The 922746-nt window shown below is 60.8% G+C and carries 745 protein-coding genes, 18 tRNA genes and 2 pseudogenes (2 of these 765 running past the window's edge); 385 read left to right on the forward strand and 380 right to left on the reverse strand.

The window, feature by feature from the left end; translation table 11 throughout:
- Both IPJ76_06155 and IPJ76_06160 read right to left on the reverse strand, forming a co-directional pair.
- Positions 1-1872 carry the 5' portion of a hypothetical protein gene (locus IPJ76_06155; GenBank protein QQR87804.1) on the reverse strand. It extends 249 nt beyond the left edge of the window, so only the first 1872 of its 2121 coding nucleotides appear in the window; the start codon lies at positions 1870-1872; the stop codon falls past the left edge of the window.
- Positions 1873-1888: 16 nt separating this feature from the next.
- The gene (locus tag IPJ76_06160) at positions 1889-2398 is read right to left on the reverse strand and encodes a DUF2480 family protein (protein ID QQR87805.1); all 510 of its coding nucleotides are present in this window, start codon (positions 2396-2398) and stop codon (positions 1889-1891) included.
- A 389-nt stretch (positions 2399-2787) separates the two neighbouring features.
- Between IPJ76_06160 and IPJ76_06165 the strand changes: the two genes are divergently transcribed.
- Positions 2788-3129 (forward strand): hypothetical protein, encoded by a 342-nt coding sequence (locus IPJ76_06165; GenBank protein QQR87806.1) that lies wholly within the window; start codon positions 2788-2790, stop codon positions 3127-3129.
- Positions 3130-3214: 85 nt separating this feature from the next.
- Here the strand turns inward: IPJ76_06165 and IPJ76_06170 are convergent, their stop codons facing one another.
- The 7 genes from IPJ76_06170 to IPJ76_06200 form a co-directional block, all read right to left on the reverse strand.
- Positions 3215-3535 carry an SUF system Fe-S cluster assembly protein gene (locus IPJ76_06170; GenBank protein ID QQR87807.1) on the reverse strand — a complete coding sequence of 107 codons (321 nt, stop codon included), beginning with the start codon at positions 3533-3535 and terminating at the stop codon, positions 3215-3217.
- A gap of 112 nt (positions 3536-3647) precedes the next feature.
- Positions 3648-4079, reverse strand: coding sequence for a SufE family protein (locus tag IPJ76_06175; protein QQR88408.1), 432 nt, complete (start codon positions 4077-4079; stop codon positions 3648-3650).
- Positions 4080-4087: 8 nt separating this feature from the next.
- Entirely contained in the window at positions 4088-5365 is a 1278-nt protein-coding gene (locus tag IPJ76_06180) for a cysteine desulfurase (protein ID QQR87808.1), read from the reverse strand.
- 108 nt (positions 5366-5473) lie between these two features.
- Positions 5474-6874 (reverse strand): Fe-S cluster assembly protein SufD, encoded by a 1401-nt coding sequence (sufD, locus tag IPJ76_06185; protein QQR87809.1) that lies wholly within the window; start codon positions 6872-6874, stop codon positions 5474-5476.
- 8 nt (positions 6875-6882) lie between these two features.
- Positions 6883-7653, reverse strand: a complete 771-nt coding sequence (gene sufC / locus IPJ76_06190) for a Fe-S cluster assembly ATPase SufC (protein QQR87810.1) — start codon at positions 7651-7653, stop codon at positions 6883-6885.
- Between the two features lie 100 nt (positions 7654-7753).
- A complete protein-coding gene (locus tag IPJ76_06195) occupies positions 7754-9094 on the reverse strand; it encodes a hypothetical protein (protein ID QQR87811.1) in 1341 nt (446 codons plus the stop codon).
- Between the two features lie 2 nt (positions 9095-9096).
- Positions 9097-9582 (reverse strand): RNA polymerase sigma factor, encoded by a 486-nt coding sequence (locus IPJ76_06200; GenBank protein QQR87812.1) that lies wholly within the window; start codon positions 9580-9582, stop codon positions 9097-9099.
- A gap of 100 nt (positions 9583-9682) precedes the next feature.
- On the opposite strand from IPJ76_06200, the gene IPJ76_06205 reads away from it, so the two are divergent.
- From IPJ76_06205 to IPJ76_06255, 11 genes are all read left to right on the forward strand, one after another.
- A complete protein-coding gene (locus IPJ76_06205) occupies positions 9683-10828 on the forward strand; it encodes a bifunctional 3-deoxy-7-phosphoheptulonate synthase/chorismate mutase type II (protein QQR87813.1) in 1146 nt (381 codons plus the stop codon).
- Between the two features lie 62 nt (positions 10829-10890).
- Positions 10891-13701 (forward strand): VCBS repeat-containing protein, encoded by a 2811-nt coding sequence (locus IPJ76_06210; protein ID QQR87814.1) that lies wholly within the window; start codon positions 10891-10893, stop codon positions 13699-13701.
- A gap of 110 nt (positions 13702-13811) precedes the next feature.
- The gene (locus IPJ76_06215) at positions 13812-14288 is read left to right on the forward strand and encodes a hypothetical protein (GenBank protein ID QQR87815.1); all 477 of its coding nucleotides are present in this window, start codon (positions 13812-13814) and stop codon (positions 14286-14288) included.
- A 27-nt stretch (positions 14289-14315) separates the two neighbouring features.
- Positions 14316-14993 (forward strand): ThiF family adenylyltransferase, encoded by a 678-nt coding sequence (locus IPJ76_06220; protein QQR87816.1) that lies wholly within the window; start codon positions 14316-14318, stop codon positions 14991-14993.
- 2 nt (positions 14994-14995) lie between these two features.
- Entirely contained in the window at positions 14996-15718 is a 723-nt protein-coding gene (locus IPJ76_06225) for a sulfite exporter TauE/SafE family protein (GenBank protein QQR87817.1), read from the forward strand.
- Positions 15715-16887 (forward strand): molybdopterin molybdotransferase MoeA, encoded by a 1173-nt coding sequence (locus IPJ76_06230; protein QQR87818.1) that lies wholly within the window; start codon positions 15715-15717, stop codon positions 16885-16887. Before IPJ76_06225 ends, IPJ76_06230 begins: the two co-directional genes overlap by 4 nt.
- Positions 16884-17450, forward strand: coding sequence for a molybdenum cofactor guanylyltransferase (locus IPJ76_06235; GenBank protein ID QQR87819.1), 567 nt, complete (start codon positions 16884-16886; stop codon positions 17448-17450). The genes IPJ76_06230 and IPJ76_06235 overlap by 4 nt, the downstream gene beginning before the upstream one ends.
- Before the next feature lie 15 nt (positions 17451-17465).
- On the forward strand, positions 17466-17690 hold the full coding sequence (locus IPJ76_06240; protein QQR87820.1) for a MoaD/ThiS family protein: 225 nt from the start codon (positions 17466-17468) through the stop codon (positions 17688-17690).
- On the forward strand, positions 17687-18154 hold the full coding sequence (locus IPJ76_06245; GenBank protein ID QQR87821.1) for a molybdenum cofactor biosynthesis protein MoaE: 468 nt from the start codon (positions 17687-17689) through the stop codon (positions 18152-18154). Before IPJ76_06240 ends, IPJ76_06245 begins: the two co-directional genes overlap by 4 nt.
- A gap of 88 nt (positions 18155-18242) precedes the next feature.
- Positions 18243-19160, forward strand: a complete 918-nt coding sequence (locus IPJ76_06250) for a bifunctional molybdenum cofactor biosynthesis protein MoaC/MoaB (protein ID QQR87822.1) — start codon at positions 18243-18245, stop codon at positions 19158-19160.
- Positions 19150-20058 carry a hypothetical protein gene (locus IPJ76_06255; protein ID QQR87823.1) on the forward strand — a complete coding sequence of 303 codons (909 nt, stop codon included), beginning with the start codon at positions 19150-19152 and terminating at the stop codon, positions 20056-20058. Before IPJ76_06250 ends, IPJ76_06255 begins: the two co-directional genes overlap by 11 nt.
- 69 nt (positions 20059-20127) lie before the next feature.
- Here the strand turns inward: IPJ76_06255 and moaA are convergent, their stop codons facing one another.
- Complete coding sequence (gene moaA / locus IPJ76_06260; protein ID QQR87824.1) at positions 20128-21123, reverse strand: GTP 3',8-cyclase MoaA; 996 nt, start codon at positions 21121-21123, stop codon at positions 20128-20130.
- Between the two features lie 133 nt (positions 21124-21256).
- On the opposite strand from moaA, the gene IPJ76_06265 reads away from it, so the two are divergent.
- Genes IPJ76_06265 through IPJ76_06295 form a run of 7 tightly spaced genes read left to right on the forward strand, consistent with a single transcriptional unit; the run spans position 21257 to position 29706 of the window.
- Positions 21257-21820 carry a DNA-3-methyladenine glycosylase I gene (locus tag IPJ76_06265; GenBank protein ID QQR87825.1) on the forward strand — a complete coding sequence of 188 codons (564 nt, stop codon included), beginning with the start codon at positions 21257-21259 and terminating at the stop codon, positions 21818-21820.
- A gap of 36 nt (positions 21821-21856) precedes the next feature.
- Positions 21857-24970, forward strand: a complete 3114-nt coding sequence (locus IPJ76_06270; protein QQR87826.1) for a hypothetical protein — start codon at positions 21857-21859, stop codon at positions 24968-24970.
- Complete coding sequence (locus IPJ76_06275; GenBank protein ID QQR87827.1) at positions 24967-25602, forward strand: response regulator transcription factor; 636 nt, start codon at positions 24967-24969, stop codon at positions 25600-25602. Before IPJ76_06270 ends, IPJ76_06275 begins: the two co-directional genes overlap by 4 nt.
- A gap of 40 nt (positions 25603-25642) precedes the next feature.
- A complete protein-coding gene (gene fdhD / locus IPJ76_06280; protein QQR88409.1) occupies positions 25643-26467 on the forward strand; it encodes a formate dehydrogenase accessory sulfurtransferase FdhD in 825 nt (274 codons plus the stop codon).
- Positions 26464-27036, forward strand: a complete 573-nt coding sequence (locus IPJ76_06285) for a GrpB family protein (protein ID QQR87828.1) — start codon at positions 26464-26466, stop codon at positions 27034-27036. The genes fdhD and IPJ76_06285 overlap by 4 nt, the downstream gene beginning before the upstream one ends.
- The gene (locus IPJ76_06290; protein ID QQR87829.1) at positions 27033-27455 is read left to right on the forward strand and encodes a hypothetical protein; all 423 of its coding nucleotides are present in this window, start codon (positions 27033-27035) and stop codon (positions 27453-27455) included. Before IPJ76_06285 ends, IPJ76_06290 begins: the two co-directional genes overlap by 4 nt.
- A 49-nt stretch (positions 27456-27504) precedes the next feature.
- The gene (locus IPJ76_06295; protein QQR87830.1) at positions 27505-29706 is read left to right on the forward strand and encodes a T9SS type A sorting domain-containing protein; all 2202 of its coding nucleotides are present in this window, start codon (positions 27505-27507) and stop codon (positions 29704-29706) included.
- A gap of 81 nt (positions 29707-29787) precedes the next feature.
- Here the strand turns inward: IPJ76_06295 and IPJ76_06300 are convergent, their stop codons facing one another.
- The 3 genes from IPJ76_06300 to IPJ76_06310 all read right to left on the reverse strand — a co-directional run bounded on the left by IPJ76_06300 (position 29788) and on the right by IPJ76_06310 (position 31385).
- Positions 29788-30207 (reverse strand): DUF2007 domain-containing protein, encoded by a 420-nt coding sequence (locus tag IPJ76_06300; GenBank protein ID QQR87831.1) that lies wholly within the window; start codon positions 30205-30207, stop codon positions 29788-29790.
- The gene (locus IPJ76_06305; GenBank protein ID QQR87832.1) at positions 30204-30647 is read right to left on the reverse strand and encodes a hypothetical protein; all 444 of its coding nucleotides are present in this window, start codon (positions 30645-30647) and stop codon (positions 30204-30206) included. Before IPJ76_06305 ends, IPJ76_06300 begins: the two co-directional genes overlap by 4 nt.
- A 123-nt stretch (positions 30648-30770) precedes the next feature.
- Positions 30771-31385 (reverse strand): fibronectin type III domain-containing protein, encoded by a 615-nt coding sequence (locus tag IPJ76_06310; GenBank protein ID QQR87833.1) that lies wholly within the window; start codon positions 31383-31385, stop codon positions 30771-30773.
- Between the two features lie 557 nt (positions 31386-31942).
- On the opposite strand from IPJ76_06310, the gene IPJ76_06315 reads away from it, so the two are divergent.
- Positions 31943-32695, forward strand: a complete 753-nt coding sequence (locus IPJ76_06315) for a hypothetical protein (protein ID QQR87834.1) — start codon at positions 31943-31945, stop codon at positions 32693-32695.
- A 140-nt stretch (positions 32696-32835) separates the two neighbouring features.
- Complete coding sequence (locus IPJ76_06320; protein QQR87835.1) at positions 32836-33636, forward strand: hypothetical protein; 801 nt, start codon at positions 32836-32838, stop codon at positions 33634-33636.
- Positions 33637-33952: 316 nt separating this feature from the next.
- On the opposite strand, the gene IPJ76_06325 is transcribed toward IPJ76_06320, so the two are convergent.
- The 4 genes from IPJ76_06325 to IPJ76_06340 all read right to left on the reverse strand — a co-directional run bounded on the left by IPJ76_06325 (position 33953) and on the right by IPJ76_06340 (position 37233).
- Positions 33953-34303, reverse strand: a complete 351-nt coding sequence (locus IPJ76_06325) for a hypothetical protein (GenBank protein ID QQR87836.1) — start codon at positions 34301-34303, stop codon at positions 33953-33955.
- Positions 34304-34333: 30 nt separating this feature from the next.
- Entirely contained in the window at positions 34334-34615 is a 282-nt protein-coding gene (locus IPJ76_06330) for a hypothetical protein (protein QQR87837.1), read from the reverse strand.
- Positions 34616-34748: 133 nt separating this feature from the next.
- The gene (locus tag IPJ76_06335) at positions 34749-35414 is read right to left on the reverse strand and encodes a hypothetical protein (protein ID QQR87838.1); all 666 of its coding nucleotides are present in this window, start codon (positions 35412-35414) and stop codon (positions 34749-34751) included.
- 589 nt (positions 35415-36003) lie between these two features.
- Complete coding sequence (locus IPJ76_06340; protein QQR87839.1) at positions 36004-37233, reverse strand: hypothetical protein; 1230 nt, start codon at positions 37231-37233, stop codon at positions 36004-36006.
- Between IPJ76_06340 and IPJ76_06345 the strand changes: the two genes are divergently transcribed.
- Positions 37210-38139, forward strand: a complete 930-nt coding sequence (locus tag IPJ76_06345; protein ID QQR87840.1) for a glycerophosphodiester phosphodiesterase — start codon at positions 37210-37212, stop codon at positions 38137-38139. The two genes, IPJ76_06340 and IPJ76_06345, sit on opposite strands and share 24 nt — an antisense overlap.
- A gap of 3 nt (positions 38140-38142) precedes the next feature.
- Here IPJ76_06345 and IPJ76_06350 read toward each other — a convergent pair whose 3' ends face one another.
- From IPJ76_06350 to IPJ76_06360, 3 genes are read right to left on the reverse strand one after another with little or no spacing between them, the layout of a single operon-like run.
- Entirely contained in the window at positions 38143-39396 is a 1254-nt protein-coding gene (locus IPJ76_06350) for an aspartate kinase (protein QQR87841.1), read from the reverse strand.
- Positions 39393-40856 carry a hypothetical protein gene (locus IPJ76_06355; GenBank protein ID QQR87842.1) on the reverse strand — a complete coding sequence of 488 codons (1464 nt, stop codon included), beginning with the start codon at positions 40854-40856 and terminating at the stop codon, positions 39393-39395. Before IPJ76_06355 ends, IPJ76_06350 begins: the two co-directional genes overlap by 4 nt.
- Positions 40853-41329, reverse strand: a complete 477-nt coding sequence (locus tag IPJ76_06360) for a GNAT family N-acetyltransferase (protein ID QQR87843.1) — start codon at positions 41327-41329, stop codon at positions 40853-40855. Before IPJ76_06360 ends, IPJ76_06355 begins: the two co-directional genes overlap by 4 nt.
- 92 nt (positions 41330-41421) lie before the next feature.
- Between IPJ76_06360 and fbp the strand changes: the two genes are divergently transcribed.
- A complete protein-coding gene (fbp, locus tag IPJ76_06365) occupies positions 41422-42381 on the forward strand; it encodes a class 1 fructose-bisphosphatase (GenBank protein ID QQR87844.1) in 960 nt (319 codons plus the stop codon).
- Positions 42382-42596: 215 nt separating this feature from the next.
- Here the strand turns inward: fbp and IPJ76_06370 are convergent, their stop codons facing one another.
- Positions 42597-42953 carry a hypothetical protein gene (locus IPJ76_06370; GenBank protein QQR87845.1) on the reverse strand — a complete coding sequence of 119 codons (357 nt, stop codon included), beginning with the start codon at positions 42951-42953 and terminating at the stop codon, positions 42597-42599.
- A gap of 82 nt (positions 42954-43035) precedes the next feature.
- Here IPJ76_06370 and IPJ76_06375 point away from each other — a divergent pair, with 82 nt between their 5' ends.
- The 3 genes from IPJ76_06375 to mfd all read left to right on the forward strand — a co-directional run bounded on the left by IPJ76_06375 (position 43036) and on the right by mfd (position 47422).
- A complete protein-coding gene (locus IPJ76_06375; protein ID QQR87846.1) occupies positions 43036-43443 on the forward strand; it encodes a hypothetical protein in 408 nt (135 codons plus the stop codon).
- Between the two features lie 80 nt (positions 43444-43523).
- Positions 43524-43979, forward strand: coding sequence for a hypothetical protein (locus IPJ76_06380; protein ID QQR87847.1), 456 nt, complete (start codon positions 43524-43526; stop codon positions 43977-43979).
- A complete protein-coding gene (gene mfd / locus IPJ76_06385) occupies positions 43976-47422 on the forward strand; it encodes a transcription-repair coupling factor (GenBank protein QQR87848.1) in 3447 nt (1148 codons plus the stop codon). Before IPJ76_06380 ends, mfd begins: the two co-directional genes overlap by 4 nt.
- On the opposite strand, the gene IPJ76_06390 is transcribed toward mfd, so the two are convergent.
- The 5 genes from IPJ76_06390 to IPJ76_06410 form a co-directional block, all read right to left on the reverse strand.
- Complete coding sequence (locus IPJ76_06390; GenBank protein ID QQR87849.1) at positions 47419-48297, reverse strand: hypothetical protein; 879 nt, start codon at positions 48295-48297, stop codon at positions 47419-47421. The genes mfd and IPJ76_06390 overlap by 4 nt on opposite strands.
- A 203-nt stretch (positions 48298-48500) precedes the next feature.
- Positions 48501-49793: a tetratricopeptide repeat protein gene (locus tag IPJ76_06395; protein ID QQR87850.1), complete on the reverse strand. Its 1293-nt coding sequence runs from the start codon at positions 49791-49793 to the stop codon at positions 48501-48503.
- A gap of 188 nt (positions 49794-49981) precedes the next feature.
- Positions 49982-51409, reverse strand: coding sequence for a tetratricopeptide repeat protein (locus IPJ76_06400; GenBank protein QQR87851.1), 1428 nt, complete (start codon positions 51407-51409; stop codon positions 49982-49984).
- A 168-nt stretch (positions 51410-51577) separates the two neighbouring features.
- Entirely contained in the window at positions 51578-52639 is a 1062-nt protein-coding gene (pdxA, locus tag IPJ76_06405) for a 4-hydroxythreonine-4-phosphate dehydrogenase PdxA (GenBank protein ID QQR87852.1), read from the reverse strand.
- A gap of 88 nt (positions 52640-52727) precedes the next feature.
- Positions 52728-53996 (reverse strand): leucyl aminopeptidase family protein, encoded by a 1269-nt coding sequence (locus IPJ76_06410; GenBank protein ID QQR88410.1) that lies wholly within the window; start codon positions 53994-53996, stop codon positions 52728-52730.
- Between the two features lie 272 nt (positions 53997-54268).
- Here IPJ76_06410 and IPJ76_06415 point away from each other — a divergent pair, with 272 nt between their 5' ends.
- From IPJ76_06415 to IPJ76_06425, 3 genes are read left to right on the forward strand one after another with little or no spacing between them, the layout of a single operon-like run.
- A complete protein-coding gene (locus tag IPJ76_06415; GenBank protein ID QQR87853.1) occupies positions 54269-56215 on the forward strand; it encodes a sensor histidine kinase in 1947 nt (648 codons plus the stop codon).
- A 1-nt stretch (position 56216) separates the two neighbouring features.
- Positions 56217-56864, forward strand: coding sequence for a response regulator transcription factor (locus IPJ76_06420; GenBank protein ID QQR87854.1), 648 nt, complete (start codon positions 56217-56219; stop codon positions 56862-56864).
- 17 nt (positions 56865-56881) lie between these two features.
- Positions 56882-57586, forward strand: coding sequence for a phosphodiester glycosidase family protein (locus tag IPJ76_06425; GenBank protein QQR87855.1), 705 nt, complete (start codon positions 56882-56884; stop codon positions 57584-57586).
- Here the strand turns inward: IPJ76_06425 and IPJ76_06430 are convergent.
- The 3 genes from IPJ76_06430 to IPJ76_06440 all read right to left on the reverse strand — a co-directional run bounded on the left by IPJ76_06430 (position 57583) and on the right by IPJ76_06440 (position 62029).
- The gene (locus IPJ76_06430; protein ID QQR87856.1) at positions 57583-58584 is read right to left on the reverse strand and encodes a glycosyltransferase family 9 protein; all 1002 of its coding nucleotides are present in this window, start codon (positions 58582-58584) and stop codon (positions 57583-57585) included. The two genes, IPJ76_06425 and IPJ76_06430, sit on opposite strands and share 4 nt — an antisense overlap.
- Positions 58581-59336 (reverse strand): glycosyltransferase family 2 protein, encoded by a 756-nt coding sequence (locus IPJ76_06435; protein ID QQR87857.1) that lies wholly within the window; start codon positions 59334-59336, stop codon positions 58581-58583. Before IPJ76_06435 ends, IPJ76_06430 begins: the two co-directional genes overlap by 4 nt.
- An 80-nt stretch (positions 59337-59416) precedes the next feature.
- A complete protein-coding gene (locus IPJ76_06440; GenBank protein QQR87858.1) occupies positions 59417-62029 on the reverse strand; it encodes a S8 family serine peptidase in 2613 nt (870 codons plus the stop codon).
- A gap of 190 nt (positions 62030-62219) precedes the next feature.
- On the opposite strand from IPJ76_06440, the gene IPJ76_06445 reads away from it, so the two are divergent.
- From IPJ76_06445 to IPJ76_06455, 3 genes are all read left to right on the forward strand, one after another.
- Positions 62220-62633 (forward strand): hypothetical protein, encoded by a 414-nt coding sequence (locus IPJ76_06445; GenBank protein QQR87859.1) that lies wholly within the window; start codon positions 62220-62222, stop codon positions 62631-62633.
- Between the two features lie 174 nt (positions 62634-62807).
- Positions 62808-63785 carry a hypothetical protein gene (locus tag IPJ76_06450; protein ID QQR87860.1) on the forward strand — a complete coding sequence of 326 codons (978 nt, stop codon included), beginning with the start codon at positions 62808-62810 and terminating at the stop codon, positions 63783-63785.
- A 139-nt stretch (positions 63786-63924) separates the two neighbouring features.
- Positions 63925-64680 (forward strand): YebC/PmpR family DNA-binding transcriptional regulator, encoded by a 756-nt coding sequence (locus IPJ76_06455; protein ID QQR87861.1) that lies wholly within the window; start codon positions 63925-63927, stop codon positions 64678-64680.
- Positions 64681-64797: 117 nt separating this feature from the next.
- Here the strand turns inward: IPJ76_06455 and IPJ76_06460 are convergent, their stop codons facing one another.
- Positions 64798-66705, reverse strand: coding sequence for a nitrate- and nitrite sensing domain-containing protein (locus IPJ76_06460; protein ID QQR87862.1), 1908 nt, complete (start codon positions 66703-66705; stop codon positions 64798-64800).
- 98 nt (positions 66706-66803) lie between these two features.
- Here IPJ76_06460 and IPJ76_06465 point away from each other — a divergent pair, with 98 nt between their 5' ends.
- The gene (locus IPJ76_06465; protein ID QQR87863.1) at positions 66804-68345 is read left to right on the forward strand and encodes an acyl-CoA carboxylase subunit beta; all 1542 of its coding nucleotides are present in this window, start codon (positions 66804-66806) and stop codon (positions 68343-68345) included.
- Here the strand turns inward: IPJ76_06465 and IPJ76_06470 are convergent.
- From IPJ76_06470 to IPJ76_06540, 15 genes are all read right to left on the reverse strand, one after another.
- Complete coding sequence (locus IPJ76_06470; protein QQR87864.1) at positions 68340-69728, reverse strand: hypothetical protein; 1389 nt, start codon at positions 69726-69728, stop codon at positions 68340-68342. The genes IPJ76_06465 and IPJ76_06470 overlap by 6 nt on opposite strands.
- Positions 69725-71260, reverse strand: coding sequence for a hypothetical protein (locus tag IPJ76_06475; GenBank protein QQR87865.1), 1536 nt, complete (start codon positions 71258-71260; stop codon positions 69725-69727). Before IPJ76_06475 ends, IPJ76_06470 begins: the two co-directional genes overlap by 4 nt.
- Before the next feature lie 125 nt (positions 71261-71385).
- The gene (locus tag IPJ76_06480; protein ID QQR87866.1) at positions 71386-73518 is read right to left on the reverse strand and encodes a M3 family metallopeptidase; all 2133 of its coding nucleotides are present in this window, start codon (positions 73516-73518) and stop codon (positions 71386-71388) included.
- 89 nt (positions 73519-73607) lie between these two features.
- The gene (locus IPJ76_06485; GenBank protein ID QQR87867.1) at positions 73608-74540 is read right to left on the reverse strand and encodes a T9SS type A sorting domain-containing protein; all 933 of its coding nucleotides are present in this window, start codon (positions 74538-74540) and stop codon (positions 73608-73610) included.
- 78 nt (positions 74541-74618) lie between these two features.
- Complete coding sequence (locus tag IPJ76_06490) at positions 74619-77573, reverse strand: fibronectin type III domain-containing protein (GenBank protein ID QQR87868.1); 2955 nt, start codon at positions 77571-77573, stop codon at positions 74619-74621.
- A gap of 102 nt (positions 77574-77675) precedes the next feature.
- A complete protein-coding gene (locus tag IPJ76_06495; GenBank protein ID QQR87869.1) occupies positions 77676-78386 on the reverse strand; it encodes a prolyl oligopeptidase family serine peptidase in 711 nt (236 codons plus the stop codon).
- A gap of 23 nt (positions 78387-78409) precedes the next feature.
- Positions 78410-79306, reverse strand: a complete 897-nt coding sequence (locus tag IPJ76_06500; GenBank protein ID QQR87870.1) for an IS3 family transposase — start codon at positions 79304-79306, stop codon at positions 78410-78412.
- A gap of 23 nt (positions 79307-79329) precedes the next feature.
- Entirely contained in the window at positions 79330-79596 is a 267-nt protein-coding gene (locus IPJ76_06505; GenBank protein ID QQR87871.1) for a transposase, read from the reverse strand.
- 42 nt (positions 79597-79638) lie between these two features.
- Positions 79639-80733 (reverse strand): T9SS type A sorting domain-containing protein, encoded by a 1095-nt coding sequence (locus tag IPJ76_06510; protein QQR87872.1) that lies wholly within the window; start codon positions 80731-80733, stop codon positions 79639-79641.
- Positions 80734-81201: 468 nt separating this feature from the next.
- Positions 81202-81666 (reverse strand): T9SS type A sorting domain-containing protein, encoded by a 465-nt coding sequence (locus IPJ76_06515; GenBank protein ID QQR87873.1) that lies wholly within the window; start codon positions 81664-81666, stop codon positions 81202-81204.
- 1122 nt (positions 81667-82788) lie between these two features.
- Complete coding sequence (locus IPJ76_06520) at positions 82789-84327, reverse strand: T9SS type A sorting domain-containing protein (protein QQR87874.1); 1539 nt, start codon at positions 84325-84327, stop codon at positions 82789-82791.
- Between the two features lie 6 nt (positions 84328-84333).
- Positions 84334-86754, reverse strand: a complete 2421-nt coding sequence (locus IPJ76_06525; protein QQR87875.1) for a T9SS type A sorting domain-containing protein — start codon at positions 86752-86754, stop codon at positions 84334-84336.
- A 134-nt stretch (positions 86755-86888) separates the two neighbouring features.
- The gene (locus IPJ76_06530) at positions 86889-87950 is read right to left on the reverse strand and encodes a T9SS type A sorting domain-containing protein (protein ID QQR87876.1); all 1062 of its coding nucleotides are present in this window, start codon (positions 87948-87950) and stop codon (positions 86889-86891) included.
- A 461-nt stretch (positions 87951-88411) separates the two neighbouring features.
- Entirely contained in the window at positions 88412-90745 is a 2334-nt protein-coding gene (locus tag IPJ76_06535) for a T9SS type A sorting domain-containing protein (protein QQR87877.1), read from the reverse strand.
- 2713 nt (positions 90746-93458) lie between these two features.
- Positions 93459-95105 (reverse strand): hypothetical protein, encoded by a 1647-nt coding sequence (locus IPJ76_06540; GenBank protein ID QQR87878.1) that lies wholly within the window; start codon positions 95103-95105, stop codon positions 93459-93461.
- Positions 95106-95349: 244 nt separating this feature from the next.
- Between IPJ76_06540 and IPJ76_06545 the strand changes: the two genes are divergently transcribed.
- The 5 genes from IPJ76_06545 to IPJ76_06565 are packed head-to-tail and all read left to right on the forward strand — an operon-like array spanning position 95350 to position 99589.
- Complete coding sequence (locus IPJ76_06545; GenBank protein ID QQR87879.1) at positions 95350-97284, forward strand: T9SS type A sorting domain-containing protein; 1935 nt, start codon at positions 95350-95352, stop codon at positions 97282-97284.
- A 7-nt stretch (positions 97285-97291) separates the two neighbouring features.
- Positions 97292-98089 carry an MOSC domain-containing protein gene (locus IPJ76_06550; GenBank protein ID QQR87880.1) on the forward strand — a complete coding sequence of 266 codons (798 nt, stop codon included), beginning with the start codon at positions 97292-97294 and terminating at the stop codon, positions 98087-98089.
- Positions 98086-98871, forward strand: coding sequence for a queuosine precursor transporter (locus IPJ76_06555; GenBank protein ID QQR87881.1), 786 nt, complete (start codon positions 98086-98088; stop codon positions 98869-98871). Before IPJ76_06550 ends, IPJ76_06555 begins: the two co-directional genes overlap by 4 nt.
- 2 nt (positions 98872-98873) lie before the next feature.
- Positions 98874-99398 (forward strand): GNAT family N-acetyltransferase, encoded by a 525-nt coding sequence (locus IPJ76_06560; protein ID QQR87882.1) that lies wholly within the window; start codon positions 98874-98876, stop codon positions 99396-99398.
- A complete protein-coding gene (locus IPJ76_06565; protein ID QQR87883.1) occupies positions 99398-99589 on the forward strand; it encodes a hypothetical protein in 192 nt (63 codons plus the stop codon). Before IPJ76_06560 ends, IPJ76_06565 begins: the two co-directional genes overlap by 1 nt.
- Here IPJ76_06565 and IPJ76_06570 read toward each other — a convergent pair whose 3' ends face one another.
- Positions 99590-100720: a hypothetical protein gene (locus IPJ76_06570; GenBank protein QQR87884.1), complete on the reverse strand. Its 1131-nt coding sequence runs from the start codon at positions 100718-100720 to the stop codon at positions 99590-99592.
- Between the two features lie 148 nt (positions 100721-100868).
- On the opposite strand from IPJ76_06570, the gene IPJ76_06575 reads away from it, so the two are divergent.
- From IPJ76_06575 to IPJ76_06600, 6 genes are all read left to right on the forward strand, one after another.
- Positions 100869-102578: an NAD(P)H-dependent oxidoreductase subunit E gene (locus IPJ76_06575; protein QQR87885.1), complete on the forward strand. Its 1710-nt coding sequence runs from the start codon at positions 100869-100871 to the stop codon at positions 102576-102578.
- A 300-nt stretch (positions 102579-102878) separates the two neighbouring features.
- Complete coding sequence (locus IPJ76_06580; GenBank protein QQR87886.1) at positions 102879-106343, forward strand: DUF4175 domain-containing protein; 3465 nt, start codon at positions 102879-102881, stop codon at positions 106341-106343.
- A gap of 21 nt (positions 106344-106364) precedes the next feature.
- A complete protein-coding gene (locus tag IPJ76_06585) occupies positions 106365-106787 on the forward strand; it encodes an ATP-binding protein (GenBank protein QQR88411.1) in 423 nt (140 codons plus the stop codon).
- 10 nt (positions 106788-106797) lie between these two features.
- Positions 106798-107235, forward strand: coding sequence for an rRNA maturation RNase YbeY (gene ybeY, locus IPJ76_06590; protein QQR87887.1), 438 nt, complete (start codon positions 106798-106800; stop codon positions 107233-107235).
- Between the two features lie 53 nt (positions 107236-107288).
- Positions 107289-107519, forward strand: a complete 231-nt coding sequence (locus IPJ76_06595; protein QQR87888.1) for a hypothetical protein — start codon at positions 107289-107291, stop codon at positions 107517-107519.
- Complete coding sequence (locus IPJ76_06600; protein QQR87889.1) at positions 107516-107818, forward strand: type II toxin-antitoxin system RelE/ParE family toxin; 303 nt, start codon at positions 107516-107518, stop codon at positions 107816-107818. Before IPJ76_06595 ends, IPJ76_06600 begins: the two co-directional genes overlap by 4 nt.
- Positions 107819-107893: 75 nt before the next feature.
- On the opposite strand, the gene IPJ76_06605 is transcribed toward IPJ76_06600, so the two are convergent.
- The 3 genes from IPJ76_06605 to IPJ76_06615 form a co-directional block, all read right to left on the reverse strand.
- Positions 107894-108250, reverse strand: a complete 357-nt coding sequence (locus IPJ76_06605; GenBank protein QQR87890.1) for a hypothetical protein — start codon at positions 108248-108250, stop codon at positions 107894-107896.
- A gap of 70 nt (positions 108251-108320) precedes the next feature.
- Positions 108321-108944, reverse strand: coding sequence for a hypothetical protein (locus tag IPJ76_06610; GenBank protein QQR87891.1), 624 nt, complete (start codon positions 108942-108944; stop codon positions 108321-108323).
- A gap of 623 nt (positions 108945-109567) precedes the next feature.
- Entirely contained in the window at positions 109568-109864 is a 297-nt protein-coding gene (locus IPJ76_06615) for a helix-turn-helix transcriptional regulator (protein QQR87892.1), read from the reverse strand.
- A 399-nt stretch (positions 109865-110263) separates the two neighbouring features.
- Here IPJ76_06615 and IPJ76_06620 point away from each other — a divergent pair, with 399 nt between their 5' ends.
- From IPJ76_06620 to IPJ76_06635, 4 genes are all read left to right on the forward strand, one after another.
- The gene (locus IPJ76_06620) at positions 110264-110530 is read left to right on the forward strand and encodes a transposase (GenBank protein ID QQR87893.1); all 267 of its coding nucleotides are present in this window, start codon (positions 110264-110266) and stop codon (positions 110528-110530) included.
- Positions 110531-110553: 23 nt separating this feature from the next.
- On the forward strand, positions 110554-111450 hold the full coding sequence (locus IPJ76_06625; protein QQR87894.1) for an IS3 family transposase: 897 nt from the start codon (positions 110554-110556) through the stop codon (positions 111448-111450).
- A gap of 157 nt (positions 111451-111607) precedes the next feature.
- Complete coding sequence (locus tag IPJ76_06630; protein QQR87895.1) at positions 111608-111856, forward strand: hypothetical protein; 249 nt, start codon at positions 111608-111610, stop codon at positions 111854-111856.
- Positions 111853-112143 (forward strand): type II toxin-antitoxin system RelE/ParE family toxin, encoded by a 291-nt coding sequence (locus IPJ76_06635; protein ID QQR87896.1) that lies wholly within the window; start codon positions 111853-111855, stop codon positions 112141-112143. The genes IPJ76_06630 and IPJ76_06635 overlap by 4 nt, the downstream gene beginning before the upstream one ends.
- A gap of 49 nt (positions 112144-112192) precedes the next feature.
- Here IPJ76_06635 and IPJ76_06640 read toward each other — a convergent pair whose 3' ends face one another.
- From IPJ76_06640 to IPJ76_06650, 3 genes are all read right to left on the reverse strand, one after another.
- Positions 112193-112531 (reverse strand): DUF433 domain-containing protein, encoded by a 339-nt coding sequence (locus tag IPJ76_06640; protein ID QQR87897.1) that lies wholly within the window; start codon positions 112529-112531, stop codon positions 112193-112195.
- The gene (locus IPJ76_06645) at positions 112447-113061 is read right to left on the reverse strand and encodes a polysaccharide deacetylase family protein (GenBank protein ID QQR87898.1); all 615 of its coding nucleotides are present in this window, start codon (positions 113059-113061) and stop codon (positions 112447-112449) included. The genes IPJ76_06640 and IPJ76_06645 overlap by 85 nt, the downstream gene beginning before the upstream one ends.
- Positions 113062-113192: 131 nt before the next feature.
- A complete protein-coding gene (locus IPJ76_06650) occupies positions 113193-116696 on the reverse strand; it encodes a DUF2723 domain-containing protein (protein ID QQR87899.1) in 3504 nt (1167 codons plus the stop codon).
- Between the two features lie 374 nt (positions 116697-117070).
- Here IPJ76_06650 and IPJ76_06655 point away from each other — a divergent pair.
- Positions 117071-117143 (forward strand) — tRNA-Gln (locus tag IPJ76_06655).
- A 176-nt stretch (positions 117144-117319) separates the two neighbouring features.
- Here the strand turns inward: IPJ76_06655 and IPJ76_06660 are convergent.
- Complete coding sequence (locus tag IPJ76_06660; protein ID QQR87900.1) at positions 117320-118141, reverse strand: zinc-dependent peptidase; 822 nt, start codon at positions 118139-118141, stop codon at positions 117320-117322.
- Between the two features lie 53 nt (positions 118142-118194).
- On the opposite strand from IPJ76_06660, the gene IPJ76_06665 reads away from it, so the two are divergent.
- On the forward strand, positions 118195-119256 hold the full coding sequence (locus IPJ76_06665) for a M48 family metallopeptidase (protein QQR87901.1): 1062 nt from the start codon (positions 118195-118197) through the stop codon (positions 119254-119256).
- On the opposite strand, the gene IPJ76_06670 is transcribed toward IPJ76_06665, so the two are convergent.
- From IPJ76_06670 to IPJ76_06680, 3 genes are all read right to left on the reverse strand, one after another.
- Positions 119257-119826, reverse strand: coding sequence for a DUF1572 family protein (locus IPJ76_06670; GenBank protein QQR87902.1), 570 nt, complete (start codon positions 119824-119826; stop codon positions 119257-119259).
- Between the two features lie 38 nt (positions 119827-119864).
- Positions 119865-119936, reverse strand: a tRNA-Arg gene (locus tag IPJ76_06675).
- An 85-nt stretch (positions 119937-120021) separates the two neighbouring features.
- Positions 120022-122457, reverse strand: a complete 2436-nt coding sequence (locus IPJ76_06680; GenBank protein ID QQR87903.1) for a hypothetical protein — start codon at positions 122455-122457, stop codon at positions 120022-120024.
- A 136-nt stretch (positions 122458-122593) separates the two neighbouring features.
- Here IPJ76_06680 and IPJ76_06685 point away from each other — a divergent pair, with 136 nt between their 5' ends.
- Positions 122594-124486: a hypothetical protein gene (locus tag IPJ76_06685; GenBank protein ID QQR87904.1), complete on the forward strand. Its 1893-nt coding sequence runs from the start codon at positions 122594-122596 to the stop codon at positions 124484-124486.
- An 8-nt stretch (positions 124487-124494) separates the two neighbouring features.
- On the opposite strand, the gene metG is transcribed toward IPJ76_06685, so the two are convergent.
- Positions 124495-126621 carry a methionine--tRNA ligase gene (metG, locus tag IPJ76_06690; GenBank protein QQR87905.1) on the reverse strand — a complete coding sequence of 709 codons (2127 nt, stop codon included), beginning with the start codon at positions 126619-126621 and terminating at the stop codon, positions 124495-124497.
- A 42-nt stretch (positions 126622-126663) separates the two neighbouring features.
- On the opposite strand from metG, the gene IPJ76_06695 reads away from it, so the two are divergent.
- The gene (locus IPJ76_06695) at positions 126664-127611 is read left to right on the forward strand and encodes an LD-carboxypeptidase (GenBank protein ID QQR87906.1); all 948 of its coding nucleotides are present in this window, start codon (positions 126664-126666) and stop codon (positions 127609-127611) included.
- Here IPJ76_06695 and IPJ76_06700 read toward each other — a convergent pair.
- A complete protein-coding gene (locus IPJ76_06700; GenBank protein ID QQR87907.1) occupies positions 127608-128249 on the reverse strand; it encodes a DUF4412 domain-containing protein in 642 nt (213 codons plus the stop codon). The genes IPJ76_06695 and IPJ76_06700 overlap by 4 nt on opposite strands.
- Before the next feature lie 133 nt (positions 128250-128382).
- Here IPJ76_06700 and IPJ76_06705 point away from each other — a divergent pair, with 133 nt between their 5' ends.
- From IPJ76_06705 to IPJ76_06730, 6 genes are all read left to right on the forward strand, one after another.
- On the forward strand, positions 128383-128748 hold the full coding sequence (locus IPJ76_06705; GenBank protein QQR87908.1) for a YraN family protein: 366 nt from the start codon (positions 128383-128385) through the stop codon (positions 128746-128748).
- Positions 128745-130160 carry a pseudouridine synthase gene (locus tag IPJ76_06710; protein QQR87909.1) on the forward strand — a complete coding sequence of 472 codons (1416 nt, stop codon included), beginning with the start codon at positions 128745-128747 and terminating at the stop codon, positions 130158-130160. The genes IPJ76_06705 and IPJ76_06710 overlap by 4 nt, the downstream gene beginning before the upstream one ends.
- Positions 130161-130289: 129 nt before the next feature.
- A complete protein-coding gene (locus IPJ76_06715) occupies positions 130290-132953 on the forward strand; it encodes a hypothetical protein (GenBank protein QQR87910.1) in 2664 nt (887 codons plus the stop codon).
- A gap of 112 nt (positions 132954-133065) precedes the next feature.
- Complete coding sequence (locus IPJ76_06720; protein ID QQR87911.1) at positions 133066-133488, forward strand: IPExxxVDY family protein; 423 nt, start codon at positions 133066-133068, stop codon at positions 133486-133488.
- Positions 133485-134906 carry a pyruvate kinase gene (gene pyk, locus IPJ76_06725; GenBank protein ID QQR87912.1) on the forward strand — a complete coding sequence of 474 codons (1422 nt, stop codon included), beginning with the start codon at positions 133485-133487 and terminating at the stop codon, positions 134904-134906. Before IPJ76_06720 ends, pyk begins: the two co-directional genes overlap by 4 nt.
- An 81-nt stretch (positions 134907-134987) precedes the next feature.
- On the forward strand, positions 134988-135737 hold the full coding sequence (locus tag IPJ76_06730; protein QQR87913.1) for a class I SAM-dependent methyltransferase: 750 nt from the start codon (positions 134988-134990) through the stop codon (positions 135735-135737).
- Here the strand turns inward: IPJ76_06730 and IPJ76_06735 are convergent.
- From IPJ76_06735 to IPJ76_06745, 3 genes are read right to left on the reverse strand one after another with little or no spacing between them, the layout of a single operon-like run.
- Positions 135730-137004 carry a geranylgeranyl reductase family protein gene (locus tag IPJ76_06735; GenBank protein ID QQR87914.1) on the reverse strand — a complete coding sequence of 425 codons (1275 nt, stop codon included), beginning with the start codon at positions 137002-137004 and terminating at the stop codon, positions 135730-135732. The genes IPJ76_06730 and IPJ76_06735 overlap by 8 nt on opposite strands.
- A 15-nt stretch (positions 137005-137019) precedes the next feature.
- Positions 137020-138069 carry a phenylalanine--tRNA ligase subunit alpha gene (gene pheS, locus IPJ76_06740; GenBank protein ID QQR87915.1) on the reverse strand — a complete coding sequence of 350 codons (1050 nt, stop codon included), beginning with the start codon at positions 138067-138069 and terminating at the stop codon, positions 137020-137022.
- Positions 138066-138767 (reverse strand): peptidylprolyl isomerase, encoded by a 702-nt coding sequence (locus tag IPJ76_06745; GenBank protein QQR87916.1) that lies wholly within the window; start codon positions 138765-138767, stop codon positions 138066-138068. Before IPJ76_06745 ends, pheS begins: the two co-directional genes overlap by 4 nt.
- Positions 138768-138837: 70 nt before the next feature.
- Between IPJ76_06745 and IPJ76_06750 the strand changes: the two genes are divergently transcribed.
- Entirely contained in the window at positions 138838-139233 is a 396-nt protein-coding gene (locus IPJ76_06750) for a hypothetical protein (protein QQR87917.1), read from the forward strand.
- Positions 139234-139240: 7 nt separating this feature from the next.
- Here IPJ76_06750 and IPJ76_06755 read toward each other — a convergent pair whose 3' ends face one another.
- Positions 139241-139573, reverse strand: a complete 333-nt coding sequence (locus IPJ76_06755; protein QQR87918.1) for a hypothetical protein — start codon at positions 139571-139573, stop codon at positions 139241-139243.
- A 73-nt stretch (positions 139574-139646) separates the two neighbouring features.
- Here IPJ76_06755 and IPJ76_06760 point away from each other — a divergent pair, with 73 nt between their 5' ends.
- The 7 genes from IPJ76_06760 to accC all read left to right on the forward strand — a co-directional run bounded on the left by IPJ76_06760 (position 139647) and on the right by accC (position 145026).
- Positions 139647-140168 carry a CvpA family protein gene (locus IPJ76_06760; protein QQR87919.1) on the forward strand — a complete coding sequence of 174 codons (522 nt, stop codon included), beginning with the start codon at positions 139647-139649 and terminating at the stop codon, positions 140166-140168.
- A gap of 87 nt (positions 140169-140255) precedes the next feature.
- Entirely contained in the window at positions 140256-140780 is a 525-nt protein-coding gene (locus IPJ76_06765; protein QQR87920.1) for a DUF177 domain-containing protein, read from the forward strand.
- A 19-nt stretch (positions 140781-140799) separates the two neighbouring features.
- On the forward strand, positions 140800-140991 hold the full coding sequence (gene rpmF / locus IPJ76_06770; protein QQR87921.1) for a 50S ribosomal protein L32: 192 nt from the start codon (positions 140800-140802) through the stop codon (positions 140989-140991).
- 44 nt (positions 140992-141035) lie between these two features.
- Positions 141036-141974, forward strand: coding sequence for a phosphate acyltransferase PlsX (gene plsX, locus IPJ76_06775; protein QQR87922.1), 939 nt, complete (start codon positions 141036-141038; stop codon positions 141972-141974).
- On the forward strand, positions 141971-142966 hold the full coding sequence (locus tag IPJ76_06780) for a ketoacyl-ACP synthase III (GenBank protein ID QQR87923.1): 996 nt from the start codon (positions 141971-141973) through the stop codon (positions 142964-142966). Before plsX ends, IPJ76_06780 begins: the two co-directional genes overlap by 4 nt.
- A gap of 86 nt (positions 142967-143052) precedes the next feature.
- Positions 143053-143541, forward strand: a complete 489-nt coding sequence (accB, locus tag IPJ76_06785) for an acetyl-CoA carboxylase biotin carboxyl carrier protein (GenBank protein QQR88412.1) — start codon at positions 143053-143055, stop codon at positions 143539-143541.
- 138 nt (positions 143542-143679) lie between these two features.
- Positions 143680-145026 carry an acetyl-CoA carboxylase biotin carboxylase subunit gene (gene accC / locus IPJ76_06790; protein ID QQR87924.1) on the forward strand — a complete coding sequence of 449 codons (1347 nt, stop codon included), beginning with the start codon at positions 143680-143682 and terminating at the stop codon, positions 145024-145026.
- Positions 145027-145035: 9 nt separating this feature from the next.
- Here the strand turns inward: accC and IPJ76_06795 are convergent, their stop codons facing one another.
- Positions 145036-145707, reverse strand: a complete 672-nt coding sequence (locus tag IPJ76_06795) for a hypothetical protein (protein ID QQR87925.1) — start codon at positions 145705-145707, stop codon at positions 145036-145038.
- A 405-nt stretch (positions 145708-146112) separates the two neighbouring features.
- Here IPJ76_06795 and IPJ76_06800 point away from each other — a divergent pair, with 405 nt between their 5' ends.
- From IPJ76_06800 to IPJ76_06830, 7 genes are all read left to right on the forward strand, one after another.
- Complete coding sequence (locus IPJ76_06800; protein QQR87926.1) at positions 146113-147645, forward strand: hypothetical protein; 1533 nt, start codon at positions 146113-146115, stop codon at positions 147643-147645.
- Between the two features lie 60 nt (positions 147646-147705).
- Positions 147706-150921 carry a T9SS type A sorting domain-containing protein gene (locus IPJ76_06805; protein ID QQR87927.1) on the forward strand — a complete coding sequence of 1072 codons (3216 nt, stop codon included), beginning with the start codon at positions 147706-147708 and terminating at the stop codon, positions 150919-150921.
- Positions 150922-151085: 164 nt separating this feature from the next.
- Positions 151086-154112 (forward strand): outer membrane beta-barrel protein, encoded by a 3027-nt coding sequence (locus IPJ76_06810; GenBank protein QQR87928.1) that lies wholly within the window; start codon positions 151086-151088, stop codon positions 154110-154112.
- Positions 154113-154114: 2 nt separating this feature from the next.
- Positions 154115-155428 carry a T9SS type A sorting domain-containing protein gene (locus IPJ76_06815; protein ID QQR87929.1) on the forward strand — a complete coding sequence of 438 codons (1314 nt, stop codon included), beginning with the start codon at positions 154115-154117 and terminating at the stop codon, positions 155426-155428.
- A gap of 105 nt (positions 155429-155533) precedes the next feature.
- A complete protein-coding gene (locus tag IPJ76_06820) occupies positions 155534-156937 on the forward strand; it encodes a T9SS type A sorting domain-containing protein (protein QQR87930.1) in 1404 nt (467 codons plus the stop codon).
- 34 nt (positions 156938-156971) lie between these two features.
- Positions 156972-157952 carry a Na/Pi cotransporter family protein gene (locus tag IPJ76_06825; protein ID QQR87931.1) on the forward strand — a complete coding sequence of 327 codons (981 nt, stop codon included), beginning with the start codon at positions 156972-156974 and terminating at the stop codon, positions 157950-157952.
- Positions 157953-158248: 296 nt separating this feature from the next.
- On the forward strand, positions 158249-158734 hold the full coding sequence (locus tag IPJ76_06830) for a hypothetical protein (GenBank protein ID QQR87932.1): 486 nt from the start codon (positions 158249-158251) through the stop codon (positions 158732-158734).
- On the opposite strand, the gene IPJ76_06835 is transcribed toward IPJ76_06830, so the two are convergent.
- Together IPJ76_06835 and IPJ76_06840 are read right to left on the reverse strand one after the other, a co-directional pair.
- A complete protein-coding gene (locus IPJ76_06835; GenBank protein QQR87933.1) occupies positions 158735-160624 on the reverse strand; it encodes a delta-60 repeat domain-containing protein in 1890 nt (629 codons plus the stop codon).
- A 153-nt stretch (positions 160625-160777) separates the two neighbouring features.
- Entirely contained in the window at positions 160778-167110 is a 6333-nt protein-coding gene (locus IPJ76_06840) for a choice-of-anchor I family protein (protein ID QQR87934.1), read from the reverse strand.
- A 181-nt stretch (positions 167111-167291) separates the two neighbouring features.
- Here IPJ76_06840 and IPJ76_06845 point away from each other — a divergent pair, with 181 nt between their 5' ends.
- The 6 genes from IPJ76_06845 to IPJ76_06870 all read left to right on the forward strand — a co-directional run bounded on the left by IPJ76_06845 (position 167292) and on the right by IPJ76_06870 (position 173944).
- Positions 167292-168674: a hypothetical protein gene (locus tag IPJ76_06845; protein QQR87935.1), complete on the forward strand. Its 1383-nt coding sequence runs from the start codon at positions 167292-167294 to the stop codon at positions 168672-168674.
- The gene (locus IPJ76_06850) at positions 168671-169612 is read left to right on the forward strand and encodes a threonylcarbamoyl-AMP synthase (GenBank protein QQR87936.1); all 942 of its coding nucleotides are present in this window, start codon (positions 168671-168673) and stop codon (positions 169610-169612) included. The genes IPJ76_06845 and IPJ76_06850 overlap by 4 nt, the downstream gene beginning before the upstream one ends.
- 64 nt (positions 169613-169676) lie before the next feature.
- Positions 169677-170831 carry a 1-deoxy-D-xylulose-5-phosphate reductoisomerase gene (locus IPJ76_06855; protein QQR87937.1) on the forward strand — a complete coding sequence of 385 codons (1155 nt, stop codon included), beginning with the start codon at positions 169677-169679 and terminating at the stop codon, positions 170829-170831.
- Between the two features lie 86 nt (positions 170832-170917).
- Positions 170918-172249, forward strand: coding sequence for an RIP metalloprotease RseP (gene rseP / locus IPJ76_06860; protein QQR87938.1), 1332 nt, complete (start codon positions 170918-170920; stop codon positions 172247-172249).
- Positions 172250-172287: 38 nt separating this feature from the next.
- Positions 172288-172647, forward strand: a complete 360-nt coding sequence (locus tag IPJ76_06865) for a response regulator transcription factor (protein ID QQR87939.1) — start codon at positions 172288-172290, stop codon at positions 172645-172647.
- Positions 172648-172822: 175 nt separating this feature from the next.
- Complete coding sequence (locus IPJ76_06870) at positions 172823-173944, forward strand: DNA polymerase III subunit delta (GenBank protein QQR87940.1); 1122 nt, start codon at positions 172823-172825, stop codon at positions 173942-173944.
- Between the two features lie 4 nt (positions 173945-173948).
- Here IPJ76_06870 and IPJ76_06875 read toward each other — a convergent pair whose 3' ends face one another.
- A complete protein-coding gene (locus tag IPJ76_06875; protein QQR87941.1) occupies positions 173949-175898 on the reverse strand; it encodes a 1-deoxy-D-xylulose-5-phosphate synthase in 1950 nt (649 codons plus the stop codon).
- 178 nt (positions 175899-176076) lie between these two features.
- On the opposite strand from IPJ76_06875, the gene IPJ76_06880 reads away from it, so the two are divergent.
- Positions 176077-176244, forward strand: a complete 168-nt coding sequence (locus tag IPJ76_06880; protein ID QQR87942.1) for a hypothetical protein — start codon at positions 176077-176079, stop codon at positions 176242-176244.
- A 67-nt stretch (positions 176245-176311) separates the two neighbouring features.
- Here IPJ76_06880 and IPJ76_06885 read toward each other — a convergent pair whose 3' ends face one another.
- Positions 176312-177757, reverse strand: a complete 1446-nt coding sequence (locus tag IPJ76_06885; protein QQR87943.1) for an aldehyde dehydrogenase — start codon at positions 177755-177757, stop codon at positions 176312-176314.
- 193 nt (positions 177758-177950) lie between these two features.
- Here IPJ76_06885 and IPJ76_06890 point away from each other — a divergent pair, with 193 nt between their 5' ends.
- Positions 177951-184223: a VCBS repeat-containing protein gene (locus IPJ76_06890; GenBank protein ID QQR87944.1), complete on the forward strand. Its 6273-nt coding sequence runs from the start codon at positions 177951-177953 to the stop codon at positions 184221-184223.
- Between the two features lie 1429 nt (positions 184224-185652).
- On the opposite strand, the gene IPJ76_06895 is transcribed toward IPJ76_06890, so the two are convergent.
- The 3 genes from IPJ76_06895 to IPJ76_06905 form a co-directional block, all read right to left on the reverse strand.
- Entirely contained in the window at positions 185653-186627 is a 975-nt protein-coding gene (locus IPJ76_06895; protein ID QQR87945.1) for a T9SS type A sorting domain-containing protein, read from the reverse strand.
- Positions 186628-186637: 10 nt separating this feature from the next.
- A complete protein-coding gene (locus tag IPJ76_06900; protein QQR87946.1) occupies positions 186638-187048 on the reverse strand; it encodes a T9SS type A sorting domain-containing protein in 411 nt (136 codons plus the stop codon).
- Positions 187049-187233: 185 nt separating this feature from the next.
- Entirely contained in the window at positions 187234-187932 is a 699-nt protein-coding gene (locus IPJ76_06905; GenBank protein QQR87947.1) for a T9SS type A sorting domain-containing protein, read from the reverse strand.
- Positions 187933-188022: 90 nt separating this feature from the next.
- Between IPJ76_06905 and IPJ76_06910 the strand changes: the two genes are divergently transcribed.
- Positions 188023-189558 (forward strand): HAMP domain-containing histidine kinase, encoded by a 1536-nt coding sequence (locus tag IPJ76_06910; GenBank protein QQR87948.1) that lies wholly within the window; start codon positions 188023-188025, stop codon positions 189556-189558.
- Entirely contained in the window at positions 189527-190228 is a 702-nt protein-coding gene (locus IPJ76_06915; protein ID QQR87949.1) for a response regulator transcription factor, read from the forward strand. Before IPJ76_06910 ends, IPJ76_06915 begins: the two co-directional genes overlap by 32 nt.
- Before the next feature lie 37 nt (positions 190229-190265).
- Here the strand turns inward: IPJ76_06915 and IPJ76_06920 are convergent, their stop codons facing one another.
- Positions 190266-191054 carry an SDR family oxidoreductase gene (locus IPJ76_06920; protein QQR87950.1) on the reverse strand — a complete coding sequence of 263 codons (789 nt, stop codon included), beginning with the start codon at positions 191052-191054 and terminating at the stop codon, positions 190266-190268.
- A gap of 114 nt (positions 191055-191168) precedes the next feature.
- On the opposite strand from IPJ76_06920, the gene IPJ76_06925 reads away from it, so the two are divergent.
- Both IPJ76_06925 and IPJ76_06930 read left to right on the forward strand, forming a co-directional pair.
- Complete coding sequence (locus tag IPJ76_06925) at positions 191169-193985, forward strand: T9SS type A sorting domain-containing protein (GenBank protein QQR87951.1); 2817 nt, start codon at positions 191169-191171, stop codon at positions 193983-193985.
- A gap of 104 nt (positions 193986-194089) precedes the next feature.
- The gene (locus tag IPJ76_06930; GenBank protein ID QQR87952.1) at positions 194090-194611 is read left to right on the forward strand and encodes a hypothetical protein; all 522 of its coding nucleotides are present in this window, start codon (positions 194090-194092) and stop codon (positions 194609-194611) included.
- 1 nt (position 194612) lies between these two features.
- Here IPJ76_06930 and IPJ76_06935 read toward each other — a convergent pair whose 3' ends face one another.
- The 12 genes from IPJ76_06935 to IPJ76_06990 form a co-directional block, all read right to left on the reverse strand.
- Positions 194613-195983: an NADH-quinone oxidoreductase subunit N gene (locus tag IPJ76_06935; protein ID QQR87953.1), complete on the reverse strand. Its 1371-nt coding sequence runs from the start codon at positions 195981-195983 to the stop codon at positions 194613-194615.
- Positions 195984-195990: 7 nt separating this feature from the next.
- Positions 195991-197439: an NADH-quinone oxidoreductase subunit M gene (locus IPJ76_06940; protein QQR87954.1), complete on the reverse strand. Its 1449-nt coding sequence runs from the start codon at positions 197437-197439 to the stop codon at positions 195991-195993.
- The gene (nuoL, locus tag IPJ76_06945) at positions 197436-199337 is read right to left on the reverse strand and encodes an NADH-quinone oxidoreductase subunit L (protein QQR87955.1); all 1902 of its coding nucleotides are present in this window, start codon (positions 199335-199337) and stop codon (positions 197436-197438) included. Before nuoL ends, IPJ76_06940 begins: the two co-directional genes overlap by 4 nt.
- A complete protein-coding gene (nuoK, locus tag IPJ76_06950) occupies positions 199337-199666 on the reverse strand; it encodes an NADH-quinone oxidoreductase subunit NuoK (protein QQR87956.1) in 330 nt (109 codons plus the stop codon). Before nuoK ends, nuoL begins: the two co-directional genes overlap by 1 nt.
- Positions 199663-200202, reverse strand: coding sequence for an NADH-quinone oxidoreductase subunit J (locus tag IPJ76_06955; protein ID QQR87957.1), 540 nt, complete (start codon positions 200200-200202; stop codon positions 199663-199665). The genes nuoK and IPJ76_06955 overlap by 4 nt, the downstream gene beginning before the upstream one ends.
- An 80-nt stretch (positions 200203-200282) precedes the next feature.
- The gene (locus IPJ76_06960; GenBank protein QQR87958.1) at positions 200283-200660 is read right to left on the reverse strand and encodes a type II toxin-antitoxin system death-on-curing family toxin; all 378 of its coding nucleotides are present in this window, start codon (positions 200658-200660) and stop codon (positions 200283-200285) included.
- On the reverse strand, positions 200657-200842 hold the full coding sequence (locus tag IPJ76_06965; GenBank protein QQR87959.1) for a hypothetical protein: 186 nt from the start codon (positions 200840-200842) through the stop codon (positions 200657-200659). Before IPJ76_06965 ends, IPJ76_06960 begins: the two co-directional genes overlap by 4 nt.
- A gap of 24 nt (positions 200843-200866) precedes the next feature.
- Complete coding sequence (locus IPJ76_06970; GenBank protein ID QQR87960.1) at positions 200867-201457, reverse strand: NADH-quinone oxidoreductase subunit I; 591 nt, start codon at positions 201455-201457, stop codon at positions 200867-200869.
- Between the two features lie 6 nt (positions 201458-201463).
- The gene (gene nuoH, locus IPJ76_06975; protein ID QQR87961.1) at positions 201464-202501 is read right to left on the reverse strand and encodes an NADH-quinone oxidoreductase subunit NuoH; all 1038 of its coding nucleotides are present in this window, start codon (positions 202499-202501) and stop codon (positions 201464-201466) included.
- Between the two features lie 60 nt (positions 202502-202561).
- Positions 202562-203920, reverse strand: a complete 1359-nt coding sequence (locus tag IPJ76_06980) for a hypothetical protein (protein ID QQR87962.1) — start codon at positions 203918-203920, stop codon at positions 202562-202564.
- A 27-nt stretch (positions 203921-203947) separates the two neighbouring features.
- Complete coding sequence (locus IPJ76_06985) at positions 203948-204970, reverse strand: (2Fe-2S)-binding protein (protein QQR87963.1); 1023 nt, start codon at positions 204968-204970, stop codon at positions 203948-203950.
- 97 nt (positions 204971-205067) lie between these two features.
- Positions 205068-205280, reverse strand: coding sequence for a hypothetical protein (locus IPJ76_06990; GenBank protein QQR88413.1), 213 nt, complete (start codon positions 205278-205280; stop codon positions 205068-205070).
- A 637-nt stretch (positions 205281-205917) separates the two neighbouring features.
- On the opposite strand from IPJ76_06990, the gene IPJ76_06995 reads away from it, so the two are divergent.
- Positions 205918-206259, forward strand: coding sequence for a hypothetical protein (locus tag IPJ76_06995; GenBank protein ID QQR87964.1), 342 nt, complete (start codon positions 205918-205920; stop codon positions 206257-206259).
- A gap of 13 nt (positions 206260-206272) precedes the next feature.
- Here the strand turns inward: IPJ76_06995 and IPJ76_07000 are convergent, their stop codons facing one another.
- On the reverse strand, positions 206273-206668 hold the full coding sequence (locus IPJ76_07000; protein QQR87965.1) for a hypothetical protein: 396 nt from the start codon (positions 206666-206668) through the stop codon (positions 206273-206275).
- A gap of 114 nt (positions 206669-206782) precedes the next feature.
- On the opposite strand from IPJ76_07000, the gene IPJ76_07005 reads away from it, so the two are divergent.
- Positions 206783-207193 (forward strand): hypothetical protein, encoded by a 411-nt coding sequence (locus IPJ76_07005; GenBank protein QQR87966.1) that lies wholly within the window; start codon positions 206783-206785, stop codon positions 207191-207193.
- A 21-nt stretch (positions 207194-207214) separates the two neighbouring features.
- Here the strand turns inward: IPJ76_07005 and IPJ76_07010 are convergent, their stop codons facing one another.
- Entirely contained in the window at positions 207215-208336 is a 1122-nt protein-coding gene (locus IPJ76_07010; GenBank protein QQR87967.1) for a transcriptional regulator, read from the reverse strand.
- Positions 208337-208421: 85 nt separating this feature from the next.
- Here IPJ76_07010 and IPJ76_07015 point away from each other — a divergent pair, with 85 nt between their 5' ends.
- Positions 208422-209219 carry a hypothetical protein gene (locus tag IPJ76_07015; GenBank protein ID QQR87968.1) on the forward strand — a complete coding sequence of 266 codons (798 nt, stop codon included), beginning with the start codon at positions 208422-208424 and terminating at the stop codon, positions 209217-209219.
- 80 nt (positions 209220-209299) lie between these two features.
- Here the strand turns inward: IPJ76_07015 and IPJ76_07020 are convergent, their stop codons facing one another.
- A complete protein-coding gene (locus tag IPJ76_07020; protein ID QQR87969.1) occupies positions 209300-210100 on the reverse strand; it encodes a hypothetical protein in 801 nt (266 codons plus the stop codon).
- Between the two features lie 76 nt (positions 210101-210176).
- The gene (locus IPJ76_07025) at positions 210177-210410 is read right to left on the reverse strand and encodes a hypothetical protein (protein QQR87970.1); all 234 of its coding nucleotides are present in this window, start codon (positions 210408-210410) and stop codon (positions 210177-210179) included.
- A 698-nt stretch (positions 210411-211108) separates the two neighbouring features.
- On the opposite strand from IPJ76_07025, the gene IPJ76_07030 reads away from it, so the two are divergent.
- From IPJ76_07030 to IPJ76_07095, 14 genes are all read left to right on the forward strand, one after another.
- A tRNA-Leu gene (locus IPJ76_07030) sits at positions 211109-211181 on the forward strand.
- A 724-nt stretch (positions 211182-211905) separates the two neighbouring features.
- Positions 211906-213015 (forward strand): slipin family protein, encoded by a 1110-nt coding sequence (locus IPJ76_07035; GenBank protein QQR87971.1) that lies wholly within the window; start codon positions 211906-211908, stop codon positions 213013-213015.
- A gap of 63 nt (positions 213016-213078) precedes the next feature.
- Positions 213079-213153, forward strand: a tRNA-Arg gene (locus tag IPJ76_07040).
- 17 nt (positions 213154-213170) lie between these two features.
- The gene (locus IPJ76_07045; GenBank protein QQR87972.1) at positions 213171-213701 is read left to right on the forward strand and encodes a hypothetical protein; all 531 of its coding nucleotides are present in this window, start codon (positions 213171-213173) and stop codon (positions 213699-213701) included.
- Positions 213702-213705: 4 nt separating this feature from the next.
- Positions 213706-213776 (forward strand) — tRNA-Gln (locus IPJ76_07050).
- Positions 213777-213798: 22 nt separating this feature from the next.
- Positions 213799-213871, forward strand: a tRNA-Pro gene (locus IPJ76_07055).
- A gap of 4 nt (positions 213872-213875) precedes the next feature.
- Positions 213876-213947, forward strand: a tRNA-Asn gene (locus IPJ76_07060).
- 4 nt (positions 213948-213951) lie between these two features.
- Positions 213952-214023 (forward strand) — tRNA-Asp (locus IPJ76_07065).
- Positions 214024-214032: 9 nt separating this feature from the next.
- A tRNA-Ile gene (locus IPJ76_07070) sits at positions 214033-214105 on the forward strand.
- 15 nt (positions 214106-214120) lie between these two features.
- Positions 214121-214192 (forward strand) — tRNA-Lys (locus tag IPJ76_07075).
- Between the two features lie 24 nt (positions 214193-214216).
- Positions 214217-214288, forward strand: a tRNA-Phe gene (locus tag IPJ76_07080).
- A gap of 6 nt (positions 214289-214294) precedes the next feature.
- A tRNA-His gene (locus IPJ76_07085) sits at positions 214295-214368 on the forward strand.
- Between the two features lies 1 nt (position 214369).
- Positions 214370-214455 (forward strand) — tRNA-Tyr (locus IPJ76_07090).
- A gap of 37 nt (positions 214456-214492) precedes the next feature.
- Positions 214493-215908, forward strand: coding sequence for an RtcB family protein (locus IPJ76_07095; protein ID QQR87973.1), 1416 nt, complete (start codon positions 214493-214495; stop codon positions 215906-215908).
- A gap of 46 nt (positions 215909-215954) precedes the next feature.
- On the opposite strand, the gene IPJ76_07100 is transcribed toward IPJ76_07095, so the two are convergent.
- The 3 genes from IPJ76_07100 to fdhF are packed head-to-tail and all read right to left on the reverse strand — an operon-like array spanning position 215955 to position 220380.
- Positions 215955-216650, reverse strand: coding sequence for a hypothetical protein (locus tag IPJ76_07100; GenBank protein QQR87974.1), 696 nt, complete (start codon positions 216648-216650; stop codon positions 215955-215957).
- Positions 216641-217516, reverse strand: a complete 876-nt coding sequence (locus tag IPJ76_07105; protein ID QQR87975.1) for a hypothetical protein — start codon at positions 217514-217516, stop codon at positions 216641-216643. The genes IPJ76_07100 and IPJ76_07105 overlap by 10 nt, the downstream gene beginning before the upstream one ends.
- A complete protein-coding gene (gene fdhF, locus IPJ76_07110) occupies positions 217513-220380 on the reverse strand; it encodes a formate dehydrogenase subunit alpha (GenBank protein ID QQR87976.1) in 2868 nt (955 codons plus the stop codon). The genes IPJ76_07105 and fdhF overlap by 4 nt, the downstream gene beginning before the upstream one ends.
- A 361-nt stretch (positions 220381-220741) precedes the next feature.
- Between fdhF and IPJ76_07115 the strand changes: the two genes are divergently transcribed.
- The 3 genes from IPJ76_07115 to IPJ76_07125 all read left to right on the forward strand — a co-directional run bounded on the left by IPJ76_07115 (position 220742) and on the right by IPJ76_07125 (position 226815).
- Complete coding sequence (locus tag IPJ76_07115) at positions 220742-221290, forward strand: cupin domain-containing protein (GenBank protein QQR87977.1); 549 nt, start codon at positions 220742-220744, stop codon at positions 221288-221290.
- A 351-nt stretch (positions 221291-221641) separates the two neighbouring features.
- A complete protein-coding gene (locus tag IPJ76_07120; GenBank protein QQR88414.1) occupies positions 221642-222739 on the forward strand; it encodes a sensor histidine kinase in 1098 nt (365 codons plus the stop codon).
- Positions 222740-222879: 140 nt separating this feature from the next.
- Complete coding sequence (locus tag IPJ76_07125; protein ID QQR87978.1) at positions 222880-226815, forward strand: gliding motility-associated C-terminal domain-containing protein; 3936 nt, start codon at positions 222880-222882, stop codon at positions 226813-226815.
- A gap of 3 nt (positions 226816-226818) precedes the next feature.
- Here the strand turns inward: IPJ76_07125 and IPJ76_07130 are convergent, their stop codons facing one another.
- The 6 genes from IPJ76_07130 to IPJ76_07155 form a co-directional block, all read right to left on the reverse strand.
- Positions 226819-227130 carry a hypothetical protein gene (locus tag IPJ76_07130; GenBank protein QQR87979.1) on the reverse strand — a complete coding sequence of 104 codons (312 nt, stop codon included), beginning with the start codon at positions 227128-227130 and terminating at the stop codon, positions 226819-226821.
- Between the two features lie 206 nt (positions 227131-227336).
- The gene (locus tag IPJ76_07135; protein ID QQR87980.1) at positions 227337-227666 is read right to left on the reverse strand and encodes a type II toxin-antitoxin system RelE/ParE family toxin; all 330 of its coding nucleotides are present in this window, start codon (positions 227664-227666) and stop codon (positions 227337-227339) included.
- Complete coding sequence (locus IPJ76_07140) at positions 227654-227854, reverse strand: hypothetical protein (GenBank protein ID QQR87981.1); 201 nt, start codon at positions 227852-227854, stop codon at positions 227654-227656. The genes IPJ76_07135 and IPJ76_07140 overlap by 13 nt, the downstream gene beginning before the upstream one ends.
- A gap of 26 nt (positions 227855-227880) precedes the next feature.
- Positions 227881-228897: an amidohydrolase gene (locus IPJ76_07145; protein ID QQR87982.1), complete on the reverse strand. Its 1017-nt coding sequence runs from the start codon at positions 228895-228897 to the stop codon at positions 227881-227883.
- An 8-nt stretch (positions 228898-228905) separates the two neighbouring features.
- Positions 228906-229436 (reverse strand): 3-hydroxyanthranilate 3,4-dioxygenase, encoded by a 531-nt coding sequence (locus IPJ76_07150; GenBank protein ID QQR87983.1) that lies wholly within the window; start codon positions 229434-229436, stop codon positions 228906-228908.
- A gap of 49 nt (positions 229437-229485) precedes the next feature.
- Positions 229486-230538, reverse strand: a complete 1053-nt coding sequence (locus tag IPJ76_07155; protein ID QQR87984.1) for a hypothetical protein — start codon at positions 230536-230538, stop codon at positions 229486-229488.
- A gap of 148 nt (positions 230539-230686) precedes the next feature.
- On the opposite strand from IPJ76_07155, the gene IPJ76_07160 reads away from it, so the two are divergent.
- Positions 230687-232096, forward strand: coding sequence for an MBOAT family protein (locus tag IPJ76_07160; protein ID QQR87985.1), 1410 nt, complete (start codon positions 230687-230689; stop codon positions 232094-232096).
- Positions 232097-232099: 3 nt separating this feature from the next.
- A complete protein-coding gene (locus tag IPJ76_07165; protein QQR87986.1) occupies positions 232100-232963 on the forward strand; it encodes a hypothetical protein in 864 nt (287 codons plus the stop codon).
- A 1190-nt stretch (positions 232964-234153) separates the two neighbouring features.
- On the opposite strand, the gene IPJ76_07170 is transcribed toward IPJ76_07165, so the two are convergent.
- A tRNA-Ala gene (locus tag IPJ76_07170) sits at positions 234154-234227 on the reverse strand.
- Positions 234228-234300: 73 nt separating this feature from the next.
- On the opposite strand from IPJ76_07170, the gene IPJ76_07175 reads away from it, so the two are divergent.
- Positions 234301-235185 carry a fructosamine kinase family protein gene (locus tag IPJ76_07175; GenBank protein ID QQR87987.1) on the forward strand — a complete coding sequence of 295 codons (885 nt, stop codon included), beginning with the start codon at positions 234301-234303 and terminating at the stop codon, positions 235183-235185.
- Between the two features lie 4 nt (positions 235186-235189).
- On the opposite strand, the gene IPJ76_07180 is transcribed toward IPJ76_07175, so the two are convergent.
- From IPJ76_07180 to IPJ76_07230, 11 genes are all read right to left on the reverse strand, one after another.
- Positions 235190-236716 carry a T9SS type A sorting domain-containing protein gene (locus IPJ76_07180; protein ID QQR87988.1) on the reverse strand — a complete coding sequence of 509 codons (1527 nt, stop codon included), beginning with the start codon at positions 236714-236716 and terminating at the stop codon, positions 235190-235192.
- A gap of 30 nt (positions 236717-236746) precedes the next feature.
- Complete coding sequence (locus IPJ76_07185) at positions 236747-238891, reverse strand: hypothetical protein (GenBank protein QQR87989.1); 2145 nt, start codon at positions 238889-238891, stop codon at positions 236747-236749.
- Positions 238892-239029: 138 nt separating this feature from the next.
- Positions 239030-239779 carry a response regulator gene (locus IPJ76_07190; GenBank protein ID QQR87990.1) on the reverse strand — a complete coding sequence of 250 codons (750 nt, stop codon included), beginning with the start codon at positions 239777-239779 and terminating at the stop codon, positions 239030-239032.
- Between the two features lie 148 nt (positions 239780-239927).
- A complete protein-coding gene (locus tag IPJ76_07195) occupies positions 239928-243011 on the reverse strand; it encodes a histidine kinase (protein QQR87991.1) in 3084 nt (1027 codons plus the stop codon).
- 85 nt (positions 243012-243096) lie between these two features.
- Positions 243097-243858 (reverse strand): T9SS type A sorting domain-containing protein, encoded by a 762-nt coding sequence (locus IPJ76_07200; protein ID QQR87992.1) that lies wholly within the window; start codon positions 243856-243858, stop codon positions 243097-243099.
- A complete protein-coding gene (locus tag IPJ76_07205) occupies positions 243855-244991 on the reverse strand; it encodes a hypothetical protein (protein QQR87993.1) in 1137 nt (378 codons plus the stop codon). Before IPJ76_07205 ends, IPJ76_07200 begins: the two co-directional genes overlap by 4 nt.
- A gap of 26 nt (positions 244992-245017) precedes the next feature.
- Positions 245018-246544, reverse strand: coding sequence for an SUMF1/EgtB/PvdO family nonheme iron enzyme (locus tag IPJ76_07210; GenBank protein QQR87994.1), 1527 nt, complete (start codon positions 246542-246544; stop codon positions 245018-245020).
- A gap of 137 nt (positions 246545-246681) precedes the next feature.
- A complete protein-coding gene (locus IPJ76_07215; protein QQR87995.1) occupies positions 246682-251706 on the reverse strand; it encodes a right-handed parallel beta-helix repeat-containing protein in 5025 nt (1674 codons plus the stop codon).
- Positions 251707-251849: 143 nt separating this feature from the next.
- A complete protein-coding gene (locus tag IPJ76_07220; protein ID QQR87996.1) occupies positions 251850-253523 on the reverse strand; it encodes a right-handed parallel beta-helix repeat-containing protein in 1674 nt (557 codons plus the stop codon).
- A gap of 252 nt (positions 253524-253775) precedes the next feature.
- Entirely contained in the window at positions 253776-255227 is a 1452-nt protein-coding gene (locus IPJ76_07225) for a T9SS type A sorting domain-containing protein (GenBank protein QQR87997.1), read from the reverse strand.
- A 12-nt stretch (positions 255228-255239) separates the two neighbouring features.
- The gene (locus tag IPJ76_07230; GenBank protein ID QQR87998.1) at positions 255240-257027 is read right to left on the reverse strand and encodes a tetratricopeptide repeat protein; all 1788 of its coding nucleotides are present in this window, start codon (positions 257025-257027) and stop codon (positions 255240-255242) included.
- Between the two features lie 70 nt (positions 257028-257097).
- Between IPJ76_07230 and IPJ76_07235 the strand changes: the two genes are divergently transcribed.
- A complete protein-coding gene (locus IPJ76_07235) occupies positions 257098-260310 on the forward strand; it encodes a hypothetical protein (protein ID QQR87999.1) in 3213 nt (1070 codons plus the stop codon).
- Between the two features lie 11 nt (positions 260311-260321).
- Here IPJ76_07235 and IPJ76_07240 read toward each other — a convergent pair whose 3' ends face one another.
- Complete coding sequence (locus IPJ76_07240; GenBank protein QQR88000.1) at positions 260322-261317, reverse strand: hypothetical protein; 996 nt, start codon at positions 261315-261317, stop codon at positions 260322-260324.
- Positions 261318-261332: 15 nt separating this feature from the next.
- Positions 261333-261794, reverse strand: coding sequence for a hypothetical protein (locus IPJ76_07245; protein QQR88001.1), 462 nt, complete (start codon positions 261792-261794; stop codon positions 261333-261335).
- A gap of 410 nt (positions 261795-262204) precedes the next feature.
- On the opposite strand from IPJ76_07245, the gene IPJ76_07250 reads away from it, so the two are divergent.
- From IPJ76_07250 to IPJ76_07270, 5 genes are all read left to right on the forward strand, one after another.
- A complete protein-coding gene (locus IPJ76_07250; GenBank protein ID QQR88415.1) occupies positions 262205-262831 on the forward strand; it encodes a response regulator transcription factor in 627 nt (208 codons plus the stop codon).
- Between the two features lie 518 nt (positions 262832-263349).
- Positions 263350-263724 carry a GxxExxY protein gene (locus IPJ76_07255; GenBank protein QQR88002.1) on the forward strand — a complete coding sequence of 125 codons (375 nt, stop codon included), beginning with the start codon at positions 263350-263352 and terminating at the stop codon, positions 263722-263724.
- A gap of 101 nt (positions 263725-263825) precedes the next feature.
- Complete coding sequence (locus IPJ76_07260) at positions 263826-264200, forward strand: GxxExxY protein (GenBank protein QQR88003.1); 375 nt, start codon at positions 263826-263828, stop codon at positions 264198-264200.
- A 315-nt stretch (positions 264201-264515) separates the two neighbouring features.
- A complete protein-coding gene (locus IPJ76_07265; GenBank protein QQR88004.1) occupies positions 264516-265529 on the forward strand; it encodes a T9SS type A sorting domain-containing protein in 1014 nt (337 codons plus the stop codon).
- A 28-nt stretch (positions 265530-265557) separates the two neighbouring features.
- Positions 265558-266523, forward strand: a complete 966-nt coding sequence (locus IPJ76_07270; protein QQR88005.1) for an OmpA family protein — start codon at positions 265558-265560, stop codon at positions 266521-266523.
- A gap of 9 nt (positions 266524-266532) precedes the next feature.
- Here IPJ76_07270 and IPJ76_07275 read toward each other — a convergent pair whose 3' ends face one another.
- From IPJ76_07275 to IPJ76_07290, 4 genes are all read right to left on the reverse strand, one after another.
- On the reverse strand, positions 266533-266901 hold the full coding sequence (locus IPJ76_07275) for a hypothetical protein (GenBank protein ID QQR88006.1): 369 nt from the start codon (positions 266899-266901) through the stop codon (positions 266533-266535).
- A 67-nt stretch (positions 266902-266968) separates the two neighbouring features.
- Positions 266969-267292: a LytTR family transcriptional regulator gene (locus IPJ76_07280; protein ID QQR88007.1), complete on the reverse strand. Its 324-nt coding sequence runs from the start codon at positions 267290-267292 to the stop codon at positions 266969-266971.
- Positions 267293-267295: 3 nt separating this feature from the next.
- Positions 267296-269140 (reverse strand): T9SS type A sorting domain-containing protein, encoded by a 1845-nt coding sequence (locus IPJ76_07285; GenBank protein ID QQR88008.1) that lies wholly within the window; start codon positions 269138-269140, stop codon positions 267296-267298.
- Positions 269137-270450 carry a hypothetical protein gene (locus IPJ76_07290; protein QQR88009.1) on the reverse strand — a complete coding sequence of 438 codons (1314 nt, stop codon included), beginning with the start codon at positions 270448-270450 and terminating at the stop codon, positions 269137-269139. The genes IPJ76_07285 and IPJ76_07290 overlap by 4 nt, the downstream gene beginning before the upstream one ends.
- A gap of 198 nt (positions 270451-270648) precedes the next feature.
- On the opposite strand from IPJ76_07290, the gene IPJ76_07295 reads away from it, so the two are divergent.
- From IPJ76_07295 to IPJ76_07320, 6 genes are all read left to right on the forward strand, one after another.
- Positions 270649-271542: a hypothetical protein gene (locus IPJ76_07295; protein QQR88010.1), complete on the forward strand. Its 894-nt coding sequence runs from the start codon at positions 270649-270651 to the stop codon at positions 271540-271542.
- Between the two features lie 96 nt (positions 271543-271638).
- On the forward strand, positions 271639-272214 hold the full coding sequence (locus tag IPJ76_07300) for a hypothetical protein (GenBank protein ID QQR88011.1): 576 nt from the start codon (positions 271639-271641) through the stop codon (positions 272212-272214).
- 1 nt (position 272215) lies between these two features.
- Positions 272216-272968 (forward strand): hypothetical protein, encoded by a 753-nt coding sequence (locus tag IPJ76_07305; GenBank protein QQR88012.1) that lies wholly within the window; start codon positions 272216-272218, stop codon positions 272966-272968.
- Complete coding sequence (locus tag IPJ76_07310; protein ID QQR88013.1) at positions 272965-273639, forward strand: response regulator transcription factor; 675 nt, start codon at positions 272965-272967, stop codon at positions 273637-273639. Before IPJ76_07305 ends, IPJ76_07310 begins: the two co-directional genes overlap by 4 nt.
- A gap of 245 nt (positions 273640-273884) precedes the next feature.
- Positions 273885-274061 (forward strand): hypothetical protein, encoded by a 177-nt coding sequence (locus IPJ76_07315; GenBank protein QQR88014.1) that lies wholly within the window; start codon positions 273885-273887, stop codon positions 274059-274061.
- The gene (locus tag IPJ76_07320) at positions 274058-274729 is read left to right on the forward strand and encodes a response regulator transcription factor (GenBank protein QQR88015.1); all 672 of its coding nucleotides are present in this window, start codon (positions 274058-274060) and stop codon (positions 274727-274729) included. The genes IPJ76_07315 and IPJ76_07320 overlap by 4 nt, the downstream gene beginning before the upstream one ends.
- Before the next feature lie 201 nt (positions 274730-274930).
- Here IPJ76_07320 and IPJ76_07325 read toward each other — a convergent pair whose 3' ends face one another.
- Both IPJ76_07325 and IPJ76_07330 read right to left on the reverse strand, forming a co-directional pair.
- Positions 274931-275866, reverse strand: coding sequence for a hypothetical protein (locus IPJ76_07325; GenBank protein ID QQR88016.1), 936 nt, complete (start codon positions 275864-275866; stop codon positions 274931-274933).
- The gene (locus IPJ76_07330) at positions 275863-277101 is read right to left on the reverse strand and encodes an AAA family ATPase (protein QQR88017.1); all 1239 of its coding nucleotides are present in this window, start codon (positions 277099-277101) and stop codon (positions 275863-275865) included. The genes IPJ76_07325 and IPJ76_07330 overlap by 4 nt, the downstream gene beginning before the upstream one ends.
- A 486-nt stretch (positions 277102-277587) precedes the next feature.
- Between IPJ76_07330 and IPJ76_07335 the strand changes: the two genes are divergently transcribed.
- The gene (locus IPJ76_07335; protein ID QQR88018.1) at positions 277588-277980 is read left to right on the forward strand and encodes a VOC family protein; all 393 of its coding nucleotides are present in this window, start codon (positions 277588-277590) and stop codon (positions 277978-277980) included.
- Between the two features lie 217 nt (positions 277981-278197).
- On the opposite strand, the gene IPJ76_07340 is transcribed toward IPJ76_07335, so the two are convergent.
- From IPJ76_07340 to IPJ76_07370, 7 genes are all read right to left on the reverse strand, one after another.
- Positions 278198-278788, reverse strand: a complete 591-nt coding sequence (locus tag IPJ76_07340; protein ID QQR88019.1) for a hypothetical protein — start codon at positions 278786-278788, stop codon at positions 278198-278200.
- The gene (locus tag IPJ76_07345) at positions 278785-279345 is read right to left on the reverse strand and encodes a YceI family protein (protein QQR88020.1); all 561 of its coding nucleotides are present in this window, start codon (positions 279343-279345) and stop codon (positions 278785-278787) included. Before IPJ76_07345 ends, IPJ76_07340 begins: the two co-directional genes overlap by 4 nt.
- A gap of 58 nt (positions 279346-279403) precedes the next feature.
- On the reverse strand, positions 279404-279892 hold the full coding sequence (locus IPJ76_07350) for a hypothetical protein (GenBank protein QQR88021.1): 489 nt from the start codon (positions 279890-279892) through the stop codon (positions 279404-279406).
- A gap of 156 nt (positions 279893-280048) precedes the next feature.
- Complete coding sequence (locus IPJ76_07355; GenBank protein ID QQR88022.1) at positions 280049-280306, reverse strand: hypothetical protein; 258 nt, start codon at positions 280304-280306, stop codon at positions 280049-280051.
- 10 nt (positions 280307-280316) lie between these two features.
- The gene (locus IPJ76_07360) at positions 280317-280841 is read right to left on the reverse strand and encodes a sigma-70 family RNA polymerase sigma factor (GenBank protein ID QQR88023.1); all 525 of its coding nucleotides are present in this window, start codon (positions 280839-280841) and stop codon (positions 280317-280319) included.
- A gap of 91 nt (positions 280842-280932) precedes the next feature.
- Positions 280933-281304, reverse strand: coding sequence for a hypothetical protein (locus IPJ76_07365; protein QQR88024.1), 372 nt, complete (start codon positions 281302-281304; stop codon positions 280933-280935).
- 357 nt (positions 281305-281661) lie between these two features.
- Entirely contained in the window at positions 281662-282120 is a 459-nt protein-coding gene (locus IPJ76_07370; protein ID QQR88025.1) for a hypothetical protein, read from the reverse strand.
- Between the two features lie 140 nt (positions 282121-282260).
- Here IPJ76_07370 and IPJ76_07375 point away from each other — a divergent pair, with 140 nt between their 5' ends.
- On the forward strand, positions 282261-282866 hold the full coding sequence (locus IPJ76_07375) for a T9SS type A sorting domain-containing protein (GenBank protein ID QQR88026.1): 606 nt from the start codon (positions 282261-282263) through the stop codon (positions 282864-282866).
- A gap of 213 nt (positions 282867-283079) precedes the next feature.
- On the opposite strand, the gene IPJ76_07380 is transcribed toward IPJ76_07375, so the two are convergent.
- Positions 283080-283253, reverse strand: coding sequence for a hypothetical protein (locus tag IPJ76_07380; GenBank protein ID QQR88519.1), 174 nt, complete (start codon positions 283251-283253; stop codon positions 283080-283082).
- Between IPJ76_07380 and IPJ76_07385 the strand changes: the two genes are divergently transcribed.
- A complete protein-coding gene (locus IPJ76_07385) occupies positions 283194-283532 on the forward strand; it encodes a VOC family protein (protein ID QQR88027.1) in 339 nt (112 codons plus the stop codon). The genes IPJ76_07380 and IPJ76_07385 overlap by 60 nt on opposite strands.
- A gap of 165 nt (positions 283533-283697) precedes the next feature.
- Here IPJ76_07385 and IPJ76_07390 read toward each other — a convergent pair whose 3' ends face one another.
- The 7 genes from IPJ76_07390 to IPJ76_07420 form a co-directional block, all read right to left on the reverse strand.
- Complete coding sequence (locus IPJ76_07390; GenBank protein QQR88028.1) at positions 283698-286793, reverse strand: DEAD/DEAH box helicase family protein; 3096 nt, start codon at positions 286791-286793, stop codon at positions 283698-283700.
- A complete protein-coding gene (locus IPJ76_07395) occupies positions 286790-288454 on the reverse strand; it encodes an AAA family ATPase (protein QQR88029.1) in 1665 nt (554 codons plus the stop codon). Before IPJ76_07395 ends, IPJ76_07390 begins: the two co-directional genes overlap by 4 nt.
- Entirely contained in the window at positions 288451-290199 is a 1749-nt protein-coding gene (locus IPJ76_07400; protein QQR88030.1) for an AAA family ATPase, read from the reverse strand. The genes IPJ76_07395 and IPJ76_07400 overlap by 4 nt, the downstream gene beginning before the upstream one ends.
- On the reverse strand, positions 290196-293021 hold the full coding sequence (locus IPJ76_07405; GenBank protein ID QQR88031.1) for a site-specific DNA-methyltransferase: 2826 nt from the start codon (positions 293019-293021) through the stop codon (positions 290196-290198). Before IPJ76_07405 ends, IPJ76_07400 begins: the two co-directional genes overlap by 4 nt.
- Before the next feature lie 121 nt (positions 293022-293142).
- Positions 293143-294033 (reverse strand): hypothetical protein, encoded by an 891-nt coding sequence (locus IPJ76_07410; protein ID QQR88032.1) that lies wholly within the window; start codon positions 294031-294033, stop codon positions 293143-293145.
- A gap of 391 nt (positions 294034-294424) precedes the next feature.
- A complete protein-coding gene (locus tag IPJ76_07415; protein ID QQR88033.1) occupies positions 294425-294589 on the reverse strand; it encodes a hypothetical protein in 165 nt (54 codons plus the stop codon).
- Between the two features lie 195 nt (positions 294590-294784).
- Positions 294785-295000 (reverse strand): hypothetical protein, encoded by a 216-nt coding sequence (locus IPJ76_07420; protein ID QQR88034.1) that lies wholly within the window; start codon positions 294998-295000, stop codon positions 294785-294787.
- 59 nt (positions 295001-295059) lie between these two features.
- Here IPJ76_07420 and IPJ76_07425 point away from each other — a divergent pair, with 59 nt between their 5' ends.
- The 4 genes from IPJ76_07425 to IPJ76_07440 all read left to right on the forward strand — a co-directional run bounded on the left by IPJ76_07425 (position 295060) and on the right by IPJ76_07440 (position 298870).
- Positions 295060-295482, forward strand: a complete 423-nt coding sequence (locus IPJ76_07425) for a hypothetical protein (GenBank protein QQR88035.1) — start codon at positions 295060-295062, stop codon at positions 295480-295482.
- Between the two features lie 783 nt (positions 295483-296265).
- On the forward strand, positions 296266-296898 hold the full coding sequence (locus IPJ76_07430) for a fibronectin type III domain-containing protein (protein ID QQR88036.1): 633 nt from the start codon (positions 296266-296268) through the stop codon (positions 296896-296898).
- Between the two features lie 76 nt (positions 296899-296974).
- The gene (locus IPJ76_07435; GenBank protein ID QQR88037.1) at positions 296975-297772 is read left to right on the forward strand and encodes a hypothetical protein; all 798 of its coding nucleotides are present in this window, start codon (positions 296975-296977) and stop codon (positions 297770-297772) included.
- A gap of 117 nt (positions 297773-297889) precedes the next feature.
- Positions 297890-298870: a cation transporter gene (locus IPJ76_07440; protein ID QQR88038.1), complete on the forward strand. Its 981-nt coding sequence runs from the start codon at positions 297890-297892 to the stop codon at positions 298868-298870.
- A 60-nt stretch (positions 298871-298930) separates the two neighbouring features.
- On the opposite strand, the gene IPJ76_07445 is transcribed toward IPJ76_07440, so the two are convergent.
- A complete protein-coding gene (locus IPJ76_07445) occupies positions 298931-300856 on the reverse strand; it encodes a hypothetical protein (GenBank protein QQR88039.1) in 1926 nt (641 codons plus the stop codon).
- A gap of 409 nt (positions 300857-301265) precedes the next feature.
- Here IPJ76_07445 and IPJ76_07450 point away from each other — a divergent pair, with 409 nt between their 5' ends.
- On the forward strand, positions 301266-301568 hold the full coding sequence (locus IPJ76_07450; protein ID QQR88040.1) for a cation transporter: 303 nt from the start codon (positions 301266-301268) through the stop codon (positions 301566-301568).
- Between the two features lie 160 nt (positions 301569-301728).
- On the opposite strand, the gene IPJ76_07455 is transcribed toward IPJ76_07450, so the two are convergent.
- From IPJ76_07455 to IPJ76_07470, 4 genes are all read right to left on the reverse strand, one after another.
- Positions 301729-302607, reverse strand: coding sequence for a hypothetical protein (locus IPJ76_07455; GenBank protein QQR88041.1), 879 nt, complete (start codon positions 302605-302607; stop codon positions 301729-301731).
- A 131-nt stretch (positions 302608-302738) separates the two neighbouring features.
- Positions 302739-304496 carry a CHASE3 domain-containing protein gene (locus IPJ76_07460; GenBank protein QQR88042.1) on the reverse strand — a complete coding sequence of 586 codons (1758 nt, stop codon included), beginning with the start codon at positions 304494-304496 and terminating at the stop codon, positions 302739-302741.
- A 38-nt stretch (positions 304497-304534) separates the two neighbouring features.
- On the reverse strand, positions 304535-305965 hold the full coding sequence (locus IPJ76_07465) for a sigma-54-dependent Fis family transcriptional regulator (protein QQR88043.1): 1431 nt from the start codon (positions 305963-305965) through the stop codon (positions 304535-304537).
- 9 nt (positions 305966-305974) lie between these two features.
- Positions 305975-306340: a response regulator gene (locus tag IPJ76_07470; protein QQR88044.1), complete on the reverse strand. Its 366-nt coding sequence runs from the start codon at positions 306338-306340 to the stop codon at positions 305975-305977.
- Positions 306341-307405: 1065 nt separating this feature from the next.
- Here IPJ76_07470 and IPJ76_07475 point away from each other — a divergent pair.
- The 4 genes from IPJ76_07475 to IPJ76_07490 all read left to right on the forward strand — a co-directional run bounded on the left by IPJ76_07475 (position 307406) and on the right by IPJ76_07490 (position 310913).
- Complete coding sequence (locus IPJ76_07475) at positions 307406-308368, forward strand: hypothetical protein (GenBank protein QQR88045.1); 963 nt, start codon at positions 307406-307408, stop codon at positions 308366-308368.
- Between the two features lie 248 nt (positions 308369-308616).
- A complete protein-coding gene (locus IPJ76_07480; protein ID QQR88416.1) occupies positions 308617-308793 on the forward strand; it encodes a DUF1328 domain-containing protein in 177 nt (58 codons plus the stop codon).
- A 174-nt stretch (positions 308794-308967) separates the two neighbouring features.
- Positions 308968-309582 carry an outer membrane beta-barrel protein gene (locus tag IPJ76_07485; GenBank protein ID QQR88046.1) on the forward strand — a complete coding sequence of 205 codons (615 nt, stop codon included), beginning with the start codon at positions 308968-308970 and terminating at the stop codon, positions 309580-309582.
- A gap of 158 nt (positions 309583-309740) precedes the next feature.
- A complete protein-coding gene (locus IPJ76_07490) occupies positions 309741-310913 on the forward strand; it encodes an AI-2E family transporter (protein ID QQR88047.1) in 1173 nt (390 codons plus the stop codon).
- Between the two features lie 73 nt (positions 310914-310986).
- Here the strand turns inward: IPJ76_07490 and IPJ76_07495 are convergent, their stop codons facing one another.
- Entirely contained in the window at positions 310987-311298 is a 312-nt protein-coding gene (locus tag IPJ76_07495) for a YtxH domain-containing protein (protein ID QQR88048.1), read from the reverse strand.
- Between the two features lie 244 nt (positions 311299-311542).
- Here IPJ76_07495 and IPJ76_07500 point away from each other — a divergent pair, with 244 nt between their 5' ends.
- Positions 311543-311710, forward strand: a complete 168-nt coding sequence (locus tag IPJ76_07500) for a hypothetical protein (GenBank protein QQR88049.1) — start codon at positions 311543-311545, stop codon at positions 311708-311710.
- 113 nt (positions 311711-311823) lie between these two features.
- Here IPJ76_07500 and IPJ76_07505 read toward each other — a convergent pair whose 3' ends face one another.
- Positions 311824-312315 carry a hypothetical protein gene (locus IPJ76_07505; GenBank protein QQR88050.1) on the reverse strand — a complete coding sequence of 164 codons (492 nt, stop codon included), beginning with the start codon at positions 312313-312315 and terminating at the stop codon, positions 311824-311826.
- A 213-nt stretch (positions 312316-312528) separates the two neighbouring features.
- Here IPJ76_07505 and IPJ76_07510 point away from each other — a divergent pair, with 213 nt between their 5' ends.
- Positions 312529-312963 (forward strand): hypothetical protein, encoded by a 435-nt coding sequence (locus IPJ76_07510; protein QQR88051.1) that lies wholly within the window; start codon positions 312529-312531, stop codon positions 312961-312963.
- Positions 312932-313372 carry a hypothetical protein gene (locus IPJ76_07515; GenBank protein QQR88052.1) on the forward strand — a complete coding sequence of 147 codons (441 nt, stop codon included), beginning with the start codon at positions 312932-312934 and terminating at the stop codon, positions 313370-313372. The genes IPJ76_07510 and IPJ76_07515 overlap by 32 nt, the downstream gene beginning before the upstream one ends.
- Here IPJ76_07515 and nhaA read toward each other — a convergent pair.
- Positions 313369-314508, reverse strand: a complete 1140-nt coding sequence (gene nhaA, locus IPJ76_07520) for a Na+/H+ antiporter NhaA (protein ID QQR88053.1) — start codon at positions 314506-314508, stop codon at positions 313369-313371. The two genes, IPJ76_07515 and nhaA, sit on opposite strands and share 4 nt — an antisense overlap.
- A 150-nt stretch (positions 314509-314658) precedes the next feature.
- Between nhaA and IPJ76_07525 the strand changes: the two genes are divergently transcribed.
- Complete coding sequence (locus IPJ76_07525; protein ID QQR88054.1) at positions 314659-315399, forward strand: response regulator; 741 nt, start codon at positions 314659-314661, stop codon at positions 315397-315399.
- 126 nt (positions 315400-315525) lie between these two features.
- Positions 315526-316911 (forward strand): T9SS type A sorting domain-containing protein, encoded by a 1386-nt coding sequence (locus IPJ76_07530; GenBank protein ID QQR88055.1) that lies wholly within the window; start codon positions 315526-315528, stop codon positions 316909-316911.
- 87 nt (positions 316912-316998) lie between these two features.
- Here IPJ76_07530 and IPJ76_07535 read toward each other — a convergent pair whose 3' ends face one another.
- Both IPJ76_07535 and IPJ76_07540 read right to left on the reverse strand, forming a co-directional pair.
- Positions 316999-317175: a LytTR family transcriptional regulator DNA-binding domain-containing protein gene (locus IPJ76_07535; protein ID QQR88417.1), complete on the reverse strand. Its 177-nt coding sequence runs from the start codon at positions 317173-317175 to the stop codon at positions 316999-317001.
- Between the two features lie 3 nt (positions 317176-317178).
- Positions 317179-318774: a histidine kinase gene (locus IPJ76_07540; protein QQR88056.1), complete on the reverse strand. Its 1596-nt coding sequence runs from the start codon at positions 318772-318774 to the stop codon at positions 317179-317181.
- A gap of 182 nt (positions 318775-318956) precedes the next feature.
- On the opposite strand from IPJ76_07540, the gene IPJ76_07545 reads away from it, so the two are divergent.
- Positions 318957-319844, forward strand: a complete 888-nt coding sequence (locus IPJ76_07545; GenBank protein ID QQR88057.1) for a hypothetical protein — start codon at positions 318957-318959, stop codon at positions 319842-319844.
- On the opposite strand, the gene IPJ76_07550 is transcribed toward IPJ76_07545, so the two are convergent.
- On the reverse strand, positions 319841-321121 hold the full coding sequence (locus IPJ76_07550; GenBank protein ID QQR88058.1) for an erythromycin esterase family protein: 1281 nt from the start codon (positions 321119-321121) through the stop codon (positions 319841-319843). The genes IPJ76_07545 and IPJ76_07550 overlap by 4 nt on opposite strands.
- Before the next feature lie 230 nt (positions 321122-321351).
- Complete coding sequence (locus tag IPJ76_07555) at positions 321352-322263, reverse strand: ankyrin repeat domain-containing protein (GenBank protein QQR88059.1); 912 nt, start codon at positions 322261-322263, stop codon at positions 321352-321354.
- A 199-nt stretch (positions 322264-322462) separates the two neighbouring features.
- On the opposite strand from IPJ76_07555, the gene IPJ76_07560 reads away from it, so the two are divergent.
- The 7 genes from IPJ76_07560 to IPJ76_07590 all read left to right on the forward strand — a co-directional run bounded on the left by IPJ76_07560 (position 322463) and on the right by IPJ76_07590 (position 333299).
- Positions 322463-326116: a GHKL domain-containing protein gene (locus tag IPJ76_07560; GenBank protein QQR88060.1), complete on the forward strand. Its 3654-nt coding sequence runs from the start codon at positions 322463-322465 to the stop codon at positions 326114-326116.
- Between the two features lie 261 nt (positions 326117-326377).
- Positions 326378-328189, forward strand: a complete 1812-nt coding sequence (locus tag IPJ76_07565; GenBank protein QQR88061.1) for a T9SS type A sorting domain-containing protein — start codon at positions 326378-326380, stop codon at positions 328187-328189.
- A 60-nt stretch (positions 328190-328249) separates the two neighbouring features.
- Positions 328250-329032, forward strand: coding sequence for an enoyl-CoA hydratase/isomerase family protein (locus IPJ76_07570; GenBank protein ID QQR88062.1), 783 nt, complete (start codon positions 328250-328252; stop codon positions 329030-329032).
- A gap of 659 nt (positions 329033-329691) precedes the next feature.
- Positions 329692-329943, forward strand: a complete 252-nt coding sequence (locus tag IPJ76_07575) for a type II toxin-antitoxin system ParD family antitoxin (protein ID QQR88063.1) — start codon at positions 329692-329694, stop codon at positions 329941-329943.
- Entirely contained in the window at positions 329940-330239 is a 300-nt protein-coding gene (locus IPJ76_07580; protein ID QQR88064.1) for a type II toxin-antitoxin system RelE/ParE family toxin, read from the forward strand. The genes IPJ76_07575 and IPJ76_07580 overlap by 4 nt, the downstream gene beginning before the upstream one ends.
- Positions 330236-331696: a polysaccharide biosynthesis C-terminal domain-containing protein gene (locus tag IPJ76_07585; protein QQR88065.1), complete on the forward strand. Its 1461-nt coding sequence runs from the start codon at positions 330236-330238 to the stop codon at positions 331694-331696. The genes IPJ76_07580 and IPJ76_07585 overlap by 4 nt, the downstream gene beginning before the upstream one ends.
- A gap of 103 nt (positions 331697-331799) precedes the next feature.
- The gene (locus tag IPJ76_07590) at positions 331800-333299 is read left to right on the forward strand and encodes a LysM peptidoglycan-binding domain-containing protein (protein ID QQR88066.1); all 1500 of its coding nucleotides are present in this window, start codon (positions 331800-331802) and stop codon (positions 333297-333299) included.
- Between the two features lie 3 nt (positions 333300-333302).
- Here IPJ76_07590 and IPJ76_07595 read toward each other — a convergent pair whose 3' ends face one another.
- Positions 333303-334778, reverse strand: a complete 1476-nt coding sequence (locus tag IPJ76_07595; GenBank protein ID QQR88067.1) for a M28 family peptidase — start codon at positions 334776-334778, stop codon at positions 333303-333305.
- Between IPJ76_07595 and IPJ76_07600 the strand changes: the two genes are divergently transcribed.
- The 3 genes from IPJ76_07600 to IPJ76_07610 are packed head-to-tail and all read left to right on the forward strand — an operon-like array spanning position 334771 to position 338059.
- On the forward strand, positions 334771-335379 hold the full coding sequence (locus IPJ76_07600; protein QQR88068.1) for a YfiR family protein: 609 nt from the start codon (positions 334771-334773) through the stop codon (positions 335377-335379). The two genes, IPJ76_07595 and IPJ76_07600, sit on opposite strands and share 8 nt — an antisense overlap.
- Complete coding sequence (locus IPJ76_07605) at positions 335376-336263, forward strand: hypothetical protein (GenBank protein QQR88069.1); 888 nt, start codon at positions 335376-335378, stop codon at positions 336261-336263. The genes IPJ76_07600 and IPJ76_07605 overlap by 4 nt, the downstream gene beginning before the upstream one ends.
- 2 nt (positions 336264-336265) lie before the next feature.
- A complete protein-coding gene (locus tag IPJ76_07610; protein QQR88070.1) occupies positions 336266-338059 on the forward strand; it encodes a SpoIIE family protein phosphatase in 1794 nt (597 codons plus the stop codon).
- A gap of 6 nt (positions 338060-338065) precedes the next feature.
- Here IPJ76_07610 and IPJ76_07615 read toward each other — a convergent pair whose 3' ends face one another.
- The gene (locus IPJ76_07615; GenBank protein QQR88071.1) at positions 338066-338908 is read right to left on the reverse strand and encodes a universal stress protein; all 843 of its coding nucleotides are present in this window, start codon (positions 338906-338908) and stop codon (positions 338066-338068) included.
- Positions 338909-339017: 109 nt separating this feature from the next.
- On the opposite strand from IPJ76_07615, the gene IPJ76_07620 reads away from it, so the two are divergent.
- Complete coding sequence (locus tag IPJ76_07620) at positions 339018-341273, forward strand: DUF748 domain-containing protein (protein QQR88072.1); 2256 nt, start codon at positions 339018-339020, stop codon at positions 341271-341273.
- Here IPJ76_07620 and IPJ76_07625 read toward each other — a convergent pair.
- The 3 genes from IPJ76_07625 to IPJ76_07635 are packed head-to-tail and all read right to left on the reverse strand — an operon-like array spanning position 341270 to position 344524.
- On the reverse strand, positions 341270-342433 hold the full coding sequence (locus IPJ76_07625; GenBank protein QQR88073.1) for a hypothetical protein: 1164 nt from the start codon (positions 342431-342433) through the stop codon (positions 341270-341272). The genes IPJ76_07620 and IPJ76_07625 overlap by 4 nt on opposite strands.
- Complete coding sequence (locus IPJ76_07630; GenBank protein QQR88074.1) at positions 342430-343992, reverse strand: hypothetical protein; 1563 nt, start codon at positions 343990-343992, stop codon at positions 342430-342432. Before IPJ76_07630 ends, IPJ76_07625 begins: the two co-directional genes overlap by 4 nt.
- Positions 343967-344524 (reverse strand): sigma-70 family RNA polymerase sigma factor, encoded by a 558-nt coding sequence (locus tag IPJ76_07635; GenBank protein ID QQR88418.1) that lies wholly within the window; start codon positions 344522-344524, stop codon positions 343967-343969. The genes IPJ76_07630 and IPJ76_07635 overlap by 26 nt, the downstream gene beginning before the upstream one ends.
- Positions 344525-344807: 283 nt before the next feature.
- On the opposite strand from IPJ76_07635, the gene IPJ76_07640 reads away from it, so the two are divergent.
- The 3 genes from IPJ76_07640 to IPJ76_07650 all read left to right on the forward strand — a co-directional run bounded on the left by IPJ76_07640 (position 344808) and on the right by IPJ76_07650 (position 346398).
- Positions 344808-345173: a single-stranded DNA-binding protein gene (locus tag IPJ76_07640; protein ID QQR88075.1), complete on the forward strand. Its 366-nt coding sequence runs from the start codon at positions 344808-344810 to the stop codon at positions 345171-345173.
- 114 nt (positions 345174-345287) lie between these two features.
- A tRNA-Asn gene (locus IPJ76_07645) sits at positions 345288-345361 on the forward strand.
- A 107-nt stretch (positions 345362-345468) separates the two neighbouring features.
- On the forward strand, positions 345469-346398 hold the full coding sequence (locus IPJ76_07650) for a bifunctional hydroxymethylpyrimidine kinase/phosphomethylpyrimidine kinase (protein ID QQR88076.1): 930 nt from the start codon (positions 345469-345471) through the stop codon (positions 346396-346398).
- 325 nt (positions 346399-346723) lie between these two features.
- Here the strand turns inward: IPJ76_07650 and IPJ76_07655 are convergent, their stop codons facing one another.
- From IPJ76_07655 to IPJ76_07675, 5 genes are read right to left on the reverse strand one after another with little or no spacing between them, the layout of a single operon-like run.
- Complete coding sequence (locus tag IPJ76_07655) at positions 346724-347434, reverse strand: superoxide dismutase (GenBank protein ID QQR88077.1); 711 nt, start codon at positions 347432-347434, stop codon at positions 346724-346726.
- 55 nt (positions 347435-347489) lie between these two features.
- Positions 347490-347999 carry an acetyl-CoA carboxylase biotin carboxyl carrier protein subunit gene (locus IPJ76_07660; GenBank protein QQR88078.1) on the reverse strand — a complete coding sequence of 170 codons (510 nt, stop codon included), beginning with the start codon at positions 347997-347999 and terminating at the stop codon, positions 347490-347492.
- A 48-nt stretch (positions 348000-348047) separates the two neighbouring features.
- Complete coding sequence (rnhA, locus tag IPJ76_07665) at positions 348048-348524, reverse strand: ribonuclease HI (protein ID QQR88079.1); 477 nt, start codon at positions 348522-348524, stop codon at positions 348048-348050.
- Positions 348521-349129, reverse strand: a complete 609-nt coding sequence (locus tag IPJ76_07670) for a MarC family protein (protein QQR88080.1) — start codon at positions 349127-349129, stop codon at positions 348521-348523. The genes rnhA and IPJ76_07670 overlap by 4 nt, the downstream gene beginning before the upstream one ends.
- Before the next feature lie 38 nt (positions 349130-349167).
- Positions 349168-349731, reverse strand: coding sequence for a phosphoribosylglycinamide formyltransferase (locus IPJ76_07675; protein QQR88419.1), 564 nt, complete (start codon positions 349729-349731; stop codon positions 349168-349170).
- 273 nt (positions 349732-350004) lie between these two features.
- Here IPJ76_07675 and IPJ76_07680 point away from each other — a divergent pair, with 273 nt between their 5' ends.
- The 7 genes from IPJ76_07680 (at position 350005) to IPJ76_07710 (ending at position 364976) form a co-directional block, all read left to right on the forward strand.
- A complete protein-coding gene (locus tag IPJ76_07680) occupies positions 350005-350241 on the forward strand; it encodes an acyl carrier protein (protein ID QQR88081.1) in 237 nt (78 codons plus the stop codon).
- Between the two features lie 24 nt (positions 350242-350265).
- Positions 350266-351519 (forward strand): beta-ketoacyl-ACP synthase II, encoded by a 1254-nt coding sequence (fabF, locus tag IPJ76_07685; protein ID QQR88082.1) that lies wholly within the window; start codon positions 350266-350268, stop codon positions 351517-351519.
- Between the two features lie 15 nt (positions 351520-351534).
- A complete protein-coding gene (rnc, locus tag IPJ76_07690; protein QQR88083.1) occupies positions 351535-352293 on the forward strand; it encodes a ribonuclease III in 759 nt (252 codons plus the stop codon).
- 553 nt (positions 352294-352846) lie between these two features.
- Positions 352847-353335, forward strand: coding sequence for a GAF domain-containing protein (locus IPJ76_07695; protein ID QQR88084.1), 489 nt, complete (start codon positions 352847-352849; stop codon positions 353333-353335).
- Positions 353336-353599: 264 nt separating this feature from the next.
- On the forward strand, positions 353600-355132 hold the full coding sequence (locus IPJ76_07700; GenBank protein ID QQR88085.1) for an Ig-like domain-containing protein: 1533 nt from the start codon (positions 353600-353602) through the stop codon (positions 355130-355132).
- Positions 355133-355242: 110 nt separating this feature from the next.
- Positions 355243-359853, forward strand: a complete 4611-nt coding sequence (locus IPJ76_07705) for a gliding motility-associated C-terminal domain-containing protein (protein QQR88086.1) — start codon at positions 355243-355245, stop codon at positions 359851-359853.
- Positions 359854-360050: 197 nt separating this feature from the next.
- Entirely contained in the window at positions 360051-364976 is a 4926-nt protein-coding gene (locus IPJ76_07710) for a gliding motility-associated C-terminal domain-containing protein (GenBank protein QQR88087.1), read from the forward strand.
- On the opposite strand, the gene IPJ76_07715 is transcribed toward IPJ76_07710, so the two are convergent.
- Genes IPJ76_07715 through galE form a run of 3 tightly spaced genes read right to left on the reverse strand, consistent with a single transcriptional unit; the run spans position 364973 to position 367954 of the window.
- Positions 364973-365752 carry an amidohydrolase gene (locus IPJ76_07715; protein QQR88088.1) on the reverse strand — a complete coding sequence of 260 codons (780 nt, stop codon included), beginning with the start codon at positions 365750-365752 and terminating at the stop codon, positions 364973-364975. The genes IPJ76_07710 and IPJ76_07715 overlap by 4 nt on opposite strands.
- Entirely contained in the window at positions 365740-366885 is a 1146-nt protein-coding gene (locus IPJ76_07720; GenBank protein ID QQR88089.1) for a methionine aminotransferase, read from the reverse strand. Before IPJ76_07720 ends, IPJ76_07715 begins: the two co-directional genes overlap by 13 nt.
- A gap of 58 nt (positions 366886-366943) precedes the next feature.
- A complete protein-coding gene (gene galE / locus IPJ76_07725) occupies positions 366944-367954 on the reverse strand; it encodes a UDP-glucose 4-epimerase GalE (protein ID QQR88090.1) in 1011 nt (336 codons plus the stop codon).
- Positions 367955-367999: 45 nt separating this feature from the next.
- Here galE and IPJ76_07730 point away from each other — a divergent pair, with 45 nt between their 5' ends.
- Together IPJ76_07730 and IPJ76_07735 are read left to right on the forward strand one after the other, a co-directional pair.
- Positions 368000-369787 (forward strand): hypothetical protein, encoded by a 1788-nt coding sequence (locus tag IPJ76_07730; GenBank protein ID QQR88091.1) that lies wholly within the window; start codon positions 368000-368002, stop codon positions 369785-369787.
- The gene (locus tag IPJ76_07735) at positions 369787-371523 is read left to right on the forward strand and encodes a hypothetical protein (GenBank protein ID QQR88092.1); all 1737 of its coding nucleotides are present in this window, start codon (positions 369787-369789) and stop codon (positions 371521-371523) included. Before IPJ76_07730 ends, IPJ76_07735 begins: the two co-directional genes overlap by 1 nt.
- Here the strand turns inward: IPJ76_07735 and IPJ76_07740 are convergent.
- Positions 371524-371596 (reverse strand) — tRNA-Ile (locus IPJ76_07740).
- A 47-nt stretch (positions 371597-371643) separates the two neighbouring features.
- Between IPJ76_07740 and IPJ76_07745 the strand changes: the two genes are divergently transcribed.
- Both IPJ76_07745 and IPJ76_07750 read left to right on the forward strand, forming a co-directional pair.
- Positions 371644-372276, forward strand: coding sequence for an HAD family phosphatase (locus IPJ76_07745; protein ID QQR88093.1), 633 nt, complete (start codon positions 371644-371646; stop codon positions 372274-372276).
- A 586-nt stretch (positions 372277-372862) separates the two neighbouring features.
- On the forward strand, positions 372863-374341 hold the full coding sequence (locus IPJ76_07750; GenBank protein QQR88420.1) for a family 16 glycosylhydrolase: 1479 nt from the start codon (positions 372863-372865) through the stop codon (positions 374339-374341).
- A 762-nt stretch (positions 374342-375103) separates the two neighbouring features.
- Here IPJ76_07750 and IPJ76_07755 read toward each other — a convergent pair.
- Positions 375104-376111 carry an aspartate-semialdehyde dehydrogenase gene (locus tag IPJ76_07755; protein ID QQR88094.1) on the reverse strand — a complete coding sequence of 336 codons (1008 nt, stop codon included), beginning with the start codon at positions 376109-376111 and terminating at the stop codon, positions 375104-375106.
- Positions 376112-376172: 61 nt separating this feature from the next.
- Here IPJ76_07755 and IPJ76_07760 point away from each other — a divergent pair, with 61 nt between their 5' ends.
- The 5 genes from IPJ76_07760 to IPJ76_07780 are packed head-to-tail and all read left to right on the forward strand — an operon-like array spanning position 376173 to position 382241.
- Positions 376173-378767 carry a lamin tail domain-containing protein gene (locus tag IPJ76_07760; protein QQR88095.1) on the forward strand — a complete coding sequence of 865 codons (2595 nt, stop codon included), beginning with the start codon at positions 376173-376175 and terminating at the stop codon, positions 378765-378767.
- 35 nt (positions 378768-378802) lie between these two features.
- Complete coding sequence (locus IPJ76_07765; protein ID QQR88096.1) at positions 378803-379021, forward strand: DUF2281 domain-containing protein; 219 nt, start codon at positions 378803-378805, stop codon at positions 379019-379021.
- Positions 379021-379431, forward strand: coding sequence for a type II toxin-antitoxin system VapC family toxin (locus tag IPJ76_07770; protein QQR88097.1), 411 nt, complete (start codon positions 379021-379023; stop codon positions 379429-379431). Before IPJ76_07765 ends, IPJ76_07770 begins: the two co-directional genes overlap by 1 nt.
- A 6-nt stretch (positions 379432-379437) precedes the next feature.
- Positions 379438-381240 carry an excinuclease ABC subunit UvrC gene (uvrC, locus tag IPJ76_07775; protein ID QQR88098.1) on the forward strand — a complete coding sequence of 601 codons (1803 nt, stop codon included), beginning with the start codon at positions 379438-379440 and terminating at the stop codon, positions 381238-381240.
- On the forward strand, positions 381240-382241 hold the full coding sequence (locus tag IPJ76_07780; GenBank protein ID QQR88099.1) for a glycosyltransferase: 1002 nt from the start codon (positions 381240-381242) through the stop codon (positions 382239-382241). Before uvrC ends, IPJ76_07780 begins: the two co-directional genes overlap by 1 nt.
- On the opposite strand, the gene IPJ76_07785 is transcribed toward IPJ76_07780, so the two are convergent.
- The 5 genes from IPJ76_07785 to IPJ76_07805 are packed head-to-tail and all read right to left on the reverse strand — an operon-like array spanning position 382238 to position 386797.
- A complete protein-coding gene (locus IPJ76_07785) occupies positions 382238-382468 on the reverse strand; it encodes a hypothetical protein (protein QQR88100.1) in 231 nt (76 codons plus the stop codon). The two genes, IPJ76_07780 and IPJ76_07785, sit on opposite strands and share 4 nt — an antisense overlap.
- A 51-nt stretch (positions 382469-382519) precedes the next feature.
- Positions 382520-382927, reverse strand: coding sequence for a GxxExxY protein (locus tag IPJ76_07790; GenBank protein ID QQR88101.1), 408 nt, complete (start codon positions 382925-382927; stop codon positions 382520-382522).
- A gap of 47 nt (positions 382928-382974) precedes the next feature.
- Complete coding sequence (locus tag IPJ76_07795; GenBank protein QQR88102.1) at positions 382975-383970, reverse strand: NAD(P)H-dependent glycerol-3-phosphate dehydrogenase; 996 nt, start codon at positions 383968-383970, stop codon at positions 382975-382977.
- Entirely contained in the window at positions 383967-385640 is a 1674-nt protein-coding gene (locus IPJ76_07800; GenBank protein QQR88103.1) for a M28 family peptidase, read from the reverse strand. Before IPJ76_07800 ends, IPJ76_07795 begins: the two co-directional genes overlap by 4 nt.
- A gap of 35 nt (positions 385641-385675) precedes the next feature.
- Complete coding sequence (locus IPJ76_07805; protein ID QQR88104.1) at positions 385676-386797, reverse strand: glycosyltransferase; 1122 nt, start codon at positions 386795-386797, stop codon at positions 385676-385678.
- Positions 386798-386846: 49 nt separating this feature from the next.
- Here IPJ76_07805 and IPJ76_07810 point away from each other — a divergent pair, with 49 nt between their 5' ends.
- The 6 genes from IPJ76_07810 to mce all read left to right on the forward strand — a co-directional run bounded on the left by IPJ76_07810 (position 386847) and on the right by mce (position 397536).
- Positions 386847-388724, forward strand: a complete 1878-nt coding sequence (locus IPJ76_07810) for a peptidylprolyl isomerase (GenBank protein QQR88105.1) — start codon at positions 386847-386849, stop codon at positions 388722-388724.
- A gap of 67 nt (positions 388725-388791) precedes the next feature.
- Positions 388792-394986, forward strand: a complete 6195-nt coding sequence (locus IPJ76_07815) for a hypothetical protein (GenBank protein QQR88106.1) — start codon at positions 388792-388794, stop codon at positions 394984-394986.
- A gap of 26 nt (positions 394987-395012) precedes the next feature.
- Positions 395013-395519 (forward strand): hypothetical protein, encoded by a 507-nt coding sequence (locus IPJ76_07820; protein QQR88107.1) that lies wholly within the window; start codon positions 395013-395015, stop codon positions 395517-395519.
- Positions 395520-395554: 35 nt separating this feature from the next.
- Entirely contained in the window at positions 395555-396118 is a 564-nt protein-coding gene (locus tag IPJ76_07825; GenBank protein ID QQR88421.1) for a DUF1684 domain-containing protein, read from the forward strand.
- A 119-nt stretch (positions 396119-396237) separates the two neighbouring features.
- Entirely contained in the window at positions 396238-397041 is an 804-nt protein-coding gene (locus IPJ76_07830; GenBank protein QQR88108.1) for a hypothetical protein, read from the forward strand.
- Between the two features lie 84 nt (positions 397042-397125).
- Entirely contained in the window at positions 397126-397536 is a 411-nt protein-coding gene (gene mce / locus IPJ76_07835; GenBank protein QQR88109.1) for a methylmalonyl-CoA epimerase, read from the forward strand.
- Here mce and IPJ76_07840 read toward each other — a convergent pair.
- The 3 genes from IPJ76_07840 to IPJ76_07850 all read right to left on the reverse strand — a co-directional run bounded on the left by IPJ76_07840 (position 397533) and on the right by IPJ76_07850 (position 402720).
- On the reverse strand, positions 397533-398246 hold the full coding sequence (locus IPJ76_07840; GenBank protein ID QQR88422.1) for a lipoprotein signal peptidase: 714 nt from the start codon (positions 398244-398246) through the stop codon (positions 397533-397535). The two genes, mce and IPJ76_07840, sit on opposite strands and share 4 nt — an antisense overlap.
- Before the next feature lie 77 nt (positions 398247-398323).
- Positions 398324-398710: a TraR/DksA family transcriptional regulator gene (locus IPJ76_07845; protein QQR88423.1), complete on the reverse strand. Its 387-nt coding sequence runs from the start codon at positions 398708-398710 to the stop codon at positions 398324-398326.
- 548 nt (positions 398711-399258) lie between these two features.
- Positions 399259-402720: an isoleucine--tRNA ligase gene (locus IPJ76_07850; GenBank protein QQR88110.1), complete on the reverse strand. Its 3462-nt coding sequence runs from the start codon at positions 402718-402720 to the stop codon at positions 399259-399261.
- A 182-nt stretch (positions 402721-402902) separates the two neighbouring features.
- On the opposite strand from IPJ76_07850, the gene IPJ76_07855 reads away from it, so the two are divergent.
- Positions 402903-403835, forward strand: coding sequence for a T9SS type A sorting domain-containing protein (locus tag IPJ76_07855; GenBank protein ID QQR88111.1), 933 nt, complete (start codon positions 402903-402905; stop codon positions 403833-403835).
- Between the two features lie 298 nt (positions 403836-404133).
- Here IPJ76_07855 and ppk1 read toward each other — a convergent pair whose 3' ends face one another.
- Complete coding sequence (ppk1, locus tag IPJ76_07860) at positions 404134-406791, reverse strand: polyphosphate kinase 1 (GenBank protein QQR88112.1); 2658 nt, start codon at positions 406789-406791, stop codon at positions 404134-404136.
- A gap of 83 nt (positions 406792-406874) precedes the next feature.
- On the opposite strand from ppk1, the gene IPJ76_07865 reads away from it, so the two are divergent.
- From IPJ76_07865 to nuoF, 7 genes are all read left to right on the forward strand, one after another.
- Positions 406875-407933: a hypothetical protein gene (locus tag IPJ76_07865; GenBank protein ID QQR88113.1), complete on the forward strand. Its 1059-nt coding sequence runs from the start codon at positions 406875-406877 to the stop codon at positions 407931-407933.
- A 66-nt stretch (positions 407934-407999) separates the two neighbouring features.
- Positions 408000-408362, forward strand: a complete 363-nt coding sequence (locus IPJ76_07870) for an NADH-quinone oxidoreductase subunit A (GenBank protein QQR88114.1) — start codon at positions 408000-408002, stop codon at positions 408360-408362.
- A gap of 20 nt (positions 408363-408382) precedes the next feature.
- Entirely contained in the window at positions 408383-408976 is a 594-nt protein-coding gene (locus IPJ76_07875; protein ID QQR88115.1) for an NADH-quinone oxidoreductase subunit B, read from the forward strand.
- Positions 408977-409152: 176 nt separating this feature from the next.
- Complete coding sequence (locus IPJ76_07880; GenBank protein ID QQR88424.1) at positions 409153-409560, forward strand: NADH-quinone oxidoreductase subunit C; 408 nt, start codon at positions 409153-409155, stop codon at positions 409558-409560.
- The gene (locus IPJ76_07885) at positions 409557-410795 is read left to right on the forward strand and encodes an NADH-quinone oxidoreductase subunit D (protein ID QQR88116.1); all 1239 of its coding nucleotides are present in this window, start codon (positions 409557-409559) and stop codon (positions 410793-410795) included. Before IPJ76_07880 ends, IPJ76_07885 begins: the two co-directional genes overlap by 4 nt.
- A gap of 1 nt (position 410796) precedes the next feature.
- Positions 410797-411351 carry an NAD(P)H-dependent oxidoreductase subunit E gene (locus IPJ76_07890; protein QQR88117.1) on the forward strand — a complete coding sequence of 185 codons (555 nt, stop codon included), beginning with the start codon at positions 410797-410799 and terminating at the stop codon, positions 411349-411351.
- Positions 411352-411460: 109 nt separating this feature from the next.
- The gene (gene nuoF, locus IPJ76_07895; protein QQR88118.1) at positions 411461-412813 is read left to right on the forward strand and encodes an NADH-quinone oxidoreductase subunit NuoF; all 1353 of its coding nucleotides are present in this window, start codon (positions 411461-411463) and stop codon (positions 412811-412813) included.
- Between the two features lie 4 nt (positions 412814-412817).
- On the opposite strand, the gene IPJ76_07900 is transcribed toward nuoF, so the two are convergent.
- The gene (locus tag IPJ76_07900) at positions 412818-413858 is read right to left on the reverse strand and encodes an adenylate/guanylate cyclase domain-containing protein (protein ID QQR88119.1); all 1041 of its coding nucleotides are present in this window, start codon (positions 413856-413858) and stop codon (positions 412818-412820) included.
- Positions 413859-413967: 109 nt separating this feature from the next.
- Here IPJ76_07900 and IPJ76_07905 point away from each other — a divergent pair, with 109 nt between their 5' ends.
- Positions 413968-415608, forward strand: coding sequence for a T9SS type A sorting domain-containing protein (locus IPJ76_07905; protein ID QQR88120.1), 1641 nt, complete (start codon positions 413968-413970; stop codon positions 415606-415608).
- A 1-nt stretch (position 415609) separates the two neighbouring features.
- Here the strand turns inward: IPJ76_07905 and IPJ76_07910 are convergent, their stop codons facing one another.
- Entirely contained in the window at positions 415610-417595 is a 1986-nt protein-coding gene (locus IPJ76_07910; protein ID QQR88121.1) for a mucoidy inhibitor MuiA family protein, read from the reverse strand.
- Positions 417596-417695: 100 nt separating this feature from the next.
- Between IPJ76_07910 and lipB the strand changes: the two genes are divergently transcribed.
- Positions 417696-418427 carry a lipoyl(octanoyl) transferase LipB gene (gene lipB, locus IPJ76_07915; protein ID QQR88122.1) on the forward strand — a complete coding sequence of 244 codons (732 nt, stop codon included), beginning with the start codon at positions 417696-417698 and terminating at the stop codon, positions 418425-418427.
- 19 nt (positions 418428-418446) lie between these two features.
- Here the strand turns inward: lipB and IPJ76_07920 are convergent, their stop codons facing one another.
- A complete protein-coding gene (locus IPJ76_07920) occupies positions 418447-419088 on the reverse strand; it encodes a hypothetical protein (protein QQR88123.1) in 642 nt (213 codons plus the stop codon).
- Between the two features lie 56 nt (positions 419089-419144).
- On the opposite strand from IPJ76_07920, the gene IPJ76_07925 reads away from it, so the two are divergent.
- The 3 genes from IPJ76_07925 (at position 419145) to IPJ76_07935 (ending at position 420865) form a co-directional block, all read left to right on the forward strand.
- A complete protein-coding gene (locus IPJ76_07925; GenBank protein QQR88124.1) occupies positions 419145-420314 on the forward strand; it encodes a serine hydrolase in 1170 nt (389 codons plus the stop codon).
- A 6-nt stretch (positions 420315-420320) separates the two neighbouring features.
- Positions 420321-420725: a hypothetical protein gene (locus IPJ76_07930; protein QQR88125.1), complete on the forward strand. Its 405-nt coding sequence runs from the start codon at positions 420321-420323 to the stop codon at positions 420723-420725.
- A gap of 69 nt (positions 420726-420794) precedes the next feature.
- Positions 420795-420865 (forward strand) — tRNA-Cys (locus tag IPJ76_07935).
- Between the two features lie 42 nt (positions 420866-420907).
- Here the strand turns inward: IPJ76_07935 and IPJ76_07940 are convergent.
- Positions 420908-422371, reverse strand: a complete 1464-nt coding sequence (locus IPJ76_07940; GenBank protein ID QQR88126.1) for a hypothetical protein — start codon at positions 422369-422371, stop codon at positions 420908-420910.
- A gap of 76 nt (positions 422372-422447) precedes the next feature.
- Here IPJ76_07940 and IPJ76_07945 point away from each other — a divergent pair, with 76 nt between their 5' ends.
- The 3 genes from IPJ76_07945 to IPJ76_07955 are packed head-to-tail and all read left to right on the forward strand — an operon-like array spanning position 422448 to position 427784.
- Positions 422448-424817, forward strand: a complete 2370-nt coding sequence (locus IPJ76_07945; protein ID QQR88127.1) for a hypothetical protein — start codon at positions 422448-422450, stop codon at positions 424815-424817.
- Between the two features lie 2 nt (positions 424818-424819).
- Positions 424820-425521: a DNA repair protein RecO gene (recO, locus tag IPJ76_07950; GenBank protein QQR88128.1), complete on the forward strand. Its 702-nt coding sequence runs from the start codon at positions 424820-424822 to the stop codon at positions 425519-425521.
- A gap of 43 nt (positions 425522-425564) precedes the next feature.
- Positions 425565-427784, forward strand: coding sequence for a S9 family peptidase (locus IPJ76_07955; protein QQR88129.1), 2220 nt, complete (start codon positions 425565-425567; stop codon positions 427782-427784).
- Between the two features lie 602 nt (positions 427785-428386).
- On the opposite strand, the gene IPJ76_07960 is transcribed toward IPJ76_07955, so the two are convergent.
- From IPJ76_07960 to IPJ76_07985, 6 genes are all read right to left on the reverse strand, one after another.
- A complete protein-coding gene (locus tag IPJ76_07960) occupies positions 428387-428614 on the reverse strand; it encodes a hypothetical protein (GenBank protein ID QQR88130.1) in 228 nt (75 codons plus the stop codon).
- A gap of 156 nt (positions 428615-428770) precedes the next feature.
- Positions 428771-429289, reverse strand: a complete 519-nt coding sequence (locus IPJ76_07965) for a ferritin (protein ID QQR88131.1) — start codon at positions 429287-429289, stop codon at positions 428771-428773.
- A 118-nt stretch (positions 429290-429407) separates the two neighbouring features.
- The gene (locus IPJ76_07970; protein ID QQR88132.1) at positions 429408-429785 is read right to left on the reverse strand and encodes a GxxExxY protein; all 378 of its coding nucleotides are present in this window, start codon (positions 429783-429785) and stop codon (positions 429408-429410) included.
- 91 nt (positions 429786-429876) lie between these two features.
- Entirely contained in the window at positions 429877-430440 is a 564-nt protein-coding gene (locus tag IPJ76_07975; GenBank protein QQR88133.1) for an aminoacyl-tRNA hydrolase, read from the reverse strand.
- A 78-nt stretch (positions 430441-430518) separates the two neighbouring features.
- The gene (locus IPJ76_07980; GenBank protein QQR88134.1) at positions 430519-431181 is read right to left on the reverse strand and encodes a 50S ribosomal protein L25; all 663 of its coding nucleotides are present in this window, start codon (positions 431179-431181) and stop codon (positions 430519-430521) included.
- Between the two features lie 33 nt (positions 431182-431214).
- Positions 431215-432171, reverse strand: a complete 957-nt coding sequence (locus IPJ76_07985; GenBank protein QQR88135.1) for a ribose-phosphate pyrophosphokinase — start codon at positions 432169-432171, stop codon at positions 431215-431217.
- A gap of 185 nt (positions 432172-432356) precedes the next feature.
- Between IPJ76_07985 and rnr the strand changes: the two genes are divergently transcribed.
- Positions 432357-434609 (forward strand): ribonuclease R, encoded by a 2253-nt coding sequence (rnr, locus tag IPJ76_07990; protein ID QQR88425.1) that lies wholly within the window; start codon positions 432357-432359, stop codon positions 434607-434609.
- On the opposite strand, the gene IPJ76_07995 is transcribed toward rnr, so the two are convergent.
- The 3 genes from IPJ76_07995 to IPJ76_08005 are packed head-to-tail and all read right to left on the reverse strand — an operon-like array spanning position 434606 to position 439662.
- Positions 434606-435361: a response regulator gene (locus tag IPJ76_07995; protein ID QQR88136.1), complete on the reverse strand. Its 756-nt coding sequence runs from the start codon at positions 435359-435361 to the stop codon at positions 434606-434608. The two genes, rnr and IPJ76_07995, sit on opposite strands and share 4 nt — an antisense overlap.
- A 44-nt stretch (positions 435362-435405) precedes the next feature.
- Entirely contained in the window at positions 435406-438090 is a 2685-nt protein-coding gene (locus IPJ76_08000; GenBank protein ID QQR88137.1) for a PAS domain S-box protein, read from the reverse strand.
- A gap of 36 nt (positions 438091-438126) precedes the next feature.
- Positions 438127-439662 (reverse strand): hypothetical protein, encoded by a 1536-nt coding sequence (locus tag IPJ76_08005; GenBank protein ID QQR88138.1) that lies wholly within the window; start codon positions 439660-439662, stop codon positions 438127-438129.
- Positions 439663-440096: 434 nt separating this feature from the next.
- On the opposite strand from IPJ76_08005, the gene rpiB reads away from it, so the two are divergent.
- Positions 440097-440537, forward strand: coding sequence for a ribose 5-phosphate isomerase B (rpiB, locus tag IPJ76_08010; protein QQR88139.1), 441 nt, complete (start codon positions 440097-440099; stop codon positions 440535-440537).
- 172 nt (positions 440538-440709) lie between these two features.
- Complete coding sequence (locus tag IPJ76_08015; GenBank protein QQR88426.1) at positions 440710-442089, forward strand: M28 family peptidase; 1380 nt, start codon at positions 440710-440712, stop codon at positions 442087-442089.
- On the opposite strand, the gene IPJ76_08020 is transcribed toward IPJ76_08015, so the two are convergent.
- The 5 genes from IPJ76_08020 to IPJ76_08040 form a co-directional block, all read right to left on the reverse strand.
- On the reverse strand, positions 442086-443354 hold the full coding sequence (locus IPJ76_08020; protein QQR88140.1) for a TlpA family protein disulfide reductase: 1269 nt from the start codon (positions 443352-443354) through the stop codon (positions 442086-442088). The genes IPJ76_08015 and IPJ76_08020 overlap by 4 nt on opposite strands.
- A 46-nt stretch (positions 443355-443400) precedes the next feature.
- Positions 443401-444951 carry an aldehyde dehydrogenase family protein gene (locus IPJ76_08025; GenBank protein QQR88141.1) on the reverse strand — a complete coding sequence of 517 codons (1551 nt, stop codon included), beginning with the start codon at positions 444949-444951 and terminating at the stop codon, positions 443401-443403.
- A gap of 188 nt (positions 444952-445139) precedes the next feature.
- Complete coding sequence (locus IPJ76_08030; protein QQR88142.1) at positions 445140-446027, reverse strand: class I SAM-dependent methyltransferase; 888 nt, start codon at positions 446025-446027, stop codon at positions 445140-445142.
- A gap of 29 nt (positions 446028-446056) precedes the next feature.
- Positions 446057-447973 (reverse strand): tRNA uridine-5-carboxymethylaminomethyl(34) synthesis enzyme MnmG, encoded by a 1917-nt coding sequence (gene mnmG / locus IPJ76_08035; GenBank protein QQR88143.1) that lies wholly within the window; start codon positions 447971-447973, stop codon positions 446057-446059.
- Between the two features lie 67 nt (positions 447974-448040).
- A complete protein-coding gene (locus tag IPJ76_08040; protein ID QQR88144.1) occupies positions 448041-448367 on the reverse strand; it encodes an N-acetyltransferase in 327 nt (108 codons plus the stop codon).
- Between the two features lie 147 nt (positions 448368-448514).
- Here IPJ76_08040 and IPJ76_08045 point away from each other — a divergent pair, with 147 nt between their 5' ends.
- The 16 genes from IPJ76_08045 (at position 448515) to IPJ76_08120 (ending at position 467523) form a co-directional block, all read left to right on the forward strand.
- The gene (locus tag IPJ76_08045; protein ID QQR88145.1) at positions 448515-449711 is read left to right on the forward strand and encodes a DUF3179 domain-containing protein; all 1197 of its coding nucleotides are present in this window, start codon (positions 448515-448517) and stop codon (positions 449709-449711) included.
- Between the two features lie 18 nt (positions 449712-449729).
- Positions 449730-450323: a Crp/Fnr family transcriptional regulator gene (locus tag IPJ76_08050; GenBank protein QQR88146.1), complete on the forward strand. Its 594-nt coding sequence runs from the start codon at positions 449730-449732 to the stop codon at positions 450321-450323.
- A 73-nt stretch (positions 450324-450396) separates the two neighbouring features.
- Complete coding sequence (locus IPJ76_08055; protein ID QQR88147.1) at positions 450397-451257, forward strand: pirin family protein; 861 nt, start codon at positions 450397-450399, stop codon at positions 451255-451257.
- 23 nt (positions 451258-451280) lie between these two features.
- A complete protein-coding gene (locus IPJ76_08060) occupies positions 451281-451871 on the forward strand; it encodes a nitroreductase family protein (protein ID QQR88148.1) in 591 nt (196 codons plus the stop codon).
- 57 nt (positions 451872-451928) lie between these two features.
- Entirely contained in the window at positions 451929-452348 is a 420-nt protein-coding gene (locus IPJ76_08065) for a TfoX/Sxy family protein (protein QQR88149.1), read from the forward strand.
- 158 nt (positions 452349-452506) lie between these two features.
- Positions 452507-453139: a hypothetical protein gene (locus IPJ76_08070; protein ID QQR88150.1), complete on the forward strand. Its 633-nt coding sequence runs from the start codon at positions 452507-452509 to the stop codon at positions 453137-453139.
- A gap of 51 nt (positions 453140-453190) precedes the next feature.
- Positions 453191-455707: a DUF2339 domain-containing protein gene (locus IPJ76_08075; protein QQR88151.1), complete on the forward strand. Its 2517-nt coding sequence runs from the start codon at positions 453191-453193 to the stop codon at positions 455705-455707.
- Positions 455704-456945 (forward strand): hypothetical protein, encoded by a 1242-nt coding sequence (locus IPJ76_08080; GenBank protein ID QQR88152.1) that lies wholly within the window; start codon positions 455704-455706, stop codon positions 456943-456945. Before IPJ76_08075 ends, IPJ76_08080 begins: the two co-directional genes overlap by 4 nt.
- A 3-nt stretch (positions 456946-456948) precedes the next feature.
- A complete protein-coding gene (locus tag IPJ76_08085; protein QQR88153.1) occupies positions 456949-458772 on the forward strand; it encodes a PKD domain-containing protein in 1824 nt (607 codons plus the stop codon).
- 34 nt (positions 458773-458806) lie between these two features.
- Positions 458807-459505 (forward strand): CoA transferase subunit A, encoded by a 699-nt coding sequence (locus tag IPJ76_08090; protein QQR88154.1) that lies wholly within the window; start codon positions 458807-458809, stop codon positions 459503-459505.
- Between the two features lie 15 nt (positions 459506-459520).
- A complete protein-coding gene (locus IPJ76_08095; protein QQR88155.1) occupies positions 459521-461284 on the forward strand; it encodes a hypothetical protein in 1764 nt (587 codons plus the stop codon).
- A 30-nt stretch (positions 461285-461314) separates the two neighbouring features.
- Positions 461315-461971: a CoA transferase subunit B gene (locus tag IPJ76_08100; protein QQR88156.1), complete on the forward strand. Its 657-nt coding sequence runs from the start codon at positions 461315-461317 to the stop codon at positions 461969-461971.
- Between the two features lie 14 nt (positions 461972-461985).
- Positions 461986-463398 carry a glycosyltransferase family 39 protein gene (locus IPJ76_08105; protein ID QQR88157.1) on the forward strand — a complete coding sequence of 471 codons (1413 nt, stop codon included), beginning with the start codon at positions 461986-461988 and terminating at the stop codon, positions 463396-463398.
- 37 nt (positions 463399-463435) lie between these two features.
- Entirely contained in the window at positions 463436-464155 is a 720-nt protein-coding gene (locus IPJ76_08110) for a glycosyltransferase family 2 protein (protein QQR88158.1), read from the forward strand.
- A gap of 30 nt (positions 464156-464185) precedes the next feature.
- A complete protein-coding gene (locus IPJ76_08115; protein ID QQR88159.1) occupies positions 464186-466060 on the forward strand; it encodes a hypothetical protein in 1875 nt (624 codons plus the stop codon).
- Positions 466057-467523, forward strand: coding sequence for a cellulase family glycosylhydrolase (locus IPJ76_08120; protein ID QQR88160.1), 1467 nt, complete (start codon positions 466057-466059; stop codon positions 467521-467523). The genes IPJ76_08115 and IPJ76_08120 overlap by 4 nt, the downstream gene beginning before the upstream one ends.
- Here the strand turns inward: IPJ76_08120 and IPJ76_08125 are convergent, their stop codons facing one another.
- Entirely contained in the window at positions 467524-469524 is a 2001-nt protein-coding gene (locus IPJ76_08125) for a hypothetical protein (GenBank protein ID QQR88161.1), read from the reverse strand. It abuts the gene before it with no gap.
- 72 nt (positions 469525-469596) lie between these two features.
- On the opposite strand from IPJ76_08125, the gene IPJ76_08130 reads away from it, so the two are divergent.
- A complete protein-coding gene (locus IPJ76_08130; GenBank protein ID QQR88162.1) occupies positions 469597-471387 on the forward strand; it encodes a hypothetical protein in 1791 nt (596 codons plus the stop codon).
- A 32-nt stretch (positions 471388-471419) separates the two neighbouring features.
- On the opposite strand, the gene IPJ76_08135 is transcribed toward IPJ76_08130, so the two are convergent.
- From IPJ76_08135 to IPJ76_08155, 5 genes are all read right to left on the reverse strand, one after another.
- Positions 471420-471662: a hypothetical protein gene (locus IPJ76_08135; protein ID QQR88163.1), complete on the reverse strand. Its 243-nt coding sequence runs from the start codon at positions 471660-471662 to the stop codon at positions 471420-471422.
- Positions 471623-472879 carry a hypothetical protein gene (locus IPJ76_08140; protein ID QQR88164.1) on the reverse strand — a complete coding sequence of 419 codons (1257 nt, stop codon included), beginning with the start codon at positions 472877-472879 and terminating at the stop codon, positions 471623-471625. The genes IPJ76_08135 and IPJ76_08140 overlap by 40 nt, the downstream gene beginning before the upstream one ends.
- Entirely contained in the window at positions 472876-473589 is a 714-nt protein-coding gene (locus IPJ76_08145) for a 3'-5' exonuclease (GenBank protein QQR88165.1), read from the reverse strand. Before IPJ76_08145 ends, IPJ76_08140 begins: the two co-directional genes overlap by 4 nt.
- Before the next feature lie 70 nt (positions 473590-473659).
- Positions 473660-474010 carry a dihydroneopterin aldolase gene (folB, locus tag IPJ76_08150; protein QQR88166.1) on the reverse strand — a complete coding sequence of 117 codons (351 nt, stop codon included), beginning with the start codon at positions 474008-474010 and terminating at the stop codon, positions 473660-473662.
- Entirely contained in the window at positions 474001-475536 is a 1536-nt protein-coding gene (locus tag IPJ76_08155; GenBank protein ID QQR88167.1) for a glutamate--tRNA ligase, read from the reverse strand. The genes folB and IPJ76_08155 overlap by 10 nt, the downstream gene beginning before the upstream one ends.
- Before the next feature lie 111 nt (positions 475537-475647).
- On the opposite strand from IPJ76_08155, the gene IPJ76_08160 reads away from it, so the two are divergent.
- The 4 genes from IPJ76_08160 (at position 475648) to IPJ76_08175 (ending at position 477948) form a co-directional block, all read left to right on the forward strand.
- The gene (locus tag IPJ76_08160; protein ID QQR88168.1) at positions 475648-476505 is read left to right on the forward strand and encodes a T9SS type A sorting domain-containing protein; all 858 of its coding nucleotides are present in this window, start codon (positions 475648-475650) and stop codon (positions 476503-476505) included.
- A gap of 62 nt (positions 476506-476567) precedes the next feature.
- Entirely contained in the window at positions 476568-477392 is an 825-nt protein-coding gene (locus IPJ76_08165; GenBank protein QQR88169.1) for a hypothetical protein, read from the forward strand.
- A gap of 17 nt (positions 477393-477409) precedes the next feature.
- The gene (locus tag IPJ76_08170; protein QQR88170.1) at positions 477410-477649 is read left to right on the forward strand and encodes a hypothetical protein; all 240 of its coding nucleotides are present in this window, start codon (positions 477410-477412) and stop codon (positions 477647-477649) included.
- A complete protein-coding gene (locus IPJ76_08175; GenBank protein ID QQR88171.1) occupies positions 477646-477948 on the forward strand; it encodes a type II toxin-antitoxin system RelE/ParE family toxin in 303 nt (100 codons plus the stop codon). The genes IPJ76_08170 and IPJ76_08175 overlap by 4 nt, the downstream gene beginning before the upstream one ends.
- Here the strand turns inward: IPJ76_08175 and IPJ76_08180 are convergent.
- From IPJ76_08180 to IPJ76_08190, 3 genes are read right to left on the reverse strand one after another with little or no spacing between them, the layout of a single operon-like run.
- Positions 477945-478460, reverse strand: a complete 516-nt coding sequence (locus IPJ76_08180; GenBank protein ID QQR88172.1) for a GNAT family N-acetyltransferase — start codon at positions 478458-478460, stop codon at positions 477945-477947. The two genes, IPJ76_08175 and IPJ76_08180, sit on opposite strands and share 4 nt — an antisense overlap.
- Positions 478461-479078, reverse strand: coding sequence for a hypothetical protein (locus tag IPJ76_08185; GenBank protein ID QQR88173.1), 618 nt, complete (start codon positions 479076-479078; stop codon positions 478461-478463).
- 36 nt (positions 479079-479114) lie between these two features.
- Entirely contained in the window at positions 479115-480305 is a 1191-nt protein-coding gene (locus IPJ76_08190; GenBank protein QQR88174.1) for a phosphoglycerate kinase, read from the reverse strand.
- A gap of 239 nt (positions 480306-480544) precedes the next feature.
- Between IPJ76_08190 and lysS the strand changes: the two genes are divergently transcribed.
- The 3 genes and pseudogenes from lysS to IPJ76_08205 all read left to right on the forward strand — a co-directional run bounded on the left by lysS (position 480545) and on the right by IPJ76_08205 (position 483365).
- Positions 480545-482068: a lysine--tRNA ligase gene (gene lysS / locus IPJ76_08195; protein ID QQR88175.1), complete on the forward strand. Its 1524-nt coding sequence runs from the start codon at positions 480545-480547 to the stop codon at positions 482066-482068.
- 171 nt (positions 482069-482239) lie between these two features.
- Positions 482240-483193 carry an Abi family protein gene (locus IPJ76_08200; protein ID QQR88176.1) on the forward strand — a complete coding sequence of 318 codons (954 nt, stop codon included), beginning with the start codon at positions 482240-482242 and terminating at the stop codon, positions 483191-483193.
- 28 nt (positions 483194-483221) lie between these two features.
- Positions 483222-483365: pseudogene (locus IPJ76_08205) on the forward strand (hypothetical protein).
- Between the two features lie 22 nt (positions 483366-483387).
- On the opposite strand, the gene IPJ76_08210 reads toward IPJ76_08205, so the two are convergent.
- Positions 483388-484419, reverse strand: coding sequence for an FAD-binding oxidoreductase (locus IPJ76_08210; GenBank protein QQR88177.1), 1032 nt, complete (start codon positions 484417-484419; stop codon positions 483388-483390).
- 139 nt (positions 484420-484558) lie between these two features.
- Between IPJ76_08210 and IPJ76_08215 the strand changes: the two genes are divergently transcribed.
- The 4 genes from IPJ76_08215 (at position 484559) to IPJ76_08230 (ending at position 489166) form a co-directional block, all read left to right on the forward strand.
- The gene (locus tag IPJ76_08215) at positions 484559-485545 is read left to right on the forward strand and encodes a bifunctional phosphoglucose/phosphomannose isomerase (GenBank protein ID QQR88178.1); all 987 of its coding nucleotides are present in this window, start codon (positions 484559-484561) and stop codon (positions 485543-485545) included.
- Between the two features lie 115 nt (positions 485546-485660).
- Positions 485661-486344, forward strand: coding sequence for a succinate dehydrogenase cytochrome b subunit (locus IPJ76_08220; GenBank protein ID QQR88179.1), 684 nt, complete (start codon positions 485661-485663; stop codon positions 486342-486344).
- A complete protein-coding gene (locus IPJ76_08225) occupies positions 486344-488359 on the forward strand; it encodes a fumarate reductase/succinate dehydrogenase flavoprotein subunit (GenBank protein QQR88180.1) in 2016 nt (671 codons plus the stop codon). Before IPJ76_08220 ends, IPJ76_08225 begins: the two co-directional genes overlap by 1 nt.
- 57 nt (positions 488360-488416) lie before the next feature.
- On the forward strand, positions 488417-489166 hold the full coding sequence (locus IPJ76_08230) for a succinate dehydrogenase/fumarate reductase iron-sulfur subunit (GenBank protein QQR88181.1): 750 nt from the start codon (positions 488417-488419) through the stop codon (positions 489164-489166).
- A 4-nt stretch (positions 489167-489170) separates the two neighbouring features.
- Here the strand turns inward: IPJ76_08230 and IPJ76_08235 are convergent, their stop codons facing one another.
- The gene (locus tag IPJ76_08235; GenBank protein QQR88182.1) at positions 489171-489644 is read right to left on the reverse strand and encodes a DUF1311 domain-containing protein; all 474 of its coding nucleotides are present in this window, start codon (positions 489642-489644) and stop codon (positions 489171-489173) included.
- Positions 489645-489859: 215 nt separating this feature from the next.
- On the opposite strand from IPJ76_08235, the gene IPJ76_08240 reads away from it, so the two are divergent.
- The 3 genes from IPJ76_08240 to IPJ76_08250 are packed head-to-tail and all read left to right on the forward strand — an operon-like array spanning position 489860 to position 491810.
- Positions 489860-490084 carry a DUF433 domain-containing protein gene (locus IPJ76_08240; GenBank protein QQR88183.1) on the forward strand — a complete coding sequence of 75 codons (225 nt, stop codon included), beginning with the start codon at positions 489860-489862 and terminating at the stop codon, positions 490082-490084.
- Positions 490081-490416, forward strand: coding sequence for a DUF5615 family PIN-like protein (locus tag IPJ76_08245; protein ID QQR88184.1), 336 nt, complete (start codon positions 490081-490083; stop codon positions 490414-490416). The genes IPJ76_08240 and IPJ76_08245 overlap by 4 nt, the downstream gene beginning before the upstream one ends.
- A gap of 14 nt (positions 490417-490430) precedes the next feature.
- Entirely contained in the window at positions 490431-491810 is a 1380-nt protein-coding gene (locus tag IPJ76_08250; protein ID QQR88185.1) for an alpha-L-fucosidase, read from the forward strand.
- A 39-nt stretch (positions 491811-491849) separates the two neighbouring features.
- On the opposite strand, the gene IPJ76_08255 is transcribed toward IPJ76_08250, so the two are convergent.
- Genes IPJ76_08255 through IPJ76_08265 form a run of 3 tightly spaced genes read right to left on the reverse strand, consistent with a single transcriptional unit; the run spans position 491850 to position 493812 of the window.
- Positions 491850-492113: a type II toxin-antitoxin system RelE/ParE family toxin gene (locus IPJ76_08255; protein ID QQR88186.1), complete on the reverse strand. Its 264-nt coding sequence runs from the start codon at positions 492111-492113 to the stop codon at positions 491850-491852.
- Positions 492110-492304 carry a hypothetical protein gene (locus tag IPJ76_08260; protein ID QQR88187.1) on the reverse strand — a complete coding sequence of 65 codons (195 nt, stop codon included), beginning with the start codon at positions 492302-492304 and terminating at the stop codon, positions 492110-492112. Before IPJ76_08260 ends, IPJ76_08255 begins: the two co-directional genes overlap by 4 nt.
- Positions 492305-492357: 53 nt before the next feature.
- Positions 492358-493812, reverse strand: a complete 1455-nt coding sequence (locus IPJ76_08265) for an alpha-L-fucosidase (GenBank protein QQR88188.1) — start codon at positions 493810-493812, stop codon at positions 492358-492360.
- A gap of 108 nt (positions 493813-493920) precedes the next feature.
- Between IPJ76_08265 and IPJ76_08270 the strand changes: the two genes are divergently transcribed.
- Positions 493921-495222: a sugar MFS transporter gene (locus IPJ76_08270; GenBank protein ID QQR88189.1), complete on the forward strand. Its 1302-nt coding sequence runs from the start codon at positions 493921-493923 to the stop codon at positions 495220-495222.
- A 1-nt stretch (position 495223) separates the two neighbouring features.
- Here the strand turns inward: IPJ76_08270 and IPJ76_08275 are convergent, their stop codons facing one another.
- From IPJ76_08275 to IPJ76_08295, 5 genes are all read right to left on the reverse strand, one after another.
- A complete protein-coding gene (locus IPJ76_08275) occupies positions 495224-496765 on the reverse strand; it encodes an alkaline phosphatase D family protein (GenBank protein ID QQR88190.1) in 1542 nt (513 codons plus the stop codon).
- 156 nt (positions 496766-496921) lie between these two features.
- Positions 496922-497539 (reverse strand): hypothetical protein, encoded by a 618-nt coding sequence (locus IPJ76_08280; protein QQR88191.1) that lies wholly within the window; start codon positions 497537-497539, stop codon positions 496922-496924.
- A gap of 171 nt (positions 497540-497710) precedes the next feature.
- Positions 497711-499177, reverse strand: a complete 1467-nt coding sequence (rpoN, locus tag IPJ76_08285) for an RNA polymerase factor sigma-54 (GenBank protein ID QQR88192.1) — start codon at positions 499175-499177, stop codon at positions 497711-497713.
- A gap of 130 nt (positions 499178-499307) precedes the next feature.
- Positions 499308-500075: a hypothetical protein gene (locus IPJ76_08290; protein QQR88193.1), complete on the reverse strand. Its 768-nt coding sequence runs from the start codon at positions 500073-500075 to the stop codon at positions 499308-499310.
- A 561-nt stretch (positions 500076-500636) separates the two neighbouring features.
- A complete protein-coding gene (locus IPJ76_08295) occupies positions 500637-503342 on the reverse strand; it encodes a tetratricopeptide repeat protein (GenBank protein ID QQR88194.1) in 2706 nt (901 codons plus the stop codon).
- An 80-nt stretch (positions 503343-503422) separates the two neighbouring features.
- On the opposite strand from IPJ76_08295, the gene IPJ76_08300 reads away from it, so the two are divergent.
- From IPJ76_08300 to IPJ76_08310, 3 genes are read left to right on the forward strand one after another with little or no spacing between them, the layout of a single operon-like run.
- Complete coding sequence (locus IPJ76_08300) at positions 503423-503632, forward strand: hypothetical protein (protein QQR88195.1); 210 nt, start codon at positions 503423-503425, stop codon at positions 503630-503632.
- Entirely contained in the window at positions 503629-506592 is a 2964-nt protein-coding gene (locus tag IPJ76_08305) for an N-6 DNA methylase (protein ID QQR88196.1), read from the forward strand. Before IPJ76_08300 ends, IPJ76_08305 begins: the two co-directional genes overlap by 4 nt.
- Before the next feature lie 7 nt (positions 506593-506599).
- The gene (locus IPJ76_08310) at positions 506600-507430 is read left to right on the forward strand and encodes a DUF3800 domain-containing protein (protein ID QQR88197.1); all 831 of its coding nucleotides are present in this window, start codon (positions 506600-506602) and stop codon (positions 507428-507430) included.
- A 429-nt stretch (positions 507431-507859) separates the two neighbouring features.
- On the opposite strand, the gene IPJ76_08315 is transcribed toward IPJ76_08310, so the two are convergent.
- Positions 507860-508249, reverse strand: a complete 390-nt coding sequence (locus IPJ76_08315) for a hypothetical protein (protein QQR88198.1) — start codon at positions 508247-508249, stop codon at positions 507860-507862.
- Positions 508250-508485: 236 nt separating this feature from the next.
- Between IPJ76_08315 and IPJ76_08320 the strand changes: the two genes are divergently transcribed.
- Positions 508486-510657, forward strand: coding sequence for a T9SS type A sorting domain-containing protein (locus tag IPJ76_08320; GenBank protein ID QQR88199.1), 2172 nt, complete (start codon positions 508486-508488; stop codon positions 510655-510657).
- A gap of 10 nt (positions 510658-510667) precedes the next feature.
- Here IPJ76_08320 and IPJ76_08325 read toward each other — a convergent pair whose 3' ends face one another.
- Positions 510668-511042 carry an arsenate reductase gene (locus IPJ76_08325; GenBank protein ID QQR88200.1) on the reverse strand — a complete coding sequence of 125 codons (375 nt, stop codon included), beginning with the start codon at positions 511040-511042 and terminating at the stop codon, positions 510668-510670.
- Between the two features lie 85 nt (positions 511043-511127).
- Between IPJ76_08325 and ygiD the strand changes: the two genes are divergently transcribed.
- The gene (gene ygiD, locus IPJ76_08330) at positions 511128-512015 is read left to right on the forward strand and encodes a 4,5-DOPA dioxygenase extradiol (protein ID QQR88201.1); all 888 of its coding nucleotides are present in this window, start codon (positions 511128-511130) and stop codon (positions 512013-512015) included.
- A gap of 60 nt (positions 512016-512075) precedes the next feature.
- Here ygiD and IPJ76_08335 read toward each other — a convergent pair whose 3' ends face one another.
- From IPJ76_08335 to IPJ76_08355, 5 genes are all read right to left on the reverse strand, one after another.
- Positions 512076-512501, reverse strand: a complete 426-nt coding sequence (locus IPJ76_08335) for a PIN domain-containing protein (GenBank protein ID QQR88202.1) — start codon at positions 512499-512501, stop codon at positions 512076-512078.
- 23 nt (positions 512502-512524) lie between these two features.
- On the reverse strand, positions 512525-513448 hold the full coding sequence (locus IPJ76_08340) for a hypothetical protein (GenBank protein ID QQR88203.1): 924 nt from the start codon (positions 513446-513448) through the stop codon (positions 512525-512527).
- A 64-nt stretch (positions 513449-513512) separates the two neighbouring features.
- Positions 513513-514964 carry an asparagine--tRNA ligase gene (asnS, locus tag IPJ76_08345; GenBank protein ID QQR88204.1) on the reverse strand — a complete coding sequence of 484 codons (1452 nt, stop codon included), beginning with the start codon at positions 514962-514964 and terminating at the stop codon, positions 513513-513515.
- Between the two features lie 142 nt (positions 514965-515106).
- The gene (locus IPJ76_08350) at positions 515107-519288 is read right to left on the reverse strand and encodes an FG-GAP repeat protein (GenBank protein QQR88205.1); all 4182 of its coding nucleotides are present in this window, start codon (positions 519286-519288) and stop codon (positions 515107-515109) included.
- A gap of 58 nt (positions 519289-519346) precedes the next feature.
- Positions 519347-519982, reverse strand: coding sequence for a response regulator transcription factor (locus IPJ76_08355; protein ID QQR88206.1), 636 nt, complete (start codon positions 519980-519982; stop codon positions 519347-519349).
- Between the two features lie 102 nt (positions 519983-520084).
- Between IPJ76_08355 and IPJ76_08360 the strand changes: the two genes are divergently transcribed.
- The 3 genes from IPJ76_08360 to IPJ76_08370 all read left to right on the forward strand — a co-directional run bounded on the left by IPJ76_08360 (position 520085) and on the right by IPJ76_08370 (position 522186).
- Positions 520085-520312 (forward strand): histone H1, encoded by a 228-nt coding sequence (locus IPJ76_08360; GenBank protein QQR88207.1) that lies wholly within the window; start codon positions 520085-520087, stop codon positions 520310-520312.
- Between the two features lie 136 nt (positions 520313-520448).
- A complete protein-coding gene (locus IPJ76_08365) occupies positions 520449-520982 on the forward strand; it encodes a hypothetical protein (GenBank protein QQR88208.1) in 534 nt (177 codons plus the stop codon).
- Positions 520983-521358: 376 nt separating this feature from the next.
- Entirely contained in the window at positions 521359-522186 is an 828-nt protein-coding gene (locus IPJ76_08370) for a DDE-type integrase/transposase/recombinase (GenBank protein QQR88209.1), read from the forward strand.
- 676 nt (positions 522187-522862) lie between these two features.
- On the opposite strand, the gene IPJ76_08375 is transcribed toward IPJ76_08370, so the two are convergent.
- Both IPJ76_08375 and IPJ76_08380 read right to left on the reverse strand, forming a co-directional pair.
- On the reverse strand, positions 522863-524905 hold the full coding sequence (locus tag IPJ76_08375) for a tetratricopeptide repeat protein (protein ID QQR88210.1): 2043 nt from the start codon (positions 524903-524905) through the stop codon (positions 522863-522865).
- A 55-nt stretch (positions 524906-524960) separates the two neighbouring features.
- On the reverse strand, positions 524961-526973 hold the full coding sequence (locus IPJ76_08380) for a hypothetical protein (protein QQR88211.1): 2013 nt from the start codon (positions 526971-526973) through the stop codon (positions 524961-524963).
- 128 nt (positions 526974-527101) lie between these two features.
- Here IPJ76_08380 and IPJ76_08385 point away from each other — a divergent pair, with 128 nt between their 5' ends.
- Both IPJ76_08385 and IPJ76_08390 read left to right on the forward strand, forming a co-directional pair.
- Positions 527102-529933, forward strand: a complete 2832-nt coding sequence (locus IPJ76_08385; protein ID QQR88212.1) for a delta-60 repeat domain-containing protein — start codon at positions 527102-527104, stop codon at positions 529931-529933.
- Positions 529934-530023: 90 nt separating this feature from the next.
- Positions 530024-532876 carry a hypothetical protein gene (locus IPJ76_08390; GenBank protein ID QQR88213.1) on the forward strand — a complete coding sequence of 951 codons (2853 nt, stop codon included), beginning with the start codon at positions 530024-530026 and terminating at the stop codon, positions 532874-532876.
- On the opposite strand, the gene IPJ76_08395 is transcribed toward IPJ76_08390, so the two are convergent.
- Complete coding sequence (locus IPJ76_08395) at positions 532868-533515, reverse strand: DsbA family oxidoreductase (GenBank protein ID QQR88427.1); 648 nt, start codon at positions 533513-533515, stop codon at positions 532868-532870. The two genes, IPJ76_08390 and IPJ76_08395, sit on opposite strands and share 9 nt — an antisense overlap.
- A gap of 253 nt (positions 533516-533768) precedes the next feature.
- On the opposite strand from IPJ76_08395, the gene IPJ76_08400 reads away from it, so the two are divergent.
- The 4 genes from IPJ76_08400 (at position 533769) to IPJ76_08415 (ending at position 540598) form a co-directional block, all read left to right on the forward strand.
- Positions 533769-534389, forward strand: a complete 621-nt coding sequence (locus IPJ76_08400) for a TetR/AcrR family transcriptional regulator (protein ID QQR88214.1) — start codon at positions 533769-533771, stop codon at positions 534387-534389.
- Positions 534386-535720: a TolC family protein gene (locus tag IPJ76_08405; GenBank protein QQR88215.1), complete on the forward strand. Its 1335-nt coding sequence runs from the start codon at positions 534386-534388 to the stop codon at positions 535718-535720. Before IPJ76_08400 ends, IPJ76_08405 begins: the two co-directional genes overlap by 4 nt.
- 26 nt (positions 535721-535746) lie before the next feature.
- A complete protein-coding gene (locus IPJ76_08410; GenBank protein ID QQR88216.1) occupies positions 535747-536898 on the forward strand; it encodes an efflux RND transporter periplasmic adaptor subunit in 1152 nt (383 codons plus the stop codon).
- A 121-nt stretch (positions 536899-537019) separates the two neighbouring features.
- Positions 537020-540598, forward strand: a complete 3579-nt coding sequence (locus IPJ76_08415; protein QQR88217.1) for an efflux RND transporter permease subunit — start codon at positions 537020-537022, stop codon at positions 540596-540598.
- A 74-nt stretch (positions 540599-540672) separates the two neighbouring features.
- Here IPJ76_08415 and IPJ76_08420 read toward each other — a convergent pair whose 3' ends face one another.
- Positions 540673-541347 (reverse strand): PorT family protein, encoded by a 675-nt coding sequence (locus IPJ76_08420; GenBank protein ID QQR88218.1) that lies wholly within the window; start codon positions 541345-541347, stop codon positions 540673-540675.
- A 121-nt stretch (positions 541348-541468) separates the two neighbouring features.
- Here IPJ76_08420 and IPJ76_08425 point away from each other — a divergent pair, with 121 nt between their 5' ends.
- From IPJ76_08425 to IPJ76_08435, 3 genes are read left to right on the forward strand one after another with little or no spacing between them, the layout of a single operon-like run.
- Positions 541469-543799 carry a TonB-dependent receptor gene (locus IPJ76_08425; GenBank protein QQR88219.1) on the forward strand — a complete coding sequence of 777 codons (2331 nt, stop codon included), beginning with the start codon at positions 541469-541471 and terminating at the stop codon, positions 543797-543799.
- 16 nt (positions 543800-543815) lie between these two features.
- On the forward strand, positions 543816-544187 hold the full coding sequence (locus tag IPJ76_08430; GenBank protein ID QQR88220.1) for a transmembrane 220 family protein: 372 nt from the start codon (positions 543816-543818) through the stop codon (positions 544185-544187).
- Positions 544188-544196: 9 nt separating this feature from the next.
- Positions 544197-545636, forward strand: coding sequence for an anion permease (locus tag IPJ76_08435; GenBank protein QQR88221.1), 1440 nt, complete (start codon positions 544197-544199; stop codon positions 545634-545636).
- Positions 545637-545695: 59 nt separating this feature from the next.
- On the opposite strand, the gene IPJ76_08440 is transcribed toward IPJ76_08435, so the two are convergent.
- From IPJ76_08440 to nhaD, 3 genes are all read right to left on the reverse strand, one after another.
- Positions 545696-554437, reverse strand: a complete 8742-nt coding sequence (locus IPJ76_08440; GenBank protein ID QQR88222.1) for a T9SS type A sorting domain-containing protein — start codon at positions 554435-554437, stop codon at positions 545696-545698.
- A gap of 287 nt (positions 554438-554724) precedes the next feature.
- A complete protein-coding gene (locus IPJ76_08445; protein QQR88223.1) occupies positions 554725-556533 on the reverse strand; it encodes a M28 family peptidase in 1809 nt (602 codons plus the stop codon).
- 65 nt (positions 556534-556598) lie between these two features.
- On the reverse strand, positions 556599-557879 hold the full coding sequence (gene nhaD, locus IPJ76_08450) for a sodium:proton antiporter NhaD (protein QQR88224.1): 1281 nt from the start codon (positions 557877-557879) through the stop codon (positions 556599-556601).
- A 104-nt stretch (positions 557880-557983) separates the two neighbouring features.
- Between nhaD and IPJ76_08455 the strand changes: the two genes are divergently transcribed.
- From IPJ76_08455 to IPJ76_08480, 6 genes are all read left to right on the forward strand, one after another.
- A complete protein-coding gene (locus tag IPJ76_08455; GenBank protein QQR88225.1) occupies positions 557984-558715 on the forward strand; it encodes a response regulator transcription factor in 732 nt (243 codons plus the stop codon).
- Between the two features lie 52 nt (positions 558716-558767).
- A complete protein-coding gene (locus IPJ76_08460; GenBank protein QQR88226.1) occupies positions 558768-560726 on the forward strand; it encodes a tetratricopeptide repeat protein in 1959 nt (652 codons plus the stop codon).
- Positions 560727-560832: 106 nt separating this feature from the next.
- The gene (locus tag IPJ76_08465) at positions 560833-562899 is read left to right on the forward strand and encodes a tail fiber domain-containing protein (protein ID QQR88227.1); all 2067 of its coding nucleotides are present in this window, start codon (positions 560833-560835) and stop codon (positions 562897-562899) included.
- 87 nt (positions 562900-562986) lie between these two features.
- Positions 562987-566751 (forward strand): T9SS type A sorting domain-containing protein, encoded by a 3765-nt coding sequence (locus IPJ76_08470; GenBank protein QQR88228.1) that lies wholly within the window; start codon positions 562987-562989, stop codon positions 566749-566751.
- An 87-nt stretch (positions 566752-566838) separates the two neighbouring features.
- Positions 566839-568437 (forward strand): T9SS type A sorting domain-containing protein, encoded by a 1599-nt coding sequence (locus IPJ76_08475; protein QQR88229.1) that lies wholly within the window; start codon positions 566839-566841, stop codon positions 568435-568437.
- An 87-nt stretch (positions 568438-568524) separates the two neighbouring features.
- Positions 568525-572280, forward strand: coding sequence for a T9SS type A sorting domain-containing protein (locus tag IPJ76_08480; protein ID QQR88230.1), 3756 nt, complete (start codon positions 568525-568527; stop codon positions 572278-572280).
- 177 nt (positions 572281-572457) lie between these two features.
- Here the strand turns inward: IPJ76_08480 and IPJ76_08485 are convergent, their stop codons facing one another.
- Both IPJ76_08485 and IPJ76_08490 read right to left on the reverse strand, forming a co-directional pair.
- Positions 572458-573147, reverse strand: a complete 690-nt coding sequence (locus IPJ76_08485; protein ID QQR88231.1) for a T9SS type A sorting domain-containing protein — start codon at positions 573145-573147, stop codon at positions 572458-572460.
- A 23-nt stretch (positions 573148-573170) separates the two neighbouring features.
- Positions 573171-574268 (reverse strand): hypothetical protein, encoded by a 1098-nt coding sequence (locus IPJ76_08490; protein ID QQR88232.1) that lies wholly within the window; start codon positions 574266-574268, stop codon positions 573171-573173.
- A gap of 143 nt (positions 574269-574411) precedes the next feature.
- On the opposite strand from IPJ76_08490, the gene IPJ76_08495 reads away from it, so the two are divergent.
- The gene (locus tag IPJ76_08495; GenBank protein ID QQR88233.1) at positions 574412-575221 is read left to right on the forward strand and encodes a T9SS type A sorting domain-containing protein; all 810 of its coding nucleotides are present in this window, start codon (positions 574412-574414) and stop codon (positions 575219-575221) included.
- A 36-nt stretch (positions 575222-575257) separates the two neighbouring features.
- On the opposite strand, the gene IPJ76_08500 is transcribed toward IPJ76_08495, so the two are convergent.
- Entirely contained in the window at positions 575258-579571 is a 4314-nt protein-coding gene (locus IPJ76_08500; protein ID QQR88234.1) for a DUF4011 domain-containing protein, read from the reverse strand.
- 192 nt (positions 579572-579763) lie between these two features.
- Between IPJ76_08500 and IPJ76_08505 the strand changes: the two genes are divergently transcribed.
- From IPJ76_08505 to IPJ76_08525, 5 genes are all read left to right on the forward strand, one after another.
- A complete protein-coding gene (locus IPJ76_08505) occupies positions 579764-583450 on the forward strand; it encodes a T9SS type A sorting domain-containing protein (GenBank protein ID QQR88235.1) in 3687 nt (1228 codons plus the stop codon).
- A 16-nt stretch (positions 583451-583466) separates the two neighbouring features.
- Positions 583467-584672, forward strand: coding sequence for a DUF418 domain-containing protein (locus IPJ76_08510; GenBank protein QQR88236.1), 1206 nt, complete (start codon positions 583467-583469; stop codon positions 584670-584672).
- Between the two features lie 212 nt (positions 584673-584884).
- Positions 584885-586495, forward strand: a complete 1611-nt coding sequence (locus IPJ76_08515; protein ID QQR88237.1) for a sensor histidine kinase — start codon at positions 584885-584887, stop codon at positions 586493-586495.
- On the forward strand, positions 586492-587139 hold the full coding sequence (locus IPJ76_08520) for a response regulator transcription factor (GenBank protein QQR88238.1): 648 nt from the start codon (positions 586492-586494) through the stop codon (positions 587137-587139). The genes IPJ76_08515 and IPJ76_08520 overlap by 4 nt, the downstream gene beginning before the upstream one ends.
- A 96-nt stretch (positions 587140-587235) precedes the next feature.
- Positions 587236-588555, forward strand: a complete 1320-nt coding sequence (locus IPJ76_08525; protein ID QQR88239.1) for a T9SS type A sorting domain-containing protein — start codon at positions 587236-587238, stop codon at positions 588553-588555.
- Here IPJ76_08525 and IPJ76_08530 read toward each other — a convergent pair whose 3' ends face one another.
- Together IPJ76_08530 and IPJ76_08535 are read right to left on the reverse strand one after the other, a co-directional pair.
- On the reverse strand, positions 588556-588966 hold the full coding sequence (locus IPJ76_08530; GenBank protein QQR88428.1) for a RidA family protein: 411 nt from the start codon (positions 588964-588966) through the stop codon (positions 588556-588558). It lies immediately after the preceding gene.
- 35 nt (positions 588967-589001) lie between these two features.
- Positions 589002-589967 (reverse strand): hypothetical protein, encoded by a 966-nt coding sequence (locus tag IPJ76_08535; protein QQR88240.1) that lies wholly within the window; start codon positions 589965-589967, stop codon positions 589002-589004.
- Between the two features lie 153 nt (positions 589968-590120).
- Here IPJ76_08535 and IPJ76_08540 point away from each other — a divergent pair, with 153 nt between their 5' ends.
- Both IPJ76_08540 and IPJ76_08545 read left to right on the forward strand, forming a co-directional pair.
- Positions 590121-590729, forward strand: coding sequence for a LysE family transporter (locus IPJ76_08540; GenBank protein QQR88241.1), 609 nt, complete (start codon positions 590121-590123; stop codon positions 590727-590729).
- A 49-nt stretch (positions 590730-590778) separates the two neighbouring features.
- Positions 590779-591288 (forward strand): DUF1761 domain-containing protein, encoded by a 510-nt coding sequence (locus IPJ76_08545; GenBank protein ID QQR88242.1) that lies wholly within the window; start codon positions 590779-590781, stop codon positions 591286-591288.
- 49 nt (positions 591289-591337) lie between these two features.
- Here the strand turns inward: IPJ76_08545 and IPJ76_08550 are convergent, their stop codons facing one another.
- Positions 591338-592498, reverse strand: coding sequence for a metal-dependent hydrolase (locus tag IPJ76_08550; protein QQR88243.1), 1161 nt, complete (start codon positions 592496-592498; stop codon positions 591338-591340).
- Between the two features lies 1 nt (position 592499).
- Positions 592500-593684, reverse strand: coding sequence for a GNAT family N-acetyltransferase (locus tag IPJ76_08555; GenBank protein QQR88244.1), 1185 nt, complete (start codon positions 593682-593684; stop codon positions 592500-592502).
- Positions 593685-593764: 80 nt separating this feature from the next.
- Between IPJ76_08555 and IPJ76_08560 the strand changes: the two genes are divergently transcribed.
- The 3 genes from IPJ76_08560 (at position 593765) to IPJ76_08570 (ending at position 597126) form a co-directional block, all read left to right on the forward strand.
- Positions 593765-594847, forward strand: a complete 1083-nt coding sequence (locus tag IPJ76_08560; protein ID QQR88245.1) for an efflux RND transporter periplasmic adaptor subunit — start codon at positions 593765-593767, stop codon at positions 594845-594847.
- A 100-nt stretch (positions 594848-594947) separates the two neighbouring features.
- Complete coding sequence (locus IPJ76_08565) at positions 594948-596216, forward strand: ABC transporter permease (GenBank protein QQR88246.1); 1269 nt, start codon at positions 594948-594950, stop codon at positions 596214-596216.
- 229 nt (positions 596217-596445) lie between these two features.
- Positions 596446-597126, forward strand: coding sequence for an ABC transporter ATP-binding protein (locus IPJ76_08570; protein QQR88247.1), 681 nt, complete (start codon positions 596446-596448; stop codon positions 597124-597126).
- A gap of 17 nt (positions 597127-597143) precedes the next feature.
- On the opposite strand, the gene IPJ76_08575 is transcribed toward IPJ76_08570, so the two are convergent.
- A complete protein-coding gene (locus IPJ76_08575) occupies positions 597144-599894 on the reverse strand; it encodes a tail fiber domain-containing protein (protein QQR88248.1) in 2751 nt (916 codons plus the stop codon).
- A 95-nt stretch (positions 599895-599989) separates the two neighbouring features.
- Between IPJ76_08575 and IPJ76_08580 the strand changes: the two genes are divergently transcribed.
- The gene (locus IPJ76_08580; GenBank protein ID QQR88249.1) at positions 599990-601957 is read left to right on the forward strand and encodes a tetratricopeptide repeat protein; all 1968 of its coding nucleotides are present in this window, start codon (positions 599990-599992) and stop codon (positions 601955-601957) included.
- A gap of 33 nt (positions 601958-601990) precedes the next feature.
- Positions 601991-602731, forward strand: a complete 741-nt coding sequence (locus IPJ76_08585) for a response regulator transcription factor (GenBank protein ID QQR88250.1) — start codon at positions 601991-601993, stop codon at positions 602729-602731.
- A gap of 27 nt (positions 602732-602758) precedes the next feature.
- Here the strand turns inward: IPJ76_08585 and IPJ76_08590 are convergent, their stop codons facing one another.
- Positions 602759-603160 (reverse strand): hypothetical protein, encoded by a 402-nt coding sequence (locus IPJ76_08590; GenBank protein QQR88251.1) that lies wholly within the window; start codon positions 603158-603160, stop codon positions 602759-602761.
- 145 nt (positions 603161-603305) lie between these two features.
- Between IPJ76_08590 and IPJ76_08595 the strand changes: the two genes are divergently transcribed.
- The 4 genes from IPJ76_08595 to IPJ76_08610 all read left to right on the forward strand — a co-directional run bounded on the left by IPJ76_08595 (position 603306) and on the right by IPJ76_08610 (position 607115).
- Complete coding sequence (locus tag IPJ76_08595; protein QQR88429.1) at positions 603306-604286, forward strand: aldo/keto reductase; 981 nt, start codon at positions 603306-603308, stop codon at positions 604284-604286.
- Positions 604280-604855, forward strand: coding sequence for a hypothetical protein (locus IPJ76_08600; GenBank protein QQR88252.1), 576 nt, complete (start codon positions 604280-604282; stop codon positions 604853-604855). The genes IPJ76_08595 and IPJ76_08600 overlap by 7 nt, the downstream gene beginning before the upstream one ends.
- 280 nt (positions 604856-605135) lie before the next feature.
- Positions 605136-606383 (forward strand): efflux RND transporter periplasmic adaptor subunit, encoded by a 1248-nt coding sequence (locus tag IPJ76_08605; GenBank protein QQR88253.1) that lies wholly within the window; start codon positions 605136-605138, stop codon positions 606381-606383.
- A 48-nt stretch (positions 606384-606431) separates the two neighbouring features.
- Positions 606432-607115, forward strand: coding sequence for an ABC transporter ATP-binding protein (locus IPJ76_08610; protein ID QQR88254.1), 684 nt, complete (start codon positions 606432-606434; stop codon positions 607113-607115).
- Positions 607116-607171: 56 nt separating this feature from the next.
- Here IPJ76_08610 and IPJ76_08615 read toward each other — a convergent pair whose 3' ends face one another.
- Positions 607172-610339, reverse strand: coding sequence for a DNA polymerase III subunit alpha (locus IPJ76_08615; protein ID QQR88255.1), 3168 nt, complete (start codon positions 610337-610339; stop codon positions 607172-607174).
- Between the two features lie 84 nt (positions 610340-610423).
- Between IPJ76_08615 and thiL the strand changes: the two genes are divergently transcribed.
- Positions 610424-611467: a thiamine-phosphate kinase gene (thiL, locus tag IPJ76_08620; GenBank protein ID QQR88256.1), complete on the forward strand. Its 1044-nt coding sequence runs from the start codon at positions 610424-610426 to the stop codon at positions 611465-611467.
- A gap of 7 nt (positions 611468-611474) precedes the next feature.
- On the opposite strand, the gene IPJ76_08625 is transcribed toward thiL, so the two are convergent.
- From IPJ76_08625 to IPJ76_08645, 5 genes are all read right to left on the reverse strand, one after another.
- On the reverse strand, positions 611475-613037 hold the full coding sequence (locus tag IPJ76_08625; GenBank protein QQR88257.1) for a hypothetical protein: 1563 nt from the start codon (positions 613035-613037) through the stop codon (positions 611475-611477).
- Positions 613038-613225: 188 nt separating this feature from the next.
- A complete protein-coding gene (locus IPJ76_08630) occupies positions 613226-613561 on the reverse strand; it encodes a hypothetical protein (GenBank protein ID QQR88258.1) in 336 nt (111 codons plus the stop codon).
- Positions 613562-613567: 6 nt separating this feature from the next.
- Positions 613568-616612 (reverse strand): histidine kinase, encoded by a 3045-nt coding sequence (locus tag IPJ76_08635; protein ID QQR88259.1) that lies wholly within the window; start codon positions 616610-616612, stop codon positions 613568-613570.
- A gap of 6 nt (positions 616613-616618) precedes the next feature.
- On the reverse strand, positions 616619-617374 hold the full coding sequence (locus IPJ76_08640; protein ID QQR88260.1) for a response regulator transcription factor: 756 nt from the start codon (positions 617372-617374) through the stop codon (positions 616619-616621).
- Between the two features lie 112 nt (positions 617375-617486).
- Positions 617487-618287 carry a response regulator transcription factor gene (locus IPJ76_08645; GenBank protein ID QQR88261.1) on the reverse strand — a complete coding sequence of 267 codons (801 nt, stop codon included), beginning with the start codon at positions 618285-618287 and terminating at the stop codon, positions 617487-617489.
- A gap of 256 nt (positions 618288-618543) precedes the next feature.
- Here IPJ76_08645 and IPJ76_08650 point away from each other — a divergent pair, with 256 nt between their 5' ends.
- The 7 genes from IPJ76_08650 (at position 618544) to IPJ76_08680 (ending at position 629149) form a co-directional block, all read left to right on the forward strand.
- Positions 618544-622626 carry a T9SS C-terminal target domain-containing protein gene (locus tag IPJ76_08650; protein QQR88262.1) on the forward strand — a complete coding sequence of 1361 codons (4083 nt, stop codon included), beginning with the start codon at positions 618544-618546 and terminating at the stop codon, positions 622624-622626.
- A 107-nt stretch (positions 622627-622733) separates the two neighbouring features.
- A complete protein-coding gene (locus IPJ76_08655; GenBank protein QQR88263.1) occupies positions 622734-622988 on the forward strand; it encodes a hypothetical protein in 255 nt (84 codons plus the stop codon).
- 282 nt (positions 622989-623270) lie between these two features.
- Positions 623271-624818: a sodium-dependent transporter gene (locus tag IPJ76_08660; protein QQR88264.1), complete on the forward strand. Its 1548-nt coding sequence runs from the start codon at positions 623271-623273 to the stop codon at positions 624816-624818.
- A complete protein-coding gene (locus tag IPJ76_08665) occupies positions 624815-624955 on the forward strand; it encodes a hypothetical protein (GenBank protein QQR88265.1) in 141 nt (46 codons plus the stop codon). The genes IPJ76_08660 and IPJ76_08665 overlap by 4 nt, the downstream gene beginning before the upstream one ends.
- Before the next feature lies 1 nt (position 624956).
- Positions 624957-626219 carry a NupC/NupG family nucleoside CNT transporter gene (locus IPJ76_08670; protein QQR88266.1) on the forward strand — a complete coding sequence of 421 codons (1263 nt, stop codon included), beginning with the start codon at positions 624957-624959 and terminating at the stop codon, positions 626217-626219.
- Between the two features lie 63 nt (positions 626220-626282).
- Positions 626283-626816, forward strand: coding sequence for a CHAP domain-containing protein (locus tag IPJ76_08675; GenBank protein QQR88430.1), 534 nt, complete (start codon positions 626283-626285; stop codon positions 626814-626816).
- Between the two features lie 83 nt (positions 626817-626899).
- Positions 626900-629149 carry a transglycosylase domain-containing protein gene (locus IPJ76_08680; GenBank protein QQR88267.1) on the forward strand — a complete coding sequence of 750 codons (2250 nt, stop codon included), beginning with the start codon at positions 626900-626902 and terminating at the stop codon, positions 629147-629149.
- Between the two features lie 293 nt (positions 629150-629442).
- On the opposite strand, the gene IPJ76_08685 is transcribed toward IPJ76_08680, so the two are convergent.
- The 11 genes from IPJ76_08685 to IPJ76_08735 all read right to left on the reverse strand — a co-directional run bounded on the left by IPJ76_08685 (position 629443) and on the right by IPJ76_08735 (position 641353).
- Entirely contained in the window at positions 629443-630546 is a 1104-nt protein-coding gene (locus IPJ76_08685; GenBank protein QQR88268.1) for a DUF2911 domain-containing protein, read from the reverse strand.
- Positions 630547-630693: 147 nt separating this feature from the next.
- Positions 630694-631470, reverse strand: coding sequence for a response regulator transcription factor (locus IPJ76_08690; protein ID QQR88269.1), 777 nt, complete (start codon positions 631468-631470; stop codon positions 630694-630696).
- A 33-nt stretch (positions 631471-631503) separates the two neighbouring features.
- Complete coding sequence (locus tag IPJ76_08695) at positions 631504-632517, reverse strand: histidine kinase (protein ID QQR88270.1); 1014 nt, start codon at positions 632515-632517, stop codon at positions 631504-631506.
- Between the two features lie 527 nt (positions 632518-633044).
- Positions 633045-633851, reverse strand: a complete 807-nt coding sequence (locus IPJ76_08700; GenBank protein QQR88271.1) for a hypothetical protein — start codon at positions 633849-633851, stop codon at positions 633045-633047.
- A 100-nt stretch (positions 633852-633951) separates the two neighbouring features.
- Positions 633952-634461, reverse strand: coding sequence for a dihydrofolate reductase (locus tag IPJ76_08705; protein QQR88272.1), 510 nt, complete (start codon positions 634459-634461; stop codon positions 633952-633954).
- Positions 634458-635252, reverse strand: a complete 795-nt coding sequence (locus tag IPJ76_08710) for a thymidylate synthase (GenBank protein QQR88273.1) — start codon at positions 635250-635252, stop codon at positions 634458-634460. Before IPJ76_08710 ends, IPJ76_08705 begins: the two co-directional genes overlap by 4 nt.
- Positions 635253-635261: 9 nt before the next feature.
- Positions 635262-636710 (reverse strand): chloride channel protein, encoded by a 1449-nt coding sequence (locus tag IPJ76_08715; GenBank protein QQR88274.1) that lies wholly within the window; start codon positions 636708-636710, stop codon positions 635262-635264.
- Between the two features lie 69 nt (positions 636711-636779).
- Positions 636780-637655 (reverse strand): M23 family metallopeptidase, encoded by an 876-nt coding sequence (locus IPJ76_08720; GenBank protein QQR88275.1) that lies wholly within the window; start codon positions 637653-637655, stop codon positions 636780-636782.
- Positions 637656-637849: 194 nt separating this feature from the next.
- Complete coding sequence (locus tag IPJ76_08725; GenBank protein QQR88276.1) at positions 637850-638287, reverse strand: energy transducer TonB; 438 nt, start codon at positions 638285-638287, stop codon at positions 637850-637852.
- 8 nt (positions 638288-638295) lie between these two features.
- The gene (locus IPJ76_08730) at positions 638296-640761 is read right to left on the reverse strand and encodes a bifunctional UDP-N-acetylmuramoyl-tripeptide:D-alanyl-D-alanine ligase/alanine racemase (GenBank protein QQR88277.1); all 2466 of its coding nucleotides are present in this window, start codon (positions 640759-640761) and stop codon (positions 638296-638298) included.
- 4 nt (positions 640762-640765) lie between these two features.
- Complete coding sequence (locus IPJ76_08735; GenBank protein QQR88278.1) at positions 640766-641353, reverse strand: thymidine kinase; 588 nt, start codon at positions 641351-641353, stop codon at positions 640766-640768.
- A gap of 117 nt (positions 641354-641470) precedes the next feature.
- Between IPJ76_08735 and IPJ76_08740 the strand changes: the two genes are divergently transcribed.
- The 3 genes from IPJ76_08740 to rsmI are packed head-to-tail and all read left to right on the forward strand — an operon-like array spanning position 641471 to position 644180.
- The gene (locus IPJ76_08740) at positions 641471-642229 is read left to right on the forward strand and encodes a hypothetical protein (protein QQR88279.1); all 759 of its coding nucleotides are present in this window, start codon (positions 641471-641473) and stop codon (positions 642227-642229) included.
- Positions 642226-643494, forward strand: a complete 1269-nt coding sequence (locus tag IPJ76_08745) for a M28 family peptidase (protein ID QQR88280.1) — start codon at positions 642226-642228, stop codon at positions 643492-643494. The genes IPJ76_08740 and IPJ76_08745 overlap by 4 nt, the downstream gene beginning before the upstream one ends.
- Positions 643494-644180: a 16S rRNA (cytidine(1402)-2'-O)-methyltransferase gene (gene rsmI / locus IPJ76_08750; GenBank protein ID QQR88281.1), complete on the forward strand. Its 687-nt coding sequence runs from the start codon at positions 643494-643496 to the stop codon at positions 644178-644180. The genes IPJ76_08745 and rsmI overlap by 1 nt, the downstream gene beginning before the upstream one ends.
- Before the next feature lie 61 nt (positions 644181-644241).
- Here the strand turns inward: rsmI and IPJ76_08755 are convergent, their stop codons facing one another.
- Both IPJ76_08755 and IPJ76_08760 read right to left on the reverse strand, forming a co-directional pair.
- Positions 644242-645672, reverse strand: a complete 1431-nt coding sequence (locus IPJ76_08755) for a T9SS type A sorting domain-containing protein (protein ID QQR88282.1) — start codon at positions 645670-645672, stop codon at positions 644242-644244.
- Between the two features lie 17 nt (positions 645673-645689).
- On the reverse strand, positions 645690-646037 hold the full coding sequence (locus IPJ76_08760; protein ID QQR88283.1) for a hypothetical protein: 348 nt from the start codon (positions 646035-646037) through the stop codon (positions 645690-645692).
- Between the two features lie 304 nt (positions 646038-646341).
- On the opposite strand from IPJ76_08760, the gene IPJ76_08765 reads away from it, so the two are divergent.
- Positions 646342-647316, forward strand: coding sequence for a YitT family protein (locus IPJ76_08765; GenBank protein QQR88284.1), 975 nt, complete (start codon positions 646342-646344; stop codon positions 647314-647316).
- Between the two features lie 7 nt (positions 647317-647323).
- Here IPJ76_08765 and IPJ76_08770 read toward each other — a convergent pair whose 3' ends face one another.
- Together IPJ76_08770 and IPJ76_08775 are read right to left on the reverse strand one after the other, a co-directional pair.
- A complete protein-coding gene (locus tag IPJ76_08770; GenBank protein QQR88285.1) occupies positions 647324-647800 on the reverse strand; it encodes a hypothetical protein in 477 nt (158 codons plus the stop codon).
- Between the two features lie 93 nt (positions 647801-647893).
- A complete protein-coding gene (locus tag IPJ76_08775) occupies positions 647894-649384 on the reverse strand; it encodes a hypothetical protein (protein QQR88286.1) in 1491 nt (496 codons plus the stop codon).
- A gap of 75 nt (positions 649385-649459) precedes the next feature.
- Between IPJ76_08775 and IPJ76_08780 the strand changes: the two genes are divergently transcribed.
- The gene (locus tag IPJ76_08780) at positions 649460-651451 is read left to right on the forward strand and encodes a CotH kinase family protein (protein QQR88287.1); all 1992 of its coding nucleotides are present in this window, start codon (positions 649460-649462) and stop codon (positions 651449-651451) included.
- Here IPJ76_08780 and purQ read toward each other — a convergent pair.
- Both purQ and IPJ76_08790 read right to left on the reverse strand, forming a co-directional pair.
- Complete coding sequence (gene purQ / locus IPJ76_08785) at positions 651431-652117, reverse strand: phosphoribosylformylglycinamidine synthase subunit PurQ (protein ID QQR88288.1); 687 nt, start codon at positions 652115-652117, stop codon at positions 651431-651433. The two genes, IPJ76_08780 and purQ, sit on opposite strands and share 21 nt — an antisense overlap.
- 34 nt (positions 652118-652151) lie before the next feature.
- On the reverse strand, positions 652152-653147 hold the full coding sequence (locus IPJ76_08790; GenBank protein QQR88289.1) for a hypothetical protein: 996 nt from the start codon (positions 653145-653147) through the stop codon (positions 652152-652154).
- Positions 653148-653196: 49 nt separating this feature from the next.
- On the opposite strand from IPJ76_08790, the gene IPJ76_08795 reads away from it, so the two are divergent.
- Positions 653197-653376, forward strand: a complete 180-nt coding sequence (locus tag IPJ76_08795; protein QQR88290.1) for a hypothetical protein — start codon at positions 653197-653199, stop codon at positions 653374-653376.
- Positions 653377-653385: 9 nt separating this feature from the next.
- Here IPJ76_08795 and purD read toward each other — a convergent pair whose 3' ends face one another.
- From purD to IPJ76_08820, 5 genes are all read right to left on the reverse strand, one after another.
- The gene (gene purD, locus IPJ76_08800) at positions 653386-654693 is read right to left on the reverse strand and encodes a phosphoribosylamine--glycine ligase (GenBank protein ID QQR88291.1); all 1308 of its coding nucleotides are present in this window, start codon (positions 654691-654693) and stop codon (positions 653386-653388) included.
- A 155-nt stretch (positions 654694-654848) separates the two neighbouring features.
- The gene (locus tag IPJ76_08805) at positions 654849-655478 is read right to left on the reverse strand and encodes a redoxin family protein (GenBank protein QQR88431.1); all 630 of its coding nucleotides are present in this window, start codon (positions 655476-655478) and stop codon (positions 654849-654851) included.
- A gap of 97 nt (positions 655479-655575) precedes the next feature.
- Positions 655576-655806: a type II toxin-antitoxin system HicA family toxin gene (locus IPJ76_08810; GenBank protein ID QQR88292.1), complete on the reverse strand. Its 231-nt coding sequence runs from the start codon at positions 655804-655806 to the stop codon at positions 655576-655578.
- The gene (locus tag IPJ76_08815; protein QQR88293.1) at positions 655803-656030 is read right to left on the reverse strand and encodes a type II toxin-antitoxin system HicB family antitoxin; all 228 of its coding nucleotides are present in this window, start codon (positions 656028-656030) and stop codon (positions 655803-655805) included. Before IPJ76_08815 ends, IPJ76_08810 begins: the two co-directional genes overlap by 4 nt.
- A gap of 381 nt (positions 656031-656411) precedes the next feature.
- Positions 656412-657626, reverse strand: coding sequence for an acyl-CoA dehydrogenase family protein (locus IPJ76_08820; GenBank protein QQR88294.1), 1215 nt, complete (start codon positions 657624-657626; stop codon positions 656412-656414).
- A 100-nt stretch (positions 657627-657726) separates the two neighbouring features.
- Here IPJ76_08820 and IPJ76_08825 point away from each other — a divergent pair, with 100 nt between their 5' ends.
- Positions 657727-658377, forward strand: a complete 651-nt coding sequence (locus IPJ76_08825) for a DUF4271 domain-containing protein (protein QQR88295.1) — start codon at positions 657727-657729, stop codon at positions 658375-658377.
- Between the two features lie 12 nt (positions 658378-658389).
- The gene (locus tag IPJ76_08830) at positions 658390-659319 is read left to right on the forward strand and encodes a uroporphyrinogen-III synthase (protein QQR88296.1); all 930 of its coding nucleotides are present in this window, start codon (positions 658390-658392) and stop codon (positions 659317-659319) included.
- A 107-nt stretch (positions 659320-659426) separates the two neighbouring features.
- On the opposite strand, the gene IPJ76_08835 is transcribed toward IPJ76_08830, so the two are convergent.
- The 3 genes from IPJ76_08835 to IPJ76_08845 all read right to left on the reverse strand — a co-directional run bounded on the left by IPJ76_08835 (position 659427) and on the right by IPJ76_08845 (position 661711).
- The gene (locus tag IPJ76_08835) at positions 659427-659621 is read right to left on the reverse strand and encodes a hypothetical protein (protein QQR88297.1); all 195 of its coding nucleotides are present in this window, start codon (positions 659619-659621) and stop codon (positions 659427-659429) included.
- Between the two features lie 209 nt (positions 659622-659830).
- Complete coding sequence (gene sufB / locus IPJ76_08840; protein ID QQR88298.1) at positions 659831-661279, reverse strand: Fe-S cluster assembly protein SufB; 1449 nt, start codon at positions 661277-661279, stop codon at positions 659831-659833.
- 105 nt (positions 661280-661384) lie between these two features.
- Positions 661385-661711: an iron-sulfur cluster assembly accessory protein gene (locus tag IPJ76_08845; protein ID QQR88299.1), complete on the reverse strand. Its 327-nt coding sequence runs from the start codon at positions 661709-661711 to the stop codon at positions 661385-661387.
- A 157-nt stretch (positions 661712-661868) separates the two neighbouring features.
- Between IPJ76_08845 and dinB the strand changes: the two genes are divergently transcribed.
- From dinB to IPJ76_08860, 3 genes are all read left to right on the forward strand, one after another.
- On the forward strand, positions 661869-663095 hold the full coding sequence (gene dinB, locus IPJ76_08850) for a DNA polymerase IV (protein ID QQR88300.1): 1227 nt from the start codon (positions 661869-661871) through the stop codon (positions 663093-663095).
- A 111-nt stretch (positions 663096-663206) separates the two neighbouring features.
- On the forward strand, positions 663207-663704 hold the full coding sequence (locus IPJ76_08855; GenBank protein QQR88301.1) for a hypothetical protein: 498 nt from the start codon (positions 663207-663209) through the stop codon (positions 663702-663704).
- A 158-nt stretch (positions 663705-663862) separates the two neighbouring features.
- Positions 663863-666283 carry an ABC transporter permease gene (locus IPJ76_08860; GenBank protein ID QQR88302.1) on the forward strand — a complete coding sequence of 807 codons (2421 nt, stop codon included), beginning with the start codon at positions 663863-663865 and terminating at the stop codon, positions 666281-666283.
- A 2-nt stretch (positions 666284-666285) separates the two neighbouring features.
- Here the strand turns inward: IPJ76_08860 and IPJ76_08865 are convergent, their stop codons facing one another.
- The 8 genes from IPJ76_08865 to IPJ76_08900 all read right to left on the reverse strand — a co-directional run bounded on the left by IPJ76_08865 (position 666286) and on the right by IPJ76_08900 (position 675433).
- Positions 666286-667425 carry a T9SS type A sorting domain-containing protein gene (locus IPJ76_08865; GenBank protein ID QQR88303.1) on the reverse strand — a complete coding sequence of 380 codons (1140 nt, stop codon included), beginning with the start codon at positions 667423-667425 and terminating at the stop codon, positions 666286-666288.
- Positions 667426-667486: 61 nt separating this feature from the next.
- Positions 667487-668044, reverse strand: coding sequence for an NAD(P)H-dependent oxidoreductase (locus IPJ76_08870; protein QQR88304.1), 558 nt, complete (start codon positions 668042-668044; stop codon positions 667487-667489).
- 38 nt (positions 668045-668082) lie between these two features.
- Complete coding sequence (locus IPJ76_08875) at positions 668083-669375, reverse strand: TolC family protein (protein QQR88305.1); 1293 nt, start codon at positions 669373-669375, stop codon at positions 668083-668085.
- Positions 669372-672485: an efflux RND transporter permease subunit gene (locus IPJ76_08880; GenBank protein QQR88306.1), complete on the reverse strand. Its 3114-nt coding sequence runs from the start codon at positions 672483-672485 to the stop codon at positions 669372-669374. Before IPJ76_08880 ends, IPJ76_08875 begins: the two co-directional genes overlap by 4 nt.
- Positions 672486-672559: 74 nt before the next feature.
- Positions 672560-673621 (reverse strand): efflux RND transporter periplasmic adaptor subunit, encoded by a 1062-nt coding sequence (locus tag IPJ76_08885; protein QQR88307.1) that lies wholly within the window; start codon positions 673619-673621, stop codon positions 672560-672562.
- Positions 673618-674079: a MarR family transcriptional regulator gene (locus tag IPJ76_08890; protein ID QQR88308.1), complete on the reverse strand. Its 462-nt coding sequence runs from the start codon at positions 674077-674079 to the stop codon at positions 673618-673620. The genes IPJ76_08885 and IPJ76_08890 overlap by 4 nt, the downstream gene beginning before the upstream one ends.
- A 348-nt stretch (positions 674080-674427) precedes the next feature.
- Positions 674428-674856 (reverse strand): IS110 family transposase, encoded by a 429-nt coding sequence (locus IPJ76_08895; protein ID QQR88309.1) that lies wholly within the window; start codon positions 674854-674856, stop codon positions 674428-674430.
- The gene (locus IPJ76_08900) at positions 674843-675433 is read right to left on the reverse strand and encodes a transposase (GenBank protein QQR88310.1); all 591 of its coding nucleotides are present in this window, start codon (positions 675431-675433) and stop codon (positions 674843-674845) included. Before IPJ76_08900 ends, IPJ76_08895 begins: the two co-directional genes overlap by 14 nt.
- Before the next feature lie 391 nt (positions 675434-675824).
- On the opposite strand from IPJ76_08900, the gene IPJ76_08905 reads away from it, so the two are divergent.
- Genes IPJ76_08905 through IPJ76_08925 form a run of 5 tightly spaced genes read left to right on the forward strand, consistent with a single transcriptional unit; the run spans position 675825 to position 680530 of the window.
- Positions 675825-678227, forward strand: a complete 2403-nt coding sequence (locus IPJ76_08905) for an ABC transporter permease (protein ID QQR88311.1) — start codon at positions 675825-675827, stop codon at positions 678225-678227.
- A gap of 45 nt (positions 678228-678272) precedes the next feature.
- Positions 678273-678662 carry a DoxX-like family protein gene (locus IPJ76_08910; GenBank protein QQR88312.1) on the forward strand — a complete coding sequence of 130 codons (390 nt, stop codon included), beginning with the start codon at positions 678273-678275 and terminating at the stop codon, positions 678660-678662.
- Entirely contained in the window at positions 678655-679395 is a 741-nt protein-coding gene (locus IPJ76_08915; GenBank protein ID QQR88313.1) for a DUF2071 domain-containing protein, read from the forward strand. Before IPJ76_08910 ends, IPJ76_08915 begins: the two co-directional genes overlap by 8 nt.
- Entirely contained in the window at positions 679392-680132 is a 741-nt protein-coding gene (locus IPJ76_08920) for a methyltransferase domain-containing protein (GenBank protein ID QQR88314.1), read from the forward strand. Before IPJ76_08915 ends, IPJ76_08920 begins: the two co-directional genes overlap by 4 nt.
- The gene (locus IPJ76_08925) at positions 680129-680530 is read left to right on the forward strand and encodes a hypothetical protein (protein ID QQR88315.1); all 402 of its coding nucleotides are present in this window, start codon (positions 680129-680131) and stop codon (positions 680528-680530) included. The genes IPJ76_08920 and IPJ76_08925 overlap by 4 nt, the downstream gene beginning before the upstream one ends.
- Positions 680531-680622: 92 nt before the next feature.
- Here the strand turns inward: IPJ76_08925 and IPJ76_08930 are convergent, their stop codons facing one another.
- Positions 680623-681378 carry an SDR family oxidoreductase gene (locus IPJ76_08930; protein ID QQR88316.1) on the reverse strand — a complete coding sequence of 252 codons (756 nt, stop codon included), beginning with the start codon at positions 681376-681378 and terminating at the stop codon, positions 680623-680625.
- A gap of 241 nt (positions 681379-681619) precedes the next feature.
- Positions 681620-682528 carry a helix-turn-helix transcriptional regulator gene (locus IPJ76_08935; GenBank protein ID QQR88317.1) on the reverse strand — a complete coding sequence of 303 codons (909 nt, stop codon included), beginning with the start codon at positions 682526-682528 and terminating at the stop codon, positions 681620-681622.
- Between the two features lie 228 nt (positions 682529-682756).
- Between IPJ76_08935 and IPJ76_08940 the strand changes: the two genes are divergently transcribed.
- Complete coding sequence (locus tag IPJ76_08940) at positions 682757-683185, forward strand: ankyrin repeat domain-containing protein (protein QQR88432.1); 429 nt, start codon at positions 682757-682759, stop codon at positions 683183-683185.
- Positions 683186-683198: 13 nt separating this feature from the next.
- On the opposite strand, the gene IPJ76_08945 is transcribed toward IPJ76_08940, so the two are convergent.
- The 5 genes from IPJ76_08945 to IPJ76_08965 all read right to left on the reverse strand — a co-directional run bounded on the left by IPJ76_08945 (position 683199) and on the right by IPJ76_08965 (position 689323).
- On the reverse strand, positions 683199-686234 hold the full coding sequence (locus tag IPJ76_08945; protein ID QQR88318.1) for an SBBP repeat-containing protein: 3036 nt from the start codon (positions 686232-686234) through the stop codon (positions 683199-683201).
- 88 nt (positions 686235-686322) lie between these two features.
- Positions 686323-687285 (reverse strand): PD40 domain-containing protein, encoded by a 963-nt coding sequence (locus tag IPJ76_08950; GenBank protein QQR88319.1) that lies wholly within the window; start codon positions 687283-687285, stop codon positions 686323-686325.
- On the reverse strand, positions 687282-687686 hold the full coding sequence (locus tag IPJ76_08955) for a DUF1761 domain-containing protein (GenBank protein ID QQR88320.1): 405 nt from the start codon (positions 687684-687686) through the stop codon (positions 687282-687284). Before IPJ76_08955 ends, IPJ76_08950 begins: the two co-directional genes overlap by 4 nt.
- Positions 687687-687743: 57 nt before the next feature.
- Positions 687744-688574 carry an AraC family transcriptional regulator gene (locus IPJ76_08960; GenBank protein QQR88321.1) on the reverse strand — a complete coding sequence of 277 codons (831 nt, stop codon included), beginning with the start codon at positions 688572-688574 and terminating at the stop codon, positions 687744-687746.
- Positions 688575-688744: 170 nt separating this feature from the next.
- Positions 688745-689323: a CPBP family intramembrane metalloprotease gene (locus tag IPJ76_08965; GenBank protein QQR88322.1), complete on the reverse strand. Its 579-nt coding sequence runs from the start codon at positions 689321-689323 to the stop codon at positions 688745-688747.
- 345 nt (positions 689324-689668) lie between these two features.
- On the opposite strand from IPJ76_08965, the gene IPJ76_08970 reads away from it, so the two are divergent.
- Both IPJ76_08970 and IPJ76_08975 read left to right on the forward strand, forming a co-directional pair.
- Complete coding sequence (locus IPJ76_08970; protein ID QQR88323.1) at positions 689669-689935, forward strand: transposase; 267 nt, start codon at positions 689669-689671, stop codon at positions 689933-689935.
- 23 nt (positions 689936-689958) lie between these two features.
- Entirely contained in the window at positions 689959-690855 is an 897-nt protein-coding gene (locus IPJ76_08975) for an IS3 family transposase (protein QQR88324.1), read from the forward strand.
- A gap of 298 nt (positions 690856-691153) precedes the next feature.
- Here IPJ76_08975 and IPJ76_08980 read toward each other — a convergent pair whose 3' ends face one another.
- The 10 genes from IPJ76_08980 to IPJ76_09025 form a co-directional block, all read right to left on the reverse strand.
- Positions 691154-691837, reverse strand: a complete 684-nt coding sequence (locus IPJ76_08980; GenBank protein ID QQR88325.1) for a response regulator transcription factor — start codon at positions 691835-691837, stop codon at positions 691154-691156.
- A complete protein-coding gene (locus IPJ76_08985; protein ID QQR88326.1) occupies positions 691815-693359 on the reverse strand; it encodes a HAMP domain-containing histidine kinase in 1545 nt (514 codons plus the stop codon). Before IPJ76_08985 ends, IPJ76_08980 begins: the two co-directional genes overlap by 23 nt.
- 74 nt (positions 693360-693433) lie before the next feature.
- Positions 693434-695650: a gliding motility-associated C-terminal domain-containing protein gene (locus IPJ76_08990; GenBank protein ID QQR88327.1), complete on the reverse strand. Its 2217-nt coding sequence runs from the start codon at positions 695648-695650 to the stop codon at positions 693434-693436.
- Positions 695651-696141: 491 nt separating this feature from the next.
- Positions 696142-697914 carry a T9SS type A sorting domain-containing protein gene (locus tag IPJ76_08995; GenBank protein QQR88328.1) on the reverse strand — a complete coding sequence of 591 codons (1773 nt, stop codon included), beginning with the start codon at positions 697912-697914 and terminating at the stop codon, positions 696142-696144.
- 129 nt (positions 697915-698043) lie between these two features.
- Positions 698044-698463, reverse strand: coding sequence for a hypothetical protein (locus IPJ76_09000; GenBank protein QQR88329.1), 420 nt, complete (start codon positions 698461-698463; stop codon positions 698044-698046).
- A gap of 330 nt (positions 698464-698793) precedes the next feature.
- Positions 698794-699984, reverse strand: coding sequence for an aspartyl protease family protein (locus tag IPJ76_09005; protein QQR88330.1), 1191 nt, complete (start codon positions 699982-699984; stop codon positions 698794-698796).
- 74 nt (positions 699985-700058) lie between these two features.
- The gene (locus tag IPJ76_09010) at positions 700059-700439 is read right to left on the reverse strand and encodes a VOC family protein (protein QQR88331.1); all 381 of its coding nucleotides are present in this window, start codon (positions 700437-700439) and stop codon (positions 700059-700061) included.
- 45 nt (positions 700440-700484) lie between these two features.
- A complete protein-coding gene (locus IPJ76_09015) occupies positions 700485-701429 on the reverse strand; it encodes an alpha/beta hydrolase (protein QQR88332.1) in 945 nt (314 codons plus the stop codon).
- 52 nt (positions 701430-701481) lie between these two features.
- Positions 701482-702150, reverse strand: coding sequence for a DUF2461 domain-containing protein (locus IPJ76_09020; GenBank protein QQR88333.1), 669 nt, complete (start codon positions 702148-702150; stop codon positions 701482-701484).
- A 25-nt stretch (positions 702151-702175) separates the two neighbouring features.
- Positions 702176-702904: a hypothetical protein gene (locus IPJ76_09025; GenBank protein QQR88334.1), complete on the reverse strand. Its 729-nt coding sequence runs from the start codon at positions 702902-702904 to the stop codon at positions 702176-702178.
- Positions 702905-703218: 314 nt separating this feature from the next.
- Here IPJ76_09025 and IPJ76_09030 point away from each other — a divergent pair, with 314 nt between their 5' ends.
- From IPJ76_09030 to IPJ76_09040, 3 genes are all read left to right on the forward strand, one after another.
- On the forward strand, positions 703219-703485 hold the full coding sequence (locus tag IPJ76_09030) for a transposase (protein QQR88335.1): 267 nt from the start codon (positions 703219-703221) through the stop codon (positions 703483-703485).
- A 23-nt stretch (positions 703486-703508) separates the two neighbouring features.
- Positions 703509-704405: an IS3 family transposase gene (locus tag IPJ76_09035; protein QQR88336.1), complete on the forward strand. Its 897-nt coding sequence runs from the start codon at positions 703509-703511 to the stop codon at positions 704403-704405.
- A gap of 68 nt (positions 704406-704473) precedes the next feature.
- Positions 704474-704734, forward strand: a complete 261-nt coding sequence (locus tag IPJ76_09040) for a nuclear transport factor 2 family protein (protein ID QQR88337.1) — start codon at positions 704474-704476, stop codon at positions 704732-704734.
- A gap of 369 nt (positions 704735-705103) precedes the next feature.
- Here IPJ76_09040 and IPJ76_09045 read toward each other — a convergent pair whose 3' ends face one another.
- From IPJ76_09045 to IPJ76_09110, 14 genes are all read right to left on the reverse strand, one after another.
- A complete protein-coding gene (locus tag IPJ76_09045) occupies positions 705104-705850 on the reverse strand; it encodes a T9SS type A sorting domain-containing protein (protein QQR88338.1) in 747 nt (248 codons plus the stop codon).
- Positions 705851-706247: 397 nt separating this feature from the next.
- Positions 706248-707414 (reverse strand): c-type cytochrome, encoded by a 1167-nt coding sequence (locus IPJ76_09050; GenBank protein QQR88339.1) that lies wholly within the window; start codon positions 707412-707414, stop codon positions 706248-706250.
- A 153-nt stretch (positions 707415-707567) separates the two neighbouring features.
- Positions 707568-709091 carry a gliding motility-associated C-terminal domain-containing protein gene (locus IPJ76_09055; protein ID QQR88340.1) on the reverse strand — a complete coding sequence of 508 codons (1524 nt, stop codon included), beginning with the start codon at positions 709089-709091 and terminating at the stop codon, positions 707568-707570.
- Positions 709092-709408: 317 nt separating this feature from the next.
- Positions 709409-710686 carry a T9SS type A sorting domain-containing protein gene (locus IPJ76_09060; GenBank protein ID QQR88341.1) on the reverse strand — a complete coding sequence of 426 codons (1278 nt, stop codon included), beginning with the start codon at positions 710684-710686 and terminating at the stop codon, positions 709409-709411.
- A 73-nt stretch (positions 710687-710759) separates the two neighbouring features.
- Complete coding sequence (locus IPJ76_09065) at positions 710760-712277, reverse strand: hypothetical protein (protein QQR88342.1); 1518 nt, start codon at positions 712275-712277, stop codon at positions 710760-710762.
- A 189-nt stretch (positions 712278-712466) separates the two neighbouring features.
- Positions 712467-714092 (reverse strand): T9SS type A sorting domain-containing protein, encoded by a 1626-nt coding sequence (locus IPJ76_09070; GenBank protein QQR88343.1) that lies wholly within the window; start codon positions 714090-714092, stop codon positions 712467-712469.
- Between the two features lie 287 nt (positions 714093-714379).
- The gene (locus IPJ76_09075; protein ID QQR88344.1) at positions 714380-716095 is read right to left on the reverse strand and encodes a CRTAC1 family protein; all 1716 of its coding nucleotides are present in this window, start codon (positions 716093-716095) and stop codon (positions 714380-714382) included.
- A gap of 251 nt (positions 716096-716346) precedes the next feature.
- On the reverse strand, positions 716347-717966 hold the full coding sequence (locus IPJ76_09080) for a hypothetical protein (GenBank protein ID QQR88345.1): 1620 nt from the start codon (positions 717964-717966) through the stop codon (positions 716347-716349).
- Between the two features lie 24 nt (positions 717967-717990).
- Positions 717991-719817 carry a T9SS type A sorting domain-containing protein gene (locus IPJ76_09085; protein ID QQR88346.1) on the reverse strand — a complete coding sequence of 609 codons (1827 nt, stop codon included), beginning with the start codon at positions 719815-719817 and terminating at the stop codon, positions 717991-717993.
- A 183-nt stretch (positions 719818-720000) separates the two neighbouring features.
- Entirely contained in the window at positions 720001-720414 is a 414-nt protein-coding gene (locus tag IPJ76_09090; GenBank protein QQR88347.1) for a VOC family protein, read from the reverse strand.
- A gap of 33 nt (positions 720415-720447) precedes the next feature.
- Entirely contained in the window at positions 720448-721905 is a 1458-nt protein-coding gene (locus IPJ76_09095) for a hypothetical protein (protein QQR88348.1), read from the reverse strand.
- A gap of 196 nt (positions 721906-722101) precedes the next feature.
- Positions 722102-723292, reverse strand: coding sequence for a T9SS type A sorting domain-containing protein (locus IPJ76_09100; GenBank protein QQR88349.1), 1191 nt, complete (start codon positions 723290-723292; stop codon positions 722102-722104).
- A gap of 487 nt (positions 723293-723779) precedes the next feature.
- Positions 723780-724529 carry a CPBP family intramembrane metalloprotease gene (locus tag IPJ76_09105; GenBank protein ID QQR88350.1) on the reverse strand — a complete coding sequence of 250 codons (750 nt, stop codon included), beginning with the start codon at positions 724527-724529 and terminating at the stop codon, positions 723780-723782.
- Positions 724530-724754: 225 nt separating this feature from the next.
- Complete coding sequence (locus tag IPJ76_09110) at positions 724755-726347, reverse strand: hypothetical protein (GenBank protein ID QQR88351.1); 1593 nt, start codon at positions 726345-726347, stop codon at positions 724755-724757.
- A gap of 551 nt (positions 726348-726898) precedes the next feature.
- Here IPJ76_09110 and IPJ76_09115 point away from each other — a divergent pair.
- The 4 genes from IPJ76_09115 (at position 726899) to IPJ76_09130 (ending at position 731101) form a co-directional block, all read left to right on the forward strand.
- Entirely contained in the window at positions 726899-727948 is a 1050-nt protein-coding gene (locus tag IPJ76_09115) for a hypothetical protein (protein ID QQR88352.1), read from the forward strand.
- Positions 727949-728266: 318 nt separating this feature from the next.
- The gene (locus IPJ76_09120) at positions 728267-729250 is read left to right on the forward strand and encodes a LamG domain-containing protein (protein QQR88353.1); all 984 of its coding nucleotides are present in this window, start codon (positions 728267-728269) and stop codon (positions 729248-729250) included.
- A 259-nt stretch (positions 729251-729509) separates the two neighbouring features.
- Entirely contained in the window at positions 729510-730616 is a 1107-nt protein-coding gene (locus tag IPJ76_09125) for a beta-lactamase family protein (protein QQR88354.1), read from the forward strand.
- Positions 730617-730657: 41 nt separating this feature from the next.
- Positions 730658-731101, forward strand: coding sequence for a DinB family protein (locus IPJ76_09130; protein QQR88355.1), 444 nt, complete (start codon positions 730658-730660; stop codon positions 731099-731101).
- Between the two features lie 62 nt (positions 731102-731163).
- On the opposite strand, the gene IPJ76_09135 is transcribed toward IPJ76_09130, so the two are convergent.
- Positions 731164-731433 carry a hypothetical protein gene (locus tag IPJ76_09135; GenBank protein QQR88356.1) on the reverse strand — a complete coding sequence of 90 codons (270 nt, stop codon included), beginning with the start codon at positions 731431-731433 and terminating at the stop codon, positions 731164-731166.
- Between the two features lie 262 nt (positions 731434-731695).
- Between IPJ76_09135 and IPJ76_09140 the strand changes: the two genes are divergently transcribed.
- The 4 genes from IPJ76_09140 (at position 731696) to IPJ76_09155 (ending at position 735176) form a co-directional block, all read left to right on the forward strand.
- Positions 731696-732037, forward strand: coding sequence for a n-acetylglutamate synthase (locus tag IPJ76_09140; GenBank protein QQR88357.1), 342 nt, complete (start codon positions 731696-731698; stop codon positions 732035-732037).
- A gap of 180 nt (positions 732038-732217) precedes the next feature.
- Complete coding sequence (locus IPJ76_09145) at positions 732218-733210, forward strand: NAD-dependent epimerase/dehydratase family protein (GenBank protein ID QQR88358.1); 993 nt, start codon at positions 732218-732220, stop codon at positions 733208-733210.
- A gap of 158 nt (positions 733211-733368) precedes the next feature.
- The gene (locus tag IPJ76_09150) at positions 733369-734067 is read left to right on the forward strand and encodes a hypothetical protein (GenBank protein QQR88359.1); all 699 of its coding nucleotides are present in this window, start codon (positions 733369-733371) and stop codon (positions 734065-734067) included.
- 194 nt (positions 734068-734261) lie between these two features.
- Positions 734262-735176 carry an SH3 domain-containing protein gene (locus IPJ76_09155; protein ID QQR88360.1) on the forward strand — a complete coding sequence of 305 codons (915 nt, stop codon included), beginning with the start codon at positions 734262-734264 and terminating at the stop codon, positions 735174-735176.
- 102 nt (positions 735177-735278) lie between these two features.
- On the opposite strand, the gene IPJ76_09160 is transcribed toward IPJ76_09155, so the two are convergent.
- The gene (locus IPJ76_09160) at positions 735279-736790 is read right to left on the reverse strand and encodes a hypothetical protein (GenBank protein ID QQR88361.1); all 1512 of its coding nucleotides are present in this window, start codon (positions 736788-736790) and stop codon (positions 735279-735281) included.
- Positions 736791-737018: 228 nt separating this feature from the next.
- Between IPJ76_09160 and IPJ76_09165 the strand changes: the two genes are divergently transcribed.
- On the forward strand, positions 737019-737468 hold the full coding sequence (locus tag IPJ76_09165; GenBank protein QQR88433.1) for a DUF1211 domain-containing protein: 450 nt from the start codon (positions 737019-737021) through the stop codon (positions 737466-737468).
- A 22-nt stretch (positions 737469-737490) separates the two neighbouring features.
- Here the strand turns inward: IPJ76_09165 and IPJ76_09170 are convergent, their stop codons facing one another.
- Both IPJ76_09170 and IPJ76_09175 read right to left on the reverse strand, forming a co-directional pair.
- Entirely contained in the window at positions 737491-739314 is a 1824-nt protein-coding gene (locus tag IPJ76_09170) for a serine hydrolase (protein QQR88362.1), read from the reverse strand.
- 69 nt (positions 739315-739383) lie between these two features.
- Positions 739384-740469: a DNA alkylation repair protein gene (locus IPJ76_09175; protein ID QQR88363.1), complete on the reverse strand. Its 1086-nt coding sequence runs from the start codon at positions 740467-740469 to the stop codon at positions 739384-739386.
- Positions 740470-740535: 66 nt separating this feature from the next.
- Between IPJ76_09175 and IPJ76_09180 the strand changes: the two genes are divergently transcribed.
- Positions 740536-742014, forward strand: a complete 1479-nt coding sequence (locus tag IPJ76_09180) for a GH3 auxin-responsive promoter family protein (protein QQR88364.1) — start codon at positions 740536-740538, stop codon at positions 742012-742014.
- Between the two features lie 6 nt (positions 742015-742020).
- Here the strand turns inward: IPJ76_09180 and IPJ76_09185 are convergent, their stop codons facing one another.
- Entirely contained in the window at positions 742021-742716 is a 696-nt protein-coding gene (locus IPJ76_09185) for a ComF family protein (protein QQR84797.1), read from the reverse strand.
- A 243-nt stretch (positions 742717-742959) separates the two neighbouring features.
- Between IPJ76_09185 and IPJ76_09190 the strand changes: the two genes are divergently transcribed.
- Positions 742960-743856 (forward strand): hypothetical protein, encoded by an 897-nt coding sequence (locus IPJ76_09190; protein ID QQR84798.1) that lies wholly within the window; start codon positions 742960-742962, stop codon positions 743854-743856.
- Positions 743857-743971: 115 nt separating this feature from the next.
- Here IPJ76_09190 and IPJ76_09195 read toward each other — a convergent pair whose 3' ends face one another.
- Positions 743972-747463 carry a hypothetical protein gene (locus IPJ76_09195; protein ID QQR84799.1) on the reverse strand — a complete coding sequence of 1164 codons (3492 nt, stop codon included), beginning with the start codon at positions 747461-747463 and terminating at the stop codon, positions 743972-743974.
- A 298-nt stretch (positions 747464-747761) separates the two neighbouring features.
- Between IPJ76_09195 and IPJ76_09200 the strand changes: the two genes are divergently transcribed.
- Positions 747762-749480 carry an ABC transporter substrate-binding protein gene (locus tag IPJ76_09200; protein QQR84800.1) on the forward strand — a complete coding sequence of 573 codons (1719 nt, stop codon included), beginning with the start codon at positions 747762-747764 and terminating at the stop codon, positions 749478-749480.
- A 1-nt stretch (position 749481) separates the two neighbouring features.
- Here IPJ76_09200 and IPJ76_09205 read toward each other — a convergent pair whose 3' ends face one another.
- Complete coding sequence (locus IPJ76_09205) at positions 749482-750192, reverse strand: hypothetical protein (protein QQR84801.1); 711 nt, start codon at positions 750190-750192, stop codon at positions 749482-749484.
- 201 nt (positions 750193-750393) lie between these two features.
- On the opposite strand from IPJ76_09205, the gene IPJ76_09210 reads away from it, so the two are divergent.
- The 6 genes from IPJ76_09210 to IPJ76_09235 all read left to right on the forward strand — a co-directional run bounded on the left by IPJ76_09210 (position 750394) and on the right by IPJ76_09235 (position 755809).
- Positions 750394-751371: an OmpA family protein gene (locus tag IPJ76_09210; protein QQR84802.1), complete on the forward strand. Its 978-nt coding sequence runs from the start codon at positions 750394-750396 to the stop codon at positions 751369-751371.
- An 85-nt stretch (positions 751372-751456) separates the two neighbouring features.
- Positions 751457-751870, forward strand: a complete 414-nt coding sequence (locus IPJ76_09215) for an STAS/SEC14 domain-containing protein (GenBank protein ID QQR84803.1) — start codon at positions 751457-751459, stop codon at positions 751868-751870.
- Positions 751871-751947: 77 nt separating this feature from the next.
- A complete protein-coding gene (locus IPJ76_09220) occupies positions 751948-754560 on the forward strand; it encodes a hypothetical protein (GenBank protein QQR84804.1) in 2613 nt (870 codons plus the stop codon).
- A gap of 158 nt (positions 754561-754718) precedes the next feature.
- Positions 754719-755150 (forward strand): polymer-forming cytoskeletal protein, encoded by a 432-nt coding sequence (locus IPJ76_09225; protein QQR84805.1) that lies wholly within the window; start codon positions 754719-754721, stop codon positions 755148-755150.
- Between the two features lie 18 nt (positions 755151-755168).
- Positions 755169-755561, forward strand: coding sequence for a hypothetical protein (locus tag IPJ76_09230; protein QQR84806.1), 393 nt, complete (start codon positions 755169-755171; stop codon positions 755559-755561).
- 2 nt (positions 755562-755563) lie between these two features.
- Positions 755564-755809 carry an AtpZ/AtpI family protein gene (locus IPJ76_09235; GenBank protein QQR84807.1) on the forward strand — a complete coding sequence of 82 codons (246 nt, stop codon included), beginning with the start codon at positions 755564-755566 and terminating at the stop codon, positions 755807-755809.
- 104 nt (positions 755810-755913) lie between these two features.
- Here IPJ76_09235 and IPJ76_09240 read toward each other — a convergent pair whose 3' ends face one another.
- The 4 genes from IPJ76_09240 to IPJ76_09255 form a co-directional block, all read right to left on the reverse strand.
- Positions 755914-756171, reverse strand: coding sequence for a hypothetical protein (locus IPJ76_09240; GenBank protein QQR84808.1), 258 nt, complete (start codon positions 756169-756171; stop codon positions 755914-755916).
- 71 nt (positions 756172-756242) lie between these two features.
- Entirely contained in the window at positions 756243-756578 is a 336-nt protein-coding gene (locus tag IPJ76_09245) for a DUF86 domain-containing protein (protein ID QQR84809.1), read from the reverse strand.
- Positions 756550-756879: a nucleotidyltransferase domain-containing protein gene (locus IPJ76_09250; GenBank protein QQR84810.1), complete on the reverse strand. Its 330-nt coding sequence runs from the start codon at positions 756877-756879 to the stop codon at positions 756550-756552. The genes IPJ76_09245 and IPJ76_09250 overlap by 29 nt, the downstream gene beginning before the upstream one ends.
- A gap of 45 nt (positions 756880-756924) precedes the next feature.
- A complete protein-coding gene (locus tag IPJ76_09255) occupies positions 756925-757449 on the reverse strand; it encodes a biopolymer transporter ExbD (protein QQR84811.1) in 525 nt (174 codons plus the stop codon).
- Between the two features lie 212 nt (positions 757450-757661).
- Here IPJ76_09255 and IPJ76_09260 point away from each other — a divergent pair, with 212 nt between their 5' ends.
- Entirely contained in the window at positions 757662-759479 is a 1818-nt protein-coding gene (locus IPJ76_09260; protein ID QQR84812.1) for a T9SS type A sorting domain-containing protein, read from the forward strand.
- Between the two features lie 86 nt (positions 759480-759565).
- Here the strand turns inward: IPJ76_09260 and IPJ76_09265 are convergent, their stop codons facing one another.
- Positions 759566-759994, reverse strand: a complete 429-nt coding sequence (locus IPJ76_09265) for a hypothetical protein (protein QQR84813.1) — start codon at positions 759992-759994, stop codon at positions 759566-759568.
- Between the two features lie 39 nt (positions 759995-760033).
- On the reverse strand, positions 760034-761344 hold the full coding sequence (locus IPJ76_09270) for an aminopeptidase P family protein (protein QQR84814.1): 1311 nt from the start codon (positions 761342-761344) through the stop codon (positions 760034-760036).
- Positions 761345-761712: 368 nt separating this feature from the next.
- Here IPJ76_09270 and IPJ76_09275 point away from each other — a divergent pair, with 368 nt between their 5' ends.
- Positions 761713-762132, forward strand: coding sequence for a transposase (locus tag IPJ76_09275; protein ID QQR84815.1), 420 nt, complete (start codon positions 761713-761715; stop codon positions 762130-762132).
- Positions 762133-762276: 144 nt separating this feature from the next.
- Positions 762277-762717 (forward strand): IS110 family transposase, encoded by a 441-nt coding sequence (locus IPJ76_09280; protein ID QQR84816.1) that lies wholly within the window; start codon positions 762277-762279, stop codon positions 762715-762717.
- Between the two features lie 241 nt (positions 762718-762958).
- Here IPJ76_09280 and IPJ76_09285 read toward each other — a convergent pair whose 3' ends face one another.
- Together IPJ76_09285 and IPJ76_09290 are read right to left on the reverse strand one after the other, a co-directional pair.
- Positions 762959-763933, reverse strand: coding sequence for a hypothetical protein (locus IPJ76_09285; GenBank protein QQR84817.1), 975 nt, complete (start codon positions 763931-763933; stop codon positions 762959-762961).
- Positions 763934-763959: 26 nt separating this feature from the next.
- Positions 763960-765099 carry a Fic family protein gene (locus IPJ76_09290; GenBank protein QQR84818.1) on the reverse strand — a complete coding sequence of 380 codons (1140 nt, stop codon included), beginning with the start codon at positions 765097-765099 and terminating at the stop codon, positions 763960-763962.
- 325 nt (positions 765100-765424) lie between these two features.
- On the opposite strand from IPJ76_09290, the gene IPJ76_09295 reads away from it, so the two are divergent.
- Positions 765425-766324 carry a Bro-N domain-containing protein gene (locus IPJ76_09295; protein ID QQR84819.1) on the forward strand — a complete coding sequence of 300 codons (900 nt, stop codon included), beginning with the start codon at positions 765425-765427 and terminating at the stop codon, positions 766322-766324.
- An 11-nt stretch (positions 766325-766335) separates the two neighbouring features.
- Here the strand turns inward: IPJ76_09295 and IPJ76_09300 are convergent, their stop codons facing one another.
- Entirely contained in the window at positions 766336-767079 is a 744-nt protein-coding gene (locus IPJ76_09300) for an NYN domain-containing protein (GenBank protein QQR84820.1), read from the reverse strand.
- A 43-nt stretch (positions 767080-767122) separates the two neighbouring features.
- Here IPJ76_09300 and IPJ76_09305 point away from each other — a divergent pair, with 43 nt between their 5' ends.
- The gene (locus IPJ76_09305) at positions 767123-767545 is read left to right on the forward strand and encodes a DUF1801 domain-containing protein (GenBank protein ID QQR84821.1); all 423 of its coding nucleotides are present in this window, start codon (positions 767123-767125) and stop codon (positions 767543-767545) included.
- A gap of 2 nt (positions 767546-767547) precedes the next feature.
- On the opposite strand, the gene IPJ76_09310 is transcribed toward IPJ76_09305, so the two are convergent.
- The 3 genes from IPJ76_09310 to IPJ76_09320 form a co-directional block, all read right to left on the reverse strand.
- On the reverse strand, positions 767548-767985 hold the full coding sequence (locus IPJ76_09310) for a helix-turn-helix transcriptional regulator (protein QQR84822.1): 438 nt from the start codon (positions 767983-767985) through the stop codon (positions 767548-767550).
- Complete coding sequence (locus IPJ76_09315) at positions 767960-768367, reverse strand: DoxX family protein (GenBank protein QQR84823.1); 408 nt, start codon at positions 768365-768367, stop codon at positions 767960-767962. Before IPJ76_09315 ends, IPJ76_09310 begins: the two co-directional genes overlap by 26 nt.
- Positions 768368-768476: 109 nt before the next feature.
- Positions 768477-769016 carry an MOSC domain-containing protein gene (locus IPJ76_09320; GenBank protein ID QQR84824.1) on the reverse strand — a complete coding sequence of 180 codons (540 nt, stop codon included), beginning with the start codon at positions 769014-769016 and terminating at the stop codon, positions 768477-768479.
- Positions 769017-769177: 161 nt separating this feature from the next.
- Between IPJ76_09320 and IPJ76_09325 the strand changes: the two genes are divergently transcribed.
- The 8 genes from IPJ76_09325 to IPJ76_09360 all read left to right on the forward strand — a co-directional run bounded on the left by IPJ76_09325 (position 769178) and on the right by IPJ76_09360 (position 776914).
- Complete coding sequence (locus IPJ76_09325; GenBank protein ID QQR84825.1) at positions 769178-770683, forward strand: HAMP domain-containing histidine kinase; 1506 nt, start codon at positions 769178-769180, stop codon at positions 770681-770683.
- A gap of 103 nt (positions 770684-770786) precedes the next feature.
- Entirely contained in the window at positions 770787-771836 is a 1050-nt protein-coding gene (locus IPJ76_09330) for a YARHG domain-containing protein (GenBank protein QQR84826.1), read from the forward strand.
- Position 771837: 1 nt separating this feature from the next.
- Entirely contained in the window at positions 771838-772947 is a 1110-nt protein-coding gene (gene hemW, locus IPJ76_09335) for a radical SAM family heme chaperone HemW (GenBank protein QQR84827.1), read from the forward strand.
- A 108-nt stretch (positions 772948-773055) separates the two neighbouring features.
- Positions 773056-773805 (forward strand): cyclase family protein, encoded by a 750-nt coding sequence (locus tag IPJ76_09340; protein ID QQR84828.1) that lies wholly within the window; start codon positions 773056-773058, stop codon positions 773803-773805.
- Entirely contained in the window at positions 773802-774152 is a 351-nt protein-coding gene (locus IPJ76_09345; GenBank protein ID QQR84829.1) for an MmcQ/YjbR family DNA-binding protein, read from the forward strand. Before IPJ76_09340 ends, IPJ76_09345 begins: the two co-directional genes overlap by 4 nt.
- Before the next feature lie 138 nt (positions 774153-774290).
- Entirely contained in the window at positions 774291-774875 is a 585-nt protein-coding gene (locus tag IPJ76_09350; GenBank protein QQR84830.1) for a DUF502 domain-containing protein, read from the forward strand.
- Positions 774876-774925: 50 nt separating this feature from the next.
- On the forward strand, positions 774926-775789 hold the full coding sequence (locus IPJ76_09355; protein ID QQR84831.1) for a hypothetical protein: 864 nt from the start codon (positions 774926-774928) through the stop codon (positions 775787-775789).
- A gap of 210 nt (positions 775790-775999) precedes the next feature.
- Positions 776000-776914, forward strand: coding sequence for an EamA family transporter (locus tag IPJ76_09360; GenBank protein ID QQR84832.1), 915 nt, complete (start codon positions 776000-776002; stop codon positions 776912-776914).
- Here IPJ76_09360 and IPJ76_09365 read toward each other — a convergent pair.
- From IPJ76_09365 to IPJ76_09380, 4 genes are all read right to left on the reverse strand, one after another.
- The gene (locus IPJ76_09365; GenBank protein QQR84833.1) at positions 776844-778259 is read right to left on the reverse strand and encodes a hypothetical protein; all 1416 of its coding nucleotides are present in this window, start codon (positions 778257-778259) and stop codon (positions 776844-776846) included. The genes IPJ76_09360 and IPJ76_09365 overlap by 71 nt on opposite strands.
- The gene (locus IPJ76_09370) at positions 778256-778783 is read right to left on the reverse strand and encodes a redoxin domain-containing protein (GenBank protein QQR84834.1); all 528 of its coding nucleotides are present in this window, start codon (positions 778781-778783) and stop codon (positions 778256-778258) included. Before IPJ76_09370 ends, IPJ76_09365 begins: the two co-directional genes overlap by 4 nt.
- A 74-nt stretch (positions 778784-778857) precedes the next feature.
- Positions 778858-779433: a nucleotidyl transferase AbiEii/AbiGii toxin family protein gene (locus tag IPJ76_09375; protein ID QQR84835.1), complete on the reverse strand. Its 576-nt coding sequence runs from the start codon at positions 779431-779433 to the stop codon at positions 778858-778860.
- 8 nt (positions 779434-779441) lie between these two features.
- A complete protein-coding gene (locus tag IPJ76_09380) occupies positions 779442-779744 on the reverse strand; it encodes a hypothetical protein (GenBank protein QQR84836.1) in 303 nt (100 codons plus the stop codon).
- 76 nt (positions 779745-779820) lie between these two features.
- Here IPJ76_09380 and IPJ76_09385 point away from each other — a divergent pair, with 76 nt between their 5' ends.
- From IPJ76_09385 to IPJ76_09410, 6 genes are all read left to right on the forward strand, one after another.
- Positions 779821-781476 carry a hypothetical protein gene (locus IPJ76_09385; protein QQR84837.1) on the forward strand — a complete coding sequence of 552 codons (1656 nt, stop codon included), beginning with the start codon at positions 779821-779823 and terminating at the stop codon, positions 781474-781476.
- Between the two features lie 79 nt (positions 781477-781555).
- A complete protein-coding gene (locus IPJ76_09390; protein QQR84838.1) occupies positions 781556-783097 on the forward strand; it encodes a glycine--tRNA ligase in 1542 nt (513 codons plus the stop codon).
- A 22-nt stretch (positions 783098-783119) separates the two neighbouring features.
- Complete coding sequence (locus IPJ76_09395) at positions 783120-784559, forward strand: glycosyltransferase family 39 protein (GenBank protein QQR84839.1); 1440 nt, start codon at positions 783120-783122, stop codon at positions 784557-784559.
- A gap of 93 nt (positions 784560-784652) precedes the next feature.
- Positions 784653-784737 (forward strand) — tRNA-Leu (locus tag IPJ76_09400).
- A 109-nt stretch (positions 784738-784846) separates the two neighbouring features.
- On the forward strand, positions 784847-785302 hold the full coding sequence (locus IPJ76_09405) for a dCMP deaminase family protein (protein QQR84840.1): 456 nt from the start codon (positions 784847-784849) through the stop codon (positions 785300-785302).
- Positions 785299-786900 carry a S41 family peptidase gene (locus IPJ76_09410; protein ID QQR84841.1) on the forward strand — a complete coding sequence of 534 codons (1602 nt, stop codon included), beginning with the start codon at positions 785299-785301 and terminating at the stop codon, positions 786898-786900. The genes IPJ76_09405 and IPJ76_09410 overlap by 4 nt, the downstream gene beginning before the upstream one ends.
- A 68-nt stretch (positions 786901-786968) precedes the next feature.
- Here the strand turns inward: IPJ76_09410 and IPJ76_09415 are convergent, their stop codons facing one another.
- Entirely contained in the window at positions 786969-787229 is a 261-nt protein-coding gene (locus IPJ76_09415) for a hypothetical protein (protein QQR88434.1), read from the reverse strand.
- 121 nt (positions 787230-787350) lie between these two features.
- Here IPJ76_09415 and IPJ76_09420 point away from each other — a divergent pair, with 121 nt between their 5' ends.
- Positions 787351-787959, forward strand: a complete 609-nt coding sequence (locus IPJ76_09420) for a superoxide dismutase (protein QQR84842.1) — start codon at positions 787351-787353, stop codon at positions 787957-787959.
- 65 nt (positions 787960-788024) lie between these two features.
- A complete protein-coding gene (locus IPJ76_09425; protein ID QQR84843.1) occupies positions 788025-788420 on the forward strand; it encodes a TM2 domain-containing protein in 396 nt (131 codons plus the stop codon).
- On the opposite strand, the gene glmS is transcribed toward IPJ76_09425, so the two are convergent.
- The 3 genes from glmS to IPJ76_09440 all read right to left on the reverse strand — a co-directional run bounded on the left by glmS (position 788407) and on the right by IPJ76_09440 (position 792466).
- Positions 788407-790251 carry a glutamine--fructose-6-phosphate transaminase (isomerizing) gene (gene glmS / locus IPJ76_09430; protein ID QQR84844.1) on the reverse strand — a complete coding sequence of 615 codons (1845 nt, stop codon included), beginning with the start codon at positions 790249-790251 and terminating at the stop codon, positions 788407-788409. The genes IPJ76_09425 and glmS overlap by 14 nt on opposite strands.
- 33 nt (positions 790252-790284) lie before the next feature.
- A complete protein-coding gene (locus IPJ76_09435) occupies positions 790285-791574 on the reverse strand; it encodes a DUF4270 family protein (GenBank protein ID QQR84845.1) in 1290 nt (429 codons plus the stop codon).
- 70 nt (positions 791575-791644) lie between these two features.
- The gene (locus tag IPJ76_09440; protein ID QQR84846.1) at positions 791645-792466 is read right to left on the reverse strand and encodes a glycogen/starch synthase; all 822 of its coding nucleotides are present in this window, start codon (positions 792464-792466) and stop codon (positions 791645-791647) included.
- Positions 792467-792573: 107 nt separating this feature from the next.
- On the opposite strand from IPJ76_09440, the gene IPJ76_09445 reads away from it, so the two are divergent.
- The 9 genes from IPJ76_09445 (at position 792574) to IPJ76_09485 (ending at position 801819) form a co-directional block, all read left to right on the forward strand.
- On the forward strand, positions 792574-793419 hold the full coding sequence (locus IPJ76_09445) for a pantoate--beta-alanine ligase (GenBank protein QQR84847.1): 846 nt from the start codon (positions 792574-792576) through the stop codon (positions 793417-793419).
- A gap of 53 nt (positions 793420-793472) precedes the next feature.
- The gene (gene panD, locus IPJ76_09450) at positions 793473-793826 is read left to right on the forward strand and encodes an aspartate 1-decarboxylase (protein ID QQR84848.1); all 354 of its coding nucleotides are present in this window, start codon (positions 793473-793475) and stop codon (positions 793824-793826) included.
- 22 nt (positions 793827-793848) lie between these two features.
- Entirely contained in the window at positions 793849-794865 is a 1017-nt protein-coding gene (locus tag IPJ76_09455; GenBank protein QQR84849.1) for a flippase-like domain-containing protein, read from the forward strand.
- A 56-nt stretch (positions 794866-794921) separates the two neighbouring features.
- Positions 794922-795359, forward strand: a complete 438-nt coding sequence (gene rfaE2, locus IPJ76_09460) for a D-glycero-beta-D-manno-heptose 1-phosphate adenylyltransferase (GenBank protein ID QQR88435.1) — start codon at positions 794922-794924, stop codon at positions 795357-795359.
- Complete coding sequence (gene radA, locus IPJ76_09465; GenBank protein QQR84850.1) at positions 795352-796719, forward strand: DNA repair protein RadA; 1368 nt, start codon at positions 795352-795354, stop codon at positions 796717-796719. Before rfaE2 ends, radA begins: the two co-directional genes overlap by 8 nt.
- A 3-nt stretch (positions 796720-796722) precedes the next feature.
- Positions 796723-797787, forward strand: coding sequence for an acyltransferase (locus tag IPJ76_09470; protein ID QQR84851.1), 1065 nt, complete (start codon positions 796723-796725; stop codon positions 797785-797787).
- Positions 797784-799337 carry a glycosyltransferase family 39 protein gene (locus tag IPJ76_09475; protein QQR84852.1) on the forward strand — a complete coding sequence of 518 codons (1554 nt, stop codon included), beginning with the start codon at positions 797784-797786 and terminating at the stop codon, positions 799335-799337. The genes IPJ76_09470 and IPJ76_09475 overlap by 4 nt, the downstream gene beginning before the upstream one ends.
- A gap of 100 nt (positions 799338-799437) precedes the next feature.
- The gene (locus IPJ76_09480) at positions 799438-800907 is read left to right on the forward strand and encodes an MBOAT family protein (protein ID QQR84853.1); all 1470 of its coding nucleotides are present in this window, start codon (positions 799438-799440) and stop codon (positions 800905-800907) included.
- Positions 800908-800910: 3 nt separating this feature from the next.
- The gene (locus tag IPJ76_09485; protein QQR84854.1) at positions 800911-801819 is read left to right on the forward strand and encodes a hypothetical protein; all 909 of its coding nucleotides are present in this window, start codon (positions 800911-800913) and stop codon (positions 801817-801819) included.
- Here the strand turns inward: IPJ76_09485 and IPJ76_09490 are convergent.
- The 3 genes from IPJ76_09490 to IPJ76_09500 form a co-directional block, all read right to left on the reverse strand.
- Complete coding sequence (locus tag IPJ76_09490) at positions 801809-802216, reverse strand: hypothetical protein (GenBank protein QQR84855.1); 408 nt, start codon at positions 802214-802216, stop codon at positions 801809-801811. The two genes, IPJ76_09485 and IPJ76_09490, sit on opposite strands and share 11 nt — an antisense overlap.
- Positions 802217-802254: 38 nt before the next feature.
- Positions 802255-803076: a DUF3108 domain-containing protein gene (locus tag IPJ76_09495; protein QQR84856.1), complete on the reverse strand. Its 822-nt coding sequence runs from the start codon at positions 803074-803076 to the stop codon at positions 802255-802257.
- A gap of 217 nt (positions 803077-803293) precedes the next feature.
- Positions 803294-806896, reverse strand: coding sequence for a leucine--tRNA ligase (locus IPJ76_09500; GenBank protein QQR84857.1), 3603 nt, complete (start codon positions 806894-806896; stop codon positions 803294-803296).
- A gap of 147 nt (positions 806897-807043) precedes the next feature.
- Between IPJ76_09500 and IPJ76_09505 the strand changes: the two genes are divergently transcribed.
- From IPJ76_09505 to IPJ76_09535, 7 genes are all read left to right on the forward strand, one after another.
- On the forward strand, positions 807044-807907 hold the full coding sequence (locus IPJ76_09505) for a hypothetical protein (GenBank protein ID QQR84858.1): 864 nt from the start codon (positions 807044-807046) through the stop codon (positions 807905-807907).
- 12 nt (positions 807908-807919) lie between these two features.
- Positions 807920-808159: a DUF3098 domain-containing protein gene (locus tag IPJ76_09510; protein ID QQR84859.1), complete on the forward strand. Its 240-nt coding sequence runs from the start codon at positions 807920-807922 to the stop codon at positions 808157-808159.
- A gap of 90 nt (positions 808160-808249) precedes the next feature.
- Positions 808250-809041, forward strand: coding sequence for an undecaprenyl-diphosphate phosphatase (locus IPJ76_09515; GenBank protein QQR84860.1), 792 nt, complete (start codon positions 808250-808252; stop codon positions 809039-809041).
- A gap of 45 nt (positions 809042-809086) precedes the next feature.
- Positions 809087-809884, forward strand: a complete 798-nt coding sequence (locus tag IPJ76_09520) for a tRNA pseudouridine(55) synthase TruB (protein ID QQR84861.1) — start codon at positions 809087-809089, stop codon at positions 809882-809884.
- 119 nt (positions 809885-810003) lie between these two features.
- The gene (gene queA / locus IPJ76_09525) at positions 810004-811053 is read left to right on the forward strand and encodes a tRNA preQ1(34) S-adenosylmethionine ribosyltransferase-isomerase QueA (protein QQR84862.1); all 1050 of its coding nucleotides are present in this window, start codon (positions 810004-810006) and stop codon (positions 811051-811053) included.
- A 123-nt stretch (positions 811054-811176) separates the two neighbouring features.
- Positions 811177-811839: a 2-C-methyl-D-erythritol 4-phosphate cytidylyltransferase gene (locus IPJ76_09530; protein QQR84863.1), complete on the forward strand. Its 663-nt coding sequence runs from the start codon at positions 811177-811179 to the stop codon at positions 811837-811839.
- Between the two features lie 2 nt (positions 811840-811841).
- Complete coding sequence (locus IPJ76_09535; GenBank protein ID QQR84864.1) at positions 811842-812417, forward strand: hypothetical protein; 576 nt, start codon at positions 811842-811844, stop codon at positions 812415-812417.
- A gap of 144 nt (positions 812418-812561) precedes the next feature.
- On the opposite strand, the gene IPJ76_09540 is transcribed toward IPJ76_09535, so the two are convergent.
- A complete protein-coding gene (locus IPJ76_09540; protein ID QQR84865.1) occupies positions 812562-813977 on the reverse strand; it encodes a hypothetical protein in 1416 nt (471 codons plus the stop codon).
- Positions 813978-814157: 180 nt separating this feature from the next.
- Here IPJ76_09540 and IPJ76_09545 point away from each other — a divergent pair, with 180 nt between their 5' ends.
- From IPJ76_09545 to rlmN, 3 genes are read left to right on the forward strand one after another with little or no spacing between them, the layout of a single operon-like run.
- Positions 814158-814352: a hypothetical protein gene (locus IPJ76_09545; protein ID QQR84866.1), complete on the forward strand. Its 195-nt coding sequence runs from the start codon at positions 814158-814160 to the stop codon at positions 814350-814352.
- Positions 814349-814606, forward strand: a complete 258-nt coding sequence (locus tag IPJ76_09550) for a type II toxin-antitoxin system RelE/ParE family toxin (GenBank protein QQR84867.1) — start codon at positions 814349-814351, stop codon at positions 814604-814606. The genes IPJ76_09545 and IPJ76_09550 overlap by 4 nt, the downstream gene beginning before the upstream one ends.
- Positions 814603-815673 (forward strand): 23S rRNA (adenine(2503)-C(2))-methyltransferase RlmN, encoded by a 1071-nt coding sequence (gene rlmN / locus IPJ76_09555; GenBank protein QQR84868.1) that lies wholly within the window; start codon positions 814603-814605, stop codon positions 815671-815673. The genes IPJ76_09550 and rlmN overlap by 4 nt, the downstream gene beginning before the upstream one ends.
- A gap of 102 nt (positions 815674-815775) precedes the next feature.
- Here rlmN and IPJ76_09560 read toward each other — a convergent pair whose 3' ends face one another.
- A complete protein-coding gene (locus IPJ76_09560; protein ID QQR84869.1) occupies positions 815776-816399 on the reverse strand; it encodes a DUF4230 domain-containing protein in 624 nt (207 codons plus the stop codon).
- Positions 816400-816487: 88 nt separating this feature from the next.
- Here IPJ76_09560 and IPJ76_09565 point away from each other — a divergent pair, with 88 nt between their 5' ends.
- The 5 genes from IPJ76_09565 (at position 816488) to IPJ76_09585 (ending at position 822823) form a co-directional block, all read left to right on the forward strand.
- The gene (locus IPJ76_09565; protein QQR84870.1) at positions 816488-817597 is read left to right on the forward strand and encodes a hypothetical protein; all 1110 of its coding nucleotides are present in this window, start codon (positions 816488-816490) and stop codon (positions 817595-817597) included.
- A gap of 21 nt (positions 817598-817618) precedes the next feature.
- The gene (locus IPJ76_09570; GenBank protein ID QQR84871.1) at positions 817619-818224 is read left to right on the forward strand and encodes a DUF3109 family protein; all 606 of its coding nucleotides are present in this window, start codon (positions 817619-817621) and stop codon (positions 818222-818224) included.
- 125 nt (positions 818225-818349) lie between these two features.
- Entirely contained in the window at positions 818350-820314 is a 1965-nt protein-coding gene (gene dnaG, locus IPJ76_09575) for a DNA primase (protein QQR84872.1), read from the forward strand.
- 36 nt (positions 820315-820350) lie between these two features.
- Positions 820351-821274 carry a cation transporter gene (locus IPJ76_09580; protein QQR84873.1) on the forward strand — a complete coding sequence of 308 codons (924 nt, stop codon included), beginning with the start codon at positions 820351-820353 and terminating at the stop codon, positions 821272-821274.
- Between the two features lie 28 nt (positions 821275-821302).
- Positions 821303-822823 (forward strand): hypothetical protein, encoded by a 1521-nt coding sequence (locus tag IPJ76_09585; GenBank protein ID QQR84874.1) that lies wholly within the window; start codon positions 821303-821305, stop codon positions 822821-822823.
- Between the two features lie 7 nt (positions 822824-822830).
- Here IPJ76_09585 and IPJ76_09590 read toward each other — a convergent pair whose 3' ends face one another.
- The 6 genes from IPJ76_09590 to IPJ76_09615 all read right to left on the reverse strand — a co-directional run bounded on the left by IPJ76_09590 (position 822831) and on the right by IPJ76_09615 (position 837911).
- Positions 822831-823787: a type IX secretion system membrane protein PorP/SprF gene (locus tag IPJ76_09590; GenBank protein QQR84875.1), complete on the reverse strand. Its 957-nt coding sequence runs from the start codon at positions 823785-823787 to the stop codon at positions 822831-822833.
- A 22-nt stretch (positions 823788-823809) separates the two neighbouring features.
- Positions 823810-834090 (reverse strand): gliding motility-associated C-terminal domain-containing protein, encoded by a 10281-nt coding sequence (locus IPJ76_09595; protein QQR84876.1) that lies wholly within the window; start codon positions 834088-834090, stop codon positions 823810-823812.
- A gap of 12 nt (positions 834091-834102) precedes the next feature.
- On the reverse strand, positions 834103-835074 hold the full coding sequence (locus IPJ76_09600) for a type IX secretion system membrane protein PorP/SprF (GenBank protein ID QQR84877.1): 972 nt from the start codon (positions 835072-835074) through the stop codon (positions 834103-834105).
- Complete coding sequence (locus IPJ76_09605) at positions 835071-836066, reverse strand: gliding motility-associated C-terminal domain-containing protein (GenBank protein ID QQR84878.1); 996 nt, start codon at positions 836064-836066, stop codon at positions 835071-835073. The genes IPJ76_09600 and IPJ76_09605 overlap by 4 nt, the downstream gene beginning before the upstream one ends.
- 127 nt (positions 836067-836193) lie before the next feature.
- Positions 836194-836991 (reverse strand): hypothetical protein, encoded by a 798-nt coding sequence (locus tag IPJ76_09610; protein QQR84879.1) that lies wholly within the window; start codon positions 836989-836991, stop codon positions 836194-836196.
- A 62-nt stretch (positions 836992-837053) separates the two neighbouring features.
- Positions 837054-837911, reverse strand: a complete 858-nt coding sequence (locus IPJ76_09615) for a hypothetical protein (GenBank protein QQR84880.1) — start codon at positions 837909-837911, stop codon at positions 837054-837056.
- Between the two features lie 98 nt (positions 837912-838009).
- Between IPJ76_09615 and IPJ76_09620 the strand changes: the two genes are divergently transcribed.
- Entirely contained in the window at positions 838010-838531 is a 522-nt protein-coding gene (locus IPJ76_09620; protein QQR84881.1) for a hypothetical protein, read from the forward strand.
- 27 nt (positions 838532-838558) lie between these two features.
- Here the strand turns inward: IPJ76_09620 and IPJ76_09625 are convergent, their stop codons facing one another.
- Positions 838559-838912, reverse strand: coding sequence for a hypothetical protein (locus tag IPJ76_09625; protein QQR84882.1), 354 nt, complete (start codon positions 838910-838912; stop codon positions 838559-838561).
- An 87-nt stretch (positions 838913-838999) separates the two neighbouring features.
- Positions 839000-839350 carry a hypothetical protein gene (locus IPJ76_09630; GenBank protein QQR84883.1) on the reverse strand — a complete coding sequence of 117 codons (351 nt, stop codon included), beginning with the start codon at positions 839348-839350 and terminating at the stop codon, positions 839000-839002.
- A 94-nt stretch (positions 839351-839444) separates the two neighbouring features.
- Between IPJ76_09630 and IPJ76_09635 the strand changes: the two genes are divergently transcribed.
- On the forward strand, positions 839445-840209 hold the full coding sequence (locus IPJ76_09635; protein ID QQR84884.1) for a 3-oxo-5-alpha-steroid 4-dehydrogenase: 765 nt from the start codon (positions 839445-839447) through the stop codon (positions 840207-840209).
- A gap of 58 nt (positions 840210-840267) precedes the next feature.
- Entirely contained in the window at positions 840268-841071 is an 804-nt protein-coding gene (locus IPJ76_09640; protein QQR84885.1) for a hypothetical protein, read from the forward strand.
- 111 nt (positions 841072-841182) lie between these two features.
- Here IPJ76_09640 and IPJ76_09645 read toward each other — a convergent pair whose 3' ends face one another.
- A complete protein-coding gene (locus IPJ76_09645; GenBank protein QQR84886.1) occupies positions 841183-841776 on the reverse strand; it encodes a hypothetical protein in 594 nt (197 codons plus the stop codon).
- A gap of 155 nt (positions 841777-841931) precedes the next feature.
- Positions 841932-843593 carry a hypothetical protein gene (locus IPJ76_09650; GenBank protein ID QQR84887.1) on the reverse strand — a complete coding sequence of 554 codons (1662 nt, stop codon included), beginning with the start codon at positions 843591-843593 and terminating at the stop codon, positions 841932-841934.
- A gap of 511 nt (positions 843594-844104) precedes the next feature.
- Here IPJ76_09650 and IPJ76_09655 point away from each other — a divergent pair.
- Complete coding sequence (locus tag IPJ76_09655; GenBank protein QQR84888.1) at positions 844105-845832, forward strand: carboxypeptidase regulatory-like domain-containing protein; 1728 nt, start codon at positions 844105-844107, stop codon at positions 845830-845832.
- Positions 845833-846060: 228 nt separating this feature from the next.
- Entirely contained in the window at positions 846061-846462 is a 402-nt protein-coding gene (locus tag IPJ76_09660) for a hypothetical protein (GenBank protein ID QQR84889.1), read from the forward strand.
- Between the two features lie 147 nt (positions 846463-846609).
- Here IPJ76_09660 and IPJ76_09665 read toward each other — a convergent pair whose 3' ends face one another.
- Entirely contained in the window at positions 846610-847389 is a 780-nt protein-coding gene (locus IPJ76_09665; GenBank protein ID QQR84890.1) for a hypothetical protein, read from the reverse strand.
- Between the two features lie 207 nt (positions 847390-847596).
- Here IPJ76_09665 and IPJ76_09670 point away from each other — a divergent pair, with 207 nt between their 5' ends.
- The 5 genes and pseudogenes from IPJ76_09670 (at position 847597) to IPJ76_09690 (ending at position 852176) form a co-directional block, all read left to right on the forward strand.
- The gene (locus IPJ76_09670; GenBank protein ID QQR84891.1) at positions 847597-847899 is read left to right on the forward strand and encodes a helix-turn-helix transcriptional regulator; all 303 of its coding nucleotides are present in this window, start codon (positions 847597-847599) and stop codon (positions 847897-847899) included.
- A gap of 437 nt (positions 847900-848336) precedes the next feature.
- Positions 848337-848954, forward strand: coding sequence for a fibronectin type III domain-containing protein (locus tag IPJ76_09675; protein ID QQR84892.1), 618 nt, complete (start codon positions 848337-848339; stop codon positions 848952-848954).
- A gap of 185 nt (positions 848955-849139) precedes the next feature.
- Positions 849140-849601, forward strand: coding sequence for a hypothetical protein (locus tag IPJ76_09680; GenBank protein ID QQR84893.1), 462 nt, complete (start codon positions 849140-849142; stop codon positions 849599-849601).
- Positions 849602-849913: 312 nt separating this feature from the next.
- Positions 849914-851470, forward strand: coding sequence for a PQQ-like beta-propeller repeat protein (locus tag IPJ76_09685; protein ID QQR84894.1), 1557 nt, complete (start codon positions 849914-849916; stop codon positions 851468-851470).
- A gap of 122 nt (positions 851471-851592) precedes the next feature.
- A pseudogene (locus IPJ76_09690) lies at positions 851593-852176 on the forward strand (transposase).
- A gap of 138 nt (positions 852177-852314) precedes the next feature.
- Here the strand turns inward: IPJ76_09690 and IPJ76_09695 are convergent.
- Positions 852315-852773, reverse strand: a complete 459-nt coding sequence (locus tag IPJ76_09695) for a hypothetical protein (GenBank protein QQR84895.1) — start codon at positions 852771-852773, stop codon at positions 852315-852317.
- A gap of 1097 nt (positions 852774-853870) precedes the next feature.
- Here IPJ76_09695 and IPJ76_09700 point away from each other — a divergent pair.
- Together IPJ76_09700 and IPJ76_09705 are read left to right on the forward strand one after the other, a co-directional pair.
- Complete coding sequence (locus IPJ76_09700; protein ID QQR84896.1) at positions 853871-854647, forward strand: hypothetical protein; 777 nt, start codon at positions 853871-853873, stop codon at positions 854645-854647.
- A gap of 210 nt (positions 854648-854857) precedes the next feature.
- Positions 854858-856174 (forward strand): IS4 family transposase, encoded by a 1317-nt coding sequence (locus tag IPJ76_09705; GenBank protein ID QQR84897.1) that lies wholly within the window; start codon positions 854858-854860, stop codon positions 856172-856174.
- A 241-nt stretch (positions 856175-856415) separates the two neighbouring features.
- Here the strand turns inward: IPJ76_09705 and IPJ76_09710 are convergent, their stop codons facing one another.
- Together IPJ76_09710 and IPJ76_09715 are read right to left on the reverse strand one after the other, a co-directional pair.
- Positions 856416-856706, reverse strand: a complete 291-nt coding sequence (locus IPJ76_09710; protein QQR84898.1) for a hypothetical protein — start codon at positions 856704-856706, stop codon at positions 856416-856418.
- 173 nt (positions 856707-856879) lie between these two features.
- The gene (locus IPJ76_09715) at positions 856880-858196 is read right to left on the reverse strand and encodes an IS4 family transposase (GenBank protein ID QQR84899.1); all 1317 of its coding nucleotides are present in this window, start codon (positions 858194-858196) and stop codon (positions 856880-856882) included.
- A 99-nt stretch (positions 858197-858295) separates the two neighbouring features.
- Here IPJ76_09715 and IPJ76_09720 point away from each other — a divergent pair, with 99 nt between their 5' ends.
- Positions 858296-858718 (forward strand): hypothetical protein, encoded by a 423-nt coding sequence (locus tag IPJ76_09720; protein ID QQR84900.1) that lies wholly within the window; start codon positions 858296-858298, stop codon positions 858716-858718.
- 774 nt (positions 858719-859492) lie between these two features.
- Entirely contained in the window at positions 859493-860809 is a 1317-nt protein-coding gene (locus IPJ76_09725; GenBank protein QQR84901.1) for an IS4 family transposase, read from the forward strand.
- Positions 860810-861541: 732 nt separating this feature from the next.
- Here the strand turns inward: IPJ76_09725 and IPJ76_09730 are convergent.
- From IPJ76_09730 to IPJ76_09755, 6 genes are all read right to left on the reverse strand, one after another.
- Positions 861542-862933 carry a hypothetical protein gene (locus IPJ76_09730; GenBank protein QQR84902.1) on the reverse strand — a complete coding sequence of 464 codons (1392 nt, stop codon included), beginning with the start codon at positions 862931-862933 and terminating at the stop codon, positions 861542-861544.
- Positions 862934-863062: 129 nt separating this feature from the next.
- On the reverse strand, positions 863063-865603 hold the full coding sequence (locus IPJ76_09735; GenBank protein QQR84903.1) for a ribonucleoside-diphosphate reductase subunit alpha: 2541 nt from the start codon (positions 865601-865603) through the stop codon (positions 863063-863065).
- A gap of 206 nt (positions 865604-865809) precedes the next feature.
- Positions 865810-866280, reverse strand: a complete 471-nt coding sequence (locus IPJ76_09740; protein QQR84904.1) for a four helix bundle protein — start codon at positions 866278-866280, stop codon at positions 865810-865812.
- Positions 866281-866382: 102 nt separating this feature from the next.
- Positions 866383-867378 carry a ribonucleotide-diphosphate reductase subunit beta gene (locus tag IPJ76_09745; GenBank protein ID QQR88436.1) on the reverse strand — a complete coding sequence of 332 codons (996 nt, stop codon included), beginning with the start codon at positions 867376-867378 and terminating at the stop codon, positions 866383-866385.
- 619 nt (positions 867379-867997) lie between these two features.
- A complete protein-coding gene (locus IPJ76_09750; protein ID QQR84905.1) occupies positions 867998-868417 on the reverse strand; it encodes a hypothetical protein in 420 nt (139 codons plus the stop codon).
- 3 nt (positions 868418-868420) lie between these two features.
- Entirely contained in the window at positions 868421-869413 is a 993-nt protein-coding gene (locus IPJ76_09755) for a polyprenyl synthetase family protein (GenBank protein ID QQR84906.1), read from the reverse strand.
- 110 nt (positions 869414-869523) lie between these two features.
- On the opposite strand from IPJ76_09755, the gene IPJ76_09760 reads away from it, so the two are divergent.
- The 4 genes from IPJ76_09760 to IPJ76_09775 all read left to right on the forward strand — a co-directional run bounded on the left by IPJ76_09760 (position 869524) and on the right by IPJ76_09775 (position 873347).
- Positions 869524-870252 (forward strand): hypothetical protein, encoded by a 729-nt coding sequence (locus tag IPJ76_09760; protein QQR84907.1) that lies wholly within the window; start codon positions 869524-869526, stop codon positions 870250-870252.
- Between the two features lie 22 nt (positions 870253-870274).
- Positions 870275-872278: a (E)-4-hydroxy-3-methylbut-2-enyl-diphosphate synthase gene (ispG, locus tag IPJ76_09765; GenBank protein ID QQR84908.1), complete on the forward strand. Its 2004-nt coding sequence runs from the start codon at positions 870275-870277 to the stop codon at positions 872276-872278.
- A gap of 14 nt (positions 872279-872292) precedes the next feature.
- On the forward strand, positions 872293-872691 hold the full coding sequence (locus IPJ76_09770) for a hypothetical protein (GenBank protein ID QQR84909.1): 399 nt from the start codon (positions 872293-872295) through the stop codon (positions 872689-872691).
- 137 nt (positions 872692-872828) lie between these two features.
- Positions 872829-873347 (forward strand): chromophore lyase CpcT/CpeT, encoded by a 519-nt coding sequence (locus IPJ76_09775; GenBank protein ID QQR84910.1) that lies wholly within the window; start codon positions 872829-872831, stop codon positions 873345-873347.
- 6 nt (positions 873348-873353) lie between these two features.
- On the opposite strand, the gene IPJ76_09780 is transcribed toward IPJ76_09775, so the two are convergent.
- The 12 genes from IPJ76_09780 to IPJ76_09835 form a co-directional block, all read right to left on the reverse strand.
- Complete coding sequence (locus IPJ76_09780; GenBank protein QQR84911.1) at positions 873354-874472, reverse strand: PorP/SprF family type IX secretion system membrane protein; 1119 nt, start codon at positions 874470-874472, stop codon at positions 873354-873356.
- Entirely contained in the window at positions 874469-877903 is a 3435-nt protein-coding gene (locus IPJ76_09785) for a gliding motility-associated C-terminal domain-containing protein (GenBank protein ID QQR84912.1), read from the reverse strand. Before IPJ76_09785 ends, IPJ76_09780 begins: the two co-directional genes overlap by 4 nt.
- Positions 877904-878007: 104 nt before the next feature.
- Entirely contained in the window at positions 878008-878454 is a 447-nt protein-coding gene (locus tag IPJ76_09790; GenBank protein QQR84913.1) for a hypothetical protein, read from the reverse strand.
- A complete protein-coding gene (locus IPJ76_09795; protein QQR84914.1) occupies positions 878451-879386 on the reverse strand; it encodes a hypothetical protein in 936 nt (311 codons plus the stop codon). Before IPJ76_09795 ends, IPJ76_09790 begins: the two co-directional genes overlap by 4 nt.
- Position 879387: 1 nt before the next feature.
- A complete protein-coding gene (locus IPJ76_09800) occupies positions 879388-880722 on the reverse strand; it encodes a twin-arginine translocation signal domain-containing protein (GenBank protein QQR84915.1) in 1335 nt (444 codons plus the stop codon).
- A 40-nt stretch (positions 880723-880762) separates the two neighbouring features.
- On the reverse strand, positions 880763-881209 hold the full coding sequence (locus IPJ76_09805) for a hypothetical protein (GenBank protein QQR84916.1): 447 nt from the start codon (positions 881207-881209) through the stop codon (positions 880763-880765).
- Between the two features lie 106 nt (positions 881210-881315).
- Entirely contained in the window at positions 881316-882263 is a 948-nt protein-coding gene (locus IPJ76_09810; protein ID QQR84917.1) for a hypothetical protein, read from the reverse strand.
- Positions 882264-882328: 65 nt separating this feature from the next.
- Positions 882329-882874: a DUF2306 domain-containing protein gene (locus IPJ76_09815; GenBank protein QQR84918.1), complete on the reverse strand. Its 546-nt coding sequence runs from the start codon at positions 882872-882874 to the stop codon at positions 882329-882331.
- Between the two features lie 12 nt (positions 882875-882886).
- Positions 882887-883174, reverse strand: coding sequence for a transcriptional regulator (locus IPJ76_09820; protein QQR84919.1), 288 nt, complete (start codon positions 883172-883174; stop codon positions 882887-882889).
- Positions 883155-883742, reverse strand: coding sequence for a hypothetical protein (locus IPJ76_09825; protein ID QQR84920.1), 588 nt, complete (start codon positions 883740-883742; stop codon positions 883155-883157). The genes IPJ76_09820 and IPJ76_09825 overlap by 20 nt, the downstream gene beginning before the upstream one ends.
- Positions 883743-883851: 109 nt before the next feature.
- Positions 883852-885123, reverse strand: coding sequence for a peptidoglycan DD-metalloendopeptidase family protein (locus tag IPJ76_09830; protein ID QQR84921.1), 1272 nt, complete (start codon positions 885121-885123; stop codon positions 883852-883854).
- Positions 885124-885228: 105 nt separating this feature from the next.
- Positions 885229-885372, reverse strand: a complete 144-nt coding sequence (locus tag IPJ76_09835) for a hypothetical protein (GenBank protein QQR84922.1) — start codon at positions 885370-885372, stop codon at positions 885229-885231.
- A 286-nt stretch (positions 885373-885658) separates the two neighbouring features.
- On the opposite strand from IPJ76_09835, the gene IPJ76_09840 reads away from it, so the two are divergent.
- The 6 genes from IPJ76_09840 to vanZ all read left to right on the forward strand — a co-directional run bounded on the left by IPJ76_09840 (position 885659) and on the right by vanZ (position 899335).
- A complete protein-coding gene (locus IPJ76_09840; protein ID QQR84923.1) occupies positions 885659-889402 on the forward strand; it encodes a T9SS type A sorting domain-containing protein in 3744 nt (1247 codons plus the stop codon).
- Positions 889403-889468: 66 nt separating this feature from the next.
- Positions 889469-890470, forward strand: coding sequence for a hypothetical protein (locus tag IPJ76_09845; GenBank protein QQR84924.1), 1002 nt, complete (start codon positions 889469-889471; stop codon positions 890468-890470).
- A gap of 188 nt (positions 890471-890658) precedes the next feature.
- Positions 890659-891267, forward strand: coding sequence for a Holliday junction branch migration protein RuvA (locus tag IPJ76_09850; protein ID QQR84925.1), 609 nt, complete (start codon positions 890659-890661; stop codon positions 891265-891267).
- Between the two features lie 5 nt (positions 891268-891272).
- Complete coding sequence (sprA, locus tag IPJ76_09855) at positions 891273-898505, forward strand: cell surface protein SprA (protein QQR84926.1); 7233 nt, start codon at positions 891273-891275, stop codon at positions 898503-898505.
- 71 nt (positions 898506-898576) lie between these two features.
- Positions 898577-898954, forward strand: a complete 378-nt coding sequence (gene gcvH, locus IPJ76_09860) for a glycine cleavage system protein GcvH (GenBank protein QQR84927.1) — start codon at positions 898577-898579, stop codon at positions 898952-898954.
- A 9-nt stretch (positions 898955-898963) separates the two neighbouring features.
- A complete protein-coding gene (vanZ, locus tag IPJ76_09865) occupies positions 898964-899335 on the forward strand; it encodes a VanZ family protein (GenBank protein ID QQR84928.1) in 372 nt (123 codons plus the stop codon).
- A 4-nt stretch (positions 899336-899339) separates the two neighbouring features.
- Here the strand turns inward: vanZ and cysN are convergent, their stop codons facing one another.
- From cysN to IPJ76_09930, 13 genes are all read right to left on the reverse strand, one after another.
- Positions 899340-900608 carry a sulfate adenylyltransferase subunit CysN gene (gene cysN / locus IPJ76_09870; protein ID QQR84929.1) on the reverse strand — a complete coding sequence of 423 codons (1269 nt, stop codon included), beginning with the start codon at positions 900606-900608 and terminating at the stop codon, positions 899340-899342.
- Between the two features lie 43 nt (positions 900609-900651).
- Positions 900652-900999 (reverse strand): four helix bundle protein, encoded by a 348-nt coding sequence (locus IPJ76_09875; GenBank protein ID QQR88437.1) that lies wholly within the window; start codon positions 900997-900999, stop codon positions 900652-900654.
- Positions 901000-901028: 29 nt separating this feature from the next.
- A complete protein-coding gene (gene cysD, locus IPJ76_09880) occupies positions 901029-901934 on the reverse strand; it encodes a sulfate adenylyltransferase subunit CysD (GenBank protein QQR84930.1) in 906 nt (301 codons plus the stop codon).
- Positions 901935-902033: 99 nt separating this feature from the next.
- Positions 902034-902639: an adenylyl-sulfate kinase gene (cysC, locus tag IPJ76_09885; GenBank protein QQR84931.1), complete on the reverse strand. Its 606-nt coding sequence runs from the start codon at positions 902637-902639 to the stop codon at positions 902034-902036.
- A 76-nt stretch (positions 902640-902715) separates the two neighbouring features.
- Positions 902716-904371 (reverse strand): amino acid permease, encoded by a 1656-nt coding sequence (locus IPJ76_09890; GenBank protein ID QQR84932.1) that lies wholly within the window; start codon positions 904369-904371, stop codon positions 902716-902718.
- A gap of 177 nt (positions 904372-904548) precedes the next feature.
- Complete coding sequence (locus IPJ76_09895; GenBank protein QQR84933.1) at positions 904549-906009, reverse strand: dicarboxylate/amino acid:cation symporter; 1461 nt, start codon at positions 906007-906009, stop codon at positions 904549-904551.
- Between the two features lie 100 nt (positions 906010-906109).
- Positions 906110-907759: a hypothetical protein gene (locus tag IPJ76_09900; protein ID QQR84934.1), complete on the reverse strand. Its 1650-nt coding sequence runs from the start codon at positions 907757-907759 to the stop codon at positions 906110-906112.
- A 25-nt stretch (positions 907760-907784) separates the two neighbouring features.
- Positions 907785-908738 carry a substrate-binding domain-containing protein gene (locus IPJ76_09905; GenBank protein QQR84935.1) on the reverse strand — a complete coding sequence of 318 codons (954 nt, stop codon included), beginning with the start codon at positions 908736-908738 and terminating at the stop codon, positions 907785-907787.
- Between the two features lie 23 nt (positions 908739-908761).
- Positions 908762-908959, reverse strand: a complete 198-nt coding sequence (locus tag IPJ76_09910) for a hypothetical protein (GenBank protein QQR84936.1) — start codon at positions 908957-908959, stop codon at positions 908762-908764.
- Complete coding sequence (locus IPJ76_09915) at positions 908956-909792, reverse strand: TonB family protein (GenBank protein ID QQR84937.1); 837 nt, start codon at positions 909790-909792, stop codon at positions 908956-908958. The genes IPJ76_09910 and IPJ76_09915 overlap by 4 nt, the downstream gene beginning before the upstream one ends.
- A 3-nt stretch (positions 909793-909795) precedes the next feature.
- On the reverse strand, positions 909796-910419 hold the full coding sequence (locus IPJ76_09920) for a biopolymer transporter ExbD (GenBank protein QQR84938.1): 624 nt from the start codon (positions 910417-910419) through the stop codon (positions 909796-909798).
- A 100-nt stretch (positions 910420-910519) separates the two neighbouring features.
- Entirely contained in the window at positions 910520-911122 is a 603-nt protein-coding gene (locus tag IPJ76_09925) for a biopolymer transporter ExbD (protein QQR84939.1), read from the reverse strand.
- Positions 911123-911198: 76 nt separating this feature from the next.
- Positions 911199-912050 carry a MotA/TolQ/ExbB proton channel family protein gene (locus tag IPJ76_09930; protein QQR84940.1) on the reverse strand — a complete coding sequence of 284 codons (852 nt, stop codon included), beginning with the start codon at positions 912048-912050 and terminating at the stop codon, positions 911199-911201.
- A 406-nt stretch (positions 912051-912456) separates the two neighbouring features.
- Between IPJ76_09930 and IPJ76_09935 the strand changes: the two genes are divergently transcribed.
- Both IPJ76_09935 and dnaJ read left to right on the forward strand, forming a co-directional pair.
- On the forward strand, positions 912457-913065 hold the full coding sequence (locus tag IPJ76_09935; GenBank protein QQR84941.1) for a nucleotide exchange factor GrpE: 609 nt from the start codon (positions 912457-912459) through the stop codon (positions 913063-913065).
- A gap of 67 nt (positions 913066-913132) precedes the next feature.
- A complete protein-coding gene (dnaJ, locus tag IPJ76_09940; protein ID QQR84942.1) occupies positions 913133-914266 on the forward strand; it encodes a molecular chaperone DnaJ in 1134 nt (377 codons plus the stop codon).
- A gap of 4 nt (positions 914267-914270) precedes the next feature.
- Here dnaJ and IPJ76_09945 read toward each other — a convergent pair whose 3' ends face one another.
- The 5 genes from IPJ76_09945 to IPJ76_09965 all read right to left on the reverse strand — a co-directional run bounded on the left by IPJ76_09945 (position 914271) and on the right by IPJ76_09965 (position 920382).
- The gene (locus IPJ76_09945) at positions 914271-914915 is read right to left on the reverse strand and encodes a hypothetical protein (GenBank protein QQR84943.1); all 645 of its coding nucleotides are present in this window, start codon (positions 914913-914915) and stop codon (positions 914271-914273) included.
- A gap of 62 nt (positions 914916-914977) precedes the next feature.
- Positions 914978-915421: a hypothetical protein gene (locus tag IPJ76_09950; GenBank protein ID QQR84944.1), complete on the reverse strand. Its 444-nt coding sequence runs from the start codon at positions 915419-915421 to the stop codon at positions 914978-914980.
- Positions 915422-915516: 95 nt separating this feature from the next.
- Positions 915517-917301 (reverse strand): sodium:solute symporter, encoded by a 1785-nt coding sequence (locus IPJ76_09955; protein ID QQR84945.1) that lies wholly within the window; start codon positions 917299-917301, stop codon positions 915517-915519.
- A gap of 54 nt (positions 917302-917355) precedes the next feature.
- Positions 917356-917727 carry a four helix bundle protein gene (locus IPJ76_09960; GenBank protein ID QQR84946.1) on the reverse strand — a complete coding sequence of 124 codons (372 nt, stop codon included), beginning with the start codon at positions 917725-917727 and terminating at the stop codon, positions 917356-917358.
- Between the two features lie 42 nt (positions 917728-917769).
- The gene (locus tag IPJ76_09965) at positions 917770-920382 is read right to left on the reverse strand and encodes a PIG-L family deacetylase (protein QQR84947.1); all 2613 of its coding nucleotides are present in this window, start codon (positions 920380-920382) and stop codon (positions 917770-917772) included.
- 410 nt (positions 920383-920792) lie between these two features.
- On the opposite strand from IPJ76_09965, the gene IPJ76_09970 reads away from it, so the two are divergent.
- Positions 920793-921146, forward strand: a complete 354-nt coding sequence (locus IPJ76_09970; GenBank protein ID QQR84948.1) for a four helix bundle protein — start codon at positions 920793-920795, stop codon at positions 921144-921146.
- 126 nt (positions 921147-921272) lie between these two features.
- Here the strand turns inward: IPJ76_09970 and sppA are convergent, their stop codons facing one another.
- On the reverse strand, positions 921273-922746 hold the 3' portion of the coding sequence (gene sppA / locus IPJ76_09975) for a signal peptide peptidase SppA (GenBank protein QQR84949.1). It continues 374 nt past the right edge of the window; only the last 1474 of its 1848 coding nucleotides appear in the window; its start codon lies beyond the right edge, outside the window — the gene reads right to left on this strand; the stop codon is at positions 921273-921275.

The following is a 922746-nucleotide window of genomic DNA, read 5'->3' on the forward strand; positions in this document are numbered from 1 at the left end:
GAAGTAGGTGCGGCCTTTGAACTCCTCGGCGGGGAACAACCGCGTGGGTGTTCGGCTTCTGTCCAACAGCAGGCGTTTGCCATCCGCAAGCCAGAGCGCGTGCCCCGCGTATCCACTAACGTTGTGCAGCACGATGCTGTCAGCGCACCACCGCACATCGTTCGCCAAGTATGTATCGTCGTTGCGCACATGCACCAGCATGCTGCCATCGGTGCGCTGTTCTTTCACTTCAACGCTGATAGGATTGAGGTGGACGACCCTGTTGTTCGGCTTGCCGCCCTTGTGCTTGTCCTTGCCGTTGCTGCTCACCAGCGTGAGCATGTTGGCGCTCGGCGGGTTGGTGCCCATGCCGATGCGGTTGTTGCCCGTTGGGGTGAACGCCTGGCGCGCGTGGCCGAACAGTACGGCTTTGTCGATGTACTGACCGTTGCGCAATTCTATGCGCGGGTCGGTCATTTCCGTGCGCGTCAACTTGCCGTCGTGGTTGTGGTCGAACACCGGGAACTCCATGTCCTGGTGACCGGTGAGCGGATTGGCCCAGCGGTTGTCCACGACGTACGGCTGTGCATTGCCGGGCCAAAGGCATTCGTACCGCACCGTATCGCCGCGCAGCTCGATGTCGTGCGCACCGCTGGCGGGCATGGCACGCAGGTAGTCGGCATCGCCGTTGAAGATGTCCTTGCCGGTCTTGTTCGCGCGGTCCACCTGCATGTACGCGAAAAGCCCGGGTGTGATATCCTCCACGCACGGCATGATGTCCTCGTAGTGGAAGCGGTCTGTCGGTGAGCCGTTGTTCTTCCAGCCTTGGTGGTTCTCCAGCCAGATCCACTGCGGGAATTCATCGGTGGCCAGGAAGGGCACCTTGATGCGCAAAACATCACCGGAAGTCACGAAATCGCGCAGTACGAACAGCCCCGTGTCCCCCGCCATCGGGTCCAGGTCGGTGCGAACGTGTTCGTTGCGCGTGTTCAACGCACTGATGGTCCCTGGCGCATCGGCAGCCTTCCATCCCAATCGGTCGCGGTCCCAGCCGCTCACGCTGAGCAAGCTGCTGTTGGCGGCCCCCATCAGGCTCCAACCGCCTTGCAGGCAGATGAAGTAGCTCTGGAAGCCGGGCGCATTGCCGCCACCGCTGTGGAAGTTGTTGCCGCCCAACAGCAGGTGGTTGAACTCGTGCTTGAGGATCTCGAACGGCAATCCGTAGAGCGCGCCGAAGCGGCTCTGTGTATCGCTACCATGGCCGAAGATGGGCGGGCTGCTGCCGGCATCGGTACTGCCCAGCCCGTGGCTCAGCTTGTGGTGGTTGCGGAAGATCACCATCACATGGTCGAACGACAGCGGCACATCGGGTCCAGCCTCTTTCGGCATGCCCATTTTGCCGTTGTTCTTCCACAGGTCGAAGTCTGCGATGGGCAGGCCATGCGCTGTGCGGAAGCCGCCCATGGAATTCACCCACTTGGTCGCCTGCATGGCCGCGCTCGTGTAATCGTCAGTGGTCATCTCGCTCTCCTTCACGATCGCCAATCCGTCCACGTAGTCGCCCAGCACCTGGTAGTTGCCCAGCGAACAATCGTGGTAGTAGCGCGAGACCATGGCCTTGGGGACCGGCAGGGGCTGCGGATCGAAGAGGTCATCCTTCCACTTGGGAAGCTGGCCACTGGGCCAATGCTCCATGTTCGCGTTCCGCGCCGGGTCACGCGAGGGGTCTTTGTCATAGACCATCTCCGCATAGATCACCAGCACGCGGATGTTGCCGTGCGGCGAGAGGTGCCAGCCGTGCTCGCTGCTGGGGACCAATACACTGTCTTGCGTGGGCTGCCCGGCAAGCGCTGCGGACATGGTCAAAAGGACCGCCATAAGGAGAGGGCGCATGCCCCGAAAGTAGCCGCTACGTTTTCGGCGCCTTGAAAAGAGGCACAGTGCTACAGGGCTCACCGAACATCAGGCTCTTCACCACCGGCAGAAGCTTGGTGCTCAACTCCACGTATGCATTCAGCGGAACAGTGAGCTTGCTGCATCCCTTCACCACGATGCGTGCATTGCGATAGGGTCCGACATCAAATTGCTGCACGAAGCACGTGAACACGGCGCGTTCCAGTTGGTCGGCATCGCCCTGCGTAACGAACGCGGCATGCGGCTGCAGCTGCGTAGCCACAAGCATGAAGGCCCAGGTGGGGATGATGGCGTCGGCGCTGCAGTGAACGCTCACGAACTTGCCCGCGTACTGCGCCCAGTCGTGGGTCTTGCAAAAGGCGCGCAGGTCATCTTCCTTCAGCGCGACTTCCTGCCATAGCAACGGTTTCAGGTCGAAGACCATGCGCTCACCGGACGGGTACATCTCCTCCAGGTCGAGGGTGATGATGCCGCTCGAAGCGACCTTGTTGAGGATGTCGGACATGGCGTCAGCAAAGAACGGTAAAGCATGAAGCAACACCAGCTACTTTCGTTCAGAACGGGTCACGACTCATGAATTCGCGTCCTATCATCCGACTTGCCGGTGTTGCGCTCTCACTATGGACGGGCATTTCTCTATACGCACAAGAACGGCAACCTAGCTGGTCGGTTGGATTGAACCTCGGCCTCTTGGCCAGCGGCTCCCCAGAACTTCAGGTTGACCGGCGCCTCTTCGGGCGGTTGGCATTCGCGGCGTCGGGAGGTTGCACCTCCCGCGTGTTTTCGTCAGGCTGCCTTGTTGACGATCAGGTTGATCTGGATCGGCAACGGGGCGGATTCGTGAAAGCAGGGCTGAAGGTGAGGCTCTTCTGCTTGAAAAGTGCTTGTAATCAAATGCACGTTGCGCTGCATTATGTGGGCTCTTGGTACAACGAGAGCGGAACGCGCATCGTGGAATTGGACTGGGCACCTCCCACGAAGGTTCCTGTTGCTGCGCATGGCTTCGTGAGCGGCGTTGCGACTTCCACCTATTGGGACTTTGGCGTTTTTCGCGTGGTGCGAATGCGTTTCGGCGTGCAGGTGGGCTGGTATTGGCGCAGCGAGAGTTTGGATAAGGCCTGCCATTACAACCAGCCCGGACTGGGCACGGCCTACCCTTTGCTACCGGCGCAAGCGATCATCGGGCTAGCCTATGATTTCGGAGGACACCGTTACTGGGTCGCGAATAGCTACTAAGGCATCCTGGCGCCTTCATTCAGGCGAGGTCCCACCGTTGCGGTTGATCTCCTTTGTGTCCTCTGTGCCTCTGTGGTGAACGCACTCACATGAAGCCCAATTCCAACTGCGCCGCCTCGCTCATCATAGTCCTGTCCCACGCCGGCTCGAAGGTGATCTCCACCTTGGCACTTGTCACGCGCTGCACACTGGCCACCTTCTGCTCCACTTCGCCGGGCAAGGTTCCCGCCACGGGACATGCTGGACTGGTCAGGGTCATCTTGATGTACACGCTGGCATCGTCGTGGATCACTACGTCGTAGATCAGCCCCAGCTCGTAGATGTCCACGGGGATCTCCGGGTCATAGATCGCCTTGAGGGCATTGATGATGCTCTCCTCCAGTTGTTTCTTCTCCTCGGGCGTCATGGCACACTGGGGGATTGAAAAGCGGTGGCACACGGAGGCACGGAGACACGGAGAAATGCCAATGATGCGAATGTCCGCACCGCTCCGTGTCTCCGTGTCTCCGTGTGAGCCTTCATCCTTCCTTGTGTGAGGCAGAAGAGAAGGCCAGCGCGTAGCGTTTCATCTGATCGATCATCGCGCTCAATCCATTGGCCCGGTTCGGGCTCAGGTGCGCGCGCAGACCGATCTGATCGATGAACTCCGTGGAAACGCCGAGGATCTCCTGCGGCGTGCGGTCGTTGTATACGCGCACCAACAAGGCCACGATGCCCTTGGTGATCATCGCATCGCTATCGGCGGTGAAATGCACGAGGTCGTTCTTCAGTTCGGCGTTGAGCCACACACGCGATTGGCAGCCGCGCACCAGGTTGTCATCGGTCTTGTGCTCCGGAGCGATCAACGGCAGGTCCTTGCCCAGCTCGATCAGGTGCTCATAACGGTCCTGCCAGTCCGTGAACATGGCGAACTCGGAGACGAGCTCTTGTTGGGTTTGGGCCAATGTCATGACGGAACTCATCGCAACATCTTCACCGCCTTTTTGGTCGCCGCCACCATCACCTCCACCTCCTCCACCGTATTGAAGCACGCGAAGCTCGCGCGCGTAGTCCCGCTCACGCCGAAGCGGTCCATCAGTGGCTGCGTGCAGTGGTGGCCCGTGCGCACAGCGATGCCTTGCTGGTCGAGCAGGGTGCCGAGGTCGTAGTGGTGTACGCCGTCTATCACGAAGCTGATCACACCCACCTTCTCTTTCGGCGTGCCGATGATGCGCAGGCCATCGATGGTGAGCAGCTCGGTGGTGGCGTGCTCCAGCAGCATGTGCTCGTGCGCGGCCATGGCGGTCTTGTCATAGTCCTCCATCCAGCGGATGGCTTCGCCCAGCCCGATGATGCCCGCGATGTGCGGCGTGCCGGCCTCGAACTTGAAAGGCAGCTTGGCGTAGGTGGTCTTCTCGAAGGTGACCGTGTCGATCATCTCGCCGCCGCCCTGCCAGGGGGGCATCTCGGTAAGCAGCTCCTCGCGGCCGTACAGCACGCCGGTGCCCGTAGGACCGTAGGCCTTGTGCCCACTGAAGGCGTACAGGTCGCAACCGAGGTCTTGAACATCGACGTTGAGGTGGGCAATGGCCTGTGCGCCATCCACCACGGTGATGATACCCTGCTTCTTCGCCCGCGCGATCAACTTCTTCACCGGGTTGATCGTGCCGAGCGTGTTGCTCACATGGCTGATCGCCAATAGCCGTGTCCGCTTATTGAATAACCCATCAGCGTTGCCCTTTTCGTCTTTGCGTCTTTGCGGTTCCAATTCCCACTCCCCGCTGTCCGTGATCGGGATCACTTTCAGCGTGGCGCCGTGCCGCTCGCAGGCCAGTTGCCAAGGCACGATGTTGCTGTGGTGCTCCATGCCGCTGATCACCACCTCGTCACCTTTCTTCAGCAGCAGCTGACCAAGACTGGTCGCAGCGAGGTTGATGCCTGCTGTGGTGCCGCTGGTGAAGATGACCTCGTGCGCATGCTTCGCCTTGATATGCCTGCGGATGGTCTCACGCGCGGCCTCCTGCGCCTCGGTGGCCTTCGTGCTGAGCGTGTGAACGCCACGGTGCACGTTGGCGTTGATCGTGGCGTAGTAGGTGCTCTCGGCCTTGATCACACGACGCGGCTTCTGGCTGGTGGCGGCGTTGTCGAAGTACACCAGCGGTTTGCCGTGCACCAGCTCCTTCAGGATCGGGAACTGCGCGCGGATCTCTTGGACGTCGAACGCCTTTATTATGGCCGGTGTCACACGCGTGTTCATCGAATGCGGCGCACACGGAGGCACGGAGACACGGAGGAACGCAGCTCGGTATGTCGCGTGGTTGACATTGGTTCTTCTACGTGGCTCTGTGTCTCCGTGTGAGATAGCTCAGAGTGTCTCAAGTTTCGCGTCGATCAAACCCGCGAGGTGCTTCCGCCAGTCTTCGTTCGTGATGCGGTCCAGCACATCGGTCATGAACGCATGGGAGAGCATACGCCGCGCTTCGGCCTCGCTCACGCCGCGTGAACGCAAGTAGAACAATCCCTTCTCGTCCAGGCGGCCGATGGTGCAACCGTGGCTGCACTTGACATCGTCGGCATAGATCTCCAGTTCGGGTTTGGTGAAGACGCGCGCGTCATCGCCTTGCAGGATGTTCGCGTTGCTCTGGTAGGCGCGCGTGCGCTGCGCGTCCTGCTTCACGTACACCTTACCGTTGAACACGCCCGTGCCTTTACCTGCGATGATGCCCTTGTAGAGCTCATCGCTCGTGCAATCCGGCACGTCGTGGCCGATGTAGGTGTGGTTGTCGCAGTGCGTGGTGCCGTTGAGTACATACACGCCGTTCAGTTCCACATGTGCCTCAAGACCGGCAAGGGCCACACTCACTTCATTGCGCACCAGTGATCCGTTCAGCGTGGTCGTGTCGATGCTGAAGCGGCCTTTCGAGCCGATCGTCACGGCATCCAGACCGATGTGCGCGGGACCATTCGCTTCGTTCAGAAGAAGGTGGATCGTGAGGTTCGCGCCTTCGCCCACGAAGGATTCGCGTACAGCATTGACAAGAGTCGTTGCAAGCCCCTCGACTGCTCCGTCGTTGCACGACTTGCGCAGTACCGCTTCGCCGTTGCTCGGGGTGACAACGGTTGGAGATCGCTCCATTGAATTGTCACTCCGAGCGCGGTCGAGGAGCGTTACATGCTCTTCAATGACTTCCACCATCGCGCCCTCTTGCAGCATGAACAGGTCGCGGGGCTGGATCAACAGCCCGCCATCGGTGGTGATGTGAAGTACATGGATCGGCTTGCTCGTCTTCGCGCCCTTGGTGGCGAGGATGATCAGGCCATCGGTGGGGGCCGCAGTGTTCATCGCCGTGAACAGACGATCGCCGATCGGCGCGACCTGTCCGTAATGGGCTTTCACCGGGCCGTGCGACAGGTGGTGCTTCAGGCTATCGATGACGATGCCCTTCTCCGACTTCAGGTCATCGCTCAAGTCGGCGCGGAAGTAGCCGTTGACGAAGACGACGCGGGTGGTGCCGAAAGGCAGACGTGCGGGCAACGTGACAGCGACATCGCCTTTGGCTGCCGTGTACGGATCCTTGAACAGCTTGCCGACACGCGTGTATTTCCACGCCTCGGTCCTGATCGTGGGGATGGGCAACGCATGTACTTGCGCAAGGGCATCAGCGGCACCGGGCCAAGCCGAGCCGTCGAGCAAGGGCAGCACGCCCGCTTTCGGATCCGTGGCGGTTGCTGTGGTCATCATCTGATCGTCTGATTTTCTGATCATCTGATCGATCACGCGTGTTCCTTCACCCAGTCGTAGCCTTTCTCTTCCAGTTCCAGCGCCAATTCCTTCGGGCCACTCTTGATGATGCGGCCATCGGCCATCACGTGTACGAAGTCAGGGATGATGTAGTCCAGCAAGCGCTGGTAGTGCGTCACCACGATGAAGGCGTTGTTCTTCGTGCGCAGCTTGTTCACGCCGCCGGCCACGATGCGCAGCGCGTCGATGTCCAGGCCGCTGTCGGTCTCGTCGAGGATGCCCAGCTTGGGTTCGAGCATCGCCATCTGGAAGATCTCGTTGCGCTTCTTCTCGCCGCCGCTGAAGCCCACATTCAGGTGGCGGTGAAGCAGGGACTTGTCTCCCGCATTTGCGGGATCGGCGTCCATTTCCACCAGCTTGGCGCGTTCGCGGACCAGCGTGAGGAAATCCTTGCCACCGAGTTCCGCGAGACCGTTGGCCTTGCGGGTCTCGTTCATGGCGGTGCGCAGGAAGTTCATGTTGCTCACGCCCGGGATCTCCACCGGGTATTGGAAGGCGAGGAAGATGCCTTTCCAGGCGCGCTCTTCGGGCGATAGTTCGAGCAGGTCGGCGCCTTGGTAGGTTACCGTTCCTTCGGTCACCTCATATTCTTCTCGGCCGGCGAGGACGTTCGCCAAGGTGCTCTTTCCAGAACCATTAGGTCCCATGATGGCGTGGACTTCACCAGCCTTCACTTCCAAGTTCAGTCCTTTCAGGATTTCCTTCCCTTCTATTCGGGCGGACAGGTTTTGAATTTTCAGCATTGCTCAATCCCGCGCTATTTAGAATCGGTCAAAACAAGGCGGGGCTCAAAAGTAGCCCGTCGCACTTCTCGCCGATACTGGAACAGTGGAACCGGGCGGACTACCGTCCTCGACTTGCGCTCAAGGCCACCCCGCCAAGTTGCAGCCGGAACCTGCTGCGCTTCGCAGTCCGCTGGGCCTCCAGGCCAGCGCGTTCGCCACTAAGGGCGCCCAACCCCTTGTCGATGGCGGCAACCGCGTCACCACCATCCAATGCGCGCTGCTCCACGCCGGGTTGGCCCAGCACTTCGCGCCGCACGGCGCCAGTGAGCACTTGTCCGATGGTCAGGTGCTCCGGCGCTGCAGCCAATGCTTCTTCCAGAGGAGCTGGTGCAGGGCCTGTTGTGGGGGCCACCCCGACAGGCTGCGCGCTGAGCGGGTCGCGTTCCAAGGCGGGTCGTTGTGTTTGGGCCAGCATGGGCTCGTCGCGTTCGCTTCGTAGTTCCGGCGCAACGCGCTGGGGAGCGGGATCGTGGCCCTCCAACTTCCGATCGGGCGCAACAGCTTTGCGCGGAGCGACCTGCTGCTTACGCTCCTCGTTCTTCAATGTACCGGGCTCCTTCCCTTCTTGATCCGGATCAACGACCTCCGCCGCTCCTTCGTTCTTCTCGATAGGCGCTGGCCCTTGCTTCGGCAAGGTCGGTTGGTCGTTCGCAAGCCCGGGGCCAACAGGATCGGGTCCTGCGCTTTGCTTGAAGATCACCCAGCCCAAGCCCATCACCAGCGCAATGCTGGCGGCAGCGGCCAAGCGCATCCACCTACCACCGATCGGGATCACGCGGACTTCCTTCTTCTTCAAGCGGTCCTTGTCCTCGAATACAACAGCCTCGCGCTGCACGACCGTCCGGGACATCAACGCCCACTGCTTCGCGGCGTTCACATCGCTTGCGATCAACTTGTCCAAGGCCACACGCTGTTGAAGGCTGAGGTCGCCTTCCAACCGCGCCACCAGGAAATCGTCCAGCCGGTGGGCATCGGGCAAGCCTTGCGGCGGGAACGTGCGCATGAGCGAATCCTTGCCCTCGAAAACAACATCCTTCTCCGTTGCGCGCGCAATAGCGGTGAGCTTGGACTCGCGCTCGAACCGTTGATGAGCAACCATGAACAAGCGCACCGCTTCTTCCTGCTCCTTGGACAGGTCACCCTCGTGAAGGGCGATGAGGAAGTCGCCGATGGTCTGTTCGTTCGGTGCGCGCTGCGGTGGCAGTTCACGCCTCAACGAATCCTTGTCTTCGAACGGGACTTTGTCGGCACCGATGAACGCATCGTCGACCACGCCCCCATCTTCCGTGGAAAGGTCCGGATTGGCCAGAAGAAACGCCTCCAGTTGGCGCTCCTGTTCGAGCGTCAGGTTGCCTTCCATGCGGTCGAGCAACCAAGCTTCGTATGTCGTGCGGTCCAAGATCAAAGCACGAGTTCGAGTTTGCCGATGTATTCCTTCAATGCGGTGCGCCCCCGATAGATGTACACCTTCACCTGGGGCAAGTTCAGGCCTGTGATCTCCGCGATCTCTTCGTAGGCATAACCCTCCAGGTCGCGCAGTAGCACAACGCTGCGCTGCACATCGGGCAGGGTGGCCAGTGCTGTGTCCAGTATGGCCTTCAGGTCGGGGTTGCTCTGGTGGGTGCTGCGTAGATCGTCATGGTGCTCTTCCATGCGAGTGCTGCGCTGCCCTTTGCGCACGGTATCCACCAAGGTGTGGTGCGCTGTGGTGAAGAGGTAGCTCTTGGCCTTGGAGGCATCCACCTCCTCGAGCTTGGTCCAGAGCCGGGCAAAGCTCTCCTGCACCACATCCTTGGCGGTATCCTTATCGCGCAAGTGCTTCAAGGCGAAGCGGTAAACCCCGTCACTGTGCATGTCCACGCAGCGGTTATAGTCCTCAACGGTCATCGTGCAACAAGGGGGTCGATCGTGGGACGGGCAGCCCGGGGAGGAAGTTACAGGCCGCGGAAGAGTCCGTGCCCAAGGCTCCCGGCCTACTTTTGTCCCGATGGCCAACGGTCAACAGTTGCACACTCTTCCGTTCGACCAATGGGGGCTGGGTTTCCAGCGGCCTTTGTTCATCGCCGGGCCGTGCAGCGCGGAGAGCAGAGAGCAAGTCCTGGACACTGCCCAGGGGATCGCACACCACGCCCCACAGGTGAAAGTGCTGCGCGCCGGTGTATGGAAGCCGCGCACCCAACCCGGGCATTTCGAAGGCGCCGGCGAGAAGGCATTGGCTTGGCTGGTGGAAGCAAGAGAGACCACCGGTCTGAAGTTGATGGTGGAGGTAGCTACGGCCGAGCATGTGGAAGCCTGCCTCAAGGCTGGGATCGACATGCTTTGGATCGGCGCACGAACCACGCCCAACCCTTTCAGTGTCCAGGAGATCGCGGATGCGTTGAACGGTAGGGATGTGCCGGTTTTCGTGAAGAACCCCATCAACCCCGACCTGCATCTTTGGATAGGGGCGCTGGAACGCCTGGGCCGTGCGGGCCTCACGCGGTTGGCCGCCGTGCACCGGGGCTTCAACTGGTTCGAGCGCACCAGCTACCGCAACAGCCCCATGTGGGAGTTCCCCATCCGGCTGAAGGCACGCTTCCCCGAACTGGAACTGGTGTGCGATCCCAGCCACATCAGCGGTACCACACAGCACATTGCCCAGCTGGCGCAGCAGGCACTGGACCTCAACTTCAGCGGGTTGATGATCGAAGCCCACAGCGACCCTGCGACCGCCCTGAGCGACGCCCAGCAGCAGCTCACCCCGCAACGCCTAGGGGCACTTCTGGCCGACTTGATCGTCCGGGAGCAACACCCTGGTCAGAGCAGCGATCGCTTGCAGGAGCTGCGGGACCTCATCGACCAGCTGGACGAGGAGATCGCGCAGAAGCTGGGCTCGCGGATGGACATTGCCGAGCGGATCGGCGAGTGGAAGGCCGACCATAACGTGGCTATTGTGCAACCGGAGCGCTGGGAGCGCATCATGCAACGGCAGCTCCGTCTGGCGGGGCCCCTGGGGTTGTCGCGCACCTTCATCGAAGACCTGATGAACGCCATCCACAAGGAGAGCATCCGGCGGCAGACGGAAGTCTTGGAGGGCCGCCAAGGCTCCATGGCAGGATCCCACGGCGATCGTGGAGAAGTCACCCGGGGCTGATCGAGCACCCGTCTATATTCGGGCCGCTCTTGCGGGAACCTGCACCCTAAGGCAACAAACCGATGCTGAATCGCTACCTCCTTCCCTCCGTGTTCGTCGCCCTGCCCGTCATCGTTCAGGCGCAAGCGACGTTCACCAACACATCCACCCTGCTGAACACGCCCACCCACACCGGGGGCAACACCGGTGTGGCCGACTTCAACGGAGATGGGCTGGATGATATCCTGATCCTTGACGAAAGCAAGAATGTGGTCATTGAGTTCCAGCGCGCAGATGGCTCGTTCGACCGCGTGGAGTACGGCGCCGTAAGCACTGCATCGCAATGGGGCTGGGCACTGGGCGATACCGACAATGATGGTATACTGGACGTGTTCTGCGGCGGCAGCTACGACGGTGTGCACCACATGAAGATCGATGGTGTCACGGGCACTGTTACCGACCTGAACAACGGCAGCATCTTCATGCAATGCGCCAACATGGCCGACATGAACAACGATGGCTGGCTCGATGCCTTCGCTTGCCACGACGACGGTGCGCCGCGCCAATGGTACAACGACGGCATCGGCACCCTGGACAACTACACGGGCATTGATTTCACCACGAACCCGGTGAGCGATATGAGCGGGAACTACGGCAACACGTTCACCGACTTCGACAACGACGGCGACATCGACTTCTACATCACCAAGTGCCGTCAGTTCATCAGCGACCCGAACGATCCGCGCCGTTGGAACCGCCTCTTCGTGAACGACGGCAACGGCAACTACACCGACCAAGCCACTGCCTACGGGCTCTTCAACAATGGGCAGAACTGGGCCAGCGACTTCGGCGACATTGACAACGACGGCGATCTTGATGTGGTGACCGTTGACTACAGCGACCAGATGTACCTCTACGAAAACGATGGCACCGGCCACTTCACGGAGATCACTGCGGGCAGCGGGCTCGAGGTTCCCTCGAACTTCTTCCAGGTGACCATGCGCGATTTCGACAACGATGGTTTCTTGGACATCATGATGTCCGGCTGGGACAACGCCTACTTCAAAGGGAACGGCGACGGTACCTTCACGGAAGAGAACAACAAGTTCCCGGCTTCGAAGACCATGCACACACACGCCGTGGGCGACCTGAACAACGACGGTTTCGTGGACGTGTTCGCCGGTTACGGCGATGGCTACGTGGACCCCGACATGAATTTCGCCGACCGCATCTGGATGAACGATGGCAACGCCAACCATTGGTTCGGCGTGCGTTTGCGCGGTACGGTGAGCAACCGCAGCGCCGTGGGGGCGCGCACTTGGCTGTACGGTCCGTGGGGCGTTCAAACCCGCGAGGTGCGTGCCGGCGAGAGCTATGGCATCGTGAACAGTTTCGCGGCCAACTTCGGGCTCGGCAGCAGCGCGCAGATCGACTCCTTGGTCGTGACCTGGCCTGCAGGCGGCCGCCAAGTGTTCACCGGCCTCAACGCCGATGAGTACGTGAGCGTTGTGGAGGGTGAATGCATGGCACCCTTCGCGAGCATCACCGGACCGACCGTGGTCTGCCCGGGACAATCCATCGACCTGACCGTAAGCAGCGGCAACGGCTATACCTGGAGCACCGGTAGCACCGCTCAGACCATCACCGTGAACGCCGCCGGCATCTATTCCGTGACCGTGGACAATGGCAACGGCTGCACATCGTGGACCAGTTACGTAGTGCTCGAGAACCCGGATGAGACCCCTGAAGTTTCGTTGTCCGGCACCGCCGAATTCTGCGATGGTGAAAGCCTGACGCTCACATCAAGCAGCGCGAGCGGGTACACATGGAGCAATGGTCAAACGACGCAAAGCATTGTGGTGACCTCTTCGGGCAACTACAGCGTCACGGTGCCTTCCTCTTGCGGCACCTCTACTTCCAGTATTGTTGCGGTCAACGTGCTCAGCATCCCCGCAGCACCCACGGCCAACGATGTGTTCCTGCCTGCCCCGGGCACGGCCACGCTGAACGCCACCGGCGGGAACGTGTCGTGGTACGATGCAGCAGTTGGTGGAAACACGGTCGGCACAGGAAACAGCTGGACCACCCCTTTCCTGAACAGCAGCACTACCTACTGGTGCTCGGACATGAACGGCAGCGGCGATCCCGCGGCCTTCGGCGGTGAGACCGACCGTGATGGCACCAACGGTCAATACCTGAACAACAACAACAACTACCTGATCTTCGATGCCACGCAGGATTTCATCCTGGTGAGCGTTAAGGTGTATGCACAAGGTGCTGCAAACCGCGTCATAGAAGCGTTGGACGAGAACGGCAACATCATTGCGCAGGGCTCCTTCGCTGTGCCCGACGGCGAAAGCAGAGTGGAATTGAACTTCGCTATTCCGGCCGGTACTGACCACAGCCTCCGCTGCGGAACGGGCAACCCGCAGTTGTGGCGTGATGGGTTGAACAGCAACCCGACCTATCCCTACCAGTTGGGCACCTTTGGCGCCATCACCTCCAGCAGCGCAAGTGGTGGCAATGCTCTGGAGTACTACTACTACTTCTACGATTGGGAAGTGGCCGACAATGCAGCTAGTTGCGAGAGCCAGCGTACCGAGGTGCTGGTGGATGTGGCCAGCAGTGTGGGCGAGGTTGCAGGCGGCGCCACGATCACCGCTTGGCCCAATCCCGCGAACGATCAAGTGAGCGTGTCGTTCCCAAGCGGCTCCAGTGAGGTGCGGATCACCCTCAGCGACCTGAGCGGGCGTGTGGTGCTGGGCACCCAGCTCGATGCGAAGGCTCTGGCTGCTGGTTTGGCGACCATCGACTTGAACGGCCTCGCAGCCGGGACCTACAACCTGGCACTGGCAGGGGGTGTGAACGCCGTGCAGCGCATCGTGTTGCGCTGATCGACCTCTGGAAGAACTTGAAGAGGGGCCCGCGAGGCCCCTCTTCTCTTTGGTGCGGGCCGGAACCCCGGGGGCAGATGTTGCGTTGAAGCGGCCAACACCGCAACACCATGAAACAACTCATACCCGCACTTGTCATCGCTGTCTTGTTCTCCGCTTGCGCCATGGAGGAGAACCCCGTGGTACAGACCATCACGCCGGGCTGTGGCACCGACGGCAATCGAATGGAGGCCGACCTGGGCGGGGCGTCGTTCTGTGCAGAGGGCAACCTTACGGCCATCGCAGGCGAAGGCGGGCTCATCATCACCGGTCTCGCCTTGAACGGCGTATCACTCACCCTCCAGGTCGACTCGCTCTTCATTGGCCAGCACGAAAGCAACGAAGCCAGCAACAACATGCTCCTCATGGAGCAAGGCCAGTCCTACACCGTTGCACCCGGCGCTGAGGGCACCATTACCGTGGACAGTCACGACGCCGTGACCAACAGCGTGAAGGGCTCCTTCGCCGCTGGATTGATCAACCCGGAAAGCGGCGTGCAGCGCTCGGTGAGCGGCACCTTCGAAGTGACGTACACCAACCAGCAGTAAGCTGAAGGCGCGGCTAACTTGCCGCGCATGTCGAAAAGGATAACGGCCTCTTTCCCCGACGATGCCGCGCTGCGCGTCGCAGTAGTGGGCCTTGGTGGCCTAGGATGCGCTGCGCTGCCACGCATGGGCCGCTGGCCGCTGGCCAAGCTCTCGCTTATTGATGGCGATCGTGTTGAAGAGCACAACCTCGACAACCAGGAACTGTACGCGCCGATGGACATCGACGCATGGAAGGCGGAAGTGAGCGCAGCGTGGATGCGGCAGCTCCTGCCCGGGTCGACCATCGTTCCGCACAGTGTTTTCTTGGGCGCAGCGAATTCCGAGCATTTGCTGGCCGAGCACGACATCGTACTGGAATTCACGGACGACCTGCACGCCAAGCAGGCCATCGACAACGCCTGTGCTGCGCTGGCCATTCCCCTGGTGAGCGCCGGGGTGCACGCCAAGCAGGGCCAGGTGATCGCGCTGCACGGACCCGGTGCCGGGCACAAGCTCACGCGCAAGGATCTCTTTAGCGGACGGCCCGGCGGCGAGCAGGACGGATGCGATATGCGCAATGTTCCGCTTGAACTGCTGGACGATGTTGCGCGCCGTGCAGTGTCGTTGTGCCGCTCGCTGCTCTTGGGCGAACCTGTGGTGAACGGCCGCATCGAACTCCTGCACAAGGACCGTTGGACGATCATCGATCCACCGGTCATGGCCTGACCATGGACGCGTGGTGGTTCATAGCGCTCGTGGCGCTGGTCGCTTTCCTCTACTCCATGGTCGGTCATGGCGGTGCCAGCGGATACCTGGCGTTGATGGCCATCGCTGGCGTGTCGATAACCGCTGCACGGCCAGCGGCTCTTGTGCTCAACTGCTGCGTCAGTACGATCGCCTACGTGCACTTCGCCCGCGCGGGGCACTTCTCTTGGAAGGTGTTCTGGCCCTTCGCGCTTCTGAGCGTTCCCATGGCCTGGCTCGGCTCACGGGTTGAACTCGACCCGATCCTCTACAAACGTTTGCTCGCCATTTGCCTGTTGGTCGCAGTGGCGCGTATGCTGGGGCTTTTCGGGAAGAAGCAGGTCGATCAACGGGCAGTACCGATCGTTGTTGCGGTGCTGATCGGTGCGGCGCTAGGACTGGTCTCGGGGTTGATAGGCATCGGTGGCGGCATCCTGCTCAGTCCCATTCTGTTGTTGGCGGGATGGGCCGATACCAAGACGACCGCGGGTGTTTCTGCGCTCTTCATTCTGGTGAACAGTTTGAGCGGGCTAGCTGGGCTATCCGGGTCGGGGCTGCCCAACATTGAATGGAGCTGGTTGTTGGCTGCACTGGCCGGTGGAGCATTGGGCAGTTGGATCGGTGCGGAGAAACTCTCGGCGGTGCGGCTGCGTCAGGCTTTAGGATTGGTCCTGCTGTTCGCATCCATCAAGCTCGTCCTGCCATGATCAGCGTGGAGGAAGCCCGCCGCATCATGATGGAGCATGTGCCCGTGCTGCCTTCACTGTTCCTATTTCCCGATGAAGTGAGCGGCTACTATCTCGCTGACGATGTTGTGGCCCCGTTCGACCATCCGCTCTTCGACATGAGCGCCGTGGACGGCTACGCGGTGCGTGGCGAACATCCATGGAGCGTCGTTGGCGAGGTAGCAGCTGGTGACGTTTTCAATGATGTGCTCGGTGATGGTGAGTGCGTGCGCATCTTCACCGGAGGACAGGTGCCTACAAGCGCGACCACAGTGGTGATGCAGGAGCGGTGCGCCCGCGATGGCAACACCGTGACATACACCGGCGCGCCTATCGTTCCGGGCGCGAACATCCGGCGCCAAGCCGAGAGCATCCGCTCAGGTGAACTATTGCTGACGGCCGGCACCTTGCTGAACCCGGCCGCCATCGGAGCGATGACATCGGTTGGCGTGCATCAGGTGGAAGTGCGCCAGAAACCGCTGGTGAGCATCCTGCGCACGGGCGGCGAGTTCATCGATGCTGAAGGCGTGAAGCCCGGTCGCATCTTCAGCAGCAACGATCGGATGCTGGCCGCTGCATTGGATGAACAAGGCATGCTGGAAGAGCAGAGCCTCTTCACCTCCGGCGACGCCCTCAACGAACTGGTGCCGATGATCCGAGCCGCCTTCGAAAACACCGATGTGCTCATCACAACAGGCGGCGCTTCCGTCGGTGAGCACGATCTGGTGCGCACCGCACTGGAACGTTCCGGTGCCACCATCCATTTCCATGGGGTAGCACAGAAACCCGGCAAACCCATGCTGTTCGCAACGTTGGGCAACAAGCCCGTGTTCGCGTTGCCCGGGAACCCGCGGGCCGTGCTCGTTCTCTTCCACGCGTATGTGCTGCCCTTCCTGCGCAAAATGCAGGGCGCGCACGATCCGTGGCCCCGCACCGAGCAACTACCCGTGTCGCACGCGCTCAACGTGAAAGGCGACCGCGCCGAGTTCCGCGCCGCCCACGTGCGCAATGGCCGTGTTACGCTGCTCACGGACGAGGGCTCGCACATGCTGCGCTCCCTCATTGAGGCCGACGCGCTCGCCTACCTGCCCCCCACGCAGCGCACCTGGAACGAGGGTGATCCCGTGGAGATCCACTACCTCACACGATGATGGACCGCCAGTGGACCGGTGTTGTGCTGGCCGGCGGTCAGAGCAGCCGCATGGGCCGGGACAAGGCTTTGCTGGAGTTGGATGGTACCACCATGCTCGATCATGCCATAGAACGCCTGCGCCCGCACTGCCGCGAGATCCTGGTGATCGGCGATCCGGACAAGTACGCACCGGAGCACGCCACCGTGGTCCCGGACGACCGGCCCGGCCTGGGTCCTTTGGGCGGACTTGTCACGGCGCTCCGGCATGCGCGTTATGTGCGCACGCTGGTGATCGCGTGCGACCTTCCCCATCTCAACGACCGCCTGCTCTACCTGCTGAAGGCGGAACTGATCGGTGACCGCGATGCCGTGGTGCCCAACCACAGCGGCATGCTGGAACCGTTGGCCGCAGCGTACCACCGTCATGCCATCGAAGCCTTCACCGCGCAACTGGACAAGGGCGAACTGAAAATGAGCAAGGCCTTGGATGCCGTTCGCACCGCCTATACCGACGTGGAACCCGGTGAACAGGGTTGGCCCCCCGACCTCTTCCGGAACATCAACGCGCCGAGCGATCTTTGAAGCCCCGCTCCTATCATGAAAGTGCTGCTGTTCGGGATGATCGCCGAGAAGGCCGGGGCCGAAGCCTTGGAATGTTCAGCGCCCGATAGTGCCACATTGAAGAACGTGCTGGAGGAACGTATCGATGGCTTGTCCGCCATGAGCTATGCCATTGCCATCGACCGGGTGATCGTGCATGACAACCGGGAACTGGCCGGGAACGAGGAAGTTGCGGTGCTACCACCGTTCGCAGGAGGATGAGCGATCCGAAACCCCATCGCAAGCGCGACATCTTCGTTGACGGTGCCATTGCTCCGGCATTCGTGGCGGAGAGCATCGCCAAGCATGCGACCCGCACGGACATTGGTGCGCACGAGATCTTCCTCGGCCAGGTGCGCGCGGATGTCATTCCGGGCTTGACCCGGGATCGCGTTAGTGCCATCGAGTACACCGCTTATCGCGACATGGCCAACGACCAGATGACCAGCATCCGGGAAGAGGCCTTCGCGAAGTGGCCGACCATGACCTGTCTGCACGTTCATCACAGTTTAGGGACGATCAACGCGGGGGACCTCTGCTTCATGGTCTTCGCGAGCGCGCCGCACAGGCAACAAGCCCGCGAAGCGGTGGCCTTCGTTACCGATGAAGTGAAGAAGCGGTTGCCGATCTTCGGCAAGGAGATCTTTGAGGGTGGCGGGCATGTATGGAAACGGAACCAAGGGTGAATGGTCATTGGTGAACAGCGAATGGATGTTCCACTCTTCCCAGCCGTAGCGACCATCCACCAATGACAATTCGCCATTCACTTCGTCCATGATCGACATCACACACAAACCCACCACGCTCCGCGTAGCCACGGCCGAAGCCACCGTGCAAGTAAGCGCCGCCGCGACCATCGCCGCCGTGAAGGAGAAGCGCGTGCCAAAAGGTGATGTGCTGGAGGCCGCGCGGGTTGCCGCGTTGTTCGGCGTGAAGAAGACGCATGAGCTCATCCCGGACTGCCACCCATTGCCCGTTGAGCACGCCGTGGTGTCGTTCGATGTACGCGACTTGTCCATCGTCGTCACGGTGAAGGTGAAGACCATCTACCGCACCGGCGTGGAGGTGGAAGCCATGCACGGCGCGAGCGTGGCCGCGCTCACCATCTACGACATGCTGAAGCCCATCGACAAGGGCATCAGCATAGAGCGCATCCGGCTCGTTGAGAAGAAGGGCGGCAAGAGCGATTGGAAGGATGCCTTCGACAAAGCGCCGAGCGCCGCCGTGCTGGTCATCAGCGACGGAGTGGCCAGCGGGCAGAAGGAAGACAAGGCCGGAGCAACGATCACAGAACGCCTGAAGAAGCTCGGTGTGGAGGTCACGGCGCAAGGAGTTGTGGCGGACGAACCGGATGCCATAGCTGCGCAGGTGCGAGCTTGGGCAACGCAAGGCCTCGACCTGATAGTCACCACCGGCGGCACAGGACTCTCGCCGCGCGACCGCACACCCGAAGCCCTTGCCCCCATCCTCGACCGCGAGGTGCCCGGCATCATGGAAGCAGCGCGCGCCCATGGACAGGAACGCATGCCTTGGGCCATGATGAGCCGTGGTGTGGCGGGCATGATCGGTCGAACGCTGGTGATCACGCTGCCCGGCTCAACACGCGGCGCGCAAGAGACTATGGATGCGCTGTTCCCATTCGTGCTGCACGTGGTAAAGGTGCAGGAGCATGCGTTCAGGCATGGGCACTAGGAACCTCCACAGGGCCGCGCATCATGTCCTGCTCTGGCTCGGGGTCGTGGTCACCGTGAGCTGTTCCTCCCGCAATCGCACTTTCCGCATTCCGACAATCGACAACAACGTTTGCAAGCGTCTCAGCGGCGAAGCCGTGTATTACGCCGTGTTCGTTGACTCCAAGTCGACAGGGCCTTGGTCCGCGCATGACATCCGCAGCACGCTCGACTCGATCCGCGTTGCCATGGATTGGATAGAGGGCCAAGCTGCCGCACGGGGTTTCAGGCTCAAGGTCGAAGTTGTGGCACATCAACAGGACGGCATCATGCCTGTGAAAGTCGACCTGTCGAAGAAGAGCTTGGAGAAAACCCTGCTCGGACCGAATGGAGAGAGGGCCATGGACAACTGGGCAGAAAAAGCCGCGCGTCAGGTGGCAGCAACGATACCGCCTGACACCTCCACGATCACAAGGACGAAGAACAACCCAACGAACACGGAGCGTTTGATCGCACGCATACGGGATGTTCATGCGGTGGACAACGTCGCCCTTTTCTTCATGGTGAACAACTACTACAAGGAGGACCTATCTGTAGTCCTCCATGCCGGACAGAATGACAAGGTCGAGTACGGTGTGCAGAGCTATAAAAGGCCTTCCGTGATCGCTCACGAATTCTTGCACCTCTTCGGTGCGTTGGACCTCTATGTAACGCCGTTCGACAAGAAGCGCGCGATGCGCAAACGCAAGGAGTTCGCCATGCAAGAGTTCCCAAAGGAGATCATGGCCTTTGCCGAGCGTGATCTAGACTCGTTGGAGATCGGTCCGCTCACAGAGTACTTGGTCGGCTGGAAACCGGAACTCGACCCGCGCTACATCCGCATGATCACAGGAAAGAAGATCCGTGTCGTGAAGTACTGATCGGGCCGTGTTGCGCACGGGTGGAGAATGGCATACGGTCCGGTGACCCACACTCCAGGCGCTCCAGGTTCACCCCCCAATGCTCACCATCGGCCTTTCGCTGAGGTCGTGCAGCACCTCTTCCTGCTTTTCCGGTTTGAACGGTGGTAATCCACCGAGCATGACGTGTTTCGCCAGCACGTTCCCTTCGACCAGCGACCCGATGTCCTCTCCCCTTCTCAGCGCGGACAGCAAGTCGGTCTCCTCGCGGGCAAAGAGGCAGTTGCGCATCTTTCCCTCCGCCGTTAGCCGCAAGCGATCGCAGTCGCCACAGAACGGTTCCGTCACCGTGCTGATGACAGCGAAGGTGCCGGGCCAATCGGCCACGCGGTAGGCCTTGGCGGTGCTGTGCTTGTCGTCGCTCAGTTTTGCGAACGAATGCACGCTGCCGATGTGGCCGAGCATCTCGGCGTAGGTGTAGACGCGCTCCCGTCCCCAGTGATTGCCGGCGAAGGGCATGAACTCGATGAAACGCACATGCACCGAGTAGGAACGCGTGAATTCCACGAAGCGCAGGATCTCGTCATCGTTCATGCCGCGCATCACGACCATGTTCACCTTCACGCGAAGGCCACGCTCCAGCGCCTGTAGAATGTTCGCGTGCACCTTGTCGAACCCGTCGCGGCGGGTGATGCGCTTGAACCGATCGGCATCGAACGTGTCGAGGCTGATGTTGATGCTCTTGAGCCCCGCGTCGATCAAGCCGTCGAGGTGCTTGTCCAGCGACATGGCATTGGTGGTGAGCCCCAACGAAACGCCAAGCTGCGACATGTCGCACACGATGTCCACGGCATCGGGCCGCACCAAGGGCTCGCCTCCTGTGAGGCGGATCTTGGTGATGCCATATCGCTCGACGAAGAGCCTGGCGATGGTCGCGATCTCTTCACGCGTCATCAGTTCCTCGCGCTGCAGGAAGTGCTGGTCCTCCGGCATGCAGTAGGTGCAGCGCAGGTCGCACTTGTCCACGATGCTGATGCGCAGGCTGCGGTGCGTGCGGCCGTGCTTGTCGTTGAGATCCGTCTTCACGACCGCAAGTTACCTTGGCGCATGACCCATGTGCTCATGTGTCCATGTGTCCATGTGTCCATGTGTCCATGTGTCCATGTGTCCATGTGCTCATGTGTCCATTTGTCCACGAGCACATGAAACACAATGACACATGAAGGACCTCGTGCGCTGCGGCTGGTGCCTGAAGGACGACATCTACATGCACTACCATGATACCGTATGGGGCTTCCCAGAAAAGGACGATCGCAAGCTGTTCGCGAAGCTGTGCCTCGACGGCGCGCAAGCGGGCCTCAGCTGGTACACCATCCTCATCCGCACCGAGGGCTATGCGAAGGCGTTCGACAACTGGGACGCGGAGAAGATCGCGCGGTACACGCCGAAGAAGGTCGACAAGCTGCTGCTGGACCCGGGCATCATCCGCAACCGGCAGAAAGTGGAGAGCGTGGTCAAGAATGCGAAGGCCTATCTGAAGATCATGGAAAGCGGCAAGGGCTCGTTCCGCGACTTCCTCTGGAAACACGTGGACCACACGACGATCGTGAACCAGTGGACGGCCATGGGGCAAGTACCCGCGCGCACTCCGATCAGCGATGCGATGAGCAAGGACCTCCAAAAGGCCGGTTTCAGCTTTGTGGGCAGCACCATCGTTTACGCCTTCATGCAAGCGTGCGGCATGGTGGACGACCACCTGGTGGCGTGCTGGCGACGCCAGTGAACGGTGCGGCCGAAGGCGATCTGCGAGATTTGGGGCATGCGCGCGCTGCTGTCTATCCTGGTGGGGTCGTCGATCACGGCCCATGGGCAGCTCCTGTTCGACCATGTGACCGCGATCGATGGCCTGCCGGGCAACGAGGTGCTCATCGTGCACGAGGACAGCAAGGGTTATGTGTGGGCAGGAACGCGCACCGGGCTGGCCCGGCTGGAAGGCGCGCGCATCCGCACCTTCTTCCATGACCGGTCCGACAGCAGCAGCTTGGCACACGACCAAGTGAACGGCATGGACGAGGATGGACAAGGCCGAGCGTGGTTCGCCACCATGGCCGGGCTCTCGCTCTACGATCCAGTGAGCGGTACGTTCCGGTCGTTCCGTGTAAGGGCGGAAGGGAATGCCGCGCACCAGGCGAACCGCATGGTGGACATCCTCTGTGTTGGCGACACGCTCTTGTGGGTGACCACGGAGGACGGCCTCTACCGTTTCGATCCACGCAGCAACCTCTTCACGAAAGCACCGACGGAACGCGCTGGCGAAGGTCCGCCCGGACCGGTGACCTACGCCAACGAACTCTGCTGGGATGCCCGTCGCCAGGGCATGTGGGTGGGCTGTGCGGCAGGGCTCGCCTTCTGGGATGCGCACAAGGATCACTGGCTGGATCACCGCAATTCAACGGATCCGTGGTTCCAGACCAAGAAGGTGCAGGTACCACTGTTGCAACACACCGATACCCTTTGGTTCTTCACCACCAACGATTACACACTGCGGGGTTGGGACCTTACCGATCGTACCACTTGGGAGGTGGATTCAACCGGTGGTGAGCGCAACCACTTCACCTTGCGGTGGCAGGCCATCGATCATCGTGGCGTCCACTGGCTTTCCACCTGGACGCACCGGTTGTTCCAGCGTTCCGCCAATGGGAAGTGGAACGAACAAAAGCCCTCCACCACAGACCCCGCAGCGCTGCGCACCGGACGTATGAACGCAACATGCCTGGCCCGGAACGGCGACCGCTGGTTTGCCACGGACAAGGGCCTGGCCGTGCTCCGCAAGGAGAACGAAGACCTCTCCCTGGTAAGGCTGGACGGGATCACCAAAGGGATCGGCGCTCTGCTGATGCTGCACGACGATACCCTGCTGGTGGGCGGATACAACGACGGGATCGTCCGATGGGTGCCCTCCACCGGGGAGCAACGACACGCCTTGGTGGAACGGACCCTGCAACCGAACGAAGAACGGATCTGGAGCAATTCCATCAACGGCTTCGTACGCGACCGTACCGGCAGGGTGTTGGCCAGCACCACCGGCCAGCCTTTGGAAGTCCATGCTGCGACCATGCAGCTTGTTGAACTGCCGCAGCTGCTGGGGAACCTCCCAGAGGGCCGTCCAGCTCGCTTCACAACCTTCCTCGTGCCCGAAGGCGAACATTACTTGTGGGCCGGTACGTGGGCGCGTGGCCTCTTCCGGATCGACCTCCGCGATGGCAGCGTCGCGCACACCGATGAACGCGGGGGGCCGTTCGGCCGCCTGACCAGGAACGAAACCCTTTCCTGGTTGACCGATCGCCATGGGCAACGCTGGCTGGGCCTCAACAACGGTGGTGGGTTGATGGTCATGCGCAACGGGATGTTCACACCGGTGAAGGAGCCGCGCGGCGGTAACCTTGGTGGTGTGGTGCGGCGCTTGGTGGAAGGTCCTGATGGGGCGATCTGGCTCGGCACGCACGAAGAAGGTGCCATGCGCTACGATCCGGCCACCGGCGAAGTAGCGCACTTCGGTAGGCGGAACGGGTTGCCCGGCGTGCGCGTGGGACACCTGTTCTTCGACACGCTGGGCACCTTGTGGGCATGCACCGACCACGGGATCGCATACATGCGGTCAGGCGCCGACGGGTTCCGGGTGATGCCGCTGCCTGCGGGTCTCGACCCCGCCGATGTGGCGTATGCCAGTGCGCGGCTCTCCGATGGCCGGTTGGTCTTCGGCATTGGCCGCTACCTGCTGCTCTTCGATCCGGAGCGCGGCATGCACACGGCCACGGACCTGCGCGCCGGCATCACCGGGTTCGACATCAACGGCAAGCGCTTTCGCGATGTGCTGCCGTCCGGTGCGATCAACGTGCTTGAAGACGCCCGTGCGCTGAGCTTCGAGCTCGCCGTGGCCGGTGCCCCGCCCGGTGTGGCGCCCTCATTCCGGTTCCGCACGGACACCTCACAGGCGTGGGTCGCCATCGGCACATCCGCGCGCCTCGACCTGTTCGACCTTCCGGTGGGCCGGCATCTGCTGCAGGTGCAATGCAGTGTGAACGGTGTGGACTGGTGCGTGGCATACGACCTGCCCATCACCGTAGAACCCTTGCTGCACCGTGCCACGTGGTTCAGAGCGCTGATGGCGGCAGTCGTGCTGGCTGCGCTGGTACTGATAGCATGGCTATACATGCAAGCCCGTTTGCGCAAACAGCGTGCAGCGTTCGAACGCGAGCAGGCCGTGCTGCAGGAACGCATGCGCATTGCCGGCGACATGCACGACGACCTCGGTGCAGGGCTGAGCGGCTTGAAGTTGCGGAGCGAAATGGCCCTGCGCGTGGAGAAAGATCCCGCGAAGCGCGAACTGCTCGGTTCATTGGCACGCTCGGCAGGCGAGCTCATCGGCAGCATGCGCCAGATCATCTGGACGATGAACGAGGACCAGGGCACCTTGGGTGATCTGGCCTCGTACACCGGCAACTACGCACGCACCTATTGCGAAGCGAACGGACTGGTCGCGGAGGTGGAACTGGATGCGCAGTGGCCCGATGTGCAGCTCACCAGCGAGCAGCGCCGCAACGTATTCCTCTTCGCGAAAGAGGCGCTGCACAACGTTGTGAAGCACGCCGGAGCGAGCACGGTGCACCTGGAGATCCACGTGGACGGAACGCTGCTCCAGGTGGTGGTGGCCGACGATGGCACCGGCTTGCCCAAGGGCGCGGACCACAGCATCGGCAACGGTCTGCGCAACATGCACAAGCGCATCCGATCCCTCGGGGGCTTCCTGGCGCACGGCACCGGGGTGAACGGCCGGGGCACACGCCTCACGGCGGAAGTCCCCATCGGACGTGCACCTAACAAACGTTCTATTGTGGCGCACAACGCCGCGGAACAATTTGGCGCCGCATGAACAGGCCTATCCGTGTGAGCATCGTGGAGGACGACTCCACCATCCGGGAAACCCTTTCCGCATTGTTCGGTTTCGAGGATGGCATGGACCTCTTCACCGTGCACAGCACCGCCGAGGATGCCTTGCTGAGGATCAATGACCACTGCCCGGATGTGATGGTCATGGACATCAACCTGCCGGGGGCGAGCGGCATCGACTGCGTGCGCAACATGAGCCAACGCTGCCGCAGCGCGCAGTTCCTCATGTACACCGTGCACGACGACGACCACCGCGTGTTCGAAGCGCTGAAGGCGGGCGCCAATGGATACATCCTCAAGAGCTCCACCCCCGACGAGATCATTGCCGCCGTAAGGGAGCTGCATGCCGGTGGAAGTCCGATGAGCGCGCATGTGGCCCGGCGCGTGGTGCAGCACCTAAGGCCCTTGGGCGCCACTTCGTCCGTTGCCGATGCCGAGCTCAGCCTGCGCGAAAAGCAAGTGCTGGAACTCCTCGCCGAAGGCCTCCTCTACAAGGAGATCAGCGATCGCCTCGGGATCACGGTGGGCACCATCAAGCAGCACATCCACCGCATCTACGGGAAGATGCACGTGCAGAACCGCACCGAGGCCGTGAACCGGTTCTTCGGGCGGTGACCCGTCAAGGGCATTGCCGCCCGTACATTTCGGCATGCGTATGCCCGTAGCGCCCGTGAGCATCCAACGGCACGACGGACCTGAGCTGTACGCCACGGACGACATCCTCGTTACCGAAGAGCCGCTGGAGATCCGGCTGGGCCATGGTCCGCTGGATGCACGGCAGGAGTTCCGCCTCAGTGTTACCATGCGCACGCCGGGGCACGACGCGGAACTGGCGCTCGGCTTCCTCATCACGGAAGGCATCGTAGCGGACGCCGCCCAAGTGGTGCGCATCGTGCCGTGCGAGAACGTGAAGGATGAGGAACGCGGCAACGTGCTGCGCGCCGAACTGCACCCCGATGTGGAGGTGGACCCCGAACGCTGGCAGCGCAACGTGTACACCACCAGCAGCTGCGGCGTGTGCGGCAAGACGAGCATCGAAGCAGTGCATGCCCAATGCGCACGACCGCTCGGGGCGCCCCCCGCGCTGGCACCAGCGTTGATCACGGCTTTGCCGGAGCGGATGCGCGCGGCGCAGACCCTCTTCAAGCACACCGGTGGCATCCACGCGGCGGCGCTGTTCAACGAGCAGGGCGAGCTGCTGATCCTGCGCGAGGACGTGGGCCGGCACAACGCCGTGGACAAGGTGATCGGTTGCCGTGTCACGACTGCGCTCGATATGACAACCACACAGATCCTCCTTGTCAGCGGCCGCGCCGGTTTCGAGCTGGTGCAGAAGTGCGTGGTGGCGGGCATACCGGCCATGGCGGCCGTGGGCGCACCAAGCTCGTTGGCGGTGCAGCTGGCGCGTGACAGCGGTCTGCTGCTGATCGGTTTCCTTCGCGGCGAGCGCTTCAACGTTTACGCCGGGCAGCTCGCATGATGGACACTGTACCGCACGAACGCATCAGCGAACTGACGCGCGAGCACATCGCCGTGGTGGCGTACGACGCGCAATGGCCAGCGCGGTACGCTGCCATCAAGGAGCGGCTGCTGCGTGAACTGCCGTCGGGCTTCGCGTCGCGCATCGTGCACATCGGTAGCACCGCGGTGCCGGGCCTCAGCGCCAAGCCCATCATCGATGTGCAGGTGGAAGTGGCGCAGCCCGAGCACACGCGCAGCACTGTGGTGCCGCTGATGCGCGACCTCGGCTACGAGTTCATCTGGCGCCCCACCATGGGCGAACGCGCATCGCACTACGCGTGGTTCATAGGCCGCAATGCGCGCGGCGAACGCACCGAGCACATCCACATGGTGGAACCCGATGAAGCCAGCGAGGACCGCATCCTCTTCCGCGACTTCCTGCGCACGCACCCCGCCGAGGCCTCGCGCTACGAAGTGCTGAAGCAACAATTGCTGCACGCACACCCGGCCGACCGCGCGGCCTACACGCAAGGCAAAACGGATTACGTCCGATCTGTTGTCCAACAAGCCCGAACACAACACGCATGAAGACGTCATCGTCCCGCCACTACGGGAAGCTCTTCGCCCTTGCGCTCCTCGGCCTGTGCAGCTCACCGCTGCTGGCCCAACGCACCTTCACCCACACCGCGGGGGACACCACGTACACCATGAAGCAGTACTGGTTCGTGCTGTACACCCGGGGCGATGCCGCGCCGCTGGACAGCGCGACTTCCGCCGCCAAGCTGAAGGAGCACCTGGCCTACCAGGACATGCAGGCTGAACGTGGGCTGATCGTGATGGCGGGGCCCTTCGGCGACAACGGCAATTGGCGCGGGCTGCTGCTCTACGACGTGGAAACCAAGGAAGAGGTGGAAGGCTACCTGAAGGGCGACCCCTTGGTGCAGGCCGGTCGGCTCAAGTACGAGGTGCACCCGTGGTACGGGGCCGTGGGCACGCGTTTGAAATAGGAAGCAGCAACCCCGGCGCCTTTGTGCGTCTTTCCTTCAACTTGACCACATGCGCCCACTCTTACCCTTCGCACTTCTTCTTACCGCCACCGCCGCACAAGCCCAGTTGCAGGTCTCGTGCAGCGGCCAGGACGTCTTCTGCAACAACCCGGCAGGTGAAGTCCATACCACGGTAACGGGCGGCGTTATGCCCTATGTCTATGACTGGAACACGGGCGACACATCGGGGTCCATCTTCAACCTTCTACCTGGTACCTACACGGTGATCGTTACTGACGCCAACCAGGACCAGGCCACCTGCACCTACACGGTAGTGGACCTTGGTCCCATGCCCGACCTTACCACGTGGGTGGGCTACGGTGGCCTGAGCCCCTGCGAAAACACCTGCAACGGAGGCTTCCGCGTGCACTACCCGCCCGGGCTGGTGTGGCCCGTAATGCTCAATACCAATCCGCCGATGACCACCGTGGACGCGCCGTTCCTGGGGTTCAACGCGTATTCCCATGCCGAAGGTGCCTGTGCTGGTGCCACCGTCATCTTCACGCTGACGGACGCTTACGGATGCAACGGCAGCGGTATTGCTACCATTCAGGCCGAGCACGAGATGAACATCGATGTGCTGCAGACCGTAGGCACCTGTACTGGCAATAACAGTGGCAGCGCCACGGTGCGCACCATCGTTCCGGTCAACCTGTACGAGCCTGGCTCGGGCGATGTATCAGTGTGGGACCAGTTCGGCAACAACGCACCGATCGCGGGCGCGTCCGTCGATGGCGATACCGTTTGGTACACCTTCACCGATATGGCGCCGGGCACCTGGACGGCCACCGTTGCGGGCTGGCCCAGCGACGACGGTCCCGGCTGCACCGAGAGCATCACCTTCACCATCCCCGACCTCGGTTTCAACTGCGGCCAGGTGAGCGGTCGTTTGCACCTGGACGAGGATGCCGATTGCGTGCAGGACGTGGATGAAGTGCGCATGGCCAACCAGGTGATGCGCTTTGTGCCGGGCCCCTACTACGCCATCACCGATGCCAACGGTGATTACAGCGCCTACCTGCCCTACGGAAGCTACACGCTGGAACAGCTGAACCCCGATGCCGTGCAACGGTGTCCGGTGGCCGCGCCCATCCCCTTCGATGTGGTGAACGGCTTGCCCGACCCTGTCATCGACATCGCCGATTCGCTCAGCACGGTCTTCGACCTGGAAGCGCACACCGCGAACACCATCGCACGACCGGGCTTCAACTTCAACTACCACCTGTGGGCGCGCAACGTGAGCGGCTACCCCGGCGATCCCGTAACGCTCGACTTCACCTGGGATCCGGTGTTCACCTTCGTGAGCAGCAGCGTGGCGCCCACCACACAGGGCGCCAGCAGTGCCCAATGGCAGTTGCCCGCCGTGCAGCCGTTCGGCAGTGTGGGCGTTACCGTGACGCTGGCCGTGCCGCCCGACCCCCTCCTCATCGGCACCGTGCACAGCGCCACGCTGGTGGCCACCAGCACCATGCCCGAGGGCAACACCGCCAACAACACCAACACCGAAGACCTGATGGTGATGGGCAGCTACGACCCCAACGACAAGCAGGCCCGCACCAGCTCGCGCCTGTCGGACGACACGTACTTCATCGACCTCGATGAGCACATCGACTACACCATCCGCTTCCAGAACACGGGCAACGACACGGCCTTCACCGTGGTGGTCACGGACACCATCAGCGAGCTGCACGACATGGCCACGCTGGAAGTGCTCGGCGCCTCGCACGCCTACGTGCCCAGCATCGTGGGCGGCAACGTGCTGAAGTTCACCTTCAACAACATCCTGCTGGTGGACAGCACCACCAACGAGCCGCTCAGCCACGGCTTCGTGCGCTTCCGCCTGAAGCCCACCGCCACCACGCAGAGCACGGCGCTGCTCACCATCGCGAACAACGCCGACATCTTCTTCGACTTCAACCCGCCCGTGCGCACCAACACCACCGAGCTGCTCACCGACTTCAGCGTGGGCATGGCCGAAGCCGATGCGAGCACCCTGCTGGTGTACCCCGTGCCCGTGCGCGATGCACTGAACGTGCGCCTGGCCAACGCCACCGTGCAGCGTTTGCAGGTACTGGGCACCGATGGCCGCGTGCTGCACCAGCGCAGCGGCACCAGCACCCTCGACGTGTCGCAGCTGGCAGCGGGCACCTACGTGCTGCGCGTGTTCGCCACCGATGGCAGCGAGCACCGGGCAAGGTTCGTGAAGCAATAGCGCGCAACCTCCACAACGCAACAGCCCCCGGAATACGACCGGGGGCTGTTGCGTTCATGCCGTGGCGTTGGTCGCTGCTGCTCACATGAGCAGCACGAAGGCTACCACGAGGACAGCGACAACAATGAAGACCAGCCGCTTCCGCTGGGCCGGCGAGAGCGAAAAGGTGCGCCGGCCACCCGCGCGGGTCACCGGCAGCAGCGCACGCAGCACGTCCAGGAAGTCGGTCTCTTCAACGCCTTCGGACAGGTAGCCGCTTTCGATGAGGGCCGCCCTGGCCACCTCGGCATCCGTGTCCTTCACCAACAGCTTGATGCCGCCGATGGCATTGGCGTACAACGGTTGCGCCGCTACCATGAACTCGTCCTTCTGTGTGCACTCCACGCCTTCGTTCTGCACCATGGCCTGCGCCAGCGCGGCCTCGTGCGCGTGCAGGAAGGAAGCCACCACCACCCAGCGCTCCTTGGCCTTCAGCTCCGCAGTATCGTGTGTGTCGCTCATAACAACGTCCAAGAATAGACCAGCCATCCGCCCAGTGCGATAACGACGATGAAGACGAGCACCACGAACACGGAGGTGCGCTCAACCACCGGCACAGCCTGCCCGTTCATCCACTTGAACTTGCCACCGCAGTCGAAGCAACGGTGCACGCGGCTGGTGATCGGGATCGGCAATCCGGTGAGCAGGAACAAGCCGATGACAGAACCGCGCGCCCACTTTTCGGCGCGCACATCCTGCGACCCACAATGCGGGCAGGACAGCTCAGGTGCGTCGGCAGGCTCCATCATCCCGAAAGAAACCGACTTCACCGGTGCGAAGTGGGCCAGCGACCAAGCGTTGTTGAACGGTGCAGTCCGCGCGGTCTTCTGTTCGCTCGGAAAGGCGCTCGGCCTGCCGAGGGCCTTTCCAAGACCGGCAAGGTTCGTGGAGCAGTAGTTCATTCCCGCCAAAACGCAACCAGCCCCCGGATGCAACCGGGGGCTGGGCTTGGATCTTGGTGAGCGAAAGTGGTTCGTTCTTCGGCTCCGGCGCGTGGGCGCCGCGCTGCTGCTCGACGGTGGACCTTAGTGTGCCTTGGCGCTCGCGATCTCGCTGTCGGGACCCTCGCCGAGGGCGCCCAGCGCGATAACGCGGAACGAGTAAAGCACGTTGGCGGGCAGATCGGTCTTGGTGAACCGGCGACGTGTCGCGGTACCTACCGTTTGCCAGCTGGCCGGTGCGTCGGGGGTGCTGCTCATCTGCACCTTGTACATATGAGCACCGCGCACACCTGCCCATGAAAGGTCGATGGCCCCGGCGTAGGCGCTCATGCGGGCACGCAGATCGGCAGGTGCTACCAGCACGATGGGTGCCGGGGGAGTAACTGCATCGAATCCGCTGCTCAGTGCAATAGCGCTGTCGCCTTCGGCCACACTGTTCACGTAGCGGGCCAGGTCAGACAGCATGGCGCGCAACGTGCGCGCAGCCGTGTTCCTGGTAGCAATGGCTTCGCTGGCGCGGCTGTTGGCCGCCTTGTTGGCGTCCGACAAGGCCGTGCTGGCATCGGTCATAGCAGCAAGCGTGGGAGAAGGATTGGCGAAAGCCAGGTTCCCCGTCATCTTGCCCACCACGTAGTCCGTCTTGCTCACCAGTTCATCCGGTTTCATCCGGGTGGCGCCTGCTTTCACAAGAGTTTTCATGTGGGTTTGCTTTTTAGGGTTTTGCCTGAGGTGTATCTTCCTGGATTTGCTTCGGCCCAGCGGCCCCGGTCCGTTTGCATCCGGCCCGTTGCCTTTGTTGCTGTCCGAGGGGCCGTAACAGGGGGGCGTGTAGTCCGGGTTACAGAAAGCGGTTTTGTTGATAACCACTGACAAACGCTGCTGGCCCACGCTGGCGCTGCAACCGATGGTGTTCATCGCGCGCTCAAGCACCCTTCATTTTTAACAGTTCACCTGACAGCGGGTCAGTTCACAACCGATGGTGTGCTGCACTACACGTTCCAATTCCACGACTGCACTGCGGCGTTGTTGATCCGATCAGCCGCTGGTTGGATCCAACCAGCGGCATTGTCGATCCAACTAATTGCTCGTTGGATCCGATCCGCGGCATTGTCGATCCAATTTGTTCTCCGTTGGATCCGATCTGCGGCATTGTTGATCCAATCTGTTGCTGGTTGGATCCAAACAGCGGCGTTGTCGATCCAACCAATTGCTCGTTGGATCCGATCTGCTGCAGTGTTGATCCAATCTGTTTCAGCTTGGATCCAACCAGCGGCATTGTCGATCCAACCGGCCGTTTGTTGGATCCGATCTGCCGCCCAGCAGCACTGAACGGCGGCCTTCCTGTGCCACAAAACGGACCGTCAGGTGCACCCGCGCGCACGGTGCCCGCACCCGAAAAATACCCTGAACTGGGTATTGCGGTGGCCCTGGGCACGGGCGAGCTTCGTTCTGTGCTAGTGCACGGTTTGGCAGCGGTGTTCGCCGAGGCCCCCGGCCCCGGACTTTGCGTGCGTGCGAGCGTGCGCACCGCAGCAGGCACCACCACCGTTGACCTGCACGAGCAGCTGGCCTTGGAGAACGAGAACGCCCGCCTACAGCACCTGCTCAGCTGGCACAACCGCCACCGCGCCGAGCACGGCCTGCCCGGGCGGGCCATGCACTTCAACTTCTGCTGGGGCCAGTGCCACGTGTGGGAGAACACGCCCGGCCGCAGCGGCACTGTCTCCTGTCTGCCGTGCGACCCCGGCGCGCGCAGCTTCCGGTTGCACGTGCGCTGTTTCTTCCTGCACAAGAACGACTGGCTCTATGGCCTGCGCCGCTTGCCGCCCCTGCACCTGCACGCCAAGGTGGCGCGCATCAAGCTGATGCAAAACCCCAACAGCCCCGGCACGCATGTGCGCACGTACCCCGGTGAGTGGCGCCCGCTAGCACCGCGCAGCCTGGTGCTGGCCGAGGCCTACCACATCCACAAGGACTGGTACTGGTGGGAGGTGGAGGTGTGGGGGTGAGGAAACGTAAATTCACCAACCATGTTCGAGCTTAGTAGTTGCTGGAAGGGCTACTGGCCAGAGGCCCAAGACCGAGGCGCACTCGCTGCAAGTGAGCCAGTGCGGGGACATCACGAGCAAGCGCCAACATTTCACCAGCCTTGAAGCAGAAACAAGCGAACCCATACGACGTCATGTTCGATGGTCTCACGAAGCAATTGCTTGAGGTCAAGGACGTGGACAAACTTCTAGACACTCCGGGGGGAAAGCGCTTCATCGAGTTCATCTCCGTGTGTCAGTACGAGATGAATGGCTTGATTGCCTTTTACAAAAAGGTCATCATCCCGGCTATCAATAGGAACAGTGTTGAACAACTCCAGCTATGGAGGCAATCGCGGTACAGCAGGACAATCAACATCGTTGAGGACCATTTCCGGGAAGACAAGTTCATGATGATCAGACTTGCATACGTACAACTCTATCACCGCTACGAGTCTTTCATCAACGGACTCCTCACGCACTGCGAGCAACTCTCTGAAACTCCAAGCTACCCCCCCGGCACTCTATACGACTACATCACGACCAAGCTGGAAGTTGACCTCAAGAGACCCAGCTACCACCAAACACTCAAGGAAGTCAACTTCGTAGCGAACTGCGTTAAGCACACTAACGGATTGCCCACAAGGTCCTCCCCACCCGAGCGCTTCAGAGAGTCAAACAAGACCATCGCTATACGAATTCCCGATGCTGAGCTTTACAATGACATAAAGGCCATTCGAATCCTAATGGCTCAAATCATCCAACATGTCCTTCACGTGCACATGTTTCTTCTGCTCCGGGACATAGGCGCTGACCGTACAAACCCACTTCAATTCCTCTCTAGCTTGGCTGTATCTTTGAGCGAAGCATCCTTGCACGAAGAGTTCAGATCGTTCAGAGACTTTTACAAGTGCTCTTCGTGAATTAATCGTACGGTTCAACTCGATGCGCCTCCATCGTTAGTGCTCTTTCCAATACGAATTCATGGCTTTTGCGCTACTCATTGTACAAAGGGCATGCCCTGGCGGTTCGGATTAGCGCACCATGTGGCAATTCCTTCGATGAAGGCCCAAATATCCCCTGCACCTGGTCTTACGTAGTGCTTGTCTGTAGAATCCGAACCCAGCCTTTCGAATGCGCGCGGGACCCCGCAGTAGCTCGCGTAGGCCCGCGCTCGGCTTAGCCGAGTGCGCTTCAGTCTAGGGCCTTCGGCCCGCCTTATCGGAACTACGGATCAGATCAACCCCTCTTGCCGAACCGCTGCTGGTGGAGCGGCGAAGGCCAACGATAGTCAGGATCGTTGTTCTGTAGATCCACCACCTCGTTGATCGCGGCAAGAAAAAGCCTGGGATCTTGCTTCAGCTCCAGCGGCTGCTCGTTGGCCGGCTCCACGGCCTGGTAGAACATGAACAAGGTCTGCAACCCCTTAGTGGCCTGTGGATCGAGCAACTTGTAAAGCACCTTGGCCAGCACCCGGGGATCGGAGGAAGGCGGGAGATCCCCCAAGCGGGTAATGATCTGGGCAGCGGCACGCATGGCTGGATCCGTGAAGGTGGCCAGGTTCTGCTGAAGGAACGAACGGAAGTCCATGCGGTTGTGAACTCTGTACTTGGTAGGGGATCAGCGGGAGAGCTCCGCCGCCGGTTGGAAACAGAACGCCAAGCCCAGGACGATGAACCCTGCCAGGGCCAAGCGATGGCGCGAGCGATCACGTTGTCGGATGGCGGGCAGCTCACTCTTGTTGTACATGATCGTTCTGCTGTCGGGCTTTTGGTACACCAGCACGGTGAGCAACAGACCTACACCGTTGCAGAGCAGCGCGGCGGCGTTGAGCAGGCCTGGAGGGTTCGCTTCGCGGGGGCTCTTTGCACATCTTTCATTCAAGCTATCACTGGTTCGCATATAGTCATGCGTGAGAACGTGAACCACTTGATCGCGGCGTATCGGAATTACGTTCGGAAAGAATACGTGTGCTCATTGTGTCCATCCAAACTCTGGAACGCTTTGCAGGCGATCAAGGAGTTCTATCAGCGCATCAAGAAGACTTGGGAGGAGAAGAACGCGGAGGAAGATGTGAGGGCATACGTGACCTCCACTCCTCATTCTCCCGATCGATCAGATCCCACACATCCTGAAAAGTGAGATCCGGATACTTTTTCCACTTGACGTAATCCGGATCAAACCGCGAAATCTTCATCGTTCTTGCATAGTTGAAGAACCTCATCACTTTTTCGTGCATGCTGCTCAGTGTCCAAAGGCGTTGCTCCAACTGTGAGTTCTGAGAAGACGATTCCGGGGCCGGAAGCTTCTGGAGAAACAAAACAGTATCTGCCCGATCTGCCAACCAACCATCAAGCGCTTCCCGGTTTTCAACAAGGACTTCGTCGATATGAAGTAAGGAGAACTCCATGGCACTAGTGTGAGCATCAAAGCGCTTGCTACGCATCATTATGTCATAGGCAGGAGGGTTGTCATACACCGACCATTTTTCAAATACACGCTCATCAATTGATGGGTCCCTCGGTTGGTCCTGATATAGCTTTTGAACCATCTCCCCCCAACTGTCGAGGAGATTGAATATGGCATTGTCCACATCCTGTTGTTTCTCGAACCTCCGCTTCATTTCCGGCCAATGGCTCACCACGAGATGGAAGATGTAACCCGAGACGAATGAGCCGATCAACACCGAGACGATATCCATCACACGCCAAAGACGAGGATGTTCTCCCTCGTGTAACTCTGTTCGGAAAATGACCTCTTGTACGCCCCAATACAATAGGCAGAAGAGGAAAAAGAGGTTGACCCGTTTCGATGTCTTGTCGAGTACGTATGTCAGGAACGGGATCCGGGACTTGAACACTCTTGGGGCCGGTATTTAGAATCGATGGCCAAGCGAACATACCACGATGCGAACGGTTACAAGAAGAAGCGCAGGAAGCGGGGAACGCCTGAGTTCGCGACGGTAGCGGAATATGATGCTTGGTTGGCCGCCAAGAGGCTTGCCACCCGGTCAAAGCATCCTGTCAAGAAGCAGGTGTCTCCTTCTGATCAGCCGCTGGAACAGCTTGTTCGGTTGGTAAAGGATTTGGAGGCCCGCACTAGTTCGCCTGTGCGGGCAGGCGCTCGGCTTTTCGCCGAGTGCCTATTGTGCTAGGGCCTCCAGGCCCGTCTTGACCAGTCCCACGTAGTGTGCGCGGCGGGGCAGAGCCCCTAGAGCAGAAGCGCACTCGGCAAGGCCGAGCGCGTACTGCGCGAGCGACACGGGGCCAGTGCGCGAAGTGCAGGCTTGCTCAGTGCACCACCCACCGCAACACCTGCCGCCTCCCCTGCCCCAGCACGGTGCAACTGTACGCCCCCGCACGCAAGCCGGTGAGCGGCACCGCCCGCGCCCCTGCCAACGGCAGCGAAAGCACCGTGCGCCCCATGGCATCGTACAACACCAGTTGCGCAGCGCCAGCAATGCTCGTGTGCAGCACGCCGGTGCTGGCATCGTAGCGCAAGGGTTCCTCTGCGTGCGCGGCGGGCAGGCCCAGCGGCCCGCAGCCTTCGTGCACCAGTTGCAGCGCCACGCTGTCGATGAAAACATAGCTGTCGGCCGCGAAGACCAGCGGGTCCAGGTCCTGCACGCCCGTGTTGGCATTGCCCCGGAAGTTGCCGAGCGTCAGGTATTCCTCGCCGCCTTGCGCCACGTAGATGTCCGACACCGGCACCCAGCCGATGCTGTCGGTGATGTAGGCCCCCAAGTGGTCGATCTGCGGCACAACGGGCAGCGTGTCCCACGCCGATTGCACCACCATGCCGTTGCTGAAGTACGCGCCGATGCCATCGGTGGTAGCATTGGAGAACTGCTCGGCAAGGCTCATGCGCATGGAGAGGCGGTAGCACTCGCCCGCCACCAGCGGCTGCACCAATTGCACTTGCAGGTATTCCCTGAACTGCGGCGAGAAGAGCATGTACGTGACCAGTCCGGCGTAGGCATCGCCACTGAAGGCGTCCTGCGGTCCGTAGTTGTTGGTGGGCACATCCACCATGCCACCGGCGGCGCATGCGTTGAAGTAATCCGGCGTGGGCCCTGGTCCGTTGGGCACGCTGATGAACGCGTTGAACCACGGCGCCGCGCGGTCGATCTGCGACTGCGTGGTGGGGCACACGGTGTATTGCTCCAGATCGCCGTTGGGCACAAGGTTCTGCGCCGCTGCGTGTGCAGCAGCCATCACCGCGAGCACCACGAGTGCGGCGTTGTTGCGTGTGCGTTGGCCCAAGTACATGGCTGTGGGCAAGCCTTGCCCGTTACAAAGACACGCATCGTTGCCCGGAAAGGTTGGCCGCGAGGTGATGGGTGGTTCAGAGCGGTCCTGGCCGATGGAGGCGACGCCGACTCCCTCGCGCAAGCTCACGTAGTGGTGCTCCTGTGCACCCTCATTGTCCTTCCGCCCGACCACCAGTAGGACGTAGTGCATGCTGCTGCATGCCCCATTGTCCCCGAACATTGCACCATGCGCAAGGAGGCTCAAGAGCATGGCCCCCACCTGCGGCAGCTTCAGGCGTGCTTGGTTGCTGCCGTGCTTTCTTGCAGTTTCGCGTGCAACATGCCCGAAGGTTCACGCAACGTGGAAGTGCACGGCCACCGCGGCTGCCGCGGCCTGCTGCCCGAGAACACGGTGCCGGCCTTCCTGAAGGCCACCGAGCTGGGCTGCCATTGGCTGGAGCTGGACGTGGTGCTGAACGCGGAAGGACAGGTGGTGGTGAGCCACGAGCCGTGGATGGACCACCGCATCTGCCTCGATCCGAACGGCCAGCGCATTGATTCTCTCCGCGAGCGCGACCACAACATCCAGTTGATGACGCAGGCCGAGGTGATGCGCTACGACTGTGGCAGTTTGCCCCACCCCGACTTTCCGCAGCAGGTGAACTCACGGCAGCACAAGCCACTGCTGCGCGAAGTGGTGGACAGCGTGCGGCGGTTCGCCGCCGAGCGCGGGCTGCGCGTCCCGCGTTTCAACGTGGAGGTGAAGAGCGAGCCGGAGCTGTACCACACCCACCAACCCACCCCCGACCGCTACACCGGGGCGGTGCTGGGCGAGCTGCGCGCGCTGGGCATCGACAAGGACTGCCTGGTGCAATCGTTCGACCCGGCCGTGCTCAACGCGGTGCATGCCCTGGCCCCGGAAGTGGCCACCGCCCTGCTGGTGGACAATGCCGATGGCGCAGAGGCCAACCTGGCGCGCATCGCTTACCGGCCCGCCGTGTACAGCCCTGCCAAGGAGCTGGTGACCCCCGAGCTGCTGGCCCTGCTGCGCGCGCGCGGCATCGGCATCGCCGTGTGGACGGTGAACGACACCGCGGACATGCGGCGCTTCATCGGCATGGGCGTCGATGGCATCATCACCGACTACCCCGACAGGTTGCTGGGGTTGCTGAGGTGAGGTCTACTTCACCACGAAGCGCGCCGTGCTGCGGCTGCGCTGTTCCACCAGCACTTCCTTGCCGCTGGTGAGCTTGGCGAGGGTCGGCTCGTCGTAGTGCCGCACGGTCACCAGCTCCAGTTCCTCGTTCCAACGCACTTCGTACTCGCTGCGCAGGTCCAGCACCAGCGGCTTCACACGGTTGTCGTTGTCCACGCACACCGTGAAGGCCACGGCACTGTTCTGCATGAGGTTGATGCGCACGCCGTGCTGCGCCAACGTGCGGAAGATGCCGCTGAGGTTCTCCTCCACGATGAAGGACAGGTCGCGCGGGGTGATGCTGATGAGCACCTGCGCGGGCTTGATGATGAACGAGGGGATGAGCGAGTCGTTCTCGCTGCGGTCGTCGATGGTGGTGCCGGGCGCGTTGAGGTCCACGAACGAGCGCACGTACAGGGGGATCTGCTTCTTCTGCAGCGGCTGCAGCGTGCGCGGGTGGATGACGCTGGCGCCGAAGTAGCTCAGCTCGATGGCCTCACGGTAGCTGATGTGGCTGAGCAACTTAGTGTCAGGGAAGCGCTTCGGGTCGGCGTTGAACATGCCGGGCACGTCCTTCCAGATGGTGACGCTCTCGGCGTCGAGCAGGTAGGCGAAGATGGCCGCGCTGAAGTCGGAGCCTTCGCGGCCGAGAGTGGTGGTGGTGCCATCGGCCGTGCACCCGATGAAGCCTTGCGCAACGATGCGCTTCGGCGTTCCGGCCACGTTGCCCAAGAGGCCCTCGGCGTGTTGCGTGGACGCCTCCCAATCGACGTGCGCACTACGGAACGTATCGTCGGTGCGCACCACGTTGCGCGCGTCCGCCCACGTGTTCGCCAACCCGGCATGCTTCAGGTGCGCGCTCACGATCAACGTGCTCCACACTTCACCTTGCGATACGATCCGATCGTAGTCGCGGTCGCGTTGCCCGGAAGGCGCCGTGTTGAGGAAGTCGTTCAACCGGTTGAAGTGCAGCACCAGTTCCGCTGCGGCGGCCACATCGTCCGGTGCCACTTCGGCCAATACAACCAAGTGCGACTTCCTCAGCGCCTCCAGCTTCTCTCCTACCGGCGCACCCTCGCAATACCCCCACACGATCTCCTCCAGCGCATTGGTGGTCTTGCCCATGGCGCTCACCACCACCAGCAGGTCGTCGTTGGGGAAGTGCTTGAGCACGTGGGCCACGTTGCGCACGCCTGCCGCATCCTTCACGCTGGCCCCGCCGAACTTGAAGACTTTCATTGTTCCGTCGTCCGTCGTTGAAAGAGGGTGAATCTATCGTTGCGCCACACTTCGGTCCATCGCGCATCGGTTAGCACGTACGGGACCAAGCCAGCGTCGTACATGCCCGCCTCGCTCGGAGACCCTGCGACCAATATGAACTGCGGCTCCACCTCCGCCACGTGCGCGACCGGTCTTCCGGGGTCGGTAGGCGACGCGGCCCACATGCTCGTACGGCCCGTGAAGAGGTGCACCGCCCATGGCCGTGTGCTGGCCACACGAGCATAGGCGGGAACGATGCGCCTCACCGCTTCGAACGCCTCCTGCGCGGCGGGTGCGTACGGTCCCATGGCAGCGGTATTGTCATGTTGCGCGAACCACCGCACGGACAGTGCGTGCGCTAGGAGGAAGGCGCCCAACACGCCAGGCAAGACAACACGTGGGAGCTTCATCCGCTCCGCGATCCACGCACTGCCTTCAACGAGGTACACCAGCACCAACGGCAGCAACGGCAGCATGAAGCGCGCGGCCGAGTTGGTGTCGGGATACACGAGCAGCATGAGCACCCACAGCACCACCAGCAGCTCCACCGCACCGAAGCGCTGCACCACGCGCCGGATGAAACCGGCCACCGCCGTTGCAAGCACCACGGGCACCAGCAACCTGTTCATCCACATGGGCAGCTCCTGTTCGAAGTAGGCCGCCACCGCGCGGGCATAGATCATCGTGTTCGTGCCCATGCGGTGAATGAGGCTGCCGACATCAAGCAATTCCGCGTACCAGAAGCCGGATGCAGCATCGGACCGCGAGAGCAGCATCGGCAGCGCAACACCGACGAGCGGTGGCACGAGCAGACCGCAGACCCTGGCCGCCGTCATTGGGCGTTGTGCCTCCTTGCACCATCGGCTGCGCAACAGCTCCACGCACAGCACCAGCCACAACAACCAACCAGCGGACTTCAGCAGAACAGCGAACACCACAATGGCCAGCGCCCACCACCATCGTCGTTGGCCGGGCTGCTGCAGCAAGACCATCAACACCACCACGCAGAGCGACAGCAGCAGGTCGGGCATGATCTCTGTGCAAGCTTGCAGCACATGCCGGTCGTAGGCGAAAAGCAAGGCGCCGATGAGCGCCGCGGCTGGATGCGCACTGCGCAGGTAAAGGAACAGGAGCAGTGCGATGGCCATCACCACCAGCACGTTCAACATTGCGTACGGCGCCACCTCCGTACCGAACATCGCGTGGACGGGAACAAGCAGCAGCGAGAACCCGATACCCTTCGGGGCTGGTCCGTGCGCAGGCCAGTTGAGCACGGCACGATCGGGCAGCATCAACCCGCCCTGCGACAGGTCGCGCGCTTGCACGATGTACTGTGCGAAGTCATCGCCCCAATCGTGGGTGCCGCGCACGCAGATGAAGAAGAGCGGCAGCACGAGCACGGCCAGCAACGCATAGCCGTGCCAACCGCGCCACTTCATTCAGCGCAGATCTTGCGGAGCTGGTCCAGTTCCAAGGAACCGTTCAACCACTCCTTCGAGTACTTCGCGCAGAAGCGGTCATAGAACCGGATCGCATCCGTGTTCCAATCGAGCACTTGCCAGAGCATGCCGCTGTAGTTGTGCTCCACCGCGTGCGCGGCGCATTGACGGAAGAGCTTTTCGCCGATGCGGTGTCCGCGTGCGCTCTCGGTAACGATGATGTCCTCCAGATAGAGGCGGCGGCCCTTCCACGTGGAATAACGTTCGTAACAGACCGCCATGCCCGCGATCACGCCATCCGCCTCGGCCACCCAACCGACCCAGACCGGATCGGCACCGAAGCCCGCCTCCTTCATGTGTTGCAAGGTCACCGTGACTTCCTCCGGTGCTCGTTCGAACAGGGCGAGTTCCTTCACAAGGGCCAGCATCTGGGGAACATCGCGCTCTTCGGCACGACGGATGACGACGTACATGTCCACAAAGAAAGCCGCACCGCATCTTTGTGCCGTATCAGTCGTCAGCGGATCATCATCTGATCATCTGATCGCCTGATCATCTGATCGAAATGGCCCAAGTCAAGACCCTCGCCGAGTTCATCGTGGAACGCCAGCACGAGTTCACCTATGCCACGGGTGAGCTCACGCAGCTGCTCACCAGCTTCCGCTTGGCGGGCAAAATGGTGAACCGCGAGGTGAACAAAGCTGGCCTGGCAGAGGACATCCTGGGCGCACAGGGCACCGAGAACGTACAGGGCGAGGCGCAACAGAAGCTGGACGTGTACGCCAATGACCTCTTCATCCGCCTGTTGAAGAGCCAGGGCATGGTGTGCGCCGTGGCCAGCGAGGAGAACGACGAGATCGTGCACTTCGACAACGGCGGCCAATACGTGGTGACGATGGACCCGCTGGATGGCAGCAGCAACATCGACGTGAACGTGAGCATCGGCACCATCTTCAGCATCTACCGCCGCGTGAGCGAAGGGCCCAAGGCCACCATGGACGACTTCATGCAGCCCGGCACCGCCCAGGTGGCGGCAGGCTACATCATCTACGGCAGCAGCACCATGCTCGTGTACACCACGGGCCACGGCGTCAACGGCTTCACGCTCGACCCCAGCATCGGCACCTTCTGCCTCAGCCACCCGGACATGAAGACACCGGAGGACGGCAAGATCTTCTCGGTGAACGAGGGCAACCTCTACGACTTCAGTCCCGGCGTGCAGCAGTACATCGACGACTGCAAGAAGCAGAAGATGAGCGCGCGCTACATCGGCAGCCTGGTAGCAGACTTCCACCGCAACCTGATGAAGGGCGGCATCTACCTGTACCCCGGCACCGCCAAGGCCCCGAAGGGCAAACTGCGCCTGCTGTACGAGGCGAACCCGTTGGCCATGATCGTTGAGCAGGCCGGAGGCATGGCCACGGATGGCGCCACGCGGATCCTTGATCTGAAACCCACCGAACTGCACCAGCGCTGCCCGCTGTTCATCGGCAGCAGGGCGATGGTGGAACGGGCCATGAAATAGCTGCACGCTGCAGCGGACAGATGGATCCTTCGGCAACATTCAAACTCGAGAAGGCCATATGGACTGATGCTGATTACGTCCAAATGGGATGGCACGATGCCTTCATACATGGCATTTCGTTCAATGCGGGAACGGAGCCTTTCGTCAGCGAGTTCCTTCTCGACATCGACTACATCTTCAAGTGGGTCCACCCATATCCGCCGTCGAAGCACTTCTCATTCTTCGTCTCGCCCTGCACCTTGGTCTTTCATGACGTTGCCGGTCTGCGGATCGATATCGCCAATGGCAATATGATGCTGGAGATCGATATCGCGGACATTCATCACGAGCCGAACTCGAACCGTTGGCGGATCGATCTCCATGTTGGAGAGATCGCTTTTGAGGCGAGTGGTTACACTCAAGTTGTCAGACAGCTCCCAAAACACCATCAGGGTCAGGTGCTGCCAGAACTCGAACGTGGAGGTGTCTCCTTCGCCCGAATGCCTGCCAGTATTTGAGCGTGCGATAAACGAAATGCACCTGTCGCCCGCATCCTTGGAAACTGAGCTGCACCAACGCTGTCCCTTGTTCATCGGTAGCAGGGCGATGGTGGAGAAGGCGATGAAACCCTGACGGAAGCAAGGCCCGCGGTGGCATCTTCGCGCCATTGTCAAGATGAAGAGCGAAGAAACCAGCACCCGTTGCGCCCTGCTGAAATGGCTTGCGCCGAACATGCTGGAGATCCGGTTCGCCCCGGGCATCCTGCTGGACAAGTCGGGCGTGGGCGAAGTGATCCAGGAGCGCAAGCGCATGTGCGGCACAACCCCTACTGGACTGCTGCTCATCGTGCCTCATGATACCGATCTAGACCTGAGCGTCATCAACACTGACCACCTGCGCGCGCATGATGCGACCGACTGGGTGCTCGCCTTCGCCGTAGTGGCAGGCAGCATGATGGCCGAGGCCCTGCTGCGCTTGTACAAGGCCTACTACCCCACCCCGTTCCCGGCAGAAGTGTTCAACGAGGAGGTGGCTGCGCGCACATGGCTCGGCGAGCGTGTGGCCGAGGCCTTGAAGGCTTGAAGCCCTGACCTAGCTTCGCGGCCGTTCCCGAACCCGATGCCCGGAATTACCGGCACCGGGTTTCGGGCGTTTGTGTGCGCATGAACAAAACCCAACTTCTAAAGCGGATAATAAATAGGCTGAACCGCGACTATCCAGCGGTCGTGGTTCGCTACCAAGGAGACCACCAGCTCCACATATCCAAAGGGGCTGAAGACGGCTTCGACGTTGTTGTCGACATCGGTGCGAACGAGAACACACTTGTCTTTGGCGAATGGCACAATCACTTCGAGCAATCCGAGGAAGGTGAGTCAGAACTCCTTTGGGTCATGTCGCTTGGACTTTCGCGATTGGGCCGTTTGTCTGTCACGTATAGGGGGACAGAAGCGGTTCGCAGTGCGTTCGAGACACAACAAGAGAACGGCTCATGGGAGTGGTACGCGGAAATGGGTACGGTCACATTCAATCCGTTCGTGAAGAAGACAACGCGGTACTTCCAGAACGACCTCATCCCGGCCAAGGATATCAGGCCCGATCCGAGCACCAAAGACCAATGACCTCCCTCCCAGAGCTCCTCTCCCTCTACCGCTCCGATGCTCGCGTGACCCGTGTGGCCGATGGCCTGCGGGAGAAGTCCGCACGTGTGCAGATCAGCGGCACCATCGGTTCCTCGCAGGCCCTGATCGCACATGCCTTGATCGAGCAGCATGGCGGCGTACATGTGTTCGTGCTCACCCACAAGGAAGAGGCGGCGTACTTCATCAACGACCTGGAAGCGCTGCGCGGCAAGGACAAGGATGGCCGCCACACGAAGAAGGAGGAAGACATGTTCTTCTATCCCGCACCCTCGCGTTCGCCGTACGACCCCGAAGGCCATCACGATGGGGAGCGTGTGAGCCGGACGGAAGTCCTGGAGGCGTTGATGAAGCGGCCGGAGCGACTGGTCATCATCACCTACCCCGACGCCCTCGTCCCCCTGGTGATGGGCAAGGAGGAGATGCAGAAGAACACGTTGACGGTGAAGCGAAGTGAGGAGCTGCCCATCGACATCTTGGAAGAATGGCTGCACGAGACCGGCTTCACGCGCGTCGAGTTCGTGTACGAGCCGGGGCAGTTCAGCATCCGCGGCGGCATCGTGGACGTGTTCAGCTACGGCAGCGACAAGCCCTACCGCATCGAGCTCTACGGCGATACCGTCGAAAGCGTGCGCCGCTTCGACCCGCAGGACCAGCTGACCATCGAGCGCCTGGGCGAAGCGGTGATCGTGCCCGACCTGCAGGATGAGGATGCCGCGCGACAACAGAACTTCTTCGCACAACTGCCGGAAGACGCCGTGATCTGGCTGCGGGACCTGCAAGCGATAGGGGATGCGGCGAAGAAGCAACTGAAGTTGCTCGGCGAGGTGTACGAGCGCGTGGCAGAGAAGGACAAACACCCGACGCCGGACCAGTTGCTGGCGACGGACAGCGAGTTGATCAAGGGGACGCTGGGGTATAGGAAGGTGTTCTGGGCCTCTGGCCACTTGCCACTGGCTGCTGGCCCGACCGCGAATGAGCCAGCAGCTAGTGGCCAGAAGCTAGGGGCGCATTCCATCGACTTTCAACAGCGCCCCCAACCCACCTTCGCCAAGGAATTCAAGGTTCTATCAGGAGATCTCCACAACAAGCAGAACGCGGGCTACACGAACCTGATCGCGTGCAACAGCGCGAAGCAGAGCGAACGCCTCTACACGATCTTCAACGACATGGAGCACGAGGTGGCCTTCACGCCGCTGGTGCTCGACCTCCACGAAGGCTTCATCGACCCCGAGCTGAAGCTGGCGCTCTATACCGACCACCAGATCTTCGAGCGTTACCACCGCTACCGGCTGAAGGAGGGTTTCCGCAAGAACTCGCAGGCCCTCACGCTCAAGGAGCTCACGCAACTGAAGCCCGGCGACCTGGTGGTACACATCGACCACGGCATCGGGGTGTTCAGCGGACTGGAGAAGATCGATGCGGGCGGCTCCATGCAGGAGGCGATCCGGTTGAAATACCGCGACAACGATATCCTCTACGTGGGCATCCATAGCCTGCACCGCGTGAGCAAGTACAGCGGCGAGGAAGGTGGCGCGGCACCGCCCGTGAGCAAGCTCGGTTCACCGGCGTGGAAGAACCTGAAGGAGAAAACGAAGGCGAAGGTGAAGGCGCTGGCCTTCGACCTGATCAAGCTCTACGCGCAGCGCAAGAGCAAGCCGGGCTTCGCTTTCCAGCCGGACAACTACCTGCAGCACGAGCTGGAGGCCAGCTTCATCTACGAGGACACGCCCGACCAGAACAAGGCCACCCAGGACGTGAAGCGCGACATGGAGAAGCCCACCCCGATGGACCGGCTGGTCTGCGGCGATGTGGGCTTCGGCAAGACGGAGGTGGCGATCCGCGCGGCCTTCAAGGCGGCGTGCGACGGCAAGCAGGTGGCCGTGCTCGTGCCCACCACCATCCTCGCGCTGCAGCACTGGAAGAGCTTCAGCAACCGCATGAAGGGCCTGCCCGTGCGCGTGGACTACATCAACCGCTTCCGCAGCAGCGCGCAGCAGACCCAGATCCTCAAGGACCTCAAGGCAGGGAAGATCGACATCCTCATCGGCACGCACCGGCTGGTGAGCAAGGACGTGGTGTGGAAGGACCTCGGCCTGATGATCATCGACGAGGAGCAGAAGTTCGGCGTGAACGTGAAGGACAAGCTGAAGACCCTGCGCGCCACGGTGGACACGCTCACCCTCACCGCCACGCCCATCCCGCGCACACTGCAGTTCAGCCTCATGGGCGCGCGCGACCTCAGCATCATCAGCACGCCGCCGCCCAATCGCTACCCGGTGAGCACCATGTTGCAGCCTTATGATGAAGTAGTGATCCGAGGCGCGATCGAGTACGAACTCTCACGCGGCGGCCAGGTGTACTTCCTGCACGACAAGGTGAAGAACATCGAGTTCATCGCCGACATGATCCGCAAGCTGGTGCCCGGCGCGCGCGTGGGTGTGGGCCACGGTCAGCTCGAAGGCCACAAGCTGGAGGAGGTGATGCTCGACTTCATCGAGGGCAACACCGATGTGCTCGTGTGCACCACCATCGTGGAGAACGGCCTCGACATCCCGAACGCGAACACGATCATCGTGAACGAGGCGCAGAACTTCGGCCTCAGCGACCTGCACCAGCTGCGCGGGCGCGTGGGCCGCAGCAACAAGAAGGCCTACTGCTACCTGCTCGCCCCGAGCCCGCACCTGCTGCCCGACCTCAGCCGCAAGCGCCTGCAGGCCATCGAGCAGTTCAGCGACCTGGGCAGCGGCATCCACATCGCCATGAAGGACCTCGACATCCGCGGTGCGGGCGACCTGCTGGGCGCGGAACAGAGCGGCTTCATCAACGACATCGGCTTCGAGACCTACCACAAGATCCTGGAGGAGGCCGTGCGCGAGCTGAAGGATGAGCACTTCAAGGAGCTCTTCGCCGACGCGCAGGAAGGCAGCCACGCCCTCGCCCGCGGTTCACGCCGCGACCAGAGCGACGACTGCATCATCGAGACCGACCTGCCGATGCTGATCCCGGCCACCTACGTGGGCGAGACCGCCGAGCGCCTCGCCCTCTACCGCCGCCTGGACGATGTGAAGGACGAGGCCGAGCTGCAGCGGTTCACCACCGAGATCACCGACCGCTTCGGCCCCGTGCCACCATTGGTGGTCGAGCTGATGGAGGCCATCCGCCTGCGCTGGCTGGGCCAACGCATGGGCCTGGAGAAGATCGTGCTGAAGAAGCAGACGCTCATCGGCACCTTCATCGCGGACCAAAAGCATCCCTTCTTCGAGGGAGATGGGTTCAATGCGGTGCTGCGTGCGGTGCAAGCTCAGCCGCGAAGGCTCAAGGTGTACGAGAAGGCGGGGACCTTGCGGATCAGCGTGCAGGACGTGAAGAATATCCATGCGGCGATGGAGGCGATGGAGGGGGTGGTGGGGGTGATGGTCTAATTCCGCTCACGCAGCTTCAGAAAACGCATCGCTCCCTTGGCTGGGTAGTAGAAGTCACCGTCCGTGGTCATCCGATGGAGAACCAGTGTATCCGTTGCGAACCTCCAGCTAAAACCGAATGTGCCTGCCGGCCAACGTTCGGTGGTGTCCCTGAAAACCAGCCCGTCCAGTTCATCCCTCCACGGGTGCCGTGTTCCGAAGTAGTCGTGGAAATAGAATTCGTTCCATATCGGATGTCCTGAGATCCTCCCCTGCTCGTCGATCCGGAACCCGTGCTGACCATCATCCAAGGGGTCGTAATGACCTTCGAACAAGAGCCGGGTCAGGTACGCTCGGTAGTTTGACCGGAAGCGATCTTCAGGGGCCGGGTGAATGACATCAATGCCCTTCAGTAGATGTAGTTCATCAAGTCGCAGGCGCCGATAGTGCAATATGCCGCTCTGCCCTGGAACACCCGGGTTCATCCAGATCACGCGCACGGTGTCCGCGACCGGGTCATGGATGAAGGTCTGTGGGCCGTAGTCGTCGATCTCCAGGATCGTGTCCCGCCCTGCACGATTGAACTTTCTCACCCACGGCAGGAGAATGCCATTGCACCGGACGGTGTCACTATCCACGCGCAGAACCAGTGCGGTCCACGCAGGGATCGGCATGCGGTAACGTCCAATACGCCGATGCACTGCAATACTGTCGTGAAACTCCGTCAGCACCCACGTACCGATGGGGTCATATCGGATCGTGTCCTTCTGCGAGACGACATTGCTCGTGTCACGACCCAATGGCTCAACGACCATTGGGTCTTCTGGACCAGGAGAGCAACCAATGGCATAGAAGCCAAGGAGCAGGCAGACCTTCTGTAAAACTTGCTCGTTCACGAACAGACAATTCCGTGGTCCGCACAAAGTAACCGGTCAATGGCGCTCCCCTTCAAGGCCCAAGAGCAGACAGAGACCTTGCGGATCAGCGTGCAGGACGTGAAGAACCACGCCATCGCTTCGCAAAGCCTCGCGAGCGCGGGGCAGGCTGTGCACGCGGCGTAGGAGGCGATGGAGAGCGTGGTGGGAAGCGGGGTAGTGGCTTAGTGCCCACCCTCGGCTTGCCCCGCCCCCTCCAACTCCTCGATCGTCCTCCGCGCCGCCTCCAACCGCACCCGATTGTTCTTCGATACGAGCATGTTGGTGATCAGCTTCTCCATGCGATGGTGCAGCGGGATCAGCAGCCCGGCAATGGCGGCCATGCAGAGCAGCACGAGCAACGGCGAATGATGGGTGATCTCGCCCAACACCGGGTGAACCAGAAGGTTGATGAACTCGAAGAAGAGCAGCAGCGCGATGAGCGAGAGGTTCTTGATGGCCTTGGCGCCCACCACCGCCGTGCGGCTGAACACGAGAAGAAAGATGCCGAGCGTGATGACGATGAGGGCGATGATGCCGAACTGGATGTTTCGGGAGCGGGCGGCGACTTCCTCCGCGCGCAGCTTCGCATCCTCGCGGTCCTTCAGCTCCTGGGTGAACAGCTGGTTCTGAAGCTGGCTCTTATTCTGGAGCACGATCAGCGAATCGCGCCAGGCATGCGCAAGCTTCGAATACACCAGCGCGCTATCGGTGATGCCGTGCGCGGCAAAGGCATCGGATAGGGCCGTGGTCGACTTCACCAGGAGGTGCGGAAGTCGCGTATACCCGGTGGCTTCGTAGCCCTTACGCGACCATGCGAGCGCTTCCGCCATGCGCCCTTGACCGATCAGCAGCTTGGCATAACCGGCGGCAGCATTGATGAGCGGCTCCGGCACACCGGCAGAATCAGCAACGGCCAAGGCCCGTTTGAAGTAAGGTTCGGCCAAGTCGTTCTCCCCCCTGGCAGCGTGCACCTGGGCCAGAGTGAGTTGGAAGTTGGCATAGCCATATGGATCATTCCCAGGCACCTTCAGCACATCGGCCTTGCGGGCATAGTAGAGCGCGGAATCAAGGTCGCCAAGTTCCATGTGGCACCTGGCCAGGATGGACATCGAGCGGCCGTAGATCCCCTTGCTCAAGCCATAGGCCCGTGCCTTCCGCATATAGCGCAAGGTGCCCTCGGTATCCCCGGCCCGCTGGTACACGATCGCGGTCTCCTTGCAAACGGCCCCCATCCCCATGCTATCCCCGGCCTGCTGGAAGCGTGCGAGGGAGATGTTGAAGTGCTTCAGCGCGCCGTTCACATCGTTGAGCTGCATGAACGCCCCGCCAATGCCGAAGTGGGCACGGCCGATCAGCGTATCGTTCCCGGTCCGCTCGGCCGCTTCCAGTCCACGGATAGCAGCCTTCATGCAGTCCTCCGAGCGACCGAGGAAGAGGTACTGGCTGACGAGCCTGGCAATGGCGGTGCATTTCACCCTTGGATCGGTCGCCGTCCGCTCAAGTGCTTCGAGGGAGTCTACCGGGAGGCCACGAAATCTGGAAGCAAGCGTGTCGAGGGGCTGGGCGTGCAGGTTTCCGATGGAACCAATGCCGATAAGAAGAACGAGTGGTCTGAAAACCATGGAGGCAATCCGTTGTTGACTTGTCCTTGCGTTCATCGTGTTCAGCTGGCGTTGGCTTCTCCGCGACTTCCCTCCAGCTCCTCGATCGTCCTCCGCGCCGCATCCAACCTGACCCGGTTGTTCTTGCTTACGAGCATGTTGGTGATCAGCTTCTCCATGCGGTGGTGCAGCGGGATCAACAGCCCGGCGATCGCGGCCATGCACAGTAGCATCAGCAGCGGTGAGTGATGCGTGAGTTCACCTAGGAACGGATGCAGCAGTAAGTTGATGAACTCGAAGAAGAGCAGCAGCGCGATGAGCGAGAGGTTCTTGATGGCCTTGGCACCCACGACCGCGGTGCGACTAAAGACGAGGAGAAAGATCCCCAGCGTGATGACGATGAGGGCGATGATGCCGAACTGGATGTTGCGGGAGCGAGCTGCTTGTTCCTCTTCCTTCGCCTTCGCCTCCTCCTGCTCCTTCAGTTCCTGCGCGAAGGCCATGTTCTGGAGCTTGTTCAGGTTGGTGGCGTTGATCAGGCTGTCGGCGTACAGCACCCGCAGCTCGAAGTAGTGGTAGGCGCTGTCGGCTTGGCCACCGGCCTTAAAGGATCGGCGTAGGAGATCGGATGCACCGACCAAGCCTTCGAGGTTGCCACCGTTCTTGCTCACGAGCAAGGCCCGCCGACCGTCAGCGATAGCAGCAGGGATGTCACCCACTTCCAGTTCCATCTGCCCCCGACCGATAAGTGTTCCATAGAGCGGTATCATCACATGGAAGGAATCCGCCACCTCGATCGCCCGAGCGAAATGGACATCGGCCAGCTGGCGCTCGTTCTTCGCCGCGTACGCCGCACCCAGCATGTAGTACGAGCGGGCGTAGGCGTAGGGATCACTTCCCGGATCGGTGATGATATTGGACCGCTGCGCCCAATACAGTGCGGAATCCGGCTGGCCCATCAGGCGATACGTGTCGCTCAAATGCTGGCAGGTCCGACTGATCTGGTAATCCGACCTCACATTGGCGATAGCGAGCTTCAGTAACTCCAGTGCTTTGGGCAGATCGCCCAAGGACTTGTACACCGTGGCGATCTGCTTGTAGGCAGTGCCTATGTGGTTCTGGTTGCCTGAACGCTGCGCGTAGTCCAGCCCTTGGTAGAAGTACTTCAACTGCAATGCAGCATCCGCAGAGCCGTTGAGCGCATCGCCCAAATGCTGGGAGGAAGTCGCGAGCAGCGTATCGATCCCCAGCTGCTCGGCCAGCGCGAATTCCTCCTTGGCGTTGGCCCTGATCTCGTTCTTCAAGCCGAGGTTGAAGCAGGCCGCACCGTGGTTGGCGGTGATGAAGTAGCGCTCGATCAGCGGGCGCGACAGGTCGTGGCGCGTGCCGAGCGAATCGTATCGGGCCTTGTAGGTGTATGGTTGGGCGTGCAGCAGGAAGCTGGAGACGAACAGCACCGGCAGGAGAACGGAAACGCGTTTGCTCGGCATCGACAGCAGCGGGATGAGGGGGAGTGGCGGGAAAGGCTAAAGATGCGCGATGGCCGCTGAACCGTATGCAGGTCCAACAGCGACCCGAAGACCTAGCAAAGGAGGCGTCGGAACCGCAGCCGAATAAAACCCGCACGAGGCGCCGTGCATGGACCGAAAGAACTGCGGTCAGTCCTTCTCCTTCTTCCCCCGCTCCTGTGGTTGCAGCGGGTTGGCGCTGATGGCCCGGTAATGCTCGCGCTGCTGCCGGATGTCACAAGCCATCCAGACGGCATGCCTGAAGCTGCCTTCATCCGCTTCGCCCTTGCCGGCGATGCTGTACCCCGTGCCATGATCGGGACTGGTGCGCACGATCGGCAACCCCGCGGTGTAGTTGACGCCCGTGCCGAAGCTGAGCGCTTTGAACGGCGCCAGGCCTTGGTCGTGGTACATGGCCAGCACGCCATCGAAGTGCTTGTATTGGCCGCTGCCGAAGAAGCCGTCGGCCGGGTATGGGCCCATGGCCGCAATGCCTTCCTCCTTCAACTGGCGCACTGCCGGTGCAATGCGCTCGCGGTCCTCGGTCCCCAAGGCTCCCCCATCGCCAGCGTGCGGGTTGAGGCCAAGGATGGCGATGCGCGGGGCGCTGCAGCCGAAATCGCGCAGCAGGCTCTGGTGGAAGAGCCTGGCCTTGGCCACGATGCGCTCGGCGGTGATGGCCTCCGGAACGTCCTTCAGTGGTATGTGACCGGTCACCGTACCTACACGCAGTCCATCGCCTACGAGGATCATGAGCACTTGCGCATCCGTGCCGGCCATGGCCTGCAAGAACTCCGTGTGGCCGGGGTATTTGAAGCCCGCACCCTGCATGCTCTGTTTGTCGATGGGCGCTGTAACGATCGCATCCACCTTGCCACTGCCAAGGTCCTGCGCAGCAGCTTCCAGGCTCATGATGGCAAAGGCGGCATGCTTGGCGCTGGGCTTGCCGATCTCCAGCGGCAGGTCATCATCCCACAGGTTCACCACGTTGAGCTTGCGTGCCACAGCCTCGCCGGCATGGGCGATACGATGGTAGGGCACGGCCTCCTCCAGCCCGAGTTGTTTGCGGTGGAACGAAACGGCTTTGGCACCGCAGTACAGGATCGGCGTTACGTCCTGCAGGATGCGGTTGTCTTCGAAGGTCTTCAGCACCACTTCGAGGCCGACACCGTGGAGGTCGCCGCACGAGATGCCGATGCGTGGGATGGTCATTCTTGGTTTGGATGAGCCAATGGCCATTGGCCAATGGCCGTTGGCTGCTCCGTTGGTTGTTGATGGATGTCCGATCACTTGGCCGGGTTCACTTTTTCCGCTTCCCGATGGCCGCGCGCTCTTTCACGAAGTGGTAGAACAAGCGCACACCGCAACCGGTGCCGCCTTGGCCGCGGTAGCTGTCGCGCTTGTGCAAGAAGGCCGGGCCCGCGATGTCGAGGTGGATGAACGGATGTTTGGTGAAGCGCGCCAGGAACTTGCCAGCGGTCTGTGCACCGGCGAGGTCGCTGCCCAGGTTCTTGATGTCGGCCACGGTGCTCTCGATCTCGGCATCGTATTCGGGCCAGAACGGCAACTGCGCCGTCCGCTCGTACACGCGGTCGCCCACGGCCTTCAGCTCAGCGAAGCGTGCGTCGTCCGCCGTTCCCATCACGGCGATGCCGTAGTTGCCGATGGCGCGCTGCGCAGCACCCGTTAGCGTGGCGATGGTCATCACCAGCTCGGGCTTGAACTGCTCGCCGTAGCTCAACGCATCCGCAAGGATCAATCGCCCCTCGGCATCCGTGTTCATGACTTCCACCGTCATGCCGTTGTGCATTCGGATGACATCGCTCGGCACGATGGCGCGTTCGCCGGGCCGGTTGTCGGTGGCCGGTATGAGACCGATGACGTGCACCGGCAGGTCCTGCCGCGCGATGGCCGCCATGCCACCGCATACCGCAGCGGCGCCGCCCATGTCGCACTTCATGTAGTCCATGCTGTTGGGCGTGGGCTTCAGGCTGAGGCCGCCCGTGTCGAACACCACGCCCTTGCCCACCAGCACGATGGGACGATCGTTCACCGCGTTCTTCGGCTTGTGCTCCAGCACGGTGAACGTCGGCGGATCCTGGCTGCCCTTGTTCACGCCCAACAGGCCGCCCATACCGAAGGCTTCGATCTGCTGCTTGTTGAACACCGTCACCTTGAAGCCGAGCTGCTTGCCCAGATCACGGATCTGGCTGGCCATCTGCGTAGCGGTAAGGAAGATGACCGGCTCGTTCACCCAGTCGCGCGCAAGGCACACACTTTCGCATACATCATCGAGCTCTTCCACCAACTGCTGGGTAATGCCGTCACCGGTCACGGTTATCTTCTTCAGGCTGTTGCCCTTGCCGCTGGTCTTGTACTTGCGGAACTCGTAGTTGGCCAGGCAAACGCCTTCGGCAACGGCCAGCGCCACCTCGGCATCGTTGGCCAGGCCTACCAACTGCACTTCTCCGATCTTCAAAGCGTTCACACGGGCACACATATCAGCACCGGCCTTGCGCGCACGTTCAAGCAGCGCACTGCGGTCCTCTTTCTTGATGCGGTGCACCAAGGTGAGCACCCCTCCGCTTTCGCAACCGGCCACCAAGGCATCGGCATTGAGCTGGGCCAGCATGTGCGACTTGTCGGTGTTACTGAGGCTGAGGTGCTTCAGGTCGGCATCGCTGTTGATGACGGCGAGCGTGTGCTTGCCGGATGCGGCTTTGGCGCCGCGTACGAGATCGAGCATGGTGCAAGTGTGGGCGGTGAAGATATCCGCACGACCGTGCCCGCTACGTGATGCACCGTAGTGCCGGGCCGCGCCCGAAACCGTTATTTGCGTCCATGCGCATTGGGCTCAGCGTAGCAGCGATGTTGTTGGCGGCCTCGAACATGCAAGGCCAGACCATGCTGGACAGCCTGTTGCGCGCATTGGACGGTCAGCGCGGCGCCGACCGCGTGCGCACCCTCGGCGAGATCGAGTGGGAATTGAGCTTCACCGATCCGGCGAAGGCCGTCCGGTACGGTGAAGAAGCCTTGAAGCTGGCGGAAAGCCTTCGCGACAGCGCCTTGGTTGCCCAAGCGGCCAATGACCTGGCCATACCGCTCTACCGCCTTGGGCAATTTCCGCGCTGCCTCGCCCTCAACAACCGCGCGCTCGGCATCCGCCGGTCGCTCGCCGATACCATGGGCATCGCGGCGTCGCACGCCAAGCTGGGAACAGCCTACACCGAACTGTTGGAGCTGGACAGCGCACTGCACCACAACCAGGCGGCCGAGCGCATCTACGCCCAACGCGGTGACCTGGAGCGCCTGGCCACCATGCGCGGCAACCAGGCCCGGCTCTACCAGCAGATGGGCGATCTGGAAATGGCCGAAAAGGTGGCCCGCAGCACGGTCGACCTCATACTACCCACGGGCAACGAGTACGTGATCGCCAACACGTACGGTCAACTTGCGCAGATCCTCGTTGATCGCAAGGACATCGAAGGCTCCGAGGATGCCGCGGAGAAAGCGCTGCCCATCTTCCTTCGCATCGACGACCGGGCCGCCGTGGCGAGCATCAGCAATGTGCTCGGCATCTGTGCGCGCACCCGTGGCGACAACAACGCCGCCATGGAGCATTACACAAGGGCGCTGCGCATGGCGATCGACGTCGGCGATCAGGAAGGGGAAGCCACCTACCAGAGCAACGTGGCGAACGTATTGCGCGACATGGGACGTTTGGACGAAGCGTGCGCACGCTACGACAGTGCCATAGTGCTCTGCCGCGCGGGCGGTTTCACCGATCAGCATCTGAGCGCCCTGCTCGGTTATGTGGCCGCGTTGGAGCGCAAGGGCGATTGGCCGAAGGCCTTGGCATTGCAGAAGGAGTACCAAGCGCGGAAGGATTCCGTGTACGACCGTGAACGCATCGATGCGCTCAGCGACATGCAGGTGAAGTACGAGACGGAGCGCACCGAAAAGGAACTGGCACAGGAGCGCGAACGGACATTGGCGCAGCAAGCACGCATCGGGCGGCAACGGTTGTGGATCGGCCTCATCGCCAGCGGGGTGCTCCTGGCCGCGCTGCTCACATGGCAGATGGTGGCCCGGCAACGTGCACGCGCGCGCGCCGAGCGCGATTCCGCGGTGATCGCAGAACGCGAACGCGGGTTGAAAACGATGCTGGAACGCACTGATGCCGATCGCAAACGCATCGCCGGCGAACTGCACGACGGCGTGGGCCAGCAGCTCACGGGCCTCAAATACCGGTTGGAGGACATCGCAAGCCGCGTTTCAGCGGCAGCCCCTGCCGAAGCCGAGCGGATGAAGGACGTGCTCGCCTTGGCCGAGGAGACAGGTCGTGAAGTGCGCGGCATCGCCCACAACATGATGCCGCGCGCGCTTGGTGACCTGGGCCTGGCGCCCGCGCTCAACGACATGCTGCACAAGTCGCTTGCGCGGCCCGGCGTGCGCTTCACGTTCGATCACTTCGGCCTCGATGCACGGTTGTCCCAGCACATGGAAGTGGGCGTGTACCGCATTGCGCAGGAATTGATCAGCAACGTGCTCAAGCATGCCGATGCCCGCAACGTGGCCGTCCAACTGCTGCGCAACAAAGACCGCTTGGTGCTGATCGTTGAGGACGATGGCAAAGGCATCGGCCAAAGGACCGGCCATGGCATTGGCCTGCTGACCATGCAGGACCGCGCACGCGCCATGCACGGGCAACTCGAGATCGTTCCTGCACCGGTGCAGGGCACCGTGGCAACGCTCCGCGTTCCGCTCACCAACGGCAACTCCAACTGAAATGTCGAAGAACAGGATCCGTGTGGCCCTCTGCGACGATCACCGCATCGTTACCGACGGCATGAAGCAACTGCTCAGCAACGTAGACGATATCGATGTGGTGGGCGCCGCGCACGACGGTGTTGAAGCGCTCTACCTGCTGGAGCACCTGAAGGCCGATATCCTCCTCACCGACCTCGACATGCCCAACATGGACGGGCAGCAGCTCACCGGCCGGGTGAAAGAGAAGTACCCGCAGGTGAAAGTCATCGTGCTCAGCATGCACGAGGAAGCAGCAGTGGTAAAACACCTGATGGACCTCGGCGCCGACGGCTATCTGGTGAAGAGCGCGGGCAAGGATGAAGTGCTGCTGGCCATTCGCAACGTGCACGAGGGCCGCAAGCACTTCGGCAGCGGCCTGATGGAAGCCATGATGAAGCAGGCCGCAGCGCCCCGGACCGGCAGTGCCGTGCTCAAGGACCTCAGCGAGCGTGAGGTGGAAGTGCTGGCGGCCTTGGCGGAAGGCCTCGGCAACAAGGAGATCGGCGAGAAGCTCTTCATCAGCCCGCGCACGGTGGACACGCACCGCACCAACCTGATGCGCAAGCTCGATGTGCACAACGTGGCCGGTCTGGTGCGCATCGCCATTGCGGCGGGGCTGGTGAAGTAAGGCCCTACTTTCGGTGCATGCGTGCATTGCTCTGGTTCTCCTTGGCGCTCCTGCTCTACAGCGGGCGTCCACCAGGGCCCGATGACCGTATCGCCTCCGTGGTCTTCGTCCCGGACAAGTTGAACATCAGCATGCACTGGCGCGATGCGGAGGGAAAAGACTACCGGAACATCGGCCGCTTGAAGAGCGACCTGGAACAGCAAGGTCGCACGCTGCTTTTCGCCATGAACGGTGGCATGTACACCCCCGATCATACGCCCGTGGGGCTCTATGTGGAGAGCGGCACACAACACCACAAGCTCAATACGGGCAAGGGCGGCACCGGCAACTTCAGCATGCAGCCAAACGGGGTGTTCGGCGTGCACCAGAACGGCCGGGCCGAAGTGATCACCACGGATGGCGCACGAATGATCACCGATTGGCGCTGCGCCACGCAAAGTGGTCCCATGTTGGTCATTGATGGCAGCATCAATGCGCAGTTCACGCCCGGCTCCAAGAACGTGAACATCCGCAACGGTGTTGGTACCACCACCGATGGCCGTGTTGTCTTCGCCATCAGCCGGGAGCCGGTGAACTTCCACGACTTCGCGCGCTTCTTCCTGGACCAAGGCTGTGCGAACGCTCTCTACTTGGACGGTGCCGTGAGCCGCGCCTACATGCCCGAAGCCGGACTGCAACAGCTCGATGGCGACCTGGGCGTGCTGATCGCCGTGGTGCGCTAGCGTTCCAGCATCTGAAGGACACGCTGCGGTGCGATCCGTGCAATGCAGTCGCACTCCTCCCCTCTTGCACAACGGGGACAATCGGTGTCGTGCACGAGCACATGCGCATCGGTGCCCAGTGGTGCCCAGCGCCCGGGATGGATGGGCCTTCGCATACCGAACAGCCCGATGGCGCGCTTGCCGCACGCAGCCGCGATGTGCAACGGTCCGGTGCTTGCGGCCACCAATGCATCGCTCGCACCAATGACCGCGATCAATTCATCCAGCTTCAACTTGCCACCAAGGTCGGTCACATGCGGCAGGTCCAGCGGCAGTGAACCGCGATAACGCTCTGCTTCATCCTTGGTGCCGGTGACGAGCACATGCCAACGAGCGGGGTCGAGAACGTGGATCAACGCGCTGAAGTTCGGCAGCCCCCACTCCACCGCGCTGCCTTTGCTCAGCGGGTGCAGCACAACAATGCGCTTGCCGGACTGTATCATATTGCGCAAGTCGTCGTTCAGCGCCGACGGCACAAAGCCGATGCACGGAATGAGCGCTTCCGCACTTCCAGGAACAGGGATCCCGAACGGCGCCAATAATTTGATGTTCAACTGGGCTTCGTGCAGCGCACTGTTCTTGCGGGTGAAGTCCACGCGCTCGTTGCAGCTGAACCAATGCCACCAGCGATGGCTCGTTCCGATGCGCCGTGCGATGCCTGCTTGCTTCGCCCAGCGCGCTACTTCACGGTGGGGGAACACATGGACGACCGCATCGGCGTTCGCGGAACGCAGACGCTCGACCGCCACGGCATCACCGGCAGCCTGCAGTTCGTCAAGGGTAATGATGTCGTCCACATGGCTGCTGCATGCCCAGACCGGTCGTGCATAGTTGCGGCAGAGGACAGTGATGTGCGTGCCCGGAGCATGGTGCTTGATCCACCCGGCCGTGGTGAGCGTCACCACGGCATCGCCCAAGGCATCGGGGCGGCTGAGGATGATGCGCCCGGGGATGTTCATCGAGCGCGGTGCAACTGGCGCAGCTTGGCGTACTTGAGGTACGTGGCGAACGCACTGATCCGCGCGATGGTGTAACCGTGCGGACCGTCAAGGAAGCCGAGACCGATGACGTACATGCCAAAGAACTTGGCCACCGGGCCGAACAGGATCTTCAGCGCACCGCCATGCTTCCCACGCGCATGCAATTGCTTGGCACTGATGGTGGTGAAGTAGTCCACTTGCTTGATGTGGTCGCTGAGGGAGTTGTAGCTGTAGTGCAACAGGTCGCCCTGCAAGTGGACGATACGCGCTCCTGCGTCCATCTCATACTTGTCGTGCGGGTTCACACCACCCCAACGGCCTTTCCGACTGTCCCACAGACGCAGCTTTCTGTCCGGGTACCAACCACCGTGCTTGATCCATGTGCCGCAGTAGTTCGTCAGGCGGTTCATGGTGAACCCGTCGGCATCGCTCCGTTGTTTGGCCGCAAGAATGGAAGCTTCCAGTTCAGGGCTCAACGCTTCATCGGCATCGAGCGAAAGCACCCACGGATGCATTGCATGCGTGATGGCGCGGTTCTTCTGTTCGATGTGCCCGTCGAAGGCATGCTGGAAAAAGCGCGCACCATGCTCCCGCGCGATGGCCTCCGTACGGTCAGTGCTGAACGAATCGAGCACCAGGATGTCGTCGGCCACGCGCTTCACCGAGGCCAGGCAGCGGCCCAGGTTGTGCTCTTCGTTGTAAGTGATGATGACGACCGATAGCTGCGGCATCGTGCGCCGAATGTAGGATCCCTGAAAAGACGAGGGTCCCGGCGCACCGGGACCCTCGTTCAGTCAAAAGCCGGAAACCCTCAGTGCATCACTTCGAACTTGCCGCGGGCGAGTTCACTGTTGCCGTTCACCACGCTGTAGAAGTACAGTCCGTCAGCGAGCCACGCCGTGGTGATGGTGGCCCTGCCCCACTCCATGCGGCGACTGGCCACCACGCGGCCGGTGTTGTCCATCACGTTGATGAAGGCATTGGCAGCATCCACACCCGTGAGATCGAAGAAGATGTTGCGATCGGCCGGGTTCGGGAAGAAGTTGACGCGCGCAGCTGCCTGCTCGTTCACGCCGCTGATGAAGTCCACCAGGGTAACGCAGTAGTCCTCCGTCTCGCCGTAGTTGTAACCGTCCGTGCAACCCACGCCGCCGTCGTCGTTGAAGATCATCATCACACGCATGCGTGTGAAGCCCTCCAACGCACCAACGGGAATGGTCAGCGTGCCCGTGACCGCGGTCTGGGTCATGGCCCCGGCATCATAGGCCAGTTCGCCCGTACCGTCGAAATCACCGTTCTGATCGAGGTCCACGAAGACTTTGAAGTACTCATTGAACAACTGCCCATCGAAGCCCGGGGTGAGGGTGATGGGGTGGCCTTGGCCGATCTCCAGTTCGGTGCCGAGACCGGTGTAGTCACCATAGCCATCATCCGTGCCGGTAACGTTGTTCAACGTGCCTACCTGTACGCCCGCGATCCATTCCTCACTGGCGTCATCGCTTTCGCTCGGGCAATACGGCAGGTCGAGACAAGCGCCGCAACCGCTGGTCTTGAAGGAAACGGTATCACTCCACGCCGTGGGGCCGCCACTGCATATGGTCCGCACGGTCACTTCATACGTTGTGCAGGAATCCAAACCAGTGAACTCGTAGAACGCATTGGTGATGCCCGGGATGCTGGTCCAAACGCCGCTGCCCTCCACACTGATCTGCGCCTCGTAGCTGGTTGCCGCACTAACGGCCTGCCAGGTCACATTGCCGCTGTTGTCGCCCACGAAGCCCACGGTCACGAAGTCGGGCGCCGTACAGCAGCCATCCGTGGTGAAAAGCACCGTGCTGAAGCCGCTGCTGATCGAATCGCACAAGCCCTCCACCTGGAACTCATAGGTGGTGCAGCCGGTGAGGCCGGAGAGCGTGTACCCCAACGCAGTTACCTGGCCCAGCGGGATGTAGGCACCGAAGCCGAGCGGACGGTATTGCACGTTGAAGGTGTCCGAAGCACTGCTCTGCCACGTGATGACCACGGTGTTGCTGTCCACGTTGGCAACCGTTAGGTCGTACGGTGCCGGGCAAGGGCCACAGCCATCGAGGATGAGCTGCATGCTGTTGAACGCGTTGATGCGGCCACCGGTGGTGCAGTTGCCGGGCAGGTTGCCGACTTGTTCCACCCCACCGAACAGGGCATCGCGCACGAACAAAGCACCGGCAGCGGGATCGCTTTGCACCAGGTTCATCATGCTGGAGCACGGTGCGCTGTACAGCAAACCGATGACGCCGGCGGTGAGCGGACTGGCGAAGCTGGTGCCGCTGGTGGAGCCGTAGCCACCGCCAATGCTGGTGGTATAGACGTCCTCACCTGGAGCACCCACATCCACCACCGTGGCACCATAGCCGCTGAACGTGCGAACATCCGCATCGTTGGTGGCGGTCACGCTCACCATGAAATCGCTGGTGCAGCCCGTGGGCATGTCGCCCACCACGTCCATGTCGAGGTTGTTGTTGGCGGTGGCGCCGCAGCTAAGCACACCAGCCGCGCCCAGACTGTCGTAGAACGCGCACCAGAGCGGGTAGTCATTGGGGTCCGCGTTGTCGATGCCCCAACTGCTGTTGGTGGCCACGACGAAGGCGCCTTTGTTGCCCCCGGTGGTATTGTAAAGCTTCCGCATTTCCAGGGGGTAGGTGTAGCTCTCGATGACGGCCGCTTCGCTGATGCCGCTGCGGGTAACCACCATCATCTTCACGTCCCAGTTGGCGCCCGCGATACCAAGGCCGTTGTCGCCCTTTGCACCGATCATGCCGGCCACTTGGGTGCCGTGCCCACCGCCGTACACATCATCATCGTTGCCGCTCGGGTTCCAGCCTTGGAAATCGTCCACGAAGCCGTTGGCGTCATCGTCGGTACCGTTGTTGGGGATCTCCTGGAAGTTGAACCACGCGTTCCCGATGAGATCTGGATGTGGGAGGTCTGCATTCTCCACGATGCACACCACGATGGTGTCGCCAGTGGCTGTGAGGCCCCCGGTGCTGATGTCCCACGCGATCTCGCTATCGATGTTGTCGTGGTGCCATACGCTGCCGTATTGCGGGTCGTTCGGCACAATACGGTCCTTCACAACGTGGTTGCTCTGCGCGATGGTGACACCCGGCTGGCTGCGTACCTGACGCACGAAGGCGCTGTGGTCGATGCCGATGGCTTCGTAGTGGAGGAGCCACGCACGCATGGGCCGGCTCAGCTCGCGCACCACATGCAAACCGGTGGGCTCACCGTTGAAGCGGGCGGCCGCTTCAGCAATGGCCTGTGCATCGGCGCCGGGGGCCACCTGGATGATGATGTCGCCGGGAATCGTTTCCGGGCGTTGGGCAAGCACGGATATGGAAGCCGTGGCAAGCAGAAGGACGGGAAAGAAGCGCAACAAGGGGGTCATGGTTTTTCCTGAAGGTGGGCGAAAGTATCCGGCGAGGCACCGCTCGCCCGTTCGGCACCCCCAATTGAGGTTGTCATTCTTGGACCGGCCAGTGGAAAGCAAAGGGCCCCATTGCCACCGCTGAACCCCAATTGCCGTTCATCACACGGCCCCATGGGTCCTGTAACTCCCGGCGTTCGATGCCCGTCCCATGATCACAAGACCGAACAACATCAACACCATCCCCGCCATGAAAAGCTTCAACCTCCTCCGCACCACGATGGTGATCGCCACCGTGTTCACCCTCGGTTACACCCGCGCTGCCGAGCCCCCTGTTACCACCGGAACCACCGACGTCTCCCTGGAGCGCGCGCTCGACAAGGAACTGAACAAGCACATCAGCTTCCCCCTGCTGCGCAAGAACGACATGACCGGCGAAGTGTTCGTGAGCTTCGTGGTGAACAAGGAAGGGAAGGTCGAAGTGATCAACGCCACCAGCAGCAATGACGAGCTCTGCGCCTATGTGCTGGCGAAGCTGGCCTTGGTGGACATCGGCGACAATCCCACCGGCACTTGGAAGACGGAACACGTCCGCTTCGTTTTCGCTCCCGAAGGCAGCATCTGAACCAACGCTTCCCGCACATGAAGAGCCCCGGCTATCCGGGGCTCTTCCCTTTTCACACCCCTCCCACTGCAGGGCGGCCACCGCTCCATTGGGGCGCCAGCGGGCCAACAGGAAATTCCATGGCAGCTGTAACTCCCTCTCCGCGAGCCCGTCCTACGATGGAAGACCGACACCATGAAAACGAAGAACCTTCTGCTGGCCGCCATCATCCTTGTTGCCGCGCCGGCCACCGCCCAAGAAGACACCGTGGCCACCGAGGGCCATCATGCCTTGGCGCTGAAACTCTCCAACGATGGGCTGCAGGCCCAGGTGATCGACCAGCGCGACAGTACCGCGTTCGGCAACGACCGCGATACGCTCCGCCTGGAACTGAAGCACAAGTACATCACCATCCTCTCCGAGCCCAAACCGATGACATCGGAGGACTCGCTGCCCACGCTCCTCAAAGAGCTGCGCCGCGAACGGAAGTACGCCTTCACCCACTGGGACGGTATCGACCTCGGCCTGAACAGCTTCGTTGCGGAGGACGGCCGCATCGGCGATGGCCCGAAGACGAACGGGCTTGCGCTCAACAACTGGCGCTCCCGCTACTTCGCCATCAACTTCGCCACGTGGAAGGTGGAGTTCGGCAGCCACCACGCAGGATTGTACACCGGCGCAGGGATCGAGTTCCGCAACTACCACTTCGCCGACAACACCGTGCTCACCGATGTGGCCGACACCACCTTCGGCATGCCGGTGACGGAGCCCGACTTCCAGAAGAACAAGCTGCGCCAGATCGGCCTGCGCGTTCCGCTGATGCTGGAGTTCAACAGCAAGCGCGCAACGATGCCGACCACCCTGGAAGAGGCCGTGAAGCGCGACAGCGAAGGCTTCAGCACGAAAGGAAACGTGCACCTGGCCTTCGGCCTGGTGGGCAGCGTGTACTTCGATACCATGTACAAGCAGAAGTACACCGATGAGGGCAGCGACCGCAAAGTGCGCGACAAGGACGACTTCAACCTGTTGCCCTACAATGTTGCCGCTGCGGTGCGTCTTGGGGTGGGAAGCCTCGCACTATTCGCCGAGTACGGCCTCACCACGCTGTTCGAGGACGGTGGCAGCCCGGTGCTCGTGCCGGTGACGGTGGGTGTCCAGGTGGTCGGGTTCTGAACGCGTTGAGGTAGGCTTCCAGCGCAACAAGGGAAATACGAGGGAGGCCGAAAGCGGGCCGCCGGTGTGAACGTCACCGAGCGGCCCGCCGCTATTTTCGCCGCCCGTCCGCCTAAGGCGGGCCCTTCAAACGGAACCCATGGGCCGCATCTTCGAGAAACGCAAGCACAAGATCTTCGCACGCAACGCCAAGCTGAGCAAGCTCTTCACCCGCATCGGCAAGGAAATAGCCATGGCGGTGAAGGCCGGTGGGCCGAACCCGGACGCCAACACGCGGTTGCGCATGGCCATCCAGAACGCCCGCGGCATGAACATGCCCAAGGACAACGTGGACCGCGCCATCAAGAAAGCGGCAGCGGGGGGCGAAGGAGCGGATTTCGCCGAGGTCACCTACGAGGGCTACGCGCCCGGGGGGGTGGCCATCTTCGTGGATGCCGCAACCAACAACACCACACGCACCGTGGCCAACGTGCGAAGCTTCTTCAGCAAGTGTGACGGCACCTTGGGCACCAACGGTTCGCTCTCGCACGTGTTCGATCGCAAAGGCGAATTCGTGGTGGAGAACGCCGCGTTGAAGGGCCGCGACGGCGATGAGTTCGAAATGGAGTGCATCGATGCCGGTGCTGATGATGTGCACCGCGATGAAGAGGGGTTCATCATCCTCACCCCGTTCCAAGGCTTCGGTGCCATGCAGCAGAAACTCGAGGAGTTGGGCATCGACAGCAAGAGCGCCGAGCTGAAGCGCTTCCCGTTGTCAATGATCCCCGTCGACCTGACCACGGCCCGCAACGTGATGAAGCTGGTGGACATGCTGGAAGAGGACGACGACGTGAACGCCGTGTACCACAACATGGAACTGAGCGAGGAGGTGGAGGCGGAACTGGCGAAGGGGTGAACCATGTGGCCATGGGTTCATGTGCCCATGTGCTCATGCGGCCGTGCGCATGGGCAACGTGTCTCGATGGTGGCAGTGCGGTTCGAGCAGTTCATGGACAAATGGCCACATGGTTCTTCACCCCACAGCCGTGAAGCGGATGTGGTAGTTGGTGCCGCGTGTACCACTGTCCACCGTAACGAACCCGTTCAGTTGCTCCGTAAGGCTTTCCACCAGGCCCATGCCCAGTGAACTGTCCTCGTTGGGCTGCTGCTGGTTTTCCATGCCCACTCCGTCGTCCGAGTAACGCAGGTCGTAGGTGTTGGGACCGACCGAGGAAAGCACCAGATCGACGCGGCCCTGCTGGCGGCCTTTGAAAGCGTGTTTGAAGCTGTTGGTGATGAGCTCGTTGACGATCAGGCCGAGGGGCACCATCGTGTTCAGGTCCAGTTCCAGGCCGGGTTCGATGATGGCGCCGTACGTGATGCTCTCACGCACATCGTTCACGCGCACCAGCTCGGCGAACAGTTCATCGAGGTAGCGCGCCACGTCGAGGCGGGCGAGGTCATCGCCTTTGTAGAGCTTCTCGTGGATGAGCGCCATGCTGCTCACGCGGCTTTGGCTCAGCTCGAAGGCGTGCTGCAAGCGCTCATCGTCCATGCCCGCACTTTGCAGCCGCAGCAAGCTGGCCACCACTTGCAGGTTATTCTTCACGCGGTGGTGGATCTCCTTGATGAGCGTGTTGATGCGCTCGTTCGCCTGCTCCAGTTTTTCCTTTTCGCTCTGGAGCGCGCGGGTCTGTTCCATGTCGCGGATGCGCGCGGCCTTCAGGTTCTCCTTCATGCGCGCGAGCGAAAGGCCGAGCACGTCCTTCTCGCCGCGGATGGGCACGGTGGTGTCGTAGTTGCCCCGCCCGATCGCTTCAGCGCTGCTGGCCAGCGAGCGCACGTTGTCGATCATGCCATTGAAGGAATCGGCCATCTCACCGATCTCATCATTAGTGCGCACAACCACCTTGCCGCTCACATCGCCTTCGGCAAGCGCATGGGCCGCATTGCTAACCTCGGTCACCGTACGCCGTATGCCGCGCATGATCACCAACGCCATCACCAGCACCGCCGCTACGGTGCCGATGAGGGCAAAGAACACCAGCGATAGCCGCACCTCCGCGTCCGAGAGGTTCTCCTCGCTGGCCGTGATGATGCCCTGGATGGAGCGGTCCTCCACCTTCTTCAGCTTGTCCATGGCCGCACTGCTGATCAGCCACCAACGCTCATTGTCCACGGGCAGCTGGTCCACGCTGCGGCGCTCCATCAGCAGGCCGGTCACCGTGTTCAGGAAGGCGATGGTATCACCGCTGTAGGTGCTACGGTAAGTCGCCAGGACTTCCGCCGGTGCATCGCGCTCGAAGAGCTGCAGGTTGCTTCTGAAATTGGCCAGCTGCAGGCTGATGGTGCTCATATCAGCCGCCAGCAAAGGTTCGCCCACAAGGCCACGGCCCACCTTGCTGCGCACCACGCTCATGGCCTCCTTGGCGTGCAGAAGGTTCATGTGCGCGTACAATCGATCCTTCGTCACGGGGTCCAGCGCCAGCTTGGCGGTGGCCGTCAATTCGTTCAGCAGGTTGTTGTTGATCCTCCGGTAGCTCTGGCCCACTTGGGGTGAGGTGGTACGACGGTCGACCACGCGCTGGCGCAACACGGCCAACCCGTCGAAGGCCGTCTTGCTCTTCCCGCTCTCATCCGCCGCCTGCAAAGCATTGATGGCCTCGTCGGTCTTCACGAACTGGAGCCCGAGGCGCGGCTCGTTCACGGGGCGACCTGCCAGGAAACCCGTGCACAGGGCGTATTCCTTCTGCAGTTCGTGGATGACGTTGCTGAGCAGTTCGATGGTCCGTGCCTGGCCACTGATGTACTGGTAAACATCGCGGCGGTCCAGGCTGCTGTTCATCTGCTTGCCGATGAGCAGCACCATGCCGACCACGGGAATGGCCAGCGTTACCAGGAATTTGGTGCGGACGGGCAGGTCGGCGAAACGCCACTTCATGGTACTACCGGAGCAGGGCGCGTGAATGTAGGGCAACGTCCCGGGCGCTTCCACGGTGGCCGGGGCCGGGTACATTCGCCGACCAACAACACTGGTCCATGAAGGAGTGGTTCGACGCCTTGGAGAAAAAGCAGCAAAAAGCGCTGGAAGGCGGCGGGCCGGACCGCATTGCCGCGCAGCACAAGAAGGGCAAGCTCACCGCGCGCGAGCGCGTCAACTTGCTGTTGGATGAAGGCAGCTTCCAGGAGATCGGCCAACTGGTCACGCACCGCAGTACCAACTTCGGCCTGGATGAGCAGGTGTTCCTCGGCGATGGTGTGGTGACCGGTTTCGGCACCGTGGAAGGGCGACTGGTCTATGTCTTCAGCCAGGACTTCACAGTGCTCGGGGGCTCATTGGCCGAAGCGCATGCGCAGAAGATCGGCCGCATCATGGACCTGGCCATGCAGAACGGCGCGCCTGTCATCGGCATGAACGACAGCGGCGGCGCGCGCATCCAGGAAGGCGTGGTGAGCCTCGGTGGCTACGCGGACATCTTTTATCGGAACGTGCGCAGCAGCGGGGTGATCCCGCAGATCAGCGCCATCATGGGCCCGTGCGCCGGCGGTGCGGTCTACTCCCCCGCCCTCACCGATTTCGTGATGATGGTGGAAGGCACGAGCTACATGTTCGTCACCGGTCCGAACGTGGTGAAGACCGTGACCCATGAGGAGGTGACGGCCGAAGAACTCGGTGGTGCCTCCACGCACGCCAGCAAGAGCGGCGTGGCTCACTTCACCGCCAGCAACGAGCTCGATGCGATACGGCAGCTGCGCCAGTTGATCGGCTACGTGCCCAGCAACTGCGAGGAAGAACCGCCCGTGCTGCCTTACACCGTTGGCGACGAGTCGCGGCCGGAGCTCGACACCATCATCCCCGACAACCCCAACCAGCCCTACGACATCCGGCAGGTGATGAACGCCGTCATCGACCCGGACAGCAGCATGGAGGTGCATTCGGAGTATGCGCGCAACATGGTGATCGGTTTCGCGCGGGTGGAAGGCCGCACCGTAGGTTGCGTGGCCAACCAGCCGGCCGTGCTCGCCGGTGTGCTCGACATCGATGCGAGCATCAAAGCCGCACGCTTCGTGCGCTTCTGCGATGCCTTCAACATCCCGCTCATCGTGTTCGTTGACGTGCCCGGCTTCCTGCCCGGCACCGACCAGGAGTGGCGCGGCATCATCGACCACGGCGCCAAATTGCTCTACGCGTTCAGCGAAGCCACGGTACCGCGCATCACCATCATCACGCGCAAGGCTTACGGCGGTGCGTACGACGTGATGAACAGCAAGCACATCGGTTGCGACATGAACTATGCATGGCCCAGTGCAGAGATCGCCGTGATGGGCGCGAAGGGTGCCGCCGAGATCATCTTCAAGAACGAGATCAGCAAGGCGGCCGACAAAGAGGCCAAATGGAAGGAGAAGGAAGCCGAGTACAAGGAGCAGTTCGCGAACCCTTACGAGGCCGCCGCACGCGGATACGTCGATGAGGTGATCCGCCCCAGCGAGACGCGCATCAAGGTGATCAACGCCCTGCGCATGCTGCGCAACAAAGTGGACAAGCTGCCACGGAAGAAGCACGGGAACATCCCGCTATAGGCCCGCTTCCTCATAGCGGCGCTTCTCCTCTTCGGTGAGGTCGTGCCAGAAGTGCACGCCCCATACGATGCGGTACCGGTCCCATGTCATGTCGCTGTAGTGGATGAGCATGCGGTAATACTGCCGCGTCTGGAACTGGTTGAGCGTTACGCCTGAATAGATGATGAGCACCATGAGGATGCTCGACCATTTGTACTTCCGCGACAAGTCGGCAAGCAGGGCCGTCGGGAGCGCCAACAAGGCCAGAAGCGGTATGGTGGCCCGGCTGCCAAAGCCACCGCCATAGAACCACATCCACCAACAGAAGATCACGTAGCTCATCAGAACGATGGTCACCAATGCCGCAATGGCATAGGCCCGATGGGCCGACTTGGACAGCATTGCGAAGAGGCCAACGAACCCGAGCATGATCAAGGGCGAATACACGAACCAGCCTTTGCGGATGCTGAACCAGCCTTCCCACAAGTGCGGTTCGGTGAGATGGATCTGTTCACCACCGTAAGAGTTGTAGAAGAACTGTCCAGTGGTGTACTTCCAATAGAGCAACTGTGGGAGCACGAAGAGAAAAGCGGACAATGCTGCGACAACCAAGTGCCTAGGATGCGCGCCGACCTGCGACCATTTTGCGCGCCACGCACCGTGCGGAAAACAGTTCCATAGGATCGGGACGAGGATGACCATACCATCGATCGGGCGCGCCAGCACCACCCAGCCGAGCGCCGCGCCCAGTACGATCGCCGTACCCATACGAGCGGACCGGTGCCAGCTATCGGTTGCGTAGAGGATGATGCAGAACAGCGCGAACAAGGGCGGATGGCTCATACCCGCATCCAAGGTGGTGTAACACCATAGATTGGTGCCGAAGGCGACCACCACCAATGCGGCAGCGGTCGCGATGTCGCTGCAGGACCGCAACAGGAAGCGCCGCAGCACGAGCATCCCTGCAACGACCCATGCAATGGTGGTGAGGCACCATGCCAAGGCGTACGGCCAGGAATAGCCGTCCGCGGGAATTGAAGTGTCTGACAGCAACAGAACTGCATGCGCGATCAGGAAACCCGGCAGCTCGAAGAGCGCCGTGCCGCCAGTGTACTTGCTCGACCATTTTCCCGTCTCCTCCTCGAAGCCGATGGAGTAGTTCATCATGGCGCCAGAATGCCCAAGCGAGGAGTCCAACCGGGCCACGTAGGACAGGTCGCCGACATCGCCGTGGATGATGGCTGCTGGCAGGTAGTGATGGTACGCTTCAATGTCCCAAGCCCACATGCGGCCATCACGCCAGCGGCCGTAGTAGTCAGCCTCGTGCCAGGCCTCCCAACCGAACAGCAGGCAGACGATCAGGCTCAGCGGAGCCGCTTTGAACCAGTGCCACTGTCCGTTCATTGCTCGCGCAAGGTGAACACCGCCAAGGAACCGATGGCATCAACGTGTACAAGCCTGTAGTGACGGGACAGCTCCGAAAGCAGTTGTTGGTCTTCCTGCGCTCGCGACAAGTCGCCATGCACGACCACATGATCAGGCAAAGAACCACCATCGGTGCGGCACTGCACGCCATAGGATGGCCGCTCACCAACACAGCGCGTCCATCGCTCCTCATCCTTCCAGCGCAGCGGGAACCAGCCCAGTCGTGCCTCGTAGTTCTCCATGATGAACAAGGGGCGCTCGGTGCCGAGGTAGTTGCTCAGGTGCCCTTCGTTCCAGTCCGAGGAGAGGTTCACCGGCTGCACGGTGGCATGATCGTCGAGGAAGTGCGGAGCGTTGTGCATGGCCGTGGCCTGCACATCGAGACGCATGCGGGTGTGCAGAAGCTGCTCGGTCGTTAGCGCCAGTTGAACCAGCCCGGCACCGCACGCAAGCAACACACTGTACCTCCGCACCGGCACTGCTGTCGTCAACCATGCACTGAACACGATGAAGAACAGGTAACAATACCGATCGCTCATCATGCCAGCGTGCGCCGTGTCCGGGGTTAAGAGATAGAGCGTGAGCAACAGTAGCAAGGGCGGCAACAGCACGTGCGACCATTGCGTGCGTTCGCGCCGGGTGAAAGCAAGTGAAACAAGCAGGGCTGCCAGCACGGCGACGAAGAGCAACGCAATTTGTCCCTCTTCTTCATAGCGTGTCCATTGCAGTGGGCGCGCTGTCCAGAGCCACTCGATCAGTTCAGTGAGCGGTCTGGTACCATCGGCTGCGGGGAGGTCCGTGCCCGAGCTGAACCAGGCGAAGCACACAAGTCCCGGCAGGAAGACGAGCAGCAGAGCGGACACCTGCTTCAATAGCATGGACCAGCGCCCGGTCGAGGAATTGCGCATGTTCCAAAACAGCGCGCAACCAAGCGTGAACCCCGCCAGCCCAAAAGCCAGCACGTTGCTGAAGTAGAGCAAGGTGCCCAATGCAGCGAGGACAAAGAGCCGTTGTGTGCGCTGGTCCTCCAACCACTTCAGTCCTTCCGCCACCGCGAAGAACCACAAGGCCACGCCCGTCGAGAAGTTGAAAAAGCCCATGTTGAACAAGCAGCCATGGATGAGCGGGAAGACCAGCAGCGACAGTGGTTCATTGCCGGGAGCCACCGTGCGCATGAGCCTCCTGAAGCCGATGGCCATACCGGCGATGTAGATGAGCACCAGCGTCTTTTCCGCGAGCCAACCCGGCAATACGGTCAGCAGCCCGGCGAGCAGCGCATGGTCCAGCCAGTTCGGCACAGGCAATGGATGCAGCGCGAACCAAGCGCGCACCGCTTCATCACCGAGCAAATAGCACTTGAGGAGCTGCGCGTTGTACAAATGCGCGGGTCCATCCAGCGTCGGGTAGAAGTGCGTGCAGAACGGCAGCACCATGTTCACCAGCAGGAAGGCACGGAACACCCACGGGCTTGCCAGCACGGCGGTTGCTCGACTTCCGAAGGACGCGGACATGGCGCCGTGAAGATGCAAGAAGAGATGGTCGTGTTGACCTCACGCGGAGACGCGGGGCAACGCGGGGAAATCCACCGCGACCTCCGCGTCTCCGCGTGAGGTCATTTCAGGAAGAGGTCTTCTCCTTAGTTCAAACCCCGCCGTTCCAGCAGCGGCTCCACCACCGCATCGCGGCCGCGGAAGTCACGGAAGAGCTGGCCGCTGTCCTTACTGCCGCCTTGCGAAAGCACGGTGCTACGGAAGTGCATGCCGTTGGCGCGCGTGAAGCCACCGTTCTCTGCGAACCAGGTGCATCCATCGGCATCGAGCACTTCGCTCCACATGTAGGCGTAGTAGTTGGCGCTGTAGCCACCGCCCCAGATGTGGCTGAAGTAGTTCGTCTTGTAGCGCGGCGGCACGTGCGCGTTCAGCAGGCCGTACTTCTCCAGGGCTTTGCGCTCGAAGGCATCCACATCGGTCACCAATGGAGCATCGGCGCCGAGCATGTGCCACTCGATATCGAGCAGTGCGGCGGCCAGGTACTCGCTGGTCATGTAGCCTTGGTTGAAGGTCTTGGCCTTCTGCATGCGCTCGATCAGTTCTGCGGGCATGGGTTCGCCGGTCTTGTAGTGCTTCGCGTAGTTGGCCAGGATCTTCGGGTCGGTGGCCGGGGCCTCGTTGATCTGGCTCGGGAACTCCACGAAGTCGGTGCTGGTGGCAGTGCCCGCGAAGAGCGGGTATTCCTGGCGGCTGAGCAACCCGTGCAGCGCGTGGCCGAACTCGTGGAAGAGCGTGGTCACATCGTCGAAGCTCAGCAAGCAAGGTTGCCCGGCGGCGGGCTTCACGTAGTTGCAGTTCTGGGTGATGACGGGTTGCTGGCCGAGCAGTCCGCACTGGTCCAGGAAGCTGTCCATCCACGCGCCGCCCTGCTTGTTGTCGCGCGCGTAGTAGTCGCCGTAGAAGAGGCCGATCACCGTGCCGCCGGTGTCGATGACGTCGAACACGCGCACATCGGGGTGGTAAACCGGCAGGTCGTTGCGCTCCTTGAAGGTGAGGCCGTACATCTGCTCGGCCGCGTAGAACACGCCGTCCTTCAGCACCGTCTCGAAGTTGAGGTAGGGCTTCAGCGCTGCTTCGTCCAGGTCGAACTCCGCCTTGCGCACTTGCTCGCTATAGTAGTCCCAGTCCCAAGGCTCCAGTTTGAAACCACCCTTCTGTTTGTCGATAAGCGCCTGCAGCTTGGCCGCTTCGTCCTTGGCGTTGCGCGCGGCGGCAGGGGCAAGTCGCGCGAGCAACTTCAGTGCTTCAGTGGGCGACTTCGCCATCTGGTCGTCCATCACGTAGCTGGCCCAGTTGGGGAAGCCGAGCAGCTTCGCCTTCTGCGCGCGCAGCTGTGCAAGTCGCGCCGCAATGGGCCGGTTGTCGGCCTCGCCGCTGCCGTTGCGGGCCACGCTCGCTTCGAAGATGCGCTGGCGCAGTTCGCGGTCCTTCAAAGAGGCAAGCACCGGCTGCGTGGTGGTGTTGATGAGCTCGATGAGCCATTTGCCCTCGTGCCCCTTGGCCTTGGCGGCTTCAGCGGCGGCGGCAATGGCCTCTTCGTCCATGCCATCGAGCTGCTCCTTCTTGTCCACCACGATAGCAGAAGCGGAGCGCGCCTTCAGGATGTTGTCCTGGAACTTGGTGTTGAGGTTCGACTCCTCTTCGTTGAGCTTCATGAGCTCTTCTTTGCCTTTCGCATCGAGCAACGCACCGGCGCGCACGAAACGGGCGTAATAGCGCTCGACCAGTCGGGTTTGCTCTGGATCCAACCCGGCATTGGCGCGACCATCGTACACGGTTTTCACGCGATCGAAGAGCGCACCGTTGAGCGTGATGGCATCGCTGTGCGCGGTGAGCGCCGGAGCAAGCACGGCCTTGGCGGCCTGCAGACTATCGTTGGTAGCACTGCCCGTCAAGCCGAAGAAGATCTTTGTTGCGCGGGTAAGGTCCACGCCGGTCTTCTCCAAGGCCACGATGGTGTTCTCGAAGGTGGGTGCCTCCGCGTTCTTCACGATGGCGTCCACTTCCTCCAGTTGCTTCTTCATGCCCGCTTCGATGGCAGGGCGGTAGTCGCTGTCCTTCAATTTGTCGAACACGGGCGCTTGGAAAACAAGCGTGCTCTTCTGCGCGAGCGGGTTGGCGGTGGTGGTCACGTCAGTTGTGGTGGCTGGTTGTTCGCTGGTGCCGCACGCGGCAAGGGTAACAACGGCCAGGGCCAGGATGGCAGGTGTGGTTCGCATGATGATGAACAAGGGGCGGGAAAAGTAGGCGCCCAAAGCATCAGGCTTCGGCATGACATGCCGGAACGTGTGCCCAGTGCCGGAAGGGGCTACTGCTTGATGATGCGGTGTGCTGTAGTGCCGCACTGAACCACATAAGGACCACTTGGCAGATCCGAAAGATCAACGACCAAATTGCGATGGGCTTGAGAAATAGGCACGGGCACAACGCCCCCGATCGCATCAACAACGCGCACACTTTCAGTCCTTGGCGATGAGAGCACAATACTGACAATGCCATCCGTTGGGTTCGGCCAAGCAAGGCGAGGTTTTGCCGTGGATGCATTCTCTAGGCCCATGTACCACGGCGTACAAGTTCCAGCTGTAACACCCGGCCATGCATAGTGAACCCAAGTAGTATCCATGTGGCTCATGCAGTAGAGGTAGTGGTTGAAGTTCGAAACGTTGGAGGCAGAGTACGAGAACAAACCGGACCCACTTCCGACACCCTCCAGCCAAACTGAAACGTCACCAAACCCGATCGCATCTAGATAGATCCGCCGTCTGTAAGGATAGTCGGGCTCGGTGTCCATCTGGTTGACCACGGCCGTTTTTAGGTGTGGTGGTCCGAAACCAGGGTCCCCCGTGCATAATCCCTGATCAACGTAAATGTCCGTGATCGTATCCCCTACGGCAACACCGAAGTCGTACAGCAGGAACTCCTGGGTCGAGTCAGCGGGCAGAAAGAACACGGCTCCCGAGTCCTGCCGTATGCCCCCGATGTATCCCCCGGAACAATGCTCAATAACCGAGTAGCTCTCCCCATTGTGCAGCGTATCACTTCCATCCATGCAAAAGTTCGAGGTGCTCTGCACCTCGAACACAGGCCATGGCGGCGGAAGTATCATGTACTCGTATGCCTGCACCCACATGGCTCCACTATCGGGGAACGGGATGTTGATCTGTGCGTCGGTGCGCATCGCCAGAACCGAACACAACAATGTGCTAACGAAACCGAGCGAACTGGTCTTTGTCGCTTTCATGGTTCTCAACTCATCACTGAGACCAAGTATCGGGCACAAAGGCTGCCCACACCGTTCCACCCAACTCGACTTCCGCCGCTACGGCAACTGCTCCACCCGCACGTTCGTGGGTACTGTCCCACCGATGTTCACCAGGATCGGATCGCGATCGTTCTCTGTGCCGGTGTACTTCACGGTGCCGTCCATGCTGTGGTCGAAGGCGTAGTAACCGCTCACCGTATTGGTGGGCAGCGTTCCGCCCACGGTGGTGAGCACGGGATCGCGGTCGTTGGCAGTGCCGGTGTACTTGATGTCGTTGTTGGCCGTACCGTTACCCATCCAAAGTGCCATCACCGCTCCGACGGTTTTGCGCGCATCGGTGCCATAGGTGGCGGTGCCGCTCAGGGTGAAGTTGATGGAGGTGGCGGATGCGCTCAGCAGTGGCGCAGTGGATGTCATCACGCCCAAGTGGTTGCGGTGGCGCACGGCCACGAAGTAGTTGCCGCCCGGCACGCAGAAACCCAACGCCGAAGTGCCGTCAAGGTCCACCACATCGCCGTCGCGCTGCACCAGGGCCGCGCGGCGGCTCACCACCGTTGCATTGTTGCCCGAGCTGCGCAGTTCGATCGCCACCCAATCGACAATGGCGTTGTTGCCGGTGATGTCGAGCACACCGGCGGCGATGGCATTCGGACCGGTCACGGCCAACCCCATCGCGGTGTACGGCTCCGTGAGCGGGAGGAAGCCGCGCGTGCGCAGCGAATCGGTCATCAAACCGTTCCCGGTTTTGTAAGGCCCTTCGAGGTACACCTTCAACGCGACCACTGCATTCGAAGGATCCACGCACGGGGATGCCGTCGTGGTGAACTCGAACGGCTGGCCGTACTGGGTTTGTCCGCCGGGCTGCGTGCAATTGGCCTTCATGCGGAAATGGTACTGCGTGTTGGCGGTGAGCCCACTTAGCGCATAGCTGTTGCCGGTGACCCCGGCGATGGTGGTCCATGTGCTGCCCGAAACCAGCTTCCAATCCAGGTCGAAGGATGCAGCCGCGATCTGTGCGTCCCAACCGAGCATGGCGCTCCAAGAGGTGACGGACGTTGCGTTGAGACCCGTCACGGTGCCGCATGCCGGAGCGCTCACGCTTGCCGAAAGGTTGTAGCACTGGAAGGAACTGAAGGCTCCGTTCCAGCCCACCACGCGCACCACGTAACTGCCAGCCGTCGCGCTGTAGCTCACGAACTCACTGCTGGTGCCTCCGTTGGTACCCGACGCTAGCACCGTGCCGCCGCTGTTCAGCAGATAGAGGTCATAGTCACCCGCCAGATTGCTAAGGAAAAGGTTGATGGTGCCGGGCGAAGCGATGCTGAAGGAGTAATGGTCCTGATCCGTGCTGTTGGCAATGAGCGCGCTGATGTTGGCCGGCAGGGTGATGGCCGCAGCCGTGCCGATGGTGTTGTTCGGCTCCAACGCATCGGGGCAGGGCACCGGCGTGGTGAAGTTGGTGCTGGCCGAGAACGCCGACGAGGGACCGCCGCAGTTGCTCAGGACCTGGAACTCGTAGTTGGTGCCTTGTGTCAATCCACTGATCGCGTAGCTGTTGGTGGCTACTCCCGTGACGGTGTTCCACACGGGTGCACCTACCTGGCGCCAACGCACATCGTAGCTGGCCACGCCGAGGCTGGCCCAGTTCAAGGTGCCCGTGGTCAACGTGAGGTTGCTGGCAAAGCGGTTGCCCGGCGAGTCGCACGTGGTGCCGCACGCCGCCAGGCAGGCCGCGGCATTGATGTTGTCGCGCATGCGCTGTGCGGGCTGCGGACCGAAACCCAGGTTGAGGTTGATGCCGGTGGCGAGCAAGTGGCAATAGCTCATGATGGTGCCGCCGGTGCCCACAGGAGGAACAGCCGCCGCCGCGCAACTGCCGCTGTTGTACCCCGCCGCCGGACCGCAACCGTCGATGCGGGTGTTGTCGCCGTTCCACACGCAGTCGTGGGTGTGGTTGCTGCCCAGGTTGTGGCCCTGCTCGTGGCTCACCACCATCACGCTCCAACTGTAGGTGGGCACGTTGTTGAAGCTGGCGTCGATACCGCTGTACGCCATGCGCAAGCTGGTGCTGCTGCACAACGTGGTGAGCCACGCCACACCGCCGTAGTTGGCGTAGTCGAGCAGGTGCGCCATGTCGCCATTGAAGCTGGTGCGCGTGGTGCCGAACTGGCTGAGGCGCGCTCCGCTGCTGGTGCCGTTGTACGGGCTCGGCACGTCCCACACGAACACCTCCTGCAGCTGAACGTCCATGCCGTCGTTGTCGTAGAGGATGGCGCTCTGGTTGAACAGGCCGGTCACGTAGTTCGTGGCGTTGATCACACTCCCCTTGTCCAGGAAGATGTCGTGTGCCGCTTCCCAGTACCACTTCACGCAGCGGATGGTCTTGGCAGCGCCGGCACCGGGCAACGGCCGATGCTCCTGGTGGCCGGGGGGCTCCAGAACGGTGCATCCTGTGTTGGGCGTGCCGAACAGGTCCTTCGCGTTGTAGAACACGTGAAAACCTTGCGGTGCATCGTCGAACTTCCCGATCACCCGCTCGCCGTCGGCATCCATCAACAGGCCCATCACTTCACCCTCGAACACGCTGATGGCGGCGATGCTGCCCTGCGCGCCGCGGACAACCCCGCGGTAGTGCAGGCCGCGCTGCAGTTCCACAGCACTGCCGGTGCTCGCTACCCGCACCGTGAAATCGTCCGTGACGGCATCTGCTTGTTGAAGGTCGATGACGATCGTGCCTTGCGAAGTGGGAAGCGTGAACGAGATGTGCTCCGGGCGTAATGCGAGCAACGAGGAAGTTGCCGCAGCATCCAAGCGCAACACATCTGCACGGCTGCACGCCTTGTTCCACAGTGCACTGTTCTCGCGTGTTGCGGCTTCCAATGCAAAGAGCTGCACCGGGGTGAAGCGGGTGCCCGAGGCACGCAGGTCATCGATGCGCGCGCCAACGCGACCGTGCTGGGCAGCAAGTTGGAGACCGAGAAGTGCAGCGAGGAAGAGCAGTAGTGTTCTCATGGGGAAAGGAGGCGGATATGGATACAGTGTCAGTTCGAGCGCAGTCGAGAACGGCGACGGAAAATAGAGGGTTGATCAACGGCGGGCCATTGGCACCGTGCCTCATTCGACCAAACCCCACTCCTTGGCCAGCACGTAGGTGCTGTGGAAGTCGAGATCGCGGCTTACCCACGAACGTTTGCCGCCGTGGCGTGTGCCCTTGCCGGGGTCGATGGGCAGTTGATGGCCAAGGCCCTGCACCTTATAGAACACCACCACCACACCACCGTCCGATGCGTGGTACTCACTCCGTCGAACGGCCGTGTTTCCTTGGTACGGTTCTTCAACACGATCCGGGACGCTGTCGGTGTTGGCGACGGCGGTCCATTGTGCCACCAGCGCTTGGCCGTGGCCCATGTCCACAACGCCATCGTTGGTGCCGTGCACCACGATCACCGGCGGGTAGGGCTTGGTGCGTTGCGGGTGCAGAGCGGTGACCAACCGGCCCCACTGCGCGGGCTCAAGGATCTGCGGGTTGCGGATGACCCGGCGCGCGTGCAACGTGTTGTTCGCGGCGCGGTAAGGTGCTCCAGCGAAGATGCCCACGCCCGCGAAGAGATCGGGCTCGCACGCTGTGAGCGCAGCGGCCAACGCGCCACCGCTGCTAACGCCATAGAGGAACACGCGCGCAGGATCGATGGGATAGTGAGCGAGCGCATGGCGCACCATGCTGGCCACGGAACCCACCTCGCCCTCGCCGGGTTTGATGTCCTGCTCGCGGAACCAGTTGAAGCACCGCAGCGAGTTGTTGATGGTGCGCTGTTGTACGTACACCACATAGTGTAAGCACCCCCATTTTAGGCGCAGCGGTTTGTAAAGGTACTTTTGAGTGTGGTGGTGTTGTGGATGTCCTGTTGAACTGTGGGGAAGTCCGCGCGTGAGCCTGTGTAGTGGGCAGGGAGTTGTCCACATTTCAACAGGAACGCACGGGGCGATAAGCGCAGCAACGACCTGTGCGGGCGCTGGTTGTTATAGCGCCACATCCACTCTTGCGTGATGGTGCGTACTTGGTCCAGGCGTTCGAAGATCCACGCATTGAGCACTTCGGTCCGGTACGTTTTGTTGAAGCGCTCGACCAAGCCGTTCTGCATGGGCATGCCCGGCTGGATGTAGGTGAAGGCGATCCCGTTGGATGTGGCCCATTCCTGCATGGCGTGTGCGATGAACTCCGGGCCATTGTCCATGCGAAGGCGTTCGGGCTTACCACGCCAGGCGATCAGCTGGTCCAGCTCACGGATCACGCGTGCAGCAGGCAGAGAGGTGTCGACCGCTATGCACAAGGCTTCCCGGTTGAAGTCATCGATCACGTTGAAAGTGCGGTACTTGCGACCGGTCACCAGCGCATCGCTCATGAAGTCCATGCTCCAAGTGATGTTCGGGCCGATGGGCAGCACGATCGGGTCCTTCACCCGCTCGGGCACCCGGCGCTTCGTACGCCTGCGCAAGTGCAGGTCCGCCTCCTTGTAGAGCCTGTGCACCCGCTTGTGGTTGGCCCCGGTCCCCTCAGTGACCATCTGGTCGAAGGTCAGACCGAACCCCCATGTGGGGTTCTGATCCACCACTCGCATCATGTGCTCGATCACTTCCGCATCGTTCTTCTCCTTGGGCGCATAGCGATACACGCTCGCACTCAAGTTCAACAGCTTGCAGGCCCGGCGTTCGCTGTACTGGCGCTGTTCGACCAGTCGGCGCACGACCTCTCGTTTGTCGTCCGGGCCTACAACTTTCCCTCGATGATCTCCTTGAGCACCTGGCGGTCCATCTGGGCCTCGGTGTACATCTTCTCAAGGCGCGCATACTTGGCCTTCAGCTCCTTGAACTCCTTGAGCTGGTTGGCGTCCAGGCCGCTGTACTTGGCCTTCCACTGGTAGAACGTCGGCTGGCTCACGCCATGTTCCCGGCACACGTCCGAGACCTTCTTGCCTGCCTCATGCTCGCGCAGCATCGCAATGATCTGCGTCTCGGTGAATCTGCTCTTTCTCATCCTGATCAAGTTTAGGTGGTTCTACTTCCACCTGCACCTGTTTCAGGGGGTGCTTACAGTTGCATTGGCCAAGTGCACATGGTAGAGCCCGGCATTGAGCCGCGACGTGTCCAGCACATTGTTGCCTTGCGCGGCGCTCTGCTCGAACACCAACTGCCCTTGGGCATTGGACACCACCAAGCGCAAGGCGCCGGTGGCAAGTGCCTCAGGTAGCGCCACGTGCACTGTAGCGGTTGTGCCGTGCGCAACGGGGTTGGGCCATGCCACGAGTGCCCCTTGCAAATTGGTCGCATGACTTTGCACACCGGTAATGAGATGGCACCCAGGTTCTATGCAGCCCATGCTGTCCACCTTCACTACCCAAACGTCTTGGGTAAGGCCCGGTGGGTTGTTGCCGCTGGCGCTACCGAGCGCCGTGCCGCATGCAGCGAACCCACCATCGCTCGTTGGTATCACATCGTAGAACAGACCAGTGCCATCGGTCATCAAACTGTCGTAGTACACATAGTGTCGCATCCAGATGCTATCGCCTTGGCTGGTAGTGCGTAGCAAGGTGCCATCAGCGAAATTGTTCGGGTAGCTCACCCCCGCTGCGATCAAATCCCCGCCCGGAGTGATCTCCTTCACGCTAACGAAGCGAGCCAAGTAGGACGGCTCGTCGTAGATCTTGTCCCATAGGACTGCTCCACTGCTATCGACTTTAACCAGTTGCGGCCAATGGTTCGAGAACACCCCATTGGGCCTACCGCTCCCATACACGATACAACCATCGGCCATGGTGGTCAACTCCGCACGCGCGCGATCGTTGAGCGGCGTGCCATAGGTATTGGCCCATACAATGTCGCCCACGCTATCCACACGCACTACCCACGGCTCGTAAGAATTGCTGCCCAAGCCGATCACTCCGCCCATGTAGTATCCACCACCCGGCGCTAGGTCCACCGTGGTAACGAAGTCGGTCCATTGCGGACCACCGTAGGTCTGCACCCATTGCACGTTGGCCAAGCTGTCCAGCTTCAACAGAAAGACATCAAGGGTGCCGTTGCCGGTGTAGGTGCCGCCGACAACGATGTAGCCGCCGTCCAGGGTGCACTTCAGTTCATTGCCGATCCAGTTGCCTGGGAAGTTGTACTCCAAGAAATTCAAAGGTTCGCCGACATCATTGAACCAATAGAGTGCGACCCTACTAACACTGTCCACACTGTACGTGCTCCCCCCTATCACTATTCGGCCGTCCGGTAGGACATCGGAGGTGTTTCCAGAGCCTGGATAAGTGGCACGATACACAGCATGATGGTGGTCAACACTCAATAACGCACCATCTTGGGCTAGGCGAAACAACTTGGCTGAGGAACTATAGTACAAGGAATCAACGAAGGCCCCCGCGCTAACTACCAACAGCTCCCCATTAGAATTCTCTTCAATAGCAAAACCCGTTTGCTCCCAACCACTGCTGAGGGTGTCATAGCGGGAATTGAATCCCTGCGCGGTTGCACGGGAGCAAAGGCTCCCGTGCAACACGCATACAAGGCTCAGCAGAAAAACAGTGCGCATCGGCGATCACTCAACGGCAGTGAAGGTAGCGGTAGCACCTCCCGTGCCCGCTCACTCCACCACCACCTTGCACCCCGCCAACCACGCGGTAGCATTGGCCAAGTGCACATGGTAGAGCCCGGCATTGAGCCGCGACGTGTCCAGCACATTGTTGCCTTGCACGGCGCCCTGCTCCAACACCAACTGCCCTTGGGCATTGGACACTGCCAAACGCAACGTGCTGGTGGCAAGTGCCTCCGGTAGCGCCACGTGCACTGTAGCGGTTGTGCCGTGCGCAACGGGGTTGGGCCAGGCCACCAATGCGCCCTGCAAGTTGGTCACATGACTTTGCACACCGGTAATGAGATGGCACCCAGGTTCTATGCAGCCCATGCTGTCCACTTTCACTACCCAGATGTCCTGGGTGTAACCAGGCGGGTTATTGCCACTCGCGCTGCCGAAGACGGACCCGACTGCAACAAAGCCATTGTCAAGGGTCGGAATAACATCATTGAAGGCACCAGTGCCGTCCGACAACAAACTATCATAGTACACATAATGCCTCATCCACAAACTGTCCCCCGAACTGTTCGTCCGACACAGAATGGCATCCATAGTATTCGTCAGATAGCTATATCCGCAAGCAACGAGGTCCCCATATGGCGCAACCTCCTTGACCATGCTGAAGTGCGCTCCGTAAGACTCTTGATCGTATGACCTGCTCCAGAGCACGTTGCCAGCACTATCCAATTTCGCCAAATGTGCCCTATGGTTCTGGAAAGTGCCCGTGGCAAGGCCGGTTCCATACACAACGTTTCCGTCGCTTGTCGTAAGAAAGGCGGCATCAAATAAATCCGCATGCGGTCCTCCAACCTGTGCCTCCCAAAGAATGCTGCCCATGCTATCACAACGCGCGAGCCACGGGGTATAATTCAGCGAGCTAATCACCTGCTGCCCACCGAGGTAGTACCCTGAGTTCGGCGCAAGGTCAACAGTCAAGACGTAGTCATTGTACTGCGCGCTGCCGTAGGATTCATACCACAACATATTACCAACACTATCAGTCTTTAGCAGGAACCCATCTAACGGACCATTGAGCGCGTGATCTCCCACGACTACAAAGCCACCACCATGTGCTCGTTTCAACTGCCGACCGATCATGTTAGAAAGCTGAGCAGGCTGCACACTGCTCAACGGAGATCCATCCGCATCCATAAAGAACAACGTCACGCGCTTAACATTGTTCGTGTCGGACGACGATCCCACGGTGCAATACTGCCCATTCGTCATTGAAACGATCGCGTTGCACCACCCAACGTACGTGGCAACATAGGGGACAGCGAATAATCCGCTGTTCACTGGAGTTCCTGAACTAGTGAGTTTCAACGACAAGGCACGTGAAGGATAGAAAACCGAGTTGATGGTGTCCATCCAGTTTCCGTTCCCCACGACCAACAAATCGCCATTTGAGTTTTGACACACCCCCCATGCGATTTGACCAAACCCCGGATCGGTATCATACCGGCGATTAAAGCCCTGCGCTGCTGCACGGGAGCAAATGCTCCCGTGCAACACGCATGCAAGGCTCAGTAGAAAAACAGCGCGCATCGGCTATCACTCAACGGCAGTGAAGGTAGCGGTAGCACCTCCCGTGCCCGCTCACTCCACCACCACCTTGCAGGCAGCCAACCACGTGGTTGCATTGGCCAAGTGCACATGGTAGAGCCCGGCACTTAGCCGCGACGTGTCCAGCACATTGTTGCCTTGCACGGCGCTCTGCTCCAACACCAACTGCCCTTGGGCATTGGACACTGCCAAACGCAACGTGCTGGTGGCAAGTGCCTCCGGTAGCGCCACGTGCACTGTAGCGGTTGTGCCGTGCGCAACGGGGTTTGGCCAGGCCACCAATGCGCCCTGCAAGTTGGTCACATGACTTTGCACGCCAGTAATGAGATGGCACCCGGGTTCTATACAACCCAGGCTGTCCACCTTCACTACCCACACATCCTGTGTGAGGCCCGGCGGGTTGTTGCCGCTGGCGCTGCCATAGGCTGCCCCGCAGGCGGCAAACCCTCCATCGCTTGTTGGTATCACATCATAGAATCGGCCCGTTCCATCGGTCATCAGGCTGTCGTAATACACATAGTGGCGCATCCAAATGCTATCGCCTTGTGCGGTGGTGCGCAACATGATACCATCCACGGTATTGGTGATATGGCTTTCGCCTGCTGCGATCAAGTCTCCCCCCGGAGTGATCTCCTTTACGCTCACGAGGAAGGAGAGGTAAGATGGCACATCGTAGATCTTGTCCCAGAGGATCGTGCCTGTGCTATCCACTTTTACCAGCTGCGGCCAATGGTTGGAGAAGACCCCATTGGGTCTGCCGCTGCCATAAACAAAGCGACCATCAGCCAGTGCGGTCAGGTCGGCCCGCCCACGGTCGTTCAGTGGGGAGCCAGTCGTATCGGACCAGATAGTGCCGCCCATGCTATCCAAGCGCAGGATCCAAGGCTCATACGAGTTGTTGCCCAGGCCGACCACACCACCCATGTAGTACCCCCCGCCCGGCGCCAAGTCAACGGTGGCCGCAAAGTCGTTCCACTGGGATCCGCCATAGGTCTGCACCCATTGCACGTTGGCCGCGCTGTCCAGCTTCAACAGAAAGACATCAAGGGTACCGTTGCCGGTGTAGGTGCCGCCGACAACTATGTACCCGCCGTCCGGGGTGCATTTCAATTCATTGCCGATCCAATCGCCAGGAAACGTATGTTCAACATAGGTCAATGCTGCACCCCACTGGTCGAACCAATACACAGCGACCCTTGCAACCGTATCTGCATTTAATGTGCTACCGCCAATTGCTATTCGTCCATCGGGAAGAACATCGGATGTGTTCCCGGATCCGGGATAGGCCGCCCCGGTCGGCACATGGTTCCGGTCTGCACTAAGCAAGGTGCCATCTGCCGCAAGGCGAACGATTTGAACTGTTGAGCTTGCATAAAGAGAATCCACCCTTGGCCCGGCACTGATGACCAAGAGCTCACCTTGGGCGTTCTCTTCAATGGCAAAACCCACTTGCTCCCATCCCGCAGTGATCGTATCATACCGTGCATTGAACCCTTGAGCGGTTGCACGGGTCCACCATGCGGCGGGCCCGTGCAACACACATACAAGGCTCAGCAACTGTAAGCTGCGCATGGGCGTTCACTCAACGGCAGTGAAGTTAAGGCCGTGGATACGCACACCGCCAGCATACAGGACAACATTATAGAGGCCCGGCACAATCGCAGCGCGCGGCAGATCCATCACCCCGCTACTCCGCCCGGTCGTCCTGCTCCACACAAGTCGGCCAATGGCATCGGTCACTACCACCTCGGCATCCTCCACGCCTTCGGGCAGGTTGTAAGTGATGAAGGCTTCACCACGCGTGGGGTTCGGATAGACACCCAGCATGGAGAGTGGTGCAACGGCTTCGTCAGCACTGCTCGGCTGCTCCGGTGCGCGGCTTTCGGTAGGCAGGATGATGTTCGCCTCGAAGGGTTCACCCAATGCCGCCAACCAGCCCTTCGCCAGGCCAGCGCCCAGGTCGCTTGCCCCAGCGTAAGTCTGCAACTGAGCGAGCAATGCAGCATCCACATCGCTGGGTTCAAATCCAGCTTCGATGTGCGCGAGCCAGAGATCCTGTACATCCCACCATGTGGAGTGCGGCGCGGCCAATTGATCGTTGACCAGTGCCCGCGCACTGGTAACGTCGCTGTTCGCTGCATGCAAACGCACCAGTTCTTCGGCGCTGCCGGGCACAGGGTATTGCTGGTGCAGGGCAATGGCTTCAGCGAAAGTCACGGGCGGAGTTTCGTCGAAGGCCGAACCGCTGTATGCGAACACGGCCTTGCTCTGCTCGCCGAGCCAGTAACCCAGCTCGCTCTGATAGATGCTGTGCATGCTGATGCCGTCCTGCTCGTTGTTCACGAGCTGGCGGTAGTACGCGTTCAGGCCGCTTTGGTCCATCATGGCCAGCACTTCGGGCTCCAGGGGGCTGTTGGCAATGAGTGCTTGTGCCAGGTGCCAAGGGTTCATGGCCGGGTTGCGCTCGAAGACCAGGCCCCACACCTTGCTGCTCACCTTGGGTGCCACCAACATCAACTGGTTGCGCACGTCGTAGCTGCTGTGCGCGCCGTTCTGCACGTAGTCTTCCAAGCCATCCGTGTTTCCGCCATCGGTCCAGTCCTCGTACACGGCTTTCAAGAGGGCATGTTCGCTTGCTGCGCTGGCCGCAGCGTTCGCCTGGTTGGTGGAGGTGGACATCATCATGTTCTGGCCACCTCCGCAACCATCGTTGTAGTCGGTGGTTGCGTTCTGGTTGATTGCATTGGTCAGCGGCGTGGTCAGGCATGTCGGAACAATGGTGTAGGTCGTGCTCAGCGGGTCGTGGTGCCAGTAGGCGAAGGTGTTGATGGGATTGGGCAGGCCGTCATTCCACATGTGCTGATCGCCAGTGCAACTGTTGGCGAACGTGTTGCCGGCCTGTAATTCGGGCAAGCCTGCTGTCCCTTGTTGCGGATCAACGGTAACGTCGCCACCGGTGAAGGCCATGTCGTAGGCGTTGGCGTACACACTGCTGAACCGGTTGCACTTGAACTTTAGGCCGGAACCGGGCGTGAGGTTGCTATTGTCGCCTTGTATCGTGACCCCTACGCTTTCGTTCGCAGTGCAGTTCACGCAGTTGAACTCATCGTACCAGTTGTTGTTGAACGTGTTGCTGGCAGCCCCTGTGTTCAAGAACGTGCTGCCCACGCATGCGTAATCGTAGTTGAGCCCTTCGGTCCAGAACGTATTGTTCTCGAAGAGTATGACCGGCGTTTCCTCCAGGAAGGTGCCATAGACGGGCCCGCCAAGCCCTTGGCCCACCATGTCGAGGTCGGGTTCTTTCCAATCGCATGCGGTGACATGGGCCGGGCTTGCGCCCACGATGCCCAAGCCATGGCCGCAGGCTGCGAAGTAGGCGCCGTTCACGCGCACTGTAAGGCCATTGGTGTTGGAGGCGAAGCAGCCCGAACGCAGGTGCGTGAACTGGGGCGATTCCCGCGTGAGGATATTGGCGGTGCCGTCCTGTGCGTTCCAGACGAGTTGTTTGTAGTAAGCGCTCATCCCGCTATTGTCCATGAGCTTCAGCGCTTGTGGTTGCAACGGGCTGTTGCTTAGCAAAGCCTGAGTGAGATGAAGCTGGCTCATAGCGGGGTTGCGGTCAAAGGCGGCCGTCCACACCTCCTCGCTCACCTTTGGTGCAACACTCTGCAACGCGCTACGAACCTGACTGCTGCTCTTGCTACCATCGTTCACGTAGCTGAGCAATGTGTATGTGTCGCCGTTGTCCTTCGTGGCATCGTAGGCGGCCTCGGCGTCCTGCTTCTCATCGTCGGCGCTTTGGGAGGCCATGCGTCGCTCTTCCTTGGTGTCGTCCTCGGACAAGCGTGTTGGACAGGCGGTCGACTTGTCCTGCCATGTCACGTTTACATCAATGTCGTCCAGCACAAGTGGCGTCCGGTACGCGGGGCTGAACCGATCAGTGCCGTTGAGGGTATGGCGGTTGTATGTGACTTGGTTGGTGCTCGGTTGGTCTTGCACGAACCAATCTTCTTCGGGTTCAGAGCCCGTGTGCCCCCCGCAGCGCCTCGGCTGTCGCACGGGCAGCCGCTCGGCTTTTCGCCGAGTGGCCATCGGTCTAAGGTCTCCGACCTGTCGTGCATCCCCATGTGCGTTCATTCCAAGATCAGTTTAGTGCCGCTCAGCCATGTTGTGCCACTGGCCAGATGCACATAGTACAACCCGCCGCTCAACGCAGACAAGTCGAGCGTGTTGGCGCCGTCTTGTGCTGCTTGTTCGAGCACCACTTGCCCTTGCGCGTTCACGAGCACCAACCGCAGCGCCTTGCCGCGCAGGCTTTGCGGCAGATCCACTTGCACGGTGGTTGAACCATTCGCGGGGTTCGGGAACACGCTCAGCGCATCGCTCAAGTTCGTCACCAACTCCTGCACACCAACGCCATCGCACCCCGGCATAATGCACCCCATGCTGTCCACCTTTACCACCCAAGTGTCTTGGCTGTAGCCCGGTTGGTAGGGCGCACCGGCAGGGTTGTAGGCCGAGCCTGCTGCTATGAAGCCACCATCCGGGGTGGGCAGCACATCGTAGAAGCGGCCTTGGCCCGTGGTGATGAGGGTGTCCTGGTAGTAGTAGCTGCGCATCCAAAGGCTATCGCCTGCGCTGTTGGTGCGCAGCAGCAGCCCCTGTTGGTGGCCAGCGCTGGCGTAGCTAACGCCGCAGGCGATCAGATCGCCGTTGTAGCGCTCTTTGGCGGCGAAGAAGGTGGTGCCGTAAGCCGATGTGCCATACTCTGCTTCCCACATGATCGAGCCGTCAGCAGAGTCCAACTTCGCCATGTACGGTTGTGAGTCACCGAAGTCGAGGGCGTAGCCCCATGCACCGGCAATGAGCGCGTGTCCATTGGACAGAGTGGTGAGTTGCGCGTTCGATTCCTCGAAAGGCCCGCCCCACTGTACGGCCCATAACGTGTTGCCCAACGTGTCAATCCGTTGCACCCAGAATTGCGAATCGTCCACTCCAAGGAACTTCACCCCACCTAGCAAAAACCCATCTTCTGCTCTATCAACCGTGACCAGCCCATCGATCATGTTGTCACCATAGGTCTGCCTCCATTGCTCATTCCCCAGACTGTCGGTCTTCAACGCAAAGCCATCCACAAAACCGCTGGCATCGGTATCGCCCACTATGAGGAAGCCACCATCGGGGGTGCACTTCACTTGGCGGCCTATCCAGTATTCGTTCAGCCCCCCGTAGACACGCGTCCAGAGGGTGTCGCCAGTTGGTCCGAACCGGATCAGATGGATTTCATCCGTGCCGTCCGTTGCCTCACTCGCCCCCCCTGAGACAAAGCCACCACCAACCGCGGAATCGCAACAGTTCGACCACCCCGCGACTGAACTATGCTGATCGCGAAACGCGATGGCAGTTGCGTCAACGCCCCCATCTGGTTGTAGGAAAGTAAGGACTACGGAAGCATGGTAAAAGAAAGAGTCCGGACCAAGACTGTCCACTTGCTCGCTCGTGGTGAAGCAGACATAACCACTTGGGATTTGCTCCATATTCAAACCAGACTGCGCCATTCCTTGACCTAACGAGTCGTAGCGCCGGTTGAAGCCCTGGCCATGGGCCAGGGCTCCAACTAGTGCGCAGTGCGCTATGACAAGCAATCTGAACATCATCAGTGTTGAACCCCAAGTTTCAAAGCCGCAACCTGTTCATTCCCCATCCACACCTCAGCGAAGTACAAGCCGCTGGTCCATGAACTGGTTGTGAGATCAACCAATTGCTGGTCAGGACCCAAGATGGTCTCATGCATCACCCGGCCGCTCACATCCACAACCCGCAGTCTCCCTGCGTCATTGGTGTTTGGTAACCTCAAATCCAAAACGGTTCCCGAATTCGCCGGGTTCGGATAAGCGTTAACCGCAATCTCATCCGAACTTGACCATCCATGTGTGGTGTTGTTCTCGATTCTTGGCGCCCGATTCAGTGGTGGCAGAATGATGATCTCTGACAAGTCTTGGTGACCGAGCGCAAGAAGCCACGCCTGCGCATGAGCCGAGCCGATCAACGCACGTTGCGCAGCGGTGCTCTGCAGCCAGGCTATATCAGCAGCGGTGGGTACCGTCCACTCAGCATCGTCCAGACCAATGGCATACCGCTTGAGCACACCATAGACTTCAGGTGTCGGAGTTGACAGTTCCGTAGTCTGGGCCAACGTAAAAAGTGCCGCTTCGTCGGCCTTTGCGGCTAATACTCCCCCGATCGCAGCAGCGTTGTTCTCTGCGGATAGTCCCTCGTGCCAGGATTTTAGCGCGACAAGCGAAGCGCTCAAGTCCGTATCTGCAAGCCAAGAGAGGCGCCCCAGATCGGTGAGGGCTTGCGCTTTTGTGCTCGCGGCATAGGCGATGGCGCTCTCCAGCAGCGTAAGGATGTTCGCGGTGCCGTCCTGTGCATTCCAAACCAACTGCTGGTAGTAGGCTCCCAGACCGCTGTTGCTCATCAGCTTCAGCACCTCGCCTTGCAAGGGACTGTTGCTCAGCAAGGCTTGCGCCATGTGCAACTGGCTCATTGCCGGGGTGCGGGCAAAGGCAGCGGTCCATACTTCTTCGCTCACCTTGGGCGCCACGCTTTGCAAGGCATTGCGCACCTGGGTGCTGCTCTTGCTGCCGTCGCTCACATAAGCCAGTAACGAATAGGTATCGCCATCGTCCTTGGCGGCTTCGTAGGCATCTTCTGCATCTTGCTTCTCACCGTCGGCCGCAAGACTGGCAAGGCGCTTTTCTTCAGGGTCGTCGCCGTGCGACAAATCACTCGGACAAGCTAGTGCTTTCCCCGGCCAAGTAAACGGACTTGAGTTTGGCGTCAAGTTCCCAGAGTCGTGGTACACCGGCTCGGTGCGATCACCAGGGGTTGGTATGTGTTGGAAGTACTCCACGAAATTGGAAACATCCTCCACGAACCAATCCTCCTCAGTATCGAACGTGCCGTCGTGGGCCACGCTGAAGCGGTTGCCGGCGGGTTTGTCGTAGTCCGTTTGCAGTACCATCGGCTCCCCCTGTGCATTCTTCACGCTCACATCAGGCCCGGTAAGCCCCACATCGAAACTGTTCTTCACCACCTGTCCGTAGTCGTTGCACTTCACCTCCAAGCCTTCCAGGTAGTTGGTGTTGGCATCGGCGTTCACGCCTTCAATGATGCTGCCGGTGCTGTTGTCCACATCGAAGCCATCGAAGCTGTTGTTGTAGAAGCGGTTGCTGTAAGGCCCGCTGTCTTTGATGACCAGGCCCACCATGGGTTTGGTGGCGGTGTTGGTGGCCGTGAAGCTGTTCTCCTCTATTTCGTAGCCGGTGCACTGGTCGGAGTACACGCCGTAAGGCACGTTCTCCCAATCGCCCTGCTGCGGTTCGCCCACCAGGAAGGTGCTGCGCGTAATGGCTGCGTCCTGTATGCCCTCCATGCGCACGCCGTTGTAACAGAGGTGGAAGTCGCACTCATCCACAATGAAGGTGCGGCCGGGGTCGAAGCTGCTCACGTACATGGCTTGTGCCAGCCCTTCGAAGCGGCCTCGCTGGAAGTCGGCCGGTGGGCAGGGCGTGCCCACGGGTACAAGCACATCGCAATGGCCTTGAACACGCAGCGTGGTGTTGATGGCGGTGATGCCCGTGCCCGCGAATCGATCAGAGGTGACCATTTCGCCATCCACCTGGGCCGGGAAGGGCCCGTAGTTGATCATGGTGTTGCCCAGGAAGTTGACGCCGCGCACGCCCAAAAGGTAAGCATGCTCAATGGGGTAGCGCTGATTGTCCGTTAAGGTGGCACTGGTCTCGAACCGGCAACGGTGGAACCACGAGCGGTTGGGCCGCACGTTGGAGTTATCGCCGGGCTGGAAATTCTCGTAGGGACCCATGACCACGTTGCGCACGTTGTTGCTGAAGAGGACGTTGCTGGCGCGCACAACGCCGCCTCCGGCAAACTGGAGTTCGTGGGCCGGTATGGTTTCGCCGTCCACGAAGTGGGCTGTTGCAGGCCACGGCAGTGCGAGCGTTCTCCACGGTGCAGTTCGCCAAGGAGACATAGCCCTGCTGGGAGAAATTGCTTTCGTCCTGGCTGAACTTGGAGCCCATGTTCACAATGCCGTCCCACATACTGCCGGGGCATTGGTCCATGCTGGTGAGCAGGGCATCGCCTTCCACCACCAGCTTGCCGCCCACCTCCACATGGATGCGGGTGGGGTAGTTGAGCTTGCGGCTATCGGCGAAGCGGATCTTGGCGGCATCGGTGATGGTGAGCGTGGCACCGTTGGGCACCCGCACAATGCCGTGTATGTCCATATCCTGGTTCCAGCTTTCGCCTGCGGCGGCCACGGTGTAAGTATGGTCGGCAGCTGTGTACGTGCCGGGCATGTTGCCGTAGTCGATAAGGGAAACAGCGCGGCCCATACAGTCGCTGTGGAGCTTGGCCAAGTAGTAATCGTCGAAGTTGTGGCTGGTGTTGCCGCATACCACCAACCCTCCGTCCGGGGCTTCCACGACTTTGTACATGCACTCTTGCTTGCGCATATCATCGGGATAGCATCCGGCTTCGGTGGTCGGGTCGCTGTCAAAGTCTGTTTCCCACACCACTGCGCCGTTCAGCGTGTTGAGCTTTGCCACGTATGCATTCGTGTTCCAATAACTGAAGTGGTACTCGTCCGCCGCCCAAACTCCTGGCCCTTGGGAGAAGTTGGTCTCCAGGCAGGTGAAGGTGGTCGGCGACAAGTCATCTGAGTCGAAGCGGTCATCATCAGGACCGGAGCCGCCGGGAGCATGAACGAACGGTGCTGGCCACTTGGTGCATACCACCGAATAGGTGTTCCCGCCATCCGTGCTGCAGCCATCGGCTTGAAGGTCGTAGGCCCTCGCCTCGCCGAGGTCGCTGGACCATTGCAACGCTCCGGCGGTGCTCAGGGCATGCACTTTCAGTGATGCAATGCTCTTCCTTGCATAGATCGAATTGTAAGCGGACTCACTGTGCAGCAAGAAGTTCGAGACAACAGGCCAAAGGATGCGCCAAGTGCCACCCGAGTTCACATAGGTTACGCCAGTAGTGTTTTGTTGGCGCGCTGTCTCGTTTCCACCCTGCGACACGATTGGGTCATTCGGATCGCCCGTGTTGCGGTAGAAGTCCGGCTCATACCAATTCACTTGGGACAGATCGAGCTGCATAAGGATACAATGCGCTTTGTACTTGATGTCCAAATTGCCACCGGCTTCCGCATCGGACAGTACGTTGGTGTACAAACCACTGATGGCTACCTGCTGTGAGCCGGGCTTCGAATCCACCGCGTGGAACGCACCACCCCGCGAATCCGTGCCGCTGAACCATGCGGAGGGAACCATACCGTCCCAGGTGCTTTCACCAGAGCGATACGAGTGTTTGCGCAACACGTTGCCGTTTACATCCGTGTGCACCACAAAACCCCACTTGTCGCCGTTCGATTGCGGATGCTCGCTGTCACCGACCACAACGTACGTGGGTTGCCCCGCAATGGTCACCTCGCAGACATCCCAGAAAATGCTCTCCGTGCCCCAGCCGTCTTCTAAATCATCGAAGGCCGTGTAGAAATTGAGCCAAAGCAGGTCGCCTTGGGCATTGTATTTGGCCATATACGCCTTGTTGCCGAAGGAACCGTAATCCTCTATTGAGAACCCGGAGACGTCGATATCGCCTGAACCAGAGGGGTTGACGTAGGTGGGCACATCGTTCATGTCAGGCAAGGGCTCGTTGGTGCCAGCGTAGCCGACCACGACAACATTCCCCTGCGCGTCCTGAATGACGTTGTACAACCAGCGGGGCATGAGCGCCGTGTACCACAGTAGTTTTCCGTTGAGGTCGAATTTGGACAGCTACCGCGTTGACCTCCTTTAACCCTGTCGGTTGTGGTGAACTCAGTAGCCGATATATCGTCATCCATTCCAAGGACCGCAGCCCCCTGTTCCCCGGGCGCCCAGTTCGCCCAGAAGGCATATCCAACAGCATAGTATCCCATGGTAACGCCGTTCACTTTCCAAGGTGTCACAGAGTACCACCACTCTTCGCTGCTCTCTTCGAGGCTTTGCTCTTCGCCGTTCGGACTTCCCACCGCGACGAACTGGTTCTGCAGGTCATCCCACTGGTAGTTGATACCGAAGGTCGGCTGGTCATCTTCATAGGTAATGCTTCGCCAGTCCAATGTTGGTGCAGGTATCTGCTGCCCGCACACCGCTGGGCTCTCTCCGAAACCTAGGGCAACCCCTCCCCACATCAACACTCTGCACATAAGTCTGCCCGCGCGCCATGCCGCGAGCCTGTTCCTCCCCCTCTCCCGGTGTGCACCGGGCCTGTTCATCGTCTCCATGTTCGTAAGGGTTTAGGTGAGTTCGGACCTCGAACCGGGAAGTCCTTGCCGGTTGAACACGAACCTATCCGCCAGCTCGCCGCATGGTGCACGGGCCCATGCCAACATGTGGTGCGTGTGTACAGGTCAGGCGTTCGGAGGTGGGTACGCCGCGTGCGGCGGCTTATTGCACTGGTGGATAACTTGAGCACAAGAAGCATAACGCTGCACAGAAGCCATGAACAATGGCGATGTTCTGCACCTGATCGCAGTTAAAAACGTCACACAACAAAGCGACCTGCTGGGATGGATCCGCAACGATGGACGCACGGAGCGCAACAAAAACCGGCGCTGGACCGGGTCTTCGCTAACGCTTCCCGCCCGGCACGCCGCCGCCCATGGGTTTGCCCTTTTCCGGTTCGCGCTTCTTCAGTTGGCCGTACTCGTACTCCACCGTTTTGGTGGGGCGGCCATTGGTGTCGTAGGTCGTCATGGTGCCGTGCAGGCGGCCTTCCTTGTACTGCATGGTCTGCACCACGCGGCCGCGTTGGTCGTACACAGTGCAGGTGCCATCGGGATCGCCCATCACCATGCTCTGCTCGCGCATTTTCACGCCGGCATCGTCGTAGTAGATCCACGCGCCGTTGGGCACGCCTTCCAGGTACGTGCCTTCCGCCGTGATGGTGCCATGCTGGTTGTAGCTCACCCAACGGCCGCCCTTCTTGCCTTTGGCGTAGAAGCCCTCTTCCTTCAGCTTGCCGTTCTCCCACCAGAACTTCCACGCGCCGTCCTTCAGATCGTCCTTCCACCAGCCTTCGTATTCCTGCTGGCCTTGCGGGTTCCAGCCGCTCCACAGGCCGTGGATCTTCCCTTGCAGGAAGCTGCCGATGTCTTTCTGCTGGCCGCTTTCGAACCAGCTCCTCCATTCGCCCTCGGCCACGCCGTTCACGTAGGGGCCTTCCTGCAACTTCTGCCCGTTCTCGAACCACGTGGTCCACACCCCGGACTTCAGCCCGTTGGTGAAACCGCCCTTCTTCCAGAACTGCCCGCCCTCGTAGAAGTACACCCAATCGCCGTGCTCCTTGCCATCGGCGTAGGTGCCGGTGCTGCTGAGTTGTGGTATCGGTCCTTTTTCCTTGCCGGGGTACCAGTAGCGCCATGCGCCGTGCTGTTGGTCCGCTCGGAAACCGCCCTCCATGTCCTTGTGGCCAAGGGTGGTGTACCACGTCCACAGGCTGTCCTTCGCGCCGACCTTGTAGAACCCTGTGACGTTGGGTTTGCCGCTGCTGAAGTTGAGCAGGTAGGGACCGGTGAGCGCGCCCTTGTCGTAGGTCTCGCGCTTTTGCAGCGTGCCGTCAGCGAACCAGTATTCCCAAGTGCCGTGACGCGCACCACCGAGGTAGGCACCCTTTTGCTGTGGCTTGCCGGTGGGGTAGAACAGCGTGCTGGGACCGCTCTTCACACCGAGCTTGTAGTGCGTTTCCTCTTGCACGCTTCCGCTCGGGAAGTAGGCGTACACCACACCATCACCGTTGGCCAGCGTCTGCTTCCCCGTGTTGTCCCATGCATCAATGACGATGACCAGCGAATCCTCCCAGCGTTCCTTCAGCAGCGGTTTGCCATCGCTCTGGAAATACTGCCACGTGCTGTCCTTCACGCCGTGCTTGTACCAGCCCGTTTCCATCCACTGGCCGTTGGCGTAGTAGCTCGTCATGATGCTGTCCTGCTTGCCTTTGCGGAACCAGCCATCGTGCTGCACCTGGCCGTTGAGGTAGAACTTGCGTGTGCGGCCGTGGAGGATCCCTGCGGCTTGGTTGCTGATCTCCGTCAGCTTGCCATCGCGGTCCCAGTAGCTCCACTCGCCCCACTCCAGTCCGTTCACATAGATGCCTTCGCTGCGCTTCACGGTCTGCAGACTGTCCCAATAGTCCACATAGGGTTGGGCGCACAATGGCACTGTTACACTGAACACGATCACCAAGGCGGCAACGATGCGGCGGAGCGATGACAACATGATCCAAAAGTACCGGCGCACTTGACCGCCGTTGGAATACCAACGTGGAAGCATGAACGGTGGTGCGTGGATGGCGGGCGTAGGAGTGACTCAAGTGCCAAAGCCCAAGGTTCAAGTGTCAAGGTTCAATAACCAGAGACCGGGGCGTAACCCCTTGGATCTTGGCACTTGGCACTTGAACCTTGACACTTAAAGCGCCGCAGGGCCATTCATCCACCACAGTACTTTGGCGCACCTTCAAGTGATGCGAACGCCACGACAGGTCAAGGTTGTACTGGGGGTGCTCGGTGTGGTGGGCCTCTTCGCCGCTTGGACCACCGCCACCGAGCCGCGCCAGGGACCGCACAGCGGCTTGGAGCTGTGGATGCTGAAGAACCTGGGCGATTCGCTGACGGTGCAGGTGGGCCCGTGGTTCATCACGGCCGGCAAGTGCGCAGGTTGCCATGGCCACGATCCCGATGGCATCGCCATGGTGGACGACAGCGGCAACGATGTGAACGTGACCGGCGACTGGCGCAGCACCATGATGGCCAACAGCGCGCGCGATCCGTTCTTCCGCGCCAAGCTGGAACACGAGGTATTGGTGAACCCCGGCCATCAGGGCGCCATTGAAGGCAAGTGCCTCAGTTGCCACGCGCCCCTGGCCAAGCACGAGAGCGATCTGATGGGTTGGCCTGCGTTCACGGCGGCGATGCTGGACACCAGCGTCATTGGGCAAGAAGGCGTGAGCTGCCTGGCCTGCCACGGGTTGAACCCCGACAGCGCGGGCACCCTCTTCAGCGGCGAACTGCGGTTCGACAGTGCGCAGGTTTACGGCCCGTATGCCGATGACGTGATCAATCAGAACATCATGGAGTTCTTCGTGCGCTTCACACCGCAGCTCGGGGAACACATCCTGGACGGCCGTGTGTGCGCCGGGTGCCACACGCTCATCACCGAGACCATCGACCTCAACGGCAACCTCACCGGCGATGAGTTCGTGGAGCAGGCCACCTGGCACGAGTGGAAAAACAGTGTGTATGACGGCACCCAGACCTGCCGCGATTGTCACATGCCGCGCATTACCGACAGCATCCAACTGGCCGCGGAGTACATCTTCCTGCCGGGACATTCGCCGTACGGCCTGCACCATCTCGCGGGCGGGAACGTGTTCATGCTGCAACTGATGAAGCAGTATCAGGATGAACTCGGCATACCGGCCACCGATGCGCAGTTCGACAGCACCATAGCACGCACCCTGGCCAACCTCCAGCAGCGCAGCGTGGAATTGGATGCGACCATCACCGCGCGTGATGCCGACACGGCGTTCATTGATGTACGCCTGCTGAACCTCACCGGCCACAAGTTCCCCAGCGGCTACCCCAGCCGCCGTGCCTTCGTGGAGCTCACGGTGCTGAAAGCCAACGGCGACACGCTATTCAGCAGCGGTGCCTTTGATGCAACCATGGAAGTGGAAGGCCACGACGCCACCTACGAACCGCACTTCAATGTGATCAGCAACGGGCAGCAAGCCCAGATCTACGAGATGGTGATGGGCGATGTGAACGGCGACGTGACCACCGTGCTGGAGCGTGCGAAGACGGCGCTGAAAGACAACCGCGTTACACCGCAGGGCTTCAGCACAGCCCACTCCACCTACGATACGGTCGCCATTGCCGGTGTGCCCGCCAGCGATACCGACTTCAACCTGGACGAACTCGGCAACGAAGGCACCGGCGCCGACATCGTGCACTATCACGTGCCCATGGGCACGTACACCGGTGCGCTGAGCGTGCATGCCCGTGTGTGGTACCAACCCGTGCCGCCGCGCTGGAACGCGGAGATGTTCAGCAATGCCGGTGCCCGCATCGACACGTTCCGCACGATGTATGAGAGCATGGACGGCACACCCACGTTGGTGGCGCATGACAGTACGGGCATCGGGCCGTTGGGCGTTGATGACTTGCTGGATGACGCGGTGCGCGTTGGACCCAATCCCACGAGCGACGGCAACGTCACGATCACCGGCGCAGGCATCACTGCCGTGCAGGTGTTCACTGCGACCGGTCAGGTCGTAGGGCGGGGCTACCAACGCCAGCGTACAGCTTGGACCGTGACGCTACCGATCGCGCCCGGCACTTACTACTTGCGTGTGCACCGCAACGGCCGCGATGAACTGCACCGTGTGGTGCGGATGTAATGCCGTCATGCTGAGCGTCGCTTCGTTGCACATCCACCCGGTGAAGTCGCTCGGTGGTTTCGCTGTGCAAGGGGCAAAACTCACCGACCGTGGCTTCGAGCACGACCGGCGTTGGATGCTGGTGGATGCCGACGCCCGTTTCATCACGCAGCGCGAATGCAGTGCGCTCACATGCATGCACTGTGCGCCGCTTACCGATGGCTTTCGCGTCACGGATGTGCGCGATGGCTCCGTGACCGAGGTTCCTTGGTCGCTCGCTTCGGGAGCCGCCTCCCGCGCATCAGTATTCAGCGATACCGTGGATGTGCTGCATGCACCGGTGGAAGTCTCCGCGTGGTTCGCTGATCAGCTGGGCATCGTCTGCTCGCTCGCTTACATGCCCGATGCTTCGGTGCGCCCTACCGATCCCGCTTATGTGAATGCGCGTACCTCGTTGAGCGACGGCTATCCGTACTTGATCGTGTCGCAAGCTTCCGTCGATGATCTGAACGCACGGTTGAACCCCTCCGAGCGCATCGCGATGGACCGCTTCCGCCCGAACATCGTCGTGGCCGGTGGCGAGGCCTATCAAGAGGATGGCTGGCGTGCAGTGATGATCGGCGGAACGCGTTTCTCCCTGGTGAAACCCTGCGGCCGTTGCATCATCACCACCACGGACCAGACGACCGGTGAACGCGGCAAGGAGCCCTTGCGCACGCTCGCCTCCTACCGCTCCGTTGGCAACAAGGTGCTGTTCGGGATGAACGCGGTGGCGCCGGACCAGGGGATCGTGCGCGTGGGCGATCTTGTGCACCCACAGGCATGATCCACTCCATCCTCGGCGACAAAGCCACGCGGCTCTTCCTCTTCCTGGCCGGCTTCTTCGTGGCCAACGCGCTGCTGGCGGAGATGATCGGCGTGAAGCTGTTCCAGTTGGAGACGGCTCTCGGGCTGTCCATCGCCGACTTCAGCCTGCTGGGCCAGGAACACTTGAGCTTCGTGCTCAGCGTGGGCGTGCTGCCGTGGCCCATCGTGTTCATCATGACCGATGTGGTTAACGACTACTACGGCGTGCGCGGCGTGCGCTTCCTCACCGTTCTCACCGCGGTGCTCATCGCCTTCGCGTTCGTGGTGATGTATTTCGCCATCGGCATGCCGCCTGCGGGTTTCTGGGTGGGCATGAACAGTGCGCAAGGCGTGCCCGACATGCAGGCGGCGTTCGCGGGCATCTTCGGCCAGGGCATGAACATCATCATCGGCTCGCTCACCGCGTTCGTGGTGGGCCAACTGGTCGACGCCTTCATCTTCCGCCGCATCAAGCGCATCACCGGCGACAAGCGCATCTGGCTGCGGGCAACGGGCAGCACCGTCATCAGCCAATTGGTGGACAGCGTGGTGGTCACCTATGTCGCCTTCTGGGTGATGCGCGACGACTTCACCTTCGCGCGCTGCACGGCCATGGTGCTCACGGCCTACACGTACAAGTTGATCGTGGCGGTGCTCGCCACACCGCTCGTGTATGCCGTGCATGCAGGCGTGGAGCGGTACCTTGGCCCGCAGAAGGCCGCCGAACTGCGCTCAGCAGCGTTGGCCGACCGCAACAGCTGAACATGGTCGAGTCGGTCATCATCGAACCGGTGCACAAGCGCGATGACGAGGGCTTCCACAACCTCGTGCGCACCGAGCACGCTCGCCTGTCCACCTACTTCCCGCGCACTTGCGAGCGTTGCGTGGACGTGCGCAGTACGCGCAAATACCTCAAGGAGATCATGGAGTTCGCCGGGCGCCGCGAGTACTTCTGCTTCGTGCTGCGCGAGTTCGAAGGTGGCGACCCCATCGGCGCGGTGTTCCTGAAGCAGTTCGACTGGACGGTGCCCAAGTGCGAGACGGCCTACTTCATCGCGCAACCTTACGAGAAGCACGGTCTCGGCAGCATGGGCCTCATCTGGGCCACCGACTTCGCCTTCAGCCAGTTGGGGGTCAACAAGATCTTCGCGCGTATCGTGCCGGACAACATCGCAAGCATCCGCGTAGCCGAAAAGTGCGGCTTCGAGCGCGAGGGCACACTGCGCCACGACTTCCGGAGCGGCGAAGGCAAGTTGCTGGACGTGCACTACTACGGCCTAACCCGCTGATGGCACCGCGCCGCAAACGCTCCACGGTGAAGGTCGCGGCGCAGGACCTTAGCCGTATTGAGCGCGCTGCCAAACGCAAGGAGCAGAAGGATCAGGGCGTGTTCGACGGGCGCTACCGGCCCCGCGTGGTGAAGAACAAGAAGGGGTACACACGCAAGCGGAAGCACCGCACTGCCGGTAGCGAAGAGTGATCAGCGCACCAACGGCACGGGCCGTGCGGTCCATCGCCCGCCTTCCGAAACACCCACGAACAACGGCCCGTTTGCACCGGTAGTGATCTGCATGCGATCGCCCGCAGCAGTTGCGATATGAAGATCACGGCCCAGCAGGTCGAAGAGGCGCACAACACTTCCGGGCACAAGGCCCATGATCGACACACCTGCCGCATCAGCGTTCATATGCCACGTCTGGTGGTCCTGCGGCGGTTCCACTCGGGTTGACAAGCAGGCTGTCGAGGACGTGAACCGCGCACTGGCGGAAAGCGAATCGGTGAAGGCCTGCTCAGCAGCAAGGTCCCCGAAAAGGTTCTGCTGCAACCAGAGCGTGGCCATATCGGTCACGACGTCCTGCTGCTGCGCGCGCGAGATGGTCAGGTTCGGCCCGCAGGTGAACTCGCCGAAGGTGCAGTTGAAATTGTTGTCGCCGAAATAGCAATGTCCGCCGCCGGTAATGTTGATGAACGCACGGCAAGGCACGGTCACCGCATCGTAGATCGGTTGCGCGTGGTCGGCAATGGGCGTCACGCAATCCTCGCTGGCGGCGAACACGAGCGTGGGCACCTGCACACCCGCCGCCGCTGCAACGGCACTGGGGTTCGTTTCGGCCGGCGCCATGGTGATCAGCGCCTGCACATCGGTATTGCCCGAAGCACCCAGGAACGCCGCGCCACCCCCCATGCTGTGCCCCATAAGGGCGGTGAGCGGTTGCACGTGCCCGTAGAACTGCGATTGCGTGTCGTTGCCTGCGGCGCGCAACGCCTCGCTCAAGAAGGCGAGATCGGCCCCGAAGTCGGCGTGGTCGGGCGCGAAGCCGCCTTCGGTGGTCGGTAGCACGACGATGAACCCGAGCGGAGTGAAATGCTGCACCAGATAGTCGTACGCGTTCACCGTCATCACGAACCCGTGACCGACCACCAGCACCGGAAAGGAACCAGCCTCGAACGGCGCGTTGGTGCCGGTGGAAGTCGCCGGATAGTGCACTTCACAATCCACATTGCGCGAGCGCTGCGCATCGAAGAACGACGTAGTGGCCGTGCCGATCTGGTAAGGCTGGGACACAGCACGAACGCTGAGCGCCATGAAGAACAGGAGGAAGGAACGCATGTCCAAAGATGAGATGCAATAGGCTGCCCCTTACTTTGGGTCCGTTCGGGCGCACAGCCCGTCTTTCTGCATGTCCAAGAACATCTCTTCTCTTTCCGGCCCTGCCTGCGGCAGGCAGGCGCGATCGGTCGCAATTCCTCTATAGAGCATGTCGAAGAACATATCCTCACTGAGCGGCAAGGACGGCAAGGAACTGACCGACCCGCTCTGGGAACGCCTGCAGCAGGCCGCTGCTGCGGACGGTGCACCGAGCACCGAACAACTCGAAGGCATCGCCGATGACTTCCTCGTGGGCGAGGCCATCACCTACGGCACCAGCTCGTTCTACGACTTCCTGAAGGCTGAGAACAAGGGCAAGAAGGCGTACGTGTGCAACGGCAGCGCTTGCCTCGTTGCAGGCACGCAGGACAAGGTGCACCACGCGCTGGCGAAGCATTTCAAGGCGGAGGAGATCGGGCACATGTGCTGCTTGGGCCGCTGCCATGAGAACAGCGCGTTCAATGTTGGCGGGCTCAATTATTCGGGCAAGGCGATCGATGCACTTGATCGTATCCTCTCCCTTCCCCCTCGGGGAAGGGCCGGGGATGGGGTCAATACATACCCCGGCATGGACGCCCACCACGTGGGCACCAGCATGGCGCAGCCGATCCTCACTGCGCCGATGCCATCGCTGCCGGAGTTCTACGCCTTGTGGGAACAGGTACTGAAGGGCAGTTCCGATGATGTCCTCAACGAGATCAAAACCGCCACTATCCGTGGGCGCGGCGGCGCTGGCTTCCCGATGGGCTTCAAGCTGCAGGCGTGCAAGGACGCGCAGGACACGTCGGGCAATGGCACACCGCGCAAGTACATCGTATGCAACGCCGACGAAGGCGATCCCGGCGCGTTCAGCGATCGTTACCTGTTGGAGCAACGGCCGCACCTGGTGCTGCTGGGCATGATGCTCGCGGGCTATTGCGTCGGCGCGGACACGGGAGTGCTCTACATCCGTGCTGAATATCCGGAAGCCGTGGAGATCGTGAAGCAGGCCGTGAGCGATCTGGAGGCCAACGGATGGATCGGCAGCAACATCAACGGCAGCGGCGTCAACTGGCGCTTCAAGGTCATCAAGGCAGCCGGTGCCTATGTATGCGGTGAAGAGACCGCATTGCTCAACAGCATCGAAGGCAAGCGCGGCGAAGTGCGCACACGCCCTCCCTACCCGGCGCAACAGGGTTTGTTCAATCGTCCCACGGTGGTGAACAATGTGGAAACACTGGCATGCGTGCCATGGGTGGTGAAGCACGGTGGCGCCGCTTTCACCAAGCTGGGCAGCGAAAAGAGCAACGGCAGCAAGCTCGTCTGCCTCGATAGCGGCTTCAACCGGCCCGGGCTCTACGAAGTGGAGTGCGGCACACCGCTCGCGCGCGTCATCGATGAACTGGGCCAGGGCTTCGCGCGTCCCACCAAGGCGCTGCACATCGGCGGTCCGCTGGGCGGCATCGTGCCGTTGCAGAAGATCAACGATCTCAGCATCGACTTCGAGAGCTTCCAGAAGAACGGCTTCCTGCTGGGCCACGCCAGCGTGCTGAGCATACCGGCCTCGTTCCCGATGGTGGAATACCTGGAGCACCTCTTCGCGTTCACCGCCATGGAGAGCTGCGGCAAGTGCTTCCCGTGCCGCATCGGCAGCACGCGCGGCAAGGAACTCATCCAAGGTGCGCGCCTGCACGGTAGGAAGATCGACCGCACGCTCTTCAACGACCTGGTGGAAACCATGGAGATCGGCAGCCTGTGCGCGCTGGGCGGTGGACTTCCGCTCGGCGTGAAGAACGCGTTGCAGTATTTCCCGGAGGAGCTGGAGGGGTACTTCGGGTGAGGTGGACAGAACGACTGGCTCGCCAAGCAGATCAAGTTTCACGCAGAGGCGCAGAGAGCGCAGAGGAGAAATGCACCCTGACCGCCGCCGAAGACGACCTCTGCGTTCTCTGCGTGAGAACAAGTCCTCCAGTGTGATCGCCCGGGTTCGGCTCACTCTCCGCGACCTGTCTCCACGTGTGGCCCCGTTCAACCGCCCGCACCATTAACAGTCTTTCGCTGACGAACGCCCAGGACCGGTCCTCGGCCCCCGCACCGCTCCAGTACTTTTCGGCATTCATCGGCCGTTCGGCCAACTGACATGACCTCCTCCGACTACGGGCTGCTCATCAGCAAGCTCGACGCCTTCACCCGCAAGTACTACAAGGATCAGCTGATCCGCGGGGCGCTGTACAGCATCGGGCTGGTGGTGGCGTTCTTCCTGTTGGCAGCCTTGCTGGAGCATGTGGGCCACTTCGGCAGCGGAGCGCGCACGGGTTTGTTCTGGGGCTACATCGTGCTGGCGCTTGCTGTTGTGGGCCGCTTCATCGTGGTGCCGTTGGTGAAGCTGTTCCGCCTCGGTCCCGTGATCTCGCACAACGAAGCCGCCACCATCGTGGGCCGCCACTTCAGCGAGGTGAAGGACAAGCTGCTGAACACGCTGCAACTGAAGGAGCAGGCCGATAACGACCCCGGCCGTCGCGCGTGGATCGAAGCCAGCATTGCGCAGAAAAGCCGCGAGCTCTCGCCCGTACCGTTCACCGCCGCCATCGACCTCGGCCGCAACAAACGCTACCTCCGCTACGCCCTGCCGCCGCTGGCCGTGCTGGCCATCCTCCTCTTCGGCGCGCCCAGTTTCACCGACAGCACCAAGCGCTTGATGCAACCCGGCAAGGAATTCCTGCCGGAACGACCGTTCGACTTCGTGCTGAAGACGACCGATCTCACCGTGCCCGAAACGGAAGATTTCGAACTGGAACTGGTGCTCACGGGCGAAGTGATCCCGCAGCGCGTCGACGTGGAAGTGGACGGCAACGTGATCCCCATGGTGCGGGGTGAAGGCAACCCTTCGGCAGGCTCAGGGCAGGCCAACTTCACGCACCGCTTCCGCAACGTGCTGCAACCCATCGACTTCAACTTCATCGCCAACGGGTTCAGCTCGGAGGACTTCACGCTGAACACCATTGCGAACCCGCTGCTGCTCGACTTCGGCCTCTCGCTCGACTACCCCGACTACCTGGGCATGAAGGACGAGACCGTGATGAACACCGGCGACGTCACCGTGCCCGCCGGAACACGCATCACCTGGAACGTGAACACGCGCAGCGCCCAGAAACTGGAGATCGCCTTCGACGACACCACTTTCATCCTCGACCCGGTCGGGTCCCACTCCCTCTCCTCTGGAGAGGGTCGGGGTGAGGCCTTCAGTGCCGGTCGCCGCTTCCTGCAGAGCCGCAGCTACACCATGGCGCCAAAGGCCTCCGCGCCCACCAGCAAGGAACCGCTGCAGTACCGCGTGGACGTGGTGCCGGACCTCTACCCGCTCATCGCCGTGGAGGAACAGGTGGACAGCACCGCACCCAAGCGCCTTTACTTCCGCGGCGACATCGGCGACGACCATGGCTTCAAACGCCTGCTCTTCCACCACCGCTTCCTGGAAGGCGGCGACAGCGTGGTCATGGAGGACCGCGAGCGCGTGGCTGAACTCAACATCGACCCGCGCAACCTGCGGCAGGAGTTCTTCCACGTGTGGGACATGTACCCGCTGAACATCGGTGCCGGCGACCGCATCGAGTACTACTTCGAAGTGTGGGACAACGACGGTGTTACAGGCAGCAAGAGCGCCCGCAGCCAGACGCGCGTGTGGGAAGCACCTACGCTGAAGGAACTCTCCGAAACACAGAGCGAGCAGGCCGACGCCATCAAGCAGAGCCTGCAGAGCAACATCCGCGAAGCGCAGGACATCCAACGCGACCTGGACAAGCTGCGTCGCGAGATGCTGGAGAAGAAAGAGCTCGACTGGCAGGACAAGCAGAAGCTGGAGAACGTGATGGACCGCCAGAAGCAGCTGCAGCAGAACATCGAGCGCACCACCGAGCAGCTGCGCCAGAGCCAGCAGCAGCGCCGCGAGTTCAGTCCCATGGACGAGCGCATGCTGGAAAAGCAGCAACAGATCCAGGAGCTCTTCGAGAACGTGCTGAGCGAAGAGATGAAGGAGCTCTACAAGCAGGTGCAGGAGCTGATGGAGAAGCTCAACAAGGAAGAGCTGCAGGAGCAGGTGCAGGAGATGAAGATGAGCCAGGAGGACATTGAGAAAGAGCTGGACCGCTCGCTGGAGCTCTTCAAGCAGATGGAAGTGGAACAGAAGGCCGAGGACATTGCCGAGCAACTGGAGAAGCTGGCCGAGGAGCAGAAGAAACTTAGCGAGGAGAGCAAGGAGAACGAAAGCGGAAAGGACGCCGCCAAGCAGGAGGAGATGAAGGCCAAGCAGGATTCGCTCAACAAGGCCTTCGAGGACGTGAAGAAGCAGATGGACGAGCTGGAGAAGAAGAACCAGGAGCTGGAGAAGCCGATGGAGCTGCCGGACACTCAACAGGGCGAAGAGCAGATAGACAAGGAGCAGCAGGAGAGCAAGGAGAACCTGGACAAGAAGGAGAACCAGAAGGCCAGCGAGAACCAGAAGAACGCCGCGGAACAGATGGAACAGATGGCCTTCCAGATGAAGAGCGCAGCCGGCGGTCAGGAACAGGAACAGGCCGAGGAGGACATGGACGCGCTACGGCAGCTCCTGGAGAACATCGTGGAGCTGAGCCACGACCAGGAGAACGTGATGAACGATCTCAACGCAACAAAGAGCCGCGACCCGCACCTGGTGGACATCGGTCGCGAGCAGAAGAAGCTGCGTGATGATGCCAAGATCGTTGAGGACTCCCTCTTCGCGCTGAGCAAACGCGTGGCACAGATCGAAGCCATCGTGAACCGCGAGATGAACGCGGTGAACGAGAACATGGACCTGGCCACCGACCTCATCGGCAACAGCCGTGCGAACGACCGCGACAAACCCATGGCCGCCGAGAAGCAGCAGCGCGCCATGACCTCGCTGAACAACCTGGCGCTGCTCCTGGACGAAGCGCTGCAACAGATGATGCAGCAGCAGAACGCCATGAAGATGCCCGGCAGTGGCCAATGCAACAAGCCGGGCGGCCAGGGACAGGGCAAAGGCAAGAAGCCCAGCGCGAGCAAGATGAAGGCCCAGCAGGAGGCCCTCAACAAGCAGTTGGAGGAGATGCGCAAGGGCCAGCAGAAAGGCAAGAAGCCCGGCGAGAAGAACGAAGGCGGCAGCAAAGGCCAGCCCGGCATGAGCCAGCAGCTGGCCAACATGGCGGCGCAGCAGGCTGCTATCCGCAAGGAGATGCAGCGCCTGGCCCAGGAGCTGAACAAGGACGGCAGTGGCGCCGGCAACGCCCTGAACAAGCTGGCCGAGGAGATGGAGCAGACCGAGAAGGACATCGTGAACAAACGCATCGACCAGGAGACCATGGAGCGCCAGAAGGACATCATGACCCGCCTGCTGGAGCACGAGAAGGCCGAGCGCGAACGCGAGCAGGACGAGAAGCGCCAGAGCTCCGAAGGCCGCGACCTGTCGCCCGCCGACCCCCAGCGCTACTTCGACTACCAGCGCCGCAAGGAGCGCGAGGCCGAATTGTTGCGAACAATGCCCCCGGGATTGAAGCCGTACTACCGCCAGAAGGTCAATGCCTATTTCGGTAGCTTCGCCCGACCCTAGGGACCGGACATGACACACCTGATGGAGGACGTCGAGTACACCGAACGCATCGATTTCCCGAGCAAGGCCGAGAACATCGCACTGGTGGAGAAGCTCATCGACGACGTGTGCGCCAAGCACAACGTGCACGAGAGCCACTACGGCAACATCCTCATCGCCCTCACCGAGGCGGTGAACAACGCCATCCACCACGGCAACAGCTTGGACCCGTCCAAGACCGTTACTGTGGGCTGCCGCGGCGGCCATGGCAAGGTCACCTTCTATGTGAAGGACCAGGGCCCCGGCTTCGACCACGACACCCTGCCCGACCCCACAGAGCCCCAGAACATCGAGAAGCCCCACGGCCGTGGCGTGTTCCTGATGCGGGCCCTGGCCGATATGGTGGCCTTCGACGACAATGGCGCGACAGTGGCCATGACCTTCAGCACGCAGCCGCAGCAGTAGTAGGCGCGGTATGATCGCTTTCCAGTTCGATGGTGTGCCGGATGCCTTCCGGCACCGCACCGCGTTGCGCCGCTGGCTCACCACCGTGGCCCAGCGCGAGGGCCGCACCATTGCGCAGCTCACCTACGTGCTCCTCACGGACAAAGCCCTGCTCACGTACAACCGCCAGTACCTGCAGCACGACGAGTACACGGACATCATCACGTTCGATACACGCTTTGTCATGGTGAGCCAGTCGAACCAAGACAAAGCGATCCACGGCGACATCCTCATCAGCTACGACCGGGTGAAGGAGAACGCCGCCACCTACGGCGTGAGCGCCCAACACGAGCTGCACCGCGTGATGGTGCACGGCCTGCTGCACCTCTGCGGCCATGGCGATAAGACCGACAAGCAGCGCGCGGCCATGCGTGGGTTGGAGGACAAGTACCTGAGGCTGTTGAGGTGAAGTGACCGTGGGGCGATCTGTGTCCTGGCCGACTACCTTTGGGCACCGCGGTCATGAAACTCAACGAATTGAAACTGGCGCTGGTGCAGCAGATCCTCAACTCGGAGGACGCGGATGAGCTGCGCACCGTGGACGAAGTGCTGAACCATGGCACCGTGTTCAAACTGTCCGCCAAGGAAAAGGCCGAACTGGACAAGGACTTCGCTGCCTATCGGTCGGGCAAGGGGCGCAATTCCAGTTGGGCCGAAGTGAAGGCATACGCGCGGCAGCGGGCCCGGTCATGAGCTTGCGCCCGGTTTTCCGGCCAGCGGCACGCGAGGATGTCGCTGAGGGATATGCATGGTACGAAGCACGGCGCGAGGGACTGGGCGATGCGTTCCTCCTGGAAGTGCAGCGCTGTCTCGCGGTGGTATTGCGCACCCCCTCAGCCTTCAGGAAGGTGCACAAGGAATTCAGGCAAGCATTGATGGACCGGTTCCCCTATGTGATCGTTTACCGCGTTGCCGATGAACATGTCGTCGTCATGCGCGTGTTCCACTGCAGCCAGCATCCCGCGAAGAAGTTCAGGAAGAAGCGCAAATAGTCCGGGCTGGCCTTGAACAGAACGAAGAGCCCCGCAATGCATCGCGGGGCTCTTCGCTTGCAGCAGGCTGCCGTGCTAGTCCACTGCCAACCACGCCAACCGGTCCATGAACTCGATTCCGCTCACCTCCATGCGGTGCGGGTCATTGATGCGGGTGCAGAAGTCGATGAGCAGCTCGCCATGCACGGGGCATTGCAACCAGTAACCACCGGCATGGCGCCAACGCGGTGCATGCAGGGCCTCGGCTTCATGGTCGTGGAAGTGCGTGTACGCAGCGCTCTCCTGCCAGTGGCGCGTGCAACGCGCGAGCAGGGCAATGCGCTCGGGGCGGTCGGCCCATTGCTCGCGCGCGGCGTGCAGCAACGAGGCGGGGTTGAACACTTCGCCGGTACGCGGCGCAGTGAAAGTCGGACGGTGGGGTTGGTGTTGCATGATGGTCGGTCCTCAACGCCCCGACCCCGGCATCCCTTGCGGGACCCGGGGCCGAAGCTGTAGTGGTGGCTCAGGCTGCGCGGCCCATGGCGGGGTCGCACTGGGCGCCTTCGCCCGCCGTGCCGATGGCGCTCACACAGAACCAGTAGGCCTTGAAACTCTCCAGATCGGTGACCAGGTGGCTGGCCTGCGTACGGTAAGCAATGGCTTCCCACTTGGCGTTGGGCAACGCAGGGTCCTCGCTCGTCATCCACACTTGGTTGCCGTGCGCACCGTGCACCCTGCGCCAGCGAAGTTCCACCTCGCCACGCAGGTTGGTGAAGCGTGCGCTGAGCTCCTTGGTGGTGCCGGGTACACCCACGGGCTCGGGTGTTTTGGCCAGCGGGTAGCCGCTGCTGTCCAGCATGGTGGCGTTGCCGAGGCAGATGCTGCGCACGTAATCGGCCTGTTTGCGCAACAATGTCCCGAGCGCGTTCTTGGCATCGTTGCGCAAGAGTTTGCTCTGCCGGCTGCCGAAGGTGGCCTCTTCGATCGCTGCTTCCAGCGCATCGGCTGCCGCCGTCATGTCCGCCATCGTCACCGCCGGTGTGGTGAAGTTGGCATTGCCCGACATTTTACCGACCACGTTGCGAGCGAGGGCGAGCACGGCTTCGGGACGTTGCCGTAGTGCGGAAAGCTTGATGTTCGCTTTCATGATGTGTTGGTCGCCAGTGGATCCGGCCTGAGACCGCTGCCGTTTGTTGGTTGATCCGGGGGTTGCAACGCCGGGGTACAACACAGGTTCAGGAAATGCGCCAAAACACAACAAAGGGCACGCGGCATTGTTGTGCCACAATGCAGGCCCCTCAAGCCTTGCAGCGCAACAGTTGCGCTAATGCAAATGAGTTGCACTAATGCAACTACGGTCGGCAGGCACGCCAAGCCCCACCGCGCAAGGCCCTTGAGCAGGGCTGCTCGGCACATCAACACGGGCTGCTCAGCGCGGCAAGCAGGGTTGCTCGGCACACCAACACGGGCTGCTCAGCAAGGCAAGCAGGTTTGTTCGGCACACCAATGCGGGCTGCTCAGCAAGGCAAGCAGGGTTGCCCGGCACACCGCCACGGGCTGCTTGGCAGGGCAAGCAGGGCTGCTCGGCACACCAACACGGGCTGCTCAGCAAGGCAAGCAGGGTTGCTCGGCACACCAACACGGCCTGCTCCGCAAGGCGAGCAGGTTTGCCCGGCACAACAACATGGCCTGCTCAGCAAGGCGAGCAGGGTTGCTCGGCACACCAACATGGGCTGCTCGACAAGTCATGCAGGGCTGCACGGGGCCCTGTTATGTGCTCTGTGCCTGGCCCCTATTGCTCCCGAAAGCCTTGCGCACCAGCATCAGCAGATGCTCTTCGGCCAAGGGAATATCAGGGTCGAGCACTGCAACGTTCAAGCCGAACCACTTGGCCACCGCCAGCGCCACCTGGAAGGGGAGCTGCGCATCGCCATGCTCGTAGCGGCTCATCTCGTACGGCTCCAAGCCCAGTGCCAGACCGACTTCCTTTTGCGACAGGCAAGCCGCCTTGCGCAGTGCCAATAGGCGCTTGCCTAATCGTTCCGCATAAGTGGCGCGCTTGGCCATCGGGGCAAAAGAACCGCCCACAGTGCATTGGAAAAATACCCAGTTCCGGGTATTTTGAGGAGTGGTAGAGGGCTGCCGGGGTCTGCTTTGCTTTTCAACAAAAGCACGGTTCGTGGTTCAGCCGCATCGGGTGCGCGCCTACATTCACATCACGTTCGTTGGCCTGAGGAGTTGGATCGGAGTTGTTCCACCTAACCCATCCTGTCATCCGTTCTGCTGTTCTTTCCTGCTGTGCCTTCGCTGCCGTGGCCGCCCAGAGCCAAGCACTTAATGGTACTCTTACCCTGTCCAACTACAACGGCAGCAACATCAGTTGCAAGGGCGGCAGCAACGGGTCGATTTGTAAGCACCCCCTGAAACAGGTGCAGGTGGAAGTAGAACCACCTAAACTTGATCAGGATGAGAAAGAGCAGATTCACCGAGACGCAGATCATTGCGATGCTGCGCGAGCATGAGGCAGGCAAGAAGGTCTCGGACGTGTGCCGGGAACATGGCGTGAGCCAGCCGACGTTCTACCAGTGGAAGGCCAAGTACAGCGGCCTGGACGCCAACCAGCTCAAGGAGTTCAAGGAGCTGAAGGCCAAGTATGCGCGCCTTGAGAAGATGTACACCGAGGCCCAGATGGACCGCCAGGTGCTCAAGGAGATCATCGAGGGAAAGTTGTAGGCCCGGACGACAAACGAGAGGTCGTGCGCCGACTGGTCGAACAGCGCCAGTACAGCGAACGCCGGGCCTGCAAGCTGTTGAACTTGAGTGCGAGCGTGTATCGCTATGCGCCCAAGGAGAAGAACGATGCGGAAGTGATCGAGCACATGATGCGAGTGGTGGATCAGAACCCCACATGGGGGTTCGGTCTGACCTTCGACCAGATGGTCACTGAGGGGACCGGGGCCAACCACAAGCGGGTGCACAGGCTCTACAAGGAGGCGGACCTGCACTTGCGCAGGCGTACGAAGCGCCGGGTGCCCGAGCGGGTGAAGGACCCGATCGTGCTGCCCATCGGCCCGAACATCACTTGGAGCATGGACTTCATGAGCGATGCGCTGGTGACCGGTCGCAAGTACCGCACTTTCAACGTGATCGATGACTTCAACCGGGAAGCCTTGTGCATAGCGGTCGACACCTCTCTGCCTGCTGCACGCGTGATCCGTGAGCTGGACCAGCTGATCGCCTGGCGTGGTAAGCCCGAACGCCTTCGCATGGACAATGGCCCGGAGTTCATCGCACACGCCATGCAGGAATGGGCCACATCCAACGGGATCGCCTTCACCTACATCCAGCCGGGCATGCCCATGCAGAACGGCTTGGTCGAGCGCTTCAACAAAACGTACCGGACCGAAGTGCTCAATGCGTGGATCTTCGAACGCCTGGACCAAGTACGCACCATCACGCAAGAGTGGATGTGGCGCTATAACAACCAGCGCCCGCACAGGTCGTTGCTGCGCTTATCGCCCCGTGCGTTCCTGTTGAAATGTGGACAACTCCCTGCCCACTACACAGGCTCACGCGCGGACTTCCCCACAGTTCAACAGGACATCCACAACACCACCACACTCAAAAGTACCTTTACAAACCGCTGCGCCTAAAATGGGGGTGCTTACAATGCCTTCACGCTGTCGTGGAACACCACAATGGCGCCGGGGCCGGCATGCTTCAGCACGTTGCCGAGCGCGGGCACCGAAGAGTCCCGGTCCGAAACGGCACCGGCGGCGCCCTAACTTTACCGGACCAATACAACGGACCATGGATAGCGGTGCGATCAAACTGGAGTTGCTTGAGCGCTTGGCCAGTATCAGGGATGAGGCCATCATTCAGCAAATGGCGGCCATGCTCAAGAAGGCGTTCCCTCAGGTGATGGAAGAGGGCCCTGATTTCACCGATGAGGAGATCGCGGAGTTGGACCAACAACGCGCCGACCACCTGAGCGGAAAGTCGAAGTCGTACACGGCAGAGGAATCCATCCGCATGATCCGCGAGGGGTTCAAAGGATGAGCTATGAACTCCGGATCAAAGCAGTGGCCATACGGCAAGCCGCAGAGGCCTATGCGTACTACCAACGCCAAGTCCCAGGACTTGGGGAGCGTTTTATCGCAGCACTGATCGACGGCTATGAGACCCTGCGCTCCAACCCGTCATTCCAAGTGCGCAAAGCGCCTTACCGCTATTGGAAGCTGCGCAAGTTCCCTTACCGCCTGATCTATGAGGTACAGGACAACACGGTAGTGGTTTACCAAGTACGGCACGTGAAGCGAAGGGCGCATCCCAAGTACGGGCCTTAGTGTGTGGACTTGAAGCGCCGCTCCAAGGGCGTGGCGGCTAGCAACAACTTCACGACGCGCGGCGCAGGGTGTGCTCCCGTTCAGCAGCAAAGGCCAGGCATGCACGGCTATCCTGCTCGGTCAACTGCGGGAAATCCTCCATGATCCGCGCGTTGCTCATGCCAGCGGCCAACCAACCGATCACGTCGTAAACCGCGATGCGCGTAAAGCGCACGCACGGCTTGCCGAAGCGGCGCTCCGGGGCGATGGTTATTGATCCCGATACTCCATGCGTGCGGAGATAGGCCCCTGCCAACCCTATGGCTAACCCCCTATCGCCTTGAACCCATACCCCTCCTTCCCAAAGTGCTCCAGCACCGCAGGCAGCGCCACCTGCAGGCGCGGCCATGCCTTCACACTGTCATGGAACACCACGATGGCGCCGGGGCCGGCATGCTTCAGCACGTTGCGGGTGGCGCGGGCGCCGTCGATGCGCGTATCGAAATCGCCGCTTAGGACGCCCCACATCACCACGGTGTAGTGGTCGCGCAGGGCGCGCGCTTGGGCGGGCATCAAGCGGCCGTAGGGCGGGCGGAAGAGCTCCGTGCCGGTGAGCTTCTGGCAGCGCTCCACGCTCCCTAAGTAGGTGGGAGTCGCGGTGTCGCGACCGTTGCAGTGGTCCCACGTGTGGTTGCCGATGACATGGCCTTCGGCCTTCACGCGCTGGAACAGTTGTGGGTTCGCCTCGATGTTCTTGCCGATGCAGAAGAAGGTGGCCTTGGCGTCGTGCGCCTTCAGCTGATCCAGCACCCACGGCGTGGCCTCGGGCACGGGCCCATCATCGAAAGTGAGGTACAGGGCCTTCTCCTCCGCGGGCATACGCCACAGCCGGCTCCCGAGCAGCAGTCTCGCAAGGCGGGGGGTCCGTGCGAGGTACATGCGGCTCCGGGGTCATTAAACCGCAAAGAGCGCAAAGGACGCCAAGGAAAACACGCCGTCCTTGGCGCTACATCCCACCAAGGCGCTCTTTGCGTTCTCTGCGTTCTTTGCGGTAAAGCACACCCGCATGCTCACAGCTTGATCTTCGACGTGGGACGTGGCGCCTGCTGTTGCTGGTTCAGGTCCAGGTTGGCGGGCAGGCCGTTCTTCACGTTGTAGTCGGCGTTCACCTCGGTCATTCGGGCCTTCAGCTTCTCCAGCAGGGCGGCATCGTTGCCGAAGCGCTCCACGTTGTCCACCAGACGGTCCATCACGGCGCGCGTGATCATCGTTTCCTGGCCGAGCTGGTCGTAATGCGACTGGTCGAGCGAGAGCTGCCACTGCATGTTCTCGTCCATGATGGCGAAGAGGCGCTCGGCGAGCTTGTTCGCCTTGTCCGCTGCACCAGCATCGTAGTAGCCTTCGATGAGCGGCAGGATCACACGGTCGTAGGGCACGTTGCGCTCGGGCATATGCTCGAAGGCCATGTCCAGCACCTTGATGGCTTCAGCCTTGCGCCCCTCGGTGGTCAGGGCATCGGCCAGCGCGCTCATCTGCATCCGCATGTTCATGGTCATGCGCAGGATATTCTCGTCCAAGTAGATCGGATCCTCGGTGTCCATGTTGCCCCAGCGGAACAGGTCGAGGTTCTTCAGCATGATGTCCGTGCCCACATGGCCGTACTGGCCCGGCGTGGTATTCCTGTGCTGGATGGGCACCACACGGTAAGTGAGGCCCTCCAGGCGGAACCACTCCTGCATGTTGATGTAGCTGTCCGGGCCGGTGGTGACGGCGAAGTACACCGGGCGTTCCCAATTGTTGTTGGCCAGTAGGTCCAGCACCATCAAGTGGTTCTTGTAAAGGGCCTGCTTACCAACGGTCCACACCATGGCATCGGCAATGCGCGCACTGTCGGCCACGCTCACGGTGCCGTTGGTGATCACCTTGGCGCTGTCCACCGGAACGCTGAAGCGATTGGTGGGGAAGTAGGCGTACTTGTCGCCGCCCTGCCCTTGCATGTTATCGTCGTTGGCCACGAAGGCCATGGCCTTGCGCAGGTCCATGGTCTGCGGGTTCTTGCGGTCGCGCGGCAACAGGTACACGGCATCGCGGGTGCCCTGGCGGTATTTCTCCGGCGCCATCTTGAACGGCACGGGGTCGCTCTCATAGGCTTTGCGGCGCATCTGGTCGATGTACCAATCGGTGTTGAGCAGGCTCAGGTTCACCACGCGCACATCGGTGCGGATGCCTTCGACCTCCTGGGCGTACCACAGCGGGAAGGTGTCGTTATCCCCGTTGGTGAAGAGGATGGCGTTGGGCGCGCAGCTGTTCAGGTAGTTGCTGGCCACATCGCGCGCCGGCATGCGCTTGGCGCGGTTGTGGTCGTCCCATTCAACGCTCAGCATCTGCAGCGGCACCAGCACGCACAGCAGCGTGGCCAGTGTCGCCACCACCGTGTCGTTCTTCATCACCATGCCCATGCCGTGGAAGAGCAGTGCAGCACCGCCACCCACGCCAGTGATCCATAACAAGCTGTAGCTGCCGCTGTGGTCGCCTCCGGTGACACTTTCCGCCAAGTACTTCAGCACCACCAACGCCAGGCCTGCGCCAACGGCATAGAGCAGCTCCATGCGTTTGATGGTGCGCGCCGCGTCGAAGAGCGCATACACGCCCAGGCCGATCCAGATGGCGAAGGCGTAGAAGGAACCCACGTAGGCGTAGTCCCGCTCGCGCGGCTGCATGGGCGTCTGGTTCAGGTAGATGACGATGGCCAGGCCGGTGAAGAAGAACAGCAGCAGTACCACCGTCCAGTCGCGGATGTTGCGCGTGAGCTGGTACACCAGACCGATGAGACCAAGGATGAGCGGCAGGAAGAAGAGCTTGTTGTAGGCCTTGTTGTTCTTCATGCTGCTGGGCAGGGTGCTCTGCTCGCCCAGTCGTTGTTCGTCAACAAAGTCGAGGCCGCTGAGCCAGTTTCCTTCGGTGATGCCGCCGCTGGTGCCCTGGATGTCGTTCTGCCTTCCGGCGAAGTTCCAGAGGAAGTAGCGCCAGTACATCCAGTTCACCTGGTAGTCCATGAAAAACCGGACGTTCTCGCCCTGTCCGGGCTTGTAGATCATGCGGGTTTCCTCCGTGCGTGGATCGCGGAAGCGCACACCGTTCGCTTGCATATCGGCGATGCGCTCGCGGGCGTGTTCGATCAGTTCGCGGTTGCCGCTCGCCTTCGCCTCGGCCAGTTTCGCTTCCAACTCCTCCATGTCGGGGAAGTCGGCCCAACTGCGGTAGTCGCCCACGTGGTTGCCACTGGGGCTGTACATGCGCGGGAAGAACATGGTGAACTCCTGCTCATAGGCCGGTTCGCTGTTCTTGCGTTCGTCGGTCACCTCATAGACGTGCTCCACGGTGAGGCCCGGGTTCTCCTGCAGGTAGTGGTCGGCGCTCCAGCCGTCGTAGAAGCGCTTCACGGTGCGGGTGCCCTTCTTCACCAACCAGGTGGCGGTGCGCACCGGTGTGCCATCGCCCCAGCGGTTCTGCGGCGCCATGGGGCTTTCCCAGAACTGGCCGAAGAGCAGTGGCCGGTCGCCGTACTGCTCGCGGTTGAGGTAGCTGACCAGGTTGAAGACGTTCTCCGGGTTGTTCTCGTCGATCGGCGGGTTGGCATGGCTGCGCACCACCGTCATGGCGTAGCTCGTGTAGCCCAGTAGGATCACGCTGATGCCAAGTATGATGGTGTTTGCTACCACCCGGCCACGCTTCTGCGTGAACCACAGGCCCCAAACGATGAGACCCACCACCAGTACCCCGTAAACGATGTTGCCGGTGTTGAACGGTAGGCCGAAATCGTTGACAAAGCGCAGCTCGAACCAACCGGCCACCTTGGCCACGCCCGGTATGATGATGGCCTGGATGGCCCCCAAGATCACCGCGCCGATGAGCATGGTGATGAGGAAGCCCTTCCACGTAGGTGTGTAGCGCCGGAAGTAGTACACCAGCACAATGCACGGGATCACGAGCAAACCCAGCAGCTGCACGCCGATGCTGAGGCCCAGCAGGTAGCAGATGAGGATGAGCCAGCGCGTGTGGTGGGGCTGATCGGCCTCGCTTTCCCACTTGAGGATGGCCCAGAACACCGCGGCCGTGAACAGCGAGGACATGGAGTACACCTCCGCCTCCACCGCACTGAACCAGAACGAATCACTGAACGTGTAGGCCAGGGCGCCCACAATACCGCTGCCCATCACGGCGATGAGCTTGCCGGTGCTCCAATCCTCGTCGCCCTTACGCACCGCCAGCTTGTACGCCAGGTGAGTAATGGTCCAGAAGAGGAACAGGATGGTGAACGAGCTGCACAGCGCGCTTAGGATGTTGATGGTCATCGGCACATCCTCCGGGCTGGCGAACGCACTGAAGATCCGTGCGATCATCATGAACAGGGGCGCCCCCGGAGGGTGGCCCACCTCCAGCTTGTTGGCCGTGGCCAGGAACTCGCCGCAATCCCAGAAACTGGCCGTCGGCTCGATGGTGGCTACATAGACATAGGTGGCCACCAGCCAGACGAGCCAGCCGGTGATGATGTTGATCCTCTTGAACTGCATGCTTCCGCTGGATACCGCTGCGGATAGGGGTTCCGGCAGGGGCGGCCGAAGATAGCCGCCGCCCCTAACGGGCTACAGCAGCCATTGGCGCCAAGACTTGTCAATCCGCAACGGTTCTCTCGTCATCCCAACGGATGTTTCAGATGCACCGTCATCCCGGCACCAACCGCTCTCCCGTCATCCCGAGGAGTCCCCGACGAGGGATCCCGCCCTAGCCCCTTGGCAAAGACCGCCGTTGCCGGGTTCTTGCTATACCTAACATCGCGCGGGATCCCTCCTGCGTCGGGATGGCGAGAGATCTGTTGTGTACCCACATCGTCGGAATGCCGGAACGTCTATTTTCGCCCCCGCTTTCGGGGAAACCCGATGGTCATTGACCGATGGTGTAACTGGCAACACGTCTGATTTTGGTTCAGAAGAGTCCAGGTTCGAGCCCTGGTCGGTCAACTGGAAACGACAAAGCCCCACAAGGGGCTTTGTCAATTTATGACCGACCGACAAAGGGCGAGAAGCCTGTCCCGAAGCCTTGCGAGGGAAGCCCTGGTCGGTCAACAAGGAAGCCCCGCGAAAGCGGGGTTTTTTGTTGACCGACTGCGGAACTTACCCGTCGCTCGGTCAACGCTTTACTCGTCCCCCTTGGAAAGGGGTTGGGGGATGACACCCGCCGGATCCTGCTTGAGCAACCTGCACATCACCGCGTATTCGGCTGGCATTTTCTCTTTGAAGGCTACGGCCTGCTCGAAGAAGTACTCCACGGCACAGGCGAAGTACTCGGCCTCGTTGGTTCCTGCATAACGCCGGAAGAGGCGGCTCTCGCCGGCGCTGATCATGGCCATTTCTGTGTGGGCCATCCGGTTCCAGTCGTTCAGGGCCTGCACATCGAAGTAGTCGTCCTCTTCGTTGGGTATGGCATGTTCCAGCCAGAGCGCGTGCGCGAATTCGTGCAGTCCCAAGTGGATCGCATCGGTGTGATCGGCATCGCCTTCGGTGAAGTGCTTCCAAGAAAGCATGATCGTTCCGCGGCGCAAGTATGTAGCGCCTTTGAACTTCGCTCCGGACCGCCTGTCGTGGAAAGCATCGGGATGAATGACGATGTTGCCGAAGTGGATCAGTAGCAGGTCGCCCAGGCCGTAGGTCACTTGCACCGCAATGGCCGAAACGCGCACCCGCATCTCCCGCGTCAAGCGCACGTCCTTCCCCACCCAGTGCTTGTCATAGATGAACTCCTTCACGCGCCGCGCGAACTCCTCACGGTCCTTCTCGCTCAGTCGGCCGTAGTACCTCGACCATTGCTCCAGCAGCACCCTGTCCTTCTCCGCAATGGGCAAGGCCGTGTGCGCCAAGATGCCGATGGCACCGACGAGCTCACCGAAGAACAAATACAGGAAACCCACAACGAGGGCCAGAAGACCGACCACAGCGATACCGACCACCACCTGTTCCATGCGCCGGTCAAAAATGGTGGTTGCACTGGATGCCCACCGATACGTTTGCTGCGATGCACGAACCAGCCACCACCGAACTGTACGACGGTCTCACCACCCGCCCGGCCACGTTCACTTGGCTCTCGCCCACCATCATGGAAGTGCGCGCCGGCAACGAGGCTCACCAATGGAACGTGCGCGACAAGCAGTTCAGCTGGGATGCCGGGGAACACCACCTGCGGCTTACCCACGGGGTACGCTCCCTCATCGTGAAGGAGCCAACGGCGCAGCGCCTGCTCATCGCGCATTTGAAGCAGCACAGCCGGGGCAGCAAAACGAGCGGCGCCACCCCCATTCTGCTCAGCCGCGCGGCGCTCATGTTCCTGCTCTTCATCGGTGCACTGGTCGCGGCTTACATCTGGCTGATGCCCATAGTGGCCGAGTGGTTGGCCATGCGCCTGCCGCGCTCGGTGGACGACCAGCTCGGAGAGGCGTCCTGGGCCTCGATGGAGCCCACCATGGAATTCGACACGGCGCGCACGGCACGGCTGCAACGCTTCGGTGATGCGCTGGCCATCAGTCCGGACCACGCACTGAAATACCACGTGGTGAACGATGCCCAGGTGAACGCTTTTGCGCTGCCGGGCGGGCACATCGTGGTGTACACCGGCTTGCTCAACGAACTGGACAGCGCCGCCGAACTGGCCGCGCTGCTGGCGCACGAGGGCACGCATGTGCAGGAGCGCCACACCACACGCACCATGGTGCGGCAGTTCGCCAGTTCGTTCTTCATCTCGCTCATCGTGGGCGATGCCGGCGCTCTCGGAGACATCGCGGCGGCCAAGGGCGACGAGCTGCGCGGCCTCAGCTACTCGCGCGACCTGGAGCAGGAAGCGGACGATATCGGTATGCAACGCATGCACGCCAACGGCGTTGATCCGCACGGCATGATCGATCTGCTCAACGAACTCAAGGGCGCGCACGGGTCGGATGCGGAACCTCCCGCCTTCCTCAGCAGCCACCCGCTCACTGACGATCGCATCGGGAATGCCACGGCTCGCAGCGCAGCACTGGGCCAGCCCACCAAGCCGAACGCGGTGTTGGAGGGGTTGTTCGCGGCGCTGATGGTGAAGTGATCAGCTCTTGTTATCGTCCGTGAAGTGCTTCCGCTCCTTCGGCTGCGCGAACTTCTGCGTGTTGAACTGCGTGCTGGCGTTGCGCGGTATGCTCAAGGTGGTCCATCCATCGCCGGCAAATGCGCGAGCGAGCAGAACGATCTGGCCAACGTCGTAGGCGTAGTGCGCCAGCTGGCGGTGCAGCGCTTCTTCCACCGTGTGGCCTTCGTTGCGGATGTACACCGTATGCGACAGGTCGGCCTCGGTGAGCGGCTCCACCGCTGAGAAAAAGCAGGCCCAGCCGCTTTCCCAATCCTTCAAGAGTGCTGCGCGGTCCTGACCAGCGTCCTCGAACTCACTGTCGCGGTCGCGCCAGGGTTTCTCGCCGTCGCTGGTGAGGAAGTCCGTGAAGCGCGAGCGCATGTTGCCCGCCATGTGCCGCACGATGATGGCGATGCTGTTGCCCTCGTTCACCAGCAAGCGGTGCAGGTCCGCATCGCCCACTTGGGCCATGGCTTTGTCGCCGAGCTGTTTGTAGTATTTGAAGAGCGGGAAAAGAGCGATCATGTGTTCATGTGGCCATGTGTCCATGGTCGAATGGACACATGGCCACATGGAACAATGGATCGTGACCCCACCAGGAATCGAACCTGGATCAAAAGTTTAGGAAACTTCTATTCTATCCGTTGAACTATGGGGTCGGTGCAGCCTGCGCCAATGCGCCCGGGCCATGCGGGCCCTGCCTTCGGCAAGCGGGCGCGAAAGTAACCGGCACGGTCACCCCGTTCAGCGCAGCACCTCGAACCGGGCCTTGCCGAGTACCACGCCGTTAGCACCACGCCCCACCAAGGTGTAGAACCCGTCGGCCAATCCGGTCACGTCCAAGCTTACTTCAAAACCACCGTTCACTGCGGTTGTGTTGCGAAGCACAACGCGGCCTGTTGCGTCCTGGACTTCGAGCAGAGCGGTAGTGCCTGAGTTCGACTTGCCACATACGGTCAGCACGTCGTTCGTCGGCACCGGGAAGGCGGTCAGCACGCCCAAGGCAGCCTCGTGCTCGGCCACGTTCACAACCGCCGTTCCACGTGCGAATGCATAATGGCCCTTCCGCAGGTTGTTCATGATGAAACTACCAAGGCCGTCCGTGGCATTGCCGACCTGCGGATCCACATCGGGATAGATCTCCCACGGATCTTGGGCCGTTGCGCGCCACACCAGGATCGCGTCGCTTTCGGTACTGCCGTACAGGTCGAAGTCGAGGTCCGTCGACGCATTGGCATCGTAGTACAAGCGTCCGCGCAGCACCGTTCCCGCCGGCCAGATGCCGTCCACGATCCAATAGTGCGTGTTGGAAAGTTCGTCCACGCCCCACCAGAGGTTGTCGGCATCGGGCGCGCTCCAGATGTGCTCCACGCGGAACAACGCCGAGTCCACCAGCGCATCATCGTACAAGCGGAATTCCGTGCGCGGCATGATGCTCGTGAAGTTGCCGTCCGGCGGGATCGTGAACTCGTGGTCCATGCGCGCCTGGTTCAAGCGGTTGTGACCATTGAGGATGGCCATCACCGGTTCGAAGTCGCACATCACGCTAGCACTGCTGAACTCCGCATCGCCCGTGATCTTGAACTCCTGCCGCTGCCAGTTGGCGCCCACGAGCGTGAGATCGAGCGGCACCTGCGCGTGGAATGCAGCGGTGCCACGCAGCTTCTGGCGCAGTTGCAACTGAACGTTCCATTGGTTGCCGCTCGGCGTGGCGTCCATATCGTCCACCACGAACGCCGCGAAGCCCGGTGCAAACACCCACGCATCGAAGAACGGATCGAGGTTGAGACCGGTGCCCGCTTCGAGCGTGTCGCGGAACTGCTGCGGGGTCATGTCGCCCCAGGCCAGTTGCTGTTGCACGTACTGGAGGCCAACACGGAAGAGCGAGTCGCCCATGTAACCGCGCAGGTTGTGCATTACGGCAGCGCCCTTGTAATAGGTATGCCGCCCATAGATGTGCTCATCAGGCATGGGGCTCATGGGCCAGAAGCCCTGGTCTTGCAAGTGCGCCTGTTCCAGCACGAAAAGCTGGTTGTCCTTCACCACGTCAACGAAAGCCTCTTCGCCATAGAGCCATTCCTCGAAGAGGTGACTGGCGTACTCGGCCGGTCCTTCCTTCAACCACATGTCGTTGTGCACGTGCGGCGCCACCACATCGCCGAACCAGTGGTGGCCCAGTTCGTGACTGTAGAGACCGCGGTTATCGAAGGCGCTCTGCCCGGTCATGATTTGCGGATAGGCGATGTTGGTGGGGATCTCCAGTGCACCATCGGTGGTGAGGGCATAACCCACGCGCGGGAAGGCATGCGGTCCGTACCAATGCTCCAGCGCGTCTATGGCTCCGCCGATATCCGAGAGCTTGCCCACCAACGCGTTGAGCTGTGGGGCTTTTGCGGACAATCGGACCGGCACAGGGCCGAACGCACCGTTGTGCACGAGATCCGAATCGTTGTATGCCGCAACAGCCACAGCGCTCAGGTGAGTGGGTATGTTGTGCGCGAAGTCGAAGGTGCGGACCACGGTATCACCACCGAGCAGCGTTTCGTTCACCATGTCGCCCATGCAATGGGCAGTGCGGCCCCCAGCGCTCTTCACGGTGTAGGTGTATGTAGCGCGTTCCACGAAACTATCGAAGCACGGGTACCACACCTTGCCGAAGTTGGGCGGTATGGTGCTGAGCCCGATGCCGAGATTGTAGATGTAATCCGCTTCGAAATAGAAACCGCCCCACTCGGGATCGCGGTGCGGCGAGCCGTGGTAGTGGACGGTGAGCTGGTAATTGGTGCCGAGTTGAGCGGGCTGTGTGAAGTCAACACGCAGGAACTGGTTGTCGTACGTGAAAGTCATCGGACCATTCCCGTCCGTCACGCTGTCAACGACCAACTGGAACAGGTCGAACCGGATGAAGGTCTGGTTGGACATCAACGGTGTGAACGTGACGGTGGTGCTCGCCTTGATCTGCTCGCCGCTGTAGTCCGTCACATCCAGGTTGATATCGTAGTGCAGGATGTCGAACGTGTCGCTGCGCGCGATCGTCTCGTCGATCTGGTTCTTCTCCTGCGCACTGGGCGTGTGCTTGTGGTTGCCGAGGTTGCGCCAATGGTGGCAGCCGTACTGGTAGGGCTGGGCCGACACTGCGGTCAGGAGCGTGAACGCTGGCAGGATGAGCAGTAGGCGCATGGTAGAGGCTTTACGGGTGGCCAAGCTACACGACCGGTCCGGCCAGTACGCCGTGGGGATAGCAACCGTGGCAGGGACCCCAGCGTCATTCCAACACGGACCTCCGTAGATTGGAGCGTTCCAAACATCCTTGGCCATGAAAACACGCCTGATCCTCCCACTGGCCACGATCCTCATGATGGCAGCCGAACACGGTTCGGCCCAGAACATCGGCATCAACGTCAATGGCGCGGCACCTGACGCCAGTGCACTTCTGGACATCGATGCGACCGCTCTACCCGCAGCGAACAAGAAAGGGCTGCTAGTGCCTCGCGTTGCGTTGACGGCCACCAACGTTGCTGCACCAGTGGTTGCCCCGGCGCCCTCGTTGTTGGTCTACAACACCAACACCGCCGGTGTGGTGCCAACGAACGTTACGCCCGGTTACTACTACTGGGATGGTGCGTGGGTCCGCTTTGCCACCACTGGCCAGTTGGGCTGGGGCCTGACGGGCAATGCAGGGACAGTGGCCGGCACCAACTTCATCGGAACCACCGATGCGGTTGATTGGGTGATCAAGACCGGAGGTTCGGCGGCAACGAACGAACGCGCAAGGGTCCTCTCCGGTGGCCAGACCGTCGTGAACAATACCGGGCTTGGCACCAATACGAACGATGTGTTCTCGGTGTACTCTAACGCGACCACGAACGGCGCGACCGCGAACATTTCCGCGTTGGGTGCAAGGGCTATCAACGGTTACGCATCAGGCACCGGTGTCGGTGTGTTCGGGACCAATAGCGGTAACGCTGCGACCACCTTCGGCATGCTGGCCACCGCCCCTGCCACCACCGGGACGGCCAACGCACTGCGCGCCGAAGCAGCCGCACCGAACAGCAGCGCCGTGATCGGCATTGCCAACACCAGTGCAGCGGCCATCCCCACCGCTACCACCACCCGGGCCGTCCTTGGCCAAGTGAACGGGACGATCGCAGGGACCGGAGTGGGCATCGGTGTGTTGGGCGCCATCAACGCCACCATGACGACCGGCGATGCCCGCGGTGTGCAAGGGCAATCACCATCGGCGCTGGGCATCGGCGTTTTCGGTGTCAGCACATCCGCTGCTGTGACCAATAATCCCATTGGTGTGCTGGGTGGTGCATCGAGCAATACGGGGTTCGGTATGGATGCATACAACACCGGAGCAACCGGCACGGCGCTGATCGCGGAAGGCAACAACATCGGTGGTTTCTTCCTTACAGGTGGAAGTGGTGTGGCAAGCACGGGATCAGGAGTTGGCTTGTTCTCCCTGGCCACCACCGTGGCTTCCGGCACCGGCGTGCTCGGCGTGGGCAACAACACAGGGGCTTTTGGGACCTTGGTAGCGGGCAGCGGACTTGCGGGCACTGGTACCTCGTTCGGGGTTTATGGTGTGGCCACGAGCAATGCGGTCGGAGCGGCAGGTGCGCCCGCACGAGCTGGCGGTTACTTCGTGAGCGGGACGGGTGGAACGCAATCCTTCACCTATGTGGCCTGCTACGAAGGTGGTGGTGTACCCAGAAAGGTGATGGGCAATGGCACCGTGAACACAGTGGTGAAGAACACCTCGGGGCAGCAAGTGCTGCTTTCGGCCCCCGAAGCCCCCGAGAACCTGTTCCAGGATTACGGTCAAGGCATGCTGGTCAATGGCAGGGCGCATGTGGATCTCGATCCGACGCTGGCGCGGAACATCCTGGTGAACGAACAACATCCTCTGCGGGCCTTCGTGCAATTGCGTGGGGACTGCAACGGCGTTTTCGTGACGAACGAAACGGCCACCGGCTTCGATGTGATTGAGTTGAACGGCGGCACGAGCAACGTGGGATTCAATTGGACGGTGACGGCGAACCGCGCGAACGAGGTACTGCCCGACGGCACGGTGTGGAACTATGCCGAGGAACGTTTCCCGGTCACGCAAGGGGCGCAGGAAACAAAGGCCGTTGGTGTGGCGCAACGCAACGTGGCGGAACGGCCCACGGCGGTACGCGATGTGAACGCGGTAAGCGTGCCCTGACCTGCTAGCTAACGCACACCACTGCCAGCGGGCATCCGTTCACCCGGCTGCACGAAGCGTAGGTTCCCTTCGGCGTCTTCGGCCATCAGCACCATGCCTTGGCTCTCGATGCCCTTCAACTTGCGCGGCTCCAGGTTGCACAGCAATAGCACTTGCTGGCCGGGCAGTTGCTCGGGAGCGTAGTACAGTGCGATGCCACTGACCACGGTGCGCGGTGAGGCTTCACCGATGTCGATGGTCAACTTCAGGAGCTTGTCGGCCTTCGCGACCTTCTCCGCTGCTGTGATGGTGCCGATGCGCAGATCGAGCGCGCCGAACTGGTCGAAGGGAATGTTCGGTTTCACCTCGGTTGTCGTTGGCGCGGAGGGGACGGCAGCGGGTTGTTCCATCGGCTTGTTGGCGTGAAGGCGTTCGACTTCCATTGCTATGGCCGCGTCATCGATCGGTTTGAAGAGATGCTCGGGCTTGCCGAGCGGGGCACCGGCCTTCACAAGGTCGGCTTTGAGCGCGTCGTCCCACCTGATGGCGCCCAGACCCAGCATGCCACGCAGTTTGGCGGTGGTGAAGGGCAGGAACGGATCAAGCACGACAGTGAGCGCCGCACAGATGCGCAGGCTGTTGAACAGGATGGTGCGCACGCGAGCAGGATCGGTCTTCTCCAGCTTCCACGGCTCGGTGTCGGTGAGGTATTTGTTGCCGAGGCGCGCCACTTGCATCGCGCTGGCCATCGCATCGCGGAAACGGAAGCGGTCCACTTCGTCGGCGACTTTCGCGGGCAACGCGTTCAGCTCGGCCCACAACGCCAAGTCGCGCTCCTTCTCACCACTGTTCGCATAGGCACTGGAAGGCTCGGGCACCTTGCCGTCGTAGTACTTGTTGCACAGCACGAACACGCGCTGCACGAAATTGCCCAGGATACTGACGAGCTCGTTGTTGTTCTTGTCCTGGAAATCCTTCCAAGTGAACTCGCTGTCCTTGAACTCCGGCAGGATGGAGGCCAACGCGTAGCGCAGTTCGTCCTGGCGCCCGGGCCAGCGTTCGATGTAGTCGTGCAGCCAAACCGCCCAGTTGCGGCTGGTGCTCAGCTTCTGTCCTTCGAGGTTGAGGAACTCATTGGCCGGAACGTTCTGCGGCAGCACGAAACCGCCGTGCATCTTCAGCAGGATGGGGAAGATGATGCAGTGGAAAACGATGTTGTCCTTGCCGATGAAGTGCAACAGGCGTGTGTCGTCGTTCTTCCACCACTTCTCCCATTCAACGCCATTGTCGGCTGCCCACTGCTTTGTTGCACTGATGTATCCGATGGGCGCATCGAGCCACACGTAAAGGACTTTGCCATCGGCATTCGGCAAGGGCACGGGCACGCCCCAGTCGAGATCGCGGGTCATGGCGCGCGGGCGCAGGCCTTCTTTCAACCAGCTGTTGCATTGGCCGAGCACTTGGGGTTTCCATTCACCGGCATCGTGCTGATGCTCACCATCGAGCATGCCGGTGTTGATCCACTCCTCCACCCATTGCTGGGCCCGGTCCATGGGCAAGTACCAGTGCCTGGTGGGCTTCAGTACCGGTGCACTCCCGCTCAGTGTGCTGCGCACGTCCTTCAGTTCCTTCGGGCTGAGGGCTGTTCCGCACTTCTCGCACTGGTCGCCGTAGGCATCGGGGTTGGCACACACAGGGCATGTGCCTTTGATGTACCGATCGGCCAGGAATTGTTTCGCCTCCTCGTCGTAGTACTGTTGTTCCTCTTGCTCGGTGAACGCACCGTTCTTGTGCAATTGCAGGAAGAAGTCCTGACTGGTCTTGTGGTGCAGTTCGCTACTGGTACGGTGGTAGATGTCGAAGTGGATGCCGAAGTCCGTGAAGGCCTTTCCCATCATCGCGTGGTACTTGTCCACGATGGCGCGCGGGGTGGTGCCTTCCTTGAGCGCACGGATGGTGATGGCCGCGCCGTGCTCGTCGCTGCCGCAGATGAAGAGCACCTCTTTGCCACGGGCCCGCAGGCAGCGCACGTAAATGTCCGCAGGCAGGTAGGCGCCTGCGATGTGGCCGATGTGCAAGGGCCCGTTCGCGTAGGGCAACGCGGCAGTGACCGTGGTCCGTTTTATCTCCTTCACTGTGTCGGGAACTCGCGGCATTTGCGCGATCGGCGTGCAAGATAGCCGCGCACTTTCGCATGCATGAGCAGCCTCGTCCGTCCGCCTTACCTGCAGCCCGGCGACACCATCGCCATTGTTCCCACGGCGCGCGCCATCGAGCAGGAAGAACTTCAGGATGGCATCGCGCTGGCCGAGCGCTGGGGGCTCAAGGTGCGCCTGGGGCAAGGCATTGGCCGCAAACACTTCCAACAGGCCGGTACCGCTGAAGAGCGCGCGGCGGACCTGCAAGCCGCCATCGATGATCCGGCGGTGAAAGCGATCTGGTGCGCGCGCGGCGGTTATGGCACGGTGCACTTGTTGGAGCATCTGCGTTTTGATGCTTTGCTGACGCAACCGAAGTGGCTGGTCGGCTTCAGCGACATCACCGTGCTGCACAATGCGCTGCACAACCTCGGCGTGTGCTCACTGCACGCGCAAATGCCTTTCATGGTGGGCGCAAAGACCCCTGAAACGCGGGAGACATTGCGCAAGGCGCTCTTCGGCGAGGACTACGCCATCACCACCCCGGCGCACGCTTTCAACAGGAACGGGGAAGCCACGGGCGTGCTCATCGGCGGCAATCTCTCCGTGCTCTGCTCACTGCGCGGCACATCATACGACATCGATCCGCGTGGTAAGATCCTGCTTCTTGAAGACCTCGATGAGCTGCTCTACCACCTGGACCGCATGGTGATGAACCTGCAGGTCGGCGGCTGGTTCAGCGGGCTTGCCGGTCTGGTGCTCGGTCACATGATCAAGATGCACGACCTGAAAGAAACCGATCCCTTCGGGCAGCATGCGGAAGAGATCATCTCCCGCGCGATCGGCAATACCTCGTATCCCGTCTGTTTCAATTTCCCCGCCGACCACGACGCCGACAATCGCGCACTGGTGCTGGGCCAAAAGACGAAGCTCAGCGTCACCTCGGAAGGTGCAACGCTGAGCTATGCGTCCTCCTTCCCCACCGGGGAAGGCCGGGATAGGGTCTAGTTGCGCTCGAACTTGTTGTAATCGCCCGGGATCTCGAACAGTGCGGGTTTCTGCACGCCCTTGGTCACCTTGGTCACTTCCAGTTTGCTCACCTCGCTGCCGTCGAGCTTCTGCTCTACGCCCAGCAACGGGAACACACCGGCGGCACCGTCGATCTCCAGGAAGAACACGGCCTGCTCGTCCTTGCGGTTCAGTGTTTCCAAAAGTGGAATGAAGAAGTTGAACTCGTCGGCGGCAACCCAATAGGTGATGTTGCGGTCCTCCGCTGTGCTCTTCACCACCCACTTCTCGCACTTGTAACCGGCCATGTCGCGCATTTCGCCGGTCTTCTTCACCTCGGTCTTCACGTCCTTGGGCAGGCGCATGTTCGGAACATCCATGTACAGTTTTCGCTCCGGGCTCAACGCGTACACTGTGCGGTCCTTGGTGTCCACGAGCATGATGCCCTGCACCTCACCGCGCGAGTTGATCTCCTCGATGCGCACGTGGTCGCCCTTCACGTAGTACTTGTAATTGGTGACCACGGGACCGGTGGTCTTCGTGAATTCGATGGTGCCCTCGAAGGCTTGGGCCGAAGCGGTGAAGGCCAAGGCGGTGCCGAAAGTCAGGGCGGTGAGGCTGCGGAGGATGGCTTGCATGGTTCTGAGGCTACTTACCGTTCCGGGGTGAAAGGCAGGGGTTAGGGCCGAAGCGGCCGAAAGTTCCCGACTTTCGGGGCCTTCAACGGGCGGTTGGTCGATGGGTTACGCACAACCGGCCGTTCCTTACCACATGGCTGAACACTTGGACACGGGCGCTGGCGGTGAGCAACTGGCATGCCGCTACTTGGAGGGCAAGGGGTTCCGCATCTTGGAGCGCAACTGGCGCAGTGGGCAGAACGAGCTGGACATCATCTGCACCAACGGGCGTTTCCTGGTGGTGGTGGAGGTGAAGACGCGCCGCAGCAGCAAGTGGGGCGAACCCGAAATGGCCGTGAACAAGGCCAAGCGCACTGGTATCATGCGCGCCACACAGAACTACTTGAACAAGACCGGCAATGAACTGGAGGTGCGCTACGACATCGTGAGCGTGACCCTGGGCCCCGGCGACCCGCAGATCGAACACATCCCCGACGCTTTCTATCCCACACTGAAATGAAGCCCCGCAGCAACGCCCGCCGTGATGGTGGCCCCACCTCCCGTTCCAACGATCGTCCCGCACACCCCTCTCGGTCCGGAGCCCGTCCGCGCCGCGACGATGATGCCCCGCCCCACCGCCGGGATGATGACGAGGAACGCCCACGCCGCGCTGCACGCAGTGATGGCGAGGAACGCCCCTCCCGCAGTGGACCTGCGCGCGATGGCCGCAGCCGCAGCGAACGGCCGAGCCGCCCCGCCCCGCGCGACCGCCGCGACGATCGCCCCGACCGTGATGGACGGGCCCGGCCAGACGGGCAGGCCCGTCGCGATGACGCTCCCAGGCCCAGGGCCCCGCGCCGCAGTGATGACAGCACCGGCGATCGTGTGCGCCGCACCTTCAGAAAAGATGACGGCGACCGACCGGCACGTGCGCCATACCGCCGCGATAGCCGCCCTGACGACCGTGGTAGTGAGCGCCGCCAACGCCCCGATGACCGCCGCAGCTATGGCGACCGGCCTTCGCGCCCACCGTACCGCAGCGGCGATCGTGGAACGGACCGTCCTTATCCACGCAAAGCACGCCCCGACTTCCGCAGGGACGATGACCGCGGAGCGCGCAGCGGTGATCGGCCGTACCGTGGTCGCCCGGAGCGCGACTTCACCCCGAACCGCACAGGACAGGGCCGTGGCCGCGCGCCCAAGCGCAAGCAAGAAGCCAGGCCCGACCATGTGCGCCTCAATCGGTTCATTGCCAACGCCGGCATCTGCAGCCGCCGCGAGGCCGATGACCTCATTGTGGCGGGCGCCGTTATGGTGAACGGGAACGTGATCACCGAACTCGGCACCTTGGTAGGGCCGAACGACACGGTGCACTACGGCGGCCAGCGCATCAGCACGGAGAAAAAGCGCTATGTGCTCATCAACAAGCCGAAGGATACCATCACCACCACGGACGACCCGCACGACCGCCGCACGGTGATGGCCCTGGTGGCCGACGCCTGTCAAGAACGCATCTATCCCGTTGGCCGATTGGACCGTAACACAACCGGGGTTCTTCTGCTGACCAACGACGGTGATCTGGCCAAGAAGCTCACCCACCCCAGCCACGGCGCCGAGAAGCTCTACCACGTAACCCTCGACAAGAAGGTGGCCGTGAAAGACCTGCGCCAGCTCACCGAGGGTGTTGCCTTGGAGGATGGTCCGGCGGCAGCCGACGAGGCCAGTTATGTAGGCGACAAGAAGGACGAGGTAGGCCTGAAGCTCCACATGGGCCGCAACCGCGTGGTGCGCCGCATGTTCGAGGCCTTGGGCTACGAGGTGGTGAAGCTGGACCGCGTCGTTTTCGCGGGCCTTACCAAGAAGGAGCTGCAACGCGGAGAGTGGCGCCACCTTACCGAGCAGGAGGTTGGCTGGTTGAAGCGCATGAAGTGATTTTGCGTTCCAGCCAGTAGCCGGACACTTCGCAGCGCCCCCGGCACGTTCTCTGCCCACACCTGCCTGTGGAGGAACAGCGCGTTGCCAGCGCAAGGCGCCCTTTCCCTCCCGGTAGTTTTCGCGGTCGTGCCCAAGCTCCTCTATTCCGTTCCGCGCTGGTTGCGCCGTACCCTCATCGGTGCCGGTTCCGCTCTACTGCTCTTCCTTGGGGCGGCCTTCGTACTGGCCACGGTGTATGAGGATGATGTGAAGGAGGCACTATTGGCCGAACTCAACAAGCACCTCAACGCGCCCGTCACGCACCAAGGCATTGACCTCACGCTGGTGCAGCAGTTCCCGCAAGCCTCGCTGCGCTTCAAGGCCGTGCTGATCACTCCGGCCGGGGAAAATGCAGCCTCCGACACGTTGCTCTACGCCGAGGACCTGTTCCTTTCCTTCAGCCTATGGGACCTGTTCGCGGGCGACTACGCCGTGGACCGCATCACCGGCAAGCAAGTGGTCCTCCACCCGGGATACGACGCCACAGGCAATGAGAACTGGTCGATCTGGAAGAGCGACAGCACGAGCGAAGGGCCGTCGAACTTCGCGCTCAATGAAGTGGCCTTCGATGGTCTTTCGGTGCGCTACCGCGATGCGCGGCGTGCGCTGGAGGTGAGCACGGAGAGCCGCAACATGGTGTTGAGCGGCTTGTTCGATGGAGAAGGCGCCACCGTGCGCATGAAAGGAGACGCGTGGTTGAGGCATTTGCTCACCAACAACGGAAGCACTTTCGCCGACCACCAGAGCGATCTCGACCTGGTGATGGAACTGGGTCGGCCGGATGCAGCCTTCCGTATCACGCAGGGCAAGGTGATGGCCGGCAATTTGCCGCTCGATCTGGCGCTGACCGTGGCCAAGGCCGATACGACCCACACCATCGACCTGAGCGTGCTTGGCGCGGATGCGCAACTGAAGGAGCTCATTGCACAGTTGCCGCCAGCAGCGCGGCGTGTACTGAAGAGCTACGCTATACAAGGGGAGGCCGACATCGCATTGCGCTACAAGGGCGCACTGACGGGCGAGGGCCCGGACCTGGAACTGACCGCCGTACTGCGCGACGCCAGCATGAAGGAGCAGAGCACCGGCACGCGCTTCAACAACATCAGCGGCGAATTCGAAGCGGTGCTGGCCAGCGATGGCACTCCGAAGCAGTTGGTGGTGAAGGGTCTTAGCGCGCGCAGCGGCAGCGGCACCTTGCGCGCTGATCTTCGCGTGAACGGCACACGCAATGCCCCGGTCCGCCTGGACCTGCGTACCGACATGGCACTGGCCGACCTGCTCCATTTCGCACGCATCGACACGGTGGCCAAGGCAACAGGCCGGGTGAAGGCCACCCTGCACGCCAACGGAAAACTGCGCGACGTGCGCAACCTGCGATCCGCCGACCTGCGCGCGCTCGCCTTCAGCGGCAATGCCGAGATACAGAAGTCCACATTGAAGCTGCGCACCGTGCGGCATCCGTTCGAGGACATGAGCGGCACCGTTACCCTTAAAGGCAACGACGCCACCCTCACCAATGGCCGCGCCACCGTCCAGGGCAGTACGGTAAGCATGACCGGGACACTGGGCAACTTGATGCCCTATCTCTTCTTCAATGATCAGCCGCTCAACATCACCGCCACGGCCAGCGCACAACATGTTGATCTTGCTCGGTTGCTTGCCGCAAACGGGACGAGCACCAAGGGGAACGGCGACATCACGCTGCCCGGGCTCATCAACCTGGACCTGCGTACCACCGTGGATGAACTGGTCTTTGCCGACTTCAGCGCCACAGGCATCACAGGGCGCCTGACCCTCAAGGACCGCGTGCTGAAGGCCAGTGACGTAACATGTGCCACGGCCAAGGGCAGGGTGACCGCCGACCTGTCGCTTGATGGACGTGAGGCCCGATCGTTCCCGCTGGCGGTGAACGCCACGCTGAAGGATATCGATGTCAAAGAGCTGTTCCGGGAGTTCCAGGATTTCGGGCAGACCTTCATGGGCAACCGTCACTTGAAGGGCACGGCCGATGTGCGGTTGAGCCTTACGGCACCTCTCACACCATCCTTGCATTTGGACGAGAAGAAGCTGGTTTGCGTGGCGGACCTCACCGTGCGCGACGGAGCATTGGAGCAGCACGAAGCGCTGATCGATGTGGCCAAGCACATCCGCGGCAACAAGCTTATTGCGCCTTTGGTGGATACCGATGAACTGGGCAAGCGCTTGGCGAACGTCACCTTCAGCACGCTCACGAACACCATCAGCATCCGCGATGGCGCGGTGCACGTGCCCGCGATGGTGGTGAAGAACAACGTGCTGGAGATCGAGATGAGCGGGAAGCACGCCTTCAACAACACCATCGACCATCATCTCAGCTTCCGGCTCAACAAGTTGCTCGCGCTCGATGGGGAGGCCGACGCGTTCGGACCGGTGGAGGACGATGGGACCGGCCTTCGCGTGTTCCTGCACATGTACGGCAACAGCACCGATCCGCAGTTCGCCAACGACCGCGCCATGGCCAGCGCGCACCGCAAAACCAAGCGCCAGCAGGAAGGCGAGGAACTGAAACAGCTGTTGCGCGAAGAACTCGGTGGAAAACCAACGGAGCCTGCCGCACGAAAGTCAACGCCGAGCACACCACGGTTCACCACCCAATGGGCCGAGGACAGCGTTCAAACAACCGAAGCCGTCGTACCGGTCCAGCGCAAGAAAGGACTGGGCCGGCTCTTCAAGGAGGAAGAAGAGGAGAAGGAGACCTTCAACGTGGAGTGACCGGATCAACTGCCTCCAGGCGTTCCACCGGCCTTTCAACGATCCCCGGGAACAACACCGTACCTGATCGCCACCGTTGCCTTCCCCCGGCTTCTACTTTCGCCTTCCCACCATGAGCCGCTTCAAGCTCGACATCCCACCAGACCCCGAGCTGGTCATCATCGGCATCAGCAGCCACGAAAAGGACTACCGCCTTTGCTGGGCCCTGAACAAACAGTTGGAGGTGGAAATGGCCCGATCGGACAAAGATGTATTCGACAATGACGGGGGCGACTTGACGACTTTCCCGGTGTTCGACCACGACGACGACGACGAGCACATCCACCTCAGCCTGATCAACAACCACGGTCCGCACGGCGTTCTGCTCAAGGAGCACCGCCAAACGGATTATTTCCTGCTCATCAACAACGACGCGCCCATCAGCGCCACCGAGCTGCTGCAACGCGTGCGCAACGCCCCCTTCGTGCTCACCGCGTTCGAGCTCGATTACCACAACCTGCGTGAAGGGCACAAACTGCTGGACAGAGGAGAATGAACAACCCGAAAACGAAGATCGTCGCCACCATAGGCCCGGCGAGCAATAGCCCTGAAGTGTTGCGCGAGCTGCTTGTACAAGGCGTGGACGTGTGCCGCATCAACTTCAGCCACGGCGAATACAACAACATCGCCGGCACCATCGCCACCATCCGCCAGCTCGACAAGGAGCTTGGCATCCATACCAGCATCCTTGCGGATCTCCAAGGTCCCAAGTTGCGCGTTGGCGAAATGGCCGTCGGCCCCATCGAACTGAAGGACGGCAGCGAGCTCATCATCGCCACCGACGGTAGCAAAGGCGTCACCGGCCGGGTGAGCACCAGCTACCTGCAATTCCCAGCGGACGTGAAGCCCGGTGAACGCGTACTGCTGGATGATGGCAAACTCCAACTGGAAGTGGTGGCAACGGACGGCAAAAGCGAAGTGCGCACGCGCGTCATCCATGGGGGGTGGCTCAGTTCCAACAAAGGCATCAACCTGCCCAACACCAAAGTGAGCCTCCCCTGCCTCACGGAAAAAGACCTGCGCGACCTTGCTTTCGTGCTGGAGCAGGACATCGATTGGATCGGTCTCAGCTTTGTGCGTGCGGCCGCCGACATCCGCGACCTCAAGGGCCGTATCAAAGCAGCCGGTAAGCGCATGCGCGTCATCGCCAAGATCGAAAAACCCGAAGCACTGGCCGATATCGACGCCATCGTATCGGAGTGCGACGCGCTGATGGTGGCACGCGGCGACCTGGGCGTTGAGATCCCGATGGAGAAAGTGCCGCTGATCCAGAAGGACCTCATCAAGCGTGGTCTGCGCGAACAGAAGCCCGTCATCGTGGCCACACAGATGATGGAGAGCATGATCGTGAACAGCACCCCCACCCGCGCCGAGGTGAACGACGTGGCCAACGCCGTGCTGGACCACGCCGATGCCGTGATGCTCAGTGCCGAGACCAGCGTGGGCAAATTCCCCGTGGAGACCGTGAAGGCCATGAACCGTATCCTCACCGAAATGGAGAAGAGCGAGGACATGTACGCCGTGGAATTCCCTCTGCTCGAACAAGGCGATCGCATGATCACCGATGCCATCTGCATGGCCAGCGTGGGGCTCGCGGCCAGCGCCGAGGTGAAGGCCATCGTCACCATGACGCACAGCGGCTACACCGCGTTCAAGATCAGCAGCATGCGGCCCAAGGCGAACATCCATGCCTTCACCAGCAACCCGGCCATCCTCAGTATGCTCAACCTGGTGTGGGGCGTTCGGGCGCACTTCTACGACAAGACGGTGAGCACGGACCACACCATCGCGGACATCAAACTGCTGCTGCGCCACAAGAAACTCGTGAACGAAGGCGAGCTCGTGGTGAACATCGCCAGCATCCCCATTGCCGAACAAGGCATGAGCAACATGCTGAAGTTGAGCGTGGCGTAAGGGCATGCGTGCGTAACCCTGTGAAGAACGGGGCACCACATGCGTTCACTTGATCGGACGGTGCCGCGAACTTGCACGGCCATGAACGAAAAAGACTGGGACCGCGTCGCCAAGGATTTCGAGAAGGAGATCTTCAATGTGCCTGCCAATGATCGCGCAGGGCACATCGCCGGTGCGGTGAAGCGCTTCGCGAACCTGAACGGTGTGGCGTTCGACATCGGTTGTGGTACCGGGCGCACGATCGGTCTGCTCGCCGGTCATTTCGGCACGGTGCTGGGGTTCGACGTGTCGCGGGAGTGCCTGGCCATCGCAGCGCACAAGAACCGCATACGGAAGAACGCCACCTACCACTACTCCGACCTGGTGAAAAACGCTTTGCCAAGACCCGAAGCGGACTTCGCGCTGTGCATCAATACGCTGCTGCTGGCCGACCACAAGAAACGGGCGCGCATGGTGGAGCATGTTTGCAAGGCTGTGAAAAAAGGAGGCCACCTGGCGTTGGTGGTACCGAGCATCGAAAGCGTGCTGCTCACCCATGCCCGTCAAGCGGAATGGCAACAGCGCACCGGCCCGGGGCAGCGCGTGCCCAAGCCGGAAAGCGAGAACCCGAAAGGAGCCGATGTGCTGCGCGGCGTGGTGCGCATCGACAAGGTTCCCACGAAGCACTACAGTGCCGATGAACTCCGCAGCCTGCTGACTATGCACGGCATGAACATGCGTGACGTGCAGAAAATCGAATACCCATGGACCAGTGAATTCCAGCGGCCACCAAAGTGGATGGGCGCTCCGCACCCATGGGATTGGTTCGTGCTGGCGCGTCGCGTCAGCTAACGCTCTTGGGCTTCCGCCCGAGCAACAGATCGAAGTAGAACCGCGGGCTCTTCAATCGTTCACGCATGTCAAGGTCGTTGAACATGCTGCTGATGGTGTCGGCCAGCGCTGGGTTCTTGGCGGCCTTGTTCACCACCAGGTTGAAGAGCCACGGTACGCTGGCCAATTGTTGCAATCGTGTGCTGATGGCCAGTTCCTTCCCGAGGCGCTTCCACACGCGTTGGTCGTACTGCTTTGCTTGGTTCGCGGTGAGGATCCCACGAGCGAGCATTTCGTGCGCAACATCCGCAGCATGCACACCGCTGATCATCGCATGGCTGATACCCTCTCCGGTGAACGGATCGATGAGGTGCGCGGCGTCGCCCACCAACATGTAGCCATCGCCACTGATCGGATGCCGCTTGCTGGCCAACGGCAGGCCCATGCCTTGGATACCACTTTCCATTCGCGCATTCGCGAAGCGGTGTTTCAGTTGAGGATGCTGGCTGATCAACTGCTTCATCAGCGACTTCAGGTCCACACGGCGCTTGCGCACCACGTCGCTCCGAAGCCCGAGGCCCACGTTGGCGCGCCCGTCCGGCAGCGGGAAGATCCAGAGGTAGCCCGGCAAGAGTTCCTTCAGGAAGATGAGTTCAATGAACCCGTGCGCATCGAGGTCGCTCACGCCACTGAAGTACGCACGCACCCCGGCGCAGTGGTGGCGCGGTTGCATCGGCAGCCCTGCAACATGACGCGCGAAGTGCGAGTTCGCGCCGGATGCATCGATGATCAGCTTGCACTCGATGGTCCGTGTCGCCCCCTCCGTGCCACGGATCTCCACCAGCCAACCATTGGCCGTGCGCCCGAAGTGCTTCGCCTCCGCTCCTTCCATCACTTGCGCGCGCCCATCGCGCTTCACGGCGGCAAGAAGAAGCGCATCGAAGTCGAGACGTGGCAGAATGCCGCCGGGCGCAAGACCTTCACCGGTGTTGCGCGTGAACGGAACACGCAGGGCCTTGCCGGTTGGTGCCACGAAGGTGACACCCCAGCTCGGTTGCTGGCGTGCATCCATACGCAACGATGTGGCCACCTGAGGTGCAACCCGCTCAAACGTGCGCATCACCTTTCCGCTCAGCGCATCGCCACAGACCTTATCGCGCGGGAAGCGGGCCTTGTCGATGAGCAAGGCATCAACGCCATGCTTGGCCAGTTGAAGGGCTGTTGTGCAACCGCCCGGACCGCCGCCCACGATCAGCACTTGCGCACGGAGCTCCTTCTGTGCTTCCATGCCGATGAACGCTGGCTATGCGCGGAACGCACCGTCGTTGAACTGCTCCAGGAAGCGCACGTCGTTCTCCCAGTATAGCCGCAGGTCGGGCACTCGGTAGAGCAATTGCGCAATGCGCTCCACGCCCATGCCGAACGCGAAGCCGCTGTACACCTCCGGGTCGATGCCGCAGTTGCTGAGCACGGCCGGGTCGACCATGCCACAACCCATGATCTCCACCCAGCCGCTGTGCTTGCACACATTGCATCCCGGACCTCCGCAGATGCTACAGCTCATGTCCACCTCCGCGCTCGGCTCGGTAAAGGGGAAGTAGCTCGGCCGTAAACGGATCTTCACTTCAGGGCCGAACATTGCCTTCGCGAAGTAGTCAAGGGTGCCTTTCAGTTCCGCGAAGCTCACGCCCTTGTCCACGTAAAGGCCTTCCACTTGGTGGAACATGCAATGCGCCCGCGCACTGATGGCTTCGTTACGGTACACACGCCCCGGCGAAACCGTGCGGATCGGCGGCTTGCTGTTCTCCATTACGCGCACCTGCACGCTGCTGGTGTGCGTGCGCAGGGCCATGCCCTTGCCGTCGGGCCCGTCGAGCGCGACGAAGAACGTGTCCTGCATGTCGCGCGCAGGATGGTCCGGAGGAAAGTTGAGCGCACTGAAGTTGTGGTGATCGTCCTCCACTTCCGGTCCATGGCTCACGGTGTACCCGATCCGTCCGAACACATCCACGATGCGTTGGCGCACCAAGCTGATGGGATGGAGACTGCCCGTGAACCCAGTGAGCGCAGGTCGCGTCGGGTCGGTTGCTTCGTCGCTCGGTCCGGCCACCGTTGCCGCCGCGCTCTTCAGTTCATCAATGCGCGTTTGGGCCGCACTCTTCAGCCGGTTCATTACCTGTCCGAGGTCGCGCTTCTCCTCGGCCGTTACCTTCTTGAAGTCCTCGAAAAGTGCCGTGACAACGCCGTTGCGGCCCAGCCACTTCACGCGCAGCTGTTCGGCTTCGTCGCCGGTCTTGGCCGCCAACGTTCGCAGTTCATCCTCCAGTGTCGCGATGCGTTCCTTCAGGCTCATGGCTTCAGTTCCCGCATCCACATGCGGATATCGTTCAACGGACGGTCGCGCTGGTCGCAGGGCACTGCCGCGATCTTATCAATGACGTCCAACCCCTCCACCACGCGACCGAAGACGGTGTATTCACCATCGAGGTGGGGAGCGCCGCCATGCTTGGCGTACTCAGCGATCTGCTCGGGCGTATAGCTGTACTTGGGCGGTGTTACCCCCCGGTTCTTGCGATCAAGCAGCATTTGCAGCTCATTGGGTTGCCAGCCCTTGCCCTGCACCACATAGAACTGGCTGGCGCTGCTGGCTTTTTCCGGGTTCACTTCATCGGAAGTCCGGGCAGCGCTCATAGCGCCCTTGGTGTGCACAAAGGCCGGGTTGAACTCAGCCGGAACGGTGTACCCGAGGCTTCCCTCCCCTAGCGTTACACCGGTCACAGCGCGCCGGCTTTCCGGGTCGCCACCCTGGATCATGAAGGCGGGAATGACCCTGTGCCACAGGAGGCTGTCGAACTTCCCCTCGCGCACCAGCTTCAGGAAATTATCCCGGTGTTGGGGGGTCTCGTTGTAAAGTTCCACCACCATGGTGCCCAGTTCAGTACGGATCTCCACACGTGGCCGGGGGGCATCCTTGGTCAGGCTGGGGGCGGTCGCCCCGGTCAGGATCAACAGACCAGCAAGCACAACGAGGAGGTGGCGAACGAATGGCATGCTTGAAGCGTCTTACATTTGGTTCCCTGAAAAACAGGGCCTTCCGCACAAGGCCGTCAAAAGTAGCCCGATGAACCTGTTCCGTTCCCTCCGCGCGCTTACCCGCGCCAGCATGGTGGTTGGTAGCATCCTCTTCCTTGCTGGATGCAACAAGGTGGAGCCCACCAAGGCCATCATTACCGTGAAAATGGAGGACAACACCCCGGTGGGCAATGCCTACGTGAAGCTGTATGCCAATCCTACCTATCCGTTGGGCGACCCCAGCCGTCTGCTGAAGGAGGGGACCACGAGCAGCGATGGCAAAGTGGTGTTCGACTATTCTGATTTCTACAAGCAAGGCCAGGCCGGGTTCGCGGTGCTGGATATCTATGCCTCGTTCGACACGCTGGCAGCGGAGGGCATCATCAAGATCCTGGAAGAAGAGGACAACGAGGAGACGGTGATCCTCCTTCCAGTGACGATCTGACGAGGCGCTAAGCCTCGGCGAAGTAGTTCAGGATCGCCTCCTTCATCAATCTTTCCTGCTCCCTTGCGCCCAGAGGAGGGAGGTCCATTGCACGTTCGAAGTGGGGCCATCCATCGGGGTCGCGGCCCAACTCCTTGTAATAGCCGTAGGGCTTAAGTAGCACGCAGATGGCAATGTGGATCAGGTTCACCTTTTCATCCTTCTTGTAGGTGCGCACATCCTGGCCCAGCTCCTGCACGCCGATCAGGAACAACGCGCCGTTCAGGTCCACAGGCTGACCGAACCGGTCGGTCAATTCCTTCATCAGGTCGCGCCAACGTTTGTCGAATTCCAGGTCCATAAGAGGGTGCGAAGTTGCCTCGGCGGCGCTTGTCCGGTAAGCCGACCACAAGCGGAACGGCATCTTTGCCCGCATGAACTGGCTGGACATTTCCCTTCTGGTCCTTCTGGGCATGGCTGCCTTCAAGGGGTACCAACGTGGTTTGCTGATAGAGTTGGCCTCCTTGGTCGGGCTGGTATTGGGCATATGGGCCGGGCTCAGGTTCAACCGGGCCGTGGCTGACTGGCTGGGGTTCGAGGAGCACCAGGAAGCGCTGGGGTTCATCGTCATCCTGTTGGCGGTACTGGCACTGCTCCATTTGGCGGCCCGGGTGTGCACCAAGGCGATGGACCTGACGGGCCTGGGCTTGCCCAACAAGGCGGCAGGAGCTTTGTCCGGTTTGCTGAGGGCTTTGTTCGTGCTCAGCGCTATGATCAATGTGCTGTCCGCAGTAGGCGACCGACTACCGGAGCCTATGTACAACACCCTGAAGGACAGTGGTATTGCCACCGGAATTCAAGAACTCGCTCCGATGGTTGTGCCCGAACTGGCCGATGGGAAGTGGCTTCGCTCGGGTTTTGAACGAATAAGGGAGCAAACCGACGAGGTGCTCTAAGGGAGCCTGACAGGGGCGGACCGGTCACCGCCGCGCAGGTTGCGGGGATCGGTTACTTTCGCCACCCCTTTTTCGGAAGGGTAGCCCGTGAAAGCACAGAGCGAGCATATCATCGACTTCGCCGGTCTGAAGGATGGCCAACACGCTTGGTCATGGGAGGTGGGTGATGCCTTCTTCAAGGATCAAAGCGAGCAGGAATTCGAGCACGGCAAGGTGAGCGTGTCCGTTACCATGGACAAGAGCGCACATATGCTGGTGTTGAACATCAGGACGGCGGGCACCTTGGAGCTATCGTGCGATCATTGCAATGGTCTGTTGGATTTCCCCGTGGAAGGGAGCCAACGCCAGATCTTCCAATTGAACAGCGTGGAGGAGTTCGACGATGAGGAGATGACCGCGCTCGATGCCTCGGTGCACACGATCGACCTGGGGCCGTACATCCACGAGTGCATCAACCTCGCGCTGCCCATCCGTCGCGTGCACGCTGCTGGCGAATGCGACCCCGAAGTGGACAGTGCACTGGCCAACTACGGCCCTGGCCACGAAGAAGCCCATGATCCCGACCCGCGTTGGGACGCACTACGCAAACTGAAACAGGACAAGCGCGCTTGAGCGCACATCATTCACCGTCATGCCAAATCCGAAACGACGCCACTCCAGCACCCGCCGCGACAAGCGCCGCACGCACCAGAACGCTGCCGTGCCCACGCTGAGCACCGATAGCACAACGGGCACGTTGCACCTGCGCCATCGCGCACATTGGGAGGACGACAAGCTCTACTACAAGGGCAAACTGGTGGCCGATAAGAGCGGCAACGCCTAAGTCGATCGTCCTAACGTGACGCATCTAACTTGTCCGCCCATCGCATGCGGATAGGCTTGGACATCATGGGCAGCGATCACGGCCCGGCCGTGGTCGTGAATGCTGCTGTTATGGCGCAGCGTGAACTGCCCACGGATGTGCGCTTGGTGCTCATCGGTAGCGCGCAAGCCATAGCCCAGGAGCTATCGAAGCTCGGAGCCGATGGCTCAGCGTTCGACATCGTTCCCAGCGAGAACGACATCACCATGCACGACAGCGCCACCAAGGCGTTGCAATCGAAACCGAACAGCAGCATCAGCATCGGTTTCCATCTGTTGAAGGAAGGAAAGCTCGATGCCTTCGCCAGCACGGGCAACACCGGAGCGATGCTGGTGGCTTCGGTCTTCAGCGTGAAGCCGATCCCCGGGGTCATTCGCCCTTGCATACCCAGCGTGGTGCCCAAGGAGAACGGCAACTACGGCATCCTCTTGGACGTGGGTGCGAACGCCGATTGCAAACCCGACGTTCTTATGCAGTTCGGTCTGCTGGGCAGCCTGCTCGCCGAGCACGTGTACCACATCAAGACGCCGAAAGTGGGCCTGCTCAACATCGGCGAGGAGGACAAGAAGGGCAATGCCGTGGCGCTTGCGGCTTACGGCCTTATGAAGGAACAGTCCCAGTTCAACTTCATCGGCAACGTGGAGGGGCGTGACCTGTTCAACGACAAAGCGGACGTGATCGTCACCGACGGCTTCACCGGCAACATCGTGCTCAAGGCCGTGGAAGCCTTCCACGACCTGCTGGAGCAGCGTGGTGTGCACGAGCCCTTCTTCGACCGTTTCAATTACGAGAACTATGGAGGGCTGCCCGTGCTGGGGGTCAACGGCAACGTCATCATCGGCCACGGCATCAGCAACGACACCACCATCAAGAACATGGTGCTCTTCACCCGCGAAGTCGTGGAGAGCAAACTGAACGACCGCATCCGCGAAGCGTTCCTATGAGCAAGATCACAGCGGCCATTACAGCGGTGCAAGGCTACGTGCCCGAATACCGGTTGACGAACGCCGTGCTGGAGACGATGGTGGACACGAACGATGCGTGGATCACCGAGCGGACGGGTATCAAGGAGCGCCGCATCCTCAAGGGGGAGGACCAGGGTCTGAGCGTGATGTGCGTGGAGGCCGTGAAAGGCCTCTGTGCCAAGCGCGGCATCGATCCCATGGAGATCGACCTGCTGATCTGCGCCACGGTTACGCCTGACCATCAGTTCCCCGCCACGGCCAACATCATCTGCGACCAAGTGGGCGCCAAGAACGCTTGGGGCTTCGACCTCATGGCGGCCTGTAGCGGCTTCCTCTTCGCATTGACCACCGGTGCCCAGTTCATCGAGAACGGGAAGTACAAGAAAGTGGTGGTAGTGGGCGGCGACAAAATGAGCTCCATCATCGACTATACCGACCGGGCTACTTGCATCATCTTCGGCGATGGGGCCGGGGCCGTGCTGTTGGAACCGAACACCGAGGGGTTGGGCATCGTGGACAGCATTCTTCGCACCGACGGCAGCGGGTGCCAGTACCTGCACCAGAAAGCCGGGGGCAGCAAGCGCCCTGCTACGATCAAGACGGTGGAGGCCCGCGAGCACTTCGTTTACCAGGAAGGCAAGGCCGTGTTCAAGTTCGCCGTTACGAACATGGCCGATGTGAGCGCCGAGATCATGGAACGCAACGGCCTGAAGAGCGACGATGTGGCCTGGCTGGTGCCCCACCAAGCCAACAAGCGCATCATCGATGCCACCGCCCACCGCATGGGCCTGCCCGAGGAGAAAGTGATGGTGAACATCGAACGTTTCGGGAACACCACCGCCGGCACCCTTCCGCTCTGCCTCTGGGAATGGGAGCCTCGCCTGAATAAGGGCGACAACATCATCCTGAGCGCTTTCGGTGGCGGCTTCACCTGGGGGGCCGTTTACCTGAAGTGGGCCTACGGCGGGTGACTTCCCCAGCCGCAGACCGAGCCGTCCGACCGAATACATTGGCGACCCCTTACGGGGAACGCATTCCCAACCAAATGAGCGACACGATGAACCTGAACCAGATCCAGGAACTGATCAAGTTCGTGGCGAAGAGCGGTGTGAGCGAAGTGGAGATCGAGCAAAAGGACTTCAAGATCACCATCAAGACGCCAGCGGGAAAGAAGGAGGTGCAGATGGTGGCGGCCCCCGCACCAGTGTACGCCGCACCGCCCCCTGTTGCAGCACCTGCGGCAGTGGCCCCTGCAGCTGCCCCGGCCCCTGTGTCTCCGGCAGCCGCACCCGCCGCCGACAGCAAGTACATCACCATCAAGGCACCCATGATCGGCACCTTCTACCGTGCGGCCGGTCCGGGCAAACCGGTCTTCGTGAACGTGGGCGACGAGGTGAAGAAGGGCCAGGCCATCTGCATCATCGAAGCCATGAAGCTCTTCAACGAGATCGAGAGCGATGTGGCGGGCAAGATCGTGAAGGTGCTGGTGGACGATGCCAAGCCCGTGGAGTACGATCAGCCGTTGTTCCTCGTGGATCCTGCCTAGTTCTTCTACCGCAAAGGACACGAAGAACGCAAAGGGAAATGCCCAGTGCGATCGCTCCCGCAGCTCCCGAGTCCGCGTTCTTTGCGCCCTTCGTGCCCTTTGTGGTAATACTTCCAATTGCGGTAACCCGTTGAGCGAATGTTCAAGAAGATCCTCATAGCCAACCGCGGCGAGATCGCCCTGCGCGTGATCCGCACGGCCCGTGAAATGGGCATCAGAACGGTGGCCGTGTACAGCACCGCCGACCGCGAGAGCCTGCATGTGCGCTTCGCCGATGAGGCCGTGTGCATCGGCCCGCCACCGAGCAAGGAGAGCTACCTGAACATGGTGCGCATCATCGCCGCGGCCGAGATCACCAACGCCGATGCGATCCACCCGGGCTACGGCTTCCTGAGCGAGAACGCCAAGTTCAGCAAGCTCTGCCAGCAGCACAACATCAAGTTCATCGGTGCCACACCGGAACAGATCGAGGCCATGGGCGACAAGGCGACCGCGAAGGCCACCATGATCGCCGCCGGTGTGCCCGTGGTGCCCGGCACGGAAGGACTGGTCACCGACATCGATGTGGCCAAGAAGGAAGCCAAGAAGATCGGTTACCCGGTCATCCTGAAAGCCACGGCCGGCGGTGGCGGCAAAGGCATGCGCTTGGTGTGGAAGGAGGAGGAGTTCCAGGAAGCCTTCGAGAAGGCGAGCCAGGAAGCCGGCGCCGCGTTCGGCAACCCGGGCATGTACATGGAGAAGTACATCCTGGAGCCGCGCCACATCGAGATCCAGATCGCAGGCGACCAGTACGGCAACTTCTGCCACATGAGCGAGCGCGACTGCTCGATCCAGCGTCGCCACCAGAAGCTCGTGGAGGAGACACCGTCGCCCTTCATGACGAAGGCGTTGCGCAAGAAGATGGGCGAGGCCGCCATCAAGGCCGCGGCCAGCGTGAAGTATGAAGGCGTGGGCACAGTTGAGTTCCTGGTGGACAAGCACAGGAACTTCTACTTCATGGAGATGAACACGCGCATCCAGGTGGAGCACACGATCACCGAGGAAGTGATCGACTACGATCTGATCCGCGAGCAGATCAAGATCGCGGCGGGCGTGCCCATCAGTGGCCTCAACTACGAGCCCACGCGCCACGCCATCCAGTGCCGCATCAACGCCGAGGATCCCTTCAACAATTTCCGCCCGACGCCCGGCCGCATCACCACCTACCACGCCCCCGGCGGCCACGGTGTGCGCATCGACACGCACGTGTACGCGGGCTACAGCATCCCGCCGAACTACGACAGCATGATCGGCAAGCTGATCGTGGTGGCGGCCACGCGCGAAGAAGCGCTCACCAAGATGGAGCGGGCGTTGAGCGAATACGTGATCGAAGGGGTGAGCACCACCATCCCCTTCCACCAGCAGCTGTTCCAGAACGAGAAGTTCCGCGAGGGTGATTTCACCACCAAGTTCCTGGAGAACTTCGAACTGAAGCGGCCGGCCTGACCAGCTCTATTATTCGCGTCCGGTCACCAGCAAGCGCTCCACGGACGACCTGACTTCGTCATCGGTGAAATTGCTCATCGTGCGTGCACGGAGCGTGCGCTGTACGAAGTTCAGCACCGGTGAAGAAACCAAGAGGGCTGAAATGCTCTGTGGGTCCAGTGCCACGGTCCGGTTCCAGAGGATCTCCAGCCCGCCGCGCGAAACCACATCGACCAGCAGGAACTGCAGCGATTGGGCGGTGACCGCGTCCGCCGCCGCATCGGAAAGATCAACATCGAACACCGCTCGCACACCCTCGGGGACCTTTGTGTCCAACTTCAACAATACGATCCTGGTCGCGCGCATCACGATCAACCAATCAACCGCCTCAAGTTCCGCGAAGCGTTTCACGTTCCCCAAGCGGTCTTCGTTCCCTGACCTGTCGCGCCGGTCGACGAACGCCAAGACCAGCCTGCTCACCGAAGCCTGCACGGAGAAGTCGGCCGGGCCCTTGAGCAACGCGTCGCTGCGTATGTCCTCTCCGGGCCGGTAGCCGAGCACGTCGTTGAAGAACATCAGCAGTCGATGACGCTCCGCACGTTCATCCGCTGCCGGACCCGACATGAGATATTCTTCGCGGTAGGCGCGCACAGCGGCTTCGAGCTTGACGGCCTTCGTGCGGGAAAGATTGAGCGGGCGCATGCGATAGCGGCCGCAAGACTACCGGGACGGGGCATGGCGCGCGTTGAGGGATCGTTACGGCTTCGGGTACGCCGTGTGAAATCGTGTTCAGCCCTCCCATCGGACATAGCGGTAAGTGCACCCGGACTGAACACGGGGTGCTGTACTTGAACTCGCTCAGACACCCGGAAACAAACAGGTCGAGGCTTGCCTGCGGGCCATAGGGCTTGTGTTGAGTTCCTGCGTTGAGCAAGCCCACGGATCTCACGCACGCAGGATTGCGTTAACGATCGGGCACAGCGCCAGTAACCGAAAGACAGCGCAGCCGACACGCTCGCGCGGGGCTGACCGGGAAGTTTTGCCACGCCGGAAAACGTGTCCGGCAACCCAACAAGGAAACTTCCAAAACCCCAATCCAACAGTACGATGAAAACACTGAAGAACGCAGCATTGGCGGCCTTGACGGCGCTGACTGCAAGCCCTGCAGTAGCGCAGGGTTACGGCGAAGCCTGCGGATGTCCGCCGGTGGGAAGCCGCACCCCGGTGAACCTGAGCACCCTGGCCACAGGCGGCAACCTCACCAACAACACCACTGTGTTGACGTGCAACAACACGTACACCCTGGACCTGTTGCTCTACGTGAACGACGGCCAGGACCTCTTCATCCAAGCCGGCACCGTGATCAAGGGCGCTGCTGGTACAGGAGTCAACGCCAAGAGCTTGGTGGTGGCCCGCGGCGGACAGATCTGGGCCGAAGGCACAGAGAGCTGCCCTATCGTGTTCACTGCAGCAACGGACAACCTCAACAACAACCTTCCCTTGGGCGCTACGGGCCAGGGCTTGTGGGGCAGCTTGCTCATCCTGGGCAAAGCCACCAACAACCTGCTTCTTGCCAACGGCGGCCTGGCCGTGGGTGATGGTGTAGGCACCATTGAAGGACTCCCCGCCGGTGATTCCCGCAACTACTACGGCGCTGTGAGCGGCGTGTTCAACGATGATGACAACAGCGGTATCCTCCGCTACGTGCAACTGCGCCACGGTGGTGCGGTGATCGGTGCGGCCAACGAGATCAACGGCCTTACGATGGGCAGCGTTGGACGGGGTACCACGATCGACCACATCGAAGTGATCTCCAACCAGGACGACGCTTACGAGTGGTTCGGTGGTACGGTGAACTGCAAGTACCTCTCTGCCATGTTCTGCAACGATGACTACATCGACTACGACCATGGTTACACGGGCAAGATCCAGTTCTTCTTCGGCGTTATGATGCCCGCCCCCGGCAACCAAGGCGACAAAGGCATGGAGAACGACGGCGACGACAGCAGCAGCGGCAACAGCCCGTTGAGCGATCCGCAGGTGTACAACGCCACCATCATCGGCCGCAATGCCAACCGTGGTATCGAGAACAAGGAGAAGAACCGCGGCTTCATCGCCAACAGCATCATCGCCAACTTCCCGGTGGGTTGCAACTTCGCAAACACCCGTGTTGGTGCTGACAGCTACAACGAGTGGCTGGCCGGCAACCTGGAGGTGCGCAACAACACCTACGTGGGTGTGGCCGAGATCCTGCGCGTGAACAACGCCGCACCGAGCGGAGCCGATGCCGCGACCTTCGCGGGCCAGGGGAACATCAGCGACCCCACACTGATCGACTACAGCTTCGGTATCGACCCGGTGACCAACGCGATCACCGGTGCCTACAACCCCGTTCCCGCTGCAGGTACCGCCACCACCACGCTGGCGCCTCCCACCGACGGCTTCTTCACCTATGCCAACTACCGCGGTGCTTTCGCCCCCGGTCAACCCGCTTGGACCGAAGGCTGGACGCTCGGATCACGCTTCGACCTGGACAACAGCCTCATCGAATGCCCCGCTGACATCAACGGCAGCGGCTTCATCGATGTGAACGACTTCCTGGAGCTCAACAGCCAGTTCAACCAGAGCTGCGACAACTAAACGACCCGGTGAAGGGCGGTCCTGACCTGTCCGGACCGCCCGCACCACAACAACACGATCATGAAAAAGAACATCCAGAAACTCCTGCTCGGGTGTAGTCTGGCGCTGGCCACCATCGGTGTGCAAGCGCAGGGCCTCGAGCAGATCATCGTGGAGCAGTACTACGAGGCTTCGGCCGCGGATGCTGCGGCCAGCGAATTCGGCTCCACCGACGGCATTGCCGAACTGGTGGCCGGATCGCGCACCTACCGCATCTATGCCGACCTGCTCCCGGGCTACAAGCTGGAGACCGTGTTCGGCAACACGGACCACCCACTGAACATCGGTACCACCACGTTCTTCTACAACCAGACCGACCGTGGTACGGCATTGGGCCACACCAACGCTACCGGGCGCCTCGATGAGAACACCTGCTCCATCGACAGCTACCTCACCTTCGGCATGGCCGGCAGCACCAAGCGCGGCGTTCTGAAGAGCGCGGACGCCAATGCGACCGGTGTGATCTTCCCCAACAGCGAAGGAAGCCCGGTGATGGAGAACCAGACCGCTTGGATGGGCACGGCCCTGACGACGGCCGACGGTCTTGCCACCGGCGCGCAGATCACCACCCAAACGATCGGTATCTCCGACCTGAGCGCCTTCACGGGCAACGCCACGGGCACCTTCAGCACCAACAACGGTGCTTGGTTCGTGCTTGGCGGTGCACAGGGCGAAGACCCCAACGGCACCAACCGCATCCTGATCGCCCAGATCACCACCAGCGGCAGCCTGTCCTTCAACCTGAACATGCGTGTGAGCCCGCTGGCCGGTGGTTCCTTCACCGACTACGTCTCCAGCAACCCCACCGGTGCGGAAGTCACGATCCCCTCGCTGAACTTCCCCTTGGCCGTTGACTGCAACGGTGTCCCGGGCGGCCCAGCCCTTCCCGGCACGCCTTGCGATGACAACGACGCCTGCACAGTGAACGATGTGTACACCGGCACCGCTCCCAACTGCGGATGCGCTGGCACCTTCGCCGATGCAGACAGCGACGGCACCTGCGACGCGAACGACGTGTGCCCAGGTGGTCCCGAACCCGGTACGCCCTGCGACGACCTCAACGCCGCCACCACGGGCGATGTGATCCAAGCGAACTGCACCTGCGCCGGTACGTTGATCTGCACCCCAGGTGCTCCATGCAACGACAACAACGCCTGCACCACGGGTGAAGTGTTCGATGCGAACTGCAACTGCGGCGGCGGCGTGGCCGTTGACCCCGACGACAACAACCCCTGCACCCTCGACAGCTGCGACCCGATCAACGGCGTGAGCAACATCTTCCAGGATGCTGACGGCGATGGCACCTGCGACGCCAACGACCTGTGCCCCGGTGGCCCTGAGCCCGGCACTGCTTGCAACGACAACGATGCCTGCACGACCAACGACGTCATCGGTGTGAACTGCCAGTGCGCTGGTACGTTCGCTGATGCTGACGGCGACGGCACCTGCGATGCCAACGATCAGTGCCCCGGCGGTCCGGAGCCCGGTACGCCTTGCGATGACGGCAATGCCGCTACCACGGGCGATGTGATCCAAGCCAACTGCCAGTGCGTTGGTGTGCTCGGGTGCACCCCCGGTGCTCCCTGCAACGATTTCAACGCTTGCACCACGGGTGAAGTGTTCGACGCCAACTGCAACTGCGGCGGCGGCGCGGCCGTTGATCCCAACGACAACGACCCCTGCACCCTCGACAGCTGCGACCCGATCACCGGCGTGAGCAACATCTTCCAGGATGCCGACAACGATGGCACCTGCGATGCGAACGACTTGTGCCCTGGTGGACCCGAGCCCGGTACCGCTTGCGACGATGGCAACCCTGCCACCAACACCGATGTGATCCAGGCCAACTGCACCTGCGCAGGTGTGCTGGGCTGCACCGTAGGTGCTCCTTGCGACGACCTGAACGCCTGCACCACGGGTGAAGTGTTCGATGCCAACTGCAACTGCGGTGGCGGAACGGCCGTTGACCCCGACGATAACGACCCCTGCACGCTCGACAGCTGCGATCCCATCAACGGTGTGAGCAACATCTTCCAGGACGCCGATAACGACGGCACCTGCGATTTCAATGATGTTTGCCCCGGCGGTCCCGAGCCCGGCAGCGCTTGCAATGACAATGATCCCTGCACGGTGAACGATGTTGTGGATGCCAACTGCAACTGCGCCGGCACCTTCGCCGATGCTGACAACGACGGCACCTGCGACGCCAACGACCTCTGTGCCAACGGCCCAGAGCCCGGCACGGCTTGCGACGACGGCGACATCAACACGATCAACGACACGATCGGCGCGAACTGCCAGTGCGCAGGTTTCAACCCGAACTGCACCGAGGACCTCGTGCTGACGATCGAACTGGATGCCTTCGGTAGCCAGACCACCTGGGAAGTGCGCGACCAAGTGACCACCGCAGTGGTGGCCAGTGGCGGTCCGTACACCGATGGCGCTCCAAGCACCGTGCTGGAGAACCTGTGCCTTGCAGTGGGTTGCTACCAACTGAACGTGTTCGACGCCAATGGCGACGGCATCAGCGCCGGTGGCTACGTGCTCACCGACGACATCGGCCGCCGCATCGTGGACGCCGATGGTCAGTTCAGCAACACCAGCAGCATCGTTGCCGGTGCTGAACCAGACTTCTGCCTGCCAGTGACAGGCACCTTCGTGAAGGCCAACTGGTGCGACCGCACCAACCTGGTACCGAGCAGCTTCATCTACGCTCAAGGCGTTGCGGGTGCAACCGGGTACCAGTTCTGGTTCTTCGACCCCCATGGCAGCTACAGCCGTCGCATCCTGAAGCCCACCACCGTGTGCCAGCTGAACTGGGCCACACAACCCATCCCCACCGGACTGGAGCTGAACGTGCGTGTGCGTGCCCTCGTGGGCGGCAACTACCAACCCTTCGGCAAGGCTTGCACCATGCTGGTGCAGAACCCTGGTGGTGCCAGCTTCCGCGACATGACCAGCTTCGATACGGACGGTGCTCACCTGAGCATGTACCCGAACCCGAACCGCGACGAAGTGCTCTACCTGATGATCGAAGGCCTGAGCGACGAAGCCACCGCTGCACAGGTGGAGATCTTCGACGCCATGGGCAAGCGCATCGCCAGCGAGCAACTGAGCGTGGCCGCCGGTACCCTCAACCATGCCATGACCCTGAGCAACGAAATGGAGGCCGGCCTCTACTTCGTGCACGTGGTGGTGGACGGTCAGACCTTCACCGAGCGCCTCGTGCGCCAGTAAGGCAACTGCAAGGTCCCTTTGGAAGCCCTTCCCGGAAACGGGAGGGGCTTTCTCTTTGGAGGAAGACGAAACGATCCCGCAACACTGCGATCCCGCAGCGATAACAAGTGCGCAACGCCTGTCTCTGCTTGCCCGGATAGCCTTGCCGCCTCATTTCACGTGGCATGCTGGCGCGCTCCCTTCTGCTCTACCTGTTGTGCGCCATGGCGCTGTCCGTCAATGCACAAGGCACCCTCCGCGGCACCATCACCGATACGAAGGGCCAGCTGGTGGCCGCGGCCACCGTGGGCGTGAAAGGCCAGGCCAACGTGGGCGTGATGGCCGACTTCGATGGCACCTACATGATGCGGATGCCCAGCGCGGAGCCCACCGTAATGGTGGTGACCGCCATGGGATATGCAACCTTGGAATTCACCGTGACCGTGGCCGCAGGTGCCGTTGTGGTGCGCGACGTGGTGTTGGAGCCGCAAGCCAAGGAGATCGGTGGTTACACGAAGACCGCCCGGCGGAAGACCAAGGGCCGCGATGATGTGGCCCTCGACCGGATGAAGGTGAACAGTGGCGTGAGTTTCGACTATGTGAGCGCTGAACGTATGACCCGCACCGGTGATGCGAGCGTGGACGCCGCGGTGAAGCGCGTGCCCGGCGTGAGCACCGTGGGCCGCTTCGTGAGCGTGCGTGGCCTGGCCGATCGCTACATCGTCACCTCGGTCAACGGCTCCCGCATACCAACGCTCGATCCGTTCACCAACAACGTGAGCCTGGACATCTTCCCGACAGGTCTGGTGGACAACATCATCATCACCAAGACAGGCAGCCCTGAACTGCCCGGCGACTGGTCGGGGGCCTTCTTGTCCGTGAACACGTTGGACTACCCGTCCAAACTCTCGGTGAACATCACCAGCAGCGTGGGCTACAACCCGCAGACCACATGGAAGAACATCGTCAGCAGCAAGGGCAGCGATACCGACTGGCTGGGCTACGATGACGGCTACCGGGGCATCCCCGACGGAGTGGCGGTGGACCAGGACGACTTCCCCCGCTACAATGCAAATCCATCGATCTACGATCAGCTCTCCTATCTCGGGTTGGGCAGTTACCTGAACAGCTACGGGATCACCTCAGCCACCACCATGAATGCCGGCGACCCCTACCACTTGCTGGGGCTGGTGGAACTGGGTTACCTGGCCCCGGCCTTGTTCAACGACCCCAACGCCGGTGCGACAGCCGTGAACAACTACAACGCCGATTACGGCAGTTCCTACTTCGTGCCGCTGTTCAACCAGGAATTGCAAGCCAACGGGCAGGCGTTCAACAACGACGCCTGGGGCACGACGGAAAAGACCGCCCCCCTCAACTTCAGCCAAACCATCAGTTTGGGGAACCAAGTGAACGTGTTCAAACGGCCACTTGGTTTCATGGTCGGGTTCCGTTACGGGCGTGATACGAAGTACGACGAGAACAGCACGGTATCCCGCACCAACAGCGCGCCCGATGGCGAGGTGGTGGCCGACATCTTCAACTACAAGCAACGCGTGAGCAGCGAGCAGCACGGCTGGAGCGCGCTGGCCAACCTGAGCTACAAACCGCACCGCAACCACGGCATCTCGTTCCTCTTCATGCCCAACGTACAAGGCCAGAACGATGCACGCAATTACCGGGGCAGCGAGTTCAACTTCGCACCTACGGAGATCCTTGTCGGTGCCGACCAGACCTACGAGGAGCGGCGACAGCTCATCTACCAGGCCAGTACCACGCACTTCTTCCCGCGCACCAAACTGCGCATCAACTTGGACGCGTCGTACACCGATGGCCAGATGAACATACTCGACTTCCGTGAGATCGTGTATTTCCTGGACACGGTCTCCGGTGTCGCCCAGTTCAGCAGCAACTCATCGCTTCCGCGCCGCTTCCGGTACATGGACGAAGACCTGCTGGACGCCCGGGCCGGTTTCGAATTCCCGTTGGACAGCGTGTACGGCCGGCCCCGCAAGCTCATGTTCGGCGGTGCCTACCGATGGAACCAGCGGGAGAACATCCAGATCCTCTACAACGTGCGCGGATTGGCCGGCAGCGAAGTGAACGTCCCGTTGGACGAGCTCATCACCGATGACCGTTTCATCATCGACGGGGCGAACACGCCCCTGGTTTACGAGAACAACTCCTCGGAACTGGATGAGGACATCGGCATCAGCCGCATCAGTGCAGCCTATGTGATGAGCGATTACAGCATCAACGAGCGGTTGCGGTTGGTGGGGGGTGCCCGTTTGGAGCACACCGACCTGATCAGCGATATCCGCAGCTATTACGACCTGGGTTTGCCTGCCAATGATGAGGGCCGTGACCGCATCGCCGGGCAAGTGGCCAACCCGGGGGTCCTCGACGAGCTGGACATCCTGCCGAGCATCAACGCCATCTTCAAGATCAAGGATGATTCGTTGCGGTTGATGAACCTCCGAGCGAACTACTTCCGCTCGCTTGGCCGTCCGAGCTTCCGGGAGATCAGTAGCGTGGACCTCGACGACTTCATCCTTCGCGGCCGTGTGCGCGGTAATCCAACGCTGCAGATGACCTACGTGGACAACTACGATCTGCGCCTGGAAACCTTCTTCCAACGCGGCCACAACATCACCCTCAGCGGGTTCTACAAACAGTTCACCAACCATATCGAACTGGTGAAACTGCTCGGCATCGACAACTTCAGCTGGCAGAACGCCAAGAACTCCGAAGCGTTCGGTGTGGAGCTTGAAGGCAAACTGGTGCTGCTGCGCAACGTTGATCTGCTCGGCAACATCACCTTCATCGAGAGCCGTACAACGGTGGAAGGCGCCGTGACCCGCACCCGCACCATGTTCGGCCAGGCGCCGTGGATCGTGAACGGTATGCTGAACTACCGCGTGGACAGTGCCGGTTTCGATGTTGCGATCTCCTACAACGTGCAAGGCCCCAAACTGGCGGTGGTGGCCGCGGCGGGCGTACAACAACCCGACGTTTACGAGCTGCCCAGGCATTTGCTGGACATCACATTGAGCAAGAAGCTCGGCAAGCGGTTCATCGTACGGGCCCGCGTTCGCGATCTGCTGAACCAGCCTGTGCGCCGCTCGTACTCGTTCGACAGCGGATACGACCTCGACTTCGATCGTTACACCTACGGCCGCGAGTACATCCTGAGCCTCACCTTCCGGATCTGACCATGCGCAACCTCCGAACCTCCATCGCTTTGGCAGCGCTGTTGTGCTGTGCGATCCCCTGCTCCACCAGCGCGCAAGGCCTGCAGACCGTTGTGGTCGAGAAGTACTACATCAGCGATGCGAACGACGCCACGGACACCGATGGTGGTTTCCTGCAGGAAGGCTCAGTGACATACCGCGTGTTCCTGGACATGGGCGAGGGCTACAAGCTGCGCAGCCTCTTCGGTGATAGTCTCCACCCGTTCACCATCTCCAGCACGGCTGTGCTTTTCAACAACGGGGACCGCGGCAAGAGATTCGGACATTTGATCCAAGACCAATATCTGGGCGACAACACCGTGGCGCTCGACTCTTGGCTTTCGCTTGGTGATGCGAGCGAAGCACACATTGGCGTCCTGGAAGGTGACGACACCGATGGCTCCGTTGTTGGTGGGTCCAACAACGATGGGGGAAGCGCATCAGTGCCCGGTGGTCTCTTGGTGAACAGTGCCAGTGACGCTGGCCTCCCCTTGACGGACCGTGACGGACTGTTGCCAGGAACGGGCATGCCGCCCGGATTCCTGTTCATCGGTGACGCCCAGTACTTGGACAGTGCATTCTTCGAGATGAACCAGCTTAACGCTTACACCACCATGAACATGGTGTCGCAAGCCCCGGCTGGCGTTGTGGGCTACGGAGCCGAGAACCGGATCCTTATCGCGCAGATCACCACCGCCGGCGAGCTGAGCTTCGCACTGAACGTGGAGTTGCTCGACTCGCTCGGCAACGTGTTGCGCTATGTGGCCAACGACGACACCCTCTTGGCCAACGAAACCGCGTTCGGCTTGTTGAACTACCCGCCCGAGTGCGGCTGCATGGACCCGAACTATCTGGAGTACGATCCGACGGCAGGTTGCGACGACGGCTCCTGCGCCACGGCCATCGTGTTCGGATGTTCGGACACCACGGCCTGCAACTTCGACCCGAACGCCAACTTCAACATCGATGCCTTGTGCTGCTACGGCCCTGGGGATTGCAACGGGCTCGACATCAACATCGTTTGTCCGGGGGTTGGGCTGGATGAAGCCGTCGGTGATGCCTCCGTGCTCGCAGCTTGGCCGAACCCCGCTCATGGCGACCTCATGGTGCAATGGCCTTTCGGTGCTGAAGCGGGCGAGTTGCGCTTGTTGGATGCCACCGGCCGAACGATCCGTATCGAAGCCGTTCAGCCGGGCCGCACAATGGTGCTCGACTTGTCGGAACTGGCCCAAGGCAGCTATGTGCTGTTGGCCCGAAGTGAAGGGACCGAGCGGGCGCTGCGTTTGGTGAAGCAATGATCCGCAAGGGAACATTGGCATAACGTGCCGGCCACGTAACGGCAAGACCTCGTTCGTGGCAAGGGTACATCGGCAAGGTTGGTTCGCGTCCTCATTCAACGCACCATGATCCGTCGCTCACTACTCCTCGCCTCCGGGCTTTCCGCCATCTGCTCGACCGCATTGGCCCAATACGCCCCACCTGACAGCATGGCGCTGGAGGGCATCGTGGTGGAGACCTACTACATCAGCGATGCGAACGATGCGGCGGACACTGACGGCGGTGGTGTTCCACAATTGACCGCAGGGGCGAAGACCTACAGGATCTTCGTGAACATGAAACCCGGCTACATCCTGGAATCCGTGTACGGGAACGCCGAGCATTCGCTCGACCTCACCACCACCACGGAATTCTGGAACAACACCGATCGCGGTGATGTGACCGGCGACCTCATTGATGCCGCTCGCCTGGACGAGAACACCGTTGCTCTGGACAGCTGGATCACCATGGGCGCGGCCAGCGACGACCACTGGGGTCTTCCGAAAGTCGACGATGCGGACGGCTCCATCGTGGGCGGCCCCAACAACGACGGTGGTAGCGTTGGCACCCCACTACTGGCGAACACCGATGCCCTTGCCGGCATTCCTCTGACAACAGCGGACGGCCTCCTCGCGGGCACGGTGCCTGCAGTTACCACCATCGGCCTCACCCTCGATGTGTTCAACGATACGCCCGGGGGCAGCTTCGCCACTACGAACGGTGCATGGGCCATCCTCGGCGGCACCACAGGCGGCACCAACGACAACCAAGTACTGATCGCGCAGCTCACCACGAGCGGCCAGTTGTCGTTCCACCTCAACATGCGCATCGGCATCCCGGACTCGCTCCAGTGCCAGAGCCCGGGCTGCCACGAGTACATCGACTACTACGCCACCATCGTTCCCGGCGACACGGCAGGCGGTGGCATTTCCGTGGAGAACATCTTCAGCAATCCCACCCTCACCTACGTGGACCAAGCCATTGACTGCCTTGGTCAAGCCGGTGGTACCGCGTTGCCCGGCACGGCCTGCGACGACAACAACCCCGACACGGGTGCTGATACGTGGAGCGCAAACTGCGTGTGCGAAGGCCTCTTGATCGATTGCGAGAACGTGCCTGGTGGCCCTGCCTTGCCGGGTACCGCTTGCGACGACAACGACCCAAACACCTTCAATGACCTCTGGAGCCCGAACTGCTTGTGCGAAGGCTCCGTGGGCCTCAACGAGGTGCACCGCAACGGGTTTACCGCGCAGGTGGCACCGAACCCTGCAAGCGAAACAGCGCTGCTGTTCTTGGGCGCCGCCAATGGCTCGTCGACCTCGGTATCGATCAACGATATGACCGGCCGCGTTGTTCTTGCTGCAGAGCTTGGCCGCATCCACGGGGACCGTTCCGTTGCCCTCGAGCTCTCCGCTTTGGCTGCTGGCACCTATGCGATCACGGTGGTGCATGGTACCGAACGGCTGGTGCTCCCCTTTGTGAAGCGTTGATCGGAAGGCACGGCACTGCAACCCGACTGTAGCCATGTCGCCCTTGGGCATCACGCTATTGGTGCTCACGGGGCTCGGTGTGTTCCTCTATGCCATCGATCTGCTTTCGCAGGCCCTGCGCGGCATTGCGTCGGACCGCATGGAGCGTTGGCTCAAGCGGTACACCGCCCACGTACTGAGCGCCACAGCGGTCGGGGTCGTGGCCACCACCTTGTTGGACTCCTCTTCAGTGGTCATCATCCTGGTGATCGTTCTGGTGAACACCGGAAAGCTGGCGCTCCGCAGTGCCTTGGCCGTGGTGCTCGGCGCCAACATCGGCACCACCTTCGGCAGCCAGATCATCGCCTTCGATATTGGTGCGTGGAGCGCGGTGCCCTTGTTGCTGGGGATCGGGCTTGCGCACTTGGGCCGAACGCCGACCGCCAAAGGGATAGGGAACGTGCTTACCGGGTTCGGCCTGCTTTTCACCGGGCTTTTCATCATGGGCACCGCTGTTGAACCCCTGCGGGAGAGCACGTTGCTGATAGGGTTGCTCCACGGGTTGGAGGATCCACTGAAAGGCTCGCTCACGGGCGGGTTGATCACGCTGGTTCTCCAATCCTCCTCTGCGACGGTAGCCATGGCCATTGCTCTTGCGGGCAAAGGCCTGTTGTCCCTTCCTGCCGGCATCGCCGTTATGCTTGGTGCCGAACTGGGCACCTGTTCTGACACCCTCCTCGCAGCGGCCCGATGCGGAAGAAGAGCACGGAAAGTCGGGCTATTCCATCTGCTGTTCAACCTGCTGACGATCATCCTGGGGCTATTGTTGATCCATCCGTTCACCGACTTCGTCGTATGGTTTTCGGGCGCAGCTGATGATGCACGGCGCATCGCCAATGCCCACATGATGTTCAACGTGGTGGGCGTATTGCTGTGCCTTCCGTTCCTTCGGCGGACAGAACGGCTTTTGGACCACTGGCTTCCCGAAAAGGCACACGCGCATGCCCGCTCCGTTGCCCGGGGTATGGCTGCTTGAACGGTTTTCTTGTCGCTCCCAGCGGGTTGTGCCGGCGTTGCTCCGAAAAAGCCTATCCGGTGCGGACCCCTAACGATCAGCGCACATCGGAATATCCCAAGCATCAGGTTGTCCGTACTTGCAGGATCCAAGCGGTGGTTTCCTTGGTCGCATCCAATAACCCCAACATGGGTACTTCACTGTTCGGTGCTCTGGGAAGCATCGCATTGGCAGTCGTCGCCGCGTCGTTCCTCCCTGTCAACGCGGACACCTCCGTTCCATACGCATGCAAAGCCCCGCGCCCGCCAAAAAGGCCAGTGCCTTCTCCGGGCCTGAACGCCGACTTCGTGGTGACCGCAACACCGAACTTCACCTGGGACATCAACGGGGCGATCAATGCGCCCCTGACGCTCACCCGTGGAGTGTCTTACACGTTCGACCTCACCACAGTGACCGACGAACATCCGTTCCTGATCAACAACCAACCCAACAATGCCTTCGGCACGGTATTCCCGCCCGCCGCATACGGGAATACGATCACGATCACACCTACCGGATCCATGCCAGCCACGATCCACTATCACTGCGCCGTGCACAGCGGCATGGAAGGGCCCATCAACCTTGTCCTCTGCCCCGGTGATGTCACCGGTGATGCAATGATCAACGTATCGGATTTCCTCGCCCTGAATTCGGCCTTCGGCAACACGTGTTCAGGTTGCTGGACCGACATCGATGGCAATGGGACCGTGGCCGTCGGCGATTTCCTCGCGCTCAACTCCGCCTTCGGGAACAACTGCAACTGATCACGGCAACTGCGCCGTGCGAACGGCCGTGGGCACGGTGCCGCCGACATTCACCAGGATCCCGTCGCGGTCGTTCGATGTGCCGGTGTACTTGATTGAGCCGTCCATGTTCACATCCGATCGGGAGTACTGCCCGTTCACCACTGCGGTGGGGACGGTACCTCCAACGGCAACAAGGATCGGATCACGATCATTGCCTGCACCTGTGTAGGCGATGATGCCATTGCCGGTGACATCGCCGGCCCAGAGCACCTGCTTCGTCCCAACGGTCTTTCGGGCGTTGGTGCCGAACGTTGCCGTTCCGCTCACGGTCAAGTCCACGACCGTCGTGGTGGGGCCCAGTGTGATCGTCCCGGCCGTCATGACGCCCAGGTGGTTCCGGTGCCGCACTGCCACATAGTAGCTGCCCGCGGGAGCTGTCACCTGCAACGGCGAAGTGCCGTCAGGTCCCACAACATCGCCATCGCGCTGCACCAGGGCGCTCTTGGTGGCCACCACGGTCTGTGCGTTGGACATGGAACGCAGTTCAACAACGACCCAATCGACGACGGCATCGTTGCCGGTCGAGGACAGCACTGCGGAGGAGGTGGCTTCACCCCCACCACCGACATGCACGTACCCGAGCGCTGAATACGGTTCGGACAACGGGACAAGGCCAGCGCTCCTCAAACCATCGCCCATAAGGCCCGACACGCTGTTGAACGGTCCCTCCAAAAGCACCTTGACAGAAAGCGCAACCGTTCCATCACCACCGTTCAGCCGCACCAATCGACCACGCGTCGCCCCATCGAATTGCGTGAACCCACCACCCACGAGCACGTCGCCATCGGGCAGAGTGGCCAGCGCGCGCACCACATCGTTCGCTCCAGCACCGATATCGAAACCGAGGTCCAGCGCGCCATTGGCCAGCAGGCGTGCCATGCGGTTGCGCGCAGTTCCGTTGAAGAGATTGAACAGACCGCCGATCAGGATCTTGCCGTCGGTCTGCAACGCCATTGCATGCACGATGGAGTTCGCACCACTGCCCGTCGTGAAACCCGTATCGACGGTGCCGTCCGTGTTCAACCGAACGATCCTGGTGCTCATGGTGCCGTTGAACATGGTGAACGATCCCGCCAGGAGGATCTTGCCATCGGGTTGAAGAACGATCGACCGGACGATGGAACTCGCACCGCTACCGACCTGGAAAGCGGCATCCGTTGCACCAGCACTGCTCACCCTGTTGCAGAATCCTGCCGACGCGCCGTGGTACGCCGTGAAGTGTCCACCCACCATCACCTTTCCGTCCGTCTGTTGCTTGTTCGCCAGCACGATGCTGTTGGGTCCGGGATCCACGTCGAAGGATGCATCAATGGCCCCTCCGCTGGTAAGCCTGGCCAGATTGGAGGTGAAACCCCCAACGATGGCCACGCCGGTTCCTCCGATGAGAATTTTCCCGTCGGACTGCAGGGCAACGGTGTTGATACCACCCTGCACCCCGGGTGTGCTGAACGTGGCATCGATGGCCCCGTTCGCGGCCAACCTCACCAATCCGGGTTTGGCCGATCCGTTGTACGAACCGAACGTTCCGCCTACCACGATCTTCCCGTCAGGTTGGACGACCATCGCGTTCACGGCATTGTCGAACCCGGTGCCGGAAGCGAAGGTGTTGTCCAAGGTACCGTCGCTGTTCAAGCGTGCGATGCCTCCGATGGGTGTTCCGTCGAACTCCGTGAAGTAGCCTGCGACCAGGACCTTGCCGGAACTCAGCGGTACAATGGCCGTTACTTGGTCATCGGCCCCCGTGCCGGTGGCGAACGCAGGGTCAATGCTTCCGCTCTGTGCGCTTGCACCAACGTACAGGAGCATGGAAGAAGACAACGTGGCGAGGAGGAGGGTAAGGCGGTACATGCTGTTCGATGGGCTGCGAAAGTCATAGGGGCAGGATACAACCATATGTGCGCGCCGTTGTGCGCATCCACCTGCGGTGTTAAGCCAGTGTGGCCAACAATAGCAAAGGGCCCCGCCTTGCGACGGAGCCCCCAGCATGTGTGTTGTGGTCGATCAGTGCACGATCAAACGCTCGACCATTGATCGGTCGCCTGCCGTCACGTTCACCAGATACATCCCCTTGGCCAGTGAGCCCTCCAGCTCCAGAACCGTGCTCACCTGCTCTGCTCCGTCCGTGGCCAGGCTCCTGCTCAGCACCGTCTTGCCGTACACGTCCAGCATCGTGATCTGCACTTGCATCTCCTCTGTGCTCAGGCCGCTGAGCACCAGCGTCACGTTCTCTCCGAGCGTCGGGTTCGGGTAGAGCTGCATTGTTCCTGTCTCCTCCATCAGCATCTGCAGGCTTCCTACACCACCGGGCAGCAACGCCGTGCACACTTTGCCGAAGGTCGTGTAGGTACCACCCACCAGTGCGCGTACGCTCACGTTCAGCTCAACGCCCAAGGGGATCGGCTGCGTCGCCCAGTTCAGCTGACAAGTCGTGGTCGGCTTCTGGATCCGGCGGCTATATGAACCGTGCGGATCGAAGAACCAGAACTGGTACGCCGTCGCTCCCGCCACTCCGCGTGCATAGATGAAGCTGCTACGGGTAAGGTTCGTACGGTCGCACCAGTTGTCCTTGATGAACGTCGGGCCCAAGGGCACGCAGAAGTCCGCATCGCCCGGGATCACGCTGCTGCTCACTGATCCGAACTGGCCATCGGCATCGATGATCCGCCGGCCCTGGTCGTCCGTCAGGACATAACCGCTGGAAGCCAGTCCGTCACCGAAGCTGTCGAAGAGCTCGAAGCTGTAGCAGCCCGTCTCCACGCAGATCGGCTCGATCACTTGGCCCGGTGTTTCATCCGTGTACGGACCACCGCTGGCCACCACGTTGTTCGTCCCGTTCTCCTTCACCGACCATGTCGTCTGGCTGCCTAGCGCGTCCAGTTCGATCGTCAGGATCAGCTCCTCCGTGCAGGGCAACGTCCCCTGGCACACGCAGCTCGCGGTCAACACATCGCCCGTCGAGTTCGGGTTGCCGTCGTCGCAGCTATCGCCCACTTTACCGAAAAGCGTCGGGCAATCATCCGTATTGTCGCTCACGTAGCCAGCGGGCGCGCTGCCCGGGCAGTTGGTGGTGAAGTCGTTCGGGTCGCCGAAGCCATCATTGTCGCTGTCCGCGTAGTAGAGCGGCGGCAGGATGCAATCCGTGCGGTCGTTCACCTCCTGGATGCGCTCATCCAGCGCGGCGGAAGTCTCGGCCAAAGCATAGGGTGCAGCGGTGTGGAAGCTCTTCATGTATTCGGCGAAGGCGTCTTGTTCGCTGCCTGGGATCGCGAACGAAGCCTGCATCGGACCAACATCAGGCAAGGTGTTCAGGTCCACGCGGCCAGTGCCGAGCGTGTTGAAGGGATATCCATCACCACCACCGGCGAGGAAGTTCAGCGTCACCACGCGGAAGGTGCGCGCGGGATCGCCATGCACCGCGCCATTCATCACCAGCGTATCGACGGTGACGCCTGCGCTGTCGGTGATCACCGCGTTGAGGATGCGGGCGCTCGCGGGGAGCGTCTCATCGTAGCTGAAACGCACACCGCTCACCTGCGGGAAGCGCCCCTGCGTCTGCCCGGGTCCGCTTGCAGCGACACCATGCTCGAGGATCGTGCGCAGGTCGGCGGCGGTGAGCGTGAGGGTGCTCAGCAGGTTGTTGAATCGGAGCGAGTTCTCGATGTCGAGCTGGCTGATGTCGCCCTGCTGCTTGCCGGCGAGCGGATTGGCCGCCGGTGGTTCCAGCACTACGCTGCCACCCACGGCGTTCACGAAGCCGATGGCGCTGCGGATGCCGCCGCCGTTCTTGATGCTGATGGTGACCGTAGGATCATAGCGGCGGGCCATCCACTTGTTGGCGTCGGCGCTCACGTTGCCCAGGTTGGTCTCCTCGGTGCGCACGAAGTTGCGGCGGCCTTCCAGGAACACATCCGTGCGGCCGAAGAGATTGCCGTCCTTGGCGATGATCACCGCTTCGATCGCGCCGCAGAGGTTGGCCACCTCCTGGCCGCGGCTACCGGGCGTGAAGGCGTCATTGTAATCGCCCCAAACCTCCACCACGCCGAGGCTGTCGGCCGGGTAGGCGCCGCTCACGTTCGGATCGATGCTGGACGGCACGATGTCGCCGTTCGCATCGAAGTCCACTACCAGACGGCCCACATACTTGTACTCGCTCGTGGTGTTCACGATCGCCAGGGGCTTTCCATCGAGGCTGGTGGTGAGGTACGGGTAGGTCTCGGCGGCCACGTCGCCGTTGCGCAGGCGGTCGGTGGCGTCGGCCATCAGCGTGTGCGAACCACCTGCGATGATCACGTCCACGCCGTTCAGCAGTGGAGCCAGGGCCTTCTCTAAGGTGAGTTGCTGCAGATGGCTCAGCACGATGATCTTGTTGATGCCCTCCAGGTTGCGCAGGTCGTCGATCACCGGCTGTAGGATGGCGGCGAGCGCTGGCATGTCGTCCGCATCGGGACCGGTCACCGTGGTGGCGCCGGGCGAGGAGATGCTCGCGAGGATCTGCGTGGTGGCACCCACGATGCCGATCTTCTCCCCGTTCACGGTGATGATCGTGCTCGGCGCGAGCTTCTTCGTGGCAGCGATGGCGGCGGCGCCCATCGCGGGGTTGTTCCGGAAGAAGGTCCACTCCTCACGGGTGTTCGTGAAGATGTTGCTCAGGTTGGCATCGGCGCTGAAGTCCAGGTTGCTGCTGAGGTAGGGGAACTGCGCGCCGAACCAACGAATGTTGGCGCCGCTGTTCTGTCCGGCGATGATGTTGCGCAGCTCGCTCGTGCCCAGATCGAACTCGTGGTTGCCAAGCGCCGCGGCCTGTATGCCGATCAGGTTCATGATGGTGAAATCCACCCGGCCGATGCCTGCGCGCAAATCGTTGTTCGCGAAAGGTCCTCCGTAGTAGTTCTCGTAAGCGGTCTTCAGCGGTGCCACCAGGGTAGGATCCTCACCGGCGCTCATGAAGGGACCGGGCAGGAAGTTGTCGCCGCTGCTCAGCGTGAGTGAGTTGGCATAGGTATGCTCCAGGCTGTCCACGATGGCCGCGAAACGTGGAGCGTCCTGCGTGGCGGGCACGGCGCCCTCGAAGTCGGAGGCGTGCAGGATCTGCAGAGTGAAGTTCGTCGGAGGCACGATCTCGTCCGCCGTGAAGCTCACGTTGTCGAAGCGCCAGGTGCCGCCCGTGGCGATGCTCGTCACGTTGTTCGCCTGACGGAACTCGCCCGTGGCCGCGTGGTGGGCCGCCAGGATGCGGATGCCGAAGTTCGGGTTGTTGTTCGCCCCGGTGATCGCCGTGAAGTCGATGACCCGGCGCCCCCAGGAATCGGAGACGTTCGTTCCAATGGGATCGGAAGCATCGACGCGACCAGCGTCAATGCCTCCCCGGTCGGCGCAGGAGCTGTTGTCATAGTTGCTTCCATCCAGGTCGAGGTTCGTCCAGTTACTGCCGTCCAGCGTGTACTGGATGCGGGCCGTGCGCGTCGAGGAGTTCGAGTGGCGGTGATCATAGGAGAACACGATGTTCTCGTGGCCCAGCGTCGAGGTGCGGAACTCCACGCCGGAGGATTCGTTCGTCGCGCCCGGAGCGGCGGTGCCGATCTGCCAGGCCGTGGTGCCCGTGGCCTGTACACAACCCGTAGTGCTGCCGGCGGCCGTGGTGGCACCGGTCATGCTGCCCACAAGCGCGGAGGAACCGCTGCCGACGTTCGGTGTCGGGTTGCTCGCAGCACCCTGCAACGGCTCGTAGGTCCACACCGCAAGCACACCGGGTACTGGAGGGGCCGTTGTCTGGCCATCCACGCTCACTGCCTGGCCGGTGGCGCCGGTGCTGGCGATGGTGATGTTGCCGGAGTAGATGCCTGCCGCAACACCGTCGAGACGGACTTCGACGGTGGCGCTTACGGCCGGACCGGTCAGGTTCAGGCTGCCGCCGTAGCTGCCAACACCCTGCTCACGCAGTTCGAAACCCGCCGGGGCGGTGATCACGAGGTCCGCGGTGAGGTCGCTGGCCGTGATGGTGAAGGTCTGCGCATCGCTGGGCGTGCCCTCGAGGGTGCTGAACCCGGTGAGCATTGCGGGAACGGGCGCGTCGATGGTCGCCGTGCTCACGCTCACCGCGATGCCTTGGAAGCTCACGTTATCGAAACGCCAGGTGCCTGCGGTGGCAACCGTGGCCACGTTGTTCGCCTGGCGGAACTGGCCCGTGGCGGCGTGATGTGCGGCGAGGATGCGCACACCGAAGTCGGGGTTGTTGTTCGCACCGGCGATCGCCGAGAAGTCGATCGTGCGACGGCCCCATGAATCGGAAACGTTCGTGCCGATGGGATCGGAAGCGTCGATGCGGCCGTTGTCCAGACCGCCGCGGTTGGCGCAGGCGCTGTTGTCGTAGTTCGTGCCATCCAGCGTGAGGTTCACCCATGAAGTGCCATCCAGCGTGTACTGGATGCGCGCCGTGCGCGTGGCAGTGTTCGACAGGCGATGATCGTAGGAGAACGTGATGTTCTCGTAGCCCACGGTGGACGTGCGATACTCAACGCCCGAGGACTCATTCGTTGCTCCAGGACTAGCGGTACCGATGGCCCAGGCGGTGGTGCCGCTGGCCTGTGCGCAACCCGTGGTGCTGCCCGTTGCCGTGCCCGGACCCGTCATGCTGCCTACAACGGCCGAAGCACCCGTACCGATGTTCGGCGTCGGGTTCGCGCTGGTGCCTTGAAGCGGCTCATAGGTCCAGACCGCGATGTCCTCCGGTACAGGCGGCGGATTCACGCGGAAGATGGAGACCGTTCCGCTGACCTCGTTGCCGGTGATCAGCAGGGGCGTGCCATCAGGGCTGTTGGCTGCGCTCACATAGGTGATGCACTCCACACCAAGGTCCAGTGCCGTACCGGCGGCCGCATCGCCATTGAAATCACGATTGTTCAGGTATTGGATGAAGACAGGTGCGCTCGGTACTGTGACGTCGTACACCATGATACCACCGATGCGCTCCAAGCCGATGAAAGCATAGAACACGCCGTCGATCTCGGCCAATGTCACGGCTTCCGGCTCGGGGCCCTTGTCGTCGCTGCGGCTATCGAAGCTGTTGTTCGCGCTGTTGTTGCTGTTGAAGTTCGTCGGGTATGCTGCGGATGTGATCTGCTCGAACTGGTCGCCGCTGTCCCATACCAACGCACCGTTCGCATCACGGATGCTGAAGGAGCGCGCACCGAACGCATGGATCTCGTCGAAGTCGCCATCGTTGTCGGTATCGCCACTGTAGATGGTCGCGTTCAGGCGACCGAGGTTGGCGTTCTGCTTCAGCGTGGCCGCGTTCGGGAAGACGGTGGGATCCAACACGTATGCGGCATTGCCCACGCGTCGCGGCTCGACGAAGGTCCCCCATTCGCGGGCATCGCCTTCATTCGCATACACCACGTAGGTCTGGCCGCCTACGGTGTAGCAGTCGATCGCATCGGGCATATAGAGGCCCTTCACTGGCCAGGTGGCGATGTTGATGCCCGCCGGGTTATCGCTGGCATCCATGCCGAAGCCCGCCATGCTGTGATCCTTCATGCCGAGCGAGGTGATCTGCTCGATCGTGCTCGTGGCGAGGTCGATGCGCACCACGGCGTTGTTCTCCTGGCAGACCACGAAGGCCTTCTGCGAGTCATCGCTCACCGTGATGCTCTCCGGCTCCATGTCCTGCGCCACGGTGGCGCCCGGACCGAAGATCCGCACACCGGGAAGCATCGAAGGGGTGTATGCACCGAAGCCGACCGTGATCACGTTCGCGCCCGTGATGGATGCGAGGCCGCCGCTGATGTCGATGATGCTCACCGAACCCTCAGGGTCCACGGTGTAGTCGTCGCTCGGCTCGCCTTCGTTGGCCACCAGCACCTTCGTGCCATCCGGCGTTACGGTCACCATGTCGGGCAGCGCGCCCACGGTCACCTGGCTCAGGAAGTTGCCGCCGTTGTCGAAGAAGACCACCTTGCCCGGATCCGTTTTCGGACTGGCCTCCGCGGCCACGGCGATGCCACCCGGCACCACCACCACGCTATTGGCGGCCACACCATACGCACCCATCGGGATGGTGAAGGCGAGCGATGGGGAAGCCGGGTTGCTTGCATCGAGCGCGCGCACCTCGTTCAACTGCGCGTTCACGAAGAAGATGCGGTCGCTGCTGGGATCGAAGGTGACGATCTCCGCCGCGCTCGTGTTGTAGCTGCCCGTGGCATAAGTGCCCACGTGGCTGATGGAGATCTGGGCGCTCGCTATGGTAGCAAGGGATATCAACCCTGCTGCAAGAGCAGAGTGCAGCAGGTTGTGCGGGGAGACCGCGCGACCGGGATGCCAGGGGAATGTGGTGTTCATGAGTTCGTTCGTTGGGTGTGCAAAGCATCGGTGGGTGTCTTGCCATGGGCCCTGCGTTGGGTTACCGATCCATCACCGCAATGGGTACACCGCACGGCTATTGCCTTTACACGCTACCCTTCCGTGAGATCCATGTGAGATCCCTCGGCAACGCCCAGGAACTTGCGTGCATCTTCGGCGCATGGCACCGCGCGCATGGCCGTTGTTGTTGTTTGCTTCAGTTGCGCTGCTGCTACTAGGGGTGCTTGCGCTGTTCACTCATCCAATGGCCGATGATTGGAGTTACGCACACCAGGGACGCACAAGGGAGCTAGGTCCCTGGCTGGTCAGCGAATACCTCAATTGGAACGGCCGCTATTCCTCGAACCTCTTCGTGGGCAAAGGCCCGCTGGTCCTCGGAACGGATGCGCTGTGGTTGTACCGCACCATACCGGTCGCGTTGCTCGGCGCAACGCTCCTTGCGATGCGCTCGATCGCGGCGTGCACGGTCGGTGGAAGCCAGCGGGCATGGTCGTTGGGCGTGGTCCTGACCATAGTGTATTTCCACGGGATGCCGGACATTGCCGATGGCTTGTATTGGTACACTGGTGCTGTCACCTATCAGTTCGGCACTGTGCTTCTCGTCTTCCTGTTGGCGCGTTGCATGGCCTGCAAGGGTGGCGTCGTGAACGTCCTGCTGATCATAGCCACTGCCGGATGCAGCGAGGTGCACATGATCCTTGCGCTGTTGGTGGTGGCGGCGGCGGCAGCGTTTGACCTGTCACGCCGCAAACCGATCAGCACATCGACCTGGTCGACGCTTGTGACCGCAATGGTCTGTGCAGGTGCCGTGGTCCTCGCTCCCGGCAACAGTGTTCGTGCTGCGCTCTTCGAGGGGACGCATGATGTGCTGCACTCCGCTTGGATGAGCCTTCTTCAAACGCTTCGCTTTGGCGCTACATGGCTGTTCGATCCCGCCTTGCTGTTCTGTTCGATCATCTACTTCCCGCTACAACGGCAATGGCGTCGCGAGCATCCTGATCGTGTTCTCCCTTCCCCGTGGTTCACTACCATGGCACTGGGCGCCGTCATCTTCCTATGTGCGTTCCCTGCGTACTGGGGCACCGGCATCCTCGGCCAGCACCGCACCATGAACGTGGCCTACTGCTTCTTCCTCTTGCTCTGGTTCGCGAACATCACTGCGTGGGACCGAGCACTGCTCAGCAAGAAGTGGCCTGTGCTTCCGGCCGTCCCGCTTTCGGGGAAAGTCCTCCCCTTCGTCGCTGGTTTGGCACTGCTGCTCACAGGCAATACCGGCGGCGCGCTCCTCGACCTGCTTTCGGGCCGTGCCGCGCACTACGACCATCAGCTCGCCGCGCGTTATGCCTTGCTCGAACAATCCCGCGCCGATGGAAGTGAACCCCGGCTGCCCGTGATCGTCGATCCACCGCTGGTTCTGCCGTTGTATGAGCTACGTGCTGACCCGCACGATTGGGTGAACCAGTGCTACGCCCTCTACTTCGGCTTGGAAGGCAAACCCGTGCATGCCATTTCGAAAGACGATCACGCACCTTCGCGGCCATGATCGGCACCGACGTTGCCCAGGCAGCCGCGCTCTTGGACCAAGGCCAAGCCGTTGCCATCCCTACGGAAACGGTTTACGGGCTGGCAGCGAACGCCTTCGATCCCGACGCCGTACTGAAGGTCTTTGCCATTAAGCGGCGGCCCAGCTTCGACCCGCTCATCGTGCACATCGGTCGCATGGAGCAGTTGAACGAGGTTGCAGCGCACGTTCCCGAAAAAGCGCGACTGCTCATCGAGCGCTTCTGGCCCGGCCCGCTCACGGTGGTGCTGCCGAAGCGCGCGAGTATACCCGACGTTGTGACCAGTGGCCTGGACACGGTGGGTGTGCGCATGCCTTCGCATCCGGTCGCATTGGAACTGCTGCGCTCGCTGCCCTTTCCGCTTGCAGCGCCCAGCGCCAACCCGTTCGGTTATGTGAGCCCCACCACCGCCCAGCATGTTGCTGATCAGCTCGGGAACGAAGTGCCGTACATCCTGGATGGTGGTCCGTGCAACGTTGGGGTGGAAAGCACGATCATCGGGTTCATGCCCACGCCAGTGCTGCTGCGCGCAGGTGGTGTGCCCGTTGAGGAGATCGAAGCCGTGATCGGCCCGTTGGGCAAACCGATCACATCGCCTGTTGGCGACCGGCCCGAGGCGCCCGGCATGCTGGCCAGCCACTACGCACCACGCAAACGCGTCGTCATCGGCGAACCTGCTGCGATCATGATTGAACAACGCGGAAAGCGCATGGGTGTCATCAGCTTTACCAGCAACTACGGCGAGGCCTTGAACGAAGTCCTCTCTCCTGCCGGCGACCTGCACGAAGCCGCCCGCAACCTCTTCGCAGCTTTGCGCCGTCTGGATGCCAGCGACGTGGACATGATCGCTGCGGAAGTCTTCCCCGAGGTAGGGTTGGGCTGTGCGATCAACGACCGGCTGAGGAGGGCTGCGCACTGAGCCGCAAACGATCTTCGCGCCCCTTCGTGCTCATGGCCACATGAGCACATGACCGCATGGGCACATGAAGAAAGGCATCGCCATACTGGGCAGCACCGGCAGCATCGGCACGCAGGCCTTGCAGGTGGTGCGCGAGCAACCCGAGCGCTTCCAAGTGGAACTGCTCACGGCAGGGCGCAACGCCGATCTGCTCATCGCCCAAGCGCGCGAGTTCAACCCTAATGCTGTCGTCATCGGCGACCAGGGCCGACTAGCCGAAGTGAAGGATGCCCTCTTCCCGCTCGGCATCAAGGTGTACGCTGGCGATGCGGCCATTGAGCAGGCCGTGCGCGGCGAGAACATCCACTTGGTGCTTACGGCGCTGGTGGGTTATGCCGGTTTGCGCCCCACGCTGGCGGCGCTGGAGGAAGGCAAACCCATAGCGCTGGCCAACAAGGAAACACTGGTGGCCGGTGGGCACCTCGTGACGAAGCTGGCCCGTGAGAAAGGCGCCAACATCTACCCGGTTGACAGCGAGCACAGCGCCATTTTCCAGTGCATGACCGGCGAATGGGACAACCCCATTGAGAAGATCGTGCTCACCGCCAGTGGTGGTCCGTTCCGCGGGAAGCAGCGTGCGGACCTGGAGAAGGTCTCGGCAGCCCAAGCGCTCAAGCACCCCAACTGGGACATGGGTGCCAAGGTGACCATCGACAGCGCGAGCCTGATGAACAAGGGGTTGGAGGCCATCGAAGCGAAGTGGCTGTTCAATCTGAAAGCGGAGCAGATCGACATCGTGGTGCACCCGCAGAGCATCGTGCACAGCTTGGTGCAATTCACCGACGGCAGCATGAAGGCGCAATTGGGCCTGCCTGACATGAAGCTGCCCATCCAGTACGCCATGGCCTATCCGGAGCGGCTCAAAACCACCTGGCCGCGTTTCGACTTTGCACTGTACCCAGCGCTCACCTTTGAACCGCCCGACCTGTCCACCTTCCGCAACCTTGCCCTGGCCCTGGATGCCATGAAGCGAGGTGGCAACGCGCCTTGCGTGCTAAACGCGGCGAACGAAGTCGCGGTAAAGGCCTTCCTGGAAGGGCGTATTGGCTTCCTGCAGATGAGCGATGTAGTGGAGCATTGTCTCGCGAAGGCGACCTTTGTACCCGATCCGGACCTTGCTGCCATCGCCGCATCGGACGAAGAGGCACGTCGGCTGGCAAGTGCTCAACTGCCCAATTGACAGAATACACCATCACTATCTCCGTTCCAATTCCGTGGCTTGAAGCTTGGGGCTTTGGACTTGGAACTTGAAGCTTGTACTCCTCCATGGACCTTCTACTCACACAAGTCCCCCAGCTGATCCTTTGCCTGGCCCTCCTGATCGTTCTGCACGAGATGGGCCACTTCTTCCCAGCTCGCTGGTTCAAAGTGCGCGTCGAAAAGTTCTATCTGTTCTTCGACCCTTGGTTCTCGCTTTGGAAGAAGAAGAAAGGAGAAACCGAATACGGGATCGGCTGGCTCCCACTGGGCGGTTACGTGAAACTGAGCGGTATGGTGGACGAGAGCATGGACAAGGAGCAGATGGCCAAGCCTGCACAGCCGTGGGAGTTCCGCAGCAAACCGGCATGGCAGCGTTTGATCATCATGGTGGGTGGTGTGGTGGTGAACTTGTTGCTCGGTCTGCTGATCTACAGCATGGTGATGTTCGTCTGGGGCCGGGAAACCTTGCCCTTAGCGAACATGGTGAATGGTGTTCACCCCAGCGAATTGATGTCCGATATGGGCTTCCACGATGGGGACATGATCCTACGTGCCGAGGGTGTTGACATCAAAACCTTGGACGACCTCAACCGGGCGTTGCTACTGGGCGATACGCGCACCGTGGTCGTGCAGCGCGATGGCAAGGAGGTGAGCATTACTCTTCCGGAATCGATCCATCAAGGCATGATGAAGAAGAGCAAGGAAGAACTCTTCACGCCGCGCTTCCCATTGTTCATCGATTCGTTGGTCGCCGATGGCAACGCCTCAAAGAGTGCGGTGAAGGTGGGCGACAAGGTTTTGGCGGTGAACGAGGTCGCGACACCGTTCTTCAACGACTTCCAAGCCCGGCTGAAGATGCACAAGGAGCAGGTTGTTGCCCTCACCGTGGAGCGGGACGGCGGCGCCAAGCACGTCATGGCCGTTCTGGTGGACAGCACTGGTCGGATCGGTGTAGGACCGCGTGACCCGAAAGAACTGCTCACAGCCGTCAAAGAGGAATTCACCTTGCTGAGCGCGTTCCCCGCCGGGATCGAGCATGGCATGGGGGTTTTGACGGGCCAGGCCCGCAGTATGAAGCTCCTGGCCACTGCCGAAGGCGCCAAGCAGGTGGGTGGGTTCGGCAGCATCCTGCAGCTCTTTGGTGAATGGGGAAATTGGCAGCGCTTCTGGAGCGTTACGGCCCTGATCAGCATCATCCTCGCATTCATGAACATCCTGCCCATCCCTGCGCTGGACGGTGGGCATGTCATGTTCCTGCTGTATGAGATCGTGGCCCGGAAACCTGCTCCACAACGAGTTATGGAGGCCGCACAGATGGTGGGCATGGTGCTTTTGCTCGGCTTGCTGCTGTACGCCAACGGCAACGACATCTTCAAGGCGGCGACCGGACAGTTCTGATCGGAACCTTTGCCATAGCCCGCCCGTACCAACGGGCCATGGCCCGCCTCATCCTCATCGAAGACGACGATCTGTTGCGCAGTCTCATCGGCCGCAAGCTGAGCGCAGCCGGGCATGAGGTGATCGCACTGCCCGACGGCCGCGACCTGTTCGGCATCATGGACAAGGTGCACGTGCACGCCGTGCTGGTGGACCTCGGACTCCCCTACTTGGACGGCATGTCGCTCATTGAAGGTCTGCGCGCGCGGGGGCATGAACAACCCGTTATCGCGCTCAGCGGCCGCGACGAGCAGCATCTGCAAGCGGCGGTGCAAAGCAGTGGTGCGAACCGGTTCATGGCAAAGCCCTTCGACACGAGCGATCTGGTGCATGAGGTGCAGCGGCTGTTGGCGGCGTGAAAGCGGCCTCACCCTGCCCTCTCCAAAGGAGAGGGTCAGAGTGCAACGAACCAAGGTATTGGCCGCGAACAAAGTTGCCGCTCCGTAGCTGTTCGGGGTTCGCGATGCCCGCTTGCCGGCATTTCACCCTCTCCTCTGAAGAGGGCAGGGTGAGGCCCGGTACTTTCGCACCCTGATGCTCTTCTCTTCGCTCCCCGGCCACGCCGACCTGAAGGCCCGTTTGATCACTTCCGCACGGGAGGGTCGCATTGCGCATGCACAGATGTTCCTTGGCCCGCGCGGCAGCGGCAATCTTCCGTTGGCACTGGCCTACGCGCGCTACTTGGTATGCAAGGAGCCCGGCCTGGCCGACGCCTGCGGCACATGCCCTTCGTGCAGCATGATGGACAAGCTGGCGCATCCGGATGTGCACTACTGCTTTCCCATCTTCACCAGCGAGAAAGAGAAGATCCGCACCAGCGATGATGTGATCGCTGATTGGCGCACCGCCGTCCTGCGCGAGCCATTGCTCGATGAAACAACGTGGTACGCCACCATCGAAAAGGACAACGCCAAGGGCATCATCCGCGTGAGCGAAACGCACAACAGCTTGCGCAAGCTCAGCTTCAAGAGCAGCCAGGGCGGCCTGCGCGTGCTGCTCATCTGGTACGCCGAGCGCATGAACATCGAGGCGGCCAACGCTCTGCTCAAAGGGCTGGAAGAGCCCGAGCCCGGTACCGTGTACCTGTTGGTGTGCGAGCACCAGGACCAGTTGCTGCCCACCATCATTAGCCGCACGCAATTGGTGAAAGTCCCGGCATTCACCGTGCAGGAAGTGGCCCAAGTGCTGGCCTCCAAGCATCAACTGCCACAGGCGGAGGCCGAGAGCATCGCCGCCCGTTGCGAAGGCGACATGCTGGAGGCGAAGGCGATGGTGGAACGCACGGAGGATGAGCTCTTCATCTTCTTCCGCGATTGGCTGCGTGCTTGCTACGGCCGCAAAGTGGTGGAGACCGCACAGTTCAGCGAGTACTTCGCCAGCATGGGCCGCGAACAACAGAAGGCGCTGATGCGGTATGCGTTGTACATCATCCGCCAGTGCGTGTACCACTGGCAACAGGCCCATGAACTGATCCGTGTCTCAGGGCAGGAGCACGAGTTCGTCGGGAAATTCGGTGCGGTCCTGAACGATCACAATGCCGATGGCATCCGCAAGGAGCTCGAACTGGCGCACGCACATCTCGACCGCAACGCCAATCCGAAGATCCTGTTCATGGACCTCAGCTACAAGCTGTTCGGGTTGCTGAAGGCGGCGTGAAGCCTTAAGCCGAAACCGTCACGCTCTTCCCGCCTTTCATCGGCAGCAGCTCCTTCACTGCAGCTACCAGCGCCGCCTCATCGAAGCCGCATTCGGCGTAGAGCTCTTTCTGGCTGCCGTGCTCGATCCACTTGTCGGGAATACCCAGGCGCTTCACCTGCGCGTTGTAGCCGTGGTCGGCCATGAACTCCAGCACCGCGCTGCCCATGCCACCTTGAATGCAGCCGTCCTCCACGGTCACTACGTGCTTGAATTTGCCGAACACCTCGTGCAGCAGCATCTCGTCGATGGGCTTCGCGAAGCGCATGTCGTAGTGCGCCACGCTGTAGCCCTCGGTCTGCAGCGCATCAATGCCCTTGGCGGCGATGTTGCCGATGTGCCCGATGCTGAGCACGGCGATGTCGTTGCCGTTGCGCACTTTCCGGCCCTTGCCGATGGTGATCTCCTTGAAGGGGGTCTTCCATTCGGTCATCACGCCTTCGCCGCGCGGGTAGCGGATGCTGAACGGACCGCAATCGCGCAACTGCGCGGTGTACATCAGGTTGCGCAGCTCCTCCTCGTTCATCGGTGCGCTCACGATCATGTTCGGGATGCAGCGGAAGTAGGCGATGTCGAACGCGCCATGGTGCGTGGGGCCATCGGCACCGGCGAGGCCACCACGATCAAGACAGAAAACAACGTGCAGGTTCTGCAGGGCCACATCGTGCACCACCTGGTCGTAAGCGCGCTGCATGAACGAGCTGTAGATGTTGCAGAACGGCACCATGCCTTGCGTGGCCATCCCAGCGCTGAACGTCACAGCGTGCTGCTCGGCGATGCCCACATCGAACGCGCGGTCCGGCATGGCCTTCATCATGATGTTGAGCGATGAGCCGGTGGGCATGGCCGGCGTGACGCCCACGATCTTCGGGTTCTTCTCCGCCAGCTCCACGATGGTGTGCCCGAACACGTCCTGGTAACGCGGCGGCTGCGGGCTCTTCGGCACCACTTTGATGATCTCGCCGGTGTCTTTGTTGAAGAGACCGGGTGCGTGCCACACCGTGGGGCTGCCTTCTTCAGCAGGCTTATAGCCCTTCCCCTTCATGGTAAGGGTGTGCAGGATCTTCGGGCCGGGGATGTCCTTCAGGTCCTTGAGCACCTTCACGAGGTGCTCAACATCGTGGCCGTCCACCGGACCGAAGTAGCGGAACTTGAGGCTCTCGAACAGATTGCTCTGCTTAAGCAGGGCGGTCTTCAGCGCAGCGTCGAACTTCTGCGCAATGGCCTGCGCGTTCGGGCCGAACTTGCTCAGCTTGCCCAGCACCTTCCACACCTCGTCCTTCACACGGTTGTACGTGTGGCTCGTGGTGATGTCCGTGAGATATTCCTTCAAGGCGCCGACGTTCGGGTCGATGCTCATGCAGTTGTCGTTGAGCACCACCAGCAGATCACTGTTGGCCGTGCCACCGTGGTTCAGGGCTTCGAAGGCCATACCGGCCGTCATGGCACCATCGCCGATCACGGCAACGCATTGACGGTCTTTCTCACCCTTCAGCTTGCTGGCCACCGCCATGCCGAGTGCACCGCCCACGGAGGTGGAGCTATGCCCAACGCCGAACGTGTCGTACTCGCTCTCGCTCCGCTTGGGGAAGCCGCTGATCCCTTTGTGGATGCGGTTGGTATGAAAGCGATCGCGCCGACCGGTGAGGATCTTGTGGCCATAAGCTTGGTGCCCGACGTCCCACACGAGCTGGTCGTACGGGGTGTTGAACACGTAGTGCAAGGCCACGGTCAGTTCCACCACGCCGAGACTGGCCCCGAAGTGGCCGCCCTTCACGCTCACCACATCGATGATGAAGTTGCGCAGCTCGCCGCACACCTGCTCCAATTGCACCTCGTCCAGCTTGCGCAGGTCGGAGGGGTAAGTGATGCCCGACAGCAGCGGGTAGTTGGCCAGGTTCGTGGTATCGGGCATGGTCAGGGAGCCTGTCTGCCGCAGGCAGGGGCGAAATTACGGGTTGGCCCTTGGGGGCGGCCGTTCACCGTGCGGCTTCGACCGTTCCTTGGGAACCCGCGCATAACGTGACGAACAGGGCCTTGGTATGGGCAATGATCGTGGCGTGTGCTGCGTCTAAACCACAACCTGCGATCACATGGGCACCTTCCTCTTCCGACTTTCCGAAGCCTTCCAGCGTTTTGAGCATTGGTTCAACGCCCGTTTCGGCTGGTTCTTCACCAATGGCATGAAGAGCACCGGACGCGGAACTAAGGATGCAATGCAACCGCAGATGAAACGGATGAAGATGATGAATGCGGGATAGCCCTACTGAGCGCTATCCTATCATCTTCATCATCCTTATCAGTGCTTTCCATCGGCGGTCCTCACCATCACAACCTCACGCACACGTTCTTGGCCTCGGTGAAGAACCGCAGCGCCTCCCAGCCGCCTTCGCGCCCTACACCGCTTTGCTTCACGCCACCGAACGGCGTGCGCAGGTCGCGGACCATCCAGCAGTTCACCCACACGATGCCGGCCTTCAGTTCGCGGGCCACGCGGTGCGCACGCTTCAGGTCGTTCGTCCACACCACGGAAGCCAGGCCGTAGCCGGTGCTGTTGGCCAGTTGGAGCGCTTCCGCTTCACTGCCGAACGGTTGCAGTGTGACGACGGGACCGAAGATCTCCTCCTGGATGGCGGCGCATGAATTGTCGAGCCCTTCGATCACCGTAGGAGCGATGTACCAGCCGTTCTCCATGGCACCCAAAAGGCGGATGCGCTCACCACCGCAAAGCACCTTGCCTCCGTCCTTCTTCGCGCCCTCAATGTAGCTGAGCACCTTGTGCATGTGCGGCTCGCTGACCACGGCCCCCACATCCGTCCTATCGTCGGTCGGGTCGCCCACGCGCAACGCCTTCACGCGCTCCACGAAGGCCGTCTTGAACCGGTCGTAGATGCTGCGCTCGATGAGGATCCGCGAGCCGCAAAGGCAGATCTGCCCTTGGTTGGTGAACGAGCTGCGTACCGTTGTCTTTAGCATCTCCTCGAAGTCGCAGTCGGCGAAGACCAGCACAGGGTTCTTGCCACCGAGCTCGAGGCTTAACTTCTTGAACATCGGTGCGGCCACCCGTGCGATCTCTGCGCCCGTCTTCGTTCCTCCGGTGAAACTCACCGCTGGGATACGCGGGTGCGCCACGATGGAGCTACCCACCTTGGGGCCCAGGCCATGCACGATGTTCAGCACGCCCGGGGGGATGCCCGCTTCGTTGCACAGGGTGCTCAACAGGTAGGCCGTCATGGGGGTCACCTCACTGGGTTTGGCCACAACACAATTGCCCGCCGCCAGTGCCGGAGCGATCTTCCACGTGAAGAGGTAGAGCGGCAGGTTCCACGGTGAAATGCACCCGGCCACACCGAACGGCGCGCGCTCGGTGTAGTTGATGGCCACGTCGTCCATGCTGTGGCTCTCGCTGGCGAAGTGCAGGATGCCCGTGGCGAAGAACCGGAAGTTGGCCACCGCGCGCGGGATGTCCACGCGGCAGGCGAGGCTCTGTGGCTTGCCATTGTCCTTGCTCTCCGCCGCCACGAACTGCTCCAGGTCGCGCTCGATCAGTGCGGCCAGCTTCATCAACCGCTCGCTGCGGCCTTCTCGCCCCAAGCCGCTCCACCCGGCGAAGGCAGCTTGCGCAGCTTCCGTGGCAGCGTTCACATCGCGCTCATCGCTGTCGGGCAGTTGCACGTACACCTTGCCCGTGGCGGGTTCGAAGCAATCGAGCCATTGCCCGCTGGCGGCCGGCACGTGCTGGCCATTGATGAAATTGAGGATGGGCTGGGCCATGGCGGCGAAAGTACCGAGGGTGGACCGCTAAGTGGTCACCCTTGGTTCCAAGGTCCAGACAGATCACAAGCTGGGGCGATGAAATGTTCCAGTTTGCTCGTGCTACCCTGAGCGTGAATTTCCAACTCATGTGCAAACCGGTCCCTGCATTATCAGAGATTCCGTCTACCTTCGGACTATACACCGACCCACCATGATCCGCCTGCTCAACCCGAAGTCGCTTGTGGTTCTCGCACCCACCGCACTGTGCCTTGGCCTGCCGGATCTGGTCCTTGCGCAAACCTACCAGCCCGAGATCACTGATGCCTTCATTTCCTCGCGTGTTATCGACGTGAGCAAACCCGTCGGGGTCACTGAAGGAATTGCTGCCGTAACGCCTATGGGTAGCGCCTCATACACCATCCCGCTCTACGTGCCGCCCGGCACCAATGGCGTGCAACCCTCATTGGGCATCGATTACGACAGCCAGCGCGGTGACGGCATTCTTGGTTGGGGTTGGGCAATGACCGGTGTCTCGGCGATAACCAGGACCGGTCAGGATTGGTACCACGATGGTGCTGTCAAGGGGGTGCGTTACGCCACTACCGACCGCTTCGCCGCCGACGGCCAGCGATTGGTGGCGCTTTCTGGTTCCTACGGTGCGAGCAACACCACTTACGACACTGAGAATGCCTCTTTCGCTGTTTACACATCCATTGGGACGATGGGTAGCGGTCCAGCTTGGTTCTCTGTCATTACCCAGGACGGTACGTACATGGAATACGGTGCCACCGCCGATTCAAGGATCATGGGCGACAATGGCAACTCCGTAGCCATGTGGCGCCTGAACAAGGTGATGGATCCGCACGGCAACTACATCAGTTACGTGTACGACTCTTTCGACGCTGAAAGCCGCTTGGTGCGCATCGACTACACCGGTAACGCGAATATCGGCCTCTCTCCATACAACCGCATCGAGTTCGCATACCAAGACCGCTCGGACAAGAACGAAGTGTTCATCAATGGCCTAGGAGGGCCCAAGACCTGCAACCTGCTTACCACCATCACCGTCTTCTGCGAAGGCTCAGTCATGAAGACCTATCACTTCAACTACGCACTTCGAAATATCGACAAGAGCTATCTCCGTGAAATAGGCGAATCCGGCGCCGACGGTTCCAGCCTCAACACCACCATCATCAAATACGGTGATCCCGTTGCTCAGCCCTTCCAGGTTGAGTATTCAAGCGTATTGCAAGGGGCAACCCACGATTTCTTTTCGGGTGATTACGACGGCGACGGCAAGTCGGAGATTCTCAAATCTGGCTACACCTACATCGAGGGTTTTCGTTACAACTACGATCTCGAGATTTACAAGCGCGTGGGCCCTAACGACCTTCAACTCACTTGGAGCACCCCCCTCGACCCCAACATCCAGGTCATCAACGACCAGAACGTCCCCCAGACCTACACCGCCAATGTCAGCAACGACATGAACGGGGATGGGCGGGATGACATCATCTTGGGCAAGGTCTCGAAGGTGGGTGCATACTGGAAGCTCCAAAATTTTACAGTGTTGGAATCGAACAGTGCCAGTGCCTCGTCTTTCGCAACCAATACCTATGGCCCCCCTGCGGACCAATATGGCACCGTCCACAACATCGTGTATCCAAACACCTTCAAGTATCAAGTCTCTGGCGATTTCAACGGAGACGGTAAGGGAGACATTCTGGCTTTCTTGAGCAACGGCAGCTATTACCACGGTTTCCTATACAGCCCTTGGGCCGGGATCAACGGGCAGATCATGAGCATTACGAACGGCGCTGGCGATCTCCCCAAGTCCAGCTATTTGGCCCCGATCGACTTCGATGGCGATGGAGCACACGAGATCCTCAGCGTTTGGGGCGACTTGTCCGCACAACAGAACACCCGCATCTACCGCTACACCACCACCCCGGTCGCCGGGTTCGAGATCGTCTGGTCCAGTTCCGGCTTCCCGACCCCTGAGCATGAGCTTTTCCCCGGCGACTTCAACGGGGATGGAAAGACAGACCTTTTGAACCGATACAACGGTGGCGGCCCATGGCACATACACTATGCAACGGGCGTGCTCAATGGTGACGGCTACTATTCAACGGGCACTCCTTTCGCGCAGTTCAATGCATACGTGAACCTCGGTGGAACACCTGATGTTCTCGCAGTAGCCGATTTCAACGGCGATGGCAAGTCCGACATCTGCCATGGGCGCAACGTGGGCGGAGTGTCCTCCGTGCTCGATGTGTTCCATTCCCGTGGCATGCACAGCGATTTCAAGGAGGTGTCCTATCCTCCTAGCAGCCTGCTCGGTTGGTCACCGGCATTGATAACGGACCTCGACGGCGACGGCCGATCCGAGGTCATCAACACCACAAACATTTTCGACCCCATCGAAATGTACTTCTTCGACCGTGGTGGTCATGAACGCCTCGTCCATAGCGTGGTCAATGGCATGGGGGCGCGCAAGGAGTTCACTTATGGATACATGACGGACCCCACACTGCACACCAGGGGGACGGCTTTCGCTTACCCCATGGGCGATGCTCAATTGCCCTTCGCCTTGGTCCGTACCTCAAGTGCAACCAATGGCATCGGCTCCATGAACCCCGTTAGCTATTCTTACGGTAATGCGGTCCTCAATCGCACGGGCAGGGGCTTCGTGGGCTTCAAACAAACCTTCATCGCCGACCCCATCACCAACCGGATCGTCATCGATCAGTTCGGTGCGCAGCCCGACTATGCGGAGCTTTATCCCGCAAGCTCCCAGGTCTATCGGTTCGACATCCCTGGGTCGCTCATATCCAATACCGCCTACGCTTTTGACTTTGTGCCAATTGGTATCCCTGCATTACGCCGGCACCTTATACGAAGCGTCGGCACCATCGCCTTCGATGCCTTGGCTTCCACCACCACCACCACCATCAACTCCGCTTGGAATGCTTGTGGCAAGGTCACCGCAAGCGCCACGGATATCAATGCCTTGCTGAATTCCACAACCACTACTACTTACACCGCCGCCGGACCGTCCGCCCAACCAGTCAAACCTCTAGAGGTGACCATAACCACAACACGCAGCGGTCAGCCATCCGTTACCAAAACCAACTACTTCCAATACTTCGCCGCGACAGGGAAGGTGGAATTCGCTACCGAATTCTCAGGAACCCCTGGAGCCCGCACGACCGCGTTCGAGTATTACGCTGCGGGCCCCCCGCTGAGGCGCTCCATGTGGTATCCCTTGTTGAATGCGGCTCAACGCCCGGTTCAAGAGTTCCGTTACGACACCAAGTACCGCTTCGTTACCTGGCACACCAACGTGTGGAACGACAACGGCAACTTCACCGACGTCAATACCTACACCGTCACCGATCCACGCTGGGGCCAACCCATCGAAGTGTACAGCTCCGATGGGCTTACGACACTCAAAGAATACGATGCCTTCGGCAGGCTCACCCGCAATTACGTTCCGCACGTGGCCGGCACTCCGCGCTATTCCGTGGACATGAGCCGGGAGTGGGCCATCGATGGCGCTTACGAATTCACGGTGTTGCGCACTACGGATCCGGGCGGGCCCGATGCCGAGGTGTACCTCGATATTCTCGGACGCCCAGTTCGCACCGTGCGCGAGTCCTATGGCCACGAAACCGTGTCCTCGGCTACGGGCTACGATGCGCGCGGCAATATGGCCTGGGAAACCACACCCCACAAGGACACCGAGCAATTCCTCACCATCGAACACACCTACGACGCCTACAACCGGCCTCACGAGGTCATCAACCCATTCACGGGCACCCAGCAATACGACTACACCTACACTGGCGGGCAGCTTCAACTCACTGCCACCAACACGAGCTCAGGCCAATGGAGCACGGTCATCACCGATGCCACCGGCAAGAAGATAAGGTCCCTCGACGATGGCGGCGAACTCAAATACACCTACGATAGCTGGGGGCAAGTCACCCGCGTTCATCATGACGGACTCCTAACGCTCCGGAACACATACGATGCCTACGGTCGGCAAACCGACCTGTGGGCGCCCAATGCTGGTACCACGAAGTACAAGTACAACCCCTTCGGGCAACTCACCTGGCAGAAGAACGCCAACGGGCACGAAACCACCCTCGAATACGACAACCTCGGCCGCGTCATCAAGCGGATCGCACCAGAGGGGGCCACCGGGTACACCTACTTCAACGACAACGGTCGGATCAACAACAACCTGGTCACCGTGTCCGGGCCTACTGTCGAGCGTATGTACCGGTACGACGACCCGTACAATAGGCTCACGGCTCGGGAATCCACCATCAACGGGCAGCTCTATTCCTTCGGTTACGAATACGACGACTACGACAGGGTCGTCACAACCTTCTACCCATCTGCGCTCGAGGTCTGGAACGAGTACGACGAGGCGGGCAGCCTGCAGCGCGTCAGCTGGAGCGGAGGCACCCTGTTCGAGGGTAGCACCAAGAACGGCCTCGAACAATACACCGGCTTCAGCCTCGCGGACGGCAACACAGTAAGCAAAGAATACGAGCACGGCTTCCTCACCCGTATCCAGGGTGGCAACGTGCAGGATCTGCGCATGGCCTACGACTACTCCACCGGCGACATGCGCTATCGCTGGGACCCGAATGAATTCGTCATGGAGACCTTTGAGTACGATGCGCTCAGCCGGCTGGTCATGTCGTCTGTCATTGGTGTCGATGCCAACGGTAACCCCACAGGGTTGGGTTTCGTGCCCACCGAGTACGCCTACGACGGCAACATCGGGTCAACGCGCGGCAACCCCACTAAGCGAACCGATGTGGGCCAATTCGGTTTTGGTAACCATGCCGTGGTGGCTGCAAAGCACATCGACTACCCCACGCCCTACGACCAACCACCCTATCAGATCAGCCTCGAAACCCAGGAGATCACTTATACCCCCTTCTCCAAGGCAGACCTGATCACCGAGATCGTCGGTACGGATAACTACGAATTGCAATACGAGTACGGGCCGGAGTACGAGCGCACCCGGAGTATCCTGTCCAGGAACGGCAACGCGGAAACCACCCGTGTGTACTTGGATGGCTACGAAACCCAACAGACCAATGGACAAGTCGAGCTCATCCACTACATCCAAGGTGGCGATGGCCTATGCGCGATCATGGTCAATACCAATGGGGTCTGGAAGACATATCCAACCTACCTCGATCACCTCGGATCCATTGTAGCGGTCACCGATGCCGACAACGGCAACGTGGTGGCCGAACAGAATTTCGACCCTTGGGGCAACCACCGCAACCCCTCCAGTTGGGGGCCGAATTATACACCTTCGCTACCCACTTGGCTCTACCGCGGCTTCACCGGCCACGAGCACACCGAACCCTTCGCCCTCATCAACATGAACGGACGCATGTACGACCCGCTGAACGGCCGCATGCTCAGCGCCGACGACTACATCAACGGCTCCTGCGCTACCCAATCCTTCAACCGCTACACCTACGCAGCCAATAACCCGCTCAAGTACACCGACCCATCCGGTCACTTCTTGGCAGTGCCCTTCTTCGCCATCGGCATGATCGCCGACTACACCAGCAACCTCATCCACGGCGAATCCGATCCGCTCGGCAAAGCCTACAACAACGTGTCGGCCTCCATGTCCGGGATAAGCAATTGCCTCAAGATCAACACCCAGGTCGGCGAAAACACCTACACATCCGTCGGCATCGACCCGTTCTCGTTGAGCGTGGGGGTATGGTTCACCTATAAGGATGGGGATTTCGCGATCAGTGGCGGCATGGCCATTGGGTTAGGGGGCAGCATTCCAGGGTCGGAAAGCCTGACAGCCAGTGGCAATGCCGGTTTAAACGCCTCGTACGACATTGGTGACTTCACTATCGGCGCAAGCGCTGGCATTGGACCCGATGGCTCTACACGAGTTGGGGCCGGTGTTGGCTATAAGGGACATTCCATTGGTGTGAGTCATTTCGGCGGGAAAGACCCTCAATGGAATTGGATCGTCGGCTTTAAAGGGAAGGGGTGGGGATTCTCCGTCACCAATGACTTCCTGATCGATGGTGATTGGCATCGCACCGCTGCAGCCGAGATCAGCATCGGCCAATACTCTCTTGGCTTCAACCTATACACGGGCAAACCACCAGGGGACGAGCGAGGACGGGAAATTGGTGGAGATGTCCTTTTCCGATCAATGTGGGAGAAGTTGTTCAACTTCATTCACCACAACTACACCTATTCCTATGGTGACAGAAAGCACGCATTCTTGTACGCCAGTTACACGGATGGGTTCACGGTTAGCCGGATTGGGATTGATGCGCCATTCGTGCAGGACGCTACCCAGAACCTCTTGCACTCCATGATCAATACCCCCTACTTCAATCCTAACCTTGGGGCCTACGGTAGCACCTCAAGGCCGTTCGCTCAATGGATCGGGTACAATCCATGGACCCTCTATTGACACGCCATGTTCAGACTTGCACGAGGCACTTATCTGCTAATGTCCTTGGGCATCTTTTGTGGTTGCGGTTTCGTTCGCATCACGTGCCGCAAGCCGTTCGCAGTGCATACGACACCAATTTCTCATCGCTGTGGCCATCTAGCTCCCAGGACCGACGGTGTTTACTTCTCAGAGAACGGCTTCCAAGCTCTCTTCTTCTACTCCAACGGCCAAGTACTGGCCTATGCAAGGGGCCTTGGCTTCAACTATACCTTGTACCCTGACAGTGCTTTGCATCTGATTGAGAAAGGTAGGCCTATGTTCACGCGGGACAATTGGGGGTGCTACAAGCAAAATGGGGATAGTCTGGCGATACAGCACTTCAATTACCACCCGGAGTACATCTGCAATCGGAGTGTAGTTGATATGCTGGCCATCGTACTTGATGGTCAACATCTTGTGGTTCGGTCCACCACCTATCACGCCTCCCGGGAGTCCTATGCTACTAATGAGGTGTATCAATTCCATCACTCCTCATATAAGCCGGATAGTTCACAAGCCTGGCTGAACCATCGTTTGTGGTTCCAAAAGGAACTCCACGTCGACCGCAAATGATTGAACTTGTGCCGGAAAATCCGATTGATCACCCGAATCGAATTGCAGAGTGGCATTGTCGGCGCTACTGTCAGTCGCCCAAATCGACCCAGCTTACCGATCTTCGATTTTACCCCAGCGTGATCATCGGCCCACACTTCAACACTGGTTTCGGACCGTCATCGCGACCGTTCATGCAATGGACAGGGTACACTCCTTGGACCCTCTACTAAATGGGCACCCGCTGGTGGACAGGACGTTCGCTCCTCGTCATTCTGGTCTCTTCCTGCTGTGGTTGCTATCCGTTCCGGATCAGCAACCACAGGCACTTTGTGCTGCACCAAATGCCCATCTCGCAGGGTTCCGGTATTTCCATGCCCCGCACCACTGGGCTCTACGTTTCCTCGAACGGTTCATCGGCATTGTTCTTTTATGCCGATGGCAAGGTGCTCTTCTACGACACTGAGTGGCTCCCGGGGTGGTTTTGGAAAAATCCCGATAGTAGCCTCTGGGCCATGGAAAATGCACCCCGGCGCTTTTATCGCGACTCTTGGGGAGTGTACTCCGTTCGGCACGATAGTCTGGAGCTGCAGAGTTTCGCGTTCAGCTGGCAGCGCTCTTTAGTACACCATGTCGTCGATCTTGGGGCCCAACAGTTCGGAGATACCGTCTTCCACATAGGCAGTATATACCAGCACGAATTCAACAGAGCAAGTCCATGGAACAGCACCTACCGTTACTACCCGTGTACTTTCCGCCCCGATAGCTCCAAAGCTTGGTTCTCTCGGCGCTCATGGTACCGCAATCACCTCCACCCAACCCGTAAGTGATCACGCATCTCCGTGAGACGGAGAAATCACCGCACCACCGTCACCCTGCCTGTGCGCAAATCCTCCTCGCCCGTCAAGCGCACCAAATACTGCCCACTGCCCACGTCACCCAGGTGTACGGAAGTCCCGCTCAACTGCTCGCTCAGCACAAGCCTGCCGTCGGCAGCAAAAAGCTCCAGCAGCCCGCCTCGCCAACCGCTTGGCAACACCACGTTCAACACATCGCTTACTGGGTTCGGGTATAGCTCTAGCGTTCCAAGCCCATTCCGCTCCTCTACCCCCACATTGCAGGCCCATAACTGCACGTTGTCAACTATGTAGATCGCCAACAAGCTGCCTAGCAAGGTGCTGTTGTCTGCAACGAACACGCTATCGATCTCATCCGCCTCTTGGAACGCACCGATCGTCAAGTTGTCCTCTCCACCGTTCGCTTCGAACTCCGCTTCCAGCAACGTCCAATTGGCCGTGTCCACGCCGCTGATGTCCCACGTTGCCGTCGCGTAAGTATCCCACGCTGTGTCCTGGTAGTTGCACACGTTCGGGAACCCGTAGCCTACCAACGCGTGAAAAGCACCCGTCATATAGCACGAGATATCCGCCATATTCACCCGCAACCACAAGCAATAGTGCTGCCCGGCCACCAGCGGGTCCGTTAGCTCCACTGTCGCGTACATCTGCGGGTTCCCGTCCGGGAATCCACCTTGCGAGTTCATACGAAGGGTCCACATCGAAATGTAACCATCGCCATCCGCAGCCTGCTGGTAACCTAAGCCGTTGTACGGCACACCCGGCTGATTTCCGATGGTGTTGTTGCACGCGTGCAGGTATCCGAATGGCAAACCACAGCTTACCTCATCCCAAGCAACAACCATATAGGTGTTCACGCCATTCTCACACTCCGTGTCGTACTCCTCAAAGCTCCCGTTAGGCACCAAGTTCTGCCCTTGCATCACTCCTGCCATCATCAGCAGGGCGGCCAAAAGCACATTCTTGTTCTTCATGGCAAAGTGGTCAAGGTGCCACCGAAAAGCTTGTCGTGTACTCCTCCTGCTCGCGGCGCAGCACCAGAGTGTAACGCCCTGCGCTCCAGCTGCTCACATCAATGCTCACCAGCATGCCCGCCACCCGTTCCGAATGAACACGGCGGCCTTGCAGGTCCAACACCTCCAATTGAGCATTGGCCATATCCGAAGTGCTGCTCAGTTGCACAGCATCGCTGGCCGGGTTCGGATAGAGCCGCAGTCCGAAATCCTCCGCCATCGCCGACTTTGTTTTCACTTCCTCCTCCTTCTCGATCTCGTTCGGATCCCCGCACCACCAATACCGCTTGATCCGGTTCCCGGCCGCATCATACTTGTACTTCACCCAGCAATGGCTCTGGGCAACCACTGTCATACCGGCCAAAAAAAGAATGGCGGTCATGGCATTTCGTACGGATGCAAGTCCACTGTTCTTCATGGTGTGTGAGCTTTGGCCTGCCCAAGTTAAGCACCACGAAGGACCGCGCCTTCTCCTTTCCCCCCAACGCCGAAGGGCCCGCTTCCGCGAGCCCTCCGACGCCTTGTTGCACTTGCCCCGGTCCATTCCCCGACACGTCGGGGGATGACCTATTCGATGACAAGCCTCTTCGATAGTGTTCTGTCGCCCACCATCACGGTGGCGATGTAGGTACCCTTCTCCTTGCCGCGCAGGTCCACGGTGCGCGCTTGGCCGCCATTGCCCATCACCACCTCGTTGTGCACCACACGCCCGGCGGCATCCGTGACGTACATCGTTCCGTTGCCGCCTTCCTCCGGGAGTTTGAACGCCAGTGTGAACAAGCCCTCGCTCGGGTTCGGGAGCACGCGCATTTCGTCGTTCTCTGGCGAGGTCGTCGCACTCTTCTCCACGCCGGTCACCTCCTCTTCATTCCCCGTAGCAGTGTGCACAGGCGTTGGTGTGGTGCGCGGCTTTGTCCTGTAACGGAAGACTTCGGCCTTGGCACTTCCTTGACCTCCGTCAGGCTGCACGATCACGCGGCAGAACACCGGCATCACCAGATCACCTTCCTCACCCGGCGCTTCAGCGGTCACCATGGGCTCGGTCGTGCGGTGCTCGGCCAACCAGGCCTTGGCCTCTTCGCCTGTCAGCGTGGTGGTGTTCGTGGAGCCGTTCTCCTCCGTCACGATGGTCACTGTCGCTGCGCCCTTGTCGTCCTCCCGGATGTCAATAGTGCGGGTGGTGCGGTGCTCAACGATCTGTTGGGCGGTGGCGCCTAGCACCGCCATGCAAGCCAATGGCAGCAAGATGTTTCGAACGGGTTTCATGGTGGAGCGGTGAGGGAACGGGGGCGAACGTACTGGACGTCCAAAGGCACCGTTGTTAAGCCCGCGCCAACTGCGGTTAATGAACGTTAAGTGGTCATTCGCCCCCTTGCACCGCTCTACTTTCGGCCACCACCGCGCATTTCAGGTGGTGCACCCGTGGAGAAACGCTGGATCGCCGCCCTGCTCATCGGCATCACCATCGCACTCGCGGGACTCTCGGTCATCCAAGTGCAGTGGATCCGCGGCGTCATCGAAGCCCGCGACACCCAGTTCGGTCAGAGCGTGGACAATGCCATGAACGCCGTGAGCGAGCGCCTCGAGCGGATCGATGCGCTGATGAGCATCCGCAAACACTCCGAAGGCGCCCGCATGCTGGCCGCGCTCGACAGTGCCCACCAAGCATCGCTCTCGGCGCAACAACAATCGGATGTGGTGATCGGCCTTGGCGGTGACGGCCTTCCGGCCACGGTGGAGCATGTCGGGGACCCACGCGAAGCACTTGTGGACGATGTGGTGCGCGGTCTGCTTTACGGCAACTCGCAGCGGCCGATCACCGAGCGTGTCGATGAACCGTTACTTGATTCACTCGTTCGTGAGGAGCTGCGCGCGCGCGGTATCCCCGAAGCAGCGGCCTTCGCCGTGGTGAACGATGAGAACGAGCTGGTGCTCATGCATGCGATCGCGGACACGGCAATGGCCGTTGAGTTGGCGCATTCGCCCCATCGTGTGCGCCTATTCCGCTTGGACCCGGCAGGAACCGCACACTGGCTGGTACTGTCCATTCCTGAACAGCGCTCGCACATCCTGAAGGGCATGGGCTGGCAGCTGGCCCTCAGCGGTCTGCTGGTGTTGATCATCGCCGGCATGTTCATCTTCACCATCGTCACCATTGTTCGGCAGCGGCGCATGAGCGAGATCAAGAACGACCTGGTGAACAACCTGACCCACGAACTGAAGACACCCATCGCCACGATCGCATTGGCGTGCGAAGCGCTCAGTGATCCGTCCATCACCAAGACAGAGGAGCGGACCAGGAAATTCACCACCATGATCCGCGACGAGAACAAGCGTTTGGGCGTACTGGTGGAAAGTGTGCTGCAGAGCGCTGTGCTCGATAGCGGCCGTATGCGCTTACGTCCGGTCGACCTCGACATGCACCAGGTGGTGACGGAGGTCGCGCGCAACACCAACATCCTGGCCGAACGCCGCAATGGGCGCATCGCCACTGAGCTGGGAGCGGAGCTGGCGCACGTCAAGGGCGATCGCATCCACCTGGCCAACGTGCTCTACAACCTGGTGGACAATGCTGTGAAATACTGCGAGAAGGAGCCGCGTATCACCATCGCCACCACCAGCGATGACAGTCACCTGAGCATCGTGGTGCGCGACAACGGCATCGGCATCCCGCGCAACGAACTCAAGCGCATCTTCGACCGCCTGTACCGCGTGCCTACCGGCAACCTGCACAATGTGAAAGGCTTCGGCCTCGGCCTCAGCTACGTGAAGTCCGTTGTGGAAGGTCACGGCGGCACCATTGCAGTGGAAAGCGAGCCCGGTCTTGGCAGCACCTTTACGATCACCCTACCGTTCGAACATGACAGCCGCACTGAAACTGCTGGTGGTTGAGGACGACCCCAACTTGGGCAACCTCGTCGCTGAATACCTGGAAGCCAAAGGCTACGGCGTTGAGCTGCAGCGCGACGGACAGCAAGGGTTCGAGGCCTACCGCCGCGGTGGGCACGATCTGTTGCTCCTCGATGTGATGATGCCCGTGAAGGACGGGCTCACGCTGGCCAAGGAGATCCGCAAAGAGAACCCGCAGGTGCCCATCATCTTCCTCACGGCGAAGAGCATGCGGCAGGACGCCATCAACGGCTTCCTCGTTGGTGCGGACGATTACATCCACAAGCCGTTCTCCATGGAGGAGCTGCAACTGCGCATCGGTGCGGTGCTTCGGCGCGTGCACGGCATCGCGGAGAAGGAAGAGGCCCCGAACAAGTACGAGATCGGCCTCTACCATTTCGACCTGCGCAAGCAACTGCTGACCTTGGACGAGCAGCAGCGCAAGCTCACCACCAAGGAAACCGAACTACTGCGCATGCTTTGCGTGCACCGTAACGGCCTTTTGGAACGCAGCGTGGCGTTGAAGGAGATCTGGGGCGACGACAGCTACTTCAACGGCCGAAGCATGGACGTGTACATTGCGAAACTGCGGAAGTACTTCAAGGACGACCCGGCCGTGGAGATCGTGAACGTGCACGGCAAAGGCTTCCGCCTCACCGACAAGAGCGAGTAGACTGCGTCCTGCTTCACAGCGCCCCCGCCCCTCTGCTTCAGAGGGACCCCGTCCGCCCACCATCCACCGGCAGGTTGATGCCGTTGATGTAGCTCGCGGCGGGTGATGCGAGGAACGCAATGGCGTTCGCGATCTCCTCCGGTTTGGCGAAGCGGCGCATCGGCACCTCACGCTTCATCTCTTCGGCAGCCTCATCCACGGACACCCCGCCCTTCTTCGCCTTGCCCTCGAGGATGGCCGCCAAGCGTTCGGTTTCCGTGGCGCCCGGCAGCACATTGTTCACGGTGATGTTGAAGGCTCCCAGCTCGTTGGCTAGGGTCTTGCTCCAATTGGCCACTGCACCACGGATCGTATTGCTCACCCCGAGCCCGTGCAGCGGGATCTTCACGCTGGTGCTGATCACATTGATGATGCGGCCATGACCGGCTGCCTTCATGCCCGGCACCAACGCCAAGGCCATCGCTTGGTAGGCCAGCAAATGCAGCCTGAAAGCCGACTCGAACGCTTCCAGCGGCGCCTGGTGCGCAAGACCTGGTGGTGGCCCCCCGGTGTTGTTGATGAGGATGTGCACAGGGCCGCTCTTCGCCGCATAGGCCATCGCCGCTGAGGAGAGAGCGGCAGTGTCCGACATGTCGGCGCAGACCACCTCATGGGTTTGCCCGGCTGAACGGTCAAGTGTCGCCACCGCTGCCGCCAGTTTCGACTTGTCGCGAGCGAGCAAGCACACCGTAGCTCCCAAGCGGGCAAGCTCCCGCGCCGCAGCCAAGCCGATCCCTTGCGTACTGCCACAAACCAAGGCGCGTTGCCCGTGCAATGAGAGGTCCATGCGGCCAAAGTAGGCGCGCTGTGCATCAACGACGATCGTTGGAAAAAGAGCGGGCACCGTCCACGGCCGTTCCACCGTCCTTGGCTACCCTTACCTCCGAAACGAAACCCTCCAATGAAAAGAACTCTCCTCGCGCTATCGTCGGTCATGGCCATTGGCCTATTGGCCAACGGGCAATCCGGGGCCGTGCGCTTTGCGCCCCTGCCTACAGACAATACCTTGAAGACGAGCCTGCCTTCCGTGAAATCGGACGGGAACGGCGCACCCCCGCAGTTCTTCGGCGGGCCGCCTGCCAACGACAATTGCGCGAACGCGATCTTGCTCACAGTGAACGGCAGTTGTGTGCCCACTGCTGGGACCACGGCCGGGGCCACGCAATCGCTGGCGGCCATCACGTGCAATACCTTCCTGGGTACGGCAGAAGATGACGTCTGGTACCGCTTCGTGGCCACAGCGAGCACGGCCACCATCCAGGTGGATGGCGACGGCACCTTCGATGCCGTTGTTGACCTGCGCAGCGGTGCTTGCAACGGCGCCAACATCGCGTGTGCTGACGCCACTGTGGGAGGCGAGGTCGAAGTGATCAATGCGACCGGGCTCACAGTGGGGGCCACATATCGCTTCCGGGTCTATGACTACGAAGGAACCGCGGACCCCACACCGACCTTCACAGTTTGCGTGTACAACACGCCGGCTGCACCGGCCAACGACGAATGCTCCGGTGCCCCGGTACAGAACCTCAGCGTCCCGGGAACGGCAACCTCGAACGGCAACAACGTGGGCGCAACGGACTCCGAAGGCATCGGTACGGCAACCGTGTGGGAAGCCTTCACCATCTCAACGTGTGCGAACGTCACAGCCGATTTCTGCGGATCGGTGGATTTCACCAACTTCTTCATCAGCCTTACGGATGCCTGCCCGTTCGTGAACGTGATCGACAGCAGCAGTACCGGCGGTTGCGGTGATGGCACCCTCTCCATCACTTGGGACAACCTGCCCGCTGGTACGTACTACTACCCCGTGTTGAGCGCGGTGGGTGCCGCCTGGGGGCCTTACACCGTTGAGTTCACCGCAACCTCTTGTGGTGGTGGCGGACCGGTGAACGATGAGTGCAGCGGAGCCACCGTGCAGAACCTCAGTGTTCCAGGGTCGGTGACGGTCAATGGCAACAACATCGGCGCAACGGATTCAGAAGGGGTCGGCACCGCTACTGTATGGGAAGCCTTCACCATCAGCCAGTGCGCAACGGTGACGGCCGACTTCTGCGGCTCAGTGGACTTCACCCAGTTCTTCATCAGCCTCACGGACGGTTGTCCGTTCGTGAGCGTTATCGACTCCACCAGTACGGGTGGCTGCGGTGATGGCACGCTCTCCATAACGTGGGCGAACCTGCCTGCCGGTACCTACTACTACCCCGTGCTGTCCGACCCGCTCACGGCCTGGGGCCCCTACACCATTGAGTTCTCGGCTGTCGCCTGCGGTGGCGGAGGACCGGTGAACGACGAATGCACGGGTGCTACCGTCCAGAACCTCAGTGTGCCCGGATCAGTGACGGTGAACGGCAACAACGTCGGTGCAACGGATTCGGAAGGGGTCGGCACGGCCACCGTGTGGGAAGCTTTCACCATTGGCCAATGCGCGACGGTAACGGCTGACTTCTGCGGATCGGTGGATTTCGCCAACTTCTTCATCAGCCTTACGGATGGCTGTCCGTTCGTGAGCGTGATCGACTCCACCAGTACCGGTGGCTGCGGAGATGGCACCCTCTCCATCACCTGGGCCGACCTGCCCGCCGGCACCTACTACTACCCCGTGCTTTCCGACCCGCTCACGGCTTGGGGTCCATACACCATCGAGTTCACGGCGGTCGCCTGCGGCGCAGTACCCGCGAACGACCAATGCGGCAACATCGTTGCACTGAACTTGGCAGTTCCCGGCAGCATCAACTTCTCCGGTGACAACACCGGCGCCACCACTACCAATGATTACGTACCCGGCAGCACCTGGGAAAACCCGCCGCCCGTGCCCGCCAGCGTGTGGCATGCGTTCACTACCCCCGGTTGCGCGGACATCACAGTGGAGCATTGCGGTACGAACCCCGCCTTCTCCAACGTCTGGATCATCCTGGCCACCAGCTGCCCGGCCGATGACGACATCATTGCGGCCACTTCATGGAACGACACGGACTGTGCGGACGGCAACTGGACCGTGTACTACGAGAACGTACCCGCTGGCACCTACTACTTGGCCGTGTTGACCGAGGCCGGTTCCGAAGGCCCTTACACCATTGATGTGAGCACCACGGCCTGTGCCGGTACGGGCACCTGCGACGGTGGCTTCGTGCTGAGCGGCAACAACAACTCCACCGAGGACGTGTGCGACGACGGCTTCGCTGACGTGATCACCTTCATCACGTCAAGCACGAGCACGGAGAACTTCTCCTACATCCTCACGGACGCCAACAACAATGTGATCAGCCTGTTGGGCAGCAACAGCTTCGATTTCGAGACCGCTGCTCAAGGCACGTATCACGTTTGGGGCGTGAGCTACAATGGCATCCTCACCAATGTGATCCCTGGCGCTCCCATCACCGGCGTTGGCAGCAACGGCACCTGCTTCGACCTCAGCACCAACTTCGTTACGGTGAACGTTGAGCTGTGCAGCAGCGTTAACGGGGCGAACAACAGTGCATGGAGCGTGTTCCCGAACCCCGGCAATGGCGACTTCACCGTTCGCAACGGCGGTGCCTCCGGTATGGTGGGCCTCGAACTGTTCGACCTCGGTGGCCGCAGCGTGTACATGAGCACGGTGCTTCTGAACGAGGGCCAAGCCCACACCATGGAGCTGGCCGGCCGCGTTGCCCAGGGCAGCTATACACTGCGCATCACCAGCGGCGGCGAACGCCATGATGTGCGGGTGGTGGTGAATTGACCTTGTCGACTTCCACAGCGCGAGGGCGGGCCGTTCGGTCCGCCCTCGCTCGTTTTGGAACCTTGGGGCGAAGCGGCCGTTTGAAGCGTTCAAATACCCGGACCATGCGCCTCCCCCTCATCCTCACAGCGCTTCTCACCACCGCACTTTGCTCCGCCCAGGACGAAACGATCACCACCCTTGTGACGGGCGGCAAGATCACCGATGGTGAGAAGAACCTCGAAGGCGTCACCGTGTACGCGCTGATCGACAACGTCCGCGTGGATTCCATGGTAACCAAGGCCAACGGAAAATTCGGCCTGATGCTCGCGCTCCAGAAAGAACACATGCTCGAGTTCCGCAAGGAGGGATTCGTGAGCAAGCGCGTGCTCATTGACCTCCGCATGAAAGCGCGTCCCAACGCGGAAGTAGTGCTCGCCCCCATCGACATGGACATCAGCCTTCTTGACGAGGCGTTCTATGAAGGCGCTGACACTGACGTGCTGGATTTCCCGAGTGCCATCGTCCGGTGGGACAAAGGCCTCAACGGGTTCGCCATGGACCACGAGTACACGATGGGCATGGCCCGCGCCAACGGCTCGGTGCTGCTGATGGCAGCGCGCACCGGCACCGGTAAGAAGAAGTAGATCAGATCAGCCCCATCGGCCACACGCCAAGGAGCAGCGCTCCGATAGCGCACACGGCGATGACGGCACCGTTGCCCACCCCGAGCTCGATACGTACAGGAGCCTCGTTCGCCGTGAACGTCTCGCGGATGATGCCGAGGTAGTAATAGATGCCGACAACGGCCATCACTGCGGCAAAGAGCGTCACCCACACGAAACCGCTCTGCACGGCCAGCACGAAGACCTGGTACTTGGCCATGAAGCCGGCGGTGGGAGGAATACCAGCCAACGACAGCAGCATGATGAGCGCTGCGGCACCCAGCAATGGATGCTGCTTGAACAGGCCGCGGAACACGCGGATGTGCTCGTCGCCGTTCGCAGCCCTCTTCGCCGCGGTGAAGAGCACGAACAAGCCCACGCTCGCAAGCGCATAGGTCAGGGTGTAGTAGAAGATGGCCTGGCCACTCGCGCCGTTGCGGCTCAGCACTGCGAGCAAGAGGAAGCCCGTGTGCGCCACGCTGCTGTAGGCCATCAACCGCTTGAAGTGGCTCTGGCGCAGCGCCACCACATTACCAACGAGCAGCGTGAGGCCCGTGATGACCCACAGCGTGCGCTCCACTTGGGGTGGCAGCGCAGTGATGTGCACACCGATCAGCCGGTAAACCGCCGCAAAGCCCGCGGTCTTCACCACAGTGCTCATGAACGCGGTGATCAGTGTAGGTGCGCCTTCGTACACATCGGGGCTCCAGAAATGGAACGGTACCGCAGCCACCTTGAAAGCAAGGCCCAGGGCAATGAAGAACAAGCCGATGAGGAACAATGCGGGAGCCTGCTCAACGTTCGCCGTGGCATAGGCACTGATCACGGACAGGTCGAAGCTGCCCGCCATGCCGTACACCAGCGCAATGCCCATGAGGAAGAACGCCGTGGCGAAAGAGCCGAGCAGGAAGTACTTGAAGCCGGCCTCGCTGCTCCGGTAGCTGCGCTTCTTGGCCCCGGCCAGGATGTACAGCGGAATGCTGAGCACCTCGATGCCCAGGAAGAGCATCAACAGGTCCTGGTAGCTGGTGAGCAGGAAGGCGCCCACAAGACTGAAGACCATTAGGGCATAATGCTCCGCCACGTTCTCCTCCGTGCGTTTGTAGTAGTCCGCGCCGAAAACGAACAGTAGTAACGTGATGCCAGCCATCGCAACGCAGAACTTCACGCTCAGCGGATCGAACAACATGGCGCCGCCCGCCCAAGCAGGCAAAGGCCGTTGATCGAAGAGCATGAGCGCAGCAGAACCGGCCACACCCAGGATCGCCACTGGCGCGAGCAAGACCTTGTTCTTGCCCAAACCGAGGTAAAGGAGCACAACGCCTAGAACGGAAAGGAGGATGATGGCGCTCATGGTCCGATCAGTGCAGTTGGGTGAGCAACTGTTGCACGGGAGCCGTCAACAGGTCGAGGACGGGTTGGGGGTAAACACCAAGGATGAAAGTGGCAGCGATCAGCGGCACCAGCACCCAGTGGTCGGTCTCATCGGCGTCGGCCACGTTCAGCTTGGAGGCCTCGCCGAGCATGCTGCGCTGGTAGGCGTACAGCATGTATACCGCACCGAGGATGATGGAGACAACGCCAATGAAGGTCCACCAGATCGACACATCGAGCAGACCGTTGAACATGAGCCACTCACCTACGAACCCTTGGGTAAGCGGAAGCGCCACTGCACCGATCATTACCAGCAGGAACAGCGCGGCCATACGCGGCATCTTCACCTTGAGGCCGCCCATCACATCCAGTTGCGTGGTGCCCACCCGCGTTTGAAGACCGCTTACGAGGTAAAGCAGCGCCACCACACCGATCGCGTGCGCAAGCGTCTGGTACAGCGCCCCTGTGATCCCAGTAGCGTTCAGCGTGAACAATGCCGCGCACATGAGACCCACGTGGCTGAGCGAGCTCCACGCCACCAAGCGCTTCAGGTCGTTCTGGCGGAAGGCAATCCATGCTGCATAGAGACAGCCCACCAGGCTCAACCCGATCACCACGTCCTGCCATTCGGCGGCACCGTGCGGCACGATGGGCAGCACCAAGCGCACAACTCCGTAGATGCCCATCTTCAGCATCACACCGCCAAGGATCATGGTGCCTTGGAAGGGCGCCATGGTGTAGGTGTCGGGTTGCCAGCTGTGCAACGGGAACATCGGCATCTTGATGGCGAAGCCCAGGAACAGCACCCAGAACAACCAGCGCTGCGCATCGGGGACGATCACCACTTCCTGCAGTGCGTTGAAGTCCGCGCTGGTCCCTGCGGGCAGTTGCAGGTAGCTGTACACCAGACCGAACAGCAACGTCAGGCCGCCGAGCACGGTGTAGATGAAGAACTTCATGGTGATGGCGCGGCGGCGTTCACCACCCCAACGCAGCAGCAGGAAGAACACGGGCACCAGCGACAGCTCGTAGAACACGTAGAACAGGAACGCGTTCTGCGCCAGGAACACCCCGAACAACGCGCTTTGCGTGAGCAGCATCAACCCGTTGGCGATCGCAGGCTCGCTCAACTGGTTCTTCCAACCGGCACCGATGATGAAGGGGAAAACGATGGCTGTGAGCAGCACCATCAGCAAGCTGATGCCGTCGTAGCCGAACACCATGCGCAGACCGATAGCGGGCGCCCAGTCGTGCTGGAAGGCGATGACGGGTCCGGCAGCACTGTCATAGGAAGCGCAGAGCGCCACTGCCATGCCCAGAGCGGCAACGGAAGTCAGGAGCGCGACCGCGCGTGCTTGCGCATGCGGGCGCGCCAACAGCAGCGCCAACCCCACCAGCAGCGGGAGCAGGATGATGGCAAGCGTCAGCATCATCATGCGTTCCAAAGGGTAAGGATGAGGAAGCCGATGACGCCCACCACCATGGCGAACAGGTAGAAGCTCACGTTGCCGCTCTGCGCCCGACGCACGAGTTTGCCGAAGCGCATGGTGCTGCTGCCAACGAGGTTCACCGCGCCATCTACGATGCGGCGCTCCATGATGGCATCGAGCTGTTTGCTCAGCCAGCCGTACGGTTTCTCGAAGAGCGCGGCATAGAGCTCATCCACGTACCACTTGTTGGCAAGCAGGCGCTGGAAGAAGGGTAGTTGATCGGCCTCTGCATCCAATGTGGTCTTCTTCACGAAACGGCCGTACGCGAACCAGATGACCAGCGCGATCAGGCCGACTGTGATCCCCATAAGCATCCACTCGGTTGAAGCACTCAGGTGCAGGTGTTCCGCACCAATGCCGTCCGCCGCCGTTTCCAAGTAATGCTTCATCGTCTCATGGCCGCCAACCAAATGCGGCAGGTTCAGCACGCCCCCGACCACGCTCAGCACAGCCAGCACGATCAGCGGCACGGTCATCACGGCAGGGCTCTCGTGCGGATGCGCCTTTCCACGGTAGGTGCCGAAGAAGGTCAGGAACAACAGCCGGAACATGTAGAAGCATGTGAGCAGGCTCACGAGCAACGTGGCCGCGTACAGGATCGGATGCTCCTGGTAAGCCGCCATGAGGATGGCGTCCTTGCTGAAGAAGCCGCTGAACAACGGGATGCCCGCGATGGCCAGCGTGCCCATGAGGAAGGTGAAGTAGGTCACCTTGGTTACGCCCTTGAGGCCGCCCATCTTGCGGATGTCCTGCTCGCCGTGCAACGCATGGATGACGCTGCCCGCGCCCAGGAACAGCAGCGCCTTGAAGAAGGCGTGCGTGGTAACGTGGAACATGGCCGCACTGAACGCGCCAACACCGAGCGCAACGAACATCAGACCAAGCTGGCTTACCGTGGAGTAGGCCAGCACCTTCTTGATGTCGTTCTGGAACACACCGATGGTGGCAGTGACCAAGGCGGTAACGAGGCCCACCACCATCACCACGTCCATGGTGAGCGGGGCCAGCACGAAGAGCGCGCTGCTGCGCACCAGCAGGAAGATGCCCGCCGTGACCATGGTAGCAGCGTGGATGAGCGCGCTCACCGGTGTGGGACCGGCCATGGCATCGGGCAGCCAGGTGAAAAGGGGGAGCTGCGCGCTCTTGCCGCAGGCGCCCACGAAGAGCAGCAGCGTAACGGTGGTGATCCAAGGCCCGCCTGTGCTGATGGTGCTGGACTTGTCGAGCACCGCGCCGTAATCCAAGCTGCCGAATTGGTACAGGATCATCGCCAAAGCGATCAGGAAGCCCAGATCGCCGATGCGGTTCATGATGAAGGCCTTGCGGGCTGCGTAGTTGTATGCCGGTACGGTGTACCAGAAGCCGATGAGCAAGTAGCTGCACAGGCCTACGCCCTCCCAACCAATGAAGGTGACGAGGAAATTGCCGCCCATCACCAGCATCAGCATGGCGAAGCTGAAGAGGTTCAGCAGGGCGAAAAAGGTGTTCACCCGCTTGTCGTCGTGCATGTAGCCGACGGAGTACAAGTGGATCAGTGAACCGATGCCCGTGACGATCAGCATCATCACCAGGCTGAGCGCGTCGATGCGCAGGTCCATGGCCACCTGCATGGCGGGCAGGTCGATCCAGTTGAAGAGGTGCACGGTGGCGTGGGCCTGCTCCCCGGGCTTGTGCGCGATGAACGTGAGCAGCGACACCACGAAGGCGATGGATGTCATCGCCGTGGCGAGATATCCCGCCGTATTGCCCTTCAGCTTGTTGCGCAGCGCAGCAATGACCAGCGCGCCCACGAGCGGTAGCGCAGGCACGAGCCAGGTGAGTTGGGCAAGTTGCTGGAAGTCCATCACCCGCGCATCCGGTTCAACTGGTTGATATCGATGCTGTCCACGTTGCGCTTCATCATCACCAGGATGGCCAGGCCCACGGTGACTTCCGCTGCGGCCACGAGCATGATGAAGAACACGAACACCTGCCCACCGGCATCGCCGTGGTGGGCGCTGAAGGCGGTGAGCAACAGGTTCACACTGTTGAACATCAGCTCAAGGCACATGAGCACGATGATGGTGTTGCGACGGAACAGCGCGCCGGCCAGCCCGATGCTGAACAGCACGAAGCTCAGGAACACATAGCGGTCCAGCGGCACGGAGTTGATGGCGGTGACGATCTCGTTCATGCCGCACCGGGTAGTTTCCCCTCCCCACCGGGGAAGGGCAGGGATGGGGTGCTTTTCTTCCCCAACATCACCGCGCCAACCATCGCGCTCAGGAAGAGCACGCTGCTGATCTCGAAGGGCAGCAGGAATTCTGTGAACAACGAGGTGCCCACGCTTTTCACCAGGCCCACGCCGCCGTCATATGCCTCCTTGGGCGCGATGCCGATGCCGTTCTTGATGGCACCCAACAGGGTGATGAGGAAGAGCCCCCCGGCCAGCACGGCGGCCAACCGCGTGATCAACTTCTTCTGCGGCTCCACGCTCTTGTTGAGGTTGAGCAGCATGATGACAAAGAGGAAGAGCACCATGATGGCGCCCGTGTAAACGATGATGTGCACCACCGCCAGGAACTGCGCATTGAGCAGGATGTAGTGCCCAGCGAAACTGAGGAAGCAGACGATGAGCGCGATGACGCTGTTGATCGGGCTCTTTGCGGCCACCACCAGCAATGCGCTGATGACCGATACGGCGGCGAAGAGGTAGAACAGGTACTCCATCCGGTGCGCTCAGGGGATGCCTTTCGGAACGGTGGCGAATGTAGCAGGGGAGGTTGAAGGGGAAAGCCCAGCGCCGAACATCAGAACGGCACCAGACGGGCCGAGATCCAATCCTTGATCCCGCTAACGTCCAGTGCCCACAATGCTATCGCATGAACGAGGTCATATTCTTCGTCGTCCGAGCCCCGGAAATCAAGGCTCTGCGTGTTCAACATCAGTCGACCCAGCGCGTAGCCCGTGCGCTTATTGCCGTCCATGAAAGGATGGTTCTTGATGATGCTCTCCATGATCGCAGCAGCCTTATCGACCGGTCCCGGGTAGAGATCAGCACCCCCGAACGTCATGAAGGGCCTGTTCAGCGCAGCCTCCAATCCTCCTTGGTCGCGAAGACCGGACGTACCACCACTTGCTTTAAGAAGTTGGTCGTGGATCGAAACCGCCTCGTCGAGCCCGATCATGCCAAGCGCAGCAGAAGTTCCTTCTTCTCGGTCAAGATCCGTTGAAGCCCGATTATCCTCCGTTGCTCTTCCGGTGTCTTCTTCTTGAACTCTTTCAGGAAGGCATACACCTCGTCCAAGATGGCTTCCGGAACATCGCTCAGTTCCTTGTTGATGGCCTCTTTCTTCTCGATGTAGGTCATGGTGCTACAAATGTAGCCCTGCCCTCACCGGTTGTGCGCGTACTGCTTCTGCTGCTTGAACTTGGCCACTTCGGGGGTCTGGCGCTTGCTCACGTCAACGCGCAGCGCGGGATCCAGCGGCTCCACCAGCCACTCCTTGCCGTACACGAAGGGCTTGCGGGTGAAGTCGGTGGGCACCAAACGGTCGGTGAGGAAGATGGCCTCCTTGGGGCAGGCCTCCTCGCAGTCGCCGCAGAAGATGCAGCGCAGCATGTTGATCTCGTAGATGGCGGCGTACTTCTCCTCGCGGTACAGCTTCTCCTCGCCCTTTTTGCGCTCGCCGCTCACCATGGTGATGGCTTCTGCCGGACAAGCCACGGCGCACAGGCCACACGCCGTACAGCGCTCGCGCCCTTGTTCATCGCGCTTCAGCACGTGCAGGCCGCGGTAAATGGCGCTGCGGGGCCGCTCCTCGTCGGGGTATTTCACCGTGGCGCGCTTCACGAAGAAGAAGTGCTTGAGGGTGATGAGCATGCCCTTGACGATAGCGGGCAGGTAGATGCGTTCCATGAACGTCATCTTCTTGTTGCTCACCTGGCGGCTGCGCTGCGTGAGGGGCTGTAGTGCGGTGGCCATCGGTGCTCAGAACAGGGCGATCAGCTCGTGGCGGAACTTCCACAGGCCGGTGATGAGGATGTTGACGATGGCCAGCGGGATCAACGTCTTCCAGCCGAGGTTCATCAGCTGGTCGAAGCGGAAGCGCGGAAGCGTCCAGCGCACCCACATGAAGAAGAAGATGAAGAAGATGATCTTACCGAAGAGCGCCAGCGTGCCGAAGACGTTGGTCCAGAGATCGGTGGCGCCGGCCTGGTCCACGAAGGGGATGTCGTAACCGCCCAGGAACAGCGTGCTGATGACCGCGCTGCTGATGAACATGTTCACATACTCGGCAAAGAGGTAGAAGCCCAACTTCATGCTGCTGAACTCGGTGTGGTAGCCGCCCACCAGTTCGGTCTCGCACTCGGGCAGGTCGAACGGCGCGCGATTGGTTTCAGCGAAGGCGCACACCAGAAAGATGAAGAAGCCCAGCGGCGCGATCGGCGTGGCCACAATGTTCCAGATGCCATCCACCTGGCCTGCCACGATGCCGCCCAAGCTGAGCGTGCCCGTGTGCACGATGAGCGCCACGATGCTGAGGCCCATGGCCAGCTCGTAGCTGATCATCTGGCTGCTGGCGCGTATGGCGCCCAGCAATGCGAACTTGTTGTTGCTGGCCCAGCCGCCGAGCATTATGCCGTAAACGCCGATGCTCACCATAGCGAACACGTACAGGATGCCGATCTCGGGGTCAGCGGCCTGCAGGTTCAGGGTGAAGTCGCCGAGGACGATGGTGCCGCCCCACGGGATGACGCAACCCGTGAGCAACGCCGTGGTCATGGCGATGGCCGGGCCCATGAAATAGAGCCAGCGGTTGGCGGTGGCCGGCACGAAGTCCTCCTTCATGAACATCTTCACGCCATCGGCGATGGGCTGCAGCAGCCCGAACGGGCCAGCGCGATCAGGACCAACGCGATCCTGCATGAAGGCGGCCACCTTGCGCTCCCCATAGGTCTCGTACGCCGCCACGCCGAGCGTGATGAGCAGCAGTACGCTAAGGAAGATGACGGTGGTAAGGATCATCGGGCCGAGCGGTGGCGAATGTAACGGGAGAGGTGGAGCGGCAAGACGGGCCTGCTACCATCATCCTTCCGCAGGATCGTTCACTACAGCGCGCGATCTGGCAATGGCCCCGCCCAATGGCTTGGAAAACCACACCCCCAAGCCCACCAGCACAATCAGCGGTAACATCCAGATCAGCTTGGCGCCGAACCGTTGTGCCACCACCACCATGCCCGCATTGATGAAGCAGTTCGCCACGTAGCTCAGCACGATGAACAGAGCGATAGCGGGGAACAGCGGGCCGTTCCTCCTGTACACCGACACCACGACCGGAAGCATCAGCACCAGTGCAACCACCGTCACCCACCAATAGAAGGTATTCAAGCGGCTGACGGTCGGGCTGAAAACATCCGGCGTGTTCTGCTTCATGGCTTCGAACCGTTCGACTTCCGCAGGGAAGAACCGGGCAATGCGCCGGTGCACGGTGCTCCCCGGCTGGAACTGCACGTTCCCTTCTCCGATCCCAAAAGCCGATAGCTGGCGGGTGCCGAACTGCACTGTGGACGCGATGATGCCGTTGCGCGTGGCGTTATCAGCGAACATGTCCCCAATGATGCGCCGCAGGTCGGCCCGCATCCGCTCCCGGCTGGGATAGGAGTGCGCCACACCGCTGCTGTCCCAGAGGAAGATCTCCGCGCTACGGGGCAGGTCTACGGCGCGGGAACAGAGTTCATAGTTCTTCTCCGGACAAGCACCATTGAGATACGCTTGCAGATCGCCCGTTTCCGCCAAGTGCGCCGCGTAGAACGCCTCCGTGGATTTCACCATGGAGATATTGAGCGCGACATAAGCGATCCCGGTCCCGAGCAAAAGCCGCCAGCTCTTCCCCAGTATCGCCTTCCGATCCCGCAATCTGGTCTTCCAAAGGATGACCAACAATAGCGGCACCAAGCACACGGCCAATGCCAAGTGCGAAGCGTGCATGGCCAATGCAAGCACATAGAGCCCCAACCAACCGGACCACTGCCTGTCCGAGAGGCCGTAAAGCACCAACGCCATCACCATCAGCGGTGTGTACACGTCCGTCATCACCTGGCTGCCCAGGAACGAAACACCGGTAAGGCCGCACACAACGATCGCGATTAGCATCGCTAGGTGCGGTGCGAAGAGGCGGATGAACGCAAGGGTGGTAGCGGCGAGCAAAGCGCACTGGAAGAGGACAACTATCCAGAGGCTCACACCTTCCAAGCTGGTGAGCCGCAGCAATAGGCCATAGGTGATGGGTCTGTCCACCGGTGTTTCCAGCAGGAAACCGCACTCGATGTACGTGGCGGAATCAGGGTAGAACGTCGGGTAGCCGTTCCAAAGGGCCACCCACATCAAACCTGCCATGAAAGCTGCGAACTGCAGGCCTTTCAACAACGGAGGGCGTGTGCCCATGATAGCGGCAATGATCGGCCGAAGCCCCTACCGCTCCATGATATTGAACGGCTCCACCTTCGGCGCATCGGGGCCTGCGGTGGTGAGGAGCTTCTGCTTCAGCTTCTCGGCGTAGTGGCCTTGGCCGATGACGCTGTGGCGGTCGATCTGCCGAGGGCCTTCAATGGTCCAGTCGCTGGTCTTCTTCTTCTCGAACCGGCAGGTGTTGCAGATGAAGTCCTCCACCTCGCCCCATTGGTCCTTGCGACCGGTCACGCGCAGGATCTCCTCCCCTTTCATCCACACCACGGCCCTGCCGGTGCACTTGGGGTTCTCGCAGTTTCGGTGGGCGTCCTGCGGATTGGTGAACCACACGCGGCTGGCGAAGCGGAAGGTCTTGTCGGTGAGCGCGCCCACGGGGCACACATCGATCATGTTGCCGCTGAAGTCGTTGTCGATGGCCTCTTGCACGTAGGTACTGATCTCAGCGGCATCGCCCCGGTTGATGGCGCCGTGCACGCGGCCATCGGTGATCTGCTCGGCCACCTTCACGCAGCGGTAGCAGAGGATGCACCGCGTCATATGCAGCTTGATGGTGTCGCCGATGTCGATGGGGTCGAACGTGCGGCGCTCGAACTGGTAGCGGCTGGCCTCGGCGCCGTGCTCGTAGCCAAGGTCCTGCAGGTGGCACTCACCGGCCTGGTCGCAGATGGGGCAATCGAGCGGGTGGTTGATGAGCAGGAACTCGGTGACGCCCTTGCGCGCGTCGAGCAGCTCGGCGTTGATGGTGTTCTCCACCACCATGCCGTCCATGACGTTGGTGCGGCAGCTGGCCACGGGCTTGGGCATGGGGCGCGGGTCCTTCTCGCTGCCCTTGGTCACCTTCACGATGCACGTGCGGCAGTAGCCCCCGCTGGTCTTCAGCTTGCTGTAATAGCACATGGTGGGGGGCACCACGTGGCGATGCGCCTTGTCGCGCTCGCCGATCATGCGTGCCGCCTGCAGGATCGTGGTCCCGTCGGGTACCTCGATCTCGATGTTGTCAATGGTGACCTTGGCCATTTGCTTCATCCCGCCACGCTCCGCTCGTGTTGACGAGCCTCTTTGCGATGACGGTGGCGAATGTAGGAGCGGCATGCTTGACGCCGCTCACCCGCGCGAAGCACCTTCAACCCTGAGCCCCGAACCGCTGCCGCCACGGGCAGGGCACGGTGCCGTAGCTACAATACACGCAGCAGGTGCGCGGCTTCGGCCGGGCCACGATGCCGCACCTGGGGCAGTGGTAGAAGTGCACGCTGGCGTTGGCGGGCATCTGGTCCAAACTGCGACGGCCACAGCACGGACAGGTGATGCGGGAGAAATAATAAGGCTTGCCGCGCAGACGGGCCGTGGTGCGCCAGCCCACCCAGCGCGCCAGCTTCGGCGGGTGCATGGCAAGGTGCATGGTTCCCTCAGAGCGTGCTGGCGAGCAGGGCCAATGCAGTAAGCGCCAACAGAAGGGCGTAGGCCAACAGGGGGCCGCTGTTCTTGCGTAAGGTTGCGTTCATGGTGTTTGGTTTTGTGGGTGCAAAGCACCGCGGTGCGCATGGCCTGCACGCAACCATCGCGTGAAGCTTCGTGCTGTTGGACACCGCCCCGTGTTGAAGGATCGTTACGCGCAGCGCGGCGAATTCCCGGAAGCTTTACCTGTCCGGAACATGGGTCGGCACCCTTACGATTTCATTCGCCCCGACAAAGCCCCCAAGACCCGATCGGCCCAGCCATGGTGCGGACCATCGGGCCCAACAGACGAACGCCTCCAGGGATGGGGGCGTTCGTGTTGCATACCATATCCCTTGCGGTGAGCGTTCATCTTGCATGAAACGCTTTGCCCTGCTGCTCTGTCTGCTGGTGCTTCTGCTAACGGCCTGTGCCGGCCCGCGCAAGTGCAACGGGCAGCGCGGTGTGCGCACGCCCATGGGGGTGATGTGATACGGCTGAGCGACTCGCCTTCGCTCAGCGATCGTTAAAGACACCCCATGGCATCGCAGGCACGCGCACGTTCCGTTTATTTCGTTGTTGAAGAACCCGCTCCCATGCGCACGAATTCGCTGATCGCCTTTTGCTGTGCCGCGCTCTTCCTGGCGTGGACCGCCTGCCCGGATGGGGCATCGGCATCCCGCACCCAACGAACATCAGACGCGCACGAGGATCTTTTGGAGGCCGACATCGAACAGCGCACCTGCGCATTGGAAGTGGTGCTGGCAGTGCACAACATGCCTGTACCGCACGTTGCCGACAACGCCCCATTGAAGGGTCCGATGCCCATGGATGTGCCGCCGGGCGGTGCGCTTGCCTGCCTGCCGCCGCCCACGGAATGATCGTACCCTGGCTTCAGCCGATCAACCCCCGCGCCTTCGCCATGAGCCACGGCGCCAACGCAGTAACGATCGGTACCAGCACCCAGATGCGGCCGCGCGACAAGTCGTAGTCGACCAGCAGCTCGCTCCACGGCTTCTTGAAGAGGAAGTGCCCGGCTCCGAACTCGAAGCCGAGCGTCATGGCCAGCCAGAGCGCACCAATGCCCAATGCTTGCGGTGCACCGTCGGGTCCCATCCAATGGATGCCCAACCAGGTGACGAGCAGGATCAAGCCGCACAACATGAGGGTGCTGATGGCGAGACCCCATGCGAGACCGGTATGCGGAATGATGAGCTTGATGCGCACCGTGCCGTTGCCGATGGCGAGCACCATGAGCACGAACCAGAAGAGGATGGCTTTCCACCACATCGCAGGTTGTTTCCGGAAAGGTGCACGTGAACACCGCGAACGCAACTGCCGTACGTCAGCCACGCTCCTTTCGCATCTTTATCCCACCCACCGCACTGGTTCCATGCTCCCACCATGGAAGAACGCAAGCAGGAAATAGAAACCGACCACGCCTGGCTGGAGCGCGCGGGCGACCTCGTCATCCAACGTTGGAAGCCGGGCATCACCCTCGACGTGGCCACCATACGCAGTACCATGCTGGTGCGCCATGAGTTCTTCGGTGCCGACCCCTATGTGATCATCGTGGTGGTGCCCGAGGGCAGCCGCTTCGCCATGAGCTTCCTGGAGAACAACCAGTACAAGGGCACCGCTGTGGAGACTTCCATCATCGGCATGGTGAACGTGGTGGAGGAGGAAGATGTGCGCGCGATCGTGTCGCTCTACTTTGCACAACATCCGCCCGGGTACGAGTTCGCGGTGGTCGGTAGTATGAGCAGTGCACAGGCGTGGGCCAAGGCTTTGCTGGCACGCGAAGGCAAGGGCTGATCCACCTCAGCGACGGAAGCTTCACTGCACAGGCACCGCACGCCGCTCGCGTACTTGACGAGCCAGCACCAGCGCGCCCACCAGGCAGATGCCGAAGAGCAGCGCTTCCACACCGCCGAGCCAGGCTTGTGTAGTGGTGCCCAGGTCCGCATCGCCGAAGAGATCGCCGAGCGCATCGAGGCGAAGGCGCGATGTGACGAAGGAACCTTCGAGGCTCTTGAGACTGCCCGCGAAGAGCTGTCCACCAGCCAGCGGGATGAGCACGCCCGCCACTGCACCCGCCACGCCCGCGCCCACCACGGGCCGCCATGAGGGGAAGGCATCGAAGCCACCACCGAGCAAAGCACCACCGGCCAGCATCGCACCGAGCAGCGCTCCTTCCAATGCGCCGGTGATGCCGGGCAACGTGCGACCGAAAAGCAGGTTGAAGGCATCGAGGCCGAGCAGATCACCGATGCCGCCCACGAGCATGCCGCCGAGTGCCGCGCCCACGATGATCCACGCCTTGCGCTGCTGCGCCCAAAGGCCCGCCGCTGCAATACCCATGCTCACCCCGAAACCACCGGCCATGCCGATGAAGACGACCAGGCTGAGGAAGACGACCAAGGTGCTGAACGTGCCCACGCCTTCGGCGCTGGTCGCGCTGGCCATGACCAGTCCGTAGAACAGGCCACCGACCAGACCGGCCACACCACCGCCCAGTGTACCCGCGATGCCCTCGCGGATGGCGCGCTCCAGCGACTTGCGTTGGTGCGGCGCCACTTGGGCAGATGCTTCCGCGACGGCAGCGGCGGGGGCTTGCGCTGGCGCATCAGGCTGCCACACTTCAACCTTGCCCACGAAACGATAGCCGTAGCGCGGCACCGTTTGCACATAACGCGGCGCGGCCGCATCATCGCCCAGTTGGCGGCGGATGTCCTTGATGCATTGCGTGAGGGCACTGTCGCTGACGATGACTCCGCGCCACACCTCCTCGAAAAAGCGCTCCTTGGAGATCAGCTCACCGTGCTCACGTAGCAGGAGCACCAGCGCATCGAAGTAGCGGCCGTTCAGCTCTATGAGGCGGTCGCCGTGCCACAGCTGGCGTCCGGGAACGTCAACGCGGAAGTCATCGAAGCGGAAATGCGTGGCGTTCAGCACCATATCACGAATATCTCACAACTCCCTCATGCCGCTCATGCACCACCGGCGGACGTTTGCGCCAGCAACAACGGGGACGATCCCGCGCATGAACAACGGCACAAAACAACAAACACGAACGACCATGGCGAGCACGCAGGAGCACAAAATGACAATGGACACGAACAGGGATGAACGGTGGCTGGGCCGCCTGCGGGTGATCGACTGGGGACTGGTGGCCATCCTTCTTCTTCTGCCGGCCATCGGCATGCAAGTGAGCGATGAGGTGAACTGGACAGCGAGCGACTTCGCGCTGGCGGCGGTGCTGCTCATCGGCACCGGGCTGCTGGTGGAACTGGTGGTGCGCAGGAACCGCGACAACAACTACCGCGCAGGCGCCGTGCTGGCGCTCTTCACCACCCTGCTGCTCGCATGGACCAATGCGGCGGTGGGTTTCGTGGGCTCCGGGGTCAACCCGGCCAACGTGCTTTACGTGGCGCTCATCGGGGTGGCCTTCGCCAGCAGCATCGCGGTGGGCTTCAAGGCGGCGGGCATGGCAAAGGCCATGACCATCACCGCCGTTGCGCATGGGCTCATCACCATCATGGCATTCGCCACCGGCCTGGTGCGCGTGGAAGAGACCTTCATCATCATCGTGGTGAACGGGTTCTTCATCGGGCTGTGGAGCGTCGCAGCGGTGCTGTTCAGGCAGGCCGCTCGCGGCACGCCGCTCAGCACCTGGCAGCGGCTGATGCTGCCTGTACTGTTCATCGCCATGGGCCTCGCGCTCATGGTGTACATGGTGGTGGTGGAAGGCGAGCCCGGCGCGGTGCCGCTGCTGTTGGTGCTCGCGGGAATGGGTTGGGCGGGCGTTACGGTGTTGAGGGCAAGGGCGCAGGGGAAGTGAGCGCGAGTTGGGCGCTCACTTCAGCTTCGTGTGCGGTTAAGAGTGGTGAACCGGGCGCGCTACCCCAGCAAAGCCTTGTTCTATTGCAACTTGATGTAGAACGACTTCTTCGTTCGGAAAGGCCGAGGGTACTGTCGTTCGCCCTTGTCGTCAAAGCCCGTTGACTTTCCCCGGAAGTGGCGCAGCTCCATCTCCCGCACCGAGGACAACCAGAACTCGTGGTCGATGAAGACAGGGTTGGACACGTTTTCATCCCAACCGATGGCCAAGTAGTTACGGAAGCGAAGAGGGCTGTTGCTCTGATCGAATTCCTGCTGGGCAACGCTTGTGAGCGCCTTCGGTTTATCGGAACGGGACTCCTTGACGACTTTCGTCTCGGCCTTGTTGAAAGCAAACTGCTCGCTCGGGTAGAGCTTGAACTGGGCATGGTCGAGGTAGGAATGCGGTGGAACGAACACCACCTGCTGCGCGCGTCGGGATACCGATGCGGTGGATGACGAGGAGAAGCCGTAGGAGGCGATGGTAGAGGATCTCATCCAGCCCCAATCCAAGCTTTGAGCACTGACGCCTTGCATCGTTCCGGTTGTGCTGGCTTGGCTGACCTCAACGCTTTCCCAGTAGTCGTACTTGGCCCCGTTGTATATGAAGGAGGACTTCTTCCAATCGATGTACAACGGACGACTGCTCGTGTTGTACACGGAGAAGGCCATCACGCCCTCCGAAGCATAAAAGCTGTAGGAGACGACAACACTGTCGGATTCGAAGACCCATTGATCCGGGGAAAGGCTCTGGCGAACAGAAGCCGTGTTGAACACCTGGATGCGCTCCTGGGCACACCCTGCGAGCAAGAGCGCGCCGAACAGGATCGAGTACGGTCTCATTGAGGAAAAGTAGATCACTTCCGCCACATGGCCCAGCGCTTCGGCGTGCGCGGTGAAGAAAGGTCATTAGCGCTCCTCACTCCACGGACTTCCGTCGTCGCCAAAGCGTGCGGATGATCCAGCGCCACCAGAAGAAGAGCACGCCGAAGGTGAAGAGCACTGCAAGCACGGAACCCGCCATGTGTGCCATGCGGTATCCGGCGGGTGCATCCGATGGCGGGCCGGAGAAGTTGATCAAGGGCACCACCGCCGCATACGTCAGTAAGAGCGCGACGGGCAGGCTAAGCACAGCAAGCACCTTCTTCCACATGATGGGCAAGGTAGGTGGCACATGGAAAGTCCAGACCCGCCGTCGGTCCAGGATGCCTATGGTCAATGGATACTGAACGAAATGCGGAGCAGCTACAGGTGTGACAGCCGTGATGCTGCGGAGGGCGCTCGATGCGAAGGAGGCCACATTGGCAGAAAGATGATCGAAGCCATGCACGACATGCCGAGCGGAACGAAGTTCCACATCAAGTCACGATGATGACCAACGACGAAGCCCCAGTGCGCACTGGGGCGAGCGCAGCGTTGGTGTTGCCCGGGTGATCCCATGTGCGACCAACATGCGGAATTATTTTCCGCATCGAAGCAACCCGTGATCGGCAAGCGCCGTCTAGGGGTCCGAATGCGCGAGCCGCGTTCGAACAATACGGAAGGAACAACGGAGAACATCGTGATCATGACCAGCAACAGCCTACATAGGAACAAGCGACCCATGCAGGGATCAGCGATAGGCAATAGCGCGCTCAAGGGCTATTCGTTGCCGATCAATAGCGAACGGAAGCAGTTCGACGCACGCACGTACCGGTGTTCACCACGATGATGTGATCCACACAGCATCAGCAGCGAACCCGGTCCGAAACGACCGGGTTCGCTGCTTTTGGCCAGTGCGGTACGCGAAGGGGATCCCCGCAATGGGCTGAACTCCGAGGGATCGGAGCGCGGGGATCCCCTGATGGCAATGCCGGGTTGGTGAAATGGAAGACACTCCTCGCTCAGAACGAGGCGCTTGAAGGTTCGAGTCCTTCACCCGGTACGGAAGAAGTTCTTTACATACTGTGCTTTCAGCACAAAACATCTTGCTCGAAAGGGCAAGCACGGGGAAAGGCCGATGGTGTCGGACCTGATGAGGGTCTCTTAGCACCCCTTGGTGCCGCAGCGTTTCGCATGCGGTATGCCGCCACACGGTCGTTCTGTTCCCCTCCAATTGGAAGTCGCAGGTTCGAATCCTGCCATCGTCGCCACAACAAACAGACGATGTAGCTCAGCTTGGCCAGAGCACCAATAGACGTGGGTTCGAATCCCACTCCGACTGAAAATCGGATAGCTCAGCGGTAGAGCACTGGATTTAGGTTCCAGAGGAAGAAGTAGGGCGCTTCTCAAATGCCCACCTCGCTGAAAGCGGTGATGGATCCACCGGCCCGACGCTGCCCTTGAGCGCAACGGACGACCGGCCTTCGTCCTGCGAGCAACGCTCTGCATGAAAACGGCTTCGTGAACTCCTTTCATCCGAACGCATCGGGATCAATGTCCGCCCATGGGACAACGACGATGGCGCGCAACGGTGAACGGACAAGCGCAACCCGCGACATGCATCGCTGTTCCCGACGCAGGCAGGTGGTTGATACACATTGCTTTCTCACTCATCCAAGAGCGTACGCGCTCACCATATACCGGCGAGGTGCCCACCGGACAAAGGGCACCATCATTCACCAGCGTGCCGCACGGTACTGCGACGCGTTGGCAAAAACACAAGTACCATGGTTCAAATACTACGCATCAATCAAGGCCGCGTCGGTCTGGTCTTCCGCAAGGGCGACTACCTCCGCGTGATCAAGCCCGGCCTCCACCTCCTGCGTCCGTTCGACGTTGTGAAGGTGTACGACACCGCGCACCCCTTCACCGCGCCGGTGGAACTGGACCTTCTGTTGAAGGATGCCGAACTGGCCGCGTTGCTCACGGTGGTGGAAGTGCGCGACGAGCAGATCGTCCTGAAGTACCGCAACGGCAACTTCCAGGAAGTACTGAAGCCCGGTCGCTACGCCTTCTTCAAGGGGCTGGTGCAATACGCGTTCATCACGCTGGACCTGCGTGCACTGGAACTGCCGAAGGAGGTGGACCGCGAACTGCTGATGAAGCCCGCGCTGCTGCCTTACATCCGCGCCTACGGCGTGGAGCCGTACGAGAAAGCGGTGCTTATGGTGGACGGTGAAGCACAACGCGTGCTCGACGCGGGTACCTACGTGTTCGCCAAGAACGCCACCGCGGTGCAGGTGCTCAAGGCCGACATGCGCCAGCTGCAGCTGGAGGTGAACGGCCAGGAGATCCTCACCAAGGACAAGGCCGCCCTGCGTGTGAACTTCACGCTGCAGTACCGCATCACCGACATCCGCAAGGCGCTGTTGGAGAACAAGGAGTTCGAAAAGCAACTCTACGTCCTGGTGCAACTGGCCCTGCGTGAGTTCATCGGTACCCGTCTGCTGGACGAAGTGCTGGCCGACAAGGACGCGGTGACGGCCTACGTGAAGGAAAGCGTGAGTGCCAAGGCCGAAGCACTGGGTGTCGCCATCAGCGCTGGCGGTATCAAGGACGTGATCCTGCCGGGCGACATGAAGGAGATCATGAACCAGGTGCTGATCGCGCAGAAGAAGGCGGAAGCCAACACCATCATGCGCCGCGAGGAAACAGCGAGCACGCGCAGCCTGCTGAACACCGCGAAGCTGATGGAAGACAACGCCATGCTTTACAAGCTGAAGGAGATGGAGTACGTGGAAAAGATCGCGGAGAAGGTCGGCGCCATCACCATCAGCGGCAATGCCAAGGTCCTTGACCAGCTGAAGGAGCTGTTCAGCGCGGGCAAGGGTCCTTGAGGAACAATAGGTGAAGGGCGGGGTACTGCACGGACGCGTGCAGGCTCCTCCCGACACCACCACCCATCAGAAGCTGAAATGGATGCCAGCACCGCTTTGCGAAAGCGGAGGATGAAGGTTCGAGTCCTTCCTGATGGTCGAAAACACGAACGAAAATGGAACTGTACGAATTGAAGCCTTCGCTGCAACGGCGCCAGAAACGCCGTGACAAGCGATTGGACGAGGAGGTCATCGAGTGCTACCGCCGCGGGTGCGGATCGAAACATGGCAAGGGATACCTGAAGCGGACCCGCCATTCGGTACCCGATGGGCCGACCATGCACGAGAGCATCAAAGCGCGGCACACCGGAGAACGCAAGGGCTTGAACGACAACCTGGAGCCGCTCATCCGCTACCTGCGCTCACATGTGGGCAAGCATTGGGACAAGGTCCATTCAGACCTCTGCCGATCGCTGGACACGAACACGGTAACGGGTCACCATGTGATGCAGCACCTGAAGCACCTGGTACACACCAATGTGGTGAAGGATGGCATGCGCTTGATCACGCACGATGGACGACAGCCGCGTGAACTGAAGGATGATACCTGGTATCGCCTGCCTGAATTCTATGTGCATCCAAAGAGCGGTGTGCTCATGGTGGTGAAGCACAAGCGCAAGCAGCGGGGACCGAACTACAGGAGTTGACAATTGCCGGGTCGTCTAACGGTAGGACACTGGGTTTTGAGCCCAGCCATACAGGTTCAAATCCTGTCCTGGCAACGTAGTGCATGTGAAGTGGGATCGCTGGATGGTCCGATTGGTAGGGCACCGGGTTTGGGACCCGGATGGTGCCGGTTCGAGTCCGGCTCCGGCAACAATGGGAATGTGGCTCAGTGGTAGAGCAGCTGTTTGTTAAGCAGCCGGTCGAAGGTTCGATCCCTTCCATTCCCTCGATGGTGCCGTAGTTCAGTGGAAGAATATCCGACTGTCTATCGGAAGGTCACGGGTTCGAACCCCGTCGGCACCGCGAAGTATGCGACCTGTAGCTCAATGGTGAGAGCGCCTGCCTTATACGCAGTTGGTTGCTGGTTCAACTCCAGCCGGGTCGACGAATGATGGATCCCTGGCCTAGAGGTCGTATGGAAGACTACCCGCCTCTTAAGCGGAAGGTCCCGGTTCGAATCCGGGTGGGCCAACACGATGCGATCAGTAAGATGAACGAAGGAGTAGCTCCAATGGTAGAGCATCCGGTTGAAGACCGGACCGTGCAGGTTCGACCCCTGCCTCCTTCGCACATGGTGGGCCTGGTGCAATGGCAGCACGTCAGCTTGTGGAGCTGAAGGCAACGGTTCGATCCCGTTGACCCACCCCATGGAAGTCCGCCGGAGATGGTGAGCCGGGCCGGTCCGTAAAACCGGTGCCCTTGCGGGCTGAGCAAGTTCGAGCCTTGCGGCTTCCACTGAACGAAAGAAGAAAGCAACTTTAGAACGACGAACATGAAAGGACTGAAACTGCATGGCAAGGACCTCATCGCGATAGGCTTCCCCGAAGGCCGCGCGATCGGCATCGCCATCAACGTGATGCTGAAGCATCACCGCAAGACGAAGAAGGAGGACGTGCTCGATGAGCTCAAGCGCATCGCGGCCTCCCCCGATGCATACAGCGACCACGAACACTATGCACCCATCGCCGATGCCCTGACCGGTCGCGACCGCAAGACGGAAGCGCAGCACGAGCTCGTGGCACGCAAGGAATACCGCGCGTACGGCCTCGAGCACATCGAGCAGGGCGCCATCCACCAGATGGAAGTGGCGATGAAACTGCCCGTTACGGTGGCCGGCGCGCTCATGCCCGATGCGCACCAGGGCTACGGCCTGCCCATCGGCGGCGTGCTCGCCGTGGAGAACGCGGTGATCCCCTACGGCGTGGGTGTCGACATCGGATGCCGCATGTGCTTGAGCATCTTCAACGTTGCCCCGGAGGTGCTGCGGTCGCATCGCACGGACCACAAACGCCTGCTGAGCGAACACACACGGTTCGGCCGCGCCGTGCACGAGAAGCGCATGGACCATCCCGTGCTCGATCGCGACGAGTTCAGCACCATTCCCGTGGTGAAGCACTTGAAGGACCGCGCGTGGAGCCAGATCGGTTCCAGCGGCAGCGGCAACCACTTCGTGGAGTTCGGTGTGGTGGAGATCACCGGTGCGAACAACGAATTCGACCTCGCGCCCGGCAGCTACCTCGCATTGCTCTCGCACAGTGGTTCGCGCGGCCTGGGCGCGGGTATCGCACAGCACTACACGCGCGTGGCGAAGGAGCTCTGCAAGCTGCCTGCGGAAGCGCAGAACCTGGCGTGGCTATCGCTCGATAGCGCTGCCGGTGCGGAGTACTGGGCGGCGATGAACCTCGCGGGTGATTTCGCGAGCGCTTGCCACCACCAGATCCATGCGCGCATCGCCAAGGCGCTCGGTGAGAAGCCCGCGGCCGTGGTGGAGAACCACCACAACTTCGCGTGGAAGGAGATGCACGAAGGCCGGGAAGTGATCGTGCACCGCAAGGGCGCAACACCCGCTGGCAAGGGCGTGCTGGGCGTGATCCCCGGCAGCATGACGGCGCCCGGCTACATTGTTCGTGGCACGGGTGTGGCCGAGAGCATCAGCTCCGCAAGCCACGGCGCCGGCCGCTTGATGAGCCGCACCAAGGCGAAGGAGACCATCGACCCCAAGAGCGTGAAGCAGCATCTGGAAAAGCACGGCATCGAGCTGATCGGCGGTGGTATCGACGAGGCTCCGATGGCCTACAAGGACATCGCCACGGTGATGCGGAACCAACGTGATCTGGTCGAGGTGCTGGGCTCGTTCACGCCCAAGATCGTGCGGATGTGCGGCGATGGTAGCGCGGCGGAGGACTGATGGCAGGAACGATCGGCATGGACCTCGGAGGCTTTCCGACCCACGCTTATCGCTCCTCCATCCTTGCCATGCGTCGGAACAACCACGCCGTGAAGTCGTTGCCGGTGGCGCTACGCTCACGTTCTTCCTGGGTGCAGTCCCAGACCCAGTCGTAGGAGACCCCGAAGTCCTTGTGGACGGCCGTGATGTGGCAGCACGAACGCAGCGCGCGCACGGCCTCGCTGAACTCTGTTATGGAGAGCCTGCGGGGCAGGACACCGTAGTATCCGTTCTGGGCACCAAGGCTGTCGTTGGTGATGGGGATCTCGCCCGTGCTGTCGTTGTAGGGGTAGTAGCCTGACTTGCCTTTGCCCAGCAGCAGAACTAGCCGTTGTCCCTTGGCGATCTCGAAGCTGCGGGTGTCGCAGGTCCATTCCTTCCACTTGTCAACGTGGATGGTGCGGAGCGAGGTGTCGCCATGAAGGGTCTCTTGGATCCGGAAGGAATAGGAGCCGATGCCTTTGCTGATGATCTCGCCGACCACGATCAGCTCCGCGTTGAGGATGACGGACTCGATGTCCATCTGCATCTTCTTGGCCAAGCACGGCACGTTCACCAGAAGCGCCAGTGGCAAGGCCAGGTAGCGGGTGATGATCCCGCGGTGGCGGGACAAGTTGTTGAGCATGATCTCCGGGAAGTGGAAGGTGCTGCTGAGGATGTCCAATTTCTTCAGACAGCGGAAGTGGTATCGCCTTATTTCCACGTCTCATAGACCTTCTGCAGCGTTGCCGATGAGCCGCTGTATTGAAACAGTTCCGGCTGTGAGAGTATGGAATTCTTGACCAGCCTTTCGGCCTCCTCCTTCGCCCCGTTCTCCAAAAGAATGTTCAGGTGATTGAGCAGCATCCCGTAGTAGCTGCCAAGATGCCGATCGTTGTATGATTCCAGCTTCTTGTGTCCGACCCATTGAAAATCCGGATAGTCGAAATCGGCGTAGTGGAAGTATGGTTGTCCATTGACCTTGGGCAGCCTCTTGATCACCGACTTGGGATCACCTTTACGCGTGAAGGCCATCACCGATAGTCTGTCCCCACATGAGTGCATTAGGAAGAGGAAGAAGATGGCCTTCTCCGTTTCGTCTTGAAATCCGAGTTTGTCGACCTGAAAGTCGTACTTGCTCAGGTCCGCTTCATTGAACAACATGGATAGCGGCGCTGATATCCTGTAGTAGTAGTTGTCGAGCAACCATCGCTTGTCTACCGTGTCCTTGAGCACCCAGCCCATGATCTGCTCCTTTGGCACTTGTAGCGAATCCGGCTCGGCATTGTTGTAATGGAACTCTCGTACAGCATACCAAAAGACCAGTTCCTCGTGCGTGGGCCTGCGCAAGTAGGTAGTGTCAAGAACATCTCCTTTCAAGCCCTTGACCATCATCATCTGGCCAATGAAACCCTGAAAGCGACCGGAGGCGGTCTTTTGCATCGCCTTTAGGGTACTCTCCTTCTTCGGGACATTGTATTGCTCACAGATCGCCTTAAGCAGGTGGTGTTCCTCGGTGGTCAAGGTCACCTGACCCACGACGAACCCCCTCAAGAGAATCGCCATCAAGAACAGCGCGGTTGCTTTCATGCCTTCAAGGTTACCTCCCCCGCCTTCCGCAAATACCCCTTCTTCGCCTTCCGGATCCGACACGTCACCACCTTGTACTCCGGACACATCGCCAGTGAATCGCTCACGCTGCTGGTGATGATGTTCAGCATGATCTCCGGGAAGTGGAAGGTGCTGCTGAGGATGCCGGGCTTCACCTCGTCGGTGATGCGGGCCTTGATGTCCACCTTGCCGCGCGGGCTTTCCACGCAGACCATGTCGCCATCGACGATGCCGTTCTGTTGCGCGTCGGCGGGGTTGATCATCAGCACGTCCTCGGTGAGGATCTCACCGTTGCCGGTGCGGCGGGTCATGGCGCCGCAGTTGTAGTGTTCCAGCTCGCGGTTGGTGGTGATGATGTAGGGGTATTCCTTCTCGTTGGTGCGTACCTCAGGGCTCTTCTCCCAGTTGTTGAAGATGAACTTGCCGAGCCCGCGCTTGAAGGTGTCGGTGTGCAGGATCTTGGTGTCGGTGCCATCGGCGGCCACGGGCCATTGCTTGCCGTTGGTGCCGAGCTCCTCCCACTTCACGCCCTTGAAGAAGGGCACGATGCCGCTGATCTCGCGCAGCACCCACTCGGGGTGGTAGGTGGTCTTCTCGTTGCCGCTCCTGCGTCCGGTCTTCCGCGCATAGCGTTCCATGATGTCGCAGGTGATCTGGCCGTCGCTCTTGGTGCCCGGGATGGGTTCCACAGCGGCGTTCACGCGTTGGATGCGGCGCTCGCCGTTGGTGAAGGTGCCGCTCTTCTCCAGGAAGCTGGCGGCGGGCAAGACCACGTGGGCCATCTTGGCCGTCTCGGTCATGAAGAGCTCCTGCACCACGAAGAGCTCGAGCTCGCCGAGGGCCTTGCGCACATGCAGCGTGTTGGGGTCCGTCTGGCCCATGTCCTCGCCGGCAACCCAGAACGCTTTGAGGGTGCCATCGAGCATGGCATCGTACATCTGCGGGATCTTCTTGCCGGCCACGTGCGGCAGCTCCACGCCGTAGAAGTTCTCGTACAGGCTGATGTTCGCGGGTTCGTCCACCGCGAAGTAGCCGGCGCCCTGGTGCGGCTGGCAACCCATGTCGGCCGCGCCTTGCACGTTGTTCTGTCCGCGCAGCGGGTTCACGCCCACACCGCGGCGACCGATGTTGCCGGTCATCATCGCCAGATCGGCGATCTGCATCACGGTGAAGGTGCCCTGGTAGTGCTCGGTGACGCCCAGGCCGTGGAAGCTCATGGCGGCGGGACTGGTCGCGTAGGCCTTGGCGGCTTCGCGCACCAGGTCGCGACTTACTCCCGTCTCGCGCTCCATCGCAGCGATGTCCACGCTGAGCACTTCCTGCTTGAAGTCCTCCCAGCCTTCGGTGCGTTTGTCGATGAACTCCTTCTTCACCCAGCCCTCCTTCACGATGTAGTGCATCATCATGTTGAGCAGGGCCACGTTGGTGCCCGGCTTCAACTGCAGGTGGTACTTCGCGTAGCGGGCCAGCTCGGTGCGGCGCGGGTCGATCACGATGAGGGTCTTCCCCTTCATGATCTGCTGCTTGATCTTGGCACCGGTGACGGGGTGCGCGTCGGTGGGGTTCGCACCGATCACCATGATGGTGTGCGTGTCCTTCAGGTCGTCGATGCTGTTGGTGGCCGCGCCGGTGCCGAAGGTCTTCTGCATGCCGAGGGCCGTGGGGCTGTGGCACACGCGCGCGCACGCATCGATGTTGTTGGTGCCCACCTGCACGCGGAAGAACTTCTGCATGAGGTAGTTCTCCTCGTTGGGGCAGCGCGCGCTGCTCACGCCGCCGAGCGCGTCGGGGCCATGCTTCTCACGGATGCGGATGAAGCCGTCCACGATGAAGTCGTAGGCCTCGTCCCAGCTCACTTCCTCAAGAACGCCGTTGCGTTTGATCAGCGGTGAGCGCAGCCGCTCGGGGTGATCGTAGAACTTGAAGGCGTAGCGGCCCTTGAGGCAGGTGTGCCCCTGGTTCGCCTCCGCATCGTAGGGCGCGGTGATGCCGGCGATCTTGCCGTCCTTCACCTTCACCTCCAGGTTGCAGCCCACGCCGCAATAGGTGCACACGGTGCGCGCCACGCTGTCGGGCTTGGTCTCCTTGGCGCGGAACACATCGGTGATGGCGCTGGTGGGGCAGGCCTGCGCACAGGCGCCGCAGCTCACGCAGTCGCTGTCCTTGAACGATTCGTTGGTGCCTTTGACGATGTGGTTGTCGAACCCACGACCGGCCATCGTCAGCACGAATTCGCCCTGCACTTCGTCGCAGGCACGCACGCAGCGGTAGCAGCTGATGCATGCGCTGAGGTCGCTCACCATGTAGGGATGGCTCGTGTCCATCGGCGTGTCCAAATGGTTCTTCCCTTTCGGGTAGCGCACGCTGTCGATGTCGAAGCCGATCTGCTGGACGACGTTGTAGAGCTCGTTCTTGCCGTGGTCCTCGGTCTTGAGCCGCTCGGTGTCGTAGTCGGTGAGCACCAGTTCCACGATGTTCTTGCGCAGGCGCTCCATGCGCGGGCTGTTCACCGTGATGTACATGCCCTTGCCCACGGGGGTGTGGCAGCTGGCCATCACCTTGCTGGGTCCGTCCTCGGCCAAGGCCACCTCCACGGAGCACACACGGCAGCTGCCGAACGGCTCCAAGTTGGGCGCGTCGCAAAGTGTGGGCACCGGGTTCGGTCCCTTGTGCCGCTTCAGGAAGGCGAGCATCGTTTCGCCCTTGTTGATCGGGTAGGCCTTGCCGTCGATGAAGGCGACGTCCACTTCGGTGGCCACCTTGTTGGACGTGGCGGGTGCTGACTGGGTCTTCGCGACCGGAGCCGGAGAGCTGGAATGCTTGGCCTGTGGGAATGAACTCATGGCGGAAGGCTAACGCACGAATGTAGCAAGGTCTCCGGGGTGTCGCGACAACGCCTGACTTTTCAAGGAAGCTCAGCCGCTGGAACTTTCCGCAGATGGCGCCGATGTCACAGATGCCGCTACGCGGCTGCGAACCGTCGCCCTATCTGCGACATCGGCGCCATCTGTGGATGGAACTCTGCGGACCCGTGCCTGGTCCAGGCCTGGTTCATGACAACGACGTGTGAGAAGAAGATAGATGTCAAGTCCCCGTGGCGGTGATCTGGGTCAATGCCTTTGCCCGGCTGAGCGGCATTCATCATTTTCGTTCCGCGGGGTTAAGACGGACCCGCCCCAGTCGTCACCCATCGAACAACCTGGAATGAAACGCCTCATCGACCTGCACGCCATCGGCGAGCGCATCCAATTCAACGACGCCCGCGAGCGCACCAACGGGCGACGGAGCGAGGCCACGCTCAGTCTCGGCCCGGGCAACAAGGGGCCCGGCCCGCACATCCACATCGGCCAGGAAGAGGGCTTCAAGGTGCTCAGCGGGAGGCTCATCGTGCAGATCGGGAAGAAGGAAGTGACCCTGGGGCCCGGCGACAGCGCGGTGATCCGTTCCGGCGAAGTGCACAACTTCCGCAATGGCAGCGCCACCGAGCGGGTGGAGGCTGAGTTCTGGTACGAGCCGGCGCTGCATATCGAATGGATGCTGCAGTCGATGGGCGATGCGGCGATGGAACGGGGCGGCGATTGGAATAAGATGCCACCCCTGGCCGCCATGCACCTTTTATGGAAGATGCGGAAGGAATACCGCCTCGCTGGCATGCCCTTCTGGTTGCAAGACCTGATCTTCGGTGCGGGTGCCGGCATCGCGCGGCTCACCGGTGCGCACAAGCGGTGGCCGTTGCCCGCCGACCTGAAGTAACGCGGACCTCCTGTGTTTGGTCGGCGCATGAGCGACACCTGGGGCTCTCGCTTGTTGATGGGGTGCGGCTTGCCAACGATTTAAGCGACTTCGACCTCGGTGGCCACCGCTTTGCACGTTGAAGGCGCGGACCCGGTGCGCGCTACAGGAGGAGCGGAGGAGCCGAACTTGGCTTGCGGCGTGTTCATGGGCAAGGCGTGATGGATGACGATAACAGCGGTAGAATGGCGAGCACCACCGCGCCCGCACCGCAGCGCTCCACGGCACGGCCCGCGGGCCACCTAGCTTGCAAGCCCCCTGCCCATCGCTCAACCCATGACACCCCCAGTGATCAACCAGCTCGCCCGGCTCATACGGCAGGAGAAAGAAGGCCTCTTGAAGCGTTGGCGCGACCACGTGCGCCAGCTGCCTTCCGCCGCCCACTTGGACATTCCCACGCTGAACGACCACATCCCCGCCCTGCTCGATGAACTGGCCCAGGCGTTGGAGCAGCCGAGCGAGCGCACAATCACGGAATCCTTGAAGGAAGGGACGCCGCCCGAGCATGGCATCCAGCGGTTCGAGGACGGCTTCGACATCACGGAAGTGGTGTCGGAGTACAACATCCTGCGTGGCAGCGTGCACGATCTGGCGCAGGAGAACAGCCTGTCCCTGGAAGGAAAACCGTTCCACATCCTGAACCGGGTGTTGGACCAGGCGATCGGGCTGGCGGTGAAGACGCACGCCGAGCAACAGGCCCTGGCAGTGAAGCAACGCCGGCAGGAGTACCTGGCATTCGTGGCGCACGACCTGCGCAATCCGCTCACGGCGATCTCCCTGGCGGCGAGCGTGCTGGAGATGACCTTGCAGGAGCAGATGGGGAACGCGGAAAGCGCCCAGATGATCAAGACGCTGCACCGCAACGTGGGCCAACTGGAAGCCCTAGTGGCCAAAGTGCTCGACGAGAACAACGATGAAGGGACCGAAGCAGGGGTGCAACCCGTGAAGCGGCACTTCGACCTATGGCCCTTGGTGCAGGCGATCGTGCACGACATGAAGCCGGTGGCGCTAACCGCGGGCACCAAGCTCATCAATCTGGTCTCCGACGATCTGGTGGCGTTCGCCGATTCCGGACTGTTGCGTCGCGTTTTCCAGAACCTGCTCAGCAATGCGCTCACATACTCGCCCGGGGGCGAGGTGCGGATCGGTGGACGCACCAACGGTGAGGACGGGGCCGTTGAGTGCTGGGTTGCGGACAACGGTGCCGGTATACCCACGGATCGACTGGTGGCGGTGTTCGAGAAAGGTGAAGGTGACGCCGAGCGCGAAGAGAGCACGGGACTGGGACTGGCCATCGTGAAGAGCTTCGTGGAAGCGCACGGCGGCGATGTGCGCGCGGAAAGCCCGGAAGGCCACGGGACCACCATACGGTTCGTGCTGCCCGGCACGGTCGAAAACACTTCCCAGTAGGCCGCCGTCTTGCTTTGTCGCTTTAACGCTCCTTTCCACGACCGGTCCTGCCCATTCCATCCACAAGGATCCCCCTGCAAGCAACGTTCGTAGCGCCCATTCGGTCTATTCCCCGGTACTTTCGGGAACCCTGGCCCACCGTGCGCGCTTTTTTCTCCATAACCATCCTGTTCAGCCTCTTGGGCGCCATGGCCCAAGGACCGGTGGTGCGCTTCACGGAGAACAAGGGACAATGGCCTGGGCAGGTGCTGTACCGGGCGATGATCCCCGGCGGGGCGCTCTTCGTGGAGCGCAATGCCATGACCTACGTGCTGACAAAGGGTGGCGAGCACCTGCACCACGGACATGATCATGCGGGTGAAGTCCCGGAACCGAGAAAGGCCCACGCGTACCGTGTCACCTTCGAGGGAAGTCGTGGTGGTGTGGGCGAAGGCAAGGTGAAGCAGGCGCACTACGAGAACTACTTCCTGGGCAACGACCCGGCGAAATGGGGAACGGGGTGCGCGGTGTACGGCGAGGTATGGGTGAAGGGGATCTACCCGGGCATCGACCTGCGCATTGATGGCAGCAAGGGGTTGAAGTATGATCTGTTGGTTGACGCCGACGCGGATCCCCGAAGGATCAAGATGCGGTATGAGGGTCAGGATGGCCTTTCATTGTCCGGCGGTAACCTGATCGTCCGCACAAGCGCAGGCACCGTTCAGGAAGACGCCCCAATTGCCTTTCAGGTTGGCATGATTTCCTGCGGGGATCTCTACCACAAAGGCGCCGATGAGTTAGCGTGCAAGGTCACTCGCCGTGAGGTGGGTAGTTCGTACTTACTGAAAGGGAACATCCTGGGCTTCGACCTCGATGACGACTACGACGATTCTTCGCCTCTTCTCATCGACCCCAACATCACCTTCGGCAGCTACAGCGGCAGCACAGCAGACAACTTCGGGTTCACTGCCACCTACGATGAGAGTGAGCACCTGTACGGCGGTGGCATCGTGTTCGGCGTGGGCTACCCTACCACGTTGGGCGTGCTGGATGCATCGTTCAATGGCAATAGCATCGATGTGGGCATCAGCAAGTGGGCCCCCGATGGCACCAGCTTGATCTGGAGCACCTACCTGGGCGGCAGCGACGGCAATGAGAGCCCGCACAGTATGGTGGTGAACGCCAACGACGAGCTCTTCGTGTTCGGCAGCACCGGCAGCAGCGACTTCGCCGTTACGCCGGGCTGCTTCGACAACAGCTTTGATGGCGGCACGGCCATCGACAACTTCGGAACCGGCTGGGCGGGCATGCTCGGCGGTTACGGCTACTTCCACATGAACGGCGTGGACGGCTATGTGGCCCACTTCAGTGCCGATGCGACATCACTGATCGGCTCCACCTACATCGGTGGGTCGATGAACGATGCGCTGAACAACACCGTGCCGCTGGCGCACAACTACGGTGATGCGTTCCGCGGGGAGATCGCACTGGACCTGAACGGAAATCCCGTGGTGGCCACCAGCACCGAGAGTACCAACATCCCCACGACCCCCGGCGCGCCGCAAGCCGCATCCGGCGGTCAGCAGGACGCTTATTTCTGCCGCTTCAACCCGGCGCTGACGACGTTGATGTGGGGCACTTACCACGGTGGTTCGTTGGACGACAGCGGGTTCGGCGTGCAGTTCGACAGCAACGGGCAAACGTTCTGCACCGGTGGTACCAACAGCAGCAACCTGCCCCTGGGCGGTTCGCCGTTCATCAGCACGTTCAGCGGCACCTGCGATGGTTACGTGGTGCGCTACAACGCCAGTGGAACCGCTCGCTTGAGCGGCACCTACCTCGGCACGAGCAACTACGACCAGACGTATTTCGTGCAGTTGAACCTGGCGGATGAAGTGTTCGTGGTGGGCCAGACGCACGGTGCGTATCCGATCACCCCGGGGAAGTACAGCAACCCCGGCAGCTCGCAGTTCATCCACAAGCTGTCGCACGACCTGAACGCGTCGCTGTGGAGCACGCGAGTCGGCAACGGCAACGGCAATGAGGACATCGCGCCGAGCGCCTTCCTGGTGAGCGACTGCGGGCAGATCTACTTCAGCGGCTGGGGCGGCACCACCAACAGCAACGCGGGCAACCCGGCCAGCACCACCACCGGATTGCCCACCACGCCAGGCTGTTTCCAGTCCGGCACCAACGGCAGCGATTTCTACCTCATGGTGCTGGAGCCTGAAGCGATCGCGCTCAACTACGCCACCTTCTTCGGCGGCATGACTAGTGCCGAGCACGTGGACGGTGGCACGAGCCGTTTCGATAAGAAGGGCAACGTGTACCAGGCGGTGTGTGCAGGGTGCGGCGGCAACAGCGACTTCCCAACGACCCCGGGCGCGTGGAGCAACACGAACAACAGTTTCAACTGCAATCTGGGCGTTTTCAAGTTCAACCTCAGCCAGGTGTTCGCGGTCATCAGCATCAACGGCCCCAACCAGATCTGCCTGGGCGATACGGTGTCGTTCAACAACAACAGCGTGGGCGGCACCGAGTACGACTGGTCGTTCGGCGATGGTACGTTCAGCATCGACTTCGAGCCGTTCCATGTGTACGCCGATACCGGCACGTTCACGGTGATGATGATCCTGAGCGACACCACGCTGTGCATCCCCAGCGACACGGCTTTCCTCACGGTGGAAGTCCTGGCGCCACCGGTCGCGTCAGTTGATCCAGCGCCTTCGATATGCGTGGGCGACAGCGTGCAACTGCAGGCGCACGGCGGTGGCACGTACAGCTGGAACCCGGCCGCTGACCTGAGCAATGCGACTATCGCCGATCCATGGGCCAGCCCGAACACCACGACTACTTATGTGGTAAGCGTGACGAACCAGTGCGGCACCGACACGGCCAGCGTGGTGGTGGACATCAGTTTGCCTGCCGGTGGAGCGGGCCCCGATACGTTGATCTGCATCGGTGGCAGCGCGCAGCTGAGCGCAACCGGCGGCGGCAGCTACCAATGGTCGCCCGGTGCCACGTTGAACAACACCACCGCACAGGACCCCATCGCCACACCGTCGGACACCACCGACTACATCGTTACCATCACCACGCCGGGCGGTTGTGTGATCCAGGACACCACCACGGTGTTCGTGCAAACATCATTGCCCGTGCCGGTGCTCAACGACACAGCGACCTGTCCGAACAACCCCGTGCAACTGCAAGCGAGCGGTGCTGATAGCTACGTGTGGCAGCCTGATCCGGGCATCACCACGCTCAATGTGCCGGATCCCTTCGTGACGCCGCCCGCACCGATGTACTACGTGTGCGCCTTCAGCAATGCGTGCGGCACGGTGCTCGATAGCGCCTTCGTGGACATCGTGATCGTAGTGGCCGACGCGTGGCCTGATACCATCATCTGCCCCGGCGAAACGGTGACGCTCTTTGCCACCGGCGGCAGCACGTACGCATGGACACCGGCTGGTTCGCTCAGCTCGCCTTCTTCAGCAACCACCGATGCAACGCCCCCGTCGCCTACCACTTACCAAGTGGTGGTGACCGGTCCTGCGGGTTGCACCGATACCGCCTATGCCTTTGTCGACCTCTTCCCCATGCCGTGGGTGTCGGCGGGCAACGATGTGACGATCGACTTCGGTGATGTGACGCAGCTGAACGGCACAGGCGAAGGGGTTGTGCTGTGGACGCCCGATGCCTTCATGATGGGCTGCACGGATTGTTTCGATCCGTGGGTGAACCCCGAAACGACGACGCTCTACACCATCGCGCTCACCGACTCCAATGGCTGCAAGGCCATCGACCAAGTGCTGGTGATCGTGGACGGCTCGCTCTACGTGCCCAACACCTTCACGCCCGACGGTGATGGCGTGAACGACAACTTCTATGCTTTCGGGCTGGAGATCGACGACTTCAAGCTGATGGTCTTCAACCGCTGGGGCGAGCAGATCTGGGAGGGCAATCACATCCGCGAAGGATGGAACGGTACGTACAGCGGCGTACAATCGCCCATCGATACCTACGTGTGGAAGCTGGAGTACAGCGAGCTCAGCGGTGAGAAGCACAAGCTGATCGGGCACGTGAACCTGGTGAGGTAGAGCTCACGGCTCAGGCCATTCCCAATCATCCAGCCGTCCTATGAAGTCATTGTATGCGCTACCTTCATATCCCTCGTTGAACGGATCGATACCAAAAGTCTCCAGTGCCTTCAGCGTCTCAAAAACACCGCCCACGAACTCGTCTGCGAGCATTCGGGCAATGATCTCGCGATCCGAAATGCTCAGACGGCCTAACAGTAGATTGATCTCATGCTGTTCAGGGATGAAGTCCGGATTGGCATTCGAATTCCAGACCCCGCTTCGGACGCGATCAGGTCCGATTTGACCCTGTCCTTGAAGGCTATCGCGTACCATTTCGTCTATGAATTCGCGATAGAGCTTGGGCTTTCGGATTGGACTCATGAGGAGTTCGGTTGTCAGGCCAGTTCAGCCCGCACCAAGTTCGAAAATAGCGGGCACCTCGGACACCAGGCACGCCTGAACCAACTGCTCCCCCACCATTGCCAGCCACTCCATCACAGCGCTGCGGAGCAGCAGTTCAAAGGTCGGTCCGCTCCGACTCACCTACCGCGCGACCTGCGCACGCCCCCTGGCATCAGCCTACCGAAAGGGAACCGTCTTCGCCCATGGTGGATGAGCAGCACTTCAACGATGTCGGGATCGAGCAGACGGTACATCATCCGGTAGTTGCCGATGATCGACTCGCGTACGGCGAACATTCCGATCTCCGGAACCATTCGGCCCGGCGTTGTCACCGTGGTTAGGCGTTCCGCTTCGTTGTAGAACAACCGCACCTGGCGGTCGGCATACCGAACGGAGTCCTGTGCGATGTAGGCGCGGATCTCCTCGATGTCGCGGATAGCCTGCGCCGTAAACCTTACTTGAGCCATTTGCCATGGCGCTTCTTCGCCTCAGCCAAGGTGAGCGTGCGCCCGGCAGCGCTGTCGGCCAAGGCCCGCTCCATCTTTTCCAGGATGATCATCCGATCCACCACGTCATCCACGCTGAACCGGTCGGGAAGTTCCTTGATGGACCGCAGGACTTTCTTCTTGTCGAGGAGGTCAACTGGTTTCCGCATGCGACGAAAATAGCACCCGACGCACGCTACACGAACCTCTCCCTCCCCGCCGCCAACCACTCCAGTGCTGCTCCGCTCAAGCACATTTCCTTCTTTTCATCGCTCCATGGCATGCTGCGGATGAGCGCGCCGGGCTCCAGTTCGCCGAGCGGGAAGGGATAGTCGGTGCCCATGGCGATGCGGTTGGCGCCGAACATGTCGGCAACGATCTCCAGCATGCGCGGATCGTGCACGAGCGAGTCGAGCCAGAAGCGGCCGAGGTAGTTGGTGGGCGCCACGTTGTTGTCCACGGCGCACAGGTCGGGGCGCACCTCGAAGCCGTGCTGGATGCGACCCAACGTGGCGGGGAACGAACCACCGCCGTGCGCGAAGGCCACACGCAGCTTCGGGCATTTCTCGAACAGTCCGCTGAAGATCATGCTGCTGATGGCGAGCGCCGTTTCCGCCGGCATGCCCACCAACCAAGGCAGCCAATACTTGTCCATGCGCTCCTTCCCCATCATGTCCCACGGGTGCACGAAGAGCGCCATGCCCAGTTCCTCCATCGCTTGGAAGATCTGCAGCAAGCGCGGCTCACCGAGGTTCACACCTTCGATGTGCGTGCCCACCTGGATGCCTTCAAGACCGATCTTCTTGCAACGCTCGAGCTCCTTGATGGCGAGGTCGGGTGCTTGCATGGGCAAGGTGCCCAAGCCCACGAAGCGCTTCGGGTACTTGTGCACGATGCCCGCGATGTGGTCGTTGAGGAACCCGCTCAGCGCAAGGGTGTCGTGCGGCTTGGCCCAGTAGCTGAACATCACGGGCACGGTGCTCAGCACTTGCACGTGCACACGCTGCGCGTCTGCCTCACCGATGCGCACAACTGGATCCCAGCAATTGGCCTGCACCTCGCGGAAGAACTTATCGTCCATCATCATCCGCGCGCAGCCCGGCCGGTGATGGTCAAGATGGATGAAGCCCCGGTACCCGAAGCGGCTCCCGAAATCGGGGATGTGCTCCGGCAGGATATGCGTGTGGATGTCTATCGTGAGGAACTCGGCCATTGCGCGGATCAAACGAAGCGCGGGTCCGTCTCCATCACATGCCCGCACTTTTTGCAGGTGCGGTGCTCCACGCTGCCGTAGAACTCACGGAAGCGGGGCAGGAAATCCTTCTCGATGTTGTGCAGCACGAACTTGTATTCGTGCAACAGGTTGTTGCACTGCTCGCAGTACCACTGGAGACCATCGAGCATCTCGCGGTCGTCGCGCTTCACTTCAATGACCAGTCCCACGGTGTTCGGCCCGCGGCGCGGCTGGTGAGGCGTGCGACCTGGCAGCAGGAACATCTCCCCTTCCTTGATGGGGATCGTCACCGCCTTGCCGTCCTCTTGGATACCGACCTCAATATCGCCCTCGATCTGGTAGAAGAGCTCCTCGGTCTCGTTCCAGTGGTAGTCCTTGCGCGCGTTGGGGCCGCCCACGATCATCACGATGTAGTCGCCGGCCTCCACGTACAGGTTCTTGTTGCCGACGGGCGGCTTCAGCAGATCGCGGTTGTCAGCGATCCACTGCTTAAGGTTGAAGGGACGGCGGATGGGCATGCTGTTGAATGGACGGCCAAAATAGGCCGCCTAAAGCCCAACCGACCGGTTACAGGACAACGGAGAAGACCTTGCGCCCCTCCGGCCACTGCACCAGCACGCGGAAAACGCCGTGCTGCCCGCCGGTAGCGATAGCCACTGGAGAACCTGCACTGAACGCCAAGCGCTCCTGCGCCACCACCCGGCCGCTCGCATCCCAAACGCCAACGGTGGCTGCGCCGATGTCCGAGGGGGCGACCAACCATATCCTGTCCTCCTGCACGCGGGGAATGCCCCATTGATCCTGGTCATGTTCCGGAAGCCCCATGCAGAGCTGCACATCAACATCGGCGCCCGTAGTGCTTACTTCAAGGCATTGCCCGGTACTGGTAACGTTGAGGATGTCCTCCATGGGTGCAACGCCCACCAGGGCGCCGTTGTGGCTGATCCCGTACACAGTGTAGAGATCCACCGCCATCGTATCGAAATCGATCACCCCGGTCACCTCGCCGATGATCCGCCCTCCGAGATGTGTCAGGATGAACGTGTATTGTTCCGCCGAGGTGGACGTGCTGCCGAACCCGATCACATCAGGTATGCCGTCGGCGCAGATCGTGACGGAAGGAAAGCCCTGGTCCGTCGTTACATCACCCCCATCACAAACAGGGACCGTGCCATCGCCGCTCAAGCAGATGGTGAACAGACCACCGCTCCCGATATCCGTGTTCGTGAAGAAGCGGATGAGATAGTCCGTGGCCGTGGAAACCGGCACGACATACTGGGCGTTCGTGGCACTATCGCAAAAGAGCGTATTACCGCCGCAACCATCAAGGACTTCAATACCCCATTCGTCGATCGTGAAGAACGTGACATCAACCAGGATCTCCACGTTGGCGCCGCTGTTGAAAGCATACCAGATGTCTTTGAAACCCGTGGTGGTGCTGCTGCACGCGGGGATCCCGCTCTGGGTAGCATCCACGGTGTTGCCCGCCCACCCGGCACCCGGGCATTGGCCCAACTGGTTCACGGGCAGAACGGTCGCAGCCGAACATTCATCGTTGGGCGGTTGGGCCGCTGCAAGAAGCACGGTCAATAGGGCGACGAAGAGCAGAAGTGTTCTCATGTGGGAGGTCTTTTCCGAAGGGTCACAAGGATAACCATAGCCGCGGAATAACACTCCCATGTTGGTCCAGTGCATCGACCAAGCCATGTGACAGCCCGTACCGGACCGTACTTCGCCCCTTGCCTGCGGCAGGTAGACCCACGGCCCCATGCTCTTCAACAGCCTCGACTTCCTCTGCCTTCTGGTGCCCACGTTCGTGCTGTACTACCTGCCGCTGCTGCACCGCTGGCAGCTGCACCTCATCGTCATGGGCAGCTTCATCTTCTACGCGTACAGCGCACCTTGGCTCCTTGCCCTTCTGGTGTTTTCCATTGGCATCAACATATGGGCAAGCCATGCAGTGGTGTTCGGCGATCCCGGGCGACGGAAACTGTACAGTACGCTGGGAGTGGTGTTGAACCTGCTGGTGCTGGCCGTCTTCAAATACAGTCCACTGGTCGGCCGATCGTTCTTCGATACGGGCCATGGGGTGGGCCAGTTCCTGGTGTCGATACCCCTTCCCGTTGGGATCAGCTTCTTCACGTTCCAAGGGATCAGCCTCGTGATCGACGCGTACAGGAGCAAGGACGTAGCGGCCTACCGGAGCATCGTGGCGCAGGGGATGTACCGGCATGCGCTGCGCACTACCACCTTCATCGCCTTCTTCGCGCAGCTCGTTGCAGGCCCTGTGGTGAAGGCGCACGACTTCATGCCGCAGATCGCCACCAAGTACTTCACGCGCATCGACTGGGAAAGAGCCGTGGGCGCGTTGGTTGTGGGTTATTTCCTGAAGATGGTCATCGCCGATAACCTCAGCGAGCAGACCTTCTGGCTCACGTATCCCTACTTCAAGGGACTCTCGTCCATCACGTTGCTGGCCCTGCTGTTCGGGTACAGCATGCAGATCTTCGCCGACTTCGCGGGCTACTCGCTCATCGCCATCGGTCTGGGCCATCTGTTCGGCTACACGCTGATGACGAACTTCAACTTTCCCTACCTCTCGCGCAGCTTCAGCGAGTTCTGGAAGCGCTGGCACATCAGTCTCAGCAGCTTCCTGAAGGAATACCTGTACATACCGTTGGGCGGCAACCGCAAAGGACCGGTGCGCACCTACATCAACCTGATGTCCACCATGGTGCTCGGCGGCCTGTGGCACGGCGCCGCATGGAGCTACGCCATCTGGGGTGCTTGGCACGGCGGCATGCTGGCGGTGGAACGCCTGCTGCAGGACAAGTTCGGCGGACCGTTCAAGGTGCCGAAGCTGCTGAGCACGCTGTTCATCTTCATCTGCGTAACGCTGGCGTGGCTGCTGTTCAAGCTGCCGGAGTTCGATCACGTGATCGCGTACATGCAGTCGTTGGCCGGCAATTGGAGCGGGGCCGACCTGCAGCCGCTCGTCCTGTTCTTCATCGGCCTGCTGAGCATACCGGTGGTGTGCTACCACCTGTTCCACTACGGGAACGAAGCCAAGGCTGCGGCGCGGCGCGCGCGTTGGCAACCGTATGCGTACGGCATCATGATCTTCCTCCTGCTCGTGAACAGCGGCAGTGGCGGGGCCTTCATCTACTTCCAGTTCTAGGCCATGTTCAAACGCATGTTCATCACGTTCGGTGTGCTGGTGGCAGCGTACGCGGCACTGTTGAAGTGGATGCCCGTGACGTACGATACCGGCCAGCACCTGCAGGGCAGCAACCGCATCAAGGCCGAAGGCTATCTCTATGGTGAAGGCGCCGCACCGAACGATGTGATCGTGGGCAGCTCGCTGGCCTTCCGCATGGTGTCCGACAGCTTGCCATCTGGCACCTATAACCTGGCCGTGGGCGGACTGAGCTTGCAGGAAGGATTGGACCTCATCAGCAAAAGCGGACGCTGGCCGAAGCGCGTGTTCGTGGAGGCCAACATCCTCTTCCGCAAGTACGACCAAGGATTCATGGACAAGGTGAGCGACCCGGTGATGATGGCCGCGCGGGAGAAGGTGCCGATGCTCCGCGAGAAGAACCAGCCCAGTGGCTGGCTCTTCGGTTGGGTGAAACAGCGCGCCAAAGAACAAGTGGGTGCGGACGGAGCCGCCAGCACCGAGCTGGACGGCAACACGGAAGTGGCCGGGCGCTTCATGCTCGATGAGCAGTTGGAGCACTACAAGCGCATCCCCGGGGAAGACACCGTTCAGCAGCACCTGGAGCGCTTGGCCTCTTCGGTGGCCGAACTGGAGCGGCACGGCACGCACGTGGTGTTCTTCGAAATGCCCCTCGATACGCGCCTGATGGAAATGCCCCTCGCCGAGGCATCACGGGCACTCATCGCAAAGCACTTCCCCGGGAATGCCTACGTGCAGCCTGATATGGCCAAGGGCTACATCACCACCGACGGCCTGCATCTGCGCAAGGAGAGCGCCGCCCGCTGGAGCGGCGACTTCCGGCGGATGACGGAAGGCGCGTTACAATGAAAAGGGCGGCCTTATCAGCCGCCCTTCTTGTGGAGAATACCGGAGTCGAACCGGTGACCTTCCCGCACGTGGTGCGGGACGCTCCAGCCAAGCCATTGTAAAAGGGAGGGGCCGTACAACCTGTAAATGCGGCCAACGAGGTTGTGCGTATCCCAGGACAGCGCATCTAAATGTGTCCGATAAAAAAGGAAAGGGCTGCCTCATATTGAGATAGCCCCTGCTGTGGAGAATACCGGAGTCGAACCGGTGACCTTCCCGCACGTGGTGCGGGACGCTCCAGCCAAGCCATTGTAAAAGGGAGGGGCCGTACAACCTGTAAATGCGGCCAACGAGGTTGTGCGTATCCCAGGACAGCGCATCTAAATGTGTCCGATAAAAAAGGAAAGGGCTGCCTCATATTGAGATAGCCCCTGCTGTGGAGAATACCGGAGTCGAACCGGTGACCTTCCCGCACGTGGTGCGGGACGCTCCAGCCAAGCCATTGTAAAAGGGAGGGGCCGTACAACCTGTAAATGCGGCCAACGAGGTTGTGCGTATCCCAGGACAGCGCATCTAAATGTGTCCGACTAAAAGGAAAGGGCTGCCTCATATTGAGACAGCCCCTGCTGTGGAGAATACCGGAGTCGAACCGGTGACCTTCCCGCACGTGGTGCGGGACGCTCCAGCCAAGCCATTGTAAAAGGGAGGGGCCGTACAACCTGTAAATGCGGCCAACGAGGTTGTGCGTATCCCAGGACAGCGCATCTAAATGTGTCCGACAAAAAAAGGAAAGGGCTGCCTCATATTGAGACAGCCCCTGCTGTGGAGAATACCGGAGTCGAACCGGTGACCTTCCCGCACGTGGTGCGGGACGCTCCAGCCAAGCCATTGTAAAAGGGAGGGGCCGTACAACCTGTAAATGCGGCCAACGAGGTTGTGCGTATCCCAGGACAGCGCATCTAAATGTGTCCGACAAAAAAAGGAAAGGGCTGCCTCATATTGAGACAGCCCCTGCTGTGGAGAATACCGGAGTCGAACCGGTGACCTTCCCGCACGTGGTGCGGGACGCTCCAGCCAAGCCATTGTAAAAGGGAGGGGCCGTACAACCTGTAAATGCGGCCAACGAGGTTGTGCGTATCCCAGGACAGCGCATCTAAATGTGTCCGACAAAAAAAGGAAAGGGCTGCCTCATATTGAGACAGCCCCTGCTGTGGAGAATACCGGAGTCGAACCGGTGACCTCTTGCATGCCATGCAAGCGCTCTAGCCAGCTGAGCTAATTCCCCAGAATGCCAACCCGTTTTTGGAACGGGAGCGCAAGTTTAGCATGATCCGCCGGAACTGGAGCACCTTTGTCACATGCCACTCTCCGGTTCCCTTATCGAACGGCTGTGCGAAGACCTGGCGCACCATACCGGCCATGCCGTGGACATTGAACGCGAAGTGCCCCTGGGTGGTGGGAGCATCAATGACTGCTACCGGTTGGACACCGATGCCGGACGCTTTTTCGTGAAGGTGAACGCGGCCGATCAGCACCCCAGCATGTTCGAGGCGGAGGCGGACGGGCTGCGCAGGTTGGGTTCCACCGGGGCGGTCCGTGTACCCACGGTGATCGCCGTTGGAGAAGACCACGATGACAGTTACCTGCTGTTGGAACACATCGATGGCGGGCCCAAGTCCACTGCGTTCTGGGAAGCATTCGGGCGTTCGTTGGCGCAGCTGCACAAGAACACCGCGCCTTCGTTCGGACTGGAGCGGAACAACTACATCGGCACACTGAAGCAGGTGAACACGCCCTGCGCAACATGGCCGGAGTTCTTCATTGCCCACCGCTTGGAACCACAGGTGATGATGGCGCGCGACCGCAAGCGCTTGGGCGATAGCGATGTTCTGCGGTTCGAGCGCTTGTGCACGAAACTGCCCGATCTCTGTCCCGAAGAACCGCCCGCTCTGATCCATGGCGACCTGTGGAGCGGCAACTTCCTGTGCGATGCATCAGAACGGCCCGTGCTCATCGACCCGGCGGTGTACTACGGCCATCGGGAAATGGACATCGCCATGACAAGGTTGTTCGGTGGATCCGACGATGCCTTCTACGCTGCCTACAACACTGAACGGCCCTTGGAGAAAGGTTGGCAGGAGCGCCTTGATGTTTGGAACCTCTATCCCTTGCTGGTGCACGTGAACCTCTTTGGCGGATCGTACTTGGGCCAAGTGGAAACCATCCTTCACCGATTTACCTGAACGGTCATTCCAACACCAAGCGCAAGGTCTTCACGTCTTCGGGACCCTCCACAACGACGGTGTACACCCCGCGCTCGAACCCGTCCAAGTTGTCCAGTTCAGTCGTGTTGCTCCATGCACGAACGAAGCGGCCAGCGGCATCCATCATGCTGATGCGAACAACGTTGCCAGGCAAACCGGACAGCGCCGCACGATCACGCGCCGGGTTCGGATAGACCACCAGGTCATTGCCAACAACCGATCCATCCACGGCGACAACCGCGCTCCATGCGAAATGTCCATCGTGATCCACTTGCTTGAGCTTGTAATAGCTCATGCGGCTGGTGGTGTTGTCATCGGGCAGGGCATAGTTGATCACTGCCTGACTTTCACCGGCACCTTCCACCCACGCAACGTTGCTGAACTCCTCCTCCCCCTCGATCATCCGCCACATCTCGAAGCCCGCGTTGTTGTGCTCGGTGGCCGTTGACCACGTGAGCATCACCTCCCGCTCGTTCACCCGTTCGCCCGTGAACGAAAGCAGCTCAACGGGCAGCGGCGAACCGATCTCCGCCGCCGTCCAGATGGAGGTGCTCAGTGGCACACCGGAAGCGGTCAATGTGTTCGCGCCCGTGTTCAGCACCGTGGGCAGCATCGACCACGTGCCTTGCTGCCGCTCCAGTTGCAGGCCCGCCTCCACGATCATGTTCGTGCCCGTGCTCCACTCGCTGTCGCGATAGGTGAAGCCCACCGAGGCCACGGGAGCAGTGGCGTAGTCACCTGCTTCCATGATCCACCAACGGTCCAGCACGTTGGGCGCGTTCTCCGCCCCGGTCACATCGATCAGCGCCGGCATGCCCGCCGGAAGTGGGCGGTTGTTGGGCAATGCCAGGGTGATGGTCGGATAGGTGGCCATGCGCAGGTGGCCCGTTGCTCCCGTACCGGCCCCCGTGATGTTGGCGGTGAAGGGCAAGAACGCGTTCGTCGCCGCACTGCCGAAGGGAATGGTGTAGTTGCCCGTGTTTGCCCCGATGTTCCAACGCACCCACGAGTACCCCGCATTGGGATCCGTCTCGCTCACGATGAAGCCCGTGCTGCGCGTGATGGCGGTGGGGTCGGCGTTGCGCACGGTGAGCTGGTGCGTACCGAGATCCAGGTTCTGTGCGTTCACGAAGAGGCCACCGGCCGGTGCGGCATAGGCTCCGCCCACTTCCACATCCTGTAACAAGGTTTTGGTACCCGTGCCCGCGAGTTCCAGGTAGTTGAACACCGCCACGCTGCTGCCGCCGATGGTCTGTGCCCCGCCGTTCAAGCCCACTTCGCCTGCGCTGTTACCGAAGCAGTTGTTCGGTGCATTGTGCGTGAAGTCGCCGCTGAGGATGAGGATGCCGTTGTTATCCAACATGCCGGAGGCTCCTTGGTTAAGCACATCGCCGTTCACCACGATCACTGAACCGGTGGCGACGGAGAGTACCGCGCCGTTGTTGGTGAGCAGCTGGGCGTGCGCGCCGATCGGAAGCAGCAAGAGGAGGATGTACTTGATGAAGCGCATGGTGGTCCGTGTTGCGGGTACGCGTTGCGATCAGGCCTTGTAGGTCACCAGGATCTTCATCGGCTTGCCGAGGATGCTGCCGCTGCTGCCGTTGTGGTTGTACAAACGGATGTTCGTCGCACCGATCACATAGTCCGCCAGATACTCGGGGTTGATGGTGTACCCGGTGGTGATCCAATTGCCGGCCGTGTACTCGATGAGCACGCGCACATCGATGATCTTGCTCGCGGTGAGGCCGTGCGCCACATCCACGAAAGCACCTTCAGTGGCTGCGGTGGTGCCGGAGAATTCGACCTGCTTGATGGCCGGAGCGTTACTACCATGCTTGGTGAAGCCGTTCACTTCCAAAGCGCTGGTGGGTGCGGTGGTGCCGATGCCCACATTGCCGTTCGCGGCGATGCGCATGCGCTCGGCGTTGTTGGACCTGAAGAACATACCGTCGGTGGAATGGTAAGCAAGTTGCCCGGGGGTGCCGCCCGCATCATCGAAGTTGATTGCGCCCAGGAAATTCGCTCCGGCCGTGGTGTTGTTCAACGATAGCACGCTTCCGTTCGCGGTGCTCAGCGAGGTGAGGCGCACCATGGCCTCCGTTGCGGAATGCACATGCAGCTTCGCCGATGGGGCGCTTGTGCCGATGCCCACGTTGCCTAATGGGTCGATACGCATGCGCTCGGCATCGGCCGTTGTGAACGAGACGGGCGTGGAACTTGCCGTGCCGACAATAAAATTGCCAGCGTGGTTGACCGCACCAGGGTTCACCATACCGATGTGGCCCCAAGCGGTGCTGTTCAGGTTGTAATACTGCGTAACGGAATACCCCGTGTTCAAGGTGTTGCGCACACGCATGGGGATGAGGCCCACGGCATCCACCACTTCCAGTTTCACCGAAGGGGCGTTCGTTCCGATGCCCACGTTGCCGGTCGCATCGATGCGCATGCGCTCGAGGTTGCCGCCCGTGCGCAGGACCATGCCGGTGGTGCTATGGTACAGTACACCGCCATGCGCGGCATTGGCGGCTGAGCCGAAGAGCACACCGGTCTCTCCGGTGGCCGAGATCACATTCGTGTAAACGTTGCCGCTATGCTCCAGGGTGATGCCGCTGTTCGCATTCGGCGCATATCCGGCGGCACCCCTGCTCACATGCAACCTGCTCGCGGGTGTGGTTGTGCCAACACCTACGTTGCCGTTCACATCGATGCGCATACGCTCGATACTGAAGGTTCGGAAGGTCATGCCATCGGTCTTATGGTATCCGAGTTGGCCATTGGCCACGTTGCCCTCCAGGAAGTTGATCGCACCCAGGTTGTTGTTCCCGGCCGTTGAGTTGCTCAGCTCCAAGACCGAACCGTTCACCGCGTTCGCAGAGCTGATGCGCTGCACGCCCTGGGTTGCCGAGGCCACTTCCAACAAACGTGCAGGCGCGGTCGTGCCGATGCCCACGTTGCCGGCAGCATCGATGCGCATGCGCTCAAAGTTGTTCGTTAGCAGAGCGAACGGGTTGGCCGTACCTGTGCCTGCTATGCCGAGGCCCGTTGGGTTCTGCATGCCGAAGATGGCGTGCGCGGAAGCCGAATGGTTGAAAGTGTACATGGTGCTCGAGCCAGTAGCATCCAAATTGCGCAAGGCCGCCATCAGGCCGTTCGGCATGGAGCCAAGCACGTCCAGCTTGAAGTTGGGCGCGTTGTAGCCGATGCCCACGTTGCCGTTCACCGCCACCGTCAGATGCTCCTGGTTGTTCGTGCGCAGGGCCAAGGGCTGCGCATCGGTAGTACCCAGGAAGCTGGTGGTCGGGTTCGTGCCTGCATTGCCGGTGAGGCCCCAGCCCGAACCACTGCTCTGGAGCATCACCCAAGCGGCACCATCGTAGTAGTAGAACCCCTGGGTGCCATCGGTCTGGTATACCAGCATGCCCTTGCCCGTGGCGTCCGGCGCGGGGAACATGGCCGTTCGCTGGGCAGCTGAGAGGCGCGGGGTGAGCAGGCCCTTGTCCGAGCTGGTGAGGTCGAGCAGCGACTTGGCGTGCGGCGTGGGGTTGTTGATGCCAACGTTGCCTTGTCCGAAGGCAGTGCCGCTGCTCAATAGCACGAACAAGCCCGCAAGGGCGATGCAAACGAAGAGTTCGAAGAGATCCTTGCGGGAGAAACCGAGGAAGCGGCGGCGGGCATTGGTTTTCATGGCCTTGTCGTGTTTGACGGGCCAAAAGTCCCCTGCGCCTGAGGGGTGCGAAAGTCACAGTCAGTGAGTGGCGATCCGTGGCTGTGAACGGTAGAGGGTGGGTGGGGAAGGCCTCGCACAAGCCGGCCCCGATCGGCTCTACCGGCTCCCGATCCGCGCCAGCAGCTCGTCCTTGCGCAAGCGTGCCACGTCCAGGGTCTTGCCGTCGCTCATCACCACTTGCCCTCCGCTGCCCTTGATATACTTCGCCAGATGCTTCAGGTTGATGGTGTGGCTGCGGTGGATGCGGATGAAATCTGGGCCGTCGAGCGTCTCTTCGATCTCCTTCAGGCTGCGCGTGATGGCGATCTGCTGGTTGCCGACCATGTGCAGCACGGTGTAGTAGTTCACGGCTTCGCACCACACGATCTCTTCCACTTTCACCAATTGGAATCCGTTGAGCGTGGGCACGCTCATGCGGTCCGGAGTGATGCCGCTCTTCACGTCCTCCAGCATACGGTCCATGCGCTCCAGGTTGCCGCTGAGCCCGCGCTTGGTCTGCACACGGTCCACGGCCTCCCGCAATTGATCGATGTCGATCGGCTTGAGCAGGTAGTCGACCGCCGCGAACTTGATGGCCTTGATGGCATAGTGGTCGTGCGCCGTGGTGAAGATCACTTCGATGCCGTTGAGGTCCGACTTGCGCAGCACATCGAAGCCGGTGAGCTTGGGCATTTCCACATCGAGGAAGAGCAGGTCGGGGCGGTGCTGTGCGATGGCGGTCACGGCCTGTGCGCCATCCTCGCATTGCGCGAGCACTTCAATGCGGTCGGCGAAGTATTGCTGCACCAGCATGAGCAGCTTGTCACGAGCGGGTTTCTCGTCGTCGATGATGAGTGCGCGGATCATGGGTGGGGAGATTGATGTGCCTCACGCGGAGGCGCGGGGGACGCGGGGAAGTACACCGCACACGGAGGCACGGAGCCACGGAGAAGAGAACATTGGCAAGCGCATTCATCCGTGTCCCCGTGCCTCCGTTCGAGCTTCTTCTTCATGCCTATTCCGAGTGAGCAAGTATCGGGATCATGATCACCACACGTGTCCCTTGCGCAATTCCATCAGCATCCATCAGGTCGGTGATGGTCACACGCGAGGCGCCCTGCTCCAGTTCGCCGTAGATGCGCAGGCGATCGGCGCTCACCCGCATGCCCATGCTGCGGTGCACGCCGCTGCGCTGCTGGTTGATGGCGCGTGAGGCCGCACGACCGATTCCATTGTCTTCAACCGTGCACTCCAGCTGGTCATCGTGCAGTTTGAAATCGACAGCGATGTGGCCGGATGATTCCTTGTGCCGCAAGCCGTGCCAGATCGCGTTCTCGATGTAAGGCTGAACGAGCATCGTGGGCAGTTCAACCGGCTCGCCTTCGAGTTCATCATCAATGGTAACCGCGAAGGTGAAGGGGTACTTGAAGCGAAGTGCCTCCAACTCCAGGTAATACCGCAGCATTTCCACTTCGCGCTCCAAGGGCACGCGCGTGCTGTCGCTGTGCTGCAGGATCAAGCGGATCAGCTTGGCAAAACGACCGAGGTAGTGCGAGGCCTGTTCGCGGTCGTTGGCGATGATGAAGCTGTCGATGCTATTGAGGCAATTGAACACGAAGTGGGGGTCCATCTGCGCGCGCAGGGCCTGCAGCTTCAATTCGTTCACATGGCGCTCCTGTTCCTCTTGCGCGCGTTCACGTTTGCGCACCCAGTTGAGGCGTGCGCGGAAGACGAGCACGATGCCGGTTGCGAGCAGCACTGCGAAGAGGATCCGTGCCCAAAGCGTTTGCCACCACGGCGGCGGGATCTTCACCAGCAACTTGGCCGCCGGCCCCCACGAGCCTTCCTTGCTCTTGAGGCGGAACTCGAACGCATGTTCGCCGGGCTGAAGGCCGCGCAGGGTCACCCGGCCCTCGTTGTATGCGCTCCATTCCTCCCCTGGAGCGCGCATGGCGTAGGCCACGATGCTGCCCGGTGGGAGCATGGCGCCAAAGCGGACTTCAAGTTGGGTGTGGTCATGAGGCACTTTGATCCCCCCTTCCGCACCCACGGCCACCGCCGTTCCATCCACCAGGATCCGTGTAAGCAATGGAGCCGGTGGCACACGTTCGCTCACCACTGCATCGGCATCGAACACGGCTAACTCGCGCCCGATGTTCATGGCGAACAGGCCTGTGCTGGAAATGGCCAAGGTCCATTTGGCGGCATCACCGCCGGTGCTGCTGTTCGGATCCACCACCATGGCATGCTCGGTCACGGGATTGAAGGAGAAAATGCGTTCGTCGGAATCGGTCCAGATGCGCCCTCGACCATCCACCACCACCGAGTAAAGTCCCAGCTCCGTGATACCATGCCGATGATCGTAGTGCGTGTAGATGCCGGTCGGGATATCGTACCGGATCAAGCCGGCCCCATCGGAGGCGAGCCAAAGCACGCTGTCGGAGGAAGCAGTCATGCCGACCACTCGCCCCACACGCAACCGCCGCTCCGTCACGTCGGCCTTCAGGTCCACCCACTCACTCGTTCCCGCATCATGGTAAGCGAGTCCATGCAAGTTGCCGCACACCCATGTCCGTCCATCCTTCATGCTTACGGCGCCATACACGTTGTCGTAGCGCAACGCGCCTTCACGAGTGCTATCCGGCACGTGGGACGTGCAGCGGCCGGTCCGAGGATCCACGTTCACCATCCGCATGGGCCAAAGACCCATCCAGATGGACCCGTCCGCACCGCTCGCCAGCCATCGACGGTCAGGAAGCGGTGGTGCCCCGGTCTCGTCAACCACATGGATCTTCCTCCACTTCATCTTCTTCACATCGAGTTCCAGTAGATCGCTCGCACAGGCCACGAGCAATTTGCCATCATGGGGCAACACGTCCCAAACGAAGGAGTCCTTCAGCCCGAGATCACCAAGCGGCACGCTTCTGACCTCATCCCCATGCAGGTCAACGTGCACCAGGCCGAATTCCCCCATGGCACACCACAGCGCACTATCGCCCGCGAATTCCATGGCCCAGATACGCGGGGCGCTGGGTGACAGCTTGCGATCCACGAGGTCGAACATGCGCGGCTGGGGCTGTGCTGGGTCGTGGATGGCGATACCCATGTAATTGGCTATCCAGATCTCCCCGTTCGCGCTCTCGTACAGGTCGTTCACCGATCCGCGCGGCAATCCACCGGTAGGCGCGTTGGTGGGGAAGATCACTGCCGAACTGTCGTTGGGGTCGAACATGAACGCTCCCGACCTGGATGCGGCCCCCCAAATACGACCACGACCGTCGCGGACCAAGGTCCATGTGCGGGATACCTTCACATCGGGCCGACCGGGAACATGGTCCCATGTGCGGATCCGCTTGGAGTGCCCATCCCAATTCCAAAGTTGACCCGTGGTGCGGTCGCTGCACCACAAGCCGCCACGGCCATCAGGGCAGAGGCTCACTGCGTTGGTGCCGAGCAACGGGGAGAAGGAAGGGTCGCGAGCTTGCTCGAGCAGCCTCCTCGCGCGCTTGTCGTAGAACACAAGCCCACGATCGTGCGTGCTTATCCACACACCGTTGCGAGCGCTGTCTTCCTGGAAGTCTTTCCAGTACGTGCGTACATGCGACCCATCGGCATGGCGCAGTCCTTTGAAAGCGCGCGTTCGATCATCGATGAAGAACGTGCCCTTGTGCGTGCCGAACAACACCTCGCCTGGAGCGGTTGCTGCCACTGCATGCGACCAAAGTGTTTCGACCCCTTGCTTCAGCGAATCAGGGTACGGGAGCAGTTCAGCCCTGCGGGTCACCGGATCAACACGCACCGGGCCTTGCTCGGCCGCCACCCAGATGATGCCTTCGGAGTCCTGCGTCAAGGCACGCACACTTATCGGCGCACCATCATCGGCCAGGTCCACCGGAGTGAAGGCAGAGCCGTCGTACACAGCCAGCCCTTGCTGCATGCCCACCCATAGTATGCCGCTCTTGTCCACCATGAAACACTCCACGATGGCGTGCGGCAGCCCGTCGTTCACCCCGATGAGGTCGAAGGTGATGCGGGGTGGCGTGCGCTGCGCCGTTGCCGACCAAGCCAGCAAAAGCGAGAGTGCCGCGGCAGAGCGCATGGCCGAAAGATGGGAAGGTACGTGGATACGGGCGGTACGTGCGAGGGCCGCCCATCGCTGAGCGGCCCCCGTTCGCGACGCGCGCCTAATGCACCACCATCGGACTGCGCATCGTCGTTGACCGTTGACGAGCGCTCACCTGATACGTACCGGAGGTCAGCGCGCCCACGTCGATATCCGCTTGTGGACCGGTGACCCGCGTTCGCAGCACCAGTTTGCCCGTTGCATCGTGCACGTACACTTCGATCGGTCCGGGGCTGAAGCCCTGGAGGTCGAGGCGCACTGGCCCATCGGTGGGGTTCGGCCAAACGCTCAGTGCCGGAGGGGTGAACGGTGTTGTGCTTTCCACCAGCGTGGTGATCTCCGTTGCATAGATGTTGCCCGCGCGTGGTTCGCCGTTCAGCGAAACGTAGAAGTCCCCGTTGTTCGCGGCCGTCCAGTCGTCGTTCACCAGTTCCACGTTCCCCGTACCACTGAAGGTGACGGTGAAGAGGGCGTACTCCTCGCCGGGGATCCATGCCGCGCCCAGCTCGGTAAAAGGCGTGAACCCGAAGCCGGAAAATGTGCGGTACATGTACGAAGCCTCGTTCGCGACAGGTGCAGCTGGTGCGATGCCGATGCGATCGCTGGCGGGCGTATCGAACTGCGTGATCCCGATGCCATCGGCGGCGTTCCAACGCAAGGTGAACACCAGCGAGCTGAAGACACCATCAAAGGAGTCGTCCGGACGTATGCGCACCTCGTAGGTGGTGCCGCTGGTGTGCGCGAGCGTTATGTCGAGGACCGGCTGGGCGAAAGTGGCCGTGGAGGCAACCGCGATGGCCGCGGTTGTGATGATCGTTCTCATGGCAATTGCGCTGTGCGCACGTTGTTGGGTGTTGAGCCGCCTATGTTCACCAGGATCGGATCGCGGTCATTACTGCTGCCGGTGTATTTCACCGTGCCATCCATGTTCACATCCTCGGTGCGGTACTGGTTGTTGAGCACGTTGTTCGGCGTGGAGCCACCAATGGCCACCAGAATGGGGTCGCGATCGTTGCTGCTGCCGGTGTATTTCAATTGCCCATCGTGGCCCACGTCGCCGGCCCACAGTGCGTTTACCGAACCGATGGTTTTCTGCGCCGCGGTGCCGAAGGTGGCCGTTGCCGTGTTGCTGAAGTCGATGCTCGTTGTCGTTCCGGAGAGGCTGATCGCCGCAGCGCTCATCACCCCCAAGTGGTTGCGGTGGCGCACCACCACGTAGTAGTTGCCGGGAGGTGCATTCATCTCCACGAAGTCGTTGCCCGTTGCGGCATCCACGATATCGCCCGTGCGCAACAGCAACGCATGCCTGGCGGCCACGAGCGTTGTGGGCGTGGTCGCATCGCGCAGCTCCACCCGCACCCAATCCACCACCGCATCGGTGCCACTGATCGCCAGCAGGCCTGCCGTCGTGGTCTCACCACCGCTGTTGCCCGCGTTCACGAAGCCCAGCGCGGTGTAGGGCTCGGTGAGCGGGACCAGTCCCGCGCTGCGCAGCCCATCGTTCATGAGCTGTGTGCCCGTGTTCCAAGGTCCTTCGAGCACGGCGAAACCCTGCACTTTCACCTTCACATTGCTGCCTGCACCCGTCGCGTAGCCATCGCCGATGCCGCTGCTGAAGATCGCGCTGAGCGCGACCTGGGTGTTGTATGCACCCCCCGCGTAGCCGTCCGCGGCACCGCTGTTGTAGATCGCACTTAGCGCGACCTGCGTGTTGTAAGCACCACCCGCGTAGCCGTCCGCCACCCCGCTCTTGTAGATGCCGCTGAGTGTAACGGGTGTATTGAACGAGCCTGCCGAGTAGCCATCGGCGACGCCGCTGGTGAAAACTCCGGTGGCGTTCGTATGACCGATATAGGTCGCGCTCGCATACCCGTCGCCCGCCCCGCTCACGAAGATGTTCTGGCCCTGAGATCCCAGGCTGAGCCCGGCGATGAACAGGAAACAAATGGAGCGCATGGGGATCATCGTTCGTTCGCGCGCGATCATGGCAGGCGGCATAGACGGATGGTCGTGCTTACGGAATGGGTGGCAGGGATGGCGAGGGAAGCGCGCCTATCCGACACCCGGCCTTCCGGACTCGTTCCAGCCCAAGATCCACCGCGGAGGCGGGTAGCCCCTACGGTGGCCGCGATCGTATTCCAATTGGCCACGTCCGTGGCGCCAGCTGCGGACAATGCGCCATCTCCGTTGATAGCACCGCTGAACGCACGGGCTGACGGTGATGTAACACCTACGCACCACTCCCTCAAGTTCCCTGACAACTCGTTCACTCCGTAATAGGAGGCACCCGCCTGCGTCCGTGTTGGATTAGCAACCCCCGACGCGACGGCGGCAACGCGCCATGGACGCAAATAGTTGCCAGCAGCACCAGCTATATTGGCGATGGGCAAGCTCCCTGCGGCGGATTCGGTCGGTGTACCCGCACCGTTCAGGCTTACCTGGTTCGTGGTGTACTCGGCTGTACCCCACGCGTACTCGTCGGCCAAGGCCGGCATAGGACCCCGGCAGGCTTTTTCATACTCCAGCTCGGTCATCGGTCGCAACGCCGCCCAGTCCGCATAGGCAAGTTGGTTGTTCGCGTTCGTGGCGCACGCCCGGTCCGGTGCGGTCGTCACATACAAGTTCGGCGAGATCCCGTTATCGTCGATCGTGTGGCCGCTGACACCCGTGGCGTCGGGGAACCCCGCCGCCGCCTGCGCCGGTGTCAATAGGTTCAGGAACTCCACGTATTGCGCTTCGCTCATTTCGTACTTCATCATGTAGAAGGCATTGTAGCCTTTCGGATAGGTTGTGGGCAGCGTCTGTGTGGTGGTGTAGGTGAAATCGTCCAATGCGCTTGGTGCCAGATTGCTGAGCCCGGTGTTGTTCCTGGCGTTGAGGCTGGTGGCAGCGGCCCCGCCCAAGGTGATCGCGGCTTCGGAAGAGACCAGGTACGGGCTACCGGTCTGCCCTTGCTCGAACTGGCCGCGGACGTTCGTGGCCGTTCCATCACCGAGCATGTAAGCACCTGAAGGAATGTTCACCATTTCGATCGCCAATACGCGGACATCGATCGGGTCTGTATCCTGCACGCCTGTGCCGGCATAGTTCCACCGCATCTGCACACCCGTGAAATTCGACGTGCCGGTACCGAACGTGCTGCGCCGGATGAACCCTCCCTTGTTATCGGCTGATTGGATGAGCACGGACCCCGCAGGCGCTATAGAACCAGAGGGAGACAACGTGGCGTGCCGCCAATCGGAGTTCATTCCGAAGCGGTACTTGATGAACACCCAGGCGGCATCGCCGTTGGCGGGCGCTGTGTTCACATACCAGCTGTTGTCCCAGCTGATGTCGAACTGCACCTGCCATGTGTCGGCAACGGCGTTCTGACCGGTCAAGGTCACGTTACTGACCTGGATGTTGTTGGCGGAAAGGACGAAGGGCAAAGCCAGGGTAGGCAGGGCCGCCAGCAAGCGGCTGCCCCGGTTCGTGCGCTTGGCACGGGTGGTTGAAGTGGAGTGGTGCATGTGTTGTGTTTTTGGTGGGGCAAACATTCCCCGCCGCAACACGCACCGAAAGCAGCAACCTGTGAACGGGCGATCCCGGCTGTGAACAGCATGGTGCGCCCGGTGGATCAAAGCCAACGTTGCGCGACCGCCGGAACCTACTCCAGGATCAACCTGCTGGAGCGCTCGGCGCCATCGGGCCACAGGATCCGCACCAGGTATGTCCCGCGCGCAATGCCCTGGACATCGCAGTGATCCACTGCTCCCCATGCGCGCACAACTTGTCCGCTCACATTCACCAGTTGCACCCCGCTATGGTCCAACGCCCCGATCCGGATGTCGAAGGCCTGGCTGGCAGGGTTCGGAAAAAGCACAAGGGCGTTCCCGTTCACTGCACCTTTCACCGCGATCACTGGGCTCCAACTGTAGTGCCCGTCCAGATCCACTTGCTTGAGCTTGTAGTAGCTCACGCGGCTGGTGGTGTTGTCATCGGACAGGGCATAGTTGATCACCGCATGGCTTTCACCGGCGCCTTCCACCCACGCAACCCTGCTGAATTCCTCTTCGCCCTCGATCAAGCGCCATACCTCGAAGCCCGCGTTGTTGTGCTCCGTGGCGGTGGTCCAATGCAGCATCACCTCGCGGTCGCTGGTACGCTCGCCGGTGAAGGCGATCAGTTCCACGGGCAGAGGCAAGCCCGTGGTGGTGATGTACAATTCACCATCGTTCGCCAGCACGGCCGTGTAGCCATGCGTGCCACCATTGCCTTGGATGCGTGGCTCCAATGCAGGTGAGGCGGGAAAGATGGGTGTCCAGATGTTGCCTGCCGGGTTGTTCGGCAAGTTGCAATCTTCCATGAGCCCCACGTAGTGCGCCACACCGGCATCGGCGTACACGTTCACCACCGGATCCGCTGCTGCATACGCAGCGAACTCGTTCGCACTGTGGAAGAGCCTCACGATGGCACCGCTGGTGATCGGGTTCTGTGTGGTCAGGTGCCAATTCCGGTCCATGTACCGCTGGCCGATCACGCTTTGGCGTACCGCTCCGTTGTGCACGTACACGTTCATGCTCACCAGGCCCAGTGGCTGGCCGTTGTCGTTGAAGCGGGCCACCACTTTGCGGTCCTTGTAGATCCACTGGTCCTGGCCGGTGCCGCTGCTGATGATCGGATCGGCGGGGCCGCAGGTGTTGAAGGCCTCGTTCCAGAGTTCCGGTTGGAACTCGAACGCACCAATGTCCGGTGTGGTAACGTGGCGCGTTACACCGTTCTTGTCCACTGTGATGCCGGCAAAGGGCAACGCGGCCTGGTCCACTTCCATGGAATAGCTGCGGAGGTCGGCGGTGGACGAATAGAACAGCGGATCGCGGAATTTGGAATTGGCATTGGTGCCTGTGCCCGCAGCAAGAGCGGTCACGGTGGTGTAGGGCACGCCGTTCCACTGCACGGTATTGCCGACCGTACCCGTGCGCCAGAATACGTTGCGATCCGAGGCGATGCCAGTGAGCGAGACCGTCGCCGCGCTGTAACTGGTACTGCTGAAGATGTTGTTGCGGATGTGCGTGTCGGTGGAGCTGCCGCCGGTGATCGCCAGCATGGCTGTGCCGGAGGCCGCGTTCGTTCGCACGCTGTTGTACACCACATCCACCCGGCTCGAAGGTCCGTTGATGCGGATGCCTTGACCTACAGTGGAGATGATCTCGTTGTTGGCTACGACGATGCGGGCCGGTGCCACGGGTTGGCAACCGAAGACGAAGACGCCAGAAGAGGTCAAGGCCGTTCCACCGGTGATGCGATTCCGCGATATGTCCACGGCACCTGTACATTGATACACCAGCACCGCATCCGTTGCCGTTGCCGTGAGCTGGTTGCCACGGATGGTGATCGGTCCGGAGATCTGGTTCAGCGATATGCCCGATGTACCGCCGGTGCGCGTGCAGCCTACGATGGTAATGGTATCCTGCGGAGCAAGTGGCTGGGAATAGACCGCATAGCCTCCCCCTACGAGCGCACAGTTCTCCAGCACGAAGCTGGTCGGCATCGCACCGAGCACGCTACCCACGAGATCGGCGCTCAACAGGGTCGTACCGCTGCTGGAGATCACACAATGCGACAGGCGCATGTCCACGATCGCATCGCACGCAGGGTTGAGGTGAACGACCCGCGCGTTGGGTTGGATGCCATATCGGCTCAAGGTCATGTGCTCGAATCGGACATGATCCGCGCCGGTGTTCGCAAGCACGTGGTTGTTCGCCGCACCAGCAAACGAGGTGTACTGCAGGATCACCGTGGTACTGTCGAGCGCCTGTCCGCGGAAGGTCACGGTGTTCGTGCTACTGGATCCCTTGATGGCCGTGAGTTGGACCTGCTCAGTGTAGATACCGCTCTCCACCTCGAAGACCACCGGACCACTGATCCCGCAGCCCAGAAGCTGCCTTACCGCCGTAGTGAAGTTCAGGAAGTCGGCCCCTACCGATGGTCCGATCACATAGGTCCCGATCATCGGCGTGCACACTTCATTGATCTCATCCGCGCCGATGTCGGGCAGGGTGGCCAAGGGCAGCGCCCGCAGTTCGCCGTCGTAGTCGTAGTCCACGCCGGAGATGAAGATGCTTTGGCCCGCGCATGGCGATCCGGATTGAAGATGCAGGTCGTTGGAGTTGTTCACGAAGAGCGGGTCCGCCTGGATGCTGTTGAGCTGCTGGCCCGTGAGGCAGCGCAGCGCTGACAGGTCGACCACATCAGCACCCCAAAACACGAATGGCGTGTTACCGCCATAAAGCACATTGTGATCAGCAGCTGCGAAAGCGATCGTGCCTGTACGGTATATGGCATACGCGGTAGCGCTCCGGAACGCGTTGCCCACCATGTGGCTGTTGCTGCCCGTGCCTGATAGTTCCAACGCATTGCCAGTAGACGTGCTAACGGAATTGTGATAGACTCCCAGACCATTGTTGTCACCACTCAGCAGTATACCCCTCGTATTACTCGTGCATTGCACCATGTTGTTGGCCACTTGGGTCCACGAGGGCGCGCCGCCAGTGCATGTCATGTCGATGCCGATCCCGTTGGATGAGTTCGCCGTTATGCGATTGCCGGTGATGCGCAACCAATTGCTGTTGTGACGCACTTCCACGGCCGTCCGGCTCGAGTTGTTCGGTCCTTGGATGACATTTCCATCGATCACGAGTTCCGGATCTCCCGTGCCCGGATTGATGCACGCGATGCTCCGATCGTACTGCCCGGTGAATACGCAGCCCTGAATGGTGATGCTCGCATCGGTATCCATGTACCAGCGCACACCGGTATGCCCGCCCTGCATTCTACAGTACAGTACACTTACACTGGACTCATCGTTCTGTGCGATCCCCAACACCAAGGCAGAAAGGTTATTGGTGGTGGCGTTGCTGATCAGTCGGCAATTACGGATCGTGGTGTATTGCGAACGCGTGGTCGCGTTGGCGATGGTACTTTCCCAATCCACCACCGCGCCTTGCAACGTTGAGATGCCATTTCGCTGGATGGTCATGTGCTCGAAGGTGACGCGGTCCGCACCGCTCATGCGCACAGTGGGCAACGCTGAACCGGTGGGCCAGGTGAGGGTGACCAGCGAGCTGTCCAAGCTCTGTCCGCGGAAGGTGATGGTGTTCACGTTGCTGTTGCCCGGAATGTTCGGCAGCACGATCTGCTCCGTGTAGGTGCCATCCTCCACCAAGAAGGTGACCGGCCCTGTAATGCCGCATATCTGCATCTTGCCGACCGCTGACGCGAATGCGCTGAAATCCGCTCCGACCGAAGGGCCGATGACGTATGTTCCACTCAGGGAGGAGCAGTATTCCGCTGTCTCATCCGCACCCACATCGGGCGCGGTCAATGCAGGTTGTGGCCGCGCTTGCTGATCGAAGTCGAGGACTTGCCCCGCCACCGCCATACCCGCTCCGGCACATAGCGAAGCTGTTTGCAGGTGCAGGTCGCTGATGTTGTTCACGAAGAGCGGATCCATGAAATGACTGTTCGCATCGAAACCCGTTGCGGCGTTAAGCGAGTTCCGGTCGTTGTGACTGCCTGACCAGGAAACCGCCGTAGGCCCTGACGCACTCCAATAGAAATTGTGATCCGATGCCGTAATGCTCGTCGCATCCTGCACGCTCAAGCCGCTGTTAGCATTGCCACGCAGGATATTGTTCCTTAAGGTGATGTTCGAAGAAGTGGCGGATACGTGCAACATTCCTGAGACACTATTGTGGAGCAGGTCCACATACTGACTGGACGAAAGTGTTACTCCTTCGGACCTGTTCGGGAATACGAACATGTTGCCAGCGACCAACACCGGTGTGCCCGCGATACCTTGTAAGTTCAGGAGTACGCCAGCGGTCCCTGCGGTCGTATTGATGAAGAGGTTGTGTTGAATGACGATCGCTCCTTGCCCATTGATGAAAATATGGATCCCTGTTGTCGTAGTGGACACCCGGTTGCGTAAGAGGCTCAAGCCGCCATTGATGGAGACCAAATGGATCTGGGGAGAGGTGATCACACAATCATGGAATTGAAGCTCATCCATTTGGGTCGCTCCACCATACCAATACACACCGTAGTTCCCTCCACTGAAGCTGGTGGCAATGAACCGGATCCCCGTCTGGTTGAAAGTATCAAAGCAGTACACCACGTTCCGTACATTGTTCACGAAGGTGGGTGCAGTCACCCCGATCAACCGGCAATGCCTGAAGTTGATGTCCGTGGCAGTACTTGCATACACGAGTACATGACCATAAAGACTGGATCCGGTTCGCTGCACGGTGAGATGCTCGAACGAGATGTGTCGCGCACCAGCGAAGTGTACCACGTGGTTCGGACCGCTGAAACCACCTACCGTAGTGGTGCTGTTAGACCTGAGCACGACCAAGGAGCTATCGAGGCTTTGACCACGGAAGGTGATGGTGTTGGTGGCACTGCTCCCTGTGATGTTCACTAGCGTTATCCGCTCCGTGTAGAAGCCATCGGCCACTTCGAACACCACCGGGCCACTGACCCCCGACGTGTTGAGCGCGGTGACCGCAGCACTGAAGCTGAGGTAATCCCCACCACCGCCTGCATCGATGGAGTAGGTGCCGTTGAGCTGGGCGCTGAGGCTGCTGGTGAGCAGGAGCAGCGGAAAGAGGAGCAGGCGGGCGAGCGGGGACATGGCGGGTGGACCTTGAGCCTGCAAATTCCCGCACACAGCCCCGCCTGTCCAGCGGAAATGGGTGAACGAACGGTATCCATGGGTGAACGCCCCGGAACCTGCAGAGGCGCCGGGGCGTTCGGTGGTCGGGAGGGACCGTTCGATCAGTGCACGACCACGACGCGGGTGGTGGCGCCGGGCCATTGCGGGAACCGTGCGATGTACGTGCCCGGGGTGAGACCATCCAAGCGGATGGCTTGGCCAGGAACGCTCATGCCGCTCAGCACCACGCGTCCGTCCGTGCCATGCAGCACGAAAGGCTGGACTTCATCATCCGGCAACTCGAACGCCACCTGGTCCTGGGCCGGGTTCGGATAAGCACCGATCTCGACGGTAGCCGCGGGAAGCACCGGCGGAGCGACCACCAACGACTTCAAACCGAGGTTACCGTATTCGTCGGCTCCGATATCGTGTTGCCCCAGCCCCGGACGTGGATCCTGGTCATAGTCATTGGTGATGTCCGCGTCAAAGAAGGCCGTGTTGATGTTCGGAGAGGTGTCCTTGATGTGCAAGTTGGTCTTGCTGACATAATGTGGCACAGCACCGATCGAATGGTCTTCCATGGTGGTATTCGTCCGGATAAGCGCCTTGGTCTGATAGATCCCGTACCAGTTGCCCACACCGGAGAAACTCACGTTGTTGTAGTCGCTCGTAGGCCAGGGGGCCGCGGTATTGGCCGCATAGTTCAATCCGACACATCCGTTGCCTACCATGCGAATGGAATTGGATGTGACCACGGTTTCTTGGGCGAGAGGATAGTCCGTAAGAATGCCGCTCGCACTATCTCCTTCCACATAGAGGCTGTTGTGACGGATGTACAATCCGCTTTCAGCCGGTGTTGTCAGAACCACGGCAGGAGTTGTGTAGAGGTGCACATAAATCCCCGTTGTCGCATATCCCGCGGTGCTGTACTTGATGTTGCTGACCATGTTGTTCTCGATCCGTCTTGTTATTCCTTCGTCCGAGTATCCACCGATCCATATGCCGGCCCCGGCCTCGTACATGACGATCCTGTTCCGGAGGATGTTGGTGTTCTCCACGAGCGCGAGGGTGATCCCGCGGTTCAACTGTTCGCTCAACGTGGTCTTGGCGAGCAGGACTCCATTGTCAATCACATCGCATTGTCCGATGGACGATAAGTACATGCCGGATACCCAGCCGGAGAAGTTGTTGCCGTCAACAGTGACCCGTTCCACTCCATAGACGTGAAGTCCCGTGGACCCTTGTGTGCTGTCCGCACCTTCATTCACAATGACATTATCCAGCAGCAAGCTTCTTTCCCCATAAACGCTAACACCACTCGTAGTAGCGGCGTTGTTGGTGATCGTGCAAGAGCTGATCACCACATCGTCCGCGTCAACCCACACGCAGCTCGTGGCCATGGGGCTCGATGGATCCGGATCAACGATGATCGACATCTCGTGGAGAGAAACGAACGGTACGCGGATATGGACGACGCCTCGGAAGAGCACTGGTTCACCAGTAATGTGCACATCGTATGCGCCTGGGTTCAACGGCCGGATCAGGATTGGCGCACTCGCACCTGCACCGGGTATTGGGTCCAAAGCGAGACCTCCCGTGTAGACCCCAGGAGCCACTACCAGGTCCACGGGGCCGGATACGCCCACCTGAACAAGGTCGTCGACCGCCTCTTGGATCGTTGCATACGGATCGCCCAAGCCGCCGATGTGGAAGATGCCGCTTACTTGAGCGTGAAGGTTGGACGCGGCCAAGGCGAGGGATGCGACCGCGATCGACGTGGAGAGGAATTTCATCATGGTGGAGATGGTTGCCGCGAACTTGACCCATCGCACCCGCTCCGCATCGGCCGATCGGGTGAACGAACGATCCGGATGGGTGAACCCGTCCAGGCCTATTCCGTGTGATGCAATTGCACGCGACCTATCGCATAGGAATGCCCCTATCACCATTGCTCGTGTGCTCCGCTTTCAGATCGCCTGAAATGAGCACGTGGGGATCAAGCCGAAGCTCATTCCCCTCATCGCGGTCTACCCATATGGTGAAGCCGGTCAGTGTACAACGATCACCGGCACGGTCCGGATGGCTGAACTGGACCCGAGGCGCATCACATAGATCCCGCTCGGCAAAGAGGCCATGTCAAAGGACCACCCGTCGGCGGATCGCCGCGCGGACATGTTTACGGTCCGGCCGTGCGTATCGAAGAGTTCCACCTTGGTCGCCGCATCCCGTGCATCATCCCATCGCACGTTCAGCACATCATCAGCGGGCTGTGGCCAGATCACGAAGGGAGTGTGCACCATGGTCGCGTTCGCCACGGAAGTCGTGAAGTCAACCTGCATGCTGAACAGCACTGCGCCCCCGAATTTGCTGTCGAAGGGCTGGAAGGCCAGCCCATGGTTGTTGATGTAGCCCGCCACGATCAGGTCGCCGAAGGCATCAACGCCCCACGCCGCGGCGGTGTCGTTGGGGACGATATGACCGCCCTTGAGAACAGGATCATCGCTGTTGGTGACATCGTACACGAGCACCTCACTGTCGCCCGCGCTCATCAGCAGCAAGCTGTCGTTGCGTGCCAGCACCAGTTCGTTCGCATGGCCATCGCTGCCGAACCAGCTGAAGCCGAAGCACGACCACGGGTTCAGCCACTCGACCTGTTGCGGCGCGACCGGATCGGCGATGTCCAGCACCTCCAGCCCGCAGTAGTCGATGGCCACGAAGAGCCGGTCGTCCTTCACGGCGATGTTGTTGTATGCCGGATTGGTGAGCAGCGGATGCTGCGGATTGAGGTATTGCGCGACCTGGTACGGCGCGGAAGGATCGGCGATGGAGAGCACGCGCAGGCCGCCGGCATCGAAGGCGAGGTAGAGCAGCGTATCCACGATGGCCATGCCGCGCGCGTTGGGCGCGTACGATGCGATGCCCGGCCAGGATGGATCCGGCAGGTAGGTGGAATGGAACTGCACATCCTGTGGATCGCTCACATCCACGACCAGCAAACCGTCCGACATGGCACCCACGTATGCGAACCCGTCCTTCACCTTCACGATGGCTCCGCCATGCGCGAAAGCCGGATGTGCGTAGTGATCCAGCACCATCGGGTCGGTCGCGTCGGTAACATCGAGCACGGCGATCCCTGGTTCGCTGTTCTCCAGCGCGCCCAAGGCCAGGTACAACAACGTGCCGTCCTGCTCGAGGTTCGTTACGCTCAGATCCCCGAAAAACGAAGTGGGCATGCGCTTGATCACGACCGGCGCTGTTGGCACTGTGATGTCCCAGACGAAGAGGCCGGAATCGCTGCACGCCAAGTAGACGTAAGGCCGACCGAGCCGATCGATGCGGCTGCTCAGCACCGGTGCGCTGAAGCTGTCGGCGAATTGCACGTACGGATGCTGATACCGGCCCAGTTCGGTAACCAGCACGGTGTCGATGGATTGGCCGTTCACTTGTGCAACGAAGGCCCCAACCATGCCCAAAAGGGGAATGCGGATCGTATTTGCCATGCCGAAAAATACTCAGCCGGTGCGTCTGTAGCTGCGCACGACCAGTCGCACCGAAGTGCCGTTCTCGCCGGTGATGGTGTGCTCGGCCTTCAGCTTACTGGCGAAGGTGCGGATCATGCCCAGTCCGAAACCGGTGCCGCCCGCCGCGACTTGTGCGCCGTCCTTCATGCCGATGCCATCGTCGATGACGTCGATCAGCAGTTGGCCGTCCGCGGCTTCCGCCATGGACACGTGCAATCGGCCTGAGCGCCCATCGGGCCAAGCGTACTTCAGAGCGTTGGTGATCAGCTCATTCAGGATGAGGCCCAACGGCACGGCGGTGTCCACATCGAGGTTGATGGGGTGTACGCGCAGGTCCAGTTTCACGCGATCCGTCATGCCGTAGCTCGTGACCAGTCCGTTGGCCAGCTTCGCCACGTAGTCGGGCATCTGCACTCCGGTGAGGTCGCCTTCGCGGTAGAGGTCCTGGTGGATCAGGGCCATGCTCTTCACGCGCAGGCGACTGTCGTTCACGGCCTGTTTCGCTGTTTCATCGGTGATGCCGCGCCCTTGGATGCTGAGCAAGCTGCTCACGGTCTGCAGGTTGTTCTTCACGCGGTGGTGGATCTCGCGCAACAGCAATTCCTTCTCCTTCAACTGCGCTTCGATCACTTGTTTCTGGCGCATCATCTCCGCTTCACCTTTCCGCTTCACCCGGTAGGCGCGGAAGGCGAAGAGCGCAGCCACCAGGAACAGCACCGCACCCACCGCGATGGCCTTGATGGTGAGCGCGCGCCGCTCCAACTGCGCGTTGCCTTCCGCGATCAGCACGTCCTTCTTCCCGCTTTCGTACTTCTCCTGCATCTCGGCGATGCGGGCGCTGCTCTCCTGACTGAAGATGCTGTCGCGCAGGGCCGTGGCCAGCTTGTGGTGCCGGTAGGCCGAATCGATGGCGCCGCGCTCTTCGAAGAACGCGCTGAGGAACTCGTGGGCATTGGTTTCCACCGACCGGGCTTGCGCACGTTGCGCAAGCTGGAGACCCGCACGCAGGAAGTACAAGGCGCTGTCCGCCTCACCTGCGACGCCATGCAGGCGGCCGAGGTTGGCCAGGATGTTCGCCCGCGTGTTCTCGTCCTCCCCTTCGGGCATCACCGCATGTGCGCTGCGCATCATCGCCAAGGCTTCGTCCTGCGCCCCCAATTGGTCCAGGGCATTGCTCAAGTTCATACGCGTGGTCCCTGCATAAATGTCCATGCCAAGGGCGGTGAGCAGATCATCGGCCTGCCGGTAGTACACCACAGCGCTGTCGAACCGGCCTTCTTCATACAACACGTTGCCGAGGTTGTTGGACACGTTGGCGATCCAAACCGTATCGCGGAGGCTGCGGAACGCTCTCAGCGCGGCGGTGAATTCGTATGCTGCCTTGTCGCTGCGCTGCATCTTCTCATGGACCGACCCGATGTTGTTGTGCGCCATGGCCTCGTACCATGGATCGCCGCCGCGCTCGAAGTAGGGCACGGCCGCGAGGTAGTGCCGCAAGGCTTCATCGTGTTCACTGCGACTGGTGTAGCACATACCGGTGTAGTTGTGCCCCTTGCCGATCTCCAGGTCGATGCCGCTGCGCTTGGCGATGCTCCGGTATTCCGCAGCGAAGACCAGCGCACTGTCGGGATCATTGAACACGGTGGCGCGCAGCAGCTCGGTGAGCACGCCCAGCCGCGACGTGTCTTGCGGTAGCGCATCGCGCACGCGTAGCAGGCTGTCCATCTGCGCATCCGCCTGGGCGGTGATCAACAAAACGACGAAGACGAGTGCGCGCATGGCGGCAAGTTGGGGAAATGCGCAGCACAGTGCGAACACCCGTGCAGCGCATAGCCACTTACTTTGGATCATGCGCCGCGCGGATCCTCTCCTGCCACCACGAAGGTGGATCGCGGTGCTGGCCTCATCCGTTCTGCTCTTCCAGGACGTCGTTCACGCGCAGACCAGCGACCTCACCTTCCACCACCTCACCATCGCCGACGGCCTTTCGCAGAACTCGGTGAGCGCCGTGCTGCAGGATCGTCAGGGCTTCCTGTGGTTCGGTACGCAGGATGGTCTGGACCGTTTCGATGGAAGGACCTTCGTGAACCACCGCAACAGCGCCCGCGCCAACAGCCTCGCGAACAACTACGTGTGGGCCTTGCACGAGGACAGCGTCGGTGCGTTGTGGATCGGCACCTTCGGCGGCGGGCTCGATCGACTGGATCCCGCGACCGGTGTGTTCCAGCACTTCCGGCACGATCCCTCGGATACCACCTCACTGCCCAGCGATCGCATCTTCAGCATGGTGCAGGATGATCGCGGCACGCTCTGGCTCGGCACCAACAACGGACTGGCCGCGTTGGATCCGCGCACGGGGAAGGTGCGGCGCTTCTTCGCGCAAAGCGATCAAGAACCGCAGGGCAACGGGCATTTCGTGAGCGGGCTCGCGCGCCTAGGCGATGACGTTTGGATGCGCACCGACAGCGGCCTCACGCGGATGGATACGCGCACGCTGGTCGCCACACACTTCCGCCGCGCGCCCAACACACCTTCGGTCGAACTCGGAGCGGTGACGAGTGCCGCCGTGGAGAACGGAGAAGTGCTGATCTGCTGCAGTGCGGGACTGGTCAGGCTGGGGAACGGCATGCGTCCGGATTCGCTCTTGCTTTCCCCCGCCCAAGTGCCCGGCGCTGATCCGCGCATGAGCTTCAACCGCGTCCGTGTTGCCGGTGATCGCTGGTGGATCGGCACAAGCCACGGGTTGGTGCAGTGGCTACCGAGCACCGGCAAGGCGATCCTGTTACGGCACGACGCCACCGACCCGCGCAGCCTGGCACACAGCAATGTCCTTGCCCTGCTACCCGGCCATGGCGGAGAACTTTGGATCGGCACGCGCAACGGATTGGACCGCTTGGACCACGCGGATCCGGCGATCAAGGTGCGCCGCAGCAAACCCGGGCAGCCGGGAACCCTGAGCGATCGGCACGTGGGACCGATGATCGAGGATGCGGATGGCACGCTGTGGATCGGAACGGCCAGCGGCCTTGATCATTGGGATCGCCAAGCAGACCATCTGCAAGCGTTCCGCCATGATCCCACGGACCCGCGATCGCTGCCCGCCGATGATGTGCAGGCCTTGTACCGCGATAGCAAGAACAGGCTGTGGGCCGGCTTCCGTGGTGGTGGCCTGGCACAGGTCGAACGTTCGGCGCAAGGCATCCGCTGCACGAACCACGCGAAGCGCGATGCCCCGGGTGCGCTCAACGCCAACACGGTGCATACGATCACCGAGAGCTCCGACGGCCTGCTGTGGATCGGCACGGCGGGCGGCGGCTTGTGCAGCTTCGATGCAGAGACCGAACGGTTCACGTGCTACCCGCCCACCTCTGATGATCGGGGTCCTAGCCACCCCTATGTCTACTGCATCCTCGAAGACGCCGATGCCCACCTCTGGCTGGGAACGCCCACGGGCGGACTGAACTTCTTCGATCGCAAGAGCGGGCGTTTCGTGGTGCTGAAGAACGATGTGCGCGACAACAACAGCTTGAGCAGCGACTTCGTGTTGTGCCTTCACCGCGATGGCAACGACCTCTGGATCGGCACGATCAGCGGCTTGAACCACCTGCGCATCGACAACGATCTCGCAGGCAACTTGCTCGCGACCGGTCCGGCTGCGGCGCGCTTCACCCACTACGGCCGCGACCATGGGCTGCCCAATGAGGTCGTCTACGGCATCCTTCCCTCCGCCGATGGAACGCTGTGGCTGAGCACCAACCGTGGACTCGCCGAATTCGACCCGAAAGCCGGTCGCGTGATCCGCAGCTTGTCGCAGGAAGATGGTCTGCAACACGACGAGTTCAACCAGAACGCGTTCCTGCGCACGGCAGCAGGTGAATTGTTCTTCGGTGGTGTGGACGGACTGAACTGGTTCACCCCTGCCGACCTGCTGCCGAACGCGAAGATCCCGCCGGTACACTTCACGCGTTTCCTGTTGAACAACGAACCCGTGCCGCTGGTATCCGACAGCACGGGCGCGGCCTTCACCCTCCAACATGCCATTCACGCCATCCCATCGCTCGACCTCTCCTGGCGCGACAAGGTGATCGGCTTCGAGTTCGCAGTGCTCAACTACATCGCCCCGCAGAAGAACAACTACCGCTACAAGCTCGAAGGCTTCGATGCCGATTGGGTGGATGCGGGCGCGCGCAACAGCATCACCTACACCAACCTCGATCCCGGCGAATACGTGCTGCGCGTGCAGGGTAGCAACAACGATGGGCTGTGGAACGAACAAGGCGCGTCGCTCACGTTGCGCATCAGCACACCGCCGTGGCGGACATGGTACGCCTACCTGTTCTACGCGTTGGTGCTGATCGCCATCGGCTACGCGTGGTTCCGCTACCGGCTGCGCGAAGCCACGCGCGAACTGGAGACGACCATGCGCATCGAACGCGCGCGCAACGCCGACCGCGAGCAGTTCCGCCGCAAGAGCGCCGCCGACTTCCACGACGAGGCGGGCGGCAAACTCACACGCATCAACCTGCACACTGGACTGGCGAAACAGCGCGCCGGACAAGAGGCCGCGATCGGTCCGCACCTGGAGCATATCGAGCAGGCGCAACGCGAACTCTCAGCCGGCATCCGGGACCTGATCTGGAGCATGGACCCCGGCCGCGACACCTTGCACGACGTGCTCGATCGCCTCGCCGCCTTCGCCGCATCGCTCTTCGACCGCACGAACACCGCCTTCCGCATCGAAGGCCGCACCGAAGCCATGCGCACCGTGAAGCTCGACATGGAGCAACGCCGCGCGATCACGTTGATCCTGAAGGAGGCGATGAACAACTGCGCCAAATACGCGGCGGCGGCGCATTGCACCTTGCAGGTCGCACACACGGCTGGATCGCTCTCCCTCACCTTGAAGGATGACGGAAAGGGCTTCGACACCACGCAGGCGAAACCGGACAGCTATGGCATGCGCACCATGCCGGAGCGGGCGGCATCCATCGGCGCGGAGTTGCACATCGGGTCGGAACCAGATAGAGGGACGAAGATCCGCCTGACCGTCCCTGTGAAGTGAGATCTACGCGATCAACACAACAAACTATACTCCACCAGCAGCACCCCATCTTTCCGCCAACGGATCCAGCCGGTGGGTTGAATGCGATCGGCAAGCGCATGGGTGCGCACCAGCAGCCAATCGCCTTGCACGGCCAGGGGTGCGAGCAATGTATTGGCGCCATCCGCCAGCACACCGGCATGGTCCAGCGGTTTCACGCGGATCGGGTTCGCAGCGGGACCCAAGGTCTCCACCGCCGCCACGCGCAGCATGAACTCCGGCCAGAGCTGCACTTCGCCCTGGGTGCGCTCCACCCAAACCGTGCGTCCTTCTGCGGCGTGTACTTCCACTTCTACCCAATTGGGCGACAGCGTGATGACGCGCAGCACGAGCAGGTCGTAGTCCAACTTCATGTGCGCGGGCACGAACCAGGGGGGCGCATAAGCGATATCCATGTGGTGCGGGCCTTGCGCAAAGACGAGGCTGTCCACGATGGCCGGGCGGTGCAAGGCATTGAACAGGTCGGGCGCTGTGTACATGGGCCAGGTGCCTGCCGCCATGGATGGCGAGAACATACCGATGCCCATGGCGCCGGATGCGGTGCTGGTGCGCGGCTCCATCCGCGTGTCTTTCAGTGAGGCATATTGGAAGAGGGTCGGCGTTGCGGTGGGCTGCATGTGCCGCATCCGTTCCTGTTCTTCTTGCCATTGTTCATCCTGCACGGCCTTCTGGTCCATGAAGCGTTTGGTGGACCAGCCCAACAGCACGAGCGCGACAGGTCCTGCGATCCAGAGGCCACGTACCACGACCGCGCGGGGCATCTTGCGCACGAACACGATCGACAGCACCACGACGAGCACTCCTCCTCCGAGGCCATAAGCCAGCACCGTGGCGGCACCCGCGAGGCCGTCGCTCTTGGGAACGACGAACCTGCCCAGCACCGCACCAGCGATGAGCCCGATGACGGCGGCGCTCAGCGCCAGTGCGATGCCCGGCAGGAGCTTCGATGTGCGGGTGCTGCGTTCCATCTCACGCATGGCGCATCATTGGCCCGCAGCCTTCTGCATCTGTTCGATCATGGCCGGGTCCATGCCTTTCTCCTCCATCTGGATCATCGCGACCTTCATGCCCAGGTCGGCGATACGTGGCGCATACGACTGGCCAATGGTGTTGAACTCCTGCCAGCATTTCATGCCCAACTCGCGCTCGCCACGGGCTTGTATGCGATCGCTGAGGTCCTTGGCCTTCACGGACCATTCCTGCTGGCGCGCTTCATCCACCTTCCGCGCGGCCAACATGTCCTGCAGGCCTTTCTCGTAGTCGGCCATCAGGTCGCGGAATTCACCGACCAGTGGATCGCAGGTGGTGGCCGCTTCAACCGCTTGTTCGGAGGCTGGGTCAGCGCTGGTGGCCTCGGGTGTGCTCGACGTGGACTGGCCGCATCCGGCAAGGAGGGCGATGAGCGGCAGACCGAGCAAGGTCCGCAGGGTGGGGAGGTGGTTCATGGATCAAAGGTCATGAATGTCGTTGGTGTGGCCTTCACCCATTTGGGTGGATCCGGGGCGTTGGATACAAGTGGCTCTCACGGAGGCACTGAGAAATGCCAGCATGACTGACGTATCGATCGCTCCTTTCTGGGTTGGAAAGCACGTTGGATCAATGCGGCTCTCACGGAGGCACTGAGACACGGAGAAGGCCGACATAGCGGGGACGTGGATCCACTCCGTGTCTCCGTGGCTCCGTGTGACATCCTCCGTGTGCGACCCAACCAATGTTCTTCTGCATCCGCGGAGCTCTCACGGAGGCACTGAGACACGGAGAAGGCCAGCAGAGCTAGACAACACACTCCGTGACTCCGTGGCTCCGTGTGCGAACCTCCATGCCAAAAGGTTCTCTGTATTTTTCCGACATGGATATCCCGACCATGATCTCCGTGGTGGTGGTGGAGGACGATCGTGATGCGCGTGAAGCGATCGCGGCTGTGATCAATGACGCGGATGGTTTCATTCTGCGCTGTGCCCATGCAAGCGCTGAAGAGGCCCTTGCCGCCGTGCCGGAGATCGAGCCGGATGTGGTGCTGATGGACATCCAATTGCCAGGCATGAGCGGTATTGAATGCGTCCGGAAGTTGAAGGAGAAGCTGCCGGGCACGGACTTCATCATGCTTACGGTGATGGATGATGAGGACAGCGTCTTCAAGTCCTTGGGCGCAGGTGCCACGGGCTACCTGCACAAGCACTCGGCCCCGCAGGAGGTGCTCGATGGCATCCGCGAAGTACACGGCGGCGGGTCGGTGATATCACCGGGAATTGCGCGTTTGGTGGTGCGGTCCTTCCAGCCCAAAATGGACCATGACCTCAGCCAGCGCGAAGCGGAGGTGCTCACCCGGCTCTGCGACGGCGAGAACTACCGCAGCATCGCCGAGGTGCTCTTCATCAGCACCAACACGGTGAAGGCGCACATCAAGAACATCTACGGAAAGCTGGAGGTGAACACGCGGGCGGAGGCGGTGCGGTTGGCGATGCGTGACCGGTTGGTGTGAAGATTACACGGAGGCGCGGAGGCACGGAGAATACGATCACACTCAGCTGAGATCACACGGAGGCTCGGAGACACGGAGAACACGATCTCACTCAGTTGAGAGCACACGGAGGCACGGAGACACGGAGAATACGATCACAGGCTCGCGCTGTTGAGATCACACGGAGGCTCGGAGACACGGAGAACACGATCTCACTCAGTTGAGAGCACACGGAGGCACGGAGACACGGAGAATACGATCACAGGCTCGCGCTGTTGAGAGCACACGGAGGCACGGAGACACGGAGAATACGATCACAGGCTCGCGCTGTTGAGAGCACACGGAGGCACGGAGACTCGGAGAATACGATCACAGGCTCGCGCTGTTGAGAGCACACGGAGGCACGGAGACACGGAGAATGCGATCACAGGCTTGCTCTGTTGAGAGCACACGGAGGCGCGGAGACACGGAGAATACGATCACAGGCTTGCTCAGTTGAGAGCACACGGAGGCACGGAGACACGGAGAAATACGATGCTATGGAGCATGAAAAGGAACTGACCGGGATCATTGTGGATGAGGCGTTCCAGTTGCACGCCGATCTGGGACCTGGGCTTCTCGAATCAGTGTATGAAGCGTTGCTGGAAGCACGGCTGAAACGTAGGGGCTTGCATGTCGAACGACAGAAGCACGTCGTGTTCGTTTACGACGGAATGACGTTCAACGAAGGCTTGCGGCTCGATCTGCTCGTTGAGGGGCGTGTTGTCGTGGAGCTGAAGTCGGTGGAGCAGTTCGCGCCTGTACACTACAAGCAGGTACTCACCTATCTGAAGCTGATGAACCTGCGCGTCGGCCTGCTCATCAATTTCGGTGCACCGCTGCTGAAACAGGGTATCAAGCGGATCGTGAACTGAGCAACACGGAAGAGAGGTCACACGGAGGCACGGAGAATACCATCACAGGCTCGCTCTGTTGATAGCACACGGAGGCGCGGAGACACGGAGAATACGATGCTATGGAGCATGAAAAGGAACTGACCGGGATCATTGTGGATGAGGCGTTCCAGTTGCACGCCGATCTGGGACCTGGGCTTCTCGAATCAGTGTATGAAGCGTTGCTGGAAGCACGGCTGAAACGTAGGGGCTTGCATGTCGAACGACAGAAGCACGTCGTGTTCGTTTACGACGGAATGACGTTCAACGAAGGCTTGCGGCTCGATCTGCTCGTTGAGGGGCGTGTTGTCGTGGAGCTGAAGTCGGTGGAGCAGTTCGCGCCTGTACACTACAAGCAGGTACTCACCTATCTGAAGCTGATGAACCTGCGCGTCGGCCTGCTCATCAATTTCGGTGCACCGCTGCTGAAACAGGGTATCAAGCGGATCGTGAACTGAGCAACACGGAAGAGAGGTCACACGGAGGCACGGAGAATACCATCACAGGCTCGCTCTGTTGATAGCACACGGAGGCGCGGAGACACGGAGAATACGATCACAGGCTCACTCAGTTGAGAGCACACGGAGGCACGGAGACTCGGAGAATACGATCACAGTACCTGTATTTCCTCCGTGCCTCCGTGGCTCCGTGTGAGACCGCCCGCAGCATTCCTCCGTGGCTCCGTGAGAGCCTGCCCCCCACAACAAACCACCCATTTGGGTAATGGACGAAGGAAGGCGTGAAGCCTTGCTTTGCCACTTGATCCGCTAACCATGAAGAACATCGTTACCCTCTCCGCGCTTTGTACCACGGGTGCCCTCATCGCCCAACCCAACATAACCCAGCTGAACATCCCGGTGATCGGCGATGTCGCCACCATCGGCCGCTGCTCCGATCCCATCGACAGTGTGGCGCTGAACGCCAGCGCAGGTCCCATGCAGACCTGGGACTTCAGCGGGCTCACCGAGTTCAGCGAGGAGCAGATCCTCTTCGTGGATCCCGCCTCAACGGATTTCGTTGATGACTTCCCGAACGCCACCTTCTGCGGGATCACGTGGGACGATGCATTCACCTACTACGTGGCGGGTCCTTCAGCGCTCGAGAGCGAAGGCAGCGCGATCATCATCGGACCGGGCGACACCGCCAAGTACCTCATGGACGTGGATCTTGAGCAAGTGATCGAATTGCCGTACAGCTACGGCGACCAATTCAACGATGCCTATAGCGGCACGTTCAGCGCTGCGGGTTTCCTCGGCACCATGAACGGCACTGTGGATCTGGTGGCCGACGGCTATGGCACCTTGATCCTGCCCACCGGGACCTACACCAACACCGTGCGCTACCGCATGAGCCGCGTGCAGAACAACACCATCTTCGGCAATACCACGGTGAACACGAGCGAACAATGGGCCTGGGTCTCGTCCGATCATCGCTTCTGGCTGCTGCTGATGGACATGGACTTCGACGGCTTCAGCACCAGCGAGCAGGTGTGGTATGACAAGAACCCCATTTCCGTGGGGCCGCAAACAGTGGAAGAGTCCGACCTGGCCAACGTGCGCATCCATCCGACACCGGCCGTGCAAGGCAGTACCGTCATCATTGCGGGCATCGCCAACGCTGGCTCCCTCAGGGCGGAGGTGATCGATGCGCTCGGCCGCACCGTACTGGTCACCGCGATCGGCCAGACGACGATCAGCACCGATGGACTCGTTGCGGGCACCTACGTCGTGCGCTTGTCGTCACCTGGCAATGCAATGGTCACAACAGCGCGCCTCGTCATCCAATAAGCGACACTTCTTCCGATCCCTCACGGCCATGCGTCACACGCTCATCGCACTGTTGCTCCTTACCGTCGGCGCGTCGAATGCCCAGGACGCCAACGGTTGCAAGGACCATCCGCTGATCACGCGCTACCCCGGTGCGACACTCGCTTGGTGCGAAGAGATGAACCACGTGGACTACGCGATCGCACGTGGGCCGGTCACTGGCTATAAGCAGATCGATCAGTGGACGGAGGTGAAAGGCAAGCGCACGCGCATCTACTACACCATCAGCGGCACCGTCTCCTTGCGCGACCTCTACCTCAACTACCAGAGCGCGTTGAAGCGGGCGGGCGTCACCATCCTCGCCGAAGGGCAGCAGGACAAGTCCACCTCGCCGGAGGTGGGCAGCCGCACCATGATCGGCGTCCACTACGCCCGCAACGATTTCCCGCCCAGCGTAGGCATCAACCTGCTGAAGGGTTCGGCCACCAGCGCTGGCAGCTTCTACATCGCCGCCAGCATGAAGCACAACGACGTGCCGGCGCATGTGGTGGTGAGCGGCTCGCAATACACCAGCGATGTGAAGGTGCTGATGGTGGACATCATCGAAGAAGTGGCCATCGACACAGACAAGGTGAAAGTGGATGCCGAATGGATGAAGCAGCAGATCGAGGCCTATGGCAAAGTGGCGATCAACGACATCCTCTTCGATACCGACAAAGCCACCGTGCAAGCCGCTTCGCTACCCATCATCGGAGAGATCGCGCGTCTGCTGAAGTTGATGCCCGATCTGAACGTCTATGTAGTGGGCCATACCGATATGACCGGGACGCTCGAGCACAACCTCGACCTGTCGAAGCGCCGTGCTGCGGAAGTCGTGCGCCTGCTCACCGCGGAACATGGCATAGCAGCGGCGAGGCTCGATGCGCATGGCGTTGGTCCGCTCGTGCCGGTGGGCACGAACAAGACCGAGGCGGGCAAGCAACTGAACCGGCGCGTGGAATTGGTGGCGCGGTAAGCCCACCCGTCACTTGCCCGACTGCCACTGCTTGGCATCGGCCACAACGAGCGCCGATGGATCCGAAGGGCAACTGCTGCCAGGTATGGTGAATGCCGGATCAGCGCCGATCTGCATGGTGCTGCTGGTGCCGCTGGCATTCACGAAGTAGAGCAGGTTGGTGCCGGGCGTGTCCCAGCGCAAGAGCACCTGCGTGCCTGGCATCGGGTTGTTGAACTTCAGATAGTGCCCGCCTGGGGCTGTAGCGATAGGCACGGAATGGATGGTGATATCGTAGGTGTGCTGCTGTACGGTGGTCTGGTTGTTCTGCAACGTGCCATTGTACATGGCGATGCATACTTCGCTGTCGTTGAGCGTGAGCAGGATGTCGATGATCATTGGTGTGGGTTGTTGCCGAAAAGTAGAAAGTCGTTGCACAGTAGCACGTCATGTGTTTCCCGTCCGCTCAGATCATCCGCAGCAACTTCAACACCTCACTGCGGAAGCTCCGCCCGATCGGCAACCACTTGTCGCCCACGTGCAACCCGTTGTCGCTCACGGCCAGCACACGGTCCAAATTCACCGCGTGGCAGCGGTGGATGCGCTGGATGCGTTCATCGGCCACGGTGTCCAGCACTTCCTTCAGCATGCGCGGCACGGTGAAGGTGCGCGATGCGGTATACACGGTGGTGCTGTTGTCATCGGCTTCCAGGTACAGCACCTCGCTCACGGCAACGCGGCTCCATTGCCGCCCGTCGCGCACGAAGACCGCTTTGCCCGCCGGCGACATCGATCACTGTTTGATGAAGCGCGCCGTACGGGGTTCAGCTCCATCCATCCAACGCAACAAGTGCATGCCTAGGCTGAGTTCACGAACATCGATCGCTGTGACCGGCTGCGCGGTCCCCGAGAGAAGGATGCGTCCTTGCACGTCGATCACCTCGTAAGCCGCCCCGGCGACAAGTCCGGTCACGTTCAACATTTCGCTGGCGGGTATCGGGTAGAGCGAAACGACGCTATTCGACACCTCCGGTACGCTGGTATTGATATCCACCACTACCGTGATGTTGATGCTGTAGGAGCAGAAGTTGCCATCGAGCACATCGCAGCTGTAGTTGCCGCCAGCCGTGATCGTGGTGGTGGGTGAGGTGGAACCTGTGCTCCAGTTGTACGCATTGAATGAAGCGTTCAGGCCGAGCTGGTAGGGAAGATCGCTGGCGAGGATGGTGATCGTCGGTGCCTGCATCGCATTGGTGCTGGCGGTGTACTCATCGGCGCCCATGTCGCATACGGGGTTTCCGCGCGCATCGCCGTCAATGTCCGCAGCAACGACAAAGAAGTACTCGCCCATGTTGTCCACGGCGCAGTTGTTCATGTGCAGATCGGGTTGGATCGGGAACACGGGGTCGATGTCCGTATCGCCCGTGCCTTGACTTGTCCCGCTCTGGTGCGCAGCGATGGAGGTATAAGCACTACCGGCCACGCTACTGAGCGTGCCACCCGTGCTGAAGAGGCAGTTGTGATCTTCCGCTAGCACATTGCCCGCCACGTTCACGATGTAGGCCAAGCCTCCTGTGTTGTTCGCGAAGATGTTGTTGCGCACCAACGCATCCTGCCCATCGGCGAAATTGCTCAGGTGGAAGAAGGCATAGCTCTGGAACTGGTTGCCAGCGGCCACGAGCACACTGTTGTACAAGATCTTCATATCCCACAGGTTGTACACGGCAAGGCCCCACACATCGCCGGTACCGTTCACATACACCATGTTGTTGCTGATCATGTTGCCCGTGGTGTTCTGCGTGTTGCCCACTTCGATGCCCGTGCAACCGTTGGTCGCATACGCTTGGATGTCGTTGCGGCGGATCTGGCTGCCCCCATCGAAGAAGGTGGTGCGGATGGCCACGTACCAATCGCCTACGGTGGTGCTGAAGTCGTTGTCGCCGATGGAGCCGGTGCAGTGGTTCAGTTTGATGCCGGTACCGATCTGCTGACGGAATTCGTTGCCACTGATGATCACACCGCCGATGCGTGCGCCGTTGAAGCCATAACCGTCCAGATCGATCGCCGTGTTCCCGTTGAAGAAGCTGTTGTCCAGGATCAGCACGTCCTGTGGATTATTATCGGTGTTCAGGGTGAACTGGTCGCAGTGCACCAGGATGCGGTCGAAATAGGCCGAGCCCGATGGGTTGGTGCTGCCGTGGAACACGCACTGTTCGATGGTGAGACCTGAGAGCCCGTTGATGAAATGCACGGCACGCGCATAGTCGTAGTCGAGCGGACGGAAGGTGAGTTTCTCCAGCACCACGCCGTGCGGGCCCTCCAAGCGGAAGATGAAGTTGTCGGTGGTGCTGCTGGCGTCATACTCCAGGTTCACCGCCTGCGCGCCATTCGTTTCGTTGCGGAAGATGATGGTGCCCGGTGTGCCCGGCACGGCGCCCACGTTGTACTGACCCACATATGTGCCAGGCCGGATGTTGAAAGTGACGTTGCCCGTGGCACCCTGGTTCATCAACGCGTTCACCGCAGCTGTGATGGTCGCGAAATCCGGGTTGGCCCCGCCTACCGTTTTGGTGCCCGAGAGTTGAGCGCTCGCCGTGGACGATAGGGCGAGGAAGAGGAGCGTAACGATGTGCTTCATGGTGTGGTGAGTTTGTTCAAGAGGCCTTTGCCTTTCTTCAGAATGTCGTTGCCACCGGACTGTTGAGGAGCGGCCCCGCTCTGGCCCGATGTGCTCGATCCGCCGGAAGATACGGGCGCTGCATTTCCCTTGCACAGCATGCCCGGCTCGTAGCTGTTGATCCGTGCGATATCATCGGCACTGGTGAGCATCCACACTTCAAGTGCTGTGATCTTGTAGGTCTCGCCGGTCTTCTGGCCGTTCTTCCATGTGCCTCCGGCTTTCGTCAAGGCCATGCGCACATGCGCATCCTGCGTGGCGTTCCACCACTCCATCATGTCGGGCTGCTGGCTCTTCACGCCGGGATCGGGGCAGTACTGCTGCGCGTAGGTGCTCTTGCCTTTGAAAGCGTTGTTCACCGCCTTGTTCACCAGGTCGGCACCTTGGGGCGTAAGACGCGTGGAACTCCCTTCCACGAAATACACGGGTGCCAGCATGCGGATCAGGTACGCCTCGAACTGCGCCGCCGTGCCTTCGCGCAGCAGCTTGTGCGTGTGCATGAACACGTCCACATCGCGGGCAAAGTCGGGGATCGTTACATCGCCCAATGCGGCCAATGCCGCCTGGGCCTGTGCTTCCTGTTCGCGGCTGCCGATGGTCTCCATCGCGCGGATGTCTTCGGGCGAATAACTGCGCTTGTTGTCGTGCTGCACATCGCGCTCCACCGTCACCATGAACGACCGCCACGGGTCGCTCACCTTCTCGCGGTAGAAGCGCGTCTCCTGCCGCGTGCTTTCCGTGGCCACTTCCACATCACTGATGATCACATCGGCCACAACATCGAACTGCATGCTGAAGGAGAGCGGCGTGTGCCAAACGGTCTTCGGGTCGGCGGCCACCGCGATGCTCTTCAGGTCCACCATGCGGTTGTAGCGGTACTCGCCTACGAAGTCCTTCAGGTATTTGCGGGCGTGTGCCAGGATCTCCTCCCTGGTGGGCGCGGGAATACCTTCGTACTCGTTGAGACTGGTCTTCCACTCGCGGTAGCTGGGCGGGTTGCCGGTGTGGTAGCGCGCGAAGCCGTACACCACCACCTTGGCGTTGGGGAACTCCGGCACATCGGCCGGCAGCCAGATGGTGGCGCCGCGTTCCCAGAACCACTGCGCGTGCGCATCGCTCCACACCTTCTTGGTGGTGCCCTTCACCAGTTCCACCTTCAATTGCTTGGGGCTCGCGATGTCCTTCAGGATCTGTGCGTCGGTGGGCTGGGCATAGGCGGCCAGGGCGGAAAGGCAGATGGCGGCGACAAGCAGGGCGATACGGGTGCGCATGACAGTGGGTGTTGGTGCCACGAACGTGCGCGATCGCAGTGGTGAACGGGCCAGTGATCGGGTGAACGCACGGCTGGGATGGGTGAACGCTTCCTGCCGGCCCCGGGGTTTTCAACACCAACCTCTTATCACGTATCCCGGAAAACCGGGAGGCGGGCGATCCAGCGGGCGGTTAACGTTGGCCGCAACACACCACCTATGAAGACCAGCAACATCCTCACCTCCCCGCGCAACGCCGCCATAGCTGTCGCGGTGGCCGCCTTCGTCGCCGTGCTTCTGGGCTGCGGCACCAGCAACCCACCGAACGCAGGTGGGCCGGCCGCCGTGACGTACGCCGCACCACCACCACCGCCAGCCGATTCCATGCACTTGCTCGACAGCACCTACCAGCGCCTCCATGGTCTCTTCACCGCCAACTTCGATGCGGGCCGTGGGGTACCGTTGCTGCACACAGCGCAGGAGATCCCTTTCGACACCTTGCTGCAACTGGCCCCAGGAGGCCAGGGGCTGCACGCGCTGCACATCGACTATGGTCTCTCGGGCGATTCCATCCGGCTGGCGTTCTGCACCGTGGCGTTGAGCCCCACGGGCGATAGCGACCGGTTCAGCTACACAGTGGGCAGCACCGTGAAGGACTGGAACCGCGGCCGGTTCACCAACTACGACCGCACGCAGTGGCGCGCACGTTATCAGTTCGATGCTTCCAGCACTACCGTGTACTACAGCAAGGTGCGCGTACGGCACACGCCCACGGGCTCCTTCGTGGCGCTGGACCCGCACACCGATGCCGGGGCCGATGTGCTCGCCTGGGAAGACGAAGTGCTGGCACTACAGGACCAGAACGCCCAAGGGCACCCCGACAGCACCTTGCACACCGTGTTCCGTTGCATTGGCCGGCGCGATGCCGAGGCGCAACTGCGCCACGGCATGGCCCTGCACATGCGCCTAAGGGCCGTGCAGGCGCCCAATTCCGGTTACCGCGACCTGCTCGACAACAACCACTACCCCACCCGTCCATTGCACATGCACGGTGCCGACTTCGGCTCCATGAACCCGCCCGGCAACGGCTATTACGAGCTGCCCCCGCAATGACCACCGGTACCTTCGGCAGAACACCGCCCTCCCATCCTCTCCCTTTGGTCCATATGCATTGCCGCAGTAACGGTCTTCGCCTTGCTGGCCCGCGCCATGGCCCGCATGCCCGCCGACCGGTTCCATCGCTTGCTCGGCTGGTGGGTGGTGCTGGCAGCAACAGTGGAGCTGCTGGCCATGCTGCTCAACGAACTGGGCGTGCACAACGTGCTGCTCTACAACCTCTACTGGCCCGTGGAGTTCGTGCTGCTGCTGGCGCTCAGCCACGCCCTGCACCCGTGGCCACGGCCGGTGCTGCTCACGCTGAGCGGTGGCTTCCTCGCCGCATGGGCCATCAACCTGTCGCTCATCGACCCCGCCGCGCGACTGGTCAACACCTCCGTGATCATGGGGGCCTTGTTGCTCACCGCCCTTTACCTGCTGCGGCTCTGGCACCTGGCCAACACGTTGCAGGCGCGCCTGCGCAACTCGGCCGCCTACTGGTTGTGCCTTGCCGTGCTGGTGTACTACGGAGCCGCCGCACCGCTGCTGGGTTCCATCAACTACTTCCTGGAAGTGGACACCACCTTGGCGCAAGGCCTCTTCCGCATCACGCAAGTGCTGTTCCTCCTCAAGTTCGCGCTCATGGGCACCGCCTGCCTGCGCGCCCGCACACCCGTATCCACCACCTGACATGACGGAACACGCCGACATCGCCACCGTGGTCATCATCAGCGCGCTAGGCATCCTGCTGCTGCTGGGCGTGGCCGTGGTGCTGCTCATCGTGGTGCACCAGCGCCGCATGCTGCACCGCGCACAGCTGGCCGAACTGCAACTGCAGCACGCCGCCGACATCCGCGAGGTGGAACGCGAAGTGCTGGACCATACGCTGCGCGATGTGAGCCGCGAACTGCACGACAATGTGGGCCACCTGGTGACCGCCGCGCGCGTGGACGCCGTGGCCCTGATGCAGGGTGAACATGTGGACGTGGCCGCCATGGAAGACACCTTGCAGCGGGCGGCGGACGAACTGCGCCGCATCAGCAAGGGCCTCAACACCGACCACCTGCGCGACCGCCCGCTGGCCACCCTGCTGCAAGAAGAGTGCGACCGCCTGAACCGCCCCGGCAAACGCGAGGTGGTGCTGCTGGCCGATGTGCGCCACAACGACCTGCCGCCCGACCAGCACGCCGTGCTCTTCCGCATCTTCCAGGAGGCCATGACCAACGCCTTGAAGCATGCCGGCGCCAGCCGCATCACCGTTACCCTGGTGAACAACGGCGAGCTGCGCATGGCCGTGCAGGACAACGGCGACGGCTTCGACACCACCGCGAAAAGCAAAGGACAGGGCCTGGCCAATCTCCACCGGCGTGCGGCCCTCATCGGTGCGCAATGCACCATCATCAGCTCGCCGGGCAAGGGCACCACCGTTATCGTATCGCGATGAGCACCACCCCCATTACGCGCGTGGCCTTCGTGGACGACCATACGCTGGTGCGCACCGGCCTGGTGGGCCTGGTGAACCGACTGGGCGGTTACCGCGTGGTGCTGGAAGCAGACGATGGCCGCGAATTCACGAAGGCACTGCCCAAAGGGCCCAACATCGACATCGCCATCGTGGACCTCAACATGCCCATCATGGACGGCTACGCCACCATTGCTTGGCTGCACAAGAACCACCCCCACATCAAGGCGCTGGCCCTCACCTTCGATGCCAGCGAATCGGCCGCCATACGCGCCGTGCACGTGGGCGCGCGCGGTTTCCTGCTCAAGAACGTGAAACCCGCCGTGTTCAAGGAAGCGCTGGACAGCGTGCGCGATACGGGCTACTACGGCAGCGAAGAAGGATACAACGCGAACGAGGACCGGCGCTCCAACTACGAGCGGCAACAGGAGAAGATCCTGTCCGCCATCACCGACCGTGAACTGGAATTCATCAAGCTCGCCTGCGCGCCGGAGGAGTTCACGTACATGGAGATCGCGGACCGCATGAACATCAAGCCCAGTACCGTCGAGGCGCACCGCAAGCATGTCTTTGATCGGTTCCGCATCAAGAGCAAGGCGGGGTTGGTCATCTTCGCTTACCGCTGGGGCATTGTGCAGGTGGTGCAAGGGTGAGGGGTGCAGAACACCCTGCACGCGCTCAGCTTGTCGCCGTTCGATCGCCCATCGGAAAAATGCAACCCCGGCCGCGATACGGCCGGGGCTGCTGCTCCGGAGCCCTAACAGACCCACCATGGATCGGCTCCCGGGGCGCAAGGTTGTGCCTCCCCCTTGTACCACGTGCATTCCGCGCATCCCGATTTTTCAGGAGGCGCGGCACTTTTTTTCTTATCTGTTTTGCAGCGCACCAACACAAGGCCATGCACAGCACGTCCGCGGCGCCCACGGAAGTCACCGAGCAACAGCGCGTGCTGCTGCTCCAACTGCAGCACCGTTTCGAGGACGTGCCCCGCAGTGCGCAAACTGCAGCGCCGCCCGCCGGCCGCACAAGTAGCGCACCACCGGCGCAACCCGCCCCGCACGCCACGGCGGCATGAGCACCACCAACAACCTGCTGCGCCTGGCCGTGGTGGACGATCACCCCGTGGTGCGCGATGCCTATGCCGCCGTGATGGACACGTGGCCGCGCGGCCGCGTGGTGCTGCGCGCCGAGCACGGCCTCGATTACGAGCGCCAGTGCGCCGAGGTGGGCCACGTGCACATTGCGCTGGTGGACCTGGACATGCCCGTGCGCGACGGCTTCGAGACCATCCGCTGGATCGGGCGCCACCAGCCGCGCACCAAGCCCGTGGCCCTCACCGGCGATCCGCAGCCGCACCGCGTGCAACGCTCCCTGCAGGCCGGTTCGTTGGGGGTGCTCTCCAAGGCGGGCAAGGCCAGCGATCTGCTGCGCGCACTGGAGCATGTGCACCTGGCGGGCTTCCACTACAACGATCTGGTGAGCAAGGAGCTGCGCCGCAGCGTGCAGGATGCCGCCGCCGCACGCCCCGCGCCCGGCGACCTATGGGCCAAGCTCACACCGCGCGAGCGCGAGTTCGTGCTGCTGTACGCCCACCCCAAGGGCTACCACCTAACGGAGGTGGGCCAGCGCATGGGCATCAAGCCCGAGACCGCCGAGAGCCACCGCAAGAACGTGGTGGCCAAGCTGCACGCCAAGACCAGGGCCGATCTGGTGAGGATGGTGGTGGAGAACGGGTGGGGGTAGGCCCCCTCGTTCGACCGATCACGGTCATAGGCACAACCGAGCGGCGACGGAGATATGGCGCCACAGGCGCGCGACCGATGGACACCTGCTTCCCGCAGGCAGGTCCGGCGAAGCCAAGCGACAACAGCAGTGTGCACACGCAAGGTGGTGCAACGGACCCACGTTCTTGCGAACGGTCAACGGTATGCTCGTGCGTCACGCTCAGCGCGGATCGGGGCGGGGCGGGGAAACACCGGCCAGGAAATCCACGGCGATCTTGAAGATCTTCCGCGCCTTGACGACATCGGAATCCCAAAGGCCATTGAAGGCCCGTGCACAGGAAGTGTATTGCGCTTGGGGGCTGGTCTGGTAGGCAATGATGGCCTTGCACTGGTCGCGCAAGGCCGCAGTGGTCCCGGTCCCGGACAGCAACTCCCTGGCCATACCGATCTTCTCGATCGCCTCGGCCCGGCCACGGAAGATCTCACGTCGGTAGTTGTAGTCGTCCAACTTGAAGAACGCGATGGTGACCCGGGCACGCTGGTAGCCCGCTGTGCCCTTCTTCTTCTTGGGCAATGGGAACAGGCCCTCGAAATCGATGAGGTCCTCAGGGTCCTCGTCCCAGTTGCCAATGGGGAACACGAGGTAGGGCTTCTCCCTTTTCAACTTCACCGGGTCCGCACCTTTCACATCGTGCGTCTTCACGCCGATGGGGAACATGTTCGACTTCAGGTCGCCGTTGCAGCGCGCGCACGCCACGCTGTAGTTGAGCAGGTGATAGACCAGCTTGTAATACCCGGGATCCGGCGAGGTGATCGTGCTGAAGGTGAGCCCTGTGGCATCGAAACCCTTCGGGGGCTTCCAGGCCTTCAAACCGCTTTTCGGACGGAAATGCTCGATGTCCTTTTCCTTTTTCGATTCGAGCGCGCGTTCACAGAAGGCGCATTTTCCCATCTGAAGCCCATCGAACACGGGTTTCACTTCGCTCCAAATGGCCGTCTCCTTCGTGTAGCCCTCGGCATCGATGAATCCTCGGGTGCGCTCTTCGGCACGCTCTCGCCACGACTTGCCACGGCCCGTGGCACTCTTGCCGGTCGGCACGGGCAGCGCGTCCACGGCCTGCTGCAGCGCCTTCAGTGTAGTAGGGTAACGGATCATGCTTTGACCTTCTCGATACCCTTGCTCCACTCCTCAATGAGTTCCACAGCCGCCTTGCGATCTCCTCGGCTGGCCTTTTGCGACAACGCGCGCATACGCGTCTCCTTCACGTTCACCCGTGTGCTGTCCATGTCGAAGAAGGGCGTTACCAATACTTGGTCCGCATCCAACCCATGTACGGCCGTTTCAATACGCTCGGCCTTGCTCACCTTGCCCTTCATCTGGCGCAGCTTGATGATGTTCATCCACTCCAAGCTGCCCACCACCAAAGGACTGTGGCTGGTAACGATGAACTGGATGTTGGGCAGCGCTTTGGCCAGCATGGGCAGCACGCGCATCTGCCATTTGGGGTGCAGGTGAAGGTCTATCTCGTCCACCATCACGATGCCCTTGTTCCCCTTGAGCTGCTTGCCGCTGGGGCAGGTACGGTTGATGTGGTAGAGCAGGTCGCCCACCCAGCCGAGGAAGGCCCGGAAGCCATCGCTCAAGGCCATGAAGGGCACCTTGGAAACGCCATTGTTGAACAGGTATTCGCCCTGTTCCAATTTGCCATCGAAGCTGTAGCCCGTTCCCTTCAGCAGCCGGTTGAGGATGTTGCGCGTTTCGGCCAGTCTTCCTGCGTTCACGCGTGGAAGCCAGGAACCCAGGGGCACCAGGGAGTAGGCATCCTCGAAGAGGCTCTGTACCGCTTGCGCACGCGGTGGTAGTCGGTGGCTGCGGGCCCCCTCGTCGAAGCGCTCACGTTCCTCCACGCGGCGCGTGGCTCCGTAGCCTACGAAGAAGAAGGCCTCGCGTTCATTGCTGTAAATGGGTTCCCAGAGCTTCTCTTGCTCCCCGCTCCAACGCAATGGCTCGATATCGCCCTTCTGCATGATCACAGGCGCAGAGATCACCTCCGTGCCGCGCTTGTCCACACCATCCTGCTCGTGCAATCGGAAAGTGCCCTCCACTCGCGCTTCCTTGGGGCTGTGCTTGCTCGGGCGGCCGCTGCTCCGGCGCACCAGCCGATAGGTGCTCAAACGCGCTTCGGTAACGAAGGGGCCCAAAGCCGAGAGCGCCACCGCCTTCAGCACCGAGCTCTTGCCCGAACCGTTGTCGCCCAGCAAGAGGTTCACGTTCTGCTGCCGGGGCTTGGGCAAGCCCATCTGCTTCCAATCGGCACCCGGGTGCACGAATGAAAGCTCCGTGTCACGGAAGGTGCGAAGGTTCCGTATGCGCAGGTGCTTGATGTACATGTAAAGCCTCTTGTTCGCGAAAGGTAGGTGCCGGACGGCCTTCGGCCCGGGTATGCGCGCGGCCCCCGTTCATCGGTTCGCGCTCTTGGATCCGGGTACACGCATGCACTCCTTGCCGGCCTCCAAGTCCGGACCCAGGCCCCACCCTTCCAATTCCACGCCGCCGGTCGTCTTCGTATGCCCGAAGGAGATTTCCACCGTTAACAGGGCCAGCTTCAGCAGTGGCCCGGTGCTCCCAACCCCTCTCGAATGCTGCGCAACCGCGCAGCGCTGAAGAAGGGGTTGTGGTAGGGGCCCCATCGTTCGACCGTACCGCTGTCATCGGCACGATCGGGTGGCAACGGAATTATGGCGCCACAGGCGCGCCACCGATGGACACTCGGTGAAGCTGCCTGGGTACAGAAGTGCGCATCCGCGAGGTGCAGGGAGTCGAACCAACCCTTGCGCTGCACGGAGCGCATTGTTCAGCTCGTCCTACCTTCCCGCATGCGTCTCGAACTCATCACCTTGATCGTTGCCGAGTACGACCCCGCCATTGCCTTCTTCGTGGACGTCCTGGGCTTTACCCTGGTGGAAGACTCGCCAGCGACCACCAATGACGGCCGCGCCAAACGATGGGTGGTGGTGCGCCCACCGAAGGCCACCACCGGTCTGCTGTTGGCCCGCGCCGATGGACCAGTACAAGAGAAGGCGGTAGGCGACCAGACCGCAGGCCGTGTCGGCTTCTTCCTCCGGGTAGCCGACTTCGAGCGCACATACGCCCGCATGCGCGCCGCGAACGTGCTCTTCCTCACCGAGCCCCGCAACGAGCCCTACGGGCGCGTGGTCGTGTTCCGCGATATCGCAGGCAACAAGTGGGACCTGCTTGGCCCGGGATAGAAGGGGCCTTGTGGGTTGCGTGCGCGAGGCATTAAGCCATGGTGGGTTACCGGTTGCTCTGGCGCCACAGGCGCGCGACCGATGGACACTCGGCGAAGCCGAGCGTCAACCCAAGTGCGCACACGCGAGGTGGTGCAGGGGGTTTTGCCGTGGCGCGCGGTGCGTTCGTCGCGGTTGCTGGTGATCACATGGCCACCGGCGCGCAAAGGGGCGTAGCTCACCGTACACATTTCAGCCGGTCGCGAATGGTACTGGGTGCCACGCCGAAATTCGGGTCGAGTACAATGTCCGCATGTTGTTGTGCGATGCCGATGCGCAACAAGGCCATGTGGTGGATCGCATGATCGAATGCATAGGCCAGTTCGCGGAACAACGAAGTGGCCATACGCTCGCGCGAAGAGCCATCGTAGCTGTGGTCCGCGATCAGGGTCAAACGCGCGTCGGCATCGAGGCCTTCGGCCCAAGCGCGCAGCGCACCCAACTTGGCCAACGTGGCACTGCGCTCGTTCTCCAGCGACTTGTCACGCTTCCGGGCATCGTAGTCCACGGTTCCGTTTTGGGCTTCCATCAAGCAGATGTAGAACTCCAGGATGTGCCGCATGTGCTGGCCAATGCTGGCATTGCTGAGAACGGGCACCGGCGCTGTGTAATCGCCCTGTTCCAGCCGAGCTACCAGACCGTGCAGCTCATCGAATTGCAGCTGTGCGTGCGCGATCAGCGGGTGGGCCGTCCGGTGGTGCCGGGCTTTGGGAATGCCCGCGCCCGACACCACCTCTTTCACCGGGACGGTTGCTGCGAAGTTGTTCATTGTTCGTGGGTGCATTCGGCCTTCACCGTCACATCAACGGACTGGGCGATGTTGGTGCTCGGCTTTCCCTTCACGAAGGATATGCCGTAGTCACCGAGTACGATCGGGAACTTGCTCTCGATACCCACCTTGCCACCGGTCACGGTCACGCTTCCTTTGGCCGTCACAGGATTCGTCTTGTCCTTGATCGTCATCTGGCCTTTCACATCCGCGGTGTAGGTGCCGTCCTTCGTGAAGTCGATGTCGCTGAGGTTGGTGATGGTGCCGGTGAACTTGGCCTTGGGGAAGGTCTGCGTATCCAGGAACTTGTCGCTGTTGAAGTGCTTTTGCATCAACGCCTTCTCGAACTCGAAGCCCTGCATGGGGATGCTGAACACAACTTCACCGGATGCGGGTTCAATGGTGCTGGTACCGGTGTAGTTGTTGGCTGTGATGTCCTCCACGGCGGTATGTGAAAAGAAGGTCACGTGAACGGCACGGCTTACGAACTTGCCACTGGGCAAGGAGGTGAACGCCAACATTGCGGGTAACGCGGCGAGAAGAAGGAGCTTTTTCATGGGTCTTGTGTTCAGGTTTCGTTGGAATGAAGGCGCTCGGTTGAGGCCGTTGGTATGTTCAGGGAACGAGGCTGCACTTCTCCAGCACAGCATGTTCGTACAGATCGAGGTCCGCATCGAACGAAGCGCCCGCGCGGATCACGCCTTTGATCGTGACGATGTCTTCGGTCTTCAGTCCATCAGCCTGCGTGTTGGTCTCGGCGGTGAACGAGCAGCGCACACCGGCCTCCGCACCTTCGGCCTTGAGCAATACGACCGTCTGCCCCTTCAGATCCGTCTCTTTGCTGCTCACCGTACCACTCACCGCCAGCACCTTGCTCTCGCCTTCAGTGTCGAGGTACTTGGCGTTCGCCGCAGTGCCGTCCTTGAGGAACTCGTCCACCAACGCTTGGGCATCGATCTCCCCATCGGCTTTCGTGGCCACCACATCGCGGTGCGGCATGTTGAACAGGTAGAAGCCGTATCCACCACCTGTCACTCCGATGATGGCGGCGATGATGAGCCCCTTGCGGAGCCAGCTGCGTTTGAAGCGTGAAACGTTCGTCATCCGTTCTGGGCCAAGGCCTATCAGTGCCTTGCTGAACGGATGGTCGTAGGTTATTCCTGAACCTGACGATCGAACGGATCGCTTCCGCTCAAGAACGACTGGAAACGCCGACCGCGGCTCATGCACTGAGCTTGCAGTATGGCCTGAACGAGACCATCACACATGTGGGTGGATCGACTTCAGAACCCTTTCCTCCAAAGTCGCGCTGTCAGGCATCGTCGTACCCACATCACGGTTCTCCATCAAATGTTCAATGGTGGCGTTCTGCTTTTGGAACGCCCGGCAACCGTCGCACACGCGCAGGTGCATCCACAGCTGCATGCGGTCCACGGTGCCCAAGGGGGCCATGGTCCGCCGTTCCATAAGCTGGGTCGCTTTCCGGCAGGAGAGCATCAAGGTGTTCATCAGGCTCATGGTGGTGCGATTATCGGTGTGCGGCCAGCTGCTTGGTGATGCAATCGCGCAACTTCAGTTTCGCGCGGTGGAGTTGCTGCCAGTAATTCGTCGGTGTAATGCCCAGCTCCTGACAGATCACTGTGGCCTCGCGGTCGTGCAGGTATTTCATCTCCACAGCGGCGCGCCAATGTGCGGGCAGGTGTTGGAGACATGTCGCGAGGTGGCTCTGAAGGGCTTCGTCCTCTTTTGCTTCATCCAGTTCCCAGTCGCTGGGCCGGTTCGCTTCCGTCCATCGGCCATTCTCGTCGAAGCGGTCATCATCCGTTTCGGGTGCGCCATGCAACACGGGGTCGCGATAGGCCTGGCGGTAGTGGTCGGCCAATTTGTTCTTCAGGATGGAGAAGAGCCAGGTGCGCGGGCTGCTTTGTTGCGCGAATCGGTCACGTGCGGTCCAGGCAGCCATGAAGGTGGTCTGCACCAGATCTTCGGCGATCAACGGATCATTCAGCCGCTTCGCTGCAAAGCGAAGCAGTTCCTTCGTGTGCGTGCGCACCAGGTGGGCGAAGGCAGCGGTCCCGGTTTCTAGGTTTGGCGCTGGCAGCGCAGTGGATCCCACTTCCTCCATGTGCCCAAGGTAGGCGGCATCAGCGCTGCGCGAACTGCCGCTGGCGGATGAAATAGGCCTTCCAACTGAACGCGATCATGTACACGATCGCCACGAAGAAAAGCGCCACGGCGGTCAGCATGGCGCCTTCCTCCATCGCCGAATTGATCCAACCGGTGCCCACCAACAGTACGGTAACCACCAGCACCGCGAGGCTCACATACATGAAGATGCTGGCGATGCTCAGGCGCTTGATCTGCCCCAGCTTCGCTGTCACGATGTTGCGATCGTGGACCGGGTCCTTGATCGTGTTGTTCAGTTCATCGGTAAGGCCCAGCACCATGCGCGAAGTGCTGTTGAGGATCACTGCGAGGGAAGGGATCATCGACAGCGGCAGTGTCCAACTCTCCATGCGATCAGTTCTGCTTGGACTTATGATGCTCGCACATCGGGTCACATTCATGCCCCTTTTCGCCATGTGCGAACATGTGCTGCCCGTTCATGCACGCTTCCGAGCAAACGTGATCGACCAGCTCGGGTTCTTTAACGCTCGCACCATCCATGCACGAGGCGTCGCACACATGGCCCTTCTCACCATGCGCATACATGTGTTCACCGCTCGCGCATGCTGCTGTGCAGTTGTGTTCGGCAAGTTCACCGGAGCCAGCGGCGGCGGCGGCCCCTGTTTCCGAACCGGATGGGGCGCTGCAATTGCCACCTGCGCAGCAACTGGTCAGGAGGGCGGTGACCGCCACGAAAAGCAAGGTCTTCATTGGTTTGTGTGTTGTTGTTGAATGGTTCGCGCGTCCTCCTTCACGATCAAGGCCACCACGATGCCGAAGACAACGTGGCCGAGGATGCTGCCGATGGCCATCAGCATCATGCTGCCTTCCATGGGCGGCATGCCGCCCAACAATGCGCCCATAAGGCCGATCACCACCTGGGCGAACACAAAAGCGGCCAGGCCGAAGAGCGCCCCTTTTACGACCGCGCCGTTCGCCTTGCGCACCACCTTCCGGAAGAACAGGGCATAGGCCAGGGCGAACACCACTCCGATCATGAAGTGCATGGCCCAGCCCAGGGCAAGGGGAACCCCCAGCATCATGGACAGCATCGCCGCCGGGTCCATCTTCGGCAGGCCCATGAAGGGGGCCACCAGCATCACAAGGGTCATCGCTGCCGTGGCCAGAAGGCCGGCCATGGCCGCTTTAACGTGTGTAGGGTCCATGTGTGTTCGGTTCAGTGAACGGGCAGCTATAGGCGGGCCGTGTACCGTTCGTCGCTTCCGCTACTGGAACCTGACAACCAGGCCCAACTTTGTGTCAGGGAAGCTCCTTCCCGACGACGAACGGAACAGTGATCGGGCCCATGCCACTCCGCACAACGCTTCTACTTGCCGCCATCTGCCTGCTCACGGTGCAACCGGTGCAGGCACAAGAACACCCGTACATCGCGGCGTACTCGCTTACGGTGTTCGATGGTGGCATCCGGTTGGATTGGACGATCCTTGGTGGAAGCACGTGCGATGGTCAGGAAGTGGAGCGTTCCACCGATGGTGTGGTGTTCGCACCCGTTCACCGCATCGACGGCATCTGTGGCGACCCGCTCATTGCCCGCAGTTATGCCTGGGTTGACCAGGAGCCGCCAGAGTTCAGCACCGTGCACTACCGCGTCAAGCTGGGCTTCGATGGCTACACGTCCATCAAGGCCGTGGTCTTCGATCAACTCACCACCAGCGATCAGCGCTTCTTTCCGTCGCCCATGACCGGTGAGGCGACGCTGGTGGTGAACGTACGTTCACTGGCCACGATCGATTTGCGCATCTGGAGCAGCAGCGGCCAGCTGGTCTTCGAGCGCGTCGGCGCAACCGGCCCGGCCGTACCCATCTCCATGGCCGAAGCTCCTGCCGGGGTATATGTCTACCAGGCCGCAAGTGATGGGCGCTTGTTCGTGGGGCGGTTCGTGAAGTATTAGGATCCAACTCACGGACACTTCTTGGCCGCACCAAGATGCTCGACCACAGGCAGGAGATCACAAACCGGTCCGTACATGTTCGGCAACCGTTAGGAAAACCAGGCGCTCTTGCAGCGTGACGAAGCGTAGGCCACCGGCGAGCATGGTGGCGGGTGGCTTGCGGCCGACCTTCCGTTCGGTATCTGTCCTTCCACCGCCCAATAGCTCAGGGTGCTAACTCGAGCTCACCCAAGCACCTTCTCGCTCCACCGCCCTCCCCAACGCCTCCAAGGTCTCCAGCAACCGTGTGACTTCCTCCAGCCGCTTCTTCGTCCTCTTCCCTTCGAAGTGTCCTGCGATGGTGCTCACATCCGCCGGTGCGGCGAGCGTGCCGAGCACCGCGCTCAAGGCCGCGCCAAACGATGGGTGGTGGTGCGCCCACCGAAGGCCACCACCGGTCTGCTGTTGGCCCGCGCCGATGGACCAGTACAAGAGAAGGCGGTAGGCGACCAGACCGCAGGCCGTGTCGGCTTCTTCCTCCGGGTGGCCGACTTCGAGCGCACATACGCCCGCATGCGCGCCGCGAACGTGCACTTCCTCACCGAGCCCCGCGATGAGCCCTACGGGCGCGTGGTCGTGTTCCGCGATATCGCAGGCAACAAGTGGGACTTGCTTGGCCCGGGATAGAAGGGGCCTTGTGGGTTGCGTGCGCGAGGCATGCAGCCATGGTGGGTTACCGGTTGCTCTGGCGCCACAGGCGCGCGACCGATGGACACTCGGCAAAGCCGAGCGTCAACACCAGTGCGCACACGCGAGGTGGTGCAGGGTCGGGAGCAGTGCGCTAGGAAAGCACTAGAGGTACTGTTGCAATAAACCCGGCACCTCGTCCGGTTTCATTGCCATTCTGAAGCTCCACACCCCGTAGTCCTTGGTGGCGTTCACGGCATGGCACCAGCGCAAAGCCGCGGCCTGCTTCTTCTCCTTCAATTCATCATAACCCTTCGTCTCCAGGATAAGATGGCGTTCTCCTTCACCTTTCAATCGAACGATGAAGTCCGGCACATACTCGTGCTGTTCCCCATTGTGGATATAAGGTATTCCCAGCCCTAGCCCAGCGTTTTTCACCCAAGCGTCAACGACGTTGTGGCGGTCCAGGAAGTACGCCGCGTTTTGCTCCCATCGCTTGGTGTCGGCCACCACATAGTTCACATGGCTGCGCATGGTCTCACGCGTTTCACGTGCGGTCCAGAAGTCCACATCGCTGGTGCTGCCCGCACCGCGCGAACGCTCGATGAGCGGCAGTTCTACCGGTACGCCCGCCTGTTCATCACCACGGATGTTCTCCACCAACGTCTCTACCAACCAACCATAGTAGGGCGACATGAACAAGTCCTTAATGTCCGCTGGTGCAGCCACCTCAACGAATTCGTTCACGTAGCGCTCGACAACGCGCGTTACCTGTGGGAAAAGGGACTGCGCGGTCAACCGACCAACGCTCTGCTGCACGTACTCCTTAGTGATCTGCCCGGCCACCTGGAAAACCAACTGTTGCAATCGATGGCCTGAACGGAATTCGCGCAACGTGATTTCTTGCGTCTTACCCGGGCCCATAAGGGAGGGTCGGCCGTTGTTGGAGGGGATGGAGGCCTTGGCAGTTACTTCCGGAGGGATCTTGTGTGGCTCCAACCTCAGGGGCGGCACATTCGTCCAGTCAACCTTGATGCGATCGCGTATCTCGTTCACATAGCCCTCCACACGCGGAAACTTGATAGCCAATGCTCTGCGTTCCGGCAGGGCACGCACGTGCTTCTTCTTCTGAATTTCTTTCGATGGACCTGCACCGCTCGCTTTGAACGGTACTACTTGGAACGGCACACCGAAGATCTCCGCAACTTCTTCCGTGAGTTTTCCGTCCTCCCCGATATCGTAGTTGGCACGGCGAAGACCACGACCAACGACCTGCTCGCAGAGTAGCTGGCTTTGGAAGGGACGCAGGCCGATGATGTGCGTGACCGTATTGCAGTCCCAGCCTTCCGTGAGCATGCCCACGCTCACGATGCAACGCACATCGCGACCGGGCGGGTGCATAGGCCGGTCCATCTTCTTGGCCAACTCCTCGAAACCTTCGGGTAGGATGTCACGCCCCTGGCGGTCGCGCGGCCATTCCATTCGACCAACAGTGTCCAAGGTGAAACGCATCCAACGTACTTCATCGCTCTTAGATGCGCCGCCATCACTATCGTCCACCACCTTGCTGTGGACTACGATGGTGTTCTGTACTGTTGCAGAGTTCTTGAATTCGGGCAGACCGGACGGTGGAATACCATGTGGCCGCACGTCGTTTGCCAGCCACTCGAATATGACATTGGCCAAAGCGGTGTTCTTGCAAACGAGGATAAACACTGGCGGCCGTGGTTCCTGACCGGTCGCCTTCCACTCTTCCCAGATCTTGTGCCAACGACCACCCAACATGCCTATGGGCGTGTTGCTCCACTTCAGTATGGCTTCGGGTTTTGGAGCTGCGTGCTTACCCCCTCGTTCGCTTGCTGTGAGACGGCCTGGCTGCAGGATCCATTGCCAGATGTTGAAGTAGCCCGGCACCTCTTGGCCGCTGGTGTCCTGCACTGCGAGTTGTGGGATCTTCACCAAGCCGCTTTCGATGGCATCGATCAAACCGAAGTCACTCACCACCCATTGGAAGGGGCGGTTGGCATCTTGGCCTACGCGGTTCAGATAGTACGGCGTTGCGCTGAGGTCGATGCAGGCATTGATGCCACGCAGCTTGTGGATGCGGTCCAGGCCTTCCACCCAAATAGTCGCCTCCTTCTTGCTCTCCTTCCATTCCTCCTCCTCATCGGGGTCCTCGAACTCCAACCCTTCCTGTTCCTCCAACTTCGTCTTGATCCTGTACGCGTGGTGCGCTTCGTCGTTGAAGACAAGTATGTTCTGCTTACCACCCACCCCGCGCAATACACGGTTTACCAGTGCGGTGTCGCTTTCCACGTACTTCACGCTGCGAATCTTGAGCGTGGTGTCGATGTCCGCGTCGTAGCCGGGTGCTACTTCGATAACCTCCTGCGCGATCTGCTGATGCAGCGTTTCGCGCGTTAGCCAGCGCGTCCCACGTTTGGTATCGTTCTTCTCGCCGATGCGGATGGTCTCCGTGGTCTCCACGGCCACACCGGCTTTCACCACTTTGCCGCCATCACCGCCGGTCTGCGGCACCTGTGGCTGGAATTCGTGCCAGTTCTTGATCAGCACTTTGCCTTGGCACAGCTGCGCCATCAGGTGCGCAGGCACCAGGTCGCGCTTGCGATAGAGGCTTGCCTCGCCTTGCTCGGGGTCCAGTTCGCTCAGGCGGCTCCGGATGGTGACGTTGGGGCATACTACCAGCACTACATCGCTGAAGCGAGCATCGCCTTTGTCGTTCACCTTGTTCAGGATGCTCCATGCGCTGAGCATGCCCATCACCGTGGTCTTGCCACTGCCCGTAGCCATCTTACAGGCATAGCGCAGGAAGCCAGCATAGCCTTTGGCCTTTGCCTCCTCACCGGGTTCATCGCGCTTCACTTCGATGCCTTGGCGGAAGTCGGCCCGAGCCTCCGTAAGGAAGATAATGGTCTCTGCTGCTTCAACTTGCGCGAAGAAGAGCCGCTGTTGGCGGCCTACGCGCGTCCAGTATTTCAGAAGGTCCAGTGTGGTGCGCGTTACGCCTGGGTAGTTCTGCTCGCGCCAATTCTTGATGCGCTCCCGGATAATGTTCACCTGCCTCAACTCGATCAGGATCCCCCCTTCCTGCTCACCTCGGCCCTGCGGCCGATACCAATAGCTCGCTGGTCGCCGACCTTGCCTGCGGTCCGCGCTTTGGCCCTCCAATATCCACCAATGCTCTTTCGGCTCGTCGTATGGGCCGTTCAGGATCGGGGTCTCTACCTCGAAGTTGTTCATAGCCCGAACGCTTCCTTGATGAAGTCGAGTTTTTCTCTCACTTCGGGATGTATCTCCTCTGGGTGCATGAACTCCGCGATTTCATGATAGCGTGTATAGTGCAGGCCATGGATCCCCGCAGCCGATAGAATCGGCGGCAGAACCACTGAACGGGCCTTGTAGTCCTTGTCGGCCAGTAGGCGTTCTACAATGATGGGTGGCTCTGCGGGGTTGGCGATGAAGGCGTCTACAATGTTCGCTCCGGAACCCGCACCGGCATACTTGTCGAACATGGTCACCAGTGAATCACGGAGCGTTTCGCTCTTGCCATCATTCTGGTCGATGTATCGCTTCAACGCGCCCGGGTGCACCAGGTAGCTCTCCACCTCGTATCGTTTGAAGACGATGCGATTGAATTTCCCAGTCTCTGGTCGTTCACTGGGTGGAACCCCCTGTTCCTTGCCATCACCATCCACCAGTTGCACGGCGGTCATCGCAGGCTCGATGAGTTGCAGGGCTTCGTAATGTTCCCGTGCTTGTTGTGTGGTGGTAGCAGGCTTCCAGAAAGGCTCAGTGCTCAGCCACGCATGCAAAGGATGTTGCAGAATGCGAGCGAACTCGCGAAGCAGCTTCCAGTCGGTAGAACCTTCAAGATAGAGGATGCCTTTGGTGCCGAGCGCTAGCATCACGTCTGCTTGGGTCAATGTGCGCAATGACTTCACCAACCTTGTGCGCGCCACCTTATCGGCCAATCGACGCGGGGTTGAGAACACAAGCATCAGTTCCTCGGGCTCGACCGAATTGATGATGACCTCCGAATGCGTGGCGATAATGAGCTGCGAATTGCGACGAGTCGCTACAGAACGAAGTTCAGCGTAGATCACATCCTGCAGGAACACGTGAAGGTGCGCGTCCGGCTCATCCAGTAGTAGCACCGATGCCGGGCGCATATGCAGGAAGGCCAAGAGCATGAGGACCTGTTGCATCCCACTACCTGCTGCGCTGACATCCAGGCGCAAGTCTGTTCCTACTGGCTGGTACTCGCAAACGATGTCGGCACCTATGCTATTGGGTGGCAACAGTTCGCAACGGAACAGGTCGCGGATCGACTTTCGTAGGGCTTCCCACGCGTCATTGATGCCATGTGCTTCAACGAGCAGGTTCCGGATGATCTCACCGGGTTTGCCCTGTCCGAGCAATTGATCTTGCTTGGCCCGCGTATACACCGGCTCCTCAATCGAAAGACCCGTCATCGGAGGCACATACGTAGCGTTGACATTGGCCTTCGTGCGCAGCACCTCGGGGTCGGCAGATGGAGTGGGCCGTATATAGATCTGCTCTGTACTGTCCGGCTTCAGTTCCATCGTGACCGTCCAGCCTTCAGTGCTTTGCACTTCTATCTCGATGGTCTTGCGCTGACGTTGATGAAAGAGCCAATCGAAGTTCCGCAATGGCACAGGCAGGAATGCTTGCCGCGCCATGGGGGCCTGCGTGTAGCCGTTGCGTTTGTTGTAGTCGTTCAGTTCACGCCACCGGTTCAATGCCAAGTTCCACGCCGCGATCGCCTGCAGTGCAGTGGTCTTGCCCATGTTGTTGGGGCCGGCCAGCACGACAGGACCCTCCAGCAGGAATTCAGCGTTCTCGTAGCGCTTGAAATTCTTGATGGTGACCTTCCTGATCATGGCTTCTTTGCGTTGTGCGCTACCTCCGTTATGCGCTTCAATACCTCCACGATCTCTTGATCGACCTCGGTCGGTTCAAGCAGGTTCGCCAATGCCGCATAGTCTGACTTGTTCATGGAAACGGGCAGCCCCAGTTTCTCAAAGAAGCTCTTGAACACTTGCGGCAGGTAATCATCACTGACTTTGGTCGTGAGCCAGAAGGCATGATCGGGATCGCGCAGCACCGCAGGGGTGGTATTGTCCGCGATAGCCGCATGCATGGCCTCCTGTCGTTTCAGTAGTTCGCCCTGGTCGAACAGGTCTTTCACCTTCACGCTGCGCTCCACCCAGCGCATCAGCAAGCCTGGGGTGCAGAAGTAGTTCTCCAGTTCTCTGCGCTGCCACTGGAGCATGGTCAAGGGTGAGTTCGCCTGGATACGCACATCGGGTGAGTTGTCGAACACGGCGATGCCTGCCAACTGCGGATGGGCTTCGCGCAGCCCCGAGAAATGTCGCTGGGCCTTGTCCGTTTGGTTCAGCACATAATGGTGGAAGGGGCGGTCCAGTGCGGGCAGCGCTTCCGGATAGGCGATGGCGGCCAGGTTGCGCAAGGCGGTGAGGTCGGTGCTTCCTTCCAAATAGAGCACCCAGCCGGTGATCTCGGCCTGTATGAATTGGTCGAAACCGATCTCGTTGAGCGCCTTGCGGAGCTCTTTGGTCTGCCGCACCGTGTGCGGTTTGCCAATGAAGGCCACGATGCGGCTGTCTTCCGCTTCACGCAAGACCACCTCACTGTGCGTTGCCAGCACCAATTGGCTGCCGAGGGCGTCCGCTGTTGAGGAAAGTTCTCGGTAGATCTGGCTCTGGCGCAGGATCTCCAAATGCGCGTCCGGCTCGTCGATGAGCAGCACGGACTTCGGGCGCCACCGGAGGAACGTGAGCAATAGCAGTGTTTGTTGCAGGCCCCGGCCAGCCGCGCTCAGGTCGAGGCTCGCCTGTTTGCGTTGGCCCGGTGTCACTTCGTCCACGTAGCTCATGCTGATCTCCCCGCGCGCTGCATTGTACTCGGGGTCCAACAGGCGGATGCCGAAGAGCCTGCGCATCTGCGCCACCAGATTGGGCCATTCGCCCTTGCCCATTTCATCGCGCTCCTTCATCCACACCTGGTAGCACAGGTTGCGCAGCACGTCCGCGGTCTTGCCTTGGCCGAGCGAAACGGTGATCGCGCCCTCGTCGATCTTGCGCTCGTTGGATTCAAGACCGGACATCGGCGGTAGATAGGCCACATCGATCTCCAGTGCTTCATCCGGTATCTCCCACTTGTCCTTGGCGTTCAGGTGGCGTTTGCTCGGCCGGCAGTGGATGTACTCATCGTTGGCATGGTCGAACTCCAGCGCGCAGAACCATTCCTTCCCGTTGGTTACGCCTTCCACCGTGATCTCGATATGTACCTTCTGTGTAGCGCGCTTCTGGTCGCCCTTGGGCACTTGGCGCAGATGAAGGTCCTTCCAAAGCATGCCCATGTCCGGTACAGGCAACTGCACCAGGTCGCGGCGGCTCACGACAACTCCGGCGCGTGTCTTGGCCACGCTCTTCTCACTGCGCTTGGCGCTCCAGGTCTTCAACCCGAGGTCCCACAAGGCCAGCGCCTGTAAGGCTGTGGTCTTGCCGGCATTGTTGGGCCCCACGAAGATCACAGGTGAGCCGAGTTCAATTTCCGCCTCATCGAAGCGCTTGAAATTCTTGATGGTGACCTTTTGGATCATTTGCTCACCAGTTTCTTCACCACCACCAACTCATTCCCGCGCGGGTCGATCACCTTCACGGCTATCTGCTTCTGCTCACCGGCTGTGAAAGGTGCGCTCACCGTGCCGCTCAAGTGGTCCCACACGCTCTCGGCGAAGTCGGCGCGCAATTCCTTCTTCAGGTTCTCCCAGGCGCCGGTGCGCGGGAAGAAGGCTTGGTGTACACGGAATACCAAGCCGTTGTAGTCCGTGTCCAACAGCCAGCAGGGCACATCGCTGCCGCTGAAGTGGATGCTGTCCATGGTGGCGGGGTCGAAGGTGTCCAGCCCGAGCAGTTCCACTTCGTAGGTGGGCTCGTCCACCTTCACGCCTTGCACTTCCTTCACGGGTTTCACCTTCACTTCCGGCAGGCCGCACACGCTGAAGACCTGGCTGCTGCGCATGTTCTTCAGCAGGTCGCCCATTTGCAGGTCCATGGTGGCTTGCAACCAGGTGCAGGGGATGCCGATGCGCCCGGCGCTCTCCACGAACTCGCGCGCCTTGGGGTCGATGGCGAAGCCGATGACGAGCAGCTGCGTGTACTTCTTGGCCTCCGCCTCCTGCCAGGCCTCGCGCACCATGCGCTCGGTGAGGGCACCGCCTTCTGGGCCGAAGAGGATGGCCACAGGTTGTGGTGTCTGGTCACCGTTGATGATGGCCTCGGCACTCAGGCTCATGGTCTTGGCCGGTGGGCGCACCTGTTTCAGAGTGATCTTCTTGTTGCCCGCCAATTGCAGCACCGGCGCGCGGCGCAGCACTTCGGTCATGCGCTGCACATGCGTTTGGTGCTCGTCACTCTGGATGCCCGGTGTCTTCGGGTCCTCATCCAAGCCCTCGGCTGTAGGTATGGTGGCCTCCACGGCGAAGGGGCCGCACACGCGGGTGACGTTGTTCAACTTTTCGGGGCGGTCGAGTATTACCTTAGGCTTAGCGTCTTCTTCGCCAGCGACGTTGCCCAATGTGATATGTGGCACTATGCCACCAACTTCTTGACCACGGGCATTTTTCTTCTGCTTGAATACAAACCCACCCGCGGGTCCGCGCTTGGTGTCCAATAGTTCCCAATAAGCGAATGTCTTCGTCAACAATCGCTGGCGGGCTAGTGAGAGCGGTACTCTGCTTGTGTCGATGGTTATCCAGCGTCGCCCCCATTCTTCTGCGACGCATGCAGTTGTTCCACTTCCACAGGTGGGATCAAGCACCAAGTCTCCGGGATCGGTTACCATAAGCATGCAACGCCGAATGACCTTTTCACTTGTCTGAACGACGTACGACTGCTCATCTGTGAAGCTTCCAGTCCCAGTATCCAACCAGACATTGTCCAATGGTGTAGTAGGGTTGTCACTCGCGAGAAGGATAGTTGCGATGCCCTGACCAGAGCGACGAATTCGACCCATCTCCACAAGCCTATCCATGTCACCACCAGGAGTTGGGTCATATGCCCAATGTCGATTCGGTGGGATTGAAATGGAGGTCCCCTGAAAGTCATAGGGAGCACTTCGACCCTCCTGGTACCCTTGGGATGTGGTTGGTCCCAAGCGACAAATCTGCCAGCCCTTAGGAATTGGTTCCGTTCCGTTCAGCTGGCCTTCCGTCATGTTCTCGACTTCCTTAAAGTCCGGGGAGACAATTTTGGTGTACTGTTTTGCACCCCTCTCGCCCGGCTCTTTTATGCGCAGGAACGGAGCGAACTTCATTCGTTCTTTGTCCCGTGCATACACCACTAAGTAGTCGACAACGGATGGGATGCCCTTAGTGGACTGTGAACTCGTCTTGTAAAACGAGATGAGGCCAGCAGCATTCTCCGCTCCGAACACCTCATCCATCACCTCGCGTACGTGGTGCAGATTCTCGTCGCTGATCTGAACGAAGACGGAACCGCTTGGGGTGAGCAGGTCCCGGGCCAAGAGCAGGCGGTCGCGGAGATAAGTGAGGTAGCTGTGTAGGCCCAGCTCCCAGGTATCGCGGTAGGCCTGTACCATTTCGGGTTCGCGCGTGAGGCTCTCGTCCTCGTTGTGCTTGACTTCGCGCTTGCGCACAAAGGGCTGGAAGTTGCTGCCGAACTTCACGCCATAGGGCGGGTCCATGTAGATCATCTGCACCTGGCCGCCGAGGTGCTCGTAGCGCAGCAGGCTGTTCATCACCACCAAGCTATCGCCCAGGATCAGGCGGTTCACCCAGTTGTCCTGGTGCTCGTAGGCATGCACCACTTGGTCCGTTAGGCTGCGCTGCGTTACACCGAAGAGCTCATCCAGCATGCTCACCTGCTGGTCCTTCTTGTGTCCCTTCAGCGTTTTCAGGATGGCCTCGGTGCTCAAGCGCTCATGTACGAAGAGCGGCAACGTGGGCACCTCGAAGGCCTTGCGCTCAGCCTTGCCGCTCCAGTTGAGGAAGGGTTTGCCGAGCTTCTGCAATTGCTCCACGGCATCGGCCAAGCCGCGCACGGTGGCGAGGGGTTGTCTTTCTCCCTTCGCAGAAACTTCAGCGCCGAAGTACTCCTTGGGCGTGGCGAAGGTGTGCGGTGCCTCCAGCTTGGCGGCTTCGGCAATGCGGGCCAGCAGCCATTCGCCGAGTTCACGGGCAGCACTGGTGTCCCAGTTGAGGTCCGGGGCTAGGGAGTCATCATAGTGGTACTTGGCCGGTCCTTTCTTCTGCTTGAAGTGGGCCTGGGTGCCGATCTCCGGGCGCACGAGGGCCTTGGGCTCGGTGTGGTCGTAGTTGGCGACCTCGGGCTTGGCCTTGGCGCGGCCTTTTTGCTTAGCGGCCGGGGTGGAGGACTTGGTGGGGCCTTTGGGGCGGGGCATGTCGTGGAAGAGCCTGGCTGATCGGTACACTTCCGTTATCAGCCGGTGACGAATGTGCGGCGAAAAAACAAAGGGACAAGGGCCAACGGATCATCGGCCTTTGTCCCTTTCTTCGGCTGTCTTACCACAATCGCTTGTTGCGGTCCTTCCAATCGCGTAGGCGGCGTACCAGCAACCACACCAATTTGTGGAAGACAAGCACGGTACCCACGCCCAATAGCAGTTGGCTCACCACCTTGCTGATGGTCTTCGCATCGAGGCCGTCGCTCAGTTCCAAAGCACAGTGGTTCAGTACAAGGCCGATGAGCACGGCACTGATGATCATCTCTACGTAGTGCAAACCCTTCTCGAAGGTGCCGTTGCGGCTGCGCAAAACCAGATCGAAGAACCGGATTGCCATCACCCCCCAGTTGGCCAGGAGGAATGCCAAGGCATGCGACCATTCGCCAGCGGCAATGAGCACCACCCCAGCATGCAAGGTGCCTAGGAAGAGCAATAGGACCAGCACGGCCAAGGAGAACCCGTCCAGTTGCACACTACCAACGCCCGTGATATTGCCGTTCCTCACAGCGAGCAATGGCACCTTGCGCAGGGCCTCTACCATCTCGTCGGGAATGAGCCCCTCGATCACGCGTATCAGGCCGGAGAGGAGAATATCCGCGTACCGATCCAGTTCTGTAACGAGCCTGGAGCGGTAATCCTGGTGGGCTAGGATCAACCGGTCGTTGTCTTGTTGTGAAAGGGAGCCGAAGCTCCTTACGTGCTCCCGCTGGGCCTCCTCGATCTGTTCGTCCCTGATGGCGCTTGCCCTGTCCTTCAGCCCGTCCACCACGCCCAGCAGTCCCAACGTGTGGTGGTCGAAGAAGGCAACAACCTTGATCACCGTCATCCCCTGGATCAGGGGACGAGCAAGTACTATGGCCTGTTCGGCCAGCACAGCCTCTTGGCTGATCTCGTTCTTAGCGTGCGTGAGGTACGCTGAGTAGGGTTGGGGCAGATGTTGGTGGTCCATGGCTTATCCGCTGATTGGCGAACAAGGCACGGCACGAACGCGAGGCTGGTTTGGTCTGCGGCGGGCAGGCGCACCCGGCGTTCCCCACACTCCCGTGTGGGAAGGCCAGCGATGGCACGAGTCGCCTCGTACCATCGCGCGCATACATTCGCCTCCCAAGAAAAGCTCTTCCGCACCCTCGACTGGAATCAGGAAAGCGGTTGAGCATGGGACCAGGCCGGCGCGTTCGTTGCCGGCCTTGTTCTTTGCAAGTGGTTCTGATCGGTAAGGCACGAGCACCCAAACTCATTGCGGCACCTATCGCCGGACCCCGGAATTCTCCAGAGCCGACCGAACGGCCCGCCAGCGCGGATCGGGTCAATTGATGATTGTGTGCTCGCTGGTACATCTTCTATTGCTGCATGGCCATGGCGCGCTTGAGGAACGTCTCAACCATGTTGTTCACTGATCTGTTCTCGCGCTGGGCATGTGCTTTCACGTTCTTCACTACAACCGTCTCTAACTTGAAGCTGATCGGCTGACGGGGGATTGTCTTGATCTTTGTTTGGAGGTCCATTATAGAGAGCTCAGTTCGAGGGACCCGTTGAACGGGTCGCCGCCCCGTGGGCGACAGTGCTGCTTTCTTTGCCATGGTGAAAAGGGTTTGACGGGTAGACGGAAGTATGCCGTTGGGGTTGCTTGGTATTACCGCGCGGGGATAACTCAGCGAAGTGGTCTTGCGACTTTCACCGGCGGCCTCCGCCCCGGCAGGTCATGACACCCAAACGCCAATAGCGACCGCGATCCCCACCGTCACCAGCATAAACACCGCCCGCTCGTTCAAGCTCATATCGTGCTTGTCCCTTTCCTCCTCACTGATCACCGGCGACCAGAAGAGGTGGAACAGGTCAACCAGGATGGAACGGATGGCGAGCAGGACCCTCACGAGTGCAAACGTCGGCAACCGGATGCCCCACAGCGCGGGCATGCGGTCATTGCCTTCCTGCCCCTAGCTTATTGCCGCGCCGATCGACGGCGTTCTTGGCAATGGAACAATTCAGGAAGGGGGCCATCGTGCCGCATTACGGCGAGCTGTGCCGGGTGACGGGCGCGACTGTGATCAACAACCACCTCTGTTACACCGTGGAGGACCTGCAGGGCAACACCGTGCGCGGGGTGCACTACTTGCAGCACGCCCAGATCGTGAAGGAACTGAAGGAGATGGCCACCTACGCCGTGGGCGATCAGGTGCGCCTGCGCAATGTGTTCGGGCACCTGCACGTGAAGGCGCGGTGGTGGGACAGCCGCAAGGGCCTGCTCATGTACCGCGTAACGGACTACTACGAGGAGAGCCGCATGCCGTGGATACGGTCGCAGGCGGAACTGGATGCGCTGGTGGTGGAGCGGATCCTGCCCGCCACCCTAAAAACACCGACGGGGGCCGAAGCCCCCGCCGATGCCAACAAGTGAACGAACATCAAGTGCCGTTGGAACGCGCCGGTGAAGCAGAAAGTTCCGGTGCTGCGCTTTGAACCCTGGGCCGGGCGCCCTGTAAGTCTCCCTTACCATACTATATGGTACCGCCGCAGCACCCGGCGCGGACGTGGGCTGCCGGTGAACGCAGCGCAAATACATGTACCTGCCGCGCGAGTACATGTACCGATGACGTTGTCTTATGTACCGGCCGCGCGAGTACATGTACCGCCGCCGCTGTCTTGTGTACTCACGGCGTTGGCTTATGTACCGGCGCTGTTGTCTTGTGTACTGACGACGTTGTCTTATGTACTCGCCGCGTTGTCTTGGGTACCAACGGTCTTGTCCCATGTACTCGCCGCGTTGTCCTATGTACCGACACCGTTGTCTTGTGTACTCGCCCCGTTGTCTTGTGTACTGATGGCGTTGTCTTATGTACTCGCGCCGTTGTCTTATGTACTCGCCGCTTTGTCCTATGTACCGGCGCCGTTGTCTTGTGTACTCGCGCCGTTGTCTTATGTACCGACGGCTTGGTCTTATGTACCCACGGCGCGATCACATAAGACCGTGAGCGCGTACGGCATCATGGAACGGCACGTCCGCCTACTTCAACGAAAGCCTGTAACACCAAGGCTTTCAGGAGGCCTTCTCCCGGCCTGCCGTTAGGGTTCGGGCTACCGGCCTGCCGGGATGTTTTGAACGAAGGACTTCGCCCCTGCGCTACAACGGTCACAATTCACCTAAAGCTTTTGTGGGTACAGCATCGAAGGCCCTCGGACGATGAAAAAGATCTGGTATGAAGTGAAACTCGGGCACACCCGGGTGACCTACGCCGCTCTGGTCGAAATGAGCGGTACGAACATCACGATGCTGACGAACAACGCATCCTTCCCTGCTCCCAACCCTTCGCTCGCCGACTTCGAAAAAGCCAAGGACCGCTTGGTGGCCGCCGTGGATGCCTACCGTTTCACCCGCAGCCGTTTGGACAAGGAGGAGCGCGACATCGCCTTCGCCGAACTCAAGACCATGCGCGCCGACCTGGGTGCCTATGTACAAACCACCAGTGCCGGCGACAAGGAGTTGATCACCAGCGCCGGTTTCCAAACCGAAAAGGCACGCCAACCCGTTGGCCTGCTGCCCGCCCCCAGCGATGTACGCGCCATCGTGCGCCCCTTCCCCGGAAGTCTGGAACTGCGTTTCAAGGGCGTTAAAGGCCGCCTCAGCTACCAAGTGAGCATGTGCGCCGGCGACCCCAACGTGGAGGCCAATTGGAACATCGTGGCCACCACCGGCAAGAACCGCATGGTGTTCGACGATCTGGAAAGCAATGCCGTGTACTTCTTCCGTGTGGTGGCGCTGGGCGCCGCTGGCTGGAGCCCTGTAAGCGACGTGGCCGCCGCAAAAGCCGCCTAAGCCACAGCACTACGCATCGCGTCCCCGGTTGCTTCTCCTTCGGCAGCCGGGGCGCGGTCGTTGAAGACCACACCCCATGACAACCCTCGGCTTGATCCTGCACGAGAACGACGCACAACTGGTGCACGTGGCCCACCTGCTGCCGCCCGCACAACGCACACAAGCGCTGGCGCACATGCGCTGGTGCGCCCGCACCCCCTACGCCATCGTGAACCTGGTGGAAGTGAACGACGCACTGGTGGGCTATTGCACCGCCGTGCGGTCCGGCACCACGGTCCGCATCGCGCACTTCTTCCTGCAGGCCTCGGTGGAGGTCACCGCGCACAGCCGGGTATTGGCCGATGCCTTCGTGCGGGCCCTTCTTGCGGATGGTGCGGCCGGTGTGCATGTGCAATGCAGCCCGTACGACGTGCCGTTGTGGGCCGACCTCGGTTTCGTCGTGTGCGACCAGTTCGCGCGCTACGGCGGCGGTGTCTTCCAAGAGGCCCAGCGCGACGAAGTGCTGCTGATGGAACCCGTGCACACGCTGGCCCTGCTGCACCTGGACCGTAAGGCCACCGGCGAAGACCGCACACCGCTGCTGATGGAACACCGCTACGCCGCACAGGGCTACGTGGAGGAGAACCGCCTGCGCGGCGCACTGCTGCCCGTGCTGGGCCACGGCTACATAGTGGCCGATGCGCCCGAAGTGGGCCTGGAACTGCAACGTTGGTTGCTGCCGGTGCAAACGCACATCGTGGTGCCCGAAGCGAACGCGGCCGCCTGCGCGCACCTGCACGAGCGCGGCTACCGCGTGCACGGCACCAGTGTGCGGTTGGTGCGCGGCGCACTGCCGCACTTCCGCCCCGAGCTGGTGTTCGCATGGCCGTGGTGAGCAACCGGCAAGACATCAGAACGAAGAAGCCCCGCGGAAGTCGCGGGGCTTCTTCCGTTCTGATGGGCTGCGAACCCCTGCCTTGTCCACCACTGCCGGATGGTGATCTTCGCGCACATGCGGCGCTTGTCCGATATCCGCTTGCAGGCCATCGTGGTGGCAGCGGGCGTGGTGCTCATGACCATCAAGTTCGTGGCGTGGCGCGCCACGCACAGCAACGCCATCCTCAGCGATGCGCTGGAGAGCATCGTGAACGTGGTGGCGGGCGCCTTCGCGCTGTATGCCCTGGCGCTGGCCGCCAAGCCGCGCGACCGCGAGCATCCGTACGGCCACGGCAAGGTGGAGTTCATCAGCGCGGGCATCGAAGGCGGCCTGGTGGGCATCGCAGGCATCGTGATCGTGGTGCGGGCGGTGATCGCCTGGCTGCACGGCCACGCGGTGCACGCAGTGGACACGGGGATCTACCTCACCGCCATCGCCGGCGGGCTGAACCTGCTGATGGGCCTGGTGCTGCAACGCCGTGGTCGCAAGCAACGCAGCATCACCATGGAAGCGAGCGGCACGCACCTGCTGGGCGATGCGTGGAGCACCTTGGCCATGCTGCTCGGCCTGGCCCTGGTGCGCTTCACCGGCCTGCAGTGGTTCGACAGTCTCTTCGCGCTGGGCTTCGGCCTCTTCATCCTGGTGCAGGGCGCACTGGTGCTGCGGCGCGCCGTGGCCGGTATCATGGACGAAACGGACCGGCACGCCGCCGATGCCGTGGTGGCCTTGCTGGAAACGCACCGTCGTCCGCAATGGGTCGACCTGCACAACTTCCGGGTGATCCAGTTCGGCCGCACGCTGCACATCGATTGCCACGTGACCCTGCCGTGGTACTACAACCTGGAACAGGCGCACGAGCAGATCGCCGCGATGGAGCGCTTGGTGAACGAGCAGGGCGACCGCGGCGTGGAGCTGTTCATCCACATGGACCCGTGCATCGCCACGTCGTGCAGCATCTGCGCACTGGAAGGGTGCCCCCAGCGCAAGGCACCGCAGCAGCGCCGCATTGCGTGGACGCACGACAGCGTGCTGGGCAATGCGAAGCACGGGAGCTAACGCACGGTGCCGCTCACAGCAGCGGCCCATGCACGTTCAGCGCTTCCGTCCTGGTCCGCGCTATGGAAGCTGTGCTGATCGGGTGCTGGTGGGCACCGCACCGCCGATGTTCACCAGGATCATATCGCGATCGTTGTTGGCGCCCGTGTATTTCACGATGCCGTCCATGTTGGTGTCCTCGCCGTGGTAACCTGCAACGGTATTGGTGGGCACCACCCCGCCGATACGCACCAGGATCGGGTCGCGATCATTGAGCGCACCGGTGTACTTCAGCTCCTCGTTGAAGCTGCTATCGCCCGACCAGAGCACGCGGTAGGCTCCAACGGCCTTCCGCGCATCGGTCCCGAAGGTGCTGGTGAGCGACGTGGTCAGATCGACGGTGGTCGCGGTTCCGCTCAGTGCAACGGGCAAGGCCGTCATGCAGCCCAGATGGTTCCGGTGATGCACGGCAACATAGTACGAGGTGGTCGGCACGGCGAACGCAACGGGGCTCGTACCGTCGGCATCCACCACATCGCCGTCGCGCTGCACCAACGCGCTCCGCGAACGGATCACGGAAGTCATGTCGTTCGCGTCGCGCAGTTCCAGGAGCACCCAGTCCACGATCGCATTGCTGCCGGCCACGGACAACACGCCTGCTGTTGTGGGCCCGCCGGCCGCCCCGGTGTGCACATAGCCCTGTGCTGCGTAAGGTTCGCTCAGGGGAACGAGCCCATTGGTGCGCAAGGCATCGTCCATGAGGCCCGTACCGCTCACGAACGGACCTTCGAGGAAGACCTTCGGCGAAAGGAGAACGACGGCCGGTGCGATCTGCCCCAGCCGCGCGGTGCCGCCGCCGGTCACGTACACATTGTGATCGTTGCCCAGCGCAAATCCGAACGAGCCGCTGCTCGGTGTGGTGACGTACCACGCGGTGGTGCCATCGCTGTTCACCTTGCAGATGCCCATGGCGAACAAGGTGCCCGCGCACAAGTACGCATTGTTGTACTGGTCCATCATCATCTGCGCGTGCTGAAGGAACATGTTCGGTCCGTCGGCATCGGGGTTGGACCAGACCAACGCCCCGTTCACGTCGGCCTTCAGGAACGCCGCACCAGCACCGCCGCCCGCAGGGAACCCGCTCACCACCGGCGCTTGATCACTGCCCACCTCCACGCGGTAAGCGGTGATCGCGTGCGTGGTCTGCCACGTTATCGAACCGGTAGGCGAGAGCTTGGTGATCACGCTTCCAGCGCCGCCCGGGTACACACCGTTCACGCAGTAGGTGTTGCCTGCCGCATCACCCGCGGCATCGCCGGTGGTGAGGCTGTTCACCATAGCAAGGCTCCAGATGCCGTTGCCATTGCGATCGATCTTCGCGTAGCCGTTCGCATTGGTGCCGCGGCACACCAGCACCACGTTGCTGTCCGGCGTGAACTTGATGTTGAGCGGGGCACCGATGCCCACCGGATCGAACCACGACCAGAGCGCGGTACCGTTCGGCGCGAACTTCTTCACTTGCGTCACCTGGCCGTTCAGGCCCGTGCCCACCCCCAGAACGTAGATGTTGTTCGCCTTGTCAACGATGCACTTCTTGGTGTAAGACCCGTCGAAGAAGGTCTCGTACACCTGTCGCCACAGCAGGGTGCCGCTTGGGCTGAATTTCATGACGACGCTGTTAGCGTTCACCGGGTTGGAATAACCGGACATCACCGTGCCGGTTACGATGGCGTTGCCCGCTTGATCGGTTGCCACCCATGTGGCCTTATCGAACATGGTGGTGCTCGTCTGGTCGAAGAAGGCCTGCCAGAGCTCGGTACCGGCGGAGTTCCGCTTGATGACGGTGATGTCGCCGCCGAGCGCGTAGTTGTAGTTGACGGTGAACACGTTGTTGGACTGGTCGAGCGCCACGGCCAAGCCGCTCACGGGTTGGTTCCAGTCCACGGTCACCTGGGCTTGCAGGGCGCAGGTGGTGGCAAACAGGGCGATGGTCAGATGTCGGGACATGGACAGGTGCTTGGTGCTGGAGGGTTCGCCCCAGCTCTGATGGGAGGTAAGTGACGGCATGTGGCGCTAGGATCCGGTGACAACCATCAGCTTGGTGAAAGATGATGGTCGTTCGCCCGGCCTTGGGCCAGCTGCCGAAAGAGCACCGCGCTGATCGCACCGGCAATGCCGGTCCGATGGAACGGGCAATGCCGCCGATGGAGCGCCGGACAGCAGGCGATCAACACAAATAGGGCGCGCGGTGCCCTGCCCCACTTCCGCTCCGAGCTGGTGTTCGCATCGCCGTGGTGAGGAGAGACATGGATCCACCCGAACGAAGAAGCCCCGCGGAAGTCGCGGGGCTTTTTCGTATTGCCCACTTCGCACCCCCTGCCTTGTCCACCACTGCCGTACGGTGATCTTCGCGCACATGCGGCGCTTGTCCGATATCCGATTGCAGGCCGTCGTGGTGGCGGCGGGCGCGGTGCTCATGGCCATCAAGTTCGTGGCGTGGCGCGCCACGCAAAGCAACGCCATCCTCAGCGATGCGCTGGAGAGCATCGTGACCGTGGTGGCGGGCGCCTTCGCGCTGTATGCACTGGCGCTGGCCTCCAAACCGCGCGACCGCGAGCATCCTTACTGCCACGGCAAGGTGGAGTTCATCAGCGCGGGCAGGACGATCGGCACGGTTGAGTTGTTCCGCCCGGAGATGGTGGTCACATGGCCGTGGTGAACAGGCGCGCGGCGAGAGCGAACGCGTGAAGGGCTGCGTCCTGCGGAAAATGGAATGGCCTCGCGGCACGTGGACGGTGAGCAGCAAAGTGTTCTTCGGTGCGGGCGGCAATGCGAGAGCACAGCCCTGGGACCGTGCTCTCCTTGTTGGCCTTGCTGGATCAATTGTCCACTTCGAGCACGGCGTACCGGCTCAAGCGCCAGAACGACGCGGGATCCTTGATGTGCACGTAGGCCACGGCTTCGTTCTCCTTCACCAGCTCGTAGCTGGCGGCCGGGTGCTCGCTCACGAGCTTGGCCTCCTTGGAGTTCACGGGGATGCGATCGGTGCTGCGCTGGTCCACTTGCGTGAAGGATGCGGCGCTGATATCGTTGTTGACGGTGCTCGTGCGCCCGATGCCCAGCACTCCACCCTCTCGGGTGATCACACCCTGTTCCTGCAGTTGCTTGCGCTCGCCCACAACGTACCAAGCGAGGTTCAGGTCGTCCGTCTGCTGCTGCAGGAAGGCCTGCGTTTTGGCGAGCTCAAGTTCCATGCTACTGAGCTGCTGGGTCACTTGTTCGATCTTGAAATCGCGTGCGACCAGATCTTCCCTCAGTACGGCAAGACTGCTGTCACGCTGGGCCAGTTGCAGATCGAGGTCCTTCAACTTCTTGCGCAATCCCTTCGCGTCGACCTTGCTGTTGTCCAACTTCTTGGTGAGTTCCGCGATGCGCTCACGACTGTCGTTCATCAGGCCGTTCATCAGTTGGATGTCGCGCAGGATCCTTTCGCGCTGGTCCATGGTGAGGTCCGCCTCGCTCGTGTTGTTCACGTTGAGCTCTTTTTCGTCCACGAGGTCAAGGTTCTTCTCGATCTCATTGAACGAAAGGCTCATGGAGCCGATCAAGGAGTCGCGCTGGTCCAATGCGTTGATCAGGCTGTCGCGCTGGGAGGCAAGGCGCACCTCGCTCGGGGTCGGGCCGTTCTGGCAAGCCGGGAGCACGAGCAACAGGGCTCCGGTGCAGTACGCTGCGATGGTTTTGGCGGCGGTGTTCATCGTGTTGGTTTTCGTTGTGCTCGACAAGTGGTGTGCCCGGGCCATTGCAAGCGGAGCCGTGCTTGGAACTTGGTCGGGGCCGCGACTTTCTGCCCCGGATCGTGGCATTGCGGCCCCGCAAGCGACCCCGCTCAGCGCAATGGGATGTGCACGGAGACCGATGTGCCTTCACCCACCCTGCTGGCCACCGATATCGTCATCTTGTGTGCTGCAAGGATGCTCCTGGCGGTGGTAAGTCCCAACCCCAGACCACCGGGCCGACCGCTGTAGAAAGGTTCGAACAACTTGTCCATTTGTTCCGGAGGAATGCCTTTGCCGTTGTCCTGCATGACCAACCGCAGCTCTTTCGGACCGCGCTCGATGCTGGCACGCAGAACGCCCTTCTTCGGCTCCATGGCCTCTATGGCGTTCACGGCCAGGTTCGTCAGCGCAAGCACCATGAGGCCTTTGTCGAGCATCACCTTCGGCAAGTGCGGGGGTGCATCCAGCTCGAACCTCATGTCCTTCAATAGTATCCTGTCCCGCACGGCCGCCTCCACGTCTTGTATGACGACCGGTAGATGCACGGCGGCCAAGTGCAGTTCCCGTTTGCGCGTGGATTCCAGCATGCCCGTGATCAGCTCCCCGATGCGCTTCAGGTTGCGGTCCACGATAGCGAAGAACGGCTCGGGGCCGGAGTAGGCGTTCTGTGCCTTGGTCTCGTCGGCGATCTGCTCCATGGCGAGCCCGATGTTCGTGAGCGGGTTGCGCACCTCGTGGGCCACGGTGCGCATCAGCTGACCGGTCAAGGCGAACCGGTCCTCGCTCAGTTTGCTGGCTTCCGCGCGTTTGCGACCGGTGATGTCGTCGAACACAACAAGGAAGCCATCGTCCAACTTCAGCGCCCGCGCCAGCACCCACATGTCCACTGTCCCTTCCCTGTAGTGCAGCTCGCGTTCGAAGGGCTGGCCGGTAGTGACGACTTCGCAGTAGGCTTCGTACAAACCCGTGCTCCGGTTTTCCGGCATTTCCACCAGCAGGTGTTTTCCGATCAGGTCCTCACGTCCCACCTGCTTGTTCGCGGTGTTGTTGCTCGTGACCCACGCGAAATCCGTGATCCCACCAGCAGTGTCACGCACTGCCGCGAAGGTCATGATGCCGCTCGGTGACAGGTCCAGGATCTTCTCGTTCAGTTCCTGGAAACGTTTGCGCAAGGCCACCTCATTGTCCAACTGCTCCACGCGTTGCGCAAGAGCGTAGCGGGCTTTCTCCACGGCCTTCACCGAGCGTACAAGCCGTGTGAAGAGCAGGGCCGTGGCGAGCAACGATACCAGCGCATACACGGTGAGCATCAGTGGTGTACCAACGAGCGTTCTGTTCTCCAGAAGCATGTTCGCATGCTCCTTGTCCAGGCGCAGATCGAAACGTTTGTATACAGCGCGGAGCTGGTCCATGTACACCCTTCCGGCCAGCAGCGAGTCGGGATGGAAGGTGCCACGGCGCGCCTCTTGAACGCGCTCGCCGAAGCGCTCGGTGAGGGTGAGGCTGAGCGAGGTGATCGTGTCGAGCTGCGCGAAGTCCAGCGGACCGGCACAGGCCGCTTTCACGCGGTCGAGGTCGTCCGCGATGCGCACGCTCGCATGCATCAGCGGCGAGAGGAACGGCTCACCTTTCGTGAGCAGGAACCCGCGGGTGCTCGTCTCCTGGTCCACCACATCGAGCATCACTTCGTTCAGCGCCGAGCGGAGTTCGATGTAGCGCCGTGTGGACACCACGCCCTCTTGGTAACGGACCAGCGTGCGGTAGGTGACGAAGAGGAGCACCAAGAGCAGCACCACCGTCCCTCCGTAGAGCCACGCCAGCAACTTCCGCTCTTTAACGGCCTGTTGCGCTGCGGCTACGGTGGGCATGTGTGCGGATGGGGAACTGTGCGAAAACCGGCCGACCGTCAAACCTCGAGGCCGAACGCCTTGAGCTTGTTGTACAGCGTTTTGCGGTCGATGTGCAACTGCTCCGCTGTTCTGGATTTGTTGTACCCGTTGCGCTCCAGCACTTTCAGGATCATGTCCTTCTCGGCCGCCAGTGCAGCGCTCCTGAGATCATCGCCCATGGTCGCAACCGGTGCGGTGCCGCTGTCCGCTGTGGAGGTCGGGTTGCCGTGGCGCACGGGTTGCGCACCGCTCAGCACCACGGCTGGCAGGCAATCGCTCGTTATGTGCGCGTCGGAACTGAGAAGAACGGCACGTTTCACCACGTTGCCCAGCTCGCGCAGGTTGCCGCTCCAGCCGTAGTTGAGCATGTGCTGCATCGCTGCATCGTCGAAACCGGTCACTTGCCGCCCAAGCCGGGCGTTCGCCAGCTCCACGAAATGCTTGGCGAAGCGCGGGATGTCCTCCTTCCGTTCGCGCAGTGGTAGCAAGTGGATGGTGAATTCCTGGATGCGGTGAAGCAGGTCTTCACGGAAGCGCCCCTCGGCCACGGCGCGATCCAGGTCCTCGTTCGTGGCGGCCAGGATGCGCACATCCACATCGATGTCCTTGGTGCCGCCGATGCGCTTGATCTTCCGCTCTTGCAGCACGCGCAGCAGTTTGATCTGGTTCTCGTAGGTGAGGTTGCCCACTTCATCGAGGAACAGCGTGCCCCCTTGCGCTTGCTCGAAGCTGCCTGCTTTGTCCGTAACAGCACCGGTGAACGCGCCCTTGGTGTGGCCGAACAATTCGCTGCCGGCCAGTTCCTTCGGAAGTGCGCCGCAATCCACGGCGACGAACGGCGCTGCGCCGCGCGTGCTTTCCTGGTGGATCCGCTTTGCAACGAACTCTTTGCCCGTGCCCGTTTCACCGGTGATGAGCACTGACATGTCGGTGGGGGCAACAAGACCGATGTGCTTGGCAATGAGCTGTGCCGCCGGCCCGGTACCTTCCACATAGTCCGAGGTCTTGGCACTACCTGGCTTTGGGGCTTTCGTTTTCGTCGCGGCCCCGTTGCCGTTCACCGGTCCGCTCCCCTCATGGCCATCGGCCGCAAGGGCATCCTGTACGCGCATCAGCAGTTCATCAGGATAGAGCGGTTTGCCGATGTAATCGAACGCGCCTTTGCGCATCAGTTCCACGGCAAGCCGCACTTCGGAGTACCCGGTGATGATGATGACCTGGGTACCAGGACTGGTCGCGCGGATGTGTTCCAGCATCTGCGGCGCATCGGTATCGGGCAAACGGTGATCACACAGCACCAGGTCGAACTTCTTGCCGGCCATTTGTTCCTTGGCCACAGCGCCACGGCTGGCGGTGCTCACGGTGTAGCCCTGCTTGCTCAGTAACCGGGACAGCAGCATGCTGAGGTCCTGGTCGTCGTCGATCACAAGTATGCTGGCGTTGGTCATGGCGTTGGTTCAAGCTGAGAAGCCCAGTTCGCGCAGCCGATCGAAAATGGATGCTCGGTCGAAGGGCTTCGAGATGAAGGTGTCCGCCCCCAGTTCCTGGGCACGAGCACCTTCTCCTTCTATGGCGCTCATGGCGATGCAGGTGGTTTCGGGTGCGGTGGTCTTGATGTTCGGGATCAGGTCGTAGCCTAAGCCGTCAGGCAAGTGCACATCCAGGAAGACGGCATCGAAGCTGCCCTCCTGCAACAGGTCGCGGCCTTGCTCCAGCGTATGCGCGAAACGGCATTGGGCACCGGAACGCTTGAGCATAGCGCAAAGCAGGACGCAGATCTCCCGCTCATCATCGATCATCAAGACCTTCCGGATGGCTTTCATCTCCTTTCGCTGCACCCGTCCGCGGCGCTTCCCATGGGACAACAATGTATGGTGGGGCCGTTCAACCCCTTCATTGGGAGCTACGAAGCGGCGTGCCAAGACGACGGATCGCGCGGAGGTGGGTCGCATTGGCTGGGGCGGGTGCGATGGCCGTGCCAGCCATACCCGGTCTTGGGGCGACAATGCTGTGCGAACGGCAGTACGGCCCCGGCACATTGAACTTGGCCTGCTGCAGTGAAGCACTGGGGAATGTCGTGTGCATTGGGGCATGTCTTCCCCTGATCGGGAACCGATCTCCTCACCCGGGCGATCGCACGTTCCCAGAATGAACGGACGCCGTTCGGTCCGTGCTGCGGTGCGGGCTTCGGCTGCGTCGGACCTGGCTCCGTGGATGGCAGGGAAATCGGATGCAATGGTGCGGTGAAGGAGAAGCAAAGGACCGCTCAGCGCACAACCCGTCTGGCTCGTGTTGTTCGCGGGGTGTTTTGGGGCGGTAGTGTGGCGGTTTTGCTGGGAGCCGTGGTCGTATGGCTGTTACAGGCGAAGGCGGCCGCGGTTGTTGAACACTCCTTGCGCAAAGCCGGTATCTCAACCCTCAAGCGGGGATCGGCCCAGCTCGATATCGTTGGTGGGCATCTGGTGTTGACTGATTGGGTCGTGGACGCTCCCGGGGAAGTCCCGACCATGCGTTCACGGGCAGCCCTGGATACGCTGGTGCTGCGTGGCTTCTCCAAGACGGATTGGCTCCTTCATCGTCGCTTTGAAGCAGCGGAACTGTTGATCGTGATGGACAGTATCGTATGGTGCGGGAAGCCCGTGAAAGGAGATGTGGATAGGCGGAAAGCGGAGCGGCCGTTTGGTGGGTTTTCCCTTGATCACATGAGGATGAGCTTCCGAACTGTTCAAAGCAGGACAGGAGATGGACCGGAAGTGGGAATAACTGAACTGTCCGGCGATCTGCGCGATTGCAGGTGGTCGCGGGACCATGATGCGGACCTTCCGATCGGTGGACGTGGTTCCCTGCGAACGGGCCCTGTGCAGGTACAGGGAAAGGAGCAAAGACCCGTGCGCATCGCAACAGTGTGTGTCGATGTGGATGACCGGTCCATTGTGCTCAAAGGGATCACGTTCGGTTCGGACAGTACCATCGAACGCGATGCCTCACGGCTGGAACTGGAAGCAGATCTGGTGACCGTTTCCGTGGACACTGCTCGTGTGTGCGGGGTGCGCTTTGCCCAAGGCCCGACCCCCGTGCAGCTGAACGCGGAACGCATCACACTCGCCGGTGCGCGTATCCATGTCGCCCGAGACAAGCGGCTGCCCGACCCGGCCTTCCGCTATCGGCCGCTAGTTGCGGGGCTCCTGCGCATGCTGCCCCTGGGCACCGGTGCGGACACCGTTGCGTTCCAGCGGGTGGACGTCACGTACCATGAACGAGCTGAACAAGGGGCCTCGTTCGGCCGGTTACCGTTCCATGGCATCCATGGGATGATCACCGGCGCACGCCATTTCGCGGACACCACGTCCACCGTGGTCGAGGCCAATGGTTTCCTCTTCGATTCGGCGCGTGTGCATCTCTACTTGCGCACCGCATCGAACGACACAACGGAGCGGTTCACGGCACGCGCACGGATACAAGGCATGCCCTTCGCCGACCTTGAACCCATCCTGCAACCGCTCACCGATGTGAGGCCCGTGAGCGGATGGCTCCGCGAGATCCGATTGGCGATGGAAGGTGATGACCGCACGGGCCGGGGCGTGGTGAGCATGCGCTACAACGATCTCAAACTTGCCGTGGGCGACAGGCACAACAAGAGTATTGGCGATGCGCTCGGCACAGCCTTCCTCAATGCGTTGGTGCGCAAGCGGCCGCGTGCCGATGCCGAACGCGAGCGGGAGGGTACCTTCACCATGGAACGCCGGCGCGACCGCTTCATCTTCAACATGCTCTGGCGCAGCACCCGCGAAGGCGCTTTGAACATCATGCTGCCCGAGGTGGTACAGGGCCGTGAGCGGACCACTGGCTGAATTCCTCGGCAGCGCCGGCCCCGCGCCTCAATGTGATGCGTTGATCGTGGAACCATAACCACGCACCTACCCGTGTATTCCCCACGTCAAGATAACGGACCTCACCGCAGGACGGGTCGCGGACGCCTGCCGATCAAGGCATTCCGCGCCGGGGGACCGTTGGTGTGCCCTTCGGTACGCAGCTTGGGTCCTTGGTCCAGAGCGCGACCATCACCGATGCGCCGACCATCAACCAAAACCCAGGACCCATGCTACGCTACGCCGCCATCTTCCTCGTCATCGCCATCATCGCCGCCGTCTTCGGGTTCGGTGGCATTGCGGCCGGTGCCGCGAGCATCGCCAAGGTGCTCTTCTTCCTTTTCCTCGTGCTCTTCGTGCTGTCGTTGCTCTTCGGGGCCAAGCTCTTCAAGAAGTCGGACCCCTAAGAGCCTGTTTGGGATCTCTTGAACGAAGGGCTCCGAGGCTATTTTTCGTTCAGGCGCATCCGGAAAATCATCGCGTAGCGGTGCCTACGGGATTATTTTCCGGCGAAGCATGGGCGGAAAAGAGACCGGAGAGCGAGTTTGAAGAGATCCCAAACAGGCTCTAACAACGGAACCATGGATACCAGAAGCATCCTTACGATCGGCGCCCTGTGCTTTGCATGCGGTGCCAGCGCCCAGGAGCTGCGGCTCAGCGGCGGGTACAACGGTAGCAACGTGCGCGAGGCCGGCGAACACCGCTGGGTGGGCCGGGCGGGCTACCAGTTCGGTGCGGACATCCTGCTGGGCAACACTTGGTTCGCGCGCGCTGGTGCGCACCTCATGGTGCGCAACCTCAACTATGCCTTGCTGACCACCGACACCAACGGGGTGAGCGTTGAGGGCAACACCGGGTTCAGGTACACCAGCCGCTCGTTGCGCGTGCCCCTGCATGTGGGCCGTTTCATCCTTGACCAGCGCGACGATCCCACGGTGAATGCGTACGCGTTCGCCGGTCCCACCGCGCTCTTCAACCTCAATGCGCGGCTGGAGCAGGATGAGTTCGAGGTGGAAACAGCGCCCGTGCAATGGTCCATCGGTTTCGGTGGCGGTGCGCAATACCGGTTCGTGTTCGTTGAAGCCGGTTACGATGTGGCCATGAGCAACATCTTCGAGGGCGATGCCCTGTCAACCGATCCCCGCGTGAACCAGGTGTATGCCGTGGCCGGGGTGCGACTGAAGCTCGCCGAGTGATGTGACTTTCCGCGCTCGCTCTGCGGTGTGGCGGTCATTCCCCACGATCGTGGAGCGGGTGTGGCGCCGTGGTCAAGCGGCACCTGCACCGCACCGCTCCACCCAGCGTGTGCACACCATGGCAGGATGTTTCGTGGGGTTGCGCCCACCTTCAGCCCATGACCGTTCCACCAACCCCAACGCCGGGCGCATCGTCGGTCCGGCGCGTGATCCAGCCGCAGTACCAGAAGTTCAGCCTCATCATCCTGGGGCTTATCGGCCTGTTCTATGCGCTCCACCATGCGCGGCCCATCATGGTTCCCATGATGTGCGCATTGCTGCTGGCCATGCTCCTGAACCCGGTGGTGAACCGCTTGACGAAGTGGCGGGTGCCGCGCATCCTGGCCATCACGCTTGCGGTACTTACCAGCATGGCCCTGCTGGCGGCGCTGGCCTACTTCATCGTTACGCAGGCCGCCCACCTGAACGAAGCCATGCCTCGCATGAAGGAGCAACTGAACGGCATTTACCGTGAAGTTGAGCTGTGGGCGCAGCAGAAGCTCAACCTGCAGCGGCGCGAGCTCAACGATGCCGTGGAGCAGATGAAGGAGAACGGCATGGCCGGTGGCAGCGGCATCGTTGGTGAGACCATCACCACGGTAGGGGCGCTCTTTGCGTTCTTCTTCTTGTTGCCCGTTTACACCTTCCTGCTGCTGCTGTACAAGAAGCTGCTCACCAACTTCCTCCTGCGACTGTTCGGCACGCACGAGCACGACACGGTGAAGGACGTGCTGGGACAGACCAAGGTGGTGGTGCAGAGCTATCTCTCCGGTCTGCTCATCGAGGCGTTCATCGTGGCTTCGCTCAACTGGATCGGGCTCACCATCATCGGGGTGAAGTACGCGCTGCTGCTGGCGGTGGTGGGGGCCTTGCTGAACCTGGTGCCGTACATCGGGATGATGATCGCCACGGTGCTGCCCATGGCCATCGCGTTGGCCACGCAGAACGCCGAAGCCGCATTGTGGGTGCTGGGCCTCTACCTTACCGTGCAGTTCATCGACAACAACTTCATCGTGCCGCGCATCGTCGGTTCGCGCGTGGAGCTGAACGCCCTGGTCTCGCTCTTGGCCGTGATGATCGGTGCTGCGTTGTGGGGTATACCGGGCATGTTCCTGGCGTTGCCGGTGACGGCCATCCTGAAGGTGGTGTTCGACCATGTGCCCGCCATGCATCCCTTCGGGTACGTGATGGGCGACGATGAGCACCGCGAGTACATGGAGCAGCTGCAGGTGAAGAACTGGCGCAAGCTCTTCGTTCACCAGAGCACGACTTCCACAACAGAGGGCAACTGACGGGGCAGCCTGCCGTGAAATGGAACGGCCGCCCTTGCGAGCGGCCGTCCACGCCGGATCACGGAGAGCCCACCTAGATCTCCCCGCGCTCGGTGGCGTTCTTCAGTTTGCCGCGCACGGCTTGCGAGGTTTCGCGTGCGGTGTTCGCGGCGTTGCCGATCGCATCGGAGGTGGAGTGCATGGCGTCCTGGGCCTTGCCCTTCAGTTCGGCGATCAGCTCCTCGCCCTCTTCGAGCATCGAAGCGAGACGGTCCTTCAGATCGTCGCCTTTGCGCATGAGTTTCTTGCGTGTCTCCGCTCCGCTCTCCGGCGCGAGGAGCACGCCCAGTGCAGCGCCGGCCGCAAGTGCTGCGAGCGCGATGGCCAATGTGCTTTTGTTCGACATGGTGGCTGTTGTTGGTTGGTCATTGCGGCATGACCAACCACGGTGCCGCAACGGGACCTAAGCCCGGTGGCCCTTGCGGGGCAAGGGTTTTTGCGCAAGGGGCATCGGTCCCTCAACGGAAGACCTGGGGACGCACATCCTCAGGGGATCGGGGAACCGCCACCACGATCGTGTCCGGGGTTTCCGTGGAAGTCGTGCGGTGATCGGTGCGGCATCCGCCTTGCGAGCGCACGACCAACTGCCCATGACCAACGCCGAGGACATTGCCCGACTGGTGCGCCGCCGCCGCGTGAAACGCTTGCTGGCCGCCCGCAACGCGGCCCGCAGGGCATCATCGGTCGTGTGGTGGTTGCTGCTGGCCGCAGCGCTCTTCGCCCTATTCGAGTGCATTGCTTGGGCCGAGTTCCCTTGAGGTGCGCGCAGTGGGCAACGTTGAAGTTCGATCCGTTGGGCGAGTTGCCGGTAACAGAAAGGGGCGCCCCACCGGCGCCCCTTTCCTTGGCGAACAGGCCACTGCGAACAGTGTTAGTGCCCGTCCTTATCGTGATCAGCACCGGTCTTGCGATCGATCTTCTCGGCCTGGCGCGTGAACCAGTTGCTGGTTTCGTCGGCGGCTTTGCGCACGGCCGCTTTCGTTTCCTCCCAGGTCTCCTGGGTGGCGCGGTCCACATCGCCGAGCTGGGTTTCCAGACGGGCCAGTTGCACGTTCAGCTCGTCCTTGGTCTTCTCGAGTTCGGTGCGGCGCTCGGCCTTCAGCTTGGTGTCGGCCAATTTCGCGTCGATGTCCGCCATCTCCTTGCGCAGTTGGGCCTGCAGCTCGCGCAGTTCGAGGGTGGCGGCGGCTTTCGCCTCGTCCAGTTCCTTCATGGCCTTGGTCACTTCGTCGTGCGCTTCGGCATTGGTGGCTGCCACGTCTTCGCGCACATCGGCCGGACTGTTGTTGCCGCAGGAGGCCAGGCCTGCGGCGATGATCAGCGCACCGGACACGATGCCGATGCTGGTTTTGCGGATGGTCATGGTCGATCAGTGTTGGTTGGTGACGAGACTTTCGCAAGGGTCGGGCCGCCCGGGTGCACAAGGGTGATCCATGCTGGATGGATGGTCGTCGTTGGGCATGTGTTTCCCCGATCGTGAAGCCCGTGCTCCCCATCGCACCCGATGGAGCGCATGAGCGATGCGTCCCGGTCCGTGGCACGGATCTGATGCATCCTTCGGCATACCACCACGACCATGCGCCCACCCGATGAACCCACCACCACGTCAGCGCACAACGGCACCGCTGAAGGCGCACCAATGGACTTCAGCAGCTTCACCACCGGCCTCGTGAGGAACGTGGGCGAGTACGTGGAAGTGCAGAAGCACTACTTGCAGTTGACGGCGACGGAGCGCATCAGCGTGATGCTGGCCGGCACCGTGAACGGCTTGGTGCTGGCCGTGTGCATGGGCACGTTACTGCTGTTCGTGAACGTGGCGCTGGCGTTCCACCTCGGGGATCAAATGGGTTCCCGGGCGCTGGGCTTCCTGCTCGTGGGCAGCATCTACCTGGTGCTGTTCCTGTGTTTCACCCTGTGGTGGCGCAGCAGTGGCCGCGAGCGTTTCATCCTGGCGCGCATGAAGGACATGAACCCCGACGATGATCATGAAGAACGTGAACAGCCTCGCTGAGCTACGCGCGGAGATCCACCGTGCGCGTGCTGACCGCGACCGCGTGCAGGAAGAACTGCGCCAGCGCATGGCGGTGCTGAACGATCCGCGCACGCGGGGCATCCTGCTGCGCGATGCCGCTGGCGATGCTCTGCGCACCTGGAAGCCCTTCCGTCTGGTGCACGAGGCCTTGCACGGCAAAGTGTCCGGCGAAACCGTGGCGTCGGCCGGCATGGCAGCGGCCTCGTTGCAAGGCACTTGGAAGAAGAGGATACTGTGGAGCGGTGCCAGCTGGCTGCTAGGCCAGGTGATCGGCGACGATCCGCTGAAGCGCGCCAGTATCCTCGGCACGATCGGGGGTGCGCTGAGCAAGGCGCGAGAGGCACTGAAGCCCGCACGACCTGCACACGATGGGCGGCAAGCGCGCTAGCTGCGCTTGGGCAAACGCCACTTGAGCACCAGTACGCCGAAGAGCGCGGAGAGGAGCGACGCGAGCATAACGGCCACCTTCGAAGTGTCTTGTTCAGCAGGGGTGCTGAAGGCGAGCAGCGCAATGAAGATGCTCATGGTGAACCCGATGCCCGCGAGCATGCCAGCGCCCACTACATGCCCCATGCGTACATCCGCGGGAAGGACGCACAGCCCGGTGGCAATACCGATCGCACAGAACAGCACCACCCCCAGCGGCTTGCCGATGACCAGTCCGGCCATGATGCCGAGCGCATTGGGTTGAAGGAGCGGCCCGAAGGGATCAGCGCCCAACGCGATGCAGGTGTTCGCCAACGCGAAGATGGGCATCACCAGGTAGGCCACCGGCCGGTGCAGCACGTGCTGCAATTTGTACGAGGGGCTGCGATCATCACCGTTGCCGAACGGAATTGCGAAGGCGAGCAGCACCCCGGCCAACGTGGCGTGCACACCCGAACGCAGCATGCAATACCACATCACCACACCCAGCAGCAGGTAGGGTGCAATGCGGTGCACGCGCATCCTGTTCATCACCAGCATGGTGGCGAACAACACCACCGAGCCGCCGAGCCATGCCCACTGCACACCGTCGGAATAGAACACGCCGATCACCAGGATGGCACCCAGGTCGTCCATCACGGCCAGCGCCGTCAGGAACACCTTCAACGATGCAGGCACGCGGCTGCCCAATAGCGCGAGTATGCCAATGGCGAACGCGATGTCGGTGGCCATCGGAATGCCGGCGCCGGCGCTGGTGGGCAGGTCATGGTTCAATGCGTAGTGGATGCCGGCGGGCACGAGCATGCCACCGACCGCTGCCATGGCGGGCAGCGCAGCCTGGCCCAAGGTGCTGATCTCGCCCACGTAGAGCTCGCGTTCCAGCTCCAGTCCGATCAGCAGGAAGAACACCGCCATCAGGCCGTCGTTCACCCAGTGCGCCAGACCGTGCCCGGCCACGGGGTGGTGCCAGAAACCGATGTAGGCACCGCCCCATGGGCTATTGGCCAGCAGCAACGACACCACCGCGCACAACAGCAGCACCACGCCGCCCGCTTTTTCGCTGCGGAAGAAGTCCTCGAAGAGCGCGGTGAGCTTCATGCGATCGTTGCGCGTTGGCACCGCCAAAGAAAACAGCACCGGCAGCAGTGCCGATGACCGACCGCCGCACGGCAAGCACCGGGGCATTCAGCGTGGTGTGTTGCAGCGTGCCATGGAAACGCTACGTTGGGCCACTGAAGGCAGCACCGCATGGACCAGGTCCGCATCCTCATCGTGGAAGATGAACCGCTCATTGCGGAAGACCTGCGCGCGCACCTGGAAGAGCTGGGCTACGAGGTATGCGCCGCGTGCGACAATGCCCTCGATGCCATGTCCGAGATCGGCTCGCGGAAGCCCGACCTGCTGCTGCTCGACATCAACCTGGGCGATGGTGCCGACGGCGTTCAACTGGCTGAACGGGTGAAAGCGAAACACGGCGTGCCGTTCATTTTCGTGACCAGCCACAGCGACAAGGCCACGTTGGAGCGCGTGAAGCCGCTGCGCCCCGCAGGCTTCATCATCAAACCGTTCGACGAGAACGACCTGCGCACGCAGATCGAACTGGCATTGGCGCGCTTCGCCAACGATGTGGAAGCTACCGTGGCGCCAACCGATGCGCAGCGCAACGACTTCGTGATCGCCGACAGCATCTTCATCCGCGAGAAGGGCAAATTGGTGAAGGTGGCCATCGACGACATCCACTACGCCGAAGCCGACGACAACTACGTGACGCTGCACACACCGGCGAAGAAGTACGTCATCACCAGCACGCTGGGTGCGGTGGAGGAGAAGCTGAAGAGCCCGCACCACCTGCGCATACACCGCAGCTACCTGGTGGACACACGGCGCATCACGGCCGTGGAAGAGGGCTACGTGCGCATCGGCGCGCAGAGCCTGCCCGTGGGCAAAACACACAAGGAAGCGCTGATGGCGCGTATCAGGACGTTGTGAACGGCCTCATCGCCCCGTGGACCCAGGCCTGGGTCCGCAACACACTTTGCCTTGCCTTGTCGCGTTCAAGAGCGGTTCTTTTCTTGGACCGAACGACGTGCCGCAGTCATCCAATACCCTGACCCAATGAACAAGCTGACCGGTTTCTTTCTATGGTTGGTCCTTCCCGTCCTGACGCAAGCCCAAACCACCTTCGAGGTCGTGTTCGATGGCCCCGAAGACGAATTCGGGATGGGCGTGGAGCAGACCACCGACGGGGGCTACATCCTTTCCGGTTTCCAGGACGCCAACATGCTGTTGCGCCGCACGGACGCCAATGGAACAGAGCTGTGGTCGCACACCTATGGAACGGCCAACATGGATATCGGCTATTGTGTCCGGCAGACCACCGACGGTGGGTTCATCCTGTGCGGCATGTACAATGGGTTCGGCACGGACACACTTACCCTGGTACGCACCGATGCTGCAGGCAATACGCAGTGGATCAAGCATTATCGCGGCACGCTGGGCCGCGACCTTGGTTACGCTGTGCAGCAGACCCTTGATGGTGGATTCATTGTTTGTGGTTCATCCGGGCCTTCGCTCGATGATGTTTACGTAGTGCGCACGGATGCGACAGGCATCGTGATGTGGAGCAGCACCATCGACCTCGGAGCGGGGGAGATGGCGATGGCCGTGGAGCAGACCGCCGATGACGGATCCATCGTGCTGGTGCAGAATTCGGGCGTTGGGAACCCCGACGGTGAGTTGTACTTGTTGCGTTTCGATGCCCTTGGCGATACGATGTGGTCGCGCACCATCGCAACGCCAGGGCCCGATGAAGCCCGAGGTTTGGCGATCGCAGATGATGGTGGGTTCATCATTGCGGGCGGCAATGGCTACCCTGCGCGCGATCTGTTGATCGTGCGCACCGATGACCAAGGCCAGGAACAATGGCGCCAAGTGCACGGCGACGCCCAGTACGACGAGATGGCGACCGACATCCATGCACTTCCGGGCGGCGAACTTGCCCTCGGTGGTCGCAAGGAAGACCCGAACACAGGTGACATTGGCATGTACCTGGCCAGGACGGATGCTACCGGCACCATTCAATGGGAGCGCAGCTTCCCGCGAGGGGCCATGAGCGAAGCGCTCGCCTTGGACCCGACGAGCGATGGTGGTTTCGTCCTCTTCGGCTCCACCGTTGAGGTGGTAGGAATGTTCGCCGAGTTCGACTCTTATCTGGTGAAGACCGATGGTGCGGGATACAGCTCTGTGGAGGATGCCGATGCACGGGCTCCGGTGCTCCTGCTCTATCCCAATCCGGTCCGCGACCGTTTGTTCGTGCAGTATGATGGAACCGGAACGCTACGGTGCATCGATGCTACCGGACGTACGGTGAGCTCGGCACCCGTTCACAACAACGGGCTCATTTCGCTTGTTGTCGGCAACCTGGAACCGGGTGCCTACATGCTGATGGTGACGAGCGGCCAAGGACGGACCAATTCGGCCCGGTTCGTCGTTGACAGGTAGGCGCTTTGAGCCGCACGCAACGCGCAACCGTGCTTGGCGACCAGTGCCGAGTATCCGTGACTTGCCTGCCTGAAGCGCTCGGGTGCCTCAGGCCCCCAGCATGGCCCTGAACCGCTGCGCGTAGCTCTCGCTGATCGGCAGCGACGTACCCTCCACGTGAACCTCATTGCGGTCCGCTTTCCCCACCGCGCCCAAGCGCACGATGTGCGAGCGGTGGATGCGGCAGTAGTGCTCGGCGGGCAGCCGCGCCTCCAGGTCGCGCAGGTGCTACAGGCTCAGGAAGCGGCCGCGTGCACGGGTGTGCACCGCTACGTAATCGCGCATGGCTGAGATGTACAACACCTCATCGTGATCCAGGCGCACGAGCTCATGCCCGCACTTCAGGAAGAAGTGGTCCGTGGTCGGAACGGTCGTTGGCGTTGCCCGGCGGACATGGACCTTTTCAATGGCGCGCATGAAGCGCTCGTAGCTGGCGGGCTTTTGCAGGTAGTCCACCACGTCAAGGGCGAAGCCGTCGATGGCGTGCTCCGGATGGGCGGAGACGATGATGAACGCGCAGTGAGGTCCGGCCAGCTTGATCAGCTGCAGGCCGCTCAGTTCCGGCATGCGGATATCCGTGAGCACCAAGTCGATGCCGCCTTGCTCCAGTCTGCGGAAAGCCGCGATCGGATCGGTGAAGGATCCGCCCAATACCAGGCCAGGCGTGCGTTGCACATAGCCAACAAGCAGCTCCACGGCCAATGGCTCGTCGTCCACGATCAGGCAGGTGAGCGGCTCAGGCATGGCGATGGAGCGGCAGTGTAAGTTCCGCCACGAAGCGGTCGGCCTGCGGTGCGAAGGTCGCGCGGCCTGCCCGTCGTAAAGCAGGAGCAGCAGGCGTTGCAGGTCGCGCAGGCCGGTGGACGGGCCATCGTCCTCCACACGTTTGCCCACACGGTTCTCGCAGCGCACGGACAGGCGATCATCGGCGATCCGCACCACCAACGACAACGGAACATCCGCGTCGCACGGATCGCCGTGCTTGAATGCGTTCTCCATCAAGGGCAGTAACACCAGCGCCACCATCGGCTGATGAAGTGCGCGATCATCCGCCTCCAACTGCAGGTTCAACGGCCGGTCGTAGCGGAGCGCTTGCAGGGTGCAATAGCGCTGCACGAGCGTCCACTCGTCCGCGAGCGGCAGGGTGCGGCCATCGCGTTTGGTGATGTGCCGCATGAGCTCGGCCATCTCGTGCAGCGGGCCGCTCACATCGGCATTGGGCCGCAGGGAGAGCGCGTAGAGATTGTTGATCGTGTTGTACAGGAAGTGCGGGGCGACACGGGCGCGCAATAGGTCCAGTTCCGATACACGACGCTCGTTCATCAATCGCATGCGTTGGGCCAGGCCGATGAACTGCGATTCGACCAGGAACAGCAGGGATCCGAACAGGAAGGGCAGCGTGCCGTACGTGAGGTTGTCCAGGGCGAAGGAGAAGAAGCCGGTGCCCGGTGGATAGTTCGGAGCGCTGCCCAAAGCCGGCAGCAACCATTGATCGCCGATGAACCGCAGGGAGACGTACACGCCCAGGCAGATGGGGTAGCTGAGCACCAGGCTGCGCACCAGTCCGCGGTTGCGGGACCATGCGCGCAGCGCGAAGAGCACCACAAGAGCGGCCAACACGATGTACGCACCGAAGAGCAGACCATAGGCCAGTAGTGCAGCACGCGGCCGTTCGTCGAACCGCACCCAGCCGATGAGATCTCCCGCCCAAGCGACCAGTACGCTTGCGGTGATCAGGAGCGCGGCGAGCGCACCGTTGCGCAGGCGGCCTTCTTCCGTGAACCACGAGCGGCCGTGATCGCGCCTGTCAACCAGGTTGGTCATTGTGCTGCAAGCTATTTCCTGCTGGTGTGTTGGGGCCATTGGGATCGGCGGATCGGCCGTTCCGATCGGCGGCTTTTTCGAGGAGCGTCCGGGCCGGTCCGCCGATCCGCTGGTGCAACGGCCGATCGGTGCGCGCCGCTCTTGGCACACCGACCTAGCCTTGGCACCAAAGAGCCCCTGCCATGAGAACACTGCATCTTCTTGCGACCTCGTTCATCGTTGCTGCCGCTGGCGCACAAGCCCCCATCCCCGACCCGGACAGGATATTGATCGGCGACCGGCCACAACCGCAGGTGCTGCTCCTGGGCACCTTCCACTTCAACTATCCCGGGCTGGATGCGCACAAGACCGACAAGTCGAAGGAAGTGGATGTGTTGGCGGAACAGCGGCAGCGCGAGCTGGACGAACTGCTTGATGTGATCCTTCGCTTCAAGCCCACCAAGCTGTGCGTGGAAACGCAGGGTGCGTGGCTTTGGCACGAATACCAGGAGTACAAGCAGGGCAAGCCGCTCGGACGGAACGAGTACTACCAGCTCGGCTTCAACATCATGGACCGCGCAGGGCTCGATACGCTCTACGCCGTGGATGCGCGACCGTTGGTCATGGACCTGCGGTATGGCAACGACAGCACCAGGCACATCCCGTGGATCGATCCGCTCTACGACGGCTGGGATTGGGGCGGCACCGATGCGATCTCGATGCGCTATGATTCGCTGTACAACGCCATCGATAGCTACGAGTCCAGCCACACTTTGCTGGAGAGTTTTCTCTCCATGAACGACGACCACGCACTGGACCGCGACTTCGGCGCTTACCTCAACGGCGGCTTCCTGCTGCGCGAGCATGATGGCGCCGACATCCTCAGCATGCACTGGTACAACCGCAACCTGCGCATCTTCCGCAACATCAAGCGCATCACCACCGGGCCGGAGGACCGCATCCTCGTGATCTTCGGTGCGGGGCACATGGGCATCCTGAAGCACCTGTTCGATTGCGATCCGACCTACCGCGTGGTGACCTTGAAGCAGTTGGCCGAGCGGCAGTGCCCACCGAACAGGAGGGTGCACTAGCGCGCTATGATGATCCGCGACTTGTCCACCGGTACGGCCGCCGTAGTGCGCACGAAGAAGACCAATCCATCGAAGTCGTTGGCAGGCGTCATGGGCATCAGTTGCGAGGCATCGCGGGTGCGATCGTCGCAATCGTCGGGTATTTGGTAGCCGCCCCACCAGCGGTGGCCGTGGCCAGTGTGCAGCCAGCGTTGCACGGTGGTGTCGGCGGGTGCGGTGCGCAGGTCAACGGCGAAGTCGCCAAGGCCGGTGGCGCTGAACTGCTCTTCCAACGAGCCTGTTGCGGGCGCGGTGTGGTGGTAGCGCTTGAAGCCCCAGCGGCCTGTACTGTCGGGGGCGTTCGCTTGAAAGCCGCCAGCGCCGAAGGCGAAGCCGAGCGCGTAGTAGTCGTTCTTCAATGCACCAGCAAGGTGCCCGCCCATGGCGAGCTCCTCGGTGCCGAGGTAGTCGAGCGACGAGCGCTTCACATGGGCATTGTGCGCCCACGCCACACAGCGTTCATCGGGTGCCAATAGCGCGAGCAACAGGTCCGCCATAGCCTTGTCGCGGCCGCCGGACGTGCCATACATGGTGATGAACGCGCGCAGCTCAAGCGTGCGCAGATGCAGTTCGGTACGTGCGGTCGTATCACGCAGCATCCGCATCAACAGGTCAAGCTCCAGGGAGTCAAGCTCCTTCTCCAGCCCATCGAACTCCGTACGATCGCCTTGGAACAACTGCTGCATGGCTGGGCCCGAGCGCTCCACCAGATCGCGCACGCGACCGGTCAGTGCACTATCGTTCAACAGCTCGCTGATGCGGTCAGCCACCGCGCCGCCGTCCTGCGCATCGAAACCGATGAAGCGCACGCGATCGTCCGATGCTGCTTTGGCGTTCCACGCGCGCAGGTCGTTGAGCAGCGCCATGTTCTCCTCCACGGCCCAAATGAGCATGTCGAAGCCGCGCATGGCATCGCGTGCATCGTTGGTGCGGCCCTGTACGTAGTCGTTGCACGCGCGCGCTTTCGACGCGCTGGCCTCATAGGCCACTGTGCGGTAGCCGTGGTGGCGGACCAGCTCCATCGTTAGGTGGCGTTTCAGCTCGAAGGCCTCGTGCTGACCGTGCGTGGCCTCGCCCAGCCCTAGCACGCGCGCGTTGGCGAGCATGGTGGCCACGCGCGCCGTGTCGTTGAGCGGCACGGCAGCGGCCTTCAGCCAATGCGCTACGGCAAGCGGCGGTTCCTGCGCGCGCGTGGCGCAAGCTGCAACGAACAACAGGATAAAGACCAACGGGCGCATGGACGATGAGCGAAGTAAGCATGCGGGATGCGGAAACACGCCACAGGGTCGCGTTCATCCTCCAGCAAGCTCCTCACCTGCAGGAACAACGCGCTGTACAACGCGAACCGATCAGTGGTGGTGGGCAGGGTGATCGTCCCGCTCATCGCTCTATCGCACGCCCGTTCATCGGCGGGCGGCGAAGGTAGCCGGGGACTTGCCCAAGCCTAAAGCCGATGCCGTGCACCTGTTCAGTATGCATCCAAGTACTCCTTTGGGTACTTCTTTATGTACCGCTCGGGGATCGGCGTGCTACCGTAGCTCACGCCATGCTGCTCTAGGTAGTCCGCAACCTCCATCTTCAGAACGTGCGCTTCCGAACCTAGGGTGAAGGTCATCTCTCTGAGGTAATGGCTGAAGTAGAGTGAGTCCCCGGTAACGGTTGTGGACAAGACTCCTTCGAAATCCGCACCCTTCTCGACCACCAGAAAATGAACCACATCCATCCTCTCGAGCAGACAAGCACTCATGAGCGCGGAACCGAACTCCTCATCCCTATAGTTGATGTCCGCTCCTCTATCCAAGAGCAACGCAACGCTCTCCAATCGGCTCTTTGCCGCAGCGATCAATGGGGTCTTCAATCGCGTAGCACCATCAGTGACTCCCGGCTTGGGCATCGCTACGGCGTTCACATCGCCCCCATGTTCGAGCAAGAGTCGGAGATACTGAGACGTCTCGTTGTTGTCAGCAGCATGGATAAAGGCCGAGGAGCCATCGAACGACTGTGCATTGGGGTCGGCCCTGGCTTCACAAAGGACTTTGGCCGAAGGATAGTCGCTCCTGATGACAGCCCACTCGAGCAGCGTCATTCCGTACTGGGGCTCTTGGAAGTGCAGCAGTGATGTGTCCTCGCTGCAGATCACGCGAATTCGCCCTGTGTCACTAGCGGCCACAGCCTCCGCAAGGTCCCACGCTCGACTGCCGCGAAAGAGTTCGATATCAATTCCAAGCAGTGGTCTTTCTCTTTCGTTGCCTGATCGTCCAGAGCAACCGGCAATGATGAGAGCGGCAGCGAGCGCTGCGCTGATAGTCCCAGTGATCTTTCCCCCCTCGATGCTCATGTTCTGGGGGTGGTCATCGAAGACGTTGGTCGTTCTAGTCACCCGCCCAATGTAGCCTCTCCCCCCACCCCATTACTTTGGCTCAACCCTTGCGCCTCCATGCCTCCCTTGCACCACCAGCCAACGGCCAACAGCTAAAGGCCAACAGCAGCACGCGCATCCCCTTTTCAACTTTCAGCCTTCAGCTTTTGAACTTTAGCCTTCAGCCTTGAGACTTGTGACTTGAGTCTTCAACCGCCCCATGCCGCAGCCGCTTCCACCTGCCCGTTCCACCATCAGCGCTGTGGGCTATTGTGTTCTCACGCTTTTGCTGCTCGGCGCCGCATGGCTCTCCCGCGGCCCTTCCCCCGACGACCGCCTCGCATCCATCGCCACCGACCTCGAGCAGCGCCTCGCCCAACGCGCCGAACTCCTCCGCACCCGCGCCACCACCTGGCACCGCACCGCACAAAGCGATGGCCTCAGCGCCCTCCGGGGCCGCATGCAAGAACTCCACGCCGAGCAAGAAAACCTCGGCATCGGCCACTGGGCCTGGCAAGCCGACACACTCGCCCTCTGGACATCCACCGGCGCCATCTCCGAAGACACCCTGCGCCGCACCTTCCGCGCCCACCTGCGCACCGGCAGCAACATCCTCCTGCACACCTTCGAAAGCCAGCAACCCGCCTGGCACGCCACTGCGGAAGTCTACACCGCGCCGCCCGTCAGTAACCGCTACCTCAGCGCCAGCTTCCACCCCTCGCTCGGTGTGCCGCGCGGCGTCATCGCCGAAACCACCCCCGGCATCGGCCCCGTCGTCCGCGATGCCGAAGGCCACGTCATGTTCCGCCTCTCATGGAACACCGAGCGCCTGCCCTTCAACACCTGGGACATCGCTCGCGCCCTGTTGCTCATCCTCGCCAGCATCACCCTGCTCGCCGCCGTGTGGAAGGCAAGCATGCACATCGCGCGCCGCAACGCCGCCCTCGGCATTCTCGTCTTCATCGTAGTGCTCGTGCTGCTCCGCTGGATCAGCATGCGCATCTACCCCGTCGAACCCTTCGACCGCCTGCAGCTCTTCGGCCCGCAGCTCTACGCCACCAGCCAATGGCTCCCCTCCCTCGGCGACCTCCTCATCACGGGCATCCTCCTCACCATCCTCGCGCGCTTCATCCACGCTTCATGCAGGCCCATTAAGGTTGAAGGCCCTCGCGCCGCCCTGGCCACCGGCCTCCTTGCTACCGCACTTCTGCTGGCGCTCGCCCGGTGCATCACGGTCCTCGCCATCGGTTTGGTCGAAGACAGCTCCATCGATCTGGACCTCTACCACCTCGATCGCGTCGACGTCCACAGTGCCATCGGTCTCCTCTGCGTGGCACTCCTCTTCACCGCGTGGATCCTCCTCGCCGACGCCACCACACGCGCACTGTCCAACGTTGGCCGAACGCGTCACGCACTTTTCACCTCTGCGCTCGTTGTCCTCGGCTCGCTCATCGTGCACCACATCAGCGGTGTGTACGACCTGTTGCTCGTGCTCTGGCCGCTGCCCCTGCTCATCATCATCGTGCTCGGGCGTCGTCGCGCTTATCGTTTCGGGCATGCCGTCATCGCCCTCATCACGCTCTCCGCCATCAGCGCGCACCTCCTCATCAAGTTCACCCAGCACCGCGAGCAGCAGGAGCGCATCCTCATCGCCGAGCGCCTCATCACCGATCAGGACCCCGTCGTCGAGCAGCTCTTCCGCAGCACCGCACCGCGCCTCCGCAACGACAGCGCCATCTACGCCCTCCTCACCGACACCCTGCTCTGCCGCCCCAACGAACTCGATGCCCGTGTGCGCCAGGAGTTCTTCACCGGCTACTGGGAGCGCTACCGCGTGCACCTCTACGCCTTCACCACCGATGGCCGCCTCGTCTGCTCCAACACCAACGAAGCCGCCCGCTCCCTCGCCACCGACAACGCGCCCTTCACGCCCGCGCTTCCCGTGGCCGACATGCCCGAGCTGCACTTCCACACCGAAAGCGGCCAGCAACGATTCTACCATGCGCAGGTCGCCATCATGGCCACCGACACCAGTCCGCCCACGCAGCTCCTCATCGAACTACTGCCGCGCGCCATGAGCGACGTGCAGGGCTATCCCGAGCTCCTCCTCAGCGGCGAGCGCACCACCGAACAACGCGCCGCCCGCTATGCCTTCGCCCGCTACGACCAAGGCCTCCTCACCGAGCAGCGCGGTGCCGAGCATCCCTTCCGCTGGTCGGGGGAAGTCTCGCCCACTGGTGCTTGGTCCGTGCGTGACGAAGGCTCATCGCTGGCGCTGGGCGATGCCACCGGCTCCATGGTGGTGCTTTCGTTACCGCTGCCCACCCTGCTCGACAAGGCCAGCACGTTCAGTTGGCTCTTCGCGTTCTTCAGTGTCTTGTTGGTTGGCGCGTTCGTTGTGCGCACCGTGCAACGCGATGGCGGCTTGCCGGCCTTCTCGCTCGGCGGCAAAGTGCGCGTGGCACTGCTTGCGTTCTCCGTTGTGGTGCTGCTCTTCTTCGGCCTCGGTGCGCAACGCCTGCTCAGCGGCATCACCACGCAGCGCAACGATTCCGCATTGCAGGAGAAAGCCCGCAGCGTTGCCGTGGAACTACAGCACAAGTTGGGCGAAGAGCAGCTCCTCTCAACGCAGAATGCCCCCTACATCAGCCGCCTGCTCGACAAGTTCGGCAACGTCTTCTTCACCGACATCAACATCTACGCCCCGCAAGGAACGCTCATCGCCGCCACGCGCCCGCAGATGTTCACCGCGGGCCTGCTCAGCGAGCGCATGCATCCTGTCGCGTTCGCATCCCTCGCCGGCGGGGCGCGCAACGCCGTGGTGCAAGTGGAACACATCGGCAGCGCGGCGTACCGCAGTGCCTATCTGCCCTTGCGGAACAACTCCGGCACGTTGCTCGGTTTCGTGAACCTGCCCTCCTTCGCGCGCCAAGGTGAACTGGAAGCCGAGCGCACGGGCCTCATTACCGCCATCGTCAACTTGTTCGTGCTTCTGCTTGCATTGTCCCTGCTGGCCGGCGTCCTCATCAGCAACTGGACCACCCGACCGCTGGAAGTGTTGCGCCGCAGCATTGAAGGCATGGCGCTGCGCGGCACCAACGAGCGCATCACCTACACCGGTCGCGACGAGATCGGTGAACTGGTGCGCGTGTACAACACCAAGGTGCAGGAGCTGCACGAGAGCGCCGAAAAACTGGCCCGCAGCGAGCGCGAAAGCGCGTGGAAAGAAATGGCCCGACAGGTGGCGCACGAGATCAAGAACCCGCTCACGCCCATGAAGCTCGGCATCCAGCATTTCCAGCGCACGTGGGACCCGAGCGCTCCGGAAGCAAGGCAACGCCTCGACCGTTTCGCTACGGGCATGGTGGAACAGATCGATGCACTCAGCCGTGTGGCAGGCGACTTCTCTCGCTTCGCGCAGATGGGCGCTGCCAACGAAACCATCCTCGACCTGAACGATGTCGCCCGCAATGCCGTGGCGCTCTTCTCCGACGGCGCGGACGCGGCGGTTTCGCTCCGTACCGCTGAACTGCTCGTGGTGAAGGCCGATCGCGAGCACCTTTTGCGCGTGTTCAACAACCTCATCACCAATGCGCTGCAGGCCGTTCCCGAAGGAATGCAGGGCAGGGTGGATGTCGTGTTGCGGCGCGATGGCGACCACGCGGTCGCGGAGGTGCGCGACAACGGCAGTGGCGTCCCCGAGGAGATCCGCGATCGCATCTTCGAACCGAACTTCACCACCAAGAGCAGCGGCATGGGCCTCGGCCTGGCCATGGTGAAGCGCATGGTGGAACAAGCGGGCGGAGAGGTGTGGTACGAGAGCGTTGAGGGACAGGGCGCGCAGTTCGTAGTGCGCCTGCCGCTCGCGCGGTAGTTCTTAGAGCCTGTTTGGGTTCTCTTGAACGAGGGGCTCCGAGGCTATTTTTCGTTCAGGCGCTTCCGGAAAGTCCTCGCGTAGCGGTGCCTACGGGATCATTTTCCGGCGAAGCATGGGCGGAAAAGAGACCGGAGAGCGCGTTTGAAGAGATCCCAAACGGGCTCTTAGGCGCACCGGTAGCTGTTGACAAGCCAGACCTTTCGTTGCCGCAAGCAGGTTGTTGGGGCCTTTTCTTTGAAAGCAGAACAAATATGCACGATGATGGTCCGCGCTGTTCTTGTCCAGCTTCTGCTATTCGCCGCGCACATTGCGGCTTCCCAAGCACCAGCCATCCAATGGCAACTCTGCTCGGGCGGTGCGGATGTTGAGGATCAACCGGATGTCATCCAGACCATGGACGGAGGCTTCGTCATGGTATCGACCACCTATTCGGTTGACGGTGATGCCGCAGGTAACCATGGGAGCGCGGATGTGCTGGTAAAGAAGGTGGACGGCGTCGGGAACAATGAGTGGATCAAAGTTCTGGGCGGAAGTTCTTGGGAGCTCAGTAATGCCATTCGGCAAACGAACGATGGTGGTTACCTGGTTTTGGGTACGACAAGTTCGAACGATGGGGATGTTATGGGCCATCACGGTGATTCGGATATCTGGTTGTTGAAGCTGGATGTTGTTGGCGATATCGAATGGCAGCGTTGCTTGGGGGGGTCGGGGTCGGACGGGATCGGCTATGTGGATGACTCGTGGTCAAGCATCCTGGAATTGACGAATGATGGTGGATGCTTGATCACTGGAACAACAACGTCCGACGATGGGGATGTTGTGGGCTGGCACCCCGGGTACTCCCAAGGCCAGGCACGGAATGACATTTGGGTCGTGAAAGTTGACGGTACGGGTGCTATCCAATGGCAAAGGGCGCTCGGGGGATCAGGGAGCGAGTTCATTGGGCGAATGGTGTCAACAAGCGATGGCGGCTGCATCCTTGTTGGCGACACTGAATCTCCGGATGGCGACGTGGTGGGTTGGCACGCTGGGATCGGACAAAACGGAGTGAACGATGATCTATGGGTCGTTAAGTTGAGCTCAATGGGCGCAATTGAATGGCAGCGCACCCTGGGTGGTTATGAGGATGAGTTCGCACAAGACGTATTGGAAACCCCTGACGGTGGGTTCATCGCCTCCGCGAGGTCATGCTCCATGGATGGTGACTTGGTCAACAATGTCCAAGGGCTCGTTTGGTGGGTAGTGAAACTTGACCAATCCGGCGCGGTTGAATGGGAGAAGTCGCTCGGCGGCCTCTATGGGAACAGCGTGCTCGACATGGCACTTGCTGCAACGGGTGGGTATTTGATCGGGGGTGGTCTGCTAGGACCCGGAGCGGATGCCCCGTGTTACCACGGCACCGCCCAAGACGCCATGGAAGACGCGTGGGTGGTGAAGCTAGCCCCGGCCGGGACCATTGAATGGCAGCTTTGCCTTGGTGGCACAGGGCTCGATGAATACGGGTCTCTAGGAGGCGCATTCGTTGCGACACCTGATGGTGGTTGTGTGATCGGGGCATTGAGTTATTCCGACGATGGTGATGTGACCAACAACCAAGGCAATGGTGATGCGTGGATTGCGAAGGTCAGCAACACCGGGGCTCTTGCTTGGCAGCGGGCATTGGGTGGCTCGGGCCTTGACCACCCTTCAAGCATTCGCATCACCTCGGATGGTGGTTTCCTTGTTTCCGGCATCACCGCCTCTAATAATGGGGACGTGTCAGGAAACCATGGTGGCTTGGACACGTGGATACTGGAACTGGCTGGGGATGGAAGTGGGTTGAATGAGTTTCCCTTTCAGGGTTTCATCATCAGCCCGGTGCCCGCTACGAACGAGGTCAGGATCACGACGCCGATGCCATACCCGGATACCCGGGCCACGGTCATCGACGCGCTAGGACAAGAGGTCGAAAGCGCAGCCATGGGCGGCACCGATCTCTGGCTGGATGTCGGCCATCTGCCGCGTGGTGTGTACTTGGTTAAGTTGAGCACGAAGGGAGCGAGCAGGTCGCAACGGGTGGTCTTGGAGTGACCGCGAGGTCGACCCGCACCGTTAGGTGGGTCCATCCAATGGTCCGATACCTTCGCCCCAATGTCATTCAATAACCTTCTGGTGTCCGATGCCGATGGCATCCGCACCATCACCATCAACCGCCCCGACCAGCTCAACGCCCTGAACCGCGACACCATCGCCGAGCTGGACCAAGCGCTGACCGCCGCCGACGGCGACAAGGGCGTGCGCGTGCTCATCATCACGGGCAGTGGCCCTAAGGCATTCGTTGCGGGTGCCGACATCAAGGAGTTCGCGCACTTCGCCGTGGAAGAAGGCCGAGCACTTGCGGCCGATGGCCAGAAGAAGCTCTTCGACCACGTGGAGAACATGAGCAAACCGGTGATCGCCGCGGTGAACGGTTTCGCATTGGGCGGCGGATTGGAACTGGCCATGAGCTGCCACGTGCGCGTGGCGAGCGACAACGCTCGCATGGGCCTGCCGGAAGTCTCGCTCGGTGTGATCCCCGGCTACGGTGGCACGCAGCGCTTGGCGCGGCTGGTCGGCAAGGGCAAGGCGATGGAGATGATCTTCAGCGCTGGCATGATCAAAGCCGACGAGGCCCTGCAATGGGGACTGGTGAACCACGTTGTAGCACAAGCCGACCTGCTCGCCAAGTGCAACGAGCTTGCAGTCGCCATCATGAAGAACTCTCCCACGGCCCTCGCTGCCGCCATCCGCGCGGTGAACGCCGGTTACGAGCCGGGCGCCAACGGCATGCAACGCGAGATCGAGGAGTTCGGCAAGTGCTTCGGCACCGCGGACTTCAAGGAGGGCACCAGCGCGTTCATGGAGAAGAGGAAGGCGAATTTCACGGGGGCGTGAGAAGCGAATCGCCCACTTGGACAACGCGCATTGGGCCGAATCACTTCATGCGGGGATTGCATGTGCTGCTAGGTGGCCTGTTCGCTCTGGGCGTCATTGGGATGACAGGGTTGCTCATATTCCACTTCGACCGGATTCCCGACAAGCCTCTATCCTCCCTTTTGGCCTATCTCTTCTTCCTGTGCCTGATTGGGTTCTTCTGCGTCTACTGCTTTCTCGAAGGTTACTATCGACCAACTACTATCCACATCGCTGCCGACGGGAGCTTCTGGAGGCTCTCTGCGCTGCTTCGCCGCACGCGTGTGATCAGGCTGAGTGATGTCGAGGCGTACAGCCGATGCACGATGGAGAACAGATTCACGAGCTGGCCTGGTTTGATTCTCTATCTGAAGAGTGGTAGCGTCGAGGAATTGACCGAACGGAGTCTCCGCACCCTTGCCCCCCTGGTCGATTCGTTGTCAAAGACAGGAGTAAAGTGTGTCGGTCGCGAATCAACTTGGTACCCGTTCAGGAAGTTCGAGTACGATTTCAGAAAGTGACCACACTCGGCAAACTCGCCGGCCAGACAACCATGTACCGGCTGAACGGCAGAGCAGTCGGGATCACGGAAGCGCGGCCCGCGTACCAACGCGTGGTAGCTTTGCGTTCATCCATCACCCATGTCCAAGAACACTTCAATACTGCTTGGCGACCACTTCGAGGCCTTTGTGGCCCAACAAGTGAAGTCAGGGAAATACACGTCCGTCAGTGAAGTCATTCGTGCAGCCCTGCGCCTCTTCGAGGTGGAGGAAACAAAGCAGGAGAGCCTTATCAAGGAGCTGAAGAAGGGCGAGCGGGCCGGGTTCGTGCCCGAATTCCATCGTGAGGAGTTCTTGAACGGCCTTCACCGCAAGCGCACGCGGAAAGGATGAAGTTGAAAGTCAGCCGTGCGGCTGCTGAAGATCTGGAGGGCATTTGGAACTACACCGTTGAGCATTGGTCAGTGGAACAGGCCGACCGGTATTTGCACCTGATCCTCGATGCGTTCGATAGGGTCCAAGGCAGTCTGCACAAAGGCAAAGACTTCGGACATGTGCGGGCAGGCTACTATGGCGAGAAGGCCGGATCGCATTTGGTCTTCTATCGTGTGAACGAAGCCGAACAATCCATCGAGATCATCCGTGTGCTGCATGGCCGCATGGACCTGGAGAACCGATTGGCCCCATGAGCACCCTCCGCAAGCTCGCCGGTCAGACAGCCATCTATGGGCTGAGCAGCGTTGTTGCGCGGTTCCTCAACTTCCTGCTCACGCCGCTGCTCACGAGCAAGGGCGTGTTCGCGCCGGAGGAGTTCGGTGTCATCACCTCGTTCTATGCGTGGGCGGCATTCATCAATGTGCTGCTCACGTTCGGTATGGAGACGACCTACTTCCGGTTCGCGTCTTTGCACAACGCTGGTTCGGAGTACTCCTCCTCCCCCACTGGGGGAGGCCGGGAGGGGGCCTCCTACGCCACCGCCTTTTTCTCCGTCGCCGGGCTCTCACTGTTCTTCACCCTTGTATGCCTGTTCTTCCCGGATGCCCTTGCCGCTGGAATGCGCTATCCGATGCACGGCAAGTTGGTGTGGATGCTCGGTCTTGCCTTGGGCCTCGATGCCATGACCGCACTGCCCATGGCCCGCTTGCGCAAGGAGAACCGGCCGTGGCGTTTCGTACTGGTGAACTTGGCGAACGTGGGCGTCACCGTGGTGCTTAGCCTCTACTACTTCGCTTACGCCAAACAGCACGATCCGAGCATCGGCGTGGGCCACGTCTTCCTCATCAACCTCATCGCCAGCGCCGTCAAGTTCCTGATGGTGGTGCCGCAATGGCCATCGTTCGTTGCACTCGATAGGTCGCTGCTGAAGCCCATGCTCGTGTTCGCAGCCCCGCTCGCGATCGCGGGACTTGCCGGCATGGTGAACGAAACGGCTGACCGCACCGTGCTCAAATACCTGTTGCCCGTGGGAACCGCCGATGAACAGATCGGTATCTACGGCGCGTGCTACAAGCTGGCGGTGCTCATCACGCTTTTCATCCAAGCGTTCCGCATGGGCGCCGAGCCGTTCTTCTTCAGCCATGCCAAAGAGCAGGACAGCAAACAGACCTTTGCGCGCATCATGAACGTGTTCGTGGCGGTGTGCATGGTGGCCTTCCTGGTGGTGATGCTCTTCCTGGATCTGTTCAAGTGGTTCATCCCGAATGAAGCCTATCACGAGGGACTGCGGGTGGTGCCCATCCTGATGCTCGCGAACGTATTCTTGGGCATCTACTACAACCAGAGTGTGTGGTACAAGCTCACGGACCGCACGCGCGCGGGAAGCACGATCAGCCTTGTCGGTGCGGGCATCACGCTGGTGCTGCTCTTCGTGCTCATCCCCATCCTGGGGTACATGGGCGCGGCGTGGGCAACACTTGGGTGCTATGCCAGCATGGCCATCATCAGCTACGCATGGGGCCAAAAGCATTACCCCGTGCCGTACAACGTGACGCGGGTGCTGCTGTACATGGCCGGTGGGGTGGCGCTGTGGTGGGGGTGTGAGCAGGTACCCGTAGAAGGAGCAGTGGCTTATGCGATCCGCGGCATAGTGCTCCTCGGCTTCGGTCTTGTGGCTTGGAAGTTGGAGAAGCCGCTTGCCCTGCGCTAGTCGCACCGCTCCCTGCCCCACCGCTTCCACATACCGGTGTTGATGCGCCGCTGGTACAACATCCCGGGCGATCCTGCGTACTAAGGGTACTTTGCGCTCCTCCATGAACGAACGCACTCTCCTGCTTGCTGCCTCGCTGGCCCTTTCCACGGCCGCGCTGGCACAACCCGACGCTGCGCCCGCGACCGGTCAGTACGAAGTCCCCTTTGCCATTGCCACCGACGATCCGGTGATGGAGCAGCTGGACCGTCTTGCCCAGCTCCCTTGGGTGAAGAACGATCCTTTCTCCACCGATGTGGCCGCACTGAACGTGCACCGCTATGCAATGACGGACACGCCCCGCTTCAGCGACGATGTGTACCGCAATCGCTTGGCCGTGCTGGACCAACGGACGCCCTTCAGCCTCACCTACCGTCCGGTGGTGAAGAGCTACATCGAGCTTTACGCGGTACGCAAGCGCGAACAGACCGGTCGTATGTTGGGCTTGTCCCAACAGTACTTCCCCATCTTCGAGGAAGCCCTCGACCGCCACGACATGCCCATGGAACTGAAGTACTTGGCCGTTGTGGAGAGTGCGCTGTTCCCCGGGGCGAAGAGCCGCGCAGCCGCAGTCGGCCTGTGGCAGTTCATGCAACCCACCGGAAAGATGTACGGCTTGCACGTGGACAGCTACACCGACGAACGGTGCGACGTTTACGAAAGCACCGATGCCGCCTGCCGCTACCTGAAGGACCTGCATGCCATCTACGGCAACTGGGAGTTGGCGCTCGCAGCGTACAACTGCGGCCCCGGCAACGTGAACAAGGCGATCCGCCGCGCTGGCGGCACCAAGGACTATTGGGCGGTGTACGATCACTTGCCGCGAGAGACCCGTGGCTATGTACCGGCCTTCATAGCGGTGAATTACATCTTCAACCACGCCACTGATCACAACCTCTATCCGCTGGCGCCCAACTACTGCGCTTACGAGATCGATACGGTGAAAGTGTGCTACCCGTTGGACTTCAAACTGCTGGGCGCGGTGTTGGACATGAAGGAGGAAGACCTCGCTCTGTTGAACCCCGTCCATAAGCGCGGTTTCATTGCGGATCCCATGCAACCCGTGACACTGTATTTGCCTCACGACAAAGTGGGTGCGTACATCGCGAACGAGGAGCAGTTGATGCTGGCGTGGAAGCCCGCTGCGCAACCTGCAGTGCCCGCGCAGGAGCAACTGGCGCAAACAAAGAAGTACCACACGGTGCGCCGCGGCGAATCACTCGGGAGCATTGCCAACAAGCACCGTGTTTCCGTGGCACAGCTGCGCAACTGGAACAACCTGCGCGGAAATACGATCCGTCCCGGCCAACGCTTGGCTCTGCATGTGGCCGCCAAGGCTGAGCCAACAGCTGAAGCCCAACCCACCAAGGCCGAACAGCCGGCAGCGTCCCGCACGGGCGAGGAGTACATCTACTACACTGTGCAACAGGGCGACACGCTCTGGGGCATCGCACAGCGCCATCCGGGCATCACCGTGGAGGAGATCCGCCGGATGAACGAAGGGCTTTCGAGCAAGTCGCTCAAGCCCGGCAAGCGTATCAAGGTCGGGGTGCAGAAGGGCTGAGCCCTACCAGCGCCACTCCTTCTGGAGCTTCAACTTGTCTTCGAGGCCGTCAGCACGTAAGCGATCGCGCAATGCATCGTCCGTGAAGTGGCCCGGTAAGGTTGGCGCGTTGGCCAGCGACCAGAGCAGCATGCCGGTGAACCGCACATTGTCCACCATGCGGCGGGGGTCCACGAGGTGGATATCGTCGCAGCTGCTATGGTAGCAGCCGTAAACATGCCCGCCGAGGTCGCTCAACGGTGCGATGACCGGGACACCGTGGAGCATGAAGGGTTGATGATCGCTGTGCAATCCGGCCTCTGTCCGTAGTTCGTTCCTGAACGTGCTGTCCATTGCGGTAATCTCTGTACCGATGGAATGCACCAGATCGCTCCAGCCATCGGGACCCACCACATGGAACCCGAACGGACCACCGGTCATGTCCAGGTTCACCATGCACTTCACGTTGGCCAGTTCGCCTGTGGAGCGCAGATGCTCCACCAAAGCCGTTGAGCCCAACAAGCCTTGCTCTTCGCCCATGAACATGACGAACCGGATGGTGCGCTCGGGTTTAAGGTCCAAGGCTTTGAAGCAGCGCGCCAGGTCAAGGATTGAAAACGAGCCCAGCCCATTGTCCGTTGCCCCCGTGGCCAGGTCCCAGCAATCAAGATGACCGCCGATGATGATCACCTCATCGGGCTTGGTGCTGCCACGTATCTCCCCTATGACGTTGCGGGCCGTCACCACGGCGTTGCTATTGGTCATTGAGAGATCGATGGCGGGTGTGCGACCTTGTTCGAGCTCAGCGCGCAACCACACGCCATCCTCGCTGCTCACACAAGCGGCCGGTATGCTGATGGGCAGGCCATCCACGGAAGCTGTGCCTGTCAGCAGCACATGGCCGTCCACGTTGTTCACGAAGACGATGGCCGAGGCACCGGCGGCGATGGCCAGGGCGGTCTTCTCACTGCGATGAAGGTTGTGCGTGCCTTCCGGGGCGTGGCGCAGACCGATGTTCATCAGCACCGCTTTCCCGCGCACGGTCGTTCCCGCGCGCTCGAAGTCGGCCGCCAGACCATTGCCTACATCCACCAGCAATGCGGAAACCTGCGACGAGTCGGGCGTGTGCGCAAGAGCCACCGCCGTGATCAACGTGTCCGAGCGCCCAGCGTTCACCACAAGACGAACGCTGCGCCGTTGCCACGCATTGGCTGAAAACGGGAAGAACGAGACGTTGTCCAGGCCCGATGCCCGGAGCAAGCTGTCGGCGGTCACCTCAGCACGGGCGCCGTTCGGAGTGCCCGTTAGGCGGTGCCCGTCGCGCTGGGTACTGTGCCGGAGCCACTCATAGCCTTTGGCCCCGTGCCGGGCTTCCTGATCGATGGCGAGGAAAGTTGGCGCTTGGGCCTTCACTTCAACACCCACGTGTGGATAGATGCACGCCATGGAAAGCATGGCCAGCAAGCGCACGCAGGTACTTTGCCTTGGATAGATGGACATGTGCACGGACCTGTTGCTGACCGCACCGACGGCGGGACCCGCCGAAAGTACTCGGCCCGGCATGCCGTGGCGTTGGCCCCGGGCGGTCATGCTGCTGTTCATCCCCGTGCTGTTCTGCTCCAACGGCCAGCAGCGCGATGCTGAGAAGGACACCACGGCTGTGGTGCAAGCCAGTTACATCTACAACATCGCCAAGCTGGTGGAGTGGAAGGACGCCTCCATGCGCAACGGCAACTTCGTGGTGGGCATCATCGGCGGCGCGAACCTCTATCAGGAGCTGATCAAGAAGTACGCCACCAAGACCATCGGCAAGCAACAGGTGGAGGTGCGCAAACTGCTCGATCTGGGGGACGCCAATTGCCACATGCTCTTCGTTGGCAAGGAGCACCTTACCATGCTGCCGTCCATCTATAAGCGTCTTGAGGGGAAGCCCACATTGATCCTTACCGAGTACCCGGACGCGATCGAGGACGGTTCGGTGGTGAACTTCGTGGTGGTGGACAACACCTTGAAGTTCGAGCTTGGCATGGCCCACGCGCGCAAGCACCGCCTCGAGGTGGGCGCCACCCTGAAACAACTCGCACACAAAGTGGTGGAATGATGCGCGCGATCCACATAGCCCTCTTGTGCGCCTTGCTGCCCATGCCCATGTTGGGCCAGGACAAATTCGCCGAGGCCTTGCGGGTGTACCAGGAAGGCGATCTGCAGCGTGCACGTACGCTTATCGACGACGTTGTCCGCCAGGACGGTTCGCTGCGCGATCCGGAAGCCTGGCTCCTTCGTGGTTTCGTGTACAAGGATCTTTACAAGGCAGCCCCAGAGGCACCAACCGCCCACGAACTGCGCAATTCCGCCCTCAGCAGCCTCCACGAGTGCAGCCGCACCGACACGTCAGGCTTGTACCGCGAGAACGCTGGCCAGGCCTACGATTTCCTGTCCAAAACGCTGTACAACGATGCTGTGAAGGCATTGAACACCATGAACGCGGACCTGGCCGTTGAGCGCTACGGGCAGTACAAGGAGGCCGTGGTGCTCATGGGGTTGAAGCATGATCTGCTAGCACGGGACGTGGAGTTCCTGAACGCGCTGGGCACCTTGTACACCAAGCGCTACAACGCGGCGCGCGATAGCACCATCTGGTACGAGAAGGCGATAGCCACCTATGAGCAGGTACTTGCCATCGACTCCTCCAACTACGGCGCCACCTACAATCTTGCCACGTTGTACTACAACCGCGGCGTTTTCCGCATCATGCAGATCTCGCCCGACAACACCATCCCCGACATTGAGCAGATACAGGAGGTGAGCAAAGAGTTCTTCCGGCTGGCGCTGCCGTACATGAAGAAGGCCCACGCGATGCGCGGCGATCGACCGGAAACCCTGCAAGGGCTCGAAGGCATCCACTACAGCTTGAACGACCTTGAGCAGGCCGAGCACTACCGGCAGCTCTACGAGCGCATCAAGCAGGGCGCACCCCAGGATTGACCATGCGCAAACCGCGGCTCACCATCGGCAAGCGCATCGGGATGGGCTTCGGCCTGTTCATCTTCTTCGCCTTGTTGGTGGTGGTGATCACCAACCGTGCGCTGGACCGCAGCCGGACCATCAACGCCACGATAGAGACGGTTTACAGTCCGTCGGTGGATGCCCTGGTGCACATGCGGAACCTGCTCACCAATGCGCACATGCTCGTGAAGCACTGGGCGCTGGTGGAGAGCCGCGCGGAGGCGCCTGAGAAGACCGCTCTCATCCACATTACCACGCAGGAACTGCCGGGGCTGCTCGATAGGATCGATACGCTGACGGCCAACTGGAGCGCCGATGAGGTGGCCATGTTCAACAGCACCACCGTGGAGATGGAGAAGCTCTTCGCCATGCACGACCGCATCAAGGAGATGCTGCCGGCGATGGAGAGCTACACCGACCCGTTGATCTTCCTGGAGCGCAACGATCTTGCCGAAGAAGGCGGACCACTGGACCAGCAAAGCCAGATCGTACAGGACCGGTTGGACGAGCTGTTGGACCGCCAAGAATCACAACGACTTGAGCTGAGCAATGGCATGATCAAGAGCTTCGACGACCTGAAGTTCTTCGTGCTTTATCTCGGACTGGGCCTGGTACTGGTGGGCACGTTGGTCGCGTTCTTCATCGTTCGCGGCATTGTACGACCAGTGTTGAAGCTGCGCGCCGTGCTGTTGGCACTTGGTCGCGGGGTCTTCCCTCGCGCCCGCATGCAGGTGCGCAACGATGAGATCGGGGAGATGACGCAGGCGCTCATGGGCCTGGTGGACGGACTGAAGCGCACCACGGACTTCAGCCATGCCGTTGCGGCCGGCAATTTCGGCGCGGAATACGTACCACTGAGCGACGAGGACGTACTGGGGCACGCGCTGTTGAAGATGCGCGACGAGCTCGGCCAGCGCGAACGTTTCCTGGAGCACAAGGTGAAAGAGCGGACGGAGGAGGTGGTGCGCCAGAAAGAAGAAGTGGAGCGCCAGAGCCGAAAAGTGGTGGAGCTCTACAAGAACGTCACGGATAGCATCCGCTACGCAAAGCGGTTACAGGAATCCATCCTGCCGCCGGAAAAACGCATCAAGGAACTGGTGCCGGAGAGCTTCGTCCTCTATCGCCCGAAGGACATCGTCAGTGGCGATTTCTACTGGTTCGACAAGGTGGATGAACGTGTCGTCTTCGCAGCTGTGGACTGCACTGGGCACGGTGTGCCGGGCGCGTTCATGAGCCTTGTGGGCCACAACGGCCTCAATCAAGCCATCAAGGACCATGGCAACGTGCGTCCGAGCGAGGTGTTGAAGGACCTCAATCGCATTGCGTTCAACACCCTGCACAAGGATCGCGAGCAACAATTGGTGCGCGATGGCATGGACCTGGCGCTCTGCTCATATGACCCCGCGCGCATGGTCCTGGAGTACGCCGGTGCCAACTGCCCGTTGTACATCGTGCGCAATGGTGAACTCATCGAGTACAACCCCGATAAGATCCCCATCGGCGGTGCGGAACTTGACGGCCGCAACTTCACCGACCACCGGATACGATTGCAGCGCGGGGACGTGTTCTACATCTTCAGCGATGGCTACCCTGACCAGTTCGGCGGACCAAGGGGCAAGAAGTTCCTCTACAAGCGTTTCCGCGAACTCCTGCTCACCATCAGCGACAGGCCGATGGAACGCCAGCGCACCATGCTGCTGGAAGCCCTCAACGAATGGAAGGGCGTCCACGAACAGGTGGACGATATCCTGGTGATCGGCGTGCGCGCCGCCTGACCTGTTCTACTGGAACATCACCGGCACACCGCTCACCGTGGTTGCGATGGGGTTCATGCACATCACCGGGATCATCGGCTCGTTCGTAATGATCTCCTGCTCGTTGGGCACCCCCAACACGCCGAAAATGTTCTCCTGGGCGAGGTTCATGATGGCGATGAGGTCGGCGTCCACCTTCACTGCGTGCTTGATCACGGCCTTCACGAAGTCGTCGCTGTCCTCCTTGGCGATCACAGCGTCGTGCTCGATGCTGCGCTCGTGCAGGTACTGCTTGGCGAATTGGATGTTGCGCTGCAATTGGTTGTGCAGGAATTCATCGTCCTCGTTCGGGGTGATGAGGTGCACGCGGCTCTTGAAATACTTGGCCATGTCGGCCACGAGTGTAAGCTTCTGGCGGGTTTCCTTCTCCAGATCAAGCGGCACCACGATGTCGCGGTAGCCCTCGCTCTTGATGTTGCGCTCCTGCACCACGATGAACGGCACGGTGCTGTTCGTGATCACTTTGAGCGCGCGGCTCCCGGTAATGAACTGCATGCCGCGCAAACCGTGCGTGCCCATGATGATCAGCACGGCACCGATCTCGGAGGCCGTATCACCGATCTCGTCGTAGATGCTACCGATGCGCACGAGCCCCTCTACCTGTACGGCCGGGTTGAGCTTCTTCGCCCGCTCACTTTCCAGGGCCAGCTTCTTGCGGGCATCCTCCACATCGGTCTGCTTGGGCACCACGTGCAACAGGCGCAACTCGGCGCCTATCCGGGCAGCAAGGGTCATCGCATGATCGATGGCACAATCGGCCACCTTGGTGAAATCGGTGGGGACAAGGATCTTCTTGGTCGTCGCGCTCATGTTCGTGGTCCGCTCAGGTTCGTTGGGATGGGAGCGCGGCTAAGATAGGATCGGCCATTTCCCGTGCACGGACCATCATCAGCGGCCCGGTAAGTTTGCCCCCCCACGCATGCGCCGCCTCCGCCGCGTCCTGTTCATATTGGTGCCAGCGCTGACAGTGCTCCTCCTGCTGTTGGCGTTCCTGGCGCCCTACCTGCTGAAGCGTTACATCGAGGCCCACAGTGAGGAGTGGATCGATAGGAAGGTCACCATTGGCAACCTCATCCTCAACCCGTTCACCGGGACTTTCGCCATCAATGAGCTGACCTGCACTGAACCCCGGAGCGATGCGAGGTTCGTGGCTTGGCGAAAGGCCTCCGTGAAGTGGGACCTCTGGGCGCTCTGGGACAAGAACCATTGGCGCTTCCACACCATCGAACTGGTGGAGCCGTACGTGCATGTGGCACAGCGCGGAGCCCGCTTCAACTTCAGCGATCTGCTGGAGCTGAGCGGAGATGCACCACCGGATCCCTCGGACACGGTGCCCACGCGCTTCGATCTGGAAGATATGCGCGTGACCGATGGTGAAGTGGTATACGACAGTGATGTACTGAAGGCACCGGTAAGCGCACTGGGACTGAACGTACTGTGCAATCGCATCACTTCGGAAAGCGCCCGGATGGACTTTGACCTCGACTTCCGTTTGAACACCGGTGGTAATGTGGACGGAGAGTTCACCATCGACACGGAGAAGGCGCTGTACGGTATCGACGCCCTGTTCAAGGGGATCGACCTGTCCGGAGCGTTGCCCTACTTGCAGGACCTCATGGACTGCAAAGCGATGGCCGGGAAACTGGATCTTGACCTCGACCTGCAGGACAGCTGGGCGGACACTTCCGCGCTCGCCCTGCGTGCCGCACTGGGGATCAACGGCCTGGAGATCACCGACCCAGCGAGCGAGCGCTTGGCCGCCATCGGGTCAGCACAGGTGAGGTTGGATACGCTCACTGCGCGCGATCACCGCTTCGAACTGCGCGCCATGCGCATCGACAGTGCATTCGCCCGGTACGAGATGTTCAAGGACAGCACGGACAATTGGAGCCGGTTGATGCGGGCGGCTTCGACAACTGGCACAGCCACCGCGGACTCCGGGAGCGTTGCCACGGCCAGCACGAGCAACGTGTTCGTTCTCCTGGCCGAATACATAAGCACGTTGGCGAAAGAGTTCATCGCCAATGAATACACCGCCGACAGCATCAGTTTCAACCACGGTAGCGTGGCCTTCATGGATCACACCTTGGCCCAGCCCTTCCGCTATTCCATCGACAACCTCAGCCTGCTGAGCACACGCGTGAACACGGCGGACAGCATGGCACAGCTTGCTTGCTCGGCCCAGCTCAACGGCACTGGAACGCTCACCGGCGCACTGCGGATCGACCCGAAGACGTTCAAGGATTTCACCGCGCAGGCCACCGTGCAGCAGCTGGTGCTCCGCGATCTGGATGCCTACATGCAGTGGTATGCAGCCCATCCGGTGGAAGACGGGGTACTGGGTTATTCGGGCACCACATCCGTTCACAACGGCCACATCGATTCTGGCAATGCCATCAGCATCGACCGCATGAAGCTGGGCAAGAAAGTGGACGAACACGCTGAGGACATCACGGTGTTGCCACTGCGATTGGGCGTGAGCCTGCTGAAGGACCGTAACGGCATCATCGAGCTTGATCTGCCCGTTAGCGGGGACATCAACGACCCGGAATTCAAGCCTTGGCCGATCGTGTGGAAGGTGCTGAAGAACCTGGTGTTGAAGGCCGTGAGTGCTCCGGTGAATTTGGTAGCCCGCGCCGTGGACGGTGTCGATCCAGCGGAGCTCGAGGTGGTGCGCTTTGAACCCCTGCAGACCACACTTGGCAAAACACAGCTCAATGCACTCGACAATTTGGCCAAAGTGCTACAAGCAAAACCCGAACTGAAGGTGGCGTTGGTGCCGGTGATCGACGAACGAACGAGTGCCGATGCCGTGGCCCTCTTCCGGGCAAAAGCCTTGATGCTGTTCGGCGAACGGGCACTTACGGCTGCCGATAGCAGCTCCGTTGAAGCGCTGAGCGAAGAAGACAGTTCATTCGTCCGGTTCATGGATGAGCGCAGCCCGAGCACCGTGGGCCGTGCGGCGGCAGAGCGGAGCGCTGCTATCATCGGCGCGGATGCCGTTCAGCAACAGGTAACGTCCATGGAGCAGTTGCGGGCACGGCACGTTGCCCAGTATCTGATCGCAGCCCGTCTACCGCCGGAGCGTGCGAACATCCGGACCGGAACCGGCCAAGAGGTGGGCACATACAAGGGCAAGCCCGGCTACAGGTTCGTTTACGACGCTGCGGACTAGTCGCGCACCACGCGCCGTGCCCAAGTGCCCGTTGGACTGTTCACGCGCAGCACGTAAAGCCCAGGAGCAAGATCTCCTACGGCCCAATGGAAAACATCCCCGTTAGGCACCACCTCGGCGAGGCCCACCTCGGCCCCACGTGCATCGGTGAGCGTAAGTTGAACGGCACCATCGGTCGGCAGCGCCAATGACAAGTGATCGGTGAACGGCACAGGCCACACGCGCACAGCCCCGTCTACTGGATCGTCGATGCCTGTTGCCGCCAATTGCACGGTGTGGCACACGTACGCATAGCACGTATCGGTCAGTCCGTCCGTGGCGGCCGTCAGCATGCACACCTGATAGGCCCCGTCCATGCTCGGGAAATCGTGCACCACGTACGGCCCGAACCCGATGTTGCCATCACCGAAGGTCCAGACCTCCACCCCGATGGGTGCGAGCGAGGTCATGGCTTCCGAAGTGAACGACCACAGCGCCCCCCCCACAGGGGCCGGACTGAAGTTGGCGAAGAGGCCGGTGCAAGTGGCTCCGTTACCGTCCACATCCACCCACCGCTCGATGCTGCTGATGCAATAGTTCTGGTTCTGCTGGTCGTACGCCAACATGTTCAATGCCACATAATACTTGCCGGGCCACAGGTAGGTGTGCTCGACATCTGGGACCGTGTCCGTTGTGCCGTCGCCCAACTCCCAGAGCATGCCCTCGTACGTACCCGACGACGCGTTCTGGAAAAGCATGGCGTTGCTCTGCGCATCAGCCTGATAGAAATCCGGATAGACGATGCCCGGGCACGGCCCTGCCACATCGGTGCGCACAGTGCGGCAAAACGATGTCTGGCAGTATTGACCGTTGCTGGTGTCCGTGAGCGTTAGGCAGACCTCGTAACTGTCCAAACCGGCATAGGTGTGTCCGAAGTCCAGTGAATCCATGACCCACGTGCCATCACCCAAAGTCCACTCACGCTGAACATCGATCCCGTTGGTGATGGATGAATCCATGAACGTGACGGTCTGGCCGTACTGCGCATAGGTGAATGCCGGACGGATGAGGCCGTAGCACGGGGGTTGAGCTCGTGCAGTGCGCGGAGCGAAGGCCAGTGTGCAAAGCAGTGCCCACAACAACACTTGGCGGTCCTTGATCATATCGATCCCCATGCTCATGGCAGCTTGGCCTTTCGTTGCTTCATCCCGAACTCGCGCACCAACCGCAACCGCAACTGCGCACCGCCCAACGTTGGATGAAGATCCCCCCCGCCAAGAAGGAGCGAGGAGTAACCACCGCCCAGGAACACTTGTGTGCGTTCATCGACTGCGTAGCCAACATCCACTCCTGCCGACCCCGTTATCCAAAGCCCGAAACGATCCGCGGCACCTGCATCCGAAAGACCAACGGGGCGTGGTGAGCCATCGTTGGTTGATGCGACGAGCGTGCGGCCATCCCGGCCAATGAACCAATTGAATGCCGCACCTGCGCGGGGCGCCAAAGTGAAGCGGCCGAAGTTCCATTGGTATGCCACCTCCACCGGTACTGAAAGGAGTGCGTAGCGGTTGGTAGCGTTGTAACGCACGTTCTCCCCTATGCTCTCAACCGGGACATACGCGATATCGTAGGTGTACACCACATAGCTCGAATCGGGCGCCACAGCGTTCACCGACCACGTGGTATCCAAGACCATGGTGTTGATGGAGTCGGACGAGTTCGTCCCGCTCCCGGTGTACAGAAAACGGCTCTTGAGACGCGCGTATTCCAAGCCCGCTGAAATGGACAATCCACTGCGCCATGTGCGCCCGCCGACAAGCCCGACTTGCCAACCGTTCTGCCACGTCTCACTTGCGTTCATGTCCTCCGCCAAGCGGCCCTCACCGCTCCACCCACCGTTCCATTCGTTCCATCCGAGCTGCACCCCCATCCACCATGTGCCATGCGGAAGTACATAGGGTGTCTCGAGGGGTTTGGCAGCGGTCTTCATGCTGTCCAGTTCCCGGTCCATATCACTGAGGCGTGTCCGGAGCATCACCATGTCCCCGGTCACATAGTCATCCTCGGCCGTGTGGTTCGCAACCAAGGCATCTGTTCCGGTCGCAGAGTTCGCGGTGCCTTCGTTCTGGGAAGCCGCTTCATCCGGGACTTTTCGTTCATCGTTCGCGCTTGCGCTTTGCGCCCCGGCGCTCAATGTTGCTGTGGAGGCTGTGCCAAGCGCAGTGCCGCGTTCCGGAGCCGAGGACCGGTTCTCAGCATTTGCTGTTCGGCGTTCCGTCGCTGAGCGCGAGCTTTCATTTCCGCCTTTGGTCTTTTCCGTCGTCCCAACAGTCGCCTTCGGCATCGACGCCGTGGACGCACTCCCTTCATTCGGAACAAGAACCGGCGTTTCGTGCGCCACGTTCGCCTGCACGGGCTCCGCAGCAGTAAGTGCTGCCACCTCGGCACTGGCATTCAATGACGCGTCGGAACCGCTCACGCCAGCGGAACCCTTTGTCACGGTACGTTCTTGAGCCACATCGGCCCCATGCTCCGCCGATGCAGCATACCACGCCAGGGGTGTCAGCAGCAATGCCGCACCCACCAAGCCCATTGCCCAACGCCGTTGCAACCCCACCAGCAGGCGGTGCCCCCAACTGCGCTGGGCCACCACGCGCTGCCACACGTCAGCGGGCGGCGTGGCCTCGCTGTCGTACAGCCCCTTGCGGAACAGGTCATCTATCGGATGTCTCTCCTTCATGGATCTTCACTTCTCGATCGGTGATGCGTGCTTGCAGGAAGCGGCGCGCTTTGGCCAGTTGACTGCGGCTGGTGCTTTCGCCGCAGCCGATCATAGCCGCTATTTCGGCGTGGTCGAACCCTTCAATGGCGAAGAGGTTGAACACGAGCTTGTAGCCCTCGGGCAACTGGTCCACCAGCTTCAGCAGTTCGGCGTGGCCCATGCCCTCCAAGGCCGATGCGGGCACCGGCTCTTCGGGCAGGTGCTCCATGCCGAAGCGCTCCATCTGGAAGCTCTTCTTGCGGTAATTGCTGATCGCGGTGTGCACCATCGTCCTGCGTATCCATCCCTCCAATGAACCCTCTCCCCGGTACAAGTTCAACTTGTCGAACACGCGCACCCAGCCGTCCTGCAGCACGTCCTGTGCCTCCAGCGCATGGCGTGCGTAGCGCAGGCACACGGCGTACATGCGGCGTGCATAACGCGAGTAGAGCACCTCTTGGCACTTCCGGTCCTCGCGCAGGCAGCCCTGTACCAGTTCCTGGTCGGTCAGTTCCCGCAAATCGTTAAGGCCTAACGGGAGCAAGACGCCGCCCAGTGGGGTTGGCGCTGCCCAGTCGGGCCTCGGGTGGTGAAAGTAGCGGGAAGCCATGATGGACGTGGCTTTCACGGCCGATGTCGGGGGGCACAATGTCGTAAAGCAACCGGCTAGCATCGCTTATGACCGGCTATAACCGGCTTTCATCCGGCTTCCGGAATGGGCCCGCTGAACGTTTGCACCGGTCAACGACGAAACCGACCTAGACAAACACACAAACCCCAAAAACCAAGTACCCATGAACACGCTGAAGAACAAAGTGAGCCTGATCGGCAACCTCGGCAACGACCCCGAAGTGCGCGAAGTAGCGGGTGGTCGCAAAGTGGCCCGCATCTCCATTGCCACCACGGACAGCTACAAGAACGCACAAGGCGAATGGGTGAAAGACACCCAGTGGCACACGGTGGTGGCGTGGGGCCGCACGGCCGATCAAGTGGGCCGCCTGCTCCGCAAAGGCACCCCTGTGGCGCTCGAAGGCAAGCTGGTGCACCGCAGCTTCGAGGGCAAGGACGGTCTGAAGCGCTACGTGACCGAGGTGATCATGAACGATTTCCAACTGTTGGGCAAAAGCAAGCAGCCTGAGAACCCGCTGGCAGCAGCGTAAGCCGCGGCGAGCGCAAGGAGGGAAGGGGGCGTCGGCCCCCTTTCTTTTTCCTGTCCCTCAGCGCTTGCGCCAATGCACTGCCCGGCTACATTTGCCGTCCCTTAATCGGGACCTTCCCTGGTAGCTCAGCTGGTTAGAGCACATGACTGTTAATCATGGGGTCGCTGGTTCAAGTCCAGCCCGGGGAGCCGAAAGCCTCAGCACTCTGCTGGGGCTTTTTCATTGCACGCACCGATCCGTCCACCCCTTTCCGCCTTCGCGCTCTTTGCGTCCTTTGCGGTAGAAAACCCTCCCCATGCAGCTCATCACAGTCGGCACCGTAGCCTTCGACAGCATCGAAACCCCTTTCGGCAAGGCCGATCGCATCGTGGGCGGCGCCGCCACCTTCATCAGTTTGGCGGCCTCGCATTACGTGAAGAAGCTCGGTTTGGTGAGCGTGATCGGCGATGACTTTCCGGAAAGCATGCTGGCCGACCTGCGCCGCCGAGGCGTGGACACAGCGGGCCTGCAAGTGCTGAAGGGCAAGGAGAGCTTCTTCTGGCACGGCCGCTACCACTACGACATGAACTCGCGCGACACCTTGGAAACGCGCCTGAACGTGCTGCTGGAGCTGGACCCCAAACTCCCGGAAGCCTACCGCAGCGCACCCTACGTGATGCTCGGCAACCTGGACCCCAAGGTGCAGCTGAAGGTTCTTGACCAGATGGACGTGCAGCCCGCGCTGGTGGTGCTCGACACCATGAACTTCTGGATGGACAGCGCCATGGACGCCTTGCGCGAGGTGATCGCCCGGGTGGACATCCTCACCATCAACGATGCGGAGGCGCGCCAGCTCAGCGGCGAGCACAGCTTGGTGAAAGCTGCGAACAAGATCCTGGCGATGGGCCCCAAGTACCTGGTGGTAAAGAAGGGTGAGCACGGTGCGCTGCTCTTCAGCGAAGACCGCGTGTTCTTCGCCCCGGCGCTGCCGCTGGAAGACATCATCGATCCGACGGGCGCTGGCGACACCTTCGCCGGGGGCTTCATCGGCTACCTAGCGCACACCCAGGACCACAGCTTCGACAACCTCAAGCGCGCCATCATCACCGGCTCCGCGCTGGCATCCTTCGCCTGCGAGAAGTTCGGCACCGAGCGCCTGCTCACGCTCACGCGCGATGAGATCGATGAACGTATCCGCCAGTTCGTGGATCTGGTGGATTTCGATATCGAGCTGGTGGAGGAGTGATGCGGGGCCGATGCGCATGGTTCATGGTTCCCAGAAGAACACGGTACGTTCAACGACCATCGCTGTCGCAGCCCTCTTGGTGACCAACCTCGTGGCGGCACTATTGAGCTATTTCTTCCAGTCGAGCGTGAATTCACACATGCCGCAAACCGGACTTGGAGCCGCCCTGTTCATCATGCTAGCACTGGGCGCTTTGGTCATGGCGGTCCGGATGTATCGTAAGAGAGCAGGCTCTATCAGCGTGCTCATGTACTCAGCCTTGTGCGCTTCCTTCATGATATGGGCCTACCGCATCAATGGACAAGTGTGCCAAGGTTGTTTGCAGTCAGGCTAACCGCTCCGCCACGGCTTTCCAGTTCACAACGTTCCACCAGTTGGCCACGTACTCGTTGCGTTTGTTCTGGTACTTGAGGTAGTAGGCGTGCTCCCAAACATCGAGCGCCAGCAGCGGCTTTCCGCGCAGGTCGCCAACATCCATCAAGGGATTGTCCTGGTTGGGCGTTGAGCCGATCGCGAGTTTGCCGTCCTGCACCACAAGCCAAGCCCAGCCGCTGCCAAAGCGCTTCATTGCAGCTTCGGTGAAGGCGGCCTTGAACTTCTCCACATCACCGAAAGTCCCATTGATCGCATCGAGCAACTTGCCTTCGGGTGCACCACCGGCCGGGGCCATGCTCTCCCAGAAGAAGTTGTGGTTCCAGGCACCTCCGCCGTTGTTGCGGGCCTTGGCGCTCAGCTTGCTCGTCTGCTTGAAGAAGTCGCTGGCGTCGGCCGCGATGATGTTCTCGGCCGCAATGGCTTCGTTCACGTTCTTGATGTAGGCCGCATGATGCTTGCCGTAGTGGATCTCCATCGTCAGCTTGTCGATGGACGGCTCCAACGCCTCGGGCGGATAGGGCAGGGGTACCTGGGCGAAGGCAAACGGATCCGCACCCATCGAGCCCCCAATAGACCGGGCCAGGAGCGAACCTCCGATCAGGGTGCCAGCGGTTGCTTGGGCAGTGCGGAGAATGAACTGTTTGCGGTCGATGCGTTCCATGGTTGTGCGGGTTGGCGCGCCACGTGCCATCATCGTGCCGCGCAGAACAAAGGTGCTAACCGAAGTTGAGCAACAGCTGACCTTTCTCAACGGCCACGCGCTCCTGCACATGCACGGCGGTCACCGTGGCGTCGCCGGGAGCCTTGATCACGTTTTCCATCTTCATGGCCTCCAGGATCAGCACGGGGTCGTTCTTTCTCACTGCATCGCCGGGTTTCACCATCACCTTCAGCACAAGGCCGGGCATGGGCGCTTTCAGGTCCTTGGCCACCACGCCGATCGACTTGTCGAGGCCCAGTGCGTGCATCAGGTGGTGCTGCTCGTCCTCCAGTTGCACGGTGTACGTGTGCGCGCCAATGCGCATGCGCACCGTCTTGTTCTCCTTGTCCTCCTTCAGTACCAGCACGCGGTGGCTGCGCCCGTCGATGACCACGCTGAACTGACCGGGCCCGGTGCGCACCATATCACTGATGCCCTTGGGCAGTTTCCACGGTGCGCTGGGCGTAGCGCGCTCCAGCACAAGCGGGTCCTTGCTGTTGTTGACGGTGGCGTAGAGCTTGGCCATTTGCTTCGTCGTTCCTCCTCGCAATGACGGAGCGGCGAATGTAGCGGCTCACTCCCCGAACATCCCCTCGTCACCCAGCTGTTCGTACGCCTCATCCGCGGGCAGGCCGGGCTGCTCACGCGCAGCAACGGCCAGTTGATCGCACAATTCATTCTGCGGGTGGCCGTTGTGGCCGCGGATCCACTGGAACCGCACGCGGTGCTTGCGGTACGCCACCAGGAAGCGCTTCCACAGATCGGGGTTCTTCTTCTTGGCAAAGCCCTTCTTCTCCCAATCGAACACCCAGCCCTTCTCCACACTGTCCACGACATACTTACTGTCGCTCACTATGGTGATCTCAGTGCCAAGGCTTTTCAAGGCTTCCAGTGCTACGATGGCGCCCAGCAGTTCCATGCGATTGTTGGTTGTGCGGCGATAGCCACCGTACAGCTCCTTGCGGTGCTTGCCGGCCTCCAGCAAAACGCCATAGCCGCCCGGGCCGGGGTTGCCGCTGGCGGCGCCGTCGGTGTAAGCGGTGACTTTCACTGAACCGTATGTGGAAAAAGGTGCGTGATGTTCTGCGTGAACAGCTTCACGCTGATGGCGAGCAGGATGATGCCGAACGCCTTGCGCAGCACGATGAGGCCTACGCGCCCCAACATGCGCTCGATGCGGCCCGTGAGCAGGAGCACCAGCAGCACGGGGATCATGTTCAGCACGATGGCCGCCAGGATGTTCACCGTCTGGAACTCGGCGCGCAAGGACAGGATGGTGGTGATGGTGCCCGCGCCAGCGATGACCGGGAACGCCAGCGGCACGATGCTGTAGACCTTCGGGTCGCTGCTGGGCAGGCCCGGTGCGCTGTGGTCTTCCTTGAAGAGCTTGATGCCGAGGATCATTTCCAGCGCAATGAAGAACAGCACGAACGAACCGGCCACGGCGAACGAGTTCACATCCACGCCCACCACACCTAGGATCTTCTCCCCGACAAAAAGGAACACCACCATGATGCCCAGGCTGACGAGCACCGCGCGCAGCGGGTAGATCTTCCCGGCCTTCTCGCGCACTTGCAGGATCAACGGTATTCCACCGATCACATCGATCACGGCGAACAGGATCAGGAAGGCTTTGCCGATCTCGGTAAGGGACATGGGGCGAAGATGCGCACCGTCGGGCCGGTGATCGGTCCTCACCGCACCAACCCCTCCACCACCATCGGATAGTGTGCGTGCTCCATGGCATGGATCCGCTCCGCCAGTGAAGCCACGGTATCGCCCGGTAGCACAGGGCATCGGAACTGCGCCAAGTGCTCACCTTCGTCGTAATGCTCGTTCACATAGTGCATGGTGATGCCGCTTTCGTGTTCACCAGCGGCCAGCACAGCGGCGTGCACCCGGTCGCCGTACATGCCTTTGCCGCCGAACTTGGGCAACAGGGCCGGATGGATGTTGATGATCTGCTGTGGAAAGGCTCGCACGAGTTCGGCCGGGATGAGCTGCATGAACCCGGCGAGCACGACCAGGTCGATGCGTTGGGCTGTCAGCTCGGCCTGCAAGCGCCCATCGCGGAGCATGGCCTTGTCGAAGAGAAAGAGCGCGACGCCCAGTTCCCACGCCCGTGCGATCACCCCGGCTTGCGGGTTGTCCGTGCCGATAAAGGCCACTTCGGCCTTGGGATGTCCGGCGAAGTGCTCCACCAGCCGTTGGGCGTTGGTGCCGCTGCCGGAGGCTAGGATGGCAATACGGAAGGCCATGTGTTCATGCGGCCATGTGTTCATGGGTCCATGGCCATGAACAAGACCGGTGCGAAGGTGCCGAACGGCATCCAGAGAAGCACCCCTTTGCGACTTGTCCCAACTGCATCCGGCATACCGGCTTCGTGGGCAGTGGAGATGTTATCCACCTGAGGGTGAAGGGATGGCCGGTGAACAATGGCCGGTGAACGGCCTCTGGCCAAACGACCCTGAGTGCCGAAGCACTTAAACCCTTTCTTTGCACCCTGTTTTTCAACCAACAACAGGACAACCATGTCGGACATCAAGTCTCGGGTCATTGCGATCATCGTTGACAAATTGGGCGTTGATCAGAACGAAGTGACCCCGGAAGCCAGTTTCACCAATGACCTTGGTGCTGACAGCCTCGACACCGTGGAGCTCATCATGGAGTTCGAGAAGGAGTTCAACATCGCCATCCCGGACGACCAGGCCGAGAAGATCCAGACCGTGGGTCAGGCCGTCGATTACGTGGAGAAGAACGCGAAGTAACCCGGCCCTACCAGGGCTCACTTCATGCAGCTCAGGCGCGTAGTCGTCACCGGACTCGGGGCCATAACGCCGCTCGGTAATACCGTGAAGGATTACTGGGCCGGGTTGGTCGCCGGGGTAAGTGGTGCTGCGCCCATCACCAAGTTCGACGCGAGCAAGTTCAAGACCCGCTTCGCCTGCGAAGTGAAAGGCTTCGACCCGGAGCAGTTCATGGACCGCAAGGAGGCGCGGAAGATGGACCCCTTTGCGCAGTACGCGGTGGCTGCCAGCGATGAAGCGATCAAGGACGCCGGGCTCGATCTGGAAAAGACCGACCGCGACCGCTTCGGGGTCATCTGGGGCAGCGGCATCGGCGGGCTGAAGACCTTCCAGGAGGAGTGCATCGCATTCGGTAAAGGCGATGGCACCCCGCGCTTCAATCCGTTCTTCATCCCCAAGATGATAGCGGATAGTGCCTCCGGGCTGATCAGCATGCGCCACAAGCTGCACGGGCCCAGCTATGTTACCGTGAGCGCTTGCGCCAGCGGCAACAACAGCATGATCGACGCCTTCAACAATATCCGCTTGGGCATCTGCACGGCGGTGGTGACGGGGGGTAGCGAGGCTGCGGTTTACGAGGCAGGTGTTGGCGGCTTCAACGCGTTGCACGCCATGAGCACGCGCAACGATGATCCCGCAACAGCGAGCCGCCCCTACGACAAGGACCGCGATGGTTTCGTGCTCGGCGAAGGCGGCGCGGCCATCATCCTCGAGGACTTGGAGCATGCCAAAGCCCGTGGCGCACGCATCTACTGCGAAGTGATCGGCGCAGGTATGAGCAGCGACGCATACCACATCACCGCACCGCACCCCGAAGGCGTGGGCGTGCACCTCTGCATGAAGAACGCCGTGCAGGACGCCGGTATCGGCGTTGGCGATGTGGACCTCATCAACACGCACGGTACCAGCACGCCCATCGGCGACCCGCAGGAACTGAAGGCCATCCAACGCCTCTTCGGCGACGCTGCTTATGCGATGAACATCAACGCCACCAAGAGCATGACAGGCCACCTACTCGGCGGTGCCGGCGCTGTGGAAGGCGTGGCCACCATCCTCTCGGTGACCAACAACATCGTTCCGCCGACGATCAACCACTTCACGGACGATCCCGAGATCGATCCCAAGTTGAACCTCACGTTCAACAAGGCGCAGCAGCGCACCGTGAACGTTGCGATCAGCAACACGTTCGGCTTCGGCGGCCACAACACGTCCGTCGTCTTCCGCAAGTACAACGGATAGCCCAACGGCTTCCCCTTGCTCCGCACACTTTTCTCCATCCCCAGGAACGCCGAGGAACGCAAGCTGCGGGCTTGGTGCCGCAGCACATTGGGCATTACCCCGGGCGATCTGGCGCTCTACCGACAGGCCATGCGGCATAGCAGCGCGGTGCCCGAGGACCGGCCAGACCTTCCCAACAACGAGCGCCTCGAGTTCCTGGGCGATGCGATACTCGATGCCATCGTAGGCACCTTGTTGTTCCGTACGTACCCGGACCAAGGCGAGGGCTTCCTGACGCGCATGCGCAGCAAACTGGTGAGCCGTGCACAGCTCAGTGTGCTGGCCAAGCACATCGGTATTGAGCAGGTGGTGGAGACCAAGGTGTCGCGTGGTCATGAGACCAGTGTGCCCGGCAATGCCTTGGAAGCGCTCATCGGTGCCATTTTCCTGGACAAGGGATTCAAGAAGACCCAAGCGTTGGTCCTCGACCTCATCAGCAGGCACTTCGACCTGAAAGAGCTGGAGAAGGAAGACCGCGACGGTAAGAGCCGCCTGTTGGAATGGGGCCAGAAGCGCCGGAGGAAAGTCGAGTTCAGGATCAGCGAAGAACGTGGCAAGGGACCGCGGGGAAAACAGTACGTGGCCGAAGTGGTCATCGATGGGAATGTGCGCGGGACCGGTCGCGGGCCGAGCAAGAAAGTGGCAGAACAGGACGCTGCCCAAAGCGCGTTCAAGAGCATGCGCTCGCGCGGGGGCGAGGGGCGCGAGCGGCAGCGGCGCGAAGAACGATCATAGACCTTGGACCTGACAGAAGGTCCCCCTTCTCGAAGGTCACCATCATTATCAGAACAAGAGAAGGGCCTGTTGGTGGTGCATGCCGAACTGCACATATGCGTGCCGGTATAGCGCTGGAGCGCACAAGCCGAAAGGCAAAAGCGGGCAGGTGCAACGGCAGCGCTGTGGCGCGTGCGGTAAGTACCAGCCAGAAGTGCACCGGTACAACGCGTGTGCGGCCGGAATATCGTGGCGCCTACCGCAGCGGGGTGCGGGTTGTGTCGTGTCGTCCCCCTGCCCCCTTCATGCCGCGCTTCGCACGCAATGACAGGGGACTAGATCTGATTGCTTCGCTACGCTCGTAACAACAATGACAAGGGCTCTGTTCCTGGAACGGGGTCTTTGTGCTTTACGGCGGGTTGGGATGTGGACAATGCGGATGGTTATCGAACATCTCGCGGGAGCCCTCCCCACCTTCGTCAGGACGGGCTCCGAAGACTCCACGGGATAACGAAGCGGTGGGGAAGCCCCCGCTACCTTCGCCGCCCGCCGATGAAGGGCGTACGATAGAGCGATGAGCGAGACGATCACCCTGCCCACCACCACTGACCGGTTCGCGTTGTACAGCGCGTTGTTCCCGCAGGTGAAGAGCCTGCTGGAGGATGAGCGCGACCCTGTGGCGGCGATGGCCAACATGAGCGCGGCGATCCAGCAGGCGTTCGGCTGGCATTGGGTGGGCTTCTACCGGGTGATGGGCGCCGAGCTCGTGCTGGGGCCGTTCCAAGGGCCGGTGGCGTGTTTCCGCATTGGCCATGGAAAAGGCGTGTGCGGAACCGCATGGGCCGAGGAGCGCACGGTGGTGGTTCCCGATGTGGACAAGTTCCCCGGCCACATTGCCTGCAGCGACAAGACACGCAGCGAGATGGTGGTGCCGTTCAAAGGACGCGACGGCCACATCCACGGTGTGTTGGACATCGACAGCATGAAGGAGAACGATTTCGCGGAGGTGGATGCGCACTGGCTGGAGAGGATGGTGGAGCTGCTGGAGCCATTGTTCGATTGATGGAGGAAGGAGCATACCACAGAGGCACAGAGACACGGAGAAGCACTGAGAAGAGAGATCGAGGCGCTGCGCCTGAGGGGGTACATGGAAACCCTCCTTCCTTCGTCGGGACAGACGCCGTCACGTGGACACAGAGGAACACAGAGAGGGTAAATGCGAGAGTCGCTGCGCTTGAAGAGGAAAGCCGCAGGTCCCTCTGCGGGATTTGCTGGTCATGGTGTGACAAACGCCGTCTCGATACTGCATGTCTTTGCTTTTGCGGCCATGCTGTTCGTTGCGGGTTGTGCGCAGGTGCGCGAGCCGACGGGCGGAGACCAGGACAAAGTGGGCCCGAAACTGGTGGATGCGACGCCGCAGAACGGAAGCACGGCGTTCAAGGGCGACCGCATCGTGCTGCGGTTCAGCGAGCGGGTGCAGGTGAAGAACGCGCGGGAGAACCTCGTGGTGTCGCCGCCGCTGGCGAAGGCACCGACGCTGCGGGTGGTCGGCGACAAGAGCGTGCAGATCGGTTTGGAAGCGCCTCTGGCGGCCAACACCACTTATGTGTTCGATTACGCGAAGGCCATTGTGGACCTGACGGAAGGGAACCAGGACAGCAGTGGCGTGTTCGTGATCAGCACGGGACCGGTCATAGACCAAGGAAGGCTGCGCGTGCATGTGAGCGAAGCGCGCACGGGCAAAGTGCTGGAGGGTTTCGAGGTGCTCCTCTACCCTACCGACAGCGCTGCGGATGTGCGCCAAGGCAGCAGCGCCGGTTTTGCGCGCACCATGAAGGACGGCCACGCCACAGTGGGGTACTTGCGCGATGGTGAGTACCGCGTGTTCGCTCTGGAAGACAAGAACGGCAACCACCGCTACGACCTGCCCAATGAGCGGTTGGCGTTCGCGGAGCAACCGGCCTTGGTGCGGGCGGACACGATGAGCGATGAAGTGGATCTGCGGGTGTTCACAGCGATGGACAGTGTGCAGCGGTTGCTTGATGCGCGCTGGACGAACGGGGTATTCCGGTTCGCGCTGAGCCGGCCAGCAGGAACGCTGGAGACGAAACGCTTGAGCGGTGAGGTGCTGGACTGGGAGCAGGAATGGAACACCGCACGCGACACGGTACGCTGCTGGTATGCGGGCAAAGACAGCCTGGCCAGTGGGCCGCTGCTGGTGCTGGCGGACGGCCAGTTGCTGGACACGGCGCAAGTGGAGGTGAAGTCCGCTGGGACGATGAGCGTTGCGGAGGTGAGGTACACGGGCACAACGGATGTGCTCCTCGAGTTCGACCGGCCGGTGGAAGTGATGGACAGCGCGCGGGTGGAAGCACGGCGCGACTCGGTGATGGTGCCGGTGCGCTTGGTGAAGCAGGGTGCGCGGCGCTTCCGTGCAGCGCACAAGGAGGCGCCGGGGGGCGGACTGAAGCTGGCCTTCTTGCCCGGAGCCTTGCAGGACCGGCAAGGCCGCACGAACGACACGTTGCGTACCGAGGTGCGGTTGGCCGGGCCCAAGGAGCAGGGCACATTGCATGTGGTGCTGAACCCACAGGGCGACTACGCCGGGCCGTACATCCTTGAACTGTTGGACCAGAGCGGCCGGGTGATGCTCGCCCGGGCCGGTGGCACATTGCCTTCCAAGGTTGGTTTATCGGGACTTCCACCGGAACCGTACGGGTTGCGGTTGGTGCTGGACGCGAATGGCAACGGGCGCTGGGATACAGGCGCCTTTGGCCAAAACCGCCAGCCCGAGCGGGTTGTGGTGCATCCGGCCGGGGCCAATGTGCGGGCCGGATGGGAGGTGGAGCTGGTGTGGTAGCGCTTTTCCGGCCTGTCCGGTTGGCAACGAAACCGTAAGAAGGCCCGTCATGCCCATGCCCACTTACCGGGGCACCCTACTTTCACGTCGCTTTTCCAAGCCCTTCCGCCATGATCCGCGCACTCAGGTTTACCGCCGCCCTCCTCCTTTTGCCCGCATTCGTTCCGAAGGCCAACGCCCAGCAAGGGGTGGTCCCAACCATGGGCACCGAGTTCTGGATCGGCTTCATGAAGGGCTATCAGGGCGGTGCCGCCAGCAGCTTGGACATTTTCGTGAGCAGCCCGGTGAACACGAGCGGCACACTGACCATGCCGCTGACAGGATACACGCAGCCCTTCAGCGTTACGGCTAACGTGACCACCACGATCACGTTCCCCAACGTGCCCATGGCCATGCACTTCGGCAGTGAGGTGGTCGACAACAAGTCCATCCTGATCGAAACCCAGGACACCGTGGCGGTGTTCGCCATCAACTTCGAGCAGTACACGGCCGACGCCGCAGTGATCTATCCCATCCAATCGCTCGGTACGGACTACAGGGTGTTCACCTACTACGGCTACCCGGGTATATCGGACTTGTTGAGCGAGTTCCTGATCGTGGCCACGCAGGACAACACGGAGATAGAGATCACCACGACGGCGAACACGGCTGGTGGGCATGTGGCAGGCACGCCATGGATCATTCAGCTTGACAGTGGGGAGACCTACCAAGTGCAGGCTGCCAGCGACGCCACGGACCTGCAGGGCAGCTGGATCCGCGGCACCGCGGCCAGCGGCTCGTGCAGGCCGTTCGCCGTGTTCGGCGGAAGCGTGTGCACCAAGGTGCCGACCGCTTGCACAGCCTGCGACCACGTGTACGACCAGAACCTGCCTACCACGGTGTGGGGCCGCACGTACTACACGGTGCCCTTCGACCAGATGAGCGGCTATACCTACCGCATCATGGCACGCGACAATGGCACTCTGGTGACCATCAACGGTGGGGCGCCGATAGCTATGAACGCGGGCGACTGGCAGGAGTACAACTACAACGCAACGGCCAACTGCATCCAGAGCAACAACCCGATCGCGGTGGCGCAGTACATGGAAGGCGTTACGTGCAACACGGTGAACCCCAGCTTGGGCGACCCTGCATTGCTGGTGCTGAACGCCGAGGAACAACAGATCGATCGGATCACGTTCGGAACGGTGGTGAGCACCGTGATCACCGACCACTTCCTGAACATCGTTACTGAAACCGCGAACACATCGAGCGTGTACCTGGACGGGGTGCAGGTGCCCACGGCACAGTTCAGCATCTACCCATCGTGCGCCACGATGAGCTATGCCCAGGTGGACCTGCCGCCGGGCAGCCACACCTTGGAATGCACCGGCGGGTTGAGCGCCTATGTGTACGGCGCCGGAAGCGCTGAGACCTACGCGTATTCGGTGGGTGCGTTCACCCCGGTGCCACCACTGATCGTGGACAGCGTGTTCTGCGGTCTCGACAGCACGGGCACGCTCACGCTGAGCCCTCCCGTGCCGATCTTCAATCCGTTCTGGACCACTCTCAGCAACCCGAACGACACGCTCTACCAAGGCCTTGTCTACACGTTCGTGCCGCCTGCGAGCGATGTGTACGTAGTGACGGGCTATGAGAACCAGAGCTTCTGCGAACAACAGTTTTTCTACAGTGTGGAGATCGATGATCCTCCAGTACTGACGTTGACGGCCAGCTCTACCACCATATGCCAGTACGAACCCGTGCAGTTGAACGTGTCGCCCGCTCCGGCCGGCACGTACCTCTACAACTGGTGGCCCGATGCGCCATTGAACGACGGGTCGCTCCCCGACCCCATAGCCACTCCGGCCCACAGCGGATGGTTCTACGTGAGCGTGAGCACGCTGAACGGATGTGCCGTAGCCATCGACAGCATCTACATAACGGTGGTGCCCGGTGATGTGCTCCTGTTCGAGGCAACAACGGACGATGACCTGATCTGCGCGGGTGACACCGTGCAACTGAACCTGGAGATCCACCAGACCATCGTGAGCGACACGATGGACATTGCGCTGAACCCCGCCATGTGGAGCAGCACCACCGGTGGCGCACTGAGCAACGTCTGCGGATCCATCGGCGGCAACGCGCTCCACTTCGACGGGCCTTTGCCGACCCGCGAGACGCAGACGGTTGACCTCAACGTGGCCTTGGGCGGCACCATCCGCTTCAACCTGAAGATCAGCGATGGTATAGCACCATGCGACAACGCAGACCCGGGAGAAGACGTGGTGCTGGAGTACAGCACGAACGGCGGTGGAGCTTGGACGCTGATCAACACCTACTTCGAGTACCAGTTCCCCACCTGGACGCAGATCGACGAAACGATCCCTGCGGGTGCAATGACGGCCAGCACACGGTTCCGTTGGCGCCAGCTGGCCTTCACAGGTGCCGGTGAGGACAACTGGCAACTGGACGATGTGGCCATTGCGGTGGAGGACCAGACGGGCATCACCTTCGCGTGGACACCAGCAGCATCGCTGAGCAACGCAGCCATCGTGAACCCACAGGCCTGGCCGAACACCACGGGCTGGTACTACGTGGACGGCACGGACAACAACACACAGTGCGCGTATTCGGACAGTTTGTTCATCACCGTGGGCCAGCCGTTCACCTTGAACATGACCCCGGACACGTCGATCTGCGATGTGGCCGGCATCCAATTGGACGCCATCCCGAGCGGAGGCACCAACCACAGTTACCTGTGGGCGCCGAACACTGCCATCTCCAGCACGTTCGCCGCAAGTCCTGTGGTGACGCCGGCAGCCACCACCACGTACACGGTGACGGTAACCAGCCAGGAAGGATGCACGGCCACCGGTGATGTTCAGATCACTGTTGCGGCCGCCCTCAACCTCACGGTGACCACTACGGACAACGACATTTGCGCAGGCGACATCGTGACCTTGAACGCGAACGTGGGTGGCGCAGTGGGCATGGCATTCTTGTGGGATCCGATCACAGGTCTCAGCAGCAGCACGGTGCAGAGCCCGACCGCGCAACCCTTGCAGGATGTTTGGTACAGCGTGATCGCCACGGACACGGTGAGCGGCTGCGTGCTCACGGACAGCGTGTTCATCAACGTCACCAATGTTGGCGGGGTGAGCGCGGGCAACGACACTACGGTGTGCAGCGCGATGGGCATGCAGTTGGAGGTGACCTTCAACACGGTGAACCCCATCATCCAATGGGAGCCCGCCCAGTACCTGCTGTTCCCGAACACCGCTACGCCGACCATCAATTTCGACAGCACGATGACCTACATCGTTGAAGTGGGTGATGGAGTGAACTGCTCAGCTTTCGACACGGTGACGGTTACCGTGCAGTTCAGCGACCTCACCTTCATCAGCGATAGCTCGTTGTGCCAAGGCGAGAGCATGGTGATCGATGCGGGTTATCCCGGTGTGCAGCATTCCTGGAACACGGGCGACACGACGCAGACCATCACGGTGAGCGCGGCCGGGGCTTACACCGTGACCATGACCGATGTGATCGGTTGCCAGGTGAGCTTCACCACGAACGTGATCGTGGATCCGTTGCCGGTGGTGACCCTCGGTCCTGATACCTCGCTTTGCGTGGGCGAGAACTGGTTGCTGGATGCGGGTAACCCCGGAAGCGCTTACGAGTGGAGCACCACGGCGGTGACGCAGGCCATCACCACTACGGTGGGCGGCAGCTTCTGGGTGGTCGTTACCGACGCCAACGACTGCGTGAACAGTGACACCATCGACATCGTCTTCGACCAGCTGCCCGTGATCAACCTGCCGGACACGGTGGTGTGCGTGAGCGAGACGATCGTACTGGACGCCGGCAACCCGGGCAGCGCTTACCTGTGGAGCCCGAACGGCGAAACGTCGCAGACCATCAGCGTCAACAACGCCACGGGCGTGTACAGTGTGGTGGTGACCACACCCACCATCTGCATCGACAGCGCTACGGCGGCGCTGACGTTCATTCCGTTCCCCGTTGTGGACCTGGGCCCCGACACCGCGCTCTGCGATACACAGGAACTGACGTTGGATGCACAGAACGACACATGCGCCTTCACATGGAGTACCGGGGCAACGAGCCAAACAATAACCCTGTATGCGAGCGACAGCATCTGGGTGGACGTCTTCAACGACTACTGCGTGACGCGCGACAGCATCAATGTGGTCTTCAACCCGCTGCCCAACGAATTGACGGTGGATGTGGTGACCATCTGCCTCGATTATCCGCCGCACTATGCCGTGCTCAGCGGCGAGAACCCGGGCAACACGTATGTATGGAGCCCCACCAATGAAACCACACAGGTGATCCTGGCCGACGATTACGGCTGGTATGTTGTGCAGCTCACAACCCCGCTGAACTGCACCATCACGGACAGCATCCTGGTGCAGGAATACTGCAACAGCGCCATTTACGTTCCCAACACCTTCACGCCCGATGGTGACGGCTACAACGACGAGTTCTTCCCCAACGGCTGGAACATCGCCAACATCGAACTGAACATCTTCGACCGCTGGGGCGAGCTGATCAGCTCCGGCACGGGCAGCCAGGCGAAATGGGACGGCACGTACGGTGGCACGGCCAGCCAGGACGGCGTGTACATCTGGAAGGTGAAGTACCGCTTCTATGACAACGCCGAGAAGACCGTGATAGGCCCTGAATACGAGAAGACCGGGCACGTGACGCTGATCCGTTAACGCAGCCCCTGACCTGAGCGGAGCCCCGGCGGAAGTCGGGGCTTCGTCGTTCCGTAATGCGCGTTCGGGAACCCCGGAGGGGGTTCCATCGTAAGCACGGCCGCTAAAAACCCGCCCGGCCATCGGGCTTGCCTGTGCGAACGACCTCCATCCTCCTGAAACGCTGCCTTGTGTCGACGGCCTGTGCCTTGGCGATCATGCCCGTCACCTTGGCCCAAAACGCTCAGTTGCCCACCATGGGCAAGGAGTTCTGGGCGGGTTTCATGCGCAACGCGTACAACGCCCAGAACCTGCGCATTTCCATCAGCAGCCAGGTGGCCACCAGTGGTACGGTAAGCATCCCTCAACAGGGGTGGAGCATGCCGTTCACCGTCACGGCAGGTGGCGTGACGAACATCGCGGTGCCCGTCACGGCCGAGAACGTGCTGGGCGATGTGGTAGGCGACAAAGGCGTGCACATCGTTGCCAATGACAGTGTCAGCGTGGTGGCCACCAACTTCCAGAACTTCAGCGTGGACGGTGCGCAGATCCTGCCCGTTGGTTCGCTTGGGCTCAACTACCGTGTGGATGCCGGGCCGGGCCTGATCGGCTTCAACAACTTCTACCGGAGCGAGTTCCTGATCGTCGCAACGGAGAACGGTACGCAAGTGACGATCACACCTTCCGTGGACACCGATGGCGGTCACGCCGCGGGTGTGCCGTACACGGTGGACCTGGATGCCGGCGAGACCTACCAAGTGATGAGCGCTCTGGAGACCACTGACCTGACCGGCACTACGGTGGTAGGAACGGTGCTTAATGGCCCCTGCCGTCCTTTCGCGGTTTTCGGCGGGAGCATGTGCGCCAACGTGCCCACCGGCTGCCCTGCGTGCGATCACATCTTCGAACAATGCCTGCCGCTGGAAACATGGGGCACGGACTTCCACACGGTGATGCTGCCCGGCATGAACACGTACACCTACCGCGTAATGGCCGACCAGAACGCAACCAGCGTAACGATCGACAACGGTGCGCCCACCTTGCTCAACGCAGGCCAGAGCCTTGTGGTGAACGGAGCGACCACCACCGTCTGTATCCATGCCGACAAACCCGTGAGCGCCGCGCAGATCAATGAAGGTTTCAACTGCAGCGGTGCCGGCGACCCGAGCATGGTGCTCCTTTCGCCACAAGACCGGCTGAGCAACAAGGGCCGTTGGACGACCATGGCCAGCGGACAGATCACCACGCACCGCGTGGCCGTGGTGATGCCGGCTGCAGGGCTTGGCCAGTTGCAATTGGACGGGAACGTCGTCGGCAACGGCCCGTTCCAGCCTTACGCGGCGTGCCCCGGTATGGTGCATGGCACCGTGCAAGTAAGCGCTGGCGTGCACCGCTTGGAGTCGCCTGTGGGCTTCCTGGCCTACGCTTATGGCTGGGGCATGGGCGAGAGCTACGGGTTCACCATCGGGGATCGCACCACGCCCACCACGCCCGTTGACACCGTGATCTGCGCAAGCGGACAAGTCAGCTTGCAGGGGCCCGCTGGTTTCACCACGTACGAATGGGCTTTCGCCAGCAATCCCGGCAACATCCTCAGCACGCAGCAGAACTTCGTCTTCACGCCCACCAGCAGCGATACCGTGCTGTGCACCGGCACGATCCTGCCGAGCGGCTGCCAGATGACCGAGAGCTTCCTGGTGGAAGCCGTTGTGCAACCGCCGCTGTCGCTTGCAGCAAGCACCACCACGGGCTGCACCGCACAACCGATCCAGCTCACTGCCACATTGCCCAACCCTGCCAGCGCCATCTGGAGCTGGAGCCCTGCCAACCTGCTCAATGACCCCACCATCAGCGATCCGATCGCCACGGTGAACCAGAGCACCTGGTTCGTGGTGGAGGTGAACACGCCGTTCGGTTGCGATGGTTTGAAGGACAGCATCCTGGTGGACGTGGATCCCGGCAACGTGGTTTCGTTCGACATCCACACGAACGACAGCATACTGTGCAGTGGCGACCAGGTACCGATGAACGTTGACGTGGAGGCCGTGATCGCACGCGATGCCTTCAACGCGCCACCAGCGGCGTTCTGGAGCAGTATCCAAGGCGGCACGACCTCCGCGCTGTGCGGCAGCATCACCGGCGATGCGCTCTACTTCGACGGAGCCGGTGTGCGTAGTGCCACCACCGTCGGGTTCGACGTGTCGAGCGGTGGCTCGGTGCGGTTCACCCTGAAGATCGCGAACGGCGTTGCGCCATGCGATGATGCCGATCCCGGCGAGGATGTGGTGCTCGAGTACTCGACCAACGGTGGTGGTGCATGGAGCGCGGCGGCCACGTTCAATGAGGCCAGCTATCCGCTTTTTTCCCCCGTGGTAGTGCCCATCAACGCTGCCATGCAAAGCGCGAACACGATGTTCCGGCTGAGGCAGCTCGCAAGCAGTGGTGCAGGCCAGGATGTCTGGGCCATCGACCAAGTGCTCATCACCACCTGGGACAACACCGTGCTCGACTATTTGTGGACCCCAGCCGCCAGCGTGAGCAACCCTACTGCCATCGAGCCAATGGCGTTCCCGGCCGCATCGGGCCATCTCAAGGTGGATGCGACGGATCCCATGACCCAGTGCATGTACAGCGATTCGGTGTACTTCACCGTGGGTGAGATGTTCACGCTGAACGTGACGAACGACTCAGTGATCTGTGCACAGGGGCAAGTGCAGCTGAACGCTGTACCAACGGCCGGAGCAGGCCATCAGTTCACCTGGCTGCCGAACAACGGCACACTGAGCAGTACCTCCAGCGCATCGCCGGTCGCCAATACCGCAACCACTACCACCTACACGGTGACGGCCACGAGCCCCGAGGGTTGCACGGCGAACGAAAGCGTGACCATCACCGTGGGCAACATGAGCAACCTGGTGGTGACGGCCAGCGACAACAGCGTTTGCATGGGTGAGCAAGTGCAGTTGAACGCCACCGTGACCGGCGGCGCCAACCTGCAATTCGCATGGTCGCCATCGGCATCATTGAACAACGCGAGCATCGCCAACCCGGTTGCAACATTGCCTGGCACAACCACCTACACGGTGACCGTGACGGACGGCCTGACCGGTTGCCAGCTAACGGGCAGCACCACGGTGACGACCAACGTTCCCTATGTGCTGAACGCAACACAAAGCGATACCGTTTGCAGTGCCCTGGGCATGCAACTAACCGTGGTGCACAACGTCCCGGCACCGCAATACCAATGGGCGCCGGTGGGCTTCCTCAATGCAGGCAACATCCAGAGCCCCACGATCCTGGTGGACACCTCAGCGACTTACGTGGTGACGGTGACGGACGCGAACGGGTGCGCCGCCACCGACACAACACGCATTGTTGTAGCCTTCGATGATCCGGTGCAGCCCCCCGCTGTTTCCATCTGTCAGGGGCAAACCGCAGTGCTCGACGCTGGTTATCCAGGTATGGACCACTTGTGGAGCACGAACGCCACCACCCAGCAGATCACGGTCACCGCCACGGGGCAATACACCGCTACGATCACCGATGCCATGGGCTGCACCGCAGTGCGCGAGTTCGACGTAACGGTGAACCCTTTGCCAGTTGCGAACCTTGGACCCGACGTTGAGCTCTGCGGCGCAACAACGCATGTGCTGAACGCGAACAGTCCGGGGAACGATGTGCTCTGGAGCACCACGGCAACAACGCAACAGATCACGGTGGGGGCCACGAACGACTACTGGTTGCGCATCACCGATGTGAACGGTTGTGAGAACAGCGACACCGTGCATGTGGCCTTCCATGCCAACCCGGTGGACAACCTGCAGGATGCTACGGTGTGCAGTACACAGCAAGTGGTGCTCGACGCCGGGAATCCCGGCAGCACGTTCGAATGGAACACCAACGCGACCACGCAGACCATCGTAGCGGGCACAAGCGGCACCTACATCGTGGAAGTCACGACACCACAGAACTGTACGCTCACCTTCGACGCCATTGTGACCCTGGTTCCGCCCGCCATCGTGGACCTCGGCAACGACACCACGCTATGCGCCGGACAGCCCGTGACTTTGGACGCGGGCAACATAGGCGCAACATTCCTGTGGAGCAGCAACGCCACAACACAGGCGATCTCCCCGATCAGCTCGGGGATCTACTGGGTGGATGTGACCAACGCCGCTTGCACCACCCGCGACAGCATCGAAGTGACGTTCGAGGCCTTGCCCGTGGACAACCTGCAGGACGTTACCGCCTGCATCACCGACGTTGTGCTGCTGAACGCAGGCAACGCGGGCTGCACCTATCTGTGGAGCACGAACGCCACCACGCAGACCATCAGCCCCACCACGAGCAACACGTACAGCGTTACGGTCACCAATGCCGCTGATTGCAGCGCAACCTTCGATGCCGAAGTCCTGTTCGTCGACTACCCCGTGGTGGACCTTGGCCCTGATACCGTGCTATGCGAGGGCCAAGTGCTGACGCTTGATGCCGGGAATCCCGGATCAACCTTCAACTGGAGCACGAACGCGACGACGCAGACCATTGGCGTGACCTCCACAGGCAGCTACTCGGTGGCCGTGAACAACGGCTATTGTGTGACCACGGATGCCATCAACGTGCACTTCAACCCCAGCCCGGTGAGCATGGCCACTCACCAGTTCTTCACCTGCTTGGACGAAGACCCACACCACGTGGCCATAGATGCCGGTAATGACGGCAGCGGCTTCGTTTGGAGCCATGGAGATACGAACCAAGTGACCTTGGCCGGGGCATATGGCTGGTACTTCGTCACCATCACCAACGAGTACGATTGTGCATTGGCCGACAGCGCCGTGGTGAACGAGTTCTGCCCGGCCGCCATCTATGTCCCCAACACCTTCACGCCGAACGGCGATGGGGTGAACGACCTGTTCATTGCTGTCGGCAAGAACATTGCCCAATTGGAGATGCAGGTGTACGACCGCAACGGCATCGTGCTCTGGCAGACGAACAGCCCCGGCGATGGTTGGGACGGCACGGCGAACGGCACGCTGTTGCCCAACGATGTGTACGTGTGGCGCATGACATACCGGTTCCTGGAGGACACCAATGGTTCTCTGGGCCGCGAGATCAAGCAGATGGGCCATGTGACCCTGCTGCGCTAGAGCTCCAGGTTGAATTCGTCGGCCTCTTTGCTCACCGGGAACTTCTCGCGGAAGTCAGCAAGCGCGTTCCGTTCAAAGGTGGCCGTCGCCGTTCCTTCTTGCGATGGTTCGACTTGAGCGAAGATCTGTCCGCGCGGGTCGATGACGACACTATCACCTGAGTAGTGATTGCCTTTGCCGTCCATGCCCACCCGGTTCACGCCGACCACGTAGCACTGGTTCTCAATGGCACGTGCGATGAGGAGCTGGCTCCAGGGGTATCGGCGCGCCTCGGGCCAGTTGGCAACGTACACGATGGCGTCGTAGTCCCCGCGATCGCGTGCGAAAACCGGAAAGCGCAGATCGAAACAGACCTGAAGTAGCAGACGCCATCCGCGCCATTCCACAACCACGCGTCCCTTCCCCGCACTGTAGTGCTCGGTCTCGCCAGCGAACCGGAAGAGGTGGCGCTTGTCGTAGGTCGTGACTTGTCCCTCCGGGGTGAGGAACAGCCCGCGGTTGAAGCGCTTGCCATCATCAGCGATAATGACGCTGCCGTACAGCGCGGCATTGGTCGCCTTGGCCTGCTCCTTCATCCACGCTACGGTCGCTCCGCTCATGGGTTCAGCCAGGTCGGTGCTGCGCATGCTGAAGCCCGTAGTGAACATCTCCGGCAGGACGATGAGGTCGGTCGTCCCCTTCAGCACGGCGAGCTTCTCCGCGAACATCGCACGGTTCGCTTCCGCATCCTCCCAGTGGAGCATGCTCTGCACAAGTGTCACCCTCAGATCCGGCATAGCTTCTCAATGGCTGCGTCCAAGGTAGCGTCCTGCTTGGCGAAGCAGAAACGAAGGAGGTGCTGGTCCTTGGGCGGCTCTTTGTAGAACGGTGAGAGTGGAATGGTGGCCACGCCGAACTCGCGTGTCACGCGCTGCGCAAAGGCCATATCATTCTCACTGCTGATGGCGCTGTAGTCGGCGGTCTGGAAGTAAGAGCCTTCACAGGGCAGCAGTTTGAACCGCGACTTTGCCAGGCCCTTCGCAAACCGATCGCGCTTGGCCTGGTAGAAGGTGGGAACGGCCTCGTAGTTCGATGGTTCCATCATGTAGGCGGCCAGCGCGTGTTGGATCGGCGTGTTCGCGCTGAAGACGTTGAACTGGTGCACCTTCCTGAACTCGGTCATCAGCTCCATCGGCGCCAGCGCATAGCCCATCTTCCAGCCGGTGGTATGGAACACCTTGCCGAAGCTGAAGATCACGAAGGCGCGTTCGCGCAGTTCGGGGTAGTTGACCGCCGAAGCATGTGGTTCTCCATCGAAGACCAGGTGCTCGTACACCTCGTCGCTCAGCAGGATGATGTCCGTGCCGCGAAGCATCTCCACGATGCGCTTCATATCGGCATCGCGCAGGATCGTCCCCGCGGGGTTATGTGGCGTGTTGACCATGAGCATGCGTGTGCGAGGTGTGATGGCCGCCTGCACGGCATCCGCATCGAACTTCATGTCATTCCCCAACCGCACATGCACCGGCTTGCCACCGAACAACTCCACCGTGGGCGAGTAGCAGTCGTACGCAGGATCCACGATGATGACCTCATCGCCGGGGTGCACCACGGCACCTATGGCGGTGAAAATGGCTTGTGTGCCCCCTGACGCCACCGTGACTTCCGTCTCCGGGTCATATCGGAAACCGTAGAGGCGGTACACCTTGCTGCTGATCGCTTCTCGCAGTGTCGGCAGTCCGGGCATGGGTGCGTACTGGTTGTGACCGGCCTTCATGGCCGCGTTCACCAGCTCGCTCAGCTTGTCATCAATGGGGAAATCCGGAAAGCCTTGGCTGAGGTTGATGGCGCCGCACTCGGCCGCCAGCTTGCTCATCACCGTGAAGATGGTGGTGCCGACATGGGGCAGCTTGCTCACTTGCTTGGTCATCTGGGGCTTCTTACCAAGATGCGGTTGACGGCTGGTATCATTCCTGCGGTCCGACGCATCACTTGGCCAATGATCGCTGCCACCGCCATGCATCCACCAAGGCATCGCGCAAGGAGAGCCGAGGGATCCACCCCAGCACTTCCCTGCTCTTGGTCGTGTCTGCCCAGATGGCCTCGATATCACCTGCTCTGCGGGGGCCGATCGCGTAGGGCAGGGTTGCTCCGGTGGCTTCCTTGAAGATGTTCACCGCCTCCAGCACGCTGTTGCCTTTGCCGGTACCCAGGTTGAACACCTCGCACAAAGGCGCTGACCGACCGATCATCCATTGCAGCGCTCGGACATGCGCCTGGGCCAGGTCGACCACGTGGATGTAGTCGCGGATACAACTGCCGTCGGGTGTTGCGTAGTCGTTGCCGTGCACCGTGAGCTGTTTGCGCTCGCCCGCAGCGGTCTGGGTGATGTACGGCACAAGGTTCATCGGCACACCGATGGGCAGCTCGCCGATGTGCGCACTGGGGTGCGCGCCCACGGGATTGAAGTACCGAAGGATGACACCCCGCCAATCGCGGTCTGCGGCAACGGCATCCTGCACCATCCGTTCGCACACCACCTTGGTGTAGCCATAGGGCGAGTTCACGTTGCCGATGGGCATGAGTTCCGTCACCGGCGACTTGTCGGGCTGTCCGTACACGGTGCACGAGGAGGAGAACACGAGGTTCTTCACCCCGTAGCTTGCCATCACGCGCATGAGCGCCGCCGTGGAGCCGATGTTGTTCTGGTAGTACTTCAGCGGGTCGGCCACGCTCTCGGGCACGCTCTTGTCCGCCGCGAAGTGGATGACCCCGTGCACGGGCCCTGCTGCGAACACTTCGTCCAGCAGGTCTTCGCGACCGCAATCGATCAGATGTACCTCCGGCTTGCGGCCGATGATGCGCGATATGCCTTCGATCGCTCGTTCCTGCGAGTTGCGGAGATCGTCTATGAGCACCGGCTCGAACCCGGCCACCGCCAGTTCAACCGCCGTGTGCGAACCGATGAACCCCGCCCCTCCCGTGATGATGACGCGCATGCCCGGCGAAGATGGGGCAAGCGGGCCGAACGCATCTTTGGCCTGGTGACCACCCACGTCCGCACCGAACGCGCTCCGCTCCTTGCCCTCATCGGTGCGGCCCTGCTCTTCGTGGTCTTCGCACTTGTGTACGACAAGGGTCAGCGCGCCGTGATCAGCAGCGATGCCGAAGGCTACCACGCCTACCTGCCCGCCATCTTCATCCGCCACGACCTTGGCCATGAACCTTACGACAGCGACTACGTGCACGAGACTCCCACAGGAACGCTCAACAAGTACACCTGCGGAGAGGCCCTTCTTCTGGCCCCGTTCTTCCTGATCGGCCACGGGCTTGCGCAAGCCTTCGACCTGGGACCTTATCCCGATGCTTGGACTTACGGAGCCTCGACGCGGGTAGCCGCATGGTCCTGTTCGTTGCTGGGCCTGTGGTTCTTGAACCTGCTTTTGCGCGGGCTGTACGTTCGGCCCGGTCCGCGAGCGTGGGTCGTCGCATCGTTGGCGGGGGGCACGCAGTTGCTGCAATACACCAGCATGCACCCGGGCTGGTCGCACGCCTATTCGTTCTTCGCCGTGGCTGCGTTCCTGCTTTCGGTCCAACGGCTGCAGCGGAGATACACGGTTGGTCGCGTGGTTCTCACGGGCGCGTGCTTGGGGCTCATCATCCTGCTGCGGCCCTCGAATGCACTGGTCGCGCTAGCTCTGCCCATCGTCCTTGGTAAGGACACATGGTCCTTCGTCAAGATGCTCTTCGCGCGCCTGCAGCTCTTCGCGGCATCGTTCCTTGCGTTACTGGCCATGCTCTCGGTGCAAGCCCTCCTGTGGCACGCTCAGACCGGGAACTGGTTCGAGTGGAGCTACCGCAATGAGGGCTTCCACTGGCACGACACGCACACGTTCCATGTGCTGTTCGGTTTCCGCAAGGGACTGTTCCTGTACGCCCCGGTCCTGCTCGTGGCGCTCATCGCGAACGTCCACCTCTTGCGCAAGGACCGCATACGTGGCATTTCATCCCTGGTGTACTGGGGGCTCGTGAGCTTCGTCATAGGCGCGTGGTGGATCTGGTACTACGCCGGAACGTTCGGGCATCGCGTGTTCATCGACCACTACCCGGTGTTCGCCATCGCTTGGGGTTTGATGCTGAACGACCTGAAGCGACAATGGCTTTCAGTTGGCACGCGTGTTTTCATGGTCCTTGCTTGCGCATACCACCTGTGGTGGGCGCACAAGTTCAACAGCTACCAGCTCGACGACCGCGGCATGGACCGCGAGAAGTACCGTTGGGTGCTCACGCACGAGGGGCCGCAGCTCCACCAAGCCCTTGGCGCACATGACAATGTCCCACCCTACAGCCCGAACGGCTTGCAACTGCTGCTGGAAGAGCGTTGCACCGTGGAAGAAGTCGGGGCGCACTGGAACCCCGGCCGCATTGCGGAGATGGTTGGGCCCGAAAAGTCCAGGACCAACGTGTGTGTGCTCGATAGCTCGGCGGAATACGGTCCATCGTTCATCCTTCCGTTGGACAGCACCATCCGGCGGCCGATGTTCATCGAGGTAACGCTCTGGCGGTACGAAGAGCGCCCACGCGACTCGTTCGATGCGTTGGCGGTGTTCACATTGGAACAACCAGGCCTACCTGCCTACTACTACAACCCTGGTCGCCTGAACCCCGTCCCTGGTGGCACGGCCGAACACTGGCGGAAACTGCGCTACACCGTGGAACTGCCTGCGCCAAAACCCGGAAGCGAACTGCGGTTCTACATCTGGAACAAAGGCCGCGCGCGCTTCCTGGTGGACGACCTTCACGCGCGGCTTTGGACCGTGGCTCCCTACTGATGGAAAGCATTCCGCTGGGAAAGCAGCGCTATTCTTTGAGCGCGATCGCCATCATCGCACTGGCGTGCTTGCTAATGGTGTCCCAGTGGCGCATCAAAGGCGAGAGCGGACATGCGTGGGAGCGCACCATCCGTGGCGACGCGATCGGCTACTACAGCTATCTGCCAGCGTTGTTCATCCACGGCGATCTGCAGCATGACGCGGGGGCGACGGCCTACATCAACGAGACCCCGCAAGGCCGTGTGCGCAAGTACCCGGTGGGCGTCGCTGTGATGGAGGTCCCCTTCTTCCTGTGCGCTGACATGATGGTGCGCGCACAGGGCGGTCTTCGCACCGGATACGAGAAGCCCTACCACATCGCGATCGCCCTGAGCGGTGTCTTCTCGTTGCTCATTGGGCTAGTGGTGCTTCGCCGGGTGCTGTTGACATGGGGCGCGACCGATAAGACGATCGCTTGGGTGCTGGTCCTCCTTGCGGGCGGAACATCCATGATGTACGGCGCTGCGATGTCCTCGGCGTACTCGCACCATTGGTCGTTCATGGCGGTTGCGTGCTTCCTACGGGCTGTTCAGCGGGCCTTCAGTGATCGGCGCGACAAGTCTCTTGTTGCGGCAGTGTTCTGGCTGGGCATCATAGCGCTCCTCCGACCGGTGAACGTGATGGTTGTGCTTGCCGCGCCGCTGGTCATTGCACCGGGCGCTTCACTGCCTGGCCTTCTACGCACCTTCAGGATGCGCACTTGGTTGATGGCCTGCGCGGTGGTGGCATTGGTTGCCGGGCTGCAACCGCTCATGTGGTGGATGCAATGCGGTCATTGGTTCGCGTGGTCCTATGGGGATGAGGGCTTCCACTGGTCGCGGCCTGAAGTGCTGGAAGTCCTGTTCGGCCCCATGCGCGGCTTCTTCTTCTGGTGGCCGGTAATGCTTGCGTTGATCCCCGGCACGGTGCTGCTCTGGCGCCGGTCGCATCGCGGTGGCCTGCTCTTCACGGGTTACTTCGTTCTGCTGATCTACATCACCAGCGCGTGGTGGAGCTGGTACTACGGGGACGGCTTCGGCATGCGTCCATTGATCGACCACTTCCCGGTCTTCGCTCTGCCGATCACCGCGTTCTTGGGTGCCGTGGGCAGCGCATGGAGGCGCGTCATGATGGGTGCAAGTGCCATTCTCATCGCGTTGCACACGGTGCAAACGTGGCAGTACGAGAAGGGCATCATCCATCCGCACAGCATGTCGTGGCGGAAGTACAAGGCAGTGTTCCTGCGAACCGGTGACCCCTGGCGCGGTGCTCTGGGCGGCAACTTCGAAATGGCCCAGTACGCGCCGCACGGATACGACGATGTGTTCGCAGGCGAGTTGGGTGCGAGCACGTTGGACGCGCAGAACCCCTACGGACAGGGGCTGGCCATTGACAGCGCACAACTACCTGACCGCCGTCTGTTCGTGGAGGCGTGGATCACGCGCACGGAACCCTCTCCGGGCAGTTCACGGGAGGCCGTGGTGGTGTGCGAGATCGGCAATGACGGTGCGCAGAGCTTCTATTATTCCTTCAAGCTGAACGACCTGCCGACACCCCCGGCGGCAGCCACGGAGACCTGGCACTGTGCCTTTCCGATGGGTGCGCCGGGGCCGCGCGACTCCCTCAAGCTCTACGTATGGTTGCCCGGTGAAGGCTCCGTGCGCATCGATGGGTTCAAGGCCGAAGTGAAGGCCGTGCGCGCCGGACCGGAACGATAGTGGGCCTGGTAGGACTTGAACCTACGACCAAGGGATTATGAGTCCCCTGCTCTGACCACTGAGCTACAGGCCCATGAAATGAGGCGGCGAAAGTAGCCGCCGATAGTTTCGCGGCCCCTGATGAAGAACGGCATTGACACCATCCTCCTCGATCTGGGCGGCGTGCTCATCGACGTGGACTACGAACGCACCGCACTGGAGTTTGCCGCGCTTGGTTTCCCCGATTTCGACCGGCTCTATAGCAAGGCTAAGCAGGACCACCTGTTCGACGGGTTCGAGACGGGCCACCTGAGCTCAGCCCAGTTCCGCGATGGGGTGCGACAGGTCGTGAGCCCCTTGTTGGATGATGCTACCATCGACCGCTGCTGGAACGCCATGCTGGGCAGCATACCACCGGAGCGCATGCAACTGGTGGAAGACCTTCGCTCCCGGTACCAAGTCCTTTTGCTCAGCAACACCAACGCCATCCACGTGCCGGCCTTCTCGGACATCATCCGGCGGGAGAACGGCATCGCCGACTTCAAGAATTGCTTCCACGGTGCCTACTACAGTTGCGAGATCGGGTTGCGCAAGCCGCATGCGGAGGCGTTCCATCATGTGCTGAGGCTGCACGGGGCCGATCCTGCGCGCACGCTCTTCATCGACGATAGCATACAGCACGTGATGGGCGCGCGGGAAGCTGGATTACAGGCGGAGCATTTGGAGCTGGCACAGGAAGTCGTGGTCCGACTGGTGGCGCGGCTGGAGCTCTGACCTCAAGAAACTGGCTGGCTCACGGGCCGTAGCCTGACAACCGCCAAATGCAACACATGTTGCGGCCCTTGCACGCAGTCCAGCGGCTTCAAGAGATATCAACACAGCTTGTCAAGGTTCAAAACCTTTCGTAGCGTTACCCTACTATTTCGGGGAGTATCACCAAAACACAAGTCGCCATGAAGGCCTTATCACTGCTGGCCAGTTTCGCTTTCGCCTTGCTCTTTGGTTCTCTCAATGCCCAACCACCGAACAATCCGTGGACTAACGAGATTGCACCGCAGCATTGGAACACGATGTTCCTTTACAACAACTGGGAGACCTGCCAAACGCAGACCTATCGTCTTGTCTTCCATGATGAGTTCAATGGTGATGAGGTGAACACGTCTAACTGGACGACCTACTTTCCTTTTTCGAATGACGGCTCAGACGAGTGCTTACCCTGTAGGTCGCAAGTGGGCGGGGGATCAAATTCGATTGTTCGTGATCACAACGTCATCCAAACCGGCGATGGCCATCTCACGTTCCCCGGACCAACTATGAGCCAGGTTCTTGGTATGGTGCAAATGCCGACTACTCAACCGGCATCATTTACTCTAACCACCCATGGCGCTTCCGGAGGGGGAAGTTCGAGTTACGGTGCAAGATGCCGGATACGTACGCCGCCCCGATGTACTGGCCGGCTTTCTGGCTGTTTGGGGGCACGAGTTATGACCCCCAGGGGTTCGCTACCGAGCTTGACGGCTTCGAGTTCTGTGGGAACCATATGAGCGACATCAAGACGTCACGGCATCGTTACTACGATAATGAAAGACATTCGGAAACCGCTTCATCGGGCATGGGGTTTTCTTCGAGTGGTGGGTTCCACACATATACACTCGAATGGGACTATTACTGGGTACGATGGTATGTCGACGGATCACTAGTAAGAGCCGCTCCCGGCATAATCACCGCATCTGGTACTACGATAAGCGGTTGCGATCCGCTTGGTGCCGGAACTTACTGGTGGCATCCGTTGCACCCAAACAATGACGCCTACCTGCCTCTGCTGATAAGCACAGGCATGAGCAATAACTCTCAGCTGACTCCAGACCCTAACGACGATTCCTTTTGCCAGAGCAACTCTGATAATGACCCTCTGAGCTTCCCGCACGACATGGAAGTGGACTATGTCCGGGTTTGGCAACGAGACAACAATCTGTTCCTTCCTGCGTTATATTCCGGCATTACAACCGACTTGGTCGGACCCGAGGTGGTCTGCTTCGGGAGCCCCACGACGTATACAGTAGAGGGTCACTATGGTCACATTGCTTGGGAGGTGGGGCCCGGCCTTACCCTCTTGCATAAGAGCGACAACAGCATTGCAGTAATGGCCAACTCGGGTTTTAACGACATGAGCTACGTTCAAGCCGTTAGTTCGAACGCTGCAGAATCTTGGGGCAATGGGGCCTTTACTAAGGATGTGTGGGTTGGGAAGCCCAGGATTACGACTGCCTCCGTGGATGTTGCGCCTTGCGGCACCGACGTGACCATGGTGTGTCACATTGAGCCCAGTGACGGCTGGGGTGGTGACCATCGCTATTGGTTCGACGGGCAGCAGATTACCACTCAAGAGTACAATGGCGTTACATATCCCGTCGAGCCCTGGCACGCCATGGTTCACACGAACACTGGTGGTGCAACGGACTTTTGCGCCGTCTATCGCATGGAAAGCTCGAATCAATGCGGAACGGACTACTCCGTTGGTGTTAAGCGGGACGACTGCGTGATAGGTCCATGTGACATCATCAACCTGAACCATACAGAGTTGGCGCCTTTTTTCGAGCTCTCACCAAATCCTGTTGGCGGTGGTGGTGTGTTTACCGTAAAGGTCCTTGAGCCGCTGGAACGGGGTGTGGTAAGTCGTATTGTTGTTCGAGATGCGAACAATGTGATGCGGCTGCAACAAGAAGCGCCGGAAAGAGAAACGGTGGTCAGCGTAAATGGTTGGCCCTCCGGGGCCTATGGGGTCTATATCGAACTACTGGATGGCCGAGTGGTTGTTCGATACGAAATACGGCTCTGACCTCGCTTACCGTGGAAGCGCATTTGAGAGCAGCGTTCTGTTCCGCATGCTTCGTGTCGGGGGTTCTCTTCGCGCAGGATGCAGCCTTCGTTACTGCGAGCGTCGGCTCAGAGAGATGGCGAAGCACAAGAGATCACGGGTTGCGCAGGCTCGAAACTGAGCCCTGTTGGTTCAGCGAAATCGGCTTGGGGTGGGAAATCCGGATCGACCGCAATTCGGTGCTGCCAATCCAAGTCGGTCTCTCTCGGTCCGAGCTATCCATAGTCTCGTTGCAGGCGTTTCCTTTAGGCTACAAGTATGATTCGTTGACGGTGGAACTTTACCATATACCGATCGTGTTCCGTCCAGCATATCTAGGCTTGGCCGACGGTGTTAGGGTCGGACTCCGAGCCGGACTGGGCCTACCCATCGGCAATCGCGTCACCGGCATCTCCGAAGGGAGTTTGGCCAACGTTGACACACTCCAGGAGTTCAATGATCAACGCGGGGTGGATGGCTTTGGTGCTACACAGTTCGAGGTTGGTTTTGAGGCTGGTTGGCGATTTGCGCTATCCGAGAAGCTGACCCTCGACATCGGGGGTGCCTACTCACGAGGGTTGGTGCTCGAACCTGTTGGACAGGCATGGCTGCGACCCGAGTGCTTTCTGATCACCTGCACACTTCTAAGAGTCACTCCGGGTTTCACGTTGATGGACACCAGCGGCGCGCCCAACTTGGAGTATTGAACCTAGAGGAACTAAGCTACCCAACAGGCGACCGGAATCAATAGTTCCGGCCCACCGCCTTCAACAGCCCCTTCGCCACCAATAGCTCCGCGATCTGCACCGCATTGGTGGCCGCGCCCTTGCGCAGATTGTCCGCCACGATCCATAGGTTGAGCGTGCAGGGCTGCGATTCGTCGCGGCGAAGGCGGCCCACCAGCACCTCATCGCGGTTGTTGGCCAATAGCGGCATGGGGTATTCGTCCTTGCCGGGTTCATCGAGCAACAGGATGCCGGGTGCTTCACGCAACAACTGGCGCACCACCTCCAGATCGAACTCCTTGCTGAACTCCACGTTCACGGCTTCGCTGTGGCCGCCGGTCACCGGCACGCGCACGGCGGTGGCCGTCACGCGGATCGAAGGGTCGAGGATCTTCTTCGTCTCGTTCACCAGCTTCATCTCCTCCTTGGTGTAGCCGTTGTCGGTGAAGACATCGCAGCGCGGGATCACGTTGCGGTCGATGGTGAACGGGTAGGCCATATCGCCCTTCACGCCGTTGCGCTCGTTCTCCATTTGAGCCACCGCTTTCTGGCCGGTGCCCGTGACGCTCTGGTAGGTGCTCACCACCACACGCTGCACGCCGTATGCCTTGTGCAACGGCGCCAAGGCCAACACCATCTGTATAGTGCTGCAGTTGGGGTTCGCGATGATCTTGTCCGCAGCCGTAAGCTGGTGACCATTGATCTCCGGCACTACCAGCTTCTTGGTGGGGTCCATGCGCCACGCGCTGCTGTTGTCCACTACCACTGTGCCCACTTCGGCGAACCGGGGGGCCCACTCCAATGAGGTGGTGCCACCCGCCGAGAACAGCGCCAGGTCGGGTGCTGAGGCCACCGCTTGGGCCATCGTCACCACTGTGTGGTCCTTCCCCCGGAACCGCACCGTTTTGCCCTCGCTCTTATCGCTCGCCACGGGCAGGAAGACATCCACCGGGAAGTTGCGCTCTTTGAGCACCTTCATCATAACACCGCCCACCAGACCGGTGGCACCTACTACCGCGACTTTCATGCGAACCTTGCTTCCTTTGATGGCGGCCGAAGCTATTACCTTGTCCGCAGCACGAATGCCGATGGCACGTCCCTTTCCGACCTTCCTCGCAGCGCTTGGCTGCTTGTTCCTGAGCGCATCGGTGTGCGCCCAGTTCGCCGACGATTTCAGCGACAACGACTTCACCAACGGTGTAGTTTGGGCGGGCAGCACCACGCTCTTCACCGCTGCAACGGGACAGCTGCAGAGCCAAAGCCCAGGAGCCGCCAACTACTATCTGAGCACGGCCAGCTCCTCGTCCACTAACGCGCAATGGGAGTGGTTTGCCAACCTGAAGTTCAGCACCAGCGGGGCCAACTACGCCGACATGTACCTGATGAGCAGCGCAGCCGACCTGGCCAGCGGCGTCAACGGCTACTTCGTGCGCATGGGCGGCACGCAGGACCGGTTGGAGCTGTTCCGCAGCGACGCAGGCACGAACATTTCGCTGCTGGCCAGCGCGGACGGCATCGTGAACAGCAGCACGGACAATCCGTTCAAGATCCGGGTGACGCGCGATGCCGCGAACAACTGGACACTGCTTTACGATGATGGTGCTCTTGGCTCGTTCACTTCCGCCGGAACGGTGCTCGACGCCACGTACAATACCAGCACGCACTTCGGTGTGCGCATTGAACAAAGCACGGCAGCCAGCGCCGTGAACAATCACTTCTTCGACGACTTCAGCGTGGGCGCCATCCCGGTGGACCTGGCACCGCCGAGCGTGATGAGCGTGACCGCCATCAGCGCTACGCAGGTGGATGTGCAGTACGACGAGGCGCTCGACGCGGGGGCCATCGGGACCTACGACATCATCCCGTTCATCGGCGTGAGCGCGCAACTACAGGACGGCATTGATCCAGCATTGGTGCACGTTACACCCTCCATCGCTCTGACGAGCGGTAATACGTACTCGCTGCTATCGAGCGGTGCCGAGGATGCCGCAGGCAATGCGGCTGGTGCTGCTTCCACGGACTTCACGTTCATCATCCCCGCAGTGGCCGGGCCACGCGATGTGGTGATCAACGAGATCATGGCCGACCCCTCGCCGACCGTCGGTCTTCCGGATGCAGAGTTCGTGGAGATCCACAACCCCACGACGGATGCCTTCGACCTGGCGGGATGGATCATCACGGACGGTAGCACCAACGGCGTACTGCCCGCCTTCAACCTGCTGCCGGGAGCCTATGCCATCCTCACGGACGACGCCAATGCCGCGTTGTTCCCAGGCTTCGGCGATGTGTTGAGCATCGCATCGTTCCCCTCGCTCAACAACGATGGCGATCCATTGGAGCTGAAGGACGATGGCGGTGTTGTGATCGATGCAGTGGCATACGACATCGCTTGGTACAACGATGACGCGAAGGATGACGGTGGCTGGACCTTGGAACAGAAGAACCCCGGCACGCCGTGCAGTGGTGGTACCAATTGGAGCGCGAGCACCGCAGGCGCCGGAGGAACACCCGGCACGGCCAACAGCATCCTGAACACAACACCGGACGTTCAGCCACCATCGCTCGTAAGCGTGCAGGTGAACAGCACCACGTCCATCACCTTGGTGTTCAACGAGGAGATGAACGCGGCATCCTTGGTGGCCGGCACCTACTCCATCGCTCCCGCGATCACTGTCGTGAGCGTAACCGCCGGCGCACCTCCCGTGACTTCCGCCACACTTGTCCTTGGCCAACCGCTGGTGGTAGGGCAGCAGTACACGATCTCCGTGACCAGCGTTAGCGATTGCCCGGGCAATACCATCGGCAGTTCCAATACCGCAACGTTCGCCCTGCCCGAACCGGCTTCACCCGGCGATATCGTGATCAACGAAGTGCTCTACGACCCGCGCGTGGGCGGCTACGACTTCGTGGAACTCTACAACGCTTCCTCCAAAACGCTCAGCCTCGCCGACCTCAAGCTTGCCAACGAGGAGAACGGCACCATATCGAACATCACGGCCATTACAACGCAAGCCGTGCTTCTTCTGCCCGGCAAATACATAGCGATAACCGAGAACACAGCGAACATCACGGCCGAGTATCCACTGGGCCATACCGACCGCTATTTCCAAACGGATATTCCGAGCTACAACAACGGGGATGGCACCGTGGTGCTCATGGACGTGGATGGCGACACCCTTGACCTGTTCCGCTACAACGATGATCTGCACTTCGAGCTGCTCAACAGCACTGAGGGTGTGAGCTTGGAGCGCATCGACCCGGCCCGGCCCAGCAGCGACAACACCAACTGGCATAGCGCCGCGGAAGCCGTCGGTTCGGCCACCCCTGGATATCGCAACTCCCAGTACAGTGCAACGGATGCGCCGACCGGTGAGCTGGTCATCGACCGCGCCATCTTCTCGCCCGACAACGACGGTTTCGAAGACGTGCTCACCATGGCGTACCGATTTGACCAAGCGGGCTTCATGGGCAACATCATCATCTACGATCAGAGCGGCCGCGAGGCGAAGAAGCTGATGCAGAACGAACTGCTGGGCACCACGGGCAGCATCAGCTGGGACGGCATCCTGGACACCAACGAGAAGGCACGCATGGGCCCTTACATCGTGGTCTTCGAAGTGTTCGATCTGGCCGGGAACGTCGAGACCTACCGCAAAACAGTGGTGTTGGCGCACAAGCTGTAATGCCTGCTCCTGCCCTTCGAGATTACTTTTGGGACATGAGCACAGCGGACCTCTTGGTCAAGATCAACTCCCTTCCGGCCGACCTGAAGAAGGAGTTGAGCGACTTCATCGATCGGCTTCTGGTGCGCGCCAAGAAGTCCCCCTCCCCAACAACCCCAACGAAACAGCGACGCCAGTTGGGGCTACTGAAAGGCAAGATCCATATCCCGGATGATTTCGATGAGCCCCTGGAGGACTTCAAGGATTACATGTGATGCGCCCCTCATACGGCAAGCATCTCCATGTGCTGCTCGACACGCACGTGTTGTTATGGGCGATGACCGATGACAAACGCCTGAGCCCAGCCGCACGAGACATCGTCACGGATAAGAACCATTATGTGGTCATCAGCATCGTGTCGTTGTGGGAGGTGGCCATCAAGTCATCCATTTCAAAGCTCGACTCAAGGGTAACGTTGCGACAGTTCAAGAACAGTCTAGTGCAGTTCGAGGTGGATCTTCTCGATATGGATACCGACCACATCGAGTCATACACCACCCTGCCACTTCACCATCGCGACCCCTTTGACCGCATGCTCATTGCCCAAGCAAAGCACGAGGGCCTGCACATCCTTACCGCAGACCCGGCCTTCAAACTATACGACGTGAACGTGCTCGATATCTGAGCGGTCATGTCCGAGCTCGACGTACGCGAAAAGGTGAAGCTGCTCCCCCGGCAGCCGGGCGTGTACCAGTTCCTGGATGCGGGCGGCACCATCATCTACGTGGGCAAGGCCATCGACCTGCGCAGCCGGGTGGGCAGCTACTTCGGCACCACCAACGGCATGAGCGGCAAGACGCTGAAGCTCGTGCGCAACATCGCCGATCTGCGCACCATCGTTGTGGCCACGGAGTTCGATGCGCTGCTGCTGGAGAACTCGCTCATCAAACAGCACCAGCCCAAGTACAACGTTGCGCTGAAGGACGACAAGAGCTACCCGTGGATCCGCATCCGCAACGAACGGTTCCCACGCGTGGAGGGCATGCGCAACCCGGAGGACGACGGCAGCGAGTACTTCGGCCCGTATGCCAGCGGCAAGGTGATGCACACGGTCCTGCACCTCATCCGCAAGCTCTACCGGCTGCGCACTTGCAACCTCGACCTGTCGCCCAAGCACATCGCCGCCGGGAAGTACAAGGTGTGCCTCGAATACCACATCGGCAACTGCAAGGGGCCGTGCGTGGGACACTACAGCGAGGAAGAACATTTGAAGTCCGTGGCCGAGATCCGGCAGATCGTTCGCGGACGGGCACGCGGTGTGATGAAGATGCTCACCGACGCCATGCTCGGCCATGCAGAGCAGCTGGAGTTCGAGCAAGCCGAGCAACTGCGGGAACGCCTTGATCATCTCGAACGGTTCCAGCGGCGCAACACCGTGGTGAGCACCGACGTGGGCGATGTCGATGTGTTCACCATCGTGGCGGACGAGGGCGGCGGCTACGTCAACTACCTGCGCGTGATCGACGGTGCGGTGGTGCACGGGATCTCCGTGGAACTGAAGCGCAAGCTCGATGAAACCGAAGCCGAGCTGCTCCAACTGGCCATCGTGGAGCTGCGCGAACGGTTCAAAAGCACAGCGCCGGAAGTCATCGTTCCATTCGACATAGACCTGCGACTGCCTCACAGCACCATCAGCGTGCCCACGCGTGGCGACCGCAAGAAACTGCTGGAGCTGAGCTTCCGCAACGCGCAATACTTCCGCATCGACAAGCAAAAGCAGGAGAAGCTGGTGGACCCCGAAGCGCACACCACCCGCCTGATGGAGACCGCGCAGAAGGACCTGCGGCTACCGGCGCAACCCCGCCACATCGAGTGCTTCGACAACAGCAACACGCAGGGCACCGATCCCGTGAGCGCCTGTGTGGTGTTCAGGGACGGCAAGCCCAGCAAGAAGGACTACCGCCACTTCAACGTGCGCACGGTTGAAGGCCCCGACGACTTTGCAACGATGAAGGAAGCCGTGCACCGCCGGTACCGACGCCTGCTCGACGAGGGCGCCGATCTGCCGCAGCTCATCCTCATCGACGGTGGCAAGGGGCAGTTGAGCGCGGCCATGGAGAGCATCGACGCTTTGGGCCTGCGCGGCAAGGTGGCCGTCATCGGCATTGCGAAGCGCTTGGAAGAGCTCTACTACCCCAACGACCCCGTACCGCTGTACATCGACAAGCGCAGCACCACGTTGAAATTGCTGCAGCACCTGCGCAATGAGGCCCATCGCTTCGGCATCACGCACCACCGTGGGCGGCGCAGCAAACGGATCATCCGCACAGGGCTCGAGGACATCCCCGGGATCGGCAAGGCCACGGCCGAGAAGCTGCTGCGCCGCTTCGGCTCCGTGAAGGGTTTGCAGGATGCGCTGCTGGAGGACATCGCTGCGGAAGTCGGGGCGAAGAAGGCGGTGCTCGTGAAGGAAGCCCTTGTGAGCGTGGATTGATGCCGGTGGTCGAGATCCTCCTCCCCTTCCGCAATGCAGGCACTGCCCTGCACGCCGCCATTGAGAGCATCGCGCAACAGTCGTACACGGACTGGCGACTGGTGCTGGTGAACAACAACAGCCAAGAAGATGATGTCCGCATTGCGCAGCAATGGTGCGAGCGGGACGCTCGTATCGCACTCGTTCACGAACCGCATTCCGGTATCGCGCATGCGCTCAACACCGGGCTGGTCCAGTGCGCTGCGCCCCTCATCGCCCGCATGGACGCCGACGACATCGCGCACCCTGATCGTCTTGCACGACAGGTCGAGTATCTGATCGCGCATCCTAATGTCGGTGTTCTCGGCACGCGCACAAGTTTCGAGACCACGGTAGAGAAGAGCAGCGGCATGCGATGGTTCGTGGACTGGCAGAACAACATCCTGACACCGCACGAACACTATGTGAAGCGTTTCGTGGATGCTCCCCTCGCCCATCCGACGGTCATGTTCCGGCGCGAACTGGTGGGGCAACTCGGCGGCTATGACACCGGGCCGCTGCCGGAAGACCACGAGCTCTGGCTGCGTTGGATGCACCACGGCGTGCGGTTCGCCAAGCTGCCGGAAGAGCTGCTCACGTGGCACGATCACGCCGATCGCCTCAGCCGCACGCACCCGAACTACAGCGTGGACGCCTTCTTCTACACCAAAGCGAAGTGGCTGGCTGCATGGATCTGGCGGCGCTTCCCCTCCGGACATCCGGTCATCGTTGCAGGCACCAGCGGCCTCTGCCGATCGCGTGCACGCCTGCTGGAAGCTGCTGGCATTGCCATCCATGCGTTCACCGACGTGAAGCCGCGTGAGGTGTCCGGCTACGCCTTCATCCGGCACGATCGGCTACCACCGCGCGGGGAAGCACTCATCGTCTCGTTCATCAGCCAGCGCGGCACGGGCGACCGCATTGCGGCCTACTTCACTTCGCTCGGACTGGTCGAGGGTGAAGACTTCATCCTTGCCGCCTAGAGCACACGTTCGGCCCGTTTAGGGCGCAGGCGGTCGCGAACAAGGACCATGTGGGCCTCATCGCACTCCAACGTGGCCGTGCAGCGCGCAGGCTGCTCGGTGGTCCACGCGCTGCGCTCAACAATGCCCGACCTGTCGCAGAATTCGTGCAAGTGCTTCACGAAGTGGTCGGCCGTGGGAAGGGCATCAGGCCCAAAGAAGTCCCAGTGGAAGCGGAGGAGGGGCATGGGGAGTGAAGACCACGGAGGCACAGAGGCACGGAGAACGCAGGGAAGGGATCAGGCTTGGGTGATATCGCCGTTCACAACGCGTCGTATGCCATGCTTCAGTAGTGCGTCGTTGAAGTTGATGAGAAGGCCGACCTTCCGGTCGGTGAGTTTCAGGTAGGTGAGCAGTTGAGCGACATGCGCCTCATGGAACTGGTCGACGGTTTTCACTTCCACTATGACACGGCCTTCGACAAGGATATCCAAGCGCATGGTGGCCCCAAGAGGCTTCCCCTTGTAGGATACCGGAACGGTCAGCTGGCTCTCAACGATCAACCCACGGTCCTTCAGTTCTTGGATCAGGCATTGCTCACAGATGCTCTCCAGCAGTCCTGGCCCAAGCTCCCGGTGCACCTCGTTGGCCGCAGCGATGATCAGCGAGGTCAACTCGTCGATCGTTCGTCTCTTTCTCGTCTCCATCTTCTCCGTGCCTCTGTGCCTCCGTGGTCTTCTTCCCTCCGCCTTCTTCACGCCAGTCGCTCGCTCAGCAACCGCATCTCCATCATGGGCGCCATCTTCTCGTAGAGCATGCGATAGGTGCTCTCACTGATGGGCATGTCCACTTTCAGCTTGGCATTGATCTCGTGCACGCACTTCACCGCGTAGTAGCCTTCGGCCACCATGTTCATCTCCATCTGCGCTGCACGCACACTGTAGCCCCTGCCCACCATGTTGCCGAATTCGCGGTTGCGGCTGAAGGTTGAATAGGCCGTAACGAGCAGATCGCCGAGGTAGGCCGGTTCGTTGATGTCCCGGTCGATGGGATGCACGGCCTTCACGAAGCGTTCGATCTCCTGGATCGCACGCGCAACTAGTACAGCCCGGAAGTTGTCGCCGTAGCCGAGCCCCACGCTGATGCCGGCACATACCGCGATGACGTTCTTCAGGATCGCGGCGTACTCCGTGCCGTAGATGTCGTCGCTCAATGTGGTCTTCATGAAGCGGCCATTGAGCGCCGTGCCCATGGCCTGCGCCATGGCGTTGTTCTGGCTGGCGATCGTGAGGTAGCTGAGCCGTTCCATGGCCACCTCCTCCGCATGGCACGGACCGCACACAACACCGAAGTCCTTCTTCGCCACACCGCAATGCTCGAACAGGTATTCGCCCACGATCTGGTTGGTCTGCGGTACGATGCCCTTCACGGCACTGAACACGGTTTTCCCCGCCAGCTCCGACTTGTCCAGTTGATCCAGCGTATCCTTCAGGAAGGCCGAGGGCACGGCAACGATCAAGACATCCGCATCACGCACCACCGCGTGGATATCGGGGTCCATCGCCAAGCGCTCCACCTCGAACTGTGCAGCACTGATGTAGTCGGGATTGTGTCCGTACTTGCGGATGTGCTCAATGGTTTCCGCTCGGCGCACCCACCACCCCACACGCTGTTGTGTGCCGGTGAGCAGCTTCACCAAGGCCGTGCCCCAACTGCCCGCGCCGATAACGGCAATACGGCTTCGGCTCATTTGAAGGTGATGTCGGCGGTGACGCGCTTGCCTTCGCGCAGCACGGTCACCTGCGTGGTGTCGCCTTTCTTGAAAAGGCCCAGCGCTTTCATGTAGCTCATCATATCACTGATCTCCTGCGGCCCGAGCTTCACCACCACATCACCGGCCTTCAGACCGGCGGCGGCAGCGGACTTGCCCTCCGTTACGCCGTCCACGCGCATGCCTTTGCCGTCGTACATGTAATCGGGCACCACACCCATGGTCACCTTGAAGCGCGGTGTCTCGGCACTGTCGGCTTCCTGCGTTTTGGTGAAGGTCAATTTGCCGTCGTCGTTCAGCGTTGTAACCAGGCTCTCGATGTAGCGGGTGATGTCGAGCATCCCGGGGAAGTTGATCTTCTCGATGTCGTCGCCGGGCTTGTGGTAGTCGCTGTGGCTGCCGGTGAAGAAGTGTATCGCGGGAACGTCCTTCAGGTAGAAAGAAGTGTGGTCGCTCGGCCCGATGCCACTTGCGCTGGTCTTCGCCTTCAGACCGTTGATCTTCATGCGGTCGATCTCCGCCCAGCTCGGCGAAGTGCCCACACCGCTGATGGCCACGGTCTTCGACGTGTCGAGGCGGCCGACCATGTCGAGGTTGATCATGTAGTTGAGCTTCTCGATGGGCACTGTGGGATGCTTCGTCCACCAGTTGCTGCCGTACAGCCCTTTCTCCTCGCCACTGAAGCCGATGAAGAGGTAGTCGTTGCCGCGGGCGTTGTCCATCTCGCGCAGGTCGCGGGCCAGTTGCAGCATCACGGCCACGCCGCTGGCGTTGTCATCGGCGCCATTGTGGATCGCGGGCTCACCGCGGTGGAGGGATCCCTCATCGCCGTAGCCCAGGTGGTCCAGGTGCGCACCGATCACCACCACGTTCTCTTGGCCGTTGTCGATCATGCCCACCACGTTCATGCCGGTGCGTTGTTCGCGCACGATGTCGGTGTTGATCACGACGGGATTGCCGTCCACGATGAGCCCATCGTGCAGGTCGCCGGTGAGGAAAAGCACGGGCGCGCCGAGTGGCTGCACTTTCTCGCTCAGCCTGAACTCCGGGGATGTGGCGTCCTTGTCGTCGTTGTAGAACAGTACGGCCACGGCACCCTTGCTGATGGCCAGTTCGGCGCGCTTACGCAGGTCGTTGTGTTCGATGTAGCGGCTGTGCGGATGGACGCCGTCGGGGGAACTGACGCTGATGGCGGCCACCGCTCCTTTCACGTCCACGCCTTCATAGTCCGTGCGGCCCAGTTGCGGTGCATCGATGCCGTAGCCGGCCTTCACCAGCTTGCTGAAGACCACGCCCGTGTCGCAATAGGCCAACGGGAACCACTGCTCCAACACAGTGAACTTCTTGCGGCCCACTTGCAAGCTGTTCTTCAACCCCAGTTTCGGTTGCGCCGCGAACGTGAAGCGCTGGATGTAAGTGACGCTGTCGCCATAGGGGATCAGTCCAGCACTCTGGAACTTCCCGACGATGTAGTCCACGGCCATCTTCTCGCCCTTCGTGCCGGTTTCACGGCCTTCCAGTTCATCACTGCTCAAGTACTGCACATCGTAGCGCATCTGATCACGCGCATCCTGGTCGGTCATCCATTGTGCGCGGGTGACGAACGGGAAGAAGCAACAGAGGGTAAGGCTGGCAAGTAGGGCTCTCATCGTGGTGGTGCGGAACGGGACCGCGAAGATGCAGCCTACAACCCCTTCGCGAACGTCACCAAACCGTCAGCGAACCGCGCCCACGAAAGCTCGTTGCGCACCGCATCGAAGTTGTCCCGCATGCGCTGCGACCGGTCGCCCTCGAAGAAGGTCTTCAGCCCCTGGGCTATGGCATCGGCATCGGGCCTTGGCACCATGAGGCCGGTACGTTCGTGCATCACGGTCTCGGCCAAGCCACCGACATCCGTGGCGATGACCGGCACCCCGAAGTGGAAGGCGATGGCCGTAACCCCGCTCTGTGTTGCGGTGCGGTATGGCAGCACTAGGCAATCGGCGGCACTGAAGTACGCCGGGACTTCGGCGTCCGCGATGAAACGCTGGAACACGTGGATCCGTTCGCGCAAGGGATGGGCGTCGATCATTCGCTGGTACGGAGCGAAGTCCCCATAGGCCTCACCAGCAATGACCAACTGATGTGTGCCATCCAACTGGCCGAACGCCTCGATGAGCAGGTCGAGCCCTTTGTAGTCGCGGATCAGACCGAAGAAGAGTATCGTCTTCAAGGCCGGGTCCACACCAAGATGCGCAGCAGCCGCGGACCTGTCCCAGCGGGTGCCGAAGTGATCATAGAGCGGATGCGGCAGCACTTGCACCTGGGCGTCGGGCTTCAGCGCGCGGATATCATCAGCAACGGCTTGGCTGAGCGCGATAAAGCCGTTGTGCCGCTTGAAATAGTACCGCGCGAAGTCCTTGTCGAAAAAGCGTGGCTCGTGCGGAACAGCATTATCCACGATGCCGATCGCTTTCGCCCCGGTCCGGCGCACCCGCGCAGCAACGGCCCCCATTGCCGGACCGAAGAAGGGCATCCACATGCGTGTGAGCAACAACTCCGGCTTCTCCAACGCGATCCGGTTGGCGGCAGCGCCCCAGTTCAACGGCCACACGCTGTCGAGCACCCGCACCGCACCAACATCCGTTGCCGTGTCATCGGCCTCCACGAACTGCGACTTGCCAGGAAAGAGGAAGCCGGGATACTGCCGGGTGAACGTGAACGCCTTCACCTCGTGCTGCACGGCCAGCGCTTTGTGCAAGGCGGCACCGAACTGCGCAATGCCGCCCCGGTACGGGTGGAAGGCCGACAGCTCCGCAATGCGCATGGTGCGTCAAAGATGGCAGCGGATAGTTTGGCGCTCCGAGCCGACCATCATGAAACCACTGCCCATCGTTGCCCTGGTCTTGTCCTTCATGTCGTGCACGGAACAACCGCAACCTGCGGCGTCTTCCACGATCGCCGTTGTGAACCAATGGGCCGATGAGCGGATGATGGACGTTCTGGAGGCACAAGAGAAACGTGATGCAACCGCTTTGTGCGGATTCCTGTCCGACTCCACGGCCGCGGTGCGCAAAGCGGCCGCCACCGCGCTGGCAGCAGTGCAGGACAGCAGTGCGCGCTCCTGTCTCATCAGTGCTTTGGGCGATGCGCAAATGGATGTACGGCTTGCGGTCGCACGGGCCTTGTCCTACATCGCCGATAGCACCGCCCTTACTGCAATGGCAGCTGCAAGCAAGGCGACGACCGACACGCTGTTCGCCAACGCCATGAACGAAGCCGCTTTTTCCGGCAGTCTCTCGCAGCCACACGATGCCATGTGGTATGTGAGCTACTTGGAAAGTACCGACCCGGTTGTCCGACAGCGCTCGGCGTACCGCATGGCGCGGCTCAAGGCGGAAGAGCTCAATGGGCAATTCCCGAGCATACTCCATGCCCTACGAGTGGAGCGCGATGTCACGGTGGCAAGAGCCCTGATGTCGGCTTTGCGCACCGACAACAACACAGCAACGCTCAAACTGCTGCAGGACAGTTCTGTGTCGGCCCGTGACCCCTCTCTTCGGATAGCTGCTGTGCGCGCACTGGGCACAGAGAAGTTCAATGGGCATCAAGAAGCTGCCGATCACTTTTTCAACGCCCTTCGCGACCCCGATCCCGGCGTTTCGCGCATCGCTCTCGATGTGCTGCAGAAGCGCGAAGGGCTTGATGGTGCGCGATGCTGGCAGGAAGCCCAGGAAGGCGCCGCGCCGCACATCCAGCTGGGCCTTTACGGCCTGGCACTGAAGCATGGCGACGAGGGCACACGACAAGTCGCGCGCGGATGGCTGAAGAGCATGGGTGCTCAACCGCTCGACGACTACGCCCAAGCCGAACTCGTGCGTGCGCTGGCCAACGACCCCGACGTTGACATGATCCCCGCGCTGTTGGAGCAGATGACATCGGCCAAGGCCCCGGTCGTTCGACTTGCCGCGGCCGAACTGGCTGCTGCACGTGTTCGTGAGCAAATGAAGCGTGCCCGCTTCGCATCGCGCGAGGCCCAGTACGCCATGCTCGGCGAGGTGGTGCAGAAGGCAATCGCCACCAACGATGCCGGCCTCATCGCTTTTGCGTGCGAGCAATTGGGGGAGGAGGACAGCAGCGCCGTGCGCGTCATGGTCTCAGACTCCGCATTGATAGCATCACGAACACATCTGCATCCTGTTCGCGACCTGGAAACGCTCCAGCTCATCGAGCTGATGCTGGCCAAACGCAATGGCCTTCCTGCGCCGGAGCACAAGTCTCCGCCCTTCAACCATCCGATCGATCACGAACGGCTGCTCTCACTGGAACAGGGGCAGCGCTACCGCATCGCCACCACCAAGGGCGACATTGTCATTGCAACCAATGTGAACGAGGCGCCGGGCAGCAGCGTCGCGTTCGACTCACTGGTGATGGCGGGCTACTACAACGGCAAAGCCTTCCACCGTGTGGTGCCCAACTTCGTCATACAGGGCGGCTGCCCGCGCGGCGATGGTTATGGTGGCATGCCGTGGACCTTGCGCACGGAAGTCCCGGGCACCGGCTTCACCGCTGGTTCAGTGGGCCTCGCCTCAGCCGGGCGCGATACCGAGAGTTGCCAATTCTTCATCACGCACGTGCCCACACCGCATCTCGATGGTCGCTACACCAAGTTCGCGGACGTGGTGAGCGGCATGGACGTGGTGCAACGGATCGTTGTGGGCGACCGGATGGTGGTGGTGGAGCGCGTGGAGTAACCCGAGGTGCTGCCCACCTTTGCGGCAGCGACTTCCGCCACTTCGTGCGTCACAAGCATCGTTCATCATGCGCCATTCCCTTTTCCTGTTCCTCGCAGGAGCACTGCTGCTCGGCTGCCGACCCAAACACGACCTCACCGGCTGGCAATACAGCGACCCCATGAAGGACCCGGACCCGCGCTGGGCACACATCGACTCGCTGGAGAACAATGGCCTGTTCGCAGATGCGCTCACAGCTACCGAGGCTCTTCTTTCCGAGGCACAAGGCAAGGATGATTGGCGCAATGTCTTCCGTGCTACGCTCCGCCGTGCCGATCAACAGCAAGCCATAGGCACAAGCGAGGAGGCGGTACTGCAACAACTCGATCAGAGCATCCCGCAGGACCACTACCCGCTCAAGCAACTGCTCCACTCAGCAGTAGCCGAGCGTTGGTGGCAGTATTACCAGAACAACCGATGGACGATCCTTGAACGCACGAACATCGGTTCTGTCACTTCGAGCGCAGTCGAGACATGGAGCCAGGCGCAGTTCATCAACAAGATCATCCATCACTTCCGCGCGTCGCTTCAACCCGAGGACTCACTGAAGGCCACGCCGACGAGCATTCTCGGCGATCTGCTGCTGAATCCCGAGGGCACGATCACAGAGGATCCGAAGAGCGCCCCCCTCTCCTTGGGAGAGGGGACGGGGGTGAGGTTGCGACCCACCCTCTTCGACATCCTCGCCCACCGCGCACTCGATGTCTTCCGCAACACGGAAACCCGCCTGGCCGAACCTTCGTGGAGCTTCAAGCTCAATGATCCGCGGGCGTTCGCCTTGTTCGAAGCCTTCGCCAACAAGCCGTTTGCTCATCGCGACAGTACGAGCTGGGAGTTCCAGGCGCTGCGGTTGTACCAGCAGTTGGAGGCGAAGCACCTCGTGGCCGCCAAGCCCGATGCGCTGGTGGATGTCACGCTGCAGCGCCTGGCCTACGTGCGCGAACGGAGCACGCTGCCCAACAAGGACACCCTCTACTTGAACGCGCTGGAAACACTGGCTTCCCGCGTTCCGAAGGACACTTGTTGGGGCGATGTGCTCATGGCCCAAGCCCGATGGCATGCCGAGATGGGCGAGAAGTATGATCGCTCAACGGAGGGTGGGCCAGCCACTGCCCCGTGGAAGTGGGAGCGCAGTACGGCGCGTGTGCTGTGCGACAAGATCATCGCCCGCTTCCCTGCATCATTCGCGGCACGCAATGCGAGAGCGTTGAAAGCAAGACTAGAGGAGCCGTCATTGCAGTTGTTCGTGGAGGAAGCTGTTTCGCCGAACGAACCGTTCCGTGTTGCACTGGGATACACGAACACCAAGCAAGTGTGGTTGCGCGTGGTGGAGGACAAGGCGACCGTGGAAGAGCGGTTCGGTCAGGAGCGTGAACAGACCCTTCTGAAGGCGCGGCCCATCAACGAGTGGAACGTGGCATTGCCGGATGACGGCGACCTGAACAACCACCTCATCGAACTGCCCGTCGCCGGCCCTCCGCTCGGGCACTACGCCGTTCTGGTCAGCACTTCTCCAGACTTCGCAGCGCGGAAGGATGTTGTTGTACACGCGTCGTTCTGGTCCACCCAACTGTCGATCTCCGCACGCAGCAACGGTCCGGAAGTCGAGCTGCTCGTGGTGGATCGGATCACTGGTGCACCCATCAAGGATGCCATTGCCAAGTATTGGATCAACACCTACCAAAGTGGCGGTGCTCGGTTCAAGTCCAGCTCCGACTTCCTCAGTACGGATGAGAACGGCACCGTGCGCGCTGTCATCCCCGGATCAGGGTCGCAGGTCAAGTGGTCCGTTACCAAAGGTGGAGATGAGTACATCGGCGCACAGCAATGGATCGGCCCAGGCCGTGTTGGACCCGAGGGGCCCCAACTGCGCACCCTCCTCTTCACCGACCGCGCCATCTACCGCCCCGGCCAACCCATCGAGTTCAAGGGCATTGCCACGGTGAGGAACGGCAAAAACACAGAAGTCATCGCAAAGCGCCGCACGACGATGAAGCTCTTCGATGCGAACGGCGAACTGGTGGATTCCGTGAACATCACCACGGACAGCTACGGTTCGTTCAGCGGGAAGTTCAAGGCGCCGGGCGGGCTCACTGGCCAGCTGCGTATCCAAGAAGAGCACGGCAGTAAATACCTGCAAGTGGAAGAGTACAAGCGGCCCACGTTCGAGGTGGTCTTCGACCCAATCACGGCCGCGCCCAAACTGGAGCAACAGGCGGAAGTCACGGGCGTGGCGAAGAGCTATGCCGGCGTGCCGCTTGATGGTGCGCAGGTGAAGTGGACGGTAACGCGCAACGCCCGCATGCCGTGGTGGTGCGGGTGGGGTTGGCGCGGCTTTCCGGGGTGGGGACGATCAACCGAGATCGCAAGCGGCACAGCAGAGACCGATGCCACGGGAAAGTTCACGGTGAAGTTCTTGGCCACGGCCGATGCATCGTTGCCGCGCCAAGCTGACCCAACATTCACATACACGGTGGAAGCCAGCATCACCGACATCAATGGCGAAACGCAGAGCAGCAATACAGCGCTCAGCGTGGGTTACCGCAGCATCGACATCGCGCTGAACGTTGGCGAGAGCATCGACCGCAGCGCAACCGATAGCCTCGATGTGCGTGTGCAGAACTTGAACGGCCAGGATGTGGACGTGCCGATGACCGTGCGCATCCATGAGCTGGTTCTTCCCGACGGCACGCCCGAAGTGCAACGCCTGTGGCAACGCCCTGATCGCGTATTGGACGGTGAACCCGCCATCGATCCTGCCCGCGAAGACCCGGCACAGTGGAAGCGCCGCGCAACCGTGCTCGACAAGTCAGGCCACCGCGCCAAGGGAAAGGAGCTTTCGCTCAAGGGCATCAAGGATTGGCCCGTGGGCAGTTACCTCATTGAGGTCATCGCCAACGACGCCGATGGCAACGAGGTGAAAGCCACCAAACACATCACCCTCTTCGATCCCGACATTCAGAACACCGGCTTCGTCAACGAGGCCTTCCATGTGGAACGGATCTCCTCCCCTCTCCTTGGGAGAGGGGCCGGGGGTGAGGTAGAACCCGGAACGAAAGCCATCCTCCTCCTCAGCTCCGCCCTCTCCGAAGCCAACGCCCTGATGGAGATCGAGCGCGACGGTATCATCTCAGCCAAGCGCTGGTTCAAACTGACCAAGGGCCAGCAACGCGTTGAGATCCCCGTCACTGAAGAAGACCGCGGCGGTTTCACCGTGCACTTCCTGTGCGTGGAGCGCGGGCGTGCGCACCGCGAGCAGGTATTCATCGCAGTGCCGTGGACGAACAAACAACTGCAAGTGCAATGGAGCACCTTCCGCGACAAGCTGCTGCCCGGCGCCAAGGAAGAGTGGCGCTTGAAGATCAGTGGGCCCAAGGGCGAGAAGGTCGCGGCACAGTTGCTCGCTGGTATGTACGATGCTTCACTTGACCATTTCGTGCCGCACGGCTGGGACATGGACATCTGGCACGGCAACTACCCGCGCTTGGGATGGGACCACGTGGAGCCGTTCGGCATGAGCGGTGGGCAGGGGATCTACCGGGAGGTAGTGATGCCGCAGGACACGTCGCGGATCTACCCGTTCCTGATAACTGGATCGGGATGGGACCGGTATAGACATTTCCGTGGTAATGTGCTCCGCGGCGGACGGGCCGAGGGCACCTATGCATATTTCGATGGCGTTGAGGTCGCGGGGCAGGCATTTGCGGCAGATTCCGATGGCGCGATCGCACTTTCGAACTCGTTGGCATGGAGTGTCTCTGGTAACGCAAAGCCACTCGGCAAGGATGAAAACAAACCCACGGACCAATCATCAGCCCAACAACCATCAGCGCGCACCGACTTCCGCGAAACCGCCTTCTTCTTTCCCGACCTGCTCGCGGACAAGGATGGCAGCATCGTGCTGCGCTTCACCATGCCCGAGGCGCTCACGCGCTGGAAATTCATGGGCCTGGCACACACCACCGACCTGAAGACCACGCAGTTCACCAAGGAGGTCGTGACGCAGAAGCCGCTGATGGTGACTCCCAATCTACCGCGTTTCATGCGTGCAGGCGATCGCATAACGCTCACGGCGAAAGTCAGCGCGCTCGAAGGGAAACACTCCGGCACGGCATCCCTCGAACTCTTCGACCCTTACACGAACAAGCCGATCGCTGCCGCGTTCTCGTTGAAGAGCGCCACGCGCCCGTTCTCCGTCGCACCCGGCCAAAACGCCAACGTGGCGTGGGACATCACCGTTCCGGAAGGAGTGGACATGGTGAGTATGCGCATCACCGCGAATTCGTCCCCCTTTGAAGGGGGCAGGGGTATGGGGCACTCCGACGGCGAAGAGAAACCACTGCCCATCCTCACCGATAAGCTCTTGGTGACCGAGAGCCTTCCGCTGTGGAGCAGCAAAGCGGGCACGAAGACCTTCACACTGAACAAGCTGAAGAACTGTCACCCTGAGCTAGCCGAAGGGAGCACAACACTGAAGCACCAGTCGCTGAAGTTGGAGTACACGCCCAACCCGGCATGGTATGCGGTGCAAGCGCTGCCCTATCTGATGGAGTTCCCCCACGAATGCGCAGAACAAACCTTCAGCCGTTTCTACGCCAACGCTCTGGCCGCGCACATCGGGAACGAACGGCCCAGCATCAAGAAGGTATTCGATCAGTGGCGTTCCACCTCCCTCCCCACCGGGGAAGGCCGGGGTGGGGTGGCATTCACAAGCGCCCTCGAGAAGAACACCGACCTGAAGAACATCATCCTCGCCGAAACACCATGGGTGATGAACGCGCGCAGCGACCGCGAACGGAAGGAGCGCATCGCACTGCTGTTCGACATTCAGCGTATGGCCGATGAGGAAGCCACTGCACTGAAAAAGCTGCGCGATATGCAACTGCCCAACGGTGCGTGGCCCTGGTGGAGCGGCATGCGCGAAAGCCGGTACATCACGCAGCACATTGTTGCCGGCCTGGGTCATTTGGAGAAGCTTGGCGCCGCCGACCTGCGCCCCGACGGACAAGTGCAAGTGATGCTGCGCAACGCGGTGCAATGGCTCGATGCGGATGTGGACCGCGAGTACCGCGAACTCGCAAAGCGCACCAAGAAGGAAGACCTGGAGAAGTACGCGCCCAGCACCACCGACATCCACTTCCTCTATACCCGCAGCTTCTTCCCGCGTTGGCCCATCGACGGTGCAACGGCAACTGCTGCCAACTTCTACAAGCAACGGTTGGCGACGACATGGTTGAACTACGGCCTGCAAGAGCAGGGCATGATCGCACTGGCATTGCACCGCTTGGGCGACAAGTCCACCGCAGCCGCGATCATGGAGTCGCTGCGGCAACGCGCCACACAGAGCGAAGAACTCGGCATGCACTGGAAGAACTTCAATGGCGGCTACGACTGGTGGCAGTTCCCGGCGGAGACCTACGCACTGATGATCGAAGCTTATCACGAAGTGGCCAACGACCAAACCAGCGTGAACGAACTGCGCACCTACTTGCTCAAGCTGAAACAGACCACCGACTGGAAAACCACCAAGGCCACTTCCGAAGCGTGCTACGCGTTGCTGCTTACCGGTGATGACTGGCTCGCTGAGGACAATGCCCCATTGATCAAGGTGGGTGGCGTTGAGTTGAAAGCCGACAAGTCGGAGGTTGGCACAAGCGCGATGGAAAAGTCATGGAGCGCCGCCGAGATCAAGCCCGCCATGGCCGATGTGACGATCACCACCACGGCCGACAAACCCTCGTGGGGCGCCCTGCACTGGCAGTACTTCGAACGGATGGACAAGATCACGCCCCATGAAAGTCCGTTCAGCATCCGCAAAGAGGTCTTCCTCATGGAGCAAACCGAAGAAGGTGCGCGCTTGGTTGCGGTAACCGGAGACCAGGCGGTGAAGCCCGGCGACAAGCTCACCATCCGCATTGAGCTGCGCGCCGATCGTTACGTGGACTACGTGCACATGAAGGACCTGCGCGCCGCCGGACTGGAGCCCACGGAAGCGCTAAGCGGGTACAAGTACCAAGGCGGCCTCGGCTACTACCAGAGCATCCGCGATGCCAGCATGAACTTCTTCTTCGACCGCATCGCGCCGGGCACCTACGTGTTCGAGTACACGTTGCGCGTCACCCACGCCGGCGATTTCAGCAACGGTATCACCACCGCCCAGTGCATGTACGCACCGGAGTTCTCCAGCCATAGTGGCGGTGTGCGTGTGGCGGTTTCGAAGTAGCCCATCACGGCACATACTTTACCCCCATGAAAACAGCTTTTGCCTTCATCTGTGCCGCTGCCTTGGTCGCGTGCGGCGCTCCGGGCACCAGCGAGGAAACCGCTGACACCGGTACCACCACCGCCACAGGCAACACCATCGACCTGTCGCAATTCGATATGCCCTTGCTGGTGAACGTGCCGCATAACGGTCACGAACCCAAAGCCGTCATGAACGAGGAGCGGGGCCGTGCCGAGGTGAGGGCGGGCGAACACTTCGGCCTCATCGTCACCGAAATGGAACCCGACTTTGCGCGCCTGAAGGCCGACCTTGATCGCGACATGCTGGTGAAGAACACCATCACACAGGAAACCTCTGATCTGATCGTATACACCAGCGAGTTCCCCGACGGCACGGGCACCTTCACCCACTTCATGCAGGTGGTGCGCAGCGGCAGCCGCACGTTCGTGGTGGAGGACCTGCCGGACGGCCGGTTCAACGAGAGTGACGGACGGGCGATGGTCGGAGCGGTCATCGCAAAACCCGCCGCATGACCCGGTCCGCGCTCTTTGTGGTCGGGTTCGCATTGATGCTCGGCGCCCACGCCCAATGCGACAGCAGCTGGCGCGATTCGCTCGATGCCTACTGGGGCCGCATCGACCACGAATACGCCGACAGCGCGCATTCGCCCTTGAAGCCTGATGACAGGAAACTGTTCGAGCATTTGCACCGCTTCACGCCCGACCCGGCGTTCTGCTTAGCGGCCAGCTTCAAACCGGCAACCGCCGCGGAGCCCTTCGCCATGAAGACGACCACCACACGCGCGCCGCTCTACAAAGTGCACGGTTGGTTGTCCTTCACGATCGGTGAACAGGACTTCACCCTGCCCGTGTACGAACCGGCAACGCCGATCCCGGGCCATCCGGGCCATCTCTTCCTGCCTTTCACCGACCTCACCAACGGCGAAGAGACCTATGGTGGTGGGCGCTACATCGACCTGCAAGCACCCCTGGCGGAGCAAGTCCACATCGACTTCAACCGCGCCTACAACCCTTACTGCGCGTACAACGACCGTTACAGCTGCCCTATTCCGCCGCTGGAGAACCACATCGATGCCGAGGTGCGGGCTGGTGTTCTGAAGTTCCACGATTAGCCCGCGACGGACCCAGATCTTGGCCCGTCCGACAGGTCGCGCCGCTCGACGAGCACCCTTGACACCCTTGCCAAACGGTGGGCACCCCGATTAGATTTGGCACCCTTCACCGGAGAGCCATGCAAACAAGTACCCGTTCCTTCTTTACCGTAACAGCGCTCTTCGGCGCGCTCGTTCCCGCATTTGCCGGCATGTTGGTGGTGGAAGGCCATTACCAAGGCAAGAACCTCTTCGTGCAGAACCCCTTCAGCGAAGCGGGTGTGGGTTTCTGCGTGTACGAAGTGACAGTGAACGACCTCGTGGCCACGGACGAGATCAACAGCAGTGCGTTCGAGGTGGACCTGGGCAACTACAACCTGAAGCTGGGGGCGCCGGTGTCGGTGAAGATCAAGCACAAGGACGGCTGCGGCCCCACTGTGCTGAACCCCGAAGTGCTCCGCCCCAAGAGCACGTTCGACATCGTGAAGCAGGAGATCGCCTCGGACGGCACCTTCAAGTGGGTGGCCACCAACGAGACGGGCGAGCTGGCCTACATCGTGGAGCAGAAGCGCTGGAACAAATGGGTGAAGTGCGGCGAAGTGATGGGCGCCGGAACACCCGGTGAGCACAGCTACGAGTTCAAGGTGACGCCCCACAGCGGCGAGAACACCTTCCGTGTGAAACAGGTGGACAGCACCAAGCGTCCGCGCTACAGCGAGGCGGTGAAGTACACCGATGCCAGCGTTGCGCCCGTGACCTTCACACCGGCAAAGCCGAGCAAGGAGATCGTCTTCAGCAAGGCCACGCTGTACGAGATCTATGACCAGTACGGCAACATCGTGAAGCGCGGTTACGCTGATCGCGTGGACGTGAGCACGATGAAAAAGGACATGTACTACCTCAACTACGATGTCCGTATGGGCGAGACCTTCATCAAGAAGTGACCGCCGTTCGTTGAACCCATTGCCAAGACCCTGCTACCCGGCGCGCAGTGCGAAGGGGGCAGGGTCTTCGCTTTAGCCCCCGCCATGATCCGCATCGAACACATCGGCATTGCCGTGAAGGACCTGTCTTCCGCCGAGGAGACCTATGCACGTCTGCTGGGCGCTCCAAGCTACAAGCGCGAGGCCGTGGAGCGCGAAGGCGTCATCACATCCTTCTTCAAGGTGGGGCCGAACAAGATCGAGCTGCTGGAAAGCACAACACCCGACGGCCCGATCGCCAAGGCCATCGAGAAGCGCGGCGAAGGCATCCATCACATCGCGTTCGAGGTGGACGACATCCGTGCGGAGATGGCGCGCTTGAAAACGGAGGGCTTCCAATTGCTCAGTGAGGAGCCCAAGCGCGGTGCGGACAACAAGCTCGTCTGCTTCGTGCACCCGCAGAGCGCGAACGGTGTGCTGGTGGAACTGACCCAGGAGATCCCAGCTGAGAGCTAGGCGGTCGTTTCCCCCTCGGGCAAAGGCGCCTCGGCAGGGGTTGTCATGAGGCCATCATTCGCGCCAGCGTCGGGTGCTGCCTCGTTCTTCCTCGGATAAAAGCGTCGCTGGAAGAGAATTAGGCAGATGACGCCCACGCTGATCGACGCATCGGCAATGTTGAAAATGGCACTGAAAAAGGTGAAGGTCTTGCCGCCCACGTACGGCATCCACTCCGGCCATTGCGCGTTCTCGATGATCGGGAAGTAGAACATGTCCACCACGGATCCGTGCAGGAAGGGCGCATACCCCTCCGTCGACAGTTGCGCAATGCCGTGGTACTCCTTCACATCGCCTGAAGGCATCAGCGTGGCGCCCTCGTTCCAGATCAGCCCGTAGAAGGTGCTGTCGATGATGTTGCCCATGGCGCCTGCGAAGATCAATGCCATGCAAAGGACCAGTCCCCTATGGCGGTTCTCCCGCACCAGCGAACGCAAGTACCACGCAATGCCGATGACGGCCACGATGCGGAAGAGCGTAAGCATCAGTTTGCCGGTTTCTCCGCCCCAAGCCAGGCCGAACGCCATCCCCGGGTTCTCGATGAAACGCAGCTTGCACCAATCGCCGATGAGCGGGATCTGCGTGCCGTACGGCATGGTCAGTTTCACCCAAACCTTCAGCCATTGGTCGGCCAGGAGGATGGTGAATATGACGGCTAGCGCGCGCTTCACGGTGGTGCGGTCCTGTTGGGGCCTTTGCACGATGGGCGGCCGTTACGCCGCCCATCGCAGGTCATTCGTTCGTTCGTCTAGCTGCTCATCTGCTGCTTGGCTTCGATGCTCAGGGTGGCATGCGGCACCAAGCGCAGGCGCTCCTTGCTGATCAGCTTGCCCGTGACGCGGCAGATGCCGTAGGTCTTGTTGCGGATGCGCAGCAGGGCGTCCTCCAAGTGCTTGATGAACTTCTCCTGGCGGCCAGCCAACTGCGCCGTCTCCTCGCGGCTCAACGTCTCGCTGCCATCCTCGATCATTTTGAAAGAGGGACTGGTGTCGTCGGTTCCGTTGTTGTCGGTGTTGGCGAGCGTCTGCTTCAAGAGGTCGTAGTCCTTGCGGGCCTCCTCCAACTTCTTGTTGATGATCCCTTTGAACTCCTCCAACTCGTCATCGCTATAGCGAGCGCGATCGTCCTGCTTCATGTTCTTGTTGATCTTGGCCATGGCCGGTTTCGGCGCGGGGAAAGCCGGCCGGGCCACTTGTTTTACAACGGGTGCTGCGTTTTTCGAGGCGTCATCTTGTCTTCCGCCCCGGCCGCGCTTAGCGGGTTCGGCTTTCGCGACCGGTGCCTTGACCTCCTTTACCGGTGCGGGTTTGGGAGCGGGAGCGGGCTTGGGGGCGGGCTCTGGCTTCGCCGGGGCTTTGGTGGCTACGGCTTTTGCCGGCGCTGCCTTGGGGGCGGGTGCTGGTTTCTTCGTGACGGGCGCAGCCTTGGGCGCCACTTTCTTGGGCGCAGGCTTCACGACCTTCCCACTTGTGCGGGACGCGGACGTCTTCACCGGTGCGGCTTTCTTGGCTGGAGCCTTCTTGGCAGGGGCGGCCTTCTTCGTGGGTTTTGCAGCCGGTTTTGCTTTCGCTGCGGGTTTCTTGGCAACAGCCTTCTTAGCGGGCTTGGCTGCTTTCTTGGGTGCTGGTTTCTTGGCCATGACGGGACCCCTTTTGAAATTGATCCGCGAATATAGACGCAACCCTAACCCGCGGCCGTCAGCTTTTCCACGGCCAGCGTGCATGTGAGCCGATCGTCGAGCGCAATGGTGTGCACACCGGTGGAAGTCCCGCCCATATCCGCTACCAGCAGTTCATCCGGGGATGTGACGGCAAGTGTTTCGGACAGGATGTAAGGTGCGTGGAGGCGGATCGCAGCTTCGAAACCGTCCGCGGCATTACGCTGGATGCGCAGCGCGATGCGGTCCGTCACCTCCAGCCCCGTCTCCTTGCGTATGGTCTGGATGCGGCTCACGAGTTCGCGGGCGATGCCTTCCTGGACGAGCGGTTCATTGAGGGTAATGTCCAACGCCACCGTGAGGGCGCCATCGCTGGCCACGCTCAGCCCGGGAATGTTCTCAGCGGTGATCTCCACATCGTCGCGCAGGAGTTCCACTTCCTGTCCTTCAACGGTAAGCTTCATGCTGCCCTTCGTTTCCAGCTCGGCGATCTGCGCCTGATCGAACGCGGTGACGGCGGCGGCAACCCCCTTCATCAACTTGCCCATGCGCGCACCGAGCTTCGGGAAGATCGGCTTGATCTTCTTGGTCAATTTGCTTTCGCTTGCGTCGAGGATCACGAGTTCCTTCACGTTCACTTCGCTCAACACCAGATCACGGATCGCTTCGAGATGTGTGCGCATGGCGGTGTTGGTCACCGGCACCATCATCTTCTGCAGTGGTTGACGAACGCGATGGCCTTCTTTTTTGCGAATGCTCAACACGAGCGATGTCAACTTCTGCGCGAGCGCGGTGCGGTGTTCAAGCTCAAGGTCGATGGCCTTCTCATCCTGCTTCGGCCAATCGCTCAGGTGAACACTTGTTCCGGTGAGGTCGCGGTACAGCCGGTCGCTGAAGAAGGGCGCGATGGGTGCGCTCAACATCGCGATCACTTCCAGGCAACGGTGCAGTGTTTGGAACGCCGCGTTCTTGTCCGAGCCCATCTCGCCCTTCCAGAAACGGCGACGGTTCAAGCGTACATACCAATTGCTCAGGTCCTCGACGACAAAGTCCTGGATCGCGCGCGCGGCGATGGTGGGCTCGTAATCGGCGTAATTGGCGTCAGCCAGTTTCATCACGCTGTTGAGGCGTGAGAGGATCCAGCGATCGGATTCGGTGAGAGCCAAAGCAGCCTCATCCCCCAACCCCTTCTCCGGCCTCACCCCAGCCCTCTCCAAAGGAGAGGGAGCGAAGCCATCGATGTTGGCGTACAGCGCGAAGAAGTTGTAGGTGTTGAAGAGCGCGCGGAAGAACTTGCGCTGCACTTCGGTGATGCCCTCCGCGTCGAACTTCAGGTTGTCCCACGGCGAAGCGTTGCTGATCATGTACCAGCGCACGGCGTCGGCACCGTAAGTGTCCAGCGTCTTGAAGGGATCCACGGCGTTGCCGAGGCGCTTGCTCATCTTCTGGCCCAACTTGTCCAGAACCAGGCCGTTGCTCACCACGGTCTTGTAGGCCACGGAATCCTGCGTGAGCGTGGCGATGGCGTGCAGCGTGTAGAACCAGCCGCGCGTCTGGTCCACGCCTTCGGCAATGAACGCTGCAGGGAACTTCTCCTTGAAGGTGGCTTCGTTCTCGAAGGGATAGTGCCATTGCGCGTAAGGCATGGCGCCGCTGTCGAACCACACGTCGATCAGGTCGGTCTCTCGGCGCATGGGTTTGCCGCTCGGCGAGACAAGTACAAGGTCATCAACGAACGGGCGATGCAGGTCCACGGTGTCGTAGTTCGCGTCGGACATATCGTTCGGGTCGAAATCGGCGTACGCGTCGGCAGGCAGGATGCCTGCCTTGACACTCCGCGCGATCTCTTCCTTCAGTTGCTTCAGCGAACCGATGCACAGTTCTTCATCGCCATCGGCCGTGCGCCAGATGGGCAGCGGGATGCCCCAGTAACGGCTGCGCGAAAGGTTCCAGTCCTGCAGGTTCTCCAGCCAGTTGCCGAAGCGGCCGGTGCCGGTGCTTTCGGGTTTCCAATTGATGCCCGGAATCCCTTTCTCAGGATTGCCCTTGTTCAGCTCAACGAGCCGGTCCTTCTTCGCGGTCACACGCACGAACCAGCTATCCAGTGGGTAGTAGAGCACGGGTTTGTCGGTGCGCCAGCAGTGCGGATAGTTGTGCTCGTACTTCTCCACCTTGAAGGCGCGGCCCTCGGTCTTCAGCTTGATGGCGATGCGCTCGTCCACGCTTAGGTACTTGTCGCGGCCTTGCTTCTTCGCCTCGGCGGCCATCTCTTCCGTGCTCAGGTATTCAGCCTTCACGTACTCGCCCGCGAAGTCGGTCACCCCCGGTTTGAAACGGCCGCGGAGGTCCACCAAGGTGAGCGTGCCGATGCCGTGCTGACGTGCAACGCGCATGTCGTCCGCGCCGAAACTCGGGGCGGTGTGAACGACGCCAGTGCCCTCTTCCGTGGTCACGAAGTCGCCGCCGATCACCTTGAAGGCATCGCCGCCTTCGGGCTGGGCGTAAGGAAGGAGTTGCTCGTACCGGATGCCCTCGAGCTGGTGGCCCAAGAACTCACCGTCGACGTTCCATGGGATGTTCTTCCCATCCTTCTTGTAGTCGTCGAACGAAGCATCCTGGCTCTTCTCATTGAAGTACGCGTTCAAGCGCGCCTTCGCCAGCACAACGGTCTGCGCTTCGTGGGTGTACGGGTTGAAGGTCTTCACCCGCACGTAGTCCAGCTTCGGGCCGACAGAGAGAGCGGTGTTGCTCGGCAACGTCCACGGGGTGGTGGTCCAAGCCATGATGAAGACATCGCCGAAAGCATCCTTGAAGAGGAACTCGCTCGCGTGATCGGGTTTCACTTTGAAGAGCGCGACGGCACTGGTGTCCTTCACCGGTTTGTAGGTACCCGGCTGGTTAAGTTCGTGTGAGCTGAGACCGGTCCCGGCGGCGGGCGAGTATGGCTGGATCGTGTAGCCCTTGTAGAGCAGGTCCTCGTCGTAGAGCTTCTTCAGCAGGTGCCACACGCTCTCGATGTACTTCGTGTGGTAGGTCACGTACGGCTTCTCCAGATCGAGCCAGAAGCCGATGCGCCGCGTCATGTCGTTCCACACATCGGTGTAGCGCATCACGGCCTTCTTGCACGCGGCGTTGTACTCCTCGATACTGATCTTCTTCCCGATGTCCTCCTTGGTGATGCCGAGCTCCTTTTCCACGCCGAGCTCAATGGGCAGACCATGCGTGTCCCAGCCGGCCTTGCGGTCAACTCGATGGCCTTTCTGCGTCTGGTACCGGCAGAAGATGTCCTTGATGGCGCGTGCCATCACGTGGTGGATGCCCGGTAGTCCGTTCGCGCTGGGCGGCCCCTCGTAGAACACGAAGGGCGGGGCATCCTTGCGCAGTTCGAGGCTCTTGCCGAAGGTGTCCTCGGTATCCCATTGCGTCAATACCTCCTCGGCGACCTTGGGCAGGTCGAGTTCATCATACTGCGGGAAACGCGCGGCCATCGTGGTTTTTGAAGGGGCGCGAAAGTAGCCTTGTCAATTGATGGCCGGATCCACCCGCGCGGCAGCGGGCCGCTCATGGCGACTTGTCCGGTGCTGGTCGAACATAACCGCCCATCCAACGCTTCGCCCAACCGTTGGCCACACAATGCTGCTAGCTTCACACCACCAAAACCCTTGTTGTCATGAAAAAACCCCTACTCACTCTCACAGCTCTCAGCCTTGTTGGAACGGTGACCGCGCAAACGGTGCTCATCAACGAGGACTTCGATTCCTACAGCGTTGGTTCGGCCCCGGCCACCGTGAATCCTGCCGCGTTCGCCCTTTGGCCGGGCGGGGGGGATCAAATTGTAACGGACTCGATCGCCCACTCCGGCACCCAAAGCATGGCGTGCATAGCCAGTGCTGCTGCCGGCGGCCCCGGCGATCTTCTGCTCCTCTTGGGCGACCAGACCAGCGGTTCCTTCACCCTCAGCTGGTGGATGTATATCCCATCCGGCAAAGGGGGATACTTCAACATCCAACACACCGAGGATGTCAGCGCACCCTCGTTCGCCGCCGAGGTGGTCTTCCTGGACGGTGGATCGCTCGATGGTATGGCCGATAACACGGCCATCACCGGCAGCTACACACAGGACGCATGGTTCCAGGTGAACCTGTTCTTCGACCTGAACGACAGCACGGCATCTTTCCTGATCGGGTCCACACCGATCGCCACGTGGGACTTCGCCACTGAAACCGATGGCGCAGTGGGACCGAACTCGCTGGGTGCTATCGACTTCTTCTCGTACGGCGGTGGTGCACCCACGGTCGGCGAGTACTACGTGGATGACATCTCCTACATCCAACTGCCGGGCGGCATTGGCATGGGCGAGTTGGCTACGGCTGCTGAGTACAGCGTCTATCCGGTCCCCACAAGCGATGTGCTGACCTTGGCTGGCCCGGCCGGCCGCCAAGCCCAATGGCGTTTGTTGGATGCCACGGGCCGCGTTGTGATCTCGGCTTCGGTTGCAGCAGAGCGCAGCGACATCGATGTGTCCGTGCTGAAGGCTGGTGTTTACACCATGGAAGTGCTGCACGGCGACCAGCTGGAGCGCCATACGGTAGTGCGCAACTGAGCGTCTGTCCTGTTCCGTTGGAAACCCCGCCCAGATGGCGGGGTTTCTGCTTCCGCGCCAGTTGAAAACCCGTTGACCTTCCAAGGAAGTGGCCTTCGGAGGCGGACGATCTTTGTTAACGGAACAATAGAACGGGCCCCTCGCGGGTTCATCTTTGGACTGCCCCGGGATGTTGACGTCCCGGCTTGACATAGTGGATGCATACGGGGAGGGCCGGTTGCAGGAATCAGGGACCTGCAAGGATCATCGTCTCATAGGGTTAGGTAAACCGAGCCCTCCCCACCATCCGCTCACTCACTTAACGGTTCCGGCGCTTTAGCAGTACATAGGTCTGCTCCTGACTTCGCAACGCTGCGTGGCTCCGTGGGCGTTTTCGCATGGCGTTTCGAAGGCTTTCATCGACCACGCGGGCTTTCACGTTATCGCGCCACTGGAGCCCAAGGACATCGAGCACTTCCCGGCGCAGCGCATCGTCCACGATCGGGAAAGCGCATTCGATCCGGCGGTCCATGTTGCGCTCCATCAGATCAGCACTGCTCAGGTACACCAAGGGGTCCCCATCCTTGTGGAACACATAGGCCCGGGCATGCTCCAGATAGCGGTCCACAATGCTGATCACTTCGATGTTGGCGCTCAGGCCAGGAACGCCGGGCACCAAACAACAGATGCCCCGGACAATGATGCGCACGGGCACCCCGGCATTGCTGGCGTGGTAGAGCTTGCTGATGAGGGCCCGGTCCTCCAGACTGTTCAGCTTGAGCAGGATGCCCGATGCTTTTCCTTGTCGGGCGCGGCGGGCCTCATCATCGATCATCGTCTCCAGGGCCGGCCGTAACCCGTCGGGGGCCATCAAGAGCCGTTTGGTGCGCAGGGGGGTGCGCCGATCGGCCAAATGGCGGAAGACGGCCGCCACCTCCTCGGTGATCTCCGGTCTGCTGGTGATCAACGCGATGTCGGAGTAGATGCGCGATGAGCGTTCGTTGAAGTTGCCGGTGCCCAGGTAGGCGTATCGTTTGTTGCGGCCGCCCTCCGTGCGATCGATGAGCAACAGTTTGCAGTGCACCTTGAGGTTCGCGTAGCTGTAGAGCACCGTCGCGCCGGCCTTCTCGAGGCGTGCACCCCAATACAGGTTGCTGCCTTCGTCGAACCGGGCTTGCACCTCCACGAAGACGGTCACCTTTTTGCCGCGTTCCAATGCGTTGAGCAGCTCGGCACAGACCGCACTTCCATCGGCCACGCGGTACAGTGTAACGGCGATGCGCTTCACCGCAGGGTCATGCGCCGCTCGTTTCAGCCAGTCCACGATGTGCGCGAAGTCGTGATAAGGGAAGTGCAGCAGAACGTCGCGGTGCCGGGCCGATTGGAAAAGCCCTCGCCCGCCGCGCAGTGCATGAGGGAGAATGGGCGTATGCTTAGTGTCGCGCAGCGCTGCCTTTCCATGCAGTGGAAGCGTGAGCAGGTCGCTCATGTGGTGGTGTCGGCCGCCAGGCACTAGGTCGGCAGGCACAAGGCGCAGGGCCCGCACAAGAGCATTCAGCATACCGGCGGGCATTTCACTGTCGTACAGGAACCGGGCGGGCACACCGGTCTTGCGCTTCTTCAAGCTGCGGCGCACTTTGTCCACCATGTTCTCCGCGTACTCCTCCTCCAAGTGGAGTTCGGCATCGCGGGAGAGCTTGATGCTATGGCAGGCCATCACCTTCTGATCGGGGAACAGATGCGGCAGACCGATGCGCACGACGTCGTCGAGGAACAACAGGTCGCGTTTGCCGCGCGCAGACGGTAGCTCCACGAAGCGACCGAGCTCCGAGCTCGGGATGTTCAACAGCACCTGCCGCTCTTTCCGGCCCTGCTTGATGCGGCACGTGAAATAGAGCTTGCGGTCTTCCATGAACGAAGCGCCGCCCCCACGGACGGGGACCGATCTGATCAGAGGGGCGGCATGCTGCAGGAACCAGCGTTCCACGAACACCAATTGCTTCCCCGAAAGCGCCTGGGGGCCGAGCAATCGGATGCCCTGCTTGGAGAGCGCGGGAAGAATGGTGCGCCGCCAGACCACGCCGAACCGGCGTTGCTGCCCGACCGCCACATGGTTCAGCGCAGCGACCAGCTTGGCCGGTTGCTCGGCAATGACCTTGCGTTGTTTGCGTTTCAGTTGCGCAAGGCTGCGCAAGCTGGCCACCCGCACCCGGTAGAACTCATCGAGGTTGCTGCTGTGGATGCCAAGGAACTTCACACGCTCGAACAGCGGCACCTTCGGGTTCTCGGCTTCTTGCAATACCCGCTCATTGAACGAGAGCCAGCTCAGGTCCCGTGCGATGAAGCGCTCCTGCACGGCCTGCACGCGTGCAGCTTCCCGCGACCCCGAACGGCGCTGTTTCAGGTCGGCGAGGTTGATCGCTTTCTGCATGCCGAAACGCCGCTGCGCGTAGCGCGTATGGAAGCGATGACCCTCGAGGTATGCGATGTTGGCGTTCAACCATGCTTTGGCGGTGGGCGGCTTGGGCAGCCGGTGCGACAACTCTTCGCGCAGTCGCTCGCTCTTGTCAAGGAAATCGGGCTGGCCAGCCTTGGCTTGGTCGGCATCGCGCAACACGGCCTGCAACGGCCCGCGCGGCGACACGCTCGGCCGTGTGGCCATGATGAGGGCACGAATCCGCAACTGATCCACGGCCGACACCCCGTGCCGGGCAAGGAAGGTCGACGCGATGCGCGCGCTTTCCTTCTCGTGGCCCTTGGCCTTGCGGGCGTAGCCGGTGTCATGGAACAGAGCGGCGAGCTCCACCAAACGGAGATCATGCGCGCCCAAGCCGCTGGCACGCCCAATGGCAAGCGCCGTGCGCGTTACGGCCAGGGTGTGCTCCAGATCATGGAAGGTCAGGTGTGCCGGAATGCGTTCGGCGAACCACTTTCGCACAAAGGCGCGGGCTTTAGGGAGCAACGATGCGTGGGCCATGGACCGGCGCAAAGTACCCGGGTCGGGAACCGCCCGTGTTAAGCCGCCGTAGGACCGCCCGATATATTTGACCGGACCCCCACATGCAGATCGACACGGCCCATACGCTGTACCAAGCCTTGGGCAGCGACCGCAGTGCGTGGGTTTTCGCGGGGGCTTTCCGCGACGAGCATACAGCCGACCTGATCCAACTGGGAGAGGCTTTCGCGGACCGGGCCGAAGCCGGGCGCGACGTTCGCAACCGGTTGGCCTATGTGATGGTGGAGGCTTTCCAGAACGTGGTGCGGCATGGTGTGGCCCATGACGCAACTTCAAAAGGCACCATGCTGCTGCGCGACTGCGGCAACGGCTTCGAGGTGGTCACCACCAACCAAGTAGGTGCCGAGGACAGCACGAAGCTCCGCGCGGCCATGGAGCACCTTGCCGGGTTGGACAAAGACGAGCTGAAAACACTCTTCCTGGAGCGGCTACAGGGCAATAAAGTGAGCGATCGTGGCGGCGCTGGATTGGGGTTGATCGAAATGGCACGACGCAGCAACACGGGACTGCGCCATATCATCACTGCCGGAGACGGGGCGGAGGGGGCGTTCGGACTGGCTGTCTCCATTGCCGCCAAAGACTCTGCAGGCTGCGCACCGCTCGACCTGTCACCACAAGGCTGGTCCGCTCTGCTTGGCAAGCATCGGGTGCTATCGGCCTACCGCGGGAACATGAATGCGGGCATCCAACAAGTGGTACTTCGCATGCTTGAGAAGGGTGCCGACGGGGATGCCGTGCGTGGCAACATCCACATGCGGGCCTGGCTTTCGGCGACCGAGCTCGTGGAGAGCATCCTCGGTCCCGAGGTATCCGAAGTGGTGTTGGTCCTGGGTCGGGGTAACGAAGGTGATCGCATGGCCATCGGCATGTACATGGCCCCTGCCGCCGCCGACCGGCTGGACCTGGCCGTGAAGGAGGCCAATGATCTGAGCCCGTTCGAGCAAACGCGTCGCTACCGGGAAGTGCTGCTGGAGAAAGCCCAAGGCGGAACCCCGGTCGCACTGCCTCTAATGGACCTCTTGCGCACGGGCGGTGGCAAGCTGGACATGATGAAGTGCGGCAACAGCGAGCGGGTGTTCGTATCGCTGGGCCTGAACGTCTGATCGCGCGTGCTGATGGGCCATCTTTGCGGGGCTGGCCGCCGAGCCCTTTCTTAGCACCGCCTTCCGATGCATACACCGCAGGACTACATCCCGATCGCGATACAGACCATCATCGCCGTTGGCTTCGTAGCCATCGGTTTGGGCGCGGCTGCATGGCTGGGGCCCAAGCGCAGCGGCCGGGTGAAGAACGAGAACTTCGAATGCGGCATTGAGCAGGAAGGCAACGCCCGGTCGCCGTTCAGCGTGAAATACTTCCTCATCGCCATCCTCTTCGTTCTGTTCGATGTGGAGGTGATCTTCATGTACCCGTGGGCGGTCAACTTCAAGACGCTTGGGCTGTTCGGCCTCGTGGAGATGTTCCTGTTCCTGGCCTTCGTGCTGGCCGGGTTCTTCTATGTGATCAAGAAAGGCGCGCTCAAGTGGGAGTGAAACGGATGGACTGAACGACCATGAGCAACGAGATCATCCGCCCCAACACCGCCGTAGAACCTCGTCCTGCGTTGGGCAAACCCACCGTGGTGCCAGGCCCCCAAGGCCACGAAGGCGCCGGTTTTTTCGCCACACGCCTGGAGGATGCCGTGGGACTGGCACGCCAGAACAGCATTTGGCCGTTGCCCTTCGCCACCAGTTGCTGTGGCATCGAGTTCATGGCCACCATGGCCAGCAACTACGATGTGGCGCGTTTCGGCATGGAGCGCCTCAGCTTCAGCCCGCGACAGAGCGACCTGCTCATGGTGATGGGCACCATTGCCAAGAAGATGGCCCCGGTGGTGCGCGAGGTGTACACGCAGATGGCCGAGCCCAAGTGGGTGCTCAGCATGGGCGCGTGCGCCAGCAGTGGCGGCATCTTCGACACGTACAGCGTGCTGCAGGGCATTGATCGGATCATCCCGGTGGATGTGTACATCCCGGGCTGCCCTCCACGACCAGAGCAGGTCATCGATGGCATCCTGAAGATCCAAGCGCTCGTGGGCCAAGAGGGTTTCCGTCGCCGGTACAGCAAGGAGTACGAACATCTGCTCAAGACCTACAAGATCGACTGAGGAGCAGAAAGAGACTCACGCGGAGACGCGGAGAGCGCGGAGAAAACCAACCCGACCAAAGCGTGCCAGCCTTCGCCATCAAAGCAGACCAGGACCAAGCGGTGGTCGATTCGTTGATCACGACGTTCGGCGAGAACATCATCGGCATTGTCACCCCGAACGCAGCCGAGGGGGACATGATGGTCATCACGGTGAAGAAAGCCGCGACCCATGATGTGCTCAAGCACTGCAAGGAGCAGTTGGGCTTCAACTTCCTCACCACCCTATGCGGCATGCACTACAGCGAGCGCGAAGCATTGGGCCTCGTGTTCCACCTGCACAACATGCGCGGCGGACACCGCATCCGCGTCAAGACCGAAACGCCGATCAAGGATCCGGTGTTCCCCACGTTCACCGACCTGTGGGACACCGCCAACTGGATGGAACGCGAGGCGTTCGACTTCTACGGTCTGGAATTCAAAGGCCACCCGAACCTGAAGCGGATCCTGAACATGGAGGACTTCCCGGCGTTCCCGCTTCGGAAGGACTACCCGCTGGAGGACCCTACGCGTGAGGACAAGAACGATAGCATGTTCGGCCGATGAGCAAAGAGATCGTACGTCCCGACTACTGGCAGCACGATCTGGTGCCCGCCGATGACCACAAGGAGCTGAACACGCTCAACCTTGGTCCTACGCACCCCGCCACGCACGGCATTTTCCAGAACGTGCTGACGCTGGACGGCGAGGTGATCCAGAGCGCCGAACAGACCATCGGCTATATCCACCGCGCGTTCGAGAAGCTGGCCGAGCGCCGCCCGTTCTACCAGATCACCACCCTCACCGACCGGATGAACTACTGCAGTTCGCCGATCAACAACATGGGGTGGCACATGACGGTGGAGAAGCTTTGCGGCATCGAACTGCCAAAGCGTGTGGAATACATGCGGGTGATCATGATGGAGCTGGCGCGCATCGCCGACCACGTCATCTGCAACAGTGTGATCGGTGTGGACACCGGTGCGCTCACCGGCTTCACCTACATCTTCCAGCAACGCGAGAAGATCTACGATATCTACGAGGAGGTCTGCGGTGCGCGTCTCACCACCAACATGGGCCGTGTTGGCGGGTTCGAGCGCAACTTCACTGACAAGTCGTGGGAGTTGATCCGCGCCTTCGTCAAGGACTTCCCCAAGGCGCTGAAAGAGTTCGAGAACCTGTTGATGCGCAACCGCATCTTCATGGACCGGACCATCAACTGTGGCGCGTTCCCTGCAGACAGGGCGTTGAGCTATGGATTCACCGGCCCCAACCTGCGGGCCTGCGGCGTGGACTATGACGTTCGCGTTGCCGACCCTTACAGCGGCTACCAAGACTTCGAGTTCATCATCCCGGTGGGCCAAAGCGGCGACACGTACGACCGCTTCATGGTGCGCCAGCAGGAGATGTGGGAGAGCCTCAGCATCATCCGGCAAGCACTCGAGAAGCTGGACAAGATCACGGACAAGAAGACCTTCACCGCCGATGTGCCCGAGTGGGTGCTGCCACCCAAGGAGGCCGTGTACAACCAGATGGAATCGCTCATCTGGCACTTCAAGATCGTGATGGGCGAGACCGCCGTGCCGATCGGTGAGGTGTACCACTGCGTGGAGGGTGCGAATGGCGAGCTTGGCTTCTACTTGGTGAGCGATGGCGGTCGCACCCCGGCGCGGCTGCACTTCCGGCGCCCGTGCTTCATCTACTACCAGGCCTACCCGGAAATGATCAAAGGCAGCATGTTGAGCGACGCGATCCTCACCATGAGCAGCATGAACGTGATCGCGGGAGAACTCGACGCTTGAGATGGGCGCCACGATCAAAGCCGTCACCACCAAGGAGGGAACGCCTTCCTTCAGCTTCAGCGATGCGGCGCTGGCCGAATGCCGGGGCATCATCGCCCGCTACCCACAGGGCCGCAGCAAGAGCGCACTGATCCCCGTGCTGCACATCGCGCAGACGGAGAACGGCGGCTGGCTGAGCGTGAACGCCATGGACGCCGTGGCCCAATTGATGGGCCTGCAACACATCGAGGTGTACGAGGTGGCCAGCTTCTACAGCATGTTCCACCTGCACCCGGTGGGCCGCCATGTATTGGAGGTGTGCCGCACTACACCCTGTATGGTGCGCGGCAGCGACGACATCATTGCCTATCTGGAGAAGAAGCTCGGCGTGCACGCCGGCGAGACCACCAAGGACGGCATGTTCACGCTCAAAGGCGTGGAGTGCTTGGGCAGTTGCGGCACGGCACCGATGCTCCAGTGCGGGGCCAAGTACCACGAGAACCTCACCTTCGATCGTGTGGACGCACTGCTGGACGAATTGCGCAACCAACCCAAGAGCAACTACACTGACCGATGAACGCAAAGTTGCGAGTGGTGAGCGGTGAGTGGCAGCATGGCCCCATTGCGCTTGGGATGACAAGGCTGCCACTCACCACTCACCGCTCGTCACTCGCTACTTCTTGAACATGGGCCGCAAACTCCTGCTCCTGCACGATAACGTGCCCGGCATCCAAGGCTTGGACGTGTACCGCGCGAACGGCGGCTACCGCAGCGTGGAGAAGGCGCTGAAGACCATGGCGCCGGAGGCCGTGGTGGAAGAAGTGAAGAAGAGCGGACTGCGCGGTCGCGGTGGTGCGGGCTTCCCCACGGGTATGAAGTGGAGCTTCCTGGCCAAACCGCCCGGTGTGCCCCGCTACCTGGTGGTGAACGCTGACGAAAGTGAGCCGGGCACCTTCAAGGACCGCTACTTGATGGAGCGGATCCCGCACATCCTCATCGAGGGGATGATCACGAGCAGTTTCGCACTGGGCGCCAACCTGGCGTTCATCTACATCCGCGGCGAGTACTTCTACGTGAGCCGCATCCTGGAGCGGGCCATTGAAGAAGCGCGTGCAGCAGGCTGGCTTGGGAAGAACATCCTCGGCACGGGCTACGACCTCGACATCCATGTGCAAGTGGGGGCTGGCGCGTACATCTGCGGCGAGGAGACCGCGCTCCTGGAAAGTCTCGAAGGCAAACGCGGCAATCCGCGCATCAAGCCCCCGTTCCCTGCGGTGAAAGGCCTCTACGAATGCCCCACCGTGGTGAACAACGTGGAGACCATCGCAGCCGTGGTGCACATCGTGAACGACGGTGGCGAGGAGTACGCCAAGATCGGTGTGGGCAAGAGCACCGGCACGAAGCTCATCAGCGCGGGCGGCAACATCAAGCGCCCGGGCGTGTACGAGATCGAACTGGGCGTGTCGTGCGAGGAGTTCCTCAACAGCGATGAATACTGCGGCGGTGTGGAAGGCCGCGCGTTGAAGGCCGTTGTACCGGGCGGCAGCAGCGTGCCCATCATTCCGGCCGAGCTGTACTTCAAGACGGCCAAGTTCGAGCCGCGCCTGATGACCTACGAGAGCTTGAGCGATGGTGGCTTCCAAAGCGGAAGCATGCTCGGCTCGGGCGGATTCTACGCGTACAACGATGCGCAGTGCATCGTGCGCAGCACCTGGAACCACACGCGCTTCTATCATCACGAAAGTTGCGGCCAGTGCAGCCCCTGCCGCGAAGGCACCGGTTGGATGGAGAAGATCCTCTACCGCTTGGAGCACGGCCAAGGCCGCACCGACGATATCGACCTGCTGTGGGACATCCAGCGGAAGATCGAAGGCAACACCATCTGCCCACTGGGCGATGCCGCTGCATGGCCCGTAGCCAGCGCCATCCGTCACTTCCGCGACGAGTTCGAGTTCCACGCCAAGCACCCCACCAAGGTGAAGGACCCGAAGCACTTCGAGAAGGAACCGTTCCGGAAGGAGGTGAAGGCGTTCGCTTGATCGCTCAGCGCGCGGTCGCGCTCGCCTTGTTGTCCACCTTGTCGATCGTCCACAGCGCCACGGCGTTCCGTTTGCCCTGCAGGCTGATCTCCCCCATGGGCCTGCGCTGGTAGCGGCCTTCCGGCAGGCGCAAATGATCCATCAGGTCCTGGCTCAGCAGGATGTCCACCCCCAAGCGGTTGCAGCTGTTCTGGATACGCGCGGCGGTGTTCACGGCATCGCCGCTGAAGATGGGCTCCTTCTTCACCAATCCCACTTCGCCGGTGGTCACCGCGCCGCAATGCAAGCCAGCCTTGAACTCGGGCAGCAGGCCGTACGTGGCGCGGTAGTATGCCTCGCGCTGCTGTAGTTTTTCACGGATGCGGAAGAAGCACTCCAGGCAGCGTTGCTCCTTCAGGCCACGCTGCATGCGCCATGTCACGCTCACTTCATCGCCAACGTATTGGTACACCTCGCCGCGCGTGTCAATGACGGGGTCGGTGATATCGGCATAGACGTCGTTGAGCAGGCTGAAGTATTTCTTGTGCCCCAGCTGCTCGGCGATGCTGGTGCTGCTGCGCATATCGAAGAAGAGGAAGATGCGCTGCTCTTCGCGCGGGGTGCTGTACCGTCCGAACAACAGCGCAATGCCGCCGCTGCCGTACTGATCGCTGATGCGCACGGCCATCATCAACACGCCAGCCACCAGCACACCGAACACATAGCGGCCGACGAACGCATAGGACCCAACGGGGAGTTCCGTACGCCAAGCCACCACCAGGAACACCACGAGCAACAAGATGCTCACGACGCCCCATGCGCTGAGGAACGCGAACTGCCGCAAGCGCGGTCTCAGCACGAACAGGTGCACCAACGCGAAGACCAACCCCGCTGCCGCCCCCGAACCGGCGAAACGCAGAAGCGTTGGTACGAACGCTGCATCGAGCCCCACCTGCTCCAACACGACGGCTTGGAACAACGCCGCCAAGGCGCCCAGCACGGCCACGACCAATCCCATTCGCAGCGTGCGCTGGAAGCGGAGGATGGTGCGGGACCGAGTGAGCATGACCGGAAAACCGCGCGAAGCTATCCGGGCGTGTTGGTTGAATGTTAAGACGCAGTCGGTATGGACTGAAGTCAAACAATGAACATCTTTGAAGTAGAAGGTCCAAGCCATGGAAATGAAACCCTCCGCTCGACAGATGGTCGCCGTTCTTACTGCTGTCGTTTTCTCCACCGCCGTCCTCGCGCAATCGGAATTCCAGAAGTTCATTTCCGCACCCACCGGTGATAGCTTGTGGAGCTTCTCATTCCACCCGACAGCCGATGGCGGTGGATTCGGGGCGATGAAGCTGGACGGAGCCCAGTACGCAGAGCGGATAATCCGCTTCAACGGCGCCGGGGTTCCGCAGTGGAACAAGAGTGTCCACTTCACAGCAGCGCCCGCTTCCGCGATCGCGGCTCATGCCGGTGTCTTGGCCGATGATGGACTTTTGCTTTGCGATCGCGCGTATTGGTCCATGGTCGATCAGGACAGCAGCGTCCTTCACCAGACCATCGCAAAATGCGACACCACCGGAAACCTTCTTTGGGCGAAACGATATGCGCAACCGGTCGAAACGCCTGCCATGTTCTACGGTGCAAAGCGCATCGACGCGCTCGCAAACGGGTCCAGCATCGTAACGAACTACGGGCTCAGCACGGTTGGTGTCGGGGATATCTCCCATCTATGCATTGCGGCCGACGGTACTTTTCTCTGGTCGACCTCTTGGCCAACCGCATTCACCTTTTGTCAGAGCCTGGAGTTGGCGTCGGCAGCAACGACTGATGGTGGTCTAGTTGTCGCCGTTGCCTGTGGCACGTCAAGCGGGGTCATTGAGACTTGCAAACTCAGCTCCTCCGGATCCATGCTTTGGCATCGTACGATCGAGGTTAGCAATGCCCCTTGGAAGACCGGACTGATCGCCATGGTGGCTGGTCCGAACGGTGGCGTTTTATTGACCGGCCACCGCGAGGCCGGCCAGTTGATGTACAACTATGCGATCTGGATGGATGCTGCTGGCGATGTCTACCGGCACCGTTGGGAGCCGAACCAGCGTTACTTCAAGCCACTGCTTTGGACCGATGGCGGTATCTGGCAGACGACCCATTGGGGCTGGACACACATGGACACCACAGGGTCTTTCGTTGACCGAACCTTCGAGCTTCTTCCAGGATGGTGGAGTGCGCCCATCTGGCGGACCAGAACCGTGAATGCCGATGTGTTCTCCCTGGATTCGCTGTGGCTGGCCGGCTACCACCGTGAACAGGACACACAGTTCGGCTTTACAGAGGTGCGTCCGTTCCTGATCAGAACGGCCCTCGATCCGCTTGTTGGATGCAACTTCATCGAGTTGCCCAACCAACTGATCAACTATCTGGAACCGCCGGATTCCTTGGTCGAGGTTTTCGACCTGCCCTTGATCGTTCCGGTTGCAGCCACTGTGGTGGATACTGCGATGATCGTTGTGGATCATCCGGTCAACACGACCTACGACTTCTGTTCGTTGGTTTCAGTCCAAGAACACCAAGTGTCGACCTCAATAACCCTCTCGCCTATCCCCGCCATGGATCAGATCGTTTTCGAGGTCCCGTTCACCGGTGGGGCGGGGGGCTCTTGGACGATTCTCGACCTGTCAGGCAGGCATGTCATAGCTGGACCTCTTGGCATAGACGTTCGGCAAACGGTGGATGTTTCAACCCTCTCGGCCGGGACCTACGTGCTCCAGTGTTTGGCCGAGGGAAAACGGTCCTCAGCGCGATTCGTCAAGCAGTAGTTCACTCCAGCACCACCACCCGTTCCTTCGGCACCTTCACACTATAGCCGAAGCGCCACTGCTGGTTGGTGCGGGGCCCCACCGCGACCTTCCATGTCAGGAAGCCCTTCTCGGCGTTCACCTCGGCCCCGCCGTCCTCGTCCAGCTTCACTTCTATTTCGTTGCGAGCGGCCACTGGGAACTGATCGGTGATGGTGAGTTCGATAGCCTGCGGCTTGTTGTTGCGCACGGCGATCTCCCAGCCCACGCTCTCGGTGCGTTTGTTGCCCACCACTTGCCGCTGGCTGAAGTCCTTGCGTTTGGTGCGCTGCACGCTCACGCCTTTGTCGCGGCCCAAGCTGATGTCCAGTGTGTCGCCCACACCACCGAGGTCGAGCAGGCTCTCGCCCACGTAGGTCCCCTCGAAGTAGATATAGGCCGGACCTGCGAGCAGGTTCAAACCCTCCCATCCTGTTACCTGTGCAAAGAGGAAGGCATCGAGGTCGAGCTTGGGGGTGCAGTAGTAACGGTAGGTGCTCTTCAGCTCCTGCTCCTGCACGCCCACTTGGTGGTTCTGGCCGTCGCTGGGGATGGTGTACGGCACGCTGATCGGGAACTCGAAAGTGGTGGTCCGCTGAACGACGGCTTCGGCCAGGCTCGTACTGGCGCTTACGTTCTCTATGGCATCGTAATCGTCCTCCCCGAATTCGATCTTTTGACGACGGATGCGACGAGTGCTGTTCAGTGACACCACGCCCGAGTGACCCGGCAGCAAATGGTCTGCCTCACCCGACATGCTTGGCATCGCCTCAATTTGCTTTGCGCTGAGCCTTTCGACACCCGACCTACGGATCTGTAGCTCTTTCAGCTCAATGGACACGGGCGCCATGTTCACGTTCATGGTGCCGTTGTAGATGCTGAGGTGCTGGCTCTGATAGCCGATGTAGGTGAACTGCAGCGTGCGGCCCAACGCGGGAATAGCGATGGCGTAGTAGCCGTCGGCATTCGTGGCGGTGCCGTTGAGGATATTGCCCCCTGCATCCATCAGGGACACGGTGGCAAAGGGGAGCGGTTCGCCGGTGGTGGCGTCGCGCAATATGCCGCGCACATCGCGCACATTGGCGTTGTAGTTCTTCTCCGTGGCGTACGCGCTAGGTGGCATACCGAAGTCGAGGCGCCAGGTGCGCAGCTCCGGCATGATCGCGTCTTTGTTCGGCTGGCCGCTACTGAGGGCAAGCTGCACATCCTTCCATTCCTCACCTGTGCTCTGGTACACCTGCGCTTTGTAGGTGAGCTGCAACGGCTTAGTGATGTCGGCCACACGGATGTCGTAGCTCGGGCTCCAGCCGGCGCTGCGCACCATGTACTTGAGCGTGAGGGCGGCTTCAACAGCGGCGTTCGCGCTCACCTCCACGAGCACCTCGCTGGTTGCGCGCGCTTTCTTGCCCTGCACTTGGTTCAGTTGCAGTTGCAGCTTCCTGAGCTGTTCGTTCAGATCATCAACACGGGCATGGCGCTCCAATCGCTTCAGTGCGATACCCTCCTGCCGCGCCAGCAAGTAATCGTTAATGCTGCGCAGTTGCTCGAGGCTCAGCCCTTGGTCACCCGCAATGACGTCGTTCTTCGCCAACCGCGCGTCTTCTTTCTCAAGCACGGCCAAGAGACTGTTCTCCTTGGTCAGGTCGGCCTCCGCCGCCTTGATCCTTGCCTTCAGCTCGGTCACTTCGGCGCGGTCCAGCTTTTCCTCCAGGTAGTTCAGCCGGTGCTGCACGCCCAGGATGGTGAATGAGCCGTTGCCGCTCACCTGGATGTTGGCGGGGTCCACCTCGTCGCTCAGCCCCGCAAACAGCAGCGTGCTTGTGCCCTTGGGCAGGTCGATACTGCCGGTGCGTGTGACCTCAGCACCGCTCAGGAACACCTTCACGGCAGTGATGCGGGTGGTGATGGGTTTTTCCGCGCCAAACGACAACAGGGGTGCTAACAACAGGGCGAGGGTCAGGGTTCGCATGGGGTGGGTTCAAGGATGAAGATGCACAACGCATTGTCAATGCACAGCGTATGCGCGTGCACATCCCAACTTCGCGCCCGCCTGTACACCTCTGGTCGCCATGCGTTCGGTCCACTTCCATGATCTCGGCCTCATCGACTACACCACCGCGTGGGACCTGCAGACGCGGCGTTTCCAGCAGACCATCGACCGCAAAGTGGCCAATCGCGACAAGACCGAGGAAGACCAAGTACCCACCGAGGACCACCTCTTCTTCTGCGAGCACCCGCATGTTTACACCCTGGGCAAGAGCGGCAAGCAGAGCCATTTGTTGTTGAACGCGGACGGTCTGCTCGAGCGGGGCGTGCAGTTCTTCCCGATCGACCGCGGTGGCGACATCACTTACCATGGTCCAGGGCAGATCGTGGGGTATCCCATCTTCGATCTTGACCATCACTTCACCGACATCCACCGCTTCTTGCGCACGTTGGAGGAGGCTGTCATCGGCACACTGGAGGTCTATGGCATCAAGGGCGGCCGGATCGATGGCCTTACCGGTGTGTGGGTCGACGCCGGCCAACCTGCGAAAGCACGGAAGATCTGCGCTTTCGGCATCCGCGCAAGCCGGTGGGTCACCATGCACGGCTTTGCCTTCAATGTGAACACCGACCTCTCCTACTTCAACAATATCGTTCCCTGTGGAATTGCGGACAAGGGTGTGACGAGCCTTGCCTGGGAGCTGGGGCGGCAGGTGGACATGCACGAGGTGAAGGACCGGTTGAAGTTGGAGCTGGCGGACCTGTTCGATGTGGAACTCGTGCCGGGCGCCACCCTGGCACTGCCACCGCAGTGATCCCATCAATACGAGCGGCTCACTTGAGCACCACACGGATCATGTCCAGCTCCACCTCGAAGGAGCTTCCGGGGCGCTTGGCAAGTATCGTCTCCCGCAGGGCGTCCAATGTGGGGTAGTCGTTCCGCCCCACAAAGAGCCGCGCGTCATCGATCAACAATACGTGCGGGTAGGGTGAGACGAGGATGCTTGCCAGTTCCGCATCGATGGGACAGTCAACATCACCGCGCGCCGTAACCCCCGCGGAGTAGTGCCCGTCCAGAAAGAAGAGGGCCGTCGCGTCGAGCTTGGGTACCAGGTCCGCAAGAACTTTCCCGCTGTCGCCTTGGTGGATGGATACATGGCCATGGTCTTTGAACCGGGCCACGGCCTTGCGCCATAGCACCTCACTAAGCTCCACACTGTGGATGCGCTCGAACTTCCCGAGCTGCGCTCGCACCATGGCACCGAACGCGGTCCCCGTCTCGATCAACACCTTGGCCCCGCTCTGTTGGCGGTACCGCTCGATGATCCGCTGCTTGATCAGGTGAGGTACCGGCACTCCCCTAGTGCCGTTCTTTTCCCACCGGGTCAGCTCGTTGCTCGCCCTGTGATCGTAGTACAGGTCCCGGATGTCTTGGGGGATCCATTGCAGCAGTGGGGAGAGAAGGCGTTGCAGCACGGCCGTGAAGGTACCGCCCAACAACGGGCGGTACTACAGGTGGCTACATTCGCTGCATGCGCTTCCTCCGCAAGATCCTCCTCTGGCTCGCCGGCATCCTCGTGGTGCTCGCCGGGCTGCTCTATGCAACGGGCAACAAGCACATCCTCAGCGGTGTGCGCTTCACGTACCTCATTGGCCGCACCGCGCCCGAGATCGACGACCGCGACTTCTTTCCCAGTGAACCGATCGCTGCACGCAACCCGCAACCTTGGCCCATGCACCGCATGAACGGCCAAGTGGCGCTCGCGACCGCCGATGAGGACAAGCTCAAAGAGCTGCACTCCGTTGGTTTCGTGGTGATCAAGAACGACAGCCTGCTCTACGAGAACTACTGGAACGGCTGGAACGCCGACAGCGTGAGCAACAGCTTCAGCGTGGCCAAGAGCTACGTGAGCCTGCTCACGGGCATCACCATGCAGGAAGGCAAGCTGGACAACGTGTTCCGGAAAGTCGGGGAGTTCCTGCCGGAGTTCGATGATGCCGACTGCAAGAAGGAGATCAACCTGCGACATGTGCTAACGATGAGCACCGGGCTCGACTGGAGCGAGAGCGGCGCCGATCCGTTCAGCGACAACGCCAAGGGCTACTACGGCGACGACGTGCGCGCATTGTCGTTGGGCCAGCCCTGCCGTGATACGCCGGGAACCAAGTTCGACTACATCAGCGGTAGCACGCAGGTAATGGCCGAGGTCTTGGAGAAGATCCATGGCCAACCCTTGGACCAACTGGTGCAGGAGAAGATCTGGGGACCGCTCGGCTCGGAGCACGAGGCGTACTGGGGCAAGGACCGCCCGGACGGTGACTTCAAAGCGTTCTGCTGCTTGTATGCTACCGCGCGCGACTTTGCCCGTATCGGTCAATTGTACCTCGACAGCGGTCTGTGGCGCGGCAAACGCATCCTTCCGTTGGAGTTCTGGCAAGCGAGCATCACACCCGCCGACCTTTCCGACGGAGATGGCCCTAACAAGCGCTACGGGTACTTCTGGTGGCTTGCTGAGCTGGACGGGAAACCCATCTGGTACTGCCGCGGCTTCCACGGCCAGTACGTGGTGGTGATCCCGCACGAGCGCACCGTGATGGTACGCACCGGCATGAAGCGCGAAGAGGTGAACAAACAGGGCCACCCGAAGGATGTGTTCGAGTGGATCAGGATCGCCCGGAACATCACTTCACAAGCCCGTTGAGCCAGGATGAAGAAGGACATCATCGTTCCGAAGGTGGAGGGCGTGGCCATGGCCGTGGTGCGCGAGGAAGAGGAAGATGGAAGTGCGGCTTGGTACGTGTACCTGCTCAACCGGAAGGATGTCAGCCTGAGCAACGTCCTTGTCAGCTCCCAGGGTTACGGGCAGGTGAAGGATGAGCAGGTGCGCACCAGCGAACTGCGGCACTACATCGAAGAGCTGCAACCGCTCCACTACGCCCGCATCGAGCGCATCATGGAAGATGTGTTCGCGCTCAGCAACCAGTACTGGCTGAGCTTCTACGTCGGCACCACCATCTTCGACAAGAAGTACATCTTCCTTCCGGAGAGCATCCAGGAAGAGAACTTCACCACCGTTCCGCTCATCAACAAGCGCGGTGTGCTCATCGAGTAGGGTCTTGGCTGCGGACTATCGGGCAACGGCGTGGAAGGTGTCGGCGCCTATCTTCGCCGCCCGCTCAACGGTCGCGTGGCCGAGTGGCTAGGCACAGCTCTGCAAAAGCTGCTACTGCGGTTCGAATCCGCACGCGACCTCGATCAACCGAATGCCTCGACAATGTCGGGGCGTTCGTGCGTTCAGGGGGTCTTGATGAACCGGGCTGCGCGAGGTGTGCCGAGCACTGGCTCCGTGACGAACGAATAAACACCCGTCCGCAAGTGTTCGATCCCGATGGCGCTCGTTGCCAAACGCCCGAAGTAGACCACGGCACCGTGCTGGTCAACGATCCGGAATGGTGTTCCGGGCTCTGCACCAACGACGGAGATCCGATCGGAAACCAATGTGGGATAAATGCGAAGTGCCGGCTGTTGCGCACCATCCGCCAGCCCCACATCATCCACCACTTGGGCGCTCCGGTAGTGCACACTGTTCGTGGCCGCATCCTGCCAGACCAAGTGGAACACACCATCACGGAACGCAACATCCGGATTCTTCTGCGAAGTGGCCAGGGCGAGGTTCACCGTATCGGGGTCGGACATGCCGCCCCACCCTGACACGCTCCAACGGAAGAGGATCTCGAACTGGCCGACCTGTCCCTGCTGCCAGGCCACACCCAGTGTATCGCCAGCCCCCGCAATGCGGGGGTAGTTCTGGCTCTTGTTCATCGGCTGGCCCGGGTGCAGCTCTACAAGGGTCCCTGCGGCAAGTGTCGCTGGGTCGAAGCTGCGCCCATAGCTCTTGGTGCCGTTCACCTCCGCGCTCATGAAAACACAGTGCACACTGTCCGTAGCGAAATAGGCATCAGGTCCACTGCTCGGGCATGCGGCAATGGTCCATCCTGTTGGGTCCACCTCTGCCCCGTCCAAGAAGGAGGCCCCACCATTGTAAGAGACCGCCGCCCACACGGTGCGCAGATCATTGAAGTTGTTGCGGAAAAGTGCGACCACCGTGTTCCCGTTCGCGACCACGGTACCGGTGCAACAATCGCACGCCTCGCCCAGCGCCACCGGTAGGCTCACGGGCACCTCGGGCAGCACTGCGGTACCACCACCCGTCGTGCGCAGGAGGACATACTCGGCCTCTGACCAACCGATGACCGTCCGCATCACGAGTATCACCGCTTCTCCGTTGTCCATCGATGCGACCGATGGCATCTTGTACTCGTGACCGACCGGGGGGTCGATGCGAAGAGTGTCCGTTGCTCCGGGGATACCCCCGCTCGTGCGGTGCAGATAGATGGGGCCCTCGGCCATCATGCCAGCCCCATAAACAGCCCATGCTCCGTTCGCGTCGGCAGCACTCTCGGGCCCGGTCCAGTCGAGCACATAGGGATGTCCCTCAACCTCCCCGCTGAGCTCGGAAAGGATCCAGTTGGCTCCGTCCTTAACCCCCATGCGCACTGTGTGCGTGGCATCATCACCCCACAGGACCACCGCCTTTCCATCAGCCGTTGCGTGCACCCGTGGCCGCAAATAGTCCGATCCGCCAGGCCCCACCTGCTCCTCGGGGCCCCACATCAGGGTCTGGCCAAGTGATCTGCCGGGCAGCAGCCCAACTGCGATCATCACCACCGACGGGATCACAGCAACAGTATTCCTCATGGATGCACGAAATTCGCCCTGCGCACAAGGTATGTGCTGCTGTTGCGTTAGGAACGCGCATCTGACCCCTCTGATAATGAACCGTTCGACCCTGTACTTGCTCGTTTCGGCTTCCTCGCTCCTGCTGCCGCCATCCCTGAATGCGCAAGTGGCCATTGGTGAGTGGCGAGAGCACTTCCCCTACCGCCAGACCTTTAACGTCACTGAAGGGGGGGGGAAGGCTTGGTGTGCTTCACAGACCGCCGTTTTCAGTTTCGATCCGGCCACGTACGAGTTCGAGCGGCTGAGCAAGGTGAACCGGCTGAACGATGTGGGCATCCGTTCCATGCGGTGGAACAATGCGCTCAGCATGCTGGTAGTGGGGTATGACAATGGCAACCTCGACCTGGTGAGCGCCGGTAGCACCTACAACCTTAGTGACATCAAGCGCAGCAGCATCCTGGGCGACAAGGGCATCAACCACATCCGTTTCGAGGGACCCCTTGCCTATTTGAGTTGTGGTTTCGGCATCGTGGTGGTGGACCTGTTCGCAAGGGAGATCCGGGAAACATGGCTTATCGGGCCCGGCGGCTCGCAGCTCATCATCAACGGAACCGAAGTGCATGGCGACAGTGTGTACGCCGCCACGGAGAGTGGTCTGTATGCCGCCTTGCGCACCTCTCCGAACCTTGCGGCCTTCACCAACTGGCACAAGAACCAAGCTGTTCCCGTACCCAACGGCGAGTACAGCGACGTGCTATCGTTCGGTGTGCGTTTGCTCGCGAACTATCGAAGCCCGCTTACCGATGCCGACACCTTGTACAGCTACGACGGTGCCTGGCAGAAAGTGGCCGGAATCGACCCACAGATCACGAACCTATCGCTCGAGAAGAACGTCAACGGCGATCGGCTGGTGATCACACACCGGTTCCATATCCAGTTGTTCGACAGCTCCTTGCAGGAAGTGCTGGCCCAGTACGGCTATGGAACACAAACACCCTTCCCGGCCACGGCCATTCCCAGCGAGAGCGGCCACCTGTGGATCGCGGACAGGGAGAACGGATTGGTGCGCGGTTATGGCAACAGCAATGGAGAGATGCTCTACCCCAACGGACCAGCGAAGACCAGTGCCATCGGAATGAGCGCTTCAGGCGGGACCTTGTTCGTTGCCTCCGGTTCGGTGGCCACCAACTGGTCGAACAACTTCCGGAAGGACGGCGTGCACCACTTCAAGGACGGCGAGTGGCGCACCACCAGCAACGAGAACGATCCGCTGATGGCCACCGGCGCCAATTCCTACGGAGGGGCGGTCAACGACATCATGGCCGTGGCCGTGGACCCGAAGGACCCGAACCACGCCTATGTGGGCTCGTGGGATGATGGTGTGCTCGAGTTCAACAACCGACAGCTCACCACCATTCACAACCAGGACAACAGCAACGGCGCCCTACAGATCTTCTCTCCGCTGGGCGGCGCGAACGCGGTGCTCATCGGGGGACTGGCGTTCGACACCGATGGCAATCTGTGGGTGAGCAACGCCAACGTCACAAACCCCGTTGTGGTGCGCAAAGCGAACGGCATTTGGAAGAGCTTCAACCCGGGCACGGTCCTCAACAACCAGACGTTGCTGGGCAACATCGTGCCCGCCACCAACGGCTACAAGTGGTTCGTTCGCCCCCGCGGCAACGGCATCCTCGTTTTCAACGATGGCGGCACCATCGACAACACGAGCGACGACCAATACAAGGTGCTGAACAACTTCGAGGGAAGCGGCGGCCTGCCCACTACCGATGTGCTGGACATTGCGGAGGACCTGGACGGCGAGATCTGGGTGGGAACGGGCAAGGGCGTCGCTGTCTTCTACAACCCGGATGCGATCTTCACCAATAGCGATTTCGACGCACAGCAGATCCTCATCGAACAGGACGGCAACGTGCAGATCCTGCTGGAGACCGAGGTGGTGACCTGCGTTACGATCGACGCCGCCAATCGCAAGTGGCTCGGCACGGTGAGCAGCGGGGCATATCTCGTGAGCGCCGATGGCACCGTGCAACAACAGCACTTCACCATCGAGAACAGCCCGTTGCCCAGCAACAACGTCACCGACATTGCCATTGATGAAGTGACAGGTGACGTGTTCATCGCAACTGACCGCGGCATCGTGAGCTACCGGAGTGACGCCATTGGTAGCGCGGTGGAGGCCGACTGCGCCAAGGTGTATCCGAACCCTGTTCGCGAAAACCACACCGGGCCCGTGGCCATCACCGGGCTGGTGCGCGACAGTGAAGTGAAGATCACCGATATGAGCGGCAATCTTGTTTATCGCACGACGAGCCTCGGTGGGCAGGCTGTTTGGCCGGGAACCGACATGGTCGGCAATCGTGTGAGCAGTGGTGTGTACCTGGCCTTCAGCAGCAACAGCGATGGCTCGCAGAAGTGCATGACCAAGGTGCTGGTGATGCGTTGATCATGTTCGTTTCAACCCGCGCCATAGTCCTGCGGTCCGTGCGGCACAAGGACCGTGGCGCCGTCGTTACCTTGTATACCGAGCACCACGGCTTGCGCAGTTATGCCGCCCGCGTTGGTGGAAAGAGCGGGCATCCCCCCGCGCTCTTCGGGCCTTTGCAGCGCCTGGTGGTAGTGGCCAGCGAACGTAGCGACCGCGACATCCACCAACTGCGCGAGGTGAGGACCGATCAACCGTTCGCCAACGTAGGCTCGGATCCTTTGCGTGGAAGCGTCGCTTTGTTCATCCAGGAAGTGCTCCTGCGGACCCTGCGTGCCGAGACGGCCGATGCAGAACTGTTCGCGTTCGTGCAGGATGCGTTGACGGAGCTGGATGGCGGCGACCGCACCCAGCACTTGCCGGTCAGCTTCCTGCTCGGGCTATGTGATCGGCTGGGCTTCGCTCCAGCGATGGACAGAACAGGTCCGGCAACCTGGTTCGACATGGAAGAAGGTGCGTTCACCACCACCGAACCAGCGCATCCACACGCCTTCGGCGGAGCAGCGGTCCACCTGTTGGGCGATCTTCTCGGCGGACGTACCGACAGCAAGTACGCTTACGCACGGAAGGACCTGCTCGATCAACTGCTGCTCTACTTCCGGCTCCATATCGCTGGCTTCGGTGAGCTTCGTTCGCCTTCCGTGTTGAAAGCCGTTCTGGCTTGAGCGATCGGCGCGAAGTCCGCGATCCTACCTTCGGCGCACCGCCATGCGACACCTTCTGCAACTTGTTGCGCTCACCTTGTTGATCGCATGCGGCAACGACCGCTCCAGTATGCCCACCACCACGCTTCCTGCGCCACCGCAGGCCGAGAAGATCCCGTTCCAGCTCACCGCCCACGGCCACACCCGCATCGATGAATTCCACTGGATGCGCCTGAGCGAGGAGCAGCGCAACGCAGCGCAGCCGGACGAGCACACGCGCAAGGTCCTCGACCACTTGAAGGCTGAGAACGCCTACACGGAAGCGGTCCTCGCTCCCGTGAAGCAATTGCGGGAGGACCTGTTCAAGGAGATGAAAGCGCGCATCAAGGAAGAAGACCTGAGCGTGCCGTACCGCGAGAACGGCTACTGGTACGGCACCCGCTTCGAGACCGGCAAGGAATACGCGGTGCACATGCGTCGTGCTTCGGTCAACAAGGACGAACCCATCCCCGATCCCATGGCCGAAGGGTGGCAAGACATCCTGAACGAGAACACCATGGCCGAGGGCCACGACTACTTCGACCTGGCCGACTTCGAGGTGAGCCCCAACAATCGCATTTGTGCCTATGGCGTGGATACCGTGAGCCGCCGCCAATACACGCTTCGTTTCCGCGACCTGTCCACGGGACAGGACCTGCCCGATGCCATCACGAACACCGATGGTGGTGGTGCATGGGCCGATGACAAGACCTTCTTCTACAACCGCAAGGACAAAACCCTGCGCAGTTTCAAGATCTTCCGCCATGTGCTCGGCACAGACCCGAAGACCGATGCTGAAGTGTTCCATGAGAGCGACGCGACATTCTCCTGCGATGTGTTCCGCAGCCGCAGCGACAAGTTCGTGGTGATCACCAGCGGCAGTACGCTCAGCACCGAGGAGCGCCTGTTGCCCGTGGATGATCCAATGGGAACGTTCCGCGTCTTCCTGCCGCGCGAAGAGGAGCACGAATACAGTGTGCAGCACATCCCCGGCGTCGATGGAAAACCGGGCAAGTTCCACGTCCTCACCAACTGGCAGGCGAAGAACTTCAGGCTGATGGAGTGCCCGGAGAACGCCACCGGCAAAGAGCACTGGACCGAGGTGATCCCGCACCGCGATGACGTGTTGCTGGAGGATGTGGAGTTCTTCCGCGACCACATGGTGATCAGTGAGCGGCGCGAAGGCCTCACACACTTGCGCGTGCGCCAATTGAGCACGGGCACCGAGCATGAGATCGCCTTCAACGATCCGGCCTACGTTGCTTACAGCGGTACCAATCCCGAGTGGGACAGCCATCTGCTGCGTTACGGCTACACCAGCCTTACCACGCCCGGAAGCGTATACCAGCATGATCTGAGCAAGCCGCAACAACCCGACGTGCTGCTGAAGCAACAGGAGGTGGTGGGCGGCTACGACGCCGCGCAGTACAAGAGCGAGCGCGTGTGGGCCACGGCCAAGGACGGCACGCGTGTGCCCATGAGCATCGTGTACAAGAACGGGACACCCCTGACTGGTTCAGCACCCTTGTTGCTTTACGGCTACGGTAGCTACGGCGTCACCATGGAGCCCACCTTCAGCAGTGCGCGACTTTCGTTGCTCGATCGTGGGTTCGTCTTTGCGCTGGCGCACATCCGCGGCGGCGAAGAGCTTGGCCGCGCTTGGTACGAGAACGGGAAGATGGAGTACAAGGTGAACACCTTCACCGACTTCATCGCCTGCGCGGAGCACTTACTGGCGAACAAGTACGCCGACCCCACGCGCCTCTTTTGCATGGGCGGCAGTGCGGGCGGTCTGCTCATGGGTGCCGTGGTGAACATGCGGCCGGAGCTCTGGCGTGCGTGCGTTGCGCAAGTGCCCTTCGTGGATGTGGTGACCACGATGCTCGACAGCACCATTCCATTAACCACGGGTGAATACGATGAATGGGGCGACCCAAACGAGAAGGAGGCGTACGACCGCATGCTCTCCTACTCGCCCTACGACAACATCAAGGACGTGGCCTACCCCGCCCTACTGGTGACCACAGGTCTGCACGACAGTCAGGTGCAATACTGGGAACCCGCCAAATGGGTGGCCCGCCTACGCGACCACAACAAGGGCACGGCACCGATCCTGCTGCATACCAACCTCGAGGCCGGCCACGGTGGCGCCAGTGGGAGGTTCCAGCGCTTGAAGGAGATCGCGTTGGAGTATGCGTTCTTGCTTGAGCAGGCAGGCTTGGTGACGGAGGCTGGGGTGAAGTAGTTGTCATGGATCTCGTTGTGGACGTTCTGCTTTGGACCGGCCAAGCAGCCGATCAACTTGCAATACTCCATATCTGGTGCGTATCCATCTGGGTCATCCTGCGCAATGTTCCGCTTCGCCCACTAGCCCCAATTGGATGGATCATTGGGATCAACGCCTTGGCACTTGCTTCGTCCTTGCTCATATCGGCGATGGTCATAGCCATCCCCCTTGAGTACGCGGATGACCCGGAGTATGGGCTCTATTCGATCTGGAACAGAGCCTTCGGCCCCGATGCGTGGAGCTTATGGTTGCATACGGCCCCGGTACTTGCCGGACTGCTCCTTCTACTACCGGGATTCCTTGGCTCGTGGCGAAAGGGGATGATGGTTGCGGTGATTGCCTCAATGGTCCCACTACTACGAATCACCATGGAGCGGGCCCTGGACCCGCACTCGCCTTCATGTTGGTCATTGAGGTACGACATGAGCACCAGCACAGTACTCAGGGAAATCACATTGGCGCTTGCTCTTCTATTGGCCGTTGTGCGGCGCATTTGGCCACTGGCGAACCGTCCAGCAGGTTGATCCGATCCGGCGCGAGTGCTGCGCGAACGACCGCCCTCAGCTCGCGATGCTCTCCACGTGCACGATGTCCTCGGGCTGCAACGGGATCACGTTCACAGGGGCGCTGTCGTGCTGCAGCTTCTCGTAGTCGCGCACACTGGAGAAGAAAAGGCGCTTGGTGCTGCCGTTGTCCACTTCCCAGATCACACCGAACACCTCCTTGCCGCTGCGCAGCTTGAACTTGCAGTGCTTGTTGGCGAAGGGGCGGATGCGTGTGAGGTCCATGGCGTTGACGTGAACTCCGGCGATCGTGTTGCGCCAAAGTAGATCGGCGTGCAGGCGTCGCGCCAGTCGAGTTGTGAACAGCGCTGTCCCGTCTGTTCAAAAACGCACCGGGCCACGCACATCGTACGTGGCCCGGCGATGATCATCGTGTTGTTATCAAGCGCCCTTCTTCTGCGCGCCCGGACCACTGGACATACCAGCAAGGTCGCGGTCGAAGAGATAGAGCCCGCCCTTGTCGCCACCGATCATGTTCAGCTTGTCGATGAGCGTGCGTGCCAGTGCCTCTTCTTCGATCTGCTCGCTCACGTACCACTGCATGAAGTTGTGGGTGGTGTATTCCTTTTCCTTCAGGCAGAGGTCCACCACCTTGTTGATCTCGCCCGTGACTTTCGTCTCGTGCGCGAAGAGGTCCTGGAAAATGTGCGTCAGGCTTTTCCAAGTGCGCGGTGGTGCAGGCAGCGCGGGCACCACCGCGTGGCCGCCGCGCTCGTTCACGAACTTCACGAGCTTCAATGCGTGCATGCGCTCTTCGTCGCTGTGGCCGTACAGGAAGGCGGCAGTACCACTGAGACCCTGCGTCTCGGCCCAGCTGGCCATGGCCAGGTAGATCTGGCTGCTCATCGCCTCCGTTTGGATCTGCGCGTTCAGCGCAGCTTCGATCTTCTTGGGTAGCATCTGATTTTTGTTGGGCCCGAAAGGTAACCGCACGTGCGGGCTTCCAGGGAAAGACGCATCCACGGATAATGCGGATGAAGATGATGTGCTCTGCGGACGGCGACCGGAAGGCAGCGGCTCAATGGCCCAGCAACCAACGCTTCACCTCCATGCGATCGGACCCGAAATTCAGCAAGAGCCCTCGTCGCAGCCCCGTCGCCTTCAAGTAGTTCATTAGTTGCGCGGTCTCGGGGCCGCCCAACGCCCGAAGCGCTTTCAACTCCACAACTACTTCGGAGAAACATAGGAAGTCGGCCCGGTAACCGGTTTGGAGACGTTGCTCCCTGTAGAAAATGGGAAGGGAAACCTCGCGTTCGAACGGGATCTCCTGAACGGCAAACTCTAAAGCTAGCGCCTCTTGGTAAACCGGCTCCAGAAAACCCGGACCCAACCTATTGTGCACCTCGTAACCTGCACCGATGATCCGGTAGGTCAGGTCGTCATCTCCTGCTTGCATTGCTCGAGGGTACTATGACGTGCGGCACAACGAACCGACCATGAAGCATGATGATCCCGATCCTCTTCATCCGCATTATCCGTGGATGCATCTACCGCTTGTTGAAATTGTTCATCGTGCTGGCAATGCCCAACAGACCGAATTGCAGGACCGCCTTGCACGCGATCTCCGTGCGTTCCGCAAGTGTCTTCCTCTCCTCCTCGCCCCATTTGCCAAGAACGTATTCGCTCTGGCGCCCCCGGGGAAAGTCGCTACCGATGCCGAAGCGCATCCGCGGGAATTCCTGCGAACCGAGCAGCTCAATGATGTTGGTGAGCCCGTTGTGGCCACCCGCGCTCCCGTTCGCACGTAGGCGGATCTTCCCGAACGGCAGGGCCAGGTCGTCCGTTATCACCAACACACGATCTGTCGGCACGTTCTCCTTGTCCATCCAATAGCGCACGGCCTTGCCGCTGAGGTTCATGTACGTCTGCGGCTTCACCAGAATGAAGGTGCGGCCCTTGTGGCGCAGCTCCGCCACCTCGGCATAGCGGTCGCCAGCAAAGCGCACCTCGCCCATGCGCGCCAGTTCATCGAGCACATGGAAGCCGATGTTGTGGCGCGTGTCTTCGTATTCGGGGCCGGGATTTCCCAAGCCTGCGATCAGGTACTTCATGAGCGGGCCTCAAAAGAAACGCGCCCCGGTGATCCCGGAGCGCGTTTGTCATTCGTGTGCAGGTGCGAGAGCCGAGACCTACTTCTTCGCAGCGGGTTTGGCGTCCGCCTTCTTGGCATCGGCAGCCGGCGCAGCAGCCGCAGCGCCCGCAGCTGGAGCGGCAGTCGTGGCGGCAGCCGCGGGAGCCACCTCTTCCACCTTCTTCGGCATCTTCACCGTGAGCACCACATCCTCTTCGTTCTCCATCACGGAGAGGCCGGGGAAGTTGAGCTCGCTCACACGCATGCTGTGGCCGAGCTCCACGCCGCTGATGTCGATGTCCAAATGCTCCGGCAGCGCGTTGGGCAGGCCCTTGACGCGCAGCTTGCGGAACTTCTGGCTGAGCACACCGCCTTTGCGCACGCCAGCAGACTGGCCCTTCAGGTTGAGGCTCAGGCTCACGGTGGCCTCCTTGGCATCGCTCATCTCGGTGAAGTCCGCGTGGATGACCGCATCGCTCACGGGATGGAACTGGGTTTCGTGCAACAGCGCCATCGTCTTGGTGCCGTCCATGTCCAGTTCGATACGGTAGGTCTCGGGGGTGAACACCACCTTGCCGAGGGCCTTGGCATCCACATGGAAATGCTTCACGGAATCGCCGCCGTAAAGCACACAAGGCACGCGGCCCTGGCGACGGAGGCTGTTGGAGTTGCTGGAGCCGGACCCGGTGCGCGGCGTAGCTTCAAGGGTGACCTTCTTCATGTGCTTCATCCCGAGACGTCGGGAACGCGGTTGTTAGGCGATGATGAACGTGCTACTGATGCTCTCGTGGCGACGCATGCGATGGATGACATCGGCGAAGAGCGGGGCCACGGAAAGCTGTTTGATCTTGTTGGTCTTCCCCAGCTTTTCGTCGCTGATGGGAATGGTGTCGGTGACGATGAGCTCGAGCAGGGATGAGTCCTGGATGCGCTTGCATGCTTCGCCGCTGAGCACGGGATGCGTGCACACGGCACGAACACTGGTAGCGCCCTCGGCCATCATCATGTCGGCGGCCTTGGTGAGCGTACCGGCGGTATCCACCATGTCGTCAACCAGCACCACGTCGCGCCCCTTCACATCACCGATCACCGTCATGCGCTCGATCTGGTTGGCCACTTTGCGTTGCTTGTAGCAGATGGCCATGTCGCAGCCGAGGTGTTTGCTGTACGCGTTCGCGCGCTTGGTGCCACCAGTGTCCGGAGCGGCCATCAACAGGTTGGGCAGGCCCAGGCTCTTGATGTGCGGCAGGAAAATGCTGCTGGCGAACAAGTGATCGACGGGCACCTCGAAGAAGCCTTGGATCTGGTCCGCGTGCAGGTCCATCGTCATGATGCGGTCCACGCCGGCGGCGGTGAGCATGTTGGCCACCAGCTTGGCACCGATGCTCACACGGGGTTTGTCCTTGCGGTCCTGGCGCGCGAAACCGAAGTAGGGCATCACCGCCACGATGCGTTTGGCGCTGGCCCGCTTGGCGGCATCCACCATCAGCAACAGCTCGAAGAGGTTGTCGCTCGGCGGGAACGTGCTCTGCACGATGAACACCAGTTCACCGCGCACGGTCTCTTCGAAGCTCGGTTGGATCTCCCCGTCGCTGAAGCGGCTCAGGGTGACATCGCCCAGCCGCTCGCCGCTGTGGGCGGCAACCTTCTCGGCCAGGTAACGCGAAGCGCTACCGCCGAAGATCTTGGCGGATTCGAGTTGGGCGGTCATTACGTCTCCCTGATCCTCGCCTCCGGAATGCCAAGGCGGGTGAAAAGGGGCCGCGAATGTAGAGATCAGCCGGGTTTATCAACACCTGTTGGTAGGTATTGCTCTCCCGGGGGCCGACTTCCGCGCCCACCTGCCGAGCGGCAGGGCCTCATCTTCGCGCGGCCCGTTCCATGGGCCCATTCCCGATGCCCAAGACCAAGAAGAACGAGCCCGCCCAAGACCTTCTCTCCCAGACCGTTCTGGCTGCCGTGCGGCAAAGCGGCAGCGCCGGCATCACCGCCCAGCAGCTGGCCCTCAAAACGAACATCAAGGACCGGAGCAAGCTCTATCTGTTGTATGAGGCCATTGACGAGCTCTTGGGGTCGGGCAAGATCAAGAGCGGTAAGAAGGGGCGATATCACGCAAGCATGCTCGTGGCGGAGAAGCACCCGGGCAAGGCGGGCGCCCATCATGCCGAGCGAACGGACGCTCGCCGCGAAGATCCCAGCACGGTGGAGGGTGTTCTGGACATTGTGGGCAATGGCTCCGGCTACCTGAGATTGGAGAACATGGACGAAGACCTGTTCGTCCACGCCAGCAACCTGGGGTTGGCGCTAACGGGCGATACGGTGCGGGCCAAGGTGGTGCAGCGCCGGGGCCGCAAGCCCGAGGCGAAGGTCCTGGAGGTGCTGAAGCGCAAGCGGACCACGTTCGTGGGTACCGTGCACCGCGACAAAGGCCGATGGTACGTGCGCCCGGACGATCAGAAGCTGAACCGTGTGTTCACGCTGCGCGATAGTGATCGAAATGGGGCCATTGAAGGAGAGAAGGTGGTACTCACGCTGGGCGACTGGCGCGACCAACGGGAACAGCCCCCCGGCGTGGTGGACCGGGTGCTGGGCAAGGCGGGCGAGCACGAAACGGAGATACACGCCATCCTGGCCGAGTTCGGGCTGCCCTACGATTTCCCTGACCATGTGGAGCGCGAGGCCGGCACCATCAAGAACGGGGTGACGCCGACCGAGATCGCCAAGCGGCGCGATGTGCGGCACATCACCACGATCACCATAGACCCGGAAGACGCCAAGGACCTGGACGATGCCTTGAGCTTGCGCAAACTGGACAACGGCAACTGGGAGGTGGGCGTGCACATCGCCGATGTGAGCCACTATGTGCGGCCCGGAATGGCCATCGAGGAAGAGGGCGCAGCGCGCGCCACCAGCGTATATCTGGTGGATCGCGTGGTGCCCATGCTGCCCGAGAAGCTCAGCAACGGGCTCTGCTCACTGCACCCTGGCGAGGACAAGCTCACCTTCAGCGCCATCTTCGAACTGAACGAACGCGCACATGTGGTGAACGAGTGGTTCGGACGGACGGTGATGCACAGCAACCGCCGGTTCGCATACGCTGATGCACAAGCCATCATCAATGGCGGTGAGGGTGAATTCAAGAACGAGGTGCTCATGTTGCATGGGCTGGCGCAGGTGCTTCGCAAAGACCGCATGGCCAATGGTGCACTGGAGGTCGGCGGTAATGAAGTGAAGTTCAAGCTCGACGAAAAAGGCCGGCCGTTGGGGGTTTTCGAGAAGGTGATGGCCGAAGCGAACTGGCTCATCGAAGAATTCATGTTGCTGGCCAACAAGCGCGTGGCCACCTACGTGGGCTCTCTGAAGAAGGGCGGCATCCATCCCTTCGTCTATCGCATCCACGACGAACCCGATGAGGAGAAGATCGAGCAGTTGAAGTCCTTGGCGAAGAGCCTCGGCCACAAACTGGAGGTGCGCAAGGGCGAGGAACTGAACCACGCCATCAATCGTCTGTTCGAACAGGTGAAGGGCAAGGAAGAAGAGAAGATCATCAAGCAGGTGACCATCCGCAGCATGGCCAAGGCCGTGTACAGCACGGACAATATCGGGCACTACGGCCTGGCCTTCGATTTCTACTCCCACTTCACCTCCCCCATCCGCCGCTACCCCGACCTGATGGTGCACCGCGCACTGCAGCACTACCTGGACGGCGGAAAACCCCTGAACAAAGCAGAACTGGAGGTGAGCTGCAAGCACAGCAGCAACCAGGAGCGGATGGCCGCCGACGCCGAGCGCGCAAGCATCCGGTACAAGCAGGCCGAGTTCCTGCTGGCCCGCATCGGACAGAGCTTCGATGGTGTGATCAGTGGTGTCACCTCGTGGGGACTGTACGTGGAGCTGGTGGAGAACAAGTGCGAGGGCATGATCTCCTTGCGCGACATGCGCGGCGATCATTTCAAGTTCGTCGAGGGCGCCTTCAAGGTGGTGGGTGCGCGCACGGGCAAGACCTATCGCCTAGGCGATGAACTACGCGTGACCATCCGCGCCGTTGACATGGAGAAGCGTGTGGTGGACCTGGTGCTGGAAAACGAGAAGGGCGCGCTTCAAGTGCACGCCCCTTCTTCAAAAGGCTACCGTAAGGGCCGTCGTTAGACGAGGTTCAAGCGCTTGGCGAGCTCGTCCTTGTAGCTACCTCCAATGGGGATGATCTTTTTGTCGTTCTCCAGGATCACGTTGGGCTGTTCGATGGCCGCGATCTTGTCGAGGCGCACGATGAAGCTACGGTGCACGCGCACGAAGTCGCTCTCGGGCAGCTTGGCCTCGATGTCCTTCATGGTGCTGTGGATCGTGTAACGCGTGTTGAGCGTGTTGATGGTCACATAGTCCTTCAGCGCCTCAACGAAATAGATGTCGGCCGTCTTCAGCTTCACGAGGCGGCTGTTGTTCTTCACGAAGAGGAACTCGCGGCCCGTCTCCTTGTTCTCCACCAAACTGAACAGCAGGTCGCGCTCTTTCAGCACCTCGGTTTCCTTCTTGTGCTTGTAGAGCGCCATCTCGATCGACGTGTGGATATCGATCTCCTTGAACGGCTTGATGATGTAACCGTAGGGCTGCGTCACCTTCGCCCGGTTCAAGGTGCTTTCGTCCGCATATGCCGTGAGGAAGATGACCGGGATGTTCGTCTCCTGGCGGATCTTGTCGGCGGCTTCGATCCCGTTCATATCACCCTTGAGCATGATGTCCATGAGGATGATGTCCGGCTGGGTTTCGATGGCGAGTTGCACGGCGTTCTCGCCCGTTGCTGCTGCCCCGGCCACTTGGTAGCCGAGCTTCTTCAAGCTGTGCTGGATGTCCTTGCTCACAATGCTCTCGTCCTCCACCACCAATACACTGGTTTGCGCCATGGCTCTCCGTTGGTTACGTTCAAAGGTATGCTTGCGGGGCGTTTCTACGGCTTTCCGATGCGTTGGTTGCCTGTTGCGGGGCTCCGGTCGAAGGTGAGCACCCACCGGGCACCTTTTCCGGGCTTTCGCTGGATGCGCCCGTCGATCTGCTCGGTAAGGGTTTGCACCAGTTGGAGCCCGAGGTTGGCGCTGCGCTCGTCGTGGAAGTCGGCCGGGAGACCTACCCCATTGTCGGCCACGGTGATGGAAACCCTGGACCCGTCCAACAGCACCCTCAGGTCAATGACGCCCTCTCCCCCGCCCGGAAAGGCGTGTTTCAGGGCATTGCTGAGCAGTTCGTTCAGGATGAGCCCGCAGGGTATGGCTTGGTCAAGGCCGAGTTCGACTTTCTGCACGTCGGTGTTGAGCTTCACCTTCCCCGATAGGCTGTAGCTCAACATGAGGTTGCGGGCAAGGCTGTCGATGTAGCTGCCCAGGTCGATACTGCTGAAGTTCTTGGTCTGGTAAAGGCTTTCGTGGATGAAGGACATGCTGCGCACACGGTCCTGGCTGTCGCGCAAGAGTTCCAGCATGCGTTTGTCCCCACCCACATAGGAACTCTGCAGATTGAGGATGCTGCTGATGATCTGCAGGTTGTTCTTCACCCGGTGGTGCACCTCTTTCAGGAGCACCTCCTTCTCGTGCAGGTTCTCCAGCATTTTCCGTTGCGCGTCCTTGCGGTCGGTAATGCCGTGCGCAATGCAGCTCACCTCCTGGACCCTGCCGTCCACCACAATGGGGTTCAGGAAATTCTCCACCCAGAGCATGCGGCCCCTACCGTTGTCCAGCTCCACTTCGAAATGCTGCGGCTCCCCGCGCATGGCCGCCTCATAGTGCCCCACGATCGGCTTCCAGAGACCACCGGCCACGCGCTGTTTCATGTCGTCAATGAACGGGTCTCCAACCTTGTAGTCGATGCTTAAGCCACGGAGATTGCTATGGTGGAAGTGCTCGTTGAACGCCGTGAGCCTATAGTCGCGGTCGAGCGTCCAGATCATCACGTTGGCGCTGTTCTCGAAAATGGCCTTCAGCCGAGCTGATCGATCACGGACCATGCGCTCGGCCATCACTTGTTCAGTTACCTCGTGGCCAAGGCCGAACACCTCGTCCACCGTACCGTCCGCGGCAAGCACGGGGCTCAGGAAGATCTCGTTGCACACCAAGCTTCCGTCATGGGCTTTCACCTCCGTCTCGAACCGCATGGTGCGCCCTTCGAAAGCACCGGCGTATTTGTCCTCCCAGAAGCGGTGGTAGGCATCGCTTGCGAAGCGCTTGCGCGGCTCGAACGCATTGGTCCGCGCCTCGGGGCGTATGCCGTAAAGCCGGTGCACCATGTCCGAATAGCTCTGGTTGAAGCTGGTGAGCGCGATCTCCCTGTCCACCGTCCAGAACATGTGATCCCCGCTTTCGAACAACGCTCGCAGCTTGGCGGTCTCGTGATGGAGTTTCTCTCGGTCTTTGTTGGCCTTGGTAATGTCGCGGCTCACGCCCATCGAACCCAACAAGGAACCATCCTCGGCGAACAACCTGCTGGCAGAAAGGAACGAGACGAAGTGGTTGCCCTCGCGGTCCACGTTGCGCACTTCGCCAGCGAAGGCTCCGTGGGCGTCCAACTCTCGCAAAACGCGCGCATGTTCTTCAGGCCCCGCGTACAGCATGCCTGCGTGCTTTCCCAGTACCTCGTGCGGTTCATAGCCGAATTTCACACTGGCCGCCGGATTGAACTCGGTGATCGTAGCGGTGCGGTCCACGGCAATGATGCAGTCCAATGAGCTGTTCACCAGGCTCCGTGCGAATTGTTTCGAGCGTCCCAGTTCTTCCTGCGTGCGCCTGTGGCGATCGATCTCCTGGCGCAACACGTGGTTCACCTCCTCGGCGATGGTGGCACGCAATCGCTCCTGCTCAAGACGGTCCCTTTCGCGGCGGTCCGCCATGTTCAATTGGATCGCCACCGCACCTTCGTAGCGGATCGTCGATGCGGTGAGCAATAGTTCGCGAGCGGATCCATCCGGCGCCATCCATCTGGCTTCGATGGCCGGGCTGTGGCCATTGGCCGGCACTTCGCTCAGCCAACCACGCAACCGTGGCTGGTCCCCTTCATGGATGAGGCCGATGAATTCCTCTCCGGTCAATGCCGCACGGATGGTCAGTCTTTCCGCGGCCGGGTTGGCATATCGCACCCTGCCCGACATCACGATGATGATGCCATCGCTCACGTGCTCCACCAACTGCCGGTAATTCTCCATCAACGCCCGTTGCTCCACTTCTGCGTTACGGTAGGCGGTGATGTCCACCAAGGTCCCTTCAATAGTGGCCTGTTCTTCGTTTTCCGTGCCCATGAAAACGTTTTCCAGCACATGCACGGGACGTCCGCTCTTGTGCTTCAGGACAAGACCGTAGTTGATGAGCCGGCCGTTCGCTGCAAGGTCCTTGACGAACTGTCTTCGGTCTGCTTCGCTGAAATACAATTCCCGGGTGTCCATCACCAGCAGTTCCGCGCGATCCTTGTAGCCCAGCATATGGGCCATGGCATCATTGCATTCCAGGAACGTCCCCTCCAGCGTGGAGCGGTAAACGCCTGCAACGTTCTTCCCCACCAAGTTGTCGTACTGGCGCTTCAGGTCAAGATAGGCCTGCTCCAATGCCTCACCTGTCGGTGCTTCCGTGCGCATATCAGCACTCCTTTCCACGCCACGAACTTAGCGCGGGCAAGGGCCGGGCCCTGCTCATTGTTCGTCGCCTCCTTCCGATGGAACCGGCAGTCGTTCACCATCGATACGGACTTCCTCGCCGTTCACGTAGCGTATGGTCATCTTGAGGGAGCCCACCGGATCGTAGAGCTGCCAATCGCCCTGCTGAAGCCCCATGGTGTATTTGCCTTCCATGCGCAGCTGTCCGTTCGGGAAGTACCATCGGTGCTTGCCTTGCGGCTCCCCGGAAACGAACTCGCCGATGAAACTGGTCCTTCCGTTTTCGTACTCGTGCTTCCACACGCCTTCCTTCAAGCCGTCTTTGTACTGGCCGTGTTCCGTGTGGTCACCAACCACATAGACCCACTCTCCTTCCTTTCGACCGTCGATGTACTCGCCTTGGGTGATCACAACACCCAGGCTGTCATATTCCACGCTTGAACCGTCCTCGCGGCCTTTGCGATAGTTCTCCTCGCGGTGCACGGCCCCGTTCTGGTAGAACCACTTCCATGTGTTCTGCGCAAGGCCGTTCGCATATCTACCCCGTTGTTCCACCTTGCCGCTGCGGTGGTAATACACCCACTCACCCTCGCGCTTGCCCTCCTTGTATTCACCCTCCGCCCGCAATTCGCCGCTGGCATAGAACTCCTGCCACATTCCGTTGGGCACGCCCAGTTCGTTCACGGGTCCCTTGCCCATCAACTGGCCGTTGCGGAAAATGCTGGATGAGACAATGGAACCGTCAGGGGCGAACTCTTTGAACAGGCCTTGCTTGCTGCCATCCTTGCCATAGCTCCCCGTTGTGGCCGGCTTTCCATTGGGGTGATACGTGCTCTTGATCTTCAGGATTTCCGCTTCCGCCGCGTTCTGTTGCACCTCTCCCGCATCGAACTTGCTCAGGTCCTTCAGATTGCCGTTCGCGTCATACTCCTTGAACACTCCTTGGCGCTTGTCGTCGACGAAAACGCCCTCCCACTTCACCTTGCCTGGTCTGCCATCCGCACTCCCCGGATAGAACTCCTTCCATGGGCCCTGCTTCCAGCCCCTGGCATCCGTCCTGTTGATCTCTTCCCGCTTGCGCAGGACACCTCCTCCGTAGGAAAGCAGTGCGGTGATCCGCCCGTCTGCCGAGTACTCGTAGCCCCTTCCCTGTTCAACACCTTTCTCGAACGGGATCCTCTTGTGCACAGTACCATCGCCATTGTAGTACAAAGCATCCCCTTCCCTGATATCATTCGTGAAGATCTCAATGCTCTCAAGTCTCCCTTCCGCCGAAAACTTCCGTTGCGCACCGTTCTTCTTGTCCGCGGCATACGTCATCTCGTTGGTCAGCTTTCCTTCAGGCGAATAGAACCGCCAAACGCTGTCCAAGAGGAACTGCTTGCGGTTGCCTTCGCTCCTGAGCACGCCAGTGTCATAATAGGTCTTCCACCACCCCTCCGGCTTGCCGTCCACCAAAGTGCCCTCGCTGCTCACGCGCCCGTTGGGGTGCTTGTATTGCACGAACCCCTCCTGCCCGTTCGCCACTTGTGCGACGAACATCATCCACACTAACACACCAATGTATTTCATCTTCTACTTTCTAAAGAAAGATCATAGTTCTAGTAGGCCTGTTCATTGTGTTGAAAGCCGTTGCGTCGATCAGCACGGCAAGGACTTCTCAAAAGTAGCCAACGATCCATCCACGATCCATCGTGCCCTCATAGCCCGGGGAAGATGGACTGGTCGCAGGAACCGTAGATGACCGAACGATCGAAGGATGATGGTTGAAGACGGTGCATGTGGATGAGATACGGGCTTATGAACAGTGGAACGATCGTTGAAGGCGGGTATGGAGAATGATCGAAACTTGATCCTTGTGGGAACGGAACGATCGATCATGGCGATCAACGATCGTTCGATCCCGAAGAAGTTCTCCCGGGATCTCCATGGCCGATCCCACGATCCATCCACGATCCCTGGGATCCCAGCTGGTCGCCCGTCTATCTTTGCCGTACAGGCACTCCATGAACATAGCGATCGGGAACGACCACGCCGGGACCGTTCTGAAGAACAAACTGGTCCGGCATCTGGAGGAAATGGGGCATCACGTGTCGGACCACGGCTACGGAGGGGCCGATAGCGTGGACTACCCCGATTTCGCTCATCCTGTGGCTGAAGCCGTTTCAGGCGGAAATGCACAGTTGGGCGTGTTGATCTGTGGCAGTGGTAACGGTGTGAACATGGCTGCCAACAAGCACCATGGTGTGCGTTCGGCTTTGGCTTGGAACGAAGAAGTGGCAAGGCTGGCACGCACGCACAACGATGCGAACATTGTGGCACTGCCGGCACGGTTCATCTCCGATGAGGAGGCAGTGACGATCCTGGACGCTTTCTTGACGGCTCCTTTCGAGGGTGGCAGGCACCAACGCCGAGTGGCGAAGATCGAGGAAGGAACACGGTCATGATCACCGCATGAACAAGAGATCCGTTTCGATGCTGGGTTGGGTCATGCCGTTCGTGCTGATCGCCCAGCGCGACAGTGTTCAGGTCCGTTACGCAGAGACCATCACGGAGGCTGACCTACGTAAGCATTTGACCGTATTGGCCAGTGATGCATACGAAGGCCGGGAAACAGGAATGCGCGGCCAGAAAATGGCAGCGGACTACCTGAAGGAACAGTTCCGATCGTTCGGTATCGAGCCCCTGCCCCACCACGCTTCAAGCGGAATGAGGGATGGCTACTTTCAGCCGTTCGACCTGGTCATTGAGCAACCCGGAGCCCTTGTTCTGCAGGTCGACGGAGTTGCTTACAAGTTCCTGGAAGACCAGATCTATTTCTCCAAGCGCGCAACCGACGATCGGTCGTTCGATCGTATCTGGTTCACTGGCGAATCAGGACTGGCCGGGTTGCCTCCCGAGGCGAGCGCGGCCATGGTCCTTGTGCCTAAAACAGAACCCGGATCGGTAGCAATACTGGAGAAGCTCAGGACGCTGACGGGGTCCTTCTCCGGCCAGGGTGGAAAGTTGTTGCTTATCGCACTCGAGGACTTTGATGCGACGGCAGCACAGTACGCGCACTGGTTGGGCAGTACACGAATGCGCCTGGCGGATGACGAAGAGGGCAAGCCGGTTGATGGATTGCAGGTCATGTTGGTCGATGCCGGTCCGGCCATGGCCATCCTTTCCCATGGAAACATCGCTTGGGCAAAAGCCCTGAAGTCGGTGCGGAAGGGCCGGGCGGTGAAGACAAGGTCCATTGAGGCCGTCATCAGTGTTCTTGACCGGCCCGTGCGTACTCCGATCGAAAGCGAGAACGTCCTGGCGTATGTGGAAGGCACGGATAAAAAGGACGAACTTGTTGTGGTGACGGCCCACTACGATCACATCGGTGTGCACGATGGCGAGGTGTACAATGGTGCCGACGATGATGGTTCAGGCACTGTCGCGCTGCTGGAGATGGCCCAAGCCTTTGCCGAGGCCAGGAAGAACGGTCACGGACCGCGCCGCAGCGTCCTCTTCATGCCGGTGAGCGCCGAGGAGAAGGGCCTGTTGGGCTCTGAACACTACAGTGAACACCCTGTTTTCCCACTGACGTCCACGGTGTGCAACCTGAACATCGATATGATCGGAAGGACCGACAGTGCGCACTCCGCCAGCCCACCGTACGTGTACATCATCGGTAGTAACAGGCTGAGCACACAACTGCATGAGGCCACCCTGGAGGCCAATGAACGCTACGTCAGGCTCGACCTCGATGAAACGTTCAATGCGCCGGAAGACCCCAATCGGTTCTACTACCGGAGCGACCACTACAATTTCGCTCGGAAGGGTGTTCCGGCGGTCTTCTTCTTCAGCGGCGTTCACGAGGACTACCACCAACCCGGCGATGAGGTGGAGAAGATCCGCTTCGATCTCTTGCACCAACGCACGTTGCTCGTCTTCCACACGGCATGGGATGTTGCCAACCGCGAGCAACGGCTGGTGGTTGACGGCAAAGTGGAAAAGGAGAACGACTAGGCAGCCTTGCGAACGACAGCGGGCTCAGCAAGCATCCGTTCAATGAACAGCTCCAGGTTGCGGCGGTAGTTGAGGTAGTGGTCACCGGTGCCAGGGCCATAAAAGCCTGTGCGGATGCGGCGCACCCTGCCTGCGCGGTCTATGAAGATACAGGTGGGATAGCTCATCACATGATCAAGGAACGGAAGGCGTTCCGCGGCCTCCTCTTTTCCCGCCCGACCAGCGTAGGCGATCTCGTACTTCACATGCAACCGGTCCCGGAACCTCCTCAACGCTTCAATGGCCTTCAGGCTGTCGCTCTGTTTCTCGAAGGCCAATGCGACCACTGAAAGACCTTCGTGGTTGTACTTGGCGTACATCTCGTCCAGAAGCACCGTTTCATCCACGCAGTTCGGGCACCAGCTTCCCATGACCTGCACCATGATGACCCTGCCAACGTGTGCCGAGTCCAAGGGGCTCACATAACCGCCCTCGATCAACGGGAAGCGGAAATCGGCCATAGCGTATCCCTCACGCAAATGGGTCAGGGAATCGGGGTGGCGCAGGGTGAAGGCCGGATTGCGGACCGCGACCCACGGCTCCTGCCAATGATTGCCGCTCCAGAAGCGGCCGATCAAACTATCGCTTTGCCACCCGGCCTTGAAGAGGAACGCGTGCGAGCCATCGAAGCATGATAGAAGAAGGGAGTCCCCGATCACCACTCCCTCCAAATAACGATAGTCGCCGGTTTCCGTGAGGAAGGTTCCACGCATGCGCGGCCCCTGCTGTTCGAACTGGCCAATGGCCGCGTAGGCATCCGCCGTGCCGATGCTGTAATGGGTTTCCCACGAGCCCGACAGATCACGCGGCTCTTGGTTGGGAACACCAAGGAACCGCTCTGAACGGCCGGCGGTGGCGTGGAACGGAATGGAATAATCGGGACCCTTCAGATGGTTCAACCACCGTCCCGAAAGCGAGGAGTCCGAGGTGAAGACCCCGATGAATTCCGAATCGAAAAGCGGCATTTGGGCATGGAAGGAATCGCCAGCGATGACCACTTGATCCACGGCGATGCGCTCCGTGCTGTTCAGGACCGTTAGCGCCCACCGCGTGGAGTCACGCGTGAGTTCCACGTTGAAGGGCAAATGGTTGCCACCACCGATGTCCAAGGTGAACAACCAAGGACCAGTGATGGGTTCGGTCGCTTTCTTTACCACGGGCGCGCTGCACGAAGCAAGCACCAGTGAAAGAGCAAGGGCGATCCAGTGGGAGGGGCGCAAGCGCATCAAGGGCGCCGAATATACCGGCGGCACCATACGCGTCAACGGCCCTCTACACGTCGAACTTGATACCCTGTGCCAAGGGCAACGAACTACCGTAGTTGATGGTATTGGTTTGGCGGCGCATGTAAGCTTTCCAAGCGTCGCTTCCGCTCTCCCGCCCCCCACCGGTTTCCTTCTCGCCGCCGAAGGCACCACCGATCTCAGCACCGCTTGTGCCGATATTGACGTTCGCTATGCCACAGTCGCTCCCTGCGGAACCCAGGAACTCTTCCGCTTCCCTAAGGTCGTTCGTCATGATGCTGCTGCTCAAGCCCTGCTTCACTCCGTTTTGGATGGCTATCGCGTTCGAGAGCGGCCCCGAATAGCGTAGGAGATAGAGTATCGGCGCGAAGGTTTCTTCTTGTACAATGTCCATTTCCGGATGCGCCTCAACAATGGCGGGCCTGACGTAGCAGCCGCTCGCGTGTTCGGCAGTGCCCAAGACACCGCCCGGCACTACAATGGTCCCGCCTTGCGCGCTGGCCAAGGACAGGGCGCGGGTGTATTGTTCCACGGCCGCACGATCGATCAAAGGACCCACGTGGTTGTGTTCATCAAGCGGATCGCCAATACGAAGTTGAGCGTATGCGCGCGTCAGTTTCTCTTTCATCCGATCGTAAACACTTTCGTGGATGATCAAACGGCGCGTGGTGGTGCAGCGCTGTCCTGCTGTTCCCACGGCCCCGAAAAGCGAAGCGCGTAAAGCCATGTCGAGGTCTGCACGCTCGGAGATAATGATGGCATTGTTGCCACCGAGTTCCAACAATGAACGCCCAAGGCGCTCCCCTACTACCCGGCCCACTGCCTTGCCCATGCGCGTACTACCGGTTGCGCTCACCAGTGCAATGCGCTCGTCGGCGGCGAGCCACTCCCCTACTTCGCGCCCGCCATTGATCACAACGCTGACTCCGGCGGGTACATTGTTGCGCTCGAAGACCCGCTGCGCGATGTTCTGGCAGGCAACGCTGCAGAGAGGCGTTTTTTCACTGGGCTTCCACACGCATGCATTGCCCGCGACCCAAGCGAGGGCCGTGTTCCAGCTCCACACAGCAACAGGGAAGTTGAATGCCGTGATAATACCCACCACCCCGAGCGGATGCCATTGTTCATACATGCGGTGCGACGGCCGCTCACTGTGCATGGTGAGCCCGTGGAGCTGTCTGGACAGCCCAACCGCGAAGTCGCAGATGTCGATCATTTCCTGCACTTCGCCCAGTCCTTCTTGCAGGCTCTTGCCCATTTCATAGCTCACCAGGCGCCCGAGTGCGGCCTTGTGCAGGCGCAACTCATCCCCAAGTTGACGCACCACCTCGCCGCGTTTTGGTGCTGGCCAAGTGCGCCATTCCGCGAAGCCTTGTTGCGCCGAACGAATGCAGGCATTGTATTCGTTGCGGAGCGCGGACTGGACGTGGCCGATGACGTTGCCATCAACCGGCGAGATGGACGGGATCGGGCTGCCCGCGGAAGGAAGCCAGGATCGGCCGTCGGACTGGCCGCTTTGGGACTGTTCGACTGCTAGCTCGCCGAGGAGCTCTTGAATGGGGTGTTTGGCGGTGATCATTCCAAAATGAAGGGGCTGCGAAGCTATGTGGGAGAGATATGCACCTCGCAACAGACAAATACGTGAGTATCAGACGCATAGCACTGACGCAGTTCTTTGGGCTTAGATGCGGTATAACAGCACAGAAGGGGTAGAGTACCCAAGAGGGGTGTAAGTGCCAGCAGAGACGTCGCAATGGGGCCACAGGCTCAATGTGTCTTTTTTAGAACATAGAGCATGCTGGAAGTGGAGCGGCCAGTACTGAGCGCGACAAGGTTGGAGTAGGTGCCCTTGGCTAGACCCAGGACCAATGCCGGAATGGGGCCCCGGCCGGCGTACCTCTCAGATAGCATGGAGATGTACAGGGCGTCGAACCATAACCGTTTGGTGAGCGCGAGGCGAAGCCCGCTTTGGCCAGCGAGATGGTGCAGGTCCCTGGGCCGGAAGTGGGAAAGGTGACGAGGGACATCGAGTGCGGCCCAGAGGGAGCCGTAGTGTTGCGAGTCCCAGCTGCTAACGTCGGGTACTGCGATCAGGAGGATCCCGTTGGGCGAGAGCAGGCTTGTGAGTTGTAAAAGTGTCTGGGTTGGATCCGGAACGTGTTCCAAGACGTGCCAGAGTGTAATGACATCGAATCTGTGCTGGGTGAGATCGGCCAGGGATGGGTGTACGGGGCATGATGCTGTCCGGCGGGCAATTGCTCGCGCCTCGTCACCGGGCTCGACACCCTCGACCGTGTATCCGCACGAACGCATGTGCGCTAAGAAGGCACCTGCCCCACAGCCGTAGTCCAATACGGTTTTGCCGGAGGTGAGCCGGGCGATCATGCGGCGTTTGGCCCGAAGAGCTATTGATCGTGCCAAGTAGTATAGAGCAGGGACCAGACCTCGAGCACGATTGCTATGACTGATATAGTTGCTGGACCCGTAGTAGCGGCCGAGTTCGTTTGGGTTCGGGCGGGGATTGGTAAAGGCGAAGCCACAGTGGGTACAACGTGTGAGGGTGAAGACTTCCTTGGTCAGGTAATGGTCAGGTACGTTGAGGAAGGTGTTCAACCCGCGGTTTTTGCACAGGGGGCATTGCTCAAGGTTTTCCATGGCGATGTTCCACGTGGAACAAGGAGTTTTTATCGGCCGAGGTAGACCAACAGTACGGTAAGGTCGGCGGGCGAAACCCCGCTGATACGGCTTGCTTGGCCTAGGGTGGTGGGACGCGCAGCACTAAGTTTTTGACGGGCCTCTATGCTGAGCGAGGCTAGGAGGGCGTACTCCAAAGCGGGGTCCAGCGGAATATCCTCTAGGCGGGTCAACTTTCTTGCCAAGGCACTTTCCTTCTCGATATAGCCTTCGTATTTCGCAGTAAGCTCAACCTGCTCCAGCACTTCATTTGCCAAGTCGCCGAAAGACGGGAGCAACGACCACGACGCCGGGGCCAAGAGCTCGAGGTCGCCTATGCCCAGTTGTGGGCGAAGTAAAAGATCAGATGCACGAATGCGCTGCTTCAGCGGGGATGTTCCACGTGGAACCAAGTGGGTATTGGCAAGCTTCGGATCGACACTTTCCCCACGTAAGCCGATCTGCATTTCTGCAATGTGGCGGATCTTGGTATTGAGCCGTTCCAAACGACCGCGACTGGCCAAGCCTAGCTCAAACCCCTTTGGTGTAAGGCGTGCGTCTGCGTTGTCCTGCCGGAGCAGGATGCGATACTCTGCCCGACTGGTGAACATCCGGTAAGGCTCTTCCGTGCCTTTGGAGATAAGATCATCGATCAGCACACCGATGTATGCTTCATCCCTCCCAAGGACGAAAGGAGACGCACCACGGACCTTCAGATGCGCATTTATACCCGCCATCAAGCCTTGGCAAGCCGCCTCTTCGTAGCCCGTGGTACCATTGATCTGGCCGGCGAAATAGAGCCCGTCCACCAGCTTCGTCTCGAGAGTATGGTTAAGCTGGGTCGGCGGGAAGTAGTCATACTCAACAGCATATCCAGGCCGGAACATGCGCGCATTGGCGAAGCCTGGGAGAAGCCGTAGCGCAGCGATCTGCACATCCTCAGGAAGGCTTGTGCTGAACCCATTGATGTATGTCTCGATCGTGTTCCACCCCTCGGGTTCGACGAAGATCTGATGCCGGTCCTTGTCTGCGAAGCGATCGATCTTATCCTCAATACTTGGGCAATACCGCGGGCCCCTTCCGAGGATGCGGCCGTTGAACATGGGGCTGCGATCGAACCCGCTGCGGAGCATGTCGTGGACTTCCGGACTGGTGTAGGTGATCCAACAACTCAGCTGTTTTTCGACCGGCCGGGTAGTGGGAGAGAAGCTGAACTTGCTGGGGTGTTCGTCTCCACGTTGCTCCTCCAACTGACCGTAATCGATACTCCGGCCATCCACTCGTGGAGGCGTGCCGGTCTTCATACGGCCGGCGGTGAATCCCAGCTCCTCCAGTTGTTCGGTGATCCCGTGCGCTGCACGCTCGCCCGCCCGTCCGCCTCCGAATTGTTTATCCCCGATGTGCATGACACCCCCGAGGAAGGTGCCGTTAGTAAGCACCACTGCGCGGCACAGAAAGGTATTGCCCAATGCAGTACGCACTCCGCTCACCATATAGGTGCCGCCGTTCCGATCGACCTGTAATGAGACGACCTGGTCTTGGAGGAAATGGACATTGGGGATAGATTCGAGCACGAGGCGCCATTCCTCGGCAAACCGCATCCGGTCGTTCTGTGTCCGGGGACTCCACATGGCCGGCCCCTTGCTGCGGTTGAGCATCCTGAACTGAACCGTGCTGCGGTCGCTCACCAGCCCGCTGAAGCCACCCAAGGCATCTATCTCCCTGATAATCTGGCCCTTACCAACCCCGCCCATAGCCGGATTACAGCTCATTTGCCCGATCACACCCATGTTCATGGTGATGAGCAACACACGACTACCCATGGTAGCCGCTGCAGCAGCGGCTTCGCAGCCGGCATGACCAGCACCAACGACGACCAAGTCGTATGCGGTGGAGTTATTCACAGCATGTTGAAAAAGGGCGGCCAAGTTAACGGTACCCCATGCTGCACCAACCTTTGGCGCACTCGGCGGTGCTAATGAACGACCGCGCGGGTCAGACGTTCAGCCCCTTCAGCAGTAGGCGCTTCCACTCCGGGTGCTCGCGCAAATAGGTCTTCACATGCATGCTGACCGGGATCAATTTCCAGCGCTTCTCCTCCACGAACATGAGCGCCTTCAGGACCAGCGCATCAGCCACAGGCAGGCCATCCAGCGCTTTGGGTATTTCGGTCTGGGTCAGGAAAATGCGATCACCCTGGAAGTCGTATTCCATGCGTGCCCGGTGTTCGCCCACCTGTAGCACGAACTGGCGCATGTCCTTTTCATCGATCAACGGCAGCGACTCGAGGTCGGTGGCTTCGGGGGCGGTGCGCTTGGCCATGGTAACGGGCCGCGAATTTACCATGAGTTAAGACAGGTACAGCGTCTTTGTGGGGTCCCGTACCGGCGTTCGATGGATCCGTGAATTCGCACGGCCGATCGGCACTGGGCAGGGGTGAAGACGGACAATACCCTGTAAGATCGGGGCGTGCGATTGCTTTTGTTCTGTCTGGGGTGCCTACTGATCACGGTGCCGGAGATCCTCAGGGTCTATTACATCATGCCCTTTCCGGACAGTCAGGAAGACGTGCCCACGGACCTGCGACAGGTCAACATCGCTTACTGGCTGCACAACAACATCTGGTGGGTGCGATTGGTCGGCCTGACCTTCTTGATCGGCCCGTTCATCCATTACGTGAAACGTAGCGGGGTCTGGACGCGCCTGGTCGTTTTGGTCCCGGTTGCGTTCGGCGCACTGGTGATCTACGCGTTCAATTTCAAGTTCATGGCCGACAAGATGTTCCTGCCGCCGAAGAACAAAGTGATGCAGCCTCCGGTGCTTACGGACAGTACGGGCAACGACCTGGCAATCTCGGTGGAGCACAACGGTGACGCGCGCGCCTACCCGATCGAACTCATAGGTTACCATCACCAGGTCGATGACACGGTGGGCGGCAAGCCGGTATTGGTCACCTATTGCACGGTGTGCAGAACGGGGCGTGTGTGGGATCCCACAGTTGATGGAAGGCAAGAACACTTCCGTCTGGTGGGCATGGACCACTTCAACGCGATGTTCGAGGACAGCCGCACGGGCAGTTGGTGGCGGCAGGCCACGGGCGAATGCATCGCTGGGCCACTGAAAGGCCAAACGCTCACGGAGGTGCCATCGCAGCAAATGACACTGAGCGAATTCGTGGAGGCCCATCCGCAAGGACTTGTGATGCAGCCGGACGGCAACTTCGCGGAACAGTACAAAGGGCTAGCGGGTTTCGATGAGGGCACCATCGACAGCGAGCTGGAATATCGCGATACCGCGAGCTGGCAGCCCAAAAGCTGGGTGGTGGGAGTGGTGCACAATGGTGTGGCGCGGGCCTATGACTGGAACGAGCTTCTTCGTCTAGGGGAAATTGCCGATACCTTGGGAGGGGATACCATTACCGTGTCCATGCCGGTCTCTTCGGTGCACCTGGACTCTCTGGGGTGGATGCACATGGCCAGGGACTCCTCGGGTTTCGAGGTGCTTCTCCTGTCGACCACCCCCCTTGAACGATTGGTGGATCCAACCACGGGTGAGGAAACTGACGCGCAGACCACAAGCAGGACGAGGATTCTCTCATACCAGGAATTCTGGCACAGCTGGCGCACCTTCCATCCGAACACGACGCGCTACGTACCCGAACGCTGAGCGTGCCATCTTCGGCACATGAACGAAGAGCGGTTCGCGCGCATCATCGGCAACATCTCGCGCTGCACCACACTGCCGTATGAGCAGCAGCAACGGTTCCTGGAGGCGCTGGAGGTAAAGCAGGTGGTCAAGAAGACCTTGATACTGCGCGCCGGAGAGCAGTGCGATTTCGAAGCATACGTGAACAAAGGCTGCGTGCGCAGCTACTTCCTGGATGCGCACGGGCATGAGGTGACGCTACAGTTCGGTGTAGAGGACTGGTGGGTGAGCGACGTGGTGAGCGTGGTGGAAGGCAAGCCCTCGCGCTTGTTCATCGAGGCTGTGGAGGACAGCGAGCTGCTGTTGATCCATAAGGACAAGAAGGAGGACCTCTACCGCGACATCCCGGCCCTCGAACGCGTGTTCCGCATCATGCTGCAGCGCAACCTCGGCGCGCTGCAGGACCGCCTGTTCGCCACCATGGCCTGGCCTGCGGAGGAGCGTTACGAGGCGTTTTTGAAACGGTTCCCGGACCTGCCCAACCGGGTGCCACAGCACATGATTGCTAGCTACCTGGGCATTACCCCCGAGTTCCTGAGCAAGCTGCGGGCGCGCCGTGTCGGCAAGACCTGACAGGTCTTCTTGTCCCAGTTCAATGATGCCGCGTTGGTGATCACGGGATCTTTGTCCACACAAACCAGCAACCATGGATCGCAAGGAGTTCCTCAAGAAAAGCCTGCTCGGTGCGGGCGCCGCCGCGATCGCCGGGCCAGCGCTGCAAGCCCAAGAGGATACCGCACCAGCCGTACTGGGCTTCGAACATCTGCCTTCCGCAACACCGCACATCATGGCCAACACCGTCCTGCACAAAGCCGCCACACGCGGCCTCGCCGATCATGGTTGGTTGAACAGCCACCACACCTTCAGCTTCGCCAACTACTACGATCCGGATCGCATGAATTTCGGAGTGCTGCGCGTGCTCAACGACGACGTCGTGGCTCCGGGCATGGGCTTCGGAACGCACCCCCACGACAACATGGAGATCATCTCCATCCCGCTGGAGGGGGACCTTGAGCACAAGGACAGCATGGGCAATACGGCCGTGATCCGCAACGGCGATGTGCAGGTGATGAGCGCGGGAACGGGCATCCGCCACAGCGAGTTCAACAAGAACGCGGACAGCACGGTGAAGTTCCTCCAGATCTGGGTCTTCCCCAACAAGCGCAATGTGGCGCCCCGCTACGACCAGATCACTCTTGACCCCGCCAAGCGGCACAACCGGCTGCAACAGATCCTCTCACCACGCGCCGATGACGAGGGGGTGTGGGTCCACCAGAACGCATGGTTCCACCTAGGTTCGTTCGACAAGGGTGCCTCGACCAACTACGCGTTGAAAGATCCGACGAACGGTGTGTACGTGTTCGTGATCAAGGGAGACTTCACCGTGAACGGTGTGGCATTGAACCAACGCGATGGAATGGGCGTGTGGGATGTGAACGAATTCGCGTTGAAGGCGGACAGCAATGGCGCCGAAGTGCTGTTGATGGAAATTCCCATGCAACGATGACCTTCGCGGCGCTTACGACAGACATGCCGGTCGATATCAAAGGCCTGAAAGCTGCGCCCACGGAGCATGCGGTGATCCCCTTGATCCGGCAGCGCTTCAGTGCGCGCGGCTTCAGTGATGCACCGCTCACGACCGACGTGCTCATGACATTGTTCGAGGCCGCGGCATGGGCACCGAGCAGCATGAACGAACAACCGTGGCGCTACCGGTTTGCCCTGCGGGGATCACAGCAGTTCGAACTGCTGTGGTCTTGTTTGACCGCTGGAAACCAGCCATGGACGAAGAATGCCGGCGCACTTGTCGTGTGCAGCGGCAGCACCGTTCTGCAGCGCAACGGGGAGCCGAACCACTACTGGTTGCACGATGTTGGATCGGCCAACTCGAACCTTCTCCTGCAGGCGGCCAGCATGGACATCTATGGTCACTTGATGGGCGGCTTCGACCGGGCCAAGGCAAGTGAACTGCTTGGTCCTGTCGGGGGCAAAGAGGAGATCGCCTGCTTTCTGGCGCTCGGATATTTAGGCGACCCGGCGACACTTGTGGAACCGTTCAAGACACGCGAACACACGCCGCGTGCACGTCGGGCACTGGACCAGACCGTAATCGCACTTTGAGCGGGAAACCTTCGCCCACCAACGTCTGACCTTGATGCTCTTCATCTTTGTTGCATCATGCCGCACGACCCCCTGTTCGAAGAACGCGTCGCCAATGCGCTGAAGGCACAAGGCGCCGAACCAGAGCACAAGAAGATGTTCGGTGGCGTCGCCTTCATGGTACGCGGCCACATGACCGTGGGCATTACCAACAAGGGCGACTTCATGGTGCGTTTCGACAGCACGCGCCATGCAGAGATCAGCCAATGGCCGGGGGCGAAACCAATGACGTTCGGCAAAGGCGAGATGAAGGGGTTCCTCTTCGTGGACGCCGACGCCGTTGCCGCGAAGTCATCCTTGGACAAATGGGTGAAGCTGTCCTTGGCGCATAATGCCACATTGCCGGTGAAGGTGGCGAGTGCAGTTTTGGCCAAAGCCACGAAGACTTCAGGCAAGAAAAAGCCTGCGGGCCAGCCAAAGGTCCGAGGCAAGAAGTAGGATTGCCGGGTCATTGACCCGCTCGGAACAGCCGCTCACCCGTTGAATTCGTCGTTGCACGGGATCGCACGTTGCGTCCGGTCGCGCCGTGAACAGCTTTGGTTGAAGAACGCCAAGTGACCGGGTTGGATCCCGATCGGCGCGGCGCATCTTTCGATATGGGAGCAACAGCGCAACTCGCTTCATCGCTCGGTCGCAGCGACGAGCAACCGAACATCGCCTTGGCCGAGGCCATCGTTTCCACCAAGGACATGAACAACGTCCGCGAACTTGTGGACCTGCTGAACGCGAAGGACAAGGCGCTGAAGGGCGATGCCGTGAAAACGCTGTACGAGGTCGGCGCGCGCGACCCGCAATTGATCGCGCCTTTCCTGGCACAGTTCAAGAACCTGCTCACCAGCACGGACAACCGACTGGTGTGGGGCGCCATGTGCGCCATCGACGCCATCACCTTGGCCAAGCCCGAAGCCGTGTTCATGATCATTCCACAGATCATGGCCGCGGTGGAACGGGGCTCGGTGATCACGCGTGATCACGCGGTGAAGGCACTGGCCAAGCTCTCCACCGACGATCGTTTCAGCCGCACTACGATGCCGCTGCTCTTGGAACAACTGCGCACCTGCCCGGTGAACCAGTTCCCGATGTATGCGGAAGAGGTGGAAGCAGCCACGAAACCCGGCGCTGCAAAACAGGTCGTCTCGGCACTGGAGACCCGCATGGCCGAGATGCCGACGGAAGCGAAACGCAAGCGTGTGGAGAAGGTGTTGCGGAAACTGGCCAAGAAGGGGTAGGGGCGAGGCGGGGGCGGTTCGGCGTTCCGTGCTAGCTTGCCGCAACCCACCATGGAAGGACTGGTCGTTCTCCTTGCGCTGATCCCCATAGCGCTCCTCATTCTAGCTATTGTCACCGCCTTCCGAACAGGGTCTATCGCCCGCGAGGTGGATGCGCTACGCAAGGAACTCGCCACCATGCGGAAGTTGCTCGGCGAGCAGGGCGCTGCACCGCGGGTCACGGTCCCGCCGTCGGTGGCACCACCACCACCGGTTGCTCCTCCCGCTCCCGCGCAACCGCCGGTTGCCACCCCCGAACCCTGGTACACCGGCATGAGCGAACCGGCACCCCGTGTGTTCGAGGCACCAGCAAGCGGACCGGCCGAGGTGAAGCCCGATCACGCGCCACCACCACCGCGCATTGTGGTAACGCAAACGAGCGCTCCGCCACCCGTGGCCGAGGTTGCGCGGCCCGTGGTTGCCGCACCTCCGCCGCAACGTTCACCAGCACCGCCACCACCACCGCAGAAAGGAGCGTGGGAGCGGTTCCTGGAGAACAACCCCGACTTGGAGAAGTTCATCGGCGAGAACCTCATCAACAAGATCGGCATTGCCATACTGGTGCTGGGCCTAGGGTTCCTGATGCGGTATGCGATCGGCAAGAACTACATCAATGAGGTGGGCCGCGTGCTGATCGGCGTTGGTGCCGGAGCGGCGCTCATGTACATCGCGCATCGGCTCCGGACAAAGCTCCGCGCGTTCAGCAGCGTGCTGTTGGCGGGAGGATTGAGCGTGCTCTACTTCACCATCACCATCGCCTACCAGCAGTACGAGCTCTTCACCCAGCTGCAGGCCTTCGCCATCATGGTGGTCATCACGGCGCTAGCGGTTGTCTTCTCCGTTGCCTACGATCGGCGCGAGCTCGCCGTCATCGCGCTCATTGGAGGGTTTGCCGCGCCTTTCATGGTGAGCAAGGGCGACGGCAACTTCATGGTGCTCTTCACCTACTTGCTCATCCTCGATGCCGGCATGTTGGTGCTCGCGCTCATCAAGCGCTGGAACATTGTGCATCTGGTCGCGTACGGCCTAACGCTCATCGTTTTCGGCGCGTGGGCTGCAGGTCCGTACACCGGTCTTGAGCCTCGCCCATGGTCGTGGGGCTTCGTGTTCGCCACGTGCTTCCATCTGGTGTTCTTCGCCATGGCGGTGGGCTACAACCTCAGGCACCGCCTGCAGTTCCGACCGCTGGAGTTCGGCTTGTTGGTGAGCAACACTGCTGGTTATTACGCGGCGGGCATGCACTTCCTGAGCGATGCCGAGCTGTACGCACACCCGAAGTGGACGGGCCTGTTCACGGCCGCCCTGGGGTTGTTCCACGCCGTGTTCGCGTTCGTCTTCTACCGCCGGCAGCAAGTGCCGCGCAACCTGGTGCTGCTGCTTATCGGCCTTGCGCTCACCCTGTGCACACTGGCCGTGCCGGTGCAGCTGGAGGGCTACACCATCACCTTGTTCTGGGCCGCGGAAGCGGTGCTGTTGGTGTGGTTCGCACAACGCGCCGGATTGCCGTTGGTGCAACGCGGTGCTGTGATCGTCGCGGTGCTCGGGCTGATCAGCTTGCTGATGGACATCGACGCATTCTACAACTTCCTGCGCCCAGAACTGCCGCCCCTTGTCAATGCTGGCTGGATCACGGGCATGGTGGTGGTGGCCAGCATGGTGGCATTGTGGTGGTTGTGGAAACGCCAGGACGCAAAAGGGGAGGAGCACACGATGCGCATCATTCCCGGCGTCGGCCTGAAGCCGTTCGCGACCGTCGCGCTGGTGATCGCCATTGGCCTCGGCTACTTGGTCAACCTGTTGGAACTGCGGAACCAAAGCGCCAAGCTGCTCAGCAACGACGGCGTGCGGATGGCCACCATGCTGTTTACTTTGCTGTATGCGCTTGGTGTGGAGTTCTTCACGCGCAAGGAGGAGCTGCTCGTGCGCCGCGTGGTGTTCACGCTGGCTGCGCTGGTGCTGCTGGTGTATGTCACCGGGTTCTACCAGGCAAGCCGGACAAGTCTCGAGGAAATGCTGCTGGGTTCAGCGCGCAGGTTCGGCATCCATTACGCTGCGCTCGCGTGCTGTGTGGGGCTGGTGGTACGCACGGCCTTGCTGGCGCGAACGGTTGTTCCCCGACCATCGCAGACATGGAACATCTACCTGTGGGCCATGTGCGCGTACCTCGTTGTATTGGCCAGCCAGGAATTGGACCATCTGATGGTGCTGGTGAACCACGAGCCCGGCCAGAGCATGATGGCGGCATTGCGCAAAGCGCGGCGTGCTGGCTATCCGATCCTCTGGGGCGTGGGTTCGTTCTTGTTCATGTGGTACGGCATGCGCAACAAGTTGAAGATGGTGCGCATCATCGCACTCGTGCTCTTCGGCATCACCTTGGTGAAGCTCTTCGTCTTCGACCTGCGCGGCATCAGCGAAGGCGGGAAGGTTGCAGCGTTCATCTGCCTGGGCATCCTGCTGTTGGTGGTTAGCTTCATGTACAACAAACTGAAGGGATTGTTCGTGGATGACAGTGAAGCCGTGAAGCAATGAAGCAGTGGAGCAGATGGTGCGTGCTGGTAGGTTCCGCGGCTATCGGGGGCGGTGCGATCGCGCAGCAATGGAAGGCCGAGGTGCCCACAGTGGAGAATGCGGGGTTGTATCGGATTGAATTATCGGCGGAGATAATCGCTAGGTCAGTACAGAACCTTGAAGATGTGCGCATCATTGAACGATCGGGGACTATGGTCCCGTTCGTTCTGGATCTTCCTGAGAGCGGCTCGAAGGTTGAGCGGGAGATGCCGTTCGACATCCTGAGAAATGAAAAGCTGGACCACTACACCATCGTCGAGCTTCAGGGATACGAGGGGGAAATAATCGAAGCCATATACCTCTCGGTGCGGAATGCTTGGGTTGTGAAGGATGCGACCATCACCGGAAGTGATGACCGAAAGAACTGGTACGCTCTTGCCCAACAGCGTGTTGAACCCGCCTATGGTGGGCCGGAGCCGTGCGGTGCGTTGTGTGAGGCGATATTGAGGATCCCACCGAGCGACTATCCGTACTACCGGATTGAGATCAACGATTCTCTCACACCACCCATTAAAGTCGAATCGGCCGAATGGTTCACAACTGTGGAGGTGGGCACTGGTTGGACACCGATGGAGGGTCTGGTCTGGAGGCAGGCGGAATCGTCCGGGATAACGCGCATAGAGTGTTTTTTGCCCTATCCGGGACGGATTGATCGCATCGACATGGGTTTTAAACACGCAGGGATGTTCCATCGGGAGGGTCGCCTGGTAGTACCAATAGTCCGAGAAACAAGGCACGGGTCAAAGAGACGGTCTGAGCGGATCGAAAGCGTCGTGTCACGGTTTGTGATCGACTCACGCCGAAAGAACTTTGTTGAACTCTCGAATGAGCCCATGGACACGTTTACGATTGTAATTGAGAATGTGGACAACAGACCACTGGCGTTCGAATCGGTTCGGCTTGGACAACGGACGACTTCGATGTTGGTATTGCTTGAACAATCGAAGCACTACACCATCACCACCGGCGATCCGAAGAAGCAAGCACCGCAATACGACCTAGCCCACTTCAAAGAGGAATTGCCCGCACCCATCGCAACGCTGAACCACGGCCCGCTCATCGCGTTGCCATCCACCGCGCGGCAAGGCCCCACCATTGCCCCTTCACGCTGGTGGATCTGGGCCGGACTTGTCGCGGTGCTCGGCCTGGTCGGCTTCATGGCCGTGCGCATGCTCCGCGAACCACCTTCGACCACCTGACCTATGACCATCGCACTACGCTCGATGCTCCGCATGTTCAACCACCATAACGTTTTCGTGAAGGTGGCTCTCTGCTTCACCGCTCTATTGCTCAACTGCGTCACAGCCACCGCGCAATGCCCCGGCTGCCAGATCAACTTCGGCTGCACGAGCAATCCGGCTTATCCCACGCTGTGCCCTCTGCAACCGCCCGATGCGGTGAGCGGACAACCCTACGCCACGGACATCACCTTTTGGATGCCGGCCAACTTCGACGATCCCGGCACTGGCTTCAATGTGGACTTCCTGCAAATGACCATCACCGGAGTGAGCGGTCTGCCGTTCGGGTTGGACATTGAAACGAACAACCCGCTCGGTGTTTACTTCCCGCAGCAGGACCAATACGGCTGCGCGCGCATCTGCGGCACACCGATCGGCGCAGGCACGTTCACCGTCACCATTTCCATCCTGGCGCAGGTGGAGTACAGCGGCTTCACCATCAATGCGCCACAGCAGTTCCCCATCACACTGGTGGTGCAACCGGGCAGCGGCAACAACAGCGGGTTTTCGTTCGGACCCTCCGTGGCATGCGGCAGCGCGGAAGTGCAGTTCGACGCGCTCATCGATGGCGCGCCATCACCCACCACCTACGCATGGGATTTCGGCAATGGCAATACGAGCACCGATGCATCACCCAGCGTGCAGACCTACAGCGGTCCAGGCACGTACACCGTTACGCTGCAAACGACCATTGGTGGTTATGTGCTCGATGCCGTTGCGCTGAACAGCGTGAACGACAATTGGTGCGGAGACGTGGAAGAACCGGACATCTTCGGGTGCACGGGATCGCCCGACCTCTACTTCGTGCTCACCGATGGCGGCGGCGGCACGTACACCAGCAGCAGTGGCAGCGACAGCGGCAGCGAAACATGGACAGGACTTGGTTTGGTGCTCAGCAATCCGCCGTATTCCATCGCCTTCTACGACGAAGACCCGATCAGCCAGGACGACATCCTGGGCACCTTGAACATTCCCGCCGGAACCACGGGCAACCTGCCGTTCAATATCGCCGGGGGAACCGTGGGCGGTCTCGACATCAGCTTGCAACCGCAACAGGTGTTCAACGACACCGATAGTGTGGTGGTGTTCCCATTGCCGGAGATGGTGCTGGGCTACGACACGCTTGCCAGCACCATCTGCGTGCAAGACACCACACTCGTGAGCTATGTCTGGTTCGTGAACGGCGATACGGTTCCGCTGGCCACCGGCCCTTGTGTGAACGCGAACGCCCCGGGCTTGTGGTGGGCTGTCGGCAACAACGGCTTCGGGTGCCCGGGCGAAAGCGATACGGTGGTGGTGTGCCCGACCATGGAGATCACCTACGATGCCGGTGTGCTGTTCGTTGAGGACGAGTTCGACGGCTACGCGTGGACCTTCAACGGACAAGCAATCGCCAACAGTGATCAGCCGTTCGTGTTCTCACAAGGAGATGGTCTTTACGTAGTAACGGGAACCACAACGTATGGCTGCGCGGTTATCGACACCCTGCAACTCCTGACCATCGGGCTTGCTGAAGCAACGGCGTTGGACTCTCCGTTGCTCTTCGTTCACCCGGTCCCGAACAACGGCGACTTCACCGTTAGCGCGACAGGTCTCGCGCCGGGCGAACTCCGCCTGAGCGTTGTGGATGCCGCTGGTCGCGAAGTGCACGCCCAGGCGCTGGGGTCGTCGGATGGATCCGTTCGTGAGCGCGTGATGCTCGTTGGCGCCGCACCCGGCCGCTATGCCGTGGTGCTCGGTGACGGCGAAGGCCACCGTGTGTCGCGGCACATCGTGGTGGCCCGCTGACGGCCGCTACATTCGTCGCCAGCAGAACACGCGCATGATCAACAAAGTGGTCAGCGGCCCCGAGGCCGCTTTGGAAGGCATCGACGATGGCATGACGCTCATGGTGGGCGGCTTCGGCCTGTGCGGGATCCCGGAGAACAGCATTGCCGCGTTGGTCCGCAAAGGCACGAATGGGCTCACATGCATCAGCAACAATGCCGGTGTGGACGACTTCGGATTGGGCCTGCTGCTCAGGACGCGGCAGATCAAGAAGATGATCAGCAGCTACGTGGGCGAGAACGATGAGTTCGAGCGCCAGATGCTGAGCGGCGAGCTGGAGGTGGATCTCATTCCGCAGGGATCGTTGGCCGAGCGTTGCCGTGCTGGCGGCGCGGGCATCCCGGCGTTCTTTACGCCTGCGGGTTTTGGAACTGAAGTGGCGGAAGGGAAGGAGGTGCGCGAGTTCGACGGCAAACCCCACATCCTGGAGACATGGCTGCGCGCCGACTTCGCCATTGTGAAGGCATGGAAGGGCGACCACTACGGCAACCTGGTGTACAAGCGCACAGCCCGCAACTTCAACCCCATGATGGCGATGGCCGGCAAGATCACCATCGCGGAAGTGGAGCATTTGGTGCAACCCGGCGAACTGGACCCTGACGAAGTGCACACGCCGGGCATCTTCGTGCAGCGCATCTTCCAAGGCAGCAACTACGAGAAGCGCATCGAGCAACGTACGGTGCGCAAGCGCTGACGAGCCGCACCGCCCATGAACACGCGCGATGGGCGTTGGTTCTTCCTGCTCTGTGCCATCGTTCTGTGTTACGTCATCGCACGAGCAGTACTAGTGCCGTTCGTGCACGATGAGGCGGCTACGTACAGTATGTACGTCCAAGTGGGGGAGTTCCTGCCGTGGCGATCACATTGGGATGCCGGCAACCACTTTTTGAGCACGGGGCTGGGCATTGTCGCGGATCGTGCGTTCGGCATGCACCAATGGGCGTTGCGAGGGGCGAGCGTCCTGGCGTTCGTGCTCTACGCTTTCGGTGCTTGGCGCATCGGAGGCATGGTGGGTGACAGGCTTGTGCGATGGTGCATGTGGTGCGGACTGTTGCTCTGCCCGTTCGTTCTGGAGTTCTTCTCCTTGTTCCGTGGCTATGGCTTGGCTGTGGCCTTCATGCTCGTTGGGTTGGATGGTCTGCTCCGATTGGTCCGGGATGGCGCTGTTCGGCATGCCGCCCAAGCGTTGCTCGGGTTTGCGTTGGCGAACGCGTGCATCCTGTCGTTGCTAACGCTTTGGTTCGTGGTGTTGGTCGTTGTGGGCTGGCTGCTCTTGACCACTGCACGGACAACGAAACAGCGCGCTTGGCGGATCCTGCTTTGGATGATGATCGGGGTGGCGCCGTTCCTGTTCGCGCTGCGTGTGAGCAGGGAAATGCAGGCCGTGGGATTGTTCTATTACGGAAGCCTGGACGGGTTCATGGACGTTACCCTCCGCACGTTGTGCAACTACGTTCTAGGTTCGGGGAGTGCGTGGGTGATGCTGATGGTCATCATCGCGTTGTCGTGCTGTACAGCAGTGGCGGCCCATCGTTGGTGGAACAGAGGAACCTGGCGGCAACCGATCGTGGTGTGTACCAGCCTGCTATGGGCGGATGTCCTTTCCCGGGTGGTCATGGCTGTGCTTATCAGCGTGAACTACCCCGAGGACAGGGCCGCGTTGCACATGGTCCCGTTGTTCGTACTCACCCTTGCGCTCACGGCGGATGCGCTTGCTGCTCGCTCAGGGGCGATGCGTTATGCGGCGCTGGTCTTGTTGTACTTGCCGCTGCGCACCATTGTCACCGCCAACACCACCCACACATCGCTCTGGCCCGATGAGTCGGTGCCAGCAAGGTTCGTTGCGCGCATGGCCGATCTGCAGAGGCAACAAGGGCGCCCGCTCGTGACCGGGGCTTATCGGCAGATGAACCGAAGCCTGCCCTTCGCGGCGGTGCAACAAGGTGTTCAATTACCCATGCCGCTCACGGAGGGCTTCCCGACCGGCCCCCACGATGTGCGCGTTTCAAGGCCCGACCACCTGACAGCGGCCAGCATCGGATACAAGGAACTGGACCATGACCAGGGAACCGGACTGACCCTGTTGCAACGCGAACGACCGCTGCAGTTCATCTCTTCCCCGAGCATCCCATGGCCATCCCGGAACACGACGGACGAGTTCATCGGCGTTCTTGATAGTGACACGCTCAGCAGCGGGTCCGACCATCTGGTGGAATTCTCAGGCCGTCTGAGCACCAACGGGCCTGCACAGGTGAAGTTGGTGGTGGAAGTCAGGAACGCGGCCGACAGTGTTTTGTACTACGACGCGATCATGGTCACGGCCTTTGCGCCATTGGAGCACTCGTTCACCGAAGTGCGCCACGTTCCCCACCTCCACCCGGAACAGCGGGCGGTGATCTACTTCTGGAACATGCGTACGGCCGCTCTCCGGATCGACGACAGTGTGGTGCGTGTTCATGTGGTCCTGCCGTAGCATCTTAGCTGCCCTCAACACCGGTGCACCATGCCCCTTGATAAGAACCAAATGGCCAGGCGCATCGCGCGCGAACTGAAGGACGGCTACTACGTGAACCTCGGCATCGGCATACCCACGCTCGTGGCCAACTACGTTCCCGAAGGCATCAACGTGGCCTTCCAGAGCGAGAACGGGATCCTGGGCATGGGCCCCTTCCCGTTCGAGGGCGATGAAGACGCGGACCTCATCAACGCGGGCAAACAGACCGTGACACTGCTGGACGGTGCGGCGATCTTCGATAGTGCGACCAGCTTCGCCATGATCCGCGGGCAGCATGTGCAGCTCACCGTGCTCGGGGCCATGGAGGTCACGGACAGCGGTGACATCGCCAATTGGAAGATCCCCGGCAAAATGGTGAAGGGCATGGGCGGTGCCATGGACCTGGTGGCCAGCGCCGAGAACATCATCGTCGTGATGATGCACACGAACAAGGCTGGTGAGAGCAAGCTCCTCAAGCAATGCACACTGCCGCTCACCGGCGTGAAGTGCGTGAAGAAGGTGGTGACCGATCTCGGCGTGTTCGACATCACACCGGAAGGGTTCAAGTTGCTTGAGCGTGCGCCCGGTGTTTCCGTCGAAGAGATCAAGTCCAAAACAGAGGGCCGCGTGGTGGTGGAGGGCGACGTGCCGGAAATGGTGGTCTGATCACTTCGGGGGCGATGAACGACCGGTCCATCGCGCACATCCTGCCGCTGCTCGTCATCGGGGCGCTCGTGTTCGCCTACGTCATGGCACGGGCAGTTCTTGTGTCCTTCACTTGGGACGAGAGCTGGACGTTCATGCACCATGTTCTGCCGGGTGAGCTCTATCCGGCGCAACACGATATGATGAGCGGCAACCACCACCTATTGAACGTGTGGGGCATGTGGGCATGTGCCAAGTTGTTCGGGCAAAGTGAATGGGCGCTGCGGATACCGAACCTCACGGCGCTGGTGGTGTATGTCCTTGCTGCTGGGCGCATTGCCCTTCGTGCCGGACACATGGCCCGGTCCGTTGTCGGCTTCGTGCTGCTCGTTGCGCATCCGTATCTCCTTGAATTCTTCGGACTGGCGCGCGGATACGGACTTTCCATCGGCTTCATGCTGATGAGCGTGTGGCACTTGGTGCGATGGAGCGAACAACCCGAACAACGTCGTCATGGCATGCTCATGTTCCTGTGTGCAGGGCTGTCCGTGCTCTCGCACTACGTCATGCTCAACTTCTTCATGGCCGTCGCGGTCGTTTTCGCGGTACGGATGGCGAGGATGCACTCCGGGACGGTGAGTTGGCGGTTCGTGCGCTGGCCGTTGCTCATCAGCGCGGTGCTACTAGCGGTCATCGCCCCGCAAGTGCTGGGGATCCTCCGGGGTGGTGGGCTCATTTGGGGCTGTGGGGATCTCTGGTCGTGCTCCGTTCGTGGTCTCCTGTTGCGGCTGGCCGGGATGGACCTCGACACGGCGCTCATCGGCCCGTTGGTGCTGCTGGGCGCAGTGTTCCTGTTGGAAGCATCTCTTCAACGATGGGATGAACAGCATCGCGCTACAGCCACGGTGGCCGCGGTAACCCTGCTCTGTGCAGCGTTCGTTGCCATGGAGCATTTCCTCTTCGGAATGGAATGGCCGCGCACGCGAACAGCGCTTTACCTCTTCCCGCTGTTGATGACGGTAGTGGTGTTGTGGCTGCAGGCGAATGCCATCAGCTGGCCATGGTTGTGGTGGCCCGTGGTGCTCGCGGCGGGCGTGTTCACGATCAATACAACGCACCGGGCCAACCTTACGCATGCATCGGAGTGGCCCGAAGCCGCCGAGGTGGCGCGCATGATGGAACTGATCCAGAGCGACCGCGCCCAACATGGCTCACCCCGTCGGGCCACGCTGTCCTCGGGCCCTATTGCCTGGGGAAGTCTCGGCTACTACTTCCATCGACTGCACATCTCGGATATCGACACGGTCCGATGCTGGCCTAACGAAGCCCATCAGCCGGGCGACTACTACATCGTGGAGCCGCACGGACAACCGTTCGACACGACCGCAACCGAGCTGATGTTCCGCTCGGCGTCCAAGGTCGAACTGTACAGGAGTCGCGAGCGGTAGTCCATACCGATCGGCCGCGGGATACTTTCGGCCGCCCATGCCGATCACCAAGCTCAGCATCCTCATCCCCGCCTACAACGAGGAGCGCACCATCCATCTGATCCTCGACAAGGTCCGTGACGTGCAGCTGATGAACGGGATCGCCAAGGAGGTGGTGATCGTGAACGATGGCAGCATGGACGGCACGGTGGCGGCCGTGAAGCGTTACATGGCCACGAACCCCGGCCTCGACATCCGCTTGTTCGAGCAACCGAGGAACATGGGCAAGGGTGCTGCGATCCACAAGTGCATTGAGCTGGCGACCGGGGAGTACATGATCGTGCAGGATGCCGACCTGGAGTATGACCCCCGCGAATACAACGACCTGTTGCGTCCGGTCGTGGAAGGCTTTGCCGATGTGGTGTTCGGTTCGCGTTTCATGGGCCACCACCCGCACCGCATCCTGTTCTTCTGGCACAGCATCGGCAACAAGTTCCTCACCTCGTTGAGCAACGCGTTCAACAACCTCAACCTCACCGACATGGAGACGTGCTACAAGCTCATGCGCAGCGACGTTGCGAAGGGATTGAAGCTGCGGGAGAGGCGGTTCGGCTTCGAGCCCGAAGTGACGGCCAAACTGGCTCGCGTACAAGGGATCAGGTTGTACGAGGTGGGCATCAGCTATTACGGGCGCACCTATGCTGAAGGAAAGAAGATCGGTTGGAAGGACGGTTTCCGGGCCATCTGGTGCATTGTGCGCTATGGTCTGGCGGATTGAGGCAAAGTCACACGGATTATGTTCGTCGGCATGTCACGCCCGCGCAACGAGGGACCGGTCACGCTCGCGTTCGCGCTGGCGGGGGCGGCCTTCCTGGTCCGTTTGCTCAGCGAAGGAGTTCCGGATAGTGGTGACGGTGTTGCCCATTACCAGATCGCGCGGTACGCGTGGAAGCACCCGTTGATGCTGTTCGACGCATGGGGCAAGCCGCTGTACACGCTGCTGGCTTCTCCCTTCGCCCAATGGGGTCTTTGGGGACCGGCGCTGATGAACGCCTTGTTGGCCGCGGCCACTGGTGTGCTCATCATCGGACAGGTCGCACGCGTGCAACGGGCTTGGTGCTGGGCTGTTCCGGTGATGCTTTTCGCAGCGCCCCAATATGCGCACACGGTGATGGCCGGACTTACCGAGCCGCTCTTTGCTTTCCTGGTGGTGTGGGCCGTAGTGTGCGCGTTGCGCGATCGCTGGGCCTGGGCGTTGGGTATTGTGTCGTTCGTGCCCTTCGCCCGGCCGGAACACATAGCAGTGCTTCCCATGATCCTGCTGGTGGCAGCATGGCAACGTGAATGGCGCGCATTGCCATGGGTCTTGTTGGGAACAGTGTTCCACGGTGTGTTCGGCTTCGTAATGACAGGTGACCCCTTCGTGGCGTTCGGCGGGAACCCTTACGCGGGCGTCACTACGTACGGCACCGGACCGGCCACGCACTTCATTGGGCGGATGCCGCACTACTATGGATGGCCGATCATTGTTTGCGCCTCGTTCGCGTTGGTCGCATGGCCCTATGTGTGGCGAAGGGATGGCGCGCAACGTGAGCAGCACCTGATGGTCTTGTTGCTCGCGTTCGTTCCGGCGGTGCTCATACTTGGCCTGCACAGCTACGCTTGGTGGAAGGGCGGCCACGGCTCCCTGGGCCTCGACCGGGTAATGGCCACATGCCTGCCGCTGCTCGTGTTGTTCACTGTGCATGTGCTCGCCTTGCTTTGGAAGCGTTTCCCGATGAATGCTGCCATGCGACCGGTCTTCACTCTGCTCGTTGGTGCATTCGCCTTGTTCGCCTATCCGCATGTGGTGGACGAACTTCTGCTTCCCTACAAGCCGGACATGGTGCAGACAACCTTGCGAAAGGCTGCGGAGAAGGTGAAGGAGATCAAGGAGGAGGGAGAGCGGGTGTATTGCATGACCCCGTTAGTAGGCGCATTGCTCGATCTGGATCCCAGGGATGAGCGCGAGGCGCAACTGCTCTATGAGCCGGCCTCGATCGCGGCGGGGTCGGGCATTCGACCAGGAGACATCGTTGTCTGGGACGCCCATCACGCGCGCATGGATGCGCGAATACCGCTTGATACGCTGATGCAAAGTGATCGCTTCAGTTTATTGACCGTGGTGAAACCCGAGGTACCGACCCTGGTTCTCGGCGAGGTGCCGTTCGAAGTGTACCTCTTTCAACGACGCTCCGTTCAGCGCGCCGCCATTGTGGACACCTTGTTCGGTCTATCCGTTGAACCCGCAGCGCAAGCGCCTGCACAAGTGGATACGGTAGGTGGAGCGACCAAGGGCACGTGGGTGCTCAGTGCACTGGAATTCCCGCTCACCTGGGAGGGACTGCCGCTGGGCAACGGTACCAACGCGGTCATGGAAAAGCTCGTGGTGACCGGAAACGTGGATGGCCGCTACGGAAAGGATTCGCTGGACCTGGTGTTCACCGAAGAGGAAACGGGCGAACAGGTCCGTTACGCAAGCGCGCCGCTGCGCGGAGGAGAATTCAAGGTGGAGTGGGACATCGGTGATGGAGCGCGGAAGCGGGCGAACAAGTTGTACGTGTGGAACAGGAGCGGGCGGGAAGTACGGATCACAAGCTGGACCGTGACCCGGAGCCAGTGGATGCAACACGAGGTTCCATGAGCAGGCCCTCGGGTTTCCTGTTGGCCGCATTGGTTTTCGTGGTCCTGTTCGGGGGGTGTGGTGGTACGGAACCCTCACACTCGTTCGTGGGCTTGGACAAGAACGGGTTCGTTGCCGGTGGAGAGAGGTTTTTCCCGAAGGCAGTGAACTACATCGCTTGCTTGCGCACGGACGGCAAGGAGGTGTGGATGGCTCCGAGCACGAGCTATGCTTCACATGTACCCGGTCGCATGGACCTTGCGGCTGATAGTCTCCAACTGCGCGCTGATCTGCAGTTGATCAGGGATATGGGCTTCAACACGGTGCGTGTGGTGGGCTTCGCGGAGCAGGCCTTCGACAGTGCCGCGATCATGCTTCGTGCACGCGACCGGTCGGACTCCTTGGTGTGGTTGTCCATTGAAGATGAGCAAGGAAGAGAGAAGTACTTGGGCGCGCTCACGACATTGATCGGCGCCGTTCGTGCTGCTGGGCTCAGGTGCATTCTGCTCACGCAGGTGCGGCCCTATACCCCGGCCACCGAGCACCACTTTGCTCTTGTCGCCGACCACTTCGTCAACGACACCGTCATCCTGGCTTACGACCTCTTCAATGAGCCGCTGTACTTCGATCGTCCTGAGCGGCCCAAGGAGGAGGCTTGGGCGATCCTGCAACGATGGCGGGCGCTGTTCGATGAGCACGCGCCGAACCACTTGTACACGCTGGGGCTCACTGGTATCCGCGAGACGTTCGAGTTCGATCCGAACATGCTCACGGTCGATTTCATCAGCTACCACCCGTACGAGTACGAGCCCGATCAGGTGCGAAATGAACTCCGTTGGTACGCCAACAATGTGGATGTGCCTTGGATCATAGGTGAGACCGCCATTCCCGCGGACAACGATTCCGTGCCGTACGCCGACCAGGAGGAATTCGCGCGCAAGACACTGTTGCAGAGCCGCGCTTGCGGTGCCATCGGATACAGTTGGTGGCAATTCCAGGACGTGAAATGGGGGCGGTTCCATGCCGACTACATGGGCGTGCTGAACCGCGAAGGGGTTTCAGTGACTTCCGTCGGTGATACTGTGTTCGGAACCAGGAAGCCGGTGGCGGGCGCGCTCAAAGGGTTCGATCCCTGGACCGGTGCTGGCGAGTGCCTGTGCTTGCCGAACTACCTCAACTATTCCGATGGCCGTGTAAGCAAAGTCTCGGGCCGCTTGGTGGATGAGCACGGTGTACCGATCAACGAAGGGACCGTCATTGCCTGGAACGAGGTCTGGAACGAGAGCTACCACACCACCTCTGGGTCGGATGGCCGTTTCGAACTGCGCGCGCCGATCTGGCTGCACCACTGGATGGCCAGCGCATCACGCTACAGCATGGACCGCGGCGATTGCGACCCGAACGCCATGGTGCGCAGCGCGGATGGTGTGCCGGGCTACGAGCTTGGCGACATCCGGCTGGATCGTCTGGACTTCGTACCGTGATCAACGCGTTCGGAAGAGCGCCAGCCCCTCCGGCTTTGCGGCGCGAGCGTAGAGGCGCAGGTCTGCTGTGTCCAGCTCCAGGTAAAGCCCGTTGTCGGCGCGAAGGGCCATCGATCCATCGCCGAGATCGTTCCAAAGGAACATGCCCATATCACCCAGGCGGGCACTCGTTGCCACGAGACCACTGTCCTTGTGCAGCTGAACGCTCATGAAGGCATCGTTGTGCGCCACCAAGGCCACACGACCGTTGGCCAAGCGAAGCCTCACCAGCGTTTCCCATTGCATCGCCGTGTCGCGGCTGGCGAGCACGCGGGGATCTTGCTGAAGATCCACACAGACCCAATGACCGTTGGCGGCGCGCAATTGCAACGTGTCGGTGAGGAGGACGCGTTGATGAGCATTGTTGACGATGGTGATCTCGTCGGTCGTGGTTTGGTTGAAGGCACACCACTCCGCCAGGCTTCGCGGTGTTTGTAGGTCCCAGAACCGCATATGGTTGCCCGGATAATGGCCTGTGTAGGCGTTCACCACGGGAATGCCCAGTTCCTGGCCCGCCAACATGGCCGTGAGGTGGATGGCGATGCTCCGCTCGTGGTCCTCCCGGAAGGGTTGCATTCCTCTTACGGGGGTATAGGCGATAGCGGAAGTGGGGCTGTCGGCCATCAAATGCATGTCCAGGGCCGCGCGTTCCACCATCTCCCGTGCGGCGTGTTTGTTGTACTGCTTCAGCTCAGCGACGTTCACCTTGTTGTCAAGCACCGTCGAAACGCACAAGAGAACACCTAGCACCGCACCGGTCAAAGGCTTCACCTTCACGTGTGCGGCCACGACCGCCACAAGAGCAGCGAAGTACACGGCCAGCACGGGCACGAACCGATCGATGGCGCGCAAGGCGCTGAAGCCCGGCAGCCCGGCGATCAGTTTGTAAAGCGAGAGATCGCCCATGCGCAGACAGAAGAGCAGGGACAACCCAAGCGCGACGATGAGCGCAGCAACCGGCTTCCGGTCGTTGCCGCGCAATGCCAGGACCACAGCCGCGATGACCGCAGCCCAAGCCACAGCACCCATGAAATGAAAATGGCTCCACCAGTCGGGGAATGCATCCTTGGAGTGGGAGGAGAGGCTCTGCCAATTCACGGCAGCTGGATGCGTGAAGAACCAGCTCGAGGGTCGCGGGATGGTGTTGGCGATGTGCTCGTAACCACGCACACCGGTGACCTTGCTGATCGCCAGGTACGGCGTCATCAGCGGCAGCATCGCCAGCCCTCCAGCAACAAGAACAAGGAGCGACCGCCACACGGTGCGCGGGGACCACGACCATAGTGCGCTTAGTCCGCGCCAATGCACAAGCTGATGACCGATGACCAAGAAGAACATCACATAGCACAGTATGAACCCGAGATAGATGCCACAATAGAACTGGAACACTATGGCGCCTGTGGTAAGCGCCAAGTGCACGGGCTTGCCGGTCCGCAACCATTGCCAACACCACCAGAACGCCAGTGGCACCATGAACCGGGGGAACATCTGCGCGTGGTCCATGTGCCCGATGAAATGGATGCCGAACGCGAACACGTACGCGCCGCATGCTGCCGGAACGACGCGTTTCGTCCATGCCCACAGCGCTGCGAAGCAGCAGAGGAAGTTCAATGCGAACATGGCAAGTATCCAGAGCTGGTAAGACGACTCCCGATTGAAGCCCAGGCCCCGGAACAGCGAATACACCGGCGCGCTTCCCAGCAGATTGTCGCTGAAAGCGATGACGTTCTTGTACGGATACATGAAGGGCGCGTCCCAATACGATGGCGTGCGACCCGTCACGTACTGGTGGAAGTGCTCGAGAATGTAGTTGTTGAAGCGGGAGTCGCCCAGATCACCGGGCAGCAGTTCGCGCCCCGGCCCCATCACCGCCAGCGGAAACGAGTACATGCCCACACCGAACAGGACCATGGCCAAGGCCAAGCCCGGCAAATGGGGCAGGGCTCCTCTGGTCCACTTCATCACGCAGGTGCGCATTTTTCAATCCATTGAACAGCAAGCAAGATTAAGTGCGGACCGCTCTATCATTGTTCGATGCGCACCATCAACTTCCGCGAGCCGCTTTTCGTAGCGGGTTGTGCGCTTCTGGGCTTTCTGGTCCTCATGGCGTGCGTGTTCTATGTGGAGCGCACCACAGGCTTCGACAGCGCATGGCAGAGTTTCCAGATGCTCTTGGAGCGCTTCCCACGTTGCGAGCACAGGCGTTATTCCACCATGATCACCCAACTGGTCCCGACGCTGGTGCTGTGGTGCAAAGGCTCATTGCAAAGTGTCCTGTTCGCGTACTCCGCATCGCTCATCGCCGTGCACTTGTTGGTCTTCGCGGTCATCGCGATCAGGCTTCGTGACGGGTCTGCCGCGCTGGCGGTACCGCTTGCGCTGGTGGTGATGGTGGGGGGCTCTTTCTACTTCGGCGTAAGTGAGGTGCAGCAAGGCATCACTGCACCGTTGCTTGCGTGGGCATTGGGCAGAAAGGCACTGGCCGCGCCGAGAGCGGATCTTGTTCGGGCCTGGGGATCGGGTGCTGTGGTGGCAGCTGTATGGGCAACGCTCTACCATGTCGTTTACGCGTTGCCTGTGGTCTATGTCCTGGGCTTGGAGATCATCGGGCGCAAGGGTTGGCTTCGGTTACGGTACTGGCTTTTGCCCCTGTCCATGGTCTGCGCCATTGCATTGTGCCGACTGTTCGTGGGCATGTCCGATTATGAACGCGAGCGCATGGTGGACCCCGGGGAGTTCACCCAGTTCGCATCCGACTTGTCCGTGCTTCCGAGTGCGCAATACCTGCTCGACGCGTTGCCGCGCTTCCCGGCGATGTTGGGCCTGATGGGCGTATGCGCCATTGTTGCACTGCTCAGGTTGCGCTGGCTATCACTGTTATGGACGGGGGGGTGGACAACGTTGACGGTACTGTTGATCCTCATCACCGACCGCGCGACCTACTCGCCCTACATGTACGAGAACCTCTACCCGCTGTTGGGCATCGCGTGGGCGGCTTTTGCGGCTGATCTCACTGTAGGACTTGTGCGTGGGCGTGCCGTGATGACCGCCGCGTTGGTTGTCGTCATGGTCCTTGGTGCTTGGCAGGTTTGGCGAGGAAGGGTCACCTATGTGGACAAAGTGCAGTACGCCGAGCGGATCACCACTGACCTTCGGGGCCAAGGAGTGCGAAAGGCGATCGTGTCCGCGCACCTCATTCCATGGGGATATGCCCAGACCCATTGGACATTGCCGTTCGAGACACTGCTGGTCTCATCGATGATGGCTCCTGACAGCGCAGTAACCGTTTTCGCCGAAGAGCCGATGGACAAGGCCAAACCGTGCATGGATGACGAGACCCGGTTGCTGGGCCCCGCGTGGAACATCTGCGCGTTCGGGCTCGCCCAGCTCGACACGGCGCTTTTTCAATTGCCCGGCGGTCCGTATCGCATTGTGAGCCAGTTGCCGGACAGCGCTTTCCGGCCGCAGGGAACCGTTCGTGTTGCTCCATTGACCGCGGAGTTCACCATGCGCTCGGGTGACTACGACCTGTTGCCGGTGGAAGTATGCTGGGAAGGTGAGGTGCCCTTGTACGCTTTGGGCACCAAGGCCTTGACCACGATCCATTACGAGATGCGCAACCGGTGGAGCGGATGGGTTGAAGCCACCGGCTGGACGTCGTTGGAAATGGACCTGGCCCCAGGCGCCTGCTGTGCACTCCCGCTCAAGGTGGACCGTCCGGCACGTGCGGGTGAGCATCATTTGTACCTGCAGCTCAAGGTGAACGAGGAAACACTTGCCACGGCCGGTCCGGTGACCATCCGCGTCCACTCGTTCGGCATTTGAGGACTGGTCCGGCGGTGGCCAGCGCTTCTCGCTTAGAGCGACGGTATCGCAGAGGGACTCGCGCGCTTGAGCAGCACCACATCACTTATGTCGAAGATGGCCAGTACCACGAACCCCTCATCATAGCCCGGCTTTTCGACCCAGCGCACGACCATGCGATACTCATCGTCCGGTGCGAAGCCATCACGGTCAGCCCGCTCAAGCCAGCCCAGCCCCCGGGAGCGCGCGTAATAGTTCATGGTGGGCTCCAGCAGCCATGTATTGCCGATACGCACGGTGCGACCTTCGTTACCGCCCGCTCGATGGTCCGCAGGTCGTAGGCCCATTCCACGCTATGGTCGGGGCCAAAGTGGTCCGGGAAGCGCAGTGCGCACCAGGCCGCGCAGGAAGCAAGAACACAAAGAGCAAACCACTTGCCCGGGGAGCCCCTGAGCAATGACAGTTGCAATGGCAACAACAACACCAACGACGGCTCCAGGAACATGGCGAAACGACCCGCCATGCGGTCCACACCGAGGAGCAAGTGCTGCAGTTCGGCCCCGATGCACGTTGCGATAAGGGTGGTACCGAGAACGAGCAGTGCACTGTGCTTCCGCAGGAAGGCCGTGTTCCGCAGGATGGCGTGCCGAACCAGGACGAAAGCCGGGATGAGCACCACCGCCGAGATGAGCACCTGCATCGCCAGCATCAGTCCTGTCCCCACCCCGATCCCGGGCAAGAAGCTCCGCGCCCATGTGCCAACCGTATCGGCAAAGAGCCCGCCCTTGCCACCGAAATCGAAGGCATTGTTCTCCATTACCTGGAGCACCGGCTTGCGCAGGACAAGGAAGGCTGCGACAAGCATGGCAAAGCCTTGCACGTACGCACGACGGCTTCGCCGCCCGCCTTCACCAAGGCCCATGAAAAGAGGCGCTACGTAATACAAACAGAGCCCGGCCACGTATGCCGTGAGCAACGTGAAATTGCTCAATGCCGCAAGCACGGATGCAATATGGAACAACCCAAGATGTTTCATCCCCGGCCCCGTGATCGCACGCGCCAAATGGTATTGTGCCATGAGGAAGAAGCCGAACGAGAGCCCGTAACCACGCGCCAGCGTGAACAGCTCGATCAGGTAGGGGTTCGCACAGAGCAAAAGCAACCCGCCAATGGCCAGCGGCGGCCAAAGCGGTCTCAGGATCCGGATCGCGTACACCAGCCAGAGCGCAAGCGCGGCCAGGTTGGGAAGCCGCAACGAAAGTTCCGAGTCACCGAACCACTGCCAGGCGTATTTCATGCCCAGTGTGTTGAGCAGATGGTTGTTGGTGTAGGCGTGCTTGTGCAGTACGATGTCGGAGAAGGAGGCTTCCGGGTAATGCAGGTACGTAAAGCTCTCGTCATGGCTGAACGAGGTCACGGCAGCACGGTGGACCGCCAAGCCAAGAACCGCCAGGCTTATCGCGATGAGCGCGATGGTCAGCCATAGAGGCGCACGTGACGTTGCTTCGTTCAAAGCACGGTGATGTTCTCCGCAGCGATCAACGGCTGTCCCTTCAATCTCAAATAGACCTGCACAGTGGCCACCACATCCTTCTTACAGTAGGCGGCGATCCGTTCCAGGTCCTTCTCCTCGTAGTACACACGCGCCACATCGCTACCCTTAATGTCACCCTTCGGTGATGGGATGCCGAGCACATGCGTGAGCAGCTCCAGCGAGGTGTAATGTTTGCGGTCACCGAATTTCCACAGCTCAAGTGTGTCTTCGTGCTGTACTTCCCAGGGCTTTTTGCCCGACAGGTCGAGGATCGGGGGGAGGGGAATGCTATTGATCACGCACCGCCGTGCGATGTACGGGAAGTCGAACTCCTTGCCGTTGTGGCCGCACAGACGGTGATCGGCCGTGTGGAAGCGCTCGTTGAGCAACGCCACGAACTCTTCAAGGATGTCGCGCTCGTGATCGCCGTGGATGGTCTTCACGCGCAGCTTGCGGTCCTTGCTGCCTGCAGTGAGGAAGCCCACACCGATGCAGATGATCTTGCCGAATTCGCTCAGGATGCCGCCACGGTCGCGGAACATGTCCTCTTCGCTTTTGCCATCGCGTTCGCGTTCGTAGCGGGTCTTCTCGCTGAACAGTTGCTGTTCGCGCTCATCCATGTCGGACCAGCGCTGCACGTGCGGCACCGTTTCAATGTCTAGGAAAAGGATCTTGCTCAGGTCGGCCATGTCAAGCTTCAAGTCTCAAGGCCCAAGCTACAAGCTTCAACAAGACGGGCAGGAACCTGTGGCGAGACAACTACCCCTCGATCACGTACACCACATGGTCCACAGCGCCGGCAACGGGCGGATGCTCCTTCACCAGGCGCACGCGCCAGGCAAAGTCCGCGTGCCATTCTGCTTTGAGGGCCTCCAGGATGCGTCGGCCCACGTGCTCGATCAGTTTGCTGCGCACGGCCATTTGCTCCTTCACGATGGCAGTGACGCGTCCGTAGTCGATGGTGTCAACCAGTTTGTCGCTGGCCTCCGCCGCGGCAAAATCGCCGCGTACGCTGATGTCGATGCGGTAGTGTCCCCCGATGCGACCTTCCTCGGCAAGGCAACCGTGGTAGGCGTACACCTTGATCCCGTTGACCTCGATCACGCCCATGAGCGGCACAGGTCGAGCCCGGCTTGCAAGCGGGCGATCACCTCATCTATTCCGAGCAACGTGCTCACATCGAACATGCCGGGCCCCTGCATGCGCCCCGCAACGAAGAGGCGGTAGATCGGCATCACTTGGCCCACCTTCATGCTCTTTTCCGCAAGCACTTGGTTGAACGCGGCTTCGAGGGTGGCGGGAGAGAGCGAGGGAAGGGAAGCGAGGGAGGAGATGTAGGCTGCGAGCGCGGGACTGGCTTCGGGCTTCCACCGCTTCTTCAGCTCTTCCAGCGCGATGGTGTTGTTCTTCAGTGGCGAGCCTGCGGTGAAGAGGTACTCGCCCTCGAGCATGTCGTCCACGAACGTTGCGCGCTCCTTAAGCAAGCCGGCCGCCGCGGTTGCGCGTTCCAAGGTCGTATCGATGCCTTTTGTTTTCAGCTTGGCCTGCAGCTGCGCACCCAATTCGGCATCGGGCCGCTTGCGCAGGTACTGCTGGTTGAACCACTTCGTCTTCTCCGGATCGAACTTGGCGCCCCCCTTGTGCACGCGCTCCAGATCGAAGAGCTGCGTGAGCTCCTGCAGGCTCATGATCTCCTGGTCCGTGCCGGGGTTCCAACCGAGCAGCGCCAGCATGTTGATGAAGGCATCGGGGTAGTAACCCTTCTCGCGGTAGCCGCTGCTCTTCTCCTTGCTCGTAGGGTCGATCCAATCCAATGAGAACACCGGGAAGCCGAGCCGATCGCCATCACGCTTACTGAGCTTGCCATTGCCGTCCGGCTTCAGGATCAGCGGCAGGTGCGCGAATGCCGGGCGCTCCCAGCCGAAGGCTTCGTAGATGAGCACGTGCAACGGGGCGCTCGGCAGCCACTCCTCGCCACGGATCACGTGCGTAATGCGCATCAGGTGATCGTCCACGATGTTGGCCAGGTGGTACGTGGGCATGCCGTCGCTCTTGAAGAGCACCTTGTCGTCGATATTGGCGCTGTGCACCACCACCCAGCCGCGGATGATGTCCTCGAAACGTACTTCCGCGTGGCGCGGCACTTTGAGGCGGATCACATACTGGTCGCCACGAGCCAGGCGCTCCTTCACTTCGTCCGCGCTCAGCGTGAGCGAGTTCTTCATGTGCTCGCGCGTCACAGCATTGTAGGCGGGCGCCGCAACACCAGCTGCCTGCAAGCGCGCGCGCATCGCCTCCAATTCCTCGGGCGTGTCGAAAGCATAGTAGGCCTTGTCCTTCGCGATCAGTTCGTCGGCGTACTGCTTGTAGAGGTGCTTGCGGTCGCTCTGGCGGTAAGGACCATCCGGGCCGCCGACCCATGGGCTTTCATCGGGCACCAGACCGCACCACTCCAAGCTTTCCTTGATGTAGTCCTCCGCCCCTGGCACGTAGCGCGTCTGGTCGGTGTCCTCGATGCGCAGCAGGAACTGGCCACCGTGCTTGCGGGCGAAGAGGTAGTTGTACAAAGCCGTGCGCACACCGCCCATGTGCAGCGGGCCGGTGGGGCTGGGGGCAAAACGGACGCGGACGGACATGTGCCGATGGAATGAAAGGGCGGCGAAGGTAGAAGCCGTCAGCGGGTGGCTTTATTGGCTAGCCAACGTGAGCGGCGGGAATAGCGTCTAGGACTTCAACCTACCACGCCGATGAAACAGTTCTGCACGCTTGTCCTCGGATTTCTTGCAATGGCGGCCCCCGCCCAAATGGTGATGTCCGTGCAGAACGGGCCATGGAATTCGCCTTCCACATGGGATTGTGCGTGCGTTCCGGCCGTGACGGACGAAGTGCACATCCTGCACAGTGTGGAGCTCATGGGCAACTACGACTTCGCGCACCCGCTCACCCATGTGATGACCGGTGGCGAGATCACCACAACCATGCCCGCCAACATCACGGTGAGCAGTACGTTCACGAACAACGGGCACATCTTTTTCATCGGTAACACGCAGATCATCGCGCCCTTCACCAACAACGGGTTCGCCGAGTTCGTTGGGCTGCTCTACAGCGACGGCAGCATCATCGTGGCGCAAGGCAGCGTGATGCAGGTGGAAGGCGACTTCATCAACTACTTCCAGGTGGCGGGCAACGGCGCGATCTGCGTTACCGATTCCACCATGAACTACGGCACTCTGCAAGGCGCCATGGACTTCTGTGACTGGTCGCCCACGACGGCCAGTGCACCTTACATCGATGTGAACACGGGCACCGTGGACAATCTGGTGACGTACTGCACCAACAGCCCTTGCTTCACCGGAGTGGCCGAGGATGTGTTCGGCAATGTGGGTTTCGGTCCCAACCCAGCGAGTGATATCGTACGGATGAGCGGCTTGCCGAACGGCACTCGACTGCGGGTGCTCGATGCGCGCGGTGCGGTTGTCGGGGAGTTGGGCGCTGTCTCGGGCGCGGCTGAAATGAGCATGATGGGACTTCTACCAGGGGCCTATACCGTTCAGTTTGTTCACCCGCAGGGCCGGGCGTTCAGAAAACTGTTGGTGGTGCGCTGAGGTCCGGCCGCCGACCGATCGTGGAACACCGCTTGCTTTGCGGGGCCCACAACACCATCCACATGATCCGATCAATGCTCTTCTCCGCTGCTTTTGCTCCGGCCGTTCTGACCGCCTCCGCCCAACAAGCCACCTACAAGGCCGACCACCGCTTCGCCTACAGCAACGTGCTGTTGGAGAACAGCGTGGTGAAGGTGGAGATGGAAGACATCCTGGCGGAAGTCACTTATTGCAAGTTCCGGTTCCGCGTCACCAACAAGACCAACGACTACGTCTTCGTGGACCCCACCAAGTTCAAGGTGAAGATGGGCGACGCGGCCATCGCGTTCCAGGAGAAGCCGTACATGATCCGACCGTACGAGAAGGAGGGCAAGACGTTGAACATGACCGGCGCCACCAACTACCACATGGAGTCCTTCAGCATCGATTTCGCCGATGGTTTCCAACGCGCGGCCAGCAAGGGCAACGCGGTGGCCGTGGAGGATGGAGCGCTGCCTGCGGCGAAGAACGAATTGAGCGGCGGCCCGTTCACCGTGAACCTGCAGAAGGCGGACCAGGAGACCAAGATCACCATCGCCAAGTACAACGTGAAGTACGTGGGCAGCTCGCTGGCCATCGTCGATCCGAGCAAGGTGAGCGTGCGCATCCCGTCGGGCCAGGTGTTCGCCACCACCAAGTCGAAGTCGAAACCCGTGGTGCTGAACGGAGGCGAAGAGGACAACTTCACGGTGACCATCGAGATCCCTGGCAAGATCGCCGACATGCAGTTCACCACGCTCACCGTGCTGTGGAACGATTGCATGGTGGAAACCAGCAAGGAGAAACTGGCCGTTGATGCGGCGAACGTGACCGTTGATCAGGCGCGTACGACGGAGATCAACAAGTGAGCCGACCGTAGTTTCGCATGACCAGACCGCGCAACATGGAAAGCGAACAATCACTCTTGGCCAAGCGCATCCTTCGAACGAAGGACAAGGCGAAGCTGACGGCCATACGCCAAGTTCTCGATGGTGAGCGGGGCGCGGTTTTCTCGCACGAAGAGCTTGTCGCAATGGAGGAACTGCGCGACCGGTTGGTCAGTGGTGCGGTCCGTGGCCGCGCTTGGGAGGACGTGAAGAAAGACCTGCGGAAACTGGCGCGATGAAGCGCTTGGTCATCGGCCCGGATGCCGAGGCAGACCTGCGGCAGGCCGTGTTGTGGTACGCTGACCAGCGTGAAGGACTTGAGCAGCGGTTCATTGATGAATTCGACGAATTCACCCGCGCCATTCTGCTGTTTCCGCGTGGAGCACCGCTCATAACGGACCATATCCGCATGATGCCCATGCGGGTGTTCAAGCATGTCATCACGTACACGGTAGATGGCGACCAGGTCGTCATCTTGCGCGTGGTGCATGGAAGCCGTCACCCACGGCAACGAACAAGAGGGCGCAAGCGGATCTAGGGCACCCGCTCCCCGCCCAACAACGCGAACACGTCAAGGCTGATGGCCTTTCCGTCCTTCCATTCGCTCTCGCGCAAAGTGCCTTCGTGTTTGAAGCCGAAACGTTCCAGCAATTTCCGGCTCGCGTGGTTCTCGGTCTCCACCTGCGCCTCGATGCGGTGCAGGCCTAAGGTGCTGAACGCGTGATCGATCACCAGCGGCATGGCCCAGCTGGCAATGCCCTTGCCCCAATGCTCGGGCAGCAGCCAGTAGCCGATCTCGCAACGCCGATGCTGCCGATCGATCTTGTAGATCCCGATGGCGCCGAGGAAGGTGTTGTTCTCCGTTGCACGGATCGCGCGCCACCAGCCCGTGCCATCACGCTCCAGTGCAGCGAACCAATCCATCTGCTCCTGCGTGGCCTCCAGGCTCGCGAAGCTGATGGCGTAGTAGCGCACCACATCGGGGTGCGAGAGGCCGCGGAAGACGTGGTGGATGTCTTCGGGGGTGAATGGAACAAGCGTGCGGTCCAACTAGTTATTGTTCAATACGGAGCCGGCGATAACGTAGAAAAGCGGTGCCGTCAAGAAGCCCATGGCCCAAGCTCTCCAAACACGTCCCCGCTTCATCTTGTAAGCTTGATGCTTATAGCCGGTGGCATATTCCGGCACCTGCATCAACCCTATGTCTGGGTACATGAGGTTGGGGTCTTTGGGTTGGTTCGCGGAGCAACTGATGGCCGGGATGAGACCGACTACAGGGGTAAAGAGTGTACTCGTCCAGAACGTGCTTCCCGCTCCGCATTTGCCTCGGTAGTGGGCCTTCGCATCCGAAACCCCGAAATCGTATAGCTCGGTTGATTTCCCGGACGATGCGGGGACCGGCGGTATATCGGTCGTGCGAAAAACATCCTTGGTTCCGGCCGCATAAGAGATGCTCAGCAAATCGGACTTTAGAACAGAGTAGGTAGGCCCAGAGGGATTGTCCGTGCGTTTGTATCGGACTTCGTTCACCCCAACCTCCAACACAAGCCCCGGCACTTGGCTTCCGTCTGAAAACCACAAGGTGTCTTGGGCAAGAACTGCCGGCCCGGAAAGGAGCGCACCGAGAAGCGCAGCAACAATTATCAGCGAGTTATAGCACTTGCGCATGCGGAAACTGTGACCGCCAAGCTATGCGCGAACGACTCACCCCCTCACCGCCGCGATCCCCGGCAGCACCTTTCCCTCCAGATACTCGAGCATGGCGCCGCCGCCGGTGCTCACGTAGCTGATCTTGTCAGTGAGGTTGAACTGGTTCACGGCCGCAACGCTGTCGCCGCCGCCCACCAGCGAGAACGCACCCGCAGCTGTGGCTTCGGCAACAGCATTCGCCACAGCGATGGTGCCCGCTTGAAAGCTCTTCATCTCGAACACGCCCATCGGTCCGTTCCAGAGGAGGGTCTTGCTACGCTTCACTGCCGCGCTGAACGCCTTGATGCTCTCCGGGCCGATGTCCAAAGCCATCCAGCCATCGGGAACGGCATTGGCCGCACACTGATCGGTGTTGGCGGTGTCTGCGAACGCATCGGCCACCACGGCATCGGTCGGCAGGTGGATCTTCACGCCTTTCCCAGAGGCCTTTTTCATGATGGTGCGCGCCATCTCCAGCAGGTCGTCCTCAACGAGCGAAGCACCCACGTTGCCGCCCTGGGCCTTCACGAATGTGTTGGCCATACCGCCGCCGATGATCAGTTCGTCGCACTTGCCCAGCAGGTTCTCCAGCACTTCGATCTTGCTGCTCACTTTGCTACCGCCGATGATGGCGGTGAGCGGGCGCTGCGGATTGTCCAGCACCTTGCCCACGCTGTCGATCTCCGCTTGCATCAGGTAGCCGAACATCTTGTCGCGCGGGAAGAACTTCGCCATGATGGTGGTGCTGGCATGCGCGCGGTGGGCCGTACCGAACGCGTCGTTCACGTACACATCGCCCAGTGAGGCGAGCTGCTTGCTGAAGGCTTCGTCACCTTTCTCCTCGGCTTCGTGGTAGCGCAGGTTCTCCAGCACCAGCACTTCACCCGGGCGCAGCGCGGCAGCAGCGAGGTTCGCCTTGTCGCCGATGCAGTCCTCCGCGAAACGCACGGGCGTAGCGAGCAATCCTTCCAAGTGCTTCGCGACCGGTCGGAGGCTCATGGCCGGGTTGGGCTTGCCTTTGGGGCGGCCCAAATGGCTCATTAGAATGGCGCTGCCACCATCGCGCAGGATCTTCTTCACCGTAGGCACGATGGCGCGGGCGCGCGTGTCGTCCGTCACGTTCATGTTCGCGTCCATCGGCACGTTCAGGTCAACGCGCACAAGGGCTTTGCGGCCCGAGAAGTTGAAGCTGTCGATCGTCTGCATTGGGTGTTTTGAAGGGGCGGCAAAAGTAGAAGGGAGGGCACACGGGAGTCGTTTTGTTGGGAGAGGGGATCTCGCGCACCTGCTTCGTCGGGACGAACTCCGACGCGGGGAGCGCGGAGAATGCGCCCCCGACCCTCTTGGAGCATCATCTTCATCATCCTCATCCGTGGATGCATCTGTGGTCCATGTATTCTCCTGCGCATCCCCCCGGATAACTTCGCCGCCCTTTCCCAACGAGCATGTCCGACCAATTGAGCGATCAGGAGCTGGTGCGCCGCGAAGCCTTGCAGAAACTTCGTGCGCTCGGCATCGAACCCTTCCCCGCTGCGGAATATCCCGTGAGCCACACGGCTGCGCAGGCGAAACAACTGCTGCCCGCGCCACAGGAAGGTGTTGAAGCGCCCAAACCGGAAGTGTGCCTGGCGGGCCGCATCATGAGCGTTCGCGTCATGGGCAAAGCATCGTTCGCGGTGCTGCGCGATCACAGCGGCGACCAGCAGATCTACATCGCTCGCGATGAAGTATCGCCCGGCGACAACAAGACGATGTACGATGAGGTATGGCGGCACCTGCTCCACCTCGGTGATTTCATCGGTGTGAAGGGCTTCATGTTCCGCACGCGAACGGGCGAGATTACCGTGCATGTGAAGGAACTCACCGTGCTGGGCAAGGCCCTGCGCCCGCTGCCGGTGGTGAAGACCGATGACCAAGGCAATGTGCACGACGCGTTCACCGATCCCGAGCAGCGCTACCGCATGCGCTACGTGGACCTGAACGTGAACCCCGGGGTGAAGGAGACCTTCCTCAAGCGCTCGCGCATCATCACGGCCATGCGCGATCACATGACAGGTGCAGGTTACCACGAAGTGGATACGCCCGTGCTGCAGCCCATTCCCGGCGGCGCTGCGGCGCGTCCGTTCATCACGCACCACAATGCGTTGGACATGCCGCTCTACTTGCGCATCGCCAACGAGCTCTACCTGAAGCGCCTCATCGTGGGCGGGTTCGAAGGTGTGTTCGAGTTCAGCCGCAACTTCCGCAACGAGGGCATGGACCGCACGCACAACCCGGAGTTCACCATCATGGAACTATACGTGGCGTGGAAGGACTACCGCTGGATGATGAATTTCATGGAGAGCATGCTCGAACGAGTTTGCATTGCTGCGAACGGGACGAGCACCACGACCTTCCAAGGCAACGAGCTGCAGTTCAAGGCGCCGTTCAAGCGGATCACCATGTGCGGCTCCATCAAGGAGAAGACCGGAGCCGATGTGCTGGAACTGGACGAGGCCGCGTTGCGTTCATTGTGCGCCAAGCACCATATCCACGTGGAGCCGAGCATGGGCAAGGGCAAATTGATCGATGAGCTTTTCAGTGCGCTCGTGCAACCCGAGCTGATACAGCCGACGTTCGTGTGCGACTTCCCGGTGGAGATGAGCCCGCTTTGCAAGAAGCACCGTGATGATGAGCGCCTCACCGAGCGCTTCGAGCTTTTCGTGAACGGCTTCGAGCTGGCCAACGCCTACAGCGAACTGAACGACCCGATCGATCAGCGCGAACGCTTCGAGGCGCAACTGGAACTACAGCAACGCGGCGACGACGAGGCCATGTTCATCGACCAGGATTTCCTCCGTGCCCTGGAGTACGGTATGCCGCCCACCAGCGGCGTTGGCATCGGCGTGGACCGCTTGGTGATGCTCATGACCAACAACCCGGCGATACAAGAGGTGCTGCTGTTCCCGCAAATGAGGCCGGAACGATAGTGTCGCCTCCAAAATCGCCTGATAATCAATATGTTAACACCTGTTCGTTGATTTCGGGATTTCCTCGAACAACTTATCAACAACGTTCATCTACATTTGCGCGCAACTGACCCCCCCACGCTTCCCATCAGAACAGCGCACCAGGGGGGGCTTTCATTTGATATCCAGGCAATGGCCACCATTGTTGTCTCAGACCCATACGAGCACCTCTCTCTCGATCGACAGGTGAGGATGCTCCAAGACCGAGGCATGGTAGTTCCTGACCTGGAGTGGGCGAAAGTTCGACTGGCCCACATCGGCTATTGTCGGCTCAGGCCATACTGGTACACTTGGTACGAACCCGATGGCGCTGCGCTAGAAAGCGACAAGATCGTAAAGCGTTTCAGGCCCGACGCAGACTTCAGGAGCGTCATCGACACCTATCGCTTCGACCGGGAATTAAGGCTCCTGGTGTTCGCCGAGATCGAGAGGATAGAGACATCGATCAAGACCACGGTCATCGATGTGTTTTCTTCTGCGCTGGACGCCAATTGGTACGAGCACCGGGAGCACTTCACGGATCCAGTGCGCCACGCTGAGTTGTTCATAGCGATTGCCAAATCAGTCGATCGCAGGAGACAGAAGGAAGACGGTTTCGTTGTAAGGGCCAAGGGTAGTCGCTATCCACCGGCATGGGAGGCATTGCAAGACCTTTCTCTTGGGCAGCTTTCGAAGATGTACTATAACATGAAACCCGGCCCTCTGAAGAAGAGGGTTGCGGAAGTCTATGGGCTGGACGACTCTGTGCTAGCCTCTTGGCTCAATACGCTCACGGAGGTTCGGAACACATGTGCCCACCATTCAAGGCTCTGGAACAGGGAGATTCTTACAGCTCCAGTAATACCCAAGGTCGTTGATTCGCAACGTTGGATTACGACCCCTGACAAGCGATCAGCCACTAGGGTGTACTTCTCTCTGGTCATGATGAAATACTTGCTCTTAGCGTTCATGCCAGACACCGGCCTCACGAAACGCATTGCGGGATTACTTGAAGCCTATCCAAAAATTCCCAGAGGGCGCATGGCTTGGCCGGACTCATGGAAAGAGGAGCCAGTTTGGAGGCTTGGAGGAACGGAGAATGAGTGATCGTGGAGTAGCTCGAAGTACCTTGCTCCTCCGTGCCCTGGAATACGGCATGCCGCCCACCAGCGGCGTTGGCATCGGCGTGGACCGCTTGGTGATGTTGATGACGAACAACCCGGCGATCCAAGAAGTGCTGCTGTTCCCGCAAATGAGGCCGGAACGGTCGAATTCGTGAGGACCGGACCGACCCCTTTTCGTTAGGCTGTTCCGAAGCGCGCCACATCCACCTCGGGATCCAACGCCGCACCGTTGAGCATATGATCGATCAAGTGCTCAGCGCACCAGGGTGCGAGCAAGGCTCCCCGTGAGCCCAGCCCATTGAAGATGAACTGCCGCGGTGCGACCTGTCCCAACAATGGGCGCCGGTCGCGCGTTGCCGGTCGCACACCACAAGCGAACTCGAACGGACCGCTCGGAGGGTCGGTCACTATGCCGTTGAGCTTGCGCAGAAGCTCTTGTCGACCGCTTTCAGTGGCGCCATCCCATACGGCATCCCACGCGAACGTGCTGCCAACGCGGTAACGGTCGTTGCCCACGGGAAGCAGAAAGCCGCTCCTGTGGATCATCGCCGAACATTGCAGTTGCGGATCGGTGAAGCTGAGCACCTCGCCGCGCGTGGGCACCATGCCCGGCAAACCAGCGAAGGCACCGGTGCACCACACAACATGGCGGGCGCGTATGTCGTGGACGGTCAGACCCTCTTCGCAGGCCTGCACGTCGTCGGGCACCACTTCACGCTCCACCCACATCCCGCCCCTCGCATGATGTGTTCGATGAAGTGCGATCAGCTGCTGCATATCGAGCCATGCGCACCCACGCACCGTTCCATGGCCGTGGTCTGCCTTCAGTCGGTGCGGGGGGACATCGTCCGCCTCGCCAAGCAAGGGTTCCATGGATACGTCCGCTCTTCTCCGTTGCCAATCCGAGCGTTCTCGTGCATTGGCAAAGAGCCTCACCATGGGCAGCGGATGCCAGAGCGTAACCTCATGCTGCACCTCCAAATCCGTGTAGAACGCCGTGGCCTTGGCTATTAGCTCGGTTGCCCGCCACACCGGGATCATACGCCGCATTGAAACCGGATTCACGACCCCGGCCGCTGCTCGTGAGGCCGAGAAGGGTTTTTGGACGTCGAAGACCGCAGTGGAAAGCCCGCGAGCGGCCAAAGTCCCGGTCAGGACCGCGCTGGCCAAGCCTCCGCCGACCACGATTACATCCGCTTCTGCCGCCATACAACAAAGGTCCAACGTGAAGTCATTGATCGAACACTCCGTCTACGAACACGCCGTTGCGGAAATCATAACACCGCCTTGCAGGGCCGGTGCCGCCACGGACGTTCCTTAGCGCGGCAAAATCAATCGTACAGGAAGGATGGAGCAGCTCATTGATGGATTTCCCCGGCAACTGAAGGAGGCGCTGGAGATCGGTAGAAAGGCGGAACTGAAACCTCCGGGCGGTCCTTACACCAATGTGGTGGTGACCGGGCTGGGTGGAAGCGGCATTGGCGGTCGCATTGCCGCGCAACTGGTGCACAAGGAGGCCAAATGCCCCATCGAGGTGTACAACAACTACTACCTGCCGGGCTATGTGAACCACAAGAGCCTGGTGATCGCATGCAGCTACAGCGGCAATACGGAGGAGACCATGGCTGCTATGGAGCAAGCGCTGGCCAAAGGCGCCCGCGTGTGTGTGGTGACCAGCGGCGGCGCCATGCTGGAGCAAGCCAAGGCAAAGGGGTTGGACCACATTGTGATCCCCGGGGGCAATCCGCCGCGCACCATGCTGGCCTACTCGCTCGTGCAGCAGTTCTTCGTGCTGCGCCACTTCGGCATCATCGGCGACGGGTTCGAAGGGGCCATCAAGACAGCGGCCGATATGCTGGAGAAGGACAAGGCACAGATACAGGCAGCCGCGAAAGACCTCACGGAGAAGCTCTTCGGGAAGCGGTTGGTGATCTACAGCGAGGCAAGCACCGAGGCGGTGAGCATCCGCTTCCGCCAGCAAGTGAACGAGAACAGCAAGGAACTCTGCTGGCACCACGCCATCCCCGAAATGAACCACAACGAACTGGTGGGCTGGGCCGGGGGCAAGAACGACATTGCGGTGGTGATCTTCCGGCACAAAGAGGATCATGAACGGAGCCAGATCCGCATGGAGATCAACAAGGATGTCTTCAGCCGCTACACCCCGCACGTGCACGACGTGTGGAGCAAGGGCGACACGGCGTTCGCGCGCCAGCTGTACCTGATCAACCTGGGCGACTGGGTAAGCCTGTACTGGGCTGGCAAGAAGGGAGTTGACCCCACCGAGATCGCGGTGATCAACATGCTGAAGGGCAAACTTGCAGGCATGAAATAGCGGTGCGTGGAGCGCGTGCCCCCGGCGCGCGCTCCATTTGCCTCCGAGCATCGCGGAAAGTCTTCATCACCAACGACCCGGCCCGTAAGTTTGCGGTCGTTCCCAACGCATCAGCATGGCCAGTAAAGGACTCTTCGGATCGTCGCTCGTCAAGAAGTACTGGATGGCCCTCACGGGCCTTTTCCTTATCAGCTTCCTGGTGGTGCACGCCACCATCAACGCCCAGATCTTCTGGAACGATGGTGGCGCCACCTTCAACAAGTGGGCGCACTTCATGGGAACCAACATCCTGATCCGTACCGCCGAGATCGGCCTCTTCATCGGCCTCATCGCCCACATCGTGGACGGCTTGATGCTCTGGAGCCAGAACCGTTCAGCCCGTCCGGTGAAGTATGCCATGGAGAAGGGCAGCGCGAACCGGAGCTGGTACAGTGCAAGCATGGGCATCCTCGGCACCTTGTTGCTGCTCTTCCTCATCATGCACCTCTGGCATTTCTGGGTGCCCAGCCGCATCACCGGGCTCGATGAGATCGCTGGCATGCCCGGCCACCACGACCTCTACATCGAGATGGTGCGTGTCTTCGAAAGTCCCATTCCCGTGGTGCTGTACGTGCTCGGCTGCATCAGCCTTTTCTGGCACCTGCTGCACGGCTTTTCCAGTGCTTTCCAAAGCCTCGGCCTCAACCACAAGCGATACAATCCGATCATCAAGATGTCGGGGGTGGTGTTCAGTACCATCATCTCTCTGCTCTTCGTCTCGATGCCTCTCGCCATCCATTTCAAGCTCCTTGTACCCTAATGAGCAAGCTCGACAGTAAGATCCCGCCCGGTCCCATCGACAAGAAGTGGACCTACCACAAGGGGCACGCGCGTATCGTGAACCCGGCGAACAAGCGCCGCATCGACGTGATCGTGGTGGGCACGGGCCTGGCAGGTGGTGCCGCTGCGGCATCGCTCGCCGAACAGGGCTACAGCGTGAAGGCGTTCTGCTTCCAGGACAGCGCCCGCCGTGCGCACAGCATCGCTGCGCAGGGCGGCATCAACGCCGCCAAGAACTACATGAACGACGGCGACAGCACCTACCGTCTGTTCTACGACACCGTGAAAGGCGGTGACTACCGCGCCCGCGAAGCCAACGTGTACCGCTTGGCGGAAGTGAGCGCGAACATCATCGATCAGTGTGTGGCGCAAGGTGTTCCCTTCGCCCGCGACTACGGTGGACTGCTCGACAACCGTTCGTTCGGTGGCGTGCAGGTGAGCCGCACGTTCTACGCCCGCGGACAAACAGGACAGCAGTTGTTGCTCGGCGCGTACAGCGCGCTCATGCGCCAGGTCGGCAAGGGCGCGGTGCAAATGTTCGATCGCCACGAGATGCTCGATGTCGTGATCGTGGATGGCAAGGCACGCGGCATCATCGCCCGCAACCTGATCACCGGCGAGATCGAACGCCATGGCGCGCACGCGGTGCTGCTCTGCACCGGCGGCTACGGCAATGTGTTCTTCCTGAGCACGAACGCCATGGGCAGCAACGTCACGGCGGCTTGGAAAGCGCACAAGCGCGGTGCCTTCTTCGGCAACCCGTGCTACACGCAGATCCACCCGACGTGCATCCCCGTGAGCGGCACGCACCAGAGCAAGCTCACGCTGATGTCGGAGTCGCTCAGGAACGATGGCCGCATCTGGGTGCCAGCGAAACTTGAGGACGCGAAAGCAATCCGCGAGGGCAAGAAGAAAGGCAGCGACATCCCTGAAACGGATCGCGACTACTACCTCGAGCGTCGCTATCCGGCCTTCGGGAACCTGGTGCCACGCGACGTGGCCAGTCGTGCTGCGAAAGAGCGTTGCGATGCGGGCTTCGGTGTGAACAAGACCGGCGAGGCAGTGTACCTCGACTTCAGCGCTGCGATCGAGCGCTACGGGAAGCAGCAGGCCAACATCCAGAAGATCCAGAACCCGACGAAGGAGAAGATCACCGAGCTCGGCCGTGCCGTGGTGAGCGAGAAGTACGGCAACCTCTTCGACATGTACGAGAACATCGTCGGCGAGAACCCCTACGACCACGCGATGAAGATCTACCCGGCCGTGCACTACACCATGGGCGGCCTGTGGGTGGATTACAACCTGCAGACCACGGTCCCCGGACTCTTCGCATTGGGCGAAGCCAACTTCAGCGATCATGGCGCGAACCGCCTCGGTGCTTCAGCCCTGATGCAAGGCCTCGCCGACGGCTACTTCGTGATCCCATACACCGTGGGCGATTACCTCGCCGATGACATACGCACCGGACCCATCGACACAAAGCGTCCGGAGTTCGATGCGGCCGAGAAGGAGCAGAAGGACCGCATCAACCACTTCCTCAACAACAAGGGCACCAAGCCTGTGGACGACTTCCACCGTCGCTTGGGTAAGGTGATGTGGGACAAGTGCGGCATGGCGCGTAACGCCCAAGGCTTGCAGGAAGCGATCACGGAGATCCGCCAGATCCGCGAGGAATTCTACCGCGATGTCCGCGTACCTGGCAGCGGCAACGCGTTCAACCAGGAGCTGGAGAAAGCCGGTCGCGTGGCCGACTTCCTGGAACTAGGCGAACTGATGTGCGTGGATGCCCTCAACCGCAACGAAAGCTGCGGCGGCCACTTCCGCGAGGAGTACCAGGAGATGGACGGTCCGCAGAAAGGAGAGGCCAAACGCGACGATGCCAACTACGCGTACGTGGCAGCTTGGGAGTGGACAGGCGATGCTGGCAAGGCGAACCTGCACAAGGAGGCACTGACCTTCGACGAGGTGAAACTGACCCAACGTTCATATAAATGATCCCGTAGCGTCGACCCATGGGGTCGACCTGCACGAACAGCAAGGCAGATGGGCAACATGAAACTGACATTGAAGGTTTGGCGCCAGAACGGCCCCAACGACAAAGGCAAGATCGTGGACTATCCAGTGAGCGATGTGTCGGAGGACATGTCGTTCCTCGAAATGCTCGATGTGTTGAACGACGACCTCGTGCGCAAAGGCGATGACCCCATCGCGTTCGACCACGATTGTCGCGAGGGCATCTGTGGCATGTGCAGCCTCTTCATCAATGGCGAAGCGCATGGTCCGGGCCGTGGCATCACCACCTGCCAGTTGCACATGCGCAAGTTCAAGGATGGCGACACCATCTACGTGGAGCCTTGGCGCAGTGCTGCATTCCCCGTGATCAAGGACCTTGCGACCAACCGCGGCGCCTTCGATCGCATCCAGGCGGCCGGCGGTTTCGTGAGCGTGAACACCAGCGGCAACCTCGTTGATGGCAACGCGGTGCCCATCCCGAAGGACGACGCCGACAAGGCGTTCGATGCAGCTACCTGCATCGGTTGTGGTGCCTGCGTGGCCACCTGCCCGAACGGCAGCGCGATGTTGTTCACCGCAGCGAAAGTCTCGCAGCTCTCACTGTTGCCACAAGGCAAGCCCGAGCGCAAGCGTCGTGCGCTCGCCATGGTGGAGCAGATGGACAAGGAGGGCTTTGGCAATTGCAGCAACACCGGCGCGTGTGAGGTGGAATGCCCGAAAGGCATCAGCCTCGAGCACATCGCACGGCTGCACCGCGACTACTTGGTGGCGACGGTGACGAAGGAGTAGCGCTTTATTCGAGGAAAGTCTCTCTCAGCAAGGCCAGTCGTTCTCTTACCAGCCGGATCCCTGCTTCGTTCGCCAACAAGGTGCGACCGGTACCACTCTTGTTCAGCTCAAAGACAAAGGAGGTGTGGTCGTTCAGATAAGCCTTGAAGCTCGCTTGATCACGTACTAGGGCCGTCTTCACCGAGTCAGCTTCAAGAGCTTCATCCTGCAACCGTTGTTCGTCTCCTTCATCTGAAGCCATGACATGCCAACGTCCAAATTCGATCATCGAATCGAGTTCATGGACTTGTTGCGCGACGAGCGTCTCGAGGGCCTGCTCCAAGCTGTCCAATTGATGGCGTGCACAAAGGCTGAGCTCCAGTGTGTTTCTGGCCGTATCGCAATCCAGCTTACCCTCGAAATAGGGGATGACCTGTGCTTCTACACATACCGGCAACACCATTCCCATTACTAAGGGAGAAGCCCATTCAAACCCCATGACGCAAAGATGGGAAAGCCTCGGTTCGCGGGGATTGCTTACTAAGTTGCAACCCGCATGCCGTCCCAGGCTACGCGTTAATCTGTTCAAAGCAAACTCCCCCACATCGGCATCACCATCCCGCTTAGGCGGGACAAAGACGTCTTCACGGTGATGAGCAAGCTGTCGGCCGAGCGGAGCTTCTTGCCCTAACTTTGGGCATCAAGCCTTCGGCAATGACCTACCTGATGGACCGCATCACTATAGACCCGCAAGTGTGCGGAGGTCGCGCGTGCATCCGTGGAATGCGCATACGCGTTACCGACATCCTCGACCTACTGGCATCGGGGCTCACCACGAAGCAAGTGGTCGAAGAGCTTCCTGACCTGGAAGTAGCCGATGTGGGGGCGGCGCTGAAGTTCGCGAGCGGCCGCTTGGACCATCCGATCCTGGCCGCGTGACCATCTGGCTCGATGCCCAGCTCTCGCCGGTCCTGGCCAATTGGATCCGCGCAACATTCAACGAGACCTGCTTCCCGATCCGCGACCTTGGTGAGCTGAACATGGCCGATGAGACTTTGTTCCTGCGGGCCAAGAAGGAAGCGGACTTGTTGATCACCAAGGATGTGGACTTGGTTCATCTGCTGCACCGCCATGGACCACCGCCAAAGGTTGTGTGGCTGCGGATGGGCAACACGAGCAATGCGCGTCTGAAGCAAGTATTCACCCAGCGTTGGAGCGACATCATGGCATTGACCGGGGCGAACGAACCCTTGGTAGAACTGGTTGATTGAGCACCGGCCGACACATGTTCACAACCCCTTCCCGCGCGGTGCCCTGTCTTGTGTTTTGCTGTGCGGGCGCAACTTTGGCGGCACAGGACGACAGCATATCCGAACCCGCCCGCCACGAACTGCAATGGTTCCAGGACGCCAAGCTGGGCATCTTCATCCACTGGGGCATTTACAGTGTGAACGGCGTGGACGAGAGCTGGGCCTTCTACAACAAGAAGATGTCCCATGCGGAATACAGGAAGCAGGCCGATGGCTTCACGGCGAGCAAGTACGACCCGGCAGCGTGGGCGGACCTGATCCAGCGTAGCGGGGCGAAGTATGCGGTGATCACCATCAAGCATCATGACGGTGTGGCGATGTATGATACCAAGCTTCTTGGCGGGCGCGGATGGATGATGTCGCTCGCAGATCCGCATCCCAACTCGATCCCGCATACGGGACTCCCGTTGAAGAACAGACTGGTAGATGATCTGTTCGGAGCGTTACGGAAGCAAGACGTCCGATGCGGGGCATACTACTCCTTGATAGACTGGTCCGACTTCAACTACCCGGCTTTCACAAAGGACAGTGCGCGCTACGCGATCAAGGACGACCCTATCCGCTGGCAACGTTTCCGCGACTACTTCCAAGGCCAGATCAACGAGATCGCCACGCGGCTCAACCCCGATCTCTGGTGGTTCGATGGCGATTGGGAGCACAGCGCCGAGGAATGGGAGGCGGCCAAAGTGCGCGCGATGATCCTGGAGAAGAACCCGAAGGCCATCATCAACGGCAGGCTTGCGGGTTATGGGGACTACGCTACACCGGAGCAGAACATTCCGGTGGAAACGCCGAAGACGCCGGCGTGGGAATTGTGCATGACGCTAGGCGAACAATGGGGCTGGCAGCCACAGGACACCAACTACAAGAGCACGCACGACCTCATCCACATCTTCGCCGATGTGATCGGCCATGGCGGCAACCTGCTGCTGGGCATCGGACCGAAGGAGGATGGCACTTTCACACCGGGACAAGTCTCCCGGTTGGAAGACCTCGGCCAATGGATCCGCAAGCACGCTGAGGCGATCTACGACACCCGGGCGGGTTTGCCCAACGGCCACTTCTTTGGACCAACAACGCTTTCACAAGACAGCACCACGCTCTACCTCTTCCTCGCGAACGGTATGCAGGGCAGTGTGGAGATCAAAGGGCTGGTGAACAGGATGATCTCCGCCGAGGTGGTTGGAACGAATACACAGCTCAAGCACCGCGTCGTGGGCAAGATCAGCTGGAGCAAGGTGCCTGGGCTGGTCTTCATCGATGTGCCGAAGGAAGCCGCCGACGAGTGGATGACTGTGCTGAAGGTGAAGCTGGAAGGGCCGGTGAAGTTGTACCGAGGGGAGGGAGGGTATTGAGGGCACTAGGGTACACGCGCAAAGAGCACCATGCCCACCTCAGCGGTCGTACACGTCGCTGCGGTGCCCGATCTTGCGGATATCCACGATGCGAAGAACGTCCTCGATCGCGTACAAAATGCGATAGTCGCCAGCCCGGACACGCCACATGTCCTCGTCAGAGCCCTTGAGCTTCAGGCATCCGGGAGGACGAGGATCGACTTCCAACTCTTCCAGCTTACGAGATACTCTCTTCAGATCACTTCCAGTGAGACGGTCAAGCTCCTTTTCAGCCGACTTGGCGAAGACCAGCTTGTACTTCACAGCCGACCCTCCTTTTTCAGTCGTGCTTTGATCACGGTCCAAGGCACGCGCTTCTCGTCCTTTCGGCTTTCGGCGATCATTAGATCAAAGACATCCTGCACCCATTCGCGGTCATCCTTAACCGCCTTCAGGTCGATCTGCATGTACCGACGCTTCTTGGTCTTGTCTTCAATGATGCTAACGCCTTTCATGCCACCAAAACTAAGCGGAATGCGAGCCTCTCGATTTGGATCCGATGGAGCCTTTAAAATGCTCTACTCAGATAGGTCACTTTGACAACTACTGGCAAGCGCTCGCCGAATTGATCGACTCCAGGAAGCCGCAGAGTCAAGCCACTGGAATTCCGCGCGAGCTTGACCTTGCGACCCCTATTCAGTGAAGAGACTTGCTCACCATGCTTCCATGGTGGAAATGGCACTGTTATCGTCCCGGGGCCTATCACCTTGGGGTCAAGGAATAGGTAGTCTGTCCGACGTTCGCCTTCTCGCATTGAAGTGGTTTGGCCAATCACCCCGGACAACCCGCTATTCGCCACACCCCGCGTCCCATACACCGCCTCCCCGTTCACCTTCAGCCACTCGCCCACTTCCTTCAAGCGCACATACGCCGTTGAGTCCAATTGCCCATCCGGTCCCGGTGCTGCGTTCAGCAGCAGACTTCCACCGCGCGACACCACGCTCACCAGCGTGCGAATGATCTCGTCGGTGCTCTTGTACTGCTCGTTCGGCACCCAGCTCCAGCTGGTGCCCATGGGCATGCAGGTTTCCCACGGTACGCCAAGGTCTGCATCGGGCACATGGCCTTCGGGCGTCACATAGTTCTCGTATTCGCCGCCCACGGTGCGATCCACCACGAGCAGGCCGGGCTGGTGCTTCCGCGCCATCGTTGCGATGCGCGCCATATCGATGTCCTGCTCGACGGTGATGGCCTTCTGCCAGCTCACGCTCGTGTCGATGCTGCTGAGCGGACGCACCCAACCACCATCGAGCCAGAGGATGTCCACCGTGCCGTAGCCGGTCATCAGCTCCTCGACCTGCGCATACGTGTGGTCCTTGAAATTCTGCCAACGCTCCGGGTGCTTCGTTGGCAGGTAGTTCACGCTGCGGTCCTTCGGCGGGAAGTACGGCCACCAGTAATCGGGGCTGTGCCAGTCGGGCTTGCTGAAGTAGGCACCGGTCCATAAACCCTCAGCGCGGAACGCATCGAAGATGTGTTTGGTCACGTTCGCACGCGCATTAGCGTGGAAGGGCGTCTTTGGGGAAGTGATGCGATAGTCCGTGGTTTTCGTTTCGAACATGCAGAAGCCGTCGTGGTGCTTGGTAGTGAAGACCACGTACTTCATGCCAGCCTCCTTCGCGGCGCGCGCCCACTTGGTCGGATCGAACTTCACGGGGTCGAACGTGGACTGCAGTGCTTCGTAGTTGCGCACGTATTCGGCGTAGGTCTTGCCGTGCGACGAGTCGCGGCGGCACCAACCTTCATCCTCGGGGCAGATGCTCCAGCTCTCCACTACGCCCCACTGGCTGTAAGGCCCCCAGTGCATGAGCAAGCCGAACTTCAGGCCCTTCCACTGATCGAGCTTGGCGGCCACAGCGGGGTCGGTGGGCGCGACGTAAGGAGCCTGGGCGATCAGATGATCAGACAATGGGAAGATCAGAAGATGGAATACCAGGCACGTGGTCAGTCGGGCGGCGTTCATCTTCTGATCGGCTTGCTTTCACGGTAAAGGTGTGGAAAGAAGGACACCGCGCAACCCGCAGCGATGTTCGCGCCGGTCCACATTTACCCGCCCTTGTCCCCGCACCCCATGAACCAGCAGCGCTCTCTTGTGCCGATCCTCATCCTAGGTCTGCTCTATTTCATCTTCGGCTTCGTTACGTGGATGAACGGACCGCTGATCCCGTTCCTGCGGATCGCATGCGAGCTGAGCGACTTCCAGGCTTCGTTCGCCCCGTTCGCTTTCTATGTGAGCTACTTCGTTATGGCGCTTCCCTCATCGGTGGTGCTGCAACGCACCGGCATGAAGAGCGGCATGAGCCTCGGCCTGGTGGTGATGGCCATCGGGGCGTTCCTGTTCATTCCGGCGGCCAACACACGTTCGGCCGCTCTGTTCATGTTCGCGCTCTTCACCATCGGCACGGGCCTCGCTTTGTTGCAGACGGCCATCAACCCGTACGTAACGGTGGTGGGCCCCTTGGAGAGCGCCGCGAAGCGCATCAGTATCATGGGCATCTGCAACAAGGTGGGCGGCATTATTGCGCCGCTTGTGCTCGGCGCGCTCATCCTGGTGAATGCCGATGAACTGAAATCCGAGCTGGCCAACCTGCAAGGAGCCGAGCGTGCTGCACTGCTGGATGCGCGTGCTGCATTGGTCGTAACGCCTTACATCGTGCTGGCCGTTGCACTTCTGGCTGCTGCGTTGTTCATCCGTTTCTCGCCACTGCCCGAACTGGAGGAGAGCAACGATGCGAGCGCCCAAGGCGGATCGGTCTTCAAGCACCCGCAGCTCGTTCTGGGCGTTGTCGCACTCTTCGTGTACGTGTGGGCCGAGGTTCTGGCTGGCGATAGCATACCCGTGTACGCCGAGCGGCTCGGCACGCCGCTGGACACCGCCAAGATCCTCACGAGCATGACGTTGGTGGCCATGCTGGTGGGCTACCTCATCGGCATCGCGCTCATCCCGAAGTACGTGAGCCAGGCGAAGGCATTGATGTTCTCCGCACTGGTGGGCATGCTGCTTTCGGTGGGCATCATCATGGTGGACCCCGCGAGCACGGCCACCGCGTTCGTCTTCAACGAGAAGCTCGATTTCCAAGTTGTGCAGCTACCTGTATCCGTGATCCTTGTTGCGTTGCTGGGCTTGGCCAACGCGCTGATGTGGCCTGCTATCTGGCCATTGGCCGTGGAGGGCATCGGCAAGGCACTGAAAACGGGCAGCGCACTGCTCATCATGGCCATCCTTGGCGGCGCTGTTGCCATGCCGGTATGGTCGGGCATGTCGGCGGACAAGTCCGTGGAGGCATCGCAGAACGCGTACGCACTGCTGCTCGTGTTCTACCTGTTCATCGGCTGGTATGCGATGAACGGCCACCGCAAGCGCGCGTGGTGAGCTAGGGTTTCACGAACTTCACGATGGCGCGCTCACTGCCGAGGCGCACAATGGCCACGTAGGCGCCGGGCTTCAGATCGCGGAGCGGCACCACGTGTTCACCGTTGGGCGAAGGCACGGAAGCGTTGAACACGGATCGACCGGTCGCATCCACCAGCAGCGTTTGCAGCTCGCCGCCACCGTCCATGCCGCCGATGTGCAAGCCCGTTCCGGCATCGAACCATGTGCGCAGAGCTAGGCCTTGCTCCGCGATGCCCGACGCATCGATGGCCTGCGGCGTGCGGCAGAACGTGTAGCTGTTGATGAGGCTGATGGCGGGTGCCAGGCTGTCGGTGCGCCAGCCGCGCAGGGTGATGCATACATCGGTGCCGTCATCGTCCACCAGCACCTCGCCGAACTGCCCGAAGGCCTCCGTGGGGTTGGGGAAGCTGCCGCCCTGGTTGAACATGCCGCCCTTGTACGAGCCGCCCCGGTTGAGCCCGGCAGCTTGCAGGATGGGATAGCGGTACGAACTGCTCTGCCCCGTGCTGAAATCGGCGTTGGCCCCATCGTCGATGGCCAGCATGTGTGCGTCGCCACTGAGGATGAAGAGGTCGTCGATGGCGTTGTCGCGCAACCAGTTGCCCAGCTGCTCGCGCTCCTGCGGCGCACTGCCCCAGTTCTCCGGATAGCCGATGCTGTTCCAACTGAGCGTGGTGGCCCAGCAGGCCACCAGCCCGCTGTCGCGCGCCAGGAGCAGCTGCTCGCGCAGCCACGCGTGCTGCATGCTGTCCATCATGTGCGTGCTGTCCTTGGTGGCGTGCATGTCGGTGAGGATGAAGCGCACGCGGCCGATGGTGAAGGCCTGGTACACCGCCGTGTCGTGCGCCAACTTGTAGTGGGGCACGTGCTCGCGGTAGGCACGGGCGGCGCTCGGCTTGCCCACGGAGTGCGTGTTGGAGGCATTGCCGCTGAAGTCATGGTCGTCCCACACGTGCGCAAGGGGCGTCATGTGCAGAAAGTCGATCATGGGGTGCTTGGTGTACACCTCGTTCACGTACGCGTCGCGGTGCACGTTCACATCGGTGCTGGTCGGCTCGGCATAGTGCAGATCGCCCAGGCTTAGGAAGAAGAGCGGCTGCAGCCACTGCATGCTCTGCCACACGGGGTGGGCACCACTCCCGTTGCACGACCCCGTGGTGAAGCTGAACGAATACGGTCCTGCTTCCGGGGTGCGGAAATCGCCGATGTTCGGTGCGCTGGTATCGGTGGTGCCGCTCACCTCGAAGCGGTACTTGTAGTGCGTGCCGGGCTGCAGACCGTGCATACGGAAGGGCACCACCAGGTCGCGCGATGTGTCGGCTGTCATGTACGGCGACCACAGCGGCGAACCCCAGAACGGGTCATCGTCCAACAACAGGCGCACGCTGTCGTTGGGGCCGCTCAATTGCGCATGCACGCGGATGCGATCGTGCGCCAGCGCGCCGCTCCAGTGGTGCAGCACGCTGTCCTGCGCGCACAGGGCATCACCGATGAAGAGCAGCAGGGGCAACAACCAGCGCATGACGCGAAGATGCGTTGTGGCGGGCGCTCGCTGCGCTCTCGCCGGACGAACGGAAGAAGATCAACCACGGATGCACGGCGATGGACGGGGATGAAATACCAGGAAGGAGTGGGCTCCATCGCCGTGTATCGCCGTGCATCCGTGGTTGGCATTGCCTCACAACACCACGCCCGCCATCATCGCGACATACACACAGGCGAAGCCCATCAATGTCCCAACGTACAACTGCGCCGGCGTGTGGTCGCTATCGACCAGTCGCGCGGTGCCGAGCAGCCTGGCCACCAGTACGAAGGGCACGATGAGCAGCACGCTGAACGAACCGAAGAGCTGCTGCAAGGCCAGCAGCGCACCGATGAGCCCGCCGATGCCCGCCATGTGCAGGCTCACCTTCCACCAGAACGTTGTGACGAGGGTGGCCACCAGCGTGAGGCCCATGCCCAGGAACATGCTGAGCGCTGCGGGCTGGTGGGGGTACTTCCGCAGCAGCCAATAAGCCACGCAGTAATAGATGAGCGTGCCCATCATGGGCGATATGCGGGCGGCGCGGTCGTTCAGCACGACATCGTCCATACGGTGGCCACGGCGCAGGATGAGGGCGCCCAACAAGGGGAACACGCCCGTCATCACCGCAACGACGAGGTGGTTGTACCACTGCGCCTCTTTCGGCATGAAGAAGCCCAGGTGCGGCTCAACGCGGAACGCGACCAGGAAGGTGTACAGCGGCATCCACAGCGGATGCAGGAGGATTGAGAGGGCGCGGGCAAGAGCTTTCAAAGGCGAAGTGTCAAAGCACAAGTGTCAAGTGACAAAGCTCAAAAGCGGGAGAGCGGGAGCAAGTGTCAAGTGACAAAGTCCAAAGCAGCCTGATCGAAACTCTGGGATGTCACCCTTGGATCTTGACACTTGCTACTTGGACCTTGTCACTTAAAGCAACCAGCGCGTTCCTCAAAGCTGCTTCCTCATCCGGGCCACGGGCACTTGCAGTTGCTCGCGGTACTTGGCCACGGTGCGGCGCGCGATGTTGTAGCCTTTCTCTTTCAGTAGCGCGGTGAGCTCCTCGTCGGTGAGCGGGTTGCGCTTGTCCTCGGCGTCCAGTGCGTCCTTCAGGATCTTCTTCACCTCGCGCGTGCTCACCTCCTCGCCCTCCTGATTGGTGAGGCTCTCGCTGAAGAAGAACTTCAGGATGATGGTGCCGTAGTTGGTCTGCACGTACTTGCTGTTGGCCACACGGCTGATGGTGCTGATGTCCATGCCCACCTTTTCGGCAATGTCCTTCAGGATCATCGGCTTCAACTTGGTCTCGTCACCGGTGAGGAAGAACTCGCGCTGGTGCTCCATGATGGCCTCCATGGTGATGAGGAGCGTGTGCTGGCGCTGCTTGATGGCGTCGATGAACCACTTGGCGCCGTCGAGCTTCTGCTTCACGAACATCATAGCGTCCTTGGCGCCCTTGTCGTTCTTGTTGCGCTTGTACGCGTCGATCATCTCGCGGTACTGGCGGCTCACGCGCAGCTCGGGCGCGTTGCGGCTGTTGAGCATCAGCTCCAGTTGCCCGTCTATGGTGTTGATGATGAAATCGGGCACCACCTCCTGCGCACTGCGCTCGGCCTCGCGCAAGGTGCCGCCGGGTTTCGGGTTCAGGCGGTGGATCTCCTCCAGCGCGGCCTTCAACGCATCCTCGTCGATCTCCAGCGCCTCGGTCAGTTTGTCGTAGTGCTTCTTGCTGAAGGCATCGAAGTGCTTCTCCACGATGGCCTTCGCGGTGAGCGTGTCCACGGCGCGGGGCATGCGCTTCAGTTGCAGCAGCAGGCACTCGCGCAGGTCGCGGGCGCCCACGCCGGGCGGGTCCAGCGCTTGCACATGGCGCAGCACGGCTTCCAGCTCGGCCTTGTTGGTGTCGATGCCCTGGCTGAAGGCGAGGTCGTTGGCAATGGCTTCCAGGTCGCGGCGCAGGTAGCCGTCCTCGTCCAGGTTGCCGATGATGTGCTGACCGAGGATCTCCGTGCGTTCGTCCACCTCGCGCAGGGCCAGCTGGTCCATCAGCAGATCGGCGAAGCTCTTGCCGCCGGCCAGGGGCACCTCGTATTCGTCGTCATCGCGCCCCTTGTTCTGCACTTGCAGCTTGTAGTCGGGGGTGTCGTCGTCGTAGTAGGCGCTCAGGTCGATGTCCTCCTCACCGGGGATGTCCTCGTTGGCCTCGCTGGCCTCGCTGTCGGCCAGGGCCTGGTCCTCGGTGGGCAGCTCCTCTTCCTCGCCCATGTCCTCGCCCTCCTCCAGTGCGGGGTTGTCCTCTATCTCCTGCTTTATGCGTTGCTCCAGCTCAGCGGTGGGCACCTGCAGCAGCTTCATCAGCTGTATCTGCTGGGGGCTCATCTTCTGCTGGAGCTTCAGCGAAAGGTTCTGCTTCAACATATCGGGGGCGAAGGTACCGGAGGGCGAAGGCATACGATGTGCCGGGCGTGGGTGAGGGGTGCCGTTGGTGAAAACAACAACCCCCGACCTGTCCGGGCCGGGGGTTGCACAAATTGTTTGATGGACCTGCTCAGGTGCGAGGCTGGCTGCCGGGCATGTTGGCCAGGCGGCGCATTGTAGCCACCAGTCCGGCAACATCCTCGGGGGTGTCGCCATGCTGGGCGGCTTGGCGTTGGGCCTCAGCCTCCACCTCGCGCATCATGCGTTCGCGCTGGCCTACGGTGAAGTTGTTGAAGTAGAGCTTCAGGTCCAGTCCCTCGGCCAGCATCTGTTGCTCGGCATCCAGCTTCCCGAAGTCCACGAACGTGTGCAGCTTGCTGATGCCGGTGGTTTTGTTCCATTGGCCGAAACCGACGCCCTGCGACATACCGGCCATCACCTCGTACACATTGTTGCCCTCGTCGGCCAAGGTGTGGAAGGCGGGGGTGTGGTTGGCCTGGAAGAATTCCGCGAGACGCTCGATGGGGTTCTTGTTCGTGTTGAAGCGCACCATGTAGCGCTCCAGGAAATGCGCGGTGTAGTGGATGTGGCAGAACTCGCCGTTGGTGCCCAACAGGTCCACCCGTATGGCACGCAAGCGCACATCGCGGCCGTGGTAGCGCACCAGCGCGGCCACACTGGTTCCCTTCTTGGTGGTGATGAGCTTGATGCACCACTCGTTGCCGCGCGGAGAGCGCCAGTTGAAATCGCGTTCGATGCGCCGCTTGCCTGTGCGACCGCCCGCTTTCAGGGCGTGTTCCATCGCCTTGGTGTGGGGCATTGCTTTGTTCACCAGCGCACGCGCGTCCTGCTGCGCGTCGCGCACGGCTTCTTCGATGGTCATGCCGCGTACGATCATGGCTGTTCGTTTTTTAGCGGGCTTTTGTACGGGAACGTCCGGGCGGGGTTGGGTTATTGCGCCACAGGTGCTGCCAGGCGCTGACTCCCACAGGCCCCGGAAGCAAACAACCCCCGACCTGTCCGGGCCGGGGGTTGGTGCCGAGGTAGAGGGAGAAGGATACTGCACGCCGGTACCTCACCCCCAACCCTCTCCCAAGGAGAGGGGGGCGCACTTTACCATGAAGCGCGGCGCTGTTGGGCGGAGGTTGTTTGCTCGGGCAGTGCTTGGCAGTGTGCGACAGACTTGGTGGATCGCACACACCCCTCTCCCAAGGAGAGTGGGGCGCACTTTACCATGAAGCGCGGCGCTGCTGGGCGGAGATTGTTTGCTCGGGCAGTGTTTGGCAGTGTGCGACAGACTTGGTGGATCGCCACACCCCTCTCCTTGGGAGAGGGGCCGGGGGTGAGGTGAAAACAACAACCCCCGACCTGTCCTGCCGGGGGCTGCAGCCGAGGTAGAGGGAGAAGGATACTAGGCGGCCTTGGCGATGATGGGGCCGCATGCGGAACGTTATCACCGCTACCAAACACCCAGATAAGACAGCCCTTTTTCAACGGCGTCCGACCGCAGTTGCGGATCGAGTGCAATGGCCTGCCGATAATGGTCAGCGGCGCGGTGGTTGTCCTTCAGCACGAGCAGGGCCGAATAGAGATGCAGGTGCAGCATGGGTTCGCTGGGGCGGTGCTGCAATGCACGCTCCAGCACCGTGCGGGCATCGGCTGCGCGCACTGGCTGCAGGTGCATGTAGGTGGTGGCCAGGTGGATGGCCAGCGTTGGGTCCTCGGGTTGCAGGGCCAGCGCGCGGCGCAGCAGTGGAACAGCTTCGGTGTACCGGTTGCTCTTCAAGTGCACGATGCCCATGTACGCGTTGCCCACGAAGTCGTCCGGCTTGGCGCGCAGCAACCGTTCGAGCATGGTTTGCGCGCGCACAAGGTTGCCTTGCTCCACGAGGGCCACGCCCAGTTCCGATAGCGTGAAGGGATCGTAGGGGTCGGTGGCGAGTGCTCGCTCCAAGTGGAAGAGGGCGGGCTTGCGCTGATCGTTGGTGCGCGCGTGCTTCAGGTAGTGGATGCCCAGGTTCAGGTTCACCATGTGGTGCATGCTGTCGATGGCATAGCAGCGCAGCAACATGTCCACTGCGGCCGCTTCGTTGTTGTCGCCATGGAGCACGGCCATCTTCACACCATAGGTAACATCGCTGCTGTCCACGGCCCACACTTCGCGCAGCAGGCGCATGGCCAAGGTGTCGTTGCGGGTATCATATGCTGCGCGCGCCCGTGTTTGCAGCGCCGCCAATTCCCAACGCGGGTCTTTGTGCTGGGTCTTCCGCAGCAACCTGTCGGCCAGTGCGCGGTCCTCCAGGCTGCCTTTGCCGAGCACCTGCCCCAGCAGCAGCATGGCGTGGGTGTTGGTGCTGTCCGCGCCCACCACTTCGCGCAGCAAACGTTGGGCGCCTTTCAGGTCGGGTGGTTTGGTGCGGACGGCCAGCACTTGTGCCAGTTGGTATTTGGCGTACGTGTAGCCGGGGTCCAAGTCCAGTGCGCGTTCCAAGGCTCTGCGCGCGTCGCCGTAGCGTTTGTCCTCGATGAGTATTTCGCCGTGCAGCTCCCAGGCACCGGCATTGCTGCTGTCGGCGGCCAACGCCTGTTGGCACAAGCGGCGCGCGTAGGGCGGGTCGAAATGCTCGGGGTGTTCACGCGTGCCCACTATGCCCACCAAGGCCATCATCCAATTGGCGTTGCCGGGTTGTTGTGCAATGGCTTTTTCGTAATAACCGATGGCGGCTGTCAGGTTGCCGTTCTCCTTCAGCACGCGGCCCATGTAAGCCAGTACATCAGGGTCGGTGGGCTTCAGGGCCAGGGCCGCTTCCATTTCGCGCAGCGCCGGGCCGAAGTCGCCCATGAGGCGGTGGCACCGGGCCCGCATCAGGTGCACGGTGGTGATGCCGTCGGTGAGCACCAATGGAACGTTGTAGAGCACTGCGAGCGCGTCCGACGGGCGGTTGTCGCCATAGTACCGCTGTGCAATAACGGTTTTCACCAGGGCTTGTGCGGCCCGCAGTGCGCGCACCGCACCACTGTCCGTAAGTGTGCGGAAGGCCAGCGTGTCCAGATCGCCTTTGGGCCAGCGCCCCATGCTGGTGCCCACGAACTGCACGGCCAACCGGCCGCTGTCGGTGGCCGTGGGTTCGAAAAGCTCGCCGTACAGGACCACGTCGGCGGCATGTTGTTCCGCCAAGCGGTGCGCCTGGTCTTCGGTGGGCGCAGCCGCTAGTGTGGTGTCCGCCACAATGATCCGCAGCGCCGGGTGTTCGCCTTCGGTGTGTTCGCGCAGCCGTGCGGCAAGGGCTTCTTCGAAGTGCAATGCCAGGCCGGGGTTGTCCTGCAGTACCGCCAGTGGCAGAATGAGCGCGGTAGTAATGGTGGTGTCGGCCACGGCCACCACCGGCCCAGGCTCCGCGGGTGCTGTGCCGCGAGCAGCCCAATAGCCCGCCGCGGCCATTACTACCAGCCCGCCCGCGGCCGCCCACGGCCACCAACGGCGACGGCCGGGTGCCACAGCCGCTGGTGGTGCCACGACTTCCACCACAGCAGCGCGTTGTTGTGCTTCGCGCTCGGCCAGTTGCCGCAGCAGCGCCTCCATGTCGCCAATGCGGTTGCGGTGCAGCTCTTGTTCGTCCTGCAGGCGCCGCACATCGGCCGGGTCCGCACCAACGGGGGCCGGTGGCGCGCTTTCGCGTGTCTCTTGTTGCAGCACCTCTTTCAGCACAGCCTGTTGCTCGTGCTGCGTTGCGCTGCCCATCGCCTTTGCCAGGCCATCGGCGGCGGCTTGCGGCACTCGCCGTTGCAGCAGCCCGGTGTACACATGCTGCACCAGTGTGTGCGCCATGAACAGGGCACCTGCACTATCGCTACCGGTAACAGGTTTGCCGTGCGTGGCGTTGTTGCCGCGCGTGCGCAACACGTGCAGGGCGCTCACCACCTCGGCCGGTGCCAGCGCCTTGCCTTGTATGAGCCGTAGCAGCAGGTCGTACGTGCTGCCGCGCACGGCTTCCTCGCCGCGCGGGCCGGGCCATGCTATGCGCACTATGGTGCGGCACGCCGTTTCGCCAGCGTTGCGCAGGTTCATCAGCGCTTCGCGGTGGTCACCTTGCGCATGTTGCCGCGCTGCGGTGGCCGTCCACTCGCCAATGTTCTTCAGGTCCGGTTCCAGTGCGGGCAGCATGCTGATGCTGCCGAATGTAGCCGACCGGCGCGGGTGAACGGCGCGGGTGCCGGTGGCCGCTTACTCCCTAGACTTGTCACATGCCACTCTTCCAGCGCTCCGTTCTGGACAACTACCTGAAGCAGTTGGACGCCACGCGTGTGGCCGCGGCCTACCGCACATTCACCGACTTCTTCCACCACCCCGAGCGCCAAGCCAACATCCGCGATAGCAAGGACGAGCAGTTCCAGGAGGGCTTTGGTTGCACAACGGGACCGAAAGACGACGGTTGTAATTTCCGAACTTCATGACCCAAGCGAAGGAGTCGGCCAGAAAAGAGATCGCAGCGCTGGCCACGCGCTTTAGAGAGCAGTATGCCAGTTACAAGCGCTCGGACTATAACGAGACGCAGGTGCGGCGCGATTTCATCGATCCGTTCTTCAAGGCACTGGGCTGGGATGTGGATAACAGTGCTGGCAATGCGGAGGCGTATCGCGAAGTGATCCATGAGGACCGTGTGAAAGTGGGCAAGGCATTAAAAGCTCCCGACTACAGCTTCAGGCTGGAAGGCGGCAAGCGGCTCTTCTTCGTGGAAGCGAAGAAGCCGTTCGTGAAGGTGAAGAGCGAGATCGAACCGGCGTACCAAGTGCGTCGATACGCATGGAGCGCCAAGCTGCCCATCAGCATCCTCACCGACTTCGAGGAGTTTAGCGTGTACGACTGCACCAAGCGCCCGCACCCGGAAGACAAGGCCGCCGTGGCCCGCATCAAGTACATCACCTTCGAGGAGTACGACACGGAGTTCGATTTTCTCTGGAACACCTTCAGCAAGGAACAGGTCCGCAAAGGCAGCTTCGACCAGTTCATCAAAAGCGACCGGGGTAAGCGAGGCACAGCTTCCGTTGATGCGGCCTTCTTGGAGAGCCTTGACACTTGGCGCACCTATCTGGCAACGAGCATCAGCCTGAAGAACCATGACCTGGACGAAGAGTCCATGAACCATGTGGTGCAGCAGACAATCGACCGCATCATTTTCCTGCGTATCGCCGAAGACCGAGGCGTTGAACCGTATGGCGAACTAGCGGCTGCCATCAAGGAGGGGGGTGATCTCTACCAGAACCTCTACCAGCTCTTCCGCCGCGCGGACATCAAATACAACAGCGGTCTTTTCGACTTCAAGAAGGACAGGACAAGCGCGAACGTGGTCGTGGACAATAAGGTGGTGAAGACCATCGTGGATGAACTCTACTACCCGAAGAGCCCCTATGAGTTCAGCGTCCTGAGCGTGGAGATCCTCGGTAGCGCGTACGAGCAATTCCTCGGCAAGCGCATACGGATCGACAACGGGCACCGCGCCCGTATCGAAGAGAAGCCCGAAGTGCGCAAGGCCGGTGGCGTCTACTACACGCCGCAGTATATCGTGGACTACATCGTTAGCCAGACCGTGGGCGAACTGGTGAAGGGCCGCACACCGAAGGAAGTCGCGGAGCTAAAGGTGTTGGATCCCGCTTGTGGAAGTGGCAGCTTCCTGCTGGGTGCTTATCAGTTCCTGCTCGACTGGCACAAGGCGTGGTACCGCGAACACGCCCCGCTCAAAGGAAAGAAGCGCGACGAACTCCTTCGGCCTGATGGCGAACTGACCAGCGCGGTGAAGAAGCTCATCCTCACGCGGAACATCTATGGTGTGGACCTGGACGCGAACGCGGTGGAAGTGACCAAGTTGAGCTTGCTGCTGAAGTGCATGGAGGGTGAGACCGCGGCGAGCATCCAGCACAGTTTGGACTTTGCGCATGAAAGGGTACTACCGACGTTGGATGAGAACATCCTATGGGGCAACAGCCTTGTCGACACGGACTACTACGATTCGGAACTGGACTTCGGTGGCGACAAGAAGATCCGACCATTCAACTGGCAGCGCAACTTTCCGGCCGTCTTCAAGATCCGCAGGCCGAGCGTTCAACAGGAGTTACTGGCGCAGGCCCGACGCGTGAAGCAGGAAACCGAAGAGCAACGGGCCCGTGCGGAAGAGCTGCTGCGCAAACAAGGGAGCAATACCGCTTTGGAACCACCTGCCGAATACCGAACGACCCAGGGTGGCTTCGACGCAGTGATCGGGAACCCACCGTACGTCCTTTTGCAGAACCTGGAGACCAAAGAGTTCTTCACGTATGCGGCCAATCGCTATAGTACAGCGCGATACAAGATCGACACCTACCAGCTCTTCGTCGAGCGCGCGGTGAATCTACTGGCCCCAAATGGCCGCCTCGGTTTCATTACACCTAACACCTTCCTGAAGAACATATATGCCGAACCGATGCGGCGCTTGCTTTTGGACCGCACCAAGCTGAACCAGATCCTGCTGTTCAACTACAGCGTCTTCGCGCAAGCCAGTGTGGACACCTGTGTGTTCATCACCACAAAGGCAAGCGCCAGTACCAAGAGCAAGTTGGAGGTTTTCAAGGTGGACGAGGCGTTCGTTCCAAATTCCCTTGGCTTCGTCCCGCAGGCATCTTTTGGTGCCAATCAGCGTGCCGACTTTATTCTCGATGTAAGTAGCGCGGACCAACACCTGCTCGATAAGATCCTTGGCCAGTCACGACCATTAGGCGAGCCCTGCGGTGCTTACTTCGGCATTCAGGCTTGGGACCGCAAGAAGCACGTTGCCGAGAAGAAACTGAACAAGAGCTACAGGCCCGTTGTCGACGGTGCGGACATTGAGGCGTTCGGTCTGCGTTCCCAGTCGCTGTTCGTCCTTTTCAACTCGGAAGGCGTGAAGAGTGGCGGCAATGAAGCGATCCATCATCAGGAACGAATCTGCATCCGGCAGGTGGGGCACTACCCCATCGCTACGGTCATCCCTGCGGGCCTGTATGCCATGAACTCGCTGTACAACGTCTACCTGCGTAATCCCGGAGCGGAGGACCTGTACTTCGTTCTTGGAATCATCAACAGCCACCTGAACCGGTTCTACTGGAAGAAGGTACACTCAGATCAGAAAAAGACCTTCCCGAAGATCAAGAAAGAGGCAATACTGTCGGTACCGCTGAAAGTGGCGAAGACCAAAGCTGAACTGGAACTAAAAGGCCGTATCTCCTCGATCACCCGAACGCTGGTGACTTTCAAGAACGAACAATTCGAGTGGCATGGAGCGCTGAAGGATGCCGCTGCCCAAGACAAAGCGGCTCACATGGAGCAGCGGATCAATGAGGGCGTGTTTGCGCTGTACGGGTTGACGGAGCAGGAGATAGCGGTGGTGGAGGGGAGGAATTGAACGGACGATGGAATACGTTATCTGGTGCGACGAGTCGGTGCAGAAGGGAGCGCATTACAGCGATTTCTACGGCGGCATGCTCGTGCGTTCCGTCCATCTGCGCGAGGTGAACGACCGCTTGCGCAGTTCATTGGATACGCTGAAGTACCCGCACGAGGCCAAGTGGCAGAAGGTGAACGAGCACACGTTGGAGGTGTATGTGCGCTTTGTTCAAGAGGTCTTCAACCTCATCCGGGAAGACAAGCTGAAGATGCGCATCATGTTCAGGCAAAGCGCCCATGTGGCCCAGAACCTGACGGACCTGCACAAGGACCGGTCGTTCCACTTGTTGTACTATCAGTTCATCAAGCACTCCTTCGGTTGGGGGCATGCGAACCCGGGAACGGACACGATCGCGGTGCGCATCTACTTCGACAAATTGCCGGACAAGGCGGAGAAGAACGAGCTCTTCAAGAACTATGTCTTCGGCCTGCAGCGCTTGGAGCCTTTCCAGAGCGCCCGGCTGCTGATCCGCCCGGAGGATATTGCCGAAGTGGATTCAAGCAAGCATGTGGAGATGCAAGCAGTGGACGTGGTGCTGGGCGCCATGGCCTTCCGCCTGAACGACCTTCACAAGGCCATTCCGGAAGGCAAACGCCGCAGGGGCAAGCGCACGGTGGCCAAGGAAAAGCTCTACAAAACCATCCGTGCGGAGATCGAGAAGTTGTATCCGCGTTTCAACATCGGCGAAAGCACGGGGTCGGGGCATCCCGGTTTCGAAACACGCTGGAGTTCGCCATACCGTCACTGGAAGTTCATCCCTCGCGACTTCACGATCGACGAGGATCGCTACAAATGACAGCGCCCCACCATCGCTACTATCCTCCAACGCGAACGTTGGGCTTCGCTCCGGCAGGGCACCTGCACAAAAGTACACTGTTGCTGCTGCTGCCATGGCATGCGGTGCTTGGCAATGCGCCAACAAGTGTTCATAACCCGGTCCGCTCACCAGGGCCAATCCGCTCAGAAAGAAAATGCCCGAGGTGTACTAAGAAGCTCGCGCTTCAACGGCATGGAGCCGACCTTCATACCCCTCAGGCGCATTAAGGCTAGGAAGAACAGCAAGGGGCCGTGGAGCCTCGGCCGTCGTTATGAACCGCGCTATCAACCAAGCGCCCCCCTCACCCCACCACCGCCCGCTCGCTCAGCGCCGTCAGCAACGCATCAATGTCGCGCGCCTCGTCGCCTTGCGTGGCCAGTAAGTACAGTCCTACGCTTGTGCTTTGTCTCACTCCATCCTGTCCTCCACCCACGCGCGTGCTTCTTCCATCCGGGGGAACACCTTGAAGTGCACGCCAGCGGGTTGGTGCGGCAGGCGGAAGTCGCGGAGCTGGTCGTAGAGGGCGCCTTCGGCCACCCAAGCCAATACGTGCGTCACGCGGTCGAGGCCCAGCAGTTTGCAGGGGTCCACCTCCACGAAGCTGAGCGCGAAGCGGGCGCTTTCCGGAATGACGACGATGACGGCCTCCGGCACGGGGCCGGGCAGGAAGCGGCCGGCCTCCACGTTCTCGGCCACGCTGGTCTGGTTGATTGTGCTGTCGGGCCGGTAGCGGCGCAGCAGTATGCGGTCGCCCACCTTGCAGGCGTCGGCGCTCGCGGTATGTACACTGGGTTCCATGGCAGGTTGGTTCTTAAGTGCAGGTTGGTACTTGCACAACGAAAGCTAGGCCACCGGTAGTGCGCAGCACCAGCAAAAGTCGACCGGCAGGGCAGGGGTGTGGACGGAGGCGGGCAAGGGGGTGATGGGTGGGCCGCCCACGGAGCCGTGTTGGCATTGCCAGCTCACCAGAGCAACCCTGCCCATGGCGGACGTCTAGTTTCACGCGGCCGCAAACCCATCGGTGGCCCTTCACCATGCGCTTACTCCTAGCCCTTTCCCTGCTCATGAGCCTGCATGCCCGTGCGGTGCTCACTGTTACAGCCATCCCGTACGACGACGCATGCGGCAACGGCACGGGCTGGATCAACGCCTTTGCGTCGGGCGGCGTTGGTCCGTACACCTATTTCTGGTCGCCTGTTCCCCCCAATGGGCAGGGTACCAATGCGGCCACTGGACTGTTCGCCGGCACGTACACCATTACAGTCACCGACAGCAATGCCGATCAAGCGCAGGCCACCGTAACGGTGAACACCATCGCATCGCTTTTGCCCATGACACTTGCCGCATACCCCACCACGTGTGATGGCGCTTGCAATGGAACGGCGAACGCGCTGATCTCCGGCCCATGGGGCGGGTTGGCGCCCTACACCGCCACTATAGCTCTTGGTGGTTCGGCCACATGGAACCCGAACGGCGTGTACTTGACCGGTTTGTGCCCTGCAACGCCCTACACCGTTACCGTCACCGATGCCAACGGCTGCAGTGATACCTGGAACAACATCACGACGCAGGACTTCAACACACCGGTGCTGCTGAACCAAACGATCAATGGGAGTTGCAGCGGCGGCGCCACGGGCAGTGCCGTGCTCGATTACGACCAAGTGGGCTGGGTGGCCGCCACAGCAATGGGTGGCGCTCCAGCGCCGTACCTCGTAGCGGGCAACCAAGTGCTGATGAACAACCTGTCACCGGGCCAGTACACGGTCTCGGTTTTCCCGGCCGGCATGTTAGGCCCTGCAGGGTGTGACATTACCACGTTCATCACCATACCGGTTAGCCCCAGCCCGTGCGGCAACGTGCAAGGCACGGCCTATGTGGACCTGAACGGCGACTGCATTCAGGACGTGAGCGATGTGCCCTACCCGAACCGACTGATGGAGGTACAACCGGGCAACCACTATGGGTTCACTGATGTGGCCGGGCAATACAACATCGAACTGTTCTATGGCAGCTACGATGCGGCGCTGACGAACGCCATTGACTACAACGCGCTCTGCCCTGCCGTTGTGCCGGCGCCGTTCACCCTCAGCGGTCTGTCGCCAACGGCCAACATCGATTTTGCGCTGGAGTCCATCACCGGGCCGGACATGTACGCATACACCGCCTCCACCACACCGCGGCCGGGCTTCCCACTTACCTATGTCGTGTACGCAGGGAACAACGGCGCATACACCTTCGGTCCGTTCGATGTAACTCTTACGTACGACCCCGTGCTCACCTTTGTGAGCAGCAGTCCGGCCCCCACGGTGAACACACCGGGCTTCCTGCAGTGGAGCCTCGCGGGTCTTGCACCGTTCGCCTTCGAGGCCATCGGGGTGCAGATGGCAGTACCGCCGAACCCCGGGCTCATCGGCACATACATGGATGCCACAGCCGCCGTGTTGCCCGTGCCCGCCGATGCGGTGCCCGCCAACGACAGCTACTTCACCACGCGCATGGTGGTGGGCGGTTACGACCCCAACGACAAGCAGGCCTTGACCAGTTCGCGGCTTAGCACCACGCAGTACTTCCTGGATGCCGACGAGCACATCGACTACACCATCCGTTTCCAGAACACCGGCAATGCACCGGCCATCACCGTCGAACTGATCGACACGCTTTCATCGCATCTCGACATCGGCACGCTGGAAGTGCTTGCCGCATCACATCCCTTCAGTGTGCAACTGCGCCACGACACCGTGCTCGTTTTCCGGTTCGACAACATCATGCTGCCTGACAGCGCCAGCGACCCGCTCGGCAGCCAGGGCTTCGCCAGTTTCCGCATCGCACCCAAGGGCTCGCTGGTCTTGGGCGATGTGGTGGCCAACTACGCGGACATCTACTTCGACTTCAATCCGCCCATCCGCACCAACACCGTTGAACTTGTAGCCGACTTCACCACGGGTGTTATGTCCGCGCAATCGGGCGCGCGCATGGGCGTAATGCCGAACCCGACAAGCGATGCTGCCGTCCTATCGGCGGATGCCAAGCTGCAACCGCACCGCATCCTGCTGCGCTCCGCCACCGGCCAAGTGCTCCGCGACCTGTTGTGGCCGCGCGGGGATGCTCAAGCTGTGCTGGATCTGTCGCAACTGGCCACCGGACTTTACACCGTGGAGGTGCGTGGTGCGCATGGCATGGCCGTAGTCCGCTTGGTGAAGGAGTAGGTGTGCGAGGCTACTTCGCCGCCCCCACCATCGCCGCCCGCACCTTCGGCGCATTGCCGATGAGTATCCGGTCGTCCAAGACCATCACCGGCCGTTTAAGGAAGGTGTACTCTTCAAGGATGTACTTGCGGTAGTCCTTCTCTGTGAGCTTCCTGGTGTTCAACCCGAGTGCTCGGTACTTCAGAGCCACACGGCTGAAGAGCGCCTCGTAACTGCCGGCGAGCGCCTTCATCGCGTCCAGTTCCGTAGCGGTGATCGGGTCGCCTTTGATCTCGCGCAGCGTGAAGCTCTTCAGGTTCGGGATCGTCTTCAGGATGGCTTGGCAAGTGGTGCAGTTGCCAAGGTGGTAGATGATCCCGCGTGAGCGGGACAGGTTGCGGGGCATGGGGTGCGAAGGTCGGGCATTGGCTTCTTGCACCAGTTCAATGTGCATCCATCGCGGTGGTCGCACATTTGCCGCTGCATCGACCATGGACCGCAAGCAATTCCTCTTGTCGCTCGCCGCGTTGCCCGTGGCCGGTGCCGCCATGAAGCTCAATGACCTGGCACGCATAAACGGGCCTTTCAAGCCGAGCCCGCGCATGCCGGTGCTCTTCCTCGGCCATGGCAGTCCAATGAACGCCATTGAGGAGAACGAGTTCGTGCAAGGGTTCCGGCAGGTCGCAACAACATTGCCGGAACCACAAGCGGTATTGGTGGTTAGCGCGCATTGGGAAACGCGCGGCACGCTCGTCACCGCTATGGAGCACCCGCGCACGATCCATGACTTCGGTGGGTTCCCCCAAGCACTTTTCGATGTGCAGTACCCGGCACCGGGCAGTCCGGAACTTGCAGAGGAAGTGAAGAAGTCGGTTACGAGCGCCGCAGTGGGCCTCGATCATAGTTGGGGTCTTGATCATGGCGCGTGGAGCGTGGTGAAGCACCTCTACCCCAAGGCCGATGTGCCCGTGATCCAGATGAGCATCGACCGATCGCTCACCCCGGAGAAGCATTACGCACTGGCCAAAGAGATCGCCACGCTGCGCGACAAGGGCGTGCTGATCGTGGGCAGTGGCAACATGGTGCATAATCTGGGCATGGTGGCGTGGGACAAGCTGAACGACAGCTATGCCTACGACTGGGCACTGGAGGCGGACGGGAAGATGAGGCGCGCCATCATCACCGGCGATCACACGCCACTGATCGACTTCCACAAACAAGGCCGAGCGTTCGACCTGGCCATCAACTCCGGCGAACACTTCCTGCCGCTGCTCTACACGCTTGCACTGCAAGGCAAGGATGAACAGGCAGCACTGTTCAATGACAAGCCCCTGGCCGGCTCGCTGACCATGACGAGCGTGAGGATCGGGAAAGTGTGAGGTCCGCTCAGAACTCCGCGCTCTTCGGCGTCCGTGGGAAGGGGATCAAATCGCGGATGTTCAAGGCCTCACACGATCAAGGTCCAAAAAGGCTCCCTTCAAGTGGTCGAAATCCGCATCGGTCGTCAGGAGCTTCGCCTTCGTGATAGCCGCAGTGGCTGCGATCCACAGGTCATTCTTGCCCATGTTACGGGAAGAGAGTCCGAGCGTGACCCCGACAAGTTTGCCTTGACTGAATGCATCGATACGTGCGTAAGCTTCCATCATCGGCAGATCATTGTGACTGATGTCGATGACCACATACCGGCGCAACAACTTTTCCAGCTTCTCCTTCTTGGAGGCACCCCATCCGTTCTGTTCGGCGAGCGAAAGCAATTCAGCCATCGTTACGGTGGAAATCATGACCAACGCATCGTCCGCACCCAATGCATGACCGACCTGCGCCTGTTTCCAGACCGCATGGTCCTTCAGCGCAGCCAGCACCATGTTCGTATCCAACACGAACCGTCTCATGCCGTTAACTGGCCTATCAGGAGTTCGAAGTCCTCATCTCCGGGCCACTGACCCACCGCACTCTTGGAGGTATTGCGCCCACCCTTCTCGCGCAGTTGTCTTTCGATCTGGTGCTCAGCATTCTCTCCCCTTCGCTGCTTGGCGAAGTAGTCTTCGCCTTGTTCTACAGGGAAGATCCTTTGCACCTCGATGGTGCGTCGTCCACCCGGCTTGAAGTGAACCAGCCCTATTACAGTGGCCTCCTTCGTCCAGAACTGTGCGACTTCCGTACGATCGAGGTCATCGCTCAGGAACCCATCCATCACACCATCCGGTCCTTTCACACGGATACGCGAACTGCTATGTTGCAAAAGGTCAACAGTGCCTTGTAGCACGATGCGCTCGGGCTCAGGCAGCGACTCCTCCAGCACGGCGATCTGCTTAAGGCTATCCTTCCTCACGACCAGCTCCTTGGTGCGCCCTTCGTTGCTCACGCGGAAGGCCTCCTCGGGCGCACGGAAAACCTTCTTGAACGCGACCAATTGGTTCAGCAGGGGTTTGTCCAAGAACTCCTTGTTCGAGGTTCCGTCCAACGCATCATTGAAGGTGTTCATGAACAAGGACATCGGCGTCTGCTCCGCCAGTTGCAGCTGACCCTCATGTCGGAACGCATCGAACTGCACGCCCTTCAGGGTTTCGCCGAGGGTGGCACATTCCACCATCAGTCGCGTACTGCCTTTCATCACACCCACCAGATCGATGCGTAGTGCATCATCCAACTTGGCCTGCTTTCGGCCGGCAGTAATGCTCACTCCACGAAGCCGAAGTTGTAGGGCACCCTCGGCCACCTTCGAGATGATGTCCGCGAGCTGAACCAGTCGACGCAGGTCTATGTGACCATTGCCTTCAATCGGCTTGTCTATGGTGATCTCGTACTTCATGATCGTAGGCGGCTTTCCGTCAGGGACAGAACACCAAAGTAAGTGCAATGACGAGATCCGCTCCTCAGAACTCCGCACTCTTCGGCGTCCGTGGGAATGGGATCACATCCCTGATGTTCCCCATGCCCGTCACGAACAGCACGAAGCGCTCCAGCCCAAGTCCGAAGCCCGCGTGCGGCACGGTGCCGAAGCGGCGCGTGTCCAGATACCACCAGAGCTCTTCGGACGGCACGTGCATCTCCTTCATGCGTGCTTCGAGCACATCAAGGCGCTCCTCGCGCTGACTTCCACCGATGATCTCGCCGATGCCCGGGAAGAGCACGTCCATGGCGGCCACGGTGGTGCCCTTCTCGCTGTAGCCGAAGTCGCCGGGGCCGTTGGTGCGCATGTAGAAGGCCTTGATCTTGCCGGGGTAGCCTGTCACGATCACCGGCTTCTTGAAGTGCTTTTCCACCAGGTAGCGCTCGTGCTCGCTCTGCAGGTCGATGCCCCATTCCACGGGGAACTGGAACTGCTTCTTCTGGTACGGTTTGCTCTTGAGCAGGATGTCGATGGCGTCCGTATAGGTGATGCGCTCGAAGGGGTTCTCCAGCACGAAGGTCAAGCGATCGATCAGGCCCATGTCGCTGCGTTGCTCTTTCGGCTTCTGCGCTTCCTCTTCTTTCAAGCGCGCATCGAGGAACTGCAGATCGTCCATGCTGTTCTTCAGCACGCGGGCGATGAGGTGCTTGCACAGGCCTTCCGCCAGGTCCATGTCGCCTTTCAGGTCCATGAAGGCGGCCTCGGGCTCGATCATCCAGAACTCGGCGAGGTGGCGGGCGGTGTTGCTGTTCTCCGCGCGGAACGTGGGGCCGAAGGTGTAGACCTTGCCCAGGGCGGTGGCAGCGTTCTCCGCCTGTAGCTGTCCGCTCACGGTGAGGCGTGCCTCGGCACCGAAGAAATCCTCTTTCCAGTCCACTTCACCGGCCTCGTTAAGTGGCGGGTTCTTCGCATCGAGCGTGCTCACGCGGAACATTTCGCCCGCGCCTTCAGCATCGCTGGCGGTGATGATGGGGCTGTGGAAGTAGTTGTAGCCCTGCTGGTCGAAATACTCGTGGATACCGAAGCTCACCTGGTGGCGGATGCGGAAGATGGCGCTGTAGGTGTTCGTGCGGAAGCGCAGGTGTGCGTTCTCGCGCAGGAACTCGAGCGAGTGCTTCTTCGGCTGGATGGGGTACTTCTCCGCATCGCTGTCGCCGAGCACGTCCACGGAAGTCACTTGCATCTCCACGCGCTGGCCGCTGCCCTTGCTCTCCACGATCAGGCCTGTGCAACGTACGGCGGCGCTGGTGGTGAAGCGGGCGCGTGTGGCGGCATCCACTTTTTCCTGGTCGATCACGCATTGCAGGTTGCGGATCGTGCTGCCGTCGTTCAGCGCGATGAAGCGATCGTTGCGGAAGGTGCGCACCCAACCCGCCACGGTCGCGGTGGTGTTGGTGAGGGCGGTGTCGTCGAGGACGGACTTGATGGAGGTCATGGATCAGATGTTTCCGCCGTAGCCTTGGCGGAGGTGGAAGATCAGGGGGGTCAGACAATGGAAATGCCTGTCTCCGACCGAACTGGCCGCAAAGGAACGAAGGAGGACAGGAATGACGGCTTGCCGTTGGCGCGTCCGGGGATCAATGCTTGATGATCCTGTCTGTGGAAATGGTGGTGCCAGCCGCAGCAAGGATCCTGACCGTATAGGTGCCAGGCAGCAAGCCGGATAAGTTGACGGTAAGGGCTGTTCCAAGTCCGGGCGGCAAGACTTCGAGGACGGTCCGTCCTTGAGCGTCGATCACGTCGACCCGTTTCGCAGCATCGAACGCAACCCCCAGGTCGAGGTGGACCAAGCCATCCGTGGGATTGGGATAGGGCGCTCCGAGGGAGGCACAAGATGTCGATCTCGTGATGGGCAGTACGGTTGTGGTCCCGTCCAGGTCCTCCTGTTTCAAACGGTAGTACACCGTTATTGCATAAGGAGGTGCGGCATCTTGGAGGATATACTCCAGCACTTGGTGGCTGTGCCCTGCCGCTTCCACACGTGCGACTTCCGCCCACGCTTCGGCATCCGTGCTTCTCTCCACCACGAAGTGGCTGCTGTTCTCTTCACTAGCGGTGGCCCACGAGAGCTCTACGGATCCGTTCACGCATCGGGCATCGAAGCGAAGGAGTTCCACGGGCAGCGGCACGTTGTTGTGCGTGCCATGTCCATCGAGGTAACCAGGCATGTAGCGCCAAGGGCCGAAGACCTGGCCGGTGATGGCGGTGACGGGATCATAGCGAACACGAGTCCGCACCTTGGTGGCGGTGATACCTGTACCGCCACCGGGCTTATCGATCAAACTCTTCAACTCAACACCGGCCACCGCACCTGCTATGAAAGCGGGCTGCTGTGCGGTGAAGTCCGTGCTGTTGTTCACCAAGCCGTTGCTGCCGATGCTGAAGGCCTGGCCTTGGATGCGGGTCTCCCAGACAAGTCGCGTTCGGGAGCGGCCGAGGAAAGGGCGTACGAACAACCCTGCGCCGAATTGCGGGATGGGGATGTTCGACGCGGAGAGCGGTGTGGTGAGGTCGGTCTGGTACAGCCTGAAGTTCCCACGGGCAAGGGCCGTACTTGTGTTTCCATGGAACACGTAGGCTCTACCCGCTCCATATTGGCCTACGAGCAGATCGCAGTATCCATCCCCGTTCACGTCCCCCGCTCCGGTAGCGCTATGTGAACTTGAACCCGCGAAGAGTTGATCCTCGGCAGCACCGACCAAGCCTGTTGGTCCGCCGAAATAGAGCAAGGCACCTTGTGCGCAACTGCTGATCACGACATCGCTGTACCCATCGGCGTTGATATCCCCTGCGCTGGACACCGTGGCTGCAAAGAACCCTCCGCCATACAGGGTCGAGGCCCAAACCGGGGTTGCGGAAACGCCTGTGGGACCGCCGGAATGCACGAATGCTTGTCCACCCATCCATGCCATGATCACATCGCTGTATCCATCGCCGTTCACATCGCCAGTACTGCTGACGCACGATCCGCTGTGCGAGTTGGAGCCCAGCCGGTGCCCTGGCACGGTGTCGTCGAAGGTGGAGGCTGGTGCGGCACCCAATCCGCCGGGGCTACCATGGAAGATCACCACACGGCCCCGGTTGCCATTGTACCCCCCTGCCCCGATGATCACATCGCTGTAACCGTCACCGTTCACATCACCGGCAACATCCACTCCTTCACCATAGAAGCTGTTGGGCAGGTGCGGCGCATCGAATGGTGTGGAAACCCAGTTCGGGGCTATGCTGAGCCCGGTCGGGCTGCCGTGATGAACGACCACCCTGCCGGCTCCCGAGTTATGGCCGGGCTGCCCGATGATCACGTCGGCGTAACCATCGCCGTTCACATCGCCAGCGCTGCCCACGCTGAACCCGAAGCGCGTGTTCGCGGTGCCCGTCACCGACCAGTTCGCAGCCACGGGCAGCCCAGTGGCGGATCCATGGTACACATACACCGTGTTCCCGTAGTCCGTGCCCACGATCACATCGCCGTATCCATCACCGTTCACATCACCGGCGCCCGACACACAGTAACCATACCCCTGTACACCGGGAAGCAAATAGCTCCGGTCCGGTGCGATCGATGGCCCGTTCGTTGAGCCATGATGGATCGTGACCAAGCGGGCATCGGGAGCACCGATGACGATGTCCCCGTAGCCGTCGCCGTTCACGTCGCCTGCGCTGCTCACCGAGCGACTGAATGTGACGGGGCCGATCAGCGTATGCTCCGGAGCGAGAGTATTGATGGAGGCAGGACCGCCCAGGTAACAACGGGCCATCCCTTCGTTGGTTTGCCCATTGTCCCATTCCGGCACTCCGATGAGCACGTCACTGAACCCGTCGCCGTTCACATCGCCGGCGCTCGCCACCGCACCGCCCCATCGCGCCCCGGCCTGGTTGGATTCGCCTGACCAGGCCAAGCTCATGGCAGCGGTCAAGTTCCCGAAAAAGACATAGGCCCTTCCCTCCTGCGCTTGACCGCTCGTGTACTCAGGTCCGCCGAAGAGCACATCGCTGAACCCATCGCCGTTCACATCGCCAGCGCAGGCAACGGATTTCCCGAATTGTGCTTCCTGAAAAAGGCTGTTGTAGCTCCATGCACTTGTGGATACAAGGCCCGATGCAGAACCACGATAGATGACTACGCGGCCGTCGTTCAAAAAGCTGTTCGTGTGGAACGGGATGCCCACGACCACGTCCGAGTACCCATCGTTGTTCACGTCGCCCGCGCTCGAAACGCTGAACCCTGTCTGCGAAGAGGCTTGATCGCTTTCGGCTGTCCAGGCCGGCGTGGCGGCGAGACCTGTTGCACTCCCGTGGTACACGAACGCACGCCCCTCGTTGGTCTGGCCATTGTCGAAGAGCGGCGCACCGATGATCACATCGCTGTACCCATCACCGTTCACATCGCCTGCACTGGCCGCGCTTCGCCCGAAATACGCCAGCGTCTGATCACCTTCCTTGACCCAGTCGGCCACGGCAGAGAGGCCCGTGGCACTGCCGTGGTAAACGAATACGGCCCCCTCATCGGTTTGTCCGTTCTCGTACTGGTACGCTCCCACCAGCACATCGCTGTAGCCATCGCCGTTCACATCGCCTGCGCAGTTCACCACGAAACCGAAAAGCGCATTGGCCTGGTTGCTCTCGGCCGTCCACTGTGGCGCGGCCGTGAGGCCGGTGGCGCTGCCATGGAACACGAGCACGCGGCCTTCGTTGCTTTCGCCGTTATCGAAATAGGGAGCGCCTACGATGATGTCGCTGTAGCCGTCGCCGTTCACATCACCCGCAGTGGCCACGCTGTTGCCCAGGCCCATGTTCGCACCGAGCTGGTTCGTCTCATAGGACCAACTGATGGCGGCTGATGGACCCGAGGCGCTGCCGTAATGCAACTGCACCCTTCCTTCACCGGTCTGTCCATTGGCCCACAAGGGAACACCAATGAGGATGTCGCTGTAGCCATCGCCGTTCACATCCCCCGCGCTCGCCAGGCAGGTGCCCAACCGCGCTGTGGCCAGGTTGCTTTCGGTGGTCCAGATGGCGGTACCAGCCAAGGGGTCCACAACGATGGGATAGGTGGCTTGTTCATCATCCACGGATAGCACGATCAACCCTTCTTCCAGGGAAGCGACCGCGCGGAGCGTGTCCCCGTTCGCATCCCACACATGCAGGTCTGAATAGCTCATTTGCACGATCCCGGCCGTGTCCGCGAAGTGGAAGATGTCCGCTCCGGCGTGCGTGCAAACGAGGTCGCCTTCGGTCCGCAATTCCACACGCAACGGGCTGTCTCCTTGAGGCTTGCGGTGAACGATGAAGTTCTGACGGAGGCCGGCTTCGTTGTTGATGTGCTCCAGGTCGAATGCCCCATGCCGCGACAACATGTGCTCGTCGGTGAGTTCGGTCGGCGCATCCAGGTTCGGTTCGGACCAATCGCTTCCACGACCGATGCGCCCCACCAGGATGGAAACAGCCCACTCACAGCGGTCTGCGAACAGGGGTCTGCAGACCATGCCGTTGCCAAGTACCGTGGCTTGGAGGCCGTGTGACGCGTTCGTGGCGATGGCAGGACCGGTCGTCAGGACGGCCTTTTCCGCAGCGTGGGCCTTATCAAGCAGGGTCTCGATCGGTTCGGCCAGGTCCGTCGGTGTGCTATCGCTCGGTGCATCATTGCGTGCGCCCAGATCAACCGAAGCATCGGTAGAAACCAAGAACAACGCCGCACAGCTGGAGAGACCGAGCAACAACCCCGAAAGGCGGCCAACGGATGCGAACAGGCGTCTCATAGAGCCTGCAAGCTCCACCACATGAAGTGGTGCAGCAATAACCCGGATGGGTTAAGCCCTATGCTGCTGGATACACCTTCCGGATCGCCTCCATGCGCCCACCAACCTGCAGCTTGCTGTATATGCGGCGCACATGCACGCGCACGGTCTCGGTGCTCAAGTCCAGCTTGGTTCCGATCTCTTTGTATTGGAGCCCGGCGGCGAGACCATCCAACACCTGCTTTTCGCGATCGCTCAGCTTCTCGTCGTTGATGCGCTGTTGGGTCTCCTTCTGGAAGCTGTTCACCACCAGGCGCGCAATGGCGCTGTTCATCGGTGAGCCGCCCTTGTGGATGTCGCGCACAGCCTCCAACAGCTCTTCGGCCGGTGTGCTTTTCAGCAAATAGCCGGTGGCTCCTGCACAGAGCGCCTCGAAGATGTATGCGGGGTTCTCGAAGATGGTGAGCATGAGGTATTGCACCTCGGGCTTCATGCGCTTCGCCTCGCGCACGGTGTCGATCCCGTTGCGGCCCTCCATGTTGATGTCCATGAGCACCACCTGCACATCCAGCTCATCGAGTTTGGCCAGGTAATCATCCCCGCTTTCGAAGACGCGCACCACCTGCATATCACCGCTGCGCTCAATGCGGCGGCGGATCAGCTCCCGGAGCTCATCATCGTCCTCCACGATAGCGGTGCGGATGGTGGCGGCCATGTGCCGCAAGATAGCCAGGTCGCCTGATCAGGTAGTGTCTCACTTTCGATCCCCCTGATCCTCAGGGATGCTTAGCGCCAAGGACGCGCTACCTTCGCACCCATGCCGAAAGCCAAGAGACCCCGCGACGCCAACGAGCGCGCCAAGAGCATAGTCGATATCGCAACGGGTGAAGCTGCCGACCCCGTGAGCGAACAGAAGAAGGTCAAGAACATCCACGCCGCTGCCTTGGGCAAGTTGGGCGGGGCCGCCCGTGCCAAGAAGTTGGACCCTAAGAAGCGTTCGGCCATCGCCAAGAAGGCGGCCCGGAAACGGTGGAAAGACAAGTGAGCACTTGTGATCACAATCGATCCTGACGTATATTTCGTCACATTGCATGACGACGTAAATCCTAAACGTCTGACAGTCAGGACATTATAATATTTTCTTTTGTGATGTCTCTCCGGGCGCTATGTTTGTCGGGGATATGGAAACCGCAGAGGACAGAGAGCAAGCATGCCGAACGATGGAGCGCCACATGTTGGAGGCGCGCCGGAAGTCGAAAGCGCACAGCCATGAGAAGGCGGTGCTCGAAGCAATGGCGAAAGATGAAGAGGCCCTCATGCTGCAATGCGACCTACGTGCAGAACGCTTGCGTATGTCAATCCTCGACATCGAACCGAACTGGATGTTCGGTTCGGAGGCAGAGGCAAGCGAGCAGACTGTGGGTTCCACTACGGAGAAGGAGGTGCAGTCAGAACACAAGCGTCGATACGGCGTGTGGTCGGCAGTGGCGCTCAAGGCCCTGAGTGATCTGGGATCTGGAACTTTCCAAGAAATATCCCGTCATGTGCGAACTACAGACTTCAACTACGCCTTCGATAGCGACGCCGACATGGAAGGACTACGTGGCGCGCTCCATGGCTTGGCGAAGCGCGACAAGAACAAGCGCGTGAAGTACGAGAAGGGCGCGAATGGTTCGGGCGGAACATTCACATACATCAACGATGAGCAGCAATAGCAAAGCCCACCTTGCGGATGGGCTTCACCATACTCGAATCTCACTCCCGCAAGCCGACGCCAGGAACCGCGTGGGTTCGCCCCGGCAGGGGAAGGGAGTGAGGTTCCCTTATTCAGCGGGCGCCACGTTCGGCACCGGTATCGCATTGGGGGATGTAGTTCCGCCGTTATCGCGCTGTACTAGCGGATAGCGTCGGGGGCGCACCACATCATTCCAATCGGACAGCCGGGCACGCCACCCGGCTGTTTCGTTTGCAAACCTACGGAATCAGTAGGTCTCGATCAAGCCCCTTCCTGAACCATTGATCCCTAAGTGAACTATATGCTTGACGGTAAGCTTTTTCTTCCTATGTTTGACCCATCAGAACGCCGACGCCATGAACCGCCTCCCTATCGCCAAGCAAGTCCAGATCATCAGCATGCTCGTTGAAGGTTCCAGCCTTCGCAGCACTTCCCGCGTGTGCGATGTGTCGATCAACACGGTGACCAAGCTCTTGGTGGACGTGGGCCGCGCTTGCGAGAAGTTCCACGATGAGACGGTCCGCAAGGTGACCGTGAAGAACCTTCAGTGCGATGAGATTTGGAGCTTCGTCTATGCCAAGCAGAAAAACGTCACGGACGAAATGGAGGCCGCTGGTGACGTGTGGACTTGGACAGCGCTGGACAGCGATACCAAGCTCATGGTTAGCTGGTATGCCGGTGCCCGCGATGCACACGCCGCTTACGAGTTCCTGTCTGACGTTCGAAGCCGTGTTGACCGTAGCCGCATGCAAATGACCAGCGACGGTCACAGCGCCTATGTGAGCGCCGTTGACGCTGTGTTCGGTCAGTACATTGACTTCGCCCAACTGGTGAAGATTTACGGCGGTACTGAAGGCAAGGGCAACGAGAAGCGTTACAGCCCTGCCGAATGCACGGGCACCAAGACCCGCATCGTAACCGGCCGCCCGGATGAAACCAAGATCAGCACGTCACATGTGGAGCGTCAGAACCTGACCATCCGCATGGGCTGCCGCCGCTTCACCCGCCTTACCAACGCCTTCAGCAAGAAGTTCGAGAACCACTGCCTTGCCTTGGCGCTCCACTTCGTGCACTACAACTTCTGCCGCATCCACAAGACCCTGCGCGTCACTCCGGCAATGGAAGCGGGACTTACCAACGACGTGATGAGCATCGAGGATATCGTAAAGCTGGTGAACCGGTAAGCCGGGGCGATCAAATGGATCGCCTACGTTGGCGGTATGCCAAGGAACACCAACTATCTAAAGCAGCAGCAGGATGTACGCACGCTCACGTCCTGTCTGATTGAGGGCGGTCACACTGCTAACGGCCCCTTGATAGATCACTTCGTCGCATGCGAACGGACAGGTCTTTCGTCATGGGACGTTTTTCACGCTGCACACTATCTGTTCAACGGTCGTGATGGAAGGAGCTTCCTTGAAATCGAGGGGGAGGAAAGTGGATTCAAAGGCACGGAAGCAGAGCGTCGCATCCGTGGAGAGAACCCGCGCAAATGGGAGGGCAGTTATCGACTTACTGAGGCAGGATTACAGCTAGCAAAGGATGAAATCGCCGCTCAGCACCTATACAAGCAACTTGGCGACTTCGATGAGGCTGCCAAGCGAAGTCGGACCAGTCTTGTGCTGAGCATAATTGCTCTGTCCGTCAGTGGTGCTATGCTGCTAGTAGCCATAGGTAAACTAGTGATAGAAGCACGTTCGCCAAAACAAGCAAGTAGCCAAGGCAGTATGTCCAGTTTGCAAGACCCATCGCATCCCGATACCGTAACCATAAGAGAAAGCGTGTGGGCCACCTGCGGCCCGTGTCCTTCCGATACGGCTTTGCCAGCCCCCACCCGTTAGTCATTCTGAAGCTCTGATTTCAAACTGAGACACTACCCCTGATCAGTCCGGCACCGGCGCTTGGAAGCGGACCCGGGTGCCCGCTCCTGGGCTGCTGTCCACCTGGATCCGTCCGTTCACGCGCTGCCCGATCACGCATGTTGGGCAGACCGTGGCCTTTCGTTTCCTCAATGAGCATGCCCACACCATCGTCCTTCACTTCGAATTCGACGTGTGCAGCGGATGTGTGGAAGCGCACAAGAATGTGTGTTGCCTTGGCGTATTTGATCGCGTTGTTCAACGCCTCGCGTAGCATCAGGTAGATATCGCGCTTGGTGGCTGGGTCCAGCGACCGGTCAGGGCCTTCGTGCACACAATCGATGGTGTGCTCCACCTTGCTCCACTTGAGCATGCGTTCGCAGTGCGCACGAACACGTTCCGTGAGACCCGCGAGTGAATCGTGGTGCGGATCGATGGACCATACGATGTCGCCGAGGGAGCGGTTGGCCTCTCCAGCGATGCGCTCGATATCGTTGGCGATCGCGGGCAGTTCGTTCACGTCCGTCTTCGCGACTTCCCTCGCCTCGGTGCTGAGCATGACGAGCTTGGTGAGGTCGCTGCCGAGCTGGTCGTGCACGTCACGTGCAATGCGCATGCGCACCTCGGTGGCCTCCCGGGCGCGCTCGCTTTCCATGACCTGCGTTTGTGATGCGAGAATGGCAGCGTTGGTCCGCTTGAGCAACCGCGCGCGTTGCCAGAAGGCGAACACCGCCAGGGCTAAGAATGCACCCAGGGCCAATGCCAGGTTGCGGCGCGAGCGTTCCTGGACCAAGCGCTGCTCGCTTTTGAGCTTTTCCTGTTGGACGGCGGCGATGTGGGCGAGACTATCGGCGACGGCTTGTTTCTCGTAGGCGTACTTGTATTCGTTGCGTAGCACGGCCCGCTGGTTCTGCTCGCTCAACAGGCTGTCGTTGTACGCGATGAACCGGGACTGCGCAGTAAGCGCCTCCTTCCAGCGGCCCAATGAACCCAAAGCGCGGAACTCCAGGTGGGCGGCATCCCGTTGCGCGTTCAGGTCTTCGGCTTCCGTAGCGGCCCGGGTCGCGCTGCGGGCGGCCAGCAATGCTTCCGCTTGCCGGCCCGATGAAAGCAACGCATCTCCCTTTCCTACGAGGGCGATAGCGAGCCCGCGCAGCAGTTCTTCTTCGGTGGCTAGCGCAATGTTCTGCTCGAAGAGCGGTAGGGCCTGCTCTGCAAGTCCACGCACCAGGAACAATTGCCCGATCCGGTTGCGCACGTTGACCAACCCATGTGCATCCTGCAGTGCTTCCCGAACGGCCAAGCTGCGCTTGTAATGCGCCATGGCCTCGGCGGTGTCGCCCAATTCCTCCAGGCACATCCCCACTTCTTCCAGGTCCTTGCCCATCAGGTGCTTGTCGTCCAACGCTTCGGCAATGCGCAACGCTTCGCGGAAATGGACCAACGCGCTGGTGAAGTCACCTTGGTTCACATGCACCACGCCAAGATTGGCCCGCCCAGTGGCGATACCACGTTGGTTCTTCAACTTCTCCTGCAGCGACAGGGCACGTGCAAAGAGGTCGATGGCACGGGCATGATCGCCGCGCGCCATATGTACGGTACCGATCGCATTGAGGTCGTTGGCGATGCTCAAGCTGTCCTTGATCCGTTCGTGGAAACCGAGCCCTTCGGCATAGAGCCGCAGCGCTTCGTCGCGCTCGCCCAATGCGGATCGCATACTGGCCATGTTCGTGATCACATCGGCCTGGCCGTCATCATCGCCATTGCGCTGGTGCAGGGCAAGGGCCGTGTCGTAGTGCACCAAGGCGGTTCGCATGTCGCCGCGCACGTACCACACCGCCGCGAGCAGCTCGCTTGCCCGCGCCTCGAAGACTTTGTTGCCTCTGGCCCTGGCGTCGCTCTGAATTGCGCGTGCCATGCGCTCCGCTGTGTCGGGTTCGCTGAACAAGTAACCATCCCACACCAGATCATAGCGGGCTGTGAAGCGCACGCTGTCCGGCTTCGACCGGTCGGAGGCGATGGTGCGCAGGGAGTCGAGGTCCACCTGCCCTATTGCGGACAGCGTAAAGCAGCATAGGAGCACGAGCCAAATGAGCCGATCACACATGCGCGACGGGGTGGAGCGTGGCTTCGAAAGTGATCATCGTGCCGGTTCTGGGGGTGCTCTGGATCGATACTCGGCCGCCAACGCGTTCTGCGCGGAGCCGGATGTTCTCCAGGCCATGTCCTTTCGATGTGGAAGCCCCGATCCCGACGCCATCGTCCTTCACGGAAAGAAGAACACGATCATCCGAGGTCTTGAATACGATGTCTATCCGTGTTGCCTTGGCATACTTGATCGCATTGTTCAACGCCTCCCGCAGCATCAGATAGATGTCCCGCTTCGTGGCTGGATCCAGCGGTCGGTCAGGGCCCTCGTGAACACAATCGATGGTGTGCTCCACCTTGCTCCATTTCAGCATGCGTTCGCAGTGCGCACGCACACGCTCCGTGAGGCCGGCAAGTGAATCGTGGTGCGGGTCGATGGACCAGACGATATCACCCAAGGAGCGGTTGGCTTCCCCGGCGATGCGCTCGATATCGGCGGCGATCTCCCGCATGCCGATCGCATTGGCTGTCGTTACCTCCTTTGCCTCGGTGCTCAGCAGTACCAGCTTGGTAAGGTCGCTGCCCAACTGGTCATGCACATCGCGCGCGATCCGTGTGCGCACCTCCTCCGCTTCGCGCCGCTTTTCACTGGAGACGACCTCCTTCTGTGCTTTCAAGATGGTATCATTGGCGCGGCGCGCATACTGGAAACGGCTCCAGAACGCGAATGCGACGGCGATGGCCGCTGCGCAGATGCCGATGATCACATAAAGCCGGAAGCGCTCCGTGGCGCGGCGTTGGTGTTCCTCCGCAGCATGGGCCTGTGCAGTGGCGGCCTGCACCAGGCTGTCGCGCCGGCTCTCTTCCAGGAAGCGCAACCGCAGCACATCCTCGCGCCCGTTCATGCGTTGCACACTGTCCTTCAGCACCGCCCAACGCTCGGTCATGCGCAAGGCGTCAGCCGTGCGACCTTGCAGCTTGTACGCCTCCCTCAACCCATCAGCGGCGTACAGCATCGAGCCCTCATCCCCGAGCTCGCGGGCCACCCCAACGTTGCCGATGCGCTCGGCCAGTGCAAGCCCCTGCTCGTACCATTCCGCCGCGTTCAGTGGATCGCCGGAAAAGCGGTAGCCGTCCCCGACGAGGTTGATGCAGCCGCATTGCGCCGTGGCATCGCCCATGCGCTCGGCAAGCCGCGCACACGTCAAGGCCATCGTTAGCCCCTTGCCATGCTGGCCCTCCGCGTAATGGAGCCGGATGAGCGGAGTGATCGCCGGCAACGAATCCCACGCGTTGCTTGACCGGCCCGCCACTTGCAGGCTGCGCTCCAGCAAGGCCATCGCATCGGCACGTCGCTCTTGAATGCCACGGATGCGCGCACGTTCGTTCAGCACCAGGCAGGAATCGCCGGGCGTGCCACGCACACAGGAGTCGAGACAGGTCCAAGCGAAGTCGTATTCGCCGCGATCAGCGTGGATGCCCGCGAGGTGCACCAACGACTGATTTTGCAGGAAGTGGTGCCCGATCGCCCGGCCTATGCTTAACTCATCGCGGAACGCTTGTTCCGCTTTGTCCTTCGCGCCGGCAAGGCCATAGACCAGTCCCAGCGCGTCCAGGCACTCGCCCACCGCATGCTGGTGTCCGCCTTGCTCGAAGTCGCGAATGGCCTGCTGGAAGGACGAGAGCGCCAAGGGGACATTGCGCTCGAACTTGGCGTGGTAGCCCGTGAAGAAGTGGTAAGCGCCGCGTGCGTGCTGGGCGCGCGCTTTTACGCGCGGGTGATCGTGCGCAAGCAGTTCGTTGCTCAGCGCATCGAGGCGTTCGAGGTAAGGGTAGGCGTTCGGCGAGGTGGTCCACGACTCGCAAGCCCAGATCAGCATGGTGAGTTGCGTGGTGTCCTTCTTCGCGGGATCGAGCAACGGCACAATGGAGTCGAGGCGGGCCGGGCTCTCCTGGGCGCTGAGCGTGATCGCTGCGAGGGCCATAGCGAGCACCGCGATAACACACCCTGACCTTCCGCTCATGCAACAAAGGAGCACAAGCGCTCGGATCCCCGCAATAACCCGCACGGGTGACATCGTGCGATCAACCCGAAAGGGTTATTCCAAGTGAGCGACGCGCGCGGGAGTTTTGACGGATCCATCGCTCGCCCATGAAGCCCATGCGCATCGCCATACTCACAACGTTCGCACTGTTCAGCGGATCCCTGTGCGCGCAGTATCTCACGCTCGACTCCACCCTGTGGCAGTTGGACAGCGCTGGTAAGTGTGTGGTGGAGGATTCCATCAGTGACCGCATCCTTGTCGGTGGCGCTTTCAACCGGGTGCTACCACCGGACCCGGTGCCCTATGGTTTGGAGGTGAGTACGACCAACGGTCTCAAAGCGTCCGGCCTGCCCGCTGCGGACAGCACGGTGCGTTGCGCCATCGCGGATGAGGCGGGCGGTTGGATCATCGGCGGTGCGTTCACGACGGTGGACGGACAGCCACGGCAGCACCTCGCGCGCATACTTGCCGATGGAAGCCTTGCGCCGTGGGCCCCAGTGGTGAACGGGGAGGTCCTCGCCTTGGCCCTGAAGGGGGACACCCTCTACCTGGGCGGTCAATTCAGTACCGTGAACTCTGCGGCGCGCAACAACCTCGCGGCCGTGCGACTTTCCACCGGAGCGAACGTGACATGGGCGGCAGGCACGAGCAATGGCACGGTGCACTGCATGTCATTGAACAGTGGTCGGCTTTATGTCGGCGGGGACTTCACCACCGTGAACGGCTTGACGCGCGGGCGTGGGGCATCCTTCACCGTGAGCAACCATGCGCTCACGAACTGGACCCCGAATACGAACGGTACCGTGCATTGTATCGTGGCCACGTCAACAGTGGTCTATGTCGGTGGTGCGTTCACGCTGGTCAATTTGCTCACCGCCCGCAACCGCATCGCGGCTTTCCCGCCCACATCCAACACCCCGCAAGCGTGGAACCCCAACGCGAACGGCACCGTGCGCGCCATGGCCCTCTCCGGCACCAACGTCTTCTTCGGTGGAGATTTCACCACGGTTTCCGCGACGGCCCGCAACCACATCGCTTTCGTGAATGCGAGCGGCGTGCTGCAGAGCTGGAGCAGAGACCTCAACGGTGATGTGCATTGCCTGGCCGTTGCCAACAACACGGTATTCGCTGGCGGTGATTTCACCTTGGTGGATGGCCTGGGCCGACGACGGATGGCCGCCTTCGGCGTGCCGAGTTCCGGCCTACCCACGGTAACGGATTGGACCGCCGCAGCGGACAGCACGGTGATGGCGATCACGGCCCAAGGGACCCGCTTGTTCATCGGCGGTCCCTTCGTTGAAGGGGGCGGGCTTTCGCGACGGAACCTCGCTGCATTGGATCTGGTGACCGGACTGCCACTGCCGTGGGCCCCGCAGGTGAATGGACCGGTCCACAGCATCGTACGCGCAGGCTCGGGTGCTGTGTTCGTTGCGGGTCCTTTCACCCAGGTGGGGGGCTTGACCCGCTTCGCTGTAGCCGCCATCGACCCCCTGACCGCCGATGCGCTTCCGTGGAACGCACAAGTCAGCAGCAGCGGCGTTGTGCAAGATCTGCTCGCTCGTCCGGATACCCTCTTCGTCTGCGGGCAGTTCAACGCCATCGGAGGTCAAGCGCGCCAACACCTGGCCCTTTTGTCCGCCACCACCGGTGCGGCGCTACCATGGAATGTGCCGCTGGCCGCTGCTGATGAGCCACATGATATGCTGCTCAGCAACGACACGCTCTTCATTTGCGGGGCGATCACCATGGTGGCTGCGCAGGCACGCAACGCCGTGGCATCCATCGGGGTTTCCTCCTCCACTGTGCTCCCGTTCACTGCGGACTGCACCACCGGATCCTCAGCTTCGGGTATGAGCAAGAGCGGGAACAAGCTCTTCTTGACGAAAGCCTACGGCACCTGGGCGGGCCAGTCGGCGGGCTATGACATCAGGGTATTGCATGCGGCCACCGGGGCCGTGCTCTCCGTGTTCGCGAATTACGACCCCACAACATTGACCGTCCGAGGCGATAAGGTCTATGACAGTGGACACTATTTGCGCGCGTATGGTGCGGCCACCGGTATGCTGGTGGGGAGCGTGGGCGAATGGCACAACAAGGGGGGGGAGGTGATCACCACCCGTAGTGGTGATGTGATAGGGGTAGGCTATGTATATGACCGACAAATGCCCATGGGTCTAGCGAGGGCCATTGCCACACCGAACATCACGTTGCGGGCGATGTTGGACGGTCCGTTCGAGGCCGGGCTGATGAACGACCAGCTGCGGGCGGATCAACTGATCCCCTTCACCGAGCCCTTTACTAGCCTGGGCTACATCCATACTGGAGGAGGTGGTGGAGAGGCGGCTCCCGCCGGATTCCACAACCTCACCTTCGACGGCACGCCCAACACCCGTCCGGTGGATTGGGTGCTGATCGAATTCCGTGATGCGGCGGACCCATCGGTCGTGGTAGCTTCAAGAAGCGGGTTCTTGCTGAAGGATGGTCGGATACTCGGCCCGGACATGCGCTACCTACGTTCCCACTCATCGGACCCTAGCGGCTCTTACTATGTAGCCGTGCGCCATCGAAACCACCTGGGCGTGATGACCGGACAACCCGTGGACTTCTCGAAAAGCCCGTTCATCGACTTCTCCGTTCTGGCGACACCCGTCTTCGGAAACAACGCCCGAAAGACGAACAATGGCGTGCAAACACTCTGGAGCGGCGATGTGAATTTCGATGGTACCATCAAGTACACGGGAACGAACAATGATCGCGACCCGGTATTGGTGCGCATCGGTGGGTCGGTACCCACCAATACCGCCAACGGCTACTACAACGAGGACGTGAACATGGACGGTGTGGTGAAGTACACGGGCCTCGTCAACGACCGGGATCCGATCCTGGTGAACATCGGCGGCACGGTGCCCACCAACGCCCGTGTTGAGCAAGTGCCCTAGCCGTGATCAATGCCGGTTGCGGCTTAACACGGAAAGGTTATTCCGTTCGGGAAACGGTCCATGGAGCTTTGGCCTGCATTGATCACGGCCATGGCAATACGTTCCCGCATCCCGCTCTTTATTGCACTCCTTTCAAGCGCCGCCGCTCAGTCCCAGATCCTTGAAGTGGATACGACATGGTGGATGGCGGACGGCGCTGTACGCGCCATCGCAGAAGACACGGCGAACAACCGTATAGTGATCGGAGGGGACTTCGCCCGGTTGCTTCCGCGTTATGGTACAGCATACGGTGCAGTAGTGGACATGACCACGGGCTTTGCACGCGCCGGTGATGCGCGTCCGAACGATCGTGTGAGGTGCGTTCTGGAAGATGGTAGCGGAGGTTGGTACATCGGAGGGGACTTCACACAGGTGGGCGGTGCGGCGCGGCAGGGCTTGGCGCATGTGCTTGCGGATGGTTCGCTTGCCCAGTGGAGCCCAGCGGTGAACGGAGGTGTGTATGCCATGGCCATCAAAGGCGACACGCTCTATTTCGGTGGGCTCTTCACCGCGGTGAACGGGCTTGCGCGGTCGAACCTCGCCGCCGTGCGACTTTCCTCGGGGGCCGACGTGGTTTGGGGGCAAGCGCAGGCCAACGCCCAAGTGCGCACGATGACCATCGATGGCGGGGAGCTTTTCGTGGGCGGCGATTTCACGTTGATCTCCGGACTGATCCGCGACAGGATGGCGGTGTTCAGCACCGACGATCATTCCCTCACCAGCTGGGCTCCCACCATGGGCGGACCAGTGCACACCATCGTCATTGCTTCTTACGGTGTGCTTGTGGGTGGCGACTTCCTCACGGTGAACGGCCTGCCGCGGAGCAACCTGGCCTTGTTCAACCGCATAAGCCAGGCCCTCACCGCCTGGAACCCCGGCCCCAATGGCACGGTGCGCTGCATGCAGCAGCACGGATCGAACATCTACATCGGTGGCGATTTCACCATGGTGAACACCAGCGTACGGGGCCACCTCGCTCTCGTGCACAGTGGTGGTGGCCTTAGCACTGCCTGGGTGAACAACACCGATGATGCGGTATACAGCATGCACTTGGTCGGCGCTGCAACGCTATTGATCGGCGGCCAGTTCAGCACGGTCGCGGGTTGCCCGCGGCCTCACGTTGCGGCGTTGGTGACCCAAGGTGGTTCGGCACCGTGGCTGCTGCCATGGGCGCCGGCCGCGAACGCCAACGTGCGCTGCTTCCAGGCGGTCGGCAGTAGCGTATACATGGGTGGCGGCTTCGATACGCTCGGGGTCGCGCGATCGCATGTGGCCATGCTGGACGGAAGCTTGGGCACCCCGCTCGCCTGGCATGAAGACCTGAACGGCGCGGTGAACGCGATCGTGGTCACTGCGGATCGCACATTCGTGGGCGGCGATTTCGATACTACGGGCACCGCACTTATCATCCGCAGCAACCTCGCTGCCTTCGAGAACAGCACCGGTCTGCTGGCCGCGTGGAACCCCGGAACCAGCGGCACAGTGCGCTCGATGGCGGCCCATGGAGGGCAGATCTACGTGGGTGGCGGTTTCTCTTTCGCTGGCGGTGTGGCCGGTTCCGGGACCGCCCAGATCGATGCCGCCACGGGTTCCATCGGCCCCATGGACCCCGGGGTGGCGTCAGACGCTCTGCATGTGATCGGTGATACCTTGTACATGGGCGGGCTCATTTTCGCCGTCAACGGTGTCCTGCGTCGTTCCTTGGCTTCTGTTCTACTTCCCTCCGGAACGGTTACGGCGTTCAACCCCTGGGTGGTGCATCAGCAGGTGCCGTCTATCGCGTTGGACCACATCACCAGTTCCGGTGATCGGCTCTACTTCAGTGGCGCGTTTACCACGGTGGATGGGCAACCCCGCAGGAACTACGGCTGCGTGAACACTTCGATCGGGTCCGACCTAGGTTGGGACCCCGGCTACTTCACACCGTCATCACCGTTGGTGGTCAGCAACGGCCTGGCTTATGTGGTGGCCGCAGAGGACTTGGGATCTCCGATCGAGCTTCGTGCGTTGGACACGGACCAGGGTGATCCGACCGGTGCAGCATTGGCGATGGATGCGGTGGCGACAAGCATGATCGCCACTGCTACGGGGGATCTGCTGGTGGGCGGTGGGTTCACCACGATGGGAGGCCGCGCAGCAAGCCATTTCGCCCGTGTGACCACCACGCCTACTATCAGGGTGCGCGCACTGTTGCAAGGCCCGTTCAACATCGATACGCAGCTGATGGACAACAACCTGGCGCAGCTCGCCGCCATCCCTTTGACAGAGCCGTACACTGCCTTGGGGTATGTGCATACGGGCGGCGGTGGAGGAGAGGGGGCTCCGGCAAGCATCAACTTGGGCGTTGGCACCAACGCCATCGTCGACTGGGTGCTCGTTGAACTCCGCAGTCCGATCGATCCATCCGTGGTGGTGGCCTCGCGGAGCGCGCTGCTGCAGCGCGATGGTGATGTGGTCTCCCAAGACCTGTCCCCACTGCAGCCCTTCGGCCCCGATCCCACTGGCAGCTTCCATATTGCCATCCGCCACAGGAACCACTTGGGCGCAATGATGGCGGCTCCAATGAAGCTCGACGCAAATCCGTTCGCTGACTTCGCCAAAGGCTTCCCGGACACATACGGCACCAACGCAACATGGACCGATCCCTTCTACAGCTTGCTGTGGAGCGGCGACGTGAACTTCGATGGGGCCGTGAAGTACACCGGCACGGCGAACGATCGTGATCCGATCCTGGTGCGCATCGGCGGCTCCGTGCCCACGCAATTCGTGATCGGCTATTTCAACGAGGACGTTACCATGAACGGCGTGGTGAAGTACACGGGCAGTTTCAACGATCGCGATCCCATCCTGGTGAACATCGGGGGCTCGTTACCAACGTATGTGCGCGTGCAGCAGCTACCGTGATGGAGCTCGTGCCGCCCAGGCCTGTTCCAGCGCTTGCAGGAACACATTGCCGGTCTGGGCGCCGCTCACTGCGAACCGCCGGTCGAAGGCGAAGAACGGCACGCCGCTGATGCCCAGCTGCCGCGCTACTTCTTCATCGGAGCGGACCTCAGCGGTGAACGTATCGCTCTTGAGCACGGCTTCGACTTCCGCAGCGCCCAGGCCCACCTCCGTGGCGAGCGTGAGCAATGTTGCGGCAGCGCCGATGTGCTTTCCCTCAGTGAAGTAGGCCTTGAAGAGCCGCTCTTTCATCGCATCGCCCATGCCCTTCGTCTTGGCGAACTGCAATAGCCGATGTGCATCGAACGAGCTGCCCACGACGGTCTTGTCGAAGTCGTAGTGCAGTCCCAGTCCAGCCGCGCGCTCACGCACACCGCGTGTGCGCTCCACGGCCTGCTCGTGGGTCATACCGTACTTGCGGCTGAGCATAGCGTATGTGTTCTCCGTGCTACGGGCTGGAGCATTCGGGTCAAGTTCGAAGCTCTTCCACAGGACGCGCACGCTGTCGCGGTGGGCGAACTTGGCCAAGGCATTCTCCAGTTCGCGCTTGCCGATGTAACAGAACGGACAAACGACATCGCTCCAGATCTCGATGGTCAACAATTGACCGGGGCCGCCGGTGGGGGTGGTGGTCATGGGTCGTACTTGGGCATTGGACAAGGAGCACATGAGCCAAACGGCCAGAAGCGCCAGAGGGCGAAGAGGGTTGTGCATGGGCCAAAGGTGATCGCTCATCCGCAGTAGTTACCACTCATCACATCGGAAACATTATTTGGTCAAAAACGTTTCCGGTGTATTCCGTTCGCCTACGTTTGCGGCCCCATCCGTCAGGCCTTCCCAAGAAACCCCCACCATGGAGCCCAAGAAAAAGGACATCCTGGAGCAGGCCCTCAAACTGTTCATGCGCTTCGGCGTGAAGAGCATGACGATGGACGATGTGGCCACCCAGCTGCGCATCAGCAAGAAGACGCTCTACGAGCATTTCACCGACAAGAACGACCTGGTGGAACAGGTGGTGGCCGGCGTGTGCAAGCACCACCGCACCACCATTGATGCGATCTGCGAGCGGGGCCTCAACGCCATCGACGAGAACCACGAGATCACCAAGTTCATCGTGGCGCAGATCGGCGGGGTGCACCCCAGCGTGCAGTTCGACCTGCAGAAGTACCACCCCAAGGCGTGGTCGATCCTGGACGAGACCGAGCGCACGGACATCTTCCGCTGCGTGAGCACCAACCTGAAGAAGGGCATCAAGGAAGGCCTGTACCGCGAGGACCTTGATGTGGAGGTGATCACACGCCTGTACATCGCCCGCATGGACGCCACAGGGGACGGTCAGGTCTTCCCGCAGGACAAATTCAACATCAGCGATGTGCTGTGGAAGCACTTCGAATACCACATCCGGGGCATCGCCAGCAAGAAAGGGGTGGACTACCTGGAGAAAAAAGTCAAGAAAGAACGCGCACAAGCATGAGGACAACGATCACGCTGCTCGCAGGACTGTTGGTAACGGTCCTGGCCGCACAAGGCCCCCTTCAATTGAGCATGCAGCAGGCCATGGACATGGCCGCTCAGCAGAGCTACATGACGCGCAACAGCGCCATAGCGGTGGAAATCTCGCGGCACCGGACCAAGGAGTTCACGGCCATCGGACTGCCGCAGATCAATGGCGAAGTGTCGATGAACAACTTCATTGATCCGCCCACCTCGCTGGTGCCGAACTTCTTTTCCCCGCCCGGTCCCGGCGTGCCGGAGTACGTGGCGGCCTCGTTCCAGGTGCCTTGGCAACTGAGCGCTGGCGGCACCATCAGTCAATTGATCTTCGATGGCAGCTACCTCGTAGGCTTGCGCGCCGCGAAGGAGCTCAGGACGCAAAGCGAACAAGAACACGCCAAGGCACAGGCCGACGCGCGCGCCCAAGCGGCAAAAGCCTACCAAGGCGTGCTGGCATCGGAAGAAGCGGTCCGTCTGTTGGGCGAAGGCATCCCCTTGTTGGAAAAGAGCCTGGCCGAAGCAACGGCGATGCAACAACAAGGCTTTCTGGAGACCACCGATGTGGACCGCCTCACCATTGAGCTGGCTTCGTTGAAGGACCGTCAACGGAGCTTCCGCCAGCAGGCCGATGTGGCGCACGCGATGTTGGCGCTCACGCTGGGCGTCCCTTACGGCACGCCGATCACCCTCACGGACAAGTTGAACGCGATGATCGACAACCCCGAGGAGACCGCGCTTACTGAACAGGCCTTCGATGGCAACGGCCATGTGGAATTGACGGTGGCCAACACGTTCAGCCGCCTGCAGGTGCTCAACAACAAGAACGACCGCAGCAAGGCACTGCCGAGCCTCGCGGGTTTCTTCAGCCATTCGCAAGTGTGGAACGGACCTGACTTCGATCCCGGCGGCGAGTACCGCTTCTATCCGACAACGTTATGGGGCCTTAAGCTCACCGTGCCCATCTTCAGCAGCGGCATGCGCCACCACAAAGCCGCGCAGAGCAAGTTGGGCATTGAGCAGGCCAAGCTGAACGTGGAGGCCACCGAGCACCGGTTGCGCGCCATGGCCGAACAACAGCGCGTGGCAGCACGCAGTGCTTACGACAGCTTCCAGACCGAGAAGCGGAACATGGAGCTGGCGAAGACCATCATGGAGCGCACCAGCACCAAGTTCACCAACGGCATGAGCAGCAGCTTCGAGCTCACGCAGGAGCAAGGCCGATACCTCACCGCACAGCAGACCTACGTGCAGAAGCTCGTCGACCTGTTGATCGCACGCACCGAGCTGCGCAAAGCGCTCGACCTCTACTAAAGCACAAGTCCCAAGCTTCAAGACCGATGAAGAACACGATCGCATACCTCACCATCGCCGCGCTCTTGGCTGCCTGCGGCGCCGCCACGCCCACCGACGACCTCGGTAAGAAGCGCGCCGAACTGGACAGCCTGAAGGCCAACTACGCGGCCACTGCCGAACTGATCAAGCAGGTGGACACCTGGATCGCCGAGCACGACAGCACGGTGAAGAAGAACATCCCCGCAGTAACAGCCTACGCGCTGCAGCCATCCCGCTTCGAGCACTTCGTGCAAGTGCACGGCAGCGTGCGCGCGGACAAAAGCGCCGACCTGTACACCATGGGCGGGCGCGTGCGCCGTATCCTGGTGCAGGAGGGACAGCGCGTGAGCGCAGGCCAATTGCTCATCGACCTGGACAATGACGCCGTTGCGAAACAAGCGGCTGCCGCTGAGGCTGGTGCCAAGCTCGCCCGCGACGTGTACGAGAAGCAGAGCAAGCTGTGGGAGCAGAAGATCGGCAGTGAAGTGCAGTACCTGCAGGCCAAGAGCCAGATGGAACAAGCTGAAGCCAGTGTTGCCGCGCTGCGCGAGCAAGTGCGCCTGAGCAACGTCACCGCCCCGTTCAGTGGTGTGGTGGACGAGATCATGGTGAGCGAGGGCGACATGACCAGCCCCTTGGCCGCCGTGGCGCGCGTGGCGGACGCCAGCGGCGCAACACTGGAAGCCGATGTGCCCGAGACCTACGTGAAGAGCGTGAAGCGTGGCGACCCTGTGAAAGTCGAGTTTCCTACGTTAGGCGATACGCTGACGGCCGAGCTCACCAACGTGAGCAGCTTCATCGACAAGGCCAACCGCACCTTCCGCGTGAGCGTGCGTGTACCGGCCGGCTCCGTTGCGCTGCACCCCAACATGCTGAGCGTGATCCACGTGCGCGACCAAGTGATCGACAGCGCCTTGGTGCTGCCCAGCCGTTTGATCCAGGAGGACGTGGACGGCCACAGCTACCTCTTCAAACTGAACAGCAAGGACGGAAAGCAAGTGACCAGCAAGGTGTACGTGAAGCCGTTGGCGAACTACAAAGGGCACACGGTGGTGGCCGCTGGTGAAGCCGATGGCCTCAACGGTGGTGAGACCCTGGTGGACGAAGGCGCCAAGAACGTGGCCGACGGCCAGGAAGTGAACGTGGTGAAGCTGTAAGCCTCACGCGGAGGCGCGGAGAACGCGGAGAAATGCAAACAACGAACACACGCCAAGTGCCCTTGGGAGCAGCGGATCTCATCCGCGCCCTCCGCGCCTCCGCGTGACAATGGATCCCATCATGGACCACAACAACATCGAGAACGAAGCCTACGGCGAAGGGCACAGCAAGCAGTTCGCCATCACCAGCTGGGCCGTGAAGAACCGCACCACGGTGATCGTGATCTCCCTGCTCATCGCCATCTACGGCATGTACTCCTATTCGGTGATGCCGAAGGAGAGCTTCCCGGAAGTGGTGACACCGGAGATCTACGTTGCCACCCCCTACAACAGCAGCTCGGTGGTGGACATCGAGAAGCTGATCACCAAACCGCTGGAGAAGGAGATCAACACCATCACCGGGGTCGATGAGATCAACTCCACTTCGGTGCCGAACTTCAGTACCATCCAGGTGAAGTTCGATTACGACGTGACGCCCACCGAGGCGCTGCGCAAGGTGAAGGACGCCGTGGACAAGGCCCAGGGCGACGCCGACTTCCCCAAGGACCTGCCCTCCGAGCCGAGCATCTTCGAGATGAACTTCTCCGAGATGATGCCGGTGATGAACATCAACATCAGCGGCGACCACAGCCTCGATCAGTTGCACCACTACGCCAAGATCCTCGAGGACCGCATCGAGGCACTGCCCGAGATCAACAAGGTGGACATCCGCGGTGTGCCGGAGAAGGAAGTGCAGGTGACCGTGGACGTGCACAAGCTCGAAGCGCTCGAACTGAACTTCAGCGATGTGGCCATGGCACTGCAGATGGAGAACCTCACCATGAGCGGTGGTGAAGTGCTCACGGACGGCCAGCGCCGTGCGGTGCGCGTGGTGGGCGAGTTCACCGACATGGACGTGATCCGCGATCTGGTGATCAAGAACGAGTTCCAGCGCGAGGTGCGCCTGCGCGACGTGGCCGAGGTGGAATTCGACTACAAGGAGGCGGACAGCTACGCCCGCGAATACGGCAAGCCCGTGGTGATGCTCGATGTGATCAAGCGTGCCGGCGAGAACCTGCTCATCGCGAGCGACAGCATCAATGCCATCATCGGCCGCGCCAAGGGAACGGTGCTTCCGCCGGACCTGACCATCACCCTCACCAACGACCAGAGCGACGACACCCGCGTTCAGGTGGAGGAGCTCTTCAACCACATCATCTTCGGGGTGATCCTGGTGGTGGGCACACTGCTCTTCTTCCTCGGTTTGCGCAATGCGCTCTTCGTCGGCCTCGCCATTCCGATGTCCATGTTCATCAGCTTCATCCTGCTGAACGCGTTCGGCGTCACGCTCAACATCATGGTGCTCTTCTCGCTCATCCTGGCGCTGGGGCGTCTGGTGGACGATGGCATTGTGATCGTGGAGAACATCTACCGCCACATGAGCAACGGCGAGCCCGCCATGGCCGCGACGCGGAAAGCCGTGGGTGAAGTGACGATGCCCATCGTAGCCGCTACCACCGCCACGGTGATGGTCTTCGTGCCACTGCTGTTCTGGCCGGGCATGATGGGCCAGTTCATGAAGTGGATGCCGATCACCTTCATGGTGGCGCTCAGTGCATCGCTCTTCGTGGCACTGGTGGTGAACCCGGCCTTGAGCACGCAGTTCATGAAAGTGGAGCGCGAGAACCCCAACGCGAAGAAGGTCTTCCGCATCGTTGGGATCCTGGCAGTGATCGGCACGCTCATCGCCGTCATGGGCAGTGGCATGGGGTCATCATTCGTGTTCGGCTTGGGCACGTTCACCGTCTTCTGCGGCATCCTCGGACTTCTTAACCTGTGGGTCGGTGTGCCCGGCACACGTTGGTTCCAGGATGTGTTCCTGCCGCGGCTGGAGGCCCGCTACGAGAAATTCCTGCGCTACGCACTGGCAAAGCACCACCCCCGCACCTTCCTCATCGGAACGTTCGGCCTGCTCATTCTGGCCTTCGTTCTCATGGGCCTGTTCCCGCCGAAAGTCGAGTTCTTCCCCATCAATGAGCCGCGCTATGTGAACGTGTTCATCGAGGCGCCCATCGGCACCGACATCGAGAAGACGAACATGATCACGCACCTGGTGGAGAAGCAAGTGAACGACATCGTGGACCAGGCACCCTACATCGACATCAAGGATGTGACGATGGCCGACGGAACAGTGCGCAAGGACACTGTGAACTGGATCATCAACTCCAAGATCGCACAAGTGGGCAACGGCACCAGCGATCCCGCGCAAGGGGTCAACCTGGCCAATACGCCCAACAAGGGCCGCGTGACCCTGAGCTTCGTGAAGTACGCCGACCGCCGTGGCCTCAAGACCAACGACATCCTGCTGAAGCTCCAGAAAGAGCTCAAAGGCTATCCAGGTGTGATCATCAGCGTGGACAAGGACGCAGCAGGTCCGCCCAGTGGCAAGCCGATCAATATCGAGATCACCGGCGAGGAGATCGAGCCGCTGCTGGCCGAGGCTGATCGCTTGAAGACCTTCATGGAGAGCAAGAACGTGCCGGGCGTGGAGGCGCTGCGCATCGACATCGACCGCGCCAAGCCCGAGATGCCCATCACCATCGACCGCGCCAAGGCCCGCCGTCTGAACGTGAGCACCTATGCCGTGGCCGACGCTATCCGCAGCGCGCTCTTCGGCAAGGAGGTGAGCACCTACCGCATCGAAGGCGACGACGACGACTACAAGATCATGGTGCGCCTGCAGGACGACCAGCGCTACGACGTGGACGCCATCATGGACATGAAGATCACCTTCCGCGACATGCTCAACGGGCAGATCCGCCAGGTGCCGATCAGTGCCGTGGCCAGCGACTCGCGCAGCAGCACCTTCAGTGCCATCAAGCGCACCGACCTGAAGCGCGTGGTGACCGTGAGCAGCAACGTGATCGCGGGTTACAACAGCAACGAGGTGATCGACCAGATGAAGGACGTGCTCACCGGCTACGACAAGGACGAGCGCTTCACCACCACGTTCACCGGCCAGCAGGAAGACCAGATGAAAGAGATGAGCTTCCTGGGCAAGGCCTTCCTCATCGCCATCTTCATCGTGTTCCTCATCATCGTATGGCAGTTCAACAGCATCAGCTGGCCCATGGTGATCCTGAGCACCGTGCTCTTCAGCACCATCGGGGTGTTCCTCGGCCTCATCGTGTTCCGCATGGATTTCATCATCCTCATGACGATGCTCGGGATCATCTCCCTCATCGGTGTGGTGGTGAACAATGCCATCGTGCTCATGGACTTCGCCAAGCTGCTCTTCGAGCGCCAGCGCGAGAAGCTGGGCCTGCCCGAGGAGGCCCCTTTGCCGAACGATGCCACGCGCGAAGCACTCATCATCGCCGGTAAAACGCGTCTGCGCCCCGTGCTGCTCACCGCGGTAACGGCCGTGCTGGGCCTGCTGCCGCTGGCCGTGGGCTTCAACCTCAATTTCGGTTCGTTGTTCAGCGAGCTCAACCCGCACATCCACATCGGCGGCGACAATGTGATCTTCTGGGGCCCGCTCAGCTGGGCGGTCATCTACGGGCTCACCTTCGCCACCTTCCTCACGCTCATCATGGTGCCGGTGATGCTGCTCATCATCGCCAAGATCAAGCACCGCCGCGCTTGGAACAAAGCCAAGCGTATGGCGGCCGTGGAGACGGAAGTATGGGTGAACACGAACTTGAAGGGGTCAACGACCTAGACCTTCGCGAACCTGACTTGTCCGGGCCCCGCAGGAATGCGGGGTTCGGTGTTTTAGATGGATGCACACTACGCCTAGCCCTCTTCGCTTTCCTCGTCTTCAGCCTCTTCCTCCTCCTCGCTCTTCTTCGGCGGCCGTATCGGAAAGCGCCATGTGATCTGCAAACTGAAGACGATGTTGTTCGTAGTGCGCAAACTGCTGAAGAGGTTGATGCTGTTCTGGCCGCGCACCTCGAAGAGCCAGTTGCGCGTCTCACGGCCGAGCCCCAGGCCGATGCTCAGCTGGCTGCGGCTCTGCACCGGGTCGTACTGGTAGTTATCGATCTCGTTGCCATCGAGGAAGTCGCGCACACGGCCGCGCACCAGATAGCCGTACATGAGCCCGCCACTGAGGTACGTGCCGCCAGTGTCGGGCCGCAGGCTGAGCTTCAGCATCAGCGGCACCTCCAAGTAGTACAGCGAGATGTCGCGCCGCACACGAGACACGTTGTTAACCGTGATGCTGCCTTTGTGCATCACCATCGGTTCAATGAGCAGGCCAGCTTGTTTGCCAAGCGGCGCCTCGAAACCCCAGCCTACCACCGGACCGAACTTGGGCAGGCCGTTCCAACCGATGAATCCTCCGCTACCGATGGAGGCCATGCTCAAGCCGAGCTTGGGGCCATGGCGGTCGGCCGGTGACTGGGCCGTGCAATGGACCGCCGCACCGTGAAAGGCGATCAATAGCAGCATGCGTGCGGTGGAAGTCATGGTGAGGTAACGGCGAAGATGCGAACAGACGGGGTGCGGCCATGCCTTGTGAACACGCCCGCATGGACAGTCGCCCCGGGCCGAGCTCCTGCAAGCGGGCCCGGCCCGATACGTTCGCGCGATGCCTGCAAGGTCCATCGTTCTTCCTGCGCTCCTCTGCGCCGCGCTGGTCAGCGCTCAAACGACGGCTTTGCTCACAGGACGTGTGGTTGATGCAACGTCGCAACGCGGTTTGGCTGGTGCAGCGGTGGAGGTGGCGGTCGGTGACTCTACCTATGCTGCAGTGACCGACAGCAGTGGCCACTTCACGTTCGGGCCGCTGTCCACGGGCATCGGCTCGGTGAGCGCATCCGCAGGGGGCTATGAAAAGTCCGCGCTCAACGACGTCTGGTTGCGGAGCGGCAAACCCGAGCAGGTGGAGCTTTTGTTGGACCGTGCTGTCAAGGAGCTTTCAGAAGCGCGCGTGAGCGGCCTCGTTGTTCTGCCGCCCAAACCCGGCACCTACGACCTCACCGTGGAGAAGAGCCTGCGTTATGCAGCCACCTTCTTCGACCCGGCGCGCTTGGCCAACGCATATCCGGGCGTTGCCGCCACCAACGACCAAGCGAACCACTTCAGCGTGCGCGGCAATAACCCCAACGCCAACGCGTGGATGCTGGAAGGAGTGGAGATCGTGAGCCCCAACCACACCGGCAACGCGGGCACACCGAGCGATCGGCCCACGTTCAGTGGCGGGGGCACCACCATGCTGAGCGCGCAGATGCTCGGCAACTCGCGCTTGCTCACCGGATCGCTACCTGTGCAATACGGCAACGCGCTCGGCGGCGTCATGGACATGCGCTTGCGCCGGGGAGCCAACGATCGTGCGCGCTTCACGGCCCAAGCGGGCCTCATCGGCATCGACCTCAGCACCGAGGGGCCGTTCGCGAACGCGAAGCGCGGCAGCTATCTGATCAACTACCGGTATTCAACGCTGGGCCTGCTCGGGGCCATGGGGGTTGCGCTGGGCGATGAACTCATCTCGTTCCAGGACCTAGCCTTCAATGTTTCCCTGCCACTGGGTCGCAACGCATGGGTGAACGTGTTCGGCATGGGCGGCGTGAGCAGCAACCGGTTCGATGCGAAGGACAGCACCGAACGTGAGTTCGACAAGGACGAACGCAACATCGACTACGAAAGCCGCATCGGTGCCGCAGGCGCTTCAGCCACGGTACCCTTGGGGGCCGGCCGCGGCTACTGGCGAACTGCACTGGCCTGGAGCGAGAGTGAACAGGAGCGCGTGGAGAAACTGGATCCCGGCACCAACGGCATCATTGTCCGCGGCGACCAAGCATTGCTGAGCGAGCGGAAATTGTCGGCGAGCACCACACTGCATCTTGCGTTCGGTCCACGCTTCGATGTGCAGGTGGGCGCCAGTGCCATGGAACGGACCATGCACCGTATCGGCTTCGCATACGAGCAGGAGACCAGCGGTTGGTTGCTGCGGCCGCATGCCGAAGTGCGCTTCGGCATTACGCGCGGGCTGCGCATTTCGGCAGGGGCGGCCTGGTCGGTGTTCACCTTCAACGACGCAAGTGCCGTGCAGCCGCGGATCGCATTGGATCAGCGCCTCGGTGGATCAGGTTCGATCATTCTCACGGCGGGCTCGCGCGCGCAGCTGCCCCAGCAACAGCTGTACAGTACCGGCACCAACGCTGCCCCTTTGAACCGGGACCTCGGTTTCACGCGCAGCAACGAGGCGTCGCTGGCGTTGGCATTGCCCATCGGCGCCAGCGCCGCGCAATTCCGCGCAGAGGTCTACTACCAACAGATCACCAACCTGCCTGTCGCGGACACCCGGGTGGTTGATGATGCCGGCATCGGCACCTACAGCATGGTGAACGCTTGGGACGAAGCCACGTTCATCGCATTGCTCGATAGTGGAGAAGCGCGCAACATGGGCGTGGAAGTCTCGCTGGCCCGGCGCATGCTGCATCAATGGTTCTACCAAGTGAACGCGAGCGTATACGACGCGGTTTACACCGATGCCAACGGTGTTGAGCGCGGCTCACGCTGGGATGGTGGCTACATCGCGAACGGGGTGGTAGGCCGTGAGTGGGCGAGACAGAAGGAACTCGGCAAGCGCACATGGGGCCTGAGCCTGCGAGCCAATGCCATGGGCAATCAGCGCACCACACCGATCAATGAAGAAGCATCGCGAGCCTTGGGAACCACCGTGCATGACCTGTCGCGTGCTTACGAAGATCAGCTCGCTCCCGTCTTCCGCATCGATGTGCGTGTATACCTGAAGCGCGAACACCGCAACCGCACGGGAATGTGGGCGCTCGACCTGCTCAATGCCACCAACGCGCAGAACGAAGCCTTCAAGTACTTCGATGTGCGCAAGGATGAAGTGGTGACGAAGTACCAGCTAGGGCTCATCCCCAACATCAGCTACCGCATCGAGTTCTAACGCCATCAATCAAGGAATGAAGAAGATCTTCTACGCTTTGCTTGCACTTGTCTTCGCGCTGTTCGCTTACTGGAACCTGAACGACCCCGACCCCTGGATCTGGGCAACCGCCTATGCCGCGGTATTGGTGCTCTTCGCATTGGCCGTGCTCGGTCGTGCCGACCGGCGTATCAGCGGTTGGTACTCCGTTGCCCTCGGCATTTGGATGCTCACCATGTCCGGGGGTATGCTCGATTGGGCGAACGCGGGCTTCCCGTCCATTGCCGACGAGATGAAGGCCACGGCACCGCACATTGAGGTGGTGCGTGAGTTCCTTGGCCTGTTCATCGCGGTGGCTGCGCTGGCGTGGCTTGCTTGGAGCACGCCGAAGGAGATGAGGATGGGATAGCCCTCCACAATGCGCGCCCTCCTTTTCCGCCTTGCCGGTCCTGTGTGCGCGGTGTTGCTCTATCTCGCGTTTCAACACCTGGGCCACATGCCCGCCGCCATGGCCGGTGCTGTGCTCTGGATGGCCATCTGGTGGATCAGCGAGGCCGTGCCGTTGGCGGTGACATCGCTGCTGCCGTTGGTGCTCTTCCCGTTGTGCGGAATTGCCAGCACGGCGGCCACGGCCATGCACTATGGCAAGGAGATCATCTTCCTTTTCCTGGGCGGGTTCCTGCTGGCGCTGGGCATCGAGCGGAGCGGGCTGCATCGGCGCGCAGCGCTGTGGATCATGGTGCGCGCGGGCACAGCACCCTCGCGTTTGCTGCTCGGTGTGATGTTGAGCAGCGCATTGCTCAGCATGTGGATCAACAGCACCGCTTGCGTGCTGGTAATGCTGCCCATCGCGCTGGGCCTGGTGGACAAGTCGAAGCACGTCGAGGGGAACAACTTGGCTTTCGCGCTGCTCTTGGGGGCGGCGTACGGCGCGACCATCGGCGGCATGGCAACGCCCGTGGGCACACCGCCCAACCTCATCTTCATGGAGGTGGCCGAGCAGTTGTTCCCGCAGCAGGATGCCGTGGGCTTCGGGGCGTGGATGGCCTTCGGTGGACCTATCATGTGCATCTACCTGGCGTTCGCTTGGCTGCTACTGCATCTGTTGTTCACCCGGGGTATCGGGTTCGTACCGAACACCGCCCATACCGTGCGCGAAGAGCTGCGTGCGCTGGGGAGGCCAACCCGTGATGAACGGCTTGCAGCTGCCTGCTTTTGCAGCGCAGCCGTGCTTTGGATCACGGCGGGCCGTATCGAATTCAGCGAAGGCGTGGTGTACCCGGGTTGGCAGCGCGAAGGCACATGGCTCGAAGGCTTCAGTGATGCCGCTGTGGCCATTGCGTGTTCGATACCGCTGTTCCTTATCCCACGGAAGAATAGCGAGGAGAGCGGTGACCGCATGTTGCTCGGATGGGACTTCGTTCAACAGCGTGTGCCCTGGGGCGTGCTGCTGCTCATCGGCGGTGGACTTGCCATGGCAAGCGGGTTCGAGGCGAGCGGGTTGGCCAACATCATGGGCCAAGCAATGGCCGGTTGGAACACCGGCAGTGATGTGGCGCAAGTGGGGTTGATCGCGTTGACCACAACGGGCTTGAGCGAACTGGGCAGCAACTCGGCCATTGCCGGGCTTGTGCTGCCTTTGCTGGGCAGTGCAGCACCGGCGTGGGGCATGGAGCCGTTCACTGCCATGATCCCGGGAACCCTGGCGGCCACTTGCGGGTTCATGCTGCCCATCAGCTCGCCCATGATGGCCATCGTGTTCGCAACGGGTCGCGTGCCGGTGCGCACCATGTTGCGCGCCGGGGTGTGGATGGACCTCGCGGGGATCGTACTGTTGGCGCTTTGGTTCGGGTTGTAGGTGCGCAATGGAAGAAGCCCGGCTACTGGCCGGGCTTCTTCGCTCGTTATGGTCTCTGATCAGTAAGCGATCAGTCGTCCGCGCGACACAAGGCCGTCCAGCGTCACTTGGTAGAAGTAGACACCTTCGCCGATGCCCTCAGCATCGAGCAGTACGTCGGTGCGCTGGCCGCCGAGCACATTGGCGTTCACCGCGGGCACTACTTCCTTGCCGTTCATGTCGTACACCGTCACACGCGCGTTCCCGCTGCTCGGGGCCGTGAAGCTGATGGTGCATTGCTCGCGGAAGGGTGTGGGCCATGCTGTTGAACCGAAGAGCGATTTCCCGCCGTCCTTGCAAGGGGCGTCCATCAGCCAGATGATCTGTTCAATGACGGCCGTGTTGCCGCATTCGTCCGTTGCACTGTATGTCCGCAACAGATACCAGACCCCGGTGCTGTCCTGCATGAACACGTCAGCGACCAGTACTTCCGCTTTGCTGCAGTTGTCAGTCGCCGTGCATGCTTCCGGTGCGGGTATCGCATCGCAGGTCGCTTTGAGCTCCGTATCGAGGGTGCATGCGATCACGGGTGCTTGGTCGTCCACCACGGTGATGGTCTGCACTGCCGTACCGGTGTTGCCGCAATCGTCGGTCGCTGAGTAAGTGCGCTCGATCGTGTAGCTTCCGTTGCAGTTCCCCGGGATGGCCGTATCCACCACGGTAACGTCCAGCCAATCCTTGCATCCGTCCACTGCCCAGGGGGTCATATCAGGCTCCGGCACTTGGTTGCAGCTCACGGTGATGTCGGCCGGCACGCCCATGATGATCGGTGCTTGTGTGTCGACGACCGTGATGATCTGAACACAGGTCTCCACATTGCCTAGGGCATCGGTGGCGGTCCAGGTGCGCTCCAGCGTGTAGGGGCAGGTGCCGTACCAAGCATCCGTCCAGCCCACGGTATACAACGTGTCGCAGTCGGGCTTCTTGCGGAACACCGGATGGCCCACATCGAGGGGATGGTTCGACGCGCCGCATTCGATGGTGACGTTCGGGCCGCACTCCACGATCATCGGGCCGCAGTCGTCATCGCAATCACCAAGGGTCACAACCACGTCCGTACTGCTGCTGCAACCGTTTTCGCTCGTAACCGTCACGCTGTAGGTGCCCGCTTCGAGGACGGTGGGGTTCAGATCATTGCTGGTGAAACCGTTCGGGCCGGTCCACTCGATCGTCAGGTTGCTGCCGCTCACGGTCGTGGCGAGCACCAAGCCGCTGCCATCACAAGGCAGAACGCCGCCGGTGGATTGCACCTCCGGCTGGGCGAGGTCTTCGTCGACGACCGCCTGGGCCGTGCTCGTGCATCCGTTCAGGCCTGTTACAGTAAGCATGTACGTACCCGCGACGGTGACGATCGGATTCTGGTCGGTGCTGGTGAAGCCGTTGGGGCCCGTCCAGCTATAGCTGCCATTGCCAACGCCAATAAGCGTTACGCCCGTGTTGCTGCAATCAAGCGTTCCGCCACTGGCCAATGCGCCGGGTGCTTCGTCGTCGAGCAACACATCCGCCTGTGCTTGGCTGGTGCAGCCGTTCGCTCCGGTGACAGTCAGAACGTAAGTGCCCGCAACAGAGACCACAGGGTTCTGATCATTGCTGGTGAAGCCGTTGGGGCCGGTCCATGAGAAGGTGCCGTTGCCGTTGCCAGTGAGCATCACGCTGGTGTTGGTGCAGGTGAGCGTACCGCCGGTGGCTTGTGCACCGGGAGCTTCAACATCCAACAACACATCAGCTTGCGCCTGACTGGTGCAACCGTTAGCGCCGGTGACAGTGAGCACGTAAGTGCCAGCGACTGTCACAACAGGGTTTTGGTCATTGCTGGTGAAGCCGTTGGGGCCGGTCCAAGAGAACGTACCGTTCCCGCTGCCGGTCAGCATCACACTCGTGTTGGTGCAGGTGAGCGTGCCACCGGTGGCTTGTGCACCGGGAACACCGCTGTCTTCGAGAACGTCAGCTTGTGCCTGGCTGGTGCAACCATTCTGACCTGTCACGGTCAGGATATACGTGCCCGCAACAGAGACCACAGGATTCTGGTCGTTGCTGTTGAAGCCGTTGGGTCCGGTCCAGGAGAACGTGCCGTTGCCGCTACCCGTCAGCATCACACTCGTGTTGGTGCAGGTGAGCGTGCCGCCGGTGGCTTGTGCGCCGGGAGCTTCGTCGTCCAACAACACATCAGCTTGTGCCTGGCTGGTGCAGCCGTTCGCGCCGGTGACAGTCAGAACGTACGTGCCAGCGACGGTTACAACAGGGTTCTGATCATTGCTGGTGAAGCCGTTCGGTCCGGTCCACGAGAACGTGCCGTTGCCGCTACCGGTGAGCATTACGCTGGTGGTGCTGCAGGTGAGCGTGCCGCCGGTGGCTTGTGCGCCGGGAGCTTCATCATCGAGCAATACATCAGCTTGGGCCTGGCTGGTGCAGCCGTTCAGACCAGTCACAGTGAGCACATAGGTGCCCGCTACCGTCACGACAGGGTTCTGGTCGTTGCTGTTGAAGCCGTTGGGGCCGGTCCACGAGAACGTGCCATTGCCGTTGCCCATCAGCATCACGCTAGTGTTGCTGCAGGTGAGCGTGCCGCCAGTGGCTTGTGCGCCGGGAGCATCGCCATCAAGCAACACATCGGCCTGTGCTTGGCTGGTGCAGCCGTTCGCGCCGGTGACAGTCAGAACGTACGTGCCAGCGACGGTTACAACAGGGTTCTGATCATTGCTGGTGAAGCCGTTCGGTCCGGTCCACGAGAACGTGCCGTTGCCGTTGCCCATCAGCATCACGCTCGTGTTGCTGCAGGTGAGCGTTCCGCCGGTGGCTTGTGCGCCGGGAGCTTCATCATCGAGCAATACATCAGCTTGGGCCTGGCTGGTGCAGCCGTTGGCACCTGTGACAGTCAGAACGTACGTGCCAGCGACAGAGACCACAGGGTTCTGGTCATTGCTGGTGAAGTTGTTCGGGCCGGTCCACGAGAACGTGCCGTTGCCACTGCCAGTCAACATCACACTCGTGTTGCTGCAAGTGAGCGTGCCGCCAGTGGCTTGTGCACCGGGAGCTTCATCATCCAACAACACATCTGCTTGCGCTTGGCTGGTGCAGCCGTTGGCGCCGGTCACAGTGAGCACATACGTACCAGCGACAGAGACCACCGGGTTCTGATCGTTGCTGGTGAAACCGTTGGGGCCGGTCCATGAGAAGGTGCCGTTGCCGCTGCCAGTCAACATCACACTCGTGTTGTTGCAAGTGAGCGTGCCGCCAGTGGCTTGTGCGCCGGGAGCTTCGTCGTCGAGCAAGACATCAGCTTGGGCCTGACTGGTGCAGCCGTTCTGACCAGTCACGGTGAGCACATAGGTGCCCGCTATCGTCACGACAGGGTTCTGGTCGTTGCTGTTGAAGCCGTTGGGGCCGGTCCACGAGAACGTGCCATTGCCGTTGCCCATCAGCATCACGCTAGTGTTGCTGCAGGTGAGCGTTCCGCCGGTGGCTTGTGCGCCGGGAGCATCGCCATCAAGCAACACATCGGCCTGTGCTTGGCTGGTGCAGCCGTTCGCGCCGGTGACAGTCAGAACGTACGTGCCAGCGACGGTTACAACAGGGTTCTGATCATTGCTGGTGAAACCGTTCGGGCCGGTCCATGAGAACGAACCATTGCCGCTACCGGTGAGCATTACGCTAGTGGTGCTGCAGGTGAGCGTTCCGCCGGTGGCTTGTGCGCCGGGAGCTTCGTCGTCAAGCAATACATCAGCTTGTGCTTGACTCGTGCAACCGTTCTGACCTGTCACGGTCAACACGTACGTGCCAGCGACAGAGACCACAGGGTTCTGGTCATTGCTGGTGAAACCGTTCGGTCCGGTCCACGAGAACGTGCCGTTGCCGTTGCCCATCAGCATCACGCTCGTGTTGCTGCAGGTGAGCGTTCCGCCGGTGGCTTGTGCGCCGGGAGCATCGCCATCAAGCAACACATCGGCCTGTGCTTGGCTGGTGCAGCCGTTCGCGCCGGTGACAGTCAGAACGTACGTGCCAGCGACGGTTACAACAGGGTTCTGATCATTGCTGGTGAAGCCGTTCGGTCCGGTCCACGAGAACGTGCCGTTGCCGCTACCGGTGAGCATTACGCTGGTGGTGCTGCAGGTGAGCGTTCCGCCGGTGGCTTGTGCGCCGGGAGCTTCGTCGTCGAGCAACACATCTGCTAGCGCCTGGCTGTTGCAGCCGTTCAGACCAGTCACAGTGAGCACATAGGTGCCCGCTACCGTCACGACAGGGTTCTGGTCGTTGCTGGTGAAGCCGTTCGGTCCGGTCCACGAGAACGTGCCGTTGCCGTTGCCCATCAGCATCACGCTCGTGTTGCTGCAGGTGAGCGTTCCGCCGGTGGCTTGTGCGCCGGGAGCTTCATCATCGAGCAATACATCAGCTTGGGCCTGGCTGGTGCAGCCGTTGGCACCTGTGACAGTCAGAACGTACGTGCCAGCGACAGAGACCACAGGGTTCTGGTCATTGCTGGTGAAGTTGTTCGGGCCGGTCCACGAGAACGTGCCGTTGCCACTGCCAGTCAACATCACACTCGTGTTGCTGCAAGTGAGCGTGCCGCCAGTGGCTTGTGCACCGGGAGCTTCGTCGTCGAGCAACACATCTGCTAGCGCCTGGCTGTTGCAGCCGTTCAGACCAGTCACAGTGAGCACATAGGTGCCCGCTACCGTCACGACAGGGTTCTGGTCGTTGCTGGTGAAGCCGTTCGGTCCGGTCCACGAGAACGTGCCGTTGCCGTTGCCCATCAGCATCACGCTCGTGTTGCTCCCGGTGAGCGTTCCGCCGGTGGCTTGTGCGCCGGGAGCTTCATCATCGAGCAATACATCAGCTTGGGCCTGGCTGGTGCAGCCGTTGGCACCTGTGACAGTCAGAACGTACGTGCCAGCGACAGAGACCACAGGGTTCTGGTCGTTGCTGTTGAAGCCGTTGGGGCCGGTCCATGAGAACGTGCCGTTGCCGCTGCCCATCAACATCACACTCGTGTTGCTGCAAGTGAGCGTACCGCCGGTGGCTTGTGCGCCGGGAGCTTCGTCGTCGAGCAAGACATCAGCTTGTGCTTCGCTGGTGCAACCGTTCTGACCTGTCACGGTCAGAACGTACGTACCAGCGACAGAGACCACCGGGTTCTGATCGTTGCTGGTGAAACCGTTCGGTCCGGTCCATGAGAAGGTGCCGTTGCCGCTACCGGTCAACATCACACTCGTGTTGTTGCAAGTGAGCGTGCCGCCAGTGGCTTGTGCACCGGGAGCTTCATCATCCAACAACACATCGGCTTGGGCTTGGCTGGTGCAACCGTTGGCGCCGGTCACAGTGAGCACATACGTACCAGCGACAGAGACCACCGGGTTCTGATCATTGCTGGTGAAACCGTTGGGGCCAGTCCACGAGAACGTGCCGTTGCCGTTACCGGTGAGCATCACACTTGCGTTGCTGCAAGTGAGCGTACCGCCGGTGGCTTGTGCGCCTGGCAGAGTATTGTCCACCGTCACGTCCACCATATCAACACTGGAACAACCCGAGTTCGGGTCGGTGACCGTAAGTGTGTAGGTGCCCGGTTGGTCCACCGTTGCGTTCTCGCTGCCTGCGCCGCTCACGATACCCGGCCCGGTCCATGCGAACGAAACACCGGGAGTCGTGGAAGAACCATCGAGCAGCACCGTGCCGTTCTGTGCACATGTGATCACCGCGTCGGCACCTGCGTTGGCATTGGGCAATCCGGTGCCGTTGATCGCTACAGGCAGCACGAAGGTGCACCCGTTGAAGTCAGTGATGGTCACGCTGTAGCTACCGGCGGGCACGTTGCTGAGGGTTGGGCCAACAGCGCCCGTGTTCCATTCGTACCCGTAGCCCGGTGTTCCTCCGCTACCGTTTGCCGTTGCGCTGCCGTTACTGTTCGCGCAGCTCGCGTCGATCACTTGTGCGGATCCGCCCAGGGCGCTGGGTTGACCGACCTGGAAGGTGTTGCTGGCTTCGCAACCATTGGCATCGGTCACGGTCACGCTATAGCTGCCAGCCGCCAGGTTCACTGCGGTCTGGGCCGTTTGCCCGTTGCTCCAGAGATAATCGAACGGGGCTTCTCCATCGGCGGTGGCTGTAATGCTACCATCGTTCCCGCCGTTGCACGAAACGTCTTCCACATCACCGCTAACGCTCATGATGCGCACGGTCACCACCTGATCGGCCGCACCGGCCAGGATGCACGCGTCGCCACCGATGATGCGGCGGATGTAGGTCGTCTGGTTCACCACGCCAATGTCCTGGCCCGAGAGGTTCTGCCCCGTGGCGCCGTTGATGTCGGTCCACACCGTGCTGTCAAGGCTGATCTGCCATTGGTAGGTGGCTGCACTTGGGAACGACGGATAGGCACTGGCGGCATTGTTCCGCACAACGGTCGGCAACGTGTACGAAGGCACCGAACCGAGGATGTCGCCCGGAATGGTGCCGGCGCAGATTGCCGTGCCTTGGTAGGTGATGCTGTTGCCCAACAGGTCGGGCGGATTGGCCCACACCACCAAGCCTGGTTCGTAACGGCTGGTGGGGCTGTTCTTCGTGGTGTTCAGGGCGCCCTGCGTCAGGGGAATGTTGTTGCTCTGGGCAGTGACGATGGTGTAGATACGGCAGTTGCTGAACTTGATGCCGCGCTCACCCACGGGGTCGTAGTCGTCGTTCGTGCCGCCATAGTATGTGCTGAACTCAAGCGCAGAGAGATCACTCTCCAGCTTCAGGAACACCTTGTCGTTGCTGCCGTTGTTCGTGGTCTGCAATGGAACGTTCGGAGAGGCGCTCACGGGGAAGTTGGCGCTGTTGGTGTAACCGAACACGTACACGTCGTTGTTCTGGTCCACGTTAAGTCCCATCATGTTCACCTCGTTGCTGCTGCCGCCCACATAAGTTCCGCCAAGGAAAGTCTGGTCGATGGCCATGCGGCCCACGTAGAAGTCGTTGCTGCCATTGTGGCCCGTGTCGAACGCGCCAGCAGTGATGTTCGCGCTGTTCAGGCCCTCCGTCACACCACCGAAATAGAGCTCAGTGCGCGTGGCGTTGAATTCCATGCAGAGCAAATTGGCATCGTCACCGGAATCGCTTGAGTAGTAGGACGACCACGTGGTGGCCGCCGTGGTGCCGTTGAGCCGTTGAAGGAAACCAGCGCTCGAACCACCGCGTGATGCCTGACGGGGGCTCACTGTTGGGAAGTTGGTGCTGGTCGTGTTGCCGCCCACGAACAGGTCGCCGCTCACGGGATCGTGCAACATGATGCTCGCGCGATCGGCACCGCTGCCCCCGTAGTTGCGCATCCATACCAAGCTGCTCAGGTCCTGGTTGATGCGGAACAGGAACACGTCGCTGCTGCCGTTGTTGGAGTTGCTCGCGCCCGAACCTGCGTTCAGGGTGAGAAGGTTCGCGCTCGTTGTACTGCCGCATACGAACACATCGCCGTTCGCGGCGATGCGCACGTCGTAGTTGTCGTCGGCACCATTGCCGCCGACCACGGCGGATTTGATGGAGTTGCCCGCGGGATTGATCTTCACCACGAACACATCGATGTCGCTTTGTGCTTGCTGGTTGAGGCTGCTGCCGCTGAAGGCAGGACCACCGAGCAAGGGGAAGTTGGTGCTGCTGGTCTGTCCGGTGATGTAGAGGTTGCCGTCGGGGCCCTGCTCCATGGCGTACGGGTTGTCATCGCCGCCACCACCCAGGTAGGTCTGCCACACGCGTGTGCCTGCGCCGCCCACTGTCGCAGGCTCCAGGTACTTGCCCACAATGGCATCCAGGTTCCCGTTCGTGGTTTCGTCGAAAGCACCTACGGTGATGTTGTCCGTGGTGCCCACCACGCGCGCCACGATGTAGATGGCCCCGTCACTGGGGTCGACCCAGATCGCATGGCCATGGTTATCGGCAGAACTGTTCGTGTTCACCCAAGTGGCCCAGCGCATGGCGATCGGGTCGATGACCAGCGGCTGCGACTTGTCGTACTTGCCCAGGTTGAAGGACAGCACATTGCCCGCAACGCGGTAGCTGGCTTCCACTTTCCGTTCCCGGCCCCCGGTCATCTGATAAACGAAGGGCGCCGGGAATTTCATCTCGCCAAGGCTGGTGGGCATCAACAGTTCGCCCGCTTCATTGATGCGCAAGCGTTCGATGCCCTTGAACTCGATGGCGATGTCGCGCGGGTCGCTGCCGGGTTTGCAGATGATGTCGTACTCCAGCGAACCGTCGGCTGCGGGGTAGTAGCGCGCATCGATGTTGTTGTATACGCCCGTGTACCACACCTCGTTGAAGCTCCGCACGCCCAGCGCCTCCCTGTTGCCGAGGAAGTAGTTGCTGACTTCCTCGTGCGCATCGCGGCTTTCGATGACCATGGTGGGCAGCACGTTGCGGAAGTGCATCATCCAGCCGTGGCCGCGCTCACGCCACATCAGCGGGCGCATCGGCTTGCCGTCGTGCATCTCCTGCTCGATCCGCATGCCTTCATCGATACGCGCCTGCACGGCGGCCGGGTCGTAGGCTTTCATGTACATACCCTCGCGCGTGGCGAGCGCCTGGCCCAGGGGGAAATCCGCACGGAAAACAACGGCCTCGTTGAACTGGCCCTTGTTCTCCGAGAACATGATCTCGTGCTCGTGCGTATGCAACAGCGCCTCGAGGTCCACCTCATTGGGCGGTGCCGCGGGCCGCTTCGCCAATTGGGCATGCAAGCCCGTTGTGGCGATGGCCAATGCGCACAGCAAGGCCGCTCGTGTCGTCGTTCTGTTCATGGTCGATGAGGTTGAGGTTTGAAGGATGCTCCGTGTTGAAGCACCAACCCATCGCCAGGCAGCAATGACAAGCTGGTCCGCCTGGTCAGGGCGGCCTTGGCGTGGTCAACGCCGGCACTTGTCGCAGCTTCCATCGATCTCCTCCGTTGGTGCTGTCCAAGTAGCCAGCGGTCAACCGATCGAAGCAGAGTGGCGGCAAATGAAGGGTTGTCCCCGTCCTGTTGTCAAGGTTCGTCGAACGGAACGTGCGATCCGTCGGCCCGCTGCCACCGTCGATGGGCGAATGCTCAGCGTGCCACCATGCCAACGGAGGCCATACGGCGACCGTCAATGACCAGGGTGGCGCTGTACACACCCGCAGCGCGCTTGTGCACATAAGTGACTTCGTTGCGTCCCGGCACCAACTGCAACGGCACACGCGCCACCGCTCTTCCGAGGGCATCGCTCACTTCGATGTAGGCTTCGTTGTGTACGAACGCCGGGGCCATTTCCACCACGAAACGTGTAGCGTATTCGAACGGGTCGGGGAAGGCCGGCAGGAGACGGATGCCACTGCCGGCCTGTTCCGTTTGTTCCGGAAGCCCCACGCCCCAGCAGTCGAGGCCATAGGGGAAGTTGTCCTGCACGCCGGGCGGGGTGTCCACATCGTTGTTCTTGTTCCACTCGCGCGAGAACGGGCCCATGATGCCGTCCTCATCGATGCCGGCGGCACTGATGAAGTAGGTCTCATTGGCGAGCAGGTTGGGGACCAGGAAACTGGTTGCGCTCGTGCGGTAAACGGCTTCGAATGCGGGTTCGGTCGGCACGCTGCGCACCCCGATGCGGTACTCGTTGGTGAAGGCGCTGTCGATGGTCACGCGCAACCCCGTCGGTTCGTCGAGCACGGTGATGTATGGAGCTTCAGGGCCTTGGGCCAGCATTGTGGCGCCCATGCCGTTGATGAGCGCGTTGCGTTGCAGGTAGCTGAAGTCCACGAAGAAGCTGTCCAGCAGGAGGTCGCCATCGGTGTCCATGCCCAGGATGTCGTCGCTGGTGTGCTGGTGATCACTGTAGCCGGGGTCGTCCACCTCGGCGTTGCCGTTCTCGTTGCGGCTGGTGAAGCGCAGGTTGCGGTAGCCGTGCTGGCGGAACGGGATGTGGTCACCACCACGCCCGTCGCGGTCTTCCTGGTTCTGCACGGTGATGTTCATCGGCACGGCCACCTGGCTTTGCAGTTTCTCCTCGTACCACAGTTCCATGGCGCGGGCAAAGCCACGGTGCACTTGTGCGACGGAGCCATTGCTGAACAAGCGCACCTCCATGCTATCGATGCTGCCGGGGATCTCACAGCTCGGCGGTGACGACGTTTCGCCGCAGAGCACGCCGCCCACGATGTCGTTGTTCTGCACACCCTTGATGCGGATGTTGTGGTCCTCGCACCATTGGGCCATGGCCTCAGCGCCGATCAGGCCGTGCTCTTCCGCCGTGGTGAGCATGAACACCAGCGTCCGTTTGAACGTGTAGCGCGGCAGCACGCGCGCCAGTTCCAGCACCAATGCACTACCGCTGCCGTTGTCCTCCATGCCCGGTGCCGGACAGGTCGCGTCGCAATTGTCGGCGCAGCGGCTGTCGAGGTGCGCTTCGATGATGATGATGCTGTGGTCGGTCGTGTCGCTTCCCGGAAGTACTGCCAGCACATTGCGCCATCCCTGCGCCGGGCCGCATTCAGCACCGTTCTGATCGAATTGCAAATACGCCGGGATCAAACGGTCTTCGTTCCCCGCGCTGAACTGCGCGAACTTGTCGTGCGCCCAACGCCGGGCCGCGCCGATGCCCGCGGTGGTGCTTACCGTGTCGCTGTAACTGTTGCGCGTTCCGAACGAGGCCATTTGCTCCAAGTAACCACGCAGCGAGTCGGGCCGGAGCAACCAACGCAGTTCGCACAGGATGGTCCGGTGGTCGCTGATGACAGTGCTAGCGGTGAAGTCGGCCGGGTCGTACTGTCCCTTCATCACCTGCTCCGCCACCGGCGATGTGCATGTGATGTTGGACACCGAGATCTGTGCGTGCGCGCACAAGGCAGAGCAGGATGCAACGAGCAGAACGATGTGGCGCATGAGCAGGGACTGTTGCGCCAAAGTAGCCGCCGGGAGCTGCACCAATGAGCCCGTGCCGTCAGCCGTTAGAACAGTGCGTTCTGCAACAGGTACACCGCGACCCCGGCCAAATAGCCGGCCAATGCCAGCCCGGTCATCTTCTTCAAGTACCAGAAGAAGCCGATCTTCTCCATGCCCATAGCGGCCACGCCCGCTGCACTGCCGATGATCAGCGCGCTACCGCCTGTTCCTGCGCAATAGGCCAGGAAGATCCAGAAGGTGTGGTCGGTCGGGAACGCACCTGCATACATGCCCTGCGCCGCCGCCACCAACGGCACGTTGTCCACCACGGCACTGGTGAGGCCGATGAGGATGGCTTGGGCGTGCACATCGGGCACAGCTGCGCTCAATCCTGTGGCCACATCGGTCAGTATACCTGCCGTCTGCAGTGCGGAAATGCTGAGCAGGATGCCCAGGAAGAACAGCACACTGGACGAATCGACTTTGCGCAGCGCATGCACCACGGTGTATTCCACGGCGAACTCGTCGTCCTTGCCGCCATGCATGATCTCCGTGAGCAACCACAACAAACCAAGCATCAGGAGAATGCCCACGAAGGGGGGCAGATGGGTGACCGTTTTGAAGACAGGCACCAACAACAAAGCGGCCACCCCGGCAACCAGTACCGTGGTACGCTGGCCTTGTGTCAAACCGTCATCCTTCCGACCGTCACCTTCCGGCCGGTTCATTTTGCCGCGTAAGCGATGGTTCGCCAGCACGAGCGGCACGGCCAAGCACGCCAGACTGGGCAAGATCAAATGCAGTATCACCGGCGCTGTGGTCACCTGTCCTTTGATCCACAGCATGGTGGTCGTCACATCGCCGATAGGGCTCCAAGCACCTCCTGCATTGGCGGCAATGATCACGATGCCCACGGCCCACATGCGTTCTTCCTTGTTGGCGATGAGCTTGCGCAAAAGCGTCACCATCACAATGGTCGTCGTGAGGTTGTCCAGCACAGCGCTCAGGAAGAAGGTGATGAGCCCCACGGTCCACATGAGCCCGCGCTTGCTGCTTGTGCTTATCCGGGCAGTTACCAGGTCGAAGCCGTTGTGCGCGGCAATGAGCTCCACGATCGTCATGGCCCCCAAGAGGAAGAAGAGGATGCCGCTGATCTCGCTCATGTGGTGCCCGATCTCGGCCGACAGGTCGTGCCCCGCATCCTGCCCCCCTCCACCGAAGGCCAGAACGGCCCATAGCACCGCGCCGGTGATGAGAGCGCTGGCGGCCTTGTTCACTTTGATCGTATGCTCGAACGCGATGGCTGCGTAGCCGAGAACGAAGACTATGATGAGCAGTGTGGACATGCCGCAAGGATACGTGTGAGCATGTTCAGCAATGGCCGGACGTCGTTGAATAGTGGTAAGCACATCTGCTCAAGCTCCCGGGCAGTTCGACCTACCTTTCCACCATGCAGGCCGTTATCGTGGACGATGAGCAGGAGGCGCGCGATGTGCTGCGCGCGATGTTGCACCGCCATGCTCCCGAAGTGAACATCCTCGCGGAAGCCGCATCAGTTGCAACGGCGATCACTGTTCTGAACGAGCACAAGCCCGACATCCTCTTCCTGGATGTGCAGATGCCCGGTGGCGATGGCTTCGAACTCCTGAAGCGCTTGGGCACTTGGGACTTCGACGTGGTCTTCATCACCGGTTCGCAACACCACGCCATCCAAGCCATCCGTTTCAGCGCGCTGGACTACTTGATGAAGCCCGTGTTGGGCGATGAACTGCGCGCGGCCGTCGATCGGCACCTCGCGAAACGCGGTGGACCATCGGACGCGCAAGCCCACTTGTTGCACAACATCGCGCAGCCCGATGAGCGCAGCATGAAGCTCACGCTCACCAGCGGTGATCGCAGCTACTTCGTGGACCCCGCCGAGGTGGTGTGGTGCGAGGCCGATGTGAATTACACGAACTTGCACCTGGCGGACGAACGCCGCTTCGTTTCAGCGCGAACGCTGAAGGACTATGAGGACATGCTCACGCCCATCGGCTTCCTGCGCACCCACCGCAGCTACCTGGTGAACCGGGCGCACGTCGATCATCTGGACAAGTCGGGGTTCGTGGTGCTGCGCAACGGCAAACGTGTGGAAGTGGCATCGCGGCGGCGCGAGGAGGTGGCGCGGGCGTTGGCGGTTTGATCGCCGATGCACTCGGCCGGTCCACAAGCCGCCGATCCCCGACCTTCACCGCATGAGGCGATGGTGCGTGCTGCTCGTGTTGCTTGTTCCGTGCTGGTCGCTGGCGCAGGATCCCACATTGGTACCCGACCTGTTGACCGCATTGCGCGGCCCGCAGCCCGATACCGCGCGTGTTCAATCGCTGGTCAAGTTGTGCTTCAACCTCACACGCTCCTCACCGGATAGTGCACGCATGTTCGGCGAGCAGGGCCTGGCACTTGCACGCAGCATCGGCGATACGCGATCGATCGCTGATGCGCACAATAACTTGGGTTGGCTGGCCCTCAACCAGGGCGATCTGCCGCGCGCCCAGACCCAGCTCGATTCGGCCTTGCTCCTCTTCGAAGACTTGGGGGAACCCCGATGGATCTCCGTGGCGCGCAGCAACCTCGGCTGGCTCGCTGAACGCAAGGGAGATCGCGCAGGTGCCCTGAAGCAGTTCCAGGAGGCGCTCAAACAGAGCGAAGCCGTCAACGACAATGGCAATACTGCCGTGTTGCTTTACAACATCGGAACCATCTACAACAAGATGGAGGAGTTCGCCCGTGCGCGTGAGCTCTTCGCGCGCTCATTGGAGCTGGAGCGCGCGCTCGGCCGCCCGGACAAACAAGCGAACAGCTTGATGGGCATCGGGAATACGTACCGGAGCGAAGGGGATGCGGCGCGGGCACTGGAACACTATGAACAGGCCGGCCCCATCTTCCGGCGAATAGGTGATCACAATGGCGCCGGGCTCGTTGCGGAGAACGCAGGCGCGCTGTTCGATGGTTCAGATCCCGACAAGGCGCTGGCCTATTACAGGGTCGCACTCCGCGAGTACGCCATCATCGGCAGCGGCACGGACCAGGCGTATGCACTGCTTTCCATGGGCGCCACGCAAATGGCGATGGGACTGTTGCAGCAAGCTGATTCAAGCTTTGGCGCAGGCGCGGCGCTCGCAGCGGCCAGCGGCGAACCCGAGTTGATGATGGAGTACGAGCAGCGCCAAGCTGAACTGGCGAGTGCACAGGGCGATAGCAAGGCCACGCTGATGCACTACGAACGCTATGTGGCACTGAAGGACAGCTTGCGCAACGCTGGTACTGAGAACGAGTTGATGCGCTTACGCACCGAGTTCGAGACGGAACGTGCGGAAAAGGACAACGAACTCCTTCGCTTGAAGGATCAGGAGAACACCGAACGCCTGCGAGCGCGCAACCTCCAACTCTACGGAAGTCTGGTCTTGGCCGCCCTGGCCTTGGGTGCTGTGGTGCTCGTTTGGCGCAACCTGCAACAGCGCCGCAAGCACCAGATCGTGCTCGAAGGATTGAACACCGAACTGCGTGTTCAGAAATCGCGCATCGAGGAGATCAACGGTCTGCTGCGTTTGAAGGTCCTGCGGACACAGATGGACCCGCACTTCATCCACAACTGCTTGAACGCGATCCGTGCACTATCGCTGAAGGGCGAGCATGAACGGGCCGAGGAGTACCTCGAAGGATTCGCGCGCCTCTTGCGCAACGTGCTAGAGCACAGCGTGCGCGATCGTATTTCACTGGATGAGGAGATCGCCTTCCTGAACGACTATGTGCGCTTGGAGCAACTCCGGTTGGGCGATGACTTCACGTGGTCCATCACTGCCGACGATGCATTGCTGGACGAAGAGCCGCAGGTGCCATCGCTGCTCGTGCAACCCTTCGTGGAGAATGCCATCTGGCACGGCTTGGCACCGAAGCAAGGCCCGAAGCGCTTGGAGGTGCACTTCTTCCAAGTGGATGGCGTGGTGGCCTGTCGTGTGCGGGACAACGGTGTGGGCCGCACGGAGAAAGCTGCGACGCCGGGCCGCACCTCATTGGGCCTGAAGCTTACTGGTGAGCGCTTGGAGCTGCTTACTGAACGCATGCGCAGTGCAGGCGGGTTCCGGGTGGAGGACCTCAAGGACCCGATTGGCGCACCATCCGGAACGCTGGTGGAAATGCGTCTGGCGGTGTAGCGTTGGATCAGTAATTCCCGCGTTCGATCGATCGCGCTTGGCCAGCTGTGTTGCGTGCCTTCCCTTGGTGCTCCACCCGGAACCCCGGTTGGCGAATCCAGGACCCATGAAAAAGTCACTTTCCTTTTTCGCGCTGTGCATCCTTCTGCAACCCTTGTTCGGGCAGGACTGGTCGCTGACCGGCAACGCGGGCACCAACCCGGCCACACACTTCCTCGGTACGACGGACAACCAGCTGCTCACCTTCCGGAGGAACAATGTACAAGCCGGACTTATCGACGGGTACAGCAACACGTTCTTCGGTTCCAGCGCCGGTCTGAACAACGTGCCGAACGTGATGCTCTTCCAAGGGCAGAACAATACAGCCGTTGGTGCGGGTGCCTTACGGGAGAACACCACCGGTAAGTTGAACACCGCCTTGGGTAGTGGTGCGCTGATGGTCAACAGCTCAGGCACAGCGAACACCGCGCTCGGTGCCTCTGCGTTGGACCATTGCCTGAGCGGAGGATCCAACACAGCCATCGGGTACAATGCGCTCAGCAGCTGCACCGGATCATCGAACACGGCACTGGGGGACGGTGCGCTGGCTGTTTCCGGTGGTGTGTCAGGGAATGTAGCCCTGGGTGCTGGTGCGTTGAACCAGAACGTGGGTGGAAGCCGGGGCGTGGCCATCGGCTTCTGGTCCATGTTCTACGCGAACAACATGAGCAGTGCCTTCACCAACCAGAACGTGGCCATCGGCTACGAGGCCTTGCGGGGATCCACAACGCCTGCGAACAACTACGGCAACCGGAACGTGGCTGTCGGTTACCAGGGGTTGATGGCCAACACATCCGGAGACGACAACACCGCGGTTGGCAACAATTCGTTGGCGAGCAACACGTCCGGAGGTGGCAACACCACGTTGGGTGCATGGGCGCTCGATGAGAACACGACCGGCATGAACAATTCCGCGCTGGGATATCTTGCCCTAACGGGGAACAGCACCGGCTCGACCAACGTCGCGATCGGGCCCTCCGCATTGTCGGCGAACAAAGCGGGCAGCCGCGCCGTGGCCATCGGTGCCGATGCCATGCGCTACGCGAACGGCACATCCACCGCGTTCAACAACCTGAACGTGGCGGTGGGCTATCAGGCGATGCACGGGTCCATCTCGCTCACGGCGAACACGGGCAACCGCAATGCGGCGCTCGGGTACCAGGCGTTGAAGGACTACACCACGGGCAACGACAACACCGCCCTCGGTACGCAGGCACTGTCCGTCGCTACCACGGGTTCAGCCAATACGGCCGTAGGCTACCTGGCCTTGGGATCACTGTCCACCGGTAGCAACAACACGGGTGTCGGGCGGCTGGCGAACGTGTCATCCGGCACGCTCACCAACGCCACGGCCTTGGGCTACAACAGCACGGTGAACGCCAGCAACAAAGTGCGCTTGGGCAACAGCTCGGTCACGGTTGTGGAAGGTCAGGTCGCGTACACGTCGCCCAGCGATGCGCGCTTCAAACGAGAGGTTGAAGAAGATGTACCCGGCCTCGACCTGATCATGGACCTGCGACCGGTCTCCTACTCGTTCGATCGGCTGGCCTTCGCGAAGCATGTGAAGGAGAACGTCGAAGGCCGCGAAGCCGAACTCGCCCAGGCTTCAAGCCAACGCACGGTGGGCTTCCTTGCACAAGAGGTGGAGCAGGTGGTGAAGGATGCGAAGTATGCCGCCTTCGATGTGGTGCATGTGCCCGAAGGACCGACGGACAATTATGGCTTGGCCTACGCCCAATTCGTGGTGCCGTTGGTGAAGGCTGTACAGGAGCTGCATGCGGAGAACGAAGAACTGAAAGAGGAATTGACGGCTATGCGGACCATCCTGTCTGAACGTCTGACCGAATTGGAGAAGCAGCAAGGTGTCGATCACGCTTCCGGTGATCTGCGTGTCTTCCCCGTGCCCACCCGCGACAAGGTGAGCATCGAGATGGAGGAACGCCTCGTTGGGAAGCCCGCTGCGTTGGAGTTGTTGGATGCCACAGGGAAGGTCGTCCACCAGTTGGCGATCACGGCCTTGGGCACCGGGCTCCAGTTCCAGTTGCCGACCGATCTGCCGACAGGGTCCTACACCGTGGTGCTGTATGCGGTCGGGGAGGCCCCGCGTTCGGCGCGCGTCGTGATCACCCACTGACGCTCGATCACCTTTCCCTGCGTTCGATCGATCCCGCTAGGAAGCAGCGGTGCGGTGGCGTCCCTTGCACCACCAAAGTCCTTCGCCATGCGCCCTTCGCTCCTCTTCCTGCTCGCCGCTCTACCGGTTGTGGCCTTCGCCCAATCGCCGGACAACTGGACTTGTGAACGGGCCTTCGAGCTACCGGTATCCAGCACCAATCTGGCGTCGTTCACCTACGTGAACGGGGTGATCTTCCCCAGTCTACCGCCCGTGCCCACCACCACGTGCAGCGGAACCCTCAACCGGCGCTCCGGCTGGTACAAGTTCACCGCGACTGCGACCACGCATTGGGTGCGCACCGAAGGGCCTGAGACGGACTCCCGCATCATCGAAGTGCTTGGCGGAACATGTGGTTCGCTCACCTCCTTGCAGTGCTTCGATGGCCTCAACACCTTGCAGGGGCAACCTTATCAGGCGCTCACCGGCCTCACGATCGGGTCGGTCTATTTCATCCGGGCGATGAACAGCTCCCTGGGCTGCGATGCTTCGAACGGGAACTGCGTTATGGGCTTGGCGGTGGTGAGCGCTGCACCCAACGACGAATGTGCGAGCGCCACGCCGCTCACCTCACTGCCCGCCGCGCCCGTCGTGCGCCCGATGACGGATATGGCGACCATCGGTGCCACGGCATCGCAACCGGCGTGCGCAGGCGCCGCTGGCGACTCCGATGATGATGTCTGGTACCGGTTCACCGCAACGGCGACAACGCAACACTTCGTGTATGATCTGCTCTATGATGTGGAACCTGTGGTCCAATGGTTCAGTGGCTCTTGTGGTGCGCTCACCAGCGTGGCGTGCAACACCACCAAGGCCACGGGACTTACACCGGGCCAGCAGTACCACATCCGCTTGCACAGCGAGGGCACGGACCACACGCTGCGCCTGCTGGGCGATGTGTGCGAGAGCGCCAGCAATGATGAATGCAGCGGGGCCATTCCCATCGTCGTGGCGCTCACCGGCGAAGAGCCGCAAGAGGTGGAGATCACCACGCGCACCGGCACGAGCAGCACGGTACCATGCGATGTGCAGAACAGCGATGTGTGGTACAGCTTCGTCGCCCCCACCGCTGGGATAACGATCACTAGCACGAACAATGAGTCCGCCGCGATCTATAGTGGCACCTGCGGATCGCTTACCTGCTACGATGAAGATGCGCTGAACACGCCGTGGAACGTTACCGGCCTTACACCGGGCACGTTGTATTTCCTCAAGCTCGGTGAGAACAACACCCTACGCGAGAGCACCATCCGGGTGATGGCGCAACCAGCGAACGACGAGTGCAGCGATGCCGTCGGGCTGGATGTGCAGTCCTATGGAAGTGGACAGGGCTTCGTGCATGGGCACACCGGCGGTGCAGCAACCGGTGCACAGGCCTGCCAGAACACACAACCGCGCGATGTGTGGTACTCCTTCACCGCCACTGCTGCACAACATTACATCCACCTCGAGCCGACCATTCAGACATCGAGCCTCTTCTCCCAAGTGCTCTCGGGATCGTGCGGATCCCTCACCAGCATCATTTGCGACGAGGACAATGCCGCATTCAGTCCGTTGATGGTTAGCGGGCTCACGCCCGGAACATCCTACTTCGTACGTGTGTATTCCAACAGCAACACCACCACCGCCTTCCGCATCGGCATCACCGTGGGCATTGTGAACGACGATTGCTCGGGTGCGTTGCCGTTGCAGGTGCTTTCTCCCGAACAGGTCGCCGGTCAGCGGAAGGAGAACACCCGCAATGCCGCCATCAGCACCGGCTCTTGTGCACAGAACGTCCCGGACCTGTGGTACACCTTCACCGCCACGGATGATGAGGCCACCTTCGTTGCGGCTTACGAGGGGTCGAGTGTGACCGCGTACACCGAGCTGTTCAGCGGCACGTGCGGGAACTTGACCAGCCTGTCCTGCGCCACCAACTTCCGGAACCGGTTCACCGGACTTACACCGGGCACCACCTACTTCGTGCGTTTCGCCCAAAGCACCTTCGCGTTCGTGGACTACGTGCCGCACCTCGCGCAGGTGCCCAATGACGAGATCACTGATGCGCTGGTGGCACCTTTCGGCAGTTCCAGCACCGGTCCGTTGCACAACGGCAGCAGCTACGGTGCCACGCTGAGCTATCCACAGTTCTGCAGCCAAGCCGATCCCGACGACGATACCTGGTACCGCTTCACAGCCACCGCAACTGCGCATACCGTGCATGCGTTGCAGCGCAATACGCTGTTCACGGAACCAACCTTGTCCCAGATGAACGTGGAGGTGTACGATACGCTCTCCACCATTGCTGACACCTTGGAGGCGCACATGGTCAGTTGCGGCATCGCACCACGAAGCCTCACCGGACTGGTGATCGGCCGCGACTATTGGTACCGGGTGTACACGCCTGGCTCCGCTCCCTACGCGCTGGCCATGTTCAGCACATGGGTACAGGACCAGAGCAACGATGAAGCGATCGGTGCCGTTGCACTCACATACGGCGATGCCTACTCCCACTACTTCACCACGAGCGGCGCCACGCAGAGCCTCCCCGGCGCTGATTGCAGTACGGACGACACCGCCGATGACGACATCTGGTTCCGCTTCACCGCCACGAACCAACCGGCGCGGATCGTCGCTGGCCATGGCACGGCCGACCTCACCTTGGAACTCTTCAGCGGAACACCCGGCAACTTGACGAGCGTGACGTGTAGTGACAACATCTTGGTGTTGCCCGCGCTCACAAGCGGTCAAGTGTATTACGTGCGCCTGTACAGTTGGCGCAATGCAACTCCGGTGGAAGGACGCCTCGGGCTGTTCGTGACACCCTCGCTCACCGCGAACGGTTGTGTGGACGAAGCCTGTTTGGGGCCGGTGCTGCTCGCGAATCCTTCCATCGAACAAGGCGCTTACTGCCAAGCTGGAGTGCCGAACATCACGGATGTCGCAGGCCTGGGTATTCCACTGGCGCCCGGCTGGCCCCGCTTGCACGGCGGGTCATCCGACGGATACAGCAGTTGCATGCCCCATAACGTCAATGGCGAAGCGCCTGCGCAGATCATCGTGGTCACCCTGAACCGGAACCTGCCGCGCTCCGGAAAGGGCATGGCCGGTGCCCTCGCGCTGGAGATCGAATACTACAGGGAGTACATCCAGGCGCCATTGAGCGAACCGCTGATTCCCGGTGAACCCTATCTGGTCTCCTTCAACGCTGTGCTCTCCGAAGGCTCCGATGTGAAGGTGAACGGCTTGGGCGCATTGCTGAGCGTCGGGCCCATGGTCGAAGGCACCTACGCCCCCTTCGACGTCGAACCGCAAGTGGTCACCTACGACATGGTGGAGAAGGGCGCATGGACGAACATCTGCGGGATCGTCGTACCGGACGCGGCTTATGACAACATCACCGTCGGCAGCTTCTTCCCCGACCGTGCGGCATACACCCACGTGGGCCCGATCAACGGTTTCTCCACGGCGTACCACTTCTACGACGATGTTGTCGTCGCGCGGATCAACGACCCGAGCTGCATCACTGGTCTGGGCGACTTGCCGCCGTTGGATGAGAACGCTGCTGGTAGCGGCGATGCGCTCCGTGTCTACCCCAACCCTGCGAGCGACCTGCTCAACATCGTCGCGGATCCTTCGCTCTTCGGCCAGCGCGCGGTGATCGAAGTGTACGACGCTACGGGCAGCCGTGTGCATGCGGAACAGGTGAACTTCTTTAACGCGCTGCAACCACTCGACCTGTCGCAAGACTGGAAGGAGGGATTGTACCTGGTGATGGTGCGGGTGGAAGGGCAAGGCTCGAAAGCGGCGCGGGTGGTGGTGAGGCGTTAGCGCTCGATCACCATTCCCCGCGTTCGATCGATCCCGCTTGTGAACGGCGGGTACACGTGCTCCCTTGGCACTCCAAAGCCCGTTACCATGCGCACCCTCCTCCTGCTGTTCACACTACAGACCCTGCCCGTTCTAGCCCAATGGGAATGGCTGCAAGCCGTTCAAAGTTCATCGGCGGAACCCGAATGGGGGCATGCGGTGCGCTACTGTCCGGATGGTGGCATGGTGGCCACCGGTCAATGGCGGAACCTGGGCCAGTTCGGAGCAACGGTGTTCAACGGCCCTTTGCTCAACCAGATGAACGCCTTCGTGGTGCGCTATGCGCCGGATGGTGAAGTGGAATGGGCGCATTCGTTCCGCTCAACAGAGCAACTCTCGAACACCGATGCATACGGCCTTGCCGTGGATGCTGACGGGAACATCATCGTGGGTGGCACTGTGGGCGATACGCTCGTGATCGACGAGGTGCCGGTGCTGCTTGTCGGTGTAGGTGGTATTTCGAGCTGGTTCATTGCCAAGTTCGATCCGGATGGCACCTTGCTTTGGGTGACCAGCCATACGGGTTCGGCTCCGGGTCGTTTCCTATGGTGCTTGGATGTGGATGAGGCCGGGGACATCTGGGCCGGTGGCACACGCCAAAGTGCTGTCAGCCGCTTGGTGAAGTTCAGTGGTGCGGACGGTACCGAGGAGTTCGTGAGCGACGATATCCACGGAAGTGCGAGCCGCGTGGAGGCCACAGGAAACGGGAAGATCCTGCTGCACGGCCAAGCATCCAACAACTTCACCTTCGGCGGGATGAACTGTACACTGAGCGGAGCGATGGGCGGCGGCGGTTACACGAATTGGACGATCCAACTCGACACCGCAGGCACGGCGGATTGGTACTACGCGCCGGACCAAGGCTACACGGGTGGTATGGGATGGTCCACCATGTCGATGAGCGCCACGGCCGATGGCCACAGCTTCGTGTATGCACGCGCCAACACGCGCATCAACGGCGATACGATCGCTTATGGCGGCAACCGCAAAGGACTCTTCCTGTTGGATCCATCCGGGGTGCCGGTGTGGTGGAAGCACATCAACGACAGCGGGACCTTGACCGTGTTCGACATGCGCACGGTTGAGGGCGGCGGTTGCTGGGTTGTGGGCGATATGAGCGGCACCTGCGATCTGTTGGACACTACCGTCACCCACACCGGTCTCTTCGCATTCCTCTACAACGATGCTGGCGATGTAGCGCGGCGCGTCTTCGGCCCGCAAGTGGTAAACACCTGGTCCGTGGATGCACGGCCCGATGAAGTGGTGGTAGCCGGAACGCAGGCGGGCAACACGTCCTTCGGCGACCACGTGATCACCGACAATTGGTTCGGGTTCTTCGCGGCACGATACGGCCCTGCTAGCGATGTGGGCATCGATGAGTTCGCTGCGCCTACTGGGCTGTCAGTCTATCCGAACCCTGCGAACGACCTGCTCAACATCGTCGCCGATGCATCGCTCTTCGGCCAACGCGCGGTGATCGAAGTGTTCGACGCAACAGGTAGCCGTGTGCATGCGGAGCAGGTGAACACCTTCAACGCGCTACAAACGCTCGACCTGTCGCGAGACTGGAAGGAAGGTTTGTACCTGGTGATGGTGCGGGTGGAAGGGCAGGCCCCGAAAGCGGCGCGGGTGGTAGTGAAGCGGTGACGCTCGATCACCATTTCCCGCGTTCGATCGATCCAGCTTGTGAAGGGCGATGGCCTGGTGTCACTTGCTGCCTCAAACCCGAACACCATGGGCCGATCATTCCTCCTGCCGTTCCTCCTGTCGCCTTTCCTTGCGATCGCTCAGCCTGCGCAGAACTTCTCCTGTGCCACCGCTTTCGAGGTGCCGGTCTCCAGCACGAATGTCTCCGAGTTCACGTACGTCAACGCCCGGAACTTCCCCTCGGCGGCTCCGGTCCCCGCGACCACATGCAGCGGCACGGCGAACCGACGCACCGGCTGGTACAAGTTCACGGCAACGGCCACCACGCATTGGGTGCGTACGGAAGGCGCTACGACGGACGAGCGCATCCTCGAAGTGCTGGGCGGCACCTGCGGGGCACTCACCACCCTGCAATGCTTCGATGGCCTCACCACATTGACCGGCCAACCATACCAAGCGCTCACAGGGCTCACGATCGGCGATGTGTATTTCATCCGCGCCATGAGCCCCGGAATAGGTTGTGATACGTTCAACGGCAACTGCGACATGGGCTTGGCCGTGGTATCGGCGGCGTCGCATGATGAATGCCCGAACGCCCTGCCGCTCACCGTGCGTTCAGCGCAGCGGGTGACTCTCCCCGCCACGGAGGCCGCCACCATCGGAAGCACGGCCTCGCAGCCCGCGTGCGCGGGTCCGGCAGGCGATTCCGACGATGATGTATGGTACAAATTCACCGCCACCGCGCCGACGCAGCATCTGGTGTACAGCTTCCTCAATGGCGTGGAGCCCGTGATCCAATGGTTCGGCGGATCATGTGGCGCGCTTACCAGCCTGGCCTGCGATGCCACGAAGGTCAGCGGCTTGACACCCGGACAGGAATACCGCATCCGCCTGCACAGCGAAGGCACCGCTTACACCTTGCGCATGTTGGCCGATGTATGCGAAAGCGCAACGAACGACGAATGCAGCGGGGCCGTTCCGATCGATGTGGCGTTGACGGGTGAGGATCCGGTGGGCGTGGAAGTATCCACACGCGCCGGTACCAGCAGCACGGTGCCGTGCGATACGCGGGCCAGCGATGTCTGGCTGAGCTTCACCGCGCCTTCCACCGGCGTTACGGTCTACAGCACGGGCTTGCAGCATGCGTCGGTCTTCAGCGGTTCCTGCGGATCGCTCACCTGCCAAGCGAACACCTCACTGACCGCGCCATGGAACATCACTGGACTTACGCAGGGCGACACCTACTACCTGAAGATCGGCAGCAATTCCAGCTTCCGGGAATCCGTCATCACCATCGTGGAACGACCGACCAACGACGAGTGCGCCGATGCGACACCGCTCGCCGTGCAGCCCAATATGGGTGGTCAGGGATTCGTGTACGGCCATACCGGTGGCGCGGCGACGGGCGCGCAGGCGTGCAACAACGCCCAGCCACGCGATGTGTGGTACACGTTCACCGCTACCGCCGCGCAACATGTGCTGCATGTGGAGCCCGCTGTCGCGAATACCCAACTGTTCTCGCAAGTCCTTTCCGGTACGTGCGGCTCCCTTACGAGCATCATCTGCGATGAGAACTTCGCCTATTCTGAACCGCTGCGGGTAAGTGGACTCACGCCCGGGACGCAATACCATGTGCGAGTGTATTCCAACAGCACCTCTACCACCGCCTTCCGCGTCGGGGTCACGGAAGGGATCGTGAATGATGAGTGCGCGGGTGCGCTGCCCTTGCCGGTGTTGGGCGCTACCGATCTAAGCGGACAAGTGTCGGCAAGTGTGTTCGATGCTACGGTAGGCACAAGCACCTGTGGCGTGAACTTGAGGGACGTATGGTACACGTTCACGGCCACCGATGATGAGGCGACCTTCGTAGCGGCCCACGAGAGCGCCAGTGTGACCGCATCCGTCGAGCTCTTCAGCGGAACCTGTGGATCGCTGACCAGCTTGGCGTGCGTGAACAACATGCGGGCGCGGTTCACCGGCCTTACGCAGGGCACGACCTATTTCGTGCGCTACGCGGAGAACTTCCCCAAGGACTACGTGCCCTTCATCGCGCAGGTCCCGAACGATGAGATCACCGGTGCCATCGAGGTGCCGTTCGGGAGCTCCTCCACCGGCCCCATGCACAACGGCAGCGGTTACGGCGCCACGCAGAGCTACCCGCCTTTCTGCGGGCAGGTGGCCAGCGACGATGATACCTGGTACCGCTTCACCGCGACAGCTGCTTCGCACACCGTTCGTGCCGTGCAGCGCAACACCATCTTCGGTGAACCGAGCCTTGGCTTCGGGCTGCAGGTGGAAGTGTACGATACGCTCTCCACGATCGCGGATACGCTGCAAGCCCACATGGTGAGCTGCGGATCATCGCCGCGCGTGCTCGGAGGCTTGGAGGTGGGGCGGGAGTATTTCTACCGCGTGCATACACCCGGCGTGGCGCCTGCTGAATTGTGCGTGTTCGGCACCTGGGTGCAGGACCAGAGCAACGACGAAGCGGCCGGAGCAGTGCAATTGACCCATGACGATCGCTACACGCACTACTTCAATACCACAGGTGCCACCCAAAGCCTGCCCGGCGCGGATTGCGGCACCGACGACACGGCGGATGACGACATCTGGTTCAAGTTCACCGCCACCAATGCTCCAGCCCGTGTGGTGGCGGGGCATGGCACGGAAGACCTCACGCTGGAGCTCTTCAGCGGTCCGGTCGGCAACCTCACCAGCATCGCGTGCAGCGACAACGTGCTGGTGCTGCCCGCGCTCACGAGCGGACAGGTGTACCATGTGCGGCTCTACAGCTGGCGCAACGGCGTGCCCGTGGAAGGTCGGGTCGGCCTGTTCAGCACGCCATCGCTCACCGCGAACAGTTGCGTGGATGAAGTCTGCCTAGGGCCGGTGCTGCTCACGAACCCCTCCATCGAACAGGGCGACTATTGCCTGACCGGCGTTCTGTCGGTCGAAGATGTCTCAGGCCTGGGTATTCCGCTGGCGCCAGGCTGGCCGCGTCTGCAAGGCGGTTCCTCGGACGCGTACAGTAGCTGCAGCTTGTTCGGCGCCGGGGGAGAGGTACCGGCCGAGATCAGGTTCGTCACACTGAACCGGGTACTACCCCGATCGGGCAAGGGCATGGCCGGAGCACTCGCCTGGGATATCGAGGGCTATCGGGAGTATATCCAGGGCACGTTGACCGAGCCGCTCATACCGGGCGAGCCCTACCTCGTCTCGTTCAATGTGGTCACGGCCGAAGGTCCCTTCCTGCGCGTGAACGGCCTGGGGGCCTTGCTCAGCATCGGTCCCATGGTCGGCGGTGGCTACGCCCCCTTCAACGTGGACCCGCATGTGATGACCTACGATATCGTGCAACAAGGCGAATGGACCAACATCTGCGGGATCGTGGTGCCCGATCAGCCTTACGACAACATCACCATCGGCTCCTTCTTCTTCGATCGCGACGAGTTCACCTACGAAGGGGATCCAGCATCTCAAGCCTACCACTTCTATGATGATGTGGTGGTGGCGCGCATCAACGATCCCGGTTGCATCACCTCCATCGGTGATGTGCCACCACTGGATGCAGAAGCCGCTGGCAATGGCGATGCCCTGCGTGTATACCCCAACCCTGCGAGCGACTTGCTCAACATCGTCGCCGATCCATCGCTCTTCGGCCAGCGCGCGGTGATCGAACTCTTCGACGCAACGGGTAGCCGTGTGCATGCAGAGCAGGTGAACTTCTTTAACGCGCTGCAACCGCTTGACCTGTCGCGCGAATGGAAGGAAGGCTTGTACCTGGTGATGGTGCGGGTGGAAGGGCAGGCGCCGAAGGCTGCACGGGTGGTGGTGAGGCGGTGAACGCGATCTTCGGGGCATGGCCGCTCCCAGCACCCAGCGCGCAGAGTTCTTCCATGCCCTTCGTGACTTCGCCCAATCCGGTATGCAGTCCTAGGCGTGGGTATTCATGTCTTCCGTTGCTCGAGCAACGTTGCCGGGCGCTAGGCTCGATGCCGCTCAAGTTGGCAAGGATGTGTTCTACTGCTTCTGGAAGGAGAAGCCGCGCACCTGCCCCCCGATCGTGAGCCGCAACAGATACGTGCCGGAAGTCAGCCCGGTGATGTCGATGCGTCCGGTTGATGCGGAGAGGCGTTCGTTGTATACGCGGCGGCCGGCCGCATCCAGCACCTCCAGCAGACCGCCGACGTCTTCCGGCGAAGAGGAATAGTTGAGCACATCGATCGCCGGACTTGGCCACGCGAGCAGTTGCGGATCGGCATCGTTCGCGGTCCTGTCCACGGTCGTGCTCAGGTGATCATAGATCAAACCGGTATGATCGTGTCCGTTGAGCGTGACGTAGTAGCCGCCGTTGCGTCCGGTGGTGAACGCATCGTTCATCAGTTCGATCGCGCCACTGCCGATGAAGGGTATGGTAAGGATCGTGTATTCCTGACCGGCCTCCCATGGATCACCGTTGCCGGACAAGGAGGAAAAGCCGAAGCCCGCGAAGACCTGGTACATCGCGTTTTCGTTCGTTGTTACCTGTCCGCTGTGCGTGATGGTGAGTGGTGCATTCTCAGGAGCGATCGCCGGTGACAGCACGATGCCGGTGACAGCATCCCACCGCAGGGTGAAGACCACGGAGCTGAAGACACCGTCGAAATGATCGGCAGGGCGCACGCGCACATCCAGCATGTGTTCGCCTGTTCGTAAGAGCGTGATGTCCATTGGCTCCTAACAGGCGCCTTCGCTCATTCCACCAGGATCATGCGCTTGACCGATCCATTGACGATCCTCCACAACCCCGCACCACCACCGACCCAGATGGCCCCTGCCCGATCCTCCACGATGAATTGCACATGACCGAATGGAACGCCATCGGCCAACGGGACCTGGGTGAACGTGGTTCCATCGAAGACGCAGAGGCCACCTCTTCCGCTCCCGATCCACAACTTCCCAGTGGCGTCCTGGAGCAGGGCGTGGATGCTCGGGTCACACAGGCCGTCCGCGGTGGAATAGGTGGTGAAGACGCCTTCCTTGTACATGGTCAAGCCGCTGGCGCGGTTGCCGTTGAACCCGAACCAGACGGTACCGCTCCGATCGGTGTATATCGTACGGACCATATCCTCGCTCAATCCATCCTTCACAAGGAACTGCGTGAAGATTCCATCGGCGTAACGCATGGCTCCACCGTGGGTCATGGAGGCGAACCATAAGTGGCCCTTCTGATCCGCTTCGATGCACGGGATCCAATTGTAGGTGCGCCCGTCCGATTGTTTTGTTCCGATCTCGGTGAGGTTGGACGTGAACGCCTTTCCGCTGTACCGGTAGGCTCCACCTCCGGCGGTCCCGATCCAGAGGTCGCCGTTCGTATCCACTTCCAAGGCATGCACGGCATTGGGATCGATCATGGGATACATCTCATCGAGCCATCCGCCGGTGGTGTCCTTGAAGGGCAAGGGGATGGCTGTGAATGCGCGCCCATCGTACCGGCACAGGCCCTTTGCGGTGCCGAACCAGAGCGCTCCGTCCTGGTCCTGGACGATGTCATGCACCTTAGCGTTGCACAGACCGTCCCGCGTGGTCAGTTGGTTGAATGCACTGCCGTCGTATCGGAACACGCCGGATCCGAGCGTCCCGAACCAGAGGACGCCATCCTTATCCAAAAGACCGCTCCCGAACCCGTGCTTGGAGATGATATCCGTGACCGCTTCGGTACTCGGCATATCCGACCCGGGAAGGCCTTGTTCACCCACCTGTTGTTCGGGACGATCCTGTGCCGTGCAGGAAACGATGATCAAGGCTGTGGCGAACACGGTGTAGCGCATGATGGCACGGGTGGATTTCATGTTGTCGTGGTCGGCGTGTCACTGGTCGATCCGACGTTGCCCCAAGGCCTTCCTTGCGGCCCCTATTGGATGCAAGTGGGCTAATGCAGAGGTAGGGCTAATTCCGCTTGCACGGAGGTTCCTCCGGCGGATACGGCAGCTGTGTGCCATTCGATGTCCGGGGCGAAGTGCCTGCGGAAGTCACGGTGATCACCTTGAACAAGAACCTGTCGCGATCCGGCAAGGGCATGGGCGGATGCCTTGGGTTGGAGACCGAGTATTACAGGGAATACCTCCAGGCGCCATTGAGCGAACCGCTGATTCCCGGTGAACCCTATCTGGTCTCCTTCAACGCTGTGCTCTCCGAAGGCTCCGATGTGAAGGTGAACGGCTTGGGCGCATTGCTGAGCGTCGGGCCCATGGTCGAAGGCACCTACGCCCCCTTCGACGCCGAACCGCAAGTGGTCACCTACGACATGGTGGAGAAGGGCGCATGGACGAACATCTGCGGGATCGTCGTACCCGACGCCGCCTATGATAACATCACCGTCGGTAGCTTCTTCCCCGACCGTGCGTCATACACCCACGAGGGCACGATAAACAGTTTCAATACAGCCTACCATTTCTACGACGATGTGGTGGTGGCGCGCATCAACGACCCGAGCTGCATCACCAGCATCGGCGATGTGCCGCCGTTGGATGAAAGCGCTGGTGAAGGTGATGCACTACGCGTCTATCCGAACCCTGCGAACGAGTTGCTCAACATCGTAGCGGATCCATCGCTCTTCGGCCAGCGCGCGGTGATCGAAGTGTTCGACGCCACGGGCAGTCGTGTTCATGCAGAGCAGGTCAACTTCTTCAACGCGCTGCAACCGCTTGAACTGTCGCAGGAGTGGAAGGAGGGCTTGTACCTGGTGATGGTGCGGGTGGAAGGGCAGGCGCCGAATGCGGCAAGGGTGGTGGTGAGGAGGTGACGCTCGACCTCGTTGAGCCGAGTAGCTGAGGATGAACTAGTTCATCTGGGTGGTCATCGACGCCGCTTGGTGCTTCCCGCGGATGTCCGATAGGTGTTTGCCATGATCCCGGAAGATAGCAGGTGTCCAGAGCCTGTGCAGATCCCATCCTTGGGATATCAGGACCGTACTTCGGAAAAGCTCCCACGCGATCGGATCAGGTGTCTTCCGATAGCGCGTGAAATCGGTGAGCACGCCGATAGTTACGTCGGCGGGATGTCCCGGATGCGTCAATGCAACATCCACGCAGAAACCATCATTTCCCCAATACACCCGGTTGCCGATGCCATGCTTCGCACTGAACCAATTTCCAAGGCTTTCAGCAACCCGTGACGGTGCCTTCGTCTCGTGGATTTCGGTATCCGACATGATACGCTCATGCAAGGTGTTCACCTCTTCCTGCCATTTCTTGAAGATATCGGCGAGGTATTCCGCGTAGCGCAGATAACCGTAGAGATGATGACGGCCGGTCATCGTCTGGCCCTCGGCCAATGGCGTCGTGCTCACGTACTCGGAGCGAGGAATGGAGGTAAGTACATGCACCTTGTCCCGCGCACGGGTCACCAGCACGTTCAACCGGCGCTCACCGCCGGCGCGTGAAAGTGCTCCGAAGTTGCGTCGGAACTTGCCCTCTTTGTCCAACCCGAAGGTGGTGCAGATGATCATGTGGTCGCGTTCATCACCTTGAACGTTCTCCAGGTTCTTAACGAACAAACCCTCGAATGAGTCTCGGCCTTTCCGCAGGCGGGCGTTCTGCAATCGCATGGCAAAGTCCGCATTCGCGGATGCACGTTTATCAAGCGCATCCAGGATGGCATCGCGTTGTGTGATATTGAAACAGGCGACACCGATCGAAGGTGGATCCGTCTCCGATAAGAGTTTGTCCACGAGTGCAGTCACGGCTTCCGCTTCCTTGGGATTGGTGCGGTCGATGTATGTTCCATCCACACGGATCAGCTCGATCGGCGTTCGCATCAACTTGTTCTTGGGATGCCCCGGTATGGGTTGCAGGCGACTTCCATAGAACGCTTGGTTGCTGAAACCGATGAGCGCTTCGTTGCGGGAGCGGTAGTGGACATCGAGGAAGGCCTCCTGCACATTCAAGTTCAAGGCGGAGCTCAGCAGGTCTTCCGCTTGGGATTGGCGGCTCACGAACAGATCTTCGGCCGTTTCAGCGTCGCTATCGTCGCTCTCGGTCAAGGCGCCTTCGAAGAACCGGGTAGGGGGCAGCTGCTTTGGGTCGCCGGCGATCACCACTCGCTTGCCACGGAGCAGCACGGGTAGCGCTTCTTCCAATCGGCACTGGCTGGCTTCATCGAATACGATCACATCGAACAAGGCTTCGCGTGGGAAGATCTGGGCAACGGTGGATGGACTTGCCATCCATACCGGGCATAGGTCGAACAATGGGTCCCCATCCGGAGTGCTCGCTCCACTGGCGATCATCTGGCGCAGCTTCATGGCCTTTTGCCCCCGCACGAAGAGCCGTTGGCGCAGTGTTGCACCTAGGTTGTTCAGTCGGCCTCCGGTCGAAGCCAACAAACGCTTGCGCCACCGTTTCTGCCAAGCATGCGTGATGCGATCGCGCACCCGTTCGGTCTTCTCCTGGGTGCGTGAAAGGAGTTCGGAGAAGCCGGCTTCGATGCGTTCGGTATCGATCCGCGACAGTTCCGGATCCCTCTTCAACCTGTCACTGATCACGAACTGAAGGGCGACGCTGCGCAAGGCAGGTTCGGCGAGCGCATAGGATAGCCCTTGGGTTACGACCGCTTTCATGGCTTCTTGCAAGGGGGGTGGAAGTGTGGATGAGCGATCCAGCATTCGAAGTGCGTCCTCCAGAGTGGGCAGGAATTCAATGACCCTGTCCAGCCAAGAGGCTATGGAGTGTCCTTTCCGCATGTCATCCATCCGGTTTGAAAGAACATTGTCCGTGAAGAACTCCAGAGCGGTCAGCTGTTGCTGGAGTGTATGCAGGCCTTCGCTCAACCGTGCGGAAGAACGCAGGCGTTCGCTGAATGCGAGCATTTCATCGGTCGTTCGCAGCGAAGCCAGGGCGAGTTCCTGTATCGAAGCATGGATCGGTAGCTCCATGTGATCCAGCAATGCACACAAGGTCGGTGTGCCCTTGGCGAAGCGGAGCAGGACATGGTCATCTGGAGATCCAGGGCTTGTGGTGCCGAGGGTTCTGCTGTAGAGGTCGGTCCAGATGTGCCGAACACGCGCTCCTTCGAGGTATGTCTTGGCGCGTTGGATGTCGTTCTCGATCAGCCCGAGACCGAACGGTTCAAGTGCTTCCTTGGCCGCACGTTTCAGCTTGCCTGCGAACCAGCGCCGCCAACTCGTGCTTACGACCTCCCACTCCTTGATGCGAAGGAGCCGCTGGTTGCATTCGGTCAGTTCAGGCATTCGGCCACCCAGCTGCAACTGGATTTCCCTGTCAAGCGGATGCTCCAAGGGGCCAAGGTCCTTTTGGTGGATCTCGATCTCTTTGATGAGCATCGATCGGTCGGTCAACTGCTGTAGAGGACCCACCAGCTCCAATGGTGCGCGCGATGCGGCCTCTGTTATGGCTTCGGCAAGCGTTCTGCGTGCTTGTGCAAGGTGATCGAAGGCTTGTGCCCCCGGTAACGGAAGCTCGTTCGTTCCGTGTTCGGCATCGATCACCAGGGCGGCTTTCATGGCCTCATCCAGTCCGGTGCTCAAGCGCCTGATGTCGGTGGACTGATAGTCCGCAAGCGTCATGCGGATGGAATCCTGCATTGGGCTTTCGGGCCAACGCGCCTTCACCGCACGTTTGGTGATCTCTTCGATGTCGGTCCGGTTCCTGTCGATCATGTCGAGCGTCAGTCCCTCCAGAATGGGTAGTGACACGACTTCGCCGAGTTGCAGTTCAAGCCATTCGCCGCAAAGGCGATGGAAAGAAGGGCTGTCGGTCGCCTCCGTGTGAAGGCGGTCGAAGTACCCCCGCAACTCGCGATGCAGGAGGTTCAATCGATCATTGATCAACGACAGGTTCGAAGCGGGATCCGGAAGGGGTTTCTCTTCCGCAAGCTCCTCCAATCGTTCGCGCATCTTCAAGTAGAGGTCCTTGCGGTCGCGTTGCGGATCATGCACCACCCCGCACAGGTCACCTAGCCCCATGCTGTCCAAACGGTACTTCACCACATCCAGCGCGGTCCGTTTATCGCACACGAAGAGTACGCGTTGCTCGCGTGCCAGGTGGTCTCCGATGATGTTCGCGATGGTCTGGCTCTTTCCGGTTCCTGGCGGGCCGTGTACCACGAGCGCTTGGCTCATGCGCGCGTGGTGCACCGCTTCTGCTTGGCATGGATCGGCATGCGTAACTAAGAGCTCCTGGGCGAAGTCTTTCACGGATGCTGATCCAGCGGATGACGTATGGTCGTGTTCGATGGCATCCGGTAGTGCGCTGTCCTCGGGTTCGGCCAATGCATCGGCGTGGAGAAATGCTTTGACCGGTCCGACCAATTCAGCCTCCTTCTCCATCATCCACTTCGTGTCGCGCAATAGCCCTGGATTCGTCAAGGGAAAGAGCCCAAGGACAGCACACGGTAGCACGGCCGGTTCGTTCGGCAGGTCTTCCGTCCTTGGGGCTGCGCTCAGTAGACTCTCCGCCGTGAACGTCACAGGTTCGTCGATGCCTGCGGCCTGCTCGATGCGTACGAGCACTTCGGCTATCTCTTTCCATGGCTCCTCTCCGCTATCGTCAGCGAAGAGATCATCGGTGTTCCTGCCGGTCTGCTGTTCTATCCAGGCAAGGAGTCCCGGGTTCGGTTGGATGAGGTCAGCGCCATCTCCAACGAGCTCTATCGTAACGCCGGCGCCAGCACCGCGCCGTACACGCATGTTGATCGGCAAGAGCAACGCTGGCGCAAGGACGCGTTTCGTCGCCGCACCACGGTCACTGCGTGATGGAATTGAAACAAGCGGGAATCCGATGAACAAAGCCTGTTCACCATGGTCATTGTAGTAGTCGTTCGCGTCTTCGGCGATATCACGCAACTTGTTCAGTACGCGTGCCTGTCGGTCATGAAGGGTTTTCGCCTTCTTCTGTTCGTCGGTCCATTGTTCCTCTGGCAGTTCAGGTTTCACGAACACCGGAACTTTGGCTGGTACATCGATGGTCCCTTTCCCGGTCAGAAGGCTTGCGATCAGTTTTGCGGGGTCAATGCTCTTCAGATGGTTGAATTCCATCACATCCACTCGCTGTCGACTGTTGTGTGGACGTGCATTGAGCGAGGGACCGGAAGTGAGGCTCGCATGGAGCCGGTCCAGCATGGTCTTGAGGATCATGGGGCGGGTTCAGGTTCACGAACTTATTGAAAGGAACCGGTTTCGTGTCGGCGTACACCGCTCCAAGAGGGAGGATTTCATGTCTGTCATACTTATACGTACAACGCTCACTCACCATTCCCCGCGTTCGATCGATCCAGCTTGTTCTGCGCTCGCGGTCATGCTCCCTTGGTGGCACCAAAGCCAGTTGCCATGTGCCGTGCAATCCTCCTTGTAGCTCTCATCGCACCGCTGATCGGGTTCGCCCAGGTAGGGAGCAACCTCTCTTGCGCCACGGCGCTCGACCTTCAAGTCTCGCCCACCAATGTGCCGCAAGAACTGATCCCCATGGACGGTGATTGGTACAGCAATGCGGTACCCGACCCGGTAACAGCATGCAGCGGGAGTTCGCTCTGCCTGACGGCTTGGTTCAGGTTCACGGCCACGGCTGCGCAGCATTGGCTGGTCACCGAGGGCGCCGATAGCGATTTCGCCATCATTGAAATGTTCAGCGGGTCGTGCGGAACCTTGTCGAGCATCGGTTGCTACGTGCAGAATTCGGGGAATATGGTGTTCAACGGTCTGGCGCCAGGGACCGCGTACCATTTCCGTGTACAGATGCAGGCCAACCCCAACTGCACGGCGAACGACTGCACCACGTGGATCGGCGTGGTCTCCGCTCCATCGCACGATGCGTGTTCCGGTGCCATCGAGCTGCCGGTGATCGCAGGGGCGGTACAGGCCAGTCCTGCAACGGAAGTGAGCTCGGTGGGTGCCACGCAGAGCCAGGCAGCGTGCGGTGGTGGAGCGGCTTCCAACGATGATGTTTGGTTCCGGTTCACGGCGACCCATGCCGCGCATATGTTCGAGTTGGAACCGCTCTTCGCCGGGCAGGATAACGTGGTGGAGTGGTTCAGCGGCACATGCGGCGCGCTCACCAGCCTTGCCTGCGACCAGGAGATCATCGCCGGACTTACGCCAGGTGCGGAGTACCACATTCGCGTTTACAGCCAAAGCACCGATCCGGAGATCTCCTTGCGTGCGATGGCCGCGGTGTTCGCGCCCGCCACCAACGATGAATGCGCTGGTGCTCATGCCATGGAGGTGACCTTGGCAGGTGAAGAACCATTGCCGGTAAGCCTGTCGACCATACATACCACCGGCAGCACCGTGCCGTGCGATGTGCAGCAGCACGACGCGTGGATCTCCTTCGTAGCTCCGGGACCGAGTGTGCTGTTCGTCACCGAAGGCAGCGGTTACGTGGCCCTGTTCAGCGGTGGCTGCGGCTCATTGGTGTGCGAAGGCGCGGGTCAGACCGGTCCGGAGCGCGAATTCACAGGCCTTGTACCCGGCAACACGTACCATGTGAAGATCGATGCCACCACGTCTTCCAGGAAGAACATGAAGGTGTGGGCCTTCGCGCCGATGCCGAATGACGCTTGCATATCGGCCGGGGTGCTCGCCGTTCAGAGCGGCGGCGTGGAATACGCGCAGGGTCACCTCTTCAACTCCTCCGCAGCGGCCTGGTACCGCTTCACCGCGACCAAGCCCCGTTTGTTGGTGGACGGGTTCAGAACGGCTGGTGACGGCTACCCCGGATGCACCATATACAGCGGGGCGTGTGGATCACAAACACAGTTGTTCTCATCCACGGGGATGCATAATGCTCTGGTGATGGACGCGCTGACCGTGGGCCAGGAGTACTTCATCAAGGTGGAGTCCACTACGCAACAGGCGTTCCGCATCGCGGTGCGCGAACCGGTGGAGAACGACGTCTGCGACGGTGCACTGGAGCTTGCGTTCAGTTCGCCGCAGGACTATTCCTCCATCCTTCCGGTGCGGAACAACCTGGCGGACGACGGCACGGGCGGCTGCCTGCCGTTCAAGGACCTCTGGTACCGCTTCACCGCGACCCATACGAGCGCGGGCATGGTGATCGTGTATGGCATGGGCACCATCGAGTGGTTCTCCGGTGCGTGCGGTGCGCTCACCAGCTTGGGATGCTTCAACACCACGTCGAAGGCGCTGTTCACCGGTCTGACACCAGGAACGGAGTACCGCATCCGTGTGTCGAGCACCGCGATCGGCATGCGCTTCACCCCGATGCTGTTCGATCAGCCGGTGAACGATGAGGTGGGCGGGGCGCTCGTTGCTCCCATCGGCTCAGCGTTCGCTTGGCCCATGGAGCAGTTCTGGACCTTCGGTGCATCGCAGAGCCTGGCCGCCAACTGCTCCGGCTCATCGGATGACGATACCTGGTTCACGTTCACCGCGAGCGCCGCTGCACATATCGTGGCAGCTATGCCGCGCAACAACTTTTTCGAGGAAGAAGCGCCCGGCGCCTTTCCGTTCATGATCGAAGTGTTCGACACGGTGTCCACCGACGCTGCCGTGCTCAATGCCCATGTGCTTGGCTGTGGTCCAAGTCCGTTCGCGCTTACCGGGCTCACCGTCGGCCGGCAATACCTCTACCGTGCCTATCATCCCGACCCTGGGGCCGCCGGTACATGCGCCTACATTTCCGGCGTTTCCACGAGCAACAACGACGAGGCGGCAGGAGCCATGTTGTTGAACTACACCGATACCTACAGCGCGTTCTTCACCACCGCAGGCGCCACGCAAAGCCAGCCCGGCGCCGATTGCCAGGTGGACGATGCGGCGGATGACGACATCTGGTTCACGTTCACGGCCACATCGGCGCTGGGGCGGTTGGCCATCGAGGCCGATCAGGATGTGACCATCGAGCTGTTCTCCGGCACATCCGGCAGCCTTACGAGCATCGCTTGCGACGGGAACATCCTCGACCTGCCGGCGCTGACCGCGGGCCAGACCTACTATGCCCGTGTATACAGTTGGAGCGGTCTCGCGGATGCGAAGGGCCGCATCGGGTTGATGGCAACGCCTTCGCTCACGGCCAACGGCTGCGTGGATGAGATCTGCCTCGGACCGGTCCTGGTGCCCAATCACGGTCTGGAGCAAGAGCACTGTGCCGTCCATCTGGCCGAGGTGACCGACATGGGCGGCGTCGGCACGCAACTCGTTCCGGGCTGGCGACGCATGAACGTCAGTTCGAGCGATCCGTTCAATAGCTGCGCCCCCATGAGTTGGACCCAGGACAACCCCGGTTTGCCTGGCATCAGTGGCACACGACGTTTCCTTTCGCGGAGCGGGAAGGGCATGGCCGGTCAGATCCTCCGTGAATCCGCCGGGATCGATTACGTTGAATACATCCAGGCCGCGCTCTCTGAGCCGCTGGTGCCCGGCGAACCATATCTCGTTTCCTATTACGTTGCCACTTCGCGCCAGATGCTCTGCATCGGAGGGCTGGACGCGGTCCTTACCGAAGGCCCCTTGAGCCAACTGTCCTATGCGACATTGAAGGTGGAGCCCTCCGTCCTATCGAGTGAGGTCATCTGTTCAGAGGATTGGACGAACATCTGCGGCGTGGTGGTCCCGGAAAGCGCTGTGGACCACATCACCATCGGTTCGTTCCTGGCCCAAGGGGCGGGCGCCGATCTGGGGGTGCCCGGAAGCGTGGCGTACTACTTCGTTGATGATGTGGTGGTGGCGCGCATCAACGATCCCGGTTGCATCACCGCCATCGGTGATGTGCCACCCTTGGACGAAGAAGTCGCTGGCAATGGCGATGCGCTCCGCGTATACCCCAACCCCGCGAGCGACCTGCTCAACATCGTAGCGGAACCAGCGCTCTTCGGCCAGCGCGCGGTGATCGAAGTGTTCGATGCCACCGGCAGCCGTGTGCATGCAGAGCAGGTGAACTTCTTCAACGCGCTGCAACCGCTTGACCTGTCGCGCGAGTGGAAGGAAGGCTTGTACCTCGTGATGGTGCGCGTGGAAGGGCAAGGCCCGAAAGCGGCGCGGGTGGTGGTGAAGCGGTGAGCACGATCTTCGGCGCATGGCCGCCCCCAACACCCAGCGCACCGACCTCCTCGACGCCCTGCGTGGCTTCGCCCTCTTCGGTGTGGTTTGGAGCAACTACGCGATCCTGTCGGTCTGGATGTTCATGCCGCCCGATGCGCGAGCAGCGTTGCCGGGCGCTGGGCTCGACGATGCGCTCAAGGCCTTCCACACCATCCTCATCGACGGCAAGTTCTACTCGATCTTCTCCATGCTCTTCGGGATCGGTTTCGGCTTCTTCCTGGGCAAGGGCAGCGATGGGCTCTGGCGCTTCTACCGGCGCATGTTCATCCTGCTGCTGATCGGCTGGCTGCACATCCGCTACCTGTGGGCGGGCGACATCCTCTTCCTCTACGCACTGCTCGGTCTGCTGCTGCCACTGTTCCGAGGGATGAGCGACCGCGCGCTCCTGATCACAGCCGCTGCACTGATCCTTTCGCCGATCCTCATCGATGCGGCCGTGGTGCTCACCAACGCGCGTTTCGATCCGGTAAAGCCGATGATCGAATGGATGGAGGCGAGTGATGCGCGATACGGCAATTCCACGTTCGCGGCTTTTCTCGCACTTCCCGAAGGCGGCTGGTCCGAGTTTTTCCGCGCGAACGAGCGCGGCTGGATCTTCCGCTTCTTGAATCTGGTGGAGAGCAATCGTCCACCGAAAGTGCTCGGTCTCTTTCTGCTTGGTCTGTGGGTGTCGCGGCGCAAGCTCTTCGTGGATGTGGAACAACACGCATTTCTGCTGAAGCGGATCTGCATCGGCGGTCTACTCATCGGCTTGCCCAGTTCGGTACTGATGTGGTGGGCCGACCATCACGTTGGTTATCCACCTGAGCCCGCCTCATTGCTGCGCGCCGTGAGCTATGCCTTCGGCGTGGTGCCTCTCGCGATCGCGTACGCGAGTGGTTTCGGCTTGCTCTGGTTGAACGAAGGATGGAAAAAGCGACTTCTCACGTTGGCGCCTATGGGCCGCATGGCGCTCACCAATTACCTGATGCAGACCCTCATCGCGCTCGCGTTGTTCACCGGGCTTGGACTTGGCTGGGGCACGCGCGTGAGCGCCTGGCAGTTCGAGGCCCTCGCCTTGGCCGTATTCATCGTGCAGGTGCTCTGGAGCCGCTGGTGGTTGGCGCGTTTCCAGTTCGGCCCCTTCGAGTGGGCGTGGCGCAGCCTCACTTACGGGAAGCTGATGGCGATGCGGAAATGAGGAACGGCAGCGGTCAGGTCCGTGGCTTCACACGTTCAGGCACACTGTCAGGCTCTGGAAATGCACAACGCGGTCAACGAAGACGCACGATACTAGAACGCGCCGCACAGCAGCACCATGTGTTCTGGGCGGAAAAATTCGTCAGGGATCGATGCGCTTGCGGAGCACTTCAACAACGATCCCGATATTGAACGCCGATGACCTCTTCGGCCATGACCCGCTGTTGGATGCTTGTACCGGTGCTACTTGCATGCATCGGCGCGCGGGCGACCGACCGCACACGCGCGGACAGCCTTTTCCGCGTTGGCGACTATGCCGGTGTCCTGCAGGAATACCTGACCGAACTAGAGCAGGCCGAACGCGTCAACGATGACCTGTCGCGCGCGCAGGCCACCATGCGCGTAGGCCGCGCGCACTACTACCTGCGGCACAAGGACGAGGCCCGCAGCTGGTTCGCTCGTGCCATCACGATCGCGCAAGGCATCGGCGCCGATACCCTGGTCGCGAAATGCCAGCGCAACATGGGCGCCGTTCTCTGGGAACAAGGCCGCATTGATTCCGCACGTTACTACCTGGAGCGGGCCGAACCCGTTCTGCTGCGGCAGGACAACGCCTCGGAACTGGCCACCTTCTACGGCATCCTTTTCGAGCTGCGCTTCCGAGCGGAGAAGGACACTGTGGAAGGCGAACGTTTGGCGCACCTGGGCGAACGGTATGCGCGCCGCACCGGCGACCCGGAGCGCATCGCCTTCGCGCTGATGAAGCGCGGCATCCTGCTGATGGAGACCGGCCGTTGTGAAGAGAGCCTGGACATCTTCCGCGAAGGCGAGGAATTGTACGAGCGCGGCGGTCACCTCGAAGGCCGCATGTACGCCCTATCGAGCCTGGCCAACGCCATGGGCCTCTGCGGCCGTGCCGTGGAGTGCATGATGCTCTACCGCCAGCACAACATCCTGCGCGATTCGCTCTTCAACGCGCGCACCGCCGACCGCGCCGCGCACTACCAGGCGATCTTCGACACGCAGCAGAAGGAGATCGAGAACCTGGCCCTGCGCGAGCGCAATCAACGCATCATTGGTGCGGGTGTGCTCAGCGTGCTGCTCGTGGGTTTTCTCTCCTTCGTTGTGTACAAGCGCCGCGAGCTGCAGCGCCAACGCATGCATGCGCTTCGCTTGCGCGAAGAACAGTTGCAGCGCTTCCGCGAGGTGGTGGGCGCGCAGGAGACTGAACGTGCGCGCATCGCGGCGGATCTGCACGATGGCATCGGTCACCAGCTCGGCGCCATCAAGCTCAGCACCTCCGTCCTGCACGGTCGCGATGAACGGGAACAAACCATACTGGACAAGTCGCGCGCGATGATCGACGATGCCGCGCGCGACGTGCGGCAGGTGTCCCACCGGCTGATGCCGCGCTCCCTGGAAGACCTGGGTCTGGTACCCGCTCTGCGCGAACTCGCGGAACGTTTGAGCACCAGCGGCACGGTGCGCGTGCTTTTCACCAGTGCTTCGGAAGACATCCCGCTGGATGAAGCGGTCCGCATCGCGCTCTATCGGATCGCGCAAGAGGTGACGAACAATATGCTGAAGCACGCGCAGGCGCAGGAGATCAGGATCCTGCTGGAGCGCGAACAAGCCCTGCGTATGACCATCACCGATGATGGTCGTGGCTTCGACACGGCCGAACTGGAGCGCAGCGATGGGCTCGGTTGGCGCAATGTTCACGCACGGCTTGAATTGATCGGTGGCCGCTTGCACCTTCGCTCCGCACCCGGCGAAGGCACCAGTGTGCAGGTGGAAGTACCCATGAACGCTACGGACCGATGAACAAGGAGGCAACGCGCATCTGGCTCGCGGATGATCATGCGCTGGTGTTGGACGGGCTGGAACTCGTACTTGGAACACGTCCCGATCTGCGTGTGCTGGGGCGTTCCACCAACGGTGACGAACTGCTCGCTGCCTTGCGCATGAAGGACATTCGGTTGGTCATCACCGACCTGCGCATGCCCGGCGGTACGGACGGCCTGGAACTGATGACGCGCATAAAACAAGAGCATCCGCAGGTGCGCGTGATCGTGGTGAGCATGAGCGACGAACTGGAAATCGTGCATCGCCTCTTCCTCGCCGAAGTGGACGGCTACATCCTGAAGAACTCCGGCAAGGATGAACTGCTCGCGGCCATCGACGATGTGCTGGATGACCGCATCCATTTCGAGAAGGACCTGCTCACCCGCATCCTGAAACGGCAGCGCGAGCAGGCCAAGGGCCATACCCTTCCCAAGGCGCTGAGCGAACGCGAACGCGAAGTTCTCGACCTGATCATGCAGGAATTCACCAGCAAGCAGATCGCGGAGAAGCTCTTCATCAGCAAGCAAACGGTGGACACCCATCGCCTGCACATCATGGAGAAGACCGGCGCGCGCACCCTGGTGGGCCTTATCAAGTACGCGGTGGCCAGCGGTCTCGCCTGACACATCCATACTTCTCGGGATGCCGAATCCGTACTTGTATGGATCGACACGCATCTGCGGCCGGTCTTGCTTTGTGGCCACACCAACACGCCACGCATGAAGCAGCTCTCCACGCTCGTCCTGTTCGCACTCGTCGCCACCAGCAACGCCCAAAGCTGGACCTATGTGGGCAGCGCTTGCGCATTGCCCTCCGGCTCGGCGGAGATGGAATTCCGCAGCGACGGCAGCGCCGTGGCCGTCAGCTTCGAGCCCTTCGGCTTGAGCGTGCGCGAGTGGGACGGATCGGCGTGGAGCGCCTTGCCCGTACCAACCGACGTGACCGGTCTGATCGGTGGTTTCGATCTGGAGATCCATGCGGATGAAGTGTACCTCGCCGTGAGCAACACCGCGCTGAAAGTGTACCGCCTGGACGCTGGCTTATGGACCGCGCTCGGTAGCGGCATCTCCGGCACCTGGTCCACGAACTACGATTTCTTGATCATGGACAACGGTACGCCCGTGGTGGTGCATGGTACCGATGGCCGGGTGCTCACCTTCGATGGCGCGGCGTGGAACCTGAGCTACACCCTGCCCCAGGGCGTCTTCCCCGATCTCAACCTCTACGGCATCACCGGCGACCATACCGTAGGCTGCACCGTTACGAACCAGCTCGTGTACGTGGTCTCCGTGCAGAACCGCCAGTTCATGCGTGCGCTCGACGGCGGCACCGAAACGATGGTGGGCGATACCATCACGCCGCATGCGCCCTTCACGCCATACCAGAGCAACATCTTCCGCAATGGCGGCGGTGCGCTCTTCGTCACCATGCAAGCATTCGGCGGAACGCCTTTCATCAAAACGCTCAATGGCGCTTCGTGGACGCAGTTCGGCGACAGCACCAACTCACAGCTCGGCGGCGGCAACATGCTGCTCGCCTTCCGCAGTGCTACGCATCCGGTCCTCGGCAACTCCGGCAGCATCGGCAAACGCGTGTACGCGGTGGATGGGGCCACCAGCACGTTCAATGCGCTGGACACCCTGAGCCATGCCGGCTTCGCCCAGCTCACCGACCTGGACGTGGACCCCACGGATGGCAGCGTGCATGCCACGTTCAACTGCCTGCCCACAGCGGCCGTCATGAAGTACAGCGGCTCTTCCGGTATCGCCGACCATGCTCTCGGCAACAGCTTGCAGGTTTTCCCGAATCCGGCCAATGACCGCCTCACCGTCGCTTTGGGCAGTGCCTTCACCAGTGGTTCGGGCACGATCGAGTTGGTCGATGGGACCGGTCGCAGCGTGTTCACGGAGCGCGTACCGGTGCTGAGCCCTGCGTACACGATCCACCTTGCCTCCGGATTTTCGGATGGCATGTATCTGGTGGTTGTGCGCGTCAATGGGGATGTACCGCGGACCGCGCGCATCCTGGTTCAGCGCTGATCAAACAGTCGCCACAACCTTCAGCTCAATGGCGATCGGCGTCGGTAGGCAGTTGATCTCCAAGGTCGTGCGGCACGGCGGGTCCTTCTCGAAGTACTCCTTCCACAAGCGGTTGTAAGTCGGGAAGTCATCCTTCATGTTCGTGAGGTACACCGTCACGTCCACGATCTTCTCCCAGCTGCTGCCGCTGTCCTCCAGGATCCACTTCACGTTCTGGAACACGCTGCGCACCTGCGTTTCGATGTCGTAGGAGGCGATGGTTCCATCGGCGTTCAGCTCCACGCCGGGGATCTTCTTCGTGCCGCGTTCGCGCGGGCCCACGCCGCTGAGGAAAAGCAGATCGCCCACTCGGCGGGCATGCGGGTAGTGGCCTACGGGCTCGGGGGCTTTGTTGCTGCTGATGCTGCTCATGGTGAACGGATCGCCACGAAGGTCGTGCTTGCACTTCAACGTTGGAAGTACGTTGCCGTGGTGAAGGGTTGCTCGAAGTACGATCTCCAGAAGGAAGCACCACGGTGCACGGCCAAACGGGCTTCTGCCCACCCGACGGCATAGAAGCAGATGCGTTGGTCGTTGGCCAGGTCGGTCCGTGTGAGCTCCTCCATGGCGTTAGTCTCGACCGCCTGCGCCAGACTCCGTGTATCGGCGTCGATCTCCTTCCAAGTGATGTCCTTCGCCACCAGCAGTTCCAGCACATGTTGCTCCATGGAACGAGCGGTGCCTTCCTGCCAAAGCTGGAGGTCCAAGTATCGGGCATCCTTGGGGCTCAGCCCGGTGAACAGCGCTCTGCGCGCAGCAGCTATCATGTCGTTCCTAGCATTCATGCCGGTGCTACCTGGGGCAAAGGCGGCGAGCAGTGCGCTTCTGTATCGATCGAACGCGTGCACTACCGCAGTATCGGTATAGCAGAAGGGATAGTTCAACATCCACATACCTGTCTCGTCGCCGCCGGAGAGTTCCAGTGCGTTCACACCATCGTAGTATCCGGGCCTGTTGAACTGTACTTGATGGAAGTGCTCATGCAACAGCGTGCTCGTCCATTCGCCTGGCGAAAGCCCGGTGTTCGCCAAGGTGCCGATCACGACCGTGGGCAGGCCGTTCACGGCGGGCATGGTGGCCAACAAGTTGGGAGGGAACATCCGCGGTCGGGAAACAACGGTGCCCGGGCCGAGGAACGAAGGATCGGCTGCAAAGTCATCGCTGGGATAGGGATGACCGAACAGATATTCCGTGCTGTCGGTGACGAGCAGAACGGCGAAGTGAGTTGAGGACCAGCCCGGGCAGGGTTCATCGCCGAGCTGTTCAAGTGTTTCCCAGGCTGTGGTTATGCAACGGGTTTCCGTGGCGTAAGGCCCTTGCGGTCTACAGCTCGTGGCAAGAACGGCCAGGGTGGCGAAGAGCATGATGCGCATGTGAGCCAAGCTATCGTGCCGGGATACGGGGTAACGCCAACAAATCACAAAAAACACTGTAGGGTTTGCAGGAGCAGTTGGGTCGCACCGTGGAGGGCGTCGTTGTGAAGGCTGATCCTCGATCGGTCGCACATCCTGCAGCACCTTTGCCCAATGCCGTTCGTTCAAGGTCTCGGTATTGGACTGGCCACTGCGCTATTGCTGGGTCCGGTGTTCTTCACGCTGCTTCGCGCAGCCATGGAGCATGGGTTCAAAGGCGGGGCATTGGTTGCGATGGGTATCATCATTTCCGATGTCGTGGCTTTGTTGATCTGCGCATCAGGCGCGCGGGTTCTGTTCGGCGCTCCGCTCAATGGCCAGGTGCTCGCACTGCTTGGGGGCATTCTGTTGTTCGTGCTGGGTCTTTTTTATTTGCTGAAGACGCCGCGCACCGGACCTTCTCAAGTTGTGCTTCGCAAACGCGATGCGCTGGGGCTCTTCACCAGCGGCTTCTTGGTCAATTTCGTGAACCCGTTCGTCTTCGCGGTGTGGACGGGACTTGTCCTGCACGCTACCAATGCATACGCCGCGGCACACGACAGGACCTGGTTCTTCGTTGCCGTGCTTGTGGGCATCCTTGCTAGCGACCTATTGAAGGCTTGGTTCGCGCCGCGCCTGGCCCGCTTGCTGTCGATCAAGGTGATGACGTGGGTGCACCGTGGCATCGCTGTACTGCTTGTAGTGTCCAGCGCCAGGTTGTTCTGGCTGGCAAGCCTGGGATGAGGCGTTGGGCAGCCGAATAGATTTGGCGCTTCACCTAACCCCCAAGATCATGCAAGTCAACTGGCTCGTTCAACTGCTCGCGGCCCTGGTGCCGATGCTCGTCGGTATGATATGGTACAACCCCAAGGTCTTCGGCACCGCTTGGATGAACGCGGCCGGAATGACCGATGAGAAGATCAAAGGCGCCAATATGCCGGTGATCTACGGTATCAGCTTGGTCATGGCCTTCTTGTTCGGGCTCGCGTACAAGATCTTAGCGGACCACGGCACCATGTTCGATGCGTTCTTCAGGCCGGTGATGGAGCACGGCATGGGCATCGATGCGACCACGGCGTTCGGGACTGAACTGAAGGGGCATATCGATGCGTACGTGGCCCGCTACAGCAGCTGGACCCACGGTCTTGCCCATAGCGTCATCCTCTCTGTTGTCGTGGTGCTGCCCATCATCGTCACCAACGCGCTGTTCGAGCGCAAGTCGTTCAAGTACATGATGGTGAACTGGGGTTACTGGGCCGTGACGATCGCCCTCATGTTCATGGTGGTGGCCCAGTTCGGCTGAGCAGCGGAATGCATGGCAAGGAACGCGGGCTCCGGTCCGCGTTCTTCGTTCATTCCCCTTTCACACGAGCCCAGAGCTCCTTCATCAGGCTTCCGAAGTCTTCGCCCTTCGGCGGGCCGGGGGGGATCAAGGCCACGCGCAGATCGTCACCGTCCGGGATCAGCAGGTAGGAGAACACGAAGGGTTTGTCCGGTGCGGGTTCGCCCATCTGCCCGAAACGCAGGTCGTTGAAGACGATGGTGTCGCCCTTCAGCCGAACGACGAAGTTGTGATCGGCAAGGACTTCAAGGCGCCGCACCTTCTCGTGACCGGTCCAGGGTCCCAGGTTTTCCAAGCCCTTTTCCACACGCACGAATTCCACTTCGGGCTTGGTATCGAGCAATGAATGGTAGGCCAGGAGGAAGTGGTCCCCGGCATCCACGTTCACCGTCCAAAGGATGCTGTTGAAGGGCGTGGGCCTGGTGGAGAAGTCCGTGTACGCGATGTGCTGCCGCTCCAGCGATGCTGCAATGGCCCCAACGGCCGTGCGTTTGCAAACGATGGTGAAGAGCATGTATGCGGAACTGATCCCGATGCCGAACCAGTTGACCCATCGGCGCCGTCCGGGCATTTGCCCGGATCTATCGCGCCGCATGAACATCACCGCGCCCACGCAGATCATGAACGGCACGGTGTAGAGCGGGTCCACCACGAAGATGTTGTTCCAGCTCAACTTCCACGGCAACGGCCAGAAGAGCTGCGTGCCCCAGGTGGTGTGGCAGTCGAGCAGCGGGTGCGTTACGAGGCTCCACCAGAACAGTCGCGTCCACTCCTTGCGCGTGCCGCTGTCCTCGTTGCGCCTTCTGCGGAAGATGAGCAGGATGAAGGCCGCGGTGATGACGAGCAGCAGGGCGCGCACGGCCATGCTCTCCGCGCTCTGCACGAACGTGAGCGCCACCAACAATGTGAAAACCGACAACAGTGATGCCGTGTGCCGTTTGAGCCACCAGGCCAGCACGGGTGCCATCACCGCGCTGAAGAAGATGGAGTGCGTAATGCCGCGGTGCAGTTCGTTGGCACGCAGCGGATCGAAGAGCGAGCGGGCCAGCACATCGAGGTCGGGGATGGTGCCTGCGATGGCGCCCCAGAGGATGGCCTTGTTCCCGACTTTCCGACCGAGCACGGCTTCACCAACGGCTGCGCCCAGGACGATCTGTGTCAGGGAGTCCATCTCAGGCGAGAGCGCGTTTGAACGGGTTGCGCAGTTCGAACACGCTGGGTTGAACGCTCCGCAGCAACGGGCCGATCAACTTGTTGGCCACATGGTTCCGGTGGCGCACCAGGAAGTACATGTCCTCCGGCACAGCGCCCAGGTTGCTCTTCGCTTGTTCGGCCGTGCGACCGAAGTTGATGCGCGCCGATTTCCACTGCAGGGCGCACACCAAGTGGTCGATGAGCATGCGCTGGTAGATGGCGTGACGCTCGTTGTGTTCGTGGTCGAGTCCCACGTAATGGGCATCGAGCGTATCGCCGTTGACGAACGCCGTGCTGAAGCCGACCAGTGCACCATCGAGCTCATAGGCGAGGAAGCGGAACGCATCGCCCAACTGCCGCTTCCAGTCCGTGTACACCGACACGTTCAACCGCCCCATGACGAAGGGAGAACGCGCCAACACATTGTCCAGCAATACTTGTGAGCGATCTGTGTGCTGCTTGATCCCGGCTGCATCGAGCATGCTCACCGTGAGGGTCTCGGAGCGTTTCATCACGTTCTTCAAACGTGTGCGCGCTTTGGCAGTGAGCGCGGCTTGGTAATCGTCCAGAGAATTCCAATCGGGGTCGATGGGCATCACCATGTTCACGTCCGTGCGCATCAGGTGGAAACCCTTGGGGGGGCTGAGCGGCGTGGCGGAAGCCTGCGGTGGCACGATGTCTTTCACCACCAATGCGCTGGCCTTTGTGGGGAACGGATCGCCTTTCTCCAGGCGCTGTAGAGTGTCGGCAACCGTGGCTATGCGCTGTTCCATGGTGACCTCCTCGGTGAAATGGCTTCCGTGGTCGCCCGCGTGGAACACGTTGCCGGCAACGAGGCAGCGCACCCGCCGATCCTCGAACATGTGGCTGCCCACGCGCTTGCCCAAGCGGCAGAGCTTGTCGCCATAGGCACTGCCACGGTCTTCGAGATCGACCACTTGGAAGCAGGCGATGCCAACAGGCCGGTTCCCTTTTCCGTAGTAGATCACATACCGGAAGTCCATGCCGCCGTTCATGCGGTCCTCCAAGGCGAGCAGGTGGTCGTATTGCAAGTAGAGGCCAGCACCGCGGGCAACGGTGTTCCAGTCCTCGCGGTGCACCATGTGCAACGATTCGTTGAGGCTGAGCCGGAGGTCCGGGACGCGGTCACAAGAGAAAAGCATCGGGGCGCGGCCAAGGTATTCGGGCCGGTCGCCCTGACGATCGCCGGAAATGATGAGCGGCGGTGCACGACCTTCGCCCCATGATCCGATCGTGGAAAGGCGGAGCGGCCGTGCTGTTCGTGCTTGCTTCCTGCGGCAACGACCGCGAAACCACCAAGCCCACGGTGGGGCCCATTGCCGAGAGCGTGTATGCCAGCGGTGTGGTGAAAGCCGCTGGGCAGTACCAGGTTTTCCCCACGGCAACGGGACAGGTCGTGGCCTTGCTGGTGAGGGAGGGCGATACGGTGAAGGCCGGGACACCACTGTTGCGCATCGATGACCGCAGCACGAGCGCATCGGCCCGGAGCGCGTCTGCGCAAGTGCGGTTGTTGGAGCAGAACGCATCGGACAACGGCCCGGTGTTGGCGCAACTGCGCGAGTCACTGGAACAGGCCCGCGACCGGTTCGGTGTGGACAGCGCGAACTACGAACGGCAAAAGACGCTGTGGGCGCAGCAGATCGGCAGCAAAAGCGAATTGGAGCAGCGCGAGCTGGCCTACAACACGAGCAGGGCCGCAGTAACGCGCGCTGCCAAAGCGCTAACCGAAACGCGCGACCGCCTGCGCACCGAACTTGAAGTGGCGCGCAACAATGCTGCCATCAGCGCGGCGGGCAACGACGATCGTTCACCTGCTAGCCTCATCGACGGGATCGTTTACGACCTACTGGTAGAGCCGGGCGAGCTGGCCACACCGCAGAAAGCCGTCGCCGTGATCGGCAGCGCAACGGACCTGTACCTGGAGTTGGAGGTGGACGAGAAGGACATCGCCCGGGTTCAGGTGGGGCAGGCTGTAGCCGTGACCCTCGAACTCTACGACGAGGCCTTTGATGCCACGGTCACCCGCATCATTCCCTTGATGGATCCACGCTCGCGCACCTTCACCGTGGAGGCACGTTTCGTGAAGGCGCCGCCCAAGCTCTTCCCCAACATCACGGCCGAAGCGAACATCCTCCTGCAACGGAAGGAGCGCGCCATCACCATCCCTGCGAGTTACCTGGTGGACGGCACACATGTGCTCACCAACGCTGACGAACGCACCGAAGTACGCATCGGCTTGCGCGATCCGGGGCACGTGGAGATCCTCGAAGGCATCGACAGTAACACGGTGCTCTATAAGCCCTGATGCGTATCGTACCACAAAGGGCTCGAAGGACGCAAAGAGGAGCGCGTGGTTCTCCTCAGGGTATTCTTCGCGCCCTTTGCGCTCTTTGCGGTAATGTTCAATGGGGGTTCCACGAATGAAGCTCCTGGTCGGCATAGCGGTCACCATCCTTCGTGCCAAGCTGAGGCAGAGCATCGTGGCGGCCGTGGGCGTCATGTTCAGCATCACCATGTTCGTGACATTGCTGGGCTTCATGAACGGGCTGAACGATATGCTCGACGGCCTCATCCTCAACCGCACGCCTCATGTGCGCTTGTACAATGAGCTGAAGGCGACCCCCGAACAGCCGATCGAGCGCAGCATCGGCGATACCACGGTGCACCATTTCATCCGTTCGGTGAAGCCGAAGAGCGAACTCCCCAAGCTGCGCAACGCCGTTGGCATCATGCGCACGCTGGAACAGGACCCGCGCGTGCTCGCCGTATCGCCCCGACTGGTCGCACAGGTCTTTTTTAATGTGGGCACCACCGACCTCAATGCGCAGGTGAGCGGCATAGAGGTGGAACAGGAGGTGCGCTACTACATGTTCGCGGATTACCTCGTACAGGGCGAATCACGCGACCTCGCCACCGGCAACAATGCCGTGGTGCTGGGCAAGGGCCTGGCGGACATGATGGAGGCCAAGGTCGGCGACGTGGTGCAAGTGACCACCGCTTCCGGTGATCGCGCACTGTTGCGCGTGAGCGGCATCTTCCAAAGCGGCATCGCCGAATACGACAAGGTGCAGTGTTACGCGAGCATCAAGACCGTACAGGAGCTCTTGGGCCAACCCAGCAGCTACTACACGGACATCAACGTGAAGTTGAACAACATCCTGGCCGCTCCCGGTGTGGCGAAGGAGCTGGCGCAGCGCTTCGACGTGGATGCGGTGGACATCGAGACGGCCAACGCCCAGTTCGAGACCGGCAGCAAGGTGCGCAGCACCATCAGCTATGCGGTGGGCGTGGTGCTGCTCATCGTTGCGGGCTTCGGCATCTACAACATCCTCAACATGCTCATCTATGAGAAGCTCGACACCATCGCCATCCTGAAAGCAACGGGATTCAGCGGTGGTGATGTGCGCAGGATCTTCCTTGCTCTGAGCATGATCATCGGTATCGTTGGCGCGGCGGGTGGGCTGCTCTTCGGGTTCGCACTGCAGAACGTGGTCGACAATATCCCGTTCGTGACGCAAGCACTGCCCACCGTTACCACCTTCCCCATCGACTACGACCCGAAGTACTACGGCATCGCCGTCGTCTTCGCGCTCATCACCACTTGGATCGCCGGTTGGTTCCCGGCGCGAAAGGCCGCGAAGGTGGATCCGGTGGAGATCATCCGAGGAAAATGAGACCCGAGACCTGCCGCAAAGGACGCAAAGAACATGGCGTTGTTGATATGGAACCACGGATGCCCATGGACAGAGCCGGATCGATGCGCGGCTGTGCTCTTGACATTGGTATGATCCGTGTTCATCCGTGTCCATCCGTGGTAAATGGAACGGGGAGGGGCGCCGTCAGGCGACCCGTCGCTCTCCCTTTGCGCTCATCGCGCCCTTTGCGGTTTATCCCCTGCGCAGTATGACCACCCCGAACATCCTCGATGTACGGAAGGTGAGCAAGTCCTTCCACGATCCGGTGACCGTGCCGGTGCTGAAGGACGTGTCCCTGGCGGTGAAACGCGGCGAGTTCGTGAGCATCACCGGCAAGAGCGGCTGCGGCAAGAGCACGCTGCTCTACGTCCTCAGTACGATGGATACCGACTACGAGGGCGATGTGGTGATCGATGGGGAGAGCACCAGCGGCCTTGACGGGTCGCGGCTGGCCGCCATCCGGAATGAGAAGATCGGCTTCGTCTTCCAGTTCCACTACCTGCTGCCGGAATTCAGCGTGCTCAAGAACGTGATGCTGCCCGCCCTGAAGCTGGGTCGGAAGAGCGCCGAGGAGATCGAGGCCGATGCCATGGCGCGCTTGAAGGAGCTGGAGATGACCGATCAGGCTTTGAAGATGGCCAACCAGTTGAGCGGCGGGCAGAAGCAGCGCGTGGCCATCGCCCGTGCGCTCATCAACGATCCGCTCATCATCATGGGCGATGAACCCACAGGCAACCTGGACAAGCGCAACTCGGAGATCGTCTTCGGCATGTTCGAGCACATCGCCCACGAGCACAAGCGCAGCCTGCTCATCGTCACGCACGACAACGACTTCGCCGCGCGCACGCACCGCAACATCGTTATGGAGGATGGGAGGGTGGTGGCGTGAGTTCGCGTATCGGTGCTCTATCGTTCCACCAGCGACCGCAATCGCGACACTTCCTCTTGCAATGCCAGGATCAGTGCTTGCTGTTCCTGCACCGCTTTAACCAGGGGCACCACGAATTCCGCATAGCGCAGCCCGTACAAGTCGCCCTCGTTCTTCGGGGCATCCACTGCGCTGAAGTCGTAGCCCAGTTCGTTCGCGGCGGCCTCCACTTCCTGGGCCAGGAAGCCGGTGTGACGAACGGCCGTGTTCATCATGCGCGACGTGTCGGGACTTTCGGGAGCCGTGGCTGCCTTGATCGCGAGCACATCGTAGGTGTAGCTCGCCGGGCGTAATCGCATCACCAGCTCCAAGCCCGGCACATCGCGGCGCACATCGCGCTTGAAGCGCGCATCGCTCAGGGTGGTCCAGCCCACCTGCCCGCCAATGCTCGTCACAGCCGCGTTCCCGATGCGCACTTGATTGCTCGCTGTGTTCACCGTTCCGTTCCCGAGCGAGGTGCAGTTGGTGAGCGCTGCGGCATTGGTGCCAGCGTTGGCGCCGATCGCCGTGTTGTTGCTGCCCGTGGTGTTCTGCCAGAACGTGTTCACGCCCATGGCCACGTTGTTGCCGCCCGTGGTGTTGCCCAGGCCGGTCTGGAACCCCACGAACGTGTTGGCCGCGCCCGTGGAGGTCGCAGGCCCCGCAAGGCGCCCCACGATGGTGTTGAGGTTGCCGGTGGAGATGTCCTGGCCCGCGAACGCCCCCAGCACCGTGTTGCTGATGCCGGTGGAGATGGACTCGCCTGCCTGGCGACCGATGAGGGTGTTCTCGTTTGCAGTTGTCATCTGCCAACCGGCCAAAGCGCCCACACATGTGTTGGACACCGCTGTCGTGTTCGAGGAGCCGGCGAACGCGCCCACGAACGTGTTGTGCCCGCCTGTGGTGTTGGCTGCGCCGCTGTGGCTGCCGAAGAACGAGTTGTTCACTGCCGTGGTGTTGGCCGCACCGGAGTTGCGGCCCACGAAGGTGTTGGCGAACGCCGTGGTGTTCGCATTGCCTGCGCCCGCGCCGATGAACACGTTGTCATTGCCCGAGGTGTTGAAGCGGCCCGCATCGAGCCCGACGAACGTGTTGTTGCTGGCAGTGGTGTTGTCGTAACCCGCCGAGCGACCGAGGAAGGTGTTGCTGTTGCCCGTGGTGTTGAAGCGGCCGGCATCCACGCCCATGAACACGTTGTTGCCGGCGGTCGTGTTCGCATAACCCGCCGAGCGGCCCACGAAGGTGTTCGCGGTGCCCGTGGTGTTGGAGCGACCGGCATCCACACCGATGAACGCGTTCCATCCTGCGGTGGTGTTGTTAAGTCCGGCCTCTGATCCCACGAACACGTTCTCTGAAGCGGTTGTGGTCAGTCGCCCTGCGTTGCGGCCTACGAAGGTGTTCTTCAGCGCGGTCGTGCTCGTGAGGCCGGCAGCGGAACCGAGGTAGGTGTTCTCCGCGCCCGTGGTGTTGGCCAGTCCGGCGCTTTCCCCCACGAACACGTTCAACGCGCCGGTGGTGTTGGCCGTGCCGCTGTGCGCGCCAACCATCACGTTGTCGCTCGCAGTGGTGTTGTAGCCGGCCTCGAAACCCACGAACGTATTGTCCCCGGTGGTCGCGCCGGTGTATCCCGCATTGCGCCCCACGAACGTGTTGGCGAAGCCTGAGGTGTTGAGGTAGCCCGCATTGGCGCCGATGAACGTGTTCTCCGGCCCGGTGGTGCTGAAGCGCCCTGCGTCGATGCCAACGAACGTATTGTAGTTCGCAGTGGTGTTGTCATAGCCGGCCGAGCGGCCCAGGAACGTATTGCCGCCGCCGGTGGTGTTCTGCCTGCCGGCGTCCACACCGAAGAACGAGTTGTGGTTGGCTGTTGTGTTCGCCATCCCGGACTGGCGGCCAACGAAGGTGTTGCTGCTGCCCGTGGTGTTGTTGGAACCGGCGGAGGCTCCCATGAACGTGTTGAAGGAAGCCGTGGTGTTGGCGCTGCCCGCCGATGCGCCTGCGAACGTGTTGTTCCCTCCACCAGTGTTCAAGACACCTGCGTTGTACCCCGAGAACATATTGTTGTTGCCGGTGGTGTTCGAGTAGCCGCTTGCCCTGCCTATGAATACGTTGAAACCTCCCGTGGTACTGGTGGCTCCAGCGAGTTCGCCCACCATCACGTTGCTGAACGAGTTCACTGATCGCCCGGCCTTATGCCCGATCAGCACGTTCGAGGCTGCCGTGGTCAAATTCTCGCCCGCCCGCTCACCGATGAGCACGTTGTTGGTGCCCGTGGTGAGCGATACGCCGGCGCGGTGGCCGAGCGTGACAGTGCTGTCCAGTTGCGATACGCGCCCGGCGCGCTGGTTGTTCACCCTGAAGTTCAGTGGCACATTGTCGGTTGTTCCCAGGAAGTGCGTGCCGTCAACGGTCCCTGTATTGCCTGTCAGCGACCAGCCGCTATTGCCGCTGGCGAGCGGTACCCAAGTTGTCCCGTCATAGAACCAGAATGCGTTCGTGGTGGTATCGAAGACGAGCAGGCCCGTGGCGGGCGCCGCGATCGCGGCACGCTCGGCGGAAGTCACGCGCGGAATGAGCAGCCCGCGCTTCGTGCCAACGATAGCACTGGCGTCGATGTCGAGCAAGGCGCTGGGGTGCGGGGATGCGCCGTCGACATTGATCCCGATGTTCTGCGCAAGGCCGCTGGTGGACCAGGCCAGTGAAGCAGCTAGAAGGCTTGTTGCGATGACGGTGCGGGACGTGAGGCGCATGACGGCAGTGGGCTTCCGTAGTTTTCCGGTCTAAAGTGACCCACCTCGCCCCCCACCACAAGCCGATCAGATCGGGTGGTCGTGTTCTTTATCGAATGGCCTTCCGCAGGCCCGTCACGGCCATGCTCATGCTGCTGGCCTGCTTGGTCGGCGTGGGCCAGGATGCTTCGCTGGTCCCGGGCTTGCGCACCGACCTGGCGCAGGCCACCAACGACACCGCTCGTGCCGATGCCTTGGCGCGCATCTGCTTCAACCTCATCCGCTCCAACCCGGACAGCGCGCGGTTGACCGGCATGCAGGCACTCGCCATCGCGCGCCGCATCGGGAACCACAGGGCGCTGGGTGATGCCCACAACAACCTCGGTTGGCTGGCCGCTGAGCAAGGGCAGCTGGACAGTGCTGAATCGTACCTGAAGGAAGCGTTGCGGTTCTTCGGCATGTTGGGCCGAGATGAGTACCTCGCCGTCGCGCATACCAATCTCGGCTGGGTGGCCAGCAAACGCGCTGATCTTGTGGGCGCCATCAACCACTTCCTCGCCGGGCTCAAGCACAGCGAATCGGCCGAAGACAGCGCGAGCACAAGCAAGCTGTTGTATTCCCTCGGCACTACGTACCGGCGTATGAAGGCGTACGATCAGGCTGTGGAATTCCTCGAACGCTCGCGCGATATGGAGCGTGCGCTCGCCAGGCCCAACGCCGAGGCCAATTGTTACATCGCCTTGGGCAATGTGCTGAAGGAGCGCGGCGATACCGCGCGGGCTGTGGTTGAATTCGATCGTGCCGATCTATTGTACGCCGGTCTGCGGGACCACTACGGCCTGGGCCTCGTGGCCGAGAACATCGGTGGTCTGTTCGCTGAAAGCGACGCACGCAAAGCCCTTTCGCACTACGAAGTGGCCCGCGCGCACTACGACACGGTACACAGCAACACCGACCTCGCCTATATCCTGCTGGCCATCGGCGAGGCGCGCACGTCGCTGGGCGAACTCGCACGGGCGGAGGCCGAGCTGTCGCGCGGAGAGGCGCTGGCCAAGGTTGCCGGCGATGCGGAACTCTCGATGAACTACGCGATGGGCCTGGCTGCACTGGCCCGGGCCAAAGGCGATGCGCAGGGCGTGTTCGAGCATCTACGACGGGCAATGGCCCTGAAGGACAGCGTACAGGGCGCCGACACGCAGCGTGAGCTGGCACGCCTTCGCACCGCCTTCGATACCGAGCGCAAGGAGAAGGAGAATGCCGTGCTGCGCAGCGAGAACGAGGCGCGCAAGGCCAGTGAGGCGCGCCTGCGCTTGCGCTGGATCGCCGCCGTCATCGTGGCCTTCGCCTTGGTGGCGCTCCTGCTGCTCTTGTGGCGCAACTACCGGTTGCGTGGCCGGCACACGCGGGAGGTGGAGCGCTTCAATGCCGAGTTGGCCATCCAGCGCGACGAGGTGCAGCGCATGAACGACCTGTTGGAGCTGAAGGTGCTGCGGTCGCAACTGAACCCGCACTTCGTGCACAACTGTCAGAACAGCGCCACAGCCTTGGTGCGCGAGGGGCGCTACGCCGAAGCACTGGCATACTTGCAAGGGCTCTCGAGGCTGATGCGGCTGGTGCTGGACCAGAGCGTGCGCGACCGCATCGGGATCGAGGAGGAAGCGGATTTCCTGCGGCTATACCTGGCGATCGAATCGCTGCGCGTGCCGGGACTGGTCAGTGCGGTGGAAGTGGACGAAGCGCTTATGGAAGAAGAGGCCATGCTGCCCGCCCTGCTGGTGCAGCCCTTCGTGGAGAACGCGCTGTGGCATGGGCTTCCGCCGCGTTCGGGAGAGCGGTCATTGCGCATCGTCTTCTCCGCGCGCAACGGCGGTCTGCGCTGCATCGTACGTGACAACGGTGTGGGGCGGGCACAAGCTGCACCGCGCGGGGACGGACATCGTTCCCTCGGCACAGAGCTCACCAACGAACGTTTACGCCTGCTCACGCACCGCTTGCAGCAGAAGGGTTCCTACATCATCAACGACCTGCTCGATGCCGACGGCGCCCCGACCGGCACCGAGGTGATCATCGACCTGGAAGGCTGAGGCGCGCACGGCTCAGAATGCGAACTTGCGCACATGATCCGGGCGCTGATCGTGGACGACGACCAATTGGCGCGCAGCAACCTGCGCGGCTTGTTGGCCGAGGCGCACAAGGATGTGCAGGTGGTCGGTGAGACCGACAACATCGCCGACGCCGAAGGGCGCATCGCTGAGCTGTCGCCCTCGCTGGTCTTCCTGGACGTGGAGATGCCCGGCGGAAGCGGCTTCGACCTGTTGCGCAAGCTGGGCCGCTGGGACTTCGAGGTGATCTTCGTCACCGGGCACCAGCGCTACGCCATCGAGGCCATCCGGTTCAGCGCGCTCGACTACCTGCCGAAGCCCGCGGACCCGCAGGAATTGGCCGCCGCGCTGGAGCGGTTCAAGCAGCGCCGGGAGCCGCCCACGGTACGTGCGCAAGTGCAGGAACAGTTCATCGCCAACATCGCACAACCCGCGCCATCCGGTTTCAAGCTCACGCTGCACCAAGGTGATGCCACCTGGTTCGTTGCCCCGGCAGAGGTGCGCCGTTGCGATGCCGACAGCAACTACACGCGCATCACGTTGCAGGATGGGCGCCGCTTCATCATGGCGCGAACGCTCATGGACTTCGAGGAGATGCTGACGCCCTTCGGCTTCCTTCGGCTGAGCCGGCATGCGCTGGTAGCGCGCAGGATCGTGACGCACGTCAGCGCGAACGCCGCCGTGCTCGATGATGGCGAGCATGTGCCCGTAAGCCGCCGACGCATGGGCGAACTGAAGGAGAAACTGGCGGGGTGAAAAAAAACACAGGGACGGGCTCGCGGCTCACTTCGCCCGCATCCTGTTCCCCTTCGCCTCGTGTGTGAGCTCGCACAAACCCAACGCTTCCATCAGCGGCGGCAGGTACACACCGAAGCGCCCGCGCAGGCCCTTCTTCAGGCCGTACCAGCCTTTCACGGGGTTCTTCTCGCTGCGGCCCCAGGCTTCTACGGTGCCTTCCTTGGCGGGCTTCTGTTCATCCGCTCCACCGAGGTCCATCCAGTCGCCGTGTTTCTTCAGCATCGTATGCAGGTCGTTGATGCACCGGATGTCGTAGAGCAGCACGGTCTTACCGACAGTGCAGACCAGTACTTCCGTGCCATCCTTCTCCTCGACGTGCATCGTGTATTCGGAAGTGCCGGGCGGGGTCTTCAGTTTCCAAGGCTTGTCTTTGGTGCGCTTTTCCATGGCGTTCGTTCGGAGTGTCGAAGATGCAGCGGAACGATCATACACAGGAGCGGACAATGACGACCGGTTGGTTTGATGCTCCGTTGAGGAGATGACTGCTGCACACTGGACCGAACCAAGAACAACGGATCTTCGCACCATGACCATGCGCTACCGCCGCCTCGGCAACGCCGGCCTTCAGCTCTCCGAACTCTCACTGGGCTCTTGGCTCACGTTCGGCAAACAGATCACCGACGATACCGCCGAGGCGCTGATGAAGCTCGCCTATGATAACGGCATCAACTTCTTCGACAACGCCGAGATCTACTCCAAGGGTGAAAGCGAGCGGGTGATGGGCCGTATCCTGAAGAAGATGGAATGGCCGCGCGACACATGGACGGTGAGCAGCAAAGTGTTCTTCGGCGCTGGTGGTAAACTGCCCACGCAGCTCGGTCTTCACCGCAAGCATGTGGTGGAAGCCTGTCATGATGCTTTGAAGCGCTTACAGGTGGACTACCTCGACCTCTATTTCTGCCACCGCCCTGATCCGAACACACCCATCGCCGAAACGGTGTGGACCATGCACCAACTGATCATGCAGGGCAAAGTGATGTACTGGGGCACCAGCGAATGGAGCGCGAAGGAGATCACGGAAGCACATGCCGTCGCGGAGAAGCACCACCTCATCGCACCGGTGATGGAGCAGCCGCAGTACAACATGTTCCACCGGGCGAAAGTGGAGGAGGAGTTCGCGCCGCTCTACGATACCGTAGGCCTGGGCACCACCATCTGGAGCCCGCTCGCCAGCGGTATCCTCAGCGGCAAACACACGCTGGAAGGCGACGCTTCATCACGCCTGCGCATGGCCGGGCTGGAATGGTTGAAGGAGCGCGAGCTGAACGAGGCCCGCTTGAAGAAGGTTGAGGAGTTGAAGTCCATCGCGACGGACCTCGGCTTGTCGTTACCGGTGTTCGCCATCGCATGGTGCTTGAAGAACGCGCGCGTGAGCACGGTAATGCTCGGAGCGAGCAAGACGGGTCAGCTCGAAGAGAACCTCAAGGCCGTGGATGCGCAGGACCTGTTCACGCCCGAGGTGATGAAGCGTGTGGAACTCGCGATCGCCGACGAAAAGCTCAGCACATGGTGAATCAGCTGACGTTGGCTACCGCATTGGTGCTAACCGCGTGCAGTGCACCGGACAGCCCGATGACCGATGCGACCGAAGCAGATGCGTTGGGCGGTAAAGCGCGCGATACCGCGACCATCACGGCTCCCGCGAGTTTGCCTCCAACACCTTGGTTGGTGCCGGATACCACGCGGTGGTCATCGTACTGGTGGACGACCTACCGCGACACCACGGGAACGCTCGCCATGCGCAAGGCCGACCTGGATGGAGATGGTGCGGTGGATAGGGCGGTGGTGGTCGAGGGGTCGGGCAGGGGGCCGGGAGGTGTGCAGGGGATATGGGTCGATCGGGCCAGCGGCGCGGACACAGTGCTGGTGATCGAAGGCGGCGATGCGGAGCTGGACTCCATCGGCTTCGGGCTACTGATCTGGTCAGCGGGCGATATCGATCATCTGGGCAGCGATGCGGAGGAGATCCCGTCACCGTTCCGTTCGGAACATCCGGTGTTGACAGTGATCTACTTCGAGAAATCGGCGGTGACCTACGTTTGGAAGGAATGCCGCTTCGTTCCGGTATGGACCGGGGATTGAGCCTGCCCCGCAGATTGCCGAAGAGCGTGGAGAGGTCGTCGGCAGGAGAGAAGCAGGGCACATGGTAGGACGTCCCTCGCGGATTTGATGGTTGGCATTGCTGAACGTCTCCCCATCGTATCATCGCTTCAACCCGTTATGGATGGTGAGTTATGGCCCCTGATGAGGCAAAAGCACTGACACTACAAGTGTCTAACCGCTCGTCACAGTCCGTTCGGCTACGCACATTCTTGCCCGTGCTAAGACCTACAACCTAGAACCTTGCGGAACCCTTGTTGCCATGGACCGAGCCATTGATCGCAGACCCGCCCGCAGAAAGCGCATGATCGCACTGGGGTGCGTTGGTGGTCTTGCTTTGGTAGCCGTGGTGTTCTGGGGTAGTTCGTTAACCACCAGCAAGGTGCGCATCGAGGCGGAGAAGGTGACGGTGGCCACTGTCGAGTCCGGCTTGTTCAAGGAGTTCATCCCGGTGACGGGTACCGTTCAGCCGTTGCAAACGGTCTTCTTGGACGCGTTGGAAGGGGGCACCGTCAAACAGCGGTTCGTTGAGGACGGAAGTATGGTTGTCGCCGGCCAGCCCATCATCGAATTGGGCAATCCGCAGTTGCAGATGGATGCCATCAACCGCGAGGCGCAATTGCTCGACCAGCAGAACAATTTGCGCAACACCCGTCTGGCCATGGACCAGCAGACCACGAGGCTGCGCGACGAATTGCTGAACCTCGAGAAGGACCTCAAGCGCCTCGAGCGCGAAGCAAGGCTTGATGACCGGCTGGTAAAGGACTCGCTTCTGGCGCACAACACCTTCCTGGCGAACAAGGAGAACCTGGAATACATGCGCGCCAAGCGTCGGCTAGTGGCTGACAACGTGCGCAGCGATTCGCTGTTCCGGCTCACCCAGCTCGGCTCCATCACAAGCAACCTCGACCTCATTCAGCAGAACCTGCGCTTCTTGCGCGAGAACCTGCAGAACCTGGTGGTGAAGGCCCCCATCGCCGGGCAGCTCAGCGGATTGAACGTCGAGATAGGACAGACCAAGCAGCGCGGTGAGCGGATCGCGCAGATCGACGTCCTGAACGGTTTCAAGGTGCGGGCGCGGATCCCCGAGCATTACGTGAGCCGTGTGGTTGCTGGTCTGCAAGGAACCTTCACGCATGCCGGTGCGGAACACACCATACGGATCTTCAAGGTTTACCCCGAGGTAAGCAATGGCGAGTTCGATGTCGACTTGCGGTTCACGGGCGATGAGGCTGGAAGCATGCGGCGTGGCCAGACGTTCCAGGTCCGGTTGCAATTGAGCGAGGATCAACAAGCCGTCATGCTGCCACGTGGACCGTTCTTCCAGGACACGGGCGGTCAGTGGGTGTACGTGGTTGCGGCCGACGGGAAAGCGGTGAAACGGGAAGTGGTGCTCGGCCGCCAGAACCCGGACATGTATGAAGTGCTGGAAGGCCTGCAGTCCGGCGACCGTGTCGTGACCAGTCGCTATGCGATGTTCAATGACGCGGATGAGTTGATCCTGGAGTGATGCCTGCGAATGCAGCACCAAAATGCAAAACCACAACCTTACCCTACCATGAGCCTCCTGAAAACGATCGACCTGTGCAAGGTTTACCGCACCGACACGGTGGAAACCACCGCACTGAACAACGTGAGCATCGACATCGCGCAAGGCGAGTTCGTGGCCATCATGGGACCGAGCGGTTGCGGCAAATCCACGCTCCTCAACATCATCGGTTTGCTCGATGCCCCGAGCACCGGCAGCTATGCGGTGAACGGAGAGGACGTCAGTGGGTACAATGAGCGCAAACGTGCCGAGGTGCGCAAGAACACCATCGGTTTCGTTTTCCAGAGCTTCAACCTTATCGATGAGCTCACCGTGGCGGAGAACATCGAGCTGCCGCTGATCTACACGAACATGGGCAAAGCAGAGCGTGAACAATGCGTTGCGGAGGCCATGGACCGCATGAACATCGCGCACAGGGCGAAGCACTTCCCGCAACAACTGAGCGGTGGGCAGCAGCAACGTGTGGCGATCGCAAGAGCGGTGGTGAACAAGCCGAAACTGATACTGGCCGATGAGCCCACCGGCAACCTGGACAGTGCGCATGGCGAAGAAGTCATGAACCTGCTGTCTGAACTGAACAAGGCAGGCACCACGGTCATCATCGTTACGCACAGCCTGCGCGATGCGGGTTACGCAAAGCGCACCGTCAACCTGCTCGATGGCAAAGTGGTGACCACGGGCGTGCATGCCTGACCGGTCGGGTCCGATGGCATGGACGGGGGAAACCCTGGCCCGGGAACGGGACTCGATCACTTCTCCCCATACCGCGGATCCGGCTTCCACGGCAGCTTCTCGAACCGTTCCGTGCGAAGTGCCGCGTGGCCGAACTCCTCCTCCACCACTCCGGTGAACCGGTACACGCCGCGCCCGCGGAACGGAAAGCGAGTGGCCACCTGCGGGAACTGCGTGCTGTCCCAGAAATCGCCGGCCGGATCGATGAAGGAGCCGAAGGTCATGCGCTGGCCGTAGTGCGTGTCGGTGCTCTTTACGTGGATCAGATAGCCGAGCATCGTCACGCGCTTGCCGATGTGCTGGTGCATGTCGCGCTTGAGGATGAAAGGGGGTGAAGAAGTGAATGGTGGATGGGAGTTGGTGAACGGGACTGGCGGCGAGCGCCTCTTCCGTTCGCTGTTCACCATCTCCCGTTCACCGGACCCCACCAGCGTGAACGGATCGCAGAGGGGGAAGCCCAGCAGCTCCAGCTCGTCGTAGGCATCGGCCAAGGGGTAGTGCAGCAGCTCGGGCAATCGAGGCTCTTCCACTTTCGTGATGAAGAGGTCGCCAGTACTGCTCACCATGGCGGGGCGGTGCAGGAGCGCAATGTCCCACAGCAGGTGCGGCTTGCTGCGCCCGGTGAAGCGCAAGGCGCCCACGCGTGCGAGGATGCGCGCCTGTTCCACCGCGAGCGGAACGCGTTTCAAGAGATCCTGTAGATCGGCATAGGGGCCGTGGCGGCGGCGTTCGTGCAGGATCAGCTGCACGGTCTCGCTCTCGAGACTTTTGATATTGGAGAGGCCTAGGAAGATGCAGGAGGTGATAGGTGATGAGCGGCGAGTGGCGAGTGGCGGCTGCGTGGGCAGACGCGCCACGCGCCGCTCATCACTCACCACTTTGTGAAGTGAACAAAGCTCTTCGCTGGTATTGACGCACGGCGCCTCGATCACGGCCCCGGCGCGCTTCGCCTCGTGCAGGTAGAACTCGGTGTGGTAGAAGCCTCCGAAGTTGTTGGCCACGCCCACGAGGAACTCGAGCGGATGGTGCGCCTTCAGATAGAGGCTCTGGTAGCTCTCCACCGCATAGCTGGCGCTGTGGCCCTTCGCGAAGCTGAAGCTGGCGAAGCTTTGGATCTGCCGCCAGATCTCCTCGGGCTCACCTTCCGGATACCCGCTGACCTTGCAATTGGCGAAGAACTTCTGCTCCACCACCTTGAACTCCGGCCGGTCGCGGTAGCGGATGTTCATGCCACGGCGCACTTGGTCGGCGTCCGATACGTCCAGCCCGCCGTACTGCATCACCACCTTGATCACGTCCTCCTGGTACACCATCACGCCATAGGTCTCGGGCATGATCTCCAGCAAGCGCTTCGGAGCCTGCTTGCGGCGCTCGGGATCGTGGTGCCGCAGCAGGTACTCGCGCATCATACCGCTCTCGGCCACGCCGGGCCGTATAATGCTGCTGGCCGCGACCAGTCCAAGGTAATCGTCCACCTTGAGCTTCTTCAGCAGCATGCGCATGGCCGGGCTCTCCACATAGAAGCAGCCGATGGTGTTGCCCGTCCTGATGAGCTCCTTGATCGCTGGATCCTGCTTGAAGCGAGGAATATCATGGATGTCGATCGGGCTGCCTTTCTTCTCCAGGATCTCCACCGCCTCGCGGATGTGCCCCAACCCGCGCTGGCTGAGCAGATCGAACTTGTGCAGGCCGAGGTCCTCGGCCTCCAGCATGCTGAACTGTGTGACCGGGAATCCCTTCGGTGGCCGGTGCAGCGCAGTGAAGTGGGTCACGGGTTTCTCGGTGATGACGATGCCGCCTGCATGGATCCCCAGATGATGCGGCATACCGATGAGATGCTGTCCGTACTTGATCACGGCTTGGGCGACCCTGTCGAGTTCTCTTTTCGCGCCATCGGGCACACGCCGTTGATCGCGGTAGTAGCTGCTGTCGCCCTCGCTCAACGCATCGATCTCGCCCGGTGGCAGTCCGACGGCCTTGCCCAGTTCGCGTATGGCGCCGCGCCACTGGAAAGTGGTGTAGGTGGCGATCTGCGCGGCGTGGATGCCTCTTGCATTGGCGCCCTGAGCGGAGCCGAAGGGGCCATTGTACTTGCCGAAGACGTACTTGAAGATCTCGTCCCGGTCCTTCCAACTGAAGTCGATATCGAAGTCGGGGGGCTTCTTGCGCGCTGGATTGATGAAGCGTTCGAAATAGAGGTCGAGCTCCATCGGGTCCACATCAGTGATGCGGAGACAATAGGCCACCAGGCTGTTCGCCCCGCTGCCGCGCCCCACATGGAAGAAGCCCCGACTCCGCGCGTAGTTGACGATGTCCTGGTTGATACGGAAGTAGCTGATGAAGCCCATCTCCTCGATCACCTTCAATTCGTAACGCATGCGATCGAGCACTGCCGGTTTAGCGTCCGGGTAGCGGTACCGCAGGCCCTCCAACGTGTCGCGGTGCAAGGCCTCGCGGTCCTCGGCCTCGGTCGCGCTGAAGGCCTTGCGCGTCTTGTCCGAGTTGTCGAAGGCGATGGTGCACTGCTTCAGCAATCCTTCAGCGTTCGTGATGAGTTGCGGAAAGTCACGGTAGATGTGCCGCACTTCCTCTTCGTTCCGGAAGACCTCATCGGCTTGTGCCAGCTCATCTTGCGGCAACATGCTCACGACAGTGTTCTTTGCCACGGTGCGCAACAAGCGATGGGCATTGAAGTCGCGCTTGTGGCGGAAGGTCACCGGGAACAGGGCCACCAGGTCGTTCGGCCTGCGCGCCCATGGGCTGAAGGGCAATCGGGTGAGGTCGGACGGTTTGATGCCGACGCGCTCGTCCGGGCGGAGTTGTTGTGGTGCGTGGGTGAAAGGATAGATGAAGAACACCTCGTCCAACTCGGGTGCTCGTTCGGGTATCGCTTCATCGTGGAGCAGATGCTGGCTGAGCAGTTCGTTCAGCCGCTGGAAGCCTGCGTTGTTCCTGGCGATGCCCACATAGAGCAGCTTCGGCCCCCGCCGGAATTCGATGCCCGCGACAGGTCGCACACCGAAACGTTTCTCCGCGTCACGGACGAGATCGGGAATACCTGCCGTGCAATGGATATCGGTGAGCGCCAGGGTGCGCACGCCGTTCCGGGCGGCCTCTTCCAGCAGCGCCTCGGGCTTCATCACCCCGTACTTGAAGCTGAACCAGCTATGGCAATTGAGGTACATGGTTGATCGACGGATTCCGCGTCGATCGCGGGCCCTAGAATGTATGTACGATCCGCACGCGGCGAAAACGGAACTTCGCGCCCGATGTCAGAAAACACTTCCCGTACCGAGCTCAACGTGATGGGCGAATTCGGCCTCATCGAACGCATCGCCTCGCGCGTCCATCTTCAGCACGCCTCGTCCGTCAAGGGGATCGGGGACGATGCCGCCGTGATCGACCCGCAGGGCCTGCACCAGGTCGTCACCACCGATATGCTGGTGGAGGGGGTCCACTTCGATCTTGGCTACGTGCCGCTGAAACACCTGGGCTACAAGGCCGTGGTGGTGAACGTGAGCGATGTGTATGCAATGAACGCGGAACCGCGGCAAGTCACAGTATCGCTGGCGCTCAGCAACCGGTTCCCGGTAGAGGCGGTGGATGAACTGTACGAGGGCCTCCTGCTCGCCTGCAAGAACTATGGCGTTGACCTTGTTGGGGGCGATACGTGCAGCAGCCCCAGCGGACTGGTGATCAGTGTAACGGCCATCGGCACTGCGCGGAAGGAGGATGTGGTGTACCGCAGCGGGGCGAAGGACAACGAACTGTTGTTGGTGAGCGGTGACTTGGGCGGTGCCTACATGGGCTTGCAAGTGCTTGAGCGCGAGAAGGCGGTGTTCAAAGAGACCGGGGCTCAGCCCGACCTGGCGGGCCACGACTACATCCTGGAGCGGCAACTGAAGCCCGAGGCACGACGCGATGTCGTGGAACTACTGAAAAAGCTGGACGTACGTCCCACGAGCATAATCGATGTGAGCGATGGCCTGGCCAGTGAAGCGATCCACTTGGCCCGAAGTTCGGGCCTCGGGGTGCGTGTCTACGACGAGAAGCTGCCCATCGATCCATCCACCTATCAGACCGCGCGCGACTTCAACCTTGACCCGACCACGTGCGCGTTGAACGGGGGTGAGGACTATGAACTGCTCTTCACCATCCCCCAGACCGACTACGAAAAGGTGAAAGGCAACCCCAGCGTCACCGTTATCGGCCATATGACCGACAAGGCCAATGGTTACCGCCTCGTGGACAAACAAGGAGGGGAGCATGAACTCACCGCACAGGGGTGGGATGCCTTCCTGAAGAAAGCCTAGCGACCGATCAAGCAGCCTTGCCGCGACCGTGCAAGCGCTCCTTCACAACCTCGCCGAAGGGCTTCCCGTGCAGTCGGCTGATGGCCCAGGCGATGGGGTCAAGGTGTCCGTAGAGCGCTCGCTCAGCGGGCTGGTCCTGCAATGCGCTCAGGTTTTCGTGGAATTGTGAGAGCTTCTCGTGCACATGTGCGGCAGTGCTGTTCTTGGCAATGCCTTGCACCAATGCGATGAGCAATTGCTCGGTCCTGAAGGTGCGCCCACGCGTTTGGAGGAAGCGGGTGGTGTTCCGCGCCGCGAAGCGCACCATGTCCGTACGGCCGGTTTCCAGGAGAAGGATCAGGTGCAGCAAACGTCCGTAGCACACCGCGTCCTCGCTCTCGTCTATGCTGATGTCATTGAGCAACTTATTGGTCAGGCGCAGGGCGGTTTCGGGATCCCCCGCGCCGAACGCCGCGTAGGCCATCTGGTAGTAGAAGCCTGCTTTCCGCACCGCACCGATGGAGCCTTCGTGCCGTTGCAGCCCGCGTTCAATGGCGGGCAATTGGGCAGCCGCTGAGACGAAGTCGCCGGCGTGGCAGAGCAGTGCCAGTTCGAGACTGTAGCTGGTGCTGAACAGTTTCACGTCCAGGTCCGGCGTGTCCGGCATGTCGAAGTCCATGGGGGCCTGACGGAATTCGCGGAGCAGGTCGTGGGCTTCACCGTGGTGCCCGAGCTGTGCGGTGACGTACGCCAGATTGCCCAGCACGCCCAACAACAAGCTTGGCTCTTCGCTGAAGTGGTCGTAGCGGGCGCGGATCAATGCACGATTCCGCAACAGATGATCACGGCTCTGCTCGGCCTTGCCTTCAGCGAAGGCAATTGCGCTCCGGATATGATGGTACAGGTACTCGGCCCTGGGTGAACACCATGTGCTGGTAGGTTGCAGTTCAGGCAAGGTCTTGAGGCCCTCCAACGCGCTGAGCGCGGCGGTGCTGCGGGCCTGTCCCTTGGCATACAACGTCCTGAAGAGATCGCTCTTGAGGGCCCAGAGCCGGTCCACTTGGGCTTGCACGTCCAGCAGCTCGCGGCCCTCTTCCACCCAAGCGTCCACCGCCGTGGCATTGGCGTGGGCGTAGTTGGCCTGTTCCATCAGGCGGCTTTCCCATTCACGCACGGCCACAAGTAGACTGGTGCGCCCGTGCTTGGCCGCCGTGCGACGGACGCTGGCCAGCAGTTTTTCGGCTTCGGGATAGAGCGCCCTGGCGTGAAGGATCTCCACATGGTGCAAGGATCTCCGCAGTCGTGCATCCACCGAGCTTTCCGCGTGGTAGGCATCGAGGCTGCGCAGGATGGTATCGTAGAGCCGGTGCTTGGTGATGGCGAAGCGGTTGGTGAACGCTTCCTTCTTGAACCGTCGGAGCAGAGCGGCTTCGTCGTATTCGTCCTGTTCATCAATGGCGTCGAACAGGATCTGGTGGTTGCTGGACCCGCCGACCAAGTGCCTCGACGTATACACCTTGAAGTACCGTTTCTCCGCCGGGTCCATCGATCGGATGAGCCGGTGCAAGTGGTCTTGTTGGGACTGGTTCATGGTGAGCGCGTCTGGTTGTGAAAATGTAGGTGGGTCCCCACCGAGCACAACGACATGAACGAGTTACGGCGACGTTAGCGCGGGGAAAGGCGGACGGCACCATGAACAGTGGGTCGGTCCGCTGTACGGTAAGTGAAATGAAAAAGCCCCGACGGATCGGGGCCTCCATACCAAGGGACTGAGGGGGCTCAGTTCACCCTGGGCTTCTTGTTGCTTTTCTCTTTGTCGCCTTCGTCGTCGCCATCATCACTGATGCCGCCGCCGTCCGGGCCGCCTTCGCCTTCGAAGTCACGCGTGAGGCCGTTCACACCGCTAGGGGTTTCTTTCCCCGACTGTTCCGTTCCGTCAGATGTCCCACCGGTGCCATTCGGGCTGTCGTCATCCACTTGTCCAATGCCACCGCCTTTCAGGATATAGGCCGGCTGCCCGTTGGGGGCCACCACTTCATCCTTCGAACACGAAGCCAGCATCGCCATCGCAACAAGTGCGATGAAGAGTTTGGCGATCGGATGCATAGTGGTCATAGCGGTTCAAATGTAAGCTCCGGTCCCGGCCGATTTCAACCCGTTGGCCACTTTTTTGCCACCGTTCCCTAAAGGAAGTTCGATGCGTACGCGGGTTCCCGAGACCAGTCCCCCCGGTCCATGCACCTGCTCAGGCCCTTCAATACGGATGTCGCTAAGATGCAAGCTGCGGAGCACGTCCGCCCTGCCCTTTGTGATCTCGATGCCCTTACTGATGTGGTCTTCAGCCCCGTTGGTTTTGCCCTTGAGGCTTTCCTGGACCCCGATACCATCATCTTCCACGCTCACCACAACGGTGTTTGCAGCGCTGTTGGCCACCTTTATGATGACCTCCCCCTGCCGGTCCATGGGCAGTATGCCGTGCCAGATGCTGTTCTCAACGTAGGGTTGCAGCATCATGGCGGGCAGGTGGATGTCATGCAGGTCCACTTCGTCGTCGATGTGCAGGGTATAACGGAACTTGTCCTTGAAGCGCATGTGCTCCAACGTCAGGTAGAGCTCCAAGCGTTCGAGCTCTTCAGCGAGGCTTACTGTGTCGCTTTGGCTGGCATCGAGGTTCTTGCGGATGAGCTTGGCGAAACTGGTGAGGTAGCGGTTGGCCGCGGTGCGGTCCTGGCGGTTTATGTAATACTGGATGCTGTTGAGGGCGTTGAACACGAAGTGGCGGTTCATGTTCGCATTGAGCGCTTGTTGTTCCAGCTGCAGCATGCGGCTGCGCAACATCAGTTGTTTTGTTTTCTCGCTGCGTGCACGTTGGAGAGCTCGCCAGCGCATGATGCCGTAAAGAACTGCGGCGAGGGCCAGCACGCAACCACCGATGAACCACCACGTGAGCCAGAACGGCGGCAGGATGACGAACGCGAAGGTGGCTTCGGGGCTCCACGCACCTTGGTCATAGCGGGAGGCCACTTTGAAGGTGTATTCACCGTGGGGCAGGTTACTATAGCTGGCGAAGCGGGCTTCCGTTTCCGGCAGCCAGTCGGCATCGTAACCGGCCAACATGTACCGGTAGAGCACGGCTTCGGGCTCGTGCAGCGCAACACTGCCGTAATCAAAGGTGAGGTAGTGTTTGCGATGATCGAGGCGCAACCCCATTGGCAGCCCGGAGGTGTTGTCCAAGCTGTCGCACTGGCCCTTCCAATCGCTTGCTTGCAGGAACGAACGCACCCCACCGATGGTGCAGAACGGTAGCTTTGTGTACGGCGGGTTGCTCCGCCGCCGCGGGTCGTGCATCACCAGTCCGCTGGCTGTGCCGATCCATGTGCGGCCCAACGTGTCGAGGTAATAAGCGTTCAGGTTGCACTCCGTGCCCAGCAGCCCGTCGCGGGCATTGATGCGTTCGATGCTGCCCATCTGCGAGGGCAGGAGTTTCGGGCGGAAGCGGTAGATGCCGTTGTTGGTGCCGGCCCATCCCGTGCCGTTCGCATCAATGTGCAGCATGTCCACATAGTTGCTGCCGGGATCATCCCCGAAGCGTATGGCCACCGTGCCGCTGTCGCTGCGTATGGCCACACCGTTGGCCGTGCCGATCCACAAGCGTTGCGCTCCATCAATAGCCAGCGTCATCACGGTGTTGTCCGGTAATCCGTTCTCCGATGTGAACCGCTCGAATCGGCCGTGCCGCACGCGGTAGAGCCCGTTCTCGCTCCCGAGCCACACATTACCTGCGGCGTCTTCCACCAAGCTGCGCACCGATCGGCCGGGCCCGTTGCCTCCCGCCCGGTGGTGCACGACATCACCCGTCGGATCGATGACGGAGACGCCGTCGCGCGTGCCGCACCAGATGTTGCCGTTGCGGTCTTCCATGAGGGCCAGCACACGGTTGTCGGTGAGCAGGATATCCTCTGTGGGCAAGCGGACCGCGCCTTTCTCCAACAGGCAAAGGCCATCGCTGGTGCCCCACCAGTGCCGACCGCGGCTGTCCAGCAGGTTGCACCATACGGTGTTGTTCGGCAAGCCCTCAAGCGTGGTGATCATAGCCATGCCATCCAGCCTGCAGATGCCATTGCCGTACGTGCCGATCCATTCAGCCCCACTGGCATCGCGGCCCATGGTCATCACCAGGTCGCTGCACAGTCCTTCTTTGGTGGTGATGGTAACGAAACGGTCACCGGCGAACCGCAACAAACCGCCTCCATCCGTGCCGATCCACAACTGGCCGTGGTCGTCCTCCAAGGAGCAGTACACATTGTCGTTCGGCATGCCTTGGTGCATCATGAAGGAGCGCACGCGGAAGCTGTCAGGTGCTATTTGCTCAATGCGGTTCAGCCCCAGCTTTGAACTGGCCCAGATCCTTCCGGCGCCATCAGCCATCACCCACCTGACATTGTTCTGCAAGAGACCGTCTTCATCATCGAACATCTTCATGGAGCCGTTGGCGTCCCAGCGGAAGATCCCGTCGCCGTAGGTGCCGATCCAAACGGCGCGCTCGGCATCCATGGTCATGGTGCTGATGCTGAGGTCGCGTTCATCCAGCGTAATGCGATCGCAACCCCCGTTGCGCCAGCGCAGTAGGCCATCGCGCATGCCAACCAGTAGCGAACCATCGGTCAGTTGCAGCATCGCCCTGATGGACCGGGCCGTATCCTGAGGCCAGCCGTCCAGTGGTGCGAAGGCGGTACCCCTGCGTTCGACCACACCAGCGCCATCGGTGGCCAGCAGGAATCGTCCATCATCGGTCCGAAGCAGCGCCTCGATCCGCGCGCCCTCCATGCTTGCGGGCAGGTCGTTGCGCGTGATGCGTCGGCCATTGATGTGGAGGAGCGACGAGCCGCATCCCAGCCACATGCCGCCATCCGGATCTGCGAGCAGAGCGCCCACTTGCGGGTCGGGCAATCCCTCTTGAACACCATGATTGGTGAATTCGCTTCCATCGAAGACGCTGACACCACCGAGCGTTGCGATCCACAAACGGCCTTCACGGTCCAAGGCCATGCGCCGCACCTGGCTCTGCGCCAGCCCGTCCTCGGGCGTCCATTGCTCGAAACCGTATTGCTGCGCGAAAGCACCGAGCCCGCACACCATCGCCCACACCGCCAACGATCCGCGCATCACCGATCAGAACGTATTGATGAGCGCCAGGAAATCGGGAAGGCGTCTACGACTAACGGGGATGAGCGTTCCGGAGCTGAGCAACGCCATGTTGCCTTCCGTGCGGCTGAAGCCTTTCAGATGCTCCAGGTTGATGATGAAGCTCTTGTGAACGCGGAAGAACTTCTTCGGGTCGAGGTTGGTCTCGAACATGCGGATATGCTTGCTGCTGATGAGGCGCTTGCCGTCCTTCTGGTGCACGGTGGTATAGCTGTCGCTGGCCTCCAAATAGAGGATGTCATCGTGCTTCACCATGCTCAGGCCATCACGGCCGGGTACGGCAATGCGCGTGCTGAGGGGCGACCCTGGGTCGTTCATCAACGCCGCGATCGCACTGGTGGTCTGCGGTTGGCCGGAGGGGTCGCCGAGCACGCGCTTCATCTTGCTCACTGCCCGTTGCAGCTCTTCAGGGTCGATCGGTTTTTCCAGGTAATCAAGCGCGTTCTCTTTGAAGGCCTGCAACGCGTACTGGTCATATGCAGTGGTGAACACCACCGGCAATTCGCGATCGGCCACGGAGCGCAGCAGCGAGAAACCGTCCTCGCCGGGCATCTTGATGTCAAGGAACAGCGCCGCAGGTTGAACGGCCTCGATCAACTTACGGGCTTCAGGCGCAGTACCCGCTTGCCCCACGACTTCCACATCGGGGCAGTGTTCTTCGAGCATGAGACGCAGGTTCTCCCGTGCATCCGGTTCATCATCAACGATCATCGCGCGCAGCATGGCAAGGGGATTTGGTGCGAGGAAACTACGAGCGCACAAGGCGTGCTTGCGGTGGGAGAATGACCGATCGCTGTCCTGATCGAGCGAACGGTGGACCTGGGGAAGCGGACGGTCACCGCTGGCGCACAGCGGAGAGGAAAGCGTCGAGCCGGTCGCGTGCCACCGGCACCCGCGAGCCGTTGCGGAGCACAGCCCACTGGCCATCGTCGCGCAAATACTCGCGCAGGTGGGCCATGTTGATGAGGTGGCTCCGGTGCACGCGCAGGAACTGCGACGGGTCGAGGAGATCCTCATAGACCTTCAGTGTGCGGGTGTCCAAGTACCGGGTGCCATCCGCGAAATGGAGAAGGGTGCAGTTACCGTCGGCTTCCACATGCGCGATGGTGCGCGGGTCGAACAATTTGATGCCTTTGGCATGCTCCACGGCGATGCGCGGTCCTCGCTCACCCATCTTCAGTTCCTGCACCAGGGCATCGAGCTGTTCCCTGTACACGAGTTGCTGCGCCGGCTCATGCGCCAGGCGTTCGGCGCGCTCACCGGCCTTGGTCACGGCGGCCTTCAGCTCGTCGGGATCGATCGGCTTCAGCACGTAATCCACGGCATTGGCATGGAAGGCGCGCACAGCATGGTCCTTGAACGCGGTGACGAACACGACCATGAAGCGCGAGCCTGGCATGCTCTCCAAGAGGTCCAACCCCTCCGTACCGCTGGGCATGCGGATATCGAGGAAGACGAGATCGGGGTCGAGGGCGGTGATCACCTCGTGCGCTCTTGGTGCGCTATCGGCGGTGGCCACCACATCAACATGCGGGGCTTCATCGCTCAGCAGTATGCGCAGGTTCTCTCTCGCCGGCTCTTCGTCATCGACGATGATGGCGCGCAGTGGCCGGGGTGCTGTTGTTGTGTGTTCCACCGCCGCCAAGGTATCGGTGCCGTGCTGCCGTTCCCTGTATTGCGGCTTCCGTTGCTCGTGCAGCGTGTGCCCCTGCAATGAACGGGCACGAATTTTCCGTTGCAAACCCTGTAACCCCTTGTTGCCATGATGACGAAGAACACCGCCCGAAGCCGCTTTTGGATCTTCATTGACCAAGGTTCCTGAGCCCGGCTCCGATCGGCCACCACCGGTGGGGCCGATGTACAACTTCCACCGGCGAACCGATACCAATTGAATGAAGCAGCTCCGCGCACCAGCCGGAACGCTTCATCTTGCCAACCTCCTGAACGTCCCCCGTTCATCGTTTTCCCTTCGGCTTTTCCTGCTCCTGTTCGTTCTCGACAGCTCGTCGACCGTCATCGCGGAGCACTTGCCACCAGGTGTTCAACCTGTGCCGCATGTTGCGCGCGCCGAGGGTTGTGCACCGGCCACCGGCAAGAGCGAGCTAGACCTGAACAACGTGCGTGCGCTGGTGGAGACCGGCGGCAACATGTGGCAGGACCGTGGTGCCGATAAACCCGGCTACGAAGTACCCAAGACCCATGACCGGTCAGGGCCGGATCCCATCTTCGCCGGGGCTCTCTGGCTGGGCGGGCGGTCGCCGGACAATGTGCTGAAGCTGGCCGCCGTGACCTATCGTGCCCAGGGCAACGACTTCTGGCCCGGCCCATTGACCACCAATGGCAATGCCAGCATCACGGGCGACCAGTGCAACACGTACGACGAGATATGGAAGACGCACCGCCTGGATGTTGAGCGCCATGTGGCCTACGAGCGGTGCAAGCGCGACCCCTTGTGCAACGAGGCGGTGGAATTCCCGGGCTACACCATGCCGCCCGTGTTCCTGGAGTGGCCCGCGCACGGCAATACGGCCCTCAACGAGAGCGAGTTCCTTGCGCCCTTCTTCGACTTGGATAGTGACGACCAGTACAACCCGGAGGATGGCGACGCACCGGGTTACAACCTGGACCCCATCGTTGAATGCAAGGGCATCAACCGCAACGATGCCGTGCCGCTGTTCGGCGATCAGAACCTCTGGTGGGTCTTCAATGACAACGGGAACCAGCACACCGAAACCGGTGGCCGCGCCATCGGCATGGAGGTGCGCGCACAAGCGTTCGCTTTCGCCACCAACGACGAGGTGAACAACATGACGTTCTACAACTACCAGCTCATCAACCAGGGAACGCAGACGTTGTTGAACACCTATTTCGGACAGTGGGTGGATGCCGACATCGGCTGTGCGAACGACGACTACGTGGGCTGCGATGTGCAGCGCGGCCTGGCCTATGCCTACAATGGCCAAGCGGTCGACGATGACTGCAACGGCAATCCGGGCTATGGCGAACAGCCGCCTGCTTTGGGCATCGATTTCTTCCAAGGACCTTATCAGGACCCCGATGGCGTGGACAATCCGTTGACCACGAACTATGCGGACGCTGTGGCCCAGGACGGGATCCCCTACGAAGGTCTCGGTGTCGGTTATGGCGACGGTATTGCGGACAATGAGCGTTACGGCATGCGCGCCTTCATCTACTACAACGGTGGCGGCGGTGGCCAGGGCGACCCCGAACTGGCCGTGGAGTACTACAACTACATGCAAGCACGCTGGTTGGACAATTCACCGATGCTCTACGGCGGAAGCGGTCATTTCTCGGACCCGGATGCCGATCCGAACACCCCCACTTCGTACATGTTCCCCGGGAACAGTGATCCCGTGGGATGGGCAACGGGCGGTGTCGTGCAGGATGCATGGACGGAGGAAGGCTCCGGCAACGAGGAGGACGATCGGCGGTTGTTCCAGAGCGCGGGCCCCTTCCGCCTCGACCCCGGCGCGGTGAACAACCTGACCGTGGGCGTGGTGTGGGCACGGGCGACCACCGGTGGTCCGTTCGCAAGCGTTGAACAGATGCGCGTGGCCGATGACAAAGCACAAGCGCTGTTCGACAACTGCTTCAAGCTCTTGGACGGCCCGGACGCGCCGCGGATCACCCACCAGGAACTGGACCGCGAAGTGATCCTCTTCCTGAGCAACCCAAGTGGCAACAACGTTGGGGAGGGCTACACGCAAGTGGATCCCATCATTCCGGACCACTACACGGTGAACGATACCGACACGGTGGTCACCGACCGCTTCTACCGGTTCCAAGGCTACCAGTTGTACCAAGTGAAGGACGCGACCGTGAGCGTGGACCAGTTGAACGACGTGAACGTGGCGCGACTGGTGTTCCAGAGCGATCGGGAAGACGGCCTAGACCAATTGATCAACTACATCAACAACGAGCAGATCGGCCTGCCCGTACCGACGGAAATGGTGAGCGGCTCTGATGACGGCATCCTGCACAGCGTGCGCATCACCGAGGACAAATTCGCGCAGGGGGATGTGCGCTTGGTGAATTTCAGGACGTACTACTTCATGGTCATCGCTTACGCGCACAATGAGTGGAAGCCTTACAACCCAGTGGAACGTTCCGGTCAGGCCTACCCTTACTTGGCGAGCCGCAGGGCCTTCAATGGCGCGGGCATCACGAGCATTGCGGTGGTGCCGCACAAGCCGGTGCCCGAAGCGTTCGGCACCGTGCAGCAGGCGCAGTACGGTGATGAACCGCCGATCACGCGTGTCGAGGGCCAGGGCCATGGCAACCTGCCGATCCTCATCGATGAGGGAACGGAACGCGCGATCATCAACGATCCGGATGGCCGGGTGGATGAACTCACGTACAAAGCGGGCATGGGCCCTGTGAGCGTGCGGGTCATCGACCCCCTGCGTGTTCCAGCAGCGGAGTTCGAACTGCGCTTCACGAACATGACCACGGACCATGTGCCCATAAGCGATTGGGTGCTCACCAACCTGTCCACGGGGGAAACGGTGACAAGCCAACGCAGCATCGCCGTCGCCGAAGACCAGCTGATCCCGCAATGGGGCTTGAGCGTAATGATCGAACAGAGCACATGGGACACGGTGTACTTCCAGCAGGACAACTTCGTTGGGCTTGAGAAGGAGGTGAACATCCGCGCGTTGCAAGGCGAGCTATCATTCGAAGACACGGACAAGGACTGGCTCACGGGCGTGGTGGACGAGGACGGTCCTGTGCCGTTCAACTGGATCCGCGGGGGTATAGAGTGGAACACGGATTCCGGGGGCTACGATCGGTATGACGACCGCCCGGGCTTCGACATGGATGAAGCGTACGAGCAGTTGCTGGGTGGCACATGGGCGCCCTTCGCGCTGGCCGGTGAAGAAGAGTTCCACCCCATTAGCAAGGACGTGCTCGATGACGTGAAGAACGGCTTCGACCTGCGGACGCTGCCCGATGTGGTGGTGGTCTTCACCCCGGACCGTGACAAGTGGAGCCGGTGCCCGGTGCTGGAGATGCAGGACAATCCACTGCTTGCCGATACTGCACCGAAGCTCTGGTTGCGCAATGATCCCAGTGTGGACAAGAACGGCGACCCGGACGGCACGGGTACGGGCATGGGCTGGTTCCCGGGTTATGCCATCGACCTTGGCACGGGCGAGCGGCTGAACATCGGTTTCGGCGAAGACAGTCATTTGGTGGGCGAGAACGGGAACGACATGAAGTGGAACCCGACGGCACGACTGGCCACCAACCTGGGTGCGCCCGTTATCGGCGGGCAACATTGGGTTTTCGTATGGCGCAACGAACGGCGCACCGATGCCAATGCCAACAGGGTCCCACAGTACGATGGTGGCGAATACATCCGTCAAGGTTTGCAGTCGGGCACTTTCCTCGGGCGCCAGCGGGTATGGAACGCGATAGCCTGGGTGGGCAGCACCATGCTGGCCGAAGGGCACACGCTCTTGGAATGCGAGGCACGGGTGCGGCTGAACGTTGCGAGACCTTATGAGCCGTACGTGCAGCCTTTTGCGTCGTACGAACCGGCCATTGACCCACAGCTGAACGATGGGCTGCCGCTGTACCGGTTCAGCACGCAGGGCCTCGCCGTGCAGACCATGCAGCAGCCGGTAGCGGAGGAAGCGTTGGACATCATCGGCGTGGTGCCCAATCCGTACTACGCGTTCAGCGGCTACGAAACGGACCGCTTGGACAATCGCATCAAGTTCATCAACCTCCCGCAGCGGTGCAGTATCAGCATCTACAGCGTCAGCGGCACGCTCATCCGCAGGTTGAACAAGGACAATGGGCTTACATACATGGACTGGGACCTGCTCAATGCATCGAGCGTTCCCATAGCGGGAGGAACCTACCTGTGCCATGTGGAGGCCCCGGGCCTTGGCGAGCGGGTCCTGAAATGGTTCGGGGTGATGAGGCCCGTGGACCTGCAGAGCTTCTGAACCAAGAGGCCCGGCCATCGGCCGGGCCTCTTGGTTTCCTGCGACCGGTCCTGCTGTAACCAAGGTCGGGCGGGCGCCGTAGAAAGCCTGCACCAACGACCATCGTCATGGAACGCAACGCACCCACGGGTCTCAGTTTCGAGCAGCATGGCGACGTGCTCATGCTGCGCTACAAGCCCAACAGCGGCGAGGCCTTGTTCGACATCTGTGATCGTGCCGGGCACATCCTCAAGAGCGGTGGCATCACCGGCTTGGAGACGCGCATCCGCATTGCTGAGCTGATGGGAGAAGAGCTCTACGTAATGGTGCTGGACGGCGACAACAGCACGGTGCAGCAGTTGAGCTTGAGCAAGGCGTCCTAGGGACAAAGAAGCAGCGGAGCCGCGATAGGATGCGCTTAATCCTATCGCGGCTCCGGCGTTTTCCACCGTTCATGCAACGATTCATGCCGCTACTAGGCTAAAAGATGAAGCAAGGCGCGCTGCGCCCAAAGGCGCGATTCTTTGTGCAGTAGGAGAGTTGGTTGGGTTGGCGTCAAGGCCTAGGTTGGAACCAGGGCTTTGCTCTTCTCCACCGTCGCGCGATCACTTCTTGTCGTGCCGAATGCCCACCTCGGCTACATTGCCCGCACCTAACCGTTCGGCATGTCAAAAAATGTGGAGTCCTGGGGCTCGCGCGTGGGCCTCATCCTGGCCATGGCAGGTAATGCCGTGGGCTTGGGAAACTTCCTGCGCTTTCCGGTTCAGGCCATCCAGAACGGTGGCGGCGCTTTCATCATTCCGTATCTGGTTTGCTTTCTATTGATGGGCATACCGCTGCTTTGGGTGGAGTGGAGCATGGGACGCTTTGGCGGCCGCAAAGGGAACCACAGCACGCCCTTCATCCTGCACGAAATGGACCCCAAGCGGGCCCTTTGGAAGTACATCGGTGTGTTCGGCATCTTCACGAACATCGCCGTTGCAGCCTACTACTGTTATTTGGAGAGTTGGACATTGAGCTACCTGTGGCACAGCATCGCCGGCACGTTCAATGGTCAAACCGCCGAGCAAGTGGCGGGCTTCTTCGGTAACTACGTGGACATCAACACATCCATGACGGGGATCCCCTACGAACCTATCGTGTTCTGGGTCGTCTGCTTGGTGCTCAATACCTGGATCTTGGCGCAAGGTCTTAGCGGTGGTGTTGAGAAGGTGGCGAAAGTCGGAATGCCTTTGCTGATCCTGTTCGGCATCATCCTCGCCTTTCAGGGCATCACCCTCAAAGCCGGTGAGCATGGGGCAGTGAACGACGGTACCATGGGCCTCAACTTCCTATGGACCCCCGATTACAGCAGCATATGGAGCGGCAAGGTGTGGTTGGCGGCCGCGGGCCAGATCTTCTTCACCCTCAGCGTGGGCATGGGCAGCATACAGTGCTATGCGAGCTACGTTAAGAAGAAGGACGACATAGCGCTGAACGCGATGAGCGCAGGTTGGATGAACGAGTTCGTGGAAGTGGTGCTCGGCGCCAGCATCATCATACCCATCAGCATCGGTTATCTCGGCATTGATAAGGTGGTGGAGATGACCCGGAGCGGCGGTCTAGGGCTTGGCTTCAAGACGCTGCCCTACCTCTTTACGCAGTGGGGCCCGACCTTGGCATTGGTGGCCGGCGTTTGCTGGTTCGGTTTGCTGTTCTTCGCGGGCATCACCAGTTCGCTGGCCATGGGAACACCCGTAATGGGTTTCTTGAAAGACGAATTCGGGTGGAAGCATAAACCGGCGGCATGGTTCTTCGGGCTCATCATTTTGGTTCTCGGCCTGCCGTGCGTGCTGTATTTCAAGGAGGGTGTGTTCGATGAGTACGACTATTGGGCGGGCACGGTGGGATTGGTGGTGTTCGCGCTTTTCGAGATCATCCTCTTCGCCTGGATCTTCGGAATGGACAAAGGCTGGAAGGAGATCAATGCGGGCGCCGACATCAAGGTGCCAGTGGTCTTCAAGTACATCATCATGTTCGTGACCCCCTTCTTCATTGCTGTCGTGTTCCTGGGCTCGTTGCCGGGCATTTGGGACAAGATCACCGCCGCCGGCCTGCCTTGGCAGGTACATGGTGCACGGATACTCCTGCTGCTCATGTTCCTCACCATTGCGTGGTTCGTGCGCGTGGCGTACCTGAAGCGCAAGGCCAACTTGAAAGCCCGGGCAAAATGAACACCGAAGCACTTGTCCTGATGATCGTTGCGATGGGCACGGTCATCTCACTTACCGGCTACTTCTTCTACCGCGTGCTCACGGCCAAACCGAAGCCCGAGCCCGACAGCTACACCGACGACGACAACGACGAGTAGCATGGAGCGTTTCACCGGTCTCATCGGCGTGGCCCTCATCCTGGGCCTTGCCTTCCTGGCCAGCAACAATCGCAAACGCATCAACTACCGTTTGGTGCTTAGCGGCATCGGATTGCAGGTGCTCATTGCGGTGCTCATTTTCAAGGTGGACATCGTGAAGCGTGCGTTCCAATGGCTCGGTCGGCGCATGGGCGATGTGGAGCATGCGGCCCGCAAAGGCGCTGAGTTCGTGTGGGGCGGCATCGGAGTGGACCATTTCGACGGAACCATCGGCACGTTCATGCAAGGCGGTTTCATTTTCGCGTTCAACATCACCGCCACCATCATTCTCGTTTGCGTGCTGGTAGCCATCCTCTACCACCTCAAGGTGATGCAGTTCATCGTGGGCGTCGTGGCCAAGGCGATGAACTTCGTGATGCGTGTGAGCGGTGCGGAAGCGCTGAGCAATGTGGCCAGTGCGTTCGTCGGACAGGTCGAGGCGCAGGTGATGATCCGGCCCTATCTGGCAGGCATGACGAAGAGTGAGTTGCTCGCAAGCATGACAGGTTCACTGGCCTGTATCGCTGGAGGTATCCTTATCGTTTACGTGGGCATGGGCGAGCGCGCCGGTATGGACCTCGCCGCCAACCTCATTGCCGCCAGTCTGATGGCAGCGCCCGGGGCCTTGGTCATCAGCAAGATCGTGTGGCCGGAGACGGAAGAGAGCCAGACCATGGGCAGCGTGAAGCTTGAGGTGAAGAGCAACTATGTGAACGTGATCGACGCCATCGGCCATGGCGCCGGGGACGGCTTCAAGATCGCCATGAACGTGATCGCCATGCTCATCGGCTTCATTTCGCTCATTGCCCTCATCAATTACCTGATGACGACCATCGGTCACGCGTGCGGGCTCGACTTCGCACTCACCCTCGATTGGGTCTTCGGAAAGCTGTTCACCCCGCTGGCCTGGACCATGGGCGTGCCTTCCGAGGACCTCACCAGTGTGGCCACGCTGCTCGGTGAGAAGCTCACAGTGAACGAGTTCCTCGCCTTCCAGCACCTGAGCGACGGCACACAGAAAGTCGTCACGGAAAAGGGCTTGCTGATCGTGAGCATCGCCATCTGCGGCTTCGCCAACTTCAGCAGTGTGGGCATGCAGATCGGTGGTATTGGTGAGCTGGCGCCCACCCGCCGTGCCGACCTGGCCAAGCTCGGTTTGAAGGCGCTCTTCTGCGGTACCCTGGCCAGTTACATGAGCGCGACGCTGGCGGGTATCCTCATGTGACGAAGCCATACGGTGAACTGGCGCTGGAAGACCCTGTTCCTGTTGAGCGCCATCGTGCTCGCCATGGTCGTTTGGAACCAGTACCACCCGCTGTTCCCTGAGCGCACCCCGATCGCGATCGGCGCACCCCTCGACTCGCTCGATGGCGTTGTCGTGCATCACAACGGGGGCATGGGCAATGTGAGCAGCCGCAACGTTGTGGACGGCTACAACGTGGGACTGCGCTACCAGTGCGTGGAGTTCGTGAAGCGCTACTACCTGGAGCGCTACAACCACCGAATGCCGAACAGCTTTGGCCACGCGAAGGACTTTTTCGATACGGCGGTGGCCGATGGCGCACTGAACACGGCGCGCGGTCTGTTGCAGTTCCGCAACAACAGTGCGTCGAAACCGCAGCCCGGTGACCTGCTGGTGCTCGATGGTTGGAAGGGGAACCCGTACGGGCACGTGGCGATCGTCAGCAGTGTCGAGGACGGCGAGGTGGAGATCGTTCAACAGAATTGTGGGACCACGCGGGAAGCGATCGTTCTTGAAATGCACGACGGCAAATGGCGCCTGGACAGTCGTAGGGCGCTTGGTTGGTTGAGAATGCCGTGAAAGAAGAGGTGCCGTAACCCCTGCAATGGTCCTTTGATCATGTTGCTTCGCGTCCTGTCCGCGTTCCAGGTGGGCAACGAGCAATGGCGAAGCGGAAGAGCGGCAAGGGAAAGAGCGGCAAGCGGATCTGGATCAAGTGGCTCCTGATCCTGCTGTTGGGTATTGTACTGGCTTTCGTCGTGCTGCTGCTCATGGTGCGCGGTGGCGCGTTCGGCAAGCTGCCGAGCAAGGAGGAGCTGGCGGCCGTTCGCAACGAAGAGGCCACGTTGGTGCTGGCCATGGACGGCTCCATCATTGGGAAGATCTTCGCCGAGGACCGGACCAACATCCCGTACACCGACCTGCCGCAACACCTCATCGATGCACTGGTAGCCACCGAGGACCAGCGGTTCTTCGATCACAAGGGCGTTGACGGCCGTAGCTATGTGCGAGTGTTCTTCCGCACGTTGCTCGGTGGCGATGAGAGCGGTGGCGGTGGAAGCACCATCAGCCAACAGATCATCAAGAACCTTTACGGTCGCCAGCGCCACGGCATGCTCACCGTACCGGTGAACAAGATGAAGGAGGCCATTGTGGCCACGCGCTTGGAGGAGGTGTACACGAAGGAGGACGTGCTTCTGTTGTACTTGAACTCAGTGCCGTTCGGCGAGAACGTGTACGGCGTGGAAAGCGCAGCGCGCCGTTTCTTCAGCAAGTCAGCTAAGCAGTTGCGTGCCGAAGAGGCTGCCGTGCTCGTAGGCATGCTCAAGGCCAACACGACCTACAACCCGCGGATCAACCCCGGGAATGCACGCGGACGCCGCGACCAAGTGCTGGAGCTCATGGCCCGGCGGGGTTATCTGAACGCGGCGCAGAAGGACAGCTTGCGTGCGCTACCGCTCACATTGCGGTATTCCGGCAACGATGCCTTCGACGACTTCGGTTACTTCACCCACCGCGTAAAGGGCGAAGCCGAGAAGCGCTTGGCGGAAGTCGCGAAGAAGACGGGCACTGCGTACGACCTCGAGAAAGACGGCCTGCGGATCCACACCACGTTGGACCCCGGGCTGCAACGGCTGGCGCTGCTGGCCGCTGAGGAACAGTTGAGCGCCATGCAGCCGAAGCTCGACCGCGAGCTGAAAAGCCGCAATGCGCGCAAGGCATGGGAGAAACGAATGCAGAAGAAGGGCGGCCGCGCGTGGAAGAACGATGATCGGAAAGTGCGGCAGGTGTTCACTTGGGACGATGCGCCCGCCGATACGATCAGTTATCGCGACAGCCTCTGGCACTATGAGCGGTTGCTGAACGCCGCCGTGCTGATGTTGGAGCCTAGCACTGGGAACGTGCGCGCATGGGTGGGCGGCAACGACCATCGCTATCTGCCCTACGACCAGGTGACGGGCGAGCGCCCCATTGCCAGTGCGATCAAGCCGGTGATCTATTCGGCCGCCTTGGAGCGCGGCCTGCAACCCTGCGACTACTTCAACAACGAGGTGCGCACCTACACGGAGTACGACTGGACGCCGCGCAACTACGACCGGGATACCACCGGCGGCCGTGTGGCCATGTGGCAGGCGCTGTCCAAGAGCATGAACATCCCGACGGTTGACTTGTACTTCCGCACGGGACAGGACACCATCGGCAACACATTGAAGGCACTCGGTCTTCCTTGGCGCGATATGGACAAGCCGGCCATCTCATTGGGTGCGCTCGATGTATCGCTGCAACAGATCGTGAGGGCCTACGGTGCGTTCGCCATGCGGGGGACCAAAGTGGAACCACGCATGATCGAGAAGATCACCGACGCCGAAGGCAAGGTGCTCTACAAAGCGCCGAACACAAAGAGCAGCACGGCCGTGCAAGCGGCAACTGCGGCGGCCATCACCGCCATGCTGCAACGCGCGGTGGACAGTGGCACCGGGGCTGCTCTGCGTTCACGCTACGGTGTCACGGTGCCGCTCGCGGGCAAGACGGGCACTTCGCAGGAGAACAGCGACGCGTGGTTCATCGGCTACACGCCGGGACTTGTCGTGGGCACTTGGGTGGGCGCGCGCGATCCGAAGATCCACTTCAACAGCGGCCTCGGCACCGGCTCACAACTGGCGCTGCCCATTGCCGGCCAGGTGTTCGCGGGCATCCAGCGAGCACCGGACTTGCGCAAGCGCTATATCCGTCCGCTCGATTGGGTGCAGGAGTACGACATCGACCTCGATTGCCCGGGATGGCGCGACCCTAGCGCGTTGGAAGAGCTCATCGAACAGGTGTTCAAGAAGAAAGAGACCGACTACACGACACTGCCCGACAGTGTGGAGCGGAAGCCGGGGTTGTTCGAGAGGATCTTCAAGAGGAAGTGAACTCAGCCGATGGCTGTTGGCTTTTGGCTCTTAGCTCAGTTGTGCAAGGGGAGCGGTTGAGGCGCTTGGCTCGCATTCAGGTTGTTTGCCGTTTGCCGTTGGCTGTTAGCTCTGCTGTGCAAGGGGAGCGGTTCAGGGGCTCGGTTCGCGCCCAAGTTGATTCACGATGGTTGTTGGCTTTTGGCCGTTAGCTCTGCTGTGCTAAGGGTGAGGTAGCCACACATCGCGGGATCGCAGCAACCTGGTGCGAAGCGCCGACGGAGCCAATGGCCAACAGCCAACGGATACCAGCATCAAGAATTGGTCGCCTTCTCCCAAGCACTTGTGTCCACGCCGAGCTTCTTGAGGCACTTGACCGAATTGGCTTTCACGTTCTCGGGCGGGTTCATGCTCAGCGATTTCTTGAAGGCTTTGATGGCGAGGTCGTTCTGGCCGTTCATCATGTAGCCTTCGCCCAGACTGTCGTGCACGTTGGGGTCTTTGGGGTGGCGCTTGGCGTTCTGCTCGAAGATCTTGACGGCTTCGGCAAGGCGGCCTTGGTTCACGAGCTGGTAGCCGTACGCGTTCATGTCGGCGTTGCTCGCGTTCTCCAGCATCTTCTTGCGGAAGACCTCGGCTTCTCCGGTCTTGCCCGCGGCCGTCAGCAGGTCGGCTTTCAGGCTCTGGTTCTCGAAATTGGGCTGGCGTGCAATGCTGCGATCCACCCAGGCCATGGCCTTCTCGGGGGCGATCTTCTCCATGTGGCAGTAGTGCGCCGCTTCGTACCAGGCTTCCCAGCCAAAGGCGGTGAGCCCCTGCAGCTGGTCGTTCATGCTGGCGAGGATGATCCCATGCACGTCGACGCCGATCTTGATGGGCACTTCCACGTCGGCCCAGCGCATCGTGAGCGTGGCGCCGTCCTTCACCACATTGGCGAAGTCGTAGGTGACCTGTTCCGTTATGGCGCAGGGTCGTGGTTTCACGGTGGCGCGCGCCGCGTCGTTGGCTTCCTTGTAGAAGAAGGAGCCCCAAGCGTTGTGGTCCTTGCTGATGATGATGGTCCAATCGCCCTTGGTGGGGATCATGTGCAGGCCGTATGTGCCCGCCGGGATCTGCTTGCCTTCCACGGTGATGGCGTCGGTGCAAGTGAGGGTGGTGTTCTCGTTGGCTCCTGCGCGCCAGATGCCATCGTAGGGCACCACGACCTGTCCCGCCTCAGCGGGATCGCCCCAGATGGTGCGGCCCTTGGCGCTGGGCCGGCTATAGTTCACCGTGATGTCGGTGGTGCCGATCCGTTGCGTCACCTGCGCGGCTTGGCTTTCCCGTGGAAGGTCGAGCTGGGAGTACTGTGCTTTGATGCGGAAGGGCCACGCCGCGAAGACGATGGCCGTGCCGATGATGAGGGTGGAGGTACGCATGGCAACAAGGGTTGGGTACGAAAGCTAGTGGCAGTGTGTGGCCGTGTCTTGCCCGAGTTGATGGATGGTGGGGGATGGGGTGGGCGAAGCTTCAAGCTCCAAGGCTAAAGCTTCAATGAGGCGGCTGTTTGCGAGCGCGGGAGGGAGTCAGGCGTTCAGCTCCGTGAGCGCCTTGCTGATGTGCTCCTTGTAGCTGCGTCCGCTCACGATGCGCTCGCCGTTGTTCATGCTGAAAATGAACTCGTTGTTGCCGCTGTAACGGTGGCTGCGCACGTGGGCCATGTTGATGATGTAGCTGCGGTGGATGCGCAGGAAGCGGCTCGGGTCCAACTCGGTCTCCACGGCGTTCATCGTCATGCGGTAGAGGTGGTGCTTGTCCTTCAGTTGCAGGTGCAGGTAGTTGCCCTCGGCGCGCATGAACACCAGGTCGTCCACGCCCACGCGCCACTCGCGGCCACGCTCCCGGATGACGATGGTCTCCGTGTATTCGCTGTTGGCATGCATGTGCTCGCGCATCAGGTCCATGAGCTTGCCGGTGAGCTTGCTGCTGAAACGCATGTCCATCCACTTCTTGGCCTTGCTCAGCGAGGCATGGAAGCGGTCGTCGTCGTAGGGTTTCAGCAGGAAGTCAACGGCGTTCACGTCAAAGGCTTTCAGTGCGTACTGGTCGTGCGCGGTGACGAACACCACGAAGGGCATGCGCTCCTTGCCCAGTTGCTGCACCACCTCGAAGCCGTTCACTTGCGGCATTTGCACATCGAGGAACATGAGATCCGGCTTGTGCTTGTTCACGGCCTCGATGGCTTCGCTGCCGTTGCGGCATTCGGCCACCAGCTCGATCTCGGGGTCCTGTTGCAGCAGGCGGGCCACGCGGGCGCGGGCCACGGGTTCATCGTCGGCGATGATGGTGCGGATGTGTTTCATGGGAGCAGGTTCCTTGGGTTGGACGTTTTCGGGCTAATGCCCTGCAGGTTCGTAGGGGATGATGATGGTGACGTGGAAGCCTTTGCCACCGGGAGAGGACACTTCAATGGTGCCGCTCTCGCCGTAGATCAATTGCAGGCGATCGCGCACGTTGCGCAGGCCGATGCCTCCGGTTTCCATCGCCTCATGGACGCCTTGACATCCTTTGCCGTTGTCCTTTACACGAAGCGTCAACCATTCGTCACTCCGTTCGGCCTCGATAGCGATCTCCACGGCGCCGCTCATGCTGTCCGGCCCGTGTTTCACGCTGTTCTCCACCAAGGGTTGAAGGATGAGCGAGGGCACCAGTGCATTGCGCAAATCGTCGGGCACGGCGTAGCGCACTTGCAACCGGTCCTGGAAACGCACCGATTCGATACCCAGGTAGTTGCCGATGTAGTCGATCTCCTTTCCGAGCGTTGTGCGCTCGCGCTTGGTGTTGTCCAGCGTAACGCGCAGCAGCTGGCCCAGGCGGCTGAGCACCTTTCGCGCCCCGTTCACATCGGTGTCCATGAGGGCGCTCACTGTGTTGAGCGTGTTGAAGAGGAAGTGCGGCTGCAACTGCTTGCGCAACGCGTTGAGCTGTGCGCCTTGCAGCTCGGCAGCGAGCTGGGCGAGTTCGGTTTGTTTGGCCAGCACGGCTTGGTACTGCACAACGGCGCCAAGGACACCGATGAGCACCCAGAACTCCATGAAGCGGCCCACGAGCGCGGGTGGCAGCGCCTTCAGCGCCCACATCATGTACTCCTGGTTGAAGAAGAAGATATCCTGGGTCCAGAGGATGCTGTAATACATCATGCTGGTGGTTACTTCGTGCAGGGTGCCCAGCAAGAGGCCGATAAGCGATAGGATGGCAATGTGCCTCCACATGGGCCTTGCGGTGAGCGGCCATGCCAGGAGTGCCCTGTACACCAGCGGCAGCAGCAGCGCCCAGAAGAGGTAGTTGAGATAGGGGACGGGTGCCTCGCGCCACCAGCTGAACGGCTCGGCCTTTTCGGGGTCCTCCATGATGAGGTTGCTCTTTAGCCAAGCCTGAAGCAAGAACAGGGTCGCTAGGCCAAAGGCGATCAACCATGCGGTGCGGAAGCGGAAGGGGAGTCCTCGGAAGTATGCCATCGTTCAGTCCATCAACGGAACAGTCCCGAGGTTGTCGGGACTGCCCTGGCCGGTCGGCTTGTTGCGCTATGAAACCTCGGAAACCCTGGATCCATTGATCCGCCCGGCCAGCACGAAACTAGCGCGACCCCCAGCGGATGTGGGACTAACGGTGACGAACGGCGACGGCGGTGATGGAACGGTCAGACGTGTAAATGAGGAGAGAAGAACCGCAACCGCGCGACGAACGCAACGGCTGCACCACACAAACTGCTCGGTTCCTATCGCAATGCCACCACGGGTCCCAAGGGAACGATGGGCCGTCGCATCAACATCGTTGCGTCCGTTGCGTCGTTGCGGTGGCAAATGACGAGCCCCGCCTCGTTCCAAGAAGGCAGGGCCCGCCACTTCAAGCCCCTGTTGGGGTTTGGCAGAGAACGCTACTGGCCGTTGAAGTAGTACGTGTTGCCGTTCACCGTTACGCTGATGTCGTCATCACAACTGCCGCTGCCGAAGTTCACGGTGCGCGGCGAGAGGTTCTGCGGGGTGATGGTGACCTGGCCGCTGACGATGTATGGACACCCGATCTCGATGCGCAGCGCTTGGTCGATGTTCAGCGTATAGGGCACATTGTTGCGGTTGGTGCCGTTGCCCGTGCCAGTGATGAGGTACACATCGTCGTACGGCGTTCCAGTGCCTTCACCGGCCACCCACGTGCGCACGCGGCTCGCGTTGTGCGTGCTGGTCCATTGGTTGTTGGGCGCAGTGATAGTGCCGGCCACTTCCACCGTGAAGTAGGTGTTGCCATTGGTGTCAGCTCCCATGTTGGTCACCGTCTTCGTGCCTTGCACGCGGTAGTCGTTCACGTAATAGTCCTGCGGTGTGATGGTGATGACGGTGCCGGGATCACTGTAGCCACCGGTGAAGGTGACCATGAGGCTGCCGCGGCGGTAACGGCCATCGGTGCCCTGGCAGTTGGTGGGACCGAAGTCGATGAACATGGTGTGCGGGTTGGCGTTCAGGTCGATGATCACCGTGTCGACACAGCCATCGAGCATGGCGCGTATGCCACCGTCGCTGGCCGCATCGTCGGTCTGCTTCAACGCGTCGTTGAAGAGGGCCTCGCCGAAGCTGTTGTCGATGGCACTGGTGTAATCGCTGTCCACAGGGTCTTTGTCCTCTTTGCGGCAGGCTGCCAGGGCGAGGAGCGCCGATGCGGTTATGGCAATGAGCTTGTTGGTGTGCATGATGGGGTTGATTGCGTGTTCCGGCCTTCTGACGGCAAGTGGGGGGCCAAGGTTTGATCGCCCTCGGAAGGGAAACGACAAGTCTGGGCGGATCAGTGCGCTAGGGCAATCGTTCCAGCCTCTGGAAGGTGAACGCATGCCCGTGCTGTGCATCGGCAGCATGCTCTTCGCGCCAGACTTCCTTCCACTCGTTGGTCGGGATGGACGGGAACGAGGTATCGCCGTCGATGTGCGCATGAACCCGGGTGATGTAGAGCCGGTCCACCAGCCCTTCGCGCAATGCTTCCTTGTAGATCTCGCCGCCGCCGATGATGAAGGCTTCAACGTCACCTTCGTGGCGCGCCAGTGCGATCGCTTCGTTCAAACTGCCCACCACCACTGCGCCCGGCGCATCGAAGTCCGCGTTGCGCGTTACCACGATGTTGGGCCGACCTTTCAGCGGGCGGTACTTCAGCGGAATACTGTCCCAGTTCTTGCGGCCCGTTATCACATGGTGGCCCATGGTGGTGCGCTGGAAGAACTTCATGTCGTCGGGCAAGCGCCACGGCAGATCGCCCTTGCGCCCGATGATGCCGTTCTCGCTGACGGCCACGATGGCGGAAACGATCATACCGAGACGGCCGCCTTGATGTGCGGGTGCGGGTCGTAGTTCTTCAGTGTGAAGTGCTCGAAGCGGAAGGCGAACAGATCCGTCACCGAAGGATCGATCTCCATCGTCGGCAGCGGACGGCAGTCGCGCGTGAGCTGCAGTTGCGCTTGCTCGAGGTGGTCGTTGTAGAGGTGCACATCGCCGAAGGTGTGCACGAACTCGCCGGGCTTCAGGCCGCACACCTGCGCCATCATCATCGTCAGCAGCGCGTAGCTCGCAATGTTGAACGGCACGCCGAGGAAGGTATCCGCACTGCGCTGGTAGAGCTGGCAGCTGAGCTTGCCATCCGCCACGAAGAACTGGAACAGGCAATGGCACGGCGGCAGTGCCATGTTGGGCACATCGGCCGGGTTCCACGCGCTCACGATGAGGCGGCGGCTGTCGGGGTTCTTCTTGATCATGTTCACCACGTCGGCGATCTGATCGATGGTGCGGCCATCCGGTGCGGCCCAGCTGCGCCATTGTTTGCCGTACACGGGCCCGAGGTTGCCATCGGCGTCGGCCCACTCGTCCCAGATGCGCACACCGTTCTCCTTCAGGTAGGCGATGTTGGTGTCGCCTTGCAGGAACCAGAGCAGTTCGTGGATGATGCTCTTGGTGTGCAGCTTCTTGGTGGTGAGCAGCGGGAACCCTTCGCTGAGATCGAACCGCATCTGGTAGCCGAAACAACTGATGGTGCCGGTGCCGGTACGGTCGCGCTTGCTCACACCATTGTCCAGGATGTGGCGCAGCAGGTCGTGGTATTGTTTCACGCCGCGAAACTACCCCAAGCCCGGCACGCTCTGGTCACCGGTACCATCGTCGGTGTGGCGCCAGCCTTTCCACTCGGGCAGGGTGTCCAGCAGGCGCTTCTTCATGCGCTCATAATAGCTGCGCTTGTCGATGGTCTGGCTGATGAGGTAGGCCACCATGGCGGCGTACATGAGCTGCAGGATGATGCTGTGCCGGTCCGTCATCTCCAGCACCAGGATGGCGCAGGTGAACGGTGATCGTGAGGTGCCTGTGAGGAAGGCCGTCATGCCGCAGAGCACCAGCACGTTGAATTCACCGCGACTGGGCTCGAACCATTGCGCCACCCAGCCGCCCACGGCCGCACCCCCTGCGAGGCTGGGCCCGAACGTACCGCCTGCGCCACCTGCCGATGCCGTGAAGATGGGCCCGAGCAGCCGCGCGATCACATCCTTGTAACCGGGGTCCACCTGTTCCGCACTAAAGAGGTACTCCGACATGAAGTGCCCGCCGCTTCCCAGTGTGTGCGGGCCGAGATAGTGCGCGCACGTGGCGAACGCCAGCGCGCAACCCAGTGCCATCAACGCCTGGGCCGATCGTTTTTTCAGACTGCGCCTGAATTTGTCGGTGGCTAGCAGCACCTTGCAGAAGAGGGCCCCCAGCAACCCGCACGGTAGCGAGATGAGCAGCACCTTGTACATGAACGATGGGCCGACCGCACCGAGCTTCGGGTAGAGCAGTTCGCCGCCGAAGTAGGAGCTGATGAGCCACTGGGCCGTCATGCCCGCGATGATGACACTGGAGAACACCGCAGTGCGGAACTGCGCGATGTGGGTCTTGGTCAATTCTTCGATCACGAACACGATACCCCCTAACGGGGTGTTGAACGCAGCGCTGAGGCCTGCCGCGCCGCCGGTGATGATCATCATGCGCCGTTGGATCTTCGGCCAGAAGGAGGGCAGGTATTGGTGCACTGCACGGAACACGCTGCCCGCTATCTGCAGCGTGGGCCCCTCGCGCCCCACGGCGCCGCCGCCCAGCACCATGGCCAGGCTGCTGGCGATCTTCACCAGGATGATGCGCGGGTTGAGGAAGCGCCAACTGCGGTCGCGCGTGGTCTCATCGGCCACCTCCACGGCGGCCATCAGTTGCGGAATACCGCTACCGCCGGCGTACGGGGCGAAGGTGCGCACCAGCCACCAGCTGAACAGGAAGCAGAGCGGTGCCGTTACGAAGATCCAGTCCGGATGGAAACCGAGCAAGTACATCTGGGCTTGCTCCACCCAACGGAACAACAACGTGTACCCCACGGCGATGAAGACGGTGATGATGGCCGCCACCTGGTAGGGCAGGGCCAGCATGGTGATCTGCTTGAACCGCTTGGGCAGCAGGTTGCTGAGCCATACCAGCAGCCGCGTAATGCTGCGCCCGATGCGCCGCGCCACGTCACGCTCCACCTTGGTGGTCCGTTCGCCGATCACGGCGCAAGGCTATTGCGCGCGCACGGGCCCGGGTGGCCGCGGCCTATCCCAGTGCCAACATGGGCAGGCTCACAACGCCATGTACAGCTGCGGGTCCAACGGCTGGCCGTTCAACCATAGCTCGAAGTGCAGGTGCGGCCCGTCGGTTAGTTCGCCACTGTTGCCCACAATGGCAATGGCCTCGCCGGCGCGCACGCGGTCGCCGGTCTTCTTCAGCAGCACCGATGCGTGCTTGTACACGCTCACCAGATCGCCGGGGTGCTGCACCACCAGTATGTTGCCCCCGTCGGAGGTCCACGCGGCCTGCACCACGGTGCCCTCCAGGCAGGCCTTCACCGGCTCATCGGCTTTGCTGGCTACGTCGATGCCCTTGTGCCCGTCCTTCTGCTCGAACTTCTGCGTAACGACCCCGCGCAAGGGCGGGAAGAAGATGATGCCCTCCAGCGCGCGGCGTTTGTTGCCTCCCCCTTCCGTGAGCGCATAGGCCTCCTGTTGAAGTGTGCGCGCCGTGAAGAGGCTCTCAGGCAAGGAGGCTCCCAGGTCCTTTGGTGCTGGCGCACTGGTGGTACGGGGCGCGCGCTTCGCACTATCCGCCGGAAGCTCGCCGCTGAATATGCGGCGCAGGTTCTCGGTGTAAGCCTGCTGCACGTCCACCACGCGCTGCAGGCTGTCGGCCAGCACGGCGGCGTGGTAGCTGTTGATGCGCACATCGGCATCGGCATAGCCGGGTATGTAGCGTTTGATGGGCGTGAAGACGATGAGCGCCACCGTGACGGCGGCCGTGGTGCCCAGCAGGCCGATGACGAGCAGCAGCACGTTCACCGGGGTGAGCCGTATGCTGAAGCTCTCCTTGAAGGTATTGTCGTTGATGAGCAGCAGGCGGTACTTGCTCCACAGCTTGCGCAAGGTGCGTTTGCGTTTGGCCGGGCGCTGCTCAGGGTCCATGGCGTAAAGATGCGGATAGGGCGACCTGAACGATCGTCACGGTGATCCGGCCGATGGGTTGCATGTATTCGGATGCCAACACCATCGCCCTACCTGGCGTGCGGGCGCTGCGTCAAGCGGTGCTGAACGGGTTGGTCAGTCGTGCCGTTATTGTACCCCGGTGCCGCCGCACTGCGCGCGGCCAAAGAGCGCGACTACTTCAGGGTGAACTTCACCGGAAGATTGAATTGCACGTGGACCGGTTTGCCCAGTTGAGTGCCAGGTAACCAGTCGGGCATCATCTGCACAACGCGCAGGGCCTCCTCCCCCAGTCCGGGGCCCTTGGGCACACCGCGCAGCACCTCGGCATCGCGCACCTTCCCCGACTTGTCCACCACGAAGCGCACGTACACAGTGCCTTGTACTTCATTCTCCCGCTCCGGCTCCGGGTAGCGCACATGCTTGCGCAGGAAGTCCATCATGGCCTGCTGGCCTCCGGGGAATTCGGGCATTTGCTCCGCGAAGACCAGAGCGGCATTGCTGTCAGGCGCAAGCACCACCTCTGGCGCTGTATCCTGGGTTTGCACGGGCGTGTCGCTCTGCGCGAAGAGGGAAAGGGGCAAGGCGAGAAGGAGCAGGGCGGGTAGGCGCATGGTTGCGGTCAAGTGTTGCGAACGTACACGCGTTTCACGCGCTGGCTGATGCCGGTAAGGACTTCGTAGGGGATGGTGCCCATGGCTGTTGCCACCTCGCTCACCGGGTGCCTGGCATCGAACACCACGGCCACATCGCCCACGGTGCACGGTGCATCGGTGACGTCCACCATGCACATGTCCATGCACACATTGCCGATGATGGGCGCGCGCCGATCATTGACCCACACGCAGCCCACGCCGTTGCCCAAACGCCGCGACAAGCCGTCGGCGTAACCGATGGGCAGCGTAGCGATGGTGCGTTCGCCCATGACCTGGCCGCGGCGGTTGTAGCCCACGCTATCGCCCGCGTGCAGCTGCTTCAGTTGAGCCACCACCGTGCGCAGTGTCACGGTGTGCTGCAGTTGGGTGGTCTCCTTCGCATCGGCACCGATACCGTGCAACCCGATGCCTACGCGCACCATGTCGAAGTGCGCCTGCGGCCACCGCGCTATGCCCGCTGTGTTGGCCATGTGGCGCAGGGGCTTGTAGCCGAGCACCACGTCAATGGCATCGGCCATGCGCGTGAACACCGCGATCTGTTCACGTGTGAAATCGTCCAGCGCCGCATCCTCGCTCCCCACCATGTGCGATAGGATGGAGGCCACCTTCAAGGCTTGCTGTCCACGGAGTGCATCGAGCAGAACCGGCAGTTCCTCTTCGGTGAAGCCCAAGCGGTGCATACCGGTATCGAGCTTGATGTGCACGGGCGGTGCGTCGGGCATTTGCTGTGCTGCCCCGATGGCCTCGGTGAGCGATCGCATGTCGTACACCTCGGCTTCCAGGCGGAAGCGGTGCAGCGTTTCCATCGCCACCGGCTCCGGGTTCATTACCATGATGGGCATGGTGATGCCGTGGCTGCGCAGCTCGATGCCTTCATCGGCATAGGCCACACCCAGGTAGTGCACGCGCTCATGCTCGAACAGGCGCGCGAGCTCCAATGCACCACTGCCGTAGCCGAAGGCCTTGACCATGGCCATGGTGCGAACGCCGGGTGCGAGAAGGGAACGATAGTGGTTCAGGTTATGTCGTACCGCCTCCAGATCGATCTCCAGCTCGGTACCGTGTACCTGCTGTTGCCATCGTTGTACAATGCGCTCGAATCCGAACCGGCGCGCGCCTTTGATGAGGATGACGGCGCCTGTGAAGGCCTTGGGGTCTTCGTGCGCGAGCATCGCATCCACGTCAGGGTGGAAGCGTGCGTTAGCGCCGAACAGAGGACGTTGTCCGCTGATCCGCGGTCCAATGCCGATCAATTGATGCACGCCGATTTGTCGCAGCGCTTGCGCGACTTCGGGGTAGACCGCATCGTCGTCACCGCTCTCAGCCAAATCGCTGAGCAAGGCGATCATCGGACGGCCGTGTGCAACACGTCGCAAGTGGTCGAGAGCTGAGATCAGGGAGGTTCTATCGAGGCTATAGCTGTCGTCGATGAGCGTGCTGCCGTGCGCGCCTTGCACCGTGCGCATGCGCATGTCCACGGGAACAAGCTGAGCGAGACGTTCGTTGATCCATGCGGTTGACTTTCCCAAGTGCCGGCAAACAGCAATGCAGGTGAGCGCGTTCATGACGCTCGCATCATCATCGAACGGTAGTTCGAACCTTGACGCATTGGTTCCTCCGGAGATCGTATCCAAGGAACTGTGGCCGTCCCGGCGCTCCTCATTCAAGACTGCCAAGATGAGTGCCGATCGATCTGCGGTGTCGCAAGTCATAACCCGGCGCTGTTGATGCACTTGAACAGCCTCATGCACCTTCGCAACGGACGTGATGGTCTGATAACGCGAACGGGAGAAAAGCTTCGACTTTTCCGCAGACTTCAGTTTCTTGTCACCTCCGAACCCCTCATCGTGCGCATCGCCGATGTTGGTGAGCACACCGACCGTGGGACGGATGATGGGCTCCAGCTTCTCCATCTCGCCCGGCTTGCTGATGCCTGCTTCGAAGATGCCCAGCGTGTGCTGCGGGCCCATCTGCAGCACGCTGAGCGGTACGCCCACCTGGCTGTTCCAACTGCCGGGACTGCGCACGATGTTCTCCTCGTGGTGCAGCATCTGCCACAGCCATTCCTTCACGATCGTCTTGCCGTTGCTGCCCGTGATCCCGATGACCGGGATGTTGAAGTGGCTGCGGTGCCATGCCGCGAACTGCTGCAAGGCTGCCAGGGTGTCCTTCACCACCACGACGTTGAGACCGGCCACCGTGTTGGCGTGCTGCTCGTTCACCAGGAAGCCGCGTACACCTTTCGTCGTCAGTTCCTTGATGTGATGGTGGCCATCGTGCCTTGGCCCGCCCAACGCTACGAAGAGCGATGTTGGCGGAACACTGCCACGGGAGTCGATCGCCACGCCGTTCACTTCCAAAGCTCCATCACCCAACACGCGTCCGCCAACGGCTTCGGCGATGGTGCTCAACGTATACCGCCAGTTGCTCATGGGGTCAGCCGCTTGGCGCGCCGGTGGCCGCATCGAAACATGCGCGGCACAGCGGCTCGTAACTGTCCGTTTCGCCCAGCACCACCAGTTCCTTGCTGGCGGAGGTGCGGTGGCTGAAGGTGGCCAGATCGCCGCAGCGCATGCAGATGGCGTGCACCTTGGTGACGTACTCCGCCATGGACATGAGTTGGGGCATCGGCCCGAACGGGCGGCCCAGGAAATCCATGTCGAGACCCGCCGCAATGACGCGGATGCCCTGCGAGGCCAGCTGCGCGCACACCTGTGGAAGTCCCTCGTCGAAGAACTGCGCCTCGTCGATGCCCACCACTTCAATGTCGCCGGCGAGCAAGAGCAGGTTGCTGCTGCTGGGCACGGGCGTGCTTCGGATGGCGGTGCCTTCGTGGCTCACCACGTTGGTCTCATCGTATCGCGTGTCAATGCCCGGTTTGAAGATCTCCACCTTCTGCCGGGCGAACTCGGCGCGACGCAATCGGCGGATCAACTCCTCTGTTTTGCCACTGAACATGCTGCCGCAGATCACCTCCACCCAGCCCTTGCGATGCGTGCGGCTGGCGGCGCGTTCAAGGAACATCTGCGGGGAGGCCTTGTAAGGTTGATCGGAACCCGCGCTGGGCGCGGACTTCCCGCGACCCGTAAGGGGCGGCGAAAAATAGGCAAATTCGCCTGCGGCTACCGTGGCCCGCAACCCATGATCGGAGGCAAACACTTCACCCGCATCGGCGACCTGGCGAGCAGCATTGCGGCCGATGTGCAGCGGCTCGAAGAGGGCAAACTCACTCTGGCCGAACTGGAACAATTGGCCGATCACGCCCGCGACCTGAACGAGCGACTGGTCGTGCTGCGCCACAAAGCGCGCGAGGGAAAGCCCGTTCTGGAGGCCCCTCCGAAGCCAATGGTTGCAGCGGACCCCGAGCCACCGGCCATGTCTGCGGCTCCTATCCGGTTGGACACGGCCCCCAAGCAGACGTCGCTCATCGATGCCATACAAGAGACGGAGAAGAAGCCTGCTCGTCCAGTTGCCTCCGGCCTTGCAGAGAAGCCCGCTCCTGCTCCGGTGCCTGTACCCGTACCTGTGGCCGCTGTCGAACCGCCCGCCCGGACGGGTCCCGCTCCTCCGCCTGTCCCTGTCGCTGAGGCGCCGGCAAAGGCAACCCCGGCACCTGCGGCCAAGGCGTCTCCGGCATCCATCCACGACAAGATCGAGAAGGCACCCATCGCTGACCTTGGCAAGGCCATTGCCTTGAGCCAGAAATTCTGGTTCGTGGCCGAGCTCTTCAATAACGATCGTGCCGCCTACGACAAAGCCATCGAGCACCTGAACAAACAGCAACTACGCGCCGAAGCGAAGGCCTATGTGCAGTACGAAGTGGTAGCGAAGCTCAAGAACCCACCGGGCGAAGAGGTCCTCGCCGCATTCACTGAACTCATAGAACGTCGCCACCGATGAAGAGATCCCTACCGCTGTTCCTTGCTGCACTGCCCATCTGTGCCGCTGCACAGACCGCAACCCCGGATCCACTCGTCACCCAAGCGCGCGGCTACCTCAACGACCTCTGTTCCCCGGAGATGCACGGGCGCGGCTACGTGAACGGGGGTGATAGTCTCGCTGCGGAGTACCTCGCCACCAAGTTCAAGGCGCTCGGTGCACAGCCTGTCAACGGAAGCTACTTCGAGCCGTTCACCTTCAACGTGAACACCTTCCCCGATGCGATGTACGCCGTGGTGGACGGCACCGCGCTGGAAGCAGGGGTGGACTTCATCGTGTCGCCCAGTAGCGGCAAGGCGGCCGGACCGTTCGGCATCGCGCACATCACACCGGCCGACCTCACTGGCGAGAACGCATCACGCACCTATGGCGTCATCAGTGGCAAGGCCGTGCACTTCAAGGTGCCGGAAACAAAGAACGCGGATTCACTCGCTCTGTTTGCCAAAATGGAACGTGAGCTCATGTACTACGCGCCCGTCATCAAGCGCAGCAAGAAGCTCACCTGGAGCGTGAGCCACGAAGCATTGCCTTATCCGCTGCTTGAAGTGCTGCCGGAAGCGATCACTGATAGTGCGCAAGCCATCGACCTGCGCGTGCGGAACACCATGAAGAAGAACCACCAAGCGCGCAACGTGCTCGGCATGGTAAAGGGCAAGCGACCGGGCAAAGGCACGCTTATCATCAGTGCGCACTACGATCACTTGGGCCGCATGGGCGAAGCGCTCTTCCCCGGTGCCAACGACAACGCAAGCGGCGTGGCCATGCTGCTCACGTTGCTGGAGAAGTTCGCCAAGGAGCCACCGGACCACAACGTGCTCTTCATCGCTTTCGCAGGTGAAGAGGCGGGCCTGCAAGGCTCATCGTGGTGCGTTGCCGATCGTCCCATCGACTTCGGTGACGTGAAGCTGATGATCAATCTCGACATCCTCGGCACCGGCGACGATGGCATCATGGTGGTGAACGCCACGGTGCAGGAAGATGAGTTCGCACTACTGACGCAGATCAACACGGACAAGCCGCGTCTCGCGGACATCAAGAGCCGCGGACCGGCCTGCAACAGCGATCACTGCCCGTTCGTGCAGAAGGGCATCCCTGCCATTTTCATCTACACGCTCGGCGGCGGGGCGCACTACCACGATGTGAACGACAAGCCGGACACGCTCCCGCTCACCGACTTCGCCGACATCCATCACACGCTGGTGGACTTCGTTCACAAGTTGAAGTGATGGCGCGCCTCGTTCTGGTGCCGACGCCCATCGGCAACATGGAGGACATCACCGTTCGCGCACAACGCATTTTGAGCGAGTGCAATGCCGTCATCGCCGAGGACACGCGTGTCACAGGTGCCCTTCTGCACAAACTCGGCATCAAGAAGCCGCTCATTCCGTTCCACGCGCACAACGAGCACGGTATGGTGGCGCAGCTGACGCAACGGCTGCTGGCCGGTGAACGACTGGTGCTGGTGAGCGACGCCGGTACCCCGGGCATCAGCGATCCCGGTTTCCTGCTGGTGCGCGAGGCCATCAAGGCCGGTGCGGAAGTCGAGTGCTTGCCAGGACCGACCGCCTTTGTGCCAGCTTTGGTGGCCAGTGGCCTGCCGTGCGATCGGTTCGTGTTCGAGGGCTTCCTCCCGGTGAAGAAGGGAAGGCAGACAAGGCTCGGCGAACTCAAGAACGAAGCCCGCACCATCGTGCTGTACGAGAGCCCGCACCGCATCGTGCGCACCCTGCTCGACCTGTCCTCGGCTTTCGGTGCAGAGCGCCGCGCATGCGTATCGCGTGAGCTGAGCAAGTTGCACGAAGAACATGTGCGCGGCACGCTCGCTGAACTTCACGCGCACTTCAGCGCGAAGGAACCGAAAGGGGAAATGGTGGTGTGCGTGGCAGGCAGATCAGACACTTCAGGAGATTAAGACAACACCCCTGGAGCGAGCGGGCACCGATGTTAGTTCGGAACCCGCTCGCCCTAGGAGGTTAGTGCGCGATCGTGATGCGCGTCTTTCCACTGACGCCTGAAGGAGTGGTCATGCGTAGCGTGTACATGCCTGCTGAGAGGGACGGCAGCACCACCCTGTTCTGTGAACCACCGCGCCATCGCTCGTTCCACACCTGTTGACCGGCGGTGTTCAACAGCTCCACGCGCGTTCCGCTGGGCGCGGCGTCCTGCAGTGAGATGTCGAGCCAAGCTGAGGCAGGGTTGGGAACTGCGTTGATCCGAAGACTGCTGCCTGAGGCATTCGCTTGTACGAAATCGGCTTCCACAGCGCTCAAAGGCGTACCGAACCAATGTGCCTTTGGTGGACTATAGGGGATCATACCCGTTCGCATCATGTTCAACCCCACGGTGTCGAGCTGGCAACCGACACCGATCGTGTTGGGGTAATGAATGATAGCGAGGTGTGTCTCATAGTAGTTGTAGTTCGGCGGTGGGCCGCCGGCCAGGATGCAGTAGATGCGCCCGTCCGGAGCTAGCTGCATGCCAGGTGGGCCGTCCGCACAAGCGATGCCGTCGAGGTCCAGTAGCACTGCGCTATTGTTGATGGTGGTCTCGTCTCCCGAGCTCAGATCGAATTGTAGCCATCGTGCCGAATCGGGTTGAACAAAGCGAGTAACATAGAGCACCTGTGCGTTGGGCGAAAATTCGCCGCCTGCCCCACCGCCGGGGACCGAAATGCTGATCGCCTCGCCAAGCAGGCCCGTTGCAGGGTCCAGTGCATGCAGCAAGAAGTTTCCATTCCCTTTGCTGATGAGCAGCTTGGTATTGTCCGGACTGCATTTGAACCGGACATTCACCGGCAGTGCTTGCGAAAGACTCTGCACCACAGGAGTGGTGACGAGCCCCACCCCGGCATTCACGTTGTACGTGAGCAGGGTGCTATCGCTGTAGTGATGCAGGAGTAACCAATGATCTATCCCATCGGGGGCCGAGCAGATCCCCACATCAGAACCCACCCCGGTAGCGAGAAGTACATCGGTTTCATCCGGAACAAAGGCGGCCGTTCCGGCTTGCACATCCACTTGAAGCAGCGAATAGGTAATGCTGCTGACGCTCCAGAAGAGGTAGTACAGGGTCGCATCCCCCGGATGCGGGATCACATGCGTGCTTCCGTGATCAATGAACCCGGAACCACCGGCCACAGGGTCCCCGTTCCCGTCCAACACGCCCTCATCGGTACTGATGCTGAAGGCCACCTTGCCCGATACCGGGTCCGTGACCGTGTAGATGAAATCGCCGAAGCTCATCGGGCAACTATCCAATACAACCACAGGCATTAGGCCCGCAGTGAATTCCAAGGAAACCTGATCGTGCATGTACCAAGTGTCCCAGTAGTTGCCCAAGGGCATCTGGCTTTGGGCTGCAGCACTCAGCAACATGAGTGCGAACCAGCAATTGATCGTTTTCATGGTTCTGCTGGGGTTGTTCAATTGCATCCGGGGCTGTACGCCACGATCCGCATGGAGCCGTCGTCGAAACAGTTTTGCTCGGCGGGGTAGGTGCAGGTCGCGCCGGACCAGCTCAGGCACACAAGCGAACAACCTGCGCCGCGAGGAACTAGACCACTGTTAGGGTTTGCGCACGCCTGAGTAGCGCCAGGCAACGCGGTCATGTAGTGTAGAGTGGAAGTATTCGACCCCGCACAGTACACCCTGATCTGCTCGATGCGGTCGGCGTTGCCGGGAAGCGTTAGCAGTATCTCTTGCGTGCCACTGTTCACGGTGGTCAACCAACTGGAAATCGTGTTCGTGTTGGTGCGGTAGTAGAACCGCATGTTCAGATCGTACGGAGAGAGGTTTGAGACCGTGTAGGCAGGAGGGTCGCCGTTCGGAGGTGGAACAGGATTAAGCGAGCTGCATGGAATGTTCGGCTGTGCTTGGCCAATTGCACAAACAAAGGTCAGCAGCGCGGCTACGAGGAACCTTGGCCTTCCGGTCGCGCGGTTCGCGGTTTTCGGTTTTCGGTTTTCATTGGATTTGGTTTTACTGCCAAGCTAAGCGCGTTGCGAGTACGGATGCCGCAACGACCTATCGAGGCATGACCGGTCGATCTTCCAGTGAGCGGCTACCTTGCCGCCGATGAAGGCCTACGTGGAACGTCTCGTGCTGCGCACCGTGCTGCGTGGCCAGGCCGCCATGATGCGCGACGAGGAGTTCTCCGCGTTCGCGCTAGCCAAAGGCTATAAGCAACTGCGGGCCCAAGCATGGCGCACGACCAAGGATGTTTTCATGATGGCCACGGGTGTGGCGAGCGCGGCTTTCGGGTTGGAGGGATTCCTCCTGCCGAACACCTTCATCGACGGTGGTGCAACGGGCATAGCACTGCTCATCACCGCGTACAGTGGACTTCCGCTCGGCACCTGGTTGCTGCTGATCAACATCCCGTTCATCGTCATGGCCTACCGCATGATCGGGAAAGAGTTCGCTATGAAAACGGTGTTGGGCATCGCCACCCTTGCGCTGGTGGTGAGCACCGTGCATTTCCCGGAGGTCACGCACGACAAGCTGCTGGTGGCGGCGTTCGGCGGGTTCTTCCTCGGTCTGGGTATCGGCCTCGCAGTGCGGGCCGGGGCGGTCATCGACGGCACCGAAGTACTGGCCATCGCCATCAGCCGCCGCACCGGGCTCACCATTGGTGACGTGATCCTTCTGGTGAACGTCATCATCTTCGGTGTGGCCGCATGGCTGCTGAGCGTGGAGACCGCTCTCTACAGCATGATCACCTACCTCGCCGCCAGCCGCACCGTCGATTTCATCATCGAGGGCATCGAGGAATACACGGGGGTCACTGTGATCAGCCCGCACAGCGAAGAGATCCGCGACATGATCGTGAACAAGCTCGGACGCGGCGTCACGGTGTACAACGGTAAGCGCGGCTACGGCAAAGGGCTCCACCCGAACGATACGGAGATCATCTACTGCGTGATCACGCGTTTGGAGGTTGGTCGCATGACGGGTGAGATCCGCCGCATCGACCCCAACGCGTTCGTTGTGATGACGAGCATCAAGGACACGCGCGGTGGAATGATCAAGCAGCGGCGCCACAAGCACTGAGCCGCCTTCACGCACCTGCCGCCGCTGTTCGTCGTCGCCGCTCATCGATGGCGTGCACGGCTGCCAGAAGCGCTACGACGCTGGGGGCCTCTTCGCCCACCGGAACGGACAGGGCGTGTTCCATGCGCCAAGTGTTCCAATTGTAGCGGCTGGTGATCACGGCGTGCACGTGACCGTTGGCGTCGACCAAGTGATGTTCGTGGCGCCAGATGCTGGGCCTCTTCACGGTAAGCGAGCGATCGGGCCGCGACAGGTCGTGGAGTTCGATGGCGCCATGCCATTGGGCGCGCATGCGAACCACGCAGTGCCCGTTGAACAGTACTTCCATGGCGGTGAAGAGGTTGTTCCTCACCCTGTATACACCGTCCGATGTGGTGATCTCGACCAGCGGACGCCAGTACCCGGTGCGGACCAGCCGGCCCATTTCGTGGCCATCGCTGGAAACCACGCGCACTGTGTGCCGGTCGATGTGTTGCAGACGCATGCCGGCACAAAGCAACATGCCCCACCGGATGCTCACTGTCGAAATGACGAACGGCCCCCGCATGGAGGCCGTTCGTCATTTCGTGCTGATGGACTATTCGAACACCACGGCGCGTGCCGCACGGCCATCGGCAAAACGTACCACAATGCGATAGGTGCCAGCCGCAAGATCGCCGCGTTCAACAACGGTGCGCAAAGCATTCACGGTTTGTGCGCGCGCCAGTCGGCCATCAAGCGTGTAGAGGTCGTAACCAACAACGAGTCCGGCCGGGCTGTCCAAGGTGATGTTCTCGGCAGCGGGGTTCGGCTGCAACACCATGGCGGCTGCGGCGGTGGGTTCATCAATGCCGATGGGAGAGCCGACACACACACAGTTCGCGTTCCAAGTATCCCAGAGCGTGTTCGCATTGTTGTCGTTGCACGGTGTGCCTGGCAACGCCGTTCCGCCGGATACGCCTTGGCAGTCCACATTGCCGCAGGGCGGCTCGGCATTGGTGAGCGATATGGTAACGGTTGCGATCGCAGCGGGGCATGGTGGAACCGTAACACGGTATTGCCAAGCCCCGGGGAAATCGTTCAGCGCATCGAAGGTGGACGTATAGCCACCGATCAGGAAGCCTAGCGGATCATACCACGAACCTGCTTGGGAAGGGCTGCCGGTCAGGGCACTGCTCAACTGGAAGGAAGTGTCGGTCTCACAAACTTGCACGGCCATGCCTGTTCCGGGGTTGCCCGGCTGCACCACGGATACTGAAACGACGGACGATGGGTTGCCGCATGGGGGGATGCCGGGAACAGTGTAGGTGTAAGCCCCCGCAGGACTTGTGCCCGGGGTGAAGGTGCTCGGTACGGTGTTGCCCTGGTAGGTCCAAGTACCACCGGTGTCAGGACCGCCCCCCAGGAAACTGAACAGGTCGAATGGGGCTGCTGTTGCACAGGTTTGCACTGTGCCGTTTGTGCCTGCGTTGGAGTTGATCTGGTAGGTGATCAGCACCTGTTGGGCAGTGTCAATGCATGGAAAGTTCTGATCGAACTGGTAAGTGTAGAAGCCCGCTTGGCTTTGCCCAGGATCGAAAATGCCGTTGGTGATCGTTACTCCGTTCGGATCGAGCCATTCACCACCGGGGTCCGGAGAACCGTCCAGTACAGTGATGAGCTGGATGTTCGCGTCGCTGTTGCATACCGAGATCTCGGCATAGCCGCCGGGGTCGGGCGTGGTTGCTGCGGTAACGGTCTTGGTACCGGTCCACGTGTCCACCAGCACCCCGTTGATGTTGAGTTCCCCGATCACGGTGTACGTGCCGGCCGGGTACGGCCCGGATTGGGTGAGCGGTTGGCTGAACGGTGTGACGCCGCCGCCGCCGCCACCGCTGCAGTTGAGCACCACGGTGAGGGTGAAGCCGTTCGGTGTTATGGTGAAATTGTCGGGCATGTAATTCGCCCCGGGGAAGTTCCCGATAACGTTCATGCCGACCAGGTCGCATGCGTCGGGCGTGCCGGGGTTCCAAGTGATGTTGTTGATGTTCTGCGCGCTTCCAATGAGCGGCATGATCACCAAAGTGCACGGAAGTAGCGATCGGAGCATGGGGCTTCGTTTTTCGTGTAAGGAGCCCAAATGTAGCGGGAGGCAGCACGAGGGTGCACCCGCTACTTTCGGCCGGTGAACACCCCCCGGTCAATAGCCACGTTGCTTTTGGTCCTCTTGGGTGCGGCTGCGGCCGCTCAAGGGCTGTTGATCAATGAGGTTTATTGCACTGGCCCTGGGCCGGACCGTGTCGAACTGCTCAATGCGGCTGCTCGACCCGTCGCGCTGGAGGGCTTACGGTTTTCCATGGAGGAACGTAGCGCGCGGCTGCGGACCGAACGCGTGCTGGCTGCCGGTGAGCGGTGCGTGGTGGTCTTCTCCGGCAAGGGAGCGGGCACGGATACCGTCCCGTTCGGATTGCCTGCTACCGGGGGCACGCTGCTATTGATCGCGCCGGATGGCCAACACATTCTCGATGTTGCGGCTTGGCCTTCCATGCCTTCCGGCGCGTCCATTGGCCGCCAACCAGATGGGACCACGGGTTGGAGCTTCTTCGTGGAACATTCGTTGGGCCTAGCCAATGCTGCTGCGCCACGCCTGCGTCGGATCTGCCCCATACCGCTGGCATCAGTGCCGGCCGGTCGGGTGCCACCAGGCACGCGGGTCCGTTTTTCTTCCGATGGTGAGGGCGAGGTGCGCTGGTCCTTGGATGCCGGAGCGGCGCTGTCCGAGGATGGCCGATCAGCGTCGGAGGAGGTTGTCATCCGCCAGAGTGCTGCGGTGCGCGTTCAAGTGTTCAGCGATGATGCATTGCCGAGCAAGGTCATCACCTTCACCTATGTGGTCGAGGAGGGGGTGTTGCCCGTGATCGCGTTGTCGGTGCCGGACAGTTGTCTCACGAGCAGGCAGCCCGGCCGCGGAACCACTGAAGGAGTGGGCGCTCCATCCCTGATGGTGGATTGGCGTGAAAGCGGAAGCGGATCGCGAAGCCTGCCCAAACGCAACTTCAAGCTTGCTGCCACCAGCCACCAACGCTTCAAGCTGCCGAACGGATGGAACGGCCGCGAACTGATGCTTCGCGCTGACGCAAGCCCGCATGCCTTCATGCGCAACACGTTCATGGAGCACATCGTGGCCAAGACCGGGGCGAACGTTGCCGTACAATCTTCCTTGCCGGTGGACCTCTACCTCAATGGGCGCTACCACGGTCTCTATCGCGCCATGCCGCCCAAGGACGAGGATTGGTTGCGCACGCTGCACAACGCCGAGGCATTCGATGTCCTGCATGGCCCATCGTTGCGCAAGGTGGACGGCGACCGCACGCACTTTCACGATGCGTACGAGGCATTGCTGGCCGGCTCGTCAATGGACACGTTGGAGCGCTTGGTCGATGTGGCCAGCCTCATCGACCTCGCTTGCTTCGACCTGTGGACCGGCCGCGCCGACCATGACCTGAACGTGCGGTGCTATCGCCCCAAGGAACCCGGTGGCCGCTGGCGTTGGGTATTGTACGACATGGACCTATGGGCGCCGGTGGAGGAGAACAGCTTGATGCGCATGTGCAGCGAGGCCGTGCCTGTTGCGCCCTATCTGCCGCAGTTGTTAAGGCACCCGGATCTGCGCGACCGCTTCCTTGCGCGTATTGTGGCGCTCAAAGCGACGGTGTTTTCGCCAGTGGTAAGCCTGGCATTGGCGGATAGTCTGTTCGAAGCACATCACGCCGCGTTGACCACGGATCACGCATTGTGGTCCGGGCGTATGAACATGCCCGGGCCGGAAGACACGTACAACGAACTCTCGAGGTTCTGCACGGAACGCGGAACGAATGTGATGGCCATGCTGGCAGCTCGAATGCGGAGGAAACTTGTGCCGATGGAGGTTGCCGTTTCACCATCGGCAGGCGGAACCGTTCATGTGGAAGGGCTGGCACTTGCCAACGGGAAGACGCGGTTCCAGGCGTTCGCCAAGGTCCCTCTTGAGCTGCAAGCCTTGCCTGCGGAGGGTTGGGTGTTCGTAGGATGGAAGAACGGTGACGATGATCCCGTGCTCGTTGTGGACCCTGCAGATCAGCCTAAGGTGATCGCGGTCTTCAGACGCTCAGCCGGTTCAAGCAACAACGGCTTGTAGCAGGCCGGTGAACAGCGCCTTGCCGTCCGTGTTGCCCAGCCGTGCATCGGCGGCGCGCTCCGGGTGCGGCATCATGCCGAACACATTGCGACCGGCATTGCAAACACCTGCGATGTTCTCCAAGCTTCCGTTCGGGTTGGCGTCGGCGGTCACTTTTCCCTGCTCGTTGCAGTAGCGGAACAGAACCTGCTTGTTCGCGTTCAGTTCCTTGATGGTGCGCTCATCAGCGTGGTAGCGCCCTTCTCCGTGCGCGATGGGGATCTTCAGGGCACCGGGCTTCAGTGCGCTGGTCAGCGCGGTATCGTTGGTCTGCACCGTTATATGAACGTTGCGGCACACGAACTTCTGTCCGGCGTTGTGCAGGAGCGCCCCCGGGAGCAGACCGGCTTCGCACAGTACCTGGAAGCCATTGCACACGCCGAACACCAGACCGCCGTTGGCCGCATGCGCGCTCACTTCCTGCATGATGGGCGAGAAGCGCGCGATGGCGCCGCTGCGGAGGTAGTCGCCGTAGCTGAAGCCGCCGGGCAGCACGATCAGCTCGCAACCGCGCAGGTCGTGGTCCTTGTGCCAGAGGCGCTCAACGGTGGCGCCCATGGCAGCCAGCACGTGCACCATGTCCTCATCGCAGTTCGATCCCGGGAAGGTGACCACGCCGCACTTCATGTTCTTCGGTTAAACGCGGCGAAAGTAGGTGCCGTCAGGGGAGCGTGGGGGCCGTCCATTGCGCGGCGCAGCCGATGGCCAACAAGGTGAGCAACGTCACCTCCGCCAGCCAGACGCGCTGCATGTTCAGCAACGGGTAGCTCAGCACTACGCTCAGCGGCATCGCCAACAGCACGGAGGGAAAGGTCCCGTTCACCCATGCCTCCAGGCCGATGATGGCGAGCACCGACCAGCACAGCGCCAGGAAGGCCGAACGGGTGTTGCGCATGCGCATGATGGCCTTCTGGTAGCTGCGGAAGAACCGGAGCACGGCGCTCAACGCCAGCGGAACAAGCACCAGCAGGAGCAGTACGGCCTTACGCCCTCCTGGAAGTGCGGGATGCGCGGCTGGCACCATGCTCCGCACGGGTTCCATTGGCGCCCACCCGCCCAGGCGCAACACGCCCCAGCAGAAGTAGAATACCAATAGCGTCCCCGCCAAGGGCATCGCATACTCCCGCCAGTTGAAGGAACGCGCCACGCTCACTGCTGCCCAAACAGGCACCACCATGAACGCATAAGGGAAGTAGAAGAGCGCCGCCAAGCCAACGAGCATGCCGCTGCGGAAGAGGGCGCCGATGACAATGGGTCGGCCTTGGATGGCCCACACGAGCCGGAACGAGAAGACCAGTGGGACCGCACCGATGAGCGCAGGTTGGAACAGTGGTCCGGGCACGGTCCCCATTAAAAGAACTAAGAGCAGGGCAGGCATCCGGTTGCGCCGGTCGAACAGCTCGGCGTTGTTGGCCGTGCTGGCCAGAAGCACCGCAAGGCCCGAGGCCACGGCAATGGCAATGGCGCCTTGCAGCCAAGGTGCATGCGCGGTCAACCCGTTCAAGGCCCTGAACAAGGGCATACTGGCGCCGTTGCCCAGTGCCGCCGGGTACAAGGGCTGCACCCACCACAGCACGGCCATTACAGGGAGCAGCAGGAACAGCACGATCGGCTGGTCGGTGCGGAAGGGTGCTGCGAGGACTTTGGGACTGACCATGCCGGTGTTGGGGCGCGTCTATATTTGCCCGCGTTCAACGGAACCCGTCATGACCCAATTCTGGCACAGCCTCGGACACGGAATACAATGGCTTTTGGAAGGCTTGGTGGTCATGGGCTGGGGCCCGGTGGTGCTTTTCAGCATCATCATGGCCATTGGTGCCATCTATTGGATGATGCTCCAAGGCCGGTACAACCGCAAGGCGAAAGAGACCGGCGGTCATCTGTAGTCTTACCGTTCAGTGGGCGGTGGCGGCTTTTTGTGCCGGACGCTTCACCACGTCGTGCCCGATATCGCTACGGCACATCTTGCCTTCGTAGTTGATCACGGTGGTGGCCATATAGGCGCGCGCAATGGCGTGCTCCACGTCCTTTCCGAAGGCGGTTACCGATAGCACTCGGCCGCCATTGCTCACCAAGCGGTCCCCCTTCATGGTCGTTCCGGCTTGGAACACATGCGCATCGCGCACCATGTCGAGGCCACTGATGGCTTTGCCTGTGACCGGTGCGGCGGGGTAACCTTGGCTGGCCAGCACCACGGTCACGGCGGTGCGGTCATCCACGTCGATGTGGCGTTCGCTCAGCGTATTGGAAGCGATGCCCTCGAAGAGGTCGAGGAGATCGCTGCGCAGGCGCGGGAGCAGCACTTGGGTTTCCGGATCGCCCAAACGCACATTGTATTCAATGACGTACGGCTCGTTGTTCACGTTCATGAGCCCCATGAAGATGAAGCCTTGGTACGGGATCCCATCGGCTTCCAGGCCGCGGATGGTAGGCGCCGCCACGCGGTCGTGCACCTTCTGCATGAAGTCTTTGTCGGCCGCGGGCACAGGGCTCACCGCTCCCATGCCGCCGGTGTTGGGGCCGGTGTCGCCATCACCCACGCGCTTGTAGTCCTTTGCTGCGGGCAGCATCTTGAACGACTTGCCATCGGTGATCAGGAAGGCGCTCACCTCGGTGCCCTTCAGGAATTGTTCGATCACCACGCGCTCACCAGCAGTGCCGAAGCTCTTGCCGCTGAGCATGCCCTTCACGGTCTTCTCGGCCTCCTTCAGGTCGCTGGTGATCACCACGCCTTTGCCGGATGCAAGTCCATCGGCTTTGATGACGTACGGCGCTGCCACCTTGCCCAAGTGCTCAACTGCAGCGTTCACCTCGTCCTTGCCGAAGCTGCGGTGCGCGGCAGTGGGGATGTTGTGGCGGAACATGAACTCCTTCGCGAAGTCCTTGCTGCCCTCGAGCATCGCGCCGGCCTTGCGCGGGCCGATCACCGTGATGTCCTTCAACTGCGGGTCTTCGGCGATACGATCGTGCAGGCCGTCCACCAGTGGTTGCTCGGGCCCCACCACCACCATCTTGATCTTCTTCTCCAGCAGGAAGGACCGCAGCGCCTTGTGGTTGTTGATGTCCACTGCGGCTGCACGGCCGTGGCGCGCGCTGCCCGGATTGCCCGGGGCCACGTACAGTTCATCGAGCAGGGAGCTCTGCGCGATCTTCCACGCCATGGCGTGTTCGCGACCGCCGGAGCCGATCAACAGGACGTTCATGCCTTCCTTCTTTCGCGCAAAGGAAGCCGCAACGCCCGCCGCGCACCGCACAACTTATCGACAGGCTGTGGAAGGGCGGAAAAGACGAAGCCCTTTGTCGGTTCTCGACTGCGCTCGAACTGACAAAGGGCTTCGTGGAAGATCGCTGCGAACGATCAGTGCGTGTGCGCCACGCGCTTGATGCTGCAGCCTTGGTTGCGCGTGGTGGGCGGATCGATCGGTTTGCCGGCCGCCATGTTCTCAACGGCGCGATCGAGCCAATGCTCTTTCACTGCTGCGGCACTGCCCACGTTGTCGTCGATGGCGCCGGTGTAAACGAGTTTCATGTTCTTGTCGAAGAGGAAAACGTGCGGCGTGGTGCGTGCACCGAACGCGTCGGCCACCTTGTGGTCCTTGTCCACCACATACAGGCCCTTGTAGTTGTTGGCGGTGTAGTGCTCCTTCATCTTATCGAAGCTGTCATCGCCTGCGCGCTTGGCTTCGTTGCTGTTCACGAGGATGAAGCCCACATCGTTCTTCTTGCTCAACGTGGCGAGCGCTGGGTAGCGGTTCTGCCAGCCTTCGCTGCCATCGCTGCCCACCACGAAAGGACAGGTGTTGCAGCTGAAGATGACGAGCAGGCCATTGGCGCCCGCGGCTTGTTTCAGGGTCACCTCTTTGCCGCTCACGTCCTGCATGGCTTGGTCGGGCAGTGGGAGCGAGGCACCAACGGAAAGGGTAACGATCTCGTGCGGGGCGGCGGCCAGCAAGGCAGCGGCACCGATGGGAAGAAGCAGTTTGGCGATCATGGCAACAGGAGTTTTTGTTGAGGAGGACGAAGCTACCGGGTGGAACAGCGTCGCGTGCCCCAGAGACGTGTGAAAAAGGGTGAAGCCGAACTGGTCAGCCGTTGAGTGCGGCAACAAACTCTTCCGGTGTCGCCTGGATCTCGTTCAGGATTTTCCGGATCAGTGGTCGAGAGATGTCCTGCCCTTTGTGGTGTGGAATGGTGGTGTATCGCCCATCCGGATGTCGATAGAAGACATGGCTTCCTTTCTGACGGACAATAACGAAGCCCCACTTGAGCAGGATGCGCTCAAATGTCCGCGCATCAACGATGGGCAATTTGCTCATACTGCGATGGAGAACGACTGAAGACCGATGAACTCAGGGAGGGCTTTGATCTCGTCCTCGCTCATCTCTTCCAAACAGAGTTCCACTACTTCCTTCAGGTTGACCTGCAGGTCGTCCAAGCTCTTCGCTTGCGTATGCGCACCGGGGATGCTCGGAACCATGCCGATGTACAACCCTGTTTCGGGGTCGCGCTCTATGTGTGCGGTGAACTGGATGTTGCGCATGGTGCTCAAATGTAGGCCAGGGAGTAGTTGACTAGCCTTTGGCTCAGGATCGCGGGTGCTGCACCCCAAGAACGACCTTCATTAGAGACCTACAGAGGAAAGGCACTCGGTGTGACAGGCTGCGCATGTCCGTTGACGCAGTCCGGCGTTGATGGCTCCCAGCCCTTTTCCGGAATGCAGACAGAAGTCGACTTCGCGACAAACTCAACGGGAAGAGGCGCGATATAGGCCACGTCCTCGTACGTTCTCGGCTCCCCGCGAACATTGCTCGCGCAAATGATGAAGCCCCGTTTGCATGCGGCGCACTCCATTGCAAGTAGGGCTTGCGTGCAATGTGGACAGGCAAAGCGACGAACCAGAGCGAGGTTGTCCATTCAGGACCTACTTGAACGCCGCCAGTCCCGTCACCTCCGCGCCCGTGATGAGCAAGTGAATGTCGTGCGTGCCTTCGTAGGTCACCACGCTTTCCAGGTTCATCATGTGGCGCATGATGGGGTACTCGTTGGTGATGCCCATGCCGCCGAGGATCTGCCGTGCCTCGCGGGCCACGGTGAGCGCCAGGTGCACGTTGTTGCGCTTGGCCATGCTGATCTGCTGCGTGGTGGCGCGGCCTTCGCTGCGCAGCACGCCCAAGCGCCACGTGAGCAGTTGCGCCTTGGTGATCTCCGTGATCATCTCGGCGAGCTTCTTCTGCGTGAGCTGGAAACCACCGATGGGTTTGCCGAACTGCACGCGCTGTTTGCTGTACCGCAATGCCGTGTCGTAGCACTCCATGGCCACGCCGAGCGTTCCCCAGGCAATGCCGTAGCGCGCACTGTCGAGGCAGCCGAGCGGCGCGCCGAGGCCGCTCTTGTTCGGCAGCAGGTTGGCCTTGGGCACCTTCACGTTGTCGAACACCAGCTCGCCCGTGGGACTGGCGCGCAGCGAAAGCTTGCCGTGCGTGGTGGGCGTGGTGAAGCCTTCCATGCCGCGCTCCACAATGAGGCCGTGGATGCGCCCTTCGGTGTTCTCCGCTTTCGCCCACACGATGGCGAGGTCGGCGAAGGGAGAGTTGCTGATCCACATCTTGGCACCGTTCAGCAGGTAGTGGTCGCCCTTGTCCTGGAACGTGGTGACCATGCCGCCCGGATTGCTGCCGTGATCGGGTTCGGTGAGGCCGAAGCATCCGATCTTCTTGCCCTGCACCATGTCGGGCAGCCATTTCTTCTTCTGCTCTTCGCTGCCGTATTTCCAGATGGGGTACATGGCCAGCGAACCCTGCACACTGCACAGGCTGCGCAAACCGCTGTCGCAGCGTTCGATCTCCTGCATGATCAAGCCGTAGCTGATCTGGTCCAATCCCGGACCGCCGTATTCCTCCGGCACGAAGGGACCGAACGCCCCGATCTCCGCCAAGCCGGGAATGATGTCCTTGCTGAACTCCGCCTTCTCGAACCGCTCCTCGATGATCGGCTTCAGGTGCTTGCTCACGTGCTGGCGTGCCGTGTCGCGGATCAGCTTCTGTTCTTCCGTGAGCAGCTCGTCCACCAAGTAGTGGTCGTGGGCTTGGAACTGGTCGGTGGCGGAACTCTTCTTGGTGGCGGTGGCGGTGCTCATGGTTCTGTTGAAAGCGCGGCGAAAGTAGCGCAGTGCTTCCGCGGGCACCCCGCCTAGTTTCGCGGCTCAAATGGAGCCGGTGCTACGAACGCACGACGTCATGAGCGAGGGCTGGACCGGTCTGGTGCTCCTCGGGGTCCTTGTGGTGCTGGCCTGGACCAACGTGCGGGACCACAAGAAGTGGGCAGTTCTATGGGACAGCGTAAAACGCTTGCGGCTCGGCCAGCAGACCATGCGCGACGACATCAGCCTGCGCGACCGCGGTTGGATCGCCTTGCAAGTGGCGGCCATGTTATTGGTGGGCCTCTTCGTGCACCAATGGACGGCATGGAGCGGTGTGGCTTCGGGCTGGTCCGCGTTCCTTATCGTGTTGGGTGGCGTGGTCTGTATCACCGCAGCGCAACTCCTGCTCATCCGCCTCACCGGCTGGTTTTTCGTCATGGATCAGGGGCTGGGCGAGTACCTCTACACCTGCCTGTTGCTGTTCATCGCGTTTGCACTGTTGCTGCTTCCGGTGAGCATTGTGGCCGCCTACTTGCCAGCGGCACGCAACGGTGCGCTGCTGGTGGGTGCCGGCATCCTGGTGATCATGGTGGTTTACCGATGGTTCAGGGCTGCCGTCATCGGCCTGGCCCAGGGGGTGGGTCTCCGTGCCATCTTAATTTACATTTGCGCCCTCGAAATCCTACCTGCCGCTTTGGCGGCACAAGCCATCGCGCAACACGCCCGCTCGATCCCTGAACCTGTTTAAGACGCGCCCCGCTTGAAGATCAAGACCATCCTTGTCACCCAGCCGGAACCAGTGGGCGAAAAGTCGCCGTACCATGATCTGTCGAAGAAGGCCAACGTGAAGATCGACTTCCGTCCCTTCATCAAGATCGAGCCTATCGCGGGCCAGGATTTCAGGCAGGACCGAGTGAACATCCTCGACCACAGCGCGGTGATCTTCACCAGCCGCAATGCGGTGGACCACTTCTTCCGCATCGCCAAGGAGGTGCGCGTGAACGTGCCCGAGATGATGAAGTATTTCTGCGTGAGCGAGAGCGTCGCCTACTACGTGCAGAAGTACATCGTGTACCGCAAGCGCAAGGTGTTCATCGGCAAGCAGACGTTCGGCGATCTGATGGACGTGATCAAAAAGCACCGCGACGAGAAGTTCCTCGTGCCGTGCACCGACATCCAGAAGCAGGAGATCCCAGAACTGCTGGACAAGGCGGGTATCGCTTACACCAAGGCCGTCATTTACCGCACGGTGGCCGCCGACCTCCGGGACCTGAAGGAAGTGAAGTACGACATGCTCGTGTTCTTCAGCCCGGCCGGTATCGAAAGCCTGAAGAAGAACTTCCCCGACTTCACGCAGAACGGCACCATCATCGCCGCGTTCGGTCCCACGACGGTGAAGGCTGTGCGCGATGCAGGCCTGCGCCTCGACATCGAAGCACCACTGCCCGAAGCGCCGAGCATGACGGGCGCCATCGAACTGTACATCAAGCGCCTGGCGAAAGGACAAACAGGCCCTTTGGCGCCGCCACCACCGCCTGCTCCCGCCCCCGCCAAAGTGGCCAAGCCACAAGCAGGTCCGGTGAAGAAGGCCGTGAGCGCTGTGGTGAAGAAGGTGGTGAAGGCGGTGAAGCCTGCGGACAAGAAGGCTGCGCCGAAGAAGGCGGCTAAGCCGGCGACCAAGAAGAAGTAGGGCTCCTTCGCCCGCAGGGAAAGCTGGTCCGGTACGCGAGGGTGCTGGTGCCGTTGATAAGGCCTGCGGGGCGCTGAACACTACGGCAGTTGGACTTCGACGTCGGATCAACGGCGGTTGACCCGGAAATCGATGTTCTCCGGTGGGTCATGAACGAGCAGTCGGCATGCTGGGTTCGCCATGTCCAACAAAGCCGAATCCCTCGGATCCCAGATGAACACTGGCAGCGGATCCTGGACAACGATGCGCCCATAAGTGTATTCCGGATCGTCCTTCGCATGCAGGACGAACGTATCGTTCACGACGCACCATGAACCACGAGTGTCATAGTTCGTACCAGCCATATGTCGCTCGTACCGAAATGTGGAGTCCACTTTCAGTTCGAACATCCGGATACTGAACGTGCCCTCGTTGTAGGCCGACACGAGAACCGGTGTCGGGTCATCATCTTTGGGTGGAGTGCAAGACAGGGCAAGGCCAACGAAAGCGGATACGCAGAGGAGAGGGCGGATCATCCAACGCTTCCCTCAAGCGACACTGCCAGCAACTTCTGCGCTTCCACCGCGAATTCCATCGGTAGCTGGTTGAGCACCTCCTTGCAGTAGCCGTTCACGATGAGGCTTACGGCCTTTTCCGTTTCGATGCCCCGTTGGTTGAGGTAGAAGATCTGGTCCTCTCCGATCTTGCTCGTGGTGGCTTCGTGCTCCACCATGGCGCTGGGGTTCTCGCTCTCGATGTACGGGAAGGTGTGCGCGCCGCAGCGATCGCCGAGCAGCAATGAATCGCACTGGCTGAAGTTGCGCGCGCCTTTTGCGCCCTTGCCGATCTTCACCAAGCCCCGGTAGCTATTGTTGGAAAAACCCGCGCTGATGCCCTTGCTCACGATCGTGCTCTTCGTGCCCTTGCCGATGTGGGTCATCTTGGTGCCCGTGTCGGCTTGCTGGCGGTTGTTCGTTACGGCAACACTGTAGAACTCGCCGGTGCTGTGATCGCCTTTCAGCACACAGCTCGGATACTTCCAAGTTATCGCGCTGCCCGTCTCCACCTGCGTCCAGCTGATCTTGCTGCGATCGCCGAGGCACATGCCGCGCTTCGTTACGAAGTTGTAGATGCCGCCCTTGCCTTCCTTGTCGCCGGGATACCAGTTCTGGACGGTGCTGTACTTGATCTCCGCATCCTTCAACGCAACGAGTTCAACAACAGCGGCGTGCAGTTGGTGCTCGTCGCGGATCGGTGCGGTGCAGCCTTCGAGGTAGCTCACGTACGCGCCTTCATCGGCGATCAGCAGGGTGCGCTCGAACTGGCCGGTCATGGCCTCGTTGATCCGGAAGTAGGTGCTGAGTTCCATCGGGCAGCGCACACCCGGCGGGATGTAGCAGAAGCTGCCGTCGCTGAAGACCGCGCTGTTGAGCGCAGCGAAGTAGTTGTCCGTGCGGGGAACGACGGTGCCGAGGTACTTCTTGATCAGCTCGGGATGCTCCTTCACCGCATCACTGAACGAGCAGAAGATGATGCCCTTCTCCTTCAGCGTCGCTTGGAACGTGGTCTTCACGCTCACGCTGTCGAACACGATGTCCACGGCCACACCAGCGAGGCGCTTCTGCTCCTCCATGCTGATGCCCAGCTTCTCGAAGGTCTTGATCAGCTCGGGATCCGCTTCGTCGAGGCTGTTGAGCGTGGGCTTCTTCTTCGGCGCGCTGTAGTAGTAAGCGTTCTGGTAATCGATCTTCGGGTAGTGCACATGTGCCCACGAGGGCTCTTCCATCTTCTGCCACAGGCGGAAGGCCTCGAGCCGCCACTCCAGCATCCACTCCGGCTCCTCCTTCTTCTTGCTGATGAAGCGCACGATGTCCTCGTTCAGCCCTTTCGCCGCCTTCTCGCTCTCGATGTCCGTGACGAAGCCGTAGGCATACTCTTTCGAGGTGACCTCGCGGAGGATATCGTCGGTGTCCTGGGCCATGGCTCAGAGTTCATACTGCAAAGGGCGCGAAGGACGCAAAGAGGCCCAGCCACCCTGTGCATTTCCCTTTGCGCTCTTTGCGGTATCCATTTCTCTTGGTGTTCTTCAGATGCTGAAGCTCTCCCCGCACCCACAGGTACGTGAAGCATTGGGGTTCACGAACTGGAAGCCCTTGCCGTTGAGGCCGCCACTGAAATCGAGGGTGGTGCCCAGCAGGTACAGCAGGCTCTTCTTGTCCACCACCACCTTCACCCCGTTGTCCTCGAAGACCTTGTCGCCGTCTTTCATTTGGTCGTCGAACACGAGGTCGTACATGAGGCCGGAGCAACCTCCGCCTTTCACGCCTACGCGTACAAAGTGTTGGGGCCCACGTCCTTCCGTGCCAAGTAGTTTGGTGACCTCGCTCTTGGCGTTCTCGCTGACCTTGATCATTGGCTTGTGTGGAATGATTCTAAGCGAACCGTTCCGGCCCGCAAAGGTACCTAGGAAGGGGGCAGTTTCCATGGGGGATGAACTTCGATCGTGGAGACAATGCTCGCCCGCGCTACTTTCTAGGCCCACGGATCGACGGAAAACCCGTCCGCCGCCCATGAACGCCCTCGACCAACGCAACATCCTCCATCTCGATCTCGACAGCTTCTTCGTGAGCGTGGAGTGCATCGCCCGCCCGGAACTGAAGGGCAAGCCCGTGATGATCGGCGCCGACAGCGACCGCGGCGTGGTGGCCAGTTGCAGCTACGAGGCACGCGCCTTCGGCATCCGCAGCGCCATGCCCATGCGCATGGCCAAGCAGCTCTGTCCGGAGGCCATCATCCTGCGCGGCAACAGCGGCGAGTACATGAAGAAGAGCGACGAGGTGACGGAGATCATCCGCAGCAAGGTGCCGCTGTTCGAGAAGACGAGCGTGGACGAGTTCTACGTGGACTTCACCGGCACCGAGAAATTCTTCGGCGCGCTGAAGCTGGCCACCGAACTGCGCCAGTACATCAGCAAGGAAACGGGCCTGCCCAACAGCTTCGGGCTGAGCATCAACAAAACGGTGAGCAAGGTGGCCACCAATACCGCGAAGCCGAACAACTTCAGGCAGGTGGAACGCGGCACCGAGAAGCCCTTCCTCGCGCCGATGGCGATCGAGGCCATCCCCGGCGTGGGCGAGAAGACCGCGCACCTGCTGCGCAGCATGGGCGTGATGAAGATCCACACCATGCAGGAGCTGCCCATCGACCTGATGCAACGGGTGCTGGGCGAGCACGGCCCCGTGCTGTGGCGCAAGGCCAACGGCATCGACGACAGCCCCGTGATCGCGTGGCACGAGCGCAAGAGCATCAGCACGGAGCGCACCTTCGAGCGCGACACCATCGATGTGGTGAAGCTGCGCGGCATGCTCACCGCCATGGCCGAGAGCCTCGCCTTCCAACTGCGCAAGGGACAAAAGCTCACCAGCTGCGTGGCCGTGAAGGTGCGCTACGCCGATTTCGAAACGCACACGCAGCAACAGCGCATCGGCTACACGGCCTGCGATCACATCATCCTGCCGCTGGTGCATGAGCTCTTCAGGAAACTCTATGACCGGCGCCAACGCATCCGCCTCATCGGGGTGCGCTTCAGCCACCTGGTGGGCGGCGGCCACCAAATGGATGCTTTCACCGATACCCAGGAGGCCATGAACCTCTACCAAGCCATGGACAAGATCCGCCAGCGCTTCGGCGACCGCACCGTGATGCGCGCCAGCGGCATGGAGGCGCGCAGCATAGGCCGCATGGACAATCCCTTCGATGGGCAGGCGCCCGTGCTGCTGGCGAACAGGCGGACGTGATGTAGGCGGGCGACGTTCAGGGAAGCCACATATTTGAGGTGGATCACACGCGCCTTGACAGTTGAGCAGTGCATAAAACTCGGACGGGGGACAGCCCTGATGTCGTTCCTGATGGGAACGATCATTGTCGCGCTTTACTACTGGACTTCATCAAGCGAACTGCTCATCGCGGGTTATTGGTTCATCGTTGTGGCAGCACTGGTCAACGTCGCTGTTCTGACCGCGCTGCTGGTAAAGGCATCCAAAGCGAGGACGGAGAAGAAGCTGCTGATCACTTGCGGACTGATGCTATTGAACATCCCTGTTGCGGTCGGGTACATGCTGTTGGTGGTGACACTGCTGGATACGATGCGGATCACGTTCACCAATATGACGAACACGCCCATTACTGACATCAGCATCGAGGGATGCGAGGCCGAGCACATCGACGAATTGGAGGTTGGGGAAAGCCGGACCGTCTGGATAAGCATCTCGGGCGATTGCGACATAGCCGTCGACTTTTTGTCCAATGGAACACGCAAGCGGGAAATCGTAGCCCCATACGTTACCTCTTCGATGGGACAGAAACTGGAACACAACATTGGTGGGCGACATGGAACAGGTCTTTGAAGTCGGGCTCCACGGATGAGCATAGCGCGGTTGCTGCTGGCGAACAGGCGGACGTAGGACTTTCGTCGGGCGCAGCCCCCAACCATCCATCACAACCCCAACGCCAACGCACCCTGCTCTTACGGCGGGTCCTTGGCTTGGCCACCTTGGCGCACCCCATGTTCCGCAACTACCTCCTCATCGCTTGGCGCACGCTCAAGCGCGACAAGCTCTTCACGGCCCTCAACATCATCGGCCTGGCCATCGGTGTGGTGGCCTGCATGCTCATCTACATCTACGTGCAGGATGAACTGAGCTTCGATGCGCACCACGCCAAGAGCGACCGTACCTACCGCATCCAGTCGCACTTCAACTTCGGCGACCAGAGCGACGACTTCGGCCTCACGCAGTTCGCCATGGTGCCCACGCTGCTGCAGGAGTACCCGGAGATCGAGAGCGGCAGCTGGCTCTACACCCTCAACAAGTGCAGCTTCAACTACAAGGGCCAGAACTTCATTGAGGACGATGGCTACTACGCCGACACGGCCTTCTTCCGCACCTTCGACTACCACTGGCTGAGCGGCGGGCCGCACGCGCTGGACGAGCCGGACAACCTGGTGATAACGCAGCGCCTGGCCAACGAGATGTTCGGCGCCGAGGAGCCCTTGGGCAAGTTGGTGGAACGCAACGGCCGCACCCTGAAGGTGGCGGGCGTCATCGACGAGAAGGCGTACAACACGCACATCGTGCCGGGTTGCTTCCTAAGTCTGCTGGGCATGCCGCCGCAGGCGCGCGAGCAACTCATGAGCGGTTGGGGCCAGGTGAGCAGCTACGGCTACCTGGTGCTGGCGCCGGGCAGCACGGCCGAGACCTTCCAGCCCAAGATGGACGCCTTCATGAAGAAGTACATCCTGCCATTCTGGCAACAGGACGCGGGCTTCAAGGGCACAATGCGCTTCAACCTGGAACCGCTGAAGGATGTGCACTTCAACAACGACCTCATCTACGACACGCCCAGGAAGGGCAACCGCGCGTACGTCACCTTGCTCAGCATCGTGGCGGTGCTCATCCTGGCCATTGCGTGCATCAACTACATCAACATGAGCACGGCCGATGCCACGCGCCGCGCCAAGGAGGTGGCCTTGCGGAAAGTCAGCGGTGCGCAGCGCGGGCAACTGGTGGTGCAGTTCATCGGCGGCAGCGTGCTCATTGCAGTGCTGGGCATTGTGGTGGCGTTGGTTCTGCTGAAGCTGGCCTTGCCCGTGTTCAACGAACTGAGCGGGAAGGAGATCGGCATGGGCCACGTGCTCAGCGGCGGTTTCGCGGGCGTGGTGATGCTCATCGTGCTGGCCATCGGCGTGCTCGCCGGCAGCTACCCGGCGTTCTTCCTCAGCCGTTTCGCGCCGCAGCTGCTGCTGAAGGAAGGCGTGGCCGGTGGGGCAGGGAAGGGGCGCGTGCGCAAAGTGCTCATGGCCGCGCAGTTCGGCATTGCGCTCTTCATGGTGGTGGGCACGCTGGCCGTGTTCGCGCAGTTGCATTGGCTGCGCACCAACGACATGGGCCTGCGCAAGGAGAACGTGCTGCTGGTGAAGATGCCATCGCCGCATCCGGAAGACACCCTGAAGTGGGACGCCCTACGGCCCATGAAGACCGAGCTCATGCGCGAGAGCTTCGTAACGGCCGCGTCGTTCGCCGACAACACGCCGGGCGGCGGCACCCAACGCTGGGTGCTGCGCGCCAAAGGCCCGCAAGGCAACATCGACAAGCCGCTGCCGGCCATGAGCTGCGATGCCGACTACCCCGCGCTCATCGGCATGGAGTTCACGCAAGGGCGCACCTTCGATCCGAAGATCCCCACCGACCAGGACGGCAGCATCATCGTGAACGAAGCCCTGGTGAAGGCCTTCGGGTGGACGGACCCGCTGAACGAAAAGCTTTACGTGCCCGGGGACAGCGTGGACCAGGAACTGAAGATCATCGGGGTGGTGAAGGACTTCCACTACACCAGCTTGCACACGCCCATCGAGCCCATCGCCATCTTCCAGGGCAACCCGCGCTACGGCGTGAACAACCTGCTGCTGCGCCTGGCCCCCGGCGATGTGCAAGCGCAGCTGAAGACGCTGGAAGGCCGCTTCAAGGCGCTGCAGCCGAACGCGCAATGGGACGCGACTTTCCTGGATGCCAGCATAGCCGAGCTCTACCAGGCCGAGGACAAGCTCTTCCGCGTGTTCTCCGCCTTCGCCGTGCTCACCATCCTGCTCACGGTGATGGGACTCTACGGTCTGGCCTACTTCACGGCACGGCAACGCACGCGCGAGATCGGCATACGCCGCGTGATGGGCGCACCGGTGCTGGACATTGTGCGGCGCCTGAACACCGAGTTCGTGGTGCTGCTGGGGCTGGCGCTGCTGGTGGCGTTCCCGCTCGCCTTCTACGCCATTGGCCGCTGGCTGGAAACCTTCGCGTACCACACCACCATCTCACCGGTGCTCTACGCCGCTGCGCTGCTGCTCACGCTGTTGGTTACCGTGCTCACCGTTACCGTGCAGGCCTACCGCGCCGCCGTCGCCGATCCGGTGAAGGCGTTGAGGTATGAGTGAGCTCAGTTGAGGACCATCTTCAACGTGGACCGGGCGCCACTTTCGTCCGCGATGCACACCACGTAGCTGCCGCGCGGCAATAGTGCCAGGTCCAGTGTGGTTGTGTTGCTGGGCGCCATGTGCACCGCGAGCACTTTGCGCCCCGACAGGTCGAAGATGGCCACACCGGTGATGCCCCGCCCGGAAACGGTGACGGCATCGGAGGCCGGTTGCGGGTACAGCACCGGACGCTGCACAGCGGCCGTGGGTGCCACGGAGAGCGTGCCGCACGCCAGCGTGTGCTGCTGGAAGAAGTCCCACATGAGGTCGTTGGCGTTCGCCACCTGCGAGGGCGGGTCGCCGATGCCGGTCTGCGCGCCGCCCGGCCAGCTGTGGCCGCCGTCGTGGGTCATGTACAGCAGCACTTCCTGCTGGCAATCGCATTGGTGCCAGCGCACCACGGTAAGGTCGGTATTGTCCAGCACGGTGTCGTTCAGCACGGCGCAATTGGCGTGCAGCGCGAAGGCCGTTTGCACGCTGTCCTGCGGCGAGTTGTAGTGGTTGCTCACGCCGTTGCCGATGCCGCCCAGGTAGGGCACGCTTTCGTCCAGGTAGGAGTGGATGCCGATGACGGGCACGGAGCGCGCGGGCTGGCACGCGTCGATGGTCATACTTGCGCTCACGGGTGCAATGGCCGCTAGGCGTTCGCTCAGTTCGCACGCCAGCCGGTAGCTCATGAAGCCGCCGTTGCTCATCCCGGTGGCGTAGATGCGCAGGGTGTCGATGGCCAGCTCGGTAATTAGGGTATCGAGCAGCGCATCGATGAAGCCGACATCGTCCACGTTGTTGTTCATGGCGTAGCCGCAGCACCCGCCCGCGTTCCAGGTGCGGATGTTGAGCGGACTGGCCACGCCATCTGGGTACACCACGATGAAGCCTTCCTGCTCGGCCTTGTCGCTCAACAGCGATTGCGTTTCCAGCTGTGGGCCGCTGCCGAAACCGCCGTGCATGGCGATCACCAACGGCAATTGGGCCGATCCGTCGTACACCGAAGGCAATCGCACGGTGTATGTGCGTTGGAGGCCACCCACGAGGATGCTGTCCGGTTGAGCGGATAGCTGTAGCGCACAGAGCCCGAAGATGAACGTGGAAAGTCTAAGCATGTGGAAGTTCTTACCGGTTGGGACGTGCACGAGAGGAAAAGGTTCAACGATCCCGGTCGGGTCAGGCCTGCATCCTCTTCTTGGCCTCAATGGCCCACAGTAGCTCATCCATGAAGGCCTTGGTGCGCTTGGCCCATCCCTCGGGGTCGGCGGGCGTGCCGTCCTCACCGAAGGCTTCCTGCACCTTGGGCACGGGCAGCATGGCGGGCACCACCCAGCCTTTGATCTTCCAGAGGGCGAACACGAGCGAGGTGATGCACTGCATGCCGCCGAAGGCACCACCGCTCACGGTGCTGATGGCGATGGGCTTCTTGGCCCAATCGTCGGTGAGCAGGTCCAGCACGTTCTTCAGGCTGGCGGGTGCGCTCCCGTTGTACTCGGGGGTTACGATCACCACGCCATCGGCCTTGCGGATGCGCTCCGCGAAATCGACAACGCTAGCGGCCGGTTCCTTCATGTTCTTGATGCGCTCATCGAAGAGCGGGAAGTTGAACGCGAGCAGATCGAGCATATCCACGGTGTGGCCGCTCTGCTCGATGGTGCGTTGGAGATGAAGGGCCACGCGGTGGCTCTTACGACCGGTGCGCACGCTGGCGCTGATGAGGGCGATGTGTGCCATGTTCAGTTGTTCGTTCGTGATGTTGATCTGGTCCCCGTTCACACCAACCTTCCTGCCAGCCACTTCAGTTGCAGCTCCGCCAGCTTCGCCTCGTAGCGCGCCACCAGCAAGCGCTGTTCAGCATTCACCAGACCAAGCTGCACATCGCGCAACTCCACGGCGGAGATGGAGCCGATGCGATAGCTCTCCAGTGCCACATCGCTCTGCGTGCGCGCACCGGTGAGGTTCTGCTCTTCCAGGGCCACGCGCTGGTTGGCAGTGGTGTAGGTCGTCCACGCGTTAAGGATGCTCTCCTCCAAATTGAGTTCCGCCTGTTGGGTGGTGAGCGCGGCCTGCTCGCGGCTCAATTTGGCCACTTCCATCGCACTGCGCGCCTGGAAGCCGCGGAACAACGGGATGCTCAAGCGCGCGCCGTAATCCGGACCGAGCGCCTGGTTGCTTTGCAGGATGCCCACTGCACTAGTGCTCTTGGTGTAGCTGTAGTTCGCGAAGATGTCCACCTGTGGAAGGAGCGCACCGCGCAGTTCCTTCACGCTGAGGTCCGCCGCGATCTGTTGTTGACGGGTCTGTTGCAGTGTACTGTTCGCTTGACGTGCGGCTTGCTGGATCTGTGCAAGGTCCAGCGGTTCAGTACCCGGCACTTCCGCAGCGACTTCCACCGGCGTGGATGGATCGCGGCCCATGAGCGCGTTGAGCCGTGAAGCGGTCACGGCTTCCTGCACGTGCAGGTCGAGTACGAGGGCGCTGTCGGTGCTGAGGTCGAGGCGGGCCTGCACCAGGTTCAATCCGCTGGCGCTGCCGATGCGCGCGCCGGTCTCGGTGATGCTCAGGCGTTCGCTGCTGATCCGCACGCCTTCGCGCTGCACACCGATGGCTTTGCGCACCTGCACGAGCTGGTAGTAAGCGGCGAGCACGTTGTAGGTCGTGGCCTCGATCTGCTGTTTCAGTTGAGTCTGACCGATCAGCTCCAACGCTTCGAGCCTGTCCTTTGTCGCGAACATCGCCAGGCCATTGAAGACGGTCCAGTTCAGTTGCACGGCGGCATCCAGCACACGCTGGTCGGCATTGTCAGCTTCGCGTGTTTCCCCGCTGAAGAAGGTCTGCTTCGTGCTGCTGTTGTCGATGCTGTACTGCCCGACGGCATCCACCGTGGGCAGCATGCCCGCGTTCTCCGCGCTGTTCAGCAGCTCGGCGCTCTTGGCATCGAGGTGCGCCAGACGGACACCGTGGTTCTGCTCCACAGCGATACCCACGGCTTCTTCGGCGGTGAGTACCTGTGCTGGAATGATCAGCGAAGGCAATAGGAACAAGAAGGCCAGTAGCGTTCTCATGCGTGCGCGGGTTTTGTACCCTCCTCCGGTCGACCCGGTGGGTCGACGCTACGGTCGGTATCAACTGGTTCCACTTCGCGTGACATGTAGCTGTACAACGCCGGCACCACATACAGTGTCAAGATCAACGCGAACAGCAGCCCACCGATGATGGCAACACCCATGGGCACCCGGCTCTTCGCGGCAGCACCAAGACCCAACGCAATGGGCAGCACGCCCAGCACCGTGGCGAGACTGGTCATGAGTATCGGGCGGAAGCGCTGGCCGGCAGCATCAACGACCGCTTCCAGCTTCTTCAGCCCTTGCTCTTTGCGCTGGTTCGCGAACTCCACGATGAGGATGCCGTTCTTGGTGACGAGGCCGATGAGCACGATGCCGCCGATCTGCGAGAAGATGTTGAGCGTGTGGCCGCCGATCCAGAGGCTGATCAACGCACCGGCGAGCGCGAGCGGTACGGTGAACATCACCACCAAGGGATCCAGCCAGCTTTCGAACTGCGCGGCGAGGATGAGGAACACGAGGACCAGCGCGAGCAACAGCGCGAAGAGCACACTGCTTCCGCTCTCGGCGAACTCCTTGCTCACACCGGCGAGCGAGGTGCTGAAGCTGTCGTCCAGGACTTCTTTCGCGATGCGGTCCATGGCTTCGATGCCGTCGCCGATGGTGTAGCCTTCGGCCGGATCGGCCATCACGGTGGCGCTCACGTAACGGTTGTAGCGGAAGAGCTGCGGCGGCGTGCTGCGGTCGCTCATGCGCACGAGGTTGTCCAGCTGGATCAGTTCGCCCTTGTCGTTCCGGACGTACGCGCTCTTCAGGTCGACGGGCGCGTCGCGGTTGTCGCGCGTGGCCTGACCGATCACCTGGTACTGTTTGCCCTGCGTGATGAAGTAGCCGTAGCGCTGGCCGCTGAAGTAGAGCTGCAAGGTCTCGGCGATGTCCTGCATGCTCACGCCCATGGCGCGCGCGCGGTCGCGGTCGATCTCCACGTTGATCTCCGGCTTGTTGAACTTCAGGTTGAGGTCGGTGACGCGGAAGGTCTTGTCGGCCGCGGCCTTCTCCATGAACTTGGGGATGATCGCGCGCAGCCGCTCGAAGTCCGGTGCTTGTATCACGTACTGCACAGGCAACGAAACGAAACGGCTGCCACCGATCGTAGGCTCCTGGATCACGATGCTCTTCGCCAGGTTGAAGCGCTGCACTTTCCTCATCACATCCTTGGCCAGTTCATCCTGGGTCTTGGTGCGCTCTTCCGGTTGCACGAGCGTGACCCGCACGAAGCCGTTGTTGGTAGACGATGCCGTGCCGAAGCCGGGCGCCGTTACGCTGATCAACGCCTGGCGCTCGGGCATGGTGTCCACCACACCGATGATGTCCGCGAGGTAGGCGTTCATCAGCTCGAAGCTGGTGCCTTCCGGCGCGGTGCTCTGCACCATGAAGCGGCTCTTGTCCTCGGCCGGTGCGAGTTCGCTTTGCAGGTTGAAGAACGCGAGCACGGTGAGACCCAGGCTAACGATGATCACAGGGAACACGAGCCATCGGCGCCGCATGAACGATCCGAGCGAACGTTCGTACGCGCTGGCGAGACCATTGAACCAGCGTTCGGTCACTTCGAAGAAGCGGCTGTGCTTGTCCTTGCGCTTCAGCCAGCGTGCGCTCATCATGGGTGTGAGCGTGAGCGAGACCACCGCACTGATGATCACCGAGCCCGCCACCACCACACCGAACTCGCGGAACAGGCGACCGGTCAAGCCGCTGAGGAAGATGATGGGCAGGAACACCGCCGCCAGCGTGACGGTGGTGCTGATGATGGCGAAGGTGATCTCCTTCGATCCTTCGTGACCCGCCTTCATCGGGTCCATGCCGCCTTCGATCTTGGCGTAGATGTTCTCCAGCACCACGATCGCATCGTCCACCACGATGCCGGTGGAGAGCACGATGGCCAGCAGCGTGAGGATGTTGATGCTGAAGCCCGACACGTACATGATGAAGAACGAGCCGATGAGCGAGATCGGGATCGCCAGCACCGGGATCAAGGTGGTGCGCCAGTTGCGCAGGAAGATGAAGATGATGAGCACCACCAGCCCGAAGGCGATGAGGATGGTTTCCTCAACTTCGAGGATGGCCTTGCGGATGCCGATGGTCGTGTCGAGCGCGACGTTGTAACGGAGGTCCGAAGGCAGGTCCTTCTTGATCTGTTCCACGCGTTGGTAGAACTCGTCCACGATGGCCACGTAGTTGCTCCCGGGCAGTGGGGTGATGGCCACGGCCACTTGCGCCACGCCGCCGTTTCCGCGCAGGAGCGAGCGTTCGTTCTCCGGTCGTAGTTCGGCGTTGCCGATGTCCTTCAGGCGCACCACGGGGCCGCCGTCATCGCGGATGATGAGGTTGTTGAACTCCTCTGCGGTGGTGAGGCGACCGAGCGTGCGGATGCTGAGTTCGGTGTTGAAGCCTTCGATGCGTCCGCTGGGCAGCTCCACGTTCTCGCGGTTCAGCGCGTTGCGCACGTCCACGGGCGTCACGTTGAACCCGGCCATCTTCAGCGGCTCCAGCAGCAGCTTCATGCTGTACTTCTTGTCGCCCCAGATGTTGATGGCGCTTACACCGGGGATCGTCTGCAGGCGCTCCTTGAACACATCGTTCGCGATCTGCGAAAGCTCCAGCAAGTTGCGCTGATCGCTCTGGATGGTCATCGACACGATGGGGTTGCTGTCCGCATCGCTCTTCGCCACGATGGGCGGGTCCACATCCAGCGGCAGGTTGCGCAAACTGCGGCTCACGCGGTCGCGCACGTCGTTGGCGGCGGCCTCCAGGTCCACGTCCAGCTCGAACTCCACGGTGATGGTGCTGCGACCATCGCTGCTCACGCTGGTGAGCGTGCGGATACCCGCGATGCCATTGATGCTCTCCTCCAGCACCTCGGTGATCTGGCTCTCGATGATGTCCGCGTTTGCGCCCACGTAGTTGGTGGTGACCGTGATGATCGGCGGATCAACGCTCGGGTATTCGCGCACGCCGAGGAACCCGAACCCGATGGCGCCGAAGAGCACGATCAGGATCGAGATCACCGATGCGAGCACCGGGCGGTTGATGCTGACGGAGCTGATGTTCATGAACGGCGCAGCTCAGGGTGAATGGTGAATGGGAATTGGTGAATGGGGTTCATGGTGCAACTATTCGCCATTCACTATTCGCCATTCACTTCTTTGGTCTCTGCTTGTCTTGTCAACGCCCGCACGGCGGCACCATCGCGCAAGGCCAGCAGACCGGTCACGATCACGGAATCACCGGCTTGCACGCCGCTGGTCAGTTGCACGCTGTTCGCTGAACGGTTGCCGAGTTGCACCCGCGCGCTCACGGCCTTGCCGCCTTTCATCAGGAGCACTTTCTGTCCTTGGATGTCGGGGATCAGCGCTTCGGCGGGGATCACCAGTGCGTCGTTGATGCGTTCCAAGCGCACATCCACTTTCGCGAAGGCGCCGGGGATCAGCCTGCCGTCCTTGTTCGCGCTGCGGGCACGGACCTTCACGGTGCGCGTGGCGGCATCCACGCTGGGGTCCACGGCGTACACGGCGCCAGCATAGGTCGCGGTATCGCCCTCCAGTGTGAAGGTGATCGCGGCACCCGGCCTCATGGTGCGACCATAACGCTCCGGCACCGCGAACTCGATCTTCATCGGGTCCGTTTGCTGCAATCGAGCGATGATGGTGTTGCTCGCCACGTAGCCGCCTTCACTCACACTGCGCAGGCCCACCTTGCCGCTGAACGGCGCGCGGATGGTGCTCTTCGCGATGCGCGCGCGCAGGTCGTCGGCATCCGCTTGCAGACCCGCCAAGGCCGCTTGAGACGCATCGTATTGCTCCTGACTGATGCCGCTCACCGCCAGCAATTGCTTCTTGCGGCCCTCGTCGTCGGTGGCCAGTTTCAGGTTGGCCTCTGCCTTGCGCAATTGCGCTTGTAGCTCATCGTCGTTGATGCGCACCAGCACCTGCCCGGCGCCCACGCTGCCGCCCTCCTCGAAACCGATCTGCGTGATACGTCCGGCGAGTTCGCTCACCAGTTCCACCTCCTCGTTCGCCATCAACGTGCCGGTGGTGGTGATCGCATTGTCCAGCGGCTCGCCTTTCAGCACATGCACCTGCACGGCCATCGGCGGCATTGGTCCGCCCCCCGCCGCTTGCTCTTCACTTCCACCACACGCTGCAAGCAGCAAGGGAACGGCCAATCCGATCGTCGTTGTGCGCATCATGCATTCACGCGTTTGGTGGTCACCACGGCAGGTGGGTTCTCGCCACGCAGGTTCTTTACCGTCATCATCAGTTGTTCCAGGAACACGGTGCGGTCCGCCTTCTTCAGGCCCTTCATCGCCTCCTCGTTCAGTTCCTCGTAGGCCTTGCGGATCGCCTTCACCGCAGGGCGCGCCTTGGGCGTCAGCTTGATCAGGTACTTGCGGCGGTCGCCTTCGCAATCGCAACGCTCCACGTAGCCCTTCTCGCCCAGGTGGTCCAGCGCGCGCGTCATCGCCACCTTGTCCAGGTTCAGGCGGTCGGCCAATTCCTGCTGGCTCAGCTTGCCTTCCGCCTCCTCGATGGTCAACAGCACGTAGAACCAGTGCGTGATGTCCAGGTGCGCCAGCTTTTCCTGTAGCCGGGCGAAGTATTGGTGCGCCGCGATGGAACACCAGTAGCCAAGGGAGGAGGTGGGCATGACCGTTGCGTTCGTAATGGTTACAAATGAAACGAATGCTTTGTTCACGATTGAATTGCATATTGTTAAGAGTTGGGAAATTGGAGGTGCAGGGCTTTACCCGACTGTTGGTCCAGGGAGCCGCGTGAGGGACATGAGCGGAAAGCCCGGAGCGAGGAACGAGCGAGGACTTATTCTATGACCTGAGCAAGCCAATGGGCAGGTTTTTTTTCAGGCATGAGGAACTCCAGGCATGGGTCAAGAGCTTTTGATGCCCTCGACCCATGTTATGCCTGTCGTACATCGGACCTATCCCTGGCAGGTTGCTCCTCAGCAGAGCCTGCTTCCGTTTCGGCCCGACGCACAAGTCTACGCAGCGGCCGGTTCCGTTCTGCGCACGAATGGCGTACCCCGTTCGATCACGGCGCAGATGCGGTGGATGAGCTTGTTGCGGATGGCGTTGAGCACGCTCATCTTGTGCTTGCCTTCGGCCACCTTGCGCTTCCAGTAGTCCTGCAATTCGCCTTTGCGTGCCGTGCATCCCACAGCCGCCATGTGCAGCAGGTACTTCAAAGTGGGCTGCGCTTGTTTGGAGACGCGCGTTTTGCCTCGGATGCTGGAGCCGGAGCTGTACTCGAAGGGTGCCACCCCGGCGTGGCAGGCCAGCTCGCGCGCGGTCTTGAAGCGCAGGAAGCCCTCGGTGAGTGCCAGCAGATGCGCTGCCAACACGGGGCCAACGCCATCGATGGACAAGAGCAGATCGTAGATGCGCTGGTGCTCTGGCTCAGCCGCGATCACCCTCTTTGATCATGGTCTCGATCTGCTTGATCGACTTGTCGAGCGCGGTGATCTGCGCCTTGTCGATGCGTGTGAAGGCCGCGCGCAACGACTGGTCCACGCAATGGTCCAGGTTGCGGATCTGGGTGTGGTGCATGGTCTTGCGACGCACCAGATTCTCACGCCGGGCGAGCAGTTGCTTGAGCTTGTTGGTGCGCAGGTGATCGGCGGTTACAAGCCTGGCCTTGTCGTGGAAGCGGCGTGCGTAATCCGCGATCCGAAGTGCATCGATGCGGTCGTTCTTGCCACGCGTGGTGCCGATGCTCTTGATGATGTCCGTGGGGTGCGCAAGCCAGGTGGGAACCTCCAACCGCACGAGTGTCTCCAGCGGAAGATGCGAGTAATGGCCGGTGGGCTCCAGGCACACCAGGCATTGGTCCTTCTTCAGCCCGTACATCTTGGTCCAGCGCTTCCACATGCTGCGTAGTCCCTTCTCCGTGTTGGCCACCTTCTCTTCGGCGGTGACCTTGCCTTGTTCGTCCAGCAAGGCCACATCCAAGGTCGCCTTGCTCACATCAATGCCGATCCAGTGTCTCATGTCCGTGTACCTTTGGGTTAGACAAGTGATCGCTGGAGGGACTGAGCAATGGGCCCTGTGCTCGACAACTCTACTAGGCCACTACGCCTGGAATTCTATCCGAGCCTCAGACCCGAGTGGATCACGGGTGCCAATAAGTCCTTTAGGCCCTTGCGCCTATGCAGCGGAATGGTTCACCCGCGATCCTGCTCAGTTTCCTTCAGTGATCGTTCGCTCCCCGAAGATCTCCATCTTCGAGGCGGGCAAGTCTAGAGTTGAAGCGTTGGCCCGACCCGGCTGCACTTGAGCCGGGGCACGCCCAACCACTCATCACACCCCCAACGCCAGCACACCGGACCTGAGGTTTCCTCAACAGGAGGAGGCACCTTGCATCACCCCTCGTTGCGCGCTCATGCTCAAGAACCTCCTCCTCACCGGCTTCCGCAACCTCTGGAAGCAGAAGCTCTACACGCTGATCAACCTGATGGGCCTGGCCACGGGGCTCGCGTGCTTCGTGCTCATTGGGCTGTACGTGCAGCACCAGCGAAGCTTCGATCGGTTCGTGCCCCATGTGGATCGCGTGTACCGCGTGGTGGGCGAGATCGAGATGGAAGGCCAGGGTGAGCACTCGAGCAGCATGGTCTTCGGTCTTGGACCAACGCTCTTCAGCGACCATCCCGAGTTGATCGAGCGCTATTGCCGCTGGTTCGACTTCCAGGATCCGCAGCACACGCTGAAGGTGGGGGACAGCCTCAGCACCGACAAGATGTTCACCGAGAGCGGCCTCTACCTGGTGGACAGCACGGTGTTCGACATCTTCAACTACCCGCTATTGGTGGGCGATCCGAAGACGGCGCTCACCAAGCCCGGCAGCATCGTGCTCTCGCAGGAACTGGCGAAGAAGTACTTCGGCGACAAGGATCCCATGGGGCAGATGATGAAGTGGGACAACGCGATGGATGTGCAGGTCACAGGCATCCTCGGCGAGATCCCGCGCAACTCGCACATCCAATTCGAGGGGCTGGTCTCGTTCTACACCATCACGCAGTTCTGGCAGAAGATCGAGAAGAACAACTGGGTCTGGAACCCGTGCTGGACCTACGTACGCCTGAAAGAAGGGATCAGCGCGGCTGAAGTGAACAGGGTCTTCCCCGACTTCATCCAGAAGTATTACCCCGACTTCCTCAAGAACCAGATCGGGCATGAGCTGCAGCCGCTGGCGGGCATCCACCTCACCAGCAAACTGGATTTCGAGATGCGGCAGAACGGCGATGCGGGCAGCGTGAACATCCTCTGGGCCATCGGTTTCTTCATCATCGTGTTGGCGGGCGTGAACTTCATGAACCTCGCCACAGCACGAAGTGCGTACCGCGCGCGTGAGGTCGGTGTGCGCAAAGCAGCGGGTGCGGCGCGTGGCCAATTGATCGCGCAATTCCTGCTGGAGAGCGTGCTGATGAGTTTGCTCGCGGCGCTGATCGCCCTCGCGCTGATCCACTTGCTGATGCCCGCCTTCAACCAGCTCGCAGGTGAAGCGATGAAATTGCCGCAATTGCTCGTGCCCTACGTGCTCGGCATCGCGGTGGTCGTCGGTCTGCTCAGCGGGATCTACCCGGCCTTCTTCCTCTCCTCGTTCCAACCCGCGACCGTCCTGAAAGGCAACAGCGGCGGCACTTCACGCGGGCAAGCCTTGCGCAAGGCGTTGGTGGTGGTGCAATTCGCCATCGCGCTGGTGCTCATCATCGGCACCGTATTCGTGAAGCGCCAGCACGATCACTTGCAGAGCGTAGACCTGGGCTTCAACAAGGAGCAGGTGATCCTCATCCCCGTGCGCGCGCCGATGAGCGATGTGTACCTGGCCGTGTTCCCCGAGCTGAAGAAGATCAGCGGCGTGAAGGCCGTGAGCTGGGCCAACGACATCATCGGCAAGAAGCACAACACGCACGAGTTCAACTGGGGCACCATGGAGCAGGGCAAGTGGACCTACCTGCCGTGCCTCTACGTGAACCCCGAGTTCCAGGACGCAATGGACATCGAGCTGCTCGCTGGCCGTTGGTTCTCCCGCGACTTCCCCGGCGATGATTCGCTCAGTGTGATCGTGAACGAAACGTTCGCACGCCAAACGCATCCTGACGATCCCACCAAGGCCATCGGTGATCGCATGGACACGCCGCACGGCGAAGAACGCATCATCGCCGTCACCAAGGACTTCGCGTTCGACCCGCTCTTCAAGGCCGTGCAACCCTTCGTGTTCGACATGACCACCGATATCGGGCAATGGCTCCGATACATCTACATCCGCACCGAAGGCGGCGACCCCACGCCGGTGATCGAGGCCGCGCGCAAGGAGTGGAACAGCCGCACCACGCAATTCCCCTTCGAGTACCAGTTCCTCAACGATCAGCTCAACATGCAGTACGAAGCGCAAGGCCGCCTGGCGAAACTCGTCGGCATCTTCTCGCTGCTCGCGGTCTTCATCGCCTGCCTCGGCCTCTTCGCCCTCGCCTCCTGGACCGCCGAGAAACGCACACGCGAGATCGGCATCCGCAAAGTGATGGGCGCCGACACCGTGCGCATCACCTGGGTGGTCACGCGCGACTTCCTCTTCCTCGTGCTCATCGGCGCGCTGGTGGCAGTGCCGCTCGCGTGGTTCGGCGTGGGCCGCTGGCTGGAGAACTTCGCCTTCCGCACGCACATCGAGCCGCTGGTGTTCATCGGTGCAGGTCTGGTGGTGCTGCTGATCGCGGCGTTCACGGTGAGCTTCCGGGCGATCAGGGCGGCGCAGACGGATCCCGTGCGGGCGTTGCGGCATGAATAGGCCGGGTGTTTTCACGGTTCGACCGTCGTTCGTTGCTTTGGAACGATGAACGTGGTCCGCTTCGTCCAACAACGCGCATTCCGCTACTTCTTCGCACTGGTCTGGCTGGTGAACGGACTTTGGTGCAAAGTGCTCGGCGGGGTGCCGCGCCATGAAGTGATCGTCGGGGCGATCCTGGATAGGGATCTTGCTCCGCAATTCACGATCGCCATCGGCATCGCGGAGATCGGTATGGCCGGGTGGATCATCGCAGGTTGGCGCTACCAGCTGTGTGCCGCGTCGCAGATCGCCATCATCCTGCTCATGAACGTGATCGAATTCTTCGCTGTGCCGCACCTCTTGCTATGGGGCCGCTTGAACATCGTCTTCGCCACGCTTCTTTGTGGCTTGATCTTTTGGAACGGTTTCTCCCCAAGACGCACGGCCCATGTTTGAAGTGCTGAAGAACCATCCTTTCGGGGTGGTCGCCGACCTGGAGCGCACAGTTGTCCTCGCCTTTGCGGCCCCGGCGGAAGAGTTGGCCGCTCTGCTGCCCTCCTTTCTGGAACCGGACACGTTCAACGAGCGGTGGGGCTTTGTCGCCATGGCGGCGGTACGCACTCGCGATCTTCGCCCATCGGGATTTCCCAAGTGGTGCGGACAAGACTTCTGGTTGATCGGCTACCGCATCTTCGTTCGCTACCCCAACGCGGTTGGAAAGAGGCTACGGGGCCTCTACATCCTCGGCTCCGAAACGGATCGACGACTTATGGCTGTGCTCGGGAACCGCTTCACGCACTACGGCTATCGATACAAACCTATGACGGCTGCACTTGGCCCGCACGGCATTTCGTTGCGTGCAAAGGATGGATCGACCGCGGTGGTCGTGAAGGACGATGGCGCGGCGGTCGCGCTCCCGTCGGATTCCGTTTTCGCGGATTGGATCGAGGCGAGACGTTTCGTTGGGCCATTGCCATTCACCTTCAGCCATAATGTGCGAAAGGACCACGTGCTCATCGTGGAAGGCTCCCGCACGAACTGGCACCCAAGACCTGTCTCGGTAGTTGAGCATCGCTGCGACTTCATCACCAACCTCCGACTAAGCGAGCTCCGGCTGTCCAATGCCTTCACGATCGACCGCGTTCCCTATCACTGGAAACCGGGTATCCTGGAATCGCTCGAACGATGAGAGGCACGTACGAAGGGATGTGGAACGTGGTGCGATTCAACTGGCCGAAGTACGCGCTCGGACTGGCCGTGGTGCTGCTATTGTTGACCGGTGCTTGGTTGGTTCCCGCAATGCGAAGTGAGTTCGGAGCCTCTTGCTGCGTCGTTACGATCATGCTCATCGTTCCGCTGGTGGTCTCGTATATCATCTATGATCGATCCGACCTCTACGCCATGCCATGGCTGGGTGACCTTGGGCCGACACACCCCCGACGTGTACTAAACCTCAATGCTGGCTTCGATGAATCAAGCAGGATCCTTCGCCACCAATACCCGAACAGCGCATTGGTCGTGATCGATCTCTTCGATGCTGCTCGGTACAGCGAACCGTCCATAGCCCGGGCACGCAAGACCTATCCCCCATACCCTGACACGGTATCCGCTCCAGGTGGGCCGCTTCCGGTCCCGTGTGCATCGGTCGACCTTGCCGTGTGCTTCCTCTCACTTCATGAGCTGCGTGCGCACAAGGATCGCGTCGCTCTGCTGAAAGACATCCGACGCACCTTGACCGCTGAGGGCCGACTGGTGGTGACCGAACATCTCCGTGACCTGCCGAACATCCTTGCGTTCACGGTCGGCGTGTTCCATTTCCATTCCCGCAGGACGTGGTCGGAAGCATTTGGAGAAGCGGGATTTCGCGTCGCCTCCACCCACAGCACTGCGGGCTTCATCACCACCCACATTCTTCAAGCGGCATGACCATCCACCTGCAGATCATCGGATCGCTTTTCATGTTGCTGGCACTCATCCATGTTGGTTTCCCGCGCTATTTCGAATGGAAAAAACAGCTGGCCCCGCTCAGTCTGATCAACCGCCAGATGATGCAGGTACATACCTTCTTCATCGCGTTCGTGGTCTTCCTGATCGGACTGCTGTGCTCCAGTTCTGGGGAGGAGCTTATCGCCACACCGTTGGGACGGCGCATATGCCTTGGCCTTGGTGTGTTCTGGGGTATCCGCGCGTTGGTGCAGTGGTTCGTGTACTCAACGGAGCTCTGGCGCGGACGACGGTTCGAGACCGGGATACACGTAGTGTTCTCTGCGCTGTGGGTGTATTGTGCGGTGGTCTTTCTGCTGTGTGGTCTTGAACGCCGTTAACCTACATGGCCGTGCCCAACACGAACCATGTCGGCGGCGAATACCCGATCCACTCGGACCGTCCTCTAGGTAGCCTGTTGGCCAAGTCCCCTTCACCCCTGATTCAACACCCCGAACACCATCTCGTAATTCCCACTGCGCTCCGCATCGCGTAGCATCTTCACTCGCTCCACGAGGATCTCGCCGTGGGGAAAGGACGAGGATCGCAGGAGCTGCATCACTTCGGCGATGTATTCGGCCAAGGGCATGGCATCCGGGTCGGTGGCCTGTGCGGGTCCGGTGAGCTCGGTCTGCACGTAGGGCGGAGCGAGCTCCAGGACTTCCACATTCGTGCCACGCAACTGGTGCCGGAGCGACTGCAGCCAGGAATGCAGAAAGGCCTTGCTGCCGCAGTATGCAGGATAATCGGCGCGCGGTACGAAAGCCAGGCCGGAGGTGGTGGCCATGATGGTGGAGCTGGGCTGTCGCAGCAGCGTAGGCATCAACGCGGCCGTGAGCTGCAGCACGCTGGTGACGTTGGTCTGGATGATGTCCTCCGCCACGGCCAGTGCCTCGGTGCCCGCGCTCAGGTCCTCCTGGGCCATGATGCCGGCGTTGTTGATCAATACGTTCAACTTGGGGAAGTCGCCTTGCAAACGGGTCGCGAACGCGTGAATGGCACGGCTGTCGGTGACGTCGAGCTGCATGCCGCGCATGCCCGGATGGGCGCCGGTGATCTCATCGAGCTTTTGCTGGCGGCGGCCTGTGATGATGACCTGGTTTCCCGCCTGATGGAACTGTTCGGCGAGCGCGCGACCGATGCCGCTGGTGCCGCCGGTGATGAGCATGGTATTACTTGTCGGTTTCATGGAATGACTTGCTGGAAATGCGTGCGTTGAACCGTGATCGGCCGTTCAGTGCGCCGCCGCGATCGTCTTCGCGGAAAGCCCCACCGGCGCGGACGGGGAGGATCGGGCTCCGCCCTCGTTCAGGCCACCGGCGTCCCGGTGTCGACCTGTCGCGCTATCGGTAGAGGGCGCAAACGTACCGGGGCCGTTCGCCGGCGGTTTGCGCAAATCGATCCGATCGTTGCACGGATCCCCGGTAACGTCAAGCGCGATACGCGGAAGGGGAGATGGACGTGTGCTTCTTGAAGAAGTTCGAGAAGTGCGACACCTCCTGGAAGCCCAAGGCGAAGGCGATCTCCGACACGGTCCAATCGCTGCGCTTCAACAGGATCTTCGCTTCCTGCACCACGCGCGCATTGATCAGGTCCGTGGTGGGCACACCGTTCGTTCCGTTGAGCACCTTGTTCAGATGGTTCACGTGGACGGACAGACGGGCGGCGAAATCCGAGGGCGTGCGCAATTCCAGCCGCTGGTGCCTGTGCTCGATCGGGAATTGACGTTCCAGCAGCTCGGTGAACAGAGCGGATACCCGTTCGGCCGCGGTGTGCACCACCGGGGTGGCTGCCATCGGCCGCAGTTTCTGTCCCCAGTGGATCAGCTCCATCAGGTACGTCCGCAACAGGTCCTCCTTGTACGCATAGTCGGATACCTGTTCGCGCTTCATCTTTTCGAAGATCATGCGCACTTCCTCCGCCTCCTCGGGTGTCAGGCGCAGCACCGGAAAGGCACCGGGCTGGAGGAAGGGCAGGGCGTCCGGCATGATGCCACGCCCGTTCTGGAAGAGGAACTCGTGCGTGAAGATGCAGAAGTGGCCGGCCTGATCCCCGCCCTGCTGAACGTATCGGTAGGGCACCTTGGGCGTGGCGAAGAGCAGCGCGCGATCCTCCACGTCGATCACCTTGTCCGCGTACTCCACCCGGTTGCGGCCGATGATGAGGCTCACCTTGTAGTAGGCCCTACGGTCGTAGGTCATCGGCGGCTTTCCTTCCTTGCGCTGCAGCACTTCCGCCATGTCGTACACCTGGAACGGCTGCGGTCCGCTCGCCGTGGACCTGCCGTTCGTTAGAGGAGGAACGTCGGCATAGAACTGTTCTATCGAGATCGCCTTCATGCCGCAAAGTTGGGCAATGGCCGAAGGGTACGATAAGGCAGATCGCACAAGGAGGTCGGAACCGCTGCAGGACCGCCTCCGGTCCGGACGGTTCCTTCCGTGCCATGTGGTTCATGGCCCTGCCCATCGGTGATCCACCTTCGTCGCATGCAACGCCGCCGCTTCCTCTCCACGACCGCCCTCGGTCTCCCGTTCCTCGGGGGAACCACGCTGTTCGCCCAGGACACCATGAAACCCGCCAAGCCCGCGCAATTGCCCCCGGAGCTGGTGAAGGAGTTCGTGCGAGTCGGCCACAATAACCTTCCGGAGGTGCAGCGCATGCTGAAGGAGCAGCCCGGCCTCTTGAACGCGAGCTGGGATGTCGGCGGCGGCGACTTTGAAACGGCTTTGGAAGGAGCGGGGCATGTCGGAGACCGCGAGATCGCGGAATACCTGATCGGCCAGGGAGCGCGCGCGAACATCTTCGTGCTCACGATGCTCGGTCACACAGCGATCGTAAAAGGCTTGCTGGCGCTTTACCCGCACTTGCTTCGCTCGAAAGGACCGCACGGATTGACGCTCCTGCATCACGCAGCACGTGGAGGCGAGCCCGCGAAGGAGTTACTGGAGCACATCCAAGGGCTCGGGCTGACGGAGATGAAGTTCCCGATGCCGTAGTGCGGGCGTGTCGCTATTGCTTCACGAAGCGCGCCACCCGACCAGCATTGGAACGCACGAGGTAGCTGCCCGCAGCGAGTTCAGCAACGCCGAGGATCATGCTGCCGTTCGCGTTGACGAATTGGGTCTTGAGCACCCGACCGCTCATGTCCATCACCTGCAACGAAGCGTCGCTTTCCACCATGGGACCGGAGATGATGAGCTGGTCTCGTACCGGGTTCGGAGCGATGATCAGCACGGGACTTTCCTCGTCGGCGATGGAGGTGCTTTGGGGGATGGCGTACTTCACCAGGAAGGCGTCGTTCATGTTGCCCGCGGCATGCGTGCTGCTCGCGTCGTTCGGGTCGAGCGTGACGATGCCGACCTCGTGCTCAACGAACGAGTACAGGCTCGATCCGTAGTTCCCGCCGACAAGCACGGTGTTCCAATCCGCACTGATCGCGGTGGCTGAACTGACCATGGTACTGCTCGGGTGCATGCCTTGCAACGCCCATAAGGGCGATCCCGCAGGGTCGAATGATGCCACCAAGAGGTCCGAGACCCCAGTACTGTTCAGCGTTGTGTTCCCGATTGTAATGCTGCCGCTGAAGGTGCCAGCAAGGACGATGTCGCCCCCAGGGCGACGAGCCAGCGCATAACCATTGCTGCTTCCAGTGGTTTGGAATTGCTGGGCCCATTGGTCGTTGCCGAGTGGATCGAAGGCGGCAATGAACAGTCGATAGTTGAAGTTGGCACCGCTCAGTGTGGTCGATCCAAGGTCCACCTCCTGGGTGAATGAACCCGTAATGATGGTGGAGCCGTCAGGCAGCACCAGTAGGCTGGGACTGACTTTGTACCCAGCTCCGGTGAATGCCTTTGCCCATTGGAAAACGCCTGTCCCGTCGTACTTGGCGAGGAAGATGTCCGCTGTGAGGCCACCGGTACCAGCCAAGGTGAAACCATCAAAGGCCGCCGTGGCGCGGAACTCGCCCAGCACATAGATGTTGCCTGATGAGTCGAGACCAAGGTCGCGACCGGCATCGGCGTTCGGCCCGCCCAACTGCTGCGACCATAGCACATCGCCGTTCGCATCGTATCGAACCAGGAGGCCATCCGTGTTGCCAAGACTTGTGTGCGAGTTGGTGCCGATCGTTAATGTGCCGCTGAAGGAACCGGTAGTGATGACATCACCGCTGTTAGTGATCCGCACTTCGCTGAACGCGTCGACACCCGTTCCGCCCGCCCTATTCGCCCAGATGCACTGTCCGTTCTCGTCGAATCGCGAAACGAACGCATCCGTGCCACCATCGCTAACGCGATCGATCGTGCCGAATGCGGTTGTGTCGGAGAATGAACCGCTTGCCAGCACATCGCCGTTCGGGGCTACCGCCACGCCGGTCAGGTTATTGATCCCCGTTTCAGGTTGATCGCTCAACGCGTTACGGCTGTTGAGCATCACGATCCACGCGCAATCCCCGCTTGCATCGCGCTTGCCCAGGTAGGCCGCGCGAGCGCTGGTATAGGCGAGCAGCGTGTCGTCGCAGACCACAAGGCTCCCTTCGAACTGCCCCGAATGGACCATCGTACCGTCGGCGTTCAGGATCGTGCTGGACACTCCATCACTTGCTCCGCGATGGACCGTGGCGGTGCGGTACCACTTCGGGTTGCGTTGGCCGTTGTAGCTGGCGATCGCTGCCAGGCCACTTCCGGCGGGATCGCCACCGGTTACTACGTTGGGCTCGTAGTCCACACGGATCGAACCCCAGCCGAGTATGCTGCCGCCCAATAGGGTGAGCTCGTCATTGGGCTGCAAGCAGAGTCGTGACGGACCGCTGCCACCCATCAGCGAGTCGAGGGAAAGGCATGTTCCGCTCGCATTGAACAGGGCGATGGCATCGTTGCCAAGTCCGCCATTGACCACATCGAACGGGCCGATGGCGCACGGTGCGGCGCAGTCGTAGTTGAAATCCACCCATGCGTTGCCGTCCGTGGTGATGGCCAGGTCTCCCGGTGTCCCTACATCAGTTCCCAATGAGCTGGGAGCCAGCCCTTGCGCCCACTGCAGCACTCCGGACGCATTGAAGTAGGCGAGGAAACAATCCGTGCCTACGCTGGTGATGAGGTTAACCCCGTCGATCTCCAAGGTGGTATCATGCGCACCGTGCACGAAGACTCCATTCCCGTTGGCGCCCACGCTTCCCACGAACGAGCGGTCCGAGATGTCGCCGAAGCGTTTGGCCCAAGAACAGGTCCCGTCCGGTTCAAAACGCGCGAGGAAGAGATCATCGGCACCGATAGTGCTGAGCGATATGCCGCCGAAATCAGCCGTTCCGCTGAAGCGCCCGAAGACATAGCAATTCCCGTTCAGGTCGCTATGGACTTTCGCGGTATAGGTGGAGGTCATGGTGAATACCTGTGGTTCGTCCGAACCTCCCGCGCGGACGGCCCATTGCAGGTTGCCGCTGGGGTCATACGTGGCCAGGTATCCGGTGGTGCTGTCGTGGGTGGCCGTGAGGGTAGTGCCGCCCAATGTGATGCTGTTCCCGCTGAAGTCGCCGGCCACATGGATGTTGCCGAGGCCATCGACGCTCACGCCCCAGGTGTTCTCATCGCCCGGCCCGCCCATCTGCCGCACCCACACCACGTTGCCTTGCGCATCGTAGCGCGCGAGGAAGGCATCGGTGCCCTGCGCCGTGAGCGGGTTGCCATCGAAATCCTGCGTGCCGCTGAAGAAGCCCGCCACATAGATGGCATTGCTTCCCTCGCTGTCCATGTGCTGCCCCCAGCCGCTCACGGGCCGTGCCCAGGCCACCTGCCCGATGCTGTCGAAGCGCACCAGGCTGGGGTTGCTCACCAGGCGATCGTGTACGAAGAAGGTCTGCTGCGGCTGCCCAGGATTGCTCAGAGCGTACGCGTACACATTGTAGTCGTCGGTCACGGTCATGCCGCTGAAGCCCGCCTCCCAGCCCACATTGGGCGCGTTGGGCATGCTGGTGCTCCAGAGGTGCTGGGGCGTTTGGGCGGTAAGCGCGATGGAACTAAGGAGCAGGAGAGAGGAGAGGGCTCGCATGGACCTTGGAATGAACAGCTAAACTAAAGGATGTCACCGAGCGCTGTTCGAGTTCGCGCGCATCAACCCGGCCTGTGCGCTCAGCGGACTATTCCCGTGCCGCTCGCACGAACACCGGCGCCTGCTCGCTGAGCGTATCGGTGGCCAGGGGCTTCACCTCCTTGGTGCGCATGTCCATCAGGAAGATGTCATAGACGGGACGGTCCTCTTCACTCACGACAGGCGTGCCACTGTACACGAGCAGGTTTCCGTCCGGGCTCCACGCGTGCCAGTCCTCGTCGAAGCCATCAGGAGTCAGTTGCTGCTCATCGGTGCCATCGGGCTTGATGCTGAAGATGCTGAGGTTGCCCTTGCGCTTGGAGCAATAGGTGATGCGGTCGTCGCTCCGCCATTGAGGTGGACCCGCGTGGTAGGCCCACCATTCGGCGGTGGTATCGTTGGCAGGATAGTGCGTCAACTGCCTAAGCCCCGTTCGATCGGTGTTGATGATGTGGAGTTCGGCGGGATAGCCGTGCTTGACCTTCTCCTTCGCACCACGGAAGACGATGCGTTCACCATTTGGCGAGAAGCACGGATCGTTCGCGTAGGCCAGGCCGTGGTAAAGCGTGTCGAGGATCGCGCCGTCCGCGCTGATGCGGAAGAAGGCCGTGTCATTGATGCCCTTGGGATCCACGATGAACTCGGCGCCGTTGAAGCGCGAACCCATCCAGCTGTCCTGTAATTGCCGGTCGCTGATCCGGCGGACGTTGTTGCCGTCGGCGTCCATCTCGTAGAGGAAGTAGCAGCGGTGACAGGTGTCGCGGTCGCTGAGGAAGAGGAGCCGATCGCCGTAGGCTGAATACACCCAATCCACGCCGGGTGTGTTGGTGATGTTCTTGCGGTTACTGCCATCGAGGTCCATGATGAAGACCTCGTAGTTGTCCTCGGGCGTGTTGGTGTACACGTTGAAAGCTATGCGGAGATCGGATGGTGCATTAGCTTCCTCGATCTGGGCTGGATTCTCGCCGCATGCGACCAGCACAAGTGACGCGAGCAGGATCGTGTTCTTCATCGCCATGCCCCGATGATAAGCCCCTTCAGCGTGAAGGCCACCAGCATGTAGCCCGCGTTGATCAGCATGTAGCCCCATGTGCGCTGCTCGAAGAGCCCAACGATCATGAAGGCCAACGCGGCCCACACGCCGGTGAGCAGGCCGTAAAGGGCGCCTTGAGATGCGTTCATGTCTGGCGAACCAAGGAAGAAGGCGAGGTTGTAGCTGATGATGAGCGCGAAGAGGCAGGTGAGGCCGTAGGTCTTCGCCGGGTTCAGGGCCTTCTTGATGCCCTCATCGGTGAAGCCGTTGGCATCGCGCCAGGGTTTGTAGAAGAGCAGCGGCGAGTACCAGAGCGCGCCGACGAGCAGGTCGCTGAGCGCGGCAACGATGATGGCGAGGTGGTTGAGCTGGACGTCCATGTTCAAGAGGTATAGCGCGAAGGAACCGATCGCCGAGCGGATCCGCTTGGAAATAATTCACCTCCCATCCACGGGCAGCCAGTTCAGGAATGGACCCTTTACTTGCATGTAGCACGTGGGTGAGTGGCCGGTCATCTCCTGGAATTGGTTCACCATGTGTGACTGGTCGTAGAAGCCATGCTCCAGCGCGAGCTGTGTCCAGTCGGGAGCGCTCTCATGCTCCAGACGCCGCAACAGTGCTTGGAAGCGCACAAGGCTCGCGTAGCGCTTGGGGCCAAGCCCGCAGTGGCGGTGGAAGAGGTCGTTCAGATGTTTCTGCGAGCAACCGAGTTCGTCGCTCAATACGCCCACGGTTCCGATGCCACCGCGACGATGAAGCGCTTGCAGGGCGATGCCGACCCGGCGCTCCACCGCGCTCATCGGGAAGAGCGGCGCAAGGATGTCCTCTGCTTCATCCAGCATGGCTTGCGCGCCACGTTGCTCCAAGCGCTCGCCCAATCGGTCGCGCACGGTGGCGAAGAGCGCGCCGAGCAGGAGGTCGAGGTCCACCACGGTATCGTTCAACTCGTGAGCCGGCAGACCGACAAGAGTCGGCAATGTCCCCGGACGCAACCTCAGCACCAGCATGGGTGCGCCGCTGCCCACGCCGATCACGATCCGCGAAGTGCGCATGCCACTCACCCAGCCGCGCTTGTGCATGTCGCAGCGCTCACCGTGCTCATCGTGCCAGCGTTGTTTGGGTGTTTCGCTCAGGTCGATCACCACCTCACAACCGCCATCGGGCACGAAGACCTCGCGCGCATGCGCTGGCCGATAGCCCTGGTGGAAGGTGATGTGCTCCACCGCATGGGCGATCGGGCCCGATGGTTGGCGGAAGAGGAGGAGCATGCGGAAAGGTATCGTACTTCCAGAATGCGAAGAGCGGATCTTCACCGTACTGGCGACTGCGTCAGGTCCTTCGGCGGCTCAGCATAAATGCGCAGTGCGTTCGGGACCGATCGATCGGTAATTCCGAGAAGGCCGATCGTGTGGATCGCTCCGTGCGGATGCATAGCCCCTTAGGACGGGATCGCCGACCGGTCCTTGCTCCCCGGCCACTTGCTCACCATTGCGATCCACGTTACCAGGCAGATCCCGAAGATGGTCATGCGCGTGGTCCCGGTCATGCCATCTTGGATCAGCGCATTGGTGCTGAGCAAGCTGCCCAAGAGGTGGAAGCACGCCACCGAGATCACCGAGCCCGTGGTGTCCGTGATCCGCTCGAATCCCCAGCTGCCGAAAATGAGCATGCCCAGGAATACCGCGTGTTCGCCAATGGTGGCCGCGCTCAACGGGGTCAAGTGCCAGGCATACCACAGCACACCGATGATGAGCGCACGCACCCAGATGCCGCCAACGCCCATGCCGCGCACTTCATCGAGCAGGTAGCCTCGCCAACCGAATTCCTCGAACACCACATAGCCCACGGACACCACACCGATGATGGCGCCATGGAGATGAGGGTCCAGCACCGCTTCAGGGTCTTCGATACCGACCACGGCGAATAGGCCGACCAGTGGCGCGGCCATCAGCAGGCTCCATTTCCGGGAACTTCCGAAGAGCGTAACGCGTTGTGGTGGACGGAACAAGGTATTCATAAGCTATCACCATAGGTCTTAGCCATTCAACCTTGCATTTCAGAGCATTGATCCATACCTATGGATGGAATGTCAGGAACGAGGCGGGATCATAGACACAGGGTAGCCACATTCTTGCGAGCAAATGATCGAAGTACACGGTTCTTAGCAACCGGAAAGCGTCGATCATTGAACGATGGACCTCCGCGACTGAGCTCCCCATATCGGTACATCGACAAGTCCTTCTCATCGGATTGCCTCCTACAAACTCGACACGCATCCTTGTATGCCGCATCGCTGTTAAACTCTGTAAGCACCCCCTGAAACAGGTGCAGGTGGAAGTAGAACCACCTAAACTTGATCAGGATGAGAAAGAGCAGATTCACCGAGACGCAGATCATTGCGATGCTGCGCGAGCATGAGGCAGGCAAGAAGGTTTCGGACGTGTGCCGGGAGCATGGCGTGAGCCAGCCGACGTTCTATCAGTGGAAGGCCAAGTACAGCGGTCTGGACGCCAACCAGCTCAAGGAGTTCAAGGAGCTGAAGGCCAAGTATGCACGCCTTGAGAAGATGTACACCGAGGCGCAGATGGACCGCCAGGTGCTCAAAGAGATCATCGAGGGAAAGTTGTAGGCCCGGACGACAAACGAGAGGTCGTGCGCCGACTGGTCGAACAGCGCCAGTACAGCGAACGCCGGGCCTGCAAGCTGTTGAACTTGAGTGCGAGCGTGTATCGCTATGCGCCCAAGGAGAAGAACGATGCGGAAGTGATCGAGCACATGATGCGAGTGGTGGATCAGAACCCCACATGGGGGTTCGGTCTGACCTTCGACCAGATGGTCACTGAGGGGACCGGGGCCAACCACAAGCGGGTGCACAGGCTCTACAAGGAGGCGGACCTGCACTTGCGCAGGCGTACGAAGCGCCGGGTGCCCGAGCGGGTGAAGGACCCGATCGTTCTGCCCATCGGCCCGAACATCACTTGGAGCATGGACTTCATGAGCGATGCGCTGGTGACCGGTCGCAAGTACCGCACGTTCAACGTGATCGATGACTTCAACCGGGAAGCCTTGTGCATAGCGGTCGACACCTCTCTGCCTGCTGCACGCGTGATCCGTGAGCTGGACCAGCTGATCGCCTGGCGTGGTAAGCCCGAACGCCTTCGCATGGACAATGGCCCGGAGTTCATCGCACACGCCATGCAGGAATGGGCCACATCCAACGGGATCGCCTTCACCTACATCCAGCCGGGCATGCCCATGCAGAACGGCTTGGTCGAGCGCTTCAACAAAACGTACCGGACCGAAGTGCTCAATGCGTGGATCTTCGAACGCCTGGACCAAGTACGCACCATCACGCAAGAGTGGATGTGGCGCTATAACAACCAGCGCCCGCACAGGTCGTTGCTGCGCTTATCGCCCCGTGCGTTCCTGTTGAAATGTGGACAACTCCCTGCCCACTACACAGGCTCACGCGCGGACTTCCCCACAGTTCAACAGGACATCCACAACACCACCACACTCAAAAGTACCTTTACAAACCGCTGCGCCTAAAATGGGGGTGCTTACACCTTCATCGATGGTGCACGTGGTCGCCTTGGTCTCTTCTCCGCGTCAGTCATCGCCTTTGCTTTATGCTTGATTAAGAACCGCCACCAAGAACATCGGGTTTTCGCAAGCCCCGACATACGAGCCGACGCGCTGGCCTGCGACAACCCTTCAACGATATAACATATACCGTTGGTTGGAATGAAATGGAACGAAGGTCATGCATACTGGCCTATGGGCTGCAACCATCACCAAACAGCCGACTTTGAATGCCAAAGTTCTCTTGAGTTAGTAGCGGATTGCGCTATTCACCTGCCTCCAAACGATATCCTCTCCCATGCACATTGTGCAGCGATACGCGCTCATCCATTCTCAAGTGCTTCCGGATACGGGTCAAGTAAACATCCATGCTCTTGCTATGATAGGGATCGTCTTTTCCCCAGACGCGCGTAAGAAGTTCAGTTCGCGTCACTGTTCGACCTATGTTCAGTGCTAGTATTTGCAGAAGGCGAGCCTCCTTTTCCGTGAGTAAAGAACGCTTCCCCTTAAAGTTCAGCGCACGTTCTCGAAGGTCGAGCGAAAAGCCACCAAATTGCAGCACGGCCTCCTTTTCTACTCGAGGACCCATCGTTCGGTCCAGGACCGCGTTGACGCGCAAGAGCAGTTCCTCGAAGTCGAACGGCTTGGTCATATAGTCATCGCAACCGCGCTGAAATCCCTCTTTCTTGTCCTGTTGCGTGTTCTTTGCAGTGAGGAATATGAAGGCAGCTCTTGGATCGATCGCACGCAATTCGGTTGCTAACTGAAACCCGTCTTTCCTTGGCATCATCACATCAAGTATGCAGAGGTCGAACGCGGAAAGGGCGAAAAGGCGTTTGGCCTCGGAACCGTCCGCGACCAATGTGGGCTCATATCCGGACAACCTGAGGTTCTCTACCAGCAGGCGACCCATGTTCGGATCGTCCTCAGCTATGAGGATCTTGGCCATTTGTTCGTATTTCCGTTGGAAGAAAGAGTTCCACCAGGGTTCCTGTGGTCTGCACACCAAGTTGTACCCACCCGTGGTGCGCTTGGATCACTTGCCTGGCATAGTACAGGCCGATGCCAGTCCCCTTCACAGCATAACGGTCTGGGTTACGCACCCGGTAGAACTTCTCGAATACCAGTTCGCGATCCGCTTCAGGGATGCCAGGACCATTGTCACTGAAGCGCACAAGGATGCCATCTTGGGCGTCTGAAGTGCTGATCACGATCTGGGCTTGTTCACCGGAATACTTGATAGCATTATCGATCAGGGCGTGCATGGCGTTGGTGAGGTAGGTCTCATCGACCATGATCCAATTCGTATGAGCACGTAAGTGGAGCACGAGATCGATCCGGTCCCTGTTCGCTAATAGTTTGAAGCCTTGAAGTGTACGCTCCAATAAAGTATGCACATCGTGTAACTCGAGTCGTAACAACAATTGCCCACCTTCAAGCAGGCTGACGTCCAATACTTTCTTGATGCTTGACTTCAAACGCAGGTTCTCCACGGTGACTATATCCCACAGTTCATCGTCGTTCATCCCCGGGCTTTCCGGGCGAGATCGTTTAAGGGTATCAAGCGCCAATGAGATGTTGGCGATGGGAGTGTTCAGTTCATGGGTGATGTTGCTCACAAGGTCCATCTGCATCTGAGCCAATCTGGTCTGGGTAACGCTGAGGCGGATCGCTTTCCAGGCCACAATGAACCCAGCGAACAATGCGCCAAGGAAGATCAGGATCTTATGGACCTGGGATACTGCCACAGTGAAGAGGGCATGCGGGTGATCGACAAATATGCGGAGTGGTTTTCCCGATAGCCGACCCGAGAAGATGGTGACCGCATGACGTGCTGTACGAGCGCGTGTCCTATCCATAGCTCCGCGCCGGAACAGCACCGCATTCGTCAGGGTATCGATGATCGCCATATTGATCGTGCGGAAAGGCGCGCTGATCAACCGCTGATCAACGTAAGAACCGATCCGCGCCGTATCGAGGAAATCATCGTATGGTGATCCGATGGTCCGCTCTGCTTGATCGGCCTCGGCGACTCGTTCCACAAAAGGCGAACGGGGGTCATCCGGCGAGACATACCTGATCAGCAGCGAGATCTCTGCAAGTGCTGGCCGGTCCAGCGGAAGTTGGGCGAACTTTAGCAGCGTGTCGCCGTCAATGCGCTCACCGAGAAATTCGGTGATCGTATCGACGCCGCTCTCGTTCGTCATACTCGGGACCATGATGGTGAACGGAACCTCACCCGAGAAGTAGTGTTTCGCCTTCAACCGAACGCAGACCCCGTCCTCAGCGATCGCCTGTGCCAACCGCTCCAAGCGTTGTTGTGTGATCCGCTCGTGCCCCTCCGTTTGATCCATGACGTAGGCCATCCAACCCACGCAGCCGAATATCAGCACTATGCCAGTAGTTATTGCAAGCCAGCCGAGCGCACTTCTACCATGTCGATCCGACCGATGACGAAGCTTCATCTGCATGGCACTCAAGCGGCATATAAGCACAAGTTCAACATAAAAGGATTGCTGTGACGAATTTACCGGTGCGCGCCACTTTAGAGTATCGTAAGATATCCTGTCATTGTTGATGCCCTGGCCGGCAACTGCAGTACATAGTAATACGTGCCATCACTCACACCTCCGCCGTCCCAATTGTTCTTGTAATTCGACGAATCGAATATGACCTGACCCCACCTATTGAAAATACGAAGCTGATGGTCGACTCCCTCAAGGCCCGATATGTGGAAGTGGTCGTTGGTGCCGTCCCCGTTCGGCGAGAAAACGTTCGGAACGACGATCTCTTCCGGAACTACCAAGACGCACTCAGGAACATCGATCATCGCCAGTGCCGTATCCGATGCCACGCAGTCATTACTTGAACTGGCGATCAATGTGATCGTATAGGAGCCTTGCGTAAGGTAGGTGTGCGTTGGATCGGCGCCCGTTGTGGCCGCTGTGCCATCCCCGAAGTCCCAGACCCAGCTATCCGCTGTGCCGATGCTGGAAAGACTCCACGTCATGGGGGCGCAGGTATCGGCGGTTACCTGCGTGAAAGAGGCTGTGACTTCTGCTGAACCAAGTTCGGTATCCAGTATGAATGCGAGTACATCGAAGCTCTCCGCAGGGGTTGTGCTCCAGGCGTTGACGGTTGTAGGGAATGGCCCAGGCCAACCGTCCTCGCACAGTGCCTGAAATAGAACGCCCTCTTCGTTGAACCGGCTCATGCCAGCATCCTGGTGGTCCCCGTCCAGGCCGAAGTAGGTGCCGAAGAGCTGGCTGGATAATCCGGTGTCATACACCCCAACGTAATACCCCACTGGGTTGGACTGAACCGCATCCGATGTGACCGGAATGTCGGAGGAAGGCAGGTAGCCGGAAGTATAGACCCTGCCACATTGATCCACACGGAAGGCGCTCGGTGCGTAACCGCTCGCGATACATGTGGACATCTCCAATGTGGCCAAGTCCTCGCTGAACCGGGCAACCACGACACCTGAGTTGCCGGTACTGAAGGTGCCGGTTGGTTGCACGGTGATCAGTGACGCATGCTGTCCAAGTAAATGAACCTTGCCTTGAGCGTCGAGATCCACACGTTGAAGTTGGTCGAGGTCCTCGCCACCGAAGTAGGTCGATCCGGCGAGGCTTGTTCCATTGTCGACGATATGCGCCACGAAACCATCTCGCGTACCTGCGAACGCAGGCTGATGACCAATGCCAGGGAATGGCATGTTACCGTCGCCGGTGCTCCCCACTACGAACACACCACCGCTGCCGTCCAGATGTAGACCGTAGGCAACATCGTTCAATTCACCCCCAAGCCGTGTGCTCCACATGAGTGCGCTGAGGTCGGCGCTCATCTTGAATACGACCGCATCCTGGGCTCCAGCGCTCGCCGTCTGAATGGCACCTGTGGTCGTAGGAAAGTTTGTGGACCAGGTCGCGTTGCACACGTAAACGTCACCTGAATCATCTAGGACCACTTCGCCGACCACATGGTCTCCTACGTTCTCCTGAACGCCGTTCCAACCATCATCATCAGAACCTCCGACATAGGTGCTTGCCAGTAGGTCCGCTCCGTCAGCGCTCAACCGGCTTATCACGATGTCCCGTTCGATGAGTCCTCCACCCCACGTATCATCGAAGGCATCGGGCGAACACGGATAGTTCTCCGAATTGCTCGTCCCCATGATCACGAGCGAGCCATCAGCAGCCTCGATCATGCTCGCAGGCGTGTCATTCCCGTCACCACCGAGGTAAGTCGCCCACAACAGGGCCGTACCGTCGGCGCTCAATTTGCTTATGGCCATGCTGTATGGCCCACCAGGAAAATTGAGTTGGAAGGCGCCGGGTGTTGTTGGATATCCTTGGGAGAAACAATGCGCTCCCGTGAAGATCGAACCGTCCGCACCATATGTGGCGCTGCCTCCGTAGTTCTCGGTCCATCCAATATCACCCGTACCAGAATAGGTGGCGGCCAGGATGACCGGGTCGATCACAATTGGCCTTAGCGGGTCAACGGCTCCATCGAAAGCGAAGCTGACCGTTTGGTCTTCCACCACATACCGGCACTCTACACGTTCCTGTTTTCCATCCGCATAGTAGGCAACAGGAGCGCCTTCGGTCAGATCTCCCACGCTCGTCCCGATCTCCAATGAGCCGTCCTGTAGTAGTGTCATACGGTCTGGCCCTGTGTATCGCAGCTTGATCCGTTCGACATCTTGGACATTGTTCAGGAACAGGTCATACTTGAACGCCGCTCCTTCGGTATGCATCACGATATCAACACCAGGCCAGACAGCAGTACACCGCACGCCGGCGTAAACAGGAACGCGCTTCGCCCATCTGGCCGCATCATTGCCCACTAGGAAATTCAGATAGGCTGGCCCTGGAGCCGTTCCCTGCCATCGCGCCTTGTTGTTTGCACCGACGAATTCCACCCGCCATGCGTGTCCATTCAGACCGAAATCGGTCAACGCATTCTTGTCGGCGTGTATGTGATCATGTGTCCGAACGGAAGCATTTCCCTCCAATAGGGACCACGTTATACCACCATGTTCCAGGAACAAACTAAGGTTCGTGCCACTTCGGTATTGCACTTCTTCGGGCCACTGACCATCGTTACGAACGAACACCGCGTCAATACTTGACTGAGTCGCGGTCTGCGCGGTAGTGATCACTACAAAGAAATGCATCGCTACGAAGTAGAGGGTAACGCGGAACGTGCCCATAGCCGGGTCTCTCATAGCATTGGTCTATTGCTCGCTCAATGATCTACCACGAATCGGATGTTGTGCATCGCGGATCGATCCCGGAAGCGGATCGTGTACATCCCATTGTTCAAGTCACTTACGTCCAGGCTGCTCGTTGACGCTACCTTGACCAGCCGTCCGACACCATCGAGTACTTCGATTTCGGTATTTGCTTCCAGACCACGGATCGTGACAACGCTGCTCGCGGGATTGGGAAATACCATGACCTGCTGGGAAGTATCCTGTGCTTCTGATCCACCTAGCGCTAACACGGTCAGATCGTAGCAGGCGAAGAAGGGATCGCCGCCTTGCTGTGCGACCACATTGTTCACGCCCGGCCCCAAGTCCAGATCAGCGGTTCCGGTGAAGACGCCCACCATGCATAATTCACTCGCAGACGGGAAAAGATGTGTAGGTCCATCGGCTCCGGGGCCACCATACGTGCCGCTCCACAGGTATTGGCCAGCCGCATCGAAAGAGGCCACGAAGCCGTCCTTGGTCCACATGGGTCCATTCGCGGTAACCTGCACTGATGCACCCGCGCTGTTCAACTCGGCTGTGTTCATGAAGGTGGATCCGATGTACACGCGGTCCAGTTCATCCACGGCACAGATCGCGTTATAGATGTCGTCATCGTTGGGCGAACCGAATTGTTTCTCCCAGATCAATGATCCATCCGCGCTGGCGAGCTTCACGAGGAAGGCATCGGTACCAGAGCCGCCGTAGGGAACCAATGACAGTAGACTACCACCTGCGGTTGTTGAATAGTTGCTCATGAAATACCCGGCGACATATGCGTTGCCCTGTGTATCCAAGGACACATCCGCAGCCTCTTCGTTATGATTGGGGCCGAAACCGTTGCCTCCGAAGAAGAACTGGCACCACACCAGATCACCGTTCGCATCGAACTTGCTGGCGAAGGCGTCCTGCATCGTGTGAACGGCACGGTAAGGCACCAACTGGCCGGGACCTGGGTCATAGTCACTCAGATCGATCGGATCCGGTGAGCCGAAGGACGCGCCTGCGAGGTAGAAGTACTCATTCAGGCCATCGTCCCACCGGGTCACGTGGCGCAAGCCGTTGGCGCCCCATGGCCTGTGCCATTGGAACACACCGCTGCTGTCCAGTCGTGCATAAATGAAGTTGGTCCGGCTTTGCCCCGGAACAGGCGGCGGCGGGATCTGGGCGAGCCCCGGTCCTGGATCGTAGTCAGTGGGGTTGCTGCCGAGCGCTTCGCCGAACATGAACAGATCATGACTGAGCGGACTGTACAACAGCCGCACCGTTGCCTGCGTGCTCGCGGTACCGTCACCTATCTGGGCATGCCACAGCAGGTCGCCCGTGGCGTTGAACTTTCCGTACCACCCGTTCACTCCGCCATTGCAATTGCAGTTCACCGTCGCCACGCCGGGACCAGGATCCACATCCGCTGTGCCACTGGCCGCACCGCTCGCATAGAACTGTCCGTCCTCTGTGAACGAGAATTGGCCCATCCAAACCGTCTCGGTGCTGTTGATCTGCTTGTGCCAGAGGTAAGCCCCGGCTGCATCATAGGCCACCATCGCACTCTCTCGTAAGCCGACCTGTGGTTCCAACCAGACCGCATTAGGACCAGGGTCCACATCGATGCTGTCCCAAAGGTCCACAGCGGCCATATAGCCACCCAAAGGGGTAGGATAGAGCTCGATACGGCTGTAGGCGTGTGTGGGGTAGTGCAGTAGAGAGGTCAGGTCTTGAGCAGGAAGCACAATGTTGGAGAGCATGGCAATGATGAAGGCGTATCGCATGAGGTTTAGTTTTGATGCATGCAAGGTCCAATGGTTCGCACGAGTATGATCGACAATGTTCCCGAAGCAGGAGTAAACAGGGACAAAAGCGGTGAAATGCATGATGACGATCGCCAGCATATTGGACAATTAGGGTTTGTTTAAGAGTCTTCCCGAGTGCCACCTGACGCACCATGAATCCAGTGTGCGCCCCCCAATTCGCGAGTCAACGCCTCTTTCGTTCCTGACCATAAGCGAAGTGTACCTTGCCTCGAATAGGCGCTGATCGCGATGAGGCAACACCATGAACGGCGCGCAGCCGCGCACGATCACATCGAGTTCAAGAAGGTCCTTCTTGATGGTCGCGGACGAGTGCACGCTGAGAAGCTTGCCGCAACTGTTGCAGACAACAAGAAGCGCTTCGACATGCTGATGTCGATCTTGGATGGCACCGACCGATTGGCTGGACAACGTGCCGCTCATGTTCTGCAATTGGTTGGTGAGCGATATCCGCATCTGCTCGGCCCGCACATAGGTGTGCTGTTTCAGCTCTTGGACCAAGACGTTCACGAAAGCGTGCAACGCGTTGCGGTGAGGTCGTTGCATTACGCTCCATTGGCCATCCGGTGGAAGGCGGTCGTGTTCACAAGGATGCTCACGTTGATCGTGGTCGGTCCATTGCACAGCGGGCATTCGCCGTTTCGGTCGCAGCACGCATAGCAAATGAACATCACGAACTGAAGTCTGAGTTGTTCGCGCTGCTTCAATTGGTGCTCGTGGAGGCGCCAGCACCAGCGATATGCTCACGTATTTCCAAGGAAATCACCCTTCATGGTGGTGAACGATGATCTGCTTAGAATGGTCTAGAGAGCATTCGATCATCTTTTGTTCAGCGTAACATCATTCTTGCCAATGCCTTCGGCGCTTCAGCCGGATGCGTTGACGTTCGCCTCCATCTGCCGACTGTATTGACATTACGATGCGCTTGGTGCCGAGCAGCTGGCGCAGCACACGTTCCAAGTCACATTCCAGCACCGTTGCCAGGTCAACATCGCCGACACGAAGCACACGGTCACCGTATTTGATTCCCGCTTGCTCCGCCTCTGTGTTGCGCCAGACTGTTCCCACATGAACATTGGGTCCGTCGATGATCAGATGCACGCCGTAGTCAGCCTGCTCCTGAAGGATCCGCCTCGGATAGGGCGTGAACCTGATCCGCTGTGCGGGATAGTTTATCCGTACTCGACCAAAGGCCAGAATACCACGTCCGATCCTGCTTCGGCCATCCTCCGTGATGATCGTGCGTGGGCGTGCCACTTCCGCGCCTGCGATCATTACGGTTCGTGGAGCAGCGATCAATTGTTCACTTGGTGGGGCAGGGCCATGCACTCCGTATGAGACAACCCCAAGCCCGCTATCGACCAAGTCTGTGGGGTATTTGCCCAGGAAACCCTGCATCGCGGCTCTCGACATCTCCAAAGTCGCTGAAGCCCCGGAATCGAAGTGGGCCGAATCGAGGAACTCGCCATTGTACACCAAAGGCAACCATGCATCAAACTGATCATCCAGCCGTATACGATGACCCTCTTGTCCGTCAGCATCTACCACCGCACCGGGATTGGCAATGCACACTCGGCCCGCGCCTGGGTCCATATCCACCTCAAGGAACCGTAGCGCGTTGCTTCCCAAGTTCCCTTCAATGCCATGACAACCCAGACCCGTTCGTTCAACATTCAACACGAGACAAGGCAGGCCGATGAACTGTAACGGACCAACATGCAAGGTGTCGACCAAGACGATGAGGATCGTATCCGTTAATCCGCTGCCGTCCACAGCAACAGCTTTCTGAAGCTCTGGGAAGCCGGATTCTTCCTGAAGGGCCTGCGATATGAACATAGGAGCTCCAGAATCCATCATGAACTTCGCTGATCGCTCACCGACTACAACGTCGAGCGCGATGGGTGTACCGATGTCCGAGTATCCGACGCAGTGTGATCCAATACCCATGACATGCCCCGCAGAGAATTGTGCGAAGACCGGCTTCGAAAAGCAGGTGATCAGGATGGCGATCCAGGCAAGGTATCGTCCCATGCACTTCATGTTCAGCTATGCCTTGACCCTCACCATGGGCCCAAAGACCCTAAAGATCATACATGCGTCCGGTATCACTTCTGGGAGTGCAATCCGACCTTGTTCCCCTCGGTGTCGATGAAGAATGCCATGTTCCCGAAATCGCCGAGACTTGTCTTGGGCATCACGATCCGCCCCCCGGCGGTCTCCACTTTCTCGAGCGCCGCGCTCAGATCCGGGTCACCATTCAGGTAGATCACGCATCCGTCCTGATGTACCTTATGCATCGGGCCTTGAACGAGGCTGCCAGCGGCTTTCCCGCTGCCAGGTTGATATGGAAAGAACGCCATCTTCATACCCATCATCTCGGTCTCATGCATACTGATCCCGAACACCTTTTCGTAGAAGGCCCTTGCACGCTTGATGTCAACTGTAGGGATCTCGAACCAGTTGATGCTGTTGGTGGTTACGTTCATTTTGTGTTTGGTGTTTGAGGTTGTTGTTTGGTGTTTTCGGAATTGTCAGTTCTTGCGCGCCAACGCCGTGCGTAGACATCGACGAAAGAGCTCTGGTCGATCGCGCCACACGATGTGACCCGCATCGGGTATGACATTTACGATGACGTTGCTGGCTGTTGCAGAGAGGCTCTTCCAGAGTGGGCTGCCACGAGGACCAACCACGAAATCCAAGTCGCCGTTGATCACTACGACCTGTGCTGAGTGGTTGGCCAGTAGCGCTGAGTAGTCATAGTCGAAATTCGTTGTCTTCCTTGTTGCGTCAGATGCAGCGGCGTTCACCCTCATAGGCATCGCTTCGACCCACTTGTCGACCCGTACGCTCTCTGCTCCGACTTGCCGTATCAAGGCAAGTTGAGTTGCCCGCTTTGCTCTGTTCGCACTCCCAATGCGGCTCAAACTATCTAGGACACTCGCTACAGCAGGTCGATTCTCGAAAGCCGAGGCAGAATCCTGAAGTCCTTCCCAAAGGGTCGAGTACTCTTTGTCGAAATAGGCCCATCCGTTCTTGTGTGGCAGTCCTCCCACGAGAACGAACGCGCCGACACGCTTCGGAAAGGCTGCCAAGTACTCATAAGCCAGCAGCGTTCCGGCAGAATGTGACACCAGATCCAACTTCTCAAGACCCAAGGCCATTCGTAGGGCTTCAAGATCGAGCACATGCTTTCGCATACTGATGCTGTCTGTCGGGCACGGAGATCGCAGCGAACCTCGTTGGTCATAGAAGACGAACCTGTGCGTGCTATCCAACCCGTTGGCAATTGGCAACATATAGGTGAGGTCGGCTCCAGGCCCGCCATGAAGAACCACAACAGGTGACCCCGTCCCGAATTCCATCACGAACAGTTCGCACACGCCGTCAGGGGCTGGCAAATACCAACACTCGGCACCAGGCAGAACACCTGTTGGTGTCTGCTGCGCACGGCAACCAAGGATCAACACCAAGGCCATCCCCATCACAGTTACACGTGCTCGAAAAGCAGGTCGGCTCATCATAGGTCCATTACTGATGCATCGCATCCGCCATCCACCGGTTGAACGGCACCAGCGCCTCGTGGTGATCCATGATCATGTCCATCAGCTTGGGGGAGGTGATGGCAGAGACCGGGAGTTTCGCAGCAACAAAGAATTGTTTGTTCGCAACCAGCGGCTCGCTCTTCGCGGCGCTCTTGAACTCCTCGGGAAGCACCTTGTTCACATCTCCACGCACTTCTCCGAAGGAATCCTTGAACGCTGGTGCTGCGATCACCTTGCGCAGACTTTTGCCGTCCTTGATCAATGCTCGCCGGATCTTCTCCAACTGCTCCCTGTCAGGCATGTAAACCCCACCGATGATCTGTACCCCAACCTGACCCAGCTCGAAGTAGATCCCCGGGGTAGCATGGTCTTTTCGGCCTGCCGGTGAGATATTGGCTGAGCAACTGAGTTTGTAAGGGCTCTTATCCTTGCTGAAGCGCACATCCTTGTTGATCCGGAAAATGGCATCCTTCGCTTGGATCCTGACCGCCGGGTCCACCTTGCCAATACGTGATATGGCCTCAGTGGTGAATGCCTCGAACGGCCTCTTCACATGAGTCTCATACTGCTTGCGATTCGCATCGAACCATTCCTTGTTGTTGTTCTTGGCCAAATCGCTGAAGAACTTGTTGTAGTCTGTTGTGAACCAGCTCATGTCTCCTGATCAGTTTGTTGCTTCTTCAACGTGCTATGTCGTTCTCATATGCACCACGATGCACCCCGGTCTCATCCTCGCGGATCAGGCCTAGTGGCACTGTGTCGGATACCACGGTCGTGGTCGGTCCTCGCCCCAAAAGGAGGCGTTCCTGCCGGATGTTGTCGTTAACGACCAAGCCCGTGGTGCCATCCTCAAGCGCGACCAACGAAACCCCCTCTGTACCATTGTTCCTGTCAATACCAAGGACAACGCGGTCTTCACCCGCTACTGTCAGTAGGCCGTATCCACTGCGCTCCAAGCCGGTGGAATCGTTAATGACCAGCCCAGTTCCGCGTCCAAGGCGTTGGCCTATGATAGGGTCCGGATAGTCGTGGCCGAACGCGATCCGGTCTGTCCCATGTTCATCGAGTACTAGAATGCCATTCATGTCATGTCGGTAACTCTCGTACCATTTCATATACTCAGTTGGCATCCTGCTTGCCCACGAGCGCCGCACCGCTGCCATATCGGTCCGCATCCGATCCATAGAAGCTGGGATTGGAGCACCGATCAGAATTCTGTCCCGGCCCTCATCATCAAGGATCACCACGCCTTTGACCCGAAGCACATCACTGGTCCGGCTATTATGCCAGATCGCGCCAGCAAGACCCAATACGGCGGCCATGATGTACAAAATCGTACGCTCAAGCCGCTTGATCCGCCGCTCAAAAGGAGCGACACGATTGGAGTTCGTGCCTTCAGTCGTTTCCATGTACAATGCGTCGATTACTATGGTCTAGAATCGACAGAATCATGCTTGACCAGGCCTGGTGACTGGGAAATATCGCGAGTTCCCAAGCGACTCCAGAGCACTGTTCGAACTCCCGTTCATCATGTCACTGATCGTGACTCCAAAACTGATCAACGCGTGGCTCCGGAATTCACACTCCTGTCTATTTAGGATTGACTTAAGACATTCACAAGGCGTCCGATCGGGAAAGGCTCCTCTACATTTCGTCAGGACGTCATGTAAGCACCCCCTGAAACAGGTGCAGGTGGAAGTAGAACCACCTAAACTTGATCAGGATGAGAAAGAGCAGATTCACCGAGACGCAGATCATTGCGATGCTGCGCGAGCATGAGGCAGGCAAGAAGGTCTCGGACGTGTGCCGGGAACATGGCGTGAGCCAGCCGACGTTCTACCAGTGGAAGGCCAAGTACAGCGGCCTGGACGCCAACCAGCTCAAGGAGTTCAAGGAGCTGAAGGCCAAGTATGCGCGCCTTGAGAAGATGTACACCGAGGCCCAGATGGACCGCCAGGTGCTCAAGGAGATCATCGAGGGAAAGTTGTAGGCCCGGACGACAAACGAGAGGTCGTGCGCCGACTGGTCGAACAGCGCCAGTACAGCGAACGCCGGGCCTGCAAGCTGTTGAACTTGAGTGCGAGCGTGTATCGCTATGCGCCCAAGGAGAAGAACGATGCGGAAGTGATCGAGCACATGATGCGAGTGGTGGATCAGAACCCCACATGGGGGTTCGGTCTGACCTTCGACCAGATGGTCACTGAGGGGACCGGGGCCAACCACAAGCGGGTGCACAGGCTCTACAAGGAGGCGGACCTGCACTTGCGCAGGCGTACGAAGCGCCGGGTGCCCGAGCGGGTGAAGGACCCGATCGTGCTGCCCATCGGCCCGAACATCACTTGGAGCATGGACTTCATGAGCGATGCGCTGGTGACCGGTCGCAAGTACCGCACTTTCAACGTGATCGATGACTTCAACCGGGAAGCCTTGTGCATAGCGGTCGACACCTCTCTGCCTGCTGCACGCGTGATCCGTGAGCTGGACCAGCTGATCGCCTGGCGTGGTAAGCCCGAACGCCTTCGCATGGACAATGGCCCGGAGTTCATCGCACACGCCATGCAGGAATGGGCCACATCCAACGGGATCGCCTTCACCTACATCCAGCCGGGCATGCCCATGCAGAACGGCTTGGTCGAGCGCTTCAACAAAACGTACCGGACCGAAGTGCTCAATGCGTGGATCTTCGAACGCCTGGACCAAGTACGCACCATCACGCAAGAGTGGATGTGGCGCTATAACAACCAGCGCCCGCACAGGTCGTTGCTGCGCTTATCGCCCCGTGCGTTCCTGTTGAAATGTGGACAACTCCCTGCCCACTACACAGGCTCACGCGCGGACTTCCCCACAGTTCAACAGGACATCCACAACACCACCACACTCAAAAGTACCTTTACAAACCGCTGCGCCTAAAATGGGGGTGCTTACAGTCACACGAAACGTTGATCGATAGGCCTCAAATCCATCGTACTTCAATTGTGATGGTGGGTCAGAAGCAGACTCTCAATGTAGCAAAGGCCTTCATAGAGGCGATAAATACGCATGATGTTGAGCTGATCTCAAGCCTCATGGCCCCATGGTTCCTGTTCATTGATAGCCAAGGTAACTTACTATCAGATACTTCGGAGGTAGTGGCTGCATGGAGGCACTACTTCGCCATGTTCCCGGATTACCGCACCGAAGTCGGTTCGGCACTTTGCGCTGAGTATCGTGTAGTGTTGATCGGCGAGGCGAGAGCGTGATACCTCGGCGATCAGAGTCGTTCCTGGCGCATCCCTGTGGCGATCTAGGCGGACGTACATGATAGATCGGTCACTGAATGGCAGGTCTTTGCGGACACGAAATTGCCATTTGAAAGCACGCTTTAGTTGACCTATGTACAATCCTTTTGCTATGCACTAAGGACTGGTCGGCCCAGGCCGATTGAAAGAGCACGGTGCATGTACTTGGTCGTCAAGTCGTTCACTGACGTGTAGCTGTTGCCTAGAAAGAGCACGGAAGTCTGTTGGGTATGCACTGCAACCCGCATAGCCGAGAATGCAAGGAAGCAGCCAATGCAATTGAACCTTTGGACCCAGACCATCGTCAGGTGGAGCTGTGGCGCTCCATGATCAGCGAACGACCAATTTTGTGCGATCTATCCGCTGCAAGCGATCGGACGTGGTCACGCAGGTGTACATACCAGCAGGTAGCGCCGAGACATCGATCGTCGCAGCACCTTGGAACATACTACCTAGCACTGTCTTCCCAAGGCCATCGACCAAGGTCAACGATAAGTTGCCGAGTAGGGTTGAACTTACATGCAAGCAGTCATCGGTCGGGTTTGGGAAAATGGAGATCACTGCTCCATTATACTCTTCAACACCCAGAGTAACACACGCTGATGGGATCTCAACGAGGCTCACATCGTCCAAGTAGTAATAACAGTTCGGCTGGTATATCGAGGGGTGGAGTTGTTGTACCGTCGTACTCACATCATCGTTGAAATTGCCCAGAGTCAGATAGCGTTCACCTCCGATGGCTTCATACGTGGCCACCACCGATTGCCAACCAGTGGAATCCGTGAGGAAGGCACCAAGTCCATTCAACTGAGGAACAACGGACATCACGGAGTTCGTGGCTTGTACTGCAATGTTCTGGGTGAAGTACGCCCCAATTCCGTCCACTGTGCTGTTGGTCGGGCTATCACCCAAGCTCATGAAGAAACGTAGCTCGTAGCACTTACCTGCCACCAATGCCTCTGTGAGTTGCACCTCTGCATACTCTCTGAAGTCAGGCGTTCCATAAAGGTACGCCACGAGGCCAGCATACGCTTCACCGCTGTAGGCCACTTGGTTGCCTTGACCATTGGTAGGCACGCTTACTATGGACGATGTTGCGCACAGGTTGAAGTAATCCGGAGTTGCCCCAGGTCCGTTCGGAGCTCCTGTTCGTGCGTTGAACCAAGGTGTAGCGTAATGGATCTGTGAGATCGCGCCAGGGCAAAGTGTATGGACCTCAAAGTCACCATTGGGAACTAGGTTCTGGCAGGTAGACGTAGCCGCTAACAAGGCACTCACCGCAATAAACACCAGTCTTTTGTTCATCTCATGTATCGCTTTGGTCTAGACTGTCGGACGAAGCCTGTGAAACAACAGTTGCTCCCTAAGAGCGCATCAAGCGCGATTTAGGAGCTGCTTAAGTGTTTGCGGCTGAGTTTGCATGCCCTGCAAAGTGTTCCTAGCCGCTCCCATTCTTGCACCATGGCTCAGGCTCCTACTGTGTAAACGGGTCCGAATACCGTACATCTGTCAAAAGGCTATGATCCGTCAGGGTTTTGAGGAAGGCAATGATCGCCGACTTCTCGTCTGGTGTAAGTGGTATACCGCCGGGCGGCAGTTGTATCCCAGCGTTTGGGTGTGCTGTTATGCCAATGTCGTAATGATCCATCACTTCTTCGAGCGTCGCAAAGCGCCCGTCATGCATGTAAGGTGCTGTCAGTTCAACGTTCCTGAAGCTAGGGAATTTGAATGTGGCTTGGTCCTGCGCAAGCCCGGAGATCTCTCCATACCCGTTGTCCGTGTAGCTCGGATCGAGTCCATTGTTCGATCCGAAGCCCTCATTCTTGCCGAAGAACTCACCAATAAGGAAGGTCTGATCTTGTGTGCCGGTAGCGGTCACATCGCCATGGCACTCCGTGCAGAACTTGGTTCCTACCAAGGTCTTGCCCAATAGTTCTTGTGGTGTAAAGTCGGCGAAACCGGTGTTCAACCCCTGATCGTATCGCGACGTGAACGATGTAATGGAGCGAATGAACTGGGCCAGTGCCTTCGAGACACGGTCGCTTGTGATCATCTCGTCGCCAAAGGCAGCTTCGAACAAAGGAGGGTAATAGCTGATGCCGCTCAGTTTGGTTTCCAACTCCGACAGTGATGGCATACCCATTTCAATAGCGTCCGTGATCGGCATCACTACTTGCGTTTCCAGATCCTCGGCACGCAGGTCCCAGAACATGTGCTTGCCCTTGTAGTAGCGCAGGTTCACGGTTGTCATGGCATTTCGCCGTGTCTCACCCCCCAAGTGACCTTCAGAGAAGGCAAGTCCATCAGTAAAAGCCTTGTCTTGATGATGGCAACTGGCGCAGGCTGTCACATTGTTGACCGATAATTTCTTGTCGTAATAGAGCACGCGACCGAGAGTGGCTCCTGCATCGGTGATGGGGTTGTCCGCAGGCGTGTTGTCCAATAGTGGCTCGTTGGCCAGATACGCGAGCACATTCGCAGGAAGGTTGGGCGTGCTGTAATCATAGTGGTCGGCAGGGAGGGTCGGCACGTCGATCTGTGCATTTCCACCACCGTTGTTGGCGGGGCTCGGCTCCTCATCCTTGTTGCAAGCACCTATGATCAGCGTGGCAATGACAAAAACACAAGTCCGGTTTCGCATGGGTCGTTGTATTGGGCCGGCACGGCCCTCGATATCACATCACGCACCAACAGCACGGTTGGTTGGATACACTCGGTGCATTTAGGAATGAATTAGGCTTTTGTGTGGCCGGCGAGCTTCTCCCATCCGCCAAGGCTTACCATGCACGGACGCTCATCGGATCAGCGTCACATGCCCGTATTCGACCACCCGATCAGTTGTGCCGCGCTGCTGTGCCTGCATGCGCCAAGCATACACTCCGACCGGTGTCTCCACGCCCTTCGTTCGTCCATGCCATGTGGCTTCCGGGTCTGTAGTTTCAAAGACCACCTGCCCCCACCGATCGAATAGCTGCAGGCTGAACCCAACCGGGTCCATGTCGCGCACAACCGCGCCGAACAGGTCGTTGATCCCATCGCCGTTCGGTGAAAAGGCATTGGGGAGGTAGACGCTGGTGGACCCAGGAATCGTCAATTGGAACCAAGTCGTGTCCAGACAACCCCATTCGTTCATCACAATGAGTTGTACGGCATGCGTGATCCCTCCCTCATCGGGGAAGATGAAGAGCGCATCCTCGTTATCGCTCATTTGTTCGTTAGGGCCCGTGCCGCTCGTCCACCACCAAGACACCACATCCGATGTGCTTACGCTTTGGAGTTGTACCTCGGTATCGAAAACGCTCAGGTTGGTCGTATCCGCTGCGATCCCGGCCACCGGGCTCGGATGGACCTCGATGGTCGCGAGAACCGTGTCCGTCCGGCAGCCCGAGCTGTCGGTCAATTGAAGGATGACGGCATACGTTCCTGCATGCTGAAAGGTGGACGTTCCATCGCAGGTTGGGCTCAGTACCCCATTTCCGAAGTTCCACAAACAACTGGTGTTCGGGTTGGGCGATACTTGGCTGTGAGTGAAGCTCAACGGAGCACATCCCTCAAGAGGTGTTACGCTTGCATTCACTGGCGGTGGTGCGGGCGGCGGCACCAGTTGGGTCGCAACTAAGCAATCCATGCCGCCATTCGCGACCACCATGGAGTAAGCTCCGCTGGTGAGCCCTTCTTGAGAAATGTTCAAAACGCTATCGGTTTCTCCAATGAGTGCAACCCCATCGAAATACCATTGGATGCTTCCTCCAGGTGCGCCGAGAGTACCTGTCATCACAAGGTCATTCGTGCATAAGGCGCCGTCAACGCTGATGGAAGGCGATTGTGCTGCGACACCTAGAGATAGATCGTCGTAGAAGAAGTAGGTCATGGTCGAGTCGGGGTAGGGCATGTACTGATAACCGGCGGGCAGCGTGCAGGGGGGGCCGAACATGACCATCGCGATATCGATCGGGGGAGTGAAGCTGAGGTTCAGGGTTGTCCATGCACTATCAGGCGCGTAGGCCATGGCCCCAAGCTCGATGAACCCATTGGATACTGGACAACCGGTGGTCGGTATTGGTAACGCCATACAAGCTGGTGCGCCGAAGAGTGTGATGTTGATGGGAGGCGCATTGGTCGTCATCCAATTGGCCGTTGGGGGCCATCCGCTGATGTACTCCATGGCGGCCACATCCATGCGGAAATCATAGGTGGTGCCGGCCTCCAGATGCTGTAACAAACAGCAGCCGAACAGGTCTTCTTGTCCTGGGAAGGATATAAGACCACCCATCATGCTCGCACCATCTGTTGGTGCCGGTTGGTTGGGCTGGTTCATCCCTGTCGGCCAGTAATCACTGCTCGCCAGGGTACCTCGGAACCAGCCGTATGCACATTCAGGTCCACCGCTGTACAAGCCTGGGGTGAATGTGCAACTTGTTGCCTCGAACGACGGGTTCGGCAGCAATTGGGTCGGAGCGCATGCACATTCGGCGGTGTCATTCAAGTCCACCAGTCCATCGCCATCATCGTCAAGTCCGTTGTTGCATACTTCCTGCGCTCTACTTGTCAGCGGTATCAGCAGGACAAGGATGGATGCAATTGAGCTTCTGCATATGGCCCGAAGGTTCGTCGTTCTCATCCGAGCAGCGCACATCATTTGCCTTCCACCACGAACCGCCCAGTGGCCCTCATGACTCCGTCCGCAATCAAGCGGTATACATAAAGTCCGCTCTCTAGCGCGGATACATCAATTGTGGTCTCCCGTCCGCCAACAACAGCATGCGATACGATCCGCCCTTGAGCATCAATGATCTCGACTTTTGCCTTTTGGCCAGGCATGTTTTCCAGAACAACTGTGACCCAATGGTGTGCAGGATTTGGGTAAGCGTAACTTCTGAACTCCGCATTGACATGTTCATCCAAACCGACGGTGGAATTGTCGACTATCACCTGAGCATAAGCCTGGAGCAGTTCAGGACTAAGACGCTGGTGTCTGTCGCGTGTAGCCCAAGCTGATGTTGCGAAGGCCAGAAAAGATGCATTATCGGTGTAGATCAAGGAGCTGCCGCTCTCGCCAGGAACACCGTGTGACTCCGTGCCCGGAACGCTCAACTCACCAGGGCTCCACGTAGGATCCACGTATCCAAAGCGGTAGTACATGGTGTCGCCGTTGTAGTGCAGCGTAGTATCGAACGGATCCGTAATTCCTGGATAGCTGAACTTGTGGAACACTTTGTCCGTGAAGTAGGTGTCATCTGTTGTACTGGCCAACCCAAGCCAGCCGGTCTGGTCACCGACGGGTTCTCGTAGTTCGAGCAGGGCCGCATCGAGGTACCCTGTGTGGTTCGAGTATCGCATGGGTATATAAGCTTTCTGGGCAACTATGTTTCCAAGTGGCTCAAGGCCCTCGTCATAGGCTAATGCCACCGAAAAACTGTCGGCCAACCATTCTCCTTCAATGTTCCAAGTACCGTAACTGCGTAAACAGTGAGTAGCAACAAGCGCGTGGCGCCTGCCCACCAGGTTTGCTGAACACTGGTTTGATCGAACGCCATCGACGTACTTGAACAAGTGCCCCGCTGTGCGCGCTGGGAACGTCGTTACATCAAACCAGTCGGCAGCAGGGGTAGGCTTGTTGAACTGTGCTCCCGCCCAAAGGTTCGTCGTGGGCGGCACCAAGGATAGTAGCTCCACATTTCCCATCGAACCTGTGTTCCAATCAGTGCTGTAGAACGTTGGCACGGTGTCGTATGTGAAAGCATCGACCGTGTCGATGATGCCAGTGGCGAATTCTCGCACCAGCAGTTCCTCGGACTGTCCGCTCGCTAAGGGCGCGGTAAGTGTGCTGATCAGCATCGCGCAGAACAAATGTTGAATTCCTTTCCTGCCATCACAGGCCTGGGTGTTTCGATTGGCAACTTGGGCTTTCATCTGTTGTTTAGTTGGTGTTGTTTGGTAATAGGCGAGTCACTTTCCGACAAGGTGACATCCATACCTCTAGTTCTCACTGTACGAGAACATGGATGACCTCCCTAGCACTGGCGCTCGTTACAACTAGCTGGTACACACCAGTTGGTAGGCTGACCAAATCGGGCAATCCTATTTGCTCCTCACGCCTCAATCCGGTCTGGTACAATGCGGGTGTGAGTACATCACTTCCAAGAATATCCAAGAACCGCAGGTTCGTCGCGCCGGAGTGTTCCCTATTCACTTGAAGCACTGTCTCGGGCGTTATTGGAACAGGATAGGCTATACTGCCAATCAACCTTTCTGAATTGTCTTCGACTCCGCTCAAAAACGATTCATCCAAACGGAAGAGCACGATATCCGAAACCCAGAGGGAGTCAGGGTTAGGCGTGCCGCCAAGTACCACCACGTGCCCGTCGGGCTGTGTAGATATGTTTGCCCGAGCACCGTCAACCGGAACGATCGAAGCGATGTGTGCCGGTGAAGGCGATCCGAAATCAGCATCGATGGTGCCGTCTGCCAGAAGATGCGCCACCCCATATCCAGATCCGAAGCTTGTCGTCGCGACGGCGTAGATGCTGCCATCTATCGCCGCGGTCAGATCCATCCCTCGGCACCGATCGGCAGCCCCGAATACGATCTCGCGGGCCCCATCCACCCCGAATGTCGCATCTATCAGGCCGTTGACCGTGAACCGATGTACTACGGCCCTTTCCACGGCGGTCAGGTCCTGAGAGGTGATCGAGAGATAGCTCACGGTGACAGGTCTTCCCGAAGGGTCCAGGTCCACAGCGTTCACCACAATACCTTGTGTGGCATGCGTGATCTGCGTTACCCCGGGCAGTTCACCGAACGTCACATCCTGGACCCCTTGCGTATCGAATGCGCGCAGGAACAAGCCATCGTTTGTCTGCGGTATCCAGTAGCTTCCCGCGACCACGATACTACCATCGTTCCGTACCCGTACACCGCTGATCTGGTCATGTCCTGCACTGAACGACTGCGCCAGCACGCCACCAGTACCGAACATCGGATCCAAGGTTCCATTCAGGTCGAACTTGAAAAGCAACGAATTCCGATACCCTCCGAGCAGCCTGGTCGCCCCACCAACAACAATGCTCCCGTCGGGCCCAACGGCCATATCACCGAAGGTGTCCCAGCCGTTTCCAGTGTTCGTCGCGTGCGCCACACCTGTACCGTTGAAAGTCGCGTCCAATTGTCCGTCCGGCATCAGTCGTGCCACATAAACATCGCCCAGGTCAATAGGAACACCCGCACAACTTCCACCGACCAAAATGCGCCCCAGGTCGTCCACATGGATGGCATCCGGCCGACCCACCCTGAGCGTGGCAGGCAGCACAACACGGCCGAGTGTTCCGAACGCAGGATCAGGTTGCCCGTCACCTAGGAATCGCCAGATCTCGTGCTCCTGCGCCACGAACTCCCAATCGGGATCCAGCGCGTATTCATGAACAGCGGTTGCGATGATCTTGCCATCAGGTTGTATCGCAACAGCCCCGGGCTGATCCCTTCCGAGGGGTCGTTCGATCGGCAAGATCCCAGAGCTTCCGAAACTGTTGTCCAGGCTGCCTGGTTGGGCAACTAGCCCAGGTGAGCTGAAGGCTACGCTCAATGCGCAAGCAATGGCTGGAAGCCAGGATTGCTTGACAAAGGGTCCCTGCATGTTGTCCGGCGATGAACTGGTAGGAGCACATGGACTGGTTACATACATGATTCAATGGCGTTAGTCGATGGTCACGCGTTTAACGGTCGTCCGGGTTCCGTCCTTGACGCGCACAGTGTAAACGCCTTTGCCAAGGCCGTCGAGCTGCAGTTCCGCCTTGCCGGTGAACGTGTCGCTCATGAGCAACGCTCCTCTTGCGTCGTACAGTTCAAGGGAGCACGAACTGTTGTTTTCCATACGGATCGAGATAGCGCCAGCACTCGGATTAGGGAACACATCGATCCAATCAACGTCGTTGGGCATTTCCGACAGTCCGACTGTTGGACTGCTGCTAAGCCTTATTGCGTAAGCGTTGCCATTGGTATACGTATGATTATCTACTGGGAAGTTCACCATGCTCGCCCGGCCCGGTTGAGGGAATGTGACATCATCAATGATCCTGATCACATTGGCGTTGCTCGAACTGAACAGTTGCACTGCTGCGTAGTAGGCCCCTGGTGCGAGTGTCACCGGCGGGTCGAATGGTATTTCGATCCGGCCGTTGTCAAGATGCCATTGTGCGATCTCCAAGTCGTCGCTCTCGACGAAGGGTGAACTCATGTCGTCAGCGATCACAGCCGCGGAGTCATGTATGCTCGCAATGAGCACCCCGCCAGTTTCCGTGCCGTTCCCTAACAGAACCTCCAAGCCGTGTGCTGTGAATGGTGCTGCCACTTCGTACAACGCCATGGCGTATAATCCGTCAGCGGCACCGGCAAAAGTTGTCGTTCTTACCGTGGTCAATAGTTCCGTTCCCGGTGGATGGTTTCCGATCCCGTCCACGGAGTACACATCACCGGTTATTTCAAAGCGACGTACGCTCTGGTTGTCCTGTGGTTGATCATCGGACGGCGATTGATCCGAAGTGAGCGCGAATGTGCATTCATACACCTGCTCGGTCAATGTTGCCGTTGTGTTCAGAACGGATTCGAACTGATCTCCAGCAAGCATGTTCGGTTCGGTCCCGTTCATAGTGAAAGCGCTGGTCGTCGCAGTTAACGAAACGTTGGTCTGGTCGCCAGTACCCCGGTTCTCGTACGTGTTCGTGGCGTACATGGTCCCGGTATATTGTGATGCCGGAATGCGGCCATAGTTCACCCTGCTTGCAGTATGCGAGAGAAGACTTGCACTGATGGCCAGGTCGAATTGGGGCTGCTGCTCTATCTGGACATCATCAACGTACCAAGCGTAGCCCCAGATACCATACCAGTAGAACCTGACCCACACGTTCGCCTGGCCACCGGCAGCATCACTGATATTGATGCGTTTCACGGTTGGGTTACCGGGTGAGACGGCTTGGGTCAACTCCTGGTCCTTCCAAACAGCGTACAGACCCACGGGTAGTCCTACCGTAGCAGTGTCGCTTGGCGGCTGTGGCCAGTTGATGCCGTCTGTGCTCACCGCAATGTAAGTCTGCTCGGTTGTGAATCTGCGGTATTGCGTTTCGAATTGTAGGATCACATTAGGGTAAAGGCTCAGGTCGATCGGGTCGGCAGTGGTCAGGTAGCTTTTTTCATAAGTGCTCGTGTTATTGTTCCCGCAGTCTGAACACAGCATAGCGTACCCGTTGGACGCTGTTGTGCTCTGGATCGCAGGTGTACCGGTTGGGCCGGGGCTCACCAGACCAGTCCCGACCTCCCAGTCCATCGCGAATCCTCCAGCGTCGTGGCTGATCGTCCAGTCGGCTGCAGCCGAAATATCATTGGACCAGATGACCGCTCCTTTGGGGTGCCCTGTTGGGGCACTCCTCGTGGTCCCCTCTTCATACGGCAACTTTTGAGCATTGGCGTTCACTAATTGCTGCCCGAATGCTGCGCTTCCGACTGCCAGGGCGACCGCCATCGCGAATACCTTGGGTGCTGGTGTGGTATCAAGAATTGAAGTTGACTTGAAGGCTGTGGACATCATCGTGCGTAGCTTAGTGCGTGAGGTGCTTAGTTGATCAATGGCACTGGGGTGGTCTGCTTTCTTTCTCCGCACCCAGCGCTCATTAACAGCACCTCGTTGCTCAAATTGCCAAGAGGTATCTTAAAAGATCCTGAAAGCCGTCCGGTGGTCAATACCTGGCCGTTTGTTCTGTGAAGGGTCCAGGTGCCCGACGGGCATTCTGCGGTCGTTGTAACCAGCATAAAGTCATTGGCGCTTTCCATCTGAACTGTGAAGAGTTGTTCCTCATCAAGCGTGGTGTTCGGTGCTTCGGGCACCGCTGTGGTGGGCGCATCTCCTTCTACTATGGTATGCCGTGCATTTGCAGCTAGTATTCCGAAGCTTTGCACAAGGCCTGAAGGCCATCGTACTTCCAATGAATCAATGCTTGTTGCATCGCCAAGTCCGAAATGCGCGCGTAGGTCATTGTGCCCCTGGAAGCTGTTCTGTGCGTTCACTTCCCTTATCTGCCAACGCGGAACACCGTTGATCGTCGCCTTCAACCGCACCAGCCCGCCCAGCGCGGTCGTGCCCGAGGCCGTGCCGACAAGCTTTAAGGAGTACCAGCTGCGGTTGCCCGCCACCGTGTCATTGCGGAATAGGGCCTTTGATGCGTTCGATCCATAGACGAACAGGTCCAGATCCCCATCATTGTCCATGTCGCCGTTCGCGCAGCCCGTGCTGCCGTTCGCTGTACTTATGCTACCCGCTTCGTGGGTAAAGGTTCCGGTGCCATCGTTGCTATAGTACCGCACCGAAGCATAGTCACTCGTGATCACCACGTCCAGGTCTCCGTCATTGTCATAGTCCCCCCAGCAGTTGGCCAGTCGTGGAAGTCCTGTTGTCCAAGGTGTAGATTCCGGCGAGTAAATGCCGCTATTGTTCCGATAGAAGCGCGAGGCCGCGCCAGCATAGTTCGTCAGGCACAGGTCCAGATCACCGTCGTTGTCCGCATCGATGAAATTGTAGCACTGTCCATCTTGCTGCACGCTCGCGAAAGCCTCGGTGGTCATCTCGATCAAGGTGTCTTCGCCTAGCTCGATCCGCATGTTCCGATAACAGTGGTCGTATCCGGGTGATCCCCCGGGACCACTGGCGATGAACAGGTCCATGTCCCCATCCAAGTCGTAGTCGCTCCAGTATGGCACGGTATAAGGGGCCAGCGACTCAGTGAAATCGTATCCACGAACAGGTTCGGGGGCGAATGTTCCGTCGCTGCGGTAAAAGCGGCAAGGGCGCTGCGCAGCACCGGCCGGATGGAAGCCCGTTGCATGTACGTAAAGGACCTCCGGATACCCATCGCCGTTCGTCTCCCCGAAGGCACATCCCCAACTGGCGAGTTCAGAAAGACTGTCCAATGCGGTCGTCGCGTCCGTGAAGCTTCCGTCCCCGTTGTTCAGGTACAGCCCGGATGGATACTGAGCCAGCGCACAATCCATATCACCGTCGTTGTCCGCATCCGCCCAGCTCGATCCTCCCGGGAACTGGAGCGGAGCGGTACCGATCACACTGGTCACCTGTATGAACGCACCCCCACCGTCGTTGCGGAACAGGAAGTTTGGTGCCGCGAACAGGTCAATGTCGTTGTCGTTGTCGTAGTCCACCCAAGCAGCTCCTTTGTACAAGCCGTTCGAGGTGAACGCAACGATCGGATTGCTTGCATCGGTGATCATGGTCCATCCACCCTGGCCCATCGCCGTTGTCGCGAGGACAAGCAGGCTCAAGGTCAACGCGTGCCGCCCGGTATTGGCGCGACCTTGGTGTTGCGCGTTTGCTGTCCTCAGAACAGCCGCGAGGGTGGTTGAACAGGTCCGGGTGATCATCATTGCGCGTTGGTTCGTACGGTCAGGTGTACTCATCCCACGAAGCAACAGGCCACCTGAGCTGCTTCTGCACCGCTCATATCAATTAGGAAACAATTAGTGCATCACACGCAGCCGATCCCTGTCCTACATCCTGGGTTCACCCGTCGCGCTTACCTCGCCACCACGAACCTCACGGTCTGCGATCCGCTTGCCCAACGTAGTTGCGCACTGTATACACCTTCCGCCAGGCCGCGAACGTCCATGATCGTTTCCGATCGGCCAGCCGAGAGCGGCACACCGACCGATCGGCCATCAGCATCCACCACATCTACGCGAAGTGGTTTGTCCAGGCCGGTGTAGGTCAATGTCAACATATCGCTCGTCACTGTGGGGATTGCCAGCAACGTTGTGTGCTGTTCCGTCTCGTTCACCCCTACTGTCGTGCAATACGTGTCCGTCAACTGTAGCGTCATCCCCGTGGTCGTCGGCGCGGCAATATCCTGAACGGCCGGGTTGGTCACTGTGTAGCTGGGGATGATCATCGGCATGGGTATGGGCACTAGGGCATGGCTCGTCGGTTCCCAACAAGCGCTTGCGGGTGTGGGGTCATTGAAGCGAACAGCATAGCCACCGTGGTAACCCCATCCAGGAGGCGGGAATAGCGCGCTTCCGGCTGTTGTATACGTGCCGTCCACATTCCTACAGATGCCCCTGCCGATCTCCCAGTTGTTCAGTCCGGGCAATGAAATGGACCGACCCCATTGAAGCGTCCCTGAGCCGTCCACGCTCAACACCAGTAGGCTACTGTCTGCGGCGTCGTAGTTCGCTCCAGCCACTAACACGCCATCATACCCTGTTGGCCCGATTTCCAGGTCCAAACCTCGAGAGGCTGGGATCACCTTGGCCCAAAGGAGGTCGCCGCTATCGGTCAAGCGCGCAACAAGCAATGAGTCCGTGTACGTCACGGCACTTGGCATGTGTATCCCGCATACTACCAGGTCCGCATGTTCGCTTCCGCCGTTGCCGACCAATTGTTTCACAGCCATGAACTGTGTGAAGTCCATGTCCCCGTATTCCTTCCACCAGAGCACGGCCCCTGACGTGTCCACCTCGGCCAGTATACCGCGATTGACCCCCGACCATTGACCCGTTCCGGCTGCGGTTCCGGCTAGCGCTAGGTTCCCGTTCGACAACCGGGTAAGGTCATTGAAGCCCATATATGTGAGCGGTGTGGTTCCATACGACTTCGACCACACTACCGTACCTGTTGCGGTCAACTTCGTAAGGCGTCCGTGGCTCACGTAACCGGACAGCGCCATCAGTTCACCCGCCGGTAATTCCACGATCCTCCATCCATCCTCATCCGTACCCGTACCATTTGGATACCGCTCGCTCCAGATGAGCGACCCCGTTGGACTAATGCGTACGATCCACATCTCTCGTGTAGCGAACGCACTGAAACTGGTGGTACTGCCGATCGCAACGAGGTCCCCCGATTGGGTCTCGATCACATCCTGTAGTTCCTCACTATTACCGCCTATGCCGATGGTCAGGTTCCATTGCTCCGCTCCGTTCGAGGTCAATTTTGTCACGACGCCATCCCATTGGCTCATCGCGTCGAACGTGTTTCCGCAGAACACGTTGCCATTGTCCGCGGTGGCAAATACACTATGGAAATGGTCAATGTAGGGACCTTGGAACACTTCACTGAAAACGACTTGCGCGTTTACTGGGAGCAACAATGGCCCCATGCTTGCGAGAAGCAGCGCACATTTACGTTCTGTCCTCATATCCTTGGCAGTTGTTGTTGACGATTACCTGATGACGAGTACTGACAATGATCGGGCGGTAGCGTTACCGGCTCTCAATCGAACGTAATAAGCCCCAGCATCAAGTCCATGACAGTCTAAGTCCAGCTCCGCTGTGCTCGCGCTTTGGGTCGTTGTTGTTACCTCCACCGGCCCAAGAACGGTTCGTCCAGTAGCATCCAACATCTCTACATGGGGTCGAACGCTTATCGCCTCGCTGAATGCAATGGTGATGTTCAATATGTCCGTTGCTGGATTTGGGAACACTGCGATCCTGGCTTGAAGGATGTCCTCGGATATCGCAGCCGGACTTGATGAGCAAGACGTGCTCATCTGCAGGTTGTTCAGTTCGGGGAGTAGGCGATCGGAGGCGGTCGGCACAACAACGCTCGCGTTTCCACTATGGATCGAAACGGACACACTGGTCGTGTCCACGCTTATGGCCAGCGGGATCTCGCATCCAGCAGTCTGGCCCTCCGCGTCCGTGCGCACAATGAATCCGTCATCATAAGGAGTGTTCGACGAGTCCCAGACCCAACCACCGAAGGTGATCGTACTATCGCTATTGACGCATACAGAATAGCCTGCCTCCTCAGCACTTGGACTGGTCGTCCCATAGGCGTAGCTCCAGAGCGTGTTACCATTCATGTCCACTTGTAGCCCGGCCATGTCCGGGGCGGACGTACTGTAGTCTTCCCCGGTCAATACCAATGCGTCCGATCCATCACCCATGTGCTTCAGGGCGATCGACTGGAGCGCCACACCTAAGTAGCGCTTTGTCCAAACATGGTTACCGGATTGATCGAGTTGAACAAGCAATCCGTCATATCCAGAGCCGTTAAACTGGTACCCACAGAATAGGTATCCGCTCGGGACCTCCACAGCCCCGGTAATCTTGGTTTCTTGGTCATCTATTGTGCCGAAACTGCGCCACCACTCGATGCCGGAACCACTGGTCAGCTTTAACGCGAACCCATGCGTGCTCGATCCACCAACATTGATGGCTGTACCGACGATCAACAGACCCCCGTCACTTGCAACTAAGGCTCCACCCCTAGGCGTTTCATTCCAAGCTGAGTTGTAGATCTTGCTCCACAGAACGCTTCCATATGCGTCCAATTCGATCACGTAGAGCGAATAAGTACCCGCAATGTGCTCACCAACGACATAGAAACCACCTGAACTGGTCTCGATCAAGTCGTAGCCGGCTTCAGTATATGTGATCGGGTACCCCTTTGACCACAGCAAGCCGCCTGCTGCGTTGAATCGGAGGACGATCAATTCCGGTGTATTACCCGGGTTGAAGCTCCCCGAGTATCCGATTGCCGCGTAGCCACCATCTGCTGTTTGGATCACTCGCGATAGGAATTCATACACCAAGCCAACTCCGTATGCACGCTTCCATTGTAAAGCTCCGTTGGCGTCCAGTTTGGCTATGAACCCATCTTCGTATCCAGGCCCACCGGACCCCTGCGACGATCCGCATACGATATTCCCGTTGTCAGAAGTTGCGCGCACACAAGTGATCGACTGGTTCTGCTGATCGATCAGAACCTCATGGTAAACGACCTGCCCAACCCCGGTGGGTCCCGTGAGCATCCCGAGCCACATGGCCCCATTGAGCGACCAGCGCTTTGAAGAGAACTCCTTGGTGGTGGTTCTAGTTGTCGCCGATCGTGTGGGCCGTGCGGTTTCGCAAGAGAAATGCTTAACGAAGCAGTGTAGCACTGACGAACCGTTCAGATTTCGGCGCTTTGTTCCAGCGTTTGGTGTTTCCATGGTCCTGCTTGGTTCACTGTAATGGTCAATCATGTAACTGTCATCAGGTTTCATCAAATTGACCTTTTCTGAACGTAGTGTGCTGCTTCGTTCTTTGCATTTAAGCTCCTGTTAAGGATTAGTCCTGCTCTCGCGTACCCGATCACTCGAGTGGACGCGCAACGTCCGACTGAGCATGCTGGGCTTTGTTCAAGCCCAACGGCCTGTATTCCAGGGTCAACTTCAGCACAACCTCTGTCAGCCGGTCACGCCCTCGCAGATCCTGGCGTATTCAGTATCGTTCGGTTCCCAAAGTTCCACTTTGTTCCCCTCTGGGTCTAACAAATAGGCGAATTTGCCGTGGTGTAAAGCGGTTACCTTCCCGAGGAGCGAGATACCAGATGCCTCGAGCTGTTCAACCAGGGCTTCTAGATCATGCACCCTATAGCTCATCATGAACCGTTTGTCTGATGGATGGAAATGCTCAGCATCTCGCTCGCAAGGCACCCACTGAGTGTATCCAGTGCGGGTACCGTCCATCCCATAGCGCCATGAGAAGTTTGTCCCGTATTCGCCCGTCTTGAATCCAAGATGCTTCTTGTACCAACTGTTGAGCTTTGCCGGATTCTCTGACTCGAAGAACACACCGCCCAGTCCGATCACCTTTTTCATGGTTCCTGATTGCGCACAGTATATGGCATGGGTTTAGTTTATTCTCACCTGGGCAGTCCGCCGATTACCCTTTTCATCCGTTGCGGAAACGATGCACAAGCCGGCCGCCGTCGTCAGCCTTTGAAGGTACACTTGTCCTTGAGCTTGCTGTGTGTGCAATAGTCTCCCGATCACGTCATGTACCTGCACTTGCCATACCCCCGGTGGAAGCAATACGCCGAGTCCTTGCTGGTCGCGCACTATACGCAGGTTCTCACTTGCACTGACATCCTCAACCGCGGTTGTGGTGGCGCAAGGCGCGCAAGTCAGGTCCGGAACAAATCGCCACAGGTCATTATGCGTAGGGAAAAAGGATCCCGCCTCCAGCCCTCCATACACGTACAGGCTTCCGTCCGCTCCGGTCCAGCTCGCCGCGAACAGTCGCCCGTTCGGTCTATTGTTCGGGCTTGATACGCCCACGGTGCCCCACGATCCCGGGTCATTGGTTACGCTGGGCCCTGTTACCCACGTCCATTGGTCACTTGTCGTGCAATAGCTCCACAAGTCGTTCCGACTGTAAGGATTGCTTCCATCAGTAGCCTCTCCGAAAAGCCACAGCCGATCATGGCTGTCCCGCCAAGTTGTCCCTCTGCGACCTCCGATACTGTCAAGCGGACTATACGTGCAAAGCACTCCATAATCCGGACCGTTCTGAAGTGAATTGGGGAAGCCTTGTGCCCCCCCCTCCCAAGTGAACAATGCGGTCATTGTATTGAAACTCCACAAGTCCCTGTACTGGAAATTGCCGCTCGTAGTACCACCATAGAACCACAGTTTTCCATCGCTGCTCTTGCCCAGGCTTTGGGCATAGCGGCCACTAGGTGCATTCGTCGGGGCCGGAACTCCCATGCTGCCGTAGTTAGCCGGTGGATTGATCGTGTCCTCACCGGCCATCCAAGTCCATGTGTTCGTACTGATCTGGTACCGCCAGACCGCATTGTACCGGCCAAGGAATTGCGTGGAGTACCCACCGAACATCCAGAGATCACCTACGTCATCTGTCCAGGTCAACGCCAACGTCAAAGCTGGTGGTTGATTGGTCGAGTTCGGGACTCCCTTCACTCCCCAGACTGCAGAAGGGTTATCTACCTGTGACCCTTTCATCCAAGTCCAGTTATTCGTGGCCACTTCATACCGCCAGAGATCGTTGTTCTCCACTCCATTCCCGAACTGTGAACCGTTCCGCCCGCCGTACATCCAGAAGTTCCCGTCGAGGTCGGTCCACGACATCATGCAGTACGATTTTGCCGGGGGAAGATTGCTTGGGGCTGGCACACCCATGGTCCCGAAGTTGCCTTCGAACGAATACGTGTTCGGTCCTTTGATCCACGTCCAAGTGTTGCCCACAGGATCATACTTCCACAAAGCCGCATACTCTTGCGCATCGGTGTCCCGCCCGCCATACATCCAGAGGGTTCCATCCTGTGCTGTCCAGAATTCGGTCTGGAACAAGGAAGGTGGCGTTGTTGTTGACGAGGTTACACCCATCGACCCCCAGTTGCCAGTCTGGTTGATAGAGCTACTACCCTTGAGCCAGGTCCATTCTCCGGCTTGCGCATGCAAGGTGTTCAAAGCTGAGCAGAGCCAAAGGCCCGCAAATAGAGTGATCGTTCTGTTCAACATCGGTTCATGTGTTTGCTCGGCAGGTTCAGTGCTTCAGGATCCTTCCAGTGCGCACAATGCCCTCATTGTTCCTGTATCGTGCCATGTATGGCCCAGCGGGTAATCCGCTCAGGTCAAGCAATGTGCTGGTTCCAGTTCGTGCAGTGCTGAACACCAGGGTGCCGGTCGTATTGAACAATGCGATCTCGCCGATTCCGTTCATACCCCATGAGATCGTGACCTGGTCGCCTGAAGGAACCGGATGCACCAGAAGTCGGGTCTCCGCCGACTCCAACTCATCCAGACCGACGGCGATGCTGTTCGACCACCAATCACCATTCGGAGTGAAGGTTGCGAGTGTTGCTCCGGTGCCTAGGTACGCGGTGCTGCCCACAACGGCCCCAACTGGAGCTATTCGCGCCCCACCTGGCCAACCACTGAAGTCACCATGAGGTGCCCAAGTGTTTGTTCCGGTATCGTACTGATAGAAAATAGTGCCTGCCGTCGTGAAGCCGACATGCCCCATTCCTACGATCACTTGCGTGCCGAAGACGAATGCCAAAGAACTTTGACGGCCACCTCCAGGGTAGTCGGCCATTGCCGACCAGCTATCAGTCACAGGGTCATATCGATGCACCTGTGCCGTTTCGTTGCCGAACCCTGTATAGCCCCCGAAGACATAACCGTATCCGCCGACGGACCAGGCCGTGGTAAACCCGCGATTGCCGGTGGGCAAGCTCGTCTCCAAGGTCCAAATGTTGCTCTCCGGGTCGTAGGAATACACATCTGCGAACTGTGGACCCGTGCTCGTGCCGCCGCAGAGGTACCCCTTGCCTCCCAAGACGAAGGTCCCGGAACCTCCTCGCGCAGGGCCCGGGAACGAGGTTTCCGCAGACCATGCATTCGTTCCGGGATCATACTGCCACAGGTCGGTGTGGAACATGCCATTCGCGAAGCCCATTCCGACATAGGCCTTGTTGTTCACAACGAACGAACAGGCTCCGTTCCGGCTTGCCCCTACACCCGGGAAATCGGCCCGCTCGCTCCACATGGCAGCGGCCGGGTCATACATCCTGAGTTCGTTGCCATGCCCTACGTAGATCATGTCATCGATCACGAACGAATAGCCGCCGTCGAATTCCGGCATCGTGATGTCAGGGAGTGCGGTCCATTGTCCATGCGATGCGGCCGCAAGCGTTAGCACACCATATAGCGCGAGTGTGTATCGAATTGTCATTTGGGTGGGTCGTATGGTCCTTGTGACGATCAGCGCGTTCAAGAGTTGTATCGGGGGTACTTAAAGGAATCCTAAACCTGGTCGAAATATTGATCGCATCATTGGTCACGATCCAATTTCATCACGGTACACGGATATGATGCACCGTTCGTTGTCATTGTTCCTTGTGCAGAAATGATCGCCTTAACAACATGAACCATACATGACGGATCACAGTCCGCTGATCGATCCGTTTGTGAGCACAATGCTGACCACAAGAACACCAGGTTCGGAAATTGACACTCTAACTGATCCTTGAGATTCGTCACAGAAGATCACGTCCTTTCAACGCACTGTACGATAAGAGTGACGGACTGCCTTTTAAGACTGATCTGGACTACAACGAAGGATCTTGGATCCGCACAGGGGATCAACGGGTCTGTGCGACGGATGGAATAAGCGCTGATCAGTTCGTATTTTCATGCAAGGACGCTGCAGAAACTAACTCTCATCCATTTGCAGCACGTTCCCGCCCCGGCCATCTGCTCACCATCGCGATCCAGGCGATCAGGCAGATCCCGAAGATCACCATGCGCGAGGTGCCGCTCATGCCGTCCTGGATCAGTGCGTTGGTGCTGAGCAAGCTGCCCAAGAGGTGGAAGCACGCCACCGAGATCACCGAGCCCGTGGTGTCCGTGATCCGCTCGAATCCCCAGCTGCCGAAAATGAGCATGCCCAGGAATACCGCGTGTTCGCCAATGGTGGCCGCGCTCAACGGGGTCAAGTGCCAGGCATACCACAGCACACCGATGATGAGCGCACGCACCCAGATGCCGCCAACGCCCATGCCGCGCACTTCATCGAGCAGGTAGCCTCGCCAACCGAATTCCTCGAACACCACATAGCCCACGGACACCACACCGATGATGGCGCCATGGAGATGAGGGTCCAACACCGCTTCAGGGTCTTCGATACCGACCACGGCGAACAGGCCGACCGGTAACGCGGCCATCAGTAGGCTCCATTTTCGGGAACTGCCGAAGAGCGTCACGCGACGAGGAGGATGGAACAGCATGAGCACGGCCAACGCACCCAGCAGCGGACCGATGCCTTCCAACAGGTACTTCAATGGTGTCAAGCCCAGCGGGAGTTCGAGTGCCTTGAACCACGCAGGCACGTGGACCCTGAAGTACCAGGAGAGCGCGACCGCGATACCGAGGAAGAGGACCAGGCGCAGCAGCGCTGTGCGTTGAGACATCGAGCGAATGTAGCTGCTGTGCGCTTAGCGTCAGTAGCCCTCCTGTCGGTCTATCCGATTGCGTTCATGAGCAGGATCCGGGGATCAGCGTTCCCCGACTCCGACATCATTTCAATGTGCGAAGCGCGTGCAAGTGAGGTGAGCATGGTGGGCACGCGATCGCATCACGGGATATGGATCCGGCAGGAGATCGTACCGCTGGTGATGTCGCGAATGACCGCGCAGTCAGTGCTTCACGAAACGCAGATGCTTCCGGTCGGTACCCGCTCCGATCCGCATGATGTATATCCCATCCACACAGGCACCGAGTTCGATGAAGTTGGTTCCCCGCACAACGCGACCTGTCAACAAGGTCCTTCCTTGTGCATCGTGCAGCATCCACGGTCCGCCGTCATCGGTCACTTCTATGCGGAGCAGGTCCGTCGTCGGGTCCAGGTAGTGCGGATAAGTGACCGTGCTTTCATCGATCTCGCCGATGCCAATGGACGGGTCGGTGACGAACAGCAGGAATTGGCTGCTGAAGGCTACGCCTGCGGGTGGCAGCCCACCGAACTGGAAATCCAGCAGGGCCTTCCCGCTCATCACGAAATGGAAGTTGTCGATGGCAACGATGCGTTGACCGGTCATGCTGTTGTCCACTGAGGTGGGTATCAGTGTCCACTCCACATTGCCGGTGGCACCATCCAACCGAGCGGTAAGGGAACGCTGTGCGTTTCCACTGCCGGAAGCGGAACCCAGCTGGTAACTGGTGGCCCACATGGCGCCCAGGACGATGTCGCCATCAGGTGTCACGGCCAACCCATCGATGCGCGGTGATTGGGTCTGACTGAGGAACTGCACAGCCCAGTCCTCGTTGCCTTGATCGTCCCAGTTAACGATGAGGCCGTAGTTCGATGAGAACCCTGCGACTTGCTCGTAAGTCGTTCCCGCGAACTGCGTGGTTCCAGGCATGTAGCACGATAACGTTACGCGGCCGTCGTTCGAGATCGCCACGGCGTTCGGTAGTTCATTCTGCCCTGCTGTGGTGGACGATCCGAAGAAGGTACGGATGCCTTGCACGTTGCCTTCGCGATCCAGGATGATCACCGCCATTTCATCGAACGCACCAACGGTCTGGAACGGCACGTTGAGCAGTCCGACTTGACCGGCCCCGCCACCTTCCTTGGTGAGCACGGCGATCCATTCACCATCGGGGCTCACGGCCAACTGGCTCCGATCATTGGAGACCGCGCCGATCCCCAGGTTCGCGTTGCCTTCCACGCTCCAGGCCGGGACCGTGAAGGTGCTGTCGTACTGTTCTATTTTGAGTTTGTTGCCATCGGTCGCGTCGGTGTAGGCCATGAAGAGCGACGTGTCCGCGGCTGCCACGTTCCGGATCCCGGCGTATCTGCGCACCGAGCGTAGGGTTCCATCAGGGCGCAGTTGGATGACCATGTTGCCGGTGTTCGTGAGCGCGAGCGAGTCATCTTCCACTCGCAGGAAACCGCTGCCCAGCGTGCCCTGTGTACTGAGGTAAGCGTAGCCAACGCCGTCAACGGCCATGAATTCGATCCGTCCTACAGTGGGCGTGTTCCCACCGGTAACGGCGATACGCTTGTGGAAAAGCAGGTCGCCGGTAGGGCCGTGTTTGCAGAACAACACCTCTTCCGATGACGTGGGCAAGAGCATGTTGATCGACACGCCTTCGTACGTGTACGGCTGCTTGTAGCTTGTTGCGGAGTACACATTGCCGCTGCCATCCAACGCGGTGGATACGTAGGTCAGGCTGGCCCCCGGCGTATCATGCACGAGCAGGCGTTCGGCCACCTGGGCGTACATCAGGGACGGGAGCAACGCGGTGCATAAGAACAGGGTGCTTGTCCGTTTGCGACCAAGTTCGACCCGCCCCGGGGTGTTGTGGTTCAATTGCATGGGGCGAAACAACCAGGGTATCGCACAGGCTGCAATAGAACGTTGGTTGACGACCCGCCACGAACTGACCGCATCACCGCAACCGTTATACAGCACGTTTGCTAGGGTCGATCACGCTCCGGTCCGTGGCATCAGGGTAACGGTGTACCGATCCATGTCCTTCTCTGCCTCCGGCTCATGACCTCAACACGGGACTGAGCACCTCGCATTCGGGATCCACTCGTAAGTCCGGGTGGAAGGTGTGGCATCGCTCCGTTTCGTAGGACCCTGCCGAGCCACAACAGCTCGCCAACATATCCATCATCGTCGGTCGAGGTGCACCAGGAGGGTCGGGTCCGCCACGCCCACCGGCGCAAAAACGTAGCTGTGAAGAGAGTGTATTCCGGCAGGCTGCGCATCATCACAATACGTGCAAAGCCGGACCATTCCCGTAGGCTACACCCCATACCTTGTTCACCATGCGTAACCAGAACACTCCGCTGATCCTCGTACTTCTTCTTGGAGCAACGGCCTGCAACGGCCAAAGCAGCGAGCCAGTGCAGGGAACCGCTGCGCCGGGGAATGGCACACCCATCGCCGAATACGTGGTGGAGTCCTTCATCGATAGCAAAGGCATGCTGTGGTTCGGCACGATCGAACATGGTGCGGCGCGCTACGATGGAGAAGCGCTCACCTTCCTGAGCCCTGCCAACGGCAAAGGCGGCAATGTGGTGTCCAGCATCGCCGAGGACAAGGACGGTGATCTGTGGTTCGCAGGGCATGATGGTACCGGTCTGGTGCGCTATGATGGTGAGCGTTTCATCCAACTCTGGGAGCACGAGAGCGTGGTGAACACGGATCGGGAGGGAGCCATCTGGAGCAGCACGCGTGATAGTGTGTTCCGATACGATGGGCGAAGGATGGTCCCGTTCATGGTGCCGATGGACCGTTCAGCGATCATGCAATACGCGATCGTTCCGGGTCGGGCTTCAATGCGATTGCACGATAGCAAGGGCAACTACTGGTTCCGTACCGATGGCGCCGGTGCTTTCCGGTACGACGGGAAGACCTTCACCCAGTTCACCAAGAACGACGGGCTTTGCAGCAACACGGTCAACGACATCGAGGAGGATGATGCAGGCAATATCTGGTTCATCTGCATGCAGGCTTACCAACCTGGGATGACCCATGATGGCGGCCTGTGCATGTGGGATGGTTCGCGTTTCACGACGTTCGGCGACATGAAGGGTCTTCACCACAACGACCTCTACACGCTCTTCAAAGACCGTGCGGGCAGGCTGTGGATCGGTGCCACCGGGGTAGGGGCCTACCGGTATGATGGGAAGTCGTTCACCTTGTTCAACACCACCGACCGCCCTGACCTGAACGCGAGTTTCGGCTTGCAAGGCATGAGCGAAGATGTGCACGGCGTCCTGTGGTGCGGTTTCAGCGGTGGACTGTTCCGACTGGAGCCGGCGGAGGAGAATGCCAGCTTCCGGCATGTGCCGCGCGAAGGGCCATGGGAGTAGTGCATAGCGAGCACGTCAGCCTCCACGGGATCCAGAGGGACCGGTCGTCTCTACCACGATCAACTGGAATGCATGAGGCAGCCCGCTGATGCGCTCTAGCATCTGAGCGGTGTTCCCAGTGGATCGCAGCCTCAGATTGTACACCTGGGAGCTTGTCGCACCGCGTTCGCGCGCGATGCCGGAAGGTGGAAGGTGATGTTCGTGATCCAGCCGCCTTCAGTATCAAGGTCCGTGAAGCAACATCATGGATGAACGTCGCGACTTTCGGGTCGGTTTTCAATGCACGATGGATACATTCGTTCATCGAACATCATTGCCATGAAAGAACTCCACACTCTTCTTGTTGCGTCCATGGCCGCAGCGTGGCCCATCTGCACAAGCGCTCAACTGCCCCCCTACGTGCCACCGGACGACCTCGCCGGCTGGTGGCCGTTCAATGGCTATGCCAATGATGTGAGCGGGAATGACAACAACGGGACCGCCTATGGCGCCACGATCACCAACGATCGCTTCGGCGACCCTGGCAGCGCCTACGCCTTCAACGGCACGGATGCGTACATCGAGGTGCCCGACGCACCAGCGCTGCGGTTGAACAACGACTCGTACACCATTGCTTGGTGGGCGCTGGTGGACACCTACAATTCGCCCGCGACAGCATTCGTGGTGAAGCGAGGCGCCGGGCCCCAGAACGGTTGGATGGTGGTGGCCAACGGCTTGTATGACAACATGATCGAGATGAAGACCAGCGGTGGTGCCGATCCGGAGATCCGGTGTGATACGGCACTGGCGCCGGGCGCGTGGTTCCACTTCGCGATCGTGAACGACGCCACGGTGGATTCGATCCTCTTCTTCGCGAACGGGGTCGAGGTATTCCGGCAGGCCAGTGGCGGCCTGTACTACAACCCGAACAGCACGTCGCCGATGAGGTTCGGAAGCGATACCAGCACGCCGGCAGGCACCTATTTCCTTTCGGGCGCCATGGATGATATCGGCATCTGGAGCCGGCGCCTCACCGCGCAGGAGGTGCTGGACCTGTACCTGAACACCAATGTGAGCGTGGAGGAGATCCGGGAGGCGGCGGCGGAGGTGTTTTTCGATGCGACGGCGGACGAGTTGGTACTTCGTGTGCCGCAAGCGTTCATCGGTACCACCTATGCCATCCTTGATGCGAGCGGACGCTTGGTGCAAGCCGGCGTGCTGCAGTCCGATGTGACGCGCCTATCGGTGCGTGACGGGAGCGGCGTCTACATGGTCCGTTTCGATGCACAGCCGGGTGATGCCGTTCGGGTGGTGAACCCGTGATAGAGGACATCGTGGGCCCAGGGGAGTTGTTGCGGCTCGCGATCGCTCAGGCATTGCCGGGCCTGCGCGCGGTATCGGATGAACGCGGTTCCCGAACGCCCGCTTCCGGCAAGTGGTGCCCGAAGGAGATCATCGGCCATCTCCTCGATTCCGCGAACAACAACCTCGGGCGTTTCGTGCGCTTGCAGGCGGTGGATCACTTGCGCTTCGAACCGTATGCCCAGGTGCCGTTGGGTAGGAGTTGTACATTGTCCTCCACATGCATACCGTTCGTGGCCTCCTCTATTGCGCATTGCTGATCGGGCTCAAGCCCGTCACTCGTGCCCAAGGTCCGACTGTGACTGCGGTTCCTGGAGCGATCCAACTGGTGGAGGACCAACGGGCAGAGAATGCCTTCGAAGGGGTGGCAGTGGGCTTTTCCGTCGTCGACGATACGACGTGGGATTATGGTGCGGGATGGGCGGATCGAAGTTCACGGATCGCATTCGCGCCGGACACCCGCACGCGCATCGCATCGATCACCAAGCCAATGACGGCGATCGCCATCATGCAACTCGCTGAGCAAGGCAGGTTGCACCTCGATTCCGCCGTGCGTGTTTATGTGCCGGAGTTTCCGGAAAAACCGGAAGGAAGACTGACCGTGCGGCAGCTATTGCAGCACAGCGCGGGATTGGATGACTACGCGTCGAACAAGGAACGTGAGAATCGGAACCATTTCACCTCGTTGACCGAGGCGATGGGCATCTTCATGGACCGCGAACTCATCAGCGCGCCAGGAGCGGCTTTTCACTACACCACCTACGGTTACGTGCTGCTCGGGGTGGTGGTAGAGCGCGTTTCGGGGATGTCCTACGAGGCGTACATGCAGCGGCACATCTGGTCGCCGGCGAGTATGCTGGATACCGGAGTGGAAGGCCGTGACACCAGTGGGACAAAGCACGCGGAACTCTACCACACCAATGGCAAGGGTCGCGTCCTGTCCGCCGACCATACGGACCTGAGTGACCGCATCCCCGGCGGCGGTGTGTATTCCACGGCTGCGGATATGCTGCGGTTCGGTGACGCGCTGCTGCGTGGTACGCTGCTCGAACCGAAGACCTTGGCCGCGATGTGGATCGATCCGGCGTTGAAGAAGGACGGGAATGGATACGGGATGGGCTGGTACCTATACGGCCAGAACCCAAAATATGGTCCGGTCTACGGTCACAATGGTGCTCAGACCGGGGCTTCCACCTTCCTGATGCTCCTACCCGAACAGAAGACGAGCATCATCGTGTTGAGCAATACGTCCGGAGCCATGCAGGCCGTGAGTGCCATTGCCGTTGGCTTGTTCGACCACGCTGCGGCAGCAGCAGCCTTTCACTGACCGGATATCTGGGTCCTGATCTCGGGTACGATATTCGCCCTATGACGACTGTCGGAGATGAGTTGCGCCACGCCATCGGATCGGCTTTACCGCGACTGCGTGCGTTCACCGAGGAACGCGCTTCTCGAGCTCCCGCGCCTGGCAAGTGGTGCCCCAAGGAGATCATCGGCCACCTGCTCGATTCTGCGAACAACAACCTCGGGCGTTTCGTGCGCTTACAGGCGGTGGATCACCTGCGCTTCGAGCCTTACGACCAGAACGAATGGGTGCGTGCGAGCGGGTATGCCGAGGCCGATTGGTTGGAGTTGATCGAGCTTTGGGCTCGCTTCAACCTGCACCTAGCCCGGGTCATGGACCGCGTGCCGGAAGCGATCGCGTTGAAGCCACGTAAGGATCATGCGCACTGGGCAGCACCTACGCCGCACTACCACCCGATGGCGTCCCGACGCTGGATTGGCTCATGCGCGATTACGTGGCGCACCTGAAGCACCACCTGCGGCAGATCGATCCGCGACTGGTCAGCTAGAAACCTAGGGCTAACGTCACGCTACTTCGCTGCGCCCGCCAGTTCCTTCTCCAACTCGGCCACAATACGCGCCGCGTTCGCGTTCTGCGGGTTCATCGCCAGGGTGCGCTTGTAGAAATCCAACGCTTGCTTCTTGTCGCCGAGCTTCAGGCACGCCTCTGCGTAGCTGTCGTACACGTTGGCACTCTTTGGATAGAGCTGCATGTTGATGAAGAAGAGATCGCGCGCCTGTTCTGTCAAGTGCGCGCTGAGTAGCGTGTAGCCGAAATTGTTCAGCGCTTCTTCGTTCACGGCTTCGTCATTCGGGTCGGCGTAGGCCTTGAGCGCGGTCTCGCGATCACCGCGCTGCCATGCTCGAACGGAATGTGCTCATCGTCCCTTGACCCGTGCAGGGTGACCTCCCAAACCTCCGCCGGGTCTGTCCGCTGCTCGAGAGGCTTTTGCGAAGCGATGAGCGGTCGACCCTGCCTCCGGCAAGCAAGCCTGCGGCTCGCATCCATTCGTGCGCATCTATCGCTGGGATATCGGACCTTCACCCGCTCGCCCAAACTCCATGATCGACTACAACGACCGCCGCTTCGTGCCCGTGAGCAACAGCGCCAATGGAGAAGTGTCGCCCGAAGTGGAGTTCCACTACAAGCAAACGGGGCGCATCGTTACGTGCAGCTATTCCGGTGGCCGCATCGTAAGCGGACAGTTGATCGCCTTGGTGGATGATATGGGTCGCTTGGACATGCGCTATCACCAAGTGAACGACCGCGCCGAGCTGATGACCGGAGTTTGCCGTTCAACGCCTGAGATCCTCCCTGACGGGCGCATACGCCTGCACGAGGAATGGCGATGGACCAGTGGCGATGGATCGAGCGGCAATTCGGTGTTGGAGGAGGTCCACTGAATCGCTCACCGCTTCGATCGGCCTTGACCCGTGCAGGGTGACCTCCCAAACCTCCGCCGGGGCAAACCGCTGTCGCGAGGCAGTCACTGCGAGGCTCCGCGAAGCAGTGCGAAGCGATGAGCCGATGGCCGACCGATCCCCAAGCCGGATCCTTCGCCACGGACCGCGACCTTTACCACCATGAAGTCCGCTCTTATCCTCGGCGGCACCCAGTTCATCGGGCGCAACCTGGTGGAGCGCATGCTCGGGATCGAAGGTTTCGCCATCACGCTGTTCAACAGGGGACGCACAGGGGGCGAACTCTTTCCCGGTGTCGAGCGGATCATCGGTGATCGCCGCACGAAGGAAATTGAGCGGATCGCTTCCAAGGACTGGGATATAGTGGTTGATCTGTCCTGCTATTTCCCGGACGACCTCAAGTCAACGCTGCGGAACTTGAAGGGCCGGCCGGAGAGGTATGTGTTCGTTTCCACTTGTTCGGTGTATGAACCGAACGATACCCACATCCTCCGGAACGAAGAGGCGAGGGTCTTGGGCTGCACCCGGGCGGAATACGCGGACGATTCGCCAGCGACATACGGCAACCGGAAGGCGGAGTGCGAGCGCATCCTCGCGGCATCGGGTTTGGACCACGTCGTCTTCAGGCCTGCCTTGGTCTATGGACCGTACGACCCAACGGACCGCCTCTACTATTGGCTGCACCAGGTGAAGTGCAAGGATGAACTGCTTCTGCCGGACAACGGCGAACGGAAATTCTCAGTGACCTATGTCCAGGATCTGGTGAGAGCGATCGTACGGTCCATGGAGCAGCCAACGCGATCCAAAGTGTACAATACGATCACGGTCCCGGAGACTTCCATCGGAGAGATCGTACGCGTGACAAGTGCCTTGCTCCAGCGATCGGTCCCCGTTCGCAACGCGTCGCCTTCCTTCTTGAAGGGGCATGGCGTGCGCCCTTGGCTGGACATGCCGCTCTGGATCGATGGGGACCACTTCACGTACAGCAACCAACGGATCAAGGATGAGCTGGGGCTTGTTCCGACGGATCGGTTGGAGAGTATCCGCGCAACGCTGGACCATTTCGATAAGCGCGGATGGCCGCAACCCGGATACGGCATGAGTGACGGGCAACGTCGGGAATTGCTTGGGCTGTGCGCCCGGTCGATGGATTAGCACGTGGTCAAGCGCAGTGTGATCCGTCCTCCAACTGCCGGTAGGGTGTCGCGGTTTCTGAGCGTAGCCTGCGGCTCGCTGCTTCGCGGGGCCTCGCAGTGTCCGCCGTGCTCCCGCATCTTGCGCCACCGGGGAACATCCGTTGTTAGCTTTCGATCATGCGATGCGCGACAACCCTGTCCTTGTGCTTGCTGCTCACGGGTTCAATGATCGCCCAGGATGACCATGTCTTTCCCGACACGCTCTACTTCTGCGCTCCGGCCGATGTGCAGCAGGTGACCGACCTGGACAGCCTTGGGGCCGTGGTGGCGGAATTGCCGGAGGTCCACGCGAAGCTCGTTGAAATGACGGGCGACTGGTATGGTAGGCGCTATGTGCTCGCATTGAAGCAGGATGGCGGCTACGCACTCCATCCTGTGCTCATGGATGGTGCCGTGAACGAGGTTCAGGCGGTCACGGCCGACATCCTCGGCAACGGCCACTTGCAGGTGGTGCTGCGCACGATGCACTACGTCGGCCACACCGGTTGGGAGCACGCCATCCACGAGCGGGATCGGGCCATCACCGTGTGGGACCTGCAAGCGGGGCGGTGCCTGTTGCGGTTGGTGCATGGCCAAAGCCGCGAGGAATGGACCAACACCTTCGGGTCCGGCACCGACTCAATACCCTACGACCAGCGCACCATCGTCGGCAGTGAGGGGGAGCGTTCGTGTACCTACCATGAGGTCAGCTTCACCACAGGCGCATTCACCCTGACCCCGCAGCCCACCTGTCCCGATGGCATCCCTTCGGAAGGGGTCGAACTCAGCGCCACCGTGCGCTATCAGCTGTTCGATGGCGGCTGGGTGAAGCAGTGATCGGCACGGACCCGAGTGCCAGTAAGGTTCCCCGCTGGTGGGTCCAGCATGCGCACCGTACGGATCATGCGTTGGGTGGGAACACTTGCGACATGAGGGCGGCTTGCCCCAGGAATGTGCGAGCTTTGGTGAGGTATGTGCTTGACCTATGCCGCCATCGGCGTGAGCTGCGTCGAACTGCGAAAGCCGGACCAATGGACCACGTGCGCCTTTCACTCTTCTTCCTGGCGCTGATACCATTCGGCCTTATTGCCCAGGAACGGGATTGGGCCTTCGTACACCACACGCCGCGGAGCCAGTACATGTTCCCGCAGGAGGCATCACCAGTGTATGTGCTGCGCGGTGCTTCCGCGCTGCGCTCCGCCCCATCCACGGATGCACCCCTCATCATGTCACTTGCTCCGGGCCGGAGCGTGATCGTGGAAGAAAGAATCCCGGACACGCTGGTGGTGGATGGCGTGCGCAGCAATTGGTACCGGGTGTCGGCCGGCGACCGCACTGGCTGGATCTGGGGCGGCAACCTGACGGGGCAAGCGTTCGGCGGCACTGCGGACCCGACGGTGAAGTTCTTCGCTGGCCTCGATCATGTGGTGCCGCCGGACACTTCGCGCATCGATGTCTCCTTCCGCATCGTGGCTGTGAAGGACGGTAAGGAGATCGACCGGATCGTGGTGCGATCACCCGCATGGAGCTTCGAAGCGGTGCGCAACGCAGGCAACCTCGGTCTTCGGAACGTGGACGATGTGATCCTTCTGGACGTGCCCTGCATCGGCGGCTGCGGCTGCACCACGGGTATGGTGGTGGTGTTCTGGAGCGGCGGCCGTTTCCACCACGTGGCCGATCTGCTCGGTTCGCCCGACGGGGACTACAGCACGGACGAGAACTTCATCTTTCCCTCGAACATCGAAGGCTTGCCGGGCGTGATCATCCGCGAGACGAGCAATTATTTGGATCCCGACGAGGAGAAAAGGAAGCGGGAAGAAGATGAAGAGGGCCCGTCGATCACGCGCACACTGGTCCGTGAATACCTGCGGTGGGACGGACGTGCCCTGATCCCGACCGGGAAGGACACGGAGCGGATGAGCTACCGGCTGTCGGTGGGCCATTGAACCGCGCGGCCTCAGGAGCAGCCGGTCCTTGCTATTCGTCCTGCACGCCTAGCGACCGGATCCCGCATGTGCTGCCGGTCCGTCTGCTTACAGGTGGCGCGTTCACTGCTCCAGCGTCATCATCCGCGCGCTGCTGCCATCGCTGTAGCGCACGATCCGCAGGCCGTTGTACAGCGCATTCACCTGTTGCCCCAGCACATTGTAGCGGCCCGTTTCCACCTTGCTGGCTGATCGCTCCAACTGGGGCACACCGGTCACCAGGTCGGTACCGTACTTCACAAGGAACGCATCACCGTCACCGGCGGAGACGAGCAGTTCGGTTCCCACCAGCATCGATCCCAGAAAGGTGCCGGTGGCATAGCAATTCCCGTTGGGGTGGGTGGCGAGTCCGGCGCCGTGGTTGTTGTCGGTGCCACCGATCCGGGTCGCCCACAGGAAGCTTCCAGCCGGGTCCAGTTTGGTCAAGAAGACGTCCACCCCGCCATCACTGGTGAGACTGAAACCACCGACATTGGTGCTGCCGGAGAAATCGCCGATGACGTATGGGTTCGCGTTGCTGTCCACGATGACCTCCCACCCCAGCTCCGATGAGGCGCCTCCCATCTTATAGGCCCATTGTACGACACCGGCGGTGTTGAATTTGGCGATGTACGCATCGGCGAAGAGGTTGCCGCTCGCCACGAGCGAGAATCCTCCGATCTGGAGCTGATCATCGAAGCTTCCGACCATGTACGTGTTGCCTGCCGCATCGGCCGCCAAGCCCCATGCGTTCGCGATATTAGTGGACGTGACGGGGCTCTGTGCCCACTGGTCCACGCCCGCCGCGTCGTACTTGACCAGGAAGATGCTATAGCCGGTTCCAATGGTGAAGGAATTCATACCGGCATCCACGGTCCCGGTGGCGGTGCCCGTTACGTAACAATTGCCTACGGCATCCACCGCGAGTGCGCGACCATAGGATCCACCCGTGGCGGCGAGCACTCGGGTCCAGAGCGGTGTACCATCCGGATCCAACTTCACCAGGAATGCATCGGTGGAGCTGCTGGTGAAGGAATCTCCGGCCACCGTGAGGTTCTGGGTGAAGTAGCCCGTCACGAGTATGTTCCCATCGGCGTCAAGCCCGATGTCCTGCGGAAACTCCTCCAGCGTGCCGCCGAAAGCGGAGAACCACTGGACGTCACCATTGGCGTCCAGTTTGATGACGCAGACATCCCGCGAGTCGTTGTTGCTGGTGTACGTCGTGCCATCCACCGTGATCTGGACCGACCACCGTGCCAGCACGAAGCTGTTCCCCTGCTCATCCACCACGATCTTGTACGGCCGCTCGTCCGCTGCCCAACCGAATCCGCGCACCCAGATCCCGTTGCCCTGTTCATCATGCTTCGCCACGAAGACATCGTAGCTGCCAGCGCTGGTGATGGTCTGGGAGCCGACGGTGGTGGTGCCCGAGAACAGGCCGCAGGTATAGGCGTTGCCCAAGGCATCGACGCCCACGCCCTTGGAATTGGTTTCCGTTGGGTCTCCGAACCGGGTGGCGAAACCGATGGGCGGGACCTGGGCGCTGGCGCTCACCGTGAGCAGCAGAAAGGTTGATAGCGCGTAGAGGTTCTTCATCCTGTTGGTGGTGTGTGCGAACGAAGATAGATGCTTGATTCTTGGGGCTTCCTCAGCCCACCGCAGGCTGTCCCCCACATTACCGCAGGCTTGTCGCGCTGTCGATTCCTTGGCCCCGGCCCAAGAGTCCACCCGGGGCTCATCCGGGCAACTTGTTCGATCAGTGCTGGTCGATGAAGGCGTTGAAGGCCTCCACGGCGATCGGACTGGTGAACGGGGCTTGATGCAATTCGAAGAAGCTGCGCACTCAGCTTCCTGTATGTCGGTATCTATTGGAACAACCATCATCATCTTTTCCAGGCCGCACGGTCGGTCACCGGCCATCTGCTGGATCCCGCGAACAACAACCTCGCCCGTTTCATTCGCTTGCAGGCGGTGGATCACTTGCGCTTCGAGCCATACGCGCAGGAAGAGCGGGTGCGCGCGAACGGCTACGCCGATGCTGATCGGATCGACCTGCTGGAGTTGTGGGCGCGGTACAACCTGCACATCGCGCATGTGATGGACCGCGTTCCGGAGGCGATTGCATTGGAGCCGGGCACGGATCGCGCTCCAATGGGCAGCACCTATGCGGCACTACCGCCGGATGCCGTACCGACGCTGGATCGGCTCATGCGCGATTGCGTGGGGCACCTGAAGCACCACCTGCGGCAGATCGATCCGCGACTGGTCGGCTAGGGAACCGACGGCGATCACAGCGCTACTTCGCGGCGCCTGCTGGTTCCTTCTCCAACTCGGCCACAATCCGCGTCGCATTCGGGTTCTTCGGATCCATCGCCAAGGTGCGCTTGTAGAATTCCAGGGCCTGCTTCTTGTCGCCGAGCTTCAGGCACGCTTCCGCGTAGCTGTCGTACACGTTGGCACTCTTTGGATAGAGCTGCATGTTGATGAAGAAGAGGTCGCGCGCCCGCTCAACTCTGCCAGTGTTCATCAACTGGTATCCGAACATGTTCAGCGCTTGCTCATCCACCGCTTCGTCGTTGGGGTTGGCGGACTTAATGGTCGTGTAGGCTTGCAGAGCCGCATCACGATCACCGCGCAGCACGGACTCGAATGGGATGCGCTCATCGTCCTTCATGCGCGACAGCGTCGAGATCACATCACCGGTTTTCGTTTCACTCACCTGCAAGGTCATCGCGCCCGCAGCGTCCTTCAAGAAGCGCCGACTGCGTTCATCCGTCCTGCCTACGAACTCACCGTCGCCGATGTGAACAAGCTCTGTGGGCGGTTCGCGCAGTGGCTCGCGGTAGAGCTTGCCGTTGCGCAGGGCGATGGTGACGAGGTTGTCGCTGCCGTTCCTGTACCGCCCGGTGAAGGCGCGCAGTTGAACCGTGTCCATCGGCACCTCCTTGTGTTGTGGAACGAACTCGGGCCAGTCATAGGCGCGCGCGATGGAACGGATGACCTCGAACATGAATTCCGGCTGGTTGGCATTGATGAGGACCACCGCGCCCTTGCCGTTCTTGACATGTCCGTAGATCTGGCCGCAGAAGCCCTCATTCCAGCCGCCGTGCTCGAAGTAGCGCTCGCTGCCTTTGTTGTGCAGCATCAATCCCACGGCCGTGTTCGGGTCGAGATACGGCTCCACCATCTGCATGGCGGTGGCGCGGCGCAGCACCCTGCCGCTGTCGGTGGCGATCGTCCGCTGCAGGTCGATGACGAAATGCGCGAGGTCGGTGGCGTTGGTCCACAGGCCGTCGGGCGAGATCTCCGGGTAGATGTGCCACTTGCCGACCGTCATTGAACCGTCGGGCACATAACCACTGGCAGCGTTGTGCTCCATGGCGGCGGGCATGGGTTGTTCATAGGTGCTGCTTGTCATTTCCAGCGGTTGCAGTACAAGGTCGTGCATGTGCTGTGGAATGGTGCCGCCCTTCTTGTCGAGGATCAATTGCGATGCGACACAGTACCCGCCGCCGGAGTAACGCCACCCCGTGCCCGGTGTCTGATCCACCACCACGGGCGGCGAATTCGCTGGCGCTTCGCCGTTGAGGATGTTCACCAGCGTGGGCAACGGTTCGCCATGACGGTATCCTTGGAAACCGTGCACAGTGGTTCCAGCGACATGGCCAAGCAGTCGTTTCAGCGTGACCTTCTCCGTAGCGGTGAACTCGTTCTCCCGCATCTTCCACGTGGTGAGCATCGTGTTCACGTCCGCATCGATATCCAGCGCGCCTTGCTCCGCGAGCTTCAACACGGCCATGGCAAAGACCGGTTTGCTGATGGACGCTGCTTGGAACAAGGTGCTGTCCGTGACCGGTCGTTTGCTGGTGGTGTCCATCACGCCGTAGCTCTTTGTCCATGCGATCCTGAAGTCATCGATGATGGCGATGCTGACGCCCGGAACGCCGTAGTGCTTCATCCGTTCCTCGATGGTCCAGGTGCTATCACCTTCGATCACTACGGGTGTGCAGAGGCCAGTCTCCACATGGCGGCGGATGAATTCGTTGGGGTCATCCGTTCGCGTGGGCGTTTGGCAGGCTGCGAAGAGGATGGCGACGAACAGTAGGGCAGCGGATCTCATGCGATGAAGTTGTTCGAAGGCGAAGGTGGTTCGATCGGTCCAGTTCGTCCGACCGGTGTGAGCGGTGGTTCAGGTCTTCAAGTCGAATGCTGCCTGCGCTCGTGACCTCCCGTTCACCATTACCTCCACCACATGCTCCCCGGCGTAGTGCTTCCGTGTGCTGAAGTCCACGATGCGCTGGCGTTTGCTCAATTGTATCGAGGCTTTCGCGGGTAACTCGAGCTCCTTCAGCTTGAAGACCTTCTTCGAGGTGCCACCACTTGCTTTGCGGTAGTGGACTGCATAGTCGATGACGAGTTGTTGCGTCCGTATGGCTTCGGAAGTCACGGTGAAGGAGAATTCCAAGGTGTCGCCGAGTTTCAAACGTTTCGGCGATAGGACCAGGTCATCGACGCGCACCTTCACCTTGCTGTCGAATGCGAAGAGCGCGAGCGCGTCCACGTTCCCCGCTTTGATCAGCGTGCGGCTGGCGTGTTTGGCGATCCACGCGGTGTGTGGGTGTTTATGGTCCCACGAGCGCAGCACGTCGATCATGTACGCTGGATGGTCTTTGCTGAAATCGTTCAAGTGATTGGCGACGGACTTGCGCACGTAGAGCGAATCGTCAGCGCGTAGGCGTTCCAGGATCGGTGTCGTGAGCTTCGGGTCCTTGAGCACGGCATCCAGGCGGAACGACCACGGCAAACGCGGTCGGCTTCCTTCAGAAGCGAGGCGGCGCACATGCTCGCTGTCATCTTCAGCCCAGCCGCGCATCACCTTCAGTGTGCCTTTCGCATCGCGGCGGAAGAACTCGCGCACGGCGAACTCCGAAGAGCCGAAGGATGTGAAGTACTTCAGCGCATCGAGCGAGAAGGCGGGATCATCGTGCCCGAATTGCCCAACGAAGTCCGGGTAGAGCAGCGAAGTGTAGCCCCTCGGCATGCGTTCGGCCACTTCCTTCAACGCGTTCACTGACTTGCGGAGGTCAGAAGGCAGGTGCTTGCGCAGCGTGATGCTCGCATGGCGCATACGGGCATTGAGTTCGCGCCCTTCATTACCATCGAGCAGATCCTTCACCAAGGCTGCGCGTTCCACTTTGGGCGTGGCGACTTCCACCTCTTTTGCCAGGCGTTCGAAATACGCCCGGTTGAACATCTCTTTCAATTGGTCGGCCATGCGGCGAAGATGCGCTCATGGCATGCACCGTAGCTTCTTTCACGGATCGGTACACCTTAGCGCCCGATGCTCAAGTCGGCCATAGCCAGCCCGTATGCCCGAATTGTGACCCAAGCCGTTCTGCGGCGGGCCATCGATGCCGTGGCCACACAACGAGCGGTTCTCAAGCAGTTGTTGGCGGCAGGGACGCGCACGGCTTTCGGCCGTGACCATGGCCTGGACAATGTTCACGACCATGCGTCATTGGTTCAGGCCGTGCCGCTGCGTGATTACGAAGGCTTTCGGCCCTATGTGGAACGCATCATCGGTGGCGAGCAGGATGTGCTCTGGCCCGGCGCACCGCTGTACCTGTGCAAGACCAGCGGCACCACCAGCGGAGCGAAGTACATCCCGATAACCCGGGCGAGCCTGCCCAATCACATCCAGAGCGCCAAGCGCGCGCTGTTGGCCCACATCGCGCACAGCGGCAACGCCGACTTCGTCGGTGGCAAGATGATCTTCCTGCAAGGCAGTCCGGCGCTCGACCGCAAAGGCACCATCCCGATGGGCCGCCTCAGCGGCATTGTGGCCAACCACGTGCCCCGCTACTTGCTGAAGAACCGCCTGCCCAGCTATGCCGTGAACACGATCCCCGACTGGGAAACGAAGGTGGATGCGATCGTGGACGAAACGCTGCGCCACGACATGCGCTTGATCAGCGGCATACCGGCGTGGGTGCAGATGTACTTCGAGCGGTTGCTGGAACGAAGCGGCAAACGCACGGTGAAGGACGTCTTCCCCAACTTCTCGCTGTTCGTGTACGGCGGCGTGAACTATGCACCGTACCGCGCGCGCATGGAGTCACTGATCGGAGCACGCGTGCCCAGTGTGGAGCTCTTCCCCGCCAGCGAAGGCTTCATCGCCTACCAGGACAAGGACGGCCGTGACGGACTTCTGCTCGTACTGGACAATGGCATCTACTACGGCTTTTTGCCGATGAACGGCAACGCACCCGGCACGCGTCCGCTCTCCATTGATGAAGTGCAACTGGGCGTCAACTATGCGCTTGTCCTCTACACGAACGCCGGACTGTGGGGCTACGAGATCGGCGACACGGTGAAGTTCGTGTCGCTGTCGCCCCCGCGCGTTATCGTTACCGGCCGCACCAAGCATTACACCAGTGCCTTCGGTGAGCACGTCATCGGGGAGGAAGTGGAGAGCGCGCTGCGCACGGCCATTGAGCAGCTGCCCTGCGAAGTGACCGAGTTCACCATGGCGCCGCAGCTCACCCCCGCCGAAGGGCTCCCGTACCACGAGTGGTTCATCGAGTTCGCCGCGCCGCCTTCCGACCTGTCGCGGTTCGCGGTGCTTATCGACCAGGCTTTGCAAGCGCGCAATCCCTACTACAAGGATCTCATCACCGGTAGCGTGCTACGACCGTTGGTCATTACAAGCGTTGCTCGCGGGGGCTTCACAGCATGGATGAAAGCACGCGGCATGAACGACGCACAGAGCAAGATGCCGCGGTTGGCGAACGACCGCCGGTTCGTTGAGGGGCTGTCGTAGCCAGGGTCACGCGTGGGCCGCGGTGAGCACGCTCACGCGCATGCCGGGCAAGGCGAGCAGGGCTTGTGCGCAACTCTCAAGGGTGGCGCCCGTTGTCACCACATCGTCGATCAGCAGCACGTGGGCCCCGGTCGGCGCCGTGTTGTCGTCCACTTTGAACGCGGTCCGCACGTTGCGCCAACGTTCCAAGCGGCCGCGTTGCGTTTGCGTCGCAGTGTGGACCACGCGCAACAGTGATCCCCCTGCGGGTTGCAAAGGCCAAACCTCACGCAAGCCATTGACCAATAGCTGGGCCTGGTTGTAGCCCCGCATCCTCTCTTTCCGCCGGTGGAGGGGCACGGGCATTACGGCATCCACGCCGGCGAAAAGCGGGCTGTCCTTGGCGGCTTCACCCATCATGCGTCCCAGTCCGACACCGATCCGCCGGTCCCCTTTGTATTTCAACCGGTGCAGCATGTGCTGCACTCGGCCTCCGCTCTGGAAACGCAGCAACGAAGCGGCACCGCCCAGTTCCACGCGGCCCCAGAACAAGCGGGCCACGGGGTTGCGCGCGTCGCTCATGGCGTGCGTGTACGGCAGGTCGCCAACGCAGAGCATGCAGAGGTGCCGCTCGGTGCTGTTCAACGGCCTGTCGCAACCAGGGCAGCAGCGCGGCATGATCAACGAGACCATGGCATCGGCATAATTGGACCAGGTGGCCATCGCGATCCGCAAAGTAGCTCCCCGCCGCCAAGTGCGATCCGCCCAACGGCCCGAACGCGCCGACAGGCGGTGATGTGCTGCCTGCGTAGAGCCGATAGCCGTCGACCAGTGCCGGCCCAAAGCCATCACCGGGTTCAATACTTTGTTGGTAACCGCGTTATCCCTTGAAAAGCCTCCGATGCACCGGGGGTACCTTCGCCACCTGAACCATACCGAACCAGGCGCCTACGCCGACCTCTACCGATGAGCACCGAACAGAAGCCCCGCTCCAACAATGCCCTCCTCGCCCTCGTGGTGCTGCTGATCATCAGCAACCTGGCGACGCTTTACTTCCTCAACAAGGGCAGCAACGAGATAGAAGCGCAAGCGGCCGTCCTGGACGAAACCAAGGAAGACAAGGAGAACGTGACCAAGTTGTTGGAGGAAATGCTCGTCCAGTATGACACACTGAGCACGGAGAACGAGCAGATCAAAGCCGAGATGGACGCGCAAAAAGCGCAGATCGAGGAGCTGATGACGAAGGTGAAGAACGGCAACTACACGATCGCGAAGGCCAAAAAGGAGGCCGAGACGCTACGCACCATCATGAAGGGATATGTGGCTACCATCGACTCGCTGAACCAAGCCAACCTTTCGCTGCAGGCCGACAAGGCCAACCTAACCAACGAGCTGGGCGTAGTGAGCGGTGAAAAAGCAGCGTTGGAGGAAAAATCCCGTAGCCAAGAGGAGCGGATCAACCGCGGTGCCGTACTGCATACCACGGCCATCAGCGCGGGCGCACTGTTCCTGCGCAGCAGCGGCAAACAGGTGGAGACCGAGCGCGCCAGCAAGGCTGAAATGGTGAAGTGCTGCTTCACGCTGGGCACCAACACCGTCACTGACGCTGGCGCCAAGACGCTCTACATGCGCGTGATCAGCCCCGATGGTTCGGTGCTGCCCGCCAGCGACGGCAACAACCGTTTCCAGTTCAATGGCGTGGAGGGCGAGTACAGCGCCAAGCGCGAGGTGGACTACAACAATGCGCCCGTTGACGTGTGCGTGTTCTGGACCGCCACCGGCGACATGAAGAGCGGCCACTACAACGTGGAGATCTACGAGAACAAGGCCTTGGTCAGCAAGGCCGGCTTCGACCTGAAGTAAGCGGGGACAAGACCACAGCACAGAGCCACGGAGGGCGCAGAGACACGGTCTTTGCGCCCTTCTTCTTGCACGCCCTGTATTCTCCGTGTCTCCGCGTCTCCGTGGTCTTCAACCCTCAGAAGAACGCCCTCACCTGTGCACCGCCCACGTGGATGGTGTTGATGCCTTCGCTCTTGCGGCCGTTGTAGGTAAGGTCCACCTGTAAGTTGCTGCTCAGGCGGCGCTGTACCGTGATGTTCCAGGTGACGTTGGTGCCGGGCTTCAAGCCGCTCAGCATCTCGTTGCCGAGCGATGAGTCAACGATGCCGTCGTAGCTGATCTCCACCAGGTTTCCGTTCGCTTGCACGGTGCCCTTGCCCGCCGTGTTCCACTTGATCTCCAGCCCAAGGTCCTGCAGCAACGCACGCTCGTTGCCGAACTCCAATGCATTGTTCTTTTCCGTGCGCTTGTAAGCCAGTGCCGCGCGGAACTGCGTACCGGGCTGCCACGTGATGCGTGGCTTCACGCCCTGGCGGAACACATTGAAGTTGCGCCCGCCGAGCACATCGCTGCCGTTGGCGGTGCGGCCCACTTCGCTCTCGATGTCCACCATCCAGCGTGTGGAGGCGTTGATGCGCAGGCGCAGTTGCTGGACTTCGTGGCTGCGACCTTCGTAGCCGCTAACGAGCAAGCTGCGAGTGCGGTCGCTCTGCACTGTATGGTCAATGCCCCATGCGCGACTGGTGCGATTGAAGAAGAGCGTGTTGCGTAACGAACTGCTGTACGCGAGCAACGACGTGTCCGTGGGGTCGGTGGTGAACGGATCCAACGCGGCGGCCAGGTCGTTGTCGGCGGTCTTGCGGTCGGCGCGCAAGCTGGCCAGGTCGCTGAAGCGCGCAAGGAACTTGCGCACGCCGTCCTTATCGCTCCACACGGTGGCGGGCCGCACATCGATGCTGGCGCTGAGCTGACTGCTGTACGTGCGCACGAACTCGTTCGTCTGCGTGAACACGCGGATGTAGTTCGCCTCGTAACCGAAGTTGGCGAGCTCGAACTCGTTGAGGTCCTTGATGCCGTCGCCGTTGTAATCGATCCACACGTAGATGCCTTGCCCGGCCGGCACTTCCACATAAACAAAACTCCTCTTCTGCTCCAGCCCGCTGCCGAACTCATAGAACACATCGGTGACCACCGCACCGCGCCAAGCGGTCAGGTCGTGGTCCACGCGGGCGAGCCAAGTGTCTTCGGGCCGTTGCGCGGTGAGCGTGCTGTCCACGATGCGCAACTGACGGTAGTTCACCGCCGTCTGCAAGCGGTTGCGCGGGTTGCGCGACAGGTCGAGCTGGGCGGCATACGTGGTGGCCTCTGTGCTGCGCTTCAGGTCGTTGTTGCGCAGGGCATCGTCGGTGCGTTGGCCCACGCTCACGCGCCATTTCACCTTGGCCGTGTCGTTGCTCTGCAGGAAGCCGGTGATGTCAAAGAAGCGGTAGCTGCCCACGGCGAGGGAGTCCGTGCCGGTGCGGCGGAAGCGGTTGTCCTCGTGTTCGTCCTGCACACCGATGGTGAACCAGCGCATGTTGCGTTGCAGCGTGGCCTTGTGCCGGATGAAATCGCTGCGTTGCGGTGCGCTCGTGGTGAGCCAGCTGCCCGTGCCGCGCAGCGCCCATTTACCGGGGTGCAGGTCGGCCACCACGTCGTGCTTCACCCCGTTGAACCGGTCCCGCACTTGGAACGTGCTGAAGCCGTAGCGCCAGTCGCCGAGCTCGCGCCCGCTCATGCCCGCGTTCGCCCCCGCGAGCAATTGGTCCTCGTTCAGCAGCACGCTCTGTGCGTTCCAATTGCGCTCGAACTCCGCAGGTCGATAGCGGTCGATGATGCTGAACTCACTGCTGAGCGCTTCGGCGTTCACGCCCACCACCACACGCAAGGTGCTGTCGGCCAGACCGAGCGGAATGCCGTGCTCGGCGCTCACCATGGCGGCCAGGCCTTCATCGTTGCCATCGCCCACGCTCGAGAACGTATTGCGGTCGTAGTTGCTGTACGCGACTTCCGCCGCTGCTTTGGAAGCCGTGCCGAAGTGCTGCTCCACGCCGAGCGTCACCACCTGCTTCGTCTTCGGTGCGATGAGCGCTTTCAACGGCATGTGATCGCCCTGCCGCACGATGACGCCGTTCACCGTGTCGGGCGGCACCCATTTGAACACGCGGCCGTTCGGGGTGAAGTCGCTCTGCACATAATCGCCCTTGCCAGCGCCCACGTTGCTGAAACTGAGCTGCCAGTAGGCCACTGACTGGTCGTTGCTGAAGACGTACACCGGTGTGTAGCCGAGCGAATCCACTTGCCGGTACAGCACCAGGTCGGCGCTGAAGGCCACGCTGTCGGCGCCGGGGACCACGGCTTGCAGGGGGTCATCGCCGGCAAGGGCCAGCACTTCCTTGTCGCTATCGCTCAGCACCTGTTGCAGCGGCTGATTGCGATGGTCTTGTTCGCTGTACGCGTTCAGGCGTACGGTGGTCTTGCCCATCACGGACTCATGACCGACGCGCACGAGGGAACGCGTGTAGTTGCGGTCACTGTACTGGAATTCCACCGTTATGCGGCGGTCCTTGGTGATGGGCCGCACGGCGGTGAACGTCAGTTCGGCGGTGTTGTAGTCGATGACGTAATCGTTCTCCTGCCCACGCGTCATCAACTGGCCGTCCACGTACACGCGTTCGGTGCCGCTCAGCACCACGATGAACGATTCGCCTTCATCGCCGCGCAACCGATAGGGACCTTGCACGCCTTCCAACCCCTGCACGATGGTGCGCGCGAACTTGCCCTTGCTGATGGCGGCACTGGCGCCGGTCTCACTGCGCACGTTCTTGCCGAGCGTGTAGGTGGTGGTGCCCGTGATGCCTTTCGTCTTCTTCAGGTAGGTGAGGAAGTATGCCTTGGGCCGTTGCAGTACGAAGTCGCCGGCGATGAGTTCCCAGCCGCCCGCGCCGGCCTCCAGTTTCTCGTTGCCGAAGAGCTTGATGAAGGTCTGGTCGAAGTCCTGCAGCTCCAGGGTGTTGCCGCCCGCTTGGATGGGGATGTTGTTGTCGGTGATGCTCGCGAGCACATTGATGTTGTCGCTCAATCTGCCGCCGAGTTCCAGGTTCAGCGTGCTGTTCACGCTCAGGTCCTGGTTGTTGCCGAAGAGCACACCGCGGCTGATGCTCCCACTGCGGTTGAGCGCGGTGCTGCCCAAGGGATCCTCGTTCACGCGCGGTGGTTGGTAGCGGAAGGGATCGGTGCGGTCTTCCTGTGCGGCCAGCATGCGTTGTTCGTCCTTCTGCATGCGCGGTGCAGTGAACGACAGCGGCAAGGCACGGTAAGTGGCGATCAGCGTGTCCGCACTGCTGGTGTCGCCGTGCCAGAAGAGCAGGGCGCTGTACGGGTCCATGGTGTAGGCCTCCGCACCGAGTTCCTGCCCTGCTCGCGCGAGCCGGAATGTGCCGGGCGCCACGCTCACCGTATCGAGGCGAAGGGTGTCGTTGGTGGGCACCAGCACGCGCGTGCGGCGATTGGACATGTCCTGGCCCACAACATCCTGCGCGACAAGGCACAGCAGCAGAGGCAGGAGGATCCTTACCGGGCGTGGCATAGGGGGTTTGTGGAGTTCGTGGGGGGGCGCAGCCTTGCATGACGTACGCGCCCCGGGGAAAAGTATCCGTTGGGTGCGGGAAAGAGGAGAAGACCGTGCGTGGACCAATCAGGAACAGGAGGATGGGAAAACCGTGAATGAACGGGATGCTCCTGGACGCAGACGCCGAATTCCACATCGGCCTGTTCCCGTCCGTTCACGGTTGGGCTTTCAGGGGCTCATCTGTCCAGACGGCGGTGTTCACAAGCCGTTGTGCGCCGGGGAAGGCCCGCAAGAGCGGCCGGTACATTCGCCGGGCATGATCCGCGCGCTCGGCACATCCTTCACACTGGTCCTTCTGGCGGCGTGCGGTGGGGACGGGCAGCGGCACGGTGCCAGTGGCAACAAGCACTACGGCGGCGTTTTCAACGCCAATGAATCGCAGGACCTGGAGGAGATCTTCCCGTTGAGCCTTACGGCGGCGCACGCTCATCGCATCTCATCACAGATACACGAGGGACTGCTCCGCTTGGATCCCACGGACCTGAGCGTACTGCCTTGCTTGGCCGAAAACTGGGAGGTGAGCGACGATGGCCTTGTATACACGTTCCATCTGCGCGACGAGGTGTACTTCCACGACGACGCGTGCTTTCCGGACGGCAAGGGGCGCAAGTTGGTGGCCGATGATGTGGTGAACGCATTCACGCAGATCTGCACGTTCAGCGACGTCAACCGCTCGTTCTGGCTCTTCCAGGACCTGGTGAAAGGTGCGACCGATCACTTTGAAACGACGCGCCAAGGCGGAACACCAGCACCGGGGGCGTTGGGCCTCGAGGCTTTGGACGATCGCACGATCCGGATCACGCTGGAGCACCCCTCGGCCAACTTCCTGCGGCTTATGGCACACCAAGGCACGTGGATATTCCCGCGGGAGGTTATGGAGGAGTACAAGGGCGAACTGCGCACGCATGCCGTGGGCACGGGTCCCTTCCACCTCAAGGCCTTCCGCCCGGGCGAGGCCATGGTGCTGGAGCGCAACGCACGCTATTGGCGCACCGACGAGCACGGCAACCAGCTGCCTTTCCTCGATGCCGTGCGCTTCACCTTCTTGCAGGACAAGGACCGCGAGATGGACCAGTTCCTCAAAGGCCGGCTCAGCGTACTGCACGAGATGCCGCCCGACCGGATAGGCGAGTTGCGCGATTCCATCGGGCCCGAAGGCAAGCAGCGCTTCCATGTGCAGATGAAGCCCGGGCTGAGCGTGCAGTTCTACGGCATGAACCCTCGCGTGGCGCCGCTCACCGACCCATTGGTGCGCAAAGCGTTCGCGCTGTCCATCGACCGTGCGGCCATTGCGCGCGACGTGTTCAAGGGCACGGTGGTGCCGGCCGACCACGGCATCATGGCGCCCGGCCTCGAAGGCTATCCGTACGAGCTGGTCACGGGCCATGTGTACAGCCCGGACAGTGCCAGAGCACTGCTGGCCCAAGCGGGTTATCCCGGCGGGAAGAACTTTCCCAGCGTGCTGCTGAACGTGAACAGCAACGGTTTCGGTTACGTGGCCGTGGCAGAGGCCGTGCAGGCCATGCTGCAAAGGGAACTCGGCATAACGGTCGGACTGAGCGTATTGCCCGATGACCAGCACTATGACCGTACCGACATGGGCATCAACGTGTTCTGGCGCCAAGGTTGGGTAGGCGATTACCCCGATGCCGAGAACTTCCTGGCACTCTTCTACGGCAAGAACGTGCCCGCCGACAGCACGCAGCCCAGCTACCTCAACTCCGTGCGTTACAAGAACCCCGTGTTCGATTCGCTCTTCGCCGCAGCCAGCGTTGCCGATGATGGCGCAGCCCGCCAACACATGCTGGCTCAAGCGGAGAACATCATGATGCAGGAAGCCGTGGCCACACCGCTCTATCACGAGCGCACCGTGCGCCTGGTGCAACCCTGGGTGCGCGACTTCCGCATCAACGCCATGGAGATCCGCGACCTGGCCAGCGTGTGGATGGACCCGGCGCTGAAGCCGGTGCAGTAGATCACGCCACCCCCTTCCGCAGCACCGCCACCATCAGCTGCTTGGCCAGTGGCAGGTAGGTTTCAACGGCTGGCAGTGCCACGGCCGCTTCGAAGGCGAAGGTGGCCGGGTTGGGCAGGTGGTAAGCGCGCACCAGCTCCAGTTTGATGTGTTCGTAGGTGCACACCAAACCAAGGGTGTAGGTGCTCACATAGCGTGTGGTGAGGTGGGCTTGCGCCTCGCCGTTCGGTAGTTCCACTTGGTGCAGTGTGTAGGCGTAGGCGCGGGCCTCGCGCTCCTGGCGCAGGAGCAAATAGCCTTCTGCCGTGTGCAGCGGCAACAAGCCCACCGGCTCGAAGCGGATGGTGCGCGCCAGCTCGTTGCGCAGTTCGTTGCCCATGTCGCGCGCGGTGGTGAACGCGGGCAGTGCGTGGTCCACCACTTCATCGATGAGGGAGAGCTCGTGCGCTGCTGAGGGCGCTCCGTACACCATGCGGGCCTGCTCCAGGTCGATGCCTTCCACCTCGCGGGTGCGTGCCGCATCGATGCGTTGCCGCTCGCGCTGCAGGGCTTGCAGTGCTTCCACGCAGTGCTGCAAACCGCTCAGGTGCGGATAGAGCTTCCGCTCGCCGAAGCCGGTGCGCGCGCGCTGCACGTGGGCCAGCACGGTGTAGCGCTTCAGCTCGGCATCGAGCGGAGGCGCCAGCAGTTGGTCGATGGGCGTGCTTTGCATGATTCAATGTGCAATGTCGTTCTATCGTGGGAGGTGTCAACCGACATCCAACATCCTTCGTCCACCTCCGTGTCCCTGTGCCTCTGTGGTCTTCTTTCCTCTCATCCTTCAAACGCGCTGTTCACAAATCCGTTGTGCACGCCCTGTGCCGGACCGATGACCGGTCGGACATTTGTGCGTCCGATGGAAAATTATGCGCCCATGAACCTGCTCCGCCATACCCCCGCCGCCGTTCTTCTCAGCCTGCTGTTCGCCGCGTGCGTGCCCCAGCGCAAGTACCAGGAAATGAGCGACCGCTATGAAACCATGCAGCGCGAGAACGAAGCCGCCCTGGCCAAGGCGAATGCCGCGGAAGCCAAGAGCACCGAGCTGCAGGCCGAACTGGACGAGCGCAAACTGCGCAGCGACCGCCTGCAGAACGACACGATGGTTTTGGGCACCAGTTTGCGCACCATGACGGGACAGTACGATCGCATCAACAAACTGAACAACGAGTTGCTGGAGAAGTACAACGCACTGCTGGCAGGCGATCGGAGCGAGAACCGCAAGCTGCTCACCGACCTGGAAGCCACGCGCCTTGCACTGCAAACGCGCGAGGATTCCCTGGCTCGGCTCGGGCAGCGCATCAACGAGAAGCAGGCACAACTGGCGGAGCGCGAAGCGGCCTTGGGCGCACTGCAAGCCGAGATCGCCAGGAAGGACGAGGCCATGAAAGCACTGAAGGACCGCGTGAGCAAAGCGCTCACCGGGTTCGAGGGCAAGGGCCTTACGGTGACACAGAAGGACGGCAAGATCTACGTGAGCTTGGACAACAAACTGCTCTTCGCCACGGGCAGCACGGCCGTTGACGCCAAAGGCAAAGAGGCGCTCGTGAACCTGGCCAAGGCCATCGAGAACGAGAAAGACCTGAACGTGCTGGTGGAAGGCCACACCGACACGGACAAAGTGCTGGGCAGCGGGGGTGGCTACAAGGACAACTGGGACTTGAGCGTGCTGCGGGCCACCAGCGTGGTGCGCATCCTGCAGGAGAACAGCAAGATGGACCCGCTGCGCATCACTGCGGCTGGGCGCGGCGAATACATGCCGGTGGACCCTGCGGACAAGGCCAAGAACCGCCGCATTGAAGTGATCCTCGCCCCGGATCTGAAGGAGTTGTACAAGCTCGTAGGCGAACAATAGGCCGGGGTGGGTTTTCCACAGTAGGCAACTGTCCGCCCCAACGTCCTGTCTTGGGCCTACCCCACCCGTTGGCCCCCACCGAACGATGCCCAGAACGAAGACCTTTGAACGCGTGGAGACCGCCACCGCTGCGCTCACTCTTAGAGAGCCTTGGATCCTTGAACTGCGGTACCATGATGATGCTCAGTTCTCCCCGGAGGACGTGATGGAGAACATGAACGCCATCGAGCAGATGTGCGATCACAGGGGTCCCTGCTGCCTGTTGAACATCTTCCCGGCCGGCATGAAGGTGCAGCCCCCCATGATGAACGACGACTACTACCGCGACCAACGGGACCAACAGCGTATAAAGGCCATGGCCGTGGTCACCGATAGCATGGAGATGTACACCGCCAGCAAGCTGTACTTCATGTACCACCCGCAACCCTTCGATGCACGGGTGTTCGAGGAGGAGCGTGATGCACTGGAGTGGCTCCGGGGCTTCTGCGGCCAGCCGTAGGACCTGACCGCCGGAAGTCGGGACGGCCCGCTACCCCCAACAAAATATCTTGGCGCCCCCGCTGTTCTAAGCACGCCATGCGCGCCAACCGCCTTTCCCTGTTCGCCCTGTTGGGCACCCTTCTCCTGCTGGCGGCGTGCAGCACCCGCAAGAACAACGTGATGAGCCGTGCCTGGCACCGGCTTCTCTCGCGCGACAACGGTTGGTTCAATGCCAACCTGAAGCTGAACGAGATCAACGACGGCATCGAGAAGGCCTACGTGTACGACTTCGACAATGTGCTGCCCATCTTCATCCATGGCACGCCCGAGCAGGCCAAGGCCGCCGTGCCCGAAGTGGAGAAGTGCATTGAGAAGTGCAACACGGTGATCAAGCGGCACTCGATGGAATTCGAGGGCAAACAGAAGAACAAGTGGATCGCAGACGCCTACTTCGTCATTGGCAAGAGCCACTACACCAAGCAGGCATGGGCCGAGGCCGAGCGCCGCTTCAGCTTCATGGGCCGCAAGTTCAAGGGGCACGAGCTCTTCTATGTGGCAAAGCTGTGGGGCGCGCGCTGCGCCATCCAGATGGAGCAGTACGCCAAAGCGCAGAGCCTGCTCGATGAAGTGAAGCAAGCCCCGGAGCTGCCCAAGAACTTCCCGCACGATCAGCTGAGCGCCGTGCAGGCCGACCTGGACCTGAAGCGCGGCAAGGTCGATGATGCCATCACCGGCCTGCAGCGTGCCGTGGACCTGGCCGACAAACGCAACGACCGCGTGCGGTGGGCCTTCATCCTGGCGCAGTTGTACGATCACAAGGGTCGCGGGCAGGAGGCCATTGCACAGTTCCGCAAGGTGACGCAGATGAACCCGCCGTACGAGATCGACTTCCATGCGCGCATCTACCAAGCGCTGGCCTTCGACGCGGGCAACAGCAAGAGCCTGCGGAAAACACTGAACCGCATGCTGCGCGATGAGAAGCACGTCGACCACTTCGACATGATCCACTACGCGCTGGCGGACCTTGACCTGAAGGAAGGCAACGACAGCAATGCCATTGCGCACCTGAAGACCAGCGCGCGCGTGAGCACCAGCGACACCAAGCAAAAGGCAAAGACCTTCTTGAAGCTGGCCGACGTGTACTTCGAGGACCGTGCCTACGTGGATGCCCAGAAGTACTACGACAGCACGCGGACGGTGATGGCCGAAGAACACAAGCGCTACGAGGAGGTGGCCAACAAGGCCGAGGTGCTGACCGAACTGGTGGAGCAGCTCGACATCATCCACCGCGAGGACAGCCTGCAAGGACTGTTCGCCATGAGCGATGAAGAGCGGGAAAAACTGATCCAGAAGAAGATCCGCGAGCGCGAACGTTTGGAGGAAGAGCGCCAAGCCGCAGAGGAAGAGGCCAGGGCCGTGGAGAACGCCGGGGCCCTGCAAGGCAAACCGGTGCAGAACAACGGAGGCGGTGGAGGCAATGGCTGGTACTTCTACAATCCGCAGAGCCTGAGCCGCGGCATGGCGGAGTTCAAGAAGAAGTGGGGGCCGCGCGTGAACGAGGACGACTGGCGGCGCAAGGACCGCAGCGGCAGTGCCATGCAGGTGGCCGAAGAAGAAGAGCCGGAGGAAGGCGAGGACGGCAAGGAAGGTGAGAAGGGCGAGCCCGAGTGGAAGAAGCCGGAGACCTACCTGAAGGACATCCCGAAGGACAGCGCCGATATCGGCATCAGCAACGAACGCATTTGCGAGGCCATGTACAAGTGCGGAATGATCTACAAGGAGAAGCTGGCCGATGAGGAGAACGCCATCGAGAGCTTCGAGGTGCTCAACAACCGCTTCGAGGATTGCCGCTACACCCCCGAAAGCCACTACCAGCTCTACCGCATCTACCTGAAGAAAGAGCAGACCGGCAACTACTTCTCCATGGACGGCAGCGGCTCGCAGCAGTACGCCAACATCATCCTGGAGCGCTGGCCCACCAGCGAGTTCGCACGCCTGGTGCGCGACCCCAATGTGCTGGCCAGCGACGAAGAGCGGAAGCTGCGCGAAGTGGAACAGTACAAGGGGCAGTACGAACAGTACAAGCGCGGCAACTACCTCTACACGCAGTACGCCTGCGACAGCGTGCTGATCAACGAGCCCAAGAACCACCTGCGCGCCAAGCACCACTTGCTGAAGGCCATGTGCATCGGCCAGTTGCGTATGCGCGACATGTACATCACCACCCTCACCGAGGTGAAGGACCAATACCCCGGCACCGAAGAATCGAAAGGCGCCGAAGCGTTGCTCGCGGGCCTTTCCCCCGTGCAGGAGAGCACTGGCGAACCGGCGCCTGTGGTGCAGCCCTTCAAATTCGAGGACGGCAGGCACTACTTCGCCGTGGTGGTCACCAATGGCGTGGCCGATGTGGGCCAAGTGAAAGCAAAGCTCACCGACTTCAACAGCCGTTATTTCCCCGGCACCACCGTGCAGGTACAGGCCACCTTCCTCGACCCAGAGCACCAGATCGTGCAGGTGAGCCTGTTCGACAGCAAGGACGACGCCTTGAACTTCCTCGACCTGTACACCACCGACAAGCAGGTCCTGGGCGACATCAACAGCAAGGGTTTCCCGGCGTTCGCCATCACCCCGAACAACTACGCCGAGCTGTTCAAGAACAAGGATGTGACGGCCTACGTGGCCTTCTTCGCCAGTAACTACAAGAAGTAGGCGGCTGCCCGTTCATCTCCGTCCATCCCCGGTTGATGGGCCGGTCGGCCTTCTTTGGCGCCAGAACCCGCGCCGGACGTAGGAAACGATCAGTGCAGGGCTATATTCGCACGACCCAAGCCGCTCCGATGTTCGGAAAGGACAAACCCACTGAGCCCATGACCAAGGCCACTGAACCGGTGAACACCGGCAAGATCAATTCCATCATGGAGGGCACCTCCATTGAAGGCGAGATCAAAAGCGATAGCAACATCCGCATCGATGGCCGCGTGAAGGGCACCGTGAATGCGCGTGGCCGCGTGATCGTGGGCCAGACCGGCACCATCGAGGGCGAGATCGTTTGCCAGAGCAGCGACATCGAGGGTACCGTCATCGGGAAGATCAACTGCCAGGACCTGTTGAGCCTGAAGGCAACGGCCAAGCTGCAGGGCGACATCAACACGAAGAAGCTGGCCATCGAGCCGGGGGCGGTCTTCACCGGCAATTGCGCCATGAGCGGCGGAGTGGTGAAGGAGATGGACCCCATGCGCCTGCGCACCGATGCCCCGGCCGCAGCACGCCCCGAGCAGACGGCCCAAGCCGCACGCTAACGCCGCACGCTCCCTTCCATGGGCCCGCGCCGTTGGTCGTTCCTGATCCCCATCCTGCTTTTCTCAGCCGCATGCGGCCTTGTGCTGTGGGTGGTGCTGTACGCGCTTGCATTGCCGTTCCTGCCGCTCCACGCCGTCATGGTGGTATGGTACGCACTGCTTACGGTTGGCCTGCACACCTGGCAGGAGCATGGCCTGGCCACTGACCCGAAAGGCTTCGTTCGCCGCTTCATGGGCGGCCTTATGCTGAAGATGCTGTTGAGCCTGGTGCTGCTGGTGGTGCTGGTGCTGCGCTTGCCGGTTGAGCAAGTGGCCAACGTCGGGATCTCCTTCGCAGTGCTCTACATCGCCTTCCTGGTGTTCAGCACCACGCGCCTCATGCGCATGGTGCGCACGGCTCCCAAACCCTGACCATGGACCTGCGCGACGGCATCGACAAGGCGGAGGCCGAGCAGATCAACCAAGCCGGCAAAGCCTACGCGCGCTACGGTGCCATCGGTCTGCAGATGGCGCTCTTCATCGGCTTGTGCACTTGGGGCGGCACCGCGGTGGACGATCGCACCGGTTGGAAGTTCCCGCTCTTCACGCTGCTAGGCGTGTTCATCGGCCTGGTCGGTGGGATGTGGTACCTGCTGAAGGAGACGAAGCGGAAGCCGTAGGGTCGCGTCCGGTGAGGCGAGTCCCAAGAGGCCAGTGTCACACGCCGTGCCCCCAAAGGGCTGAACTGACATGAGAACCAGAGCTCTGTTCGGCAGACTATTTCTCAGGTCAAAGGAACTTGATCAATAGGGCAAGTGATCCAACGACCAATACCAACAGGATGGTCACCCCAACCCCGAGCAAATGCCCAGCGCTGGTCCATCAACACCCCGATGAGGGCCACGAACAAGTAGTATCCAGCCAAGGTCAGCATGAAGAGCGCGGCCAAGCCCGAGGTGTCGTCATGGAGTACCTCGATACTTGACATCGGGAAAACAATGAGCAGTAGCAGTGCTACGAGCACGATCGCGGTGCCGATCATGATCCGCATCGCGATGCGCGCGTGGTCACGGGGTATGTAGGTCATGTGCTTTCAGGCCCGCGCCCCCAACTTCATCGAGCCCTTTCGGCCACGACACGTTTGAGTTCGGGCAAATGCCGTGACAGGATGGGCCAGACGAACGCGTCATCAATGGAATCATAGGAGTGAATGAGCCTGTTCCTGAATTGGACGATGCGGTCAGCTTCTACTATCGGGTGTTCCGGGTCGAGTTTCCTGATCTGGTTCACGGCTTCTCCAATGATCCCGAGTTGGCGCTCCACGGCGCTTTTCACGAGTTCATGCTTGGTGTAGCTCTCGAACGATACGACGTTGCCCTGCTCCATGAACGCCTCGATCAAGCCGATGGCTTTCAGCACATCAGCATAGAAGCCTTCCAGCCTGTCCATCGTAGATGAGCTTCTTGTGGGCGTCGATGTGGCGCTTTTTCACCGGGTTCTGGAGTGAGCGAGGTGTAAGAAGGTCCACTTTCCGCTGAAAGAACAACTCCATGCGGTCCCAGAAGGACCATAGCCGCTCGCCGGTTTCGATAGGATCCCCTTGCTCCAGTTCAACCAGAAGGTCCACATCGCTGGATGCGGTGAACGGACCGTTGACCGCCGAACCGAAAGCATAGAGTTCTTTCACCCGATGCGACTTGCACAGCTCGATGAACTGCTGACGGTGCCCGTTGATCAGGTCGGCGAACATGGAACAAATGTAGCCGGGTGCCAGAGCCGCAAACCACCACGCTGGTCAATCGAACATCCCCGGCCGCACAGCCGCCAATGCGCTGGACTCATCCTCGCTCAACCCCTGGCGAATGCTGAGCGCGGTAATTCCCGCCTGCTTCACCTCATCGAGCACGTCCACGACGCGGCCGTAGCGCACGCCCTGGGCCACCCGCAGCTCGCACAAGTGCCGCGATGCCGTGGCACTGTCGGTGGCCAATGCAGCGAATGCCGCTAGCGTGGGCGGCAGATGCACATCGCTCAACCTACGTACCGGTGTGCTGCCGGGCTCGAAGGCCCCTGGGCAGGCGTAAAGCACGCCCCGTGCGTCGAGCAATAACGTCATGCGCTCTTCCGGTGCCCGGCCCGGTCCTTCCCGCGGCAAGTCGAGGCCCATGGCCGTGGGGGTAACGAGCTTGCTGGTGAGGATGAAGAAGGTGAGCAGCAGGAAGCCGAGATCCACCATCGGCGTCATATCGAGGTGGATGCGTGGGCTGTGGAGCCTACTTGTGGTGCGCGCGGAGATGGGTTGCTCTTGTACCTCGGCCATGGTCGTCCTTTCGGATGGAACAGTGTGGCGACGTCGAACATTGCGCTGATCACAACCACCATGAGGCCACAATAGCCGTGTCAGGGAGTGGTCGCTTGCAACGATCGCGCACGGTAGACGACCGCTCGCCGTGCGGATCATACCACTGCTCGCCCCATGGGTATGGACAAACGCCAAGCGCACCTAGGTTGGGGGCACAAACCTGTTGCACCATGAGACACTCCCTACCCCTTGTTGCGTTGGCGTTGCTCCCGGCCGGGCTATGCGCGCAGAACTACTATGAGCTGGACGTCAACAACGTGCGCGCCCGGTTCTACTCCCACGGGCTCATCGGCATGGACCTCGCCAACAGTGCGCCGGCGTTCGAGGTGCCCAACGGCGGTGGTGCGCACCCGCTCTTCTCCGCTGGGCTTTGGATCGGCGGCATGGACATGGGCAACTCGTTGCGCTTGGCAGCCATGTGCTACGAGCCGTTGGGCAGCAGCGATTGGTACCCGGGTCCACTGCGCATCGATGGCACGGCCAGCACTACGGCCGGCGTGCAAGCCGCGTACGATCAAGTGTGGCCCATCGACAACGCCGCTGTGCTGCTTCAACAGGAGTACTGCGCCTGTGTGGATGACCCCAACTGCGACGAGGCCGTGGAGTTCCCCGGCTATCAAATGCCGCTATGGTTCAATACTTGGCCGGCAATGGGCGATTTCGCCAATGGCTTCGATCTCTACCAGGCCCCCTTCCTTGATCACAACGGCGACAACGACTATAACCCGGCTGATTGCGATCGCCCCTGCACGCCCGGCGATGAAGCGTTGTTCTTCATCTTCAACGACAAAGGAGGCACGCACCAGAATTCCCAGTCATTGCCCATCGGGGTGGAGGTGCAGGCCACGCCCTTCGCGTACTCCAGCGCGAACGCGGCCCTGGACAACACGGTGTTCGTGGAATACAAGATCATCAACCGTGGAATACTCACGCTTTCCGGAACCTACGTCAGCCTTTTCACGGACTTCGACCTGGGCTGCGCCAACGACGACTACGTGGGCTGCGATGTGGGCCGCAGCATGTGGTATGTGCACAACGGTACGGCCAACGATGCAGGCGCTGCATGTGTGGGTGGTGCACAGGGCTACGGCACCGAACCACCCGCATTTGCGGCCACCATTCTCTGCGGGGTGCGCCAGGATCAGGATGGGCTGGACAATCCGTTCGTGCCCAACCATGCACAGGCCACGACGCAATTAGGCTCCATGTACCCCGATTGGGGTGTCGGCTTCGGCGACAACATCGGCGACAACGAACGCATGGGCCTGTGCAGGTTCAGCTATTACGACAACAGTTCCACCGACACCGGCAATCCGCTGCTCGCCAACCAGTACTACAACTCCATGCGTGGTTTCTGGAACGATGGCTCCGCGCTGACCTACGGCGGCAATGGCTACGGCGGTACCATTCCGGCCCGCTTCGCCTTCCCGGACGATAGCGATCCCTTGGGCCAAGGCACCAATGGGTCGGTGCAACCCCCTTGGAGCGAGGTGAGCGCGGGCAATGCGCCGTACGACCGCAGAGGCGTGGGCACCATGGGGCCCATTACGCTGGAGCCGGGCGACGAGCAGCGCATCCTGGTGGCCTTCACCTATGCCCGTAGCAGCGGTGGCGGTGCCATGAACAGCGTGGGTGCGCTGAAAGAAAGGGTGGACAGTGTGCGCGCGTTCGCAATGGCCCACGATTTCTGTTCCGGTGCAACGTGCCTGAACGGTTCGGTGCTGAGCGTGAACGATGTGGCGGCGGAAGTCGCGCCGATCATCCTGGGCCCAGTGCCAACGAACGGAGCGCTCACGGTGACGTTGCCAACCGAACTGCGCGGTGCCACGCTCTACATCGTGGATGCCTTGGGCCGCACGGTGATGACGACCACCAGGACGTCCAGCGCACAGCGCACCTTGGACGTGGCTTCCTTGGCCGATGGACACTACACACTGATCGCGCAGCTGGACGGCACGAGCCGACATGCGCGCTTCGTGAAGGAATAGAAGACCGGTTTGGTGAACAGTGCATGGGGCCCTGCGGGAAATCGCGGGGCTTTGTGCGTTTGTGAGCGCTACTCTCGTTCGCGGGCTCAATCGTGTTGTGCCAATTCCTCAGGCTGTAGATCAACACGTTTGCCCTCCCTTGTGATCTTGAACCCATAGCACTGGCTGGTTGAAGGGGAGAAGCTCGTGTTGAACACCTTCAGATCAACATCGAGTACCACCTCCAGTGTCCCTTCTTCCACGTCCATGCTCGTATCCCACGAGAAAGTGGCGCGGCGCCCGGCAATCGTGGTCACACGTGCTCTGTCATGGTCCGGATGTGCTTCAAGTTCCATTGGAGACAAGGTCTTCAACACATCAAGCTCCTCTCGTACCCGCACGGCAAGGGCTCGTTCAACGGTGCCACGCCTACCTGAGAGACGATCGACCAAGGCCCTCAGCAGAAGGAATGGAACGAGCCAGAACAAGAGGATCATGGCCAACAGGACCACGAGCACTACGATGAGGAAGACCATCGCAAACTCACCCAGAAATGCCCACATGCCGCAGTCCTCCTACACCATCACCTTCTTCCCCCTGCTCGCCATCATTCCCTCGATCTCGTCCGCTTCCACGGGAATGTCCTTGAACAGGTCGATGGGGTTGTCGCGCGTCACCAGGATGTTGTTCTCCAGGCGGATGCCCAGCTTCTCCTCGCGGATGTAGATGCCCGGCTCCACGGTGAAGACCATGTCCGGCTGGATCATTTCGTTCCACAGGCCCACGTCGTGCACGTCCAGCCCAAGGAAGTGGCTGGTACCGTGCATGAAGTACTTCTTGTAGAGCGGTTTTTCCGGATCTTGTTTGGCTACGTCGTTCTTGTCCAGCAGGCCCAGACCGATCAGCTCGCTCTCCATGATCTTGCCCACCTCGCGGTGGTAGTCAGCGAGCATCGTACCGGGGCGGAGCAATTGCGTCGCCTCGTTCTTCACGCGCAGCACCGCGTTGTACACGTCGCGCTGGCGCTTTGTAAAGCGGCCGTTCACGGGTATGCACCGCGTGAGGTCGCTCGCGTAGCCGCCGTACTCGCAGCCGAAGTCCATCAGGATCACATCGCCGTCGTTGCACACCATGTCGTTGGTGATGTAGTGCAGCACGCAGGCGTTGTAGCCACTGGCGATGATCGGCGTGTAGGCATGCCCGCGCGAACCGTTGCGGATGAACTCGTGCGTGATCTCCGCTTCGATCTCGTACTCCTTCACACCCGGCTTCACGAAGCCGCACACCCGCTCGAAGGCCTTGCCCGTAATCGCGATCGCACGCTGGATCTGCTCCACCTCCTCTTTCGTCTTGCGACTGCGGGTGCGGTGCATGATCGGCGCGCTGCGCTTCACGCTGTGCAGCGGGTATTGCGCGCGCAGCTCCGCATTCTTGCGCTCCTCGCGCGTCTCCACCTCGTTGCCCTGGCGCAGGTGCTCGTTGCTGTTCAGGTAAAGGTGCTCGCACTGCGGCACCAGCCGCTTGATCGTCGCCTCGTAGCTCGTGGTCCACAGCACGGTGGCGATGCCGCTCAGCTCGCTCGCTTCCTTCTGCGAGAACTTTGCGCCTTCCCAGATCGCCAGCAGCTCGCTCGTCTCGCGCACGAAGAGGATCTCGCGGTCCTTCGCGTCCACCGCATCGGGGAAGAGCAGCAGGATGGTCTCCTCCTGGTCGATGCCGCTGAGGTAGAAGATGTCGCTGGCCTGCTTGAAGGGCATCGAGCCATCGGCGCTCGTGGGCATGATGTCGTTGCTGTGGAACACGGCGAGGCCGCCTTTCTCCATGGCTTGGCGGAAACGGGCGCGGTGCTCGCGGTAGGTGGCGGCGCTGAGGGGCTGGTAACGCATCTCGGGAAAGTTGAAAGGCGAAAGTAGAAAGCTGAAAGCGGGCGAGCGTGAAAGGGTGTCTGATGGTTTTGGGCGTTCCGGCTCGAAGACTCGCCGTCGGGCCATTCGTTGCAACTCTAGACTTGCCCGCCTCGAAGATGGAGATCTTCGGGGAGCGAACGAACACTGAAGGAAACTGAGCAGGATCGCGGGTGAACCATTCCGCTGCATAGGCGCAAGGGCCTAAAGGACTTATTGGCACCCGTGATCCACTCGGGTCTGAGGCTCGGATAGAATTCCAGGCGTAGTGGCCTAGTAGAGTTGTCGAGCACAGGGCCCATTGCTCAGTCCCTCCAGCGATCACTTGTCTAACCCAAAGGTACACGGACATGAGACACTGGATCGGCATTGATGTGAGCAAGGCGACCTTGGATGTGGCCTTGCTGGACGAACAAGGCAAGGTCACCGCCGAAGAGAAGGTGGCCAACACGGAGAAGGGACTACGCAGCATGTGGAAGCGCTGGACCAAGATGTACGGGCTGAAGAAGGACCAATGCCTGGTGTGCCTGGAGCCCACCGGCCATTACTCGCATCTTCCGCTGGAGACACTCGTGCGGTTGGAGGTTCCCACCTGGCTTGCGCACCCCACGGACATCATCAAGAGCATCGGCACCACGCGTGGCAAGAACGACCGCATCGATGCACTTTCGGATCGCGGATTACGCACGCCGCTTCCACGACAAGGCCAGGCTTGTAACCGCCGATCACCTGCGCACCAACAAGCTCAAGCAACTGCTCGCCCGGCGTGAGAATCTGGTGCGTCGCAAGACCATGCACCACACCCAGATCCGCAACCTGGACCATTGCGTGGACCAGTCGTTGCGCGCGGCCTTCACACGCATCGACAAGGCGCAGATCACCGCGCTCGACAAGTCGATCGAAGCATCGAGACCATGATCAAAGAGGTGATCGCGGCTGAGCCAGAGCACCAGCGCATCTACGATCTGCTCTTGTCCATCGATGGCGTTGGCCCCGTGTTGGCAGCGCATCTGCTGGCACTCACCGAGGGCTTCCTGCGCTTCAAGACCGCGCGCGAGCTGGCCTGCCACGCCGGGGTGGCACCCTTCGAGTACAGCTCCGGCTCCAGCATCCGAGGCAAAACGCGCGTCTCCAAACAAGCGCAGCCCACTTTGAAGTACCTGCTGCACATGGCGGCTGTGGGATGCACGGCACGCAAAGGCGAATTGCAGGACTACTGGAAGCGCAAGGTGGCCGAAGGCAAGCACAAGATGAGCGTGCTCAACGCCATCCGCAACAAGCTCATCCACCGCATCTGCGCCGTGATCGAACGGGGTACGCCATTCGTGCGCAGAACGGAACCGGCCGCTGCGTAGACTTGTGCGTCGGGCCGAAACGGAAGCAGGCTCTGCTGAGGAGCAACCTGCCAGGGATAGGTCCGATGTACGACAGGCATAACATGGGTCGAGGGCATCAAAAGCTCTTGACCCATGCCTGGAGTTCCTCATGCCTGAAAAAAAACCTGCCCATTGGCTTGCTCAGGTCATAGAATAAGTCCTCGCCTCCTTCGTCGGCTGTGGGCTACCCGCTTCTGTCCCTAACGCGAAATGCGGATTCTCACTTGATCTCTGCGCATAGGAATGGCCGAAACGTCTTTACCGGGGAACGTGTAATACGCACCGTCGAGAAACCGCGGCGGAGACTATACTCCAAGTACCGCTGATCAAGGAGCTTCTTCAATCCTTTCGAGCGATGAAGTCGCTTCATGGTTGAGCGCCACTCTTCGTCCGATTCAATGGGCTTCTTGCCAATGAAGTGATAGCCCGCTCCGGTCTTGAAGAGCCAACCTTGTTGCCCTTTCAGTGCAGCTTTGACGTCGCCCTCATCCGAGTGGTCAATATCCAGGAAGAGGAGAAAGGCCTCGGCGCTCTGTCCGAGACGGTTGTTCCACCCAAGAACGTAGTCCTCTATACGGCTGCCATGTAAGCGCTCAATTGTCTCACGGCCCGCGCGGCTGAGGAGAGCAATCGTTCGCGTGTTGACCCGCTGTCGCGTGACTTGGTACTGGCAGCGATCCTTGTGGACGTAGGACTTCGGGCAGTAGTAGTCGAACTCGACCGAAGGTCCTATGCTTTGCTTGTGCACGAGGTCGAGGATGAACTCCTCATAGTGGCAGAGTGGCGTTCGGTTCATCACGAAGGCAATGAACTTGACCACAACGCGCTCGTACTTGTCAAAGACCTGAGGGTCGTTCGCAACGACACCCTCGTACTGCGCATCTTCCCTGATTGTCTGCAAGTCTTGAGGCAGCCTTGCATACGTCTTGGGTAGCCAACTCTGTCCGCGCCCGAAGCGCTTGTTCAGCTCGCCATTCCACGGTGCGTGCTTCTTCGATTGAATGGTGGTATCGGATAGGGCTGCTTTCCCCGTATGAAAAGATGCATAGTAGAGATGGACGAACCCCGATGCGAATTGGCCCTGCTCCTTTAGAGTTCTCGCGGCCACCAACTCATTCTGAGCCAAGCTCAGACTTTCCGCAGCGCGTTGCCTCTGCTTGACAGTCAGCTTGCGTTTCGTCGTATTGGCCTTCATGGTCAGTGCATTCAAATTGCTTACGCCTAGGTCGCCTTCCTCTTACTATGCGGCACATACATCCGCAACCGCTCCGTCCGCGCGCGGTACCCATCCCCCTCCTTCGCGATCAGCTCCATGATCACCAACTCGCTCAAGTCGCGCTGCATGGTGCGCGGCGACATCTTGGCGTAGAGCATGGCGAGCGTGGTGTTGATGTGCGGGATCTCCTCCAGCTTCAGCACGCGGTCCTTGGGGAAGTCAAGCGCAAGCCGTCTTTGGCGCTTGAACAACGACTCTTGCCCGCGCTTCACCTTGTCGAACTCGTCGTACACCATCTTCTGCCAGGTGATGTCGAACTGGCTCTTCTGGATGGTGAGCAGCGTTTGTTCCAAACCATCACGCAAACCGAGTAGCGCGTATTCAATGAACTTGGTGAGCGAACGCTCTGTGTTCGCGATCTGCAACTGGCGGTAGTACTCGGTGCGTGTCTGGTTGTAGTGGTTGCTCAGGATGTGCGATGCGATGTTCGGATTGCCACCGCGCAACATCACGTAGAACTCCACAAGTCGTCCTGTGCGGCCATTGCCATCACCGAAGGGGTGGATCCATTCGATGTACACATGTGCCACGATCGCTTGTATCACCACCTCCCAGAAGTGTTGCTCGCTATGCTCGAAATGGAACTCCTGTCGCATCCACTCGCAGAGGGTGTGTACCAGGTCCTCGACATGTTCAGGCGCCGGGCATCGATAGGGTCCCACTACTCTGAAGTCCTCTCGGAACCTGCCAGGAATTGCGTTGAAGTGTTCACCCAGATCCTTGCCGACGAGCCGATGAAAACGCTTCAGCAGGTCGCTATTGATCAGTTGTGACTTGTCATCGTACACCACCTCCTTCAGCAGTTCATTGAACGCGTCGATGATGTTCTGCACCTCTTGCTGGAGGTACTGCTTGCTCGGTGGCAGCTTGGTGCCCTCGGCCACCTGCTTCACCTCCTCATCGCTGAGTGTGTTGCCTTCAATAGCCGTGGTCGCCTGCGCCCCCTTTATCATGGACACCCGCAGCAGTTTCGTGTAGTCCTCCGGCAGGAGAGGAGTGTGCTTGATGGCCTTCACGAACGCCTCGCATTGCCCGAGAAGGAACTTCATGTTCGCCGTGAGGTCCCACTGCCGACGGAAGGTCATGTGTGGATATTCGCGGAACAGGTCTTTCATATGGACAAAAATAGGCCATCCATGACCAGAGTCCTGTATATCAGCTTGAATAGGCGCTATACAAGGCGACAAAAACACAGACACAGCGCTGGACAATTATGCTGTCAAGCATGGCTGAAGGAGGCCCTAACACGCCTGAGATCCAGCCGTTTCGTCCACGCTATGCTTGCCTCATGGCCCAAGCCCAACAAGACCCCAAGCGACCACCGCCAGCGTCGGTGTCTTCGTTCGGTAGTAGCCTCTATCTTGTTCAACCCGCCCTTGACGCATTCGCCGTCAACGCCGGCCCGATCCAATGCCCAAGTCAACATCATCCGATTCGCGCAACCTGTCCCGCCCTAGCGGGATCGCCATCTTCCAACGCAAGGAAGTGCGGCGCACCCTGCACAACAACGAGTGGTGGTTCGTGATCACCGATGTGGTCGCCGCGCTCACCGATTCGGTGGATCCTGCCGGCTACATCAAGGACATGCGCCGACGGGACGAAGCCCTCTCGAAAGGGTGGGGGCAAATTGCCACCCCCCTTATCATTTCCACCAGCGGTGGCGCACAAAAGCTCAACTGCGCGAACACCGAGGGCCTCTTCCGCATCATCCAATCCATCCCCAGTCCCAAAGCCGAACCCTTCAAGCGCTGGCTGGCGAAAGTCGGGTACGAGCGCGTGCAGGAGATCGAGGATCCTGAGCTGGCCGCCAAGCGCACCCGCGCCATCTACAAGGCCAAGGGCTACAGCGATGATTGGGTGGAGAAGCGCATGCGCTCCATCGCCATCCGCGATGAGATGACCGATGAGTGGAAGAAGCGCGGTGTGAAGGAGCAGCGCGAGTATTCGATACTTACTGCCGAGATCAGCGAGGCCACCTTCGGCCTCACGCCAAGCGAGTACGCCCGCTTCAAGCAACTGAAGCGCGAGAACCTCCGTGACCACATGACCGACCTGGAGCTGATCTTCTCCATGCTCGGCGAAGCGGCCACCACGGAGATCGCCCGCAACCGCGATGCGCAGGGCTTCCCGGAGAACAAGAAAGCCGCCCGCGCCGGTGGCGAAGTGGCCGGCAAGGCCCGTAAGGACCTCGAAACAAGGAGCGGACGTAAGGTGGTGACGAACGAGAATTACCTGTCGCTCACCCAAGACGCCAAGAAGCAGGCGCGGCTGTCCGGCAGTACTTCCAGAAAGCGCGTCAAGAAGAGATAGGACCTGCTGCTCTACCCCCTGAACCGCACCATCACCGTATTCCCTTTCTCCTCGCGCGTGATCTCCAGTTTGTCCTTGAGCGCGTTCACAAGGGAGGAGAGCGAGGCGTGGCCGTAGCTGCGCGGGTCGAAGCCGGGATCGAGGCGGCGCAGGGCCTGGCCGATCTTGCTCAAGGAAGCAGCATCCTCCTCGCCACTGGCAATGGTGTAAGCCTTGCGCAGCTTGTTCATGAGCGCGTTGTTCGCGGAGAGCGCCTGAGCCGGGCCCTTCCTCCGGTCGTTGGTGGGCTTGGCCGTTGGCGCTGCGGTTTCGTGCACGTCGAGGTTCTCCACGTAGATGAAACGCTCGCACGCTTTCACGAAGGCATCGGGGGTCTTCTTCTCGCCCACGCCCATGACGAAGAGGCCGCTCTCGCGCAGGCGGGTGGCCAGGCGCGTGTAGTCGCTGTCGCTGCTCACGATGCAGAAGGCGTCCACCAGCTCGCCGTGCAGGATGTCCATGGCATCGATGATGAGGGCGCTGTCCGTGCTGTTCTTGCCCTTGGTGTAGGCGAACTGCTGCACGGGCTGGATGGCGTTGGCGTTGAGCAGGTCCTTCCAGCCGCTCATGCCGGTGGTGGTCCAGTCCCCGTAGATGCGGCGGATGGTGATGGTGCCCTGCTTCGAGACTTCCTCCAGGATGGCGGCCAGCCGTTTGGGCGCCGCATTGTCACCATCGATCAGTAGCGCGATGGTTGTATCGTTGATCTTCTTCATTCGGGGACAAGGTAGAGCTGGCGTAGGCGGTTACTTTGGTTCCATGGCCAAGCCCAACAAGACCCACGCCACCACCGCCAGCGTCGATGCCTTCATCGACAAGCAGCCGAAGGAGGAAGTGCGCGACGACTGCCGCACGCTGATGAAGCTGATGCATGAGCTCACCGGTGAGGAGCCCTACATGTACGGGCCCAGCATCGTGAGCTACGGGACCTACCACTACAAGTACCCCAGCGGTCGCGAAGGCGATGCACCGTTGCTCGCGTTCAGTCCGCGCAAGCCGGAGATGGTCATCTACCTCTACAGCGAAGTGCTGGGGCCGGAGCTGATGGCGAAGCTCGGTAAACACAAGGCCACCAAGGGCTGCGTGTACATCAAGCGTCTGGCCGACATCGACATGAAGGTGCTCGCGACGATGTTCAAGAAGTCGATCGTTGCGGTGAAGAAGGCGTATCCAGAGAAGTAGGTTCAGCCCACCACCATCATTTTGCCGGGCTTCGCGGCGCGCTTCGTCTGCTTCTTCGGTAGCGCACCAGTGCGGATGTACTCCCTGTGGTCCTCGCCCCAGGCGCGCAAGTCCAGCAGCAGCTTCTCCAGCGTGCGGGCGTAGTGCGTGATCTCGTACTGCACGGTCACCGGCATGGTATCGAGCACGGTGCGTTTGACCAGTCCGTTCTGCTCCAGGTCCTTTAGCTCCTTGCTCAGGGTCTTGGCCGGTATGCCGCCGTGCATCCGCTGCAGTTCACCGAAGCGCATGGTGCCCTTGAAACCCAGGCTCAAGAGGATCGGGCTCTTCCACTTGCCGCCGATGATGTCCACCGCATCGCGGAAGGAGCGCAACAACCCGTTGCAGGTGGCGGTGTCGTGGCCTGTCGGCGGTTCAGGCTTGAGCGCTTTGCGTGGCATGCACCGAAGGTAGTGGGGACCGCACGGCGTGGCGCTTGTGCAGGTAGATGTAGGAGACGGTGAGCAGCGCGAGCGAGACGAGGGGCGCGATGCCGGTGGAGGCACCATCCACAGCAGCATGCGCCAGGAATGCCGAGAAGAAGGTGATGGCAAGGCCCGCGTACGCCCACTCCTTCACCCGCAGCGGCACCATGGGCAGCACGATGACGATGGCGCCGATGATCTTTGCGATGCCGAGCTCCTGCCGGAAGTAATCGGGGAAGCCGAGGTGGCTCAAGGCAACGGCGATGTCGGGGTTGGTGAAGTACATGATGCCTGCGAGGAGGGTCTGTAGGGCGAGGAGTGCCGTGGCGATCCAGTAGATGATGGTGTTGCGTTTCATGGGTCGATCGTTGTGCGCCGCAAAGCTTCGGCGGCGCCCAACCGTGCCCGACGTGGGTTACCGAAGGGAAACCGGTTACCTCGCGGTAACGCACTGCGCGATCGAAGCGCTACACGCGGTCCAAAGCCTCATGCGGCAACGCTGGCAGCACCGCGCGTAAGGCATCTCCCGGCCGCACTTCGCCGCCGTGCTTCACCACGCCCATGATGCCTGACTTGCGGATGAGGCCGCCCGATTCATCGCGGTCGAGCACCGCGGTCATCAAGCCGGGCTGCAGCTCGTTGAGCTGGTTGCACGGGTTGCGCAGACCTGTGACTTCCACCACAGCGGCATCGCCGATGTACAGCAAGGTGCCTTTGGGCAACGCGAGCAGATCGAGGCCGCGTGTGGTGATGTTCTCGCCAATGAGACCGGGTGTGACCGTGAAACCCCTCGCGTGCAATTCATCGAAGAGCTCGGCATGGACCAGGTGCACCTGCCGCAGGTTGGGCTGCGAAGGGTCCTGCCGCACGCGCGAGCGGTGCTTGACAGTGGCGCCCGCATGCGCATCGCCTTCAACCCCATGCCCTTCCACAAGGACGATGCGCTCTTGCCGCTTCTTGCTGAACGAATGCGTGCGGCTGAGGTGGACGCCAAGCACGTGGGCCATGGTGCAAAGCTCGCACGAAGACCGGCCCCAGCAGCTATGATCGCACTTGCTTCACTTCACGGGCCCCAGCTGCAATCCACATTGGTGCGGCACCGTTTTTCCTTTGCTTCTGACCAAGTATTGGTGGGCGCTGTTCCACCTCCACCCCCGATCTTCACCCCGTGGACATCTACTCCCGCAAACAACGCTGGAAGCTGGTGCTGGCCATATTGGCCATGGGCATAGTTGGCGCCAGCCTCTACTACAGCAACCGCATCGTGGGCAAGATCCGCGATGAGGAGCGCCGCAAAGTGGAGCTGTGGGCCGAGGCTGTGAAGAACCGCGCCGAGCTCGTCAATTACACCGAGCGCCTCTTCGACACCCTGCGCAGCGAGGAGAGCAAACGCGTGGAGCTTTACGCCACCGCCCAGGAGCGACTCATCAGCGGCGACCTCAGCGACTTCACCTTCGTGCTGAAGGTGGTGCAGGAGAACACCAGCATCCCCGTCATCATCCTCGACGATGCCGGGCGCGTGAAGTTCAGCCGCAACCTGGGGCCCGGCGTAGCGGAGGACACACTGCGTTTGCGGCAGGAGATAGAGGCGATGGCCGAGTTGCACAAGCCCATCGAGATCCCCGTGTTCGGCAACGAGAAGCAGCACCTCTACTACAAGGACAGCAAGCTCTTCAGCGAACTGCAGCAGGTGATGGACGGCATCATCAAGAGCTTCATCAGCGAAACGGTGATGAACACCGCCAGCGTGCCCATCATCTACACCGATGCCACGCGGCGCACCGTCATCGAGCACGGTCACATCGAACCGGAGGTCATGGCCGACAGTGTATTGCTCGCGAAGCGCATCGCACAGATGGAAGCGGTGAACCGGCCCATTGAGATCGACCTGGGGGCGCGCGGCAAGCAGTTCATCTTCTACGAGGAGAGCGTGGTGCTCACCCAACTCCGCTACTTCCCTTACGTGCAGCTGCTCATCATTGGGCTCTTCCTGCTGGTGGGCTATGCGCTCTTCAGCATCTTCCGCAACGCCGAGCAGAACCAAGTGTGGGTGGGCATGGCCAAGGAAACCGCGCACCAGCTCGGAACGCCGCTCAGCAGCCTGAGCGCGTGGACGGACATGCTGAAAGAACGCGGCACCGATCCCGCTACCATCGCCGAAATGCGCAAGGACCTGGAGCGGTTGGAGGTGATCACCGAGCGCTTCAGCAAGATCGGTTCGGCCCCCGAGCTGCAGCCCGAGAAGCTCTACCATGTGCTGCGCGCAACCGTGCTCTACCTGCGCCCGCGCCTGCCCAGCCGAGCCCTCATCGAAGTGGTGACCCCGGATGATGTGGACCGCCGCGTGCCGCTCAACACGCCCCTCTTCAGCTGGGTGATCGAGAACCTTATCCGCAACGCCATCGACGCCATGAAGGGGGAGGGCAGCATCACCATCGAGATCGTGCCCGACGGCCCCGACATCCACATCGATGTCACCGACACCGGTCACGGCATCCCCTCATCGCGCCACCGCACGGTGTTCCAGCCCGGCTACACCACCAAGAAGCGCGGCTGGGGCCTGGGCCTCTCGCTCACCAAGCGCATCATCGAGCAATACCACGGCGGGCGCATCTTCGTGAAGAAGAGTGCGCCGGGGAAAGGGACAACGTTCAGGATAACGTTGAGGAGTTGAGCGACGGATGGGATCAAGTGTCAAGATCCAAGTGGCAAGTGTCAAGGTTCAAATGGTTCCACGCATGAAACGGGTTATTGGATACGTGATATGTTGTGTTTGCATGTTGGTCGCGGCGGCGAACGATGGGGTGTACTGGGGAAGTGGTGGGATACTGTATCCGCTGCAGGAAACGAAGATCTCCATAACGCGGGAGGTTCTCTCGTTCAGTTGCCGGGGCGATGAAGCAGAGGTGAACGTACTCTTGGAGTTCAGGAACCCTGAATCAGTTTCACGTACGCTGACCATCGGCTTCCAAGCACCTTCGGCCAGTGGTGACCTGCCAGATTCTATTTGTTCTATCCCTCAGATCAAGGATCTCCGCGTGATGAATGACGGAAGGCTTCTTCCGTTCCGAACGATGATGGCCGAGGAAGAGAACGCTCCGTTGGTGGAACTTGGGAAACTGAGGTTCTCACAGGAGAGTTGGGGAATCTTCGTGTACGTGTTCGAGATGACCTTTAAGCCGGGCTTGAACACGGTTCAGCATAGCTACCGTTTCCCGGCCAGCGGTTCAGTGGACATGGACCGCGCGTTCAGTTATATCCTGCGCACCGGTGCGAAGTGGGCTGGAGGGACCATTGGCCACCTCACGACGGAGATCGACTTTGGCGGTAGCGAGCGCTTCTTCGTTCGGGACGTGTACGGTGATCGTGCGGAATGGTCGATCGTCGGCATTGGACGTATAGGTGGGAAGCAGCCAGGCCGGTACGATGAAGGAATGCGGGAAGTACGCCTGGTGGCCGGCAAACTGCGGATCACTGTAGCGGATATGGTCCCAGCGGAGAACATGGAGTTCTATGCGCAGATGCGAGGCATGTTCCTTGACTGGCCGGGTCCGGATGCACAATACCGCAATGAGGTGCTTCGCGCGGTGGGCAGTCGGAGCCTGGACATCGGAGAGGAGGTCACATGGACAAATGAAGAACTGCGGTTCATGCGCAACTTGATCTTCGCACAGCACGGTTACCCTTTCAAGGATCCGGAGCAACGCAAGCTCTTCGAGGCGTTCGATTGGTACATCCCGGACCCGAACCTGATCTGGAGCGATGCGCTGCTTACGCCGGAGGAGCGCCTTTTCCTCGGGATGATCAAGGCGAAGGAACTGGAATAGCGTGTCCGGCCTCTACTTCCATATCCCGTTCTGCAAGAAGGCTTGCACCTACTGCGACTTCCACTTCAGTACCACGCACAACACCATGCCTGCTATGGTGGAAGCGCTGCGCACGGAACTGATGCGCCGCGTGCATGAGCTGCGAGGAGAGGAAGTCGGCACCATCTACCTCGGGGGCGGCACGCCGAGCTTGATCGGGGAGAAGGACCTTGCGTCGATCATCAACGATGTGCGCACCCAGGTGGAGGTGGCTCCGGATGCGGAAGTCACGCTGGAAGTGAACCCCGACGATGTGAGCGCAGAGAGCATCGCCGCTTGGCAACGCATCGGCGTCACGCGCCTGAGCATCGGCATCCAGAGCTTCCGCGAAGAGCGCCTGCGGTTCATGGGCCGTGCGCACGATGCCGCACAAAGCCTGCGCAGCTTGGAGCTCATCGCCTCGGCCGGTTTCCGCTCGTGGACCCTGGACCTCATCTACGGTCTGCCCGGCATGACCATCGCCGAGTGGGACGCACAGGTCGAGCAGGCGCTGGTTTTCGCGCCGCCGCACATCAGTAGCTATTGCCTCACAGTGGAGCCGCGCACTGCCCTGCACAGGCAAGTGGAACGCGGTGAGGTGATAGCAGCGCAGGATGATGACCAAGCCCAACACTTCGAGCACCTGATGGATCGGCTGGACCGCGCGGGCTTTGCGCACTACGAGATCAGCAACTGGGCCCTGTCCGGCCATCACAGTCGCCACAACACCAGCTACTGGCAGGGCGTGCCCTACCTCGGCATCGGCCCGAGCGCCCACTCGTTCGATGGCACCGCGCGCCGCTGGAACGTGGCCAACAACAACAAGTACATCGCGGCTGTTAACGCGGGCGAGGTGTACTGGGAGGAGGAACGCCCCACGCCCGCACAGCGCACCAACGAGCGCATCATGACCGGTCTGCGCACCGCCGAGGGCATCGACCTCGCCGAACTGGACGGCCTGACTTCCGCCACCCGACGCACCGTTGAACGATACCTGAGCAGCGGCCATGTGCTCAGCAACGGAACGCGGATAGTTTTGACGAGGACCGGCAAATTGCTCGCCGACCGTATAGCCGCCGACCTCTTCATCTAACACGAAGTCCTTCTCCACTGTGCTCGAAGTGACAGAGACCGGAAGACCCATGGAATTGAACCGTATTTCCTCTGCGCTCTTTGCGTCCTTTGCGGTTGACCCCCTCCCATGATCGCTGAGATCACCCATCGCGACCACCACTTCCGCGTGGACCTGAGCAGGCCCATCGACCTGAGCATGCCGCTGCATGCTGGACCCGGTCAGTTGCGTGCTTGGTGGGTGGACCCTGTGCGGATGGAGCCCGTAGTGATGGGTGATCGGCGCTTTGCGGTAGCCGATGGCGCTCCGGTGAACTTCCGCAACGTGTTCTTCAACCCCCACGGGCACGGGACGCACACCGAGAGCGTAGGCCACATTGCACGTGAAGTGCACACCGTGGGCAACCTCTTCAAGCGCTACTTCTTCACGGCAACCGTCATCTCCGTTGAACCTGAACAACAAGGCGCGGACGGCGTGCTCACCCTGGAAAGGATACAGGATGCGTTGCGCGTGGATCGTCCGGAGGCACTGGTGCTTCGCACCTTGGCCCCTGGCACCGATGCTTCGGAACGGGACTGGAGCGGCAGCAACCCACCGTACATCGAAGCAGCTGCGTGCAAATGGCTGCGCGACATCGGCGTGCTGCACCTCCTGCTCGACCTGCCCAGCGTTGACCGCGAAGAAGATGGTGGTTCATTGGCGGCGCACCATGCCTTCTGGGATCATCCAGCCACCACGGACCTCCAGCGCACCATCACTGAATTGATCCGCGTGCCGGACGTTGTGGAGGATGGAGACTACCTGTTGGAACTCCAGCTGCCGCACTTCATGAACGATGCCGCGCCGAGCAGGCCGTTGCTCTACGCCATTATCCGATGACCTTCGAAGACCTGCGCGCCTACTGCGCCGAGAAGAAAGGCGTCACCTACGACACGCCCTTCGGCCCCGATGTGATGGTGTTCCGCGTGATGCAGAAGATGTTCGCGCTGGCGCCCATCGACGTCTTCGGCACCGTGAACCTGAAGTGCGATCCGGAGCGTGCCATTGAACTCCGTGAGCAATACCCCGGCATCACGCCCGGCTACCACATGAGCAAGGTGCACTGGAACACGGTGAGCGTTACCGGTGATGTGCCGCATAAACTCCTGATGGAGCTCATCGACCACAGCTACGCTCTGGTGCGGGCCAGCCTGCCGAGGAAAGTGCGTATGGAGCTGGAGGGCTGAGCGTGGATCTTTTTTTCACGCAGAGGCGCAGAGAAGAGAACCAGTTGTATTGAACCTCTGTGTTCTCTGCGCCTCTGCGCGATCTTGCGATTCTCCTCTTCTCCCCATCTACCTTTGCCCGCGCATTTTCCCTGGTACATGACTCCTCGTCGTTTCGGTCGCGTGCTGCTCAGTTACTTCCTGCGTGGCTTGCTGCTTGTGGTGCCCATAGCGGCCATCGTTTGGGCCTTCGTCGGGGCTTACAAATGGCTCAACGGGATCGTGCCCACAGGAATCCCCGGCCTTGGCATCATCATCCTGGTGGCCAGCATCACTGTCATCGGCTGGTTGGGCAGCACATTCCTCTACGAGCCGTTGGCAGCATTGGGCGAAGAGGTGCTGCAACGCATCCCGTTCCTGAAGACGATCTACGATGCACTGAAGGACCTGATGGAAGCGCTGGTGGGCAACAAGAAAAAGTTCGATCGGCCCGTGCTCGTGAAGCTCATGAAGAGCTCCGACATCGAAAAGCTCGGGTTCCTGACGCAGAACGACCTCTCCATGCTCGGCATCCCCGGGGCGAAAGTCGCGGTGTACCTGCCGCACAGTTTCGCATGGAGCGGCAACCTGTACATTGTTCCAGCGGAGAACGTTACGCCCGTGGACGCCAGCGCCGGCGAAGTGATGAAGTTCATCGTGAGCGGCGGCGTTGTGGAGGTGGACGACGACGAACCCCGCAAGTGACCACGGCCCGAACGGCACGTCAATTGTTAACGCAGACCAACAACCTACCCATGAGGAACATCGTTACCACCATTGTGCTTTCGGCGGCCGTTTTGGCCAATGCGCAGACCGAAGTACTGCAGAGCTCCTACTCCTTCAGCGATGGCGACCATCCGACGGTGGTCGTGGGTTTCGACAACAGCGACGCGGATGCCGTTGAGAACTGGTACAAGAACCAGTTGAAGGACATCAGCAAGGACGTGAGCAGCAAGAAGGAATTGCGGGCCCAAGGCGCACGCGTTCCCGAAGTGGCGCCCGACACCATGACGGTGCTGTGCAAGGCCGAGCAGGGCAAGAAGAGCACCCGCGTGATGCTGCACCTGGCCTTCAGGTACCATGGCAATTGGATCAGCAAGGACGGCGACGATCAGCTGGTGAAAGGTGCCGAGCGTTATGCCTACATGCTCGCCGTGCGCTACAAGAAGCAGGTGCTGGAAGCCGTGCTGGGCAACGAGCAGAAGTCGATGGGCAAGATGGAAAGCGACCTGGCCGGTCTCGAGAAGGAGAAGGCCCGCGCCGAGAACGGCATCGAGAAGAACAAGAGCAAGGGCCAGGAAGCCACTGGCGAGAAGGCCAAGGCAGAGAAAGACCTGAAGGACAATGAGACTTCTGTTGCCAGCAAGCACGCTGCAATGGGCACGAACCCCACCGAGGAAGAAGCCAAGCAGTTCCAGGAACTGGTGAAGGATGGCACTAAACTGAAGGAGAAGATCGCCAAGGAGACGAAGAACATCAGCGATGCCGAAGCGAAGGTGAAAGAGCTCGAGGACGAAGTGAAGAAGCTGTCGTCCGACATCGAAGTGAAGCGCCGTGAAGTGGAAGAACAGAAGAAGAAGGTTGAGGATGCACAGAAGGCTGCTGGCGGCGTGAACTGATCATCAAGGAACATTGGACGAAGGCCCGGTCGTATCCGGGTCTTCGGCGTTTTTAGCAGTGCGCTCCTTGCCTGGGGCTCGTCAAGAGCATGTGCTTGCACGATCACGCCGGCCTCATGATGACGGTGGTCGGACCGTCATCGCGCGGTGGCCGAGGAACGAGGCCCCGAAGCGATCCATCGCACCAAAGCCGAGGACTACCTTGGCCGCATGCTCAACAACCGTGGCAACGCGCTCATCGTGCTGCACATCACGGTCTTCATCTGGGGCTGGACTGGCATTTTCGGCAACCTCATTGAGCAGAGCACCTTCCCGCTCGTTTACACGCGCACGGTCATTGCCCTGCTCGGCATTGCGGTGCTCGGTCTGTTCATGCGCCAGCGCCTCGATCCGCGCTCGCCCGACCTGTCGCAATGGCTGCTCACCGGCGTGCTCATCGCCGCGCACTGGATCACGTTCTACGGCGCCATCAAGATCAGCACGGCCAGCATCGCCGCTGGTTGTTTGGCCAGCAGCACGGTCTTCACCGCATTGCTGGAGCCGTTCTGGTTCAAACGCCGGATACGGCTCTACGAAGTGGTGCTCGGCGTGGTGGTGATGGCTGCCTTGCTGATGATCTTCGGCTTGGAGACGAAGCATCGTTGGGGCATCGTGGTGGCCACCATCAGCTCCTTCCTCAGCGCGTGGTTCAACGTGGTGAACGGTGTGCTGGTGAAGCGCGACAATGCCTTCCGGATCGGGTTCTACGAGATGCTCGCGGTGGTTGTCATCATGGGCATTGCCTGTGCGGTGCTCGGGCAGTTGCCGCCACCGTTGTGGACGCTCAGCGGCGATCAGATCACCTACCACCTGTTGTTGGGCATCGTCTGCACCAGCATCTCCTTCACGGCAGGCATCGCGGTCATGAAGCAGCTTTCTCCTTTCACCGTGATGATGGCCGTGAACCTGGAGCCCGTGTACACCATCATCATCGCGCTCATCCTATGGCCTGCCACGGAAACGCTGCATGTCGGCAGCTACATCGGCTTTGCGCTCATCCTCGCCTGTCTCCTGCTCAATGCGTGGTGGCAGAAGCGCCAGGTACCGCGCGAAGGGGCTGAGCCGGAGCCGTTGGTGCAAGGCTGATCGTATCGTCGCCCGGCCGGTGGTCCACGTAGGTGATGAAGAACTGCATCATCTCGTCGGTGGTCTTCATCAGCTTGCTGTCCGTGCCAGTCACGGCGCGGGGCGGATCGAACGGCTGTTGCGGATTGTCCGCGGAGTTGTCGAAGGTGCCTTCCACCTGCACGACGGTACCGCGCGGCAACGGCAGCATCCACGGATAGGTGTACGTGTATTGCCAGCGGAAGTCCCAGTCGTTGATGCGGATGAGCGGGATCGTGTCATTTACTGGCGTGATCGCGTAAGCTAGGAACCGCGTGCCCAGCAAATGCATGTGCGGGTTGACGCTCAGCACGCTGATGTCCTCCGTCAGTTGCAAAGAGGTTCGGAAGGTCTTCACTTCACCAGGCTCCAGGTGCAGTGGCGGAACGATCTCCGTGTGTGTGCTGCCCATGGACAGTTCACGTTGCGGACGAGCGGGCGGCACTGGGGAGAAGTAGAGGTGGAAGCGCGACAGGTCCGACGTGTCGCGCGCGCTGGGGCCGTAGTGCAAGGTGTTCAGCAAGAAGGCGCCGTGCTGGCTGATGCGCAGCCCGCCGATGCCCTCGGGGTAAACGGCGGGTGACATGCCGGGCAGGTAGTTGATGGCACTTGGCACCAACGCAGGCCAGCTGTCGTCGTCGTTCTGCAACTGCAGCCATGCGAAGGCATCCACGCCATCCACCTGCTCAGCATCGAGGTAAGCCCAGCCAGTGATCGGATCGGCCTTGGCTCCTTCCGCGTAGTTGATCAGCGCACCGTTCATGTGGTGCACCGCCCGCCGGTTGCCCGGCACGAATTCGATGGCACGCAGGAAGGTGTCTTGTTCCAGCGCCCAACCGGCCTTGCTGATGATGAAGCGATCCCGCGCATCGCCCGGTATCGGGAACCGATCCTGCAACCAGACCACAGCGTCAGGCTCCCCCAGGCCTGTGGTCCCTTGCTGCCACACGGGCTCTCTACCAACCCCACGCTCCGCACCTTGATCCACCCATCGCGCGATCAGCGCTATCTCGTTCGCGGACAAGGTGCGCTCGTTCAGAAAGTGCGAATACGACGTGTCGGCAGGCCATGGCGGCATGTAGCCCGCACCGGTGACTTTCTTGATGGTCTTCGCCTTGCGACGCACATCGTCATACGTGATCAGGCTGAAGGGCCCTGCCTCGCCCGGCCGATGGCACGGTGCGCAGTGCGTAAGGATGATGGGCGCCACATGCTCCACGAACGTCACCGTGCCGGGCAATGCTTCCGTGTATGAGCTACCGGGCGCGCCTTCATTACATCCAGCGGCCAAGACCATGACCAACACCACGCCTGCGACAAGTTTCATTCGGTGCCGGTGTTGTCGCATTCCACGATGCAGCCGAATGCCCTCACCTCGGTATGCGGTTGGGGTTTGCCTCCTGCGAAGGCGCTCAGCGCATCGCGCAGGTAGTGTTCGTTAGCGGCACGCTTCCGGCCCTCGCGCACCGCGCTGTTGTCCAACGCCCCGCGGTAAAGGACTTCACCGCTCAGCGCCACCAGAAAGACCTCGGGTGTTACGCGTGCCCGCAACGCATTGGCCAGGTGGCACCCGGGGTCCATCACCTGCGGAAAGTCAAGATCGTGCTTTCGCGCGAAGGCAGCGGCGCTGTCGCGGTCGATGAACGGCGCAGGGTACAAGCCGACCATCGCAACACCATCGGGCAGCGCTTCCTCCAAGCTGTCCAGCAGTGGCGCATAACCCAAGGTCATCGGGCACTCGGGGTCCAAGGTGATGTACAGTGTGGCGGAATCACCTTCGAGCAAGCCGAGCGCGGTGGTGTTGCCACCGAGGTCTTTGAGGGTCAAATGGTCCAGTTGGGAGCTGGTCATGTCCGGTCGGTTATCTGACCGGTCAGCTTGCGTGCAAGCGCAGACCATCGCAAGAGCAGCGCACCACCGCATGCTCAACGCAGATAGTTCCTCACGTGGGAAACGATGCTGTCTTTGACGGTTTCCCAAGTACGTCCCTTCAGGCATACGGGGCGCTCACTTGTATCGGCATCAGCGAAGTACACCAAGGCATTCGGGATGCTGATGGCCAACTGTTGATGCGGATACTTGGCGGCATGCCATCCCAGGATCCGATCCAATCCGTGGTGCAGGAGGAGTTCATTGAGATCCCAGAAATCCTTCTTCTTCCCTCGGCCAAGGATGGCTTGAACCTTCATGGCTGCGATGTCGTCATCGGCGAACATTCTAATGCCATCTTCCAGTTCCAAAGGTGCGATCGAAGGGTGCTTGTCGTTCACGATGTCGACTTTCACATCTCCGACGAAGCAGAACAGAGCGAACCGGACACGACGTGCAGGCTCCCAAGTGAAAGAACTGCCGAACTCCTTCGCCAACTCAGCCGCAACGGCATTGGGGTCGAACGGCTCCGTGCTGAACAAGTCAAGGTCTACCGACGTACGGTGCCCATGCCGTAGCGCCAGTGCCGTGCCACCAACGAGAACATGGTCTCGCAGGATAGGTAAGGCCATGAGGCGCTTCAGTACGGGAAAAGTTCCGGGTGGGACTGCCTCAGTGTGTAGCATCGGAACTTCTCCAAGGGTTCGTTCACCACGGCACTGGCCAGGTAGAGCCTGTGCTCAGGCAGGAACTTGGCCTGTAGCAGCGCTCCGCGAACGCGCTCATCCCCGTAGTACCGCCTGCACTGCCGTATGTCCTCCACATCGCCGCGCTCGAACACCCGCTCGATCACGAACGACGCCTTGGCTTCGTAGTCCAGCTGGTCGAAGTCCACATCCCAGAAGATGCGGCGGGCGAAGACGGGCAGCGGCTTGGCGGGCATGTGGCCAAAGCTAGGTGACGGGACGCGGAAGCAGCGATGCGGCTGCCAAAGGCGTCACAGCGGTACATTCATCCCCATGCGACGGGCATCACCCTTGTTCCTCTTGTGCAGTGCAAGCGTGCTTGCGCAAGCCCCGTTCGAGTTCGCGGATCAACGTTCGCTGGAGGTCTGGTACTCTGGGTGTGCGGTTGCGGATAGTGTTTGGGTGGTGGGTGGATCGTATGGCAATGACCAAGGAGGTTCTGCCGGTCATTTCGTTCAAGGTTTCCTGCCGGATGGGGACGCGGCTTGGACCGTTCCTTTCATGGACAGCCTTGGTGGAGCTATCCCCTGGGATCTTGCCGAGCTTCCTGGAGGCGGAGCATTGGTAGTGGGCCCGCACGACGGATGCGACGTGTTGATGCCCACGAGCTTGCTCGCACTGTACGACGCCGTGGGGAATGTGGTCTGGTCAACTGCATTCCATCAACCATCGGCCAAGGCCGTGGAGGTCGGTCCGACCGGGAAGGTGCTGGCATGGTCATACGATGGGGCCTTCATAGCTGACCAGAACGGGGACAGTCTTACGGCGTTCGAGTTCGGTCCATTGGGGTGGTCATCATCGGTGAAACTGATCTGGGACAGCGACACGACGTTGCTTGTGGCGAGGACGAACACGGTGTTGGAACGCAGAACGTTGGGCACCCAATTGCTAGCCTCCAACTCTTTGGGTTCAATTGTGGCCATTGTGTTCTGGCAGGGTCATCGGTTGGTGCTCGACGCAAATGGGCAACTCACGGCAGTTGATGCAGCATTGGTCGCCATCGGAACAATTGATCCCGGGGTTCCGATCGCTGGTGGTCAGTTCGTCAAAGGGGACACAACCTTGTGGCTGATGGGAGCGGACTGGGCCGTGGAGTTCGATACTTCCTTGAACATCATCAACACGATTGCGATGGACCCGGACGGTGTTTTCCCTGCAACCGCTTCCATTGGATACGCGGCGATGACCGGTGCTGTGGGCATGGCAGGGTCAGTTTCGACGGCGAGCCGGCCAGCCGGAATCCTACGAACTGTCTCAACCAATGGAGCCATCGCCCAGCATGAGGAAGACGTTGCGGTCCAACTGCTCAGCATCGACAGTGCTTGGGTTGAGTTCTCTGGTAACTATGTTTTCACCAGAGCCAATGTGACCGTGGAAGTAACGAACGTGTCGGCCACGCTATTGGACAAGGTGGTGCTCAATCACTGGTCCTTGGCGTGGATGTGCTCTTCGGTTGGCACCACTTTAGGTTTGGATGGTTTGGGGCTTGCACAAGGCGGAACCACAATAGCAGCACTGACTGATCTCTGGCTCGATTACGGCCCATGGGGCTGGCCTGCCGAAGACCAAACCATCTGCATCAGCGCTCTCAGTCCTAACGCCAAGTACGACCGCGACCATAGCGACAACTGGTCCTGCGATTCCGTCCACTTCGATCTTGGTATAGGTGAGTTGTCGGAAGAGGGGCCCTTCGTGCTTGTGCAAGACTGGTCGGGGGAGAATGTGGAATTGATGTTCAGGTCGCCGGTTTCGGAAAGCCTGTCGTTCGCGCTCATGGATATGAGCGGCCGACTGGTCGCCAGTGAAGTGATATCAAGCGGCATGGTGTCGTTCCGCATCAATACTGCTGGCCTTTCCTGCGGTGCGCACATTGTCCGTTTGTGCGGTGCCAGTGGCCCGTGCTGGCAGCGGAAGTGGCTGAAGGGCTGAACCAAGGTTCCTCGTTCCACCTCCGCATCCATCTTTGCGGCCGCGACATGGCAGCATTCCAGCATGCTCGCACCACATCATGAGCACGAACGAAGACAAGCTGAAGAACATCATCTCGCATTGCAAGGAATACGGCTACGTGTTCCCCAGCAGCGAGATCTACGACGGACTGAGCGCCACCTACGACTACGGTCCATACGGTGCCGAGCTGAAGAACAGCATCCGTCAGTACTGGTGGGCGGCCATGACGAAGCTCCACGAGAACATCGTGGGCCTCGATGCGGCCATCTTCATGCATCCCACCGTGTGGAAGGCCAGCGGCCACGTCGATGCGTTCAACGATCCGCTCATCGACAACAAGGACAGCAAGAAGCGTTACCGCGCCGACGTGCTCCTCGAAGAGCACATGGCCAAGTATGCCGACAAGGTGGAGAAGGAGGTGGAGAAGGGGAAGAAGAAGTTCGGCGATGCCTTCGATGAAGCACAGTTCCGCGCCACCAACCCCAATGTGAAGCGGTCGCAAGAGCGCATCGATGCGGTGGAAGGCCGCATGAAGTCGGCTCTTGAAGCGAACGACCTGGTTGCCCTGCGCCAGCTCATCATCGACGAGGAGATCAAATGCCCCGTGAGCGGCACCGGCAACTGGACCGACGTGCGCCAGTTCAACCTCATGTTCGCCACGGAGCTCGGCAGCGTGAGCGGCGAAAGCAGCACCATCTACCTGCGTCCCGAAACGGCGCAGGGCATCTTCGTGAACTTCCTCAACGTGCAGAAGAGCGCGCGGATGAAGATCCCCTTCGGCATCGCGCAAACGGGGAAGGCCTTCCGCAACGAGATCGTCGCGCGGCAGTTCATCTTCCGCATGCGCGAGTTCGAGCAGATGGAGATGCAGTTTTTCGTGAAGCCCGGAACCGAGATGGAGTGGTACAACGCCTGGAAGGAGAAGCGCATCGCGTGGCACCGCGCGCTGGGTCTGCCCACGGAGAACTACCGCTTCCACGACCACATCAAACTAGCGCACTACGCCAACGCCGCGTGCGACATCGAGTTCCGCTTCCCCATGGGCTTCAAGGAGCTTGAAGGGATCCACTCCCGCACCGACTTCGACCTCGGCAGCCACGAGAAGTTCAGCGGCAAGAAGCTGCAGTATTTCGACCCGGAGAGCAACGAGAGCTACGTGCCGTACGTTGTGGAGACCAGCATCGGCCTGGACCGCATGTTCCTCGCCGTGCTGAGCGCGGCCTACGAGGAGGAAAAGCTGGAGAACGGCGAGGACCGCGTGGTGCTGCGCATCCCGGCGCCGCTTGCTCCGGTGAAGGTCGCGGTGATGCCGCTGATCAAGAAGGACGGCCTGCCCGAGAAGGCGCGCGCGATCATCGATGGCCTGAAGCTCGCGCACAATTGCCAGTACGACGAGAAGGACAGCATCGGCAAGCGCTACCGCCGGCAGGACGCCATTGGTACGCCGTATTGCATCACTGTGGACCACGATACACTCACGGACGGCAAAGTGACCGTTCGCGACCGCGACACCATGCAGCAAGAACGGGTGTCCATCGCCGAACTGGACCGGATCGTGAACGAGAAGGTGGACATGCGGAAGCTGCTGAAGCAGTTGTGACCTTGTCAACCGTCCAGGTCGCATGGCATTCGCACCGAGCACTTGGTTGGCCTTCGCTGGATATGCCTGTCTGCCCGTAGCGTTGCTTCACCACCGGCGATCGGTCAAGTGTTGGCCTATCGTGTTCCTCACCTTGTGTGCTGGCCTGTTGCGCTTCAGCGCTTCCTTGGACAGTGATCTGCATGAGTGGGATGAACGCTACCATGCGCTGGTCGCCAAACACTTGGTCGAGCATCCGCTGCGCCCAACGCTCTATGACGATGCGAGGCTTCCGCATGAGGCAGGCTCGTGGGCCCATGGCCATGTTTGGTTGAACAAACCACCGCTTCCCCTCTGGGCCATAGCGGCCAGCATCGCCACGTTCGGCACGGAACCATGGGCGGTCAGGCTCCCGTCCGTATTGCTGTCCATGTTGGCCACGGTCCTGCTTTACCAGCTGGTGCGCGAGAGGGTTTCGCGCAACGTGGCGCTGTGGTCGGCCATGTTGTTCGCCATGAATGGGCACCTCGTCGAACTGGCTTCCGGCCGGACGTCGAACGATCACCCCGATACGTTCTTGGTGTGCATGGTCCTTGCCGCACTCTTTGCAGCATCCCGAACGGCCCTGAAGAACTCAGCGCTGTGGGCCTCGCTCGCCGGTTTCCTTGGCGGTCTGGCGTTCATGAGCAAAATGTGGCCGTCGTTGTTGGTGCCGCTGGTCGCGGTCGGCTTTTTGATCGCTCAGCGGACCTTGCCTTGGCGCAGGAAGCTTGGTCTGTTCGGCGTGCTTATGGTCTTGGGTTCGCTGGTATCCGTGCCATGGTTCTGTTATGTCCAGTGGCACTTCCCGGAAGTCGCGGCAGCAGCTTCAGCGGCGCATTGGCAGCACTTCACTGTCGGACTGGAGGATCATGCCCGGCCGTGGTATTACTACTTCGCCCAACTTCCGATGATCCATGGTGAAGCGGCACCGGTTGCGGTGGTGTGGTTCCTTGCTTTTCCGCTCCGAACGGCGTGGCGACAACACCTGCCTTGGGCACTGTGGATGATCGTCCCCTTCTTGGTCTTTTCCTGCGCGGTGACGAAGATGCCGGGCTACACTGCCATCGCCGTTCCGGCCATCTGCGTGGTCATCTGTATGACCTTTGACCAAGCCATGACCAGCACGGCCACAAGATCCTCGACGCGCATCGCGCTGAGGGTGGTGGCCGCCCTGCTTGTCGTCCTTCCCCTGCGTTTCTCGTGGGACCGTGTGCGCCCTCTGAAGCCGGCCCCTCCACGGTACGATGCGGAGGAGCTGGCCCATGGCATGATGGAGAACACGATCGTCATGGGATCGGAGCATCCCATTGAACTGATGTTCCACTCTCCGATCGCCGGAGCATATTCGTTCACGCTGCCTGACACTACGATCCAACGGCTTGAGCGGTCGGGATTTGTCGTATTGGGTGCGCCTAGTGTGCACAGCCCCACGGACCAATGAGCCACGGGGGACCTGGCGGGCTTCGTGGAGCAACGTGGGCAAACCTGTGGTGCGCCATTCTATCTTCGGCGCCCTTTCTAAGAAGGAACACCTACCCAGGTGGCGGAATCGGTAGACGCGCTGGTCTCAAACACCAGTGATCTCAACAATCGTGCGGGTTCGAGTCCCGCCCTGGGTACGATCTCATGCAACCATGTGTTCATGTGAACATGTGGCCATGATGGATCGGGTCCGAGGGATTTCATGGGCACATGTCCCCATGGTCACATGAGCACATGGTACAGCCCATGCAAACCGAACAATTGGTCTATACCGATGCCGCCAAGCAGGAGCGGTACGACCGAGCTTACATGCGCATGGCTGCCGAGTGGGCCAAGCTGAGCCATTGCACGCGCAAGAAGGTGGGCGCGTTGATCGTTAAGGACGGCATGATCATCAGCGACGGTTACAATGGAACGCCCACCGGCTTCCCGAACGATTGCGAAGACGCCAGCGGCATTACCCTCTGGCATGTGCTGCATGCCGAAGCCAATGCCATCATGAAAGTGGCGCGGAGCACCAACAACGCCAAGGGGGCCACGCTCTACCTCACCCACTCTCCGTGCAAGGAGTGCAGCAAGTTGATCCTGCAAGCGGGCATCAAACGCTTGGTTTACATCGAACCCTATAAGGATCCCGCCGGCTTGGACCTCTTGCAACATGGCCGTGTAACCATCACCCGCTTGGAACCGCAGGCAACATGAAACAGCGGTCCACTCTTGCGGTGCTGATGCCGCTCATGATGGCCCTGGCCTTGGGCACCGGCATTGTAATCGGCTACTTCAGTGGCGGTCAGCGGTCCTTCGGGACCTCGTCCCTGTTCGATCGGGGAGTGGATCCCGCGCAGAAGATCGGACAGGTCATGGAGCTCATTGAGCGCGACTACGTTGACAGTGTGGAGCGCGACCAGCTCACGGACGAGGTCATCCAAGACCTTCTCCAACGCCTCGACCCGCACAGCTACTACCTCTCACCGGCCGATATGCGCACGGCCGTGGAGCCGCTTGAGGGCAGCTTCGTGGGCATCGGTGTGGAGTTCACTATCCAACGCGACACCATCGTGGTGATCTCACCACTGGAGGGCGGGCCCAGTGCAGCGCTGGGTGTCATGGCTGGCGATCGGATCATCAGCGCCGACGACAAGAACCTTGCAGGCATCGGTATCACGAACGACCAGGTCATGGACCATCTCCGCGGGCCCGATGGAAGTGTGGTGAGGATCGGCCTGTTGCGCAACGGGAAGCGCAAGCCCTTCGAGCTGGAGGTGAAACGGGGCAAGGTCCCCATCGAGAGCGTGGCCGCGGCCATCATGACCGATGCCACCACGGGCTACATCAAGGTGGTGCGCTTCGCGAAGACGACCACGGACGAATTCGCTGATGCGGCCGAGAATCTCCTTGCCCAAGGCATGAAGCGTTTGGTGGTGGATCTGCGCGGCAATGGTGGTGGTTATTTGGATGCCGCCATCCACATGGCCGACGAGTTCCTCCCGGACGGGGCCACGGTGGTGTACACCGAAGGCCGGAACCACCCGCGCCGCACCGACAAGGCCACTACCATGGGCGTGCTGGAGAACGTTCCGGTGGCCATCCTCATTGATGAAGGCTCGGCCAGCGCCAGCGAGATCGTGGCCGGTGCCATCCAGGACAACGACCGTGGCGTGATCGTTGGTCGCCGCACCTTCGGCAAAGGACTTGTTCAGGAACATCGCGAACTCCCCGATAGCAGTGCAGTTCGTCTCACCACGGCGCGTTACTATACCCCGAGCGGGCGGAGCATCCAGAAACCTTATGGTGAAGGCATCGACTACGAGGAGGCGCCTGATCGACGCCATGGTGAACTGATCAGTGCCGACAGCATCAAGGTTGATTCCGCCCAGGTGTTCAAGACCAAGGCCGGTAGAACGGTCTTTGGCGGTGGCGGTATCGTGCCCGATGTTTTCGTGGCTGCCGATACGGCCAATGCCTCTGCATACCTGAGCGAGCTCATCTGGACCGGCACGCTCAACCAGTTCGCCTTCGATGTGGCCGATCGCGAACGGACCCGCCTGGAGAAAATGGGGCAACAGGTCTATCGCAAGAGCTTCAATGCTGAACTACTGATCCCGGAGCTCGTGCGCTATGCCGCCAAGGAGGAGATCCCTGAACGGGTCCTCGACCTTGCCAAGAGCAGGTCCATCATCGGACAGCGCCTGAAGGCGGTCATCGCCCGCAACATCTGGGGCAACGAAGGGTACTACCCATTGGCGCTGGAGAACGACGCGGCCCACAAAAAAGCGGTGGAGCAGCTCGGAGCGCAGTAGTTCATGTTCACCTCAAAACGAGAAGGGGACCCATGGGGTCCCCTTCGATCGTTCGTGGTCGGTGAAGCTTACTTCACGGCTTCCTTGGCAGCGTCAACTGCGCCGTCAACAGCGGCAGCAGCGCTATCGCCCATGTTCTGCATGGCAGCAGCAGCGCTGTCAGCAGCAGCTTGGGCCTTGGCTTCAGCTTCTTTCATGGATGCTTCCAGGGCAGCAGCAATGCTGTCGGCTGCAGCCTTCGCTTCAGCTTCGATCTGCTCTGGGGTCTTGCCGCCGCCGCAGGCAGCGAAAACGCCCGCGATAACCGCGAGCACGGCGAACTTCTTGATCATCTCCGGTGATGTGTTTTGGTGAAAGTGGCGGCGAAAGTAAACTTTCCGGCAATACCACAACCATCCACCCTGTGCATGGGGGCTATCTTTCGCTCCCAACCGACCAAAGTCAGACACTATGGCCCACACACTGCCCGAGCTTCCCTACGCACACGATGCGCTGGAGCCCCATATCGACGCGGAAACCATGCGTATCCACCACGGCAAGCACCACAATGCTTATGTGACCAATCTGAACAAGGCCCTGGAGGGTTCCCCGAACACAGACAAGGCCTTGGAGGACCTCATGAAGGGGATGGACATGAGCAATATGGCCGTCCGGAACAACGGTGGGGGGCACTACAACCACAGCCTGTTCTGGCAGGTGATGGGGCCCGGCGGCGGGGGCAAGCCCGAAGGAGAGCTGGGGGCGGCCATTGATGCGGCTTTCGGCTCGTTCGAAGGGTTCAAAGAGAAATTCGCGGCCGCTGGGGCCACCCGCTTCGGAAGCGGATGGGCTTGGCTCTGCGTGCACAATGGCGGGAAGGTGGAGGTGTGCAGCACCCCCAACCAGGACAATCCCCTGATGCCGAACACGGGCTGCGGGGGCACACCCATCCTCGGCCTGGACGTGTGGGAGCATGCCTATTACCTGCACTACCAGAACCGCCGCCCGGACTACATCAGTGCTTGGTGGAACGTGGTGAACTGGAAGGAAGTGGCCCGTCGATACGCGGCAGGCAAGTAACACCTGTTGATGCTTCGTTGGCGGGTGGTCCGTGCTTCACGGGCTGCCCGTCTACTTTTCCGGCCATGAGATGGGCCGGGCTTTTGGTGCTGTTGCTCTGGGCTTCTTTCGGCAAGGCCGCCGGACCGTTCCAGCCGCTGCGTCAGGAGGGCTTGATCGCCGTGCTCGATCCCTTGGGTGAAGAGGCTGTTATTGTCGATGATGCGCAGCCGGAGAACCAACGTCTGATGGCCACATTGCTCACCGTGGCGCTGGGTCCCTTCGGTGGTCACCGTCTCTACATGGGCACGGGCGTCAAAGTGCCGATCATCTACACGCTCACATTGGGCGGGTGCTTCGGCATTCTGCCGCTGATCGACCTGGTGCACGTCCTCACCACCAAGGACCTGGAGCGCTACCGCAACAACAAGCAGGTGTTCATGTGGGCGAAGCCGCGGACGGAGCGGCTCACTCCACCGTGACCGACTTCGCCAGATTCCTTGGCTGATCCACATTGCAACCGCGCATCACGGCGATGTGGTAACTGATCAGTTGCAACGGTATGGAGGCCAGGATAGGGACCAGGCAATCCGACGTTTCAGGGATCTCGATCACGTGGTCGGCCAGCCCCTTCACAACGGTGTCGCCTTCGGTTACGATGGCGATGATCTTGCCTTTGCGCGCCTTCACCTCTTGGATGTTGCTCACCACCTTCTCGTAGCTGGCCCCTTTGGTGGCGATGACGAACACGGGCATTTCCTCATCGATCAGGGCGATGGGGCCGTGCTTCATTTCCGCAGCCGGATAGCCTTCGGCGTGGATGTAGCTGATCTCCTTCAGCTTCAATGCGCCTTCAAGGGCAACAGGGAAGCAGAAACCACGGCCGAGGTAGAGCGCGTTGCTCGCATTCTTGTAGATGTCCGCGATGTACTTCACGTGCGCCTCCGTCTTCAGCACCTTCTCCACCTTGTCCGGGATGGCGTCCAGTTCGTTGAGCAACCGGTAGAAGTTGCTGCCGCTGATGGTGCCCTTCTTTTGTCCGATCATGAGGGCCATGAGCGTTAGCACGGTTACCTGCGCCGTGAAGGCTTTGGTGCTGGCCACACCGATCTCCGGCCCTGCGTGCGTGTACGATCCGCCATGCGTGATCCGTGCGATGCTCGAGCCCACCACGTTGCATATGCCGATGATCGTGGCCCCCTTGCTCTTGGCGAGTTCGATGGCCGCCAGTGTATCCGCCGTTTCACCGCTCTGGCTGATCGCCAGCACGATGTCGTCCTCGTGGATGATGGGATTGCGATAGCGGAACTCGCTGGCGTACTCCACTTCGACCGGAATGCGCGCGAGTTCCTCGAAGAGGTACTCGCCCACGAGGCCGGCATGCCAACTGGTGCCGCACGCCACTACGATCACGCGCTTGGCATTGATGAATTTCTGTTCGTAGTCCTTAAGCCCCCCCAACACCACTTCGCCCTTGGCAAGGTTCAAGCGGCCACGGAGCGAATCACGGATGCTGCGCGGCTGCTCGTGGATCTCCTTCAGCATGAAGTGATCGTAGCCGCCTTTCTCCAGTGTCTCCAGATGCATCTCGAGCTCCTGGATGAACGGCGTCTTCTCCTGGTTGCGGATGTTCTTGATGCGCAATCCCTTGCCGCGTTCGATCACTGCGATCTCGCCGTCCTCCATGTACACCACGTTCTTGGTGTATTCCACGATCGGGGTGGCATCGCTGGCCAGGAAATGATCACCGTTCTCGGCAATGCCGATCACCAACGGGCTGCTTTTGCGCGCTGCCACCAGCATGTCCGGGTTCTTGCGGTCCAACAGCACGATGGCATAGGCACCCACCACACTGTCCAGCGCCAGCCTCACGGCCTCGGGCAGATCCACCTTTTCGGTGCGTTGGATGTCGTCGATAAGGTGCACCAGCACCTCCGTGTCGGTATCGCTTTTGAAGATGTGCCCGCGTTTCTTCAGCTCTTCCTTGATGGGGGCGTAGTTCTCGATGATGCCATTGTGGATCAACGCGATGTCGCCGCTGGTGCTCAGGTGCGGGTGCGCGTTCACATCATTGGGCGGTCCGTGCGTGGCCCAGCGCGTGTGGCCGATGCCGATGGTGCCAAGGACCGGAGCCCCGTTCACATGGTTCTCCAGATCGCTCACCTTCCCCTGGCGCTTGTGCAGCACCATCTTCCCGTCGTGGATCAAGGCCACACCAGCGCTGTCATAGCCCCGGTACTCGAGCCGCCTCAATCCGTTGATGATGATCGGATAGGCCTTCTTTTCGCCTACGTAAGCCACGATGCCGCACATGGTGGGAGCGCCTTGCCCGGCGCGGGGTGTTGGTCAGTGAGCGGTGAAAGTTAGCCGCAACTGCATTGGCCGATCCGAATGGCCGGGGCCGGCAAGTACCGCGCGATTGCCCGTGACGCCATTGAACCCGGCTATCAGGTCGATGCCCGTGTTCTCGTATTCACCGGTCAATAAGCCTTGCATGTAACGCGTGATGTTGAACCGGTACTCCTTGTTCGTGCTGTTGAAGACACCACCGTACTGGCCAATACCGCTTGCGAAATCGGGCAGGTTCACGTCCTGGCCCGCGTCGTTCTTGCGGAACACGAAATTGAGCTGTTGTGGTGGGAGTTCCACGGGGTAGTCCTCGGCGATCGGGATGATAAGCTCGGCTTTGGCCAAGGCGTCCAGGCCAGCTTCTGGGAAGCGTGCCACGTGCGGCAGCCGCAACGCCACTCGCGTGCCCCCGAAGGTCTGAAGGAAGTTCACCGCGTTACCCAGCGTGCTGTCCTGTAAGCAATTCTGCAGCCGCAGGTCGGTGGCAGTGCTGAAGTCGCGTTCGACGAACGTATAGCGCAGGCTGTTGCTGTTGATGGCGAAATCGTACGACAAGGTGTCTTCGCTGCCCGGCGTGTTGTCACGGTAGTAGAGCGTCATGCGCGAAAGCCCCCCCTCAAGCAGGAAGTTGAGCAAGCCGCCTTTCCCCGGCACCGTCTCATCCTTGGCGCTGATGGCCAGCCCGTGGAAAAAATCGAGGAACTTGTCGTTGTCCGCAAGGTCGTTGGTTCCCCATGCCGAAAGAAGCCGCTGCGCCAGTTCATCGCTCAAGCGGATGCGCAATTGGGCCGCGAGCGTGTCGCCGTCAATGATCGGCTTTACGAGAGGTTGTGGTGTGATCGAAGCACCGGGCGCCCAGCTAAGGTCCGTGCCAATGGTCGCCGGTCGGTCATCGCTGTGGAATGTGCTATCGGTCGACAAGCGTTCGGCCAGTTCCCGCACCACGAACACCTGAGGATGTGCATTGCCGTACAGCGGGGCCCCGCCGTCATACACCAAGGAAAGAACCAGCGAGTCCGGCACCAGCGCTGAGTTGTGCGCACTCGTGACATTGTTCGAGGTAAGTCTCAGGTGAACGGCCATGCCGCAGGTCAGCGTTCCGAACTGCCGGTCCACATAGCTGCCGAGCACGTTGCGGGTAAGCCCACTGGTACGCACCGCCGTGTCGGTCAGCGTGTATGCCACAATGGTGGCGGTGTCGGTGGTCAAGGTGCCCAGTTGGGCATCGCCCGGTATCAGGTCAAGACCGATGTTGTCCTCCGGCTTGCGGCAGGCCGACAGGGCCACGGCCCCGCAGAAAAGGAGAGCGGCCCAGTGCAGGGGCCGCCCAACCCGATAGCATGTCTTGTGTTCCAACTCAGACGAGCGCTTCTTCCAGTACGGCTGCATAGAAATCGGCCATGGCGCCAACGTGCTGCTCAGGGCTCACGAAGTCAAGAACGGGCTTACCGCACTTGTCTATTGCACCGTTCATCTCTTTGTTCAGCTTGGGGCTGCCTTTCACCACGGCGTCGCACAGACCGAAGCCGAACTTGTACAGTTCATCGGTGTTCGGTTTGGCAAGACCTCCGACAAGCGTTTTGTCGAAGCCCTCCATGCTCAGCTTCTTCGCAAGGTCCTTGTCCAGACCTTCCTTCTTCTCGTCGTACACGCTGAAGATCAGCTTGGCGTTCTCGAAGTGCGGATCGTCCGTGAAGAAGTGACGGATGTACAGGGGAATGAACGCGGTCATCCAACCGTGGCAGTGGATGATGTCCGGCACCCAGCCCAGTTTGCGCACGGTCTCCAGCACGCCACGGCAGAAGAATACCGCGCGCTCATCGTTGTCCTTGTAGAAATCGCCGTTGGCATCGTGGAGCACCGCCTTGCGCTTGAAGTACTCCTCGTTGTCGATGAAGTACACCTGCATGCGCGCGTTGGGCACACTGGCCACTTTGATCAACAACGCGTGGTCCGTGTCGTTGATGATGAGGTTCATGCCGCTGAGGCGGATCACCTCATGCAATTGGTGACGGCGCTCGTTGATGTTGCCCCACTTCGGCATGAACGTCCGGATCTCATTGCCACGGTCCAGCATGCCTTGGGGCAGTTGGCGGGCCGTCCTCGCCATCTCGGGGCCATCGAGGAAAGGATTGATGGCTTGGCTGATGGTGAGGACTTTCGCGTTCTTCAGGCTCATCGTTGTTTCGGGGAATTGCGGGGACAAAAATATAGATAAAGAGGGGGGCGGAGAAAGCCGATGTATAGCTTCCGCCCCCTTCAACAAGGCTCAAACCCGCGCTGGCATTGGAGTTCATAACGATTCCGCAGGAGGCCAGCGCGTGGGGTGCCCGGCAACGCTCCAAAAACCGGTCGGTCGGGTTCGTTCCCACCATGGGCGCCCTGCACAAGGGGCATATGTCCTTGATAAACAGGGCCAAACAGGATTGCGGGTCGGTGGTATGCAGTGTCTTCGTCAACCCTCTGCAGTTCAATAACCCGGAGGACCTCGCCAAGTACCCCAGACAAGTGGCCCATGACCGGGCGATGCTCGAGAGAGCCGGTTGCGATGCCGTTTTTGTTCCTGTTGCCGAAGAGCTCTATGCGGGTCGTTCAACCCGCACATTCGACCTGGGTGGTCTTGATTTCAAGCTGGAAGGCGCATCCCGGCCGGGTCATTTCCAAGGCGTTGCCAATGTGATCGAGCGGTTGTTCCACTTCGTTCGCCCTGATGCCGCGTTCTTCGGCGAAAAGGACCGTCAGCAGTTGGCTGTCATCAGAAGGCTCACAGCAGGAGAGCGCTGGCCTGTGCGGATAGTTGGCTGCCCCACGTTGCGCGAGTCCAATGGCCTTGCAATGAGCAGCCGGAACCAACGCCTAAGCCCCGAAGAGCGGGAGCTAGCAAGCGTTTTGTTCAGGGCCTTGTCCACTGTGCAGGAGGTGGCCTTCAAAACGACGGCAGAGGAGGCTAGGCAGGCGGGACTGGCACTGCTGGCCCGGGAGCCGGTCGTGCGCCTTGACCACCTCGAGATAGTGGACAGCATGACGCTGGACCCGTTGGCTGACTGGGGCGAACGGACCGATGCCGTGTGCGTGGTGGCGGCGTTCATCGGTCCGGTTAGGCTCATCGACAACATTACCCTGCGCCGATAACTTCGCCGCCCCTTCCGCGGAAGTCTTGCAGTCCGCAAAGGGTCCCATTACGCATGACGATCGAAGTGCTCCGCGCCAAACTGCACCGTGTCACGGTCACTGAGGCGGACATCAACTATATCGGCAGCATCACCTTGGACGAGGATCTTATTGATGCGGCCGGCCTCTTGGAGGGCGAGAAAGTGCAGGTGCTGAACGTGAACAACGGCGACCGGCTTTACACCTATGTGATCAAAGGCGAGCGGGGCAGCGGTGTAGTGTGCCTGAACGGTCCTGCCGCGCGCCGCGTGAGCGTGGGTGACGTTGTCATCGTGGTGGCCTACGCCCACATGACCATTGATGAGGCGCGTGCGTTCAAACCCACCATCGTTTTCCCTGACGAGAAGACGAACAAACTGAAGCGGTGACCCGCACAGGGCCGCGCTGCGCATGAAGAAGGCGGTCGTCGGTTTCCTGAAGTTGGCCGTGCCGATCGGCCTGGGTGTGTGGCTGGTCGCATACCAGTACGGTCAATTGAGCGAGGCCCAACGGACCGAATTGTTCGCGGCGTTCCGAGCGGCTGATATCCGTTGGCTTCTGGCATCCGTGGTGCTCGGTTGGTTGAGCCACATGAGCCGTGGATGGCGTTGGCGCTATGTGCTGGAGCCGCTGGGTTACCGGCCGCGTTTCTGGAACTGCTATCACGCGGTGATGAACGGCTATTTCATGAACATGCTCATCCAACGTGCGGGGGAAGCAAGCCGTGCCGTGTCGCTCTACCGTACCGACAAGGTGCCCTTTGAAAAGGGCTTTGGCAGCGTGCTTGCTGAGCGGGTGATCGATATGGTCATGCTCTTGGTGATCGCTGTGGTCTCCCTGGCGCTCCAAGTGGAGAAGATCGACTTGTTCCAAGAGCGGATCGCTGAGTTCAGGGCCGGTCAAACCACGGATGAGCCGGGTACATCATGGTGGATGTGGACGATCGGTGCGGTGGTGGTTCTTGGTCTGGCCGTGGCGCTGTGGTTTTTGGCCACGCGGCCGGAACTGCGCGCGCGGCTCAAGGACACGGTGCGGGGTTTCGTGGAGGGCCTGCGCTCCGTACTGCGCATGCGGAACAAGGGCGCGTTCCTCTTGCACACGGTGTTGATCTGGGCACTCTACCTGGGGATGTTCTGGGTGGGCTTCTTTGCGTTGGATGCAACTGCGGCCGTGCCGCCTGCCGGGGTGTTCGCTGGGTTCATTGCGGGTGCGATCGGCATTGTCCTGGTGCAAGGTGGGATCGGAGTTTACCCTGCGTTCGTAGCACTCATTGTCAGCGTGTACATGCCGCCGGCCCAGGACGGCGGCTTGCTTCTCCCCGAAGCACTTGCCATGGGCTGGCTGCTCTGGGTGGCCCAGACAGCGATGATCATCGTGCTGGGGGGCATCTCATTACTTTTCACTGCACGCAGCAAAACCACTGCATGATGGAAACAAGCGGTCCAAGAACTCCTCATATCCTCGACCGCGTGCAGTTGGTACGCATGGTGAACCTGTGGCGGATGGCCGGCGCACGCGTAGTGTTCACGAACGGCTGCTTCGATATCCTGCACCGGGGCCATGTAACTTACCTCGAAGAAGCAGCCAAGCTGGGCCACCGGCTCGTGGTGGGTTTGAACAGCGACGCCTCGGTGAAGCGACTGGGCAAGGCGCCCGACCGGCCTTTGAACGATCAAGACAGCCGCGCCGCTGTGCTCAGTGCGTTGCGGTGCGTGGATGCGGTGTGCGTGTTCGATGAAGGCACGCCTTTGGAACTGATCGAACTAGTGCGCCCCGATGTGCTGGTGAAGGGCGGCGATTGGAAGCCGGAGCAGATCGTCGGTGGAACAGAGGTGCTCGGTTGGGGCGGTGAAGTGCGCTCCTTGGCGTTCGTTCAGGGCTACTCCACAACCGGACTGGTCGAGAAGATCAAGCATGGCTAAGGTCCGTTCCACGTTCGTGTGCCAGAACTGCGGCACCAACTACGCGCAGTGGTTGGGGCAGTGCTCCAACTGCAAGGAATGGAACACGATCGTGGAGGAAGTGCGCGACCGGTTGGAAGAGAAACGTGCAGTCCCGTCCGGGTTGAAGCAGCGCACACCGAAGCCCGTCGCCATCGACGCGATCCCGCTGGAGGACGGGCCGCGATTGCCGATGGGCGATGCTGAACTGGACCGTGTGCTCGGAGGTGGCATGGTGCCCGGCAGCATTGTTCTGCTCGGAGGTGAGCCCGGCATCGGCAAAAGCACCTTGTTGTTGCAAACAGCCCTGAACGCACCGGGGCTCCGGACGCTTTACGTGAGCGGTGAGGAGAGTGAGCACCAGATCAAGATGCGCGCGGAACGCCTGGCGAAGGGCAAGCTCACGGAGAGCGCGTGCTACGTTCTCACCGAAACCAACACGCAGAACATCTTCAAGCAGGTGGACGAGATGAAGCCCGGCCTGTTGGTCATCGACAGTATACAGACGCTTCACACGGCCGTGCTGGATGCGAGCCCCGGCAGCGTTGGCCAAGTGCGCGAATGCACCGCCGAATTGATGCGGCTCGCGAAAACCACCGGTATACCCGTGGTGCTCATTGGTCACATCACCAAGGAAGGATTGCTCGCGGGCCCGAAAGTGCTGGAGCACATGGTCGATTGCGTGCTGCAGTTCGAGGGCGACCGCGATCACGCATACCGCTTGCTGCGCCCGTTGAAGAACCGCTTCGGCAGCACCAACGAATTGGGCATCTACGAGATGCGGGGCAGTGGTCTCTCCGAAGTGGCCGACCCGAGCCAAGTGTTGTTGGGCCAGCGCGGCGAGCGCCCCAGCGGTGTTGTGGTGTCCGTTACGATGGATGGTGGACGGCCGCTGTTGATCGAAGTGCAGGCCCTGGTGAGCAGTGCGGTCTACGGCACGCCGCAACGCAGCGCAACGGGTTTCGACCTGCGCCGGATGAACATGCTACTGGCCGTGCTGGAAAAGCGCTGTGGTTTCCGGTTGGGGCAGAAGGACGTGTTCCTCAACCTCGCTGGCGGCTTCCGCATCGAAGAACCTGCCATCGACCTGGCCGTTGTGTGCGCCATACTCAGCAGCAACGCCGACCTCAGCGTGCCGATGGATACCTGTTTCGCAGGTGAAGTGGGTCTTACCGGCGAGATCCGCCCTGTGACGCGCACCGAGCAGCGCGTTGCTGAAGCACGCAAGCTCGGCTTCGCGCGGATCTTCATACCCAAGGGTTCCGGAGCCATACCGGCCAAAGGCATCGAAGTGGTACAGGTCGAGCGCGTAGGAGAGGTTTTGGCACATCTGTTCGGCTGAACCATGCGCAACAACTTCGGGCTGCTGCGCGTGTTGTTCGCAAGCGCGGTGCTGATCACGCATGCCCATGTGCTTTCCGGCGATCCGGGCGGTGACCTGCTCCAACGGGCGACGGACAACCAAGCTGCCTTCTCCTGGCTGGCGGTGCGCGCTTTCTTCGTCATCAGCGGTTTCTTGGTGTACAAGAGCTTTGAGCGCTCGTCCGATGTTGTTGATTTTCTGCGGCGCCGTTTCCGCCGGGTATGGCCTGCGCTGATCGCATTGGTCCTGGTAACGGTCTTCGTCATCGGTCCGATCTTCACCTACCACAACGCAACGCATTATTTCGGCAAGGGCGCGACCTGGCGTTATGCGGCCATGCCCATCACCATTGTGCTGGGACAAGTCCCGTACGATCTTCCCGGGGTATTCGACAAGGTGCCGCATCCCGGCATCGTCAATGGATCGTTATGGACCATCGCGTACGAGGTTCTGTTCTACCTGGCCACTGCGGCACTGTTCGTCCTGAAGCGGTGGTCAACCGCCTTGCGGGCAACCGTGCTGATCGTGTTCCTTGCGTGCATGGTGGTCCGTATGTCAGTGGACGGTGGGATCCTGCAGTTGAGCGGCGGCCTTCCTTTCATGGCCTTCACCTGGTGGAGCATCGTGGACATGGGCGTGTTCTATTCCGCCGGGTGCGTGATGGCTTCAGGGCCGGTCCTGGCGCACGCTTCAATGAAGTCCTTGCTCGGCCTTGCGCTGGTGTTCTTGGTGCTCACGATCTGGTTGAAGGTGTATCCGCTTGCTGAAGGTGTCCTACTGCCGCTGTTGGTGATCAGTGCGGCCTATGCGCCCATTAGGTCCGGCGTTCGGTCCGGTCCGGTCGACATTTCCTACGGCACTTACCTCTGGGGCTACCCCATACAACAGATGTTGATGACCGCCCATGCCTGGACACCGCTTGAACTCGCAGCCCTGTCGGTTCCGCTCGCCTGGGCGGCCGGCTGGCTGTCGTGGCGGATGGTAGAACGGCATTTCCTGGTTGATCACCGATTGGAACCTGTTCGGGTAGATTCGCCGCAGCCATGAGCGATGTGAGGCATGCGGTCTCCGGGAAATGGGGGTGGTTGCTGGCGGTGACAGTGATCTTCATCGTCTCCTACTTCCCGCTTTTCATGCATCTGGACAAGTTGCCACTGAGAATGTGGGATGAACCGCGCCAAGCCATTGGTGCATACGAAATGCTGCACAATGGGAACTGGTTGGTGAACCACTACCAAGGCGCCCCGGACATGTGGAGCACCAAGCCCCCCTTGCTGCTCTGGGTCCAGGCACTCTTCATGGCCTTACTGGGCACAGGCGAACTGGCTGCACGATTGCCGTCAGCTATTGCGGGCCTAGGAACATGTTTGCTCTTGCTGCGGTTCACGCATCGCGCAATGGGTAGTCCATGGCCGGGGGTGGTTGCTGCCATCACGCTCATCACCGCGCAAGGCTATGTCAATCGTCATGTGACCCGAAGCGGTGATTACGATTCGCTGCTCGTTCTGTTCATGTTCTGGGCCGCATATCAAGCATTCGAGTACGCTCGTAGCGGAGAGCGCCGCCACATGCTGTTGCTGTTCCTCGCCCTGACCTTGGGCATGCTCACCAAGAGCGTGCAAGCTTTGATGATGACCCCGGCCATCGGGTTGTGGTGGCTCTTCACCGGCCGATTGAAAGGGGCGCTTTCCGATCGTTGGCTATGGGCAGGGCTTTTGGGTTTCTTGCTGGTCGTCGGCGGTTTCTACGGGGCTCGGGAGGCGGTCAACCCTGGCTACTTGCAGGCGGTGTGGGACAATGAGTGGGGCGGTCGGTATGGCGCCACGCTCGAAGGACATCTCCATGATGGCCACTATTACTTCCAGATCCTGAGCACGCATCAGTTCCAACATGGTTATATGCTTGCCATTGCCGGCGCTTTGGTCGGACTTGGGAGCCGTGACCCGCAGCTGAAACGACTTACGGGCTTCGCCGTTTTGTTCGCGGTGCAGTATCTGGTGGTGATCAGCAATGCAGGAACCAAGACGGAATGGTACATCGCTCCGGCATATCCTTTCCTATGCTTACTGGCCATGGTCGTGTTCTGGCTGTTCGTTCGGTGGTGCGCTGCTAGCGCTTGGCTGAACGACCAAATGCACACGTATGTCATGCCGGTCGTCCTTGCGGTGGTCTTGTTCTTCAAGCCGTACACTGATGTGATAGCCCAGACCTATTTCCCCAAAGAGTGGCCCTGGGACGTTGACTACTACGCGTTGCCGCACTACATGCAGGAGTGCGCCAAGGGAAAGCGCGAGACCGCGGCGAACGTCCTGTGTTGGGACGACTACAATGGCCACATCATGTTGTACGTGTACATGCTGAACGACCGCGGTCACGCCATCGAAAGCATAAGCAAGCACGATCTGCAGCGGGGTATGCGCCCTGTGGCAGCCGAGTGGCACGTGAAGCAGTTCATCGAAGAGCACTACGTGACACTGACCTTGGAAGAGAGCGGGCCCGTGAAGGTGTATGCCATCGCCGGGACCAAGCCCGGAGCCGGCCACCAGGTCGCTTTAGAGGCTGGTCACAACAAGCCCCCATCAACGGGGACCCGCTGAAAACGACGGGACAAGTCCAACTGCCGCAACGGCTTGCGGCGGCACCTTGCAACCCGTGGAGCGGGCCCGGCGTAGCAAGCCGCCGCCCTGCGGCCTCCGGATGATCTTCAACTCCATCCAGTTCCTGGTCTTCTTCGTCCTGGTGACAACACTGTACTACGTGTTGCCCTACCGGTACCGCTGGCCCATGCTCTTGGCGGCCAGTTGCTGGTTCTACATGGCCTTCGTGCCGGTGTACATCCTCATCCTGGCCTTCACCATCGTGGTGGACTATGGCGCTGGCATCCTCATCGAGGGCAGTACGGGCCGTACGCGCAAACGATGGCTCACGGCCAGCATCATCGCCAACGTGGGCGTGCTGGCCATCTTCAAATACTACGGTTTCCTCACGGACAACTGGGAGGCGTTGGTGCACAGCTTCGGGTACGCGGATTACAGCGTGCCCGACCTGGGCATCATTCTCCCGATCGGACTTTCATTCCACACGTTCCAGAGCCTGAGCTACACCATTGAAGTGTACCGGGGCAACCAGAAGGCCGAGCGGCACCTGGGCATCTTCTCGCTCTACGTGATGTTCTATCCGCAGCTGGTGGCTGGCCCCATTGAACGGCCGGACAACCTACTGCGGCAGCTGCACCTGAAGTTCGACTTCGACCCCAAGGTGGTGGCCAGCGGTATGAAGCTCATGGCCTGGGGCTTCTTCAAGAAGCTCGTCATCGCCGATCGTGTGAGCGCCATGGTGAACCATGTGTACGACAGCCCGCAGGCGCACGAAGGCCCGGCCCTTTTGCTGGCAACGCTGCTGTTCAGCATCCAGATCTATTGCGACTTCAGCGGATACAGCGACATCGCACTGGGCGCGGCGCGCACGTTGGGCATCGACTTGATGCGGAACTTCCGCACACCGTACTACAGCACCAACATCAGCGAGTTCTGGCGGCGCTGGCACATCAGCCTCAGCAGTTGGTTCCGCGATTACGTGTACATCAGCCTCGGTGGCAACCGCGTGGTGAAGTGGCGCTGGTACTACAACCTCATCATCACCTTCCTGCTCAGCGGCCTCTGGCACGGCGCCAACTGGACGTACATCGTTTGGGGCGGATTGCACGGCTTCTATCTCGTGTTCGCCGTGGTGACAGCGGACATGCGCGGCAAGCTGGGCGCGGCCTTGGGCTTGGGGAAATTGCCATGGCTGAACATGGCGATCCAAACCGCAACGACGTTCTGCTTGGTTGCCTTCGCGTGGATCTTCTTCCGTGCGGACACCGTTTCCAACGCATGGTATATCGCGACGCACCTCTTCACGGGGCTGGGCGGCTTCTTCACGGGTGATGCCCTCACGTTCTGGGCGCCGCTGGTCGGATCATCGGCCAATGAGATGTACGTCGCTTTGTTGGGCATCGCCATCATGGAACTGGTGCAGCAACTGCACAACCGCCGCGCGATGACGTTGCGCATGGCCGAGTGGTCGGCGGTGAAGCGCTACGCGATCTACATGGGGCTCATCGCGTTCTGCGTGTTCCTCGGCAGCTACTACCACACGGCCCAGTTCATCTACTTCCAGTTCTGATCCATGCGCCGCTTCTTCCTCCGCATCCTGCTCATCTGCGCGCCGTTCGCGGTGGTGTTCGGCACGGTGGTCGTGGTGGATCCATACAACTACTTCAACTGGTGCCACGTGGTGAGCGACGAGGTGAAGCTGAAGAACCTGAACCACGACGGTAAGACGATGGCCTTCAGCAACCTTATGTGGAAGATGAAGGAATACCGCAGGAAGCCGGTGCCCGATCTCCTCATCGGGGATTCCAGGTTGTCGTACTTCGACCTGCAATACCTTGACAAGGCTACTGGACAGTCGTGGTACAATTTCGGTGTGCCTGGTGGCAACCATCGCACTGCGCTCGATGTGTTCGACTACGTGGACAGCATTGCGCCACCGAACCGTGTATACATGCAAGTGAGCTTCCGCAACATGGCCGCTGGGCAGGACTACGACATCTTCAGCGAGCCGCTGGCCGTGGAAGGAACACCGGGCCTCTACGTGAGCAATCGCCGTGTGCTGGCAGCAACATGGCTCGCCATCAAAGCCTGCGCATCGCCGGGCAGTGTGCAGTACGATGTCCTCTCACCGGACCATTGGAACAACGTGATGACCATGGAGAGGGATGCTGCTGCATCCTTCAAAATGGACACGGCATTCTACCATCGAATGGAGGAGGTAGCGGTCGAATGCCGGAAGCAGGGCACCGAACTGGTATTGGTGGAATGGCCTTCGCACGAGAGCCTTCACACCGTGCGCACTGAAGCGGGGCTCGATGCACAACGCGCTGCTTACGCCGACCGTTTGCGCTCCATGGCCACTTACGTGGACCTCGATGCACCGGGCAATACGATCAGTGCGGACCGGAGCAACTTCCGCGACCCGCTGCACCTCACTACCGAGGCCCAGCGGATGGTCGTTGATGCGCTGCTCAAGCGCTGACTTCCTCAGGAACGAATTGCTTCAGCCAAACACGGGCCTCCTCTTCCGTGGCGCAGATGCGCGTGCGGAAGACCTGCGGGAAATAGCTGAAGTAGAGCTTGGTGATCATCTCCACCATGTTGTCCCCGGCAACCACCGCAAGGGCAACGACCAGGTCGGCGCTGCGCTCCGGGGCGAAGTGATCGCTCTGGGTCACCGACAGCTCGAAATCAATGTCCGGCGGAAAGACGCTGAGCATGACATGGCGCCCACCTGCGCACAGCTCCATGCGGGCTGCTTTGTTCTCCGCGAAACCCTGCAGGGAGATCTTGCACCCCGGCAGGAACCGCTGCTCGATGAAGCCCGGCTCCACCAAGGTCATCGTGGCGATGGGGGTTTCAATGCTCCTGCGGGACATAGCGCGAAGCTAGGCCTGAAAGAAGATCGTCCGACCGATCACTGCACCTTCGCGATGGGATTCGTCAAACCGCTGTAGCCGCTCAGTTCCATCTTGATGGAACCCACGAGCACCTTGGCTTGTGCAAGCACAGGAATGTGGTTGCCGTCGTCCGTCACCCAAACGTTGAGGTCGTCGCTGGTCTTGAAGACGCGGCCTTCCTGCACGATGGGCTGGAACTTGATCGTGCGGTACTTTCCATTGCGCAGCTTGATCGTCTCGCGGCCCATCACCTTCATCTGCAAGGGCCAGTACTCGCCGTCAACGAAGCAGGGCACGGTGAACACATCGCCCTTGGCCGCGCTGCCGAAGTCGAGTGTGCGCGCGAAGTAGAACGCACTGATCATGTCCTGCGTGTGCAGGGGGACCTCGTACACATCGTTGTCGTGGTCGGTGAGTTGGCCACGGTGCTGCAGGAACACGTACTTCTGATCGAACGTGTAGCCGCCTTCGTCAACGTGGCGCGTGAAGGCCCAGGGGAACACACCGGCGCTGTCGAAGTAGCTCTCGTAGTGGTCATCGACCTTGAAGAACGTGTTGAACGCGCCCAAGCTGCGGCCCGTGCCCACCGCACGCAGCATCTGCCTGTCCTGGAACTTCACGTCGGTGCTCTTCAGCTCCAACACGGCCTCGCCAGCATTGATGAAGCCGTAGTGCACGATGTACGTGAGCTTCTCGCCGCTCTTGAAGGCGGCATGCGGCAGCGTGCGCAGTTGGTTGGTGAGGTCCTTGCCGGCCGGCGCCACCTCCAAACCGGCCTGGCCGAACGCCATGCTCAGGAAGCCGATAGCGGCCAGAAGGAAAATGCTCTTGCGGGTCATGTCCACGGGTTTGCAATTGCTGTACCAACGGGGAGAAGCCTCTGGCTGTTGGCTTCTGGCTATTGGCATGTCTGTGGAAGTCGCGGGATCGAAGCCCTTTGCTGCCTTTGGCTTTTGGCCATCGGCCTTTGGCCCGTTGGTGGAAGTCGCGAGGAAGCAACACTTGGCCGGATGCGCCGACGAGCCAACAGCCAACAGCCAACGGCCACGAGCCGCATCACACCACAATGTTCACGATGCGCTTGGGCACCACGATCACCTTTTTGGGCGGCTTGCCCTCCAGGCGTTGCTGCACCTCGGGGTTGGCCAGTACGGCGGCTTCCACGCTCTTGGCGTCCAAAGCAATGGGGAACTCCAGTTGCAGGCGCGTTTTGCCGTTGAAGCTGATGGGGTAGCTGAAGCTGTCCTCCACCAGGTGCTCGGCGCTCCACTGGGGCCATTTCGCCCCGGTCACGCTGTCGGTATGACCGAGTTTCTCCCAGAGCTCCTCGGCGATGTGCGGCGCGAAGGGTGCCAGTGCGATCACCAGCGGTTCCAGCACCGCGCGCTTGTTGCACTTGAGACTGCCCAGCTCGTTCACGGCGATCATGAACTGCGCCACGCTGGTGTTGAAGCTCATCTTCTCGATGTCCTCCGTCACCTTCTTCAGGGTGGCGTGCAGGATCTTCAGTTCGGGCTTGGTGGGGGCGTCGTCGGTTACGTGAAGTGGGTCGACCCCGTGGGTCGACGGTACGGGTGCATCCGAAGAAGATCCGGGGTGGAAGAGGTTCCAGAATTTGCGTAGGAAGCGGAAGGTGCCTTCGATGCCGTTGGTGTCCCATGGCTTGCTCTGCTCGATGGGGCCCAAGAACATCTCGTAGAGGCGGAGCGTGTCGGCGCCGTACTTCGAGATGATGTTGTCTGGGTTGACTACGTTGAACTTCGACTTAGACATCTTCTCTACTTCTCGCTCGCAGATAAATGTCCCATCCTCTTCGGTCAATAGTTCGAATTGTTGCCCTGGCCGACTGTTCCGAAAAGCGGTAATGTCGAGTAGGTCATTAGCCCCCACATGGTCGACATAGACGTGAGCCTTATATCGAGCCGCAAAGGAGACAAACGATGTGGCGCGGTAATCTATGGATGAGTCGTGGCGAGCATAGATCTCAGCCAATGGACTGAAGTCTTTGGTCTCAATCATCCGATCATAGCGCCCCTTACTGATGTAAACCAGTGGCGATCCTCCCGGAGACAACCACTGTGTTCCATTAATAAACCAACTCATCACGCCAGTATGCAACGTGAACGCAGATACACCTTGTATCATCCCTTGGTTCACCAGCTTCTTCGCGGGCTCATCGAAGTTGATCCAGCCGCGGTCCTTCAGGAATTTGGTCCAGAAGCGGAAGTAGAGCAGGTGGCCGGTGGCGTGTTCGCTGCCGCCCACGTACAGGTCCACTTGCTGCCAGTAGTTGATGGCTTCCGGTGATGCGAAGCGGCCCTCGTTCTTCGGGTCCATATAGCGCAGGAAGTACCAGCTGCTGCCGGCCCAACCGGGCATGGTGGTGGTCTCCAACCCCCACCCGGCCTCCCCCGGTGGGGGAGGAGGAATGCGTGCACCCTCGGGGCTCTTCGCTTTCCGGGGATCGAAGTGCCAGCTCTTCGCGCGTGCGAGCGGTGGCTCTCCGGTTTCCGTCGGCAGGAACTTGTCCACTTCCGGGAGCACCAACGGAAGTTCGCCTTCCGGCAAGGCGTACGGCACGCCGTCCTTGTAGTAGATGGGAATGGGTTCGCCCCAATAGCGCTGGCGACCGAAGGCGGCATCGCGCAGGCGGAAGTTGATGCGGCGCTCACCGGCTCCGAGCTTTTCCAGTTCATCGATCGCACGTGTGATCGCATCGGGCACTTTCAAGCCCTTCAGGAAACCCTCACTGCAGATCGTTGCGTCCTTGCGTTCGTCGGCCTCCTTGCTGATGTCGGCGCCTTCCGTCACCGCGATGATCGGCAGGCCGAAGTGCGTGGCGAAATTCCAGTCGCGCTGGTCACCGCCGGGCACGGCCATCACGGCGCCGGTGCCGTAACCGCCGAGCACGTAGTCGCCCACCCACACCGGTACTTCAGCGCCGGTGAACGGATGGATGCATGTCGCACCGGTGAACACGCCGCTCACCTTCTTCACGTCGGCCATGCGCTCACGTTCGCTGCGGTTCTTCGCTGCGCTGACGTAGGCCATCACTTCCGCGCGACGGTCGGCGGATGTGATGCGCTCGACCAGCTCGTGCTCGGGTGCGAGCGTGACGAACGTGACGCCGAACAGCGTGTCGGGGCGGGTGGTGAAGACCTCGATGGCCTCACCCCGACCCTCTCCAGTGGAGAGGGGGTCTGCCTCACCCCTGCCCCTCTCCAGTGGAGAGGGGTCTGAGGTGGGAGGAACGAACGCGCCGGCTTCGTATCGCAGTTCGGCGCGCTCCTCGAGCAACAGGCGAATGCGTTCAAGCACATTGTCAATGTTGCCGAGGACTTCGTCATTCGTGAAGCGGACGACCTTGAATCCATGACGCTCAAGTTGAAGCGTGCGTTCGGCATCTTCATCGTTACGCTCTTGGTGGCTGCCGCCATCAACTTCAACCACGAGCTGCTTCGGCAAACAAGCGAAGTCAACGATGTAGTTCTCCACAACATGTTGCCGGCGGAACTTCGCACCAAGTGAACTGCCACGCAACGCTTGCCAAAGCGCATCTTCGGCCAGCGTGGGCTCTGAACGCATTCGACGCGCATTGTTCGCCAGGGACTTGTAGTTGGTCCGATCAGCAGTGTGGAAACGCAGGTCGGTCTTGTCGCCCTCGACACTTGCACTGGTCTGATCGCTTGCAAGCATTTCACCCTCTCCTTTGGAGAGGGCAGGGTGAGGCCGCATTTCACCCTCTCCACTGGAGAGGGCCGGGGTGAGGCGAAACCGCACAAGCGCCCCTTCGCTCTTTCCGATCCAGTTGCGCTGCGCTTCCTTGATGCTCTCGCTCCAGTCGAGCGTGTCAAGCCCGTCGAGCAGGCGCTGGGCGAAGGCCGTGATGCGCATGCTCCATTGCGGCATGCGTTTGCGCTCCACGGGGTGACCGCCGCGCTCGCTCACACCGTCCTTCACCTCGTCGTTGGCGAGTACGGTGCCCAGCGCGGGGCACCAGTTCACCCATGCTTCACCGAGGTAGGCCAGGCGGAAGCGCATGAGGATTCCGCGCTGCGTCTTCTCGTCGAACTGCTTCCATTGCGCAGCGGTGAAGGCGGCCAACGGTTCATCCTCTTCGTTGCCGGTGATGGCGCATTCGTCCGCACCGTTCCAGCCTTGCTGTTCGAAGCGCGCGATCATGTCCGCGATCGGTCGCGACTTGTCCTGCGCGTGGTCGTACCAGCTGTCGAAGAGCTGCAGGAAGATCCACTGCGTCCACTTGTAGAAGTCGGGGTTGCTCGTGCGCACTTCACGGTCCCAATCGAAGCTGAAGCCGATGTTGTCGAGCTGTTCGCGGTAGCGCGTGATGTTGACTTCCGTGGTCTTCGCCGGGTGCTGGCCTGTCTGGATCGCGTACTGCTCGGCCGGCAGCCCAAAGCTGTCGTAGCCCATGGGGTGCAGCACATTGAAGCCGCTGTGCCGCTTGTACCGCGAAACGATATCGCTGGCGATGTAGCCGAGCGGGTGCCCCACGTGCAAGCCCGCGCCGCTGGGGTAGGGGAACATGTCCAGCACGTAGTACTTGGGCTTGGAGGAATCGTTCTCCACGCGGTAGGTGCCGCGCTTGCGCCATTCTTCACGCCACTTCTTCTCGATGTCCTTGTGCTCGTAGCCCATGTCCGTTGCTGAAGTGGGCGAAAGTACTGGCCGCCGCCGCAGTGGCTCGGCTACTGACATAGGGCAACTGACAACCCGACCGCGGTACCTGCGGTTCACCTTTCACCGGGGATAGTTTCGCCCCGATCAATGGGTATCGACCGCACCTTGAAAGCCCGCGCCCGCAGCAGCAGTGTGGGTACCACCTTGGGCATCATGCTCACCCTCTTCATGCTGGGAGCGTTGGGCCTCTTCATGCTGAGCGCGAAGGGGGTGGAGACCTACCTCAAGGAGCAGGTGGTGGTGCAGCTCTTCCCGAAGACGGCCTTGAAGGAAAGCCAGATGATGCAGCTGCGGAAGGAACTGGACACCGAGCCCTACACGGCTTCCACGGAACTGATCAATGCCGAAGAAGCCGCGGAGCAAGCGAAGGAGGACCTGGGCGAAGACTTCCTGGCGGTGCTGGGCGGTACCAGTCCGATACCGGCGAACATCCAACTGCGCATCGCATCGCAGTATGCCCGGCCCGACAGTATGAAGTGGATCGTGGAGCACCTGCGCAACGATGATCGGTTGCAGGATGTGGCCTACAACAGCATGACGGTGGACAACATGGAGCAATTGGTGAAGAAGGCATGGCTGGTCTTGGGTTTGGGATGCGTGGTGCTGCTCCTGGTGGCCATCGCGCTCATCAACAACACCATCCGCCTGGCGGTGTACAGCCAGCGCATGCTCATCCGCACCATGCACCTCGTGGGGGCCACGGGTTGGTTCATCAAGCGGCCCTTCATACGGCAGAGCGTGGTGCAGGCGGTGGTCGCATCGATACTGGCCGTGGGGCTGCTGGTGGGTTGCATGCAGTTGCTGTTCACCTACGTGGCCCCGGACCTGCGGGTGCTCATCGACGTGGAGATCATGGCCTTGACCTTCGCTGGGGTGCTGGTTCTGGGGCTGCTCATCGCCCTAGTGAGCACCTGGTTCGCCGTGCGCCGCTACATTCGCATGGATCTTGACGAGCTCCACTGGAGCTGAGAACACGCTGCCATGTCCGAACAGAACACGAACGAGCTCCCCTTCACGCGCACCAACTACACGCTGCTGCTCATCGGCATCGGCATCGTTTTCCTGGGCTACATCCTCATGGCCGGTGGCGGCAGCGGCGACCCGAACGTGTTCAATGCGGACGAGATCTTCCACCCGCGGCGCATCACCGTGGCGCCCATTGTGGCCATGATGGGCTACCTCTTCTGCGTGTACGCCATCCTGAAGAAGCCCAAGGCCTGAAGTGCTAAGTGGAAGGTGCAAGGTTGAAAGTGCAGCAGCACGGACCTTGCACCTTCCACTTTCCACCCTGCACTTTCCCCCTGAAGTCGAATGACCGTTCTTGAAGCCATCGTCCTGGCCATCATCGAGGGGCTCACGGAGTTCCTGCCGGTGAGCAGCACCGGGCACATGATCATCGGCAGCACCATCATGGGCATTGCGGCCGATGACTTCGTGAAGCTGTTCACGGTGGCCATCCAGTTCGGGGCCATCCTCAGCGTGGTGGTGCTCTATTGGCGCAGGTTCTTCGAGAGCTTCACGATCTATCCGTTGCTTTTTGTGGGCTTCATCCCTGCTGCCATCGCCGGTCTGCTCTTCAAGAGCCACATCGATGAGCTGCTGGAACACGTAGAGATCGTTGGCCTCATGCTGCTGCTCGGTGGGATCTTCTTCCTCTTCATCGAGCGCATCTTCCCCGCCAGCGGCACGGAAGAGAAACCGATGACCTGGAAGAACGCTTTTGTGGTGGGTTGTTTCCAGTGCATTGCCATGGTGCCGGGCGTGAGCCGCAGTGCCGCGACCATCGTCGGTGGTCTCAGCCAGAGGCTCTCGCGCAAGCAGGCGGCCGAGTTCAGCTTTTTCCTGGCCGTGCCCACCATGTTCGCTGCCACCGCCAAAAGCATGTGGGATTACATCGATGATGGCGGGGCCTTCACCACCGAGCATTGGAAGCTCTTCGGGGTCGGCAATCTGGTGGCCTTCGTGGTGGCCATCCTCGCCATCCGGGGCTTCGTTGGCTTCCTTACGAAGCACGGCTTCGGCATTTTCGGGTGGTACCGCATCGTGGTCGGTGGTGTCATCCTCGTCCTGTGGGCGATGGGGGTTGATATGAGCATTGTCTGACCTCACCCCGGCACCTCTCCCAAGGAGAGGGGAATAGATCCTACGATGTCCCAAGTTCATCCTTCCCTCAGCGATACGGACAACGGCGGTCTGCTGCTGGTGGACAAGCCCGTGGGGTGGAGCAGCTTCGATGTGGTGAAGAAGCTGCGGGGCGCCTTCCGCAGTGTGCTGGGGCACCGCGTGAAGGTGGGCCACGGGGGCACTCTTGACCCATTGGCGAGCGGCCTGTTGCTGATCGGCTTCGGCAAGTGGACGAAGCAGTTGGAGCGCTTGGCCGGGGAGGACAAGTCGTACGAGGCCACCGTGCGCTTGGGAGCGACCACCCTGAGCTACGACGCCGAAACGCCCGTGAGGCGCGAGGCACATTGGCAGCACCTGACCGAGGAAGAGATCCGATCGGCGGTGGCGTCGTTCCAGGGGGAATTCATGCAACGCCCGCCCGCCTTCAGTGCCAAGCATGTAGGGGGCGAGCGGGCCTACTTCCTGGCGCGGGCTGCGGGCAACCTGGTGCACGGTCGCCACCGCCACCACGAGGGCCCGGCCTTGCAGCGCGATCCCGGCATCGGCGAAGGGGAGGAACTCCTGCTGGACCCCTTGCCCGTGGTGGTGCACAGCATCGCCACGCTGGGGGTTGACGGCCGGGATGTGCGCATCAGCGTGGCGTGCGGCAAGGGGACCTACATCCGCTCGCTGGCCCATGATATCGGCCAGAAGCTGGGTTGCGGTGCCCATCTGGTGGCCCTTCGCCGCACGGGCAGCGGGGCCTGTTCCGTGGCCGATGCATTGCCGCCGGAGCGTTGGAGCGAGGAGCTTGACAGGCTACGGAATGTCACTTCGAGCTGAGCCGAGAAGGGGCATTTTCGGCCTGAAACCCACGTCCACCAAGCGTTTCGGGCGCCCTAGGTTGGCGACCTATCTTCGCCGCCCCCTAAAAAATCAGGGCCTGTAAGCCCCGTACCCCGATGAAGCTCCAAGCATTCAAGTTCGACGTCCCAAAGGAACAGATCGCTCTCTACCCCACCAAGGACCGCGACGGCGCCCGCATGATGGTGCTGCACCGCAAAGACGGGAAGATCGAGCACAAGAAGTTCAAGGACATCATGAACTACTTCGATGAAGGCGACACCTTCATCCTGAACGACACCAAGGTGTTCCCCGCGCGCATGTGGGGCAATAAAGAGAAGACCGGCGCCAAGATCGAGGTGTTCATGCTGCGCGAGCTGAACCGCGACAGCCTGCTGTGGGACGTGCTGGTGGACCCCGCCCGCAAGATCCGCATCGGCAACAAGCTCTACTTCGGCAAGAACGACGAGCTGGTGGCCGAGGTCATCGACAACACCACCAGCCGCGGCCGCACGCTCCGTTTCCTGTTCGATGGCAGCTACGAAGAGTTCAAGCGCCAGATCACCGAGATGGGCGAGACCCCATTGCCGCGCTACATCAAGCGGGAGACGGAGGAGAGCGATGCCGAGCGTTACCAGACCATCTACGCGCGCCACGAAGGCGCCGTGGCCGCTCCCACCGCTGGCCTGCACTTCAGCCGCGAGCTGATGAAGCGCATGGAACTGAAGGGCATCCACTTCGCCAACATCACGCTGCACGTTGGCTTGGGCACCTTCCGCCCCGTGGAGGTGGAGGACCTCACCAAGCACAAGATGGACAGCGAGCAGGTGATCATCCCCCAGGAAGCCTGCGACGTCATCAACCAGAGCAAGGCGCGCAAGAAGCACGTGTGCGCGGTGGGCACCACCACCATGCGCGGCATCGAGAGCAGCGTGAGCACGGAGAACCGCATCAAGTCGTACAACGGGTGGACGAACAAGTTCATCTTCCCGCCCTACGAGTTCAGCATCGCCGACCGCATGCTCACCAACTTCCACATGCCCGAGAGCACGCTGCTGATGATGGTGGCCGCCTTCGGAGGCTACGACCATGTGTGGAACGCCTACAAGGTGGCACTGAAGGAGAAGTACCGCTTCTTCTCGTACGGTGATGCCATGCTGATCATTTGAACCGCAACGACGCGAAGACCGCAACGGGGCCGCAGCGTGAGTTGCGGCCCTTGTCGTTCTTGTGCAACGTTGCGTCCTCCCGTCAGGGCCGGGATGCGACATTTGCGCCGTCGCGGTTGAACCATGGATCGTAGCAGCATTATCGTCGCGGGAGGCTCTGGCAAACGCTTGGGCGGTCCGGTCCCGAAGCAGTTCCAGACGGTCAAGGGCAAACCGCTTTTGATGTGGACCATCGAGGCGTTCCATGCCTATGATGCCGCCATGCCGCTCATCGTGGTGCTGCCCAAGGAGCACTTCGACATCTGGAAAGCGCTTTGCATGGGGCACCGCTTCTTCATCGACCATCAGGTCGTGGCAGGCGGTGCCGAGCGCTTCCACAGCGTGAAGGCCGGCTTGGACAAGGTGGATGGCAACGGACTGGTCGCGGTGCACGATGGTGTGCGGCCGGTGGTTTCGCCAGCGCTCATCGAGCGCTGCTTTGAAGCCGCGCACCACAAAGGCGCTGCTATCCCCGTGGTGCCCGTGGTCCCCAGCATAAGGGAGATCACCCCGGACGGCAGCAGAGCCTTGGACCGGTCGAAGCTCCGCGCGGTGCAAACCCCGCAGTGCTTCCATACCGACCTGCTGCGCAAGGCGTTCGAACAACCCTATGATGCAGCGTTCACCGATGAGGCGGCTTTAGTGGAGCGGCTGGGCGTGAAGGTGGAGTTGGTGGAAGGGGAGGAGAGAAACATCAAGGTGACCACGGCCATGGATATGCGCGTTGTTGAGAACTACGTTCGCTAACGATGAAGGCCCCCACACGTCCTGCAGGCATGGCTCGAAGAGCATTTCTTGGTATCGTCGCAGTTGTTCTCTTCGGCAGCTTTCACCAACAGGAGGAACTTGCCATTGAGCCGGGGTTTGGGATCAGAGGGGTCGTTGAGCTGGGGTGGACCAAAAAGCAATTGTTCGATACGATAGGGCGCACCAAAGAGCGCAGGATCAAGAGTCGAGATTGTGTGCGTTGGACAGAGCATCGATTGGACTATCCTTCGAGAGGAATCTATGCCGACCTGGACCGGGACGCGAGCTTTGACACGACTCCGAGGACCGACAGGTTGATCGACTATTTGAGTTTCGACACAGCTTCTCATGCTAGCGTTCGAGGACTAAGGATTGGGATAGCCACACGAGCGGAGGTCTATGATCTGTTCGGTGTTGATCCAACATACCGCCACTCGTTCTCGCTGGTCACGCACAATCCCAGCTCATCGTATGACACGCTTGGTGTCGATTTCGTCTTTGATTGCGATCTGCGCGACCTGGATCCGCTCAACGAGCGACTAATACAAGTGGACATCTATGCCCCACGCGTTCATTAGGACGAAGAAGCCGTAGTGATTGATAGGAATGGCAAGGCACCCCGACATCCGCTCCCTCTCCCGCGAGGACATCGGTAAGCTCGTCGCCCAACCCCCGCTCTGCTGACCAGGTGTGCGTCCGGTGTAGACGTTCAGAAAAATCCTTCAAGGGTTGCTGCCTGCGAGCGTGCCACCATACCGGTACGTGCGATAGCGGTCCGTGATCCTCCACATCTCCAACAGCCGTGCGTTGAGTTCGGACCCGGCTTCACCCGCGGTTCCTGCATCCCACGACATCACCCCGCAGTGATCCTTCAGCACGGCCTCGGGACCGTCAGCGTCGCGGATCGCTTCCAGGGCTCGCCGCTCGCAAGCATTGGCAACCTCGAAGTGGAAGTCGGCATTGGCGAAGACGGCAACTCCTGCAAGCATGGCCGTCATATGAAGCCAGCGCCATTGCGCGCGTTGCTGCTGGATGGCCCAACAACCCGATGCCACCACGTACAACAGAATGAACGTCACCGGTAAGAGCGTGTCGGAACGCAGGAGATTGTCCCGGTACGGCCTCCACCCGCCAAGCGGGATCAGCGCGATGTAAAGCGCGGCTACCAGCAGCCATGGCACATGCGAGCGAAGAACGGAGCGTCCGTTGGCGCCGGTGGTGATCCAGAGAAGTGCAGTGTTCACCACCGCAGCAAGAAGCAATAGGGGCAAGCCGATGTTATCCTTCATCACTTCCCCGATCCCAGCGGGAAGACGGCCGTAGCGTTCCCACACGGTTGGTATCCCCTCTTCGTACGTGGTGTTGAAGGTGCCCAGGTAAAGCGAGTATGCACTCAACAGAACGGAGACCGCGAGCATCACGAGCGCAACGCGTGGTGGTGTGCTCGTGCTCGTCTGGGCCACGAGCCACCGATAAGCCACGAAAGTCGCAGCCGCGATCAGTATCAGGCCCGGTATGAGCGGTCCCGAAAAGGGAAGTAGAACGCAGGAGGTGCCGAGCAAAAGCAACCGCAAGATCGAAGTGCGGCCATGCAATAGTGATCGGTAGCCCAGCAGCGCCGCAAAGAGCCATAGGCAAGGAATGGCATAGAAGAAGAGGTAGGCCGGACTGTTGGCCACGAGCCCCATGCTCCAATTGAACCCTTTGAACTGCACCAAGGGGCTCAGCAAGGCCATGCTCACCAGGATGTTCCGAGCAGTGCGCATTGGGCCCGAAAGTGCAACGAGGGAGATCAGCAATAGGAACGCGATGTGGCAAACGAGTTTCGCGAGCGCTGAGGCCAGATAGACGCTGCTGATGGGGTCAACGAAGGATTGCAGCACGATGGGGCAATGCTGGTAGTACTGCATGAAGGTCCAATGCGCCACGACCCGGTTCGGATTGGGATGCCCTTCGCCCCCGAGGATGACACCGATTCCGAAGGGATCATCGAAGATCATCTGCACATCCCAATTCGGCAGGATACCGGCAGCCATATCGCCGTCCATGGGTGTGGTGTAGTACTGGAAGAACGCCAGGCCGAGGTCCGCTGACAAGAGCGCCAAGGCGAGCAGGATGAACCAGCGGTCTCTTGCCATGCATCGAATGTATCCGTTGGTCGTTGGCGACGAGAGCCGGATCTCCGCAGGATGGGTTGAACGTAGATGATCGGCGGCGTGCGCGGATGTGCTTCATACCGGGAACTTGCCCCGTCGACGGATCTTCTGCGTTAGCGCGCGCGCATGGTGCCTTACTTTCGTCGGGCACAAGCACCCAACATGAAAGGCGTAAGCATCTTGTTCGACGAGCGGAAAAAGAAGCGCATTGTGCAGATCGATATGGACGCGATCCGCAAGGACCCGGAAGGACTCGAGGACCTGATGGACGTGCTCGTGGCGGAAAGCAGAAAGGGAGAACCGACCATCAGCTTGGATGATTACCTGAAGTCGGCGAAACGCAAGACCAAGCGGTGAGCTATACGGTTGAGCTCACGCGAGCGGCGGTCCGGGAGTTGAGAAGTGTGCCGCCGCCGTTCCATGATGCCGTTGTAAGAGCGCTTCGGGGATTGGAGAGCGAGCCACGCCCTGTTGGATGCAAGAAGCTCAGCGGATACGCAGGATTGTGGCGGATCCGGGTCGGGAACTACAGGGTGCTCTATGAGATATCGGACAAGATCCGATTGGTGAGCGTGGAGAGGGTCGCCAACCGAAAAGATGCCTACCGATGAACATCGCCGACATCCGCTCCCTCTCCCGCGAGGACATCGACAAGCTCGTTGCCGACCTTGGCGAGAAACCCTACCGCGCCAAGCAGCTCTGGGAGTGGTTGTGGAAGAAGAGCGCGCACAGCTGGGATGCCATGAGCGATCTGCCCAAGGCGTTCCGGGCGCAGTTGGCGGAACGCACCGTGCTGCGGCCGCTGGTGTTGGCCGAGCAGCAGAAGAGCAACGACGGCACCATCAAGTGCGCCTTCAGGACGTGGGACGGCCACATCGTTGAGGGTGTCCTGATCCCGACGCCGACGCGCCTCACGGCCTGCATCAGCAGCCAGATCGGTTGCAGCCTCACCTGTTCGTTCTGCGCCACCGGAAAACTGAAGCGCATCCGCAACCTTGATGCAGCAGAGATCGTGGACCAGGTGGTGCTCATCAACAAGCTCGCGCAAGAGCACTACAAGCAGGACCTGACGAACATCGTGTACATGGGCATGGGCGAACCCCTGCTCAACTACGCCAACACCATGCGCAGCGCCGAGCGCATTTCCGCCGAGGACGGGCTGGGCATGAGCGCACGGCGCATCACCGTGAGCACGGCCGGCATCGCAAAGATGATCCGCAAGTTGGCCGATGATGAGGCCCGGTTCAACCTGGCGCTATCGCTCCACGCAGCGAACGACGCCAAGCGCGATCGCATCATGCCCATCAACCAGGAGAATTCCTTGGGCGAGTTGAAGGATGCCCTTCGCTACTATACGCGCACCCTGCGCAAGGACGTCACCTTCGAGTACATCCTGCTTCGCGGCTTCAACGACTCACTGGCCGATGCCCAGGAACTGGTGCGCTACGCCAGCGACGTGCACGCCAAGGTGAACCTCATCGAGTACAACCCCATAGATGACAGTGGTTTTGGCCGGACTGACACGAAAGACGCCGAGGCCTTCCAGCAGTACTTGGACAAGAAGGGCATCATCGCCCGCATCCGCAGGAGCCGGGGTCGCGATATCGATGCGGCGTGCGGCCAGCTAGCTAACAAGAACGAGCCTGCCCTCAAGGAAGGAGAACGTGTGATGAAGTGAATTGAACCGCTGATGAAGATGATTAGCGCGTAAGCGTCTTCATCGGCATTTCATCATCCCCATCATCTTCATCAGCGGTTTGCCTTTGTGCGGTTATCCCTCTCAGTCGTTGAGGCGCCTACGCCCGTCGATGGCAGGCCGCCCCTCCACCAGCTTCCAACCCTGACTTTCCACCATCGCTTTCACTGCGGCCATCACATCACCGCGTTGCTTGCGTGCGGAATCGAACAGGCTGCTTTTCCCCACCTGCTCCATGATGCGCTGTTTCGCCTTCGCGTTGATGGCAGTCAGCTCGCCCTCGCTGAAGTGGTTGAACAGGCCCTCGTCCAGGTCGAAGTAGTCCACATCGTGCTCCAACGCCAGCACCTGCGGCTCGGCGGCCGCATCGATGTACACCGTGCGCGTCGCCTCATCCGTGCGGATGGACATCCGTTCCAGGTCATAGCCCACGTGCGCGCGTGCCTTCACCCGGATCAATGCACGTTTCTCGAACCCCGGCAAACTGCTCAGCAGGTCGTTGTACGTCCACGTGTCCTTGTGACTGAACACCTCGTTATAGTCGCCCTCCACGGTCACCAGCTTCATCACGTTGCGCACTTGCTCCAGCAGCACGGTGGCGTCCTCCTGCACGGAGGGTTCATCCTCCCGGTAGATCTCCCGCGTGATGAAGAACGTGAGCAGGATGATGCCGAGCAGGAAGAGGTAGACGGGTAGACGCTTGAGCATAGAGTGTGAAGCTTGGGCTGGCACAAAGCTAGGATCGGGTCGTGCGGTGATCGAAACGCGACGATCTTCACCGCAGAACAGGACGACCGTGCGACAGGTATTGTTCATCTTCGTGATGGTCGTTGCCGTGCGCGTGCTCTTTCTACTGCTGAGCGTTGCGCACCATCCTGTGGAGGAAGGGCTCTGGGCACGCATGGTCCAGGACGGGTCGCGGGGTGACGCCGGGTGGTACGCGCGCATTGCCGAACACGGCTATCCGAGACTGTCGGGTCCCCATGAGCTGGGGCACGCCGAACGGGAAGATGTCCATCAATCCGAGTGGGCGTTCTTCCCGTTGTATCCGTTGCTAGTGCGGGCCACGGCGACGGCTTTGGGTTGCCGCACAGAAGTGGCCATGTGGTGGTTGGGGCTGGTGATCTGCATCGGAGCCGCGCTCATGTATCGTGCGTTCGCCGGGCATTCCGACCCCGGTCACGGTGCGTGGCATTCAGCGGTCCTGCTGTCTTTTCCGATGGCCATGTACCTGCATGTGTACTACACCGAGGCCTTGTTCCTTCTGCTGCTCATGGGAGTATTTGCTTTTGCGCAGCGCAAATGGTGGACATGGTGCGCGACGTCTTTGGCGTTGCTCGTTCTCGTGCGTCCGAACGGGCTGTTCGCCGTACCTGCGCTCCTACTGTACGTACAGGAGCAAGAGGGACTGCGCTGGGAACGAGCGCTCACCGATAAGCGGATGATGTTACGTCTTGCACGGGTGCTCTTGCCGGCCGCAACGGTCTGGGCCGCCTATGCTGTTTTCCAATGGCATTGCACGGGCTCAGCTTTCGCTTTCTCACTGGCGCAGGCAGGTTGGGGCCGGGGCACCACCTGGCCTTTCATGGGCTTCTTCCGGAGCGGTGACGTAGCCACCCAAGTGGAGTCGTGGTACACGATCGTGCTGCTGGGGGCGCTGGTTGCAGTTGCCCGCCGCTTGCCGCTGAGCTTCAACGTGCTCATTTGGTTGAACGTGCTGATGCCACTGTGCTCCGGCTCCGTGGATTCCATGACGCGCTTCACCTTGGGCCTGTTCCCCTTGTTGCTACTGCTGGGCCAATGGGGCCGAATACTGAAATGGCGCTGGTGGTTGATCGCGTTGGCCCTGCTCCTGCAGGCTGGCTGGTGGTGGCTGTGGTTGGATGCGCACCCCATAACGGCATGAGTGCGGTAGCTTGCCCCGCGAATGATCGAGCACCAAGGCACCCTCATCAGCGAAGAGCTTTTCGAACGCCGCTTCGTGTGCGACCTCAGCGCGTGCAAGGGCGCCTGTTGCGAGCAGGGCGATAGCGGCGCGCCGTTGGAGCCCGAGGAGGCGCAGCTCATCGAAAAGCACATCAACGACATCCTGCCGTACATGACCACGCGCGGCAAGAACAGCCTGAAGAAGCAGGGCACCAGCGTGGTGGACAGCGACGGCGAACTGGTGACGCCCATCGTGCAGGAATACGCCGAGTGCATCTACGCGAAGAAGGACCCCGACGGCACGTGGAAGTGCGGCATCGACAATGCCTGGCGCGATGGCAAGATCCCGTTCCGCAAGCCCATCAGCTGCCATCTCTATCCCATCCGCACGGAGAAACTGAAGTTCCACGAAGCGCTCAACTACCACGAATGGCCCATCTGCAAACCGGCCTGCACCTGTGGCGCCAAGCTCGATGTGCCCGTGTTCCGCTTCCTGAAGGAGAGCCTGACCCGGCGTTACGGCGCGCCATGGTACGATGGCTTGGAAGCCATCTACGCCGAGTGGGTGAAGCAGCCGAAGTCCAAAGCGCGCAAAGCCGTGCTTTAGTTTCACGCAGAGGCGCAGAGAGCGCTGAGCGAACCGCCCGACTTGTCCCGGCTCTGCGTTCTCTGCGTCTCTGCGTGAGGTCCCTTTCTACCTGAGCTATCTCCCACCTTCGCGCTCCCTTTTCCATGATCCGCCCCGAAGCCATCCAGCAGGTGAAGGATGCCGCCCGCATCGACGAGGTGGTGGGGCAGTTCGTGAACCTCAAGCGCAAGGGTCCGCGCTACCTGGGGCTGTGCCCTTTCCACAACGAGAAGACGCCGAGCTTCAACGTGGTGCCCGCCATGGGCATCTACAAGTGCTTCGGCTGCGGCGAGAGCGGCGACAGCATCGGCTTCCTCATGAAGCACGAGCACCACAGCTATGTGGAGGCCATTCGCTGGCTGGCCAAGCACTACAATATCGAGCTGCCCGAGGAGGAGGCCACGCCTGAACAACAAGCCGAGCAGACCGAGCGCGAGAGCATCGCCGTGATCCAGGCCTGGGCGCAGAAGTGGAGCAGCGACAACCTCTGGAACACGGAGGAAGGCAAGCGCATCGGCCTATCGTACTTCCACGAGCGCGGCTTCCGCGACGACATCATCAAGCAGTTCCAGCTCGGCTATGTGCCGGAGTTCGGCAATGCGTTCAGCACGGCGGCCATCAGCAACGGGTTCAGCCCGGAGTTGTTGGAGAAGGCGGGTTGGATCAAGCGCCGCGATGATGGTGGTGCGTGGGACTTCTTCGCGGGGCGCGTCACCTTCCCGGTGCACGGGCTCAGCGGCCAGATCATCGCCTTCGGTGCGCGCACGCTGAAGAGCGACAAGAAGCTGCCCAAGTACTTCAACAGCCCGGAGAGCGCGCTGTACGTGAAGAGCCGTTCGCTCTACGGCATCGCCTTCGCCAAGAAGGCCATCGTGGAGCAGGGCACCTGTTTCCTCGTGGAAGGCTACACCGATGTGATCAGTCTGCACCAAGCGGGCATCGCCAACGTGGTGGCCAGCAGCGGCACCAGCCTCACGGTGGAGCAAGTTCGGCTCATAAAGCGGTACAGCACCAGCATCACCATCCTCTACGATGGCGACCCTGCCGGTATCAAGGCCTCACTGCGCGGCATCGACCTCATCCTCGGCGAAGGGCTCACCGTTAAAGTGGTGCTCTTCCCTGACGGCGAGGACCCCGACAGCTACGCGCGGTCGCGGCCTAGCAGCGAGGTACTCGACTTCATCGCGAAGGCCGCCAAGGACTTCATCGTCTTCAAGGCCGACATGCTGGTGCGCGAAGCCGAGGGCGACCCGGTGAAGAAGGCCGCGGCCATCCACGAGATCGTCGCCAGCATCGCGCTGGTGCGCGACCATGTGCTGCGCTCGCTCTACCTGCAGCAGTGCAGCAAACTCCTCGACGTGCAGGAGCAAGCGCTCATCAGCGAGATGAACAAGGTGCTGCGCCAGCAGTACCGCAAGCGTCTTCGTGCCGACGGGTCGGCAATGGTCGGTGGCGATGAGGTGACCCCGGAGATGCTCGCCCCGGAAGTCGCGCCGCCGCAACAGGAACTGCAGGACCTGGGCACGCAGCCACAGGAGCGCGAGCTGCTGCGGCTTCTTCTCCAGTACGGCCACGTGCCCATCAGCCAATACTTCGCGGAGTTCAGCGCCGACGCCGAGGCGCAGACGGTGACCATCGCCGACTGGATCTTCCAGGAACTGGAAGAAGATGATCTGAAGCTGCATGATCAGATGGTGAACACGGCCTTCGGTGAGTACAAGGGCCAGGCTGAAGCCGAACCCGAAAGCCGCCTGCGCCACTTCATCGAGAACCCCAGCCAAGAGCTGAAGAGCTTCGTGCTCGAACTGGTCACCGAGCGCCACCAACTTGACGACTGGCAACGCCGCAAGATCCATGTGATCCACGAGCGCGACCAACTGCGTGAGACGGTGGTGCGCGCATTGCGCCGTTACAAAGAGCGCTACGTGGACGTGCTATTGCTCGACAAGAGCGAGGCCATCAAGACCGCCGACGAGATCGATTGCGAGATCCTGATGAAGGAGAAGATCGCGCTGGAGAAGTTCCGGAGCTCACTGGCCCAGGACAGTGGGAGGGTGAGCGTGGGGTAGGCTTCTACCTTCACCACCCCGTGAACGGGATCCCACATGCACGCGCACGGCCACACGCACCCCGGCCACGATCACACCGATGGCCATGCGCACCACCACGCGCACAAGCCCACTACGGGGGCACTGCGAGCGGCGTTCTTCCTCAATGTAGGGTTTGCCATCATCGAGACGTTCGGTGGTTGGTGGAGCGGCAGTTTGGCGGTGCTCACCGATGCATTGCACGATGCCGGTGATGCGGTGGTGCTGGGCGCTGCATGGTGGTTGCAACGCTTGGCCACCAAGGACCGCGATGCGCGTTACTCGTACGGCTACGGGCGCTACAGCGCGTTGGGCGGCTGGTTGGGCGCGGGTGTCCTCATCGCCGGTGCATTGCTGATGTTGTGGAATGCGGTGCCCGCCCTATGGCATCCGGGCGAGCCGCACGCGGAAGGCATGCTGTTACTGGCGGTTGTGGGCGTTGTGTTCAATGGCATTGCGGCCATGCGCTTGCAGCACGGGCACAGCCTCAGCGAACGCGCCATGTATTTCCATTTGCTGGAGGACGTGTTGGGCTGGGTGGCAGTGCTGGTGGGTGGTGTAGTGCTCTACTTCTCCGGTTGGAAGTGGATCGATCCCCTGTTGAGCGTCGGCATCAGCATCTACATCCTGTTCAATGCGGTGAAGACGTTGCGTGCTGGTACGGAAATCCTGATGCAAGCAAGACCGGAAGGACTGGACGAGAATTCAGTGCGCGAGCGGTTGCTGAAGATCCCCTTCGTAACGGATGTGCACGACCAGCACGCGTGGACGCTCGACGGCAACTATACCGTGCTCACCCTGCACATCACCGCCACGGGCACCGACCAGCAGGGCATGCTGCGCGTGAAGCAACAGGCGCGGGAGGCGCTGAATGACATGGGTGTGCACCATGCGACAATCGAACTGGAGATGCCGGGGGAGGATTGCGAGGTGAGGTCCTGAACCGGCGGAACAGTTCAATTATGCCGGCATGCTCTCTCAACGCAGCTTAGGGTGGATCATCTGGTCTTCGGTGGTGCTCAGCGCATGCAGCGTGTTCTTCTTCCGGTGTTTTCTCACATTGGACGGACCGGTGCACGTGCTGCATGCGTCAGCGCTGGGAGACGCTTTGCTCGGTCATGCGCGCAATGCGGACGGGTTGACCTATGACTTGTCCGGCCTGGACGTCGGTCTCCAGGACCCGCTCGCATATGTGCTGCTCTTCTGGTCCAGCCCGGAATCAGTGGAAACCATGCTCGCGGCCTTGGCGTTGTTCGCGTTGACATCGGGTGCCGTGATTTATGCGCGCGCCATGACCGGTGAGCATCGGCCAGTTGTCCTGCTGGTGCTTCCGCTTTCGTTCTCCGCGCTGTTGATCTTGGGCTTCCTGCCGTTCCTCTTCGGCATTGGCATTTGTTTCTGGTCGGTGGCATGGTGGCTGCGCGTGGAAAGGATCAAGATGCATTCCCTCATCGTCGTTGGCATGCTGCTGCTGCTCTGCGCGTTCATCCATCGCGGTTGTGTACCGCTGTTGGTTCTCCTGATCGGTCTGCACGAGTGGTCTGCACGGCGATCGGACGAGCGCGCGTGGTGGGCGCGGTGGGCGATCCTGCCAGCATGGATCCTCCGTGTTGGGACGGTAACGGCGCCTTTGGGACTGCTCGCGTACGTCGGCTATCTCCTGTTCTTCCGTGACGTGTTCGAGGTTGTGCCCGCGCGTGATGCGCTGCATGGTCTCTTGACCATGAACGCCTGGCTGCTCTTGGATTCCGGAACGGAAGGTCCCCTGTTGTTCGCCTTGGGCCTGTTGGTCATTGCGGCGCTGACAGCGGCATGTCTTCACTTGTGGAGAGCTGCAGGTGGCTTGAGGTTTCCAGCGCCGCTCTGGGCCGGGTTGGCGCTCATCGCGCTGTCGTTGATCGTCCGCACGCCGTGGGCCGATCTCCACTACGTGCCGGAGCGCGCCCAAGTGCTGGGCGTTGTACTGCTGGTGATATGGGCCGCCGCACAAGCGTCGGTGCAGCGATGGTCGTGGATGTTGGTCGGCGCGGCGATCGTGCTGCACGGTATGCGCACCTTCTACCTGGAGCGCCGCATGGCCCACTTTGCGGATGAACGGGCCGCTGCGGCGGAAGTCGCGGCGCAACTCGTGCCGGGTTCCTTGGCAGCCGTTCAGCTCTGTGCTGATGATTGGTTGCTTCTGCACGCCGTAGCGCCGATCATGGTGCGGTACGATGGGATCATCGTCTCGCTGCCGGACAAGTTGCCGATCTCCCGCGCTTCATCGGGCGGCGAGTCCCTTCGGCAGGCATTGCGCGCTTCCGGCAGGTCGCCGGAATGGTTGGTACGTTGTGCCAGCGATGCAACTTGTCCCAAGCCGGAACAAGTCGTAGTGTTCGGCGGTTCACCGCAATTGTGGTTGCAGCGGAACCCGGAAGTCGCGCGTGTGCTTGAGCTGGGCTACGAGGTCACCGGGTCGTCCCCGGCATGGACCGTGTTCTCAAAGCACTGAGGCTGGCTCAAGGCATCTGTGGCGGGGCTCCTGCGCTCTTCTTCTCCTTCGCCGCAGGCCGCGCCTTGTTGAAGAGGATGCCCAGCATCACCTCGTGCGTGCCATTGCTGTAGCGTTGCAGGTTGGTGGTGGTGATGTCGTACGCGTAGCCGAACTGGAACGAGCTCTTCAGCGTTGCTCCGATCATCACACTGATGGCATCGGCACTGCGCCACGTGGCGCCCAGCCACACCTGGTTCTTGTACTTGGCCACCAACGTCAGGTCGATCTTCGCGGGCACGGGGCTCACGTATTTCACCAGGGCCTGCGGCTCCAGCGTGAAGTTGTCGCTCACCGCCCAGCGGTAGCCGCCCATCAGCATGTAGTGGTCCTCCAGCTTGTTCAGCGTGCTGGTCTGCTCATCGAAGAAGTACACCTTGTTCTGCGCGATCTGCGGCAGGCTGATGCCCACCCAGTACTTCGTATGGTAGAGGTAGGCACCGAACGCGAAGTCGGGCAGCACCTGTCCGCGCAGCTGATCGTCCATCACCGTTTCGTTCGCATCGTGGAAGGTGATCTTGCTGCCGTCGATGAGGAATTGCTGAAGGCCTGCGCTCAGCGCGAGCGAGAGGTGCAGCTCCTCCTTCAGCTTCAAGTGGTAGGCATAGCTCAGCTGGAAACCGGTGCGACGTGTCGGGCCTACGTGGTCCGTGTACACCCATCCGCCCAAACCCATCTTCCTGCCGATGGGCGTGATGGCGCTTAGCGTGAAGGTGCGCGGCGCGTCTTGTATGCCCACCCACTGGTTGCGGTGGCTGCTGCGCAGCTCGAACGCCTGCCTGCTGCCGGCCACTGCCGGGTTGTGCACGTAGTCGTTGAAGGCGTACTGGCTGAACTGCGGTAGCTGTTGTGCCGCTGTGAGCAGCGGCAGCAACAAGAGCAGCGACAGGACCTTGCTCCTGCCAACGGCCAACTGGTTCTTCATGGTTGCCATGTTCGTTCAGGTGTTAGCGCAGCACGGTGAGCGGGCCAGTGTAGGGTTCCGGGAAATCGGGATGGTTCAGCTCGATGGCGTAGTAGTACGTGCCGATGGGCACTTCACCACCGTTGTAGCTGCCGTCCCAGTATTCCAGGTAGCCGACGCTGCGGAAGAGCAGTTCGCCCCAGCGGTTGTAGATCTCCACCGTGCACTCGGGGAAGCGTTCGATAAGGTCGATCTGCCAAGTGTCGTTAACGCCATCGCCGTTCGGGCTGAAGCCGGTGGGGATGACGATCTCCGGGATCACGGTGACGAGCGCACTGTCGATGCTGGTGCAGCCGTTGGTGCCGGTGACTTCCACGGTGAACCATGTGGTGCCGGGCGGGTCCGCGGTCGGGTTCGCGTTGTTGGGATCATCCAATAGTGAGTCCGGTTGCCATACGTAGCTGCTTCCAGCCGGTCCGGTCGGGTTGCCGCCCAGTGTGGTGGTCTGCTGCAGGAAGATCTCCTGGTCAGGCCCTGCATCGGCCAAAGGTGAAGCCAGCACCGTCACCACCACGGTGTCGGCATCGCTGCACGGGCCGTTACTAATGTTGAGGATGTACGTGTAGGTGCCGGCCGGGAGCGTGGGCAGTGTGTACAACGGATCGGTGCCCACCACATTGCCGCCGGTGCTCCAACTGTAGCTTGTTGCTCCTACGCTGGTGCTTCCATCCAGGACAATGGGAGAACCGTTGCACGCCTGTACATCGGGCCCGGCGATCGCTTCAACAGTGGTGATGGCACCGACTGTGGCACTGACGCTCACTGCGCAGTTGTTGTCGTCGAGGATGTTCGCCGTGTACACGCCCGGTGCAAGACCCGCTATGTCCTCGCTGTTGCTGCTGAAGCCGCCCGGTCCGCTCCAGGACACATCATAGTTCGGTGTGCCGCCGCCGATGCTGATCGCGATGCTGCCATCATTGGCCGTGCTGCACAGTGCATCCACCACTTGGTCCACGGTGGCAGTGAGCGCAGGTGGCTCGGTAATGGTGAACGTGATGGTCGTATCGCAGCCGATGCCGTCGGTGATGGTGACGGTGATGGGACCTGCGCAGAGACCCGTAGCACTGTTGGTGCCATCGCCGTTCGACGGGTCAGGGGTCCAGTCGTACGTGTAGTTGCCGAAACCGCCCGTGGCAGCCAGCACGATGCTGCCGTTGCATTCGCCGTTGCACTGCACGTTGCTCACCACGGCGTTGTCCACAATGGGCTGGAAGGGCAGGATGGTGAACGGAACCACCGTGTCGCAACCGAGCGAGTCGGTGATGGTTACCGTGTAGTTCCCCGCTTCGAGGCCGAGCGCATCAACAAAGCCATCGCCGTTGTCCGGGTCGGGATCCCAGTCGATGCCGTAGGTGGTTCCGCTGCCACCGCTCGGAACGATGTGCGCTTCGCCGTCGCCGGGGCCGTTGCATGTTTCACCCGTGAAGGTTAGGCCGGGCGTGATGGGCGTGCCTTCGGTGATGGTGAACGACTGGGTGACCGAGCAACTGTTGGCATCGGTGATCACCACATCGTAGTCGCCGGCGCACAGTGCACCCACACCGGTGGTGTCCGTTGCAATGGTATTGCCACCGAAGATCCATGTGATGCTGTAAGGCGGTGTTCCACCGGCGATGGCCAGGGATGCAGTGGCGCTGCAATCGCCCGCGCATGCATTGTTGGTGGTGGTAACGCCCGCCGTCAGCTGCAGCGGTTCATCCACAGTGTAGGTCAGCACCGTGTCGCAGCCGTTGAAGTCCGTGATGCTTACCGTGTAGGTTCCTGCGCACAGGTCGGTCACGTTGGGCGTGCCGTCGCCGTTGATCGGATCGGGGCTCCAATCGATGGCGTAGCCGCCGGTACCACCGCTGATCAGCAGACCTATCGCACCATCGCACACCCCGAAGCAGGATGCGCTATCGATGGTGGCGCTGATGCTGTACGGCAGCGGCTCGATGATGAGCACGGTCTCCGTCGTATCGCACAGGCCATCGCTGATGAGCACGGTGTAGGTGCCTGCGCACAGTTGGGTGATCTGCGACGTGCTGTCGCCGACCAACGGATCAGGGCTCCAGTCGAACGTGTACACACCCGTGCCGCCCGTCGGACCGGCGGTTGCCGTGCCGTTGCACTCACCTGCGCAGAGCACAGCGCTCGTGCTGATGTTCGGTACGATCGGGTCAGGTGCGAGCACGTTCACCGTATCGATGCTCACGCACCCATCACCGTTGATGACTTCCACCAGGTAGCTGCCAGCGCAAAGACCGGATACGAAAAGCGTATTGGGCTGGTTGAGCGTCACCCCGTTGATGTCGTACCACTCGATGGTGCACGGGATGATGCCGCAGTTGAAGCTCACCTGCGCCACGCCATCACAAACGTTCGGGCACGACGTGCTGCCGTCCACGGTGGTGAGCACCTCGCCATCGGTATCGGTCACCGCGACCGCGATCGTAGCCGTGCAGCCGTTCGCATCGGTAACGGTGAGGCCGTAGAGCCCCGCGCACAGGTTCACCAACGCGCTGTCGGTGCTGAACGGACCATTGTTCAGTGTCCATTGGTAGCTGTACGGGAGCGTTCCGCCGACGGGCAGTGCAGCAGCTGTGCCGTTGCAGATCTGGCATTGGCTCTGGGTCGGATTGCTCGTTACGCCCAGCAGGAGCGGCTCCGTGATCGTGTACGTGATGGTGGTATCGCAGCCGTTGCTGTCGGAGATCGTCACGTCGTAGTTGCCGGCGCAGAGACCGGTCACGTTCGCTGTGCCATCACCGGCGATCGGGTCAGGGCTCCAGTCGTAGGTGTACACGCCGTTGCCGCCGGTCACCGTCAGGTCAATACTTCCATCGCAAACGCCGCTGCACGTTACATCGGCTTGCGTGGCGTTCACCACCAGCGGTTGGGGCTCCAGGATGAGCACGTTCACCGTGGTGTCGCAGCCTGCGTCGTCGGTGATGGTCAAGGTGTAAACACCAGCGCAGAGACCGACCACCTGTGCCGTGGTGTCAGCGCCCACCACGCCCGGTCCCCAGTCGTAGCTGTAGGGCGGAACACCGCCGACCGGTCCTGCCGTGGCCGAGCCATCGCACGTACCTGCGCAGGTGGCTTGCGTGGTGCTGATGTTCGCTGCGATGCCGATCGGCTCGGACACCACCGCTGTGTCGAGGCTCGCGCATCCATCGCCGTTGGTCACCATCACGATGTAGGTGCCTGCGCAAAGACTGTCCACGGTGTTCTGGCCCGGTTGGTTGATGTTGTTGCCCAACACATCGTACCAGTCGATGGTGCAACTGGGCACACTGCAGTTGAACTGCACTTCCACGATACCGCTGCATTCACCGGCGCAGCCCGCAGCGCCATCGATCATCGTCAGCGCCTCACCACCACTGTCGGTGATGGCAACACCTTGCGTGGTGCTGCACCCATTGTCGTCCGTAGCGGTGGCGGTGTACACACCGGCGCAGAGGTTGGTGAGCGAATTGCCCGTGCCCACTGGCAAGCCGCTCAGGGTCCATGTGATCACCACGTTGCCCGTGCCGCCGTTCGTCGTTGCGTTAACGGTGCCGTTGCACAACTGGCATTGGCTCGGGGTGGTGGTTATGCTGAGCGCGATGGGCTGTGGGTCCGCGATGGTGAAGGTCACGGTGGTGTCGCAGCCGTTCGCATCGCTGATGGTGAGGTCGTAGTTGCCGGCGCACAATTGGAACGCGCTGTTGGTGCCGTCGCCGTTGGGCGGATCAGGCGTCCAGTTGTAGGTGATGTTGCCTGTGCCTCCGTTCACCGTGGCCACGATGCTTGCGTTGCAATCACCTGCGCAAAGCAGGTCGGTCTGCACGGCGTTCACCGTCAGCGGTTGCGGCTCCAGGATCAATACGCTCACTGTGGTGTCGCAGCCCGTGAAGTCCGTGATGAGCACCGTGTACACCCCTGCACAGAGGCTGTCCACGCTCGGTGTTCCATCACCGCTGATCGGATCGGGCGACCAGTTGTACGCGTAGGGGCCGGTGCCGCCGGTGGGTCCCACGGTGGCCGTTCCGTCGCAAACGCCGGCGCAGGTCACCGGCGTGGTGCTGATGTTGGCCACGATCGGGTCGGGCGCAACAACAACGGCCGTATCGATGCTCACGCATCCGCTGTTGTTGGTCACCTCCGCGTAATAGGTGCCCGCGCAGAGGTTGCTCACCGTGTTTCCGAACTGGAACAACGGGAAGCCGTTGCCACCGAACCAGGCGATGCTGCACGCCGGATCGCTGCAATTGAACTGCACCTCCACCGTGCCATCACAAACATCCGGGCAACTGGTGGTATCCCCGATGGCGGTAATGACTTCACCATCGCTGTCGATCACAGGCACGGCCTGTTGCAACAGGCAGCCGTTCTGGTCGGCAATGCTGGCGATGTACACACCGGCGCACAGGCTGTCCAGCGTATTGCCGAAGCCAGCGATCTGGAAGTTCGGATCGATCCACGCGATGAACGTGAAGCCGGTCCCGCCGCTCACGTTCACCGTGGCGGTGCCGTTGCAAAGCAGGCACTCGCTTGGCGTGCTGCTCGCCGCCGCGGACAGCGGCAGCGGTTCATTGATGGTGAAGGCGACCGTGGTGTCGCAGCCGTTCAAGTCCGCAACGACCACACTGATGGTGCCCGCGGTGAGGCCGCTGGCGGTGTTGGTGCCGTCGCCATTGGGCGGATCGGGCGTCCAGTTGTAGGTGTAGCCGCCATTGCCCCCGGTCACGTTCAATACGACTTCACCGTTGTCTTCGCCGGCGCACAGCACGTCGCTCACGATGGCGCCGAGGTCCAAGGCGGGCGGGGATGTGATGAGGATGTTCACGGTGGTGTCGCAACCGCTGGCATCAATGATCGTCACTACATACGTGCCGGCGCACAGGCCGCTAGCCGTGGGTTGGTTGTCGCCGCTGGGCGGGATCGGGTTCCACAGGTAGGTGTACGGTGGCTCGCCGCCTGTGGGGCCCAGCGTTGCGGTGCCATCGCACGAGCCTGGACAGGTCACAGGCGTTGTGCTGAAGTTCGGAACGATCGGATCGAAGGGAAGCACATCGAAGAAGACCGTCGTGTCGCAGCCAACCGAGTCGGTGATCGTCACGGTGTAACTGCCAGCGCACAAGCCGGTCACGACATCCGTCGTTTGGCCGCCTGGCTGCCAGACGAAGGAGAAGGAGCCCGTTCCACCGAAGGGGAACACGGCGGCTTGTCCGGTGCAGGAGCCCGTGCAATCCTCGTTCTCCACCACCAAGTTCGGTTCAATGGGGCCTGGCTTGAAGATGTCGAACACGATCGTTGTGTCGCAGCCGTTGGCGTCGGTGACGGTAACGATGCCACCTCCTTCACACAGTCCTATCGCTATGCTATCGCCCTGGCCGTTCTGCGGTACAGGGTCCCAGAAGTAGGTGTACGGCCCAGCGATCCCCGAGGTGGTCACCACCGCTTCACCGTTGCATTCGTTGTGGCATAAGCCATTGGTGATCGCAAGCGATGCATCCACCGGCTGTTGTGGCAGGATGGTGAACGTCACCGTCGTGTCGCACCCATTGTCATCGATGATGGTGACACTGTTCGGACCGGCGCACAGACCTGTCACGCTCGGTGTGCTTTGCCCGCCCGGGCTCCACAGGAAGACGAAGCCAACGCCGCTGCCGCCTGTCGGGTTCGCCGTGGCGGTGCCGTCGCAGGGGCCGTTGCAGGTTTCGTTCGTGAAGCTCAGGCCGGGATCAATGGCCACGGGCCCGCCGATGGTGAACACGATGGTCGTGTCGCACTGCGCTGAGTCGCCGATGGTGAGCGTGTAAGTGCCCACGCAGAGGTCAGTGGCGTTCGGTGTGCCCTGGCCGTTCACAGGCGGGTTCCAGGTGTAGTCGTAGGGTGGCAGGCCCCCGGCTGCTACAACGTTGGCGATCCCATCGCATGCACCAGCGCAGCTCACATTGCTCTGCGTTGTGGTGATGGTGATGCCGCTCGGTGTGTTGATGATGAACGTGAGCGTGGTGTCGCAACCGTTGCTGTCGGTGATGGTCACGGTGTGCGGCCCGGGGCAGAGGCCCGTCGCGCTGGCCGTGCCTTGGCCGGTGCCAGGAGGAGGCTGCCAGTTGTAGTCGATGTTGCCCACGGCTCCGGGCACGCTATCGACGGTAGCGGTGGCGTCGCACAAACCGCAACTGGCCAGCGTGGTGCTCAGTGCGGGCTGCAAGGGCGGTGGCTCGGCAACGGTGAAACTCAGCGTGGTGTCGCAGCCCAGCGCATCGCTGATGGTGAGCGCATAGTTGCCCGCACAGAGCAAGGTGGCGTTGGGCGTGCCCTGTCCGGTGACGTTCGGCGCCCAGGTGTAGTTGAGCGCCCCGTTGCCGCCGGTGGCCTGCACAACGACGCTGCCGTTGCACTCGCCGTTGCAGGTTGCATCGTTCACCGTGCTGGTGATGTCGTATGGCGGCGGCTCGGTGATGGTGATGGTGAGCGTTGTATCGCAGCTGCCGTCGCTGATCACAACGCTCCACACGCCGGCATCAAGACCGGTAGCACTGCTGTTGCCCTGGCCGTTACCGGGAATGGGTGTCCACGTGAACGTGTAGGTGCCCGTTCCGCCGGTGGCCGCGGTGATGATGCTACCATCGTTGCCGCCGTTGCACGAGACGTTCGTCACCGTCTCGTTCGGCAGGATCGGTTGCGGCGCGGTGATGAGGAAGTTGATGAGCGTGTCGCAACCGAGGTCATCGGTAACGAGCAAGGTGCCGGGGCCGGGGCAGAAACCTGTCGCATTCGGCGTGCCCTGACCTGTTGCAGGCTGTGGCGTCCACACGTAGTCGTACTGTGGTGTGCCTCCGGTCACTCCCGCGTTGGCTGTGCCATCGCATTGGTTGCCGCACGAAGCCGGTGTGGTGGTGATGGTGACCACCAGCGGTGGCGGTTCAGCGATGACGAAGGCGATCACCGTGTCGCAACCGTTGTCATCGGTGATGGTCAGCGTGTAGTTGTCCGGACAGAGACCCGTTGCGTTGGCTGTTCCTTGCCCGGCGCCAGGTGGCGGTGCCCAGATGTAGTCCAAGGTCCCCACGCCGCCAGTGGTGGTAACGCTGGCCGTGCCGTTGCACTGCCCGCAACCAGCATCGGTGATCGTGAGCGCTGGTATGATCGGCGGTGGCTCATTGATGATGAAGTTGAGCGTGGTATCGCAACCTGCTGCGTCCGCGATGGTGAGCGCATAGCTGCCCGCGCAGAGCAAGGATGCGTTGGGTGTGCCCTGGCCCGTGACGTTCGGTACCCACGTGTAGGTCAGGACGCCGGTGCCGCCGCTGGCCACCACATCGATGCTGCCATCGCAGTCGCCGTTGCAGGTGGCATCGTTCACCGTGCTGGTGATATCGAACGGCGGTGGTTCGGAAATGGTGATGGTGAGCGTGGTGTCGCAGGTGCCATCGCTGATGAGCACCGACCAGATGCCCGCCGTGAGACCTGTCGCGCTGCTGTTGCCCTGGCCGTTGCCGGGAACAGGCGTCCATGTCCAGGTGTAGGTGCCGCTGCCGCCGGTGGGTGCGGTGGTGATGCTGCCATCATTGCCGCCGTTGCAGGTCACGTTCGTCACCACTTCGTTCGGAAGGATCGGCAGCGGTGCGGTGATGAGGAAATTGATGAGCGTATCGCAACCGGCATCGTCGGTGATGAGCACGGTGCCCGGGCCTTCACAGAGTCCCGTGGCGTTGGGCGTTCCTTGACCTGTGCCGGGCGCGGGTGTCCACAAGTAGTCGTAGTCCGGTGTTCCTCCGCTCACGGTCAAGGTCACCGTGCCATCACAAACACTACCGCATGATACCGGTGTGCTTGTGAAGGAAATGGTGAACGGCAACGGCTCCGTGATGGTGACGGGAATGACGGCTACGCAACCGTTGGCATCGGTAATGGTGAGCGTGTAGTTGCCCGCGCACATCTGGCTCGCGTTCGGCGTGCCTTGTCCGGCGCCGGGCGATGGTGCCCACACGTAGGTGTAGGTGGGCGTGCCACCACTGATCAGCACATCGGCCGTACCATCGCATTCGCCAGCGCACGACACATTGGTGATGGTTGGGGTTCCTGTGATCGGCAACGGCTCCACGATGTTGAAGGTCACCGTCGTATCGCAGCCGTTGTCATCGGTGATGGTCACGTTGTAGGTGCCCGCGCAGAGGCCGGTAGCGTTCGGCGTGCCTTGGCCGGTCACTGCGGGCGCCCATACGTAGTCGAGCGTTCCGGTGCCGCCGACTGCAGGCGCATTGGCCGTTCCGTCGCACGCACCTGCGCAGGTCACATCCGTCCACGACGTGTCAGGAACGATGGGCGGTGGGGCGGTGATTGTGATATCGATCAACGTATCGCAACCCGCGGCATCGGTGATCAGTAGCGTGTAGTTGCCGGGGCACAGGTCCGAAGCGGTGGGCGTGCCTTGGCCGGTGATCACTCCGGGTGCCCAGAAGAAATTGTAAGGCGGGGAACCACCGGCAACGCCCGGGCATCCGATCACGCCATCGCATGAGTTGCTGCATGATGCATCCGTCACAACGATGGTCGGAACGATCGGAGGTGGTGCAGCGATCGCCACGGGAACCAGCGTATCGCAACCGCTCACATTGTCCGTGATGAGCACGGTGTAGTTGCCTGCGCACAGACCATTGGCCGTGGCCGTGGTGGCGCCGCCGGGTGTCCACAAGTAGCCGTAGTTGCCGCTGCCTCCCGTTGGTGCAGCAGTGGCCGATCCATCGCAGGAGCTTGCGCACAGCGCTGGCGTGCTCGTCACATTGGGTACGATGGGCTGCGGCTCCGTGATGGTGAAGTTGATGGTGGTGTCGCAGCCGTTCGCATCGGCGATGAGCACGCTCCATGGACCGGCGCAGAGGTCGCTCACGCTATTGGTGCCGTCGCCCGTCGGGTTGCCCGGGCTCCAATCGTAGGTGATGGCGCCGGTGCCACCTGTCACAGCCACGCTGGCTGTTCCATCGCACGCGCCGAAGCAGGTCACATTGGTGCTGGTGGGCACCACTGCAATGGGAAGCACATTCAAGGTGAAGGTGGTGTCGAACACGCAGAGGTTGGCGTCCATGATCTGCAGCGTGTTCACGCCCGCGCAGAGTTGCGTAGGGTTGGGGGAGGTTTCCGCTCCACCGTTCCAACTGTATTCGAAGCCGAACTCGGTGCCGCCACCGGGGAAGGTGATCGCGCTGCCGTTGCACGAGTTCGCGCAGCTCGGCGGGTTCAGGCCGAAGAAGAGCACGCTGATCGGCGGCGGCTCCGTCACGTTCACGCTGGCGAAACAGCCCACGCCCTGGCCTTGGTCGGTGACCACCACCAGGCGATTGCCTCGGCAGATGTTGGTCCATGGGAGGGAGGTGCCCGTGCCACTGGGACCGCCTTGCCATTGGATGCTGAACGGACCTATACCACCGGTGATGGTCACGATCACCGCGCCATCGCACGCGCCGTTGCAGCTCACGCCGAAGCCGTTGTAGTTCGTGGTCATCGAGGCCGTGACGTTGAAGGGCGTTTGGCCTGCTCCGGTGCCGCACAGCACCATGGCGCGCATCAGTTGCTCGGCGTCCACGCGGCGGCCGTCCCAGTCCTGCGCTTCGCCGTTCACGAGCAGACCGCCGCTGCGCACGTCCACATCGGCTTTGAAGGTGGCCGCTTCGAACACTTTCGTTTGGATGATCGAAGCGCCCGCTTCCAAACGCTTCGTGCCGCGACCTTCCGTGCACAACTTGCCCACTTCCATGGTGCGGTCGTTGGTGCGCCAAGTGCCCTTGCGCAACGTGAGCGACTTGTCGGGCGCCATCACCAGCGCGCTGCCCAGGTTCCAAACGGCGTTGCCGTCCACCACCACATCGCTATGCACGCGCACGGGTCCTGTGGCCACGGTGTGCTCGCCGCTTTTCGCGTCCAACACCACGGTGCCGGGGTGCTGCCACTGCACATCACCTTCCAACCACCAGCTGCCGCCGATGCTCACCGTGCTTTTGCTCAGGCCTGCAATGGTCACCGGGCCATCGTCGCCCACCACGCGCAGGCTCTTGCACCTTGCATCAGCAGGAACGGAGATAACCGCAGCGCTGGCCGGGTCGATCACCACGTCCTCACTAGCCGTGGGTGCGCCTGCACCGCCGGCACCGTTGGGTTGCAGGCTCCAGTGATCGGCGTTCTCCCAATTGCCGTTGCCGCCGGTCCAGTACTTCTGCGCGTGCACGGTGGTGCACAGCAGCAGTGCCAGCGAGAGGGTGCTTAGCGTGATGGAGCGTTGCGTTGTTCTCATGCGTTCACTGTTCTATTCCCACACGGGGCAAGCCACCGGGCTGCGGCGCGCGCCATCGTTGGGGCAGGGCGTAATGCCCAGGATGATCTCGTGCGTGTTGCTACTGCCTTGGCGCAGCAGGCTGGTGGTCACATCATAGCTGTAGCCGACGGAGAAATACTTTCCGAAGCTCACGCGGCCCAGGAAAGCGATGGCGTCCACGTTGCGGTAGCTTATACCGAGCGCCACTTTCTTCTTGAACTCCACCTGCGCTGTGATGTCCCAGGCCAGGGGCGAGCCCGGACTGATCTTCATCAACGTGCTCGGGATGAGGTGCACGCCCTTCAGAAGGCGGTAGCGGTAGCCTGCGCTCAGCATATAATGGCGCGTTAACCTGGTGTCCGTGCCGATGCCGGTGACACGGTTGTTCAGCGTGCCGAACATGCTTGCACCGATCCAGAAGTTGTTGCCGTAGGCCCAGATCCCAGGGGCGATCTCCGGCCACACGATGGCGCTCTGCTTGCCGGCCACCGCTGGATCGTCGGGCTGGTCCAATGTCACTTCACCCAAGTCCAGTTTGAACTGCTTCAACCCCGCGAACACGCCCATGCTCAGCATGTAATCGCGGCCCATCTGCATGTGATAGGCCCAGCTCAGGTAGAAGTGCGTGTAACCGATGGCGCCCGCATCGTCCACTTCGATGTTCACGCCGAAGCCGTGCTTGTTCTTCACGAAGGGCTTTTTGCTCTTGAGCGCACCGTGCAGCGTGGCCCACGCCGTGACGGGCATGCCGGGTATGCCGCCCCATTGCCGACGGAAGCCGAGCCGGCCGTCGAAGCAGTCCTTGCTGCCGGCAACCGCTGGCTGCACGCTGTAGTGGTTGAACACGTACTGCGTGTACTGGCTCAGCTGTTGGGCCGAAGCGGCGAATGGCGAATGGATGCTGGTGAATGGCAGCAGCAACGCGACCATCCACCATCGACCGTTCACCATCGACCTGTTCATCGGATTATGGATACATAGCCCACGAACGGCGGCACCTGGCCTTCGAGCTTGTTGAGCTGGATGTGGTAGTAGTAGGTGGCCGTGGGCAGTTTGGCCCCGCCGTTGGTGCCGTCCCACGGCTCGTCGTAGCCGGTGGTGCTGAACACGCGCTGGCCCCAGCGGTCGTACACGATCACCCGCGCATTGGGGTAGTCCTGTATGTCGCGGATGGTCCACGTGTCGTTGATGCCGTCACCGTTCGGGGTGAAGGCCGTCATGATGTCGATGAGGCGCACCACTTCCAGCAGCACCTGATCGCTGTACGTGCAGCCGTCGATCACGGTGGTCACGGTGTACGTGGTGGTCTCGTTGGGCGTGGCGAAGGGGTTGGCCACGTTGTCGGCGGTGAGCCCGGTGTTGGGCGTCCACAGGTAGGTGGTGCCGCCTGTGGCCTCCAGTTGCACGGTCTCGCCTTCACCGATCTCCATGTCGGGCCCGGCATCAAAGTCCACGTCCACGATGTTGGCGCCCGGTCCGCTGATGTTCACATCGAAGCCGCATTGAGCCGCTATCAAAGCGCCGTTGTCCTGCGCGCCCGCCACGATCACCCAGTACTGCGTGTTGGGCAGCAGTGGATCGCTGGTCACCACGAAGTCCACGCTGTCCTCTTCGCACAAGCTGGCCGCATTGAAGCTGTTGGGCAGGCACGAACCATCGCCGCTGAGGATGATCACGCTCAGCTCGTTGTCCATGTCGGCCAAACCGGGGCAGTTGATGTTGCTGATCGCGACATCCACCGTGCCGCCCTGGTTGTTGGTGGTGAAGGAGTACCACAGCACGCTGCTGGTTCCTGGGCAGAAGCCCGGCCAGCCTACGGCGCCGGTGTTGTTGCCGCTCTGTGGTTGTTGGGCGCAGAGCAGCGCGGCATCGCTGCAATCGTCGTTCGGAGGCTGTGCAGCGCAGAGCAGCGTGCACAGTGTTCCGGTGGCCAGGGTGAAGCTTCTCCGCATCATACCATGGAGACGCACCGAGCACCCGCGAACGTGCACGCCTCCTCAAGCAACAAATAAGGTGTACCCCTCGCCGCCGCCGGAAGTCAGCGGGCCGGAGTTGTGAGCAAGGCGGTGTGGGAGAAGGGTCCTAGTTCAACCGGTACTTCACCCCGATCAACGCCGCGTTGGTGAACTCGATGACGTTGGTAGCGTGGCCCGGCACGAACTGCCAGCCCATGCCCAGTCGGTAGTCCATGCCGATCTGCCAGCGTGGGCCCACGCGGAACTTCACGCCGGTGGGCAGGAAGATGCGGGTGTAATACGCCTGCTTCGCACCGAAGGTGTGCTTGTTCATCTCGTGGGCCTGCTGCTGTGAGGGGTGTTCATCGTCGGCCAGGTAGCGGCCTTCGATCACCATCATCTTGTTGCCCACGGTGATGCCGCCGTTGGCGCCAAGGCCCACGTTCCAGTGCACGAAGCGGCTCCATTGTCCTTTCAGGATCCATGCGGTCTCCAAACTGATCTCGCTTTGCAGGTTGCAATACACGATGGACGTGTCCATGTCCTTGTTGCGGTAGGTGACCATGGCCTCGCGCGGCGTGTGGATGCCCACGCCCACCTGCACCTCGCTGGTGGTGGTTGGCGTGGTGGCGTCGGTGGGCACGGTCTTGCGGCCGAAACCTGCGCCGATGAAGAAGCCCAGGCCGCTCGTCTTGGTGGACACGGTGGCCTCGAACCCATCGAGGTCGCGCTCCAGCTCATTTGTCGTTTTCGCGAAACCCATCAACTGGTCCAGCGACATGGTGCGGAAGCGGTCGGTCTCCACACCAAGGGCCGAGTTGAAGCAGGTGAGGCCCCATGCCTTCGGCGCGGAGGCTTGTTGTGCACATGTGGTGAACGGAGCACCAAGGAGGCAACAGAGGAGCAGGTGAGCGGGGACTTTCATGAGGGGAAAGTACAGAACGAAGCTCATCCGTGGGGGGGCGCACCTGAGCTGTTTTTGGGTCTTTACATCAGCATCATCCACCAAAGCGGGTACATCACAGCGCCCACCGCCACCGCGATGGAAGCTTCTTTCATCTGAACACTGTAGAGCGCACGTGATCTGCGTACGAGGAAGAGGATCATCAGGCCCACGTTCCATAGCAGTGGCAGGATGTGTTCACGGTAGGCAAGATGATCCCTGGCAATGTCCAGCGGTTCGAACGACGGGTTGGGCACGAAGTGGATCGTACCGTTCGGCTCGCCCTCTTCGAAGTAGTGATCGGCGGGCTCGCCCTCCGCGGATCGGGTCCACACATCGTGACCTGCGCGATAACTGAATGCACCCTGGAATAGTATGAGTGCGCCCACCAGCGACATGGTGGCGAAACCCGTTGCGATGAACCAGCCAGCCCGCTTGTGCTTCCACAGCAGCAGCATTGCGATCGGTGGTGCCGCCAGCTCGATCAGTAGCATGTAGGTGGTCGGGTCGGTGAGCGCATCAACATCGATGTAGCCGGCGTATTGCGCCAACGCTGGCAAGCTCAGCAGGAAGGGCAGGAGCAATGCAAGCACCAACCACAAACGCCAGCGGCGTTCCTGTGGCAGTGAACCGTCGTCGATGAAGACGTTCGATGCGCCCTGTTTCAAGGTGCGCGTCGTTCGCGCCATGCGTTGCTGCCACGCCTCTTCGTTGGCCTTGCGATCGGCGATGCGTTGTTGCAGTTCGCGCAAGTGGTCAGTAGGAAGACCGCGGCGTTCCAGTTCCGCATGTGCGGCGGCAACGGCCGCAGGGTCGCGGTCGTGCGGATCGTGTATCACCTCCATCAAACGCGCGTCGGGCATGGTGGCGAAATGGCGGGCGTACTCTTCCGGGGTGTCCATACGGCTAAGGTGCGATGCCTGGTTGGGATGCGGTGCGGCAGGGGCCAACACCTGACGATCGTTGGTTCCCGCCCCCGCAGCTCCGGTACTTTCACAGGATGAAGGTCCCCGGCTTCCGTCCACGCTTCAAGTTCGAGACCGACCTGGCACCGGCCGAGATCGCCGATCGCATCGGCCGTCGGCTGCACGAGGACAACCCAAGGGGCCTGTGGCTCAAGAACGCCCACTACCACATCCTGCTCAGTTTCCCGGAGCGCAATGCTGAAGCGTGGACACCACAGATGGACATCAACTTCGAGGAACTTCCCGGCAAACGCACGCTGGTGCGTTGCCTCATCGGTCCCGGCCCGGGAATTTGGATGCTCTTCGCCGGCGGGTACGTCGGCCTGTCGCTGCTGGGCCTCACGGGTGCCACCTTGGGCATTGCTCAGCTCATGATGCACAAGTCTGCTTGGGGCTTCTATGCGCTGGTGCTGGTGGTGCCCCTCATCGCGTTCATGATCTACATGGAACTCACCGGTCGCGAGCGCGCCTTGGGCGACATGCGCTACCTGAAGGAATTCGTCGACCGGTCGCTCGGCTGCGACTGCCTCAAACTGGCCGAAGAACAAGGGATGTGACCGGCCGCTGCGGTGCCAGCCCCGCCCTCAGCACTTGTTCGCGTTCACCGATCCGACGTGCACGTCGAGGAATTCGGCCTTGCCCGTGATGTTGGCTTCTCCGAGCAGGCGCCGCACCAGTGTTATCACATCGGCCCGTTCCGATGCCTGCACTGGCGCCATGTGCAACACCACCACACCGGAGCGCAGGCAGTGGTACTCGATGTTCAATGCGCGGTCCTTGGCCACCTGCGCGTTCAGTCGTTCCATGCCGCCGTGGTCCAGGCCTTCGATGCGCACGGTGACGAAGGCATCCACGGTGGCGGGCGGTGCATCACCTTGCGCGATGGAGAGCGCGGGGAGGAGCAGGAAAGCAGCCAGCAGGGTCATCCACTTGAACATGGCGCGGTGTTTCCCGAAAGGTGCGGGTGCAACCGATCCCGCGAACTGACGAAAAGCAGAAAAGCGGCCGCGCCTGCAACGTTGCGTTCAATGCGCGCGCGGTGCACGGCGGGCCACCTTCACCGCTGCTACCAACTGCATGATGCCGGCCAGCACGTACATGTACGGCAACCACCGTTTGCCGGCATGCAGCAGCTCCCACACCACCAGGAACGAAAGCCCGGCCTCGATGACGAAGAACACCAGGTCCACCTTGGGCCAACGCTTCGCCAAACGCCCGTGGAAAAACGCAACGGACAGGAAGAGGAGCCCCGCCGCCACGAACACCCAACCGGTGGTGTGCCCATGGTCCAAGCGTTCGTAGCCGTGCAAGAGGATGATGGCACCACTGAGCATGTGGGCCGCTCTTCGCAGTCGGTTCTTCCGGCGGGCATCCATGCGGGCAAGGTAGATCGGTAGCCATTGCGTTTTCCGGGCGATGACCGCTACGGACGCAATGCCACCTTTACCGACCCTGACCTCCCTACAGCGCATGGACGAAGGCACACTGCAATGGATCACCCTCGCCTGGATGGCGTTGGCCGTGGCGGTGCACATCACCATGTTCTTCGTCACCGCGCCCTTCGGCCGGCACACATCGAACAATTGGGGCCCCACCCTCAACAACAAGCTCGGGTGGTGCATCATGGAACTACCCAGCCTGGGCATCATGGTGTATTTCCTCGCCACGGGCAGCCGCGTGGCCGATAGCCATGTGTGGATCCTGTTCGCGCTATGGATCGCGCACTACACCAACCGCTCGTTCATCTATCCACTCCGCATCCGCGCCACGCCCAAGCGCATACCGCTCTTCATCGTGTGCAATGCCATTGTCTTCAATGTGATGAACGCCGGACTGAACGGCTACTACTTGGCGGAGCTTGCACCACCCGGGCAGTACGGCAACACGTGGCTGACCAGTCCACACTTCATCGTTGGTGCACTACTGTTCGTTGGTGGAATGTTCATCAACCTGCGGTCGGACAACATCCTCATCCGGTTGCGCGCACCGGGCGAAACGGGCTACCGCATCCCGCACGGTTTCCTGTTCCGCTATGTGTCATCGCCCAACCTGCTGGGCGAGATCATCGAGTGGGCGGGCTTCGCCATCATGGCGTGGAACCTGCCGGCGCTCAGCTTCCTGGTGTGGACCTACGCCAATCTGGTGCCGCGTGCGCGCAACCACCACCAATGGTACCTGCGCACCTTTCCTGACTATCCACGCGAGCGGAAGGTGGTGTTCCCGGGGGTGTGGTAGGGGTGGTGTATCGGCTGCGTGCGACCTTCCCGCCTACCTTGCGGGAAACGCGCCCCCCATGAACAGAACGTTCCGCTTCTTCATCCCGGCCATCGGCCTGTTGTCCGCACTGCCGGTGCAGGCACAAACCATTGTGCAAGGCGGCTTCGAAGCATGGCCGGCGAACTGCCCCGTGAACGGCCCGCCCAACGGATGGGCCAACTTCAGCACGAGCCTCGGCCCCGACCAGGCCGGCAGTTGCGCGGGCACGGTCGTCTCGTTCGAGGGGGCGTCGCACATGAACCTCGTGTGGTATTCGGTGAACGGGCTGCTTGAAGGCGCTGCACAGGCTGTTACAGCGCTGGTGGTGGGCAACACGTACGAGGTCACCTTCCACGCCATCCATAACCAAGGCCTTTACGCCGACAACGATCCCACGCGGCTCGAGGCTTCCATCAACGGCGCTGTCATGCTCACCACCCCCGATCTGATCTCCGGTGATCCGTGGGCGCAGTACACCTTCCAGTTCACGGCCACGTCGAGCACGCACGTGCTCGGCTTCCGTGTGGCGGCGGGCTCCTTCGGCACCACGGGTTGTGTTGGTGTCGATGCGGTGGCCATCTCAGCGGCAACGGGCATTGCACCGCCGGACGTTGCACCGGCGCACGCGCTCAACGCGTGGTACGATGGCTCGCAAGCCGCGTTATTGGTCAGCGATCCGCAGTTCGCCAACGCACCGTACGACTTGCTCGATGGCAGTGGCCGCGTGGTGCGCAGTGGCGTGCTGAGCAACCAACGCATCGGCCTTGAAGCACTGCCGCAAGGGCTTTACGTGCTGCGGTTCACGGTGCAGCGTGCGGTGCAGCGATTCTTGAAGTATTGAGGCTGGGCTGGTGGTCGGGACCTGTCTGAAGAAGGCAGAGGCCCTAGTGAAGCAGGCTTAGGCTGCAACCCGAAGACTGCCCGCGCTCAGCCGAGCGTGTCCGAGGCAGGGTCAATCGAAATACGAGACGTGCAGGTGCACTATGCCTTGGGTACTATCGACCCAAAGGTGGTAGTCGCTGTACACGTGGTCCAGAAAATCAACCTTGAAGTAGATTTCTTTGGTGCGACCGTCCGGCGATACGGCCCATTCGGGCCGGTTGGCGTTCTTCTTGTTGAAGACATCGCGAACAATGTCCTGGAATGGACGTGTTTGCGCCAAGGCGACATTGAGGGGTTGGTCGTGCGCAACGATGCGGTCGAACACCGCGGGTGAATAGGTGAAAGCCATCCAGTGCGCGAAGGCATCACCCACAACGACATTCTTCATGCGGATATCCTCCACTTCTTCCGGAGGAGCAAAACCGAAGTTCTGAGCAAAAGCTTCTGCGGCCTTTTCCCGGTCGCTGGTTTCCGCCGCGACGAGGTCGATGTTCCAAAGGCCGAGGACAAGGGCGCCGCACAACAAGGCTGCTCCGGCATAGGCGTAGCCGATCCGGCGCTTCTTGCGGGCGTTCACAATGGCCGCAACAACGAGCATGACCGTACCCACACCGAACACCCCCAGTGCGAGGTACTTCAACACGAGCAAGAACAGCTGCACCATGACCACACAAGATTATCGGATGAACCGATGCCGGTAACCGCTATCGGGGTAGGCGATCAGCTCACGACTTTTCCCGGCAGGCCAGAGCTCCTGGTTATGCGGGCCCCAGGCCACAAAGCCCATCGTGCACGTGTGCAGAGGTGGTTGACCCAGGCCTAGGCCCCTAGCACCATCATGAGGGCGAACAATGCCTGAAGAGCGAGGGCTGCAATGCCCAAAATGCGAAAGACCATGGGTATCCGTAGTCTCGTCCAGCGCACCCTCCGCACCGATCGCGCGCGTTCTTCCAGTTGTTGCGGGCTGAAGGAGGCAAGGGCTTTGGCGTGCAGCAGGCCTACCAAGGCCAGGGCATCCACCGCCCCTTTACCGTCACCATCGTCGAAGATCGAGAGAAGGTCCCGCTCGCGTTTGACCACGCCCGTATGGTACACCACTACGCGCGAGCCGTGCTCCCCTGCGTGGGGGTGACCGGAGGAGCGGCCGACCAGCGCGCGTGACATCACTTCGCGCACCACTGCCAGGTCCGTGGAGCCGTTGATCAGAAAGACCACGCGCTCCCGGGGCATGATCTCGAGCAACCGCGTCACTTCGTAGGCCACTCCTTTGTTCGCCGGTGTCAGGTTCGCCAGGTCCACCACCGCCACATGGGCAAGTCCGATCATGCGGTCCAACGCTTCCTTCCAGGTCTTGTCCAGGCACTGCATGCTGTTGATCGGATAGCGCAGGTGCGGATCCACTTCCCGGCCAAAGTGCTCGATCTCCAAAGCCAGTTCCTCCTGGTCTTCGACGATGGAGGCATGCAATCTTCCCGTGACGTAGTTCCAGACATCGCTCTCCTTGTACCCCACCGTGTCGGGGCCGTCCAGGCGGAACGTGATCCCCATATAGCGCCACGCCTTGGTCAACAACAGGAACTCGCTCAAGAAGGGACTGCCAAAAACCCGCAGGGCCAGCAAATGCAAAGGGGGCGGCACGGCGTAGATGCGCTCCAACCTCCGCCTGCCCAAGCGGAACCATGCATAGATGCCACCGCTCAGGGCGAAGGCACCGAAGGTGAAGAGGTACTTGTTGTTACCCGGCAGGGTGGAGTAGCACCACATGGCTTTCGACACACCGGCCCACACCCAGAACCAGATCAGGAAAACGAGCCGCCGGGGCCGTATGGCAGCGGGTAGCTCCAGGCCTGAAATGTTGCTCTTGGGGGTGCCCTTCGCCACCTCGCTGGCCGTTCCGAACAGGGAACGGGTAAAGCGCGCCGCTAGGAGCGCGATGAAGGTGAGCACCACATACACGCACAACAACGTGGGGAACGTGGAATCCTCGATGATGCGGTTGATCGACGGCTCGTAGCGGCTGGGCCCCGTCGGTTGAACAAGCCAGTGGACCAGCCCGAGCCCCAGAGTGGAGCCCATCAGGACCAGCAGCACGCGGAACGCGAAGCGCTTGTAGGCCGCGCCCCGCTCAACGATGGCCCTTTGAAGGTCTTTCACCTCTTGCGTTGGGGCGGGGATCTCTTCGGGGGTCACGATGATCAGCTCCACCGTGCTGTCCTCCATCGGTGCTGGCGCCCCCATCGGCGTTTCCGCGCTTTCGTGATGGAGATGGAGCGTATGTTCCGCAGGTTGGACGGCCGGCGGCGTGGTCACCTCCATTATTCTGCTGGAAATGGCCCTGCGGGCTTTCCGCCGAAGCACGTAATACGCAGCAACCACCACTGCAATGATCACGAGCCCTATGAAGAGCGCGAACAGGATGTCGCTCGCGTTCATCCCCAAGATCTTCATTTCGACGGACGGTGCTTCAGCTCCTGGTTCCATGGCCTGGTTGTTCACCCGTATGTGATCAATTACCGCATGTCCTTCGGCTGCTCATCGGCGTCCATTGAACCCCGCGGATAGGCCCAGCGCGCGCGACAATTGGTGGGGTATGCCGTTCATGATCTTACGATCGTCTTTTCCATGAACCGCTCGATCGGTGCTCACCATCGGCAAGCTATTGGTTTTCGCGGCACATGCCGATCACCTGCGGAGACCGAAGGGGCGAGGGTCTTCAAGGCCGTGCCGAAGTGGAAAGCCGCAGTGGCACACGGTGTGCGAGTTATCCATTGCGATGGAATTACCGATCACAGTGGATCGCACGGTTGGTCCGCACGACTGCGTTGACTTGTCCCGGCGGGCCACAGGCCCCGGCCCGCTCGCCAAACGCCACAGCCAAGCGGCGGCGTTTGGCGAGCGGGTGCGGCGGAACAGTGCCCCTTCCGCCAAGTGGGCGACCCGCCATTGCCATCGACCAAGGCCGTCTACATTCGTTCCATCCAACCGGTCCATCATGAAACATCTTCTGTCCTGCGCTGCCCTGGGCCTTTCCCTCTTCGCTGCGCGGCCCGCACAGGCCTCACACATCATGGGGGCCGAGCTCACCTACAAGTGGTTGGGCGGAATGGACTACGAGATGACCCTGGTGGCGGTGCGAGACTGTTATGGTATTTGGCTGAATTCCGGGGTGAGCATCGCAGCCTCTTCTTCGCTCTGCGGCTTGAATGCCTCGTTCGTTCTGCCCGAGCGCGATACCGTGGAAGTGGCCGTCGGTTGCACCAGCTGGCCCACCACCTGCAACGGAGGCACCTATCCCGGGGCCGAGCTGCACTTCTACCGCGATACCGTGACGCTTCCTGCAGGTTGCGCCGATTGGGTATTCTCCTGGGCGAGCTGTTGCCGCAATGCCGCGATCGACAACATCGTTGATGCGGATCAGGCTGACATCTACATCGAAGCATGGCTTGACAACGCCAATGTTCCGGGCAACTCCTCCCCGATCTTCCAGGAACTACCGGGTTCTTTCATCTGCCTCAACGCTCCGTTCTGCCTGCCCAATGGCGGATATGACCCGGACGGCGATTCGCTGGTGTACACGATGGTGACCCCCGAGGAAGTGGGTGCTGTTCCGATAGTGTACATGCCCGGCTTCACGGCTACCGATCCGTTCCCCTCTTCCACCGGCCATGTCTTCGATCCCGTTACCGGCAATCATTGCAGCACGCCGTCGCAGCTGGGCGCATATGTGGTGGCTTACGCTGTGGACGAATACCGCAACGGTACGTGGGTGGGCCGTAGTCGAAGGGACATCCAGTTGTGGGTGGTGGCCTGCACCATGCCCATGCTCGATGTGATGGGCGTGGTGAACGACACGACCGGCACACCGGTGACGGCCGGAACGGTGGAGCTGTACCAGTACGGTCTCAACAGTGCGGGCTCTTTGCTGGTTGGCAACACGCCGGTGGGCCCCGGAGGCGATTTCGCCTTCAGTAGCCTGCCCTTGCAGCAATACCTGGTGCGTGCTGTTCCCGATACGGTGCTCTACCCGGGCACTGCTACCAGCTATCACGAGAGCACCTACTACTGGACCTACGCCGATGTGATCAGTAGCACATGCGATACCGACATGGTGGCGAACATCGGATTGGTGCCCGTGGGCAACCTCGCCGGCACGGGCTACCTCAGTGGCTTCTTGGGCGACCTGGGCATTGTGCGCAGCGATGGCCCCGGCGCGCCATGGGAGGGGGTGGGCATTGTGCTCGAGCACTGGCCCGGCGCTGGTTTGGCGGCGTACACGCGCACCGACATGGACGGACACTACCACTTCGCCAACGTGGCCGATGGCACCTACCGCATCGTGTGCGACCATCCGGGCCTGCCCATGCTTTCCTGCTACACGGTGACCGTCGGCGCCGGCACCGTCATCATCGACCTGAACTACGGTGCCGATCCTGCGGGCTTCTATATCACCGGTGTGGTCACGAACGTCCCGGACCAGGAAGCGGCCACGGCGGTGTTGATGCCCAATCCAGTGCATCAGGGCTTTGCCATCATCAAAGGCTTGCACAATGGCCAGGTGCGCGCCACCATCATCGACGCAGCGGGCCGCGTGGTCTTCTCGGCCGCGCTGAACGTTGCCGGGGGTGCCCTGCAACTGCCTACCGACAACCTGCCCGCCGGGAGCTACACCATTGTGCTCGATGGGCATGGCCAGCACTTCAGGATGGTGAAGGAGCAGTGATGGACCTTATCGGACCACGCTCGCTCGCCGATCTGTCGGGTGCGCTTCTGCTTGCGGGCTTCACCCGGTCTTGCTCGAGCAACTGCTGACTTGTCCCGGCGGGTCAATAGACCCTGGTGGTGCGGGCACGCGCGTGTGGTAGGCAGGCCCGGCTGCAACCCCGAGCGCCTGCCCGCGCACAGCCGAGCATGTGCGGATGAACCATCGCTTCGCTTATTTCGTGACGCTATGGACAGAACTGTATTGTGGTTCAAGGCGCTCGTGTGGGGCAACATCGTGGTGGGCCTGCTCGGTGGCGTCCTAAGCGCACTCACGACGCCGCTCGAGGAAGGAACCGACCCTACCGATGCTGAGTTGTTGCTTATGCTGGTTGTCCTGGTCGCCATCATCATCAATTACGTTGGACTTCTCAAGTTCCGCTCATGGTCCCGTCCAATGGCCGTAGTGCTTACGGTTGTAACCATGGCATTTACGTTCATGCTTGGAACGGAAGTGATGCATGGCTGGAGCGCACTGTTGTACGACCTGGGGTGGATGATCTGGGGAGCGCTGCTGGCCGTGATCCACTTTGGGGATATCCGGCATCGGTTCCAGCGCGCTTCAGGTTCCGGGCCGCGTGCGCTTTCGTAAGGCACTGGCTATTACGACAGGCCACAGGCCCTAGACCGAGAGCCGATCGCCACAAGCAAGTGGCGGCGTAAGGCGAGCGTGTGCGGTGTGATGACCATGGGGGCTGCAGGCAAGCGCAGGCGCTCAAGTGGTCGTGTTGCTGCTCGCCTAAGTTGTGCCATCCGCCGGTAGGTGCAGTTGTGCCAGAGGATCGTTCCACGGTGTCCATTCATTGGCCCGTGTATGCCGCAAGCTGGCCGCTCCGTAACCGGCCACATGGTAGGTGCGGCGCGCATCGACGGTAATGGCCATGATGTTCTTGCGTGCGGCGATGTACTCCTCTTGGAACTCCCTGTGCTCCGCGTAGCGGGGCAAACAGGGGTCCACCCGTTCGATGAGCGCGCGCAGGCACGAGTTCAGGCAGCGCCGGTAGGCACCCATACTGCGTGCTGTTTGTATGAGGGGTTGCTGTGGTGCGGTGCTTTCTGCGTACTGCTTCAGTGCGGCGTGCAGCAAACGGTAAAGGTTGGAGAAGCTGCCGAACGTGGCGCGCGACTCTCGGTGCTGGCCCAGTTGCGCGTCAATGGCCGCGCAGAACCTCACCAAACCCGCTTCGTCGAAAGGCATCATGGACCGTGGCGGCAGGTCGTCCACACGCACGCGCGACGATGGCTTTTCCAAATGGTCGTACACGGCGTTCGCCCGATCCACCAGTCGTTGCAACACCAGCTCCTTCGGCAGGCGATGGTATGGCGAGCCGGGCCGCGGGGTGTAATAGTCCTCTTCCTTGTTATCGATGGCGGCAAGCAGCATGTCCACCGAGGTGTAGAACCGTGCGATGGCGCGATTGCTCACCTCGTGCTTGCTCCAGACCGCGCGGTGCTTCTGGCACACTTCCACCATGCGAGCGAAGGCGGCGCATTCGTTCGCCCTTATCCTTTTGTCCATGCACGTGCTGGGATGCGATGGGAAAACTACTGTCGGCCGTATCGGACCATCCGTTCAAGTTGCCGTTTTTGTCCACCACCGCAATTGGAAAGCATCGTTACCATCCCTATCGAAGAAGACCGAGCGGCCCACTTCCCCCTCAAAATACCCTGAACTGGGTATTTTTTGGATGCTGGCGCCCGCTGACCTTTGATCAGCCGGTACAGCATGCCCAAAGCGCAACTGCTGATCCCACCCGGGCCCATCGGTGCCCGCCTGATATGGGCGCGCGAACAGCGCGACCTGAAACAGTACTGGCTGGCCGAGGCCGCGCACGTGGACGCCGCGCGCCTCAGCCGCATCGAAAAGGGCAAGGTGAAACGGGTGTACGTGGACGAACTGTACCACGTGGCCAAGGTGTTGCGGTGCTCCTTGGACTGGGTGCTGCACGGGGACCGCTTCAACCCCTGGTTGCCGGGCCAAGCGCCGGTGTTCAAGTTGCCGGGCCAACGGAAGAAGAAGGACGCATAGCCGGATACCGCGCCCATCATGAAGTGCACATGAGCCCGTACGGTGGTGCCATCGCGGCCTTGGTGCCGCTCACCTGAGGGCTCACGGAAGTCCCATCGCGCCCATGGTAGCGCTCCAGTGCGGCCGCACTGAAGCCTCATCGCGGCCGTGGTATCGATCCAGTACGGCCTCACTGGAGCTTCATCGTGGCCGTAGTACCGCTCCAGTACGGCCTCACTGAAGCCTCATCGCGCCCATAGTACCGCTCCAGTGCGGGCTCACCCGAGCCTCATCGCGGCCTCGGTGCCACTTCATGACGGCCGCACTGTTCAAGCGGTTTGTGCTCAGTCCGACCATTTTGATTGTTCCCCCGACAATTTCCATTGTCCTTTTCCGGGTGCCCGCGTTCCAGCACCCCGGAACGCAATTCCGCGGTCCGATAAAACAAAAACGGAGTCATGAACAACATCAAACTCTCTCTCTTCAAACTGATCCCCACAGCGCTGCTGGCACTGCTGCGCACGGTGATCGCCAACCTCACGGGGAACGCCAACTTCCCCACGCCCAAGATCAGTGTGGCGGACATGATCTTGCAGGCCGACGCATTGGAAGCCGCCATTACCGCAGCCACCAACGGCGACCGCCAGAGCCGTATCCTGCGCGACAACCTTGTGATGGAAACCCGCGATATGCTGCGCGTGCAGGCCGACTACGTGCGCAGCGTTTGCAACGGCGACAAAGCCATGCTGGAGAGCAGCGGCTTCGAGCTGGCCAAACAGCGCGAACCCATCGAGAAAGTCGGCGTGCCCCAGTACGTAACGGCCGAAACCGGCAAAGGCGCCGGCGAGGTGGAGTTCCGCTGGCGCGGGGTGCACGGCGCGCACGGCTACACCATGGAGCGCGGCACCATGAACGCACAAGGCCAGATGGAGTGGGAAGCGCTGCCCTTCACCACCCGCACCCGCAACATCCTCACCGGCCTCGACAGCCACCAGCTCTACTCCCTGCGTGTTACCGCAGTGGGCGTTAACGGCCCCGGCCTCGTGAGCGCCGTGGTGCAAGCCGTGGCCGCGTAAGCAGTACTACCTGAAGCTGAAGAGCCCCCCGACTTGTCGGGGGGCTCTTTGCGTTGGGGACATTGTGCCTGGGGCCATTCGGCACAGGCGTGCGGCGTGGTTGGAGCGTGTGCGGGTGCGGGCAAGACGAACTACCTTTCCCTTGTGCGCATCCCGCTCAGCCAATGCAGACACCCTCGGATCCCATGGATCAATTCGATCAAGACATGCAGGCGGAGAAGGCGAACGTGGAGCTGAGGAAGGTGATGCTCCGCTTCAACCTCATTACCGACGATGAGGACAGGTACCCGTTGGCCAAGGCGCTCTTCGCCGCCAAGGTGGTGGTGCCCTTGTTGCAGAACGAGGACGATCCCGATGGGCTGCCCTTCTACGGCAGCATGTTCAAGCACGCGAACGGGGTCGAGTTCCACGTGTACACCTCCGTCCAGTTCATACCCGAGCGCATCACAGCTCCCGACGTCTCGTACTACCCGTTCGTCGAGCTGATGGAAAATATACTCGCCGACAGTGCAGTGACGATGGTGCGCATCGATCCCGGGACCGATCACGGGGTTGGCATACTGATCGAGAACGGCCAGCCGTTCCTGTTCAGGCAGAAGCGCGTGGAGGATTACATGCGGGAACGTGGCATCGACTTTCTGGAGTGAAGGCACACGTGCGCGGTAAGCATCAGCACTGACCACCGTGTGCAGGAACGGCTGATGCTTGCGCTCGGCTTTTCCGAGTGCGCTGTTGCTTATGGGATCTGCCCCGTCTTGCTGGTGCAGCATGCGACTCGTCTCGACGGGCCACGAGGCCCTGGATGTGCGGGCACTCGGGAAAAACCCGAGCGCCTGCCCGCGCACAGCCGAGCTTGTGCGGAGACTTGTCCCGGCGGGCCACAGGCCCTAGTTGTGCGGGGCCTGCCCGCGCACAGCCGAGCGTGCGCAAGCTATATTGCTCGCAACGATTCTTACGCCATGATGAGTGCAAGCGCCCGAGCCAGCTATTCGTTGTTCTCCCTTTGCGTTGCATTGGTGGATGTGAATGCACAGAACTACTTCCAGAAAGCCTTTGGAGGACTGGCGGATCAACGTGGGTACAGCATTGCGGAAGCAAGCGATGGTTCCATTTTCCAAGGTGGCTATACGCTAAGCTTCCTGACCACTGGTAACAATGCGGATGCATACTTGGTCAAATGCGACCGTTCAGGACAACATATTTGGTCCAGGCACTTTGATGTCGGTCTCAACGGTATCATATGGGATCTTGCTGCAACAACAGATGAAGGGGTGATCGTTGCCGGAACCGATAACAACAACAACTTCGGCTTCGCCTTTAAAGTTGATGGCCTTGGCAATTTGGTCTGGGGCAGGGCCTCGAACGCGATCAAGGCGTACCGGGCGATCGCATACAGGAATCTTGATAGCACGGTCTTTCTTGCCGGACCAACGTTGGGGGCCAACCAGGACATTCACCTCCAGAAACTCAATTCGGATGGTACTGCCGCATGGAGCAAGGGGTATGGAACGGGCTACAACGAGAATGTGTATTCCTTGTCCTGCACAAGCGACGGCGGACTGGTACTTTCAGGGTCCGCCCTTGATACCGAGCCTGAGAGCGATGGCCTGCTTATGAAGCTTGATTCGGCCGGGGTCATCGAATGGTCAAGGACCTACGGACTATCGGGTATATGCGATGTGTTGTATCGCGTGATCGAAAGTTCGACCGGGGGCTACGTTGCTGTGGGCGGTGGATGTTACTCGGATACTTGGCCCATTGTCGTGCGCACCGATGCCAACGGAGATACCCTCTGGACGAAACGGTTTGCGGCTTATGCGGCCCGGTTGTTCGACGTTGAAGAGAACCAGCAGGGATTTTTGGTCACTAGCAACGATGGCGGGGTTGGGGGCTATTACACCATCAGCGTCGTGCAACTCGATCAGAACGGTGGCATTCTTTGGCGCACGGCTTTTACCCAAGGCTCGGAGTCTTTGGAAGGGAGAACTGAAGTATTGACTGACGGGTCCATAGCCGTTGGCAAATCGGTGATCGATGTCGGCCCTGGCCCTGTAAACCTGCTATTGGCCGTGGTGGATAGTGTTGGCATGGGTGGGCTGTGCGGTTCACATGTAGCTCCATGGACCGAATTGTCTCCGAATTTGGTCTTGGGTGCCGTTGGTGACAGCCTGCCCCACGTCAGTGGATTCAGCTGGGTGCCTACAGGTCTTCCTTGCGCCACCTTGACGGATACGCTTTGCTCTACCAGTGTTGGCCTAGTGGAGATGGAGGAGGTCACGGCCCATCGGGCGTTTCCGAATCCCACATCAGGGTCACTTTTGCTTACCGGGCTGAACCCAGGAGATGTGTTGATGGTCTTGGATGGGTTGGGCAAGGAACTGATCGGTATGGCAGTGGATGCTCGCGAGCATCAGGTGCTACTGCCAAGCGTCATTCCCTCTGGTTTGTTGTTGGTGTTAGCACGAAGCAAGGACGGTGATTTGCGCTGGTCGGAGAAGATCATCTTGCAACGTTGACCCGCGCTTTCCCTTCACTACCTCGGGTGTTGCGGCGCGGGCTGCCGCTCGCTTTCGGCGAGTGGCTCTTGGTCTAGGGCGTTCCGCCCGTCAGCTTCACGGCTCCCGTTTAGTTTGGCGCAATGAGCGAGACTCGCAAGGCCAATGTGGAAGGCGCGGCTTACTTCATAACGCTCACCGTCGAGGGATGGATCGATGCCTTCACGCGCAAGGAACTCGTGCAGGAATTCGTGCGTAAAGTGGAGTACTGCCAGCAGCACAAAGGACTGGAGGTGTATGCGTACGCGATCATGCCTTCTCACGTGCACTACCTGTCCCGCTCTGCGGGATGATCGTACGTCGCGAAGGCGGACTGCTCAGTGCATGGCTCCGGGAGTTCAAGAGCTGGACCGCCAAGCGGATGGTCGCGCTCATCCGCGAGAACCAGGGCGAGAGCCGTCGTGAGTGGTTATTGGAATTGCTTCACCGTTGGGCATTCGGCAAGGCGCAGCACAAGGAGTTTGTCTTCTGGAAGAAGGACAGCCACCCCATCGAACTGTGGAGCAGGGAAGCCACCGAGCAGAAGATCGGGTACATCCATCAGAACCCTGTGGAAGCTGGCATCGTCACGGAGCCGCACCATTACCTGCTTAGCAGCGCACACCCGGACGGGTTCATTCAGCTGAACGGGTATCTACAGAAGCAGGAGGGCGGTGGGTTCGTGTGAGGGCTGCCTGGCCGGTCTTTGGTTGTGTTTGGGCGGGCCACAGGCCCTAGACCGAAGGCCACTCGCCACAGGCGAGCGGCGGCGTAAGGCGAGCGTGTGCAGGGGGGGCTGTGCGCACTACGCGAGCGGGTGCGGTAGCTACACTCCTTCGGCCTCAATACGCGCCAACGTGGCACGCACGTACCGTTCCCAAGCGATCGTATCGCCGTATGTCATGTACTCGAGCTCGCGCATCGGGGCCCAACGCAGCCACCTGCCATACAAGGCAATGGAGTCGCGTTGCCCGAGGTCGGGAATGTTCAGGAGCGCTGCAAGGGTGGTATCTGTCCCGTACTTGAGGCGCAGCGCAGCGAGGTACAGGTCTGTACAGCGTGAAGCGTATTTCCATCCAGGATAGGCGAGGTCCCAATGGGCCAAGGCACTGTCCGCTTGTCCCAAGCGCAGATGGGCATGGATCCGGATGATGTCGAGGTTCTGCTGGATGGCCTCGTAGGTTTCGCGGTCGCCGCATTCCCGACAATTGCTGTAGAATTCGTCCCGTGCGGCTTGCAACCGCAGGTAAAGTGCATCAGGCGTTTCGCCCGCCGCTGGGTTCAACGGCTCGCCGAAGAACGAGGTCCCAAACCGGCCATAGGCGCCATATTTCAAGCCACCGGCGGCAGAAGAAGTGTCGCCATAGTAGTCACATGTCATGGTATCACCTTGCCACGTCAATGTCCTGTTTGCGGCCCACGGCCTAGCAGCGCGTTCGTGTTGCGGCGTCGGCTTGTGTGTGCACGATGCGGAAAGCACCGCGATGACCGATGCACAGGACACTATGCCGACTCCGACCTTCATCAGATGAGCAAGCTAAGAGGGAAGCACGGAACGTGCAGGGGTGGTCCGCGCAAGGAGACTTGTCTGTATTGCTCAAGCGCTTCAGACTTGTCCGAGCGGGCCAGGAGGCCCTAGGGGTGCGGGCACTCGGCAAAAAGCCGAGCGCCTGCCCGCGCACAGCCGAGCTGGTGCAGGGCAGTCGAGCGTATGGGCGTGCAGGTGGGGGATGGTAGCCACGAGGAGAGAAAGGAACAAATGGCAAAAATTTACCAACGGATGTTAGCCGCTGGAATGCCCAATAGTCTTGGATTCTGACGCCGAGAAAAAAGGACTAACAGGCTGGGGCTGAGCTTTAGGATGGCCCTGATAAATGAACAGGGGCAAGAGCCAGCTACATTGGTGCCACAAAGGCGAACGCCACGTGCTTTCGGAAGGGCTGGCTTGCTCTGCGACCTTAGTCAGAAGAGCTGGATTGCCCCGCAATCACACGTAGCGCTCAGGAACGCGAAGGAGTCGTGTACAGCGGCTCCTTTGCCGTGTAAAGGAACCACATCTTGGTCCGATGCGGATGGCGGAGTTACCAGCACATTTCCGTTGTTTTCAACACGCCTCGCTTTCTCAGTGCTGACGGGAGAGGGCGCTAGTCACGATTCGCGCAAGGGCTTTTTTTTCACACTGGGTTAAGAACGCTGGAAACCCACGATGAGGGCTCAAGGCTGACTAAAGCATGGGCGACTAGCTTGACTTGTCGCGACGCTTTCAAAGCGCGTTTCAAGGGAACTATCCACAGAAGATGGCCAGTCTCAAAGAACGTGCGCTTTCAACTATGTTGGTGGACAATCCCCACCACCATGAGTTCGCTTCGTTCAACACTGCCGTTGATCGGCCTTGTCGTCTTTGCCGCTTGTTCTCCGGTCACGCACTACCAACTCTACGTTACAGATACGCCAAGCGGCCCTCCCGCGGAGAATGCACCGTTGCATTTCGAGGACGACGTTATCGCGGTGGACCAATACCTATGGGCAGACAAAGGGACCAGTTCTTTCATGGTTCGTAACAAGTCGAACAAAGACATCTTCATTGATCTCGGCCGCACGCACTTGGTGCTCAACGGCATGGCGGCTACCTACTACTCCGATCAGGAGTTCACTCGCAGCAGCTCGGATGTCATGCGCCGCACATCAGGTTGGGGGCTTACGAGCATAGCTGGACGGAGCTACGCCGTAAGTTCAGTGTACAGCAGGTCGCAAACGACTACCACTACGAATTCTGTGACGTCACATCAGATGCGCATGGTGTGCGTCCCGGCAGGGACCTCGAAGAACTTCGATGGGATGAGCTTGGTGACTGCCCGCTATCTTATCTGCGATGAAATCGTGGATGGCAAGAAGCAGAAGCGAAGAAGCATGTCATTCAGCGCGTCCACATCCCCGTTTGTGTTCAAGAACATCGTCGCGTATGGCTATACAGAGGACGTTGGTGAAGAGCGGCGGATGTTGATAGGTGACTTCTGGGTCAAGGAGATCACGAACTACGGTCCCGGCAAGTTCATGGAGTACGCCTATCCCGAAGAGTGTGGTGAGCGGTACGGTGAGCCGTACAAAGTCTTCACCTATGGTAGGCCGTCGAACTTCTATCTCTCCTACGATAAGTGAGACGGGCCAAGAGGCCCTAGTTGTGTAGGCACTCGGTAAAAGGCCGAGCGCCTGCCCGCGCACAGCCGAGCGTGTGCGGGGGCGCCTGCCTGCGCACAGCCGAGCGTGCAATGTCATTAAGTTAAGGAGTGCCTTGTGCTGTGATCAACGCGGTTGAAAAGTCGCGGTGTCGAGGGATCAACGGTGATCGGCGGGGAGGCTCTTTGGCCCATGGCACCAAGAGCGAAGCGCAAGACCAACCGTGGGATCCTCGTAACAGTGAGAAGATGTTTGGCCAGCGACGCATTGAGGGAGACCTTCAGGCGCTCGCCCAAAGACTTCACACGCCAACGCAAGATGCCCTTCAAGAAGGTGGTGCTCTTCATGCTGAGCCTCTCGCGGCGCAGCCCGCAGCTGGAACTCACGGGCTTCGTGCGCGCCTTCGCCGACGGGGTGCGCAACGTATCGGGCAGTGCCTTCAACCAGAGCAGAAGGAAGGTGGAGCCCGGGGTGTTCAAGGAACTCATGCGAGTGATGAACCAAGAGTTCTACACCGACAACGACGAGCGTGTGAAGCGCTGGCAAGGCTTTCGGCTCCTGGCCACCGACGGGTCCATCATCAACCTGCCGCATACCAAGGAACTGGGCGAGCACTACGGCGGCGCGAGCAACCAGCACGGCAACCGCACGGTGCAGGCGCGTTGCTCGGTGCTCTACGATGTGCTCAACAACATGGTGCTCCATGGCACGCTATCGCCCTGGGCGGTGGGCGAACGTGAACTGGCCTTGCAGCACTTGCACATGTGCCAAGAGGGCGACCTGATGATCTACGACCGCGGCTATCCCAGCTATGCGCTCATGTCGGCGGTGCTGGAGCGCGGAGCGCATTTCCTGATCCGTTGCACCCACAAGTTCAACCAGCAGGTGATCGACTTCGTGGCCGGTGGCCTGCACTCGCACACCGTGCCCATGGGCGCTGGCAAGAACACCCAGCACGGTCGCGGTCCGCAGAGCAATGATCGCATCAACGTACGCATGGTGAAGGTGTTGCTGGACAATGGCGAACTGGAAGTGCTGCTCACATCCTTGACCGATGAACAGCGCTATGCGACGGCCGTCTTCAAAGAGTTGTACGCCAAGCGCTGGGGCGTGGAGCGCTTCTACAACACCATCAAGAACATCGCCCGTGTGGAGCACTTCACCGGACACACCGATGTGGTCATCCAGCAGGATTTCCATGCAGCGCTTTTCATGTGCAACCTGCACGCCCTGCTCCTCGACGAGGCGCAGGACCAGTTGCCCGCCGAGCACCCCGCGCGCAAGCTCTCCTACAAGATCAACAACAACGTGTCCTTCGGCTACATGAAGCAGGAGGTGATGCGCATCATGGCCCAAGAGGACGATGAGCAGACCATGCGCGACCTGTCCGAGCTGTTCCTCTCCACCACCGTGCCCATCCGCCCAGGCCGCACTTTCCCACGCGATCGCGACAAGTACCGCACACGCGACAAGCCCATCTATCTCACCAACTCCAAACCGGCCCTGTGAGAACCCTTAACTTAATGACATTGGCCGAGCGTGTGCGGGGGGCCACAGGCCCTAGACCTAGAGCCGATCGCCACAGGCGAGCGGCGGCGTAAGCCGAGCGTGTGCGGGGGAGCCGCTGCGTAAGCCGGGCGCGTGCGGCGAGTAGCTAATGCTCCCCGAAGGGGATCGCTTGCCGCACCACCATTCTTGTTGGCGTGCCCAACGCCGAGCCTGGTATCCAAGCCGGAAAGGAACGGACCAGTCATAGTGCCTCCGCGTCGAGTTTCGCGTTCATGCCGCGGACGATCTTGATGTCATTCAGATTGCCGTCCGTTTCCACGGTGAACTCCACCCAGACTTTGCCCATAACGCAGTCTTGCGGATGGACCAGGTTGGTTTCGATGAACTCCTTAAGGGCTCGATCACCACACGGGAACCTGGGTGGTACTTCAGGCCTGCTGAGGGTGACCACAGGACTGGGCACGGCCGTGTCGGTTTGCGCCGCCACCACCGCAGAGGCGCACACCGCAAGCACAGTCAGTAGGACCCTCATGGTTGTGAAGTTAGTGCACGATGGGATGCAGCTTGTGACTTCTCCCGACGGGCCAAGAGGCCCTGGTTATGCGGGCACTCGGGAAAAACCCGAGCGCCTGCCTGCGCACAGCCGAGCGTGTGCGGAGGCCTGCCCGCGCAGCCAAGCGTGCAATGTCATTAAGTTAAGGGTTCTCACAGGGCCGGTTTGGAGTTGGTGAGATAGACGGGCTTGTCGCGTGTGCGGTACTTGTCGCGATCGCGTGGGAAAGTGCGGCCTGGGCGGATGGGCACGGTGGTGGAGAGGAACAGCTCGGACAGGTCGCGCATGGTCTGCTCATCGTCCTCTTGGGCCATGATGCGCATCACCTCCTGCTTCATGTAGCCGAAGGACACGTTGTTGTTGATCTTGTAGGAGAGCTTGCGCGCGGGGTGCTCGGCGGGCAACTGGTCCTGCGCCTCGTCGAGGAGCAGGGCGTGCAGGTTGCACATGAAAAGCGCTGCATGGAAATCCTGCTGGATGACCACATCGGTGTGTCCGGTGAAGTGCTCCACACGGGCGATGTTCTTGATGGTGTTGTAGAAGCGCTCCACGCCCCAGCGCTTGCGGTACAGGTCTTTGAAGGCGGCCGTGGGGTAGCGCTGTTCATCGGTCAGTGAGGTGAGCAGCACTTCCAGTTCACCGTTGTCCAGCAGCACCTTCACCATGCGCACGTCCAAGCGCAGGTGCTTGCCAGGCCCCCAAGTGATGGGCGTGTTGTGCCCCGGGGCCATTTGCAGGGTGTTTGATGTGGCCGTTGAGCGCACGAAGGCCAGCACGTTCTTGTTGAAGCTGTGCTTGCAGCGCATGACGAAGTCAGTTCCACGTTCTTGCAGCGCCAGCATCAAGGGGAAGCCGGGATAGCCCCGGTCGTAGATCACAAGGTCGCCCTCTTGGCACATGTGCAAATGCTGCAAGGCCAGTTCGCGTTCGCCCACCGCACAGGGTGCCAGCGTGCCATGAAGCACCATGTTGTTGAGCACATCGTAGAGCACCGAGCAACGCGCCTGCACCGTGCGGTTGCCATGCTGGTTGCTTGTGCCGCCGTAGCGCTCCTTGAGCTCTTGGGTATGCGGCAGGTTGATGATGGACCCGTCCGTGGCCAGCAACCGAAAGCCTTCCCAGCGCTTCACGCGCTCGTCGTTGTCGGTGTAGAACTCCTGGTTCATCACCCGCATGAGTTCCTTGAACACGCCGGGCTCCACCTTCCTGCGGCTCTGGTTGAAGGCACTGCCCGTCACGTTGCGCACCCCGTCGGCGAAGGCGCGCACGAAGCCCGTGAGTTCCAGCCGCAGGCTGCGCCGCGAGAGGCTCAGCATGAAGAGCACCACCTTCTTGAAGGGCATCTTGCGCTCGCGTGTGAAGTCTCTGGGCGAGCGCCTGAAGTTCTCCCGCAATGCGTCACTGGCCAAACATCTTCTCACTGCTGAGAGGATCCCACGGTTGGTCTTGTGCTTCGCTCTTGGTGCCATGGGCCAAAGAGCCGCCCCGCCGATCACCGTTGATCCCTCAACACCGCGACTTGTCAACCGCGTTGATCACAGCACAAGGCACGCCTTAACTTAATGACATTGGCCAAGCGTGTCCAGGGGAAAGGGCTAGGTTTGGGTATGGCCGAAGAGCAGTATCCGATTGAAGAGTTGTTGAACCAGAACGTTGGGTTCGAAGAAGGCTCCTTTCTACGGCGTTTGAAGGAAGGGTACTTTGATGTTGGGCTCTTCAATCAAGTGATTGGAGAGTTAAGGCGCTTGCAGATGGGAAGCGCCCATATCAGCCAGTCTGTAGTCGCCCGTTTCGGATTGTTCACTTGTTACACCCTCATGCATATTAAGTGGCATTTTGACTCGCGTGATGCATATGCATGCGACAATCTTGATCGGCTCGATGACGTGGCGATCATGGGTTCGTTGGAGTGGTGCAGCATTGCGCTCGCATATGACAAGTCTATTGGCGATACCGTGTTCATCGCCGATGAGCGGCCAAACGCTGAATGAGATGGTAAAAAGGAAGAACGACGCTTGTCCGCGCACAGCCCAGCGTGTGCAGGGGTTGCCCGCGCACAGCCGAGCGTGTGCGGGAGCTGCTTTTTGCCTGTGGCGAGCGGCCATCAGTCCAAGGCGTTCCGCACGTCACAGAGCTATGCTGCTGACCGGTCGAGGCGGGCCACAGGCCCTAGACCGAGACGCACTCGCCACAGGCGAGCGCGTGCGTAGGCTTCTAGGAGGAAAAGAAGACTGTCAGAGCATCCGAGCATATCGTCTTTGACCTAAAGTACACTGCCCGTTGAGGCCAGTTCTTCGGAAGCTCAACATCACCTATCAGCACTGGCGCAACACGCCGGAGAGGAACTGCAGTCAACTGATGCGCGAGTTCTGGCAGAATCCATGATCTCCCGTTTTGGCCCTCGCCAATGAGGATCAAAGCGGCATCATAGTGTTCCTCCAAGGAAAGAAAGAACAGGAGCATTGGATCGGCGATCGGGAATCTCGGGCGCCCCAGCAGCGCGACGTTGTTCACGGAACGGTCGATCAGTTCCATAACACGGCCAGCCACGGCACGGTCCTCCTCTTCAAAGGCGAGCGCAATGTTCCGCAAGCGCGATGGGTCCACGACACAAATTAAGTCGGCTGCAGCCCCGAGCGTCTGCCCGCGCACAGCCGAGCGTGCAATGTCATTAAGTTAAGGCGTGCCTTGTGCTGTGATCAACGCGGTTGACAAGTCGCGGTGTTGAGGGATCAACGGTGATCGGCGGGGCGGCTCTTTGGCCCATGGCACCAAGAGCGAAGCACAAGACCAACCGTGGGATCCTCTCAGCAGTGAGAAGATGTTTGGCCAGTGACGCATTGCGGGAGAACTTCAGGCGCTCGCCCAGAGACTTCACACGCGAGCGCAAGATGCCCTTCAAGAAGGTGGTGCTCTTCATGCTGAGCCTCTCGCGGCGCAGCCTGCAGCTGGAACTCACGGGCTTCGTGCGCGCCTTCGCCGACGGGGTGCGCAACGTGACGGGCAGTGCCTTCAACCAGAGCCGCAGGAAGGTGGAGCCCGGCGTGTTCAAGGAACTCATGCGGGTGATGAACCAGGAGTTCTACACCGACAACGACGAGCGCGTGAAGCGCTGGGAAGGCTTTCGGTTGCTGGCCACGGACGGGTCCATCATCAACCTGCCGCATACCCAAGAGCTCAAGGAGCGCTACGGCGGCACAAGCAACCAGCATGGCAACCGCACGGTGCAGGCGCGTTGCTCGGTGCTCTACGATGTGCTCAACAACATGGTGCTTCATGGCACGCTGGCACCCTGTGCGGTGGGCGAACGCGAACTGGCCTTGCAGCATTTGCACATGTGCCAAGAGGGCGACCTTGTGATCTACGACCGGGGCTATCCCGGCTTCCCCTTGATGCTGGCGCTGCAAGAACGTGGAACTGACTTCGTCATGCGCTGCAAGCACAGCTTCAACAAGAACGTGCTGGCCTTCGTGCGCTCAACGGCCACATCAAACACCCTGCAAATGGCCCCGGGGCACAACACGCCCATCACTTGGGGGCCTGGCAAGCACCTGCGCTTGGACGTGCGCATGGTGAAGGTGCTGCTGGACAACGGTGAACTGGAAGTGCTGCTCACCTCACTGACCGATGAACAGCGCTACCCCACGGCCGCCTTCAAAGACCTGTACCGCAAGCGCTGGGGCGTGGAGCGCTTCTACAACACCATCAAGAACATCGCCCGTGTGGAGCACTTCACCGGACACACCGATGTGGTCATCCAGCAGGATTTCCATGCAGCGCTTTTCATGTGCAACCTGCACGCCCTGCTCCTCGACGAGGCGCAGGACCAGTTGCCCGCCGAGCACCCCGCGCGCAAGCTCTCCTACAAGATCAACAACAACGTGTCCTTCGGCTACATGAAGCAGGAGGTGATGCGCATCATGGCCCAAGAGGACGATGAGCAGACCATGCGCGACCTGTCCGAGCTGTTCCTCTCCACCACCGTGCCCATCCGCCCAGGCCGCACTTTCCCACGCGATCGCGACAAGTACCGCACACGCGACAAGCCCGTCTATCTCACCAACTCCAAACCGGCCCTGTGAGAACCCTTAACTTAATGACATTGGCCGAGCGTGTGCGGGGGAGCGGCGGCGTAAGGCGAGCGTGTGCGGGGGGAGCGCGCACTACGCGAGTGCGTGCTGGGGCGTGCGCGGGAGCGTGTGCGGGGCAGTCGAGCACGTGCTACCTGGAGGCAAGCAGTTTCGCGACCTCTACTTCCGTGTCATAGTCAGTGTCCGGGGCCACGGCACTTCCGCGCACCCCCCAAGGGTTACGGTTCGCTGCGCTGCACGCACTCTCCGGCATACCGTTGATTTCGCTTTTCACATTAAACCGGATGAAGGCAATGCGAATGGAACTGAGCGTTTCTAACTCAGCTTTGGTTAGGGTGTAGAGGGCCCTAGATTCACCATTCACTTGATCACGCCGACCTCGGTCAACACATTTAATGCTCGAGCCGTCCTGGAGAACAACAATCACCGTTCCACCTATGAAATCGTGTTGCGTTGTGCGCATGCGGAGCATGAGGACTCCTCCAGTCCCGGTGTTGCCGATGGAAACATGCACCTCTTCCTTGAATTGGCCAGCGTCTTGGAACGCCCATTCAGGAGTTGATGGAATTCGAGTGCTACCGTGCAGTATGAATGAGTCTTGACAATAGACAGCATGGGACATGCTAGCAAGACATGCCGTTATGAGCATTAGCCGCAGGTAGATGTTGAAGAAGTGGGCTGTGGCCAAGGTGCGGTGAAAGTAAAGCAGGGGCCTTGTGGCTTCTAGTTGACGAATTTTCGTGTTGACCGAATCACATGGTAGATAACGAAGCCTAGCCAAACGCGCGATAACGCGTCAATCACCTTTGGCCAGCCGCTGAGGTCCATGTCCATGAAGTTCTGGGCGTGAATAGGAGAGAGGAAGTCGAAAAAGTATCCTGCGTATTGAAGTAGCACCTCGCCCGTCGTGGAGTCTACGCCGAGGACGACGCGGTCGTCGAACGGTAGCACGATTGACAAAAAGATTGTCAGACCTGACAAGGTGAGAACAGCGAGCGCCCTGAACCAGTTGGAGCCATAGTCGCTGATTTGTTCGGAGAGCCATAGAGTGAAGCGATCCATACGGTCACGCTTGGGTTTCTGCAGGTATGTGCGATAGGCTTTCAGGCCTCCTGATCGATTTGTAATCGCATCGGCCGTATGGCCCTGTGAGCGCGCTTGGGCTTCCAGGAGGCCATATAAGTCAACGACCTCTTTCCAGTTGCCGTGCAGTGGCAGGATATGGCGCGGTGTGGTAGACCCTTTCGTGGCGACTTTCTGTATGAAGTTATCTGCCACGTACATCTTCGTACGAGACCAGTCACATAGCGACCATACGAGTTCTTGAGTTCTGAGTCCGGCAAACTTGATTGAAGCTGACTTGTCAACCCTTGAGTCATCTGTCAAAGCACCGTCTTTGCTCGGTGCTATTGCCACAGATTTGAAGGTCACTTCTGCTTCTCGGACATCGAGGTCTTCGATGTGAAGGTGGGAAATCGTGCAGTGTTCTAAGAAGAGGAAGCTCTGGTTGAAGAACATATCTCGGATCCGTAACCAATCGACCTTGAGGTCGAATAGCTTGAGATCGCCAGAGATTGAGCAATCATTGATATCAAGCTCTCGGAGGGTGTGACTTCTGTCTTCACCATGTGATCTCAGAGTGACCCCATGGAGGTCACATTCCTTCAGTGAAAGGCTTGTGAGAGGTCGGAGTGCCGTGGACATCTCCGCATTGAGGTTTGTGTTGTAGACCTTGATGTGGTTTGCCTTACACTGGACAAGCAGTTCAGTCTTTGCGCGCGAACTTTCGAGTACGAGAGTCTCGATCGTGCAGTCCTGTACTGTGGCTGGGGCGTGGCTGCCGATAAAGCCCAGAAGCTTGAACTGACATGCGATGAAGTGGACACGTTCCATTTCCGCATGGTTGCAGCGGCAGGAACCGCTGAAATGAACATCGGTGATTATGACACTGCGACCAGCGAGCTTGAGGGCATCGATTTTAACTTCGCCCTCAACCGTGAGATGCTCAATCAAGATTGCGCTGTTCTCATACCGGACCTTTTTGGACCTAACCATTTCATCGGTCAAAAGCAGCCGCTCCTTGAACTCTGCGCTTGTGATAGTCTGGCGTTCCATGATGGGCTTGGCGTGAGTTGCGGTTGTGTTTTGAATTGGAGGCTACTCAGTTAAAGTTCATCGTCGTCAGAGAAGAAGAAAGGCGCCCGTCCGAGCGCCTCTCCTGTTGTCATTGGTGTTCGGCGCGTTCTACCCACTGCACATCTCGCACGCATCGGGGTTGTCCAGGCTGCAGGCAATTTCGGCTTGGGCTTGGGCGGCTTTGCGTTCGGCGGCGGTCATGGCGCTCAGGCGCTCGGCGCTCAGCTTCTCCACGGTGTTGCTGGTCACCACGGGCGCGCTCATCACGGGCTCGGCCACGGTGGTGCTGCGCACGGCTTCGCCGGCGTATTCCACGGTGGTGCCCACCGGCACCTTCGCTTCCACCTTCGCTACGCTCGGTGCGCCTTCGGCGGCGGGTTGCGTCAGCGCGGCCTTGTCCACCGTGAACTTGATGGCGTCCGTAGCGGCCTTCGTGCGCAGGTAGTACATGCCTGTTTTCAGGCCGGCCTTCCAGCTGTAGAAGTGCATGCTGGTGAGCTTCGCGAAGTTCACGTTCTCCATGAAGATGTTGAGGCTCTGGCTCTGGCAGATGTACGCGCCGCGGTCGGCCGCCATGTCGATGATCACCTTCTGGCTGATCTCCCATGCCGTCTTGTAGAGCTCCTTCAGGTTCTGGGGGATCTCCGGGATGTGGGCCACGCTGCCGTTGGCGGCGATGATCTTGTTCTTCATGTCATCGCCCCACAGGCCCAGCTTCACCAGGTCGCGCAGCAGGAACTTGTTCACCACCACGAATTCGCCGCTGAGCACGCGGCGCGTGTAGATGTTGCTGGTGTAGGGTTCGAAACACTCGTTGTTGCCGAGGATCTGCGCGGTGCTGGCCGTGGGCATGGGCGCCAGCAGCAGGCTGTTGCGCGCGCCGTGTTTCTTCACTTCCTCGCGCAGCACGTCCCATTCCCAGCGGTCGCTCGGTTTCACGCCCCACATGTCGGGCTGCAGGATGCCCTGGCTCAGGGGGCTGCCCTCGTAGGTCTCGTAGGCGCCCTCGGCGATCGCGAGGTCCTTGCTGGCGGTAAGGGCCGCGTAGTAGATGGTCTCGAAGATCTCGCGGTTGAGCACCTTGGCCTCCACGCTGTCGAACGGATAGCGCATGAGGATGAAGGCGTCGGCCAACCCTTGCACCCCGATGCCGATGGGGCGGTGGCGCATGTTGCTGCGGCGCGCCTCGGGGATGGGGTAGTAGTTCTGGTCGATGATGCGGTTGAGGTTCTTGGTCAACTGCATCGTTACCTCGAAGAGGCGCTGGTGGTCGAACTTGCCACGGTCAACGAACTTGGGCAGGGCAATGGAGCCGAGGTTGCACACGGCCACCTCGTCGGGGCTGGTGTACTCGATGATCTCCGTGCAGAGGTTGCTGCTCTTGATGGTGCCCAGGTTCTGCTGGTTGCTCTTGCGGTTGGCGGCGTCCTTGAAGAGGATGTAGGGGGTGCCGGTCTCGATCTGGCTTTCCAGGATGTGGAACCAGAGGTCCTGCGCCTTCACCGTCTTGCGGCCCTTGCCTTCGGCCTCGTAGCGCTCGTACAGCGCCTCGAACTTCTCGCCCCAGGTATCGGAAAGTCCCGGGCACTCGTTGGGGCACATCAGGGTCCACTCGGCGTTCTGCTCCACGCGCTTCATGAAGAGATCGGGGATCCACATGGCGTAGAAGAGATCGCGGGCGCGCATCTCCTCCTTGCCGTGGTTCTTGCGCAGCTCCAGGAAGTCGTCGATGTCGGCGTGCCAAGGCTCCAGGTAGATGGCGAAGCTGCCTTTGCGCTTGCCGCCGCCCTGGTCCACGTAGCGGGCGGTGTCGTTGAAGACACGCAGCATGGGCACAATGCCGTTGCTGGTGCCGTTGGTGCCTTTGATGTAGCTGCCTTTGGCGCGCAGGTTATGCACGCTGAGGCCGATGCCGCCAGCGCTCTGGCTGATCTGCGCGCACTGCTTCAGGGTGTCGTAGATGCCGGTGATGCTGTCGTCCTTCAGTTGCAGGAGGAAGCAGCTGCTCATCTGCGGCTTGGGGGTGCCGGCGTTGAAGAGGGTGGGGGTGGCGTGGGTGTACCAGCCTTCGCTCAGGTCGTTGTAGGTGGCGATGGCGGCCTCCAGGTCGTTCTTGTGGATGCCCACGGCCACGCGCATCAGCATGTGCTGCGGGCGCTCGGCCACCTCGCCGTGCAGGCGCAGCAGGTAGCTGCGCTCCAGGGTCTTGAAGCCGAAGAAGTCGTAGGTGAAGTCGCGGTCGTAGATGATGGCGCTATCGAGGGCCTCGGCGTTGTCCTGGATGATCTTGTGCACATCCTCGGCGATGAGGCTGGCCTTGGCACCGGTCTTCGGGTCGGTGTAGTTGTAGAGGTCCTTCATGCACTCGCTGAAGGACTTCTTGGTGTTCTTGTGCAGGTTGCTCACGGCCAGGCGGCTGGCGAGCTGGGCATAGTCCGGGTGCTTCACGGTGAGCGTGGCCGCGACCTCCGCCGCGAGGTTGTCCAGCTCGGTGGTGGTCACGCCATCGAAGATGCCGTCGATGACCTTGAGGGTCACTGCGGTGGCATCCACCATGGGGTCCAGCCCGTAGCAGAGCTTCTTGATCCGGGCGGTGATCTTGTCGAATTTCACCGCCTCCCGGCGGCCGTCGCGCTTGATGACGTACATGCTTTGTGCTCTTCGTTGTTTGGCCTCCCCGCTAGCTCCCGCTGTTGGAAGAGGTTGTTGGTTGGTAGTTGATGGTTGTTCGGCTGTGCCGGACGGGAAAGGTGGTCGAGTTCGGTGGGGGTTGGATCGATCTCCTTCAGTGGTTCTTCAACCGGGGGATGTTGGTTGAAGGGTTGTTGTTGGTTGTTGGTTGGTCGGGGGCTGGATCAACGTTCCATGTCAGGTCGTGTCATTTCCTCCACAATGGAGGGTGCAGCAAGGTCTCCATACAAGGCACCTGGCTCTGAGACACCGCTTTCGCTCGGTCCATCGCTCATGGACTTCAGATAGCGCATGTACCCGTTGAGCGTTCGGATGGCTTGCTGCACGAGTTCAATGCTCTCATTGCACTGTGCCTCCGTAATGAAGCCCTCATCGAAGGCGGTGATGAGGTGGTCCTGTGTTTCGTACAGCTCGCCCCGGCACATCCGGCAGTACCGCAGGTTCTCCTTCTCGTAGAAACGTCCATAGCCTTCGGCAAGCATGGCGGTTGCCGCCCGGCTCGAACGGATGATCTGATCGGCCAACCGGTCCATCTCCTCCTGTGGCCAGGTCTTCACCAACTGCCGCACACGCTGCCGCACTTCCCGGCATTGCTGCCAGGCGCGTAGGTCGCGGAAGGTTTGGACGGTGGCCATGGTGGGTGATGGTTGTTCGTGGGTGGTTGTTGGTTGGTGGGCAGGTGTCGCGTGCTTGCTATCGGCAGCCGAACAACCAACAACCATCAACCAACAACGCCCTTAAAAATCAGCATCCAGCGTGAAGTTGTTCTCCTCCTTGGTCTTGTTCATCACGCCGGCTTTCTGGTATTCGGCCACGCGCGCTTCGAAGAAGTTGGTCTTGCCCTGGAGCGAGATCATTTCCATGAAGTCGAACGGATTGAGGGCGTTGTACACCTTGTCGCAACCGAGCTCCATCAGCAGGCGGTCGGCCACGAACTCGATGTACTGCTGCATCAGCTTGGCGTTCATGCCGATGAGGTTCACGGGCAGCGAGTCGGTGACGAACTCCTTCTCGATCTCCACCGCATCGGTGATGATCTTCTGCACGGTCTTCTTGGGCAGCTTGTTCTTCAGGTGCTTGTTGTAGAGCAGGCAGGCGAAGTCGCAGTGCAGGCCTTCGTCGCGGCTTATGAGCTGGTTGCTGAAGCTCAGTCCGGGCATCAGGCCGCGCTTCTTCAGCCAGAAGATGCTGCAGAAGCTGCCGCTGAAGAAGATGCCTTCCACGGCGGCGAAGGCGATGAGGCGCTCGGCGAAGCTGCCCTTGTCGATCCAGTTGAGGGCCCAGTCGGCTTTCTTCTTCACGCAGTCCATGGTGTCGATGGCGTGGAAGAGGCCGTGCTTCTCCTTGTGGTCCTTGATGTAGGTGTCGATGAGCAGCGAGTACGTTTCGCTGTGGATGTTCTCGATCATCACCTGGAAGCCGTAGAAGCAGCGGGCTTCGGGGTACTGCACTTCGTTGAGGAAGTTGATGGCGAGGTTCTCGTTCACGATGCCGTCGCTGGCGGCGAAGAAGGCCAGCACGTGCTTGATGAAGTAGCGCTCGTCGTCGTTGAGCTTCGTTTCCCAATCCACCATGTCGGGGCTCAGGTCGATCTCCTCTGCCGTCCAGAAGCTGGCCTCGGCTTTCTTGTAGAAGCCCCAGATGTCGGCGTGCTGGATGGGGAAGAGGACGAAGCGGTCCTTGTTGTCGCGCAGGATGGGTTCGTCCTGTGCGGTGGTGTCCACGAGGTTCATCTCTTGTTGTGTGCTCATGGTGTGGGTGGTTTCCGGGGACGGTTGATCTTGCGGGGTGAAGGCCTCCCCGCGAGGTGATGTGTTGGGTCTTGTGTTGGGTCCCAAGGAGGCTTTCAGGGGCAACCTTGGGCTGCCAAAAATGGATCGACAGCGGATCGGCACCGACGGCAGAAAACGAACACGGCCCCGTTGTTTTCAACACGCGCCGCATTCGCAGTGCTGGCGGGGGAGGGCGCTGATCGCGATCCGTGCAAGGGGTTTTTTTTCACACCGGGTTAAGAACGCCTGAACGTTGCGCCAGCAGGGCCGATGCGTGTTCGCGCCTTCGCGCTCCCGCGACTTGTCGAGGCCTGCGGATCGTTCAGTGAAGGGTGGTGGGAGGGTGGACGAGGGGGCGCAAGATCCATCACGGGACCATGCTTCTTGGAGCTTCGGACAATGGTCCGGTCAACCACCTCTACAGGCGAAGCGCACACGGAGGCACAGAGGCACTGAGTGGTGTACAACCAGGCCAGCTGGCTTGTTCTCCGTGCCTCGGTGCCTCCGTGTGAAACCTGCGTGCCCTGAGGAAACATCCAATACATCCTGAGGTCGGCGCGATCAAGCCGACCTACTACCCTCAAAACTTCACAGTCTTCTCCAGCTCGCCGTCGGGGCCGTAGAACTTCCACTCGCCGATCTGCTTGTCGTCGGCGTAGGTGCCCGTGTAGTAGAGCACGCCGCTCTCGCGGAACACCACCGTTTCGCCGTGCAGCAATCCGTTGGTGTACGTGTTGCGGCTGCGCACACGCCCATCGCTGGTGTAGCTGGTCCACACGCCGTGGCGTTTGCCGTTCACCTTCTCGCCCTCCATCAGCACGCGGCCGTTCCTGCGCACCTGCTCGAAGCCGTTGAGCACCTTGGTGGTGTCGGGTGGCGGCACAACGATGGTGTCTTGTGCTGGTGGTGCGGCAGGTGCAACGGGCGATGCAGGTTGTTCACCTCCGCAAGCAGCGAGCAGCGCACAGACAAGGAACAAGATGATGGTCGCGTGTTGCATCGTTCAGCGTTTGCGTTCCACGGTAAGGTGCACCAATCCCTCGAGCGAGTGCCGCGCATCGTTCTCCGGAAAGGAGCGCAGCACCTCCAGTGCCTTGTCGCGGTATTCGATCATGCGGCGTTGTGCGTGCGCGATGCCGCCCGCTTCCGTCACCCTGGCTATGAGGCGTTGCACGGCGCGGTCATCGTCGCTCTCGTTCTTCACGGTGTTCACCATCCAGCGGCGCTCACTGGCGTCCACGTTGTGCAACGCATGGATCAGCGGCAGCGTCAGCTTCTTCTCCTTGATGTCGAGCCCGGTGGGTTTGCCGATGGTGGCGGCATCGCTGCCCGGACTTCCGTAATCGAACAGGTCGTCCTTGATCTGGAAGGCGATGCCGGTGTGCTCGCCGAAGAGGCGCATGCGTTCCACGGCATCGGCATCGGCGCCGCCCGCGCTGGCCCCGCTCGCGCAGCACGCAGCGATCAGGCTGGCCGTCTTCTGGCGGATGATGTCGAAGTAGATGTCCTCGCTGAAGTTGAGACCGCGCGCCTTTTCCAGTTGCAGCAGTTCGCCCTCGCTCATCTCGCGCACGGCACGGCTCACGATGCGCAGCAGCTCGTGCTCGCCCTTGTCAACGGCCAGCAGCAGGCCGCGGCTCAAAAGGTAATCGCCCACGAGCACGGCCACCTTGTTCTTCCACAGCGCATTGATGCTGAAGAAGCCGCGGCGCATGGGGCTGCCGTCCACCACATCGTCGTGCACGAGCGTGGCGGTGTGCAGCAGTTCGATGAGGCTGGCGGCCGCATACGCACTGTCGCCGATGGGTGCGAACAGGCGTGCGCTCAGCAACGTGAACATGGGCCGCATCTGCTTGCCCTTGCGTTTCACGATGTAGTGCATGATGCGGTCCAACAAGGCCGTCTTGCTGCGCATTGCTTCCCTGAACCGCTGCTCGAACTCCACCAGCTCGGCCGCGATGGGCCGCTGCACGTCGGCAAGCGTGGTGGTGCTCATGGGATGCGCGAGGGCGGGCAAAGATGGTCAAGGGGTGCACGGCTGGACGCAACCGTTCCCCGGTGTGTACCGTCTTCGGCCGGTGCCCGGTGCATCCTACATTGGCCGCGATGACGATCTTCTTTGCCGTAAGCCGCCTGCGTGCGTGGTGGATGATGGTGCTGGTGCTGGCAGGCTTGCAGGCCTTGGCGCAGGACCCCAAGCCGCGCACCAAAGTGCTCCTCTACCGCGAGCGTGTGGCGGCCGAGTTCGACACGGTGGATTGCGTGAAGAACGCCCTCAAGCTGAACCCGCTCATGTTCATGCGCGGCGAGATCCCCCTCTACTACGAGCGGGCATTGACCAGCCGCCTCAGCGCGCAGGTGGGCGTGGGCATGACGTGGCGCAACTACATCAACTTCAACCTGGGTACCGACGAAGTGGACGATTTCGGTGAAGGCACCACCATCATCCCCAAGGTGAGCTATCACGTTGCTGCGCGGTATTACCTCACCATCGATGTGGAGCCGCAGGGTTCTTACATCGAACTGGAGTTCGCGCACCTGGATTACGTGAAGGACATTGCCAAGAAGGACAGCCTGCGCCAGATCACTGACGAGAAGGTGCGCGACACGCGGACCTACAACGACCTGCGGCTGATGTTCGGCTACCAGTCGCTAAGCGCCACCAGCAATTGGATGCTCGATTTCTACGGGGGCATCGGTCTGCGCGACCGCCGCATGATCATCGTGGACGAAGAGTTCAACCCCACCACGTTGCAGTACCTGTACACGAACAGGGAGCAGGACGATATCGTGCCGGCCCTGTTCCTGGGTTTCCGCGTGGGGCTCGGGTTCTGAAACGCGCCGGTACTTTCGCGGCATGCTCACGGCCGCCTCGCCCACATCCTACTGTCCGTCCCTCACCCGCTACGAGCGTTGGCGCACGCGCGAGGTGAAGGTGGGCGGCATCGGCATCGGCGGCGGCAACCCCATCAGGGTGCAGAGCATGACCACCACCGACACCATGGACACGGCCGCCACGGTGGCGCAGAGCATCCGCATGATCGAAGCGGGCTGCGAACTGGTGCGCATCACCGCGCCCAGCAAGAAGGAGGCGGAGAACCTGGCCGAGATCAAGAAGCAGTTGCGAACCCAGGGCTTCAACGCGCCGTTGGTTGCCGACATCCACTTCACGCCGAACGCCGCCGAGATCGCGGCGCGCATCGTGGAGAAGGTGCGCGTGAACCCCGGCAACTACGCCGACAAGAAGAAGTTCGACGTGCACGAGTACACCGACGCGGAGTACGATGCGGAGCTGGAACGGATCCGCGAGCGGTTCACCCCGCTGGTGCGCATCTGCAAGGAGCACGGCACCGCCATGCGTATCGGCACCAATCACGGCAGCCTCAGCGATCGCATCCTGAACCGCTATGGCGACACACCGCTCGGCATGGTGGAGAGCGCCTTCGAGTTCCTGCGCGTGTGCCGCGATGAGAACTACCACGACATCGTGCTGAGCATGAAGGCCAGCAACACGCAGGTGATGGTGCAGGCCTACCGTTTGCTCGTGCACAAGATGATGGCGCTCGGCTGGGATTATCCCTTGCACCTCGGGGTTACGGAAGCCGGCGACGGTGAGGACGGCCGCATCAAGAGCGCGGTGGGCATCGGTGCGTTGCTGGAAGATGGACTGGGCGATACCGTGCGCGTATCGCTGACCGAAGAACCCGAAGCGGAGATCCCGGTGGCACGCGCGCTGGTGGATCGATATACGGACCGGTCAAAGCACGAGGCGATCCCTGAGATGCCGCGCTCCCCTCTCCTTGGGAGAGGGGTTGGGGGTGAGGTCATCGATCCTTTCGTTCACTCTCGGCGTACCGCGCGCGAGGTGCTCAACACCGGCGCGCGACATGTGCCCGTTGTGATGGCCGACCTCAGCAACAAGGAGAAGATCACACCCGCCACTCTCTTCGCATGGGGCTATCGGTACAGCGTGCCGCTCGACAAGTGGAACATCACCGATCAAGCTTGCGACTACGTGTTCATCGGGAAGAACACCATCGATTTCGAGATACCAGGCACGTTGGGCATTGTCCAGGATCATGCCGTGTGGCTTACGAACAAGGGGAAGGAGCGGCACTATCCCTTCGTGCAGATGAAGAACTACCTCGGTGAGGTGGAGCTGCACCCGTCCTTCAACCTGGTGTATGCCACCCTGCCCCATCTGCTTGGTCCTGATGGTGCGCGCTTCATGGAGAAGTTGAAGACCGACAAGACCGCCGTGCTGCTCATCGACACCTACAACACGCACGGCATGGCCGAGCAGCGTCGGCTCTTCGTGGAGTTGATGAACGCTGGTTGCGATGTGCCCGTGATCATCGGCCGCGCGTACGGCAGTCTCGGCCCCGATGATCTTGTGCTCCATAGCAGCACCGACATTGGTCCGCTGCTGCTGGATGGTCTGGGCGATGGTGTCTTCATCGCCGATGAGGACGGTGGCCGCGAGGACCTGGTTTGCCGCACGGCGTTCGGTATCCTGCAAGCCACGCGCACCCGCACCAGCAAGACCGAGTACATCAGTTGCCCCAGCTGCGGCCGCACGCTCTTCGATCTGCAGGAGACCACGGCAAAGATCCGCGCGCGCACCAGCCACCTCAAAGGAGTGAAGATCGGCATCATGGGCTGCATCGTGAACGGCCCCGGCGAGATGGCCGATGCCGACTACGGTTATGTGGGCACCGGTCCCGGCGTTATCACCCTATACAAGGAAAAGAACGTGGTGAAGCGCAACGTACCCAGCGAACGCGCGGTGGACGAATTGATCGCATTGATCAAAGAAGGAGGGGATTGGGTGGAGGTGGAGCAGGGCGGGTCAGTTACTTGATCACTGCCCATGGGATGCGAGCCACGTTGATCGTTGTTTCCGTTCTCGCGATCGGTATCGCCTTGTACGCCCGCGTGCTGAGGCGCCTCCGGCGCGAAGGACTGGTTGAAGCCTTAGCCGCCACGGTGTTCGTGCTGTTTTGCCTTTACGGGGGGCTGGCCGTGATCCTGCTGGCTTCGCTTTTCAGGGAGTGGCCCGAAGGTGCAGTTCATGGGTTAATGTTCGAAGTCATTGTGGCTCCGATCATTGCAGGTGCTGTTGGATGGACATTTCGGGACCGCAGAACACTCTCGAGGTTTCACGAAGCGATCTATCGTTGGAGCTGGGGTTACTTCATTGGCCTTGTGCTCGTGTTGTGTGCCGCGGGTCTTGTTTGGATACTGCATATCCTCCAAGCCAAGCCTGTTCCATAGGGAGAAGGATGATGTATGCGCTTTGAACGTCATCTGTATGTTCGCTTAATGAAGCAACATCTGCTGTGTTTCGGAGTTCTGACGACCACAGTCATCAGCGCTCAAGAATGCCTGGCCTTGAGCTGCTAACCTCCACCATGATCGGCAGTTATTCCAGCGCCGCCCAAGCCGAACGCGACACCAACTACTTCAACATCGAACTGGAGATGATGCGCATCTGGCCGAAGGAGACCGATGGCATCTGGCTGTACGTGGAGCAGGCCGCTGCTTCCAAGAAAGACAAGCCTTATCGCCAGCGCATCTACCATCTCCGGCAGGTGGACGACACCACCTTCGTCAGCACGGTGTGCAACCTGGACAGCATGAAGAACTTCATGGGTGCCTATCGTGACGTGTCGCGGTTCGATGCGCTGACACCCGCGGACGCCAAGGTGCTGGAGGGTTGTGCCATCACCTTGCACTACCGCAATGGCCGCTTCGTGGGCAGCACGCACGAGCGCGATTGCCGCAATGCTTGGGGCAAAGCCACCTACGCCACCAGCGAGGTGGACATCGGCCCCGACGGCATGGTGAGCTGGGACCGCGGCTACGACGACACACACACGCAGGTGTGGGGTGCGGAGAACCGCGGGTATGAATTCGTGAAGAAGCGCTGAACGCCTTCAGTACACCTTGCTCTTCGGCAGCTTCGTCCGCTTGTCGCTGAACACGCCCACCCATTGGATGCTGACTTCCATGCCACCGCGCAGGCCGGTCTGTGCGCGCAAGCGGCTCACGTTGATGTCGTAGCTGAGTGCGGCCACCAGTTTTCGCTGCCATTCGAACTGGACCGTGGGTGCAACGGCATCGTTCCAGCGGTAGAACGCGCCCAAGTAGATGGCACTGCTGTTCTGGTAGTTGGTGTGGCGGCTGTCCGTGCCGATACGTCGATGCATCAAGGCCCCGAACACGATCTCGCGGTTGCCGCCTTGCTGCTGCGCATACACCTTCGGCAGCCATGTCCACTTCTTGCCTTCGAACCGCAGCTCCGCGTGCACGGTGAAGCGCCGCAGCAGCTGGTCTTCGTTCGTGCCGTACAAGGACACCTTCGGTTGGTTGAGGTGGTGCACCGCCACGCCCGACTTCCACCGCCAGCCTGCGCGGGCCTCGCCTTTCCACAGGAACCCCGCGCCGAAGTCAACGAAGTTCGTGCTTGCATCGGCCATGGTTTCACCCGCGGCAAGCGTAGGGTCGTAGCCCGCACCGTTGTACTGGCTGTCCCATCGCATGCCGCTCAGCACGGCGCTGCGCTGCCCGTAGCCACCTTGCAGGCCGAACGCGAGCAGGCTTTCATCGCCGCTTTTGATCGCGTAGCTAACGCTCAGGCTGCCCTGCGTGTCGCCGAACCTGGTGTTGCCCGCTTTATCGCTGAAGAGATGGATGCCCACGCCGAGGTAACGGCCCCGCATGCGTTCACGGAACAACGGCAGATCATAGCTGAAGGCTTGCGTACGGAACGGGCTTCCAGCGCTCTGCCATTGGTTGCGGTACATCAAAGCAGCGCGCTGATCATCGTCGATGTCGCCGGCGCTGGCGGCGTTCAGGACCAACGGTGCGTTGAAGAACTGGCTGAAGTGGATGTCCTGGGCGGTGGCTGAAGCCGTTACCAATGTGCTTATGGCCATTAGCCATTGGCCGTTGGCCCGTCTGTGCGCCAGGCATGGATCGTGGCTTCTACGATTGCCGCTTCCGCAGACGGGCCAACGGCCACAAGCTATCAGCCAATGGCTCAGGTTCTTCATCGTACAAGCGTGATGTTGCCGGTGCGATCGACCGTGGTACCGTCGTCAAGCGTTGCATGCAGCGTCCACAGGTACACGCCGCTCGGACTCTGTGCATCGTTCATGTTCCCGTCCCAACCGTGCTGTGGGCCGGTGCTGCTGAAGACACGGTTGCCCCAGCGGTCGTAGAGTGCGAAGTCCATTTGAGCGATGGTTCCGCCCCTGACGAACAGCACATCGTTGTTCCCGTCCCCGTTCGGACTGAAAGCATCCGGTAGGAAGATGGCCTCGCTGTCCTGGATGCAGATGTCGAGGCTCATGCTGTCGGCGCAGTTGCCTTCGTTCCAAACAACGAGTTGCACCGAGTAGTAGCCGGCGTGGCCGAGGTCGTAGTTGGGATCCGTGCCCAAGGAGTAGGGGACCGTGTCGCCATCGATCACCCAATAGCCGCCAACGGCATTGTTGCTGAGGTCGATGAACGTCACATCGCGCTGCTCCCACGGCACGCACGGCTCATCGGGGTTCGCGCTGAAGAGCGCCGTGATGGCGGGCCAGCTGGGCACCTGGATCAGTGTGTCGTGATCGCAGCCGGTGGCATCGTTCACCACGTTCACCTGCACGAGTTCGCCCGCTGGAAGGTTCACGCTGTCGCCAACGGTCACCGTTCCAGCATCCCAGGTGAAGGTGTAGGTACCCGGACCCGTCACGCTGCCGACCACGTAGCCCGGCTCACCATAGCACTGCATCGCGCTGAACGCGAACTGCTCCTGGAAGGGCGGATGCACGGTGATGAGCACGCTGTCGATCACCGGGTCGCTGCAGCCATCGGTGGTGGTCACCACGTACCAAGTGGTGGTGTCGGGGCTCACGCTGTTCGTTTCGATCGGGAACGCGCCGTCGCTCCATTGGTAGCTAACCGGATAGTTCGGGTTGCCGCCCATGGGGACCACCTCGATGACGCTACCACCGCCGCCACAGATCGGGTTGTTGCTGACGCTGACCTGCGTTGCCAAGGCAGGATGGTCGGTGAAGACCAGTGTGTCGCTGCTGAGGCACGCGCCGAAGCCCACGCTATAGGTGAGCGTGTACGTGCCGTTCGTGAGAAGGCCGGGGTTGAATAGCGTGTCCGGCAATCCGGTGAACACCCCGCCCGAGGGGTAGAGGTCAATGTCCACCAGCACATCATTGCTGCAATAGGTCTCCTGCACACCGCCGATGCTGGCTTGCTGGAACGCGTACACATTGATGTTCACGGTGTCCGTGCATCCGGCGGGAGCACCATAAACGATGGCATGCACACCTGCTCCTGCCAGCGCGGGATCGAACACGCCCGTGCTGTTCACGCCTGCGCCGGTGAACGTGGCCCCCATGGGAACCTGAGCGATCAAAAAGGCGCCTGTTGCACTGCACACGGTCATGTCGGGCACACCGAGAGAAGCAGGATGCACAATGGCCCAAAGACTGTCGCTGCAGGTGTTCGCGTCGAAGTGGAGCACGTATGCGCCAACTCCTGCAAGAGAGGGGTCGATGAAGAAGTTGCCGTCGTTGTCCTGTGTGATGCCGGGCCCGCTCCACGTACCGTCCCACGGTGTCCGGCCGGTCGTGTTCTCGTCGAGGATCAGCGCATCATCGCCCTCGCAGAAGTAGAGCGTGTCGTCGTTGACCTCCGTCCAACCCACAAGGATGCCTATTGTGTCGGTGCAAGCGTTCGGTGCGGCGTAGGTCACCACATCCCATACAAGTCCGGCTTGCGCGGGATCGTACAGACCGGTGTTCCCATCCGCAATGCCCAGCCCGCTCCACATGCCGCCCGGAGGAATGGCCGCTAGTGAGAGCACGAACGGCGGTTGCGAAGGGCAAGCGCTGCGGTCATATCCGATATCGATGGGCTTCACATGGATGGTGAAGGACATGTCGCAACCGTGCATGTCATACAGCAGCGTATGTGTGCCGCCGCCAGCTTCGTCCGGATCGAAGGTGCCATAGATCGAATCGACGATGCCCGGTCCGCTCCATCGCCCACCGAAGGGATAGACCGGTATGTCGAACGGGTAGGTGCTCTGGCAGACCGTGTCCAGCTGTGCTTGTCCGATGATGTTGTCCACGTTCACGCGCACGGTGTCGCTGCAATTGCCAGCCGTGTAGGTGAGCAGGAAGGTGCCGATCGTGCTCGGGTCGAAGAGCCCATTGGGTTGCACGTTCGGGCCGCTCCATGTGCCACCGCCGGGCGTTGCGTACGGAATGAAGAACGGCGCGGTTCCGGGGCAGGCTGCATGGGTCACGCCAGCATCCATGCTATCGATCACCACGGTGATGGTCTCTGTGCAGCCGCCCAGCGAGTAGGAGATGATGTGCGCTCCCGGCCCAGCGGTATCAGGGTCGAGCGTACCGGCCAGCGAGTCGATGATGCCCGGTCCGCTCCAGACACCGCCGACCGGTGTGGCGCTCAGATCGAATGCGGCGTCCGATTGGCAGATGGCACTGGTGGGGCCAGTGATCTGCGGATCAACGACCACCACGGTGATGCTGTTGGTGGTGGTTTGTCCTGTGCCGTTCTCGGTAACGGTGACCGAATACGTGGTGGTTGTGGTCGGGCAGATGGAATGTGGGCCCGCACTGTTCGGCAGGCCGTTGCTCCAAGTGAAGGTGTAGGTGAGGCAGCCTTGCACATCAGCGAAGAGTTCCGTGCAGGTCCCGGCGCAGATCGTATCCTCGGTCAGTTCCATCAGCACGCCGAGCGGACAGGTCGCGATCTGCGTGCTCGCGTTGATGGTGAAGTACCACAGCGAGTCGCACCGGTCGCGGATGCCGATCTCGAACGAGACATCGTAAGGGCAGTTGCGATCGAACGGCGGGTCGATGCCCAGCTGCATGGTCTGCGTTTCGCCGCCGATGCAGTTCGTGGGTGTGGCGCTCGTCACCACAGGGGAGTTCGAGCCGCTGATGGTGAACGCGCTTGGGTTGATGGAGTCGCAAGGGATCGGGTAGCTGAAGGCCAGGTTGATGGCAGCGCTCGCGCACATTGGTGGTGTTGGGATCGTCATCACCGGCGGCACCGGGGGGATCACCACGCTCGTCCATTGCGCTTCGAAGCCGCAATAGGCCACGTTGGCATCGGTTACGAAGTGCACGGTGAGGTAGTAGCCGGTGCTGGTGATGGGCGGTGGTGCGTTGATCCCACTGTACGCCGGTCCGATCTGCGGCGAGAGGATGCTCGGCCCATCATGGAAAGTCAGAAGGTCCAGCCCCTGCTCCGTGCAGAACACCTCGTCGAACACCAATGTCACCGGCCCGCCTGCATCGATGGTGAACGTGTAGTCTTCGTTGTTGCCGTAGATGTTGCCACCGGGCCCGTCCTCACTATCGAGCAGGATGCCCTTGCAGAGCGTCACCACCGTGTCGGTCATGTTGAACTCCGGCAGCACTTGGGCGTGCAATGAGCCTGTGACCATACCGAACGCGAGAACTCCTAGTCCGACCTTTCCCACCCCATCCCCGGCCCTTCCCCGATGGGGAAGGGAGAACATCCGTGATATGCCGTGGGATCGGGTCATGCTCACATCGGGATACTATCGGTGACGACGATCGGTGAAGTCACCAGTTCGTTGCTGCGATGGCCGGCACGATCGGTGATGTGGAACGTGTAGGTCATGGTCTCTTCCCCACTGTTGCCGAGCAGGAACAGCGGAACGAGTTCGACCTGCAATTCGCCTTGTATGGACAACTGTTCTCCAGGCGGCGCGAGCGGTGGGATGTGATAACCATCCGCAGTGCTCAGGCGACTGTCCTTCACCCACAATGTGTATGCATCGGGATCATCCTGGCCCAGGTCACCGTCGGGGTCTTTGTAGCTGAAGCGCAGTACCACACGATCCTCGAACTGCACCACGGCATTGGGACCAGCGCTCAGTAACGTGATCTCCGGTGGGCCGCTTTCCACGCCTTCCTTTTTGCAAGAGGCGAGCAGCACCACGGAGAAGAGGAGTGCGAGCAACTGCTTCATGGATTCACGAGAATGGTGAAGTAGTTGAGCATCGGCGCCGTTGTGCCATCGTTGGGCACTTCGGTATTGTCCGTGTGGTCACCGTCGTTCACGTAGGCGCGCACGAACAGCAGGGTGCCCGGCGCGTAGGTGCTCAGGTCGAGCGTTGCTTGATGCGTGAACGTGGTGTTGCTGTTGCCGAAGTCGGGGCCACTTATGCTGGCGCCGGTGATGAGGTCTTGCTCGGGCACGAGCGGGAACCCACCGATGGCGGTCGCGACTTTCACCTTGTTGTGGGTGAGCGCAGTGGCCGAGGTACTGTCGTCCGCGAAGGCGAACCAGAGATCGATGCTGCTGCCCGATACTTCAATGGGGTTCACGCCAGCACCTTGGCCGCGTGGGAATGGGTTGCTCGTGGCGCCCTGTGGAAAGGCGAGCATCCCGGTAACCTGCGGCTCGCGGTTGCCGAGCGTGGGACTTCCACCGAACATGTCATGTGCGCCGTAATTGATCCACGCGGTAATGGCATTGATGTACATCGTCTGGTTCTCGCCCCAGTCCGTGCCGATGTACTCCAAGGGCATCATGCCGCTGGTGTTGGGCACGAAGACGGTAAGGCGCTCGTGCAAGAAGGACAGCTGTGCGTTGCCCGGCTGCACGCGATAGGTAAAGCTCTCCTGCGGATCGTTGTTGGTCACCGGTGCGAACACCAAGGAGTTGTAGCTGCTGGCGATGCTGCGGAAGTCCGGCTCGAAGTGGCCGTCGTGGCAGCCGCTGTTGGCGCATGTGGGCCGGAAGACCTTTTGGTGCAGCCAAGCAAAATTGTCCGGGGGGAGGTTCTCCGCGGGCGGGTTCGGCGAAGCGTGCACGAGTTCGTCGTACGGGTTCACCTGCTCCTTGCTGCACGCGGCAACGAAGACGGCAATGACGGTTATGGTGGTCGTGCGCTTCATGTCATATGCGGTCGAAGAGCGATAGGCTTCCGGCATCGATCAGGCCGGCGCTCATCACTTCGTTCTTTACGCCGAGCAGCTCAGCGATGGTGGGCACCACGTCCGTTGCGATGCCCACGGGACTGCCCTCGCTGCCGATGCGCAGGTTGCTCTGCACCCCGGCACCCACCATCATTCCGAAAATGCGCAAAGCATTGGCATCGCTGTGATCGTACCCGAACCAGTCGTTCTCGTCGCGGATCGCGTTCGGCTGGTCGTTGCGGCCGCATTCGGGCACGACGATCAGCGTGGTGTTGCCGGCAATCTCCGGGATCTGCGTCTGGATGTAGTTCCACAGGTGGCCCACGCTGTGATCGGCCCTGTGCAGGCTGGCGAGGTAGCCGGTGAAGCTGCCGTGGCAACCGTCCACACTGCTCATGTTCACTACCGTGAGCGCTGGTTTGAACCACTTCATCACTTCGCAGGCGTATCCCACGGTCTGTGCATCGCCATTGTCATGGACGGGCGGGTGCGCCACCGTTCCGTTCGCGGTCTTGCTGAACATCTCCACCATGAAGGCTTTGATGTCCTGCTTCTCATCGGGCGTATTGCCGATGCCGGTGGCCACGTTGCCCACGTTCTCGAAGCTGTTGTCGAGGAAAGCCTTCATCTCGTACATCGGCGCGAGCTGGTCCTGGGGATGGTAGACCTTGGCGTTGCTCAAGTACTGATCTCCGAGCGGACCGAACGTGATGTTGGGCGCGAAGAAGTTGGCACCGTAGCGCGCGCCGTACTGCGGGTGGATGCTGTAGTTGAGCAGCGGCACGCTGTTGCCGATGGTGTTGCCGATGAACCAGGTCTTGGTCGCGGGCAGACCGGCGTGGCGGCGCAGGTATTCGAAGATGGTCGGGTTGAGCGGCTTTTGCGTGAGGCCCTGCGTGGTGGCCTGGCTTCCCTGCAGCAGTGAGTTGAGACCACCGTAATGCCCCGCATTCACCGCGCGCATTTCGGCGAAGAGCGTGCCTTGCGATTCGAGGGTGGTGTTGAGCAGGCCGGGGATCGGGTTGATGCCGCCGAGACCGGTCCCGTACACGATCTTCTGTCCAGGGGCCTGCCCATTGAGCATGTTGTACATGATGTTGCCCTCGTACATCTCGTTCTGCGCATCGGCCAGGTAGCGCATGCCGATGCTCTCCTGTTGGCGCACGCCACCGGCGAACATTACCAGCACCACGTGCTGCGCACCGCCGCCGCCACCGCTGGCCGCGAACAGCCGTCCGCTCGGGAGGATGTAGGGCATCACGAAGGCACCAGCTGCTGCTGCGCCTGCGCGTTTGATGAAGTTCCTGCGGTCCATGCGTTGAACGCCGTAGTCCGGCGAAGGCGTTGTCGTTCGTTCAGTAGAAGAGGTATTCGTCGCTCATGGCGAAGGAGAAGTAGATGATCTCCGGTGTCACGTTCGGGTCGGCTTCGATGTAGTTGCGGAACCAGGTCTTCTCGGCTTCGGTCGGGTTGCGCACCAGGAAGCGGTTGTAGGTTCCGATGATGAAGGCTTCGATATCAGCGCGCATCGTTGCGTCATCGGGGATGATCACGCCGGGCTTGTTCATGAAGTTGCTGATGATCACCTCGCGGGCCAGCTCCTTGTCGCCGATGCTCTGGATGCACTGGTCCAGCTCGTAGAGCTCGTTCGCGCTCAGGGCGTCCTGGAACAGGTTGGCGTGCAGGATGGCCGCGTACTGCTGGTTGGTCTTTTCGTTGTCCTTGATCGTCCCGGGTGCGTTCAGTTGCACCTCGTTCACTTCGTACTCAAGGTCCTTGGTGCAGGAGGTGGCGACGAGCAAGAGCAATGCGACCCCTATCCCAACCTTTCCGAGCCTGCCCTGAGCGGAGCGGAAGGGGTGGTGAAAGGAGCAGCATCCCGTCTTCGATGGAGCACTCATGTTCATGTCAATCGATGTTGGCGTATTCATCGCTGGTGAGGATGGCGCGTTGCACGCGTTGCAGGTCGCCGTCGGCGTTGAAGTGCGACAAGGCGTTGTACACCTCGTAGGTGCTGGCCTCGCGGCCCATGAACGTGCGATAGCTCCAGCGCACCATGCCTTCGCGGAACTCGGCGGTGCCGGTGAGGATCTGCACGTAGTCGCCCTTGTTCTGGCCGCTTTGCGCGAAGAGGATCGTCGCGGAGCTGTTCTCCACCATGTCGAAGCCGGCATTGAACTCCGCGCTGGTGGGGAACCGCAGCAACAGATTGTCGAACGTGGCATTGATGAAGTTGAACGTGTTCATGTTGATCTGGTCGTAGATGCTGTTGAACACCATGTAGCCCATCACGTCATCGATGCCGATCAGCCCGTTCATGTAATTCTCGCGGCTGTTCTTCAGGTTGCGCAGCTTCTGTAGCTCGCTGTTCGTCTCATTGAGCCCCTGGGTGTTGCCCGCGAGCGAATCGGCCAGGGCATCCTGTTCGGCCGTGGCGATGGCGCCGTCGATGATGTCGTCGCTGCATCCTTCGAGGCAGCGGGCCTTGTAGAGTTCGTACTGGCGCTGGTAGTAGGCACGCTTGTAACTGCTGTCGCCTTCCACGTAGGCCGTGCTCGTCATCAGCTTGTTCACCAGTGCTTCGCGAGCGGCGGTGGAAAGCGATGCGGCTTCCAGCGCCGCCACTTCCGCGTCCATCTCCACGTCAAGCGGCTCACGACCGATGAGGTCGATGAACAGGCGGTTGACGTAGTTCTGCGTGATGACCGTCGGCACGCCGTTGTAGTCGGGTGCCTGGTTGTCCGGAACGAGTTCCGTTTCCTTCTTGCATCCTGCGTTGCCCAGGAGCGCGACCACTACGAGAGCGCAACCGGCCATCGGCTTCATCCTGTTCCCTCGTGCCGTGCAGCTGCGCATGGAGCGGTGTACGGGCGGGGTTGCACAGGTGGCCCAACTTCTCGACCGGGCCCGGGGTGTTCAACCTATGGACCCGTTGCGCTGATCGACGAACGCTCCTCGGGCGGACGAGGGCTTGCGTGGTCCGCTGGTGCGAGCTCAGCGACCCACTTGGTGATCAGCCGCCGTTGCATGAGCGCTCCTAGCAAGACCGTGCCGCCGGTGGCGCACGAGACCAGGATGAGGAAGGCCGCGTTGACACGCACGCGCACCATGAGTTCGGAGAAGAACGCTGCGTACAGTCCGATGACCGACCAGTACATGAAGACCAGGTGCAGCTCTGTGGTGCGCTGTGTGCGCGGGCGCTTCAGCACGGCCCGCATGCCCGCTGCCAGCGTGAGCGTGCTCACCACCGCGGCGATGTGGAACGGACCGAACACGCCGAACAACCGGTACATGCCGAACGCCGAGAGGTTGAGCAAGGTCATGGAAGCGACGTAGCCATAACCCAGCTGCCGGTGCGATCGCGTGCCTTTCCTGCGCATCAGCACCAACAGGCCGAGCACCATGGCCAACACGGCCGCAGCAATGTGCAGCCAGCTCAACCAGGTATAGGAGCGGATCTCGATCATCGGCCACGTTGTTCAGTTCCCCAGGTAGCCTTTGATCGCGCGCACGTAGTGCTCGAATGCGCGCAGGCCCTTTGCTGTGAGCTTGCAGGTCGTCAGCGGATAGTTGTCGCGGAAGCTCTTCGACACCGATACATAGCCAGCCCCCTTCAGCTTTGAGATCTGCACACTGAGGTTGCCCTTGGTGGCGCCGGTCCGTTCCAGGATGAAGTTGAATTCCGCACTGTCCACACCCACCAGCAGGCTCACCACGGCGAGCCGCAACTGGTTGTGCAGGACGGGGTCAAGCGGTGCGAAGGCCATTCTCTTGCCGCTTGAGCAGGAAGCCGGGTACGATGTAGCCGAAGAGCATGGCGCAACAGTAGAGCACGGTGCTCAACAGCCGATCATCCACGAAGAACATCATGGCGCCGAGCACCCAGAACAGCACGCCGCCGAGCATCAGTGGCTTGAACCGCATGATGCGACCGGTCATGAACGTGGGCAGGCCGGTGAGGACCGTTATCGCAGGGCCGGGGTCGTTGGCATTGCCGGCACCTCCAACAATGATGATGAGCAGCGTGATAACGAACGCCCCCCAGATCCATCCGATGATGCCGTCCATGGGGTTGTTCACCTGTTCCTTCTTGCCCAGTGAAGCCCCATGAACAGAGCTGATGGTGCCGCCAACGAAGCCTGCGATGCCCCACGGCAGCCCCTGCGCCATGGCGGGTGACAGGTCGCGGAGCGCATAGGTGGCCACCATGGCCGCCATCAATAGGAAGCCCCAGAGCAGGAAGAAGAAACTGAACCGGCTGAAGCTGCGCTTGGCCTGGCCGATCATGCTTTCGATCAGGCGGAGGCTCTCGGTAGGGGTGAGTTGTTGTTCCATTTCCGGAGGGATTTGGGTGCAAGTATAGACTAGTTTACACTATGAACCAAATGCTCACCGGGTATGACCGGTCGAAAGGGGTCCAGCTTGCACAGTATTGAGCGCGGGCTCAGAATTCCACGGGCTTCCTACCGCTGGCTGCGCGCTCTGCCTCATCAAGCTTTGCGAGCATCTCGTCGCGCACCGCATTGAAGCGCGGGCGGTCTTCATTGGCCACGGGCTCGGCCTTGGGCAGTTCCTCCTTTCGGTGGTCCACTTGCTCGCCGTTCTTCCAGAAACGGAAGCACACGTGCGGGCCGCTGGCCAGTCCCGTGCTGCCCACTTCACCAATAACGTCGCCTTGCTGCACATGCTGGCCCTGGCGCACCAGGATCTTGCGCATGTGCAGGTACTGGGTACTGTACGTGCCGTTGTGGCGGATCTTCACGAAGTTGCCGTTACCGGCCGTGTAGCCGGTCTTCTCCACGGTGCCATCGCCCACGCTGAGGATGGGTGTGCCGTAGGGTGCGGCGTAGTCGGTGCCGAGGTGCGGCTTGAAACGTTTCTGCACCGGATGGAACCGGCGCTGGCTGAAGCCCGAGCTCATTCGGCTGTACTTCAACGGAGCCTTCAGGAAGGCCTTGCGCAGGCTGTTGCCGTCCTTGTCGAAGAACGAGTTGGAGCTGTCGGCGGCGAAGAGTATGGCCTCCTTGCTGCCGTCGGTGGTGGTGTAGCGCACGCCCACCACTTCCGGTTCGCCGTAGCGCTCGCCGTCCACCGAGCGTTCGTTGTACACGATGGTGAACTTCTCGTCCTTCTGGATGCGGTAGAAGTCCACCGTCCACGCGAACACCTCGGCCAGTTTCATGGCGAGGGCGGGATCGGCGCCGCACTTCTGCAGGTCGTTCCACAGCGCCCCGGTCACGGTGCACGCCACGCTGCGCTCTTCGGTCTTGATGGGCCGCAGGTGCACATCAACGCCCAGTCCATCCAACGCGAACACGATGTGCTGCACCGGACTTTCCTCGTACACGAAGTACTTCGGTGTGCGGGCCGCGTCATCGGTGAAGATGAAGGCATAGGGATGGCCAGCGCGCATCTTCCGCACGTCGAATGCATTGGACGCCAGCTTCACCAGACTGTCGACCGCTGTGGCACCCAGCCCATGCTTCCCCAGTAGATCACCGAAGGTGCTGCCGTTCTTCACCGTGCTACGTTCGAGCACGAAGCCGCTCAACGGGATACCATATGCGCTCGGCACGGCAGGGATGGTGTCTTCCACCACTGCGGTCGTGGTCTCGGGCACGTACTCCACACGCGGCGCCAGATCGGTGGTAAGGGCCACGGTGGTGGCCACGGACGCGCTGCCGATCCCCAACGTCCACCAGTGCCAGGTCTTCATGGTTCCGCAAGAATGCGACAACACAACAGCGTAACGCAACTGAGGGCCAAGGGATTTTACCGGGTCGGGTGTTGATCCGCCATGGGCGATCGCAGGAACTTGGCTCTACAATGCGTTGCGGGTCACGTAGTAGCGCCATGCCACAAGTGCTTTCTGCACAGGACCAAGTCGCGATAGGTCACGGTGCCACAGTTTGGGCAGCAGAGCCTTGTTCAAACGAGCGAGCATTCGGAACCATGTCTTCGTCATGCCGCGAAGATGGATCCCATGGGCAATGAACAATGGACTGTGAAGGGGGAGGCGGCTGGTCCATCGGGGTGATTCCCGCCCTTGTCCGGATCATCCGAAGGGTTCGACGGATCGGCGGCCGCCCCGGTGAACTTGACCATTTGCCGGATGAGTGGAGTGAAACACCCGATGGATGCCCGTGGATGCCCGATGGAACAACGGGAAAGCCTTGACGCTCTAGGGCTGTAGCACTAGCGTCGCGTTGGTCCAGGGTCTTCTTTTGCGGCCGCTCAAAACCGTCCTTGACATGCACCTGCGCCCAACGCTTTTCTCCGGCCTGCTCTTTCTGGCATCCTTGTCCTTGGCCCAAAGCAGTAGCCAGAATGCGGCAGTCCAGGTTAGCGCAACGGTGCAGAAGGCCCCGGCGAGCATCACGCTCACATGGACCGCACTGCCCAACACGAGCAGCATTACCATTTATCGGAAGGCCGTCTCGGGAACGAGCTGGGGGAATGCCGTCGCATCGCCTGCGGCTTCGGCCACCGCATGGACGGACAACTCGGTTGCCACGGCCACGGCCTATGAGTACAAAGTGGTGCGTGTTGCCAACGGCAGCACGGGAACGGGCTACCTGCGTTCGGGGATCGAGGTGGCCGCAACCGACTACCGTGGCAAGTTGGTCCTGCTGGTCGACAACACGTTCACCGCGTCACTCGCTCCGGAGCTGGCGCAACTGCAGTTGGACCTGAAGGCGGATGGCTGGGTCGTGCTGCGGACGGATGTTTCGCGCACAGCATCCGTGAGCAGCGTCCGAACGATCGTTGCCAATCAGTACAATGCCGATCCCGCCAACGTGAAAGCTCTTTTCATTGTTGGCCACGTTCCTGTTCCGTACAGTGGGAACCAGAACCCCGACGGCCACCAAGAGCACAAGGGTGCGTGGCCTGCTGATGGCTATTACGGCGATGTGAACGGGCTTTGGACCGATGCTGCCGTGAACGTGACGAGCGCCGCGAGGACCGCGAACAACAATGTGCCGGGCGATGGCAAGTTCGACCAGACCACCTTCCCGAGCGCAGTGGAGCTGCAAGTGGGCCGCGTGGACATGTATGACATGCCTGCGTTCGCAGTTGGCGAGACGCAGCTCATGCGGAACTACCTGAACAAGTTGCACAGCTTCAAGATCAAGTCCATCGTGCCGATCGAGCGCGGCATCATCTTCGACAATCTCCAGTGGGCGGGCTCGCCAATGGCTGCTAGCGGATGGCGTGGTTTCGGGACCATGGTGCCAACGGCCAATATCACCGCACCCTATAGTTATGGGCCGGCCTTCAAGACCTATGTGAACGGGCAGAGCTACTTGTGGGCGTACTCGAGCGGTGGAGGTCTGCAAGCCACGGTGAACGGTGTGCTCACCTACAACGGGGCCGACAACATCGCCATCACGGAGGACTACGCAACCACTGTCGCAGTGGGCAGCATCTTCAACATGTCCTTCGGGAGCTACTTCGGAGACTGGGACAACAAGAACAATTTCCTTCGCGGGGCAATTGCCAGCGGGAACGCCCTGGTGAACTGTTGGTCCGCCATTCCGGGGTTCTATGTTCACCACATGGGCATGGGAGAGAGCATCGGCATGAGCACGTTGGCCACCATGAACAACACGGCGCTGTACACACCGCTTACTGATGGTTGGCAGGGCAGCATCGGCCGGGTGCATCTTGGCCTGATGGGTGACCCAACGTTGCGCATGCGCTACATCGCAGCACCGGGCAACCTCTCCATCAGCAACAGCGGCGGCACTGCATTGTTCACATGGGCGGCGAGCGCTGAATCCGTGGCAGGCTACAACATCGATCGCATCGATGCCAACACGGGAGCTCTCACCCGGGTGAATGCTTCGCCCATCAACGGCACGTCCTATTCGAACACCAACACGCCGTTCGTTGCCGGGGCCCAGTACATGGTGCGCGCCGTGAAGCTCCAAGTGACGCCGAGCGGCAGCTACTTCGATCATTCGCTCGGTGCCTTGGGGACGGCTACCGGTGGTGGTGGCGCGGTGGATTGCTTGGGCGTCGTTGGCGGAACGGCCCTCCCCGGTACTGCATGCAACGACAACAACGCATGCACGATCAACGATGCGTGGACCGTGAGCTGCCAATGCATCGGCACCTACAATGGCCCTGTTGCGACCATCACACCGGCCGGTGCCACTACGTTCTGCCAAGGTGGAGCGGTGGCGCTGAACGCCAACACAGGCGCTGGCCTTACCTATACATGGCAGCGCAACGGAACCAACATCACTGGGGCAACCTCCGGCGTTCTGGCAGCGGTGCTCAGTGGGTCCTACACCGTTACGGTGACGAAAACAGGGTGTTCAGTGGTTTCCTCACCAGTGCAAGTGACCGTGAACCCGTTGCCCACCATCACGACCAGTTCCAACGCGGCCCTGGCCACAGTAACCGCTTCTGTCAACGGTACTCCGGGGCCTTATGTCTACGCTTGGAACACGAACCCCATCCAAACCACGGCAACGGCTGCGGTGACCGCGAGCGGCACCTACACGGTTGGTGTGACGGATGGTAATGGCTGCGGAGCGATCGCTTCCGTAGCGATCGTTCTGGGCGTGGCCACACCGCCTGATTGCAACGGTGTGATCGGTGGGCCCGCACTGCCGGGTACGTCATGCAACGACAACAACGCCTGCACGATCAACGATACGTGGAGCGCCTCGTGCCAGTGCATCGGAACGCCGAGCACGTTGGCCAGCACGATCACCGCGGGAGGGGCAACAACGTTCTGTTCCGGGTCGTCCGTTGCGCTCAATGCCAACACGGGAGCGGGTTACACCTATGTGTGGAAGCGGAATGGTGCCACCATCACAGGCGCCACATCCAGCAGCTACACGGCCACACAATCAGGGAGCCACACGGTTTCGATCACTTCAAGCGGATGCACGCGCACATCATCCGGCACTACGGTCACGGTGAACCCCAAACCAGTGATCAACATCACCACTGGCGCAGGTACGCTGACCGCGACCGTGACCGTTGCCCCCGCGCCCTACGTGTACACGTGGACCACGAATCCGGTGCAAACGACGGCAACGGCCAGCGTTGTAGCCGCCGGTACATACACTGTCGGGGTCACCAGCGCCAACGGTTGCGGCGACGTAGCCACGGTTGTTTATTCACCGCCGCAAGCCACCATATGTGACGGGCTTCGCACCGAATCCCAAACCACATGGGGCGCAGTGCCGCAGAACGCCAACGACGCGGCCACATACATGACGAACTACTTCTCTTGGCTCTTCACGGCACCGGACTATTTGAAGATCGGATGTGGTTCTCGCACGATGCAATTGACCTCGGCGGCGGCGGTGACGGCATTCCTGCCTGCTACTGGTGGTTCCGCGCAGTTGCCGACCGGCAACACCATCAATCCGGGGAGCGGCATCACCAATGGGCTTGCGGCCGAACTGGTGGCGTTGAAGCTGACCATGAAGTTCGATGCATACAACCCGGTCTTCAGCAGTAGCCAGTTGCTTTTGAAGAACCTGGTCATCGCCTCCGGACCGTTCCAGGGTTACACCGTTGAAGGGTTGGCCGCTGAGGCCGATCGGAAGCTCGGCAGTTGCGGTTCGCCGTTCACGTACAACCAGCTGCGCACGGCAATACGCGACATCAACAACGGATACGAGGGCGGCTTGGAGTCGGCTGGTTTGCTCTGGTGCAATGGTGTGTTGAAGGATGATCTGCCGGAAGTGATCGAAGAGCCGGTGTTCGATGCGCCAATGGAGATCGTTGCGTTCCCGAACCCGTTGGACGATGCCACCACCGTGGTGGTGCCCGCACCCGGGAAGGACGAAGAACTCGTGGTGGTGGTCTTCAACAGCCAAGGAGCGGTGGTGGCCGACCTTTTCACTGGTAACCAGTCACCAGGCCAGGAGTTGCGCCTCAAGTGGGATGCAGCGTCCGAGCCCATGGGCGTGTACTTTGTCCGTGTTCAGCGCGGTGCAAAGTCAGCGGTGGCGCGGTTGGTGGTCCATTGACCCAACCAGCTCTGCGCCGATAAACCCGGCACGATGATGGTAGTCTCATGGCCAATAGTGAACGCCATGAGAACCATGCTTCCAGTGATCGCCGTACTGTTCGGCAACGCGATCCATGCATCGGCCCCTGCTGACAGCACGGGCATGCCCGGAGACCAGTTCAGCCTGCAAGCAGCGCTGGACCAATTCAAGAAGTCCACCAACCTCGAGGCCTTCGAGAAGGCCATCAATGAAGAGGGTAACCGGGTGAACAACCTGGACCTGAACGGCGATGGCAAAGTGGATTACGTGCGGGTGGAATCGCACAAGGAGAAGGATGCCATGGCGATCGTCCTTCAGGTTGCGGTGAGCAAAGAGGAGGCACAGGATGTTGCCGTCATCGAGCTGGAGAAGACCGGTGAGGGCAAGGCCATGGTGCAGATCCGCGGCGATGAGGAACTGTACGGCCCCGATGTGTTCGTGGAGCCGTACGAGGAGGGCGCGGACAAGGGCGGCCGTGGTCCCGCTGCGCCGCTAGGGGAGGAGGACCTTTGGGTGTCGGTGAACGTATGGATGTGGCCGTGCGTGCAGTGGTGCTACGGTCCCTACTACGACCCTTGGATGTCACCGTGGTATTGGGGCTTCTACCCCGCATGGTGGAGCCCGTGGACCTGCTGGCAGTGGAGCGGCTGGTACGGGTACCACCACAACCACTGGAACGGATGGTACTACCGGACAAACACCTGCCGGACCATGCAGGCCCATGTGGTGTATGGAGGTCACCGCCGCAGTTCGGCCATGGTGCGCAACAACATCGCACAAGGCCGCGGAAGTCAGAATGTGCGCCAAAGCGGCATGCAACGCACCGATGGCCGCACTAGCCCCACCTTGGAGCGCCAGCGGCCCAGCAATGACCGGATGGAGCGGCCTACCCAAGAGCGGGGCGGCAGTGGCGGCCGGCAAGTGAAACCGGCCAAGCCCTCCAAACAGCCAACCGCTCGTCCCGGCCGCAGCACTGCGCCGCGCTCTACCAGCCCCAAGCCTTCGCGCAACACCGGTGGTGGCGGGTCCAAGCGGCAAGGCAGGTAAGAGCATCCGATCTTTCGGCAGGAGGCAGGCATCAAGCCTGCCTCTTGTGTTTTGTACCCATGGTCCCAGGCTCCGGAAGTCAATGGCACCGTTCAGGCACTCTGCTACATTCGCCCTCCCTGAAAAAATGCCCGCATAAGGCTACCTGTACCCGAAGTTGGATGTTGTGTTGAATTGGAAGTGACAGGATGATCGACAGCCTGCGAGGTGAACTTTTGTCGTGCAGCGACGGCCATGCCGTGGTGGAATGCCACGGCGTGGGCTATTTGCTGCAGGTGAGCACGGCCACCTTGGCTGCGCTTCCTGCAAAAGGAACCGTGCGATTGCTGGTGCACTACAGTGTTAGCGTGGATGTGCGCAGTGGCCAGAGCGAACACAAGTTGTTCGGGTTCACGACTGCCGAGGAGCGTCAGTTCTTTCGGCAGTTGATCGAAGTGCAAGGCGTGAGCGCGACCATCGGTATGTCGATCCTGGGCGCTGCTCCGGTGGACCGGTTGCGCAGTGCCATCCTCAACGGTGATGAAGGCGTCCTGCGCAGCGTGAAAGGCATCGGGCCGAAGCTGGCGCAACGCGTGGTGGCCGAATTGCGCGGGAAACTGCTCAAGGAACCGATCATCGCACCGATCACGTCCGGGGGCATGGGCAATAGCCTACGGGGCGAGGCGTTACAAGCGCTGGTTTCGCTGGGGCTCGATCGGGCCAAAGCGGAACGATCCCTGACCAGCGTCCTCCAAGAACACAAGGACAACACACCCGAACTGGCCGACGTCATCCGTCTTGCCCTGAAGAACCAGTAGTTCCCATGCACCACTTGCACTTCGCCCAAGTAGCGCCCCTCGTTTGGAGGGTGTTGGGCGTATTGCTCATGGTCTGCCTTGCCGATTTCGAAGCCTTTGCCCTGGGCTCGCCCTACTTGCAGGTGGACAGTCCGGAGATCCAACTGCCCTATCCGATTACCGATCCGATCGTGCCGGGCGGTGACCAAGGCAGCACCATCAACCTCGGCGATCCGGACAACGTGAACGAAGAGGTGATCTACGACCCGGTCACCGGCCAGTACATCCTTCAAAGCACCCTGGGCGACGGCATCAATTACCGGCCGCCGATGAGCATGACCTTGGAGGAGTACATGCAGTACGACATGGAGAAGGCCATGGACGACTTCTGGCTCAACAAGGTGGAGGAGGAGGCCGGGAGCGGTGACAAGGCGCTCATACCGACCATCAACATCAAGGGTGAAATATTCGATCGGATCTTCGGTGGCAGCCAGATCGAGATCAAGCCGCAGGGCAGCGCGGAGATCACCTTCGGGGTGAACATCAGCAAGACGGAGAACCCGCGCATACCCGTGGACCAACGCACGGTCACCACGTTCGATTTCGACCAGCGCATCCAGCTCAACCTCACCGGCAACATCGGCGAGAAGCTGAAGATCAACACGAGCTACAACACTGAAGCGACCTTCGATTTCGAGAACCAGGTGAAGCTCGATTATACGGGTTATGAGGACGAGATCATCCAGAAGTTCGAAGCCGGTAACGTGAGCCTGCCGCTGCAAGGGCAGCTCATCCAAGGCAGCCAGAGCCTCTTCGGGTTGAAGACGGAGCTCAAGTTCGGTCGGCTCACGGCCACGGCCATCTTCAGCCAGGAAAAGGGGCAGCGACGCAACGTGCAAGTGGCCGGTGGAGCACAGACGAACACCTTCGACATCAAGGCCGACGAGTACGAAGCGAACAAGTACTACTTCCTGAGCTACTTCTTCCGCGAGCAGTACGAGAACGCCCTGCGCACGCTGCCTACCATCAACAGCGGCGCGCAGATCACCCGTATCGAAGTGTGGGTGACGAACACCCGCAACGACTACGAGCAGAACCGCAACATCGTGGCCTTCACCGACCTGGGCGAGGACATCGCGAACGTGAGCCCGGAACTGCAGGGCACCATCGTCGATGCCGCCGGGAACCGCGCGAGCAACGGGGCGAACAGCCTCTACGCCACCATGGCGAACAACGCCGCCATCCGCGGGTTCGTGAGCGCGGCGCCGGTGCTGCAAGGCCTGGGCTTCGAAGCGGCGCGCCATTACGAGAAACTGGAAAGCGCACGACTGCTCCAACCCAACGAGTACACGTTCAACGATAGGCTCGGCTTCATCGGCGTGAACCAAAGCCTGAACAATGACGAGGTGCTGGCCGTGGCCTACCAGTACACCTTCCAGGGGCAGACCTACCAAGTGGGTGAATTCAGCACCGATGGTATCGCGCCACCTGCTGCGCTCGTGCTCCGCCTCTTGAAAGCCACCATCACCAACCCGCGCAACCAGCTGTGGGACCTGATGATGAAGAACGTGTACAGCCTCGGTGCGTTCCAAGTGAACCAGGAGAACTTCCGCATGGACCTCCTGTACAACAACCCGGCTACGGGGGTTGACGGCAACTTCGTGCCACGGGATCCGATCACCAACAAGATCCTGATGCAGGTGCTGGGCATGGACCGCCTGGACCCGCAGAACGCACCTAACCCGGATGGCCAATTCGACTTCGTGGACGGTGCGGCCACCACGGGCGGAACGATCAACACGCAGAACGGCCGCATCTTCTTCCCGGTGCTGGAGCCCTTCGGCACAACGTTGAGGAACGCACTGGTGGGACAGCCACAGAACGTGATAGATGCCGTGGTGTACCAACAGCTCTACGACAGCACGAAGACCGCAGCGCAGAACATTCCCGAACTGAACCGCTTCAAACTGAAGGGCAGCTACCGTAGTGCCAGCAGCGATGTCATCAACCTGAACGCGGTGAACATCCCGCAAGGCAGTGTGTCGGTGACGGCTGGCGGCGTGCGCTTGGTGGAGAACCAGGACTACACGGTGGATTACAACCTGGGCCGTGTGAAGATCATCAACCAGGGCATCCTCGAGAGCGGCACGCCGATCAACATCAGCCTGGAGAGCAACTCGCTCTTCAGCATCCAGACCAAAACACTGGCCGGTGCGCGCTTCGACTTCCGTGCGAACAAGGACCTGACGATCGGTGGTACGATCATGAACTTGTACGAGCGGCCGCTCACCGCCAAGGTGAACACCGGCGACGAGCCGATCCGCAACACCGTGGTGGGCCTGGACGTGAACTGGAAAAAGGAGAGCAACTTGATCACCACGATCGTGGACAAGCTGCCGTTCTACGCAACGAAGGAGGCCAGTAGCATCAACTTCAGTGCGGAGGGAGCCTACCTGATCCCGGGCCACAGCCGGGCGATCGGCAACCAGGGAACCAGCTACATCGACGACTTCGAGGGCAGCGTGAGCACGATCGACATGCGCACCCAGGCGCAGTGGCAACTGGCAGCCACGCCGCAGGGTGTTCCGGACCAATATCCCACGGGCAGTTCGTTCGATCTGGGTTACGGCTTCAAGCGCGCAAAACTGGCGTGGTACGTCGTCGATCCGTTGTTCTTCCGCGATAACAACCTCACACCGGGCGACATCACGAACGCCATCCAGAGCGACCACCGCCAGCGCGAGGTGCTCGAGCAGGAAGTGTTCCCGGCGCGGCAGCTGCCCAATGGTGTTCCTCCGAACATTCCGGTGCTCGATCTTGCGTACTACCCCAACGAGCGTGGTCCGTACAACTTCCAGACGACCGATCTCTTGCCCGACGGAACGCTCGACTTCCCACAGGACAACTGGGCCGGCATCACGCGCCGCATCACTACCACCGACTTCGAAGCGAGCAACATCGAGACCATCCAGTTCTGGGTGATGAACCCCTTCGACACGGGCGCTCAAGGTGGCAACGACGAAAGCGACAACACCACCGGTGGAGAGCTTTTCATTGACCTTGGCAACGTGAGCGAGGACGTGCTGCGCGACAGCAGGAAGTTCTTCGAGAACGGATTGCCCAGCAGCCCCACCGACAATGCCCCCAACACGGCACTCACGGCGTGGGGCGTTGTGCCCACCCAGCAAAGCGTGGTGAACGCGTTCGCCATCACCGACGACAACAGCAACAAATACCAGGACGTGGGTCTTGACGGGTTGGGAACGTTGGGCGACACGCCCGATGGCAATGGAGGTGTGCTTCCCACGGAGGCGGCCTTCCACCAGGATTACTTGAACACCGTCCAGGGAATCCTTGATCCGAACGCGTTCACCCGCTTCCAGGCCGACCCCAGTGCTGACAACTACCAGAACTTCCGCGGCACCAATTCCTTCACGGGCGCCGGCATCAGTGGTGACATGCTAGCTCGCTACAAGGACTTCAACAACAGCGAGGGCAACAGCATCACCGACGAGGATAGTCCGGACGACTTTCCCACACAGCAGACCACGCTGCCCACCACCGAGGACATCAACCAGGACCAGAACCTGGGCGAGAGCGAGAGCTACTTCCAGTACAGGGTGAGCTTGCGCCCGCAGGACATGGTGGTGGGCCAGAACTTCATCACGGACCGTGTGCTGGGAACGGCCAACACACCCAACGGACAGCGCCAGGTGTACTGGTACCAGTTCAAGATCCCAGTGCGCAATCCCAACCGGGTGGTGGGTGGTATCCAGGACTTCCGCAGCATCCGCTTCATGCGTGTGCACATGAAGGGGTGGACCCAGAACGTGGTGCTGCGTTTCGCCCGTCTGGAGTTCGTGCGCGGCGAATGGCGCAAATACCTGCAGTCGCTCGAAACGCCCGGTGATGGCCTCGGCGGCGATCCCGACCAGACCACGTTCGAAGTGGCTGCCGTGAACATCGAGGAGAACGCGAGCCGTGTGCCCATCAACTACGTGCTTCCGCCCAACATCGAGCAGGAGACGGACGTGGCGAGCACTAACCTGCGGAGCCTCAACGAGCAGAGCTTGCAGCTCAAGACCTGCGGCCTGCGTGATGGTGATGCACGCGCCGCTTTCCGCAATGTGGAGTTCGACATCCGCAGCTACAAGAAGCTGCGCATGTACGTGCACGCCGAGAGCGGCGACCCCAGCAATCCGCTGACCTACGGCGACGTGAGCGTGTTCCTGCGCTTGGGCAACGACTTCGACCAGAACTATTACGAGTACGAGATCCCGGCCGTCATCTCGCCCTTCAACAACAACGACCCGTACAGCGTGTGGCCCACGGCCAACGACATGGAGATCGAGTTCGCCAAGCTGAACGACGTGAAGATCCAGCGTAACCAGGCGGGCACCCCGGTGAACGAGCGCTACATGATCATGGACGGCGACCGCCGCATCTGGGTGAAGGGCAATCCGAACCTGGCCGAGATGCGTACGGTGATGGTGGGCATCCGGAACCCGAAGAAGGACGGCGCGGAAGCAAACCCGTGGAGCAACGACAGTGGCGCTGACCGTTGCGTGGAAGTGTGGGTGAACGAACTGCGGCTCACGGACTTCGACCAGCACGGCGGTTGGGCAGCACTGGCGCGCGTGAACACCAACCTGGCCGACCTCGGCACGCTGAGCGTGGCCGGTAACTACAGCACACCCTACTGGGGCAGCATCGACAAGCGGGTGAGCGAGCGCCAGCGGGAGACCAAGATGGGCCTGGACGTGGCCGCCAACCTGGAGATGGGCAAATTCCTGCCGGAGGAGAGCGGCATCAAAGTGCCCCTGTTCATCGGCTACAGTGAGAACGTGAGCAATCCGCAGTTCGATCCACTGAACCCCGACATCGAATGGGAGGACGCAACGCGCGCGCTGACCGCCGAGGAACGCAAGGCGCGGTTGAAGGAACTGCGCACCTATGAACGAAGGCGCAGTATCAACCTCACCAACGTGCGCAAGGACCGCACGGCAGGGAAGAAGGAACATTCATGGGACGTGGAGAACCTGGCCTTCAGCTATGGCTACACCGATCGTGAATTCCACGATGTGAACACGTCCTACGAGAACACACGCACCTACCGCGGGTCACTGGCCTACGTGTTCAACCCGAAGCCCAAGCCCATCAAGCCGTTCGAAAAGGTGAGCTTCATCGGCAAGACGAAATGGTTGAAGCTTATCAAGGACTTCAATTTCAACCTCGGCTTCAAACAGGTGACCGCGCGCACGGCCGTGGACCGCAGCTACACCGAGCGGCAAGCGCGACTGAACACCGATGTGGTGAGCATTCCGCCCACGCCCACTTACAACAAGAACTTCAACTGGATCAGCCAGTACGGCTTCCGGTACGAGATCACCAAGAGCCTGAAGCTCGACTTCAACGCGAACAACAACGCCATCATCGGCGAGCCGCCCGGCCGGGTGAACAGCAAGAGCGGTGAGGACTATGAGGTGTGGAAAGACAGTGTGTTGCAGAGCGTGCAGACCTGGGGGGAAGTCACGGGCTACAACCACAATGTGAACCTCACCTATCAGCTACCGCTGGACAAGTTGCCGCTCACCGATTGGATGACGGTGAACACCACCTACGGTAGCGGCTACCAGTGGGACCGCGCACCGTTGCAACAGGACACCCTCGGCCATACCGTGCAGAACAGCCAGAACCTGTCGGTGAACGGCCAACTGAACTTCGTGAACCTCTACAACAAGAGCAAGTGGCTCAAGAAGATCAACGATAAGGGCAAAGGCGGCAAGCCCGCGGGCAACAAAGGCAAGGATGCCGGCAAGGGCAAAGACGATAAGAAGGAGGAGGACAAGAAGAAGGACGAGAAGAAGGGGGACGGCTTCAATCCTTTGGAAGGACTGGCGCGGATCCTCATGGCCGTGCGGACCGGCAACATCACGTACAGCCAGAACAGCGGTACGCTGCTGCCGGGGTATGGGCAATACACCAATGTGTTCGGCATGAGCCCGGGGTTCGATGCGCCCGGATTCGGGTTCGTGCTCGGCCAGCAGAACCACGACCTGAGCGGCGATATCGTGCGCGACTTCGCCAGCGATGCGGCAAGTCGCGGATGGCTCGTGCAGACGCAGAGCATCTTCAATCCGTACACCACTACACGCACCGAGACCATCAATGCGCGATTGAGCATTGAGCCGGTGAAGAGCCTGCGCATCGAACTGACGGCCAACCGCACCATGAGCGAGAACCGCAGCAGCTTTTTCCGTTGGAACGACAGCGCCCAGACCTACTTGAACGACAGCCCCCGCGAGTTCGGGAACTTCAGCACCACCATCATCACATGGGGCACCACCTTCAGCAAGGACGATGACAACGCCATCAGCCCGGTGTTCCAAGCCATGCTGGCCAACCGACCGATCATCAGCCAGCGCTTGGGCGCCGAAGACCCCAACAGTCTGCCCAGTAACGACAGTGAGTACTGGTACGGTTACGACACCACGCACCAGGACGTGGTCATCAACGCGTTCCTATCGGCGTACACCGGGTCGGATCCCGGTAAGATGGAGTTGAACCCCTTCAAGCGCATACCGCTGCCCAACTGGGACATCACGTACGACGGGCTCACCAAGCTGCAGCTCTTCAAGAAGTACTTCCGCACGTTCACCCTCAACCACAGCTACAAGAGCACCTTCAACATCGGAACGTTCCAGACCAATCTGCTCTACGACCCCGAAGTACCCGCGCTCGATCCCGGCGGCAACTTCATCCCCGAGCGGCAGATCAGCGTGGTGACGATCAGCGAGGTGATGCGGCCGTTCATCAACTTCGACGCAACGCTGCAGAACAGCCTCATCGCCAAGTTCGAGTACAACCGCGACCGCAACCTGAGCATGAGCCTCAGCAACTACCAGCTGACGGAGGTGCGCGGGAAGGAATACGTGTTCGGCACCGGCTACCGCTTCAAGAACGTGAAGTTCCCCTTCAAGGTGGGCGGCGAGCGGCCCAAGAGCGATCTGAACCTGCGCGTGGACCTGAGCATCCGCGAGAACAACACCGTCATCCGCAAGATGCAGGAGGAGCAGAACCAGATCACCGCCGGCCAGAACATCACCTCCATCAAGTGCAGTGCTGACTACGTGATCAACCAGAAGCTGAACGTGCGCGCCTTCTACGAGAAGGTGATCAACAAGCCCGTCATCAGCACCAGCTACCCCAGCAGCAACACCAACATCGGCATCAGTCTGCGGTTCACGTTGACGCAGTAGCCGGGGGCAGGTCTGGCGCATCGCCCAACTTCTATTTTCGCCACCCTCAGCACACAACGACCCAGAACGCCATGAACTTCCCAGCCGACCTCAAGTACACGAAAGACCACGAATGGGTGCGCATTGAAGGCGACACCGCCACGGTGGGCATCACCGATTTCGCGCAGAGCGAGTTGGGTGATATCGTGTTCGTGGACATCGGCACTGTGGGCCAGGCGCTGGACAAGGAAGCCGTGTTCGGCACCGTTGAGGCGGTGAAGACCGTGAGCGACCTTTTCATGCCCGTGAGCGGTACCGTGCTGGAAGTGAACAGCGGTATCGATGGCGATCCAGCCGGAGTGAACAAGGACCCTTATGGTGCGGGCTGGTTGGTGAAGGTGAAGCTGAGCAACCCCGGCGAAGTGGCCGGTCTGATGGACGCTGCGGCCTACCAGGCCTTGGTGGGCTGATCCGTTGCGATGCTGAAGCGCCTGCGCTGGACGCTCCTATGGGCGCTGGTCATTCTTGTGTTGTGCCTTATCCCCGGCAAGGACCTTCCGCGCTACCCATGGGCCGACCTGCTGAGCTTCGACAAGCTCGTGCATGCAGGGGTCTTCTTCGTGCTGGCCTGGCTGATGGTGGTGGCAGTGCGGCCAGCCGGTTTCCACCCCGCCGTTCGCTGGACTGCCGGCGTTTGTGCGGCGTACGGTGGCTTGCTCGAAGTGATGCAAGGCACGCTTATGACGGATCGCTACGCCGATGTGGGCGACTTTGTGGCCAACGGGATCGGCGTGGCTTTGGGCCTGTGGTGGTGGGCCAGACGGGAACGTTCCCGCACACTCCCGACCTGACGGGTCAAACGATCATCCCTGCAGCCACCGTCTCGTTGGTGCCTTCGTCGATGAGGATAATACTGCCGGTGTAGCGGTTGCGCGCGTATTTGTCGAAGTGCAGCGGCACTGTCGTGCGCAACTGCACGCGGCCGATGTCGTTCATCCTGATGGTGTTGTCACCCTCGGCTTTGTGCAGCGTGTTGATGTCCATCTTGTACTTCACCTCCTTCACCATTGCCCGCGCATCGCGACTGGTATGTTTCACGGCGTACTTGCCGCCGGGTTGCAAGGGCCGCTCATTGAACCAGCACAGCATCACGTCCACGTCTTGGCTGGTCTCAGGTGCATTGTTCGGGCTCACGATCATATCGCCACGGCTGATGTCGATCTCGTCCGCGAGGGTCATCACCACGCTTTGCGGGGCAAACGCTTCCTCCAGTTCACGCTCACCGAGGTGGATGCTCTTGATGGTGCTCTGGAACCCGCTCGGCAGAACTTGCACGGCATCGCCTTTCCGGAAAATGCCGCCCTGCACACGGCCAGCGAAGCCACGGAAGTCGTGGTGCTCGGTGGTCATGGGACGGATGACGGTCTGCACCGGGAACCGGCGGTCGATGTGGTTGAGGTCGCCTGCGATGTGGATGTTCTCCAACAGGTACATGAGCGTGGGCCCTTGGTACCAAGGCATGCGCTCGCTGCGGTCCACCACGTTGTCGCCTTTCAGCGCGCTGATGGGGATGTACCGGATGTCGCGCACCTCGAGCTTGCTGCTGAAATCCTCCAACTCGCGCTGCAGCTTGGTGAACACCTCTTCGCCGTAGTCCACCAGGTCCATCTTGTTGATGCAGAAAACCACGTGCGGGATGCCGAGCAACGATGCGATGAAGGAGTGGCGGCAGGTCTGCTCCAGGATGCCCTTGCGCGCGTCCACCAGGATGATGGCCAGGTTCGCCGTGCTGGCGCCGGTGACCATGTTGCGCGTGTATTGGATATGCCCGGGAGTATCGGCGATGATGAACTTCCGCTTGGGCGTGGCGAAGTAGCGGTAGGCCACATCGATGGTGATGCCCTGTTCGCGCTCGGCGCGCAGACCGTCGGTGAGGAGGCTCAGGTCAACCTCGCCGCTGCCGCGTTTGGCACTGGCTGCCGTCACGGCTTCCATCTGGTCCTCGAAGATCTGCTTGGTGTCGTAAAGCAGTCTACCGATCAATGTGCTTTTGCCGTCGTCGACGCTGCCTGCGGTCGTGAACCGAAGGAGGTCCATGTCAAGGTAGCCGTGGGTCGAGTTCATAACTGCGAAAGGTGAAAAGTGAAATATGAAAGCTGAAAGAGGCTCACCGTTTGACCAGGCTTGTGAATATGGAGACAAGTTCGTCCGCTTCCTTGTGAAGCGTTCCTGTTGCTTGGATCGGCATGATGCCCGAGTCGGAGAGCAGTTCCAGCCAGAAACCGGACTCGTCAGCCTCTTCGATCACAATGCCAAGCTTGGCAACATATTCGCGACTACTTCTACCGCGGAAGGCGGCTCGCGTATTCGCCCCGACAGAGGTGCCAGACCGAAGAAGTTGCTTGCCGATCACTTGTGCCTCCGTCGTTTTCGGCAGGGTATTGTACATCGCTACGATGGCTAGTGCGAATTGCTTGGTCCTGTCCTTGAGATCCCTGTGAGGAGCGGAATTCATTTCAGCTTTCAGCTTTCCTGTTTCCACTTTCAGAAGTACCCCTCCTTCTTCCTGTCCTCCATCGCCGCCTCGCTGCGCTTGTCGTCCATCCTCGAGCCGCGCTCGGTGACGCGCGAAGAAGCCACCTCTTCAATGATCTCTTCCAGCGTTGATGCGGGTGAGTCCACAGCTCCCGTGCAGCTCATGTCGCCGATGGTGCGGAAACGCACGCGCTTTTGGTAGGGCTTCTCCTCCGGCTTCAGGCGCATGAAGGAGCTGTTGGCGTAGATCACGCCATCGCGGTTGAACACCTCTCGCTCGTGGCTGAAGTAGATGCTCGGGATGGGGATGTTCTCCAGCAGGATGTACTGCCACACGTCCATCTCCGTCCAGTTGCTGATGGGGAAGGCGCGGAAATGCTCGCCGGGGCGCTTCTTGCCGTTGTACAGGTTCCACAGCTCGGGCCGTTGGTTCTTGGGGTCCCACTGGCCGAACTCATCGCGGTGGCTGAACACCCGCTCCTTCGCACGCGCTTTCTCCTCATCGCGCCGGCCTCCACCGATGGCGCAATCGAACTTGTGCTTCTCGATGGTGTCGAGCAAGGTCACGGTCTGCAGCTTGTTGCGGCTGGCGTAGTAGCCGGTCTCCTCCTGCACCCGTCCGCCGTCGATGCTCTCTTGCACACTGCCAACAACGAGATGCACGCCGTAGGTGCGGACCAGCTCATCGCGGAAGGTCATGGTCTCTTCGAAGTTGTGCCCGGTGTCGATGTGCACCAAGGGGAACGGAACACGGCTGGGGACGAAGGCCTTCCGGGCGAGATGGAAACACACGATGCTGTCCTTGCCACCACTGAAGAGCAGGGCTGGGCGCTCGAACTGCGCGGCCACTTCGCGCAGGATGTGCATGCTCTCGCTTTCGAGTTCCTTGAGGTGAGTGAGTCGGTACGAATGCATGGTGCTCAGGGTTCTACCGCAAAGGGCGCAAAGGACACAAAGCCTGCGGGGGATTGGACCATTCGCTCTTCTTCATTGCGCTCTTTGCGGTAGCTCATTTCATTTCCTTGTTGTCCGCGGCAGGATGAAGTTCAACAGTTCAGTGGCGCTCGCCTCCTCGCTGCGGCCCTGTGTGGCGATGCGGAGGTCGGGTGCGTGCGGGGCCTCGAACGGCGCGCTGATACCGGTGAAATCCTTCACCTCGCCTTTGCGTGCTTTGGCATAGAGGCCCTTCACGTCGCGCGCTTCACAGACCTCCAGCGGTGTATCCACGAAGACCTCGATGAAGTCGGCCGGACCAATGATGCTGCGCGCCAGGTCGCGGATGGCGATGGTGGGCGACACGAAGCAGCAAATGGTGATGATGCCTTGCCCGGCGAACAGCTTGGCCACCTCGGCGATGCGACGGATGTTCTCCGTTCGGTCCGCCCCCGAGAAGCCCAGGTTGTTGTTGATGCCGGTGCGGACGTTGTCGCCATCGAGCACGGTGGTGAAGCGGCCTTCGGCATGGAGCTGGCGTTCGAGAGCCAGGGCAATGGTGCTTTTCCCGCTGCCGCTCAGGCCTGTCATCCAGATCACGCACCCGCGCTGGCCGAGCAGGCGCTCCTTGTCCTCGCGGGCGAGCATCCGGTCGAAAACAGGGTGGATATGGGCTTGGGCGGGCATTCCGGAAACGGAGCGCGAAGATGGGCAACCCGGCCCGTTCCAGAACCGCTGCAACGAAGGGTTGGCACCCGCCCGTTCAGCGACTTGTCGCGCCCGCCAACCGGCTCTTGTGGTAGCCGTAGGCGAAGTAGCAAAGCAGTCCGACCACCAGCCAGATGCCGAACCATTTCCAGTTGCTTACGGCCATGCCGGTGAGCAGGTAGCAGCAGCTCACCAGGCCTAGCACGGGGATGAGCGACCATTGTTTGCGGAAGCTGAACCAGCCGACCACCGCACATAGCACGTAGAAAATGACCATGGGCATGTTGCTGCCGACACCAGTGCGTCCGAGGATGCGGTGGAAGTGGTTGGGGTCGTTGGTGACGATGAGCGCCAGCGCTACCATGCCAATGAGCGGCACGATGAACTTGCCGTTGATGTACGGGAGGTGGAAGCCCTTGCCCTCGCGTTTGCGGAGCGGCAGCAGCAGCACCCCGCCACACACCAGCACGAACGCGAACAGGGTACCGATGCTGGTGAAGTCGAGGATGAAGTTCTCGTCCGTGAAGAAGATGGGGATGCCCACCACCAGGCCCGTGACGATGGTGCTGAAGCCCGGCGTCTTGTACTTGGGATGGATGCTCGCGAAACGCTTGGGGAGCAGGCCATCGCGGCTCATGCTCATCCAGATGCGCGGCTGGCCCAGTTGGAAGACGAGCATCACGCTGGTCATGGCCACCACGGCGGCGATGCTCACGATGAAGAGCATCCACTTCACGCCGCGTATGGCGAAAACTTCCGCCAGAGGATCGCTGACCCCAAGTTGCTTGTAGCTCACCATGCCGGTGAGGACCAGCGCCAGGATGATGTACACGATGGTGCAGATCACCAGGCTCAGGATCATGCCCCGCGGCAGATCGCGCTGGGCATCCTTGCTTTCCTCTGCCAAGGTGCTCACCGCATCGAACCCGATGTACGCGAAGAACACCGCGCTCACGCCGGCCATCACACCACCAAAACCGTTCGGCATGAACGGGTCCCAATTGTCGATGTCCACGTACGTGATGCCCACGATGATCACCAGCGCGATGATGGCGAGCTTCACGATCACCATGGCATTGCTCGCGTTGCGGCTCTCCTTCACGCCCGTGTACACCAATGCCGTGATGATGGCATTGATGAGGAAGGCTGGCAGATCGAAGATGATGCGCAGGTTGCCGAGCATGGGGGCGGTGCTCCACGCTGTCATGCCTTCACCTGCTGTTCCGGAGTTGAACGCCGTGTGCGCTGCTGTGTAATTGATCGTGAGCCATTCGGGCAAGTGCAACCCGAGACCATCGAGCAGGTTGGTGAAATAGCCGCTCCAGGCGAAGGCCACGTAGATGTTCCCGATGCTGTACTCCATGAGCAACGCCCATCCGATGATCCATGCGAAGAGTTCACCGAAGCTGACGTATGCATAGGTGTAGGCGCTACCGCTCGTCGGCACGCGTGCCGCGAACTCCGCGTAGCACAAGGCCGTGAAGCCGCAGGCGACCGCGCACAGAATGAAGAGGTAAACGACACCCGGGCCGCCGCTGAAGCAGGCCGTGCCCATGCTGCTGAAGCTGCCCGCACCGATGATGGCCGCAATGCCGAAGAAGGTGAGATCGCGCAGTGAAAGGTGACGCCCCAAACTGTGGCCGCCGTGGATCTCGCCTTCGCTGCCCGTGGTTGCGCCGATCGGTTTCTTGCGGAAGAGGGATCTGATCATGGATGTTCGTTCAATGGGCGGTCGTAGCGGCCTCCGTCATCGCGAGGAGACTTTGCGACGACGCGATCCAGTTCGATCCATGGCTCGCAATGGATCGCGTCGGGCCTGGGCCGCTTCGTTGTTTCAACTCGAGGTGACAGGCCCTCGCGATGACGTATGCCATGGGATCAGTTCCAATCATTTCTCCAGCATGCCCTCCCACTTGCTCACTACCACGGTGGCCACCGCGTTGCCCACCACGTTGGTGGCACTGCGGCCCATGTCCAGCAGATGGTCCACCCCGAGCAATAGAAGGAGCCCGGCCTCAGGGATGTTGAACATGGCCAGCGTACCAGCGATGACAACCAGCGATGCTCGCGGCACGCCGGCGATGCCTTTGCTGGTCACCATCAGAACGAGCAGCATGGTGAGCTGCTGCGACGTGTCCAGCTCGATGCCATAGGCCTGAGCGATGAACAAGCTCGCGAAAGTCATGTACATCATGCTGCCATCGAGGTTGAAGCTGTAGCCCAGGGGCAGGATGAAGCTGACGATGCGGTTGGGGCAGCCGAAGCGTTCCAGTTGCTCCATGGTGCGGGGGAAGGCGGCCTCGCTACTGGCCGTGCTGAAGGCGAGCAGCAATGGGTCCTTGATGCGGTCGATCAGTGTGCGAGTGCGGCCACCAATGATGGCCCAACAGATGAGCAGCAGCAAACACCACAACAGGAACAGGCCGAAATAGAACTGCCCGATGAACTTGCCGTAGGTGCCAAGGATGCCCAGGCCCTTCTGCGCGATCACCGCCGCCATGGCTGCGAACACGGCGAAGGGCGCCACGTTCATCACCATACCGGTCACTTTCAGCATCACATGGCCCAGACTGTCCATGGCGCGTACGATGGGCTCACCCTTCTCGCCAATAGCGGCGCAGGCCACACCGACCATGAGCGAGAAGATGACGATCTGCAGGATCTCGTTGTGCGCCATCGCTTCCACGATGCTCTTGGGGAACACATGCGTGATGAAGTTGCGCAGCGTGAACTCGGCGCCTTCCACACCACTGCTGGCGCTTGCATCGGGCAGCGGGAGACCGAGCGTGACGCCCGGCTCGAAGAGGTTCACCAGGAACATGCCGAGCAGCAGGCTCATCAGGCTTGCACTGATGAACCACAGCAATGCCCGGCCACCGATGCGTCCCACGCTTTTCAGGTCGCCCAGCTTGGCCACGCCCACGATCAGCGTGCTGAGAACCAGCGGCGCGATGATCATCTTGACCAGCCGCAGGAAGATGTCCGTGAGGATTGAGAGGTAGTCGATGATGTCTTTCAGCTTCTTGTTGACGGGCTCATCAATATGGACAGCTGGCTCCAAGCGCTGGGCGAGTGGCTGACTTTTCTTCTCGGAAGCAAGGAGCAGCTTCAGGCGCTTCAGTGCTGTATCCGGGTTGAGACTGCGATCATTCAGGACTGCGGTGACTTCTTCCACCAAGGCTGATGTGTCAGATGAAGCTTCAGATAGCGCAACCCCGGCCGCGTTCAGAGCTTCTTCAGCGGTGCGTTTGGGCGGGGCAGGATAGCTGGAGTGCAGGAACGTGCCAAGCCCGATGCCCAGCACCATCGCAATGAAGATCCACAGCGTGAGCTTGTTGCTCTTCGTCATGTGTTGCACCCCGGCCCTGTCGGGGGCAGGCAATGTAGCCGTATGGCCCAAATGAAGAGAGGGAGCTATTGCTCCCTCCCCGTTCAAACGTGCGGTTGATCTATTGCACCGTGCAATCGGCCGGGGTCAGGTCCTTCATGTCGTTGCGACCGAGCATGTTGGTGGCGATCTGCGTGTTCGCGGTACCGGCGTTGATGGCCTTTACCTTCTCCATGAAGCACTTGGCCATGGGGATGTTCTTCTCCTTGTCGTAGTAGTAATACCCCAAGTAGAAGTAGGCTTCTTCCGCGTCGGTCTTGCTCTTCTCGATCTCTTCGGGCTTCATGCGGCGCAGTACGTCCTCATAGAACGGTTTGGCCTGCCAAGTGGTGCGCGTGCTGTCCATGCCCACCTGCGCCCGGGCCCTTCCCAAGTGGCCTTGATAGGCCTTCTCGTTCCGTTGGATGTACACGGTCCAAACGCTGTCGGCCAGGTTGTGCCGCTTCGCGCGGATGGCCGCGTGGCCCAGGTAGAAGAAATCGTTCGCCTTGGGCTGGTCGTTCGCCTTCAAGCCTTCGTACAACGCATCGGCCTCACGCCCGTACGCCTTTCCCTTCTTGAAGGCCTTCGCGGCCTCATCGTAATACTCGGGCTCTGAACGCGGCATGCGCGCCGCCTCCAGCATCTTCTCACCGGCCAGGGAATCCTTGCGGAGCAGGCCAAGGGCTTTGCCGTAGTAGTATAGGTCGCCGGGGATCACAAGGTCGGGGGGCTGCTTCCCGAAGTACTTGTCGAGGGCAGGGATGGCACGGACGGTGTCGCCGAGTTCCACCAGGTCGTATCCCTTGATCCGGTTCAGGGCATTGTTCTCCACACCTTGGCCCTCCAGTTCATCAATGAGCTTGAGCGACTCATCGTACTTCTTCACCAAGAAGAGGAACTGGGCGTAACGCACCTGTGCGCTCTTGTTCCCTCCGTTCAGCTCCAAGTACTTGTTGTAGTCGGCGGTGGCTTTGTCGTAATCCTTGTTGCTGAAGTACGCTTCCGCGCGACCTCGGTACGCGGGGGCGTAGTTGGCGTCGAAACCGATGGCCTTGTTGTACTCCTCGATGGCAGCCGTGGGGTTGCGGCCGCTGCGGTGGTACATGATGGCCTTCTTGGTGAGCGGCTTCGGGTTGGTGCCTTGCAGGTTGATGGCTTTGTTGTACTCGGCCACGGCCACGGTAGGTCCATTGCGGATATCGTTCAGCACGGCCAGGTCGCCACGAAGGATGAAGATCTCAATGTCGCTGGGGTTGAGCGTTTCGGCCTTGGCCAGGTGCGTATTGGCAGTGGCGAAGTCGGGGGTGCTGCCGCTGGCAACAGCTTCCGCCAGTTCGCGGTAGGCCACGCCCTTCACCGGCTTGCTGAACTTGTTGGTCTTCTCCTCGATGAGCGAGAGGGCCTCAGCGAACTTGGCGTTGGCACTGGCCTGGTCGCCTTGCGTTCGCAGGGCCTTGCCAATGCCGATGTGGTTGAGGGGCAGTCGAGGGTTCACCTCGGCGCCCTTGCGGTAGCAGGTCAGCGCGCTGTCCCGTTTGTCGTTGTACCAGTAGTTCTCGCCCATGTAGAACCAAGCTTCGCCGCTGGTGGGGGCCGCGGTGATGGCCGCTTTGTACTGCGCGGTGGCCTTCTCGAACTGCTCCTTGTCGGTGAGCTTAATGGCCTCCTCCAACTGGGCTTGAACGCCCATGCTCAAGAGCATGGTTCCGATCGCTATCGTCTTCTTCATCGTGATCATCGTCGTCAGGTCGTTTTCACTCCAGCACCACCTCTATTTCGCGGCTGGGAATGTGGGCTGGTGCCAATCCGCGTTTCAGGATGATGCGCTGGCCTTTGTGACCGGCCACAAAGGAAGCAAAGCCGGTGCCAAGGCCCGCCTTGGGTTCCAGCACCAGCATAACCACCGGGCGGCACAGGGGATAGGTGCCGTCGGCCAGGGTGGTCTGGCTGGGCAGCACGGCGTGCGACGTGTCGCGGCCAACGGCCAACACCTTCACTTGCTCGAGCAGGTGCCGGGAATGGGCGTTGTCCTTGTCGGCAATGGCGGCGAAGGGGATGAAGCCCAGCGTGTTGGGGTTACGGGCCACTTGGGCCACGAGGCTGTCGATGCCGTTCGTGGAGAAGACCTGGGCCTTCATGAGGGAGGCATCGCCACCAAGCAGGGAATCAATGACCGTGCGGGCCACGCCACTTCCGTTGCGGTCGAACAGCAGCCGATACCCCGACCAGGGCTCCGCTGGCACTCCGGTCGTGAGTTGAGCACGAATCTCGGAGACCCCGATCCTGCTTTCGGTGACCGTTTTGTTGGCAATGACCGCCACCGCATCCGTCGCCACCGTTTCAATATGCGGTGTGATCTGTTTGCTGCGCAGGTAGGCGTCTTGGTCGGCTCCCGGCGCGAACGTGGCGAAGACCAAGCGCACGCTGTCGTGTTGCATGGCGGTTAGGATCCCACCTTCAGGCAGGTAGCGCAGGTCCAGGTCGGCGTCCTTGTAGAAATGCTCGAAGATGCTCTCGAGGTCCTCGAACACCGGCTTCAAACCTTCATCCACCAGAACGACCACATGTCCGCTGGTTGGATTGTCGTCGGTGCGGGGGTTGCTCGGCGTGGTGTCGCAGGCGGCAAGGAGGAAAAGCAACCAACATGTCACGAGCCCTCGGCCCGCTAATGCGGACCTGCGGTCCATGCCTTCGGCATTGCTCGACATGACAAGGATCCGCAGAGACCTTCTCACGACGCTGGTCGCTTCAAGTACCACATGATCAAGCGCAGTGCGCCGTAGCCCACGAGCACGCCACCGATCACGTTGCGGTAGTGCACAATGCTGTTCTTCAGCACGTCGGTGAAGAGCAGTGCACAACCGAAAAGGATGTACACCACGGACATCACCACGGCGAACACACGTAGGCGATCGCTCGGCGTGCTCAATTCAATTCGAAAACAATCGGGATCCGATAGAGCTGCTTTACTGGACGACCACCCATTTTGGCCGGTGCCCACTTCGGCATTGCCTTGATAACCCGAACAGCCTCCTTATCAAACCCTGGACTTCCACCTGACTTTTTCAAGAGCACGTTGGTAACACTGCCATCCTTATCAACCATGAACTCAACCCACACTTTGCCTTGGATGGCCGCATCGTATTCCATAGACGGATAGTTTAGATTCTTCTCCATCCACTTCGCCCTGCCTTCTTCACCACCCGGGAACTCCGCGTTCTCCTCGGCCATACCGTAACCGTAGACCGTATTGTCTTCCTCTACCGGGGGGGCCACCTCTTCTTCGTCGGTACCTTCCTGGGTAACGGTGCTGGCCATAACGGTGTCGAGCTCATCCTGGGTGGGCGGCGGGTCGTCCACTTCTTCGTTGGTGGCTTCCACCTGCACGAACTGAACTTGCTCAACTGGCGGTGGTGGTGGCAACTCCTCGGGCGGGGGCGGGGGCGGGGGCTCCTCTTCCTCCTTGAACTCGGTCATGTCCACGTCCACCACTTTGATCTTCTTCTCTTCCACCACCTCGTTCTTCGGCACCATGTACGGCGCGGCAACCGCTAGAATGACGAACACCACCGATCCGATGACCGCAATACCGAGGCGCTTGGTGTAGTCGTGCCGGAGCTCGTAAGCGCCGTATTCCTTGTTGCGGTCAGCGAACACCAGGTTGTTGCGGATGCCCGCCAGCACGTTGTTCCAGCTGAGGTCCATGCCCAGGATGAGCGAGAACACCAGCATGACGCCTGCTATGATGAACATGCCTTCCATGGCTCAGAGTGTTTGTTTGGCGATGTCGAGCACGGCGCGCTCCTCCGGCTTGATGCTGTCCTGCACGGCGAACTTGCCGATGGCATGGATGGCCATCTCGTCCACGATGTCGATGACATTGCGGTAGCGCGCGTCCGTGTCGGCCTTGATGATGCAGAACAAGGCATCGTCCTTCTTCTTGATGTTGTTGGCGAGCGTATCGTAAGCGACCTCGTTCACCTTGCCCAACGTGAATTCCTTGTTCAGCTTCTGCATCTCCTCGATGGCCACCTTGTTGTTCACCGTAAGCACCTTGGTAAGCTGCTTGAAGTCGGTCTGCTCCAGTTGCGTTACACCTGGTTCGAAACCGCCGCGGTAGTAGAAGATCGCGTCCTTCTTGGTGAGGAACATCGTGATGGCGTTCTCCACTTTCTTGAGTTCCGGCTTGGTCACATCGTTCGGCACCGGATAGGTCATCTGCAGCACGTTGGGTTGCTGCATGCTGGTGGTAAGGATAAAGAAGGTGAGCAGCAGGAAGGCGAGGTCCACCATCGGCGTCATGTCGATGTGGGTGCCGCTCTTCTTGGCGCGCTTCTTCTGGTGGCGTCCTCCGCCACCGCCACTGTCGCCTGTTTGTACGTCTGCCATCGTTTCTGTTCGGTTCGCCGGGTGCCCAGCCTTCTCATCCTACTTCCTGTACACCCCTTGCGGTTATGGGTTCATCAACGGTGCAATTCATTGTTGCGGCTCACTCCAGATCGGTGATCATCTTGAACCGGTTGATCTTGATGTTGGGCTTCTGGAAGGTCTTCACCACCTCGTTCACCCGGGTGTACGGGGTGTTCCCATCGGCCTTCAGGGCCACTTTGACCTTTGAAGCAATGTCCCGGTAGTAGATGGTGTTGGTCTCGTACACCCACCACTCCAGTTCATTGTTCACGCTGTCCATGGGAATGCCACGGTTCGCTCTGAGCATGGCGGTGCGCTCGGTGCCACTGTCCAGGATGAGGAAATCCTTCAGCTTGCTCACCGGGACCCCAACGGCCGACAGCATGGCGAACTTCTGCTTCTCTTCCTCACTGAACTGGATCTTGTAACGCTCGCCCATGGCGGCCAGCACGGCCATCCGGATGGGTTTCTCCTTCAGGTCCCAGAACACACGGCCAGTGCTGTCCACCGTCACGGTCATCATGCCTTCAGGAGGCAGCGCGTCCTCACTTCGGCTGCTGGGCGTGTCCACCGGTGCGGCTTCCTCCGGGCGGAACTGCGCGGTGAGCATGAAGAAGGTCACCAGCAGGAAGGCCAGGTCCACCATCGGTGTCATGTCCAGCGCCGGGCTGGAGCGGGGCATCTTGATCTTCGGCATCTGGTCAGATTGTCGGGGCCGGGACTGCCCGGCCATTACGGATGTGATCTAAAAAGCCCGATCAGGCTTTGTGATTGGCCAGGGTTTGCGTCACACTGAAGCCCGCCTCGTCGATGCCGTGGGTGATGGCGTCGATGCGCGTGCTGAAGTAGTTGTACATGATGATGGCGATGCACGAGCCGCTGATACCGAGGGCCGTGTTGATGAGGGCCTCGGAGATACCGGTGGACAGTGCACTGGCGTCGGGCGTACCGGCGGTGGCCAGTGCGCTGAACGCGCGGATCATCCCCAACACGGTACCGATCAGACCCAACAGCGTGGCGATGCTGGCGCAGGTGCTCAAGATCACCAGGTTCTTGCTGAGCATTGGCAACTCCAAGGCGGTGGCCTCTTCCAGTTCCTGCTTCACGGTGTTGATCTTCGTCTCCTTGTCCATGCTGCCGTCGCGGAGCACGGTGGAGTACTTCTCCAGACCGCTGCGCATCACGTTGGCCACGCTGCCTTTCTGCGTGTCGCACAGGGCAATGGCCTCGTCCACGCGGTCGATGGCCAGGCTCTTGCGCACGTCGATGATGAACTGGTCGATGCGGCCCTTGCCCTTGGCCTTGGCGATGGTGATGAAGCGCTCCACGCTGAACACGATCACGATCAGCACCACCGTCATGAGGATGGGCACGATGAAACCGCCCTTGTGGATGAGGCCGAACGTGTGGGCAGCCCCGTCCTTCACCGGGTGGTTCTTCATCACGACCTCCTCCAACTGCTCAGGCGTCATGTTCGGGTCGTACCCTTCGAAGTTCTTCGGGTTGCCGAAGACGAACATGTAAATGCAAACGCAGATGATGAGGCAAAGGGGGAAGACGATGGCCACAAAGAGGCTGGAGCCTTTCCCGGATTTCTGTTCGCTGCTCATGACGGAGTTGTGAAGTGAGGGTTATTGTGCGTTGTTGGGGTGCTGATCCTGTGGTTCGCCGCTGCGGTGGAAGCCCGGCAAAAGCGAAGGGTGGCAAACATAGCAAGTATGCAAAGCGGTGCACGTTACCGGAACCTTAGCGGGTCCGGCGGTTCCGATGGTCGTTGACAGGTTTGCTGTGTGCATCGCGGATTGCAAGAACGGCGGCGGCTTCCGTGGTCGTGTGCACGGTGGCGTCACGATCGGGGAACGGCCACCCTGGACCGGGGAACGGTCGAAAGCACCGCTGCGGAAGTCCCACCGCCATCTGCCGATCCGTCACCACATTCGCGCCTCCTTGGCGGGCCGGGTGCTGCGGCAAGGATGTTGATCCGTGCGGAATCCCTTCAAGAAGAGACCCAAACCCATGTCCGAGAAAGCGGAAAACGGCCAAGCCACGGCCGGTGAGAACGTCATTGTGAACGAGGCCGCCCAACAAGCCGCCGCCATGGCCGACGAACTGGGCCACGCCAGCGAGGCCGCCGCCGAGCACACCATGGTGGAGCCCGACAACGCCTTGGTTTCCGAGGTGGAAAAGCTGAAGGCCGAGAACGCCAGCCTCAACGACAAGCTCCTGCGCCTGCACGCCGAGTTCGACAACATGCGCAAGCGCAGCGCGAAGGAGCGCGTGGAGCTGATCGCCTTCGCCGGCGAGAACGTGTTGAAGAACATCATCCCTGTGGTGGACGATATGGAACGCGCCATCGCCCACAACGCCAATGTCGAGGACATCAAAGCGGTGAAGGAGGGTTTCCATCTGATCCACGGCAAACTGCTGCACATCCTTGGTGCGCAAGGCGTGCGGCCCATGACCGACGTGAAGGGCCAGCCCTTCGACGTGGACAAGCACGAAGCCATTACGAAGGCCCCCGCACCCAGCGACGACCTGAAGGGCCGCGTGCTGGACGTGGTGGAAAGCGGATACACCCTCCACGACAAGGTGGTGCGCTACGCCAAGGTGGTGGTGGGCGAATGATGGTTGGCAACCCGAACACCACCGACCGATCCACCCGTAACGTCGACCCACCGGGCCGACCCCTGCCATGAGCAAGAAAGACCCGTACGACGTCCTTGGCGTAGGCCGCAACGCCACGGCCGACGAGATCAAGAAGGCCTACCGCCAACAGGCCATCAAATGGCACCCTGACAAGAACCCGGGCGACAAAGCGGCGGAGGAGAAGTTCAAGGAGGCCGCATCGGCGTACGAGATCCTCAGCGATCCCGAGAAGAAGGCCAAGTACGACCGCTTCGGGCACCAAGCCCCGGGCGGCTTCGGCGGTGGTGGCGGCTACAGCGGTGGCGGCATGAACATGGAGGACATCTTCAGCCAGTTCGGCGACATCTTCGGTGGTGCGTTCGGCGGCGGCGGTGGGTTCTCCGGTTTCGGGCGCGGTGGCGGACAACGCGTGGTGAAGGGCAGCAACCTGCGCGTGCGCATGAAGCTGACCTTGGAAGAGATCGCCACCGGCGTGGAGAAGCAGTTGAAGCTGCAGAAGCTGGTGCGCGGCAAGGGCAGCGAATTCGGTACGTGCAGCACCTGCAAAGGCCAGGGCCAAGTGACGCGTGTGCAGAGCACCTTCCTCGGCCACATGCAGACCGTTACGACCTGTCCGGCTTGTGGCGGTTTGGGCAAGAGCGTGAGCAAACGCGCGCCCGGCAGCGACGAGAACGGCATGGTGCGCGAGGAGAGCACGGTGAGCGTGCGCATCCCGGCCGGCGTGGAGGAAGGCATGCAGCTCAACATCAGCGGCATGGGCAACGAGGCCCCGATGGGCGGCGTGCCCGGCGACCTGCTGGTGGTGATCGAGGAAGAAGACCACCACGAACTGAAGCGCGATGGCCAGCACTTGCACCACGAAGTCTTCATCAGCATGGTGGACGCCGCCTTGGGCGCCAGCATCGAAGTGCCCCTGGTGAGCGGCAAGGCCAAGGTGAAGGTGGAGCCCGGCACGCAGAGCAACCACACGTTGCGCCTGCGCGGCAAAGGACTACCGAGCGTCAATGGTCATGGCACGGGCGATCTCTTCGTGCATGTGGCCGTGTGGACGCCCACCGACCTGAGCAAAGCCGAGCGCGAAGCATTGGAGAAACTGCGCAACAGCCCAGGCTTTCAGCCCAAGCCCACCGCCAAGGACAAGGGCTTCTTCGAGCGGGTGAAGGAGATGTTCGGGAATTGAGCGGCTACTGCACGTAGTAGCGCACGAGATCCTTTCGGACGCCTGTTCCTGATGCCACGTAGTATGCGTCATCGCGGACCTTGCCCACGCCGGGCGCCCACCACGTCACAAGGTCGCGATCAGTGGGTGGTACGCCTATGGTGCCCAATTGCGTCAATTCGCAATTGAGACTGTGGGCATTAAAGGTCCCCGCCGCAACGCTGATGGCCGTTGTTGCAGAGGACAAATACCATTCGTACTGGAAGACGAACGGATCAGCATAGGTCCAAGCGACCTGGTCGAAAACCCCATAGCGGAAAACGATCCTCCCATTGCCATCCACTATGCAGTCAGCTGAATCGCGCCGCAGTTCCTGCATGCCCGGAATAACGGTGCCGTTCACAGCTTTGGACAGAACGGCGTAGGTGACCCCGTTCACATCCGTCGTGCCCGACACGAACAAGCTGTCGTAGTTCGCCGTCACGCCGGACACGTTCCCTGCAGTGTCCAAGTTGCTGCGCTGATAGACCCAATAGTTGCCGACGGCCAACTTGCTGAAGTCGGAGATGCCGTGTGTTGGTCCCGGCGCAGGTGACGGTGCGGGGTCCTCATCCTTGCTGCACGCGCCAGCGGCGAGCGCGAGGACCAGAAAAGGGAGCAGGGTTCTCATGGTATCGGGATTTGCCGCTTTGAACGGCAGACCCCGCCCCGTATTGCCCAGGGCCCATCGCTTCAGTCCCTCCTGAACCGCGTCACGCTCGCGCTGGTTCCGCTCAGCACCCGCAGTGCGTAGCGCCCTTGCGGGAACTGCGACACATCAACGGTGAGCAGGCAGCGCCCGGCCTTCGTGCTGAAGGACTGCATGCGGAGCACGTCGCCGCGTTCGTCGAGCACGTCCACGCTCAGCGTGCCTGCGTCGGAGCGCTCAACGCTGATGATGAACTGTCCGGTGGGCGCGTAGTCCTCGTTGCGCCCGTCATCGCTGATGTGCACCACAGTGGGCGTGTTGTGCGGCGCCGTGCGCACGGTGGCGGGCATGCGCGGCGCATCGTTCAGCACCATGCCCATGTCGTCATTGCGCATCAAGGTGCGCCCTCCGCTTTGGCCGTTCATCACGCTGGCAATTCCAACGGATGCGAAGGCCGTCAACGAGCGGAGCTTTTTCCCGGTCTTCATGTCGTTTCGTTTTTGTTGGCCGCAAAGGGACGGTGGCCACGTAACGGCAGTGCTAAGCAGCGGACAAGTCGAAGGCAAAAAGCAGGTGGTGCGTCTTAAGCCTGCGCGACAGGACGCTGTTGCGGTAAGGCCGCCTGCAGCAGCAAGGCCAGTCCGATCACAATGGCCGGTGCAAGAAGGTTGTACCACAGGAAGGCGATCTCCAGCGGGTCGTGCAGCACTCCATCGGCATCCTTCACGGCGAACACGTTGTAGCGATCGAGCACGAAGTGCACAGCCACGAGCACCTGCACTACTGATCCGGCGATGAACACCGCCGTTCCACGCACCCACTTCACGAAGAAGGCCAGCAGGAAGATCCCCAGGATGGTGCCGTAGAACAGCGAACCGAGGATGTTCACCGCTTGGATCAGGTTCTCGAACAACGAGAACACGGCGGCGAAACAAAGTGCCAGCACACCGAACGCAACCGTGGCCCACTTGGTGGCCTTCACATGCTCCGCGCCTGTTCCGCTCTTGTGGAGGATATCCACCGTTGTCGTGGTGGCCAGCGCGCTGAGCTGCGAGCTCGTACTGCCCATGCCCGCACAGAAGATCATCGCCAGCAACAAGCCCACGATGCCCACCGGCATGTGGTCCATAATGTAGCTGATGAAGATGTAGTCCTTGTCGTTCGGCTCCGAACCGGGAACGTTCGCCTTCACCAGCTCCCGGTACTCTTCCCGCAGCGACTTGTCGCGTTCGAGGGCGGTTGATAGTTGTTGGTTGATGGTTGGTCGGCTGCCTTCCGGCGACTCAACCCAATCGTTTGCGTAGCCCGCCAAGGCAGCCGCATTCTGCGCGTGCATCGCCTCCACGGCGTCCGCCGCTCTCCAAGTCTCGGCGCTCACGACGCTTGCATTCTCCTCTGTGCTCCTCCGTGCTCTCTGTGCCTCTGTGGTAAGGTCTTCCACGTTCGCCTTATTCCAATGCACCGGCGCCGGCGTGAACAGGTAAAAAACGAAGACCATCACACCGATCAGGAGGATGAAGAACTGCATTGGGATCTTCAGCAGGCCGTTCATGAGCAGGCCGTTGCGCGCCTGCTGTGGCGTTTGCCCACTGAGGTAGCGCTGCACCTGGCTCTGGTCCGTGCCGAAGTAGGACAGCTGCAGGAAGAACCCGCCGATCAACCCGCTCCACAGCGTGTACTTCTCCTTCGGGTCCCACGAGAGGTTGATCACGTTGAGCTTGCCCATCGCACCGGCCAGCGCCATGCTCTCACCGAAGCTGGCCACATCGCGCAACTGGTAAACGATGCAGCCGAACGCCACGAACAGCCCACCGAACATCACGGCCATCTGTTGCTTGTGCGTTACGCCCACGGCCTTGGCACCGCCCGTGGTGGTGTACAGGATCACCAGTGCGCCGATGAACACGCACGTCCAGCCCAGCGGCCAACCGAGCATGGTGCTGAGCACGATGCTTGGCGCGTAGATGGTGATGCCGGTCGATAGCCCGCGTTGGACAAGGAAGAGGATGGCGGTGAGCAGTCGCGTTTTCTGGTCGAAGCGTTTGCCGATGAACTCGTACGCCGTATACACGTTCCACTTGTAGAAGAGCGGGATGAACACGAAGGCGATGACGATCATCGCCAGCGGCAGGCCGAAGTAGAATTGCACGAAACCCATGCCGTCCAGAAAACCCTGACCGGGCGTGCTGAGGAAGGTGATGGCGCTGGCCTGCGTGGCCATCACGCTCAGCATCACGGCCCACCAGCGGTCTTCGTTGTCGCCGCGCAGGTAGCGGTCAACGGTGTTGGTCCGCCGCGTCTTCCATACGCCATAGCCCACGATGAAGCCGAGGGTGGCGAGGAGGATGGTCCAGTCGAGGGGGTGCACCGAGGAATGAAAAATGAAGAATGTAAAATGTATAAGGGCGAATGGCCGCAGTGGTTACTTGCGCGGGTTGTTGCGCTCGGCGGTCTTCACGCTTGCGGTGAAGATGGCCACCAGTTCACCGCATTCCTTGATCAGCCAAGCGTGGTCAGCATGGCCCGCGTCCATCGTGCCCGCCAAGACCTGCACACGCAGATTGCTCTGGGATTCGCGCAGCTCTTTGAGCGCCACGCTCATTTTATGGATGAAGTCGCGCGGCGACTCGGCGCCTTGTACTTCGCCGTAGTGCAGCGCAGGCGCCGTTCCACTTCTCAGCAGTTGCCCTGCGAGGTGGTTCCCGGATCTGGTGTTCGGCATGTTGTCCGTGTGCTTCACCACTGCCGCTGCGAACGCAATGCACCTCTCTTCAATATCGTACTTCCGTTCCATGCGTCAGCCGTTTTCCATTCTACATTTTACATTCTGCATTCTTCATTTCACCCTTCCCGATATCAAATTCGCGAACAGCCGATACGCACCCGGCACGCCCGCCGGCAGCTGGCGGAAGAAGCTGATGCCGGTGTACACGTACCGGCCTTTGCCCCAGTCGCAGGTGATTAGGCCGCCGGTAAGCGGGTCTTCGCCGGGATCGTTCCACGCGATCAGCGGTGTGTAGTGGGTACCGAAGTCGCTGGCGAAGTAGAGACCACGTTCCTGCACCCAGCCATCGAAGTCGGCGGCGGTGATGGTGTTGGGTGTATTGAGCAGCGGGTGCTTGGGGTCGAGGAAAGTGGGCGGCGCTTCCTCCACTGTGACACGACCGCGACTGATGGTGAACGGATGTGGTCCCAGCGTGGCCGGATCGATCTGGAAATCGCTGGCGCCGGAGAAGAAGCGCGGCGTGGTGTTGTACTGCACGATGAGCGTGCCGCCTTGCTCCGCGTATTGCAACAGCAGCGGGTGCAGTTCCTTCATCCCCTTGGTGGCATTGTAGGCGCGGATGCCGGTGACGATTGCGTCGTACTTCCGCAGTTCTTCCAACTTGGCTGAAGCGGGCTCGATGAATTCGACGACCACACCGAGCTGCTCCATGGCCTGCGGCACATCATCGCCCGCGCCCTTGATGTAGCCCACGCGTTTGGCGGTGGCTTTGACGTCCAGCGGCACCAGCTTCACCTCGGCGGGCGTGTAGTACACCTGCGGCATGATGTGCGGATAGTCGATCTCGTGCAGGGTGCGGTCGGCCTTGCCCTTCGGACCGGAGAACTCGAACTTCACGGCACCCGCTTTCGCATTGGCACCCGGGATCAGCTGATAAGTGAACCGCTGCCGCTCGTTGCGCTTGGCGATGTTCACAAGCTTCAGGTCCTTCGTTGTGGCCCATCCTTCGGGCAAGGTCACGTTCACCTGGCCCACAAGGCTGTCCGTCAGCGCCTCGACTTCCACCACCACTTCCTGCGGGCCCCCGCGTGCAATGAGCACATCGGTTCTCGGGATCACGGAGGCCACGGGCGTGACGTACACCGGGCGGATGCGTTCGCCATCAACTCGGTCGACCCATTTGTAGTAAGGTCGGGAAAAGCCACCGAAAAATCGATTCTGCCCAGCCGAAAAGCCATAGCTCAAGAACAACCAAGATTCGAGCGACGCGGAGACCCGCTCTGCGGGACTCATCGCCTCGTACAAATACGCGGTTCGCCCTTTGTTCGCTCCCTCGCAGCAGCTTCCGGCGCGACGGATCTGGTCGGTCCTGAACTCTATCGTGTCGCGCGAGACTTGGTTTTGGATGAGTTCATCGTTGACATTGGAAGAGATCTCACCCGCAAGAGCAGCCCCTTGGAATCGAATACCCTTTGAGGCCGTTCGTAACAACCCAGAAACAACGATGCGGCCTGATGTGCTGATGTACGGCTGGTCGCATAGGCCCTCGAAGCTGATACCCGCACATGCCAGAATCAAAGGATCCAAGGCCTCATGCTTGTCCCATCTACGTGCGAGTAAAGCTTGCTTGCCTTGCGAGGTCCTTCTTATTGCTGATAGAGCCTCAGAAGTGTCGCCCGGTGAATTGCCAAGTATTCGCAAGACTTCATTGGCCAGCAAGGGATCGCTCTCGCCACGCATGCGGTACAGCCGGGGTAGGCTGGCCTCTGGGTGTTTCGGGTCGAACGAGTCAACAAGGGAGTCAATCGCAAGTCCTATCCGCTGTTCACCGAGATCACCCCACGTCATATCGATTCCTTCGAAAATGTCCTTGGTCTTAGGCCGGTCTCCTTTGATGAATTTGAGGTACTCGAGCAGCTCGCCACGCGTTTCGGCGGCACCGAAGCCCTGGCTCTTGTGCATGCTGCGGCTGCGCCCGGCGATCTCCGTGTAGCTGAGGCCCAGCAGCGGATCGTAGCCGCCCACGTCAACGCTGAACCAGTCGGGGTCGTTCTTGGCGATGTCGGCCAGGTCCTTCTTCCACCAGGTGCTGCCGTTGAAGAGGAGGCGGCGCGGCTGCCACACTTCCAAGCCTTGCTGCAACTGCTCGGGGAAGGCCTTGGGGTCACCGGCCAGGTCGAAGGCTTCCTCGGCGAGGATGGCACTGGCCTCGTGGTGGCCATGCCCCGCTGACCGGTCAGGCGCGAACCGCGTGATGATGATGTCCGGCCGGAACATCCGGATCACGCGCACCACATCGCTCAGCACTTCCTGCTTGCCCCACTTCTCAAAACTCTCCGCGGCGCTCTTGCTGTAGCCGAAGTCCACCGCGCGGGTGAAGAACTGCTCGCCACCGTCAATGCGGCGCGCCTCCAAAAGCTCTTGCGTGCGGATGATGCCGAGCGCGTCGCCCAGTTCGGGGCCGATGAGGTTCTGGCCGCCATCGCCGCGCGTAAGGCTCAGGTTGCCGGTGCGCACTTTCTTGCCGTTGGCCAACCACGCGATCAGGCGGGTGTTCTCGTCATCGGGGTGGGCAACGATGTAGAGCACGCTGCCGAGCACGTTGAGCTTCTGCATCTTGTGCAGGATCTCAGCGGCGTTGGGTTGTGCGGGGGGGCGTTGGGCGACTGCTACAGGTGCTGTGCCCAGGAGGAAAGTAAGCGCGAGCAGGGGACGAAAGTGCATGGGACCAAGGTAGAGGGCGTCCCTGGCCGTTGGCCATTGGCCGATGGCTATTGGCTTGTACTGCGATCGGCGCGGGAGTGCATGGAATGCAAGTAGGGCGGCGTTTTACAGTTCGCCTCTTGCCGTTGGCTCTTGGCCTTTGGCCTGGACTGCGATCCGTGAGGGTGTGCGCGGAAGGCAGGTGGTGCGGAGTTGTGCTGTTGGCCATTGGCTTTTGGCCCGTACTGCCTATCGGTGAGGTTATACGTGGATCGCAAGTGGGACTGCTGGTTGCGCAAAGTGCACAGCGACGGGACCGCGAGATGGCCTCTTGTGTCCGCAGCAGTTCACTTTCTTGCACAAAGGAGCCAATGGCCAAGAGCTAACGGCCAATGGCGCTTCGTTCCATCTTCGTTCAAAACGACCACCTCATGAAGGACTTCAAGAAACTTGAGATATGGCAGCTAGGAATGAGCATCGCTGATCGCGTGTATGCCGTGTTCGAGGAGCTCCCGTGGCAGACGACCATGAAGCTGAAGGACCAAGCGACGGCTGCTGCGGTTTCGATCCCGTCCAACATTGCTGAAGGCAATTCGCGCCGGAGCGAAAAGGACAAATACCGCTTTCAAGAGATAGCGCTGGGCTCTGCCTTCGAGCTGCAGACGCAACTGCTGCTGGTTGAAATGCGCGGCTGGCTGCCCACAGGCCGATTGACCGAGCTCCTTGCCGATGTTGAACTCGAGCAGAAGAAGCTTCAAGCCTTCATGGCCACTCTGAACCGTTGAAGCGCCGCTACCTACCGCATTGCGCCGACGGGCCAACGGCCATTGGCTAATGGCTATTGGCCCCTCGGCGCAACAAGCGCACTACGCGCGCCGACCTTGCTCCATGCGGATCGGCCGCGGTGGCTGCTAGTAGATCGACAGCTCGAACGGCATACGTGCCTGCAGACCGCTCATGCGTTTCACCTCTGTAATGCGCTTGAGCAACGCCGCTGTTTCGGCATCGTCGCCCAGGACTTGTTTCGTCATGCTGGACTTGGCTTCCACGTTCAGTTCCTCCATCAACTGCTTGAAGAAGTCCTCCTCTTCGGGGAAGTTCTTGGCCTTGGTGCTCGCCGGAAGTCCTGCTAGTTCCTTCGCCTTGGCGATGGCGTCCTCCAGGCCGCCCAGCTCGTCCACCAGGCCGTTCTGCTTCGCGGCCACGCCGGTCCATACGCGGCCTTGGCCCACGCTGTCCACCATGGCTTCGTTCATCGCGGCCACACCGGCGCGCGTGCGACCATCGCTCACGCGCTTCTTGAAGGTGTTGTAGAAGTCATCCACGTAGCCTTGGATGATGAGCTTCTCCTCCTCGGTGAGCGCGCGGCTGGTGGTCATCATGCCGGCGTACTTGTTGGTCTGTTCGCCATCGAAGGTGATGCCGAGCTTGTTGTTGAAGAAACCTTGCATGTTGGGGATGATGCCGAACACGCCGATGCTGCCGGTGATGGTGGTAGGCTCCGCGTAGATCTTGTCGGCGCCGCAGCTGATGTAGTACCCACCGCTGGCGGCCACATCGCCCATGCTCACCACTACGGGCATGCGCTGCTTGGCCAGTTCCACCTCTCGCCAGATGACGTCGCTGGCCAAGCCGCTGCCGCCGGGGCTGTTCACACGGAGCACCAGCGCCTTGATGCTGCTGTCCTCGCGGGCCTCGCGGATGGCGGCGCTCAGCGTGGTGCTGCCGATGCTGCCGTCGGTGCTCTCGCCGTCGATGATATCGCCCTCGGCATACACCACGGCAATGCGGTCCTTGGCGTTGCCGGTTGACGTGCTGTCGGTCGTGGCCTTGCGCTTCACAAAGACCTTCTTGTACTTGCCCAGCTCAACGAAGTTGATCTCCTTGCCAGCCTCGAGCCCGGCTTTGGTGCGCAGGATGACGAGCACTTCATCGCGGTACTTGGCACCGTCGATCATACCTGTGGAGACGGCGTCCTCGGCGCGGCGCACCTGAAGGTTCTCGGCGATACCATCGAGCTTGGCGGCGTCCATTTTCCGGTCGGGCGCCACGGTGGCCAGGTAAGTGTCCCAAATGCCATCGATGAGCTCTTGGGTCTGCTTGCTGTTGGCGGCGCTCATCTCGCTTTCGGTGAACACCTCGCCGAAGCTCTTGAACTTGTTGTTGCTGCCACGGATGAACTGCACATCGATATCAAGCTTCTCGAACATGCCCTTGAAGAACATGTACTCGCTGCGCAGGCCACGGAAGTCGAGGCCGCCTTGGGGCGTCAGGTAAACCTCATCGGCCACGCTGGCCATGTAGTAGGTGCGTTGCGTGTAGTAGTCGGCGAAGGCCACAACGGGCTTGCCACTAGCTGCTTTGAATTCCTTCAGCTCCTCACGG

This window comes from Flavobacteriales bacterium (assembly GCA_016699575.1).
Lineage (GTDB): Bacteria > Bacteroidota > Bacteroidia > Flavobacteriales_F > PHOS-HE28 > PHOS-HE28.

Bases quoted from the DNA above. Each gene is read 5' to 3' on its own strand.
- IPJ76_06665 (QQR87901.1), top strand. From the start codon at position 118,195: ATGCACGAACCAGCCACCACCGAACTGTACGACGGTCTCACCACCCGC.
- IPJ76_06440 (QQR87858.1), bottom strand. From the start codon at position 62,029: ATGACCCCCTTGTTGCGCTTCTTTCCCGTCCTTCTGCTTGCCACGGCT.
- IPJ76_09790 (QQR84913.1), bottom strand. From the start codon at position 878,454: ATGAAGCAGTTGCTCGCACTCCTCTTCTCCGTGGTGCTGCTCGCCTCT.
- IPJ76_09635 (QQR84884.1), top strand. From the start codon at position 839,445: ATGGACGAAGGCACACTGCAATGGATCACCCTCGCCTGGATGGCGTTG.
- IPJ76_09090 (QQR88347.1), bottom strand. From the start codon at position 720,414: ATGAAAAAGGTGATCGGACTGGGCGGTGTGTTCTTCGAGTCAGAGAAT.
- IPJ76_08430 (QQR88220.1), top strand. From the start codon at position 543,816: ATGAAGAAGATCTTCTACGCTTTGCTTGCACTTGTCTTCGCGCTGTTC.
- IPJ76_07490 (QQR88047.1), top strand. From the start codon at position 309,741: ATGACCGTTCCACCAACCCCAACGCCGGGCGCATCGTCGGTCCGGCGC.
- IPJ76_07320 (QQR88015.1), top strand. From the start codon at position 274,058: ATGAGCACCACCAACAACCTGCTGCGCCTGGCCGTGGTGGACGATCAC.
- IPJ76_08940 (QQR88432.1), top strand. From the start codon at position 682,757: ATGAAACCCGCCAAGCCCGCGCAATTGCCCCCGGAGCTGGTGAAGGAG.
- IPJ76_07805 (QQR88104.1), bottom strand. From the start codon at position 386,797: ATGCGCATTGCGGAGCTGTCGGCCTTCCACCCGTACCGGGGCGGCATT.
- IPJ76_07450 (QQR88040.1), top strand. From the start codon at position 301,266: ATGCGGCGCTTGTCCGATATCCGATTGCAGGCCGTCGTGGTGGCGGCG.
- IPJ76_06685 (QQR87904.1), top strand. From the start codon at position 122,594: ATGAAAACACGCCTGATCCTCCCACTGGCCACGATCCTCATGATGGCA.
- IPJ76_08475 (QQR88229.1), top strand. From the start codon at position 566,839: ATGCGCACCCTCCTCCTGCTGTTCACACTACAGACCCTGCCCGTTCTA.
- IPJ76_09260 (QQR84812.1), top strand. From the start codon at position 757,662: ATGAGACACTCCCTACCCCTTGTTGCGTTGGCGTTGCTCCCGGCCGGG.
- IPJ76_07975 (QQR88133.1), bottom strand. From the start codon at position 430,440: ATGAAGTACCTGATCGCAGGCTTGGGAAATCCCGGCCCCGAATACGAA.
- IPJ76_08420 (QQR88218.1), bottom strand. From the start codon at position 541,347: ATGACTTCCACCGCACGCATGCTGCTATTGATCGCCTTTCACGGTGCG.
- dinB (QQR88300.1), top strand. From the start codon at position 661,869: ATGAACGCCCTCGACCAACGCAACATCCTCCATCTCGATCTCGACAGC.
- IPJ76_07195 (QQR87991.1), bottom strand. From the start codon at position 243,011: ATGCGCTCTGCCGCGGCACTCTCGCTTTTGCTGGCTTGGTCGGCAACG.
- IPJ76_08960 (QQR88321.1), bottom strand. From the start codon at position 688,574: ATGCTCCTCCTCTTCCGCCAACCATCGGGCCCGATCGCCCATGCGGTG.
- IPJ76_06745 (QQR87916.1), bottom strand. From the start codon at position 138,767: ATGCCATTCGTTCGCCACCTCCTCGTTGTGCTTGCTGGTCTGTTGATC.
- accB (QQR88412.1), top strand. From the start codon at position 143,053: ATGAACCTGAACCAGATCCAGGAACTGATCAAGTTCGTGGCGAAGAGC.
- IPJ76_06820 (QQR87930.1), top strand. From the start codon at position 155,534: ATGATCCGTCGCTCACTACTCCTCGCCTCCGGGCTTTCCGCCATCTGC.
- IPJ76_07605 (QQR88069.1), top strand. From the start codon at position 335,376: ATGATGCGCGCGATCCACATAGCCCTCTTGTGCGCCTTGCTGCCCATG.
- IPJ76_09005 (QQR88330.1), bottom strand. From the start codon at position 699,984: ATGGGACGATACCTTGCCTGGATCGCCATCCTGATCACCTGCTTTTCG.
- IPJ76_08875 (QQR88305.1), bottom strand. From the start codon at position 669,375: ATGAGAACGCTACTGGCCTTCTTGTTCCTATTGCCTTCGCTGATCATT.
- IPJ76_09625 (QQR84882.1), bottom strand. From the start codon at position 838,912: ATGTTCAAGTGGATGACCCTGCTGGCTGCTTTCCTGCTCCTCCCCGCG.
- nhaD (QQR88224.1), bottom strand. From the start codon at position 557,879: ATGTCCACACTGCTCATCATAGTCTTCGTTCTCGGCTACGCAGCCATC.
- IPJ76_08530 (QQR88428.1), bottom strand. From the start codon at position 588,966: ATGAGCAGCATCAGCAGCAACAAAGCCCCCGAGCCCGTAGGCCACTAC.
- IPJ76_06335 (QQR87838.1), bottom strand. From the start codon at position 35,414: ATGGATATCGTCTCGGTGTTGATCGGCTCATTCGTCTCGGGTTACATC.
- IPJ76_07340 (QQR88019.1), bottom strand. From the start codon at position 278,788: ATGAACAACTTCGCAGCAACCGTCCCGGTGAAAGAGGTGGTGTCGGGC.
- IPJ76_06420 (QQR87854.1), top strand. From the start codon at position 56,217: ATGTCGAAGAACAGGATCCGTGTGGCCCTCTGCGACGATCACCGCATC.
- IPJ76_06730 (QQR87913.1), top strand. From the start codon at position 134,988: ATGAACGAAAAAGACTGGGACCGCGTCGCCAAGGATTTCGAGAAGGAG.
- IPJ76_08145 (QQR88165.1), bottom strand. From the start codon at position 473,589: ATGGCCGACCTGAGCAAGATCCTTTTCCTAGACATTGAAACGGTGCCG.
- IPJ76_09120 (QQR88353.1), top strand. From the start codon at position 728,267: ATGAAAGAACTCCACACTCTTCTTGTTGCGTCCATGGCCGCAGCGTGG.
- IPJ76_09190 (QQR84798.1), top strand. From the start codon at position 742,960: ATGAGCACCGAACAGAAGCCCCGCTCCAACAATGCCCTCCTCGCCCTC.
- IPJ76_09945 (QQR84943.1), bottom strand. From the start codon at position 914,915: ATGAGAACCCTGCTCCCTTTTCTGGTCCTCGCGCTCGCCGCTGGCGCG.
- IPJ76_06560 (QQR87882.1), top strand. From the start codon at position 98,874: ATGGTCGAGTCGGTCATCATCGAACCGGTGCACAAGCGCGATGACGAG.
- sufD (QQR87809.1), bottom strand. From the start codon at position 6,874: ATGATCAGAAAATCAGACGATCAGATGATGACCACAGCAACCGCCACG.
- IPJ76_08060 (QQR88148.1), top strand. From the start codon at position 451,281: ATGCCGGTCGATATCAAAGGCCTGAAAGCTGCGCCCACGGAGCATGCG.
- IPJ76_09195 (QQR84799.1), bottom strand. From the start codon at position 747,463: ATGCCACGCCCGGTAAGGATCCTCCTGCCTCTGCTGCTGTGCCTTGTC.
- IPJ76_09275 (QQR84815.1), top strand. From the start codon at position 761,713: ATGAGACACTGGATCGGCATTGATGTGAGCAAGGCGACCTTGGATGTG.
- IPJ76_07265 (QQR88004.1), top strand. From the start codon at position 264,516: ATGAAGAACATCGTTACCCTCTCCGCGCTTTGTACCACGGGTGCCCTC.
- IPJ76_07325 (QQR88016.1), bottom strand. From the start codon at position 275,866: ATGATCCGTTACCCTACTACACTGAAGGCGCTGCAGCAGGCCGTGGAC.
- lipB (QQR88122.1), top strand. From the start codon at position 417,696: ATGCGTTCGGTCCACTTCCATGATCTCGGCCTCATCGACTACACCACC.
- ybeY (QQR87887.1), top strand. From the start codon at position 106,798: ATGATCGCTTTCCAGTTCGATGGTGTGCCGGATGCCTTCCGGCACCGC.
- IPJ76_09155 (QQR88360.1), top strand. From the start codon at position 734,262: ATGGACCACGTGCGCCTTTCACTCTTCTTCCTGGCGCTGATACCATTC.
- IPJ76_08175 (QQR88171.1), top strand. From the start codon at position 477,646: ATGAAGCGCTTGGTCATCGGCCCGGATGCCGAGGCAGACCTGCGGCAG.
- IPJ76_09250 (QQR84810.1), bottom strand. From the start codon at position 756,879: ATGTTCGCCGACCTGATCAACGGGCACCGTCAGCAGTTCATCGAGCTG.
- IPJ76_09425 (QQR84843.1), top strand. From the start codon at position 788,025: ATGAGATGGGCCGGGCTTTTGGTGCTGTTGCTCTGGGCTTCTTTCGGC.
- IPJ76_09160 (QQR88361.1), bottom strand. From the start codon at position 736,790: ATGAAGAACCTCTACGCGCTATCAACCTTTCTGCTGCTCACGGTGAGC.
- IPJ76_09715 (QQR84899.1), bottom strand. From the start codon at position 858,196: ATGGCACCAAGAGCGAAGCACAAGACCAACCGTGGGATCCTCTCAGCA.
- IPJ76_08760 (QQR88283.1), bottom strand. From the start codon at position 646,037: ATGCGGTTCTACTACCGCACCAACACGAACACGATTTCCAGTTGGTTG.
- IPJ76_08485 (QQR88231.1), bottom strand. From the start codon at position 573,147: ATGGACATCACGCTCTTACGAACAGGCGAACACATGCTGGATGTGCGC.
- rpoN (QQR88192.1), bottom strand. From the start codon at position 499,177: ATGTTGAAGCAGAACCTTTCGCTGAAGCTCCAGCAGAAGATGAGCCCC.
- IPJ76_09580 (QQR84873.1), top strand. From the start codon at position 820,351: ATGCACGCGCACGGCCACACGCACCCCGGCCACGATCACACCGATGGC.
- IPJ76_09105 (QQR88350.1), bottom strand. From the start codon at position 724,529: ATGTCTCAACGCACAGCGCTGCTGCGCCTGGTCCTCTTCCTCGGTATC.
- IPJ76_06930 (QQR87952.1), top strand. From the start codon at position 194,090: ATGCGCCTCCCCCTCATCCTCACAGCGCTTCTCACCACCGCACTTTGC.
- IPJ76_07845 (QQR88423.1), bottom strand. From the start codon at position 398,710: ATGAAGCAGGACGATCGCGCTCGCTATAGCGATGACGAGTTGGAGGAG.
- dnaJ (QQR84942.1), top strand. From the start codon at position 913,133: ATGAGCAAGAAAGACCCGTACGACGTCCTTGGCGTAGGCCGCAACGCC.
- IPJ76_07175 (QQR87987.1), top strand. From the start codon at position 234,301: ATGCCACTCTCCGGTTCCCTTATCGAACGGCTGTGCGAAGACCTGGCG.
- IPJ76_08070 (QQR88150.1), top strand. From the start codon at position 452,507: ATGGGAGCAACAGCGCAACTCGCTTCATCGCTCGGTCGCAGCGACGAG.
- IPJ76_09080 (QQR88345.1), bottom strand. From the start codon at position 717,966: ATGAGGACAGAACGTAAATGTGCGCTGCTTCTCGCAAGCATGGGGCCA.
- IPJ76_06920 (QQR87950.1), bottom strand. From the start codon at position 191,054: ATGGACCTCTCATTGCACGGGCAACGCGCCTTGGTTTGTGGCAGTACG.
- IPJ76_07720 (QQR88089.1), bottom strand. From the start codon at position 366,885: ATGACCAAGCAAGTGAGCAAGCTGCCCCATGTCGGCACCACCATCTTC.
- IPJ76_08040 (QQR88144.1), bottom strand. From the start codon at position 448,367: ATGGCCAAGCGCACCGCCCCCGAAGCCACCGACCTCGAGTCGCTGCCG.
- IPJ76_08030 (QQR88142.1), bottom strand. From the start codon at position 446,027: ATGGAAAACCTTGAGCAATGCCCCCTGTGCAAAAACCGCGGGTTGAAC.
- IPJ76_08445 (QQR88223.1), bottom strand. From the start codon at position 556,533: ATGCGCCACATCGTTCTGCTCGTTGCATCCTGCTCTGCCTTGTGCGCG.
- IPJ76_06880 (QQR87942.1), top strand. From the start codon at position 176,077: ATGGGCACCTTCCTCTTCCGACTTTCCGAAGCCTTCCAGCGTTTTGAG.
- IPJ76_09115 (QQR88352.1), top strand. From the start codon at position 726,899: ATGCGTAACCAGAACACTCCGCTGATCCTCGTACTTCTTCTTGGAGCA.
- IPJ76_07260 (QQR88003.1), top strand. From the start codon at position 263,826: ATGGAGCATGAAAAGGAACTGACCGGGATCATTGTGGATGAGGCGTTC.
- IPJ76_07640 (QQR88075.1), top strand. From the start codon at position 344,808: ATGAACACGCTGAAGAACAAAGTGAGCCTGATCGGCAACCTCGGCAAC.
- IPJ76_06470 (QQR87864.1), bottom strand. From the start codon at position 69,728: ATGAACGGACAGTGGCACTGGTTCAAAGCGGCTCCGCTGAGCCTGATC.
- IPJ76_08025 (QQR88141.1), bottom strand. From the start codon at position 444,951: ATGATCACCGCCAAACACCCCATTCAAGAGCTCCTCGGCGAGCTAGCA.
- IPJ76_08340 (QQR88203.1), bottom strand. From the start codon at position 513,448: ATGAAGTACGAGATCACCATAGACAAGCCGATTGAAGGCAATGGTCAC.
- IPJ76_07865 (QQR88113.1), top strand. From the start codon at position 406,875: ATGCAGATCGACACGGCCCATACGCTGTACCAAGCCTTGGGCAGCGAC.
- IPJ76_08870 (QQR88304.1), bottom strand. From the start codon at position 668,044: ATGGCACACATCGCCCTCATCAGCGCCAGCGTGCGCACCGGTCGTAAG.
- IPJ76_09330 (QQR84826.1), top strand. From the start codon at position 770,787: ATGTTGGTCGCGGCGGCGAACGATGGGGTGTACTGGGGAAGTGGTGGG.
- IPJ76_06905 (QQR87947.1), bottom strand. From the start codon at position 187,932: ATGAAACCCGTTCGAAACATCTTGCTGCCATTGGCTTGCATGGCGGTG.
- IPJ76_07890 (QQR88117.1), top strand. From the start codon at position 410,797: ATGGGCGCCACGATCAAAGCCGTCACCACCAAGGAGGGAACGCCTTCC.
- IPJ76_08610 (QQR88254.1), top strand. From the start codon at position 606,432: ATGAGCCTCCTGAAAACGATCGACCTGTGCAAGGTTTACCGCACCGAC.
- IPJ76_09255 (QQR84811.1), bottom strand. From the start codon at position 757,449: ATGGCCGAGGTACAAGAGCAACCCATCTCCGCGCGCACCACAAGTAGG.
- IPJ76_08600 (QQR88252.1), top strand. From the start codon at position 604,280: ATGGTGAATCAGCTGACGTTGGCTACCGCATTGGTGCTAACCGCGTGC.
- IPJ76_06170 (QQR87807.1), bottom strand. From the start codon at position 3,535: ATGACGCCCGAGGAGAAGAAACAACTGGAGGAGAGCATCATCAATGCC.
- IPJ76_07225 (QQR87997.1), bottom strand. From the start codon at position 255,227: ATGGCAAATACGATCCGCATTCCCCTTTTGGGCATGGTTGGGGCCTTC.
- IPJ76_06600 (QQR87889.1), top strand. From the start codon at position 107,516: ATGAGCTTGCGCCCGGTTTTCCGGCCAGCGGCACGCGAGGATGTCGCT.
- IPJ76_07285 (QQR88008.1), bottom strand. From the start codon at position 269,140: ATGAAGCACATCGTTACGCTCCTCTTCCTCGCCCTATCGTCCACGGCG.
- nuoF (QQR88118.1), top strand. From the start codon at position 411,461: ATGGGCCGCAAACTCCTGCTCCTGCACGATAACGTGCCCGGCATCCAA.
- IPJ76_09210 (QQR84802.1), top strand. From the start codon at position 750,394: ATGAACCTGCTCCGCCATACCCCCGCCGCCGTTCTTCTCAGCCTGCTG.
- IPJ76_07270 (QQR88005.1), top strand. From the start codon at position 265,558: ATGCGTCACACGCTCATCGCACTGTTGCTCCTTACCGTCGGCGCGTCG.
- IPJ76_07735 (QQR88092.1), top strand. From the start codon at position 369,787: ATGGAAAGCATTCCGCTGGGAAAGCAGCGCTATTCTTTGAGCGCGATC.
- IPJ76_07625 (QQR88073.1), bottom strand. From the start codon at position 342,433: ATGAGCATGGGGATCGATATGATCAAGGACCGCCAAGTGTTGTTGTGG.
- IPJ76_07905 (QQR88120.1), top strand. From the start codon at position 413,968: ATGGAAATGAAACCCTCCGCTCGACAGATGGTCGCCGTTCTTACTGCT.
- IPJ76_06925 (QQR87951.1), top strand. From the start codon at position 191,169: ATGAAAAGAACTCTCCTCGCGCTATCGTCGGTCATGGCCATTGGCCTA.
- IPJ76_06845 (QQR87935.1), top strand. From the start codon at position 167,292: ATGGCACCGCGCGCATGGCCGTTGTTGTTGTTTGCTTCAGTTGCGCTG.
- IPJ76_08810 (QQR88292.1), bottom strand. From the start codon at position 655,806: ATGAGCAAATTGCCCATCGTTGATGCGCGGACATTTGAGCGCATCCTG.
- IPJ76_08270 (QQR88189.1), top strand. From the start codon at position 493,921: ATGAACCAGCAGCGCTCTCTTGTGCCGATCCTCATCCTAGGTCTGCTC.
- IPJ76_08355 (QQR88206.1), bottom strand. From the start codon at position 519,982: ATGGCCGCCACCATCCGCACCGCTATCGTGGAGGACGATGATGAGCTC.
- IPJ76_08480 (QQR88230.1), top strand. From the start codon at position 568,525: ATGGGCCGATCATTCCTCCTGCCGTTCCTCCTGTCGCCTTTCCTTGCG.
- IPJ76_08925 (QQR88315.1), top strand. From the start codon at position 680,129: ATGACCATCCACCTGCAGATCATCGGATCGCTTTTCATGTTGCTGGCA.
- IPJ76_08385 (QQR88212.1), top strand. From the start codon at position 527,102: ATGAAGCCCATGCGCATCGCCATACTCACAACGTTCGCACTGTTCAGC.
- IPJ76_09470 (QQR84851.1), top strand. From the start codon at position 796,723: ATGCGCAACAACTTCGGGCTGCTGCGCGTGTTGTTCGCAAGCGCGGTG.
- IPJ76_06660 (QQR87900.1), bottom strand. From the start codon at position 118,141: ATGGAACAGGTGGTGGTCGGTATCGCTGTGGTCGGTCTTCTGGCCCTC.
- IPJ76_06375 (QQR87846.1), top strand. From the start codon at position 43,036: ATGAAGAGCGAAGAAACCAGCACCCGTTGCGCCCTGCTGAAATGGCTT.
- IPJ76_09025 (QQR88334.1), bottom strand. From the start codon at position 702,904: ATGGAAACGACTGAAGGCACGAACTCCAATCGTGTCGCTCCTTTTGAG.
- IPJ76_09540 (QQR84865.1), bottom strand. From the start codon at position 813,977: ATGGCAAGAGACCGCTGGTTCATCCTGCTCGCCTTGGCGCTCTTGTCA.
- IPJ76_06875 (QQR87941.1), bottom strand. From the start codon at position 175,898: ATGCCCGATACCACGAACCTGGCCAACTACCCGCTGCTGTCGGGCATC.
- IPJ76_06210 (QQR87814.1), top strand. From the start codon at position 10,891: ATGCTGAATCGCTACCTCCTTCCCTCCGTGTTCGTCGCCCTGCCCGTC.
- IPJ76_08185 (QQR88173.1), bottom strand. From the start codon at position 479,078: ATGCGCAAGTGCTATAACTCGCTGATAATTGTTGCTGCGCTTCTCGGT.
- IPJ76_09710 (QQR84898.1), bottom strand. From the start codon at position 856,706: ATGAGGGTCCTACTGACTGTGCTTGCGGTGTGCGCCTCTGCGGTGGTG.
- IPJ76_09315 (QQR84823.1), bottom strand. From the start codon at position 768,367: ATGAAACGCAACACCATCATCTACTGGATCGCCACGGCACTCCTCGCC.
- IPJ76_09645 (QQR84886.1), bottom strand. From the start codon at position 841,776: ATGGTGCAGCTGTTCTTGCTCGTGTTGAAGTACCTCGCACTGGGGGTG.
- IPJ76_09375 (QQR84835.1), bottom strand. From the start codon at position 779,433: ATGGCCTTACCTATCCTGCGAGACCATGTTCTCGTTGGTGGCACGGCA.
- IPJ76_07545 (QQR88057.1), top strand. From the start codon at position 318,957: ATGAGAACACTGCATCTTCTTGCGACCTCGTTCATCGTTGCTGCCGCT.
- IPJ76_08505 (QQR88235.1), top strand. From the start codon at position 579,764: ATGTGCCGTGCAATCCTCCTTGTAGCTCTCATCGCACCGCTGATCGGG.
- IPJ76_06895 (QQR87945.1), bottom strand. From the start codon at position 186,627: ATGAAGAACAAGAATGTGCTTTTGGCCGCCCTGCTGATGATGGCAGGA.
- IPJ76_09050 (QQR88339.1), bottom strand. From the start codon at position 707,414: ATGCGAAACCGGACTTGTGTTTTTGTCATTGCCACGCTGATCATAGGT.
- nhaA (QQR88053.1), bottom strand. From the start codon at position 314,508: ATGAAGCTCACCGCGCTCTTCGAGGACTTCTTCCGCAGCGAAAAAGCG.
- IPJ76_06570 (QQR87884.1), bottom strand. From the start codon at position 100,720: ATGCGTTCCTTCCTCCTGTTCTTCATGGCGCTCAGCGTTCGTGCTGTG.
- IPJ76_08880 (QQR88306.1), bottom strand. From the start codon at position 672,485: ATGAACATCAGCTCCGTCAGCATCAACCGCCCGGTGCTCGCATCGGTG.
- IPJ76_06455 (QQR87861.1), top strand. From the start codon at position 63,925: ATGGGCCGCATCTTCGAGAAACGCAAGCACAAGATCTTCGCACGCAAC.
- IPJ76_08525 (QQR88239.1), top strand. From the start codon at position 587,236: ATGAAGCAGCTCTCCACGCTCGTCCTGTTCGCACTCGTCGCCACCAGC.
- rpmF (QQR87921.1), top strand. From the start codon at position 140,800: ATGCCAAATCCGAAACGACGCCACTCCAGCACCCGCCGCGACAAGCGC.
- IPJ76_08615 (QQR88255.1), bottom strand. From the start codon at position 610,339: ATGTACCTCAATTGCCATAGCTGGTTCAGCTTCAAGTACGGGGTGATG.
- IPJ76_08670 (QQR88266.1), top strand. From the start codon at position 624,957: ATGGAGCGTTTCACCGGTCTCATCGGCGTGGCCCTCATCCTGGGCCTT.
- IPJ76_06430 (QQR87856.1), bottom strand. From the start codon at position 58,584: ATGAACATCCCCGGGCGCATCATCCTCAGCCGCCCCGATGCCTTGGGC.
- IPJ76_08190 (QQR88174.1), bottom strand. From the start codon at position 480,305: ATGCAGACGATCGACAGCTTCAACTTCTCGGGCCGCAAAGCCCTTGTG.
- IPJ76_08660 (QQR88264.1), top strand. From the start codon at position 623,271: ATGTCAAAAAATGTGGAGTCCTGGGGCTCGCGCGTGGGCCTCATCCTG.
- IPJ76_06245 (QQR87821.1), top strand. From the start codon at position 17,687: ATGAGCGATCCGAAACCCCATCGCAAGCGCGACATCTTCGTTGACGGT.
- IPJ76_06265 (QQR87825.1), top strand. From the start codon at position 21,257: ATGAAGGACCTCGTGCGCTGCGGCTGGTGCCTGAAGGACGACATCTAC.
- IPJ76_06250 (QQR87822.1), top strand. From the start codon at position 18,243: ATGATCGACATCACACACAAACCCACCACGCTCCGCGTAGCCACGGCC.
- IPJ76_07850 (QQR88110.1), bottom strand. From the start codon at position 402,720: ATGGCCGCGCGTTTCCCGCAGTATGATGAACTCGACCTGCCCAAGGTC.
- IPJ76_07370 (QQR88025.1), bottom strand. From the start codon at position 282,120: ATGGACCCTACACACGTTAAAGCGGCCATGGCCGGCCTTCTGGCCACG.
- IPJ76_09355 (QQR84831.1), top strand. From the start codon at position 774,926: ATGAGGAACATCGTTACCACCATTGTGCTTTCGGCGGCCGTTTTGGCC.
- IPJ76_06980 (QQR87962.1), bottom strand. From the start codon at position 203,920: ATGGGCACACGCCCTCCGTTGTTGAAAGGCCTGCAGTTCGCAGCTTTC.
- IPJ76_08580 (QQR88249.1), top strand. From the start codon at position 599,990: ATGGCCTTCCGCAGGCCCGTCACGGCCATGCTCATGCTGCTGGCCTGC.
- IPJ76_07700 (QQR88085.1), top strand. From the start codon at position 353,600: ATGCTGTTCGTTGCGGGTTGTGCGCAGGTGCGCGAGCCGACGGGCGGA.
- IPJ76_09815 (QQR84918.1), bottom strand. From the start codon at position 882,874: ATGATCGAGATCCGCTCCTATACCTGGTTGAGCTGGCTGCACATTGCT.
- IPJ76_06605 (QQR87890.1), bottom strand. From the start codon at position 108,250: ATGCAACACCAACCCCACCGTCCGACTTTCACTGCGCCGCGTACCGGC.
- IPJ76_08220 (QQR88179.1), top strand. From the start codon at position 485,661: ATGGCCAGTAAAGGACTCTTCGGATCGTCGCTCGTCAAGAAGTACTGG.
- IPJ76_09220 (QQR84804.1), top strand. From the start codon at position 751,948: ATGCGCGCCAACCGCCTTTCCCTGTTCGCCCTGTTGGGCACCCTTCTC.
- IPJ76_06425 (QQR87855.1), top strand. From the start codon at position 56,882: ATGCGTGCATTGCTCTGGTTCTCCTTGGCGCTCCTGCTCTACAGCGGG.
- ygiD (QQR88201.1), top strand. From the start codon at position 511,128: ATGGACCGCAAGCAATTCCTCTTGTCGCTCGCCGCGTTGCCCGTGGCC.
- IPJ76_06460 (QQR87862.1), bottom strand. From the start codon at position 66,705: ATGAAGTGGCGTTTCGCCGACCTGCCCGTCCGCACCAAATTCCTGGTA.
- IPJ76_09585 (QQR84874.1), top strand. From the start codon at position 821,303: ATGCTCTCTCAACGCAGCTTAGGGTGGATCATCTGGTCTTCGGTGGTG.
- IPJ76_07315 (QQR88014.1), top strand. From the start codon at position 273,885: ATGCACAGCACGTCCGCGGCGCCCACGGAAGTCACCGAGCAACAGCGC.
- IPJ76_09915 (QQR84937.1), bottom strand. From the start codon at position 909,792: ATGGAAGGCATGTTCATCATAGCAGGCGTCATGCTGGTGTTCTCGCTC.
- IPJ76_07525 (QQR88054.1), top strand. From the start codon at position 314,659: ATGGACCAGGTCCGCATCCTCATCGTGGAAGATGAACCGCTCATTGCG.
- IPJ76_07205 (QQR87993.1), bottom strand. From the start codon at position 244,991: ATGCGCTCCATTTGTTTCCTGTTCATCGCCGGGCTCAGCCTGGGATCT.
- IPJ76_07995 (QQR88136.1), bottom strand. From the start codon at position 435,361: ATGGCGCAAACCAGTGTATTGGTGGTGGAGGACGAGAGCATTGTGAGC.
- IPJ76_08260 (QQR88187.1), bottom strand. From the start codon at position 492,304: ATGAAAGGCGTTAGCATCATTGAAGACAAGACCAAGAAGCGTCGGTAC.
- fdhF (QQR87976.1), bottom strand. From the start codon at position 220,380: ATGAGTTCATTCCCACAGGCCAAGCATTCCAGCTCTCCGGCTCCGGTC.
- IPJ76_09835 (QQR84922.1), bottom strand. From the start codon at position 885,372: ATGACGAAGACATGGTTCCGAATGCTCGCTCGTTTGAACAAGGCTCTG.
- IPJ76_09640 (QQR84885.1), top strand. From the start codon at position 840,268: ATGAACAGAACGTTCCGCTTCTTCATCCCGGCCATCGGCCTGTTGTCC.
- IPJ76_09500 (QQR84857.1), bottom strand. From the start codon at position 806,896: ATGGGCTACGAGCACAAGGACATCGAGAAGAAGTGGCGTGAAGAATGG.
- IPJ76_08170 (QQR88170.1), top strand. From the start codon at position 477,410: ATGACCAGACCGCGCAACATGGAAAGCGAACAATCACTCTTGGCCAAG.
- IPJ76_09440 (QQR84846.1), bottom strand. From the start codon at position 792,466: ATGAGCCTGAAGAACGCGAAAGTCCTCACCATCAGCCAAGCCATCAAT.
- IPJ76_09410 (QQR84841.1), top strand. From the start codon at position 785,299: ATGAAACAGCGGTCCACTCTTGCGGTGCTGATGCCGCTCATGATGGCC.
- IPJ76_08085 (QQR88153.1), top strand. From the start codon at position 456,949: ATGACCATCGCACTACGCTCGATGCTCCGCATGTTCAACCACCATAAC.
- IPJ76_06810 (QQR87928.1), top strand. From the start codon at position 151,086: ATGCTGGCGCGCTCCCTTCTGCTCTACCTGTTGTGCGCCATGGCGCTG.
- IPJ76_06225 (QQR87817.1), top strand. From the start codon at position 14,996: ATGGACGCGTGGTGGTTCATAGCGCTCGTGGCGCTGGTCGCTTTCCTC.
- IPJ76_09665 (QQR84890.1), bottom strand. From the start codon at position 847,389: ATGGACAAAAGGATAAGGGCGAACGAATGCGCCGCCTTCGCTCGCATG.
- IPJ76_07485 (QQR88046.1), top strand. From the start codon at position 308,968: ATGGATACCAGAAGCATCCTTACGATCGGCGCCCTGTGCTTTGCATGC.
- nuoK (QQR87956.1), bottom strand. From the start codon at position 199,666: ATGAACGAGATCGTCACCGCCATCAACTCCGTGCCGCTGGACCGCTAT.
- IPJ76_07760 (QQR88095.1), top strand. From the start codon at position 376,173: ATGGCACGTCCCTTTCCGACCTTCCTCGCAGCGCTTGGCTGCTTGTTC.
- IPJ76_08380 (QQR88211.1), bottom strand. From the start codon at position 526,973: ATGAGCGGAAGGTCAGGGTGTGTTATCGCGGTGCTCGCTATGGCCCTC.
- sprA (QQR84926.1), top strand. From the start codon at position 891,273: ATGCACCACTTGCACTTCGCCCAAGTAGCGCCCCTCGTTTGGAGGGTG.
- IPJ76_08540 (QQR88241.1), top strand. From the start codon at position 590,121: ATGCCGTTCGTTCAAGGTCTCGGTATTGGACTGGCCACTGCGCTATTG.
- IPJ76_07875 (QQR88115.1), top strand. From the start codon at position 408,383: ATGAGCAACGAGATCATCCGCCCCAACACCGCCGTAGAACCTCGTCCT.
- IPJ76_09930 (QQR84940.1), bottom strand. From the start codon at position 912,050: ATGAGCAGCGAACAGAAATCCGGGAAAGGCTCCAGCCTCTTTGTGGCC.
- IPJ76_09905 (QQR84935.1), bottom strand. From the start codon at position 908,738: ATGTCGAGCAATGCCGAAGGCATGGACCGCAGGTCCGCATTAGCGGGC.
- IPJ76_09225 (QQR84805.1), top strand. From the start codon at position 754,719: ATGACCAAGGCCACTGAACCGGTGAACACCGGCAAGATCAATTCCATC.
- IPJ76_08755 (QQR88282.1), bottom strand. From the start codon at position 645,672: ATGAAAACGATCAATTGCTGGTTCGCACTCATGTTGCTGAGTGCTGCA.
- IPJ76_09395 (QQR84839.1), top strand. From the start codon at position 783,120: ATGGCATTCGCACCGAGCACTTGGTTGGCCTTCGCTGGATATGCCTGT.
- IPJ76_08920 (QQR88314.1), top strand. From the start codon at position 679,392: ATGAGAGGCACGTACGAAGGGATGTGGAACGTGGTGCGATTCAACTGG.
- IPJ76_07595 (QQR88067.1), bottom strand. From the start codon at position 334,778: ATGTCCATCTATCCAAGGCAAAGTACCTGCGTGCGCTTGCTGGCCATG.
- IPJ76_08740 (QQR88279.1), top strand. From the start codon at position 641,471: ATGATCGGAGGCAAACACTTCACCCGCATCGGCGACCTGGCGAGCAGC.
- IPJ76_09030 (QQR88335.1), top strand. From the start codon at position 703,219: ATGAGAAAGAGCAGATTCACCGAGACGCAGATCATTGCGATGCTGCGC.
- IPJ76_08500 (QQR88234.1), bottom strand. From the start codon at position 579,571: ATGATCCTCAAGACCATGCTGGACCGGCTCCATGCGAGCCTCACTTCC.
- IPJ76_09725 (QQR84901.1), top strand. From the start codon at position 859,493: ATGGCACCAAGAGCGAAGCACAAGACCAACCGTGGGATCCTCTCAGCA.
- fbp (QQR87844.1), top strand. From the start codon at position 41,422: ATGGCCCAAGTCAAGACCCTCGCCGAGTTCATCGTGGAACGCCAGCAC.
- IPJ76_08265 (QQR88188.1), bottom strand. From the start codon at position 493,812: ATGAACGCCGCCCGACTGACCACGTGCCTGGTATTCCATCTTCTGATC.
- IPJ76_08705 (QQR88272.1), bottom strand. From the start codon at position 634,461: ATGATCGTTTCCGCCATCGTGGCCGTCAGCGAGAACGGCATCATCGGG.
- mfd (QQR87848.1), top strand. From the start codon at position 43,976: ATGACCTCCCTCCCAGAGCTCCTCTCCCTCTACCGCTCCGATGCTCGC.
- IPJ76_08295 (QQR88194.1), bottom strand. From the start codon at position 503,342: ATGCTGCCCGCACTGGAACCGGACCTGAAGAACATTGGCGAGTGGACG.
- IPJ76_06215 (QQR87815.1), top strand. From the start codon at position 13,812: ATGAAACAACTCATACCCGCACTTGTCATCGCTGTCTTGTTCTCCGCT.
- recO (QQR88128.1), top strand. From the start codon at position 424,820: ATGTTCGTTTCAACCCGCGCCATAGTCCTGCGGTCCGTGCGGCACAAG.
- IPJ76_08075 (QQR88151.1), top strand. From the start codon at position 453,191: ATGGAAGGACTGGTCGTTCTCCTTGCGCTGATCCCCATAGCGCTCCTC.
- IPJ76_07585 (QQR88065.1), top strand. From the start codon at position 330,236: ATGAGCACCCTCCGCAAGCTCGCCGGTCAGACAGCCATCTATGGGCTG.
- IPJ76_08745 (QQR88280.1), top strand. From the start codon at position 642,226: ATGAAGAGATCCCTACCGCTGTTCCTTGCTGCACTGCCCATCTGTGCC.
- IPJ76_09110 (QQR88351.1), bottom strand. From the start codon at position 726,347: ATGTACGCCCAGGTGGCCGAACGCCTGCTCGTGCATGATACGCCGGGG.
- IPJ76_07200 (QQR87992.1), bottom strand. From the start codon at position 243,858: ATGAGAACGATCATCACAACCGCGGCCATCGCGGTTGCCTCCACGGCC.
- IPJ76_08460 (QQR88226.1), top strand. From the start codon at position 558,768: ATGAGGCGATGGTGCGTGCTGCTCGTGTTGCTTGTTCCGTGCTGGTCG.
- IPJ76_06695 (QQR87906.1), top strand. From the start codon at position 126,664: ATGAGCAGCCTCGTCCGTCCGCCTTACCTGCAGCCCGGCGACACCATC.
- IPJ76_09495 (QQR84856.1), bottom strand. From the start codon at position 803,076: ATGACCCGCAAGAGCATTTTCCTTCTGGCCGCTATCGGCTTCCTGAGC.
- IPJ76_06475 (QQR87865.1), bottom strand. From the start codon at position 71,260: ATGTCCGCGTCCTTCGGAAGTCGAGCAACCGCCGTGCTGGCAAGCCCG.
- IPJ76_08080 (QQR88152.1), top strand. From the start codon at position 455,704: ATGAAGCAGTGGAGCAGATGGTGCGTGCTGGTAGGTTCCGCGGCTATC.
- IPJ76_08065 (QQR88149.1), top strand. From the start codon at position 451,929: ATGCCGCACGACCCCCTGTTCGAAGAACGCGTCGCCAATGCGCTGAAG.
- IPJ76_06360 (QQR87843.1), bottom strand. From the start codon at position 41,329: ATGTACGTCGTCATCCGTCGTGCCGAAGAGCGCGATGTTCCCCAGATG.
- IPJ76_08455 (QQR88225.1), top strand. From the start codon at position 557,984: ATGCAGGCCGTTATCGTGGACGATGAGCAGGAGGCGCGCGATGTGCTG.
- IPJ76_09185 (QQR84797.1), bottom strand. From the start codon at position 742,716: ATGGCCACCTGGTCCAATTATGCCGATGCCATGGTCTCGTTGATCATG.
- IPJ76_09070 (QQR88343.1), bottom strand. From the start codon at position 714,092: ATGGACTGGGAGGTCGGGACTGGTCTGGTGAGCCCCGGCCCAACCGGT.
- IPJ76_09680 (QQR84893.1), top strand. From the start codon at position 849,140: ATGGATCAATTCGATCAAGACATGCAGGCGGAGAAGGCGAACGTGGAG.
- IPJ76_09420 (QQR84842.1), top strand. From the start codon at position 787,351: ATGGCCCACACACTGCCCGAGCTTCCCTACGCACACGATGCGCTGGAG.
- IPJ76_09455 (QQR84849.1), top strand. From the start codon at position 793,849: ATGAAGAAGGCGGTCGTCGGTTTCCTGAAGTTGGCCGTGCCGATCGGC.
- IPJ76_09605 (QQR84878.1), bottom strand. From the start codon at position 836,066: ATGATGCGGAGAAGCTTCACCCTGGCCACCGGAACACTGTGCACGCTG.
- IPJ76_06840 (QQR87934.1), bottom strand. From the start codon at position 167,110: ATGAACACCACATTCCCCTGGCATCCCGGTCGCGCGGTCTCCCCGCAC.
- ppk1 (QQR88112.1), bottom strand. From the start codon at position 406,791: ATGGCCCACGCATCGTTGCTCCCTAAAGCCCGCGCCTTTGTGCGAAAG.
- IPJ76_07025 (QQR87970.1), bottom strand. From the start codon at position 210,410: ATGTGGAAGAAGGTGCTTGCTGTGCTTAGCCTGCCCGTCGCGCTCTTA.
- IPJ76_09100 (QQR88349.1), bottom strand. From the start codon at position 723,292: ATGACAATTCGATACACACTCGCGCTATATGGTGTGCTAACGCTTGCG.
- IPJ76_09705 (QQR84897.1), top strand. From the start codon at position 854,858: ATGGCACCAAGAGCGAAGCGCAAGACCAACCGTGGGATCCTCGTAACA.
- IPJ76_06175 (QQR88408.1), bottom strand. From the start codon at position 4,079: ATGACATTGGCCCAAACCCAACAAGAGCTCGTCTCCGAGTTCGCCATG.
- cysD (QQR84930.1), bottom strand. From the start codon at position 901,934: ATGCATTCGTACCGACTCACTCACCTCAAGGAACTCGAAAGCGAGAGC.
- IPJ76_07785 (QQR88100.1), bottom strand. From the start codon at position 382,468: ATGCCCCTCCTCCGCTTCCACTGGGACTTCTTTGGGCCTGATGCCCTT.
- IPJ76_08770 (QQR88285.1), bottom strand. From the start codon at position 647,800: ATGCGTCTGCAACACATCGACCGGCACACAGTGCGCGTGGTTTCCAGC.
- IPJ76_06355 (QQR87842.1), bottom strand. From the start codon at position 40,856: ATGAAGTGGCGCGGTTGGCACGGCTATGCGTTGCTGGCCGTGCTCGTG.
- IPJ76_07600 (QQR88068.1), top strand. From the start codon at position 334,771: ATGGACATGTGCACGGACCTGTTGCTGACCGCACCGACGGCGGGACCC.
- IPJ76_09170 (QQR88362.1), bottom strand. From the start codon at position 739,314: ATGAGATCCGCTGCCCTACTGTTCGTCGCCATCCTCTTCGCAGCCTGC.
- IPJ76_07960 (QQR88130.1), bottom strand. From the start codon at position 428,614: ATGGACCTCACACGCATCCGCCCCTTCGCCAACAAGCACTGCAAGTTC.
- IPJ76_08240 (QQR88183.1), top strand. From the start codon at position 489,860: ATGACCTACCTGATGGACCGCATCACTATAGACCCGCAAGTGTGCGGA.
- IPJ76_08325 (QQR88200.1), bottom strand. From the start codon at position 511,042: ATGCCCCGCAACCTGTCCCGCTCACGCGGGATCATCTACCACCTTGGC.
- IPJ76_08890 (QQR88308.1), bottom strand. From the start codon at position 674,079: ATGCCCACCTCCTCCCTTGGCTACTGGTGTTCCATCGCGGCGCACCAA.
- IPJ76_07855 (QQR88111.1), top strand. From the start codon at position 402,903: ATGAAAAAACCCCTACTCACTCTCACAGCTCTCAGCCTTGTTGGAACG.
- IPJ76_09350 (QQR84830.1), top strand. From the start codon at position 774,291: ATGACTCCTCGTCGTTTCGGTCGCGTGCTGCTCAGTTACTTCCTGCGT.
- ispG (QQR84908.1), top strand. From the start codon at position 870,275: ATGCTCACGGCCGCCTCGCCCACATCCTACTGTCCGTCCCTCACCCGC.
- IPJ76_06825 (QQR87931.1), top strand. From the start codon at position 156,972: ATGTCGCCCTTGGGCATCACGCTATTGGTGCTCACGGGGCTCGGTGTG.
- IPJ76_09010 (QQR88331.1), bottom strand. From the start codon at position 700,439: ATGAACGTAACCACCAACAGCATCAACTGGTTCGAGATCCCTACAGTT.
- IPJ76_06295 (QQR87830.1), top strand. From the start codon at position 27,505: ATGCGCCCACTCTTACCCTTCGCACTTCTTCTTACCGCCACCGCCGCA.
- IPJ76_09895 (QQR84933.1), bottom strand. From the start codon at position 906,009: ATGACGAAGAGCAACAAGCTCACGCTGTGGATCTTCATTGCGATGGTG.
- IPJ76_07580 (QQR88064.1), top strand. From the start codon at position 329,940: ATGAAGTTGAAAGTCAGCCGTGCGGCTGCTGAAGATCTGGAGGGCATT.
- IPJ76_07255 (QQR88002.1), top strand. From the start codon at position 263,350: ATGGAGCATGAAAAGGAACTGACCGGGATCATTGTGGATGAGGCGTTC.
- IPJ76_07900 (QQR88119.1), bottom strand. From the start codon at position 413,858: ATGCTCACTCGGTCCCGCACCATCCTCCGCTTCCAGCGCACGCTGCGA.
- IPJ76_08290 (QQR88193.1), bottom strand. From the start codon at position 500,075: ATGATCGTACGCGGCATGACCATCGAAGAAGCCGTGCGCGACGCGCAG.
- IPJ76_07500 (QQR88049.1), top strand. From the start codon at position 311,543: ATGACCAACGCCGAGGACATTGCCCGACTGGTGCGCCGCCGCCGCGTG.
- IPJ76_06965 (QQR87959.1), bottom strand. From the start codon at position 200,842: ATGACCTACATCGAGAAGAAAGAGGCCATCAACAAGGAACTGAGCGAT.
- IPJ76_07115 (QQR87977.1), top strand. From the start codon at position 220,742: ATGAAACGCCTCATCGACCTGCACGCCATCGGCGAGCGCATCCAATTC.
- IPJ76_06205 (QQR87813.1), top strand. From the start codon at position 9,683: ATGGCCAACGGTCAACAGTTGCACACTCTTCCGTTCGACCAATGGGGG.
- IPJ76_09825 (QQR84920.1), bottom strand. From the start codon at position 883,742: ATGGAACAACAACTCACCCCTACCGAGAGCCTCCGCCTGATCGAAAGC.
- IPJ76_08350 (QQR88205.1), bottom strand. From the start codon at position 519,288: ATGAGACGCCTGTTCGCATCCGTTGGCCGCCTTTCGGGGTTGTTGCTC.
- fabF (QQR88082.1), top strand. From the start codon at position 350,266: ATGCAGCTCAGGCGCGTAGTCGTCACCGGACTCGGGGCCATAACGCCG.
- IPJ76_06255 (QQR87823.1), top strand. From the start codon at position 19,150: ATGGGCACTAGGAACCTCCACAGGGCCGCGCATCATGTCCTGCTCTGG.
- IPJ76_06835 (QQR87933.1), bottom strand. From the start codon at position 160,624: ATGTACCGCCTTACCCTCCTCCTCGCCACGTTGTCTTCTTCCATGCTC.
- IPJ76_08160 (QQR88168.1), top strand. From the start codon at position 475,648: ATGAAACAGTTCTGCACGCTTGTCCTCGGATTTCTTGCAATGGCGGCC.
- IPJ76_06270 (QQR87826.1), top strand. From the start codon at position 21,857: ATGCGCGCGCTGCTGTCTATCCTGGTGGGGTCGTCGATCACGGCCCAT.
- IPJ76_06800 (QQR87926.1), top strand. From the start codon at position 146,113: ATGAAAACACTGAAGAACGCAGCATTGGCGGCCTTGACGGCGCTGACT.
- IPJ76_07810 (QQR88105.1), top strand. From the start codon at position 386,847: ATGAAACCACTGCCCATCGTTGCCCTGGTCTTGTCCTTCATGTCGTGC.
- IPJ76_07985 (QQR88135.1), bottom strand. From the start codon at position 432,171: ATGACCGCCCAACTCGAATCCGCCAAGATCTTCGGCGGTAGCGCTTCG.
- IPJ76_07330 (QQR88017.1), bottom strand. From the start codon at position 277,101: ATGTACATCAAGCACCTGCGCATACGGAACCTTCGCACCTTCCGTGAC.
- IPJ76_06230 (QQR87818.1), top strand. From the start codon at position 15,715: ATGATCAGCGTGGAGGAAGCCCGCCGCATCATGATGGAGCATGTGCCC.
- IPJ76_06465 (QQR87863.1), top strand. From the start codon at position 66,804: ATGAAGGAGTGGTTCGACGCCTTGGAGAAAAAGCAGCAAAAAGCGCTG.
- IPJ76_07610 (QQR88070.1), top strand. From the start codon at position 336,266: ATGCGCAAACCGCGGCTCACCATCGGCAAGCGCATCGGGATGGGCTTC.
- pheS (QQR87915.1), bottom strand. From the start codon at position 138,069: ATGAGCCTGAAGGAACGCATCGCGACACTGGAGGATGAACTGCGAACG.
- IPJ76_08225 (QQR88180.1), top strand. From the start codon at position 486,344: ATGAGCAAGCTCGACAGTAAGATCCCGCCCGGTCCCATCGACAAGAAG.
- IPJ76_09740 (QQR84904.1), bottom strand. From the start codon at position 866,280: ATGGCCACCGTCCAAACCTTCCGCGACCTACGCGCCTGGCAGCAATGC.
- IPJ76_09850 (QQR84925.1), top strand. From the start codon at position 890,659: ATGATCGACAGCCTGCGAGGTGAACTTTTGTCGTGCAGCGACGGCCAT.
- sufC (QQR87810.1), bottom strand. From the start codon at position 7,653: ATGCTGAAAATTCAAAACCTGTCCGCCCGAATAGAAGGGAAGGAAATC.
- IPJ76_06585 (QQR88411.1), top strand. From the start codon at position 106,365: ATGGAGGACGTCGAGTACACCGAACGCATCGATTTCCCGAGCAAGGCC.
- IPJ76_09385 (QQR84837.1), top strand. From the start codon at position 779,821: ATGCGACGGGCATCACCCTTGTTCCTCTTGTGCAGTGCAAGCGTGCTT.
- IPJ76_08685 (QQR88268.1), bottom strand. From the start codon at position 630,546: ATGCGTACCTCCACCCTCATCATCGGCACGGCCATCGTCTTCGCGGCG.
- IPJ76_08680 (QQR88267.1), top strand. From the start codon at position 626,900: ATGGCGAAGCGGAAGAGCGGCAAGGGAAAGAGCGGCAAGCGGATCTGG.
- IPJ76_09060 (QQR88341.1), bottom strand. From the start codon at position 710,686: ATGAAAGCCCAAGTTGCCAATCGAAACACCCAGGCCTGTGATGGCAGG.
- IPJ76_07005 (QQR87966.1), top strand. From the start codon at position 206,783: ATGGAAGAACGCAAGCAGGAAATAGAAACCGACCACGCCTGGCTGGAG.
- IPJ76_09620 (QQR84881.1), top strand. From the start codon at position 838,010: ATGAAGGTCCCCGGCTTCCGTCCACGCTTCAAGTTCGAGACCGACCTG.
- IPJ76_06520 (QQR87874.1), bottom strand. From the start codon at position 84,327: ATGCGCAGCTTACAGTTGCTGAGCCTTGTATGTGTGTTGCACGGGCCC.
- IPJ76_07880 (QQR88424.1), top strand. From the start codon at position 409,153: ATGATGGTCATCACGGTGAAGAAAGCCGCGACCCATGATGTGCTCAAG.
- IPJ76_09405 (QQR84840.1), top strand. From the start codon at position 784,847: ATGCAAACCGAACAATTGGTCTATACCGATGCCGCCAAGCAGGAGCGG.
- IPJ76_08400 (QQR88214.1), top strand. From the start codon at position 533,769: ATGGAGCCCAAGAAAAAGGACATCCTGGAGCAGGCCCTCAAACTGTTC.
- IPJ76_06165 (QQR87806.1), top strand. From the start codon at position 2,788: ATGCACGTTGCGCTGCATTATGTGGGCTCTTGGTACAACGAGAGCGGA.
- IPJ76_09745 (QQR88436.1), bottom strand. From the start codon at position 867,378: ATGAACCTCGTGGACACCACCGCACAGGACGAACCCATCCTGCGCGAC.
- IPJ76_09785 (QQR84912.1), bottom strand. From the start codon at position 877,903: ATGGTCACAGGCTCATTGCACGCCCAAGTGCTGCCGGAGTTCAACATG.
- IPJ76_08215 (QQR88178.1), top strand. From the start codon at position 484,559: ATGGAGCAGCTCATTGATGGATTTCCCCGGCAACTGAAGGAGGCGCTG.
- IPJ76_07655 (QQR88077.1), bottom strand. From the start codon at position 347,434: ATGGAACGCATCGACCGCAAACAGTTCATTCTCCGCACTGCCCAAGCA.
- IPJ76_07820 (QQR88107.1), top strand. From the start codon at position 395,013: ATGAAAACAGCTTTTGCCTTCATCTGTGCCGCTGCCTTGGTCGCGTGC.
- IPJ76_06480 (QQR87866.1), bottom strand. From the start codon at position 73,518: ATGCGAACCACACCTGCCATCCTGGCCCTGGCCGTTGTTACCCTTGCC.
- IPJ76_06620 (QQR87893.1), top strand. From the start codon at position 110,264: ATGAGAAAGAGCAGATTCACCGAGACGCAGATCATTGCGATGCTGCGC.
- IPJ76_06645 (QQR87898.1), bottom strand. From the start codon at position 113,061: ATGTACCTCGCACGGACCCCCCGCCTTGCGAGACTGCTGCTCGGGAGC.
- IPJ76_06960 (QQR87958.1), bottom strand. From the start codon at position 200,660: ATGATCGGGCTCGACGAGGCGGTTTCGATCCACGACCAACTTCTTAAA.
- IPJ76_07335 (QQR88018.1), top strand. From the start codon at position 277,588: ATGCGTCTCGAACTCATCACCTTGATCGTTGCCGAGTACGACCCCGCC.
- IPJ76_07560 (QQR88060.1), top strand. From the start codon at position 322,463: ATGCCGCAGCCGCTTCCACCTGCCCGTTCCACCATCAGCGCTGTGGGC.
- IPJ76_08120 (QQR88160.1), top strand. From the start codon at position 466,057: ATGAGCAGGCCCTCGGGTTTCCTGTTGGCCGCATTGGTTTTCGTGGTC.
- IPJ76_08825 (QQR88295.1), top strand. From the start codon at position 657,727: ATGAGCGAGGGCTGGACCGGTCTGGTGCTCCTCGGGGTCCTTGTGGTG.
- IPJ76_09920 (QQR84938.1), bottom strand. From the start codon at position 910,419: ATGGCAGACGTACAAACAGGCGACAGTGGCGGTGGCGGAGGACGCCAC.
- rlmN (QQR84868.1), top strand. From the start codon at position 814,603: ATGAACATCGCCGACATCCGCTCCCTCTCCCGCGAGGACATCGACAAG.
- IPJ76_09175 (QQR88363.1), bottom strand. From the start codon at position 740,469: ATGGCCGACCAATTGAAAGAGATGTTCAACCGGGCGTATTTCGAACGC.
- IPJ76_09150 (QQR88359.1), top strand. From the start codon at position 733,369: ATGCGATGCGCGACAACCCTGTCCTTGTGCTTGCTGCTCACGGGTTCA.
- IPJ76_09935 (QQR84941.1), top strand. From the start codon at position 912,457: ATGTCCGAGAAAGCGGAAAACGGCCAAGCCACGGCCGGTGAGAACGTC.
- IPJ76_09890 (QQR84932.1), bottom strand. From the start codon at position 904,371: ATGATCAGATCCCTCTTCCGCAAGAAACCGATCGGCGCAACCACGGGC.
- IPJ76_09795 (QQR84914.1), bottom strand. From the start codon at position 879,386: ATGAAGCGCACGACCACCATAACCGTCATTGCCGTCTTCGTTGCCGCG.
- IPJ76_09285 (QQR84817.1), bottom strand. From the start codon at position 763,933: ATGAAGGCCAATACGACGAAACGCAAGCTGACTGTCAAGCAGAGGCAA.
- IPJ76_06345 (QQR87840.1), top strand. From the start codon at position 37,210: ATGCGCAAGGAGGCTCAAGAGCATGGCCCCCACCTGCGGCAGCTTCAG.
- IPJ76_09360 (QQR84832.1), top strand. From the start codon at position 776,000: ATGCTCAACAACCGTGGCAACGCGCTCATCGTGCTGCACATCACGGTC.
- IPJ76_07045 (QQR87972.1), top strand. From the start codon at position 213,171: ATGGAACTGTACGAATTGAAGCCTTCGCTGCAACGGCGCCAGAAACGC.
- pdxA (QQR87852.1), bottom strand. From the start codon at position 52,639: ATGACCATCCCACGCATCGGCATCTCGTGCGGCGACCTCCACGGTGTC.
- IPJ76_07190 (QQR87990.1), bottom strand. From the start codon at position 239,779: ATGATCCGCGCACTCATCATCGACGACGAGAAACCCGCTCGTGACAAG.
- IPJ76_08910 (QQR88312.1), top strand. From the start codon at position 678,273: ATGAACGTGGTCCGCTTCGTCCAACAACGCGCATTCCGCTACTTCTTC.
- IPJ76_06545 (QQR87879.1), top strand. From the start codon at position 95,350: ATGCGAACGCCACGACAGGTCAAGGTTGTACTGGGGGTGCTCGGTGTG.
- IPJ76_07160 (QQR87985.1), top strand. From the start codon at position 230,687: ATGCTCTTCAACAGCCTCGACTTCCTCTGCCTTCTGGTGCCCACGTTC.
- IPJ76_06400 (QQR87851.1), bottom strand. From the start codon at position 51,409: ATGCCGAGCAAACGCGTTTCCGTTCTCCTGCCGGTGCTGTTCGTCTCC.
- IPJ76_07970 (QQR88132.1), bottom strand. From the start codon at position 429,785: ATGCAAGCAGGAGATGACGACCTGACCTACCGGATCATCGGTGCAGGT.
- IPJ76_06330 (QQR87837.1), bottom strand. From the start codon at position 34,615: ATGCGAACCAGTGATAGCTTGAATGAAAGATGTGCAAAGAGCCCCCGC.
- pyk (QQR87912.1), top strand. From the start codon at position 133,485: ATGAACAACCCGAAAACGAAGATCGTCGCCACCATAGGCCCGGCGAGC.
- IPJ76_08520 (QQR88238.1), top strand. From the start codon at position 586,492: ATGAACAAGGAGGCAACGCGCATCTGGCTCGCGGATGATCATGCGCTG.
- IPJ76_08775 (QQR88286.1), bottom strand. From the start codon at position 649,384: ATGCTCCGATCGCTACTTCCGTGCACTTTGGTGATCATGCCGCTCATT.
- IPJ76_07570 (QQR88062.1), top strand. From the start codon at position 328,250: ATGTCATTCAATAACCTTCTGGTGTCCGATGCCGATGGCATCCGCACC.
- vanZ (QQR84928.1), top strand. From the start codon at position 898,964: ATGCTGAAGCGCCTGCGCTGGACGCTCCTATGGGCGCTGGTCATTCTT.
- IPJ76_09230 (QQR84806.1), top strand. From the start codon at position 755,169: ATGGGCCCGCGCCGTTGGTCGTTCCTGATCCCCATCCTGCTTTTCTCA.
- IPJ76_07790 (QQR88101.1), bottom strand. From the start codon at position 382,927: ATGGAGACGAGAAAGAGACGAACGATCGACGAGTTGACCTCGCTGATC.
- IPJ76_09480 (QQR84853.1), top strand. From the start codon at position 799,438: ATGATCTTCAACTCCATCCAGTTCCTGGTCTTCTTCGTCCTGGTGACA.
- galE (QQR88090.1), bottom strand. From the start codon at position 367,954: ATGCGCGTCATCATCACGGGAGGGGCGGGGTTCATCGGTTCGCACACG.
- IPJ76_06890 (QQR87944.1), top strand. From the start codon at position 177,951: ATGATCCGCCTGCTCAACCCGAAGTCGCTTGTGGTTCTCGCACCCACC.
- IPJ76_08765 (QQR88284.1), top strand. From the start codon at position 646,342: ATGAAGGCCTACGTGGAACGTCTCGTGCTGCGCACCGTGCTGCGTGGC.
- IPJ76_08815 (QQR88293.1), bottom strand. From the start codon at position 656,030: ATGCGCAACATCCAGTTCACCGCACACATAGAGCGCGACCCCGAAACA.
- IPJ76_07550 (QQR88058.1), bottom strand. From the start codon at position 321,121: ATGCGCCCGTTGGTCTTTATCCTGTTGTTCGTTGCAGCTTGCGCCACG.
- IPJ76_08405 (QQR88215.1), top strand. From the start codon at position 534,386: ATGAGGACAACGATCACGCTGCTCGCAGGACTGTTGGTAACGGTCCTG.
- mce (QQR88109.1), top strand. From the start codon at position 397,126: ATGATCCGCATCGAACACATCGGCATTGCCGTGAAGGACCTGTCTTCC.
- IPJ76_07010 (QQR87967.1), bottom strand. From the start codon at position 208,336: ATGGTGCTGAACGCCACGCATTTCCGCTTCGATGACTTCCGCGTTGAC.
- IPJ76_07575 (QQR88063.1), top strand. From the start codon at position 329,692: ATGTCCAAGAACACTTCAATACTGCTTGGCGACCACTTCGAGGCCTTT.
- panD (QQR84848.1), top strand. From the start codon at position 793,473: ATGACGATCGAAGTGCTCCGCGCCAAACTGCACCGTGTCACGGTCACT.
- IPJ76_08050 (QQR88146.1), top strand. From the start codon at position 449,730: ATGAACGAAGAGCGGTTCGCGCGCATCATCGGCAACATCTCGCGCTGC.
- IPJ76_09145 (QQR88358.1), top strand. From the start codon at position 732,218: ATGAAGTCCGCTCTTATCCTCGGCGGCACCCAGTTCATCGGGCGCAAC.
- IPJ76_08635 (QQR88259.1), bottom strand. From the start codon at position 616,612: ATGCGCGGATCGTTGGCGGTGTGGGCGATGGTGTGCGGGCTCGGTGCT.
- IPJ76_06415 (QQR87853.1), top strand. From the start codon at position 54,269: ATGCGCATTGGGCTCAGCGTAGCAGCGATGTTGTTGGCGGCCTCGAAC.
- IPJ76_09310 (QQR84822.1), bottom strand. From the start codon at position 767,985: ATGCCACGCAAAGCGCTCAAGCCTGAACCGCCGACAGGCCACGACACC.
- IPJ76_09215 (QQR84803.1), top strand. From the start codon at position 751,457: ATGCCCAGAACGAAGACCTTTGAACGCGTGGAGACCGCCACCGCTGCG.
- IPJ76_06940 (QQR87954.1), bottom strand. From the start codon at position 197,439: ATGATGATGCTGACGCTTGCCATCATCCTGCTCCCGCTGCTGGTGGGG.
- IPJ76_08605 (QQR88253.1), top strand. From the start codon at position 605,136: ATGGACCGAGCCATTGATCGCAGACCCGCCCGCAGAAAGCGCATGATC.
- IPJ76_07430 (QQR88036.1), top strand. From the start codon at position 296,266: ATGAAAAAGATCTGGTATGAAGTGAAACTCGGGCACACCCGGGTGACC.
- IPJ76_09245 (QQR84809.1), bottom strand. From the start codon at position 756,578: ATGGACAGGCTGGAAGGCTTCTATGCTGATGTGCTGAAAGCCATCGGC.
- IPJ76_09020 (QQR88333.1), bottom strand. From the start codon at position 702,150: ATGAGCTGGTTCACAACAGACTACAACAAGTTCTTCAGCGATTTGGCC.
- IPJ76_08550 (QQR88243.1), bottom strand. From the start codon at position 592,498: ATGGACTCCCTGACACAGATCGTCCTGGGCGCAGCCGTTGGTGAAGCC.
- IPJ76_09845 (QQR84924.1), top strand. From the start codon at position 889,469: ATGAGAACCATGCTTCCAGTGATCGCCGTACTGTTCGGCAACGCGATC.
- cysC (QQR84931.1), bottom strand. From the start codon at position 902,639: ATGCCCGCCCAAGCCCATATCCACCCTGTTTTCGACCGGATGCTCGCC.
- purD (QQR88291.1), bottom strand. From the start codon at position 654,693: ATGAACGTCCTGTTGATCGGCTCCGGCGGTCGCGAACACGCCATGGCG.
- IPJ76_07015 (QQR87968.1), top strand. From the start codon at position 208,422: ATGAACAACGGCACAAAACAACAAACACGAACGACCATGGCGAGCACG.
- IPJ76_07185 (QQR87989.1), bottom strand. From the start codon at position 238,891: ATGAAAACCAATGCCCGCCGCCGCTTCCTCGGTTTCTCCCGCAAGGAT.
- IPJ76_07620 (QQR88072.1), top strand. From the start codon at position 339,018: ATGCGCCGCCTCCGCCGCGTCCTGTTCATATTGGTGCCAGCGCTGACA.
- IPJ76_09515 (QQR84860.1), top strand. From the start codon at position 808,250: ATGACCGTTCTTGAAGCCATCGTCCTGGCCATCATCGAGGGGCTCACG.
- IPJ76_07035 (QQR87971.1), top strand. From the start codon at position 211,906: ATGGTTCAAATACTACGCATCAATCAAGGCCGCGTCGGTCTGGTCTTC.
- IPJ76_08565 (QQR88246.1), top strand. From the start codon at position 594,948: ATGGGGGTTCCACGAATGAAGCTCCTGGTCGGCATAGCGGTCACCATC.
- IPJ76_09365 (QQR84833.1), bottom strand. From the start codon at position 778,259: ATGAAACTTGTCGCAGGCGTGGTGTTGGTCATGGTCTTGGCCGCTGGA.
- IPJ76_08055 (QQR88147.1), top strand. From the start codon at position 450,397: ATGGATCGCAAGGAGTTCCTCAAGAAAAGCCTGCTCGGTGCGGGCGCC.
- IPJ76_06350 (QQR87841.1), bottom strand. From the start codon at position 39,396: ATGAAAGTCTTCAAGTTCGGCGGGGCCAGCGTGAAGGATGCGGCAGGC.
- IPJ76_09615 (QQR84880.1), bottom strand. From the start codon at position 837,911: ATGGACACCCCGGAAGAGTACGCCCGCCATTTCGCCACCATGCCCGAC.
- IPJ76_07565 (QQR88061.1), top strand. From the start codon at position 326,378: ATGATGGTCCGCGCTGTTCTTGTCCAGCTTCTGCTATTCGCCGCGCAC.
- IPJ76_08545 (QQR88242.1), top strand. From the start codon at position 590,779: ATGCAAGTCAACTGGCTCGTTCAACTGCTCGCGGCCCTGGTGCCGATG.
- IPJ76_07705 (QQR88086.1), top strand. From the start codon at position 355,243: ATGATCCGCGCACTCAGGTTTACCGCCGCCCTCCTCCTTTTGCCCGCA.
- IPJ76_08855 (QQR88301.1), top strand. From the start codon at position 663,207: ATGGGAACGATCATTGTCGCGCTTTACTACTGGACTTCATCAAGCGAA.
- IPJ76_07165 (QQR87986.1), top strand. From the start codon at position 232,100: ATGTTCAAACGCATGTTCATCACGTTCGGTGTGCTGGTGGCAGCGTAC.
- IPJ76_08970 (QQR88323.1), top strand. From the start codon at position 689,669: ATGAGAAAGAGCAGATTCACCGAGACGCAGATCATTGCGATGCTGCGC.
- IPJ76_06735 (QQR87914.1), bottom strand. From the start codon at position 137,004: ATGGAAGCACAGAAGGAGCTCCGTGCGCAAGTGCTGATCGTGGGCGGC.
- IPJ76_06200 (QQR87812.1), bottom strand. From the start codon at position 9,582: ATGACCGTTGAGGACTATAACCGCTGCGTGGACATGCACAGTGACGGG.
- IPJ76_09280 (QQR84816.1), top strand. From the start codon at position 762,277: ATGATCAAAGAGGTGATCGCGGCTGAGCCAGAGCACCAGCGCATCTAC.
- IPJ76_08915 (QQR88313.1), top strand. From the start codon at position 678,655: ATGTTTGAAGTGCTGAAGAACCATCCTTTCGGGGTGGTCGCCGACCTG.
- IPJ76_08655 (QQR88263.1), top strand. From the start codon at position 622,734: ATGGAACGCAACGCACCCACGGGTCTCAGTTTCGAGCAGCATGGCGAC.
- IPJ76_07825 (QQR88421.1), top strand. From the start codon at position 395,555: ATGCTCGGCGCCCACGCCCAATGCGACAGCAGCTGGCGCGATTCGCTC.
- IPJ76_07240 (QQR88000.1), bottom strand. From the start codon at position 261,317: ATGGAACGCAGCACCCGCACATCGAAGCTCCTGCCGGGCATCGCACTG.
- IPJ76_08115 (QQR88159.1), top strand. From the start codon at position 464,186: ATGTCACGCCCGCGCAACGAGGGACCGGTCACGCTCGCGTTCGCGCTG.
- IPJ76_07925 (QQR88124.1), top strand. From the start codon at position 419,145: ATGCGCTTCCTCCGCAAGATCCTCCTCTGGCTCGCCGGCATCCTCGTG.
- IPJ76_08985 (QQR88326.1), bottom strand. From the start codon at position 693,359: ATGCAGATGAAGCTTCGTCATCGGTCGGATCGACATGGTAGAAGTGCG.
- IPJ76_06445 (QQR87859.1), top strand. From the start codon at position 62,220: ATGATCACAAGACCGAACAACATCAACACCATCCCCGCCATGAAAAGC.
- IPJ76_09650 (QQR84887.1), bottom strand. From the start codon at position 843,593: ATGGAACCAGGAGCTGAAGCACCGTCCGTCGAAATGAAGATCTTGGGG.
- IPJ76_06955 (QQR87957.1), bottom strand. From the start codon at position 200,202: ATGGAGTACCTGTTCTACCTCTTCGCCGCCGTATCGGTCATCAGCGCA.
- IPJ76_09590 (QQR84875.1), bottom strand. From the start codon at position 823,787: ATGAAGAACCAGTTGGCCGTTGGCAGGAGCAAGGTCCTGTCGCTGCTC.
- rsmI (QQR88281.1), top strand. From the start codon at position 643,494: ATGGCGCGCCTCGTTCTGGTGCCGACGCCCATCGGCAACATGGAGGAC.
- IPJ76_08790 (QQR88289.1), bottom strand. From the start codon at position 653,147: ATGGTCAGTCCCAAAGTCCTCGCAGCACCCTTCCGCACCGACCAGCCG.
- IPJ76_07415 (QQR88033.1), bottom strand. From the start codon at position 294,589: ATGGACCTCCAAACAAAGATCAAGACAATCCCCCGTCAGCCGATCAGC.
- IPJ76_07365 (QQR88024.1), bottom strand. From the start codon at position 281,304: ATGGAGAGTTGGACACTGCCGCTGTCGATGATCCCTTCCCTCGCAGTG.
- IPJ76_06985 (QQR87963.1), bottom strand. From the start codon at position 204,970: ATGAAGCAAATGGCCAAGGTCACCATTGACAACATCGAGATCGAGGTA.
- IPJ76_07000 (QQR87965.1), bottom strand. From the start codon at position 206,668: ATGTGGTGGAAAGCCATCCTCTTCTGGTTCGTGCTCATGGTGCTCGCC.
- uvrC (QQR88098.1), top strand. From the start codon at position 379,438: ATGTCCGAGCTCGACGTACGCGAAAAGGTGAAGCTGCTCCCCCGGCAG.
- IPJ76_07435 (QQR88037.1), top strand. From the start codon at position 296,975: ATGACAACCCTCGGCTTGATCCTGCACGAGAACGACGCACAACTGGTG.
- IPJ76_06780 (QQR87923.1), top strand. From the start codon at position 141,971: ATGAGCAAGATCACAGCGGCCATTACAGCGGTGCAAGGCTACGTGCCC.
- IPJ76_08410 (QQR88216.1), top strand. From the start codon at position 535,747: ATGAAGAACACGATCGCATACCTCACCATCGCCGCGCTCTTGGCTGCC.
- IPJ76_09770 (QQR84909.1), top strand. From the start codon at position 872,293: ATGCGAGCCACGTTGATCGTTGTTTCCGTTCTCGCGATCGGTATCGCC.
- IPJ76_09950 (QQR84944.1), bottom strand. From the start codon at position 915,421: ATGAAGACCGGGAAAAAGCTCCGCTCGTTGACGGCCTTCGCATCCGTT.
- IPJ76_08935 (QQR88317.1), bottom strand. From the start codon at position 682,528: ATGAAGGCGATCTCGATAGAACAGTTCTATGCCGACGTTCCTCCTCTA.
- IPJ76_07095 (QQR87973.1), top strand. From the start codon at position 214,493: ATGAAAGGACTGAAACTGCATGGCAAGGACCTCATCGCGATAGGCTTC.
- IPJ76_08990 (QQR88327.1), bottom strand. From the start codon at position 695,650: ATGCATACCGAAGGAGCGGCGTTCAAGTATGACCTGTTCCTGAACAAT.
- IPJ76_06855 (QQR87937.1), top strand. From the start codon at position 169,677: ATGAAGAAAGGCATCGCCATACTGGGCAGCACCGGCAGCATCGGCACG.
- radA (QQR84850.1), top strand. From the start codon at position 795,352: ATGGCTAAGGTCCGTTCCACGTTCGTGTGCCAGAACTGCGGCACCAAC.
- IPJ76_06870 (QQR87940.1), top strand. From the start codon at position 172,823: ATGCTCTTCTCTTCGCTCCCCGGCCACGCCGACCTGAAGGCCCGTTTG.
- IPJ76_06220 (QQR87816.1), top strand. From the start codon at position 14,316: ATGTCGAAAAGGATAACGGCCTCTTTCCCCGACGATGCCGCGCTGCGC.
- IPJ76_08415 (QQR88217.1), top strand. From the start codon at position 537,020: ATGGACCACAACAACATCGAGAACGAAGCCTACGGCGAAGGGCACAGC.
- IPJ76_08675 (QQR88430.1), top strand. From the start codon at position 626,283: ATGGTCGTTTGGAACCAGTACCACCCGCTGTTCCCTGAGCGCACCCCG.
- IPJ76_08230 (QQR88181.1), top strand. From the start codon at position 488,417: ATGAAACTGACATTGAAGGTTTGGCGCCAGAACGGCCCCAACGACAAA.
- IPJ76_07420 (QQR88034.1), bottom strand. From the start codon at position 295,000: ATGCCCGCGCTGTGGGGCATCCGGTTGCCGACGTTTGCACTCGTGAGG.
- IPJ76_08200 (QQR88176.1), top strand. From the start codon at position 482,240: ATGGCCACCATTGTTGTCTCAGACCCATACGAGCACCTCTCTCTCGAT.
- IPJ76_08595 (QQR88429.1), top strand. From the start codon at position 603,306: ATGCGCTACCGCCGCCTCGGCAACGCCGGCCTTCAGCTCTCCGAACTC.
- IPJ76_08695 (QQR88270.1), bottom strand. From the start codon at position 632,517: ATGGAGGACCCCGAAAAGGCCGAGCCGTTCAGCTGGTGGCGCGAGGCA.
- IPJ76_09600 (QQR84877.1), bottom strand. From the start codon at position 835,074: ATGAACAGGTCGATGGTGAACGGTCGATGGTGGATGGTCGCGTTGCTG.
- IPJ76_08725 (QQR88276.1), bottom strand. From the start codon at position 638,287: ATGCGCCTACCCGCCCTGCTCCTTCTCGCCTTGCCCCTTTCCCTCTTC.
- IPJ76_07495 (QQR88048.1), bottom strand. From the start codon at position 311,298: ATGTCGAACAAAAGCACATTGGCCATCGCGCTCGCAGCACTTGCGGCC.
- IPJ76_09530 (QQR84863.1), top strand. From the start codon at position 811,177: ATGGATCGTAGCAGCATTATCGTCGCGGGAGGCTCTGGCAAACGCTTG.
- IPJ76_07465 (QQR88043.1), bottom strand. From the start codon at position 305,965: ATGACCAACGCCAGCATACTTGTGATCGACGACGACCAGGACCTCAGC.
- IPJ76_07355 (QQR88022.1), bottom strand. From the start codon at position 280,306: ATGAGCCTGATGAACACCTTGATGCTCTCCTGCCGGAAAGCGACCCAG.
- IPJ76_06915 (QQR87949.1), top strand. From the start codon at position 189,527: ATGACAGCCGCACTGAAACTGCTGGTGGTTGAGGACGACCCCAACTTG.
- IPJ76_07410 (QQR88032.1), bottom strand. From the start codon at position 294,033: ATGGACCACCAACATCTGCCCCAACCCTACTCAGCGTACCTCACGCAC.
- IPJ76_07945 (QQR88127.1), top strand. From the start codon at position 422,448: ATGAACCGTTCGACCCTGTACTTGCTCGTTTCGGCTTCCTCGCTCCTG.
- fdhD (QQR88409.1), top strand. From the start codon at position 25,643: ATGCCCGTAGCGCCCGTGAGCATCCAACGGCACGACGGACCTGAGCTG.
- IPJ76_06885 (QQR87943.1), bottom strand. From the start codon at position 177,757: ATGGCCCAGCCCATCCTCAATTTCATCAATGGCCAGCACGTGCCGGCC.
- IPJ76_09040 (QQR88337.1), top strand. From the start codon at position 704,474: ATGGTGGGTCAGAAGCAGACTCTCAATGTAGCAAAGGCCTTCATAGAG.
- IPJ76_07280 (QQR88007.1), bottom strand. From the start codon at position 267,292: ATGTCGCCGGCGGGCAAAGCGGTCTTCGTGCGCGACGGGCGGCAATGG.
- IPJ76_09235 (QQR84807.1), top strand. From the start codon at position 755,564: ATGGACCTGCGCGACGGCATCGACAAGGCGGAGGCCGAGCAGATCAAC.
- IPJ76_08555 (QQR88244.1), bottom strand. From the start codon at position 593,684: ATGCTTTTCTCTTGTGACCGCGTCCCGGACCTCCGGCTCAGCCTCAAC.
- IPJ76_08905 (QQR88311.1), top strand. From the start codon at position 675,825: ATGCTCAAGAACCTCCTCCTCACCGGCTTCCGCAACCTCTGGAAGCAG.
- IPJ76_09485 (QQR84854.1), top strand. From the start codon at position 800,911: ATGCGCCGCTTCTTCCTCCGCATCCTGCTCATCTGCGCGCCGTTCGCG.
- IPJ76_09290 (QQR84818.1), bottom strand. From the start codon at position 765,099: ATGACCTTCCGTCGGCAGTGGGACCTCACGGCGAACATGAAGTTCCTT.
- IPJ76_06485 (QQR87867.1), bottom strand. From the start codon at position 74,540: ATGAAAGCGACAAAGACCAGTTCGCTCGGTTTCGTTAGCACATTGTTG.
- asnS (QQR88204.1), bottom strand. From the start codon at position 514,964: ATGACCTCCATCAAGTCCGTCCTCGACGACACCGCCCTCACCAACACC.
- IPJ76_09295 (QQR84819.1), top strand. From the start codon at position 765,425: ATGCCCAAGTCAACATCATCCGATTCGCGCAACCTGTCCCGCCCTAGC.
- IPJ76_09755 (QQR84906.1), bottom strand. From the start codon at position 869,413: ATGAGCACCACCACGCTTGCCGACGTGCAGCGGCCCATCGCGGCCGAG.
- IPJ76_07590 (QQR88066.1), top strand. From the start codon at position 331,800: ATGAACGAACGCACTCTCCTGCTTGCTGCCTCGCTGGCCCTTTCCACG.
- IPJ76_07510 (QQR88051.1), top strand. From the start codon at position 312,529: ATGCGCCCACCCGATGAACCCACCACCACGTCAGCGCACAACGGCACC.
- IPJ76_09545 (QQR84866.1), top strand. From the start codon at position 814,158: ATGAAAGGCGTAAGCATCTTGTTCGACGAGCGGAAAAAGAAGCGCATT.
- IPJ76_06760 (QQR87919.1), top strand. From the start codon at position 139,647: ATGAACTGGCTGGACATTTCCCTTCTGGTCCTTCTGGGCATGGCTGCC.
- IPJ76_09610 (QQR84879.1), bottom strand. From the start codon at position 836,991: ATGAAAGTCCCCGCTCACCTGCTCCTCTGTTGCCTCCTTGGTGCTCCG.
- IPJ76_08950 (QQR88319.1), bottom strand. From the start codon at position 687,285: ATGAAGAACACGATCCTGCTCGCGTCACTTGTGCTGGTCGCATGCGGC.
- IPJ76_07815 (QQR88106.1), top strand. From the start codon at position 388,792: ATGCGCCATTCCCTTTTCCTGTTCCTCGCAGGAGCACTGCTGCTCGGC.
- IPJ76_08735 (QQR88278.1), bottom strand. From the start codon at position 641,353: ATGTTCCTTGAACGCGCCGCCAGCCGCACGCATCGCAAGGGCTGGGTG.
- IPJ76_09750 (QQR84905.1), bottom strand. From the start codon at position 868,417: ATGCAACACGCGACCATCATCTTGTTCCTTGTCTGTGCGCTGCTCGCT.
- IPJ76_06610 (QQR87891.1), bottom strand. From the start codon at position 108,944: ATGAAAGCGAACATCAAGCTTTCCGCACTACGGCAACGTCCCGAAGCC.
- IPJ76_08980 (QQR88325.1), bottom strand. From the start codon at position 691,837: ATGGCCAAGATCCTCATAGCTGAGGACGATCCGAACATGGGTCGCCTG.
- IPJ76_06490 (QQR87868.1), bottom strand. From the start codon at position 77,573: ATGAGAACACTACTGCTCTTCCTCGCTGCACTTCTCGGTCTCCAACTT.
- sufB (QQR88298.1), bottom strand. From the start codon at position 661,279: ATGGCCCAGGACACCGACGATATCCTCCGCGAGGTCACCTCGAAAGAG.
- IPJ76_08090 (QQR88154.1), top strand. From the start codon at position 458,807: ATGATCAACAAAGTGGTCAGCGGCCCCGAGGCCGCTTTGGAAGGCATC.
- IPJ76_08965 (QQR88322.1), bottom strand. From the start codon at position 689,323: ATGAATACCTTGTTCCGTCCACCACAACGCGTTACGCTCTTCGGAAGT.
- IPJ76_07130 (QQR87979.1), bottom strand. From the start codon at position 227,130: ATGGTACGCGATAGCCTTCAAGGACAGGGTCAAATCGGACCTGATCGC.
- IPJ76_07295 (QQR88010.1), top strand. From the start codon at position 270,649: ATGAAGACCAGCAACATCCTCACCTCCCCGCGCAACGCCGCCATAGCT.
- IPJ76_08105 (QQR88157.1), top strand. From the start codon at position 461,986: ATGAACGACCGGTCCATCGCGCACATCCTGCCGCTGCTCGTCATCGGG.
- IPJ76_06640 (QQR87897.1), bottom strand. From the start codon at position 112,531: ATGGCCGCGCCTGCAGGTGGCGCTGCCTGCGGTGCTGGAGCACTTTGG.
- IPJ76_08930 (QQR88316.1), bottom strand. From the start codon at position 681,378: ATGAAACCGACAAGTAATACCATGCTCATCACCGGCGGCACCAGCGGC.
- IPJ76_07910 (QQR88121.1), bottom strand. From the start codon at position 417,595: ATGCGAACCCTGACCCTCGCCCTGTTGTTAGCACCCCTGTTGTCGTTT.
- IPJ76_09925 (QQR84939.1), bottom strand. From the start codon at position 911,122: ATGCCCCGCTCCAGCCCGGCGCTGGACATGACACCGATGGTGGACCTG.
- IPJ76_08110 (QQR88158.1), top strand. From the start codon at position 463,436: ATGCCGATCACCAAGCTCAGCATCCTCATCCCCGCCTACAACGAGGAG.
- IPJ76_08945 (QQR88318.1), bottom strand. From the start codon at position 686,234: ATGCGAGCCCTCTCCTCTCTCCTGCTCCTTAGTTCCATCGCGCTTACC.
- IPJ76_06935 (QQR87953.1), bottom strand. From the start codon at position 195,983: ATGAGCGCCATCATCCTCCTTTCCGTTCTAGGCGTTGTGCTCCTTTAC.
- IPJ76_06815 (QQR87929.1), top strand. From the start codon at position 154,115: ATGCGCAACCTCCGAACCTCCATCGCTTTGGCAGCGCTGTTGTGCTGT.
- IPJ76_08585 (QQR88250.1), top strand. From the start codon at position 601,991: ATGATCCGGGCGCTGATCGTGGACGACGACCAATTGGCGCGCAGCAAC.
- IPJ76_09180 (QQR88364.1), top strand. From the start codon at position 740,536: ATGCTCAAGTCGGCCATAGCCAGCCCGTATGCCCGAATTGTGACCCAA.
- IPJ76_07375 (QQR88026.1), top strand. From the start codon at position 282,261: ATGCCACTCCGCACAACGCTTCTACTTGCCGCCATCTGCCTGCTCACG.
- IPJ76_06380 (QQR87847.1), top strand. From the start codon at position 43,524: ATGAACAAAACCCAACTTCTAAAGCGGATAATAAATAGGCTGAACCGC.
- IPJ76_08665 (QQR88265.1), top strand. From the start codon at position 624,815: ATGAACACCGAAGCACTTGTCCTGATGATCGTTGCGATGGGCACGGTC.
- IPJ76_06805 (QQR87927.1), top strand. From the start codon at position 147,706: ATGAAAAAGAACATCCAGAAACTCCTGCTCGGGTGTAGTCTGGCGCTG.
- IPJ76_09270 (QQR84814.1), bottom strand. From the start codon at position 761,344: ATGCGTTACCAGCCCCTCAGCGCCGCCACCTACCGCGAGCACCGCGCC.
- IPJ76_08320 (QQR88199.1), top strand. From the start codon at position 508,486: ATGCGCTTACTCCTAGCCCTTTCCCTGCTCATGAGCCTGCATGCCCGT.
- IPJ76_08955 (QQR88320.1), bottom strand. From the start codon at position 687,686: ATGGACGTCCAGCTCAACCACCTCGCCATCATCGTTGCCGCGCTCAGC.
- IPJ76_08700 (QQR88271.1), bottom strand. From the start codon at position 633,851: ATGCACACCAACAAGCTCATTGCCATAACCGCATCGGCGCTCCTCGCC.
- IPJ76_07885 (QQR88116.1), top strand. From the start codon at position 409,557: ATGAGCAAAGAGATCGTACGTCCCGACTACTGGCAGCACGATCTGGTG.
- IPJ76_08130 (QQR88162.1), top strand. From the start codon at position 469,597: ATGCGCACCATCAACTTCCGCGAGCCGCTTTTCGTAGCGGGTTGTGCG.
- IPJ76_08465 (QQR88227.1), top strand. From the start codon at position 560,833: ATGAAAAAGTCACTTTCCTTTTTCGCGCTGTGCATCCTTCTGCAACCC.
- IPJ76_08440 (QQR88222.1), bottom strand. From the start codon at position 554,437: ATGAACAGAACGACGACACGAGCGGCCTTGCTGTGCGCATTGGCCATC.
- IPJ76_09735 (QQR84903.1), bottom strand. From the start codon at position 865,603: ATGTACGTCATCAAGCGCGACGGCCGCCGGGAGGCGGTGAAATTCGAC.
- IPJ76_07245 (QQR88001.1), bottom strand. From the start codon at position 261,794: ATGAACCACCTCCCCACCCTGCGGACCTTGCTCGGTCTGCCGCTCATC.
- IPJ76_06865 (QQR87939.1), top strand. From the start codon at position 172,288: ATGGCCCGCCTCATCCTCATCGAAGACGACGATCTGTTGCGCAGTCTC.
- IPJ76_09300 (QQR84820.1), bottom strand. From the start codon at position 767,079: ATGAAGAAGATCAACGATACAACCATCGCGCTACTGATCGATGGTGAC.
- IPJ76_09670 (QQR84891.1), top strand. From the start codon at position 847,597: ATGCCCAAAGCGCAACTGCTGATCCCACCCGGGCCCATCGGTGCCCGC.
- IPJ76_08310 (QQR88197.1), top strand. From the start codon at position 506,600: ATGGAATACGTTATCTGGTGCGACGAGTCGGTGCAGAAGGGAGCGCAT.
- IPJ76_07290 (QQR88009.1), bottom strand. From the start codon at position 270,450: ATGCGCACCCGTATCGCCCTGCTTGTCGCCGCCATCTGCCTTTCCGCC.
- IPJ76_09830 (QQR84921.1), bottom strand. From the start codon at position 885,123: ATGAAGACCTGGCACTGGTGGACGTTGGGGATCGGCAGCGCGTCCGTG.
- IPJ76_06285 (QQR87828.1), top strand. From the start codon at position 26,464: ATGATGGACACTGTACCGCACGAACGCATCAGCGAACTGACGCGCGAG.
- IPJ76_06505 (QQR87871.1), bottom strand. From the start codon at position 79,596: ATGAGAAAGAGCAGATTCACCGAGACGCAGATCATTGCGATGCTGCGC.
- IPJ76_07220 (QQR87996.1), bottom strand. From the start codon at position 253,523: ATGATGAAATTCCTCTCCACGTCGATCGCGGTCGCATCCCTCGCCTTG.
- IPJ76_07660 (QQR88078.1), bottom strand. From the start codon at position 347,999: ATGGCCAAGCTCTACGCCACCGTCAACAACAGCAAGGACCCGCTTGTG.
- IPJ76_08425 (QQR88219.1), top strand. From the start codon at position 541,469: ATGCCTGCAAGGTCCATCGTTCTTCCTGCGCTCCTCTGCGCCGCGCTG.
- IPJ76_09130 (QQR88355.1), top strand. From the start codon at position 730,658: ATGACGACTGTCGGAGATGAGTTGCGCCACGCCATCGGATCGGCTTTA.
- IPJ76_08300 (QQR88195.1), top strand. From the start codon at position 503,423: ATGCCACTCTTCCAGCGCTCCGTTCTGGACAACTACCTGAAGCAGTTG.
- IPJ76_08560 (QQR88245.1), top strand. From the start codon at position 593,765: ATGATCCGATCGTGGAAAGGCGGAGCGGCCGTGCTGTTCGTGCTTGCT.
- IPJ76_08020 (QQR88140.1), bottom strand. From the start codon at position 443,354: ATGCGCTTGCGCCCCTCCCACTGGATCGCCCTTGCTCTTTCACTGGTG.
- IPJ76_07460 (QQR88042.1), bottom strand. From the start codon at position 304,496: ATGCCCACCGTAGCCGCAGCGCAACAGGCCGTTAAAGAGCGGAAGTTG.
- IPJ76_07540 (QQR88056.1), bottom strand. From the start codon at position 318,774: ATGACCAACCTGGTTGACAGGCGCGATCACGGCCGCTCGTGGTTCACG.
- IPJ76_07310 (QQR88013.1), top strand. From the start codon at position 272,965: ATGAGCACCACCCCCATTACGCGCGTGGCCTTCGTGGACGACCATACG.
- dnaG (QQR84872.1), top strand. From the start codon at position 818,350: ATGATCCGCCCCGAAGCCATCCAGCAGGTGAAGGATGCCGCCCGCATC.
- rseP (QQR87938.1), top strand. From the start codon at position 170,918: ATGGACCTTCTACTCACACAAGTCCCCCAGCTGATCCTTTGCCTGGCC.
- IPJ76_08865 (QQR88303.1), bottom strand. From the start codon at position 667,425: ATGCTTAGACTTTCCACGTTCATCTTCGGGCTCTGTGCGCTACAGCTA.
- IPJ76_08795 (QQR88290.1), top strand. From the start codon at position 653,197: ATGACCCAATTCTGGCACAGCCTCGGACACGGAATACAATGGCTTTTG.
- IPJ76_06580 (QQR87886.1), top strand. From the start codon at position 102,879: ATGACCTCCTCCGACTACGGGCTGCTCATCAGCAAGCTCGACGCCTTC.
- IPJ76_09630 (QQR84883.1), bottom strand. From the start codon at position 839,350: ATGGATGCCCGCCGGAAGAACCGACTGCGAAGAGCGGCCCACATGCTC.
- IPJ76_09510 (QQR84859.1), top strand. From the start codon at position 807,920: ATGTCCGAACAGAACACGAACGAGCTCCCCTTCACGCGCACCAACTAC.
- IPJ76_09340 (QQR84828.1), top strand. From the start codon at position 773,056: ATGATCGCTGAGATCACCCATCGCGACCACCACTTCCGCGTGGACCTG.
- IPJ76_09970 (QQR84948.1), top strand. From the start codon at position 920,793: ATGAAGGACTTCAAGAAACTTGAGATATGGCAGCTAGGAATGAGCATC.
- IPJ76_08640 (QQR88260.1), bottom strand. From the start codon at position 617,374: ATGCTGCGCGCGATGATCGTTGATGATGAACCGGATGCACGGGAGAAC.
- IPJ76_06650 (QQR87899.1), bottom strand. From the start codon at position 116,696: ATGCAGTTCAAGAGGATCAACATCATCACCGGCTGGCTCGTCTGGCTG.
- IPJ76_07830 (QQR88108.1), top strand. From the start codon at position 396,238: ATGCAAACAAGTACCCGTTCCTTCTTTACCGTAACAGCGCTCTTCGGC.
- IPJ76_07210 (QQR87994.1), bottom strand. From the start codon at position 246,544: ATGCACCACTCCACTTCAACCACCCGTGCCAAGCGCACGAACCGGGGC.
- IPJ76_08015 (QQR88426.1), top strand. From the start codon at position 440,710: ATGCGCGGCCAGAAAATGGCAGCGGACTACCTGAAGGAACAGTTCCGA.
- IPJ76_06300 (QQR87831.1), bottom strand. From the start codon at position 30,207: ATGAGCGACACACACGATACTGCGGAGCTGAAGGCCAAGGAGCGCTGG.
- IPJ76_09780 (QQR84911.1), bottom strand. From the start codon at position 874,472: ATGAAGAACCTGAGCCATTGGCTGATAGCTTGTGGCCGTTGGCCCGTC.
- IPJ76_07630 (QQR88074.1), bottom strand. From the start codon at position 343,992: ATGAAGGAGAGACATCCGATAGATGACCTGTTCCGCAAGGGGCTGTAC.
- IPJ76_09810 (QQR84917.1), bottom strand. From the start codon at position 882,263: ATGCGCAGCTGCACGGCACGAGGGAACAGGATGAAGCCGATGGCCGGT.
- IPJ76_07745 (QQR88093.1), top strand. From the start codon at position 371,644: ATGAAGAACGGCATTGACACCATCCTCCTCGATCTGGGCGGCGTGCTC.
- IPJ76_07480 (QQR88416.1), top strand. From the start codon at position 308,617: ATGCTACGCTACGCCGCCATCTTCCTCGTCATCGCCATCATCGCCGCC.
- rnr (QQR88425.1), top strand. From the start codon at position 432,357: ATGCCCAAGACCAAGAAGAACGAGCCCGCCCAAGACCTTCTCTCCCAG.
- IPJ76_07765 (QQR88096.1), top strand. From the start codon at position 378,803: ATGAGCACAGCGGACCTCTTGGTCAAGATCAACTCCCTTCCGGCCGAC.
- IPJ76_07275 (QQR88006.1), bottom strand. From the start codon at position 266,901: ATGATCATCGACATCCTGCTCACGCTCAACGACAGCGAAGTATGCATC.
- IPJ76_06700 (QQR87907.1), bottom strand. From the start codon at position 128,249: ATGCAAGCCATCCTCCGCAGCCTCACCGCCCTGACTTTCGGCACCGCC.
- IPJ76_06615 (QQR87892.1), bottom strand. From the start codon at position 109,864: ATGGCCAAGCGCGCCACTTATGCGGAACGATTAGGCAAGCGCCTATTG.
- IPJ76_06850 (QQR87936.1), top strand. From the start codon at position 168,671: ATGATCGGCACCGACGTTGCCCAGGCAGCCGCGCTCTTGGACCAAGGC.
- cysN (QQR84929.1), bottom strand. From the start codon at position 900,608: ATGAACTCGACCCACGGCTACCTTGACATGGACCTCCTTCGGTTCACG.
- IPJ76_09200 (QQR84800.1), top strand. From the start codon at position 747,762: ATGATCCGCGCGCTCGGCACATCCTTCACACTGGTCCTTCTGGCGGCG.
- IPJ76_09875 (QQR88437.1), bottom strand. From the start codon at position 900,999: ATGAATTCCGCTCCTCACAGGGATCTCAAGGACAGGACCAAGCAATTC.
- IPJ76_07345 (QQR88020.1), bottom strand. From the start codon at position 279,345: ATGAAAAAGCTCCTTCTTCTCGCCGCGTTACCCGCAATGTTGGCGTTC.
- IPJ76_06680 (QQR87903.1), bottom strand. From the start codon at position 122,457: ATGCGCCTACTGCTCATCCTGCCAGCGTTCACGCTCCTGACCGCAGTG.
- IPJ76_08155 (QQR88167.1), bottom strand. From the start codon at position 475,536: ATGTCCGTCCGCGTCCGTTTTGCCCCCAGCCCCACCGGCCCGCTGCAC.
- IPJ76_06370 (QQR87845.1), bottom strand. From the start codon at position 42,953: ATGAACAAGGGACAGCGTTGGTGCAGCTCAGTTTCCAAGGATGCGGGC.
- IPJ76_09205 (QQR84801.1), bottom strand. From the start codon at position 750,192: ATGCAAAGCACGCCCATCGACCAACTGCTGGCGCCTCCGCTCGATGCC.
- IPJ76_07980 (QQR88134.1), bottom strand. From the start codon at position 431,181: ATGAAGAAGGTCACCCTTGAAGCTACGCCGCGCACCGGGTCCGGCTCC.
- IPJ76_07140 (QQR87981.1), bottom strand. From the start codon at position 227,854: ATGCGGAAACCAGTTGACCTCCTCGACAAGAAGAAAGTCCTGCGGTCC.
- IPJ76_07150 (QQR87983.1), bottom strand. From the start codon at position 229,436: ATGCCCATCCGCCGTCCCTTCAACCTTAAGCAGTGGATCGCTGACAAC.
- IPJ76_07395 (QQR88029.1), bottom strand. From the start codon at position 288,454: ATGATCAGGAAGGTCACCATCAAGAATTTCAAGCGCTACGAGAACGCT.
- IPJ76_08730 (QQR88277.1), bottom strand. From the start codon at position 640,761: ATGAGCAACTGGCGGTATACGTTGAGCACCATCGCCGAAGCCGTTGGC.
- IPJ76_08095 (QQR88155.1), top strand. From the start codon at position 459,521: ATGAACACGCGCGATGGGCGTTGGTTCTTCCTGCTCTGTGCCATCGTT.
- IPJ76_07670 (QQR88080.1), bottom strand. From the start codon at position 349,129: ATGTCCCTTACCGAGATCGGCAAAGCCTTCCTGATCCTGTTCGCCGTG.
- IPJ76_06550 (QQR87880.1), top strand. From the start codon at position 97,292: ATGCTGAGCGTCGCTTCGTTGCACATCCACCCGGTGAAGTCGCTCGGT.
- thiL (QQR88256.1), top strand. From the start codon at position 610,424: ATGTCAGAAAACACTTCCCGTACCGAGCTCAACGTGATGGGCGAATTC.
- IPJ76_08005 (QQR88138.1), bottom strand. From the start codon at position 439,662: ATGAAATACATTGGTGTGTTAGTGTGGATGATGTTCGTCGCACAAGTG.
- IPJ76_06630 (QQR87895.1), top strand. From the start codon at position 111,608: ATGGATAGCGGTGCGATCAAACTGGAGTTGCTTGAGCGCTTGGCCAGT.
- IPJ76_06595 (QQR87888.1), top strand. From the start codon at position 107,289: ATGAAACTCAACGAATTGAAACTGGCGCTGGTGCAGCAGATCCTCAAC.
- IPJ76_07455 (QQR88041.1), bottom strand. From the start codon at position 302,607: ATGAACACCGCCGCCAAAACCATCGCAGCGTACTGCACCGGAGCCCTG.
- IPJ76_08365 (QQR88208.1), top strand. From the start codon at position 520,449: ATGGAAACCGCAGAGGACAGAGAGCAAGCATGCCGAACGATGGAGCGC.
- IPJ76_08515 (QQR88237.1), top strand. From the start codon at position 584,885: ATGACCCGCTGTTGGATGCTTGTACCGGTGCTACTTGCATGCATCGGC.
- IPJ76_09900 (QQR84934.1), bottom strand. From the start codon at position 907,759: ATGAAGAAGACGATAGCGATCGGAACCATGCTCTTGAGCATGGGCGTT.
- IPJ76_07470 (QQR88044.1), bottom strand. From the start codon at position 306,340: ATGAAAGCCATCCGGAAGGTCTTGATGATCGATGATGAGCGGGAGATC.
- IPJ76_08590 (QQR88251.1), bottom strand. From the start codon at position 603,160: ATGGAAAAGCGCACCAAAGACAAGCCTTGGAAACTGAAGACCCCGCCC.
- IPJ76_09140 (QQR88357.1), top strand. From the start codon at position 731,696: ATGATCGACTACAACGACCGCCGCTTCGTGCCCGTGAGCAACAGCGCC.
- IPJ76_08335 (QQR88202.1), bottom strand. From the start codon at position 512,501: ATGGTGCTGGCTGCGCTGAAGGACCATGCGGTCTGGAAACAGGCGCAG.
- lysS (QQR88175.1), top strand. From the start codon at position 480,545: ATGTCCGACCAATTGAGCGATCAGGAGCTGGTGCGCCGCGAAGCCTTG.
- IPJ76_08845 (QQR88299.1), bottom strand. From the start codon at position 661,711: ATGATCAAGGTCAGCGAGAACGCCAAGAGCGAGGTCACCAAACTACTT.
- IPJ76_06180 (QQR87808.1), bottom strand. From the start codon at position 5,365: ATGAACACGCGTGTGACACCGGCCATAATAAAGGCGTTCGACGTCCAA.
- IPJ76_08510 (QQR88236.1), top strand. From the start codon at position 583,467: ATGGCCGCCCCCAACACCCAGCGCACCGACCTCCTCGACGCCCTGCGT.
- IPJ76_06755 (QQR87918.1), bottom strand. From the start codon at position 139,573: ATGGACCTGGAATTCGACAAACGTTGGCGCGACCTGATGAAGGAATTG.
- IPJ76_09760 (QQR84907.1), top strand. From the start codon at position 869,524: ATGACGATCTTCTTTGCCGTAAGCCGCCTGCGTGCGTGGTGGATGATG.
- IPJ76_06565 (QQR87883.1), top strand. From the start codon at position 99,398: ATGGCACCGCGCCGCAAACGCTCCACGGTGAAGGTCGCGGCGCAGGAC.
- IPJ76_06670 (QQR87902.1), bottom strand. From the start codon at position 119,826: ATGGACACATGGCCACATGAACACATGATCGCTCTTTTCCCGCTCTTC.
- IPJ76_08315 (QQR88198.1), bottom strand. From the start codon at position 508,249: ATGGAACCCAGTGTACATACCGCGAGCGCCGACGCCTGCAAGGTGGGC.
- IPJ76_09240 (QQR84808.1), bottom strand. From the start codon at position 756,171: ATGATCGGCACCGCGATCGTGCTCGTAGCACTGCTACTGCTCATTGTT.
- IPJ76_09085 (QQR88346.1), bottom strand. From the start codon at position 719,817: ATGAAACCTGATGACAGTTACATGATTGACCATTACAGTGAACCAAGC.
- IPJ76_09370 (QQR84834.1), bottom strand. From the start codon at position 778,783: ATGACCAGCTCCCAACTGGACCATTTGACCCTCAAAGACCTCGGTGGC.
- IPJ76_09685 (QQR84894.1), top strand. From the start codon at position 849,914: ATGATGAGTGCAAGCGCCCGAGCCAGCTATTCGTTGTTCTCCCTTTGC.
- IPJ76_08720 (QQR88275.1), bottom strand. From the start codon at position 637,655: ATGGACCCTGAGCAGCGCCCGGCCAAACGCAAACGCACCTTGCGCAAG.
- IPJ76_06235 (QQR87819.1), top strand. From the start codon at position 16,884: ATGATGGACCGCCAGTGGACCGGTGTTGTGCTGGCCGGCGGTCAGAGC.
- IPJ76_09965 (QQR84947.1), bottom strand. From the start codon at position 920,382: ATGCACTTTCGTCCCCTGCTCGCGCTTACTTTCCTCCTGGGCACAGCA.
- IPJ76_06750 (QQR87917.1), top strand. From the start codon at position 138,838: ATGAACCTGTTCCGTTCCCTCCGCGCGCTTACCCGCGCCAGCATGGTG.
- plsX (QQR87922.1), top strand. From the start codon at position 141,036: ATGCGGATAGGCTTGGACATCATGGGCAGCGATCACGGCCCGGCCGTG.
- IPJ76_09960 (QQR84946.1), bottom strand. From the start codon at position 917,727: ATGGAACGGAAGTACGATATTGAAGAGAGGTGCATTGCGTTCGCAGCG.
- IPJ76_09775 (QQR84910.1), top strand. From the start codon at position 872,829: ATGATCGGCAGTTATTCCAGCGCCGCCCAAGCCGAACGCGACACCAAC.
- IPJ76_07020 (QQR87969.1), bottom strand. From the start codon at position 210,100: ATGAGACCGTACTCGATCCTGTTCGGCGCGCTCTTGCTCGCAGGGTGT.
- IPJ76_07680 (QQR88081.1), top strand. From the start codon at position 350,005: ATGTCGGACATCAAGTCTCGGGTCATTGCGATCATCGTTGACAAATTG.
- IPJ76_06275 (QQR87827.1), top strand. From the start codon at position 24,967: ATGAACAGGCCTATCCGTGTGAGCATCGTGGAGGACGACTCCACCATC.
- IPJ76_08305 (QQR88196.1), top strand. From the start codon at position 503,629: ATGACCCAAGCGAAGGAGTCGGCCAGAAAAGAGATCGCAGCGCTGGCC.
- IPJ76_07505 (QQR88050.1), bottom strand. From the start codon at position 312,315: ATGACCATCCGCAAAACCAGCATCGGCATCGTGTCCGGTGCGCTGATC.
- IPJ76_07965 (QQR88131.1), bottom strand. From the start codon at position 429,289: ATGCTACCCAAGAAGATCGAAGCTGCGCTGAACGCGCAGATCCAAACG.
- IPJ76_08575 (QQR88248.1), bottom strand. From the start codon at position 599,894: ATGCGCCTCACGTCCCGCACCGTCATCGCAACAAGCCTTCTAGCTGCT.
- IPJ76_07770 (QQR88097.1), top strand. From the start codon at position 379,021: ATGCGCCCCTCATACGGCAAGCATCTCCATGTGCTGCTCGACACGCAC.
- IPJ76_06160 (QQR87805.1), bottom strand. From the start codon at position 2,398: ATGTCCGACATCCTCAACAAGGTCGCTTCGAGCGGCATCATCACCCTC.
- folB (QQR88166.1), bottom strand. From the start codon at position 474,010: ATGGGCGTGATCGAGGTCAACGGGATCAAGGTGTACGCCTACCACGGT.
- IPJ76_08390 (QQR88213.1), top strand. From the start codon at position 530,024: ATGGCAATACGTTCCCGCATCCCGCTCTTTATTGCACTCCTTTCAAGC.
- IPJ76_07795 (QQR88102.1), bottom strand. From the start codon at position 383,970: ATGAGCCGAAGCCGTATTGCCGTTATCGGCGCGGGCAGTTGGGGCACG.
- IPJ76_09675 (QQR84892.1), top strand. From the start codon at position 848,337: ATGAACAACATCAAACTCTCTCTCTTCAAACTGATCCCCACAGCGCTG.
- IPJ76_07530 (QQR88055.1), top strand. From the start codon at position 315,526: ATGAACAAGCTGACCGGTTTCTTTCTATGGTTGGTCCTTCCCGTCCTG.
- rfaE2 (QQR88435.1), top strand. From the start codon at position 794,922: ATGGTGAACCTGTGGCGGATGGCCGGCGCACGCGTAGTGTTCACGAAC.
- IPJ76_06340 (QQR87839.1), bottom strand. From the start codon at position 37,233: ATGCTCTTGAGCCTCCTTGCGCATGGTGCAATGTTCGGGGACAATGGG.
- IPJ76_07940 (QQR88126.1), bottom strand. From the start codon at position 422,371: ATGAGGAATACTGTTGCTGTGATCCCGTCGGTGGTGATGATCGCAGTT.
- IPJ76_08630 (QQR88258.1), bottom strand. From the start codon at position 613,561: ATGACCACTATGCATCCGATCGCCAAACTCTTCATCGCACTTGTTGCG.
- IPJ76_06450 (QQR87860.1), top strand. From the start codon at position 62,808: ATGAAAACGAAGAACCTTCTGCTGGCCGCCATCATCCTTGTTGCCGCG.
- IPJ76_07445 (QQR88039.1), bottom strand. From the start codon at position 300,856: ATGTCCCGACATCTGACCATCGCCCTGTTTGCCACCACCTGCGCCCTG.
- IPJ76_07695 (QQR88084.1), top strand. From the start codon at position 352,847: ATGAGCGAGACGATCACCCTGCCCACCACCACTGACCGGTTCGCGTTG.
- IPJ76_09265 (QQR84813.1), bottom strand. From the start codon at position 759,994: ATGGTCTTCCTCATCGTAGTGCTCGTGGTCCTGTTGGCCATGATCCTC.
- queA (QQR84862.1), top strand. From the start codon at position 810,004: ATGAAGCTCCAAGCATTCAAGTTCGACGTCCCAAAGGAACAGATCGCT.
- IPJ76_08995 (QQR88328.1), bottom strand. From the start codon at position 697,914: ATGCGATACGCCTTCATCATTGCCATGCTCTCCAACATTGTGCTTCCT.
- IPJ76_08490 (QQR88232.1), bottom strand. From the start codon at position 574,268: ATGAAATCCACCCGTGCCATCATGCGCTACACCGTGTTCGCCACAGCC.
- IPJ76_08885 (QQR88307.1), bottom strand. From the start codon at position 673,621: ATGATGCGCACAACGACGATCGGATTGGCCGTTCCCTTGCTGCTTGCA.
- IPJ76_06290 (QQR87829.1), top strand. From the start codon at position 27,033: ATGAAGACGTCATCGTCCCGCCACTACGGGAAGCTCTTCGCCCTTGCG.
- IPJ76_07710 (QQR88087.1), top strand. From the start codon at position 360,051: ATGCCCGTCACCTTGGCCCAAAACGCTCAGTTGCCCACCATGGGCAAG.
- IPJ76_09560 (QQR84869.1), bottom strand. From the start codon at position 816,399: ATGCTCAAGCGTCTACCCGTCTACCTCTTCCTGCTCGGCATCATCCTG.
- IPJ76_09055 (QQR88340.1), bottom strand. From the start codon at position 709,091: ATGAACCAGCCCAACCAACCGGCACCAACAGATGGTGCGAGCATGATG.
- IPJ76_08625 (QQR88257.1), bottom strand. From the start codon at position 613,037: ATGAACCAGTCCCAACAAGACCACTTGCACCGGCTCATCCGATCGATG.
- IPJ76_09570 (QQR84871.1), top strand. From the start codon at position 817,619: ATGATCGAGCACCAAGGCACCCTCATCAGCGAAGAGCTTTTCGAACGC.
- IPJ76_08535 (QQR88240.1), bottom strand. From the start codon at position 589,967: ATGCGCATCATGCTCTTCGCCACCCTGGCCGTTCTTGCCACGAGCTGT.
- IPJ76_07215 (QQR87995.1), bottom strand. From the start codon at position 251,706: ATGTCCCCGCTCGCCCGCCTGCTCCTCTTTCCGCTGCTCCTGCTCACC.
- metG (QQR87905.1), bottom strand. From the start codon at position 126,621: ATGCCGCGAGTTCCCGACACAGTGAAGGAGATAAAACGGACCACGGTC.
- IPJ76_07425 (QQR88035.1), top strand. From the start codon at position 295,060: ATGGAACAATTCAGGAAGGGGGCCATCGTGCCGCATTACGGCGAGCTG.
- IPJ76_07400 (QQR88030.1), bottom strand. From the start codon at position 290,199: ATGATCCAAAAGGTCACCATCAAGAATTTCAAGCGCTTCGATGAGGCG.
- IPJ76_06795 (QQR87925.1), bottom strand. From the start codon at position 145,707: ATGCGCCCGCTCAATCTTTCCCGCACGAAGGCCGTCAAGCTCGAAGCC.
- IPJ76_09520 (QQR84861.1), top strand. From the start codon at position 809,087: ATGTCCCAAGTTCATCCTTCCCTCAGCGATACGGACAACGGCGGTCTG.
- IPJ76_07135 (QQR87980.1), bottom strand. From the start codon at position 227,666: ATGGCTCAAGTAAGGTTTACGGCGCAGGCTATCCGCGACATCGAGGAG.
- IPJ76_06435 (QQR87857.1), bottom strand. From the start codon at position 59,336: ATGCCGCAGCTATCGGTCGTCATCATCACTTACAACGAAGAGCACAAC.
- IPJ76_07715 (QQR88088.1), bottom strand. From the start codon at position 365,752: ATGCCGGATCTGAGGGTGACACTTGTGCAGAGCATGCTCCACTGGGAG.
- IPJ76_09125 (QQR88354.1), top strand. From the start codon at position 729,510: ATGCATACCGTTCGTGGCCTCCTCTATTGCGCATTGCTGATCGGGCTC.
- IPJ76_06995 (QQR87964.1), top strand. From the start codon at position 205,918: ATGGCATCGCAGGCACGCGCACGTTCCGTTTATTTCGTTGTTGAAGAA.
- IPJ76_07870 (QQR88114.1), top strand. From the start codon at position 408,000: ATGCATACACCGCAGGACTACATCCCGATCGCGATACAGACCATCATC.
- IPJ76_09800 (QQR84915.1), bottom strand. From the start codon at position 880,722: ATGGACCGCAGGAACTTCATCAAACGCGCAGGCGCAGCAGCAGCTGGT.
- IPJ76_09535 (QQR84864.1), top strand. From the start codon at position 811,842: ATGAAGGCCCCCACACGTCCTGCAGGCATGGCTCGAAGAGCATTTCTT.
- IPJ76_07180 (QQR87988.1), bottom strand. From the start codon at position 236,716: ATGCGCTTCATCAAGTACATCCTCCTCTTGCTGCTTCCGATCGGCGCG.
- rpiB (QQR88139.1), top strand. From the start codon at position 440,097: ATGAACATAGCGATCGGGAACGACCACGCCGGGACCGTTCTGAAGAAC.
- IPJ76_09730 (QQR84902.1), bottom strand. From the start codon at position 862,933: ATGGAACGCCAGACTATCACAAGCGCAGAGTTCAAGGAGCGGCTGCTT.
- IPJ76_07305 (QQR88012.1), top strand. From the start codon at position 272,216: ATGACGGAACACGCCGACATCGCCACCGTGGTCATCATCAGCGCGCTA.
- IPJ76_07105 (QQR87975.1), bottom strand. From the start codon at position 217,516: ATGAAAGCAACCGCGCTGTTCTTGATGGCGATTCTCTTGAGGGGGTTC.
- IPJ76_07755 (QQR88094.1), bottom strand. From the start codon at position 376,111: ATGAAAGTCGCGGTAGTAGGTGCCACCGGTCTGGTGGGCGGTGTTATG.
- IPJ76_08165 (QQR88169.1), top strand. From the start codon at position 476,568: ATGATCCGATCAATGCTCTTCTCCGCTGCTTTTGCTCCGGCCGTTCTG.
- IPJ76_07675 (QQR88419.1), bottom strand. From the start codon at position 349,731: ATGGCCTTCCGTATTGCCATCCTAGCCTCCGGCAGCGGCACCAACGCC.
- IPJ76_09660 (QQR84889.1), top strand. From the start codon at position 846,061: ATGGACAGAACTGTATTGTGGTTCAAGGCGCTCGTGTGGGGCAACATC.
- IPJ76_06310 (QQR87833.1), bottom strand. From the start codon at position 31,385: ATGAAAACTCTTGTGAAAGCAGGCGCCACCCGGATGAAACCGGATGAA.
- IPJ76_08570 (QQR88247.1), top strand. From the start codon at position 596,446: ATGACCACCCCGAACATCCTCGATGTACGGAAGGTGAGCAAGTCCTTC.
- IPJ76_07405 (QQR88031.1), bottom strand. From the start codon at position 293,021: ATGCCCCGCCCCAAAGGCCCCACCAAGTCCTCCACCCCGGCCGCTAAG.
- IPJ76_08250 (QQR88185.1), top strand. From the start codon at position 490,431: ATGTTCACAACCCCTTCCCGCGCGGTGCCCTGTCTTGTGTTTTGCTGT.
- IPJ76_08235 (QQR88182.1), bottom strand. From the start codon at position 489,644: ATGGGGTTTGAATGGGCTTCTCCCTTAGTAATGGGAATGGTGTTGCCG.
- IPJ76_08360 (QQR88207.1), top strand. From the start codon at position 520,085: ATGCCGAAAGCCAAGAGACCCCGCGACGCCAACGAGCGCGCCAAGAGC.
- IPJ76_09380 (QQR84836.1), bottom strand. From the start codon at position 779,744: ATGCCCGCCAAGCCGCTGCCCGTCTTCGCCCGCCGCATCTTCTGGGAT.
- IPJ76_06970 (QQR87960.1), bottom strand. From the start codon at position 201,457: ATGGCCACCGCACTACAGCCCCTCACGCAGCGCAGCCGCCAGGTGAGC.
- IPJ76_08690 (QQR88269.1), bottom strand. From the start codon at position 631,470: ATGAAACACATCCGCACCATCATCGCCGACGATGAACCCGTGGCCCGC.
- IPJ76_08470 (QQR88228.1), top strand. From the start codon at position 562,987: ATGCGCCCTTCGCTCCTCTTCCTGCTCGCCGCTCTACCGGTTGTGGCC.
- IPJ76_08820 (QQR88294.1), bottom strand. From the start codon at position 657,626: ATGAGCACCGCCACCGCCACCAAGAAGAGTTCCGCCACCGACCAGTTC.
- IPJ76_08370 (QQR88209.1), top strand. From the start codon at position 521,359: ATGAACCGCCTCCCTATCGCCAAGCAAGTCCAGATCATCAGCATGCTC.
- IPJ76_06705 (QQR87908.1), top strand. From the start codon at position 128,383: ATGGCTGAACACTTGGACACGGGCGCTGGCGGTGAGCAACTGGCATGC.
- purQ (QQR88288.1), bottom strand. From the start codon at position 652,117: ATGAAGTGCGGCGTGGTCACCTTCCCGGGATCGAACTGCGATGAGGAC.
- IPJ76_07300 (QQR88011.1), top strand. From the start codon at position 271,639: ATGGCCCGCATGCCCGCCGACCGGTTCCATCGCTTGCTCGGCTGGTGG.
- IPJ76_09390 (QQR84838.1), top strand. From the start codon at position 781,556: ATGAGCACGAACGAAGACAAGCTGAAGAACATCATCTCGCATTGCAAG.
- IPJ76_07780 (QQR88099.1), top strand. From the start codon at position 381,240: ATGCCGGTGGTCGAGATCCTCCTCCCCTTCCGCAATGCAGGCACTGCC.
- IPJ76_07390 (QQR88028.1), bottom strand. From the start codon at position 286,793: ATGAACAACTTCGAGGTAGAGACCCCGATCCTGAACGGCCCATACGAC.
- IPJ76_08275 (QQR88190.1), bottom strand. From the start codon at position 496,765: ATGCGCTGGTTGTTGCCCCTGCTGCTCTTCATCGGTGATGCCCTGTGC.
- nuoL (QQR87955.1), bottom strand. From the start codon at position 199,337: ATGGACTTCCAGCAACTTGCCCAACTCACCTGGCTCGTGCCTGCGCTA.
- IPJ76_07615 (QQR88071.1), bottom strand. From the start codon at position 338,908: ATGAGCGCGACGACCAAGAAGATCCTTGTCCCCACCGATTTCACCAAG.
- IPJ76_09475 (QQR84852.1), top strand. From the start codon at position 797,784: ATGAGCGATGTGAGGCATGCGGTCTCCGGGAAATGGGGGTGGTTGCTG.
- IPJ76_09015 (QQR88332.1), bottom strand. From the start codon at position 701,429: ATGGCCTTGGTGTTGATCCTTGGTTGCCGTGCGCAGCAGACACCAACA.
- IPJ76_06710 (QQR87909.1), top strand. From the start codon at position 128,745: ATGAAGCCCCGCAGCAACGCCCGCCGTGATGGTGGCCCCACCTCCCGT.
- IPJ76_07800 (QQR88103.1), bottom strand. From the start codon at position 385,640: ATGAGAGCCCTACTTGCCAGCCTTACCCTCTGTTGCTTCTTCCCGTTC.
- IPJ76_09840 (QQR84923.1), top strand. From the start codon at position 885,659: ATGCACCTGCGCCCAACGCTTTTCTCCGGCCTGCTCTTTCTGGCATCC.
- IPJ76_06575 (QQR87885.1), top strand. From the start codon at position 100,869: ATGTCGAAGAACATATCCTCACTGAGCGGCAAGGACGGCAAGGAACTG.
- IPJ76_09490 (QQR84855.1), bottom strand. From the start codon at position 802,216: ATGTCCCGCAGGAGCATTGAAACCCCCATCGCCACGATGACCTTGGTG.
- IPJ76_06305 (QQR87832.1), bottom strand. From the start codon at position 30,647: ATGAACTACTGCTCCACGAACCTTGCCGGTCTTGGAAAGGCCCTCGGC.
- IPJ76_06635 (QQR87896.1), top strand. From the start codon at position 111,853: ATGAGCTATGAACTCCGGATCAAAGCAGTGGCCATACGGCAAGCCGCA.
- IPJ76_06900 (QQR87946.1), bottom strand. From the start codon at position 187,048: ATGACCGCCATTCTTTTTTTGGCCGGTATGACAGTGGTTGCCCAGAGC.
- IPJ76_09345 (QQR84829.1), top strand. From the start codon at position 773,802: ATGACCTTCGAAGACCTGCGCGCCTACTGCGCCGAGAAGAAAGGCGTC.
- IPJ76_06555 (QQR87881.1), top strand. From the start codon at position 98,086: ATGATCCACTCCATCCTCGGCGACAAAGCCACGCGGCTCTTCCTCTTC.
- IPJ76_07955 (QQR88129.1), top strand. From the start codon at position 425,565: ATGCGACACCTTCTGCAACTTGTTGCGCTCACCTTGTTGATCGCATGC.
- IPJ76_07235 (QQR87999.1), top strand. From the start codon at position 257,098: ATGCGCCGCGCGGATCCTCTCCTGCCACCACGAAGGTGGATCGCGGTG.
- IPJ76_07515 (QQR88052.1), top strand. From the start codon at position 312,932: ATGATCATGAAGAACGTGAACAGCCTCGCTGAGCTACGCGCGGAGATC.
- IPJ76_09820 (QQR84919.1), bottom strand. From the start codon at position 883,174: ATGGCCTTCGCACCGCTTGACCCCGTCCTGCACAACCAGTTGCGGCTC.
- IPJ76_08210 (QQR88177.1), bottom strand. From the start codon at position 484,419: ATGGCGGCAGAAGCGGATGTAATCGTGGTCGGCGGAGGCTTGGCCAGC.
- IPJ76_07440 (QQR88038.1), top strand. From the start codon at position 297,890: ATGCGGCGCTTGTCCGATATCCGCTTGCAGGCCATCGTGGTGGCAGCG.
- IPJ76_07155 (QQR87984.1), bottom strand. From the start codon at position 230,538: ATGAGAACACTTCTGCTCTTCGTCGCCCTATTGACCGTGCTTCTTGCA.
- nuoH (QQR87961.1), bottom strand. From the start codon at position 202,501: ATGATCCTTACCACCGTCATCTTCCTTAGCGTACTGCTGCTCATCACG.
- gcvH (QQR84927.1), top strand. From the start codon at position 898,577: ATGAACTTCCCAGCCGACCTCAAGTACACGAAAGACCACGAATGGGTG.
- IPJ76_06540 (QQR87878.1), bottom strand. From the start codon at position 95,105: ATGTTGTCATCGCTCCGCCGCATCGTTGCCGCCTTGGTGATCGTGTTC.
- IPJ76_07350 (QQR88021.1), bottom strand. From the start codon at position 279,892: ATGACGAACGTTTCACGCTTCAAACGCAGCTGGCTCCGCAAGGGGCTC.
- IPJ76_07650 (QQR88076.1), top strand. From the start codon at position 345,469: ATGCAGCTCATCACAGTCGGCACCGTAGCCTTCGACAGCATCGAAACC.
- IPJ76_08125 (QQR88161.1), bottom strand. From the start codon at position 469,524: ATGAAGTGGACCAGAGGAGCCCTGCCCCATTTGCCGGGCTTGGCCTTG.
- IPJ76_08900 (QQR88310.1), bottom strand. From the start codon at position 675,433: ATGAGACACTGGATCGGCATTGATGTGAGCAAGGCGACCTTGGATGTG.
- IPJ76_08650 (QQR88262.1), top strand. From the start codon at position 618,544: ATGAAGCAGCTCCGCGCACCAGCCGGAACGCTTCATCTTGCCAACCTC.
- accC (QQR87924.1), top strand. From the start codon at position 143,680: ATGTTCAAGAAGATCCTCATAGCCAACCGCGGCGAGATCGCCCTGCGC.
- IPJ76_09655 (QQR84888.1), top strand. From the start codon at position 844,105: ATGAAACATCTTCTGTCCTGCGCTGCCCTGGGCCTTTCCCTCTTCGCT.
- IPJ76_09320 (QQR84824.1), bottom strand. From the start codon at position 769,016: ATGGCCCACGTGCTTGGCGTCCACCTCAGCCGCACGCATTCGTTCAGC.
- glmS (QQR84844.1), bottom strand. From the start codon at position 790,251: ATGTGCGGCATCGTGGCTTACGTAGGCGAAAAGAAGGCCTATCCGATC.
- IPJ76_09595 (QQR84876.1), bottom strand. From the start codon at position 834,090: ATGAGAACAACGCAACGCTCCATCACGCTAAGCACCCTCTCGCTGGCA.
- IPJ76_07145 (QQR87982.1), bottom strand. From the start codon at position 228,897: ATGGCCGAGTTCCTCACGATAGACATCCACACGCATATCCTGCCGGAG.
- IPJ76_06240 (QQR87820.1), top strand. From the start codon at position 17,466: ATGAAAGTGCTGCTGTTCGGGATGATCGCCGAGAAGGCCGGGGCCGAA.
- IPJ76_06720 (QQR87911.1), top strand. From the start codon at position 133,066: ATGAGCCGCTTCAAGCTCGACATCCCACCAGACCCCGAGCTGGTCATC.
- IPJ76_08435 (QQR88221.1), top strand. From the start codon at position 544,197: ATGCGCGCCCTCCTTTTCCGCCTTGCCGGTCCTGTGTGCGCGGTGTTG.
- IPJ76_07230 (QQR87998.1), bottom strand. From the start codon at position 257,027: ATGCGCGCACTCGTCTTCGTCGTTTTGTTGATCACCGCCCAGGCGGAT.
- IPJ76_08860 (QQR88302.1), top strand. From the start codon at position 663,863: ATGTTCCGCAACTACCTCCTCATCGCTTGGCGCACGCTCAAGCGCGAC.
- IPJ76_09305 (QQR84821.1), top strand. From the start codon at position 767,123: ATGGCCAAGCCCAACAAGACCCACGCCACCACCGCCAGCGTCGATGCC.
- IPJ76_08100 (QQR88156.1), top strand. From the start codon at position 461,315: ATGCCCCTTGATAAGAACCAAATGGCCAGGCGCATCGCGCGCGAACTG.
- IPJ76_07930 (QQR88125.1), top strand. From the start codon at position 420,321: ATGAAGAAGGACATCATCGTTCCGAAGGTGGAGGGCGTGGCCATGGCC.
- IPJ76_06325 (QQR87836.1), bottom strand. From the start codon at position 34,303: ATGGACTTCCGTTCGTTCCTTCAGCAGAACCTGGCCACCTTCACGGAT.